Below are 905184 nucleotides of genomic sequence, written 5' to 3' on the forward strand. Positions count from 1 at the left end.
GGCGGCCATCCGGCAGAAGATCAGCGCTGGTCGCTGACGCTTTCCAGGCTCAGCGCGGCGAACCCAGCGCGGTGAGCGCGTCGAGGTAGCGTGGGGGCACCACGTTGGGGCCGTCGCCCTTGAACGCGGCCTCGACCTCGGCGTCGCCCGGCAGCGCCGGCACCTCCGCGGCCAGGGCGGCCACGATCGGCGCGCCGTGCCAGTCCGGGTGCTCGGTGAGCAGGCGCAGGGCGACCAGCGACTCCTCGATCTCGCCCACGCACTCGAACGGCTTGTGCGCGGTGAGGCCCATCAGCTCGCGGTACCCCTCGAGCTGGCTCAGGTCCGTGAACACGTCGGTGCCGAAGATGTGCAGCAGGCGGTCGCGGCCGGTGAACGGGGCGAGGGCGAGGAAGACGAACCGGCACTTCGGGCAGTGCCCGCACCAGCGCTCGCTCGCGTCCGACAGCTTGAACGCCGCGTTGCAGCTGGTCACGACCTCGTCGTAGGTGGTGAACTGGGCGAACAGCCCGGCGATGTGCAGCTCGGACAGGCCGCGCAGCAGCGAGAAGTAGGCGTCCTGCAGCCCGGCGTGGGCGAGCAGCGCGTCGCGCAGGTGCCGCTCCGCGGGCAGGCCCTTCGACCACTGGTGGTTGATGTCCCGCCCGAGCCAGCTGAGGTTCGGCACCGAGGCCGAGCTCTCGTTCGACATCACGACCGGCCCGAGCCCGTGCATGACCGAGGCGGCCACCGCGATCAGCGAGTTGATCGCGGTCACCGGGATGTGTCCGTTGTACGCCCCGTGCTCGTTCAACTCCCGCATCCGCGGATCGAGCTGCCGGCGTACCGTGCGGGTCGGCTGCGGCGAGACGGCCATGACGCTCTTGATGATGGCGTTCGGGTTGACCGAGAACAGCACCGGGTCGAGCCCGGCCAGCTGCAGCGCCTCCATCGTCACGATCGAGTCCTTGCCGCCGCCGACCGCCGCGAGCGGCGCCCCGGACGGCGTGTGCACGTCGCTCGGCGCGGCCGCGGTGCCGGGCGCGTCGATCGGCAGGTCCAGCACGTACTCGAGCTTGTTGCGGTAGGCGAACTCGCCCAGCCCCTCGTGGTACAGCGCGCGCACCCACGGCAGGGCCCCCTCGGCGAGCGCGAGGTCCCCGAGCTCGACCCGCCGCGGGGCCGCGATCTTGTAGTACGAGGTGGACGCGGCCACGTAGAGCAGGTCGAGCACGCGGTCGAGGGCCGGCGGCGTCCGAGCGGGCGGCCCGAAGTCGACGGTCTCGGTCAGCACCAGGTCACCGAGCGCATAGTGGAAGCGCGCGACTCCGGTCGCGGGGTCGAACTCCCGCCCGGGGAACCGCAGCGCCTCGACGTGCTCCCACGCGTTCACCAATGCCTCAACCTTCGCCGCGTACCGCAACCGACCCGCAATGGTAGCCCGCTGGTGCCGCTAGCGAGCCGTCCGGCGGATGCGCCATAGGGCCAGAGCGAACAGCGCGGCGGTGAGGGCCAGCCACAGCGCCGTCTCCAGCCACTGGAAGGTCCAGAAGCGGTCGTTGGGCTGGTACGCGATGTCCAGGTGCAGGTCGTGCGCGGCCAGGCAGGGGGACGAGTCGCCGAAGGTGCCGGTCGCGCCGGTCTTCGGGGCCCGCATCAGGCAGTCGTCGAAGATCCTCGGGTCGAGCGGGCGGCCGTCGCTGGTGAGCAGCTCGCTCACCGAGGTCACCCAGGCCCCCGGGACCTCGATGCCCTGCAGGACCGGGGCGCTGCCCAGGGTGCCCAGGCCGTGCGCCGCGTCGATCGCCTCGGCGGTCAGGGGGCGGGTCTCGTGGTGGGCCGGCATCAGGTGCGGCCGGATCGCGTTCGGCATCACGAACAGCGCGACCAGCACCAGCAGCCCGCTCAGCGCCATGGCCGGCAGGGTCCGGCGCAGCACCAGGCCGACGGCGGCGCCCAGCACGGTGGCGAACGCGGCCTGGCCGATCGGGGCGAGGGCCCGGGCGCCGAAATTGACGGTGCCGAACCGGTCGCCGGCGATCGCGTCGACGGGCGCGGCGGCCCAGCTCAGCAACACGCTTGCACATGCTGCAACAAGCATTGCGGCGAGGACGACCGTGCCGAGCCGGACCGCGAGCCACCGCCGCCGGGTGACGCTCTGGTTCCAGGCCAGGCGGTGGGTGCCGGCCTCCAGCTCGCGGGCGATCAGCGGGGCGCCCCAGAACATGCCGATCAGCACCGGGACGAGCCCGAGCACGCCGGCCAGCAGGAGCAGCCGGGTGCGGTAGTCGCCGACCAGCCGGGCCAGCGCGGCGGCGCAGTCGCCGGTGGCCCGGCACTGGGCGAGGTACCCGGCGTGCGCGGCGCGGATGTCGAGCCCGGTGAGCACCAGGTACGCGGCGAGGGCGCCGAGGACGAGCACGCCCGCGAGGGCCTGCGCGCGGAACTGCCGCCAGCTCATCCAGATCATGCCGCCGCCTCCCGCAGGGTGGTCAGGACCAGGTGCTCGAGGGAGGAGCCGTGGGCGGCGCGCAGGTCCGCGACGTCGCCGGCCAGCACGATCCGGCCGCCGGCCAGGACGATCAGGTAGTCGCAGACGCGCTCGACGTCGGCCAGCAGGTGGGAGCTGAGGATGGCGCTCGCCCCGATCTCGGCGATCGAGGCGATGAGGCTGCGCAGGAAGGTGTCCCGGGCGAGCGGGTCCAGGGCGGCCGCCGGCTCGTCGAGGATGAGCAGCTCCGGCCGCTTGGCCGCGGCCAGCGTGAGGGCCAGCTGGGCGCGCTGGCCGCCGGAGAGGCGGCCCGCCTTCTGGCCCAGCGGGAGCCCGGTCTGCGCGATGCGGGCGCGGGCCAGCTCGCCGTCCCAGCCCGGGTTCATCCTGGCCCCCATCCGCAGGTGGTCGGCGACGGAGAGGGTGGCGTACACCGGCGCGTCCTGGGCCACGAAGCCGACCCGGGCCAGGTGTCGCGCGTCGGCGGCGGGCCGCGCGCCGAGCACGGACAGCGTGCCGGCGGTCGGCTCGATGAGCCCGCAGGCGAGTTGCAGCAGCGTCGATTTCCCGGCCCCGTTGGGCCCGACCAGGCCGATGATCCGCCGGGCGGGAACGGTCAGGTCGACCTCGTGCAGCGCGGTGCGTCTGCCGTAGCGCTTGGCGAGGGCGGCGGCGTGCAGTACCGGATGAGCGTTTGGCATGTCGAAATGCTCGCCATCGGGCGATCGGCGGGCATCGTGCCAAAGCGGGGGAGGGGCCGTACTTTCGACCGGTTCAGCGGTACCAGCGCCGCAGTTGCTTCAGGATCTCCGGGCCGCCCAGTTCCGGGGGCGGCGGGGGAAGCTGGCGCAGCAGCAGGTCGCGCTCGGTGACGTGGGCCGGGGCCGGGTCGGTCAGCGGGACCGGGGAGAGCCAGAACCGCTCGATCTCGACGTCGGGCTCGGCGAGGGTGGCGAGGGCACCGGCGGTACCAATGGGAGATGGAAGCTCGGCGAGAACCGGGTCGGCGTCGTCGGGCTCCGCGGTCCCCTCGCCGCGCAGGGTGCGCAGGGCGGCCAGGAGGGCGTCGCGGGACCGGCCGCGCCAGAGCAGGATGTCGAACGGGTCGGCGTCGAAGCGTTCGGCGAGCAGGTAGCAGGCGGCGGCCAGGTGCTTGCACGGGACGGCCTTGTCCGGGCAGCTGCAGCGCATGCTCAGGTCGGCGAACCGGGCCGGGAACAGCGGCGCCCCGGCGGCCAGGAACACGTCCTCGACGTGCGGCGGGAGCTCGCCCGCCAGCAGCTTGGCCGCGCCCAGGGCCTCGGCGGCGAGGGCCTGCTCGACCCCGGCCCAGACCGCGTCGCCGAAGACTGCGAGGCCGATCGTCACGTCGTACGGCTTGGGCCGCGAGCCCTGCACGCTCGCGGTCACCTCGCCGGGCGCGACGTCGAGGCGCAGCACCTGGCCGGCGCGGGCGTAGTTGCGGCCGCGGGTGAGCCGGGTGCCCAGCGCGAACGACTCGAGCACGCCGAGGAACCGCTTGGACCACCAGCTCTCGCCGATCGCGCCGCGCGTGCTGCGGGCCCGGATGCCGCCCTCGACGCGGACGGTCCGGGAGCCCCAGAACTCCGGATTGGTCACCCCTGCAGTCGCTCCAGGCCGGCGGCGACCCGGCGCGGGGTGAACTCCGCGATCGTGTACTCGGCCAGGCCCTGCCGCTTGAACGGGTCGAGGGCGATCCGCGCCTCGAGCTCCGCCCGCTCGATGCCGACGGCGAGGATCACGCCACCCTCGCGCGGCGTCATGGCGCCCGAGGCCACGAAGATGCCGGCGTCGTACTGCGAGTCGACCCACTCCGTGTGCGCCGGCACAGCGGCGTCGATGCGATCGAGCTCGGCGGTGTACCGCAGCGTGATGACGAACATGCCGCGGAGTCTACTCAGTCGCTTTCATCGGCTTGGAATGCGGCGATGACGCGCGACATGGGCGCCATGCAGTCCGGATGCGGGAGCCGGACCATGACCTCGGTTACCCCGGCCTCGGCGAGCTCGCGGAACCGCCCGATGTGGTCCTCGACGGTTCCGGCGTGCATGGCGGCTGCGTACGCGTCTCTCGGCTTCCGGCCGCGGCCCGCGTCGATGAGCTGACCGAGCGCCCGGTCGTCGTCGGCCACCAGCGCGGTGGTCAGGTGCGTGAGCCGGGTCGCTGGGTTGTACCCGCGCAGCACCTCGCCCTTGCGCCGCACGGTGGCGAGGTCGCCCATGACGTTGGCCGCGTCGGCGTACTTGGCGGCGAGCCGCAGCGTGTGCCGCTCCCCGTTCCCGCCGACGACGATCGGAATGCGCTCCTGCACAGGCCGCGGGTAGCACATCGCCTCCGGGACGGTGAGCACCTTGCCCTCGAACCGCGGGCTGCCCTTGCCCCACAGCAGCGGCAGCAGTTGCAGCGCGTCCTCGAGCAGCGCATAGCGCTCGCGGGTGGTGGGGAACTCCCAGCCGTACGCGAGGTGCTCCTCCTTGAACCACGCCAGCCCGAGCCCCAGGACGGCCCGCCCGCCGGACAGCACGTCGAGCGTCGCCGCGATCTTGCCGAGGTGCGCCACGTTCCGGTACGTCACGCCGGTCACCAGCGTGCCGAGCCGGACCCGCTCGGTGCAGGCGGCGAGGTACGCGAGCGTCGTCCAGCTCTCCAGGAAGTCGTCCCACGCCCGGCCGACCTGCGGGATCTGCCGGAAGTGGTCCATCACGTAGACGGCGTCGAACCCCGCCTCCTCGGCCGCTTTGGCAGTTTCTCTGACGTCGACGTTCTTGAACTCGCCGAGGTGCAGCCCGAAGCGCAGCTGTCGTGGGGCCTCCTCCTGCCTTCGGGCCGCGGCGGGGGAATCTTGGAACGTCTCGTGCACCATACGCACGGCGGTTTCCAGGTGTACCGCCGTGAAGCCCTCGTCCGGCAGCAGCGCTTTCGTCCGCGTCCAGTCGCGCAGCTGGCGGGTGAGCGCCTCGGCCGGGATGCGCTTGCTGCTGCGGGCGCGGTTGCGGGCCCGGCACTCGGCCGCGGGGGTGTCGAACGCGATGGCCACGCAGGGCAGGTCGTGCTCGCGGGCCAGCGCGACCCACCGGCGCCGCCGCTCTGCATCGAGCCCGAGGGTGTCGATCACGGTGGTGAGCCGCCGCCGGACCCGCCGCTGCACGACCATTTCCAAGATCTCGAACGCGTCGGTACTGGCGGTCAGGTCGTCCTCGCCCGCGCCGGTCAGCGCGCGGAGGGCGTCCGAGGACACCACCTGCTCGGGGCGGAAGTGAGTGGCGGCCCAGGTCGACTTTCCGGCCGCCCCGGGCCCGACGAGCACCACGAGGCACGGCTCCGGCAGCGTCAGCACCCCGCCATTCTCCGCCGCCTTCGGTCGCGATGGCCTCTTCAGTTCGTGGGCCACGCACGGCCCCCTCGCGCTTGCTGGCCCTGGGTGAGTGTGAACGGGGCCAGGGTGAGCGTCGGGCCGTCCCAGGAGGGTCGCGGCGCCGGCGGACCGATCGCTGGGCGCGGCGCGTCCAAGCATCTCGACCAGGTGCGTCGCCACCCGAGTCCACACACGCAGTAGTGCCCGGGAGGCCACCGCCGCCACACCCAAACCCGCCTGTGCTGCATGCTGCCGCCCCTCGTTGGAGGGGCGCACCGGCCGCGGCTTTCCTGGCTCGCAGACCCCGGACCAGCAACCGGTGCACCCCAGCTTCGGGGCGCGGCGACCGGACCTGCGACGGAAGCGACCGCCGCGCCGAAGGTGACGCTATGGTTACTCGCGGCGGTCGATAGGTAGGGTTTGTACCTCCGGGACGGATCTACCCCAGAAGGCCCACGGACAGGGCAAGCTCGCGGGCGTCGTCGCGGACGGTGCCCCGGCGGCCCATGAGTTCGAGGATCGCCTGGCGGGCGAACGGCTGATGCCGGGTCGTCTCGACCGACTCGCGCAGCGCGCGGCCAAGCAGGTGGACCACGGCCACGTGCTCGCGTCGCTGGTGGTGGGCGCGGGCAGAGTCCATCAGGAACGCCGCTCGGCGGGTGTGCGACGGCATGTCCCCCAGGTCCAGGCGTTCGGCTCTGACGACGGCCTCACCGGCGCGGAACAGCTCGACGTCGATGGTGACGGCGAACGCGTCGACCGTGAACCGGCCGAACATGGTCCGCGGGTGCAGATAGCCTCGCCCGAGGGCGTCCGCCGCCCCGGAGGAGCGGTCCCAGTATTTCCAGGCCACGCCGCCTCGGCCCGCCTTCGCCGAGGCGAGGGCCACGCCGAGTTGCAGCTGGCCCCAGCGGGCCAGGTGGTCGGTGCTCGCCTCCGGGTCGAGCAGCGGGATCACGTCCCCGACGACCTCCTCGGCGGCGGCGAACTGCCCGGCGCCCCGGTAGACGTATGCGTAGTACCAGGCGGCTGTGGCGATGGCGAGCGGGTCGTCGGCGTCCTGGGCGGCCTGCATGCCCCGGTCGGCGGCCAACCACACCAACTCGGCGGCCGGCTGATGCGCGAGGAACAGTTGGCACAGGTGATAGACCTGCGCCAGGTCGGCGTACGCGCGGCGGCGATCGGCCCCGTCGACGAGGCGGACCACAGCGCGAGCGTCCCGGAGCAGGTCCGGCAGCACGGCGGCGACGGCGGTGCGTTCCGTCGTGGACCCGTGCCACAGCTGCCACGCGTGCCCGACCCGGCTGTGGACGTCCGCACTGTCCGGGTCGACGTCACGGGCCACCACCGGCCGGTTCATCGCCTCGGCGATCGCTGCGGTCGCCGGGTGGGTGGCCTTGGTGACGGAGGCGACGGGGATGCTCTGGTCGCCGGTGAGCTCGGCCAGGTCGTCGACGCCGAGCACGTCGGCCAGGCTCAGCAGCAGCGGCAGCCGGGGCGTGAGCAGCTTTCCGGTCTCGATGGCCTTGACCCATTCCTCGGAGCGGCCGACGAGGCCGCCGAGCACGGCGCGGGTCTTCCCGGACCGCTCGCGCAGGATGCGCACCCGGCGGCCGAACGTGAGTTCCGGTTCGTCTGGCATCGCAGCCCCCGGGGACATCGGCGAATTGACACGTCGCGTGCCAATCGTATGCCTACTGCAGCGGCGCGCGCGGGGCTGAGCGTCGAACGCTCAGGCCGCCCCGGGCGCGACGAGCACCACGCGGCACGACTCCGGCAGTGTCAGCACCAGCCGTTCTCCGCCGCCTCAATATCAGGCCGATCGCGACCACGGCCAGCGCCGTGCCGAAGGCTTCGCGTTGGGCTGCCGCCGTGGAGAGGCCCAGGTCGCCGGCGAACTGGGGGAGGTACGCGGCGGCGGCCACGGTCAGCCACTCGGCGGGGGCGCCGTAGGCGATCAGCATGACGAGGAGCAGGCCGTACCAGGGATAGGCCGGTGCGGCTACGAGCAGCGTCACGGCGACCATCGCGGCGGCCGCTCGCCATGGGCGGTCCGGGTCGGCGCGGCGGTACACCAGGACCGCGGTCGCGGCGAGGATCAGGACTGCCGCCGGGGCGGCCAGGGCGGGCGGGAGGACCAGGCTGAGGAGCGCGAACCTCGCGCCGTCGGCGTAGCCCTCCTCGTGCAGGTAGCCGGGCAGGTACCCGAGCACCTTCGGCCCTACGGCGAGCACGTGCGGCAGGTAGACGGCGACCACCGCGCCGGCGGCGGCCGCGAGCACCGCGAAGGGCCGGCGGCGGAGCAGGGCCGGGGTCAGCAGGGCCGGGGTGAGCTTGGTCGCGACGGCCAGGCCGAGCACGGCTCCGCTCGGTCCGGCGCGGCCGCGGGCGGCGAGGAACACGGCCAGCGCGGCCAGGAACACGGCGGCCGCGTCGGCGTGGGCGTTGTTGCCGGCCTCCAGGGCGACCAGGGGGCACCAGGCCCACAGCACGGCGCGGCGGGGGTCGCGGCCGAGGCGGCGCAGGGCGTACCAGAGGAGGGCGGTCGTCGCGGCGGCGAATGCGGCCATCGCGAGTTGCATCGCGCCTACTCGGCCGGGCAGGGCGGCGAAGAGGGCCTCGGCGACCGGGGGATAGATGGTGGGGACGGCGGGGCGGTTGATCAGGGTGCAGCCGTCCGGGACGCACCAGGGGGCGCCCGGGTGCCACAGGGTGTTGTCGCGCAGGTGGTGGAGTTCGGGTGCGGCGGGGGGATGGCGGTACGGGTCGACGCCGGCTCGCTGGACGGTGCCGTCCCAGACGTAGCGGTACACGTCGTCGCTGCTGTTCGGGGGGTGGGCGGCCGCGGCCAGGGGGAGCAGGGCGCCGCCCAGCAGGACGAGGACTGCGGCGGCGCGTGGTCCGGTGCGCGCGACGAGCCAGGCGCCGGCGGCGAAGGGGAGCCAGGACAGGAGGTACCAGCGGCCGGGGAGTTGCAGTGCGCCGATCAGCAGGGCCAGGCACACCGCGGCCGCGACGACCCGCCTCACCGGCGTCGCCGCGCGATCAGGGCTCTTGCGGTGATCCAGGCGGCGGTGATCAGGGCGGTGGCGGTCAGCAGGATGGCCAGGTTGCGGGCGTAGTGCTGGGGGAAGGCGGAGGGGTTGTCGGCGATGCGGCCGGCGCCGATGACGAAGGGGAGCGCGACCGCGGTCAGGACGGCCGCGACCGCCAGGCCCGCGCGGACCGGGCCGCGGGCGGTCTCGGGAACGAAGCGGGTGACGAGCGCGGCGGCGACGACCACGAGGGGTACGACGACGAAATCGTGCGCGACGAGGGCTATGGCGGCGAAGATCAGGCGGCCGGCCAGCTCGTGGGTGGGCGCGTCGAGCCAGCCGTAGACGCCGTAGCCGAGCAGGGCCAGGCCGGCCGCTCCGAGCAGCCATCTCATGCGATCACCGCCGCGACCCACTTGGTCTGCAGCACGCCGGGGCGGTTGGGGGCGATGAGCCGGCACGGGTGGCCATGGTCGAGGTGCAGCGGCTCGCCGCCGAGTCTCAGGGCGAGCAGGGTCAGCGGGTCGCGGGCCTGGCCGGGCTCGAGGACCGAGGTGCGGTACGGGCCGTCCTGTTGCAGCGACTCGACCGTCACCGGGCGGTCCGGGTCCTCGGCGCCGACCAGCCTCAGGAGGTCGGCGACGCGCACGCCGGACCACGTGGCGCTCGCGCTCCAGCCCTCCACGCACGCGATCGGCAGCTCGGCCGCGAACTGTGGCAGGGCGAGGAGATCTTGGAGGCTCAGCGCGTGGCGGCCGGTGGGGCCGGTGAGCTGGAGGCGGTACGACTCGTCGACGCGCACGATCCCGGCGGCGGCCGCGGTCTTGTTCACCGGCAGCCCCTGCGGGCCGACGCCGGGCAGGCGCGGGGCGAGCAGCGAGACCCGGCCCAGCGGGGCGACGGTCTGCCCGACGGTCGCGAGCGTCACGGCCCCGGCGGCGGCGCCGGTCAGGGTGAGCACCCCGCGCCGCGTCCACCCGCCACCGCCGGCCGCGCGGGCCAGGGTCAGCATCCCGCGCCGCGCCCGGCCACCGTCGGCCGCAGTGCTGTTCGTGTCGCCGTCCGGAGCCGCGGGTCCGGTCAGCGCCGCTCGGATCAACGGCAGTTTGGCCGCGATGTGCAGCAGCAGGGCGCCGGCCAGGATCCACGCGGTCCAGTAGTGGGCGCCGATGAAGCCGAACGGCATCAGCGAGTACCAGTAGGCGATGTTCAGCACGCCCGTCACGAGCTCGAAGACCGCCGCGGCGGAGAGCAGGCCGATCGCCGCGCGCTCCAGGCCGTGCGCCAGGCCGCGGACCGGCGGCCAGGTGAACAGCTTCGGGAAGACCGACCAGATTTTCGCCGTCAGCAGGGGTACCGAGGCCAGGCCGCTCGCCACGTGCAGGCCCTGCGTGATGCGGTACAGCTGCACCGGGCGGGACGGCCAGTGGAACCCGCCCGGCGGGTGCTGGATGAAGTGGCTCAGCACCCCGGTCACGAGGCAGATCGAGAAGGCGATCCCGAGCATGAGCCCGAGGCGCGCGGTCAGCGCGGTCCTCACGCTTGCAGGCTCACGAACCATCGTCCGGCCTCCGTCCAGGTCTCGGTGACGTGCAGCGCGGCGGATTCGGCCAGGGCGGCGAGGTCGTCCGCGGCCACGAACGCCCACGCGAACGGCGCGCTGGCCGGGCCGTCGCTCGCGTCGTCGGCGAGCGCCACCGGGCCGCTCCAGCTGCCGGCGCCCGGCGGGTCGACCTCGACGAGCACCGCCCCGCCCGGGCGCACGAGCCGCCGGCAGCGGCGCAGCAGCCGGACCGGGTCGCCGCCGATGCCGATGTTGCCGTCGGCGAGGAGGGCACCGGTCCAGCCGCCCTCGCCGGGCAGCGGGCCGAACAGGTCCTGGCGCACGACGGGGGCGCCGTGCCGGCGGGCGTACCGCACCGCCTGCGGGCTCACGTCCACGCCCAGCACCCGCCGCCCGGTCGCGGCCAGGGCGCCGGTGAGCCGGCCCGGTCCGCAGCCCAGGTCCACCGTGCCGTCCGGGCAGCGCTCCACGAGCGCGCCGTCGCCGGGCCGCAGGCCGCGGTGCCAGGCGTTCCGGTCGAGCTCCCGCACCGGGGTGCCGTCCGGCGCGACCAGCCGAAGCGCGGCCGGCTCGCCCCGTTCCACCCGCCGCAGCGCCGCGCCGAACACCGCCACCGGGGCCGTCACCGGGCCGGCTCCACTGTGGACAGCACGCGGGCGAACCGGCTCGCGGGGCACGCCGCGGCCGCCGCGCGGGCGTCGGGCGCGGTGTCCACGTCGCGCAGGGTCGCCGTCGCGGCGACCGTCAGGCCCCGGTCGCGCAGGGCGGCCTCGGTCAGGGCGCCGGTGTCCGCGGTGGACATCGGCACATCCCGCAGGACCGAGGCCGCGGCGGGGTCGCGCAGGCCCAGCAGCCACCAGCCGCCGTCCTCGGCCGGCCCCAGGACCGCGTCCGCGGCGGCCAGCCCGGCGGTGGCGGCGACCAGGTGGCCGACCCGCAGCTGCGGGGTGTCCATGCCGACGAGGACGGTGGCGACGCCGGGGCGGGCGGTGTCCGCGTACGCCGCCGCGAGCCGCTCACCCAGCCCCGCCCCGCGCTGCGGCACCCGTGACCACCCGCGCGGCGCGGGCAGCGGGCCGTCGACGACCAGGGTGCGGGCCACGGCCGGGGTGGCGGTGAGCACCTCGGCGGTGTCGGCGATCGCGGCCGCGGCCAGCGCGGCGGCCTGCTCCGGTGTCCACGGTGGACAGAGCCGGGTCTTCACCCGCCCCGGGACCGGCGTCTTGGCCAGCAGCAGCACCTGGACCCTCATGACGCCAGCACCCGGGACATGTCGCGGACCGCGCGCAGGGTGCCGCGCACGCTGCCGGTCACCTTGGAGCGGCCGCCCTCGGCGCGTGGGGCGTAGTCCACGTCGACCTCGGCGACCCGCCAGCCCGCCGCGGCGGCGCGGACCATCATCTCCAGCGGGTACCCGAAGCGCCGGTCGGTCAGCGCCAGCCCGAGCAGCGCCTCGCGGCGGGCGGCGCGCATCGGGCCGAGGTCGTGGACCGGGATGCCGGTGGTGCGCCGCAGCCGCCACGCCACCAGGGCGTTGCCCGCGCGGCCGTGCAGCGGCCAGGCGCCGCGGGTCGTCGGGCGGCGGCGGCCCAGGACCAGGTCCCGCGCTCCGGCCGCGACCGGGTCGACCACCCGCGGCAGCTGGCGCGGGTCGAAGGAGCCGTCGGCGTCCATGAAGCACACGACGTCGGCGGTCGCGGCGCAGAGCCCGGCGTGGGCGGCCGCGCCGAAGCCGCGCGGGGCGGCCGGTACGACCAGTGCACCGTGGGCCGCCGCGATCTCCGGCGAGCCGTCGGTGGAGCCGTTGTCGGCGACGATCGCGCGGAAGCCGGCCGGCAGCCGGGACAGGACCCACGGGAGGGCGGCGGCCTCGTTGAGACAGGGCAGTACGACATCGGTCACGACTCGGACGCTAGCGATGATCTTGAGTGGAAGGTCTTACGAGAAGCTGACGGACCATTACGAACCGCGAACGTGAGCGGCGCGGCGGCCCCGCCATGCCTAGCGTCAGGCCCATGCGGATTCTGGTCACCGGCGGCGCCGGGTTCATCGGCACCCACGTCGTCGCGGCGCTGCGGGCGGGCGGCCACGACGTCACGGTCCTGGACATGGTGCACCCCAAGGCCCACCGCGCCGAGCCGGTCGTCGACGGGCCGTTCGTGCGGGCCGACGTGCGCGACCCGGACGCGGTCGGCGCGGCGCTGGCCGGGGTCGACGCCGTGGTGCACCAGGCCGCGGTCGTGGGGATGGGCGTGGACCTGGCCGACCTGCCCGAGTACGCCGGATGCAACGACCTCGGCACGGCCGTCCTGCTCGCCGGCATGGCCCGCGCGGGCGTGCGGCGGCTGGTGCTGGCGAGCTCGATGGTCGTCTATGGCGAAGGTGCCTACGCCTGCCCGCGTCACGGGCCCGTCGAGCCGGCCGCCCGCCGGACCGAGGATCTCGCCGAAGGGCGATACGACCCCGTGTGTACCGCCTGTGCCTCGCCCTTGACGCCCGGCGAGGTGGGCGAGGAGGCCCCGGTGCGCCCGCGCAGCGTGTACGCGGCGACGAAGGCGGCCCAGGAACACCTCGCGGTGGCGTGGGCGTCCGCGGCCGGCGGGTCGGCGATCGCGCTGCGGTACCACAACGTCTACGGCCCCGGCATGCCCCGCGACACGCCCTACAGCGGCGTCGCCGCGATCTTCCGCTCGGCCCTGGAGTCCGGGCGCGCGCCGCGGGTGTTCGAGGACGGCGGGCAGCGCCGCGACTTCGTACACGTCACCGACGTGGCCGCGGCCAACCTGGCGGCCGTGGCGGCGAGCGACCGGGCGGGCTTCCGCGCGTACAACATCGCCTCGGGCCGGCCCGCCACGATCGGGGACATGGCGGCGGCGCTCGCGGGCGCGATGGACGGCCCCGCGCCCGTGGTGACCGGCGAGTTCCGGGCCGGCGACGTCCGCCACGTCGTCGCCGCGCCCGGCCGGGCCCGCCGCGAGCTGGGCTTCAGCGCCGCGATCGACCTGGCCACGGGCCTGCGCGAGTTCGCCACGGCGCCGCTGCGGGTCTGAGCCCGCGGTATTCCCACCCGGGTGCGAGTCGTTTGACACGGCGCGAGAGTGGCGGCCGGCGATCTAGCGTGGCGGCATGAGGATCGTGTTGACCGGGGGAACCGGGTACATCGGGTCGGCCGTGGTGCGGGAGCTCGTCGCCGGCGGGCATGCGGTCACGGCGCTCGTGCGCAGTGACGAGGCCGCCGACAAGGCGCGCAAGAACGGGGCCGACGCCGCCGTCGGGGATCTGTTCGACGCCGGCTGGGCCGCCGAGCGCTTCGCGGAGGGAGACGCGGTCGCGCACCTGGCGGCGACCGGGGGACCCGACACGGTCGAGTTCGACAAGGGCATCGTGGCGGCGGCGGTACGGGCACTGGGCGGTACCGGAAAACCGTATGTCCACACGAGCGGCATCTGGCTCTGGGGCGACAACGCCGACATCACGGAGGAGTCGCCGATCGCGCCGCCCGCGCTGACCGCGTGGCGGGTGCCGGTCGAGCAGTCGGTGCTGGACGCGGAGCTGGCCGCCACGATCGTCGCGCCCGGCATCGTCTACGGGCACGGCGGCGGCATTCCGGCCGGCGTCCTCGCCCCGGCGCGCGACGAGCAGGGGCGCGTGCAGCTCATCGGGGACGGCTCCCAGCACTGGACGAGCGTGCATGTTGACGACGTGGCTTCGCTGTACCGGCTGGTCCTGGAACACGCCGCGCCGCTCGGCCGGGTCGTCGTCGCGTCGGGGGTGAACCCGACGGTGCGCGAGCTGGGGGAGGCCGCCTCGGGCGGGAGCGGTGTGGTCGCGGAGACTCCGGACGAGACGCGGGCGCGGCTCGGGGCCGGGTTCGCGGATGCGCTGCTGCTCGACCAGCAGGCGCAGGGCGCGAAGGCGCGGGAACTGGGCTGGAAGCCGGTCGGCCCGTCCCTGGTCGACGAACTGCGCTAGACAGTTTTGATCCCGCGCGGGTTTCCGTCCCGCGCGGGCTCAATCAAGCCGTTGACCTGCGAAAACGTCGATGGGATACGACATATCTCCTGTCAGGGTATAAGTCCGAAATGTCGGGTGGAGGAACGACACCCGACATTTCGTCCTCAAACCGGCAGCAGGGAGGAATCAGACTCGGTGAGCGCCAGCACGTCGCTCGTCAGCGGCTGGTAGACGCGCCGCAGCAGGGCCGGGTCGCACGCGCTCGCCACCGCGGCGAAGACCGCGCGCGCCAGGCGCTCCGCGTCCTCGGGCGGCACCGCGGCGCGCGCGGCGACGTCGGACCGGAAGTCGAGGTGGACCTCCTGGTCGTACAGGTGCTGGTAGGACCAGAGCGGCTCGGCCAGGGTCGGTGGGAGTTCCGCGGCAAGCTGGTGCACCCAGCCGTCCGGCAGCCGGGTCGCCAGGGCGTGCAGCACGCCACGCAGGGCCCGGCGCGCGCGCTCGGGGTCGGTGATGCCGGTCTTGTCGCGTACCTCCGCGATGAACACGTCTTCGTACATGTGCCGAACCTGCCCGCCCGGGAGGTGAGCGGCCATCACTCCGGCGGGACGGGGCCGGGAGAGGCGCGGTCATGCCGTGCGGGTGGGATCAGCTCACCCGGCGCTCGCCCAGCATTGCGGGGTACAGCAGCAGCCCCTTCGCCCTTGGAGGCGTCACCATGACACTGCTGGTCACCCGTCCCCGCCGGTCGCTGGCCATGTACCCGGCGCTCGGCATGCCCGTGACGAGCGGCGCCCCCGTCGACATCGAGGAGACGGGCGAGGCGTTCCGGATCGAGCTGGACCTGCCGGGCGTGGCCCCCGGCGACGTGGAGATCGAGCTGCGCGACAGCGAGCTGCGGGTCTACGGCTCGTTTCAGGAGAAGCACCGCGTCGGTACCCTGCGCCACCACGCGCGGCGCACCGGCGAGTTCGAGTACCTGGTGGCGCTGCCGGGCGACATCGACGGCGACGCGGTCGAGGCCGATCTCGACGGCGGGGTGCTGACCATCGTCGCGCCCAAGCTGCGCGAGCAGCAGTCGCGGCGGATCGAGATCCGCGACCCCAAGAACCAGCGGCCGCGGCAGGTGAGCGGGATGCCGGAGGCGCAGGCGAAACCGCCGAGCGTGCGCCCGGGCGCCCCCGACACCCCGGCGGCGCAGGCCAAGCAGATGAAGGACGGGCAGAGCCGGCCGGGACCGGCGAGCCAGACCGTGGGCTCCTCAGGAGTGGGCAGCACCGGGCAGGTCGGCCGGAGCTCGACGGCCTGAGGCCCGCGGCCCCGGTGCGGGGACGGCCTTGATGGCCGCCGCTGCCCGCGACCCCTACGAGGTGCTCGGCGTGCCGCGGAGCGCGGGGCGGGAGGAGATCCAGCGCGCGTACCGTCGCCTGGCCCGCCGCCACCACCCGGACGTCAGCGCCGAACCGGGCGCGGAGGAGCGGTTCAAGGAGATCAACGCGGCCTACCGCGTGCTGGTCGCGCGGGCGCAGAAACGGCCCGAGCGGTACCGCGGCGGCATGGACGACCTGTCCGGCGGGCTGTTCCGGGGTGCCCGCGGGGCCGACCTGCGGGCCGAGGTCACCGTCGGCGTGGAGGTCGCGTTCATCGGCGGCCGCCAGCGGGTGACCGTGGGCGGGCCGGCCGGGCGCCCGCGGCAGTACGACGTGCACGTGCCGGCCGGCGTGGCCGACGGGGAGCGGCTGCGGCTGCCCGGCCGCGGCGAGCCCGGGGTGCGCGGCGGGGCGGCCGGGGACCTGCTGCTCGAGGTACACCTGGCGCCGCATCCGCATCTCAAGGTCGCGGGGCGCGACGTGCGGGTCGCCGTGCCCATCAGCCCGTGGGAGGCGGCGCTCGGCGCGGCGGTGCCGATCGGCCTGCCCGGCGGGGACGTGCGCCTCGACGTGCCGGCCGGGTCGTCGTCCGGGCGGCGGGTGCGGATGCCGGGGCACGGGCTGCCGAATCCCCGCGGCGCACCCGGCGATCTCTTCGCGGAGCTGCGCATCGTCGTACCCGCGTCCCTGACCCCCGGCGAGCGCGCCCTTTACGGCTCGCTGGCCCGCGAATCGACCTTCGATCCCCGTCAGGCATGAACCGAAGGGAAGGGATCACATGCTCAAAAGGGAAGCGTGGCTGCTGGGCATCCGTGGCGTGCTCGCCATCGTGTTCGGCATCTTCGCGGTGATCTGGCCCGGCGTGACCGTGCTCGCGCTGGCACTGCTGTTCGGCATCTTCGCCATCGTGACCGGCATCGAGCAGATCGTGCACGCGATCAGGCCCGCGCCCGGCCCGTCGAATCCGGTCACCGGGTTCGCGGACGGCACCGGCCCGCGCGTGGCCCGCGGCGTGGCCGGCGTCGTCGGGGTCGTCCTCGGCGTCATGGCCATCGCGTGGCCCGGTGTCACCGCGGTGGCGCTGGCCATCCTGGTCGGCATCTGGGCCGTCGTGACCGGGCTGTCCGACCTGTGGCTCGCGACCCGGCAGCACGGCGGCTGGTCGCTCGCGCTCGTCGGCGCCCTGGCCATCGTGGCCGGGCTGTTCATCATGGTCCGCCCGGCGGCGGGCGCGCTGGCCATCGCCTGGGCCATCGGGCTGTACGCGATCGTGAGCGGCGTGCTGCTCCTGGTCGCCGCGTACCAGCTCACGCACCAGGGTTCCGGCCGCGGCCACATGGCGGCGGCCCATTAGAAGAATGGGAGGATGCCTTGCGTGGAGGCCTCACGCAAGGCGGCCCAAGCGCTCGTGCTCGCCGCGGGCTTCGCCGCGCTGGCCGGTGGCATCGCCGGCGTCGTGGTGTGGCGGGACATCGAGTCGGCGTACCTGATGGCGTACGTCGACGGCGGCGCCTCCCGCGGGCACGCGGCGGTCATCGCCGGGCTCGCGCTGGCCGTCGCCGCCGACGGGTGCTGCCTGTACGCCGCGTCCCAGCTGCGCGCCGGCCGGCGCTGGCCCACGTGGCTCACCTGCGGGCTGCTGATCTTCGGGCTGATCCCGGCGATCTTCGGCGGCGGCACGATCATCGCGCCCCGGTTCGTCGGCGACCAGGCGTCGGCGATCGAGCTCGGGGCGGACATCGCGGCGGTGACGCCCGGCTGGTACGTCCCGCTCGTCACCGGCCTCGCGCTCGTCGCCCTGTGCGCGGCCGCCCTGGCGGCGATGCTCGCGGCGGTGCCTCAGCACGACACGTGAGCGTGCACGATCCGCCACCCCTCGGGCAGCCGGACCCAGGTCTGCGACTGCCGCCCGGGCCCGCCTTCCTGATCGGGATAGTCGAACAGCGTCGTGACGGTGGCCAGGTCGGCGCCGAACGTGGTCACCCGCGTCTCGAACAGCCGGCGGCCCGGCGGGAGCGGCGGCTGGGCCGCGCGCCACGCGTGCAGCTCCGCCGCGCCGGTCTGCCGGTCCGCGATCCCGAACCGGGTCACCGCGGGGGAGTCCCAGAACCAGGACCCGAGCGCCCCGACGTCGCCCGCCACCAGCGCCTTCTCGTAGTCGGTGAAGGCGGCCAGCACCGCGGCCACGACGTCGGGGCGATCGATGTCCACAGTGGATTCCTCCCGGGGTTACGCGTCGACGAGTTCGAGCTCTTCGGCCTCGAGCACCCGCGGTGCCGGCCGGGTCAGCGCGAACAGGGCGCACACGACCGCGATGAACAGGTACCCGAGCGCCACCGGGCCGTTGGCGTTCCAGGCGATCTGCCCGGCGTGGATGAGCCCGACGAACGACAGCAGCGCCCCGGCCGCGGCGAAGATCGCCGCGTGGATGAACCGCTTGTCGATGACGAACGCGACGATCGAGCCGAGCACCAGCCCGGCCAGGATGGCGCCCTGGCCGAGGGTGAGCAGTCCGGTGTACACCACGCCGTTGCCCTCCAGCGCCGCCTCCCCGACCTTCGCCGCGGTGGTGCCGGCGGCCGCCAGCGAGTTGTCGATCTGCCCGGTGGCCCACTGGGCTATGTTCGGCACCAGCGCCGCGATCACCGCCGCCGCGTGCGCCCGCGGGGTGAACTGGAACGCCTGCGCGCCGATCAGCAGCCCGATGTACAGCAGGATCGGCACGATCGCGGGCATCGGCAGCACCGCCCCGAGCAGCCCGAACATGCCCAGGAAACACAGCAGCGCGATGACGATGCCGGTGGCCATCGAGTAGCCGTTGCGCCCGCCGGCCTTCTTCCAGCCGGGGTGCCCGACGTACACCGCGGGCGGGAACGGCGAGCCGAGCGCCGCGCCGATGATCGCGCCCGCGCCGTCGGCCAGCAGCACGCTGCGCAGGTTGTAGTTGTCGCCCGCGGCCGCCGCGCTCTCCACGTTGGACATGCCCTCGGTGAAGTTGTAGACGCCGAGCGGGATGGCCGTCGCCAGCAGCGGCGCCACATCCGAAAGACCCGAGAACAGCAGATCCAGGTGTACTCCCGGCAGCGCGAACCCGATCTCGCTCGCCGCCGCGCTCACGGCGTTGCCGTCCATCGCCCCGCCGATCCAGCCGATCGCGGTGCCGAGCAGCAGCGCGGCCAGGCCGATCGGGAAGTTGCCCGGCAGCTTGGTGTCGGTGAGCAGGCCGATGAGCAGCAGCGCGAAGACCGGCAGCGCGACCCAGGCGAGGTTCCACATCCGGGCCGCGGGCAGCATGGAGATGAACGTGATCGAGATGCCGGCCAGGGTCCCCAGCAGGGCGGCCCGTGGCGCGTGCCTTCTGATGTACGGCCCGACGAAGGCGCCGATCAGCACGATGACGCCGATGATGAACGCCCAGGCCAGGCCGGCCTTCCACGCCTTGGTGGCGTCCTGCGTCTTGAGGTACACCGGCAGCATGATGACGAAGATGACGATGAACATGTGCGGGACGCTGGGCCCGTAGGGCAGGGCCGTGACGTCGGTGCGGTTCTCGCGCCGGGCGAGCCGGCGGGCCAGGAACGTGTAGTAGACGTTGCCGACCACGAGCGCGATGCCCAGGGCCGGCAGGATCGCGTGGAACACGTCGCGCTCGCTGAGCTTGACCACGCCCAGGCACAGCGCGGTCAGGGTCAGCACGTTCACCAGCACGTTGACCCCGAAGCCGAAGAAGGCGTTCGTGTCGCCGCGCACCCACCAGGGGATTTTCAGCGTGGGGGTCTCAGTCTCGGCCATGGGTCACGTCCTCGAGTTGCAGTGCGGCGATGAACGCCGGGGACTCGGCGACCCAGCCGAAGATGCCGCCCTGCGCGGCGATCATCGCCAGGCCCGCCCGCTGGAACTCCGGGAAGTAGGAGCCGACGCAGTCGGCGAGCACGAGACACTCGTACCCGCGGTCGTTGGCCTCCCGGACGGTGGTGTGCACGCAGACCTCGGTGGTGACGCCGGTGACGACGAGGCTGCGGATGCCCTGGGCGCCGAGCAGGTCGCCGAGCCCGGTGGCGTAGAACGCGCCCTTGCCGGGCTTGTCGATGACCGGCTCGCCCGGGGCCGGGGCGAGCTCGTCGATGATGTCGTGGCCGCGCTCGCCGCGGATGAGGATGCGCCCCATCGGCCCGGGCGCGCCGATGCGCATGCTCGGGTCGCCGCGGTTGAGCTTGGCCGGCGGGCAGTCGGACAGATCGGGGAGGTGGCCCTCGCGGGTGTGGATGACCGGCAGCCCGGCCGAGCGGGCGGCCTGCAGGAGCTTCGCCGTCGGCTCGATGGTCCGGCGCAGCTGCCCGACGTCGTTGCCGAGCGTCTCGCCGAAGCCGCCGGGCTCCAGGAAGTCGCGCTGCATGTCGATGACGAGCAGCGCGGTGGTGGCCGGGTCGAAGGAGTACGGCCCGGGAAGCGCGTCGAGGGTGGCCACAGTGGACACTCCTAACGGGACGTGGCCGCGATGACGTCCGCGGACGTGGCGACGCAGCCGAAGACGCCGCCCTGCATGGTGACCATGTGCAGCGCGGCCGCGTGGTTGCCGGGGTCGGTGGCGCCGGTGCAGTCCGACAGGATCAGGCACTCGTAGCCGCGGTCGTTCGCCTCGCGCATCGTGGTGTGCACGCAGACGTCGGTGGTGATGCCGGTCAGGATCAGGTGCGTGATGCCGTGGGTACGGAGCACCAGGTCGAGGTTGGTGGCGTAGAACGCGCCCTTGCCGGGCTTGTCCACCACCACCTCGCCGGGCGCCGGCGCGACCTCGGGCACGATCTCCCAGCCGGGCTCGCCCTTGATCAGGATCCGCCCGCACGGGCCGGTGGAGCCGATCTCCGCCCCGATCCGCGCGGACCGCCAGCGCTTGTTCGCCGGCAGGTCCGACAGGTCCGGGTCGTGCCCCTCGCGGGTGTGCACGACGAGCATGCCCAGGCCGCGGACGTGATCGAGCAGCTTGGCCGTGGCCGGCAGCCCGGCCCTGGTCAAGCCGATGTCGTACCCCATGCTGTCGACGTATCCGCCCGGCCCGCAGAAGTCGGTCTGCCAGTCGATGCACAGCAGCGCCGTACGCTCGACCGGAACGCTGCCGTCGTAGGGCCAGGCGTACGGCTGCGCGCCGCCGACCGGTCCGATGCTCGCTGCGCTGGTCATGCTGTCGATTGTCGACAATCCTGTTACGCCGACCCGCGCGCTCTGTAACGCATTGATGTCAGGAAGTTTCTATTCCCGGTCGATGTACGAGCGGGCCCCGTGCTCGGCGAGCGCCGCCAGGACCGCCCGCGGATCCCGGGTCGCGACCACGTCGAAGAGCCGCTCGTGGCGGTGCACGCCGTCGTGCGGGCGGGCCACCTCGGCCTCGCGGCGCAGGTTCAGCGCCATGTACAGCTGGATCTTCACCAGCACCGACTCGTGCACGAGCGCCAGCTGGCGGTTGCCGGCCAGGGCGACGACCGCCACGTGGAACTCGCGGTGGGCGGTGGCCACGTCGAACTGGTCGCCGCGCTCGTCCGCCTCCTGCATGGCCTTCAGCGCGGCCGCGATCCCGCCCAGGTCCGCGTCCGCCGGGGTGGCGCTCACCGCGTGCCGCTCCAGGACGTCGCGGACCGCGTACAGGTCCCGGATGTCGGCGTCGGACAGCACCGCCACCCGCACGCCCCGGCGCGGCATGTGCTCGACCAGCCCCTGCTGGGCCAGCAGCCGCAGGGCCTCCCGCAGCGGGGCGCGGCTGATCCCGAAGCGCTTGGTCAGCTGCTCCTCGACCAGGCGCTCGCCGGGCTCGGTGCCGCCGCCGAGGATCTCCCGGGTCAGCCGGAGCACCGCGAGCTCGACCAGGCTGGCACTGGTCAGCTCGTCGGTCTGCCTCATCGCCACAGTCTCGCACTCCTGTCTATACGGACTGCAACCCGTGCAGGCGGGCGAAGAGTCCCTCCGCGGCCAGCAGTTCCTCGTGGGTACCGAGCTCGACCAGCCTGCCTCCCGCCAGCACGGCGATCCGGTCGGCGTTACGGATCGTGGCCAGCCGGTGCGCGACGACGAACGTGGTGCGGCCCCGCATCAGGCGGGCGAGGGCCTCCTGGACCAGCGCCTCGGACTCGCTGTCGAGGGCCGAGGTCGCCTCGTCGAGCAGCAGCACCCGCGGGTCGCGCACGAGCGCCCGGGCGATCGCCAGGCGCTGCCGCTGGCCGCCGGAGAGCATCGCGCCGCGCTCGCCGACCATGGTGTCCCAGCCGTGCGGCAGGCGCTCGACGAACTCGAGGGCGTTGGCGTCGCGCAGGGCCCGGGTGACGCTCTCCTCGTCGAGGTGCCGGCTGCCGTAGGTCACGTTCTCCCAGATCGTGCCGTCGAACAGCACGGGCTCCTGCGGTACCACGGAAACGAACTTCCGATAGGAACGCAGGTCGATCTCCTCCATGTCCCGCCCGTCGAGGCGGACCCGCCCATCGGTCGGCCGGATGAAGCCGATGAGCAGGTTCAGCATGGTCGACTTGCCGGAGCCGGACGGGCCGACGAACGCGATCGTCTCGCCGGCGGCCACGGTCAGGTCGATGCCCTGCACGGCCGGCGCCGGGGCCTCCGGGTAGCGGTAGCCGACGCCCTCCAGCGCGATCTCGCCGCGCACCGCCGGCACCCGCGCCTTGCCCTCGTTGAGCTCCAGGTCGGGGGCGGACAGCACCTCGCCGATCGAGCGGACCGACTCCAGCCCCTTGGCGATGATCGGGGCCAGCCCGAACAGGCCGATCACGGAGCTGGTGAGCACCGCGAAGTACGTGCTGAGCAGCACCACGTCGCCCGCGCTGACCGGCGCGAAGCCCGACCACGCGGCCCACCCGGCGGCGACCAGGCAGGCGGCCCCGAGCAGCTGGTACGTCACCCAGGACATCGCGCCGAACCGCCCGTTGACCATGTCCAGGCGCAGGCCGGCGGTGCGCACCTCCTCGACCGTGCCCCGCATGCGGTGCACGGCCTCCTGCTCCAGCGCGTGCGCCCGGGTGATCGGCATCAGGTGCGCCATCTCGTCGACCCGCGCCGAGAGCTCCTCGACCCGCCGCCGGAACTCCTCGTTGCGCGCCCCGGACCGCTTGCGCACCATCGCCACCAGGGCCGCGGTGCACGGTACGACCAGCAGGAACAGGGGGACGAACTGCGGTACCCGGATGGCGGTCAGGGTGAGCGCGCCGGTGAGCGTCAGGACCGCCGAGGTGCCCGACGCGGCCACCTGCTGCAGCATCATCTCCACGTTCTCGACGTCGCGGACCAGCTTGGTCTGCAGCAGGCTCCCGCCCGCGCGGGTGTGGAACGCGATCGACAGCTGCTGCAGCCGCCCGGCCAGCGCCGAGCGCAGGTCGGTGCCGAGGTGCCGGACGATCAGCGACATCTGCCGCACCCAGAGCATGTGCGTCGGCACGTTCTGCAGCAGGATCACCGCGAGCACGGCGGCGTTGAGCCACAGCTGCGCGACCGGCCGGTGCTGCACCACGACGTCGATGATGTTGGCGGTGAGCAGCGGCAGCAGCCAGATCGGGCTGTCCTTGACGGCGAACGCGAGGGTGGCCAGCAGCAGCCGCCACCGCGACCGGGCGAGCAGGTGGAAGATCGTGCGCACCGGGCGCCGCCCGTCAAAGTCCATGAAGGTCATTCTTTTGCCCGGCAGGTGGCCCCGGGAAGTCGAGCGAACCGTCGACCGCGTCACAGCCGAACCGGGGGCATATTTTGTCGCACCCTGGTTGTAGCCTGCGTGTCATGACGCAGCCACCGTATGGAACTCCGAATCCGTATGGGCAGCCGGATCCGTACGGCCAGCCGTCCCCCTATGGGCAGCAGCCGAACTATGGACAGCAGCCGGGATACGGGCAGCAGCCCGTGCCCTACGGCCAGTCCGACCCGTACGGTCAGCCCGCCCTCCCGCCGCCGATGTCCTCCCCGCCGGCGTCGGGCCAGCCCTACAGCACCGCCTACCAGCTGCCCCCGGTCTCGGGCGCCCCGGCCTCGGGCGGCGCCTACGACCCCTACGGCCAGGCCGCCTACGCCCAGCCCGCCTACGGCCAGCCCGCGGCCTACCCGATGGCGGTGGCGCAGTACGACCCGCTGACCGGCCAGCCGTATTCCGACAAGAGCAAGATGGTCGCCGGCCTGCTCCAGCTGCTGCCGGGCCTGATCTTCGCCCTCGGCGGCATCGGCCGCATCTACGCCGGCAACATCGCCCTGGGCGTGACCCAGCTGGTCCTGAGCATCGTCGTCGGCTGGACGTCCCTCGTCTGCGGCGCCTTCCTCCTGTTCGTCCCGTGGCTGATCACCGCCGGCCTGTGGCTCTGGTTCGTGATCGACGGCATCATGATGCTGGCCGGCCGCCCGGTCGACGGCCAGGGCCGCCCGCTGCGCCCGAACTGACCCCGTTCGCCTGTTCGCGGGCGCGGCCGGATCCCCGGCTAGGCGCCCGCGAACGCCTAGGGTTGGCTGGGTGGAGATCGAGCGCCTGGTGTGCCACCCGCGGCTGCCGTACGTCGCGGGGCTGCAGTCCGACCGGCCGGCCGTGCACATCTGGGACGGCGAGCTGGACGACCTGACCGTTCTTGGCGGCGACGCCCAGCCGTACTCCGTGGACGACTTCGGGCACGACCGGCGCCTGCGCACCCCCGGCGTGGCCTGGCACCCGGACGAGCCGCTGCTGCTCGTCCCGACCCCCGGCGGCGTGCTCCGCTGGACCCCGACCGGCATCGCGCGCGAGCCGGGCGGCGCGCACCGGTGGCTGGGCTTCACCCCGGACGGCCGGACGCTGCTCGCCTCCCCGTCGGCGCGGGGCAAGCCGGAGTGGGACCAGTCGGACGTGCTCGACCGCCCGACCGGCGCGACCGGCATCGGCCCCGGCTGGGACACGGGCGTCGTCCCGCACCCGGCGGGCGGCATCGTGGCCACCCTCCGCAGCGACCAGGGCGCCACCCTCGTCGTCTTCGCCCACCCCGCCGGCACGTCCCTGCGCCTGCTCAGCCGGGCGGTGATCGTGAACGTCGACGGGTACACGGCCCCGGTGTTCAGCCCCGACGGCCGGTACTTCGCCCTGCGGGGCAACAACTACGTGCACTCCCTCGACGTGTACGCGTTCCCGTCCCTGCGCCGCGTCCTGCACACCACCCTCGGCGACCTGGACGAGCCCTGGTCCTGGCACAACATCGCCTTCGGCACGGAGCCCGGCCGGCTGTTCATCGGCACCCCGACCGGCACCCTCATCGAGTACGACCTTGCGTCCGGTGAGGCCGCGGAGCTGCCCCTGCCGTCCGCCCCGCCGGTGACCGCGCTCGCCACCATGTCCGACGGCTCCCTGGTCCTGGCGGCCGGTGAAACGCTGCGCATGCTGCAGCAGCCGCCCTCGCCCGCGGCCGACCCCGCCGTTGTGCGCGAGTTCCTGGCCGGGGCGCCGCCGGTGGCGGAGGACGAGGACCTGGACGACCAGCTCGTCCTGACCGACGGCGAGCAGGAGTGGGGCGCCGACGACCTCGACGCCCTGACCGAGGCGAGCGACCAGGACCCGGCGTGGCTGCAGCGCCGCGCCGGGATCAACCAGGTCCCGGAGTCAGGGGCGGACGCCGCGGATTGAGGCGTCCAGGACTTCGGCGGTGTGGGCGAGGCGGATGGTGGAGCCTGCTCGGCGTACCGCGGCGGAGATCTGCATCAGGCAGCCCGGGTTCGCGGTGATGAGCATGGTCGCGCCGGTGGAGATGACGTCGCGGGCCTTGCGGTCGCCGAGCTGGGCGGCCGGCTCCGGGTTGAGGATGTTCCAGATGCCGGCCGAGCCGCAGCAGATCTCCGGGTCCGGGATTTCGCGCAGGTCCAGGTCGGGGATGGCGCGCAGCAGCGATCGGGGCTCGGCGCGGATGCCCTGGGCGTGGGCCAGGTGGCAGGCGTCGTGGTACGCGGCGGTGACCGGGACCGGGTGGCGCGGCGCGACCGGGCCCAGCTCGATCAGGAACTCGGACAGGTCGCGGACCTTGCCGGCGAAGGACGTCTCCTTCAGGGCCGAGCCGCAGCCGGCCGCGTTCACGATCAGGGCGTCGACGTCCGCGAACGACCGCTCGATGCCCTCCGCGAACCGGTCGGCCTCCGCCGCTCGGCCGCTGTGGCGGCTCAGGGCGCCGCAGCAGCCCTGGTCCGGCGGGATGATCACCTCGCAGCCCTCCGCGGCCAGGACCCTTGCCGTGGCCGCGTTCACGCCGGGGAAGAAGGCGTGCTGGACGCAGCCGGTGAGCATGCCGACGCGCGCGCGGCGGGGGCCCACCGGCGAGACCACCGCCGGCAACTTGGCCGCTCGGGTGGACGTGGGCGCCAGGTCCAGCAACGTGCGGACCGTGGCGGGCAGGCGGTCGCGGAAGGGGGTGCCGATCATGCGGTACCCCCGCAGCGGCGCCTTGGCGAGCGCCAGCCGGCGGCGGTAGGGGAACAGGGCGAACACGGCCGCCCGCAGCGCGCGGCCGGCGGGTGGGCGGACGTCCTCGACCATGGTGCGGGTCTCGGTGATGAGCTCGTCGTAGCGTACGCCGCTCGGGCAGGCCGTCACGCACGCCATGCAGCCGAGGCAGGCGTCGAAGTGGCCCGCCATCGACGGGGTCAGCTCGTCGCCCTGGGTTTCCTGCAGCATGAGCTGGATGCGGCCGCGGGGGGAGTCCATCTCCTCGCCCCACAGGACATAGGTCGGACAGGTCGGCAGGCAGAAGCCGCAGTGGACGCAGTCGTTGATGAGCTCCTCGCGGTCGGGCATCAGATGCCGCCCACGAAGCGGCCGGGGGCGAAGGTGCCCGCGGGGTCGAACTGGTCCTTCACGCGGCGCATCAGATCCAGGCCGTCGACGTGGCCCCAGACGTCGACCCTCGCTCGTACCGGTGGCGGCGCGGTCAGCACCACGCAGTGCCCGGCGCCGGCGCGGGTGGCGGCGCGCAGGTCGCTGATCACGCCGGCCACGACGCCGGGGTCGGTGGCGCCGGGCAGGCCCGCGTACAGCACGCCCGTGCCGGCCGAGCCGCGCACCCGCAGCGCCACGTCGTGCAGCCGGGCGGTGACGCCGGCCGCGGTGAGCAGGTACGGCACCCGGGACAGGGCGCAGGTCAGCTTGATGCCGACGTCGCCGGGCGACCACGGGTACGTGCCCCAGGCCGGCGGGGGCGCGTCGGCCTGCTCGCTGCCGTCGCCGAGGAGCTTCTCCAGGTCGTTGGCGCGCCGCTCGACGCCCGCCGGGACGCCCTCGACCAGGGCGGTCACCGTCAGCGGGCCGTCGCCGGCGGCCATGTCGACCTCCAGGGCGCTCGGCACCACCTGGGCGGCCAGCACGGCGGCGACCGCGCGGCCGGCGTCGTCGATGCCCTCGGCGGGGGCCGTCACGTAGCGGGCCGCGGCGGGCAGGGGGTGCAGGCGGAACGCGCACTCGGTGATGACGCCGAGGGTGCCGTACGAGCCGGCGACGAGCTTGCCGAGGTCGTACCCGGCGACGTTCTTGACGACCTTGCCGCCGGCCTTGGCCACGACGCCGTCGGCGCGCACCACGGTGACGCCGATGAGCAGGTCGCGGACGGTGCCGTAGAGCATGCGGCGGGGCCCGGAGGCGTTGACGGCGACGGTGCCGCCGATCGTCGCGCCCGGCAGCGGCTCGTCCAGCGCCAGCTGCTGGCCGGCCGGGCGCAGCGCCTCCTGCACCTCGGCGAGCGGGGTCCCGGCGCGCACGATCGCGACCAGGTCGCCGGCCGCGTGCTCGACGAGGCCGCAGACGCCGCGCATCTCCACGATGAGGTCGAGCCGCTGCGGCGGGAGGGCCCAGTCCTGGCGGGTCCCGGCTCCTCGGGCGACGAGCGCGAGGCCGTCGCGGGCTGCATCCCGTACACAGGAAGCCACCTCGGCCGTCGTGGTCGGCTGCGCGACCGTGGCGGCCGGCACCCCGGCGATATCGTCGACGACCGTCATCGTCAGAACACCTCCACGCCCGCCTCGTGCCAGGGATTCGGACCTTTCCGGCGGCCGGGGACCTCGCCGCACAGCCGCGGGGTCGGGAAGACCTTGCCCGGGTTGGCCAGGCCCCGCGGGTCGAACGCGCAGCGCAGGAGTTGCATGGTGTCGAGGTCTTCGTCGGAGTACATCCGCGGCAGGTGTTTGGCCTTGTCCATCCCGACGCCGTGCTCGCCGGTGATCGACCCGCCGTGCTCCACGCAGATGTCGAGGATCGCCCCGGACACCGTCTCGGCCCGCTCGGCCTGCCCGGCGACGGCCTCGTCGAAGAGCACGAGCGGGTGCAGGTTGCCGTCGCCGGCGTGGAAGACGTTGGCGACGCGCACGCCGTGCTCCGCGGCCAGCTCGCCGATGCGCGTGAGGACCTGCGGCAGCGCGGTGCGCGGGATGACGCCGTCCTGCACGATGTAGTCGGGGGAGATCCGCCCGACCGCGGCGAACGCCGACTTGCGGCCCTTCCAGAACAGCGCCCGCTCGGCGTCGTCGGCCGCGATGCGGATCTCGAAGGCGCCGTGCGCGCGGCAGAAGTCCTCGACCGCGGCGAACTGGGCGTCCACCTCGGCCGCCGGCCCGTCGAGCTCGACGATGAGCACCGCGCCCGCCCCGGCCGGATAGCCGCAGTGCACCGCCGCCTCGGCCGCCTCGATCGCCAGCGCGTCCATCATCTCCACGGCCGCCGGCACCACGCCCGCCGCGATGATGGCCGAGGTCGCGGCGCCCGCCTCGTCGGGGCCCGCGAAGGCCGCCAGCAGGGTGCGCACTGTTTCAGGCAGACGCAGCAGCCGTACTGTCACCTCGGTCGCGATCCCCAGGGTGCCCTCGGAGCCGACGAAGGCGCCCAGCAGGTCGTAGCCGGGCGCGTCGGGTGCCCGCCCGCCGAGGCGGACCAGGTCGCCGTCGGGCGTGACGATCTGCACCTCGGTGACGTGGTTGGCCGTGAAGCCGTACTTGAGGCAGTGCGCGCCGCCGGAGTTCTCCGCCACGTTGCCGCCGATCGAGCAGATCTGCTGGCTGGAGGGGTCGGGGGCGTAGTAGTACCCGTGCGGGCTCGCGGCTTTGGAAACCTGCAGGTTGATGACGCCCGGCTCCAGCACCGCCCGCTCGTCCTGCGGCGCGACCTCGCGGATGGCGCGCAGCTGCGAGGTGACGATCAGGGCCCCGTCGGCGTGGGGGAGCGCGCCGCCGGACAGGCCGGTGCCGGAGCCGCGGGCCACGAACGGCACCTTGTGCTCCACGCAGGCCCGGACCACGGCCGCGCACTCCTCGGCCGTGCGGGGCAGCAGCACGATCCCGGGTACGACCCGGTAGTGCGCGAGGCCGTCGCACTCGTAGGTCCGCAACCGCGCGTGGTCCGTGATGATCTGGTCCTGGGCCAGGGTCGCGGTCAGCGCCTGTCGCAGAGCATCGATGCTCATGGCATCCGTTCGTACGCCGGAATCGTCAGGAAGTCCACAAATTCGTCGGCCACGGCCACCTCCATGAACAATTCCCGGGCCTGGCTCAGGTCTCCGCCGAGCTTGGCCAGCTCCTCGTCGGCGATCCGCTCGATCAGCTCGCGGCTCACCTTCTCGCCGGTGTCGTCCAGCTCGACGCCGTTGTGCAGCCACTGCCAGACCTGCGAGCGGGAGATCTCGGCGGTCGCCGCGTCCTCCATCATGTTGTTGATCGCGACGGCGCCGTTGCCCTTGATCCAGGCGTCGAGGTACTGCACGCCGACGCTGACCGCGTTGCGCAGTCCCTCCTCGGTGCGCCGGCCGGGCGTCGCCGCGATGTTGAGCAGCTCGTCGGCGGTCACGTGGACGTCCTCGCGCGTGCGGTCGAGCTGGTTCGGGCGGTCGCGCAGCACCCCGTCGAAGATCTCCCGGCAGACCGGCACCAGATCCGGGTGGGCGACCCACGACCCGTCGAAGCCGTCGCCCGCCTCGCGGGTCTTGTCCGCGGAAACTTTCTCGAACGCGGCGGCGTTCACGGCCGCGTCGCGCCGGCTCGGGATGAACGCCGCCATCCCGCCGATCGCGTGCGCGCCGCGCTTGTGGCAGGTGCGCACCAGCAGCTCGGTGTAGGCGCGCATGAACGGCACGGTCATCGTCACCGAGTTGCGGTCGGGCAGCAGGAAGTCGCGGCCGCGGGTACGGAACTTCTTGATGACGCTGAACATGTAGTCCCAGCGGCCGGCGTTGAGCCCCGCCGAGTGCTCGCGCAGCTCGTAGAGGATCTCCTCCATCTCGAACGCGGCCGGGAAGGTCTCGATCAGCACGGTGGCGCGGATGGTGCCGGTCGGGCGGCCGAAGCGCTCCTCGGCGAAGGCGAACACCTCGTTCCACAGCCGGGCCTCGAGGTGCGACTCCATCTTGGGCAGGTAGAAGTACGGCCGGGTGGCGAGGTGGTTGTGGAAGAAGTAGAGCCCGAAGTCGGTCAGCGAACCCGACGTGGGCTGCCCGTCGACCAGGATGTGCTTCTCCGGCAGGTGCCAGCCGCGCGGGCGCACCACGATGGTCGGCCGCGCGCCGTCGGTCAGCTGGTACCGCTTGCCCTCCGCCGACGTGAACGCCAGCGTCCCGGCCACGGCGTCGCGCAGGTTGAGCTGCCCCTGCACCACGTTCTCCCACAGCGGCGTGTTGGCGTCCTCGTGGTCGGCCAGCCACACCTTGGCCCCGGAGTTGAGCGCGTTGATCGTCATCTTGGCGTCGGTCGGCCCGGTGATCTCGACCCGCCGGTCCTCCAGGCCGGGCGCCGGTTCGGCCACCCGCCAGTCGCCCTCCCGCACCTCGCGGGTCTCCGGCAGGAAGCCCAGCGTGCCGCCCGCCTGCAGCTCGGCCTCGCGCTCCTTGCGCAGGGCGAGCAGCTCCAGCCGCCGCGCGTCGAAGCCGCGATGCAGATCTGCCAGGAAACTCAGAGCCTCTTCGGTAAGGATCTCGGCGTAGCGATCGCCGAGTGGTCCGGTAATCTCGACGCCCGTAGCGTTGCCCATACGACCGACCTTAGGCCATATCGCGGCCACCCCCGGTGCGTGCCGCGAGGCGTGTGGTATGGGAAGCTCTGCCGAACGAAACTCAGGTCCGTCCGTGTGCTGGGCCGTCCACCAGGGGAGTCGACGAATCGTGAGCGATCGGGGCAGGAAAGGCGGCCCGGCGAGGTCCACGCCGAAGGCGAAGGCCAATCCGGAGCCGGCTGCCGAGGTTGAGGAAACTCCTTTGGACGCCGTTTCCTCTTCTTCTGCGGACCCTTCCGATGAGCCGGATGTCATTTCTTCGGAAGACTCGGACATTTCGGACTCGGCGGACTTGTCGGACGATGATGCGTCCGACGAGGACGTTGTCGAGGACGAGCCGAAGAAGTCCAAGAACAAGGGCCCCGCGCCGCTGAGCCGCGCGGAGAAGCGCGCCGCGGCCCGGGTCGCCGCCGCGAAGGCCGCCCGCCGCCGCCGCGTGGGCCAGGCCATCGCCGGTGTCGTGGTCCTCCTCGTCGCCGTCGGCGGCGCGTTCGCCGGCGTCTGGTACTTCGGCGACCGCGCGGAGCAGCAGAAGACCGAGTGCAAGAAGCCGGACCAGAGCTCGTACCCGCCGCTGCTGGGTGGCTTCGACAAGCGCCTAGCCGAGGAGCCCAAGACCGAGGCCGGCAAGGAACAGAGCGTCGGCGTCCGCACGGTCAAGGTCGAGATCCAGGGCAAGTGCAAGACCGTCAAGCCCGGCGACACGGTCGTGGTCAACTACGTCGGCCTGACCTACAAGGACGGCAAGGTCTTCGACTCGTCCTGGCAGCACAAGCAGACCTTCCCCGTGCAGGTCGGCATGCTCGAGCAGGGCCAGCAGGCGCAGGTCATCGAGGGCTGGGACCGCGGCCTGGTGGGCCTCAAGGTCGGCAGCCGGGTCATCCTCGACATCCCGGTCAAGGAGGCCTACAACAACGCCGACGGCTACCCGCAGGGCGACCTGCGCTTCTACGTCGACATCCTGGACATCCAGGCGGCCGACTCGACGGGTGGCCTGCAGATACCGGGCAATTAGCGTTCGCTTTCGCAACCAGGGCGGCTCCCGGCATCGCGCCGGAGCCGCCCTGCGTCATCTGGCGGTCAGGCGGCGGCGTGTCGTCGTGCATACGTCGCCGCGGGTGGCACCACGTTGCGGGCGGCAACATGGAACGCCATACCGGCCGCCTCGCACTCGCACGCTGCCGCACCTGTCGAAGGTGAGAGGGCGCTCGCACGGCTGCCGTTTCAAACCGCCGTCGAGCGGACAGGGTGAGAGACGCTTGCATCCGGCAGGCCTGTTCCGCGGGGTTGCGGTCAGCGTGTGCCGTAGGCGCATAAGGACATACGCCCCGTCCACCATCGTCCTGCGTACGCGGTCGAGGTCGGTCGGCGACGGGTCGGGATGTTCGTTGCAGGCCGGCAGAAACGTCAGCGCCGCGAACCAGGCGGCCGACTCGACGGGCGCTTGTGGATACCGGGCAGTTGGCGTTCCCGCTTCGATCAGGGCGGTTCCGGCATCACGCCGGAGCCGCCTCGCGCCACAGGGCGGTCAGGCGGCAGCGTGCCGCCCTGCATACGTCGCCGCGGGTGCCGTCACGTTGCAGGCGGCGACACGGAATGCCATGCCGGCCGCCTCGCACTCGCAGGCTGCCCGCTCCTGGGCCGCCTCCCAATCGGCTAGGCGTTGCTCGGGTTCCTTCGGGGCGGGCAGCGGCGGGAGCGCACAGACCGCGACGAGGGAGAGCAGGCCGAAGAGCAGGCCGAGCAGGAACCAGCCGAGCGGATCGCGGTTCTTGCCGGCCGCAACGACGGCTTGGAGCGCCGCGACTGCAACGCCGATGGTCGCGAAAATGAGCAGAGCGATGCTGCGCCATCGGATCGGCCGGCTCAACCTTGAGCAGAACGGTGCGAGAGCCGCTGCACCCGGCGGGCCCGTCGGTCGATGGGTCGCGGTCAGCGGGTTCCGTAGGCGCGCATGAACGCGTGCACCCCGTCCACCATCGTCCTTCGCACGCGGTCGAGGTCGGTGCGCGACGGGTCGGGCTGTTCGTTGTAGGCCAGCAGGATCGTCAGCGCCGCGAAGTGGTCCGCGGCGCGGCGGGGGTCGTCGGTGTCCAGAAGGCCCTTGGCGGCGAACTGGGTGATCAGCTCGACCAGAGCCTGCTCCGGTACCGCCGTCGCCAGGTCGTCGTCCGTGCCCGGCGTCTGCCAGCGTTGCTGGGCGACCAGCGCGAAGACGGCCGCGTAGTCCGCCGTCCCCAGCATCGTGGTGCCGATGTCGATCGCGAGGGCGGTGAGAGCGGACTCCAACTGCGGGACCGTCGCGATGCCCTCGGCGCCGCCGGGCAGGTGGGTGTCGAGGGAGCGTTGCATCGACGCGGCCAGGGACTCCGCGGCGTCGGCGAGGATGGCGAGGAACAGGCGGCGTTTGTCGCCGAAGTACTCGTACACCGTGGCCTTGGAGACCTTGGCCTGCGCGGACACGGCGTCCATGCTCACGCGGTCCACGCCCTGGTGCACGAAGAGCTCGCGGGCGGCGGTGAGGATGGCTCGGCGCTTGGCCTGGGTGCTCTCGCGCACCCGATCACCCTACAGGACCGTCTTCTCAAACTGAACTGAACCGTTTAGTTTAGTCAGGGTGATGTGCACACCACCTTGGAGCGTGTGATGCCGCAGGCGCCCGCCGTGATCGGTGACCTCGCCGCGTCGGTGCTGGGGCGGACCGCGACCGTGCTTGCAGTGCGCGAGCCGGCGCCGGGATTTCTGGAACTGGAGTTGCACTCCGCGGCGCCGCCGGGCGGGTGGCAGCCGGGCCACGAGGTGCAGTTCCGGGTCACGCCGACGCAGGGCCGCCGCTACACGGTGCGGACCGTCGCCGGGGAGCGCATCGGCCTGCTGATCGCGACCGAGGCGGACGGGCCCGGCACGGCGTTCATGCGTGGGCTGCGGCCCGGGATGCGGACGACGGTGCTGACCGGCCGGCACCGGCCGATGCGGGAGCCGGGCACGCGGCGGCTGTACCTCGGCGACGGATCGGCCCTGGGCACCATCGACGCCATCGCGCATCCCGGCGCCGTCGTGGTTGTTGCGCTCGCTGAAAGTGCGATTGCACCCCTTGCAAGTCGCTTCCACACATACCACTTCGGGGCGCACGCGTGGCGGGAGCACCTCGGCGACGGGTTCGACGGCGCGGTGCTGCTCGGACACGCGCAGACGATCCAGGTGCAGCGGCGAGCCCTGATCGAGGGCGGCATCCTGACGCGCCGCGCGATCGCGATGCGGCCCTACTGGGCGGACGGGAAGACCGGGCTTTGAGCGCCGCTACTCGAACAGGGAGCCCCGGCCGCCGCCCTCGCGGGAGCGGGCTCGGCGGCGGAGTTCGACGATCACCGAGTCGACCAGCGCCGTCGCGGCCAGGACGAAGAGGATCACGGCGAGCCAGGTGAAGCCGGCCGCCAGGGACAGCGCGCCCAGCACGGCGCTGGTGAAGAAGCCGAAGACGGCCAGGACGAGGCGGAGGTTGAGGGCGGAGTACGGGTGCCCGACAGTGCCACGGGCGCCGCGAGGCTGGGCGCGCATCACGGTTGCGTCATCCCTTCAGCTGGGTGATCTTGTCCTTGAGGATCGTGGTGGCGATGGCCGCGCGGTGCGGCTGGCCGTGCAGGAAGGCCTCCGCGAAGCGCACCGCCTGCTGGTACGTCACCTTCGCCGGCATCGGCGGCTCGTTCGCGTCCACCGCCACGTCGACGATCGCGGGGCCGTCGAAGGCCAGGGCCTCGCGCAGCGTGTTCTCCAGGGCGCCGGGCGAGGTGACCTTGGCGCCGTAGCCGCCGCAGCCGCGGGCCCAGGCGGCGTAGTCGGGAGCGGGGTCGCCGAAGCGGACGCCGTACTCGGGGAAGCCGAGCACCATCTGCTCCCAGACGATCATGCCGAGGGCGTTGTTGTTGTTGATGACGACCTTGACCGGCAGGCGGTAGCGGGCGGCGGTGTGGAACTCGGCCATGAGCATCGCGAAGCCGCCGTCGCCGACGTAGGCGATGCACTGGCGGCCGGGGTACTCGTGCTGCAGCGAGATCGCGTACGGCAGGCCCGGCGCCATCGAGGCGAGCGTGCCGGACAGGTAGAACTCGCGGCGGCCGGTGATCTGGAAGTGCCGTGCGGCCCAGGTGGCCACGGTGCCGGAGTCGCAGCACAGGATCGCGTCGGAGGCGGCGACCCGGTCCATCGCCGCGGCCAGGTACTGCGGGGCGATCGGGTCACGCTCGGCGTTCTCGATCGCGGCGAGGCGCTTGCGCCAGTCGGCCATCTGCTCCTGGTACCGGCGAAGGTGTTTGCGGTCCTGACGGCGCTTCAGTCGGGGCAGCAGTGACTCGAGGGTCGCCGCGGCGTCGCCGACGAGGGGGACGTCGGTCGGGATGCGGGTGCCGGCGCGGGTGGCCTCGGCGTCGATCTGCACGACGTGGGCCTGGCCGGGCTCGGGCAGGAACTTCGTGTAGGGGAAGTTCGTGCCGATCATGAGCAGGGCGTCGCAGTCGGCCATCAGGTCCTCGCTGGGCGCGGTGCCGAGCAGGCCCAGGCCGCCGAGGCAGAACTCGGAGTCGTCGGGGACCACCATCTTGCCCATCAGCGACTTGACGATCGGCGCGCCGAGCACGTCCGCGGTGAGCTCGACCAGGGCGCCGGCGCCGCGCGCGCCCACGCCGGCCAGGATCGCCGGGCGCTCGGCCACGTTGAGCAGGTCGGCCGCGGCCTGCAGGTCGTCGTCGGCCGGGCGGACCGGCGGGTGCACCCACACCGGCGAGGTCGCGGGCTCGCGCACCGGGCCGACGTCCTCGTACGGGTTGTCGCCGGCCGTGGCCACCTGCACGTCGTTGGGCACGGTCAGGTGCGCCACCCCGCGGCGGGCGAGGGCGGTCCGCACGGCGATGTCCACGAGCGTGGGCACCTGCGCGGGGTTCACGATCGGCTCGTTGTACTCGGCCACGTCCTCGAAGAGCCGATCCAGGTGTACTTCCTGCTGGTACGCCGTCCCCAGCACGCCCGACTCCTGCATGCCGGTGATCGCCAGGACCGGCGCGTGGTCCAGCTTCGCGTCGTACAGTCCATTGGCGAGGTGGATGCCACCCGGGCCGGACGTGGCCAGGCACACTCCCAGCCGCCCCGTCGCCTTGGCGTGCGCGACGGCCATGAAGGCGGCCGCCTCCTCGTGGTGCACGAGGACGAACCGCACGCGGTCGGCGTTGCGGCGCAGACCCTCCATGAGCCCGTTGATGCCGTCGCCGGGGAGCCCGAAGACGGTGTCGACGCCCCAGGCGGCCAGTCGCGCGATGATCGCCTCACCTACGGTTTGCTTCGCCATATTGCAGCCTTTGCCCGAACCGCCGCGTCAAAACATCCGGGCCGTGATCCGGTACCGTCTGGCCGCATGGGGATGCTCGACCGGCTCCGCGGCACGCCACAGGAGCGATTCGCCCGCCGCGTGCTGACCGCGATGCGCGATGCCGGCGTGGCCTCGGCGCGGTACCTCCCGGAACAGTTCGCGATCGAGGTCCGCCGGGACTCCGCGCAGGGCCAGCCGGCCATCGCCTACCTGGGCAACATCTACCGCGAGTGCGAGCGCGCCGACCGCTCCGAGCGCCGCGAGCGCATCGCCTCCTTCCTCAGCGCCGTGGTCTTCAACCCGGGCGCCCCGGACACCTGGACCGAGGTCGCCCCGCTGCTGCGCCCGGTCCTGCGCACGGTCACCTTCGGCGCCGGCATGCCCACCTCGGCGCCGCGCCCGGTGCGCCGTCCGGCCTGGGCGTACCTGTCCGAGTTCGTGGTCGTCGACCAGCCGACGTCGGTGATGTACGTGACCGAGAAGCAGATCCAGGACTGGGGCGTCACCGAGCACACCGTGTTCGACCGCGCCCGGCGCAACATGGCGGCGATCGCCGCGGTCACCGACGACACGACCGACGCCCCCGGCCCGCGCACGCTGGTCCGCATGGTCGAGGACGGCGACGCGTACTGGTCCTCGCACCTCCTCGTCGACGGCTGGCTGGCCGCGCAGCAGTCCCGCCTCGGCGGCCCGCCGCTCGCCTTCGTGGCCGACACGACCGGCATGCTCCTGGTCGGCCGCGGCGCCGACGACACCCCGGAGACGCTGGGCAAGATCTTCGAGCTGGTCGAGCACGAGTACCGCGAGGCCGCCCGCCCCATTTCGCCGGTGGCCCTGACCGTCGACCACACCGGCGCCGTGGTGCCGTTCCTGGTGCCGGCGGGCGACCCGCTGTACGAGATCACGCACCGCACCGAGGTGCTCATGGCCACGTCGGAGTACGCCGCGCAGGCCCACCACCTGGAGTCCGACGCCTTCGTCGCCGCGTGCACCCTCGCCGAACGCCCCGACGGCTCGGTCCTGTCGTTCGCCAGCTGGGGCGAGGGCGTCGACACCCTGCTGCCCCGGGCCGACTTCGTGGCCTTCCCGTCGGACGAGCTCAGCCCGTTCTTCGTGGCCTGGGACGACCTGGAGCGCGAGGTCGACCTGGAGCCGGAGCCGGGCCTCGACCCGGTGCGCTACCGGCTGCGCACCTGGCCGCACCCGGGCGTGGTCGAGCGGCTGCGCAAGGTCGCGAAGCTACTCTAGTACTGCCCGCAGCCGCGCCCTGACCTGCGGATCCTTGGCGTCGGGGTGCGGTTCGGCGGGCCGCTGCCCGTCGAAGAAGAGCCCGGAGCGCGTCTCGTCGAGGATGAGCCGCAGCGTCGCCGCCCCGCCCTCGTCCACGCTGCTGAAGGGCGTCTGGCCGTACTGTCTGACCATTGCCGTGTCCATGAACGTCGCCGGGTGCAGGCAGTTGGCCGTGACCCCGGTGCCGTCCAGTTCCCCGGCGAGGTCGTACGTCCAGGCGGCGAGGGCGAGCTTGCTGCGCCGGTAGGCGGTGACCCCGTCGTACCGCTGCCGCAGTTGTAAGTCCTCGAAGTCGATCGGCTCCTGACCGAGCGATCCAACGTTGACGATCCGCGCGGGCGCGTTGGCCTTGAGCGTGGGCAGCAGCGCCCGGGTGAGCCGCACGGGCGCGAGCAGGTTGACGGCCCAGCGCAGCTCGAAGCCGTCCTCGGTTTCCTCTCGGGTACCGTCCCGCTCCCCGAACCCCACGCCCGCGTTGTTGACGAGGTGCGTGAGCGGCCGGCCCTCGACCTGATCGGCGAGGCGGTCGACGTCGGCGAGGCGGGCCAGGTCGGCGACGAACCCCTCGGCCCGCCCGCCGGCCCGCTCGACCTCGGCGACGCCGCGCTCGACCTTGCCCTTGTCGCGCCCGTGCAGCAGGACCGTCAGTCCGGCCTGGCCGAGCCGGGGCGCGAGCCAGCGCCCGAGGCCGGAGGTGGCACCGGTCAGCAGTACTTCGCTCATACCCGCAACCTAGCGCGCCGCGTCCCCGCAGACCGCCCGCCTGCCCGCGCCCGCAGTTGCCGTAGCGGTCAGGTCGCCCGGCGTGGTTGAACCGTCCGTCCGGTTGACCGACTCCGGGTCGGGTCGGAGCAGCATGTCGCTCATGACCACCGACAACGCCGAGGCGCCGATCACCCTCGCCGAGCTGATGCCCGCCCCGACGCGGGCGCCGCGATCGAAGCGGCCGTGGATGGTCGCCGGCATCGTCACCGCGGCGGTGGTGGTCGTGGCGGGCGTCGTGGCCCTGGCGTGGGCGGTCCGGCCGGCTCCGGTGGCGACGCGATCGATCGGTCCGCTGGCTGAGGATGCCGCGCGCGAATGCCGGGATGCGATCGGCGCCGAGAGCCGCCTGCGCGTGGACGCCGCCCGGCAGAGCGGCAATGGTCTCGCCACCTCGACCGTGTCCGACGTGACCGTCACCGAACCCCGCTGGGGCGAGTCGCCGCACGCGTGGACGGTCGACGGCACGATGAAGTTCAGCATCGTGTCGATGCTCGGCGTGATCCCCACGAGTGTCGACGTGCGTTGCACGGCCACCAGGTCGGCGGGCGGGCGCCTGGTGACCTCGGTGGCAAACCGGTGACAGCGGCACTCACGACGCAGGGCGGCTCCGGCGTGTGGCCGGAGCCGCGTTGGTCGAAGTGCGAGCGCTAGTTACCCCGCTGACGGTGCGGGGTTCAGACGAAGACGCTCAGTAGCATGATGAGGGCGATCGACACCACGGAGATGATGGTCTCCATCGCCGACCAGGTCTTGAAGGTCTCGCCCACGGTCATGCCGAAGTACTCCTTCACCAGCCAGAAGCCGGCGTCGTTCACGTGCGACAGGAACAGCGAGCCCGAGCCGATCGCCAGCGCCAGCAGGGCCGTGTTCGTGCCCGGCAGCTGGGCCATCAGCGGGGCCATCAGGCCGGCCGCGGTCACCGTCGCGACCGTGGCGGAGCCGGTGGCCAGGCGGATGCCGACCGCGATCAGCCAGCCCAGCAGCAGGGCCGAGATGCCGCTCGCGGCGGCCGCCTTGCCGATGGCGTCGCCGATGCCGATGGCGACCAGGATCTGCTTGAAGCCGCCGCCCGCGCCGATGATGAAGACGATGCCGGCGATGGGCAGGAGGCTGGCGGCGATCATGTCGCTGACCTGGGCGCGGGAGAAGCCGCGGAGGTAGCCGAAGGTGAACATCGCCAGCAGTACGGCCAGCAGGAGCGCGACGAACGGGTCGCCGATCGAGTCGAAGATCTTGCGGGCCGGGTTGTCCTTGTCGTCGGTGGCGATGTCGGCGATCGCGCGGCCGAGCATGAGGACCACCGGGAGCAGCACCGTGACCAGGGTCAGGACGAAGCCGGGGCGCGTGATCGGGCGCGGCTCGATTTCGGCCCTCTCGGGCGTGTTCGGTTTTTGTGCTGCGTCGGCGGGGGAGCCGTCGGCCGCCGCCTCCGTGGCGGTGCGGGTTGAAGCGCGCTCGAACTCGGCGACGAGCCGGGCCGGGGGTTCGGGGGTGACGAAGCGCGCGATCCACATGCCGTAGAGGGGGCCGGCGACGATCACGGTGGGGATCGCGACGATGAGGCCGAAGGCGAGGGTCTGGCCCAGGTCGGCATGCAGGGCGTTGATCGCGATGAGCGGGCCCGGGTGCGGCGGGACCAGGCCGTGCATGACGGACAGGCCGGCCAGGGCGGGAATGCCGATGCGCACGATCGACGTCTGCGCGCGGCGGGCCACCAGGAAGATCACGGGGATGATCAGGACCACGCCGACCTCGAAGAACAGCGGGATGCCGATGATCATCGCGATCAGGGCCATCGCCCACGGGAGCCGGGCCTTGCCGGACCGGCCGACGATCGTGTCGACGACCTGATCGGCGCCGCCCGAATCGGCGAGCAGCTTGCCGAGGATCGTGCCGAGGGCGACGAGGATGCCGACGCCGCCAAGGGTGGTACCGAAGCCGGATTCAAAACTGCTGATGGACTTCGCGGCTCCGAGCCCTGCGCCGAGGCCCACCACGGCGCTGCCGAGGATCAACGACAAGAACGGATGGATTTTGTACTGTGTGATCAGCACGACCACCACCGCGATCGCGACCACCGTCCAGATGACCAGCGTCGTGTCGTGCAACGTCCAGTGCATCGGGCTCCTCCTCCCGGACGGGGCCCGGCAGTCGGCTCACACGTCGGGGTGCGCGCGCAGGATCGCGTCCACGATCTCGTTCGGCGGCGGCTCGACCGACACCTCGGTCACGCCCTCGTCGGGCTCCGGCGGCTCCAGATCGGCGAACTGGCTGTCGAGCATGTCCACGCGCATGAAATGCCCGTGCCGAGCGGCGAGCCGGCGCGTGATCAGCTCGCGGGATCCTTCGAGAAACACCAGCCGCACCTGCGGCCGGCCCTGGCGGAGCCGGTCCCGGTAGGCGCGCTTGAGGCCGGAGCACGTGACGACCCCGGGCTCCCCGGCCGCGGCGCGCTCGTCGATCCACTCGCCGATCCGGTCGAGCCAGGGGCGGCGGTCGTCGTCGGTGAGCGGGACGCCCTTGGACATCTTCTCGACGTTGGCGGCCGGGTGGAAGTCGTCGGCCTCGGCGTACGTCCAGTGCAGCCGCCCGGCCAGCATCGCCCCGACCGTGGTCTTCCCCGTGCCGGCCACACCCATCACGAGAAACACCGGCGGCGCGTCTGGCATGCGTGGACCATACCCGCACGGCATGTTCGTCACACTTTCGCGCAACTACAGTTCCTCGATGTGGAGGTTCGTGCCGCACAGGACAGCGACCGTCCCTGGATTCGCACGACGCTTGCAGAAAGCTGGGGCGAGACCCGCATCGTCGTCGGCGGACGGGCGCGCGACGCGTCGGTGCTGCCCGCCCTGGTGGCGATCGGTGGCGGCGGTCGGCGGGCGGGGCTGTTGACGTACGAGGTCGGGCTTGCGGGTCTTGAGGTCGTCTCCCTCGACGCGACCGAGCGTGGTGGAGGGGCCGGCACCGCGCTGCTCGAGGCGGCTCGAAGTGTCGCGGCCGGGCTGGGACTGCGGCGGGTCTGGCTGGTGACGACCAACGACAACCTCGACGCGCTGCGGTTCTACCAGCGGCGCGGCCTGCGGATCGCGGCCGTGCACCCCGGGGCCGTGGATCGCGGGCGGTTGCTGAAGCCGGGCATTCCTTCCTCGGGGGAGTACGACATCGACATCCACGACGAGATCGAGCTCGAGGCGACCGTCTCACCTGCGCGGATCCGCCCCGGCACGATGGACGATCTCGCGGCGTTCGAGGTGCCGGCGCTGTGGGTGGCGCAGGGGTGGCTGCACGTCGCCGACCTCGACGGGCGGCCGGTCGGGGCGCTCGTGCTGCGGGCCGAGTCGGACGTCGTGCTGCGGGCCGAGTCGGACGTCGGTCTGCGAGTCGAGCCGGATCTCGGGCTGCGGGCCGGGTCGGATGTCGGGCTGCGGGCCGGGTCGGATGTCGGGCTGCGGGCCGGGTCGGATGTCGGTCTGCGGGTCGGGTCGGATGTCGGTCTGCGGGTCGGGTCGGATGTCGGTCTGCGGGTCGGGTCGGATGTCGGTCTGCGGGCCGGGTCGGATGTCGGTCTGCGGGCCGGGTCGGATGTCGGTCTGCGGGCCGGGTCGGATGTCGGTCTGCGGGCCGGGTCGGATGTCGGTCTGCGGGCCGGGTCGGATGTCGGTCTGCGGGCCGGGTCGGATGTCGGTCTGCGGGCCGGGCCGGACGTCGGTCTGCGGGTCGTGCATCTGGTCGCAGCGGACGAGGACGTGCGGCTCGCGCTGGTCGATCACGCACACGCGATCGCCGCGCGACGGGGTGTGGCGATCCTCGGCGATGCGGCCTGACCTACGCCGGCTTCCTGCCCACGCGCGGCAGGTTGAAGCGCACTCGAACGTCAGTCGGTCAGCTGTTGCAGGTCGGCGATGTCGGTGATGTGGCGGGCTTTGCCGCACGGGGCGGGTTGAAGCGCACTCGAAGGTCTGGCGGTCAGCTGTTTGCAGTTCGGCGGCGTCGGTGATGTGGCGGGCTTTCCCACGCGCGGCGGGTTGAAGCGCACTCGAACGTCAGTCGGTCAGCTGTTGCAGGTCGGCGACGTCGGTGATGTGGCGGACCTTGGTCACGGCGGTCATCGGCAGCGGGGCGTAGAGGTGCGGAAACGTGCCGTGCTCGTTCGTTTCCCACTTGAGCGCCGCGCCCAGCTGCTCGTCGTCGACCGAGAGCACGACGAGTTCGGCGACGCCGGCGAAGAAGCGCGTCGCGGTGCGGTGGACCTGGAGCACGGTCGAGAGGTGCACGTACCCGTCGCCGAGGTCCAGCGGCGACCCCGCGAACGAGCCGGCCTGCTCGAACGCGGCCCACTCGGCGGGGAGCAGGATCTTGTAGACGGTCACCGGTCGCCGCGCAGCCTGCCGTACACGAGGACGTCACGCCACGCGCCCTCGCGGAACTCGGCCGAGCGGAGGATGCCCTCGCTCAGGAAGCCGACCTTTTCCAGGGCCTTCTGCTCGGCGATGTTCTCGGGCTGGACCCGCGCCTCGATCCGCTGGGTCGGCGTGGCCGCGAACAGGTGGTCACAGAGCAGGGTCTGCGCGCGCCAGCCGACGCCGCGGCCGCGCCACTCGGGCAAGAGCACAATGCCGATTCCCCAGTACTGCGCCATGCCCGACCCGATCGCGAACCACTGCACGAACCCGGCCGCGGTCTCGTCCGCCTCGACCATGAGCCGGCCGTCCTCGCCGCCGAGGTACCCGTCGAGCGCGAAGCGCCGCGCCGGCCCGTTCGGCTCCTGGTACCCGGTCCAGGCCGGACCGGCCAGCCCCGGCTCGGTCGCGAACCGGCGGAACATGGCCAGATCGCCCTCGACCACAGGCCGAAGCCGCACCCAGGTCTTGTTGTTCACACGCCCCCACCTCACTCGACCGGCAAGATCGCCCGCCATCTTCGCCGAAGTTCGCGGCCCACGCCATCCGGCGACTCGTCGTCAATCGCGTGACGCTACCGGCTCCGGCCAAGCCCGTCGATGTATTCCAGGACTCGTCACGGCCGGAAAGCCGGACATTCCGCAACGGGAGAACCGCTGCGCGGTCGCGCGGTGCACATCGTGGAACTGGCGTTGCACTCCGTGGAAGTGCGTTGCACCGAACGACCGGCACGGTGCGGGCGTTCCGCGCGGCCAGTGGACGAGGTGCTGGTGGCCGTGCGGTGGCCGTGTTCCGCGCAGGGGTGGCGGTCAGTGCGGTGTGCGCATCCGCGCGGCGGGGTGGTCTGAGTGGTGTGCGCATCTGCGCGGCGGGTGGTCAGCGTGGTGTGCGCATCGGCGCGGCGGAGGTGATCAGCGGGGTGTGCAACGACACCGGCCCGTCCTGCGCGATCGCGCATGGCGCGCCGCAGGAGGTGGTCAGTGCGGTGCGCGCATTCCGCGCGGCGGAGGTGGTCTGCGCGGTGTGCGCATGCCGCGCCGCGGGAGGTGGTCTGCGCGGTGCGCGCATGCCGCGCCGCGGGAGGTGGTCTGTGCGGTGTGCGCATCCGTGCGGCGGGAGGTGGTCAGCGGGGTGTGCAACGACACCGGCCCGTCCTGCGCGATCGCGCATGGCGCGCCGCAGGAGGTGGTCAGTGCGGTGCGCGCATTCCGCGCGGCGGAGGTGGTCTGCGCGGTGTGCGCATGCCGCGCCGCGGGAGGTGGTCTGCGCGGTGCGCGCATGCCGCGCCGCGGGAGGTGGTCTGTGCGGTGTGCGCATCCGTGCGGCGGGAGGTGGTCAGCGGGGTGTGCAACGACACCGGCCCGTCCTGCGCGATCGCGCATGCCGCGCGGCGCACCGGTGGAGCTGCCGGTGGCCGCGCGGTGGACGATGGGCGAACTGGGCGTGCGAAAGCGCTCTATTTCGTCAGCGCGGGTGCGACTTCCTTGCGAATGAGCTCGAACGAGCGGGCGCGGGCGTCGATGTCGTACACCATGCAGGTCAGCATGAACTCGTCCGCCTGTGTCGCCTTGAGCAGGTCGGTGAGCTGCTGGCGCACTGTGGACGGCGAGCCCAGGGCCTGGCCGTCGCGCCGGGAGAGGACGAACTCGCGCTCGCGGTCGCTGTACTGGTAGGCCGCCGCCTCCTCCGGCGTGGCCAGCGGCTCCGGGCGGCCCGAGCGCAGGCGCAGGAACGACAGCGCGCTCGGCCCCGACAGGAACTCCGCCTCCTCGTCGGTCTCGGCGGCGATCGCGCTCACCGCGACCATCGCGTACGGCTCGGTGAGCCATTGCGAGGGGCGGAAGTTCTGGCGGTACAACGCGAGGGCAGGCAGCGTGTTCTGTGAACTGAAATGGTGCGCGAATGCGAACGGAAGCCCGAGAAGGCCGGCCAACTGCGCACTGAAACCGCTCGAACCGAGCAGCCAGACGTCGGGCTTGGAGCCCTTGCCCGGCGAGGCGAGGATCCGGGTGCCGCCCTCGAAATAGGCGATCAGATCCTGCAGCTCCTCCGGGAAGTTCTCCGCCGAGAGGCCCTCCATGCTGCGGCGGAGCGCCAGCGCGGTGTACTGGTCGGTGCCCGGCGCCCGCCCGATGCCCAGGTCGATGCGGCCCGGGTGCAGTGCCTCCAGCGTGCCGAACTGCTCGGCGACGACCAGTGGTGCGTGATTGGGCAGCATGACGCCGCCCGAGCCGACGCGGATCGTGGTGGTGGCTGCGGCGAGGTGCGCCAGCAGTACTGCCGGCGACGAGCTCGCGATGGCCGGCATGTTGTGATGTTCGGCGACCCAGAACCGCCGGTACCCCAGCGCCTCGACACGCCGGGCGAGCTCGGTGGTGTTCCGCAGCGCCTCCCCGGTCGAGCCGTTGACGGCGACGGGTGCGACATCGAGTACGGAAAGCGGAAGTTCACTCACAGATCAAGGTCAACACGGGATCGGGCGCCGATATTCCCGTACCGTGGCGGGAATGGTTCGTGCGCCCTTTGTCTATGAGGTGACGCTCGGTGAGCGCATCCGGCACCTCGTGTCGCCGCTCACGCCGGACGAGGTGTTCGAGCGCGGACTGTGCACCGAGGCGGTCTACGGCCTGCTCGCGCTGGGGGTGGCCGGCCTCGACGGGATGCCGCCGGACCACTTCGAGGAGAACCCCGTCTTTGTGCGTTTCCTGCACGAAACGATCGGCGACGACGTGTTCGGCGTGCCGGCTGTGCGCGCCCAGGCGGCCGAGATCGGCGACGGCTGGCTCTACATCCTCGACGCGCGCACGCCCGACCCGGCCGGCACCGTGCCCAACGAGGACATCATCGGCGCCGTGCGCGTGCAGAAACAACAACCGATGCCGCTGTCGTACCGTGCAAACGCGCATCACCGCCTGTACACGTCGGCGGGCTTCTTCCAACTGCCGGAGGAGCTCGAGATGGCGCTGCTCAAGCGGCTGCGGGCCCTGGCCGAGGCACCTGAGCTAGGTTCCTAGGAAGCCAGCCGCGGTGCGGTGCGGTGCGGTGCGGTGCGGTGCGGTGCGGTGCGGTGCGGTGCGGTGCGGTGCGGTGCGGTGCGGTGCGGTGCGGTGCCACACGCGCTTTTGGCGATCGCCGGACTGCGCATGTGCACGCTTCCGGATTCGCGCTTCCGGATTCGCGGAGGCGACGGATGCACCGCACCGTTGGTCGTTTGTGCCGATGGCGTTGTGCGTTCGTGTGTGACGTTCGGTTGGCTGCACGTTTCGCGCATCGCTCGGTGCGCGGCGCTGCGCGGTGTGTGCATCGACGGGTGGTCTGCGCTTCGCGGTGTGCGCAGCGCTGGGTGGTCTGCGCTACGCGGTGTGCGCATCGGCGGGGTCGGTCTGGGCCGGCCTGGGGTGGTAGGGCGGCGGGCGGGTGAACGGGGCGGGAACGCGGGTTGGCAAACCGGTCCGATTTGGGAGGGGTGCGGGGAGGGGAATCGGCAGTACCCTGCTCATCGTGACAGCTGACCCCAGTGTGTGGCGGGTCAAGGGCATGCCGCTGGCCCATGCGACGGGGCGCGGAGTGCTCGACGGGAAGCGGCTCGCGGTCAAGGATCTCTTCGCCATCACGGGGTTTGCCGTCGGGGGCGGGAATCCGGCCTGGCTCGCCGAGGCGCTGCCCGCCGCCCAGGACGCGCCGGCGTTGGCGCGGCTGCGCGCGGCGGGTGCGGTGGTGCAGGGCATCGCGCAGACCGACGAGTTCGCGTACTCGCTCTCCGGGGCGAACGTCCACTATGGTGCGCCGCCCAATCCGGCCGCGCCCGGGCTGGTGACCGGCGGCTCGTCCAGTGGGCCGGCCTCGGCGGTCGCGACCGGGCATGCCGATGTGGGACTGGGCACGGATACGAGCGGCTCGGTGCGCGTACCGGCGTCGTGTTGTGGTCTTTTCGGCATGCGCCCGACGCACGGAGCGGTGCCGGTCGACGGGGTGATGCCGCTCGCGCCGTCGTTCGACACGGTCGGCTGGATCACCCGCGACGCGCCGACGCTCGCCGCGGTCGGGGACGTGCTGCTGCCGCCGGGATCGAGTGAGGGGCCGGGGCGGTTGGTGGCTGTCGGCGGTACCGTCGAATCGGCCGAACCCTTTGGACTGCCCGTCGTGCCGGGGACGCTGTCCACCTGGGACGATCCCGATCCGCTGCTGCTCGCGTTCCGCCGGGTGCAGTCGGCCGAGGCCTGGCGGCTGCACGGTGCGTGGGTGGATGCGCATCCGCGCGCGCTGGCATCGGAGGTCGAGGCGCGCTTTCGGTTCGGTTCGCATGTGAGCGCGGAGGAGGAGGCTTCGGCGCGCGCGTACCTCGCGCAGTGCCGAACCGAACTGCTCACGCTGCTCGGCGATGACGCGTGGCTGGTGCTGCCCGCGGGAGGCCCTGGGCACGCTCGTGAGCTGGGGCTGGAGGGCCGCGACGCGTGGCGGCGGTCGATTCTGCGGTGCTCGGTTCCGGCCAGTGCGTACGGGTTGCCGAGCGTTTCCATCCCCACCGGTGCCGATCCGCCGGCCGGAATTGCGCTGATCGCTCCGCCGGGGCGCGATCGGGCGCTGCTGGCGCTCGTGGCGGCCGCGTTTCCGAAACCGGTCGACCACGGTTCCAACGGCTGGCGGTCCGGCTGACCGTCCGGCGCGGCGATGGCTGACGGGGCGGTTGATCGTGCGGCGGGGCGACGGCTGACGGGCCGGCTGATCGTTCGGCGGGGCGACGGTCGCCTGGCCGCCTGACATACTCCTGGCGTGACGTCGCCGCAGTCCGACCCGTACCAGCCGTACTCCCCGCAGCAGCCGCCGCCGGGGCCGTACTCGGGCGCGCCGTCCGCCGAGCCCGCATCCGCGCCGCCGGGGGAGAGTCCGGTCTCGGGGGCCGGGCAGCAGCCTGCGGCTCCGGGCGCGCCATTCGCGCAGCCGGTGGATCCGAGTGCGCACTTCGCGCCGCGCACCGATCCGAACGCGCAGTTCGCGCAGCCCATGGACCCGAGTGCGCAGTTCGCCCCGCGCACGGATCCGAACGCGCAGTTCGCGCAGCCAGTCGACCCGAGCGCGCAGTTCGCGCCGCCATCGGGTCCGGGACCAGCGTTCGCGCCGCCATCGGGTCCGGGTGCGTCGTTCGCGCAGTCGGCGGTTCCGGGTGGGCCATTCGCGCCGCCCTCGGGTCCGGGGACGCCGTTTCCGCCGGCCGGTCAGCCCGCGGTGCCGGGCTCGCAGTTCCCGCCGGCCGGTCAGCCCGGGGTTCCGGGGTCGCCGTATCCGTCGCCCGGGCAGCCCGGGATGCCCGGGATGCCCGGCTCGCAGTTCCCGCCGGCCGGTATGCCGCCGGCGCCGCCCGGGATGGGGCAGCAGCCGGCGGTGGGGTACCAGCCACCGGCCGCGCCGGCGCCGTTTCGGCCGCGGACCGGGGTGCTCGTGGCGATCGTCGGCGGGCTGCTCGCGTTGTGCGTGATCGGCGGGAGCGTGGCGGCGTACATCGTGCAGACGGGCCTGCCGGACGTACTCCCGACGGATCTTTCGCATCGGCAGCCGAAGGACCCCTGCGCGCTGCTGGGCAAGGACGCGTTCGGCACCGATCTCGGTGGGGCGCTCGAGAAGGCGGAGAAGGGCAACACGGGCGTCTGCGACTTCACGTTCGCGCACGATTCGCGCAGTCCGGAGCCGACCGGTTCGCGTCTGCGCCTGTACGTCGAGGTGAGCACCGCCGCGCCGACGAAGTTCGAGGGCGCTCCAACCGCCGGCCTGTCGCGGCTGCCGGTGGAATGTGGCCAGCGCGGGTACGCCGGGCACAAGGTCGACCCCTCCGGCGAGAACGCCGACGCCGCACTGTGGTGCCTGGACCAGGACACATACATCACGCTGACGTTCCACGGGTACAACCACGACCGCTTCAACGCCCTCGAACTCGACGAGATCATGGCCCGCATCGGCCGCGCCGCCCTGGCGAACGTCCCCAAGGCGAAGTGAACAGGTCCGGGTGTTCACCATCGGCCGCGCCGCCCTGGCGAACGTCCCCAAGGCGAAGTGAAGCAGCTCTCGGCCGCCGGCCGACGGCGCTACCCTCCGGACATGGACGCGACCGAACTGGCCCGCCGCCTGCTCGCCCCCATCCCCGCGCACCTCACGCTGGGCCTGGAGGTCCTGCGCGCCGCCGACGGCTCGGCCGAGGTCGCCGCCGAGGTGCCCGAAGCGCTCACCAACGTGATCGGCTCCCTGCACTCCAGCGGCCTGATCACCCTGATCGACGCGGCGGGCCTGGCCGCACTCATCGCCGCCGTGTCCGACCCGGCCGGCTTCGAGGGTGTCGTACCGCTCGGAGCCGCCGCCGACCTCCGCTTCCTCGCCCCGGCCCGCGGCCGCCTGACCGCCTCCTGCCACCTCGCCGAGGCGGAACGGGCATCGGCCGCCGCGGTGTTCAACGGGACGGCCAAGAGTGCTCGAGTGACCACCGCCGCCGAGGTACGCGACGAATCCGGCCGGCTCGTGTGCGAGGGCAGCTTCCACTGGAGCCTCCGCCGCCGCTGAACCCACCCCGCATGCCGGCGGCGGCCGGGTGTTCACGAATGCGCGCTATGGTCGCGGCCATGGCGACGGTGGCGATCATCGGGGACGTGGGCGGGTGCCTGGAGCAGCTCGCCGCGGCCGTCGATGCGCTCGACGACCCGGCCGCCGTGATTGTGCAAGTGGGGGACCTTGTCGATCGCGGGCCGGACAGTTCCGGGGTGCTGTCCTATGTGGGCGATCGGCTCGCGGGTGGGCGGTGGGTGCAGTTGGTGGGCAACCACGACGCGCAGTACGTCGGGGAGGCGCTCGAACCGTTCTGGCCCGAGCGCCTCCCCGACGGTGACGCGGATCGGTTGCGGAACTGGTGGTTGCGGGATCGGTTGCGGGTGGCGGCGGCTGTGCGTACCGGCGAGGGTGAGGAACTGCTCGTCACCCACGCCGGGTTGAGCCGGCGGGGTTGGGGGGAGCTGGGGGAGCCGGTCACCGCGGGTACCGCCGCCGCGTTGCTCAACACGCGGCCGGAGCCGCTGCTGTGGGCCGATGATGGTCCGTTGTGGACGGAGGCGGCCACGAAGTTGTATCCGGGATGGCTCGAGGAGACCGGGCCGCCGATGCCGTTCTCCCAGGTGCACGGGCACTCGTCGATCGTCGACTTCAACCAGAACACGTGGCGCTGCCGCGAGCACATCCGCGATCGATCCACAGTGGACTGGCAGGCGCGGCACACGTTCACCCGGGCCGGTGGGGCTCGCTTCGTCGCCGTCGATCCGCGGCACGGCAAGCACGGCGCGGCGAAGTGGAGTCCCCTGATCCTGCGCGACGCTACGCTGCTGGAATAGCGCGCGAGGCCACTGACACCGCGGCCTCGGCGAAGGCGCGGATGACCGGGTGGACCCGCGTGCCGTCGCCGGCGAGTTCGGGTTGGAACAGGGTGCCGAGCATGAAGGGGTGGCCGTCCAGTTCGGCCACGCGTACTTCGCCGTCGTCGTCGTGGCCGGTGAAGCGGAGGCCGTGGGACTCCAAGGTGGGCAGGTAGGTGCGGTCCAGGCCGTAGGCGCAGTGGTAGCGCTCGATTGAGCGTTCCACGCCGAAGATGCGTTCGGCCAGGGTGCCGCGGCGCAGGTTGACGGCGCCCTCGCGGCCGACGAGGGAGCAGGCCAGGGGGACGATGAGCGGGTCGGCGCCGGTCGGGTCGTTCTCGGCGTGGGCGGCGTCCGGCAGGCCCGCCACGTCGCGGGCGATCTCCAGCATCAGGTGCTGGAAGCCGCCGCAGGTGCCCAGGAACGCGATGCCGTGCTCGCGGGCGGTGCGGACGGCGGCCAGGGCGCCCGCCTCCGATCGGTACGGCGAGCCCGGCACCAGCCAGATGCCGTCGAACCCGGACAGGCCGGGGTCGGCGGCTTCCTCGGACGGGATCCAGTACGCGTCCAGGGCCAGGCCGTGCTGCTCGCGCAGGACCTCGATGAGCGCTGGGATGCGTGTGTGTGAGCGAACGTGTTCGGACCGGTCGCCGACGAGCGCGACGCGGGCGGTTCGGGTCGTCGTCATGCATCAAAGCGTGCTTGAGCGGGTGTGATAAGTCCAACGACTGTTTACGGTACCGGCATAAGGAACACTAATCTCATGGACCCTCACCTGCTGCGGACCTTCGCGGCCGTGGCGCGGCTCGGATCGTTCTCGGCGGCCGCAGACGAGCTCGGCTACACGCAGTCGGCGGTTTCGCAGCAGATCGCGGCGCTCGAGCAGGAGGTCGGCGCGGTGCTGTTGCGGCGGCGGCCGGTCGGGCTCACCGACGCGGGGGCGCGGCTGCTGGAGCACACGGGGCCGATTCTGCTGCGCCTGGCCGCCGCCCGCGCGGACGTTGCGCGGTTGTCGGGGCCGCCGCCCGCCGCGGTGGTGCTGGGGGCGACGCCACTGTCCGGAGTGGACACGGCCGCGCTGGTCGGTGTGCAGCGGGCGATGCCGAGGGTCACGTTCACGCTGCGCGTCGCCGGGCGGGACGCGGTCGCGACCGGGGTGGCCGTCGGGGAGCTGGACCTCGGGCTGGTCGACGGGGTGACCGCGCCCAGCGATCCGCTGCCGCTGCCGGACGCGGGGCAGCTGTCCACTGTGGTCGTCGCCGAGCGGCCGGCCGTGGTGGCGCTGCCGGCCGGGCACCCCCTGGCGACCCGCCGCGGGCTGCGCCTGGCCGACCTCGCCGACGCGGTATGGCTCGACGCGCCGCAGGTCGCCACGCCCCTGGAGCAGTTGCGCAACCTCGCGCGGGCCGAGGGCTTCCGGGGCGGGATGGCATACCCCGGTACCGATGCGGCGTTGTGCTTGGGTCTGATCGCGGCCGGCGCCGGGCTGGCGCTGCTGCCGGCCACCGCCCTCACCCCGGCCCTGCGCGGCGTCCCGATCACCGAGCCCCGCCTGGTCCACCGCACCGATCTCGTGCACGGTTCGCTCACCGCCCCGGCCGCCGCCGTCCGCGATGCACTCAGCCCGTGACGCGGCGCCAACGAAACAATGCGCTCAGCCCGTGACCCGAAGGGCCGCGACTACAAAAAAATCAGTCCTTGAGGTCGGCGAGAACGGCGGCGTGGTCGGAGGGCCAGACGCCGTCGACGGGCACGTTTCCAGAGACATAAGCCCGTTTGACGGTACCGCGGGCAGCGCGCGGCAACCCCACCAGCACATAGTCGATGCGCGAAGAGGGCAGCCCGAACGCGCGAGTGTGCGGGTTGCGCACATCCCACGTGTACCCGGGATCGTCGCCGGAAGTGAAGCGCCACGCGTCGACGAGGACCTGGCCGTCCGCGGCCGGGGCGGTCAGGCGGCCGCCGAGCAGGCGCAGCTCGTCCGAGTCCGGTTCGGCGTTGCAGTCGCCGGTCACCACCGCCGGGTGTTCCGGGCCGGTGTGCTGGGCGACGAAGCGGGCCATCGCCGCGACCTGCTCGACCCGCACCGCCGACCCGGCCGGCGGCGAGTGCAGGTGGGTGGTGAAGAAGGGCACCGGCCCCGAAGGGGCGTCGATGCGCGCGTGCAGGACGGTGCGGCCGTCGCCGCCGGGCAGGGACGCGATGGCCGAACCGCCGATCGGCCACCGGCTCAGGACCGCGTTGCCCGCGCCGACGGAGTGCTCGCCGGTGCGGCGCTGCCAGAGGTGGGCCGCCGGCGACGGGGACCATGCCCAGTGCATGTCCAGCTCCGCCGCCAGCACCGCCGCCTGGTTGCGGTCCGGCTCGGCCCACACCTCCTGCAGCCCGCACACGTCCGGCCGCTCCGTCCGCAGCACGGACAGGATCGCGTCCTGCCGCGCCCGCCAGTCACCGAACCGCCACCACAGATTCCAGGTCAACACGCGCATGCCAACGACCGTAACGGCCACCCGAAGGAGACGACCGCGGCCGGGGACAAATGACGGCAACGCTCAGCCGATGGTGACGACCTTCGCCCAGTCCGGTGGGCGGTCCGGTTCGTAGTCCGGGTCGTCCTCGTCCCACGACGGCTGGTCCCGCGGGAACAATCCGACAACCGTCCGGCACGGCGGGCGCCGCGACGGCCACGGGGTCTGCCCGTCCGTCAAGGCCACCACGACGTCCGGCCGCGGATTGCGGCGCAGGGCCCGCTCGAAACCCTCCCGCAGGTCCGTCCCGCCGCCGCCCAGCAGCGGGATCCCCTCGCCCCGGCAGAGGGGGACGATCACGTGCGCGGCCGCGTCGCAGGAGATGACCCGCACCAGGTCGCGGCGGCCGCCGACCGCGTGGCCGATCGCCGCCACCTCGAGCAGCGCCGCGCCCAGCTCGGCGTCGCTCACCGAGGCCGAGGTGTCGATGACGACGGTGACCTGGGGCGGCCGGCGGCGCAGGCTCGGCAGGATGACGCCGGGCAGGGCGGCGCCGCGGCGGGCCGGGCGGCCGTACGTGTAGTCGTCGCCCGACCCGCCCGCCGACGCCGCGCTGCGCACCGCCGCGCCGAGGAGCTGGCGCCACGGCTGTGGTGGGTGAAAGGCCGCGTCGGCCCAGCGCGCCCAGCCCGCTGGGGCGGTGCCGGGCCTGCTGCGGATGGCCTGGGTGACCCGGAACCGTACGGCGTCGCGCTCCTGCGGGGTGAGGCCGGCGGCGCCGTCCGGGCCGAGGTCCCACGGGCGGGGCAGGCCGTCGGCGCCGCTGCCGCAGTCCAGCCACACGTGGTCGTGCAGGTGCGGGCCGAGGCGGAACTGCGGCAGATACTCCTCCATGAGCTGCCCGCCCCCGAGGCCGAGCACGGACGGGTGCATCGCGCCCCCGGGGGTCGGCAGGCCGTCGCCGAACGCGTCGTCGTTGATCTCGCAGTCGGCGGCGATGTTCATCCGCAGCCGCTCGCCCGGGCCGTCGAGGCCCTCGCGGATGGCGAGGCGGTCGCCGCGGCCGTGGTGGTCGCGCAGGAGGTGCGAGACCTCGTGCACCCAGACCGCGGCGAGCTCTTCGAGGGGAGTGGCGTCGACGAAGGCCGGATTCACGTAGCAGCGCCAGTACCGGTCCACGCCCATCGTCGGCACCAGTCGCGACTCGACGGGGTGCAGCGCGAACAGGGCGCTCGCGAGGTACGGGCGGGCGCGGGTGGCGAACAGGCGCGCCGAGTACAGCTTCTCGGAGTCCATCAGCGGGCGGCCGCCAGGGAGACGGCCACGACACCGGCGAGGCGTTCGATGGAGGCGGGCAGCTCCCACGCCTCCTCGCGCAGTGCGGCGAGGGTCTGGGCCGGCACCACCACGAGGTCGGGCGCGCCGGTGTCCAGGGCGGCGGCGAGCACGGCCCACGCCGCGTCCCAGCGCTCCCGCGTGCGGCGGTGCCGGACCGCGTCGACGACGGCGTCGAGGACGGCCTGGCGCAGGTCGCCACGATCAGGCAGTACAACCGCGGCGGTATTGTTCAGAAGCTCCTCGGGGTCGGGCAGATCGAGGCGGTCGAGGCTCGCCAGCAGCTCCAGGCCCGGGCCGTCGCCGACCGCCCCGCGGACGAGCAGGGACAGCACCTCGCGGGACGTGCCGGCGGCGGTGGCGAACGCGAGGAGGCGCAGGGCCATGTCCCAGGTGCGCGGGGACGGCCACGCGCCGCCGCGGCGGGCCTCGGTCGACGGCAGCTGGTGCACGAGCCGGGGGCGGGCCGCGAGCAGCGCGCACACCGCCCGCCGCGCGTAGGCGACCGCCTCGGGGAGCCGGTCCGCGTCGAGCTCCGGCAGCTGCGCGCGGGGCCAGACGCCGCCGAGGCCGCGGACGACGACGTCGTGCTCGAACGCCCACTGCAGGTGCACGAACCGGTTCGCGAGCGGCGCGCTGAGTTCCCAGCCGTCGGCCGCGGACGAGCGCGGGTTCGCCGCGGCCACGATCCGCACGCCCGGCGGCAGGGTGAGCGCCCCGATCCGCCGTTCGAGGACCACGCGCAGCAGGGCGGCCTGCACGGCGGGCGGCGCGGTCGACAACTCGTCGAGGAACAGCAGCCCGTGCCCGGCGCGCACCAGTCGCACGGCCCAGTCGGGAGGAGCCATGGGCACCCCTTGTACCGCCGGATCCTCGCCCACCACCGGAAGGCCGGAGAAGTCGGAGGGCTCGTGCACGCTCGCGATCACGGTCGTCAACGGCAGTTCGAGGGCGGCCGCGAGCTGGTTGAGGGCGGCGGTCTTGCCGATGCCGGGCTCGCCCCACAGCAGCACGGGCAGGTCCGCCGCGACGGCCAGCGTCAGCGCCTCCAGCTGCACGTCCTCGCGGTGCTCGGTGTCGGTGTCGGACAACAGCTTCAGCAGATCGGTGGCGGTGTCCAAGGTGGTCATTCGGCATCACCTTCGGGGGTTCAGGCCGGCCCGGAACAGTCCGTGCCGGATGCGGCGCTCGGCCGCGGTTTCCAAGGCTTCGCGCAGGGCGCCGGCGCGCAGCAGCGCGTCCGGGCCGAGCAGGTTCTCCACGGCGGCCAGCGCACCGGCCGCGTCGCCGTGGTCGAGCCGCGCGCGGACGTCGTCGAGGTCCTCCGGGTGCCGGTGGGCCTTGTCGATCGCGCGCAGGCAGGGCAGCGGCGGCCCGCCGAGCGCCGCGAGCAGCTCCTCGCGGTGCAGCTGGGCCGGGTCGTGGTCGAGCGCGCACAGCACGCCGCCGACGAGGCCGATGCGGTGCGGGGTGCCGCGGCAGTCCACGATCCGCGCCTCGCCCGGCCGCACCGGCGCCCGCGTCCACGCGTGCCCGGGCGCCAGCGCCGCGGCGACGAGCGGGTGCAGGTCGCCGGGCTCGATCAGGCCCGCCGCGAGCAGCTCGAGGTCGGGGGCCGGCCAGGTCGAGGCGTGCGGGAGCAGCGGCAGCCGGGTGTCCCGGCCGCGCCCCGCCCGCGCCGCCCCCGCGCGCACGTCCAGCAGCAGCCGGCGCGCACCCGCCCTGACCTGCACCGTCGGCGCGTCCGGGAACACCTGTCGCGCCTCGTCCGCCCAGTTCCCGGCCGCCCGCTCGCGCAGCTCGCCGCTGCGCCGGGCGTCCCACAGGTGCCGGTGCAGGTCGAGGCGGAAGTACCGGTCCGGGTGCCGGCCGCCGGTCCCGCCGTCCCGCAGGGTCAGGCTGAACCGCTGCCCGCCGGCCGCCCACGCCGGCGGCGTCCGCGCGACGAGGGTCAGGTCGGCGCCCTCGTACCGGGCCAGCGCGACGGTCAGCCCCGGCCGCAGCAGCCCGTCCGGGCCGATCCGCGGCAGGTGCCAGCGCAGCAGGTCAGGGGCGAGGTGGCGCAGGTCGGCGCGGACCCGCGCGGCGAGGTCGGGACCCCGCTGCCGGGCCAGGCGGCGCAGGTTGAGGTCCACGTCGACGTGGGCGGCCGCACAGGCTCCGGCCCAGTCTCCGGCGGTGCGCCGGGCGGTGGACGTTTCGATCATCGGCGGGGGTACGGCGAACGCCCGCACCAGCCGCCACACGTGAAGCCGGGTCTCTCCGTTCGCGAGGTGCTCCTGCATCAGCAGTCACCTTGCGCGGACGGGACCCCCAATCTGGTCAGCTCGGTAGCCATCGTCAACGAGGGTAGCGTCCCGCGCCGGACTTGCACCAGCCCGGCGCGGGACTCCCTCAATTCCTAGTGATAAGTCCCGTCGAGCAGACCGTTGAGGTACTTCTCCACGTTGGTGTACCCGGTGTGGTCGAAGTCGCCGGACGCGTCGCTCGCGTTGCCCGGGTCGAGCCCGTGCGCGCGCTCCCACGCGTCGGGCATGCCGTCGCGGTCGGTGTCGGCGGGCGCGGTGCCGCCCGCGAGCGTGCCGTAGCCGTTGTTGGCCAGCCCCGTGCTCGTCTGGTGGGCCCACAGGTCGCCCGCCTTGCCCAGCGACTGCACGTCCCGGACGACGAGCGTGTCGACCTGGTCGCGGGGCAGCGCGCCGGCGTTGGCCACGACGTTGGCGTACGCGGCCGCGGCGGTGGTGGCCGGGATTGCGCCCGTCGTCGCCGACCACGGGCTCGACAGCGCGGTCGCGCCGCCGCCGAGGCCGAGCGCCGAGCCGTTCAGCACGCCGTCGCGGTTGCTGTCGATGACGTTGCCCGCGTTGTAGACCGCCTGGTTGCCCATCTGGTAGTACGCGTTGCTCGCGTTCGTCGTGCGCGGCCCGGTGATGAAGTAGTTGCCGATCACGTCGTGCGTGAAGTGGCCGCTGGAGTTCCCGGCCGTGTACCCGGCCTGGTAGTCGTACACCACGTTGTTGATGTACTGCGTGTTCGCCTTCGCGAGCGGGCACCGGTTGTGCGCGTTGGCGAAGAGGTTGTTGTACCAGGTGTACGGGCCGGTCTCGGTGTGCGCGGCGAACTGCTGGCCGATCGGATCGGCGTCGATGGAGTACTGCACGGTGATGTTCGTGGCCCCGACCGAGTCGATGTTGTTCCACTGCGCGAACTCGATCGACACGTGGTCGAAGATGAGCGTGCGGCCGTTGTAGAAGTTCAGCCCGCTCTTCTGCTCGTCCGGGTCGAGGTCGCCCTGGCGGAACCGCACGTTGCGCACGATGACGTTGCTCGAGTTCGCGAACGACACCTCGCGGCCCATGATGCCGATCCCGCCGCCGGGCGCGGTCTGCCCGGCGATGGTCAGGTTGCTCTTCACCGACACGGCCGAGGACAGGCCGATGTAGCCGCCGACGTCGAACACCACGATGCGGTTCGAGGCGCTGACCGCGTCGCGGAAGGAGCCGGAGCCGCTGTCGTTGAGGTTCGTCACGTGGTACACGCTGCCGCCCCGCCCGCCGCTCGCCGCCGCCCCGAAGCCGACCGCGCCGGGAAACGCCACCGCCGGTCCCGCCGGCGGCGCGGCGACCTGGTTGAACGACCACTGCATGCGCGCGATGTCGCCGCAACTCTCTTGCACGATCGGGTTGTTGCCGGCCGTGGAACCGTCCTTGTCGCTCATGCACAGGCCGGTCGCGGCCGACTTCGCCAGGAACTTGCCGGGGGCGGCGGACGAGGCGGTCAGCTGCCACGTCTGGTTCGCGCTCGCCCCGCACGTCCACTGCCACAGCTGGGTGCCGGCGGCCGTGGACGAGTTCGGGACGTCGACGCATTTGCCGCTCGCGACGCCGATCAGGCCGTAGGCGCCGTTCTGGGCGACGACCCGGAACTGCTGGCCCGCGCAGGCGAGCTGGACCAGCGGGTCGCCGTTGGCCGTGCCGGTGCCCGACACGGTGAGGCACTTGCCGGACGCGCCGGCGGCCAGGGTGTACGTGCCGCCGGCGACCGGGGTGGCGGCGGCGCCGGCGGGGCGGATCGCGACCGCGGTGGTGAGCAGGCCCGCGGCGGCGACCACGAGCACGAGGGGCTTGCGCATCGAACCGTCCGTCCTTTCGTGAGGGATCGCCACGAGAGATGCCGGCCGGACGGATCGATAACGGTTTTTGCCCCGCGGGTCGGGGCGGCCCTGGAAACCGCGTGAAAGGTACGTCAGTCGTCGCCGGCGAGGGTCAGGACCGGCGCGCCGTCCGGGCAGGTCACCTGGGCCCGGACCTGGCCGCCGCCGGAGCGGGCCTTGAACCGCAGCGACGTCGCCGGCGCCGGGCCGCGCTGGACGTGGTCGGCCTCGAAGCCGGACCGGGGGATCCACGACTCCAGGAACGCCTGGCCGTTCGCGCACGACGCGACGATGGTGCCGCCGTCCGTGGACAGGGCCGCCCGGGTGTCCGGCGACGGCGCGGGCGGCGTGGGGGGCCGGGACACCGGGGACGTGGACGGCGTCGGCACCGGCTCGGCCGCCACGTCGGCCTCGGTCAGGGGCGCGTCCGACGGGCCGAACAGGCCGCGGCTCAGCAGGCCCACCGCGCCGATCGAGACCGCCGTCGCCAGCGCCGCGGCCGCCAGCCACGCCGCGATCGCCAAGGGCCAGCGCATCCGCATGCCTCCAGTGTCCGCCGTCCGACGCTAACGCGCGGTTAAGCTCGGCCTATGGCCAAGGTGCTGATCGTGGAGGACGACGCGACGATCCGCACCGGGATCCTCAAGGCGCTCGCGGGGCGGGGGCACGTGGTGGTACCGGCGGCCAGCGCCCTCGACGGGCTCAGGCTCGCCGTGGCCGAGGCGCCCGACGTGGTCCTGCTCGACCTCGGGCTGCCCGATCTCGACGGGCGGGAGGCGCTGCGGATGCTGCGCGCGGTCAGCCAGGTGCCGGTCATCGTGGTCACCGCGCGGCGCACCGAGGGCGAGATGGTGCGGGCGCTGGACGCCGGGGCCGACGACTACGTGGTGAAACCGTACGGGGCCGAACAGATCGACGCGCGGATCCGGGCCGTCCTGCGCCGCACGGCCGTGCCCGTTGTCGAGCAGAACCCGGTCGTCGAGGCGGACGGGGTGCGGATCGACCCGCGGGCCCGCACCGCGACGCTGGACGGGGTGGCGCTGGAGCTCACGCCGCGGGAGTACGACCTGCTGCACTACCTCGTGGGCCGGGCCGGCGCCGTGGTGTCCAAGCGCGAACTGCTCACCGAGGTGTGGCAGGTGCCGTACACGGCGGCCGACAAGACCGTCGACGTGCACCTGTCGTGGCTGCGGCGCAAGCTCGGGGAGACGGCCCAGGAGCCGCGGCGCATCCACACCGTGCGGCGGGTCGGCGTGAAGTTCGGCCTGGCGTGAGGCGCCGGCTCGCGCTGCTCGTGGCGGCGGCCATGGCGCTGGTCCTCGTCGCCTTCCTGGTGCCGCTGGCGCTGCTGCTGCGCACGGCCGCCGAGGACCGCGCGGTCGCCGCGGCGCGCATCCAGGCGCAGTCCCTCGGCGCGCTCGTGGCCACCGCCGACCCCGGCGCGCTGCGGCTCACCGTCGAACAGGCCAATGTGGACGCCGCGCACCCGGTCACGGTCTTCCTTCCCGACGGTACCGTCCTGGGCGCGCAGATCGCCGCCACGCCCGCCGCCCGGCTCGCCGCCCAGCGGGGCAGTTTCAGCGTCGCCCACGCCGACGGCCGCGAGGTGCTGGTGGCGGTGCAGGGCCTGCCCGGCGGGACGGCGGTCGTCCGGTCGTTCGTGCCCGAACGGGACCTGCGCCGGGGCGTCACCCGCGCCTGGCTCCTGCTCGCCGCCGTCGGGGTCGCGCTGCTGCTGCTCGGCCTGGCCGTGGCCGATCGGCTGGCGGTGGCGGTGGTGCGCCCGATCCGTACCCTGGCGGCGGTTTCCGAGGGGCTCTCCGGAGGCGACCTCGACCGCCGTGCGCCCGCCGGGGACGGCCCGCCGGAGGTCCGGCTCGTCGCCGCCGCGCTCAACCGGCTCGCCGGGCGCATCCGGGACCTGCTGCGCCAGGAGCGCGAGGCCGCCGCCGACCTGTCGCACCGCATGCGCACCCCGATGACCGCGCTGCGGCTGGACGCCGAGGGGCTGGCCGACCCGGGCGAGGCGGCGCGGATGCTCGAGCACGTCGGCGCGCTGGACCGGGCGCTCACCGCCGTCATCGAGGACGCCCGCCGCGAGCGGGACGCGCCCGCGTGCGACGCCGCCGCCGTGGTGGCCGAGCGGGTCGCGTTCTGGTCGGTGCTCGCCGAGGACCAGGGTCGCGCCGCGCGCCTCGACCTCGCGCCCGGCCCGCTGCCCGTCGCGGTGGCCGCGGCCGACCTCGCCGCGGCCGTCGACGCGCTGCTGGGCAACGTGTTCGCGCACACCGAGGAGGGCACCGGGTTCGCCGTCGCGCTGACCGCCGCGCCCGGCCGGGTCGAGCTCGCCGTCTCCGACGACGGGCCCGGCTTCGACCCGGCGGCGGGGGAGCGGGGCGTGAGCGGCGGCGGCTCGACCGGGCTCGGCCTCGACATCGCCCGGCGCACCGCGGAGTCCACCGGCGGGCGGCTGCGCATCGCCGGCTCGCGGGTCACGGTGGAGCTCTTAACCGATCCTTAGCGCGGCGCCAGGAACGCCTTGACGAAGGTCCCGGGAGGGTTGGTCGCACAGGCAACAGAGCGATCAGGAAGGTGTACTCCCATGCGCAGACTCATCCTCATCGGCGCGACGACCGCCGTGGCCCTGGCCCTCGGCGGCACGGCGCTGGCCGCGTCCTCGGATCCCACGGTGCCGTCCCAGGTAGTGGTCAGCGAACGTGCCACTTCTGATGACAACCCGTCCCGTTCCGTGGACGACGACCCGACTCCCCACGAGACCGCGTCGGCCGAGGTCAGCGCGCCGCCGACGGTCAGCCCCACCGTGGATGACCATGGCGGACTCCGCACGCACGAGGCCGGCGACGACCACGGAAGGGGCGGTCACGGCCGCGACGACCGCGGCGGAGACGATCATGGGGGTTCCCGCCACCGGCGATAGCTGCGATCATGTCGCCGTGCCTCTGCTCGACGACGACGCCCTCGCCGGATCGGCAGTGGTGGCGAACTCCGCGATGAACCGCGAACGCGGCCTCGACGGCGTCAACAGCTACGAGCGCGAGCTCGGCTTCAACCCGGTCGAGGTGATCACGGCCCTGGCCCGCGTGACCGGCGCGCCCGACACCGTCGCGTGGCTCGACCTGTGCTGCGGCTCCGGCCGGGCGCTGGTCGAGGCCGCGCGCCGGATCGACGCGCAGGGCGTGGCCGGCCGGGTGCTGGTCGAGGGCGTCGATCTCGTCGACGCCTTCGTCCCCGCGCCCGGCGTGCCGTGGCTGCGGCTGACCGCGGCGCCCGTGCTCGCCTGGGTGCCGCAGCGCCGCTACGACCTCATCACCAGCGTGCACGGCCTGCACTACGTCGGCGACAAGCTCGGCCTGCTGACCCGGGCGGCGAGCTGGCTGACCGGCGGCGGGCGGTTCGTCGCCGACCTGGATCTGGCCGAGGTACGGCTGGCCGACGGCACCCCCGCCGGTCGCCGCCTCGCGGCGGACCTGCGCGACGCGGGCTTCAGCTACGACGGGCGCCGCCGGCGGATCGGGCGCGACGACCGCGGGGACGTCGACCTGCCCTACGAGTACCTGGGCGCCGACGACAGCGCGGGCCCGAACTACACCGGCCAGGAGGCCGTGCACTCGTACTACCGGCGCAGGAAGGGCACCCCCGCGTAGCCCAGCTGCTCGGCGTAGTGCTCGCCGCCGACCTTCCCGGCCAGCTCCAGGCTCACCATGCCGTGCGCGAGGGCCCACAGGTGCAGCGCCACGGGTTCCGGGTCGTCGCCGGTGAACACGCCCTCGGCCTGGCAGCGGGCCACCCCTTCGACGAGGGGCCGGTAGGTGGCGTCCGCGGCCTCCGTGTGCCCGAAGCCGCCGGTGAACATCAGGCCGTACAGATGCGGGCTGTTCAGGGCGGCCTCGCGGTAGGCCATGCCGAGCCCGATCAGGTCGACGAGCGGGTCGCCGGTGCGCGGACCGGCGGCGAGCGCCTCGCCCAGCCGCCGGAACCCCTCCCGGTGCATCGCGTCGAGCAGGCCCTGCTTGTCGCCGAAGAGGGTGTAGACGGGCATCGTCGAGACCCCCGCGGCCGCCGCCACCTTGCGCAGGGACAGCCCGCCGGGGCCCTCCTCGACGAGGATGCGCGCCGCGGCGTCGACCAGCCGCCCGGTGAGCTCGCTGTTGACCTGGGCCACGGTCAGCGACTATAACAGTGTTATGAGCGATAACGTTGTTATTCCGCTCCACGCCGCGGCCGCGACCGTCTCGCTGCTGCTCGGGGCCTACAACCTGCTGCGCCGCACCCGGGGCGACCGGGTGCACAAGGTGGCCGGCCGCGTGTGGGTCGGCGCGATGTACTTCACGATCGTCAGTTCGTTCCTCATCCAGGCCCTGAACCCGGGGCACTTCAGCTGGATCCACGGGCTCTCGGCGTTCACGTTCGTGACGCTGAGCATCGCGCTGTGGGCGGCGCTGACCGGGCGGATCGAGACCCATCGACGGTTCATGACGGGCTCGTACCTGGGGCTGCTGGGCGCGTTCGTGGGCGCCGTGGCCGTACCGCAGCGGGACATTCCACAGTGGATCGTCCACCGCCCGCTGGAGCTGGCGCTGGGCGCGCTCGCCTGCGCGGCGGTGGCGGCGGGCGTGGTGCTGGCGGGCCGGCGCGGGCGGGTCAGGGTCTGACGGCGCCGGGGGTCGTGCCGTAGACCAGCCGCAGGATGGCGTCGGTGAGCGTGTCGAGCAGTTCGTCCTCGTCGCGGGCGCCGGGGTTCGCGTACACCTCGGCGAACGTGATGCTGCGCAGGTGGACGACGAGCTTGGCGAGCAGGTCGGGCGGGCCGCCGACGGTACCCCCGGCGCGCGCGTCCCGCTCGATGCGCTTGCTGAACGCGGTGCAGCCGTCGTCGATCAGGCGGTCGCGCACGTGCATCACCTCCGGGCCGGGGTCGGGCGTGATGAACGCCTCGCGCAGCCAGCGCCCGTCGACCTTCCACCGCGCCAGCCCCGCGGCCAGTCCCCGCCGCAGCGCCGCCCGGTCGAGCCCGTCGGAGGCGAGCCACTCGGCCATCTCCTGGTCGGCCTCGGCCAGCCGCTGGTCGACCAGCGCGGCGAGCAGGGCCTGCTTGGACTCGAAGTAGAAGTAGAAGCCGGACCGCGCGATGCCGGCCGCGCCCGCCAGGTCGTCGATCGTCACCTGGCTGATCGACTTGTCCCGGAAGACGTCCCGGGCGGCGTCGATCAGCGCCTGCTCGCGCTGATCGCCCTTGGTGGGGGCCCGTCGGCTTCTGGTGGCTGGCACGGCGTCGACTGTACCCGACGTCTCATCGTTTATTTTCGACACCGCGTTGAAAATGGTCGGCGGCGCGTCTAGGTTCGGTTGCGTGAGCCTCAGAACGCGTCTCGCCCTGCCCGTCGCCTGCTACGTGGTGCTGCTCGTCTCGGCGCTGCAGACCCTGGTCGTCCCGGTCGTCGCCGACATCCAGCGGCACCTGGGCGTCTCGGCCAGCTCGGCCAGCTGGGTGGTGACCGCCAACCTGCTCGCCGCCGCGGTCCTCACCCCGATGCTCGGCCGGCTCGGCGACCTCTACGGCCGCCGCCCCGTGATGCTCGGCGTGCTGGCCGTGGTGCTGCTCGGCTCGGTGCTCGCCGCCACCACCTCCAGCCTGCCCCTGCTGCTGGCCGGCCGGGTCGCGCAGGCGGCCAGCTTCGGCCTGTTCCCGCTGGCCATCGGCATGCTCCGGGAGGAGCTCCCGCCGCAGCGGCTGACCGGCGCGATGGCCGTGGTCAGCGGCATGCTCTCGGTCGGCGCCGGCTTCGGCCTCGTCGTCACCGGCCTGCTCATGCGCCACGGCGGCGACTACCACCAGCTGTTCTGGCTCTCCACCGCGCTCACCGCGGTCGGCCTGGCCGGCGTCTGGCTGCTGCCCCGCCGCGCGGGCGCCGCCACCGGCCGCCTCGACTGGACCGGCGCCGTCCTGCTCGGCCTGGGCCTGGTGCTGCTGATCCTGCCGCTGGAGGAGGGCAACGGCTGGGGCTGGGGCTCGTTCCGCGTCATCGGCTCGCTCGCGGCCGCGGTCGTCGTGCTCGCCGCGTTCGTGCTCTTCGAGCGCCGGGCCGCCCACCCGCTGGTCAGCCCGCGGATGCTGCGCCACCGCCCGATCGTGGTGGCCAACGCGGCCGGCCTGTTCCTGGGCTTCTCGATGTTCGCCGTCTTCCTGGCCACCTCGGCCCTGGTCCAGACCCCGCCCGCGGTGGCCGGCTACGGCTTCGGCGCCTCGGTCCTGGCGGCCAGCCTCGTCTACCTGCTCCCCGGCACCGCCGGCGGCGTGATCACCGCCCCGCTCGGCGGCCGGCTCGTGGCCCGCTTCGGCGCCAAGGCCACCCTGGTCATCGCGGCCGTCCTGGCCGGTGCGGGCTTCGCGATGCTGGCGCTGCTGCACACGGCCACCTGGCAGGTCATCGTCGGCGCGCTGGCGGTCAACTCGGCCGTCACCTTCGGCTATGCGGCGCTGCCGGCCCTGCTCATCGCCAACGTCGAACCGGCCGAGACGGGCATCGCCAACAGCGTGAACTCGATCGCCCGCTCGGTCGGCATGTCCCTGGGCACCGCCTTCGTGGTCACCATGGTCACCCGCAACCCGATCCCGGGCCCGGTGCCGCTGCCGCGCGAGGCGCAGTTCGTGACCATCTTCGCGGTGGGGGCGGCGCTGGCCGTGCTGGCCGCGGTCGTCGTCGCCTGGGCCCTGCCCCGCCCGCGCCCGGCCACCTTCACGGTCGAGGAGGTCGAGGCCGACGAGGTCCTGGGCGCGGCCGGCTTGGACGTCCCGGCCCACCGCTGAGCGGCCTCAGGTCCAGGGCAACGCGGATCTCGTACCCCAGTAGGCGTCCGGCGCCTCGGGCTCGATCGCGAGGTCCGGCGCCGTGGTCAGGGCGCGCAGGTTGCTCGTGAGCTGCGCGACCGTGGCGGCGCCGGACAGTACGACATCGGCGAACGGCTGGGCGAGGGCCGTGGCCAGGGCGTCGGCGTCGCGGGCGGCCAGGCGACCGTTGGCCAGGGCCTCCTTGACGATGACGCGGCGGCCGTCCGCGTGGGCCTCGGCCAGTGCCGGCCCGGCCGACGGCTCCAGGGGGTTCCAGGTCGCCTGGACCGAGCGGAACAGCGGCGCGCCGTCCACCTCGACGCGCAGCGCGGCGCGGATCGCGTCGGCCTGGCCGGGGCCGCTCACCGACAGGCCGATCGTCAGCCCCGAGCCGGCCAGCAGCCGGTGCAGCGTGCGGTCGGTGAGGGCCGGGCTGTCCGGGGTCACCGAATGGATCTGGTACAGCCCGAGCCGGCCCCCCAGCAGCGCGCGCGACTCGGCGAGCTGGCGCTCGAACGTGGCGGGGGAGTGGTCCTTGGTCTCGTGCACCGGGGCGTCGACGCGCCAGCCGGCGGTGTAGGTGTAGCCCCACTTCGAGCCGACCCGCACGTCGTCGTGGCCCGGCAGCCAGGCGGCCAGGAACTCCTCGGCGCGGCCGTACGAGCGGGCCACGTCGACGTAGCGGATGCCGGCCGCGTACGCCGCGTCCAGCAGCTCGTGGGCCCGGGCCCGCAGCGCCTCGACCGTGCGCTCGGCGGGCAGGTCCCGGTCGCGGCCCGTGGTGATGTAGCCCGGGCGGCCCACGGCGGCCAGGCCCAGGCCGAGCGCCGGCGGCATCAGGCGGGCTGGAGGTGCTCGGCCAGGATCGCGAGGTGGGTGCGGCGGGCGGCGGTGTGCCGGGCCAGCCCCTCCTCGGTCAGGTTGACGAACACGCCGCGCCGGTCGGAGTCGCACAGGGCGCGCGCCACCAGGCCGGTCTTCTCCAGGCGGGCGACGGCGCGGGACAGGGCGCTCTGGCTCAGGTACATGTCGGCGGCCAGGTCCTGCATGCGTCGCTTCTCACAGTCCTGGGCGACCAGGCGATCGAGGATCTCGAATTCGCTCAGGGTCAGGCCGTGCTCGTCCGACAGGGCCCGCTCCAGGTGTCCGGCGAGCTCGTTGTAGCTGGTCAGCAGGGAGCGCCACCGCTCGATCAGGGCTACCTCGGACCTCATGCGCGGCATCCTACTCCTCCGGCGCTTCGAGTGCATCTGCATTAAATGCACGGGCAACTAGTGCTTGGACATTGTTTGCGCATGCATCTAGTGTCCACTCTCGTGACCATGACCTTGACCCAAGTCGATCAGGACCGGAGCGCGTCGCGGCGGCTGTGGGGAGTGCTTCCGGTGCTGTGCGCCGTGCTGTTCCTCGACGGGCTCGACGTCTCGATGGTCGGCGTCGCGCTGCCGTCGATCGGGGCCGAGCTCGGCCTGTCCACGACCTCGCTGCAGTGGATCGTCAACGGCTACGTCCTCGGGTACGGCGGGCTGCTCCTGCTCGGCGGCCGCACCGCCGACCTGCTGGGGCGGCGCCGCGTCTTCCTCGTCGCGCTCGGCGTCTTCGCCGTCGCGAGCCTGGTCGGCGGGCTCGTCGACGACGGCGGCCTGCTGATCGCCACCCGCTTCGTGAAGGGCCTCGCCGCCGCGTTCACCGCGCCGACCGCCCTGTCCATCCTCACCACCACCTTCCCGGAGGGCCCGGCCCGCAACCGCGCGCTGTCGGTGTTCTCGGTCTTCGGCGCCAGCGGGTACTCCTCCGGCCTCATCCTCGGCGGCCTGCTCACCAGCGTCGGCTGGCGCTGGACGTTCCTGATCCCGGTGCCGCTCGCGGTCGCGGCGCTGCTGTTCGGCATCGCCCTGATCCCGCGCGACCGGCCCGCGGCGGAGGGCGGGCACGACCTGGCCGGCGCGGCGACGCTCGTGGGCGGCATGCTGCTGTCGGTGTACACCGTCGTGTCCGCGCCGGACCGCGGCTGGCTCGACCCGGTGACCCTCGGGCTCGCCGGCGCCGCGGTGCTGCTGCTGGCCGCGTTCCTGGTCCTCGAGCGCCGCGTGCCGCACCCGCTGATCCGGCTCGGCATCCTGCGCGTCGGCTCCATCGTGCGCGCGAACCTGAGCATGGTGGCGCTGTTCGGCTCCTACCTGAGCTTCCAGTTCATGATGACGCTGTACCTGCAGGACGTGCGGCACTGGTCGCCGCTGCGGATGGCCCTGGCGCTGCTGCCGGCCGGGCTGCTGGTCGCGTTCGGCTCGCCGTTCGTCGGGCGGCTCATCACCCGGTACGGCACCGCGCCCCTCATCGCCGGCTCGATGCTCTCGATGAGCCTCGGGTACGGCTGGTTCCTGCTCACCGCCGGCAGCACGCCGCACTACGCGGTGACCACGCTGCCGACCATGCTGCTGCTGGGCGGGGGCTTCGCGTTCGGCTTCAGCTCCATCATGGCCCAGGCGACCGACGGCATCGCGGACGCCGAGCAGGGCCTGGCCTCCGGGCTGGTGCAGACCTCGGGCCAGGTCGGCGCGGCGCTGGTCCTGGCGCTGGTGACGGCCCTGGTCGCGGCGGCCAGCCCGGCCTCGCGGGACGACTTCAGCCAGTTCCACCCGGGCATCAACCTGGTGACCGGCGTGGCGGTGCTCGGGCTGGTGCTCAGCCTGGTGCCGCTGCTGTCCCGGCGCGCCGGGGCCCATCGGGTCTGACGGTTCACACGGCGAGGGCGTGGGACACCTTCCACGCCCCGCCGACCGGGACCATGGTGAGCACCACCCGGTTCTGGTCGACCTTCTCGCCCGTGATGTTGGCGTTGCGCCGGTACTGGTCCACGTACACCAGCAGCTCCACTTGCGACGGTGACGCGCTCACCACGCCGGTGGCCGAGACCGAGGCGCGCACGATCGCCTGCTCGGCCACCGCGTTCGCCTTGAGCGCGCCCGTCGTCTGCGCGTACTCGTCCGCGAAGCCGCCGGTCGCGAAGTTCCTGCCGTTGGCCACGCTCGCGTCGAAGCTGCGGTAGTCGTAGGAGAAGATGGCCTGCGCGGCGGCGTTCGCGGCCACAGTGGACTGACGCACCGCGACATCGCGCCGGTGGTGCTGGTCGGTGAAGTACCAGCCCGCGCCGGACAGGGCGAGGGCCGCGAGGATCAGGCCGTACAACCACAGGCGTTTCATGGTTTTGCTCTCCCTCAGCCGACGAACTGCAGCTTGGACACGAGCCAGCGGCCCGAGTCGCGGTCGCGGGACAGGTCGACCTGGATGCGGTAGTGCGACGCCCGGCCGTCGGGGGCCTTGCTGTTGCGCACGGTCGCGTCGATCGCCACGAGCACCACGGCCGAGTCGCGGTCGCCGGAGACCAGCGCGGCCCGCAGCACGGTGCCCTTCGAGTCCACATTGTTCTCCACCACCGCCGCCCGGACCTGGGCCTGGCCGCGGGTGAACTCGTCGCGGAAGTCGCCCGTCGCGCCGGCGGTGATGCGCTGCAGGTCCCGATCGACGCTGCCGGCGCTCACCGAGACGAAGTCCACCGTGGTCTGCCGGGCCGCCGCCAGCGCCGCTTGGTGCGCGCTTTCCAAGGCCCGGATGTCGTACCACCTGAGCCCCGACACCACCGCCACCGCGACCGCCGCGCAGGCGAGGACCATCGTGAGCGCGGTGCCGAGCGAGGGGCGGGACAGGCGGCGGCGCTTGTCGTCGGGGCCCGGCTCCCGGCGCCGCACCGAGCGGGCGGGACCCCGTCGGTGCGGCGCCGTTCGCCGACGAGGACGCTTCCCGGCGTCGACCTCGTCGAGAGCAATGTCTGTGTCCACCGTGGACGACTTGGCGTCGGCTCGCTTCGACCCGCCGCCCTCGTCGTTCGCGGCAGCCGTGTCCTTCGCGCCGGCGTCGTCCTTCGCGCCGGTCCGGTGCTTCCCGGCGGTCGCGTTCTTCTCGGCCGCCCGTTCCGGCGCGTCGGATTCGGCGTCGGTGGCGGCGAGCACGGCGGGTTCCTCGTCCAGGTGCGACAGGACGCTCGCGATGGTGTCGCGGCGCTTGGGGGGAGGAGCCTGACGGCGGGTGGCGGCCCGCCGCCGGACGCTGCGCGGCGCGAGCCGTTCCAGGCGCTCCGGGCCGCTGGACTCGGACGGCGAGCCGGCGCCGCCGGGAACTACCGCCAGCAGCTCCGGCCGTCCGCCGGCTTCGGGCTGCGAGCCGGCGCCGCCCGGGACGAGGCGCAGGCCGCGCTCATCGGATGCGGACACGGGAACCTCCAAGGACGCGGCTCACGGCGCGAGGCCGGCGAGCAGGAGTTGTTTCCAGGACTGGTCGCCGGCGAGCGCGTACTGCCCGCCGGTGCTGCCGAACAGCAGCGGATTGCCGTCGGCGGCGAGGACGGTGCCAGTGGCCGGGTCGTACGACGGCGGGGCCGGGTCGCCCGAGGAGCCGGGCCGCGGCGCGTTGTTGGTGCCGCGGACGCTCGACCCCTTGGCCTGGTCGGCGGCGCTGCACCGGGTCGAGCCCGCGTACTTGCACGGCGGCGGGTCGTCCACGTTGACCACCAGCCCGAAGTGGGCCGTGCCGTCGCCGGGGATGACCGTGAAGCCGCCGGCCACCGCGAGGGGGTAGACGACGAGGATCTGCTCGATGCCCGGCAGCCGCCGCGCGGCGACCCCGTTCACCGCGATCAGGTTGCCCAGCAGCGGGCCGATCGACGGGTCGAGGCCGTCGAGCAGCGAGACCAGCTCGCGCGCGGCCGGCGGGGCGTCGGTGATGATCCGGCGCAGGTCGGCGTCGGAGGAGCGCAGCGTCGCGGCGACCTGGGCCAGCCCCGCCGCCCACTGCCGGATCGCCGCGGCCGAGTCCTGCTGGGTCTGCAGGACGGTACGCCCGTCGGCGAGCAGCGTCCGCGTCTGCGGCAGGGCCTGCGTGGCGGCGTCGAGGATCGCCTGGCTCGCGTCGAGGATGCGCCGCAGCGCCTGCTCGTTGCCCTCGAACGCGGTGCCGAGCTCGTCGATGACGACGCTGAGCGCGTGCGGGTCGACCGACTGCACGAGCGCGTCGAGGTTGGCCAGCAGCGTCTCCGGGGCGAGCGGGATGCCGGTGCGCTCGCGGGGGATGACCGCCCCGTCGCGCAGGTACGGCCCGCCGTCCCCGTCCGGCCGCAGGTCCAGGAACTGCTCGCCGACCGCCGAGCGCTGCCCGACCACGGCCTTGGTGCCGGCCGGGACGAGCACGCCGTCGTCGAGGTGCAGCCGGGCCCGCGCCCCTCCATTGTGGAGCGTGACGGACTCGACGCGGCCCACGGGCACGCCCCGGTACGTCACCGGCGCGTTGGCGAACAGCCCGCCCGCCTGGGCCAGCTCGGCGTAGACGGTGGTGCCGCGGCCGAGCAGGCGGTCGCCGAGCCCGACGTACTCCAGCCCGACGTAGGCGAGCCCGACCAGCCCGACCACGAGGAACGCCAGCACCTGCAGCTTCGCGGAGCGGGGAATCATGGCAGCAGACCCCCTCCGAGGACGTCGTCGAGGCCGCCCTGCTGGCCGCTGGTCGCGCCGGTCACGGGCGGGAGCAGGCAGGCGGGGGAGAGGGCGGTACCCGGCGGCAGGAGCGTGCCGGGCGGGAACACGGTCCCGGGCGGCACGACCCCGCCGGGCGGCAGCAGGCTCCCCGCCGGCGGCTTGGTGCCCGGCGGCAGCAGCTTGCAGTCCTTGGGCAGCTCGCACCCCTTCGGCGGCACCCACCCCGGCGGCAGCAGGCCCCCGACCGGCAGGCAGCCCAGCGGCAGCACCCCGATGATCGGCGGCGGCGTGCTCGCGGGCGGCTTGCTGCCGCTCTTCGGCGGCTGGCCCGAGGACGACCCGGCCGGCTTGCCCGCCGGCGCCTGGGTCTGCGCCTGGGCGGCCGGCGGGGCGGTCTGGACCAGCAGGTTCGACAGGATGGTGGTCGCGTCGATGTCGGCCGTCGCGCCCAGGTTCACGTAGTCGCCGACGATCGCGCCGCTGATGTTGGGCGGGAACGGGAACGACAGCAGGAAGTCGAGCGAGCCGGGGAGGGCGTCGCCGGCGCGTACCAACTGCTGCAGGATCGGCTGGAGGGCCCTGAGCGAGGCGAGGGTGTCGTCGCGGCTCGCCTCGATGACGTGGGTGCCGACCTCGCCCAGGTCGCCGAGGGCGGTGAGGGTGGCGGTGAGCTGCTCGCGCTGCTCGGCGAGGACGGTCAGGCCGGGGGCGAGGGAGGACAGGGCGGTACCGATGACGTCCCGTTGCCTGGAGAGACTCGTGGTGAGCCGGTCCAGCGCGTCCAGGGCGCGCACGATGTCGGCCTTCTGCGCGTCGAGCCCGCCGACGAACGCGTCGAGCTGGTGCAGCGCGTCCTTGGCGGCCGGTTCGCGGCCCTGGAACGCGGTGGCCAGCTCCTCGTTGATGGTCTTGAGCTGGGCGAGCCCGCCGCCGTTGAGCAGCATGCCGAGCGCGGCCAGCACCTCCTCGACCTCGGCGGCGCGCCGGGTCCGGCTCAGCGGCACGACCGAACCGTCGCCGAGTTTCCCCTGCGGCGCCTCGGTCGCCGGCGCCTCCAGGGCCACGTACTTCTCGCCGAGCAGGCTCGTCTGCCGCACGGCCGCCGTCGCGTTGCCGGGCAGGCTCACCTTCGAGTCGACTCGAAGCCGCACCCGGGCCGTCCACCCGTCCAGCGAGATCCGCTCGACGCTGCCCACGGTCACGTCGTTGACCTTCACAGCGGCCTGCGGCACGAGGTCGAGCACGTCGGCGAACTCGGCGGTGACGGTGTACCCGGGCCCGGACGGCGCCCCGCCCGGGAGGTCGAAGCCGCAGCCGCCGGCGAGGAGGCAGGCGCCGGCGGCCGCGGCGGTCAGGGTTTTCCTCATGACACACCCCGCAGGATGCCGCCGAGGGTCAGGTCCCGCGTCACCTCGGGCACGCTGGGCAGGGCGGGCGCCTTCGCCTCCTGCGTGGGTGGGACCGGCGGCAGCAGCCCGCCGAGGGCCTGGCACTCCTTGGGCAGCTCGGCGCCGCCGAGGTTGTCGTTGATCACGGAGCAGACGTAGGTGGCCAGGTCATACGGCCCGAGCGCGTCGTCGCGGGTGTCCAAGGTGCCGGAGCGCGGGTTGTACGCGAGGTTGAGGTTCGACAGCGCCAGCGGGGCGAGGTCCAGGATCTGGATGATCGCCTTCTGCTGCTTGGCCAGGATTCCGGTCACGTCGGCCAGCGCGTCCACATTGGACACCAGCGCCGCCTTGTTGTCCCGGATGAACCCGGTCACGCTCGACAGCGCCGTGGCCAGGGCCCGCAGCGCGGCCGCGAGGTCGTCCCGCTCGCCCGAGAGCTGCCCCGCGACCTCGGCCAGGCGCTGGTTGAACGCCCGTACCGCGGCGTCGCTCTGCGCCAGCGCGGTGGTGAACTGCTGCAGGTTGACCAGCGTGCCGAACAGGTCCTCCCGCCCGTCGGCCACCGTGGTCAGCGCCTTGTCCAGCCCCGCGATGGTGGCGTGCAGGTTGTCGCCGTTGCCCTGCAGGTTCGCCTGGCCCGCCTGGACCAGCTGCTTGAGCGCCCCGTCCGAGTTGGCCCCGTCCGGACCCAGCGCCCGGTTGAAGTCGTCGAGCGCCTGGTAGATGTCGTCGATCTCCAGCGGCACCGCGGTCCGCTCGACAGGCAGGTCGGCGTGGTCGGCGAGGCTCGGGCCGGCGGTGTAGGCGGGGGTGAGCTGGACGTACCGGTCGCTGACCACGCTGGGCGGGATGATCAGGGCCTGCGCGCCGGCCGGGATGGGCCACTCGGCGTCGTAGGACATCTCGACCCTGACGGTCCGCCCCTGCGGCGTCACCTTCTTCACCTCGCCGATCCGGACCCCGAGCACCCGCACCGAGGAGCCGGCGTGGATGCCGACGGTCCGGGTGAAGTGGGCGACGAGATGCCGCTGCGGATGCCCCGTGAAGGCGACCACGAGCGCGACGCCGACGCCGACGAGCGCCGCGACGGCAAATGCCAGAAACCGTTTGCCGCGCATGTCACTTCCCTCCCGTCGCGGGCAGGTAGGGCTGGAGGAGTCCGGCGAGGTACGAGTCGAACCAGCGCCCGTTGCCGGTGACGTTGGCGAACGCGGCCACGAACGGGCCCATCCGCTGCAGCGTCAGGTCGAGGTTGTCCCGGTTGCGCTGCAGGATGCCGACCACCCCGCGCAGCTGCTCCAGGGCGGGTTTCAGCTGTTCCTTGTTGTCGGCGACGACCCCGGACAGCTGGGTGGCGAGCGCGTTGGTCCCGACGAGCAGGTCGTGGATGGCGTCCCGGCGCTTGCTGACCTCGGTGAGCAGCGCGTCCCCGTCGGCGACGAGCTTGCGGAACTCCTCGTCCCGCGCGGCGAGCACGCCGGTGACCTCGTGCGCCCGGGTCAGCAGGGCCCGCAGCTCGGCGTCGCGGTCGCTGACCGACTTGGACAGCCGCGAGAGCCCGTCGAGCGAGGCCTGCACGCTGCCGGGCGTGTCGGCGAACGCCTGCGCGAGCGTGGTGAACGCGTCCGCGAGCTGGGCGCTGTCGATGTGGTCGAGGGTGTCGGCCAGCCCGGTGACGGCCTGCACCACGTCGAACGGCGCCGCGGTCCGGTCGAGCGGAATCTCACCGTCCTCCGGCAGTTTCGAGGCGCCGGCGGGTTCGAGCGCCAGGTACTTCTGCCCGAGCACGGTCTTGATGCGGATGGTGGCGCGGGTGGCGCCGCCGAGCCGGACGTCGTCGTCCTCGACCCGGAACGTGACCCGCACATAGGGGCCGCTGCCGCCGCGGGCCAGCCCGACGCCGGTGACCTTCCCGACCCGGACCCCGGCCACCCGGACCTCGTTGCCGGGGGCGAGCCCGCTGGCGTCCCGGAAGGCGGCCCGGTAGCTGGGCGCGGTCAGCCCGGCGAGGGCGTCGATCTTGAACGCGCCGAGCACCAGCGCGGCGACGACACCGAGGCCGATCGCGCCGATGAGCCCGGGCCGGCGCTCGCGGAGCGGCTTCACTGTGCGCCTCCCGAGCTGCAGCGGGCGGCCGTCGACGTGAAGGTCACCGGGTTGAGCTTCTGCCCGGCCAGCGTCACCCGGCCGTCGAAGTCGCAGAGGTAGAAGTTGAACCACGAGCCGTACGAGGCGACCCGGGTCAGGTCCGCGTACCGCTGCGGCAGGCCCTGCAGCGTCTTGTCGAGCACCGCGGCGTTGTCGTTCAGCGTGGTCGACAGCGTGCCCAGCTCCCCGATGTCGGCCTGCAGCGACGGGCGGGCGTCCTGCAACAGGCTCGCCGTCGCGCCGGTCAGGGCCGAGGCGTTGACGAGCGCCTGACCGATGGCCTCGCGGTCGGCGGCCAGGCCGGACACGAAGTCCTGCAGCCGGGCGATCACCGTGTCCAGGTCGTCGCGGTGGTCGTCCAGGGTGGTCAGGACCGCGTTGAGGTTGGTCACCACGCGGCCGATCACGGCGTCGCGGTCCGCGAGGGTCGTGGTCAGCGAGGCCGTGCTGCGCAACAGGCTCGCGACCGTGCCGCCCTCGCCCTGCAGGACCTGGATGATCTCGAACGCCAGCTGGTTGACGGCCTGCGGGGTCAGGGCGGTGAACAGCGGCCGGAAGCCGTTGAACAGCACCGTGAGGTCCAGTGCCGGGGTGGTCTGCGACTGCGGGATCGTCGCGCCCGAGCGCAGGGTCTGGCCGCCGCCCGGACCCTCGGTGAGGGCGATGTAGCGCTGGCCGACGAGGTTGCGGTACCGAATCGTCGCCCTGACGCTCGTGCTCAGCGGGATCTCGTCGGCGACCGTGAACGCGATCTCGGCCACGCGGTTGTCGGCCACCCGGATGTCGCGGACCTCGCCGACCTTCACGCCCGCGATGCGCACGTCGTCGCCGGCGAGCAGGCCGGTCACGTCGGTGAAGCGCGCCCGGTACTGCGTGCCGCCGCCGGAGAACGCGCCGAGCGTCTGCGCCAGCAGGGCCGTGAGCAGCACCGTCACCGCCGCGAACACCGACAGCTTGATCAGGTCCCGGGTCATTTCGCGTTCACCACCGCTCCGCGCAGCAGCGGTCCCCACAGCAGCACGGCGATGTCCGGCACCTCGACCGGCGGGATGCCCATCGCCCCGCCGATCAGCGGTTCCAGCAGCTTGCGCTCGTCCTGCGTGCCCGCCTCGGCCGTCGGCGGGGTGCTCGCCGTGGCCGGGATCGTGCCGACCGGGAGCTTGGCCGGGCCCGGGCGGGCGGCGCCGTAGTCGTAGCCGTCGTTGATCGGCACGCCCGGCGCGGGGACGCCCGGACTGGGCAGGCCGCGGCACTCCGGGCCGTTCTTCGCGCCGTAGACGGGCTCGTCGCCGGCCACGTACTTCCCGTTGTCCCGCGTGATCTCCAGCGTGATGTGCATCCGCCCGCCGGTGAAGACCTGCTCGACCCGCGGCTGGAGGGCGACCAGGCCCTGCATCAGGCACGGGTACTCCGGCGCGTACGCGGCCAGCAGCTCCAGCACCGGCCGGCTCACGTCGCCGACGGTGATGAGCTGGTCGCCGTGCTGGCGCAGGAACGTCGTGGTGCGGTCCGCCGCCGCCGTGGTGTCCGTCCAGAACGCGGCGAGCTGGTCGCGCTGCGACGCGACGGTGTCCGCGGTGACCGAGGCGTCGCGCAGTAGGTTGAGCAGGTCCGGCAGGGCGCCGTCGTACACGTCCAGCACCGCCGCCAGCCGCCGGACGTCCTCGGCGATCAGGGGCATGTCCTCGTTCAGCGCCGCCAGGTAGTCGTCCAGCGTGACCAGGTTCCGGCCGAGCTCGTCGCCCTTGCCCTCCAGCGCCGTGGCCAGCGCGCCGAGCGTCGCCGCGAGCTTGTCCGGCTGGATGGCCTGCAGCAGCGGCAGGGCGTCGTCCAGCACGCGTTCGAGTTCGAGTGCACTCGAACTGCGGTCCTGGCCGATCGTGTCGCCGTCGCGGATCGCCCGGCCGCTGCCGCCGGCGAGCGCCACGTACCGCTCGCCGAACAGCGTCTTGGGCAGCAGCCGCGCGCTGGCCGAGGCCGGGATCTGCCGGGCCAGGGCCGGGTCGAGCGCCAGGCCCAGCCGGGCGGCCGAGCCGTCGCTGCGCACGGTGCGGACCTCGCCGACCACGACGCCGGCGTACTTCACCTCGGCGCCGGGACTGAGCTGCAACCCGGTGTGCGCGGTCGTCAGCGTCACCCGGGTCACCGGCGTGAAGACCTTGTTGTACTGCAACACGGCCAATCCCAGCGCACCGCTCAACAGCACGATGAAGGCAACTCCGAGCAGCCGTCTCATCCGGCGATCCGAACCGTGGTGGTCGCGCCCCAGATGGCCGGCGAGCCGTCTCATCCGGCGATCCGAACCGTGGTGGTCGCGCCCCAGATGGCCAGCGACAGGAAGAAGTCGACGACGTTCACCGCGACGATCGCCAGCCGCACCGCGCGCCCGACCGCGACCCCGACACCGGCCGGCCCGCCGCTCGCGGTGTACCCGTACCAGCAGTGCACCAGCACCACGATCACGCTGAACACGAGCACCTTGGCGAACGACCAGAGCACGTCGGCCGGCGGCAGGAACAGGTGGAAGTAGTAGTCGTACGTGCCGGCCGACTGACCGAAGTAGTAAATCGCCATGGTCCGGGTGGCGACGTAGCTGGACAGCAGCCCGACCGCATAGAGCGGCATCACCGCGATCAGCCCGGCGACCATGCGCGTGGTGACCAGGAACGGCAGCGACGGCACGGCCATCACCTCGAGCGCGTCGACCTCCTCGGAGATCCGCATCGCGCCCAGCCGGGCCGTGAACCCGCAGCCCACGGTGGCCGACAGCGCCAGCGCGGCGACCAGCGGGGCGATTTCGCGGGTGTTGAAGTACGCGGAGACGAACCCGGTGAACGCGCTGCTGCCGATCTGATCCAGCGCCTGGTAGCCCTGCAGGCCGACCTCGGTGCCGGTGAAGAACGTCATGCAGCAGATCACGCCCACCGTGCCCCCGGCGACCGCGAGCACGCCGCCGCCGAAGCTGACCTCCGCCAAGAGCCGGAAGACCTCGCGTTTGTACCGTCTGATCGTGCGCGGTACCCAGGCGAAGGCCCGCAGATAGAAGTGCAGCTGCCCGCCCAGATCATCGAGCCGTTGCATGACGGCCATGTCAGCTCCCCTTCTGCGGCACGATCTGGAAGTACACGGCCGTGATCACGAAGTTGAGCGCGAACAGCAGCATGAACGTGATGACGACGCTGTGGTTCACCGCGTCCCCGACGCCCTTCGGCCCGCCCTTCGCGGTCATCCCCTTGTACGAGGCCACGAGCGCGGCCACCGCCCCGAAGATCAGCGCCTTGAGCTCGCCGACGACGAGGTCCGGGAGTTGCCCGAGGGCCTGGAAGCTGGCCAGGTACGCGCCCGGCGTACCGTGCTGCAGCACCACGTTGAAGAAGTAGCCGCCCGCGACGCCGACGACGCTGACCAGCCCGTTGAGCAGCACCGCGACCAGCATCGTGGCCGCGATCCGGGGCGCGACCAGCCGGTGCAGCGGGTCGATGCCCAGCACCTGCATCGCGTCGAGCTCCTCGCGGATCTTCCGGGCCCCGAGGTCGGCGCAGATGGCCGAGCCGCCGGCGCCCGCGATGATGAGCGCGGTGACGATCGGCCCGGCCTCGCGCACGACCGCGAGCACCGACGCCGCCCCGGTGAACGACTGCGCCCCGAGCTGGCGGACCAGCGACCCGAGCTGCAGCGCGATGACCGCGCCGAACGGCACCGAGACCAGCGCCGCCGGCAGGATCGACACCGAGCTGACGAACCAGGCCTGCTGCACGAACTCGCGCACCTGCCACGGCCGGCGCAGCAGCCCGCGCAGCGCGTCGAGCGCGAAGGCGAAGAACAGTCCGACGGCCCTCATGGCTGGAACGACCCTTGCGGAGGGCGCACGCCGTTTGCGGCGCACCACTGTCCCGGCGGGCGTTCGGCGCGCCGCGGCCGGCCGTCGGTGGGCGGCAGTTGCAGCGGGATCGGCGGCAGCGGCGGCGGCTCGGCGCCCGCGTCGGCCTCGGCGCGCAGCTCGTCGGCGTCCTTCTCCTCGGCCATGCCGATCGGGCCGACCCGCTGCGCGTTGAGGAACTGCCGGACCACCGGCTCGGTGCTGGACAGCAGCATCTCGCGCGGGCCGAACATCGCCAGGTGCCCGTGGTAGATCAGCCCGATGTTGTCCGGGACCGTCCGCGCGGTGTTGATGTCGTGCGTGACGATCAGGAACGTGGCGTCGATCTGCTGGTTGAGGTCGATGATGAGCTGGTTGAGGTACGCGGTGCGGACCGGGTCCAGCCCCGAGTCGGGCTCGTCGAACAGCACGATCTCCGGGTCGAGCACGAGCGCGCGGGCCAGGCCGGCGCGCTTGCGCATCCCGCCGGAGATCTCGCCGGGCAGCTTGTTCTCGGCACCGGTCAGCCCGACCATGTCGAGCTTCTCCGCGACGATCGCGCGCACGTCGCGCTCGGACTTGCGGGTGTGCTCGCGCAGCGGGAACGCGACGTTGTCGTAGATGGTCATCGAGCCGAACAGCGCGCCGTCCTGGAACAGCACGCCGAAGAGCTTGCGCACCTCGTACAGCTCCCGCTCCCGCAGCCGCGTCAGGTCGTGCTCGCCGATGACGATCGCGCCGCGGTCGGGCTTCAGCAGCCCGACGAGCGTCTTGAGGAAGACCGACTTGCCCGTGCCGGACGGTCCCAGCAGCACCGAGATCTCCCCGGCGGGCAGGGTCAGCGTGACGTCGGACCACACCGGTTGGCTGCCGAACGACTTCGTCAGCCCCTCAACGTGCACCTCGACGCCCATGCATGCTCAATCGCGGCCGCCGCTCGAAGCGCAACACACTTGTCGCGTCTTTTTTCGATTCGCGCTTTCGGTGTGCGTCTTTTTCGAGAGGCCGCTCTCCGGGTGGTGGTCTCGGCCGCGGACGGTTACGGTGCGTTGACGATGACGGCGACATTCGATCCGGGGCTCGTCGACCGCGCCGTACGGTCCGAGCCCGAGGCCACGGCGGCACTGCTGGAGCAGCTGCGGCCGGGCGTCGTGCGCTACTGCCGCGCCAAGCTCGGCCGGGTCGGCGGCGCCTACACCACCGCGGACGACGTGGCCCAGGAGGTCTGCCTCGCGCTGTTGCGGGCCCTTCCCCGGTACCGCGACCAGGGCCGCCCCTTCACCGCCTTCGTCTACGCCATCGCGGCGCACAAGGTCGCCGACGCGCAGCGGGCCGCCGTGCGCGACCCGGGCCCGGCCCCGATCGACACCCTGCCCGAGCACCCGGACGCGGCCCCGGGCCCGGAGCAGCAGGCCGTGCGCACCGACCTGGCCAGGCGCCTGTCGGTCCTGCTGGCCCAGCTGCCGGAGCAACAACGCGAGATCGTCGTCCTGCGGGTCGCCGCGGGCCTCTCGGCCGAGGAGGTCGGCGTGATCGTCGGCATGTCGGCCGCGGCCGTGCGCGTGTACCAGTCCCGCGCCCTCGCCCGCCTGCGCACCCTCGCCGGCGACTCCCTGGGCGAGGTGGCCGCGTGACCTCCTTGCCGCCTGGGGCGTTTACGCTGGTACTGAGGGCCGAGTCATGACGGATCGAGGTGACACCGTGCCGGATCGCAGCGCCGAACCCCCGGTCGACCTGGCCACGGTCCGCGCCGACGACGTCCTGCTCGACGCCCTCTCGCACGGCGAGCGCGCATCGGACGACGACGCCTTGGCCGACCTGCTCGCCGATTGGCACGCGGATCTCTCCGCCGACCTGCCGACCTTCGCCCTCGACGACGACGCCGCGACGGTGGCGCTCGACTCGCTGCCCGACGTTCCCGAACTCCGCGCCGCGGGCCCTGTCGCCGACATTTCCGACGTGCCGGAAACGTCACGCAGGCGGCGATTCGGCGGTTCCGGTGAGCGCCGCCCCGGATCCGGGCTGCGGCGGACCTTTGCCGCGGTCGCCGCCGGCATCGTGATCCTCGCCGGGCTGGCGCTGGGGGCCGAGCGTTCGGGACCGGACGGGCCCCTCTGGCCGTTGACGCAGGTCCTCTACCCGGAGCAGGCCCACGCCCGGGCCGCCGAGCAGGCCATCGCCGACGCCGCCGACGCGATCGCCGCCGGGAGGTTCGACGATGCCCGGCGGCTGCTCGACACCGCGACCGCCGAGGCGAACCAGGTCGACAACGCCGGCACCCGGCAGCGGCTGCTCGATCGGATCGCCGACCTGCGCGCGCAGCTGCCGCCCGCCGTCCCGCCGGCGGCGTCCTCGGCCCCCGCGACCGCCCAGCCAACGCCGACCACCGCGCCGACCGAGGCGGCACCCACCGCGGGCGCGACCACGGCCGGCGGCAACCCGGGCGGCAACCCGGGCGGCGGCGCGACCACCGGCGGCGGAGGCAACGGCAACGGCGGCGATGGTGGCCAGGTCATTCCCGGCCTGCCGACGCAGATCGTGCCGACCAACCCGCTCCCGCTGCCGACCCAGATCATCCCGACGACGGTTCCCGGGCTTCCGCTGCCGACCGGGCTGGGCTGAGAAAAGGGCATTGCCGAAATGTCGTGATCGCGCAGAATGGGACCGTGGACGTCAATGAGATCCTCGCGCGGTTCGATCGGGAGATTCGGCAGCAGCCGCAGGAGGGGCCCGGCGCCGTTGTCGAGCGCGAGCCCGGCGTGGTCAGGGTGGTGCGGGCCGCCGACGGGTGGACGGGCATCACCTGGACCGGGCTCGAAGACCTCGATGCCGATGCGGTCATCGCGGCGCAGATCAGGCGGTTCGCCGAGGCCGGGGTGCCGTGGGAGTGGAAGTTCTACTCGCACGACCGGCCCGAGGATCTGCCCGCTCGGCTGCTCAGGGCCGGCTTCGAGCCCGGGCCGCCCGAGGCGCTGCTCGTCGCCGAGGTGCGAGCGCTGCCGCACGAGCCGAAGCTGCCCGACGGGGTGCGGCTCGTGCCGGTGACCGACGCCGAGGGGGCCGAGCTCGTGGTGCGGATCCACGACGAGGTGTTCGGCGGCGATCACGCCGCCGTCGGGCGGACCTTGCTCGCCCGGCCCGACGAGGTCAAGGCCGTCGTCGCGATGGCGGGGGACCGGCCGATCTGCGCGGGGCGGGTCGAGTTCCACCGCGGTACCGACTTCGCCAGCATCTGGGGCGGCGGCACCGCCGAGGACTGGCGGGGGCGCGGGGTGTTCAAGGCCGTCGTCGCGTACCGGGCCGCGCAGGCCGCCGCGGCCGGGTTCCGCTACCTTCAGGTCGACGCGAGCGACGACAGCCGGCCGATCCTCAAGCGCCTCGGCTTCGCGGAGCTGGCCACGACCGTGCCGTTCGTGCACGAATAGCCGTCGATCGCGGCTGTCGGGGGACACGGTACGTTCAGGCGCATGGCTTCCAGGCCCGCCCGGCTCCGGATCGCGCTCGACGCGCTGGAACGGCTCGTCGGCGGCGTCGGTACGGCCGTGCTCGCGCTCATCGCGCTGCTCACCTGCGTCGCCACCGTCGCCGCGTGCCTGATCGGCGTGGGGCTGGTGATCGTGCCTTTCGCGGTACGAATGCTGCGGGTCGTCTCTGATCGAGAGCGCGATCGACTCTCGCGCACCGGGCCCGAGCTGCTCGGGCACCTGCCGGCCCCGACACGGTTGCGAGACGCGATCACCGACGCGGCGCTGCGGCGGGAGCTCGCCTGGGCGGCCGTCCACGGGACCGCGGGCCTGGTCGTCGGGATCTTCGCCATCGCGCTGCCGATCAACGTGCTGCGGGACGGGTCGTTCGTGCTGTGGTGGCGGCTGCTCCCGCCCGCCGATGCGACGTCGTCGATCGGCTTCCCGCACGTGACGGACACCGCGGGCGCGCTGGTCGTGTCGTCGTTCGGGCTGGTCTGGCTGGTCCTGGTCTTCTACGCGACGCCGCTGCTGGCCCGGCTGCAGGAGGCGCCCGGGCGGCGGCTGCTCGCGCCCGCGCCCGGCACCGACCTCATGCTGCGCGTCGCCGAGCTGACCGCGACCCGGGCGGCCGCGCTGGACGCGCACGCGACGGAGCTGCGGCGGATCGAGAGGGCGCTGCATGACGGTACCCAGAACCGGATCGTCGCGGTGAATGTCCTGCTGGGCGCGGCGCGACGGGCGGTGGCGCGGGACCCGGCGGGCGCGGACGAGATCCTGGAGCGGGCCCAGGGCGCGGCCGAGGCGGCGCTGGCCGATCTGCGGGCGGTGGTGCGCACGATCCTGCCGCCGGTGCTGACCGACCGCAGCCTGCCCGACGCGCTGCGCTCGCTCGCCGCGACGTGCCCGGTGCCGGTGGACGTGGACGCCGAGCTGCCGGTGCGGTGCGCGGCGTCGGTGGAGGCGACCGCGTACTTCGTCGCCGCCGAGGCCCTCACCAACGTGGCCAAGCACAGCGGCGCCGAGCACGCGACCCTGCGCCTGCGCCGGACCGGCAACCGGCTGCACCTGACCGTCACCGACGACGGCCGCGGCGGCGCGGCCGCGGACGGCGGCTCCGGCCTGACCGGCATCCGCCAGCGCGCCGAGGCCCACGACGGCACCGTGGACCTGACCAGCCCGCAGGGCGGTCCGACGATTCTGAGAGTGAGCATCCCGTGCGGATCGTGATCGCCGAGGACGACGCGCTGCTGCGCGAGGGGCTGGCCATGTTGCTGCGGGCCGAGTCCCTGGACGTCGTCGCCACCGCGGACAACCCGACGACCTTCCTCGCCGCCGTCGACGCGCACGAGCCGGATGTCGCGATCGTCGACGTCCGGATGCCCCCGACCCACACCGACGAGGGCATCGTGGCCGCGGTCGAGGCGCGCCGCCGCCGCCCGGATCTCGCGGTGCTGGTGCTTTCCGCGTACGTCGAGCAGGCCTTCGCCACCGACCTGCTCGCGGCCGGCGGCTCGCGGCTGGGGTACCTGCTGAAGGAGCGCGTCGGCCGGGTCGAGGAGTTCCTGACCGCCCTGCACCGCGTGGCCGCCGGCGGCACCGCGATCGACCCGGACGTCGTCGCCCAGCTGCTCAGCCGCAGCCGCCCCGACGCCCGCCTGGAACGCCTGAGCGCCCGCGAGCGCGAGGTCCTCGCCCTGATGGCCGAGGGCCTGGGCAACACCGCGATCGCCGAGCGCCTCTTCGTCACCGAGGGCGCGGTCCACAAGCACATCCGCAGCATCTTCGCGAAACTGGAGCTGGCCCCCGACGACCGCACCGACCGCCGGGTGGCCGCCGTCCTGCACTACCTCGAGGCCTCCTGAAGCACTGCCAATGCCCGCAGCAGTTCGGCCTGGGTGATGGGGCCGTCCGCCATTCCGGTGCGGGCCTCGCGCATGGCCTTGTCGAGCTGGGCCCGGCGCAGCACCTCCTTGAGGTCGGCGCCGGTCAGGCCGGTCGCCGCGGCCGCCAGCTCGTCCGCGTCCACGTCGTCGGCGAACATCCGGAAGCCGGGGGTCTCGTGCCGGGCGATCAGGCCCCGCAGCAGCTTGCGCAAAATCTCCGCGCGGGCCTGCGGACCCGGCGCGGCCACCTGCAGCTTGAGGTCGAAGCGGCCCGAGCGGACCAGCGAGGCGTCGACGCGGTCCGGGAAGTTCGTCGTGGCGACCACGATGACGTTCGGGTTGGCCTCGATGAGCGTGTTCATCTCCTGCTTGAAGATGCCGGCCACCGCGTTGATCATCTGGCCGGCGGCGTCGAAGGCGGCTCCCGTGTACGAGATGATGGAGTCGAACTCGTCGAACAGCAGGACGGTCGGGCGGCGCAGTCCGCGGGCCTCGGTGAAGATGCGCTGGATGTTCTTCTCGGAGTTGCCGACCCACTTGTCGAGGATCTCCGGGGTGCGGATCTCGCGCAGGTCGCCGCCGATCTCGTTGGCCAGGGCCTGGGCGAGCATCGTCTTGCCGGTGCCGGGCGGACCGTAGAGCAGGATGCCCTGCGGCCGGGTCGCGCCCCAGCGGGCCATCACGTCCGGGTGGCGGAACGACACGGCGACGTCGCGGAACTGGGCGACCACGTCCTCGAGCCCGCCGACGTCGTCGAGGCGCACGCCCTCCGGGTCGCCGACCACCGCCGCCGCCGGGCTGACCGTCACCGGCCCGTCGGCGCCGGTGAGCTGCATGATCGCGAGGACCAGGGCGGTCAGCGAGGAAGACTGCAACAGGATGTCGGTACCGTCCTCCCGCACCGTCACCGCCGGATCGTCCACGTCGCCGGGGCGCGCCGGGCGGGCGCTGCGCGCGAGGCCGACCGCGATGATCGTGCCGAGCACGGCGCCGGGCAGGCCGAGCAGCCGGAACAGCGCGCCGCCGGCCGCGCCGCCGGCGAAGACCTTGGCGAACGACGAGACGCTGAACGTGCCGCGGACCCAGCGGGCCCGGTACCCGTCCGCATCGACCCTGATCTCGATCCCGCGGTGCGGCAGGTCGTGCCCGACCACGTCACCGGCCGCGAGCAGGTGCCCGTCGACGATGCGCACCACGCGCCCGCCGACGTCGACCACCTCGACCGCGGGCCGCAGCTCCTTCTCGGCCATGTGTTCGAGTCTGCCACGGAAATCGGCGAATGCCCGGGGTCCGCTCGACGTGGTCGCGATCGAGCAGGCCGGAAGCGTTCGCCTGATCAGTCATTCATGGATCGGACGTTGAGATCGATCGAGCCGGATGGACGCGCTTCCGCTTGAAACGGTTCGGCGTCAGAACTGATGCTGAAGCCCTCGGGCGAAGGTGAGGGGCGGCATGGCCACATGGCGTCGGCATGGGGGATGGCGCGCGCTCTGGTTGCTCCTGCCGGCGGCGGCAGCCGCGGCGGCCTGGGCGGTCACCCAACAGTTCAAGGCGCCGATCGGATGGCGGGTGGCGTTCTCGGCGCTCGCGGTCGTCGTCCCGCTCGTCGTGGTCGAGCTGCGCGAGCGGTTCAAGAAGGACGACGACAAGGTCAAGGTGTTCCGGGCGCACCTGCACCAGTACTCCCGGCGGCGCGGGGTGCCCACCGTCGGTTCGATCCGCGACCTCCGATCGTTCGGGGTGGGCACGGCGCGCCGGGGGCAGTCGGCCGGGGTCGGACCGTACGTGGACCGGGACGTCGACGACCGCCTCGACGAGCTGTTGGCGCGCGATTCGTTCGTCCTCGTGATCGGTGATGCGAAGGCGGGGAAGTCGCGGGTCGCGGCCGAGGCGGTGCGCCGCAACTTCCGGCACCGGCAGTTCATCTTCCCGATCGGCGCGGAATCCCTGCCGGCGATCCTGGACGCGGAGATCGACCTCGACAACAGCGTGGTCTGGCTCGACGAGCTGGATCGCTATTTGGACAAGGGCGGCCTGGCCCGCCTGCTCGACGTCCTCGACGGCAGCGACGCCCCGCGCCACTGCGCCGTCGTGGCGACGATCCGGGCGCAGGCGTTCGGCCGGCACATCCCCCATGAAGGGGTCGAGTCGCCCGCGTGGCCGACCCTGTCCCGGGCCGAGCGCGTCCGCCTGGAACGCCTGCTGAGTGACGCGGAGCGGGAACGCGCGGCGACCGTCGTCTCCGACCCGCAGGTGTTGAACGCCCTCGACCGGTACGGGCTGGCGGAGTACCTGGCCGCGGGACCCGACCTCATCGAGCGGCTCGAGGACGGCATGCTGGCCAAGCCGGTCGGAGCGCTCGTGGTGCTCATCACGGTCGACTGGTTCCGAACCGGCTCCCGGCGCGCGCTCACGGCGGAGACGCTGGCCGATCTGCTCCCCGGATATGCCGCCACGCTGGGCGTCGAACTCCCGTCCACCGGCGAGATCCAGGATGCCGTGACCTGGGCCCGCCAGCCGATCTACGCGGCCAGCGCGCTGATGTCCGGCGACGCCCGGGGCTACCGCGTCTTCGACTACGTCCTGGATTACGTCCAGACGCAGTCCAAGGCCAGCCCCGTGCAGAACGCGACGTGGGAGGCGGCGCTGGCGGCGCATCCCGACGTGGACGAGGTGCTGCAGATCGGGCTCACCGCGAACGCGCAGGGTCGGATCGACATCGCCCTCGTCGCGTTCGAACAGGCGGTGAACAACGCGACCAGGGTCAGCGCGCCGATCGCGGCGTACAACTATGCGTCGGCGCTGCGGAGGGCCGGCCGGGTGACCGAGGCGTCGGTGTACTTCCGGCGCGCTGCGGACGCGGGCCACGTCGAAGCGGCGTACGCGGCCGGCGAGCTGGCCGAGGCCGACGGCGAGCTGGGTGACGCCGAGCGCTACCTGACACAGGCGGCCGAGCAGGGTCACCACGACGCCGCTTTCGCCCTGGGCACCCTGTTGCGGGGACGCGACGCCGGCGCCGCGCTGCGCTGGTTCCGCCGTGCCGCGGACGCGGGGCACGTGGAGGCGGCCTACTCCGCCGGGCAGCTCTCGGAGGCGAGCGACGATCCATCGGAAGCTGAGCGGTACTTCGGGCAGGCCGCCGAGCGAAACCATCTGGACGCGGCGTTCGCACTGGGGACGCTGCTTCGGGGCCGGGACGTCACCGCGGCCCTGAGCTGGTTCCGGCGCGCCGCCGATGCGGGGCATGTCCAGGCCGCGCACGCCGCCGGACACCTCCTGCGAGCGCGGGGCGAGAGCCACGAAGCCGAGCGTTACCTTCGCCTGGCGTCCTCGCTCGCCTCGGCCGAGCCGGGGTCGCTCGTGCCTGAGTCGACCCGGGCGGTCCTTCGTCGCGGAGCCCGCGACCTGCCCCTCGACGTCGTCGAGTCGGTTCGTGCACTCGCGACGACCATGACCACGCGAACCGACGGCGAGCTGCGTCAACTGTCGCACGTGTACCGCCGCCGCCTGGGCCGGGGCGAATCCGTGACGGACCTGATGCCCGAGGCCTTCGCGGCGTACGCGGAGGCGACCCAACGGCTGCGTCGGATCGAGGTCTCCGATGGCCAGCTGACCGGCGGAGCCGCCCTGCACTCCGGCCGAGTCGTGGAGATGCAGCCCGGGCAGGGGCGCGCGCAGGCGGTCGGGCTCGCCACCTACCTGGAAGCGCTCGGCGGCGACGGCGTGCATGTCATGTCGCTGGACGACGCGGCCGCGGCCGCCGACGACGAGAACATCGGTGCCGTGCATCGATTCCTGGGCCTGCGTGCCGGCCTGATGATTCCGGGCCAACGCGCGACCGCCAGGCGGGCGATCTATGACGGCGACATCGTGTACGGCGGTCTTTCCGAGTTCGCGTTCGACTACATTCGCGACGGCCTGGCCTGGTCCACGGACGAGCTGACCCAGCGCGGCCTGCATCTGGCGATTCTGCACGATGCCGACGTCGCACTGCTCGACAATCTCCGGGAGTCGTACTCCATTACCGGAGACTTCAATCAGGACAACCGGTGGTATGCCGAGTTCGCTCGAATTGTCGCTCGCATGCGTCTCGACGTGCACTACACGTGCGATGAGGATTCGCGCCGGGTCACCCCCCTCGATGCCGGCATCGACCTGGTCGAGGACCAGCTCGGCATCGATCGACTGTATGCCGTGGAAAACGGGGAGGTACTGCACCAATTCACGTTGGCGATCAAGGCGCAGGCGCTGTACCGGCGTGGACGCGACTATCAAGTGCAGGACGGGAAGATCGTCATCATCGATCCCCAGACCGGCGCGGTGCAGACCACGCAGCGGTACCTGGACGGGATCCGCCAGGCGTTGGAGGCCAAGGAGGGGTTGCCGGTCAGCCGGGCCACCGAGACGAGGGCGACCATCGGCTGGATGCCGTTCGTACGCCGCTATCGGCGACTCGCGGCGATCGCGGGAAGCGCGACGATCGAGGCGGAGGCATTCCGGACGTTCTACGACATGTCGGTGACCGAGGTGCCGCCGGACCAGCCAGTGATTCGGGAGGATCTGCTGGACTATCTGTACATGTCGGATCGTGCGCGCTGGGAGGGTGCCGCCGACATCATCAGCGAGCGGCACGACACCGGCCAGCCCGTCCTGGTCGAGGTGACGGACAATGCGGAGGCGGAATGGTTGCGTCGCCGCCTGCGGGAGCGGACGGTTCCGTGCCGGTTGCTGACGACGGAAAACCGTGACGAGGAGCGAGCGATGCTGTCGGCTGCGGCGTCGAAAGGCGCGGTCACGATCGCGGTGAACATCGCCCGGACGCGGGTGGACATTCCGCTGGGCGGACCCGAAGGTTCGGACGCGGCCGAGGTGCGCCGATTGGGCGGACTATTTGTGCTCGGCACGCGGCGGCACATGTCCCGCCGGCTCGACGAGCGGCTGCGAGACCTTTCCGGCCGCCGCGGTGAGCCTGGCACGAGCCAATTCCTGAACGCGAAGGCCGACGCATTGTTCGAGGGAATGCCCTGGTTCCTTCCGGACGCGGTCTATGGAGACGGTCCGATCGCGACACGCATGCTCACTCGCGCCATCGCCGCCCGGCAGCGGATGGCCCGGGCCGTCGACCTGGATCAGCAGCGGCGGCTCCAGAAATGGGACGCGGTCCTGGAGGACCACCGCCGGCAGCTGCGGGACCTTCGCGATCAGGCGCTGCTGGGCGACGGCGTCGCGCAGCTGACCCTCGGGTACCTGGACCAGACCCTCGACGCGTACGTCCAGAAGTCGTTCGCGTCCGGCGCCGCGGATCAGCCGGAACTGCTCGCGGCCGTCCGGCAGCTGTTCGCCGTCGACGCCGCCGACATCGCGTCGCGCCACGACCGCGCGGGACTGCGCGAGGCGCTGGGCCGCGTGGGCCGGCTGGCGTGGCAGCGCCGGGAGGAGGAACTCGGTGCGGAGGCGTGGTTCGAGCTGCAGCGGCAGGTGCTGTGGAACGTGATCGACCGGCAGTGGCGTGAACACATCGCGGTGCTCGACGACCTCTGGGACACCGCGCTGCTCGAACGGGTCGCGGGACGTGAGTCGCTCATCGTCTACCGGGAACGGGCGGAGCGAGCCTTCGAGGAGATGATCGGCCGGGTCAAGGAGGAGACGGTCGGCTTCCTGTTCAACCTCGAGGTGGACGTCCAGGGATATGCCGAGGAGCAGCCCGCCATCGTCGCGGGACCGGCGGCGGAAGACGCCGACTGATCGCCCGTCGTGCGAGCATTCGGCCGGGATGCCACCCGGCCGAACGCGTGCCGACCCTGCATTTACGCACTCTCTGCTCGCGAGACCAGACAAAACGCGGATACTGGACATGATCCTAAAGGTCTGGACATGAAACATCCCCGGAGTAACGTGCCGGGGATACGAGAGGGGTGCCATGCTCGATCGGTTCAACGGCCTCGCGCCCGAGGCCGCCGAGGAGGCCCTGCTCGCCTGCTGCGCGTCGCCCGGCTGGGCCGCTCGCGTGGTCGCCGCGCGGCCGTACCAGACGTCCGCCGACCTGGTCGTGGCCGGCGTGACCGCCTTCGACGAGCTGGGCTGGGCCGACCTGCAGCGGGTCCTCGCCGCCCACCCGCGGATCGGGCAGAGACCGGCCGGCGACGGGGCCGAGGCCGCCTGGTCGCGCCGCGAGCAGTCCGGCGTCGAGGGCTCCGCCGAGGAGTTGGCCCAGGTCAACGAGGCGTACGAGCGCCGGTTCGGCCACCTGTTCCTGATCTTCGCGACCGGCAAGTCGGCCGACGAGGTGCTGGCGGCGGCCCGGGGCCGGCTGCGCAACGACGACGACGCCGAGCGCGTGGTCGTCCGCGGCGAGCTGCGCAAGATCGTCGAGCTGCGGCTGGAGCGGCTCGCCGAGGCCGCCGCATGAGCCTGTCGACCCACGTGCTTGACACCGCCCGCGGCATTCCGGCCGCGGGCGTGCCGATCCGGCTCGAGACCACCGAGCAGATCTTCGTCGGGGACGGGATCACCGACGTCGACGGGCGGCTGCGCTGGGAGGACGTGGACCGCGGCCGCTACCGGCTGGTGATCGACACCGCGGCGTACCTGGGGCCGGACGCGTTCTTCCCCGAGGTGTCGATCGTGTTCACCATCGCCGACGCCCGCCACCACCACGTCCCGCTGCTGCTCAGCCCGTTCGGGTACTCGACCTACCGGGGGAGCTGAGGCCCGTGCCGGACTTCGAACTTGGCCCGAACCAGTACGGCAAGGCCGAGACCCGCCTCGTGCGCGTCGAACGCGGCGCGGACGGCGACCGGCTGACCGACCTCAACGTGAGCGTGGCCCTGCGCGGCGACCTCGCGGCCAGCCACCTGACCGGCGACAACGCGGCCGTCCTGCCGACCGACACGCAGAAGAACACGGTCTTCGCGTTCGCGCGCGAGTTCGGGATCGCGAGCATCGAGGCGTTCGCGGTCCGCCTGGCCGAGCACTTCGTCGCCACGCAGCCGACGATCCACGAGGCGCGGGTGCGCATCGAGCAGTACCCCTGGCAGCCCGTCGACGGCCGCCACACCTTCCGCCGCGACGCGAGCGAGGTCCGCACCGCCACCGTCCACCATGGACCGTACGGGACCCAGGTCGCCTCCGGCGTCACCGGCCTCGTGCTGCTCAAGACCACCGACTCCGAGTTCCACGGGTACCTCAAGGACCGCTGGACCACGCTGCCCGAGACCCGCGACCGCATCCTCGCCACCTCGGTCGACGCCACCTGGCGCACCGCCGCCGGGTTCGCCGACCCCGGGCCGGCCCGCGCGGCGCTCGTCGAGGCGTTCGCCGACACCTACAGCTACGCGCTGCAGCAGACCCTGTTCGCGATGGGCTCGCGGGTGCTCGAGCGCTGCCCGGACGTCGTCGAGGTCAAGCTCTCCCTGCCCAACCGGCACCACTTCCCCGTCGACCTGCAGCCGTTCGGGCTCGACAACCCCGACGAGGTCTACTTCGCCGCGGACCGCCCCTACGGGCTCATCGAGGGGGTCGTGCGCCGCGACGGCGCGACGGTGCCGCAGGAGGTCGCGTGGACTTTCTGAGACCGTCCACGTTGGACGAAGCCCTCGCCGCAAAAGCAGCAGCGCCGGATCTGGTACCGCTGGCAGGTGGCACGGACGTGATGGTCGAACTGAACTTCGACCGCCGCCGCCCGCCCGCGCTGCTCGACCTGACCCGGATCGCGGAGCTCGCCGACTGGTCCGAGGACGGGGGCGTGCTGCGGATCGGGGCCGGCGTGACGTACCGGCGGATCATCGACGAACTCGGCGGGCGCCTCCCCGGCCTCGCCATGGCCGCCCGGACCGTCGGGTCGCCGCAGATCCGCAACCGCGGTACCGTCGGCGGCAACCTCGGCTCCGCCTCCCCGGCCGGCGACGCGCACCCGCCGCTGCTCGCCACCGGCGCCGAGGTCGAGGTGGCCTCGATCCGCGGGGTCCGCCGCATCAAGGCCCAGGACTTCTTCGCCGGGCCGAAGCGCAGCGCCCTCGCCCCCGACGAGCTCATCGCCGCGTTCCGCGTCCCACCCGCGCCCGGCCCGCAGCAGTTCGCCAAGGTCGGCACCCGCAACGCGATGGTCATCGCCGTCTGCTCGTTCGCCCTCGCCCTGGACGTTTCGAAGCGAACGGCCGGCACCGGCATCGGCTCCGCCGGACCGACCCCGCTGCGGGCGGCCGAGGCGGAGTCGTTCGCGTCCGAACTGCCGTGGGAGTCGCGGGAGCCGCTGCCCGACCCGCTCGTCGCGCGCTTCGGCGAGCTCGTCGCGGCCGCGGCCAAGCCGATCGACGACGTGCGGGGCAGCGCCGCGTACCGCCGGCACGCCCTGTCCGTCCTCGGTGGACGGACGCTGCGCTGGGCCTGGGAGGAGTACCGATGCGGGTCAACGTGACCGTGAACGGCGACGCGCTCGCCGCCGACGACGTGTGGGAGGGCGAGAGCCTCCTCTACGTGCTGCGCGAGCGGCTCGGCCTGCCCGGCGCCAAGAACGCGTGCGAGCAGGGCGAGTGCGGCTCCTGCACGGTGTACCTGGACGGCATCCCGGTCTGCGCCTGCCTGGTCGCCGCCGGCCAGGCGGAGGGGCGCGAGGTGCGCACGGTCGAGGGCCTCGCCGGGGCGGACGCGCTGCACCCGATCCAGCAGGCTTTCCTGAGCGCCGGCGCCGTCCAGTGTGGATTCTGCACGCCGGGCCTCATCGTGGCCGTGCACGACCTGCTGGAGCGCAACCCGCACCCGAGCGACCCGGACATCCGCGAGGCGCTGGCCGGCAACCTGTGCCGCTGCACCGGGTACGAGCACATCGTCGCCGCCGTGAAGCTGGCGGCCGACGCATGATCGTCATCGAGGGCTGCGCGATCGCGACGGTCGACGCGGGCGGCACCGAGCACGCCGACGGCCACATCGTGGTGGCGGGCAACCGGATCGTGGCGGTCGGCGCCGGGCGGTACCAGGGCGACGCGAGCGTGACCACAGTGGACGGCCGCGGCTGCCTCGCCACGCCGGGCCTGGTCAACACCCACCACCATCTCTATCAGTGGGCCACCCGCGGCTACGCGCAGCAGGAGATCCTGTTCGGCTGGCTCAAGGAGCTGTACCCGGTCTGGGCGCGGCTGGACGCCGGGATCGTGCACGCCGCCGCGTCGGCCGGCCTGGCCCAGCTGGCGCTGACCGGCTGCACGACGAGCACCGACCACCACTACGTGTTCCCGCGCGGCGGCGGCGACCTGCTGGCCGCCGAGATCCAGGCGGCGGCGGAGGTGGGGCTGCGGTTCCACCCGTGCCGCGGCTCGATGGACCTGTCCGAGAAGGACGGCGGGCTGCCGCCGGACTCGGTCGTCGAGGACACCGACGCCGCGCTGGCCGCGACCAAGGACGCGATCGACCGCTTCCACGACCCCTCGCCCGGCGCGATGGTGCGCATCGCGGTCGCGCCGTGCAGCCCGTTCTCGGTCACCCCGCGGCTGATGGAGGAGGCGGCCACGCTGGCCCGGGCCGAGGGCGTGCGGCTGCACACCCACCTCGCGGAGACGGTCGAGGAGGAGCACTACTGCAAGGAGGTGCACGGCTGCACGCCGGTCGAGTACGCCGAGCGGCTCGGCTGGCTCGGCGCCGACGTCTGGCTCGCCCACGCCGTGCACCTCGACCCGGCCGCGATCGCCAAGCTGGGCGCGACCGGCACCGGCGTCGCCCACTGCCCGAGCTCCAACGGCCGCCTCGGGGCCGGCATCGCCCCGGTCCGCGACCTGCTCGACGCGCGGGCGCCGGTCGGCCTCGGCGTCGACGGGGCCGCCTCCCAGGAGGCCGGCGAGATGGGCGCGGAGCTGCGGCAGGCGCTGTACCTCGCGCGCCTGCGCGGGGGACCGGCCGCGCTGACCGCTCGCGAGTCCCTGGCCCTTGGCACCATGGGTGGGGCCCGCTGCCTGGGCCGGGCCGACGAGCTCGGCTCGCTGGAGCCCGGCAAGCTCGCCGACATCGCGCTGTGGGACTTGAACGGCCTCGGCCACGCCGGCATCGCCGACCCGGTCGCCGCGCTGGTGTTCGGCCCGGCCGCCCCGCTGCGGCTGCTGCTCGTCAACGGCCGCGCGGTCGTCCAGGAGGGCGCGCTGTCCACCGTGGACACCGCGGCCGTCGCCGGAGCGCTGGCCCGCGCCGCCCGGGGGTTGCGATGACCGTCCAGGTCGGAACGATCAACGGCATCGGCACCTCTCCCGTCCGCCCCGACGGCACCCTGAAGGTCACCGGGGAGTTCGCGTTCTCGTCCGACCTGTGGGCCGACCGGATGCTGTGGGGCGCCACCCTGCGCAGCCCGCACCCGCGCGCCCGCATCCTCGGCATCGACCTCACCGAGGCGCTCAAGCTGCCCGGCGTGCACGCCGTGCTCACCGCCGAGGACGTGCCCGGCAAGCCGCACTACGGCCTGGAGCACCGCGACCAGCCGGTGCTCGCGATGGGCGAGGTGCGCTACGCCGGCGAGCCGGTGGCGATCGTGGCCGCCGACCACCCGGAGACCGCGCGGCGGGCGGCGGCGCGGATCGCCGTCGAGTACGAGGTGCTGGCGCCCATCGTGGACAGCGAGGCCGCCCTCGACCCGGCGTCCGAGCCGGTGCATCCGGGCGGCAACCTGCTGCGGCACGTGCCGATCCGCAAGGGGCCGCAGGACGCGGTGGCGGCGGTCGTGGTCACCGGCGAGTACGAGGTCGGCATGCAGGACCAGGCGTTCCTCGGCCCCGAGTCCGGCCTGGCCATCCCGGCCGAGGACGGCGGCGTCGACCTGTTCATCGCGACCCAGTGGCTGCACGGCGACCTGGGGCAGGTGGCCGACTGCCTCGGCCTGCCGCCGGCCAAGGTGCGGCTGAGCCTGGCCGGGGTGGGCGGCGCGTTCGGCGGCCGCGAGGACGTGTCGATGCAGGTCCACGCGTGCATGCTGGCCCTGCACACCGGCCGTCCGGTGAAGATGGTGTACTCCCGGGAGGAGTCCTTCTTCGGCCACGTCCACCGGCACCCGGCGCGGCTGCGGTACGAGCACGGCGCCGACGAGCACGGCATCCTCCAGTACGTCCGGGCGCGGATCGTGCTCGACGGGGGCGCCTACGCCTCGACGTCGATGGCGGTCGTGGCCAACGCGACCACGCTCGGGATCGGCCCGTACCGGGTGCCCAGCGTGACCGTGGACGGGTACGCGGTCTACACGAACAACCCGCCGTGCGGGGCGATGCGCGGCTTCGGCGCGGTACAGGCGTGCTTCGCCTATGAGTCGCAAATGGACAAGCTCGCCGCGGCGCTCGGGCTCGACCCGGTGGAGCTGCGGGCCATGAACGCGCTCGAGCCGGGGGACACGATGCCGACCGGGCAGGTCGTCACCGGACCCGCGCCCGTCGCCGACCTGCTGCGCCGCGTCCGGGACATGCCGGCTCCCGCTGCTGTACGAGACGACCCGCGCGAGCTGCCCGGCGGGGTCGCGAACACCACCCACGGCGAGGGCGTGCGGCGGGGCGTCGGCTACGGCATCGGCATCAAGAACGTCGGCTTCTCCGAGGGCTTCGACGACTACTCGACCGCGCGGGTGCGCCTGGAGCTGGTGGGCGGCGAGCCGGTCGCGGTCGTGCACACCGCGGCCGCCGAGGTGGGCCAGGGCCTGGTCACCGTGATGGCCCAGATCGTGCGCACCGAGCTCGGCGTCGAGCAGGTCACGGTGGCCACCGCGGACACCTCGATCGGGTCGGCCGGGTCGTCGTCGGCGTCGCGGCAGACCTACGTCACCGGCGGCGCGGTCAAGGCCGCGTGCGAGGCGGTGCGCGCCGAGCTCGAGCGCCGGGGCGGCGATCTCGCGCAGGGTCCGATCGACGAGACCGTGGAGTGGCGGCACAAGCCGACCTCCGCGCTCGATCCGGCGACCGGGCAGGGGAACGCGCACGTGCAGTACGCGTTCGCGGCGCACCGGGCCACGGTGGACGTCGACGTGGAGCTCGGGCTGGTGCGGGTCGTCGAGATCGCCACCGCGCAGGACGTCGGCCGGGCCCTGCACCCGCAGTCGGTGCGCGGGCAGATCGCCGGCGGCACCGCGCAGGGCCTGGGGCTGGCCGTCATGGAGGAGATCCAGGTGGTGGACGGGCAGATCCGCAACCCGTCGTTCACCGACTATCTCATCCCGACCATCCTGGACGTCCCGCCGATGCTCATCGACGTCCTCGAGCTCGGCGATCCCGAGGCGCCGTACGGGCTGCGGGGCGTCGGCGAGCCCCCGACCATCTCGTCCACCCCGGCGATCGTGGCCGCGATCCGGGCCGCCACCGGCCTGGCGCTCAAGCGCGTCCCGGTGCGGCCCGAACACCTGACGGGAACGTGAGCATGGCGCTGTCGCAGCGTGACCTCGACGAGCTGGCCGCCCGCGCGGAGCACCTGGACCGGCTCCAGCTGCCCGGCCAGACCGGCGCGCGGCCCGGGCGGCAGCCGGTGCACACCGTCTACGTGCCCGCCGACCGCTTCGGCGCGGAGACCGTGGGGGAGTGGGGCAACGCGGCCCGGGCGCTGGTGCGCGACCACGGCCGCCCGCCGTTCCCGGACCCGATCGTCGAGATGGTGCTGGCCAAGCTCACCACCGAGCCGATCGAGGACCTGCGCGTCGACTTCGAGGACGGCTACGGCCGGCGCCCCGACGAGGAGGAGGACGCCCACGCGACCGCGGCCGGCACCGCGCTGCGCACCGGCCCGCCGCCGTTCTTCGGCCTGCGCTGCAAGAGCCTCGAGCCGGATACGGTACTGCGAGCAGCCCGCACCATCGACCTGTTCCTCACCGCACTGGGCCCGCCGCCCGACACGTTCGTCATCACGTTCCCGAAGGCCACCTCCGCGGGCCACGCCGACGCCGCCGTCCTGCTGTGCCGGCAGCTGGAGCACGCGCACGGGCTCGCCGAGGACACCCTGCGCTTCGAGCTGCAGGTCGAGACCCCGCAGGCGATCCTCGGCGCGGACGGCCGCAGCCCGCTGCCGGAGATGATCGTCCGCTCGCACGGGCGGCTGACGGGGCTGCACTACGGCACGTACGACTACAGCACGGCGCTCGGCATCGCCCCGACGTACCAGAGCCTCGAGCATCCGGTCGCCGACCACGCCAAGGCCGTCATGCAGGTGGCCGCGGCCGGCACCGGCGTCGCGATCGCCGACGGCTCCACGAACGTCCTGCCCGCCGGGTCGGGCGAGGACGTCCACCGCGCCTGGGCCCTGCATGCCCGGCTGGTCCGCCGCAGCCTCGAACGCGGCATCTACCAGGGCTGGGACCTGCACCCCGGGCACCTCGTCACCCGCTGGGGGGCGACGTTCGAGTTCTTCCACGACGGCGTGGACGAGGCCGTGCGGCGCCTCGGCCACTACCTCGGCCGCCGGGTGCGCGGCCACCTCGACGAGCCCGCCACCGCGCGGGCCATGGCCCACTTCCTGCTGCGGGGGCTGCACTGCGGCGCCCTCGGCCCGGGCCACGTGCGCCATCCCCTCGAGGTGCTGGAGGCTTTGTGACCTTCTCCCTGCGCTCCCGGCAGGTCTACTTACCCGGCGGCCCCCGCGCGGCCACGGTGACCGTCGACAGTGGACAGATCGTGGCGGTCGGCGACTACGAGTCCACCGTGGACGGTCCGGTCACCGATCTGGGGGCGCTGGCGTTGCTCCCCGGCCTCGTGGACACGCACGTGCATGTGAACGAGCCCGGCCGTACCGAATGGGAGGGTTTCGAAACCGCCACCCGGGCCGCCGCGGCGGGCGGCGTGACCACGATCGTCGACATGCCGCTCAACTCGCTGCCGCCGACCACCTCGGTCGCCGCCCTCCGCGAGAAGCAGGCCGCGGCGCGGGGCAAGTGCTTCGTGGACGTCGGCTTCTGGGGCGGCGCCGTCCCCGGCAACGCGCGCGACCTGTTCCCGCTGCACGAGGCGGGCGTGTTCGGCTTCAAGAGCTTCCTGGTCGACTCGGGCGTGCCGGAGTTCCCGCCGCTGGACCGGGCCGGCCTGGCCGCCGCCTTCGCCTCCGTCGACGCGCTGTTCATCGTGCACGCAGAGGACCCGGCCCGGCTGCACGACGCCCGGCCGTCCCGCGCGTACGCCGACTTCCTGGCCTCCCGCCCGGCCGCCGCCGAGGTGTCCGCGGTGGACACCGCGCTGTCGGTGGCGGCCGACACGAACCGCCGCGTGCACATCCTGCACCTGTCGGCGGCGGACGCCCTGACCTCGCTGCGCCGCGCCCGCACGGCCGGCGTGCGCGTGACGGCGGAGACGTGCCCGCACTACCTCACCCTCGAAGCGGGGGCGGTGCCGGATGGCGCCACGGAGTACAAATGCTGCCCTCCGATTCGTGACGCGGGCAACCAGGACCGGCTGTGGGGCGGGCTCGCCGACGGCACCATCTCGATCGTCGTGTCGGACCACTCCCCGTCGACCCCGGCGCTGAAGGCCCGCGGCACGGGCGACTTCGCGTCGGCGTGGGGCGGCATCGCGTCGCTCCAAATTGGACTGCCGGCGGTGTGGACGGAGGCCCAGGAGCGCGGCTTCACCCTCGCCGACGTGGTCCGCTGGATGTCCTCGGGCCCGGCCGACCTGGTCGGGTTGCGGAACAAGGGCCGGATCGCACCCGGGACCGACGCCGACCTGGTGGCCTTCGACCCGACGGCGACGTTCGTGGTGGACCCGGCGGCCCTGCTGCACCGCCACCCGGTCACGCCGTACGCGGCCCGGGAGCTGAGCGGCGTGGTGCGGACGACCTGGCTGCGCGGGGAGCCGGTGGGCTCGACGCCGCGGGGCCGTTTCCTGCGACGGGGGGATGCCCAGTGACCTTCACCGACCTGACCGATCTGGCCTCCCGGCTGCTGGGCGGCGGGGTGGTGGCGGCGAACGACGAGTTCTTCGCGGCCATGGACAACCTCGTCAACCCGGCGCCGTCGGAGTTCGAGACGTGGACGTACGGGCCGAAGGGGAAGGTGTACGACGGCTGGGAGACCCGCCGCCGCCGCTCCCCGGGCCACGACTGGGCGATCGTGCGCCTGGGCGCGCCGGGCCGGATCCACGGCGTGGTGGTGGACACGGCGCACTTCACGGGGAACTTCCCGCCGTACGTCTCGCTGGACGCGGTCGCCCTGCCCGGCCACCCGTCCCCGGCGGAGCTGGCGGCGGCGACGTGGACCGAGCTGGTGCCGAGGTCGCCGGTGAAGGGGGACGCGCGCAACCACTTCGCTCTGACGCCCGGTACCCGGTACACGCACGTCCGCCTGAACATCTACCCCGACGGTGGCGTGGCCCGGCTGCGGGTGCATGGGGTGGCGGAGCCGGATCCGCTGCTGTTGCACGGTCTGACAGTGAACCTGGCCGCGATGGAACTGGGCGCCGTGGTGGCCGGGTGCAGCAACATGTTCTACGGCTCCCCGGGGAATCTCCTGCTGCCGGATCGAGCGCGGCAGATGAGCGAGGGCTGGGAGACGGCGCGGCGGCGGGACCCGGGCAACGAATGGGTTCTGGTGCGGCTGGCGGCGGCCGGGCGGGTGCGGTTGATCGAGTTCGACACCACGCATTTCAAGGGGAACGCGCCGGGGGAGGCTTCGCTGCGCGCGACCTCCGACCCGGGGGACGAGTCGGCGTGGTGGGATCTCCTGCCGCGGACGCCGGTGCAGCCGGACACCCGGCACTTCTTCCGGGTGGATGCGGCCGAGGCGGCGTCGCACGTCCGGTTGGACATCCATCCCGACGGGGGCGCGGCGCGGCTGCGGCTGTGGGGGGAAACTGTCGTACCCGCCGTTCAGAGTCCGGTGTAGGTCCCGTCGTGATAGACGAGGGGAGTGGCTCCGGCGTCGTCGTGGTGCTCGGCGTGGACGGGCGACGCGATGACGATGACATGGTCGCCGGCCTCGACCTGGTTGACGACCCGGCAGACGAGGACCGCCAGCGGGCCGTGGAGCACCGGCACTCCCTCCGGCCCTTCGTGCCAGCTTCCGATGCGTGCGTACGCCGCGAACCGATCGATCCCGGGCGTGGCGAAGATCCGCGCGACCTCTTCCTGCTGCGCGGTGAGCACGTGGACGGCGACGAGCGCGGCGGCGCTGACGGCGGGCCGTGCGGACCCGGCCTGCGCGACGCAGAAGGAGACCAGCGGCGGATCGAGGGAGACGGAGGTGAACGAGGTCGCGGTGAATCCGGCGCCGGTGCCGCCGGGCCGGGGAGCGGTGACGACCACGACCGCCGCGGCGTGCCGCCGAAGAACCCGCCGAAACAGCCCGGTCTCGATCCCGGCGATGGTCACGTCGTAACCCTACCCACGGGTACACCCCCGAACCGCACCCCGTGCGGCCCACGTCACAACGGCCGTCCCACTGGCCACACGGACCCCGCGCCCGGCTTAGGCCGAGGCCGCCGCCGGCAGCTCACGAAACTGAGCGGGGCGGCAGCCTGAGTTGCATCGAGGTGTTGGTCTCGCGCTTGAAGCCCAGCCGCTCGTAGACCGCCAGCCCGTCCTGGGTGGCGAAGAGCCGGACCGTCGGCACGTCCCGCTCGGCGAACCAGGCCAGCAGCGCCTCCAGGCAGGCCGTCGACAGGCCCCGGCGCCGGTACGGCCCGTCCGTGGCCACGTTGAACACGTAGCCGAGCAGGCCGTCGGGGTTGCCGGGGGCGCCCAGCCGCTCCTCGATCGTCCCCACCGCGCAGGCGGCCAGCCCCGGCGAGCCGTCCGGGCGGTCCACCACGAACGCGGCCAGCGTCGCGTCCGGGTCCGGGAGGCGGCGGCGCAGCGCGACGGCGGAGCGGTGGGACCAGTCGCCGGGCGGTACCGGACCGGACTCCATCGCCTCCAGCATCACGATCCGCAGGCGGACCAGCTCGTCGGTGTCAGCGGCAGTCGCGCGGCGAACGGGGTGCGGCACGGGGACAGACCGTAACCGGCGGTGCGGGGGTAAACAAACGATATCCGTGTGAGGGATTGTGGCACCGGATGTGAAAGTTCCTGGAATACTCCGATGGTGGTCCAGGGGCGGGTCATCGCGGTGCTGTCTCCCTTTGTCGGCGGGACGTACTACGGGCGCCTGGTGGCCGGGGTCGCGGCGGCCGCCGAGCGGCGCGGCTGCCGGACGATCGCCATTCAGACGCTCGATGCCGCCGCCGATATGAGCATCAACGGGGGCAATCCGGCGTTCCGGGAGCCCGTCGCGTGGCGGCGCGCCGAGGGGTTCGTGGTGCTCGCCGAGGCCGTCACCCCGGACTATCTGGCGCGGCTGCGGGAGGCCGGGAAGCCGGTCGTGCTCGCCGGGCACCAGGAGGAACAGTTCCCCGCGGTACTGCCCGACAACGGCACCAGCATCCGCGAGATCGTGGCGCACCTGCGGGCGCACGGGCACAGCCGGATCGCGTTCACCGGGTACCTGGCGGCCACCGACGTCGCCGAGCGCTATCAGGCCTACCGAGGGGCCATGGGCGGGCACGAGTTGTTCCTGCCCGCGTCCGACAATCTCGACAGCGGGATCACCTGGACCGTCGAGGACTGGCGGGCGACCGGGGCCACCGCGCTCGTCGCGGCCACCGATCGGAACGCGATCGGGGCGCAGCGCGTGCTCGCCGCGGCCGGGCTGCAGTGTCCGGCGGACTACGCGCTGACCGGGTTCGACAACATCGACGTGGCCGCGTTCCTCCGGCCGGAGCTGGCCAGCGCCGCCCAGCCGCTCGACGCGATGGGGGAGCGGGCGGTCGACCTGCTGCTGCGGGCGCTCGGCGGGGAGGCGGCCGGGACCGTCCGGCTGCCGGCGGTCTTTCTGGCGCGGTCTTCCTGTGGGTGTACCGACTTCGCCGGCACCCTGCCGCCCACCTCGGCCCCCGAGGGGCGGGAGCGGCTCGCGGAGCGGTTCCGGGGCGCGCTGCCGCCGCCGGGGCTGCGGCCGGCCGGGTCGGGCACCGTCGTCGACGAGGCGGTCGAGGCCACGGTCAAGGCGGTCGTCGCCGAGTCGGCCGAGGACGTGGTGCGGGCCACCGGCGTGCTGCAGCGGCTGTACGCGCTCAACCCGTCGCTGGAGACGCTGCGGCTGATCTTCCGGGGCATCCAGGAGTACGCGGGGACGATCACCGGGCTCGACGTGGCGGACGCCGGACGGGTCGGGGGACGGGTGCAGGAGCTCATGATGGTGCTCGGCCGGGCGAACAACGGGGTCCAGTTCGCCGATCGGCGTCATCTGCGGTCGTTGATCAGCATGCAGTACACGCTGAACACCGCTCTTCTCTACAACCGCGACACGGACCCGCGGGATCCGGCCTGGCTGGCGGCGACGCCGGCGACCGCGGCCGCCATCGCGCTGCGCGGGCCGGGCGGGGAGCTGACCCGGGAGCCGGGCTGGCGGCGCGCGCCCGGGCCGGCGATTCCGGGCGGGCCGACGACCATCGACGCGTTCCCGCCGGCCGAGCTGATCGCCGCGGCCGGGCCCGGGCAGACCGTCGTGCTCGTGCCGGCCAAGATCAGCGCGAGCGACCGGGGCTGGCTGGCCGTCGTGGACACCGTCGAGTGCGACGTCGAGGACGGGCGGGAGCTGGCCAACCAGTGCGCGGCGCTGCTGACCGTGGCGCTGGACCTGCGCGACCAGGAGGAGCGGCTGCGCCGCAGCGCGCTGTCCGACCTGCTCACGGCGCTGCCGAACCGGGCCTCGTTCCTGGCCACGCTGGAGTCGGCGGTGGCCCGGGCGGACGGCGGGGGGCCGCCGTTCACGCTGCTCTTCCTCGACCTGGACGGGTTCAAGAAGGTCAACGACACGCTCGGCCACGCGGCCGGCGACGAGCTGCTCGTGCACGTGGCCAAACGCATCCGCGGCAGCCTCCGGTCCAGCGACGTCGCGGCCCGCTTCGGGGGAGACGAGTTTCTGGTACTGCTCCCCGGTGTCACCACCGGCCTCGTCCAGACCGAGATCGTGGACCGGCTCGGCGCCGCCATCCGCGCCCCGTTCAACCTTGCGGCGGGGCCGGTGCGGATCGGGGTCAGCATCGGCGCGAGCACGAGTGAGCTGCATCGCACCGCCGAGCAGTTGCTGCACGACGCCGACGCCGCGATGTACCGCGTCAAGGCCTCGTCCGGTTGGGCGCCCGCATAACGGGTACCGGAACGGCGTACAAAACGCTCAAAAGGAAGGACGAGAGCGATGGATGTCGCGTTCCTGGTTTCCAAGGAGGGCATCGAGCAGGTGGAGCTGACCGAGCCCTGGAAGGCGGTCGAGCACGCGGGCCACACGCCGCGGCTGGTCGCGCCCGAGCCGGGGCAGGTGCGCGGGTACCACCACCTCGAACCGGCCGACACGTTCGACGTCGACGTCACGGCGGCCGACGCGCGCCCCGCCGACTACGCGGCCCTGGTGCTGCCCGGCGGCGTCGCCAACAGTGACCTGCTGCGCTGGCAGCCGGCGGCGGTCGAGTTCGTGCGCGGCTTCGCGGCCCTGGGGCGGCCGATCGCGATGATCTGCCACGGCGGCTGGATCCTCATGGACGCGGACGCCCTGCGCGGCAAGCGGGTCACGTCGTGGCCCTCGATGCGGACGGACTTCCGCAACGCCGGGGCCACCTGGGTCGACGAGGAGCTGGTGGTGGACGGCAACCTCATCAGCAGCCGCAAGCCGAAGGACCTGCCCGCGTTCAACGAGGCGCTGGTCAAGGCGCTCGAACAGTAATTGCACGGCAAAGGCCGCCGCTTGCGAGAAGCGGCGGCCTTTTTCGCGGTACGAGATCAGGACTTTTTGACGCCCTTGCCACTGCGGAACAGCTTGACCATGCCGGCGAAGAACCGCTCCATCTCGGAGCCGAACGGGTTGTCGCTGACGACGTAGGTCCAGGTCGCGCTCGGCCGCACCAGGCCCGCGTCCTCCGGCTCCCAGTCGGGCCCGTCGATCTCCAGCTCGTCGAACTCGGCCACCATGCGGTTGTCGATCTCGGCCAGCAGGCCGCGGAACGCCGGGATGGCCTCGCGGTGGAACTCGTCGAGCGGGTCCTGCGAGCCGAGCACCCGCAGGTGGATGCCCTCGCGCAGCTCGCTCATGTCGGCCAGGTGCTCCGACCACGCCTGGTCGGCGTGGAACAGGGCGATGACCCGGGCGATCCGCAGCAGCGTCTCCTCGCCCAGCTCCTCGGCCAGCTCGTTGTACTTGTCCGGGGACCGCTCGGCGAGCAGCTCGGCCGCCGCGTCGGTGGTGAGCAGCTCCTCGCGGCGCTTGCCGTGCAGCTGGCGGTGCTGGTCGAGCAGGTAGTTGTACCGCCAGGTGTTGCGGTGGATCTCCAGGTTCACGGTCTCGGCGACCCGCTGGGCGGAGCCGATGGCCCACCGCACGTCCTCGTCCTCGATCGCGCCCTCGGCGTCGGCCTGGCCCATCGGCATCGGCTCGGGGCCGTACCGCTCGATGAGCTCGTCCTCCAACGAGACGAAGAACATCGACTCGCCCGGGTCGCCCTGCCGGCCGGCGCGCCCTCGGAGCTGGTCGTCGATGCGGCGGGAGTCGTTGCGGGCAGTGCCGATCACGAACAGCCCGCCGAGCTCGGCGACCCGCTCGCGCTCCTTCTCGTCGCTGCCGCCGAGGCGGATGTCGACGCCGCGGCCGGTCATCTGGGTCGAGACGGTCACCGCCGTCGCCGCGCCGGCCTCGGCCACGATCCCGGCCTCGGCCTCGTCGTTCTTGGCGTTGAGGACCACGCATTCCACGCCCTCCTCGGCGAGGGTGGCGGCCAGCTTCTCCGACTCGGCCACGCTCAGGGTGCCGATGAGCACCGGGCGCCCGGTCGCGTGCATGGCGACGATCTCGGCGACGACGGCGATGTCGCGCTCCTCGGCCGAGGCGTAGACGCGGTCCGGCCAGTCCTTGCGGATGTTGGGCAGGTGCGGCGGGATGACCGCGACCTCGAGCTTGTAGAACTCGCGCAGCTGGTCACCGACCGGCATGGCCGTTCCCGTCATGCCACAGATCCGCTTGTACTGCGTGAGGAACGCCTGCACCGTGATGGTCTGCAGCACCGTGCCGCCACCGCTCGAGCGGATCTTCTCCTTGGCCTCGACCGCGGCCTGCAGCCCGTCGGGCCAGCGGCGCCGCTGGGCCACCCGGCCGCGGAACTCGTCGATGAGCTCGACCCGCTCGTCGCGCACGATGTAGTCCACGTCCCGGGCCAGCAGCGCCTCGGCGTGCAGGGCCAGGTTGACCGCGGTGAGGATGTCGACGTGCTCCTCGGCGTACAGGTCGACCTCGAGCGCCTTCTCGACCTTGGCCAGCCCGCGGGTGGTCAGGTGCGCCGTGCGCCCCTCGTCGACCACCTCGTAGTCCCGGTCCCGGTGCAGCCCGCCGATGATCTCGGCGATGGCCATCGGCTGGTCCTCGGTGGCGATCGTCGAACCGGCCAGCACCAGCGGCACCCGGGCCTCGTCGATCAGGATCGAGTCGGCCTCGTCGACGATGACCGTCGCGAACTCCCGGTGCACCCGGTCGGCGGTGTTCGTCACGATCGAGTCGCGCAGCAGGTCGAAGCCCGCCTCGCTCACCGAGACATACGTGATGTCCTGCGCATACGCGGCGCGCCGCTCGTCCGGCGTCGAGGACTCGTTGACCCAGCCGACCTTGAGGTCGAGCAGCTCGTACACCGGGCGCATCCACTCGGCGTCGCGGCGGGCCAGGTAGTCGTTGACCGTGATCACGTGGACCGGCCCCTGCGCGGCATACCCGGCGGCGGCGATCGCGGCGGTCAGCGTCTTGCCCTCACCGGTGGCCATCTCGACGACGTGCCCGGCGAGGAGGACCTGGGCGCCGAGCAGCTGCACGTCATACGGCCGCTCGTCCAGGGCCCGCTTGGCCGCCTCCCGCCCGAGCGCGCAGGCCTCGACGAAGTCCTGCGGATCTTCGCGCTGGTGCAGTGCCGTGGCGGCGGCACGAAGCTCGTCGTCGGTGAGCTCGGACAGCTCGGCCTCGCGCTTCTCGATCTCCGGCAGCAAAGCGCGCATCGGTTCGAGGTCGATCGTGGTGCCCGGCTGCTCCTGCAGCTTGCGGCGCCACGCGTTGAATTTGCTCACCAAACCCATGCCGAACACGATACGTCCCCCGCCTCGGTGACTGTGCGCCCCGTCACGCGCTTCTTGCCGCCCGGCCTGGGAGGCCCGCCGCGAAACTTTCCCGCCGCCGCCGCTGCCCCCGGCCGCTACCCTCCATCGCCCGCCGCCGTTGCCCGACGCGAGTGCGGTCGCGCGGCGCGGCGCCTCCCGTCATGCCGGCTTTCGCGGCGCTCCACTCACCGGCGCCCGAAATGTCGCCTGTTTCGTGATATAGCGGGTTTCGGGCCCATCCTGCGGTGGGGTGAGGCGAGGCAGTATTGGTGCCGTGGAACAGTCAGTCGCGGCGCTCAGTGCGCTTGTCGGCAAGGGCGGGGTGCTCGTGCTCAGCGGGGCCGGGCTCTCGACCGAGTCGGGGATTCCCGACTATCGCGGGCCGAGCGGGGTGCGGCGGAATGCGCAGCCGATGACGTACCAGACGTTCACGCGGGATCCGGTCGCGCGGCGGCGGTACTGGGCGCGCAGCCATCTCGGGTGGCGGACCATCGCGCGGGCGGCGCCCAACGCCGGGCACCACGCGGTCGGGCGGCTGCAGGGGTTCGGGCTGCTCAGCGGGGTCATCACGCAGAACGTCGACGGGCTGCACCAGGCCGGCGGGGCGGACGGGGTCGTCGAGCTGCACGGGGCGCTGGACCGGGTCGTCTGCCTGGCGTGCGGCGAACTGTCCGCGCGCGGCGAGCTCGACGCCCGGCTCGGGCAGGCCAACGCCGGATATGCCGCGGAGGCCGGCGGGGTCAATCCCGACGGGGACGTGGACCTGACCGACGCGCAGGCGGCCGACTTCGTGGTCGTGGACTGCACCGGCTGCGGGGGCCTGCTCAAGCCCGACGTCGTGTTCTTCGGCGAGACGGTGCCGGCACTGCGGGTACAGGCGTGCTTCGATCTCGTCGAAAAATCGGCGGCGCTCGTGGTGCTGGGGTCGTCGCTGACCGTGATGTCGGGGCGGCGGTTCGTGGTGCGGGCGGCCAAGCTCGGGCTGCCGATCGCCATCGTGAACCAGGGGCCGACGCGCAGCGATGCGCTCGCCACGATCCTGCTCGACGCTCCGCTCGGGACCGTGCTGTCGCGGGTGGCCTGGGACCTACGCGGCTGAGCGGGCGGCGGACCAGAGGCCGAGCGCCAGGCGTACCAAAGCGGCGTTGTCCGTCACCGGCCGGCCGTCCGGGCCGGTCAGGGTGTCCTCCAGCCCGATGCGGGTCGGCAGTCCGAGGCGGCCGGCGAGCGCGATCATCGGCCAGCAGGTCGCGCCCTCGCCGTGCAGCAGGCGCTCGCCGCCCACGCCGACCTCGTCGAGCCGGCCCAGCACGGCCTCGGCGTCGACGTCCGGGCGCATGATCTCGACGAGCACGCGGGGGACGCCGCCGGCGATCGACAGGGCGCCCGCGTCCTCGAGGGTCCACACGCCCGCCTCGACCGCGATGCCGAGCTCGGCCAGCGTGGCGGCGAGCGCGGTGAAGCCCGGCTCGGAGACGTTCACCGAGGCGAAGTCCGGCCGCTCGTACCGCGGCAGGCCCTCCCACCCCGCCACCGCCTCCTGCCGCGCGGCGACGTCCCGGCCGGTGATCCACAGGCCGGTGGTCACGCCGACGGGGGTGTCGGGACAGGTGCGCCGGACCGCCGCGACGGCCGCCCCCACGTCCGCGGCGTGCAGCGATTCGGCCCCGCCGCTGTCCCGCGGATGCAGGTGGACCGCCTCCGCGCCGGCCGCGACCGCGTTCTGGGCGGCGACGGCCAGCTCCTCGGGCGAGGTCGGCAGCGCCGGGTGGGCGCCGGGCGGGCGGCCGCCGTTGAGGGCCACCTTGAGCCGGGCAATTGGGGGCATCACCGCACAACTGTCGCGCTTCGCCCGGCCGCAGGCAAGATCGGCGCGCGGGGCCCGGAAAAACACGAGTCCCCGGCGCCCTTGGGGGAAGGGGGCCGGGGATCGCGAAAGAACGTCAGCTCAGAGTTCGGGGTCTATCGAAGGGGCCGGCGGCTCGGGGTGGGCCGGCCGGTAGGTCCAGACGCCGCCGGCGACGCCCACCGCGCAGATCGCCAGCACGGTCCAGAAGACAGTGCCCGCGGCCAGGCCGATGATGACTCCGACGATTGCGGCAACGGCGATGACGACGGCGGTCACCCGGCGGGGCGTGATCCGGCGGGTCATGGCCCGGTTGAATCCGTTGACGAAGCGCGCGTCGCTCCGCAACGCGGCTTCGATGTCTGCGAGCCGCTTCTGCTCGCTCTCGCTGAGCATGACGCCCAACCTCCTCCGACGGGCCTGCCCGGTGCGCGACGTGTACCCGCTCCGATCGATCGTCACACACAAAGGGCCGCTGTGGGTCGGCCAGTTGGCGCCAAGTGGAATTTCGCAGGTCAGCGGCATGACGATTCGCGGCTTTTGTCGGAAGCGACGACCTGCGAAAGATGCGCCCGTATGCCATTCTCGACGGCGAATGACAAGCAATGCGTGCGTGAACGTTGCGGGAGGACAGGGATCGTGGACCCGAGCAGCCAGTGGCAGCAGCCGGACCCGAACAGCGGCTACGGGCAGCAGCCGCCCCAGGGCGGATACCCGCAGTACCCGCAACAGCCGCCGCAGTACCCCCAGCAGCAACCGCAGTACCCGCCGCAGCAGCAGTACCCGCAGCAGCAGCCCGCGCAGCCGTACTCCGCCGCCCCCTACGCCACGCAGCCCTACAGCGCGCCGCCGGCGTATCAGCAGCCGCAGTACCAGCAGCCGCCCCCGGCGTACCAGACCTCGGCCCCGCCGCTGCAGGACGGGTCGGGCCGGCGCAACCGCTGGTTCCCGGCGCTCATCATCAGTTCGGTGCTGCTCGTCATCCTCGTGGTGGCGATCGTCGTCGTGGCGCTCAACCGCGGCTCCGACACCCCGAGCACCCCGCAGGCCGGCGCCTCCACGCAGAGCGGCCCGGTCGACACGTGCCTGGTCGGCAAGTGGAAGCAGACGACGTACCAGAAGGTCGTCGACCTGACCGGCACCGACACCGCGACCCGGGGCAACATCACCAAGCCGATCAAGATGACCGGCGGCGGCAAGATCTGGGAGATCAAGGCCGACGGGAACGCCATCGAGGACGACACGAACACGGTGTACAACGGCAAGACCGACGACGGCCGCACCGTCACGGCGACCTGGGCCGGCCGGACCGAGTGGAAGATGACCACCAAGGACGGCCAGATCTCCTACGCCGGCGGCGAGGCGACCACCGTGGTGACGATCAGCGTCGACGGCGTGGACAAGGGCAAGATCGAGCTGGAGCCCAACCTCGACGACACGAAGTACACCTGCAACGGGGACATCTGGCGCACCTCCAGCAAGGACAACGACGACGATTTCTCGCGTTACGACCGCCAGAAGTAAGAACCGGTTGATCGCACCCCATTAGGGGTACAGCCGTGGCATGGCGCAGTGGATTACTGAGGTCGGCGAGCGCGCACGGACGCGCCTGAGCACGGCGCGGCGCGTTCCGCCGTTCCCGATGGCGGGGCCGGTGGAAGTCCGGCCCGCGTCCACTGTGGAGGACGGCATCCCCCGCGGCATCAAGGTCGCGGGGGCCTGGGCCTGGCGGATCGTGCTGTTCGTCCTGGCCATCTACCTGCTGCTGCGCGTCATCGCGGCCCTGCGCCTGATGGTCATCCCGGTGGTGGTGGCGATCCTGCTGGCCGCGCTGCTCGAGCCGGTGGCGGGGTTGTTGCGCAAGCGGGGCGTACACCGGTCGCTGGCCGCGGCGATCGTGCTCGTCGCCGGCCTGGTGGTCGTCTTCGGCGGCCTCGGCGCCATCGTCACCACGTTCATCGCCCAGTTCGACACCCTCACCGGCCGGGTCGGCGAGGGGCTCAACGAGATTCAGAGCTGGCTGTCCTCCGGCCCGCTGCACATCTCCGAGAAGCAGCTCAGCGACACCGTGAGCTCGCTGGAGAAACAGGCCACGGCCAACCGCAGCATGCTCACCTCCGGCGCCCTGAGCACCGCGACCACCCTGGGTGAGGTCCTCACCGGGTTCTTCCTGGTGCTGTTCACGCTCTTCTTCTTCCTGCGCGACGGCGGGCAGATCTGGTCGTTCCTGTGCCGCCTGCTGCCGCGCCAGGCCCAGCTGCCGGTGGCGCGGGCCGGGCACTACAGCTGGTACACCCTCGTCTCCTATGTCCGCGCCACCGTCCTGGTCGCGTTCGTCGACGCGCTCGGCATCGGCATCGGCCTGGCGGTCCTGCGGGTGCCGCTCGCCCTGCCGCTGGCCGCGCTGGTGTTCCTCGGCGCGTTCATCCCCGTCATCGGCGCCACGCTGTCCGGCGCGGTCGCGGTGCTCGTCGCGCTCGTCACCAACGGGCCGGTCAGCGCGCTGCTGGTGCTGGCGGTCGTCATCGCCGTACAACAGCTGGAGGGCCACGTGCTCCAGCCACTGATCATGGGCCGGGCGGTCGCCCTGCACCCGCTCTCGGTGATCCTGGCGATCACGACGGGCGTGGTGGCGGCCGGCATCGTCGGCGGGCTCGTCGCGGTGCCGCTGCTCGCGGTGGGCAACACCGCCATCCGGTACCTCGCGGAACACCCCGACGGCGAGCCCACCGACAATCGGGCGGCCCCCGGCACCGAGCCGACCGACGACGACGAGCGGCGCGAGGAGGACGCCGAGGAGCGGGCGGCCGACCCGGAGCGGGAGCGGGTGGAAAACGCGTCGAGCGGCATCCGGCCGGGTAGCGTCGACGGGGAGATCAAGGATCAGTGAGGAGCGAGCACCATGCCGTTGTCCGGTGAGTACGAGCCGAGCCCGACCGACTGGTCGCGCGACCAGGCCGAGCTGTACGAGCGCACCAACGGCGCCGAGGGCAACACCCTGCGGGGCCGTCCGGTCATCCTGCTGACGTCGCTGGGCGCCAAGTCGGGCAAGATCCGCAAGACGCCGCTCATGCGCGTGGAGCACGACGGCGAGTACGCCGTGGTCGCCTCCCTCGGCGGCGCCCCGAAGCACCCGGTCTGGTACCACAACCTCGTCGCCAACCCGCACGTCGAGCTCCAGGACGGCCCGGTCAAGAAGGACTACACGGCCCGCGAGGTCCTCGGCGAGGAGAAGGCCGCGTGGTGGGAGCGGGCCACCGCGACCTGGCCCGACTACGCGGAGTACCAGCAGAAGACCGACCGCCAGATCCCGGTCTTCGTGCTCACGCCGCAGCGTTGACCGACCCGGTCGTGATGACGCTGCTGGCCATGCAGCGCCAGAACTGGGAGCAGGGCGTGGCCGTCCACGCCCTGCTCGACCTGGGCCACACGGACCTCGCCGCCCGGCTCTCCCGCGACGCGATCGTGCACCAGCAGCCGGACGGCCGCCTGGGCACGATCGGCTCGGAGCGCGGCGCCGTGAATTCGGCGTCGCTCTATCAAGGTGTGGTACTGCTCGATCCTGCCGCCGCCGCGCGCCAGCTCGACTGGATCGTCGCCGGTGCCCCGCGCGCCTCGGACGGCACGCTCTACCACGTCCTGGACGCGCCCGAGGTGTGGGCGGACTCGGTGTACATGGTCGTCCCGATGCTCGCCCTGGCCGGCCGCCCCGACCTGGCCGTTCAGCAGGCGTTCGGCCACCGCGCTCGCCTTTGCCGCGACGGGCTCTACCTGGCCGCGGACACGCGTCCTTCCCGGTGGGGGACCGGCAGCGGGTGGGTCGCGGCCGGGCTCGCGCGGGCCGTCCACCACGTCCCCGACCTGGCCTCCGATCTGGCCGGGCATGCGCGCGAAGTCATCGACGCCTGCATCTCGTACCGCCGGGAGGACGGGCTTTTCGGCGACGTGCTCGACGATCCGGGGAGCTTCCGCGAGGCCAACCTGGCGCAGATGCTCGCGTACGCGGCCTACACCGGGGTGGCCGACGGGTGGCTGCCGTCCTCCTACCGGTCCCTGGCCGACTCGCTCGTCGCCGCCGTCGAACCGTACGTGGTCGACGGGGTGGTGACCTCCGTCTGCGGGGCGCCGACGTTCGACCGGCCGGGCACCTCGGCGGAGGCGCAGGCGTTCCACCTGATGGCCCGGGCGGCTGCCGCGCGTTAGGGTTTGGCTGCGGCTCGTACATTGAGGGCGTGGCTTACCGGCTCGGCATCGACCTGGGCACCTCCACGACCGTCGCCGTGCTGTCGGGTCCTGTTCCCGGTTCGGCGCGGCCGTTGCTCTTCGACGCCTCGCCGCTGTTGTCGTCGGCGGTGTTCGCGGGGGACGGGCCTGAGCTGCTGACGGGGCTCGACGCGGAGCGGGCGGCCTCGGCGCGGCCGGCGGGGTTGGAGGCGAACCCGAAGCGCCGCATCGACGACGGGACGGTTTGGCTGGGCGAGCGCGAGTACCCGGTCGCCGAGGTCCTGGCCGCGATCCTCCGCCGCGTCGCCGACGAAGCCCACCGCGTGGCGGGCGACCCCATGGGTCCCGACGGTCGCTGGGCCGGCGGCGAGTCTCGGCGTGTCGAGGGCGGGTTCGGCGGTGCCGGCGGCGAGTCTCGGCGTGTCGAGGGCGGGTTCGGCGGTGCCGGGGGCGGGTTCGGTGGTTCCGGGGGCGGGCTTGGCGGTTCCGGCGGGCGTTGGGTGGGCGGCGAGGCGCGGACGGCGGGCGGGCTCATCGGGGAGGTGGTGCTCACCCATCCGGCGGCCTGGGGGCGGACGCGGCTCGGGTTGCTCTCGGAGGCCGCCGCCCGGGCCGGGCTGGGCGAGGCCGGGTTCGTCGCCGAGCCGGTGGCGGCCGCGGCGTACTTCGCGACGGTGCGTGACCTCCGCCCCGGCCAGACCGTGGTGGTCTACGACCTCGGGGCCGGAACCTTCGACGTGAGCGTGATACGGCGCGCGGAGACCGGCGGCTTCGCGGTCCTGGCCGCGGACGGCCTGACCGACGTCGGCGGCCTCGACCTCGACGCGGCGGTGGTCCAGCACGCGCGGGCGCTCACCCCGGGGGCGGCCGCGGCCTGGGGGCGCCTCGACTGGCCGCAGGACCGGGCCGACCAGGCCGCGCGGCGGGCCCTGTGGACGGGGGCGCGCGCGACGAAGGAGCAGCTGTCCCGGCACGCCACGGCCGACCTGCACCTGCCGCTGGTCGACGCGAACCTGCACCTCACCCGCGAGGAGTTCGAGGCGGCGGCCAGGCCGTACCTCGATCGGACCGTCGCGCTGACCGTTCAGGTCCTGCGCGACGCGGGCGCGGTGCCGGAACGCATCGCCGGCGTCTTTCTCGTGGGCGGGTCGTCCCGCATCCCGCTCGCGGCCACGCTGCTGCATCGGGCGCTGCGGATCGCCCCGACGGTCGTCGACCAGCCGGAACTGGTCGTCGCCGAAGGCAGCCTGCTCGCGCCGGTCACGAGATGGGAGACGACTCTCCCGACGGAGGAGCTCACGCCGGTCATCGCAACTCCGCCGCCTGCAACACATCTTAGCGCGTCCACAGTGGACTTAACGCGCTCGTGGAACCCGCCGGGTGCGGACCACGGACCGGAAACTCGTTCGGCCGCAACGGAAACGCGTTCCGCCGCAACGGAAACGCGTTCCGCCGCAACGGAAACCTTGCCCGCCGCGGCGGAAACCGTTGCCGCGCGATCGGAAACCGTTGCCGCCCGATCGGAAACTGTCGTCGCTCCGTGGAAACCGGCCGTTGCGCCGTCCAAGGCCGAAATCACGACGTCGAAGCCGGCGGTCACGGCGTCCAATCCGGTGGTCCCACCTGTCGCGCCGGCACCGTCCGAGGGCCCATCGCCGAAGTCCGGGGCAGTTGCCGGGAGCGCGTCGCCGACGGAGCCTGAGACCGTGCCCGTGGGCGGGCGTTCCAGGAGCCGGCGGCGGGTCGTCATCGCGGCGGTCGTGGTGCTCGTCGTGGTGGCGGGCGTTCTCGGGGTGCGCGCTTGGCTGCGCGGGCCCGTCGTGGCGGAACTGCGCGGAGCCGTCGGCGCCGTCAGGGCCGTCGCGTTCAGCCCCGACGGCAAGCTCCTCGCGGCCGTCGGCGATGACAAGACCCTGCGGCTGTGGGACGTCGACGCCGAGAAGGCCACCGTCCTGACCACGTCCGCGTCGGGGCGGGCGGTGGCGTTCAGCCCGGACGGGAAGGTGCTGGCGGCGGGCGGGGAGGATCGGCGGGTACACCTCTGGGACGTGGCCACGCGGCAGGAGCGGCGGCAGAGTCTGCAGGGCGGCACGCCGTTCGCCGTGACCGCGCTCAGCTTTGCGCGCAGTGGGAAGACGCTCGTGGCCGGCGGGGACGGGGGCATTGCCGTGGTACTCGATGTGGAGTCCGGCGCTCAGGTGGCCGAGTTCGACGTGTTCAACCCCGGCGCCATCACCGCTGTGGCCTTCAATCCCGCGGCCGGTGAGGCCGACGAGGTGGCGCTGGGCGGGGCTTCTCGGGTCGTCGCGGTGTACACGTCGAAGGAAAACGGCCGCCGTCTGCCCGTCGAGGAATCGATCCAGCACGAGGACACCATCCGCGCGGTGGCCTTCAATCCGCAGGGGTCGCTGCTGGCCAGCGGCGGGGCCGATCGGCAGATTCTGCTGTGGACGGGACAGGCCGGCGTCGTGGCCTCCCGGCTGACCGGCTCGGCGGGGGCCGTGAACGCCGTCGCCTTCGACCGGGACGGGCGGGTGTTGGCGAGCGGGGGCGAGGATCAGGCGGTACACCTGTGGAATCCGGACGCCCATAAGCTGATTCGGTCGTTCGATCAGGCGCACAGTCCGATCGACGCGCTCGCGTTCTGCCCCGCGCGCGCCGACCGCCTCGCCACCGGCTCGCGGGACGGCGTTGTGCGCGTGTGGGACGTCAGCTGAAGTCCTGGTCCGAGGATGTGCGGCCGGCCTCGGTGACGCGGTCCAGGAACTTGGCCAGCAGGGCCAGTTCGGCCTCGTCGTAGTCCGCGCACAGCTCGTCCATGCGGTCGTTCATGCCCGCGAACAGGGCGTAGATCTCGGCGTTGCGCTCGCGTAGTGCGCGAATGAGCACGGCGCGGCGATCGTTCGGGTCGCGTTCGCGCAGGACCCAGCCGCCGCGTTCCAGGCGGTCCAGGACGCCGGTCATGGTGGCCGGGTGCAGGCCGGTGTGCTTGGCCAGCGCGCTCGGGCTCAGGGGGCCGTGGTGGTTGATCACGTCGAGGCAGTCGAAGTCGACGTCCTTGATCTCCAGCCTGGCGCCGACCCGGTGGTTGAGCAGCGTGAGCTGGGTGCCGAGCGCGCGCAGCGAATCCTTGACGGCGTTCGTCGCCCGGCGGCGTGACGGAGATACGGAACTCATATAGTATGAACCTCGTAAGATATTGGTCTCGGATAGAAACCATACCGGAGAGGAAGCGTCATGATCCTGGTCACGGGCGCCACGGGCACTGTCGGGCGCCATCTCGTCGCCGCGCTGGAGGCCGGCGGGCACAAGGTACGGGGCGTCAGCCGCTCCACCGGCGGCAGCGCGGAGGAGGTGCTGCGCGAGGGCGGGGTCGACGCGCTGTTCCTGCACCCGCGCGCGGTGGGGGAGCGGGCCGGGGAACTGGCCGCGCTCGCGCGGGAGTGTGGCGTACGGCGGATCGTCGCGCTGTCCGCGATGAACGTCGACGATCCGGACGAGCACCAGCCGTCGCGCCTGGCCGGGGACCGCAATCGCGAGGCGGAGCAGGCCGCGGCGGGGAGTGGGCTGCCGTGGGTCGCTCTGCGCGCGAGTTCGTTCGCGGCGAACACCGTCCGCGCGTTCGGGGGGCAGCTGCGGGGCGGGGACGTCGTGCGGTACACCTTCCGGGGCTTTGAAGAGTCGCTCCTCGACGAGCGGGATCTCGGCGAGGTCGCGGCCGCGGCGCTGCTCGGGGCGGGCGACGGGGTGCTCGAACTGACCGGGCCGCAGTCGCTCAGCCACGGCGAGCAGGTCGCGATCATCGGCGCGGTGCTCGGCCGGCCGCTGCGGTTCGAGGAGGTCCCGCCCGAGGCGGCGGCGCGGGGCATGGTGGCCGGGGGCATGCCGGCGGCGTTCGCGGAGGCGCTCATGGCCAGGTACCGGCGGCACCTCGACCGCCCGCAACACCCGCCGACGGACGGCGTTCGCGCGATCCTCGGGCGGCCGGCGTGCACGTTCGCGCACTACGTGGAGGCGCATCGAGCGTCGTTCTGATATGCGTAGGGCATGACGGGACTGCTGCTGGTGGCTTTGGTGGAGCTGGTGTCGGAGGCTTCAGCGGAGTACGAGGACGAGGTCTTGGCGCTCCTGCCCCGGCACGGCGGGACGCTCGAACGGCGGCTGACCAGCGGCCGCGAGGAGGTGCAGATCATGCACTTCGAGTCGCCGGACGGGCTGCAGGGGTTCATGGCCGACCCGGATCGGCTGGCGCTTCGTGAGCGGTTCGGCGCCGACGTGCCCGCGACGCGCGTTTTGGAGGTGACACCGCGGTAGAGGTGGGTATCAGCTCGATATGCGCGTTCCCACATGGCTCAAAACGACCGCCGCGGTGACGCTCGCGGCCGGGGTCGGGTCGCTGGTCACGAAGCCGGGCGACTCGTGGTACCGGCGGCTGGACAAGCCGTCCTGGCAGCCGCCGCGGCAGGCGTTTCCGCTGGTGTGGACGCCGTTGTACGGTCTGATCGCCCTCGCCGGCGCCCGGGCCCTGAACGCGGGCAAGGGGCGCGAGCGGCGGGACTTCGCGATCGCGTACGGGACCAACCTGGCGCTCAACGCCGGGTGGACCGCGGTGTTCTTCGGCGCGCGCCGGCCCGGCGCCGCGCTGGCCGAGATCGCGCTGCTCAACGCGTCGAACGTCGACCTGCTGCGGCGGGCGTGGAAGGCCGATCGGGCGGCCGGAGCCGCCCTCGCGCCCTATGTGGCCTGGACCGGCTTCGCGACCGCGCTGAACGCCGCGATCGTGCGCCGGAACTAGGCGTCAGCCGTTCTTGCGCTGCTTCCACGTGGCCACGGTGGCCTCGAGGCGGCGCTGGTTGCGGGTGCTGCCGAGGCCGCGCTTGGCCTTGCCGTACAGCCAGATGCCCCCGCCCACCACGAGCGCGCCGACGATGAGGTACCCGAGCACACTGAACAGGGCGTGGAACACCCACACGGCGATCGCGCCGACCACGAACAGGCCCACGACGACCGCGATGGCACCAACCAGGAAACGACCCATGCACCCAGCATGCTCCTGCCGCGCCACCGCCGTCATCAGGGACTCCCCGGATCAGGCCGCCAGGGTGGCGTAGGTCCCATCGGCCGAGAGCAGCGACGAGTGCGTCCCCCGCTCGATGATCCGCCCGTGGTCGACCACCGCGATCTGGTCCGCGTCGCGCACGGTCGACAGCCGGTGCGCGATCGTGATCGTCGTGCGTCCGCGGGCCAGGTCGTCGAACGCCCGCTGTACGGCCCGCTCGGTCTCGTTGTCCAGCGCGCTCGTCGCCTCGTCGAGGACCAGAATCCGCGGATCGCGCAGCAGCGTGCGCGCGATCGCGATGCGCTGCTGCTCGCCGCCCGAGAAGCGGTACCCGCGCGAGCCGACGACGGTGTCGTAGCCCTCCGGCAGCCCGGCGATCAGGTCGTGGATCCGCGCCGCGCGCGCCGCCGCCTCGATCTCGGCGTCCGTCGCGTCCGGCTTGGCGTAGCGCAGGTTCTCCCGGACCGTGGTGTGCAGCAGGTACGTCTCCTGGCTCACCACGCCCACGATCGCCGCGAGGTCGGTCAGCCGCAGGTCGCGCAGGTCGACGCCGTCGATCGTGATCCGGCCGGCGCCCGGGTCGTGCAGGCGGGCGATGAGCGCGGCGATCGTGCTCTTGCCCGAGCCCGTCTCGCCGACCAGTGCCAGAGAAGTTCCCGCCGGTACGTCCAGTGTCACCCCCGCCACCGCCGCCGCATCGCTGCCGGGGTAGGTGAACGTGACGTCCTCGAACCGCAGCCGGCCCTGGACGTCGCGGAGCTGCTTGGGGTGGGTGGGCTCGGCGACCTCGACGGGCAGGTCCAGGTACTCGAAGATCCGCGCGAACAGCGCCAGCGAACTGGTCAGCTGCACGCCGACCCCGAGCAGGCCCATCAGCGGACGGAACAGTCCGGCCTGCAGGGAGGTGAAGGCGACGAGGGTACCGATGCTGAGGGATCCGGCCGTCATGGGCAGTCCCGCGCTCAGGTAGATGACCGCGGGGATGGCCGCGAAGATGATGCTCATCGAGGCCATCCGCCAGCGTCCGGCCAGCTCGGAGCGCAGCTCGAGGTCGATCAGCCGCAGGGAGGACTCGGTGAAGCGGCCCACGACCGCGCCGCCGGCGCCCATCGTCTTGGACAGGCGCACGCCGCTGACGGACAGGCCCTCCTCGATGGTCACGTTGAGGTCGGCCAGCTCGCGCTGGCGCTGGGCGGTGATCTCGCGGCGCATGCTCGCGACCTTGCGGGTCAGGTAGATCGCGGGCGGCAGCACGACGAGCGACACCAGGGACAGCCGCCACGAGAGTGCGGCCATGGCCACGGCGGTGGCGACCGCGGTGGTGAGGTTCGAGGCGATGGACGTGGCGGTGTTGGTGACGACCGCCTCCATCCCGCCGATGTCGTTGGTGATGCGGGACTGCACCTCGCCGGTGCGGGTACGCGTGAAAAAGCCGACGGACTGCCGCTGCAGGTGGGTGAACACGTCGACGCGCAGGCGGTGCATGACCAGCTGGCCGACCTTGGTCGACTGCCAGGTCTGGATCACCCCGAGCGCGGAGGTCACGGCGGCGACGGCGACCATGCCGAGCACCAGCCAGACCAGCAGCCGGACGTCCTTGCCGGGCAGCGCGCGGTCGATGACCTCGCGCAGCAGGAACGGCGAGGCCATCGAGATGATGGACGACGCCACGATGATGAGCACGACCAGGGCCAGGCGGCCGCGGTGGGCGGTGAACAGCCGGCCGATGCGGGCCAGCGAAACCTGCTTGGCCTGCTGCTTCTCGGCGGCGGTGAGCTTGCGGGACCCGCGGGCGCGGGTGGGGGGACTGGGCTCCAAGGGGAACACCTCTCGTTCGGGAACATGCTGAGGTTACCTCACTATGAGGCAACAACACAAACCTTTGGTACCGTATTCCCATGGAGGACGAGAGCCTCGCCGAGCTGTTCTGGGGCGTGGCCCGCCGGCTGAAGCACCAGTCCCACGAGTCGCTGCAGCCGTTCGGCATCACGCCCGGGCAGGGGCGCGCCCTGAGCGTGCTGGCCCGGCACGGCACCATGCGCCCGAGCGAGCTCTCCGAGCACCTGCGCATCGCGCCCCGCTCGACCACCGAGGTGGTCGACGGGCTGCAGGAGCGCGGCCTGGTCGAGCGGCTCCCGGACCCCAACGACCGGCGGGCCACGCTGCTGCGCCTGACGGCGGGCGGCACCGACACGGCCGGGCGGATCCGGGCCGAGCGGGGCGCGCAGGGCGAGCGGTTCTTCGCCGCGCTGCCCGAGCGCGATCGGGCCGAGCTGGCGCGCATACTCGCGGCCCTGCGGGTATCCGAAACCATGTGATCAACGCGCTCGACCACGGCCTCGTCGGCGACGGCGTCACCAACGACCAGCCCGCACTGCAGAAGCTGGTCGACTCGTGCCCGCCGGGCGAGGTCATCCGCTGTCCAGCGGCCACGTACGCCATCAAGGACGCCGGCACCGTCTGGCGCACCGGCGTCTCGCTCATCGGCGACGGGCCGTCCGCCACGCGCTTCGTGCTGTCCAACCCGGGCGCGCCGGCCACCCCGGTGCCGCTCGCCTTCTGGACGACCCTCCAGCACGGGGCCTCGCCCGAGCGCCCGATCGCCGACGTGACCTTCGCCGGCTTCGAGATCGACGGCTCCCAGATCACCCTGCCGGCCTACGACGTGCTCGCCAAGGGCCTGGGGATGCAGTACGTCGTGCGGGGCTCGTTCCGGGACCTGTACATCCACGACACCCCGGCGACCGGCTTCGGCTGCGACTTCCTGCAGGACTGCACCGTGGAGCGGATCGTCGCGGTGCACTGCGGCCGGCTCGACTCCGGCTGGGAGAAGGGCGGCGCGGGCATCGGGATCGGCGTGGGCGGCTGGGGCCCCATCGAACGGCTCACCGTGTCCGAGTGCGTGACCCGCCGCAACGGTACGAACGGCATCTTCGTCGAGCTTCAGGACGCCGACTGGACGCCGCCCCGCGGCATCCGCATCCTGGGCTGCCACGCCGAGGACAACGAGTACGGCATCTCCGACTGGGGCGCCGACGGCCTGCTCATCTCGGGCTGCACCATGATCGGCAACCACACCGCCGGCTTCGACGTCTCCGGCCAGGGCACCACCCACGTGGCGGGCCGCTACGGCGTGGTGACCGGCTGCGTGGTCGACGACAACCCCGGCGACGGCGTGAGCATCGGCAACACCCCCGGCGGCTACACGGTCAGCGCGACGCGCATCAGCCGCAACGGCGGCCACGGGTACCGCCAGCACAACCTCCCCGGCGCGATCTCCGTCCCGGCCAGCGACATGGTCCTGGACGGCAACGACATCTGGGACAACGCCGGCGACGGCATCCGCGTGGACGGCGAGCTCATCGACCCGTTCCTGGTGAGCAACCGCATCCGGGGCAACGGCACGCCGGGGCGGCCGGCCTCGGGCATCTGCCTCAACGCGCGGGTGAGCTCGGCGACGATTCGCAACCAGCGCATCTGGGACAGGCGGACGCCGCCGGCGCAGACCGCGGCCCTGCACATCACGGCGAACGGGCAGCTCACGGACCCCGTCTTCATGGACCTCGAGCCGATCAAGTGATGATCACTCGCGCGTGAGAGTCGGACATATGCGATAAATCCGATAAGTCGCGGCGCGGAGCGCCCGACTTATCGGTTCAAAAGCTCATCCCGAGGCATAGAAGGTCACGAACCTGGAGATGAGCCAGACATGATGTCGAGGATCGCCCGCGTCACCGCCTTCGTCGCCGTGGCGGCGGCCGCCGGGATGAGCTCCGCCACCCCCGCCGACGCCGTCGCGAACGGCAACCCGGTGCCCGAGGGCCGCTACCGCTTCGCCGTGCGGCTCACCATGACCGACATCCCCAGACCCGACGGCACGAAGTACGACAGCTCCTGCTCCGCCGCCCTGCTCTCGCCGTGGTGGATCATCACCGCCGGGCACTGCTTCCACGACGCCGGGCGCAATCCCGTTTCGGGGGCCGTGCCGTACGAGACCACCGCGACCGTCGGGCGGGCGGACCTCAAGCACCGGACCGGGCACGTCGTGAAGGTCGTCTCCGTGCAGCAGGCCCCGGACGGCGACATCGCGATGGCCAAGCTCGCCCAGCCCGTGTACGACATCACGCCGCTCCGGGTCGGCGACAAGGCGCCCAAGGTCGGCGACGTGCTCCGCATCACCGGATGGGGCAAGCTCGCCGCCACCGACGCCGAACCGGCCACCCACCTGCAGACCGGGCAGGTCAAGGTGTCCACCGTCGGGCCGGTCACGCTCGGCGTGCAGGGGTACCGGCCGGCGGCGGACACGAGCGCCTGCGAGTACGACTCCGGGGCTCCGTATTTCAATGGTGACGGCGTGCTCGTCGCCGTGGAGAGCACCGGCCCGTCCTGCCCGCACGCCGAGGAGGAGACCACGACCCGGGTGGACCCGCTGCACGACTGGGTCAAGGGCAAGCTCCTGACGTAAGCATCACGCTCAACTCCCCACGTGGACTGCCGATCGGTCCACCATGGTCAGAAACCTCCCGATCGCCGCCAAGCTCGCCGCGACCGTCGCCGTCGTGTGCGCACTCCTCGCCGGGGTCGGGGCTCTGGGCATCCAGCAGCTCGGGGCCGCCCAGGACCGGCTGCGCCTCATGTACTCCGACAACCTCCAGGACATCGCCGACCTCGACGACGTCGGGCTGTACTTCAAGACCGTCCAGGCCGAGGCGAACAACATCGCCCTGGCGGTGACCGATGCCGACACGCGGACGGCCCGGCAGAACCTGGACGCGGCGAACACCGCGCTGGACAAGGCGTGGACGGAGTTCATCGCGCTGCCGCTGGCCGGCGACGTCAGCGACCACATCGCGTTCGAGACGGCCCTCACCGACTACCGCAAGGTGCTCCAGGACGAGCTGCTGCCGCTGGCCGAGACCGAGATCACGGACCAGGCGGCGATCACCGAGGTGCGCCGGACGAAGGCGGACCCGCTCACCACCGCCGCCCAGGCCGCCCTCGACCGGCTCAACGCGGCCGTCGGCGTCAAGGCCCGCGACAGCCTCGCCGCGTCGAAGTCCGCGTACGAGCGCTCGCGCTGGCTCATCCTCGGCATGATCCTCGCCGCCGTCGTGCTCGCCGCCATCCTGGTCTCGGTGCTCAGCCGCACCATCTCCCGCCCGCTGCGCGAGACCGTGCGGGTGCTCGAGTCGGTGGCCGAGGGCGACCTCAGCGGCCGGCTCGACGTGCGTGGCCGGGACGAGGTGGGCCGGATGGGCGCCGCGCTCAACCGCGGCCTGGAGCGCCTCGGCGGCTCGCTGCGCGAGGTGGACGGCAACGTCGGCCGGGTGTCGACGGCCGCGGCCCAGCTCACGTCGGCGGCCGGGGCGATGAACGACAGCGCCGCCCGCTCGTCCGGCGAGGTGCGGCTGGCCTCGCAGGCCACCGACGGCATCACGCAGGACATCGGGACGGTCGCGACCGGCTCGGAGGAGATCGGCGCGTCGATCCAGGAGATCGCCCGCAGCACCTCCGACGCCGCGGAGACCGCCGACCGGGCCGTGCGAGAAGCTTCCCAAGCCGCGGTTGTACTGCACGAGCTCGGCCAGTCCTCGCGCGAGATCGAGACCGTGGTGAAGCTGATCACCTCCATCGCCGAGCAGACGAACCTCCTGGCCCTCAACGCGACCATCGAGGCCGCCCGCGCGGGCGACGCGGGCAAGGGCTTCGCGGTCGTGGCGACCGAGGTGAAGGACCTGGCCCAGGAGACGGCCCGCGCGACCGAGGACATCGCGCACCGGGTCGGCGCGATCCAGCGCGACTCCGCCGCCGCGGTGCACGCGATCGAGCAGATCAGCGACGTCATCACGTCCATCCGCGACGCGCAGACGAGCATCGCCGCCGCGGTCGAGCAGCAGTCGGCGACGACGGCCGAGATGAGCCGTACCGTCAGCCAGGTCGCCGGCCGCGCGAACCAGATCAGCACCAACGTGGGCGGCGTGGCCACGGCCGCGGACGAGACCACCGGCATCGCGCGGGACACCGCCGCCACCGCCGGGGAGCTCAACGACATCGCGGGGGAGCTTCGCCGGACAGTTGCCGTTTTCCGCTACTGACGGCCCGCTGTTCACCTGACGGACGACCGGCGTCCGGACACGGTTCGCGCGCGGCGACATGCGCGGGGCGAACGCTCGCCGGTTGTGATGCAACGGGGAATTACCTTCTTGGCCGCCGTTGTGGCGGTTCTGGTGCTCTCGGCTCAGCCGGCGGCCGCCGCGGACTACGTGCCGATCAGCGGCGGCGGCTCCACGATGGCGTACAGCGCGTTCCACGCCTGGACCGGCGACGTCGCGCAGTACGGGATGCGCGTCGACTACGAGCGCAACGGCTCCAGCGCCGGCCGCGCCAGGTTCAGCGAGGGCCTGCAGGACTTCGCCGCGAGCGACGTGCCGTACGGCGTGACGGGCGACAAGGCCGCCCGGCCTTTCACCTACATGCCGGACGTCGCGGTCGCCACGAGCGTCGTCTACAACCTCAGGATCGACGGCCGGCGGGTCACGAACCTGCGGCTGTCCGGCACCACCGTCGCGAGGATCTTCACCGGGGCGATCACCAGCTGGGACGACCCGGCGATCGCGGCCGACAACCCGGGGCTGGCCCTGCCGCACGTCCTCGTGGTGCCGGTGGTGCGCCTGGACTCGACCGGCGCGACGTACCCGTTCACCCAGTGGCTGGCCGCCCGGCACGCGCCGGAGTGGACGGCGTACTGCGCCGCGGTCGGCCTCGATCCGTGCGGCCCGGTGTCCGGGTACCCGGTCAAGGCCGGCTCGGCGATGATCGGGCAGGCCGGCGATCTCGGCGTCAGCGGGTACGTGGCCCAGGAGTCGGCGGTGGGCGCGATCGGCTACACGGAGTACGCCTATGCCGTGCAGGCCGGGATCCCGGCGGCCCAGGTGCTCAACGCGGCCGGCTACTACACCGCGCCGACCGCCGGCCACGTCGGCATCGCGCTGCTCAAGGCCCGGGTCGGCGCGGACCAGGTGGCGGACCTGTCGCAGGTCTGGACGAACCCGGACCCGCGCTCGTACGAGCTGTCGTGGTACTCGTACCTGATCCTGCCGACCAGCACCAGCTACGGCTTCAGCGCGCAGAAGGGATATTCGCTCGCGGACTTCGGCCAGTACGCGCTGTGCCAGGGCCAGCGCACCGCCGCCCCGCTCGGCTACGGCCTGCTGCCGGTGAACCTGGTCCGGGCCGGCTTCGCGCAGCTGCGGCGCGTCCCCGGCGCGAACCTGCGCGACGACGCCGGAATCCTGCAGATCTGCAACAACCCGGCATTCTCGACCGACGGCACCGACCTGATCTCGGCGAGCGAGCCGCTGCCGCGCGCCTGCGACCACCAGGGCCCGGCGCAGTGCGATGCGACGATCCCCACCATCGTCCGGATCTCCGGCCCGGCCTCGGTCCCGTCCGGCACGCTGGTGACCCTGCGAGCAACGGTCGACCCGCCGGCCGCGACCGGCGCGATCCAGTTCGTCACCGGCCGCGACCCGCTCGCGACGGTCCCGGTGGCCGGCGGAACCGCGCAGTACTCGGCGATCCCCGGCGATGGCACCTTCACGGTGACCGCCACCTTCGTACCGTCGGACGCCACCTACGCGCCGTCGACCTCGAACCCGTTCAGCGTCACGGTCGGCGCCGCCGGTCCGCCGCAGAGCCAGATCGTCACCGGCGTCCCGCTCGAGCAGGGCACGCTGACCGTCACGGCCGACGGCGCCCCGGTCGTGATGGGCACCGCCGAGCTGCGGCCGGACCACACGTTCGTCTCCACGGGCCTGCTCGGCGCGGTGACGGTCAGCGACGGCCGCGACCAGACCGTCCCCGGCTGGAGCATCACCGGCCAGGTCGGCGACTTCTCCGACGGCACCCACACGTTCGCCGGCAACCGCCTGGGCTGGTCGCCGACCGTCTCGGGCCAGAACCCGGGCCACGACGTGACCGCGGGCGCCCCGGTCGCCCCCGGCACCACGCCGGGCCTGCCGGGCGGCGCCGTCCTGGCCACCGCGGCCGCGGCGAACGGCCTGGGCACCACGGTCCTGGGCGCCGACCTGTCCCTGAAGATCCCGTCCACCACCCAGCCCGGCCTCTACTCGGCCACGCTGACCGTCACGGTGCTGACAGGAAGCTGACCCCGGTCAGCTCCTCGGCCACGGCCCACAACCTGCGGCCGACGCCCGGGTCGGCGGCTTCCCGGCTGATCCGGGCGTCGCCGACCCGGCCGCGCGTCTCGAACAGCCCGACCGGCCCGAAGAAGTCCCCGCCCCGTACGCCGGGATCGGTGGCCGCCCGCAACTGCGGCAGCGCCCCCTGCTCGACCGGCTGCGTGGCCAGCAGACCGCCCCACGCGATGACCCGCCCGAGCCGCCCCCGGTGCTCCCACGCCCGCGGCGTGAGATTCGTGCGCGTCAACCCCGGATGTGCGAGCGCACTCACGACCGTCGACCCGGATGCCCGCAACCGCCGATCGAGCTCGACCCCGAACACGGTGGTGGCCAGCTTCGACCGCCCGTACGCCGGCGACGCCCGATAGTTCCGCTCGAACTGCAGATCCCCGAAGTCCAGATGCGCAGTCTTGTGCGTGATCGAGCTGAGGCTGACCACCCGCGCCGCAGGTGCGGCCCGCAGCCTGTCCAGCAGCAGCCCGGTCAGCGCGAAGTGCCCGAGCATGTTCGTCCCGAGCTGCAGCTCGAACCCGTCCTGGGTCACCCGCCGTGGCCCGAGCAACACCACCCCGGCATTGTTGACGAGCAGATCGACCGGCTTTTCGATGCGGCCGGCGAACGCTTTCACCGATCGAAGAGAAGCCAGATCCAGCTCTTGTACCGCACAATCTCCGCCAATTCCTCGCGCAACCCGTTCCCCGGCCCCGGTGTCCCGCACCGCGAGCACCACATGCGCTCCCCGGCGCGCGAGTTCGGTCGCCGTGACCAGCCCGAGCCCGGAATTCGCCCCGGTCACCACGGCCACCCGCCCACGCTGATCGGGCATCCGCTCGAGAGTCCATCCGCTCATGTCGCAGCTCCTCATTCGTCGTGCTTGTGAAGCTAGGAGCGATCCGGCGGAGGTCAGTAGGACCACGAGACCTACCTTGCCGTGAGCCGGCGGCGGCAGACTGGGGACATGACCCACCCGTACGCCCGTGAGCTGGCCGACTTCCTCCGCGCCCGCCGCAGCCGCCTGCACCCGAGCGACGTGGGCCTGGAACCGGGCGGCAACCGCAAGGTCACGGGCCTGCGCCGCGAGGAGCTCGCCCTCCTGGCCGGCCTGAGCACCGACTACTACCAGCGCATGGAACAGGGCCGCGAGGTCCGCCCCTCCGACGACGTCCTGGACGCCCTGGCCGCGGCCCTCGCCCTGGACGAGGAGGAGCGCCGCCACCTGTTCACCCTGGCGCACGCCGCGCGCCGCCCCATGCCCACGCACACGGACCACGGCCCGGAACGGGTGCCGGCCAGCACTTACCGCCTGCTGCAGGTGATGGACACCCCAGCCGTGGTACTGGGCCGCCACCTGGACGTACTGGCCTGGAACACGATGGCGGAGGCCCTCCTGGGCGACCCGGACGACTACCCGCCGGACCGCCTCAACATGCTCCTGCTGATGTTCGACGACACCCGGACGGCCGCCCGCCGCTGCCAGGACTGGGAACGCCAGGCCCTGGACTACATCGGCATGCTGAGAACCGCGGTGGCCACGGACCCGACCCACCCGAGGGCCACGGCGATCGTCGGGGAACTGAGCATCCGCAGCGAGGAGTTCCGCCGCCTGTGGTCCCGCCACGAGGTCCGCGAGTCGGTGAGCGGCACGAAGACCTTCCACATCCCGGAGGTGGGCGACATCGACCTGGACTGGGACACGTACCCGCTCCCAGGCAACCCTGGCCCGGTCATGCTGGTCTTCACCGCGGAGCCGGGCACCCCGAACGCGGACCGGCTGCAACTCCTGGCCGCCCTCCACGCCACCCGGAAGCGCCCGTCCTAGTTCGCGCCTGTCCTAGTTCGCGCCTGTCCTAGTTCGCGGGTGTTTGGTCGCGGGTGTTTGGTCGCGGGTGCTGGTCACGAAAAGTCGGGCGCTGGCGCGCCGCGACTTTTCGGACTTATCCGTCGCCGGGCGATATTTCCGTTGTGTGACGATTTCGAGGCCACCACGCGAAGATCAGCTCAACCTGCTCCGTGCGCAAAGGCCGACTCAGCCGTGGACGCCGCGCGACGACCGGCTCAGCCCTGGGTGCCCCGCGAGGACCAGCGCGAATGCCGGCTCGGCCCAGGGGCGCCGCGCGACGACCGGACTGCGCGCCGCGTGAAGTGCCGCTCAGCCCGGGCGCCGGCGAGAAGCCAGCTCAGCCTGGGCGACGACCGACTCAGCGATCGGCTCGGCCCTGGGCGCGGCACGAAGGCCGGACTGCGCGCCAACGCGAGGTGCCGCTCAGCCTGCGCGCCGGCGGGCAAACCACCTCGCCTGCCTGGGCGCCACGCGGAAACGGCGGCGGGCGCCGCGCGGAGATCGGCGGCGCCCAAGGTGGCGGGGATCAGTCGAGGTCGGCCAGGCGGTCGGCCGGCACCACCGCGTACTGCCGCAGCGAAAGGTCCCGGAACGTCACCGGCCCGCGCGGACCAGGCACGCGGTCGATGTTGATGCCCGTCTCCGGCACGTTGAGCAGCTTGAAGCCGTCCAGCAGGCGGGTCGTGGCGTTCCAGAACGCGCCGGTCCCCGCGTACGCGCCCAGGAACTCGCGAGCCGCCGCGGCGTCCTCCGTCACGATGCCCGCGGCCAGGCCGGACGTCGCGTCGTTGGCCACCTGCGCGGCCTCGAGCGGCGACGCGACCGGCGACACCGTGATGGTGGCCTCGCGGTCGGAGTCGAGCGCCCACTCGTACCCGAGCTCGTGCGCGTGCGGCGGCAGCGACACCGCGATCCGCGGCCCGACCAGCTCGGTGACCCGCGGGACGAGCGTGTCGTACAGCGACCGGTGGATCAGCAGCAGGTTCAGCCGGTTGCACACGCCGAGGCGGTCGAGCCCCGCCGTGATCAGCGAGAACGCCTTGCCCAGGTCGGCGCCCCCGTCGATGTAAAGTACGCCCCCGCCGTCCGCGTGCGCCAGGGTGCGTACACCCCGAAGCGCCGCCTTTTCGGCCAGGGTCCGGGTGCTCTCGCCGCTGCCGCGCAGGATGACGAGCGGGATCAGGCCGGGCTGGGCGACCAGGGCGTCCGCCGTCTCGCGGCCGCGCGCCCGGATCAGCTGCACGGCGGCCGGGTCCAGGCCCGCCTCCGCGAGGGACGGCGCCACGATCTCGTCCATGAGCGCGATGGCGGAGGCGAGGGCGGCGGAGCCGGTGCGCAGTACACCACCGTTCTGGCTCTTGATGAGCTGCGAGGCGACATCGACCGTGACGTTGGGGCGGGCCTCGTAGTTCGCGCCGATGACGCCGACCGGGCGGCGCCACTCCTGCAGGACCAGGCCGCCGCCCAGCTCGCGGACGGTGCGGCGGGCGGGCTCCGGGTCGACGTCGGCGAGGATGTTCAGCTGCTCGGCCATGCCCGCGAGCCGCGCCTCGTCGAGGCGGAGCCGGTCCAGCAGGCCGCCGCTCATCCCGCCGGCCTCGGCCGCGGTGACGTCGGCGCGGTTCGCGGCCAGGATCGAGTCCGGGGCCGCGGCCAGGCGGCGGGCCATCCCGCGCAGGGCCTCATCGATGGTCTTGGCGGGCGCCGCGGCGAGCGAAGCGGCCGCGGCACGGGCGGAACGGGCGGCCTCGGCCACGACCTGGTTGACGTCCTCGCCCACAGCGCCTCCTACACAGATGGTTTACGCGCCTGCAGAGTGTATGTAAGCGGCAACCGCTCCCGTCCCGCGGCCAGCCGGTACTCGCCGTCGGCGCCCTCGACCGTGCGGCCCGGGTAGAAGTCCCAGGGGCAGCTGTCGTGCTCCTCCAACATGGTCACGACCAGGCCCTCGGCCAGCAGCGCGGTCACGATCTCACCCAGCCCGTGGTTCCACGAGTGCGTGACGGTGTGCTCGAACGTGACCCCGTCGGTGTCGACGTACGACCCGCCCTCGTCCCACACGAGCGGCTCCGGCGTCTCGAAGTACGGGAAGGCGACCGCCAGCACGTCGTCCTTGCGCGTCTCGTCGATCGACCACATCATGGGATGGCCCTCGCGGATGAACAGCCGCCCGCCGGGCCGCAGCAGGGCGTTGACGATCCCCGCCCACCGCCGGATGTCGGGCAGCCAGCACAGGGCGCCGACCCCGGTGTACACGAGATCGAACCCGCCCGCCTCCAGCACGCCGAGCGCCCCGTAGACGTCCGATTCGACATAGTCGATGTCCGCCCCGGCCCGCCCGGCGATCGTCCGCGCCTCTGCCAGCGAGGCGGGCGAGAAGTCCAGCCCGGTGACCCGCGCCCCGATCCGATGCAGCGAGAGCGTGTCGGTGCCGATGTGACATTGCAGGTGTACCGCCCGAAGCCCCCGCACCTCGCCCAGCCGCGGCCGATCGAAGCGGACGACCTCACTGAGCAGCGCCGGATCGTCGAGCAATCCCTGCACGTTGTACCCGCGCGACACCGCGTGTGCCGGCGCCTTCTCGTCCCACTGCGCCCGGTTGAGCCGGAGAGATTCGCTCACAACGCGACCATCACACGCCCGTCAAACGGATATCACGCACATCGCCGTCGCACCGGGGCACCGGCCGTGGCGCCGCGGTCACACCGGAGCGTCAGCCCCCGGGCCAGGGCGCCGGTCGTGGCGCGGCGGTCGCACCGGACCCGTCGGCCGCCGAGCGCGGGCGCCGGTCGTGGCGCGGCGGTCGCACCGGACCCGTCGGCCGCCGAGCGCGGGCGCCGGTCGTGGCATGGCGGTCACACCGGACCGTCGGGCGTCGCACCAGGGCGCCGGTCGTGGCGCGGCGGTCGCACCGGACCCGTCGGCCGCCGAGCGCGGGCGCCGGTCGTGGCATGGCGGCCACACCGGACCGTCGGCCGCCGCACCAGAGCGTCGGCCGGCCGCGCGAGACTCACACCGATATCGCCTCGGTCGTGGCGTGCATGGTGGCCGTCATGGGATGCGGCTGCAGAACAGGCGGCACGTGTACGGGCACATCGACCGCCGCCGACAGGATGAGTGCGAGGGCCACGCTGGTGGGGCGGCCCTCTGGCAGCTTGTCCAGGCTCGCCGCGCAGACCTCGGCGACCTCGTCCGGCAGGCCGGCGATCGCGGGCAGCGGCGCCGGGATCATGTGCCGGTGGGCGTGCAGCACCTGCTCGTCGGTGTTGGCCGGCCAGGGCAGGTGGCCGGTCAGGCACTGGTAGAGCAGGACGCCGACCGCGTACACGTCGGCCGGCGGCGCCGCCGCGCCCGGCTCCAGGCGCTCGGGGGCGAGGTAGGCCGGGGTGCCCATGAGCGTGCCGTCCGGCAGCTGGTCCGGCTGGCCGGTGCGGGTGGCCACGCCGAAGTCCAGGATCTTGGCGCCCGACGCGGTCAGCACGACGTTGCCCGGCTTGATGTCGCGGTGCACCACGCCGTGCCCGTGCGCGGCGGCCAGGCCGGCCCCGACCTCGGCGCAGACCCGGCCGGCGACGTGCCAGTCCAGCGGGCCCTCGCGCATCACGGCGTCCAGGGGCTGGCCCTCGACCAGCTCCATCACCAGGTACGCGGTGCCGCGCCCGGCCCTTCGCGAGGTGCCGAAGTCGTAGACCGCCACGACGTTCGGGTGCGCGAAGCGGGCCCCGGAGCGCGCCTCGTTGCGCGCCCGCTCGAACGCCTCCGGGTCGGCGGTGTGCTCGGGGGTGAGCAGCTTCACGGCGACCTCGCGGTCCAGCACCTCGTCGTGCGCCTCCCACACGCTGGCCATGCCGCCTTCGCCCAGCTTGCGCCGCAGCCGGTACCGTCCGCCCAGAACCCGCACCCCGTCCTGTTTCCCCCGGAGTCGCCGGTTGAAAAGCCGAAACACTCGCCGAGGGTGATTTCGGCCCCGGGAAACGCGCGTTCTGCCTGGCCACGCCCCGAGCGCCCGGCCAAAGAACGCGCACCCGAGGGACGGTGGAACGTGCGTGCAAGGCCGGGCGCCCGGGCCAAAGAACGCGCACCCGGGGCGGTGGGACGGTGCGTGCAGGGCGGGCGCCCGGCCGGGAACGCGCACGCGGGGGCGGTGGAACGTGCGTGCAGGCCGGGCGCGCGGCCAAAGAACGCGCACCCGGGGCGGTGGGACGGTGCGTGCAGGCCGGGCGCCCGGCCAGGAACGCACCCGAGGGCGGTGGAAACGTGCGTGCAACCCGGTCGCACCGGACCGCGCAACCCCGGTCCGGTGAGCTGGTACGCATGCACGGACGCTCCCGATACGTCGTGGCCGCCGGCGCTGCCGCGATCGTGGGGTTGTCGCTGGCCGCCGGCCCGCTCGTGCGTGCCCTGGGCATGCTCGCGGTCCTGGTCGCCGCCGCGTTCGTGGCCCGGCTGGCCCGGCGCCGGCAGGGCGAGCTGCGGGCGGCGCTGCGCCGGCAGCGCGACCACGACCCGCTGACCGGCCTGGCCAACCGGGCGCTGCTGGCCGAGCGCATGGAACAGGCGCTGCGCGAGCCGGGGCGGCACCATGCCCTGCTGCTGGCCGGCGTCGATCGGTTCACGGATGTGAACGACGCCCACGGATTCGCGTACGGCGATGCAGTGCTCGTCGCGCTCGCCGCTCGCCTGCGGGCCGTCGTCGGGCCCGGCGACACCCTCGCCCGGCTCGGCGCCGACGAGTTCGCGCTGTTCATCAGGCACGAGAGCAACGCCCTCGCGGGCGATGCGGCCGCCGAGGAGCTGGCCGAGTTCATCCGCGCCGAGGTGAAGGCCCCGCTCACGGTCGGCGCCCGCACCGTGCACCTGACGGCGAGCATCGGCCACGTGCAGGTCCACGCCGACGGTGGAGGGCTCGGCCCGCGGGAGGCGATCGCGCAGGTCTACGGCGACAGCGGACGGCTCGGCCCGCGGGAGGCGATCGCGCAGGTCCACGCCGACGGCGGACGGCTCGACCCGCGGGAGGCGATCGCGGACGCTGAACTCGCGCTGCGGGCGGCCAAGCGGGGTGGGCGGGATCGCGTCGTACGGTACAAGACGGAGCTGAGAAGCGCCCGGGAGACTTTCACGCGGATCAGTGAGGGGCTGCGGCACGCCGTCGAGCGGGACGAGTTCGAGGTCCATTATCAGCCCGTCGTCGAGCTGCCCGGGGCGCGCATCGTCGCGGTCGAGGCGCTGCTGCGGTGGACGCCGGACAGCGGGCCGGTGCCGCCGAGCGACTGCATCCCCGTCGCCGAGGAGACCGGGCTGATCGTGCCCATCGGGGCCTGGGTGCTGGAGCGGGCCTGCCGGGACGCGCGCGGGTGGCACGAGCGGTTCGGGACCTCGATCACCGTGAACGTCTCGGTTCGGCAGTTGGCCGAGCCAGGTTTCGCCGACGAGGTGCTCGCGATCCTCGGGCGCACCGGGCTCCCCGCCGCGGCGCTCGTCCTGGAGATCACCGAGTCGGTGTTCGCCGGTGATGCCGAGGCGCTGCCGGCGGCCCTCGCGCGGCTGCGGGCGCGGGGCATCCGGATCGCGATCGACGACTTCGGCACCGGTTATTCGTCCCTGTCGTACCTCACGCAGCTCCCGGTGGACATTCTCAAGATCGACCGGTCGTTCGTACCGACCGGGTCCGATTCGGGCGTCGATCAGGCCTTCACGCGGGCGGTGCTGCAACTCGGGAGCAGCCGCAGCCTGCCCGCGATCGCGGAGGGCATCGAGACCGCCGAGCAGGCCGAGGTGCTGCACGCGCTCGGGTGCCGGCTGGCCCAGGGGTACCACTTCGCCAAGCCCGGACCCGTGCCGCACCTCGAGGCCGCCTTCGCCCGCCTGAACCCGGCGGTGGCCCGATGATCGGCCGGCTGCGGCTCATCGGCCGCGATCGCACGGTGCGCGCCCTGCTGGTCGGCGGCGGCCTGATCACGTGCTGGTTCCTGCTCGACCTCGGCGGCGCGACGGCGCAGGTCAGGCTGTTCTGGACGCTGTTACCCGGCTGCGACGCGCTGCTCTGGTACTCCGCGCGCCGCGTCGCCCGCATGGACCTCCCCGCCGACACCCGGCGGTTCTGGCGCGCGATCAGCCGCATCTCGGTCCTGTTCGTGCTCGGCGACGGCAGCCAGACCGTCGTCGCCTGGCTGCACCCCGGACCGGCGGCGGCCGCGCCGAACCTCTTCCAGGTCTGCACCATCCTCGCCGGGGTGGCCTGGATCGTGTGGATCATGCTCACCCACCCGGGCCGGCGCCTGACCCGCAGCGCGCGGCTGCGCTTCTGGATCGACGCCGGTTCGGTGCTGGTCGGCGTGGCCGTGCTGGTCTGGCTGCTGATCCTGCCGTCGCAGCAGGGGCGCGCCGTCGGTACGCTGCTGTCCCTCCTGCTCGGCACCGGGATCATCCTGGTCGCGGGGTTCGCGGCGGTGAAGCTGATCCTGAGCGGCAACGCGCCGCTGACGGTCGCCGCGGCGGCGCCGATGCTGCTGGCCGCGGTCCTGCAGGGGGCGGTCGGCGCGCTGGTCGGAACCGACTCGGCCCACCTCGGCCTGCTGCTCGGCGGCCAGTTCCTCTCGTCGGTCCTGCTCATCCTCGGCCCGCGCCTCCAGGAGATCTGCGGCCCGCCCGCCCCGATGTCGCAGCGCGTCGCCAAGCCGTACAGCCTGCTGCCCTACTCGACGCTGGCCGGCATGTTCGTGGCGCTGCCGTTCGTCCTCAGCGACGGCGTGGGCCTGGACGTGTGGCTCCTGCTCGGCGGCCTGTTCGTCGCGACGGTGCTGGCCGTGTCCCGCCAGCTGCTGGCCTTCACCGAGAACGCGGCCCTGATGCGCGAGCTCGGCGGCCAGGAGGAGCGCATGCGCAGCCTGCTGGCGCACTCGACGGACATCACGTCGCTGGCCGACGAGCAGGGCACGCTGACGTACGTCACGCCGGCCACCGAGCGCCTGCTCGGCAAGGAGCCGGCCCTCGTCCTCGGCACGCCGGTCGTGTCCCACGTCCACCCCAACGACCTGGGCGTGCTCCGGCGGGCCATGACCGACCTGCAGGCCGGCCCGGGCGCGACGGCCACGTACCAGATCCGCTACGCGCACGCGGACGGCTCGTGGCGCTGGCTCGACGTGGTCAGCCGGAACCTGCTGCACGTGCCGAGCGTGCGCGCCTACGTCAGCAACGCGCGCGACGCCACGCAGGCCCGCCTGCTGCAGGACGAGCTGCGCCACCAGGCCACCCACGACGGCCTGACCGGCCTGGCCAACCGCGCCCTGTTCGACGCCCGCCTGGCCGCGCTGGACGTCCACGGAGCGGTGCTGCTGGTCGACCTCAACGACTTCAAGCTCATCAACGACACCTGGGGCCACCACGCGGGCGACGCCGTCCTGACCGCGGTCGCGGCGCGCCTGACCGCCGCCACCCCGCCGGCGGGCCTGTCCGCCCGCCTCGGCGGCGACGAGTTCGCGATCCTCCTGCCCGGCGCCGACGCGCACACGGCCGCCGCGACCGTGAAACGCTTCCTGCGCCTGCTGGACACCCCGATCCCGGTCGACGGCCACGAGCTGCACATCCACGCGAGCGTAGGCCTGGCCGCCGGCCCCCCGGGTGACCCGGACGCCCTCCTACGCCGCGCCGACGCCGCCATGTACCGGCGCAAACGCACCACCCGCCTGACCCCGACCGCCCCCTAGACCACCTCCGTCCTGGCCGCCTCCTCGCGGCCGATCGCTTTGCACTGGCGGACCCGGAGCCTTGCCGGCGGCTTCCTGCCCGTCTGCCGATGACGCTACGCGTTGGGTACGACACTTTTCGGCGCCGTCGGAGGTGCCCGATGCCCGCCGCGGACGGGCCGTCAAGGGTCTAGGGAGCGCGCAGTCAAGGGTCTGTGGGAGCGCGCCGCACCGACCTGCGGGAGAGGGCCGAAACGGAACGTGGGGGAGGTCCGCCGGGAGCTGCAGCCGTGCCGGGGAGCCGGGAGCTGCAGCCGTGCCGGGGAGCTGGAAGCCGCAGCGTGCCAGGGAGCTGGAAGCCGCGGCCGCAGCCGTGCCAGGAGCTGGAAGCCGCAGCCGCAGCCGTGCCGGGGAGAGGACGCGCGGGCGGGGGTACGGTTTGCCGCGTGCGATTCCTTGCCGCGCTCCTGGTCGCCATGGTGGTAGCCGCCGTCGGGGGAGCGGTGCCGGCCGAGGCGGAAGCGCTCACCGTCCGCCAGCAGGAGTGGTGGATCGACGCGCTGCAAGTGACCAAGGCGCATCAGCAAGCCCAGGGCGAAGGCGTCACGGTCGCCGTACTCGACACCGGTGTCGACTCGACGCAGCCCGATCTCAAAGGCGCGCTGCTCCCCGGCGCCGGCACCAACGGCGTGCAGAGCAGCAAGGGCTGGGAGGACCCCGACGGCCACGGCACCCAGATGGCCACCGTCATCGCCGGGCGCGGTGGCGAAGGCAACCACATGCTCGGCATCGCGCCCAAGGCCAAGCTCCTCCCCGTCGCCATCCCGATCGGCAAGCGCGCGGCGGCCGGCGGCAGGACCGAGGGGGACCTGGCCGAGCCGATCAGGTACGCGGCCGATCACGGCGCCCGGATCATCAGCCTCTCGTTCACGCTGGATCGGGACGAGCCGCAGGAGGATGAGCGGGCGGCCATCGCGTACGCGCGGCAGAAGGGGGCCGTCCTCGTCGCCGCCGGCGGGAACCGGCCCCAGGGCGACGACCGGGTCCCGCTCCCGGCGAGGTACGACGGGGTGCTCACGGTCAGCGGCACCACCCGTACCGGCGCGTTCTGGGACGGGTCCATCGCCGACCCCACCGTCGACATCGCCGCGCCCGCGGAGGACATCATCGGGGCCGCGCCGAAGGCCCAGTACTCGTCGGGGTTCGCCGTGGGCTCCGGGACCAGCGGGGCCACCGCGATCACGGCCGGTGTGCTGGCGCTCATCTGGTCGAAGTTTCCGCAGCTCACGGCCGACGAGGCAGTGGATCGGCTGCTCCGCACGGCCAAGGACGCCGGCGCCGCGGGGAGGGACGACCAGTTCGGGGCCGGCATCATCGACCCGCTCGCCGCCCTCACCGCGAACGTGCCGCCCGCGAACGCCGCCCTGGCAGCGCAGCCGCGGCACGAGCAGACCCGGCAACGCCCGTGGCTGATCCCCGCCGCGGCCGGCGGGCTTGCGCTGGTGTTGTTCGGCGTGGCGGTACCGCTGCTCAGGAAGAAGCGGCGCGCCGCGTGAACAACTCCCGCTCCGCGGCGTTCCTGGTCAGCGCCGCCGCCGCGCGGAACGCCTCCCGCGCCTCGCCGGACCGTCCCAGCCGCTCCAGCATGTCGCCCCGCGCCGCGGGCAGGTGCGGGTACGAACCCAGCTGACCCGAAGCCGCCAGCGCGTCCAGCAACGACAGCCCCGCGGCCGGCCCCGAAGCCATGCCGACCGCCACCGCCAGGTTCAGCGACACCACGGCGGACGGGGCCACGTGGGCGAGCAGCCGGTACAGCGCCGCGATCCGCCCCCAGTCCGTCGCCGCGAACGTCAGCGCCCGCGCGTGGCAGGCGGCGATCGCGGCCTGCAGGCCATACGGGCCCAATGTGCCCAGCGCCTCCGCCCGCCCCAGCGCGGCCAGCCCCCGCCGGATCAGCAGCCGGTCCCACCGCCGCCGATCCTGGTCGGCGAGCAGCACCGGGCGGCCGTCAGCGGAACTGCGCGCCCCGAGCCGAGAGGCCTGCAGCTCCATCAATGCCGACAGCCCGTGTACCTCCGAAGCGTTGGGCAGCAACCCGCACAGCACCCGCCCGAGCCGCAGCGCCTCCTCGCACAGCGCCGGGCGGGTCCAGTCGTCGCCGGCCGTGGCCGAGTAGCCCTCGTTGAAGATGAGGTACACCGTGCCCAGGACCGCGGACAGCCGGCCCGGGATCTCCGGCGGGGGCGGCAGCTCGAAGGCCACCCCGCGCAACGCCTTCTTGGCCCGCAGGATCCGCTGGGACACCGTCGCCTCCGTGGTCAGGAAGGCGCGCGCGATCTCGTCGGTGCGCAGTCCGCCCAGCATCCGCAGCACCACCGCGACCTGCGACTCCGTGGTCAGCGCGGGATGGCACGCGGTGAAGATCAGCCGCAGCGTGTCGTCGCCGATGTGGTCGTCCAGGGCATCGACGAGCGAGGATTCCGGGTCGAAGGCTTCGACGGTACCCACGAGCTGCAGTTTCTTCTGGTAGTTGCCCTGGCGCCGAAGGTGGTCCACGGCCCGGTGCTTGGCCGTGGCCATGAGCCACGGGCCCGGATCGTCGGGCACGCCGCGGGCCGGCCACTGCTCGAGCGCGATGACGAGCGCGTCCTGGGCCAGTTCCTCGGCGAGCCCGACGTCCCCGACCAGCCGGGCGAGCGCGCCGATGATGCGGGCCGACTCGATCCGGTACACCGCCTCGACGACGTCGCTCACGTCCGGCACGGGGTCAGAACTCCATGACCTGCAGGATGCGGCAGGTCCCTTCCCAGCCCGGCCAGAGGTCGCGGTGGACCTTCATGAACCGGGAGCCCCACTCGACGGCTTCCTCGATGTTGCGGTTCGAGTACACCGCGTAGCTGATCAGCTCCTTGGTCTCGGCGAACGGGCCGTCGGTCACGGTCAGCTCGCCGCCGGTCACCGTGATCATGGCGCCGGCCGCGCTGGGCATCAGTCCGGCCTGGTCCAGCAGCACGCCCGCCGCCGTCGCCTCCTCGCCGAGCTTCATGATCGCTTCCATGAGCTCGGCGGGCGGGGGCGTCGGCGGCGGGGTGGCGTCGAGCAGCATCACGTAACGCACAGCGGTCTCTCCTCACGCGAAGTTCGTTCCTACACCCCTACCTCGAAGGGGAGGCGCAGGATCCGACATCGCGCCCGAAGAAACTTTAGGAGTTCTGCGTGATGTCCGAGACCTCCTGCGGCGTCAGCTTGATCGCGGCCGCGGCGATGTTGTCCTCCAGGTGGCCCACCGAGCCGGTCCCCGGGATGGGCAGGATCGCCGACGAGCGCGCGAGCAGCCAGGCGAGCACGATCTGGCGGGGCGTCGAGTCGTACTTCTTGGCGACCGCCTCGATCGTGGCGTTGCCGTCGAGGTTCTGGATCGGCGCCCACGGCAGGAAGACGATGGACTCCTGCTCGCAGAGGTCGACCAGCGACTCGGAGCCGCGGTCGTCGACGTTGTAGCGGTTCTGGATGGACACGATCGGGGTGATCCGCTGGGCGACCCGCAGCTGGTCCTCGGTGAAGTTCGAGACGCCGACGTGGCGGATCTTGCCCTCGGCCTTGAGCTCGCTGATCGCGCCGAGCGACTCCTCGATCGGGACCTTGGGGTCGGGCCGGTGGAACTGGTACAGCGCGATCGTGTCCACCTTCAGCTTGCGCAGGCTGCCCTCGAGCGCCTCGCGCAGGTGCTCGGGCCGGCCGTCGGGCGACCACTGGTTCGGGCCGCCGCGCGTCAGGCCGCCCTTGGTGGCGATGACCAGGTCGTCGGCGTACGGTGCCAGGGCCTCGCCGATCAGCTCCTCGCTGACGTCGGGGCCGTAGGAGTCGGCGGTGTCGATGAAGTTCACGCCGAGCTCGACGGCGCGGCGCAGGACCTTCTTCGCCTCGTCGCGGTCGCGCGGCTGACCCCAGATCCCGTCGCCGGTGATGCGCATCGCGCCGAAGCCGAGCCGGTTGACGGTCAGGTCGCCGCCGACGTCGATCGTGCCCGCGTTCGCCGCGCTGCTCTGTGCTGACATGCGTCAGTCTCCTTCAGGGAGTGAATGCTCTCGCTTCCAACCTAGCCACGCGGACGCGCCGCTGTGAGAATCCGGAGGTCGCCGAGTCTGGATTAGCGCAGATCACCCTGGGTATGGTTTCCCGGCCCGCCCGTCCCCGCACCGCCGAGCACTGGGAGTGAGCAGCATGAACGCGAACGACCCGACCGGAATCGACCCGAGCAGCCCCGAGGCCGCGGCCCGCGAGGCGGCCCGGTTCGAGGCCGAGCGCAAGCAGAGCCTGGAGCACCAGCTGGCCCAGGGCGGAAAGGTGGACGACGGCGCGGTCGACTCCACGGGCCGCAGCATCCGCGACCCCCGCCGCGGCACCCAGCTGGACGAAGACATCTGAGAGCGACCGGCAATAGGCGGCCCGCCTGATCCGACGCTCGATTGCTCATGCGCCGCGCAGGCCGCGGCGCGGCTGCGAGACCGCCGTCGGGGCTGGCCTTGGCCTATTGCCGGTCGCTGCGGAACCATGCGTCCGGTGCATTGCGACAATGCACCGGACGAAGGTTCCGATATATCGCCGATAGGCTGTAGCGTCCACGCATGCTGTGGGAGAGATTCTTCGTGCGCGCGCAGGTCGTCGAGGCCGAGACGACGACCGGGCGGTTCCGGCGCCTCAAACTCCGTGGCGACGCGCTGCGCGAGGCGGAGTGGCAGCCGGGCCAGCAGGTGCGCGTGCACGTCGGCGACAAGAGCCCGCTGCTGCGCACGTACTCGGTGTGGAGCCGCGACGGCGACACCATCGAGCTGCAGGCGCTGCTGCACGGCGACGGCCCCGGCGCGCGCTGGGTGGCCGCCGCCAAGCCCGGCGACGAGGTGCTGCTGCGTAGGCCCGAGGGCACCTTCGTGACCAAGCCCGCGCCGTACCACCTGTTCGTCGGCGAGGAGACCGCCTCCGTCGCGTTCGGGGCGATGCTGCGCGCGCTGCCCGAGGCCGAGCGCGCCGCCAGCCGCGTGGTGGTCGAGGCGGCGCCGGCGGACCGGCTCGCGCTGGACGGGAACGTCACGTGGGTGGCGCCGGAGGGGCTCGTCAGTGCGGTACAAGAGCTGGATCTTCCGCAGGAGCCCGGACAGGCCTATGTGGCCGGCGAGGCCCGCGCCGTGCAGGCCGTGCGCGCGCACCTCGTGCGGGATCGGGGCTGGCCGCGGCGCTCGGTGCTCACCAAGCCGTTCTGGACGCCCGGCAAGCGCGGCATGGAGTAGTTGACATCGGACCTATCGACCGGCGCGAACCCCTTGCGGAGCTGAAGGCCCCCTGATAGACATCAATCATCCGATGTCTGGGGAGTGCGTAGTGAGTGGAGAGTTCGACGGCCTCGCCGCCGTCGTCACCGGGGCCGGGTCCGGGATCGGGCTGGCCACCGCCCGCCATCTCGCCGCCCGGGGCGCCCGCGTCGCCGGCCTCGACCTGGGCATCGACGGAATTCCGGAGGGGATCGCCGGGTTCGTCGCCGACGTCACCGACGACGGGGCCGTGCGCGCCGGCGTGGCGGCCGCGGCCGAGCGCCTCGGCGGGATCGACATCCTGGTCAACAACGCCGGCATCGGCGCGATCGGCACCGTCGAGGCGAACGACGACGCCGAGTGGCACCGCGTGTACGACGTGAACGTGGTCGGCCTGGTCCGCGTGACCCGCGCCGCGCTGCCGCACCTGCGCCGCTCCGGGCACGCCGCGATCGTCAACACCTGCTCGATCGTGGCGCACGCGGGGCTGCCGGACCGGGCCCTGTACAGCGCGACCAAGGGCGCCGTGCAGTCGCTCACCGCCGCCATGGCCGCCGACCTGGTCCGCGAGGGGATCCGGGTGAACTGCGTGAACCCCGGCACCGCCGACACGCCGTGGGTGCGCCGGCTGCTCGACCAGACCGACGACCCGGACGCCGAGTTCGCGGCGCTGCAGGCCCGCCAGCCGACCGGCCGGCTGGTCTCGGCGGAGGAGGTCGCGCACGCCATCGCGTACCTGGCCAGCCCGCTCGCCAGCGCCACCACCGGCACCGTGCTGTCCGTCGACGGCGGCATGCACGGCCTGCGGGTCAGGCCGAAGCCGTGAGACTCGGCCTGGGCTGCGCGCAGCTGGGCAACCTCTACCAGGCGCGCACCGACGAGCAGGCCCGCGCGATCGTCGACGCGGCCTGGGCCTGCGGGGTCCGCGACTTCGACACCGCCCCGCACTACGGCCTCGGCCTGTCGGAGCGGCGGCTCGGGGCCGCGCTCGCGGACCGGCCGCGGGCCGAATTCACGGTGAGCACCAAGGTCGGCCGCCTGCTGGTGCCCACCGGCGAGGGCGGCGACGACCTGGCCGACGGCTTCGCGGTCGCGCGCACCCACCGCCGCGTGTGGGACTTCAGCCGCGACGGGGTGCGCCGCTCGATCGAGGAGAGCCTCGACCGCCTCGGCCTCGACCGGATCGACACCGCGCTGCTGCACGACCCCGAGTTCGACCCGGAAACGGCGCTGCGGCACGGGTTCCCGGCCCTGGCCGAGCTGCGCGAGGAGGGGCTCGTCGGCGCGATCGGTGCAGGTTCCAAGGACGCGCTCGTACTGTCCAAGCTCGTCGAGGAGTGCACCCCCGACACGGTGATGGTCGCCGGCCGGTACACGCTGCTCGAACAGCCCGCCGCCCGCCGGCTCCTGCCTGCCTGTGCCGAGGCGGGCGTCGCGGTCCTCGCCGCCGGGGTGTTCAACAGCGGCCTGCTCGCCGAGGACGTACCCCGGGCCGGGCTCCCCTACGAGTACGGGGCCGCGCCGCCGGACCTGCTGGCCCGCGCGTTCCGCATCGCCGAGGTCTGCGCCGGGTTCGGCACCACGCTCCCGGCCGCCGCGATCGCCTTCCCGGCCCGCCACCCCGCCGTGACCGCGGTCGTGCTCGGGGCCGACGACGCCGCCCAGGTGCGCCGCAACGCCGCCCTCTTCGCCGCCCCGCCGCCGGACGCGCTGTGGCCGGCCCTCGAGGAGCGGGGCCTGCTGTGATCGACGCACACCACCACCTGTGGCAGCTGGGCGCCGGCTACGACTGGCTGGACGCGCCCGAGCTGGCCCCGATCCGCCGCACGTTCACGCCGGCCGACCTCCAGGCCGCGCTGGCCGGCACCGGGGTCACGCAGACGGTGCTCGTGGAGGGCGGCCGCTGCGACCCGGGCGAGGCGGCGCTGCTGCTCTCGTACGACATCCCGGAGATCGCCGGCGTGGTCGCCTGGGACGATCCGGCGGCCTCGTTCCTCCCGGCCTATCGGGACCTGCCGGGGGCGGACCGGCTGGTCGGGCTCCGCGCGCAGGTGCAGGCGGAGGACGTCGACTACCTGGGCCGCGACGACGTGCGCGAAGGCCTGCGGTCCTACGGCCGGGCGGGCCTGGTCTTCGATCTCGTCATCCGGCAGGACCAACTCGCGGCCGCCGCCGCCTGCGCCAGAGCCTGTCCCGACGTCCGATTTGTCCTGGACCACCTCGGCAAGCCGAAGGACTTCAAGTCCTGGAAATCCGACATTTCGCGTTTGTCGAAAAATGTCGCGGCAAAACTCTCCGGCCTCTTCACCGAGGTCGAGGACGTGCAGCCGTACGTGGAGACCGCGCTCGAACTGTTCGGCCCCGAGCGGCTGATGTGGGGCTCGGACTGGCCGGTGAGCACGCTCGCCGTCCCGTACGCCGAGGCACTGTCCAGGATTCGCGAGCTGGTGGACGACCCGAGAGTGTTCGCGAGCACGGCGCGGGAGGTGTACGGCCTCCCGGCGGTACAGTCGCCGCGGAGGGACCCATGGCACTGACCGACGAGGCAATCGACAAGATCAAGGGCATGATCACCTCGGGCGAGCTCGGCCCGGGCGATCGGCTGCCCAAGGAGGCGGACCTGGCCGAGCGCCTCGGCCTGTCCCGCAACTCGCTGCGCGAGGCCGTCAAGGCGCTGTCGATGATCCGGGTGCTCGACGTCCGCCAGGGCGACGGCACCTATGTCACCAGCCTCGAACCCGACCTCCTGCTCGACGCGCTCAGCTTCGTCGTGGACTTCCACCGCGACGACACCGTGCTGCAGTTCCTGGAGGTCCGCCGGATCATGGAGCCGGCCGCCACCGCCCTGGCCACCGCGCGGATGAGCGACGAGGACGTGGTCAAGCTGCAGTCGGTGCTCGACGAGCTGGGCGACGACCCGACCATCGAGGCCCTGGTCGCCAACGACCTCGACTTCCACCGGCACATCGCGGCCGGCTCGGGCAACGCCGTGCTCTGCTCGCTCATCGACGGCCTGTCCGGCCCGACGACCCGGGCCCGGATCTGGCGCGGGCTGACCCAGGAGGGGGCGGCCGCGCGTACCCGCGAACAACACCAGGCGATCGTCGACGCCATCGCCGCCCGCCAGCCCGAACTGGCCCGCTCCTGGGCGACCGTGCACGTCGCCGGGGTCGAGGAGTGGCTGCGCCGCGCGCTGTAGGGTGCGGGGGTGGGCTCTCTCGCGCAGGCTGGACGGGACTATCGGGCCGAGCAGCCGATCGCGCTGCTGGACGGCCGCCTGACGGTGACGCTGCCCGCGGGGGCGCGGGCCGAGGCCCGGGCGCAGTCCCTGATGGGCGTGGCCACGTCGGGCCAGACCGAGACCCGGGTGCTCTGCGACCGCGACGGCGAGCGCCTGGTGCTGCTCGCGTCCGAGCTCTTCCGGGTCGTCGAGGGCGACCTGCGGGCCGGCGTCGACCCGATCGCCCGGAGCTGGGAGCTGCCGCCCGGCCAGCAGCTCGAGCCCCTGGAGACCGGCCCGGACACCGTCGCGTACGGCTACCTGCCGCTCGACACGGGCCGGCAGGCGGTACCGGTGGCCGATGCCTTCGTCCGCACGTCCGACAGCGCGCTCGTGCGCGTGCAGCTGTTCGTCTCGCCGAACGCCGCCGACGACCGCGAGGGCCTGACGGCGCTGGCGACCCGCATCCTGCACACCGTCGAGCGCGGCCCGCGCACCCTGGACGCGGCGCCGGGCGAGCGCGCGCTGGTGGGCCTGGACGGCGCGCCGATCCTGACCGTGCGGACCCCGCCGGGCTGGGTCGCCTACCAGGAGCCCGGCCTGTCCTTCGTGGTCCTGCGGCTGTTCCGGCTGACGCGGCTGGGCGGCCCGTTCGCGTCGGTCACGCTGTACCGCGGCACGGCACCTTCGCTGATCCACGAGCGCTTCCCGCCCGACGCCGTGACCCGCGCCGGCGGCCGCCTGCTCGGCCTGCCCACCGACTGGATCCACGTGCACACCGGGATCGGCGGCACATCGGCGGTGCACATGCGGGAGGCCCTGGTCGAGGACGGCTCCCCGCAGTTCGTGCACGCCCTCGCCGAGACCGACGATCCAGCCTTCGAACCGGAGCTGGACGCGCTGCTGGGCTCGATCACGCGGGTCTGACCGTGCTCCGCCGGTCCGGGTCGGAGCTGCTCTACGTGCTGGCGGGCGCGCCGCTGGCGGTCCTCGGCTTCGCGTGGGTGCTGCTCTGCCTCACGGCCGGCGCGGCGCTCGCGGTCACGGCCCTGGGCGTGCCCCTGCTGGCGCTGGCGGTCCCCACCGCGCGGGTCTTCGGCCGGGCGCGACTGGCCCTGATCCGCGTCCTGCTGCACGAGCATTTCGAGGCCCCGGAGTCGTACCGCCCGAGCCGCACCCTCGTCGCCCGCCTCCGCGACGGCGTGGCCTGGCGGGCGATCGCGTACCAGGTGGTGGGCCTGCCGCTGGCGGCCGTGAGCCTGGCCGTCGCCACCGTGACGTGGGGCTGGGGCCTGGTCGCCCTGACCGCCCCGATCCAGCGCGCCCTGCACGTCAACGTGCCCGGCTTCCTCTCCTGGCCGGAGATCGCCGTGCTCAGCGTCCTCGGCGCGGTGCTGCTGGTCCTCGCGCCGCGGGCGGTGCGGGCCACGCTGCTGCTGGACCGCCTGCTGGCCCGGGCCCTGCTCGCCCGCGACGACCGCGACCGCCGCATCGCCGCCCTGCGGCGGACCCGGGCCGGCGCCGTCGAGAGCGCGGCGGCGACCCTGCGGCGCATCGAGCGCGACCTCCACGACGGCGTGCAGGCCCGGCTGGTCGCGCTGACCATGCACCTCACCATGGCGACCGAGACGCTGGACCGGGAGCAGCTGCTGGCCGCCCGCAGCGATGCCCAGGACGCCATCCGCGAGCTGCGCGAGGTCATCCAGGGCATCCATCCGCCGATCCTGGACTCGGGCCTGGACGCGGCGGTGCAGACCCTGGCCGCCCGCTGCCCGGTGCCGGTCGAGGCCGCGGTGGAGCTGCCGGAGCGCCCGTCTGCGGCCCTGGAGACCATCGCGTACTTCACCCTGGCCGAACTGCTCACCAACGTCGCCAAGCACAGCGGCGCGACGCGGGCGGAGGTGACGCTGACCGAGCGCGCGGGCGCGCTGCGGCTGGTGGTGCACGACGACGGCCGGGGCGGCGCCACCCCGGCCGGCGGCACCGGGCTGCGCGGGATCGCCGACCGGGCGGCCGCGGTCGACGGCACCGTGGACGTCGTCAGCCCGCCCGGCGGCCCGACCGTCGTGACCGTCGACCTGCCGCCGGCGATGTGAGGCCGAGATGCGCGTGGTGATCGCCGAGGATCTCGCCATCCTGCGCGACGGGCTGGCCCAGCTGCTGGCCCTGCGCGGGCACGACGTCGCCGTGGCCGGGGACGCGGCGGCCCTGGAGGAGGCCGTGGCCGCGCACCGGCCCGACGTCGCGGTCATCGACATCCGCATGCCGCCGACCCACACCGACGAGGGGCTGCGGGCGGCGATCGCGCTGCGCCGGCGGTACCGTGGGATCGGCATTCTGCTCTTCTCGCAGTATGTCGAGACCCGGTTCGTGACCCAGTTGCTGGCCGACGGCTCGTCGGGTGTCGGCTACCTGCTCAAGGAGCGGGTCGGCGACCTCGACGACTTCACCGACGCGCTGGCGCGGGTGGCGGCCGGCGGCACGGCCCTCGACCCGGAGGTCGTCACCCAGCTCATGGGCGCCCGCCGGCGCGACGCCGGCCTGGCCCGGCTGACCCCGCGGGAGCGCGACGTGCTCGCCCTGATGGCCGAGGGCCGGACGAACGCGGCGATCGCGGCGAAGTACACGGTGACGGAGCGCGCGATCGAGAAGCACGTGGCGAACATCTTCACCAAGCTCGATCTGCCCGCCTCGGCGTCGGACCACCGCCGGGTGCTGGCCGTGCTGCGCTACCTCGAGCTCGGTTAGAGCTGGCGGCTCCAGGCGACCAGAAACCCGGCCACCGCGAGGCCGACCGCGGCCGTGGCCGGCAACAGCCACCACGGCTGGCGCTCGCCGTTGCGCGCGGCCCGCAACCGCCGGTGCAGCGCGCGGATGCCCCACAGCCCGCCCAGGCCCACGCCCAGGACCGGGATGCCGACCAGGAAGTGCACGGCCCACGCGCCGGCGCGGCTCGGGCCGCCCCACGAGTGGTCGTAGGGGCCGGGGTCGACGATGCCGTACAGCACGCTGCGCAGCACGAAGGTGACCACGAACCCGAGCGGCACCAGGGCGGCGAGCCCCAGCAGCCCGGTGGCGAGCAGATACTTGAACCGCGTCATGGGTTCAGCGTCGGCCGGATCGACGCGCGCCGACATGGTGGTGCCACGCGGCGCGAGGTTCGGTTTTCCGAACCCCTCAGCCGATGCCGGCGGCGCGGCAGGCGTCCGCGTACCGGCCGGCGCACAGCGCGCCCGGGGTCACGAAGCCGTCCTTCACCACCGTCGAGGCGATCGTGTCCTTGGTGACCGTCACCGGGTCGAGCAGGATCGACGGGACCTGGCCGGCGCCGTTGTCGACCGACTCCGTCTCCGTCGGTCTCTTGCCGCGGACCAGGTCGTTGGCGAGCGTCGCGGCGGTCTCGGCCTCGGTGCGGATCGCCTTGTAGACCGTCATGTACTGGTCGCCGACGAGGATCCGCTGCAGCGCCGCCGTCTCCGCGTCCTGGCCCGTCACGGGGACCTGCGGGAGGCCGGCCGCCTGCATCGCGGCGATCGCGGCGCCCGCTGTGCCGTCGTTGGCCGCGTACACGCCCACGATGGTGCGGCCGCGGAGCGTCGGCAGTACACGTGCGGTCCAGGCCTTGGCGTTGTCCGGATTCCACTCGGCGGTGTCGGACTCGGCCGCGACCCGCACCTTGCCGTCGAGGCCCGCGTGGGCGCCCTGCTTGAACAGGGTCGCGTTGTTGTCGGTGGGGGAGCCGTTGATCCACAGGATCTCGCCCTGCGCTGCCTTCGCCCCGAGCGCGGTGAGCAGCGCCTGCGCCTGCAGCGTGCCGACCTTGGCGTTGTCGAACGAGATGTAGTAGTCGACCGCGGTCTTGAGCACGAGCCGGTCGTACGAGATCACCGGCACGCCCCGCTGCTTGGCCACGGTCACGATCTCGCCCGCCGCCACGCTGTCCACCGGGGTCAGCACGAGCACCTTGGCGCCCTGGTCGAGCGCGTCCTTGGCCTGCTGCAGCTGGGTGTCGGCGCTCTGCTCGGCGTTGCGGTAGTCCACGGTGCAGCCGGGGCAGAGTTCGGCGAGTTTCTGCGCGAAGTACGGCTGGTCGCCCGCCTCGTACCGGCTCGCCTTGCGCTCCGGCAGCAGCAGCGCCACCCGCGCTTCTTCGTCCGTGTCCACTTTGAGCGTTTCCGTGCACGCCGACAAGAGAAGAGCCGTCGTCAGTACTGCGAGTGCCTTGCGCATGTGAGTCCTCAGTACTTGAAGCGGGCGACGAGCACCCGCATCTCCGACGCCATCGCGGCGAGCTGGTCGACGGCGTCGCCGGTGCTCGACACGCCCTGGTTGGTCAGTTCGGTGGCGTCGGCGACCCCGGCGATGGTGCCGGCGATCTCGGTCGACCCGTTGGCGGCCGCGCCCACGCTGTGGCTCATCGAGCGGGCGGTGACCGCCTGCTCCTCCACGGCCGCCGCGATCGCGTTCTGGTACTCGCTCATCTGCGCGATCACCTCCCCGATCTGGCTGATGGCGCCGACCGCGTCCTCGGTGTCGAGCTGGATCGCCTGCACCCGCCGCCCGATGTCGTCGGTCGCCCGCGCGGTCTCCCGGGCCAGGTCCTTGACCTCCTGCGCGACGACCGCGAAGCCCTTGCCGAACTCGCCCGCCCGGGCCGCCTCGATGGTCGCGTTGAGCGCGAGCAGGTTGGTCTGCCCGGCGATCGCGGTGATCACCTTGACCACCTCGCCGATCTCGGTCGAGGAGGCGCCGAGCTTGCCGATCGTCTCGTTGGTGGTGCTCGCGATCGCCACCGCGGACGCCGTCACGGTCGCCGCGTGCGCGGTGTTGCGGGAGATCTCGTCGATCGCGTCGCCCATCTCGGTCGCCCCGCCGGCCACCGCGGCCACGTGCTCGCTGACCGCCCCGGCGGCCCGGGTCACCTCGGCCGCCCGGGTGCTGGCCGCCTTGGCGCTGCTGTCGATCTGCCGGCTGACCGCCGTGAGCTCCTCGGCCGCGGCGGCCAGGGTGGCCGAGTTGTCCCCGAGCGAGCGCACCGCCTCCCGTGTACTGGCCGTGGCCGCCCCGAGCGCCCGCGCCATCTCCCCGACCTCGTCGCGCTGCGCCACCTCGGCCTCGACGGTCAGATCCCCGGCGGCGACGGCCGTCAGCACCGCGTGCACGCGCCGGATGGGCCGCACGATCAGCCCGGTGAGGTACCGGCTGAGCACCATCGCCAGCATTAGCCCGGCCACGAGCGCCACGAGCATCGCGATCCGCCCGGTCCGGTAGGCGCTCGCCGCGTCGTCGGCCCCTTCCCGCCCGTTGGTCTGCTCGAAGCGCATCAGCTCCTCGAGCGCGCTCATCGCGTTGCCGCCGACGGTCTCGCCGTCGCCGAGGTACGCCGCCTGGAACCCGGGAATGTCGCCCGCCTCGATCAGCGGCAGCAGCCGGTGGTCGCGGATGTTGCGGAATGCGGACCACCAGATCGTGAACCGGCTCAGCAGCCGCTGCTGCTCGGCGTCGCGCATGGTGGCCCGGTAGGCCGCCACCTCGGCGTCGACCTGCCGCTCGGCCGCGGCGATGTCGTCGGTGAACGCCTTGCTGGCCACCGGCCCGTTGGACAGCGCCAGGTTGGCCACGTCGTTGCGCACCCGCAGCGCGGCCCGGTCCAGCGCGGCCAGATGCGCCGCGGGGACGAGGTTGAGCTTGTAGAGTTCGGCTGCGCGATCGTTGACCTTCGCGAGGCTGAACACCCCGGCGCCGAGCACCACCGCGCCGACGAGGCAGCCGACGAGGACGAGCAGCATGAGCTTGCGGGCCATCGGCTGGTCGGCCAGCCAGCGTCTCTTCTCGGCAGCCACGCCGCTCACATCGGCGCGCGGCCCCGGGTCCTGAGGAGTTGCGGCGCCGTGGTGTCCCGGTTGCCGACGAGCGGCGCCAGCATCAGCGCGCCGGCCGCGATGCCGAGGACGAACCGCACACTGGCGGCCGGGATCGCCTCGGGCCAGCCCGCCTCGGCCCCGAACAGCAGCCCGAGCGGCAGCTTCCACGCGTTCCAGGCGAACAGGAACCCCGACCCGATCCAGACGAGCGCCGCCGGGCCGCGCCACCACGCCCCGGCCGCGGCGGCGAGCGCCCAGAGCGCGTCGTTGGCGAGCAGGAGGTGCCAGTTCAGGTCCCGGCCCTCGGGATGCGCGATGCCGGCGGTGCCGCCGAGGACCCAGTAGGCCGAGATCCCGGCGAACGCCACCGCCAGGAGGGCCGCGGCCGGCCGCCGCGCTCCGGGCCGGAACGCCGCCGGCCAGCGCTCGCGCAGGTAGAGCGGCAGCGCCACGGCCAGGCAGACGCCCATGCCGATGAAGCTGAGCTCGATCAGCCAGCCCTCCCAGGACGACCCGTTGGACAGGGCGGTGCTCACCAGCATGTACGGGACCATCGGCACCAGAAACCCGCCCGCGATCCAGGCGAAGCTCAGCACCGCCCACCCCGGCACCCGCATGCCCCACGGCCGCGCCAGGGCCAGCGCGAGCGTGATGCCGGCCGCCGACATGCCGACGGTGACCAGGTTGAGCAGCTTGTTGTCGGGCGCCAGGAGCACCCACGAAATCTTGATCAGCAGGTACGGCGTCATCGCGGCCGCGCCCCCGTAGGCGAATGCCTTCCGCATACACAGCAGTCTCTCGAAGGGCCCTGTGAGCGGCCTGAGGTCTGTCGAACGCCGGCCCGGTGCAGCTGCGGTGCTCGGCCACAAACTTCGGGCGGCCCGCTCGGGCAGCCGCATCGTCGCCGGCAAACCCGTCACAGCGTGGGCAGCCACCGACATCGCAATCGCGGCCGCCACGCAGGTCCGCCGTGCGGATGCACCGCGGTCCCGGCCCCCCACTGGGTCCTTGTGTGGCTCGCGGCGAGGGGGAGGGGCTCGATCCCGGCCGAGACTGTCGCGTCCTGCAGCCTGCCGTCGTGCACGGCGTGCTGACGCGCATGGCCCGTCGCTGCGTGCCGTCGCGCATGGCCGGCCGCCGCGAACCGCTCGCCGCCTCGCACGGCCTGCCGTTTCGCGCGGCCCGCCGCCTAGCCCACGGCCCGCGTGTTGAGGCAGCCTGGCCCCACGAACCGCCGCCGCCTAGCGCCGCGGCGCATGGGCCGCGGCAGCCTGCCCCCACGAACCGCCGCGCGCCAGGCGCCGCCGCCGCCGGTGCCTGCGGCAGCCTGTCCCCACGAACCGTCGCGCGCCGCGCGCCGCCGCCGCCCGCAGCCGCCCGCGGCCGCCCGCGGCAGCTTGCCCCCACGAACCGTCGCGCGCCGCAGCCGTCGCGCGCCGCAGCCGCCGACGGCAGCCTGCCCCCACGAACCGCCGCGCGCCAGGCGCCGCCGCCGCCGGTGCCTACGGCAGCCTGTCCCCACGAACCGTCGCGCGCCGCGCGCCGCAGCCGCCCGCAGCCGCCCGCAGCCGCCCGCGGCCGCCCCCGGCAGCCGTCGGCGGCAGCTTGCCCCCACGAACCGTCGCGCGCCGCAGCCGTCGCGCGCCGCAGCCGCCGCGCGGCGGCAGCTTGCCCCCACGAACCGTCGCGCGCCGCAGCCGCCGCGCGCCGCAGCCGCCGCGCGCCGCAGCCGCCGCGCGCCGCAGCCGCCGCGCGCCGCAGCCGCCGTCGGCGGCAGCCTGCCCCCACGAACCGTCGCGCGCCGCGCGCCGCAGCCGCCCGCAGCCGCCCGCAGCCGCCCGCAGCCGCCCGCAGCCGCCCGCAGCCGCCCGCGGCCGCCCCCGGCCGCCCCCGGCAGCCGCCCGCGGCAGCTTGCCCCCACGAACCGTCGCGCGCCGCAGCCGTCGCGCGCCGCAGCCGCCGCCGGCGGCAGCCTGCCCCCACGAACCGTCGCGCGCCGCGCGCCGCAGCCGCCCGCAGCCGCCCGCAGCCGCCCGCAGCCGCCCGCGGCCGCCCCCGGCCGCCCCCGGCAGCCGCCCGCGGCAGCTTGCCCCCACGAACCGTCGCGCGCCGCAGCCGTCGCGCGCCGCAGCCGCCGCCGGCGGCAGCCTGCCCCCACGAACCGTCGCGCGCCGCGCGCCGCAGCCGCCCGCAGCCGCCCGCAGCCGCCCGCAGCCGCCCGCGGCCGCCCCCGGCCGCCCCCGGCAGCCGCCCGCGGCAGCTTGCCCCCACGAACCGTCGCGCGCCGCAGCCGTCGCGCGCCGCAGCCGCCGCCGGCGGCAGCCTGCCCCCACGAACCGTCGCGCGCCGCGCGCCGCAGCCGCCCGCAGCCGCCCGCGGCCGCCCCCGGCAGCCGCCCGCGGCCGCCCCCGGCAGCCGCCCGCGGCAGCTTGCCCCCACGAACCGTCGCGCGCCGCAGCCGCCGCCGGCGGCAGCCTGCCGCCACGAACCGTCGCGCGTCGCGCGCCGCAGCCGCCCGCCGCCGCCCGCGGCAGCTTGCCCCCACGAACCGTCGCGCGCCGCAGCCGCGCGCCGCAGCCGCGCGCCGCAGCCGGGCGCCGTCGCCGCCCGCCGGCGCCCGCGGCAGCCTGCCGCCGCGCGCCGCAGCCGCCGCGCGCCGCAGCCGCCGCGCGCCGCAGCCGCCGCCCGCCGCAGCCGCCGCCCGCCGCGGACGGCTTGGCACCGAGCCGCGCACCGCTCGCCCGCCCGTCGCCGGCTGCTGGACGTTCCCGGCCGAACGTCGCGCTGCCGGCGGTGGGGCCGTCGATCTCGCTGCCTCCACGATAGGTCCGGCAAGGTGTCATCTCGGTGTCAACGGTCGCCGTCGATGGACACGCGGCGCAGACCCGAGTCCGGGTCCAGGGCCGTCGGCCGGCAGCTGCGTGCTGCCGGCCGCTCGCCGTCCCTGCACTGGCCGCCGGGCGAAGGTTCAACCGGCGCACAACGGGCTGGGCAGGGCGAAGGACCTCAGTGGGCTCCGCCGCGCCAGGGGCCGGTGATGACGCAGGTGACGCCGGGGTACTGGACGTTGATGAACAGGTACCTGCCGTCGGCCGTGAAGGCGGCGCCGGCCAGTTCGCTCGCGCCCGTGGGGCCGGGCTTCGGGAAGTCCTCCGGGTCCCAGTAGTGCAGGTCCAGCGGCTCGATCACCTTGGCCAGGTTCGCCACGAAGCCGGACGGGGTCAGCACCCGCAACCAGTTGTCGCCGCCGTCCTCGTCCTCGCCGTCGCCGTCCTCGGCCAGCAGGAGCATGCCGCTCGGCGACACCGCCACCGTGTCGGGCTGGTTCAGGGTCTTCGGGTTCGGCGACTCGAACAGCAGCTGCAGCGTGCCCGCGTCGTGGGAGGTGGGGACGTAGCGCCAGACCTGGCCGTTCTCGCCGTCGCCCGCCTCGCTCGCGACGAACGTCACGCCGCCGTCCGACCAGGCTGAGCCCTCCAGGCCCAGGAAGCGGCAGCCGCCCTTGGCGCGGCCCTGGGAGTACACCGAACCGGGGTTGTCTTCGGCATCGGAAGGGTCGGGGTTGTCGATGTCGACCCAGTGCGTGTCCAGGACCTCGCCGACGCGCTGGCCCGTCGCGGTGTCGTAGTTGCGGTCGCCCGTCACGGCGAGCATCTGCAGTTTGCCGCCCGCGGCGAGCTGGCCGGGTTTGCGCGGGAGGAAGCGGTAGAAGCCGTCGCCGGGGTCGCCGTTGTCCTCGGTCATGTAGACGATGCCGGTGCGCGGGTCGATCGGGGCGGTCTCGTGCTCGAAGCGGCCCATCGCCTTCAGCGGCACCGGCTCGACCGGGCCGCGGGCGCCGGACGGGATCTCGAAGACGTAGCCGTGCGGTTTCTCGAAGCCGGCCTTGACGCCGTCCGTGGTCTCCTCGCACGACAGCCAGGAGCCCCACGGGGTCGCGGCCCCGCTGCAATTCGACAGCGTGCCATTGAGCACCAGGAAACTTTCCAAGAGCTTCCCAGAGCCGATGTCGTACAGCGATGAGCTGCAACCAGCCGGCGCCGCCCGGTCATACGCGCTGCGGGGGCCGAGCGCCTGCTGCTTCGCGCCGGGGATGTCGAGGTCGATCTCGTGGTTCCGGATGAGCCGGACGCGGCCGTGGCCCGCGTCGAACACGGCCTGGCCGTCGTGGCAACCGGGGGTCGGCAGGCCGTCGTTCATGCGGGTGCCGGCCGCGCCGAACGTGCGGTACGAGAAGCCGGCGGGCAGGGCCAGCTCCTTTCCCGCCTTCTGTAATGGTCCGTAGCCGTCGCGGACTTTCTGCGGTTCGGCCGTCGCCGCGGCCGGGCCCGCGCCGAGGAAGGCCCCGCCGAGTCCGCCGCCGACCAGTCCCAGGCCGGTCACGGCCAGCACGTCACGCCTGTTCAATGCCATGGCGCTCACGGTCCTCCCGGGCACGTGACGTGATCGACTCCGATCAGGTGAACATTTGTCGGTAACGAATCCGCGCCCGCACACACAGAGAAGGACATGGACGTCGTCAACGAACGCGACGCCGAGTGGTTCCGCGGCATGTACGAGCGGCACTACCCGGACGTCGTGCGGTACGGGCTGCGAAGGCTCGGCGGCACCGCCGCGGCGGAGGAGCTGGCCCAGGAGGTGTTCCTGGTCGCCTGGCGCCGCCGGTGGGAGGTACCGGCGCGGACGCTGCCCTGGCTGTACGGCGTGGGACGGCGGCTCCTGGCCAACCACTGGCGGGCCGCCCGGGCCGCGCCGCATCCGCTCGAGCTCACCGACGCGCCCGTGGCCGACCGCCACGACGGGGTGGCGCGTCTCGTGGACGTACGCGCGGCGCTGGCCCGGCTGCCCGAGGACGACCAGGAGATCCTGCGGCTCGTCGGCTGGGAGCAGCTCTCGGTGGGCGAGGCCGCGGTGGTGCTCGGGTGCGGGACGACCGCCGCCCGGGTCCGCCTGCACCGCGCCCGGCGGCGACTCACCGAGCAACTGCACGAGCGCCCGGCAACCGCCGCGCCGGCGCGGATGGGAGGCACCGCATGAACCGCGACGAAATCCAGACCCTGCTCGAGGCGGCCGACCCGGCCCGCGGCGTGCCCGTCGGCCGAGGGGACGCCGAGGCCGTACTGCGCCGGGCCGCGCGGGACATCACCAACTACGAGGTCCCGCCGCGGCGCACGAGCCGGCGCACCGTCGTCGCGGTGGCCGCCGCGGCCTGCGTGGCCGGGGTGTTCGCGGTCGCCGTGATGTGGCCGCGGCCCGGGGAGCAGCCGGTCCCGGTGCCGGGCGTGTCGGTGCTGCGCTCGCCGGAGACGGGCGGCTGCCTGCTCGACCTGGCCGACCGCGCCGAGGCCGCAGCGTACGACGGGGAGGCGGGGCGGTACGAGTACATCCACTTCTCGACCGTCAGCGGCGACACCACGCAGACCCCCGGCGGGTCGTTCGCGCAGGCCACCTGGCGCGCCGACGTGAAGTTCTGGCTCGCCGCGGACGGCTCCGGCCACCGTACGTCGAAGCGCGGCGAGGTGTCCTACGCGAACGCGGCCTCCCGCGAGTTCTACACCAAGCACCCGGACATGCTGGGCAGCGACGATCAGGACGCGGACTTCACGGCGGGCGAGTGGAGCGCGACCCCGCTGCCGCCGCTCGATCCGACGGCGATCGCCGACCGGCTGTACCAGCCGCGCGAGAACGGCCCGTCGGCCGCGATCGTCAGTGTGGCCGGCCTCAACATCGCCCGGGTCCTCGACCGCGAGCACCGGGTCGCGGTCCTGCGCTTCCTGGCCGGCGTCGACGGCGTGACCTGCGGCGGCACGGTGGACACCGACGCCGGGGCGGGCCTGCTGGTGAGCGCGCCGATCGGCCGGGGCCCGAACCCGACGCCGGGCGACCAGGGCCGCGAGTCGCTCGTGCTCGACCCGCGCACCGGCGACGTGCTCGCCGCCGGCAGCGGCCCCGGGCACTGGACGACGTTGTGGCTGGACCGGGGCCGGGTCGACCGCTGACCTGCCGCGCAACATGATCGATTGAGGTTTGTCTGTCTGACTACCCACAGATCGATCCGGTTTGCCCACTTTCCTCGCGGCAATGCGAAAGGAGTCCCCGAAACCGAACGAGGAGGATCAATGGACAAGCCAAGGCTCCGGACCGCCCTCGGCGCGCTGACGCTCGTCATCGCGATGGTCGCGGCCACGCTGGCCGGGTCACCCGCGGCCAGCGCGGCGCCGGCCGCGGCCCAGGACACCGTGGGCACGCTCACCTCCACGGTGACCGGAACCTTCACGGACGCCCAGGGTGGCGCGGGTACCTTCCGCGGCACGTTCACCCCGCAGCAGTTCACGGCGGCCGGCGACCACGTCGACGCCACCGGCGTGCTCGCCGGGCAGCTGACCGACTCCACCGGGGCGGCCCAGGACGTCTCGCAGCCGCAGACGTTCGCGGTCCAGGACATCAGCGCGATCGGGTGCCAGGTCCTCGACCTGAACCTCGCCCCGCTGGACCTCGACCTGCTCGGCCTCGTCGTGCACCTGGACCGCGTGCACCTGAACATCACCGCGGTCCCGGGCGCCGGCAACCTGCTGGGCAACCTGATCTGCGGCATCGCCGGCCTGCTCGACGGCGTCGGCGTGTTCGCCCAGATCGCGCAGCTGCTCAACCAGATCCTGGCCCTGCTGCGCCTGTAACGGATTGCTGAGTACGGGGCGCGACCTCGCCGAGGTCGCGCCCCGCTCGGCTAGATACGACCCAGCAGGCGCAGGCGCAGCGCGCGGAGTACGACTCCGGGCTTGGCCAGGGCGGCCGGGTGGGACTCCATCGCCGTCACGCTGTTGAGCCGGCGGCAGGTCGCGGGATCCGTCATCGAGGCGCGCAACAGGAGGTTGCTGGCCCAGCGGATCACGCGGTACCCCCGCGGCTGTCCTTCGGTGATGTGCGGCAGCCCCAGGTCGGCGAAGGTCGACACCTGCCACGCCGCGTCGACGATGACCCGGACCTTGGCGAAGTAGTCCCGCGCGGGCGTCGCCGTCACGTCGGGCCCGGTCTGCAGCCAGGCGGACAGGCAGGACGCGTGCAGCATCGCCGACGTCATACCCTGGCCGTACACGGGGTTGAACGACGCCACCGCATCCCCCGCGGCGATCAGCCCGGCCGGCAGGCGCTCCAGCGTGTCGAAGTCCCGCCGCCGGCTGTCCGCCTGGTGGTACGTGATGACGCCGCCGATCATCCGCCCCCGCTCGGCGATGTCGCCGAACATCGCCGGGAAGTACTTGCGGCACCGCTCGGCGTACTCGGCCGTGTCGCGCGAGGGCCGGTCCTCGTCGTACCCGGCGACGAGCATGAGCCAGCGATCGCCCTCGACCGACAGCACGCCGCCGATCCGCGGCACCCGCCCGTCGCCCGGCGTCTCCTGGGTGATGACGCACCACTCGTCGCTGATCGCCTCGTCCCGCTCGAACAGCGCGGAGGCATAGTTGAGCTTGATCGGCATCCGCCGCATGGGCGCCCGCGGCCAGCCGTGCTCCTCCAGCCAGTCGTTGAGCTTGCTGGAGCGCCCCATCGCGTCGACGACGAAGTCCGCCTCGACCTCGACCGGCTCCTCGCCGCCCTCGGGCAGATAGGTGGCGCCGTTCACCGAGGTCTCGGTAAAACGAAGACCTTCAACCCTTCCAAACTCCATGTGTACGTTCGGCAGCGCCAGCACCCGCCGCCGCACCTGCGACTCGAGGAAGGGCCGGGTGGTGATGAGAATCGGCCGCGGCGGAGGCGGGTCCTGCACCTCGCGGCGCTTGTTGTTGATGTACACGCCCGCGTCGGTCCGCCCGAAGTCCGGCGCCCCGGCCGCGACCGCGTCGTCGGTGAACCCGGGAAACCACCGCTCCAGCTGCGTCTGCCCGGCGGGGAGCAGCGCGTGCACCTGCGTGCCCTGCGGCACCCCGGGCCGCGGCCCGGCCCCTTGGGTGGAGTCCCGCTCGATGATGACGACTTCCTCGGCGTGGTCACTCAGGACGCGCGCCGCCATGAGCCCGGCCATGCTCCCCCCGAGCACAACGGCCTTGCGCATGACAATCTTGGGCGGTCCGGGCGGCTCGGGAGTACTGATCTGCGCGAAAACCTGCGACGCTGACGCTGCCATGAAGTTGATATTACTGGTGCAAATATTTAGCTACATGCCCTGACTTCGGCGAAGGCGGCCTGGATCGCTCCGTGTGGTTGCCGCACTACCTGCCGTCGTGGAGCCACACCGCTCGGGCGATTCAGGCCCCGGCTCCACGTGGGGAGATGGCGCGCCAGACCGAGCGCGGGGGCGGCTGCGGGCCAGGTTCAGCCCAGGCGTGGGGGCGGCGGGCCGGAACCCATCGCGGGCGAGCGCGAGGCGGAAGTCAGTGCGGGGCGAGGTCAGCGCGGGCGAAGGCGGCGCGGGCGGGCGCGCGAGGGAAGGCGGCGCGGGGCAGGCGCGCGGGCGGAAGTTGACGCGGGCGCGGAGCGGACGTCAATGCGGGGCGAAGTCGGCGCGGGCGGAAGGCGGCGCTGGGAGAAGTCGGCCCGGCGCGGAAATCGGCGCGGTGCGGAAGTCGCGGCGGCGTGGAAGTCGGCGCGGGCCAGGCGCGGGCGCGGAAGTCGGCCGGGGCGAGAGTCGGCGCGGGCGCGAGGCGGAGGTCAGTGCGGGGCGAAGTCGGCGCAGGGCGGAAGTCGGCGCGGGGCGAAAGTCAGTGCGGTCGCGGGCGGAAGTCAGTGCGGGGGTGAGCGCGCGACAGAAGGCGGCGCGGGGCGAGTATCGGCCCGGGGCGGAAGTCCGCGCGGGGCAGGCGCGGGCGCGGAAGTCGGCGCAGGGCGAAAGTCGGCGCGGGAGGTCAGTGCGGGGTGGCGTGTGCGTCGGGGCGGACGGCGATGACGACCTTGCCGAAGGGGTTCTCGGACTCGTAGTAGCGGTATGCCTCGCGGGCCTGGTCGAAGGGGAAGATGCGCGCGATCGGCGGGCGCAACCCTTGCACCTCGAGGACGGCGTTCATCACCTCGAACTGGGCGCGGCTGCCGACTGCCACCGCGCGTACCGTTGCGGCCGTGGCGAACAGGGCGCGTGGGTCCAGCGGCGGCCAGTCGCCGGAGACTGCGCCGATCAGCGCTATGTGGCCGTCCAGCGCCAGGCAGCGCAGGGAGTCGGGCACCGTGCCGGCGGTGTCCAGCACTCGGTCGGCGCCGCGCCCGCCGGTGAGCGCGCGTACCGCTGAGGGCCAGTCACCGTGCCGGTCGATGACCTCGTCGGCGCCGAGTTCTCGCAATCGGGCCGCTTTGCCGGACGAACCCGTTGTCACGAAAACCCTTGCGTCACAAGCCTTCGCCAACTGCACCGCCCACGACGATACACCCCCCGAACCCAACATCACCACCGTCTGTCCACTGTAGACGCCGCGGCCGTCGCCGGTCAGGGCGTTCCAGGCGGTCAGTGCGGCGCAGGGGAGCGTTGCGGCCTCGGCATAGGACATGTGGGAGGGGGCGGGGACGAGGGCTTGCTCAGGGAGTACCACGGAATCGGCGAGCATGCCGTCCAGGGTTCCGCCCAGCTGTGGGAGTCGCTCGGGGGTCAGGGGGCCGTCCAGCCAGTCCGGGAACAGGGTGGCCACGACCCGGTCGCCGGGGCGGAACCGTTCGGCGTTCGGGCCTGCTGCGACGACCTCGCCCGCCCCGTCGGAGATGGCTATGACGTCGGGTTTGACCGGCAGGACGTACTGGCCGCGGGCCACCAGCAGCTCGCGGAAGCTCAGCGACACCGCGTGCACCGCGACCCGCACCTCGCCCGGGCCGAGCGGTGGCTCCTCGTGGGTGCGCAACGTCAGGCCGTCGATGCCGGCGCCGCTGGTGATGTGCCAGGCTCGGACGTGCCGGTCGAATGTGTCCATGCCATTGACCCTGCGGTGCACGGGCGCACCCCGGCAATTCCCCGGAGGGAATCGCCGGCACCACCCGCGGCGCGTGACAGCGGTGCGGCAATTCCTCGCGGGGAATCGCCGGCACGACCCGCGGCGCGTGACTGCGGCGCGGCAATTCCTCGTGGGGAATCGTGGATCGGCGCGGCACCGGCTAGACAGGAAGGGTGACGGACACCTTCGGGGGTACCCTGCGCGAGTGGCGCAACCGGCGCCGGGTCAGCCAGCTGGAGCTCGCCGTGCGGGCCGGCACCACCCAGCGCCACGTGAGCTTTATCGAGAGCGGCCGGTCCGCGCCCGGGCGCGCGATGATCATTCGGCTGGCGGAGTCGCTCGAGGTGCCGATCCGGGAGCGCAACGATCTGTTGCTGGCGGCGGGATTTGCCCCGGCGTACCCGCGAAGGGCCCTTGACGGGCCGGAACTCGCGCCCGTCCGGGCGGCGTTGGAGCATGTGCTGCGCGGGCATCTGCCGTATCCGGCGGTGGTCGTGGACCGGCATGGGGACCTGGTGGCCGCGAACGCCGGGTTCCATGCCCTGACGCGCGATGCCGCCCCGGCGCTCCTCGCACCGCCCGTGTCGGTCGCGCGGTTGCTGCTGCATCCGGACGGGCTCGGGAGGCGTATCGTGAACCTCGACGAGTGGGCCTGGCACATCGTCGACCGCGTCCGAGCGGAGGCGACCCGCAACGCGGACGAACGCGGGCACGCGCTTGCCGCTGAGCTGGAGGCGCTGGCCCCGCCCCGGCCGGCGCAGACGGGGCTCGGGTTCGCGGTGCCGTTGCGGCTGCTGGACGGTACCCGCGAAATGCACCTCATCACGACCCTCACGCACTTCGGCACGGCGGTCGATGTCACGCTCGCGGAGCTGCGGCTGGAGGCCTTTCTGCCCGCCGACGAGGCTACGGCCGCCGCGCTTGCGGAGCTGGTCAGTACGGTCGCCGGATGAAACCCGACGTGGTGCTCGCCGCCCTGCAGTCGTTCGAGGCACCACCCGAGCGCCATCGGCAAAACCGGCACGCGCACCGCTGCCAGAACCCGGCGACCTGAGCGGCGAAACCGGCGCGCGCATCGCGGCAGGAATCTGGCGACCCGAGCCCCCGAAACCGACGCCCACCTCACGAGCGCGCAAGGGCGAGCCGGCCCGGGCCATTCCCGCCCCGGCGACGGGTGTCGAGTCAGCGGCGCGCGGCGTACTGCGACGCGGAACGAGCGCCCGCCACGCGGGCGGAACCCGGCGTTCGGGCAGGACGTCCGCGATATCGACGGACCGCGCCCAAGCCGTTCGTTGATGGCATTCCGCGTGCACATTGCGGTCCGATTGCAGGCATGCAGGAACTGACGGTGCCGCCGATCGACGAAGGTGACCGGGCCGCCGCGGAGACGGCGCTCGGCGAGTTCAGCACCGCCGCCGCCCGCGACGATGGCCCCGCCGTCAGGGCCGCGGGGCGAAGGCTCGCGCAGGCCGGGGGCTTCGCGGGGCTGCGAGACGTCATGGAGCGCAGCCAAAAAAGCACCGAAGAGCTCAACCGCCAATGGTACTGGCTGCTGGCCGTAGCCCGCTACGCCGCCGAGCGCGCCGACACGCAAACGGCCGTGCTCGCGTTCATGTTCGCCGACGTCTGGCGGCTGCAGATCGCGCCGCGGCACGGGCTGGGCGACCTCGACGACATCGGCTTCCCCACGCCGCCCGAGACGGTCCAGGCCGACCTCGCCGCGCTGGCCATGGCGTTCCTCGTCGACCAGGACCTGAACCGGATCGTCACCGAGGGCCCGGCCGCCACGATCACCGTGCGGGTCGTGCTGTTCATGGCCGCCTCCCGAGTGGTCGAACTGGCCGAGAGCGGCATCGACATCCCCCCGTCCCTGGTGAACGGGGCCCGCCAGATCGTGAGGGGACTAGTAGGCTGACAATGCCGAACGGGCACTGTCAGTGGACTGTCAGCGCCCTCGGCGACCGTACAGCCATGACCACGGTACTCATCTCCGGCGCCAGCATCGCCGGTCCCGCGCTCGCGTTCTGGCTCTCCCGCTTCGGCTGCGACGTCACCGTCGTCGAGCGGGCACCACAGCTGCGCACCGGCGGCCAGGCCGTCGACTTCAAGGGTGACATCCACCGCACCGTGCTGTCCCGGATGGGGCTGCTCGACGCGGTCAGGGCGCGCCAGACCGGCGGCCACGACCAGACGATCATCGACGAGCGGGGCCGCGGGCTGGCCGTCATCCCCGGCGAGTTCACCGGCGGCGAGATCGAGATCACCCGCGGCGACCTGTCGGAGCTGCTCTACGGCGAGACGAAGGGCAGCTGCGAGTACCTCTTCGGGGATTCGATCACCGCCATGCAGGACACCGGCGACCGGGTGGACGTCACGTTCCGCAACGCCGCCCCGCGCAGCTTCGACATCGTGGTCGGGGCCGACGGCATCCACTCCAACGTGCGGCGGCTCGCGTTCGGGCCGGAGGCGGACTTCGTCAGGTACCTCGGGTACTACTACGCGCTGGTCGACCTCAAGGCGGACGGCGAGGCGGTGATGTACAACGAGCCCGGCCGGATGGTCGCGCTCGGCGGCCCCAAGTCCCCCGCGTTCTTCGTGTTCAAGTCGCCGGAGCGGCACTACGACCGCTACGACCCGGCGGCCATGAAGCGCATCATCCGCGCGGCCTACCAGGGCGGCAAGTGGCGTATTCCCGAGCTCCTCGACCGGCTGGACAGCGCCGAGGACGTCTACCTGGACTCGATCAGCCGGTCCGAGGTCCCCTCGTACGCCAAGGGGCGGGTCGTGCTGCTCGGCGACGCCGCGTACGGCAACACGCTCGGCGGCTTCGGCACCGGACTGGCCGTCGTCGGCGCGTATGTGCTGGCCGGCGAGCTGCGGGCGGCGAGCGGCGACCACCGCGCGGCGTTCGCGAACTACGAGACCGAGTTCCGGCCCTATGCGAAGGTCTCCAAGCAGGGCAGCGCCGGACCGTTCCTGGCCCCGCCGACCCGGACCCGGATCGCCCTGCGCGACTGGACGTTCCGCTCGCCGTGGCTGCTGCGGCAGATGCTCAAGCTCACCGACAAGTACGCCACCGGGATCGAACTGAAGAACTACTGACCACTTTTCGCGGTGGACGGTGTCGGTACGGGCATGCAGACAATCGGACAGACCGCGATCGTCACCGGCGGGACGCGCGGGTTCGGGCGGGGCATCGCGGAGGCGCTCGCCAAGGCCGGGTACACCACCCTCACCGTCGCCCGCGGCGAGGACGCCGACATCGTGGCCGACGCGGCGGAGCCGGGGGTCGCCGAGCGGGTCCTGGCCGAGCACGCGCCGGCGGTCGTGGTCCTCAACGCCGGCGCGATCCCGGACACGGCGCCGGTGCACGAGCAGACGTGGGAGTCGTTCGCGGCGCCGTGGGAGGTGGACGTGCGGCAGGCCTTCGAGTGGACGCGAACCGCGCTGCGCCGGCCGCTCGCGCCCGGCAGCGCCGTGGTGCTCATGTCGAGCGGGGCGGCGCTCGGCGGGTCGCCGCGCAGCGGGGGCTACGCCGGGGCGAAGGCGATGGTGCGCTTCATCGCGCAATACGCCGGCGAGGAGTCCGAACGGCTCGGGCTCGGCATCCGGTTCGTGGCGCTGCTGCCCGGCCTCTCTCCCGGGACTGGCGTGGGGGATGCGGGCGCCCGCGCGTACGCCGCGAAACAGGGCATCTCCGTCGAGGAGTTCCGCGAGCGGCTCGGCCCCGTCGTCACCCCTGAGATCGCCGGCCAGGCGGTGCTCGACGCCCTCGCGGCCCCGGGCGCACCGGCCTACAAGGTGTCAGCGGCCGGGCTGGGCGAGATCGAGATTCGGTAGCGTGGCCCGATGAGTCTGCTGGAGCGGGCCCGGGCCGGCGACGACAGCGCGTTCGGCGAGCTGGTCGAGCCGTTCCGGCGGGAGTTGTACGTCCACTGCTACCGCATGCTCGGCTCGGTCCAGGACGCCGAGGACGTGCTGCAGGAGACCCTCACCGCGGCGTGGGCCGGCCTCGGCTCGTTCGCGGGGCGGGCCTCGGTGCGCACGTGGCTGTACAAGATAGCGACCAACCGCTGCCTGAACTGGCTGCGCGACGGCGAGCGGCGGCCGCGCACGGTGCCGGGCGACCTCGGCGCGCACGCCCCCGCCCCGACGCGGACGGTCGAGCCGGTCTGGCTGCAGCCGATCCCCGACGCGCTGCTGGCCGGGCTGCCCGACGAGGCGCCCGGGCCCGAGGCGCGCTACGAGCGGCGGGAGGCGGTGTCGCTGGCCTTCGTCACCGCGGTCCAGGGCCTGCCGCCGCGGCAGCGGGCCGTGCTGCTGCTGCGCGACGTGCTGGGCTTCCGCGCGGCCGAGACCGCCGGGATGCTGGAGCTGACCGAGGACGCGGCCAACGCGCTGCTCAAGCGCGCCCGCGCGGTGGAGTTCGACCGTACCGCGGCCGCGCCCGCCTCGCCGCGCCAGCTCGTCGCGGCGGGGCGCTTCGCCGACGCCATGGAGGCGGGCGACGTGGACGCGATGGTGGCGCTGCTGACCGACGACGCGTGGCTGACGATGCCGCCGGCGCCGCTGGAGTACCAGGGCCGCGCGGCCATCGGCGCGTTCATCCGGCAGGTCGGGCTGAACGGCGGCCGGCGCCGCTACCGGCTGGTGCCCACGGGGGCCAACGGCCAGCCGGCGTTCGGGTGCTACGTCTCCGACGACGGCGACCCGGTCGCGCACGCCCTCGGCACGCTGGTGCTGACCATGCGGGGCGAGCGGGTCGCGCGCTTCACGCGCTTCCTGGACAACGCCGTGCTCCCGTACTTCGGCCTGCCCAGACAGCTGTGAGGGCGGGTGGCGACCGGACGCCTGGCCGCCACCCGCCATAGGTGCCCGCGCGCCGGCCTTCGGCGGTGACCGGCGCGCGGACGTCTTGAAGGGGAAGCGGCTCAGCCGTTGTAGACGCGGAACTCCGAGACCTGCCCGGCCGGCCAGCCCGTGTTTCCGGTGAAGGTCAGCCGCACATAGCGGGTCGTCACCGTCGACGGGAACGTGATGGTGGCCGTGTTGCCGGTGCCGGGATTGAAGGTGTACCCCGCCGCGCCCACGATCGCCGCGAAGTTCCCGCCGTCCGTGCTGCCGCTCACCGCGATCGTCTGCGTGCGGGTGGCCCAGGACGACTGCGGCGGCAGGGTGAGCACGATCCGGCGGGTCGCCATCGCGCTGCCGAGGTCCACCTGGAGCCACTGCGGCCAGGCGTTGTTGGCGCTCTCCCAGTACGTGCCGGTGTTGCCGTCGACCGCGTTGCCGCTGCCGTAGACCTGGGTGTGGCTGCTCTCCGCGGTCGGGCGGCCGGCGGCCAGGTTCACGGTGTTGTTCGGCGGGGCCGCGGTCGTGGCGGTGACCTGGTTCGAGGCCCCGGACGCGTTGCCGGCCGCGTCGTAGGCGGCGACCGTGAACGTGTAGGCGGTCGCGGCGGTCAGGCCGGTGGCGGTGTAGGCCAGCGTGGTGGTGGTACCGATGACGGCTCCGGCTCTGCTGACGCGGTAGCCGGCGACGCCGACGTTGTCCGTGGCCGCGTTCCACGCCAGGGCGACCGTCGTGTCCGAGGTGCCGGTGACGCGCAGGTTGCCCGGGACCGAGGGCGCGGTCTGGTCCGGGCCGGTCGGGAACGGGACGGTGAAGCGGGTGGCGGTCAGCGCGATCTGGCCCTTGAGCATCCGGCCGCCGTCGTTGGTCAGGCGCAGGTAGTAGTCGGACGAGCAGGGGGTGCCGTCCTCGTCCAGCGCGCGCATCCCCGAGTTGGTCGGCTGCCAGGCCGCGCTCTCGGCGGTCTTGGCGATCTGGTTGCCCTCGTTGAACTCGTCGAACATCGAGATGTAGACGCTCTGCACGCCGGCCCGGGTGTGGTTGTAGAACTGGCGCCACATCAGCTCGCCGTGGTGGCGGTGGCCGGCCGCGAGGTCGCCGGGGATGACGCACGGCTGGTAGTCGATGCCGCGGCCGTTCAGGTCGGCGAGGTCGCCCAGCACGCGGTTCTGGTAGAACCAGTCGGCGCCGTTGTTGTCGCTGATCCGGCCGACCATCCACGGCGAGACCATGTCGAAGGCGTGGTACACGTCGATGAACCCGGCGCGCGAGTCGTCGGTGCCGTAGCGCCAGTGGGTCGGCACGCCGCCGATGACGTAGCAGCCCTGGCCCTTGAACCAGTTGATGACGTCGAGGCACACGGACGGCGCGAACGGGCGGCCGTCGTCGTTGAAGCCGAAGCCCCAGATGCACACGACGGGCTTGCCGTTCTGCCGGGCGTACGCGGACGAACTGGCGTGCGCCTTCATCTTGTTCGTCCAGTCGGCCTTGATCTCGTTCTGCATCGTCAGCCACCAGGTGACGTCGTACATGATGTAGAACTTCCGGCCGTACGTCTCCGCCGCCTGGCGCACCTTCTGGGCCATCGCGTCGCGGGTCGCGCCCTCGCCGCCGTTGGGGTTGAAGCGCTGCAGGGCCGCCGTGTCGCAGCCGTTCTGCTGCATCCAGCGGAAGTGCGTGTCGACGGTCTGCTGGTCGTACGAGGAGAACAGGTTGGCCGGCTGGCCGTTGCCGAGGTTGGCGAAGTTGGTGCGGTACCCCTTGGTGAAGTCGCGCATGTCCGGCCAGCACGTGATCGAGCAGGCGCCCGGGGCGGGGCTCTGCGACCAGTTCGGGCTGTAGTGCCACCAGCCGTTGATCGGGGCGCCGTCGCCGATCGCGGCGAACCAGCCCTGGTAGCCGACGGTGACCTTGCCGACCACGTCGCCGGGGGCGCTGGCGGCCTCGGCCTCGTTCGCGACCAGCGGAAGCGCGGCGGCGGTGGCTCCGGCAAGAGACGTGGCGATGACGGTACGGCGGGAAACTCCCATGTGGAACTCCTCAGGGGTGAACCCTGGGCATGGCGAGGCAGGCCCATGTCCGGGGCGAGGCGGGGGACGGGCCGGGCGGGACCCGTTCACCGGCTATGAGCAGCTCACGCGGGGTGGGACGCGCGGTTGGCGGCGCTGACCATTGTCGGCTTCTGGCGTCGAATCCTGCCAGCAGTCGTTCGGTCAGCGCAATACTTCGATGTGTCGATCGCAAGTTTGCGACGAACTTTTGCTGCAATAGCCGTTAGGTCAGGCTCGGCAGGTTCACGACGATGGCCTCCTGGCTGCTGCGGGCGATGACCACGACCGCTTCCTCGGCGCCCGGGTTCTCCTCCCGATGCGGCACGTACGGCGGGACGAAGACGTAGTCGCCCGGGCCCGTCTCCAGCCGGATCTCCTCGCCGCCCTCCGCGAAGACGAAGACCGGATGGCCGGACACCACGTAGATCGCGGTCTCGGCCTCGCCGTGGTGGTGGTTGCCGGAGTTGGTGGCCGGGGCGACGTGGGTGCGGCCCATCCAGAGCTTCTCCGCGCCGACCGTCTTGCCGGAGATCGCTTCCAGCCGCTTCATCCCGGACGTCTGCCCGGTGTCGCCGCTGAGCTGGGTGCCGCGGATGTGGCGAAGGGGCGCATGCCAGTGATCACTCACGAAAAAATCACCTTATGTCCGAATTGTCGTTACATTGATCAGTGGCCGGGCACGAGGCCCGGACGGACGGGAGCTTCTACACCATGAACCGCAGAAGCCTGCTGCTGGCGGCCGGGGCCGTCGGCGTCACGACGGCGGTCGGGGGCGCGGCCGCCGCGATCGCCGCCGACGACCCCGAGGCGGGCCGCACGCAGCGGCCGATGCTGACCTGGGAGCTGACCGGCGGCTTCGTCCCGGCGGGCTGGTCCGCGCTGCGGGCGCCGCGCCTGGTCGCGTACGACGACGGCGTGCTGATCGCCGACGCCCAGCAGCGGCTGCGGGTCGGCGCGGGCGAGATCCGCTCGCTGCGCAACCACGCGACCACCGTCCTGCGCGACCCGGCCAACGCCCGCCGCCGCCAGGGTGCCCCGATGATCGCCGACGTGCCGTCCACCGTCTTCACCGCGCGGACCAACGGGCGGAAGTTCAGCCTGCAGTTCGAGGGCCTGGAGGAGACGCGGCGGGACCGGGCCTACCCGGCCGCGGCGTACGCCCTGCTCGACCACTGCGCGCAGCTGCGCGACCGGATCAACCGCTCCGGCACGGCGTTCCACCCGGATGCGGTACGCGCGATCGTGGTCCTGCTCGACGCCGCCCAGCCCACCGCGACGACGGTGCAGCCGTGGCCCGCCGGCGTGCCGGTGCCCCACTTCCGCAAGGACGAGTTCGTCACGCAGCTCGACCTGCGCGACCGCCAGGCCCGCGCCCTCATGCGCGCCGTGCCGCGCCCGGAGCAGCCGCAGTGGCCGGTCTTCAAGCTCCCCGACGGCCGCCGCGCCCAGCTCAACTGGCGTTTCCTGCTGCCACACGAATAGCCTTCAGGGTCTCGATCAGCACGTTCAGCGTCACGTCGACGTCCTGGCGCAGCTCGAAGCTGCCGCGCAGGACGGCGAAGCCGTGCAGCGCGGCCCGCAGCACGCGGGTCGCGTGCACCACCTGGTCGTCGGCCAGGTCGTAGCCCTTGAACACGGCGAACACGACGGCCAGGAACCGATCGGCGGCCGCGGTCACCCCCGGGTCGGCCACGGCCCGCTGCGGCACGAGGGCGTAGCGGTCCGGGTACCGGGTGACGAACGCGTAGTACGCCCGCGCCAGCGCCTCGAGCGCGTCGTCCCCGCTCCGCCCGAGCACCGCCGCCGTGGCCGCGGCGGTGAACTCGTCGAGAATCCGGATCGCCAGCAGCGCCTTGAGCTCGGCCAGCCCCGCCACGTGCTTGTACAGCGACGGCGTGGCCACCCCGCACTCCCCCGCCACGGCCGCGAGCGTGAGCGCCTCGGGCCCGCCGGCGTCGACGATCCGCAGCGCGGCGTCGACGACGGCGGCCGGACTCAGCCCCGCCCTAGGCAACGGCGTGCTCCCGCAGGAACGCCACCACCGCGTCGGCCGTCTCGGCGGGCAGCTCGGAGTGCGGGTAGTGCCCGGCCCGTGCGATCACCGCGGTCTCGCCCCGCAGCCGCTCCGCCAGCAGGCGCCCCTCGGCCGCCGGGTCGGGGAAGTCGGGGTCCTTCTCGCCCATCAGTACGAGCACCGGAGTCCTCACCTCGCCCATCCGCGCCTCGCACACCGAGGCATCGGACTGCATCATGGCACGCATCGCGCCCATCCGGCCGGGTTCCTTGAGGCTGCCGCTCAGCGCCCGCTTCTCCGCCGGGTCGGCCTTCTTCGTCTTGTACAGCGAAGCCCAGTACGCGATCCACAGTGGACGAACCCGGCTGATGACCGCGATGGCGGCGCGCATGAACAGATTGGGCTTCGGCATCACGCGGGCGAACGGGTTGCTGAGCACCACGGCGCTGAACAGCTCGGGCGCCTCGGCCGCGGCCCACACGGCCGTCGCCCCGGTGTAGGAGTTCGTGAAGAGGACCGCCGGCCCGGCGTTGAGCCGTCGCAGCAGCGCGATGGCGTCCCGGGCGACGGCCTGGGCGGAGTAGTCGCTCCACACGGCGGTCGACTCGCCCTGCCCGCGCAGGTCCATGGTGACGACCCGGTAGCCGCGGGCGGCGAGCTCGGGAACGAACGGCGCGTAGGTCCGCCGGTCGACGCCCATGCCGGGCAGGCAGAGCACCAGCGGGCCGCCGGCCTGGGTGTCCTCGTAGGCGATGGTGCCGTCCTCGTGCTCAAAGCTCATCTTCATAGCCTTAAAGCTAATGCCATTAGCCAGCCGCGTCAACCCCCAGGATGGTCAGCGGCGGCGGGCGATGGACAGCAGGTCGCGGGCCGGGCCGGCGGGCTGGGCGCCGGTGGGCCAGACCGCGTGCAGGCGGCGCTGCAGTGGCACATCCGCCGCCGGTACCGCTACCAGCGTGCCCGCGGCCAGTTCCGCCACGATGGCCAGGGAACTGACCACGCCGGGGGCGTTGCCGGCCGCGACCGCGTGCTTGATGGCCGTGGTCGACGACAGCTCCAGTACCGCCGCCGGGGCTGAACCCAACGCGGCCTCCAGGGCGCCTCGGGTGCCTGAGCCGGCCTCGCGGGACACCAGCGGGGTTGCGGCCAGTTCCGCCGCCGTGATGCCGCGGCGGCGGCGGGACCAGGGGTGGCCCGGCGCCACGATCACGGTCAGGCGGTCGGCGCCCACCACCGCCGAGTCCAAGCCGGACGGCACGGCCGGGCCCTCCACGAAGCCGACGTCCGCCTCGCCGGACAGGACTCGGTCGGCCACGTCGGCCGAGTTCAGGGCGCGCAGGGTCACCGACAGGCCCGGGTTGCCGGCGTGCAGGGCCACCAGCCAGGCCGGGAGCAGGTACTCCGCCACCGTCTGGCTCGCGGCCACCGTCAGGCGGCTGTGCCGTGACGCGCGCAGGGCCGAAATCCCCGCGCCCAGGGCGTCTGCCGCCTCGACCGCCGCTCGGGCCCAGTCGGCGATCAGGGCGCCTGTCTCGGTCAAGGTCGAGCCGCGGGGGCTGCGGTCCAGGAGGGTCAGGGCCAGGCGGCGTTCCAGCTGGCGCAGCCGGGAGCTGGCGGCCGGCTGGGAGATGCCGTGCGCCGCCGCCGCGCGGCCCACCGAGCCCAGCCGGGCCACCGAGAGCAGCAGGTCGAAGCTGGTCAGGTCGGCTACCGTCGGCGGCAAGGGCATAACCGCAGACTATGACCTCACAGGCAGGGGCGGGCTACCGGGTGCCGCGCGCGGGCGGCAGATTCGTGATCATGGACAGAGCACCGTTACGGCCGAGTGAGTTCAGTGCGGTCATGGGGACCGGGATCGTGGGCAACGCCGCGCTGGCGCTGCCGGGGCATGTGCCGGGGCTGCACGCTTCCGCGGCGGTGATCTGGGTGGTTGCGGCCGCGCTGCTGGTGCGGGCCGCCGTCGGTGCGGTCGGGCGGCCGCTGGACCCCGCCACCGCGCCGGTGCTCGGGGCGGTGCCGATGGCGTTGATGACGGTGGGGGCCGGGGCGCTGCACTTCACGCCGTACGTGGGGGTCGCCGTCGCGCTGTGGCTGGCCGGAACGGTGCTCGGGCTGGTGACCGCGGTCGCCGTGCCGTTCATGATCACCGTGCGAAGCGAGACCCAAGGACGCGAGCCCGAGATGACCGGCGCCTGGCTGATGCCCGTCGTGCCGCCGATGGTGTCCGCCGCCACCGGAGCGCCCCTCATCGCGCATTTTCCGGCTTCGGTACGCCCCGATGCCCTCCTCGCCTGCTACGCCCTCTTCGGGATCAGCCTGTTCGCCGCCGTCGCCATCATCGGACAGCTCTGGGGCCGGCTGCTCCACCACGGGCCGGGCGAACCGGCGAACGTCCCCACGCTCTGGATCGTGCTGGGGCCGCTCGGGCAGTCGGTCACCGCCGCCCATGCGCTCGGCGCTGCGGCGGGGGAGGTGCTGCCGGAGCGGTACGCGGCCGGCGCCGAGGTCTTCGCGCTCCTCTACGGCGTCCCGGCGCTCGGCTTCGCCCTGCTCTGGCTCGCCTTCGCCGCCGCCGTCACCCTGCGCACCGCTCGCAGCGGCGGAGGGTTGCCGTTCACGCCGGCCTGGTGGGCGTTCACGTTCCCCGTCGGGACCTGCGTCACCGGGGCCGCCGGGCTGGCCGCCCAAACCGGCTCGGCCGTGTTCTCGGGGCTCGCGATCACGCTCTATCTGCTGCTCGTCGCGGCCTGGGCAACGGTCGTCGCGAGAACGGTCGCCGCCCGCGTCCGGGTCAGTGGCCTGCGGCGGGCGACTGCGCGCTGAACGCAGCGCTCACAATGGACCAATGCGCTTCGGGATTCTCGGTCCGCTCGAGGTCGTCGGCGACGGCGGGGACGTCGTCGCCGTCGCCGGCCCCAAGCCCCGTGCGCTGCTCACCCGCCTCCTGCTCGAAGCCGGCCGGCTGATTCCCGCCGACGAGCTCGGGTCCGAGAGCCCCAACGCGCTGCAGGCCCAGGTCTCACGGCTCCGCAAGGTCCTCCCCGACGGCCTGCTGGAGTTCGGCAGCGGCGGCTACCGCCTGGCCGTCGACCCCGACGACGTCGACGCCCACCGGTTCGAGCGCCTCGCCCGCGAGGGCCGCCGGCACCTCGCAGCACGCGATTTTCAAACCGCCGCCGTGGTACTCCGTGCTGCTCTCAACCTCTGGCGCGGTCCCGCCCTCGCCGACGTTCCCGACGCCGGCCCGCTCAAGGTAAGGCTGGACGAGCAGCGCCTCGCGGCCATCGAGGACCTCGCCGCCGCCGAGCTGGAGCTGCCCGGTGGCGCCGCCGTCGGGCCGCTGCAGCGCCTGGTGGCCGAGCACCCGTTCCGCGAGCGGCTCCGCGCGCTGCTCATGCGGGCCCTGCACGCGGCCGGGCGGACCGCCGAGGCCCTCGCGGCGTACGAGGACGGGCGGCGCATCCTCGCGGACGAGTTGGGGACGGATCCCTCGGCCGAGCTCAGGGCGGTACACCTGCGGCTGTTGCAGTTCGAAACCCCCGCGCCGGCGCGCCGCACGCCGCCCGCTCCGCTCACGCGGCTGATCGGGCGGGAACTTGAGTCAGCCAGGATCAGCTCGGCGCGGACGGCTGGGCGGCTGGTCACGCTGGTCGGGCCGGGTGGAGCGGGCAAGACGCGGCTGGCGGTGGAGGTGGCGGGGCGGGATGCTTGCTTCGCCGATCTGTCCGCGGCCGAGGACGAGGCGCTCGCCGTCGCCGCCGCGCTCGGGCTGCGGGACGGTGGGCTGGCGCCCGCGGCCGGGGCCGATCCGGTGCGGCTCATCGCGCACGCGCTCGGGCACCAGGAGCTGCTGCTCGTGCTGGACAACTGCGAGCAGGCGCTCGACGCGGTGGCCGGGCTCGCGCGGGAGTTGCTGGCGGCGTGTCCGGGACTGTCCATCCTGGCCACCAGCCGGGAGCCGCTCGGGCTGACCGGGGAGGTGCTGGTCCCGGTCGGGCCGCTGCCGCCCGACCCGGCCGTCGCGCTGTTCGCCGAGCGGGCGGCGGCGGTGCGGCCCGGGTTCGCCGTCGGGCCGGGCAACGCCGACGTCGTGGCGGGGATCTGCGCGCTCGTCGACGGGCTGCCGCTCGCGATCGAGCTCGCGGCCGCGCGGCTGCGGCAGCTCGACGTCGGCGAGCTCGCCGACCGGCTGGCGCAGCACGAGCACTTCGCGGTGCTGTCCCGCGGCGACCGTACCGCCGCCGACCGCCACCGCACGCTGCACGCCGTCGTCGACTGGAGCTGGCAGCTGCTCGGGCCGGCCGAACGCACGGTCGCGGCGCGCCTCTCGGTGTTCGCGGGCGGCGCCACGCGCGAGGCCGCACTGGCGGTCTGCGGTGCAACCGAGGACGCCCTCGCCGACCTGGCCGATCGCTCACTGCTGGTGGCGCGCGACGGACGGTACCGGATGCTGGAGACGATCCTGCTCTTCTGCCGCGACCGCCTAGCCGCGACCGACGCCGCGCACGGAGCCGCGCACGGAGCCCCGCACGAGGCCGCGCACGAGGCCGCGCACAGAGCCGCGAACGAGGCCGCGCACAGAGCCGCGAACGGAGCTTTGAGCGAACTCGAACGGCTGCAGCGCGCGCACGCCGACTATTTCCTGGCGCTGGCGAGAACCGCCGATCCGCACCTGCGCCGGGCCGAGCAGCTCGAATGGCTGGCCACGCTGGCCGCCGACCACGAGAACCTGATGGCCGCCCTGCGCCGCTCGGCCGCGGCGGACCGCCCGACCGCGATGCGCCTGATCGCCGCGCTGGCCGCGTACTGGTGGCTCGCCGGCCGCCGCCGCGAGGTCGCCCCGATCGCCGCCGCCCTGCTGGACGGGCCGATCGACGGGCTGGAGGAGGAGTACATCAGCTGCGTCGTGCACGCCGAGTCGCACGCCGCGCCGGAGCATCGGGCCCGCGTCGACGGCGTGATGGCCTCGCTGGACCGGCCGCTGCGGCACCCGTTCGGCGCCGCGGTCTGGGGCATGGCGCGCGTGCCGGGGGCGGGCCCGGACCCCGATCCGATCATCCTGTCCGGCGACCCGTGGAACCTGGCCCTGCAGGACCTCGGTTTGGCCCTGCTCGACGTGCTCGGCGGCCACCCGGACGAGAAGGGCCTGCTGTCGGTGCTGGCCCAGTTCCAGGCGCTGGGCGAGCGCTGGGGCACCGCCCAGGCCCTGGACACGCTGGCCGAACTGGCCTCCTGGCGCGGCGAGCACGCCCTGGCCCACGAGCGCTGGGCCGCCGCGCTGACGGCGCTGGACGAGCTCGGCGCCGCGCAGGAGGCCTCCGACGTCCTGCGCCGGCGCGGCATGGACTACATCCGCCAGGGCGACCTGGCCGCGGCCGAGGCCGACTTCCGCCACGGCCAGGGGTTCCCGGCGGCCGAGCTGGGGCTGGCCGAGGTGTACCGGCACCGGGGCGACCTGCAAGCCGCGTCCGCACACCTGGCCCGCGCCTCGGACGACCTGCGCGTGGGCGACCCCGGCTCGGTGTACCTGCGGGCCGGCATCCTGACCGCGAGAGCCCGAGTCGCCGAGGCGGCCGCCCACGCCGAGGCGGCCGCCCACGCCGAGGCGGCCGCCCAAGCCGAGGCGGCCGCCCACCGCGAGGCGACCGCCCGCAGCGGGGCAGCCGAGGCGCTGGAGGAGGCGGGCCGCCTGCACGCCGAGGCCTGGGCGGCGGCGCAGCGCGTACCGCTGGCATCGAGCCTGGCCGACGTCCTGGAGGGCCGGGCCGGCTACGCCGTGCTCACGGGCAACCGGGCCGAGGCCGCCGACCTCTTGCAGCGCGCCACAGACCTGCGCGGCACCACCGTGGCCGGCGACCCGGACGTGGCCCGCACCCGCGCGGGCCTCCGTGAGAGCGCTTTCTGAAGTACCGTGCCGGGGTGCACCTGAGACGCTCCCGGATTGCCGGATGCCTGCTGTTCCTGCTCTTCGGCGGAGCGTTGGGCGCCTGGACCGCCAGGGTGCCCGCCATCAAGCACGGCCTGGAGCTCGACGACTGGCGGCTGAGCATCGCCCTGCTCGGCCTCGCGGCCGGCGCGATCGTCGGCCAACTGGGGGCGGGGCGTCTCGTCGACCGGTTCGGCAGCGTGAAGGTCGCGGCCCCCACCGCGCTGCTGGAGGGGCTGCTGCTGCTCCCCACCGCGTACGCCCCGTCGCTCGTCTGGCTCACGCTCGCCCTGCTCGTGTTCGGCGTCAACCACGGCATCCTCAACGTCTCGATGAACGCGAACGCGCTCGGCGTCCAGCGCGCGTACGGGCGGCCGATCATCTCCTCGTTCCACGCGGTGTACAGCATCGGCGGCTTCGCCGGCGCGGCGCTCGGCGGCCTCTGCGCGCATCTCGGCTGGTCGCCCCGCGGCACCTTCCTGCTCGTCGCGGCGATCACCGTGGCCATGGCCGCCTGGGCGCTGCGCTGGCTCGCCCCCGAACCCGCGCCCGACCAGCGGGCCGAGGCCACCAAGACCCGGCTCAACGGCGTGTACCTGCTCGGCGCGCTGGCCTTCTGCGCGCTGGTGGGGGAGGGCGCCGCCGCCGACTGGAGCGCGGTCTACCTGCGGGACAACCTCGGCGGTACGGCCGGGTTCGCGGCCTCCGGCTACGCGGCGTTCGCGATCGCCATGACCGCCGGCCGCCTGGTCGGGGACCGGCTCACGGTGCGCCTCGGCCCGGCCAACCTGGTCCGCCTGGGTGGGCTCGTGGCGGCGATCGGCCTGGGCGCGGCGCTGCTCGTCGACAACCGGTACGCGGGCGTCGCCGGCTTCGCCTGCCTCGGCGCCGGCCTGTCCTGCGTCGCACCCCAGGTGTTCTCGGCCGCGACCGCCCGCAACCCGGCGCAACCGGCCCGCGCGCTCTCGATCGCGGTGAGCATGGGGTACGCGGGCTTCCTGGCCGGTCCCGTCCTCATCGGCGCGGCCACGCAGGCGGTCCCGCTCCCGGTAGCGCTCGCCCTCCCGGCCGCCCTGGCCCTGCTGGTGGCGGCAAGCGCAACAGCCGTCAGGCCCGGGACCGCCGCGCCATGATCACGTCGGCCAGGCCCGCGGCCAGCGCCACGAGCACGAACCCGATCGTCACCAGCAGCGACCCCTCGAAGGCCAGCGACCAGTTCCCGTCGTGATGCGCCAGCCGGTTGAAGAACACGGCCCCCACGGCCGCGATCCCGACCGCCGTCCCGATCCGCTGCCCCGTCTGCAGCACCGCCCCCGCGCTGCCGGCCCGCCGCACCGGCACCTCGGCCAGCGTCAGCGTCTGGTTCGGGCTGATCACCAGCCCGCTGCCCACCCCGGCCACCAGCAGCGGCATCGCCGTCGCGAACCCGGCTCCGTGCCCGGGCACGAGGTGCAGCGCCAGCTCCGTCCCGGCCAGCCCCAGCGCGACCAGCACCAGCCCGATCACGACGAGCGGGCGCCCGAACCGGTTCACCGTCCGGCCGCCGACCGCCGAGGCCGCCGCCGAGCCGACCGCGAACGGCGTGATGGCCAGGCCCGCCTCCAGCGCCGAATAGTGCAGCCCGCTCTGCAGGAGCAGCGTGAACGTGAAGAAGATGGCCGTGAACCCGCCGAAGTAGAACAGCCCGACCAGCGCCCCCAGCCCGTACGAGCGGACGCTGAAGAGCGAAAGATCGATCACGCCGGTACCGCGCCGGGCGAATCGCCGCTCCCAGGCCACGAACCCGGCGAGCACCGCGGCGGCCGCGACGACGAGCAGCCACTTCGCGGGGCCCTTCCACTCCCGCTCCTGCACGAGCGGCAACAGGAGCAGCACCACCCCGATGCCGAGCAGCGCCACGCCGACCGGGTCCAGCGTCTCCCGGGCCCGTTCCTCGCGGGGTTTTCCGGGAATCCAGCGCGCGCCCAGGACGATGGCGACGATCCCGATCGGGAGGTTGATGTAGAAGATCCACCGCCAGCCGTCGGAGGCGCCGAAGATCTGGATGAGCAGGCCGCCCAGCAGCGGGCCGATCGCGGTCGAGATGCCGATGGTGGCGCCCAGCAGGCCGAACGGGCGGCCCCGCTCGGACGGCTCGAACAGCTGCTGGATGAGGCCGGAGACCTGCGGGTTGACCACGCCCGCGGCCGCGCCCTGGATGAGCCGGGCGATGACCAGCCAGGCCGCCGAGGTGGCCAGCCCCGCCGCCGCGCTGGCCAGCGTGAACACGGCGAGCCCGGCGATGAACGCGGTGCGGCGCCCGCGCGCGTCGCCGAACCTGCCGGCCGGGACGAGGAGCAGGCCGAACGTGAGCGCATAGCCGGACAGGACCCACTGCAGCTCCCCGGAGCTGAGCCCCAGCGACGCCTTGATGGACGGCAGCGCCACGTTGACGATGCTGACGTCCAGCAGCGTCATGAACCCGGCCACGAGCACGACGCTCATCGCCCGCCAGCGATTCTCCGTCCCATCCACGGCGTATCGCGTTCCCAGCGGGGGGAGCCGCAAACCAGGCTCAGAGCGAAGCCGGCGCCGAGAGCGTTCGCAATGTGGCCAGGGCGCGGGCGGACTGGCTCTTCACCGTGCCGGGCGAGCAACCCAGGGCCCGAGCCGTCTGGTCGATGGACAGATCGCAGCAGTAGCGCAGGACGAGGACGGCGCGGCGCCGCGGCGGGAGCCGCTCCAGCAGCTGCATGACCGGCAACCGGTCAACGATCGAGTCCGGGGCGGTGAGGCTCATGCGAGCACGATGCCGCCCGGGCCTGACGCGCCGCTGAAATCACCCTGATCCGGGCGGGCGACGGCAGGTCGAGCGCCAGCGCGGCCTCGAACGCGGCCGCGGCCTCGGCCGACCGGCCCAGGCGCAGCAGCAGCTCGCCCCGGGTCGCGTGCCACCACGGGTAGGTCTCCAGCGGCAACGCGTCGACCAGCGGCAACGCGGCCCCGGGGCCGTCCCGCTCGGCCACCGCCGCGGCCCGGTTCAGCCGCACCACCGGCGTGTCGTGGACGGTCAGCAGCACGTCGTACCAGGAGACGACCGCGTCCCACGGGGTCTCGGCCCAGGTCGGCGCGAGGGCGTGGCAGGCGGCGACGGCGGCCTGGACGGCGTACCGGTCGGGGCGGTCCGGGCTGCGGCGCAGGGCGGTGCCGAGCACGATCACGCCCTCGCGGATCAGCGCCTGGTGCCAGCGGGAGCGGTCCTGGTCGGCCAGCAGGATCAGCTCGCCGGCGGGGGAGAGGCGGGCGTCGCGGCGCGAGTCCTGGAGCAGGAGCAGGGCCAGCAGCCCGAGCGCGGTCGGCTCGTCGGGCATCAGCCGCACCAGCAGCCGGGCGAGCCGCACCGCCTCGTCGACCAGCATGCGGGACCCGTTCGTGTACCCCTCGTTGAAGATCAGGTACACCGTCGCCGCGACCGCGGTCAGCCGGGCGGGCAGGTCGTGGTCGGGCGGCACGCGGTACGGAATCCGCGCCTGTTGGATCTTCTGCTTGGCCCTGGTCAGCCGCTTGGCGACGGTCGGCTCCGGCACCAGCAGCGCCCGGGCCACGTCCGCCGTGCCGAGCCCGCCGAGGGTCCGCAGCGCGAGCGCGACCTGCGCGTCCACGGACAGCGCGGGGTGGCAGCACATGAAGATCAAGCTCAAAAGATCATCGCGGTCGGAAAATCCAAAAGCATCGAAGAGCGCCTCCTTGACCGGCCGCTGCGCCTCCCGCCGCATGATGTCGATCGCACGGTGCCGGGCGGCCACGATCAGCCACGCCCGCGGGTTGTCGGGCACGCCGCTGACCGGCCAGGTGACCAGCGCCTTCTCCAGCGCGTCCTGGGTCGCGTCCTCGGCCAGGTCGAGGCTCCCGGTGGCGCGGACGAGGGTGGCCAGCACGACGGCCCCCTCGTCCCGCACCAGGCGTTCGAGCGGATCCACTACCGGTTGAAGACGATCACCGGGCGGATCTCGACGGCGCCGTTCCAGGCGGCCGGGATGGTGGCCGCGACCGCGACGGCCTCGTCCAGGTCGGCGCAGTCGAGCAGGTAGAAGCCCGTCAGGACCTCCTTCGTCTCGGTGTACGGCCCGTCGGTGGTCAGCACCTCGCCGCCCTTGCCGCCCTGCACGCGGACGGTGGTGGCCGAGGCGGTCGGGTACAGCGCGTGCCCGCCCTTGATCACCGCGGCCGCCGCCTTGGCGAACGCGTTGTACTCGAGCATCTCCCCGGCCTGCTCGGGCCGGGTCCAGTCGACGTCCTCGGTGTAGGTGAACGCGGCGTACATCGTCATGGTGAGCTCCTTCGAACATCCAGTGTCACCCTAAGGACGAACGGGCCGGAGCCGCGATGGACAACTTCAGCCGTGCAGCCGCGCGCCCTTCAAAATCCGGTCGATCGCGTTGCGCGGGCCATGCACCGCGAGCCCGGCCAGCTTCAGGTCGGCGCGGGCGACGGCGCGCACCGCGGCCCGGTTGTCGGTGTCGTTGCCGGTCGCGAACAGCTCCTGGGTGAAGACCGCGCAGGCCACCCCGCGCTCGACGGCCCGGCCGTGGGCGGCGGCGAGCACGGCCGCGTCGCCCTCGAAGACCATCACCGGCTGGCCGAACATCGGCAGATACCGGGTGCCGTCCGCGTCCTCGTAGTCCTCGCCGAGCAGCTCCGGGCCGGTGCCGGCGATGCCGGAGACGACGAAGGCGGTGACGTTGAGCCGCTGCCAGGTCGGCAGGTCGTCGCGGAGCAGGACGGCGATCTTGGTGGGGAAGCTCATGGTCCGAGCCTGATCCCGGCCGGGCCGCCTGGCTTGTACGTTGTGCACATGGCGTCCGAGCTCGTCAGCGCGTGGCGCCCGCGGGTGCCGGGCGTCGCCGAGGTCTTCCACGCCCATTTCGTGTCGCACGCGTACCCGCTGCACGTCCACGACGCCTGGACGCTGCTCATCGTCGATTCCGGGGCGATCCGGTTCGATCTGGACAGGCACCACCGCGGCGCGGCGGGCGCGAGCGTCACCCTCCTGCCGCCCGACGTCCCACATGATGGGCGGGCGGCCACCGGGGCCGGGTTTCGCAAGCGGGTGGTCTACCTGGATTCGTCGGTTTTGCCGGTGTACCTCACGGGCGCGGCCGTGGACGCCGCCGGCTTCGACGATCCGATCCTGCGGCTGCGCATCGACCGATTGCACGAAAGTCTGCATTCGCCGGGGGACGAACTGGAGGCGGAGAGCCGGCTGGCCCTGATCCAGGGGCGGCTCCGCGCGCATCTCGACCGGCACTACCGGGAGCCCGCGGCGGCGCCGCGGCGGCTGGCCGACCGGCTGCGGGAACTGCTCGACGCCGACCTCGCCGGCGGGATCACGCTGCGGGAGGCGGGTGCGCTGCTGGGTGCCCACCCGGGGCACCTCGTGCGCACGTTCACATCCGCGTTCGGACTGCCGCCGCACCGGTACCTCATGAGCCGGCGCATCGAGCGCGCCCGTCGCCTGTTGCTGGCGGGGCGCAGACCGGCCGAGGTGGCGGCCGAGGTGGGTTTCCACGACCAGGCGCACCTGCACCGGCATTTCAGGCGCCACGTCGGTGTGACGCCCGGTGTTTTCGCCAGGGGCTAAGCGGCGGCGCCGCCCGCTGCCAGGTGCAATCGGCGATCGGCGGCGGCGGCGTTGCGGTGCAGCCGGTCGGTCTCGGCGCTGAGCAGGTCGCGGCCGATGCCGGTGAGCCGGTAGTAGCGCCGCAGCCGGGAGGCCACGACCTCCTCGCGGTCGACCTCGATCAGGCCGTCCGCCCGGAGGCGGTCGAGAATGCCGTACAGCGTCCCGGCCTGCAGCCGGACCCGCCCCTCGGAGATCCGCCGGACGTCGTCGAGGATGCTGTACCCATGTTGTGACTCGGCTGCCAGGGCCGTCAGGACCAGGAACGTGGGTTCGCGTAACGGTAAGCCAGTCATACCCATCACTATATGAAGACCATCGATATATGCAATAACCCGATCGGATGGCCGATCCAGAAATTTAGTTAACTGTCTTAACAGCTACGGGTCAATGGCTCGGGACCCTCGACTGCGTCAGCTTCCGGTAAAACTACTATCAGTCATTGGCCCGGAGCGCTAGGTGGACGAGGGTCTCGGCACACGCGTGCACCTGGTCCAGCGAGACCCGCTCGTCAGGGCAGTGCCCGTAGCCGACGCCGGGCCCGAACTGGACCGCGGGCACCCCGGCGCCGGTCAGCAGCCGCAGGTCGGAGCCGTACGGGGCGCCCACCACGGCCGGCTCCATCCCGCTGAGCACCTGATGGGTGCGCACGACGCGCTGGACGAGATCGGTGCCGTCCGGGCAGCGGCCGGAGGCGAACTGCCCGCCCCACCACTCGACGGTGACCGGGTGCTCCTTGAGCCACGGGTCCTCCGCGCACGCGGCGGTCACGGTCGCCTCGAACTCGGCGCGGGCGGCCTCGACCGGTTCGTCCAGGGCCACCCCGAACCGGCCCTCGGCGACGAGCAGGTCGGGCACGGTCGAGGCCCAGTCACCGGCCCGCACCGTGCCGATCTCCAGCGGGTACGCGATGTCCCACCGGCGCATCATCGGGTCGACGGTGCGGTTGCGGCTCGCCTCGAGCGCCCGCAGTACCGGAAACAGCAGTTGGAACTTCTCGACCGCGCTGACCCCGGAGGTGCGCGCGCAGGCGTGCGCGGCCAGCCCCGGCACCCGCAGCCGGAAGGTCAGCGCCCCGCCGTTGGCCGCCAGCACGTCGAGGGCGGTCGGCTCGGTGATCACGCAGGCGTCGGCTCGCCAGCCGCGGTGCAGGGCGGCGAACGTGCCGAGGCCGCCGTCCTCCTCGCCGACGACCGCGGCCAGCAGCAGGTCGCCGCGCGGCCGGGTGCCGGTGCGGTGCACGGCGAGCAGCGCGTGCAGCGCCGAGACGAAGCCGCCCTTCATGTCGCAGGCGCCGCGCCCGAAGGCGTGGCCGTCCCGGATGTCGCCGGACCAGGGCGAGGTGGTCCAGGTGCCGGGGTCGCCGGGCGGCACCACGTCCAGGTGGCCGTTGAACATCAGCGACTTCGCGTCCGGGTCGGTGCCCGGGACGCGCGCGACCAGGCCCCACGCCTCGCTGCGCTCGACCTCCATGCCCGGGAAGTCCGCGCGCGCGGCCAGCTCGGCGACCGGAATCTGCCACAGGTCGAGCTCGACGCCCTCGGCGCGCAGGAGGTCCGCCACGCGGTGGACGATCTCGCTTTCCTCGGCGGTGCCGCCCACACTGGGGATGCGGATCAGGTCGGTCAGCGTGCGGGTGGCCTCGTCCCGCGCGTCGCGCAGGGCGTCGAGGGCCGGCTGTACTCCAGGGTTCACGAGGGCACGATATGTCGCTGACGCTCATGACGTACAACATCAAACACGGCGGCGGCGACCGGCTCGACGCGATCGGCCGGGTCATCGCCGGCCGGGCCCCCGACGTGGTGGCGCTGCAGGAGCTGCGCGGCGAGCCGGACCTGGGCGCCGTGACCGGAATGCGGCAGTTCGTGGCGCCGTCCTGGCGGGGTCAGGCGGTCGGGCTGCTGGTCGCCCGGCACCTGCGGGTGCTTGGGGCGGGCCGGGTCCGGCGGCCGTTCTTCCACGCCGCGGCCTGGGTGCGGGTGGCGACCCCGGCCGGGCCGCTCACGCTGGTGTCGGCGCACCTGTTCCCCTACCGCGGCGACGTCCGGCGGATCGAGGCCGGGTGGCTGGCCGGATTTCTCCGCCGCCAGGGGGAGGGGGTCCTGCTCGGCGACCTGAACACGCTCGACCCGTGGAGCGAGCACGGGGAGCAACTGCGGGAACTGCCGCCACGGTACCGCCGCCGCCACCTCGATCGCGGCCGGCCCGACGTGCGCGCGACCGCGCTGCTGGCCCGCCGCGGGCTCGTGGACGTCTTCCGGCGCTGCGGCACCGGCCGGCCCTGGACCGTGCCGACGACCGCGGGCGGCGGGCACGAGTTCACCCGGCTGCGGCTGGACTATCTGTGGGCGACCCCGGAAACGGCCGCCCGGTTCACCGATTGCCGCGTCGTGACCGGCGGGGAGGCGGAATCCGGTTCGGACCACTACCCGCTGGTGGCCCGGACAGCGTAGAGACCTGGGCCGCGGCGGCCTGCGCGGCGGTGCCGGCGGTCCGCGGGTCGATCTGCTGGCGGGGCGGGCCCAGCCGGCGGTTGCCCCCGAGCGGCGGGTTGGCCACCCAGCGGATGATCGGACCCTGCCCGGGCGCCGGGAGCCAGCCCAGGAAGCGCTGCCAGAGCTGCTCGGCACCGTACTGGCGAAGGTCCTCGGCGGCGTCGGCCACGCGCAGCGCCATCAGCGTGCGCAGGGCGCCGGGATTGTCGGCGTACTCGGCGACGAGCTGCTCGCGCTTCGCCGCGCACGGCCACGGATCCGCACACCCGGTGCACCGCCACTGCGGGCGGGCCGGCATGTGCGCCTCCATCGTCATCCAAGGCTCCCGGGGCGGGCGACCTCGAGGCGTCGCAGGGCGTAGACGAGCACCGAGTTGCGGGCCGTCACGTACTCGTCGCACGGCCACGGCCGGCCGCAGTCACGGCACAGCTCACCGCGCTTCAACTTCGCGGCGAGCCATCCGCGCGGGCGCGGCTGGTGCCGGCGGCGCTGACGGACGAGGTCTGGAAGCTCCATAGCGAATCCTTCAGGTCGCCGTGGACGGACGGGGGGAGGTCTCGCGCGGCTTGGCGAGCCGGAGCGTCGCGTGGTGCAGCACGTGCTGCTCGCCGATCCGGATCGCGAGGTGCTGGGCGGGCGGGTGCGGGCGGCGATGGGCGCCCTTGACGCGGTACATGGCGGCGTCGGCCCGGTGGACGGCATCGGCGAGGTGTGCGTCGGGCTCGACGGGGACGAGCCCGACGGACACGCTCACGGTGACGACCTGGCCGCCCAGCCGCATGGGTGCGGCGAGGGCCTCGGCGAGCCGGTCGGCCTGCTCCTGGCTGCTGCCCTTGCGGCAGCGGAGCAGTCCCGCGAACTCGTCGCCGCCGAGCCGTGCCACCAGCCCGTCGTCGGCGAACGCGGAGAGGCGGCGGGCGGTCGTCACGAGCACCTCGTCGCCGGCCGAGTGACCGAACACGTCGTTGATCTGCTTGAACCCGTCGACGTCGAGCACGACGGCGACGAGGGGGTGCCGGTTGCGGTCCGCCACGAGCTCGGTGCCGCGCAGGTAGAAGGCGCGGCGGTTCGGCAGGCCGGTCAGCGGGTCGTGGCTGGCGGCGTGGCGGACGATCTCGAGCTCCGCGCCGAGCCGGATGGCGAGCCGCTCCGCGCGGCGCGCGCGTAGGTAAAGGGGAACGCCCGCGCACGCCCCAGCCGTCGCGGCCGCACCGGCCAGGAAGGCGAGGGGATCCATGCGCACGTTCCCTTCAGATCGCAGCTGGGGAAGCCGCTCGATCATTTTGGGCCCGGATGTCGGGTTTTGATCACAAACTGTGAGCAACCCCTGACATCCGCACATGCGCTAGCATGCGCTTTATCGGCTGCAGAAGCAAGAGCCGATGCACGTGCAGACGCCGGTTGCTTGGTGAACTTTCAACCAAGGTCATCAGAGAGATGTCGATGGAGCAGACGTACAACGGGATGCCGGCCGGCCACCTCCCCGGTGTGACCTGGCAGAAGAGCCGCCGCAGCAACCCCAGCGGCAACTGTGTCGAGCTGGCCCGCCTGCCCGACGGGACCGGCTTCGCGATGCGCAACTCGCGTGACCCCGAGGGTCCCGCACTCATTTACACCTACGAGGAGATCGCCGCCTTCGTCGGAGGCGCCGCCGACGGCGACTTCGACAATCTGTTAGCGGCTGAGTAATAACCCGCGGAAGATCGAGCAGGCTCGCATCCGCCAGAGCCACGCGAGCCCACTCCCGCTTACTGTCGGGTCATGGCATGCTTACTCCGGTCGTGGGGGAGCCCCGCGGCGAGTGACTGGTTGACCATGACGGTCCCGGAGGCAGCACGGTGACGAGCGGTCTGACTGAAGGAGGAGCGTCCGGAGGCCCCACGGTCCTCCGGATGCTGCTGGGCGCCCATCTGCGGCGCCTGCGGGAGGCGCAGGGGGTGACCCGGGAGGACGCCGGCTGGGAGATCCGCTCGTCGGAGTCCAAGATCAGCCGGATGGAGCTGGGGCGCGTCGGCTTCAAGGAGCGCGACGTCGCCGACCTGCTCACCCTCTACGGCGTCGACGACCCCGAGGAGCGCACCCGCCTCCTGGCGCTGGCCCGCGACGCCAACAACCCCGGCTGGTGGCACCGCTTCGGCGACGTGCTGCCCAGCTGGTTCCACTCCTACCTCGGGCTGGAGGCGGCCGCCGCGCTGATCCGCACCTACGAGGTGCAGTTCGTGCCGGGGCTGTTACAGACGGCGGAGTACGCCCGCGCGGTCGTCCTGCTCGGCCACGGCCGGGCCAAGGAGGACGAGATCGAGCGCCGGGTGGAGCTCCGCCTGCAGCGCCAGCAGATCCTGACCCGGCCCGACGCCCCGAAGCTGTGGATGGTCGTCGACGAGGCCGCGCTGCGCCGCCCGATCGGCGGCCACGACATCATGCGCGCCCAGCTCGACGCGCTGCTGGAGATCAACAACACGCTGCCCAACGTGCGGCTGCAGGTGATCCCGTTCAACGCGGGCGGCCACGCCGCGGCCGGCGGCGCGTTCACGATCCTGCGCTTCCCCGACGACGACCTGCCCGACGTGGTGTACATCGAGCAGCTCACCTCGGCGCTGTACCTCGACAAGCGCGACGACGTCGACCTCTACGCCGAGGCCATGGAGCGGCTGTGCGTCGAGGCCCGCCCGCCGACGGAGACCGCGAAGATCCTCGAGGAGATCCGCAAGGAGTTCGACGCCTGAGCGGTCCGCAGACGCGCAAGCGGGGTAGGTGGTCATCCACCTACCCCGCGGCCGTTTCTGGGCCCGTTTCGTGCCTTAGAGAGCCGCTTCGATGCGGTCCAGGGCGGCGTTGCGCGGTACGTACCGGTTGAGCAGGTTGGCCTGACCCGCGGCCAGGATGCCGGCCACCACCGGCGTCTCCGCCTTGCGGATCTCCAGGTCGGCCTCCTCGGCCGCGTGGCAGGCCAGCTGCGCCGCGACCGGACCCGGCAAGGCCTGCCAGGTCGGCAGCAGCGTGTCGTTGATGGCGTCGTCGTACCAGTTCGGGACGGTCGGCGGCGGCAGGTGCCCGGAACGCCAGCGCCGCATGAGGGTCAGCGCCCAGCGGTCCCAGAACGCGAGCTCCGCCAGGACGGTCGCGACGCTCCAGCCGGGCGCCACCGGTTTGCCTAGTCCCTCGTCGCCGAGGGAGTCGATGAGGGTCTTGAGCCGCGCCACCGCGGCGGCGTTCTCGTCCAGGGGTAGCCGTTCCACCTGTTCAACGGTACGGAAGCGGCACTGCCCCCGCATGATCCACTAGCACTTGATGCGAGGACCGATTCCCGCCAGCATCAGGCGTTTCGCGGGGGCAGGCTGAGGGCATGTACACCATTCACGCCATCGACGCCGGCACGCTGGAAACCGTCCGCCGCACCAGGCTCGACGCCTCCGGCAACGCGCCCGAGCCGTACGTCGCCACGGGCGGCGAGCCGCTGCGCTGCTGCCTGCGCGACGCCACCGAAGGGGAGCGGCTGCTGCTGTTCGGCTACGAGCCGAAGCTGCCGCCGAGCCCGTACCGCGAGATCGGCGCCGTCTTCGCGCACGCCTCGGCCTGCTCCGGACCGGCCGCCCCCGGCTACCCGGCCGACTGGGCGCACAAGCCGCAGGTGCTGCGCGCCTACGACGCCCGCGGCTGGATCCACCCGTCGACCCGGGTCCACGACGGCACCGACCCCGAGGCTTCGCTGGCCGCGATCCTGGCCCACCCGGAGGTCGTGCGGGTCGACAGCCGCAACATCGCCTATGGATGTTTCATGTTCACGGTGACCCGCTGACGTTCGGTGTTGCGCTCAGCAGGTGCGTCACCTCGGGCTCGCCCTCGGCATAGGACTGCGCCGCGAGTTCGTCGTCGTAGTCCGCCGCCGTGAGCCGCTCGTCGTGCTGGCGGCGGTGCTCCTCCCACGACGCGACCGTGTAGATCTCCACCATCGCGCCGGGGTCCTCGCCGGAGCGGAACACGCCCCACTGCAGGGCCCCGGTGCGCAGCCGCGCCTCGCGGACCCGGTGCATGGCCCGCACGAAGCCGGCCTGGCGGTCCTCGGCGACCCGGTACCGCAGCAGCACCACGACCGGCCCCTCGGCCTCCTCCGGCTCGATCAGCAGGTGCGGCTCCGGCCAGTGCACCTTCGTGCTCCGGTCGAGCGGCACGGTGTCCATGTAGGGCCACCAGCGTCCGCTGATCAGGGCGAGCACGAGCAGTACCACCGCGAAAAGGAGCGGGCCGGGAACTCCGAGGCGATCGGCGGCCACGCCCCAGGCCGCCGCGGCGAGCGCCTGCGATCCGGAGAACACGAACTGGTAGGCGGAGAGGCCGCGGGCGCGCACCCAGCCGGGCAGGAACAGCTGCACGGCCGCGTTGGAGTTGCTCAGCACCACGATCCAGGCCGCGCCCGCCGGCACCAGCGCGGCCGCGGCGAGCGCGGGGGAGCGGGTCAGGGCCAGCGCGGCGAGCACGGCGGCGTAGACGGCCGCGCAGACCGCGTAGGAGCGGTTCGGGGTCAGCACCGAGCGCACCCACGGCAGCAGGAACGCCCCGCCGATGGAGCCCGCCCCGACCGCGGCGAGCAGCAGCCCGTAGCCGGTCGGGCCGAGGCCGAGGCGGTGCGCGGCGAGCACCGGCAGCAGCGCCCACAGCGCGACCGCGGGCGTGATGAACAGCGCGATCCGCAGCAGGATCCGCCGCATCTCCGGGGAGAACCGGACGTAGCGCTCGCCGGCCCGCACCGCGGCCAGGAACGCCTCCGGCCGGGTCTCGGCGGCCGGGGCCTTGCGCGGCAGGCTCGCCATGACCACCGCGAACGCGGCGAACGAGGCGGCGTTGAGCGCGAACACATACCCCGGCCCGAGCCGCGCCACCAGCAGGCCGGCGATCGCCGGGCCGACCGCGCGGGCGAGGTTGACGCTGAGCGAGCCGAGCGCCGACGCCGACGGCAGCTCCTGGCGCGGCACCAGCTCCGGGATCAGGGCCTGATAGGGCGCGACGGTCAGCGCGGCCCCGCAGCCGAGCGCGAACGTGAGCACCAGGAGCTCGATCGGATTGAGAAGATCGAAGAACGCAAGGGCGGCTATGGTACCGGCCGTGCCCGCCTGCACACTCTGGATGCCGATGAGCAGCCGGCGCCGGTCGAACACGTCCGCCAGCGCGCCGCCGGGCAGGGCGAGGAACAGGACCGGCAGCGTGGTCGCGGTCTGGATCAGCGCGGTGGTCACGGCCGCGTGCGGGTGGGCCAGCAGGATCCACTGCGCGCCGACCGTCTCCATCCAGGTGCCGACCTGACTCGCCAGCGCGGCGATCCACATGGCCCGGAACGCGGTGGCTCTGAGCGGCGCGAAGGCCCCGGTCGTGGACAACCGGGGCCTTCTGATCACGCTACGAGTTTACGAACAACTGACGGCCGGCACGGCGTTGGTCCCGTTCCACGACGCGAGGAACCCGAACGTGGCCGGGGGCGTGCTGTTCCACGACGCGGGCGTGACGGTGACCGACGAGCCGGACTGGGCGACGGTGCCGCCCCAGAGCTGGCTGATGGTCTGGCCGTTCGCGAACGTCCACTTCACCGTCCAGCCCGGCTTGGTCCCGGTGACGCTGACCTCGCCCTGGAAGCCGCCCGGCCAGCTGCCGACGATCTTGTACGTCGCCGTGCACGCGCCGGCCGGTGGTGGGCTCGTGCTCGCGCTGGGCGAGGGGCTCGTGCTTTTTGTCGGGCTCGTGCTCTTCGTCGGGCTCGGTGAGTCGGCCACGCCGCCCAGGGCCGTCGCGATCGCGTTGTAGGCGGTGGGCTTCTTCGTCAGGGAGTCGTCCCACGGCAGCGCCGCGCCCTGGCCGGAGAAGACGCTGGGGATCCACGAGTACTTGTCGGTGTAGTCCCAGATCGTGATGCCCACGCAGCGGGTCACCGCCACGCACGCCTTGACCACGTTCGTGTAGTTCGTGGCCTGGGTGGCGTCCTTGGCCGAGTCCCGCGGCAGGACCATCCGCACGTCCAGCTCGGTGATCGCCACGTCCACCCCGAGGTCGGCGAAGCGCTGCAGGTTGGCCTGCATGTTGGTCGGGAAGCCGTACTGGATGGCCAGGTGCGCCTGGAACCCGACGCCGTCGATCGGCACGCCCTGCGCCTTGAGCGTCTTCACCAGGTTGTACATCGCGTCGGCCTTCGCGCCTTGGCCGTCGGTGTTGTAGTCGTTGATGTACAGCTTGGCGTCCGGATCGGCGGCCCGCGCGGTGCGGAGGGCGTCGGCGATGTAGTCGCTGCCCATCGCCGCGTAGAACGGCGAGGTCGTGCGGAACGTACCGTCGTCGTTGAAGGGCTCGTTGACCACGTCCCAGGCGAACACCTTGCCCTTGAAGTGCGTGGCCACGTTGGTGATGTGGTTCTCCATCGCCGCCTGCACCTGCGCGGCGGGCAGCTGCGACACCCAGCCCGGGAGCTGGTTGTGCCACAGCAGCGTGTGCCCGCGCACCTTCATGTTGTGCGCCTGCGCGAAGCTCACGACGGCGTCGCCCTTGGCGTAGCTGAACGAGTTCTGGGTGGGCTCGGTGCTGTCCCACTTCATCGCGTTGCCCGGCGTCGTCTGCCCGAACTCGCCGCCGCCGAGGATCGCGGTGTACGCCGTGTCGGACAGCTCCGGGTTGTCGGTGGCGGACCCGAAGTACCGCCCGCCGGCCGCCGCGAGCGACTGCAGCGTCTGCGCGGCCGCCTCGGCTTGATTCGTGATGACGGCGAACGTGCCCACGGCAAGCACCGCGACGGCGCCCAGTGCGAGCCTTTTCATGAGGAGACCCCCGCGAGGTGGTCCTTGATGCCCTGGCCGAAGTTGGTCGCGGTGCCGTTGTAGTTGCTGATCAGCGAGGGCCCGGTCGAGCAGTCCCAGGTGTTCCAGGTCCACCCGAGGTACCCGATCCCCTTGCCGTCCGCCCAGTTCATGAGCGTGTCGACGAACCCGTGCGCACAGTCGTTCTCGCCGATCTCGGTCAGCGACAGCGGCACCTGCGCCGCGACGGGCGCGAGCTGGCTGTCGTAGCACGACGTGTTCGAGCACGTGTTGAAGTTGTAGATGTGCGCGAACGCCGCGATGTTGTTCAGCGGGTCGCTCGGCTTGTACTGCAGCCACTGCGTCAGGTCGTTCGAGTAGGCGAGCCCGCCGATCATGATGACGTTCGTCGCCCCGGTCGCCCGCACGGCGTTGACGAGCGACTGGAAGCCCGCCACCTGGTACCCGATGCCGCTGCAGGTCCCGCCGTCCCGCCAGCAGGTCCAGCCGCTGGTGGCGCTGCCGGTGGCCCGCTCCGGGTACGGCTCGTTGAACAGGTCGAGCACGACGGCGTCGTTGCCCTTGAACGCGTTCGCGACCCCGGTCCAGAACGTCGGCGCGTACTGCGCGTCCGGCATCGGCTTCTGGCAGGTCGCCTTGACGTCGGAGCAGCCGGCCGAGGGCCCGGTGTACTGCCCGTAGTTCCAGTGCATCTCCACGATCGGCGTGATCCCGTTGCTGACGAGCAGGTTCACGTACGCCTTGACCGCGTTCTGGTAGTTCGCCCCGCCGTACGCCGCCTGCACGTTGCTGGTCCCGACCCAGCACTCCTCGTTCAGCGGCACCCGAACGGTCCGGATCTTCCAGGACCGCATGGCCGTGATCGAGGCCTGGTCCATCGGCCCGTCCCAGATGCCGTTGCCCTGGATGCAGGCGAACTCGCCACCGGAGCGGTTCACACCCAGCATCCGGTACGTCGCGCCGGTGCCCGTCACGAGCTTGTTCCCGCTCACCTTGAGCTTGGGCGCCGCACCAGCGGGCGGCGGGCTCGTGCTCGTGCTCGGCGACGCGCTGGGACTCTGACTCGGGCTCTTCGACGGCGTCGGTGACGTGGTCGTCGTCCCGTTACAGGTGACCCCGTTCAACGTGAAGGCGGCCGGCTTCGGGTTCGACCCCGACCACGACCCGTTGAACCCGATGCTGGTGCTGGCATTGGTGGCCAGGCTGCCGTTGTACGACATGCTGGCGGCGGTCACACTCGCGCCGGACTGGGTGTAGGTCGCCGACCAACCTTGATCGACGTGCTGCCCGGCCGGGAACGTCCACCCGAGGTTCCAGGAGGACACCGGATCGCCCAGGTTCTTGATCGTGATCGCCGCGGTGAACCCACCGGGCCAGTCGTTGGTGGTGTACGTGACCTGACAGCCGGCGGCGGCCTGTGCCGAGGTCGGCAGCAGAACCGCTCCGGCCGAGGCGAGCAGCAGACCACCGGCCACCGCGAGGGTGGTGGTGCGGTACCGCATGGGGCTCCTTAGAGGCTTCTTCGATGGCGGTTTGGAAGCGCTCCCATCCTTCGCCGAGTCCCGGGTCAGTCAAGCGCTTCGATACGTTTGTCCCGGTTGTCCGATCGATGGCCTGAAATTTCCACCGAGCCCTATGCGGAGCATTGACTCCGAATCGAGCCGGAGTCTACGCTCCGGTTATGAGCCTGGTGGAACGCTTCCTGGCCGCGGTGGTCTCGCCGGACCCGGGCGATCTGGCCGACTGTTACGCCGCGCAGGTCGTCATCGAGATGCCGTTCGCCGTGCCGGGCCTGATGCCGTCACGCTTGGAAACCTCGCGGGAGGAACTGCGCGCCCGCTTCCGGGCCGGGACGGCGGTACGCCGCTACACGGAGGTGCTCAATCCCCGGATCCACGAATGCGCCGACGGGACGACGGTGGTGCTGGAGTACGACGTGCGGGGGTTGATGCTCGCCACCGAGGAGCCGTTCGTGCTCCGCTTCGTCATGGTGATGACGCTCGCGGACGGGTTGATCGCCCACACCCGCGACTACACCGACCCGATCGCCGGCGCCCGCGCGCTGGGCCGCCTCCCGGACCTGCTTGCCGCCGTACGCTAGCGTCACGCAGTGTGTCTGACCGGTGGGTCGATGCGCCGATCCGCAGCCCCGGCGAGGACCGTTTCGACCGTCGGCGGTTCGTCGAACACACCCTTGCGTCGTGATCCCTGGTCATCGATCAACGGTGTCGAGCGGGCGGCCATTGCTTGGCTGGGCCAGCTGCTCAGAAGGGCTGACAGGCCAACCCCGAAGGATCTGGTGGCCTGCTTCAGCGGGCCTGCGGATGGGCTGCGGTTCCTGTCCGTGCTCCGGCAGGTCTTCCGCCTCGGGCCCCGCGTCTCGTCCGACGCCAGCGCCACGTCCGACGCCAGCGCCACGTCCGAATGGCGGACGCTGGTCGCGCGCCGCGGTGACGTCGCACCTCCGGACGCGACGCAATCGCTCCTCGAATGGGCCGAGGAAGTGTGGGGCACCGACGAAATCGACCGGAGGCTGACGGCTGCGATCGATGGAGGCGTCCCGTTGCTCGACATCGCCTCGTGCAACGAGTCGGACACGCACGCGTCGCCCGAGCACACCGCGAATTGATCAAAGCGGCTGAACCGCTTGCGATTGGGGCGGAGCACGTCCCGCTGCGTGACGCCGCCGCCGCGGTCCTGAACGAATGACTCTCCGACGCGGGGTACCGCGGCTACGGGGAGTCGGTGTACAGCCTTTGGAGGCCGCGGCGGGCAGGGTGAAAGGCGAGATCACCCGTTTCGTGCGGTCGCCTGAGCGAGATCAATCGGGACCATCAGTGCCATGTTGCATCTTGATCCTGACAGCGTTCTCGTCACCACCGCCGCTGAGCTGCAGACGCGGCACCTTGAGCGGGACCCCGACGACCCCGAGAAGTGCGGGGCCTGCGGGGCGCTCCTGCCGTGTCCCGTTGAGGCCGCCGCGGCGCTCGTCTGCCGGGCCGGGGGGCTCTGGCTCGAAGGGGACACCCTGGTCGACGCGCTCGAGCCGCCGACGCAGCTCCTGGCGATCGTTCCCGCGGAAGTCTGAGATGATCAATGGATGAGGTTGCGGCCTTACGGCGAGGAGGATCGGCGGCTCACCGGCGAGTTGGAGGGCGATGCCGACGTCATGCGGCACCTCGGCGGGCCGGGGGCCGGCGCGCGGGCCGAGCGGGTGCATCGAAGGCGCCTCGAAGGACGCGACAGGGAGTGGTACCGCACGATCCTGCCCGAGGACGGCGCCGGCGCAGCACCCGCCGGGGTGGTGGCCGTGTTCCGCAGCGAGTGGGAGGGGCGCGAGATCCACGAACTCGGGATCATGCTGCGGCCCGGGCGGGCCCAGCGGCACGGGCTGGCGGCGGGGGCGGTGCGGCTCATCGTCGATGAGGTGCGGGCCGGCGGGGGTGTGCGGGAGATCCATGCGTTCATCGGAACCGGGAACCGGGCCGCGGCCGTGGTGGCCCGGCGTACCGGCTTCGTGAACCACGGCCCCTGCGAGATGGACTACGAGGGCGAACCGATCCAGTGCGACCACTGGATCGTCGAACTCTAGGCCGCGCAAAAAAGCGAACTCCAGGCCGCGCAAAAAAAAGCGAACTCCAGGCCGCGCAAGAAAGCGAACTCTAGGCCGCGCAAGAAAGCGAACTCTAGGCCGCCGGCTCCACGACCTCCTGGCTGCGCAGCCAGGACAGGGCCTCCGCGAACGGCAGCGGCCTGGTGAACAGGTAGCCCTGGCCGAAGCCGCAGCGCAGGTCGGCCAGGCGCTGCCGGTGCGCCTCCGTCTCGATGCCCTCGGCCACCACGCTCAGGTCGAGGGTGCGGGCGAGCTGCACGATGCCGCGCACCAGGTCGTACTGCCGGCGCGAGGTGGAGATCGTGTCCACGAAGGACTTGTCCAGCTTGAGCGCGTCGACGGGGACGCGGTGCAGGTAGGACAGCGACGAGTACCCGGTGCCGAAGTCGTCGATCGAGACCTTGACGCCGGCGGCGCGCAGGGCGGCCAGGTCGGCGTGGATGTGCTCGTCGTCGCCGAGGAGCAGGCTCTCGGTGATCTCGACCGTGAGCGCATAGGCCGGCAGGGAGGCCTGGGCCAGCTCCGTCAGGACGCGCTGGACGAAGCCCGGTGAGCGGAACTGGCGTACCGACACGTTGACGCTCATGGTCGGGGACTCAGCGGGGTACAGCTGCCGGAACTTGACGGCGGTGGCGATGGCGTTGCGCATCACCCAGTCGCCCAGGGGGACGATGAGGCCGCATTCCTCGGCGATCTCGATGAACTCCAGCGGGGGCACCAGGCCGAGGGACGGGTGCTGCCAGCGCACCAGGGCCTCGAAGCCGTGCGGGCGGCCGGTGGCGAGGTCGACGATCGGCTGGTAGTGCAGCACGAAGGCGTCGGTGGCCAGGGCCTGGTCGAGGTCGGTGCGCAGCCGCATCCGGCGCAGGGCCTGGGCGTGCATGGCCGACTCATACCGGCGCCAGCGCTCGGGGGTACCCTTCGCGCTCTCCAGGGCCACGTCCGCCTCCCGCAGGAGTCTCGCGGGGTCGTCCGGGTCCTGATCTTGCGAGAAAGGGGAGATGGCCGCGCCCACGCTGGGCAGCGCCGTCACCACGCTGCCGCCGACCAGGAACGGCGGGCGGAACTCCTCGACGATGTGCCGGGCCAGCGCCTCGACGGCGGCGACCTCGGTGGTGGGCACGAGCACGCCGAACTCGTCGGCGCCGAGGCGGGCGACGGTCGCCGGCGGCGGGCAGACGTCGACCAGCCGGGCGCCGAACGCGCGCAGCAGCTCGTCGCCGACCTCCTGGCCCATGGTGTCGTTGACGGTACGGAAGCCGTCGATGTCGACGATGAGCACCGCCGCCGCCGTGGCGCCCTGCACGCAGTCCTGGAAGCGCAGGCGGTTGCCGAGGCCGGTGAGCGGGTCGAGGTACGCGCGGTCGAGCAGCTCCCGTTCGAGGCGGCGGCGCTCGGTGACGTCGTGGATGGTGAGCACCCGGCCGGCGACCGTCGGCTCGTCGCTGAGGTCGCGCACGGTGACCTCGACCTCGGCGGTGGTGCCATCGGCGCGGACCGCCGTCTCGCCCGGCCGCAGCACGTCGCCGAGCGTGCGGCCCACCGTGTCGGTGCCGAACAGCGGGCGGGCCGAGGGGCTGGCGTAGGTGATGACGTCGTCCTCGCCGACGATGAGGATCACGTCGGCCGCGTTGAGCACGAGGGTCCGGAAGTACGCCTCGCTGTCCCGCCGCGTGATCTCGCGGTTCAGCGCGATGTGGTCCAGCATGCTCGCGGCCTGCCCGGCGAGCACCCGCACCGACTCCTGCAGGGTCACCAGGGCCCGCTCGTCGGCGGCCACCCAGAGTTCGCCGAGCCGGACGCCGCCGATGCTCAGCGGGCAGTACAGCGCCAGCTCGAAGCCCTCCAGCTCGCTGTCGCCGAGCTCCCGGATGTACCGCATCCGCATCCCGTCCGCGCGGGTCGCCGGGACGCGCAGGACGGTCCGGTGCGCGGTGCCCGGCCGCAGCAGCGAGCCGACCGCGCGGCGCACGACCGCCTCGACCCCGGACACCTCGGTCGCCGAGAGCAGCGCCTCGCAGGCCCGGCGCAGCGCGCGCTCGCGGGACAGGGTGTGCCCGACGCTGCGGGCGGCCAGGCTGCCCCGGCCGAGCGACAGGGCCACGAGCGCGGCCGAGCCGACCGCGATGACCAGGCCGTTGTGTACCGGGCCGGCCAGCGCCTCGGCGAACAAGATGCCGGGCGCGACCAGGGAGGCCACCCCGAGCACGGCCCGGCGCGGCTTGACCTGGGTGGAGCCGATGACCCGCGGCTCGGACAGCTCGGCCATCGACGGGTGCAGCGCGGCGAGCCCGCCGGCGGCGAAGAAGACGATCCAGCCGACGTCGACGAAGGAACCGAGGTCCCAGTCCCCGTTGAGGCGGCGCAGGCTGAACACGACGTCGGAGACCAGCAGTACCGCGCCGGAGGTCAGCAGCAGCGCCACGCTCCAGCTGCGGCGGGCCTCCAGCACCATCCGCACCATGATGGCCAGCAGCATCACGTCGCACAGCGGGTAGGCGATGGAGACGGCCTTCTGCCCGGCGGTGAGGCCGGGGTCGCTGAGGTACGGATCGATGAGGTACACCCACGCCAGCAGCCCCGCGCCCGCGGTGAAGATGGCCGAGTCGACGATGGTGGCCCAGTCCCGGTTGGCCGCCCCGGACCGGCTCAGCAGCAGCAGGCCGAGCAGCAGCAGCGGGAACGTGCCGCCGAGCGAGATGGCGTCCACGACGGACGGGTTCTGCGTGGAGTCCACGACCAGCGCCGCCGCCGTGCCGGCCGCGAGCATGAAGGAGCCTCCGGCCCACAGCAGCCACGGCACCTTGCGGCGCGGGCGGTGCCGGCGGATGCCGTAGCCGATGGCCGCGAACGTCGCCGCGACCAGCCCGACGTAGCACAGCAGCCCGGCCGCCGGGACCAGCACGTAACCGACGGCAAGGGCCAGCGCACAGAGCGCATATACCCAGGTCACCCGTCGCGTCACGGCGCTCCTCTCCGCGCGTCGAGAGCTACCTTCTCCCGCCGGTCCCGCGCGGGCAAGGTCTGATCCATTGCTATATACATCGGCCACTCGCCCGCGCTCTGTAGGGTCCGCAACGGTGCACAAGTTGTTCGCTTTACGGCCTGTTCGTTCTCCGGGCGGATCAGGTGCACGTGCCCACATAGGACAGACGCCTGCACGCGCTTTCGCGGCGATTGCGTTTGCACGTGCGGTACAGCGGAAGGCCGTCGTTTCTGCAAGGGTGCGCCCATGGACTTCGCCTGGCTCGAGGTGACGACGCTGGCCGAGCGGCCGGACCGGCTGCCGCTGATCGCGACCTTCGACGACCCCGCCGTCGCCCCGTTCCTCTATCAGGACCCGGTTTCGGCGGCGCTCTTCCCGGCGCTGGTGACCCGCCACCCCGAATACACATTGCTCGCCGTCGAACGCGACTCGGGCCGCCCGGCGGGGATGCTGTGCGCGCTGCCTTTCACCGCGATCGATGGCGAACTGCCGTCCGGCGGCTATGACGCGGTCCTGTTGTCGGCGGCCGGGCACGCGCTCACGGGCACGAAGGGCGCGGACGTCTCGGCGCTGTTCGCGACCGTCCGCCCCGACCTGCGCGGCCGCGCCGTCTCCGGCCACCTCGTCGAGCGGGCCCGCCGCAACGCCGCCGCCCTGGGGCACACGGCGCTGGTCGCCCCGGTCCGTCCGACCCAGAAGCAAGAGCAGCCTCTTGTACCGCTCGAGCTCTACGTCGCCCGCCGCCGCCCCGACGGCACGGCGGAAGACCCCTGGCTGCGGGTCCACGAGCGCGCGGGCGGCCGCTTCGTCGCCGTGGCCCCGCACTCGATGACGATCACCGCCCCGCTGGAGCGCTGGCGGGAGTGGACCGGCCTGCCCTTCGACACCGCCGGCCCGATCCTGGTCCCGGGCGGCCTGGGCCCGGTCCTGTGCGACCCGGAGCGGGACATCGCGACCTATGTCGAGGCGAACGCCTGGTACCGCCACGACCTCTAGACGGCCGACCGCCGTTCGCCGTGCTTGACCTTGTACATGGCCGCGTCGGCGTCCCGCAGGAGGTCGTCGGCGCGGGCCAGCGCGCCCCACGCGGAGCCGATGCTGGCCCGGATGGGAACCAGCACGCCGTCGATCTCCACCGGGTCGGCCAGGCGCTCGTGGAAGCGCTCGGTCAGCGCCTCCGCGTAGGACAGGGACGTCTCCGGCAGCAGGACCGCGAACTCGTCCCCGCCGAGCCGGGCCACGGTGTCGGCCGGGCGGACGCAGCTGCGGAGGCGGTCGGCGACGGTACGCAAAAGGGCATCCCCGGCGTGGTGGCCGAACGTGTCGTTGACCGCCTTGAACCCGTCCAGGTCGATGATCAGCACCGCCGCGGTCCCCCCGGCCGCCGCGATCCGCTCCGCGAACAGGGCCCGGTTGGCCAGCCCGGTCAGCGCGTCGTGGGTGGCCTCGTGGCGCAGCCGGTCCTGGAAGGCGATGACCTCGGTGATGTCGTGCGCGTTGTACACCACGCCGCCGATGCTCGGCACGTGCGTCAGATTGGTCGCCACGGCGGTGAGCCAGCGCGGCCGGCCGTCGAGGTGCGGCACCTGCAGGCGCAGCGTGATGCTCGCCCCCGGATGCGCCATCAGGTCGGCCAGCCGGGACCGCCACTCCTCGCGCCCCTCGGCGGTCGTGAGCTCGTCCATCCGCCGCCCGATCACCGACTCCGGCGGCACGCCGAAGGTGCGCTCCACGGCCGGGCTCGCGTACGACACGATGTGGTCCGGCCCCGCGATGACCGTGATGTCCGAGGAGTGCTGGACCAGCCCCCGGAACCGCTCCTCCTGCTCCGCGAGGGCCCGCATGCTCCGGTCCACCTCGCCCAGCAGCCGCGCGTTGTCGGTGAACGCGATCAGCTGGCGGGTCACCACGATGCCCGTCACCAGCAGCACCCCGATGACCACACCCCAGACCCGCACGTCCAGCGCCCCGTGCGTGAGCGACACGATGAGCAGCAGGTACGCGGCCGCCACCCCGATGTACGGCAGCAGGCTGAACGGCCGCACGGGCCGCCGCGCCAGAATGTCGGGGTCGGCGCGCAGGTTCGCCTCGTTGATCCGCGGTACCGCGGCCAGCAGCGCACACGGCAGCAGCCGGGCCAGCATGACCAGGTCCGGCCGGGTGACCTCGAGCATCGCCGCGCTGAGCCCGGTGCTGAGCCCGACGAGCACGCTGGCCAGCCCCGCGCTCCACCCCGCGATCGGCGTGAACGGCATGTTGCGGCCCAGCATGAGCTTGACCAGCCCGAACGACCCGGCCAGGCTGGCCCCGGCCGAGGCGAGCGCCAGCAGCAGCGCCCCGCCGCCCTGGCGGATGTCGACGCTGGGCGAGAGGTACCAGACGAACACGGCGGTCGCGGCGACGACGGTGGCCGCATCGAGCGTGAACCGCAGCCGCTCCCGCCCGGCGGTATTGGTCGGATGCAGCACCATCGCCAGCAGGCAGACGATCGACCCCAGCGTGACCAGCCCGGACTGCAGCGCGCTGCCCTGCACCATCCCGGCCACGGGGTTCCGGAAGGTCTCCACCCCCATGATCGTGTCCCCGGTGGTGAAGAACAGCGCCGCGACCGCGATGAGCCGCCAGAACCGCTTGTGCGCCGCCGACACTCCCGGCTGGGCGCTCATCCGTGCCGAGAGCACCGCGAACGTCACGTCGAGCACGACCTGCAGCGGCCAGAACACGGCGAGCTTGACGCTCTCGCCGGCGCCCGGGATCGCGTACCAGACGCTGAAGGCCACCGTGAACAGGATCAGCCCACGCAGCACCGGGTCGCGCAGCAGCGCGGTCCGGGCCAGGGGGCGAGACCGCTGCTCATGGGATGTGCTCACGGCACTCCTTCATTTGCGCCGGACTCTACCGTGTGGGCGGGCACCTTAAGGTGCTGTCTACATCGTCCATACGGCCGAAGACCTGAGCGAGGCTGAACGCCTTCCGGAAATAGCCCCGGGAACGCGCCGCGCAATGCGCCGAAAAGCGCAACGGATGACGATAAGACCGCAATTGCCGGCGGCCCGGCTGAGGCGAGCAGCCCGAAAAGTGCGGGTCCGTCCGGCTGTGACCGCCACCGCACACTCCCGATTCGCTCGGCCCGGGGCGTGTATGAAAGAGGCGTGGATGCCAAGCGGGTACAGGGGATCGGATTCGCCGCGCTCATGGGGGCCGCCGCCGGCGCCGCCCTGGGTGCGCACCGCGGCCCCAAGTCAGCGCTCAAAGCCGCCGCCCTCGGCGCCGGTGCCCTGGCCGCGATCGACGGAGTCGCGAGGGCCCGCCAGCGCGAGAACGAGATCCCCGCGGTCTGGTCGCGCATCGCCGCCAGCGGTGCCCTCGCCGCCCCCGTAGGCTGGGCCGCCGGCAAGGCAGGCGCCTCCCCGCTCGCCGTGGGCGTCGCCGCCGGGGCAGTGGCCGGCGCCATGGGCATCCGCCCGCACAAGGTCGCGCTGGGTCCGGTCGTTGGTCTGGCCGTCGGTGCCGTGATGCGCGACCGGCCGCCGGCCCAGGTCGCCGCGGCCAGCGTCGTGGCGTTTCGGACGGTGTCGCAGCTGGTGTTCCGGGAGCCCCAGGTCGAGCTGCTCGCCGAAAGTGCAACCGCAGAACAAATGCCCTTCGTCGTACCGCTCGAAGCCCGCACCAGATACGTCGGTACCAGCTACGTCAGGGACCTGGCCGCCGCTACCGGGGGCGCGTACGAAGAAGCCGCGGCCGACATCGGGATCGTGGCCGACCTCGACGCGCTCAAGGGGCCCGAGTTCGACCCGGCCGGGGTGGATCCGCTGGTCAGAGAGTTCTACGAGCACACGACCCGGTTCACGCTCGACATCGTGCCCCGGTGGCGGGCGTGGGTCCGGCCCGGGTACCTCCTCTATCGCACCCTCGTCGCGCGGCCGCTCGGGCAGGCCAACGTGCCGATGAACCTGCGTGAGGCGCAGCGGGGGATGCACAGCCGGATCGACACCATCACCGGGGACGACGGGGTGGTGTCGACGCGCGGGTGGATTCGGTCGTTCGCGCACAACGGGGAGCCGATCTACGTCGGGATCTACACCACCTACCGGCACGGGGACCGGGGGTACGTCAGCGTCGGGTTCCCGCTCCCGCAGGCCAACTTCACCGCCACCCTCGCCCCACGCGAGCGGGGCGACGGCGGCCTACGGCTGACGAGCAAGGCGCACGACGGGCAGACCGGGCACTACCTGAGCTACATCGACGCCGACAGCCGCGCGCTCACCACGCTGGGGGTGCCCGGGTTCGCCGAGGAGCTCGACGTCTACGTGCGGGACGGGGAGCTGCGGGCCGATCACGCCTTCTCGGTGTTCGGGCTGCCGTTCCTCACGCTGGAGTACCGCATCGGCCGCAAGTAGTTTGTGTACAATCTGAGGCCAAGTGAGCGAGATCGTAGACAAGAAGCCCGGGATTGCGCACAATTCGGGGCATGGGTCAGCTGTCGCAGTTCGAGGGGCGGTCCGGCGCCGAGTTCACGATGACGGTCGAGCGGGGCAAGATTCGCGAGTTCGGGGCGGCCGTCAAAACAGCACATCCGCGGTACGGCGACGACGAACCGGTCTCGCCGCCGACGTTTCTCGCCTCCAGTGCGTTCTGGACGACCGGGGACAGTTCGCCGTGGGGGGACTCGCCGCCCGACCTGTCGCGGGTCCTGCACGCCGGGCAGCAGTACGTCTTCCACGGGCCGCCGCCCCGCGCCGGCACCGTGCTGCACTGCCGCGAGCGCATCGACCGCGTCTACACCAAGCAGGGGCGGCGCGGCGGGACGCTCGAGTTCGCGGACATCGTCACCGAGTTCCGGGACGCCGGCGGGAAGCTCGTCGCCGAGGCGCGGGCCACGCTCGTGCTGACCGAGCAGGCGCCGACCGCATGACGCAGCTGGGAGCGTTCCGCGCGCCGCTGGTCGAGGGGCCGCTCACGGTCACCGACTTCGTGCGGTACCAAGGGGCATCGGGCGACATGAACCCCATCCATCACGACGCCGAGTTCGCGCGGGCGGCCGGGTTCCCGACGGTGTTCGCGGTCGGGATGCGCCAGGCCGGCGTCCTCGCCGCGTTCGCCGCGGACCATTTCGGGCCGGATCACGTGCGGCGGTTCGACGTGCAGTTCCGGGCCATCGCGTGGCCGGGGGACATCCTCACGTACACCGGCGAAATCACCGCAGTCGAGGAGACCGCTTCGCACACGGTCTGCACGGTGGCGCTGCGGGCGACCCGGCAGACCGGCGAGGTCCATCTCGCCGGCACCGCCGTGTTCGAGATCCCGCGCTAGAGCCGTTCGACGAAGCCGGCATCGCCGTGTTCGAAATCCCGCGCTAGAGCCGTTCGACGAAGCCGGCACCGGCGTGTTCGAAGTCCCGCGTCAGAGCCGTTCGACGAAGCCGGCACCGGCGTGTTCGAGATCCCGCGTCAGAGCCGTTCCACGATGGTCGCGTTGGCCTGGCCGCCGGCCTCGCACATGGTCTGCAGCCCGTACCGGCCGCCGGTCTGTTCGAGGTGGTTGACCAGCGTGGCCATCAGGCGGACGCCGGAGCCGCCCAGCGGGTGGCCGAGGGCGATCGCGCCGCCGCGCGGGTTGAGCCGGTCGGGGTCCGCGCCGAGCTCGGCCGCCCAGGCGAGCGGCACCGGGGCGAAGGCCTCGTTCACCTCGTAGGCGTCGATGTCGTCGAGCGCGAGGCCCGCCTTGGCGAGGACCTTGCGGGTGGCCGGGACGGGCGCGGTCAGCATCATCACGGGGTCGTCGCCGGCCAGCGCGAACGCGTGGAACCGGGCCCGCGGTCGCAGCCCCAGGGATGCCGCCCGCGCGGAGCTCATGATGAGCGCGGCCGCGGCCCCGTCGGTCAGCGGCGAGGAGTTGCCCGCGGTGATGTGCCAGCCGAGCTGCGGGAAGCGGGCAAGCACAGCGTCGTCCTGAAACGCGGGCCTGAGGCCGGCCAGACCCTCCACAGTGGTCGTCGGCCGGATCGTCTCGTCGGCGGTGTGTGCGCCGACGGGGACGATCTCGTCGGCGAACGCGCCCGCGGACTGCGCCGCGGCGGCCAGGGCGTGCGAGCGCGCGGCGTACGCATCCAGCTCCGACCGGCTCAGGCCCCAGCGGGCGGTCACCAGCTCGGCCGCGATGCCCTGCGACACGAGCCCGTTCCCGGCCAGCCGCGCGGCCACGCCGGGGCCGAACGGATCGGCGCCGCCGACCATCGCGGTGCCCATCGGGACCCGGCTCATCGACTCGACGCCGCAGGCCACGACGACGTCGTAGGCTCCGGCCAGCACGCCCTGGGCGGCGAAGTGCAGCGCCTGCTGGCCGGAGCCGCACGCCCGGTCGACGGTGGTGCCGGGCACGCTCAAGGGCCACCCCGCCGCCAGTACGGCATTGCGCCCGATGTTCGCCGCCTGCTCCCCGGCCTGGCCGACGCAGCCGGTGACGACGTCGTCGATGAGCGCGGGGTCGATCCCGGTGCGGTCGGCGAGCGCGCGCAGCACGGTGGCGAGCAGATCCACGGGGTGCAGCCCGGACAGCGCCCCGCCGGGCTTGCCGCGCCCGGAGGCGGACCGGACGATGTCGACGATCACGGCGTCGGTCACAGCGACCACCCCCCGGCCGCGGCGCCGCCGATCGGGAGCCGCGGCATTCCGTCATCCCCGAACAGCCCACGGGCCACGACGTGGTCGTACTTCTGCGCCTCGCTCAGGTTCAGCACCGGCGCCAGGCAGGCGTCGGTCGAGGCGGCGAGCGCGGCCCACTCGTCCCGCGTCCGGGTCCGCACGGCCGCCGCGATCGCCGCCCGCAGCGCCGGCCAGCGAGCGGGGTCCTCGCGCAGGGCCGGGTCGACGCCCAGAAGCTCACACAACACGGCAAAGAACTGGGGCTCCAGGGCGCCGATCGCGACGTACCCCCCGTCGGCGCACTCGTAGACGTCGTAGAAGGGCGCCCCGGTGTCGAGCAGGTTGGTGCCCGCCTCGTCGCTCCAGGATCCGTCCCGGTGCATCCCGTACAGCATCGAGGCGAGGTACGCGGTCCCGTCGGTGATGGCGATGTCCAGCACCCGCCCGACCCCGGTCCGCGCGCGCTCGACGAGCGCGGCCAGGACCGCCGTGACCAGGTACATCCCGCCGCCCCCGAAGTCGCCGAGCAGGTTGGCCGGCGGGGTCGGCGGCTGCCCGCGCCGCGCGGCCGCGTGCAGGGCGCCGGTGATGGCGATGTAGTTGATGTCGTGCCCGGCCGTGTGGGCGAGCGGCCCGGTCTGCCCCCAGCCGGTCATCCGCCCGTAGACGAGCCGCGGGTTGATCGCGTGGCACTCCGCCGGCCCGAGCCCGAGCCGCTCGGCGACGCCCGGCCGGTACCCCTCCAGGATGACGTCGGCGGAGGCGACCAAACCGCGCACCCGCTCCAGCACGGCCGGGTCCTTGAGGTTGACGCCGTGGACGGCGCGGCCGCGCTCCAGGCCGCCGCCGCCCGGCACCTGGCCGGGCCGGCGCAGCGCGAGCACGTCGGCCCCCAGGTCGGCCAGCAGCATCCCGGCGAACGGCTCGGGCCCGATGCCGAGCAGTTCGAGGACCCGGATGCCGTGCAGTGGTCCGTCAGGCAGTGTCTCCTCAGGCATGGCGCTGCCCCTCCATGTCCGCCGCCGGTGGCGCGGCCGCGATGGCCGCCCGGAGCGCTCGGTCGAGTTCGTCGGGATCGTCGGGTTGGGTGAAGGTCGGCTCCAGGTGCCAGCCGGACGCGATGCCGACCTGCGGGCCGCGGATGTCGAACACCCGGCCGGTGACGTCGCGGGCGCCCGGCCCGCACAGCCACGCGACGATCCGGGCCACCCAGTGCGGGTCCAGCTCCTCGCGGCGCCGGTCGGTGATCTCGCCCTCGTAGCGGATCAGCGGGGCCTCGGTCAGCCGGGTGAGGGCGCTCGGGGCGACGCAGTTGACGCGCACGCCGTACGAGCGGAGTTCTTGGGAGACGACGAGGGTGAACGCGGCGATGCCGGCCTTGGCGGCCGCGTAGTTCGACTGGCCGATGTTGCCGAACAGCCCGGAGGCGGAGGTCGTGGTGACCAGCCGGCCGTCGACGTCCTCGCCGGACTTGGCCCGGGCCCGCCAGTGGGCGGCGGCATGGTGCGCGACGGTGAAGGTGCCCTTGAGGTGTACCGCGATGACGGCATCCCACTCCGCCTCGCTCATCGAGGCCAGGGTCCGGTCGCGCAGGATGCCGGCGTTGGCGACCACGGCGTCGAGCCGCCCGAAGCGCTCGACGACCGAGGCGACCAGCGCTCCGGTCGCGGCGAAGTCGGTCACGTCGAGCCGGCACGCGACGGCGGTGCCGCCCGCGGCCTCGATCTCGGCCGCGACCGCCCCGGCCGGCCCGTCGTCGGCGTCGGCCACGACGACCGCGTGCCCGGCGGCGGCGAGCGCGAGGGCGTGGGCGCGGCCGAGGCCCCGGCCGGCCCCGGTGACGATGGCGCTCACTCGGCCACGATCCCGCGGGTGAGGAGGTCTTTCCAGGCCTCGTCGGTGACCCCGGCCAGCTCGCCGAGGACGGCGCGGGTGTGCTCGCCGAGGCGCGGCCCGACCGCGGCCACCTCGCCGGGGGTGCGGCTGAACTTCGGCACGATCCCGGCCATCGGGCCCGCGGGGCCGTCGGGCGTCTCCGGCCGCAGCACCATCTGCCGGGCCGCGTAGTGCAGGTCGCTGAGCATGTCCGGCGCGGTGTAGATCCGCCCGGCCGGCACGCCGTGCTCGGCGAGGACCCGCAGCAGCTCCTCCGCGCCGAGCGAGCCGGTCCAGCGCTCGATCTCCTCGTCGAGCACGGCCGCGTTGCGCCCGCGGCCCTCGTGGTCGGCGTAGCGCGGGTCGTCGGCCAGCTCCGGGCGGCCCATGGCGGTGCACAGCCGCCGGTACACCGCGTCGGCGTTCCCGGCGATCGCCACCTCGGCCCCGTCGGCGGTGGTGTACACATTGGACGGTGCCACGCCGGGCAGGACGCTGCCGGTGCGGGTGCGCAGGACGCCGGCCCGCTCGTAGTCGACCATCGTGGACTCCATGAGCGCCGCGACCGCCTCGTAGATGGCCACGTCGACCTCCTGGCCGCGGCCGCTGCGGGCCCGCTCGACCAGGGCGGTGGAGGTGCCCACCACGGCGAACAGGGCGGCCAGGGAGTCGCCGATGCTGATGCCGGTCCGGGCCGGGCGCGACCCGGCGTCGCCGGTGGTGAACCGGATGCCGCCCATCGCCTCGCCGATGCTGCCGAAGCCGGCCTCGCGGGAGCGCGGACCGGTCTGCCCGAGCCCCGAGACGTGCACGACGATGATGCCGGGGTTGACGGCGGCGAGGGCCTCGTAGCCCAGGCCCCACTTGTCGAGGGTGCCGGGCCGGAAGTTCTCCAGCACGACGTCGCAGCGCTCGGCGAGCGCGCGGGCCACCGCCTGGCCCTCCGGGTCGCGCAGGTTCAGCGCGACCGACCGCTTGTTGCGGGCGATGGCCGGCCACCAGAGGCTCTGGCCGTCCTGCACCACGCCCCAGCGGCGCATCGGGTCGCCCGTGCCGGGCGGCTCGAGCTTGATGACCTCGGCGCCGTAGTCGGCCAGCAGCTGACCGGCGAACGGGCCCGCGATGAAGCTGCCCAGCTCCAGCACGCGGACGCCCGACAGTGGACCGTTCGTCACGATGGCTCCTCCGAATGTGCACAATCTGAGGCTCTGGCGACGCAAAAACGCCGTTGGCGCCGCACTGGTCTGCACTATTGCACACAATCGGCGGCTGCGGCACACTCCGACCATGTACGCCACACACATCGCGCGGGCCCACCCGGACCGGCTGGCGATCCTCATGGCGGAGTCCGGCACGCGGGTCACCTACGGCGAGTACGAGGCCGAGGCCAACCGGCTGGCGCACCTCTTGCGGGGCAGCGGCCTGCGGTTCGGGGACCACGTGGCGATGCTCATGGAGAACAACCCGCGCCTGCTGGAGAGCGAGGCGGCCGCCGAACGCAGCGGCCTCTACTACACCTGCATCAACCACTACCTGTCGGCCGACGAGGCCGCGTACATCATCAACGACAGCGCGGCCCGCATCGTGGTCACGTCGGCGGCCAAGCTCGACCTCGCCCGGCAGCTGCCGGCGCGCTGTCCCGGCGTCGAGCGGTGGCTGATGGCCGACGCGGACGACCCGCCGGCGCCGTTCGAGTCCTACGACCGGGCAGTGGCCGATCAGCCGACCGGGCCGATCGCGGACGAGCAGCAGGGCACGGCGATGCTGTACTCGTCCGGCACCACCGGCCGCCCCAAGGGCATCTACCACCCGCTCGCCGTCGCCCACCCGGCCGAGGAGCCGCTCGGGTCGCGCATCCAGAGCCGGCGGTGGGGGCTCGACGAGAGCAGCGTGTACCTCTCGCCGGCGCCGCTGTACCACTCGGCGCCGCAGGGCAGCGTGTCGATGATGCTGCGGGCCGGCGGCACCTCGGTGATCATGGAGTCGTTCGACGCCGAGCGCTACCTCGACCTCGTCGCCGAGCACCGGATCACGCACTCGCAGCTGGTCCCGACGATGTTCTCCCGGCTGCTGAAGCTGCCCGAGGAGCGCCGCCGCCGGGCCGACGTGTCGTCGCTGCGCACCGTCATCCTCAGCTCGGCCCCGTGCCCGCCGCAGGTCAAGCGGCAGATGATCGAGTGGTGGGGGCCGATCATCCTGGAGTTCTACGCGGCCAGCGAGGGGATCGGCTACACGTTCTGCACCTCGCCGGAGTGGCTCGCGCACCCGGGCACGGTCGGCCGGGCGGCGATGGGGGAGCTGCTCATCCGGGACGAGGGCGGCCGCCTCTGCCCGCCGGGAGTGGCCGGGACGGTGTGGTTCAAGGGCCAGGCCGGTTTCCAGTACTTCAACGACCCCGCCAAGACCGCCGCCACCCGCGACCCCGAGCTCGGCGCCAGCTCGGTCGGCGACATCGGCTACCTGGACGAGGAGGGCTTCCTGTACCTCACCGACCGGGAGAGCTTCATGATCATCTCGGGCGGGGTCAACATCTACCCGCAGGAGACCGAGAACCTGCTCATCACCCACGACAAGGTGTACGACGCGGCGGTGATCGGGGTCCCGGACGAGGACTTCGGCGAGGCGGTGAAGGCGGTCGTGCAGCTCGCGGCGGGCGTCGAACCCGGGCCGGAGACGGAGGCGGAGCTGATCGCGTTCTGCCGGGCGTCGATCGCGCACTACAAGTGCCCGCGCTCGGTCGACTTCGTCAGTGAGCTGCCGCGGCTGCCGACCGGCAAGCTGTACAAGCGCAAGCTCAAGGACGAGTACTGGGCCGGGCGGAAGACGCTGATCCAATGATGGGCCCGGAGGAGCTGCGGCAGTACGTCGAGGAGGTCGTCCGCGAGAGCGACGAGGCGGACTTCCTGGGGGCCCAGTTCGACGCCGGGCTGGCCTGGGTGCACCACCCCGAGGGCGCCGGGGGCCTGGGGCTCAGCCCGGACCGGCAGGCCGAGGTGGACGCCGTGCTGGGAGCGGCCGGGCGGCTGGCGTCCTGGGAACGTAATCCCATGGGCATCGGCATGGTCGCGCCGGCGCTGACGGTGCACGGCACGCCCGCGCAGCGGGAGCTGCTCCGCCCGATCTTCACCGCCGAGCACATCTGGTGCCAGCTCTTCTCGGAGCCGGGCGCCGGGTCCGACATCGCGGGCCTTTCCACAAAAGCCGTTCGCGACGGTACGGCCTGGGTCGTCGACGGCCAGAAGACGTGGACGTCCCTCGCCCACACCGCCCGCTTCGGCCTCGCGCTGACCCGCACCGATCCCGGCGCCCCCAAGCACGCCGGGCTGACCGCGTTCGTCATCGACATGCACGCCCCGGGCGTGCAGGTCCGGCCGCTGCGGGACCTGACCGGCGGCACGCACTTCAACGAGGTCTTCCTCGACGGCGTGCGGGTCGGCGACGACGCCCGGGTCGGTGCCGCCGGCGCCGGCTGGAAGGTCGCCACCACCATGCTGGCCAGCGAGCGGACCGTGATCGGCGCGTCCGTGGGGGAGCGAGGGTCGGGTGCCATCGCGCTGGCCGTCGAGACCTGGCGGCGGACCGGCTCCGACCCGGCCCGGCGCACGGAGCTGACCCGGCTCTGGGTGGACGCCGAGGTGCTGCGCCTGGCCGCCCTGCGCGATCGGGAGACGCGGGCCGAGGGCGGGCCGGGACCGGGCGGATCCGGTCTCAAGCTGCGCCGCGCCCTGCTGGAGCAGCGCATCGCCCGGTTCGCGGTGGAGCTGCTCGGCCCGGCCGGGCTGGTGTACGACGCCGACGCCGTGCGCGCGGGTGGCCCGGCCCCGGACGACCCGGTGTGGACCTGGCTGCAGTCCCAGGCCTACACGATCGCCGGCGGCACCTCCGACGTCATGCGCACCATCATCGGCGAGCGCGTGCTGGGCCTGCCCAGGGAGCCCGGCCTGCCCCGCGACACCCCCTGGTCGCAGATCCCGCGGTGACCTTTTTGCGGATTGACCAGCGGCGTAACACGGCTGTAAAACTGAATCTGACGTTACTATCAAGAATGGAAGTGGTGTCTTGTCCAGCCGGGACTTCGCCCAACAGCGCCAGGACGTCCGGCGGTTCGTCGACGAGGAGCTGATCCCGCGGGAGCCGGTCCTCGACCGCAACGACGAGAGCAGCGCCGACGCGATGGCCGAGCTGAAGAAGCTCGCCAAGGAGCGGGGCGTGTGGGCGCTCGGGCACCCCACGTCGATCGGCGGCGGCGGGCTCCCGTTCATGGAGTACGTCATGATCAACGAGATCGTCGGCCGCTCGTACTGGGGCACCGAGGCCCTCGGCACACTGTCCTTTCAGGACTGTCTGATGCTGCTCGAGTTCGGCACCGAGGAGCAGAAGGCGCACTGGATCCCGCTGCTGTTCGAGGGCGTGACCGGCCCGACGATCGGGATGACCGAGCCCGAGGTGGCCGGCTCCGACCCGACGCTGGTCCAGTCGACCGCGGTGCTCGACGGCGACGAGTGGGTCATCAACGGCCACAAGTGGTTCACGTCGGGCGCGAACAAGGCGATGTACACCAGCGTGTTCGTCAAGACCGATCCGGACGCGCCGAAGCACGAGCAGTTCTCGCTCATCCTGGTGCCGACCGACACGCCCGGCTACAACATCGAGCGGGTCGTGCGGACCATGGGCCACTACGGCGGCAACCACTGCGAGGTCCGCTACGACAACGTGCGGGTGCCCGCGGCCAACCTGCTCGGGCCCCGGGGCGGCGGCTTCAAGGTGGCCCAGGCGCGGCTCGGGCCGGGCCGGATCACCCACAGCATGCGCTGGCTCGGGCAGGCCCAGCGCGCCTTCGAGCTGATGTGCGACCGGGCGAACTCCCGCTACGCGCACGGCTCGGTGCTGGCGGAGAAGGGCGAGATTCAGCGGTACATCGCGGAGTCCGCCGCCCAGATCCAGGCCGCCCGGCTGATGACCCTGGACGGCGCGCGGAAGATCGACGCCGGGCTGGACGGCCGGATGGAGATCTCGCTGATCAAGTTCTTCGGCGCCCAGATGCTGCACGACGTCGTCGACCGCGCCCTGCAGGTGTACGGCGCGATGGGCGTCACCGAGGACACCCCGCTGGAGCGCATGTACCGCGACGCCCGGTACGCGCGCATCTACGACGGCCCGGACGAGGTGCACCGCATGGTCGTGGCCAAGCGCCTCCTGCGCGGCGACTACCGCAACCAGGCGCCCTGGTCCGACATCGTCCACTAGTCATTTTCTGATACTGACGTTACTTTTAGGATTGTGATGACGACGAGCGAATCTACGACCAGCCCGGCGGACGTCTCGCTCGCGCTGGCCGAGCGCCTGACCGCGGCCATCGACGCCAACGACCTCGACGCGCTGCGCAACGAGATCTACACCCCCGACGTGGTGGTCTGGCACAACGACGACCAGCACGAGCAGCACGTCGACCAGAACCTCAAGGTGCTCAACTGGCTGCACCGCAAGGTCGGCAACAAGCGCTACGAGGAGGTCGTGCGGCACGCCACGCCGACCGGCTACGTCGAGCAGCACGTCCTGCGCGGCACCGCCCCCAACGGCACGGAGCTCGACATCCACGCGTGCCTGGTGGTGACGGTGACCGGCGGGCGGATCTCGCGCATCGACGAGTACCTCGACAGCCAGGCCGCCGCCGCCCTGCGGCCATGAGCCCGCTCAGCGTGGCCGAGCGCGAGGCATGGCGCGCCTCGGTCGCCGCGGTCGTGCAGCGCGGCGCTTCCTGGGAGGCGCTGGCCGACCTGGGCGTCACCGAGACCGGGTTCGAGGACCTGGGCGTGGCGATCGAGGAGTGTGGCGCGGTTGCGGTGGCGACACCGTTGCTGGGCCACATGTTCGGCCTGCTGGCGCTGCGGGCGGCGCCGTTGCCCGGGAGATTGGCGCTGGTGCTGCCGGAGGGCTACGCGCTCGACGGCGGCGCGGCGGACTGGTTCGCGATCGTGGACGGCTCGCGCCTGTCCGTGGTGCCGGCCGATCGCGTCGCGCGGCGTCCACTGTCCACACTGGACCCGACCCGGGTCCTGTGGCGCGTCGAGTTCGACGAGTCCGCGGTGACACACGTCGGGGAGTGTGACGGGGAGCGGCTGCGCGCCGAGCTGGCCGCGCTGGTCGCCGCCGACTCCATCGGCGGCGCGCGGGCCGTGCTGCGCGACGCCGTGGCCTACGCACAGCAGCGGCTGCAGTTCGGCCGCCCGATCGGCTCGTTCCAGGCGGTCAAGCACCGGCTGGCCGACCTCTCCAGCCGGCTCGACGGCGCGGTGGCCAGCGTCGGCTACGCGCTGCGCCGGCTGGACCTCGACGCGCCGGACGCGAGCCTCGCGGCGTCCGTGGCCAAGCTCGCCGCCACGGAGGCGTACCTGGCGGCGGCCGAGGGCGCGATCCAGACGTACGGCGGCATCGGCTTCACCTGGGAGCACCCCGCGCACGTCTTTCTCAAGCGGGCCCACACCAACAGTCAGCTCGCCGGTGGTGCGGCGTCGCACCTGGAACTGGTCGCCGGCCGAGCCGGGATCTGAGCACTTCGAAGGGGAAACCATGGCCGACAGAGAGTTCGAGATCGGCGGGATCAACCATCTCGCGCTGGTCTGCAGCGACATGCGCCGCACGGTGGACTTCTACACCAACGTGCTGGGCATGCCGCTGATCAAGACGGTGGAGCTGCCGGACGGGATGGGGCAGCACTTCTTCTTCGACTGCGGCGGCGGCAACGCGCTCGCGTTCTTCTGGTTCCCCGGGGCGCCGGAGAAGGTGCCCGGCGTGACGCATCCCGGCGCCATGCCCGGCTTCGGCGACATCGCGAGCGCGGTCGCCTCGATGAACCACGTGGCCTTCCAGATTCCCGTCGACAAGTTCCACGAGTACCGCGAGCGCCTCAAGGCCAAGGGCGTGGAGGTCGGGCGGGTCCTGTTCCACGACGACAGCCCGTCGACCATCGCCACGCGCATGCACGACGGCGTGTACGTGGGCTCGCTGTACTTCTTCGACCCGGACGGCATCCTGCTCGAGTTCGCCGCCTGGACCCGCGCCTTCACGCCCGAGGACGTCCGCCATGAACCGGCCGCACCGGCCGCCCAGGCGACCGCCAAAGCGTGATCGAACCGCCGTTCCATTTTTCTGAAACTAATGTCAGTATCAGGCCCACACCCCACCCTTTTCCCTGGCCTTGATGGAGGCATCCATGAGGACGCTGCGGATCCGCCTGGCGGCGGCGCTGGTCTTACCGCTCGTCGCCTTGTCCGCCTGTAGCAACGACAAGAGCAAGTCGCCGGTGGCCAACCCGGGCGGCGGCGCGACCGCCGCCGGCAACCCGGTGAAGGTCATGCTCATCTACGACGAGACCGGTTCGGGCGCCGCCCCGGAGCTCGTCGACGGCGCGAACGCCGGCCTGGCGCAGGTGAACGCGAACGGCGGCGTCAACGGCCGGCCGATCGAGCTGACCGTGTGCAAGACCGGCAACGACCCGAACACCGCCGACAACTGCGCGCGGCAGGCCCAGAGCCTCGGCGTCTCGGCCGTGGTCGGCGAGCTGACCCTGCAGAAGGGGCACGAGAAGATCCTGCGGGAGGCGAAGATCCCGATCATCGGCGCCGTCACCTCCGGCACCGACCTGACCGAGGTCGCCCAGTTCCCGCTGGACGGCAGCACGCCGATCCAGACCGCGTCGCTGGCCAACGCCCTCGCCGCGCAGGGCTTCAAGAAGATCAGCATGGCCCGCATCCAGATCGACGGCGGCGGCGCGTTCAGCGGCTTCGCCAACCAGGGCCTCACGTCCAGCGGCCAGAAGATCCTCAACGACGTCCCGGTGCCGACCGGCGCCCCGGACATGGCGCCCTACGTGCAGGCGGTGCTGGCCAACGGTACCGATGCGATCCTGACCGTTCTTCCCGGCACCGACTCGACCGCCTTCATCAAGCAGCTCAAGAAGGACGCGCCGAACGTCGCCATCGGCATCATCGGCACCCAGAAGGAGAAGGTCGCCGACGCGCTCGGGGCTTCCTCCGACGGCCTGTACGAGGCGCTGGGCTACCTGCCGCCGTCGTACGAGAACGCGGCGACCAAGAGCTACGTCGCGGCCATGTCGAAGCAGGGCCTCACCGAGACGCGGGGCTTCCGGCTCAACGCCTACGCGGCGGTGCTCGCCTTCGCCGCGGCCGCCAAGAAGGTGCCGGACCCGACCAACACCGCCCTGTGGGACGCGCTGCCGACGATGAGCGGCATCGACATCGGCCTCACCCCGCCGATCCAGTGGACCAAGGGCAACGTGGGCGGCTATCCGCGCATCTTCACCTCCTGCGCCTTCATCGTGAAGTACACCGGCGGCAAGGAACTCCCGGTCTACGACACCTTCCGCGACGCCTACACCGGCCAGAACTGCCCGACGCCGGCCAAGGGCTGAGGATCGGCCCACCATGCTGACCGACGTGATCAGGTTCGCCGTGCTCGGACTCGGGGCCGGCGCGATCTATGGCTTGTCCGCCCTCGGGATCGTGCTCATCTACCGCGGCTCCGGCATCCTGAACTTCAGCCAGGGCGCGGTCGGCATGCTGGGCGCCTACGTGTTCTACCTCCAGCGCGAGGACGGCACCCCCGCGCCGGTGGCGGCACTGCTCGCCATCGGCGTGGGGCTGCTCATCGGGGCGCTGGTCCACCAGCTCGTCATGCGGCCGCTGCGGGACGCGCCACCGGTGTCGCGGCTCATCGCCACGCTCGGCGTCTTCGCGCTGCTGTTCGGGCTCGGGCAGTACCTCTTCGGCGTCGGACGGGCCCGCATCGTCCAGTCCATCCTGCCGGGCGGGTCGACCACCGTCCTGCCCGGCATCCGGATCGGCACGGACCGGCTCACCATCCTCGCGATCGGGGTCGCGCTGGCGGTTGTGCTGACCATCGTGTACCGCTCGACGCGCTTCGGCCTCGCCACCTCCGCGGTCGCCGAGAACGGCCGGGCCAGCTCGGCCCTCGGCATCTCCCCGGACACCATCGCGACCGTGAACTGGATGATCGGCTGCGCGCTGAGCGTCGTCTCGGCCGTGCTGATCGTCAGCATCGGCACGCTGCAGGTCGAGAACCTCGCGATGCTGATCGTGCCGGCCCTGGCCGCCGCACTGCTCGGCGGGTTCAAGTCCTTCCCGCTGACCATGGCCGGCGGGCTGCTGATCGGCATGCTGGAGTCCGAGGTAGCCTGGATCGGCACCCGCCAGCACGCCGACGGCTGGGGCCAGACGGTGCCCTTCATCGTCATCATCCTCGTGCTCGTCATCTCCGGCCGCTCGCTCCCGTTGCGCGGCGAGGCCATCCAGCGCCCGCCCCAGCTCGGCACCGGCATCGTGCGGCCCTGGGTGCTGCTCACCACCGGTGTCATAGCCCTGCTGCTCCTGTACTTCGTGTTCCCCCCGGCCCTGCTCGGCGCCACGGAGATCACGCTCGCCCTCGGCCTCGTCGTGCTGTCGCTGGTCGTCGTCACCGGCTACACCGGACAGCTCTCGCTCGCGCAGATGGCGCTGGCCGGCATGGGCGCCTGGATCGCGGCCCGGCTCGTGGCCGACCACGGCGTGCCGTTCTGGCTGGCGCTGCTGGCCGGCGTCGTGGGCGCGGTGCCGGTCGGCATCATCGTCGGCCTGCCCGCCCTGCGCACCCGAGGGATGAACCTGGCCGTCGTGACGCTCTGCCTCGCGGTGGTGCTGGAGCACCAGATCTTCTCCTCGACCGAGCGCACCGGCGGCTTCACCGGCATCAACGTCGGCTCGCCGAAGATCTTCGGCGTCGACATGGACACCTACTTCTGGCCCAGCCGCTACGCGATCTTCTGCCTGGTGCTGTTCATCCTGGCCGCGCTGATGGTGGCGAACCTGCGCCGCGGCCGGGCCGGGCGCCGCCTGGTGGCCGTCCGCTCCAACGAGCGGGCCGCGGCCAGCCTCGGCATCAGCGTGACCCGGGCCAAGATCTTCGCGTTCGGCATCTCGGCCGGCCTGGCCGCGGCGGGCGGCGTGCTGCTGTCGTTCCGGCAGCCGAACGTGACCTTCGTGCCGACGTACACCGCGTTCCAGTCCATCTTCGCCGTCGTGTTCTCCATCATCGGCGGCATCGGCTACCTCGTCGGCGCGGTCATCGGCGCCATGTACGCCCCGGCCGGCCTGCTGTCCGGGGTCATCTCGCAGCTGTTCCCGGGCACCGCGTTCGCCCAGTTCATCTCCCGCAACGAGGTCGGCCAGATGATCCTCGGCCTGACCCTGCTGCTGGTACTGCCACAGCTGCCCAACGGCCTCGCCACGCAACGCCTCCCGGGGTGGCTGATCCCCAAGTGGTTCCGCACGCGCGGCCGCCGCCGGCCCGTGGCGGCGCTGCCGGACCCGACCGAGTTCAGCGTCACCGAGCGCACGGTGGACGTCCGCGGGCTGACGGTGCGCTTCGGCGGCGTGACGGCGCTGGACGACGTCGCGCTGGAGCTGGTGCCGGGGCAGGTGCACGGGCTCATCGGGCCGAACGGGGCCGGCAAGACGACCCTGATCGACGCGCTGACCGGGTTCGTGGAGAGCCCCGGCGCGGCGATGACCCTCGACGGGCAGGACATCGGCCGCTGGCCGGCCCAGCGCCGCGCCGCCGCGGGGATCAGCCGGTCGTTCCAGAGCCTCGAACTGTTCGAGACGATGACGGTACGGGAGAACCTCCTCGCCGCCAGCGATCGGCGGGACTGGCTGGCGTTCCTGGCCAACCTCGTGCACCCGGGCCGGGACCGGTACTCGCCCGCGGCGCTCGCCGCCATCCGCGAGTTCCACCTGGAGGATGACCTCGAGCGCAAGCCGGACGAGCTGCCGTATGGTCGCCGCCGCTTGCTCGCTATCGCCCGGTCCGTTGCCACCGGTGCGTCGGTGCTGCTGCTGGACGAGCCGGCCGCTGGGCTGGATGACACCGAGACCGCCGAGCTCGGGCACCTGATCCGGCGGCTGGCTACCGAGCTGCGGATGGCGGTGCTGCTGGTCGAGCACAACGTGTCGGTCGTACTGGACGTGAGCGACCGGGTGTCGGTGCTCAACTTCGGCAAGCTGATCGCCAGCGGGACGCCGGCCGAGATCCGCTCCGATCCGGCCGTCATCACCGCCTACCTGGGCGACGCCGTGAAGGCCGGTCCGGTCGAGCGCGCTGTGGGCGGTTCCGAGCCGGCTGTTGTCGCCGCCTCTCTCGGCGACGGTGCGAACTCCGGTCCGGTCGAGCGTTCATCGGGCGGTTCCGAGCCGGCTGTTGTCGCCGCCTCTCTCGGCGACGGTGCGAACTCCGGTCTGGTCGAGCGTTCATCGGGCGGTTCCGAGCCGGCTGTTGTCGCCGCCTCCCTTGGCGACGGTGCGAAGGGCGGTCCGGTTGAGGTGGTGGAGCGTTCGCCGGCCGCTGTGGAGGGTGAGCCGCTCATCGAGGCGCGTGGGCTCAGCGCGGGGTACGGGGATCTGGCCGCGCTGCGGGACCTCGACCTCGTGGTGCGGCCCGGCGAGATCGTGGCGCTGCTCGGGCCGAACGGCGCCGGGAAGACCACGACGCTGCTGACCCTGGCCGGGGAGCTGAAGCCGCTCGCCGGATCGGTGCAGTGGCGCGGGAAGCCGGCCTCGGCGCGGCTGCACCGGCGGGCCCGGGAAGGGATGGCCTTCGTACCCGAGGAGCGCTCGGTCTTCATGCAGCTCAGCACGGCCGAGAACCTGCGCCTCGGCCGCGGCTCGCGCCAGCTCGCGCTCGACACGTTCCCGGAACTGGCCCCGCTGCTCGACCGGCGGGCCGGCCTGCTCTCCGGCGGCGAGCAGCAGATCCTGACCCTGGCCCGGGCGCTCGCCGGGCGGCCCGCGCTGCTGCTGGCCGACGAGCTCTCGCTCGGCCTGGCCCCGCTGGTGGTCGACCGGCTGCTGCGGGCCATCCGGCAGGCGGCCGACGACGGGCTCGGCGTGCTGCTCGTCGAACAGCAGGCGGCGCGGGCTTTGGAGGTGGCCGACCGGGCGTACGTGCTGCGCCGCGGCCGCGTCATCACCGAGGGCAGCTCGGCCGAGCTGGCCCGGGACTGGTCGAAGCTGGAGCGCAGCTACCTGAGCGAGGTGGGCAGTGCGTGAGGCGACGCTGGACCCGGCGCGGGTGCTGCCGGGCCTGCTGCGGCGGCGGGCGGTGGAGCTGGCCGACCGGGACTTCCTGATCGACGTGGAGCGGGGGCGGTACACCTATGGCGCCTTTCAGCGGCGGGTCGAGGAGTTCGCCGGGCTGCTGAAGGACAACGGCGTCGGACCGGGGGACCGGGTCGCGGTGCTGCTGCCGACGAGCGTCGACGAGCAGGCGCTGTGGATCGCGTGCGGGTGGCGGGGCGCGGTGCAGGTGCCGATCAACCCGGCGTACCGCGGCGAGATGCTCCGGCACGTGCTGCACGACTCCGGGCCGCGGCTGATCGTCACGGTCGCCGATCGCGCGGAGGAGCTGGGGCGGGCCGCTCCTCCCGGCACCGCGGTCTTCACGCTGGATATTGGGCAGCCGCTCGAGTTCGACCCGGCGGTACTGTCCGATGTGGACGATCCGAAGCCGTGGGACCTGGCGGCGATCATCTACACCTCTGGTACGACCGGGCCGTCCAAGGGCGTGCTGACGCCGTGGGGGCAGCTGCTCACCGGGATCGAGGCGTTCGACGACATCGGCGCGGGCGACGTGCTGTACGCGCCGTTCGCCGCGTTCCACCTCGGCGGCAAGGTGCCGCTGCAGATCGTCGCGCACTGGGGCGGCACGTTCGTGTTCCGGGACGGCTTCAAGACTGACCGCTTCTGGCCGGACGTGCGCGCCCATGGGTGTACCCGGGCCTGGGCCTTCTACGCGATGGCGAACTTCCTGTGGCGGCAGCCGGCCCGTCCGGACGACCTGGACAACCCGCTGAAGAGCATCACCGGCGGACCGCTGCTGCCCGACTACGCCGCCTTCGAGCAGCGCTTCGGGCTGCGGATGCGCACGAACTACGGGATGACCGAGGCCGGCTGGCCGATCGCGACCGGCGACCTCGTCGTCGACCACCGCAGCTGCGGCCGGGCCCGCGACGGCCTGGAGCTGCGCATCGTCGACGACTTCGACGCCGAGGTGCCGGACGGCCAGATCGGCGAGCTGATCGTGCGCGCCGAGCGACCGTGGACGATGAACGTCGGCTACCTCGGCCGGCCCGCGGACACCGCGCGGGCGTGGCGCAACGGGTGGTACCACACCGGCGACGCCTTCCGCCGCGACGCCGACGGCAACTACTTCTTCGTCGACCGGGCCAAGGACGCGGTCCGGCGGCGCTCCGAGAACATCTCCTCGTTCGAGGTCGAGTCCATGGTCACCGCCCACCCGGACGTCCTGGAATGCGCCGCGATCGGCGTGCCGTCCGACGACGGCGAGGAGGAGATCAAGATCTGCGTCGTGCCGATGCCGGACACCAAGCTGGAGGCCGCGGTGCTCGCCGAGTTCCTCGTGTCCACGATGCCGAGATTCATGGTTCCGCGGTACATCGAGTTCCTCGCCGAACTGCCCAAGACCCCGACCAGCAAGGTGCGCAAGGTGGAGCTCAAACGCGACCCGTTCACGGCGGGCACGTGGGACCGGGTGGCCGCCCGATGAACGCGGACTCCCTTGCTGTGTTGCTCGATGCTCCCGTGACCGGGCTGGAGCGGCTGACCGGCGGCTCCTCGCGGGAGGTCTGGGCCTTTGAGTCCGCCGGGCGCAAGCTGATCCTGCTGACCGATCCGCCGGGGGAGCAGCGCGGTTCGGGCGCCGAGTTCGAGGCGAGCGTGCTACGGGCCGCCCGTGCGGCCGGGGTCGCGGCGCCCGAGGCGGTCGCGGTGGTGCCCGGCGGGCTGGTGCTGGAACGCCTCGAAGGCGAGACGGTACCGCGCCGGATCCTCGATGGTTCGGTGGACGGGGCGAAGCTCGCCCGGCAGTGTGGCGAGGCGCTCGGGCGGCTGCACACCGTCGATCCCGGCGTCATTCCTGGGTTGCCCGATGAGGACCGGCTGGTGGAGTACCGGGCGACGCTCGACCGGCTCGACCCCGACCGCCCCGTGCTCGAGCTGGCCTATGCGTGGTTGATGGAGCGTCAGCCGGTACACCGGCGGACGACTGTGACGCACGGGGACTTCCGGCTCGGCAACTTCGTGGTCGACGCCAATGGGCTCGTCGGCGTTCTCGACTGGGAGTCGGCCCACCGCGGCGATCCGCTCGAGGACCTCGGCTGGATCGCGGTGCGCAGCTGGCGCTTCCGCGGGCCGGGCGTGATCGGCGGGTTCGGGGATGTCGAGGACTTCCTCGGCGGGTACCGGGCCGCGTCGGGCGCGGACGTCTCCGACGCCGACTTCGCGTGGGCGGTCGTGCTCGGCACCTGGATCTGGGCCGTCGGCTGCCTGCAGCAGGCGGACCGGCACCGGTCCGGCACGACCCGCTCGATCGACCTGGCGCTCGTCGGGCGGCGGGTGGTCGAGGTCGAGTACGACCTGCTCGGGCTGCTGCAATGACTTTGGAGCGCAGATGACATCGCACGCTGCCGTGCCAAGCCACGACGAGCTGCTGGAGGCCGTCGTGGAGACGCTGCGGGACGAGCTCGCGCCGTCCGTCAGTGGCCGCGGGCGGTACCTGCTGAAGGCCTGTGTCGCCGCGCTCGAGACGGTGCGGCGCGACCTGGCCGCCGGGCCCGAGCGGCGGGAGGTCGACGCGGCCGTATTCGCCGAGCTGGGTGTGGCCGGCGAGCGGGACCTGGTCGCCGAGATCAGGGCCGGCCTCGACCCCGAGCGGTTCGCCGAGGTGGTCGCGGCGCTGGGCCGGCGCACCGAGGTCGAGCTGCGCGTGCTGGGCCGCTAGTCATGCTCCTCGGGACGCCAGTAGATGGCGTGGTACCAGATGCTGGCCAGCGAGTCGATGGCCGCCTCCTCGTCGACGCGGGAGTTGCCGTCGTCGCCGCCCTGGGCCAGCCACACGTAGCAGGAGAGCTCGAGCATCGACGACAGCGCGGACGAGGTCATCCGCACGTCGATGCCGGGGCAGTACCCCTCCTTCTGGGCCCGCTCGACGCCCGAGACGATGAAGTCGATGGCCGACTGCCGGATCTCCCGCCAGCTCTCCAGGAACGCCGGGTCCGCCATCGACGCCTGGAACACGCCGCTGAGCGCGCCGAGCCGGTCGCGGTACGTCTCCCAGAAGATCGTGATGGCGGTCCGGATCGCCTCCTGGGGCGGGCGGCCCTTCTGGTACGGCACCGAGATCTGCGCCCGGGTGTCCTCGTGGAACGCCTGGGCGAGCGCGGCCAGCACGTCGGCCTTGTCGGTGAAGTAGTTGTAGAAGCTCGCGGGCGACCGACCGGCCGTGCGGGCGATGTCCTCGACCTTGGTCGAGAGGTACCCGCGGGTCGCGAACTCCTTGCGGGCCGCCTCGAGAAACGCGGCCGCCGTGCGCGCTCCCTTGGAGTACTGGCGTGGCATCGGTCCTGCTTTCCTGCCGGGCTCTCGCGATAACTAAAAGTGATATTAACATCAATTTTTGCACAGGAGACGCCGGCATGATCGAGACGCGCTTCACCCGTGAGTTCAACGTCCAGCACCCCATCGTGCAGGGCGGAATGCAATGGGTCGGCCGGGCCGAATTGGTGGCCCCGGTGGCCGACGCCGGCGCGCTGGGGTTCCTGACCGCGCTCACCCAGCCGACGCCCGAGGCGCTGGTCAAGGAGATCGCCCGCTGCCGTGAGATGACGGACCGTGAGTTCGGCGTCAACCTCACCATCCTGCCGGCCATCACGCCACCCCCGTACGCGGAGTACCGAGCGGCGATCATCGAGTCCGGCATCCGCACGGTGGAGACCGCGGGTTTCAGCCCGGCCGACCACATGCCGGCCTTCAAGGCCGCCGGCATCAAGGTGATCCACAAGTGCACGAGCGTCCGGCACGCCCTGAAGGCCGAGTCGCTGGGCGTGGACGCGGTGAGCATCGACGGCTTCGAGTGCGCCGGCCACCCGGGCGAGGACGACGTCCCCGGCCTCATCCTGATCGCCGCGGCCGCGAGCCGCATTTCGGTGCCGATCATCGCCTCGGGCGGCATCGCGGACGCCCGCGGCCTGGTCGCCGCCCTGGCCCTGGGCGCCGACGCGGTGAACATGGGCACCCGCTTCATGTGCACGGTGGAGGCCCCGGTCCACGAAAAGGTCAAGCAGCGCATCGTGGACTCGACCGAGCTCGACACGACCCTGATCTTCCGCACCCTGCGCAACACCTCGCGGGTGGCGGTCAACACCATCAGCAACGAGGTCGTCGAAATCCTCCGCGCCGGCGGCGAGTTCGCCGACGTCCGCGACCTGGTGGCGGGCGTCCGCGGCCGCGAGGTCTACGAAACGGGCGACCTGGAGCGCGGCCTCTGGACCGTCGGGCAGTCGCAGGCCCTGATCGAGGACATCCCGACGGTGGCCGAACTGGTCCACCGCATGGTCGCCGAGGCCCAGGAGATCATCACCGCGCGGCTGACCCCCTTCGTCACGGCGACAACCCGATGACCGTGCGGATCGCGGTCGACGGCCCGGTCGCGACGGTCACCCTGAACCGGCCCGACCGGCTCAACGCCCTCGACCTCGGGGGCATGCGGCTGCTCGCGAGCCGGCTGCGGGAGGTGGCCGGCACGCCCGGGGTGCGCTGCGTCGTGCTGACGGGGGAGGGGCGGGCGTTCTGCGCCGGGGCCGACGTCTCCCCGGCGGGCGCGGCCGGCGGCGGTGAAGACGGCCGGGCGATCGTCGCGGCGGCCAACGACGTCGTGCTGGCCGTGGTCCGGGCCGACATCCCGGTCATCGCCGCGGTGAACGGGCCGACGGTCGGCGTCGGGGTCTCGTTCGCGGTGGCCTGCGATGCGGTGGTGGCCGCCGATACGAGCTGGTTCCAGGTGCCGTTCGTGAGGATCGGCCTGACGCCCGACGGGGGCGCGACCCATCTGCTCCCGGCGGCGATCGGGCGGGTGCGCGCCGCACGGATGGCCTTGTTCGCCGAGCGGGTTCCGGCCGCGGCGGCACTCGAGTGGGGTCTGGTCTCCGACGTCGTTCCGGCCGGGGAACTCCTGGAGATCGCCCACGCCCTGGCCGCGGGGACCGCCGGTGCGTCGCGGGAGGCGTTGCGACGCACCAAGCTCGCCCTGCGCCGGGCCGATGCCGAAGCCCTGGAGTCCGCGATGCAGCACGAGCTCGACGACCAGGGCGAGCTGCTCGACGGCCCCGACTACGCCGAGGGCCTGGCCGCCCTGCGCGAACGGCGCGCCCCGGTTTACCCCGCGTAGGACGGCACCGCGTACACCCGGTCTACTTCGCACAGAGCCGGCCGACGTACACCCGGTCTACTTTTCGCAGGGCGGTGCGATGTGCACCAGGTCTACTTTTCGTGGGGCGGTGCGCTGTGCACCGGGTCTACTTTTCGTGGGGCGGTGCGCTGTGCACCGGGTCTACTTTTCGTGGGGCGGTGCGCTGTGCACCGGGTCTACTTTTCGTGGGGCGGTGCGCTGTGCACCGGGTCTACCTTGCGTGGGACGGCACCGCGTGCACCCGGTTGACTTTTGCGTCGGGGGGCTCGATGTGCACCAGGTCTACTTTTCGTGGGGCGGTGCGCTGTCCACCAGGTCTACTTTTCGTGGGGCGGCGCGGTGTGCGGCCGGTCTAACCGGCGTAGGGGCGCTCGCGGCGGAGTTCCTCGCGGGCGATCGTCCGGCGGTGCACCGCGTCCGGGCCGTCGACGATGCGGAGGACGCGGGCCCAGGCGTAGAAGTACGCGAGTGGGGTGTCATCCCCGACCCCGGCGGCGCCGAAGACCTCGATGGCGCGGTCGATCACCGCGGTGGCCATGGCCGGCGCGGCAACCTTGATGGCGGCGATCTCCGTGCGCGCGCCCTTGGCGCCGTGCCGATCGATCAGCCACGCCGTCTTCTGCACCAGCAGCCGGGCCTGGTCGATGTCGATGCGCGACTGGGCGATCAGCTCGCGGACCACGCCCTGCTCGGCGAGCGGCTGGCCGAACGCCACCCGGGACTTCGCGCGGGCGACCATCAGGGCCAACGCCCGCTCCGCCATGCCCACCGCGCGCATCGCGTGGTGGATGCGGCCCGGGCCGAGGCGGGCCTGGGCGATCGCGAAACCGTCGCCCTCGCCGCCCAGCAGATGAGAGCTGGGCACGCGGACGTCGTGGAAGACCAGCTCCGAGTGGCCGTGCTGGTCCTGGTAGCCGAAGATCGGCAGGTGCCGGACGATCTCCAGGCCCGGAGTGTCGCGGGGGACCAGGATCATCGTCTGCTGGCGGTACGTCTCCGCGGACGGGTCGGACTTGCCCATCACGATGAAGATCTGGCAGCGCTCGTCGGCCACGCCGGTGATCCACCACTTGCGGCCGTTGATGACGTAGTCGTCGCCGTCGCGGAGGATGGTGGTCTGGATGTTGGTGGCGTCGGAGGAGGCGACCTCCGGCTCGGTCATGGCGTAGGCCGAGCGGATCGTGCCGGCCATGAGCGGTTCCAGCCAGCGCGCCTTCTGCTCGGCCGTGGCGAAGAGGTGCAGGGTCTCCATGTTGCCGGTGTCCGGGGCCTGGCAGTTGATCGCCTCCGGGGCGATGACCGGCGACCAGCCCGACACCTCGGCGACCGAGGCGTACTCCAGGTTCGACAGGCCCGACAGCTCCGGCAGGAACAGGTTCCACAGGCCGCGCCGGCGGGCGGAGGACTTCAGGTCGTCCATCACCGGCGGGTACGCGTGCGCGCCGTGCTCGGCGAGGTGGGCGGACCACACCGGCTCGGCCGGGAAGACCTCCTCCCGCATGAAGTCCCACATCCGCGCGACGGTCTCCTCCGCCTTGGGCGAGAGCGCGAAGTCCACGTGTGTCAGCCTTTCCGGTCGAGTACGGCCAAACCCTCGGCGGCGATCCGCCGGACCTCGTCATCCAGGTCGCCGAACGACTGCCCGGCCATCGCGCCGGCCGCCGCCCGCGCCGCCACCCCCTGGGCGATGACGGCGAACTTCAAGTGTGCGAACGCCTCGTAGAACGCGAGCTCCGCCAAGTCCGCCCCGGTCCGCTGCGCGTAGCGCTCGGCCAGGTGGGCGCGGGCCGGGAACCCCGCACCGCGCGTGATGGCCGGCGTGAGCAGCGGCTTCGGCTCCCCGGGCTCCCGCCAGTAGAACAGCAGCAGGCCCAGGTCCGCCAGCGGATCGCCCAGGGTGGACAGCTCCCAGTCCAGCACCGCCCGGACCCGCGCCGGGTCGGCGCGGTCGAGCAGGCAGTTGTCGAGCCGGTAGTCGCCGTGCACGATCGCGGACCGCCCGCCGATCGGGACCGCGTCCACCAGGCGGGCGCCGAGCTCGTCCAGCTCGTCCAGCTCGTGGGTCTTCGAGGCGTCCCACTGGCCGCGCCAGCGGCGCAGCTGCCGCGCCATGAACCCGGCCGGGCGCCCGTAGTCGCCCAACCCGACGGCGTCCGGCTCCAGGCGGTGCAGTTCGGCCAGGACGTCGATCAGCGCGTCGGCCATCGCGACCCGGTCGGCCGGCTCAGCGGCGTAGCCCGGCGGCAGCTCGTCGCGGACCACGTGCCCGTCGACCTTCTCCATCACGTAGCACGGCACGCCGAGCAGGTCGCCGGAGTCCTCCAGCAGCACCCTGGGCACCGGCACGGGGGTACCGGAAAGGGCCCGCTGCACCCGCGCCTCCCGCCCCATGTCGTGCGCGCTGGGCAGGAGCGCGCCGGTCGGCGGCCGGCGCAGCACCACCGAGCCGGCCGCAGACGAGAGATCGAAGGTCAGATTGGACTTCCCGCCCGCGATCAGCGTGACGTCAAAAGTACGCCAGCCGTCGTCGCCGAGCGCCGCGGCCAGCGCCGGCCCGAGCACCGAGGGGCGCACCAGCTCCCGCACGGGGCTACCGGCCTTCCCAGACCGGCGCCCGCTTCTCGGCGAACGCGGTCGGCCCCTCCTTGGCGTCCCGGCTGCCGAACACGATGCCGGTCGCCTCCTGGTTGACCGCCCACGGCTCCAGCCGCGACCAGTCCGGATCCCAGTCCGAGTCCGACGCGGCCGCCTGATACATGACCCGTTTCGTGTACTGCACCGACAGCGGAGCATTCGCCGCCACCCGCGAGGCCAGCTCCAGCGCCTCCGCAAGCGCCGCGCCAGGCCGGGCGACCACGTTCACCAGCCCCCACTCCGCCGCCTCCTGCACGTCGATGGCGTCCCCGGTGAGCGCCATCTGCAGCGCGCGCTTGATCGGGATCTGCCGCTGCAGCCGCACCACCCCGCCCGCGGCCGCGATCAGGCCCCGCTTGACCTCCGGCAGCCCGAGCCGGGCGTCCTCGGCCGCGACGACCAGGTCGCAGGCGAGCGCGATCTCGGTGCCGCCGCCCATCGCGAACCCGTTCACCGCGGCGATCAGCGGCTTGTCGATCCAGTGCCGGACCAGCCCCGCGAAGCCCCACTCCGGGTGCTCCGGCGCGGCCACCGAGCGCCCGGCGGCCAGCTCCTTGAGGTCCGCGCCGGCGCAGAAGGCCCGCCCGTTGCCGGTGATGACCACGACCCGCACCTCGGGGTCGGCCGCCGCCCGTTCGAGCGCCTCGCCGGCGCCCGTGGAGAGCTCGGCGTTGACGGCGTTCAGGGCCTCCGGCCGGTTCAGCCGGATCACGGCGATGTGTCCGGTCTGCTCATAGAGCACGGGAGTGGTCATCGGCTCTCCAACACGTCGCGGGCGATGATGTGTTTCATGATTTCCGTGGTACCGCCGTAGATGGTGGTGACGCGCGTGTCGGCGTACGCGCGGGCGATCGGGTACTCGAGCATGTACCCGTACCCGCCGAACAGCTGGACACACCGGTCGACGAGCCGCTTGTGCATCTCCGTCGCCCACCACTTCGCCTTGGCCGCGTCCACCGCGTTCAGCTCGCCGCGGTTGAAGCGCAGCACGGCGTCGTCGACGTACGCCTGCGACACCTCCAGCTCGGTGAGCATCTCGGCGATCGCGAACCGGGTGTTCTGGAACCCGGCGACGGCCTGGCCGAACGCGCGCCGCTCGGTGACGTACCCGAGGGTCCAGGCCAGCGCCGCCCGCGCACCGGCGCACGCGGCGACGGCGATGCCCAGCCGCTCCAGCGGCAGGTGACTCATCAGGTATGACAGCCCGCGGCCGACCTCGCCGAGCACGTTGCCGGCGGGGACGATCGCGTCGTCGAAGTACAACTCGGCCGTGTCCTGGCTCTTGAGGCCGACCTTGGCCAGCTTGCGGCCGCGCTCGAAGCCCGGCATCCCCCGCTCGGCGACCAGCAGGCTGAACGCGCGGCTCCCGGCGGCCGGGTCGGGGTCGGTGCGGGCCACCACGATCACGAGGTCGCTCAGGATCCCGTTGCTGATGAACGTCTTGGCCCCGTTGAGCACCCAGTGGTCGCCGTCGAGCCGGGCCGTGGTCGTGATGCCCTGCAGGTCCGAGCCGGTGCCGGGCTCGGTCATGGCGATCGCGCCGATCTTCTCGCCGGAGCACAGGCCCGGCAGCCACCGCGCGGCCTGTTCCGGGGTGGCCAGGTCGAAGAAGTAGGGCAGCACGATGTCGGCGTGCACGGCGAAGCCCGAGGCCAGGGACGTGGCGCCGACCCGGGCGAACTCCTCCATCATCGCGCAGCGGAAGCCGAAGTCGCGCAGGGCTCCGCCGCCGCCGTGCTCCTCGGGGGCGTTGATGCCGAGCAGCCCCTGCCGCCCGGCCTCCACCCACGGCTCCCGTGGGATGACGCCGGCCTCATCCCACGGTTCGACGTTCGCGGTGACGTTTCGAGCGAGGTACTCGGCCACGCTGGCCCGGAACGCCTCCTGGTCGGCGGAGAAGAACGGGCGCCGGGCCCACATATCCTTCACAGGCGCTCGATGACGGTGGCGTTGGCCATGCCGCCGCCCTCGCACATGGTCTGCAGCCCGTACCGGCCGCCGGTGGCCTCGAGGTGGTTGAGCATCGTGGCCATGAGCCGGATGCCGGAGGCGCCGAGCGGGTGGCCCAGCGCGATGGCGCCGCCCCGCGGGTTGAGCTTCTCGAGGTCGCCGCCGATCTCGGCCAGCCACGCCAGGGGTACCGGCGCGAAGGCCTCGTTGACCTCGTAGGCGTCGATCGCGTCGATGGCAAGTCCGGCCCGCGCCAGGACCTGCTGGGTGGCCGGGATCGGCGCGGTCAGCATGAGCATCGGGTCGTCGCCGGCCACCGCGAACGCGTGGAAGCGGGCCCGCGGGCGCAGGCCGAGCCGCTCGGCCACGTCCTCGCCCATGATCAGTGCGGCCGAGGCGCCGTCGGTCAGCGGCGAGGAGTTGCCCGCGGTGATCCGCCAGTCCAGGTCCGGGAACCGCTCGCGCATCTCGGGCGCGTCGAACGCGGACCGCAGCCCGGCCAGGCTCTCCGCGGTCGTGGCGGGGCGGATCGTCTCATCCGCGGCGAACTCGCCGACGGCCACGATCTCCCGGTCGAACCCGCCGGTCGAGGCGGTCTGGGCGGCCAGGCGGTGCGACCGCGCCGAGTACTCGTCCAGCCGCTCCCGCGACAGCCCCCACTTCTGCGCGATCAGCTCGGCCGAGATGCCCTGGCCGACCAGCCCCTCGGGGTACCGCCGCCGCACCAACGGCCCCTGCGCGTCCTCACCCATCGTGGAGACGCCCATCGGCACGCGGCTCATCGACTCCACGCCGCCGGCGACGACGATGTCGTAGGCGCCCGCCATCACGCCCTGCGCGGCGAAGTGCAGCGCCTGCTGGCTGGAGCCGCACTGCCGGTCGATGCTCGTGGCGGGCACCGACTCGGGCCAGCCCGCGGCCAGCACGCCGTGCCGGCCGATGTTCAGCGCCTGCTGCCCGGCCTGGCCGACGCAGCCGGTGATGACGTCCTCGACCCGCGCCGGGTCCAGGTCGTTGCGCTCCGCGAGGGCGCGCAGGACGGTGGCGTACAGGTCGACCGGGTGCACGCCGGAGAGGGAACCGCCCGGCTTGCCCTTGCCCGAGGCGGTCCGGACGATATCGACGATGACGGCTTGACGCATTGCGTTCCCTTCAAGAGCGATGACTAGCGCGGGGCCATGCGGATGGCACCGTCGAGCCGGATGGTCTCGCCGTTGAGCATCGGGTTGGCGACGATCGAGGTGACCAGCTGCGCGTACTCGGCGGGATGACCCAGCCGGCTCGGATGCGGCACCTGCGCGCCCAGCGAGTCGCGGATCTCCTGCGACACCTGACCCAGCAGCGGCGTCTCGAACGTGCCGGGCGCGATGGTCACGACTCGGATCTTGAGTGACGCGAGGTCGCGGGCGACCGGCAGCGTCATCCCGACGATGGCACCTTTGGACGCCGAGTACGCCGCCTGCCCGACCTGCCCGTCGAACGCCGCCACGGACGCCGTGTTGACGATCACCCCGCGCTCCTCGCCGTCGACCGGATTGCCGGCCATCGCGGCCGCGGCCAGGCGCAGCACGTTGAAGGTGCCGACCAGATTGACCCGGATCACCCGCTCGAAGTCGGCGAGGGGGAACGGCCCCTGCTTCCCGACGGTCCGGAACGCGTTGCCGATGCCGGCGCAGTTGACCAGCACCGCCAGCCCTCCGTCGTCATTGGCAAGATCGACCGCCGCTTGTACCGCCTGTTCGTCCGTCACATCAGCGCCCGCGAACCGGACCGCGGCGCCCAGCGCGTCGAGCCGCCCGCGGTCGGCACCCGGCAGATCGAGGGCCACCACCCGGGCCCCGGCGGCGGCGAGGGCTTCCACCGTCGCCAGCCCGAGCCCGGACGCGCCCCCGGTCACCAGTGCCTGTTTGCCCCGGACCTCCATGCCACGACCTCCGCACCCGATTGACTGAGTTAGCGATCGCTAAGCTAGCGTACTTAGCGAGCGTTTGCTAGGTTCTGGAGCGGCCGAGAGGAGTGACATTGAGCGACTGGCGGGAGTACCCCCCACTGGAGCTGCAGCCCCTCCTGGCCCTGGCGCTGGACGAGATCGTCGAGCACGGCTACGACGGGACCTCGGTCCGCAAGATCGCCAACCGGGCCGGGGTCACCGTGCCCGCGCTCTACTACCACTTCGAGAACAAGCAGGCCATGCTCCGCGAGCTGCTCGACCACGCGATGCGGATCGTGCTGGCCCACGCCCGGGCCGCGCTGGACGAGGCCGGGACCGACTGCACGGCGCGGTTCAGCGCGCTGGTGGAGGCGATCGTGCTGTACATGGCCCACCACCGCGACCTGGCGTTCCTGGACTCCGAGCGGCGCAGCCTCACCCCGGAGAACCGGGCCCGCTACGTCGAGCGGCGCGACGAGCTCGAGCGCGAGCTGCGCGACACCATCCGCGGGGGCGTGGCGCAGGGCGTGTTCCGCACCCCGCACCCCGACGAGTGCGGCCGCGCGATCCTCTCGATGTGCCAGGGCGTGGCGGGCTGGTTCCGTCCCGGCGGCCCGGTCGACGCTTCCGCCATGGCTCGCCGGTACCGCGACCTCGCGCTCGCCACAGTGCAGTACCAGGGTCTGGAGGCACGATGAGCGGCCCGTTGGACGCGTTCCGGCTCGACGGCCGGGTCGTGGTCGTCACCGGTGCCAGTTCCGGCCTCGGGCTGGGCTTCGCGCGGGCGGTCGCGGCCGTCGGCGGCACCCTCGTCCTCGGCGCCCGGCGCGTGGACCGCCTTCAGCAGCTCGCCGAGGAGCTCCGCGAAGCGGGTACGACCGTGCTCGTCCAGGCGGTTGACGTCACCGTGCCGGAGCAGTGCCAGGCCCTCGCCGACGCGGCGGTGGCGGACTTCGGCCGGGTCGACGTCCTCGTCAACAACGCGGGCCTCGGCGGCTCGGTGCCGGCGCTGCGCGACACCCCGGACTCGTTCCGCCAGATCGTCGACGTGAACCTGCACGGCACCTTCTGGATGGCCCAGGCCTGCGCGCGGGTGATGCCGGCCGGGTCCTCGATCGTCAATGTGGCGAGCGTGCACGGCGTCGTGGCGTCGCGGTACCCCGGAGCCTCCTACGCCGCCAGCAAGGCGGGCGTGATCGGCCTGACCCGCGACCTCGCCCAGCAGTGGTCCCGCCGCAAGGGGATCCGGGTGAACGCCCTGTGCCCCGGCTACGTCGCCACCGAGATGACGGCGCACGGCGAGGACAACCTGCGGGCCATGGTCGCCGAGCACAGCCTGCTGGGCCGCTTCGCCGAGCAGTCCGAGGTCGACGGCGCGCTGTTGTTCCTGGCCAGCCCGGCCTCCTCGTACGTCACCGGAACGACGCTTCTGGTCGACGGAGGCCTCGCCGCCACCATCTGAGCCCGTACAATCGCGCCCGGATCCATTCCGACGAGGGTCAGGGAGCGGTGCATGGCCAAGGCGGCCGAGACGGCGTACGAGGCCATCCGCGCCGGCATCCTGACCGGCGAGTTCGCCCGCGGCCAACGGCTGCGCGAGGAGGAGCTGGCCGCGCGCGCCGGCGTCTCCCGCACCCCTGTCCGCGAGGCCCTGCGCCGCCTCGACGCCGAGGGCCTGGTCGACTTCGCCCCGAACCGCGGCGCCCGGGTGGTCGCCTGGTCGGAGCAGGAGCTCGAGGACAACTACGAGGTCCGCGCCATGCTGGAGAGCTACGGCGCCCGCCTGGCCGCCGAGCGCATCACCGACGAGGAGCTCGACGCGATCGCCGAGATCGCCGCCCGCATGACGGCCCTGTCCCGCAAGGGCGCGGCCGCCGCCGACGAGCTGACCGTCCTCAACGGGGACTTCCACCGCGCGATCCTGCGGGCCTCCCGGCACACCCAGCTCGACAGCATCGTCCGCGGCATCATGGACACGCCGCTGATCTTCCGGACCTTCCAGCGGTACGGCGGCGAGCGCATGCGCACGAGCGTCCGCCAGCACGCCGAACTCGTCCAGGCGTTGCGGGCCCGCGACGGCGCCTGGGCCGAGGCGGTCATGCGCGCGCACATCCTCGCCGCCCGCTCGACGATCGTCGCCTCCCTCCGCGAGGAGGGGGAGGACGACGAGGGCTGATATTCGCGCGACTGCGCCGAAGGGCGCTGCTAGCGTGGTTGGTGCAGATGGTGCCCGGTGCGCAGGCATCGGATACTTCTATTTGGGATAGAGAGGTCGCGGGTGCAACTCCCGCCGTCCCGACTCGACGGGGCGTAGCTCAGCAGTAGAGCGCTGACAGTCCCGGCGCCGCTTTGAACTCGGGCACATCTGCATCACCGGGCGCGCTTGCGGCGCATCCACACCACCGCGGTTCCGGCCAGGGCCAGCAGCGCGGCCCCGGCGAGGGCCGGCGTTGCCGCGCTCGAGGACGTGGCGGTGAGCCGGGGCTCGCCGGCCGAAGGCGCGGCGGAGTTCGCCGCCAGACCCGCGGACCCGGTCGCGACGGCCGAGGGAGCAGCCGCAGGAGCAGCCGCAGCAGCAGCCGTAGGAGTGGCCGCCGCTGACGTGGTGGTGGCGACGGCGGCGAAGACCACGTCGGAGCACGAGTAGTACGTGTCCTCGGTGCTGGTGTTCTGCCAGATCGTGTAGATCAGGTGCGGGCCCGTCTTGCCCTTCGGCAGCGTGGCCTTGATGGTGTAGGCGTTGTCCTGCACCGCCGGGTCGGTCGCCGCGGCGAACGGCGCCGTCTCCAGGTCCGACCAGCGCAGCGCCCGGGTCGGGGAGTAGCCGTCCTTGGTGACGTAGAGCCGGAAGCTGCCCCTGTGCGCGATGGTCTCGGAGTACCGGAACGTGAACGCCGCCCCGGCCGTGAGCCTGGTCGAGGGCCAGTCCGCGCGGGCCAGGTCGAGGCCCCGGTAGGCGTTCAGCCCGGCGCTGCACAGCTTGCCGTCCGGGATGACCTGCCGGTCGCGGCCGTTCACGCCGGCCACCCGGATGTTGTCCCAGTCGGCCACGTCGGCGCCGGCGGCGGTCGCGGCCTTGCAGGCGGCCGAGCCCTTCTGCTGGGACGTGCCCGCCCCGCACGCGTACGCCCGGCTCACCGGGCTCGACGGCGCCCCGTGCGCGTGCGCCGGGGCCGGCGGCAGGACCAGGACGGCCAGCACGCCGGCCGCCAAGGCCGCGACAAACCTCGAGTCATCCACCTGAGTGGTACGGGTATGAGGCCGCCAGGGTTCACAAAGCGGAGCGCCCCTTGAGCCAGTCGGCCAGCGTGTCGGCCACCGTGTCGCGGTTGACCTCGGCGTCGGCGAAGTAGTGGTCGCCGGGCAGCGTCACGAACTCCTTGTCCGTGGCGGCCGCGCCGTCGTACAGGCCCTGGGCGTCGCTCGGGAACACGCCGCTGTCCGCGTCCGGCTGGACCACGAGCGTCGGCAGGTCCATCCGGGCCAGGTGCTTGGCCGCCACGCAGTCCGACTCCTCCAGGCTGAACATGTTGAGCCAGGTGCGCATGGTGTTGACCACGCCGACGCCCATCACGCCGTAGTTGGCTCGACGAGGGTCGCCGAAGTAGCACATGGGAGTCGGGCGGTTCGACGGGTCGATGGACGGGTCGACGTAGCGCGGGTCGGCCCAGGTGCGGCCCATGGTGAAGATGCGGTCGCGGGCCGGGCGGTCCCGCCACGCGTCGAGCTGCTCCTTGCACCAGGCGGTCAGCCGGTGGTTGCGGGCGATCTGCGCGGCCCGGTAGCGCTCCAGGAAGTCCGCCGAGTAGGTACCGCCGTGCCGCGGGTCGTACATGTCCAGCTCGGGGTCGACGGCGTTCGGGTCGTGCTCGTCGGTCACCGACGGGTCCATGGTGCGCGTGATCCACTCCGGGCGGCCCGGGTGCGCGGCCAGGAACACCATCAGGTCGCCCGGCGGCAGGTGCAGGGCCGGCTCGAAGACCTTGGTCCGCCCGTACGCCGGGCGGATGTTCGGTTCCCGCGACTGGGAGTGGTACGCGGCCATGAGCGAGCCGCCGCCCGAGTTGCCCAGCAGCACCACCTGCTCGACCCCGCGGTCGCGCAGCAGCTGCACGCCGACGCCGATCTCGGCCAGGGCGTGGTCGAGGCTGAAGAGGTGCTCGGCGCCCCGGAAGCGGGTGTTCCAGCCCAGGAACCCGTAGCCGCGCTCGGCCATCCGGGTGGCCATGTAGTGCTCGCTGAAGTCGACGTTGTAGTGCGCGGCGATGAACGCGGTGCGCGGGGCGCGGCCGGACGGGGTGTAGTAGACGCCCTGGCACGGGTGGCCACCGGCGCCCGCGCGGCCGAGGGCCGGCGACGGTACCCCGATGAACTCTTGGTCGATGGCGGTCACGCGGAGTCCTCCCCGTGTTCGTTGGGCCAGGCTGGCAGGTCGGTCGAGGGCCGGCCGGTCCAGGCCGGGCGGCGGTGCTGCAGGAAGGCGGACACGCCCTCGCGGGCGTCGGGGCGCTCGAGCAGCGCCTCCATCACGAGCCGCTCGGTGCGGCCGTGGGCGAACGGGTCGGCGTCCACGGCCTCCCAGAGCAGGCGCTTGGTCGCCGCGACCGCGACCGGGGCGGCGTGCTCGACGATCTCGCGGGCCAGGGCCTGGGCGCGGGGGAGCACCTGGTCGCGCGGCAGCGCCGAGATCGCCAGCCCCCAGGCGACCGCCTCCGGGCCGGTGAAGCGGCGGCCGGTCAGCAGCAGCTCCTGCGCGCGGCCCAGGCCGACGTGCCGGACCAGGTTCCAGTGCCCCAGCCACTCCGCGGTCACGCCCAGCCGCACGAACGGCAGCGCGAGCACGGCGTCGTACGCGACGATCCGGATGTCGCACTGCATGGCCAGGGTCAGCCCGGCGCCGACGGCCGCGCCCTGCATCGCGGCGACGATCGGCTTGCGCACCTGGTACGGCGCGATCCACCCCGGAACCGGCCGGTCCGGCTCGGCACCGCCGAAGCCGTCCTCGGTCATCTCGGAACCGGCCGAGAACGCCTTCCCGGCCCCGGTGAGCACGATCGCGCCCACCTCGTCGGCCGTGTCACACCAGCGGAGTACCGCACTGAGCTCGTCGAGCATGACGCGGTCGATCGCGTTGAGCCGGTCGGGCCGATGCAGGGTCACCGTGGCGACCCCGGCGTCCGTGTCGAAAAGCAAGCAGGTGAGCCCACCGGGTCGTGCCACGGATGCCGTGTCCGTCCAGGCGAACGTGTACTCCTCGTACCGCATCACACCGCCCCGGACGGGTCGTAGCCGTGCGGGCCGAGCCGCTCGAGCCCGGACAGCACCTGGCCGGACGCGCTGATCCCGGCCGTCTCGCGGGCCAGCGCCTTCGCGTTCTCCATGTCGAAGTGGGCCGTCACGACCACCTTCTGGGCGTAGAGACCGCCGCCGGCCTGGATGACGGTCACGTGCTTCCAGCCGCCGTACGAGTCGGCGGTGAAGTCGCGGATCGTGTGGAACAGCCGCATCCGGTAGTCGGCGTCGACGCCCTCCATGGTGCGCATGTACTTGTGCAGGTCGGCCGCGGTCTCCGGGTTCTGCAGGTCGCGCAGGGACGGCGCGGTCAGCACCGAGCCGCCGGCGATGTCGTGCAGGTTGCGCACCATCGTGCTGAACTCCGCGGCCGCGTGGTACTTGGCGGCGTTGGTGAACAGCTCGTCCGGCGAGGCCCAGCCCTCCGGCGTGAAGGTGGAGTGGCTCATCGCCGCCTCGAACGCGGCGCGGATCAGCGTCGCGTACGTGATCATCTCGGCGATCTTGTCCTTGATGTGCGGGATCCTCTGCAGCCCGTTGGCCTCGGCGATCAGCTGCGCGAGCCCGACCAGCGTGTCGGCGAGGCGCACGTAGCTGCCGACGCTGCCGAGGCGCTCCCACAGGCCCAGCGAGTGCACGAACGTCGCCGAGTGCTCCAGCTCGCCGGCCAGGAAGACCCGCTCGTTGGGCACGAACACGTCGTCGAAGACGATGAGGCCCTCGGTCATCACGTGCCGGGAGCTGTACGGGTAGAAGTCCGGGTCCAGGTCGGGCCGGGGCGCGAACGAGGCGTTGATGATGCGGACTCCGGGGGCGTTCAGCGGTACCGCCGCGGCGATGCTCCAGTCCTCCTCGCCCGGCTTCATCCGCTTGGTCGGCATGACCATCACGTCGTGCGACACCGCCGCCGAGGAGATGTGCATCTTCGCGCCCCGGATGACGACGCCGTCGGCGCTGCGGTCGACGATCCGGACGTACAGGTCGGGGTCGTCCTGCTTGCCCGGCGGCAGCGCGCGGTTGCCCTTGGCGTCGGTGATGCCCTGCACGATGCGGATGTCGCGGCGCTTGCTGTCCTCGAAGTAGGCCAGCGCCCGCTCGGCGTACTCCGGGTGCTGCGCCCGCATCCGGCTCGCCGCGGTCAGCACCATGAGCAGGCTGGCCGACGTCGAGATGGTGGGGAAGTCCCAGTGCAGCTGGCGTTCCTGGGACTCGCGCAGCTCGTCGACGGAGGTCGGGATGAAGAAGTACGGCCCGTGCACATCGTCGCCCGGCTGGTAGTGCCGGTCGTAGCCGAGCGCCGCGGCGAGGGCGGGCCCGCGCAGGAGCGGTTCGGCGGTCACGTCGGGCACCGAGTGGCCGTTGACGAAGACGCGCCGCCCGTCCCGGAGGGATTGCAGGTACTGGTCTCCGGTAAGCATCAGGACGGCTCCTCAACATCGGGTTCGGCGAGCAGCTCACGCAGCCGCAGCTTGTCGATCTTTCCGGCGGGGTTGCGGGGGAAGGCGGCCACCACGACGATCCGCTGCGGCACCTTGTAGCTGGCCAGCCGCCCGCGGCAGTGCTCCTTGACGTCGGCCGCCGACGGCGCGGGGTGGCCCTCGCGCAGCGCCACGACCGCGGTGACCACCTGGCCCCAGTGCGGGTCCGGCTCGCCCACGACCGCGATCTCGGCGATCGCCGCGTGCCCGCCGACCACGTCCTCGATCTCGACCGGGTAGACGTTCTCGCCGCCCCGGATGATCATCTCGTCGGCCCGCCCGGCCAGGTGCAGGAAGCCCTCGGGGTCCTTCCAGGCCAGGTCCCCGGCGACGAACCAGCCGTCGCGGACGGCCTGCGCGGTCAGGTCGGGCCGGTCGAGGTACCCGCTCATCACGGTGTCGCCGCGGCTGGCGATCACGCCGATCTCGCCGTCCGGCACCTCGGCGCCGAACGGGTCGAGCAGCCGCACGTCGCAGCCGAAGGCCGGCCGGCCGATGGTGCCGAGCAGCCACTCGTCGCCGGCCAGGGCCCGCCGGTGGTCCTCGGGCCGCAGCACGAGCTGGCCGCCCGCCTCGGTGCCGGCGCCGAACCCGTTGTGCAGGTCGCAGCCGAAGACCTCGACCATGCGCCGGATGACGGACGTGGGCATGGGCGCCCCGCCGTACATGATGGACCGCAGTCCCGAGAAGTCCGCCTCGGCGAGGCGAGGGTGCTCCAGCAGCTGGATGATCATGCTGGGCACGAGCGTGGTGTGCCGCACCCGGCCGGAGCCGAGCCAGGACAGCGCCAGGTCGGCGTCCCACTGCGGCATGACGACCGAGGCCCCGCCGCGCGCCAGCCCGTACAGCAGATGCCCGAACCCGGCCGCATGGAACAGCGGCGCCCCGGCGTAGATCAGGTCCCCCGGCCGCAGCCCCAGCTCGAGAATCCCGGACTGGGTGATCGCCTTGATCATGCGCTGGGACTGCAGGACGCCCTTCGGGGTGCCGGTCGTCCCGCTGGTGAACGAGATGCTGAGGATGTCGTCGTCGTGGCTGACCGCCGCGAGCTCGCCGCCGTCCGGCCCACTGGCCAGGAACTCCTCGTAGCCCGACTCGAACGCCACGGCCGTCGTCAGGCCGCACTCGTCGACGATTCCCTGGTACCGCGCGCTGTAGAAGATCGTCCGCGCCCCGCTCGCGGCCAGCACGGTGCGGATCTCGGCCGCCGACAGCCGGAAGTTCAGCGCCACGTAGGTCGCGCCCAGCTTCATGCACGCCAGCAGCACCTCGACGTACTCGGGGGAGTCCACCGCGAGCAGCGCCACCCGGTCGCCGCGCCCGATCCCGATCCCCTGCAGCGCGCGGGCCAGCCGGGTGATCCGCGCGTCGCCCTCGGCGTACGAGCGGGTCCGGCCGTCGGCGGCGAGCAGGAAATCGGCCTGCGGGGTGAACCGGGCGTGCAGCGTGACCCAGTCGCCCGGCGCCAGCCCGGAGAGCTGCGTCATCGGCCGACCTTGCCGGCGTAGAACGAGGCGAGCTGGGTGTCCTCGCCATGGGCGGCGAGCACGGAAGCGGTCAGGAGGCGGGGCTGCTGGCCCGTGGAGTCGAGCAGCTGGCGGTTGGAGACGGCGCGGCGGTAGTACAGGTGGGCCGGGTGCTCCCAGGTGAAGCCGATCCCCCCGTGCAGGTGGATCGCCTCCCGCGTGATCTCGGCGCCGACCCGGCCGCAGTACATCCGCGCGACCGCCAGCCCGGCCAGCGACTCCGGCCGCCGGCCGATCGCGTCGTTGTGCTGCACCGAGCGCACCGCGACCGACAGCGCCGAGCGGGCCCGCTCCAGCGCCACGAGCAGGTCGGCGCATTTGTGCTTGACCGCCTGGAACGAGCCGATCGGGCGGCCGAACTGGGTGCGGACCTTCACGTACTCGACCGTCATCTCCAGCGCCCGCTCGGCGGCGCCCACGCACTCGGCCGACATGCCGAGGATCGCGCCCTGGCGGATCGCGGCCACCCCGGCACGGGCCCGGTCCTGCTCGGCCACCAGCACCGCCCGGGCGCCGTTGAGTCGCACGGCACCCATCCGGCGGGTCAGGTCGAGCGTGTTGAGCGGGACGACCTCGACGCCCGGGTCGGTCGCGTCGACCCAGAAGAAGGCGTGGTACCCCTGGTAGTCGGCCAGCACCAGCAGCGCGTCGGCCGCCGTCGCGTCCACCACGCAGGGCAGCTCGCCCCGGATCTCGAAGTCGCCGTCCGGGCCCGCCTTGGCGTGCGGATAGTCCAGCGGGAACTTCTCCTCGATGGGCAGCACCGGCACCGCCACGAGCTCGCCGGCCGCGATCCGCCGCAGCCGGTCGTGGTTCGCCCCGTCGTCGGTGAGCGCGACCAGCGCCGCGGCCACGAGCGAGGTGGTCAGGAACGGCCCGTCGTCCAGGGCCCGGCCCAGCTCGGTGTGGACCGCGACCTCCTCGGCCAGGCCCATGCCGGCGCCGCCGAACTCCTCCGGAATCCGTACCCCCGGCAGCCCCAGCTCCCCCGCCTGCCGCCGCCAGCGCTCGCGGTCGAGCCGCCGGACCGCGGCCGGGTCGAACGTCCCGCCGCGCAGGGCGGCCCCCGGGTCCCGCGCGAGGTGCTCGCGGACGACCTGCCGGAGCTGCTCGATGTCGTCCATCTCAGGCACTCTTCTCGCTGACGGGGCGCTCTTCGCGGGGGAGGCCGAGCACGCGCTCGGCGAGGATGTTGCGCTGGATCTCGTCGCTGCCGCCGGCGATGCGGTGCGAGGGGGCGCTGAGCAGCAGCTGCGACCACGAGTAGGTGCCCCAGGCGCCGGTGTCGGCGACCATCCGGTAGCCCAGCAGCCGGGCCGCCACGTCGGAGTAGTACTCCATGTCGGACGTCGTCATGAGCTTGACCACCGACCCCGGTGCGGGCCCGCTGGCGTCGCGCAGCCGCGTCGCCGTCTCGTGCAGCACCTGCTCGCGGGCCCAGCACTCGGCCAGCAGGTCCTGGATGGCCGGGTCCTCGATCGCGCCGGTCGAGCGGGCCAGCGCGAACAGCCGGATGACCGGCTCGATCATGATGCCGTTGTGGGCCCGGCCGAGCACCGAGCGCTCGCTGCCGACCGTGGTCATCGCGATGTTCCAGCCGCCGTTGACCGGGCCGAGGCGGCGGGCGTCGGGCACCCGTACACCGTCGAGGAACACCTCGTTGAAGTGCTCGGAGCCGGTCACCTGGCGCAGCGGCCGCACGTCGATGCCGGGGGAGTCCATGTCGATGAGGAACACGCTCAGGCCCCGGTGCCGGCTCTCCGGCGGCCCGGTGCGCACGAGGAGCTCGCCGAGCTGCGCGACGTGCGCGAAGGACGACCAGACCTTCTGCCCGGTGACGATCCAGTCGTCGCCGTCGCGGACCGCGGTGGTGCGCAGGCTGGCGAGGTCGGAGCCGGCCTCCGGCTCGGAGAAGAGCTGGCAGCAGATCAGGTCGCCGCGCCAGATGCCAGGCAGGAACTGCCGCTGCTGATCCGGCGTGCCGTGGGCCAGGATGGTCGGCGCCACGATGCCGTGGCTGACCATGTAGGTCGAGGTGGAGGGCACCTCGTACTCCGCGGCGATGCCGGCGACCAGCTCCACGTACTCGTGGTCGAGGCCGCGCCCGCCGAGGCTCGCGGGGCCGTCGAGCCAGGCGAGCCCGGCGTCGAACAGCTCCCGCTGCCACGTCTGGGCCCGGGCGACCTCCTCGGCCTCGTCGTCCGGCTGGGTGAGCCCGACGCCGACCACGTCGTCGTCCCCGACGCCGTGCAGCATGCCGCGCCGCTCGCGCCGCCGCGCCCGGGCCGAGAAGAACGCGTGCGCTTCGGCCGCCACGGATTCGCGCGTCGTCGGCGTGGTCATCGGGTCCTCCTGCAGGTTGTGCGCTGGTTCGGTGTTCATACGCGGGCGCTGTCGTCGTCCGCCTCGGCCTCGCGACCGAGGTAGGCGGAGACCACGCGGGGGTCGCGGGCGATCTCCTGCGGCGTACCGCGGGCCAGCACCGCCCCGGCCTCCAGAACCGTGACCCGGTCGCAGGTGCTGAGCACCAGGTCCACGTTGTGCTCGACGAGCAGGATGCTCATGTCCCAGTCCCGGGCCAGGGTGCGGATGAGCGTGCCGAGCTCGCGGGACTCCTCGTCGCTGAGCCCGGCCGCCGGCTCGTCCAGCAGCAGCACCCGCGGGTCGGCGGCCACCGCGCGGGCGATGGCGACCAGGCGGCGCTTGCCGAACGCGAGCTCGCCCGGTTTGCGGTCGAGGTCGTCCTCCAGCCGGAACTCCCGGATGGCGGCGAGCGCGGGCGGGGTGAGCTGGATGCGGCCCGGCACCACGAGGTCGCTGAGGTAGCGGCGGGCGCCGTCGTCGTCGCACGCGACCGCGAGGTTCTCGCGCACCGAGAGGTCGGCGAACAGCTCCAGGGACTGGAAGGAGCGCGCCATCCCGGCCCTGGCCCGCCGCCGCGCGCTCCACGGCGCGATCGAGGTGTCGTCGAGCCGGATGGCGCCGCGGGCGGGCCGCACGAACCCGGTCAGCGCGTCGATGACGGTCGTCTTGCCGGCGCCGTTCGGGCCGATCAGCCCGTGCACCTCGCCGGGGACCAGCTCCAGCGACACGTCGTCGACCGCGACCACCCCGCCGAACTGCACCCGCAGGCCGTCCACGTGCAGCGTCCGCGAGGGACGGCGGTCGTGCGCGGGCGCGTCGGTCGCCGCCGGCTCGACGGGCTTCGGGCGCTTCGGGCGGGCCGGGATGCGCACGAGACGCCCGATGCGGCGCACGAGATGGGCGTTCATCTCGTACAGGCCGTTGCGCCCGCTTCGCAGCACGTACAACAGGAACAGGCCGCTGACCAGTGGCAGGTAGCTCTCCAGGTTGTCCACGCCGTGCAGGATCTGGGTGCCGACGCCGCCGGGCAGCAGGGTGGACGCGAACACCGCGCCGCCGATCGTGCCGATGCCGCCGACGACCGCCATGCCGATGACCGTGATCGAGGTGAGCACGTCGAACTGGGCCGGGAGGACGGCGACGCCCTGGAAGGCCAGCAGGACCCCGGCGAGCGCGGCGAGCGCCGAGGCGACCGCGAACGCGTAGAGCTTGCCGACGAGCACGTTGACGCCGAGGGCCGCCGCCGCCCGCTCGTTGGAGCGCACCGCGAGCAGCCGCCGCCCGACCCGGCCGCGGCGCAGGTTGGCCACGGCCAGCGCGCTCAACGTCAGCGCGGCGAGGGTCACGAGGCCGTAGTTGTACGGATGCTTGATCGCCCCGAAGTCCCAGCCGAAGATCGACGGCTCGCCGATCAGGATGCCGACGTCGCCGCCGGTGAACTTGAAGTCGCTGAGTACCAGGCTGAACAGCACGATGCCCATGCCGAGGGTGGCGATGGCGAGGTTGATGCCCCGGGTCCGCAGGGCCGGCAGCGCGACCAGCACGCCGACGATCGCGGCGGCCACCATCGCGCCGATCAGCGCGGGCAGGAAGCTCCAGCCCGCCCGGGACACGAAGGTCGCCGCGGCGAAGGCGCCCGACCCGGCGAGCACGTACTGGGCCAGGGAGAGCTGCCCGGCGTACCCGGTGACCACCGTGACCGACAGCGTGAGGATCGCGAACGCCATGGTGACGGTCAGCGCCTGCGCCCAGACCGGCGAGACCACGAACGCGATGAGGAACGCGAACACGCCCACCACCACGACCGTCGGGATCACCCGGATCCGCCCGTCGCCCACGCTGGGCAGGCGCTCCAGCACGTGACTGCGCAGGGGGAGCGAGCTGCCGCGCAGTACCAGATAGGCGACGATGACGATGAAGGGCACACTGTCGCCCCAGCCCGTCACCGTGACGTAGCGGGTGATCAGGGACTGCACGACGCCGATGCCCAGGGCGCCGGCGAAGGCGATCGGGAACGAGACGAACCGGGCCAGCAGCGCGGCCGCCAGGGCCGGCACGATGAGCAGGGTCAGCTGGGTCGGCTGCAGGTAGGTGATCGGGCCGATCAGCGCGCCGGCCAGCGCCGCGATCCCGGCCGCGAGGGCCCAGTTGGCGATCGCGATCCGGTCCGGGGAGTGGCCCAGGCTGGCGACGGCCCGCTGGTTCTCGGCCATGGCGCTCGCCACCCGCCCGAACGACGTCCAGCGGAAGACCGCGTACAGCGCCGTGGCGAGCGCGGCCCCGATCGCCAGGATGATGATCCGGTCGACGCCGAGGCTCGCGCCCGGCAGCGGCTCCACCGCGTTGGTGGGCAGGAACCCGGGCACGCTGATCGGGCCCACGCCGTAGCGCAGCACGGCCAGGGCCTGCAGGGTGAGCAGCACGCCGAGGGTCGCGATGACCCGCTCGATCGGCGAGGAGGTGCGCATCGGCCGCAGGATCAGGTACTGCACGGCCACGCCGAGCAGCACGCCGACCGCGGTCGCGGCGATGACGGCGGGGACGGCGGGCCAGCCGGCGGCCACGCGGAACTCGTAGTACGCGTAGCCGCCGACCATCACGAGCGAGCCCTGCGCGAAGTTCACGATCCCGGAGCCCCGGTAGATCAGCACGAGCCCCTGCGAGAGGAGGCTGTAGATCGCGCCGATGCCCAGGCCGAGCAGGAGGAACTGGACGACTTCCACGATCACTCCGTTCCGGTCGCGGTGGCGTCACCGAGGTAGAGGGACTCCACGGCGGCGATGCCGTCGGCCGCGTCGCCCGCGGCCGCGACGGCCCCGCGCCGCAGCAGGTACCAGCGGTCGGCGACCGCCATGGCCCGGCGGGCCTGCTGCTCGACCAGCAGCACGGCCACCCCCTCGGCGTCGGCCGCCCGCCGCAGCGCGGCGAACAGGCGGTCGACCACGAGCGGCGCGAGGCCGAGGGACAGCTCGTCGAGCAGCAGCGCGACCGGGTTCGCGGCCAGCGCCCGGGCCAGCGAGAGCATCTGCTGCTCGCCGCCGGACAGCAGCCCGGCCCGGGTCGCGAGCAGCGGCTGGAGCTCGGGGAAGAGCTCCAGCGCCCGCTCGATGCGACCCGGCCCGAGCAGCAGGTTGTCGCGCACGGACATGCCCATGAGCACCGAGCGCTCCTCGGGCACGAAGCTCATGCCCATGCGCGCGCGGACGTGGAGCGGGGCCGTCGTGACCGCCCCGCGCCACCGGACCTCGCCCCCGATCGGCGGCAGTTCGCCGGCCGCGGTGAGGATCGTCGTCGACTTGCCCGTCCCGTTGGCCCCGAGGAGCGCGACGATCTCGCCGCGCATCACCTTGAGGTCGACGTCGCGCACCACGGCCAGGTCGTCGTAGCCCGCGCTGAGTCCGCGCAGCTCGAGGACTGGTGCATCCTCATCCACCACTGCCGCCGCTGACATCTACTTGGTGCCCAGCGGGTCGATCGCGTCGCCGTCCTGCTTGAGCGTGCCGCCCGTCGCCTCGGACACGTAGACCTTGAAGGTCGGCACCCGGGGGTAGGTCGCGTTCACCGGCGGGTTCGGGATGCCGGCGTAGTCGGGCACGGTGCCCAGCACGATGGGCTTGTCGAGCTTGTCCAGCAGGCCGGTGATCGCGGCGGCGGTGACGTTGCCGCCGAGCCGCTTCACGATCTCGACCAGGAACGTGACCGAGCTCCAGGTGCCCAGCGAGCCGTTGTCGGTCACGGCCTCGGGGTGGTACTTGGCCATGTCGTCCAGGAACTGCTTGACCTGCGGGATCGCGGTGTTGGTCACGGGTACCGCGGACGAGGTGATGAACACGTTGTTCGCGAGGTCGCCGAGGGCCTTCTGATCGGCCGGCTTGAAGATGTTCGCCAGCGTCGCGATGTTGCCCTTGAAGCCGGCCTGCCGCACGGCCCGGATGATCCGCGGCGCGTCGGTCGCGGTCGAGGCCACGGCGATCGCGTCCGGGGTCTTGGCCAGGGCGGAGGAGGCCACGGCGCTGAAGTCGGGGGCGCCGAGGGGGGCCAGGATGCGGTACGACTGGGCGCCGCCCGCCTTGGCCCCGTTGGCGATGTCGTCGGCGGCGGCGTAGGCGGCGGCCGCGTCGGCCACGATGACCGCGATGTTCTTGCCGCCCTTGTTGGCCAGCAGCCGGCCCAGGCCGACCTGCATCGACTGGGTGCCGCCGGTGATCGGGTAGGAGACCTTGCTGGTGCCCTCGGTGGGGCCGCCCGAGCCGGCGCCGGCCAGCCACGGGATGCCGGCCGCCTCGAGCACCGGCAGCTCGGCCGGGGCCTGCGAGCTGGCCGCGCCGACGACCGCCACGACGCCGTCACTGACCGCCTGCCGGGCGCAGGCCGCGCCGGTGTTGGCGTTGTAGGCGTCGTTGCAGTACGTCACCTCGATCTTCCGGCCGTCGATGCCGCCGGCGGCGTTGATCGACTGGACGTGCGCGTCGAGGCCGGCCTTGGCGTCCTTGAGCGACAGGTTCGGGCTCTCGAAGGTACCGATCTGCATGATCTTGATCGGGCCGCTGTTGGAGGCGGCGGCGGCTCCGGGCTGGTCCTCACCGCGGCAGCCGGCGAGGCCGGCGGCGAGCGCGAGGGCGGCTAAAGGGACGAGGACATGGCGGGATGCGGGGATGTGCATGTCGGTCCTTTCGGATATTCCGAGCTGTCTCCGGGAGGAGGGGAGGGGGTGTCCAGCTCGGGACCAGGGGTCAGCGCAGGCTCTGGATGTTGACCCCGGCCGGCAGTTCGCGGCCCGAGTCGGAGTACGCCTTGGAGATCGCGGCCTGGGCCAGCGGCTTGTAGGACGGGCGCTTCTCGGTGACGACGCGCGCGGACCGCACGGCGGCCGTGAGCGTGCCCTGGAAGTGCGGCATGACATAGCGGGCGAAGAGTTCGAGGCTGGTCAGGGCCTTCTCGCGGGGGGCCCAGTCGTGCGTCATGATCATGAATCCGCCGAAGCCGCCGGTCTGCTCGAGCATCCGCTCGATGGCCGCGATGGCGTCGTCGGGCGTGCCGATGATGGAGCTGTCGTCGGCGATCTCGTCGGCCAGCGTGTAGTCGTTCTCCAGGCCCAGCACCGGCTTGAAGTAGTCCTGCCGCTCCTGCTCCCGGCCCTTCTCGACGTCGCGGATCGCCTGCTCGCGGTCGAGGTCCAGGTGGACCCGCACGACCATGCGCCACTCGGCGCGGCTGATCTCCGTGCCGGCGTCCTTGGCCGCCTGCTCGGCGATCTCCCACTGGGCCCGCATGTCCTTCTTGCCGCCGATGAACCCGGCGGACAGCGACAGGACGCCGACGCCGTGCTTGCCGGCCGTGGTCACGCCCGACGGCGAGGTGGTGCTGGCCACCGCGATCGGCACGCCGTTGGGGTTGACCGGGAGGAAGGCGAGCTGGGCCTCGCGCAGCTCGAACCACTCGGTGGTCGCGTTGACCACCTCGCCGTCGAGCAGCTTGATGATGACGTCGAGGGCCTCGTTCATCCGGGACCGCTGGGTCACCGGGGCGATGCCCATCATGTCGGCGTCGGAGATGAGCGCGCCCGGGCCGACGCCGAGCATCGCGCGGCCGTAGCTGAGGTGGTCCAGCAGCACGGTGCGGTCGGCGACCAGGAGCGGGTGGTGGTACGGGAGGCTGACGACGCCCGTGCCGAGCCGGATCCGCGAGGTGCGCACGGCCGCGGCCGCCAGGGCCATGAACGGGTCGGCGATCCGTTCCACGCCGGTCGAGTGGTGCTCGCCGACCCAGGCTTCGTCGTAGCCGAGCTTGTCGGCGAGCTCGATGAGTGCCAGGTCGTGGCGCAGGCTGAGCGTCGGACTGTCGTTGTTCGCGTGGAACGGGGCGATGAACACACCGAAAGTCATGGGCGCCGGACGAGCCATGGAGATCCCCCTCAGAAGCGGGTGTCGATCGAGAGCGGAGAAGGGCCGACCCGCGCACATGTGACGCCGGTCTCAGGTAAGTGATTGCTGAATCTACTCAGAAACTCGGCGAGCGCAAGAGATCCTCGAAAACGAGTCGGCCTCTGTCACGCTGCGTGCGCTTCAGCGGATATGCCCGGATCTTGCCCCCGTGGGCGGCTTGGAAGCGTCGACATGCTTACCTGAATCTATTCAGATTCAGGGTGGCGTACGCCACAGGATGGCGCTATGGTTCACCGGCGTTCACTCGGCATCGAAAGGGGGCGACATGCCGGAGGTTTCTGAGGAGCCGGATGCGGCGCGCAGCCGGCGCCTCGAGCGGGTCGCCGCCAACCTGCGCGGGGCGGTGCGGCGCCAGGACGGGCGCGAGACGCCGGTCGGGCCGCGCGCCATGCGCACCCGCAAGAAGCTGCTCGACGTGGCCGAGCAGCTCTTCGCCCGGGACGGCTACGCGAACGTCTCGCTCGGCGACATCGCCCAGCAGTCGGGCGTGAGCCTGGGGACCGTCTACCAGTACTTCGCCGACCGCGACGACATCGTGGCCACCCTCGCCGGCGAGAGCGCCCTGCGGATGCTCAACCTCGGCGCCGACTTCTGGGACGCCGCCACCGGGCGGCTCGGCCTGCGCCGGGCGATCAGCGCGATCGTCACCACGCAGTGGGAGAACCGGGACTTCTTCAGCCTCTGGGAGACCGCCAGCCACAGCGACGCCCGGCTGGCCGAGCTGCGCCGCGAGTGGGTCGGCAACTTCCGGCACTCCTTCGCGCGCTCGCTGGCCCGCGGCATGAAGAGCGGGCACGTGCGGCCGGGGCTCGACCCGGAGGAGACGGCCCGCGCCATGAGCCTCATGGTCAGCGCGTACTGCTACGACGCCTTCGTCGCCGACCCGCCCGACCCGCCCCTGGACCCCGAGGGCGTGATCGACCACCTGACCACCCTGTGGGCCGACGCGATCGGCCTGCGCGAGGACCGCGAACTGCGGCCCGCCGACGGGTGAGCCCGATGGAGAGGACGCAGATGTCGCTCAGCACCGCCCAGCGCCCGGCCGGTCCGCCCGGCGATCCCGCCTGGTTCCGGCACGTCCTCGGGCAGTACCCCACCGGCGTCTGCGTCATCACCGCGCAGCCGGCGGACGGCCCGCCGATCGGCATGGTCGTCGGCTCGTTCTCCTCGGTCTCGCTCAACCCGCCGCTGGTCGGGTTCTATCCGAGCGTCACCTCGGAGACCTGGCCGCACCTGCGCGAGGCGGACAACTGGTGCGTCAACATCCTGGCCGCCCACCAGTCCGACGTGTGCCGCCGGATCGCGACGGCCCCGCTGGCCGAGCGGTTCGAGGGCGTGCCCTGGCGCCCGGCCCCGTCCGGCGCCCCGATCATCGAGGGCGCGGTGGCCTGGATCGACTGCGTCCCGGTCGCGGTGCACGACGCCGGCGACCACAAGATCGCGCTGGCCGAGGTCCGCCACCTCGACACCGCGAGCAGCGAGCTGCCGCTGTTGTTCTTCCGCAGCGGGTACGGCAGCTTCGCCCCGCTGACCCTGACCGCGTACGACCCCGAGATGCGCCTGACCCGCCCGCTGCGGCACTTCGAGCTGATCCGCGCGATCGCCCAGGAGCTGCCCGACCAGGGGCTGCGCTGCCTGGTGACGGCGCCGGTGAGCGAGAGCGTCGTGGTCGTCGGCCAGCTCGACCCGCCGTCGGCGTCGGCCTCCGACCGGCCCACCACGCTCGTCGGGCAGCGGCTGCCGTTCCGCCCGCACGGCCCCTCGATCTTCGAGGCCTGGGCGCCGGCGGCGGAGCAGGCGGCGTGGGTCGCCAAGTTCACGCCGGACTCGCAGGAGCCCGAGATCCAGGCCCTGGCCCGGATCCGCGAGCGCGGGTTCTCCATCGGCCTGGGCAGCGAGGGACACCGGCGCTTCGCCGCGGCCCTCGAACGCCTCGCGGCCGAGCCGGGCACGGTGCCCAACGAGGAGCTCGACGCCCTGGTGGCCTCGCTCGACTACGAGCCCGCCGAGCTCACCGACGAGGTCCTCGCGCAGGCCCGGGTCGTCTCCGCCCCGGTCTTCGACGGCGGCGGGCAGCCGGTCCTGGCCCTGACCGTGTTCGGCTTCAAGGCCCGGCCCGACGTCGTCCGCGCGGCGATCGCCGCGGTCACGGGGTGCGCGGCGAAGGCGACGCGGTCGCTGGGTCAGGCGCCGCGGCGCGACTGACGCCTCGCATAGCGCACAGCGCGAAGCCGGCCACCAGGAGCACGTTCACCAGGACGGCCAGCCACGCGATGTTGGCGATGTGGGCGACCGGCCAGGCCAGCCCGGCCACCCCGACCAGCGCCGCCGCGACCGGCTGCCGCCGTAGTACCCAGGCGATGATCAGCAGCGTCAGGGGGAAGAACAGGCCGAGCGGCTTGATGATCGTCGCCGCGCCCGTCGCGTCGACGAGGTCGGTGTCGCCCAGCGAGACGTGGATGGTGTTGAAGCCGTACCCCACGTTGCCGGCCAGGCCCAGCATCCCCACGACCAGCAGGACGGCCCCGGTCACGCCGCCGGTCCAGGCGAGCGCGCGGACCAGCAGGAAGCCGTAGGCGGTCGCGGCGAGCACGTGCACCGCGCCGGCCGTGGGATCGGACCAGCCGTTGAGGGCGTAGAGGACGTCCGCGAGGAGGTACAGCACCGGCGCGAAGTACAGCGAGGCGTTGAGCACGCGATCCGTGGGAGTCATGCCTTCACGGTCGCTTTGTTCAAAACGCCGCACATCGGGGCAGGCCCGCCGGTTGTTCGAGGGTCTGCACTGTTCCGGCGGCCCGGCCCGCGATGCGAGCATGACCGGATGGCCCGAGTGCTCGCGGTGGCGACCGGATCGGCCGCCGCGCTGCTGGTGGCCGGCGGGGCGGTGCTCGGCTTCCACCTGGGCAACCTGCACAACGGGCTGCTCGCCGTGTCGTTCACGGCGGTCGGGCTGTACGTCGTCCGGCGCCTCCCCGGGCACCGCGAGGGATGGCTGTTCGCGGCCACCGGGCTCGCGCACGCCGTCATGTACTCCGGGCGCCAGTACGGCCTGCACGCGCCCGCGCTGCCCGGCGCGGCCTGGGCCGGCTGGATCGGGGTGTGGCCGCTGCCGCTCGTCCTGGTGCTCGTCGGCGTCACCATCATGGGCTTCCCCGACGGCCGCCTGCCGGGGCGGATCTGGCGGCCGATCGTCGGCGGGCTCGCGGTGTGCGCCGTCATCCTGGCGGGCGTCTCTGCGCTGTGGCCGGTGGAGTACACCCGCATCGGTTTGAACAGCCACCCGCTCGACCTGCCGGGGCGCGCGGTGGCCGAGTCGCTCTACACCGTCGGGCGGGCGGTGCTGTATCCGGCGATCCAGCTCGTCTGGGCGGTCTGCGTGGTGCTGCGGCTGCGGCGGGCGCGCGGCGACGAGGCCCGGCAGCTCCGCGGCTTCGTGGCGGTGGTCGCCCTGACCGCGCTCGGCATGGTGATCGGCTTCGCCGGCTGGCAGACGCCGGTGCCCGGCACGCTGCTGGCCGCGCTGGTGCCGGTGGCCGCCGGGGCCGCCATCCTGCGGTACCGCCTCTACGACCTCGACCCGGTCATCAACAAGGCCCTGGTCTTCGGGGTGCTCGCCGGCCTGGTCACGGCCGGCTACGCGGCGATCGCGGTGGGCATCGGCACCGTCCTGAGCGGCTCCCGGACAGTCCTCGCCCTGCTGGCCGTGGCCGTGGTGGCGGTCGCGTTCGAGCCGGTCCGGCGGTGGGCCCAGCGCTGGGCCGATCGCCTCGTGTACGGGCACCGCGCCACCCCGTACGAGTCGCTCGCGCGCATGTCGGCGTCGTCGAGCGCGGCGGCCCTGTGCGCCACCATCGCCGAGGCGGTGGGCGCGCGCGAGGTCGTACTCCTGCCGCCCGACGCCGGACCGGGCGTCCCGATCGTCCACAACGGGCAGACGTTGGGGGTGCTCGCGGTACACAAGGCGGACCACCTGACGGCGGCCGAGCGGCGGCTGGTGGCCGACCTGGCCGCGCAGGCCGGCCTGATCCTGGCCCTGCAGGCGAGCGCCCAGCGCCTGGTCGCGGCGGGCGACGAGGCCCGGCGACGGCTGGAGCGCGACCTGCACGACGGCGCCCAGCAGCGGCTCGTCACGGTCGGCCTGGAACTCGGCGGGCTGATCCGGCTGGCCACCGATCACCCCGGCCTGGCCGCGCGGGCTGAGGCGGTCCGCGCCGAGCTGCTGCGGGCCACGGCCGAGCTGCGCGAGACCGCCCGCGGCATCCACCCGGCGGTGCTGACCCAGGACGGCCTGGAGGCCGCGCTGGAGTTCCTGGCCGACCGCTCGGCGGTCCCGGTGCGGGTCCGGGTGCGGGTCGACCGCCGCCCGCCCGCCGAGGTCGAGTCGACCGCCTACTTCCTCGTCAGCGAGGCCCTGACCAACGCGGCCAAGCACTCGGGCGCGACGCTGGTCGAGGTGTGCTGCACGCTGTCGGCCGACGGGCTCGCGCTGTCGGTGTGCGACAACGGCGCGGGCGGCGCGGCGGTGGCCCCGGGCGGCGGCCTGGAGGGACTGGCCGACCGGCTGACCATGCTCGGCGCCCGGCTCACCGTCGACAGCACGCCCGCCGGCACGACCCTGCGCACGGTGATCCCGTGCGCGTGATGCTCGCCGACGACGGCCTGCTCTTCCGCGAGGGCATGGCGCGCATCCTCACCGAGGCCGGCTTCGCGGTGGCCGCCGTGGCCGCGGACGGCGCCGAACTCCTCCGCCACGTGCGCGCGGATCCACCGGACGCGGCGGTCCTCGATCTGCGCATGCCGCCGTCGTACTCCGCCGAGGGCATCGAGGCCGCCACCGCCATCCGCGCGTTCGCCCCGCGGGTCGGGCTGATGCTGCTGTCGCAGTACGTCGAGGTGCACCACGCCCTGCGCCTGCTCACCGAGTTCGACGGCGGCGTCGGCTACCTGCTCAAGGACCGCGTCTCCGACCTGGCCGCGTTCGGCGCCGACATCCGCAAGGTCGCCGCGGGCGAGACGGTCATCGACCCCGAGCTCGTGACCCGCCTGGTCGCCCGCCGCCGCGAGCACGATCCGCTGCAGGCCCTGACGGAGCGTGAGCGCTCGGTGCTCGCCCTGATGGCCCAGGGCCTGTCGAACGCCGCGGTGGCGGCCGAGCTGCACCTGGCCCTGAAGACCGTCGAGGCCCACGTCCGGGCGATCTTCCTCAAGCTGGACCTGCCCCCGGACGAGCGCGAGCACCGCCGGGTGAGAGCGGTGCTCGCCTTCCTGCGCGCTTAACGGCTGGGCTGGCCGCTGCCCGGGCACTCGCCCGCGCCGGGTGCGGCGCCGTCGGGCTGGTGGGCGGGCGTGGGCGACCCGGCATTCACGTGGACGCGGGCGCCGCACTTCGGGCAGCGGCTGATCGCCTCCGTCGACGACATGGCGGTACACCTCCGATGAGAACGACAAAGCCGGACCTGGAGGTGATTCCCCAGGCCCGGCCGGTCGGAACATCTCATCCGGCGGCGAGGGCCAGCATCTGCTTGATCTGCTGGGTGCGCGAGAGCTGGACGCGCTCGGCGAGCTGCTTCACCGTGGCGTTCGCGCCGTGGGCGGCGAGCTGCTGGGCCAGTTCCACCGCGTTGTGCTGGTGGGCGATCAGCAGGTTGAGGAACTTCGTCTCGAAGTCGGCGCCGGTCGCGTCCTGGAGGGCCTTGATCTCCTCCGGGCCGGTGGCCGGCTGCCCGCCGTGGGCCGCGTGGATGGCCGGGTCGGTGATGTCGGTCTGCGGGACGTTCCACGCCTGCAGCCAGCGCTGCATGGTGCGGACCTCCTCGGCCTCGACGACGTCGATCGCGCCGGCCAGGTCGACGACCTCCTCGCGGACGCCCTTCTGCTGGCCGAGCTTGAGCATCTGCAGGCCCTGCTGCTGGTGGGCGATGAGCATCTGCAGGAACATCACGTCGAAGTCGTTGTGCGGGCCGGCCGCGGTGACCGCGTCGGCCTCGGCGATGCCCTGGCTGGCGGCGAGCGGCGGGACCGGCTCGGCCGCCTGGCCGCAGGCCGCGAGCGAGAGCAGCACCATCGCCGCGATCACGAGACGCTTCACAGCGGGAGCCACAGCGCGAGGGTGTAGATCGGCTCCCAGGTGTAGATCGAGCGGTGGGACTGGCGGCACTGGTACTGCTTGCCGTTGTACGTCACCACGTCGCCCACGTGATACAGCGTGTCCGGGGCCCAGTCGCTCTTCGGCGCCGACGTGGTGGTGGCGCTCTTCGACGGTGTAACGCTCTTGGTGGGAGTCGGGCTTTTTGTTGGCGCGGTCGTCTTCGTGGGAGAAGCGGTCGGGGTCGCGCCGCCGCCGCCGGAGCCGATCTGCACGTCGATGCAGTTGTAGAACGCGTTCACCGTGTCGGCGATGTTCCACACGGCGAGGATCTTCTGGCGGCCGGAGTACCCGGACAGCGAGACCTGGTGCGACACCGTGGCGTTGGGCTGCTTGCCGCCGTCGTTGAACTGGGCGATGCGCTTGTCGCCGATGAAGTAGTCCCACGTGCTCGTCGAGTGCCGCGCCGTCAGCACCCAGTTGAACGTGACCGCGGTGCCGACGGAGGTGGCCGGCCAGTTGCGCGAGTCGTCGCTGAGCACGGAGAACCGCGCGTTGCCGCCGTCGCAGCTCTTGAGCCCCTTGGGGCCCTCGACGCTCTGCGGCTCGTACTGGATCGCGCCGCAGTCGGCGACCTTCCCCTGCGCGCACAGCGCCTGCCGGCTGGGTGGCGAGGAGACGTATCCGTGGGCCGAGGCGGGCTCGGCGTAGATGAGCGTCCCAGCGGCGGCGGCACCGAGGGCGACCAGCGGGTACAGGACGGATCTGCGCATTGTGGAAACCATTTCTCTCGGGTGCGAAAAACGTATCCGAGCGCCGCTTAACAAGGCCTCGTGCGATTTGCAAATCCGGCCTAACGCGTTTTTATGGTGTCGTTAATGGCGGGGGATGGCATGATCACGGCCATGTCGATCGCCGCCGTGCTGCGCGCCGCGCAGGTCGCCCGGGTCCTGGCCGCCAGCTGTGTCGGCCGGCTCCCGCTGGGGGCGGCTCCGGTGGCCCTGCTGCTCTACGCCCGCGAGAGCGTCTCCATCGGCGCGGCCGGCCTGCTCGTCGGCGTCTACACCGCCGGCCTCGCGGTGGGCGGACCGGTCCTGGCCCGCATCGCCGACCGCTTTCGCCAGCCCCCGGTCCTGCTCGCGGGCGCCTTCGTGTCGACGCTCGGATTCCTCATTCTGGTCCAGGGTGTACCGCTGTGGGCCGCCGCGATCGCCGTGCTGTTCGCCGGCCTCGGGGCGCCGCCGTTCGAGGCGGGGCTGCGGGTGCTCTGGCGCGACCTGCTCGACGAGGAGCAGGTCCCGACCGCGTACACCCTCGACATCGCGGTCCAGGAGCTCATCTTCATCTTCGGCCCGCTGGTCGCCGGCCTGGCGGTCGCGCTCGGCGGGGGAGCGGCCGGCGTGTACGCCACGGCCGGCCTCCAGCTGTTGGGCACCGTGTGGTTCGTCACCACGCCGGTGGTCCGCGGCTGGCGGGGCGAGCGGGCCGACCGGCACTGGGCCGGCGCGCTGCGCTCGGGGCCGCTGCGCCTGCTGCTCACCGCGGTCGTCCTGATCGGCGCGGGCGTCGGCTCGCTGCCGGTCGCGATGCTCGACTACGCCGAGTCCGTCGGGCACCGCTCGTTCTCCAGCTGGCTGCTGGCCGCGCAGGCGTTCGGCGCGCTCATCGGTGGCCTGGCCAACACGCGGCTGAAGATCGAGCCCCGCCGGCTGCCCCTCCTGGGCCTCGGTCTCGGCCTCGGGTACGTCCCGCTCCTGCTCACCCCCGCGCCCGCCGCGCTGATGCTGCCGCTGGCCGTGCTGTGCGGGCTGTGCCTGCCGCCGCTGCTGGCCGGGGCGTTCCTGACGGTGGACCGCATCGCGCCGGCCGGAACCGCGGCGGAGGCGTTCGCCTGGGTCGCGACCGCGTTCTCCGTCGGCGCGGCGGCGGGGGCGGCGGTGGACGGGGCGATCCTGGACGCGGTGACGTCGACGCGGGCCGGCTTCATCCTGTCGCCGGTGGTCATTCTGCTGGCCGTGCCCTGGCTCCGGCCGGTGGCGCGGCATGCGCCGGGCGGGTTTGTCCAAGACACAGGCGGTACGACTGCGGCAGTTTGAAACGCATGGACAAGCACCTGTTGCTGCTGGAAGCCGCGCCCGCGTTCCTGGCCGTCGTGGACCGCGTCGAACCGGCGGACCTGGATCGGCCGACGCCGTGCGCGGATTGGGACGTTCGTGCGCTGTGTGCGCATCTGCTCGAATGGGGGCCGCCGCTGGAGGGGGCCGCGCGCAAGGAGTCGGTGCCGCCCGGGGCCGCGTACGACACGCTCAAGGCGCAGGCGGAGCGGCTCGCCGAGGCGTGGGGGACGGCCGCGGCCTGGGAGGGCGCGACCGTGATGGGGACCTTCGAGATGCCCGCGGACCTGGTCGGCGGCATGGTGCTCGGCGAGTTCGCGCTGCACGGCTGGGACCTGGCCCGCGCGCTCGACGTGCCGATCGCGTTCTCCGACGGCGTGGCGCACCTCGTGTACGCCGAGGTCGCGCGCTCGGCCGCGCAAGGGCGCGAGATGGGCGTCTACGGGCCCGAGATCGCCGTCGCGGACGGCGCGCCGGTGTTCGAGCGGGCGCTCGCGCTCAGCGGCCGCGACCCCTTCTGGAAGGCTTCGTAGCCGCCTCGGTCAGCGACTCGACCACCGAGCACGCGTCCTGCAGCGGGTCGCCGGCGTCGAGGTTCACCGCGACCGTCCGCAGCATCTCGCGGAAGCGCTCGCGGTCCTCGTCCGGCAGCGCGCCGAGCACGCGGTCCTCGATGTGGCGGAGCTTGCGCTGCAGCTCGCACAGCTTGCCCCGGCCCGCCTCCGTCGCCACGATCCGGCGGGCGCGGCGGTCGGCCGGGTCCGGCTGCCGCTCGATGAGGCCGGCCTTCTCGAGGTCGTCGAGGAGGTACGTCATCACGGTCCGGTCGATGCCCAGCTTGTTGGCCAGGGCCAGCTGGGTGTCGGCCGCGCCGTCGGCGGCCGAGGTGAGCACCTGGTAGCCGCGCGGGCCGCCGGGCACGTCGGCGATGACCGCCTGGGCGCCCTTCGCGTAGCCGCGCAACAACACGCCAAGCGCCCAGCCGAGGTCCGACTGGAGCTCGACGTGCTCGTGAGCCGCCTGCGTCATGAGAGCAATGATAAGCAGCTCACTCACTCTTGCCACTAGATGTTCTGTGAAGCAGACTATCTCCACAGAAGCACAATCCTGTGGAGGTACCTCATGCACCTGTTCCGACTCGACGCGAGCGTCCGTACGACGGGGTCCGTGAGCCGCGCGCTCGCCGACACCGCCGAGCAGGCCTGGCTCGCCGAGCACCCGGGCGCGACCGTCACGCGGCGCGACATCGGCCTGGAGCCGCTGCCGAGCGACCTGTGGGCGAAGGCGGCCCGGTCCGCGGTGGACCCGACCGCGCCGAAGGCTCCCGAGGCGGCCGAGGTGACCGCGACGCTGGCGGCCGAGCTGCTGGACGCGGACGCGTACGTGTTCGCGGTGCCGCTGTACAACTGGGGCGTTCCCGCCTCGTTCAAGACCTGGATCGACCTGGTGCTGCTCAACCAGCGCTTCGGCGGGGGCGGCGACCGTCCGCTCGCGGGCCGGCCGGCGGTGCTGGCGATGAGCCGCGGCGGGGGCTACGGCCCGGGCACGCCGAAGCACGGCTGGGACCACAACGGGCCGTACGTGCAGCGGGTGCTGGCCGAGGTCCTGCACCTCGACGTCCACGTGGCCGAGGCCGAGCTGACCCTGGCCGACGTGACCCCGGCCATGGAGTCGCTGCGCGGCATGGCGGCCGACCTGCTGAAGACCGGCCACGAGCACGCCGCCAAGCACGGCCGCACCATCGCCGACCTGGTCGGCCCGCGGGCCTAACCCAGTGGCGGGAGGTTCTGCGTAAGTTCGATCGCCGTGTGCACCAGCGACTGCAGGCGCGCTGTCAGCGCGAGCAGGAGCTGGTGCGCGGCCGGGCCCGCAGTGGCGGCGGCCTCGCGCAGGGTCTCGATGTCGCCCTGCACCTGGCTGAGCTGGCCGGTCAGGTCGGCCACGCCGGCGCCCCGCTCGAGCGCGCCCGCCATGTCGGCCAGGCTGACGCCGTTGGCCTCCAGCGCCTTGATGGCGGCGATCCGCTCGATGCACGACGCGTCGTACAGCCGGAAGTTCCCGGCCGTCCGCTCGGTCGACTCGATCAGGCCGAGGCCCGTGTAGAAGTCAACAGTGCGGGTCGACACGCCGGCTTGATTGGCGAGCTCCCCGATCCGCAGCAGCTTTGACACGATCCAACCCTACAGTGCCGCGTGCTAGTGTGCCCGCCGTGGTCGTCCGGAGCCCGAGCCGCGCCGCGCCGGGCGCGGGCGGTCAGGCCGTCGATACGGTACTCGACGATCCTGTGATCTGCCCGGTCGAGCCCCGCGCCGCCCTCGCTGTCGGCTTCACGACCGGCGCGGATTTCGTGGAGATTGTCCGCAATGGCCCCGCGCCTGACGCCGCCCGCACCCGCCGCGAGCGGCGCGAACACGCCGAGGTGGACCGGCTGATGCGGCAGATCGGGCAGATCTGCCGATAGACCTCCACCTGACCGGGCCAGGGTGCTGATCGCCCGACACGGTACCGTTAGGCGCACTGGGGTTGACAGCCGTTGAACACGGACGAACGCGGGAGGCGGGGCATGCGAGAGCTCGTCGTGGTGGGTGTGCGTGCGCAGACCTGGCAGAGCCGTCCCGTAGTCCTGCTCAAGGACGAACCGACGGGCCGCCACCTGCAGTTGCCCGTCGAGGGCGGCCCGCGCAGCATGGACGAGCCGATCAGCGCCGAGCTGTTCCAGCGCGCGCTGATGGCGCTGAACGCGCCGCTGCGGGCGGTCGAGGTGGTCGCCGCGCACGGGCCGTTCCAGCTGGTGCTCGGGCAGGGCATCCGGGTGCCGGCGGCGCCGCTGGAGGCGATCGCGCTGGCCCGGCACTGGGGCGTGCCGATCCTGACCACCGAGGAGCTGCTCAACGCGGCCTCGGTGCAGGCGCCCGAGGGCCCGACCCAGCCGCTGGACCTGACCGCGCACATGGAGAAGCTGCCGACGGGCCGCGCCACGCTGCTGATCCGCAAGGGCGCCGAGGCCGGGGCCGAGTTCGCCCTGGACGGCGACGTCGTGCAGTGCGGCCGCGACTCGGCCAACCAGATCGTGCTCGACGACAACACCGTCTCGCGCAAGCACGTCGAGTTCCACCGCAACAGCGGCGGCTTCGGCTACTCGATGCTCGACATGGGCAGCCTCAACGGCACCTACGTCAACGGCGAGCGGGTCAAGAGCGCCAACCTGAACGACGGCGACGAGGTTCAGGTCGGCAAGTTCATGCTCCTGTACCAGCTGCGGTAGCGCCTACCACGCTGACGGTTCGTAGTCCTTGAGGAAGCACCCGTACAGGTCCTCGCCGCGCTCGCCGCGCACGATCGGGTCGTAGACCCGGGCGGCGCCGTCGGCGAGGTCCAGCGGGGCGTGGAAGCCCTCCTCGTGCAGGCGCATCTTCTGCGGATGCGGCCGCTCGTCGGTGATCCAGCCGGTGTCCACGGCCGTCATCAGGATGCCGTCGCCGAGCATTTCCTCCGCGCTGGTACGGGTGAGCATGTTCAGCGCGGCCTTGGCCATGTTGGTGTGCGGGTGCCCGGGCCCCTTGTACCGGCGGCTGAACTGGCCCTCCATGGCGGAGACGTTCACGACGTACTTGCGCCGCGCGGTGGAGCGCTGCATCGCCGCGCGCAGCCGCGAGACCAGGATGAACGGCGCGGTCACGTTGCACAGCTGCACCTCGAGCAGCTCGAGCGGGTCGACCTCCTCGACCGTCTGCACCCAGCTGTTGGAGTCGGCCAGGTCCGGCACCAGGCCGCCGGCGTCGATCGCGGTGAGCGCCGCGACCTTCTCGGCGGTCGTGTTGCCACTGGTCAGCGCGAGCGCCGTGAGCGCGTGTGGCGGGATGATGGTCGGCGTCCTCGCCGACTCCAGCACCAACTCGGCGTCGGTCTTGTGGAACGTGACCACGTCGGGCATCGGCCCGTCGAGCATCAGCGGCGCCGACTCGGCCGCGACCAGGTGCGAGTAGGACCCGGCGGCCCGCTTCACCGTCTGCGCCGCGTTGTTGATGAGGATGTCGAGCGGCCCCTGCGCCGCCACGTCGTCGGCGAGCGCCGCGACCTGGGCCGGGTCCCGCAGGTCGATCCCGACGATCCGCAGCCGGTGCAGCCAGTCGGCGCTGTCCGCCATGGCCGAGAAGCGCCGGACGGCGTCGTTGGGGAACCGCGTCGTGATCGTGGTGTGAGCACCGTCACGCAACAGCCGCAGCGCGATGTACATCCCGATCTTCGCCCGCCCGCCGGTCAGCAGCGCCCGCCGCCCGGTCAGGTCGGTCCGCTGGTCGCGCCGCTCCCGGTTGAGCCGGGCGCACGGCGGGCAGAGCTGGTGGTAGAACGCGTCGACGTCGACGTAGCGGTCCTTGCACGTGTAGCAGGACCGCGCCCGCTTGAGCCGCCCCGCGCTGGCCCCGATCGTCGGCGACACCAGCGCGATGCCCTGCGTCTCGTCGTCGATCCGCCCGGGCGCCCCGGTCGCGGTGGCCTCGGTCACGGCCTTGTCGCTGGCGGTGACGCTGGCCCGGCGCTCGCTGCGGCGCTGGCGTTTGACGTGTTTGTACAGGTGGGAGGTGGCCCGCCGCACGGTGAGCACATCGGGATGCTCGGGCGGCAGGTCCTGCAGCTCCTCGAACACGGCAAGGCAGATGGCGAGCCGCTCCGGGTCGATGCCGGGGGCTTCGTCAACGGGGCCCAGGTCCAGGGCGTCGTCGATCATCGTGTCAATGGGGTCTTGCGGGGTCACGACGGGAACTGTACGCAACGCCCCCGCCACGGGGCCAAACAGAAACGGGCCCGGTTGGCGCCATTGCCACCCGGACCCGCTGCTCCGCGGCTTCCCACCGTCCCCCGTTCGCACGCCGGCGGGCTCGCGCTGGACTCAGTAAAGCCGCCTGTTCTCCACAAATCCGACATATCCGCTTTATTCCTCCCTTGGGGTGCGGCTGGCATGATGCGTGGCATGCGCGACCCGCGAGAGCTGGCCGGGAGCTGGTCGTCGTTCCAGTCCCACGGCTTCCTGCCGCCCTCGCCCGCGCTGGGCCATCTCGTCGCCCGGTACTGGTGGGCCCGCTGGGACCTGACCGGCCAGCCGGCTTACGAGCAGCTGATCATCCCGTACCCGAACGTGCACCTGACCTTCTCCGCCTTGTCTGGTCCGATGGTCCGGGGCGTGAACCGCGGTCGCGTACGCCGCGTCCTGTCGGGCCGCGACGCCGTGCTGGGCGTGGCCTTCCGGCCGGGTGTGTTCCGCCGCTACCTGGGCGCCGCGATGGACACCGTGACCGACCGCTCCCTGCCGGCCTCGGCGATCTTCCCCGACCTCGCGCCGTACCGGGTGGACGCGCTGGAACCGCTGTTGCTGGCGGAGACCGTCGACGCCTACCTCTCGTCGCACCTGCCGCCGCCGGACGCCGTGAGCGACGAGGTGGCCGGGTGGGTGGAGGCGATCGCCGAGTCGTCTGACCTGCGGCGGGTGGATCAGCTGACGGCCCGGTTCGGCGTGCGCGAGCGCCAGCTGCAGCGGCTGTTCGCGGAGTACGTGGGGGTGAGCCCGAAGTGGGTCCTGCGCCGCTTCCGCCTCCACGAGGTCACCGGCCGGATGGAGGCTCGAACGCCGATCGACTGGGCGGCGCTCGCGGCCGACCTGGGCTACGCGGACCAGTCCCATCTGACCCGCGACTTCACCAACATGTTCGGCGAGCCGCCGACGAGCTACGCCGCGCGCTACTGACCGCCTTTCGCCGGCCGCTCGATGCGCAGTCCTCGGCGGGCGGGCGACTCGAACTACCGACCGCCTTTCGCCGACCGTTCGATGCGCAGTCCTCGGTGGGCGGGCGACTCGAAGCGTCCATGCCCGATTTATCGCCTGACAGGTGAAATATCGGGCATGGGGTGATGAGGGGGCGGCCGGCGACAAGCGAGCGGCCGGGCGGCAAACGGGGGCTGGGCGGCAAACGGGGGCCGGGCGCGGCAAACGGCGGGCCGGGCTGCGACGGGCGGCCGGGCTGCAACGGGCTGCAACGGGCGGCCGGGCTGCAACGGGCGGCCGGGCTGCGACGGGCGGCCGGGCTGCGACGGGCGGCCGGGCTGCGACGGGCAAGCGGGCTGCGACGGGCGGCCGGGCTGCGACGGGCAAACGGGCTGCGACGGGCGGCCGGGCTGCGACGGGCAAACGGGCTGCGACGGGCGGCCGGGCTGCGACGGGCAAACGGGCTGCGACGGGCGGCCGGGCTGCGACGGGCAAACGGGCTGCGACGGGCGGCCGGGCTGCGACGGGCAAACGGGCTGCGACGGGCGGCCGGGCTGCGACGGGCAAACGGGCTGCGACGGGCGGCCGGGCTGCGACGGGGGCCGGGCTGCGACGGGCGGCCGGGTGACAAAGGGCACGGATGGCAGAGAACGGGGCGGATGGGAGAGAAAGGGGGGTCGAACGGGCGGGGTTTGGTGACCGGGCGGGGGCTTGGGGCGGTTTGCCGGCGGCAAGTAGGGTGGCTGGCGATGTCAGCTCAGCGTGTCACCCTCGCCGGTGTCGCCCTCCTGGTCGCCCTCGGCGCGGCCGGCTGCGGAGGCGACGACCCGGCACCGCAGAGCCAGGCGCCCGCGGCCCAGCCGTCGCAGGGGCGGCAGGTGCAGAGCTCGGCCCCCGGCGCGGACACCAACGCCGCCGGCCTGGGGAGCACCGCGAGCGCCGTGCCCAAGGGGACCACGAAGCACGTGTTCCCGCTGCAGGGCAAGGGCTCGTACTCGCACGACCACCACGACTACCCGGCCAGCGACATCATCGCCGCCTGCGGCCTCAACGCGCTCTCCCCGGTCGACGGCACCGTGCTGGAGGTGACCAAGGTCGACACCTGGACGGCCAAGGTCAACGAGGGCTCGTCCCGGGGCGGGCTGTCGGTCTCGATCCTGGGCAACGACGGCGCGCGGTACTACATGTCGCACTTCTCGGCCATCGACAGCGGCATCGAGGCGGGCACCGCGGTCCAGGCCGGCCAGCCGGTGGCCAAGGTCGGGCGGACCGGCGACGCGAGCGCCTGCCACATCCACTTCGGCCTCTCCCCGGCCTGCGCGAAGACCGGCGACTGGTGGACTCGGCGCGGGGTGATCTGGCCCTGGTCGTACCTCGACGCGTGGAAGGCCGGCAAGGAGAAGTCGCCGGTCGCCGAGCTCGAGGCCTGGGAGCAGAAGAACGGCTGCCCGGCCAAGGCGACCGTCGACAAGTAGCCGGCCCGCTACTCGTACTCCAGGCAGAACGGGTGCCCCGCCGGGTCGCTGTAGACGCGGAACCCCGCCTCCTTCGTGGAGAGCAGCTGCGCTCCCATCCGCAGCACCTTGGACTCGGCCGCGTCGATGTCGTCGACCCAGATGTCCAGGTGGAACTGCTGCGGATAGTTCGGGTCGGGCCACTGCGGCGGGATGTGGTTCGGCGCGTGCTGGAAGCTCATCCGGCTCGCCCCGTCGCCGATGTCGATCCAGTCGCCGTCGACCCGGGTGATGGGCAGGTCGAGCAGCTCCGAGTAGAACCGCGCGAGGGCATGCGGGTCCGAGGTGTCCAGCACGACGGTCGAAAGTCTCGCAATCATCCTCCCATCGTGCCCCACCGGTATGACAAAAAACCGCCCGAAGGGCCTACGAAGGCTGGGACTGGATCGCCGTGATGGCCACGGTGTTCACGATGTCCTTGACCGTGGCACCGCGCGACAGGTCGTTCACGGGCTTCCGCAACCCCTGCATCACCGGGCCCACCGCCACCGCCCCGGCCGAGCGCTGCACCGCCTTGTACGTGTTGTTCCCCGTGTTCAGGTCCGGGAACACGAACACCGTGGCCTGCCCGGCGACGGGACTCCCCGGCAGCTTGGTGGCGGCCACGGCCGGGTCGATCGCCGCGTCGTACTGGATCGGGCCCTCGACGGGCAGGTCCGGGCGGCGCGAGCGGACGAGCTCCGTCGCCTCGGCCACCTTGGTGACGTCCGCGCCGGAGCCCGAGGTGCCGGTGGAGTACGACAGCATCGCCACCCGCGGGGTCACGCCGAAGCGGGCGGCCGTCTCCGCCGAGGACAGGGCGATGTCGGCCAGCTGGGCGGCGTCGGGGTCGGGGTTGACCGCGCAGTCGCCGTAGACCAGCACGCGGTCGGGCAGCAGCATGAAGAAGACGCTGGAGGCCACGCTCAGGCCGGGCACCGTCTTGATGATCTCGAAGGCCGGCCGGATCGTGGCCGCCGTGGTGTGGGTGGCGCCCGAGACCATGCCGTCGGCGTGGCCGAGCTGGACCATGAGCGTGCCGAAGTACGACACGTCGGCCACCACGTCGTGCGCCAGGTCGAACGAGACGCCCTTGTGCGCCCGCAGGTCCCGGTACACCTCGGCGAACTTCTCGCGCAGCTCGCTCGTGGCCGGGTCGATCAGCTCCGCGGCGCCGAGGTCGAGGCTCAGGTCGCGCGCCTTCGCCCGGATCACCGCCGGGTCGCCGAGCAGGGTCAGGTCGGCGACTCCCCGGCGCAGCAGGATGTCCGCCGCGCGCAGGATCCTTTCCTCGGTACCCTCCGGCAGCACCAGCCGCCGCCGGTCGGCCCGGGCGCGGTCGATGAGGTCGTACTCGAACATGAGCGGCGTCACGCGGGACGAGGCGGTGAGCTCCAGCACGTCCGTCAGCGCCGTCGTGTCCACATTGGACTCGAAGGCGCCCAGCGCGGCCTCCACCTTGCGCGGGTTGGCGGCGCTCAGGCGGTGCTCCATGCGGGTGGAGGAGGCGATGGTGTCGTAGCTTGCCGTCGGTACCGACAAGACCGCCAACCCGGGATTGAGCCGTTCGAACAGGGCGAGCGCGGCCGGGTCCGGCGCGATGCCGAGGGTCAGCACGATCCCGGCCAGCGGCACCAGGCCCGACGCGTGCGCCGCGCCGGCCGCCACCAGCAGGTCGGCGCGGTCCCCGGGCGTGATGAGCAGGCAGTCGGGCGTGAGGTGGTCCAGCACCGCGGGGACCTGAGCCGCGCCGACGACGTAGTCGAGCACGTCGCGCCCCAGCGCCGTGTCGCGGTCCGCGCCGGCGGTGACGACGCTCGCCCCGAGCTGCGCGGCGACCTCGGCCACCGTGGGCGCGCCGACGGTGGGCACGTCGGGGATGACGAAGCAGGGTACGGGCAACTTCGGCGGCGGTACCGCCTGCAGCGTCTTGTTCAGCACCACCGCGGCGACGGTCGCGTCGAGGTCGGTGAGCGCGTGATAGGCGTGCCGGGCCATCGAGTCCAATGTGGACTCGTCCGCGCCGCTGCCGTTGACGACCGAGACGACGGCGGCGCCGAACTCGTTGGCCAGCCGGGCGTTGAAGGCGAGGTCGTCGTCGATGTCGGTGCCGATCACCACGACCGCGTCGTGGTGCTGCGACACCTGCCGGAAGTGCTCGACGACCTGCCCGACGAGCTCCTCGGCGCGGCCGGCGGCGAGCATCGCGGACGCCTCGGGATAGGTCACCCCGAACAGGCGATCATCCCCGATGTTGTACCGCGAGCGCAGCAACTCCAGCAGAACGTCCTCCGACTCCGGGGCGACGGGCCGGAAAACTCCGATCCGCGGCACCTTGCGGGACAGCAGTTCGGCGAGTCCGAGGGCCACGGCCGACTTGCCGGAGTCGGGTCCGTGCTCGACGAGGTACACGATGCGGGCCACGGAGTTAGTCTGCCTCCCATGATCCTGGTGCTCAACAGCGGCTCGTCGTCGGTGAAGTTTCGTGTCGTGGATCTCGGCGACCCGGGCGCGGGGGAGCGCGGCCTGATCGAGAAGATCGGCGAGCCGGGCGGCGTGCCCGACCACGCGGCCGCCCTCGAACAGGTGCTCGACGGCCTCGGCGACGCCCACATCGAGGCGGTCGGGCACCGGGTCGTGCACGGCGGGTCCCGCTTCAACGCCCCGGCCGTGGTCGACGACACGGTGCTGGAGACGCTCCGCGAGCTCGTACCGCTGGCGCCCCTGCACAACCCCGGCGGCATCACCGGCATCGAGGCGGCCCGGGAGAAGCTGCCGGACGTGCCGCACGTCGCCGTGTTCGACACCGCCTTCCACGCGACCATCCCACCGGCCGCGGCGACGTACGCCATCGATCGGGACCTTGCCGCGCGGTACGATATCCGGCGCTTCGGCTTTCACGGAACCTCGTGCGAATATGTCGCCGGGCGGACGGCCGCGCTGCTGCAGCGGCGCCCCGAGGACCTCAACCTCATCGTCCTGCACCTGGGCAACGGCGCCAGCGCGACGGCCGTGCGCGGCGGGAAGAGCGTCGACACCTCGATGGGGCTGACGCCGCTGGAGGGGCTCGTGATGGGCACCCGCTCCGGCGACCTGGACCCGGCCGTGCCCGCGTACCTCAACCGGGTCGCCGGCCTGGACTTCGCCGCCGTCGACGACGCCCTGCAGCGCCACGCGGGCCTGCTCGGCCTGGCCGGCGTCAACGACATGCGCACGGTCCTGGAGCGCCGCGCGGCCGGCGACGAGCCCGCCGCGCTCGCCTTCGACGTGTACTGCCACCGCATCCGCAAGTACGTCGGCGCCTTCCACGCCGTCCTGGGCCGCCTCGACGCGATCGCCTTCACCGCCGGCGTCGGCGAGCACGCCCCGGCCGTCCGCGCGGGCGCCCTGAGCGGCCTGGAGACCTGGGGCATCACCGTCGACGAGGCCCGCAACGCCGCCAACGAGCGCATCATCAGCCCCGACGGCGCCCGGGTGGCGGTCTGTGTCGTTCCCACCGACGAGGAGTTCGCCATCGCCGAACAAACCGCCGCACTTGTACTGTGAGCAGCAGCATCACCGCAGGGCGCTCGTTCGACGGACGTTGATGGCATCATGCATCGATGCGATCAGTCCCGCCCCGCGGTGTCCTGCTCCGGCGCGCGGGGAGCGCCGCCTGCCTGCTGATCGCCCTGTTCGCCCTGTTCGTGGCCGACCGCGCGGCCAGGTCCGGCGAGGACGGCGCCCGCCGCTACGGCGACCTCGGCGGCACGTCGGCCACCCCGCCGGCGCAGCCCGAATGGTGGCCGGCGCCGCACCCGCCGCGCGAGGTGCTGGTCGACGTCGCGATCCGGCCCGCCGGCGACGACGCGCGCATCACCGAGGCGTACGACATCACGCTGCACCACGACGACCCCCTCGTCGCGCTGATCCGCACCGGCGACGTCGAGAGCGGCGCCCTGGCCCTGCAGCTGGCCGGGCGGGCCACGCCGAACCTGCCGGTCGCCCTGCGCTACGCGGACCCGCAGGGCGACGTGCACGCGTCGTTCACCGCCGAGTCCACCGTGCGGGCCGGCGCGGTCAGCGTGGCGTTCGACGCGGTACCGCAGCCGCTCGACCCGTCCGCCGCGCTGCGCCGCACGGTGCGGATCTCGGCCCAGGGCTACGGAATCCGGACCGTCGGCCGGGGTGATCCGCGCCAACAGGACCGGTCACACGCGACGTTCACCGAAGCCGGCGGCATCGCGGTCCTGCTCGAGGCCGATGTCCCGCCGCCCGACCGCGGCGGCTGGTTCCCGGCGCTGGCGGCGTGGGGCCTGGTCATGCTGGTGCCCTGGCTGGCGCTCCGGCGGCTGCGGCTCCTGGCGATCCCGGTGGCCGCCCTCGCCGTCGTCGCGGCGGAACTGTCGAGCCTCGGCGACAACGCGGCCGTCCGGATCGGCTGGGCGCTCGCCTGTCTCGGCGTTCCGGCGCTGCTGCTGGCGGTGCCGTGGATGGCCGGCGTCGCCCGCCCCCGCGCGCGGGACCTCGCGCTCGCGGCGGCCGTCGCGGCCGGGGTGGCCCTGATCCCCGCCGGACTCGTTGCCTCGGCGATGCCCCCGATGCCGGCGGCGGCCGGCTGGGCGCTCGTCTTCGGCCCGCTGGCCGGGGCCGCGGCGCTGGCCCTGATCCGCCGGTCGGCCTGGCTCGGGGCGGCGGTCGCGCTGGCCGGGGTCGCGGTCACGCTCGGCCTGCGCCAGTCCGTGGACCGGTCGGGCTGGGGCGACGTCGCCGCCAGCGCGGTCGGGCTCGTCTGGGTGCTGCCCCTCGCCGTCGTGCTCCCGGGCCGCCGGTCGCTGTGGTGGCTCGGCGGCGGGCTGGCCGCGGGCGCGCTGCTCCTGCGCCCGGCGGCCGAGCTGAGCTGGGAGTTCCTGCCGATGCACGCGCTGACGATGGCCAACCTCGCGCTCGGCGGGACGCTTCTGGTGCTGCTGGCGCGGGAGGGGCGCGACCCGCAGCGGCTGCGGGCGCGGGGGACCGCCGTGGCCGCCGTGGCGCTGGTGCTGTGCGTGGCGGTTGACCCGTCGGCCTTCAGCTGGGTGTATCCCGCCGCGATGCTCGCGCTCTGGGGCGGGCTCCTCGCGCTGCTGGCCCGCGACCCGGGTGCCCGGCTGGTCTCCGGGGCCACCCACGCCCGGCTGGTGCGGGCCGAGCTGCGCCGGCGGATGCTGCGGACGGCCGCCGCCGACGTGTACCGCGGGGCCCGGGCCAGGCTCACCGCCGGCCCGGAGGCCCTGGACGAGTACGACGGCGCGCAGGCCCGGCTCGACGAGGCGGTCGATCGCGGCGGCGCGCCCGTCGACGGGGTGCCGGTCGGCGACGCGTTCACCACGGACGCGGGCCGCACGCCGGTGGCCAACGCGCTCGCCGCGGCCGGGTTCGCGGCGCCGGCGGCGGTGCTGCTCATCACGTACGAGATCGTGGCGCTGCTGCAGCAGGAGCACGGCGGGCCGGTGCTCGACTCCGTGGACGTGGCGCGGCATCTGCTGCGGTGGCCGGTGTACGCGGCGCTGTTCGGGTTCTGCTACCCGCTGCTGCGCGGGCGGGGTCCGTTCCCCAAGGCGCTCGGCCTCGCCGCCGTGGTGCTCGTGGCCGAGCTGCTGCCGATCCTCGCCGACCCGCGGGCCACGGCGGGCGGGCGGCAGCTGGCGATCGCGGTGCTGCTGCGCGCCGGGCAGGTGCTCGTGTTCTTCGTGGTGCTCGGGTTGCTCTGGGAGCGGCGCCTCGCGGTGCTGGCCGACGTGGGGTGGAGCCGGCTGCGTGACATGCGCCGGATCACCACCCTGGCCACGCCGGTCGGCACTGTGCTGCTGACCGTCGTCACCGCGCTGGGCACCGCGCTGGCCGGGGCGGCGGCCGCCGCGCTCATCGCCAGCCAGACACCCGCACCGCAGGCACCTCGGCCCGCGCCGTCGAGCTCGAGCGGCCGCTGAGCCCAACGCCGGCCGGACGCCGGCCCCGCAGGCGCCGCGGCCCGCGCCGTCAGGCTCCGGCGGCCGCTGAGGCGCCGACCGGGGTCCAGGCCGGGTACTTCGGGGCCCGCCCGTCGCCCGACGAGCGGCCCCGCAGGCGTCGCGTGACCCAGGGCAGGACGTGCTCGCGGTAGTACTTCGCCTCGGCCAGCAGGCCGCTGGACGCCTTCGGGCCCGGGTCGACGCGGTGGGCCGTGGTCGGGTGGCCCAGGGCGGTCAGGACCAGCCCGGCGACGCGGCGGTGGCCGGCGCCGTTGAGGTGGAGGCGGTCGCCCGACCAGTACTGGGCGTGCCGGATCTCCTCGTCGCCGAAGATGTTCACGAACAGGGCGCCGTGCTGCTGGGCGAGCTCGGTCACGGCCGCCGACAGGATCGTGCCCTTGCGGTGGATGACCTTGCCGAACGGCAGGTGCTCGGACGGGTCGGCGCCGCTGAGCAGGAGCATCCGCACGCCGGCCTCGGTGGTGCGGCGCAGCGCCATCTCGGTCAGCTCGAGCAGGCGGTCCATGTCGGTGCCGCGGCGCATCATGTCGTTGCCGCCGCCGTTCAGCGACAGCATCGTCGGCGTCGGGTCCAGCGACAGCGCCACGTCCAGCTGCTCGTCGAGGATGGGGCCGAGGAGGCGGCCGCGGATGGCGAGGTTGGCGTACTGCACGGTCTCGCCGGTCGCCTCGGCGACGCCGGCCGCTACGAGGTCCGCCCAGCCGCGGGGGACACCGTCCGCGCGCTCGTCGCCCATGCCTTCGGTGAAGCTGTCCCCGATCGCCACATACCGCACGAGCCCATCATGCCCCTTGAAGATCAGCGCCGGCCGCGCGGGTGGGAGGCGGCGGCGCGGGCCGTGGCCGCGGCGGAGATCAGCGCCGGCCGCGCGGGTGGGACGCGGCGGAGATCAGCGCCAGCCGCGCGGGTGCGAAGCGGCGCGGGGGCCGCTGCCGCGCAGCTCGCCGCCGGCCGCCTCGGCGAGGATCTCGGCCAGCTCGTCGAAGCCGTCGCGGACCAGGCCGGCCGTGATGCGCACGTGGTCGGAGTCCAGGTGGCTCACCTCGAACGGGGCGCCGGGGGCCACCGCGATCCCGTGGGCGGCGAGCGTCAGCAGCGCCACCTGCTGGTTCGCCACCGCGACCCAGATGTTGATGCCGTCGGCGCCGGTGGCGGTGACGCCGCGCGCGTCGAGGGCGTCGAGCAGCGCCGTGCGGCGGCGGGCGTACTCGTCGCGGGCTTGGGACACTTGCAGTACCGTTGCCGGGTTTGTCAGCAGTTCCAGCAGCACCGCCTGCAGCAGGCGGGACGACCAGCCCGGGCCCAGGAGCCGGCGATCGGTGACTGCGGTGACGACCGAGGCCGGCCCGCCGATGGCCGCCAGCCGCAGGTCGGGGCCGTGGCTCTTGGAGAAGCTGACCACGTGCACCGTGCGGTCGGGCAGGCGGCGGCCGAGGCTGACCGGCGGGGCGGTGGCGATCGCGCCGGCGTGGTCGTCCTCGATCACCGTGACGCCGGGGTGGCGGGCCAGGACGCGGGCGAGCTTGTCGGCGCGGGCCGCGGTCATGCTCGCGCCGGTCGGGTTGTGCGCGCGCGGCTGCAGGAACAGGGCGACCGGCTCGCAGGCCAGCGCGGCGTTGAGCGCGTCGGGGCGCAGGCCGTGCTCGTCGATGCCGACCCCGACGACGGTGGCGCCGACCGTTTCGAGCAGGTCCAGCGTCGGCGGGAAGGCCGGGTCCTCGACGAGCACGTGATCGCCGAAGCGGACCACGACGCCGGTGATCCGGTCCAGGGCGTCCATCGCGCCGTCGACGACGGTGAGCCGCTCGGGCGGGAACGGCCAGCGCTCGCGCAGGACCTCCTCCAGGCCCGGCAGGACGGCCCCGTCGAGGTACGACGTGGTCAGCCGGGCGTCGCCGATCCGCTTGAGCGCCTCGGTGAGGCTCGGCAGCAGGTCGTAGTCCGGGATGCCGGTCGAGTAGTCGTGCACCGGGCCGCCGCGCAGCTCGCTGACCCGGGTGCCGAGCTGGGCGTACCGCAGGCGCTGCCGCGGCACCGACGGGCCGGCGACGAACGTGCCCGAGCGGCCCCGGGTTTGGATGGCCCCCGCGCGGGCAAGGCTGCGCCACGCCTCGCTCACCGTGGTGGGGCTGATGCCGAGCTCGCGGGCGACGTCGCGGACGGTCGGCAGGCGGGTGCCGGGCGGCAGTGTCCCGGCGGTCACGAGGCGGCTGACGGCAGCGGCGATTCCCCGGGCGCTGCGATCGTCGACCGCTCCCGTGATCAGAGCCAGCAAATTACATCTCCGAAACATTCTGTAACGGTGGGACCATTGTCCGCCTAGATTTGTGTCGTTAGTGTCCTACGGCATCTGACCCGAAACAAGGTCGGTCCGCCGCCGGGCACCTCCCCGCCACCGGCCAATGTGGACCGACCAGAGAGGGGTAGCCATGACGATCGTCCGCGCCGCCATCGTCCAGACCAACTGGACCGGCGACAAGGAGTCGATGATCAAGGCGCACGAGGACTACGCGCGACAGGCCGCCGCCCAGGGCGCCAAGGTCATCTGCTTCCAGGAGCTGTTCTACGGCCCGTACTTCTGCCAGGTGCAGGACTCCGCCTATTACGAGTACGCCGAGTCGATCCCCGGCCCGACCACCGAGCGCTTCCAGGCCCTCGCCGCCGAGCTGGGCATGGTCATGATCCTGCCGATGTACGAGCAGGAGCAGCCCGGCGTCCTGTACAACACCGCCGCCGTGGTGGACGCGGACGGCAAGTACCTCGGGAAGTACCGCAAGAACCACATCCCCCAGGTCAAGGGCTTCTGGGAGAAGTTCTACTTCCGCCCCGGCAACCTCGGCTACCCCGTCTTCGACACCGCCGTGGGCAAGGTCGGCGTCTACATCTGCTACGACCGGCACTTCCCGGAGGGCTGGCGCGCGCTCGGCCTCAACGGCGCCCAGATCGTGTTCAACCCGTCGGCGACGAGCCGGGGCCTTTCCGCGTACCTCTGGCAGCTCGAGCAACCCGCCAGCGCCGTCGCCAACGAGTACTTCATCGGCGCGATCAACCGCACCGGCATCGAGGACCTGGGCGAGAACGACTTCTACGGCACCAGCTACTTCGTCGACCCGGAGGGCAAGTTCGTCGGCGAGGTCGGCGACGCCCACAACCCCGAGCTCATCGTGCGCGACCTGGACCTGGACCTGCTGGCCACGGTCCGCGACCGCTGGCAGTTCTACCGCGACCGCCGTCCCGACGCCTATGGGGAGCTGGTTCAGCCGTGACGGGCTTGCTGATCAAGGGTGGGACGGTGGTCGGCCCGCAGGGTCCGATCTCCGCCGACGTCCTCGTGGTCGGGGAGAAGATCTCGGCGCTGTTCATGCCGGGCGACGGGCCGGTCGAGGGCGACTTCGAGGTGCTCGACGCGACCGGAAAATACGTGATCCCCGGCGCCGTCGACGCGCACACGCACATGGAGATGCCGTTCGGCGGCACGAAGGCCAGCGACACCTTCGACACCGGCACCCGCGCCGCGGCGTTCGGCGGCACCACGACCATCATCGACTTCGCCATCCAGCGGTACGGCGAGGTGGTCCAGGACGGCCTGGCCGCCTGGCACGCCAAGACCGAGGGCGAGTGCCACATCGACTACGCCTTCCACATGATCCTCGGCGGCGTCGACGACGACTCGCTCAAGGCCATGGATCAGCTGGTCGCCAGCGAGGGCATCACGAGCTTCAAGCTGTTCATGGCGTACCCCGGCGTCTTCTACAGCGACGACGGCCAGATCCTGCGCGCGATGCAGAAGGCCCGGGACAACGGCGCCATGATCATGATGCACGCGGAGAACGGGCCGGCCATCGACGTGCTCGTCAAGCAGGCGCTGGAGCGCGGCGAGACGGACCCGATCTACCACGGCATCACCCGGCCCGAGGCGCTGGAGGCCGAGGCGACCAGCCGCGCGATCTGGCTGGCGTCCGTGGCCGCGGACTGCCCGCTCTATATCGTACACCTGTCCGCATCCAAGGCTCTCGAACAGGTCGCCGCGGCGCGGGACCTCGGCCGCAACGTGTTCGCCGAGACCTGCCCGCAGTATCTGTACCTCACGCTGGAGGACCAGCTCGGCGCGGACGGCTTCGAGGGTGCCAAGTGGGTCTGCTCCACCCCGCTGCGCAGCAAGCACGAGACCCACCGGGCCGACCTGTGGAAGGGCCTGCGCAGCAACGACCTGTCCGTCGTCTCCACCGACCACTGTCCCTTCTGTTTCAAGGACCAGAAGGACATGGGCATCGGCGACTTCTCGAAGATTCCCAACGGCATCGGCAGCGTCGAGCACCGCGTCGACCTGCTGTACCAAGGCGTCGTCGACGGCAAGCTCTCCCTCGCCCGCTGGGTCGAGACCATCGCCACCACCCCGGCGCGGATGTTCGGCCTCTTCCCGCAGAAGGGCATCATCGCGCCCGGCTCCGACGCCGACATCGTGCTCTACGACCCCGCGGCCCGCACCCGCATCGGCGTGGAGACGCACCACATGAACATGGACTACTCGGCCTGGGAGGGCTTCGAGATCGCCGGCAAGGTCGACACCGTCATCTCCCGCGGCACCGTGCTCGTGTCCGGCGACACGTACCACGGCACCAAGGGCCACGGCCGGTTCGTCCGCCGCGGACTGTCCGACTACCTCATCTAGGAGCCTGTCATGCGAGAGATCAGGCACTGGGTCGACGGGAAGGCCGTCGCCGGCACCAGCGGGCGGCAGCTGCCGGTCTGGGACCCGGCCACCGGCGAGCAGCAGGCGTACGTCGTCGCCGCGACCGCCGCCGAGACCGACGCGGCCGTGGCGAGCGCTCTGGCCGCGTTCCCGGCCTGGCGGGCGGCGTCGCTGTCCCGCCGCGCCGAGGTCATGTTCCGCTTCCGCGAACTCGTCGACGCCAACCGCAAGGAGATCGCCGCGCTGGTCTCGGCCGAGCACGGCAAGACCGTCGCCGACGCCGAGGGCGAGCTGGCCCGCGGCCTGGAGAACATCGAGTTCGCCACCGGCGCCCCGCACCTGCTCAAGGGCGGCTACAGCGAGCAGGCCAGCAACGGCGTCGACGTGTACTCGATCCGCCAGCCGCTGGGCGTCGTCGCCGGCATCACGCCGTTCAACTTCCCGGCGATGGTGCCGATGTGGATGTTCTGCAACGCGCTCGTGTGCGGCAACACGTTCGTGCTGAAGCCCAGCGAGAAGGACCCGTCCGCCGCGCTGCTGCTGGCCGACCTGCTGCGCCAGGCCGGGCTGCCCGACGGCTGCTTCAACGTCGTGCAGGGCGACCGCGAGGCCGTCGAGCGGCTCCTCGTGCACCCGGACGTGCAGGCGCTGAGCTTCGTCGGCTCGACCCCGATCGCCCGGGCCGTCTACGAGGCCGGAACCAAGGCGGGCAAACGGGTGCAGGCGCTCGGCGGGGCCAAGAACCACATGGTGGTACTCCCCGACGCCGACGTGAACGCCGCCGCCGACGCCGCGGTCTCGGCCGGCTACGGCTCGGCGGGGGAGCGGTGCATGGCCGTGTCCGTCGTCGTCGCGGTGGGCGCGGTCGCCGACCCGCTCGTCGCCGCGATCAGCGAGCGCATCGGCCGGATCGCGGTCGGGCCGGCCACCGACCCGGCGGCCGAGATGGGTCCGCTCATCACCCGCGAGCACCGCGACCGGGTGGCCGGCTACCTCGCCGAGCCTGGGGCGGCCGAGGTGGTCGTCGACGGCCGCGAGGCTCCCGTGAGCAGCGGGCCCGGGTTCTTCCTCGGCGCCTCGCTGGTCGACAGGGTGACGCCGGATTCGCCGCTGTACCGCGACGAGATCTTCGGCCCGGTCCTGTCGGTCGTGCGCGCGGACTCCTACGACGAGGCCGTCAAACTGGTCAACGACAACGAGTACGGCAACGGCACCGCGATCTTCACCCGCGACGGCGGGGCGGCCCGGCAGTTCCAGTACGACGTGGTCTGCGGGATGGTCGGGGTCAACGTCCCGGTGCCGGTTCCGGTCGCCTACTACAGCTTCGGCGGCTGGAAGTCCTCGCTCTTCGGGGACCTGCACATGTACGGCCCGGAGGGCATCCAGTTCTACACCCGCAGCAAGGTCGTCACCTCGCGCTGGCCGGACCCGGCCACGTCCGAGGTGGACCTCGGCTTCCCGAAGGTGCGGTGACGGCATGGACGTAGGGGTGGTGCTGCAGTGCGACCCGCCCGCGATGGGCGTGGTCGAACTCGCGAAGAAGGCCGAGGCGGCGGGCTTCAGCCACGTGTGGACGTTCGACTCGCACGTGCTGTGGCAGGAGCCGTTCGTCATCTACAGCAAGATCCTCGCCGACACCGAGCGGGTCGTGGTCGGCCCGATGGTCACCAACCCGGGCACCAGGGACTGGACGGTCACCGCGTCGCTGTTCGCCACCCTCAACGAGATGTACGGCAACCGCACCGTCTGCGGCATCGGGCGCGGCGACTCCGCGGTGCGGGTGCTCGGTTCGCGCCCGACCACGCTCGCCGAACTGCGCGAGTGCGTGCAGGTCATTCGCGAGCTCGGCAACGGGCGTGCGGTACACCTGCGGGATCGTGACCTGCAATTCGCGTGGGCGCCCGGCTCTCGGCTCGAGGTCTGGGTCGCGGCCTACGGGCCCAAGGCGCTCGCGCTGACCGGCGAGGTCGGCGACGGCTACATCCTGCAGCTCGCCGACCCGGACATCGCGGCCTGGATGATCAAGGCGGTCCGCGCGGCGGCGGAGAAGGCGGGCCGCGACCCGGCGGCGATCAAGTTCTGCGTCGCCGCCCCGGCCTACGTCGGCGACAACCTCGCCCACCAGCGCGACCAGACCCGCTGGTTCGGCGGCATGGTCGGCAACCACGTGGCCGACATCGTCGAGCGCTACGGCGCCGACGGGGCCGTGCCCACCGTGCTCACCGACTACATCAAGGGCCGCAAGGGCTACGACTACGCCGAGCACGGCCGGGCCGGCAACACCCACACCGACTTCGTGCCCGACGAGGTCGTCGACCGGTTCTGCATCCTGGGCCCGGTCGAGCACCACCTCAAGCGCCTCGCCGAGCTCAAGGACCTCGGCGTGGACCAGTTCGCCCTGTACCTGCAGCACGACGCGAAGGAGTCCACGCTCGCCGCCTACGGCGAGCACATCATCCCGGCCGTCAGATGAGACGAGCCCTGGCCGCCCTCGTCGGCGTGGTTGCCTTCGTGGCCCTGTGGGAGGGCTACAAGGCGGTCGGCAACGACGAGGGCACCGCCGTCTTCGGGGTCCGCATCCTCCCGCGGGCCGACGACCTTTCCATGCCGCATTTGTACAGTGTGCTGCAGCGACTCTCGCGGCCCGAGCTCACCGGCGGCCGCCCGATCTGGCACGTGGTGCTCGACGCGTGCCTGTTCACCCTCGGCGTGACGGCGGTGGGTTTCGCGGCCGGCGTCGTGATCGGGTTCGTGCTGGCGGCGCTCATGCAGCGCTTCCGGGTCGTCGAGCGGGGCCTGCTGCCCTACGTGGTGCTGTCCCAGACGGTGCCGCTGGTGGCGCTCGCCCCGCTGGTGGCGGGCTGGAGCGGGGCGCTGTCGTTCGGCCCCTATCCGTGGCAGGACTGGATGACGGTGTCCACGATCGCGGCGTACCTCGCGTTCTTCCCCGTCGCCGTCGGGCTCCTGCGCGGCCTGCAGTCGCCCTCGGCGGCCGGCGTCGAGCTCATGCGCAGCTACGCCGCCGGCTGGTGGCGCACGTTCGTGAAACTCCGGCTGCCCTCGGCGCTGCCGTTCCTGTTCCCGGCCCTGCGGCTGGCGGGCGCGGCCGCGGTCGTCGGGGCCGTCGTCGGCGAGATCTCCACCGGCACCCGCGGCGGGATCGGCCGGCTCGTCATCGAGTACGCCCGCGAGGCCACCTCCGACCCCGCGAAGGTCTACACCGCGATGCTCGGCGCGGCCCTGCTCGGGCTGTGCGTCGCCGGTTTTGTGAGTCTGCTCGAAATCCCCCTGATGCGGCATCGTCGTAGGGTCGAGGTGAACGTGGTATGACGGCGGTGTCGATCGCCGGTGTCAGCAAGGTATTCAACTCAGGTCGCCCCGACGAAGTGGCGGCACTATCCGATGTGGACCTCACCGTCGACAGTGGACAATTCGTCTCCCTGATCGGCCCGTCCGGATGCGGCAAGTCGACGCTGCTGCGGCTCATCGCGGACCTCATCGAGCCGACGGCCGGCACCGTCACCGTGGCCGGGAAGGCCGCCGGGCAGGCGCGCCGCGACCAGGAGTACGGCATCGCCTTCCAACAGGCCGGCCTCTTCGAGTGGCGCACCGTGCGGCGCAACGTGGAGCTGCCGCTGGAGCTGCGGAGGATCCCGCGGCAGCAGCGGCGGACGCGGGCCGAGGAGATGCTCTCGCTCGTCGGGCTGTCGGACTTCGGCGGGCACTATCCGGCGCAGCTCTCCGGGGGCATGCAGCAGCGGGTGGCGATTGCGCGGGCTTTGGCGGTACACCCGAATCTGCTGCTGATGGACGAGCCGTTCGGCGCCCTGGACGAGATGACCCGGGAGCGGCTGCAGACGGAACTCCTGCAGATCTGTGCGACGACCGGCACTTCCACCGTGTTCGTCACCCACTCGATCTCCGAGGCGGTGTTCCTGTCCGACAAGGTCGTCGTGATGTCGGCCCGCCCCGGTCGGATCACGGCCGTGTTGGATATTTCGTTGGGGGAACGGACCGACGCTGTCCGGCAGTCTTCTTCGTACTTCGACTACGTCACCGCCGTGCGCAAGGCGCTGCGGTCATGAGACGGGTGCTGCCGCCGGTGATCGTCGGCATCCTCGCGCTTGCCGGGTGGGAGCTCACGGTCCGGCTCGGCCGCATCGCGCCGTTCATCCTGCCCGCGCCGTCGGCGATCTGGGCCGAGCTGGTCGAGCAGCGCTCCAACGTGCTCGACGCGGCCCTGGCCAGTGGGGCCAACGCGCTCGTGGGGCTGATCGGCGGTACCGTCGCCGCGGTTCTTGCCGCTCTTGCCACAAGCAGGGTGCGGCTGCTCAGCGAGGTCTCGGTGCCGTTCGCCGCGGTCCTGAACGCGCTGCCGATCATCGCGCTCGCGCCGATCCTCAACAACATGTTCGACTCGACCAGCAGCGTGCCGCGCCGGCTGGTCGCCGGGATCATCGTGTTCTTCCCGGTCTTCATCAACACGCTGCGCGGCCTGCGGGAGGTCGACCCGACCCACCGCGAGCTCATGACCAGCTACGCCGCCGGTTCCTGGACCTTCGCAAGGCTGGTCCGGCTCCCCGGCGCGCTGCCGCACCTGTTCACCGGCCTGCGGCAGGCCTCGTCCCTCGCGGTCATCGCCGCGGTCGTCGCCGAGTACTTCGGCGGTCTCCAGGACGGCCTCGGCGCGCGGATCACGTCCGCGGCCGCGTTCACCGCCTACCCCCGGGCGTGGGCCTTCGTCTTCGGCGCCTGCGTCCTCGGCCTGGTCTTCTACCTGACCACGCTGCTGCTCGAACGTCTTGCCATGCCTTGGGCTCGTTTCTGAGGGGTTCTCTATGCGGAAGTTCGCTTTTGTCATCGCGGCCGGGCTCGTCCTGTCCGCCTGCGGCACGGCTGATTCGACGTCCCCCACCACCCCCGCCGGCGCCGGCGGCATGACCACCGTGAAGCTGCAGTTGCAGTGGTTCTACCAGGCCCAGTTCGCCGGCTACATCGCCGCGGTCGACAAGGGCTTCTACAAGGAACAGGGCCTCGACGTCCAGCTCCTCGAGGGCGGCGTCGACATCGTCCCGCAGACCGTCCTCGCCCAGGGCAAGGCCGACTACGCCGTGGCGTGGGTCCCGAAGGCCCTGGCCTCGCGCGAGCAGGGCGCCGGGATCACGGACGTGGGCCAGATCTTCGCGCGCTCCGGCACGTACCAGGTCGCCTTCGCCAGCTCGAACATCAAGTCCCCGGCCGACTTCAAGGGTAAAAAAGTCGGCAACTGGGGCTTCGGCAACGAGTTCGAGCTCTTCGCCGGCATGACCAAGGCGGGCCTCGACCCCGGCAAGGACGTCACGCTGGTGCAGCAGCAGTTCGACATGCAGGCGCTGCTGAAGAAGGAGATCGACGTGGCCCAGGCCATGTCGTACAACGAGTACGCCCAGCTGCTGGAGGCCACCAACCCGGCCACGGGCAAGCTGTACCAGCCGGCCGACTTCCAGATCATCGACTGGAAGACCGTAGGCTCGTCGATGCTGCAGGACGCGGTGTGGGCGAACACCGAGAAGCTCAAGGACAAGGCGTACCAGGACCAGACCGTGAAGTTCCTGACCGCCACGATCAAGGGCTGGGCCTACTGCCGCGACCACGCCGAAGAGTGCCGCGACCTGGTGGTGGCCAAGGGCTCGAAGCTCGGCAAGACCCACCAGCTGTGGCAGATGAACGAGGTCAACAAACTCATCTGGCCCTCGACCGGCGGCGTCGGCCTGATCAACGAGGCCGACTGGACGCGCACGGTCGACATCTCGATGACCACGAAGAACCAGACGGGCGACACGGTCCTGAAGAAGAAGCCCGAGGGCCAGGCGTACACGAACGACTACATGCAGAAGGCCCTGGACGCCGCGAAGGCCGCGGGCATCGACACCACGGGCTCGTCCTTCGCCCCCACCCCGGTAACCCTCACCGCCGGCGGCGCCTGACCCTCGGGGCGCTGCTCTGGGGTCAGCGGAGCGGCCTGGCTTTTGGCAGACTGCCCGCATGGCCGACGACCTCACGACTCCGGAGCCGGCGCCGCCCAGGGCGCCGGCCACCCGGTGGGGCGTCGTCGCCCTGGTGATCGTGGCGGTCCTGACCGTTCTGGGCGGCGCGACGGCCCTCATCCTTCCCCGCCTGGACAGCGCACCGGTGCCGTCGGCGTCCCCGAAATACGTGGGGTGCATGCAGTTCGGCACCGACAAGGACTACTGCGACCGCTTCATCGATGACGTCGTCCGGCGCAGCGACCTCAGCCAGGAGCAGCGCGACGTCCTGGAGCCGGACGCCAAGCGGGCCCGGGAGGCGGCCAGTTCCCCCGCCCTGTGCGGCGACCCGGACCGCGGCGTGGTGAACCGGCAGTTCGCCCAGTGCATGAGCCTGCCGTCCACCGGATCCGGCCGCGGCGGCGCCCGCATCCCGACGCCCGCCGACGCCGAGGCGATCCGGCTCGCCCTGGAGCGGGCCGGCTTCCCCGGAGCCGTGGTCCGGGTGGCCCGCGACGACGACCCGGCCCCGCACGGCACCATCCTGTTCGGCGTGCCGATCGGCACCGCCTGCCTGCTCGGCTACCAGTCCGCCGGTTCCGGGGGTGGCGGCTACAGCCTGCAGGGTCACCTGCCGGACGGGAGCTGCGTGCGTGACTGAGGTCTCCCGTAGGTGGAAGCGGCCAGGGCTCGGCCGGGGTCGTTCCCTGATGTGTCGTGGTGGTCGCCGGACCCATGCTTGAGGCATCACATTCGGTACCTCGACAAGGGAGCAAGACAATGGAAACCGTCTACGGCTCGATGCGCCAGCACGGCCTGGTCCGCCCGACGCAGGGCCGGCTTCTGGGCGGTGTGATCGCCGGCCTGGGCCAGCGCTTCGGCATCGACCCCTGGCCGGCGCGGCTGCTGTTCGTGCTGATCCTGCTGGCGATCCCGGGCTCGCAGATCCTGATCTACCCGATCCTGTGGATCCTGATGCCGTCGGAGGACGCCGTGGCCCCGGTCACGCCGATCACGCCGCAGGCCCCGGTCGCCTGACCCCTCACCAACCCGCGGCGCCGCGACTGTTGAACGCCCGGCGCCGCGTGACGTCCAGCCCGACCACCGCGGCGGCGTCCATGGCCGTGAAGCCTGCGCTGCGCGTGGCTGAGGCCGGATGTTCGGTGCCACAAAGTCGCCTCGGGCTCGACCGCCTGGCGTGGCGCCGCGAACGTCGATGCACGACCGCCCCGCGCACCGTCGCACGGGGCGGCGCGATACCCGGGTGGGGCTGCTGATCTGCGGGAGTGGCACGCGGTGGGTACCGTGCCGGGGAGATCGATTGGCAGGAGGTCGTCCCCGGTGGCGGACAGCGCGTTCCAGGATTGGCTGGTCAGCGACAGCTGGCAGGACTTCAAGCAGCAGCGGGCGATTCGGGAGATCGAGTTCTCGCTCAGCGACCAGCGGGCCGAGAGCCGGGCTTTGCGGTCGCAGCTGTCGCGGGTGCAGGGGTCCATCGAGCAGCGCCTGAGCCGCCTGATTACGTCGTTTGACGCGTTTGTCGAGCTCAGTGACCTTCGGGCCGAGCTCGCCGGGTTCGACGAGGCGGCGCGCGCCCGGTACCGGATGCGGCAGGTGCTCGCCTTCCGGGCCGGAGCTGCGCCTGCGCTGCCGGCTGCGGTTGAGGACGTCGACGGGTACTGGCTGTCGCCCGCCGCCGCCGCGCTGGCCGCCCTTGCCCGCGGGGACGATGCCTCGGCCGAGCTGGAGCGGGCCGCTGCTCGCGATCACCGGCGTACCGCGCTGCTCATGGTCATGTCCGGCGCCGATCTCGACGTTCGCTGGGTCAGTGCCGCCTTTCCGGAACTCCTGGCCGACACGCAGCTGACCGCCGCCGAGCGGGGGATCTGGACCGCTGCGGCCGAGGGGCTGCTGGGTGACGCGGCGCTCGAGGTCGTGGCCGGGCGGCTGGCCTCCTTGGTTGGCGGGCTGGGTGAGGAGCGGCGGGCGTCGCTCGACCGGTGGCTCGTCGATCGGGTGCATGCGCTGCCGTCGATGGTGCCGGTTACCGGTGTGTCCTCCTCTTCTGATCGGAAGGCTGTTGCCGGGCTGACCGCCGGGGCCCGGCTCGCCGCCCTGCGCCAGTGGGCTGAGTCGACCGCCCCCGTCGCCTCGGAGGCCGGGCTCCCGATTGCGGGCGGAGATGGCATCGCCGACGGGCCGGGGCTGGCGGGTACAGGTGTGGATGGCGTCGGCGCCGGGTTGGGACCAGCTGGTGTGGGCGTGGAAGGTGTCGGCGGCGGGTCGGGGCCGGCGGGCGCGGGCGCAGAAGGCGTCGGGGTCAGCTCGAACGGGTCGGGGCTGGCGGGCGTGGACGGTGTCGGCGGCGGGTCGGGGCTGGCGGGTGCAGAAGGCGTCGGGGTCAGGTCGAACGGGTCGGGGCTGGCGGGCGTGGAAGGTGCCGGCGGCGGGTCGGGGCCGGCGGGCGCGGGCGCAGAAGGCGTCGGGGTCAGCTCGAACGGGTCGGGGCTGGCGGGCGTGGACGGTGTCGGCGGCGGGTCGGGGCTGGCGGGTGCAGAAGGCGTCGGGGCCAGGTCGAACGGGTCGGGGCTGGCGGGCGTGGACGGTGCCGGCGGCGGGTCGGGGCTGGCGGGCGCGGGTGCAGAAGGCGTCGGGGTCAGCTCGAACGGGTCGGGGCTGGCGGGCGCGGGCGGAGTAGGCGTCGGGGCCAGGTCGAACGGGTCGCGGCCGGCGGGGGACGATGGGGCTGGTGACGGCAGCCGGGCGGCGTTGGTGGCGCTGTTGCCCGGGCTCGTGGATGAGGGCAGCGCCGAGGAAGCGCCGACGCTGCAGCGGATCGCGGAGTTGCGGGCAGTTATCGACGATCGGGAGGTCACGCCCGCGGTGAAGTGGTCCGATCCCGTGGGGCTGCCGCTCGATCTGTTGGTGAAGGACGCGTTCGGTGAGGCGCCGGGCCCGCAGGCGTTGGCGCGGCGGGTGCTCAAGGAGCGGTTGCTCGCCGTCGGTGAGGCGTTGCGCGCCGAGACCGAGGTCGCCGGGCCCGAGGAGCAGACGATCGCCGTTGAGCGGCAGTCGGTCCGGGTGCGGGCCAATGGGCCGGCGCCCGCCGACATGGATGCGGTCTATCGGGTGATCGAGGAGCGTAATCCCGTGGGGGCCTCCAAGGTCTGGCTGCGGTACGCCTGGTTCGGCGCGGCCGTTGTCGCGCTCGGGCTGGCGTTTGCGGTGCCGTTCGGGTTCGGGGTCGTGCTCGTCCTCCTCGCGCTGGTGTTCGGGTTCGTCGGGGTGCGGCGGATCTTTGCCGATCGGTTGGAGGTCAACGAGCGGAACGGGCGGTTGCAGAGTGCCCGCGAGCGGGCCGACAAGGCGGTCGAGCAGGAGCGGCAGTCTCTGGGCGAACTGCGCCGCCGGCTCGATGAAACCCGTCGCAGGGCGCCCGAGGAGTTGTCCGGCCTCCGCGCCGCCCTGGCCGAGTGACACCACGAAGTCTGCTCCGAACCAACAAACGCCACCAGGGTGCCTACACCCCAATCACGCCGAAGCCCGGAAGCCCGCCGAAGGCGCCGAAGCCCGGAAGCCCGCCGAAGACGCCGAAACCCTAAGCAACGTAAGCGTCCGCCACGTCCAAGGCGTCGTCGATCGCATCGATGCCGCGCAGCAGATCCTCCTCCGAGATGATCAGCGGCGGCACCACATGCACGCGGTTGAAGTGGGTGAAGGGCCACACACCCCGCGCCTTGCACGCCGCGACCACGTCCGCCATCGGCTTGGCGGCAGCACCAGAAGCGTTGTACGGCACCAGCATCTCCCGCGTCTCCTTCGAGCGTACGAGTTCAATGGCCCAGAACAGGCCGAGCCCGCGCACATCGCCGACCGATGGGTGGCGATCCCGCAGCTTCTCGAGGCGCGGGCGCACGACACGCTCGCCCACATCCCGTACCCGCGAAGGAATCGACTCGTCCTGCATGACGCCGATCGTCGCCACAGCGGCCGCGCACGCCAGCGGATGGCCCGAGTACGTCAGCCCGCCGGGGAACGGTCGCTCCGCAAAAGCCGAGTAGACCCGCGGGCCGAGGATGACGCCTCCGAGCGGTACATAACCGGAATTGACGCCCTTCGCGAACGTGATGAGATCGGGCACCACCGACCAGTGGTCGACCGCGAACCACTCCCCGCACCGCCCGAACCCGCTCATCACCTCGTCGGCGATGAGCAGCGCGCCGTGCCGGGAACACAGCTCGCGCACGCCCTCCAGGTAACCCGGCGGCGGCACGAGGATCCCGTTGGTGCCCACCACCGGCTCCAGGATCACCGCCGCGATCGTCTGCGGCCCCTCCAGCATGAACACCTCCTCGAGGTGCTCCAGGGCCCTGGACGACTCGGAGGCAAGCGAGTCTGCGTGGAAAGGGGACCGATAGAAGTACGGCCCGAAGAACCGCACCACGCCAGGCATACCCGGCTCATTGGCCCACCGCCGCGGATCCCCGGTGAGCGTGATCGAACCGGTGGTCGCCCCGTGGTAGGAGCGGTACGCGGCAAGGATCTTGTGCCGGCCCGTGGTCGCCCGCGCCATCCGGATCGCGTGCTCGTTCGCCTCGGTGCCGCCGTTGGTGAAGAACACGTGCGACAGGTCCCCGGGCGCCACACCGGCGATCAGCCGCGCTGCCGAACTGCGCGCGGCGTTGCCGAAGGTCGGCGCAATCGTGCACAGCCGCGCGGCCTGCTCCTGGATCGCGGCCACGACCCGCGGGTGCTGGTGGCCGAGGTTGAGGTTGACCAGCTGCGAGGAGAAGTCCAGGTAGTGCGTCCCGGCCTCGTCCCAGAAGGTGGCGCCGAGGCCGCCCTCGACCACGACCGGATCGAGCGTCCGCTGGGCGGACCAGGAGTGGAAGACGTGTGCGCGGTCGTCGCGGTAGGCGTCGGTGCGTGGTTCCGTCATGGGCTGACGCTAATGGCACACATCGCGCCGTACAATATCCGCTCTGTTTCAAAATGTTCCCGGACGTATCCTGTCGCCATGCAGATCACCTCGGTGCGGGAACTGGAGGAACTGCTCGGGTCGCCGATGCCCCGGGCCGTCAGCAAGGAACGCGAGCGCCTCTGCCAGACCGATCTCGACTGGCTCGGCCTGTCCCCGTTCGTCCTCGTCGGCACGTCCGACGCGGAGGGCAACTGTGACGTGTCGCCGAAGGGCGATCCGCCCGGCTTCACCTATGTCATCGACGAGCGCACGATCGCGATTCCCGAGCGCCCCGGCAACCGGCGCGCCGACGGCTTCCACAACATTCTCGCCAACCCGCACGTCGGGCTGATCTTCCTGGTCCCCGGGCGGCGGGAGACGCTGCGGATCAACGGGCGGGCCCGGCTGCTCACCGACGCGCCGTGGTTCGACGAGCTCGTCGTCGAGGGGCACCGGCCGATCATGGCGCTGGTGGTCGACATCGACACCATCTTCTTCCACTGCCAGAAGGCGTTCATGCGCTCGAAGCTGTGGAAGCCCGAGTCGTGGACCCCGGAGGCGCTGCCGACGCACGCCAACCTGGTCAAGAGCGTGCAGGACACGCCGGAGACGGTGGAGGAGCTCGAGGCGTACTACGCGGAGAGCAATTACGCCCGCGGCCTGTATTAGGGGCTTAGCCCCACTGTGCCGACGTGCGGAAACGGCCAGAATGGCGAGCATGAAGCCGTGGCCGTTCGCGAAACGAGGGCTGGTCGCCGTCGCGCGGGTGGCGGTGACCGGCATCCTCGGCACACCCATCCACATCGTACTCGTCCTGCTCACCCTCATCTCGCTCGCGACCACGGTCCTCGGCGTCGGGCTCGTGCTCGCCCCGCTCGTGCAGCTGCTGGTGCGCGCCTACGCCGACCTGCGCCGGCGGCTGGACCGCGCGTGGAGCGGCGTGGACATCCCCCGCCCGTACCGGCCGCGGCCCGACGGAGCCTGGATCGGCACCCCGAAGCGGTGGCTGTGGCTCGTGCGCGACCCCGCGACCTGGCGCGACCTGCTGTGGCTGGTCGGGGGCGCACCCCTCGGCCTGGGGTTCGGCTTCGGATCCTTCATCCTCCTCTTGTACGGCCTGCAGGGCGTCATCCTCCTGCCCGTCATCGTCAACCTGGCCTCGGGCGACGACACCGGCTACGGCGTGACGTGGCCCCTGAACCAGGTCAGCTGGGGCTCCGTGCCGTTCCAGGGCGCGCTCATCGCGGCCGGCATCCTGTACGCCGCGCCGTGGCTGCAGTGGGCGCTCGCGAAGTACGACCAGAGCCTGCTCGGCCCGACCAGCGCCGCGGTGCTCACCAGGCGCGTCGACCGCCTCACCGAGACCCGCACCCAGGTCGTCGACGCGCAGGCGGCCGAGCTGCGGCGCATCGAGCGCGACCTGCACGACGGCGCGCAGGCGCGCATCGTGGCGCTCGGCATGAGCCTGGGCATGGCCGAGGACCTGGTGCTGCACGACCCGGCCGCCGCCCAGCAGCTCATCGCCGAGGCGCGGGAGGCCAGCGGGCTCGCCCTGGCCGAGCTGCGGCTCCTCGTGCGGGGCATCCATCCACCGGTACTGGCCGAGCGTGGCCTGGTCGGCGGCCTGCGCGCGCTGGCCCTGACGATGCCGGTGCCGGTCGTCGTCGAGGGCGACCTGGAGGGCCGGCCCCCGGCGCCGGTCGAGTCGGCCGTGTACTTCGCCGCCGCCGAGGCCCTCGCCAACGTGGCCAAGCACAGCGGCGCGCGGGCGGCCTGGGTATCGTTGTCCTACCTCGGGGGAGCCCTCTACTGCAGCGTCAGCGACGACGGCGTCGGCGGCGCCGCCCCACGGTCCGGCTCCGGCCTGGCCGGGGTCGAGCGCCGGCTGTCCGCGTTCGACGGGAGCCTGCGCGTCGACAGCCCGCCCGGGGGCCCGACCGTGCTGACGATGGAGCTGCCGTGCGTGTTGTCATCGCCGAAGACCTCGCCCTTCTCCGCGACGGGCTGATCCGCCTGCTCGGCGCGTACGGGTTCGAGGTCGTCGGGGCGGTCGACAACGGCACCGACCTGCGCGCCGCCCTGCTCGAGCACCGGCCCGACGTGGCCGTCGTCGACGTGCGCCTGCCGCCGACGTTCACCGACGAGGGGCTGCGGGCCGCGATCGCCGCCCGCGCCGAGGTCCCCGGCCTGCCCGTGCTCGTGCTCTCCCAGCACGTCGAGCAGCTCTACGCGCGGGAGCTGCTCTCCGACCGCCGCGGCGGCGTCGGGTACCTGCTCAAGGACAGAGTGTCCACAGTGGGCGAATTCGTCGAGGCCGTGCGCCGGGTCGCGGCCGGCGGCACCGCCATGGACCCCGAGGTCGTCTCCCAGCTGCTGGCCCGCAACGCCGGCGCACCGACCCGCGCCCTGACCCCGCGCGAGCGCGAGGTGCTCGGCCTGATGGCGGAGGGGCGCTCCAACGCCGCGATCGCCGGGCGCATGTTCGTCACCGAGAAGGCGGTGGGCAAGCACATCAACAACATCTTCGGTAAGCTCGGGCTGCCCCCGTCCGAGGACGACAACCGGCGCGTCCTCGCCGTCCTGGCCTTCCTCAACGCATGAACCACGAGGAGCTCACGGCCCGCCTGCGCGCGGCCGGCTGCGTGTTCGCCGAGGAGGAGGCCGACCGGCTGCTCGCCGCGGCGTCCACTGTGGACGAACTGGAGACGATGGTCGCGCGCCGGGTCGCCGGGCATCCGCTCGAACACGTGCTCGGGGTGGCGTTTTTCGCCGGTGTACCGTTTGCAGTGGCCGATGGCGTGTTCGTACCCCGGCACCGCACGGAGCTGCTCACCGCGACCGGCCGCGGGCTGCTGCGCGACGGGGGAGTGGCGCTGGACCTCTGCTGCGGCACCGGCGCCCTCGGGCTCGTCGTCGTGCGCGGCTTCGCGGGGGTGCGCCTGGTGGCCACCGACATCGATCCGGTCGCCGTCGACTGTGCGCGCCGCAACCTCGACGGGGTGTCGTCGGAGGTCTTCGTGGGCGATCTCTTTTCGGCGGTACCGTCGGCGCTGCTCGGATCCGTTGACCTCCTGCTGGCGAACGTGCCCTATGTGCCCACGGCCGAGATCGCCTATCTGCCCGAGGAGTTTCGCGTGCACGAGGCGCGCGCGGCCCTGGACGGCGGCGCCGACGGGCTGGACGTGCTGCGCCGGGTCGCCGCCGAGGCCGCGCGATGGCTGGCTCCCGGCGGCGCGCTGCTGACCGAGGCGGGCCCGGCGCAGCTCGGCACCGCCCACGCGCTGCTGCGCGCGGGCGGGCTGAACCCGTACACGGTCACCGATGAGGAATCGGAGACCAACGTCGTGGTAGCGACGCGTTAGACGTTCATCGCCACGCGCTGCCCGAGCTCGTGGCTGATCCGCTCGAACGTGCCCGCGTTCTCCTGCTTCTGCACCAGGTTGGTGCGCAGAATCTGCGCGCACTGCAGCTCGCCCATGAGCAGCGCCTTGTCGATGAGCCCCTGGTACATCGCGATGCCCATGTGCGCCAGGCGCGTCTCGGCGTCGACGGTGTAGATCTCCATCGCCTCCATCGACGGCGACTGCTGGGCGAACGCCTGGAACTCGGCGCGCATCCCGTCCATCGCCATGCAGGGCACGTCCTCGGGCTCGGTCTCCATCATCGCGAAGCACGTCTCGAGGTTCTGGATCTTCTGCTGCCCCTGTTGCTGCTGGGCGCGCAGGACCTGCGCGAGCGGGCTCTGCTCCGTCCGGCCGAGGATCTCCCCGATCATCTGGTTGCTCTTGTGCTCGGCGTCGTACATGCCCGACAGCTCGTAGAGGAACAGGTCGGCCGGGTTGTCCATTGGCATGCGCTTCTCCCTGTCTCGATTGGGGACGCCGGAGCACTACCCGTAATTTTCACGGCCTCTGCGCTGGTGGCGGGGTGGGCCGCGGGTGGTTCGTTGACCCCCTACTGAACCGGTTAATACATTGCCCGGCAACGAAGGGAGGCTCAACATGAGGAAACGGATCGCCCTGGCCGCCACCGCCGCGCTCGCCGTCGTGATCTCCGTGTTCGTCGCCGTCCAGCCCGCCCAGGCCGCCGCCGGGTTCACGGTCAGCAACGGCCGGCTGTACGACGCCAACGGCAACGAGTTCGTGATGCGGGGCGTCAGTCACGCGCACACGTGGTACCAGTCGCAGACGAGCTCGTTCGCGAACATCAAGGCGCTGGGCGCGAACACGGTGCGGGTGGTGCTCGCCACCGGCGACCAGTGGGCCAAGAACGACACCGCCGACGTGGCCAACGTCGTGTCGCTGTGCAAGGCGAACAAGCTCATCTGCGTGCTCGAGGCGCACGACACCACCGGCTACGGCGAGGCCGGCGCCGCGGTCTCGCTGGACAAAGCGGTCGACTACTGGCTGTCCATCAAGAGCGCGCTGGTGGGCCAGGAGAAGTACGTCATCGTGAACATCGGCAACGAGCCGTACGGCAACAACGCGGCGACGGTCGCCAACTGGGCCACCGACACCGCCAACGCCGTCAAGCGCCTGCGGGCCAACGGCTTCGAGCACACCATCATGGTCGACGCCCCGAACTGGGGCCAGGACTGGTCGTTCACCATGCGCGACAACGCGGCGGCGGTGTTCGCCGCCGACCCGCAGAAGAACACCGTATTTTCCATCCACATGTACGGTGTGTTCGACACCGCCGCGGAGATCAACGACTACCTCAACCGCTTCATCTCGGCCAAGCTGCCGATCGTGGTGGGCGAGTTCGGGTTCAACCACTCCGACGGCAACCCCGACGAGGACACCATCATGGCGACGACCACGTCGCAGCGCATCGGCTACCTCGGGTGGTCGTGGAGCGGCAACGGCGGCGGCGTCGAGTACCTCGACATGGTGACCAACTTCAACCCGGCCCAGCTGACGAGCTGGGGCGACCGCATCTTCAACGGCGCCAACGGCATCAGGGCCACCTCCCGCGAGGCGTCGGTCTACGGCGGCGGCACCTCGTCACCCTCGCCGTCGCGCTCGTCGGCTTCCCCCTCTTCGTCTCCTTCCCCCTCTTCGTCTCCTTCTCCCTCCTCGGTGCCGGGCGGCTGCAAGGTCACCTACACGGTCGTGGGGCAGTGGCCCGGGGGCTTCCAGGGCGAGGTGAAGATCTCCAGCACGGCCGCGGTGAACGGCTGGAACCTGAAGTGGAACTTCGCCAACGGCCAGGCGCTCAACCAGGCCTGGGGCGCGACCTACGCCCAGTCCGGGGCCGCCGTCACGGCCACCAACGTCAGCTACACGGCGAGCATCCCCGCCGGGGGATCGGTGAGCTTCGGCTTCCTTTCGAGCTGGAACGGTACAAACGCGGCTCCTGGAGCTTTTGCTCTGAACGGCCGCACGTGTAGCTGATCCGCGGCGGTGCCGGCGATGGCCTAACCTGTGCGGGTGGAGCGGGTGGTCATCGTCGGCGCCGGCCCGGTCGGCGTGGCCGCGGCCATCCTGCTGGCCCAGCGCGGGGTCGCGTCGCTGGTGCTGGACCGCTATCCGGAGCCGTATCCGCTGCCGCGCGCCGTGCATCTCGACGACGAGGTGATGCGGATCCTGCACGTCCTGGGCGTGGCGGACGAGTTCTTGACGGTGAGCCGGCCGGGCCTGGGCCTGCGGCTGCTGGACGCCCGGCATCGCGTGATGGCCACCTTCGACCGCGATCCTACGCGCGGCCCGCATGCCTATCCGCAGGCGAACATGTTCGACCAGCCGGACCTGGAACGCCTGCTGCGCTTGCGGATGGCCGACTATCCCTTGATCTCGTTTGTTGAGGGGACCGTTGTCGCTGTGGACTTCCCGACGGTGCGCTACAGCTCTCCGGATGGGACTGTTCGGTCGGTCGAGGCTTCGGCGGTTCTCGGCTGCGACGGGGCCAACAGCACCGTGCGCGACCTGATCGGCGCCTCGCTCGTCGACCTGGGCTTCGAGGAGCGCTGGCTGGTCGTCGACGGGATCTGCGACGGCGATCTGGGCACGTGGGGCGGCGTCCACCAGGTGTGCGACCCGCGCCGCGCGGCCACGTTCATGGAGCTCGGCCCGCGCCGGTACCGCTGGGAGTTCCGCCTCCTGCCCGGCGAGACGGACCTCGACCTCGACCCGCTGCTCGCCCCCTGGCTGGGAACGGTGCCGGTGCGGATCGTGCGCCGCGCGGAGTACACGTTCCGCGCGTGCGTGGCCTCGACCTGGCAGTCCGGCCGCGTGTTCCTGCTCGGCGACGCGGCCCACCAGACCCCGCCGTTCATCGGCCAGGGCCTGGGCGCGGGATTGCGCGACGCGTACAACCTGGCCTGGAAGCTGGCGGCGGGGGATGCGGCGCTGCTCGCCACGTACGAACGGGAGCGCCGCCCCCACGTCCGCGCCCAGATCCGGCTGGCCATCGTGGCGGGCTGGGCGATGACCGGCGGCCAGGACCGAGCCGCGGCGGTACGGCGGCTGTTGCTGGGTTCGGTGTGGCGCCTGCCCGGGATGAAGGGCCTGGCGCTCCGCTCGACGTCGCCGGCGCTGCGCGGGGTCGGCCGTGGCCGGTTGGCCGGCACGTTCGCGCCCCAGCCGTCCCGCGAGTTCGACGACGTCCTGGGCGACGGCTGGGCGGTGCTGTACGCCGGTACCGAGCCGTCCGATTTCCCCGACCACTACCGCCTGGTCAACGTCACTGACGAGGTGGACCCGCGCGGATCACTGCGCCGCTGGATGCGCGGCCGCCAGATCGTCCTGCGGCCGGATCGCGTGGTGTTCGCGACCCGCCGCAGTCAGTGAGGGAACGCCAGACCGGCGATCAGGCTCGCCAGGGCGATGATGCCCGCGGCCGCGGCGCCGACGACGCCGAAGGCCAGGCTGACCGTGGCGGCCCGGCGCATGCCGGCCAGGTGCGCGACGGCCACGCTCACCGCGGCCAGGATCGCCGGCACCGTCACCAGGGCGAGCGCCGTCACGACGATGAACACGATCTTGTACTGCACGATCGACCTCCGAGTTGGTCCGCTGCGGCTCGCCCTGATTGCTGGTGCGACGAGTCCGTCGCGTTCGGCGGCCGAGCGAGTGCGGCTCGGAGCGTTGCGTGAGATGGGGGGAGTCCCTGGTTCCGGCGAGAACCAGGGACTCCCCGTCATCCTTCGATCAGGAGGTTAGTCCGCTTCGCACCAGGCAGTGCCACGCGATGCTCGTCGGCGCGGCGAGGCCCAGGATGGGCATGATGACCGCCACGGGTGCCACCGCGAGGATCGCCATGATCACGACCAGCACGAACAGCATCACGACGATCAAGCCCGGTGGGCGGAGACTGATGACAGGCAGGTCTACCAACTTCGTTCTCCCTTCAGGTTCGGTCAGAAACCCTCGTGGAGCCGTGCCGTGTGCGTTCTGGCCGCTCTAACCCTGAGGTCCAGATGACGATCGCCGTCCGCGTTGCCGCTGAATCCTCGACGGCGGTGGTCCGGCCGTCGGCCGGACGATTGTGGAGCCCTCCGCGCCGGTGGGAGGGCCTGAGGCGCTCTCTCGCATCGTCCCGAAACCGGTCCGGTCGAGAGAGACCTCAGGCCCTCCCGCGCAATGTCAACGAGTTTGGTCCACCGAAAGGCCGGCCCTTTTGAGTCCGTTGCCCGGTGGAATCTTGGAGATCGACGCTTCGGGCTCGATCCCCAGTCGTTCGGCGATCCGGGTGAGGAGCGCCGTGGCATCGAAGCCTTTCTTCACTTCTTCGGCGAAGGACTCGGCGTCCTCGAAGAGGCGTTTCTCAATGTCCACTCGCTTTCTCCGTAGCGTCTGGCTGCAGGAGCGACCGAAGCCGCTTGAGTGCGCTCTCATGCACGCGATGTGCCTTGCCGGCACTGAGCCCGATCTGACGGCCCGCCTCGGATACTGAGTGTCCCTCGTAGTACGCGAGGTAAATGATCATGCGCTGCTCGTCCTCGAGGGATCGCACCGCATCCCGGACCGTCCAGACGGTCTCCAGGTCGGGACCGCCGATCGTCGATCGAAGTGCGTCGAGCGCGTTGCCGCGTAGCTTGTCCGCGCGCCGTTCGTCCCGCCAGCACTTCCGTCCGAAGTCGACGTAGGCGCTGTCGATCGCCTTCCGCAGGTAGGCGAGGTCACCTTCCTTGATCGAGCGGCGGGCGATGTCGTTCGGCCACATCTTGAAGAGCTTTTCGGACACGGCCTGCACGAGGTCGTCGGCGAGGGATGCGTTCCGGCACCGAAAACACGCGTATTTCCAGGTGGGCTCCAGCCGGGGCTGCAGCCATGTGATGTAGGTCCTCCCAATCCCCGAGTTCGCGTCCCGGGCCTGGGGATCGAGGTTGAAGGCACCCGCGGGTGCGCTGCCGACGTCTCGCGGGAGCGAGCCACCGACCGGGTCGACCGGGCTGGAAGGATTCGGTTCCATCGGTCTGTATCCCCCTCAGGGTCGGCCCGCCGCCCGCTCACGCGGGAGGTGTCTCGCCTCCTGGCTGCTACCAAGCGACGGGACTGGGCCTGAACGCGCGGACACGCGTCCACTCGAGCGCACGCCTCGCGGCGCACGCTCACCCCTATCAACGCCGGCCGGCGGCCAGATTTCCCATCCGGCTCAAGATTTTTCCGTCAGAGGCCGAGGGCGAGCTGCTCGCCATCGCTCAGCGTGAGGACCAGGTCGGCGGTGACGGGCGGCGCCGCGAACGCCACGGTCTCCTCCGCGCTCGCGCCCGGGCGGAGGTCGAGCGCGGCGGCCGTGCCCTGGTGCGCGAGGGGCTGTCCGTCGGCGAGCACGTCGAAGCCGGCCACGTGCTCGGTGGTGCTGCCGGTGTTGGTGAACCGCACGGTGACTTCGAGCCGCTCCGAGCCGAGGAGGTCGACACTGGTGACGATCGCGTGAGCCCTGGCCGCGGCCGGTGCGGGGGTGGTGCTGCCGGCCTCCGCGGCCGCGGGCGCCAGCAGGCCGAACCCGCCGCCGACGGCCACCCCGGCCGCGGCCGCGAGTGAGATCGCCCGGAGTACGTCGCGTACCAGCCCCATCGTGCCGCCCCGTTCGCTCGCCGTGTGTTGGGAGCAGCCTCACACAGCGTGCTGAGGTTCGGGTTTGGTGCAGCTGAGTTGCAGGTTCAGGACGTCAGCCGACCGGACGGCTTCTTGTCCTCGGCGGTCGGCCCCCACGATTCGAGCACCACGTCCGCCCCGAGCGACTCCTCGACGGCGCGGACCCAGTCGGTGACCCGCCCGTAGACCGGCTCGACCGAGCCCAGCGCCCGAGTCATCGCCGACTGCCGCGCGAGATCCCCGGCCGGCCCCACGCGCAGCGGATTGCCGCCGCGGTACTCGTGGCACATGGTGTCCACCGGCAGATCCAGGTGCGTCAGCACCAGCCCGTCGACCCCACCGACCACGTCGAGCGCGTACCGGTGCAGCGGCGCGTCGAAGTGCCCGAACCGAAACGCCCCCTGCCAGTCGTTCGCCGGATTGTTCGGGTCCGCAAGATCCAGCGAAGCGTCCTCGGTCGGCAGCGGCCCGGCCCCGTGCCGCGTGGTCACCGTCCGCAGCACGCCCAGCCGCACAAATCGCTCTCCGGCCGGCAAAAGCGACAAGGCGTTGTCGAACGTCGTCGTACTCCACGTCGTGTGCGGGTGAAACCCGTGCCACTCGTCCAGCAGCACCCCCTGCGCGCCCTCGAACACGCACGACCCCGCCGGCTGAAACCCGTCGACGAACCGCACGGTCGCCGCAAATCCGGCAAAGGCCTCCAGGCATGCAGAAATCGGCGGGCCGCCGCCGTCGACGCCGAGTCGCTGACGCAGCAACGCCAGCTTCCGTCGCAAAACCGGCAAATCCGAACAATCCCCAACCCGCGGAGCGTCACCGGGGTAAGCCAAGGCGTACGCCATGGCTTCGCCGACGCCCATCCCGCACGACCCGTGCCGAGACGAACCCCGAGCGAGCTCCTTGGCCCGATTCGCCTCCCGGTGGTACGGCGTCGAGATCAACGCCGCGCGGTCCACGCTCAACCGCGACCACACGTCCGAGACGCCCAGCGAGATCAGGTGCGAAGCCTCGGTCGCCAGCGCCAGCGGGTCCACCACCATGAAGCGCGACAGGAACGTGCGCACCCCCGGGCGCAACGAGCCCGACCCGAACTGCGCGAACGTGTGCTTCCGCCCGTCGGCGAGCACGACCGTGTGCGCCGCCTGCGCGCCCCCGTTGAACCGCACGACGGTGTCGATGTCGCGGGTGGCGCACAGGTAGTCCACGGTCGTGCCCTTGCCGCAGTCGCCGAACCCGAGGTCCACGACGATGTAGTGCATCTACAGCCGCTCGACGCTGACCGGGCCGGCCAGATCCGACGGCGTCGCACCCCGGGCGAGCGGCGCGCGGCCCCCGCCGATGCGGGACAGCGCCTTGCCCACCGAGCCGGCCGCGGCCGAGCCCACCTCGCCCAGGTCCGCGAGACCCTCGTCGAGGTCGATGCTGTCCTCGCCCAGCCCGACGGTCAGCGCGATCGTCTCGCACACCGCGTCGAGGTCGTCCAGCGCGATGACGTTCTGCCCGAGCAGGTCGCGCCAGAAGTCGAGGATCGCGGTGTTGCCCGCGTAGGAGGAGCCCGCCGGCAGGATGTAGTACGTGTCGTACATCCGGCGCACCTCGTCCACGATCGCGCGCAGGGCGATCGGCTCGGACAGCCGGTCGCCGATCACGTCGCGCACCTCGGACGGCTTCACCCGCGAGTAGGCCTGCTCGTCGCCGATGATGAACAGGTACCCGCGCTTGCCCCGCTTCTCGTAGCAGTCGAGCGCGGTGTGCCGCGCCATGAAGTACATGGCCAGCTCGTACGACTCGGTCATCTGGCCGCCCCCGCCGCCCTCCAGCACGAAGCGGCTCAGGTCCTCGTCGAGCCGGTTGTCCGACTCGAACTGGCCCACCTGCAACGGCACGCGGTCGCAGGTCGCGTCGCCGATCGCGCCGAACAGGATCTGCGGGTCGGTCACGTATCCCTTGCGCAGCAACAGTCCCAGCAGCTGCGGCAGCTTCTGCTGCAGTACGCGCGGCACCGAGCCCATCGACCCGGTGACGTCGAACAGCACCGCGATCGGGACGGAGTCCGGGTGCTCGTCCGAGTCGCGGCTCTCCCGCGCCGTCACGCCCTTCGGGTCGAGTCCCTTGTGGACGGTACGGGCACCGGAGTCGCTGTACGCGAACGCGCTCGTCCCCGTCGCCCGCCGGTAACGGTCCGCCGCGTCATAGACGTCGGTCGACCAGGTCCCACTTCCCATGACAATCTCCCTCACAGCGAAATTACAACGAGAATGGTCGGAATTTGCGTGGCCCGTACAAGCGGTGCAGCAGCTCGTCCAACTCGCCGAGCAGCTTCCACGCGTCGTCGGGCCGCTGCCGTGGCGAGGCCAGCCGGCACCCGTCGGCAAAGCGCCGCAGCCCTTTCGGTGCCCGATCGCCCATCAGGCCCGCCATGACGGAAGCGGCCATGTAGATGTCGGTGTAAGCACCGGGAGTACCACGGGAAAGCACTTCAGGCGGATAGTCGAAACCCGGCACGAGCGCCGGAATCCGCTCCCCGGGCGCCGATGCGCTGTAGCACCAATCGACCAGGATCACGCCGTGGTCGGCCGGTTCGATGAGCACGTGCTGCGGCACGACCGCGCCGTGCACGACCCCCGCCCGGTGCGCCAGGCCGAGCGCGACGAGCAGGCGCCGCCACATCCAGGCGGCATCGCGAGGATCGAGGCCGTGGGGCCGCTTCTCCTGTACCGCCCGCAGCGACCACAATCGCGCCGCCGACACCGCGACCACGTTGGCCCGCCGCGTCTCACCCGCCGCCGACCTGTGCCGGAACGAGTCGACGAGCCGCGGCACGTACGGCAGGTACCGCGGATCCCCGTGCTCGGCCATCCGCCGCAGGGCCGCCGCCTCGCGCGCCATCAGGTCGTTGCACGACGGGTCGCGGACCAGCTTCAGGTGGCCCTCCGGCACGCGGTACAGGTTGGCCAGGTCCCCGCGGTGCTCCAGCGCGTCCGTGGAGTACGTCCCGCGCGGCGAGCGGATGGTCCCGCGGTCGCGCCAGAGCTCGGCCAGCCGCGCGAACGCCTTCGTGCCCCGCGGCCCGGCGGCGTCCGGATGCACCAGCTTGGCCAGCGTCCGGTACCGCCCGTGCGCATCCCCGCCGCCGAACAGCTCCTCGGCCGTGGCCCGCTCGACGAGCGCGATGGCCTCGTCGGAGTTCATCGCACTCATCGCACCGTCTCCTCCCGGCTCGGCATGAGCAGCGCGGGGTGCAGCAGTTGGGCGTCGCCGGCGCGGTACAGCTTGGCGCGGGGCCCCCCTCGAGCCCCGCCCCGCTCCGTGGTCGCGCCGGTGCTCTCCACGAAGCCGGGCACCGAGAGCACCTTGCGGTGGAAGTTCCCGGCGTGCAGCGGCTCGCCCCACACCGTCTCGTACACGGCCCGCAGGTCGGCGATCGTGAACTCGTCGTCCACGAACCTGGTCGCCAGCGGCGAGTACTCCAGCTTCGAGCGCGCCCGCTCCAGCCCGTCGGCCAGCACCGTGGCGTGGTCGAAGGCGAGCGCCTCCGGCCGGTCGTCCATCGCCACCCAGGCCGCCTCCCGCGCGTCGCTGCCGGAGACCGGGTCGGGCAGGTGCGGGGCGAAGGCCAGGTACGCCACCGAGAACACGCGCATGCGCGGGTCGCGGTCCGGCGTGCCGTACGTCCCGAGCTGCTCCAGATGCAGCCGCCGGTGCGCGGTCGCGACGCCGGTCTCCTCGGCCAGCTCGCGGGCGGCGGCGGTGGGCAGGTCCTCCCACTCGCCGACGAATCCGCCGGGCAGCGCCCACATGTCCTTCATGGGCGGGCACGCGCGCCGCACGAGCAGCACGTGCAGCCGCCCGTCGCGGATCGTGAACGCCACGACGTCGACGGTGACCGCGACGGGCGGGTACCGGGTCGGGTCGTAGCTGGCGAGGAACTCGGCCTCTTCGTTGCCCACGGCGCCTAGTCCTTCTCAGAGAGAGTCTTTCTCGATCTGAGAACAACGTAAGGCAGAGTGCGCCCAGGGCGCAAGGGTATTTATCGTCAAACTGACGACGGGTACCGGGAAAGCTCAGGAAGTGCGGTTGCGCTCCCGGCGCACGACCGGCCGGCGGCCCTTCAGGGTGGTCCGCCGCAGCGTGTCGATCACCTCGTCGACGGCCCCGTCCGGCACCTCGACCAGCGAGAACCGGTCGGCGATCTCGATCGCCCCGACGTCCCGCCCGGTCAGGCTGGACTCGCCGGTGATCGCCCCGACCAGGTCCTGCGGCCGGATCCCGGCAGCGCGCCCGGCGCCCACGAACAGCCTGGTCATGCCGCCCGTCGGGGCCCGCCGCCCGCCCGTCTCCCGGCCCCGGCCGCGCCCGTCGTCGCGCACGCTGACCCGCCGCGCCGGCCGGTCGTCGCGGTGCTCGGGCCGGTCCCGGGGCTGGCGCAGGGTGACGTCCGGGATCTCCTCCTCGTCGTTCTCCCCGACGGCCGTCGACTCGTGGGCGAGCTTGATCGCCGCGAGGGCGATCTCCATCGGGTCGAACTCCTCGGACAGGGACTCCACGATCGGCCGGAAGCGGTCCAGCCCGTTGTCGGCGATGAGGCTCTCGTGCAGCGCCGCGCGGGTCAGCTCCATCCGCCGGGCGCGCAGGTCGGCGACCGAGGGGACCTTCTCGATCGTGATGCGCTGCTTGGTGACCCGCTCGATGGTCTTGAGCATCCGGTGCTCGCGCGGCTCGGCGAGGGTGATCGCCACGCCCTCGCGCCCGGCCCGCCCGACGCGTCCGATGCGGTGCACGTACGACTCCGGGGCCGATGGCACGTCGTAGTTGACCACGTGCGTGAGGTGCTCGACGTCGAGTCCGCGGGCGGCCACGTCGGTCGCGACCAGCAGGTCGGCGGTGCCGTTGCGCAGCCGCGCCATCACCCGGTCGCGCTGCTCCTGGCCCATCCCGCCGTGCAGGGCCTCGGCCCGGTAGCCGCGGCCGTTCAGCGTCTCGGTGAGCTGGTCGACCTCGTCGCGGGTGCGGCAGAAGACGATCGCGGCGCCGGGGGCCTCGACGTCGAGCACCCGGCCGAGCGCGGCCGGCTTGTGCGCCCGCGGTACCACATAGGCGACCTGACGCACCAGCGGCGCCTCGCCGGCCGGGGTCGGCTCGCGCCCGATCTGGATGCGCAGCGGGTCGGTCAGGTGACTCGCGGCGAGCCCCTCGATCCGCGGCGGCATCGTCGCGCTGAACAGCACGGTCTGCCGGTCCTCGGGGGTCTCGGCCAGGATCGCCTCGATGTCCTCGGCGAAGCCCATGTCGAGCATCTCGTCGGCCTCGTCGAGGACCACGACGTGCAGGTCGTGCAGGCGCAGGGTGCCGCGGCCGAGGTGGTCCAGGGCGCGGCCGGGGGTCGCGACGACCACGTCGACCCCGAACTCCAGCGAGCGCAGCTGACGGCCGATGGGCTGCCCGCCGTAGATGGGCAGGACGCGGACGCCGAGGTCCCGGCCGTACCGGTGGATGGCCTCGGAAACCTGCACCGCGAGCTCCCGCGTCGGCACGAGGACCAGCGCGGACGGGTTGTCGCCCCCCGGTGCGGGCAGGCGCTGCAGCAGCGGCAGCGCGAACGCGGCCGTCTTGCCGGTGCCGGTGGCGGCCTGTCCGAGCAGGTCACGCCCGGCGAGCATGGGCGGGATGGCCTCGCGCTGGATCGGCGTCGGCTCCTCGTAGCCCAGGCCGGCGAGGGCCTTGAGCAGCTCATCGCGCAGCCCCAGCTCCCCGAAGCCGGTCACGTCCCCATCGTCAAAGCTCGCGGTCACGGGGTGCTCCTCACTCGGGCAATGCTGGCGGCCCCTCTAGCATCCCAAACGCTCCAGAGGCCCCCCGTGGCGCGGTCGCCGTGTGTGATCTGCGACCGGTTAAGGTTTGGCCCGTGACCGACGACTGGCACGAGCAGCGTGCGCGGGCGGTGGCGCACCACGGCGCGGAGCTCGAGCGCCGCCGCGAGGCCGAGGCCGAGCAGGCCAGGGCCCTGATCGCCGACTTCGTGACCGCCGCACGCGAGTCGGGCCCACCGCTGGAGCCGCTGCGCGCGCGCTCCTACAGCGGCCGCTCCTACCGTACCGGCCTGCGCGGCTGGTACCTCAACCCCGCCCGCACGATCGCGATCGACGAGGCCGGGGACTACTACTCGCTGCTGGTCCCATCCTCCGCGAAGGCCCTGCTCCTGGGGGCCGAGCCGGTCCCGCAACCGCCCCGCCTGATCGTCGGCGAGGGCGCCCGCGACGGCGAGTCGATGCCGCTCGCCACGATCCTGCAGCGCCTGCTCACCCAACGGTGATGAACTCCGGCGGCACCGCGTCGGCCAGCCACACCCCGTTGTCGGACCGATAGAACACGTGCCCGGCGCGAGCCATCTCGCCCGCGGCCACGGTCAGGATCACGACCGCACCCCCACGCCGAGTCCCCACCCGCCGCGCCGTCGCCGTGTCGGGGGACAGGTGCACGTGATGCCGCCCGCCCTTGTTCAGTCCGGTCGCCTGAATAGAAGCCAAAAAAGCCGCGTTTGTACCGTGAAAAAGCACTTCCGGCGGCGCTTGTGCGACGAGCCCCAGCTCAACAGCGACCGAATGTCCCTGGTTCGCCCGGATACGTTCCACGCCGTCCGGCCCCACCGCAACCGCGAACCGCTGCTTGTCGTTCCCGGCCACGACTTCGTCCAACGTGGCCCGATCGATGCCGAGCGCCGGCAGAAATTCGGCCACGGAAACCCACCCGGCCTCGTCGAGCGTCAACCCGACCCGAGCCGGCTCATGGCGGAGCGCCTTCGACATCCGCTTACTGATCTTGACTAACTGTGCGTACTCCATAACGCCGTCGATTGTGCGCCGTCCCGCCGCCACCGGTCACGCGGTTATTCTCAGACCGTCCAGAATGACGCGGACGGCGGTCGCCCGGGTCTGCTCGTCGGGTGCCCACATCGCCGCGTGCGAGGCCCCGACCAGCACCGCGACCACCTCGGTGGCCCCGACGTCCCGGCGCAGCGCTCCCGCGTCCCGGGCCTTCGCCACCAGGACATCGACAGCCCCGAGCAGCTCGCCGCGCACGTCCCCCACGACCTCGGTGACGTCGCCCACGGCCCCGGCCAGCGCGTTCTTGCTGGCACTCTGCGCGACGACATGCTCGAGAAACCCGAACAGCGCCGTGCCCGGATCCGCGTCCCCGGCGGCGGCCCGGGCGTGCTCGACCAGCGCCCGCATCCGCTCGACGAGCACCGCCTCGAGCAGCGCCTCCTTGGTCGGGAAGTGCCGGAAGACGGTACCGATCCCGACCCCAGCCCGCCGCGCCACCGCCTCGGTCGACGCCCCGACCCCCTCGGCGGCGAACACCTCCTCGGCGGCCTCGAGCACCCGAGCCCGATTCCGCCGCGCATCGGCCCGCAACGGCCGGTTGACATCCGGAGCCGCCGCTCCGTATCGTTCAATCGGAGTCACGAGTCCGATTGTACGTACCGGGGGTCCCGCCATGCTCGGAACCGTCCTGCTGTCCCTGGTGGCCGGCTTCTTCGCCGGCAACGGCCTGCCCTACTACCTGCAGGGCAGCTGCGGCGAGGGCCGCAACCCGTCCCCGTTCCCGGACCGCCCTTCGGTGAGCGTGCTGGTCGGCGTGGTCGCGTTCGCCGTGGCCGCCGTCGCCTGGCACTTCGCCGAGGTGGACGCCCACCCGTGGCCGGCCTTGCTCGCCGCCGGCGCGGGCGTGCTGGCCGTGGGCCTGATCCACGCCCGCACGTGGCGAGACCCCAACCCGTGGGGCAAGCGGGCCGCGCAGGCTGCTGGCCGCTGAGGCCCCCGCGAAGCAAGCGGGCCTCTTAGGCCCTCGGACGCTGGGTCAGTCGCGCTAGGCCTTTTGGACGCTAAGGCCAGTCGTGCTCGGACCGGCGGGGCAAGCGCCTCTTGGGCTCGTTGGTCGCGGGGCCAGTCGCGTTGGGCTTTCTGGTCGCTAGGCCGGTCGGTTTAGGCCTTTTGGCGCTAGGCCGGTCGCGTTGGGCCTCTTAGCCTCAGGCCGGGTCGCGGTGGGCTCTTGTTGGGTGCCAGGCCGGTCGCGGTGGGCTCTTGTTGGGTGCTAGGCCAGCCGCGCCCGCAGATGCTGTCCCCGCGCGGCAGACACTTGAGCGGCAACGGCCCCACGCACCAGCCCACTGCGGTGCCGGACATGCCCGCCAGGCCCCTCAACCAGCAGATGCGCATGCACAAGCTGATCCACGGCCGAGAGCACCTCATCAAGCTCAAGCTGCCCCGCCGCGGCAACCTGCTCAACGCGAAGCGACCCGAGCGCCGCGGTGAGCCGAAGAATCTCCCACGCCGCGGGCGGCATCCACCGTGTCCGCTGCCGAGCGAGATGCATGGCAACCTCGCGAGCCAACTCGGGCTGCAGCTCACGAGCAGCGGTCACCAGCGCCGGAATCCCCCCGCTGGCGTCGAGCAGCTCGCCCGGCAGCTCCTCGGCCGTGAGCGGCGCCAGTCGCAACACAAGCCCAGCCTCGAGCGCCCCCAACGGCCGCTCGGCAATCGCCGACGGATACCGGTACGTCACCGCCACCCGCACCCCCCGCTCCTGCAACCACCGAAGCTCGGCCACCGAATCAGCATCCAGATGCTCCGCGTCATCAATGGCGATGAGCGCCCGCTGCTCCCGGCCCAGCAGCCGCCCGGCGATCCCGTCAAGCTCGGCCGGCCGCAGATGCCGCCGCTCGGACATGGCCGCATCCAGCACCCCATCGGCGCCGACCCCGAGCTGATGCAACACCGTACGCAGCCACCCCAGCCGCAACGCCCCACCCGGCCCGGGCCCCCGCCCCAGCCCGACCGCCCCGGGGAACAACTCGCGAACCCGCCCAAGCAGCGCCGACTTCCCAGCCCCAGCCGGCCCGGCGACGTGCACGACATCAGCCCCGTACGCGAGCGCCTCCAATTCAGCGCTACGCCCAACAAACCCGCCGGACGCGGCGAACCCGCCCGGAACCACCTCACCCGCCCTCCGGCGCCCACCCACCATGGCGCTGCTATGCCCCCCATTGCCCACAGCTCCCACGATTCCGCCCACCCGATGCGCACCGCCCTCCTCAACCGACGCCCCAGAGCCCTCCCACCCGGCGATCCCAAGCGCGCCGGCCCCTTCCACGGCGTCGTCGTTCCACGCGGCCCCGTGGGCAGTGCTCCCGTTCGCGGCAGCTCCGTTCCCGGCGGTCCCGCGGGCAGCGGCTCCGTTCGCGACGCCCTCGTTCCAGGCGGCCCCATGCGCAGTGGTCCCGTTCGCGGCAGCTCGGTTCGCAGCAGCCTCAGCAGCCCCGTAAGCCCCGGGCAGTTCGGTGACAGTCGCCATGCCCTCTGCCACGTCCCGGACCAGGGCCAGGTTCGCCCGCCCAGTTCCCGACTCACGATCGGCTTTGCGACGATCGCCCCGCCGCCGGTCGAACGCGGGCGGACCGCCCTCCAGCGTGGCCACCAGCGAGTCGCGCAGCGCCGTGGTGGCCGTCCCGGGCACGATCCCGAGCTCGTCAGTGAGCGCCTGGACGCACCGCTCGTACCATCGCACCACCTCGTCCTTCCGCCCCTCGCCGGCGGCCGCGCGCATCATCACGCGGTAGCCCCGCTCGGCGTACGCCTCAAGCTCCAGCGCCTGCCGCCCCAGCCGCAACGCCCGCCCCGGGTGGCCCTCGACCGCCCGCTCGGCCAGGTCGAGCAGCGCTCCCACGAGCACCGCCTTGACCTCGGCCCGCGCCGGCGCGGCCCAGTCCGCGTACTCGTCCTCGGCGAACGGCAGGTCCCGCACGAGCCGCACGATCTCCTCGCGCACGTCCATCCGCTCCGGCTCGGCCTCGGCCACCCGCGCCGCCGCCCGCAGCTCGGCCAGGTCCAGCCGCGCCCGGTCCGTCGCGAACACGTACCCGCCCGCCCGCGTCACAATGAACGACCGCGACGTCGGCACCCCCGGCTGCAACGCCCGCCGCAACACCGACACGTAGTGCTCCAGTGCCGCCGCATGATTGCCGGGCAGCTCCTCGCCCCACACCGCATCGGCCAGCGCGTCCTTCGACTGCACCCGGTCGTGCCGCGCCGCAAGCACCCCCAGCACCTGCCGCGCCCGCCGAGGCAGGTCCTCCCCGGTCAGCCGCACCCCACCCGCATCGGCGGGGTCGATGATCTCGATCGTGCCGAGCACCCGAACGTCCACGCCGCCGCATTCGGCAGCCCTCCGAAGGACCTGAGCCCTCCCATCGGTGCACTTCAGGTTCACCAAAGCCGGACGTCAGCCCGCCCTGCTTCCCTTGGCGGATGAAGCACGCCGCCACCCACGCCGCCACCCAAGCCGGCCTGGCCCTCCGCCTCACCTGGCGCATCGCCCTGGCCGTAGCCCTCGTCAGCGCCCTGGCCGCCGGCCTGATCACCACCATCATGTCCGTCATCTGAGCCGCCTCCCGTGAGCCCCGCCCACCTCCTCATCGGATCGAGGTGCCGTTTCGGTTCACGCGATGGCGACTTTTCGCCCTGCAGCAGCTCCACCCCGCTCCGCGACAAGCCGAAAACGGTCACGCGCCACACGCTTGGCCCGTGATGCAGTCATCCCGTCGCGCCGGAAATGCCGCGGCCCAGTCATCAGCCACACCTTGGCGATCAGACACGCAAAGGACCCCGCGGGTCCGGCGGGCTCACCGCACGCTGGCGCCCGTCCAGCGCCACGGTGAGCCGCGACCCGGTTGTCGGCCAAGCGTTCGTGGTGATGGGTCCCGCGCCACGGTGAGCCGCTGCACGTTGCACGCCGTCAGCCGCCGGTCGTCAGCCACGCGCTCGCGGTCCCCTCGCCCCGCGGCGCGGTAATCCGCAGAGACGCTCGCGCTCCGGCCGGTCCACGAGGCCGCCCGATGCCGTCGCTCAGCCCAGCGGCAGGTCCGCCCGCGCCACGATGAGCGGGGGCGCCGTCATGCGCCACGCCTCGGTGATCAGGTCGGCGAGCTCGTCCTCGTGGGCCTTGCGCAGCCGCACCTGAACCCAGCCGATCCGCCCCGACGCGCGGGCCTTCTTGTACGCCCGCGGGTCGTCCTCCACCAGCGCCGCCTGCTCCTCCCGGGTGGCCTTCACGAGCATGGTCAAGTCGTCCGCGCACAGGTACGCGAAAGCCTTGTCCCGCACCCGGAACCCGATGTGGTTGCCGTGCTGGCGCTGGTCGACCTCGGGCAGCATGAGAACCATCCGTAGCGCCTCGTCGACGCTCACCCCGCGTACGGTCCGCAATCCCATGACTCTGGTGTAACAGGACGGTACGACACTTTTCCTGGGATCCGATTTTCCCCATTTGGCGACTTTGTCGAGGTATCCCGGCCCGATCCGCATCACCGCAGCTCACAGGTCCTGCCGCCAAAAATTGTCGGAGGGGCCCGCTATCGTGTCGCCCGTCGGGACCGATCACGAGGGGGTCGACAGGCGATGAGCGAAGACCGGTTCGTCACACCAGCGGAATGGCGGCGGCACCTGATGCCCCGGCGCGGCGGGCTGCCCGTCGCGTACGAGCCCGAGCCGGGCGCGGCCACCATCGTCGCCAAGGCCGCCGAGGGAGACCTGCGCGGGACCCTCACCCACCGGCTGACCCCGCAGGACGTCTCCGCGGCCGGTCTGGAGCACCTGGACGGCGCGCCCGGCAGCACCCCGCTCGGCGCCGCGTCCGTGGCCGTCTACGCGATCGGCCCGCAGCCGAAGACCGACGCCCGGACCAGCCGGGCCATCGCCGACGAGTGGATTCGCCTCCGCGGCCTGGCGTTCGCGGTCAGCGCCGCCGTCGAGCTGGTCGACCTGCGCTTCAACGCCGAGCGCGAGCAACGCCACGGCGAGGACGTCGGTCCGGGGCCGATCTCGCGGTACGGGCGGGACAGGCCCCCGACCCACTACGGCGACGACGGCATGACCCTGCTGCTGCGGCGGCTCCGGGTCGCGACCGCGGCGGCGTCCGACGAGGACTACGCGGACGCGGTGGCCGCCCTGGCCGAGCTCCGCGCCGGAGATCTCGCCCCGCACCAGACCGTGGTGGCCACGTTCCTCGCCCCGACCGAGCGGGCCTGGGCCAACCGGGACGTGGGTGCCTTCGCGGGGCGATCGGGGCACGAGTGGCTGGAGCTGCTGCTCACCAGCTGCATCACCGAGCCGGGCCGGCTGCGGCCGCTCTTCAACGGCTATGTGCCGCGGTTCCTCGCCGGCACGCCGGAATACCTCTACACGGTCGCGGAGGGCCTCGGCGCCGACGGACTGCCGATCTACCTCGACCTCATGTCGACCAACGCGGCCTGGGGCGACGGAATGCGCCACCTGTTGTCGCTGATTTCGTCGGTACCGTCTGACGCCGCCTTCCTCGCCCTCCTCGAACGGTCCGACTCGAAACCCGGATCCCTCGCCCTGAGTGATGCGGCGGATCGGTTCCCGCGCCGGGCGATCCGGCTCCTCGCGACGGCCTCGGGCACCGGATCCCGGGCCGTGGTGCTCGGCGAGCTCCTGCGCACCCAGGTGATCCGGCACCGGGCCGAGGCCGATGAGGTCGCCGCGACCCTGCCCGAGGCCGCGGCGCGCCGGATCACCGCGATCACCGGCCGGCTCGACGCGGTGCGGGAGGCGCCGCCCGAGCAGGTGCCGCCGCTGCTGGCCGCGCCGCCGTGGACGACCTCCGGGAAGCCCCGCAAGCCGATCGTGGTCGCCGGGCTCGCCTGCACCGACCCGGTGGAGCTGCACTGGGCGCCCGGCGAGCAGGAGGCGTTGCTGAAGGCCCGGCAGGGTTACCGGTCCCACGGCCGCCGCGACTACGACCGGCTCGCCGAGGACATCCGCGGCGGGCGGGCCCGTCCCTACGACGAGGTCGGGTTCTTCGAGGCGGCGCCGGAGGCTTTGGCGGTACCACTGCTGAAGGAATGGCGGCCGCGGGACTTCTGGAACGTCGAGCACTGGCTGCCGACCCTGGCCGCGCGGTTCGGGGTCGCGGCGTTCCCGATCGCGCTGCACGGGGCGTCGTCGGCTGCAGCGGGCGTCGCGCAGGCGCTGCAGCCGTTCACCGGTCCGCAGGTCGGGCCGCTGATGGCGGAGTGGTTCGGGCGGCTCAAGTCGGTCCGGCCGCTGGCGGCGGCGTGGCTGCGCCGGCATCCGGAGGCCGCGGCCCGCGAGCTGGTCCCGGCGGCGCTGGGCAAGGCCGGGGCGGCGCGGCGCTACGCGGAACGGGCGCTCTACTTCCTGGCCGGCGAGGGCCACGGCGACGCGATCCGGGCCGCGGCGGAGACGTACGGGCCGGCCGCCGCCGAGGGGATCGCGGCGCTGCTGGACACCGACCCGGTCCAGCTGCTGCCGGCGAAGATGCCCGCGGTGCCGGAGTGGGCCGATCCCGCGCTGCTGGCCCCGATCGAGCTCGCCGACGGCTCGGGCAGCCTGCCCGCCGCGGCCGCCGGCTCGGTGCTCACGATCCTGGCGATGTCGCGGCTCGGCGAACCGTACGCGGGGCTGAGCGTCGTCACCGGGAGCTGTACCGCCGATTCGCTCGCCGAGTTCGCCTGGTCGCTGTTCCAGCGGTGGCAGGTGGCCGGGTACCCGCCGAAGGAGTCGTGGGTGCTCGACGCCTTGGGGTTCCTCGGCGATGACGAGTCCGTGCGGCGCCTGGCCCCGCTGATCCGCGCCTGGCCCGGCGAGGGCGGCCACGCTAGGGCGGTCGCGGGCCTGGACGTGCTCGCCGAGGTCGGCACCGACGTGGCCCTCATGCACCTGCACGGCATCGCGGAGAAGGTGAAGTTCCGCGGCCTGAAGGACCGCGCCCAGGAGAAGATCGCCGAGGTCGCCGACGCCCTCGGCCTCTCGCCCGAGCAGCTCGCCGACCGCCTGGTCCCGGACTTCGGCCTCGAACCGGACGGCACGCTCGTGCTCGACTACGGCCCCCGGCGGTTCGTGGTGGGCTTCGACGAGCAGCTCAAACCGTACGTGGCGGACGAGGACGGCAAGCGCCGCAAGGACCTGCCCAAGCCCGGCGCCAAGGACGACCCGCAGCTCGCCCCGGCCGCCGCGGCCCGCTTCGCCGCGCTCAAGAAGGACGTCCGCACCGTCGCCGCCGACCAGATCCGCCGCTTCGAACGCGCCATGGTCTGGCGCCGCCGCTGGACCCCGGACGAGTTCCAGCGCTTCATCGTCGACCACCCGCTCGTGTGGCACGTGGCCCGCCGCCTGGTGTGGGCCGCCTACGCCGCAGACGCCGCACCCGCCCAGCCGAGCCACGCCAGCTCACCCGCCGGTGCCACCTCGCCCGCGTCGGTCGCGCTGGCCGGGTCATCCGCGCTGGCTGGGTCGTCCATGCAGGTCGGGTCGTCCGCCCAGGTCGGGTCGTCTACGCAGGCTGGGTCGGTCGCGCAGGTCGGGTCCGTCGCGCAGGCTCCGTCGACCGCGCAGGGTTCGGGTGCACAACGCGGATCGCCGGCGTCGGGCGTGGCGGGCGGGCCGCCGGTGGCTGGTGGGCGGTTGCTGGTCAGCCTGCGGGTGGCGGAGGACCGGACGCTCGCCGGGGTCGACGACGAGCCGGCCGCGATTCCGGACGGGGCGGTGATCGGGGTCGCGCATCCGCTGGAGCTCGGCGAGGACCTGACCGCGTGGGCCGAGGTGTTTGGCGACTACGAGATCCTGCAGCCCTTCGAGCAGCTCTCCCGGGACGTGCAGGAGCTGACGGCGGCGGAGCGGGCGGGGACGCAGATGACGCGGTACGACGGGGTGAAGGTTCCCACCACGAAGGTGCTCGGGCTCGAGCGGCGGGGCTGGCGGCGGGCGACGCCGCAGGACGCGGGCGTACAACCGGCGATGCAGCGGGATCTGCCCAGCGGCGCGACGCTGATGGTGGACCTCGACCCCGGGATCGTCGTGGGGATGGTGAACGAGTTCGAGGATCAGCAGCTCGGCGCCGCGTACATCCTGCCGGAGGCCGAGTACAGCTGGAACCGGCGAGCCGCACTGCCGTTCTCCGCCTTGGACGGGATCACGGCCTCGGAGATCCTGCGAGACCTGCGAGAGGTGGCACAGTGAGCCGGACCAAGGCGACCGGGGACAGTGGGCCGGAAGTTGTGGCGGTGGAGGACCTGGAGGCTGTCGTCGAGGGCACGGAGTCGGTGCAGCGGCCGCCGGCGGAGGTGCGGTACGCGGAGGAGTTGCGGCTCCTGGCCGGAACCGACACCGGGCCGAGGCCGCCGGGATGGGCGTTGAGCCTGACCGCGGCGCGGCGGTTCATCGTCGGGGATTCGGCGGCCGGGATCAGCCGGAAGTTCGTCGGGGACCCCTCGCTGATCGATCGGGCGTTGGTGTCGCTGGCCACCAGCCGGGGGTTGATGCTGGTCGGGGAGCCCGGCACGGCCAAGTCGCTGCTGTCCGAACTGCTGGCCGCCGCGGTGAGCGGGGTGTCGACGCTGACGATTCAGGGTGGGGCGGCGACGACGGAGGACCAGATCAAGTACGGGTGGAATTATGCCCTGCTTGTGGCTGAGGGGCCGTCGACCCGGTCGCTGGTGAAGGCGCCGTTGCTGCGGGGGATGGCCGAGGGGCGGGTGGTGCGGTTCGAGGAGATCACGCGCTGTCCGCTCGAGGTTCAGGACTGCTTGTTGTCGCCGTTGTCGGACCGGGTGCTGGCGATTCCGGAGTTGACCGGGGCGGATGCGATGGTGTTCGCGCGGGACGGGTTCAACGTGATCGCGACGGCGAACACGCGGGATCGCGGGGTCAATGAGATGTCGGCGGCGCTCAAGCGGCGGTTCAACTTCGAGACCGTGTTTCCGATTCCGGATCTGCAGACGGAGTTGGCGCTTGTCGAGGCCGAGGCGGGGGCGTTGCTGCGGCGGTCCGGGGTGACGGCGCCGCCGCGGCGGGATGTGCTGGAGGTGCTGGTTACGACGTTCCGGGAGTTGCGGACCGGGAAGACGGCGCGCGGGGACGCGATGGAGCGGCTGACGGCGGTGATGAGCACGGCCGAGGCGGTGTCCGTGGCGCATGCGGTCGGGCTGCGCGGGTGGTTCCTGCGCGGGGAGGCGGGGAGCGTGGCGGACTTCGTGGCGTGTCTGGCCGGTACCGCGGCGAAGGACAGCCCGGAGGACCTCGCGAAGCTGCGCCGGTACCTGGAGCAGCAGGTGACCTGGCGCGGCGGGGAGCCGTGGCGGGCGCTGCACGCGGCGCGGCACGAGCTGCCGGGCTAGGTGCGCGATGCCGGCGACGTTCATCGGGGTGCGGCACCACAGTCCGGCGTGCGCGCGGCTGGTGGGGGAGCGGATTGCGGCGCTGCGGCCGGCGTACGTGCTGGTCGAGGGGCCGGCGGACATGAACGAGCGGATCGGGGAGCTGCTGCTCGGGCACGACCTGCCGATCGCGGTGTTCAGCAGCTATCGCGACGAGCAGCGGCATGCGGGGTCGTGGGCGCCGTTCTGCGAGTACTCGCCGGAGTGGGTCGCGCTGCAGGCCGGGCGCGCGGCGGGGGCCGAGGTGCGGTTCATCGACCTGCCGGCGTGGCACGAGGCCCTCGCCGGGCGGGAGAACCGGTACTCCGATGCCGAGGAACGGTACGCCGAGGCGGTCGACCGGCTGTGCGAGGCGTTCGCGGTCGACAACGTGGACTCGCTGTGGGACCACCTGTTCGAGGTCGACGCCGCGGACGGGGCGGGCAGCGAGATCGAGGCGCGGCTGGCGGCCTACTTCGACCTGCTGCGCGGGGAGTCGGAGGCGAGTGCGGGGGACCGGGCGCGCGAGGAGTACATGGCGCGGTGGGTGCGGGCCGCCGTGCGCGAGGCGGGGGAGCGGCCGGTCGTCGTGGTCACGGGCGGCTTCCACCGGCCCGCGCTGATCCGCCTCACGGCGCAAGACACCGGCGTATCCCGAGGAGGCGACGGAAGCGGCGGCTTCCCCGCGCGGATCGAAGGCGGGGACAGCCACACCGCAAGCCGCGGCGACGGACGCATGGCCGACAGCAACGGCGACGGGGGCGAGGCCGATGGACGCGGCGGCGAGGGCGGCGGGCGCGAGGGCGGCGGGCGCGAGGGCGGCGGGCGCGAGGGCGGCGGCGGTGGGCGTGACGGCGGCGGCGAGGAAGGCGGGTGCGGGAGCGGCGGCGACGGCGGCGAGGACGAGGGGCGCAACGGCGAGGGCGGCGGGCGTGAAGGCGACCGCGGCGAGGGCCGCGGCGACTGGCGTGAGAGTCACGACGGCGGCGGGCGCGACGGCAAAAGCAGGGACAATGACGGCGACGGCGAGGACAAGTTCGGCGGGCCCGAGGTCCGCGATGGGCTGAGCAGGGAGGGCGGCGAGCGCGCGAAAGTCCACAGTGGACCAGCGGTCGACGAGGGCGGTGCGCAGTGGCCGGAGGCGCCGGTGTTGCCGGCGGGTGCGGTTGGTGGGAGTTACCTGGTGCCGTATTCGTTTCGGCGGTTGGATGCGTTTGACGGGTACCAGTCGGGGATGCCGTCGCCGGAGTACTACCAGCGGTTGTGGGACGACGGGGCGGAGCGGGCGGCCGAGGGCCTGGTCGCCGCCGTCGTCGGGCGGTTGCGTGAGCGGAAGCAGCGGGCGTCCACCGCTGACCTCATCGCGGCGCGGGCGTCGGCTGGTGGGCTGGCGGCGGTGCGCGGGCATCGGTACCCGGCGCGGACCGACATTCTCGATGGGCTGGCCGCGGCGCTGGTGCAGGATGCGCTCGATGAGCGTTTGCCGTGGGCCGGGCGGGGGCGGTTGCGGGCCGGGACCCACCCCGTGGTGGTCGAGATGGTTGCGGCACTCAGCGGGGAGCGGGTCGGGCGGCTGCACAAGGACACGCCGTTGCCGCCGCTTGTGCACGATGTGGCGGCCGAGGTCGAGCGAGAGGGGTTGCGCGGGGCGATCGCGCTCGGGCTCACCAGCGTTGACGGGCTGCGGCGGAGCCGGGTGTTGCATCGGTTGCGGGTGCTGAGGATTCCCGGGTTTGTGCGGCGGCATGGGCCTTCGACTGGCATCGATCCGGTGCTCGATGAGCGGTGGACCGTGGACGAGCATGAGCATCGGTTGCCGGCGTTGATTGAGGCTGGGGCGTACGGGGCGACGCTCGAAACGGCGGCCGCCGCGCGGATCGGCGAGCGGATCAGTGAGGCGAACGGGCGGGTCGGAGTACTGGCCGAGGCGCTGTTCGATGCGGCGCTGTGCGGGACAACGGAGCTGTCCGATCAGGTGCTGAAGGATCTCGGGCTGGGGATCGCCGCGGCGCAGGAGTTGGGGGAGTTGGGGCGGCTGCTCGGGGTCCTGCTGGCGTTGTGGCGGCATGATCGGCTGCTTGGGACGGCGGGGTCGGCGGCGCTCGGGGCTGTGCTGCGCAGCTCGCACGATCGGGTGCTGTGGCTGGCCGAGGGGGTGCGCGGGGGGTCGGTGCCGGCCGATCCGGCGCGGATCGGGGCCGTCGTCGCGCTGCGGGACGTGGTGCGGCATGCGGCCGGAGAGCTGGGGCTCGACCGGGAGGCGTCGCTCGGGGTGATGGGGCGGGTGGCGGCGGGCACCGAGGCGCCGCCGGATCTGCGGGGGGCGGCGTTCGGGTTCGGGTGGGCGCTCGGGGCGCAGGGGGACCCGGTGCGGGCGGTACGCGGGGCGGGCGGCCCGGTCGCGCTCGGGGACTGGCTCGCGGGGCTGTTCGCGGTGGCGCGGGAGGAGGTGCTCCACGCCGGCGGGGTACTGGACCTGCTCGACGAGCTCGTCAGCGGGCTCGGGGCGGAGGACTTCCTGGTGGCGTTGCCGGCGTTGCGGCAGGCGTTCGCGTACTTTCCGCCGCGGGAGCGGGAGACCATCGCCGGGCATGTGCTGGCCCGCCGGGGGCGGAGCGGGTCGGGACGGGCGCTGCTGCGCAGTCCGGCCGCCGATCCGATGGTCCTGGCGCAGGCGGCCGCGCTCGAGGCCCGCGTCGACGCCACCCTGACCCGCCACGGACTGACGCCATGAACAACGCGCCGGAAGAACACGAGAGCGCACAGCAGGACGACGAGACCGCAAACGAAGCCGGGACCGCAAAGCAAGAAGAAACGCCAAAGGCACAGGACCTCCAGCGCTGGCGGCTGGTGCTCGGGGAGGCGGCCGAAGGCGCGCTCGGCGCCGCCACTCTCGACGGCGTCGCGCAGGGCCAGGACGCTGCGCTGGAATGGCTGTACGGCCGCGACGAGGAACTGCAGCGCCGCGGTGTGCGCCGGACCGGGCGGCACGGCGGCGACGGGCCCTCGATCGTGACGACCGTCGACTGGCTGGAGCAGATCACCCGGCTGTTCCCCAAGGAGACCATCGAGCGGCTCGAACGCGACGCCGTCGAGCGGTACGAGATTCACGATGTGGTGACCGACCCGGCGGTGCTCGCGCGGATCGAGCCGAACGAGACGCTGCTGCGCGCGGTGCTGCGGACGAAGAATCTCATGGATCCCGATGTGCTGCTGCAGGCGCGGCGGATCGTGGAGGCGGTGGTCAAGCAGCTCATGGAGCGGCTCGCGGTCGATGTGCGGCGGGCGTTCACCGGGGCCCGGTCGCGCACGTCCAGCCGGTTCCAGGTGGCGAAGGACTTCGACGTGCGGCGCACCCTGCGCGCGAATCTGGGGCATTACAAGCCTCAGGAGCGCAAGGTGTACGTCGAGCAGGCCTATTTCTTCTCGCGCACCCGGCGGCATGTCGAGCGGTGGCAGCTCATCCTGCTCGTCGACCAGTCGGGATCGATGGCCGGCTCCGTCATCCACGCCGCCGTCACCGCCGCGTGCCTGTGGGGGCTGCCGGGAGTACGGACGCATCTGGTCACGTTCGACACGGCGGTCGCGGATCTGACGGCGGAGATCGACGATCCGGTCGAGATTCTCATGAAGGTGCAACTGGGCGGCGGCACGGACATCGCGCGCGCCGTCGCCTACGGCACGCAGCTCATCGAGCAGCCCCGCCGGACCATCGTGGCGATCATCAGCGACTTCTACGAGGGCGGCGAGACGGGGCAGCTGGTGCGCGGGGTGCGCGCGCTCGTCGAGCAGGGTACGAAGGTGCTGTGCCTGGCCGCGCTGGACGAGCAGGCCGACCCGAGCTACGACGTCGAGATGGGCCAGCGCCTCGCCGACGTCGGGGCCGGCGTGGGCGCGATGACCCCGGGCGAGCTGGCGGCGTTCGTGGCGGAGCACGTGGGCCGATGAGCATCCAGAACCTGACCCCGGAGTCCCTCGCCGCGCTCACCAACCGCGGCCTCGTCAAGCGCGCCGCCAGGGAGGTCGAGGCCGCGCCCCCGGCCCTCACGGAGGACCCCGACGGAACGATCCGGGCAACCTTCGCCGACGGCGCCGCCCCGGTGCTGCCGACCGGCGGCCTCGAAAAAGCCACGTGTACCTGCGGCGCGGCAGGCGTCTGCCGGCACATTGTCGGACTCATCCTCGCCTATCAACGACAAGCGGAAAGCCCGAAGCGGCAAGAAGTCTGGTCCCCGGGCGCATTCACCGACGAACAGCTCGAGGAACGCATCGGCGCCCGCATGATGGCCGCGGCGCGAAGGGCGCGCAAGGCCGGCTACCACGCCCGCGTGTACCGCCCGACGGCCCAGGACCACACCGCCCGCGCCGACCTCGGCTCCGCCACCGTGCGCTTCCTGGTCCCCGACGACCTGGGCTTCGTGCACACCGACGCGGTGGCCGGCACCCGGGACGACGTGATCGCCCTCGCCGCCTGGGCGTTCCGGGCCGCCGACGAACAGGCCCCGGGGGAGCCCGACGCGCAGGTCGACGTGGGCGAAACCAAGAGCCGCGAGACGCAGGGCGAACAGCAGGCAGTCGAGCTCGCCGACGAGATCCTCCAGGTCGGCGCCGTCAACCTCGGCCAGGGCATCAAGGCCCGCATCGCCCATACCAGGAAGCTCCTGGAACGCGAGAACCTCCGCTGGCCCCTGCTGGCCGTCGAGGAACTGCAGGGCCAGCTGGACGCGTACCGCGAACGAGCCAGCGCCTACACGCCTGAGCGCCTCGCCGAACTCATCGCCGAGCTGCACGCCCGTGCCCAAGCCGCCGGCACGCAAAACCGCGGAAGGGTGCTCGGCACCGAGGAGGCCGCCGAGACCCCGCTGCGCCGCGCCCGCCTGGACGGCCTGGGCTGCAGCGTCACGGAGGACGGCGGGAAGAAGGTGTACCTCGCCCACGCCGACAGCGCCACCGTCCTGGTCCTGCGCACCACGAACACCAGGACGGCCCAGGGACTCGGGGGCGGCATCGTGGTCACGGAGTCGGCGGTGCGCAGCGCCAGCCGCGCGGTACGGCTGACGACGAGCCGGGTCGCGAAGGCCACCATCACCCCGTCCCGCGGCGCCTGGGACGCGCTGCCCGACGCGCTGCTGGTCCGGGACCTCGCCGCGCTCGCCGCCGAGCTCGACCGCCTCCCGCCGCGCATGCTCCGCCCGCGGGTCGAGGCCGAGCTGGTCCGAGTGATCAAGGTCGCGGCGGTGCGCGAGATCACCTACGCGCCGGGCGCCCAGCAACTCGAGGCCGTCCTGGTCGACGAGCACGGCAACGAGGCCACGCTCATCGCGACCCACACCGCCGCCGCCCCGGGCCGCCTCGACGCGATCGCCGCGAACCTGACCGCCCCGTCCTACGTCAGCGGCGTCGTCCGGCGGCGCGGCGGCGCCGTCGAGCTCGACCCCCTCGCCATCGCGGCCGGCGGCCGGGTCGTCCTGCCCGACCTGGCCGAGGCCCGCGGCGGCGAGCTCGGCCCCCGCCGGCCCGACCGCGCCGACCCCATCCGGGCCGCGCTCGACCACGCCCTCGCCACCCTCGCCGAGGTACCGCACCGGGGTATGCGCCACCTCCCGCCGACCTTCGGTGACCGGCTGCGGACCGCCCGTGATCGACTCATCGGCGTAGGGCTCTACAAGGCGGCGGAGGCCGTCCACAAGTTCGGAGAAACGAACCGGCAGGAGGCGTGGGTGGAGGCGCACATACGACTGTCCGTAACGGCGGAGACCCAGTAGCGAAGTGGGGTGAGACACGATCGGGACGGCACCACCCAAAGGCCCGGCGACAGGGGTAGGGTCCATGGCCGGACCCGTCCGACCGAGCCCTGGGGGGTAGCGCATGGCCGACTCGTTCGTGCATCTCCACGTGCACACCGAGTACTCCATGCTCGACGGGGCCGCGCGCCTGAAGGAGATGTTCGCCGAGGCGTCCCGGCTCGGCATGCCGGCCGTCGCGATCACCGACCACGGCAACATGCACGGCGCGTACGACTTCTACAAGCAGGCCAAGGCGGCCGGCGTGACGCCGATCCTGGGCGTCGAGGCGTACGTGGCCCCGGAGTCGCGGCTGCACAAGCAGCGCGTGCGGTGGGGCCGGCCCGACCAGAAGTCGGACGACGTCTCGGGCTCCGGCGGGTACACCCACAAGACGATCTGGGCGCGCAACAACACCGGCCTGCACAACCTGTTCCGGCTCAACTCGCGGGCCAGCATCGAGGGGCACTTCGTCAAGTGGCCCCGGATGGACGCCGAGATCATCGCCGAGCACGCCGAGGGCCTCATGGCCACCACCGGCTGCCCGTCCGGCGAGGTGCAGACCCGGCTGCGGCTCGACCAGTTCGACGAGGCGCTGAAGGCCGCCGCGAAGTACCAGGAGATCTTCGGCAAGGAGAACTACTTCCTCGAGGTCATGGACCACGGGCTCGACATCGAGCGGCGGGTCCGCGAGGGGCTGACCGAGATCTCCAAGCGGCTGAACATCCCGCCGGTGGTCACCAACGACTCGCACTACACGCACCAGGCCCAGGCCGAGGCGCACGACGTGCTGCTGTGCGTGCAGACCGCGGCCAACATCAACGACCCCAACCGGTTCCGGTTCGGCGGGTCGGGCTACTACCTGAAGTCGGCCGACGAGATGCGGGCGGTCGACAGCTCCGAGCTGTGGCAGAACGGCTGCCGGAACACGCTGCTGGTGGCCGAGCGGGTCGACACCGCGGACATGTTCAAGTTCGTGAACCTGATGCCGCGCTTCCCCGTGCCCGAGGGGCACACCGAGGAGTCGTTCTTCCGGGCCGAGGTCGCCCGCGGGATGGCCCGGCGGTTCCCGAACGGCGTGGACGAGGTACACCAGAAGCAGGCCGACTACGAGACGGACATCATCCTCTCGATGGGCTTCCCGGCGTACTTCCTCGTCGTCTCGGACTTCATCATGTGGGCCAAGAACGAGGGCATCGCCGTCGGCCCCGGGCGTGGTTCGGCGGCCGGAAGCCTGGTCGCGTACGCGATGGGCATCACCGACCTCGATCCCCTCCCGCACGGGCTGATCTTCGAGCGGTTCCTGAACCCGGACCGTGTGTCGATGCCCGACATCGACATCGACTTCGACGAGCGCCGGCGCGGCGACGTCATCCGCTACGTGACCGAGAAGTGGGGCGACGACCGCGTCGCGCAGATCGCCACCTTCGGCACCATCAAGGCCAAGGCCGCGATCAAGGACTCGGCCCGCGTGCTGGGCTTCCCGTTCGCGGTCGGCGACAAGATCACCAAGGCCATGCCGCCGGCCGTGATGGGCAAGGACATCCCGCTCTCGGGCATCTTCGATCCCAACCATCCGCGGTACTCCGAAGCCGTCGAGTTCCGCGCCCTGTACGACAGCGACCCGGACGTCAAGAAGGTCGTCGAGACGGCGAAGGGCCTGGAGGGCCTGATCCGCCAGACCGGTGTGCACGCGGCCGGCGTGATCATGTCCGCGGAGCCGCTGATCGACCACGTCCCGCTCATGCGGCGCGACGCCGACGGGGCCATCATCACGCAGTTCGACTACCCGACCTGCGAGACGCTCGGCCTGCTCAAGATGGACTTCCTGGGCCTGCGCAACCTGACGATCATCGATGACGCGGTGAAGAACATCAAGCGCCGCGGGATCGACCTCGACCTGCTCGGGCTGGAGCTGGACGACAAGCCGGCCTACGAGCTGCTGGCCCGCGGCGACACCCTCGGCGTGTTCCAGCTCGACGGCGGCCCGATGCGCTCGCTGCTGCGGCTGATGAAGCCCGACAACTTCGAGGACATCTCGGCCGTGCTGGCGCTCTACCGGCCCGGCCCGATGGGCGCCAACTCGCACACCAACTACGCCCTGCGCAAGAACGGCCAGCAGGACATCACCCCGATCCATCCGGAGCTGGAGGAGCCGCTCAAGGAGATCCTCGGCCCCACCTACGGCCTGATCGTGTACCAGGAGCAGGTCCAGCGCGCCGCGCAGAAGCTCGCGGGGTACACGCTGGGGCAGGCGGATCTTCTCCGGCGGGCCATGGGCAAGAAGAAGAAAGAGGTCCTCGAGAAGGAGTACATCCCGTTCCGCGACGGCATGCGCGGCAACGGCTACAGCGACGAGGCGATCAAGAGCCTCTGGGACGTGCTCGTCCCGTTCGCCGACTACGCCTTCAACAAGGCCCACACCGCCGGGTACGGCCTGGTCTCCTACTGGACCGCGTACCTCAAGGCGAACTACCCGGCCGAGTACATGGCCGCCCTGCTCACCAGCGTCGGCGACGACAAGGACAAGATGGCGATGTACCTGGCCGAGTGCCGGCGCATGGGCATCGAGGTGCTGCCGCCCGACGTCAACGAGTCGATCGGCCCGTTCGCGCCGGTCGGCAGCAACATCCGGTTCGGCCTGGCCGCGGTCCGCAACGTCGGGCACAACGTCGTCGACGCGATCGTGCGCTGCCGGCAGACCGAGAACGGGCTGTACCGGGACTTCGACGACTTCCTGTCCAAGGTCGACGCCGTCGCCTGCAACAAGAAGACCATCGAGTCGCTGATCAAAGCGGGCGCGTTCGACTCGATGAAGCACCCGCGCCGCGGCCTGCTGGCCATCCACGCCGACGCCATCGACAACTACGCCGACCTCAAGAAGAACGAGGCCATCGGGCAGTTCGACCTCTTCGGCGACCTGCTCGGCGGCGACGACGCGTCCTCCGGCGGCAGTGCGGCGATGGCCGTGCAGATCCCCGACATCGAGTGGGACAAGCGCGAGCTGCTCACGTTCGAGCGGGAGATGCTCGGCCTGTACGTCTCCGACCACCCGCTGTTCGGCCTGGAGTCGGTGCTGTCCAAGGCCGCCGACACCGAGATCAGCCGCCTGTCGGAGGAGGGCGCGATCGCCGACGGCACCGTGGTCACCCTGGCCGGCATGCTCACCGGCGTCCAGCGCCGCATCACCAAGCAGGGCAAGCCCTGGGCGTCGGCGTCCCTGGAGGATCTGGGCGGCGCCGTCGAGGCGCTGTTCTTCCCGAACACCTACGAGCTCGTCGGGCAGTACATCGCCGAGGACGCCATCGTGGTGGTGAAGGGCCGCGTCGACCGCCGCGACGAGACGCCCCGGCTGATGGCGATGGACCTGTCCATGCCCGACATCAGCGCGGCCGACGAGAACCGGCCGGTCGTGCTGTCCCTGCCGGCCACCCGCTGCACCCCGCCCCTGGTCGACCGGCTCAAGGAGATCCTGGTCAACCATCCGGGCAAGGCCGAGGTGCACGTGAAGCTCAGTCACGGGTCACGGGTGACGCTGCTGCGCCTCGGGCCGTACCACGTGAATCCCACGACCGCGCTCAAGGGCGACCTCAAGGCACTGCTCGGGCCCAACAGCTTTAGCTGAGTTCATCCCGGGGTAACCTCGGCGGGTGCAAACGCACGCCCACTCGTTGTGGCTCTCGCGTCGGGCGCGGTGGTCGGCCGGGGCCGCCGCCGCGCTGGTCCTTGTGCTGCTCGTGTTCGGCATCGTGTACCGCGTGAGCCAGCGCCCCTACGGCTTCAAACCCTTCGACCGGATCGGCGGCGTGGCGCTGCCGGCCGGCAGCGAGCGGGCGCGGGCCTACCTGGACGGCGGCCGGGCGTTCCTCGGCCGCGCGACCGGCGGCGGCGGGTACGAGCTGCGCGCCGTCGACTCCGACAAGCCGGCCACGGCCATCTGGACCAACACGTCGCTGACCGACGTCGACACGTTCCGCTCGGCCCGCGGCATGGTGCAGGTCACCGGCCTGCCCGACGCGCGCGGGCACCGGCGGGTGACGCTGCTCAACGCCAACAACGGGGTGCCGTTCACGACGTTCGACGTCGAGGCCCGCGACCGGTGGGCGCTGGTGGGCAAGTACTTCGTGCGCTACGCCGACGCCGAGCACCGCCTGACCGTCACCGACGTGGGCAGCGGCAGGCAGATGGCCGCGTTCGACCAGCCGGGCGGCGCCGCGAGCTGGTGGCTGACCGACAACTGGAGCGGCCAGCAGGTGCCGACGTCCACGGCGGGGGAGCCGCTCGACGAGGCGCTGACCGTCGACCCGCACATCGTGCGGGCCACCGCCGACCGCGGCCTGGAGGTCGTCGGGCTGGCCGGCGGGCACGTGCTCGGGGCCGGCCGCGACCTCGCCGGGCCGGGGGACCTCGTGTACCCGTACGAGGACCAGCTCTTCGTGGCCACGGGCGGGGCCGGGTTCGAGCTCAGGGCGTACGAACGGACGCACTTGAACAAGAGCCAGTGGACCTGGTCGTCGCCGGATCGGCAGGCGCGGCCCTTGTTCGTCGCCTCGTGCGGCGAGCAGCGGGTGTGCGTCGGCGAGGAGCACCACCTCACCCAGCTCGACATCGCCACCGGCCAGGTCGTGTTCCGAGTGGAGGCCGAGCGCCCCTCGCAGGCCATCCCCGTCGGCGACCGGATCATGGTCCGGACCGCGAGCCAGTCCGACGGCGCGACCGAGACGCTGATCGACGCGGCCGGCAAGACGGTGAGCAGCTGGCCCGGCAAGCGCGCCGCGCGGCTGGACGAGGGCAGCTACCTGCTGCTGCCGGCGGTGCCGCCCGACGGGGCCTTCGCCTGGATGGGCGTCGACGCCGAGCACGGCACCGCGCGCGACCTGGGCTCCATGGACGCCCGCCCGGACTCGTGCACCTGGAGCCACACCTACCTGGCGTGCGCGACGGCCGGCGAGTTCACGTTCTACCGAATCCGAGCGCCCTGGTACTCCCTCTGAGCTTCGGTTGTGCGCGCCCGTCGCGCGATCCGGTACATCGCGATCGCGCCGATGCCGACCCAGGCGACGTTGACCGCGACCGACGGCCAGGCGTGGCTGACCGCGGAGTTCCAGGCGAGGGCGATCGCGCCGACGATGTTCATGGTCTGGAAGACGACCCCGTCGCCGGCGAGCCGCTTGGTTGACACGAGCGCGTAGGCGGCGAGCACCAGCGCGGCCCCGATCCAGCCCATGAAGTCGATCAGCATGGGGAGATCGTCGCATCAAGTGGAGCTAACGTGTGAACGAGAATTCCTACAGCGCACCTTAAGCAGGCCTCAACATGGACCTCGACCCGCGCCGGCTGGCCGTGCTCGCCGCGATCGCCCGCCGCGGCACCCTGGCCGGCGCCGCGGCCGCCCTGCACGTGACCCCGTCGGCGGTGTCGCAGCAGCTGGCGCAGCTCGAGCACAGTGTGGGGCGGCCGCTGGTCGACCGGACCGGGCGCCGGGCCGTGCTGACCGCGGCGGGCCGCATCCTGGCCGACCGCGCCGAGGCGATCGCCCGTGAACTGGGCGCGGCCGAGCGCGAGCTCGCGGCGCTGTCGGGCCGGGCCGCGGGCCTGGTGCGGGTGGCGGCGTTCGCGACCGTGATCCGCCACCTGCTGGTCCCGGCGATGGACCGGCTGGCGGCGGAGTTCCCGGACGTCGTCTGCTCGATCACCGAGCTGGAGGGCGCGACGGCCCTGCGCGAGCTGCGGCTGGGCGGGATCGATCTCACCATCACCGAGCGCGACGCCGTGCAGCGCACCCTGCAGCACCGTCAGGTTTCCGTGGTACCGCTCTGTGACGACCCGTACCGCGTGGTCGTCCCGGTCGGGTGGCCGCCGGTGCACGCGTTGGAGGACCTGGCCGACCGCCCGTGGGTGGCCGGCCCGCCCTCCTCGACGACCGGCCAGATCCTCGACCGGGTGTGCCGCGAGCGGGGCTTCGTGCCCCGCCGCGCGCACGCCTGCGTGGACTACCCGACGGTGCTGGCCCTGGTCGCGGCCGGCCACGGCGCCACGATCGCGCCGGACCTCGCCCTGCGGGACATGCACCGGGACGAGATCACGGTGACCGCGCTGCCCGTGGCCGGCGCTCGCAGCCTGGACGCCCATGTGACCGCGGCCCGGGCGCGGGTGCCGGCGGTCGAGGCGCTGCTGTCGTGCCTCCAGGCGGTACTGCCGCCTAGCCGGTGACGATCGTGCCGTCCGGCTGGCGGGTGCAGGTGACCGCCGCCCTGGGCCCGGCCGCCGTCGCCGCCGTCAGGCACTTGCCCAGCACGGCCTGGCCCGCGGCCGTGGGGTGCCACGACTCCTGGCACGTCTGGAAGTACGACGCGCAGGTGTTCGCGATCTTCTGGATGGCGATCTTGTCCTTGCCGGACAGGCTGGTCACGAACGTGCCGCTCGGGCCGTCCTGCAGCCGGATCGGCGTGGCGAGGGCGCCCGCCGGGCTGCCGGGGTGCTCGCACAGCCGGGCCCCGTCGAAGGCGTGCTGGACGTCGAGGAACACCAGGTCGTCGTTCGGGCGCTCGGCCGCCACGGTGTTGCGCACGTTCTGCACCAGCGTGCCGAGGCCCTGTGAGAACAGGTGCCCGGCCGACAGGCTGGCGCGGTGGATGGGGCAGCCGGCGGCGTACCGCAGCGCGCCGAGGTCGCGGAACTTGTCCCGGTCGTCCTGGCGCCCGTCGGCCTCCCAGTAGGACGGGTCGAGGTCGAACGGCAGCGGGTTCGTGTAGTCCTGGAAGACGACCTTGTGCTGGTGGTCGGCGTCGACCTGGTCGAGCGTCACGAGCAGCTGGCGGATCGCGGCGACGGTCTCGGCGGTGGCGGCGGACATCTGCGCGGCGGTCGCGAGGTCCCCGGCGGCGCACGGGGCCTGCTCGACGGGGCCGTTGAGGTACGCCCAGAACTCCCACCACCCCGTCCACGCGTCGGCGATGAACCGGTTGGCGCACTTCTCGGCCACGTCCCCGAAGGTGAACTGGCTGTTGTTGGAGCCGAGCCCGACGAGTACCAGATCGATGTCGTGGGTCTGGGCGACGGCGCGCAGCTGGTCGAGCTGGGCGGTGACGGTCCGCCCCTTGTCGCGGGCGGCACTGGCCGTCGCGAAGTCGGCCGGGCGGCCGCCGGAGCAGGCGAGGTTGTACCGGTCCTGGATGCCGGGCAGGGTCGCCTGCAGCAGCGAGGCGTTGGCGGAGCGGTGGCAGAAGAACGCGTTGGAGTTCGGCGCCGACCAGCCGGGGAAGCCCTGCGCGACCCCGTTCACGTCGACGACGGGCTGGTAACTGCCGGCCCCCTCGCCGCTGATGAAGCTGTCGCCGAGGGCGACGGCGGCGGTGGGCAGCGCGGCGGCGGCGGGTCCGGCGGTGGCGACGACCGCCCCGGAGGCGACGAGGGCGGCGACGGCGAAGGCACGAAGGAACTTGGACACTGGCGGTCTCCTCGATCCCAGAACGTGAAGAGTTCTCGGATCAGATCACCTTCGCGCAAGGTCGTCAATAGATGGACATGTGTACGTGGTTCGTGTGGTCACTGCTCGGATCGCCCTTGCCGCTCCGGTACGGATGCCAGCCCGCGGCCGGCGTCCAGATCTGGCGGTACCAGATGACGTACATGACCCCGAGTGCCGTGGCGTTGCGCACCAGCCAGGTCGCGAGCTCGGTCCCGTACTCCTTGGCCGCCCCGATCGCGATCCCCCCGAACCCCTTCGGATCGGCCGCGAAGTCACAGGCCCGCCCCTTGGGATGCTCGTAGGGCCCGCTCGGCCGGAAGCACGACACGTAGTGCTCGAACCCGGCCAGCTTCACCTGCTCCAGCGCATGCTGCGTCCGCGGCGTGAGGCACCCGCTCGTCGTGGGGTCGTGCAGGCTGCACGTCTCCGTGGGCCAGGACCCGTCGGGCCGCCGCGGCGCCGGCTGCGCTGCCGTCAAGGGCGTCTTCGTGCTTACGGTCGTGCCCGGGTCGATGATCGGCTGCGACTCCCGGTTGAGCGCCTCGGCGAGCGCCTGCTCGACCGCCGCCTTCTGCTGCGCCATCACATCGAGCTGCTGCTGTTGCCGCCGCACCTCGTTGTCGATGGTGGCCCGGTTGGCTTCCAGGCTGGCCCGCACACTGGCCAGCTCCCGCAGATCGGCGTTCTGCCGCCGCGCCACGAGCTCCAGCAGGCTCACCCGATCGGCGAACACCCCCGGGCTGCGACTGTCGAGCAGGGTCGCCGCGTCGCGAAGGCCGCCGCCGTACTGGTACGCCTTCACGGTCACCGTCTCGGTCTCGCGCACCAGCTTCTGGTACCGCGGCTCGAGCTCCGCCTGTTGCGCCTGCACGAGCGCCTGCCGCTGCTGCGACGCCGCCAGCAGATTCTGCGCGTCGATGTAGGCCCGGTTGGCCGTCTCGAGCCGCTCGGAGAGCTCGGTGGACCCGGCCTCGTCGGCCTCGGTCGTCTTGGGGGACGGCTTCGGCTGCCCGGGCACAGCCGACGCCGGGACGGGCGTCAGCAGGACCAACAGGGCGCACAGGGCCGCCACGATCCATCGTGATCTGGTCATACTGCTCGGCTGATCGGCGCTGCCCGGGCTGACTTGAGGTTCTTGTGCTTATTAGTCCCCGCCCGGGGCAGATCCGACGGATGCGGGCCTTCTGGGATGCGCTGACCGCCGCCCTAGGCCGGGTGACACCGGCCGAGTGGATGCAGATCGTCGCGGCCATAGGTGCCCTCGCCGCGGCGTTCGCCGCCTTCTCGGCTGCCCGCGCGGGCCGGGCCGCGGCCCGGACGGCCGCCAGGCAACTGCCGGAGCTGCACCACCAGGTCGAGCTCAACGCCACCCAGGCCAAGGCCGCCGAGGACCAGGTCGCCCTCACCCAGGAAATGCTCCAGCAAGCCACCGCCGCCCTGCGCGAAGCGGCCCGCGCCCGCACCGACGAGCGCGCACCCCTCGTCATAGCCCTCCTGGAAACCCCGCTCTGGCCCCCACTCGTGGAGCCCTCCGCCGAAGCCGCCTCCCCGGCCCGCCTCTACGCCCGGGACGCCGAGCGCAACACACCCCTGCACTTCCGCACCGACGGCATCCTCATCAACGAGGGCGCCACCACCGCCCGCGTCCGCCTCGACGAGCAGGCCCACTTCCAGGACCCGACCCCCGCACGACGCGAACGCCTCCTGCGCCCAGGCGAGGTGGCCCGCTTCACGTGGGCGGCCGGCCACACGGTCGCCGAATGGGCCGACGCCCGCGAAAACCCCGACCCGCCGAACCCGCTCGGCGCCTGCTTCCTGACGATCACCGTCTTCGACAACTTCGAGCACGGCATCTTCGACCACATCCACCTCGCCATGAGCGGCCGCCCGATCGTCGCCGTGGACCCCTCCTTCGACGAGGTGCGCCTCGCCTCCCACGAGTCCGAGGCCGAAATGGCCGTCACGGTCTTCCCCACCCGCCGCACGTACCGCTTCGACGGCCCGCGGCGCGACCCGCTCCCGTGGGACAGCACCTACGCCGCCTGGTGGCGGGAGGGCGGCGCCACCAAGCTCCGGCGCGCTCCGGAGCCCGCTTAGCCGCTCGACCGCCATGCGCATCTTCTCGGCCGCCAGGCGGCGCAGATTCAGGGTGTGGCGTTGCTGGAGGCCCCAGTCGCGGTGCCTTTTGTGCTCCTGCCGGAATTTCTCCGTGCTGGCGCAATAGTTTCTTCGTCTCGTGGTGTCACGCATTGCCGTCAATTCGGCTCGGCCGAACAATGACATTTGTCCCACGTTTTTATTATCTCATGGGCGTATTTAAAAGCAACGGCCGGACCGATGGGCACCGCTATGTGCCCTCGGCCGATGGTCCCCGGCCGCCTGCGCGACCGGAATGTATTAGCGTGGTCCCGGTGACGACTTTGGTCGCCGTTCGGTGGTCCAGACCGTAAATTCGGAGCCGGGTCCGCAGTGGTCGACGTTCGGTGGTCCCGGAGAGAAATTTGGTTAAAAATCCAATTTGCTGAGTTGTACCACCGAATGATGACCACGACGGACCCGGCGGTCCCCAACGGTCCGGACCACCAACCGTAAGCAACGTCGAACCGGGACCACGCCAACCCTGTGGGCCGCCGACAGGCGGGCCGAACCATCGGACGAGGGCACATATGTGGTGCCCATCGGTCCGGTGGAAAGGATAGATTGAGCCCCATGTGGCGAATCACCGTCAACGACACCTGCATCGGCTCCGGAAGCTGCGTAGGCGTGGCCCCGACGCACTTCGAGCTCGACGACGTCGAAGGCCGCTCAAACCCCATCAACGCGGTGGTCGAGCCCAGCGAAGCCGTTCAGGACGCCGTCGACATGTGTCCCATGGAGGCGATCACCATCACGGAGGTCTAAGCGCCGCGGTACGCCGCCAGAAGCGCTTCCGCCGCCTGGACCGGGGTCAGTTTGCCGGTCAGCACGTCCTGTTCCACGCGCGGGGCCAGGTCGCGGACCGCGGCAGAGGTGCGCAGGCCGTCCAGCAGAGTGTCGCGGGTCATCGCCCAGACCCAGCCGATCTGCTGCCGGTCGCGGCGGGCCTGCAAGTCGCCGTTCGCGGACAGGGCCGAGTGGTGGCGCTGCAAACGGTCCCACAGTTCCGGCAGGCCCGCGCCCGTCAGGCCGCTGCACGTCAAAACCGCCGTCGAGGAGTGCAGCAGGCGCAACGCGCCCGAAAGTTCGCGTGCCGCCGCTCGGGCCTCCTGCTCGTGGGGGCCGTCGGCCTTGTTGACCGCGATGACGTCCGCCAGTTCCAGGACGCCCTTCTTGATGCCCTGCAGCTGGTCGCCCGTCCGCGCCAGGGCCAGCAGCAGGAACGTGTCGACCATGTCCGCCACCGTGGTCTCGGACTGGCCCACGCCGACCGTTTCCACCAGGACCACGTCGTAGCCCGCGGCCTCGACGATCAGCATGGCCTCGCGGGTCGCCCGGGCCACGCCGCCCAGGGTGCCCGACGTGGGGGAGGGGCGGACGAAGGCGTCCGGAGAAGCCGCGAGGCGGTTCATCCGGGTCTTGTCGCCCAGGATGCTGCCGCCCGTGCGGGTCGAGGACGGGTCGATGGCCAGCACCGCCACGCGGTGGCCGGACTCGATCAGGTACATCCCCAAAGCGTCGATGAATGTCGATTTACCTACACCGGGGACGCCGGTGATGCCGATTCGCCTTGCGGCGCCGGCGTGGGGGGTCAGGGCGTGCAGCAGTTCCTGGGCGCGCGTGCGGTGGTCGGCGCGCGTGGATTCGACGAGCGTGATCGAGCGGGCGATCCAGGCCCTCGAGCCGGAGCGGACGCCGTCGAGCAGGTCGCTCAGTGCTGCAACCGGGATCGCAGCACCTCCAGCAGATCCAATGCTGCGTCGGCGATGACCGTGCCGGGGCCGAAGATCGCGGCCGCGCCCGCCTCGCGCAGGGCGTCGTAGTCCTGGGGTGGGATGACGCCGCCGACCACGATGAGGATGTCGTCGCGGCCCAGTTCGGACAGTTCGTGGCGCAGGGCGGGGACCAGGGTCAGGTGGCCGGCGGCCAGGGAGTTGACGCCGACGATGTGGACGTCGGCCTCGACCGCCTGGCGGGCCACCTCCGCCGGGGTGGAGAACAGGGGGCCCACGTCGACGTCGAAGCCGAGGTCCGCGAAGGCGGTGGCGATCACCTTCTGGCCGCGGTCGTGGCCGTCCTGGCCCATCTTGGCGACCAGGATGCGGGGGCGGCGGCCCTCGTCCTCGGCGAACGTGTCGGTCGCGGCGCGGACCCGCTCCACGTTGCCGGCTCCGGCGGCCTCGTCGCGATACACCCCGGAAATGGTACGGATCTGCGCCGTGTGCCGCCCGAAGACCTTCTCCAGGGCGTCGGAGATCTCGCCGACGGTCGCGTGGGCTCTCGCCGCGTTCACCGACAGTTCCAGGAGGTTGCCGCCGTTCGTGGCGCCCTCGGTCAGGGCGGTCAGGGCGTCCTGACACGAAGCCTCGTCGCGCTCGGCGCGCAGCCGTTCGAGTTTGGCGATCTGGGCCGCGCGGACGGCCGAGTTGTCGACCTTGAGGACGTCGATCGGCTCGTCGGTGTCGGGGCGGTACTTGTTGACGCCGATCACCGGCTGCCGGCCCGAGTCGATGCGGGCCTGGGTGCGGGCGGCCGCCTCCTCGATGCGCAGCTTCGGGATGCCCTCGTCGATCGCGCGGGCCATGCCGCCGGCCTTCTCGACCTCCTCGATGTGGGCCCAGGCCTTCGCGGCGAGATCGTGGGTGAGGCGCTCGACGTACGCGCTGCCGCCCCACGGGTCGATCACCCGCGTGGTGCCGGACTCCTGCTGCAGCAGCAGCTGGGTGTTGCGGGCGATGCGGGCCGAGAAGTCGGTCGGCAGCGCGAGTGCCTCGTCGAGGGCGTTGGTGTGCAGCGACTGGGTGTGGCCCTGGGTCGCCGCCATCGCCTCGATGCAGGTGCGCACCACGTTGTTGAACACGTCCTGGGCGGTCAGCGACCAGCCCGACGTCTGGCAGTGCGTGCGCAGGCTCAGCGACTTGGGGTTCTTGGCGCCGAACTCGCGCACCAGCCGCGCCCACAGCAGCCGCCCGGCCCGCAGCTTGGCGACCTCCATGAAGAAGTTCATGCCGATGGCCCAGAAGAACGACAGCCGCGGCGCGAACGCGTCCACGTCCAGCCCGGCGTCGCGGCCGGCCCGCAGGTACTCCACGCCGTCGGCGAGCGTGTACGCCAGTTCCAGGTCGGCGGTCGCCCCGGCCTCCTGGATGTGGTAGCCGGAGATGGAGATGGAGTTGAACTTCGGCATGTGCGTCGAGGTGTACCCGAAGATGTCGCTGATGATCCGCATGGACGGCGCTGGCGGGTAGATGTAGGTGTTGCGGACCATGAACTCCTTGAGGATGTCGTTCTGGATCGTCCCCGAGAGCTGCTCCGGCTTCACCCCCTGCTCCTCCGCGGCCACGATGAACAGCGCCAGCACCGGCAGCACGGCCCCGTTCATGGTCATCGAGACGCTCATCCGGTCCAGCGGGATGCCCTCGAAGAGCCGCCGCATGTCCAGGATCGAGTCGATCGCCACGCCGGCCATGCCCACGTCGCCGGCCACGCGCGGGTGGTCGGAGTCGTAGCCGCGGTGGGTGGCCAGGTCGAAGGCGACCGAGAGGCCCTTCTGCCCGCCCGCGAGGTTGCGCCGGTAGAACGCGTTGGACTCCTCGGCCGTGGAGAATCCGGCGTACTGCCGCACCGTCCACGGCTGGGTCGTGTACATCGTCGGATAGGGCCCGCGCACGTACGGCGCGATGCCCGGCAGCCCGTGCAGGAACTCGACCCCGGCGAGGTCGTCGGGGCCGTACACGCCCTTGACGTCGATGCCCTCCGGCGTGGCCCAGACCTCTGACCGATCGGGAGCTTCCGACGACACGGTAGGGGTGCCCAGGGCCACCTCGGAGAAGTCGGGGATCACGGTGCCACTCCCAGGTCCTCGTGCGTCCGGCGCAGCACGTCCAGCGCGTCGCAGCCGGTGAACAGGTACGCGTCCACGCCCTCGTAGGAGCCCTGGCCGGCCAGCCACACCGCCGTCACGCCCTCGGACTTCAGGCGGGCGGCGGTGGCGGCGGCCTCCTCGCCGTACGAGCGATCGGAGCCGCAGATGCAGGCGACCGCCGACGTGCTGTCCTCGGCGAGGCGGACGCCGCCGGCCGCGAACAGGTTGGCCGCGAAGGACACCCGGGCCGAGTTGGACGCCGTGGAACCGAGCGCGACCAGGCGGACGGTCGGCGGTTCCGGCGCGGCCTCGGCGACGTCGCGGAGGTGTTCGAAGCTCTGGGCGTACCAAATCTGCTGGAGACCCCCGGAGGGCTTCAACGGTGCCGGGGGACGCACCGGCCGGCGTTCGGCCAGGTCGGGGAACTCCGAGACGCCGGTGATCGGTTGCCGGCGGTGGGCCAGGTCGGCCTCGCGCCGCTGCCGGACGGCGCCGATGCGCTCCTCGACCAGCCCCGAACGCAGCGCCGCGGCCATCTCGCCGGCCCGCTCGACCTCGGTGAAGACGTCCCAGGCGGCGTGCGCGAGGGCGTCGGTGAGCGACTCGACGTACCAGGAGCCGCCGGCCGGGTCGAGCACCCGGGCGACCCCGGACTCCTCGATGAGCAGCGACTGGGTGTTGCGGGCGATGCGCCGGGAGAAGCCGTCGGGCAGGCCGAGCCGGGCGTCGAACGGCTGGACGGTGACCGCGCCGGCGCCGCCGGTCCCGGCCGCGAAGCACGCCACGGTGGTACGCAGGAGGTTGGTCCACGGGTCGCGCGCGGTCATCATCGCGTCGCTGGTGACCGCGTGCTGCCGCTGCGCGCCCAGGTGCGGCACGTCGCAGACCTGCGCGACCCGGGCCCAGATCCGGCGGGCGGCGCGCAGCTTGGCGATCGTGGCGAACTGGTCGGCGGTGGCGGCGAAGCGGAACTCGAGCTGCTTGAGGGCCATCCCGGCGCTGAGCCCGGCCGCGACCAGTTCGCGCAGGTAGGCGACGCCGGTGGCGGTGGCGTACCCGATCTCCTGGGCGTCGTCGCCGCCCGCGTCGTGGTAGACCGTCGCGTCGACCGTGGCGATCGGCACCGGCGACTTGAGGAAGGCCGACAGAACCGACATTTCCGACTCGGTGCCCGTCCGCGCCTCCAGCCCCAGCGGGTCGAGGCCGAGGTTGCCGGACTTGTCGGCGCCGGGCAGGGCGAGGAACGCGCGGGCGGCCTCCAGGCCCAGCGGGCCGTAGTCGAGCACGACCGGGGCGAGATCGAGCAGTACGCCGTCGAGCGCCTCGGCGAGGTCGGCCGGGGCGACGCCGGAGAGCCACAGCGAGGTGGCCCCGTTCTCCAGGTCGGCCAGGACCGCGGCCCGGGTCGCCTTCGGGTCCGGGTCGGCGTGGCGCTGGCGCACGTCCCACGGCCGCGGCGCGGTGCTCCCGCCCCGCACGAACGGCATGTGCCCGGGCGCGCCGGCGTCCGGGGCCCGGTCGGCCGCGGTGTACAGCGGCGCGATCCGCAGCCCGTCGTACGTCTCGGTGGCCAGCAGGCCGGCGACCGCCTCGGGCGGGGTGTCCTCGCCGGCCAGCCCGGACTTGCGCAGCACGCCAAGTGCGAGCCGCTGCCAGTCCCGGAGATCGTCTTGGGTGGGCGCGCTCATGCTGGACACGTTAGATCCGCTTCCCGGGACACGTTCCGGTCTGTGACAACCTCCACCGGGGTCACCTAGCCTTTTTGCAGAATCTGCAGCCCGATCGCGACGCCGAGCGGGGCGTCGGTCACCGCCGTCACCGTGCGCCGGCCGCCGGCGTGGGCGGTGAGCAGCAGCTGGGTGAACAGGACCCGGTCGGCGTGGCAGTCCATGTCGACGTACGTCTCGTCGTCGCCGATCCGGAACAGCCCCCAGACCTGGCCGTCGCCGAGACAGATCACCTGCAGGCGGTACTCGCCGGCCGGGTAGGACCGGTCGTCGTCCAGCCGGGTGATGTTGTTGCGGCGTCCGCTCATGAACCGCTCCGGCGTGGTCTCCACCGCGGCGGGGTCGCGCTTGTTGTACTCGGCCACCCGGCGGACCATGTCGGCCGTCTCCTGCGCGCTGAGCCCGGTGTCGCTCGCCACCGCGATGCTGGGCGCGGTGGCCACGCCGGCGCTCGTCCGCGGGGCGGGCCGGGCGGCGGCCACGGCGAACCCGAACGCGGCCCCGACGGCCAGGGCGATGGCGATGCTCAGCGTCCGGCGCGGGTTGCGGGCGCGCTCAGGCGGCTCCGGCACCGGCTGGACGCCGGTCACCTCGATCTCCACGGTCACGCTCCGCGGATAACTGGGGCGGGATCGGACGGCTCGGGGCGCCGCCCGGGGCGAGGGCGACGGCGAGCCAGCCGGCGGCGCTGACACAGGCCAGCATCGCCACCACGATCGTAACCCGGTTCGCCGAGGTCATCAGGTGCCACTCGATGGGGTACGGCGAAATCAGATAGATGAACGTGATCGCCGCCCAGTATCCGCCCAGCACCGCCCACAGCCAGCCGTCCCCGGCCAGGCCCAGCTCGCGGCGCCGCCCGCGCAGGAACGCGGCCCCGACCAGGGCCGCCAGCGCCGCCGCCACCAGGACCAGGCTGACCTGCTCGAACATCCCGCGCTGGATCGCACCGAGGCGGCCCCAGGCGTCGGCGTCGCCGCGCAGCAGCGCGCTGAAGCGGCCCTCGGCCATGAGGTCGTTCTCGGCGCCGAGGAGCCGGGTGGTCGCCGACCACACCGCGGTCACCCCGAGCGGCAGCCAGCACCACGCGGCGCGACGGAGATCGCGGCGGTACCGCACGGTCGCCGCCACGGCCAGCATGACGGCCAGCGGCAGGCCCTCGTTCTTCGTGAGTACCGCGGCGGAGACCAGGAACAGCGCCGGCGGCGTCACCCCGGCGGGCTCCGGGCGGCCGAGCAGCAGCACCGCGCCGCCCACGAAGGCGGCCGCGCACATGGTGTCGCTGTAGCCCAGCGCGGGCCCGGTGAACTCGGGCAGCCAGGCCCCGAATCCGGCCAGGACCCCGGCCGGGATCGACAGCCAGGCGGGCGCGGCCGCGGTGGCCCGGCGCACCGCGAAGCCCACCAGCGCGACGCCGGAGAAGGTGACGGCGACGTTCACCGCGATCGCCGGGCGGAACGTGAACGAGTCCAGCAGCTGCCACACGACCGCGATCGGCGCCGAGGCGATCGGCGGATAGTCGGTGTGGGTCACCGCGAGCGCCTCGCTGCCGATCGCGGCCCGCGCGAAGTCCCCGCCGTGCGCCAGATACCCGGAGTGCTGCCACCAGATCGCGTGCGTGTCCCAGCTCAGCGGCTGGTCGAACATCATCAGGAAAGGCGCCAGCAGTGGTACTCCCAGCAGCCCCGCCTCCAGCCAGCCGAGCGTGGCGACGGGGGCGGCGTGGCGTACCAGCCAGGCGATGACGACGGTCCCGGCGAAGACGGCGGCGCACCACGGCAGCAGCGGGCCGCGCAGCCACAGCATGAGCACCACGGCGGCGGTCGCCACGCCGGCGCCGGCGAGCGGGGACAGGAGCGTGGCCAGCGGTACCGAACGGGTCAGCGCCCAGGCCAGGGGCAGCCCGGACACGACGAGTACGAAGACGGCCACCACGCTGGTCATCCGGCCACCGCCGTGATCTCCAGGCCGGTCCCGCCCGGCGCGGCCGGGTCCGGCCTGCGGCGCAGCACCAGCTCGGCGCCGGCGCGGTCCTTGGTGAGCACCAGCCCGTGCATGGTGACGAGCTCCTGCATCCGGAACCACCACACCTCGTCGGGGTCGTCGACCCAGACCCGCGTGCCGGCGGGCACCCGGGCGTCCATCTCGGACCCGAGGTGCTCCATGGCCGCGATCACGCGGTGCTGCGGGCCGTCGGTGGCGCCGCGGTACCGCACGGCGAGGTAGGCGCCCATGTGGGCGGCGTGCACGGCGTTCCAGGCGGCCGGGACGAGCGCTCCGGCCGCCAGGACGACGACGGTCAGCCGTGCCGCGAGCCGCCTATTTCCGGCTGCGCCCTCCGCCATTGCCAACCCCCACCGGATCGTGGTCCCCGTCGCGCTCGACCGCCGGGACTATACGTTGCGCGGGGGTGATTCCGGGGCCCGGCACGGGTGGTTCGACCGGTTTGTCGGTACGGATGGCATGTTCACCCCGGGGCAGGACACGCGAGGGCGGATCGAGGTTCATCCCGGACTGCAGCAGGCGCTTCAGCCGGGGCGCGAACGGCCGCTCGATCAGCCGGTGGCCGAGATAGGCGGCGATCAGCATCGCCGCGATCATGCCGGCCAGCAGCGGGTACGGCGCGATCACGCCCTTGAGCTTGCGGATCGTGATCACCCCGATGTCCTGGTGCAGCAGGTACAGCGGATAGGTCAGCACCCCGGCGACCGTGAGCCACTTCCACCGGAACCGGTCGAGCAGGCCCAGCGCGGCCGCCGACACCGCCACGAAGCAGCCACCGACGATCACCATCGCGAACGTCCACTTCATGTGTACGCCGAGGAACTGGTTCATGTGCCGCGTGTCGGCGAGCACCTGGTGCTGCGCGAGGATGAACGACAGCCCGATGAGTCCCCAGAGCAGCGGGGTCGAGCCGAAGCGGTGCACGAGGTACAGCAGGATGCCCGCGACGAAGTACGGCGAGAACATCGGCTGCACGACGGAGTCGATCAGCGGGATGCTGTGGCCCACGGTCAGGATCGTCGCGATCAGCCAGAGCGCGCAGAAGGCGACCACCCGGCGGTACGTGAGGCCGAGCCCGACCACGATCGCGAAGAGCAGGTAGAAGCGGAGTTCGGCCCAGAGGGTCCAGTACACGCCGTCCACGCTTCTGACCGAGAGCGCGTCCTGCGCCATGGTGAGGTTCACGAGCACGTCGGACAGCGTGGTCGGGGCCTTGATCACGCCGGTGGACAGCGCGGTGTCGCGGTTGAAGTGCACGACGAGGAACGAGATGACGACGGCCACCCAGTACATCGGGTACAGCCGGGTGACCCGCGAGACGACGAAGTCCTTGAGGTTGCGGTCCCAGCAGCTCATGCAGATGACGAAGCCGGAGATCAGGAAGAACAGCTGGACACCGAGGTAGCCGTAGTTGGCGAAGTCGAACAGCCGCCCGAACACGGCACGGTTGCCCCGCTCCCACAGCTGGGACTGCGGGGTGCCGACGTAGTGGTACACCACCACGAGCAGCGCGGCGATGAGTCGCATGCCGTCGAGGGCGGCGAGGCGGCCTTCGCGCCGCACCGGGGGATTGCCTTCGGCTTTGAGCACTCGGCACTGTAACCAGCGCCGGGAGCTTATGTCGAAACGTCCGGATGCGTGACATCCGCCCTTGATGAGCATTTAACACGGGTGTCACCGTGTGACGATGGCGCTCACCAGCCCGTAGTCGATCGCCTCCGGTGCGCTGAGCACCTTGCCGGCCTGCAGGTCGTCCTCGACCCTCGAGCGCGGCTGGCCCGTCGCCCCGGCGATGCGCAGGATGAGGTCCTCCAGATCGCGCAGGTACCGCCCCGCCTCGGCGACCACCTGGTCGGCCGTCCCGCCGGGCGAGGTCACCTTGGGCTCGGCGAGCCGGAACCGCGCGTGGGCGAAGGCGGTGCGCTCGGCGGCGGCGCAGTACACCCCGAGGGCGGCGCCGCTGACCTCCCCGACGGCGGTGGCGTGCACCGGCGCCCCGATCGAGTCGATGGCGTCGACGAGCGTCCAGACGGCGGCGAGGTCGCCGCGGTCGGCGCTCAGGTGGACGCTGATCGGCTCGCCGCCGGTGGCGTCGAGGGCCAGCAGCGTGGCCGCCGCCCGGGACGCCATGTCCGCCTCGATCGGCCCGCGCAGGAACACCATGCGTCGCGTGAACAACTGCTGGTCCAGCCAGGTCGGCTCTTGTTCGTTGAACGGCTGCATGCGCCGAACATAGGCGCGAATGCGTGCTTCGACCCCTCGTGCACCTTGGATTCCGCTGAGGGCTTCACAAATATGGCAAACCGGCTGCGTTGAAACCCTGGACTGGCACCATGCGGGGGAGGAGGCACCGGCAGGCGGTGCCGCGCACGCACCATTCGGGAGCCGCCATGGCGGACGTTTCCGCCGCAGAGTCCGGCCTGGTCGATCGCGACCTTCTCGAGATCGTCAGCGAGGTCTGGGACGCCTACCTGCAGCAGCCCGAAGCGACCCCGACCGATTCTGTGGCCGCCGAGGACCGCAAGGCCATCACCGCGGCCGTCTCGATCACCGGCGCCTGGGAGGGCCACGTCCGCGTCCTGGTACCGCCGACCGCCGCCGGCGACATCACCGCCCTGATGCTGGCCATGGAGTCCGGCGAGGTCACCGACCAGGACGTCACGGACGCCATGGGCGAACTCATCAACGTCATCGGCGGCAACATCAAGAACCGCGGCACGCAGCCGGCCAAACTGGGCCTGCCGGTGGTGGCGACGGGCCGCATGCTGTTCCCTGCCACACGGGAGACGCACCGCTTGTCCATCGCGTGGCCGAACGGCGAGCCGATCACCTTCAGCGTCCTGCACGTCAACCCGGACCGGGCCGGCCTGCCCCTGATAGCGAAGAAGCCGTAGCGGTTCCGGACACGCGGCGCAGGCGGTACAGCGGCGCCAGTGCCATGCCGGCCGCGAACGCCCACCCGTGATGGTCCCCGGCCGCGATCAGCACCGCGGCGAAGAGCACCGAGACGCCGACGAGCGTGAGATCGGCCCGGCGGGGCCAGCGCCCCCGCGCGAACTGGTACAGCCACGCCCCGGCCCCGATCACGATGACCGCGGCGATCACGTTCGTCAGGCTGACCAGGGTGATCGCGGCCAGGAAGTAGCCGACGAACATCAGCGACACCGACTGGGCCTGCGCGCCGAGGACGACGGCCATCGCGAACAGCGCCGCCACCCCGAGCACGGCGACCGAGGTGCCGCCGCCGGGGGGTTCCAGCCAGTACCCGGTGATCTGCCCGACGATGCCGCCCGTGACGTAGCCGGCGAGCCACCAGCGGGGCCCGAGGACCCATTCGGCGCCGACGCCGATGACGGCCAGGAACAGCATGTTGCTGACGAACTGCGCGGTCCCCGAGACCCCGGGCGAGGCCATCTGCGTGAACAGCGGCGTGACCAGCCGCCACCAGTGCGCCCAGGTGAGCCCGTCGGGGTCGCGCTGCAGGGCCTCGCCCCAGCCCTTCACCGTCCACTGCAGCAGCTCCGCGACCGCGGTCAGGACGAACACGACGGCCGTGGCGACCGGGAACCGGCGATTGCTCATGGAACGAGCGTAGGAAGGGCGGAGACGGCGCGGTACCGACAAATGTCACCTATGTCCGAGGTCAGGTGTCCGACTCCAGGGCGAAGGTGTTGCCGTCCGGGTCCTGGATCCAGGCGATCCGCCCGCCGCCCGCCCGCGGTGTGATGCCGCGCGCGTCGTGGACGAACTGGTCGTACCGCACGATCTCGACGCCCGCGGCCACCAGCTCGTCCACGATCTGGTCCAGGTCGTCGACGTACCACGTGGCCAGGGTCGCGGCCGTGGTGCCGGCGGTCGGCGACTGGTACACGTTCAGGGCCGGACCGCCGCCCGAACCATAGACGCGGCCGCCGTCCTCGATTTGGGCGCTGGGGCCGGATCTGAGGACCGGCAGGCCCAGTTTGCCCTCGTAGAAGGCGACGGCCGCGCGAATGTCGGACACGGCGATCGAGGCGCGCAATGGGAAGCTGCTCAACGGCATGCCAACCAGCCTCGCACAGCCAGGGTCAGGAGGTCAGGGACGGGCGGGTGGCCAGGATCAGGCCCAGGGTGGCGTAGCCGACGAGCAGGTGGGCGCCGCCGATGTAGTCGGCGATCGGGGAGTTGCCCAGGGCGCCGAAGACCGGCACGCAGACGACGGCCCAGCTTTCGGCGACCGCCGGCCAGACGCGGGCGGCGCCCTTCCAGCGGGCGGTGAAGAGGATCTTCAGGCCGATGACGAACATGCCGAGCATGGACAGGGGCCAGAAGATGTCCATCGGGACGAGGAAGGCCTCGTCGCGCAGGGACGGGACGGCGTGCAGGACGCTCCAGGCAAAGGCCACAGCCAGCAGGACGTGTTCGGTGTACAGCATGCCGCGGGCGACCTTCGAGGTGCCCGTCGCCGCCGTGCGGAGCTGGATGGCGAGGAGGGCGAAGAGGCCCAGCTGGAAGCAGGCGCCGCCGAGGTCGGAGATGGTGCGGCCGAGCGAGTCGGCGGGGTTGTTGCCGACGGTGAACATGGCGCCGGCCCACATCAGCGTGCCGGTGGTGAGGGCCAGGCCCAGCGGGCGGGTGAAGGACTTCGTGGCGGGGGCGGGCGAAAGGTCGGTACGAGCGGGAATCGGCTCGGTGCGGATCGTCATGCCGAGTAGCGTGGCGAACGCGGCGACCCGGGCACGAGAGACCGAGGTCCCCGGGGATGTCCCGGAAAACGCGGGACTCGCGTCCCCGGGCGCTCGGGACGCCGTGGGTGGCACCATTTCGGAGTGTCCAAGCCCCGCGTGTCCACGCTGGCCGGCGGCGTGTTCGTGGTGCTCACGCTCGCCGCCACCGTCGCGAGTGTCGTGCTCGAGGCCGGCGTGCCGGCGGATGACGGGCTCGAGGCGGGGTGGATCTCCGGGCTGGCGGGGCTGGCGCTGGCGGTGCCGGGCGGGCTGCTCGCGTACCACGTGCCGCGCAACGCCGTGGCCTGGATTCTCTGCGCGAGCGGGCTGCACTGGGCGATCGACGGGGCCGCCGTCGCGTACGTCGCGCACGCCGTCGCGCAGCCGCCCGTCGAGCCGGGGACGGCGGTCGCCTATTGGCTGTACCAACGGGTCGGTTCGGCTCTGCTCTTCAGCCTGCCGCTGCTGCTGGTGTTCTATCCGGACGGGCGGCTGCCCCGCGGGTGGTGGCGGTGGGCGTCGCTGGCGAGCCTGGCCGCGACCGCCGTGCTGCCGCTGACGCTGCTGTTCGTGCCCGCGCGGATCGCCGACGCGATGAACGGCGGGGCCGAGCCGGCGGCGCTCAGGGCGCTGTCGATCGATCTGCTGAGCCTGCCGCTGCCCGACGGCGCCTGGGAGGTGCTGCTGCGGATCGGTTACGCGGCGCTCCCGGTGAGCCTGCTGATCCCGTTCGCCGTGGTGTTTCGCCGGTACCGCACGGCAACCGGCCTCGATCGCGCCCGTATGCGGTGGCTGTTGTGGGCCGGCGTGGTCGACGTGCTCGTCATGCTCTCGGCGCTCGTGCTGCCCCGGTCCGCGCTCGGCATCGGGCTGTTCGTGGCCATCGCGATCACCGGCGGGGCGATCGCCGTCGGCGTGCTCGCCCCGCAGTGGCTCGACATCGACCGGCTGCTCGGCGGGACGGTGCTCTACGGGGCCCTGGCCGCCATCGTGGTGCTCGTCGACGCCGCGATCCTGGCCCTCGTCACCACCGCGCTCGGCTCCCAGGGCGCCGCGCTGGTCGGCCTGCTCGTCGTGCTCCTCGTGTACGGCCCGTTGCGCAACCGCCTGTGGACGCTCGTCCAGCGGGTGGTGCTGGGGCAGCGGCACGACCCGTACCGGATCATCTCGGGCCTCGCCGAGCAGCTGGAGCGCTCCGACAGCCCCGAGCGGCAGCTGCTGGCCGTCGCGCGCAGCGTCGCCGAGGCGTTCCGCTCGCCCTACGTCGCCGTCGAGGTCCACCATCACGGCGGGCAGGCGCTGCTGGCCGAGTTCGGGAGCGCGCCGGCCGACACCCAGACGCTGCCCATCACGTACCGCGACGAGACCGTCGGCCGCCTCATCCTCGCCGCCGGGGGGTACCGGACCGCGCTCTCGCCCCGCGACGAGCGCCTGCTCGCCGACGTGGTGCGGCAGGCGGCGGCCGCGGCCCGGGCCGGCTACCTCGCGGCGGAGCTGCAGGTGAGCCGGGAGCGGCTGGTCGGGGCGCGGGAGGAGGAGCGCCGCCGGGTCCGCCGCGACCTGCACGACGGCCTCGGCCCGGCGCTCGGGGGCGTGGCGCTGCGCATCGACACCGCCCGCAACCTGCTCGCCAAGGCGCCCGAGCGGGCCGACGGGATGCTGCGGCAGGCCCGCGAGGACGTGTCGACGGCGCTGGCCGACGTGCGGCGGCTGGTCCACGACCTGCGCCCGCCCGCGCTGGACGACGTGGGGCTGGCCGGCGCGCTCGAGCAGCTCGCCGAGCGCCTCCGCGCGCCCGGGCTGACCATACGGGTCACGGCCACGCTGCCGGCGGATCTGGCGGCGGCGGTGGAGGTCGCGGCGTACCGGATCGCGTCCGAGGCCCTGACCAACGTGACGAAGCACGCGCACGCGACGAGCTGCACGATCGCGCTCACCGCGGGCGAGCGCGACCTCGTCGTGGAGATCCGTGACGACGGGGCCGGGATCCCGCCCGGCACGCCGAGCGGCGTCGGGCTGGTCTCGCTGCGGGAGCGGGCGGCCGAGCTCGGCGGGCGCTGCGAGATCGAGTGCCCCGCCGGCGGCGGCACGCTCGTGCGGGCCCACCTGCCCCTGTCCACCTCGACACTAGGCTGACGACCATGACCAACGACCGCGCGATCCGGGTGCTCGTCGCCGACGACCACCCGATCTTCCGCGACGGGCTCGCCGTCCTGCTCGGGTCCGTCGACGGGATCGAGGTCGTCGGTACGGCGGCCACCGGAGCCGAGGCCGTCGAGCGGGCCGTCGCGCTGGCGCCGGACGTTGTCGTCATGGACGTACAGATGCCGGATCTGAACGGGATCGAGGCCACCCGGCGGCTCGTGGCCGAGGCCCCCGACACCGGGGTCGTGGTGCTGACCATGTCCGAGGACGACGGCACCGTCTTCGCGGCCGTGCGCGCCGGGGCCCGCGGCTATCTCGTCAAGGGCGCCGAGCAGGAGGAGATCGTGCGGGCGATCACCACGGTCGCGTCCGGCGGCGCGGTCTTCGGCGCCACCCTCGCCAGGCGCATCGCCGAGTTCTTCGCCGCCGGACCCCCGTCCGCGAGCTCCGCCTTTCCGGAGCTCACCGGCCGCGAGCGGGAGATCCTCGAACTGCTCGCGGCCGGTCGCTCGAACGCCCAGATCGCCCAGGCGCTGTTCCTGTCCCAGAAGACCGTCCGCAACAACGTCTCGAACGTCTTCGCCAAGCTGCGGGTGGCCGACCGCGCGGAGGCCATCGTGCGCGCCCGCGAGGCCGGCCTCGGTCGCTAGGGCAGGACCGGTACCGACAGGGTCATCGCCTGCCGCGCCGCCGAGTTGGCGTCCTGGCCCGGGGTCGGGTGGACGCTCTCCGGCAGGTAGATCAGGTGGTACGCGTGGTTGGGCTGCAGCGTCGGGATCTGCGGCACGGTGAACGAGAACGGCGGCGAGATCGTCGTGCCGGTCGTCACCGTCGGATACACCTCGCCGGAGCCCGCGAAGATCAGCCCGTTGGCGTGGTCGTCGAGCAGCCAGATGCGGTTCGGGTCGACCGGCGGGCAGTTGCTGCCGCGGTCGGTCGCCGTGAACGTGCCGTCCTTGAACTTCAGGTCCCAGCCGACCGCGCACTGGCTCGGCAGGCCGACCGGGGCGATCCCGCCGGGGTCGTCGTCGGTGCTGATGGTCGGCGTCGGACCCCCCGAGGGCCACGTGCGCGTCGGCATCGACCCGTTCGGCATCGGGCCCCGGCTGGTGACGAGCGACGGCTCGGTCGCGACCGGCATGTTCCCGTTGCCGCCGAAGCCCCCCGCGGCCGCGGCGGCCGCCAGGACCACGCCGACCACGCCCGCGAAGACGCCGATCAGCGCCAGCCGCCGGCGCCGCTGCACGTTGACCGTGTGCCGGCGCTCGATGACCCGCGCCGAGTCCTCCACCGGCGGGCGCCCGGCCCGCCGCACCACCTCGGCCAGGCCGGCCTCGGCGTCGAACCGCTCGTCCGCATAGGCCCGCTGGACGAGTTCCCTCGTCGCGTCATGCTCGGCCATGCTCACTCGCCTCCATGATCTGCTGGAATCGGCGCACGTAGGGCTGCAGCACCTTGCGCAGCTCGGCGACGTGCGAGCGCACGGTCGACTCGCTCATCTCGAGCACCTTCGCGATCTCCGCGTAGCCGTCGTCGTGCAGGAAGTACAACAGCGCAACCTGCCGGCGCCTGGGCGGCAGCGAGTCGATCAGCCGCCGCACCGCCCCCTCCAGGCCGAGGGCGTCCTCGACCCGGCCGAGGGCCTCGTCGTCGTGGGCGGGCTCGGTCCACGGGCGGTCGTCCAGCCCGATGTACCGCGACTCCGCCTCGGCCCGCCGCCGCGCGTAGTTCTTGGCGGTCGTCAGCACGTAAGCGCGGCGCTGGGGTGGCCCCAGCTCGCGCAGCCGCTCCCAGCGCTCCAGCATCCGCGCGAAACCCTCCGCGGTCGCCTCCGTACCGAGTTCGCGGCCCGCGAATGCGCACATGACGTGCTGCACCCGCGCCGCCTCGGTCCGGTAGAACTCCGCGAAGTCCGCCGGTGCCGTCCCTATTTCGTGCATCACGTCTATAGAGAGCCGACAGACCCCGATTCCGTCCAGTGGCCACACGGTACTGCTCACGAGTGAACGACCGAACGCCCAGCGTCACCACCGTCGATCCGTGTCGTTACCGGGGTCAAGTGCCCCGGTGGACGAACGGACCCCTCATGCGACCAGGAGTCGGTGGAGCGCACAGATCCCGCGAACGGTGGCTCACGGCGTCCGCGCCGCTGACCCTGACCGCCGCGGCCGCGGTGCTGCTGGGCGGCCCCCCGCTCGGGCTGGCCGTGCCCGCCGCGGTGCTGGTCGCCGCGGCCGCCTCCGGCCTGCTGCACGCCGTCTGGCTGTTCAAGGTGGCCGGGCAGGGCACCAGCGCCGCGAGCCTGACCGCCCTCGGCACCGGCCTGGCCGCCGCGGCCGCCTGCGCCGCCTGGCCGCCCGCCGCCCCGTTCGCCGGCCCCACCGCCGCGCTGCTGCTCGTGGCCGGCCTGCTCGCCCTGCCCGGCGTCACCGCGAGCCCGGCCGCCGCCCTGCGCCGCGGCCTCGACGGCATCTGCGTGGCCCTCTGGAAGTTCCTCACGCTGCTCGTCCTCGTCCTGGACCAGTCCGGCCCGCCGAGCCGCACCGTCTTCGTCACCTGCCTGCTGGCCACCACCGGCATCACGATCGCGGTGGTCAGCGGCGTCCGGGCCCCGTTCCCGCGCTGGGCCGCGCTGACCGCCGCGGGCGGCGTGGCGCTGGTCGTGCTCGCCCTGGCCATCGTCCCGCTGCTGCCGGCCGAGCCCGCGCGGCACGACGCCTGGCTGCTGTCCGCCGGAGGACTGCTCGTCCTGGGTTCGGTACTGGTCTGGGCCGGCGCCTGCCGCTCCGTCTACGGCCACACCCCGGCGGCCCGCGTCATCGACGGCACGCTGATCGGCGACCCGCTGCTGGTCGCCCCGGTGCTCGCCGGCGCCGCCGCGGTCCTCTACACGCTGGTGAGCCGCGGCCGGATCGGCCTGCCGGCGATGGTCGTGGGCGCGGCCGCCGTCCTGGTCGTGGTGCTGCGCGAGATCCTGGAGGCGCTCGCCACCCGGCGCTTCAGTGGCGAGCTCGGAGCCGCCCGCGAGGCCTTCGCCACCATCACGGCCGGCTCCAGCGACGTGATCCTGGTGCTGGGCCCGGACCTGGCCGTGCGCTGGCAGTCCCCGGCCGCCGCCCGCCAGTTCGGCCTGTCCGACCAGGAGGTGCTGGGCCGCCCGTTCGTCCGCCTGGTCCACGCCGCCGACGTCGCCACGGTGCGCCGGTCACTGTCGGGACTGTCGACGGCGGCCCCCGTCCGCACCCGGATCTGCGACGGGTTCGGGGTTTGGCGGCACGTGGAGTACACCGTGAGCGATCTTCGAGGCGACCCGTCGGTCGAGGGCGTGGTGGTGCACCTGCGGGACGCGGCCGAACGGCTGGAGCTGGAGCGAACCCTGGAGCGGACCGCCCGCGCCGACCCGCTGACGGGCCTGGCCAACCGCGGCACCCTGCTGCGCGAGCTCGACGGCGGCACCGGCTTCCTGGTCACCGTCGGGCTGGACGGCTTCGCCGGCGTCAACGACCTGCACGGCAACGACGTGGGCGACGCCCTGCTGGTCGCGGTGGCCGCCCGCATCCGCGCGGCGATCGCCCCGGACGACCTCGCCGCCCGCCTGAACGGCGACGAGTTCGCGGTGTACACGCGGGTCGACAAGGTCCACGCCTACACCCTGGCGACCCGCCTGCTGGGCGAGCTGGGCGAGCCGTACCCGATGCCGGGGACGGTGCTGCAGCTCTCGGCGGGCATCGGCCTGGCCCCGGTGGCCGGCGAGCCGGAGGACTCCCTGCGCCGCGCGGACCTGGCCCTGCGCCGCGCCAAGCGCACCGGCCGTGGCCACGTCGAGTGGCACGACGAGGCGGCCGAGGACGCGTACGTCCGGCGCGCGACCCTGGAACAGCACCTGCCGCAGGCGGTCGAGCGGGGCGAGCTGGACCTGGCCTTCCACCCCGTGTACGACCTGGTGGAGGGCCACCCGGTCGGCGTCGAGGCGCTGCTGCGCTGGCGGCACCCCCGGCTCGGCACGATCCCCCCGCGCGAGACCCTGGCCGTCGCCCGGGAACTGGGCCTGACCGCCCCGATCAACGACTGGGTCCTCGCCCGCGCGGCGCGCCAGCTGTCCTTGTGGCAGCACGAGGGGTACCGCCTCTGGATCTCGGTCAACGTGGCCTTCGACGACTTCGTGGCCCCGACCTTCCCGGCGCGGCTGAGCCTGGCCCTGGACAGCCACCAGATCGACCCCCGCGACTTCGTCATCGAACTCGCGGAGCGCGAACTCGGCACCGACCTGGAGCGGGTGGCAGAACCCTTGGCGACGGTACGGGCAATCGGCGTCCGCACGGCCCTGGACGGCTTCGGCAGCGGCTCCACGTCGCTGGCCCACCTGCGCCGCCTGCCGACCGACCTGCTGAAGGTGGACCGCACCCTGTTCACCGCCTCGCCGGGCGGCGGCGTGGCCCCGATCATCGACGTGGTCGTGAACCTGGGCCGCCGCCTGGGCGTCACGGTGATCGCCCACGGCCTGGAGGCGGGGGAGCACCTGGAGCTGGTGCGGAGGGCGGGCTGCCGGTACGGGCAGGGCCACTACTACGGCCAACCCGCCCCGGCGGAACGCATCGAGGCCGCCCTGGTCCGCCAGCGCACGTGGTGACGGCGGGTCAGCCGACCGGGTGCCAGCGGTTGTACAGCGCCACCTTGTCGGCGTCCTGCGGGCCCCACGACCCCTTCGCGTAGGAGGCCGGGGTCTCGGGATCGTCGAGGATCGGGCCGACGATCCGCCAGCTCTCCTCGACGATGTCCATCCGGCCGAACTGCGCCGGATCGCCGCGCAGGGCGCTCAAAAACACGTGCTCGTACGGCTTGCGGCCGCCTACCAACTGCTCGTCGAGATCGGCACTCAACCGGATCTGGCGCACCAGGTTGTCGCCGCCGGCCGGGTCCCGCCCGTAGAGCTCGAACGAGATCTCCTCGTCGGGCCCCAGCCGGAAGCGGATCAGGTTCGGGTCGGGCTGCCCGTCGACGTCGGTGAACAACAGGACCGGCGGCCGGCGCAGCTCGACGACGACCTCGAGCGTCGTCTCGGCCATCTCCTTGCCGGCCCGGATGCTGATCGGCACTTTGTGCCAGCGCCAGTTCTCGATGTACATCGTGGTCGCCACGAACGTCTCGGTGCTCGACCCACGGGCCACGCCCTTGACCCCGGCGTAGCCGACGTACCGCCCCCGCACCGTGTCGCGCTTGCGGATCGGCCGGGCCGAGCGCAGTACCTTGTGCTTCTCGTCGAGCAGCGCGTCGGGGTCGCTGTCGGCCGGCGGCTCCATCGTCAGCAGCGCCACCACCTGCAGCAGGTGGTTCTGCACGACGTCCCGGATCGCGCCGACCGGATCGTAGAACGACCCCCGGTCCTCGACCCCGAAGTTCTCCGCCATCGTGATCTGGATCGTCCGCACGTACGAGCTGTTCCACAGCGGTTCGAGCAGCGTGTTGGCGAACCGGAACACCATGAGATTCTGCACGGCGTCCTTGCCCAGAAAATGATCGACCCGGAAGATCCGGTCCTCGGGGTAGAACTGCTTGATCTTGGCGTCCAGCTCGCGGGCGCTGCGCAGATCGTGGCCGTACGGCTTCTCGACGATCAGCCGCGAGCTGCCCGACAGCCCGGCGGCGTCCAGCCCGGCCGCCACCACGTCGAAGAGGTTCGGCGGCACCGCCAGGTAGAAGGCCGGGAACTCGGCGGCGCCGAGCGCCTCCTTCACCCGGGTGAACAGGTCCGGATCGTCGAACGACCCGGTGACCAGCACCAGCCGCTTCGCGAGCCGCTTGAAGACGGCGTCGTCGACATCAACCTTGGCGTCCTTGAGCGACGCTCGCGCCCGGGCCACGAGCCCGCCGGCGTCGAGGTCGGTCCTTGCCACGCCGATGACCGGGACCTTCAGCTCGCGGCGGGCCTCCATGGCGTACAGCGCCGGCAGCAGCATCTTGTAGGCGAGATCGCCGGTGATGCCGAACAGGACGAAGGCGTCGGCCTCGCGTTTGCGGTCTCCGGTCACTCCGTCATGATGCCCACCCGGCTGAACGCCAACCACCCGCACAGCAGGAGCGCGTCGAGCAACTCCTGCGCGGATCGCCACAGTTCGTCGTCGACCTCGGACGAGTCGTTTCCGAAGCGCCAGGGGTCGTGCGGCATGCGTCAGTTCTCATCGTCGCCGCCCAGGGCCGAGGCCCGCACGGCTCAACGTCACGCCAGCGCTCCCTATGCACAACTCCGCCCGTCGGCGGCGGGGTAGTCCCGGACGTACATGCTCGGCCGGCGGGCAGCCGCTTCGCGAAGCGTCCTCCGCTTAGGCGTGACGGATCGAACCACAGTTCATTGGCTGGGGAGCACTTGGACTTGGTGCCGAAGCCGGGGCGCCGGTTCGGGCAGGGCCCACTACAAGGCGGCTACCGGATCTGCCGATGAGCGGATAGGCCCAGCCGATCGGATCTTCCATTCCGGCTCGCGAGGCGCCAGCGTCGAGGAGCCTGATCGTTCTGCCCGCCGTGCTTCTGTGTAATCGGTACTGTCTGTTAGATCGGGGTGGCTGCGTGGACCGCAAGGACGACGAAAAGCGCGAAGGCACAGGCGAGGCCGCAGAACCTGGATCCGGAGCTGATGCGTACGAGGGCAACGAGTTGCTGCGCATCGCGTCCACGATGCCGGACACGGACATCGCCCTGGTGCGCCAGCGCGTCGGAGAGATGAACAACTTCAGGGAACTGGCCACCGACGCGCTCGATGTCCTGGAACGGCATCACCGCGCCACGCTCGGAGTCAACAGCCTGAGCCAGGAGTCGTTCCACCGGGCCTGCCAGGACACTCGAGACATCTTCCGGATTGTACTTTCGCGTGACCTGGAATGGGAGCAGCAGCATCAGATACTCGACCTGCTGATGACACTCGTGCACATAGAAGCCGCAAAAGACGCCGAGAACAAGAAGCTGCTCACCTTGCTGTCCGAGAAGCTATCGAAGAAAACGATGTGGATCGCCGGCGTCGCCATCGCCGTCACCGCTGGGGTCGCGGTGATCGTCGCTCCGCAGGTGGCGCGAAAAGTTGGAGAAGCACTGCGAAGAGTCCCTTTGTAGAGACTGGCCTCGACATCGATCGCATCATCCCGCCTCATCGCCGCGTGAGCCGGCAGTCCGCAAGTCCATGTGCACGCTCATGCCGCGATGCGAGGGTGCCGGCGGTTGGAGGGGCGGCCAGCGGTAGGCGCGGGCGCTAAGATCCGCCGCGTGCGGAAGCCACTCGCGGTCATGTTGGTCGGCTTGCTGCTGGCCGTCGCTGCCTGCAACGACGGCGCACCGAAGACGGCGGGGGCTGGGGCTGCAGCGAGCGCGAGTGCCAGTGCCGAGGTGCCGTCGGCCGGCCCTCAGCCGTCCCCAAGCGGTGCCGCGTCGCTGGCTCCGACCGAGCCCGTCGTCACGACCACGACCGCCAAGCCTGCCGTGACGACCAAGGCGGCGACGAAACCAGCGACCGCGAAGGCGACCACGCCGGTGTGGGTGTTTCCGTCGGCGACGGTCACCAGTGTGACGGTGACGCTGGCCAAGAGCTCATTCACCGGCAGCTGCTCCGACACGCCGGTTCAGGTGTACGTCACCTGGAGTATTCACCTCAGCCTCAACACGGAGCAGCAGGTGCGTCTCCTCGTCCATACCAGTGACGGGGCGGCCCTCCCGGGCTACTGGCTCGCCAGGGACGGGGCGATCAGCTTCGAGCAGGTCGTCGGCGTGGCGATCGAGGCGGGCCATCCGCACAAGGTCGTCGACATCTGGGTCGAGACCATCGCGCCGAGCCGGGCGCAGTCGGCGCGCAAGGCGTTCACGATCGACTGTCAATAGGACTAGCGGAACGCGGCGCCCATTTTGTCCAATGACTCGCGCATGACGTCGGACAGTGCGGTGCCGTTCGGGCGGTCCAGCCATTCCTGTACCGCCACCCGCATCGTGACCAGGAACGCCGCCGCCATCAGCCGGGCGCGCATCGGTTCGGCCTCCGGGGAGCGCAGCGCCACCTGGGCCGTCAGTTCGTCCTCCATCGACGCGTAGGTCGAGACCTGCTGCGCGGCCAGTGCCGGGTGGCGGCGGACCAGCCGGACCTGCGTCACCCAGTGTGGATCACGCGCGCCGAGGGCCTGTTGGAAGTCCAGCGCCGCCGCCGTCAGGGCCGCCCACGGGGCCTCTGAGCGCGGGCGCTCCCGGACGGTCTCGACCAGGCGTAGGACGCGCTGCTGGTCGCCGTACAGCAGCGCCTCTTCCTTGCTCGCGAAGTAGTTCGAGAACGTGCGGCGGGAGACCTCGGCGGCGTCCGCGATGGCTTCGATGGTCACCCTGTCCAGGCCGTGCGCGATCGACAAGGTCACGGCGGCCTCGTGCAGGGCCGTCCGGGTGGCTTGTTTCTTGCGTTCCCGCAGGCCTGCTGTTCCCACGCGGCCGATGTTACCTAGTTCTCACTGAGCAAACTTGCGCATTGGGCAAGTTTTTTGGATGCTTGTATCAGGCAAGTATTCGGGAGGGTCGGTGGAGCACGTCGAGGCGCTGCGGGATGGCGTGCGCGAGCTGATGAAGGTCGTGCGGCTCCTCAAGCAGCAGCATCAGGAGCACGCACCGGCCGTCAGCGGCATGCTCGCCGTGATTCGGCGGCACGAGAAGCTGCACCTCAAGGACCTGGCCGCGGCCTGTGCGCTCGATCAGTCGACGACCAGCCGGGCGGTCAGCTCGCTGGTGCAGGACGGGCTCGTGCGGCGGGTCGCGGACCCGCGCGACGGGCGGGCCTGCTTCCTCGAGCTCACCGATGACGGAACCGAAGCGCTCAAGAAGGCCGACGAGTGGTACGCCGCGATGCTCGCCGCCACCCTGCGGGACTGGACCCCCGCGGACACCGAACTTCTGGCCGGCCTGCTGCGCCGCTTCGCGCAGTCCCTGGCCGCCACCGATCCCACCACAGCACAGAGCACGACCCTGGAGGCAACACGATGAGTCATCCCACCCAGACCGAGGAGCCGATGACCCATCGGCAAGTGCTGGAGGCGCTCAGCGGCCTCCTGCTCGCGCTGTTCGTCGCGATGGTCAGCTCGACGATCGTCTCGACGGCGCTGCCGAAGATCATTGGTGCGCTCAACGGTACGCAGACGCAGTACACGTGGGTCGTCACGGCCACGCTGCTGGCGGCGACCGCGACCACCCCGATCTGGGGCAAGCTGGCCGACCTGTACAGCAAGAAGGTCCTGGTCCAGATCTCGATCCTGATCTACGTGGTGGGCTCGATGCTCGCCGGCATCTCGCAGAGCGCCGGGGAGCTCATCGCCGCCCGCGCCTTCCAGGGCATCGGCGTCGGCGGCCTGCAGGCGCTCGTGCAGGTGGTCATCGCCGCGATGATCCCGCCGCGCGAGCGGGGGCGCTACAACGGGTACCTCGGCGGCGTCATGGCGGTCGCGACCGTGGGCGGCCCGCTGCTCGGCGGCGTCATCGTCGACACCGACTGGCTGGGCTGGCGCTGGTGCTTCTTCGTCGGCGTGCCGGTGGCCGTGATCGCGCTCATCGTGCTGCAGAAGACCCTGCACCTGGTCACCATCCGCCGGGACAACGTGAAGATCGACTACGCGGGTGCCTCGCTCATCGCGGCCGGGGTCAGCGTGCTGCTGATCTGGGTGTCGTTCGTCGACGGGTCGTTCGCCTGGGCGTCCTGGCAGACCGCGGTCATGGTCGGCGCCGGCGTGGTGCTGCTCGCGCTCGCCGTGTGGGTCGAGTCGCGCGCGGCCGAGCCGGTCGTGCCGCTCTCGATCGTCAAGGAGCGCACCACGGCCCTGTCGATCCTCGCGAGCCTCGCGGTCGGCATGGCGATGTTCGGCGGCGCCGTCTTCCTCGGCCAGTACTTCCAGATCGGCCGCGGCTACACCCCGACCGAGGCGGGCCTGCTGACCATCCCGCTCATGGCCGGCGTGCTGATCTCCTCGATCGTGGTCGGCCAGCTGATCACCCGCACCGGGAAGATCAAGCCGTACATCATCGCGGGCACGATCGTGCTGGTCGCGGGCTTCGGGCTGCTGGCCACCATCGACCACGAGACCTCGCTGGTCTACGTGAGCGTGGGCATGCTGCTGGTCGGCGTCGGGGTCGGCATGTCGATGCAGAACCTGGTGCTGGCGGTGCAGAACACGGTACAGCTGAAGGACATCGGCGCCGCCAGTGCGACCGTCGCGTTCTTCCGCTCGCTCGGCGGCACCATCGGCGTGTCGGTCCTCGGCGCGGTCCTGGCCCGCCGGGTCACCAGCAACATCACCGACTCGCTGGCGGCGGCGGGCGTGCCGGCCCCGGCCGGCGGCGAGACCAGCAACCTGAACCTCGCCGCCCTGCCGCCCGCGTTCCAGCACATCGTGCGGGCCGCGTACGGCGACGCGACCGGCCACATCTTCCTCATCTCCGCGGCCATCGCGGTGGTGGGCGTGATCGCGGCCCTGTTCATGAAGCCGGCGATGCTGCGCAGCACGCTCGACCTGTCGGCCAAGAAGGCGGAGGACGAGCCGGTCGGCGCGAACAGGTAACCGACAAGACCCGAAATGGGCCGGCGCACCCCCTGGTGCCGGCCCATTTCGCTGTTATAAACCAAAGCATGCCGCTCGTCGCGCACCTCAGTGATCCGCACATCACCACCGGCGCCCTCTCCGCGGAGCCGGCCATGGGGCTCTACCGGGCCCTGACCCGCGTGCTCGCGCTGGAGCCGCGCCCCGACTGCGTGATCATCACCGGCGACCTCGTCGACCACGGCCGGGCGGGGGAGTACGAGGTGCTCAAGGAGCTGATCGAGGGTTTTCCGGTGCCGATCCATCTGGTACCGGGCAATCACGACGGCAGGGCCGCGCTCCAGGCGGCGTTCGGCCTGGAGCGGACCAACCGCATCGCCGAGCACAGCGGCTTCAACGTCGTCGTGCTCGACTCCCTCGAACCCGCGCTGGGCGACGCCGGCATCCTGGGCCCCCAGCAGCTGGAGTGGCTCGACCAGACCCTCGGCCGGCACGGCGGCACCCCGACCTTCGTCTGCCTGCACCACCCGCCGATGCGGGTCGGCATCCCCGGCATGGACGCCATCCGGCTCGTCGACGGGCCGGAGCTGGCCGAGGTGGTGCGCCGCCACCCGCACATCGTCCGGGTGCTCGCCGGGCACCTGCACCGGGTCGTGACCGCCGGGTTCGCCGGGACGATCCTCAGCGTGGCGCCCAGCACGTACCGTCAGGTCGACCTCGGCATGCGCCCGGACCGCCCGGTCGGGTTCGTCGCGGAGCCCACCGGCTTCCTGCTGCACCGCCTGGAGGGCAGCGAATGCGTGACGCACCTGGTGCAGGTGAGTCACACGGGTGCACCAGTGATCGGCTATTGAGCCCTTTTGGCCCATTCCGCGTGGCACGTTTCCGGGATTTGAGGTGCGGCGGTGGCCCGTACCTTGAATGCAGTACCTGAGCGCACCCTTCACGCAAACCGAGAGGATCCACCCCCATGAGCGAGTACGGCGACTTCGACGCGGGCCAGGAGCACAGCTCCCTGGAGGCCGTGCACGAGGGCCACGGCGCCGAGCTGGACCACCAGTCGCAGTACGGCATCCTCGAGCAGGACCACCGCAGCTTCGAGCACGAGGAGTTCGAGAACCTCAAGCACATCGAGTACACGGACGCCGCGGGCAACCACTACGAGATCACCGAGTACACGCACTACGAGCACACCGAGGTCGAGGAGGACCACACCCTCATGGCCTACGGCCAGGAGAGCGTGGGCGACGCGGGCTTCGGCGCGGCCGACGGCACCGACGCCGGCTTCGGTGAGGCGAACGCGGGCTTCGGCGAGTCGGGCTTCGGCGCGGCGTCGATCTCCTCCGGCCTGGAGAGCATCACGTCCCGGTTCGAGAACTTCCTCGGCTCCGGTCTGACGAACAACAACGAGATCGACGAAGCCAGCGCGTGACGGCGGCCCCTCGGGGCGGTGAGATTGCGCTCACGACGCCGGTCGGCGGGATCCCCGCTGACCGGCGCCGTTTCGTTTACGTGTCCGTTGTCAAGCAGTTAAACCGCCGGAAATGGGCGGCAATCCGCGAAGAACCGACGCAGACTGGGTCGCCATGAGCCTCGACGACGACTGGCACTACCTGCCCACCCGGACCCGGGCCGGCGCGCTGCAGCGCGGCCTCGGCCGGGGCGCGGTGCGGGCCAGACAGGACCCGGCCGCGCCGGAGCTGGTGTACGCGTGCATCCGCCGCGACCACCGCTGGCTCCCGCTCGACGACCGCGCCGTCTACCTCGCCCGCCTGGTCCGCGACCTCGAGCTGCCGATCGGCCCGATCGTGGCCCGGCTGTTCGCCGCGACCGACGAGACCGGCGAGTTCACGCACGTGCTGCGGGTCGCCGAGGCCCTCGGCCGGTCCGGCCACGACGACATGGTCGAAAGCCTTCGCCGGTACGTCCAGATCGGCCACTACTGGCGCGAGGCCCTCGGCACCATCGCCGCCGCGTGGCCCGCGAACTGGTGGGACGACCTGCTGCCGGTGGCCGCCGACCGGCTCACCAGCGCCGGCCGCGCCCTGCACCTGCCGCCCGGCGCCCCGTGGGGCGAGTGGGCCGTCCGCGACGAGCGCATCCGCGAGGCCGCGGCGCACGGCCCGGAACCGCTGCGCGGCCTCGGCGAGCTGCTGTCCGCCGCCGACCTCTACGACGACTGCGCCGCCCAGCCGGTCCTGGACTCCCTGCCCGCGGCGCGGCGGGCGGCGGGCGATCCGGGCTCGGGGGAGTACTGGCCGGCGCTGTGCGTGCTGGCCGAGCGCGGCGACGAGTCCGACGGGCCCGCCCTGCTGGCCGGCCTCGACTGGCTGGACAAGCGCGAGGACGACCTGTGCGGCTACGACCGCCTGGTCGACGGCCTGGCCCGGGTGGGCGGGGACGCGGCCGTGCAGGCGCTGCCGCGGATCCGGTCGCTGTGGTTCAGCCCGCACTCGTACGAGCGGGCCGCCTACCTGCGCGCCCGCCTGGCCCTGGAACCGGACGCGTGCGCGGGCGCGCTGACCGAAGGCCTGTGGGACTGCGAGGCGGACGTGCGCCTGATCTCCGTGCGCCAGGTGCCGCTGGACGAGAAGCTGGAGCGCCGCCTCGCCTACCTGCGCGACGACCCGCTGGAGACCCTCGAGGTCCGCGCCGCCGCGGCCGAGCGGATCAACCTGGAAGCGATGCTCTAGCGGTCTTGCCGGGCGCGTGTCGGCTGGGTGACACATCGGCGCAAGTGGCTGCCAAGTCTCTGCCAAGTGTCGTCGCGCATCATGGTGTCAGCGCCACTTGAAAGGGCCACGGCAAAGGTCGAGGCCCTCGCACCGCCTACCTCGAGAACATTCTCGATACACATATAACTGAGCAGGCCCGGCGGCTCCCCCGTTGCCGCCGGGCTCTCATTTCCGCGCGCTATTTGGCGGTACCGCAGGTGGCCTGAATCCGCTGCGTGAGCCGGTCGGCGAAGGCGGCGTCGCTGATGACCCGCTGCTGGAATGCCTCCACCTGGTCGGTGCTGAGATCGGTGTAGATCGGGCGCGACGCGTACGCGGAGGCCATCGCCGACGGATCGGTGTACACCTGCGACTGCACCGAGCACAGGTGCGCCGCGGTGGCGTCGAGGAAGATGGTCTCGCGGCGGTCCGCGGTCAGCGGCGCCGATGCCGTGGTCTTCGGGGCCGTCATCTGCTGCGTGGTGTTGTCCTCGGCGTTGTCGGAGGACTTGCCGCACGCGGAAAGGCCCGCCGCGAGGGCCAGGGCGGCCGCGGCGAGCAGGGCACGGGAGCGGATCACGAAGTTCCCACCTCTCTGTGGAAATGACGGCGGGCCGGCCGGAGTCTCAGGGTGAGATCCGGCCGGCCCGGGGCCGTTACGCGACGACGAGCGTCAGGTCGTTCGAGTCGGTCGTGGTGCCGTAGGAGAGCTTGACCGTGAGCTTGTAGGTGCCGGCGGCGACGTTGGTCGCGTCGAACTTGACCGCGGCGTAGTCGTCGGTGCCGACGGCCAGGCCCGCGCCCTTGTTGAGCTGGGTGTAGGTGCGGTCGGCCGGGTACGACACGACGAGCCCCGAGGGGCCGCCCGAGACCGAGATCTGCAGGTTGTCCACGCCGGCCTTGCGGGACTGGAAGACGATCTGCTGCCAGACCGGGGTGGCCTTGGGCACGGTCACCAGGGTCGTCTTCTGCACCACGGCGTCGCCGGTCGCCGCCACGACCGGCAGGGTCGCCGTGGTCGAGCCGGTCTTCGCGGTACCGGTGCAGGAGGTCGCCCCGTCGGCCTTCACCGTGTACGAGTAGTTCAGCGTCAGCGGGACCAGCGCGAGCAGCGTGTTCGAGGTCATCGAGACCTGGAACGCGGCGTAGTCCACCTGGCCCTGGTTCAGCGAGTCGCCCTTCGACAGCGAGCTGTAGGTGGCGGTGTTGGTCGGGTACTTCACCGTGACGCCGGTGCCGCTCGCCGTGATCTTCACGTTGCAGATGTCGTCCGTGGCCGCCCACATCGTGCCGACCCAGCCCGTCTGGCCCGGCAGCATCGGCGCGAGCACCGGGATGACCAGCCCGAGGTCGGTCGTCGCGGCGGAGGCCGGGGCCGCCGCGGGGAGGATGGCGGCCGCACCGGCGGCGCAGGCGAGGGCGATGGAGGCTGAACGGCGCATCGGATGGGGTCCTTCCCAAGATGACTGGTGTCGACGAGCTGATCGGCGGCGGAACGGGCGGCTTGAGCTAGCCGGTGAGCGCTATCCAGGAGTCGTACTGGTGCACCGCGATTCCCGCGAACGCCGGATAGCGCTGGGCGGCGGTGTCGACGGCGCTCAGGGTCTGCTGCAGCTGGGTGGCGGTGTCGCCGTGGAAGCTGCAGTACGCGCAGTCGCCCAGGGCCTGCGTCTCGGCGCCCAGCCGGACCGGCTTGGCCAGCGAGGCGGCCCGGTTCAGCAGGTCGGCGGCGACCCCGACGATCGAGTTGTCGCCGGTGGCGGTGTTGCGGTAGCTCATCACCGTGACGCCGGCGACCCGGGCCAGGACGGCGTCGGCGAGGTTCCCGCCGCCGGAGACGGGCACGGTGGGCAGCCAGAACGGCACATCCAGCTCGAGCGGAAGCTCGGTCGCCGCGATCGTCTGATCCAGAAGCGCGAGATAGTCCGGTACCAGAGAAGCCTGGTCGTCGTTCCAAGCCGGAAGCAGGTAGGGCTCCACGTCCAGGTGCAACCCGTGGAAAAGGCCCGTCGCCGCGGCGCCCCGGGCCCAGGCGAGCGCGGTCGCGTGATCGGTCGTCCAGGACGGCTCCCCGCCGAGCGCGTCGAGCACGATCCCGGCCTCGTCGCACAGCGCCTTGAGCCGCTCGAGGTCGGTGGTGCCGGCCTTCGGGTCGTAGTAGGCGAACAGTGCGCGCACCCCGTTCGCGGCGGCCCAGTCGACGACCGGCTGCGGCTCCTCATGCCGCCACAGCCACATCGCCCGGGTGCCGGGCGGGGCGACGTGGGTCTCCGGGGCGAGGCCGGGCAGGCGCAGCGGCGTGGCGGCGATCATCGCGATCGCCACGAGGAGCACGCACAGCACCGCCTGGGCGGCCGGGTCCACCACGCGCCGCATACCCGTCCCATCGGCCGCCGCCTGCGGATTGTGAGGGTCACACCGCGCCACGTTGACGTTCCGGTGCCGGTGGGACACGATTGCGGAGCGGTATGTGGAGGAACCCGGTGCGAATCCGGGACGGTCCCGCCACTGTGACCGGGGAGGCGTCCCTCAGCGCACGGACCACGGCCGGCCTCGGCCGGAAGGTCGGGGGGCGGCGGCGATCCGGCAGTCAGGAGACTCCGGCCGCCGATCAGACGTCACCTCGCGGGCGCGGACCCGCCGAAGGGAAAGAGTGCCCGTGACCCCGCCGTACCCGTTCTCGGCCGTCGTCGGCCTGCCCGACCTGCGCCTGGCGCTCCTGCTCACCGCCGTGTCGCCGGCCATCGGGGGCGTGCTCGTCCGCGGCGAGAAGGGCACCGCCAAGTCCACCGTCGTGCGGGCCCTGGCCGCGCTGCTGCCCGAGGTGCCGGTCGTGGCCGGCTGCCGGTTCGCCTGCGACCCGGCTTCGCCCGACCCCGAGTGCCCGGACGGCCCGCACACCGCCGGCACGCTGCTCGCCGCGCCGACGCTCGACGCCGCCGACGGGCTGCCGGTCCGCGACGCCGGGTTCGAGCTGCTGGAGGAGTCGCCGGCGGTCACCGTCGGCTTCGAGGTGCGCCGCTCCGCCCTGGTCGAGCTGCCCGTGGGGGCGACCGAGGACCGCGTCGTCGGCACGCTGGACCTGCAGCGGGCGCTGGGGGACGGGGTCAAGGCGTACGAGCCGGGGCTGCTGGCGGCGGCGCACCGGGGCGTGCTGTACGTCGACGAGGTCAACCTGCTGCCCGATCACCTCGTCGACCTGCTGCTGGACGCGGCGGCGATGGGGCGGGCGCACGTCGAGCGGGACGGGGTGTCGGTCAAGCACGCGGCCCGGTTCCTGCTGGTCGGGACCATGAACCCGGAGGAGGGCGAGCCGCGGCCGCAGCTCGTGGACCGGTTCGGGCTGGTCGTGGGGGTGACGGCGCCGCAGGAGGCCGCGCCGCGGGCCGAGGTGGTGCGGCGGCGGCTGTCATACGAGGCCGATCCGGCCGCGTTCGCCGCGCGCTACGTGGCCGAGGACGCCTCCCTCGCGGAGCGGATCGTGGGGGCGCGGTCCCGGCTGGGGGCGGTGGCCCTTCCCGACGCCGAGCTGGATCGGATCGCTCGGATCTGTCTTGCGTACCGTGTTGACGGGCTTCGGGCCGACATCGTCGTCGCGCGGACGGCGGTGGCGCTGGCGGCCTGGCACGGGCGGTCGGTGGTGACCAGGGAGGACGTGCGGGACGCGGCGCGGCTGGCGCTGCCGCACCGGCGGCGGCGGGACCCGCTCGATCCGCCGGGGGCCGACCGGGACCGGCTGGAAGAGGTGCTGGAGCAGGAGGCCGGGCCGGACGACGACGATCCGCCTCAGGGTCCGCCGCCTCCGCCGGACGACGAGCCAGACCCGGTTCCTCCCGGCCCTTCGGATATTTCGGAAATGTCGGATTCATCCGGCCAGGGGCCGAGTGCGTCTGGGGGGACGCCGCCCGTTGCGCCCGAACAGCGGCCGCCGGCTGAGCCAAGTGCTGAGTCCGCTCCTGAGTCCGATAAGTCCGACGCTGGGTCTGGAGCTTCGGGCGAGTCTGACTTATCGGAAATGTCGGACACGCCGGGTTCCGTGGCCGCTCCCGGGCATTTGGCGTTCGCCGGCGTGCCGTACAAGCCGAAACTGCTGAGCATCGGTGGACGGGCGAACCGGCAGCCGGGCTCGCACGCCGGACGGCGCTCGCCCGCCCTGTCGCGGCACGGGCGGGTGGTGCGCTCGCGGGCGCCGATCGGCGGGAAGCTGACCAGCATCCACGTGCCCGACACGATCCGGGCCGCCGCGCTGCGCGGTGTGCGCCGGGCCGAGGCCCGCGACGTGCGCGAGGCGGTCAAGGTCGGCCGCGAGGCGAACCTGGTCCTGTTCGTCGTGGACGCCTCCGGGTCGATGGCCGCCCGGCAGCGGATGACGGTGGTGAAGACGGCCGTGCTGTCGTTGCTGCGCGACGCGTACCAGCGGCGGGACAAGGTCGGCATGGTCTCCTTCCGCGGCCACGAGGCCACGCTGGTGCTGGAGCCGACCGCCAGCCACGAGGTCGGCGTGGTGCGCCTGGCCGAGCTGCGCACCGGGGGCCGCACGCCGCTGGCCGCGGGGCTGCGCCAGGCCGCGCGGGTGCTGCACGGCGAGCGCCGCCGCGACGCCCGCCGCCGGCCGCTGCTCGTGGTGGTCACCGACGGGCGCTCGACCAGCGGGCCCGACCCGCTGAGCGTGGTGCCGCTGCTGGCCGGGGTGCCCGCGGTCGTCGTCGACTGCGAGAACGGCCCGATCCGCCTGAACCTGGCCCGCCGGCTCGCCGCCGCGCTCGAGGCCTCCTGTATTCCGCTGAGCAGCCTGGGAGCCTGAGAACAATGCCGCAGGGGAAAGTCGAGAGCGTCCCGGACGACGGGCTCACCACGCGCCAGCGGCGGCGGCAGCACGTGCTGGCCGTACACACGGGGCAGGGAAAGGGAAAATCCACGGCGGCGTTCGGCATGGCGCTGCGGGCCTGGAGCGCCGGCTGGCCGATCGCCGTGTTCCAGTTCGTGAAGAGTCCGAAGTGGAGGGTCGGCGAGGAGGCCGCCCTGCGCGCCCTGGGGGAGACCGGCAAGGGCGGCAGCGTCGTGTGGCACAAGATGGGCGAGGGCTGGTCCTGGATCCAGCGGCCCGGCGCCGAGCGCGACCACGCCGTCGAGGCGGCCGAGGGCTGGGCCCAGATCAAGCGCGACCTGGAGGCGGAGGCGTACCGGTTCTACGTGCTCGACGAGTTCACGTACCCGATCAAGTGGGGCTGGGTGGACATCGCCGACGTCGTGGAGACCCTGCGCGAGCGGCCCGGCAACCAGCACGTGGTCATCACCGGCCGCGACGCCCACCCGGACCTGGTCGAGCTGGCCGACCTGGTCACCGACATGACGAAGGTCAAGCACCCGATGGACGCCGGGCGAAAAGGCCAGCAGGGCATCGAGTGGTAGCCCGGATCGTCATCGCGGCACCCGCCTCCGGCCACGGCAAGACGACCGTCGCCACCGGCCTGCTCGCCGCCTTCGCCGCGCGCGGGTTGCGGGTGGCCCCGTTCAAGGTGGGGCCGGACTACATCGACCCCGGGTACCACGCGCTCGCCGCCGGCCGCCCGGGCCGCAACCTCGACCCGGTCCTGGTGGGGGAGGAGCTGATCGCGCCGCTGTTCGCGCACGGCTCGGCCGGCACCGACCTGGCCGTCGTCGAGGGCGTCATGGGGTTGTACGACGGGCGCACCGGGGCGGGCGAGTTCGGGTCGACGGCGCACGTGGCCCGGCTGCTGGGGGCGCCGGTGATCCTCGTCGTGGACGCGACGGCGCAGGCCCGGTCGGTGGCGGCGCTCATCCACGGGTTCCGGTCGTTCGGGCCCGGCATTCACATCGCGGGGGCGATCCTCAACCGGGTCGGGTCCGATCGGCACGAGCAGATCCTGCGGGACGCGTGTGCCGAGGTCGGTACGCCGGTGCTCGGCATCCTCCGCCGCCACGACGCCGTCGCCGCGCCTTCGCGGCATCTCGGGCTGGTGCCTGTTGTGGAGCGCTCCTCGGAGGCGGCCGCCTCGGTTGCCGCGCTGGCCTCGCTGGTCGCGGCGAGCGTGGACCTGGACGCGGTGGCGGCGGTGGCCCGGTCGGCGCCGCCGCTTGACGCGGTGCCCTGGTCGCCGGCCGTGGCCGAGCCGGTCGCGGGGGAGCCGGTGGTCGCGGTGGCGGGCGGCCCGGCGTTCTCGTTCTCCTACGCCGAGACCGTCGAGCTGCTGACGGCGGCGGGCGCTCGGGTGTCCACAGTGGATCCGCTGCGGGATTCGCGGCTGCCTTCCGGGGCGCGGGCGCTCGTTGTCGGGGGCGGTTTTCCCGAGGTGTACGCCGAGCAGCTCTCCGCCAACGCCGGCCTCCGCGCCTCCGTGGCCGCGCTGGCCGCCTCGGGGGGCGCGATCGCGGCCGAGTGTGCGGGGTTGCTGTGGTTGTGCTCCTCGCTTGACGGGCTGCCGATGTGCGGGGTGCTGGATGCCTCCGCGGAGATGACGCCGACGCTGACGCTGGGCTACCGGGATGCCGTTGCGCTGTCGGACAGTGTGCTGGCGCCGGCCGGGACTCGGGTTACCGGGCACGAGTTCCATCGCACCCGGGTGACGCCGGGTTCCGGTGCTTCGCCGGCCTGGGCGTGGCGGGACGGGCGGGACGGGTTCGTCTCCGGGTCCGTGCATGCCTCCTATCTGCACCTGCACTGGGCGGGGCAGCCTTCGTTCGCGCGGCGGTTGGTGGCGTCGTGCGTCTCGTAGTGGGGTTGGGGGCGCGGTCGTCGGCCTCACCCGCGGACGCGCTGGCGTTGGTGCGGGAAGTGTTGCCTGCGCTCGGTTCCGTCGCGTGTGTGTCTACTGTGGATGGTCGGCGCGAGCTGGCGGAATCGGTGGCGGCGGAGTTAGGATGTGGTGTCGTCTCGTTCGCGGCCGAGGCGCTGCACGAAGTGGTTGTTCCGTCGCCGTCCGCCCGTGTGACCTCCGCGCTCGGCACGCCGAGTGTCGCTGAGGCGGCCGCCTTACTTGCCGCTGGTTCGTCTTCGGCCGCTGTGCTGCTGGTCGGGAAACGGTCCTCGGCGGTCGCTACTGTCGCTGTGGCGGCGGCTGCGCCTGATGTCGTTGTGGTGGGTATCGGGGCTGATGGGGAGCTGAGCGCTGCCGGGCTTGCGGCTCTTCGCGAGGCCGAGGTGGTGTTCGGCGGGCCGCGGCAGCTCGAACTGCTGCCTCCCGCCGTGGGTGGTGCTGAGCGCATCGCCTGGCCGTCGCCGCTGGTGCCTGCATTGCCGCGGCTCGTGGCCGAGCAGCATGGCCGGCGGGTGTGCGTGCTTGCCAGCGGTGACCCGATGCACTACGGGATCGGGACCACGTTGGTGCGGTTGCTGGGCGCCGAGCACGTGCGCGTCGTGGCGTTCCCGTCGTCGGTTTCACTGGCCTGCGCCCGGCTCGGGTGGGCGGTCGAGGACACTGAAGTTGTTCGCGACACCGGGCTGCTGCGGCGCCACCTCCACAATGGACGGCGGGTGCTCGTACTCTCCGCCGGGAAGCAGACGCCGCTCGAAGTTGCGCAGATCCTTGCCGAGAGCGGGTTCGGCGACAGTGCCGTCACGATTCTCGAGGACCTCGGGACGGCCGGCGAGCGCATGCATCACGATCCGTCCGATGCCCGGCCGCTCAATGTCGTGGCGGTCGAGTGTCGCGGCGGGGATGGGATCGCGGTGGCGGGTGGGGTCGAGGATTCGCGGTACGATAGCGATGGCCAGCTCACCAAGCGCGAGATCCGCGCGGTCACGCTCGCCGTCCTCGCCCCGCGGCCCGGCGAGCTGCTCTGGGACGTCGGCGCCGGCTCCGGCAGCATCGGCATCGAGTGGATGCGGGCCCACCGTGCCTGCCGCGCCGTGGCCTTCGAGCGCGACCCCGAGCGCGCCGAGCGGGTCGAGCGCAACGCGCGCACCTTCGGCGTGCCCGGCCTGGAAATCGTCGTCGGCGCCGCCCCCGAGGCCCTGCACCAGCGCGCCGACCGCCCCGACGCCATCTTCATCGGCGGCGGCCTCACCGCGCCCGGCGTGTTCGACGCCTGCTGGAACGCCCTGCGCCCCGGCGGCCGGCTGGTCGCCAACGCCGTCACCATCGAGTCCGAGCGGCTCGTGGCCGACCTGCAGAGCCGGCACGGCGGCGAGCTCACCCGCATCGCGATCAACCGAGCCGCCCCCGTCGGCGGCTTCCTGGCCTGGCGCCCCATGCTCCCCGTGACCCAGTGGACGGTGCACCGATGACCGTGTACTTCATCGGCGCCGGCCCCGGCGCCCCCGACCTCATCACCGTCCGCGGCCGCGACCGCATCGCCGCCGCCCCGGTCTGCCTTTACGCGGGCAGTCTGGTCCCGGTCGAGCTGCTGACGTACTGCCCGGAAGGCGCCCGCCTGGTCGACACCGCGAACCTGGACCTGGACCAGATCGTGGCCGAGTTGGTCGCCGCCCACGAGCAGGGGCTGGACGTGGCCCGCCTGCACTCCGGCGATCCCTCGGTCTTCAGCGCCATGGCCGAGCAGCTCCGCCGCCTGGATACGGCCGGCGTCCCGTACGAGATCGTCCCCGGCGTACCGGCCTTCGCCGCGGCGGCGGCCTCCTTGGGCCGCGAACTGACGGTCCCCGGAGTGGCCCAGTCGGTGGTCCTGACCCGGACGGCCGCGCGGGCAACCCCGATGCCGCCGCGCGAGGACCTGGCAACCCTGGCCGCGAGCCGGTCCACCTTGGTGCTGCACCTGGCAGTGCAACGGATCGAAGAGCTGGCCCCGGAGCTGGCCACGTACTACGGCGCGGATTGCCCGGCCGCGGTGGTCGCCTACGCCAGCCGCCCGGACGAGGTGGTCCTCCGTGGCACCCTGGCCGACATCGCCGACCAGGTGAAGGCGGCCGGCATCAAGCGCACCGCGGTCATCATCGTGGGCTCGGTTCTCACGGCGGCCGAGTTCCCCGACAGCCACCTGTACTCAACGAGCCGGCACCGCCCCTGACTCGCCCGTACCTGCGCTGAGCTGCGAAAACGTTAAGTCGGGCGCTGGCGCGTCGCGACTTAGGGAGACCGTCAATAGGGTGGAATCAGGGCGTTCGGGACGTAGGTACGGGGACGGGCACAGGCATCGGTCGATCGTGGGAGTTCTCTACGCTCCGCGACTGACCTGGGGATGCCGGTGCCCGTGCTGCCATCATCGCTGCTGGAACCGATCTGGATCGAGTTCGCCGCGCTGTTACCCGTCCGGGGTGAGTTCGATCCCACGCATCCGCTGGGCTGTCACCGGCGGCGGGTGCCGGACCGGGTGGTGTTCGAGCACGTCATCGCTGCCTTGGTCCACGGATCGGGTTACGAGCGGATCGCCGGTCCGGGCTGCTCGGACTCGACGATCCGCCGCCGGCTGCGGTCGTGGGCGTCGGCCGGCCTGGGCGGGCACGTGCATGCGCTGGTCCTGGCCGCGTTCGACCGGATGATCGGGCTGCAGCTGAGCGATCTGGCCGTGGACGGGTGTAGCACCAAGGCGGTGGCGGGCGGCGCGCACGTGGGCCGGTCACCGGTCGACCGGGGCAAAAGGCGGCCGGGGCAAAGGCGGCCGGGGCAAAGGCGGCCGGAAACGGTCGGTGGTCACTGACGGCGGCGGGGTCCCGCTCGGCGTCGTCGCGGCGGGCGCGAACCGGCACGACGGCCCGCTGCTCGGCCCGCTGCTCGGCCCGACCCTCGACGCCGCGGTCAGCCAGGTCGGACCACGCTGGCCGGAGCAGGTCACGGTGCATCTGGACGCCGGCTACGACTCCATCCCCACCCGGCAGCTGCTCGCCGGGCGAGGCTGGACCGGCCGGATCGCCCGCCGTGGCCGGCCAGCGCCGGTCCAGGCCGGCCGACGCTGGGTCGTGGAAGCCGACCACGCCTGGATGAACGGGTTCGGCAAACTCCGCCGACACACCGACCGCCACCCAGCCGTCATCGACTTCTACCACTACCTCGCCGCGGCCCTCGTGACCCTGCGAGCCCTCATCCGCCAAGCCCGCACCCACTCCCGATGGACCGGCATGCCCACAGCACGGCGACTCCGATGACACCTACTGACGGTCTCCCTAAGTCGCGGCGCTGGCGCGCCGCGACTTAACGCATTTTTCGCCTGTCCGGGTATAAATGCGGATATGTCCGATCACGAGGTGTCGGACATATCAAGCCAAGATCAACCCAGCCCGATCCAGACGTCGTCCAGCGAGCCGTGGAACTGGTCGTTGTCGTTGCCGTCGCCCTTGCCGCCGATGCTGAGCGGTACCGCATTGGTGATCGCGAGCGTGGCCGGGATCGCCGAGGTGGCGTGGACGGCATCGTCGACCAGGAGGGTCAAGGTCGCGCCCGCGCGGCGGCACTCCAGTTTGTGCCAGCCGCCGTCGGCGATCGAGACGTCCGACTGGGCCACGTGGATGCCGCGCACGACGTTGTCGGACATCACGCAGCTGGGGCGGCCCGCGCGGCCGTCGACCTGCAGTTTGTACTGGCCGCCGGCGGCCGAGTAGCCCTTCTGCAGGATGTTCTCGCCCGAGCCCGTCTGGCCCTTGCCGAGTTTGACCGTGGCGCCGTAGCGGATCGGGTTCGCGCCCGGATTCAGCTCCGGGGTGTTCGGGGCCTGCAGGACGGCGTGCGGGCACTTGCGGCCGGTGCACTTGGCCGGGAAGGCGGCCGCGCGGCCCGTGTCGCGGATCGCGAGCTTGACCTTGCCGCCGCGGGTGGTGAACGGCGTCAGGGTGTGGCCGCGGCCCGACAGGTCGCCGATCGTGCCGCTGGCCTCGACCGTGTCGAAGGTGTACCGGGCGATGATCACCGGGCCCGCCGCGTCCTCCGAAGCGGTGGTGGCGGCGGTCGTCGGTGATGCCGTGCCGAGCAGTGCCACGGCGCTGGTCAGCGCCGTCGCCGCGAGCGTCCCCCATCTCCTCATGTCCGAAATGTGCCATATTTGCCGGTCTGCAACCACGGAATTCCACCATCGTGTCGGTTACTGTATGAAGCCGTTCGGACGACGGGCGGTCACCCAAACGCGGCTCTGGAACACTGGTGGGATGCGGTGGGCGGTGATCGTGGCGGTCGTCGCCCTTGTCGTCGGCGTGCCCGGGGCGGCGTTGGCCCAGGAAGCCCGGGAAGCGCACGAAACCCGGGAAACCCGCGAGGCGGCGAGCCCGGCCGAGGTCTGCCGGATCACCGACCCGAGTGTCACCGAGGCGTCGGGGCTGGCCGCGCTGCCCGGCGGCGGGTACCTCGTGGAGAACGACTCCAACCCCGAGCCCCGCAAGACCCGTCTGTTCTACCTCGGGCCGGACTGCAAGGTGACCCGCAGCGTGGGGTACCCGACGACGGCCCGCGACCCCGAGGACCTCGCCGTCGCCCGGGACGGGACGGTGTGGATCGCCGACATCGGCGACAACAGCCCGTTGACCGGCGGCTCCGGCAAGCGGCGGGACACCATCGCGCTGTGGACGCTCGCGCCCGGGGCGAAGAGCCTGAAGATCCATCGGCTGCGGTACCCCGACGGCACCCCGCGCGACGCCGAGGCCCTGCTGATCGACGGGCAGGGCCGGCCCGTCATCGTGACCAAGGACCCGAGCGGCGACGTGTTCCGGCTCGACACCCCGCTGCCGACGGACAACGCCGAGGGGGTCCCGCTCACGAGCATCGGGCGGTTCACGGCCACGCACAGCGGCACCAGCAACCCGTTCGGCTTCCTCGGCGACGGCTTCGTCACCGGGGCCGCCGTCTCGCCCGACGGCACGAAGGCGGTCGTGCGCACGTACGCCGACGCCTATGAGTTCGACGTCCCCGACGGCGACGTGGCCAAGGCGATCACCACCGGCACGCCCCGGGTGACCCCGCTGCCGGACGAGCCGCAGGGCGAGGCGATCGCCTACACGCCGGACGGCAAGGACTTCCTCACCGTCTCCGACCAGGCGGGGCCGGTCAGCATCCTGCGCTACACAGTGGACCGCCCCAAGCCGAGCCCGTCGCCCACGCCCGCGAAAGCCGCCGAAAGCACGCCCGGTGAGAGCGCCGTCCCACACGAGAGCCCCGACCGCCGCGGCAAGGTCGCGCTGCTCACCGGCGCGTTCGTCGTGGTCGGCATAGGCCTGGTGGCCGCGGTCGCCAGACGCGCCAGACGGCGCTGAGGCCGGTGTCAGCCGCGGTCGCCGGTCGCGCCAGGCGGCGCTGAGGCCGGCTTCAGGCGCGGTGGCCGGACGCGCCAGACGGCGCTGACAGCCATCCGGTGTCGACGCCCACCGGCGAGCGTGACACGATCGTCACCGACGGATTGACGGGGAGGTCGGAGCCGCGGTGGTGCGCATCGAGGTCGAGCGCGCGACGACGCGCGACATGCGCCGTCGCAACCGCTCCACGCTGCTGTCCGAGCTGTTCTTCCGCGGCCCGCTGAGCCGCCACGACCTGAGCCGGATCACCGGGCTCAGCGCGGCCACGGCCAGCAGCGTCACCGCGGAGCTGCTGCACGAGAACCTGATCATCGAGGCCGGGCAGATCGAGTCCGACGGCGGCCGCCCGCGCGTGCTGCTGCGGGTCAACCCCGGCTTCGGCCGGCTGGTCGGCGCCGACGTCGGCGAGACCGGGGTCAAGGTCGAGCTGTTCGACCTGTCGATGGCCCGGCTGGCCACGGTGGACGAGCCGCTGCCCTCCTCGCGCCCCGACCCGGCCGCCGTCGCCGGGCAGCTCGAGGCCGGCATCCGCGCGGTGCTCAAGGACACGGCCCCGGACGAGGTGCTCGGCATCGGCATCGGGGTTCCGGGCACTGTCGAACAGGCCGACCCGCCCCGGGTGTACGCCCCGACGCTCGGTTGGCGCGGCGTCTCCTTCCACGACCTGCTGCGCGAGCGGGGCATCGACGCGCCGCTGTTCGTCGAGAACGGGGCGAAGACGCAGGGCCAGGCCGAGATGTGGTTCGGGGCCGGCCGGGGCGCCGGCAACGCCGTCATCGTGCTGGTCGGCTCGGGCGTCGGGGCGGCCGTGATCACCAACGGCACCGTGTACCGCGGGGCCAGCAGCAGCGCCGGCGAGTGGGGCCACACCACGGTCGTCTACGGGGGCCGGCAGTGCCGCTGCGGCGCGCGCGGCTGCCTGGAGGCCTACGTCGGGGCCGAGGGCATCCTGGAGCGGTACCGCACGCTCGACCCCGCCACCCCCGCCGCCGACGGCGAGATCGCCGACGTGACCGCCCTGATCGCGGCGGACACCCCGGCCGCGGAGGAGACCCTGGCCGAGACGGCCGGCATGCTCGGCGCCGGCATCGGCAACCTGGTCAACCTGTTCAACCCGGAGAAGGTCGTGCTCGGCGGCTGGGCCGGCCTGGCCCTCGGCGCCCGCGTGCTCGACCGCATCCGTGCGGCCGCCCGCGAGCAGGCCCTGGAGCACCCCTTCGGCCAGGTCTCGATCGAGCTGTGCGAGCTCGGCCCGGACGCGGTCGCCTTCGGCGCGGCCACCCTGCCGATGGCCGAGATCCTCCGCCGGGCCTCGCGGCTCTAAAACCTGAAACACCGCAGGGTAGAGCTGAAACAAAGCATCCCCTGCGCCACGCCCTGTTCACGGGCGGTGGCCAGCCCTAAGCCGCCCTTAATGGCACCCCTTTTTTTGCCTCTTTTATTGACGCGTGATGTTTCCAGTCATAGCCTGCCCTCAATCTGGAAGGGCGCTTAACAGATAGTCGACCGCCCAATCGACCGCCCGACCGGAGCCACCCTCGCGAAAGGCTCCTCCATGGCAAGAACCCGCCTGCTCCGCCGCGGCGTGATCGCCGCCGCCGCCCTCGCCGTGGTCGGCGTGGTCGGCGTCGTGGCGATGAACTCGGCGTCCGCCGCGACCGTCGGAGCGATCACCGGCTACGGCGGCAAGTGCGTCGACGTGGCCGCCGCGAACTCCGCGAACGGCACCCAGGTGCAGCTGTACACCTGCAACGGCACCAACGCCCAGCAGTGGACCATCGGCGACGACGGCACGATCCGCGCGCTCGGCAAGTGTCTCGACGTCAACGCGGCCAGCTCGGCCAACGGCACCAAGGTGCAGATCTACGACTGCAACGGCACCGCGGCGCAGCAGTGGTCGCGCAACAGCGACGGCACCCTGCGCTCGCTCGGCAAGTGCCTGGACGCCACCGGCCCCAGCTCGGCCGACGGCACCAAGCTGCAGATCTGGGACTGCTTCGCCAGCGCCAACCAGAAGTGGACGCTGCCGGGCGGCACCACCAACCCGACCACCGGCGGCCCGACGTCCAACCCGCCCACGAGCAACCCGGCGATGGGCGCCGCGCCGTACGCGTACCTCGGCTGGGGCAACCTGCCCGACCCGCGGACCATCATGAGCGCGACCGGCATCAAGTGGTTCACGATGGCGTTCATCCTCTCCAACGGCGCCTGCGACCCGCTGTGGGACGGCTACCGGCCGCTGACCGGCGGGCAGGACCAGACCACCATCAACAACATCCGCGGCGCCGGCGGTGACGTCGCCGTGTCGTTCGGCGGGGCCAGCGGCCCGTGGCTGGAGCAGACCTGCAGCAGCGCGAGCGCGCTCGCCGCGGCCTACCAGAAGGTCATCAACGCCTACGGCCTCAAGGCGATCGACATCGACATCGAGGGCACGGTGTACAACAACCCGACCCTCCAGCAGCGCACGATCGACGCGCTGAAGACGGTCAAGGCGAACAACCCGAACACGGCCGTCTACGTCACCTTCCCGAGCGACCGCAGCGGCCCGGACTCCTCGATGATCAACCGGGCGGCGGCCAGCGGGCTCACCGTCGACGCGTGGACCATCATGCCCTTCGACTTCGGCGCGGCCGGGCAGAACATGGGCAACCTGACGATCCAGGCCACCGACGGGCTGAAGAACGTCGTCAAGAACGCCTACAAGTACACCGACGACCAGGCGTACCGGCACTCCGGCATCTCGTCGATGAACGGCATCACGGACGTCGGCGAGACGGTCACCGTGGCCGACTTCCGCACCATGCTGGCCTACGCCCAGCAGCACCACCTGGCCCGCTTCACCTTCTGGTCGGCCAACCGCGACCGCCCGTGCAACGGCGGCAGCACCAACGACGACACGTGCAGCGGCGTCTCCCAGGGCGCGTGGGACTACACGAAGGTCATCGCGCAGTACAAGGGCTGAACAAAGGCTGATCCATGAACGGGTGCCCCGGTAAGCGGACGGCCGGGGCACCGGCACGAGGAGGGGCGGACCGGCCGGTCACCCGAACGACAACCCCGGCCGGCCCGCCCCTTCGTCTCCCACCCTCGTTGAAAGGCCTCCCATGGCAAGATCCCGCCTGCTTCGCCGCGGTGCACTCGCCGCGGCCATCCTCGCCATCGTCGGCACGGTCGGCGTCATCGCGATGAACACCGCGTCGGCCGCCACGGCCGGCCAGATCACCGGCTACGGCGGCAAGTGCGTCGACGTGGCCGCCGCGAACTCCGCGAACGGCACCCAGGTGCAGCTGTACACCTGCAACGGCACCACCGCCCAGCAGTGGACGGTGGGCGACGACGGCACGATCCGCGCCCTCGGCAAGTGCCTGGACGTCAACGCGGCCAGCTCGGCCAACGGCACCAAGGTGCAGATCTACGACTGCAACGGCACCGCGGCGCAGCAGTGGGCGCGCAACAGCGACGGCACCCTGCGCTCGCTCGGCAAGTGCCTCGACGCGACCGGGCCGTCCTCGGCCGACGGCACGCCGCTGCAGATCTGGGACTGCTTCGCCAGCGCCAACCAGAAGTGGACGCTGCCGGGCGGGACCACGACGCCGACCTCCAACCCGCCGACGTCGAACCCGCCCAACAACGGCAACCCCGACCTCGGGCCGAACGTGTCCATCTTCGACCCGTCGATGTCGGCCGCGACGATTCAAAGCAAGCTCAACTCGGTGTTCAACGGCCAGCAGAGCAACCAGTTCGGGTCGCAGCGCTACGCGCTGCTGTTCCGGCCCGGGACGTACAACGTCGACGCCAACGTCGGCTTCTACACCCAGGTGGCCGGGCTCGGCCTGTCGCCGGACCAGGTGACCATCAACGGCGCGGTGCACGCCGAGGCGGACTGGTTCCAGGGCAACGCGACCCAGAACTTCTGGCGCTCGGCCGAGAACCTGTCGGTCAACCCCACCGGCGGCACCGACCGCTGGGCCGTGTCGCAGGCCGCCCCGTACCGCCGCATGCACGTGCGCGGCAACCTGCAGCTCGACGACGGCGGCTGGTCCTCCGGCGGCTGGATCTCCGACTCGGCGATCGACGGGCAGATCCGCTCCGGCTCCCAGCAGCAGTGGATCACCCGCAACTCCACCATGGGCAGCTGGACCGGCTCCAACTGGAACATGGTGTTCGTCGGCGACACGAACGCGCCGAGCGGCAACTTCCCCAGCCCGCCGTACACGCGGGTGGCGAGCACCCCGGTCGTGCGCGAGAAGCCGTTCCTCTACGTCGACGGCAACGGCAACTACCAGGTGTTCGTGCCGAGCCTGCGCAGCAACTCGACCGGCAACTCGTGGCAGGGCGGCAGCACGGCCGGCTCGTCGCTGCCGATCAGCCAGTTCTACGTCGTGAAGTCCGGCGCCACCGCGGCCTCCATCAACGCGGCCCTGGCGGCCGGGCAGAACCTGCTGTTCACGCCCGGCGTCTACCACGTCAACGACACCATCCGGATCACCCGCCCGGACACCGTCGTGCTCGGCCTCGGCCTGGCCACGATCGTGCCCGACAACGGCGTGACGGCGATGACGGTCGCTGACGTCGACGGCGTCAAGATCGCGGGTGTACTGTTCGACGCCGGCACCACCAACTCGCCCGTCCTCCTCGAGGTCGGCCCGAGCGGCTCGGCGGCGAACCACGCGGCCAACCCGACGTCGCTGCACGACGTGTTCTTCCGCATCGGCGGCGCCACGGTCGGCAAGGCCACGGTGAGCCTGCGGATCAACTCGAACAACGTGATCGGCGACCACACCTGGATCTGGCGCGCCGACCACGGCAACGGCGGCACCGTCGGCTGGAACACCAACACGGCCGCCAACGGGCTGGTCGTCAACGGCGCCGACGTCACGTTCTACGGGCTGTTCGTCGAGCACTACCAGCAGTACCAGGTGATCTGGAACGGCAACGGCGGGCGGACCTACTTCTTCCAGAACGAGATCCCCTACGACGTGCCGAACCAGTCCAGCTGGTCCAGCGGCGGCGGGGCGCAGGGCTGGGCGGCATACAAGATCGGCGCGGGCGTCACCACGCACGAGGCCTGGGGGCTGGGCAGCTACTGCTTCTTCTCGACCAACCCCAGCGTGGTGCTCGGCCACTCGTTCGAGGTGCCGCAGACCTCGGGCGTCAAGTTCCACGACATGGTGACCGTCTCGCTGGGCGGCACCGGCACCATCTCGCACGTCATCAACAACACGGGCGCGGCGGTGAACTCGGGGCACCAGGTCGAGAATCTGGTGAACTTCCCGTAGGGCTACGCTTCTCCGGTGCCGACCGTGCTCATTCTCGGCGGCACCGGGGAGGCGCGGCGGCTGGCCTCGGTGCTCCCGCCGTCCTACCGCGTGATCTCCTCCCTCGCCGGCCGCGTCGCCGACCCGGCGCTGCCGGCGGGGGAGGTCCGCATCGGCGGCTTCGGCGGCCATGAAGGTCTGGCCGCCTACCTCCGCGCCGAGCACGTCGACATCGTGGTGGACGCGACCCACCCCTTCGCAGAGCGGATTTCAGCCAACGCGGCCATGGCGTGCGCCGAGACGGACAAGCGCTTGTTCGTCCTCAGGCGACCCGGTTATACCGGCACATTTCACCGCACGCCGTCGCTCAAGGCCGCCGCGGAATCCCTTCCGTCGCTTGGCCGTCGCGCGTTCATCACGACCGGCCGCCAGGGAATCGGAAATTTCGTACATGTCCGAATCTGGTGCCTCGTCCGCTGCGTCGAGGAACCGGAACCGCTGCCGCCCAACTTCCACGTGATCCTCGCCCGCGGACCGTTCACAGTGGACGGTGAGCTCGACCTCATGCGAGAGCACCGCATCGACGTCCTCGTCACCAAGGACAGCGGCGGCGCCATGACCGAGGCCAAGCTCGAAGCGGCGAAACGCCTGGAGATCCCGGTGGTGGTCGTCGACCGCCCCCCGGTCACCCCAGGCGTCCCGATAGCGTCCACAGTGGACGAAGTGCTACGGCTGCTTGCGTAGCCAGTACGTCAGGCCGGGCGCCTCCTGCACGTCCGCCCCCGCCCACGGCGAACCCGGCCCGAACGACGTGGCCAGCACCTCGTCGGCGATCGCGGACGCGTGCTCGGCAAGCGCCTCCGAGGTTTCCGGATCCGAAGTGGCGTAGCCGACCTCGATCCGGTCCACCACCTCGAGACCCGAGGACTTCCGCGTCTCCTGTACCTGCCGGATCACCTCCCGGGCGATCCCGGCCCGCCGCAGCTCCGGCGTGATGTGCAGGTCCAGCGCCACGGTCGCGCCGGCGTCGCTCGCGACCGCCCAGCCCTCGCGCGGCGTCTCGGTCAGGAACACGTCCTCGCGCTCCAGCGGGATCGGCTCCCCGTCGACGGTCACGGTGGCCTCGCCCGTCTCCCGCAGGGAGGCCGAGAGCGCCCCGGCGTCCGCGGCGGCGATGGCCTTGGCGATGTCCTGGACGCGCTTGCCGTACCGCTTGCCGAGGCTGCGGAAGTTGGCCTTGGCCGTGGTGTTCACCAGCGAGCCGGTCAGCGGCTCGACCGCCTGCACGTTGAGCTCCTCGGTGAGCTGCTCCAGCAGCGCCGCGTCCAGGGCCGGCGCCGAGACCAGGACCCGGGCCAGCGGCTGGCGGGTCTTCACGGTCGCGTCGGCCCGGGCCGCGCGGCCCAGCTCCACCAGGCGCCGCACGAGCGCCATCTCCTCCGACAGCCGCCGGTCGATCAGCGCCGGGTCCGCGGTCGGGTAGGCCGCCAGATGTACCGACTCCGGCGCATCCGGCGTCGTGGGCACGACGAGGTCCTGCCAGACCCGTTCGGACACGAACGGCGTGATCGGCGCCATGAGCAGCGTGACGGTCGTGACGGCCTCGTGCAGGGTGGCCAGCGCGGCCGGGTCGCCGCGCCAGAACCGGCGCCGCGCCCGCCGCACGTACCAGTTGGACAGGTCGTCGACGAACGCGGCGAGCAGCCGCCCGGCCTTCTGGGTGTCGAAGGCGGCCATCGCCGCGTCGACCTCGCCGACGAGCTGGTTGAGCTCGGAGACGACCCAGCGGTCCAGCACCGGCCGCTCGGCGACCGGCACTGTCCGGTCCGGGGTCCAGCCGGCCGTGCGGGCGTAGAGGCTCTGGAACGCCACGGTGTTCCAGTAGGTCAGCAGGACCTTGCGCACGACCTCCTGGATGAGCGTGGGCCCGACCCGCCGGGCCGACCAGGGCGAGCCGACGGCGGCCATGAACCAGCGCACCGCGTCGGCGCCGTGCTGCTCCAGCAGGGCCATCGGCTCCAGGATGTTGCCGAGGTGCTTGGACATCTTGCGGCCGTCCTCGGCCAGGATGTGGCCGAGGCAGACGACGTTGCGGTAGCTGGACTGCTCGAACACCAGCGTGCCGACCGCCATCAGGGTGTAGAACCAGCCGCGGGTCTGGTCGATCGCCTCGGAGATGAAGTCGGCCGGGTAGCCCGCCTCGAACTGCGCGGCGTTCTGGTGCGGGTACCCGTACTGCGCGAACGGCATCGCCCCCGAGTCGTACCAGGCGTCGATCACCTCGGGCGCCCGCCGCGCCGTCTCCCGGCACTCGGGGCACGGCAGGGTGACGTCGTCGATGTACGGCCGGTGCGGGTCGATGCCCGTCACGTCGCGGCCCGCGAGCTCGGACAGCTCGGCGAGGGACCCGACGCACGTCAGGTGCCCCTCCTCGCAGCGCCAGACCGGCAGCGGGGTGCCCCAGTAGCGGCTGCGGGACAGCGCCCAGTCGACGTTGTTCGTGAGCCAGTCGCCGTACCGCCCGTGCTTGATCGACTCCGGGTGCCAGTTGGTCGCCTCGTTCTCCCGCAGGAGGGCATCCTTGATCTGCGTGGTGCGGATGTACCAGGAGGGCTGCGCGTAGTACAGCAGCGGGGTGTGGCACCGCCAGCAGTGCGGGTAGCTGTGCTCGTAGGCGAGGTGCTTGAACAGCGCTCCGCGCTGCCGCAGGTCCTCGACCAGCAGCGCGTCCGCGTCCTTGAAGAACACCCCGCCGACCATCGGCACCTCGGCGGCGAAGCGCCCGTCGGGGTTGATCGGGTTCACCATCGGCAGGTCGTAGGAGCGGCAGGTGGCGAAGTCGTCGGCGCCGAACGCGGGCGCCTGGTGCACCAGGCCGGTGCCGTCCTCGGTGGTCACGTAGGTGCCGAGGACCACGAAGTGCGCGCCCTCGATCGGCACCAGGTCGAACGGGCGCCGGTACGTCCAGCGCTCCATCTCCTTGCCGGTGAACGACTCGCCGGTGGCGGTCCAGCCCTCGCCGAGCGCCTTGCCGACGAGCGGCTCGGCCACGACCAGGCGCTCGGTGCCGTCGGTGGCGACGACATACGTGACATCCGGGTGTACCGCCACCGCCGTATTGGACACGAGCGTCCACGGCGTCGTCGTCCACACGAGCAGCGCCGCGTCCTCAACCGGTCCCGAGGTGAGCGGGAAGCGTACGAAGACGGACGGGTCGACCACGTTCTCGTAGCCCTGGGCGAGCTCGTGGTCGGACAGCCCGGTCTGGTCCCGCGGGCACCAGGGCGAGACCCGGAAGTCCTCGGCCAGCAGCCCCTTGTCGAAGATCTGCTTGAGCGACCACCAGACCGACTCGATGTACTGCGGATCCATGGTCCGGTAGGCCCGGTCCATGTCGACCCAGTAGCCCATCCGCTCGGTCAGCCGCCCGAACGCGTCGGTGTGCCGGGTGACGGAGTCGCGGCACTTCGCGTTGAACTCGGCGACGCCGTAGGCCTCGATGTCCTGCTTGCCGGAGAAGCCCAGCTCCTTCTCGACGGCGAGCTCGACGGGCAGGCCGTGGCAGTCCCAGCCGGCCTTGCGCCCGACATGAAAGCCCTTCATCGTCTTGTACCGCGGGAAGACGTCCTTGAACACCCGCGCCTCGATGTGGTGGGCGCCGGGCATCCCGTTCGCGGTGGGCGGGCCCTCGTAGAACACCCACTCCGGCCGCCCCTCGGACTGCGCGAGGCTGCGCCCGAACACGTCCCGCGCCTTCCACAGCGCGAGCACCTCATGGTCTACCGCGGACAGGTCGACCTGCGCAGGTACCGGCCGATACATGACGTTGTGCCCCCTTCGAAACCCGACTGACCAGTCTAAGCCGACGGCGGCGTGGCGCGGTTTGGGGATACGGGGCGCCGGTCGCGCCACATATTGTCGGTTTACACGACGGCGACATCCCAAGGGACGGATACAACATGAGCGACTACGACGACGGCGGCCAGCTCGACCAGGGCTACACCGGCGACGAGCAGCCCGACCTCGGTGGCCCGGACACCGACTACAGCCACTTCGCCGGCGGCCAGGAGCACTCGGCGATGGACCAGCTGCACGCCGACCAGGGCTCGGAGACCGACCTCGAGCAGCAGTTCGGCGTCTACGGCCACGACTTCTCCCAGCACGAGACCAGCGCGCTCGAGCAGGGCCAGCACGTCGCGTACAGCGCCGGCTACGACGAGGGCGAGCAGCCCGCCTTCACCGGCGGCGACATCGACGACCTGCACAGCCGCCTGAGCGGCCTGGGCGGCGAGGAAGAGACCGGCTCGGCCGGCCTCGGCGTCGCCGACCGCTGACCCACGCTTTCGACCGACCCGGCCGGGCCTATGCGTGCCCGGCCGGGTTCAGGTCGAGCGCGATGTCCACCAGCAGGTCCTCCTGGCCGCCGACCAGACCCCGGCGGCCCGCCTCGAGCAGGAGCGTGCGCACGTCGGTGCCGTACCGCTCGGCCGCGCGCTCGGCGTGGCGCAGGAAGCTCGAGTACACCCCCGCGTAGCCGAGGGTCAGCGTCTCCCGGTCGACTCGTACGGGCCGGTCCTGCAGCGGCCGCACCAGGTCGTCGGCCGCGTCCTGCAGCGCGAACAGGTCCGCGCCGTGCTCCCACCCGTCGAGCGCGGCCGCCGCGGCGAACGCCTCCAGGTTGCAGTTCCCGGCCCCGGCCCCGTGCCCCGCCAGCGAGGCGTCGACGCGCACCGCGCCCGCCTCCACCGCCGCCAGTGAGTTGGCCACGGCGAGGGACAGGTTGTCGTGGGCGTGGATGCCGACCTCGGTCGCCGCGTCCAGCACGTCGCGGTAGGCCCGGACGCGCTCGGTGATGCCCCGCGGTGTCAGGTGCCCGCCGGAGTCGGTCACGTAGACGCAGTGCGCGCCGTACGACTCCATCAGCCGCGCCTGCCCGGCCAGCGCCGCGGGCGGTGCCAGGTGGCTCATCATCAGGAACCCGGACACGTCCAGCCCGAGCTCGCGCGCGGTCGCGATGTGCTGGGCGGCGATGTCGGCCTCGGTGCAGTGCGTGGCGATCCGCACCGAGCGGACCCCGAGCGCGTGGGCGGCGCGCAGGTCGCGGACGGTACCGATGCCGGGCAGCAGCAGCGTGGTCAGCCGGGCGTGGGTGACCGCCCCGGCGACGGCCGCGATCCAGTCGGCGTCGGTGTGGCTGCCCGGCCCGTAGGTCAGGCTGGTCCCGGCGAGCCCGTCGCCGTGCGCGACCTCGATGGCGTCGACCCCGGCCGCGTCCAGCGCGCTCGCGATCGCCGCCGCCGTCGCGGGGCCGAGGCGGTGACGGGTCGCGTGCATCCCATCGCGAAGTGTCACATCCTGCAGATACACTCTCATCGCGGCACCATCCCCTCGCCGACCCGGACAGCGGCGGCGGTCATGATGTCGAGGTTCCCGGCGTAGGCCGGCAGGTAGTGCCCGGCGCCTTCCACCTCGAGCAGCACCGTGACCTGGTGCGTGACCCCGGCGGCGAGGGTGGACACGCCGTCGCGCAGCGGCTCGACCTGCACGGGTTGCTTCAACCGGTACCCGGGCACGTACGCGGCCACGCTCGCCACCATGGCCTCGACCGCCGCCGTCACGCGCCCGGCCGCGCCGCCGTCCAGGGCGACCAGGCAGCAGACCGTGTCCCGCATGATGATCGGCGGGTCGGCCGGGTTGAGCACGATGATCGCCTTGCCGCGCCGCGCCCCGCCGACCGTCTCGATGGCCCGCGCGGTCGTCTCGGTGAACTCGTCGATGTTGGCCCGGGTGCCCGGACCGGCCGAGCGGGACGCGATCGAGGCCACGATCTCGGCGTAGGCGACCGGCACGACCGACGCGACGGCGGCCACGATCGGGATGGTGGCCTGCCCGCCGCACGTGACCATGTTGACGTTCGCCGCCCCGCGGTGCGCCCCGAGGTTGACCGCCGGCACCACATAGGGCCCGACGGCGGCCGGGGTCAGATCCACGAGCCGGATGTCGTACTCCCCGAGCCTCGCCGCATTCGCCCGATGCGCCGCGGCCGAGGTGGCGTCGAACACCACCCGCACGTCGTCGAAGCAGTCCAGCTTCAGCAGCCCGTCGACCCCGTCGGCGGTCGTCGCGAGCCCGAGCCGCGCGGCCCGGGCCAGCCCGTCGGACTCCGGATCGATCCCCACCATGGCCAGGGGTTCGAGCACCCCGGAGCCGCGCAGCAGCTTGACCATCAGGTCGGTGCCGATGTTCCCGGACCCGATGATGGCGGCGCCGGCGCTCATGCGAACACCGCCGGGGATGGTGTCGATGGTTCCCGGCCCGGTCTTGGCCGCGCCGGCGCTCACGTGAAGACCGCCGCGACGGTGCCGAGGCCCGTGATGGTGGCCTCGTAGCGCTCGCCAGCCGTGACGGGCACCATCGGGCCCAGCGCGCCGGAGAGCACGATCTCCCCGGCCAGCAGCGGGCGGCCCACGTCGCGGGCGGTCGCGGCGAGCCAGGCGACGGCGTCGAGCGGGTTGCCCAGGCAGGCGGCCCCGGTGCCGGTGGAGACCACGGACCCGTCGCGGGCCATCGCCATCGTGCAGGCGGGCAGGTCCAGCCCCGCGAGGGGAACCCGGGCGGCGCCGAGCACGAACAGCCCGGAGGACGCGTTGTCGGCCACGGTGTCCACGATGTCGATTTCCCACCCGGCGATCCGGCTGTCCACGATCTCCAGCGCGGGCGCGACGGCCGCGGTCGCCGCGGCCACCGCCTCCGGGCTCACGTCGCCGTCGAGGTCCGCGCCGAGAATGAAGGCGATCTCGGCCTCGATCCGCGGCTGCAGCAGCGAGCCGGCGTAGATGGGCATCCCGCTGGAGCGGTCCATCCAGGCCAGCAGCGTCCCGAAGTCGGGCCGGTCGACCCCGAGCTGCGCCTGCACCGCGGGATTGGTCAGCCCGACCTTCCGCCCGACGACGGGGGAGCCGTCCGCCTCGACCCAGGCCGCCTGCACCGCGTACGCGGCGGCGATGTCCCTGGCCGGCAGCAGCCCGCGGACCGGCGGGCACGGCACCCCGCTCGCCCGCGCCTCCAGGAGACTCGACAAAGCATCCACGTCAGCTCACCTCGAAGGTCGGGACCGGTTCGTAGCACGGCACCCCGGTGGCCGGGGCCTCGATCGAGCTCGGCAGCGAGCCCACGGAGTTCGGCACCCCGCCGGGCCGAGCCGCGGGGGAACTCGGCAGCGCGTCCATGTCAGCTCACCTCGAAGGTCGTGCCGATGCCCATGCCGGTGATCCATTCCGGGACCGGTTCGTAGCTTGTCCACACCAGGGGGCGGCCGGCCGCGGCGAGGCCGATGAGCCAGGTGCGCACCTCGTGGCCGCCGCTGCCGGCGTCCTTCTCCAGGCCCTCGTCGCCCAGGCCGACCACGGCGTCCACATCGGACAGTGCGAGGCGCTCCAGGAACCAGGCGTCCCAGCCGGCGTTGACCGGGGCGTCAGCCCGGCCGGCCAGGGCGCGGACGCGGGGCTCGCGGGCGGCCGAGAACGCCTCGACGTCGCGGCGGCCGTGGATCATCGAGGCCCGCCGGTCGGCCGGGACCCCCGGGTCGCGGGGGTCGTTGGACGGCAGCCAGTGCGACAGCCCGCCGCTCGCCACGAGCAGGACCCTTCCCTGGTACTGCGAGCCGCCGATCGCCGCGCCCAACGCCCTACCCAACTCGACGCAGCGGCCCAGCGAGGGCAGCGGGGGAGCGGCGGTGTTGACGACGAGCGGCACGATCGGGAGTTCGGCGCCGCCGCGGACCATCTCGTAGCTCTGCACGATGCCGTGGTCGACGGTCAGCGCGAAGGACAGCGCCACGTCGAACGCGCCGGCGAGTCCGTCGCGCACCGACCAGGCCAGCTCCTCGGCGACCGGGAGGCGGCCGCGGCGGCTGTCGAAGTCGCCGAACGCGTGCACCGCCTCGACGCCGAGCACGAACGGCGGCATGGCGTCGTAGAAGTTGGCGTGGAAGTGGTCGGGCCCGATGACGACCACCGCGTCCGGAGCCAAGGCCCGCACCGCCGCGGCGACCCGTTCGGTGTCGGCCAGGAACCTTCCGCCGGGCGCCTCCGGATCGGCAGGCGGCATCATCGTCGCGAACGGCGAGTGCGACATGCCGACCAGCCCGACGATCTCGCTCATCGCGCGGCCTCCGTTGTGGTCGGCTCGGCTTGCGGCGACGGTCGCGCCGGGCGGCTCATGACGGGTCCGGGTGGTCGAGCAGGAACTGGCGGTGGCTCTGGAGGTACAAACGCGGCTTCTCCCACTGCGGCCAATGTCCCGCGTCCTCGATGACCGTGAGCCTGGCGTCGGGAATCCAGCCGAGCAGCAGGTCGGCCTCGTCCAGCCCGCCGGTCGGGTCGTGGTCGGTCCACAGCAGCAGGGTCGGTGCGGCGATCTTCCCGACCCAGGCCGGGTCCCACGCGAAGTCCCGCCGGATCACCGGGTCCTGCAGCACGAGCGTGTTCTCGATGGCGCGGACGAAGCCGGGCCGGGAGTACACCTGGCGGCGCAAATTGACGAGCTCGTCGGTGACCATCTCGGTGTGGTGGAACAGGAACTCGACCCGGCGGCGGACGGTCGCGTCGCTGGGGTCGCGCACCGCGGCCAGCGTCGAGGCCTTGAGCCGCTCCATCACCTCGGGCTTGTTCGCGATGTTCCCGGGCGTGTTCAGCACCAGCCGGTCGACCCGCTCGGGATGGTGGGCGGCGGTCCAGGCGGCGACCCAGCCGCCGAGCGACTCCCCGGACAGGTGCGCGGTCGCGATGCCGAGCGCGTCGAGGAGCCCGACGAGATGGGAGCACAACACATCGATCGTGTACGGCCGGTCGGGCAGCTCCGACCACCCGTGCCCGACCATGTCGTACGCCGTGACGGTGAAGTCCCGCGCGAGCCCGGCGATGTCCCGGGCATAGGCCTCCAGGTGCCCGCCGGTGCCGTGCAGCAGGACGAGGTCGGGGCCGCTTCCGGCGCGCAGGACCCGGGTGCGCACCCCGGCGACGTCGACGTGCCGCAGCTCGTGGTCGGTGTCCGCCAGCTCGCCCCAGATGGAGATGTGCTCGGGCAGGTCAGTCATGTGCGCTCCTCCGGGCCTCGTCGATCGACACCAGCCCGGCGCTCTGCCGGCGGGCGATGCCCAGCGCGGCCAGCAGCCGGGAGTTCTCGATGGTCAGGAACTCGACCGGCTCGTCGGCCGAGTCGTTGTAGTGCCGGTGCCACGTCCACGGCGGCGTGTAGATGAGGTCGCCGGTCGCCCACGCCTCGGTCTCGTCCTCGACCTCGCTGTGCCCGCGGCCGGCGATCACGTAGTGGACGGTCTCGTGGTAGTGCCGCTGCATGTCGGAGCTCTCGCCCGGCGGGATGGTCTGCCGGAAGATCTCGAACGTGGCCGTCGGCAGCTTCCCGGCGATCCGCAGCGTCGTCGGGTTGTGGATCTGCCCGGCCGGCAGGGTCTCCAGTTCGCCGTCGCGCACGACGACCGGCCGAGCCTGGCTCGGCCGGACCGTGTCGCTGATCGCGCCGAGGAACTCGCCGAGGTTGAAACCCGCTCCCGAGGTGGCCATCAGATGGTTTCCGTCCTTCCGCCGTCGACCGTGAGCACGGTGCCGTTGATGTAGCTCGCCTCCGGGCTTACCAGGAACGCGACGGCGGCGGCGAGCTCGTCGGGCTCCCCGGCTCGTCCGGCCGGGACCTTCGCGGTGTCCTCCCGGTCGAGCTCCGCGTATTCGCGGCCGGTTCGTTCGGCTCTGGCTTGGAGGATTTCCCGGCGGCGGGCCGTGTTCGTGGGGCCTGGGGCGACGCAGTTCACCGTCACACCACAGTGGGCGAATTCTTGGGCCAGCAGTTTGGCGGCGGCGGTGACTGCTGCTCGCAGTACAACCGAAATGGCCAAGTCTGGTTGGGGCTGTCTGACCGCGGTCGACGTGATGAACACGATGCGGCCGAAGCCCTTTTCCGCCATGGCGGGCAGCGCGTTTCTTGCCAGTCTCATGGGGCCGAACAACAGCATCTCCGCGCTGTGGTGCCAGGTCTCGTCGTCGATGTCTCGTATGCGGCCTGGGGGTGGGCCGCCTGCGTTGAGGACGAGGACGTCGTAGTCGGTTATCTCGGACACTTGCGAAATGTCGTGTTTTAGTGGGGTGGCGCCCAGCTCCGCGGCGGCCTTCCGGAGGCGGTTCTCGGTGCGGCCCATGATGGTGACGTCGTGGGTGGCGGCGAGGCGGGCGGCGATGGCGTACCCGATGCCGCTGCTGCCGCCGCCGATGAGGGCTTTGATGGCTGGCCTCCTCGATCCGGTGGGCTTAGCCTGACCCGTGTGGACCGCCGGAACCAACGATGAGTCCCGCTGAGCGGGACGGGCCGGCCGAGGGCGCGCTGGACCGGGCGGCCGCCATCCTCGGCGCGTTCGACCCCGCGCACCGCGAGCTGACCCTCGCCGCCCTGGTCGCGCGGTGCGGGCTGCCGCGCTCGACCACGCACCGCACCGCCGAGAAGATGATCCGGCTGGGGTGGCTGGACAAGCCGGCCGAGCGGTACCGCGTCGGCAACCGGCTCTTCGAGATCGCCGGCCTGGCCCCGATCCGCCTGGAGCTGCGCGAGGCCGTGCTGCCGTTCCTGCAGGACCTGCACCACGCCACGAAGATCACGGTCCAGCTGGGCGTGCTCGACGGCGCCCAGATCCTCGTCGTCGACAAGATCACCGGGCACCGCGCCATGCCGATGCTGTCCCAGGTCGGCGGCGCCATTCCCGCGTACTGCTCGGCGCTCGGCCGCGCCATCCTGGCCTACTCGCAGCCGGAGATCATCGACGCCGTCCTCGGCGGCCCGCTGCCGGCCCGGACCCCGCGCACGCTGACCAGCCCGGTCGCCATCATGCGCGAGCTGACGACGGTCCCGGAGCGGGGCTGGGCGGTCGACCGGGAGGAGGGCAACATCGGCGTGAGCTGCGTGGCCGCCCCGATCTTCGGCCCGCTCGGCTCGGTCGTGGCCGCGCTGTCGGTGACCGGCCCGAGCCCCCTGGTGCGCGCCGACCGCATCGGCCCCGCCGTGCGCATGGCCGCCGCGGGCGCGTCGCGGGCCTACTCGAGCCGCCTCTAGTCCCGTTCACTGGGACTGGTCGTTGCATCTCGCTCTTGGGGGCGCCCACGCTGTGACGACCTACGGCTTAGGGAGTCCACGATGACACTTGGCGGCGGTTACCTGCTGCCCTCCCGCGAAGGCACCCAGATCGCGGCGATCGGCCTCGGCATCACCATGAAGGCCAACGGCAAGACGACGCGCGACGCGTACTCGCTGTTCGAGTACGCCGTCCCCGCCCACACCGACGGACCCCCGCCGCACCTGCACACCCGCGAGGACGAGTCCTTCATCTGCCTGGCCGGCCGGCTCGACTGCTTCCTGGGCGGCGAGAAGTTCACCATCGGCATGGGCGACTACCTGTACCTGCCCCGCGACGTCGTGCATACCTTCCGCAACAGCACCGACGAGGAGGCCCGGGTCATCTCGGTCGTCTCCCCGGCCGGCCTGGAGGGCTACTACCAGGCCCTGGCTGAACTGCCCCCGGGCCCGCGCGACATCGGCAAGATCAAGCAGATCATGGCCGACTTCGGCCTGCAGCTCCAGCTGCCGCCCGAGGTGAGCTGACCATGCGCATCGCCGTGATCGGCGCGGGCGTGGCCGGCCTGAGCACCGCCAAGGTCCTGAAACAGGCCGGCCACGAGGTGACCGTCTACGAGAAGGCCCCGGACGTGGGCGGCGTCTGGAGCGCCACGCGGCGGTACCCGGGCCTGACGACCCAGAGCCCGAAGGCGCAGTACTCCCTGTCGGACTTCCCGATGCCCCGCTCCTTCCCCCAGTGGCCGACGGGCGAGCAGGTCCAGGCGTACCTGGCGGCGTACGCCACCCACTTCGGCCTGGGCCCGTGCCTGCGCCTGTCGACGGAGGTCCTGTCGGCAACGCCTGTGCCCTCGGGCGGCTGGACGCTGACGACCGCCACGGAGTCGGCCCAGTTCGACAAACTCGTGGTGGCGAACGGCATCTTCTGTGAGCCGCTGGTGCCCGCCTTCGACGGCCTGTCCGAGTTCGTCGAGGCGGGCGGCAAGGTCATGGCCGGCACGGACCTGCACACTGCTTCCGAGGCGGCCGGCAAACACGTCCTTGTCGTGGGCTACGGCAAGTCGGCGTGCGACGTGACGGTACCGCTGAGCGAGGTCGCCGCTTCGACCACGGTGATCGCCCGCCACCTGCTGTGGAAGGTCCCGCGCAAGGTCGGCGGCATCCTCAACTTCAAGCTGCTGTTGCTGACCCGCATGGGCGAGGCCCTGTTCCGCTACCGAGTCCTGCGCGGCGTCGAACGCTTCCTGCACGGCCGGGGCAACGGCATGCGCGCCTCAATGATCAACTCCATCGGCTCGGTGTCGGTCCGCCAATTCGGCCTGCGGGACCTGGATCTGGTCCCCCCGGGCCAGATGGAGGACATCGTCCGAGGCGCCATCGGCCTGGCCACGGAGGGCTTCTTCGAGGGCGTAACCTCGGGCCGGATCGCGGTGCAGAAGAACCGCACGATCAAGCGCTTGTCCGCCGGCACCGCCGAGTTGGACGACGGCACGCGGCTTCCCGCCGACCTGATCGTGTGCGCGACCGGTTTCACCCAGGGCGTGCCGTTCCTGCCGCCTTCCGTGACCGCCCAGGTGCTGGACGAGCGCGGCAACTTCCAGCTGTACCGCCAGATCCTCCCGGTGGACGCGCCGGACTTGTACTTCAACGGGTACAACTCCTCGTTCTTCAGCCCCTTGAACGCGGAGATGGCCGCAGTCTGGATCGCCGCCGACCTGGCGGGCGCGGTTTCCCGGCCGTCGGCTCCCGACATGCGCGCGGCGATCGCGGAGCAGCTGGCCTTCATGGACGAGGCCACGAACAAGCACCATTCCCGCGGCGGGAAGATCATCCCGTTCTCGCTGCACAACGTGGACGAGGTGCTGGGCGATCTGGGGCTGAACATCAGCGCGGGGGTGCGGGCCTCGCATTGGCTGAATCCGGTGAACCCGGCCGCGTACCGCCGCATCACCCCGGCCGTGCTGGGCCGCCTCCCAGCCGCCACGACGAGCACCCCCACCGCCACCCCGATTGGCTGAGATCCCACCCTGCAGCCCGCCGTGTCCGCCTTGAGCAGCACGGCGGGCAAGTCTCGTCGCATGATCCTCTGCAAGTGCGGTGGCGTCCGGCGCGGCCGAATATGCAATCACTTTCGGCTGTCGTTCTGATCAGCCTCGAAGTCTGCCTCGGCGCAATGTCATTTGCGCTACGCAGGGACCCAAGGGTATCTCTTCGCCCAATATCGTCCAATTGAGGTCGTCCTCGAGGTCGATCGGTGAAGGGTCTTTGGCCGCTTCGATCAACTCTCGTGCGCCGTGGCTCTCAACAGTAAGTAGCTGCTCGGCGGGCTTGACCGAGAGGGTTTCTCCGTCGAGGAGCAGCGTCAGGTTGTGGACGTCGGCGGCGTCCTCCTTGGTTATGCGCTCCGGCGTCGGAAATGTAATCCCAGTTTCGGTCTGGATGCGCGTCAAGTTCTCAATAAAACTAAGATACTCGGGCGGCACGAAGTCTGTCGTGGCGGTAGGCGTCACCTGAACTGCGGATTGGCCGCCGATTGTCAGCAGAACAGCATGGGGTGGTAACTGCCACAATCCCAGTGTGATCGATCCCCAAAAACTTCGCTCCGCGCTGTCCGGCGTGTCGGCGATTGAACCTCAGTGGGATCGATGCCAGTCGAATGCCGTGCTCGTCGACCACAGCGATGCCGGCGTCAATTGGCGTGTCGGTCAGATCGTTCGATGCCCGGAGGTTTAGCAGGCTCGGGCCAAACTCGCCACCCAACCCGGCCGGCGCGTCGATCGTCGCTCGGACAACGTACTCCGGGGGTAGTTCAACCGCGTCGCCGTATTCGACTGCATTGCGGAATTCGTCGGCGGCCTGACGACCGATCACTGTGTCTGGGAAGCGGATCGTCGTCGAGAGGAACATCGGGCGATCGCGGACTGCGTCCCTGTACTTCGGAAGGATCGCGATTGTGACCGGGCCCTGGTTGGTCAACTCGTGGCGGAACAGGACGGCCCGAGGGAACGAGATCTGCGCGGCCTCGACCGGGCCGAAGACGACTTCCAGATTGTATTGCGGATCAATCCCATTTATTCGCGTGCGCAGCTGTTTGAGTCGTTCGACGCCATCGCTGATGTCCTCGATTGCGGCCTCGGCCTTCAGCTGCAGCATCGGAGCTGAACGTCACGACCGCCGTCGCCACCGATGCCGTCGATTCGTTCGGCGTTCGGATGAAGGCGGCTCAGGATGACCGATACCATGTCTTCATACAGGGGTGTTCGCTCGAGCTCTTCCCACCGCACACGCGTCATGGCGCCTCCTGCGACCCTTGGCCGAGTACCGCTCAGCGGACCCTACCGGTCACCACGCGACTGGCATTCAAGCGAGTAGCTCCTGAGCCCGTCGACTCATCCAGTCCGCACCTTCGTGTCGGCGTACCCAAGGGTGAGGCTTGGATTGCTGTCAGTGCACCCGGGCTGCCGCTTGTGTCCACTGTCGGCAGCGCGGGTTCGCGTCGTAGGTTCGTGGTCCCGGCGGACAGACCAGCCGCCGGGACCACGAAGTCTTTTACGCGGCCGACTCCTCGATGAGGTCGTCCTCCGTGGCGCCGCGGCGCCAGTAGCCCGCGAACTGCACCCGCCGCTTGTCGAAGCCGCGCTCCTGCACCAGATGCCGCCGCAGCGCGCGGATCTCGCCCGACTCGCCGGCGATGAACGCGTACGGCGTCCCCGACGGCAGGTCCGCCGACCGCACCGGCTCCAGCAACCCCGCAGGGCAGTGCACGCCCGAACCGCAGCGCGGCTCCGACGCCGACACAAAAGCGTGTACCGGCAGCGACGAGCCCACCCAGGAACGGATCGCGTCCAGGGCCGGGACCGCCGTCTCGTCGCCCGCCAGCAGGACCCACTCCGTGTCGGAAGGCGGCTGGAAGTCGACGCCGCCGTTCTCCAGGACCGTCGGGCCGAGGACCAGCAGCGAGTCGCCGACATGGACCGACGACGCCCACTGGATCGCCGGTCCGCCGCCCGGATGCAGCGCGAAGTCCACATCGAACTCGTTGTCGCGCGTGGCCGCTACCGTGTACGTCCGCATCACTCCACGCACGGACGGGTCCAGCCGGCGCCAGTCCAGGTACCACTCGTCCGTCCGGGGCACGATCGCCGTGGACTGGCCGGGGGCCGGGAAGAACAGCTTGAACCGCTGGTCCCGGCCGCCGCTGACGAACGTGGACAAGCCCGGGCCGGCGAAGGTGACGCGTACGGCGTGGGGGGTCAGGGGCTCGTGCCGTACCACGGAAACGTCGAAGAACGAGTAGGTCACGACGCGACCTTCTTCGCTCCCGTCAGCGCCTTGGCCAGGGTCTCCAGCGTGCCCGCGGCGCCCGTCCAGCTGAACCGCGACTCGCTCTGCCACGGGATGATCTGACCCGCCTTGACGGCCGGGAGGTTGACCCAGGTGGGCTTGGACTGCAGCGCGGGCGGCTGCAGGGCCTGGGCACGGTTGTCGAGCAGGATCACGTCGGCCTTGTACTTGTCGACGGTCTCCCAGCTCAGGTTCTCGAAGTAGCCGCCGGTGACCGCGGCCGGGTTGATGACCTCGACGCCGAGCTCCTGGTAGTAGCTCAGCTCGCCGTAGACCTTGGGGTCGGAGACGTACAGCAGGTCGGGGCTCGCCGAGGCGGCCAGCACCTTGAGGCCGCCGTTGGCCTTGACCGCCGCCTTCACGGCCTCGGCGGCGGTGTCGAAGCGGGCCTTGCCGGCGGTCGGGTCGCCGCCGAGCGCCTTGGCCAGGTCGGCGTGGCGCTGGATGACCTTGGCCAGCGAGGTGCGGGACGCGGTCAGGGCGACGCTGGGGGCCAGGGCGTAGATCTTGTCCTTGCTGTCGTCCGGCACGTACCACAGCTGGCCGGGCTCGTACATGTTGCTCAGCAGCAGCTCGGGGCGCAGTGCGGCGTACTTCTCGATGTTGAACTCGCCCCAGGCGTTGCCCAGCGACTCGACCTTGGCCGGGTCGAGGTCGCCGGCGAGGGCCTCCTTCTTGCCGTCGGAGGTCTTGAGCGGGCCGAAGGTGCCGACGAAGGACGTGACGCCGAAGTCGACCAGCGCGGCGGCGGTGCCGACGTACGCCACGATCCGCTTCGGGGCCGCGCCCAGGCTGACGTTGGTGCCGCGGTCGTCGGTGAAGGCGAAGGGACCACCGGCGCCGCCGCTCGCCGCCGGGTTGGAGCCCGACTCGGAGGTGTCGTCCCCGCAGGCGGCGAGCGCGCCGAGCGCGCCGAGCCCGAGGACGCCGGCGAGCAGGCCGCGGCGGGACACGTTCAAGGACATGGTGGGTTGCCTCTCTCTCGATCGGCACTTAGGGTAGCCTCACTTAAGATATTCATGTCAAGGCGGTACCTTTGCACCCATTCGTGCGCCTCGCCGGGTCGATCGGCGTCCTCGCCGTCGTCGCGGTCGCCAGCCTCGCCATCGGCGCCCGGGCCATGGGTCCCGCCGAGGTCTGGCACGGCCTGACCGACGCGACCTCGGCCGGCGCCACCGTCGTGCGGGACCTGCGGCTTCCCCGGACCGCGCTGGGCCTGCTGGTCGGGCTCGCGCTCGGCCTGGCCGGGGCCCTCATGCAGGCGCTGACCCGCAACCCGCTCGCCGACCCGGGCCTGCTCGGGGTCAACGCCGGCGCCTCGGCGGCCGTGGTGAGCGCCATAGCCTTCCTGGGCGTGACGGATCTCTCGGGCTATGTCTGGTTCGCCTTCGGCGGGGCGGCCCTGGTCTCCGTCGTGGTCTATGCCGTGGCCGGAGGGCGCTCCTCCTCACCGGGCAGTCTGGCCTTGTCCGGTACCGCCGTGAGCGCCGCCCTCTACGCGTACGTCGCCGCCGTACAACTGCTGGACACCGCCTCCCTCGACCGGATGCGGTTCTGGACGGCCGGCTCCCTCGCCGCCGCCCGGCCCGGCACCGCGCCGCTGATCGCGCCGTTCGTCGTGGCCGGCGTGATCATCGCCGCGCTGCTGGCCCGGCCGCTCAACGCCCTCGCGCTCGGCGACGACTCGGCCCGCGCGCTCGGCGCCCACCCGGGCCGCATCCGGATCTTCGCGGCCGTGGCGATCGTGCTGCTGTGCGGGGCGGCCACCGCGGCCTGCGGGCCGATCGTCTTCCTCGGCCTCATGGTGCCGCACCTGGTCCGCTCGTTCACCGGCCCCGACGTGCGCTGGCTGCTGCTGTTCAGCGCCATCCTCGCCCCGGCCCTGCTGCTCGCCGCCGACGTGCTCGGCCGGGTCGTCGCCCGCCCCGGCGAGCTGCAGGTCGGCGTGGTCACCGCGGTCCTCGGCGGCGTGTTCTTCCTGGCCATCGTCCGCCGGCGGCGGGCATGAAACGGCCCCGCCGTGCGCCGGCGGCGGGCATGAACCGGCTGCGCGTCCTCGCCGTCAGCGTGGCCCTCGCGCTCGCCGCGATCGTCATCGCCCTGGTCGCCATCGGCAGCGGCGACTACCCGATGAGCCTGCCCGACGTGGTCCGCACGCTCTTCGGCCACGGCTCCCCGGCCGACGAGTTCATCGTGCAGGAGCTGCGCCTGCCCCGGGTCGTCACCGCGCTGACCACCGGGGCCGCCCTGGCGCTGGCCGGCGCGCTGTTCCAGTCGCTCGTCCGCAACCCGCTGGGCAGCCCCGACGTGCTCGGGTTCACCCAGGGCTCGGCGACCGGCGGACTGATCGCGGTCGTCGTCTTCGGCGGCGGTACCACGGCCGTGGCCACCGGCTCCGTGCTCAGCGCCATCGCCACCGGGGCGGCCATCTACCTGCTCGCCTGGCGCGGCGGCGGCCACGGGCACCGGCTCATCCTGGTCGGCATCGGCGTGGCCGGCATCCTCACCGGCGTCAACAGCTACCTGCTCATCAAGGCCAACATCGTCGACGCGGCCCGGGCCGTCCTGTGGCTCACCGGCAGCCTCGACGGCCGCGGCTGGGGCCAGGCGGCCATCGCCGGCGGCGCGCTGGTCCTGCTCACCCCGGTCGTCGTCGCCCTCGGCCAGGCCCTGGCCAACCTCGAGCTGGGCGACGACCCGGCCCGCGGCCTCGGCGTCAACGTCGGCTTCTTCCGGCTCACGGCGCTGGCCTGCGCCGTCCTGCTCGCCGCGGCCGCGTCGGCCGCCGCCGGGCCGGTCCTGTTCGTCGCCCTGACCGCCCCGCAGCTGGCCCGCCGCCTCACCGGGGCGTCGGGGCCCAACCTGATGGCGTCGCTGTTCATGGGCGCCGCCATGCTCACCGGGGCCGACGTGCTGGCCCAGCGCCTGTTCCCCGGCCACCAGCTCCCCGTCGGGGTCGTCACCGGCCTGCTCGGCGGGGGGTACCTGATCGTGCTGCTCGCCCGTACCGCAAGGAGAGCCCGTGTCTGACCGGCTTCGGGGAACCGACCTGACCCTCGGCTACGACGGCCGGACGGTCGCCGAGAACCTCTCCATCGACATCCCGGACGGCTCGTTCACGGTGATCGTCGGCCCCAACGCGTGCGGCAAGTCGACCCTGCTGCGCTCCCTCGCGCGGGTCCTGCGCCCGAAGGCCGGCACCGTCCTGCTCGACGGCCGCGACATCGCCACCCGCCCGGCCCGCGAGGTGGCCCGCACCCTGGGATTGCTGGCCCAGACCGCGATCGCCCCGGACGGCATCACGGTGGCGGACCTGGTCTCCCGCGGCCGGTACCCGCACCGCGGCCCCCTGAGCACCTGGAGCGCCACCGACGAGCAGGCCGTCCGGTGGGCCATGGACGCCACGTCCGTCACCCCACTGGCCACCTCGTTCGTCGACGAGCTCTCGGGCGGTCAGCGCCAGCGGGTGTGGATCGCGATGGTACTGGCCCAGGAAACCCCGATCCTGCTGCTCGACGAGCCGACCACGTACCTGGACATCGCCCACCAGCTCGACATCCTCGAACTGTGCGCGCGCCTGCACCGCGAGCACGGCCGCACCCTGGTCGCCGTGCTGCACGACCTGAACCTGGCCGCCCGCTACGCCACCCACCTGGTCGCCATGCGCGACGGCCGCATCCTCGCCGAGGGCCCCCCGGACGAGGTCGTGACGGAGCAGATGATGGAAGCGGTCTTCGCCCTGCCATGCCGCGTGATGCCGGACCCGGAGACGGGAACCGCCATGGTCATCCCTCGCCGCCGCGCGGACTCCATCCAGCCGACGGCGTGACGGGCCGCTCGTTTTCAAGCGGAGTCACCGGCCTTCCCTCGTACTGCGTGGACAGCACAATGTGCGTCCGCACCTCCCCGTGCGTCCCGATCCGCTCCACGACCCCCTCGAAGTGCGCGAGGTCACGGGCGCGGATCTCGAGCAGGGTGCAGTACTCCCCGGAGAGCCGATGGATGGCCGCTACCTCGGGATAGTCGGCCTCGCCGGTGGTCCGCAGCAGACAGGCCCCCGGCCGGCAGCGCAACTGCATGAACGCCCGGACGGGCTGCCCCACGGCGCCCGGGTCGACCACGGCCCGGTACCCCGCGATGACCCCCGCTTCCCGCATCCGCCGCACCCGCTCGGCCACGGCGGGCGGCGAGAGGTGCACGCGCCGGGCGAGCTCATTGAACGACAACCGCGCGTCGGCCTGCAGCTCGCCCAGGATCCGCCAGTCCACCGCGTCGGCGTCGAACGATCGTGAAGTGGCCATGCGGATCACGGTACGAGCGCAAAGTCTTTCCCGCGTGCCCGGTGCCGACGCCCATGTGCCGAAGTCCCCGGCCTGCCTACGGTTTGAGGGCATGACCTGGTTGTGGATGGCCGCCGCCCTGGGCGGTTTCGCACAGTCCCTCTCCGGCGCCGCGGGCGCGTTGCTGGCCGCCCGCATCGCCGGCAGCCCGGCGGTGGCGGGGTTGCCGCAGACCGCCCTGGTGCTGGGCGCCGCTCTGGCCGCCCTGCTCCTGTCCGCCCTGACCCGCCGCGTGGGCCGCACCCATGCCCTGGCGACGGGCGCCCTGACCGCGGCGGCCGGCTGCGCGCTGGTACTGCTCGCGGCCCACCGAGGCAGCCTGCCGCTGGTACTGCTGGGAACGTTGCTGTCGGGCGCGGGCAACACGGCGGTGATGCTGACCCGGTACGCGGCCGCCGAACTGGCCGGCACCATGACCGCAGTCCTGACGGCAACGGCCGCGGGCGCGATCACGGGCCCGTTGCTGCTCGGCCTCGCGGACCCCTACCTCGTCGCAACCGCCGGCTTCGTCCTGGCCGCGGTCTGCTACCTGCCGGTGCGGGTTCGGGTCCGGTCGGTGGTCGAGGAGCCGACGGGTCCTTCGGGCCGGCCGAGCCGGAAGGGCCTGGCCGTGCTCACCTTCGCCAACCTCGTCATGGTCGGCGTGATGACCCTGGCCCCGGTACATCTCGCCCACGGCGGAGCGGGCCCGACCGCGATCGGCGCGGTGATCAGCGCCCACATCGCGGGCATGTTCGCCCCGTCGCTGCTCTCGACGCGGCTGGTCGCCGCCGCGGGCCCGGGCCGGACCGCCCTCCTCGGCACCGCGATCCTGCTGATCGCCTGCCTGGCCGTCGCGTCCGGCGCGACCGAGGGCCTGGTCGCCGGCCTGTTCCTGCTGGGCGTCGGCTGGAACTGCTGCCTGGTCGCGGGCAGCACCCTGCTCGTCGCGGACGTACCCGCGCCGGACAGGCCCCGCCGCGAGGCCTGGGGCGAGCTCGGCATGGGCGCCGCCGCCGCGACCGGAGGCGGCCTGTCGGGCCCGCTCGCCGCGACCGCCGGCTACCCGACCCTGGCCTGGATCGGCGCCGCGCTCGCACTGACCTTCGCGGTCGTCGTGCTCAACCTCAAGCCGGGTAGCGGCGCGGGGTCCAGACGACCTGCGAGTCGTCGTCGCGACGGCGGGTTTGTGAGGACCCGATGATGAGCAGGGTGCGCATGTCCACTTCGGACGGCTCGAGGTCGGCCAGCCGCACCACGCGCACCGACTCCTCCGGGCCGCCCACGTCGCGGCCCACCACCACCGGGGTGTCCTCGGCGCGGTGCTGCAGCAACAACTCCTTCGCCGCCGAGACCTGCCAGGTGCGCGAGCGCGAACCCGGGTTGTACACGGCGATGACCAAGTCGGCCTTGGCCGCCGCCTCCAGGCGACCCGCGATGACGTCCCAGGGCTTCAGCCGGTCCGACAGCGACAGCACGCAGAAGTCGTGTCCCAGCGGAGCGCCCGCGCGGCTCGCCACGGCCTGCGCGGCGGTGAGGCCCGGCAGCACTCGAACCGGGACGTCCTTCCAGCGCGGCTCCGACGCCACCTCCAGCACCGCCGCCGCCATCGCGAAGACGCCCGGGTCGCCGGACGAGACCACGGCCACGCGGCGGCCGTCCTTGGCCAGGGAGAGGGCGAACTCGGCCCGCTCCACCTCCACCCGGTTGTCCGAGGCGTGCCGCCGCTGCCGCGGGTTCGCCGCCACGCGGTCCAGGTACGGTCCGTAGCCGACCAGGTCGTCGGCCGCCGCCAGCGCCGCCTGCGCCTCCGGAGTGAGCCAGTCGCGCCCGGCCGGGCCGAGGCCGACCACGACCACCTCACCCTCGGAAGCACCAGGGGGCACCGAAGCCAGTGCGGCCGCGGTCTCGTCGTGAACCCGCGACGGCAGCAAAGCGATGGAGAAGTACGGGACCGACGAAGGGTCGACCGAGGCCAGCGGGGCGACGCGCTCGCCGGTGGTGGTGGCGCGCTCCACGTACCAGGCCTCGTCCAGCCGCCCCGCCTGCTCCAATGCGTCGCGGACCTTGCCGAAGGTGCGGCCCAGCTTCATCACCGCGGCGGAGTCGGTCGCGGCCAGGCGCTCCGCCAGGACCGGGCCCGGCAGCGTGCCCGGCAGGACCGTCAGGATCTCGTCGCGCTCGACCAGCGGGCGGCCCAGGACCGCCGACGCGCCCGAGACCGACGTGACGCCCGGAACGACCTCCGTGCGGTACCGATTCCGGAGGCGCTTGTGCATGTGCATGTAGGAGCCGTAGAACATCGGGTCGCCCTCGCACAGGACGATCACGTCGCGGCCCGCGTCCAGGTGCGCCGCCAGCCGGGCCGCCCAGGCGTCGTAGTGCTCCTCGATGACGCCGCGGTAGTCGTTGTGGGCCTCGGTCGTCACCGGGTAGACCAGGGCCTCCTCGATCTGGTCCGGGCGCAGGTACGGCTCGGCGATCGACCGCGCGATGCTCCTGCCGTGCCGGGCCGAGTGGTACGCCACCACCGGGGCCGCCGCGATGAGCCGGGCCGCCTTGACCGTCACCAGCTCGGGATCGCCCGGGCCGAGACCGACGCCGTACAGCTGCCCACTGTCCACTGTGCTCATTCCTCTTCGCTCGCGATCGCGTTCACGGCGGCGGCCGTCATCGCGCTGCCGCCGCGGCGGCCGTGCACCACCAGGTACTCCAGGCCCGAGTCGGCCAGCGCGGCCTTCGATTCGGCGGCGCCGATGAAGCCGACCGGGATGCCGATCACCGCGGCGGGGGTGCCGGCGCCCTCGGCGACCATTTCCAGCAGCCGGAACAGGGCGGTCGGCGCGTTGCCGACGGCCACCACGGCGCCCTCGATGCGGCCCCGCCACAGTTCGAGGGCGGCCGCGCTGCGCGTGTTTCCCAATTCCAGAGCCAGCGTCGGTACTTCCCGTGCCCGCAACGTACACACCACGTCATTGCCCCGCGGCAGCCGGGCGCGGGTCACACCGGACGCGACCATCTCCGCGTCGCACAGGATCGGCGCGCCGGCCAGCAGCGCGGCCCGGGCGGACGCGACCACGCCCGGCGAGTAGCCGACGTCCGCCGGAAGGTCGACCATCCCGCAGGCGTGAATCATGCGTACCGTCACCCGCGCCACATCCGCCGGCAGCCCCGTCAGGTCGGCCTCGGCCCGGATCGTGGCGAACGAGCGCCGGTAGATCTCGGCGCCGTCGCGGATGTAGTCGCTCATCCGGTCACGCTCCGCCGGTACACGGTGCCACCACAGGCGTCGGTACCCGTCGCCAGCATCTCCACGTGCCTTCCCTTCGGCGCGCCGCAGCGGCGCTCGCAGCCCACCCAGTGCGCCGGCTCGGCGGTGCCCGCGGCGACGGCGGCCCGGGCGTCCGCGCGCACATCGGCGCGGGACTTGGCGCAGCCCGGCCGGCCCGCGCAGGCCGTCACCCCGGCCCACGGCGAGGCGGGGTCGGCGGCGAGCCCGGACTCCACAGCGTCGGCCATGGCCGCGGCCGGGACCACGACGGTCCGCCACGGCGTGACGATGATCTCTTCGAGCGCGGCCAGGGCGGCCGACTGCCCGCTCGTGAGCAGCCCGAGCGGCACGACCAGCACGGCCAGGTCGCCGTGGATCCCGGGCTCGGGCGCGCCAGACGAAAAAGGGCGAAATGTCCCGAGCGTCGTGCCGAGGCGCGCGGCAACACGAGCCGGGCCGTCGGAGAGCTCCGCGAGCCGCCAGGCGTTGGAGCCCTGCGCGGCCCGCTCCGCCAGGAAGGCCTCGGCGGCGCGCACCAGGAGGGGCGGGCCGCCGCGAAGCTCAGTCGGTACACCCGCGAGCATTAATCGGGAAGCGTGCAGCCCGACGTCGCCGAGCAGCGAGGTCACGTCCCCGCGGCCGTCGTCGATCGTGGCCAGGAACCGGCCGGGGAGCCCGGCGAGCGCGGGTGTGGCGCACAGGAGCGCGTCGAACTCGGCCACCAGCGGGCGGACCGTGGCGCTCAGCGGGCTGGCGACGATGTTGCGGACGCGCTCGTGGGCGGCGGACGGCAGCAGCCCGGCCTCGGCCAGGCGCGCCGCCAGTTCGAGTTCGGCCCCCGGCCGCAGCGCTCTGACCTGCACGTTTCCCCGCGAGGTGAGCTCCAGGGCGGGGTCGCCGAGCTCGGCCGCGGCGGTGCGCAGGGCGCGCAGCTGGGCCCCGGTGATCCGGCCGCCGGGCAGCCGGACGCGCGCCAGCCCGCCGTCGGCCGCCGCGTGGACCTGCACGGCGCCGGGGCACCGGTCGGGGGCGTCGCGTCCGCTGGGAGCCTGCACGCGGCGAACATTACCTTCGCTTGACGGCGCACACGCTCTTCCAGGAGAGTTGAGGGGCTGTACAACGGCGACGCGTGGAGGAACCCGGTGCGAATCCGGGACGGTCCCGCCACTGTGACCGGGGAGTGAACCCTCCAGCACGACGGCCACCGGGCCTGCCCGGGAAGGCCGGGGGGCGAGCGCCGATCCGGAAGCCAGGAGACTCTCCGGCGCCGGCATCGACCCACCAGCTTGGGGCGCGGACCCCGAGGGAGGACCCCGGCGTGATCCTGCTGTTGTCGACGTCCGACACCGACCTGCTCAGCGCTCGGGCCAGTGGTGCCGCGTGGCGCCTGGCCAACCCGTCGCGCACGGCCGTGGCGGACCTGCCCGGCCTCGCCGACGGCGCCGAGCTGATCGTGGTGCGCTTCCTCGGCGGGTACCGCGACTGGCAGGACGGTTTCGACACCCTCCTCGCCACCGGGCGCCCCGTGGTGATCCTCGGCGGCGAGCAGGCGCCCGACGCCGAGCTCATGAGCCACTCGACGGTCCCGGCGGGGCTTGCCGCGCAGGCCCACGCGTACCTGGCGTTCGGCGGCGCGGCCAACCTCGCCGAGCTGCACCGGTTCCTCTCCGACACGGTCCTGCTCACCGGCCACGGCTTCGCCGCGCCGGTCGAGACGCCCGTCTGGGGCGTGCTGGAGCGCGACGCGAAGGACGTCGACGGTCCGACGGTGGCCGTCATCTACTACCGGGCGCACCACGTCGCCGGGAACACCGCGTTCATCGAGGGCCTGTGCGCCGCGCTGGAGTCCGAGGGCGCGCGGCCGCTGCCGGTGTTCGCCGCCTCGCTGCGCACCGCGCCGCCGGAGCTGCTCGCGACCCTGGCCGAGGCCGACGCGCTGATCGTGACCGTGCTCGCGGCCGGCGGTACCCGTCCCGCCGACGCCCAGGCCGGCGGCGAGGACGAGGCCTGGGACGTCGGGGCGCTCGCCGCGCTCGACGTGCCCATCCTGCAGGGGCTGTGCCTGACCTCCAGCCGGGAGACGTGGGACGGGAACGACGACGGGCTCTCGCCGCTGGACACCGCGACCCAGGTGGCCATCCCGGAGTTCGACGGGCGGCTCATCACGGTGCCGTTCTCCTTCAAGGAGATCGACGAGGACGGCCTGACCGTGTACGTGGCCGATCCCGAGCGGGCCGGCCGCGTGGCGGGGATCGCCGCGGCCCACGCGCGCCTGCGCCGCATCCCGAACGCGGACAAGCGGGTCGTGGTGATGCTCAGCGCGTACCCGACGAAACACTCCCGGATCGGCAACGCCGTCGGCCTCGACACGCCCGCGAGCGTGGTCCGGCTCCTCGACGCGCTTACCCGTGCGGGCTACGACCTCGGGGAGGGCTTCCCGTCCGACGGCGACGCGCTCATCCACGAGCTGATCGCGGCCGGCGGGCAGGACGTCAACTGGCTCACCGAGGAGCAGCTGCAGGGCAACCCGGTCCGGATTCCCGGCGACCGGTACCGCGCGTTCTTCGACACGCTCCCGGCCGACCTTCGGGCCGGCATGGAGCAGCACTGGGGCCCGGCGCCGGGTGAGCTGTTCGTCTCGGACGGCGACATCGTGCTCGCCGCCCTGCAGCGCGGCAACGTCGTGGTGATGGTGCAGCCGCCGCGCGGCTTCGGCGAGAACCCGGTCGCCATCTACCACGACCCGGACCTGCCGCCGTCGCACCACTACCTGGCCGCGTACCGCTGGCTGGCCGACTCCTTCGGCGCGCACGCGGTCGTGCACGTGGGCAAGCACGGCAACCTGGAGTGGCTGCCCGGCAAGACGGTCGGGCTGTCGGCCGGCTGCGGGGCCGACGCGGCGCTGGGCAACCTGCCGCTCATCTACCCGTTCCTGGTCAACGACCCGGGCGAGGGCACGCAGGCCAAGCGCCGCGCCCACGCCACGCTGGTGGACCACCTGGTGCCGCCGATGGCCCGCGCCGAGTCGTACGGTGACATCGCCCGCCTCGAGCAGCTCCTCGACGAGCACGCGAACATCGCCGCGCTCGACCCGGCCAAGCTGCCCGCCATCCGGGCCCAGATCTGGACGCTGATCCAGGCCGCGAAGCTCGACCACGACCTGGGGCTGGACGACCGGCCGCACGACGCGGAGTTCGACGACTTCCTGCTGCACGTCGACGGCTGGCTGTGCGAGGTCAAGGACGTGCAGATCCGCGACGGCCTGCACATTCTGGGCGTGGCTCCTTCGGGAGACGCTCGCGTCGACCTGGTGCTGGCCATGCTGCGGGCCCGGCAGATGTGGGGCGGTCAGGTCGCGGCGCTGCCTGGTCTGCGGGAGGCGCTGGGCCTGGATGAGTCTTCAAGCGACCGGTCCACAGTGGACTTGATCGACGCCCGCGCGCGTTCGCTTGTCGCGGCGATGGAATCGCGCGGGTGGGACACAGCTGACATTTCGGACATTTCCGAAATTACGGATGTGGTACGGGTGCTGCGGTTCGCCGCCGAGGAGATCGTGCCCCGGCTGGAGCGCACCACGGACGAGCTCACGATGGTGCTGCACGCGCTCGGCGGCGGCTATGTGCCGGCCGGGCCCAGCGGATCCCCGCTGCGCGGCCTCATCAACGTGCTGCCGACCGGCCGGAACTTCTACTCGGTCGACCCCAAGGCGGTGCCGTCGCGGCTCGCCTGGGAGACCGGGCAGGCGATGGCCGAGTCGCTTTTGACACGGTACCGCGCGGACCACGGCGACTGGCCCCGCTCGGTCGGCCTGTCGATGTGGGGCACCAGCGCGATGCGCACCGCCGGCGACGACATCGCCGAGGCCCTGGCGCTGCTCGGGATCCGCCCGGTGTGGGACGAGGCCTCGCGCCGGGTCACCCGCCTGGAGCTGATCGACCTCACGGAACTCGGCCGGCCGCGCATCGACGTGACCATGCGCATCTCCGGCTTCTTCCGCGACGCCTTCCCGCATGTGGTGGCGTTGCTCGACGATGCGGTACAGATGGCGGCTTCTGCAGTTGAGGCTCCTGAGTCGAACTTCGTCCGCGCACATGTCGAGGCCGACCTCGCCGCGCACGGGGACGAGCGCCGGGCGACCCTGCGCGTGTTCGGGTCCAAGCCGGGCGCCTATGGTGCGGGCATCCTGCCGCTCATCGACAGCCGGAACTGGCGCGACGACCGCGACCTGGCCGAGGTCTACGCGGTGTGGGGCGGCTACGCGTACGGCCGCGGCGTCGACGGCATCCCCGCCCGCGGCGACATGGAGGGCGCGTACAAGCGGATCAGCGTCGCCGTGAAGAACACCGACACCCGCGAGCACGACATCGCGGACTCCGACGACTACTTCCAGTACCACGGCGGCATGGTGGCCACGGTGCGCGCGCTGACCGGCCGCGCCCCCGCCGCGTACGTCGGCGACAGCACCAACCCGGACGCCGTGCGCACCCGCACGCTGAGCGAGGAGACCGCCCGCGTCTTCCGCGCCCGGGTGGTCAACCCGCGCTGGCTCGCCGCGATGCGCCGGCACGGGTACAAGGGCGCCTTCGAGCTCGCGGCCACCGTCGACTACCTGTTCGGCTTCGACGCGACGGCCGGGGTGGTGGCCGACTGGATGTACGAGAAACTGGCCGAGTCCTATGTCTTCGACCCGGACAACCACAAGTTCCTGACCGAGTCGAACCCGTGGGCCCTGCACGGCATCGCCGAACGCCTCCTGGAAGCGGCCGACCGCGGCCTGTGGGAGCACCCCGCTGAGTCCACATTGGACGGCCTGCGCGAGGTGTACCTGCAGACCGAGGGCGACCTGGAGGACGCCTAGTTCCTGTAGGCCGCCGTGGCGACGGTGCTGTAGGTGACGGTGAACGTCGCGGGCGTCTCGATCTGCTCGAAGACCTCGGGCGGCAGCCGGTTCGCGAACCCGGAGGTGGCCAGCTGGTCGAGCCACTCCCGGCGCGTGTAGACCCGCTCCCAGGGGAAGATCCAGTCCTCCGGTTCGGTGAACGCTCCGGTCGCGCGCAGCCCGTCGGCCGCCTTGTCGGCGAGCGGGCGGTAGGTGTTGCCGCCGAAGGAGTACCGTGGCGGCAGTGGCATGTCCGGGGCGTGCCGGCGGAGCGCCTCCATGGTGGCGACCCCGACCTCCTCCGGCGGGTCGACACCGTTCCAGAACATGGTGACGAGGCCGCCGGGCCGCAGCGCCTTCGCCACCGTGCGCGCGCCCGCCATCGGCTCGACCCAGTGCCAGGTCTGCCCGGCGACGACCGCATCGAACGTGCGCCCGGCCGGGTCCCACTCCTCGATCTTGGCGATCTCGACCTCGATCCCGTGCCGGCGCGCGACCTCGGCCATGCGCGGATCGGGTTCGACCCCGAGCACCGTTCTTCCTTTGAGCTGGCGCGCCACGATGCCGGTACCGCAGCCGACGTCCAGGACGCGTCCCTGCGGGATGCGCTCGATGAGTGCCGCGGGATAACTCGGACGGGCCCGGTCGTAGCCCTCGGCGTCGGCCCCGAAGGATTCGGCCACTGCGCGCGCTTCGTGCGATGGAGTGGGCATGCGCCCATTATAGTGGGCACATGCCCACTGGTGTAGCCCTCCGCGACGTCCGCGAGCAGCTGTTCGCCGCGGCCGACCGCATCCTGCTGCGCGCCGGCCCGAGCGCCTTGACGAGCCGCGCGGTGACGACGGAGGCGGGCGTGGCGAAGGGCGTGCTGCACAAGCACTTCACGGACTTCGACGACTTCCTGGCCGCGTTCGTCCTGGACCGCGTCCACCAGATGGCCCCACAGGCGCTGGCCCTGCGGTCTCTGGCCGGCTCCGGCACGGTCTCGTCGAACGTGACGGAGGCGCTGATGGCGGTCTTCGGCTCGGTCGCGGTGGCGATCGTGGCGCTGGTGACGTTCCGCGACGAGCTGCGCGCCCGCCTCCGCGAGACCTGGCCGGCGGGCGTACCGGTGCTGACCGAGGCGGCGGGCATGCTCTCCGCGTATCTGGCGGCCGAGCGCTCGTTGGGGCGCGTGCCGCGGAGCGCCGACCCGGACGGCCTGGCGGCGATGCTGATCGGAACCGCGCACCTGCTGTTCGCCGATCGCACCGGCCCGCCACCGACCCGGGACGCGGTGGAGCGGGCGGTCGCCCTGGTCCTCGGATGATCGTCGTCCGCGCCTGCCTGCGCGACGGCACGGGCGGCAGCCCGACAACGGTGACGCGTACCTTCGAGCTGGGCCCGACGTCGCACACGGTGTGGATCGGACCTGGGCCGGAGCTGCGCTTCTTCACTTCCACGGGCGAGCTCCCGGCGTGCGGCCACGGGACGATCGCGGCGCTGGCGGTCCTGGGCCCCGGCGAGTACGAGGTGCGGGCCGGCGGGCGTACGTTCCGCGGGCGCGCCTGGACCTCGGGCGACCTGACGGCGGCGGCCTTCGACCCCGGCGCGGTGACCCTGCGGTCTCCTTCCTCGGCTGAGGCCGGGTCGGTGCTGGCCGCGCTTGGGCTGCCCGGGTCGGCGGCGGATCTGGCGGTCGCCTCGGTCGGCCGCGAACGACTGCTGGTCCCGGTCGGCACGCGCGAGGAGCTGGCGGCGCTTGTTCCCGACCAGGCGGCGCTGCGGACGGCCTGCGACGCGGCCGGGCTGCTGGGGTGTTACGTGTACTCGCGGCCGGACGGTGCTGGTCGCGCGGCGGCCCGGATGTTCGCGCCGTCGATCGGGGTGCCGGAGGACATCGCGAACGCCAACAGCACCTTCTGCCTGGCCGCCGCGCTGGGCACACCCGTGACCGTCGACATGGGCGACGCCCTGGGCGAACCGGCCACGATCCACGCCGATCTGCGCGAGGTGAGCGGCTACTGCCGCTAGAAGGGCCGCGGCGGCGTCGGCACCCCCAGCGTGCCGGCGATGTCCAGCACGCGCGGCGGGGTGCGGCACATCCGCTCGGGTGAGCCGCGAAACGTCGGGGATTGCGCGACCGCCTGGGAAAGTGCCGGTACCAAGGCCTGGAGCGCCTCCGACCAAGCGACCAGCGAACTGGTCCACGGCACGTGGGCGAACCGCGAGGCCTCCGCCGACAGCTTGTCCCACGGCAGGTCCAGCCAGGCGCGGGTCTTCAGGACCGGCTCCTGCCACTCGACCTTCACGGTGGCCCAGTGGTCGCGGCGCGCCGGGACCGAGTAGATGGTGCCGTCTGGGAACGACGCGGCGGTCAGGTTCCAGCCGTGGCAGGCGCCCGTGTCGAGCCCGAAGACGATCCCGTCCCGCAGCAGCGGCTCGCGGCCCGTGACGTGGTGGCCGAAGGCGAGCACGTCGCCGACGACGATCGTGCGTTTCATCCGGGCGACGGTACCGTCCCGTTGCGATATTCACATTCCTCTTTTAACCGGCTACTCTGCCGCCGGGAGCCGCGCGCGTTGACTTCGTCCGTCTGAATGTCAGCCGCGTCGCCGTCGTGCTTGGGAGCTCGGCGGTGGCAGCGCACCCCCGAGGAGTACCGATGCAAGTTTCATCGACCGCCCGGCGCATTGCGATCGGGGCCCTGGTCGTCGTCACCGCCGCGCTGGGGCTCGCCGTGCTCGACCGGCCGCAGCCGGCCAGTGCGCACGGGTCGCTCACCGATCCGCCGTCGCGCAACTATGGGTGCTGGGATCGCTGGGGCTCCGACTTCCAGAATCCCAACATGGTCAACGTCGACCCGATGTGCGCCCAGGCGTGGCAGGCCAATCCCAACACGATGTGGAACTGGAACGGCCTCTACCGCGAGGGCGTGGCCGGCAACCACCAGGCCGCAGTGCCGGACGGGCAGCTGTGCAGCGGTGGCCGTACCCAGAACGGCTTCTACGCCAGCCTGGACACGGTCGGGCCGTGGGTGGCCGCCACGAAGCCGAACAAGTTCACGCTCACGCTGACCGACCAGGCCCAGCACGGCGCGGACTACCTGCTGATCTACATCACCAAGCAGGGCTTCGACCCCGCCACGCAGCCGCTCACGTGGAACAGCCTGGAGCTCATCCAGCGCACCGCCCGGTACGCGCCCGCCCCGATGTACCAGGCCCAGGTCGACGCCGGGACCCGCACCGGCCGGCACGTCGTCTACACGATCTGGCAGGCGAGCCACCTCGACCAGTCGTACTACCTGTGCAGCGACGTGATCTTCACCGGCCAGGGCGGCAGCACGGGCTCGCCCACGCCGTCGGCGTCAGCATCGAAGTCACCGTCGGCGAGCCCGTCCCCGTCAAGGTCGACGAGCGCGTCCCCGTCAAGGTCGACGAGCCCGTCCCCGTCGCGGTCGGCAAGCCAGGCGCCGGGCGGTTGCTCGGCCAGCTACGCCAAGAGCTCCGAGTGGGCCGGCGGCTTCGGCGCCAACGTGACGGTCACCGCAGGGTCGGCCGGGATCAGTCAATGGACGGTCAGGATGACGTTCGCCAATGGCCAGACCGTGACCAGCTTCTGGAACGCCACGCTGACAACCAGTGGCTCCACGGTCACCGCGGTCAATGCCAGCTACAACGGAAGGCTCAACGCGGGCCAGAGCACGAGCTTCGGGTTCAACGGTACGTGGAACGGCACCAACAATGCCCCCACGCTGACCTGCACGGCTCAATAAGCAAGCCAGTGGTCGTAAGGGTGCCGGCCGGGCCGGAATCCCGACGCCTCCGCCAGTGCGGCGGCGTCGGCGAACCCGGCCGCCACCGCCTCGGGCCGGTGCGCGTCGCTGCCGAAGGAGACAGCGGTGCCGCCGGCCTCCCGCCAGTACCGCAGCAGGGTCGGATCCAGGGTGCGGCGGGTGTTGATCTCCAGCGCCCGCCCCGTCCCGGCCAGCGACCCGAGCACCGCCCGCACCTCGTCCTCGAAGTCGGACCACGCGAAAGCAAAATCAACCGGCACATATCGTACGGCGTAATCGAGGTGCGTCAGCGTCGAGAAGTCGCCGTAGGACTCGATCATCCGGGCGGTCTCGGCGAAGTACTCGCGCAGCACGTCGGGGATGGGCCGCAGCGCGTACTCGTCCTCGACCAGCCGATCCCGCCCGCCCACGCGGATCGAGTGCATCGAGCCGATCACCCGCTCGAACGGCGCGGCGGCCAGCAGGGCGGCGGCCGGCCCGGCGAACCAGTGCGGCTCGCCGAGCTCGACCCCGGTGATGATGCGCAGCGACGGGTACTTCGCGCGGCACCGGTCGATCGCCTCGAGGTACCCGTCGACGTCGAGCGGCGGGGGAGTCAGCACCCCGTCGCGGTACAGCGCGGCCCAGTGCTCCGGCACGTCCCGCGGCGCCACGTCCCACGCGATGAAGTCGACGTGCTCCGTGAACGCGATCGCCGGCAGCCCCAGCTCGACCGCCCGCGCGCACGAGCCCTCCATGTCGCCGGTGCGGGTGTCCCAGGAGAACTCCGAGTGCGTGTGCAGGTCGGGCGGTAGCGTCACGCGGACAGCCTACGGGCGGGCCAGGATCTCGCCGTGCAGCAGGGACAGCCAGCCGTCGGGGTCGGCCGCCCACCGCCGCCAGCCCGCCGAGATGCGGTCGAGCTCTTCCTGCGGTACACCCGAAGCCAGGGCCTGGCGGGCCATCGCGGACTCCCGCACGCGGTCCGCCCACATGCCGCCCCACCAGCCGCGGTCCTCCTCGTCGGCGAAGCACCAGGTGCTCGACGTGGCCGTCACCTCGCTGAAGCCGGCCGCGTGGGCCCAGGCCAGCAGCCGCCGCCCGGCGTCCGGCTCGCCGCCGTTGGCCCGGGCCAGGCGCTGGTACAGGGCCAGCCAGTCGTCGAGTTCGGGCAGCTCGGGGTACCACGTGAAGGCCCTGTAGTCGCTGTCGCGCACGGCCACGTAGCCGCCGGGCTTGCACACGCGCCGCATCTCGCGCAGCGCCAGGACGGGGTCGGCGACGTGCTGCAGGACCTGGTGCGCGTGCACCACGCAGAAGGTGTCGTCGGGGAACGGCAGCGCGTGCACGTCGCCCAGCACGACCTCGGCGTTGGCCACCCCAGCGAGCCCGTCGCGGGCCACCTGCACCGCCTCCTCGTTGACCTCCAGCGCCGTGACCTGGCGCACGCGGGCGGCGAGGTCGCGGGTGATGGTGCCCGGCCCGGCCCCGACGTCGAGCACGTGCATCTTCTCGATGAGCACCGGCAGCAGGTAGGCGGCGGAGTTCTCGGCGGTGCGCCAGCGGTGGGAGCGCAGCACCGATTCGTGGTGGCCGTGCGTGTACACGTTCGTAGGCATGTCCCAGAGATTAGTATTCTCATCTCAAACTCCGGAACCCGAATCTCATATAACGAGATCGCGGATGACCGGATCCGTCCGCTCAACGGTCTGGAACGACACCCGTGCGAAGGCCAGGATCGAAGGCATGCGAAGCGCTCTCATCGTCATCGACATCCAGGAGTCGTTCCGGCAGCGCCCCAGCTGGGCCGCCGTCTCCAACCCGGACATCGTCAACACCGTGAACCCGCTGATCGACGACGCCCGCCGCCGCGGGGACCTCGTCGTGTGGGTGCTGCACACCGAGCCCGGCACCGGCGGCGTCTTCGACCCGGCGGCGGGGCACGACCACATCCGGTACATCGAAGGGCTTGCACCGGAGGAAGGCGAGCCGCAGCTGGTCAAGACGTCGGCCAACTGTTTCACCACGACCGGCCTCCAGCAGCTGCTGACCACCGAGGGCATCCGGCACCTGATCATCACGGGCATCCAGACCGAGCTGTGCTGCGAGACCACCACCAGGGTCGCGGGCGATCTGGGCTACGACGTCACCTTCGTCACCGAGGCGACGGCCACCTTCCCGATCGCCCACCGCGAGCCCGGCGGACCGGCCCTGAGCACCGAGGACGTCATCGCGCGGACGGAATATGCTCTGGCCGGCCGCTTCGCCACCATCGCCACCGTCAAGGAGGTCCTCGCGCGGTGAGGATCGTCTTCCTGCTCGTACCGCAGGTGCACCTGCTCGACCTGGCCGGCCCCGCGCAGGTGTTCTCCACCGTGCGTGACCTCGGGCTGGGCTACGAGCTGCACTACGTGGCGGAGCGGGAGGAGGTGCCGACCGCGCAGGGCGTGCCGCTGCGGGCCGAGACCCGCTGGCCGCGGCTGGGGCGGGGGGACCTGATCCTGATCCCGGGCTGGAAAGGGGCCCGGTTCGGCGACCACGGGCTGCTGACCGGATCGACCCGCGACCGGATCGCGGCCCACCACGCCGGCGGCGGGACGGTGGCCAGCGTCTGCGCCGGGGCCGACGCGCTCGGCCAGGCCGGGCTGCTCGACGGGCGCCGCTGCACGACCCACCACGGGCTCCAGGATCACCTCGCGCAGCGGTACCCGGCGGCGCGGGTGGTGCGCGACGTGCTGTACGTGGTCGACGAGCGGGTCGTCACCTCGGCCGGCATCGCCAGCGGGATCGACCTGGCGCTGCACCTGGTGGCGACCCGGCACGGCCCGGCGCTCGCCGCGCAGGTGGCCCGCGAGATGGTCGTCTACGCCCGGCGCAACGGCGACGCACCCCAGCACAGCGCCATGCTGCGGCACCGGGACCACCTCAGCGACGTGGTGCACCGCGTGCAGGACGTGATCGACGGAAGGTTCGCCGAGCGGCTGCCGCTGCACGAGCTCGCGGACGCGGCCGGGGTGAGCGAGCGCACGCTGACCCGCGCGTTCGGGGAGGCGACCGGGCTGACCCCGCTGCGCTACCAGCAGCTGCTGCGCCTGGAGCGGGCCGAGCACCTGATCGGGCACGGGGCGACGGTGGAGGCCGCGGCCCACGCCGCCGGCTTCGAGGACGCCCGGATGCTGCGCCGCCTCAGAGGTCGTTCAAAAGCAAGAACGGCCGCCGGTACTCCCGGCGGCCGTCCCTTGTAGCGCTGGTACTACGGGTTGATCGTGAGCGTGAACGTGCTGGTCGTGTTCCTGATGTTCTCGGCGTTGCCGGAGAACGTCAGGTTGTTGAAGGTCGCGGAGCCGACCGCCGGGCCCTGACCGGGTTCGGGCATCTCGTTGACCCAGATGCCGATGCCGGACTTGGCGTCGAACGCGTCACCGCTGCGCTTCGCACCGCTGATGCTGATGTTCGTGAAGACGGTGTCGGTCACCGGGTTCTCCGGCGAGCTGCCCGTGTACTTCGTCTGGAACATGATGCCGGAGTACGTCGGGTCGACGATGTCCACATCGGACACCCGGATGCCGCGGAACACCTTCGAGGCCGAGAAGACCCAGATGGCGCCGAAGGCCTGCTGGCCCCAGAAGTGGCCACCGTCGCGGACGAGCGACACGTTCTGGATGTTGGTCGGCTGGGTGCCGAAGCCCACGAACGGGTAGCCGAAGTCCAGCGAGCTGATCGTGATGGCCGAGTACGTCAGCATGTCCGCGATGTACAGGTTGCGGAACGTGTTGCTGTACCCGCCGTAGACCGCCAGGCCGGCCGCGCGCCAGGTGAGCGTCGCGGACAGGTTCTCCCAGAGGTTGTCGTGGTTGCCCACGGAACCGCCGCCGTCGGTCGCCGAGAACAGCGCGAACGAGTCGTCGCCCGTGGAGCGGGCGTCGATGTTGTTCAGGTGCGTGTTCGTCGTGTCGTTGGTGAAGTTGATGCCGTCGGCGAACGTGTCACGGATGCGGCTGTTGCTGATGTTGATGCCGCTGTTGTGCACGCCCCAGTACATGCAGACGGTGTGCTCCACCCAGACGTTGTCGATCGTCAGGTTCTGGTTGTCCTTCAGTTCGCCCCACACCTTGCCGGGGCCGTCGATGCGCTCGACGTAGTTGCCGAAGAACGACAGGTTCTTGAACGTCGTGCCGTTGGCCGACGTCTGGACACTGAAGCCGGCGTCGGTGTTCTGCTGGTCCTGCGGCGTGGTGAACTTCGTGTACCACGGACCGGCCCCGACGACCTGGATGCCCTTGCTGTTGATCTGGAACTTCTGGCTGGTCACGTACGTGCCGGCGGGCAGGTAGACGCCGACCGCGGTGGAGCTCTGGGTCGCGGTGTTGAAGGCGTTCTGCACGTCCTGCTGGGTGAAGCCGGCCGGGGTGATGTACGTGGCCGGGTTCGGGTTGGCGATCGGGGCGACCTGCTCGAGGTTGATGAAGTCAACGGCGATGTTGCCGCCGTTGGCCGCGTCCTTCTGCAGCTTGATCGTGCTGCCCGGGTTCACCGTGCTGTCCAGCATGATGTTGGCCTCGTCGTAGATGTGACGGGGGCCGGTGCCGGGGGAGTTGGTCGGCGACGCCTCGTTGCCGTACAGCCACGAGAACTTCGACGTCAGCGGGATCGCCTTGGCGAAGGAGCCGTTGACGTACACGTTGATCGACGACGTCGTCCCGTCCGGGATCGAGAACCGCACGACCACCGTGTTGGTGCTCTGCCGCGTGGTCCACTGCACGTACTGGCCGTTGCCGTTCAGCGTGACCGCCTTGCGGCCCGAGGCCTCACCGGCGAGGTCGCCGATGGTGCGGTTCGGCCCGACGACCTGCGCGCCGCCGCCGACGGTGCCGTCCTCGGCCTCGTACATGTCGTACGGCATGTTCGCGCCCCGCCCGACGAACAGCGGGAGGTCGCTGGTGTTGTTGGCCTGCTTGACCGACAGCTCGTTGGTGTCGGCGGCGAGGACGGTGTGCACCGTGTACTTGCCGTTGACCGCGGTCCAGGTGCCCAGGTTGATCGCCGGCGAGCTGGCGCCGGCGGCGAGCGTGCCGGAGTACGAGCCGGTCAGGGTCTTGACCGTGGCGCCGCCGGAGTCCTTCAGGGTCAGCGTGACCCCGTGGGCGCCGCCGGCCGAGGCCTGGGTGCCCTGGTTCTTGATGACGACGGTGAAGGTGACCGTGTTGCCCGCGGACGGGTTCGACGGCGACCAGGCCACCGGGGCGGCGACCAGGTCCGAGCTCTGCACCGGCGCGACCACCAGGTTGGTGCCGCTGGTGAAGCTGTTGTTGCCCTCGTCGGTCTCGATGACCGCGTTGCTCTCGTCGACCTTGGCGCTCACCGTGTACGTGCCGGCCGTGCGCGGCCCGACGTTCGCGGTGACGTTGGCCTGGGCGCCGGCGGCGAGCCCGGCGACGTTGGCCGTGCCGGCCAGGACGGTGCCCTGGGCGGTACCGAGGTAGAAGTTGACGTTCGTCGCGCCCGAGGCGGCCGCGCCGTTGTTCTTCACCGTGGCGGTCAGGCTCACCGAGTCGGTCTCGACCGGTGAGGCGGGCGACGAGGTGATGCCGGTGACCTGCAGGTCCGGGTTCGGCGCCGCGGTGCCGAAGACCTGGAACTCCGCGAGCTGGCCCGAGGGGGCGCCGGTGTTGGAGTTGAACTGCAGCCGCACGTCGGCCACGCGGGCCGAGACGGTGATGTCGACCGAGTTGCCGCTGGCCGGGTTCCACGTGTAGTTCGCCGCCGACACCAGGTTGGTGTAGGTCGACGAGCTCTGCTCACGGCCGAGGACCTGGACGTTCTGGGTCCGCTGGCCCCACGCGCTGCTGGGGTCGAGCTTCAGCGTGAGCTTGCTGATGTCGTGGTTCGCGCCGAGCTTGACCGTGAGGGTCGCCGGGAAGCCGGCCGCGCCCTCCCAGTAGGTGGTGACGCTGTTGTCGTTGGCGTTGGCCGGCACGAAGGTGAAGACCGAGCCGCTGGCCTCCATCGTCTTGCCCAGGGCCACGTTGGTGCCGGTCGGCGGGTTGCCGGTGCCGGTCCGGGTGACCGTGTTGCTGGCCGCGCTGGCGTTGCCGGCGGCGTCGCGGGCCTTGACGTAGTACGCCACTGTGGCCGAGTCCGGCTGGCTGTCCGTGTAGGTCAGCACGTTGCCGGCGACCGAGCCGCGCAGCGAGTTGTTCGCGTAGACGTCGTAGCCGGCGATGGAGCCGCTGTTGTCGGTCGACGCGGTCCAGGTGAGCTTGATCTGGCCGCTGGCCGGCTGGGTGTAGGCCAGGCTCCCGGGCGCGGTCGGCGCCTGGGTGTCCGGGCTGGTGCCGGTGCGGGTCACCGTGTTGGAGTTGCCCGACTGGTTGCCGGCGGCGTCGCGGGCCTTGACGTAGTACGCCACGGTCGCCGAGTCGGGCTGGCTGTCGGTGTACGTCAGCACGTTCCCGGCCACGCTGGTGCGCAGCGCGCCGTTGGCGTAGACGTCGTAGCCGGCGATGGAGCCGCTGTTGTCGGTCGACGCGGTCCAGGTCAGCTTGATCAGGCCGCTGCCCGGGATCGTGTAGGCGAGGTTGCCCGGGGCCGACGGCGCGGTGGTGTCACCGCTCGTCGGGCCGTAGACCTCGACCTCGGAGATCTGCGCGGCCGGCCAGCCCGTGTTCGCCGTGACGTTGATGCGGATGTACCGCGTCGTGGTCTGCGTGAACGGGATGGTCACCGCGTTGCCCGCGCCCGGCGCGAAGTTGTACGCGTTGGACGCCACGATGTCGGAGAACGAGCTGCCGGTGGTGCTGCCCTGCACGGCGAGGGTCTCGGTGCGCGCGCCCCAGCCCGACGGGATCTTCAGCACGACCGAGCTGACCGGCACGGCCGAGCCGAGGTCCACCTGCACCCACTGCGGGAACGCGTTGTTGCTGCTCTCCCAGTAGGTCTCCTGGTTGGAGTCGCCCGCGTTGCCGGCCTGGTAGGTCTGGTTGACCGAGCTGGACGTGAACGTCTTGCCCGCGGCCAGGTTGCTGCCGGTGGTGGACACGCCGTAGATCTCGAACTCGGAGAGCTGCGCGGCCGGCCAGCCGGTGTTGGCGGTGACGTTCAGCCGCACGTACCGGGTGGTCGTGGCATTGAAGCTGATCGTGACCGTGTTCTGGCTGGCCGGGTTGAACACGTAACCGGCCGAGCCGACGATCGTGGAGAAGCTGGTCCCGTCGTTGCTGCCCTGCACCGACAGCGTCTCGGTGCGGGTCTGCCAGGCGGTGTCGTTGGGCAGCTTCAGCTTGATCTGATCGATCGGCTTGGCGCTGCCGAGGTCGATCTGGGCCCACTGCGGGAAGGCGTTGTTGGCGCTCTCCCAGTAGGTGGCCTGGTTGCCGTCGTTGATGTTGCCGATGCCGTTCTGGCCGTTGGTGCTGCTGGAGGTGGCGGGTCGGCCGGAGGAGAGATTGGGGCCGCCGGCGGCCTCCGCCGGCAGCGTCTGCGCCGTCACGGCGACCAGGGTGGCCACGGCAAATGCCGCCAGTACCCTTCGCGTCACGGTCCTTCTGCTCATGAGGGATCCTTACGAAGTGAGGGGGGTGGACCTCGTTGCGCTCGGAACGCTTCCCTGGCGGGGGCTGGCGGCGCGTCCCTTGCGTACTGCCCGTTGCTGCGTAACTGTCGGGCGCTTGTAGGAATCTTGCACAGCGTTGCGCCAAATGTTGCAGACAAGCTACCGGCAAGTCAACGGTCTGTCGCGGCTGTCTTCGGTTGTGTTCCATCGCGTGCGGTTTATGCGTTGGAATCTGCGCGGCTGGTAGCGCTTGCAACGACGAGTTTCGAAACGTTCCTCATTCGTTGCCCGCAGCTCTGGTGCAGCCGGGACCATTCGTGGTTGATTCGTCGATGGCTGGCCCTTCGGCAAGGCCCGCCCCTTCGGAGCGAACCGGCGCACCGCCGCGACCCACGCGGCCCACCCCCGGTCGGTCCGACCATGCGCGGACGCCCCGGCCTGCGAGCCGGCGCGCGCGCCGGAACAGCGGAGGCAGGGGCCGATGGTGAGCAAGGAGCGCGCGGGCGCCGGATCCGCGGAGGAGCCCACCGACCAGCTGGCCCAGCGCCGCACCAACCTGACCCGGACCCTGCGCCACATCCGCGCGAACGGCCCCCGCTCCCGGGCCGCCATCGCCGCCGCCACCGGCCTGCACAAGGCGACGGTGTCGAGCCTGGTCGACGAGCTGCTGACCCGCCGCCTGGTCCGCGAGATCGGCGCGGAGCATTCCGGAGCCGCCGGCCGCCCCGGCCGCGGCATCGCCCTGAGCCCCGAGGTCGGCGCGATCGGCATCGAGATCAACGTCGACTACCTGGCCGTACACGGCGCGGATCTCACCGGCCGCACGGTGATCGAGAAGCGGGTCAGCTTCGACGCCATGCACCGCGACGTCGAGCGCTGCCTCGACGACCTGGCGGCGGCGGCCCGGCGCTCGCTGGCCGAGCTGACCCGGCGCGGGGTGACCCCGGTGGGCCTGACGGTCGCCGTGCCGGGCCTGGTCGACGTGGCCCGCGGCGTGGTCGTGCTGGCCCCGAACCTGGGCTGGCGGGACGTCCCGGTGGCGACCCGGCTGGCCCAGGGCCTGCCGCCGTCGCTGTGGGTCGGCGTGGACAACGACGCCAACCTGGCCGCGCTGGCCGAATACACGTGGGGCGTCGCCGCCGGTACCGACGACCTCGTCTACCTGACCGGCGAGGTCGGCGTCGGCGGCGGCGTGATCGTCAGCGGCCACCTCCTGCGCGGCGCCGACGGCTTCTCCGGCGAGGTGGGCCACCTGCCCGTCGAGCCGGACGGCGCCCCGTGCGGCTGCGGCCGGGTGGGCTGCTGGGAGACCAAGGTGGGGCTGGCCGAGCTGGTCCGCCGGGCCACCCCCGACGCCGCGTACGGCCTCGCGGACGGCCCCATCCCCGACCCCCAGGAGCGGGTGGCCGAGATCCACCGCCGCCTGCAGCGGGGCGACCGGGCCGCGGTGGAGGCGGTGGAGGAGGTCGGCCGCTGGCTGGGCCACGGCGGCGCGATCCTGGTCAACCTGTTCAACCCGCGCGTGATCGTGCTGGGCGGCTACTTCGCCGAGCTGGCCGACCACCTGATCCCGTCGGCCCAGGCCAACCTGGCCCGGCTCGCGGTCGCCTCAACGGCCGCGCGCTGCCACTTCGTCGCCTCGCACCTGGGCTTCACCGCCGCGGCCCGGGGCGGCGCCGGCGTCGTCGTGGAGCGCATGATCGACGACCCGACCGCGGTCACCCTGAAGTCCTCCATGGCGAGCGCCCACTAACCGACCGCGACGTGATGCTGCGATCGCGCGAAGCGCGCCACGAAGAGAGACCAGACTCCCCCCGCCCCCCGGAAAGAAAAGTTTATGCAACACCCGCGGGCCGAAACTGCACCGAGACGCGAGGACCGACGGCCCGAGCCGTCTTCGGGATGCAGTGCTCCCACGTGCGCTGGCACGACCCGCCCATGACGACCAGATCGCCGTGGCCCAGCGGGAACCGCACGCTGTCGCCACCCCCGCGCGGCCGCAGCAACAAGGACCGCGGTGAACCGAAGGACACGATGGCCACCATCGTGTCGAACCTGGACCCCCGGCCGATCGTGTCGCCGTGCCACGCCACGCTGTCGCGGCCGTCGCGGTAGAGGCACATGCCCGCCGTCATGAAGGGCTCGCCGAGTTCCTCGACGTAGTGTGCGGTCAGCCGGCGCCGGGCCTCCGTCAGCAGCGGGTGGGGGAGGGTCTCCTCGGCGGGGTACCAGCGCAGCAGGCGGGGCACGTCGACCACGTCGTCGTACATCTTGCGGCGCTCCGCCCGCCAGTCGACCTCGTGCAGCAGCGTCTGCAGGATCGCGTCGGAGCCGTGCACCCAGCCGGGCAGGTGATCGACCCACGCGCCCCGGCTCAGTTCGTGGCGGGTGACCTGGCCGGCGAGCGACCCGAGGGAAGGGCCGGCGACGTCGAACATCGACGGCTGGTACGCGAGGTCAATCATGGGACAAGCGTACTCGACTTCGAACACGCGTACGAGCGCAACCCGCCATTCGGGGGAAGGCTTTACAGTGTGTCGATGCGGTCGTCACGCAAGGTGGAGCGGGACACGAGCGAGGCTGAAGGGGTCTGGCCGGTGTGCACCCACGCGGCCGGGCGGGCGGTGCTGCGCAGCCCCGACACGGTGCAGGCCGGCCTCGGGGTGGAGACGGTGGAGAAGCTGCCGCCCGGGATCCGGCGGCCGGTGCTCTATCGGGACGGGTCGGAGCACAGGGAGTACCGGCGGCAGACCGCGCGCTTCTTCACGCCCAGGCGGGTCGACGAGCACTATCGCGACCTCATGGTCGAGGCGGCCGAGCGGCAGCTCGACATCCTGCGCCGCACAGGCGAGGTCGAGCTGTCGGCGCTGAGCTTCCGCCTCGCCATCGACGTCGCCGCCGCGGTGATCGGCCTGACCGAGAGCCGCCCCGGCATCGACCGGCGTCTCGAGCGCTTCTTCCCGGAGAAGTTCGGCCGCCCCGGCTTCACCAGCCTGGCCGGCATCAGCTGGTTCCTGCGCCAGAACGTCCAGTTCCTCGGCATCTACCTCAAGGACGTCCGCCCCGCGATCAGACCCCGCCGCCGTGCGCGCCGCGACGACCTCATCTCGCACCTGCTGGACGAGGGCTGCCGCAACGGCGAGATCCTCGGCGAGGTCATCACCTTCGCGGCGGCGGGCATGGTGACCACTCGCGAATTCATCAACCTGTGCGCCTGGCACCTGTTCACAAACGAAGAGCTCCTTCGCGTGTACCGCCAGAGCTCCGAACCCGCCCGCCACGCCATCCTCCACGAGCTGCTGCGCCTGGAACCGGTCGTCGGCAACCTGAAGCGCCGCACCACGGCCCCGATCACGGTGCCCGACGGCGCCGGCACGACCACGATCCCGGCGGGAACGCTGGTCGACGTGGCCGTACACGAGACAAACCTCGACCCGTCGGCGGTCGGCCCGGCGCCGGGCGAGGTGTGCCCGGGCCGCGAGCTGGCCCGGGGCGTGCCCCCGATGGCCCTGTCCTTCGGCGACGGCCCCCACTGCTGCCCGGGAGCCCACGTGGCGATCCAGGAGTCGGACATCTTCCTGACGCGGCTCTTCGCGCTGCCCGGCGTGCGCATGACGACCCCGCCGAGGGTCGCGATGAAGCCGGACATCAGCGCGTACGAACTCCGCGGCCTCCGCGTGGCCATCGACGTCACCCGTACGTGAACACGACTTTTCCCTTGTGTCGCAAGTCATTCGGCCCAGAACGATTCCCCGCGCGGGGTGCGCCGGGGTGACGCGGGCGGCGAATGCCCGTATCGTGAGAGCGGCTCGGATGTTGGAAGGTGTTGAGCCCGATGAGTCCCGCCGATCGTTTCGCCGTGTTCCCCGAATTCAACGTCACCGTCGAGCCGCTGCCCGGTCAGGCCCTGCGAGTCCGCGTAGCCGGCGAGGTAACCCTGGAGAACGTCGGCGAACTGCGCGCAGTCCTCTTCCGCGCCGTCGACGACGTCCGCGCCCGCGCCGTGGAGGTCGACCTGAGCCTGGTCACCTTCATCGACTCGACGGGCATCGGCAAACTCGTCTCGGCCCGGGCCCACGCCATCACGAACAACAGCGACCTGTGGATCGTCAACCCGAGCCCTGGCGTACGGCGCGTGCTGAGCCTCCTCGGCCTGCTGGAGATCCTCAGCACCCCCACCGGCAAGACCGGCTTCGCCCCACCCAAGTCCGCCTGACCCTTTGGCGTTTTTGGTGTTTGGCGCGTTACCATGAGTGCGTGGGCCCGACCTCGGACGACCTGCTGACCACGACCCAGGCCGCCGCGCTGCTGCACTGCTCGCGCCAGCACGTCGCCGACCTGTGCGACAGCGGAACCCTGCCGTTCGCCCGGATCGGCACCCACCGCCGCGTCCGCCGCGCCGACGTCGAACGACTGCTGCGCCCGCCCCTGCGCCGCGAGACGGAGAAGTCGCTGTGGCTGCACCGCGCCGTCGCGGGCAAGCTCGTCGCCGACCCGGATCGCGGCTTGGCCCTGGCCCGCCGCAACGTGGCCCACCGCCGCGCGGTCCACACCGACGGCAGCGCCGATCCGTGGTTCGACGCCTGGGAACGCCTGCTCGACGAGGGCGTCGACGCCGTCGTCGACATGATCACCGCCCGCACCGACGAGGCGGCCGACTTCCGTCAGAACACCCCGTTCGCGGGCCTGCTCACCGAGCGCGAGCGCCTGAAGGTCCTGGCCTCGTTCGACGCGACCCATCCCCGCCGGGCCCGCTCCGCGTGAACCGCCGGCAGCTGGAGCACGTCCTGCGCGCGGTCTCCGCGATCGTCGGCGACCCCGACGTGCTCGTCATCGGGAGCCAGTCCATCCTCGGCGCGATCCCGGAGCATCTGCTGCCGCCTGTCGTCACCCGCTCGACCGAGGTCGACATCGCGTTCTTCGACGACCCGGACGGCCGCAAGGCGGACCTCGTCGACGGCGGCATCGGCGAGATGTCCGCGTTCGACAGCACCTACGGCTACTACGCCCAGGGCGTGGACACGTCGACGGCGATCCTCCCGGCGGGCTGGCGCGACCGCCTGGTGCTCGTCGAGAGCGCCAACACCGGCGGGACCCGGGCCCGGTGCCTGGAGCCGCACGACTGCGCCGCGTCGAAGCTCGCGGCCGGCCGTGAGAAGGACCTCGCGTTCGTCTCGGCGCTGCTGGAGGCCGGGCTGATCGACGGCGGCGTGCTCGCGGCGCGCATCGAGGCCATGGACATCGCAGCGGTCCTGCGCGACCGCATGCTGAGCTGGGTGGCGGCCGGCACCTGACCCGACCTGCGGCGCGCGTCGGGCGGTGGGCGTCGAAGGAGGGTGCGCCCGGAGCGCGTCGTGGCCGCAAGGGCACGCGATGGGGCGGCCAGTGGGACGTCAGAGGTCGGTCAGGGCCTGTGACAGGCGGTGGACGCCCGTCTCCAGGAGGGCCGGGGGCGCGGCCGCGAACGTGAGGCGCAGGTGCGGGGCGTCCGGCTCGGCCGCGTACCAGGGGCGGCCCGGGAACACCACCACGCCCCGCGCGGCGGCTGCCGTGGTCAAGGCGACGTCGTCGGTGCCGTCCGGGAGGCGGAGCCAGGCGTGGAGGCCGCCGCGCGGTACCGGTGGGGGAGGCAACGTCGGCAGGTGGCGGCGGACGGCGTCCAGGAGGGCGTCGCGGCGGGCTCGTAGGGCGGTGCGCAACGCGCGCAGGTGGCGGGGCCAGGCCGGGGACGTGACGAAGTCCAGCGCGGCCTGTTGCAACGGGCCCGCCACGAAGAAGTCGTCCAGCACCCGGGCCGCGCGGAGGCGGGCGCCGGCCGGGCCGCGGGCGCCGATTGCCGCCACGCGCAGGCCCGGGGCGGCGGACTTGGTCAGCGAGCGCAGGTACACCACGTGCCCGTCCCGGTCCGCCTCGGCCAGCGGGGGCGGGGGGTCGGCGTCGATGGCCAGGTCGCGGGCGTAGTCGTCCTCCAGCAGGAAGGCGCCGGCGGAGCGGATCTCGGCCAGCACCTCGGCGCGGCGGGCCGGCGACAGGACGCCCCCGTGCGGGTTCGCGAACAGCGGCTGGCAGTAGAACAACCTCGCCCCCGTCCGGCGCAGGGCCGCGGCCAGCAGGTCGGGGCGGACGCCCGCGTCGTCGGCCGGGACCGGGACGACCCGCAGGCCCGCGGCGTGGGCGGCGGCCAGGGCGCCCAGGTAGGTCGGCGACTCGACCAGCACCGTCTCGCCCGGGGCGGCCAGGGCTCGGAACGCCGTCGACAGGGCCGCCTGGCCGCCCGCGCAGATCGTGAAGTCCTCCGCGCGCAGGCCGCCGCCGGCGCCGCGGGCGAACCACGCTCGCAGGTCCTCGCGGCCCTCGACCGGGCCGCGCAGCCAGCTCGACGGGTGTCTCGCCGCGCGGGCCAGGGCGGCGCCCAGGGCGGCGGCCGGCTGGAGGTCCTCGTCCAGGTAGCCGCTCGACAGCGGTATCGCACCCGGCCTCGGCAGCGCCAGCAGCGCCTGCATCGCGTCCTCGCCGGCCGGGCGGGGGCCCAGGGCGATCGACTGCCACGAGAAGTCCGGCGCGGACGCGGCCGGGAGGCGGGCGGCCACGAACGTGCCGCGGCCCGGCTGGCTCTCCAGCAGGCCCTCCGCGGCCAAGGTCCGGATCGCCCGGCTCACGGTGATGGGCGAGGCCTGATGCCTCGCCGTCAGCTCTCGTACCGTCGGCAGCCGCGTCCCCGGCCGCGCCGTCATCGCCGCGGCGCGGAGATCTTGGATAACGCGGGCGGCTGCGTTATCGTCACTCATGAGGAGCAAGGATAACGTTACTGGACCGGATGCGATAACGGGGGCGGCCCTCGGGGCGCTCGGGGTGCTCGCGTTCAGCATGTCGCTGCCGGCCACCAAGGTCGCCGTCGAGCATCTCGATCCGTGGTTCGTGGCGTTCGGCCGGGCGGTCGGGGCGGGGCTGCTCGCCGCCGCCTATCTCGTGGTCGTGCGGGCGCCGCGGCCGACCAGGGCGCAGTGGCGGCGGCTCGCCGTCGTGGCGCTCGGGGTCGTGGCCGGGTTCCCCATGTTCACCTCCCTCGCGCTGCAGACGAGCACGGCCGCGCACGGGGCCGTGGTCGTCGGGCTGCTGCCGGCGGTGACGGCCGGGTTCGCCGTGCTGCGGGCCCGGGAGCGGCCGACCACCGCGTTCTGGCTCGCGGGCGGGGCCGGGCTGGCCGCCGTCCTCGTGTTCCTCGCCGTGAGCGGCTCCGTGTCCGGCGCGCTCGGGCCGGCCGACCTGTTCCTGCTCGCCGCGATCACGCTCTGCGGCCTCGGGTACGCCGAGGGCGGCGCCCTGGCCCGCGAGCTCGGCGGGGCGCGGACGATCTGCTGGGCCCTCGTGCTCTCGCTGCCGGTCACCGTGGCCGTGACCGCCGTCGCGGGAGTCCGGCAGCCGCCGCACGCTCCGGCCGCGGCGTGGGCCGGGTTCGCCTATCTCACCGTGATCTCGATGTTCCTGGGGTTCTTCGCCTGGTACGCCGGGCTGGCCCGAGGCGGCGTCGCCCGGGTCGGGCAGATCCAGCTCATCCAGCCGGTCCTCACCATGACGTGGTCCGCCTGGCTGCTGCACGAGCACGTGCCCGCCGCCGCGATCGTGGCCGCCGTCGCCGTACTCGCGTGTGTCGCCCTCACCCAGCGCCTGCGGTTCGAGAAGCCCAAGTTGGCGTAAGACTGTACGAGTGCGAATCGCCTTTGCCGCCGATGACAGCAACGCCACCACCGAGGCCGTCCTGGCCCACCTCGCCGAGGCCGGGCACGACGTCGAGCGCATCGACGACCTGCCCTGGCCCGACCTCGGGGCCGGCGTCGGGCGCGCCGTCGCCGAGGGGCGGGCGGATCTCGGCGTGGTCATGTGCTGGACCGGCACCGGCACCGCCATCGCGGCCAACAAGGTCCCCGGCGCCCTCGCCGCCGTCGCCTGGGACCCGTGGGTGGCCCGCGGCGCGCGGCTCTGGAACGACGCGAACGTGCTCGCGATGAGCCTCAAGCGGCTCGCTCCCGACGTGGCCGTCGAGGTGCTGCGCGCGTTCCTGGAGACGCCGGCGCCAGACCCCGACGAGGCCGCGAGCATCGCCCGGCTCAAAGCGCTGGACGAGGACAAGAATCGATAACGTACGCAACCGAACGCGGTACACCATTCCGTTATGCGATGCAGCAATGCGAACTGCAACCGCGTCGCGGAGCCCGAGGTCTTTGCACAGTGAACGGCGGCGGACACCGCCGTTCCACGCGACGTAGCAACCGAAATCAGGCGACCCACACGGTGGGCGTGGTGCATGCCCGCGCTCTGTCCACAATGGACAGTCCACTGTGTGTGCCGCCGGCTGCCCGCGTGCGGAAACCCCGAATCCGCGGTCCCACGGCCGCGGCACCCGGAAAGGCCTCGAACACTGATGTACGCCAATAGGAAACGTACCGCGCTGGTGGCCGGAGCGGCCGCCGCGGCGCTCGCGCTGTCCGCCTGCGGCGGCGGCTCGAGCACCGACAACAACGGCGGTGAGCAGGGCAAGAACGGGCCCTCGGGCTTCGACGCGGCCATCAAGGGCGTGGTGAACCCGTCCGACAAGAAGGGCGGCACGCTCAAGCTCACCATCCACGACAACCCGGACTCGCTGGACCCGCAGATCGCGTACTACGCGAACGAGTGGAACCTGATGAAGGGCTTCTTCGTCCGCACCCTGCTCGCCAACGACACCAAGCCCGGCGCCGACGGGCTCAAGCTCGTGCCGGACCTGGCCACCGAGGTGCCCACGCCCGAGGACGGCGGCAAGAAGTACACGTTCCACCTCAAGCCCGGCGTGAAGTTCGAGGACGGCTCGCCGATCACCTCGAAGGACATCAAGTACGGCATCGAGCGCGTCTTCGCCACCGAGGTCGTCAACGCCGGCCCGAAGTACCTCGTCGACCTGCTCGACCAGGGCCAGAAGTACCCGGGCGCCTACAAGGATTCGGACCCGAACAAGCTCGGGCTCAAGTCGGTGCAGACGCCGGACGACACCACGATCGTGTTCACGCTGGACAAGCCGAACTCCGACTTCCTGTACCACATGCAGATGCCCGTATCGAGCCCCGTGCAGCGGGCCAAGGACAACGGCACCCAGTACGCGAACCACCCGCAGTCCACCGGACCGTACAAGTTCGAGTCGTACGACCAGGGCAAGAAGCTCACGCTGGTCCGCAACGACCAGTGGGACCCGAAGACCGACCCGGTGCGCAAGGCGCTGCCGGACCGCGTGGAGATCACCTACGGCACCGCCGTCGAGGAGATCGACAACGAGCTGCTGGCCGGCGAGGTCGACCTGGACATCGCGCAGACCGGCGTCCAGCAGGGCTCGCAGCCGAAGATCCTGCTGAACCCGGACAAGAAGCAGAACGCCGACGCGCCGGTGACGGGCTTCATCCGGTACGTCGCGATCTCCACCAAGGTCGCCCCGTTCGACAACATCCACTGCCGCAAGGCCGTGCAGTACGCGCTGGACAAGACCGCGATGCAGACGGCCCGCGGCGGCGCGCAGGCCGGCGGCGAGATCGCCACGAACATGCTGCCGCCGACCATCAACGGCCACGACGACGCCGACGACGTGTTCAACACCAAGTCCGGCAAGCCGCAGATCGACAAGGCCAAGGAGGAGCTGGCCGCGTGCGGCAAGCCCAACGGCTTCGAGACGGTCATCGCGACCCGCAACACCGGCAAGGAGATGAAGACGGCCGAGGCGCTGCAGCAGTCGATGGCCGCGGTCGGCATCACCGCCCGGCTCGACCCGCAGGACGCCTCGCTGTACTTCCGCTCGATCATCGGCGCGCCGAGCAACGTGCACAACAAGGGCTACGGCCTGATGCTCGCCGGCTGGGGCGCCGACTACCCGTCGCCGGCCGGGTTCCTGCAGGTCATCGTGGACAGCCGGGCCATCTTCGAGTCGGGCAACAACAACTACGCCGAGCTGTCGGACCCGTCCGTGGACGCGCTCATCGACCAGGCCGCGGCCGAGCCCGACCCGCAGAAGAACGCCGAGATCTGGAAGCAGATCAACCGCAAGGTCTCGGAGTCGGCGACCTACATGCCGTTCACGTACGACAAGGCCCTGAACTACCGCAACCCGCGGCTGACGAACGTCTACATCACCCAGTACTACGGGCAGGTGGACTTCGGCAACCTCGGCGTCATGAGCTGACCGCTGTGCCTGAGTGCCCGGGTTGACGAGGGACTTCCCGGGCACGCGGTCACCCCGGCCGGTCGCCTTTCCTCCTTGGGCGGCCGGCCGATGGCTCAGTACGCCACATTCACCCGCCGATGGATCCACGACGGTTCGGCGAGCGCCCGGAACATGGCGTCCGCCACGTCGGCGCGGGCGAGTGACCGGCCGCCACGGACGTTCACGTCCAGAACCGTCCGATATGGACGGTGCTCGCCGTCGGTGAGGCGCGGCGGCGCGATCAGGGTCCAGTCCACGCCGCTCTCGCGCAGGATCCCCTCGGCAACCGCGAGATCCGCGAAGCCCTCGCGAAGGATGCGCTGCAGCAGCGGCTTGGCGAGATAGCGCGTGACGGGGCCGTCGCCCGAGTCCGTCACCCGGCCGGCCGCGTCGACGCTCACGAGCCGGCGCACCCCCGTGGCCCGCATGGCGGCGACCTCCGCGCGGGCGCCGTCGGCCTGGACCGAACCCCGCGAAGGATCCTTCACGCGCATGCCGAGCGCGGACAGGACGGCGTCGCAGCCCGCCACGGCGGCCGCGAGCGCCTCCGCGTCGGCGAGGTCCGCGACCACGACCTCGCAATCCAGGTCGGCCGGGCGGCGGGTGATCGCCGTCATCCGGTACCCACGAGCCTGCCCTTGCTTGATGAGTTGCCGGCCGATCCCGCCGGTCGCCCCGAACACGGTCAGTTTCATGCCACGTCCCCCAAGGTCGGTTAGTGAGTGCTCACTAACCCCTAGAATGGCACGCGGACGGTGAACGCGAAAGGGGTGGGCGGTGGCGGGCACGCGGGACGTGATCCTGGACGCGGCGGCGCGGGTGCTGCGGGAGCGGGGTCTGGCCAACGCCACGACCAAGGAGATCGCGCGGGAGGCGGGCTTCTCCGAGGCGACGCTCTACAAGCACTTCCGGGACAAGCTCGAGCTCATGGTCGTGGTGCTGCACGAGCGCGGGCCGCAGTTCATCCCGCTGCTCATGACGCTGCCGTCGCGGGCCGGGTCGGCGCCGGTGCGCGACATCCTGACCGAGCTCGCGACGGTCTGCATCACGTTCTACCGCGACGGGTTCCCGATGTTCGCCTCGATCTTCTCCGACCCGGCGATCCTGGCCGCCCACCGCGACCACCTGCGCGCCCGCAACCTGGGGCCGCAGCGCGCGAACGAGGCCCTGGCCGACTACCTGCGGGCCGAGCAGGCGCTGGGCAACATCTCGCCCGGCGCCGACCCCGCCGCCCTGGCCGGCCTCGTCCTCGGCGCCTGTTTCCAGCACGCCTTCATCACGTTCTTCGCCGCCGATCCGACGGCCGACGACAAGGCCGCGGCCGCCTTCATTCAAGAACTGCGGCTTTAGTACCGCACGATCAGCGCGATTCGCCCGTCGCTCGCGAGCGAGCCGTCCCCGACGAACGTGACTTCTCCGCCCTGACGAGCGACCGATTCGACGATGTCGTCGACCGCGTCGTCGAGCAGCACGCCGGGTGTGTCGGCGTGCGGCTCCTGCTCGGGCGGGTGCAGGTGGTCCTCGTGCACCCAGCCCGGGCTGTGGAAATGTTCTTCCACAAGCAGATGCGCGCCCCGGCCCTGGTGGGCGAGCGACCAGCACTCGGCCAGCCCGGCGGCGAACCGGTTGGCCCCGCGCGCGGCGTCGAGCGATTCGAGGGCCGCCACCTGCTCCATCGCGGTGTACGCGGCCAGCCGGGGCGCCAGCAGCTCGTACACGTCGTGCGCGCCCGCGTGGTCGTAGTTGCCCAGCACCGTGCCGGCGAACGGGCGCGGCCACTCGGCGGCGAAGTACGCGAGGTACCGGTCGACGCCGAGCACGAACACCGGCCGCGTGTCCAGCCGGTCGATCTCGGCCAGCGCCGTGGCGATGTCCCGGAAGAACTGGCGGTGCCGCTCGATCTCGTGCTTCGTCGGCTCCTGGCCGTAGTCGCGGGGCAGGCCCATGCCCTCGTGGGTGAACGGGAACCCGTGCGAGGTCACCTCGACCAGCTCGGGCCCGTCGCCGCTCCAGAGGCGGGTCGGCTGCTCGGAGAGGACGACCGCCCAGTACCGGTGCTTGCGGGCCGCGTCGGCGACCACGTCGCGCACCTCGTAGGTGTCCGCGACCACGACCCGCTCCTGCACCGGGGTGTCGAGGACCCGCACGTGTACCTGTCCGGGCGAGGCGAACACCGCCAGCCCGTCGCCGGTGTGCCGCAGGTCGACCTGCCCGGCGGCGGTGGCGATCTCGTCGTACACCTGGGTGGCGACCTCCCGCGGCACCGTCTCGTCGAGGTCCAGCCGGCGCCGGGCCTCGGCGAGCAGGTTCCGCAGGCGGATCGGGTCCTGCTGGTTGGCCGGTGCGGTGCGGTGCGTCGGCATGAGCAGCGAGACCGCCGGATACCCGGTCGGTTGCAGCGTGGCCAGGTCCTTGACCGTCATGCGACCACGCTGCCCCCGGCTCACGGTTTTATGTCCGCCGACCGGGACAGCTCCTCGGAGCTTCGGATGTCGGCCAGATCCGCCTCGAGCCCGCGGGTGACGGCGTCGAAGGCCGAGTCGCCGAGCACCAGCCGCCGCGGCGGGTCGGTCCGGGCCATGGCCGCGATCACCGCCCGCGCCCCGCGCTGCGGGTCGCCGGGCTGGTTGCCGTCCGCGGCCACGAACGCGTCGCGCACCTCGGCGATCTGCTCGTGGTACGGCCCGTCCTCCACCGGCTGGTCCGCGAAGCCCGCGTAGGCCCGGGTCCGGAACGCGCCCGGCTCCACCGCGAGGACCCGGATGCCGAACGGCTCGACCTCGGGCCGCAGCGCCGCGGTGAGGCCCTCGACCGCGTACTTGGCCGCGCTGTAGTACCCGAAGCCCGGCGCCGCCTGCAGGCCCGCCACCGAGGAGATGTTGACGATCCAGCCGGAGCCGCGGCGGCGCATGCCGGGCAGCACCGCCCGGGTGACGCCGAGCAGGCCGAAAAGATTGAGTTCGAAGGTGTACCGCAGGGAGTCCTCGGGCGTGCCCTCGACCGACCCGAACCAGCCCCGGCCGGCGTTGTTCACGAGCACGTCGATGTCCCCGGCCGCGTCGACCGCGGCCTTGATCTGTTCCGGATCGGTCACGTCGAGCGGCAGGACCGTCATGCGGTCGTCGGCGAACGGCTTCCTGGCCGTGAGGACCACGCGGTCGCCGAGCTCGAGTGCCGCCTCGGCGAACGCCATGCCGAAGCCGCCCGGGGATCCGCCGGTGATGAACCATGTGCGCATGTCCCCACCGTGCCCCCTCCCGCGGGGAGAGGGTCAACATGCACAGTGGGGGAGTGCTGAGCATCGGCGAGTTCGCGACCCTCACCCACCTGAGCGTGCGCACCCTGCGCCGCTACCACGAGGCCGGCCTGCTGGAGCCGGCCGTCGTCGACGAGCACACCGCCTATCGCCGGTACTCCGCCGAGCAGATCCCGGCCGCGCAGGTGATCCACCAGCTGCGGCAGCTCGACGTGCCCCTCGCCGAGGTGCGGGCGATCCTGGCCACGGCCGACCCGGACCGCCGCGCCGCACTGGTCGCCGGCCACCTCGAACGGCTGCAGGAGACCCTGGATCGCACCCGGGCCGCCGTCGCTTCGCTGCGCCGCCTGCTGCGACCGGAGGACCCCGTGGTGACGGTCCGCTCGGTGCCGGCGCGGACGGTGGCCGCCATCACCGCGGTCGTCGCCCTGCCGGACGTCCTGTCCTGGTACGCCACGGCCATGGCGGAACTCGATTCCGCGAGCGACGCCGGGCCGCCCGGCGGCCTGTACGCCAACGAGCTCTTCGCGGACGGCAAGGGCCAGGTGACCGTGTACCGGCCGGCGCCGGTCCCGATCGCCCGCGGCCGGGTCGAGCCCCTGGAGCTGCCCGCCGTGGACCTGGCGGTGGCCGTCCACACTGGCCCGCACGACGACATCGACGTCACCTACGGCCGGCTGGGCGCGTGGGTGGTGGATCACGCCTTGAAGGTCGACGGCCCGATCCACGAGACCTACACCTGCGGCCCGCGCGACACCGCCGACCCGGCGGCGTGGCGCACCGAGATCGGCTGGCCCGTCTTCCGCCTCGCATAAGGCATTCCGGGTACTGGAACGTGGCACGTGCCGGTCTCCAAAACCCCATGCTCGCGGCGCGCAAACGGCCATCACCCTTCGGCATTACCACGAGCGTGAGTTCAGTCACCAGCCGTTGGATGATCTTGCGTAGTGTGCAAGTTTGGCTGGGAGGCGAGCCTCCACTTCAACGGGGAAACGCCACACGGGGAATCGAGGTGGTTGCGTGGAACGAAGCCAACCGGTCGGCTGGGCCAGGCACCGCGAGGCGGTGCAGACCCTCCGTGACTCGTACGCGGCGATCCCGCCCGGCGACCGCGTGCGCCTGGCCAAGAAGACCTCGAACCTGTTCCGGCCGCGGGACACCGTGACCCGCGGGCTGGACGTCAGCGGGCTCGGCGGCGTGATCGCGGTCGACCCGCAGGCGCGCACCGCCGAGGTGCAGGGCATGTGCACGTACGAGGATCTCGTCGACGCCACCCTCCCGCACGGGCTGATGCCGCTCGTCGTGCCGCAGCTGCGCACGATCACGCTCGGCGGCGCGGTCACCGGGCTCGGCATCGAGGCGACCTCGTTCCGCCACGGGCTGCCCCACGAATCGGTGCTGGAGCTCGACATCCTCACCGGCACCGGCGAGGTCCTCACGGTGCGGCCCGACAACGAGCACGCCCAGCTGTTCGAGGCGTTCCCGAACTCCCTGGGCAGTCTCGGGTACGCCACCCGCCTCAAGATCGAGCTGATGCCGATCGCGGCCGGTGTCCGTACCGTCAACCTGCGCTTCGATGTTGTCGACGATCTCCTGGAGGTCGTCGGCGCGGTGATGGAGTCGGGTCAGTACGACGGACGCCACATCGACGTCATGGACGGTGTCGTCTTCCGGCCCGGCGAGTCCTATCTCGTGCTCGGCGAGTTCACCGAGGACGCCGGCGCCACCAGCGACTACACCGGCCAGGACATCTACTACCGGTCGCTGCAGGCCAAGGCGGGCGACCGCCTCTCCGCCTACGACTACCTCTGGCGCTGGGACACCGACTGGTTCTGGTGCTCCGGCGCGTTCGGCGCGCAGAACCCGCTCGTGCGGCGGGTCTGGCCGCGGCAGTACCGCCGCTCCGACGTGTACCACCGCATCGTGCGCCTCGAGAACCGCTACGGCGTGGCCGCCCGCATCGGCCGCTGGCGGGGCGAGCTCGACCGCGAGCGGGTGGTGCAGGACGTCGAGCTGCCCCTCGATCGCACGGGCGACTTCCTGCGGTGGTTCGCGCAGGAGGTACCGATGGCGCCGCTCTGGCTCTGCCCGCTCCGCCTGCGGGACCGGGAGTGGCCGCTGTACCCGATGCACGCCGGGCAGAAATACGTGAACGTCGGTTTCTGGGGAACGGTGCCCATCGAACCGGGCCGCGCCGACGGCGACGTGAACCGCCGCATCGAGGACAAGGTCTTCGAGCTCGGCGGCCACAAATCCCTCTACTCCGACGCCTACTACGACCGGGAGACCTTCGACCGGCTCTACGGCGGCCCCGCGTACCGCGCCGCCAAGGACCGCTACGACCCCGATCACCGATTGACCGACCTCTACGACAAGGTTGTGGGGCGCAGATGACCAGCACCTACCGTTCGACGAACACCCAAGGATCCGTTCCCGGCCAGCCCCGCCGCCGGCCCCCCGTGCCCAAGGTCGCCGACATCGTCCGCGCCGTCACCGCGAGCGAGCCCAAGGTCCGCATCACGGCGTACGACGGCAGCGCGATCGGCCCGGCCGACGCCACGATCACCCTGAACGTCGCCTCCGAGCGCGGCCTCTCCTACCTGCTGACCGCCCCCGGCGACCTCGGCATGGCCCGCGCCTACGTGACCGGCGACCTCGAGGTCGGCGGCGTGCACCCCGGCGACCCGTACGACGCCCTGCACCAGCTCGCCGACGGCCTGCAGCTGCGCATGCCCGCCGCCGGTGAGGCGCTGCGGCTGGTCCGCGGGCTCGGCTGGGAGCGCCTGCGCCCGCCGCCGCCCCCGCCGCAGGAGACGGTGCCGGCCTGGCGGCGCACCCTGCAGGGCCTGCGCCACGGCAAGGGCCGCGACGCCGACGCGATCCACCACCACTACGACGTCTCGAACCGGTTCTACGAGATGGTGCTCGGCCCGTCGATGACGTACACCTGCGCCGTCTACCGCTCCGAGTCCGACTCGCTCGAGCAGGCCCAGGCCAACAAGTACGACCTGGTCGCCGGCAAGCTCGCGCTCAAGCCGGGCCAGCGCCTGCTCGACGTCGGCTGCGGCTGGGGCGGCATGGTCCGGCACGCGGCCCGCGAGTACGGCGTGCGCGCCCTCGGCGTCACGCTCTCCAAGGAACAGGCCCAGTGGGCCCAGGCGGCGATCGAGCGCGAGGGTCTCGGGCACCTGGCCGAGGTCCGCTACCTCGACTACCGCGACGCGCCGCTCGAGCACTTCGACGCGGTCAGCTCGATCGGCCTCACCGAGCACATCGGCCTGCGCAACTACCCGAGCTACTTCCGCTCGCTGCGGGACCGGCTCAAGCCCGGCGGCCGGCTGCTCAACCACTGCATCACCCGCGCGCACAGCCGCACCAGCCGCAAGCCGGCCGCGTTCATCGACCGGTACGTCTTCCCCGACGGCGAGCTGGCCGCCCCCGGCCGCCTCGTGACCGAGGTGCACGACGCCGCGTTCGAGGTGCAGCACGAGGAGAACCTCCGGCTGCACTACGCGCTCACCCTGGCCGGCTGGAACCGCAACCTGGTCGAGCACTGGGACGCCTGCGTGGACGAGGTCGGGCTGGGTACGGCGCGGGTGTGGGGGCTGTACATGGCCGGGTCGCGGCTCGCCTTCGAGCGCAACGAGATCCAGCTGCACCAGATCCTGGCGACCAAGACGACTCGGGACGGGGTCAGCTCGTACCCGCTGCGGCCGGACTGGACTGCCTGATCTGTCGCGTCGGTACCGAAAAATCCGGACAAGCTCGCTTGTCCGGATTTTTCGCCTTTATCAGCATTTAATGCTTCGCGATCTTGGGCGGGTTTGTTCTGTTTTGCTGCGCGCGCGAAGCTCGTTTCCCGGCTCTCGGCTTTCTCCCAGGGAGAATCCAGTTTCGTGGCAGCCGCGGCGTGCAATCTGGACATCATGAGTGACCAGGACCGCCAGTGGAGCAGCCCGGAGCCCGCCGACCAGCCCGGCTCCGCCTCGACGCCCGAGGAGCACGCCGCCCCGGCGCCGCCGCAGGCCTCCTGGCCCCCTCCGGTTTCCACACCTCCGGCCACCGCGGCGCCCGCGTTCCCGGCTTCGGCGCCGCCGGCTGCCGCGTTCCCTGCCTCGGCTCCGCCGGCGCACGTGTTCCCGGCCTCCGCGCCACCCGCGCCGGTTTTGGCTGCTCCTGTGAACGGCGCCGGCCTCAACGGTGCGCCGCCGGCTCCGCCGCAGCCGCCGCAGTTCGCGCCGCCCGGCGGTACCACGACGGTCCCGCAGCCGGCGGTCCCGGCCTCCGGCGCGCCCAACTCGCCCTGGAGCCGCCAGGGCGTTCCGGGGGGCTACCCGCCGCCCGGCTCGCACACCACCCAGCAGCTGCCCGGCCACGGCCCCAGCACCGGCACGTTCGCCACGACGCCGATCTCCACCGGCGGCCCGTACTCCGCAGCGCCCTACGCCGGGGCCAACACGGGCGCGTTCCCGCAGGCCGGCCACCCGTACGGCCCGCCGCCCGGCTACCCGCCGCAGCCCGGCCAGCCCGGCTACGGCCAGCCCGCGTACGGCCAGCCCGGCCAGCAGCGCGGGGGTAGGGTCGGCCTCCTCATCGTCGCGGCCCTGGTCATCGCGCTCGTCTCGGCGTTCGGCGGCGGCCTGGTCGCCACCGCGGTCGCCGGCAACGACGACACGCCCGCGGCCGCGCCCAAGGTGGCCCAGAACCCGGCGCCCAACCTCGACCGCTCGAGCGTCGGCGGCGTCGCCGAGGCCGTCCTCCCGAGCGTGGTCGACATCAGCACCGGCGAGGCCGAGGGCTCGGGCGTCATCATGACCGCCGACGGCCAGGTCATCACCAACAACCACGTGGTCGCCGGGGCCAAGCAGCTCCAGGTCACGTTCAGCACCGGCAAGACCGCCTCCGCCACCGTGGTCGGCACCGACCCGGCCGGCGACATCGCGGTCATCAAGATCCAGGGCGTCTCCAACCTGACCCCGGCCAAGTTCGGCGACAGCGACGCCCTGCGCGTCGGCGACACCGTCCTGGCCGTCGGCTCCCCGCTGGGCCTGCAGGGCTCGGTCACGGCCGGCATCGTCAGCGCCCTGCACCGCACGATCTCCGGCGAGTCCGGCGGCAAGTCCATCGCGGACGCCATCCAGACCGACGCCGCCATCAACCCCGGCAACTCCGGCGGCGCCCTGGTCAACCTCAAGGGCGAGGTCGTCGGCATCAACACGGCGATCGCGACCGCGGGCGAGAACAGCGGCAACATCGGCGTAGGCTTCGCGATCTCCGCGAACCGCGCCCGCGCCGCGGCCGACCAGCTGGCCAAGGGCGGGAAGGTCAGCCACCCGTACCTCGGCGTGCAACTCACCGACGGCACCGGCGGCGCCCTCATCGGCGGCGTGGTCGCCGGCGGCCCGGCCGACAAGGCGGGCCTGAAGACCGGCGACACGGTGACCAAGTTCGGCAACTCCGCGGTGACCGACGCGACCAGCCTGATCAACGCGGTGCAGGCGAACAAGGCCGGCGACCAGGTCCCGGTCGTGGTCAACCGCAACGGCAGCACCCAGACGGTCACCGTCACCCTGGGCGAAGCCCCCTAGGACCGAGATTCCCCTCTCGCCGCAACGGCCCGCGTTCGCCACAACGCGGGCCGTTGCGTGTTCCCCGCCAGGCGCCGACACCGCGCTCGTGTCGTTCACGCCGCGGGCCGTTGCGTGTGCCCCGCCGGGCGCTGACACCGCGCTCGTGTCGTTCACGCCGCGGGCAGTCGCGGGCGCCCCGCCAGGTGCTGACACCGCGCTCGTGTCGTTCACGCCGCGGGCCGTCGCGTTCTCGGCCTCGTTCGCGTTCTCGGCCTCGTGCGTTACCAACGTCGCACGGTGGCGGCGCCGTGGCCGTTGCGTTTCCCCGCCGGGCGCCGACAACGCGCTCGCGTCGATCACGCCGCGGACTGTTGCGTGTGCATCGCGAGGCGTCGGCAACTCGCGTCGTTCATGCCGCAGGTCGTTGCGGTTCTCGGCCCGTGCGTTACCAACGTCGCGCGGTGGTGACGCCGCGGGCCGTTGTCGGGCGTCCGAAACGGCTCAGGAGAGTTCCGCGATCAGCCGCTGGTAGACGGCAAAGGCCGGCTTCGGCGTGTAGTCCGAGCGCACCAGCCCGAACTGCGACATCGGCCGCGGCGCCGTGCTGTCCGCGTCGCGCAGCGCGAAGTGCTCGTAGGCCGCGATGTTCAGCGAGCCGGCGAGCGAAGCCACCGCCCGCAGCACCTCCTCCAGCACCTCCGCCTGCCGTTCCGGGGACCGCCCCGGCCCGGTGGCCCAGCCGTGCTCGGTGATGTGGATCGGGGTCGCCGGCGGCACTCCCGCCGCGGCCAGGCTCTGCTCCCGGAACCCGCGCAGCACGCCCTCGACCCCGCTGCGGAGGTCGGCCAGCGGCCGGAACACGTCCGGGAAGAAGTCCAGGCCCGCGTAGTCGATCACCGGGCCGATCTCCTTGAGCGAGGCCCAGAACTCCTGCGCCGGGTCGAAGATCGGCGTCGAGTTGCACCCGATCCCCACATCCAGCCCCAGCCGGTCGGCCTCGGCGCGGGCCGCGAGCACGCCCTCGACGATCGCGCGGCGTACCGCCGGAAATCCCGCATCCCCGCCCGGCCCGTCGTGGTTCGCCTCCTCCGCGACCTGCAGCGTGCCGAGGTACTCCCCGTGCGTGCGCAGCATCGTGCGCAGAAAGTCGGTCCAGCCGGTCAGGTCGGAGCCCGGCTCGTGGAAGCACACGACCAGGTCCAGCCTCCGCCCGTTGACGGCGTGCTGCCACGGCCGCGGCGGGGCCTCGACGTGCCCGCCCTCCGCGTCGCTGTAGTGCAGGTACCCGCGCACGAGCTGCACGCCCAGCTCGTCGAGCAGCTCGGCCGTCGGCCCCGGATCCTCGGGCGGCCCCGGGGTCGCCGAGCCGTCCACGTCCGCGCCGAGTCCGCCCGCGTAAATGCCGAATGTCATCGCCATACTTCGACCGTAACCCCAAACTTGGTGTCACACCAAATTTGGTTTCACGCTAAAATAAGCGTCATGGCGCTCAGAGCGGAGAAGAAGGCGGCGACCCGCACAGCGATCTCGGACGCGGCCATGGGCCTCTTCCTCGAGCACGGCTTCGACAAGGTCACCGTGGCCGAGGTCGGCGAGGTGGCCCGCGTCTCGGTGAACACCGTCTTCAACTACTTCGTGACGAAGGAGGACCTGTTCTTCGACCGCCAGGAGGAGGTCGTCGGCCGCCTGGCCCGCGCAGTCGCCAAAGCCCCCGATCCGGCCGCGGCCGCCTGCGAACTGTTCGAGGACGAGCTCCGGCGCGGCGAGCCGACACTGGGCCTGCACCCGGAGTCGCCGAAGTTCTGGAAGGTGGTCGAGGACAGCCCCGCGCTGCAGGCCCGAGTCCGGCTCCTCGGCGAGCTGGCCGAGGAGGCCCTGGCCAAGGCCCTGATGGAGGCCGGCCGCCCCGAACCCGACGCCTGGTGGGCCGCGGCCGTCCTGTCCGGCATCGACCGCGCCCTGCACGCCCAGATCCGCCGCGATCTCCGCAAAGGCCAACCCCTGGATGTCGTACGCCACGACGCCCGCGCCACCGCCGCCCGCGCCTACGGAGCGGTGTCCCTGGCCGTCTCCTGACCACCGGGCCGAAGTAAGCACCGGGCAGAATGGCGGCATGGATGACCAGCGCCAGTGCCGCCTCCGCGTGATCGGCGAGAACCTCGACCTGGCCGGCTCCCCGGCCGCCCTCACCGCGCTCGCCCAGCTCCTGCGCGAGGCCGGCCCGAGCGCCGAGATCGCGATCCGCAACGGCGCCGTGGTGCAGGAGCGCGCCGACGGCGGACTGGTGATCGAGCTGCGCCCGGCGCCGACCCTCTACCTGCGCGGCGACGAGGGTGCGCTCAAGGAGGTCTGGGCCGCCCTGGACGCGGTCGCCGCTGCGGTCCCCGAGGCCGGCAAGCCCGACCCGCACCGGCACGTCGAACCGGCCGGTAGCAAGGCGCTGGTGATCACGGCCGTGGTTGAGGAGAACTAGCGCCCACCCACCGCGCGGGCCAGCGTGGCGCAAGAGAGTTGGCGCCGCTCGCCCGCGGCGGCCAGCGCGGCGTGGGAGGGCTGGCGCGGTTCGCCACGGCGGCGAGGGTGCCGTGGGAGGGCTGATGCGGTTCGCCACGGCGGCGAGGGTGCCGTGGGAGGGCTGATGCGGTTCGCCACGGCGGCGAGGGTGCCGTGGGAGGGCTGATGCGGTTCGCCACGGCGGCCAGCGCAGCGTGGGAGGGCTGACGCGGTTCGCCACGGCGGCGAGGGCGGCGTGGGCTAGCGCCGTTCGCCCACGGCGGCGAGCGTGGCGTAGGAGGCCGGGTCGTCCGGTGGCGTGTCCGGCCGCCATTCGGCGCTGAACACCAGACCCGGCGGCACGAGGTCCCAGCCGTCCAGCAGGGCCGCGAGTTCGGCTCGGTCGCGCAGGACCATCGGGGTGCCGGTGCGGGTGTACAGGTCGGCCAGCTCGCCCACGTCGCCCGTTGCGTGGGACACGGCGAGGAGGCTGCCCGGGGCGAGCGCGTCGTGGTACGCGCGCAGGGCGCCGCGCAGCTCCGGGGTGTCCGGGGCGAAGTGCAGCATCGCCACCAGCAGCAGGCAGACCGGGCGGGCGAAGTCCAGCAGCGCCTTCACCTGCGGGTCGCCCAGGATTGCGCCGGCCTCGTGCAGGTCGGCCTGGACGACGGCGGTGTGCGGGTCGGCGTCGAGGATCTGCCGGGCGTGCACGACCGCTGCGGGGTCGATGTCGACGTACACGACCCTCGCCTGCGGGTCGAAGGACCGGGCGACCTCGTGGACGTTGCCCTCCGTCGGGATGCCTGAGCCGATGTCCAGGAACTGCCGGACGCCGCGGGCGGCCGCGAAACGTACCGCCCGGTGCAGGAAGGCCCGGTTCGCCCGCGCGATGCGGGGGATGGCCGGCACCAGCGCGACCGCCCGCTCGGCCACCGCCCGGTCGACCGCGAAGTTGTGGCGGCCGCCCAGGTAGTGGTCGTACATGCGGGCCACGCTCGGGCGGTTCGGGTCGATGCTCACGTGTCATATAGTTCCGAAATGTCCGAAGTTTCAAACGCAAAGTCACCGCGGTTCTACTCTTGGTGACGTGCGGTGGACGGACGGACTGGCCGAGCGCCTGCTCGAGGTGGCCCCCGACGCCCTGATCATCGCCGGGCAGGACGGCCGGATCGCCCTGGCCAACGCGGCGGCCCGCGCCCTGTTCGGCCGGGAGGACCTCGGCGGCCGCACCGTCGACGTGCTGGTGCCGGCCGACGGGCCCTCGATGGTGCCGCGGATGGCCGCGTATCTGCAGGGCGAGCACCCGCCCAGCCGCACCGGGCAGCCGCTGACCATGCTGCGCGGCGACGGCTCGCAGTTCCTGGCCGACATCACGCTGTCGGTGGTGCCGAGCGGGGACGGCCGGCTGCTCGTGGCCACCATCCGCGACACCGCGGCCGACGGGTTCGACCCGGTCCAGTCGCTGCTCGCCTCGATCGTGCAGTCCTCGCACGACGCGATCGTCACCACGGACCTCGACGGGCTGGTGCTGTCCTGGAACCCGGGCGCCGAGCGGCTCTACGGGTTCGCGGCGGGGGAGATGGTCGGGCGGCCCAAGGACGTGATCATCCCGCCGGACCGGCGCGCGGACGAGGCCGAGATCCGCGCGATCGTGGCGGCGGGCGGGCGGGTCGATCGGTACCGGACGGTACGACAGCGCAGAGACGGCACCCCGTTGACCGTGTCGATGCTGGTCTCGCCGCTCACCGGGCCCGACGGGCGGACGGTCGGGGTCACCACGATCACCCGCGACATGAGCGAGCGGGAGCGCGCCGAGGCCCAGATGCAGGCGGTGCTCGACGCGGCGCCGGACCCGCTGATCGGGATCGGCGCGGACGAGCGGGTCGTCCTGGTCAACGCCTCGGCCGAGCGCCTGTTCGGCATCCCGCGCTTCGACATGATCGGCATGCCGGTGCGGCTGCTGGTGCCGGGCGGGGCCGACACCGCGCCGGGGGAGTCCGGGGTGGCGGTGCGCCGCGACGGCACCGAGGTCCCGGTCGACATCACGCTGAACACGCTGCGGGGCGATGACGGCGTGATCACTCTGGCCAGCGTGCGGGACATCACCGAGCAGCGGCGGCTGCGGGAGGAGGCCGAGCGGCAGAAGGACGAGGTCCGCCAGCAGCGCACCCAGCGCCTGGAGAGCCTCGGCCAGCTCGCCGGCGGCATCGCCCACGACTTCAACAACCTGCTCGCGGTGATCCTCAACTACGCCGAGTTCATCGTCGAGGACGGCGCCGACACGCCGTTCGCGCTCGACGCCGAGCAGATCCTGCGCGCGGGGCGGCGCGGCAGCGAGCTCACCCACCAGTTGCTCGCCTTCGCCCGGCGCGAGGTGGTCCGGCCCAAGCCGCTCGACGTCAACCACGTCATCGGCGAGGTCCAGCAGATGCTGACCCGCTCGATCGGCGAGCACATCGGCCTGGCCACGGCGCTCGCCGAGAAGCTGCCGACCGTGGTCGCCGACCCCGGGCAGCTGGAGCAGGTGCTGGTCAACCTCGCGGTGAACGCCCGCGACGCGATGCCCGCCGGCGGCGATCTGACCATCGACACCGGGCTCGTGCAGGTCGACGAGGGGCACACGGCGGTGCGGGAGGGGCTCGCCCCCGGCCCGTACGTGCGGATCCGCGTCTCCGACACCGGCACCGGCATGCCTCGCGAGGTGATCGAGCAGGCCTTCGAGCCGTTTTTCACCACCAAGCCCAGCGGGGAGGGGACCGGGCTGGGCCTGGCCACCGTGTACGGCATCGTGGTCCAGGCCGGCGGCACCGTCCAGATCTACTCGGAGCCCGGCGTCGGCACCACGATCACGATCCTGCTCCCGGCCAGCGACGCCGAGGTCGTGCCCGACGCGGCCGCGCGCCCGGCCCGCCCGCCCGGCCGCGGCCAGACCGTGCTCGTGGCCGAGGACGAGCCCGCCCTGCGCGAGGTGACCACCCGAATCCTGCGCCGCGGCGGCTACACGGTGCTCTCCGCGAGCGACGGGGTCGCCGCCCTGCAGCTCGCCTCCGAGCACGGCGGCCCGATCGACCTGCTGCTCACCGACGTCGTGATGCCCGGCATGCTCGGCCGCGTCCTGGCCGACCGGGTCACGCGGCTGCGGCCACGGATGCGCATCCTGTTCATGTCCGGCTACGCGCAGCCGGTGCTGACCAGCAACGGGATCCTCGATCCGGGCGTACACCTGCTGGAAAAGCCCTTCACCGGGACCGATCTGCTCAACGCGGTGGCCGACCAGCTCGCCGTGCGCTTGTAAAAATGGACGTTCATTCATTATTCTGACGGGCATGCGAGGCAGCAGCCGCTCCGCGGAGCACGTGGCGTTCTTCCGCGCCCTCGAGCACAGCCGCCGGCACGACCGGCTCTTCGACGACGGGCTCGCCGCCCGCATGCTCCCGCCGGCCCAGCGCGCGGTCGTCGCCGCGTCGCGGGTGCCGGCGCTGCATCGGTGGATCGTGCGGTACATCGACACGCACTTCACCGGCGGCCCCCGTGCCTCCGCCGTGGTGCGCACCCGGTTCATCGACGACCAGGTGCACGAAGCGCTGGCGGCGGGCGCGACCCAGCTGGTGCTGCTCGGCGCCGGCTTCGACAACCGCGCGCACCGCATCGCCGCGCCGGTCGCCTTCGAGGTCGACCATCCGGCGACCCAGGCCACCAAGCGCCGCCGCGTGCCGGCCGGGCTGGCCGCCGCCGTCCGCTTCGTCCCGGTCGACCTGAGCGTGGACGCACTCGCCCCGGCCCTGCTCGCGGCCGGTTTCGACGCCGGCTCCCCGGCCGTCGTGGTGTGGGAGGGCGTCACGAACTATCTCACCGCCGACGCCGTCGACACCACCCTGCGCGCCCTGGCCGGCCTGCTCGCCGAGGGCAGCACGATCGTCTTCACCTACGTGGACCGGGCCGCGCTCGACGGCACCGGCGGGTTCGAGGGCGTCGAGGCCTGGCACGCGGCCGTCCGGCGCGGCGGGGAGCCCTGGACCTTCGGTTTCAAGCCCGAAGACCTTCCGTCGTACCTCCAGCAGCGCGGCCTGCACCGCACCGCCGACCTGTCCACAAGGGACGCCGCCGCGCGGTACCTGGAGCCGCTGGGGCGGGACGAGCCGACGGCCGAGTTCTACCGGATCGCGGTCGCCAGTGCCTGAGGTCGATCTCCTTCGGATGGCGGGCACCCGTGCCTAAGGTCGACGACGCGCATTTCGCGGCCCGGCGGCGGCAGATTCTCGACGCGGCGGGGGCCTGTTTCGCGCGGGAGGGCTTCCACCGCACCTCGATGCAGGACATCGTGCGCGAGTCCGGAATCAGCGCCGGCCTCATCTACCGGTACTTCACCGGCAAGGACGACATGATCGCCGCCATCGTCACCGAGTGGCACGAGCGGCGCACGACGATGCTCGGCGACGATCCGGCCACGGGCTACCTCGACGTGCTGCGCCGCGTCGGCGACCCGGAGACCCGCGACGAGCTGCGGCTGGCCGTGCAGGTGTGGGCCGAGTCGGCCCGCAACCCGGCCGTGCGCGAGATGTCCCGCGCCAACGTCGACCGCCCGGTGGCCGCCGTCGCGCCCGTCCTGGCCGCCGTGAGCGACGACCCGGAGTCCCTGGCCCGCGTGTTCATCGCGATCTACCAGGGGCTGGTGCTACAGACGCTCTGGGACGACGGGCTCGACCACGCCGCGTACCTCCGCGCCGTCGCGCTGCTGCTGGCGCCGCTCGGGTTTGCGCCACCAGGGGACGGCGGCCAGGGCGACTAGGATCAGGGTCAGTGGCGCCCTCCACAGCGGACCGGCACCGCTGTCGATCGGCGCGGCCGCGCTCGGGGCCGTGCGCGCCCACACCAGGAACGAGTCGCCGATCGGCAGCGCCCCGAGCGCGTACCGCTTGGTGTGCCAGGTCGTGATCGGTACCCCGGCCACCTCGCCGTAGGACGACAGCGCGTCGGCGAGCCCGTCGTCGCCGTTGACCCGGGCCGCCCCGATGGTCACGACGGTCGCCGAGAACGAGATCCCGAGGGGCAGCGGCCCGCTGTCGACGTCCGCGGCGCCGTCGACGCCCTTCGGGTACTCGCGCACCGCCGGGCCCAGCCGCAGCGGGCGGTCGACGAACTGGTCCCGGAACCTCAGGTACTGCTGCCGCGCGAACCCGGCGTCGACCTCGGGCAGGAAGCGCAGGATCATGCTCTGCGAGCTGGCCCGCGCGCCCTGCAGCGGCCGCCCGGTCCCGGGGTCGGCGACGTGCGGCAGCAGCCCGGTCGCCGGATCGAGCCGCTCCCTGGCCGCGTCCAGCCATCGTTGTACCGTCCCGGCGTACGCCGGCGCCGCCAGCGCGTCGTGCAGCCGCAGCGAGGCGATCGCGACCGTGGAGTCGACCGGCCAGGACTGTCCCGGGTAGGCCTGCAGGAACGGCGACGGCGACGCGTCGAACGCGGCCGCGATCTCCCGCGAGTCCGCCTCGAAGCGGGCGCGCTGCCCGGGCTCGTCGCGCAGGCTCAGCAGGCCGCCGCGCAGCCAGTTGGTCCAGCCGGCGTAGAAGATCCCGTACCGCGGGGCGAGGCCCTCGGCGAACGGCGCCGTGCCCTCCGGTCCGTCCAGCCTGGACAGTGCCCAGCCGGCCTCGCGCACCGCCTTGGCCCGGTCGCCGCCCCGCCGGGCCACGTCGATCCAGGTCAGGCCGTAGAGGACGTGGCTGAAGAAGTACCCCTCGGGGAAGAGGTTCTGGGCCCCTTCGCCGGCGCCCTCGTCGAGCGTCTGCCGCAGGTAGGTCAGCTGGCGGTCGGTGTCCTGGGGCGGGACGTACAGGCGCAGCAGCGCGCTCACCGCCAGCGCGGAGATGATCGCGGCGAGCAGGGCGCGCAGGACTTTTCCCACGCGCCGATGGTAGAGGCCCTTCACACATCGCCGGTGACCGCTGTAGCTTATTTTCGGAGCAACGTGGCCGGGCGGCGGATAGCTACAGCGGGCGATGTGAAGTGATGCGATGACGAGCTTCGTCTCGGTGTGGGTGGGCCGTCCCGGCGATCCGCCCCGGCGCGCCGATGACGCCGACCGGCTCCACGCGGCCGCCAGCACGATGAAGGTGGCGGTGCTCGCGGCGCTGTACCGGGCCGCCGATGCGGGCACCGTCGACCTCGACGCGCACGTCCCGGTCGTGAACGGCTTCGCGAGCGCGATCGGCGACGGCACGCGGTACCAGAACGATCGCAGGTATGACGACGAGGACGAGGTCTGGACGCGGCTCGGCGACGCCGTCCCGGCCCGGTGGCTGGCCCGGCGGATGATCGTGCGCTCCAGCAACCTCGCCACCAACGTGCTGCTGCAGCTGGTCGGCCTGCCGGCGGTGGCCGACGCCTGGCGGTGCGCGGGCGCCGTCAACAGCGTGACCGCGCGCGGCATCGAGGACTACGCGGCCCGCGACGCCGGGCGGGACAACGTGGTCACCGCGGCCGACCTCGCCGCGCTGCTCGGCGCCCTGCACCTGGGCACCCTCGCGAAGCCCGAGTCGTGCGCGGAGATGCTCGACCTGCTGGCCGCCCAGGAGTGGCGGCAGGACCTCGCGCTCGGCGTGCCCGACGGGGTCCGGATCGCCCACAAGAACGGCTGGATGACGGGGGTACGGCACAGCGCCGGCCTCGTCTGCCCGCCCGACGCCGAGCCGTACGTGATCGCCGTCTGCACCACGTCCCGGGGTGTGCCCCCGGACGACTACGACGAGCGGGCCTGCCGCCACCTCGCCGAACTCTCCGCCGAGGCCTGGCGGGACCGGGTCCTGCCGTGAAGGAGCTGTTGTGACACACGCCGTGCGCATCCCCCTGGCCACGTTGTGGTCCGATCCGTCGCATCGGACCGCGGCGAATGTCGTCACGCAGGCGCTGCTCGGCGACGCGGCCGAGATCCAGGAGGAGCGGGCCGACGGCTGGGCCCGGGTCGCGCTGCCCGGCCAGGACGGCGACGGCGGCTGGCTGCCCATGGCGCAGCTCGCGCCGCTCGGGGACGACGGCGGGCAGCCGGTGTCCACCGTGGACGCGCTCGGCACCGACCTGCGCGACGAGCCCGGCGGGACCCTGGCCATGCCGGGCGTGCCGCTCGGGACCCGGCTCGTCGCGGCCGGCGCACCGCGCGACGGCTGGCTGCCGGTGCGCATCCCGGGGGCGGCGGAACCGCTGTGGGTCGCCCAGTCCGACGTGCGCACCGATGCCGCCGACCCGGTCGCGACCGCGCGGCGGCTGCTCGGCGTGGTCTACGTGTGGGGCGGGCTGTCGCCGGGCGGCATCGACTGCTCCGGCCTGGTCCACCTCGCCTGGCGGTGCGCCGGGATGCGGCTGCCCCGCGAGGCCCGCGACCAGGCGGCGGCGGCCGAGTCGCTCGCGCCGGGGGAGGAGCGGGCCGGCGACCTGTACTTCTTCGCCCTGCCCGGAGCCCGCATCCACCACGTCGGCATCGTGGTTGAGCCGGGCGTCATGCTGCACGCCTCCGGCGAGGCGCGGATCGTGGTCGAGGAGCCGGTCCCGCCGGACCTGGCCGTGATCCTCACCGGCGCGGGCCGCCCGAAGGCCGCCGGCTAGCGGCCGTTCAGCGCGGCCAGGGCGGCGAGGGCGGCGTGGACCACGCCCTCAGTGCGTTCCAGGGCGCGGCGGGCGTCGGCGGCCGGGGTCTGGGCCAGCAGCGCCACCAGGGCGACCTTCGACTCGCCGCCCGCCTCGAGCAGCGCGACCGTGCACGTCTGCGCCGGCAGGCCGGTCGCCTGGGTGAGCATCCGGACCTGCCGGCCGCGCAGCTTGGTGTTGCTGGCGACCATGTCGGTCATCAGGTTCGAGTACGTGCGGCCGAGCCGGACCATCACGGCCGTGGACAGGGCGTTGAGGACGAGCTTCTGGGCGGTGCCGGCCTTCATGCGGGTCGAGCCGGTGATCGCCTCCGGGCCGGTGTCGACCGCGATGTGCACGTCGGCCAGGTCGGCCAGGGGCGCCGCGGGGTTCGCGCTGACCAGGACCGTGCTCGCCCCGGCGGCGCGGGCGGCGCGGAGGGCGCCGGCCACGTACGGGGTGGTGCCGCTCGCCGTCGCGCCCACCGCCACGTCCCCGGCGCGCAGCCCGGCCGCCGCGGCCGCGCCCTGCTCGGCGTCGTCCTCCACGCCCTCGGCCGCGGTGTGCAGCGCCGGGAGCCCGCCCGCGATGTGGGCCACGACCCGCTCGTAGCCGATGCCGAACGTCGGGTGCAGCTCGGCCGCGTCCAGCACCGCCATCCGCCCCGACGTCCCGGCGCCGAAATAGTGCATGCGGCAGCCGCCGCGCAGCGCGGTGACGGCGAGCTCGACGGCTTGTGCGAGCTCGGGCAGTACCAGCGAAACAGCCGGCGCCACCTTGCGGTCCTCGGCGTTGATCAGCCTGAGCATGTCGAGCGTGGGGAGGCGGTCGATGGCGACCGTGTGCGGGTTGCGCTCCTCGGTGGGCGAGACCCCGGGGGCGTCGCTCACCAGCGGCCCCGCTCGGCCTTGGTCCGCCGGCTGCGCACCGCGTCGCGGGTCGCCTCGAGCGCCTCGCGGGTGCGGTCGTAGGTGCGCTGGGCCACCCCGACGAACACGCAGTCGACCACGGTGAGCTGGGCGAGCCGGCTGGCCATGGCGCCGGAGCGGAACGTCGTCTCGCGCGCCGCGGTGGTGAGCACCAGGTCGGCCTCGCGGGTGATCGGCGACTTCGGGAAGTTGGTGAGCGCGACGGTCGTCGCCCCGCGCCGCCCGGCCTCGGCGAAGGCCTCCATGGTGTCCACGGTCGTGCCGGTGTGCGAGATGCCGATGGCGACGTCGCCGGTTGCGAGCAGGGCCGCGCTGGTCAGCGCCAGGTGCAGGTCCGACCACGCGTACGCGGTCAGCCCGATCCGGTGCAGCTTCTGCTGGAAGTCCTGGGCCACGAACGCGCTCGCGCCGACGCCGTAGATGTCGATCCGGCGGGCCGCGGCGATCGCCGTGATGACCTTCTCCAGCGCCTCCAGGTCGAGCTGGGCGGCGGTGTCCTCGACGGCCCGGGCGTCGGCGAACGCGATGGTCTTGACCACCTGGCCGAGGTCGTCGGAGAGGCTGATGTCGCTGCCGATCGCCTCCTGGGCCGGGTCGTCCTGCACCCGTCCGGACTCCGCGGCCAGCTTCAGGCGGAGCTCCGGATAGCCCGATACGCCGATGGCGCGGCAGAACCGGATGACCGTAGTTTCGGAGGTGTCGGCCCGCTTGGCCAGCTCCGTGATGGTCATCTGGGCGGCGGTGGCCGCCTCCTCGACGATGATCCGGCCGACCCGCTGCTCGGCCCGCGACAGCGAGGGCAGGAGCCCGCGGATCTTCACGGCCGTGGAGACCTGGCGAGCCTCGTCCTTCATGTGGAAAAGTTTCCGTTGCCTCGTCGGTTTCGTCAATGGAATGCGGTGGCGCGATGCGCGAGTCCCTGGTCATCGGCGTGGACGCCGGCGCCACCACGACCCGCTGCGCGCTGAGTGACCTCGACGGCAACATCCTCGCGCGGGCGGAGGCCGGAGGGGCCAACCGGAACTCGAGCGGCTCGGCGCCGGCCGAGGCCCTCGCGACCGCGTTGCGCACCCTACTCGATCAGTCAAGGGACGATCTCGCCCGGGTCGCGCTCGGCGTGGTCGGCGTCGCGGGCGGGGCGTCGCTGCGGGCCGCGACCCAGGCCGCGGCCGAGGAGGCCTGGCACGCCGTCGGGCTGCCGGGGCGGGTGGCCGCGGTGACCGACCTCGAGGCGGCCTTCGCCGCCGGCACCTCCTCGCCGGACGGGCTGCTGTTGCTGGCGGGCACCGGGGCGGTCGGCGCGGCGTTCTCGGGCGGGCGGCTGACGCATCGCTGCGACGGGTACGGCTGGCTGCTCGGCGACGAGGGCTCCGCCGTCTGGATCGGCCGCGCCGGCCTGCGCGCGGTCCTGCGCGCGCTCGACGGCCGCGGCCCGGCCACGGCGCTCACGCCGCTGCTGAGCGACTTCCTGCATGTGCCGGCCGATCCGCAGGCCTTGCTGCGCGACGCGTTCGACCATCCGCCGGCCGCCCTCGGAGCGCTGGCGCCGCTGATCTGTTCCCTTGTGGACGACCCGGTGGCCTTCGGGATCGTGGAGGAGGCGGCGGCCCATCTCCTGCACACCCTGGACACCGTGGCCGCCCGCGCGGCGCTGGTCGATCCGCCCGTGGTCCTCGCCGGCTCCGTGCTGCTGACCGAGGGGCCGGTCGCCGAGCGCGTCCGGGCGGGCGTGCGGGAGCGTTACCGTATCGTGCCCATCGATGCCCGCTACGGCCCGGCGGGCGCCCTGTGGCTGGCGATTTCCCAGCTCAGCGGGGCCTTTCCGGATCCCTTGGTACACGCCCGGCTCACTCGGTAAGAATCTTCCGCCTCTTGCAAGTTTGGTTGGAAACCTTCAAGCTCATCGACAGGCGTCCCTTCTCCAAGGAGTCGCGATGAGTCTTCTCTCCCGGCGAGCCCTGCTGCGCACCGGCGCGCTGGCCGCCACCTCGGCCACCCTCGGCGCCTGCGCGCTGTCCGGCGGCGGCGACGACAAACCGACCAGCACCGAGCAGGGCGCCAAGAACGCCGCGAACCCCCTGGGCGTCAAGGAGGATGCGCCGCTCGAGGTCGTCATCTTCAACGGCGGCTTCGGCGAGGACTACGCCAAGGCGCACGAGGCGATGTACACCGAGAAGTACCCGAAGGCGCAGATCAAGCACTCCGCGACCCAGCAGATCGGCCAGACCCTCCAGCCGCGCTTCGTCGACGGCAGCCCGCCGGACGTGATCGACAACTCCGGCGCCGGCCAGATCGACTTCAACGGCCTCGTCTCGCAGGGCGCCCTGGCCGACCTGGCCCCGCTGCTGGACGCGCCGAGCGCCGACGACCCGGCCAAGAAGGTGCGCGACACGCTGCTGCCGGGATCCCTCCTGCCCGGCACCTACGACGGCAGGACGATGGCCCTCAACTACACATACACGGTCTACGGCATCTGGTACTCGGCCAAGCTGCTGAACGACAAGGGCTGGCAGTACCCGAAGACGTGGGACGAGATGATCGCCCTGTGCAGGACCATCAAGGCCGCGGGCATCGCGCCGTGGACCTATCAGGGGAAGCATCCGCGGTACATGTCGTGGCCGATCCTGTCCGCCGCCGCCAAAATGGCCGGCGAGGACGTGCTCAAGGCCATCGACAACCTGGAGCCCAACGCCTGGAAGCACGAGGCGATCCTGGCCGCCGCCGACGCGTACTCCCAGCTGGCCGTGGACGGGTACATCCTGCCCGGCTCCGAGGGCCTGGACCACATCCAGTCCCAGACCGAGTGGTGCAAGGGCAAGGCGGTCTTCATCTCCTGCGGCTCCTGGCTGGAGAGCGAGCAGAAGGCGGTCACCCCGCCCGACTTCCGGATGACGGTCGCGCCCACGTCCAGTCTGTCCACATCGGACAAGCTGCCGTTCGAGGCGCTGCGCGGTACGACAGGGGAGCCCTTCGTCGTTCCGGCCAAGGCGAAGAATGTCGCGGGCGGCCTGGAATATCTCCGCATCATGCTGTCGAAGAAGGGAGCCATCGATTTCACGAACCGCGTCGCCAGCCTCACCTGCGTCGCGGGCCTGGACCAGGGCGTGAACCTCCCGCCCGGCCTGGCGTCGGTCACGAAGGCCTTGCAGGCATCGGGGGACAAGGGCTTCAACTGGGTCTACAACTCCTACTACCGCAAACTCGAACGCGAACTCGTCGACGCGGCGTGCGGCGCCCTGTTCACCAAGCAGATCAACGCCAAGCAATTCGTCGAGCAGTGCCAGAAGGGCGCCGACTCGATCGCCAAGGACGACACCATCAAGAAGTACAAGCGGAGCTGACGGGATGCGCCACGGGCGGCGCCTGTTCGCCATCACGTTCCTCATGCCGGCCGTGGCGGTCTATGCGGTCTTCGTCGTCTCCCCGTACCTGCAGGCGTTCCAGATCTCGGCCACCAACTGGCGCGGCCTGAGCCCGACGTGGGACTACGTGGGCCCGGACAATTTCACGCGCCTGCTGTCCGACGAGTACTTCTGGAACGCCCTGCGACACAACGCGATCCTGCTCGCGGTCCTGCCGGCCGCCACCATCGGTCTGGGCCTGTTCTTCGCCTCGATGCTGAACATCCACGGCGTGCGATTCTCCGCGGTGTACCGCATCGTGTACTTCTTCCCGCAGGTCCTCTCGGTCGCCATCATCGGCGTCCTGTGGCGCGAGATGTACGCCCCGAACGGCGGCCTGGTCAACGGATTCCTGCGCGCGGTGGGCCTGAACGCCCTGACCCGGACCTGGCTCGGCGACGCCGACGTGGCCTTCTGGGCTGTGCTGATCGTGATGATCTGGAGCAACGTCGGCTTCTACGTCGTCCTGTTCGGCGCCGCCATGTCGGCCATCCCGCGCGAGATCTACGAGGCGGTCTCGTTGGACGGCGCGGGCCGCTTCACCGTCCTGTGGCGCATCACCATCCCGCTGCTGTGGGACACGATCCAGGTCGCCTGGGTGTACCTCGCGATCATCGCCCTGGACGGCTTCGCCCTCGTGCAGATCATCACCAACGGCGGCCCCGAGTTCAGCACGGACGTGGTCGGTCTGCGGCTCTACAACACGGCGTTCGGCGAGTCGAAGTTCGGCTACGCCTCGGCGATCGGCGTGGCCATGTTCTTCGTCACCCTGTCGGTCGCGATAGCGTCGTTGCGCCTGACCCGCCGCGATCGCATCGAGTACTGACCATGCGACTCCGTCTCGGCAACGCCTTCTCCCACGTGTTCCTCTTCGGCTGGGCCGTCCTGACGACGTTTCCGTTGCTGTGGGCGGTGCTGTCGTCGTTCAAGTCGGACGACGAGATCCTGTCGGACGCCTGGGGCCTGCCGTCGGCGCTGCGATTCTCGAACTGGTCGCGCGCCTGGAACGAGGCGCACATGGGCCGCTACTTCCTGAACAGCACCATCGTCGTGGCGGGGGCGCTGTTCCTGACGATGCTGCTGGGCGCGATGGCCGCTTATGTGCTGGCCCGCTACTCACTTCGCGGGATGCGCCTGGTGTACTACGCCTTCGCGGGCGGCATGGTGTTTCCGGTCTTCCTGGCTCTGGTACCGCTCTTCTTCGTGGTGAAGAACCTGGGGCTGCTCGGCACGCTGCCCGGGCTGATCCTGGTGTATACGGCGTATTCGCTGCCGTTCACCGTGTTCTTCCTGACGGCGTTCTTCCGGACCCTGCCCACGGCGGTGGGGGAGGCGGCGCTGGTGGACGGGTGCTCACACTGGAGCTTGTTCTTTCGCATCATGCTGCCGATGGCTCGTCCTGGCCTGATTTCGGTGGGCATCTTCAACTTCTTGACGCAGTGGAACCAGTACATCTTCCCGATCGTGCTGATGCAGGGGGAGGGGAGCGAGAAGCGCTGGGTCCTGGCGCAGGGGTTGACAGCCCTCGCCGTGAACGAGGGGTACGCGGGGGACTTCGGGGGGTTGTTCGCGGGGATGACGATCGCGATGCTGCCGGTGTTGTTGCTGTATCTGGCGTTCCAGCGGCAGGTGCAGTCCGGGCTGACCGCTGGGCAGCTCAAGTAACTGCGAACCCCGCGGCGGACCGTGATGCCGTGGTGGGTCAAGGGCTTGTCGCCCGCTTGGACGGCAAGGCGTGCTGAAAGACGAACCGCCGCCGGCGCATGAAGGCGCCGGCGGCGTAGGAAGCGGCGTCAGCTGACTCTGGGCAGGGCGTTGTACCAGACCTGGGCCATGTACTTGTAGCCGGTGTCGTTCGGGTGGACCCGTTCGGCGCCAACCGAGTCGGCTGAGATCTGCGTCGAGACCATGTCCACGACGATGACGTGGCTGCGGGCGGCCGCCACGGCGGGCAGGCCCGCGTTGTAGCCGACCTCCTGGTCCTGCTGCCACTGGTTGTTGAACGGGGTCAGCGGGATCTTCGCCACGATCACGTACGACGTGGGGGAGCCGGCGTGGATCTCGTCCAGCAGGTGGTTCATGCTCGCCAGCATCTGGGCCGTGGTGTGGTTCAGGCCGTCGTCGTTCGTGCCGGCGTGGATCAGGATGATGTCGGGGCGCTTCAGGGCGACCCAGCGGCGGGCCTCGGCGCCGAGCTGGTCGATGGTCCAGCCGGAGTGGCCCTCGTGGTTCATCGGGGCGGTGCCCTGGGTGCCGACGAAGGTGTGCGGGCGGCCGGCGAGGAGCTGGTCCAGGAACTTGCGGTACCCCTGGCCGTCGGTGCTCGCCAGGCCGAGGGTGATCGAGTCGCCCATCGGCATGATCGAGTAGGCGTCGCTGCCGAGGTCGCGGGTGCGGGGGTCGTTGACCACGGCGCCGGGCTGGGCCGCCGGCTGTTGCTGCTGCTGTTGCTGCTGCTGTTGCTGTGCGGCCGCGGGGTGCTGGCCCAGCGCCGCGGCTACCGCGGCGAGGAATGCGGCAATGAACTCGTGCAAGATCGCTCTCCAATGTGCGGGGGCGAACGTGATCTTTGCACGACCGGGAGGACATTTGTACCGTCCGATCGCGTACAAGCGAGGCTACGGCGCCGGCCCGCATCGGCGCAGGCTGATGGCATGCGAAAGAACGCGTTTGCCCTGTTCTTCCTGGCTCCTCTGGTCGCGGAGTTCCTGCTCGGCGACTTCGGGATCAATGCGCTGTTTGCACTGCTTTTTCTGGCCCCGATGTACGGCGGCGGCGCCATTCTGATCCGCGAGTTCGCGCGGCGCACCGGGCGCGGGTGGCCGACGATGCTGACCCTGGCGCTCGCGTACGGCGTGATCGAGGAGGGGCTCGTCACCCAGTCGCTGTTCAACCCGAACTACGCGGGGCTGCACCTGCTCGAGCACTGGTTCGTCCCGGTCCTGGGCATCTCGGTGCCGTGGACGCTGACCGTGCTCGCCGTGCACACCGTGTGGAGCATCAGCGTGCCGATCGCGCTGGTCGAGCACCTCAGCCCGGCCACCCGTACGACGCCGTGGCTGCGCGTGCCCGGGCTGGTCGTCGCGGGCGTGTTGTGCCTGCTCGGGGCGCTGCTCAACGTGTTCGGGACCTGGACCAGCGACCACTTCCAGGCGCCGTGGCCGCGGCTGGCCGGGGCCGCGATCGTCGGGCTGGCGCTCATCGTGCTCGCGTTCCGCTGGCCGCATCGCGAACCGACCGCCGGCCCCGTGCCGCCGGCCTGGCAGGTGCTCGTGCTCACGCTCGTCGCCGGGGCGCTGTTCCGGCTGCCCGACGCCACCCCGACCTGGGTCAACGTCGCGCTCATGGTCCTGGTGTTCGCCGGGATGACGGTCGCCGTGCTGCGCTGGTCGGGCCGGGACGGGTGGGGCGCCGCGCACCGGCTCGCGCTCGCCGCCGGGGCCACGCTGACCTACGCCTGGCACTCCTTCTTCATGCGGCCGTTCATGGGCGACGGACCGGTCGTCACACCCGTCAGCCACGTCGTGTTCGCAGTGCTCGCGATCGTCCTCTTGTACTGTGCGATGCGCGCAACGCCCCGTTCACCCGAGCCGCACACAATCACCGCATGAACCACCAGGCAGCGGTCGACGAGATCCAGGCGCTCTTCACGAGCGAGGGCGCGCAGGAGTACCTCGGCGAACCGGTGACGCAGGCCGAGCACATGCTGCAGGCGGCGGCACTGGCAGTACAAGCGAAGGCTCCTGAAACCCTCGTGGCAGCCGCACTATTGCACGACGTGGGACATTTCCACGGGCTGCTCAGCGGGTCCGACCTCATGGAGGGCCGGGACAACCGGCACAGCGACACCGGGGCCGACTGGCTGGCGCAGTGGTTCGGGCCCGCGGTGTGCGAGCCGGTGCGGCTGCACGTGGCGGCCAAGCGGTACCTGTGCGTCGTCGAGCCCGGCTACTACGACCGTCTGTCGGAGGCGTCCAAGTACACCCTAGGCGTCCAGGGCGGCCCGATGTCGCCGGAGCAGGCCGAGCGGTTCGCCGCGCACGAGTACGCGGACGCCGCCGTGGCCCTCCGTCGCTGGGATGAGCAGGCAAAAGAGCCGGGGGCGGCCGTCGCGCCCTTCGTGGAGTACCGAAACATGCTTGTCCGCCTCATGTCGGATTGACGATCGGTTTCCGGGCAGCGCGGCCGGAGCGCCCCCGGCCAGACTGTCGTGATGGCCACCGATGTTCCGGCGAACGCCTTCCGCGAACTGGACCGCGCGAACCCCGAGATCCAGCGGGTCCGCGAGGTCGCCATCGCCGCCCTGCACCTGGCGCCCGGCCAGCGGATTCTCGACGCCGGCGCGGGCACCGGGGAGGTGGCGCGGCTGCTGGCGACGCGGCTGTGCGACTCCGGGGCCATCGTGGCCCTGGACGCGTCGGAGGAAGCGATCGCCGTGGCGCGGGAGCGGGACGAGGGGTCCTGCGTGCAGTACATCTGCGGCGACGTGACGGCGATGGACTTCGCGGACGGCTGGTTCGACGCCGTGCGCTGCGAGCGGGTGCTGCTGCACCTCGGCGACCCCGACGCGGCCGTGGCCGAGCTGGCTCGGGTGACCCGCCCCGGCGGCCGGGTCTGCCTGGTCGACACCGACTGGGAGTCGGTGGCGGTCGACGGCCTGCCCCGGCCGCTGGTCGCCCGGGTCCGCGAGCACCTGCTGGCCACGGTGGTCGGCCAGCACCTGGACATGGGCCGCACGCTGCGCCGCCGGCTGCACCGGGCCGGGCTGGCCGAGGTCACGGCGGTCCCGGTCGCCCTGTACTTCCCCGACCCCATCGCCGCCGCGGCCGTCCTGCCGATGGTCAACCCGATGGTCCCGGCGGAGGCCGGCCTGATCCCCGGCGACCTGCGCGAGGACTGGTTCGGCGCGCTCGGCGAGGCGGGCGAGCGCGGCGACTTCCTGGCCACGCTGACGATGTGGGTGGCCAGCGGAACGGTTTAGCCCTCGGCGGCGGCCAGGAGCTCGCGCAGCAGCGCTGAGAGCTGGCGGCGGCGCGCCTCGGGCAGGTGCTCGAGGACCTCGCGCTGGGCGTCCAGGCCGGCCACGACTGCCTCGTCGACGAGGTCGCGGCCGCGGCGGGTCAGGGTGATGACCAGGCCGCGGCGGTCGGCCGGGTCCGGGGCGCGGGTCACGAGGCCGGCCTTCTCCAGGCGGTCGAGCCGGCCGGTCATGCCGCCGGTCGTCAGCATCGAGGACGCGCTCAGCGCCTTCGGGGAGAGCTGGAACGGCTCGCCCGCGCGGCGCAGGGTCGCCAGGACGTCGAACTCGCCGCGGTTGATGCCGAGGGCGCCGTACACCTTCTCCTGCCGGTCGCCCATGATCCGCGACAGCCGGTAGATCCGGCCGAACACGGCCATCGCGTCGGTCTGCAGCTCCGGGCGCTCGCGGCCCCACTGCTCCACGATCCGGTCGACATCGTCCACGCAAGCAGATTAGCACCCGCTTGCTTCTAAGTAGCTTAGTGGTAAGCTACTTAGTCATGAGGAACCTGACAGTGATCGCCCCCGTGCTGTGGGGGACCACGTACCTCGTGACCACCGAGCTGCTCCCCGCCGACCGGCCGCTGCTGGCCGGGACCCTGCGCGCGCTGCCCGCCGGGCTGCTGCTCGTCGCGGCCGCCCGCGCGCTGCCCAAGGGAGCCTGGTGGTGGCGCTCGGCGGTGCTCGGCACGCTGAACATCGGGCTGTTCTTCGCGCTGCTGTTCGTCGCCGCGTACCGGCTGCCGGGCGGGGTCGCGGCCGTCCTCGGCGCGCTCGGCCCGTTCGTCGTGGCCGGGCTCGCGTTCGGGCTGCTCGGCCAGCGCCCAGCGGTCCGGGTCCTGGCCGCCGGGGCCGCCGGCGTGGCCGGGGTCGCGCTGCTGGTCCTGCGCTCGCAGGCCGCGCTCGACCCGATCGGGCTCGCCGCCGCCGCTGGCGGGATGGTGTCCATGTCGTTCGGTACCGTCCTGGGCAAGCGCTGGGGCGTGCCCGAGGGCTTCGCCGAGCGCCGCCAGGCCCTGCTCGCCCTGACCGGCTGGCAGCTCACGGTCGGCGGCCTGCTGCTCGTCCCCGCCATGCTGCTCGTCGAGGGCCTGCCGCCCGCGCTGAGCTGGGCCAACGTGGCCGGCTTCGGGTACCTGTCGCTGGTCGGCACGGCGGGCGCGTACCTGCTGTGGTTCCGCGGCGTCACCTCCCTCCCGCCCGGGCGCGTGACGCTGCTCGCCCTGCTCAGCCCGGTCGTCGCGGCCGCCCTGGGCTGGGTCGCGCTGGGCCAGGCGCTGTCCGCCGGGCAGCTCACCGGGGCCGCGATCGTGCTGGTCGCGGTGCTGATCGGGGCCGGCACGTTCAAGGTCGGCAAGCCGACAGCGGCGCTCAAGGTCGCCACCGCGCCGTAGCCTTGGGCAGGTGCCCCGCCGCGCCGCCACCGCCGCGCACCTGGTCGTGGCCAAGACCGCGCGGCAGGTGCCCCGCCACGTCGCCCCCGCCGCGCGCCGGGCCGTGGCCAAGACCGGGCGGCAGGTGCCCCGCCGCGCTCTCATTGCCGCGCACCTGGTCGTGGCCAAGACCGCGCGGCAGAGGCCCCGCCGCGCTCTCATCGCCGCGCTCCTGGTCGTGACCGGGATCGCGGCGGCCGCGCTCGCCTGGCCGAGTGCGGACGGCGACGGCCAGGGGCGGGTGCTGACGAGGACGTCGTCGACCCGGATCACGGCCGGCGTCGGCTGGACCCACCGCTGGACCGCCGCGCCCGGCGGGGCCACCGACGCGGCCGGCAACCAGTGGGAGTCCGACGCGGCCGTGGCGCAGGGCGGCGGCGCGCCCAAGGAGCTGGCGGCGGGGAGTTCGGCGCCGTACCGGTACAGCCGCAGCGGCACCCCCACGTTCAGCCTCCCGGTGCCGCAGCCGGGCACCTACGCCGTGACGCTCTCGCTGGCCGCACCCGAGCGCGGGGCTGCTCCCGAGGCCGCCGTCACGGTCAACGGGCAGCGGGTCCGCCTCGCCGGTACCGCCGCCGGGCGCGTCAGACACGCCACCGTCCTCGTCCCCGTCACCGGCGACACCGCCACGGTCGCCGTCACCGCGCTGGAGCACCTGGCCGGAGTGACGGCCGTCACGGCGACCATGGCCCGCACCGGCACCGACCCGCTGCGCGCCGAGCTGGCCGAGGAGTTCGACGGCACCGGCCCGCTGACCGGCTGGACCCCGGAGCTCGGCGGCGGGGGCTGGGGGAACGGGGAGCTGCAGGAGTACACCGCGAACCCGGCCAATGCGGCCCGCACCGGCGACGGCCGCTTGGCGATCACCGCCCGCCACGACGGCGGCAAGTACACCTCGGCGCGGCTCCGCAGCGACTTCACGGCGCAGTACGGGCGGATCGAGAGCGTGCTGGCGGTACCCACGGGGAAGGGCTTGTTGCCGGCGTTCTGGATGCTCGGCGCGGATGTCGCCACCACCGGCTGGCCCGCCGCCGGCGAGATCGACATCATGGAGTCCCTGGGCGCTGACCGCGTCTACGGCACCTTCCACGGCCCCGACGGGTCGGAGCGGGGCTGGGAGCGCCAGTTCACCGCGGTTTCGAAGCATGGACCGCACCGGTACTCCCTGGAGTGGTGGCCCGGCCTGCTCCAGTGGTCCGTCGACGGCGTGGTGCAGGCGACCCTGCGCGAGGAGGACCTGGGCGCCAAGCAGGCGTGGGTCTTCGAGCGCCCGATGTTCCTGCTGCTGAACGTCGCCGTGGGCGGCCGCTGGCCCGGCACTCCGCCGTCGTCGACCGGCTTTCCGCAGACGATGTACGTGGAATCAGTACAATGGTGGCGTTAGGGTTGGATCGCATGAGCTTCGATGCCATCGTCGTCGGCGCCCGGGTCGCCGGCTCCCCCACGGCCATGCTGCTCGCCCGGGCCGGCCACCGCGTCCTGCTGCTGGACCGCGCCACGTTCCCGAGCGACGTCATCTCGACCCACCTGATCCACGTGCCGGGGATGGCGTACCTGCGGCAATGGGGCCTGCACGACGCCGTGGCCGCCGCGGGCGCCCCGCCGCACGAGCGCTTCACGATGGACTTCGGCCCGTTCGCCATCAGCGCCCCGCCGCCCGCGGTGGACGGGGCCGCGCACGCGTACTGCGTCCGCCGTACCGTCCTGGACAGCATCCTGCTCGACGCGGCCCGCGCGGCCGGCGTCTCCGTCCGCGAGGGTGCCGCCGTCTCGGAGCTGATCCTCGATGACGGCGGCCGGGTCGTGGGCGTGCGCGGCGAGGGCTTCGAGGAGCACGCGCGCATCGTCATCGGCGCGGACGGCCTGCGCTCGACGGTGGCCGCGCAGGTCGGCGCCACCCGCTACGCGGAGACCCCGGCCCTGACCGCCTGCTACTACGCATACTACAGGGGTGTCGAGCCCCGCGAGGGCGCCGAGATCTACCAGCTGGGCGACCGCGCGGTGGTGCTCTTCCCCACCAACGACAACGAGACCTGCGTCTTCGTGGCCTGCCCGATCGCCCAGTTCCACGACTTCCGCACCGATGTGGAAGCCAACTACGCAGAAGCCCTTTCCCGTGTACCGTCTGTGGCTTCGCGAATCGCCGCAGCGTCCCGCTCGGGCCGCATGCACGCCACGGCGGACGTCCCGAACTTCTTCCGCCAGTCCGCGGGTCCCGGCTGGGCACTGGTGGGCGACGCGGGCTACCACAAGGACCCGGTCATGGCTGCGGGCATCACCGACGCCTTCGTGTGCGCCGCACTGCTGGCGAACGCGGTCCACAGTGGACTGTCGGAGGGTGGCAACCTGGACGCGGCGGTGGCGGGGTACGTCGAGGAGCGGGACCGGCGCTTCCTGCCGGCGTTGCAGCTGACGTGCCAGCTCGCGTCGATGGAGCCGCCGACGCCGGAGATGGCCGCGCTGTTCGCCACGATCGCGGCGAGCCCGGCGGAGTCGACTCGCTTCTTCGGCGTACTGCAGGGGAGTACGCCGATCCCGGAGTACTTCGCCCCGGACAACCTCGGCCGCATCATGAGCGGCGCCTGACACCTCCCGCCCGCACCTCGGGGGAAGGCACGCGGCCAGATCCACCGTCGGGATCAGTTCAAACCCCGACGGTGATCTCACCGGCCACGAGCCGTGGCCAAGGCACCGGTTTGCGGCCAGGCTCAAATTCTTGTCCTACCTCCGGTTCCGGACCTTGCCGTCCAAGCGGGCGACAAGCCCGTGACCCACCACGGCAGCACGGTGCGCCGCGGGTTTGCCTTCGTTCAGGCCCAGAAGACGGACGGGCGGGCGGCTACCTCGCGGCCGGACTGTTCCAGGTCGGCGGCCCACGGCAGCATGCGCTGGAACGTCGGTTCGCCGCCGGTGGCCATGTGCCGGATCACCTCCACGTTGCGCTCGATGCGGCCGAGCATCGCGTCGCGGACGGCGGTGCGGTCGCCGGTGTAGCCGTACGCGTCCAGCAGCAGGTGGAAGCGCCGCCGGTCGTCGTCCGGCGGGAAGCCGGCGGGTTCGGTGATCGCGGCCGTCAGCAGCGGGGACCAGGTCAGGGCCGTGAACGCCAGGTCGTCCTCGCGGGTGCACGGGCTGGCGAGCTCCCAGTCCACGAAGCCTCGCAGGGTGCCGTCCGCCCAGACGGCGTTCCACGGGGCGGCGTCCAAGTGGCCGATCAGCAGGCCCGGCTGCCAGGGGCGGCCGGTGAACCAGACGGCGTCGGCCGGTGGGCGGTACGACTCCGTCGTGTCGTGCAGTCCGCGCAGCCAGGCGCCGACCTGGCGCAGGGTGTCGTCCGAGCGGGCCCACTCCGGCCACGGCTGGGGTTCGCCCAGGGTTTCGCCCGGCAGGAACGTCAGGCGTTCGCGGCCCTGGTCGTCGAAGCCCAGGACCCGTGGGGCGCCGTCGAATCCGGCTGCTTCGAGGTGGCGCAGGACGGTGTGGACGGTCGCCGTGAACGGTTGGGCTGGGCGGCGGACCTCGTCGTCGACGCGGACGGCGCCGTAGGTGCGGCCGCCTTCAAGCCGTTCTTCGGTCATTCCACCGTTTCTAGCGTGCTCGGGCGATCGCGGCGAGCGATTAACCGGCGGTGCGGCGCCAGCGCAGGCCGGAGGTCAGGGCCAGGGCGGCCGCGACGACGTAGCCGAGGGCCCACACGATGCGGGTCGTGCCCCAGCCGGCGTACAGCCCCATGTACGCCACCGCCAGGAGCAGGGCGCACGCCGGGACGATGGCCAGGGCGGCGGTGAAGCGGTCGAACGTGCGCGAGGCGGGCCGCGAGAGGCGGGTACCGCGCAGCACGGCGGCCAGCAGGAGCGTCAGCGCGGCCAGCCAGTCGAACGGCTGATCGGCCGGCAGCAGTTGGTGGATCGGGCTGACGAGCACGATCGCGATCGCCGCGACGACGACCGCGGCGATGGTGGCGACCTGGGCGTTGCCGGTCACCCGGGTGGCGGTGTCCGGCTCGTCCGGGGCGGGCGCGTTGCCGGCGGTCCGCCTGGCCCAGATGACGGTCGCGGTGACGCCCAGGGCCGCGGCGGCGACGGGAACCAGGTGGCGCGCGATGTCGTAGCTGATGTCGGCCACGGTCAGCTCCCCACGATGAACTGGACGACGGCGAACGCGACGCCGATGCCGCCGAGCGCGATGGCGGTCCAGTCGGCCGCGCGGGGGCCCGGGTGGCGCAGTCGCCAGGCCCGCCATAGGACGGCGAGGCCGAGGCCGAGGCCGCCCACCAGCCCTGGTCCGTTGGGGCGGTCGCCCACGATCGGGATGAGGAGCAGGAGCGCGGCGAGGCCGGCGGACACGAGGGCGAACACCTCGGCGAAACTGGTGCCTACGGCGGATTTCGGAGGCACCGGCGGTACCGTCGCAGCCGCTTTTGGCTTTTCCTGGGGCGTTTCCGGCCAGAGTCGCTCGTCCGGTTGCGCCGGCTGCGGGATCGACACGGGCGCCGGCTGCGTCGCGAACGGTGCGGGTTGCGGCGTCGGCGTTGCGAACGCGGGCGGCGGGATCGGGGCGGGTTGCGGCGTCGGCTGCGTGACGAACGCGGGCTGCGGGGCGGTGGCCAGGTGCAGGGCGCCCTCGGCCACGACGAGCTGGGGCTCCTCGAGGACGGTCGGGGCGACGCCCGTGGCGCGGTGCAGCATGGTGGCGATCAGCGGCGTCCGGGTGCCGCCGCCCACGAGGAACCAGCCGGTGACCGACTCCGGCCGGATTCGGGCTTCCTTCACCGTGGTGAGGGCGAGCTCGACCGTGCGCGCCAGCACGGGCTCGGCGGCGGCGTCGAACTGCTGGCGGGTGAAGAGTACCTCGCTGTCGGCGGCCGGGATGAACATGCTCGCGGACGACTCGCGGGACAGCGCCTCGCGCAGGTGGCGGGCGTCGGTCCAGAGCATGGTGGCGTGGCGCAGGTCGGCGGCGGACTGGGGCGCGGCGAGGCGGCGCCAGGTGTCCGCGGCCGACGGCTCGACGACCGTGCGGGCGTGCGCGACGACCAGCGCGTCGAGGTCCAGGCCACCCACGTCGTCGAGGCCGCGGCACGCGAGGTCCCGGAACCCGTCGGCGGTGCGCTGCACGACGCTCGCGTCGAACGTTCCGGCGCCGAGGTCATAGACGACAACCGACTGTCCCACTTGTACCGCATGACCCAGCACGGCCGCAAAGTACGTGGCCGCGGCGACGGGCTCGGCGATCAGCGTGGGGGCCGGCAGCCCGGCCTGCGCGGCCGCGTCGGACAGCACCTGGCGGCGGGCCGAGCCCCAGGTCGCCGGGCAGGTCATGGTCAGCGTCGCGGGCGGGCCGCCGAGGGTGCGCACCGCCTCGTCGCGCACCCGGGTGAGGGTGGCCGCGACCAGCTCGGTGACGGGCACGGCGCGGTCGCCCAGCAGCACCTCGAGGTCGTCGATGCGGCGCTTGGGGTGCGGCTCGTAGCGCGCGGGATCGAGGCGCGCGGCGTTCTCCGCGTCGCGGCCCACGAGCAGGCGCCCGGCGTCGCTGCGGAACACGGCCGAGGGCAGCAGCGGGGAGGAGTCGAACAGCAGCGGCCGGACCTTGCCGCCGGGATGTCGAAGCACGGCAACGGTACTCGACGTTCCGTAGTCGATTCCGAGCGCGGCATCCGGCACGGGGCGAAGCATAGGGATCTTTGGCACGCGGAAACGATCCTTCGATCGGCTCACAAAAACTGTCAGACCCGGCGCGTAAGGTGCCCAATGCGATCTTCCAGGCGAGAGGAGGCCCGGGATGCTCGGACTGGTGCTCAGCGCGTTGCGAGCGCGCGCCGCGCAGGCGTGGGCCGTCTTCGTGCTCGCGGTGCTGCTGGTGACCGCGGCCGCCGCCGGCCCGTGGTTCGCCGCCGGGGCCGAGCGCCGGGCCGCCGCGGCCGACGTCGCCGCCGCGCCCGCGTCCGAGCGCACCGTCTCGGTGCGCCGCCAGACGAATGCGGACGGCGACCCGGAGCCGGCCCTGGCCGCGTACCGCGACACCGTCGAGCGCCTGCTCCCGCTGGGCGGCGCGGCCGCGCCCGGCACGGTGGGCATCGCCGCCGACATGCTCCTGGAACGCCCCGACACCACCCCGAAGGTCGCGGTCGTCTACCGCGAGGGGGCCTGCGACCACCTGCGGATCGACGGCCGCTGCCCCGCCGCGGCGGGCGAGGTCCTGCTGAGCACGGCCGCCGCCGACGCCCTCGGCCTGCGTACCGGCGACACGATCGCGCTGCGCAACCAGCCGCGCGCCAAGGAGGTGCCGGCGACCGTCGTCGGCCGCTACGACCTGGCCGACGCGGCCGGGTCGTACTGGGGCGACTCGCTGTACCTGACCGGCCCCGAGGGCGGGCTCGACCCGGTGTTCACGGCCGTGCAGACATTCGAGAGCGCGCAGCTGGCGGGGCCGACGTTCGCGTACACCGCCGAGCTGCCCGAGTCCGCGTTCACCGACGCCGGCTCGCCGGTCGCGGCCCTCCTGCGCCAGGCCGACTTCGCGCTGGGGCGGGGCGGGCTGACCCTGGTCGCACCGGGCGCGGACCTCGCGAGCCGGATCGCCGCCGACCGCGCCGCGATCCGCGACGGCGTCCTGGCCGGCGCGCTGGGCGCGGTGGTGCTGTGCTGGTGCGCGCTCATGCTGGCGGGGCGCCAGACCGCCCGCGACCGGCGCGGCGACGCGGGGCTGCTGAAGCTGCGGGGCGGATCGCGGGGGCGGGCGCTGCGGCTGGGGGTGGGGCAGCTGGGGGTACCGCTGGTGGCGGGCCTCCCGCCCGGGCTCGTTCTCGGCTGGTGCGCGGGCCGGCTCCTCGGCGGCCCGGCGGCGCCCGAGGTCTGGCTCCTCGCCGGTGCGGCGGCCGGCGCCGCGGTGCTCGGCGGGCTGGCCGCGCTCGCGGCGGGGGAGCTCGGGGTGCTGCGGGCGCCGGTGGCGGTGCTGCTGCGGCGGGTACCGTCCCGCAGCGGCGCCCGTCGCGCCGCCGCGGACGTCGCGCTGGTCGTGCTGGCCGGGTTCGCGGCCGCGCAGCTGTGGGGAACCGGGCTGCGCACGGCGGTGCCCCTGCTGGTCGCGGTGATCGTCGCGGTGGCGGCGGCCCGGATCCTGGCGGCGGTGGCGTCGCGGGCCGGGTCGGGGGCGCTGCGGGCGGGACGGTTGCGGGCCGGGCTCGCGGCGGTGTCGCTGTCCCGCCAGCCGGGCGCGGACCGGCTGATGGCCCTCGTCGCCGTCGCGGTCGCGGGGGTGTGCGCGGCGACCGGCGGGCTGCTGGCCGGGTACGACGCGCGGGATGCCCGGGCCGCGCAGGAACTTGGGGCGCCGCGGGTGCTGACCGTACGGGCGGCGAATCCGACGGCGCTGCTGGACGCGGTGCGCCGGGCGGACCCCGGTGGGCGTGCGGCGATGGCGGCGGTCGTGGACCGGACCTCGAACCCGGCCGTGCTCGCCGTCGACGCCTCCCGCCTCGACGCGGTGGCGGGCTGGCCGGCGGAGCCGCCGGCGGGCCGCCTCAACACGGGGGCGGGCTGGCGGGCGGTGCTGAAGCCGCGTGGGACGGGGGCCGAGGCGCCGGCGGTGACCGGTGGGCGGCTGGTCGTGCGGGCCCGCAACGGGGGCGCGGAGGCGGTGCGGCTGGCCGTCGTGCTGCAGAACACCGTGACCGGCAAGCGGGCCACGTCGACCCTCGCGCCGATCGAGCCCGGCGAGCACGAGGCGGGCGCGGATGTCACCGGCTGTGCCGAGGGGTGCCGGCTGGTACGGCTCGATCTGCTGCAGCCGCCGGCCGATGCCACGCTCACCATCACGGGGCTGCGGCAGGAGGGGCCGGCGGCGGACGTGCTCGGCGCCGCCTTCCTCGGCGACCCCCGGCAGTGGCGCGGCGGCGCGACCGGACCGGCGCTGCAGGTGAGCGCTCGGCAGGGCGCGCTGACCCTGACGGTGCCCGCGGACGCCCCCGCCCCGGATGCCTCCGCCGGTGACGCCTCCGCCGGTGATGTTGACGCCCGCGCGTACGTCATGAGTACCGCCCTGCCGCTGCCCGCCGTGCTGGCCGGGCCCGCTCCTCCCGCGTGGCGGCTCGCCGACCCGACGCTCGACCTCTTCGGTGGGGCTCCCGTTCCTGTCCACGTCGCCGCGACCGCGCCGTTGGTGCCGGTGCTCGGCGCGGCGGGCGTGCTCGTCGATCTGGACGCGGCGCAGCGGCTGGGGGCCGTGGGGTCGTCGTCGGGCACGTACCAGGTGTGGTTGGCCGCCGGTGCCGCCTCCGCCGTGCCGGAACGCCTTCGCGCGGCGGGGCTGACCATCCTCGGGACGGACACCGTCGCGGACCGGGCGGCGCGATTCGCCTCGCGCGGGCCGGCCGTCGCCGAGCGCTTCCGGCTCTTCGCCGCCACCTTGGGCCTGCTGGCCGCGGCGGCCGCACTCGCGGTCTCCGTCGCGGCTGAGCGCCGCCAGCGCGCGGCCGACCTGCGGGCGCTTCGGGTACAGGGTCTCCCGGCGCGCACCGCCTCGACCGCGGGGCGGGCCGGCTCCGGCGCGGTCGTGCTGGCCGGGGCGGTGACCGGCGTGCTGGCCGCGGTGGTGGCGCGGTTCGCGTCGGGGCCGCCGCTGCCGTACTTCGCCGACGGCTGGAATCCGCCCGTGCCACCGGATCCGCTGCCGCCGCTGCCGTTGCTGGCCGCCGGCGTGGTGGCGCTGCTGCTGCTGGCCGCCGTCTGGCGGACCGCCACCGCCGGTGGCGCCGAGGGGGTCGTCCGATGATCTCGTTGCTGGTGTCGATGCTGCGGGCGCGGCGGGGGCAGGCGGTCGTGCTCGCGCTGCTGGCGTTGTTCGCGGTGGCCGCGGCGGTGGCGGCGCCGGCCTATCTGCAGGCGGTGGACCGGTCGATCGTGGCCGGGCAGGTGGCCACGGCGCCGGCTCGGGAGCGGTCGTTGACGATCACCGCGCGGGTCGATGGGCGGCAGGACGACGGGTTCGACTTTGCCGATGTGGCGTCCGGGCTGGTGGAGCTGCCCGGGTTCGAGCAGGTGTACGGGCAGGAGTTTCCGGCCGTCGGGATCGAGCCGGACAAGGTGCGGGCGTCGCGGGTCACGTACCGGCAGGACGTGTGCGCCCACCTGACGATCGTGGCCGGGCGGTGCCTGGCCGGCGCCGGCGACGTGGTGCTCGGGGAGCACACCGCGGCGCGGCTCGGGCTCGGGCCCGGCGACCCGATCACCCTCACGTTCGCGACGCTGGGCGGGAGCAGCTCCCAGCCGACGTACCTCGCCGACGGCGTCCCGGCGCGGCTCGTCGTGGCCGGGACCTATCGGGCGGCGGACGCGGGCGAGGCGTACTGGGGCGGCCACGGGTACTTCGATCCCGACACCACCGGCGCGCCCGGCGAGCCCGTGTTCGGCGGGTCGGCGACCGTGGCCGGGATGGATCACGGGACCACGGAGGCGTCGCTCGACCTGACGGCCGGGCCCGGGGCGCTCACCGCGGCGGCGCTGCCCGACACCCGGCGGCGGCTCGGCGAGCTGCGGGACCGGGCCGGGCGGCTCGGGCAGGGGATCGTGGTCAGCACCAGGCTGCCGGACCTGTTCGCGCGGATCGACCGCAGCCAGGAGCTGGCGCGGCGCAGTGTTCCGGCGGGTGCGGCGCCGTTGCTGCTGCTCGCGTACGCGGTGCTGTTCATTGCGGCCGACTACGCCACCCAGGGGCGGCGGCCCGAGCTGGCCGTCGTGGCGCTGCGCGGGACCCGATGGTGGACCCGGTGGTGGCTGACGCTCGGCGAGGGGCTGGCCGCGATCCTGCTCGGCGGGCTGGCCGGATGCGTCGCCGGGCAGTTGCTCGTGGGCGCCGTCGTCGCGTGGCGGTTCCCCGGGGTCGAGGTGCCGGTGTTCACGGTGGAGGCGTTGCGGTACGCACCGGTGGCGCTGCTCGGAGCTGTTGCGGCGGCGCTCGTGGCGCAGCGGCGCCATCTGGCCGCGCCGGTGGCCGGGCTGCTGCGGCGGGTGCGGGGGCGGACCGCGACCTGGCGGGTGCGCGCCGGCGAGGCGGTCGTCGCCGTGCTGGCCGCCGCGGCGACCGTGCAGCTGTTCCTCACCGACGGGTCGCTCACCGGAGTCGCCGTCGCGGCGCCGGCGCTGGTGATCCTGGCGCTCGCGCTCGCCACCGCGCGGGCCGTCACGCCGCTGGCCCGGCTCGTGGGTGGGTGGGCGCTGCGGCGGGGGCGGGTCACCACGGCGCTGGCCGCGTTCCAGCTGTCCCGGCGGCCCGGGGCGCAGCGGCTGATTCTGTTGCTGGTGGCGGCGGTGGGCGTGCTCGGGTACGCGGTCACGGCCACCGATCTCGCCGCCCGCGACCGGGACCTGGCGGCGCAGGTCGCGACCGGGGCGCCGCGGGTGCTCAGCGTCGCCTCGGTGGGCCGCGAGCAGTTGCTGCAGGCGGTGCGGGCGGCCGATCCGCGGGGCGAGTTCGCGATGGCCGTCGCCGGGCTGCCGCGGGGCCGTCCGGGCGAGGCGCCGCGGCTGGCCGTGGACACGACCCGGCTGGCGGCCGCGGCGACGTGGCTGGGCGCGTACGGCGATGTCGATCCGGGCGGGCTCGCCACGCTGCTGCGGCCGCCGGTGCGGGAAGTGGGGCTGACGATTCCCGGCCGGGATCTCACCGTCGACGCCACGGTCACCGGCGCCCGCCCCGACAACCCGGTCGCGCTGCGCCTGGTGCTGGCCGGGCCGAAGGGGCGCGCGAACGTGGACCTGGGGGCCGTGCACAACGGGGCGGGCACGTACCAGCAGCGGGTCGCCGAATGCGCCGACGGCTGCCGGCTCGTGGGCGTGCACCTGGTCACGCTCGACCCGGCGGCGACCGCGACCCGCATCACCGTCGTGCTCAACACGCTGCGCACCATCAACCCGCCCCGGACCGCGGCCACCGGCGCCGAGCTGGCCGACCTGGCCCGCTGGCGCGCCGCGGACGCCACCCTGACCGCCGCCCCGGACGGGCTGCGCATCGGCGTCGACGCCCCGGACGGCCTGCCGAACGGCGCCTGGGTCCAGCCGGCGGAGGTGCAGCTGCCGCTCCCGGTGGCCTCGACCGCCGCCGCGACGACGATCTCGGGCCTGGACAACCTCGACGTCCCGGTGACGGTGGCCGCGCACCTGGCCGCGGTGCCGCGCCTGGGCACGGACGGGACGCTGGTCGATCTCGAGTACGCCGAGCGCCTCGCCACCGATTCGGGCCTCGCCGACGAGCCGGAGGTGTGGCTGGGCCCGGCCGCCCCGCCGGACGTGCTGAACCGCCTGGCCGCGCAGGGCCTCGTGGTCGTCGCGGACACCGGCGTGGGGGACACCCGCGCCCGCCTGGCCGCGCAGGGGCCGGCGCTGTCGCTGTGGTTCCACGTGCTGGCCGGCGCGCTGGCGGTGCTTCTCGCGGCGGGCGGGCTGGCCCTGGTCATCGCCGTCGACCGCCGCGACCGCCGGGCCGACCTGGCCGCGCTGCGCACCCAGGGCCTGTCCCGCCGCGCGGCCGGGCGGGTGGCCCTGTGGACGTATCCGGCGCTGGTCCTGGCGGCGGCGCCACCGGGCCTGGCGACGGCCCTGATCGCGTGGCGCCTGACCGGCTGGGCCCTGCCCCTGTTCGGCGAGCCGATGCCGGCGCTGCCGCTGCCGCACTGGCCGACGGGGCCGGCGCTGCCGCTGACCTGGCTGCTGACCCTGGCCCTGCTGATCACGGTCGCGGCCGCGACGGCCCGCGCGACCACCGCACCCCCGAGGAGGACAGCGGCGACAGCAACCCCGAACTGAGCCCGCGCCGGGCCAAGGGGGCGATCATCGCACCCCCGGCGAGGGCGGCGGCCGCCAGTGAGTTGCGGTGGTCGATAGGCTGAGGCGCTCGGCTGTCGGCACCCGTCGGGGAGGCACGTGTGCGGCGCGGTCAGGTTGGGGTGCTGCTGGCGGTAACGTCGGGGCTGTTCTCGGTGCTGCTGGCCGTTGCCGTCAACGTTGCCACCGGCGGGGAGCTGCCCGGGTCGCTCGCGTCGGTCGCGTGGCTCGCGTGGCCGGCCGTCGGGGTGCTCGGGCTCGTCGGCATCGGGCTCGCGATCTGGCAGCAGCATCTGGCCAACGCCACGCCGCCGTTCAACGCCACGCCGCCGCCGCCCAACGCCACGCCGCCGTCGCTCAACGCTACGCCGCCGCTCAACGCCACGCCGTTCAACGCCACGCCGCCGCCCGCGGGCGGGACGGTGCCGCGCACGGCCGGGGCAGAGCCGCCGGAGGGTGGGACGGTGCCGCGCAGGGCCGGGGCAGAGCCGCCCGCGGGCGGGACGGTGCCGCGCAGGGCCGGGGCAGAGCCGCCCGCGGGCGGGACGGTGCCGTCCGAGGGCCGGACAGCGCCGCCCGCGGTTGGGATGGCGTCGCCCGGGGACAGGACGGTGTCAGCCCGGGCCGAGACCGTGACGGCCGGTGCGGGGGCCCTGCGGCCGGCCGAGCTGCCCGCCGCGCCTGCGGTGTTCGGGCGGGACGCGGTTGCGGGGGAGATCGGCGCCGCGCTTCGAGGGGCCGCGGTCATCGTGGTTGCCGCCGCGCCCGGAACCGGGAAGACCGCCCTCGCGCTGCGGGTCGCGCACGACGTGCGGGAGCGGTTCCCCGACGGGCAGCTCTACGCGACGCTCCTCGGTGGCGCCGGCCCGCCCCTGGCGCCCGAGGCGGTGCTCACGCGGTTTCTCAAGGCGCTCGGCGTACCCGACGTGGAGGGCCTGGGCCGGGTCGACGAACTCGCCGCGCGGTTCCGGTCCGCCGTCGCCGATCGGGCCGTGCTCGTGGTGCTCGACGATGCCCGGGACGCCGAACAGGTCGCGCCGCTGATTCCTGGCGGCAGCCGGTGCGCCACGCTCGTCACGAGCCGGGCGCAGCTCGACGGGCTGCCGGGGGCGCGGGTCGTCGGGCTCGGGACCATCGCCGACGAGGCCGCGCTGGCGCTGCTCCACGACCTGGCCGGCGACCGGATCACGAGAGATCCCGGCGGGGCCCGGGAACTTGTCGCCGCCTGTGGTGGGCTGCCCCTCGCGGTACGCGTCGTCGGTGGCCGCCTCCGCGCCCGTAGCGGCTGGACGCCGGGGCAGCTCGCGGCCCGGCTGCGCGACGAGAACAAGATGCTGGACGGGCTGCGGGCGACCTTCCGCGGCGCGTACGACGGGCTGGGCGAGACCGAACAAGTGGTGTTCCGCCGCGCCGGATCCCATCCCGGGGCGGCGTTCGGCACGAGAGCCGCGGCCGCGCGCGCCGGGCTCGACCTCAACGTCACCGAGCAAGCCCTCGAACGGCTCGCCGACGGGTTCCTGGTGGAGTCGCCGGAGCCGGACCGGTACAAGCTGCATGATCTTTTGCGGTTGTTCGCCTCCGAAACGGTGGACGCGGCGGGCGAGCGCCGAGAGGTGGTGGGGCGGCTCCTCCAGGAGAGCTCCGAGGCGGCCGTGCTGCGGGAAGGGCTCGCCGCCGGGCTGCGGGACGAGGTCGTGCGGGCGGCCGGGGCGCCGCCGCAGCACATTGACGACGGGCATGAGTGGCTCGCGGTCCGGCAGGTGGTGGTCGAGGCGCTGCGCGAGGCCGGCGGGGCGCGGCTGGCCGAGGCGCTGCGCGCGCTCTCGGGGGCGTACACGTTCGTGGGGCAGGTGCAGGCGGCGCTCCCGCCCATCGAGGAGGCCGCGGCGCTGGCGCAGGAGGAGCCGGAGATCGCGAAGTGCGCGCGGCGGCTGGGGGAGGCGCTGCGGGACCTCGGCCGGACCGACGAGGCCGAGGCGGCGCTGCTGCGGGCCCTCGAGCTGTGCGGCGAGCAGGGCATGGTCGAGGAGGAGCTGGAGGTCAGCGCCGCGCTCGGGGTGCTGTACAACAACGACCGGCGGTTCGAGCGCAGCCGGCCGGTGCTGGAGCGGGCGCTCACGCTGCAGCCGGACGTGCGGGACGTGCGGCGGGGGTGGGTGCTGCTGTCGCTGGCGGTGAGCGTGCGGTTCGCCGGGGACGCGCGGGCGTCGGCGGCGCTGGTCGAGGAGGCGGCGGCGGTCGCGCGCGAGGCCGGGGACCGGTACCAGCTCAGCTACTGCCATCAGGAGGCCGGCTGGGCCCTGTTCGACCTCGGCGACCTCGACGGGGCGCGGCGGGAGTTCACCACGATGCTGGCGATCTGCCGGGACCTGCGGGTCGGCTTCGGGGAGGCGTCGGCGGTGGAGAGCCTCGGCGTGGTCGCGGACCGGCGCGGCGACCACGCGGCCGGGCGCGCCGCGGCGCTGCAGGCGGCGGAGCTGTACGAGCGGCTGGGCGACGAACGGCGGGCCGAGATGGCACGGGGAAACGCTCAGCCGAGATAGATCGGCCGGAAGCCGGGCATCGCGCGCCGCCCGGTGCCGATCAGCAGGGCGTCGGTGTCCGACCACGACGCCGGGAACGGCTTGCCGGCGATGGACTCCAGGATCGCGCGGGACCGGGCCAGGCCCTCCGGCCAGGGCGGCGTGGTCCGCAGGTCGAGGTGGTGCAGGGTCGCCTCCAGGACGTACGCGCCCAGGAAGTCGCGCACCGTCAGGATCTCCCCGCGGGTGGCGATCAGCGCGTCGGGGTCCGCGAGCTCGGCCGCCCGGACCGCCGCCTCGCCCACGTCGTCGAGGTGGAACTTCTGCAGGCCGGGGTCGCCGTAGGCGCCGGCCAGCCGTACCGTCAAAGCATCCAGCGGATCGTCGCCGGACGGCTGCGCGTCCAGCATGTTCCAGTAGGTGGCGGCGTCGCGGGTCGGCTCGCCCGCGGCCGGCGTGGCCAGGGTGATGAGCACGTCCTGGGCGTCGATGACGAGGTGGCAGACCAGGTCGCGGATCAGCCAGCGCGCGCACCCGGACGGCTCGGCGAAGACGGCGTCGGGAAGGTTGTCCACCGCCGCCAGCAGGTCCGACCAGGAGCGCGCGAAGAGGCTCACACGATCGCGCGCCGATCGGCCCGGGCGGCCAGTTCCCGCTCGTCGACGAAGGCGAGCATCGGCGCGCCGGGCGCGCACAGCATGGTGACGGTGAACCGGAGCGGCACGTCGGTGCGGTTGTTCGCGTCCTGGTAGTGGATGACGTCGCCGCCCGGCTCCCAGAAGGCCTCGCCCGCCGGGATCACCCGCGGCCGCTCACCCTCCAGCTCGAAGACCATCTCGCCCTCCAGCACGTAGCCGAAGGCGGGGCCGGAGTGCCGGTGCGGGGGCGTGCCGGACGAGCCCGGCGGGTGCTCGACGACGATCGTCATCACGTGCGCGTCGGGGGGAAAGAACGGCGGCTTGACTTCCTGCAGCTCGTAAACGGTCATAGGCGGCGGCCTACCCGGAGCGGGAGAGAAATCACGTCACCCCTCGAACCACACCCGCAGCTGCTTCGCCGCCTGGGCCTGCGCCACCTTGCCCGCCTCCAGGGTGCCGGCCATCGCGAAGAAGCCGTGGATCATGCCCTCGTACCGCGTCACCGCGACCGGCACGCCGTCGTGGGCCAGCCGCGCCGCGTACCGCTCGCCCTGGTCGCGCAGCGGGTCGTACTCGGCCGTGATGACCAGCGCCGGCGGCAGCCCCACGAGGCTCTCGGCCTGCAGCGGCGAGGCCAGCGGGTTGTACACGTCGTCGCCGTCGAGCAGGTAGTGCCGGCGGTACCAGGCGACGGAGTGGTGGTTGAACAGGTACGGGTCGTCGTTGGCGCGCATCGACTCGTCGTCGGCGGTCTGGTCGGTGTTCGGGTAGACGAGCAACTGGCCGGCGAGGGCCGGGCCGCCCGCCTCCTGGGCCATGAGCGTGATGCCCGCGGCGAGGTTGCCGCCCGCGCTGTCGCCGCCGACGGCGATGCGGACCGGGTCGGCGCCGAGCGCGGCCGCGTTGGCGATGACCCACTCGGTGGCGCGCCAGCAGTCCTCGACCGCGGCCGGGAACGGGTGCTCGGGCGCGAGGCGGTAGCCCGGCACCACGACGATGCACCCGGCCGCGTTGGCCAGGCTGCGCGCGATGGCGTCGGCGGTGTCGATGGTGCCGAGGACCCAGCCGCCGCCGAAGAAGTACATGAGGACGGGCAGGCCGGGTGCGGCGTTCGGCCGGTACACGCGGATCGGGATCCTGGGGTCTTCGAGCCAGTGCTCGGTGACCTCGTGGACCTTCTCGGGGTTGCCGCCCGCGGCCCGGATCGAGGCCAGGTCGGCGGCGCGGGCCTCCTCCAGGCTCATCGAGTAGAGCGGGGCGGCGTTATCCCGCTCCTTGGCGTCGCGCATGGCCTGCACCTGCGGGTCGAGCGGCATCGGCGGCATCCCCCAGACATGAGCGAAGGCGGTCGAGCACGGCCGCCGCCGCGATCCTATGACTCAGCGCGTTTCCGTGCAGCCCGTCGGGTCCGGTCAGGACCTCGCCGGCGGCGATCGCCGGGTGCGCGGACAGGTCGGCGTGCACGGTCCCCAGCCGTGCCGCCAGGGCGTTGGTGCGGGCCGCGAGCAGCGCCATCCGGCGGGAGAAGCCGGCGCTGAGCCAGGCGGGCATGTGCGGATATTCGCGCATCACGAACACCGACACCGTGATCACGGTCGCGCCCGCCCGCTGCAACGCCGTGACGATGTCGGCGTAAGCGGCGTCGACCGCGTCCGCGCGGGCCTCGTAGCCGGGCCGCATCGCGTCGTTCGCCCCGCACACCACCATCGCCAGATCCGGCCGGAAGGCCAGCGCCGCCGCGAGCTGCGTGTCGCGGACCTCGGCCGCGCGCAGGTTGCGCACGCCCAGGTTGACGAACGCGTCCGGGGCCAGCGCGTCGCGGACCAGTTCCGCGAAACTGCCCGGTTCCTGGACCACGCTGTCGCCGAGCGCGCAGTAGCGATGGATGGGCGCATATTCCGGTGCCATGTAGGCCTTTCGGCTCATGGAGGAGCGAGTGGAGTACAAGATAGGCTAACGCCTATGAGGCCTGGCGCGGATTATCGGCACCGCGCGGAACTCGCCGTCAAACCGGACGTGTGGGACTTCATCGAGGGCGGCGCCGAGGACGAGCGCACCCTCGCGGCCAATCTGCGGGCCTTCGACCGGATTCGGCTGCGCCCGCGGGTGCTCGCCGGCGTCCCGCGGGCCGACACCGCCGTCTCGCTGTTCGGGACGACCTACGCCACCCCCATCGGCGTCGCGCCCACCGCCTACCACCGGCTCGTCGACCCCGAGGGCGAGGTGGCCACGGCCCGGGGCGCGGGCGCGGCGGGCGCGCTGTTCGTCGCCGGCATCTTCGCCAGCCGCACCATCGAGGACATCGCGGCCGCGGCCACGTCCGGTTTGTGGCTCCAGTTGTACTGGCTGCAGCGCCGCGACGTCATGCAAGCCCTCGCCGAGCGGGCCGAGCGGTCCGGCTACGGTGCGATCATGCTCACCGTCGACGTGCCCCGGATGGGCCGGCGCTGGCGCGACATGCGCAACGGGTTCGTCATCGGCGGCGGGGTCGCCGCGGTCAACATCGACCCGGCCGTCATGGCCTCCGCGCACGAGCGCGACGCGGGCAGCTCGGCCATCGCCCGGCACACCGCCGACGCCTTCGACCCGACGGTCACCTGGACCGACCTGGCCTGGCTGCGCGGGTGCACGGGCCTGCCGCTGGTGCTCAAGGGCATCCTCACCGCCGAGGACGCGGTGCTGGCGGCCGAGCACGGCGCCGACGCGATCGTGGTGTCCAACCACGGCGGCCGCCAGCTCGACGGCGCGGTCGCCAGCCTCGACGCGCTGACCGAGGTCGTCGACGCGGTCGGCGACCGGCTCCCGGTGCTCTTCGACGGCGGGGTGCGGCGCGGCACCGACGCCCTGGCCGCGCTCGCCCTCGGCGCGCGGATGGTCCTCATGGGCCGGCCGCCGCTGTGGGGGCTCGCGGCCGGCGGGGCCGACGGGGTCGCGGGCGTGCTGCGCGCCGCGACCGCAGAACTCGAACACGCCATGGTGCTCGCCGGGCGGCCGACGCTGGCCGCGCTGGACCGCAGCGCCGTACGAACGAGCGGAGGCGCTGCCTGATGGTGGTGTTGTCCCGGGAGGCGCTGCACACCTCGGTCGTGGACCCGGTGTCGGCCTCCATGAACTTCCTCAACGAGGTCGCGAGCCGGTTCCCGGAGGCGATCTCGCTCGCCGCGGGCCGCCCGTTCGACGAGTTCCACGAGGTCACCGACATCGACAAGCACATCCAGGCCTACCTCAACCACCTGCGCGAGCGGGGGTTGAGCGCGGGCGCGGCACGGCAGCTGCTCACGCAGTACGGGCGGACGAACGGGCACATCGGCGACCTCATCGCGCGGATGCTCGACGTCGACGAGAACATCCAGGTCCCGGCGGCCGCGGTGATGGTGACCACCGGCTGCCAGGAGGCGATGATCATCGCGCTGCGCGGGCTGTGCGCCGGCCCGGACGACGTGGTGCTCGCGGCCGAACCCTGCTACGTCGGGCTGACCGGGGCCGCGCGGATCCTCGGCGTCGAGGTCGTCGGGGTGCCGGAGTCGGCCGACGGGCTGCGGCCCGAGACGGTGCGCGCGGTCGCCGCGGCCACCCGCGCCCGTGGCAAGAACCCCAAGGCCCTGTATCTGGTACCGAACTTCGCCAACCCCTCCGGCGTCTCCCTGCCGGTCAGCGTGCGCCGGGCCCTGCTCGCCGCGGCCGCCGACGAGGACCTGCTGATCCTCGAGGACGACCCGTACGGGCTGTTCGGCCTCGACGACGAGCCCCGCCCCACGCTCAAGAGCCTCGACAACGACCAGCGGGTCATCTACCTCGGCTCGTTCGCCAAGTCGTACTTCCCCGGGGCCCGCGTCGGGTACCTCGTCGCCGACCAGACCGTCGCCGACGCCGAGGGCCGCCGCACGCTGCTCGCCGAGGAGCTGTCCACGGTCAAGAGCATGCTGACGGTGAACACGTCGGCGCTGTCCCAGGCGGTCGTCGGCGGCATGCTCATCGACGCCGGCTTCAGCCTGCGCACGGTGAACCAGGCGAAGATCGCGTTCTACCGGCACAACCTGCAGACGCTGCTGGCCGCTCTTCAGAAGCACTTCGCCGGTACCGCGGTCCGCTGGAACAGCCCCAGCGGCGGCTTCTTCGTCGTCTGCGAGGTGCCGGTCGACGCGAGCGAGGACCTCCTGGAAATCTCGGCCCGCGAGTACGGCGTGCTCTGGACCCCGATGCGCTTCTTCTACGTGGACGGCGGCGGCACCCACGCGCTGCGCCTGTCGTGCAGCGCCCTGGAGCCGGCCCAGATCGGCGAGGGCGTCCGCCGCCTGGCCGCGCTGCTGCGGCGGTGACCACGCTCGTCGACATCTGGCTGGTCGACGCGCGGGCCCCGTTCGACGAGTGCCTGAACCCCGACGAGCGGCGCCGCCACGACGCGCTCAGCTCGCCCGACGACCGTCGCCGCTTCGCCTCCGCCCACTCGGCCCTGCACCGCATCCTGCCGGGGCGGCGCTGGACCCGCGGCCCGAACGGCAAGCCCGAGCTGATCGGCACGACGCTGCAGGTGAACCTGTCGCACGCGGGGGAGTGGGCGGCGATCGCGCTCACCGACGGGCGGCCGGTCGGCGTCGACCTGCAGGACCTGGTCAGCGGGCTCGACTACGCGGCGATGGCCCGCCGCTTCTTCCCGCCCGTTGAGGCCGACGTCACGGAATTGGGGACGTTTTCACAGTTGTGGGCCCGCAAGGAGGCGGTGGTGAAGGCGGCCGGCGACCGCCTCACCCGCGGCCTGTTGCTTCCGGTGGCCGGCGACCCGCCCCCGCAGGTCACCCACGACGGCGTCGTCTACACCCTCGCGGACTTCGAGGCGCCTGAGGGTTTCCGGGCCGCGGTGGCGCTCCAGGGCCCGGAACCCTTCGTCATCCGAACGCACTGACGCACAGGTACCGCAGCGCAGGGTCGTAGTCCGCGACCACCACGGGGCCGTCCACGGACGCCATGGCCTCCCACACGCCCGTCATCGGCTGGCCCGGGTCGGCGAGCACGACGCGGTCCGCCTTGACGTCGGACGCGTGCTCAGCCAGCGCCGAACCCAGCACGACGGTCTCGGCCCCGGCCACCATATCGACCACGTCGGACGGCCGAGCGCCCCGAACGATCCGCGGCGAACCCGCTTCCAGCGTGGACGGTCCAAAGTGGACCGCGACCGCGCAGTGCGAGGCCGGAACCTCGACCGGCACCCCCGGGTCGTACGGCAACGACGACTGCTCGGCCACGAGCAGCAACGCCCGCACGTACGTGCCGGACAGGGCGTAGTCACGAAGCAGCCGCAGTCCCGTAAAAGCCCCCGCCCGGCCCTGATCCGACACCGCGAACGCCATCGGCCCGCCGGGACACACGTGACTCAGCCAGGTAGCCGTGGCCCGCCCCGGCTCGATGTCCGGAATGTCGTACGCCAGCACCAGCGCGTCCACCGGCTCGGCGGGCAGCAGCGGCAGCGCCATCTCCCCGTACGAGTGCCCGGAGGCCATCCCGTCCGGCGCGCCGAGCCCGTCCTGCGCCAGCAGATCGCTCAGGTAGGTGGACAGCCGAGCGGCGTGCGCCGGGTCGCCGGAACGCGCCGCCGGAGCGGGGAACCGCCGCGCCTCGGCCCGGCGCAGGCCCCACGGCACGCTCACTCCTCCGGCAGCAGGTTGCCGGCGACGTAGGTCGCGAGGGTGCCCACCGTCTCGAAGTCGTCGCGCCCCAGGTCCTCGACGCTGATCTCGCGCTCGAGGCGGTCCTCCAGCTCCAGGACCAGCTCCAGCCCGGTGGTCGAGCTCATCCCGAGGTCGTCCATGAGCGTGGTGCCCTCGGACGCGTCGGGCACCTCCCGCTTGAGCACGCGGGGCAGCAGGGCGCAGATCGTCTCCACGACGTGCTCGCGCAGAGCGGGATCGACGGCGGTGGCGGTGTCGGACACGGTGGGCTCCTAAGAAAACGGCTGAAGAGATCAGTGCTCGAAGACCATGGCGGAGAACGTGGCGCCCCGGCCGGCCCCGGCGGCGGCGATCACGTAGCGGTCCCCGGGCCGCAGCAGGCCGCGCCCGACCGCGGTCCGGTGGTTGATGAAGGCGTCGGCGCAGAACACGTGCCCGTAGTCGGCGACGTGCTCGAGCAGCACCCGGTCGAGCGGGAAGCCGATCCGCTTGCACGTGCGCTGCCACGCGACCTGGTTCACGTTGTGCGGCAGGATGACCGCGATGTCGTCGAGGGCCAGCCCGGCCCTGGCCACCGCGGCGGTGACGGCCTCGCCGAGCGCGTCGTGGTAGATGCGCTGGAACTCGGCGGCCACCTCCTCCAGGTCGCCGTCGAACTCGCCGCGCAGCCGGGCCACATAGGACAGCAGCCGGTCCCGCGTGCCCGACGCGGCGACCAGGCAGGCCGCCGCCCCCTCGCCGAACATCGACGTCTCCGGCACGAACCGGGCCTCGCCGGTGAACGCCTTCTCGCCGGCCAGGACCACGGCCAGCCCGTCGTCCCCGTCGGCGGCGAGCAGGCGCCCGGCGAGGTCCACGGCGAGCAGCCCGGACGCGCACGCCTGCTGCCCGACCGCAAAGGCCTGCGCGTGCCCGAGCCCGGCCGCCTCGACGGCGTCGTGCAGAGGATTTCGCGGGTACGCCACGACGACCGGAAACGTCCGCGCGTACAGCACGTACCGGACCCGGCCGCGCTGCTCGCCGGTCAGCGCCAGGTCCTCCAGGGCCAGCCGCAGCAGCTCGGTCAGCGGCGCGGAGGAGCGGGCGGCGGCGCCGAGCTTGTGGTACCGGCGGAAGACCCGGACCTGCATGGGCGTGAGGTCGAACGCGTCCGCGTAGGACTCGATGGTCACCCGCTCGGCGGGCACGAACGTCCCGATGGCGGCGAGCGTGGTCATGAAACCTCCTCCACAGCGAGGGTCTCGACGCGGCGGACCAGCGCCTCGGCCGCGGCCGCGGGCAGCCGGGCGGCGTCGGTGAACACGGTCAGCAGCAGCCCGCCGCCATCGCCGTCATCATCGTCGTCGATGTCGACGCTGAGCGGGTCGAACGGGTCGTCCTGGGCCACCGTCCAGCGGAACGTGCCCGGCGGCGCGGCCCGCACGTCCTCGGTGGACGGCACCGGCCCGGCGAAGCCCTGGCGGCTGGCGACCCGGCGGTCGTTGCACCACAGCCCGGCGTCGGGGTCGGCCCCGGCCCGGGCGAACGCGGCGGCGACGGCGTCCGGGTCGACGTACGCGTACTTGTACGCCGCCATCGCCGCCGCCCCCACCCGCCGCAGCGCCTCGGCGAACGGCACCCCGGCCACGTCGGCCGCGCACAGGCCGCGCTGGGCGACCATGGCCACGACCCGCTCGAAGCCGCGCCGGAACCGGTTGCTCACCATCGGGCGCAGCACCGCCGGCCCGTCCCCGGGCAGCGCCATGGCCAGCAGCGTCATGAGCACCTGGGACGAGTCGGCGTCGGCCCGCTCCGACAGCGCGTGCACGGCGAGCGGCAGCGCGGTGGTGCGGAACTCGCCGCGCAGGTACGGCCCGGACTCCACAGTGGACGCTGCCGGGACGCGGGCGATGACCCGCTCCCAGTGCCGCAGCGCGGAAGCGTTCTGCCGCCGCCCGGCCTCGCTCGCCTGCCACCGCGCCTGCTCCAGCGGCGGCGTGCCGGGGTCGGTCTCGGTCCGGTCGGCCACCTCGGCCAGGAAGATGCGCCCGCCCAGCCCGTCGGTGACCAGGTGCGGCAGCACGGTCGACAGGTGGGTGGGCGCGCCGCGGTGCCGGACCACGCCCATCCGGACCGGCCACTCCTCGACCAGGTCGAACGGGCGGGCCCGGTCGCGGGCGTCCAGCGCGATCACGAACGCCTCGGGGTCCTCGCCGTCCGGGCAGTCGTAGACGTCCAGCCCGACGGTGCCGCGGTCGGCGACCGTCTGCAGTGGACGGCCGCCGGAGTAGCGGAGCCTGGTGCGCATCGGGGGGTACCGGCGAAGAATCCAGCGCAGTTCGGACTCGACGTCGCCGAGGGTGGTGCCCGGGGCCAGCCGCGACCAGCCGCCGATCGGCAGCCAGGAGCGCTGCCGCCGCATGGTCAGCCAGAGCTCGCGCTGGCCCCAGGAGAGCTCGCCCGTCCCGGCCCCGGCGGCGGCGAACCGCACCGGGAGCCGGAGCGTCGCCACGAGGGGCGGCGCGGCGTCGGCGGCGAGGTCAGGCATGCGCCATCGCGGCGAGGTGCCGCTGGCGCATGAGGAACTTGCGCACCTTCCCGGTCGGGCCGACCACGATGTCGTCCTCGGGGAAGACGACGACCTTGCGCAGGGTGGCCGCCGCGGCCGGGGTCAGCGCGGCCCGGACCGCCTCGGTGTGGTCGGTCGCGGGGTCGGCCCCGGCGTGCAGGGACAGCAGCACGTCGGTGACGACGGTGCCCTCCGGGGTGCGGGCCGACACCACGGTGCAGTCGCGCACCTCGGGCACCGCGCGCAGGATCCGCTCCTCGGACATCGCGGTGTAGAGCCACTCGCCGCCGCCGAGGTCGATCGAGTCCACCGCCCGGTCGACGTGGTAGTAGTAGCCCTCCTCGTCGCGGTACATGAGGTCGCCCGTCAGGTAGTAGCCGGCCAGGCGGTTGCGGTAGGTGTTGACGTGGTCGTTCCAGTAGCCGGGGGCGAGCGTCGGCGACTTGAGCCCGAAGTGCCCGACCTGGCCGACCGGCACCTCGGCGCCGGTCTCGGTGTCCAGGAGCGCGACGTCGGCGAAGACGTGCGGGACGCCGACGCAGCGGCCGTAGCGCTCGGTGTCGCTGCGGTGCGTGATGTGGAAGGCCGAGTGGCCCATCTCGGTCGAGCCGAGGCCGTCGACGAAGCTGGAGCCCTTGACCCGCTGGACGCCCTCGCGGGTGACGACGTTGCGGCTGCCGGCGTTGACCAGGTTGCGGATGTGCGGCTCGTGCGCGCAGTCGCCGGTGTTGAACCACAGCGCCACCGAGTCGATGGGGCGCGCGGCCAGGTCGTAGCGGGCCAGCTCGGCCCAGGTGACGGCGAAGCCGAAGACCCCGGTCGGCCGCCAGCGCTCGATCGCCGCGAGCACCGCCGCGCCGTCGTCCTGCTTGGACAGGAACAGCAGCTCCGAGCGGTTGCTCAGGGCGTGGTTGATGGTCATGATGCCGGCCGCGTGCGGGGCGGGCAGGGCGCTGAGGATGCGCTCGGTGCCCTGGGCCCGCGGGCCGCTGAGCCGGATGCGGCGGGTGGCGTGGAACAGGCTCGCGTGCGAGTGCACGACCGCGGTCGGCATCCGGGTGGTGCCGGAGGAGTGGGTGATGGCGATCGGGTCGTCGGCGTGGTGCTCGAACACCGGCGGGGCCTGGGCCGGGTCGCCGGTGCCGGTCTCGGCGACGTCGTGCACCGCGATCCCGCCGAGGTCCGCGTCGCCGAGGCGCTCGATGTGGGCGGCGTCGGTGAGCAGCGCGACGCCGCGCAGCTTGCGGATGTACTCGGCCGCGATCTCGCCCGGGATGTTCGGGTTCATCAGCGCCGGGATCGCCCCGAGCCAGGTCAGCCCCATCCAGTTCAGGAAGCAGTCGGCGGCGCCGGTCACGTAGATCGCGACCGGATCGCGGCGGCGGATGCCGGCCGCGTGCAGCCAGGCCGCGCGGGCGGCGGCCCGGTCGCGCAGCTCGCCGAGGGTGAGCCCGTGCCAGGCCGGGAAGCCGTCGACGGCCGTGTCGAAGGCCATGCCCGGCCCGTCCAGCGGCGCACCGTGCTCGATGAGCTTGTGCAGCACGTTGCCCGCCCCGACGGTCGGGTCGGCGGCCAGCGCGGCCCGGATGTTGGTGGACGCCATCGATGGACTCCTTCTATTTCGCCGACAGAAAAGGCTTCAAGGCCGCTTCGGTACCGTCTGATCGCAGCGAAGCCGGCAACTCCGCAAAGGCGTAGGGGTAGGCCGGACGACCCGGAACGAGCGCCCACACCTCGCCGGTCCCGTCTCCCGCCGCGACCCCCGCGACGGCCGCCGCGACCTCGTCCGGGGCCAGCAGCGGCATCTTCTGCTTGCGCAGCAGCCGCCCGGTGATGCCCAGGAACGGCGTGTCGGTGAACCCGGGACACAGCGCGTTGATCCGCACCCCGCGGGCCGCGAGCGGCGTGGACAGCGCCCGCACGTACCCGACCACGGCCGCCTTGGTGAGCGCGTACACCGGGTTCGCCTGCTCGGGCCCGAGCGCGGCGAGCGAGGCGACCGCGACGACCTGCCCGGCGGAGCGCGCCAGGGCCGGCAGCGCCGCGTCCACCCCGAACACGACCCCGTCCACGTTGACCCCGAGCGCGCGGCGGTACCGCACCACGTCCAGCCCGGGGTCGGGCGGCACGTCGGACTGGATGCCGGCCGCGAGCACGAGCAGGTCGAGCGACCCGTGCAGGTCCAGGGCCCACGCCACCATGTCGGCGTTGCCGGCCGGGTCGGCGACGTCCGCGCAGACCGCGGTGCCGCCCACGTCCTTGGCGACCCGCTCGGCGGCGTCAAGGTCGAGGTCGGCCACCACGACGGCGTGGCCGTCCGCGGCCAGGCGCGCGCAGACCGCGGCCCCGATCCCGCCGCCACCGCCCGTGACCAGTGCGACCGGCATGCTCACGCCTCCTGTCCGAGCTTGGCGACGTCCTCGATCGCGGCCCGCAGCTGCGCCCGCGACGGCTGCAGGGCCAGGTCGAGCTCGCGGGCGAACGGCAGCACCGCCCCGTCCGGGCGGGTCACCCGCCGCGGCGGCGCGACCAGGCGCATCCCCTCGGCGGCGGAGGCCAGGATCTCCCCGGCGATGCCGCAGGAGCGGTTGGAGTCGTCGACGACCACGAGCCGGCCGGTGCGCTCCAGCGAGGCGGCCAGCCCGGCCCAGTCGAACGGGTGCAGCGTGCGCGGGTCGAAGACCTCGACGGAGACGGTGCCGGCCAGCTCCTCGGCGACCGCCAGGGCGTCGTGGACCAGGTGCCCGACCGCGACCACGGTGACGTCGTCGCCGGGGCGGTGCACGCGGCCGACGCCGAGCGGGATCGGGGCCAGCCGGGCGAGGTCGACGTCGGCCCGGACGCCGACCGCGCCGGCCGGGGCGAAGACGACCACCGGGTCGTCGTCGCGGATCGCGGAGGCCAGCAGGCCGTAGGCGTCCTCGGGGGTGGCCGGGACGACGGTCTTGACGCCGACGTGGGCGAAGAGGCTGTACGGGTGGTCGGAGTGCTGCCCGGCCCACCCGCCGCGCGAGCCGGAGCTGGGCAGCAGGTACGTCACCGGCACCCGGGTCTGCCCGCCGGTCATCAGCGAGAACTTGTGGGCCTGGTTCGCGATCTGCTCGAAGGCCAGGAACAGCAGCGCCGGGATCTGGAACTCGATCAGCGGCCGCTGCCCGGCCATCGCGGCGCCGGTGGCGAAGCTGGTGAACGCCTGCTCGGAGATCGGCGTGTCGATGACCCGCCCGGGGCCGAACTTCTTGTGCAGCCCGGTGGTCACGTTGCTGACCGCGACCCGCACGTCCTCGCCGAAGACGCACACGGCCGGGTCGCGCTCCATCTCGGCGGCGATCGCCCGGTTCAGCGCCTTGAGGTACGACAGGTTCGTCATGCCGCACCCGCCCGCACCTGAAGGCCGTCGGCGTACAGGTGCTCGAGCGCCCCGTCCGGGTCCGGCATGGGACTCTCCTTCGCGAAGCGCACGGCGGCCTCCAGGACGTCCTCGAGTTCGGCGTCGATGCGGGCCCGCACGGCCGGGTCGAGCCGGGCGCCCTGGATCTCCACGGGGTCGCGGGACGTGCCGTCGGCGACCTCGGCGTCGGTGCGGTAGCGGGGCCGGGCCGCGTGCTCCCAGGTGTGGTGGGCGTCGAACCGGTAGGCGACGCACTCCAGCAGCGTCGGCCCCTCCCCGGCCCGGGCCCGTGCGACCGCCTCCGCGGTCGCGGCGCGCACGGCCTCGGGGTCGCAGCCGTCCACGGTGGACGCCGGGATGCCGAACGCGGCGGCCCGGCCGGTGACGGTGCCGGCCACCGCGTCGGCGAGCCGCGTGGTGGTCGCGAACCCGTTGTTCTCGCAGACCAGCACGACCGGCAGCTTCCACAGGGCGGCCAGGTTGAACGTCTCCAGGACCACGCCCTGGCTGACCGCGCCGTCGCCGAAGTAGGTCAGCGCGACCCGGTCGATCCCGGCCCGGCGGGCGGCCCAGGCGGCGCCGGTGGCGATCGGCACGGCCGCGCCGACGATCGCGTTGGCGCCGAGGATGCCCAGCGAGAAGTCGGCCGCGTGCATCGAGCCGCCGCGGCCGCGGTTGAGCCCGGTCGCCCGGCCGGCCAGCTCGGCCATCGTGCGCGCCGGGTCCGCGCCCTTGGCCAGCACGTGGCCGTGGCCGCGGTGGGTGCTCGTGATGACGTCGCCGGGCCGCAGCGCGGCGCAGGTGCCCGCGGCGATGGCCTCCTGCCCGAGGTACGGGTGGATGCCGCCGACGATCGTGCCGTCCCGCACGAGCTCGATGGCCCGCTCCTCGAAGCGGCGGATCAGGCGGACCGTCCGGTACAGCCCGGCGTCGTCAGTCACGTGCGTCCCCTCTAGACCGGAACGGTGGCGTCGATTTCGGCGAGGATGCCGCTCCACAGCTTCGCCCGCGCCGCGAGGGCGAGGTTGATCGTGTCGGCGCACTCGTTCCACTTGTTCTCGTCGTCGCCGCACAGGTCGGTGACCATCTGCATGGCCATCGGCGTGTGCTCCTCGCCGTCGACCTCGATGTGCCGGGCCAGGTAGTCCACGAACGTGTCGAGCTGCCCGACCTGCTCGTTGACCTTGACGACCTGCTGGAACATGTCCGGGATCAGGTCCTCGCGGCCGAACGCGAACGCGGCCGCCTGGCAGTGCACCGGCGCGGTGTCGATGAGGTGCCAGGTGAGCGCCACGAACTCGGCCGCCGGCGCGGGCACCCCGGCCTGCTGCATCGCGGCCGGCACCGGGGTGCCCGCGCGCAGCAGGTCGATGAAGCCGTCGATGACGGTACGGTCGGCGCCGGCCTCGGCCATGCCCTCCAGGTAGAGCTCGAAGTGGCTGATGAACCCGCCGCGCAGCTCGTCGCTCTCCTCGACCAGCACGATGTCGTTGATGAGCCGCCGGCTGCCCGTCGGCCCAGTCGGGATCCACGGCACCTCGACGCAGGTGAGGTTGCGCTGCAGGGACTTGAGCAGCGACATGAAGTCCCACACGGCGAAGACGTGGTGCTCCAGGAACGTGCGCACGGCGTCCAGGTCGGACAGCCGGGCGTAGATCGGGTGGGTGACGACGTCGGTGCGGGCGCTCGCGATCAGCTCCTCGAGCCGGTCGATGCCGGGGTGGCGCTGGCCCCAGTCGTAACGGGACATGTGAACTCCTTCAGGGGGTTAGGCGTTCCGCCACAGCACCGGGCAGAACTCGGGGTCCGCGTAGTCGGGCCGGCCGTCGGCGGTACGGCGGACCAGGACGTCGTGGTTGTAGGACACGACGTCCCCGTTGGAGAGGTGGAAGGCGCGGTACTCGTTCGACCCCGGCTGCAGGTGGAACGAGATCGCCCGGCGAGGGCGGCCGCTCACGTTCGCGCCGCTGCCGTGGTAGGTGCGGCAGTGGTGGAAGCTCATGTGCCCCTTGGGGATGATCATGGGCACCTTGGTGACCGAGGCGTGGTTGTGCTCGGCGTTGCGCGCGAGCATCACCTCGAGGTCTTGGTTGTCGCGGTCGGCGAAGTGCTTGCTGGTCGAGTCGTCGGCGCCGATCTCCTCCCAGCGGTGGCTGCCCTCGACCATGGTGATGGTGCCCATGTCCAGGCCGCAGTCGTGGAACGGGATGAACGCGGTGAGCATGTCCTCGGACGTGCACGACTGCCAGTAGTGCCGGTCGAAGTGCCACGGCACGACGTTGGAGGGCTCCCCGGCGATCGGCGGCTTGTAGATCAGCGTCGACTGGAAGATCCGCATCTCGTCGGCCTGGGCCAGCCGGGCCGCGACCGCGCCGACGACCGGCTTGCGCAGGATCGCCGCGATGTCGTCGTGCTCGTAGTGGATGTAGTCGTTGTGCCGCTGCACCGGGCCCTTGTCGGGGGTCCAGTAGGCCAGCCGGGGCGGGCGGCCCGGTAACGTCCGCGACCGCTCGCCGGCGTAGAACCGCTCGCTGGCCGCGACGAGCGTGTCGACCTCGTCGTCGGTGAAGAGCTTGCGGGTGAGGTACCAGCCGTTGCGCGCGTACGCCGCGACCTCCTCGTCGGTCGGCAGCAGCGCGAGTTCCTCGTCCGACAGCACGAAGTCGGGCGTTACCGAGATGGTCACAGTGCGGTCCCTTCGGAGAGAGTGGTGTCGCGGACCGCCGCCAGCTCGCGCTCCTTCGCCGCGTACAGCGCGGGGATGTTGCTGGTGCCGAACGTGCGCGCGCCGTGGCGGTCGATGAGCTCGTTGAAGTACGTGCGCCGGATGTGGGTCGACTTCGCGAAGATCTGGTACATCTGGCCCCAGTGGTCGCGGTCGACGAGGATGCCCAGCGGGCGCAGCGCGTCGACGGGCACGTCGGTCTCGCCGAGCCGGGTCGCGAGCATGTCGTAGTAGCTGCCCGGCGTCTCGGCGAACTCGACGCCCCGCCGGCCCAGGGTGCGCACCGCGGTCACGATGTCGTGCGTGCTCAGCGCGATGTGCTGCACCCCGGCGCCCTCGTGCCAGGCCAGGAAGTCGTCGATCTGCCCGGCGCGGCGGCTGATGTCGGGCTGGATGAGCGTGAAGGTCACCCCGCCGGACGGGCTCTGCACCACCTTGCTCTGCATGCCCTGCTCGCCGACCTCGATGTACTCCTGGAAGATCATCTCGAAGCCGAAGACGCGCTCGTAGTACGCGACGGTGCTGTCCAGCTCGCCCGCCTGCAGGCACACGGCCGCGTGGTCGATCGCGTGCAACAGGTCGGCGTCGGTCACCTGCACCGGCGTCATCGCGATCAGCCCGGGCAGGAACTGCGGGTCGCTCGGGTCGCGCTGGATCAGCCGGTGGGTCACGTCGCCGAAGCCGGAGACCTCGGCCATGACGACCGTGGAGTCCCCGTGGGTCACCGTGCGCGGGGCCTCGACCGGGGTGGCGCCCGCGGCGACCGCCTCCGCGAAGGCCGCCTCGGCGTCGGTGCACCCGAACGCGACGATCGCCACGCCGTCGCCGTGCTGGGCCACGTACCGGCTGGCGCGGTGCTCGCCGGAGAGCCCGGACGTGAGCAGGATGCGGATGTCGCGCTGCCCGAGCAGCACGCTGCGCTGCCCGGCCAGGCCGGTCTCCGGGCCGCCCTGCCCGTAGACGTGGAAGCCGTACTGGGCGCAGAGCTGAGCCGCGGCCGCGCGCGCGTCGCCGACGTACAGCTCGATGTGATCGGTGTCGAGGATCTTCATTGCAAATCCCTTTCGGGTTGTGGTGCGGGCGGGCCGTCAGGCCTTCTTCCACTCCGAGCTCGGCGGGCCGAAGACGAGGCTCACGTTGTGCCCGCCGAAGCCGAAGGAGTTGGACAGGGCGTGGGTCGCCGGCGCGGTGCGGGGTGTGCGCAGGTGGTCCACGTCGCAGGCCGGATCGGGCTCGTCGAGGTTGTGCGTCGGCGGCAGCACGCCGCGGCGCAGGGCCTCCACCGTCACCGCCGCCTCGGCCACCCCGGAGGCGCCGAGCATGTGCCCGGTGACGCCCTTGGTGGAGCTGACCGGCGGGGTGCTGGGTCCGAACACGGCGCGGATCGCGAGGGACTCGGCGACGTCGCCGAGCTTCGTCGAGGTGCCGTGCGCGTTGACGTACCCGATGTCGGCGGGGGCGAGCCCGGCGTCCGCGACGGCGCGGCGCATGCACTCGGCGGCGGCTGTTCCGTCGGGGCGCGGCGTCGTCGGGTGGTGCGCGTCGTTCGTGGCGCCCCAGCCCAGCAGGTCGGCGTGGCGGGCGGCGCGGCGGGCCTCGGCGTGCTCGGGCCGCTCCAGCACGATGACCCCGGCCCCCTCGCCCAGCACCAGGCCGTTGCGGCGCCGGTCGAACGGGCGGCTCGCCTCGGCCGGGTTCGCCCAGCCGCGGGCCAGCGCGCGGGCGTTGCCGAAGGTGTCGGCCAGCGTCGGGAACAGCGGGGCCTCGCTGCAGCCGCAGACCACCACGTCGGCCTCGCCGCAGCGCAGCAGCCGCAGCCCCTCGCCGATCGACTGGGCCCCGGCCGCGCACGCGGTGCCGACCGAGGAGCTGAAGCCCATGAAGCCGTACTTCATCGCGACCCGCGCCGCGCCCATGTTCGGCAGCATCCCGGGCAGCAGGTACGGGCTGACCCCGGCCCGCCCCCGCTTGTCGCGCTGCACCGCCTGCGCGTCGAGCGTCGCCAGTCCGCCGGTGCCGGACAGGATCACGGCCACCCGGTACGGGTCGACGTCCCGCCCGGCCACGATCCCGGCGTCGGCGAGCGCGGCCTCGGCGGCGGCGAGGGCCATCACGATGTACCGGTCGACGAGCCGGGCGTCCGGCCCGGGCAGCACCGACAGCGGATCGATCGGCGGCCCGAACGCGGCCACGTCCACCGAGCCGGCCAGGGGATGCTCCGCCGGCGGGCTGGACAGCCCGGAGCGGCCCTCGCACATCGCGTCGAAGACCTCGGCCCCGGTGTTCCCGACCGGCGTGACGAGCCCGATCCCGGTGACGGCCGCGTGGGCGCTCATGGTGTACCTCCCGCGAGGAGCACGGCGGTCGCTCGGCCGCCGCTGACGTCGATGAGCAGGACCCGGGCCGCGTCGCCGTCGCTGAGCAGCCCGCGGGCGGCATCGAGCCCCGCCGCCGCGTCGCAGAGACAGCTGACGGGTCCGGACAGGCCCCACTTGGCCGCGATGTGCCCGAGGACCGCGTTGGGCACCGACTGGAAGAAGAACAGCGGCCCGACCCGCGTGCCGCCGTCAACCGCCTTGGCCACGTGTACCGCACTGTCGACGTCCCCGACATCGCTCACCAGCACCAGCGCGGTGTCCGGCTCGGGGCTGGGCGCGGCTTCGAGACACCGCCCGGCGACGGCGGCGACGAGCGGGTTGAAGTCGGAGTGCACGAACCCGGCGATCCGCGGCGGCTCCTGGTCCCGGGGCCACTCGGCGCTGGACAGCACCCGGAGGGTCGCGCCGGTCATGTCTCCGGTTGCGGTTTCCCGGCCGGCGGTCGCGGCGCGGGGCGCGGGGATCGCGGCGAGGGTGCGGGCGTCTGCACCGGTCATGTCGCGGCGCCCAGCAGCAGGGCGGTGTTGGCGCCCCCGAAGGCCGCGTTGAGGCTCAGCGCGTAGGCGGGGGAGGCCGAGCGGGACTCGCCGAGGATCAGGTCGAGGTCGCAGTCCTCGTCGGGCTCCAGGAAGCCGGCGTTGACCGGTAACTGGCCGCTGCGCAGGGCGTGCAGGGTGACCGCGAGCTCGAGGACGCCGGAGGCCTCCAGGGCCTGGCCGTGCAGGGCCTTGGTGGAGGAGACCGGGATCGTGGCGGCGTGCTCGCCGAGGGCGGCGCGCAGGGCGAGGGTCTCGGCGGCATCGCTCTGGGCGGTGCCGGAGCCGTGGGCGTTGACGTAGCCGAGGTGGCCGGGCTCGATCCCGGCCCGGCGTAAGGCCCCGGTGACGGCCCGGGCCAGGCCGCGGCCGCCGGGGTGGGGCTGACAGGGGTGGTACGCGTCGCCGGCCCGCCCCCAGCCGGCCAGCCGGGCGAGGGGCTCGATCCCGCGCTCGGCGGCCGCGGCCGCGGACTCCAGCACCACGACCCCGGCGCCGTCGCCGAGCAGCAGGCCCTTGCGGTGCGCGCTGAACGGGCGGACCCGGCCGTCGGCGGCGAGGGCCCGGCCGGCGTCGAAGAGCGCGTACTGGTCCCGCTCGACCAGGTACCCGCCGGCCACCACGATCCGGTCGGCCTCGCCCCGGGTGATGAGCCCGGCGGCGTCGGCGATCGCGGTGCTCGCCGCGACGCAGGCTGAGGTATAGGCGCGGGCGGGGCCGAGGCCGGAGTGCTCGGCGAGCCGGGCGGCGAACGCGGCGCCGCCGTGCGCGGGGCGCTCGGCCGGGGCCGCGCGGGCCAGCCGGGGGTCGCCGTGCACGGCCAGGAACAGCGGGGTCGCGGCCCGCTCGGCGGTGCCGAGCTTCGCCTCGTCGCAGGCCTCGTCGGCGAGCCACCACAGCTCGTCGTCGAGGTCCGGATCGCCGGGCAGGGTGGCCGCGACGCCGACCCGGCGCCCGGCCACGTCGAAGCGGGTGACGGGCGCGAACGCCGGCCGCCCGGCGTCCAGCCCGGCGGCGAGCGCGCCCATGCCCCGCCCGAACGCGCTGAGCACGGCCAGGCCGGTGATCAGCACGCCCGTCTCGCCCCGGCTGCTCACGGCGTCACCGCGCGCCCGTCTCGACCTCGTGCCCGACGGAGACCGCGACCGACTCGCCGTCGTGGCCCGGTGCCGTCGCATCGCCCCGGGGCGCGCCCGTCCCGACTTCGTGCGGGCCCGACTCCGCCCGCTGGCCGGGAATCGCCGTGGCCGCGCCCGCCGGGTCCGCCGCGGTTGCGGGGCCGGGTTGCGCCGCGGCGAGGTCGTGCAGGACGGCGAGAGTGCCGTCCACGGTGGACATGCGGGCCAGGTCGTCGTCGGTGAAGTCGAGCATGGTGCCGTAGTGCTGCTCGAGCTGGTGGATGAGCCAGGCCAGCTCGAGCGAGTCGATGCCCTCCGCGACGTCCTCGGCCCGCCGGTCCCCGTAGGTGGCCAGCATCGCGACGAGCTGATCGCGGGTTGGTGCCTGCGCCACGGTTCAGCTGCCCGCGGTCGCCGCGGTGGCCCGGCGCTCGGCGACCGCCGCGATGAACTCGCCGACCGTCATGCTCGCGAGCTTCTCGGCCTCGTCGTCGTCGAAGCGCACCCCGAAGCGGTCCTCCACACGGACCGCGAGCTCGGCCAGCGACAGCGATTCGAGGTCGGCGCCGGCCGGGCCGAGCGCGGTGTCCTCGTCGATGTCGTCGGTGCTGTAGTTCATCTCGGTCAGCGAGTCCAGCAGGAACTGGCGGATCTCGGTGGTGGTCTCGTCGCTCATGCCTCGGTGTTTCCTTCCTTCACGGACGCCGCGACCAGCAGGGTGCGGTCGCGGACGAGCTTGCCGGTGGCCGTGCGGGGCAGCTGCTCGACGACGCGCAGCACGCGGGGGCGCTTGAACGCGGCCAGCCGCGTCGCGAGCTCGGCCTGGACCTGCTCGGCGGTGGCGTCCTCGCGCAGCATCACGTACGCCTCGATCGACTTCTCGTACGTGACGACGGCCGAGGCGACGCCGGGCAGGGCGGCGAGGGTGTGCTCGACCTCGGTCAGGTCGACCTTCAGCCCGCCCACGGAGACCTGGGAGTCGTTGCGCCCGTGGATCCGGAACCGCCCGGTGTCCGGGTCGACCGTCCCGGCGTCGCGGGTGTGCAGCCACCCGCCGGCCCAGCGGGTCGGGTCGGACAGCCCCAGGTACGGCGAGGCCGCGAGGGACACCAGCAGCTCGCCGCCCTCCTCCCGCACCTGCAGGCCGGGTGCCGGGGTCAGGGCCGGGCGGTGCTCGCCGAAGAGGTCGGTGGCGATGACGCCGACCTCGGTCATCCCGTACATGTTGCCGAGGCGGACGCCGAAGCGGTCCGTGAACGTCTGGTGCACCGCGGCGCGGACGAGTTCGCCGCCGGTGGTCATCCCGGTCAGCTGGGGCAGGCGTGGCGGCGTCGGCCCGGAGGACAGCAGCTCGATGTGGAAGGGCACGCCGAGGATGGTGGTGGGAGCGGTCCCGGCGGCGACCGCGGCCAGGATGCCGTCGGCGGTCATGCGGGCCGGGATGACGAGCTCGGCCCCGGCGTGCAGGCCGTAGAGCAGGCCGCCGACGAGCCCGAGCACGTGCACCATCGAGGCCAGGCAGACGATGCGCTCGCCGGGCTGCGGTACGCCGGCCCCGATGGCCACGTACCGCTCGACCTCCTCGACCAGGTTGGCCGCGGTGCGCGCGATCACCTTGGACGGTCCGGTGGAGCCGGAGCTGAGCTGCACCAACGCGTGCGGCGTGTCGGACGGGCGGCCGGGGTAGGTGGCGACCCGCTCCTGCACGTCCTGGAACCCGCGCAGCGGCCCGCCGGTGGCGTGCTTGGCCGACACCACGGCCTGCGGGGCCAGCCGTTGCAGGGCCTGGTCGATCTCGTACGGGGTGAGCCGGTGATCCAGCAGCGCCGCCCGTGCCCCGAGCCGCCAGCAGGCCAGCAGGTTCGCCACGAACGCGAGGGAGGGGGCGAGGCAGATGGCGACCGAGTCGCCGGGGCCGTGGGCGCCGATGCCGGCCGCGGCCAGCACGGCCTGCCGCTGCTCGACGAGCCGGCGCAGCTCGGCGCGGGTGATCGGGGCGTCGAGGACGAGGGCGGGCGCGGCGTCGGGGCGCCCGGGCCGGCCGGCCAGTAGCACGTCGTCGACCCAGCTCGGGTCGAGGGCCGGTGTCGCCACGCGACCACCCCTTTCTCCGTCATTTCGGCAGGGTGCATCGGCGGCCCGGCCCGCCGTATTCGCCGAGGCCGGCGAATGCGGCGCGGAGGCCGCTGGGACGCGCTCTGCGCAGGGTTGAGCGGCTGATCGGGACGGTCATCATTGGCCGCCGACCAGCGTGCACACCCCCGATGAACACACTGCGAAGGTCGAGGGCATGGGGCGCCTGAGGTCGGAACTCGGACTCCCTTGGGCGCATTGCGCAAGAATGAGCCGCTCCTCGACAGGGATAGACCTTACGCAATCGAACCCGTTTTACAAGAGTGGGTAGCCTGACCATGTGACGGGATGTCCGATCTGTCACACCACCTCCCGGGAAAACTCGTTTGGATCGATACGATCGGCAATTTGGCGAGCGCACTGGTCAGGGCCGGTGGCGGCCACATCCGGTGCACGCACATTCGGACATTGCCGCCCATGACCGCCCGCTCCGTGACGAGCCGAGGTGTTTCACCAGCAATACCGAGGCGGACCGGGGGGTCGTGTCCGGTACGCGGATATATGGGTTGTGCAGGTATCTCGCCGGCCCGCATACCAGGCCGATGGAAGTTACAGCGGCAATACGAGCGTCATTGACAAGCGCCATCCTTGCCTTCATACAATGACCCCGCTCGCGACGACTTCGGGTTTCGGGCTTTTCTTTCCCGGTACAGATTTTCGGAGATTTGCCACTGTGAAAGCCGATACCGGTTCCGCATACCCGTCCGCACCCGCCGGCCCGGGGCTCAACGCCGCGGTCGAGCGCTATTACGACACCACCCTCGACCTGTACGAGGACCTGTGGGGCGAGCACGTCCACCACGGGTTCTGGGACGCGGGCGAGCGGCCCGGCAGCGACGACGAGCGGCACGCCGCCACCGACCGGCTGGTGCGCGAGCTCGTCGCGTTCGCGGGCATCCCGGCCGGCGCCCGCGTGCTCGACGTTGGCTGCGGGATCGGCGGCCCGGCGCTGTACCTGGCCGGCCCGCACGGCTGCGCCGTCGAGGGCGTCACGCTCAGCGCCGCGCAGGCGGCCCGGGCCAACGAGAAGGCGGCGGCGGCCGGGCTCGGCGAGCGGGCCCACTTCCACCAGCGCGACGCGCTCGACAACGGCTTCCCGGACGCGTCCTTCGACGCGCTGTGGGCCGTGGAGAGCCTCATGCACATCGCCGACCGCACGGCCTTCTTCGCCGAGGCGATGCGGCTGCTGCGCCCGGGCGGCATCCTCGCCATCGCCACCTGGTCGGTGCGCGACGGCGAGCTGAGCGCCGAGGAGCACCGGGTCGTCGACCAGATCCTGCGCCACCAGGTGATGCCGAGCTTCTCCTCGCTGGAGGAGCACGAGCGGCTCGCCACCGCGGCCGGGTTCACCGAGGTGTCCTCAGTGGACTGGTCGGCCAACGTGGCCAACTCGTGGGAGCCGACCTTCGCCCAGGTGCGCGAGCTGGACAACGGCCGCGCCATGATGCGTGATCTGGCCCGCGATCGCGGCGTGGACGTGCTCGGCTTCTTCTACGCCGGGCCGCTGATGCTCAAGGGCTTCAGTACCGGCGCCATGACGTACGGCGCGGTCCGGGCCGTCAAGCCCCTCGGGGACTGACATGGCCACGCCGACGCAGCTCGCGGTCGCCGAGCTGCTGCGCGCGGTGACCGGGGAGGACGCGGGCTGGCTGGCCGGCGTCGGCCCCGCGACCCGGCTGGACGGCGACCTCTTCGTGGACAGCCTGGAGCTGGCCGCCCTCGGCGAACGGCTGACGGCCGTTTATGGGACCGGTGTCCGCCTCACCGAGTACGTCGCGGGACTCGACCTCGACGCGCTGCTCTCCCTCAGCGTGGCCGACGTTGCGTCCTATGTGGACAGCACAAGCGGTACGAGATGAGGCTCCTGTTCCTGGCTCTTCCGCTGACGGGGCACGTCAACCCGATGGCGGCGGTGGCGGCCGCGCTGACCCGGCGCGGGCACGACGTGCTGTGGGCCGGGTCGGAGTCGTTCCTGCGGCCGCTGCTCGGCGACGGGGCGGCCATCCACCCGATCCCGCTGCGCGCCCATCGCGGCCAGGCCGAGCGCGGGCTCGACGCGACCCGCTCGCGGTGGGAGGGCTACATCGTCCCGCACGCGAAGTCGACCCGGAAGGGCGTGGACGCGGCGATCGCGGCGTTCCGGCCCGACGTGCTCGCGGTCGACCAGCACGCGATCGCGGGCGCCATCGCCGCGCACGCGCACGGGCTGCGCTGGGTGAGCGTCGCACCGACCACAATGGAGCTCGCCCGGCCGTTCCTGCGCTCGCTGCCGCGCGTGGAGGAGTGGATCCGGGCGCAGCTGGCGGGTGCCTGGACCGCCGCCGGGCAGCCGGGCGAGCCGCCGCACGACCTGCGCTTCTCTCCACATGGGACGATCGCCTTCACGACCGGCGCGCTCGCGTCCGGCGCTGAGTCCACTGTGGACCTCGTCGGCCCCGCCCTCGCGCCGCGCGTCCCCGATCCGGACTTTCCGCTGGACTGGCTGGACCCGGCGCGCAAGCACGTGCTGGTCACCATGGGCACGCTGTCGATGGACCTCGCCAAGGACTTCTACCGCCGGGTCGCCGAGGCCCTCGCGCCGCTGGGCGACCGGCTGCAGGCGATCGTGGTGGCGCCGGACGGTACCTTCGACGAGGCGGTCGCCGGCCATGTGCTGGTCCGCCGCCGGGTGCCGGTGCTCGACCTGCTGCCGCGGCTGCACGCCGTCGTCGCGCACGGCGGCCTCAACACGGTCTCCGAGGCGCTCGTGCACGGCGTCCCGCTCGTCATCGCGCCGATCAAGGGCGACCAGGCGCTCAACGCGAACGCGATCGCCGGGGTGGGCGCGGGCGTGCGCGTCTCGTTCGACCACATCCGGCCCGCCGCGCTGCGCGAGCACCTCCTGCGGCTGCTCGACGACCCGTCCTTCGCCGCCGCCGCGCGAGCCGAGGGCGCGCGGCTGCTCGAAGCCGGCGGCGCCGAGGCGGCGGCCACGATCCTCGAGGCACACCACAACGATTGAGGCGGTAACCCGTGAAAGTCCTGCGCGACACCTGGCTCATCTTCCAGCGCCACATCCTGCTCATGGTCCGCTCGCCGCTGTGGATCTTCCTCGGCATCGCGCAGCCGGTGGTGTTCCTCGTGCTGTTCGCCCCGCTGCTCAAGCCGGCCCTGGGCTCCGCCACGATGCTGGACGCCTACCGCGTCTACGTGCCCGGCATGCTCGTCGCCCTCGCGATCGGCGGCGGCCTGTACGTCGGCTTCGGCCTGCTCGGCGACCTCGCCAACGGCGTCATCGAGCGCTCCCGGGTCACCACCGTCAGCCGGGTCGCGCTGCTGCTGGGCCGGGCGCTGCGCGACGTCGTCACGGTGCTGGTCCAGTCGCTCATCATCACCGTGCTGTCGCTGCCGTTCGGGCTCATCCTGAACCTCGGCAACATCCTGCTCGGCTACGCGATCCTGGCCCTGATCAGCCTCGCCGCGGCCGCCATCTCCTACGGCATCGCCATCAAGGTGAACAACCCCAACGTCCTCGGCCAGGTCATCAACAACGTGGCCCAGCCGCTGATGCTGCTGTCCGGCACCCTGCTGCCGCTCGCGCTCGCGCCGCTGTGGCTGCGCACGATCGCCGACTACAACCCGTTCAACTGGGCCGTCACCGGCATGCGGGCCCTGTACGCCGGCCACCCCGGCGACACCCACGTGTGGGGCTCGATCGTGTTCTGCGGCGCGCTCGTCGTCGTCGCCGTCACGTGGTCGGCCAGCCTCTTCGCCCGCTCGGTCAAGTAGTTCGCTCTGCCTCCCGGGAGACTGCAATGATCAAGACCAAGGGACTCAAGAAGTCCTACAAGACCAAGGCGAAGCGGCAGACCACCGAGGTCGAGGCGGTCAAGGGGATCGACCTGGACGTGGCCCAGGGCGAGATCTTCGGCTTCCTCGGCCCCAACGGCGCCGGCAAGACCACGACGCTGCGGATGCTCGCCACCCTCATCCCGCCCGACGACGGCGAGGCCACCATCGCCGGCGCCAACCTGCGCTCCGAGCAGGCGGCGGTCCGCCGCGCGATCGGCTTCGTCGCGCAGGGCGGCGGCACCTCCGACGACGTCACCGCGCGCGAGGAGCTGATCCTCCAGGCCCGCATGTACGGCATGGGCCGCACCGAGGCCGCCCAGCGCGCCGAGGAGGTCGTCGCCGCGTTCGAGCTGGGCGAGTTCGCGGACCGCAAGTGCAAGACGTACTCCGGCGGGCAGCGCCGCCGGCTCGACATCGCGCTCGGCGTCATCCACCGCCCGCAGGTGCTGTTCCTCGACGAGCCGACCACCGGCCTCGACCCGCAGAGCCGCGCGCACATGTGGGACGAGGTCCGCCGGCTGCGCGAGGAGGGGATGACCGTCTTCATCACCACGCACTACCTCGACGAGGCCGACGCCCTGTGCGACCGGATCGCCATCATCGACCACGGCGAGATCGTCGCCGAGGGCACCCCGGACGAGCTCAAGCGCGAGATCTCCGGCGACGTGGTGACCCTCGGCCTCTCCTCGCCCGCGGAGGAGGCGGCCACGGTCCTCAAGGGCCTGGCGCTCGCCCGCGACGTCGAGGTCCGCGGCGACGAGGAGGTGCGGCTCACCGTCGAGTCCGGCGACACCGCGATCCCGCAGATCATGCGGGCCCTGGAGGGGGGCGGCGTCGCGCTCACCACGATCGAGCTGCACCGCCCGACCCTCGACGACGTGTTCCTCACGAAGACCGGGCGGTCGCTGCGGGACTGAGCGCGTGCAGCTCGCCGAGCACGTGGTCCGCGAACGCGCGCACGCGGGAGCCGTCCCACCCGGGGCGGCTCACCCGCAGCTCGAACTCCAGCGACGTGAGCCCGCGCGCGATGACGTAGAAGCCGGGCCCGCTCGCCCGCGGCGACGGGTAGACCTCCACAGTGGACGGCACCGGCCGGTCGCCGGACGGGAAGCCCGGCGGGGTCAGCATCGGGTTGTAGTGGTACCCCGCATCGGCGCCGGGCTGCTCCGCACGGGCGGCCGCGGCGGCGTCGGGGGAGTACACCCCGTGCTTGAGGGCACTGAAATGGCGCCAGTGCACCTTCTCGGCGACCGTGGCCAACGGCGCGCCCGGGTTCGACGTGCCGGCGTCGAGCAGGAGCGGGACCCACTGGTTGAGGCTGGTCACGATGCCCGCCTGCTCGTCGTCGTACCGGTTGTTCGACATCGAGTACAGCAGGTGCACGGTCTCGCCGGTGACCGCGCAGAGTGCCCGGTGGTACACGGCGAGCAGCACGCTGGACAGGCTCGCTCCCGCCGCGGCGGCCAGCTCGTGCGCCTGCGGCATCGGGATCCCGGTGCGCAGCATCGCTCCGAGCCGCTCGGAGTCTCGTTCGTGTTCGCCGGCGCGGGGCGCGGCGGCGAGGGTGCGTCTCCAGTGCCGCTCGGCGTTGCGCAGCCGCGGGTTGTCCCGGCTCTGCTGTTCCAGCGCCAGCTCGAGCGGCCCGCGCGCCGGCGGCAGGTCCTCGCCGGCGAGCAGGCGCAGGAAGTCCTCGCGCATGATGAGCGCGGCCACCCCGTCGGCGGCCATGTGGTGAATGGTGACGACGAGCTGGTTCCGCACGATGAGTGCGCGCCAGGGCAGGTGCTCCGTGACGTCGATGACCTGGCGCTGTTCCCGCTCCTGGGCTTCCGGGCGGTCGTCGCGGCCCTGGCAGATCTGCCCGGTCTCGTCGGTGATCCACTGGCGGGGGAGGCCCTGGTCGTCCACGACATAGCGGGTGCGCAGGGAACCGTGCCGGGCGGCGAGCCCTTCGATCGCGGCCCGGACCTGCTCGTCGGTGGTGCCCTCCGGGAGGTCCCAGACGAACTGCAGGTTCGCCTCCCAGTGCCGCTCGCGGGGGATCTTCTCCAGATCGCGCCAGACCGAGAGCTGACCGACGGTCGCGGGATATGTCATGCCGGGCCCTTTCTTGCGCACGGGCGGCCCGGTTTTCGGGCCGCCCGCAGCCGAGGTCAGCTCGAGATGTTCCGGCTGGAGATGTTCTTGCGGCTGGAGATGTTCGACATGGGGATCACCTTCCTTTCTTCGCGGCAGTCCACCCAGCATCGTCCCAGCTAGCGACACATGTCAATCGCTGCCGAATGGTGGCCGATCGCCGTCAACATGGACATATCCGAATAGGCGGATATCGATTGCTGATGGCTAATCAACTGCACTTTTCCATTCCGGCCGCGCGGTCATACGGGTCCAAACGGACATATGCCGGTTCACCCTATCGAGGACCCTTCGCCACGGGGTTCGCCGGGAGAAAAGCCGGACGGGCGGTCCCATGGTGGGACCGCCCGTCTACGGGGTCGCCGCTCGAGGGAGCGCGGGACCGCTGTGTCTGCACGGCTTTCCGGCCGGCGGCCGGTCCGAACCGCGCCCAACCCTGAGGTCGGACGCGCCCGGCTGCCGGGCCGTTGCCCTTAACATTCGTCCGGCCCCGCCAGGGGTGTCAACCTCGGCTTTTTCAGTTAACTGTCGAACCGCAGTCCACTGTGGATAGTGTGCGGGCCTTACGGGAGGCGGATGGACTGCGGGTGGTGGAACACGTCCTGCGGGTCGTAGGCGGCCTTGACCTGCTGCAGCCGTGCGTAGTTGGCCCCGTAGTACGCCGTCGGCCAGTCCTGCAGGTCGCGGTCGGCGTAGTTCTGGTACACCTCGCCGTTCAGGTGCGGGCGCAGCGCCTCGTGGAAGTCGTCGATCCAGGCGACGTTCGCGTCCGTCTCCTCGTCGCCCTGCCACTGCGCGATCGCGGAGACGTAGTGCAGGCTGTCCCGGTGCACGAAGGCCGTGGCGCCGGCCGGGACGCGGGCGATCGCGCCGCCGGCGAGCAGGTCGAAGCGGACCATCGAGAACCCCGACGGCGCCCGCCGGAAGCCCTCGACGAGCACGTCGAAGGCGGCCTCGGCGAAGCCCTGCTCGCTGAAGTACCCGCCGAGCCACTTGGACTGCAGCCCGTACACGATCTCCTCGCCCATGACCGTCATCAGGTCGAGGTAGCCGGTCTCGCCGAACCCCCCGAACGACGGCTCGCCCAGCCCGCCGATCGCCTGCTCGACGGCGGCGGCGCCCTCGGCGGCCTCGCCGACGTACAGCCCGTACAGCGCGACGACCGGCTCGCCCTCCGGGTACGGCTCGGTGGTCAGCAGCAGGCACAGCGCGAGCCGCTCATCGGAACGGTCGGCGTACATGTCCCGGTAGGCCGCGAAGACCTCCTTGGCCCGGCTGATCGGCCAGGCCGCCCAGCCGCCGAACACGGTCTTCGGCAGCGGGTTGAGCCGGTACTTCAGGCTCGTCACCACCCCGAACCCGGCCCCGCCGGCGCCGCGCAGCGCCCAGAACAGGTCGGCGTGCTCCTGCTCGTTGGCGACGAGCGTCTCGCCCTCGGCGTTGACCAGCTCGACCTCGAGCAGGTGGTCGAGCCCGAGCCCGAAGGTGCGCCCGAGCGGCCCGTAGCCGCCACCCAGGGTGTACCCCGCGTTGCTGACGGTCGGGCACTCGCCGCCCGGCCCGGCCAGCCCGTACTGGATGCCGTCCTGCTCGAAGGCGTGGTTGGCGTAGGTGACCCGGTCGAGCTCGCGCCACCCGACGCCGGGCCCGACCGTGACCGTCCGCGCCTCGGGGTCGAAATCGATCTGCCCGAGCCCGTGCACGTCGACGACGACGCCACCCTCCACAAGGGACAGCCCGCTGGCGTGATGCCCGCCCCCGCGCACGGCGATCGGGAGGTTCTCGTCCCGCGCGAACTTGATCGCGGCGGCGACATCCTGCGCGTCGGCGCAGCGGGCGATCAGCGCCGGCCGGGTGCGGACCCGGGTGTTGAACAGGACGCGGGCCCCCTCGTACGCGGGGTCGTAGGGCGTGAGCAGCTCACCGGCGAAGCCCCCGAGGGGCGTGAGGTCCAGGCGCACGCGCCGATCTTGTCATCGGTGCGCATCGACGGCAACCGCGAACTCCGTCACCAGCCGCCGCAGCCGGACCACGACCGGCCGCTCGCCGAGCCTGCCCTCCAGGATCGCGAGCACCTCGCGGTAGTTCCACAGCAGCTCGGCGGCGGTACGTGCGCTCCGGTCGAATAAGGCCGGCCCAAACCGGTGCAGATCGTCCACAAGGGACTGCAGGCTGCACACCTTGTCGGCCGCGATGACCAGCAGCGACTCGGCGCCCGCCTCGGTGCTCATCCGGCCCAGGTGCTCGCGCTTGCGCTCCCACCAGGTCAGCCCGCGCCGCTCGGTGGCGTCGGCGTCGGTGCAGTCGTGGACGATTCGGTACACATCGTCGCCGAACGCCTCCCGCAGCGCGCCCCGCCCCGTCGGCTGGTCCTCCAGCACGTCGTGCAGCAGCGCCCCGATCGCGGCCGTCTCGCCGCCGCCCTCCTCGAGCACGATCGCGCACGTGGCGAGCAGGTGCGACACGTACGGCGTGCCGGTGTTGTGCCGTACCTGCGCGCCGTGCCGGCGGGCGGCGTAGGCCAGCGCCTCCTCGAACCGCGGGGACAGCACGGCCGGCCGTCCGCTACGAGATCATGGCGACGACGTCCGCCAGCTGGCGCAGGACCTCGTCCTGGGCGAGCCGCCGGCCGAGCTGGATACCGCCGCGCGGGGAGGGTTCGTCCCGCCGGTAGTACACCCGCGACTGCCGTTTCTCGCGCGGGCCCCGCAACACCAGCGTGGCGCAGGCCTCGGTCCGGTCCGTCACGGCCTGATGCACGACGTCCGAGGTCGTCTCGTAGAGGCCCCGCAACGGCTCCCGCGAAACGGTGCGAAAGGGCGCCAGGCCGATGCTTCCCGTGTACCCCACGTGCGCGATCCGTCCGCCCAGGTAGGGGCGGTAGGCGAAGCGCCGCCAGGGATCGGGCGAGGGCGTCTCGGCCAGCTCGACGAAGTGCTGCCGCCCGCCCAGCAGGACCGAGCTGAACGGAAACCGGTGATCGTGGGGCCGGGACACGTGCTCGGGCTGCGAGCGGGCGGCCGGCCAGTAGTGCAGCGTGAGGCGCGAACCGTCGGGGTGCTCCGCGGCGACGATCTTCGTGAAGCCGTTGACGTGCCGGTAGGGCGCGCCCGCCGGTAACCGGCCCGCGCGTACGTCGGCGACCAGGCGGTCCAGGAGTCCGCCGATGTCCTGGTGCTCCAAGAGCAGCACAGGGAACAGCGTACGCGTCAGCGCTTCGTGAAACGCTCCGCCGCCACGATCACACGCTTCAGGGTGTCACCCGTCGCCTCGCGCAGCAGCCGCGCCGGGGAGCGCCCCGCGATGCCCGCCGCGCCGACCTCGCGCAGCCAGCCGGCCGCGGTGCCGAGCCGGTTGGCGCGCGCGAAGGTGTCCGCCACCTCCACGGCGCTCTGCAGGCGGGCCGAGAACTCCGCCCACCGCCGCCGGTCGCCGCGCCAGCGGTGGAACTCACTCACCGAGGCGGCGCCCGCGATGTACGCGGTCAGCTCCTCGCCCAGTAACGAGACGCAGCGATCAATCCCGCTCGCCGACAGGACCCCCACGGTCATGCCACAAACGCTACCTGCAATCCGCCAGCCCAGCGAGCCTGTCTCAGCCGAGGTAGAAGTCCGAGATGTCCGAAGCGAGCAGATCGAGTACGGGCACGCCGGCGTCCAGGGCGGCCGCGAACGCCGACCAGGAGTCCAGGTGGTACCCGCCGGCCTCGGGGAACGCCTCGCCGGTCAGGTAGCGCGGCAGCAGGAAGGCGTTCTGCACCAGCCAGTGCACGTACCCGCCCTCCTCACCCCACCCCGGCAGGTCCCGGGTCGAGGTCAGGTAGGCCCGCAGCTCCACCGGCGAGGTCCAGCGCACCATCCGCGACTCGTTCGTCAGGTGCTTGATGTACGGGTTGTACAGCAACGTCCCGCCGAGCCCGAAATGCTCGCGGAACTGCTCCCACAGCAGCCGCTCGTCGCTGCCCGCGTAGGCCATCACCTCCGCCGCCGGCTCGGTCTCCAGCAGGTGATGGAGGTAGGCCCAGGTGGTCAGCGGCGTCAGCAGCCGGTTCGCGTCCTTGCTCAGCAGGGTCTGCACGATCGCCCCGGCGTTGCGCTCCAGGTCGTGCAGGGCCAGGTGCGGCACCACCTTGATCGCGGCCAGCACGCTGTAGAGCGACGGGTTCCGCTCGCCGTAGAAGACCCGGGCCACGGACCACGGGTCGGTCGGGCGCTGCAGCGACACCGGCGCCGCGGCCACGTAGTCCTGCAGCGAGGCCACCTCCGGGGCCGCGGCCGGGTCGACGCGGCGCATCCAGCGGGTGAGGTCGGCGGCGAAGGCGGCGGCGGTCGCCTCGCGGTCGGTCACGCCGAAGTCGTCGAGGCAGACCGCGACCCGCACGCCACGGGCGCTCAGGGCGGCGGCCGTCAGCGCCTGGACGGCGTTGATCAGCGAGGCCCGGGCCCGCAGCCGGACCGGCCAGAAGAGCAGCCGGGGGCGCTGCGGCTCGGCGGTCCAGTCCACGCCCCAGCCGTACCGGCGTTCGAGCTGGCGGAGCAGCGGGAGTACCGCCTCCGGGGCCGTGTTGCCGGGCTGGGAGAACAGCTCGCGCTCCCATTCGAGGTGCCGCACCCGGCGGCGGGGGTCCACGCGCGGGCGGGCGGGCGGCACCTCGAGCCGGTCGGCGAGGCCCGTGAAGAGGTCGTCGCCGTGCACGTCGGTGAAGAACTCGACCAGCCCGGCGAGGCGGTCGGGCAGCCGCAGCGGGGCCGCGTCGTGCAGCGCCCACAGCACCCGGACCGGCCGGGAGGCGGCCACGGCGCGCAGCGCTCCGGTGACGACGTCGTCCCAGCCGCTGTACCCCACGACGAGCACCACATCGCCCGTGACCAGCTCGGCGAGGGCCCGCGCGTGCGCCTCGGTCGCGGTGGCGTCGGGCGCCGGGTCGTGCAGCAGCGGGGAGCGGACCTCCTCGCTGACCGGCCGCCAGAAGCCGTGGAGGTGGAAGACCTGCACCGCGCCCTCGCCCTCGGGGCGGCGGTCGGGGCGGCCGTTCGGGGCGACCGGGACGCTGAGCGCCTGCCGGCCGGTCTGGCGCACCGCGACCTCGAACAGCGGGTCGAAGTTCGTGGTGAGGATGCTGTTGCCGAACTCGTCGGGCCGCCCGGCCAGCAGCCGCCCGACCGCGCGGACGCCGGCCGGGACCTCCCACCAGTCCAGGCTGTTCTCGACCCGCTCGCCGAGGCGCAGGTCGACGCGCTGCCAGATGCCGTGGGTGGCCAGCGGCGAGGAGTTCAGGTCGGGCGCCCGGTAGCCGGCCAGCACGGCCTGCTGGGCCACCACGTCGAACTCGCCGGGGGAGCGGCGGGCGGTGAAGACGCGGCGGTACGCGAGGTACAGCTCGATCGGCAGCGCGTGCGGGTCGAGCCCGGCGCGGGCCTGGCGCAGCGCCTGGGTGAGCTCGCCGTCGTCACCCAGCCCGGCGGCGTAGCGGTCGGCCAGCTCCACGAGCTCGGCGAGCCCCGGCACGGCGGGCATCGTCATTCCGGCGCCGAGGATCAGGGTGACCGTGCCGCCGTGCCGGATCGCGGTCACGACCTCGTCGATCAGCCTCAGCTCCATGCTCACTCTCCCGCGGCCCGGGCGTGCAGGGTCGTCCACAGGTCGCGCGGGCGGCTGGACAGCGCCTCGCGCACGTCGGCGTCGCTGGGCAGCAGCAGGCCCCCGTCGATGTCGGCCTCCAGCTGCTCGGGGCCCCAGCCGAGGTAGCCGGAGAACAGCCGCATCCCGGCGATCACCGGGGCGAGCGGCTGGGGGTCGGCGGACAGCGCGATCACGCCCATCCGGTCGCGCACCGGGCGCCACCGCAGCGGCGGCTCGACGTCGGGGCGCAGGCGGGCGACGGCGATGAAGCCCTCGTACCGGCTCAGCGGCCCGGCGTCGAAGAGCACGGCCGGCGTGGTCAGCAGCCGCCGCCAGCCCGGCGGGATGTCGGCCGGCAGCGGGTCGGTGGTGGGCCGGTTGATCCGCACGCCGACGGCGCCCCGGCTCCGGTCGTGCCGCAGGATCAGCACCGCGGCCTGGCGCAGGTCGCGGTCCTCGACGGCGGCGGTGGCGACCACGATCCGCCCGACCATGTCGCGGTGGTGGCGGGCCGCGTTGTGGATCAGCGGCAGCTCGTCGCCGGCCGAGCGCAGCTCCGGCAGCTCGAAGCCGCGCTCGCGCAGCCGCAGGGTGACCTCCCGCCACACGGTGCGCACGTCGAGCACCGCGGGCCGGTCCGGCAGCCCGCCGCGCAGCACGCGCAGCAGCTCGCCGGTGAACGCGGTGTAGGGCTCGCCGGGCGGGGCCTGGGCGACGCGGTTGCGCGGTGCGGAGACGAGCAGGCAGGTGTCGTCGGTGCCGGCCTGGTCGGCGACGGCCTGGGTGCCCGACTCCCCGGCGGCGAGGTGGCCGGTGGCGCGCCCGGCATAGCAGCAGTCCAGGATCACGAGGCGGCGCCGGGCCCGGCTGCCCGCCACGGCCCGCCGGATGAGCTCGAAGGGCAGACCGGCCTCATACGGTACCGCCGGATCGGTGTCCCGAAGCCCCAGCACCAAGGAGCCGTCGACCGGGTCGACCAGCCCGTGCCCCGCGAAGTAGACGACGAGCATCCCCTCGGCGCCGGTCTCCTCGGCCGCCCGGCGCAGGACGCGGGACACCTCGCGGGCGTCGTCGGGGTCGTGCAGCACCGTGCAGTGCTCGGGCGCGAGGCCCCACAGGTCGGGGTCCTGCAGCACCCCGGCGAGCCCGTTGAGGTTCCGGGTGATCGCCGGCACCTCGGGCAGCGACCCATACCGCGCCCCGCCCACGAGCACCGCCCGCGACGCGCGCGGGTCCGCCAGTTCCGCCACCGATGCCCGTCCGGCCTCAGCCGTCGAGGGCCCGGGCCGCGGCGGCGACGGCCGACGGGTCGGACGACTCGATGCGCACCGAGCGCCCGTCGGGGTCGGTGCGGGTCAGGATGATCGCCGGCGCCGCGGGCCGGGTCCGGCGCCAGTTGGACACCGCGAGCAGCAGCTGCCCGACCGACAGCCCGGTGCCGAGCACCAGGCTGATGATCTCGACGGCGCCGGACAGCTCACCGGGGCGGGTGGCGGTCGACAGGCCGATCTCGGACTGCACGATGCCGGGCTCGCCGACCAGCCAGCGCTGCAGGTTCAGCAGCTCGTCGACATCGGGCTGCGGGCCGCCGTCCCCGGAGGGCTCGAGGTGGATCGTCAACTGCACACTTCGAACAGTATCGAACCCTGCAACCCGATGTCACCCGAGCCTCACCCGTAGAGGGCTCGCGCCGCCTTCCGGACCTTGCGCCGGGCCTTGGGCACGTCCTCCAGCGAGCGGCGGCCGTGCTCGTCGACGCGCGCGTGCAGCAGCCCGTAGGTGAACGCGTTCTCGCCCGCCCCGAACGCCGTGATCGCGTACTGCTTGAGCAGCTCGCCGGTCACCAGGGCGTCCTGGTGGTTGCCGAGCGCGTCCTGCAGGTCGGTGACCCGGTCGGCGAGCCTGGTGGCCGCGCCGCCGGCGATCGGGACGACCAGCTCGGCCGCGTACCGGGCGCGCTTGTAGGCCTTGCGCGCCTCGTGCTGCTCGATGTCGGTGCCGGCCGCGGCGATCCGGCGGTCGGCGCGGCGCAGCGCCTTGCGGGCCCGGGCCATGAGCCGCTTGCGGGGCACGTCCTGCGGGGTGGCGGTGCGGGCCACCAGCGCGTCGATGTCGTCGAGCAGGGTCGTGTACCGCTCGCTGTCCAACCCCGCGACCAGCGCCCGGCGGGCCTCGGCGGCCCTCGCGGCCAGCAGCGAGGTGATCCGCGCGGCGACCGGGCCGAGGACCAGCTCGTCGGGCTCCTCGTGCACCAGGTGGGCCAGCCGCTCGCCCATCACGTCGGTGTCGCGCACGTCGCCGAGCAGGCCGGTGACCCACTTGATCTCGTCGTGCAGGCGGTCCAGATCGCCGTCGAGCAGCGACCGGAACGAGCGCAGCGTGGAGCGCAGCCGGCGGGTCGCCACGCGCATCTTGTGCACCGCCTCGGCGTCGCCCTCGCGCACGTGGGGGTCGTGCTCGACGAGCGCGTCGCGCTGGGCGGCGACGTAGGCGGCCAGGGCCTGGCGGGACTTGGAGCCGCGCAGCTGCACACCGGAGGGGGCCGGGTAGTCGGGGCCGAGGGCCTGGGCGAGCTTCGAGGGGCTCTTGGCCGGGCGGGCGCCGGCCTTGCGCAGGGCGGCGTCGAGGCGCTGCAGGGCGGCGGTGTCGCCGTCGACGAGCTCGATCTCCAGCTCGTGCCACTCGCCGCCGCCGTTGCGCAGCGACTCGGTGCTGACCGTGTCGTCGGCGAGCAGCGCGACGGTGCTGCCGTCCGCCGCCCGCAGCGCCCGCTCGACGCGGTGGGTGCGGATGCGGGCGACGGGGGAGAGCTCGGCCCCGCGGGTGAGCGCGCGGACCTGGTCGACCACGGCCCGGGGCGGGTTCTTCTGCCGGTTGCCGGCCGGCACCTGCAGCTCGCTGCGGTCGCCGCCGGCCGGGCGCTTGAGGTGCCACCCGGCGTCGTTGCCCCCGGTGCGGCGGCGCAGCGTGACCCGGCCCCGCGCCAGGTGCAGCCCCGCGGTGTCGTAGTAGACGGCGTCGAGCCGCTGATCGTCCGGTTCTCCGACGGCGGTGACCCCGCCGACCCCGGTCAGGTCGGGCAGGGCGAAGCCGTCCGGCAGCTCGTACTTGCGTTCAATTTCCAGCTTTCCGGCCATCGCTCCATTCTCCCAGTGAACCGGCTCCTACGCGAACATGAACGTGAGATAAACGAGGGGTGCACTACGACCTGCTCTCGTTGCTCGACGCTCACCTCGCCGAGATGACCGCGCTCCGGCACGTCCTCGCCGCGCCCCGTCCCGTCCACCCCGGCGAGCGCTGGGCGGCGGCCGAACAGACCCTGCGCAGCTCCGAGCGGTACGTGGCGTCGGTCGAAGCGGTGCTGAGCCCCACGGCGGCGCTCAGAGCCACCCCCGTGCCCAGCTCGACCCAGGTGCTGAGCCCCACCGCGGTGTGATGCCGGGTGCGGCCGGTCTCGGGGCGGCCGTAATCTTGCACCGTGGGGGTCGTCGGTAGGCGGATACGCTTCGCGATCCGGCTGCTGCGCGACTGGCGGCTGACGGTCGCGTGGGCCAAGTCGCTGTTGCGTTCGGGCGTGACGAGCTTCGTCGTCCTCGCCGTCGTGTTCTGGGCGCTACCGGGCGTGACGGCCAGCGGCGGTCCGTGGGCCCTGGTCGAGCTCACCGTGCTGCTCGCCGTGATCGGCACCGTCATGCGGCTGGTCCTGCTCGGCGTCGCGGTGCTCGTCGGCGGGGTCGGCGTCCTCGCGGTCGGCGTGATCATCCAGGCCGTCGTCATGTTCACCGCGCTGCGCCTGGCCGACGGGGTCAGCGTCGGCTCGTTCGCCGACGCCTGGATCGCCAGCTGGCTCGCGGCCGCGCTCACCGCCCTGATCAACTGGCTGGCCGACGCCGGCTCCGAGGACGTCTTCCTCGGCCAGGCGCTGCGCCAGATGGCCCGCCGCCATCGGGGCATCCCGGCCACCGAGCCGGGCGTGCTCATCGTGCAGCTCGACGGGCTCTCCGCCCCGCTGCTGTCCTGGGCGGTCAAGGCCGGCAACCTGCCCAACCTCGGCAAGTGGGTGCGCACCGGCACGCACGCCATGCGCGCCTGGCACACCGGCATGCCGGCCACCACCCCGGCCAGCCAGGCCGGGATCATGCACGGCGACTTCACCCAGATCCCGGCGTTCCGCTGGTACGAGAAGGACGGCGCCCGGCTCGTCGTCACCAACCGCCCGCGCGACGCCGCCGACGTCGAGGCCCGCATCTCCGACGGCCGCGGCCTGCTCGCCGACGGCGGGGTCAGCATCAGCAACGTCTTCTCCGGCGACGCCCCGACCAGCCTGCTCACCTTCAGCAACGCCGCCCTGCCCGGCCGCTCGGCGCGCGGCTACCTCGCGTTCGTGGCCAGCCCGTACGGCTTCGCGCGGGCGCTGGTGCTCTCGGTCGGGGAGATGCTCAAGGAGGTGCAGCAGGCCCGCCGGCAGCGGTTCCGCAACGTGTACCCGCGGGTGCCGCGCACCGCCGCCTACGTCGCCCTGCGCGCGGTGACCAACGTGCTGCTGCGCGACCTCAACGTCTCGCTCATCGCCGAGCAGATGAGCCGCGGCGCCCCCGTCATCTACTGCGACTTCGTGGACTACGACGAGGTCGCCCACCACGCCGGCCCGCTGCGCCCGGAGGCCCTGCAGACCCTCGAGGGCCTCGACCGGGTGCTCGGCACGCTCGCGAAACTCGCCCGGGTGGCCGGCCGCGACTACCAGATCGTCGTGCTGTCCGACCACGGGCAGAGCCAAGGGGCGACGTTCAGCCAACGGTACGGCGTGACCCTCGAACGCCTCGTCGCCGACCTCGCCGGCAACGGCGTCGAGGCCGCCGCCCACGGCCCGAACGACGAGGAGTGGGGCCGGGCCAACACCCTGCTGGCCGGGGTGTCGCACCAGACGCGCTCGTGCGGGCCGGTCACCGACGGCCCGCGCGGCGAGGTGGTGACGATCGCGTCCGGGAACCTGGCCATGCTGTACGTCACCGACGTGGCCGGCCGCGCCACCCTGGCCGAGGTGGAGGCGCTGCGCCCCGGGCTGGTCGACGGCCTGGCCAAGCACCCCGGCATCGGCCTGGTGGTCGTCGGCACGCCGGAGGGCCCGGTGGCGATCGGCCCGGCGGGGCGCCACCACCTCGACGGCGGGCGCGTCGAGGGCGACGACCCGCTGCTGCCCTACGGCCCGTCCGCCGCCGCCGACCTGCTCGCCCACCAGGCCATGGCGCACGTCGGCGACCTGGTCGTGGTGAGCCGGGTCGACCCCGGCACCGACGAGGTGGCCGCGTTCGAGGAGCTGGTCGGCTCGCACGGCGGCATCGGCGGCTGGCAGACCGAGGCGATCCTGGTGCACCCGGCCGAGTGGCCGGCCGCCCCGATCGAGCTGCGCGGCCCGGTCGCCGTGCACGAACAGCTGGTGGCCTGGCTCGACGAGCTCGGGCTGCGCACCCCGGCGCCCGTGCCCGAGCCGCGCGAGAAGGATCTTCCCTTGTCCGCCAGAGTTCGAGGTGTTTAGATCGCTGCATGTCTGAGGACGCCTTACGGCCCTGGAATTGGGAAGACCCGCAGGAGCTGGCGGTCACGGTCGACTCGTTCACCGAGGACCTGGCCCGGGTCGAGAAACTCGCACCGGAGCTCACCGCCGACGTCCTCGACCGCTCGCACCTCGACCGGCTCGGGCTGACCGGCATCGAGTTCGCCGCGTTCAAGACCAACCACCCGCGGGCGCTGGGCACCGACCTCGTGTCGCTGACGGCGGCCGACGGCACCCGGACCGAGTCCGGCCAGGTGTACCGGGTGGACGACGCCGCGTACTTCATGGAGATGGACATCACCGGCGCGCTGCCGGTCGCCGACGACACCGCCGACTGGGTCTACGCCGAGCACCTCATCGAGCACGTCACCCTCAAGGCCGGCATCGCCTGGCTGACCGAGGTCAAGCGGATCCTGCGCCCCGGCGGCCTGCTGCGGATCACCACGCCGGATCTGCGGGTGTACGCCCAGGCCTACGTCAACGAGGACGGCTTCTTCGGCAAGCACCGGCGCCGGATGAACCGCGCCCTCACCGGAGTCGCACCCGCGATGCCGGCCCGCGGCGCGTTCATGTTCAACCAGCTGTTCTACGTGTACGGGCACCGCTGGCTCTACGACCGCGAGGAGCTCACGTACGCGCTCACGTCCGCCGGGTTCGCCGAGGACGGGATCGCGGTGCGGGCCTACCGCGAGGGCGCGCTCCCGGACGTCGCCGACCTGGACCAGGTGCTGCGCAACGACGAAACGATCTACATCGAGGCTACTGCGTAACCTCGACGTCGCGCTGCGAGCGCTGCCGGCGCTTCTCCACCCACCCGGCGATCTGGCCGGCCGCCAGCACGATGACGATCGCGCAGACCACGCCCTGCCACGGCTGCGGGAAGACGTTGCGGCTGAGCAGGCCGATCGCGGAGTACGTGGCCGACCACAGCAGGCAGGCGGCGACGTTCGAGACGATGAACGTACGCCACGACAGCCCCACGATCGCCGCCGCCAGCAGCACCGGGATCCGCCCGCCGGGCACCAGCCGGGACACCAGCAGCGCGGTCACCGGCCGGCGGTGCAGCCGCTCGCGCACCGTCTCGGCGAGCTTCCACGGCTGGCGCAGCAGCTTCAGCCGCCGGGTCAGCGCCTCGCCGCCGGCCCGGCAGATGGCGAACGTGACCGCGTCGCCGACGTACGCCCCGAGCCCGCCGGCCGCGATCACCACCGGCACCGCGAGGGGGCTGTAGTGCGCGGCCACCACCGCGGTCGCGCTGACCGCGGCCCCGGTCGGCAGCACCGGCACCGTCGAGCCGACGGCGACGATCCCGAACATGATCGCCACCGCGGCGACGAGCCCCCCGAGTGTGACGATCACGAAACGGTCAGGCTCTCGCCGGGCGCGAGCACGCGCACGTCGGTCTGCGGCGCGGCGGTGCTGGTGAACTCCTTGAACTCGTCGCCGGGCCGATGGAACCGGTCGGGCCGCACCCGCCCGCAGCCGATCGGCCACAGCGTGCCCCAGTGGATCGGCACCGCCTGCGCCGGCTCGACCAGCCGCATGGCCTCGGCCGCGCGGCCCGGGTCGAGGTGACCGGGGCCGAGCGTCCAGCCCCAGCCCCAGACCGGTACCAGAGCCAGATCCACCGGACCGATCTCCTTCATCTCGTCGAACAGCCCCGTGTCACCGCCGAACCAGGCCGAGCTGTCGCCGGTGACCACGTAGCCGAGGGCCACCGCGCGGATCTTCGACTTCGGGGTGCGCCCGCCGTCGTGCGCGGCCGGCGTCGCCCGCACGGTCACGTCCCCGACCTTGGTCTCCTCGCCGGCCCGGAGCTCGACGAAGTCCCGCTCGCCGAGCTTGGAGCGCAGGAACGCGGCCGCCCCGCGCGGCACGATCAGCTTCGTGGCCGGCGGCAGCGGCCGCAGGGACGGCAGGTCGCAGTGGTCGGCGTGCAGGTGGGACACGACGACCGCGTCCGGGGCCCGGTCGAGCCGCGGGCGCGGCCCCCGCCGCCGGTGCAGGTGCGCGAGCCGGTCGCGCAGCACCGGATCGGTCAGGATCGTGACCCCGCGCTCGCGGATGGCCACGGTCGCGTGTCCCCACCAGGTGACGTCCATGCAGACATTATGAGCAGGGGCTACACCGTTTCGCTGACGGCGGGCTCGGCGGCCGGCTTCGGGGCCTCCCAGGCGGGCCGGCCCGTGCGCACCACGAGCAGCACCAGCACCGCGGCGGCCAGGGCGACGAACCCGGCGATGGCGACCACGTGGTTGACCGCGTCGGTCGGGGCGTGCCGGCCCTCCAGGCGGTGGGCGAAGACCGAGCCGAACACCGCCACGCCGAGGGCGAAGCCGAGCTGGCGGAACGTGTTCACCGCGCCGCCGGCCATGCCGCTGCGCTCGTGCGGGACGGCGGCCAGGGCGGCCGAGGCCATCGTCGGCAGGACCGCGGCCACGCCCAGCCCGACCACGATCAGGCCCGGGATGAGCGCCTTGCCGGTCGACTCGGGGGTGAGCCGGGCCTGCATGAGCGCGCCGGCCCCGATGAGCAGCAGGCCGATGCCGATGGTCCAGCGCGGGGCGACCCGCTGCAGGAACCGGCCGGCGAACGCGCCGCCGACGAACGAGGCGGCGCTCATCGGCAGGGCCCCGAGCAGGCCGGCGTCGACCGGGCCCTTGCCGAGGAACTGCTGCAGCCACACCGTGGTGAACGGGAGGTAGGCGAAGGCGGAGGCCTGGGCCAGTACCGCCGCGACCATGAGCGCGCTGAAGGACGGCTTCGCGAACAGGTGCAGGTCGAGCATCGGGTGGTCGGTGCGCCGCTCGACGACGATGAACGCGACGAGGGCCGCGGCGCTGACGGCGAAGGCGGCCAGGGTGCTCGGCGCGGCCCACCCGGCGTCGCCCCCGCGGATCAGGGCGAACGTGACGGCGGCGGCGCTGAGGGTGAACGTGACGGTGCCGGCGAGGTCGAGCTTGTGGTTTTCGCTCGCCCGGCCGTGCGACTCCGTCACGCCCCGGACCGTGAACCACAGGGCCAGCAGGCTGACGGGGAGGTTGACCAGGAAGATCCAGCGCCAGCCGAAGTGCTCGGTGAGCAGGCCGCCGGCGATCGGGCCGGCCGCGGCGGCGGCGCCGTTGACGGCCCCCCAGATCCCGAAGGCCACACCCCGGTCCCGGCCGGTGTAGGCGACGCTGAGGATGGCCACGGTGGTGGCGAGCATCGCCGCGCCGCCGAGGCCCTGCAGGAACCGGGCCGCGATGAGCAGGCCCGCGTTGGGGGCGACGGCGCACACCAGCGAGGCGGCGGCGAAGACGACGGTCCCGGCCAGGTACACCTTCTTGCGCCCGTGCCCGTCGGCGAGCGCACCGGAGGCGAGCAGGACCGCGGCGAGGGCGAGGGCGTAGCCGTCCAGGACCCACTGCAGGCCGCCGAGCGAGGTCCCGAAGTCGCGGGAGATGGCGGGCAGGGCGACGGTCACGATCGTGACGTCGACGAGCAACATGAACGTGCCGATGGACACGGCAGTCAGGGCAGACCATTTACGCATGCGGTCGAATCTGCGGCGTCCGCCGGTTCTTTGGTAGCCAGGTTGCTCCTCGCGGCGGATTCCGACGCGCGATACCTTCTGCTGGTGGAAGTCGACACGCTCGACCGGGGGATCATCGACGCGCTGCGGCTGGACGGGCGGGTGGCGTTCAGCGCGCTCGCCGAGGTGCTGGGCGTCTCCGACCAGACGGTGGCGCGGCGGTACCGGCGGCTGCGCGACGGCGGGCTGCGGGTGGCCGCCCTGCCCGACGGGGTCCGGCTCGGCTACGACATGTGGATGATCCGGCTGACCACGACGCCGGACAGCGCGGGTGCGATCGCCGACGCGCTGGCCCGGCGGCCCGACACCACGTGGGTCACGCTGGGCTCGGGCGGCACGGAGGTCACGTGCGTGGTACAGAATCCGGGCACCGCCGACCGCGAGCAGCTGCTCCTGCAGAAGCTGCCACGCACGCCGCGGCTGGTGTCGGTGCGCGCGCACTGCCTGATGCACCACTTCGCGGGCGGTCCGGTCGGGGGCGAGGCCCGGGTGACCGTGCTCTCGCCGGAGCAGGTCCTGCAGTTGCGGTATCCGGCGCCGGACCCGGGTGCCGCGGCGGTCCTGGACGATGAGGACCGGCCGCTGCTGGCCGCCCTCAACCGGGACGGCCGGCTGGGGTTTCCGCAGCTCGCGGCGGCCTTGGGCTGGTCCGAGTCGACGGTGCGGCGGCGCCTCGACAACCTCCGCGCCACCGGGGCGATCTTCTTCGACGTCGAGGTGGAGCCGGCGCTGCTGGGCTACCGGGCGCGGTTCCTGCTGTGGCTGACCGTCGCCCCGGCGCACCTGGCCGCGGTGGGGCAGGAGCTGGCCCGGCACGAGGAGGTCGTGTTCGTCGCGGCGACGACGGGCGAGACGAACCTGATGGCGACCATCATCTGTCACGACATGGCCGAGTTGTACACGTACGTCACCGACCGCATCGGCCCGTTGCCCGGCGTCGAGCGGCTGGAGTCGGTGCCCGCCCTGCGCCACGTCAAGCAGGTCGCGGCGGTGCTCTGAGGTTCGCTCACGCCGTGGTGTGGATGTGGTACGAGCCGGATTTGCTGCGTTTCGCGGTGTACATCGCGCTGTCCGCCTGCCGCAGCAGCTCGTCGGGCAGTGAGGCCTCGTTGGACAGCGCGACCCCCACGCTGGCGCTGGCCGGCAGCTCGTGCCCGTTGACCATGATCGGCCGGTTGATGGCCTCGACCACCCGCTCGGCGATCCGCACCGCCGCGTAGAGGTCCGGCAGGTCCTCGGCGACCACCACGAACTCGTCGCCGCCCAGCCGCCCGACGGTGTCCTCGAGCCGCACGCAGTGGGTGAGCCGGCCCGCGACCGCGCGCAGCAGCTCGTCGCCCGCCTCGTGGCCGAGGGTGTCGTTGACCGGCTTGAAGCCGTTGAGGTCCAGCAGCAGCACGCCGACGTGCCGGCCGGTGCGCCGCGCCCGGGCCAGGGCCTGCACCAGCCGCTCGCCGATGAGCACCCGGTTGGCCAGGCCGGTGAGCGGGTCGTGCAGGGCGCGCACGGTCAGCTCGGCGGTCAGCGCCGCCCCGTCCAGGGCCAGCGCGACCTGGGTGCGCAGCGTCTCCAGGGCCCGGCGCAGGTCGGCGTGCAGGGTGCGCTCGGAAGTGACGACGAGGACGCCGAAGAACCGGCCGTTGACGACCAGCGGCAGGACCAGCGCCGTGCGCGGCGACACCACCCCCGGCACCCCGAGCTCGGCGATCGAGCCGACCCCGAGGACCTCCCCGGCCTGCATGAGCGCGCGCAGCTGGGTCGGCGGGGCGACCCGCCGGCCGACCAGCCCGGTGTCCGTCCCGTCCAGGTCCGTCCCGGCCGCGGCCGTCACCACCAGCTCGTCGACGTCGGCCACGAGCAGGACGGCCAGCGCGTCCGGCGTGTCGACCAGCAGCGCGGCGGCGCCCTCGACGGCGAGGTCGTGCACGGCGTTGACGTCGCCCGCGGTGAGCAGCCCGGTGCCGATGTCGGCCAGGATCTGGTCGCGGACCATGCCCTTGCGCAGCGCGCCGAGCGTGCGGTCCAGCCGCTTGACGAGCAGCGCGTGCGAGCGCAGCGACACCGCCTGCCGCGCCAGCACCACGCCGTTGAGCAGCAGCGCGACGATCGGGACGGCCCAGCCGTGCGGGTCGTGCCGATTGCCCCAGGTCGCCAGGAGCACCGCGTCGAACGCGCCCACGGCCAGCAGCGACACCCACGTCACCAACCGGCCGTTGAGTTCCACACCGGGCTTATCGGCACGCCGGGCGCTTGCCGCTAACGTTTTCCCCGCGCTTGCCGATGAGAGACCGTGCACAATACCGCGCGGACGGCGACGCGACGCCTGCTTCACGGGATCGTCGCGTGCCTGCTGGCCACGGCGACCTGGGCGACGCTGTACGCGCTCGGGGTACCGCTGCCCAAACAGATCCTCTGGGTGGTCGGCCCGCTCAGCCTCGGCCTGTCGGCCGGCGTGATCTGGCTGGCCGGCGAGGTGCCCGGCCTCGCCGGGAGCGCCCGCCGGTTCTGGCACCGCTTCGCCGTCGCCGCCGTGCTCGTCACCGCCGGGACCGCGATCATCACCCCGGCCCGCGTGAGCCCCGACGGCCCGCAGGCGGAGCGGCTCACCCAGATTGCCGCACCGGTGCTCGTCCTGAGCATCTTCATCGTCTTGTACTCCCTGTTGCGCCTGCCGGTGCGCGCCCGCACCCGGGCCGAGTGGGGCCGCCTCGGCCTCGACGGCCTGACCGTGCTCGTCACCACGGCCCTGTTCCTGTGGCACCTCGCGCTGCGCCCGCTCGCCGAGCGCGACGGCCAGGTCCTCCTGGTCGTCGGGCTGGCGCTGGTCGGGACGGCGTGCCTGCTGACGCTCGTGGCCGTGCTGAAGGTGGTGATGCTGGGCAGCGGGACCGTCAGCCGCCGCTCCATGGCCTGGCTCGCCGCGGTCCTCGTGGCCGGCGGCGTGGGCTCCGCGCTGTCCGCGCTGCTCGCCGGCTTCCCGCGGCTCAGCGGCCTGCAGTCGATGCCGACGGTCGTCGAGGGCCTGCTGCTCGCGCTCGCCGGTCGCGCCCAGTGGCGCCCCGCCGCGGCCGGGCAGGACCGTTCCAACCGCCGCTCGTACAGCAAGCTGCCCTACTACGCCGTCGGCGCGACCCTGGTGCTGCTGGCCTTCGTGGCGTACACCGACCACAAGGACATCGCCGCCGTGGCCACCGGCGCGATCGCGGTCAGCGCCGTCGTCGGCGTCCGCCAGCTCCTCGCCCTGCGCGACAACCAGCGCCTGCTGGCCGAGGTGCGGGCCCAGGAGCAGCAGCTGCGCCACCAGGCCACCCACGACGCGCTCACCGGCCTGGTCAACCGCAACCACTTCACCGACCTGCTCGGGGCCGCCCTGCAGCACCCGCACCCGGCGGCCGTGCTCCTCATCGACCTCGACGACTTCAAGCTCATCAACGACACCCTGGGCCACGCCGTCGGCGACGACGTGCTGACCACCGTCGCCGAGCGCCTGCGCGGCGCCGTCCGCCACGAGGACGTGGTCGCCCGGCTGGGCGGCGACGAGTTCGCGGCGATGCTGTACGACGTGACCTGCGAGCACGCCGCCGGCGTGGCCGAGCGCATCCGCGACGTGCTCACCACCTCGGTGCAGGCCTCAGGCCACGAGCTGCTCGTGCGGGCCAGCGTCGGCGTGGCCACCTCGGTGCCGGGCGACGCGGTGGACACCCTCCTGCGCAACGCCGACCTGGCCATGTACGCGGCCAAGGAGCGCGGCAAGGGCGGCCACTTCGTGTACGTGCCGGGCATGACGACCCGCATCGTCGCCCACGCCGAACTCGGCGCCCGCCTCCGCGACGCGATCGACGCGGGCCAGCTCTACCTGCAGTACCAGCCGATCGTCCGCCTCGACAACGGCCGCACCGTCGGCACCGAGGCCCTGGTCCGCTGGCGCCACCCCGACCTCGGCACCATCCCGCCGGGCGACTTCATCCCCGCCGCCGAGCAGACCGGCCTGGTCGTCCCGCTGGGCCGCTTCGTGATGCGCGAGGCGTGCGCCCAGCAGGCCCGCTGGCTGCGAGACCTGGGCGACGCCGCCCCCGCCTATGTCTCCGTCAACGTGGCCGGCCGCCAGCTCACCGACCCCGACTTCGTCACCGACGTCCTGTCCGCCCTGGCCGACGCCGGCCTGGACGCGCACCACCTCACCCTCGAGGTGACGGAGACCGCCGTGGTCGACGAGGCCGCGATCGCCGCCCTGCAGGAGCTGCGCGACCGCTCCATCCGCATCGCCCTCGACGACTTCGGGACGGCCGCCTCCTCGCTGGGCCTGCTGCTGACGTGCCCGGTGACGGCCCTCAAGCTCGACCGCTCCTTCGTCGACGAGATCACCACGGTCTCGAGGCAGGAGGCGGTGGCCACGGCCGTCATCCGGATGGCCCAGGCGCTCGACCTGGACACCGTGGCCGAGGGCATCGAAACGGAGGTCCAGGCGCGCATGCTGAGAAGCCTCGGCTACCGGTACGGCCAGGGCTTCTTCTACTCCCGCCCGCTGGCCGCCCAGGACGTGGCCGACCGCGTCAGAACGGCCGCCCCCGCCTTCGCCGGCCTGGCGGTGCACCACTCCTCCTAGCCCTGTATCAACGCTCTGCCTCGGTCGGTCGTAGCGATTCCTCAGCCATTCGTCTTCTTGCCTACATCTATGTGTACCGAGAACGATCGCCACTCATGGAACGCATCACGGTGACCTTCGAGGGCGCGGGCGCCGGAACCGGCAACCTGACGTGGGGCCAGCAACAGGTCTTCCAGGCCATGCGAGAACTGAACACGTCAATGAGCATGGGCGGCGTGGTCCCGGTCCACGACGGCCGCGGGGTAGACGATTTCGTCGAAGAGCTGCGCTTCTTCATGACCCGCTACCCGGCGATGCGAACCTTGCTGCGCTACCACCCGGACGGCACCTACTCCCAGGAGACGTTCGCCGCGGGCACGGCGTACCTTGAGGTCCATACGGCGCCTTCGTCCTCGGGAACCGTGCGTTCCTCGACGAGGACCTCGTCGCTTGTCCCGGCAGCGGCTTCGGCGGTGGCGGTGTCTCCGGCCGCGGAGTCCTTGGCCAACGAAGTGTTCGCGGGGTGGAAATCGCGGATCTTCGACTACACCAACGAGTGGCCGATCCGCATGGCCGTGATCCGCTCGGGTCTCGACGGCCCCGTGACGCACGTCCTGGTCGAGGTCACGCATGTCGCCACGGACGTCACCGGTCTGGCCACGATGATCCGCGAGCTGTCGTCACGTTCGACGATCGGCTCTTCGCCCGCGACGGGGCCCTTGGAGATCGCGGCGCAGCAGGAGGCGGCGACACGGCAGACCGACCACGCGATGCGGTACTGGGACACCCAGCTCCGGTTGATCGACCCCCAGCGCTTCCCGGCCGGTTTCCATGCCCCGGACGGCCCCCGCTTCCGCCAGGTGGTCTGGACGTCTCCGGCGTTACACCTGGCCAGCGAACGCCTGGCCGCCCTCCTGTCCATCGACACCGCGCCAGTACTTCTCGCCGCATACGCCGTAGCCTTCACCCGCGTGGTGGGCGGCGCCCCCTTCGCCTCGCAGGTCATCGTCGGCAACCGCTTCCGCCCGGGCCTGGCCACGGTGGTGTCCCCGTTCGCCCAGAACGGCCTGGTGGTCATCGACCCAAGAACCATCACCTCCGCCGAGACGGTGCTGCGAGCCCGCCAGACGTCGATGAGCGCCTCGAAGTACGCCTACTACGACCCGTCGACCCGCCAGTCCTTGATCGACAACATCGGCAAGGACCGAGGCGAACCGATCGACTTGCAGGTCCTCTACAACGAGCGCCGCCTGGCCCTCCGCCCGCCCCAGACCACCCCGCCGGAGTCCGAGATCCTCGCCGCCGCCCAATCGGCCTCAAACCCAGTCCGCGAAACGGAACTGCCGTACTTCAACGAAAAGCTGATGGTCAACATCGACGACGTCCCCGACACCATCCAAATCACCACGGAGCTCGACACTGCGTACCTCGCGGTTGCCGACCTGTTGCGCCTCCTGCAGGAGATGGAGAACTTCACCGTCGCGGCGGCCTTGGACCCGACCACCCCAGCCCTTCCCTGACGCCACCCTCGTTCCAGCTCTCAACCGCTGCCTCCTCGCGCCCGGGTACACCACCTCGCTGCGCCGACCTCAAAGCCCTGCCATATGCGCCCGCACCTCGGCCTCGTCCTGCCCCAGCGCATCGAGCCCGTCCAAGGCCCACTTCTTCGCATTGAACAGCCGAATCCAAAGCCCAGCCGCCCAGGCCGCCCGCACCTCGTCGCCGCTGAACCCTCGCCCTCGCGCACGCTGGTACCCGTCAAGGAACTCAGCGCTTTCCCGAACGGTCGCCCCCAACCGCCCGTCCCCGGCCGGCCACATCGCCGCCGCCACGCCCACGATGACCGCCTCGGGCTCGGCCACCACACTGTCCCAGTCGTGCACCGCCAACGGCTGATCCCCACGCCACCAGATGTTGTGCGCCTCGAAGTCACAGTGCCCAATCACCGGCTCCGCCCCAAACCGCCCCAGCAGTCGCCGCACCTCAACCGCCGCCGCATCATGCCAACTGGCGACCAGATGCAGATCGGCGTCCCGGTCATCGGGCCACGGCCAGATCGCCCCATCGTCGTGATACCACCGAATCCATGCGGGCGCCGGCGCCAACGACGGCGTCTCTCCAACCTTCGGCGCCATCCCGATCAGCCGAGCCAACAACGCCGAGAACTCCGCCGCCCCCGGTCCTCGCGCCGCGCCGTCCCCCGACCCCGGCTGGCCGTTTCCTGGCCCCGACGCCACCCGTCCGTCGCTCGGCGCTGACGTCACCGCCCCGTCTCCCGCTCCTGGCACCTGCCCGACCACTGGCCCAGTTCCGCGCTCCACGGCGATCTCGGCACTCAACGCCAGCTCCCCGAACCGCGTAGGACCGGCAATCAACTCCGGACAGGTAAAGCCCGCGCGCCACAGATGCCGATGCACGAACGCGCACCCGGCCAGCCGCTCCTCCGCCGCCCGCGCCTTCACCACCACCGTCCGCCCATCGCCCAACCGCAGCACGTGCACCACAGCCAGATTCCCGGTCCGCATTATGGTTTCGACAACCGGACTCCCAAGCCAGGCCCCGATCTCATCCGGCGAGATCATCGCTACGCCGTCCATGTCCGCGCCTTCCCGGCCGTCCGGACATGCGCGGCCGCGGGGATTACTACGCCGTCCATGTCCGCGCCTCTCCGGCCGTCCTGACGTGCCCGGCCGCGGGGATTATTACGCCGTCCATGTCCGCGCCTCCCCGGCCGTCTCGGTCGTACGCGGCCGCGGGGACCACCACGCCGTCCATGTCCGCGCCTCTCCGGCTGTCCCCGTCGTACGTGGCCGCCGGGACCACTACGCCCTCCCGTCGTACGCGGCCGCCGCAGTTGTCGCAACGGCAGCCGTGCCGCCACCTCGCGAGCCGTCGTGTCCCGAAACCCCGCGTCGCGCGCGCCCCGGTGCGGTCGTCACACCGGCCCTCTCGTTGGTTCCGGCGGACGCCACCTCGCTGCGGGCCGGGACGACCTCGCCCCGTCGCGCCCCCGATCGCCCTGGCACGCGCCCGCAGCGGAGTCATCGCAACGGCAGCCATGCCAGCACCTCGCGGATCTTCGCGTCCCAGAACGCCCAGTCGTGCGCGCCCGGCGAGAACTCGGCCTTCAGCGGAATCCCCAGCCTGGTGCACGCATCGCGGAACTTCACGTTCCCCGGGTACAACGGGTCCTCCGTCCCGCACGCGGCGAACAGCGGCGGCGGGTTCGGGACGGATTCGAGCAGGTGCAGCAGGTCGTTGTCGGTGCCCGCGATCGCCGGCGGGTCGCCGAAGATGCGCTCCCACATCCGCGGGTCGCCGGCGGTGAACAGCTCCCGTGCCCGCGTCGGCAGGTCGAGCACGCCGGACAGGCTGGCCGCGGCGCCGAACCGATCGGGGTGGCGCAGGGCGAGCTTGAACGCGCCGTACCCACCCATGGAGAGTCCTGCGACGAAGGTCTGCGCCGGATCGTCGGTGATGCGGAACAGTCCGCGGGTCTTGCGCGGCAGCTCCTCGGCGACGAACGTCCAATATGGACGGCCCCAGACCTCGTCGGTGTAGAAGCTCCGCTCCACCTGCGGCATGACGATCGCGAGCCCGAGTTCCGCGGCATAGCGCTCGAGCGAGGTGAACCGGGTCCAGGCGGTGTCGTCGTCACTGAGGCCGTGCAGGAGGTACAGGACGGGAAGTGGCGTCGTCGAGTCGGGCACTAACACGGTCATCGAGGTCGCTACCCCGAGTGCATCGGAGGAGAAGTCGCATCGAATCCGCGCCATCGTCATGATTCCACTATAGCAGAGTTAGGTGGTAGCTGTCTGCCCCGCCGGCGGTCCGTGAGGCGGCGGGCCTTCACGCGCGCCCCGCAGTCGTCCATCGAGCACCACCGCCGCGAATGGTTGCGGCTGCGGTCGACGAACAGCCATCCGCAGCCGCCCTCGTCCAGCGGGCAGGCGCGCAGGTCGTCGATGTTCTCCGTGGTCAGCAGGTCGACGGCGAGCGCGGCGAGCCGGTCCTGCACGGCGAACGGGGCCACGTCGCCGATCCGCAGGCGCGCGGCCGTCGGCGAGTCGACCGACGGGGTGAGTGCGGCCCGCGCGACGGCGGCCGCATAGCGGGTGCTGAGCTGCTCCAACGCGGGCTGCAGCGGCGCCGTGGACCTCTCGTCGTCCATCCGCGTCAGCAGTACCGCATAAACCGCCTCCCGAATCCCCAGCACCGCCGCCAGCGCCTGTTCGCCGTGCCAGACGGACAGGATGTCGCTCACCTCCTCCGGCTCCACGACCCCGGCGCGCTCGGCCCACAACAGCAGGTCGAGTGGCGTTTTCAAGTGCTCCTTCTCCGGTACTGCACCAGGCACCCGCGGCTCAACCGTATTCACCAGGTCGAGCCCGGTGTGCCCGCCGACGAGTCTGAGAACGGGCTTGTCCGACGACTCCATGTATGCGATGCTACCACCGTAAACAGCTTTACCGGAATCCTCGGAACGGGAGAGCATTGATGCTCGAACACCGACGCGCAAACCTGGCCCTGGCCGCCCTGTCCATCTCGACCTTTACATTCGTCACCACCGAGATCCTGCCCGTCGGGCTCCTGACGCTCATGGCCGACGATCTGCACCGTTCGAGATCCGAGGTCGGCCTGCTCATGACCGGCTACGCGGCAGTGGTCGTGCTCATGTCCTTCCCGCTGGCCCGCCTGACCCAGCGCATCCCGAAACGCCTCCTGCTGGGCGTCACGCTCGGGGTCTTCTCCGCTGCGACCCTGGTGACCGCGCTGGCCCCGGGCTACGAGGTGCTCCTGGCCGCCCGCCTGGTCGTCGGCCTCACCCAGGCCCTCTTCTGGTCCATCATCGCCTCGACCGCGACCGGCATGTTCCCCCCGTCCCAGCGCGGCCGCACCGTGGCCCGCATGTCGATCGGCGCCGCCCTGGCCCCCGTCCTCGGCGTACCGCTCGGCACCTGGCTCGGCCAGCAAGCCGGCTGGCGCGTCGCCTTCCTCGTGATGGCCGCGGTCGGCGTCGCCACCTGCGCGATGGTGGTGGCGCTGGTCCCGCGCACCGCCCCGGAGGCCGACGCAGCCTCCCGCGGCTCGAGCCCGTCCCGCCTGCGCTACGTCCTGCTGGTCCTGTGCACCGCGATCGGCGTGACCGGCGCCCTGACCGCCCAGACTTACGTCACGCCCTACCTGCTCGACGTCACCGGATTCGCCGCCACAACGCTCGGCCCCCTGCTCCTGGTGACGGGCTGCGCCGGCTTCCTGGGCACGCTGGTCGTGGGCCGCTTCCTCGACCGGTACCCGTGGCCGGCCCTCCTCGTCCCGCTCGCCCTCATCGTTCTGTCCCTGCTGCTGCTGTACGCCCTCGGCACCCTGAAGGCCCCCGCGATCGTGGCCCTGGCCCTGAACGCCTTCGCCTACAGCGCCATGGCCGCCGCCGTCCAGAACCGCATCCTCATGGTCGCCCCGGGCAGCACCGACCTCGCCTCAGCCGGCGGCAGCTCAGCCTTCAACGTAGGCATCGCCACCGGCTCCTTCCTGGGCGGCGTCATCATCGACCACTCCAACGTCCGCACCGTAGCCCTGGCCGGCGCCCTGATCGCCGCGGTCGCGGTCCTGCTCCTCCTGACCGAGCCTCACCTCGCACGCCGAAGCGCCAACCGGTCCACATCCGAAGCCCGAGCCGACGAGACCTCAGCAGCCCTGCAGCGAGCCGTGGCGTAGACGGGACACCGCGCCGGGATGGGCCGGGCCGGGATGGGCCGCGCCGGGTTGGGCCGCGCCGGGCCGCGCCGCGCCGGGCCGCGCTGGGCCGCGCCGCGCCGGGCCGGGCCGCGCTGGGCCGCGCCGCGCCGGGCCGGGCCGCGCTGGGCCGCGCTGGGCCGCGCTGGGCCGGGCCGCGCTGGGCCGCGCTGGGCCGGGCCGCGCTGGGCCGCGCTGGGCCGCGCTGGGCCGCGCTGGGCCGGGCCGCGCTGGGCCAGACTGTGCGCTGGGCTGGGCCGCGCTGGGCCGCGCTGGGCCGCGCTGGGCCGCGCTGGGCCGGGCTGGCCGGGTTGGGCCGCGCCGCGCCAGGGCGGGCCGCGCCGAGATGGGCCGGGTTGCGCCGCGCCGCGCCGGGATGGGCCGCGCCAGGCGGGCCGCGCCGCCGGGGCGATTCCCAGGGCTGGTCGGAGATGTCACGGCAAGGAGTCGTTGCGCCGAGGATCGCCATCGTCTCCAGGGAAGCCGTTGCGCGACCACACCGCTGCGCCGACCACACCGCTGCGCTGACCACACCGTTGCGCCGAGGACGCCGTTGCCCGACGTGGTCGCCGCGTCGGAAAGGATGCCGTCGCGGGTCCGAGGATGCCGTGGTGCGCTCGGGGGGACGCTATCGCGTTGAATGGCCCAAGTGGCATTGCGTTCCCGGGCGGACGTCAGTGCGTGGGCAAGAGCGGTCGTCGGTGTGCGGTCCGGGTCGGGCGATCGTTGCGCGCTCGGGTGTCGCCGTGATGCCGAGAACGTCGTTGGGCAAGGGACGTCGCCGCGGCCAAAGGCGCGAGTGTCGGTGGGACCTGAGCGAGCGTCGGTGCGACCCGAGCGAGTGTCGACGGGACCGGAGCGGGCGCCGGCGGGTGGCTCGGGTAAGAGGTCGTTGCGCATGCTGGGCGCCCACGCCGCACAGAGCCCAGAGTCAACAGCACAGGCAGGCGAACCCTATTCAACGTAAGAAGGAGTCGGGCGCCATCTGATACGGAATACAACTGTTGCTCGATGTCGGGTTGTCGACAAAATCGCCGGTATTGGAGCGGTTCAAAAAAGAGATCCAGAAATGCCCTGTCGGATCCGCTACATCGGGGGTCGGGCGGAGGGGGCGGCGACAGCGGAACAAAGCACCTGAGCTGCGGAAACGATCATGTGGCAAGGATTGATGACGGCACGTTCGGGTGGTCCGCGAGATCGCATTCTGTGCCTACCATCGGCATTGCTGAAAAAGCAGCAGCCGCGTGAGATGCAAGATCGGAGGCCGGGTCGTTGCTGGACACCGTTGTGCCCCGATCGGCGACGCCCGGAGCTGAGGTTGAGGCCGCCGCGCCGAGCAGCCGGGCCGCGCGCCGGGCCGAGCGGCGCCGCCTGAAGGACGAGGCCAAGCTCGCCGAGACGCACCGCGCCTACGAGGACTGTAACGAGCTCGCCGGGCCCCTCACCACACCCGGCAAGGCCCAGCATCCCGTCGTGTACCGGCATGTCGGCGGGCCGTGGCGGCGGGTGATGCTGTCGCTGTTGATCGCGCTGAACTTCTTGACCGGGTTCGTGTTCGTCGGCTGGCTGCTGCTCCCCGAGCACATACCAGGCGACGACGCCGGCGACTGGCACGTCATCGTGGCCCGGATCGCGTTCTGCTTCGTCGTCCTCGTCGAGGCCGTCCGGATGCTGCAGAACCTCGCGGTCTGGGTGTTCGCCTGGCGCGCCCGCGATCCCGTCCCCATGGTGCCCGAGCGGGGGCTGCGCATCGCGATGCTCACGACCATCGTGCCGGCCAAGGAGCCCATCGACGTCGTCGAGCGGTCGCTGCGCGCGATGCAGAAGGTGCGGTACCACGGGCAGGTCGACATCTGGATTCTCGACGAGGGCGACGACCCGCGCGTGAAGGCGATGGCCAAGCGGCTCGGGGTGAACCACTTCAGCCGCAAGGGGCGGCCCGAGTTCAACCAGGAGCACGGGGCCTTCCGCGCCAAGACCAAGTCGGGCAACCACAACGCCTGGCGGGCCACGCACGAGCACGTGTACGACGTCGTGGCGCAGATGGACCCCGACCACGTGCCGCTGCCGAGCTTTCTCGAGCGGACGCTGGGCTATTTCCGCGATCCCGATGTCGCGTTCGTCGTGGCGCCGCAGGTGTACGGCAACATGTACAGCAACTGGGTCGTGCACGGCGCCTCGGTGCAGCAGTACCTGTTCTCGGGGCTGATCGAGCGGGGCGGCAACGGGCTCGACGCGCCGCTGCTGATCGGGACCAACCACCTGTACCGGCCGCTGGCTTGGGCTCTGATCGACGGGTATCAGGACTCGATCATCGAGGACCACCTGACGAGCATGGTCGTCATGGGGGCCAAGAATCCGCTCACGGACCGGCGCTGGAGGGGCGTCTACACCCCCGACGTCGTCGCGGTGGGGGAGGGGCCGACGAGCTGGACCGACTACTTCAACCAGCAGAAGCGGTGGGCGTACGGCGTGTGGGAGATCCTCCTGCGCGCCCGTCCCCACCTCAAGCGGCTCGGCGGTCCGCAGAAGATCAGCTACAGCCTGGTGCAGTCCTACTACCCGAGCGTCGCGCTGTCCGCGGTGAGCGGGATCGTGGCCACCGGCGTGTACCTCGGGCTCGGCATCAACGCCGCGACCATCGAGTGGCGGTGGTGGCTCGGGCTGTGGGCGGCCAGCATGGGCAGCTGGGCGATCCTCTGGCTGTGGCTGCGCCGGTTCAACCTCGCGCGGCACGAGCGCAAGGAGATCGGGCTGCACGGGATGGCCCTCGCGCTGTTCGCGGTGCCGATCTACGCCGCGGCGGGACTGGCGGCGCTCGCCCGCCGGCCGCTCGCCTACGCGGTGACGGCGAAGGGGCGGCTGCGCAGCGTCGACGGGCCCAAGACGTTCCGCACGCACGCGATCTGGGCCCTGGTGGGTGTCGCGCTGCTCGCGGTGAGTGGCATCATGGGGTACAACTCGATCGCCCTTCGCTTCTGGGCGGCGGTCAGCATCGTCGTCGGGGTCCTCCCGCCCCTGATCGCGTATGCGACCTATCTGCGCGAGCGCGGCGTCGAGGTGCCCGAGGCCGACCCGGTCACGTCCGGCCTGGTCATCACCGTGCGCGCCACGGCGGCCAGCGCCACGGCCATCGACGACCTGCCGACCGTGCGCGGGTTCCCGGCCGTCCCGCACGCGGGCTATCCGCTGTCACAGCAGGAAGCCGTCCCGCAGGGGAGCGCCGCGTGATCACCCTGCCCCGCCTCATGCTCGCCGCGCTCGTGCTGATCGGCGGGTACGTCTTCGTGATCGCCCCGCGCGTCGAGGCGTACACGAGCACGACCGCCGGCTGGCAGGAGCAGCTGGCCGAACCGGTGCCCAGCTTCACCCCCGCCGCGCCCGACCCGCGCCGCCGCCCGGAGGTGTTCCCGCAGGCCGGCACGGCGTTCTTCGGGGTGTTCACGGACAAGGGGCCGGGCGACCTGACCGACTACAACGGCTTCGTGCAGGCGGCCGGCAAGGGCCCGCAGGTCATGATGTTCGCGTCGGGCTGGGGCGCGGAGAAGCACTTCGACCGCCAGCCGTTCGACCGCATCGTCAACCGCGGCATGCTGCCGATGATGGGCTGGGAGCCGTGGGACTACCGCGCCGAGTCCAAACAGGACAAAGACCGGGGAACGCAGCCATCGTACCGCCTGTCGAACATCACCGGCGGCAAGTTCGACGGCTACCTCGAGGAGTGGGCGAGCGGGATCAAGGCGCTGGGGTACCCGGTCGCCATCCGCTTCGCGCACGAGATGAACGGCTACTGGTACCCGTGGGGCGAGTCCGCCAACGGCAACCGCGACGGCGACTACGTGGCCGCCTGGCGGCACGTGCACGACCTGTTCGCCCGCACCGGCGCGAACAACGTCATCTGGGTCTGGAGCCCCAACGTCGTCTACGAGAACTCGACGCCGCTGTCGGAGCTGTACCCCGGCGACGACTACGTGGACTGGGTCGGCCTGTCGGGCTACTACGGCACCGGGGGCCTGGAGGCGTACCAGACGTTCGACCAGATCTACCGCCCGACCCTCAACGAGCTCAAGACGCTGAGCAAGCGCCCGATCGTCGTCACCGAGACGGCCGCCACCGACAAACAGGGGCGCAAGGCCGACTGGATCACCGACCTGCTGCAGACGCTGCCGAAGCACCCGGAGATCATCGGCTTCCTGTGGTACGAGTCGGTCAAGGAGACCGACTGGCGCATCGCCGCCACGCCCGCCGCGTCGGCCGCGTTCGCGCAGGGGATCGCCCAGCCGTACTACGCGGCGCGCTGGGACCCGGACATGACCCCGCGCCGGACCGTCCCGGTCGCCTCCGCACCCAGATCGAATTAGGAGCAGCGTCGTGGTGAGCCCCACGCCCGGCGGGTACGTCGTCGGCATCGACCTCGGCACGTCGAACACGGTCGCGGTGATCCGCTCGCCCGACGGACGCCGCCGCCCGGTGCTGTTCGACGGTGCCCCGCTCATGCCCTCGGCCGTGTTCCGCACCGACGACGGGCACCTCGCGGTCGGCCGCGACGCCCAGCGCCTGGCCCAGCTCGACCCGGGCCGCTACGAGCCCAACCCGAAGCGCCGCATCGACGAGCCCTCCGTCCTTCTGGGCAACGATGGTGTACCCACGGTGCAGCTGCTCGCGGCCGTGCTGCGCCAGGTCGCCGTCGGGGTGGCCGAGGTGACCCGGTTCGCGCCGCCGGTCGTGCTGACCTACCCCGCCTCCTGGGGCCAGACCCGGCGCAAGGCGCTGCACGACGCCGCGCTCGCCGCCGGGTTCACCGACGTCAGCATGCTGCCCGAGCCGGTGGCGGCCGCCCGGTACTTCATCAGCGCCCTCAACCACCCGCTGCCCCCCGGCGAGGCCGTGGTCGTCTACGACTTCGGCGGCGGCACCATCGACATCGCGGTCGTGCGCAACGACCCGCAGGGCTTCACCGTGATCGGCTCCGGCGGCCTGGAGGACATCGGCGGCCTCGATTTCGACGCGGCGCTCGTCGAGCGGCTCGGCGAGGTGCTGCAGGCCTCGCAGCCCGAGGTGTGGCGCCGGCTGCAGCACCCGCAGACCGCGCAGGAGCGCCGCGACCGCCGGTTGTTCTGGGAGGACGTCCGCGGCGCCAAGGAGATGCTCTCGCGCACCACGGTCGCCCCGGTCAGCGTGCCCGGCGTCGAGTCGGCGCTGCACCTGACCCGCGACGAGCTCGAGCAGAAGATCGGGCCGATGATCGCCCGGACGGTCGCCGAGACCGCGCGGGTCGTGCGCGACTGCGGGCTGGAGCCCAACAAGATGGCGGGCATCCTCCTCGTCGGAGGTTCTTCGCGGGTACCGCTGGTGGCCCGCATGCTGCACCGCGAGCTCGGCGTGGTGCCGACGGTGCTCGAACAGCCCGAGCTGCCGGTGGCGGAGGGCGCGGTCGTGCACCCGTCGGAGCTGACCGCTGCGGGCCGGGTGCCGGTCGCCTCGGGCACGGCCTCGGTCCCGATCCCGGTGAGCGCCGCCCCTTCCTCGGGCCCCGGCACGCTCTACGGATCGGCGATGTTCCCGGTCTCGGCGATCCCCGGCTCCCCGGTCTCGGCACCCCCCGCCATGCCGTCGGCCGCCCCTGTTTCGCCGGCCGTCGAACCGCAGACGCCGGCGCCCGTACCCCCGCCGAAGAAGCGGCGAAACGCGATCATCGCCGGAGCGGTAGCACTGGTCGTGCTCGTGGCCGGAGGGTTCTTCGCATACCGGGCGTTCCTCGCGAGCCAGCTCCTCGGGGACTGGAAGAAGCTCGCGGAGGTGCCGGGCAGCGTGGCCTTCGAGGGCGCGGGCGCGGCGGTGATCGGGCGGCAGCTGTACGTCATCGGCGGCCTCACGGCGGGCAACAACCGGCGGCAGCTGGACTCGGTGTGGATCTACTACATCGACCGCGGCACCTTCTCCGAGGGCCCGAAGCTGCCACATCCGCTGAGCCACATGAGCGTCGTCGTCGACGGGGTCGGCAGCATCTGGGTGCTCGGCGGGCTCGCCGCCGAGGGCGCCACCGACGAGGTCTGGCAGCTCAAGTCCGGCGCCAAGGACTGGGAGGAGGGCCCGAAGCTGCCCGCCAAGCGCACCTCGGGCACCGCGCTGTACGACGCCAACGGCATCCTCTACGCCGGCGGCACCGACACCGACCACCACGCGACCGACACGATCTGGGCCCTGGGCTCGAGCGGCTGGTCGACGATCGGCAAGATGTCGGTCGCGCGGGACAAGCTCACCGCGGCCACCGACCGGGCCGGCCGGGTCTGGCTCATCGGCGGGCGGCGCGGCGAGGGCCAGGCCGCCCTCGACACGATCGACGTCCTGCAGAACCGTGTCCTGGCCGACGAGCACCCGAAGCTCGACCACCCGCGCGAGGGGGCGGCCGCGGTGATGATCGACGGCATCGGCCTGTGCGTGCTCGGCGGCAACAACGGCCAGGAGGTGTACGACTGGTGGTGTGAGGACGGTGCGAAGACGTCCACGCTGCCGAAGCAGGACCTCCCGCGGGCCGGGCAAGCGGTGGCGGCCTCGGACGGCGTGGTCTACACCGTCGGCGGCTACAGCACCGCTCGCAAGCTCGACGGCACCTTCGACGTGCAGGCCTTCACGTACGCAAAATAACGGTTCAGAGCTTGCCGTCGACCAGCCGGACGCGATGGCCGAGGCGGCGCCCAGCCTCGGCCACGAACTCCGGGCGCAGCGGCGGCCAGTTCCAGAACTGCACCCCGACCCGCGCGAACGCCCACGCCACCCAGTCGCCGATCGGCGCCGGCCGTCCACATGCGACACACGCGACGTCACTGGGCCGGCCGGCGTGCCAGGCCGCCATCGCGGTCTCGAACGGCTCCCACTGCGGCTCGCCGTAGGTGCTCACCGCCCCGCAGTGCGGGCAGCGGAACTCGTCGTCCCCGCCGCCCTGCCCCGGGTCGACGACCGTGGCCGCCGCGAACACCTCGACGCCGTTGGTCCGCATGGTGCGCAGGTGCTCGTCGGGTGCGGTGACCGCCGCCTCGTACCGCGGCCCCGGCGGGTTGCCCAGCGGCGCCCCGAGCACGCAGTCGGTCCGCCCGGCCCGCACGATGCCCTCCGCCACGAGCCACGTCAGCAGATCGGCGGCGAGGCGCGGCGCCTCCTCCCCGGTGGCGTCGACGTCCGCGATGACCTGGAAGTAGTCGCCCACCCGGAGATCCTATCGTCGTGCACTTGGCCCAATCGCCGCGCCGCCGAATTGCGCTTCCGAGGGCCAACGACCCGGGCTTGAATAGGTGGCGTGACGATCGTGGACATGTGGTTCGACCCGAAGTGCCCGTGGGCGTGGAACACCTCGCGCTGGCTGCTGGAGGTGGAGCGGGTCCGGCCGGTGGAGACCCGCTTCCACGTGATGAGCCTGTGGCTGCTCAACAAAGAACGAAAGGGCCTGGAGGTTTGGTACCGCACGTGGCTCGCCGACACGCTCGGCCCGGTCCGCGTCCTGATCGCGGCGGAACAGCGCCACGGCACGCCGGTCCTGCGGGATTTGTACACGGAGCTCGGTACGCGGATCCATCACGGGAAAGAGGCGATCGGGCCGGACCTGTACCGCGGCGCGCTGGCCGCCCTGGATCTGGACCCGGCGCTGGCGGCGGCGGCCGACTCGGACGCGTTCGACGCGGCGCTGCTGGCCAGTCACCGCGCCGGCCTGGACCCGGTCGGCGAGGACCTCGGCACGCCCGCCCTCCACATCGGACGGTCGGCGTTCTTCGGCCCGGTGGTGACCCCGGTCCCGCGCGGCGAGGCGGCCGGCCGGCTGTTCGACGGCATGCTGCTGATGGTCGAGACGCCCGGCTTCTACGAGCTCAAGCGCGGCAACCGGGTCTCGCCGACCGTCGACCCCGTGTAGCGTCCCGCGCATGGAGCATGACGGATTCGTCGTACGGCCGGTCGGGCGCGTCGAGTCGCCGCTGGCCGACCGCGCCGGCGCCCCGCGGCAGGGGGACGAGGGCGCGCCGGAGGCCTGGCTGGTGTTCGAGGAGCGGGTCGGCCCGGCCCTCGCCGACCTGCGCCCCGGCGACCGCGTGCTGCTGCTGACCTGGCTGCACCGGGCCGACCGGGACGTGCTGGCCGTGCATCCGCGCGGCGACCGGACCCGGCCGGAGACCGGCGTGTTCAGCACCCGCGCCCCCGACCGGCCCAACCCCATCGGGCTGCACGGGGTCGAGGTGCTCGCCGTCGACGGGCTGCGGGTGCGGGTGTCGGGGCTGGAAGCGATCGACGGTACCCCGCTGCTGGACGTGAAACCCGTGCTCGGCGAGCTGGAAGCGCGCTGATCGGCCCGGTCCCGATTCCGACAGAGCCGGGCGTGTCGCCGGGGGAGCTGGTTGGATCTTGGCGATGAACCGATTGTGGGAGCTGCTGCCGGCCGGCGTGCGGGCGCAGGTCGACGAGGAGCTCGCGGCCGGGTCCACGGTGCGGGCGATCCAGCTGGTGCACACCAACCACGGGATCGACGACCTCGACGAGCTGCCCACGCTGCAGGAGAGCCGGGAGGCGACCGAGCTGCGGCGCGACCACCTCGTGGCCGAGGGGCGGCTGCCGCACCCGTCGGCGGCCGACCTGCCCGCGGCGCTCGCCCGGGCCGCGCTGCTGGCGGGGCCCGTCGAGGCGGTACAAACGGTGTGGGTCGGTTCGTTTCCGCGGATGATGGCCGTCCTGCAATCCGGGGACGCATCCTCGCGTCAGGTCAGCCTGGCCACCCTGCCCGACGGGGAACCGGCGGCGGTGGCCGAGCTCGGGGCCGGGCTGTCGGCCGCGCTGGGGGTGCCGTTCCGCTCGGCGCCGCACTGAGGTCTTAGGATTCCGCGATGCCCCTCCGGTTCGCGGTGGACCTCGGTACGTCCAACACGGTCGCCGTGCTCGACCGCGGCGACGGCTCGCCCCGGCCGCTGCTGTTCGACGGCAGCCCGCTGCTGCCCTCGGCCGTGTTCGCCGACGCCTCGGGCGCGCTGCTGGTCGGGCGGGACGCCGAGCGGCACATGATGACCGACGCGGCCCGCTTCGAGCCCAACCCCAAGGGCCGCGTCGACGACGGGGTCATCCTGCTCGGCGACCGCGAGGTGCCCGTGGCGGAGCTGCTGGCCGCGGTGCTGCGCCGGGCCGCCTCCGAGGCCGGCGGGCCGGGGCCGCTGCAGACGGTCCTCACCTGCCCGGTCGACTGGGGCAACACCCGCCGTTCGGTACTGCTCGACGCCGCCCGCCGCGCCGGACTCGGCCCCGTCACGCTGGTCGACGAGCCCGTCTCGGCCGCCACGTACTGCGTGCGCGCCCTCGGCGGCCGCCTCGCCCCCGGCCGCTGCGCGGTGGTCTTCGACTTCGGCGGCGGGACGCTGGACGTCACCGTCGTGCAGGCCCGGGGCGCGGCCCCGCTGCGGGTCCTGGCCACCGGCGGCCTCGCCGACCTGGGCGGCACCGATATCGACGACGCGCTGGTCGGCCACGTCGGCCAGCTCATCGAGCCGGACCTGTGGCAGCGGATGGCGCATCCGCGCACGCCGGGCGAGTACCGCGACCGGCGCACATTCTGGTCCGAGGTACGCCAGGCCAAGGAGATGCTCGCCCGCGCCGCCTCCGCCCCGATCCACGTCCCCGGCCGCGACGGCGCCACCCACCTGACCCGCGAGGAGCTGGACCGGATCGCGGGCCCGCTGGTCGACCGCGCCGTGGACGAGACGCGCCGGGTCCTGCAACGCTCGGGCGTCACCCCGGCCCAGCTGGACGCGATCGTCCTGGTCGGCGGCTCCTCCCGGCTCCCCCTGGTGGCGAGCCGGCTGCACGCCCGGTTCGGCCTCGCGCCGATCGTCCCGGAGCAGCCCGAGCTCCCGGTCGCCTTCGGCGCCCTGCTCCTGACGGCCGGCCAAGCGACCGCCACAATGCCCGCGCCGCCGGCAACCCAGCCCGCCGGCTATCCCACGCCGCCGACCACGCCCGCTGGTTATCCCGCGCAGCCGACAACCCCACCCGCCGGTTATCCCACGCAGCCGTCGACTCCGCCCGGCGGCTATCCCGGGCAGCCCACGACTCCGCCCGCTGGTTATCCCGCGCAGCCGCCGACTCCGCCCGGCGGCTATCCCGGGCAAGGGGCTGTCGGCGGCTATTCGTTGACGTCGGCTGTTCCCATCAGTTCGCCCCCGGTGGCGCCGGTCAGCGTGCCGCCCGAGCCGAGCGCGCCGGTCGTACCGCAGCAGCCCCGCCGCCCGTCCGTCGTCATCGGGCCGGGCGTGACGATCCAGGGCAACGTGGCCATCTACGGCGACGACGACCTCATGCCCCGCGACCGTGTTCATGACGCTGACGACGAACCGGAGCCCGAGCCCCCGAAACCGCCGCGCCGGCGCAAGAGGAGCTGGCTGCGCTTCGCCGCCCTCCCTCTGCTGCCCTGGGTCATCATCATGGCCGTCACCCCGTGGGGCCGCGCGCTGTTCAACGACGGCAAGGCCAAGGTCGAGAACCTCCTCGGCGCCGGACCGACCCCCAGCGCCTCCGCCTCCGCCGCCCCGTCAACACCGCCGGCGCCCTCGAAGGAGGCGACGCCGGTCGCGGCCACCGTGCAGCTGCAGCCGAACTCCGGCAAAGCGGGCACGACTGTACAGCTCACCGCGCGCGGGTTCGCGGCCGGGGAGAAGGTCGAGGTCCGCGCGGGCACCAAGCTGCTCACCACCCTCACCGCCGACGACGCCGGGGCGGCCGAGGCGAGCGTGGTCGTCGCGCCCGCGGGGACCAAGGCCGGCCAGGTCGTCGTCCAGTTGTTGGGCAAGACCAGCCGGAAGTCGGCCCCGGGCAGCTTCCGCGTCACGGCTTGAACCGGGAGCTTGAACCGGGAGCTTGAACCGGGAGCTTGAACCGGGAGCTTGAACCGGGGGACTACTGTCAGAATTCATGTGGCAGTGTGGGGTTTGCGGCGCGAGCAACGACGGTGACGTTGCCGCCTGCTCGTCGTGCGGCGCGCGGCGTCCGGAGCAGGGTGCACCCAACCCCGCCGCGCAGGGACTCGGGTCCTGGCCGCCGGCCGGAACGCTGCCCGCCGAGCCGCCCGTCTCCTGGCCCGCGTCCGCCCCCGCCGACGCCTTCGGCTCCTGGTCCCCGTCGAGCGGCGCACCGGCCCCGGGCACTGAGGCTCCAGGCAGCGACGCCCCAGCCCCAAGCGTCGCGCCCCAGACCCCGCCGATGCCCACCGGCCCGGCGCAACCCCTGCCCGGCGAGGACCTGGCCGCCCAGAACTGGCCCGGCGCCGGCGTGAACTACGGCCAGACCCCGACCCCATGGGTCACCAGCGCCCCCATCCAGCCGGCCTCCGGCCCCGCCCAGGGCCCCGCACCGTGGGTGGCGAGCGCCCCGGTCCAGCCGGTCTCCGGCCCCGGCCAGGCCCCGCCGCCGTGGTCCGCCGCAAACGCCACGACCCAGCCGCAATGGACCGGCGCAAACGACGCGAACGCCACGACGCAGCCGCAATGGGCCGACGCAAACGCCGCAAACGCCGCGAACGCCACGACGCAGCCGCAGTGGTCCGGCGCAAACGCCGCGAACGCCGCGACGCAGCCGCATTGGGCCGCCGCGAGCGTGCCCGCGCAGCCGCAGTGGGTGACCAACGAGCCGCCCGACCAGGACCCGAGCCGCCGCCCGGTCTGGATCTTCCCCGCGATCGTGGCGGTGGTGTTGCTGCTCGCCGCCGGTACCGTCGCGTTCGTCCTCCGTGACCGCATCCTCGGCGACGACCAGGCCGGCAGCCCCACCACCGGCCCCACCGCGACCTCGAACCCGATCGCCCCGACCACCGCCGCCGCCGCGCCCACCGAGACGGCCACGGGCGATCCGACCCCGACCCCGGCCCAGACGACCGCCTCCCCGCCGACGGTGCCGGCGAGCGTGGGCGCGGTACGGCTGGATCCGAGCCTCGACCCCACGCAAGGCCCGGCCGTCGCCGCGGTGTTCGACAAGTACTTCGCCGCGGTCAACGCCCGCAACGCCGGCTCCGCGCTCGCCGTGATGGACCCGAACGGCTCGATCAACCAGAGCGACTCGGCGGCGGTCAAGCGGTTCACGGACGGGATCAGCACCAGTACCGACGACGATGTCCTGCTGCTCGCCCTCGGACCCGACGGCAGCGGCAAGGGGCTCCTCCAGGCCCGCGTCACGTTCCGCAGCCAGCAGCAGTCCGGCAAGGGGCCCAAGGGCCGCGAGTCGGAGACGTGCACCCGCTGGGACGTCACGTACTCGATCACCCGGCCGGGCGGCGAGTACCGCATCTGGGGCAGCACGAATGCAGGAAATCGGCCCTGTTGACGGCCGCCTCGGTGGACCTGTCGAAGCCAGAGCAAAGCGGCGATGATCGAGGCATGCGTTTCCAGCATCACGAGGCCATCTGGCGCGACTTCCCGCAGCTCGTCCCCGGCGTGCTCGCGGTCGGCGCCATCACCCCGGCCCTCGACGTGAAGGTCGATCAGTTCCTGGACCGGGCCCGCGACCGGCTCACCGGCACCGCGGAGAGCGCCCTGCCCGAGATCCAGGCGTGGCGCAAGGCGTTCGCGGCGCAGGGGATCAAGCCCACGCAGTACCGCTGCGCCTCGGAATCGCTGCTGCGGCGCCTGCGCATCGAGGGTGACCTGCCGGCGCTGCACCCGCTGGTCGACCTCGGCAACGCGGTGTCGGCGGCCTTCGCGATTCCCGTCGCCGCCATCGACCTCGACCGGATCGCCGGGGACCTCGAGGTGCGCTACGCCGACGGCACCGAGACGTACGAGACGTTCGCCGGCACCGTCGAGCACCCCGACCCGCGCGAGGTCGTGTTCGCCGACGACGAGGGGTTCGCGCACGCGCGGCGGTGGACCAACCGGCAGAGCGGCCGCTCGGCGATCCGCCCCGCGACGGCCCGCGTGCTCATCGTCGCCGAGGGCCTGCACGAGACCGCGGCGGACGACGTCCCGCGGCTGGTCGAGGAGCTGGCCGCGGCGCTGCGCGCGGCCGGCGCGAACGTCACGGCCACCGCGGTGCTGTCGGCGCGGCAACCGTCGTTCGGCTAACATCCGCCAAGTGCTGGACACGACCCGCGCCGTGCGCATCGCCGCCGTCCTCACCGCCCTGGCCGCGCTGGCGCTGGCGTTCGGCATCCGGGCGCTGTACGGCGGCACCCTCTACAGCAACGGGGCGCTGCAGCAGAACAGCGGCACCGCCCTCTACGCCTCCGCCCTCTACGCCGGCGTGGTCTTCGTCGCGCCGCGGCGCTCGCCGCTCGTGGCCGGTGCGTGGGCGATCGGCCTGTGCTGGCTCATCGAGCTCTTTCAGCTTTCGGGTGTACCGCACGAGCTCAGTCAGTACAGCATCCTCCTGCGGTTGATCCTGGGCGACGCGTTCGACTGGAACGACATGCTCTGGTATCCGGTCGGAGTCGTGCCCCTGGTCCTCGTCGAGATGCTCGCGAGGACCAGGGGACGCCGCGTTCAGGAGACGTGACCCGCGGTCCAGCACGCGGCTCCGGTGTGGCAGCCGACCAGCGCGGTCAGTGACGTGTGCAGCTGGGCCAGCCGCGCCGCCGGCAGCGAGCCCGCGGTGTTGTGCAGCTCGTTCGGGTCCGAACCGCGGTCGTAGTACTCGCGCTCGCCGTTGTCGTACTCGACATACGTGAAGGTGGCCGTACGTACGGCCGAGTACGTGGTCGGCATGCCGTTGCGCGCGTCCTGCACGTCCGGGTCGTCGGCGCTCGTGCCCGGACCGTGGTGCTCGACCAGCGACGCCGTGCGCCACTCGGCCGTCGTGCCGCCGGTGAGCAGCGTGACGAGCTGGCGGCCGTCGACGTCGGCGGCGATCGGGGCGCCGCCGATGCGCTGGAACGTCGGGGCGAGGTCGATGTTCTGCACCACCTGCGGCCGCTCGAGCCCGGCGTTCACGTTCGGCCCGCTGACGACGAGGGGCACCCGCACGTCGTGGTCGAACGCGGTCTGCTTGCCCTCGACGAGCCGGTGCTGGCCCATGTGGAAGCCGTTGTCGGAGCTGAACACGACGTACGTGTTGCCGGCGACCCCGGCGGCGTTGAGGGTCTGGCGCAGGTTCGCGATCATCCGGTCGACCGCCTGCACGGCCTGCGCCCGCTTGCGGAAGTCGGTGTCGATCTTCTTGAGCTCGTCGGCGGTCAGCGGCCCGTTGCCGGCCAGCCAGCCCGGCGCGTTCGTGGGCAGCGTGTCGAAGGCGGGGCCGCGGGGCGCGGTCAGGCCCGGGAACTTGTCCAGGTCCTGGCGGGCCGGGGTGAACGGGCCGTGCGGGGCGAACGTGGCGATCTCCAGCAGGAACGGCTTGCCGGCGGCGGCCGAGCGCTTGATGAACGCCTGGCCCTTGCCGCTCACGACGTCGGTGAGGTAGTCGGCGTCCGCGTTGCCGTAGGGGACCAGCTTGCCGTTCTCGTTGAGGTTGTAGTTGTACTCGCCGTAGGCGTTGCCGGCCACGTCCCACTCGCTCCAGCCTGGCGGGACGTAGAGGTCCTTGGGGAGGTACCCGTTAAGGTACTTGCCCATCATCGCGGTGTTGTAGCCCTGGCCCTGCAGCGCCGTGGCGAACGTGTGGTCCTCGTTGCCGCGGCCGTGGAACACCCCGAACCCGCCGTCCGGCGCCTCGTTGGTGAAGACGCCGGTGTCGTGCGGGAACTTGCCGGTGAAGATCGACGAGCGGGACGGGCAGCACAGCGAGTCGGTGACGGTGTAGTTCGTGAACGTCGTGCCGTCGCGCTGCAGTTGCTGGACCTGGGGCATGTACTGCACCAGGTTCCACGCGAGGTCGTCGACGAGCACGAAGACGATGTTGGGCTTGCCGGCCGCCGCGGCGGGTGCGGGGGCCGAGCTGACGAGCGCGGTCACGGCCAGCCCGGCGGCGGCCACGGCGGCGATCAGTGCGGGCAGTTTGCGCATCCCTCAGCTCTACCCACTGACACGCGTCGATAGGTACGAGCGGTGTTCGGATCGCGTCAACATGCCTTTTCGCCGCCGCGGCGCGACGAAAAACTGTGCCGAAGGCTCAGGTCGCGGTGATGACCCCGCCCCAGAGCAGCGCGATGATGATGCCGCCGACGGCCACCCGGTAGTAGACGAACGCGGCGAAGGTGTTGCGGGCGACGTACCGCAGCAGCCAGGCGATGCTCACGTAGGCCACGATGAAGCTGATGACGGTGCCCACGCCGGTCTGCACCCAGCCGACGGTGCTGGCGATCTCGTCGGAGCGGGTGACCGCCTCCAGCACGCCGCCGGCGGTGAGGGCCGGGATGCCCAGGAAGAACGAGAGCCGGGTCGCCGTCACCCGGTCGAGGCCGCGGAAGAGCGACGCGCTGATCGTGGCGCCGGAGCGCGACACGCCGGGGATGACCGCGATGCACTGCGCGAGCCCGATGATCAGCGAGTCCTTCCACGTCACCGTGGACTCGCCGCGCTCCTGCTTGCCCAGGTGGTCGCCGAGCGTCATCACGATGCTCCACAGCACCAGGCCGCCGGCCACGAACCACATGCTGCGCAGGGCGCCCTCGATGTAGTCCTTGAACAGCAGGCCGACGATGATGATCGGGATCGAGCCGACGATCACGTTGATCGCCATCCGCCAGTCCTCGCCCTGCCGCTGCTCGGCCTTGAACAGCCCCCGGAACAGCGCGGTGACGAACCGGATGATGTCCTTGCGGAAGTAGATGACCGCGGCGAGAATCGCGCCGACCTGGATGACCGCGGTGAACGCCGTGACGCCCTTGTCGTCGATCGGGATCCCCATCAGCTTCTCGGTGATGGTCAGGTGCCCGGTCGAGGACACCGGGAGGAACTCGGTCACGCCCTCCACGACGCCCAGCACGATCGCTTCCCAGATCTGCAACGCCGTTCCCTCTCGTCGCGCCCGACTTCGCCGCCAGGGAACTTACCGGACGCGCCTGAGAAGACTTTCAGTCGCGGTGGTGCTGGTTCGCGTGCCCGGCCGCGAGCTCCTCCCGCAGCTCCTCCAGGTGCTCGGTCTCCGAGGGAAGATCGAGCCGATCGAGCAGCTCCAGCGCCGGTTGGATCTCCAGCGAGCCATAGACGTCATGGAAGCTGTACAGCACGCCCCCGAACACCGCCGCCCGCAGCCGCTCGTGCTCGGCCGCCGCCTGGTACACCGGAAACTTGAGCTTCCACGGCACCGGCCCGCTGACCTTGAGCACCGCGCCGGCCCGCCGCTGCAGCCCCTCGTCGTCCTCCCCGAGCCGCCCGGCGTCCCGCCCCAGCACCTCGTGAAACGCCCGCTCGACGGTGGCGATGTCCTCGAACCAGTCCACCCACAGCGAGTACAGCACCGCCTCACTGGGCCGCGGCTGCTCCAGCTGCTCCCGAAGCGCCTGCCAGTGCGTGTCCCACAGCGCGTCGTCCTCGGTGGCGTTGACGAACCAGCGCAGCTCGACGAGCACCCAGTACGCGTTGAGGATCTCCAGCAGCCCCAGCCCGACCTCGAGCTTCTCGGCGTCCGAGAGTTCATCGTCCCCGCGAATCTCCGGCATCAGATCACGGGCGGCGTCGTTCGGATCACCCTCCGTGTCGAGGCTGTGCGCGGCCAGCCATTGCCGGGTCCGTTCGCTGCGTGCAGTCTCCACGATCGACAAGTATCGCCGCTCCCCGCTCACCCCACAAAGGATCATGCACGGCGGGGTGTCTCACAGTGGCTGGACGCCGAGGGGGAGGGGGCCGGTGGCGACGTGGTCCAGCAGCGTGGTGCGCAAGGCCTGGGCGGCGTGCGACAGGACCGACTCGCGGCGCTGGGCCAAAGCGATCGTCCGGTGGATTCCCGGCGCGACCAGGGGCGCCGCGTGCAGCAGCGGCCGGTTGACCAGGGCCATGCTCGGCACCAGGGCCACCCCCAGGCCCGCCTCGACGAAGGCGAGCACCGCGTCCATCTCGCCGCCCTCCACGGCGTACCGCGGCGTGAAGCCCGCGCGCCGGCACGCCTCCAGCGTCGTGTCGCGCAGGTCGTAGCCCGTGCGGAACATGACCAGCGGGGTGTCGCGCAGTTCGGCCAGGGCGACCCGGGACGGCAGTGGCGCGACCGAGGCGACCACCAGGCTCTCCCGCAGTACCGGCACCGTCTCCAGGGCCGGGTCGGTGCCGCGGGCCGGTTCGACGATCAGGGCCAGGTCCAGGCCGTGGCCGACCAGGGAGGCGACGAGGTCCTGCGAGCCGCCCTCGTCGACGTGCAGCTCGATGTCCGGGAAGCGGGCGTGGAAGTCGCGCAGCACGAGGGGTACCAGCGACGTGCAGAGGCTCGGGGTCGCGCCCAGGCGCACCCGTCCGCGGCGCAGGCCGACCACCTCCTGGACGGCGTCGCGCGCGGTGTCGGCGTCGGCGACCACCTGGCGGGCCAGGGGCAACAGCGTCTCGCCGGCCATGGTCAGCACCACGCCGCCCCGGGAGCGGTCGAACAGCGGGGCGCCCAGCGCCGCCTCCAGGGTGTGAATTTGTTTACTCAGCGTGGGCTGACTCACACCCAGCTGCTCCGCCGCGCGGGTGAAATGTCGTAGTTCGGCGACGGTCACGAAGTATCGGAGCTGTTGCAGCTGCACCTCGATAGCTTATGGCTATCGCCACTGCGAGATTCATGCATTGGACGAATCGCGAAGGCCGGACCTAGCGTCGGCGGAGTGGCGGTAATGACGGCAGAACGGGCGACTCCGGCAATCCGGAAGAAGAAGGCATCGTCCGTTGCCCTGAAGCTCCTGATGGCGGTCACCGGCATCGTGCTGGTGCTGTTCCTGTTCGCGCACATGGCCGGCAACCTGAAGATTTTCATCGGGGCCGAGTCGTTCGACCACTACGCGCACTGGCTGCGCGACCTGGGTGCGCCGGCGCTGCCGCACGAGTGGTTCCTGTGGATCCAGCGCGGCGGGCTGACGGCCGCGGTGCTGCTGCACATCTTCGCCGCCGCGGTCCTGGCCCGACGGGCCCGCGCCGCGCGGCCGGTGCGCTACGCCCACCGGGCCAAGGTCCAGGGCAGCTACGCGGCCCGGACGATGCGCTGGGGCGGCGTCATCATCGTGCTCTTCGTGATCTTCCACATCCTGGACCTGACCACGGGCACCGTGAACCCGGTCGGCGACCACGAACACCCGTCGGCCAACGTCATCGCCGACTTCGCGCCCGGCCGCTGGTACGTGACGCTGTTCTACACGCTCGCGATCGTGGCCGTCGGCTTCCACCTGCGCCACGGGATCTTCTCCGCGGTGCGCACCCTCGGCCAGCAGTCGCCGCGCGGCGAGCGGATCGCCCGGGCGGTGGCCCTGGTGCTCTCGCTGGTGCTGGTCGTCGGGTATCTCAGCGTGCCGTTCGCGGTACTCACCGGATTGGTGCACTGACATGAGCCTCTGGACCGAGGGCGACCCCGTCGCCGACACCGCCGCGCCGGACGGGCCGATCGAGACCCGCTGGGAGCGCCGCCAGTTCGGCGCCAAGCTGGTCAACCCGGCCAACAAGCGCAAGCTCACGATCATCGTGGTCGGCACCGGGCTGGCCGGGGGCTCGGCGGCGGCGACCCTGGCCGAGGCCGGATACAAGGTCCGCTCGTACTGCTACCAGGACAGCCCCCGCCGCGCCCACTCGATCGCGGCGCAGGGCGGCATCAACGCGGCCAAGAACTACCGCAACGACGGCGACTCGGTCTACCGGCTCTTCTACGACACCGTGAAGGGCGGCGACTTCCGGGCCCGCGAGTCCAACGTCTACCGCCTGGCCCAGGTCTCGGTGAACATCATCGACCAGTGCGTGGCCCAGGGCGTGCCCTTCGCCCGCGAGTACGGCGGCCTGCTCGACAACCGCTCGTTCGGCGGCACGCAGGTCTCCCGCACCTTCTACGCCCGCGGGCAGACGGGCCAGCAGCTGCTGCTCGGCGCGTACCAGGCCCTGGAGCGCCAGATCGCGGCCGGCAACGTGGAGATGAACGCCCGCCACGAGATGCTCGAGCTCGTCGTGGTCGACGGCAAGGCCCGCGGCATCGTCGTGCGCGACCTCGTCACCGGCGAGATCACCACCGACCTCGCGGACGCGGTGGTGCTCGCCTCCGGCGGGTACGGCAACGTCTTCTTCCTCTCCACGAACGCCAAGGGCTGCAACGTGACGGCCTCGTGGCGCGCCCACCGGCAGGGTGCCCTGTTCGCCAACCCCTGCTACACGCAGATCCACCCGACCTGCATCCCCGAGTCCGGCACCCACCAGAGCAAGCTCACGCTGATGAGCGAGTCGCTGCGCAACGACGGCCGGGTCTGGGTGCCGGTCCGGGCGGGCGACCACCGGGCCCCGGCCGAGATCCCCGAGGACGAGCGCGACTACTACCTCGAGCGGATCTACCCGTCGTTCGGCAACCTGGTGCCCCGGGACATCGCGTCGCGGGCCGCCAAGAACGTCTGCGACGAGGGGCGCGGCGTCGGCCCGGGCGGCCTCGGCGTGTACCTCGACTTCGCCGACGCCATCACCCGGCTGGGCCGGCCGGCGGTCGAGGCCAAGTACGGCAACCTGTTCGAGATGTACGAGCGCATCACGGGCGACGACCCGTACGTGACGCCGATGCGCATCTACCCGGCCGTGCACTACACCATGGGCGGGCTGTGGGTCGACTACGACCTGCAGTCGAACATCCCCGGCCTGTTCGTCGTCGGCGAGGCCAACTTCTCCGACCACGGCGCCAACCGGCTGGGCGCGTCCGCGCTCATGCAGGGCCTGGCCGACGGGTACTTCGTGCTCCCCAACACCATCAACGACTACCTCGCCGCCGGGCCGTTCCCGAAGGTCGACGCCACGCACGAGGCCGTCGTGGCCGCGCGCGGCGCCGTCGAGGACCGGCTCGCGAAGCTCCTGGCCGTCAACGGCGACCGCACCGTCGACTCGTTCCACCGCGAACTCGGCCACATCATGTGGGAGTACTGCGGCATGGAGCGCACCGAGGAGGGCCTGACCAAGGCCCTGGGACTCATCCGCGGGCTGCGCGAGGAGTTCTGGGCCCGGGTCAAGGTCCCCGGCACGGGCGAGCAGCTCAACCAGAACCTCGAGCGGGCCGGCCGCGTCGCCGACTTCTTCGAGCTGGCCGAGCTCATGTGCGTCGACGCCCTGCACCGCGCCGAGTCGTGCGGCGGGCACTTCCGCGCCGAGAGCCAGACCCCCGACGGGGAGGCCATGCGCCACGACGACGAGTTCTCCTATGTCGCCGCCTGGGAGTTCGCCGGTACCGGCGAGCCGCCCGTCCTGCACCGGGAAGCGCTCGAGTTCGAGTACGTCCACCCGACCCAGCGGAGCTACAAGTAATGGACATCAAGCTGCGCGTGTGGCGCCAGGCCGGCCCCGCCGACAAGGGCAAGATGGTGACGTACCAGGTGAAGGACATCTCCCCGGATGCCTCCTTCCTGGAGATGCTCGACGTGCTCAACGAGCGGCTGATCCTCGAGGGCCAGGAGCCGATCGCCTTCGACCACGACTGCCGCGAGGGCATCTGCGGCATGTGCGGGATGATGATCAACGGCGTCGCGCACGGGCCGCTCAAGGCGACCACCACGTGCCAGCTGCACATGCGGCACTTCAACGACGGCGACACCATCGACGTCGAGCCGTGGCGGGCGGCGGCCTTCCCGGTCGTGCGCGACCTGGTCGTGGACCGCGGCGCGTTCGACTCGATCATCCAGGCCGGCGGCTACATCACCGCCCCGACCGGCGCCGCGCCCGACGCGCACGCCACCCCGGTGCCCAAGGTCGACGCGGACGCCGCGTTCGAGGCGGCCACCTGCATCGGCTGCGGCGCGTGCGTGGCCGCCTGCCCGAACGGCTCGGCGATGCTGTTCACCGCGGCCAAGGTCGGCCACCTCGGGCTGCTGCCGCAGGGCCAGCCGGAGCGCGACACGCGGGTGCTGAGCATGATCGAGGCGCAGGACGAGGCCGGCTTCGGCGGCTGCACCAACGCGGGTGAGTGCACCACGGTGTGCCCCAAGGGCATCCCGCTCACCCTGATCGGCCGGCTGAACAGCGACTACCGCAAGGCGGCGACCGGACGGCGCGGCTAAAGTACCGACTCATGCAGCTGTCGGAGCTCGCCGGGCGGCGGGTGGCGGTGTGGGGTACCGGCCGGGAGGGCATCGCCGCGCTCGACGCGATCGCCCCGGTCGGACCCGCGTCCCTCATCGCCGTGCAGGACAAGACCACCTTCCTGGCCGCCGCGGGGTGGGACCGGGACGTCCCGCTGTTCCAGGGCGAGGCGATGGGCCCGGCGCTGGACGGCGTCGAGGTCCTCGTGCGGTCCCCGGGCGTCGGCGAGTCGAACCCGTGGATCCAGGAGCTGCGCCGGCGCGGGGTCGCCATCACCGGGGGTACCGCCCTGTGGATGGCCGAGCACGCCAAGCAGACGATCGGCGTGACCGGCTCCAAGGGCAAGAGCACGACGACGACGCTGATCTCGCACCTGCTCACCGCGACCGGCCGCCCGAACGAGCTGGGCGGGAACATCGGCATCGCGGTCCTGTCGCTGCCGCCGGCCGAGCGGTACGTGCTGGAGCTGTCCATGTACCAGTGCGCGGACCTGCAGGACTCGCCCCGCGTCTCGGTGGTCACCTCGCTGTTCGAGGAGCACCTGGACTGGACCCGCGACGGGCTGCCCGCGCAGTATTACGCGCACAAGCTCAACATCGCCATGCACGGGCCGGAGGCGGTCGTCTACAACGCGACCGACCCGACCCTGCGCGCCGAGCTGGCCGCGCGCCCCGGCCTGCCGCTGGTGCCGGTCGAGCCCGCGCTGTCCGACGGCTGGGTCGTGCGCCACGGCGAGCGGCTGTTCCCGCGCGAGGCGTTTCCGCTGCGCGGTACGCACAACACCGGCAACCTGTGCGTGGCGCTGGCGGCGCTGGAGGCGGCCGGCGTCGACGTGGCCGGCGAGCGGGCGGCGATCGAGGCCGGGCTGCGCTCGTACACGCCCCTGCCGCACCGGCTCACCCCGATCGCCGACCCGTCCGGCATCGAGTTCGTCAACGACTCGCTGTCGACCGCGCCGCAGACGACCATCCACGCCATCGAGGCCTACGCCGGGCGGCCGCTGGTGGTGCTCGTCGGCGGCCAGGACCGCGGGATCGACTACACGCCGCTGCGCGACTATCTGCGCGACAAGGCGGTACAGCTGACGCTTGTGGCAATTCCGGACAGCGGCGAGCACATCCTCGATGTCGTGGGGGACCTGCCCGGGGTTGCCCGGGAGGTGGCCGAGGACCTGCCCGCCGCCGTCGCGCGCGCCCGGGAGCTGGTGCCCGCGGGCGGGGTGGTGCTGCTGTCGCCGGCCGCGCCCAGCTACGGCCGGTACGACAACTACGAGGCCCGGGCCAGGGCGTTCATCGCCGCGATCGAGGCCACCCGGGTCACAGGTACGGCCGGGTGAGCAGCTCCAGCCCGTGCCCGGCGGGGTCCATGACGTAGAGCCCCCGCCCGCCGTGCTCGTGGTTGATCTCCCCGCCCCGCTGCCGCTGCGGGTCGGCCCAGAACTCTCGTCCCTGCTCGCGCAGCCGGGCGAGGGCCCGGTCGAACAGCTCGTCGTCGACGAGGAACGCGTAGTGCTGCATCTGGATCTCCACCGGCGGCTCGGCGAACTGCAGCAGCACGCCGTCGGCGAGCTGGATGTTGGTGAACGGCCCCCAGGACGGGGCCTCCGCCGCCTCGAGCAGCTCGCGATAGAACCGGGCGGACTCGCCACGGTCGGTCGACGCGATGATGGTGTGGTTGAAACTGGCCGGCATTTGTCATGCTCCTCACTGGTACTTCCGACAGGGACGCGAAACTCGCCCGCGAGGGGGTCCGCGTGTCGGGGCCGTGAGGCGCGCCGGGATCAGTGCTCCACCGGATCACCAATCCGTGCGTGGCTGGTCGCCGGTCCGGTGTTCACGGGCCGACATTAACATGCGCGCATGGGGATGAAGGCCACGCTGCTCGCGTTCGTCGACGGGGATCTGGCCCCCGCGCTGCTCGGGGCGACCCCGACCGATCCCGAGGAGGCGCTGGAGTTCGTCCGGGAGCTCCACCCGGGGCACCGCGTGGAGCCCGACCCGTACGAGGACAGCACCCTGGCCGAGACGTACCCGCCGGACGGCACCACGCACGTGGCGATCCTGGCCGGGGCCGAGCTCGTCGCCGACAAGCGGGTGGTCTACGACTGCCCCTCGCAGCTGCCGGCCCACCTGCTCGCCATGGGCGCCGGCCGGCGGATCCTCATGTTCGCCACCCACTCCGTCGTCGACTGGCTGGCCTTCGCCGTCTGGGAGGACGGGAAGCTGGTGCGCTCGCTGGGCCTGCTGCCGGACGAGGGCATCCAGGAGAACATCGGCGAGCCGTACCCGTTCGAGCGCCCGTTCTGGGCCGGCGAGCACCCGGTCGAGCCGGACGAGGACGAGGGCGAGTACCCGCTGCCGTTCCACCCCCTGGAGCTGGGCGACGTGGTGCTGCGCGAGCTGTGGGGCTTCGACGAGGTCGACTGGATCGACGTGCCCATGCGCGGCTTCCGGACCACCGAGGCGGTCACTGAGCCGGCGTGACCGGGTGCACCTCCAGTTCCTCGCAGCCCGGGCCGGACCACGGGACCAGGGTGGACTCGGTGTCGTCGGGCGGGATCACCAGCAGGCCCGCGAACGGCAGGCAGGCCGGGCTGGCCGACTCGAACGCGAACGCCTCCACGGTCGCGGTCGCCGACTTGCCGACCGGGATGGTGACCGTGGCGATCGTGCCCGGCCCGCCCAGGTACCCCGACGGCGTGCGCCTGGCCTCCGCGAGCTGCTCGCCCCGCGTGTTCACCGCGTCCACGCCCGGGTAGCCGCGCATCCGGCACGGGGCGGTGCCGGCGTTGATGAACACGATGACCTGGCTGAAGTGGCCCTTGTCGGCCGCGGTGGTGCCGGCCGAGACGCGCAGCCCGGTCTTGGTGCGGCAGGGGACCGTGGCGGCGCCGGTCGTGCCGCTCGGCGTGCCCGGCGGGCTCTGCGGTGCGGTCGTCGCCGCGGCGGCGCTCGGGGTCGGGGCCGGCGTCGGGCTGACGCTCTGCGCGGGCAGCGGTGGCTCCGGGTCCGGGTCGGTGCGAAGAGCCAACGCCGCACCGGTACCGAGCACCGCCACCGCCAGCGCCGCGACGCCCGCCCGCTGCGTGGCGCTGCGCCGGCGGGCCCGGCGGCGGATGTCGGACACCGGCGGGGGAGCGACGGCGTGCTCGGCGTGCCGGGCCAGACCGAGCAGGTGCCCTTCCAGGTGCTCGTCCAGGTTCGGTTCCGTCATGCCGCACCGCCCACGAATGAGTCGCCGAGTGTCGCCGCCAGGGCCTTGCGGCCGCGGGAGAGCCGCGACTTCACGGTGCCGATGGCCACGCCCGTCTCCCGGGCGATGTCGTCGATCGCGAGGCCGACGAGGTGGTGCAGGACAAGGACCCGGCGCATGTCCGGCGGCAGCTGCCGCAACGCGTCGACGAGGGCCACGTGGTCCGGGCCGGGGTCGGGCACGTTGTCGGGGAGGCCGTGCCGCCGGTGCGCGGCGAGCCGGTTGACGGCCCGGCGCCAGTTGCTCACCGCGAGCCGGTACGCGACCGTGCGCACCCACGCCTCCGGGTCCAGATAAGCGGAGACAGTCGCCCAGCGCTGCCACGCCCGGATGTAGGCATCCTGCACCGCCTCCTCGGCGGCGCCGAGATCGCCGGTCATGGCGTACAGCTGGCCGACGAGCCGCCGGTAGCTGCCGGAGTAGAAGTCGTCGAAGTCGGGGGCCCCCGTCATGTATCGCCTCCGTTCACATGGCTCACGCCTGACGGAGGCAAAAGGTTCCGACCAAGGGCCGGGGTTGCCTCCCCCGGCCCTTTTTCTGGAAATGCGTCAGAAGTTGTACGCGGTTGTCATGCGGCCTCCGCGGGCAGCCAGCTCGCCTCGGCGAGGGCGCGCGTGGCGGCGTCGGCGTACGTCGCGGCGGCCAGCCAGGCCTGCGCGAACGCGGTCCCGTCGTCGTCGGCCAGCCGCCCGAACGCGTTGCGCGGCCGGTCGTTCGCCGCCGCGACGAGCCGTTCGAGCAGGGCCGCCCCGGCCTCGAAGCGCGCCCGCCGCAGCCGGCTCGCGTCCGACTGCTGCCGGAACGTGAGCATGACCCGCCCACCGGCGACGGCCCGCTCGACCTGGGCCGTCAGCAGCCGCAGCACCGGATCGTGGACCTCCCGCGCGACCGGCGCCGGCGCCGCCGGCCCGCCGGCCGACGCCTGCGGCAGCTGACTCGCGTGCAGCCGGTCGAACGCCAGGTCGGCATGCCCCTCGATGCGCCACCGTTCACCCTCGACCGGCGCGACGGCCAGCGGCAGCACGGTTCCCGGCCGCTCCGGATCGGGCCGCCCGATCAGCAGCATCCGCAGCCCGGCGGCCCGCCCGAGGACCCGCAGGTTCTCCCGGTACCCGAGCTCCTGATGATCCACGGCCACCCGCAGCGTGAGCGGCGTGCCGTCGGCGTGCTCGGCCCGCACCGCGTCTGCGTCGGTACCGCGAACAGTCACCGACAGGAACAGCAGCTCACCCCCGGCGGCCCGCTCGCCAACCGGCACCGCGAGCGCCGCGAACGCCCGCCGCACCTGCGCGGCCAGGGGTTCCGCCCACAGCCCGGCCAGCGGCTCCTCGTGCCAGCCGACCCCGGACGCGGTGACCGCCCGCACCCCGCGCCCGGCCCCGAGCTGCCGGCTCTCCGCCGCCGTGGCCCCGGTGACGACCAGCCCGGCCCGCGCGAACCCCCGGTGCGTGAGCGCGGTCTCGCCCATCGCGAGCGTCGCGTCCCCGCCGCGCGCCGCGCGCCTGGCGTCCCCGGGCATCACGTCGGCGACCATCCACAGCCGCCCGTCCCGGTCCGCCGCGTACGTCACGACCCCCGCATGCCCGGTGCCGGCGAGGACGGCGGTGGAGCACAGGCCGTACAGGCGAAGGCTCCCCTCGACCTGGTACTGCCGCCGCGCCGTGCCCAGCTCGGTGCTCGCCCCGGTCCGCAGCGCGTGCCCGGCGAGCAGCAGCTCCCGCATCGCCACGCTGAGATCCCCGAGCCGGTAGTGCTGGGCATCCCCGTCCCGCGCCGCCTGCAGCAGCGTGGCCACGACCCTTGCCGCGGCGGCCAGCCGGTACACCTTGGTCGCCTGCGCCTCGTGCGCCGCCCGCAGCAACGCCGTCCGCGCCACGGTCCCCGACCCGCTGACCCCGCCGCCGAGCACCCCGACGGCGGCCCGCCACACCTGCTCGACGGCGGCCCGCTGCGCCACGCCGAGCTCCTCGTCGTCCTCCTGGTCGGGCACGCTCTCGGCCGGCGCCGGTGCGGCGGCCCCCACCGGCGCGTTGGACAGCACTCCTGCGCGGTGCAGGCAGTTCGGCGCCAGCAGGCAGGTGCACGTCACGTCGGCGGCCGCCCGCACGACCCCGTCCGTGGCCAGCAGCGTGACGGTCGTGGCGTCGTCGATCGCCACGGTGTACCGCGCCCCGTCGACCCCCACCGCCAGCCCCGCGAACCGCGCCACGGCGTCGTCGAGCTTCTTGCGCAGCCGGGCCGGCAACCCGTCGACCGCCTCGACGAGCACGGTCGCCTCGATCGGCGGCAGCGACCCGTTCACGGCTTCACCTTCTCCGCGACCCACCGGGCCAGTTCGAGCGGGCTCAACGCCGCCACGGGCATCCCCGCCCCGACGAGCTGCGAGGCCACCGACACCGAATAGCGCGGCCGCCCGGCGTCGTCGAGGCTCGCGCACCCGAGCAGCGTCACGCCCGACTCCACGAGCGCCCGCGTCTCGGCGAGCAGCCCGCCGAGCGGATACCCCTCCTCGAAGTCACTGACCACAACCACAAGCGTCCGCGACGGTACCGTCACGAGGCTCCGCGCATGCCGCAACCCCTTCGCGATGTGCGTACCCCCGCCGACCCGGACTTCGAGCAGCAGCCCCAGCGGATCGCTGACCCGCTCACTGAGGTCCACCACCTCGGTCGAGAACGCCACGAAGTGCGTCGTCAGCGCGGGTACCCCGGCCAGAATCGCCCCCGTCAACGCCGACCAGATGATCGACGCCTCCATCGACCCCGACACGTCGACCACGAGCACGAGCCGCCAGTCCACCCCGCGCCGCGCCCGGGTCTTGAACACCGGCCGCTCCGGAATGACCTGCACCCGCCCGTCCTCGAGCCGCCGGCTGGTGGCCAGGTTCGCCCGCAGCGTCCGCGGCAGATCGAGCGGCCCGCCCGGCCGGTACGTCGGCCGCGGCGTACTGATCCCCGCCAGCGCCGGCCGCAACCTGGTCGCCAGCCGCCGCGTGAGCTCCTCGACGATCCGCGCCACGAGCGGCCGCAGCCGCGCGAGCGAGCTCTCGGGCATCCCCCCGGCCAGCGACAGCACGGTCTGCAGCAGCTCGACGGAAGGATTGACCGCCTCGGGCTCCAGCAACTCGACCGCGTCCCGCCGCCCGCTCTCGGCCGCGCGCGCCAGCACCTCCTCGCGGATCCCGGGCCCGAACAGCGCTTCCAGCTCCTGGGCCCACTCCCGCACGTTCGGGAACGGCGCCTCCCGTCCGGCCCGGCCGCCCGCCTCGGCCGCGGACCCTTCGCCGCGCCCCTTGCCGTAGAGCTCATCGAGGGCCGTCGCATACCGCCGCGCCGCCGCACCCATCCGCTGCTCCTGCCGCCCGAGCAGCAACCGCCACCGATCGGCCACCGCGAGGTCCCCGGGCGCCGGCCGGGCAGCTTCCGGCTCGTTCTCGTCGACCGGCTCGGCGGCCGCCTCGACCGCGGGCATCAGTCCGAGCGCCGCCGCCGCCTCGCGGCCCGCGCGATCGGCCAGCAGCCGGGGCAGCAGGGCGTCCGGGTCGGCGTCGGCGACATCGGGGGAGGAGGAGCCGAGCCGGTCCTCGACCACGGCCAGCAGCCGATCCCGACCGGCCGGGCTCACCGCCTGGAAGCCGCCCCGCAGCGCCGGCAGCCGCGCCAGGAACGCGTCGTCGGGCAGCGTCGCCACCCGATCGAGCAGCCCGTCCAAGGCGTCGGGCCCGGATTGCAGCAGCGGTTCGGCGGCACCCAGCAGCCCGCGCAGGTGGCCCAGCAGCCGCCGGCGGGAGTCGTCATCGATCGCGGCGTCCACCCAGGACGCGACGCGCGTGCCGAGCGCGGCGGGTTCCCGCAGCCCCAGCAGCACCTGCACCGCACCGGCGGCGGCGGACATCGTCGGGGTGCCGTCCGCCGAGAGCCGCTGCAGGGCGTCGGCCAGCCGCAGCCCCACCCCGGCGGCGTCGGCGCGCCGGCCCAGGGCCACCAGCGCCTGTACGTCGGCCAGATCGTCGGAGCCCGCGAGCCCGTCGATCTGCCGTACCGCCGCCGCCTCCAACGCATCGCCCAGCGCCCCGAGATCGCCCAGCCCCGCGGCGACCCCGGCCGGAAGCCCCGGAACGTGCCCGCTGCGCAGGCGGTCGAGCAGCCCCAGCGCCGCCATCAGCTCATCGAGCGTCGCACTGGCCGGAAGCTGCTCCGCCATCTCGTCCAGCCGCTCGGCCGCCAGCCCCGGCAGCCCGCACTCGGCCGCCGCCGCGAGCCCCGCGATGATCTGCGCCGCGGTGGCCCCCTCGGCCGCCTCCTCGCGCCGCCGCCGCTCCCGCAGCGCGCCCTCGGCCGCCTGCGCGAGCGTCACCCCGCGCACGCCGGCCACGTCGAGCATCGCCTCCGTACCCGGCGTCCACTCCACGTTCCACCGCGTGGTCAGCGCGTCGACGCCGGCCGTCCCCTCGACCGCGGTGAACTCCCCGTACGGGATGCGGCACGCCCCGAGCTGCCGCAGCGCCACGTCCCGCCGCCGATCGAGCTCGGAGCGCAGCGGGTCGAGCCGCAGGTCCTTCGCCGCGCCGCCGGGCCCTGGCAAACGCAGTTCCTCCAGCAGCGCCTGTGCCGCCGGCCGCAACCCCGACCGCGGAGCCCCCGCCGCAAGCGCGCCCCGCACGTCCCCGACCAGCACGGCCTCCATCGCGGCGGCGACGACCCGGCCGCGCCCGAGCACCTCCCCGTGCGCCAGCACACTCTGCAGCGCCTCGACGATCTCACCTCGCCCCGGCGCCGGCAGCCCCCGCAGCCGAGCCAGATCCGACGCGAGCCGCACCACCTCCCGCGCCTCCGCCGGCCCGGCCGGATGCCCGCCCGCCCGCACCCGGGCACACACCTCCACCACCGACGCGAGCGCCGCCGCCTCGACGCCTTCGGCCCGCCCGGCCGCCGTCACCACGGCCTGCTGCCACCGCGGATCCCGGATCCCGGCCGGATATCCCGACCGCGAGTCCAGCAGCGCGAAGCTGTACGGCACCAGCGACGTCACCACGCGCTTGTCGTCCGGCGCGCCCTCCTCGGCCGGGGCGCCGGACAGCAGCGCCGCCGCGTGGAACGAGCCGACCACCGCCGCGACCCGCCGCCCGCCCGTCTCGGCCAGGCACCTGCGCATCCACGCCTCGCGGCGCAGGTCGAGCGCGGACACCCCGGAGCCGGAAGCCGCGTCCGTCCGCATCGCCCAGCCGACGAGCAGCGCCGCCCGCCGTACCGCCTCCGGCGACGACCCCGGCGCCCGCGCCTCCACGACCCGGTCCCACATGTCCTCGTCCGGCCGCCCGCTCGCCGCCCGCCGCAACGCATCCCCGAACGCCGTCCCCGGCGGGCCCGGCTCGAATGGCGAGGACGCCTGCCAGTCCCGCGACGCCAGCGGCAGATCGCACGGCACGACCTCCACCCCGTGCGCCGCCGCCCAGCGCACCGCCACCAGCTCCGGCGAGAAGTCCGCGAACGGATAGAACGCCGGACTCCCGTCGGCCCCCAGCACCCCCGCCAACGCCACCGGCGCCGTCGTCGCGGGATCCGCGAGCCACGGCAGCCACGAGGCGAACTCCGACGGCAACTCCAGCAGCAGCACCTCCGGCCGGTACGCGTCCAGCAGCGACCCCATCACCACCGACAGCGCGGGGGAGTGGTGCCGCACCCCGATGAGGTACGGCGAGCCCGACCCGGCCAGCGCGGCCAGGGCCTCGTCAGGGCTGGAGGACATCGCGCAGCTCCCACAGCTGCCGCCACATGCGGGCACCCTCCTCGGCGCGGCGGCGGACCGCGCCGTCCCAGTACCCGAGCAGCTTGGCCCCGTCCGCCGGGTCGTCCTTGCACACGACGCCCTGCAGGTGGGCCGGGAGCAGGGACAGGACGTCGCGGTCGCCCGGGAAGTACGCGGCGGCCAGGCCCAGCGACGTGGCCACCGCCACCGCCTCGGCCGTGCTCATCACCGTGGACGGGCGCTCGACCTCCCAGCCCTCGACCGACCGCCCGGCCCGCAGGTCGCGGAACGCGGTCACCAGCGCCTCCAGTACCGCCTCGTCGACCTCGAACGGGGTCTGCACCCGATCCAGGGCCGCCCGCGCCTGCCGGCCGACCAGCGCCGTCTCCTGGGCCAGGTCCGGGATCGGGCCGACGGTCTCGAAGTTGAACCGGCGCTTGAGCGCGGCCGACATCTCCGACACGCCCCGGTCCCGCAGGTTCGCGGTCGCGATGAGCGTGAAGCCGGGGGCGGCATGGACGGTCGCCCCGTCGGTACCCGAGAGCTCCGGCACCGCGATCCGCCGGTCCGACAGGATCGAGACCATCGCGTCCTGGACCTCCGGCAGGCAGCGCGTGATCTCCTCGATCCGCGCCACCGAACCGGCCCGCATGGCGGTGAGCACCGGCGAGGGCACCAGCGCCTCCGGGCTCGGGCCGTGGGCGAGCAGCAGCGCGTAGTTCCAGCCGTACCGCAGCTGGTCCTCGGTCGTGCCCGCCGTCCCTTGCACCACCAGCTCGCTGGTCCCGCACACCGCCGCCGCCAGCAGCTCGGAGAGCATCGACTTCGCGGTGCCCGGCTCGCCGACGAGCAGCAGCCCGCGCTCGCCGGCCAGGGTCACCACGCACCGCTCGACGAGGGACCGGTCGCCGACGAACTTGCGGGCGATCTCCAGCTTGGCCGGCACCCCCTCCGGCCGCTTGCCCTTCGGCAGCGCCAGTTCCCCGTCGCTGCCGACGATGAACGTGACCACCGCCCGCGGGGTGAGCCGCCAGCCGGGCGGCCGCGCCCCGCCGTCGAAGGCCGCGAGGAACGCGAGCTCCCCCGCGTGCGCGTGCTCGGCCGGATCAACCTGTCGCGTCGTGCTCACCGACGGCCCCTTGTCTGCAGTTCCTCGAAGCGCGGCGGGTCGCCCGCCTCGACCCGTTCCCACGCGATCCTGAACAGTGCCGGCGCCGGAGCCACCGGCAGGGCGGCGGCCAGGAACGGCGCGGAGTCGCCGGCCCCGATGAGGAGCGGCTTCTTCCACCGCTCGATCGGCAGCACCGGCGCCTTCCAGGCCAGCCAGCCGCCCGGCAGGAACAGCGACCGCCCGGCCCGCGGCCGCTTCGCCTCCACGACGAGGTCGGTGCCGACCAGCTCGGCCCGCGCCGCCTTGAGCCGGGCCGGCTTCCACCCGGTCCACGCGGCCACGTTGCGGTCGGTCGGGTCGGGCAGGGCCAGCAGCTGGAGGTACAGCGTCGCGGCGTCGGCGCTCAACCCGTGCCGCTCGGACACCCGCGCGACCAGCTCCGGCGCCGAGCGCGACGGGTCGTGCGGCGCCTCCGCGGCCGGGGCGTCGATCCAGCCGGTGAGCTCGTCGCCGAGCACCGTCCGCAGCGCGAACATCGGGTGCCGCGTGCCGTCCAGCGCCTCGATCAGCGCGTCCACCCGCGGGTCGTCGATGCCGTCCATGCGGGCGGGGCGGACCCGGACCTGCCGCCAGTACCCGCGGGTGTTGGCGGCGAACAGCCCGGCGTCCAGCTCCTCCTCGCCGCGCTGGACGTCCAGGCCCAGCTGGGCGAACACCTTCTCCAGGGCCGTCTCGTCGCCGCCGGCCACGAACAGCTCGAACGCCGGGTCGCGAGTCAGCGCGCGGACGGCCGCCAGCACGGCCGGCAGCCCGGCCCGGATCGGGTCGCCGGCCGGGAGGCGGCGGACCAGCCACGGCAGGCCGCGGGCGACGGTGACGAGCAGGTCGTCGCCGTCCACGCCCCGGTCGACGCCGTGCAGCCAGCGGCAGGTGCCCGGGTTGGCCACGCCGTGCAGGAACTCCGACGCGCTGATGTCCGACGGGATCCCCGCCCGGCGGCAGTCGGCGATGAGCTCGTCGCTCACCGGCACGCGCACGCCGACGGCCTCGGCCCGCCACGCCCCGAACCGCTTCGCGTCGGGCCCGTCGGTCCACAGCCGCGCCGGGTCGTCGGGCAGCAGGGCCGCGGGCGCGCCGCCCTTCGCGGTCAGCCCGGGGTCGCGGCGCACGGACTCGATCGCCGCCTCGATGGCGTAGTCGGTCACGGCCGGATCGGCGGGCTCCCACCCGGCCGCCGGCAACTGCTTGGCGTCGGTCGCCCCGGCCAGCAGCACGGTCGCCTCGGCCAGGCTGATCCCGGCCGCGGTCGACAGGCCCCGCACGGTGTCCGGCCGCAGCAGCACGGCCGCGCCGCCCTGGGCCCGGGCCGCTTCCACGAACCGGGTCACGGCCGCCCGGTCCAGGCCGCGCGGGTCGTACACCCGCTCGAACCGGATCGCGTGGCCGGGCACCGGACCGAACCGCCCGTCGGCGGCGTGCTCGATGCCGCTGACCGTACCGTCGCCCGCCACCACCTGGAACGGCAGCACGATCCGCCCCGGACCGGCCGCGAACGGCTGCCCGGGCACCATCACCGGCGCCTTGCTGTCGGACTCCAGGGTGACCCGGCGCGTCCGCCCTGCCCCGTCGAGCAGCCCGGACCCGGCGACCACCTCGAGCAGGTCCAGCAGCGCCGCCCGGTACTCCACACCCGTCGCCGGCGACGCCGCCCGCAGCATGATCGACGGCAACGCGCCCAGCGTCTCCCACCAGTCGAGGTCGCCGCCCCGGCACCAGGCGTCCACCGGCGTGCGCGGCTCGCGCCCGGTCAGCACCGCCCCGCCGTCGACGAAGTGCCTGGCCCACTCGCGGCCGTGGTCGTAGCAGCCCGGGATCAGCCCCTCGGTCGCGTCGTCGAGCAGGTCGTCGCTCGCCAGGTGGGCGTCGGCGTCGACCAGCGCGGCCGCCGCGGGCCCGCCGGCCAGGATCTCCTCGGTGACGCCGGTGAGCCGGGCCAGCCGCAGCGCGGCCCGGGCGGCGTGGCGCACCACCCCGCCGACGCCCGCGATCAGCCGCGCGTCGCTCAGCCCGGGCAGCGCCGCCCGGACCGCGGCCCGCACCGCGTCGTCGGGGATCTCGGCCGTGTCGGCGTCGGCCCCGGCGAGCCCGGCCACGGCGTGCATGACCCGCCCGGCCTCCTCGTCCCCGAACGCCCGCAGCGCAAGGGATCCGGGCTCGTCGCGCGGCCGCAGCTGGTGCCAGAACGCCGCATGCGGCAGGAGCGCCGTCGCCTCCGCGAACGGACTGGCCTGACCGGTGGTGGAGACCCGGGCGAAGCACAGCCCGTCGGCGGTGTGCAGCTCGACGTGGACCTCGCGCCAGGACTGGTCGACGTAGACGCCGTGCACCGTGTCGGCGCCGGGGAAGCGGATCGCGCCGCCGAGCACCTTGCCGCGCAGGGTCCGGCCGTTGCGCTCCGGGTCGGCCATCGCGAACGCCCGCCCGTCGATGCCCTCGCCGGCCTGGCCGTCCTCGGTGCGCCGCAGCCGCCAGCCGACCAGCCCGTCGCGGCTGCCGAGCGGGCTGCCGGCCATCCGCGCCGAGCCCGGGCGCAGGCCGGAGTTCGCCGCGCTGAGCTGCTGCCCGTCGGCGGCGCCGGCCTCGAAGAAGCCCGGCAGCGAGGCCCGGCCGCGCTCGCCGGTGGCCGGGTCGAACTCGTACCAGCGGGACGAGTGGTCGGCCTCCCGGACCAGCACCCAGTGGTGCCGCCCGTCGCTCGCCACCCGCCCGAACTCCTGGGCCCGGCGGTCCCCGGCCCGCAGCGGCCGCCCGCCCGCGGTCCGCCCGCCGCCGGGCAGTGCCAGCCCGTGCTCGCCGTTGTCGTTGACCCCGTCCTCGGACGCGGTGAACACGTCGTCGGGGGCGCCGCTCCAGTAGCCGGCCCGGTCGCCGTTGCGGCTCCAGGCGACCAGCAGCTGCCCGTCGGCCCAGCGGACCCCGAGGTTCCAGGCGTGCCGCAGCTCGTCGGCCGGCACCCGCAGGACGTGGTCGAGCTCGACGCCCTCGTCGCCGACGACCAGCACCCGGTCGTTGCGCCGCAGCACCAGCGCCGGCCACTGCGGGGTGATGACCAGGTTGTCGGTCAGCGCGTTGCGGTCCAGCGCGTCGAGCGTCGCGGCGGCGGACTCCAGCGCGGGCCAGCCGAACTCGTCGACGACCCCGGCCCGCAGCGTCCGGCCGAGCAGCGGCCCGAGGTCCAGCGCGGTGATCCGGGCGATCGCCTCCGGGTTGACCGCGAGCCCGTCGGGGCAGGCCACCAGGGTGAGCCGGTCGAGCTCGGCCCCGATGGTCGTGAGGCCCTGCTGCTCGGTCCGCTCGGCCAGCCGGTCGAGCCACCAGTGCAGCGCGGTGCGCAGCCCCGGCACGGCCACCACGTTGGCCACCCGGTCCGGCGCGACCTGGGCGTCGCCCGCGCGGTACCACGTGTGCAGGTAACCCTCGATGCTCGCGGCCATCAGCGCCCGCAGCCGCTCGTCGGCGGCCACGACGCTCAGGTCGCGCCGGCCCTCGCCCTCGTCGGAGAGCCAGACGTTCACGTCGCAGCGGGCGTGCTCGTGCGGCGCCGCCACCGGCACCGCGCGGCCGAGCAGCAGGTCGGCCAGGTCGAGATCGATGCGGGTGTGCGAGGGCGCGAACTCCACCGGCGCGCCGTCCGCGACCAGCCGCGGCACCATCCGCTCGGCCAGGGCCAGGAACCGGGCGTTGCGCTGCTTGCGCCAGCCCCGGCTGCGGTCGGCGCGGGCGAGCCAGCCCGCGGGCCCGTCGGGCGACTCGGCGGAGGGGTCGGCGGCGCCGGCCGGCCCGGTGAGCGCCTCGGTCGCGCCGGACTCCTCCAGGATCTCCAGCCACGTCTCGAACGGGCAGTCCTTCGGGAACATGCCCAGCAGCTGCCCGCGGACCTTCGGGTCGCGCCCGGCGATGCGCAGCAGGGCCGGCCGGTACGCCTTCCAGAACCCGCCCGGCGCCCGCAGCAGCGACGGCGCGGCGAGCAGCTCGGTCAGCAGCGCCTCGTCCTCCTCCGGGCCGAGCTTGGCCGCCTTGGCCAGCCGCCCGAGGTCGACGTGCATCTGCGCGTAGGGCGGCATCCCGCCGAGCGTGCGCTCCAGGCACAGCCGCCGGAACCGCTCGTAGGCCACCGCCGGCGTGGCCCGGGCGGCCAGGTCGCGGGCGTGCTGGGCCAGGGCCTTGGCGGTCAGCGCGCCCGCGAGGGCGAACTCGAGGAACACGGTGTGCTGCCGCTCCTCGTCGATGGTGAGCGCGTAGGTGCGCTCGGCCTCGCGGGCCTTGCCGAACATGGTGGCCGCGTAGGTCTGGCTGTCGGCGGCCAGGAACGCCCGGGCCGCCTCCTCGTAGAACGTCGGCAGGAAGTGCGGCACGGCGCGGGCCAGCCGGTTGCCGAGCTCGTTGAAGCCGTCGCGGGCCGGCCCGATGCGGGACTTGGCCACCCGGACCAGCCGCTCGATGTCCTTCACCAGCGCCAGCGCGTGGTGGCCGTTGGCGGGGTCGTGCACGAGGGCCCAGGCCGGGAACCCGAGGGCCTGCTGGCGGACCAGCCCGACCTCGGCCACCGCCTCCGGCGCCCCGAAGCCCAGGAACTCCATCGTGAGGTCCTCGGCCGGCCCCAGCGTCGCCGGCACCAGCCGCACGACCGTGCGGCCCTCCAGCACCGGATGCGAGTACGCCCGGGTCGTGAGCGTGTCGACGGTGTCCCCAGCGACGCCGGCGCCGGCCGGAACCACCGCGCCCGCGTCCAGCAGTGCCTCGGTCATGCCGCGACCTCCACTTCGTTCCAGCCGCGCCATGACTGCCCCTGTGCTTGCTGATGAGCGGCCACTCCGCTTCGCTCCGTACCGCTCATTGGCCCTCCTCCTTGCTCTCCTCGACGATCCGGCCCGCATACAGCGCCGCGGCCATGCGCATCCCCTCGGACCAGGCGACCGGCCCCACCTCGGCGAGCGGGATCGACTTGCCGTCGGGGTGGACGAAGACCAGGTCGCCGGTCTCCGCCTCCGAGTAGGGGTCGTCGGCCCCGACCCAGCTGCGGGCCTCCAGGCCGCGCCCGTCCTCGAAGACGCGGCAGACCGCGTAGCCGCCGCGCACCGGATAGCCCAGCGAGCCGGCCCGGGCCAGCAGGTGGCGCAGCTCCTTGAACCGCCCGCCGGCGTAGTCGCGCACGCTGCTTGCGCCGGGCTCCAGGTCGTCGGGGCGGGTCCAGGTCTGCCGGAACAGCTGGTCGACCGCCTGCTTGACGCCGAGGTCGGCGGCGAACTCGCGCAGGTCCTCCAGGTCGGGCAGCCGGGTCGGGTGCGGCACCGCGATCCGCCGCGCGGGCAGCCGGACCGTCTCGCCGTCGAGGTTCACGACGCCGATCCCGTCGGCGGTCGCGTCGCGCAGGAACCCGGCCTCGTCGGGGTCGAACCCGCCGTCGTCGTCGAGCACCGCGACCACCAGGTCGGTCAGCGCGGCCCGCCAGGTCTCGTCGGGCCAGACCCGGGCCAGCAGCTCGGCGGGGACCGGCAGCGACCGGATCATCCACAGGTCGACCTGCTCGCGCACCTCGGCCGTGTGCCGGTCGAGCCACTCCTGCAACTGCCGCAACCCGGCGACGACGGGGTCGTCACGCAGCGTCGCGGGCACGGACCGCAGCACCTTGCCCTTCTGGTTGCGGGCCGCTATCCGCCCCGCATCCAGGGTCACCTCATAGCCGCCGCCGGCCGCCAGCCACGCCATCCCGGGTTGCCTCCATCCCCTCGGTATCGGATGTCCGGCACACTATCGAGGGGGTGCGACATTTTTCCGCGAGCCTGGCATCGTGGAGGGCATGTGCAGGAACATCCGCGTGCTGAACAACTTCGAGCCGCCCGCCACCGAGGACGAGATCGAGGCCGCCGCGCTGCAGTACGTGCGCAAGGTCGCCGGCATGACCCGCCCGGCCACGGTCAACCAGGAGGCGTTCGACGAGGCCGTCCGCGCGGTCACCGAGGCCACCCGGGTGCTGCTCGACAGCCTCGTGACCCGCACCCCGCCGCGCGACCGCGAGGTCGAGGCGGCCCGGGCCCGGGCGCGCGCCGAGCAGCGGTACGGCCCCCGCGAGTAGCCCCGCATGCCGCTGCTGGAACGGGATTCCGCGCTCGCCTCGCTGGCCGAGTACGCCCGCCAGGCGAGCGCCGGCGAGGGCCGGATCGTGCTCGTCGGCGGCGAGGCCGGGGTCGGCAAGACGGCGCTGGTCGAGGCGTTCACCGCGGACCGCCGCAACGTCGTGTGGGGCCTGTGTGACGGGCTGTTCACGCCGCGGCCGCTCGGCCCGCTGTTCGACATCGCCGAGCAGATCGGGCTGGACGTCGCCGCGGTGGGCCGCGACGAGCTGTTCGCGGCCGCCCTGCGCGCCCTGGCCGGCGTCGACATCCTGGTCATCGAGGACCTGCACTGGGCCGACGAGGCGACCGTCGACCTCGTGCGCTACCTGGGCCGGCGACTGCGCGGTACGCTCGCCGTCCTCACCTATCGCGACGACGCGCTGACGCCCGGCGACCCGCTGCGGGTGGCCCTGGGCGACCTGGGCACCCAGCGCGCGACCCGGCGCATCGGGCTGGCCCCGCTGAGCGAGCCGTCGGTCCGGGCGCTCGCCGAGGGCCGCGGCATCGACCCGGCCGAGCTGTTCCGGCTCACCGGCGGCAATCCCTACCTCGTCAGCGAGCTGCTGCGGGACGACGGCGGGGGAGTGCCGGCCTCGGCCCGCGACGCCGTGCTCGCCCGGGCCGCTCGACTGGCCCCGACCACCCGTCTCGTACTGGATGTCGCCGCCCTCATCGGCACGCGCATCGACCCGCGGCTCCTGACCGACGCGACCCAGGCCGCACCGGAGGACCTCGACGCTCTCGTCGCGTCCGGGCTGCTCATCGGGGACGGGACGGTCCTGCGGTTCCGGCACGAGCTGGCGCGGCTGGCGGTCGCACAGGCGGTACCACCGCATCGGACGCGACCCGCGCACGCCGCGGTGCTCGCCGCGCTGCAGCGGCTCGGCTCGCGTGACGATGCGAGCATGGCGCACCATGCGGAGGAGGCCGGGGACGCCGCCGCCGCGCTGCACCACGCCGTGCGCGCCGCCCGGTCCGCGGCCGGCCTGCGCTCGCACCGGGAGGCGGCCGCGCAGTACCGGCGGGCCGTGCGGGCCGACGGCGACGACCCGGCGCTGCTGGACGCGCTCGCCGTCGAACTGTCGATGATCGACGCCTGGACGGAGGTGGCGGAGGCGGCCGAGCGGGCCCGGGTGCTGTGGCGGGCCGCCGGCAACGGGCTGCGGGAGGGCAACGCGCTGCGGGTGCGCGCCTCGGCCTGGGTCAGCCTGTGCCGCGGCGGCGACGCCCTGGCCGACCTGGAGGCCGCGCTCGCCGTGCTGGAGCCGCTCGGGCCGACCGAGGAGCTGGCCCGCGCGTACGCCCAGCTGGCCAAGCACCGCGCGCTGGCCGACCGCAACGCCGAGGCGATCGACCTGGCCCGCCGCGCGCAGGCCGTCGCCGCCCCGCTCGGCCGGCACGACCTGCTCAGCGACACCCTCAACACCGAGGCGGCGGCCCGGCTCATGCTGGGCGAGGCGTGGATCCCGCTGATGCGCCGGGCGCTCGACGTCGCCATCGAGCACGGGCACGACGAGGAGGCCGGCCGGGCGTACACCAACCTCTACGGCCTGCTCTGCCGGGCCCGCCGCTTCCCGGAGGCCGAACCGGTCTACCGCGAGGCGATCGCCTACTGCGACGAGCACGACGTCGACACCTACGGCACCTGCCTGCGCGGCGAGCGCGCGGCGTCCCTGTCCCGGATGGGCCGCTGGGACGAGGCTTTGGCGCTGTGCCGGATCGTGCTGACCCGGGTCGAGGAGGCTTCCCCGATCAACCGGATCTACGCGTTGTACGTCCACGCCACCATCCGCGCCCGCAAGGACGAGCCGGAGGTGTGGGAGGCGCTGGACGAGGCGGCCGAGTCCGCCGACGGCTCCGGCGAGCCGCAGTGGATCATCAAGGCGCGGCTCGGCCGGGCGGAGGCGTTCTGGCTGGCCGGCAAGCTCTCCGACGCCCGCGCCGAGGCCGAGCTGGCCGACGGCGCCTGCGCCCGGGCCGACGGCTGGCTGCGCGGCTGGGTCGCGACCTGGCTGGCCCGCACCGGCTCGGACCGACCTGCGCGCGGCGCACTGGCGGAGCCGTTCGCGCTGGAGATCGCCGGGGATTTCGCGGGCGCGGCGCGCGCTTGGGAGGCGCTCGACTGCCCGTACGACAGCGCCCTCGCCCTTCTCGGGGCGAGCGACGAGGACAGCGCGCGGCGGGCCCTGCAGGTCTTCGCCGACCTGGGCGCGACGGCGGCGGTGCGGGTGGCCCGGCAGCGGCTGCGCGACCTGGGCGCCCGCTCGGTGCCGGTCGGCCCGCGCACCGCCACCCGCGCCAACTCGCACGGCCTGACCCGCCGCGAGCAGCAGGTGCTCGACCTGGTCGCGGAGGGCCTGACCAACGCCGAGATCGCCGCGCGGCTGGTCCTGTCGGTGAAGACCGTCGATCACCACGTCTCCGCCGTGCTCGCCAAGCTCGGCGTGGCCTCGCGCGCCGAGGCGGTCGGCAAAACCCGGTAGCGGCGCCGGGAAATCTGGGGATCCGATCCCGATCCGCTCGTACCGCCTGTCTCCGTACGGTCATCGCACGAACCCGACCGAGGAGGCACCACCATGCCGCTCTACATGGACATCCACAGCATCGACGGCGGCGTGGCCGTCGACGACGTCGTCAAGGCGCACCAGGCCGACCTGCGCACGCAGGCGAAGTACGACGTGAGCTACCTGCGGTACTGGGTCGACGAGGGCCGCGGCAAGATCTTCTGCCTGGCCGAGGCGCCGTCCGCCGAGGCCGCCGCGGCCGTGCACCGCGAGGCCCACGGGCTCGTCGCCGGGGAGATCTACCAGGTGCAGGAAGGCTCCTGACGCCCATGCCGACGTACGTGGGCGTGCACGCCGGCTACGCGGACGTCACCCCGCGCGAGCTGGCCGAGGCCCTCGCCGCCGACCGCGCCTGCGCCGCCGAGGTGGGCGTGCGGTTCGGGCGCGGCTGGCTCGATCCGGGCACCGGGCTGATGTTCCGGCTGGTGCACGGGCCGGACCGGGAGGCGGTCCTGCGCGCGCACGAACGGGCGGGGCATCCGGCGACGGGGGTCTTCGAGTTGCCGCAATAATGGCGTTGCACCTTCTCCGCCTGTGCCATCACTGGGGGCACGCCGAGGGGGCGGGGGCGCGCCGGCCGTGCCACCCCGGGGTCAGGTCCTGGGAGACCTCGAGGAGGCACGGCCGGAACGTGTTCCTGCTGTTCTCGGAATGCATCCCCCTTCGCACCGATGCCGCGTGACCGGCCGGTTACGGCACGATGTGACCCGATGGGGCTGACACAGCGAGTCCGGGCCGCGCTGGACTGGTCGCGGATCCCGGACGAGTCCGGCGAGGAGATCGTCCGCGCCAACGAGCAGCGCCTCGCCCGCATGGTCGCCTACGTGCGGCTGGCGACCGTGCCGTTTCTGGCCGTACCGCTGGTGGAATGGCGCAACCTGCCCCGCCCGTGGATCGTCGTGGCGGCCCTGCTCGCCACCGCCGCCTGGGCGCTGTTCGTGCTGCGCCGCGTCCGCACCAACGGCGGCCTGCGCGGCGACCAGCTGCTGGCCTTCGCCGACGCCGCGTTCTGCGTCGCGCTCATGGTCGCCGGCTCCCGCGCGGGCCTGCCCGAGCAGCGCAACGCCGTGCTCACCGAGCTCGTGCCGGTCAGCCTGGTCAGCCCGGTCGTGCTCGCCTTCGCCGTGGGCCTGCGCGTCCGCGCGGCCGCGGCCGTGCTGCTGCTCTGCGCGACCTGGGCCGCCTCGGTCTGGCCCGACGTCTCCCAGAAGCTCGGCTCCGACGTGCTCGGCTTCGTCGTCTGGTACGTCGCCGGCCTGGCCGTCGCGACCCTGATGCGCGGCATGGCGGCCCAGACCGCCGCCGCCGTCGCCCACGCCCGCCGCCTCGAGCTCGCCGTGCACCGGGAGGGCTTCCAGCGCTCGTTGCACGACGGCGTGCTGCCCATCTTCGACGGCATCGCCCTCGACGAGCGCGTCGGCCGCGACACCCGCCGGGCCGCCCGCCGCGGCGCCATCCGGGCCCGCGCCCTGCTCTCGCCCGACGCCGCCAAGGGCAACTTCGAGGCGCGGGTCTTCGAGCTCGCGGCCACGTTCTCGGACCTCGGGCTGCTGCTGTTCCCGCGGGTGTACGTGCACCACGAACCGCCCCCCGAGGTGTCCGACGCCCTGCTGTCGGCGGCCCACGAGGCCCTCGCGAACGCGCTGAAGTACGCGGGCGCCGACGCCGAGGTCGTCCTGTTCGCCGAGGCGACCGAGGACACCGTGGAGATCTCGGTGCTCGACAGCGGCGCCGGCTTCGACCCGGCCGGCACCCCGCAGGGCCGCGGCTACACGTCGTCGCTGCCCGCCGTGAACACCGTCGGCGCCGCGTGGGACGTCACGTCCGCTCCGGGCCAGGGAACCAAGGTGGAGCTGCGGTGGCCGGCGCCGTAGTCGTCGTCGACGACCACCGCCTGGTCGCCGGCCCCCTCGTCACCGTGCTCACCCCGCTGCTCGCCGCGCACGGGTTCACCCTCCGCCCGCTCGCCGCGACGGTGGCCGCCTGCATCGCCTCGGGCCCGCCCGGCCTGGCCGTCTGCGACGTCATCCTGGGCGCGGGCGCGTCCGGCGCGGAGGCGGTCAAGGAGCTCGTCGCGCACCGCTGGAAGGTGCTGCTCATCTCCGGGTACGCCCCCGAGGAGCAGGTCCTCGACGCGATCGCCGCCGGCGCCGGCGGCTACCTCGAGAAGTCCGAGGACCCGGCCGGCCTCGTCGCCGCCGTCCGCGCCGTGGACTTCGAGGGCCTGCACCTCTCGGCCGCGCTCGCCGCCATGCTGTACGCCGACCTGCGCCGCCGCCCCCGGCCCGCCGGCTCCGAGCTGTCCACCGGCGACCAGCGGGTGCTGCGCGCCTTCGTCCAGGGCGAGCCCCTCGATCGCGCCGCCCGCTCGTGCGGCCTCACCGTCGATCAGGCGCGGGCGGCCGTGCGGCGCATCTTCACCGCCGCCGTGGCCCGCCGCCAGCAGCACCAGCTCACCCCGCGCGAACTGGAGGTGGTGCGGCTGGTGGGCTGCGAGCACCTGTCCACCGCCGCCGTCGCCCGCCGCCTGTACGTCTCGATCGACACCGCGAACACGCACCTGCGCTCGATTCGCCGCAAATATCATCTCGTGCACCCGGAGGCCCCGGCCAACCTGCCGCAGCGCACGGCGGCGCAGCTCTGGGCGCGCGAGCTGAACCTCTGTTGACCAGGTTGCCTGTCCCGCTCACCAGGACTGGGGAGTGCGGTCTCACCCTCGGAAGCCGGACGATATCGACAAGACCGGCTGGTCACCCCGGGGGGTGTGACCAGCCGGCGTGCGTTGCGGGTCGGCCTGCCCGAAGTACCGTCGAAATGGACGGTTCCTGGGAAGGCGGGGTTGCCATGATCGTCACACGGGACGAGGTGCGCGTCGGCGTCACGCCGTTGTGCGCATACGAGCACCTGGTGCACTTCAGCGAGTACCCCAGCTTCATGTCGGCGATGCTCTTCACCGAAGCGACCGGCCACGGCGGCCACCTGACCTTCGACATCGGCGGCCGCCGCGTCGAGGCGAACGTCGAGCTGGCCGAGACCGAACCGGGCCGCTTCGTCCGCTGGCGCAGCGAGGCCCTGACCGAGTCCTTCTGGCTCCACGAGGCCGGCGACCACCAGACGGACATCGCCGCCATGACCGAGCTGGACGACGTCCTCGTCCCGCTGTTCGACGCCGCCCCGGAGGCCATGCTGCACGAGCGGCTGCACATGAACCTGAAGGGCTTCAAGCGCTTCTGCGAGGAGCACGAGCACTCGTTCGAGGCCTAGACGTTCAGCACCCGGTCGAACAGCTTGTGGTACTGATTCACCTCGTCGCGCAGCCCTTCGGTGCGGTCGCTCTGATTCGCCTGACCGGCCGCGACCCGCTCCTCCTGCGCGTGCACGTTGTCGCTGAGCTCGTGCAACGCCTGGTCGATGAGCTGCTTGGCATCGGCCACACTGCCGGGCGGATCCTCGACGAACTTCGTCTGCACCTCGTTGAACCAGCGCTGCTGGAACTGCTCCTTCTTCCCCTGATCCCAGAGCCCACTTGACGGCTTCCTGGCCGCCGACTGCTGAGCCTGCTGTGGTGTCGGCGTCGGCGTGCCCTGCTGCGTCTGCGTGCCCTGCTGCGTCGGCGTGCCCTGCTGCGCCGGTGGCTGTTGTGTCTGCATCGGCTGCTGCGGGGCTTGCTGGGTCTGCTGCGCCTGCTGGTCGGGCATCGGCGGCGGCATTTGCGCCGGCGGCCCGGTCGTCGGCGCGGGCGGCATCGCAGGCGTGGTCGGCGCGGCCTGCGGCGGCGTACTGGAGCGGATCGGGTTGATCGAGCTGTCATCGCGCATCACGATGTTCCCCTTCCCTTCCCGTGGCTACTCCTTGGCACGCTAGCCCTGCGGGATGGTGCCCGGCCTCACCCGCGAAGCAGGTGAGACTGCGATGCGCGCCGCCGCGCCGGGACGGCGCACGGGGCCGTGCCGCCGAGCGAAATGCCACCGCATGGCGGGCGGAGTTCCAGGCCGTGATGGCGGCCACCCCGCTCCACCGCCAGTGCGAGATCGCCCGCGGTCGAGTTGAGCCAAGACCAGATCCAGTACCTGCGAACGGCCCCGTTGCCCGCGCCGAACGCGCAACTTTCCTGAACTCCACTGACCTGCTTCGTGTCCAGCATCGACCGATCCGACCTGGATATCGGCAGCCCCGTCAGGGCCCCGGCAGATCAACTGGCGGAAGACCCAGATCAGCGGCCAATCGGTCGAGCGCTGCATGTAGCCGATCGTCCTTGACGCCTGAATCCTGGTACCACTCGAGCGCGCGCCTATACCTCGCGCGAGCCTGCGCCAGCTCGCCGCGCTGCTCATAGACCCGGCCCTCCTCGACCCGCAGGATCGCCACCAGATCGTCGTGACGAACGGCCGAATGCCGATGCAGATTTCCGTACATCTGGATCGCTTGCGCAAGGTACATCAGCGCGCCGGTGTAGTTCCTGGCCTCGGCCTGCAGTACCCCGAGATTGCCGGTGGCGCCGGCATAGTCGGCCATCGTCTGTGGCTCGTCCCAGTTGCTCAAAGCTTTGTACAGTTCGACGGCCTCCTCCTGATGGCGGATGGCGCCGGTGAGGTCGCCCGTGCGTCGCTCAATCGAGGCGAGCTGGGCAAGCGCACCAGCGCAGTCCCGCTGCACGTAGTCGGCGCCGTCACCTCGCAGTGCCTGGTAGCGGACGGCACATTCCCGCGCGAACACCAGCGCGTCCGGAACGTCATCTATGGCCAGGTAGGCGTGTGCCAGCGTGAACATCGCGACAGCGACGTTGCCACGCGCCTCATGCGCCGCGCCAGGGCGCATGTCCAGTCGAGCCAATGCCTGCCGGCACGCCGCGATCGTCTCTTCGTAGCGGCCGGCCGAGCTGAGCAAGTGCGCCGTCCACAGCCGCAGGTCCGCCACCATCGCGCGGGCAGCAGCGTCGTGCTGGCCGACGGCTGCCCAGCACTCGACCGCCTCCTCGTAGGCTTCGATCGCGGCCGGCACCCGGGCGCGCTCCACGCGAACGTTGCCGAGGTCGCGTAGGGCCATGGCGAGATCGCCAGGCGATTGTTCGCCTGTGCCGAGCATCCGCCGGCATAGCAGCACGCGCTCGGCGAACGCATCCTCAGCACCGGCGAATTGCAGGTTTCCCCGCAGACACTGACCGAGATCCTCCAGGACGGACGCGAGGCGCGGAGCCCAGGTGTCGGGGTCCCGCTCGAACAGGGTGCGGGCGATCTGCGCGGACTCCGTCGCTGGTGCGACAGCTCCCGAATTGTCGCCGACAGTCAGCATGAGATCGGTGAGCAGGCTGAGACGGTCGGCCAGTAGCAGGCGGCGGCCGTACAGTCGCCGCGTGACAACGGCCGCCCGCTCGGCGTACCGCACCGCTTCACGGTGCCGGCCGACGGCCATGAGCGCGTTCGCGCACGACTCCAGTACGGCGCCATAGATCTCCGACGAGCGCCCGAGCAGGTCGTCCGGCAACGACTCGATGGCCCGCACGGCGGCGCCGGCCGACTCCAGCGCCTCCGACGGCCGGCTCCCGGCGACCAGGCAGCGCGCACCGACGGCGAGCACGCTGGCGCGGACCATCGTCGATGCCTCGTCCTGGAGCGACGCCAGCTCGACACCGTCCGCCGTTGTGGCTGCCTCACTGACGCGGCCTGCTGCCAGCAGCGCATCCGCCTGAGCGGTCAGGGCCCTGGCTCGCCGGGTGGCTGCCCCGGCATCCCTTCCCAGCGCATCGGCGAGTATCTCGGCCGCCGCCGCGGCTGCACTGTAGTCGTCCGAATCCCGCGTCAACGTCGCCTTGGCGAACTTCGCCCGGCGGATCGTCTCAAGCAGAACGACCCGTCCTTCGACCGCCTGGTCCACGCCGGCCAAGGCCGCCGCTGTCAGCTGCAGCGACCGATCGAGATCGGTCCGCTCGCCGTCCCGCTCGAATCGCAGCAGGGCCGCCTCGCCCCGCGCCGCAAGTTGCTGCCAGGACTCAACATGCGGGTGGTGTGCCGCACCGGAGGCAGGCCCGATACTGTCCAGCTTGGCCAGGCGCGCGGCGATGTCCGAGAATTGCCGGCCCATTCGGCCGAAGACCGTGGTCGCGATCTTCGCGAACGGACGGTTCGCGATGAGCATCGGCTCTCCGCCCACGCCCGCCGGCAATACTGCGACGGCGGGGAAATCGCGTGCGGCGGTCTGTGAATGTTCCTCCAGGAAGGCCGACACGCGATGCATCACCTGCAGCGCCTCGGAACCGCGTATGTGTTGCAGCAGCAGTTCCCGGACGCCGGGTCCGAAATCGTATGCGGTGGCGTCGGCCGGATCTGGCTGGACGAGAAGCCCACTCAGGAAGACCTCGGCCAAGTGGGCCGAGCTTGAGCCGGGCAGCATCGTCTGCTGCACCAGACGCATCACAGGCAGCTGCAGCGGGACCGTCGAGAGGTAACAGGCGAGCCGGAAGGCCGAGGGCGACGCCGACGCACGGAACCTGCTGACGAGCGACGCCGGCCCCGTGCCCGAACCATCCGTGGTGGCGGCCGGCACCGGGTCCGGCGTCGTACCGCCTCCCGGGCGAACGAAGGCGACCGCTCCGTCTACTGCCCGGCCGTCGCCCACCATCAGGGCCCAGCGCCTCATCCACTGCGGACTGAGCTCCATCACGGGGACCGGCAATGTGCCCGGCGCCGTGCCGGACCGGCGCCGTCGGTGCGCCGTGAACATCAGGTCGCTGTTGGGCGCGCCCGGTCGCGGCGCACGCAGCCGTCCGCCGACTGGGGGCAGTCCGGTACGGTGCCAGAGACGTTCCGGCAGCACCTGGACCACCCCGACCGGCCCGTGGGATGCCCACCGTCCGATGGCACCGGCCACGCTGCCGTCGTGCCAAGCCGGTCCACTGCAGTCACTGACGACTATGAACAGCCGCCGGCCGGCGGGATCGATGAGCTCGCCGGGACTGCGAAGCCGACCGAGTGCCGGTTCCTCTGCAGGGGGCCTTACCCCGGTGACGCCCTCGTGTTCGTCCAGGCGCCAGCAGCGGACATCGCGAAACGCGCCAAGCCGCTCCACGCTGCTGCGAAGCTCGGAGATCAGCGCCGACCACACGGCCATTGACGACGAGCCGTCGACGATCAGCGCCAGGTCGAGCCATCGGGACGGGGCGTGGCGCAGTACCGGCAGATTGAGCCGCTCCTCGGCAATACGGTGCGCGGTGGCGGCTTCGTCCAGGACTTCGGCCCGTCGTGCCGGCACCCTCCGGGCCAGCGGCCGCAGGGCCCTCTGGAGGGCGAGGGCGTGCGGGAGAGCATCGGCGGCCGCCACGCGCAGCGGCACCGCCTCGACCGTCGTCGCCGAGCGGGTCGCCGGGACGTCGAGGCCGATACGCGACGGTTCAGGTTCCGGTTCGATTGCCACGGGCATTGCTCGCGGCGCTGGCGGCGCCGAAGGCCCCTGCCAGGGCAGGTTGTTCACACCTGAGGTGCCCGGCGCACGCGGCTGCACCGCGGCGCGACCGGTAATCCGCACTCCAGCAGCTACGGGGCCGGCCTGATCGACGCCAAGGTGCCGAGCGAGCCATACCGTCTCGGCCAACTCCCGTGGCAGCGCTTCGATGCCTATCGACTGCAGGAGCAGGTCGAGCCGGTCCAGCGGGTTGGTCATCGCGCCGCTCAGCCTGTGTTGAGGTGACGCATGACGATGGCGGCGAGCCGCTCCCGGTCGCCGCCGTCTGCGCGAGTAGCGTGAAACGTGAGGAATATGGCGTTGAGTAGCTGGTCGGTCGCGAGGTCGCCGAGCTCGCGGCGGGCGAGGAACCGCATCACCAGGTCGCCGGTCGCCGCCGCTACGTCGGCGCCCAAGTGCGCGTTCACGATTTGCGTCAGTCGCTCAGCGTCGGGCTGGGCGACTTCCAGCCGCAGGCAACGGCGCAGGAACGCTGGCGGGAATTCACGTTCACCGTTGCTGGTGAGGATGACGAGCGGGAACTCGCGGCACAACACCGTGCCGCCGCGAACCGGGACGGAACCAACCATGTCGGCGGTGCCAACCTCGATTACCGGGTCGACGTCAGCGATCCGGGCCAGCTCCGGAATATCGAACCGGCCATCCTCGAACACGTTCAGTAAGTCGTTGGGCAGGTCGATGTCACACTTGTCGACCTCGTCGATCAGCAGCACACGCGGCCGTTCGTACGGCAGAAGGGCAGTGCCAAGCGGCCCGAGGCGCAGGTATCGACCGAGCTGCCGCCGCGCGTCATCGGCGGCAAGGTTCGAATCCTGCAGCCGACCGATGGCGTCATAGTGGTAAAGGCCCTCCTGCAGAGTCGACCGGCTCGTGATCGGCCACCGCAGTACAGGGCCGAGAGCCAGCTCGCGGGCTACGGCGTACGCGAGCGTGGACTTACCGGTGCCCGGTCGGCCGGTCACCAACAGCGGCCGGCGCAGGTACAGCGCGGCGTTGACGAGTTCTACCTGATCGGCGTCGGACTGGTACGTCGTTGCTCGCGTCACATCGCCGAGTCGGTGGCCGGCATCGCCCTCATCCCATTCGGATGGCAGGGCAGGGCCGGCACCAAAGACCCGCCACGGCGGCGCCGGAGGCATCCGCCAGGACCTATGGCGGCCGTCTCCCCGGAATATCGTCCACTCGGACACGGTCAAATCACCAGTCTTCCGCGTCGCGTACCTGGCATGGGCATCGAGGTGTCACACCTTCCGCGGCTGGGTCAATACCGGATCGGGCGCCGGGGCGCTGTCGGGGTCATCCCAAAGCAAAACGAGTCCCTGGCAGGCGTGGGCGTCATCCTGCATCGTCTGACTGCGCAGTACGCGTACGAACTCCGGCAAAGCGCTCTGATCGTCGCGCCGGTGTAGCTCGAAGCTGCCCCGGAGGCGCCGACTGGGGCACTCCGCGTCGCCGTGCTCACACGGGCCGCGACGCCATAGCACGACGGGCACTCCAGCAAATAGCGCGACGTCGAGAGCCTCCTGTGCCGGACTTCCCGTAGTGATCTCGGGTAGTCCCAGCACGGTGATGTCCCGGTGCTGCTGGAACCAACCCTCCCAAGCGGTGTACGAGCGACGGTCTCCACAGTCAATCCACGTGACGCTGGTGTCGTCGCGGAGCTGCCGCCAGCGCAGCCGCCAAAGCTCGCGTTCCATCGGATCGTCGAGTCGGTCGAAGTCACGCAGGACGACGGGATGGCGTGAGCCGAGCTTGGCCCACTGGCGGCGGGGCCAGAGCCGCCATTCGTCGAACGGCTCGTCGAACAGTTCCGGCGGCGTCACGAACTCCAGGGTGACCGGGCCGGAGCTAATCGCCAGTTGCTGGCGCAGGACACCCTGCAGCACCTCACGGACGGCGTCGAAATCGGCCCCTGCGCCCTCATCGCTGTGAATTACCTGAACTTCGCCGGGGTCGCGGCGCAACCATACGGTGAGCAGGTACCGGCCCGGCTCAAGCCGGCTCGGCGCGATTTGGCTGATAAGCGAGACCCCGACCGGCCCGGACCGCGCCATGTCACGCTGCGCCTCGCGGCGCCACTCCTGCAGTTCGTCCCATTCGCCCATACGCGACGCGATGCGTACCGACCATTGCTCGAGAATCGCCGCATCCGCCGGATGCACACCTGGTTGCCGGGCCAGCACTCCGGCCAGGACGATGATCGGGTGCAACTGGCCGGGCGTCTGCATCAGATCAGCGAGTCCACTCACCAGATCCCGCAGCAGCGTGCAGCGTTCATCGAACCGCAGCCCGCGCCGCCCGGTGCACCATTCGTGCAGTTCGATGAGATCAGGCGCCGGCGTATCGGCCACCAGCGCCAGCAGATCGGCATGCTCGCGGGCGGTCAGCACGCCGAGTGTCCGGCCGAGCGGCTCAGTTTCAAGCTCTTGACGCAGGTTCGGCCACTGCGGCATGTCGGCGTGGAATACGTCGTGCTTTCGCCAGAGCGACACCGCCGCACCGCCATCGAGTTCCTTCACGGCTTGTACCGGCAGCAGCAGGCCGCCCCGTGCGCCTTCACGGGCGCGCGAGGTCTTCGTGATGCCGCAGACCAGTCCAGTCTCGACATCGAGCACCGGCCCGCCGGACATTCCGGCAGCCAGCTCGTCGCCGATGAACCGCCAGAGCATCTCGCCCTGGAACTCCTGATGTCCGCCGTAGGTGCCGATTGCCGTGGTGAGCCGCGGTTCACGCTCATAGATCTGTGAATGGCCGACGGCATGCAGCGGTGCGCCCAGCCGCGGCTCGTACTCCCCCAGCGCGGCGCACGGGTGCCGCTCGAGGTCGTGAACCTTGAGTACGGCGACGTCGGGATACGGCCAGAGTCCGCCCGGCGCCGGCCGCCCGGCCGCCACGACCTCGGCGGTGTACTCGTAGCCCTGCCACGTCACTGTGATGTCCTGAGCGGCCGTTGCGAATCCGACGTGCGCGCACGTCAGTACCGTGCGTGGGGCGACCAGGACTCCGCTGCCAATGCTGCGGCCGTCCCGCCCGCCACCGGTTACCAAGACCATGCACTGCTCGACGAGGCGGATGAGCTGCTGAACCGCGCCACTAGTCAAGGTCGTCGAGCCTCCCCGCCCAATCGATTCGTCGGAGCGGCTCATGCCTATCATGACGCTTCTTGGAATGGCACTGTCCGAACATCGAATCTCACGCTCCGTTCGGAGCTGTGAGAGTGGAAGGGGTACCGCGTGCAGCTCGAATCCCCACCGGCGGAACTCGTCCGGGCGACCCTGCCAGACGGCCAGGAGATTTGGCTCAAGGCCGAATCTCTCTCCGACAGCCCTCAGGACATCGGAATCGCTGCGTCGCTGCCGATCGAGGGCTTCGTCGAGATTCTCAACGGCGTGACCACGAATGTGCGCGCGGGACTGGAGCGGTTGCGGCCCGATGAGGCGAGCGTCGAATTTGGCATCGAGTTCTCGCTCGGCTCGGGAGGCGTGGTTGCGGCGCTCGCCGGAATAAGCGGCAAGGCATCGGTCAAGGTCACTGCGGTGTGGAAGAATGGCGCGCTGGCTCCGACGTCGCCCTAGGCCTAGATGCCGGCCTCGCCCGCGGAGAAGTCGGTGATGCTCTCCGCGGGTTGAGGGCGGCCCCAGTGGTACCCCTGCCCCGTGTCGCAGCCCAGCTCCAGCAGCCGCCGCGCCTGGTCGGGCGTCTCGATGCCCTCGACGGTCACCGACAGGTCCAGGTCGCGGCCCAGGTTGATGATGGACGTCAGGACGGTGCGGTCCGGGCCGGTCACGGCGTACGGGTCGTCGCGCAGGAAGGCGATGAAGCACGCCGCGATCTTCAACGTGTGGACCGGCAGGTTGCTGATGTCGGCCAGGCGGCAGGTGCCGGTGCCGAAGTCGTCGAGGGCGATGCGCACGCCGATGCGGGCCAGGTCGTCCAGCGTGCCCAGCATTTCCGGGTCCAGCAGGACGTTTTCCGTGACCTCGAGCTGGAGGCGGTACGGCGGGAGGGCCGTCTCGTCCAGGATGGCGCTGATCATCGCGGGCAGGCCGGGGCGGCGCAGCTGGGCGGCGGCGATGTTGACGCTCACGAACAGTGGGGCGCGCCACGCGGCGGCCTGGGCGCAGGCCTGGCGCAGGACCGCTTCGCCCAGGGGGACGATCAGGCCCGTGTGCTCGGCGAGGTCGATGAAGCGGCCGGGCGCAAGCAGGCCGTGGACCGGGTGGCGCCAGCGGACCAGGGCCTCTGCTCCGGCTGCGGTACCGCCGGCGAGGTCGACCAGCGGCTGGTAGTACACGATGAACTCGCCTCTGGTCAGGGCGTCGGGCATTTCGGCGCTGAGTGCGTGCCGCGCGGCTTCTAGGGCGGCGCGGTCCGGGTCGAAGACCATCCAGCGGCCGCGGCGTTCGCGTTTGGCCCATTCCAGGGCTCGTTCCGCGGCGCCGAGGAGGGCGGCGGGGTCGGTGCCGGCGCCGGGGCGTTCGACCACGCCGACGCTGGCGCCGATGGGGAGGTGGTAGCCGTTGTTGATCGGGAAGGTGTGGGCGATCGCGGCGAGGGCCTGGTCGGCGGCCTTGGTCACCTCGTCGGGCCCGGTGGTGCCGGCCATGAGCAGGGCGAACGAGTCGGCGCCCAGGTGGGCGGCGAAGTGGCCCGACGCGGCGGCCAGGCGGCCCAGGCGGTGGGCGACGGTGCGCAGGACCTGGTCGCCGCTGCGGTACCCGAGGCTGTCGTTGATGGTCCGGAACCGGTCCACGTTGAGCAGGCAGAGGCCGACGCGGGACTGCGGGGCGGACAGGGCGGTGCGCAGGCGGCTCAGCAGGGCGGCGCGGTCCGGCAGGTCGGTGAGGCCGAAGCGGGCGGCGTCGCGGCGCAGTTCGGCGCGGCGGAGTTCCTCCTGCGCGGCGACGGTCTGGTCGATCAGCGCCGTGGTGTGACCGGTGATGAGCGCGCCCAGGAACGCGGGCAGGTGGTCGGCGGCGGCGAAGTGGCGGCCGATCAGGGTCGTGGTGCGGCCCAGCAGTTCGGGCGTGGCGAGGCCGGCGACGACGAGGTCGGCTCCGATGCGGCGGGCCGGCTCAGGCGTGAACGGATCGGCACGCAGCGTGGCGTCAATGTGGCGGGCGAAGGTCTCCAGCAGACCGTACACCTCGCTGCGACTGTGCCGCAGCACTGTGTGATCGGTGATGACCCGGGTCCAGGCGCGGGTGAACGCCTGGAGTTCCGGTCTCATAGGCCCTAACGATACATCTCAATGGGCACTACGGCTTGCGACCCACCACGGCCAGGACTTCGGGGCGCTGTTCGGTGCCGGCGTCGTCGGGTTCGGGGTGCCAGTCGGTCACCGGGACCACGCCCGGCTCGACGATCTCCAGGCCGGCGAGCAGGGCGCGGATCTGGTCGGCGCTGCGCAGGTGCAGGGGCGTGGAGGTCCGCTGGTACACGCTGCTGACCTTCTCGGCGTCCTCCTCCCGCTGCGGCGGGGGCGAGCCGTGCGAGACGACCACGAAGCTGCCGGGCTTGACCGCCTCCCGGAACCGGCGCACGATCCCCGCCGGGTCGTCGGCGTCGGGCACGAAATGCAGGACGGCGATCAGCAGTACCGCGATGGGCTCCGTGAAATCGAGCAGCCCGCTGACCGCGGGGTCCCGCACGATGTCGTCCGGGGTCCGCACGTCGCCCAGCATCACGTCGGCGTTGGGGTTGTCGGCCAGGATCGCGCGGCCGTGCGCGACGGCGACCGAGTCGATGTCGACGTACATGACCCGGGCCCGGGGGTCGGCCTGCTGCGCCACCTCGTGCGTGCTCGCGAGGGTCGGGATGCCGGAGCCCACGTCGAGGAACTGCCGCACGCCGCCCGCGACCAGGTGGCGCACCGCGCGGCCCAGGAACGCGCGGTTGGCCAGGCCGATCTGGCGCGCGTTCGGCGCCATGGCCACGACCTTCTCGACCATCTCCCGGTCGACCGCGAAGTTGTGGAAGCCGCCGAGCGAGTAGTCGTACATCCGCGCCGCGTTCGGCACGCTGATGTCAATGCCTTCCGGGGCCCATTCCGGTCGCGTCATCGCCGTACCTTACCGCTTGTCGATATCTGCCGGGGTACACAGTGTGGCCACATGGCCCCAAAGTCAAGCGCCGGCTTCGAGTTCCGCGAGACGCGCCAGCGTGCGGCGGCGCCAGTGCGGGATCGTGGCCAGGTGCCAGGCGAGCAGCCCGATCGGCACGCACGTCGCCGGCCAGATCCACCACGTCGATTCGGGCAGCTCCGAGGTCAGCTCCGGCCGGGCGATCCCGAACACGTCGAACGTGACCGGCACCGATTCGCCCGTGCTCGGCGTGAGGTGCGCGCCCCCGATCTCGAATCGGCCGTCAGGGCAGTCAAGTGCGACCTTGTTGGACCGGGTACGGGTGCCGGTCCTGGTGTTGAGCGGCGAGCCGGCGTCGATGGCGGTGACGACGCAGACGCGCTCGACCCCGAGGCGCTCCAGCAGCAGGATCCGCGGCGCGAACAGCGTGGCGATGGCCAGGGCGAGGAAGCCCAGGAAGTTCGCCATCATCGGCCACGGTGCCGCCGCGATCTTGAGGGCGCCGGGCACCCACAGGACGTACGAGCCGATCGCCGCGGCGATGGCGATCCCCATCGACACCGGCGCGGCGTCGATCACGCCGCCGATCAGGGTCACGAGAAGCAGACCCAGCGCCCCGGCCAGCAGGCGGCGGCCGATGCGCTCCTTCGCCAGGTACTGCTCAACGGTCAGCATGCCAGCGCACGGTAGGCCGATGCGCGGCCGCACGCTGCCGGGAAAGCGGCACGAGCGCTGTTAAACTCGCGCGTGCTTCGCCGGGCCGATCTTCTCGCTGTTGGCAGTTACGTGCTCGCCGCGTTGTTCGTCTGCGGGCGGTTGCTGGCGCATCCGGGGCAGCGGCTGCCGTACACGCCCGGGGATCGCATGCAGGCGGAATGGCATCTGGCGCTCGCGGCCCGGCTGCTCGGCCACGGCGGGAATCCGTTCCTGCTCGACCGGATGAACGCGCCGGTCGGGGTCAACGCGATGGCGAACACGACGCAGTACGGCCTCGGCGTGCCGATGGCCCCGGTCACCTGGCTGTTCGGCCCCGGGATCGCGTTCGACGTGTTGATCGTGCTGGCATTGAGCGGTACCGCCGCGGCCTGGTATTGGCTCCTGTCGAGGCACGTGGTCGACTCCCGGCCGGCCGCCTGGGTCGGCGGGCTGCTCGGCGGATTCGCGCCCAGCGTCGTCGGGCACGCCACCTTCCACCCCAACCTGGCCGCACAGTTCCTGGTGCCCGTCATCGCGTGGCGGGTCGTGAAGATGCTCGATGCACCGCGGTACCTCCGCGACGGCATCGCATTGGCCGCGCTCGTCGTCTGGCAGGTCTTCATCAACGAGGAGACGCTGTTCATCACCGCGCTCGCCCTCGGGGTGTTCCTGCTGTTCCGGCGCGGCCTGCGCTGGCGGGCCATGCTGCCCGGGCTCGGCGTGGCGGCCGCGATCTCGCTGGTCGTGCTGGCCTATCCGCTGTGGTTTCAGTTCTTCGGCACCAATGCGTACCGCGGCGGCGAGCACCAGATGACCACCTTCCACACCGACCTGCTCGGCGTCGGCTCGTTCTCGCGCACCTCGGTCGCCGTGCGGTGGAGCGAATTCCCGCCGGCGCCGGGATTCTCCGCCGAACAGCACGCCCATCTCGGCTGGCCGCTGATGCTCGCCGCGCTCGCGTTCGTGGTGTGGCAGTGGCGCGACCGCCTGGTCCGTTCCCTGGCCATCACCGGCGCCGTGTTCCTGGTCCTGTCGTTCGGGACCGAACTCACCGTCCGCGGCCGGGCGACCGGCATTCCCGGCCCCTATGCGCTGCTCGCGAAGCTGCCGTTGTTCGACACGCTGCTGCCGACCCGGATGGGCGAGGCATTGACGTGGTGCCTCGCCCCGATCGCCGCGCTGGCCGTGGCCCGGTGCCGTTTCCCGGCGCGGATTCTGGCCGTCGGCCTCGTCGCCGCGGTGCTCGTGCCGGCCGCCCCGACGCCCACGCCGGTCATCGACCGCCCGGCCATTCCGGCCTTCGTCTCCAGCGGCGCCTGGCGCGGTTACGTCGAGGCCGAGGATTCGGTACTGGTCGTGCCCCTCGCCGATTTCGACCACTGGACCGCGCTGTCGTGGTCGACCGCCACGGGCCTCGACATGCGCCTTTCCCACGGGTATTTCCTCGGCCCGGAGGGCGGCGTCACGGGGCACCACGCCGTGGTCGGACCGCCGGCCCGCGCACTGGACCGCCTGCTGCGCGCGCCGCGCCCGGTGACCGACGCCGACCGCGGCGCGGCGCGGGCCGACCTCGCGTACTGGCACACGGCGATCATCATCAGCCCGCCCGACCGGGCCTTCGCCGCCCAGCACGCCCTCCTGGACGACCTGTTCGGCCCCGGGCAGCTCATCGGCGGCGTCCGCCTCTGGGACGTCCGCGCGCAGCGGTAGGGGCCGGAAACCACGGCTCGTCCGGTCGGCCGCGCGTGCCCGAACGCGGGAAACGGCCGGATGATCGTCCGGCGCCGATGCCGCCGATGCCGGAAGGTCCGGGCATCCGACCGATCCTACCGAAGGTAGCCGCGCAATAGCGTGACGGTGACCATCCATGATGATCACCGTCGGAGGCTCGATGCGCTCCTTGCCGTCGATCGTCGCGTCGCTCGTCGTCGGCGTGCTGGTCGCGCTGGCCGCGCCCGTGCTGCCGTTCCCCGGCGTCGCCTGGCTGCTCGCGGCGGCCGCGGTGACGGTCGCCTTCGGCCTGGCGGTCCGGCTGTGGAGCACCCGCGAGCCGGACCCGCCGGACCCGGACGCGGACGTCGAGCGGGCCGCGGCCGACCTGGCCGAAGCGGTCCGGAAGTCCGCGCCCAGCCGCAGGTACGCCGGGACCTACGAGTTCCGGCTCCGCTGGCGGGACACCTCGGACAGCGCGGTGGCCGGGGACGCCGAGGCCGCGGCGGCCCACTTCAGGGGCCTGGCCGAGCCGCGGATGGCCCTGCTCGGCACGGCCGGGTCCGGGAAGTCCGAGCTCGCCTGGCGCGTGATGGGGCACCTGCTGGCCGGCTGGCAACCGGGCGACGCCGTGCCGGTGCCGGTCCGGTCGAACGAGTGGGACTTCGCCGACACCCTCACCGCGTGGCTGACCCGGCACCTGACCACGGCGTACCAGGTGCCGGTCGGCGCCGCGACCGAGCTCGTGACGTCGGGCCGGGTGGTGGCGGTGCTCGACGGCCTCGACGAGTTGCCCGCCGCGCTGCGGGAGGCCGCGGCCCGGCAGCTGAGCCAGGGCGGCAGCGCCCGGCTGCCGATCGTCATCACCTACGGGACCCGCGAGTACGCCCAGCTGCCGGCCGGGATCCGGCTCGAGTCCGTGCTCGAGGCCGAGCCGTTGTCCGCGCAGGACGTCCGGGGCTACCTCGAGGTGCGGGCCAAGGAGGACCACCGCGAGGCGGCCTGGCAGCCCGTGCTCGACGACCTGTGCGCGCACCCCGAGGGCCGGACGGCCCAGCTGCTCGCGTCGCCGCTCATGGCCACGCTCGCCCATGCCGCCTACGCCACTGCCGGCGACCCGGCCGAGCTGGTGCAGCAGGGGCAGGACGCGAGCCGGGCGGGGTCCTCCGGCCGCGTCATCGAGCGGGCCCTCGAAGCGCTGTCCGCGGACCGGGACCCGGACCGGCGGCGCTGGCTGGCCTCGATCGCGGCCATGATGACGGTGAACGGCCGGGCCGAGCTCGTCTGGTCGGACCTCGTCCGGCTGCGGCCGTCGATCGTCTGGGTGGTCGGCTGGCCCCGCTGGATCGCGCTGGTGGCCGCGGCGGCCTACGTCGGCGTCGCCACGGGCCGTCCGTGGGCGGCCGCCGCCTGCGCGGTCGCGATCGTCGCCGCCCTCGCCCGCACCGGCCTTACCCGGTTCCACGCGCCGACGCGGCTGCCGGCGCGCCCGCTGCTGGCCGCGGCCCGCGTCGCCTGGTTCGGCGCGGCCGGATTCGCCGTGGCGGCGGCGGCCGCGCTGGCCGAGCGCGGCGCGGTGGCGCCCGCGGCGCTGGATCGCCGGGCCGTGGCGGTGGGCGTGCTCGGCGCCGTGGTCGCCGGCCGGGCGGGGCTCGGGCTGCGCCGCGCGGACGCCTCCGCCGACCACGGGCAGTCCCGGCTGGACGACCTGCGCGCCGCGCTCCTGCGGGCCGCGACGGTCGCCGCCGTCGCCGCCGTGACGTGCGTGACCTGGCTCGGCGCCGCCGGTACGGTGCCCGCCGGGCCGCCGATCGCGCTGGCGGTGACCGTCTTCGCCGTGGTGCTGCTGGACTGCAGCGCCTGGGGGCAGTACCAGTGGGCCCGCCGCTGGCTGGCCGGCCGGCTGCTGTTGCCCAAGGACTTCGAGGAGTTCCTGACCTGGGCCGTCGGCTCGGGCGTGCTGCTGCAGGAGCGCGGCTCGTACCGCTTCGTCCATCCGCTCGTGCGGCGCCGTTTCGCCGGCGAGGCCGACGCCTGGGGTTCCGGCGGGCCGGCGGCACTGATCTGCCGGGCGGAGCCGGAGATCGCCGACCGGGTCCTGGCGATGCCGGAGGTGAAGGCGTTCATCGGCGCCGGCGGCGGCCGGCCGCGCACCGACCAGATCCGCCGGCTGACCCACGACATCATCCAGGACAACTCGGCCGACGCGGCCGAGGCCGGGAACGAGCAGTACCTGCGGTTCCACAAGGCCCGGGAGCGCCTGGCCGCGGCCTTCGAGCGGCCGCTGTGGTCCCGGCCCGCGCCGGTCTACCTCCTGCTGCTGCGCATCGCGACCGGCGTCTCCGCCGCCGGCTGCGGCTACCTGCTCCTGCCCGCGGACTGGGTCGCCCTGGCCGCCGCCGTCGTCGCGGTCGCCGCCGTGCTCGGCATCGTGCTGCAGGTCCACCTCGGCCGGCAGCAGGCCCAGGGACCGCGGGCCCGGCCGTTCGAGCTGGTCCGCTGGCCGTCGCTGATCGGCCTGTTCGTCGCGCTCGCCTGGCTGCTGCGGCTGCCGGAGCTGGCCGGCGGCGCCCTCGGCGGCGTCACCCTCGCGGCGGCGGTGGCGGTGCCGGTGTTCACCCTGGCCCTGACCGCCGTCCGGCCGCACGCCGACGACGTCCGGCGGCTGCGCTCCGACGACGCCGGTCAGTGGCCGCCCTCGGCCGCGCGGACCGGCCGGCCCTACGAGGCCGCGGTGCAGGCGCGCAACGACTGGCTGGCGACGCTCACGCGCGGGAGCATCATGCCGAAGCTGCGCGAGAAGCTCCTGGACGAGAAGCGGCAGCACCCGGACGCCGCGCCGGTCACCGCGCTGCCGAAGCTGGACCCGTCCCACCTCGGCGGCATCCTGCAGGCCGACCAGATCGTGCCCACGTCCGCCGCCGGGGACATCGAGTGGCTGCTCAGCAGCCTCGACAGCGCCAGCATCGGGGTCAGCGGCGCGCGGGGCGCCGGCAAGACCACGCTGCTGCGCCGGTTCGCGACCGTGGAGTTCGGCGCGTCGCCGAAGGATCTGATCATCTACGAGCCGGCCCCGACCAGCTACGACCGGCGCGAGTTCCTGGTGCACCTGTTCACCCAGGTGTGCCTGCGCGTGCTCGACGGCGCGAGCGCGGTGGCCCCGCCCCGCCGGACCGGCCGGCGCGTGCGGTGGCTGCCGGTCGCCGCCGTGGCCGCCGGGCTCGCGCTCGCCGCCGGCGCGCAGTGGTGGGCGCAGCTGGCCGGGTGGTGGCACCATCCGCGCGTACCGCTGCTCGTCATCGGCGCCCTCCTCGTGCTCGGCGGCGTCCTGTGGTCGGCGCTCGCGGTCCGTGGCAACGGCCGGCGCCCGGCGCCGACGGAGCTGGAGCTCGCCGCGGCCGATCACCTGCGCACGCTGCAGTACGAGTCGTCCGTGTCCCAGACGTACACCAGCAAGCTGGGCGTGCCCGGCAGCGGTTTCGAGGTCGGCCTGACCGGCCAGCACACCCGCAAGGAGCTCGCGGTCAGCTACCCCGAGCTCGTCGCGCGCTTCCGCGACCTGCTCGACCGGGCGGCGCTGGAGCGGCGCCCGTACGGCAACCGCATCATCGTCGCCATCGACGAGCTCGACAAGATGAGCACGCCGGAGGACGCCGAGCGCTTCCTCAACGACCTCAAGGCGGTGTTCGGCATCCGGGGGACGTTCTTCCTCGTCGCCGTCTCCGAGGACGCGATGTCGACGTACGACCGGCGGACCCTGGGCGTGCGGACGGCGTTCGACAGCGCCTTCGACAAGATCGTGGCGGCGCCCTGCCTGCCGCTCGGCGACCTCCAGGCGATGCTGGAGGCGCGCGGCATCGGCCTGCCGGACCCGTTCCTGTGGCTGTGCCACGCGCTGTCCGGCGGCATTCCGCGGGACCTCTTCCGCGCCGTGCTGGACCTGGCCGCCCTGCAGTCGAGCCGCGGGCCGGACCGGCTGCCGGAGATCGCCGCCCAGCTCATCGAGCGCGACCTCGCGCGCGTGATCTCCGCGAAACTGCAGGAGGCGGCCGCGCGCAAGGAGCCCGAGCCGGGCCCCGTCGTCGCCTGGCTCAACGGCATCCTCGAAGCGCCGACACGGCAACCCGGCAGGCTGGAGCGGCTCGCGCACCACGAGCCCGGCGTCGACGAGCCGGAGTGCGACGCTCACCTGCGGCTTCAGGTTCGGGTGTACCTGTACCACTGCGCGACCCTGCTGCGGTTCTTCGCCGGCGGGGTGGCGTCGCCCGCCGTCCTGCTCGGCTCGCGCAGCATCGACCAGCTCGCGCACGCCCGGGCCGACCTCGCCACCCAGCCGGACCGCGCATGGCATGCCATCGAGCGGTTTCGGTGCGAGACGAACGCGGGCTGGCCCGATTCTTTAAGGCTCAATTAGATCACTAGGGCCCCGTCCCGGGGGCGCCTACGATTCCCGCCGTGTCGTTCACCGCGCTGCTGAACAAGCGCAGTCTGATTGCCGGTGCCGTGGTCGTCCTGCTCGGGGTGGGGGCGGCCGTCGTGTACCTCAACAGGTCCGACGCCCGGGCCGAGCCCGCCGGTGTCGACAACGCGCTCGGGGCCTCGGCCGGGCCGACGTGGGACGACGGGCAGGCCGGGCTGGGCGGGACGGCTCCGTCCGGGTCCGCGGGCGCCTCGGCGAGCGCGTCCGGGACGGCGGCGAGCGTCAAGCCCGCGCCGCCCGGGTGGGTCAACGTCGATCAGGCGGCGTGGAAGGCGCAGGTCGACGCGTACAACGCGCTCGCCATGGACCCGGTGCCGGCCGGGGTCGGGAATCTCGCGGAGTTTCGGGCGGACTGCCAGTACAGCCATTCGCTCGCCGACGACCCGATCGTCGCGCCGGGACTGCCCGGGGCCTCGCACATGCATTCCTTCGTGGGCAACACGGTGACCAAGGCCGATACGACGGTCGCGGATCTGCAGAAGTACACGGCCACCTCGTGCAAACCCGTGCAGGACCATTCGGCGTACTGGGTGCCGACGCTCTACGACGCCGCCAGTAACAAGCCCGCGGAGACGACGGGGTTCCGGGTCTACTACCGGTCGATGATGAACTCCTCGGCCGGGCAGATGCCGATGCCGACCGGGCTGCGGATGATTTCCGGCGACGCGAAGAAGAAGCAGCCGACGCCGCGCGGCTCGCAGGGGCAGTTCTACTGCGCGTTCTACGGGCCGGGCGATCTGGATGGAGTGGCACGCAGTACCAACGGGAACTGGCCCATTTGCGGTGAAGGGGCGACGCTGCACTTCATGCTGCAGTTCCCGGACTGCTGGGACGGGCAGCATCTGGACAGCCCGAACCACAAGGACCACGTCGCGTACGGCTCCGGCAACGCGTGCCCGAAGAGCCATCCGGTGAAGATTCCCGCCATTACGTTCGACATCCAGTACGGCGTGAAGGGCAGCACCGCCGGCTACTACCTCTCGTCCGATCCGGAGGGCAGGTCCGCGTCGTCGATGCACGGGGACGCCTTCGTGGTGTGGGACGTGACCACGATGAACAAGCGCACGAAGAACTGCGTGCAGCAGCGGCGCACCTGCGACAACAACGGCTACCAGAAATAGCGCTCAGCCGTCGAGTTCGACCGTTGTGCAGCGGGCGGCCAATCCGGCGGCCGGCCACGTCGACAGCAGCGTGAGGGTGTTTCCGGCCGGGCGGCGCACGGTGTACCCGGTGCTCGCCTCGAAGGTCTCGTACCCGCCGGCCGCCGAGCCCGTGTGGGAGCGGGCCCAGGTCGCGGACCTGGAGTGCACGGCGGCGAGCGCGGCGCCGGGGGCCCGGGTCGGATCGCGCGGCGGGAAGGCGGTCGCGCTCGCGGCGCGGGCCCGCTCGCCCCTGGCCACGCTGGAGACCTCCAGGGCCAGCAGGTCGCCGATCGCGGTGAGCCGCGTCAGCACCACGGCCGCGTCCTCTTCCCGGTTGAGTACCCGCGGTGCCGCCGCGACCCGGCCCGCCTCCACGTGCGGTTCGTCGAGCGGCGCGTCCTCGGCGCGGTAGGTCAACCCGTCCGGGGGCTCGCGGCCGTCCAGCGGGGCGTCCCAGATCGACACGGTGCCGCGCTCGACCGTGGCGCGGTCCGGCAGCGGAAGGTCCACGACGGTCTCCGGGAAGCCGATCTCGGGCCAGGCGAGGACGACGGGCACATGGGAGTACCGCGGCGGAAAATGCAGGCGGGTGCGCAGGCTCGGGCCCTCGGACCCGCCGAAGAAGTCGCCGCTGCTGCCCTCCCAGGACCCGAACTCCCAGTGTGCGCGGCCGTCCTCGTCGAGCCAGCCGACCCGCAGCTCCATGCCCTCGTCGAAGGCGGGCAGCAGCCGGCGCGGGGCGGGCGGCGGACCGGTGCGCCCGGCGCGGATGTCCGCCTGGCGCTCGGCCGCGGTGCGGCGGTCCAGCGGGCGGCGGGCCAGCAGTTCGAGCTCCAGGCCGGTGGGCCGGGAGACGGCGTGCACGACGCCGACGGTCAGCTGGGGGTGCTCGGCGATCAGACCGCCGCGGTGCGCCAGCACGCCCAGGGTCTCGAGCTTGGACACGCCCCGAGGCTAACGCGCAGGTGCCCGGACCCGCCGCCGACGGGTCCGGGCCGTGCGGTGAGCGGTCAGCGGGGTACGTCGACCGGGATGCGGGTGAAGGTGCGGCCGTCGGCCGAGCGGTAGGCGGCGTTGGAGTCGAACGCGAGGTACAGCCCCTTGGCCACCGTTATGACGATCGGGTGCCCGCCGTTGCTGGTCAGCTTCTCGCCGAGCCCGGCGGGCCGGCCCGGCTGGTACGTCCCGTCCTTCCCCGACACCCACTGGACCGGCCCGTCGCCGCGGACGAACACCACGTGAGTGCCGTCGCCGGCGACGAACCCGTCGCCGTTGAAGATCGTGTACTGCACCGGCAGCGTGTGCCCGAGGTCGACCTCCTGCCAGGTCTGCCCGCCGTCGGCGGTGCGCTGGACCAGGCCCGTCGTCGTGTTCGGCTGCGCGGTCGCGGTCGCCGTCGCCCTGTCGTTGCGGTCCAGGTCGAGGTGGGTCTCCTGGACGATGACGTACCCTGTGACGCCGTCCGCCGTGAACGCCACCACGGAGGGCCGCTGGGTCGGCTGCGCGTCCCCGAACTCCCGGGTCGTCCAGGTGCGGCCGCGGTCGTGGCTGACCGCGACGGCGGCCCGCTCGCTCTGCTTGTGCGTGCCCGCCACCCAGAGGCCCGCCGCGGTGGGCACGTAGGCGACCTCCCCGTCGATCGGCGGCTGGTTCTTCAGCGGCGCGATCTTCGCGTTGACCGGGTCGAACGCCTTGAACAGGCACGGGTCGTCGGCGGACCAGCACGGCCGGTCGAGCCAGCCGCCCGCCGACATCTCGGCCACGGCCTGCGCGCTCTCCTGCATGCCCCGCCAGGTCCGCCCGCCGTCGCTGCTCATCTGGTACGCGTAGTAGGTCTTCGGCCCGTTCGCCGCCTGCCCGTCGTACTTGTCGTTGATCGTCCCGACGGCCCGGAACAGCACTCCCGGCACCGGCACCGTGAAGTCCCCGTTGCCGAAGTCGTCCTGCCGCACCGTCCACGTCCTGCCGCCGTCGTCGGTGCCGATGAGCTTCAGCCGGCACCGGCCGGTGCAGTCGTTGACGGTCGCGTACAGGTGCTCGGCGTCGGACGCCTCCACCCGCACGACGGGCCCCTGCGGTTCTGCCCGGGCAGCTCCGGTCGCCGGGGTACTCGGCGACGTGCTCGGCCCCGCCGGCGCCGGCGCCGACCGGTTGAGCACCGCACCCCCGGTCCCGGCGGCGAGCAGCAGCGCGGTCACCCCGCCAGCCACCCACGCCGTGGTCCGGTTCCGCTGCCGCCGGAACGCCTCCGCGTACACCCCGTCGGCCGACAACCGCGACGGCGGCGCGCTCTTCCGGGCGATCTCCTCGAAATCCGTCCGCGTGGGGTTCACCGCCGGCCTCCCAGCACCGTCGTCTGACCTTCGAGCAACTCCTTGAGCTTCGCCAGCCCGCGCGCGGCCTGACTCTTGACCGTGCCCTGCGAGCACCCGAGCGTCGCGGCCGTCTCGGCGACGTCGAGATCCTGGTAGTACCGGCACAGCAGGACCGCCCGCTGCCGCGGGGGCAGCTTTCGCAATGCGGCCTCGAACGTCATCCGGCCGTCGGCCCGCTCGGCTGCGTTTCCCGTCCCGGCGACGTCGGGCGGCTCGGCGACGCTGCGCTCCCGGCGCCGCCAGACCCGTTTGACGTCCGACAGGTACGCCCGCACCAGGCACGTGCGGACGAACGCATCGAGCGCGCCGCGATCGCGGACCGTCCGCCAGCCGGTGGCCAGGCGGATGAACGCGGCCTGGGTCAGGTCGTCGGCCCAATGCCAGTCGCCGCACAACACGTAGGCCGTCCGGCGGACGGCGTCGTGCCGTGCCGTGAAGTACTCCCGAAACTGCTCTTGCTCTTCCGTCTCTGCCCGCGGCATGACACCTCCCTGCACATAGGTGCGCCCCCGCCCCCGATTCGGTTGCACGCCGCTTCCGCGACCTTATCGACGACCATGCGTGGCCACGAACGAGGTACATGGAAGCCGTCACGGCCCGCCATCGATACGCTTGTTCGAGCGTCAGCTGGGAGGACTCATGGGTCGTCGCGGTACCTGGCTTCTGATCGCCACGCTCGCCGTTGCCCTCGCCGGCATCGCGACGGCGACGGGCTCGCTGCGCCTGGCCGCTTCGTCGACACCAGCCGTCACGGCCGTCTTCTACTCGGGCAAAGGCTGTGCGGGCCTGGCCCAGGCGGCATCGGCGGCCCGCCGCCTGCGTGCCCAGGCCGGTCCGTGTGTGCCCGTGTTCACGGGTGGCACCGGCACCTACAACGGCCGCTGGAACGGCGACGAGAAGGCGTGCGGCCCGGACCACGCCACCTACCCGGACAAGATCAATGGCAAGGTCGTCACGCAGCTGGCAGGCTTCAGCCTGGGTAGGCTCGGGCCGCTCTATCTCCTGCGGGCCTCCGACTCGCTCGCCGCCAACGTCGACAACATCCTCATGCTGGACCCTGGCGGCACCGAGGTCTCCTCGAACGCCTGCGACACCGACTACCAGTCGGCCGAGAACCTGCGAGACTGGCTGGCCGAGCACCCGGAGAAGAACCGTCTCGTCATCATCGCCGGCAAGGACACCCAGGCCGACAAGCTCGCCGCGGTCAACCGGTACTACCTCGGAAAACTCACGCCCGCGACGGTGACCGCGCAGGTGCTGGTGTGCACCACCGACCTGGACCACAACGCCGTCATGGCGACCTTCGGACCGAAGCTCATCGGGGCGCCCACGCCGACGAGCTGCCCGGACGGCACGCAACCAGCGACATCCGCACCGACAGCGAGCCCGACACCGACTCGGACGGCGGGGAAGTCTCCGTCGAAGGCCGTGCCAACGACGGCGCCGACGACCGCGCACCCGGCCATCGGCTCGATCCGGATCGGCTGGAGCACCGCACACCAGTCGTGGATCACGATGACGTTGACCGGCTTCAGCCCCGGGACGTACCGCTACGTCTGCGACTTCGGCAGCGGCGGCCCGGCCGGCTTCGACCTCGTCGTATCGGGCACCCCGCAGACGTACGACAACGGGCACACCTGCCAGGATCAGCTCCCCGGCGACACCGTCCGGGTCTCCATCGGCCCGGCCCGCTCGAACGAGATCACGGTGCCGGGGCGAACGGCGGACCCCGGTTCGACGCCTTCGACGTATGCGGAGACGGCCGGCGGTCCCGCGCACACGTGGACGGACCGCACCAACGCCGGTGGGGAAGAGGGGCCGACCGTGCCCGCGAACACGACCGTGCAGATCAGCTGCGTCGCCCAGGGATTCGCCGTGCAGAACGGCAACACCAATTGGTACCGCATCGCCTCCGACCCGTGGAACGATCGGTTCTGGGTCTCGGCGGACGCGTTCTACAACAACGGCCTGACGAGCGGGCCGCTTGCCGGGACACCGCTGGTCGATCCGGCGGTGCGGTCCTGCTGATCGTCGCCGTCACCCCATCGGGTGACTGGCCGGCGCCGGATGCCGCGAGGAGCATGGGCCGGTGGCTTCCAGCGAGGCAGATGGATCAGCCGGGCCCGACGACTATCGGCCCCGGCACCGGCGTCCACTCGTGTGGTGGTTCGTGCTCGTCGTGTTCGTGGTCCTCCTCATCGCGGCACGGGTAGCGTTCGTGCGTGCAGGATGGCTGTATGGCGCCGATCGGATCGCCGCGGTCGATGTCGCAGTCAGTGCCGCCATGGTGGTGGCCATCGCGTTCACCTATCGACAGGCTGTGCGGACGCGGCCCAGGTCGCCGTCGCCGGCGGCGGGTGGTTCGCTCACCGACTGGCTCGGGGTGGCCGCGGCCGTTCTCGGCCTGCCGGTGCTCGTCATCGCCGCGGCGAACGTCGTCGCGCCGGCGACGCCGAACGGGTTGAGCCCGGCGGCGTGCGACGGGGCACCGCCCTACGGTTGGCCGTACTACGGCGTGACGACCGGGCCGATCGGCAACTACGCGCGCAACGGCCCGGGCCTGTCGTTCCAGCAGACCGACCGGTTCGACAGCAACTGCACGATCGGGTTCGTCGGCTACTGCCTCGGCGATCCCGTCGTCGAACCGATCACCAAGTGGGTGGACACGCGCTGGCTGCTCGTGGGCCGGCACACGCGCGGGATCGGAAAGCCGGTGGCCGGTCGCCTGTCCGCCGAGCCGGGCGAGCGCCGGTTCCTGACGCATGCCTACGTGGCGCCGAAGAGCCCGGACTCGGATCTGCGGTACCTCGGCGACGAGTGTGACGACGGCCGACCGCCGCCGGGGAGGGTCACTCTGTCAGCCGAGGTCCTGCCGGACGGCCGGGTCGCGTTCAAGGTCCGCGTCGACAACGCCGAGCGGGTCGGGGTCGCGATCGCGCTGCCGCGGGCGGCGCTGCGGTCGGGCAGTGCCGTTCGCCGGGTGTACGCGGCCGAGACCGATGCCTCCGGCGGGGCGACCATCACCTGGAACGCACCGGTAACCGAGCGGCAGCTCGTGCCGCAGCGGACCGAGCCGGTCGAGGTCGGTGTCCTCGCGATCGCCTGCCTGGGGCCGGTGGCCCCTGCCGACCCGGAGTCGGCCGGGACGCTCGCGTTCGAGATCCGGCCGGACGGCAGCGCCGGACCCGGGGCGGCACGGCCATTGGACCACAGGCTGACCGACAGCATGCGGCGGGCGGCGTGTGACAGCGAACCGCAGCCTGGAGCCGTGAGCTCGCCGTCGGCGTCAGCCAGCCCAACGCCGTAGGGCCGGCTCCTGACAGAGCCGGCCCGCGACGCGAGCAACTCAGCCCAGGTCAACGCTCGGGTACAGCGGGAACGGCGCCAGCAGCTCGGTAGCCTGCTTGCTCACCCGATCCGCGAGCGCCGGGTCGAGCTGGTACTTCGCCTTCGACCCCTCGGCGGCCGAGGTCCCGGACAGCACGGTGTGGATCAGCTCGGCGATCTGGTCCATCTCGGCAGCCCCGAGGCCGCGGCTGGTCAGGGCGGGCGTACCGATCCGGATCCCGGAGGTGTACCAGGCGCCGTTGGGGTCGTTCGGCACGGCGTTCCGGTTGGTGACCACACCAGAGTCGAGCAGTGCCTGCTCAGCCTGCCGCCCGGTGAGCCCGAACGGGTGCACGTTGAGCAGCACGAGGTGGTTCTCCGTGCCACCCGACACCAGCTGAACACCCCGCCGCGCCAGACCCTCGGCGAGGGCCTGCGCGTTGGTCACGATCTGCTGGGCGTACGTGGCGAACGAGGGCTGCCGAGCCTCCGCGAACGCGATCGCCTTGGCCGCCATGACGTGTGACAACGGCCCACCGAGGACCATCGGGCAGCCGCGGTCGACCTGGTCGGCGAGCGAGGGCTGGGCCAGCACCGCACCGCCGCGCGGGCCCCGCAGGCTCTTGTGCGTCGTCGTGGTCACGATGTGCGCGTGCGGCACCGGGTCGAAGTCGCCGGTGAAGACCTTGCCCGCGACGAGACCCGCGAAGTGGGCCATGTCGACCATGAGGGTGGCGCCGACCTCGTCCGCGATCTCGCGCATGGTGGCGAAGTTGACCTTGCGGGGGTACGCGGAGTAGCCGCCGACGATCACCAGCGGCTTGAACTCGCGGGCCGTCTCGCGCAGCGCGGCGTAGTCGATGAGCCCGGTCGCCGGGTCGACGCCGTAGCTGCGCTGGTCGAACATCTTCCCCGAGATGTTCGGCCGGAACCCGTGGGTGAGGTGCCCGCCCGCGTCCAGGGACATCCCGAGCATCCGCTGGTTGCCGAACGCGGCGCGCAGCTCGGCCCACTCGGCGTCGGTGAGGTCGTTGACCTGCCGCTTGCCGAACTTGGCCAGGTACGGCACCTCGACCCGGTCGGCCAGGATCGCCCAGTACGCGACCAGGTTGGCGTCGATGCCCGAGTGCGGCTGGACGTACGCGTACGGGGCGCCGAACAGGGCCTTCGCGTGCTCGACGGCGACGGCCTCGACCGTGTCGACGTTCTGGCAGCCGGCGTAGAAGCGGCGGCCGATGGTGCCCTCCGCGTATTTGTCCGACAGCCAGTTGCCCATCGCGAGCAGGACGGCGGGCGAGGCGTAGTTCTCGCTCGCGATCAGCTTCAGCGACTCCCGCTGATCGGTGAGCTCCTTCGCGATCGCGTCGGCGATGCGCGGCTCAACGGCGCGGACGGCCTCCAACGCGGCACGGAATGCAGTCGACTCGGCGTTCAAGAAAACTCCAATGCAGGTGGCCCAGGGCAGTCGGCTCCATCCTACCGACCGCCCCGGACCAGCCTTTACGAGGAGAACGACCAGAGCTGGCAGGTGTTGTTCAGCCACATCCACATCTGGACCTTGGTGCCGTTGGCGGTGCCGCAGTTCTGGTCGTCGAGGACCATGCCGCTGTTCTCGACGACGATCTCGTACCGGCCGTTGCCCGCCGGGATGACCGCCCACTGCTGGCACGTGTTGCCCAGCGACTGCCACAGGTTCGTGGCGGTGCCGAGGGCCAGGCCGCAGTTGACCGCGTCGAGCACCTTGCCGGCGTTGACGTTGGTGATGGTCCACTTGTTCGGGCCGACGTTGTTGAAGCGCCACTGCTGGCAGGCGTTGTTCAGGTTCTGCCACAGCTGGATGCCGGTGCCGTTGGCGGTGCCGCAGTTCACCGCGTCGAGCACCTTGCCGCTCGCGAGGTTGGTCAGCCGGTACGCCGCGCCGTTCACCGGGAACGTGACGCTCTTGCTGTAGCCGACCGCGACGATGTTCGACTGCACCGAGTTCTCGGTCGCGTCGGTCGGGTACCCGCTGGTCATGACGCCCTCGAAGAAGGAGCCGACCGAGCCGTTGCTGTTGTCGCCGCCGATGCCGAGGATGATCGCGCCCTGCTTGGTCATCGGCCGGTAGCCGGACTGGGTCGGCAGCCCGCCGTTGTACTGCGTCTTGAGCCCGCCGGACTGCGCGTTGCCGTCCTTGATCGCGTACGTCGTGGTGCCGTTGTTCTTCAGCATCGCCGTCACGAACGCGGAGTTGCGGCCGGTGTTCGCGGTGTTCGAGCCGTTGCCGCCGGCGAACAGGCCGTTCTCCAGGTCGGCGGCGACCCGCGGGCCGGACGCGCAGGGGGAGAACCAGCACAGGTTGCCGAAGTAGATGGCGTCCATGTCGCCGTTGCCGGTGTCCAGGTTGTTCGTCTCGGCGTTGCCGTAGTCGAAGCAGCAGCGGTCGTTGACGTGCGTGCCCTCGGTGACCATGTACATGCCCTCGGGCGCGCTGCCGGTGGCCACGCCGTTGGTGTTGTTGTTGCGGTAGCCGTTGCCGGCTGAAATGTACACGCCGTAGACCTTGTGCCCGCCCGCCGTCACGGGCAGCGCGGCCGCGTTGGCGCCCTGGTCGGCGGTGGGGTTGGCGCCGCCGCCGGGCGCGATCGTCAGGTCGTTGTGGCGGGTGGTCTGGTCGTAGATGCGCACGATCGTGCAGTAGGTGCCGGAGCAGAACGAGTCCTGGGCGGCCGCGTTGGCGTACCCGCCGGCGCTGAGCGTGCCGATGTTGGACGTGGCGCCGTCGGACCAGCGGCGGACCTGGTAGAGCGAGCCGTTGTACGAGCCGAAGAGCGCGCGGGTCGTGCTGTGCGCGGCGACGCAGGGGGTGCCGCCGTTGGCGTAGATGTCGCACGGGAGGGTGCCGGCCGCCTCGGCGGTGCCGGGCAGCGCGACCAGCGCGCCGAGCCCGAGCACCGCGGCGGCGGCACTGACGAACCACGATCTGAGACGCATGAGGGCCTCTCGGGGGATTGGGGGTGTTAACGCTCACATGGCAGTGTGGCGTTTCGCGGAGTGTCCCCGAGTGTTATCGCTAACATCGATGGTGTCAACGGTGTCTATTCGATGGGCTGCGCGACGTCGCAGACCAGGTCATCCGGGCCGGCCGCCATGAAGTCCGCGAAGTACACCTCCCGCGGCGACCCGAGCGGCGTCGCGCCCTCCCGGTCGAACCACTGCTGCACGGCGTCGTAGGCCGAGAGGATCTGCGGAAACTGCACCTGCGACTTCTTGATCCGGGTGTACGCCTCCCGGTGCGCCGCCTCCACGCGGGTCGCCGCGGCCACGTCGCTGCCGGGCGCGATCGGCAGGCAGATCTCCACCGGCCCGTCCGAGTCCTCGTTCACGGCACCGTGATAGATGATGAAACACGGCCCGACCATGCCGTCGCCGTGCCCGGCGGCCGCCTTGAGCAGCCGCCCGATGCCCTCGTCGATCCAGCCCGGCAGGTCCTGGACGCGGACGTGCCGCTGCTCCGTCAGCACCAGCTGCTCGGGCACGTCCCGCACCTGGATGTCGTACATCGACAGATCCCCCTCCTCGCCCAGCAATCGGATGCGCAGGTGGTTCACGAGCTCCCGGCGGGCGGCGACGCGGTACTCCTCGTCGGTCCAGTACGCGTCCAGCAGCCCGGCCGCGTCCCCGCGCGGCGCCGCCACGATCTCCGCGATCCGGGCGAGCGGCATCTCGAGGCGGCGCAGGCGGGCCACCAGCCGGGCCGCTTCGAGCTGGTCGGGCCGGTACCAGCGGTACCCCGTCCGCTCGTCGACGAGCGCGGGCAGCAGGAGGCCCTGCTGCTCGTACAGTCGCAATGCCCGCGGCGAGAGCCAGCTGCGCCGCGCGAACACCCCGATGGTCAGCAGGTCGCTCGTGTCCACATCGAGCACCATGCGCCTTGACCCCGGGTGAAGGTCAAACGCGCAGATCCGCCGCCACTCCAAAGTGGTCGGACAGGAACACGCTGCGACCGTCCGGCAACGTCACGGAGTCGTCGGTGAGCACGATCCGGCACGACGCGGTGAGCGAACCGCGCACCAACACGTGATCGAACGCGGGCGGATTCGGCCATTGCGCCGTCGGCCGATAGGTGGGGCGCTCGTCGCCGGCCATCGCATCGCGCAACCCGTTGTCCGCGCAGAACTCCGTGAGGGCCGCGGAGTTGCGCGGGAGGTTCAGGTCGCCGCAGACCACTACCGGTACACCCGGATCAATCGCGGCAAGCGCACGGCCCAGGGCCGAGAGCTCCGCGCGGGCCACCGCCGTGAACCGGTTCTGCGCGCTCCAGTCATCGTCGCGGTTGGCCGACAGGTGCGTATTGACCACGACGAACGGCCCCGCCGCCGTGTGCAACCGCGCGATCTGCGCACCCTTGCGCATCAAAAGCTCCGGCCGGACCGGCCGGGTGAGCGGGAAACGCACAAACTCGCGCACCGCGATCGGCCGCCGCGACAGCAGCACGAGCCCGCCTTTTATCAAGCCCCCGCCGGTGTACTGCCTGTGCCCGAACGACCCCGCCAGCCGCCCCAGCAGCCGCGCCATCGCGGGTGACATCACTTCCTGCAGGCACACGACGTCGTAGTCGGAGCGTTCGAGCAGCGCCCCGATCGCCTCGATGCGCGGTTGCACGTCGCCCTTGAACAGCGCATTGAACGTCAGCAGTCGAAGTTCCACAGTGCACAGACTGCCCTGCGAAAGCCCGCGACGCGCGCCGCGGGCTTTCGCAGGTTCGCTCAGAAACGCAGGTTGTCCAGATACTGGAACCCGTTGCGCGCGGTCGTGAGCGCATCGGCCGGCGTGCGCGGCGGCGTCCCCGCGTCGTCCCGCTCGATGATGAACTCGGCGATCCCGGCCTCCCGGGTGTGCTGGAAGATCCGGCCGAAGTCGATGAGCCCCGACCCCGCGTCCTCGAAACTGCGGGCGGTGTTCAGATCCTTGACGTGCACCTGCCGGATCCGCCCGCGGTGCTTGGCGATGAGGTCGACCGGATCCGCCGCGCCGACCCAGGCCCAGAACAGGTCCACTTCGAGGTGCACCAGCCCCGGGTCGGTCTCGGCGGTCAGGATGTCGTACCCGGTGCGGCTGCCCCCGTCCTGCCGGGTGAACTCCAGGTTGTGGTTGTGGTACCCGAAGTCGATCCCGGCCCGCCGCGCCATGGCCCCGGCCCGGTTGAGATCCCGCGCCATCGCCCGATACTTCGCCCCGTCCCGGATCGGCTGCCCCGTGGCCGAGTCGATCCCGAAGAACGGATGCACGATGTACTTGTTGCCGACAGTGTTCGCGTCGTGCAGCGCCTGCTCCCACACGTTCGCGTCGAACGGCTGCGGAATGCCGACATGCCCGGACGTCGCCTTGATGCCGGCCGCATCGAGCGCCGCCCGGAACTGCGCGGCCGTCCGCCCCACGAACCCGGCATGCTCGATGCGCGTGAAGCCGATCCGCTTCAACTCGGCCAGACTCCCGGCCAGATCGATGTTGAGCTGGTCGCGCAGGGTGTACAGCTGCACGCTGATCTGCTCGCGCGGCACCCGGTGCGGCGGGTTGCGCGACTCCTCGTGAGCCCCGGCCGGCCCAGCGGCTCCCACGGTGGCGAGCGTCGCGGCCCCGGCGGCGGCCCCGAGCACAGAACGACGAGACAAAAGTTCCATGCATCGCACGCTATCGAACTGCTGAGATCAACAGAACTTTTGTCTTTTTCAACGGAAGCTTGGCCAAATTCACTGACCGACCTTGCGCGAAGATAAGCCCATGGTCGAGCAAATCTGGGACGGAACGACACGCGCCGAGTCGATGGATCGGACCACGGCGCAGGCCCGGCTCAACTTGGTCGAGCGTGGCGCCTGGCGCGGCCTGCGCGACGCCGAGGGGCGGCGACCGGTCGACGTCGCCCGCGAACGGCAACACTCGCACCTCATCGACGTGCTCGATCCGTCCCGACGTTTCGACGTGCCGGCCGAAACCCTTCGCCGCATCCAGGTGTATTTCCATGCCGTGATCCGCGCCCGAACGGAAAGCTCGGTCGACCACGATGGCCTGCGGCTGCGCGTTCCGGCTGGAGCCGGACAGGTCCGACACCCGGCTCATCGTCGACGCGTTCGCCGAGCGGCACGTGGTGACCGCCCGTGAGGTGCGCGTGGCCGACGAGATCCCCGTACCCGACACAAGGGCCGGGTTCGAGGAACTTCTGCGGTTCGCGCAGACGTACAACGGCTACGCACTGCACGGCGGGTTGAGCGGGCTCCGGGCGTTCTTGGGTGCGGCGTGGGGGGAGCGGGAAGCGGTGGAGGAGCTTCCGGACGACGTCGACCTACTGCGGGCGTGTCTGTTTTTCGAGCATCGCCAGCACTACTTCTCCGGCGGTATGTACGTCTTCGAGACGGAGCCGAAAGTCGTGGCGTTGCTGGAGCGCATTCGCGCCGTGGCCGGTGAGACGGTGCCGCGGCGCGATGCGAAGTGCGCGTCCGCGCGCTCCGGCTAGTCGCGGTGGTACGGGTTCTACGGCAGGGGGTTCCACTCGCGGAGCTGGTGGATGGTCACGCCGTCGGTGGTGTAGTACGGGTCGGCGGCGATGATGGCGTCCGCCGCCGCGCGGTCGGGGACGTTCAGCAGCAGGACGGCGCCGGAGTCGTCGGCCAGCGGGCCGGCCATATGGACGGCGCCCGCCGCGCGCAGGGCCGCGAGGCGTTCGCGGTGGGCGGGGCGGGCGGCCAGGCGCTCCTCGGTGGGGGTGAACGCGAGTTCCAGGATCCACATGCGAGTCAGGCTAGTTGCCGCGCTCGATGTGGATGCCGCCGATGAGGCTGTACTCGCGGACCTTGAGCTTGCGGGCCGGGGTGGCCGTCGGCGGGGCGATGCGGACGCCGCCGAAGAGGCGGAAGCCCTCGACCTCGATGTCGACGTCGGCCGGGACGCGCAGGGAGACGCCGCCGACCAGGCTGATCTTCGTCAGGACCGGGTTCGCCGGCAGGGTGGCCTCGGTCAGGTCGAGGTTGGCGCCGCCCAGCGGGCCGATGACGCGCATGTCCTGGGGCATGGTCCAGGGGCCGCGCCGCTTCGTGCCGCCGAGGAGGTTGAAGTACCAGGTGGCGCCCGACTTGGCGGTCAGGAACGGCGTCTCGTTCTCATCCATGACCTTGACGGTAGGCGGGGCCGCGCACCGAGACCGATGCCGATGCGCACAGCGGCGGGATGACAAATGTCATGCCGGGGAGCGCATGCGCCAGGCGTCGGTGATGAGCTCGTCGAGGCGGGCCGCGTCGACGGTGGCCAGGCGGAGCATCACCAGCGGCAGGCCGTCGTACCCCGGATCGGTGAAGAAGTGCTCCGGCTCGCCCAGCAGCAGGGCCTGCTTCTCCGCCTCGTCGCCCACGTACAGCACCGCGATGTCGGTCCGGATCACGCGGGGCCTGCCGGGGTGGCGCTCGGGGTACGACCACACGAAGCCCTTGTTGGCCACCCGGAAGTCGAAGCCGTCGCTGTCGATCTCCACCACGTCGGGGAGGCCCAGCGCGATCCGGCGCACGTCGTCGGCGTCTGCCATGCACCGAAGCCTAGACTGACCGGTCGTCCGGCCGGCGGTCGAAGGCCTTGCCGAACCGGCCGTCCAGGATCAGCGCGGTGACCAGCACCGAGCGGACCACCAGCGTGTCGAGCAGCACCCCGAACGCCACCGCGAAGCCCAGCTCGGCCGCGAAGACCAGCGGCAGCGAGCCCATCGCGGCGAACGTACCGGCGAGCACGAACCCCGCCGACGTGATGACCCCGCCCGTCGCGGCCAGCCCGGTCAGCGCGCCGCGCCGGGTGCCGTGCCGGCGGGCCTCCTCGCGCACCCGGGTGACGAGGAAGATGTTGTAGTCGATGCCGAGCGCCACCAGGAACACGAACGTCAGCAGCGGGAACGACGCGTCGGCGCCGGCGAACACCCGGTTGAACACCAGGCTGCTCACCCCGAGCGCCGCCCCGAACGACAACACCACGGTGGCGATGAGCAGCAGCGGCGCGACGATCGCCCGCAACAGGAGCGCGAGGATCACCAGTACCGTCAGCAGCACGATCGGGATGATCAGCCGATCGTCCCGCGCGGCCGCCTCCTGGGTGTCGAGGGCGACCGCGGTGTTGCCGCCGACCTGGGCGCCGGCCCCGGCCACCCCGCGGAGGGCGGCCCTGGCGCGCTCGACGGTGGCCATGGCCTCGGTGCTGCCCGGCGCGTCGCGCAGCTCGCCGAGGACGAGCGCGTCGCCGTCCTTGACCACGGGGGGTGCGACGTTCGCGATGCCGTCGACATTGGACAGTACAAGATGGATGGTTGCAGCGGTGTCCGCAGTGGACACGACGACGATCGGATCGCCCGCACCGGCCGGGAAATGGCGGGCCTGAATGTCCTCGCCGACTGCCATCTGCGTGGTGCCGACGAACTGGTCGCGATTGGACAGTCCATCCGCGCGCAGGCCGAGCACGCCGAGCGCCATGACGCCGAGCACGAGCACCGTGCCGATCCAGACCGCGCGCGGGCGGCGCGCGATCGCGGTGCCGGTGCGCGTCCAGAAACGCTCACGGCGCGTTCGGAACGACGGCCAGAACACCCAGCGGCCGCAGATGACCAGCAGCGCCGGCATCAAGGTGAGCATGGCGAGCAGCCCGACCAGGATGCCGATCGCGCACGCCGGGCCCATCCCGCGCGTGGAGTTGAGCGAGGCGAACATGAGCAGCATCAGGCTCACCGCGACCGTCGCCGCGCTCGCGACGATGGCGGGGGCGGAGCGCCGCAGCGCCTCGGCCATCGCCTCGTGGCGGTCGGCGTGGCGCTGGAGCTCCTCGCGGTACCGCGACATGAGCAACAGCGCATAGTCCGTCGCGGCACCGAACACGAGCACCACGAGCAGGAAGCTCGTCTGCTTGTTCACGGTCAGCCCGGCGTGCTCGGCCAGCAGGAAGATCAGCGCCTCGGCCGCCGCCAGCGCGCCACCGGCCGTGAGCAGGGGCAACAAGGGCAAAATCGGGCTCCGGTACGTCACGAGCAGGATCGCCAGCACCGCCAGCGCCGTGATCGTGGTGAGTGTCCCGGCCTGCGCGAAGGCCTTGATGGAGTCCGACGCGTAGCCGGCCGGTCCCGCGATGTGGAAGCCGAGGCCGTTCGCGTCCTGCCGGCCGATGGCGGCGAGGGCGTCGACGGTCGCGCCGATGCCCTCCCAGCCCGTCCGATCCTTGTGTACCGGCACCACGGTCTGGATCGCCGCGCCGTCGTCCGAGACGACGGGGCCGTGGACGGTACCGGCGACGTTGGGAACGCGGGCGAACGCCTCGGCGTCGGCGCGCGCCTTGGCCACGTCGGCCTCGGTCAGCCCGCCCGGCCGGTCGTACACGACGATCGCCGGCACCGCGTCGGCGGGCAGGAACTTCGCGGCCCGCTCGGCCACCGCGGTCGACTCGGCGCCGGCCGGCAACCAGGCCGCGTTGTCGTTCTCCTCGGCGTCCCCGAGGCGCCCGGCGAGCATGAGGGCCGGCACCAGCAGCACGGCCCAGACGGCGACGACGACCCACTTGCCGCGCCGCCCGGAGACGAGGCCGGCCCAGCCCGCCTTGGCCGGCCGCTCCGGGTCGCGGCCTTCGAGGGCGGCGCCGCGCCGCCCGGGGAGGAGGTCAGCCCACATTGGTCAGCTTCTCCGGGTTCGCGACGACGTAGATGCCGGTGACCTGGCCGTCCTCGGGCGCCAGGTCGAGCACGACGACCGCGTACGGGTCGTCGCCGATGAGCAGCAGCGCCGACGGGTCGCCGTTGGTGCGCCGGTACGCGATGCGCAGCCCCGGCCCCGGCCGTTGGGCGATCGCGGCGATGAGCCGGGCCACTTTCACGCGTCCCTGCATCGGCTTGGTGCCGCCCGCGCCCTGCGCCCCGCCGTCGCCCCACAGGGTGACCTCCGGGGCCAGGAGCTCCAGCAGCGCGTCGATGTTCCCGCCGAGCGCGGCGTCCAGGAACCGCTCGGTGACCTGCCGGCGCAGCCGCGGATCGGGCTCGTAGCGGGGCCGGCGGGCGTGCACGCTCTCGCGGGCGCGGTGGGCCAGCTGCCGTACCGCCGCCGGGGTCTTCCCGAGCATCTCGGCGATCTCGGGGTGCGCGTAGCCGAACACCTCGTGCAGCACGAAGACCGCGCGCTCCAGCGGGGTCAGCGTCTCCAGCACCACCAAAAGGGCCATCGACACCGATTCGGCGCGTTCGGCCGCATCCTCCTCGATCGGCCGGACGAGCGGCTCCGGCAGCCAGGGCCCGACGTACGTCTCGCGCCGCCGGCTGATCGCGGCCCGCTGGTGCAGCGCCCGGTTCACCGCGACCCGCACCAGGTAGGCGCGCGGGTGCTCGACCGGCTCGGCGCCCTCGTCGGCCTCCCGCCTGGTCCAGGCGAGCCACGTGTCCTGCAGCACGTCCTCGGTGTCGGCCACGCTGCCGAGAATGTTGTACACGACCGAGAACAGCAGTTCCCGGTGGTCGCTGAAGGCGTCAGGCATCGGTGGTACCTCCCGTGGGTTGTGCGTCCTGAGAGCGCCGGCCCGCCCGGAGTGTGATGCGCGGGCCGGTTTGTGTGACGGGCGTCTCAGGGGACGCGGTAGCCGATGCCGCCGGCGTGGAGCTGCTCCAGGTCCTCGGGCGCGAGGCCGCGGCCGGTGAACCGCCCGACGGCGACCAGCCCCTTGCCCGGCAGCTCCAGGTAGTCGGTGAAGTCGAGGCCGTCGAGCACCTCGGGCAGCTCGTCGTGCGGGACGATCCGGCCCCGCTCGGCGAAGGCGAGGCGGGTATGGCCGTTGATGTTCCAGTACATGCTGGCCGCGCGGCCGCTCGTGGAGGCGGCGAGCAGCACCTCGTCGTGCGAGCCGGCGAACCCCATCGGCTCCACGACGACGACCGCGCCGCCCGCGTCGAGCACGCCGAGGATGCGGCCGTCGGCGCCGAACTCGGCCACCGGCTCCGGTCGGTCCGGATCGGCCCCGAACGCGCGCAGCACGTCCGCCGGGCTCGCCCCGGTGACCACGGTGACCGTCCCGCCCTCCGCGATGACGGTGCGGCGCAGCCAGCGGTACGCGTGCTCGGGCCGGGCCGGGCGCACCGGCTCGGGCTCGCCGCGCAGCCGGTGGCCGAGCCGGTCGGTGCGCCGCAGGACCACCGGGGCAGCGGCCGGCGCGGGCCACACGACCAGGCGATAGTGCTCGTAGAACACATCGCCCTCGTCGCGGCCGCGGGCGTACACGCGCAGCCGGTAGTCGCCGGGCGAGGGCGGCGTCGCGGCCCTGCCCCGCGCGTCGAGCGCGGCCCGGCCCTCGAGGGCGCGCCAGCTGACCTCGGCCGCCTCCTCCCAGCCGTCCTCCACGCCGGCCGGGGGCTCGGCCAGCACCACGAGCTGGACGTGCAGCCAGCCGTCGGCGATCCCGGTGTGGATGACGGCGCCGCCGTCGGTACCGGCGACCAGGCCCGTGGCGGCGAAGTCATCGAGCGCCGGGAGCTCGCGCTCGGCCAGGCCGAAGCGGTGGCCGCGGACCTTGATCTGTGTCGAGTAATGCTGCGGGTGGCCGGTGAGGTCAGGCATTGTCGCTCCCCGAATCGCGTCACGCCGAACGTCTGTAGATTCGGGATTATGCCGAATTTCACCAGCGGAGACGGGGTACGCCTGCACTTCGAGGACGAGGGGGCCGGCCGGCCGGTGGTGCTCGTGGCCGGCTTCTGCGCGCCCCTGGAGAGCTGGGAGCTGCAGCGGCGCGACCTGGCCGCGGCCGGCTACCGGGTGATCGGCTTCGACCGCCGCTCGCACGGCCGCTCCGAGTCCCCCGCGTACGGGCAGCGCATCGCCCGCCACGGCGCCGACCTGCACGAACTGCTCGTCGAGCTGGACCTGCGGGACGCCGTGCTGATCGGCGGTTCGCAGGGGGCGAGCGCGGTCTGGGCGTACTACGACCTGTTCGGCCCGGCGCGAGTCGGAGCCGTCGTCACCATCGACCAGACCCCGCGGATGGTCAACGGCGACGGCTGGGAGCACGGGTTCTACGGCCTGACCAAGCAGAACGTCGGGACGTTCTTCGCGGGCGGGGTCCCGGACACCGGTCGGGGGCTGCGGCAGCCGCGCACGGCCGGGATCGCCGAGCTCGTCGAGCTGCTCGGCGGCATGCCCGCGTTCGCCGACCCCGGTACGCCGGAGCGGCGGGCGCTGCTGCAGAGCCACGCCGAGGCCGACTGGCGGGACGTGATCGCGCGCATGGCGGTACCAAATCTGCTCATTGCGGGTCGGGACAGCCAGCTGTGGCCGTGCGAGCACGCCACCGCCGTCGCCGCGACCAACCCGCTGTCCGCGGTGGTGACGCTGGAGGACTGCGGCCACGCGGCCAACCTCGACCAGCCCGAGGCGACCAACGCGGCGATCCTGGAGTTCCTCCGCGCCCGGTCTTGACGCAACCGTTCGGTTGCAATAACTTGAGTAGCAACCAGATGGTTGCTACTCACTGGAGGTTGTCATGGGATTCCCCGATCGCATCGAGCGCACCGTCGAGCTCGCGCACGCCCCGGCCAAGGTCTGGGCCGCGCTGACCACCGCCGAGGGCCTGGGCACGTGGTTCGGCAACGGCGCCACCGTCGACCTGCGCGAGGGCGGCAGCGCCAAGCTCACCTGGGACAGCGGCGACCAGGCCACCCTGCACATCGAGCGGGTCGACGAGCCGTCGCTGTTCGCCTTCACCTGGGGCATCAACGGGCTCGCGGCCGAGGACCCGCGCCGCACCTACGTCGAGTTCAGCCTCGAACCGGCCGGCGCGGGCACCCGGCTGCGAATGGTTGAATCCGGCTTCGCGCAGCTGCCCGAGGATGCGTACCGTAAGGCCTTCGAGAGCAACACCGGGGGCTGGAAGCACGAGCTGGGTGAGTTGGTCGACTACCTCAATGCCGCCTGATCACGAGGCGATCGCCGAGCAGGTCTTCGTCGCCCTGGCCGACCCGTCCCGGCGCGCCATCCTGGCCGCGCTGGCCCAAGGGGGTCCGGCCACGGCGACGGACCTGGCCGACCGCCTGCCCATCACCCGGCAGGCGATCGCGAAGCACCTGGCCCTGCTGTCCGACGCCGGCCTGGTCACGGCCGAGCCGGGGGAGCGGCGGCGGGTGCGGTACCGGCTGAGCTCGGCTCCCATGCGCGTGGCGCAGCAGTTCCTGGCCGCCCTCGCGCGCGACTGGGACGGCCGGCTGGACGCGCTCACCGAGCACCTGGACGCGCTGAGCGAGTAACTCAGCCGCCCAGGCCCTCGGCGGTGCCGACCTTGCGAGCCGCGAGGGCCTTCACGATCAGGGCCGTCTCGTCGTAGCCCAGGATCAGCACCCCGTCGGGCGCGTTCTGGCGGATGCGCGCGGCGATGCCCGAGTAGTCCTCGGTCGTGATGGGGTACGAGATCAGGTCCACCGACGCGTCGGCCATGCCCGCGGTCAGCAGGTCGGCCTTCACGTTCTTCTGCAGCCCCAGACCGTAGGCGTCCTCGCGGGCCACGATCGTGACGCGGTGCGGGCCGTCGCGCATGATGACGTCCGCGAGGGCGCGGGCCTGCAGCGTGTCCGGGGGTGCGGTACGGAAGAACAGCCCGTTGTCGGCGACCGTCGACAGCTCGTCCGACGTGGACGACGGCGAGATCAGCATCCGGTTGGCCGCCGCGATCCGCGGGATCATCGCCTTGGTCACGCTCGACGACGACGCGCCGATGAGGACCTGCACGCCCAGGCCGACCAGCCGGTCCACGGTGGCCGCGGCGACCTTCTCGTCGGTGCCGTCGTCGCCGTCGACCCACTCCACCGGCTGGTCGATCACGCCGCCGGCCGCGTTCAGGTCGGCCACGGCGAGGCGCGCACCGGCGAACCGCGGCGCGCTGCGGAACGCCAGCCGGCCCGTGTGCGGCATGAGGCCGCCGATCTTCAGCGGCGGGATGCGCTTCTTGGCGTTCGCGTTCGGATACGCCGTGTACGGCGGCGGCGCCGTCGTCGAAGCGCTCGCCGGGTCGCCCGCCCCGATGTACTCGGTCAGGTTGTCGTTCACCGTGTTGCTGCGGCTGAAGTGCAGCGCGCCGTAGGAGGCCGACGACGGCTCGCCCGCGTCGGTGAACCCGCTGCGGCGCATCGACACCCCGCGGTACGCGAAGTCCTTGCCGGCCTTCGCCAGTCCCAGGCAGGTGGCGGCGTCGTCGCACACGGTGCCGCCGTTGGAGACGCCCACCATGAACTTCGAGATCGCCGGCGCCTCCGTCGAACGCGCCGATTCGGCCGCAAGTCCGGCCAGCATCACGGCGTCGTAGGCCTCGGCGGCATACCCGTAGTCGGCCAGCGACGCGTCGATGCCGCGCAGCCGCTCCTTGAACGACTCGGGCAGCTCGAGCAGGGGCGCCGTGCCGACCATCCCGGACAGGATCGCGGGCATGTCGGTGAGCTTGTCCTTGAGCGAGTTCGACATGTTCGCGTCGGAGCCGTACAGGTGGACGTGCATCGTGCTGCCGTCGTCGCTGCCGCCGTCCGCCGCTGTCGTACCGCAACCACCGACGATGAGCGCCAGTCCAACCACCGCGGCGACCATCGATGCCCTGCGCTCCACGAACCCCTGCCCTCCCAGAAACGGCCCCGGCGACCCTAAGCGCCGCCGTGCCGGTGGGCACAGGCCGTAATCCGGACCTTGAGGAAACCTTGACCAGAAGCGGTGGAAAAGGGAACTGGCATGAAACCGGGATTTCTCCGCGGCCGGCGCGGATCAGGCTGGTCGCATGGCGTACGCATACCAGCCGCAGCAGGCATGGCAGCCCTACCCGGTCCGCTCCACGGCCCCGATCTCCCTGCACATCGTGGCCATCTTCCAGTACCTGGGCGGGGTGTTCATGCTCGGTGCGGCCGCGCTGCTCGCCCTGACCGCGGCCAGGGTCACCCCCAAGTGGGACCTGCCCGCCGGCAACAGCGTGTACACGACCCGGCCGGAGACGCTCACGCTCGCGACGTACACCGTCATCGCCACGATCGCCCTCATCGGGCTGATCGCGCTCATCCTCGGGCGCAAGCTGCAGAACGGCCGCAACTGGGTCCGGGTGCTGCTCACCCTGCTCAACGGCCTGAGCGTGGCCGGCGGCGTCTACCAGGGCTACACGGCCGGCGCCCCGTACGCGACGACGCTCATGTCCGTGGCGTTCCCGCTGCTGTTCGTGATCCTGCTCAACACGCGGGCCGCGCGGAGCTGGTGTCACTACCGTACGTACTGAGCGGCCGGTGCGGCATGGCATCCTGGACCGGTGAACTCCGACCCCCGGCTGCGCGAACTCGCGATGCTGCGGCGCGTGCGCGACCGCATCGACCGTGAGTACGCGCAGCCGCTCGACGTGGAGGCCCTGGCGCGCGGCGTGCACGTCTCGTCCGGCCACCTGAGCCGGGCCTTCCGCGCCGCGTACGGCGAGTCGCCGTACAGCTACCTCATGACCCGCCGCATCGAACGCGCGATGACCCTCCTGCGCCGCGGCGACCTCTCCGTCACCGACGTGTGCTTCGCGGTCGGCTGCCAGTCGCTGGGCACGTTCAGCACGAGGTTCTCCGAGCTTGTCGGGATGTCCCCCAGCGTGTACCGCCGCCGCGCCGCTGAGGACGCCCGCGGCATCCCGCACTGCGTGGCGAAACAGGTCATGCGGCCGATCAGGAATCGAGAAGTGGCGCCCGCCCCCGGCGTCTAACGTGGGCGCATGAGCGTCATCATTCAGCACACCTTCCTGCCCGCCGACGACCCCGATGCGTCGCTGGCGTTCTACCGCGACGCACTCGGCTTCGAGGTCCGCAACGACGTCGGCCTCGGGGGCATGCGCTGGATCACCGTCGGCCCCAAGGACCAGCCGTCGACCTCGATCGTGCTGTACCCGCCCGCGATCGAGCCCGGCCTGACCGACGACGAGCGCCGCACCATCGTCGAACTGATGGCCAAGGGCAGCTTCGCCTCGATCGTCCTGGCCACCGAGGACCTGGCCGACACCTTCGACCGAGTCCAGGCCACCGGCGCCGACGTGGTGCAGGAGCCGGCCGACCAGGACTACGGCGTCCGCGACTGCGCCTTCCGCGACCCGGCCGGCAACCTGGTGCGGATCAGCCAGCTGTAAGCCTCTCGTACTGCGGCTTGAACCGCGCGAGGTACGCCTCGAACTCCGGTTTGGGCGTACCGTCGCGGGCCGCGACGAGCAGGTCGAGGTAGTACTCCCAGCCGGGCCCGATCTCCCCGACCTGCGCCGGATCGACCCCGTGGTGCAGGAACTCCATGACGGTCGTGTCCCCGTCCTCGCTCAGCCGGACCTCCATCCTCCAGCCGCCGGCCTCATCGGACCCGGACACGGCGAGCCGCCGCGGCGGCTCACACGCGTCGATGCGCAGGTCCATGACGGGCTCGCCCTCCTCCTGGACCATCCGCACCTTGATGGTCTTTCCGGCCCCGCCCTCGCCCTCCCACGGCCCGAACCACCGCGCGCTGCGCTCGGACTCGGTGACGCTGGCCCACACGTCCTCGATCGGCGCCTTGAACCTGCGCGTGAGGATGAGGTCGTGCCCGTCCCCGGCCCTGACAAGTCTTCCGTTCATGCGCTCTCCTCGTCTCGTACTGGCTGATGCTCGCCGCGGCGCCGCTCGCGCCGGGTGCGGTACACCTCGGTCTCGAGCGCATCGAACCGCCGCTCCCAGACCGCCGGTCCGCGGCTTTCGGCGAGCCCGTCGATCCACGCCCGCAGTTCCTCGAGCACTGAGGTGTCCAGCTCGTAGTGCCGCTCCCGCCCGACGAGCGTGTCGCGGACGAGGCCGCTTTCACGTAACACCCGCAGATGTCGACTGATCGCGGGCCGGCTGATCTCGAACCCCGCCGCGATCCGCCCAGCCGCAACCGGCCCGTCACGCAGCGTCTCCAAAATCCGCCGCCGCACAGGATCAGCAATGGCCCCCGCCACCTCGTCCACGCCGGGAAGCGTAACCGATGTGTTACATGTACGTCGAGATACACTTGAAAAAGTGACGCTTTCGCATCAGGAGCTCTTTCAGCGGTACATCTACGCCGGGGCGATGACCAGGAATCCCACGGCCGTCGCCGATCTGTTCACCGATGACGGTGTGTACGAAGGCCCGATCGAGGGCCTACGGCTCGAAGGCCGTGACGACATCGAGCGCGGAGTCGCCGTAATCCAGCAGCGCCCCGGTCCGGAGGGCGAGCTCAACCTCGGTGCGAGCCGGTCCACGCTGCACGACACCGGGGACCCGGACGTGTTCATCGCCGAGATCGACGCTGTGCTCGACGGCCCGAACGGGTCGACCACCGTGTCGATCGTGCAGATCTTCCGGCGCGACGGCGACAAGATCCGCTCATTGCGGGACTATTTCACCCCGTGAGACCCCTCATTCCCCTCGTCCTGTGTGGCGCGCTCGCGCTCGGGGCGTGCTCCGGCGAGGAGCCCAAGCCGGCCCCGACGCAGGCGGCCACGGCCTCGGCGAGTCCCTCGGCCAATCCGGAGTTCGACAAGTACGCGGCCGGGCGGTCGACGCCGGTCGCCGATCCGGTGTATCCGGGCTACGGCAATCCCGGTGTCGATGTGCTCCACTATGGACTCGAGCTGGCCTGGGCGCCCGAGACCAAGGTGCTCACCGGCACGGCGACGCTGCAGCTGCGGGCGGCCGCCGACCTCAGTGACGTGAAGCTCGACTTCTCCAAGGCGTACTCGATCGACGGCGTGACCCTCAACGGCGCCAGTGTGACCGGCGCCGTGGACGGGACCAAGCTGACGGTCGCCGGGAAGCTGGCCAAGGACGGGCTGGCCGAGCTCGTCATCCGGTACCACGGTACGCCCACGACCGTCGCCATGCCCTCGCACCGCAACGACGTGGAGCCGCTCGGGCTCACGGTCACCAAGGACGGTGCACTGTGGACGATGCAGGAGCCGTACGGCGCCAGCACCTGGTATCCGTCCAACGATCAGCCGTCGGACAAGGCGCTGTACGACATCTCGGTCTCGGTTCCCGACGGCTGGTCGGCGATCGCCGGCGGCACGCCGAAGGGCAAGGACGGCAACCTGTTCCGCTACAGCACGACCACGCCGGTCGCCACCTACCTGACGACCCTGGCCGTCGGGAAGTACAAGCAGGAGACGGGGACCGGGCCCGGCGGGCTGCCGCTGTCCTACTGGTACCGCCCGGGCGCCGACGACAAGGCGCTGCCGTACCTGCGCAAGTCGCCGCAGTACCTCGACTGGCTGGCCAAGCACTTCGGGCCGTACCCGTTCGACAGCGCCGGGGTGCTCATGGTCCCCTCGGCGTCGGGCATGGAGACCCAGCAGATGATCACCATGGGGCTGCCCGACTACGGCAGCGAGGCCGACTTCAAGCGCGGCTTCGACGCCGACCTGCTGCACGAGTACGCCCACCAGTGGTTCGGCGACGCGGTGACCCCGACGAACTGGAACGACCTGTGGCTCAACGAGGGCTGGGCCGAGTACGCCCAGTTCCTGTACACCAACGAGCGCGACAAGGTCACCGACAAGCAGTGGGAGGACTGGGCCCGCACCACCGACGCCCGCCTGCGCAAGACCCTCGGCCCGCCGGGCAAGCCGCGCGCGGACAGCTTCGCGGAGAGCAACGTCTACATCTGCCCGGCCCTGATGCTGCACCAGATCCACAAACAGATCGGCGACGAGGCGTTCTTTGCCCTGGGTACCGACTGGGCTCAGAAAAACCGCGGCACGGCACAGGACCGGGCGAGCTTCATCGCGTTCGTCAACCAGCACACGGGCAAGGACTTCACGAGCCTCATCAACACCTGGCTCGATTCACCCACGACCCCGAAGTAGTCCCGTGCTGACGCTGCCGTGCGGCCACCTCGCCCACCCGTCTCCCAGCCGCGCCTGCCCGCACCTCGTGCCGGCCCCGGAGGACACGGACGTGGTGGTCACACGGCACCTGACCGGGCACGGGCTGGAGTACGACCTGGTCTGCAAGGCGTGCGACACGAGCGGCGCCGTGGTCCTCGCGGAGATCTGCGAGGGCTGCGCCGACCGGATTCACGAGGACGGCGAGTTCGAGGACTGGCGCGGCACGCCGGGCATCGCCGAGCGGCCCGAGCCCATCGACGCGTCCGTGCGCCGCTGGCCGGTGCCGTACGACGTCGTGGACCTCGCGCCCGTCGACGGTGCCGGCGAGTCGCACTGGCTCGCCCTCACCGCCGGCGGGCGCATCGCCGAGCTGTACCCGGATCGGGACGGGCACCGCGACTACCACGCCCGCCAGGTGCCGTTCGCCGCCGCGTTCACCGTCCACGGGGGACGCCCGGTGTTCGTGCACCGCAGCGCGTGGAACCGGCTCGACGTCAGCGACGCGGAGACCGGCGAGCTGCTGACCGCGCGCGAGCCCGACCGGGACCACCGGCTCGACTACTTCCACGGGCGGCTGACGGTCTCCGGCGACGGCCGCTGGATCGCCGACAACGGCTGGGTCTGGTCGCCCGTCGGCATGCCCCGCGTCTGGGACCTGCGGCGGTGGCTGGCCGGGAACGTGTGGGAGTCCGAGAACGGCCCGAGCGTCCACCGCCTCGCCCAGCGCTGGTACTACTGGCACGGTCCACTGTGCTTCGTCGGAGACCGCACCGTCGCGCTCGGCGGGATCGGCGAGGACGACCAGTGGATGCTGGCGGGCGCGCGCATGTTCTCGGCCGAGTCCGGGCTCGAGCTGACCAGGTTCGCCGGTCCTGAGGGTGCCTTCTTTTCAGACGGGCGTCGGTTGTACTCCGCACACGCCGACGGCACGCACGTGTGGGACCCGGTGACGGGCCACCGCACCGGGACCGTCCCCGGCTTCACGCCCACCCATCACCATGCCGGTGCCGGTGAGCTGGCCGCCATGGTGGACGGCCAGCTGCGCCGATGGGCTACAGGACGGCCTCGATGGGACCGCGCAGGAAGTACACGATGAACAGGACGGCGACCCCGTAGAGGATCGGGTGCACCTCGCGGGCCTTGCCGCTGACCAGCTTGATGACCACGTACGAGATGATCCCGGCGCCGATGCCGTTGGAGATCGAGTACGTGAACGGCATGAGCACGATCGTGAGGAACGCCGGCAGCGCGATGTCGTAGTCCGACCAGTCGATCGTGCGCACCGCGGTCATCATGAGGAAGCCCACGACGACGAGCGCGACCGAGGCCGCCTCGAACGGTACGACGGTGACGAGCGGCGCGAAGAACATCGCCAGCAGGAACAGCACGCCGGTGACGATGCTGGCGATGCCGGTCCGCGCGCCCTCGGCCACGCCGGAGGCGCTCTCGATGTAGCTGGTGTTGCTCGACGTGCTGGCCGCGCCGCCGGCCGCCGCGGCGATCGAGTCGACGAGCAGGATCTCCCGGGTGCGGGGCGGCATGTTGTTCTCGTCGAGCATCTCGCCTTCCTGCGCCACCGCGACCATCGTGCCCATGGTGTCGAAGAAGTCGGTGATGAGCAGCGTGAAGACGAACATCAGCGGCACCAGTACGCCGGCCGCCTGCCACGAGTGCAGCACGTTGAAGTGCCCGAGCAGGGAGAGGTCCGGCTTGTCGACCACCTTGTCCGGCAGGGTGGGCACGTTGAGGCTCCACCCCTTCGGGTTCGGCTTGCCGTCCACGAAGGACGGTCCGGCCTTGGAGATCGCCTCGACGATGATGGCGAACACCGTGGAGGCGAGGATGCCGATGAGGATCGCCCCGCGCACCCGGCGCACCACCAGGACCACGGTGAGCAGCAGCCCGACGCCGAACACGAGCGCGGGCCAGCTGATGAGCTTGCCGCCGATGCCCAGCCCGACCGGCACCGTGGTGTTGGCCGCGTCCGGCAGGCGGCGCACGAAGCCCGAGTCGACGAAGCCGATCAGCGCGAGGAACAGCCCGATGCCGACCCCGATGGCGGTTTTGAGCTGCGTCGGTACCGCCCGGAAGACCGCCGTCCGCAGCCCGGTCAGCACCAGGATGGTGATGAGGACGCCCTCGATGACGACGAGGCCCATCGCGTCGGCCCAGGTCATCTGCGGGGCGATCTCGAACGCCACGAGCGCGTTGACGCCCAGGCCCGCGGCGAGCGCGAGCGGGAAGCGGGCCACGACGCCCATCAGGATCGTCATCACGCCCGCGACCAGCGCCGTGCCCGAGGCCAGCGCGGTGATGGCGAGCTTGCCGCCCGTGCTGTCGACGCCGCTGGACAGGATGAGCGGGTTGAGCACGACGATGTACGCCATCGTGAAGAACGTCGCGAGGCCGCCGCGGACCTCACGGCTCAGCGTCGAGCCGCGCGCGGTAATTTCGAAAAACCGATCGACACGGCTCTGTGTCGAGACTGAGGTTTCGGCCACTGGACCTCCAGGTGGATCTATGGTTACGCGCGCATGATGCCACCCGCGGGCACTACCACCGAAGACTTGTGGTGAAACGAACTGGTAAAACTGTTACGGGCCGCCCGGGATGGGCCACCGCTCGGCGATCGCGCGCAGCGGCCCGAAGTCCACATGGTGGAACTTGTACCGCCCGCTGCGCTCCGCCCGCACGAATCCGGCCTCGGCCAGGATGTCCAGATGCTGAGAGATGGCCTGCCGCGACGAGGCGATCCCGTGCCGGCTGGCCAGCCGGGCGCAGAGCTCGAACAGGGTCTGCCCGTCCCGCTCGGCCAGCTCGTCGAGGATCGCGCGCCGCGTGACGTCGGCGAGCGCGGCGAAGACGTCGCTCACGCCCCCAACGATAGGCAAGCTGGTGCTTGCCTGTCCAGCCGCGAAAGGGGCCGGCCCGCACGGACCGGCCCCTTCCTGGCGCGTTACCTCGAGTCGACCGGCTTGCGCACGCCGCCCCAGTAGACCCAGCCCTCGGCGTACGAGACGCCCCTGGCCTTCACCGGCCCGGCGTACTTGAAGTAGTTTTTGTCGTCCGGCACGACGAGGTTCTGCCCGGCGCTGTTCTTGAGCGTCACGCCGATGTGGTACCCGGACGCGGTGTCGTAGTAGATCCCGCGCAGCTCGGTGTAGGCGCACCACTCGCCGGTGCTGCTGTTCTTGTACCACCACAGCCGGATCACCTCGCCGGTGCTGCCCGGCAGGGACAGCCCCTTCGACCCGATCTTGGTGTACCCGTCGCAGACGGTCTGCATGGCGTTCGCCGCCACCGGCGCGTACGCGATCGACCCCACCCCGATCACGGCCGCGGTCAGCAGCCCGAGCATCCGTCGTCTCCTGGTGTGCAACGTGTTCCCCCTCGCGTTGTCCGCCCGGCCCCGTGCCGGGCCGGGGGAACTCTGGCACGGCCGCGACGGGCCGTCCAACCCCGCGAAGATCAGCGGAAACGTTCGCCCTAGTATATCGATGGTCGGTATATGTAACTTACAAAGTCAACGGCGTGGGCGGGTGGTCACGGCAGCCTCAGCACGCGCCCGGTGCTGCCCGGTTCCCAATCCGCCTCCAGTACCGCCAGTGCGTCCGCCCCCGCCGCCGCCCGCAGACCGCCGGGGCGGGCGCCGGGCACCACGACCGCCCGCGGCCCGTCGAGCACGACCGGCACGACCCGCACCCCGCCCGGATAGGGCCGGGCCTGCCCGTCGACCGGCCGCTCGTCCACGGCCGCCGCCGGTCGGCCGGCGAGCCGCGCGAGGAGCGGCTCGAGGAGGGTGAGGGCGGCGACCAGCCCCGCGTACGGGTTGCCGGGCAGGCTCACCACCCACCGCCCGTCCGGCAGCGCGGCCAGCCCCTGCGGATGCCCGGGCCGGCACTCGACCCCGTCGACGAGCCACTGCGCCCCGAGCCCGTCGAGCACGCCGTGCAGATGGTCGGCGGCCCCTCGCGACGACGCCCCGGTCACCACGACCACCTCGGCCCGCGCCTCCGCGATCGCCGCGGCCAGCGCCCCGGCGTCGTCGGCCACGTGCCGCGATGCCACGCCCGGAGCGGCGTGCGCCTCGGCGTCGTCGGCCCCGTGCCGCGATGCCACGCCCGGAGTGGCGTGCGCCTCGGTGTCGTCGGCCCCGTGCCGGGATGTCGCTCCCGGAGTGGCGTGCGCCCCGGCGTCGTCGGCCCCGTGCGGGGATGTCACGCCCGGAGTGGCGTGCGCCTCGGTGTCGTCGGCCCCGTGCCGCGGTGCCACGCCCGGAGTGGCGTGCGCCTCGGTGTCGTCGGCCCCGTGCCGGGATGTCGCTCCCGGAGTGGCGTGCGCCCCGGCGTCGTCGGCCCCGTGCGGGGATGTCATGCCCGGAGTGGCGTGCGCCTCGGTGTCGTCGGCCCCGTGCCGCGGTGCCACGCCCGGGGCGGTGGGCGCGCCGGGTGCGGTGGCGACGTGGCGGCCGGGGGTGGCGAGGGCGGCGACGATGCCGGAGAAGGCGTCGAGCACCTGTCCGGGGCCGGGGGTGCCGCGCATGACCACCTCGTCGCCGGTGATCAGGCATACGACGGCCGGCCGCGGGTGGACGAGCAGCTCGGTGACGCCGGCCTGGGCGAGGGCCGCGGCGGCGACGGCGGTGATCGGTCTTCCGGCCGGGAGGATGAGGTCGCCGGGCCGGAAGTCGTCACCCACGCGGCGAATGTGGTCGCGCGGCGGGTTGTCGCCCGCCGTGAAAGAGCCGTTTTCACGCGTTCGGTTGCGGTCGGCCGCAGTGCGAGAATCCGGGCGGCGGGCGTGATCGGGTGGCGGTGTTGCGGCGGTGACGAGGTCGTGCGCGCGGGTGCAGAGCTCGTACGGTACAACTGCGGCGGTTGCTTCTGGAATGACGGCACCGGTGGCGATCTCGATGGCCTCGCCCGGGCGGAGGCTGTGCGGACGGGTGCTGCCGGCCAGCATCGGGGCGGCGACCACCCGCCACGGACCCGGGCCGGCGACCGCGTAGCCGTCCATCGCGGCCGCGTCGAAGGACGGGGACGGGACGCGGGCGGGCGCGCCGGCCGCGGTGATCAGGCCCGTGGCGGCGGCGAGCGGGACGGTGACCGGCGGGAGCGGGCGGGCGGCGGAGTGCGCGAGCGCGTGCGCCGAGGCCCAGGTGGTCACGGACAACGAGCGTACGGACCGTGCGGGATGATCCTTCCATGACCCTCAGCGTCGAACCCGCCGCGATCGCCGACGACCCGTGGACGCGCCCCGAGTGGGACCGCGCCGCGCTGCTCACCATCGATACGCAAGTCGACTTCGTCGAGGGCGGGGCGAGCCCGATCCCCGGCACGGCGGCGGTCGTTCCGGCGGTCGCGGCGCTCGCCGAGGCCTTCCGCGGCGCCGGGCGGCCCATCGTGCATGTGATCCGGTTGTACCGCGGGGAGGACGTCGACCTGCCCCGCCGCTCGCTGCTCGACGGGGGCGCGCCGATCGTGCGGCCCGGCAGTCCCGGCGCCGCGATCGCCCCGGCGCTGCTGCCCCCGGGCGCGCCCGACCTCGACGCGGAGGCGCTGCTCGGCGGGGCGTTCCAGCCGCTCGGGCCGGGGGAGTGGGCGATGTGGAAGCCGCGGTGGGGTGCGTTTCACCGTACGGGACTTGAGCCCTTTTTACGTGACCGCGGCGTCTCGACCGTGGTGGTCGCGGGGTGCAACTTCCCGAACTGTCCCCGCGCGGCCGTCATCGGGGCGAGCGAGCGCGACTTCCGCGTGGTGGTCGCGGCCGACGCGATCTCCGGCGTCGACGGGCGGCACCTGGCCGAGGCGGCCCGGCTCGGCGCCGGTCATGCCCCGGCCTCGGTGATCGGTTCACTCCTCACGCTGTCGGTCTGACGACATCGCCGCAGGTGAACGGGCCTGCGGCGAGCGGCGTGTCCCCCTGTGTCCGGCGGCGACAGGAGCCGCGGGGGAGCCCCGATCAAGGGGAGGGGAGACACATCATGGGCAGCATCATCAAGGGCATCGCGACCCTGGCCGCCGGCGCGATCGTGGGCGCGGGCGTGTACGCCGGCGTCAGCACCTTCGGCGGCGGGGCGGGCGTCCCGGACTTCGACAAGGTCGGCGACTACACCTCGACGGCCAAGAACGTGGTGAAGTTCAAGCTGGCCCCGAGCAACGACCAGCTGGCCAAGTGCATGCCGAAGGTCAAGGTCGACGTGGCGGTCGCGCTCACGACCGACGCCAAGGGCTTCGACGTGCTCGATGTGAACATGACCGGCGCGCCGCCGAACACCTCGTTCACGATCTTCCTGCTCGAGGTGCCGGCGAACCCGTTCGGCGCCGCGGAGTACATCGGCGATGTCAACACCGACAAGAAGGGCAACGGCAAGGTCGAGCTCAAGCTCATCGTGGAGGAGGCGTTCTCCTCGACGCTGGTGGGCGACAAGCGCGTCCGCAAGGAGCTCAACCACGTCGGCATGTGGTTCGCCGACCCCAAGGACGACGACTTCTGCCTCGGCAAGGGCGGCGGCCCCGTGACGCCGTTCGACGGCGACAACGAGGCCGGCATTCAGGCGTTCAACTCCGTTCCGTCGCTGCCGAAGGCTCCGCTGCCGTAGGCACGTCCGGCGTCATCGGCGTGACCGCGGTCGGCGATCCGGGCCGCTGCTCGTAGGTCTGCACGATCCAGAAACAGGCGAAGAGCGCGGCGATGCCGATCTCCAGCCAGAACAGGTTCACCCCGGAGAACCACAGCGGCACCGCGACGATCGCGGCGATGATGAGGGCCCAGGCGAGCAGACCGTACCGGTCGAGCCTCACCTGGGCCCCCGGCATGCGATGCCGCCGCCGATTCACCAGCGCGACCGCGATGATCGACAGCAGCAACCCGAGCGCGGCGAGGTAGTGCGCGCTGGCCACGAACCAGTCGAGCGACAGCACGAACGCCGCGAGCACGGCTCCATATACGGCCGCACCCCCGATGATCGCCAGCCACGGCGCCTTCTTGTCGTGGCGGAACAGGAAGATGGTGATGGCGATCCCGAGCCCGCCCAGCACGAGCAGCGCCACCATGTTGTTCTGCACGTTGGCCCGCGTAGCGTCGGCGAGCGCCTGCACGTCGGGGCACGACAGCCCGGTCGGCAGCTCCCCGCCCTCCTTGCACTGCTGGACCGCGGTGTCATAGTCCGCGCCGCGAGCCGTCGGCACGACCGCGACGATGGGCGCGAACATGCCGCCGATGTTCAGCAGCACGTCCTCCATCTCCGTCGTACCGCGCAGCGCGATCATGCACGCCCCGAGCCCGATGAGCGACCCGACGAAGATCCCCTGCGCCGGCGTGTAGTAGTACGCACTCACGGAGGAGAGCAGCTCCCCGCCCTGGTGCCAGGTCTGGAAGCCGACCGCCACCCCAAGGGCGACGAGCAGCCCGACCATCGCGATGCGGACGTACAGGTACGACCGCAGCCACGTCTCGTTCGGGTCCGTGTTCATACCCGTTAACGTGCGCCTTCACGCTCCGTGACGTCCAGGGAGCAGTCGGCTAGCTGATACCCATGTATCAAATGACCCATAGGGCGTACAGCCCGGGCGCCTGCCAGTTGGTGGCGGTGATGGTCTCGCAGTAGTAGGACGTCCATTGATGGTTCTGCTGCCCGACGTACCCGATGCCGGCGCACTGGTCGGGCCAGCCGTACAACCCTTGCCTCGTGTAGCCGGGGGCGCCTGCCTCGGCTGCCGTCGCCCCGACGCCCAAGGCGCCGGCCGCAACGGCGGCGATCAATGCGGTGCTGGCGAGGAATCGCTTCATGAAAGAAAGTTAACGATTACAACCATCGACGCGCAACGATAACTTTCGGTGACCCCCCAGTGGGGGTGGCCGTGCGTTCGGGGTGTTGATCGCCGCTCTTGGGCGGTGGCTCGCCACGGATGCACGCGTCGCTCCGCCTCGCCGACGTCGAGCCCGCCGCGGCCGCGGCGGTTGCCTCGGCGGTGCTTTGTCAGGGGTCTCGCTCGCCGGTGCCGGTTCCGTCTCGGGCTGCGGCGTGGGTTGCTGCGGCGGCTCGGCCGGTTCTGGCGTGACTGCCGTCGGTTCGGCGGGTTTCGGGGTTTCGTCGCGCAGTTGCCGCAGCTTCTCGGCGTGGCGTTGGGCCAGCCCCCAATCGCGGTGCCTTTTGTGTTCTTTGCGAAACTCTTCCGTGCTGGCGCAGTCCCCGGCCGCTGGAGCGCCCGGACAGTATCAGCGCGGTCCCGGTGACGACTTTGGTCACCGTTCGGTGGTCCAGGAGAGAAGTTGGAAATAGAAGTAATTCAAGACACGCCAACTGGGTGGGCCGCCGATAGGCGGGCCGGAGCGGAAGCCCACCCCGGCCCGAGCAAAGGTCAACGAGCGGAGCAGCTGACCCCGGTCACCGCGAAGTTCGGCCCGTTGAAGACCAAGCCCCAACTCGTGCTCGCGTTCGCGTTGACGGTGCCGTTGTAGGCCGCGTTCGAAGCCGTCACGTTCTGCCCCGACTGCGAGACCACGGCGCTCCAGGAGCTGGCGATCGAAACCCCGGTCGGCAGCGTGAACTTCACCGTCCACCCGGACGTCGGGGCGGTGCCGGTGTTGGTCACGCGGACGTCCGCCTGGCCGCCACCCGTCCACGACCCCGTCGTCGTCACCGCGGCAGTGCAGCCGCCGGCCGGAGCGGGGGAGGACGACGCCGAGCGGGACGGCGAGGAGGACACCGAGCGCGAGGGCGACGTCGAGACTGACGGCGACGAGGAGACCGAGCGGGACGGCGACGGCGAGGTCGAGGTGCTCGTGGTCGTGTAGGTCGCCTGGGTGTACGCCTGGCTGCACTGCGACGAGCAGGCGGCCGGCAGCGAGAACGCGTACTCCCGCCCGCCGAAGAGCAGGGCGTCCGAGGAGTCGCGGACGCGGATCCGGAAGTCGGTGCCGCCCGAGACGGTGCCGCCGATGATGTAGGACTGGCCCATGTCGCCGTTCATGGCGGCGGCGGTCCAGGTGCCGTTGGCGTAGTACTCGATGCCGTGGATGCCGTTGGGCAGTTTTGACACCGCGATCGCCGGCCACCAGCGCTGGGCGCCGTTGAGGAAGCCGATTTTGATGTCGCCGGTGTACGACGGGGCCGGGATGAACTGCCAGGAGACGTGGCGGTTGTTCCAGTGGTTGGGGTACAGGTCCGGCATCGGGGCGCCGTTCTTGACGAACTTGTTCAGCGAGTCCTTGGACAGGTCCAGGTGGTACTTGTCGTCGCGGCACCAGGCGTTGGAGTCGCCGCAGCTGTCGGCGACGATCATGTCCAGGGTGCCGTCGTTGTAGGCGTCGGCGGTGAAGGCGCCGTTGCGGCAGAAGGCCTGGCCCAGGGCGCCGTCGTTCACGCCGGTGCAGTAGTCGCCGATCTTCACGCGGACCCAGCGGCCGCAGTTGTGGCCGTTGTTCCAGATTCCCATTTTGTCGGCGTTGGCGGACGACAGCGGGCGCGGGTAGAACGTGCCGTCGCCCGGGGTGTCGAAGACGTTCAGCGCGACGAAGTTCTGGGTCTCCAGCTCTGCCTGGGGGAGACCGCAGCCGCCGTACGGGGCGCCGAGGCCGTCGAAGTACGTCGCGTTGCCCGTCACCGGGGCCGTGGGCTCCGGCACCGTGGCCCGCGCCGAGGGCTGCAGGGCCAGCACGATGAGGGCGGCGCCGGATGCGGCGATGACCGGGATGGCCAGCCGGGCCCACCAGATTCCACGATGCATGCCAGCAACGTCCGCGCCCCGCGTCCGGGCCGTCAACCGGGCGGCCGGCGGCGCGCGCCCGACCTGCGGCGGTACGAGAAAGTTCCATAATGAACGGATGGTCATGCCGCAGATGCCCGTCAACCTGCCCCGGCCCTCGCGGCGGATCAGTGCCGAGGACATTCTCGCCGGGCGGTACACGATGGACGGCTATCCGTTCCGGTACTGCTACCTCGTGCCCGGCTCGACCGCCCTGGCCGGGGCCGCGTTCAGCTTCGGCACCGGCCAGGGCGACCTGATGCGCGACCAGGTGCTCAGCGCGGTCGAGTTGCTCGAAACGCGCGGCTGGCACCTGGTCGCCATCGAACAGAACGGTCTGGTCGCCTACCTGCGAAAGTGACTACTGCGGCAGCGTGAACTTCTGCGCGCCGCTGCCGTTGCAGTCCCAGATCTGCACCTGGGTGCCCGCCGTGGTCGAACCGTTCGGGTCGTCCAGGCACTTGTTGGCCTGCGGGTTGTAGTACGTGTTGTCGGACCGGTGGATGAACACCTGGGCCCCGGTGCTGTTGCAGTCCCACAGCTGCAGTTTGGCCCCGTTGGCGGTCGAGCCGCCCGGGATGTCCAGGCACTTGCCGAACGCCCGCAGCGTGCTGCCGGCCTCGACGTAGGTCCACTGCTGCGCGCCGGTGCCGTTGCAGGTGTAGATCTGCACCGGGGTGCCGTTGGCCGAGTTGGACGAGCGGACGTCCAGGCACAGGCCGCCCGGGCCCTTGACCGCCTTGCCGCTGGTCGGCGGCGGGGTCGTGGTGCCGCCACCGCCGCCACCGCCGGCGGTGTACGCCGCGACGTAGTCGACGATCATCGGCACGCCGGACACGGTGTTGCCGTTGGGGCCGCCGCCGAACGCGTCCGGGAAGCCGCCGCCGATCGCCACGTTGAGGATCATGAAGAACCCGTGGTGCGTGGCGTTGTTCCAGGTGTTGGCGTCGACCTGGTTGGCGTTGACGGTGAAGAAGTTGTTGCCGTCGAGGTAGAAGCGCAGCTGCTCCGGCGAGGTGCTGCGGTCCTGCTCCACGGCGTAGGTGTGGAAGCCGGTCTGGCAGCCGCCGCACGCGCGCTCACCGCTGCCGATGCCCGTCGTCTCGTTGCACGGGCCGCCGGGGTTGGTGCCGCAGTGCAGCGTCGCGAACTCCGAGCTGCGGCCGTTGATGTCCTCGAGGATGTCGATCTCACCGATGCCGGGCCAGCCGGTCGCCCCGGTGCCGCGCGCCGCCGCGCCCAGCGCCCAGAACGCGGGCCAGTAGCCGGCGCCGTTGGAGGTGTTGACGTTCGGCTGCTGGATGCGGGCCTCCATCCGCAGCTTGCCGCCGGCCGGGGCGGCCAGGTCGGTGCGCTGCGTCTCGATGCGGCCGCTGGTCCAGTTGCCGGCCCCGTCCCGGATCGGCTTGATGTTGAGGTTGCCGTTGCCGTCCAGGTACACGTTCTGCGTGCTGTTGGTCATGTTCTCGATCTCGCCGGTGCCCCAGTTGCCGGCGCCGCCGGGGTACCCGTGACCGAGGTCGTACATCCAGTTTGCGGTGTTGACGCCGGAGCCGGCGGCCCCGTTGAAGTCGTCGGCGAAGACCTGGGTCCAGCCGGACGGGGTCGGCGGCAGCGACGCGGAGGCACTGGGCAGTGCCGCGAACGTCGCCGCGGCCAGCACGGCGACGCCGCCGCCGGCCAGGAGCGCGAGGCGCCCCCGGCGACGACGTGTGGGATTCTGTTGGCTTTCCACAGCGATTTGGCCCTTCTCAAACTGGGGGCGGGGGTAGAGCCATGCCTGTTCAGCCCTCACCTGGCGGGCGTGAGAGCGCTCTCAGGCAGCATCGCTGACTCGAAAGATTGTTGTCAATAGGAAGCCGAAGTCACCCTAGTCAAACAGTCACCCGACCGGCATGTCCCGCCGCCGCAGCCCGACCAGGCCGGCCGCGCCGAGTACCAGCGCGACCACCGTCAGCCACACGACCGGCGTGGCGGAGAACGCGGCGCCCGGCAGCTTCGGCACGTGCGCGAACGGGGTGACGTCCAGCAGGTACTGGTTCAGCCCGAACAACCCGCCCAGCTCGACGAGCAGCACCGACACGATCAGCGCGGCCCAGGCGAGGGTGCTCAGCCGCGGCGCGAACCCGATCAGCGCGACCCCGATCCCGGCCAGCACCAGCGCCGCCGGCAGCTGCACCAGCGCCGCCCCGAACAGCCGCGCGGTCTGCCCGCCGACGTCGTGGACCTGCGCGCCGTACACGAGGCCGCCGGCGACCCCGGCCACGGCCAGCAGCGCCGCCGTGCCGAGCACCGCGAACGTCAGGTGGCTCGCGGCCCACCGCACCCGGTCGACCCGGGTCGCGAGCAGCGCCTCGACCCGGCCGCTGGCCTCCTCCTGGCGCAGCCGCAGGGTGGCCTGGATGGAGTACACGGCGACGAGCTGGCCGATGATCGCGTAGATGGCGCCCAGGAACGCGTCGGTGAGCCCGGCCTTCCCGCCCATCCGGGTCAGGATGTCGGTGAGCTGCTGGTTCGGCGACTGCAGGCCGTCGATGCCGGTCGCCGCGCCGCCCATCACCGCGCCGCTGAGGGCCAGCGCGACGAGCCAGCCGATCAGCAGCCCGCGGTGCAGGCGCCAGGCCAGCGCGAGCGGGGTGCGCAGGCCGGGCGACGCCGTGGCCGGGCCGGGGCGGTCCGGGAGCAGACCGGCGCCCACGTCACGACGATCCACGAGGGTGTACCCCACGACGCCGAACACCACCGCGAAGCCCACGAACAGCAGGCCCACCCACCAGCGCTCCCCCGCGAAGGGCCGCATGTGCAGGGCCCACCCGGTGGGAGACAGCCAGCTCAGCGCGGTCGGGCCGGTGTCGCCGACGGCCCGCAGCAGGTACGTGCCGCCCAGCACGGCGCCGGCGATCCCGGTGGCCGCGCGGGCGCTCTGGGTCAGCTGCGCGCAGGCCGCCGCGATCGCCGCGAACAGCAGCCCGAACAGCGTGACGGCCAGGCCGAACGCGAAGGCACCGGCCGGGTCGAGCCCGACGCCGAGCAGCCCCAGCGCGGCGAGCAGCCCGATGAGCACGTCGACGGCGGCGGTGACGAGCAGGGCCGAGGTCAGCGGGGCGTACCGGCCGACGACCGTGGCCCGCACGAGCTCCAGGCGCCCGGTCTCCTCCTCGGTGCGCGTGTGCCGGACGACGGTCAGGATGCTCATCAGCCCGATGAGGATGAACTCGGTGATGCCGATCTTCCACGCGGTCAGCGCCCCGATGTTCACGGCGAACAGCGGGCCGCTCAGCGCGACGAGGGACGGGTTGCTCAGCACGCCGCTGACGGCCTGGAGATCGGCGTCAGTGGGGTACAACTTCTGGTAGTTGGCGGCGGTGCCCATCGGCATCACCGCGAGGCCGAGCACCCAGACGGTGAGCCGGAACCGGTCCAGCCGCAGGGCCAGCCGCGCGAGGGCGCGGGTGCCGGTCAGGGCGGTCATCGCGCCGCCTCCGAGCGGTCGTAGTGGCGCAGGAAGATCTCCTCGAGCGTCGGCGGCGTGCTGGTCAGGCCGCGCACGCCGATCGCGGTGAGCTTGCGCAGCACCGGGTCGAGCTCGGCGTTGTCGACGCTGAAGCGGATCGAGCCGTTGGAGGTCTGCAGGTCGTGCACGCCGGCGAGGTCACCGAGGCCGTCGACCGGCCCGGCGAGATCGGCCTGGATCGACGTGCGGGTCAGATGGCGCAGGCTCTGCAGGGTGCCGGTCTCGACGGACCGTCCGTCCCGGATGATCGTGACGCGGTCGCACAACGCCTCGACCTCGGCCAGGATGTGGCTGGACAGCAGGACGGTACGGTTGCCGCGTCGTTGTTCTTCGCGGATCACCTGGCGGAAGACCTCCTCCATGAGGGGGTCGAGGCCGGAGGTGGGCTCGTCGAGCAGGATCAGCTCGACGTCGGAGGCGAGGGCGGCCACGAGCGCCACCTTCTGGCGGTTGCCCTTGGAGTAGGTGCGGCCCTTCTTGGTGGGGTCGAGGTCGAAGCGCTCCAGCAGCTCCTTGCGGCGCGCGGGGTCGAGCCCGCCGCGGAGCCGGCCGAGCAGGTCGATGACCTCGCCGCCGGACAGGTTCGGCCAGAGCGTGACGTCGCCGGGCACGTAGGCGAGGCGCCGGTGCAGCTGCGCCGCGTCCTTCCAGGGGTCTCCGCCGAGCAGTTGCGCGGACCCGGAGTCGGCGCGCAGGAGGCCGAGCAGCACGCGGATGGTGGTGGACTTGCCGGCGCCGTTCGGGCCGAGGAAGCCGTGCACCTCCCCGGTCTGCACGGACAGATCGAGCCCGTCGAGCGCACGGGTGCGCCCGAACGTTTTGACCAGTGCGTCAACGCGGATCGCCTCGGTCATGGTTGCTCATTGCTCCTTCAGATTGGCTCGCAGATCGTCCATCGCCCGGTGGGCGGCGGCGGCGAGCTCGGGGTCGAGCAAGGTGGTGGAGTAGAAGTCGACCATCGCGCCGACCAGGCGCGTGTACCCCTCCGTCTGGAACATGTCCGCGCCGAGGTTGCGCGAGACGTGCTCGTGCATCGCGAGCAGCCCGGACTGCATGCCGATCAGGACCGTCGCGAAGCCGCGCCGGTCCTCGGTGATCCCGGGTGCGATCTTGTCGATCCACTCCTCGGCGATGCCGACCATGTGGTCGAACAGCTTCGCGGCGGCGGGGGAGCCGTCGAGCAGGGCCCGGGTGACGTAGCGGTACATGAGCATGACCGTCGGGTGCACGGAGGGCATGAACCCGGGGTTGGTCAGCTTGCCCTCGAGGAGGATCTCCTCCTTGATCCCCATCGAGCGGTCGAGCATGTACTGGTCGCAGACCTCGCGCAGGCCCTCCTTGGACCCGAAGTGGTGCCGCAGCAGCCCGGGGGAGACCCCAGCGGCCTGCGCGATGTCGCGCACGGTGGTGCCGTCCATGCCGCGGTCGGCGAACAGCCGAATGGCCGCGTCCCGGATCCGCGCCCGGGCCGTCAGGTCCTCGTTGGCCGGATCCGTCATGTGCGATCACCCCTATACGCGCGTATTGCCGACTACTCGCTCCAGTAGCCGACTATACGCGCGTATAGCGGTCCGTCAACCGCCGTCGGGATCGAGCCGGTACCCCGCCCCGCGCACGGTGCGAATGGCGGTCCGCTGATAGGGGTGATCGATCTTCTTGCGCAGGTAGCCGACGTAGACCTCGACGATGTTCGGATCGCCGTCGAAGTGCGCATCCCACACGTTCTCGATGATCGCCGTGCGGCTGAGCACGTCGCCGGGGTGCCGGAGCATGAACTCGAGCAGCGCGAACTCGCGCGCGGTGACGGAGATTTCGTCGGTACCGCGGGTCACTCGCCGCTGCACCGGATCGAGCCTCAGGTCGCCGGCGCTGAGCACCACGGGGCGCTGCGGGGCGCCCCGCCGGATGAGCGCGCGGAGCCTGGCCACGAGCACTACGAACGAGAAGGGCTTGGTCAGGTAGTCGTCGGCCCCGAGGTCGAACGCGTCGGCCTGGTCGTACTCGCCGTCCTTGGCCGTGAGCATCAGCACGGGCGTCCAGACCTGCCGCGCGCGGAGCTGCCGGCACACCTCGTACCCGGACAGCCCGGGGAGCATGATGTCGAGCATGATCGCGTCGTAGGCCCCGTGCGGCGTCTCGGTCGCGGCCCAGAGCCCGTCGACCCCGGTGTGCATGAGGTCGACGGTGAACCCCTCGCCGTTGAGCCCGTCCCGAATCGTCTCGGCGAGGTTGACCTCGTCCTCGACCACGAGCACCCGCACGCTTGCCCCCCTTCGACCCCGGCGCGACACCGTAGGGTCACACCGGGATCCTGAACCAATCCTGAAGATCAGCGCGGGGTATCGGCCGAAGGTTTGAACGCGGGCCCGTGCCCGGGGACGATCAGGCCGGCGATCTCCAGGACCCGCTCGCGGCCCGCGTGCAGGGCGTTCAGGTCGGTGGCGAAGGGGTCGGCGGCGGAGTTCGCGTCCCACCACAGGTGCGTGAACGCCACCAGCCCGTCGTCGGTCTCGGCCAGGGTGGTGATGTCCTCCGGGGTGTGGCCGGGGGTACGGATGAGGCGCACCGACGGCCCCACCTCGTACCCCTCGGCGTCCCGGTCCTCCCACAGGTCGCCCTCGTAGATCGCCCAGTGGTCGTGGAACCGCGCGTTGAGGAACAGCGCGGCGTTGAGCGTGTGGTCGGGGTGGTGGTGGCTGAACACCACGTCGGTGACGTCGCCCGGCTCCACCCCGAGCGCGCGCAGCGGATCGAGGATCAGGGCCCGGTCGCGCACCATGCCGGGGTCGGTCACGATCAGGCGGTCACCGTCGCGGATGAGGCTGATGGTGCTGCCGACGTGGCCGCCGACGTACCCGGTGTGCAGCAGGTTCACAGTCGCGCTCATGCCGCCAGCATCCGCCGTTTCCGGGTGGTCCCACCAGGGGACGACGCCCTCGCCGCCTGCCGTGGGGTGGTCTTACCAGGGGACGACGCCCTCGTCGTCGAAGAAGCCACCCGTGGGGCCGTTGTCGGGCAGGGTGGCCAGGTGGATGGCGATGGCCGCACCCTGGGCCGGCGTGCGGTACCCGCGGAATCCGTTCAGGTCGGTCGCGCAGAACCCCGGGCAGCCCGCGTTGACGAGGATGTTCGTGTCGCGCAGCTCCTTCGCGTACTGCAGCGTCACGGCGTTGAGGAACGACTTCGACGGCGCGTATGCGGCGGAGATCGGCCCCTGCTCGCCCTCGGACTGCCGCGTGAGCGACCCGACCGTGCTCGACATGTTCACGATGCGCGGCGCCGCCGAGGCGCGCAACAACGGCAGGAACGCGTTGGTCACGCGCACCACGCCGAGCACGTTCGTCTCCACCGCCGCGCGGATCGTGTCCAGATCGACGAGCGTCGGCTGCTGCGGCATGCCGCCGGTGATGCCCGCGTTGTTCACGAGCACATCCAGCCGTTCGAGCGACGATGCGGCCGCGGTCACGCTTTCGTCGGACGTCACATCGAGCGGTACCCCGAACGCGTCCACGCCCGCCGCCACCAGCTTGGCCACGGCGGCGTCGCGCGACTCGGCCGACCGGGCGCCCACGCCGACGCGGTAGCCCAGCGCACCCAGGCCGGCGGCGATCTCGTACCCGATGCCCTTGTTCGCGCCCGTCACGAGCGCCACCTTCGCTTCACTCCTCATGTCATCGATCCTGCTCGCCCGCGCACGAATGCGAAAACACCGATCGGGTGGTCAGCGATACCCTGGCGGTATCGACATCGAAACACGGGAGCTGCGGTACTTCGTCGCGGTCGCCGAGGAGCTGCACTTCGGCCGGGCCGCGCAGCGCCTGGGCATCGCGCAGCCGCCGCTGTCCCGTGCGATCCGCCAGCTGGAACGCCGCCTCGGTGTGGCGCTGCTGGAACGCACCAGCCGCACGGTCGCGCTGACCGAGGCCGGCCACGTGCTGCTGCGCGAGGCCCGCGCGGCGCTCGAGGCGGTGGAAGCGGCCGCGCGGCGCACCCGGCGGGCCGCCGCCCCCGTCCCCGGGATCGTGCTGGTCACCAAGGCCGGCGCGTCGGCCGAGCTGCTGGCCAAGCTCCTGGACGCCTACGCCGCCGAGCCGGACGCCGTCCCCGTCGACGTGCAGTTGTGCGGCATCGGCGAACAGGAACGCCTGTTGCGCGACGGGCGCGCGGATGTGGCGCTGCTGCACCTGCCGTACGACTCGCCGGCCGGTTTCGACACCGAAGTCCTCAGCGTCGAGTCCCAGGTGGCGGTGCTGCCGGCCGGGCACCCGCTCACCATCCGGCCGAGTCTGCGCATGGCCGAGGTGATCGACCTGCCCGACCTGCCGCTCCCGCGCTGGCCGGAGGCCGACGGCAGCTACCCGCCGGGCCGCGGGCCGGAGGCGAAGGACAACTCCCAGCTGTACCAGTTGATCGCCCTCGGCCGCGCCTGCGCGATCCTGCCCGAGTCCGCCCGCACCCACCTCCGCCGCGACCTGGTGGCCGTCCCGCTGGACGACGCGCCCACGGTCACAACGCTGATCGCATGGCCGGCCCACAGCCATTCCCGCGCCGTGGCCGACCTGGTCCGCGCGGCGACGCGCATCTGATCAGGTTTGCCCGCGGGTTTTGTTCAGGTGCCGGACGGTTGCGCCGATGGTCTCAGCGTCACACGGAAGCGACGCACACACTGGGGGCAGGGATGACCACGAACACCACCATCAAGCGCACGCTGGTTCTCGCCGGGCTGACCGCCGCCGCCGGGATCGCCGCCCTCGCCGGGGGCACCGCCGCGCAGGCCGCCGCCACCCCGAGCGTCTACGCCAGCCACGGCGCCGTCTACGTCAAGCAGGCCGGCCACACCACCCGCCTCACCAGCGACGACGTCAACAAGCAGCCGGCCCTGTCCCCGGACGCCACCCAGATCGCCTACGTCCACAACGACACCGTCTGGGTCATGAACCTCGACGGCAGCGAGCAGCACCAGGTCAGCGACCGCACCGGCAGCACCCCGGCCTGGGACGCCAGCGGCGTGCGCCTCACCTACACCGCCACCTCCTGCACCGGCGCCCCCGGCACCTTCCGCACCGGCACCAACGGCGGCGACACCTCCGAGGTCCTCGCCCCCACCGCCTGCGTGAGCCAGGAAGCCCCGCAGGTCGGCTACATCATGGGCTGAGTCACCGGTTCGCATTCGAGCACAACCGACTGCGCGGTTCGCACAAAAGCGGCCACCGCCGTCGAGCGCGAATTGGCCGGCCACGCGACCGCGAGCGTCACCGGGTCGATCTCGGCGATCGGCCGGTACGCGATGCCGGGCCTCGGAAAACGCGCCGCCACGAACTCCGGCAGGAACCAGACCACCCCGCCGACCTCGACCAGGTTGAAGATCTGCGACAGGTCGAAGCTCCGCCCGTTCGCCAGCATCCGCCCACGCGTGGCCGGCGAACCGTCCGGGAGCTGCCGCCCGGCCAGATCGGACAGCCGCAGCGTCTTGTGCGCCGCGAGCGGATCGGCCGCCGCGAGCGCAACCACGCACGGCGTTGTGAGCAGTGGCTCCACGTCCAACCCGCGCGCGTCGAACGGCGTCGGCACCAGCGCCACGTCCGCCCGCCCGTCGTGCAGCGCCGGCACCTGCTCGCCCCGCCCGCCCATCAGCAGCTCGACGGGCAGCGCGCCGAAGGCCTCGAGCAGCCGCGGCAACAGTCCCGCGTCATAGTCGGCCTTCAAAGCCAACCGCAGCGTTTGTACCCCCTGTGCCGACCGCCGAGCCCGCCCCTCCGCCGTCGCCACCGCATCGAGCGCGACTCGCGCATCATCGAGCAGTTGCTCGCCGGCCGGCGTGAGCGAAACCTGCCGCGTCGTTCGAACGAGCAGTTGCACGCCAAGCTGGCGTTCGAGCTCCCGGATCGCGCGCGACAACGGCGGCTGCGCCATCGACAGCCGCGCCGCCGCCCGCCCGAAGTGCCGCTCCTCGGCCACGGCCACGAAGTACCGCAGCTGCCGCGTCTCCAGCTCACTCATATCCCCAGGGTATCAATCGAGACGCACCCGGTCCTTCAGTCAGCTGCCGAATCAGCGCAGGCTGGACACATGATCGTGATCACCGCACCGACCGGCAACATCGGCACCCGCCTGGTCGAGGACCTCCTCGACGCCGGCGCCCCGCTGCGCCTCATCGCCCGCGACCCCGCCCGCCTGGCCCCGGGCGTCGCCGACCGCGTGGAGCTCGTCCGCGGCTCCCACGCCGACCCGTCCGTCATCGCCGAGGCCTTCACCGGCGCCGACACCGTGTTCTGGCTGGTCCCGGCCGACCCGCAGGCGACCTCGCTCGACGAGGCGTACTCGGGCTTCGCGCACCCGGCGATCGAGGCGTTCACCGCGCACAAGGTCGCGCGCGTCGTGGGCATCTCCGCACTCGGCCGCGGCACCGAGTTCGCCGACCGGGCCGGCCACGTCACCGCGACGCTGAAGATGGACGACCGAATCGCCGCGACGGGCGTGGCGTACCGCGCACTGTGCATGCCGTCCTTCATGGACAACACCGCCGAACAGGCCGCCGTGATCAAGTCCCAGGGCGTCTTCTACGGTGCGACACTCCCCGACGCGCCGGCCCCGGCCGTAGCCACCCGCGACATCGCCAGCGTCGCGGCGAGGCTCCTGCTGGACGACACGTGGACCGGCGTCGAGGAGATCCCGGTGCTCGGCCCCGAGGACCTGACCTACAACCAGATGGCCGCCATCATGAGCGAGGTGCTGGGCACCACCGTGCGGTACCAGCAGATCCCGCCGGAGGCCTTCAAGTCCCAGATGCAGAGCGTGGGCCTGTCCGAGCCGATGGCCCAGGGCATGATGGACATGGTCGTGGCCAAGAACAACGGCCTCGACAACGGCGTCACCCGCACTCCACAGTGGACAACTCCGACCACGTTCCGCCAGTGGTGCATCGAGACCCTGCGGCCCTGATCAGTCCTGGGTTCGGGGGCCGATCTCGCGCTCCCAGTCCTCGGCCGCCTTCCGGCCGTCGGCGGCGACCCGCTCCAGATACGCGCGGTCCAGGTGCTCGCGGTGGTTGCGGTACACGTCCAGGCCGGTGGCCGTCCAGCACGTGGTCACCGGCGGGGTGTCGGCGCCCGGCGGGATGAACTTCAGCGCCTCGCCGGCCGCGGCGGCGATGCGTTGCAGGGATTTGAGCACGTCGACGAAGACCTGGTACGGGTACGGCGCCTGATGCTCGGCCAGCAGCGTCCCGGCCCGGGCCGACGCCGTGTGCGCGATGGTGACCCAGGTGCCGGCGTCGAGGATGGTCGACGGCGGGTCGTCGGGCCGGGAGTAGGTGCGGTAGTCCAGCCGCACGTCACCCGGGACCCACAGCTCGATGCCGTCGTGGCGCAGCACGCCGTGGTCCCCGGCGAGCGACTGGCCGATCGCGTCGATCACCTCGTCGTCGCTGTGCGCGGACGGCGCGTTGACCAGGATGTACAGCACGGCCTCGCTCAGCGAGCGGGCCCACATGCGGTCGTCCTCGCGCGGGCCGAGGGCCGTCCACATCACCGTGTCGTGCGTGATGCCCGTGTCGAACATGAGCTCGACGAGCACATCGCGCGGCCGCCGGTCGCCGAACTGCACGACGTGCACGACCTCCGGCGCGCTGTTCGGATAGTTGGCGAAACCGATCAGGGTGCCGCTGTCGATTCGCGCAAGGGCGAGCGTCGCCGGCTCGAGGTCGTTGCGCACCTCGGCGAACGTGACCCCGAGCGACGCCTCCACCTCGCGCGGGGTCAGCTGCAGCGTGGCCACGGGCGTCGCCGGGCCGCGCGGGGTGTCGATGCCAACCGGCTCCACCAGGCTCAGACCGCCAATCGCTGTTGTTCCTGCGCGACAATCATGCGCGCCAGCTGTACCTCGGACATGTCCACGGCGCCGGGGGACGCCTGCGCGATCGTGCTGTGCCGGACGTACGCGTCGAACAGTTGCGCCTTCGAACCGAGCAGCTCAATCATGCGCTCATCCACCGAGTCCGCAATGAGCAGACGATGCACCTGTACGGTGCGAACCTGCCCCATCCGATGCGCCCGCGCGATCGCCTGCGCCTCGATGGACGGTTTGACCTGCGGCTCGCACAGGATGACGACGGACGCGGCCTGGATGTTCACCCCGACACCGGCGGCCTCGATCTGACAGACCAGGACACCCGGACGCTTTGCGGCGGTGAACTCGTCGACGATGCGCTGCCGGTCGGCGACGGCCGTCGATCCGGTGATCGGCCCGCGCGCGTCCGGACCGAGCGCGGCGCTCACCGCATTGAGCACGTCGCGAAAGTACGAGAACACGACCACCTTGCGCCCATTGGCCATCGCCTCGCGCGCGAGTTCGAGCAGCCGCGTGAGCTTCGCCGAGTCCTGCGCGCGCCGCACGGCGAACGCGGCCCGGCGCATGGCCATGAAGTTCCCGTCCCGCACCGCCTCCCGGTACGCCGCCCCGTCCTCGCGCCCGAACTCTTCCCACTCATCGACCTGTACCAATTCGGGAAGCTCGGTCAGCACGTCGGACTGATTGCGCCGCAGATAGACCGGAGCGGCCGCGCGCCGGAACGCCTCGACGCTGATCGCCGCGTGCTCGCGCCCCATCTCACCGGCGATCTCGGGCCGCAAATGGTCGATCAGCGCGCGAAACTCGTCAATCCGGTTCTCCATCGGCGTCCCGGTGAGAAACAGCACGCGCTCGGACTCCGCCGCGACCCGGTTGACCGCCTGCGACCGCTGCGCCCCCGGATTCTTCACATAGTGCGCCTCGTCGACGACGAGCATGGCCGGCCGGGGCGGCGGCAGTTCGAGCGCGCCGAGCGACCCGAACGTCACAACGCCGACCCCGCCGCCGGTACGCCACTTCTTCACCGCCCGCGCCCGTCCGCTTCCGTGCAGACTGACCACGGGAATGCTCGAATGCCGATCGACCTCACGCGCCCAGTTGATGAGCACACTGGCCGGGCAGACGACCAGAAAGTGCGTGGCCCCGCGCGCGGCCAGATGCGCCATGGCCGCGATCGCCTGCACGGTCTTGCCGAGCCCCATCTCGTCCCCGAGCACGACCCGCCGCTGCACGAGCGCGAAACGCGCGCCGAACGACTGGTACCCGCGCAATCGCAGTCCCGCATCGAGCCGCGAAGTGTCCAGCTGTTGCGCACCGACCCGCTCGACAATGTCCGCGGGCAGGAACCCCTCGCTGGCCGCGACGTCCCCGCCGAGCCCGACGACCTGCCCGAGGAGCCCGTAGTACTCCGCGGAGCGCCGCTCGAAGTCGCGCCAGACCTGCTTGTCCTTCGGCTTGCGAAGCGCACGCACCTGATCGGCCGCTTCGGACAGCCCGTCCGCCCCGTCGACCAACATGCGCACCTGCTGCGCCGCCTCGTCGGCGACGGCCTTGTCGCCGGCGCGCATGAACATCCGCCGCAACCGCCCGGCCTCGGCGGGTTTGGCGATGGGCCGCTGCGCGTCGAGCTCGCCGGCCAGCCGCTTGGCCTGGCCCTCGTACTTCCCGGCGGCGTCCCAGACCAGCCCGTACACGGCCAGCGCGCGCACCAGCCGCGTCAGCTCGGCGTTCTCGGGATCGAACTCGATCCGGAACTGCAGCGAGTCCCGCGCGGCCCGCTTGAGCTGCTCCGCGGCGTGCATGGTCTTCCGGGCAGCGACCTCGCCGATCCCGGGCACGCGCTTGAGCCGCTCGGGCCCGGCCCTGAGCACGTCGGCCACCGAGCGAATGCCGTGTTCGGGCAGCTCGTCGAGGCGCGCCCGGCCGTCCACAGTGTCCTTGACGGTCTCGATCGACATCTTCCCGACGGCGTCCCAGACCTGCGGCTCACTGGCGACCTCGTACGCCGCGACGACCTCGCCCCGCGCGGCTTCAAGCGCGTCGACGATCGTCTCGGCGTCGGCCTGGAGCCGGCCCGCCCGCGCGAGCAGCGCACGCGTCTCCCGCCGGCTCGGCAGCGCCGCTACCTCGGCGACCAAGGCGGCCGGCCCTTCGTCAACAGCATGCCTTGAACGTACCCACACTCAGCCACCACCGCTCGCCCCGGTCGGTGAAGATGTGTGCGTGGATCCGCTCGCGTTGCCCTCGACAGCCCGTCGGCCCCGTCCATACCGCCGCGTGCCGACCCCGCGATGGACGACGACGAGGACGGGGCCGACCACGTCCGGCGCGTGCTGCGGGACCTGGGCCGGTCACGGGTGGTCGAGCTGCGGGAGACCGGCGCCGGCTCCCTGCTGGACGTCGAGTTCGTCCCCTGGCGCCGGCCGGGCCGGCTCGACCAATGACGAACCCGAGCCCGGCGAGGAGCTGCGGACATGATTCCCTTCAGCCCGATTCGAACGCTCGACTCGCCGCTGCCGGTTGCCGAGGCGGCCGCACGGTTGGACGAGGGTCTTCGCGGGCGGCGCAAGCTGCTCGGGCCGCCGCGCGTGGTTCGTGGTCGTGTGCACGACGATCGGCTCTGGCTGGTTGCCGGTCGCCGGGGCGTCGCGAATGCTTGGCGGCCGGTGTTGCGCGGGCGTCTGGCCGGGACTGAGGGCGGCTCGCGGCTGGTGTACCGGTTCGGCTGGAATCCGCTGGTCGAGGTCTTCACCGCGCTGTGGTTCGGGGCGTTGGTCCTCTTCCTGGTGGTCGGTCTCATCCGGACGGCGATTGGCGCGGCGTCCGGTGTCCCGACCGGCGCCCATGACCTGCTGGCGCTCATCGGCGTGACCGTCGGCATGATGGCGCTGGGTGCGGCCATCGTGGGCGGCGCGACGTGGGTGGGCCGGACTGAGGCGCGGACGGTGACGACATGGCTTGCCGAGCGCCTGGAGACGAACACCGAATGAGCGGCAGCGGGCAAGCCGTCGGCTGCGTGACGCCGTTGAGCGTGGGCTCACGGGGTCAGTAGCGGGCGACGATGTCGACCCGGTTGGTCCAGACGGCGCCGGTCCAGCCCTTCGGGAGGGTGGACACGTCCGCGGCCGTGTCGAAGCCGGCTGACCAGTCGCCGACGTACTGGACGAGCACGACGCGCGTGTCGGCTGACTGCATGCGCGAAACGAACAGGTTCGGCCAGCCCCACAGCCACTTGCCGTAGGTGATGGGGACGATCAGTTCGCGGTGTCGGCAGTCGGACGGGATGTGGCCGGTCCAGCCTTCAGCGGCGTACCAGAGCAGGCAGTTCTTGATGATGGACTTTGACGATGTGCGCACCTGCGGGAGTCTTGCGACGACCACCGACACCGCTGCGTCGCCGCCCGTGACCGTGACCTGCGCGAGGCGGGCCGGCGGCAGGGTTTGCAGGAAGGTCGCGACCGCCTCGCCGTCCGTGGCGTTGTCGCGCTTCATGTCCAGCTTCAGCTCGTGGTCCGGGATCGCCTCGAAGACCTCCGGCACCGTCGGTAGCAGCCCGACGCCCTTGCCGCGGAACGGGAACGTCGCCCCTCCGTCCGCGGTGTAGCCGTAGCCGAGGTCGAGTTTGCGCAGGTCGGCCAGGGTGTGGTCGCCGACCGTGCCGGTGCCGTCGGTGCGGCAGTCCAAGGTGGCGTCGTGGAAGACCGCCAGTTGGCCGTCGCTTGTCAGCTGGACGTCGATCTCGGCGGCGTCCGCCCCCGCGGCGAATGCGGCGCGTAACGACGGCAGCGTGTTTTCGAGGTACGGGACCTCGGGTGGGTGGATGCGCGTTGCGGTGCACGTGTCCGCCTCCACGCCGTGCAGGTCGAACGTCTGCGCGATGCCGCGGTGGGCGAGCAGGAACGGGCGCGCGGGTCCGGCCGCCGTTGAGCGGTTGCCGAGGTACAGGGCCAGGCCGGCGAGCACGACCACGATGAGCGTCACGACATACCAACGGCGGAAAATGCGCACCGGGTGAGCCTGCCAAAAACGCGCACCGGACGAACACCGGCCAAGGACGTAGGGCGGCTAGTCCTTTAGGGCCTGGGCCAGGAGCGCCGCCTGGGTACGGCTCGCCACGTCCAGCTTGGTCAGGATGTTGCTCACGTGCGTCTTGACCGTTCGTTCGGCCAGGGACAGGGTGCGTGCGATGTCGCGGTTGCTCTGGCCCTGGCCCAACAGGCGCAGCACGTCACGTTCGCGCATGGTGAGGGTGCTCAGATCGGCGGACGGGATGCGAGCGGATTCGCGCGGCCACAGGAGTTCCGCCGCCGAAGCGCTCAACGGGCGCACGCCGGCGTGCGCGCCGCGGACGGCGGCGGCCAGTTCGTCGCCCGTGGCGTCCTTCAGGACGAAGCCGTCCGCGCCTGCGGCCAGGGCCCGTTGCACGTCGGCGGCGCTGCCCACCGTGGTCAGGATCAGGACGCGGCCGGGGAAGCCGCGATCGCGCAGCGCGCGCAGGACCGCCACCCCGTCCTGTCCAGGTAGGTACAGGTCGAGCAGAATGACGTCCACATTCGGTGACGTGTCCAGCAGTTCGGCGCCGTCGGCCAGGATCGCCTCGACGGACAGGTCGGGCTGGGCGCCGAGGATCAGGCTCAGGCCCTCGCGCACGAGGGCCTGGTCGTCGACGATGGCGAGCCGGATCACCAACTGATCGTAGAGGGGGCGCGAATGGACATCGCACTGTACGCGTTGCTCGTGGTGCTGTTCGCGCTTTCGAGCACGGTCGTGTCGTGGCCGCTCGCGGTTGCGCAGTTGGTGCCGTTGGTGTTTCGCCGGCGGTATCCGGGAATCGCGCTTGGGCTCGTCGCAGTTGCCACGGCTGCGCATTCGCTGCTCGGGATGGCGCGCGCGGTCGGCTATCTGCCCGTGGCGCTCGCGGTGTACTTCGCGGCCACGCAGCAGTCGCGGTGGGTGCGTTTCGGGGCCTGCGGGGGCGCGCTCGTGCTGGTCACGGTGGCCGGGGCGGTGCGGCACGGGCCGATCGAGGGCGGGTTGCTCGCGGCCGTCGCGCTCATTGTCACCTGGCTGGCCGGATTTGAGCGCGGCGAACTGCTGCGGGAGCGGGCGGCGGCCGAAACCGCGCGTTCGCGCGAGCGGCTCGCGCGGCAGCTGCACGACAGCCTCGCCCACACGATGACGGTCATGCTCGTGCAGGGTGAGGCATTGCGCGCGACGGCGCAATTGTCGCCCACCGATGCCGAGCGCCTCCATGTGGTACTGCAGGCAGGCCGCGACGCCCTCGCCGAAGTCCGCCGCGCCCTGGCCGGAGAGGCCCCGCCTGACGCCGCGGCGACGCTGGACGGGCGGCTGGCCGGGCTGCGCGCGGCGGGACTCGATGTGCGCAACATGCACGGGCTCGACGCGCTGCCCGAAATCGCGCATCGGCTCGTGAGCGAGGCGGCCACGAACGCGCTGCGGCATGACGGGCCGGGGGCGAGGCTCGACATCACCGTACAAGAGGAAGGCACCTCATCGACACTGTGCGTCACCAGCCGTCCGGCCGACGAGGACGGATTCGGCCTGCGCAGCCTCGCCGAGGACGTGGCGGCGGCGGGCGGCACCCTCAGCTACGGCTGGCAGGTCACGGCCGTCTTCCCGCGCCAAGGTTAATTGCGCCGCGGATGGGGCAACCATTTTGGTGGATGGACCGAAGCGAGGGAGTGACGATGGCCGAGAACACGAAGCAGACCAGCGAGCAGGCGGCCAAGGCGGCCAGCGAGGTCCTGCGCGACCCCGAGGCGACGACGGCCGACAAGAAGGCCGCGGGCAGCGCCCTGTCGCAGAAGCCGCCGAAGTCCGGCAACTGACCACAGCGTTGAGGCCCGGCCGGATTACCCGGCCGGGCCTCAATTCGTCGGGGTCTCGACGGCAGAATTGCGCGGCCGTACCGTGAGCCGCGTGGGAAGATTTGCGAACGTCGATCGACGGACCGTTCTGCGCGGCATTGGCGCGGCGGGGGTGGGTGCCGCGCTCGGACCGGGTGGCCGCCGGGCCGAGGCCGCCGCCGCGCCGCCGAACATCGTGGTGATCCTCATCGACGACCTCGCACGCCGCGAACTGGGCTGCTACGGCAACACGTTCAACGAGACGCCCAACATGGACCGGCTCGCCGCCGACGGGATCCGGTTCACGGCCGGCTATTGCGGGGCGCCGGTCTGCTCGCCGACGCGCGCGAGCCTGATGACGGGGCAGTACCCGGCCCGGGTCGGCATCACCGAGTTCCTCGGGCCCAGCGGCGACGACTTCCTGCCCACGAGCTTCCAGACGCTGCCGGAAACGTTGCGCGGCGCGGGATACCGGACCTGCCTGATCGGCAAGTGGCACCTCTCCGAGACCTACACCGGGCCCGTCCGCGACCGGCCCGGCAACCCCTGGTCGCACGGGTTCGACGAGGTGATCGCGTCCGAGCAGCAGTACATCGCCGGCGGGGACTACTTCTATCCGTACTTCATGCTGCCGAATCTGCCCCAGCGCCTCGACAACGAGTATCTGACCGACCGGCTCAACCTGGAGGCGACGGACTTCATCACTCGTGCGCACCAGGCCGGATCGCCGTTCTTCCTGTACCTCTCGCACTACGCCACGCACCAGACGCTCGCCGCGCCGCAGCCCCTGATCGACAAGTACGCGGCCAAGCCGGGCGCGGGCCAGGCGGGCAGGAAACCGGTGCTCGCGGCGATGCTCGAGGTCATTGACGCCGGCGTCAAGCAAATACGTGACACGCTCACTTCGCTCGGGATCGCCGGGAACACGATCATCCTGCTGCTGTCCGACAACGGCGGCGACTCGGCGACCGACACGAGCGTGCCGTTCCGGGGCGCCAAGGCGACGCTGTACGAGGGCGGGGTCCGGGTGCCGATGATCGCGTACCGGCCCGGCGCACCCGGCGGCCGCGTCGTCGACGCTCCACTGTCGACGGTCGACTTCATGCCCACGCTGCTGGCCGCGGCCGGCGTTGCCGCGCCCGCCGGTCAGAAGGCCGACGGGGTCAGTTTCGCGGGATTGCTGGACGGCGGCTCCGCACCTGCCCGGGACGCGCTCTTCTGGGTGTACCCGCACTGGCACGACCCCGGCCTGCCCAGCGCGTCGGTGCGCAAGGGCCGCTACAAGCTGCTCCGGCGACTGCACGACAACCGCGAGGAGTTGTACGACCTGATCGCCGACGAGGCCGAAACGACCGACCTGACCGCGTCGATGCCGGCCAAAGCGACGGAACTGCGCACCGCGCTCGATGCGCATCTGCGCGATGTGGACCGATTCCCGCCCGAGCCCTCTCCGGCGAATGTGCCGACGGCGCTGCTGGAGCAGGAGTTCGACGCCGGCCTCGGCGGCTTCACGGTGCTCGCCCCGGCCCCGGAGAACCGCGCGGGCACCGTCGCGGCGAGCGGCGGCGCGCTCACCGTGACGGCCGGCGGCTCGGCGGCGTTCGCCCTGCTGCGCTCGACCCTCGCCGTCGGCGCCGACAACGTGGCCGCGATCGTGAGCCAGCGCTCATATGCGAACACCGCCACCACGGCCCAGGACACGCTGTTCGCCGGCTTCGTCAAGGACGCGCAGAACTACGTGCTCGCCTGGTACAACCACCGCCAGAAACGCACCGGCTGGGACGTGCGGATCGCCGGCACGCTTACCGGCAACCGCGTCACCCAACTGGACGGCGCGATCAACTATCCGGGCCCGAACGCGCGCCTGGCCTGCGTGCTGCACGGCGACGAGATCACCGCCTATGCGGTCGCGGCCGGCGGTGCGTGGCAGTACCTGTTCACCGCGGACATCGGCCGCTTCGTCCGCCTGGACGACCCGGCCGTGCGCGCGACGTACAAGTTCGGCTTCGGCGCCCGCATCGACGGCGGCACGATGACGATCGAGCGTTTCGCCGCGCGCAGGCGCTAACCGAAAAACGCTTCCAGTTCTGCGGCGTACTCTGCGGGATGCTCGAACGGCGCGAAGTGCCCACCGCGCGCATGTTCGGTCACGCGCACGGTGTTCGCGATCCGATCCAGCCACGCCCGCGGCGGCCGCACCAGGTCGGCCGGGTACAGCGAGAATCCCGACGGCACCTCCACCCGGCGGGCGTGCTGGGCGAGCGGGATGGCGCCGTTCACGCGGTACATGCGCATCGCCGACCCGATGGTGCCGGTCAGCCAGTACATGGTGACGTTGGTGAGCATCTCGTCGCGGGTGAACGCCCGCTCGACGTCGCCGCCGCAGTCGCTCCAGGCACGCAGCTTCTCCACGATCCAGGCGAGCAGCCCGACCGGCGAGTCGTTGAGGCCGACGGCCGCGGTCTGCGGCTTGGTGCGGTGCATGGCCGCGTACGCGCCCTCGGCCGCACCCCAGGCGGCGGCCCCGTCCAGGAAGTCGCGCTCCTCGGGCGACAGCTCGGCCCGATCGCCGGTGAACACGGGCAGTCCCGCGTCCATCCGGTGCACGGCCACGACCCGGTCCGGGTGATTGAGCGCCAGGTACCGGCTCACCCCGCTGCCGATGTCGCCGCCCGCCGCCCCGAACCGCTCGTAGCCGAGCTCGCTCATGAGTTGCGCCCAGAGTTCGGCGACCGCGATGGTGTCCGGCGGCGTCGCCCCGGCCGGCCGGTCCGAGTACCCGTAGCCGGGCATGTCGGGCACGACCACGTCGAAGCCGAGCTCCGTCAGCAGCGGGATGACCTTCGTGTACCGCCAGAAGGAGTCCGGCCAGCCGTGGCTCAGGATGAGCGGAAACGCACGCTCGGTGCTCGAACTCGCACGGGCGTGGACGTAGTGGATGCGGTACCCGCCGACGGTGGTCTTGAAGCGCGGCAGCTGGTTGAGCGCGGCCTCCTGCGCGGGCCAGTCGAAGCCGTCCGCCCAGTACGCGGCGAGCTCGCGCAGGTAGTCCACGTCCACGCCCTGCGCCCAGCCGGCGTCCTCGGGAACGTCCGGCCACCGAGCCGCCCGCAACCGCGCGCGCAGATCGTCCAGTTCGGCCGGCGCGGTGCTCGAGGAGAACGGTTCGCTCATGCAGCGAACGGTACGGGACGCGCGGGGCGTCCACCCGGGCTTGCGTCAGGCTTCGGTGGCTTCGAGGCGCTCGGTGATCCACCTCGTCACGGTCTTCGCATCGGCGCGGCCCTGCCAGGTGCCGGCTGTGACAAGCGCGGCGCCGAACGCCGCCATGCCGACGACCGCGGCGAGGAACACCAGAGCGCCCTGGAGGCTGCCCGGCCCGCCGGACGCCGCGACGATCACCGTCCGGATCAGGCCGACGACCAGGAACAAGCCCAGCGCGGCGAACCACACGGCGGTGAAGGCCTCGGACAGCGGACTCCAGCCGAGCCGGTACACGAGCCGTGAACCGTCCTCGGCCTCGATCAGTCGTCCGTGCAGGACCGGCCGCCAAGCATTCCGCCCACGCCGGTGCCCGGCGCTCAACCGGAGCTGACCGTCATGCAGACGGCCGCGGACCACCCGCGGCGGACCGAGCAGCTTGCGCCGGCCGAGAAGACCGTCAGTCACCCTGGCGGTGGCCTCGGCAAGCGGCAGCGGCGATTCGAGCGTGCGAACTGGGCCGAAGGGAGTCATGTGCCGCCTCTTTCACGCAATCAGCGGCCACGATCGTAAGCCCGCGGGGCACGGTAGCGTCGTCCCGGTGTGGATCGGTGGTCACCAACGGCGGGTACTGCTCGGCGGCCGGACGCTGCGCGGCGGGTCCGTCGACGCGGCGCTGCTGCGCGAGCTGTGCGTCAACGCGGCGCACCGGGTCGACCCGCGCGGGCTTCGGCTCCACGGTGTGCGCGTCCGCGGACGACTCGACCTGGCCGGCGTCGACGTCCGGTTTCCGCTGCGCTTTGCGGGCTGCGCGTTCGACGAGGCGCCCGACTTCACCGGCGGGTCGGTCCGGGCGCTGGCCATCACCGGGGCGACGCGGCTGCCCGGGCTGTTCGCCGACGGCGTGCACGTGCGGGGCGACCTCGACCTGTCCGAGTCCAGCATCACCGGGGCCCATCCCGGCAGCGGCAGCCGGGTCACCGCGGCCGTCTGGCTGCGCGGGGCCGAGATCGGGCGGCGGCTGCTGCTCGACGGCGCCGTCGTCGACGGGCAGGGCGGCCGGACGCTGCGGGCCGACCGGGCCAGGCTCGGCGGCAGCCTCCGGCTCACCCGTGGCTTCGTCGCGCGCGGCGAGATCCGGGCGACCGGGGCCAGAATCGGGGCGTCGTTCGAGGTCTTCGACGCGCACCTGCAGGCGCTGGACCTCAGTGAGGCCACCATCGGCGGCGGGCTGATGGTCATCGATTCGCGCGTGGACGGGCAGGTGACGGCCGGCAACGTCGCCGTCGCGGGGCAGGTGCTGATCCGCGACGCCATCCTGTCGGGGTTCGCGGCGCCGCGCCTGTCGGTGGCCGGGCCGCTCACCGTCGAGGGGGCGACCCGTGGCCACCTCGACTTGTCGTATGGAGACTTCACCACCGTATCCGTCGGCGGGGAATGCCGGCTCGACAACTCGGGCGGGATCGCGCTCGATCTGGTTGGGGCCGATGTCCGTTCGCACGTCACCCTCCAGCCTGGCACCGCGGTCGCCGGGACGGTGCGGCTGGCCGACGCGCGCATCGGTGGGAATCTCACGCTCGCCGGGGTGACGCTGCGCGATCCGATGGCCGGGGCCCTCATCGCGGCCGATCAGGCGAGCATCGGCGGAGAAGTGCTCCTCGACGGGCTCACCGCCGATGGCGGACTGCTCGGCTTTCGCGGTGCGGTGATCGGCGGGGCGGTCAACGCGGCCCGGGCAACCGTCAGCAACCCCGGCTACCCGACCGTCGTGCTGGCCCAGGCGGTCGTGCGCAACTCGGTGCGGCTGTGGGACGGCTTCACGTCGACCGGGTTCGTGGTGCTCAACCGGTGCACGATCGAGGGGCGGCTCAACCTGCGGCGCGGGAGCTTCACCTGTCCGGGACCGTCGGCGGACAAGAGCGGGCACGCGATCCAGGCCATCGGCGCCGTCGCGCGGGGCGGGGCGGCGCTGGTCTGGGAGGTGGCCGAGCCGAGCGTGGACTTCCGCAATCTGACCACGACCGTGCTCGACGACGACCCGGAGCGCTGGCCCGCGCGCATCGAGGTGTCCGGGATGACCTACGACTGGTTCGGCGACCTGCGCTGGGACCGCGCGGCGCGGCTGGCCTGGCTGCGGCGGCAGGCCGAGTACGACGCCGGGCCGTACGAGCAGCTGGCGCGGGTCTTCCGGCGGCACGGGTACACCGCCGACGCCGAGGCGATCCTCATCGAGCGGCGCGACCAGGCCCGGCGGGCGGCGCGGCGGCACCGGCTGAGTCCGGCCGGCCTGCTCGACGCGGCGTACGGGCGGCTCGTCGGCTACGGCTACCGCGCCGAGCGGACCGCCTGGCTGCTGCTCGTGCTGCTCATCGCGGTGTCAGCCTCGCTCTACGTGCCGGCCGTCAGCGGTACCCTGCGCGCCGCCGACCCGCGCGGCAACACGTACGCGGTCGACGGGCGGGTGGCCACCGTCGACCCGGCCGACCCGGCCTCGACGCCGGTGGATGCGGCCAGCTCGGCTCAGGCCGCGAAGGCGGATCCGTGCGGGGACGGCCAGGTGCGCTGCTTCAACCCGGTGCTGTACGCGGTGGACACCGTCGTCCCGCTGATCTCGCTCGGTCAGCGCACGACCTGGTACCCGAGCCCGCACACCAGGTACGGCCGGTTGACCGAGTGGTGGCTCAATCTGGCGACGCTCGCCGGGTGGCTGCTGAGCACCATGTACGTGCTGTCGTTCACGAAACTCGCCCGGTCCGCGTGAACCATTCCCGGCCGCAGACCGCTCGGAACAGGGGGCCGGGCAGGCGGGACAGGAGGGCCAGGGTGCGCACGCCCGAGCCGCCCTCGGTCTGGGAGGTGTGGGCGCGCATGGCCGCGCGTTTCTGGCTCTCGTACTGCCTGACGTCCACCACGTGCGTGATGTCCCGCCGCGCGGTGAAGACCCGGGTGGGATCGCCGAACGGCAGGGACGGCAGCAGGCGGCCGGCGAGCCGGAGCAACCCGAGCGCCGCACGCAGTCGGGAGCGGTCGATGGTCGCCTCGAACAGGTCGACGTGCGTGAGGGCGGCGGCCGCGCGGGCGACGTTGTGCACCTGGACATGGTCGGGGTGGCCGTAGCCGCCGTTCGCGTCGTAGCCGGTGAGCACGTCGGCGCGTTCCTCGCGGACGATGGCGGCCAAACGCTCGGCCGCCTCCGAGACCGGCACGTCCGCGAACCGCGCACCCGGCACGTCGGACGCGGCATCCAGGCCCGAGTCCGCGTAGCCGAGCGCCACCACCCGGGCGCAGCCCAGCGCCGTCGCGGCCGCCATCAGCTCGGCGTGGCGGCGATTGCCCAGGTCCGAACCGGCAGCGGCAAGTCCCGCCTCGCCCAAGGTCGCGGTGACCAGCACGACCCGGTGGCCCTCGGCCGCCGCGCGCGCCAGGGTGCCGCCCGTCAGGAGCGTTTCGTCGTCCGGGTGGGCGTGGAACGACACGATCGTGCATTTACGCATGCGCGCGGTGGCCCGAGAAAGCGCGCGCGTACAGGGCGTCCGCCGCGTCCAGCACCGTGTCCCACCGCACGCACGGGGCGACCGCGCGGTTGTGCGCGGCCATCGTCGCCGCTCGGGCCGGATCGTCCAGTACGGATGACAGCACACCCAGCAGCTCGGTGTCCGAGTGCACCAGCCAGCCCTCGACGCCGTGGCGGATGAAGTCGGCCACGCCGCTGCCCGCCCGGGCCACCACCGGGAGGCCGGCGCTGCGCGCCTCCAGCGCCGCGATGCCGAACGACTCGCGCGGGGCCGGGGCGATGTACACGTCGGCCGCGGCGAGCAGTGCGCGAATGGTGGTACGGTCCTGCGCGCCCGTGAACGTCACCTCCGGCGGGGCGTCGCGGCGCAGGCCCGGCAGCAGCGGGCCGTCGCCGACGAGCACGGCGCGGAAGCGGCCCGGGTACGCGTCGCGCAAGGCGAGCAGGGTGCGCAGCAGTGCGCGGGGACGCTTGCGCCGTACCATGCGCATGACGCTGATGAAGGTGAGCGGCCGATCGGCCGCAACTGGAGCCGGCAGCAACCACGCGGCCGGGTCGATGCCGTTGGGGAGGACGGCCACCGGGGCACCGTCCAAGGCCGCGCGAACGGCCGACGCGGCCGCGCTCGACACCGCCGCCCACTGCACGGGCCAGGCGGCGGCGTCGGCGAATCGGGCGAAGCGGCGTACCACCGGGAGGATGTCGTGCCACATCGAGTGGACGGACACGACGGTGGGCAGGCCGCTGGTCGCCGCCGCGCGGGCCGCCGTCCAGGCCAGCGGGGAGAACGCCGAGACGTGGGCGTGCACCGCCTCGATGCCGTGGGCGCGCAGGGTGGAGTCGAGCGCGCGCCCGCCGAAGCGGCGGTACGGGCCGGCGCCCAGGCCGGTCACGCGCAAGACCGGCACGTCATCCAACAACGTAGGGGACTGGGCCGTCGTCGTCAGGACCAGCGGATCGTGGCCCTGGGCGGACTGCCGGGCGGCGAGGTCGTGCACCTGGAGCTCGACCCCACCGAGGCGGGGGAGGTACACGTCGGTCACATGAGCGATGCGCAATGTGCGAGTCTCCAGTACGTCACGCGGTGCGGCGGCGTAACAGCCACAACGCCGTGGCCAGGCCGCCGACGGGGATCTCGGCGACGAACACGAACGCGCGGTACACGAGCACGCCGGCCAGCGCCCCGGTGGGGTCGGCGCCGAGCGCGATGAGGACCGCGATGGTGCCCGCCTCCACGAGTCCCGCTCCGCCTGGGGTGATGGCGGCGAGGGTCAGGAGGCGCTCGGCGACGAGGCCGGCGAGGATGACGGGCCACGGAAGGTACACATGGATGGCTCTGAAACTGAGCCACAGCAGGGCGCCCTGCAGCGCCCAATAGCCCGCCATGCCCCAGCTGAGCTCGGTCCAGCGGCGGCGGACGAGGCTGTCGGTGCCGTCCAGGAGCGCGGCGGCCGCGGCGGTCCAGCCGAGGTCGAGGTCGTCGCGACGGCGCAGGCGGGAGAACGCGCGCTCGGACCAGGCGACCAGGCGCAGCAGCGGGGCGGCCCGGCCGAGCAGCGCAAGCGTGACGAGCACTCCCGCGGCGAAACAGACAAGAGCGCACAGCAGCCACACCAGGACGTGGCCGCCGGGGGTGGCCGCGACGAGCAGTACACCCACGGCAATGAGCGGCATGAACAGCTTGGCGATGAGGTCCCAGGCCTTCGACACGACCACGAAGCGCGCGAACTCCAGGCCGGTGTGTCCCCAGCCGCGCACCATGCCGAGGTTGAGCGCGGTGCCGGCCACCCCGCCGAGCGGCAGGACGTTGGCCACGGCGCTGCCGGACAGGTTGAGCGTGAGCGCGCGGCGATGCGACAACCCGGGCAGTGACGCGGTGAGCACGCGGGTGTGCACGACGAGGCCGAGCAGCCACACGACGCCGAGGAACAGCGGCCAGCGCCAGCCGAGGTGGGCGATCATCCGCCACGCCTGCGACCACGAGGCACCGAGCTCACCGAGGTGTACGGCGGCCCATGCCACGAGCCCGACCGCGCCGGTCAGCAGTGCCACCCGGCGCGCTTTCGACGCCATCCGGTCCCTCCCCCGTGCGGCCAGTAGGTCGCTCAAGGTCGCAGACGGAACCTGAAGAAACGCTGAACCGCACCCCTACGTCGGTATTGTGACAGGCCGGGCGGTGCTTTCGCGGACAATCAGCTCGGTTGCGAGCTCGATGCGGGGCGACTCGATCCGCTCGCCGTTGACGATGCGCAACAGGGTGCGCGCGGCGGCGACGCCCATTTCGTGCAGCGGCTGGCGCACGGTCGTGAGCGGCGGCGCCGTCCACTGCGCGAAGTTCAGGTCGTCGAAGCCCACCACGCTCACGTCGCCCGGGATGGTCAGCCCGGCCCGGCGGACCGCCTCGTAGACGCCGGTCGCCTGCTGGTCGCTGCCGGCGAAGACCGCGGTCGGCGGGTCCGGCAGCGCGAGCAGCGCCTCGGCCGCGCGCAGGCCGCCGTCGTGATGAAAGTTTCCGTACCGCACCAGCTGCCGATCCACCGCGAGCCCGGCCGACTCGAGGGCCGCGCGGTAGCCCGCGATGCGCGCCCGGGTGCACTGGAACTGCTCGTGGCCGCCGATCGCCGCGATGCGCCGGTGGCCCAGCGAGGCGAGGTGCTCGGCCGCCGCGTAGCCGCCCGCGAAGTTGGTCGCGCCGATCGACGGCGTGCCGGGCGGCGGCTGGTTGACGGCATCGATGATGACGAACGGCAGGTTGCGCCGGCGCAGGTCCTCGTGCTGGCGTTCGGCCAGCTCGGACAGGACGAGGATGGCGCCCTCGGAGCCGCGCGCGAGCAGTGACTCGACCCAGCGCCGGGTCAGCGACTGCCGGTTGTGCACGGCCGAGACGACCAGGCCCAGCCCGGCCTCCTCGACGACCTCCTCGACGCCGGTGAGGATCGACAGGCCCCAGACGGAGTCAAGCTCGTTGATGACCAGGTCGATCAGGTCGGTACGCCGCCGCCGCCCGTTCTTCGCCGCCCGCGGCCGCTGGTAGCCGCGCTCGGCGAGCAGCCGCTCCACGGCCTGGCGGGTCTTCGCCGAAACATCCGTGTGCCCGTTCAAAACCTTCGAAACAGTCGAGACGGCCACCCGCGCCTCGCGCGCTATCTCGGCCATCGTGGGTCTGCCGTTCGCCGTCATGGGCCACCTGTGAGTTTCGAAAACCATTGCCGGTGTGGCGGGGGGTGCCTTGTGATCGGCACCGTACACCCCACACCCACTTTTTCGAAATGTTTCTCGAAAGGACAGATGGCGAATGCGCACTGCTGCGCTGATACGCGGAGTCATCACCGCCGGACTCGCTGTTTCGCTCGCCGCCTGCGGCTCCGCCGGTCCCGGCACCGAGTCAGCCGCGGGTGGCGGCGACATCCAGGTCTGGGCGATCCAGGACGCCTCGGTCAACCCGATCACCACGAAGAGCATCGACGCGTACAACAAGGCCAACAGCAGCAAGGTCAAGCTGGTCACGTACGTCAACGACGCGTACAAGCAGAAGCTCCAGGTCGCCATGGGTTCCCCGCAGGCGCCGGACGTGTTCTTCAACTGGGGCGGCGGCAACCTCGCCCAGTTCGTCAAGGCCGGCCAGGTCGAGCCGCTCGACGACCTGCTCGCCAAGAGCCCGGAGCTCAAGGACAAGTTCCTGCCGAGCGTGATGGACGTGGGCAAGGTCGACGGCAAGCAGTACGGCCTGCCGATGCTGGGCGTCCTGCCGGTCGTGCTGTTCTACAACAAGGACGTCTTCACCTCCGCCGGCGTGCAGCCGCCGAAGACCTACGCCGAGCTGCTGGCCGCGGTGGACGCGTTCAAGGCCAAGGGCATCACGCCGATCGCGCTCGCCGGGTCGCAGGGCTGGACCGAGCTCATGTGGCTCGAGTACATGCTCGACCGCATCGGCGGCGCCGACAAGTTCAAGGCCATCGCGGACGGCAAGGAGGGCGCCTGGAGCGACCCGGCCGTCATCAAGGCCCTGACCGAGATCCAGGCCCTGGCCAAGCGGGGCGCGTTCGGCTCCAACTTCGCCAGCGTCAACTACGACAACCAGGGCGCGTCGAAGCTCATCGCGACCGGCAAGGCCGCGATGCACCTCATGGGCACCTGGGACTTCACGCTGCAGCAGCAGGCCAACCCGACGTTCATCACCGACGGCAAGCTCGGCGTGATCCCGTTCCCGGCCTACGAGGGCGGCGCCGGCGACCCGAAGGCGATCGTGGGCAACCCGAGCAACTACTACTCGGTGAACTCGGCGTCCAAGGGCAAGGACCAGGCGGCCGACTTCCTCGTCAAGTCGCTGGCGTCCGAGGACTACATCAACGGCCTGATCTCGGCCGGCCAGGTGCCCGCGGTCAAGGGTGTGGGCGACTCGCTCAAGAGCAAGCCGAACGCGGACTTCACCACGTTCACCTACAACCTGGTGTCCGAGGCGCCGACCTTCACCCAGTCCTGGGACCAGGCGCTGAGCCCGTCGGTCGGCACCGAGCTGCTGACGAACCTGCAGAAGCTCTTCCTGGGCGACATCACCCCGGACGCCTTCGCGGCCAACATGGCCAAGGCGAAATGACGACAGCACGAGCAGCCGCGCGGCCCGGAGTCATCTGGGCCGCGCCGGCGGTCGTCTTCTTCGCCGCGTTCGGGATCCTGCCGGTCCTCGCGGTGGTGTACCTCAGCTTCACCAAGTGGAACGGCCTGGGCGATCCGGTCTGGACGGGCATGTCGAACTGGGCGGCGCTCGGCGACGACACCGAGCTGTTCGGGTCGGCCGGCAAGACCCTGCTGCTGACGGTCGTCTCGTGGCTGCTGCAGACCCCGCTCGCCCTGCTCATCGGGGTGTGGGCGGCCGGGCCGCAGCGCTCGCGGGCAGTACTGTCGACGCTGTTCTTCCTGCCCTTGCTCCTGTCCACGGCGGCCATCGCGGTCACGTTCGTGGCGCTGCTGGACCCGAACTTCGGTCTGGCCGCGGAAATCGGGGACGGCAACTTCCTCGGTGACCCGGACCGGGCGCTCTACGTCATCGCGTTCATCATCGCGTGGCAGTTCGTGCCGTTCCACACGCTGCTGTACCAATCGGCGACGCGGCAGATCCCGCGCTCGCTGTACGAGGCGGCGTCGCTGGACGGCGCGACCGGGATGCGGCAGTTCCTGTCCATCACGCTGCCCCAGCTGCGCAACACCATCATCGCCTCGTCCGTGCTGATGCTGGTGGGCTCGCTGACGTACTTCGAGATGATCCTGCTGACGACGAACGGCGGCCCCGGCACGGCCACGCGCGTGCTGCCGCTGCACATGTACATCAAGGGCTTCGTCGGCTTCGACATGGGCTACGCCAGCGCCCTCGCGGTGCTGCTCGTGCTCGTCGGCACCGCCCTGTCCATCGTCGTCGTCCGCTCCACCGGGTACCACCGGATGGCCAGCGACCGGGAGGGCGCATGAGCATCCAGCTGATTGATCGACGGCCGTCCGTCCATCGTGGACTTCCCGAGCCGTCGGTACGGCAGCGGCGCACCTGGAACTGGCCGGCCGGCATCGCCGCGGCGATCTGGCTGTTCATCGTGGCCGTGCCGATCTACTACATCGTCATCACCGGGTTCCGCACCCAGGAGTCGTACATCGACGCCGGCCCGCTGGACCTGCCGCGCAACCTGACGCTCGACAACTTCACCGGCCTGTGGAGCCTGGGCTTCCCCACCTTCCTGCTCAACAGCATCCTGGTGGCGCTCGGCACGGTGGTGCTGGTGCTGGCGATCGCGCTGCCGGCCGCCTACGCGATCGTGCGCAACCCCAACCGTACGGTCCGCACGGCGTTCAACATGTTCCTGCTCGGCCTGGCCGTGCCCGCGCAGGCCGTGATCGTGCCCATCTACCTCATCATCACGCGGCTGCACATGTACGACACGCTGACCGCCATCATCCTGCCGACGGCGGCGTTCTCGCTGCCGATCGCCATCGTGGTGCTGACCAGCTCGCTGCGCGACATCCCGGGTGAGCTCTACGAGGCGATGACGGTCGACGGCGCCACCGCCGGGCGCATCTTCGGCCGGCTCGTGCTGCCGCTGGCCCGCCCGGGGCTCACCAGCGTCGGCATCTTCGTCGGGCTGGGCGCCTGGAACGGGTTCCTGTTCCCGCTGGTGCTCACCCAGAGCGAGGAGCAGCGGGTCCTGCCGCTGGGCCTGTGGAACTTCCAGAACCAGTACGGCACCAACGTCCCCGGTCTGATGGCCGCCGTGGTGCTCTCGGCCCTGCCGGTTCTGGCGCTGTACCTGTTCGGCCGCCGCCACCTCCTCAGCGGGCTCGCCGCCGGTTTCGGCAAGTAGCAAGTAGATGGGAACCACCACTGTGAACATCGTGAACCCGGTCCTGCCCGGATTCCACCCCGACCCATCCATCCTGCGGGTCGGCGAGGACTACTACCTCGCCACCTCGACCTTCGAGTGGTACCCGGGCGTGCGGCTGCACCACTCGCGGGACCTCGTGCACTGGCGGCCGATCGGCGGCGCGCTGGACAGCCTGCGCCTGCTGGACATGACCGGCAACCCGGACTCCGGCGGCGTCTGGGCCCCGTGTCTGTCCTATGTAGACGGCCTGTTCCACCTCGTCTTCACGGACGTGAAGTCCTACTCGGGCTTCTGGGACACGCCGAACTACCTCGTCACCGCGCCGTCGATCGAGGGCCCGTGGTCGGACCCGATCCCGCTGCACGCGCAGGGCTTCGACCCGTCGTTCTTCCACGACACCGAGGACGGCCGCAGCTGGCTGCTGTCCAACCGCACCGACTGGCGCCCCGGTCACCCGTGGGCCAACGGCATCATCGCCCAGGAGTACGACCGCGCCGCCCGCAAGCTCGTCGGCGAGCCCGTCACCATCTACACGGGCACGCCGGCGGGCATGACCGAGGGCCCGCACCTGTACCGGCGCGACGGCTGGTACTACCTCGTCACCGCCGAGGGCGGCACCGAGTGGTTCCACCAGGCGACGGTGGCCCGCTCCCGCGACGTGCTCGGCCCCTACGAGACCGACCTGGGCGCGCCGCTGCTCACCTCGGTGCACCGGCCCGACCTGCAGCTGCAGAAGGCCGGCCACGGCAGCCTCGTGGACACCCCGGCCGGCGAGTGGTTCTTCGCCCACCTCACCGGCCGGCCGCTGAGCCCCCGCGGCCGCTGCGTGCTCGGCCGCGAGACGGCGATCCAGCGCGTCACGTGGACCGAGGCGGGATGGCCGCGGATCGACGGTGGTGTACCGCACGACGAGGTTCCGGCCCCGCAGCTCCCCGCCCACCCGTGGCCGGACGAGCCCGAGACCGACGACTTCGGTACCGCGGAACTCGGGGTGCACTGGGCGACCCTGCGCCGCCCGGCCGCCCGCGACTGGGTGAGCACCGAGGCCCGCCCCGGCCACCTGCGCATCCACGGCGGCCGCTCGGCCGGCGCACTGGCCGGCGAGAGCCTCGTGGCCCGGCGGGTCCAGCACGCCCGCGCCACCTTCGAGGCGACGGTCGAGTTCCGCCCGGCCCACTTCCAGCACATGGCCGGGATCACCGCGTACTACAACAGCCGCAACTGGTACTTCCTGCGCGTCGGCTTCGACGAGCAGCGGGGCGCGGTGGTGGACGTGCTGTCCAGCGATCGCGGGCGGTTGCAGTTGCACGGTCCGGCGGTACCGGTGGCGGGGGCGGTGCGGCTGCGGCTCGACCTGGACGGCGGCGTGTTGCGCGCCTCGTGCGGCGAGACCGAGTGGGGCCCGTTCGACGCGTCGATCCTCTCGGACGAGTACGCCCGCGAGTTCGACGGCGAGACGGCCCGCGCGTGGGGCTTCACCGGCGCGTTCTTCGGCCTGTGGGCCCAGGACCTGACCGGCGGCGGGCTGCCCGCGGACTTCTCGGCGGCTACCTACAAGCCGCAGCGGTAGTTCGCTAAGGGAGGCAGGGCTCGCCGCGTGGCGAGCCCTTTCCGGCGTGGGCGACGAGCTCGATACGGGGGACGGTGTCGTGCGGGAGACTCGCGTAGTCCCAGCTGACGATGACGTCGAGCTCGCCGCCCAGGGCCCGGTTGAGCAGCTCCTGCAGCAGGACTCCGTCGGGATCGTGCACGGTGTCGACGGTGTCGTAACCGTGCCGGTCGGCGTGGGCGTTGCACTGGTCCAGGTACGTCATCTGGCGCAGGTAGATGACGGCCCGGAGGGGTGGCAGTTTGGCGTCCATGTCACGTAATCGGTGACGCCCGGCCATTCGTAACAGATCTTGACCAACTGGGGCGTTTTCAGGGCAGGATCGCGTCGACGTAACCGCCGTCGACCCGGACCGCGCCGCCGGTGGTCGCCGAGGCGAACGTCGAGCTGAGGTACACCACCAGGTTGGCGATCTCCTCGGGTTCGATGAGCCGCTGCAGGAGCGACTGCGGCCGGTACTTGCGCATGAACTCGTGCTGCGCCTCGTCCCACGGCAGGTCGCGGTCGACGAGCTCGTACACGAAGTCCTCGACCCCGCCGGTGTGCGTCGGCCCGGCGATGACCGCGTTCACGGTCACCCCGCTGCCGGCCGCCGCCTTGGCGAACCCGCGCGCGACCCCGAGCAGCGCCGTCTTCGACACCCCGTAGTGGATCATCTCGGCCGGGATGACGACGGCGGAGTCGCTCGCGATGTACTGCACCCGCCCCCACCCCCGCGTCATCATCCCCGGCAGGTAGGCCCGGGTGAGCCGCACGCCGGAGAGGACGTTCGTCTCGAAGTACCGCCGCCACTCGTCATCGCTGATCGCGAGCGGCTCGACGGTCCCGAAGATCCCGAGGTTGTTCACCAGAATGTCCACCTCGGGCAGCACCTCGAGCACCGCCCGCGTCCCCTCGTCGGTCGCCACGTCCCCGGGCGCCGCGACGAAGTCCCCGTCCCCGAGCCGCTCCAGCGCCTCGGCCACGGACTGCTCGTTGCGCCCGTTCACGCCGACCCGCGCTCCCGCCCGCGCCAGCCCGGTGGCGATGGCGGCCCCGATCCCGCGAGTGGAGCCGGTCACGAGCGCGGTCCGCCCGGTCAAGTCGATCTGCATGACCCGATCGTGCCACGCCGGTCATGCGGCCGAGCGCTTGTTCATCCGGCCGCCGGCGCACCGGTGCGTGGCCCGGCCGGACTCGTCGTCCCCCAGATACGACACGAGATAGACGCGGTTGTACCCGCTGACGGGCAACCCGGCCGGCGCGAACAACCCGGCGCCGATGTGGGCGTAGCGCTGCGGGGGCCCGGTGACGGTACCGCCGGCGAACGCGGTGAAGATCGCCTCCTGGCCGGCGTCGGCCGGCTCGTAGGTGACCCGCTCCTCCAGCTCGTCCCCGACGACGCTGACGTCCACGCGCAGCTGCTGCGAGCGATAGGTCCCGGCGTACCGGCGCAGGTCCTCATCCGGTGCGGCGAGCACGGGCGGTGCCGCGGGCCCGACGAGCGCCGGCACGAGCTCGTTGTGCAGCGCGAAGGCGGCGGGATCGTTGCCGTACGCCGCGATGACGAGGTCCCGCTCCGGCACGACCGCGAGCACCGCCACCCCACCGGGCGAGGCTCCCGACATCGACAGCACCTTCGCCCCGCCGAACTCCTCGAGCAACCACCCCATCCCGACCGGCGGCACGTTGGCCACCCCCATGTCGTGCTGCGGCACCGCCATCGGATTGTCGCCGCCGAGGTGCACCCGCCCGAGCGCGAGCAGATCCCCGACGGTCCCGATCGCACTCGCCCCGGCGGGCCCCCACGTGTCCGGCAGCTTGAACATGCCGGTCGGCCGGCCGTTGAAGTGCCCGATGGCGGTACTGCGCAGCACCGCCTCCTCCGCGGAAGTGCTCGCATGCGCCATCCCGTGTCGCGCGAACACCTCGCTCTGCAGCAGTTCCAGGTACGGCCGCCCGGTGACGACCTCGAGCAGCCGCCCGGCCACGATCATGCCGCCGTTGGAGTAGCTGACGTACCGCCCCGGCTCGAACAACGTCCCGCACTGCCGCGCCATCCCGGCCATGTACTCCTGCAGCGCGCGGGGCCCGCAGCCGGCCGGGAAGTACAGGTCGGCATCGATCCCACTGGTGTGCGTGAGCAGCTGCCGCACCGTGATCCTCCCGGCCGCCCCGTCCTCGGCGAGCCGGAACTCGGGCAGATACCGCACCACGGGCGCGTCGAGGTCGATCTTCTTTTGCTCGACCTGCTGCAACACGAGCATCGTGGTCATCACCTTGGTGATCGACCCGAACAGAAACCCGGTGTCCTCGCGCATCGGCGCCCCGGTGTTCACATTGGCCACCCCGTGCGCGAACACGTCGGTTTTTCCGCTCCGGTACACCCCGACGAGGAACCCGGGCACGCCCGTCTCCTGGCAGAACCGCACAACCCGCTCACGAACTTGCGTCATCTCACTCATGCCCCAGATCGTCGAGGGTTCCCCCAGGGTCAAGGTCAAGCCCGACGTTTCAGCGGCGCCGCCCGAGCAGCCAGCCCACGGCGGCAGCCCCCACGACGAGCGCCGAGACCGCCGCGGCGCCGCGTCGCGAAGCCGGCATGTGCGGCGGCCTCCCCTGGAGCGGGAGAACGGCCGATTCGCGCGGCGGAATCGGGCCCGACGCCGTTGCGCGCGAGTACTCCCGGGCGGCGATGATCACGAGGCGCCGCGTCGTCGCGTTGTCGGACGCGCTCCAGTCATCCCCGGCGGTCGCCCAGTACGTCCGTCCGCGTCGCGCGGAGAACCAGTACCGCAGGGCGCGCGCGGCCGTCTGGAAGTCCTTTGCCGCCTGGATCTGGGCGAGCCGGAGTTGCCGTCCCTGGAAGATCAGTCCGGCCGCCACGCCGGCGACGGCCAGGGCGCTGAACGCGGCGGACGCGGCGCCGTAGGCCTGGCCGACGTCCGCCAGGTCCGCCCACTCGACGTTGGGCCATCGCCTCGCCATCGCGAGTGCGAATGGCGAGGCGAGCGCACAAGCGACCGCCGCCGCGCAGACGGTGGTGATGGCCAGGCCGGTCCGGACGCGGCTGCTCATGTCAACTCCACGAAGTCGAGGCGCGATACCTCGATCGTGGTTGGCCGGCACGGAATGTGCGGTACTCAACTACGCACGGTGGTTACTAGTGGAAGACCTTCAGGCCGATGACGCCGGCTACCACGAGGAGGAGGCAGAGCAGGCGCATCACGGTGGCCGACTCGCCGAGGAAGAGCATGCCGGCCAGGGCCGTGCCGACGGCGCCGATGCCGACCCAGACCGCGTAGCCCGTGCCGATCGGGATGGAGCGCAGTGCGTAGCCGAGGCCGGCCATGCTGATCACCAGGCCCGCGGCGAACACGGCGGTGGGGACGGGGCGGGTGAAGCCCGCGGTGCGGCTGAGGGCGATCGCCCACACGGACTCGAACAGACCAGAGATGACGAGGACGATCCAGGCCATGACGAACACACCGAGCCAATCGTGTGGTCGTCTTGTCAGGCCGGGTACGACTCCACTCGTCCGGGAACGGCCGCCAGCGCGGCGTCACGTTGAGTATAGCCAGCAAAAGGGTCGATCCATTAACTTCCATGGTGATGGACAGCACCCGGATCGACACGTCGGTGCCGCACCCAGCGCGGCGGTACAGCTACTGGCTCGGCGGGAAGGACCATTTCGCCGCCGATCGGGAGTCGGGGGACGCGATCGCCAAGGCGTTTCCGGCGGTGGTGGAGCTGGCCCGGGCCAACCGGGCGTTTCTGCGGCGGGCGGTGCGCCATGTCGCCGAGGCCGGTGTGCGGCAGTTCCTCGACATCGGGACCGGGCTGCCGGCGCCCGGGAACGCGCATGAGGTCGCGCAGGGTGTGGCGCCTGAGGCCAGGGTGGTGTACGTCGACAACGACCCGATCGTGATGATGCACGCGCAGGCGCTGCTGGTCGGGGATTCGCGTGGGCGTACCAGCTACATCGAGGCCGATGTGCGCGAGCCCGAGGTGATCCTGGGGCGCAGGGAGCTGGCCGAGACGATCGACCTCAACGAGCCGGTCGGGCTGCTGCTCGTCGCGCTGCTGCATTTCGTGCACGATGATGCGCAGGTCGAGCACATTGTGCGCACGCTCGTCGGGGCGCTCGCGCCGGGGAGCTACGTGGTGCTCAGCCACGGGACGATGGACTTCAGCGACGCGGACGGGATCGCGGCGTACGAGCGGATGTTCGCCGCCCGGGGGACCGATGTGCGGGCGCGGCCGCGGGCGAGGCTGGGGGAGTACCTCCGCGGCTTGGAGCTTGTCGAGCCGGGCATCGTGCCCGTCGCCGACTGGCATCCCGACGATCCCGACGCGCCGCGGCCCGTGAGCAAGGACCTGGGCATTGTCGGAGTTGTAGCAACCAAGCGATAAAAGGCAACCATGCGATACAAAGGGACCCGCCGCGGTGGAGCGCGGCGAGTCCCTGGAAACCGCCCGGGCCGGCGGTCATCGGAAGCGTAGAGGCGCCCCGAGCGCGAGATCAACGGATCGACCGGGCCGAATCACGCGCGGTAGGTTTTCCGTAGCGGCGCGGTAGCGCACTATCGTGCGGGGGTGCAGATCCGATTCGACGTGCCGGCCGACCCCGGCTACCCGGGCCGCGTGGCCGCCGTGCTCAGTGCCGCGCGGTTGCGCAAGTTCACGAACATCGGCGCCGTGCTGCTCGCGCTCGGGGTCGTCGGGCTGGCCGCGTCGCGGGTGGCGAACTTCGGCACGCAGCTCGAGCAGCTGTACTACGCGCTGATCATCGGCGGCGGCCTGTCCATGCTGTACGCGCCGTGGGTCCGGTTCAAGGCCAAGCGCCGGTCGGACAAGTACGCGGTCGAGGGCGCGTACGACATCACCGACGACAACATCAACATGCGCAGCGGCACCGAAGAGGGCGGCATCGCCTGGGACGGCGTGTCCCGGGTCGCGGAGACGCCGGAGTTTTGGATCGTCTACGTCGGGCGCATCCCGGCCACGGTCATCCCGCGCAGCCTGATGTCGCCCGACCAGGATGAGACGCTGCGCGCGTTCATGGCGAGAAACGGCCTGCTGCCCGTCTAAGCGGGGCCGCCGTCGTGGCGGGCCTGCGCCACGACGGCTCGCTGCCCGTCTAAGCCGGGCCGGCGTCGTGGCGGGCCTGCGCTTCCAGGATCTCGTCCACATTGCCGCGGATCCAGCCGACGATCACCAGCAGCCGCTCGGCCAGGCCGTGCCCCAAAGGCGTCAGCCGGTACGTCACGCTCGGCGGCGCCGTCGCCCGCACCTCGCGGCCGATCAGGCCGTCGCGGACCAGCGTGCGCAGGGTCTGCGACAGCATCTTCTCGGTGATGCCGCCGATCCGGTCGCGCAGCTCGAAGAAGCGCAGCGGGCCGTCGTGCAGCGTGGCCAGGATGAGCATGCCCCAGCGGCTCGTCACGTGGTCGAACACCGCGCGCCCCGGACAGGCGCTGTTGAATACGTCACCCGGGAACCCGTCGGCAGCCGGGCCGGCCTCGAACCCTACCGTCACGACCTGAGCTTACCCCGAGGTATGAGCTATCCAGAAGATAGCCCGGCTGCCTAGCGTGGGTCGCATGACGAATCTCGTAATCGGCGCCACCGGCAACGTCGGGCGCCATGTCGTGGCGGGCCTTCGGAGTGCGGGCGCGGATGTGCGCGCATTTAGCCGTACCATTGCGGCAGGAATCGACTCGGTGCCCGGCGACCTGACCGAACCCGACACCCTCGCAACGGCGCTCGACGGCGTCGAAACCGTGTTCCTGCTGTGGCGCGCGCTGCCCCTCGACGCCGCCCCGCCGGTCGTGGCCGCCATCGCCGAGGCGAAGCACGCCCGCCGGGTGGTGTTCCTGTCCTCGGCCGCCGAGGACGGCCCGGTCGCCGCGCTGCACCACGGCATCGAGGAGCTGATCCGCGCGACCGGCCTCGAGTGGACGTTTCTGCGACCCGCGCAGTTCGCGGCGAACACCATGGAGTGGGTGCCGCAGATCCGCGCCGGGGACGTTGTTCGCGGCGCGCACGGCGACGTGCCCACGACGCTCATCCACGAGCGCGACATCGCCGCCGTGGCCGTGCGCGCGATGACCGGAAACGAGCACCTCGGCCGGAGCTATGTGCTCACCGGGCCGGAGATCCGCACCCCGGCCGAGCTCGTCCCGGTCATCGGCGAGGTGATCGGGCGGGACCTGCGCTGGGAGGAGGGCACAGTCGAGGAGGACCGGGCGCGGATGCTCGCCTGGATGCCGGCCGCGTTCGTCGACGCCGTGCTCGCGGACCGCGCGCGGCGCACGCCGCCGCTGTTCACGTCGACGGTCGAGGAGGTGACCGGTGCACCCGCGCGCACGTACCGCGAGTGGGTGATCGAGCACACCGAACTGTTCGCTTAGCGGCGGAATGGCCGCTCGGGCCCCGGGGTTGCGCGGGATATGACAACGATCGGACTCATCGGCTCCGGGCACATCGGCGGCACCGTGGCCCGCCTGGCCATCGCCGCCGGCCACGACGTGGTGCTCAGCAACTCACGCGGCCCCGAGACGCTCGCCGACCTGGTCGCCGAGCTCGGCCCCAAGGCCCGCGCGGCCACCTCGGCCGAGGCCGCCGCGGCCGGTGACATCGTCGTGGTGACCGTGCCGCTCAAGGCCTACCGCGCCGTGCCGGTCGAGCCGCTCGCCGGCAAGGTGGTCATCGACACGAACAACTACTACCCGGACCGCGACGGGCGGGTCGCCGAGCTCGACAACGGCTCCGCGACCACGAGCGGGCTGCTGCAGGAGCACCTGACCGGGGCCAGGGTGGTCAAGGGCTTCAACAACATCTGGTACCAGAACCTGCACGACCTCGCCCGCCCGGCCGGCGCCGACGATCGCGCCGCGCTGCCCATCTTCGGCGACGACGAGCAGGCCAAGCAGGAGGCCCGGGCGTTCCTCGACGGGATCGGCTACGACGCCGTCGACGGCGGCACCCTCGCCGACAGCTGGCGCGCCGAGCGCGACACGCCGGTGTACGTCAGCCCGTACCGCGAGGGCAGGACCGACGCCGCGAGCGTTCGCGCCGCGATCGAGGCGGCCACCCGCTAGCGGGACTGGCTGACCGTCCCGTCGGCGGCGATGCGGATCTCACCCTGCGGGGTGGGGTCCGCGCAGCCGCTCGCGGTGCCGGGACACACGCCGGTCGGCCGCACGGTGACGGGCGCGTCGCTCACCAGCGGAGCCGTCACCGTCACGGTCACCGCGTCCATCGTGAGCTTCGGCACCGGCGCGTACCCGTACCCCGGCCCGGACGACGGGATCTGCACCGCCCCGCACGTGTCGGACGTGCACGGGATCGGGCTCATCCGCCCGGAGATCATCAGCGGCACGTCGAGCTCGTCGCAGCCCCAGCCGCCGCACACCCGCAGGTGCACCGACGGCACGCGCGGGGCGAGCGCCTCGTCGACCCCGACGGCGAATCCGCGCAACGGCGCCGCCGCACCCCCGCCGGACTGCACGGGTCCGGCGGGCAGCATGCATCCGGACAACAACGCCCCCGCCAGTACGGCGATCAGCAGCATCCTCACATCAAGGCAGACGCCGCCGGAGCGCGGACGGTTCCCTGCGCTGCGGCCACAATCACCTGTTCGATGCCGCGCAGCCCTGATTCGAGCATGGCCGGGGACACGGCGGCGGTGTCGACGCGCCACGTCAGCTCCAGCCCGTCGGTTCCCGCGTCGACGTGCAAAAAGCAGGTGGCGTCGTACTCGTTGGAGCTCGGCCCCCACCGCAGCGTGCCCGGTCCTGTCGCGTCGCTCGGCGCCTGCGCGGCGGATCGGCGACGGTCGTTGAAGTAGCACATGGTGTCCAGGTCCACGCCGCGCTCGGTGCCGACCCGGTCGACGAGGGCCCACAGGTCGCGCGGGTGGTAGTACGCGTGCATGCCGGCCGCCAGTTGCGCACTCCAGGCGCGCGCGACGACATCGTCGAACTGTTCAGTTCCGTCGCCCGCGTCGAACACGGCCAGTCCGGCCTGCGCGAGATTGCTCACCGAGGCGGCGAACCCGGGCCGGAAGCGGTTGCTCACCACGATCCGGAACGCGCCGACGGGCTGGCCGGAGAGGCGGGCGAGCACCACCGCGTACGCGGCCAGCAGCACGGTCCCGCTGTGCACCTTCGCGCGTTCGGCAACGATGTGCACGGCGCGATCGGTGGCCGGGCTGACCAGCGTCGCCTCCTGCCAGCGCTCCGGCTGCGGCGCCAGGGCCTGCGGGAAGCGGCGGGGCTCGATGGCGCGCAGGTGGCGCTCCCAGTACCGCAGCGACGCATCGTGCTGCCGCCGCGCCGACCGCCCCTGCTGCGCCCGCGCGAGCTCGAGCGGCTGAATGCCCTCGACGGGGGCGTCGGTGCCGAGGTTGGCCAGGTCGGCGACGAGGGCCTCGAACCCGTACCCGTCGATGACCATGTGGCAGTAGAGCGCGACCAGGTGCAGCGCCCGCTCGCCGTCGGCGATCACCGCCATGCGCACCGGCCAGTCGGTCACCGGATCCCAGGGCGCGGACTCGTACTGTGCGCGAATCGCGCTCGGATCGGTGCTCGCTTCGTACACTTCGAGCACGATCTCGCCGGCGGCCGCGAGGTCCTGGAAGGGTGAACCGTCCTCGAACCGCAGCCGGGTGCGCAGCGACTGGTGCCGGCTCATGATGAACCCGAGCAGCGTCGCGATGCCGTCGACGGTCGTACCCGGCTCGAGGGGCATCGTGCCGCCCGCCCACTCGACCGCCTGCACCACCTGCATCGAGCGCCAGGCCGCGAACTGCCCCCACGTCAGCTCGCCGGTCCCGGACCCCTCACCCGCGAATGCCACGGTGCTGCGACGCATTTGCCGGCTCCTTCGAAACGGTCGGTGCCGGCGGCGCCTTGCGCTCGCCGCCGGCCCGATACCACGGATTCTCAGAGGGTGCGAACGGACTTCATGGTCGACCTCCCTTCGGGCACCGCGTCGGTCGATGGCTCGGACTTTAGCGGCGCCGCAAAGGCTTCAGCGACGGTACGGAAGCAAATGACATCGATTCATGTAAGCATTTCGAGATAGAGGGTGATGATAGGGTTCGACGCCGTTGAAATTCGCGCGCGTCATTGCGTGGGATCGGCCAGCCCGTTCCGGTACGCGTACACCACCGCCTGCACCCGGTCGCGCAGATCGAGCTTCGTCAGGATCCGAGACACGTACGTCTTGACGGTCTCGGCACTGATCACGAGCGTCGCGGCGATCTCGGCGTTGGACAGCCCGGTCGCGATCAGCCGCAGCACCTCCAGCTCCCGCGGCGCGAGCACCTGCCCGGCCGCGGCCGCGGGGTCGGCGGGCCGCACCCGGGTGCCGAACCGCCCGATGAGCTGCCGGGTGACCGCCGGCGCGAGCAGCGCGTCCCCCGCCGCGACCGTGCGCACGCCCGCGATCAGCTGCTGCGGGGTGGCGTCCTTGAGCAGGAACCCGCTGGCGCCGGCGCGCAGGGCCTGGAACACGTACTCGTCGAGGTTGAACGTGGTCACCACGAGCGTCCGGATCGGATCGGCGACGCCCGGCCCGGCGAGCTCGCGGGTGGCCTCGATCCCGTCCAGCACCGGCATCCGGATGTCCATCACGACCACGTCGGGCCGCAGCCGGCGCGCCAGCTCGACGGCCGCGCGCCCGTCGCTCGCCTCGCCGACCACGTCGAGGTCCGCCTGCGCGTCGAGGATGGTGACGAATCCGGTACGAACGAGCGCTTGATCGTCACAAACGAGCACCCGAATGCTCATGCGGTGTCTCCAGCCGGGATGCGGGCGGCCACGGTGAAGCCGCCGTCGGGGGAGGGCCCGGCGGTCAGCTCGCCGCCCAGGATCTCGACGCGGTCGCGCAGCCCGTCCAGCCCCCGCCCGGACCCCCCGACCGCGCGCGCCGGCATGTCGCCGGGTTCGTTCACGACCGTGATGCGGACGCCGTCACGTTGATGCGTGAGGCGAACCGTGGTCGCGCGCCCGGGCGCGTACTTGAGCGCGTTCGTGAGCGCTTCCTGCACGACCCGGTACGCGGCGAGTTCCCGCCCGGACCCGAGCCCGCCGGGATGTCCGTCCTCGACGAACTCGACGGGCTGCCCGGACGCCCGCGTCTGCGCCACGAGATCCCCGAGCGCGGCGAGCGTCGGCAGCTCCCCCCGCGGCGCGATGCGGTCCGGATCGAGCACCCCGAGCAGATCCCGCAACTCGCGCAACGCCCGCCGCCCGGTCCCGCTGATCGCCTCCAGGTTCGAGGTCACCTGCCGCGGGGCGAACTGCGCGGCGTCGGCCTGCACGACCATCGCGGTGACGTGATGCGTGATCACGTCGTGCAACTCCCGCGCGATCCGGGCCCGCTCCCCGGCCCGCGCGGCGGCGGCCGCGGCCCGGCGCCGCTCGTCCTCGGCGATCCGCCACTGCCGCAGCCGGGCCCCGGCCGCCCACCCGAGCGCCACGAGCAGAAAGAACAACACGAAGTCCTGCGGTTGCGCGGCCGACCCGGCGGCGTGCAGCCCGACCGCCAGCCCGGCATACGCGGCGACCGTCGCCCCCGTCATCCACGCCCGGTGCCGCTCCTGGTGCGCCGCCGCACTCCACAGGGCGACCAGCAGCCCGGCCCCGGCAAACGTCGGATAACCCCGCAGCTCTTGTACCGCAAAGCCGGCCGCCACCACCGCCAGCACCGCCGCCGGCCACCTCCGCCGCCACGCCAACGGCAACGTCTGCGCGAGCGCGGCGACAATGGCAAGCGCGTCGATGGGCCGATGCGGCAGCTCGCCGAGCCGCGTCCCGTACGGCGGCAGCGGCGGCAGGAACGCGATCGCCGCCAGCAGGACCCCGAACGCCCCGTCGCGCACCACGACACTGCGCTCCCGCCACCAGCTCAGGGTCGCGGCGCCGAGGCTCGGGGCAGCCAGACGCAACACGCCCGCAGCGTAGCGACCGCTGCCCCACCGCACCCCCGCGCGTCGGCTGAGTCCGCCCGCCACCGATGTCCGCCGGTCGTACCGATGCTGGCTCACTGAGACTGGCCCTCTGCTCCCGTTCCAGCGAAGCCAGGCGTCTCCGCAGCCGGATCAGGATTTCGCGCCGCAGCTTCTCGGCATGCCGCCGAGCAAGCCCCCAATCCCGATGCCGCTTGTGCTCCCGCCGAAACGCCTCGTTCGTAGGCGAGTAATTCCGCCGCCTGGTGCAATCGCGCATGGAAGCCAATTCCGCCCGACCAAACAATGACATCTGCCCCACACAGCAATTGTCCCACCAGGCCTAAAAATTGCCGACTCCGACAACCGAACAATCGCAGATGCCGCAAATTCCTGAGTTGTACCACCGATCGTCGACCACGACGAACCCGGCAGCCCCCAACGGTCTGGACCACCTCCCCGTAAGCAGCGTCGGGCCGGGTCCACTTAACCCTGTGGGCCGCCGACAGGCGGGCCGAACCATCGGCCGAGTGCACTGCTGCGGTGCCCATCGGTCCGGCGCGGGGTTTTCCACCCGCCCGATGGTCACCACATATGTGCCCTCGGCCGATGGTCCCCGGCCGCCAGGGCGACCGGAATGTATCAGCGTGGTCCCGGAGACAACTTTGGTCACCGTTCGGTGGTCCAGGAGGAGCATTTGGAAAGAAGAAAAGCCGCCAGCTAACGATCCGAAGCCGCACGGCGAACGATCCGCCCATTCCGGTATGCGTGGCGCAGGAACAGCGCCGCCACCACCACGCCCACCACGATCGCGAGCACGCTGCCCTCCGGCCCGAACGAGCCCCCGCTGATCAGCGCGTTCCCAGGAGCCGACCCGCGCAGCAGACCGTGCGTCCCCGAAGTGCCCGAGACCACCGCGCCGAACAACCCCGACTCGGCGAAGTTCCAGCCCAGGTGCAGCCCGATCGGCACCCACAGCGAGCGGGTCGCCGTGTACGCCGCGCCCAGCATCAGCCCCGCCTCCGCCGCGATCGCCAGGGCGCCCCACAGCGTCGCGCCCGGGTTGAGCAGGTGCAGGGCGCCGAACAGGACCCCCGACACGGCCAGTGCGATCCACGTGCCGAGCCACTCCTCGACAAGGCGGAACAGGGCGCCGCGGAACAGCAGCTCCTCGGCGACCGCCGCGCCGACCATGGTGCCCAACGTGGCGAGCATGGCCCAGAAGGAGCCCCAGCCCTCCATGCGGTACCCGCCGAAGAGCGCGATCACCCCGATCGTCACCGCGAACAGGGCGATGCCGGCCCCCGTCCACCGCAGGACCTGCGGGGCCAGGGTGGACCAGGCCGCCTCGTCGACCGGGCGCTTTTCCAGCTTGCCGACGATCCAGCGGTACACGAGAAGGCCACCGGTCGCGGTCAGGCCTCCGCAGATCAGGGCCAGGGCGAAATTCCCCGACGCGGCCTGGTTGAGCGCGGCCGAGGCCACGAGCGCCACGGCGAACACCACGAGCATGACGAGCAGGCGCAGGCCGATCCGCCGCGCCGGTACCGTCCGGGTCTCGGTCATCGTTGTCTCCTCAAGAGGTGTGCTGACATCGATGACGCTAGGTGGACCGGCCGGGCCCCGGCGTCACCGTGTGGTGGGCACCCTCGTGTAGCTCGTCCGGGGGACAAGCGGCGGTTACGGGTTTGCCGAGATTTCACTCCGGAGAGGGATCGACAGTTCGCTCTCTGTATAACTTGCGGGCGAATCGTCGCTTCACGGACTAGTTGTGAGCAGGCTGCCAGCACACGATGGCACTGTGGAGCTGTCTGTGCTCTCGTCGACCGACGGCGAGCGGTGCCTGTTCGAGCTGACCGGGGTGGCCGACTACGCGACCGCGCCCTACCTGCGCCAGCTCGTGTTCGCCCAGCTCGATGCCGGGCGGCGCGAGATCGTGCTGGAGGCGGGGCGGCTGCGGCTGATCGACGCCGCGGCCATCCGTGTGCTGCTGTACGTGCGCCGCCGCGCCGAGCAGCACGGTGCCTGCGTGCGGGTGGCCGGGACGAACGGCACCGTCCTGGCCGCGCTGGAGATCGTCGGGGCGGCCAAGCGGTTACGGGCGTACGACGAGCTGGACTGGCCCGTCGACGAGCGGCAGCGCGAGCCGATCGTCCTCAGCGAGCTGCCGCCGCCGCCCGGGCAGTTCCCGGCCGAGGTGATCGAGCTGGTGCGCCGGTTCCGGGAGCTGGACCCGTCCGACCCGCGGCGGCTGCGGGCCCGCAACGCCGTCGTCGAGGCCTGCCTGCCCGCGGCGCGGCGGATGGCGCGCCGCTACGGGCCGCCGGACGCGCGCGGCGACCTGATGCAGGTGGCGGCGCTCGGGCTGGTCAAGGCGGTGGACGGCTTCGACCCCGAGCACGGCGTCGACTTCGGGGCCTACGCGACCCCGACGATCATCGGGGAGCTGAAGCGGTACTTCCGGGACCGCACCTCCGGCGTGCGCGTCCCCCGCCGCCTGCAGGACCTGCGCATCCGCCTGCAACGGGCGCGCGACGAGCTCACCCAGCAGCTGCGCCGGCCGCCGGTGATCGCCGAGCTGGCGGCGTATCTGGGCGTCGCGGAGCGGGAGGTCGTCGAGCTGATCGTGGCGGCCCGGATGCTGCGCCCGCTGTCGCTGGAGGCGCCGACCCACACGGGCGCGGAGCCCGAGGTGACGGTGGCCGAGACCGTCGGCGTCGAGGAGCCCGAGTACGACCTGGTCGAGCACCAGGAGGCGCTGCGCCGCCTGATCGCCCGGCTGCCGGAGCGGGAGCAGCGCATCCTCGCGCTGCGCTTCTACGGCAACCACACCCAGTCGGAGATCGCCGCGGCCGTCGGGCTGTCGCAGATGCACGTGTCCCGGCTGCTCGCCCACGCCCTGGACTTCCTGCGGCGGCATCTGAACGCCTGAAAACCACGATTGGTAGCGTTTTCGGTCATGGCCGACGGTGCATCCATCATGCTGTACAACTCGCTCACCCGGCAGGCGGAGCCGCTGCGCCCGCTCGTCCCCGGCGAGGTCGGCATCTACACCTGCGGCCCCACCGTGTACTCCTACGCCCACCTCGGCAACATGCGCCCCTACGTCTTCAGCGACACCCTGCGCCGGGTGCTGGAGTGGAAGGGGCTGCGCGTCCGCCAGGTCGTCAACATCACCGACGTCGGCCACACGGTCGGCGAGAGCGACCTGGGCGAGGACAAGGTCGAGGCGGCCGCCCGGCGCGAGCTCAAGTCGGTGCGGGAGGTCACCGCCCACTACACCGAGGCCTACCTGCGCGACATCGCCCGGCTGAACGTGCGGACCCCGTCCGACCTGCCCCGGGCGTCCGATTATGTACCGCAGATGCTCGACTTCGCCCGCCAGCTCGATGCGGACGGTTTCACGTATCAGCTGGACAGCGGCCTGTACTTCGACACCGCGCGCTCGTCCGGCTACGGCACCCTGGCCCAGATCTCGATGGAGGGGCAGCGCGAGGGGGCGCGGCTGGAGACGGTACCGGGGAAGCGCAACAAGGCCGACTTCGCCGTCTGGCGCACGGAGGCCCCCGGCCGGCGGCGGGTCATGCGCTGGGACTCCCCGTGGGGCCCCGGCGTGCCCGGCTGGCACCTGGAGTGCTCGGTGATGAGCATCGACCTGCTCGGCGAGCACTTCGACATCCACACCGGCGGCGTCGACCACCGCGAGATCCACCACGTGAACGAGATCGCGCAGAGCGAGGCGTACCTCGGCGCCGGCCGCCCCTGGGTCCCGCTGTGGCTGCACAACGAGTTCGTCCTGCTGCGCAACCGCAAGGTCGCCAAGTCCGAGGGCGGCGCCCCGCTCCTGCAGGACCTCGTCGACGACGGCCTGCACCCGCTGGCCTACCGCTACTTCCTGCTCACGGCCACGTACCGCAGCCAGCTCGAGCTGACCGACGCCGCGGTGCGCGCCGCCTCGTCCGCCCTGCGCCGCCTCCTGGGCCGCGCCCAGGCCCTGCGCCCGCTGCCGGCGATCCCGACCCTGACCGCCGCCCTGGAGGCGATGGCCACCGACGCCGGCCGCGCCGCGCTGCACCGCCTGGACGAGGCGCTGTCCGACGACCTCAACACGCCGCGGGCGCTGGCCGACCTGACCACGGCGGTGCGCGGCGAAGAGCTTCCAGAAGAAGATTTGACGGTGCTGCTGGCGGCGGCCGACACCGTCCTCGGCCTGAGCCTGGGCACGCTCGACCCGTCGGAGCTGGACGGCCGCACCGAGGTGTCCACTGTGGACGAGGAGTTGCGGGCCCTGCTCGTCCGGCGCGAGGATGCCCGCAATCGCCGTGACTGGCCCGAATCCGACCGAATCCGCGACGAGATCGCGGCGGCCGGCTGGCGCGTGGTCGACACCGCCGACGGTCCGGTCCTCGAACCGCTGCGCTCCTAAACATCGACAAGCGCTCACGGCGACCCGGAACCGGTCGGCGTTCCGGGTGCGACACCGCAGCCGCGCGGCCAGAACCCGGTCGCGCCCGTAGAACGCTGCGTGTCGGCGGCAGTACGTTCGGCCAAAATCGCCGTGCCTTTGGAGGCCGCCGTGCGAAGCCGACGTCTCGTCGCCCAGTTGATGGTGCCACTCCTCGCGTCCGCCGGTGCACTCCTGGCCGGCGCCGCTCCCGCCGCGGCCGCCGCGGACGGCGGGGTCATCACCTCGAACGGCCCGCTCACGTCCATCCAGACCACCGCCGACCTCAACTGCGCGGTCAACTACGCCGGCGACTCGCTGCCGGAGTTCTTCGGCACCACCGCCTGCGGCACCCTCATCGCGGCCGGCGGCGTGCTCTACGGCCCGGCGAACATTCCCGCCGGCGGCAGCGCGGCGCCGCGCACCGCGTGGACCCCGCAGTCCCAGGACAGCTCGGGTTCCGGCACCGCGCTGGACCCGTACCGCGTCGTCACCGTCGTGACCGGCGGCCCGCTGCGGGTCACCCAGACCGACCTGTACGTGGTCGGCCAGGAGAACTACTCGACGCGGGTCCAGGTGCTGAACCTGACCGCGAACCCGGTCGAGATCGTCGTGTACCGCGCCGGCGACTGCTACCTGCAGAACAGCGACTTCGGCTTCGGCGCGTCGGACCGCGCGGCCGGATCGGTCGCCTGCACCGCCGGGTCGGCGCCGGGCAGCCGGGTCGAGCAGTGGGCGCCGCTGACCGCCGGCTCGCACTTCTACGAGTCGTTCTACGGCACCGTCTGGTCGCGCATCGGTTCGCAGCAGGACTTCCCGGACACCTCCGAGGACGCCACCCGCCAGGACAACGGCGCCGGGCTCTCGTGGCGCACCACCCTCGCCGGCGGCGCGGAGGCCTCGTTCTCCCACCTGACCGCGTTCTCGCCGACCGGCGTGGACGTCTCCGACACCGACGGCGACGGCTTCCCCGACACCTGGGAGCGCCCCGACGGCGGCGTCGACACCAACGGCGACGGCACCCCGGACTTCAAGCTGTCCGACTTCGGCGCCACCCCCGACAAGCCCGACGTCTTCGTCCAGGTCAACTGGACCCAGTCCCGCCGCTGCTCCTTCTGGATCTTCAACTGCTCCACGGTGCACCGCCGGCCGTCGCTGGCCGCCCTGCGCGACGTGCAGGACGCGTTCAAGGCCCACGGTGTACGCCTGCACGTCGACGCCGGCCCCGCCAGCCTCATGAACCCGGACACCAACGCCACCTGGGGCTCGCTCAGCCAGGTCGCCAACGCGGGCATCGACGTGCCCGACACCATCCCGGGCGCGAACGGCAACGACTTCGACTGGACCTGGTACGACGACCACCTGCGCTCGGCCGCGATGACCGACCAGCGCCGGGCCCGCATCTTCCACCTGGCGATGTACATCGGCCGCTTCAACGCCAAGGGCAACTCGGGCCTGTCGCGGGGCAGCAGCGGCCTGTACGCCGGCCGTGACTTCATGCTCGCGTACGGCGTGTTCAACGGCAACGGCCCGACCCGCCAGCAGGAGGCCGGCACGTTCATGCACGAGCTCGGGCACAACCTCGGGCTCAGTCACGGCGGCTCGGTCGAGAACCAGATCAACTGGAAGCCGAACTACCCCTCGGTGATGAACTACCACTGGCAGATGTCGGGTGTGCCGAAGTACAGCAACACGGCGCTGCTCGACTACTCGGAGGGCACCCTCAACCCGATCACCGAGAGCTCCCTGGACGAGGGCGCCGGCCTCGAGCCCGACTCGGTGGCCAACGACATCGGCACCTCGTGGGCCTGTCCCGACGGCACCATCCATGCCGTGTCACCGTCCGTCCGGTCGGTGGACTGGAACTGCGACAACACGATCGGCGGCACGGTCCGGGCGAACGTCACCGGCGTCGTCATCCAGGGCGTCCGCAACGACACCCTGGACAACGAGACATTGCGCGACTTCAACGACTGGGCCGGTCTGATCTACGACGGCGGCGGCGCGCTCGGCGGGGCCGGCGACCCGGTCTCGGCCCCGGCCACCACCGCGGTCGACGAGGAGCCGTCGGCCCAGGACCTGGTCGCGGCGGCGCCCGACTACCATCCGGTGACGCTCGCCGGGCTGCCCGGGCAGCTGGCCATCAGGTCGGGCACGAGCGCGCCGCTGCCGGTCACCGTCACCAACCACCGCGACACGCAGGTCACGTACCGGCTCTCGGTCAGCGCGAGCGGGCTGACCGTGTCGGGCCTGCCGGCCGAGGTCACCCTGGCCGCCGGCGCGAGCCAGACGCTGCCGGTCGTCGTCGCGGCCGGGCCGGCCACCAGCGCCGCCTACCTGGAGATCGACGCCGACGGCGGGGAGAGCTCGAACACGGCCGCGGCCACCACCGAGGTCTACGTCACCGACGAGCCGGTGCAGGACCAGCCGCCGGTCACCCAGCCGGTGGCCCGCATCGCGCTGGCCCCGGCCGGCTCCGCGATCGCCGCGGGCGGCACGGCGACCTTCACGGTCACCGGGTACGACGCCGCCGGGCACGACCTGGGCACGCCGGCGGGGGTCGCCCTCGCCATCGCCCCGGACGGCTCCTGCGCCGCGCTGACCTGCACGGCCACCGCCGCCGGGGCGCACACCGTGACCGCGACCGCGCCGGTCGGCGGGAGCACCGCCACGGCGACCGCGACCCTGACGGTGACCGCCGGGCCGGCCGCCACGGTGCAGACCGGGTCCGGCGACGGGCAGTCCGCGGCGGCCGGCAAGACGTTCGCGGCGCCGCTGGTCGCCCAGGTGGTGGACGCGTACGGCAACCCGGTGGCCGGAGCCACGGTCACGTTCACGGTGGCCGCCGGCGCCACGTTCACCCCCGGCGGCGCGACCAGCCAGGCGGTGACCGGCAGCTCCGGGGCGGCCACCTCGGCACCGCTCAAGGCCGGCACGACGGCCGGCCCGGTGACCGTCACCGCCACCACGGGTACCGCGACCGCGGCCACCTTCACCGAGATGGTCACCGAGGCGACGGTGTCGCGGGCCGACCTGGTCTCGACGGTGTCCGCGCCGGCCACCACCCGGGCCGGCAGCACGTTCAAGGTGACGCTCACGGTGACCAACAGGGGACCGGGCACCGCCAACAGGTCGATCGCGGTGCTGATCCTGCCGCCCGGCGTGACCGTGCGGGACGCGGGCGGCGGCCGGGTGGTCCGCGGCGCGATCCTGTTCGACACCGGGAAGCTGGGCCCGAAGGCCTCGGCGTCGCGGACGGTCACGCTGACCGCCACGGCGCTGCGGTGGCGGTGGAACACGCGGACGTTCTACTGCCTGGCCCTGTCCTCGACCCCGGATCCCAACCCGTTCAACAACGGCTCGCGCGCGGTGGTCACCGTGCGCTGAGCCGCCGCCGACCCGGTCAGGGCCGGAAGGTGGTGCGCAGGTCGTCGCCGGTGTACGTCCGGCCGCTGGCCCAGGCGTCGACGACGACCTCGCACTCCCCGGCCCCGGCCGGCACCTCGACGGTGACCGTCACCCGCGCGGCCGGCTCGGCCGGAACCCCGCGCGGGTGCGTGGTGCCCGACAGCTCGCACGTCCCGGAGAAGTCGGCGTCGACCGTGCGGGGACCGTCAGCCGACGCGAGGCGGACCGTGACGTCGAACGCCACCGCGCGGCCGCCCGTGCGCACCTGCGCGGGCCCCTCGACGGCGACGGCGTCGGTGCGCACCAGCCCGGCCGACTTCGCGTCGGCGAAGGGGATGCCGGTGCCGGGCGGCGGCTCCTCGGCACAGGCGCCGAGGAGCAGGACCGATGCGCCGAGGAGCAGGACGGAGGCGAACAGCGCAGCACTGGCGGGTCGCATGCGTCCACCGTAGACACGTGCGGCGGCTCAGGGCAGGGGAGTGCCGACGAGCAGTCCCTCCTGGGTGACGGTGGCGACCAGTTCGCCCGCGCTGTCGTAGACGTGGGCGGTGCCGAGGGCGCGGCCGTGGGAGGCGACCGGCGAGTGCTGGTCGAACAGGAACCACTCGTCGGCGCGCGGGATGTGGTGGAACCACAGGGCGTGGTCCAGCGACACGGTGTCCCACGCGTGGCTGTGGTCGCGCTCGCGGCCGAGGCGGAGCCCGTGCGGTACCAGAGCGGAAGACAGCAGGGTGAGATCGCTGGCGTAACAGAGGACCGCCGCGTGGACGACGGGATCGTCGGGCAGGGTGCCCGCCGCGCGCATCCAGACCAGGCCGCGCGACGCCGGGCCCGCGGCGCTCGGGGCCACCCGCAGCTCCACGGCGTCGAAGCCGGTCCACAGGCCGGTCGGGCCGCCCTCGTCGGCGATGGTCTCGTACAGCGTCGGGGCGTCCTCCGGCTTGCCCGCGTCCGGCGGCGGGGTCTGGTGGGTCATGCCGCTCGCCGGGGCGCCGAAGCCCGCGGTCAGCCGGACCACCTCGCGGCCGTGCTGGGTGACGGCGACCGAGCGGGTCGAGCGGGTCCGGCCGTCGCGGACGTGCTCGACGGCGAAGCGGTTCGGCGCCTGGGGCAGGCCGGGGCGCAGGAAGGTGGCGTGCAGCGACTGCGGGACCTGCGCGGCCGGCACCGTGCGCGCGGCGGCGACCAGGGCCTGGGCGGCGAGCTGGCCGCCGAAGACCCTGGGCAGGTCGAGGGCGGCGTTGCGACCCTCGAACGCGGACGGTGCGACCTGCCGGAGGTTCAGAACCTCCAGCAGGTCCGGTACGTCATGCTGTCCCACGGCGCGGCGGACGCGGGAAGAAACCGCTGGTGCGGGCCACGTACGCAGCGTACTCCGGGCCCCGTTTGCGGCTCATCCGCCGCTCCAGCAGGGCCTTGCCGCTCTTGTTCACCAGCATGTGGGTCATCAGCGCCGGGCCGACGATGCTCAGCAGGCCGACCCAGTGCGAGCAGGCGAGCAGGAACAGCCCGGTCCACACGACGGAGTCGCCGAAGTAGTTGGGGTGGCGGGTCCACGCCCACAGGCCGCGGTCCATCAGCCGGCCGGCGTTGGCCGGGTCGCGCTTGAAGCTCGCCAGCTGCGCGTCGCCGACCGCCTCGAACGCGAAGCCGATCGCCCAGACCGCGACGCCGGCCCACAGCAGCGCCGGGATCGGCTCGGCGACGTACATGGCCACCTGGACCGGGAGCGAGACGACCCACATGATGGCGCCCTGCGGCCAGTAGATGGTCCGGATGACGTACGGCACCAGCTTCCCCTGGTTGTGCCGCAACAGCGCCGCGTACCGCGGGTCCTCGCCCTTGCCCCGGTTGCGCGCGTAGATGTAGGCGCCGAGCCGCACGCCCCACACCGCCGTCAGCGCCAGGGTCACCCACCGCTGCAGGCCGTCGCCCTCGCCCGCGGAGAGGAAGAAGGACACGGCGGCGACGACGGCGAAGCCGAGCCCCCACACTGTGTCCACAATGGACTGCTCGCCGCGCCGGAGCGCGTAGGCCATCGTCAGGGCCATCACCACGGCGACGGCGACCAGCGACGCGCCGAGGTTGATCAGCAGCGCGGTCCAGTTCACGGCAGCGTCTCCTCGGCGAAGTCGGCGAAGGCGTCCTGGGCGGTGCGGTACTCGTGCGGCTTCCCGGAACGGCTGGCGTCCAGCAAACCGGTCAATCCGGCCGCGTCCAACGTGGACGGCACGCGGACGGTGCCCCACTCGACGGAGCTGGTCGCGCGCAGCGAGCCGTTCGCGGCCACGATCACCTCGCCGTTGAGCGTGCCGGCCGGGTCGACGAGCGCGGCGACGACCGGCGCCACCGACGCGGCCGTCATGGCGTCGCGGAACTGCTCGGCCATCCCGGCGTCCGTCATCTGCGTGGTGGCGTACGGCAGCAGCACGTTCGTGTACACCCCGCGGGGCGCCCCTTCGACGGCGATCGTGCGGCCCAGCGCGATGACCGCACCCTTGCTGGCCGCGTAGGCCGAGACCGTCGGCTCCCCGTGCAGCCCGGCGGTGCTGGCCACGAGCACGATCCGCCCGCCGCCCGCGCCCCGCATGTGCCGGGCGGCCGCGGCGGCGACCCCGGCGGTGCCGAGCACGTTCACGGTCTGCACGGCGGCGAAGGCGTCCAGGGTCGTCTTGTGGAACATCGCCGGCCCGGAGATCGCGGCGCTGGTGACGCAGAAGTCGAGCCGGCCGTACGCCGAAAGGGCCGTCGTCACCAGATTGTCGCCGGCGTCCGGGTCGGTCACGTCGGTGTAGTCGGCGACGGCCCGCCCGCCGGCCGCGGTGATCTCGGCGACCACGGATCCCGCCGAGTCGACCGCGCGGTTGCGGTTGTTCACCACCACGGCCGCCCCCAGCGAGGCGAGGTGCAGGGCGAACGCGCGGCCGAGCCCCTTGCCGCCGCCGGTCACGACGCCGGCGAGTCCGTCCAGGCGGCTCACGCGTCGACCCGCTCGACGAGCACGGCCACGCCGAGGCCGGCCGCGCCGGACACCGCGGCGACGCCGTAGCGCCCGCCCCGGGCCTGCAGCTCCTCGACGCACTGGCCGAGCAGGATCGCGCCGGTCGCGCCGAACGCGTGGCCCATCGCGATCGTGCCGCCGTTGGGGTTCATCCGCTCGGGGCCGGCGCCGAGGTCGCGGCGGAACTTCAGGCACAGCGCCGAGAACGCCTCCGCGAACTCGAACACGTCGATGTCGGCCGGCGTGAGGCCGGCCTTGGCGATGACCTTCTCCACCGCCTGCTGCCCGGCGGTCAGCATGATGACCGGGTCGGTACTGCACGTCGCCGCCGCCACCACCCGCGCCCGCGGGGCCAGACCGGAGGCCTCGGCCGCCGCGCGCGTCCCCAGCAGCACCAGCGCGGCGGCGTCGGCGATCGCGGGGGAGGTGCCGACGGTGTGCCGGTGCTCGATCGCCCCGGCCTCGGGGTGGGCGGCCAGCGCGATGGCGTCCTGGCCGGAGGCGCCCAGCTCGGCGAACGCCGGCGGCAGCGCGGCCAGGGACTCGAGGGTGGTGCCGGGCCGCACCAGCTCGTCGCGGGCGAACCCGTCGACGTCCACCACGGCCCGCGCGTAGAACCCGGCGTCCCAGGCGGCCGCGGCCTTGGTCTGGGTCTCCAGCCCGTACGCGTCGAGGGCCTCGCGATGGATACCGTCCAGCGTCGCGTTGAGGTCGGCCGCGATGCCCATGTGGATCGAGCCGACCCGGCGGATGGTGTCGGGGTCGCTCCACAGCGGGCCCTCGTCGGAGAACATCGGCACCCGGGAGACGCTCTCCACCCCGCCGGCCACCGCCAGGTCGAGGTCCTCGGCGCGGACCCGGGCGGCGGTCTGGGCGACCGCGTCGATGCCGGAGGCGCAGAACCGGTTGAGGCTGACCCCGGGCACGTGCTCGCCCCAGCCGGCCAGCAGCGCGGCGGTCCGGGGGAGGTTCGCGCCCTGCTCGCCGTTCTGGGAGGCGAGGCCGAGGGTCACGTCGTCGATGCGGGCCGGGTCGAGCCCGGTGCGCTCGACGAGCGCGCGCTGGAGGCGCACGACGAGCTCGGTCGGGCTCAGGTGGTGCAGGGAGCCCTTGGCCGAGCCCTTGCCGCGCGCCGTCCGCAGGTACTCCAAGACGTACACGTCGCGTGTGGTCACTCTGTTAGGTGTAGTCTCAATGTGCACCATTGGCAAGAGATGACCTAGGTCAGGGCGGCCAGGCGTTGACGAGCGACTCTGCTTGTTATAGTAAGGAAGCTCGAATGGGAGGTGGCTCATGGCCGCGTCTGACACCTGGGTCGTAGGTGGCTTCCAGACCGACTTCGCCCGCAACTGGGCCCGCGCCGGTCACGGCTTCGCCGAGCTCTTCCAGGAGGTGACGACCGGGACCCTCGACGCGTCCGGCGTCGATCCCGGCGACATCGGGGTGATCCACGTCGGCAACGCCTTCGGCCAGCTCTTCACCGGCCAGGGCCAGCTCGGCGGCATGCCCGCCACCGTCGACGAGCGGCTCTGGGGCATCCCCGCCACCCGCCACGAGGCCGCCTGCGCCTCCGGCGGCACCGCGATCCTCGCCGCCATGGCCGACCTCGAGTCCGGCCGCTACGACGTGGCCCTCGTGCTCGGCGCCGAGCTGGAGCGCACCGTCCCGGGCGACCAGGCCGCCGGGCACCTCGGCGCCGCCGCCTGGATCGGCCACGAGGGGCAGCAGGCCAAGTTCATGTGGCCGTACATGTTCAGCGCCCTGGCCGACGAGTACGACAAGCGGTACGGGATCGACGACGCCCACCTGCGTGCGATCGGCCGCCTCAACTTCGACAACGCCCGGGTCAACCCCAACGCCCAGACCCGCAACTGGACGTTCACCGACGCCAGCTTCACGGACGACGACGCGGCCAACCCGCCGGTCGAGGGGCGGCTGCGGCGCAACGACTGCAGCCAGGTCACCGACGGCGCGGCCGGGGTCGTGCTCGTCTCCGACCGGTACCTCGCGGCCCACCCCGACATCGCCGGCCGGGACCGCAGCCGCATCCTCGGCTGGGGCCACGCCACCGTCGGGCTGTCGCTGGAGCAGAAGCTGCGGCAGAGCGCCGACCAGCCGTACGTGCTGCCGCACGTGCGCAAGGCGGTCCTCGACGCGTTCGGGCGGGCCGGGATCGGGGGCGTGGCGGACGTCGACGGCATCGAGACGCACGACTGCTTCACGATGTCGCAGTACGCGGCGATCGACCACTTCGGCATCACCGCGCCCGGCGAGAGCTGGAAGGCGGTCGAGTCCGGCGAGCTCGCCATCGGCGGCCGGATCCCGATGAACCCCAGCGGCGGCCTGATCGGCGGCGGCCACCCCGTCGGCGCGACCGGCGTGCGGATGCTCGTCGACGCCCACCGGCAGGTGACCGGCCAGGCCGGCCCCTACCAGGTGCCCGGCGCGCGTACCTTCGCCACCCTCAACATCGGCGGCAGCACCACCACGACGGTCAGCCTCGTGGTCGGCGCGGCCAGTTAGAAGGACGACTCCATGGATGTCGAGCTGGTCGGTCACGCCCTGTCCACGCTGCCTGAGGACGACGACCACCCGTACCGCACCGGGCCCTGGCAGCCGCAGACGAGCGAGTGGCGCGCCGACGACCTCACCGTGACCGGCGAGATCCCGGCCGACCTCGACGGCGTGTACCTGCGCAACACCGAGAACCCGGTGCATCCCGCCATCGCCGGCAAGTACCACCCGTTCGACGGCGACGGCATGATCCACGTCGTCGGATTCCGCGACGGCAAGGCGTTCTACCGCAACCGGTTCGTGCGCACCGACGGCTTCCTCGCCGAGCAGGAGACCAAGGAGCCGCTCTGGGCCGGCCTGGCCGAGCCGCCGGCCAGGAGCCTGCGCGAGGGCTGGGGCGCGCGCGGCGGGCTCAAGGACTCCTCCAGCACCGACGTCGTCGTGCACGCAGGGGTGGCCCTGTCGAGCTTCTATCAATGCGGCGACTTGTACCGCCTGAATCCGCTCACCCTCGACACGCTGGGCAAGTCGGCGTGGGGCGGCAAGTTCCCGTCGCAGTGGGGCGTATCGGCGCATCCCAAGAGCGACGAGCACACCGGCGAGCTGCTGTTCTTCAACTACGGCAAGGCCGCGCCCTACCTGCACTACGGGGTCGTCGACGCGCAGAACCACCTGGTGCACTACATCGACGTGCCGTTGCCCGGGCCGCGGCTGCCGCACGACATGGCGTACACGGAAAACTATGCGATTTTGAACGACTGCCCGCTCTTCTGGGAGCCCGAGCTCCTCGAACAGGGCGTCCACGCGGCCCGCTTCCACCCGGAGCTGCCGCTGCGGATCGGGGTCGTCCCGCGCCGCGGCACGTCGGAGCAGGTCCGCTGGTTCGAGGCCGACCCCACGTACGTGCTGCACTGGGTCAACGCCTACGAGGAGGGCGACGAGATCGTCCTCGACGGCTTCTTCCAGGACGACCCCGAGCCCCAGGACCGCGGCGACGGCTCGTACTACCAGCGCATGTTCCGCTTCCTCGCGCTCGACCGGATGCAGTCGCACCTGCACCGCTGGCGCCTCAACCTGGTTACGGGACAAGTCCGCGAAGAACGGCTGCGCGACACGGTCACCGAGTTCGGCATGATCAACGGGCGGCACGCGGGGCGGCGCAACCGGTACGCGTACGCGGCCACCGGTGTCGAGGGCTGGTTCCTCTTCGACGGGGTCGTGAAGCACGACCTGCAGACCGGGCACGACGAGCGCTACGCGTTCGGCGAGGGCGTCTTCGGCAGCGAGACCGCCATGGCCCCGCGGGTCGGTTCGAAGGGCGAGGACGACGGGTACCTGATTACGATCGTGACCGACATGAACCGCAACCTCTCCGAGTGCCTCGTCTTCGACGCCCAGCGGGTCGCCGACGGCCCGATCGCGCGGGTGGCGCTGCCGGAGCGGGTTTCCAGCGGTACCCACGCGACCTGGGCTTCTGGCTCTTCGATCCCGGGCTGGTCCACCGCCGACACCGTCTCGGCCGCCCTGCGGATGGGCCCTGCGTGAGCGAACATGCCGGTGACACCCCCTCGCAGCTGCCCGCCGGGGGCCAGAACGCGGTGGCGCACGCCCTGGGCATCATCGGCGACGAGTGGACGCTGCTGATCCTGCGCTACGCCACCGCGGGTGTCCGCCGGTACAGCGACTACCTCGACCGCCTGCCCATCTCCAACTCGGTGCTGACGAGCCGCCTGTCTCGCCTCGCTGAACTGGGCCTGATGGAGAAGGTGGCGTACCAGGACCGTCCGCCGCGCTTCGAGTACCGCCTGACCAAGCGCGGCCGCGACACCTGGCCCATCCTGCTGGCCATCTGGGCCTGGGAGGCCCGCTGGGTGCCCCAGCACGAGGAGCAGCTCCCGGTCATGCGCCACGCCCGCTGCGGCCAGGCGTTCCAGCCCCTGCTGCTGTGCGCGGCCTGCGGCAAGCCCGTCGAGCCCCGCGACGTCACCGGCGGCTTCGGCCCCAGCGGCACCTGGGAGCGCAGCGTCCCCGCGGCCACCACCCGCAGGCGCTCGTTCGCCGGCGGCGGCGCCAGTCCCGGCCTGTTCCCGCAGACCATGGCCCTGATCGGCAATCGCTGGTCGTCGGCCCTACTTGGCGCCGCGTTCCTGGGCGCGCACCGCTTCAAGGACTTCGAGCAACGCCTGGGTGCCCCGCCGACCATGGTCGCCGACCGCCTGCGCACGTTCTGCGACCTGGGCGTGCTGGACCCGGCGCCGGGCACCGAGCGCGCGGACTGGCTCAGCTACCACCTGACCGCGAAGGGCCGCGCGTTCTTCCCGGTCGTCATGTGCACCCTGGACTGGGGCCACCGCTGGTTCAAGGCCCCCGAGGGCCGCGCGCTGGTCTACCGCCACACCGAGTGCCGGCGCATCTTCACCCCGAGGCTGGCCTGCGACCAGTGCCGCGAACCCCTCCGCGGCGGCGGCGACGTGACCATCTCATGAGTGCTGTTCTGTCGTTGCTCTCTTCGCATATTTCGGACAAAACGGCCATCACCGGCGATGATCGATCGGTCTCGTACGCTTCATTGTGGCGCGCGGCTTCGCGCCTGTCGTTCCGGCGGGGCGAGCGGGTGCTGTACCGGGGCCGCAACCGTACAGAGTTCTGGGAACTCCTCCTGGCTTGTCTGCGGTGCGGCGCCACTCTGGTCCCGGTCAACTTCCGCCTCTCGGACGCCGAGGCGGCCTGGATCGCCGAGGACGCGGGCATCGGCCGGGTCCACGACGACGCCCCGGTCATGATCATGTACTCCTCCGGCACCACGGGCCGCCCCAAGGGCGTCATCATCGACGATGAGCAACTCGCCTGGACGGTGGGCGCGTTCGGCGCCCTGTTCGAGGTCGACGAGCACGCGGTGAGCCTGGTCCCGACCCCGTACCACCACATCGCCGGCACCGGCTGGTCCCTGATCACCCTGGCCGCGGGCGGCACCATCGTCCAGAACGCCGACCCGACCCCCGAGAGCATGTTCCGCCAGCTGGTCGACCACCGGGTCACCCACGCGGCGATGGTCCCGACGCTCATCCAGGCCATCTCGGACCGGCGGGCCGGGCTTCCCGCTCTGCGCCACATCGTCTACGGCGGCGCCCCGATCACCCCGGCGCTGATGACGAGGGCCACGGAGGTTTTCGGCGCCCAGTTCCATCAGTCGTACGGCCTGACGGAGACCACCGGCGTCGCCACCGTCCTGGATCCCGGGGAGCACCGCCCGGACGGCCGCCTGACCTCGGTGGGCCGCCCGCTGCCCGGCCTGGAGGTCAAGGTCTCCGCGATCGGCGAGATCCTGGTCCGCGGCCCGGCGGTCACCCGCGGCTACTGGGGCAACGCCGACGCCACTTCTGAGTCCATTGTGGACGGCTGGCTGCACACCGGCGACGCGGGCGCCTTCGACGGCGGCGGCTACCTGTACCTCCGCGACCGCATCAAGGACATGATCGTCTCGGGCGGCGAAAACGTGTACCCCGCCGAGGTGGAACAGGTCCTGGCCGCCCACCCACACGTCCTGGACGTGGCCGTGATCGGCGTGCCCTCCTCGCGCTGGGGCGAGTCCCCGCTCGCGGTCGTGGTCGCCGACGGCCCGGTGGACGACCTGATCCCCTGGTCCCGCGAGCGCCTGGCCCACTTCAAGTGCCCGGTGGCGGTACACGAGGTGGAAGCCCTACCCCGCAACGCCTCCGGCAAAGTCCTCAAACGCCTCCTCCGCGAGTCATATGGAGCATCGACATGACCGACTGGGCCTTGCTGCGCCAGCTCGTCCTGGCCACCCCGGACATCACCGCCGACGGCCGCCTCCTGCGCGACCACTACGGCCTGGGCACGGGCTTCGCCGACCCCGAACTGGCCACGATCGGCATGTCCGACGACACCATGGCCCTGGCCGGCGGCTCGTACCTCGAGCTCGTAGGCCCGCTGACCCCGGATGTGTCGATCGCCCGCTGGCTGTCCAAGTACGGCCAGGGCGGCTACGCCCTGTCGGTCCAGCACAGCGACCCGCTGGCCGCCCGGGACCGAGCCCTGTCGCTGGGCGTACGCGTGGTCGCCGATCAGGAGGTCATGGGCCACCCGATCGTGCAGTTCCACCCGGCGGACGTGGGGCTACTGCTGGAACTGGACGGCATCGCGGACCGCGACGCCTGGTTCTGGGACGACATGGGCGTCGAACCGTCGCCGCACGCCCTGATCGACGACATCGTGTCCGTGGAGGTGCCGTCCCGCGACCCGGAGGCCACGGTCAAGCAGTGGTCCCAGATCCTCGGCTTTGACGCGGCCGCCTCCGACACGATCGACCTGGGCGGCCGGTTGGTCACCTTCCGGCCGCCGGCCGAGCTGCCGCAGTGGACCGTGACGCTGCTGCGCTCCGAACGCCCCTCGACGCTGCGCGAGGAGAGCCTGCTGGGCGTACGGTTCCGCTACGCATAGCGCGCATCCACTACGGTGCGTGTGTGGCCCGCTCGCGCCTGACCTACGCCGAAGCAGTCAAGATCCTCACCGGCGGCACGGACTACACCACCGTGCTGAGCCGCCTCGCGGGCGGCGCGCTCCTCGCGGCGACCCCGCTCTCCGGCCTGGCGCTGTCGCTGTTCGACGCCAAGGGCGAGGCCAACGCGCTGCTGCGCGACCTGCTGGGCAAGGCCCCGGACCGCATCAAGTCGGTCCGCGGCCGCTCGCACTACGAACTGATCGAGGCCGCCCACGCCGTCCTGGTCATCTCCTGCTACTTCGACGCCTTCGCCGAACACGCCGGCGACCTCGAGGCCGACCTGAGGCTGACGGACGACGAGCGCCGGGGGTTCGCCCGAGCGCTGGCCACCCCACCGCCGATGCCGGGCGCCACGCGCGGGTTCGAGTCCACGATGGTGCAGCTGAAGACCGACTACGCCGCCATCCACCGCAGCCTGGTCGACTTCGCGTCCGGCCTGGTGGCGGGGGCCGGCTGCCGCTATCCCGACCGGGCCGTCGTGGTAGACCTGGCGATCACGTTGTACCGCAACCGCTACGTCCGGATGGCGGCCGACCTTCCGGAGTTCGCGTTCCTGGCGCACCTCGCCGAGCACGAGGCCACCCGCCACGCGGTGCGGGAGCAGACCGAGACCCTGGCGGAACTCGGCGCCATGCTGACCGCGCTGGTGCACGGCGCCCCGGCCGTCGAGGCCGAGCAGCGCCTGGCCCGGCACGCCCGTCTGGTGCTGGACCGCCCGCTGTGGCAGGCCGACGACCCCGCCTTCCCAACGGTCCGCGACGGGTTCGTCAGCCCGAGCTTCCGCATCGCGCTCGCCGGCCGCGATGCCCGCCTCGGCGACGAATCCTGGTGGCAGCAGCGCCGCCGGCGCGACGACCTCGCGGCGTTCCTGGCCGCCTGCGTCAGCGACCCGGCCTTCACCGAGCACCCGCTCGTCGTCCTCGGCCACCCCGGCGCGGGCAAGTCCCTGCTGACCGAGATGAGATCCTCGCGGCCCGCCTCCCCGGGTCCGCGTTCACCACGATCCGCGTGCCCCTGCGCCTGGTGGACCCGGACGCCGACATCCACCAGCAGATCGAGCGAACGGTCGAGCGCCTGGTGAAGGAGCACCTCTCGTGGGGCGACCTGTGCCGCGCCTCGGACACCACGAAGGTGGTCCTGCTGGACGGCTTCGACGAGCTGGTCCAGGCCACCGGCGTCACCCAGTCCCACTACATCGAACGGGTCGCCCGCTTCCAACGCGAGGAATGGATCAACGGCCGCCCGGTCATCGTGGTGATCACGTCACGCACGCTGGTCATGGACCGCACGGTGGTCCCACCCGAGACCGTCGTGCTCAAGCTGGAACCGTTCGACACGGCGCAGATCGAGCGGTGGGCCGACGCCTGGAACACGGCCAACGCGAACCGGCCGGGGTTCCGGGAGCTGGGTGTCGACGAGCTCGCCCGCCATGAGGACCTCGCCGGCCAGCCGCTGCTTTTGATGATGCTGGCCGTATACGCGGCCGAGAGTGGCGCCAGACTCGACGACGAACAGCTGAACGCCGACGAGCTGTACCGCAGGCTCCTCGACACGTTCATCGGCCGCCAGATCCGCGAGAAGGGCCCGGAGGCGCTGGGCGACCTCCGGTTCGCCGAATTGGAGCAGGCCGCCCGCCACGACCTGTCGGTGGCCGCGTTCGCGATGTTCAACCGCGGCCGCCAGTACGTCAGCGAAGAAGACCTCGAACGCGACCTCGACGCCCTCCACCCGATCGCCGATGCCCCGGGCGGCCACACGGGAGAGCCGCTGACCCGCGCGAAGCGAACGGTGGCCGCCTTCTTCTTCGTCCACGTCGCCCAGTCCGGCGACGACGTCCGGGTCCCCGGCCGGCGGACCTACGAGTTCCTGCACGCGACCTTCGCCGAGTACCTGGTGGCCGAGCACACCGTCGACCTCCTCCAAGAACTCCTGCACGACTGGCGCCGCCCCCGCCGCACCTACGGCGCCCACCTGGATGACGCCGGGCTGCGCGACCTGCTCTCGCACCAGCCCCTGACCAACGGCGAGCAGATCGCCCCGTTCCTGCGTGCGCTCCTCGAACGCCTGCCGGCCGAGGACCGAGCCGACCTGCGCAACGCCCTGGTCGAGCTGCTCGGTGCGGCACGGAAGCGGGTGGACGAATCGCCGTACTGCCCAACGCCGTTCGACATCGTGACCCGCCTCGCCGCGTACTCCGCGAACCTGGTCATCCTGGCGGCGCTGTGCGACCGGGACGGCGTCGAGGTGGCGCTGCTTCCCGACTTTGCCTCGTTGGTGAGGTTGTGGCGCAGTCTGGACGCGGAGACGCAGACGGACCTGTTCGTCAACCTGGAGCGCAAGCACGGACGGATCCGGTTCTACGGCCGGTCCTTTTCCTCGCTGGCGATGGCCGAGGCGCGACTGGTCGGTGACTTCCACACGGAAGAGACCATCAGCGCCGGCCAGGTGACCTTGCCCTCGGAGTCTTCGGGGATCACGGCGACGCAGTGCCGGCTGCATGTCCTGTTGGTGAAGCTGCTGGCCGACATTTGGCCCGTTCCGCAGCTCGGCCGGCTGTTGCCCTACGACGAGCTGGCCCTGCTGAACTGGGTCGAGGAGGTCGAGCACGCCGACGAATCGCTGCACCACGCGACCGGCGTGATGCTCATGCAGGCGCTCCTGCGGGACGGCCCGGCGGTGTCGGACGCGACCCTCGCACGCCTCGTCGGCGCCATCCCGGACCTTGACGCCCCGCAAGACCAACCAGCCCGGGTATGGCTCCTGTTGCGTCACCCCCACGTGCTGAGTGGACACCCGAGATTCGGCGACGACCCCGTCGACCAACTCGCCCTCGTCCGTCAAGTCGCCCGGCGGAGCCCGGACTCGGCGGAGCGCGACAGGATTCTCGGCTACTCGCTCCCGCCTTCCGTGTTCAAGTACGAGGTCGCGCCGTCGATGGTGACCGACTTCATCGCTGAGCCGCACATCATGCCGAGCGTTCTGGAGCAGCTGGTGGAGTTCGGTGACCTTGCGTGGTCGCAGGTACGGCCGCGGGACCTGCTGGCGGCCGTGCGGATCGTCGACGGCGAGGTTCGGCAGTCCGCCGTCGTGTCATATGTCGAGTGCCGCGCGGCGGCGGTGTTCGAGGGTGAGGATGCGGAGGCGTTCGAGCTGCTGCGGGAGATGCGTCAGGCGTAGGTCGTGCGCAGGGCGTGCTTCAGCAGCTTGCCGGAGGCGTTGCGGGGCAGGGCATCCACGACGTGTACGGCGACCGGGCACTTGAAGTGCGCCAGCCGCTCCCGGCACCACGGGATCAGGTCGTCGACCGGGCCATTGGCGACCACGACGGCGATCGGCGACTCGCCCCACCGCTCGGACGGCACGCCCACCACGGCGACCTCCAGGACATGTGGGTGGCCGGTCAGGACGCTCTCCACCTCGGCCGGGTACACGTTTTCGCCGCCCGACACGATCATGTCCTTGATGCGGTCGTGCAGGTACAGGTAGCCGTCCTCGTCGAAGGAGCCGCCGTCACCTGTTCGGACCCAGCCGTCCACGATCGTGGCAGCCGTGGCCGAGGGGTTGCGCCAGTAGCCCTGCATGACGTGGCCGCCGCCGATCAGGACCTCGCCGCGTGCACCCGGCGGTAGGTCGTCCAGCGTTACGGGATCTACCACGCGCAGCGCGACGCCTGGCATGGGGCGGCCTACCGAGCGGAGGCGGCGTTCCTTCCACGGCTCGTCCGGCAGGTGATCTGAGGGCCACAGAACCGTTACGCCGCCCGTGGACTCGGTCAGGCCGTACGACTGGAGGAACCTGCAGCCGAAGACCTCCGTTGCCGCCTGGATCACCGGCAGGGGGATCGGCATCGCGCCGTAGACCAGGTAGCGCAGGGCTGACCAGTCCGTCGACCGGGTGCGGGGGAGGTTCAGCAGGGTCTGCAGGATTGTCGGGACCACCGCCGCGTGGGAGACGCGGCGCGCGGACAACAGCTCGATGAGGTCGGCCGGACTTGCGGCCGTTTCCAGGAGCAGGGCGGCGCCGTTCAGGTTGGCCACCAGCGCCAGGCCCAGGCCTGAGATGTGGAAGTACGGGATCGGCGCCATCGCCACCGAGGACGTGGTCAGGTCCATGTCGTAGTGCATCGTGGCCAGGGCCTGGCCGAGGTTGTCGCCGCTCAGCATGATGCCCTTGGGGCGGCCCGTGGTGCCCGAGGTGTAGAAGATGACCGCCGTGTCGTCCGGTCCTACCGGCACCCGCGGGTCCAGAGAATCCACTGTGGACAGCCAGGTCTCGTACGCGGGACCGGTGCACACGGCCTGAGTTCCGGACGGTACCAGAGCCGGATTGTCGACCACGAGAACTGCCGGCGAGGCGTCCGCCAGGATGGCCGCGATCTCCGGAAGGGCCAGGCGGTTGTTGATGGCGGTGGCGATCGCGCCGGCCTTCGTGGCGCCGTACAGGACCTCGAGGAACTCCGGGGCGTTGGCGCCGATGTAGGCCACCCGGTCGCCCGGCGAGACGCCCGCCGCCAGCAGGGCCTGGGCCACGCGGTTCGAGCGCTCGTCCAGGCCGCCGAACGTCGTGGTGCGCGACGGCTCGATGACCGCGACGAGATCTGGGGTCGCGGCGGCGCGGCGGCGGATGATGTCGGCTACGTTCGCGACGCGGGTGCCGTCGGCGTGGCGAGCGAAAATCGGCCGCGTCATCGGGAAGACCACGCGCCGAAGACGTTGAAGCCGAGGATGCCCGGTGGGGCGGCCACCACGTGCGGGATGGCGTTGATGACCGGGCCCGCCGTCACGTACTGGGCCGCCGTCGTCCGGACCCCGGGCTCGTCCGGCTCCACCAGGTTCAGGGACATGACGACCTCGGGCTTGCCGTATACGTGAATCGTCCAGTGATCGCGGCCGGCGTACCGTGGCAGCTTCGGGTCCATGGTCCAGATGATCGACAGCGTGATGAAGCGAAGGCCGGCCACGATGGCGTGCCAGCGCCATTCGGTGGCCACGACGGTGCCGGCCGGGATGGTGCCCGCCGCGACCGGCAGATCAGCCGCCGCCAGCTCGTGGTGGTGGTCGGGCTCGATGCGGTCGAACGTCACGCCCATCGCGTCGCCCATGAAGCGGAGGGTCTCCGCGTACAGCTCGCTGTAGAGCGGCCCCAACGAAGAAGGCGCCGTTGACCCCATCCCCATGACGTTGAACACGAAGTCCGGGTCCGGCATGGCGCTCGCGTCCAGCACCTCGTCGATCTCGACCCGGTCCAGCCGGACCGAGACACCCGTCAAGGCGAGGGCCAGCCGCTCGCCGATGACCCCGGGGCTGATGCCGACGCCGAACAGCGTGCTGCCGCCCTCCGCGCAGGCGGCCGCGAATCGGGCCGCGCGCTCCGGAGCGGGGTAGTGGTGGCCGGCGGTGGTGATGACGTTCTTGCCCGAACGCAGCAGGCGGCACAGGTCGTCGTCGTGCTCGCCGTAGTCGAGGCGCAACCGCGGGGTGTGGATCACCACGTCGGCGTCCAGCGCCACGATGTCCGAAATGTCGCGAGTGGCCACGACGCCGGTCAAGCCGCGGCGCGCGATGGATCCCGCGTCGCGGCCGGCCTTGCGGTCGCCGTAGACGTACAGCCCGACGAGATCCAGGTCGGGGGAGTCGAGCACGGCCCGCAGCGTCGTCTTGCCGATGGCGCCGGTGGCCCACTGGATGACGCGGGTCCCCATCTACTCGCGACCCGTCCGCAGTACCGCCTTGTGCACGAGCTTCCCCAGCTGCCGCTCGTAGCGCACGGGGTCGCGGGCGAGCCGGGCCCGGGCGTCGACGGCCATCCAGTCGGTGTCGAACGTCAGCTCGCCCTTGGCCGCCGCCTTCAGGCCCGTGCGGGCGATGTCGCGCGGGTCCTCCTTGCGGCCGTCGACGTGCTCGGACATGCGGGTCTCGACCGAGCCGACGATCAGCGCGGTGACCTTCGTGCCCTGGGGCTCCAGCTCGGCGCGGGTGATGCCGGACAGGAACAGGGCGGCCGCCTTGGAGGGGGAGTACCCGCCCATGAACGCGGTCGGCACGATGCCCGCCACCGACAGGACGTTGATGATCTGACCGCCGCCGTTGGCTCCCAGGACCGGCGCGAAGGCCCGGGTCATGTTCAGCGTGCCGAAGAAGTTGACCTCCATCTCGGCCCGGGCCGCGTCGGGGTCGTCGGTGACCACGAGCCGCTTGTTGGTGAACAGTCCCGCATTGTTGACGAGCAGGTTCACGTCGGAGCACCGGGCCGCGGCCGCGGCAACGTGGGAGGCGTCGGTGATGTCCAGCTCCACCGGGATCGCGCCGTCCACGGAGACGCCGTGCGGGTCGCGGCTGCCGGCGTACACCTTGGCGCCCTGTTCCAGCAGTTCCTCGACGAAGGCCTGGCCGATGCCCCGGTTGCCGCCCGTGACGAGCGCGACGACGCCGGTCACCGCTGGTACACCGGATCGGCCGGGAACTTCGCGCCGTGCTGCAGCACCGCGGGGTCGGGGACGAGCATGCCGAAGATCCAGCCTTCCGTTCGCTCCATGTCGTGGTTCCACTCCCACAGCAGCCGCCGGCGGCGGATGCCCCAGTGGCCGTCGACCCGCTCGAACACGTCGAGCATGCGCGCCACGGTGAGCGTGTCGCCGGGCTTGACCCGGGCGAACGCGGTCACGTAGCACTCCACGTCCGCGCGGTCGCCGTCGAGCTCGATGAGCACGTTGGTGACGACGTGCGTGGTGATCGACCTGGGGTGGGTCAGGGTGCGGGCGATGCTGTCGACGTACGCGTCGGCGGGGCCGCTGTACACCCCGCCGTGCTCCTCCGTCGCGCCCGGCAGGTAGCAGGCGCGCAGGGCCTCGACGTCGCCGCGATCGACCGCCCGCATGTACCGGATCAGATTTTCGGTGATGTCCTGCTTGTCCAAGAGATCCTGGAGTGACACTCAGGCGACCCTTCGTTCGTGGCCTTCCCAGAGCGGCTCGCGCAACACGCGCCGCAGCACCTTGCCGGAGGCGTTGCGCGGCAGCGCCTCCACGAAATGGACGGCGACCGGGCACTTGTAGTGCGCGAGCCGGTCCCGCACCCACGCGATGAGTGCGGCCTCGGTCAGCGCGCTGCCCGGCTCCCGCACGACGACGGCGATCGGGGACTCGCCCCACTTGTCCGAGGGGGCGCTCACCACGGCCACCTCGGCGACCTCGTCGTGGGCCTGCAACGCGCGCTCGACCTCGGCCGGGTAGATGTTCTCGCCCCCGGAGACGATCATGTCCTTGGCCCGGTCGACGAGGTAGAGGTACCCCTCGGCGTCGAGCCGCCCGACGTCGCCGGTGCGCATCCAGCCGCCGGCGAGCAGCGTGTGCGCGGTCTCCTCCGGGCGCTGCCAGTAGCCGGCCATCACCTGGGCCGAGCGGATCAGCACCTCGCCCGGCTCGCCGGTCGGCAGGTCGTCGAGGGTCACCGGGTCGACGATCCGCAGTTCGCTGCTCGGGTCCGGCTTGCCGCACGAGCGCAGCAGGCCCGGCTCGTCGCGGGCGCGGTCGTGGTCCTCCGGGCTCAGGAACGTGGCGCCGCCGGAGACCTCGGTCAGGCCGTACGACTGCTCCATCGCCGCCCCGAGCCGCTTGGTCGCCTCGACCAGCACCTGGGCCGAGATCGGCGCGGAGCCGTAGAGGATCAGGCGCAGGCTGCTCAGGTCGGCCTCGTCCAGCCCGGGGCTGCGCAGGACCACGTCGATGAGCACCGGTACGAGCACCGCCACCCGCACCCGCTCGCCGGCGATCATGCCGAGCAGGGCCTGCGGGGCGGCGTCGCGGACCTGGGCCAGGATCGCGCCCTGGCGCAGGCTGTGCACGGCCCACGCGAAGCCGAGGACGTGGAAGTACGGCGAGACGTTCAGCGAGGCGTCGCCCGGGTCGAGCTGCCAGCGGCCGCGGGCCACGTCCAGCATCGAGTGCAGGTTGCGGTTGCGGATCATGACGCCCTTGGGCAGGCCGGTGGTGCCCGAGGAGTACAGCAGTACCGCCAGCTCGTCCGGCCCGGTCACGATCCCGGGGTCGGTCTCGGGCTGCGCCCCCAGCCACGCCTCGTAGTCGCCGTCAAGGGTGATCAACACCCCCGGGAACGCAACAAGCGAAGCCTGCGCCGGCTCGGCGAAGAGCACGACGGCGCCCGAGTCGCGCAACACGAGATCGAGCTCCGGCCCGGCCAGGCGGAAATTCAGCGGAACCGGTACGGCGCCCGCCTTCGAGATCCCCGCGACGATGTCGAGCACGTCGGTGCGGTTGAGCCCCGCGTACGCGACCCGGTCCCCGCGCTCGACGCCCGAAGCGAGCAGTCCGGCGGCGACCCGGCTGGAGCGCCGGTCGATCTCGGCGAAGGTCGCGGCCCGGCCCTGTCCGGAGACCGCGGGAGCGTCGGGCCGCACCCTCGCAGCCTCGCGCACGACCTCGGCGATGGAGAACATCGTTGACCTCCAAACAACCCGTACGGGTGCTCACAAGCTACAACTAGAAGAGTGACTTGCACAGGGGGACGGTCCCGAAATATTTCTGGGCCGTTACGCCGAGGCACCCACCAGCCCACTGTCCGAGGACCATTGACGGGTTACTCCGACTGTTGTAGTAACAGCAGTAGCACTGCCAATTGAAGTATGCGGCCTCGGAGCGGAGGTGCCGGTGTCGGTTGCGGCGCTGGACGTGCGCGACGTTCGAATCCATTTCGGCGGTGTCACCGCCCTCGACGGCATCAGCCTGACCGTCGCCCCCGGCGAGATCTGCGGCCTGATCGGGCCGAACGGGGCCGGCAAGACGACCCTGTTCAACTGCATCACGCGGATCTACCAGCCGGACGCGGGCACGATCCGGTTCGGCGACGCCGACCTGCTCGCCGTGCCCCGGCACCGCATCGTGCGGCACGGCATCGCCCGCACGTTCCAGAACCTGGCGCTGTTCGGCTCGCTGAGCGTCCTGGAGAACACCGTCGCCGGCGCGCACGTGCGCCGCGGCCGGCACCGCACGCTGCGCGCCGAGGCCTACGGCATCCTGGCCGCGCTCGACCTCACCGACGTCGCCCACCACCCGGCCCAGGGGCTGCCGTTCGGCACGCTCAAGCGGGTCGAGCTGGCCCGGGCCCTCGCCGCGCGGCCGAAGCTGCTGCTGCTCGACGAGCCGGCGGGCGGCCTCACCCACGCCGAGGTGCGCGACCTGGGCGAGCTGATCCGGCGGATCCGCGACCGGTACGAGCTGTCCGCGCTCCTCGTCGAGCACCACATGGGCCTCGTGATGGGCATCTGCGACCACGTCGTCGCGATGGACTCCGGCCGCAAGATCGCCGACGGCGACCCCGGGGACGTCCAGCGCGACGACACCGTGGCCGCCGCCTACCTGGGCCGCACGGCATGAGCGACCTGCTGGAGGTGGAGGGACTCGTCGCCGGGTACGGCCAGGCGCAAGTACTGCACGGCGTCGACCTCACCGTCGGGCCGGGTGAGGTCGTCGTCGTGCTCGGCGCCAACGGGGCCGGCAAGACCACGCTCATGCGGGCCATCGCCGGCCTGCTGCCCAGCCGCGGCACGATCGCGTTCGACGGGCACCCGATCGCCAAGCGCCGCACCGGCATGAGCCTCGTGCCGCAGGGCCGCGGCACGTTCACCGCCCTCACCGTGCACGAGAACCTGCGCGTCGGCGCGGCCACCCGAAGCGGGGACAAGGCCGGGATTGCGGCCGACATCGAGCGTTGGTTCGAGGTCTTCCCGGTGCTCAAGGCCCGCACCAGGCAGGTCGCCGGCACGCTCTCGGGCGGCGAGCAGCAGATGCTGGCCGTGGCCCGCGCCCTCATGAGCCGGCCGCGGCTGCTGCTGTGCGACGAGATCAGCCTGGGCCTCGCGCCGAAGATCGTGGCCGAGCTGTTCGCGACCTTGAAGAACGTCAACGCCGCCGACGGTACCGCCCTGCTGCTGGTCGAGCAGAACGCCGAGCTCGCCCTGGACCTGGCGGGCCGCGCGTATTTGCTCGAGGTCGGCCGGGTCGCCGGGCACGGCCCCGCCGCCGAGTTCCGCGACAACGACGCGGTCCGCCGCGCCTACCTGGGCTACTAGGGGAGGAACACCGTGTCGCTCCTGCTCGACCGGCTCTTCGACGGCATCACGAACGGCTGCGTGTACGCCATCATGGCCCTCGCCCTCGTGATCGTCTTCCGGGGCTCCGGGACCATCAACTTCGCCCAGGGCGAGCTGGCCCTGTTCACCACCTACATCGCCTGGTGGCTCAGCACGCTCGGCGCGCCGATCTGGGCCGGGCTCATCGTCGCGACCGCCGTCGGGCTGGTGCTCGGGGCCGGCATCGAGCGCACGCTGATCCGCCCGGTCCGCCGCCGCAACGACATGGCGGTCCTGATCGTCTGTCTGGGGTTGTTCACGGCGCTCAACGCCTTGGCCGGGCTCATCTGGAACTCCGAGACCAAGGTGATGCCCAGCGTCTTCCCCAACGGCCTGGAGGACTACCTGAGCATCGGCGGCGCCCGGCTGTACTTCGACGGCCTCGGCGTCTGGCTCGTCGTCCTCGTCGTGGTCGGCCTGATGTTCCTGCTGTTCAACCGGACCACGCTCGGGCTGCACATGCGGGCCGTGGCCAACAACCCCGAGTCGGCCGCCCTCAGCGGCGTCAGGACGGGCAGGGTCCTCATGTTCGGCTGGGGCGTCTCCGGCGCCATCGGGGCCGTCGCCGGCGTGCTCGTCACCCCGCTCTCGCCGCAGCAGCTGGGCCTGCAGACGATGTTCCCGATCCTCATCTACGCCTCGGCCGCGGCCCTGTTCGGCGGCCTCGACAGCCCGATCGGCGCCGTCGTCGGCGGCCTCGTCCTCGGCGTCCTGCAGCAGCTGATCATGGGCTACGTCGGGTTCATCGGCGACACCCTGCCGCAGACCGCCGCCCTGACCATCATCGTCGCCGTGCTCGTGCTGCGCCCCAACGGCCTGTTCGGCACCAAGCAGCTGGAGCGCGTGTGATGCGACTGCCGATCGTGCTCACCCGCGGCACCTGGCCGCACCGGGCCGCCATGCTGGTACTGGCCGCGCTCGCGATCCTCGCGCTGCTGTGGGCCTCCGGGCTCGCCCAGTTCCGGGTCTCCCAGCTGACGAGCGTGTTCATCTACGCGATCGCGATCAGCGGCCTGAACCTGGCCACCGGGTACACCGGACTCCTGTCGATCGGCCACAGCGCCTTCTTCGGCCTGGGTGCCTACACGACCGGAATCCTCGTCATGCGGTACAACCTGGATCCCCTCTCGACGATCGTGCCCGCGATGCTGCTGTGCTTCGTCGTCGGCTTCGTCGTCGGCCTGCCCGCGCTGCGCATCCGCGGCCTGTATCTCGCGCTCGTCACCCTGGCCGTCGGCGTCGCCTTCCCCGAACTGGTGCGCCGGTTCGAGGGGCTCACCGGCGGCGCGCGCGGCCTGGTCATCCGGCGCCGCCTGCTCAACCCGCCGCCGTGGAGCGGCTTCAGCGCCGGCGAGCGCGCCGAGTGGCTGTTCTGGCTCTCGGCCGTAATGCTCGCCGCGGTCCTGCTGTTCGTGCACCTGCTGGTGCGCAGCCGCGCGGGCCTGGCGATGATCGCCACCCGCGACAACGAGATCGCGGCGGCCGCCTCCGGCGTGCGCGTCGCCACCGTCAAGACGACCGTCTTCGGCCTCTCCGGCGCCGTCACCGGCCTCGCCGGATGCCTCTTCGCGATGTACCTCGCCGCCCTCTCCCCGGACGGCTCCTTCACCCTCCTCAAGTCCATCGAGTTCATCACCGGCCTGGTCATCGGCGGCGCCGCGACCCGCCTGGGCCCGCTCGTCGGGGCCTTCGCCGTCGTCTACATCCCCTACCTGACCGCCAACCTCAACCCCGCCAACGTCAGCCAGGGCCAGCTCTCCGGCGTCCTCTTCGGCGTCGTGCTGATCCTGATCATCTTCCTCATGCCCGACGGCATCGTCGGCGGGCTGAGCCGCCTTCCCAAGCTGCTGCTGGTCCAGGAGGAACACCATGAAGCGCCCACTACGCCTGATAGCCGCCGCGACGAGCGCGACCTTACTGCTGGCGGCGTGCAGTAACGCCAACTCCGGCGACGAACCGGAGACCGCCGCCAGCGCCGGATCCACCGCGGCGAGCGGCTGGAAGGCCCCGACGCAGGACTGCGACGACCCCGCCGCCGCCACCAAGGAGATCAGCGGCACGCTCAAGGTCGGCTGGTCGGCCGCGCTCTCCGGCCCGCTCGCCGGGGCGGTCGGCGCGGTCCTGCAGGGCATGAAGGACCGCTTCGCCGTGGAGAACGCGGCCGGCGGCGTCAACGGCGTCAAGCTCGAGGTCGTCTCCCGCGACGACGCGTTCGACCCGGCCAAGGCCAAGGCCAACGTCGGGCAGCTGATCCAGTCCGACAAGGTCGACGTGCTCGACGTGTTCGGCTCCGGCCAGCTCGACGCGGTCGCCGACGACCAGAACGCGGCCTGCGTCCCGCTGCTGTTCGCCCAGTCCGGCGTGCCGACGTTCCGCGACGTCAAGAACTTCCCCTGGACCACGCAGTACCTCCCGAGCGCCGACGTCGAGACCGCGTTCGACGTGGAGCTGCTGAAGAAGAAGTACCCGAACGGCGCCAAGGTCGCGATCGCGGCGAACCAGACCGAGTCGGGCAAGGGCCTCGCCGACGGGTTCAAGAAGGCGCTGCAGGGCACCAGCTTCGAGCTCGTCAAGGAGGTCTCCCTCGCGGACCCGGCGGCGGCCGCCACCACGCTGAGCGCGAGCGGCGCCCAGGTGCTCTTCGACGCCGGCGTCACCACCGACTGCCCGGCGCTGTCGATCGCGGTCGGGCGCAGCGGCTGGAAGCCCGAGACGTTCATCCAGCCGTCCAACTGCGTCGACGGCAACACGCTGTACAAGCCGGCCGGGGCCGCCGCGGACGGCCAGCTCGTCCCGGTGTGGCTGAAGAACCCGGCCAGCGACCTGTACGCGTCCGACGCCGGCATGACCGACTACCTCGCCAAGCTCAAGGCCCAGAACAACCCCGCGCCGACCAACAGCTACACGGTCAACGGCTGGGTCATCGGCGACCTCATGATCGACGTGTTCAAGAAGGCCGCGGCCTCTCCCTCCAAGCTGTCCCACGCGGGCATCATGGAGGCGGCGCGGACGCAGGAGTACCAGCCGCCGATGTTCATCGACGGCATCAAGTGGAAGATGGCCCCGACGGCCCCGCTGGGCATCCTCGCCTTCCGCCCGTTCCAGTGGGACGCGACCGGGGTGGCGTTCAAGCCGTACGGGGACGTCATCGACATCTCCAGCAAGTACATCACCAAGTAGTCGAGGGGGTTCGGGCATGCCGGGACGAAAACTGCACCCGCCGGAGCGCGTGGCGGACTACACCGCGCGCGGCTGGTGGTCGCGGGACACCATGGATGCACTGCTGCGGGCGCAGGTCGCCCGGCAGCCCGACCGGCTCGCCGTCGTCGACCCGGCCAACAAGGCCGCGCTCGTCGGCTCCGCACCCCGCCGCCTGACCTGGGCCGAGCTGGACCTCGAAACCAACCGCCTCGCCGCGGTACTGCTCTCGCAGGGCGCGCAAGAGGGCGACGTCCTCGGGGTCCAGCTCCCCAACACGGTGGAGCTGGTCGTCGCCTACCTGGCGGCGTGGCGGATCGGGCTCATCGTCACGCCGTTCCCCGTGCAGTTCCGGGAGCACGAGATCGTGCCGCTCTCGAATCTGGCCGACGTCAAGTATTTCCTGACCACGTCACGCATCGGGGACCGGGCGCACGCCGAAGAGTTCCTGGGCTACGGGATCGCCCCCGTGCTGGCCCACGGCGACGACCTCCCCGAAGGCGTGCTCCCGCTCGACGAGCTGACGGCCGCGGCCGATCCGTCCACAGTGGAGCCGGTTGACGCCGACCCCAACGACTGCGTGACGATCTGCTGGACGTCCGGCACCGAGAGCACCCCGAAGGGCGTCCCGCGCAGCCACTACGACTGGCTCGCGATCTGCTGGGCCACCGTCGAGGCGCCCCGCCTGACCGAGGACGACGTGCTGCTCAACCCGTTCCCGATGGTGAACATGGCCGGCATCAACGGCATGTTCCTGCCCTGGCTGCGGGTCGGCTGCATCCTCGTGCAGCACCACCCGTTCGACCTCCCGACGTTTCTGCAGCAGATCACGACGGAGCGCGTGACGTACACCGTGGCGCCCCCTGCCCTGCTGACGTTGCTGCTGCAGCGCGACGAGCTGCTCGCTGCGGCCGACATCACCAGTTTGCGGCAGATCGGCTCCGGCTCGGTGCCGCTGCAGCCGCCGATGGTCCGCGGCTGGCAGGACCGCTACGGCATCGGGATCATCAACTTCTTCGGCTCCAACGAGGGCATCTCGCTGCTCACCGACCCGCACGACGTGCCCGACCCCGAGCAGCGGGCGCGGTTCTTCCCGCGCTACGGCGTGCCCGGCTACACGTGGAGCTCCCGGGTCACCGAGTGGACCAGCGTCCGGCTCGTCGACCCGGCCACCGGCGAGGAGGTGACCGAGCCCGGGGTCCCCGGCGAGCTGCGGCTCAAGGGCCCCACGGTGTTCGCGGGCTACCTGCACGGCGAGCGGCTGGCCAGCCCGTTCGACGAGGAGGGGTACCTGCGCACCGGCGACGTGTTCGTCATCGCGGGCGACCACATGCAGTTCCTGGAGTACGTCGACCGGGCCAAGGACCTCGTCATCCGCGGCGGCATGAACATCGCCCCGGCCGAGCTGGAGGGGCTCATCGCGGCCCACCCGGCGGTCGCCGACGTGGCCATCGTGGGCTACCCCGACGACGTGCTCGGCGAGCGGGTCTGCGCCGTCGTCGTGCCCCGCGACGGCGCCGAGCTCGACCTGCCCGGCCTGGTCGAGTTCCTCAAGGAGAAGCGGATCGCCTCCTACAAGCTGCCCGAACGGCTCGAGCTGCGCCCGGCCCTGCCCCGCAACCCGGTCGGCAAGGTATTGAAGCGCTCGTTGCGAGAGGAGATCGTCGCATGACCGAACCCCTGGATGTCGCCCGCGACATGGTCGGCGCCTGGAACCGGATGGACTGGGACCGGGTCGTCGCCCTGTTCGCCGAGGACGGCGTGCTGCACAGCGTGATGCAGGACCCGATCGTCGGCCGTCCCGCCATCGAGACCCGCATCCGGTCCCTGACCGCCGGCCTGGAGCGCATCGAGCTGCGCGTCAAGGCGATGGGCGTCATCGACGGCCGGGTCTTCATCGAGCGCGTCGACGACTTCGACATCAACGGCCGGCACGTGGAGCTGCCGGTCGTCGGCATCCTGCGAATCGGTGACGACGGCCTCGTCACGGAGTGGCTGGAGTACTACGACCGCGCCACGATGATGCGCGGCATGGGCCTCCCGGCGGACTTCAGCCACTCATGAGCATCGAGATCTCCCTCGGCCTGTGGCAGGACCGCCCGGCGGCCGAGGCCCTGGACACCGCCCGCCTCGCCGGCGAGCACGGCTTCCCGGCCGTGTGGATCGGCGAGATGGCCACCTACGACGCCTTCGCCCTCGCCACCGCGGCCGGCCCCCTGCTGCCGGCCGGGACCCGGATGGTGCTCGGCCCGTTCGCGGTCACCGTCCGCGACCCGATGATGATCGCCATGGGGGCGGCCTCGGTCGCCGCCCTCACCGGCCGCCCGGTCGACGTCGCCCTGGGCACGTCGAGCACGGTCGTCGTCGAGCAGTGGCACGGCCGCTCCCGGTCCGGCTCCGCCCAGGCGCTGGACGACGCCGCCCAGTCCGTGCGCGCATTGCTTTCAGGATCCAAGCTTCGTGGGTACCGCCTGCGCCTGCCACCGGTCCCCGCACAGCTCGTGGTGGCCGCGTTCGGCCCGCGCGCGGTCACGACGGCCGCCCGCCACGCCGACCGCATGGTCCTGAACCTGCTCGACCCGCCGACCGCGGGCGACCTCGTCACGCAGCTGGAGGCGGCTTCGTCCGGTCCCCGCCCGCGGGTCGCCGCCTGGGCCCCCGCCGCCATCGGCACCTCGCTCGACGCGGCCTATGAGCAGCTGCGCCGGGGCGTGGTCGGCTACCTGGCCGCGCCGGGCTACTCCGACATGTTCGTGCGGGCGGGGTTCGGGGAGGTCGTGGCGTACGCGCGGACGGGTCCCCATCCGCGGGACCTGCTCGCGGCGATCCCCACCGAGCTGATCGACGCCATCGGCGTGGTCGGCACCCCGGAGACGGCCGCGAAACGGATCGCTGAGTTCCGGGCGAACGGCGTCGATGACGTGGTCCTGGTGCCGTCCTCCACCGACGCGGATCCGTTCGGCGCCGCGACCCTGGCCCACGCCGGGGAACTGCTGTGACTCCGGGAATGCTGCTGCTCAACGTCGCGCGGCGGATCCCCGGCCGGGTCGCCGTGCGCGCCGGAGGTACCGAGCGCACGTACGGCGACCTGTTCGACAACGCGGCCCGGTTCGCCGGTGTCCTGTCCGCCCAGGGCCTTCACCCCGGCGACCGGGTCGCGTTGATGATGGAGAACCGCGTCGAGGCCCTGGAGTGCTACCTGGGCTGCCTCCTGGGCGGCTTCCCGGCGGTACACGTCAACGACCGCCTGGCGCCTCCCGAGGTGCAGTCCATTGTGGACGATGCGGGGGTGGCGGCCTTCGTCTCGTATGGACGGTCGGCGTCCGCCCCCGTCGTTCTGGAACCGGTCTTCGACGCCGCCCCGCTCCAGCCGCGTCTGGTCCCCCCGTCCAGCCCGGCCATCATCGGCTACACGAGCGGCACGACGGGCACCCCCAAGGGCGTGGTGATCACCCAGGAGAACCTGAACCGGATCATCCTGCACATGCCCGTCCACGACGGCCTGCGCCCCGGCAGCCGCTGCGCCTTCACCGGCTCGTTCTCCTTCGTGGCCGGCATCTGGGGCGTGATGCTGCCCCACCTGTACCTCGGCGGCGAGCTCTCCTTCATGGCCGGCCTGCCGCCGGCCGAGTGGATCGACCGCATGATCCGCGAGCGCAGCACGTTCACGTACGTCCCGTCCCCGCTCGCCCCCGCCTTCACCGAGGAGGTCCGCCGCCGCCCCGAGGTCCTGCGGTCCCTGACCGGCGTCCTGCACTCGGCCTCGGCCATGCGCCCCGAGGTGATGCGCGACCTGGTCTCGGTGATCGGCGACCGCTTCGTCGAGACCTGGGGCATGACGGAGACCGGCGCCCCGGTGACCACGACCGTCCCGTCCGACTGGTCGGACTCCTGCGAGGCGGACGACATCTTCGCCTCGGCCGGCCGCCCGGCGCACATCGCCGCGGTCCGCGTGGTCGACCCGTCCGGCGCCGACCTGCCCCCGGGCGAGCAGGGCGAGCTGCTGGTCGCGTCGGAGACCCTGTTCGCCGGCTACTTCGGCCGCCCCGAGGCCACCGCGGCCGTCCTGCGCGACGGCTGGCTGCACACCGGCGACCTCGGCCGCCTGGACAAGGCCGGCTACGTCTACATCACCGACCGCCTCAAGGACATGATCGTCACCGGCGGCATGAACGTCTACCCGGCCGAGGTCGAGCAGGCCCTGGCCCGCATGCCGGGCGTGGCCGAGGTCGCGGTGTTCGGCGCCCCGGACGACCACTGGGGCGAGACGGTGGTGGCGGCCGTGGTGCGCGCCCCCGGGTACACCTTCGACGACAAGATGGTCGTGGAGTGGTGCCGGCGGCATCTCGCCTCCTACAAGAAGCCGACGGCGGTGCTGTTCCTGGACGCCCTGCCCCGCAACGCGGCCCTCAAGGTCCCCAAGCCCCGGCTGCGCGAGCTGTACGCCACCCGCACCGCCTGACGTCCACTGTGGAACGTCGCCCGGGTCTGCCGGTGGGTGCCACGGACGGGGCAATGGGCTCGGCAGCCGTGCGCGGGAGGGTTACCCTCGGGATGTGCGGGAGCTCAGCCGGCTCGCCGACCACCTCGGCGCGCCCGCGGTGGCGCGCGACGAGGTGCTGGGCCACATGGGGCGGACGCTGCTGTCCACTGTGGTCGCGGAACCTGACCGGATGGAGCTTGTGCCAGGTTGGCTGGATCAGGTTGACTGGTTGCGTCGCGAACGCCGCCCATGGTCCCGCTAGCGGTTTCCTAGCCGGAATGCCAGGTCCGTTCGTCTCTTCGGCCCCGGGGGCCGGGCGTGATTCATCGCCGAGAAGAATGGTTTCACCCGGCGATTCACCCATTGACAGACATCGGTGATTGACCGGCTTGATGGCGTGGGTTGTACTTGGACTATGTGGACCGGGGGGTCACCAGCGGCTCGACCGCGAAGGGAAGTCCGCAGCAGGGGGAGGCGGAACCGACGTGGATGACGTACACCTACTGGATCGTCACAAGGATTCGTATTTCGAGAGCAGCCGCCACCGCACGGCCCTGATCGAGTCGATATCGACGGGCGCGGTGCCGCTGAAGTTCGCGTATGCCGGGTCGGCGGCATTCACCCACGACCGGTACGCGGAGACGGACAGTTACGCGGACATGATGGCATCGGCGGCGGCCGAATCCGACACACTGCTGCATTCCGGGCTCGCCGATCTCGACCTGGACGAGATCGCCGAGGTCGGCCCGGGGAACGGGCGGCACAGCGTCGCCTTCCTCGGTCAGCTCGCGGCCCGGGGGCGTGCGCCGCGACGGTACCTCGCGATGGACTTCAGCCAGACGCTGCTGGGCATCGCCGAACGGCGGGTGCGCGACGGCCTGGGTCCCCGGATGCGCCTGGACACCGAGGTCTGGGACGTCGAGGAGTGCCCGACCGGGCACCTGGAGCGCTGGCGGTCGGGGGGCTCGCCGGTCGTGGTCTGCCTGCTCGGCCACACGCTGGGCAACCTGGAGGACCCGAACCAGGCGCTGCGGCACCTGGCCGACGGTCTGCGGACGGGGGACGTCCTGCTGGCCAGCGTGCTGCTGCGAATCCCGCCGGGGAGCGAGGATTCGGCGATGACGGCGTACCGCACGGACGCCTTCCGCAGCGCCGTGCTCGAACCGCTCCTGGCCGCCGGCCTGGACCCGTCCGATCTGGATCTGCGCATCGGCTACGACGACAACGCGGTCGTCGGGGAGGCGACCCTGTGCCGGGACGCACGGGTCGGCGGCACCGAACTCCCGCGCGGGCACCAGATCCGCTGTTTCCTGTCGCGCCGCTTCACCGGCGATGAGGTGGTCCGGCTCTTCTCCGAGTCCGGCTGGTCGATCCGGGCGATCCGGGTCGACGAGACCGGCAACCACATGACTGTCGTCGCTGCCCGGAAGCAGGGGTCGCAATGTCCATGACGAGTGAGGCGCTGCACGGCGGCGCCCGGATCCGGCCGAATTCCGCGACCACCCTCATCGACCACGCACGGCAGGCCTGCATCTCGCACCGGGTGTCGTTCGAGGGGACCGACCCCCTGAGCGTGCGGCTGCCGGGCGACGCCGTCGCGGAGCTGTTGCAGCAGCTCGCCGGCCGCACGCCGCGGGTGGTCCAGCAGATCGTGCCGTTCGCGCCCGGCGCGCGGCGCACCGAGCCGCTGGCCGGGATGATCTGGCGGCAGCTGGCGGCGGCGCGGTGCGAGGTGCTGCGGTACTACCTCGTGCCCACCGGAAGCGACGCGCTGGCCCGGGCCCGGGAGCAGGCGGGCCGGGACCGCCAGGAGAAGCTCGTCGCCGCGCTGGTCCAGGTCGGCCAGGACTGGGTCGAGGGGCCCAACGTGCCGCTCGCCGACCTGTGGCTCATCGACGACCAGGTGGTCGTGCGCCGCGAGCTCGGCGGGGGACCGGCGTCCTGGCTGGTCAGCGGGCACGCCAAGGAGCTGGACAACGCCCGCCGGCTGCTGGCCCGGCTCAAGGAGCGCGCCGGGAAGGACCCGAAGCCGGAGACGACGGCCGGGCCCGACCTGACCGGTGACCTGCTGGAATCGGCCCAGATGCTCTACTCGCTGGCCGGCATGGCGTGCAAGGGCAGCAAGTACATCGATCCCAAGGACTGCCGCTGGTACCACGGCTCCTGGCAGTACCTGCGCCTGTTCAACATGGTCAGCAGCCCGAGCTGGCACAGCGCGTTCTACATGCGGGCGCTGCAGCGCCGGTTCGCGGCCGGCGACCGGAAGGTGCTCGTCAGCGGCACCGCGGACTACACGACCCTGGCGTTCGTCCTCGCCGCCGCGCGCAACGCGCTCGGGCAGGTGCCCAAGGACCTCGAGGTGCAGGTGCTGGACCTGTGCCGGACGCCGCTGATGGCCAGCGAGTGGTACGCGAAGAAGCTCGGCCTGGCCGATCGCGTGCGCTTCCTCGAGGGCGACATCACCGACCCCTGCGCGCTGAAGAAGAAGGGCGCCTCCGGGTTCCAGGTGATCGTGGCCGACGCATTCCTGACGCGGTTCGGGTCGGAGCAGGCGCACCAGGTCGTCACGTCCTGGCACCAGCTGCTGGCGGCCGGCGGACACGTGCTGACCACGGTCCGGCTGCACCCGCGAAATGCCTATCCGCCGCCCGATACCGAGGAGCCCGCGGTCAATGATCGATATCGGGTCACCGATCCGACCGACGACTTCGAGCTGAGACTCCGAGAGCGCGCGGCGGGCTGGCGCGGTATGCTCCCAATCGACCTCGATGATCTTACGAATGTCGGCCGGCAGTACGCCATTCGGATGAAAAGCAATGATCTCGGTGACGTCGGGGACGTCGAAGCACTCTTCCGTCGTGAACAATTCACGGTGGAGAAGCCCGAGCGCGAACGGGTAGACGGCGAACTCGTCAGCACGCAGTATCTGCGCATCGAGGCCATCAAGGCAGCGAGCGCAGGCACCCCCAGCTCCACCTGACCGCCCACAGACTCGCAGGGATTCCGCGGACGCACCTCACCGCGTCATCCCCCCTAGGCAGGGCCGGACCCCACCGGCCACGCTGCCAGGAGGGAGTGTCGTGCCGGACTCGTTATGGCAGCACACCGCCGCCGCGCTGCGCACGGAGGGCAGCGCGGCGGCCGATGTGCTGCGCGCGGCCAGCCGCGACGTCGACCTGGCGGGTGTCCGGGTCGATCTGGATCGGCGGCAGCGCGACGGGGCGCTGTGGTTCACCCCGGTCGCCTTCGCCTTCGACCACGATCCGGCGCTGAAGGTCGACATCTACGCGCTCGGGTCGGCGCCGCGCCGGCGGGTCGAGCTCGGCCTGGCGGTGATCAGGTCGGCGCTGGAGAAGGGCGTCGACGAGCTGGGGCTGCTGGCGTACGCGATCCTGGAGGCGGAGCCGCTGCCGCACGGCTGGCGGCCGCGGCGCATCGGCGAGGCCCATCCGCCGGACCGCGCCCAGCTGATCGAGCAGATGCGGGTCTTCAAGGGCACGCCGGCCTACGACGCGGTGGAGAACGCGTTGAACAAGGGCCAGGACGTGCTGCTGCTCGGCGATCACGGCTCGGGCCGCTCGGCGCTGGCGGCGGCGCTGGCCGATGAGCGCGCCGGGGCCGGGCGGGGCGTGGTCTGGCTGGATCTCACGGACCCGGCCGACGGCCCGGAGTCGGTGGTGCGCACGCTGCTGGAGCTGGAGCAGGCCCAGGACTACCTGCTGATCGTCGACGGCCTGCACGCCAACCTGCCGATCGTGACCAACGTCTTCCGGTGCGTGAAACGGCTGCGGCAGGACTACGACCTGCCGATCCGGGTCCTGGCCATCGGGCTGCCCCCGGTCGCGGAGCTGCTGCAGCAGGGCGAGCAGCGGGTGCTCGACCTGTACGAGGTCGTGATCGACGGCCGCGACACCGTCCGGCTGATGCTGGACGAGGAGGAGGGCCTCGTCCAGGCCGACCGGTCGCGGATCGAGCGGCTGGTCGACACCGACGTCCACATGGCCGACACGGCCCTGCAGTTCTACCGGACGAACGAGCGGCGGGTGCCGACGCAGCTCGATCTGCAGGAGGAGTACACCCGCGGGACCGTCGACGAGGCGGAGCAGCGCGCGCTGTACCACCTGGCCTGTCTCGGGTCGCTCGGCCTGGTGATCGCCGCCCGCAAGGCCGTGGACCTGTTCGGGCCGGCCGTCGAGCGGCTGCACGGGCGCAAGCTGATCCACCGCACCGACGACGCGTACACGATCGGCCCGCGCCGGCGCGCCCAGCTGGTCATGCGCTATGCCCGGCGCACCTGGCCCGCCGTGTGCCGGGAGAAGCCCGAGGACATCGCGTGGCGGCACCTGCAGCGCAGCGGTACCCGCGGGATCCGGGCCGTGTTCAGCCAGCTGGACCGGTTCGTCTCGCCGGAGCAGATGCGCTGGAGCAACCTGCGCCTGCAGGCCACCTGGGACATCGTGGAGCGGGTCGACGCCACGCTGGAGGTGCTGACCAGGCGGGACCCGACGTGGGGCGGCACGCTCGGCGCGTCGGTCTTCGCGGCCACGGCGTTCATCCGCCACCGCCCCGAGGAGCCCGACCGGTGGGCCCTGGTCGCCGGGCCGATCCGCGCGAGGTGGAACTATCTCGACCCCACCGCCGCGCTGCCGGAGCCGATCGGCGAGCCGACCACCGACATCACCGACTTCCTGCACATCGTCCAGCGGATGGAGAACGAGGACCGGCTCTACTCCCCGGACCGGCACCCGTCGGGGATGGCGGCCGCGGGCATCCAGCCGGAGCGGGCGTACCGGAACTGGGCGCTCGGCCTGCTGCTCGGCCTGGAAGGCACGGCCCCGCCCGAGCACCGGGAGCGGGCGCGCATCGACGCGCTGGTCGCGATGGCCAAACGGGCGCAGGAGATCGACGGCAACTTCTACCCGGCGCGGGTGCCGTGGGTGACCGCCCGGATCGTGATCGGGCTGTGCCAGGCCGGGCACGCCGGCGACCGCGTCGTCCAGCGCGCGTGCAGCTGGCTGCTGGACCGGCTCGGCCCGGCCGCCGTGCACTGGCGCAGCGGCACCGGGGACTGGAACTCCGACGAGGCCACCACCTCCATGTGCCTGACCGGGCTGTACCTGGCCGGGTTCGTCCGCCGGGACACCATCGACTCCGCCGTGACCTGGCTGCAGGAGCGGGTGGAGGAGTGCGCCAAGCCGGACCGGGAGATCGACCTCGCGAACATGCTGGAGACGCTCGCGCTGTACACGAACTGGCCGATCCAGACGAACCTCGTGGAGCTGCTGAACCGGGTCGAGAGCGAGTCGCGGCAGCTGGTCGAACGGCCGGAACTGACCCGTGACGCCCGGCCCGAGGAGGCCCTGCGGGTGCCCTTCATCAGCTCCCAGCTGACCAACATGGCCTGGGCCCGGGTCCGCGCCGAGTTCCGCGGGCTGCTGGAGAACGTGCTCAACGGCAACGAGGACGAGGCGGTGAGCCCGCACGTGCCGGCCCAGCCCGCCGTGCCGCAGCCCGTCCCCGACGCGGTGGAGGCGGCCATGCCGAAGCTCTCCCCGGAGGAGCTGCGGCGCTGGACCGACGCCGCCGAGCAGCTGCACCAGCGCCTCGAGCAGCAGCTGCGGGTGCGCAGCGGCCCGGCCGTCTCGGGCGCGCCGTCGGTGCAGCAGAAGCTCAACCAGCTGCAGAAGCAGCGCGACCTCTACCAGACCCTCAACCAGCTGCTCAGCCCGGACGCGCCGCGGGAGGTGCTCACGGCGCTCGACGAGCTCGGGCGCGAGGTGTGCGGGGGAGCCTGGCCGCTGCAACTGCCCTTCCCGTCGGCTGACGACGCCGGCGGCCCGCGGTGAAGCTGCGGCTGCCCGGTCCCTCGTCGCTGAACTTCCTGGCCGGCATCTTCGCCGGCGCCGGGATCAACCTGCTCACGTCCGTCGCGACCGGGCCCGAGGGCACGGTGAGCACCGGCAAGGTCGCCGTCGACTCGCTGTGCTGGGTGGCCGCGGCGGGCTTCCTGACCTGGGCCGCGCAGCTCGTCGAGCACGGTGAGCGGGACGCCGACCTGTACATCGACCGCGAGTTCAGCGACGAGGAGAAGCGCGAGATCCGGGAACAGTACATCGGTGCGGCGATGCGCAAGGCCTGGGCGCCGCTGATCGGTACGCTCGTGGCATTCGTCCTGGCGCTTCTGCTGCTGCCGGGCCTTATCCATTGGGCAGAGTTGTTCTGATGAGCCGTTTCCTGATTCTGCACGGCTGGGAGAACCAGCGTCCGGTCGGTCACTGGCAGTTCTGGCTCGCCGGGCGGCTGCGCGCCGCCGGGCACGACGTCGACTACCCGCAGCTGCCGGAGCCCGACCGGCCCGTGCTCAAGGACTGGCTGGGCGCGATCGAGCAGGCGATCACCCGCGAGCCCGGCCAGGGGCTGGCCGTCGTCGCGCACAGCCTGTCGTGCGTGGCGTGGCTGCACCTGGCCGCGCAGGGCAGCGTGCACCTGCCGGTGGACCGGGTGCTGCTGGTGGCGCCGCCGAGCCCCGAGTTCCTGGCCCGCACCGAGGCGCTGCGGCACTTCGCGCCGCCGATGGCCGCCCTGGACGCGGTGCGGGCCTCCTCGGCCGCGCCGCCGCGGCTGGTATGTGCGGACGCGGACCCCTACTGCGAGCCGCCCGCCGACGAGCGGTACGCGGGGCTGTTCGACGTCGACCGGATCGACGGGGCGGGGCACGTGGACATGGTCGCCGGGTACGGGCGCTGGCACTCGGCCCTGCGCTGGTGCGAGGACCCGGAACACCGGCTCGGGGTCGACTGACAAGATCGCTCCCGGTGTACGCTTGCCGACGCCCGGTAGCGGCGGTGGCGCGACCTGCCTAGCATCGCGGCATGGACGTGATCGCCGATCTCGCCCGCCCCTTCCTCGACGGCACCCCCACCAGCCAGGCCGCCGCCGTGGATCAGTTCCGCGTGCGCCTCGCGGAACTGCTGCACGCCGAGGTCGCGGCCAAGGGTCTCGACACGCCGCCGATCGAGGTCGTGCGCCCGGGCCGGCCGATGCTCGTCGTCGACGTGGCGGTCTGGCCCACCGCGGAGCTCCCGAGCAGCCTTCCCGACAAGATCCAGAAGTTGTACCGCGGGGTCGGGCGCTACCGGGAGCGGCACGCCGCCGCCGACCTCGCGCAGTTCGTGGTGGTGGCCGGGCGGCACCCGGTCGACCTGGAGCCGATCGCCGCCGGGCTGGGCCGGCTGGGCCTGTCCCGGATCGCGGTCTGCGTCGCCGCCGAATCCCCGTCGTGGTACCGCCTGGGCGGCATCGAGTTCGAGCCGCTCCCCGATCTGAACGCGACCGTCAGCCACCTGCTCGGCACCGAGCCGTCCCCGCCGCCGTCGCAGCCCGCGCGCGCCGAGCCCCGCCCCGAGCCGGTTGTACCCCGGCTGCGAGTGCTGCTCGTGGGCGACGAGTGGCGCTCCAGTACCGGCGGAATCTCCACCGTCAACCGCGAGCTCGCCATCGCCCTGGCCGCGGCCGGCGCCGAGGTGCACGCGCTCGTGCCGCGGGCCGGCGCCGGGCTGCGCGAGGAGGCGCGCGCGGCGGGCGTGCATCTCGTGGCGCCGGTCGAGCTGCCCGGGCTCTCCGACCGCGAACTGCTGCTGCTCCCGGCCGGCTGCGCGGTGTGCGCGGGCGGCTTCGAGCCGGACCTGATCGTCGGGCACGGCCGGGTGCTCGGCCCGTTGGCGCTGGCGGTGTGCCGCTCCCACTATCCGCGGGCCCGGCGGCTGCACATCGTGCACACCGACGCCGAGCGGCTCGAGGGGGCCAAGGAGGTGCCCGGCGGTGCCTCGCGGATGGCGACCGCGGCCCAGCGCCGCCGGCTCGAGGAGGAGCTGGCCGAAACCGCCGACTGCATCGCCGGCGTCGGCCCGCTGCTGGCCCGCACCATCCGCAACGGCCTGCGCGACGGCCAGGGCCCGCGCACGGTGCTGAACCTGGTGCCGGGGCTGCGCGACTGGGGGAGAGTGGCCGACCCCGAGGACCCGCCCGAGGAGCGCCAGGTGCTGCTGCTGGCCCGCGCGGAGGACAGCGCGTCGAAGGGCCTGGACTACGCCGTCGACGCGGTGCGGCGCGCGGTGGACCGGCTGCGCGGCGGCGCGGGCGCGCGGCCCCGGCTGATCATCCGGGGCGTGCAGGCGGCCGACGACGCGACGGTCAAGGACGGCCTCGACGCCCTGCGGAAGCTGGCGCCGGGCGTGGAGGTGACCCGCCGCGAGTACACGTCCGACCCCGACGACCTGCGCCGCGACCTGTTCGGCTCGGCGGTCGTGATCATGCCGTCCCGGCACGAGGGGTTCGGGCTGGCGGCGTACGAGGCGATCGCGGCCGGCGTACCGGTGCTGATCACGTCGAACAGCGGCCTCGCCGAGCTGCTGCGGGGTCTCCCGGCCGACGGGGGCCGTCCCGTGCAGCGGGAAATCGTCCCGATGGACGGGACCGACGACGAGATCGCCGAGCGCTGGGGCGAGGCGCTGGCCCGGGCCCTGGAGGACCCCCGGGCCGCCTTCCGGCGGGCCCGGGAGCTGCGGTCGCAGATCATCGAGCGGTACACCTGGGAACGCACGGTCGCCCAGATCCTCGCCCTGGTGACCTGAGCCGCCTCAGGAGGCCTGCGGCTGGGCGAGATACGGCTGCAGGGCGGCCGCGAGCAGCTCCCGGTCGTTCTTGTCCAGCGACTCCCCGGTCCACGTCTCGGCCAGCTCCAGCGTCTCGCCGCTGTGCAGGGTCAACCGCACCTTGATCGGTACGTTCTTGAGCACCTCGGCCGCGCGAATGTCCTCGTACGCCACGAACCGGTGCTGCTGGGCCAGCTGCGTGACGGGCGCGGACTGCAGGATCTCGATCAGGCGCTTCTTGCCGTCGTCGGTCGACTTCGGGCCGGGCACCAGGACCAGCCCGTTGGACAGCAGCAGCACGTCGAAGCGCAGCTTGCCCGGCGCGTTCATGTTCGCGATGCCGCCGATGACCTCGCCCCCGTCGGCGGTGGCCACGGCCGACTGCTGCTGGACCGCCCGCACGTCGATGCCGGCCTCGGCCAGGCGCTGCCGGGCGGCCGGCACCGACTCGGCCGCGGTCGCCAGCCGGGCGATCTCGATGATCGGCAGGTCGCTGCCGTCGGCCCGGGCGAACGAGGCGCCGGCGGTCCACGAGTGCTTCCAGCGGCCGATGCCCCCGCTGCGCGCGGCCAGCCCGATGGCCGAGTCGATCCGGTCGGCCAGGATCTCGCGCTGCTCCTGCGGGTTGCCGTGCGGGTTGACCGCGCGGCCCAGGTCGCCCGCCCCGCCCCGCTCGACGATGTGCAGCACCAGCCCCAGATCCCCCTGCGGCGCCCCGGCCAGCCGCGCCGCGGCCCGGAACAGCGCGTCGGTGTCGAGCTGGGCCCGCGCCGCGATGCTCGCGTCGGTCAGCTCGTCCCACGACAGCAGCGTCTTGTCCTCGATGTTCAGCGCGGCCCGCTGCAGCCGCACGGCGAGCCCGGCCGGGTCCCCGAGCAGCGCCGCGGCCGGCCGGTTGTCGACCGCCACGCCCGAGTCCGGCATGGCCTCCATGGCCCGGATGCGGTCCGCGATCGGCGGGTGCGAGTCCCACCGCGAGCGCTCCTCCTCCGGCGTCGAGTCCCGCAGCTTGGCGAGCTGCCCGGAGCGCCCGCGCAGCAGCTGGGCGAACCCGCCGAAGACGTCGCGCGGGGCGAGCTTGGCGTCCCAGCCGATCGTCACGTAGTTGTTGACGAAGAACGTCCACGCCGTGCCCACGACCGCGAGGTCCCGCATCGCGCTCACGGCCGCCGCCCGCCCGGCGATGCGCACCGAGAACTCGTCGGCCTCGTACTCCATCCGCCGGCTCACCGCCTGCTCGACCAGGATGTACAGCCGCGCGTAGGTCCGGAACACGAACCCGGCCAGGCTCGACGGTCCCACCTGGACGATCGTCTGCACGATGGCCATCCGCCCCCGGTGCGCGAGGGCGCCGAGCTTGGTGTGGCTGCCGGAGTAGTGCCCGAGCTCGTGTGCCAGCACCGAACTCAGCTGCGCGACGCTGAACGCCTGCAGGAGGGGGAGCCCCACGTACATGATCCGCCGCCCACCGGCGAGGCCGAGGAACCGCGTGTGCTCGGCGACGGCCGCGTTGACGTCCGGAATGAGCCGGATCTCGTCGGGCGCGCGAGTCCCGACCTGATGCGCCAGCTCGTGCGCGGTGTCCCACAGCCCGCGCGCCTCGTGCGGCGCGAGCGGCAGCCCCTCGGGCTCGCCGGGCTTGGCCGTGAGGATCTTCCAGAACGCCACGATGAGCCCGACCGCCACCGCGATGGTCAGGAACGCCAGCTTCCCCGCCGCGGCTCCGGGATGCTCGTTCCACAGCCAGACGGTGGCCCACCCGAGCCCCCCGATGAGCGCGATGGCGAGCAGGTAGAACCCGGCGAGCAGCACGACCGAGATGGCGGCCCGGATGGTGGTCTTCATGGCTTTCGTCCCCCGTATGTGTGAACGGCTCACATTATGCGTAACAGGGGGCCGCCTGTCTGTCCCGGGATCCGGCTGTTACCCAAGGTCATCGCACCGCGACAGGGGGCGTGAAACGTTCATGGGGCTTTCGAAAACGCTTCGGAAAGATCGGCGAGCTTCGTAGCGTACGCGGCATGCTACGACGGTTTCTCGTCGTGCTCATGCTCATCGTGCCGCTGTTCGCAGTGGCACCGGCGGCCGCCACCGCCTCGACGTTTGCGCCGGGGAACGGGCGGTTGTTGTTCGTGGGACAGTCCACGAAAACGGCGTGGGACGACTACACATCGTTCGCCGCCGCCCCCAGTGGCGGCTCCGTCTACTACGAGGTCAAGTCGGGCACCTGGGTGAACCAGGGGCACAAGGACTACGCGACCTTCCTGGCCCAGCAGGGCAAGATGATCCAGGTCGGGGTCTCCTGGAAGGACAACCCGCCCGGCTTCGGCGGCGGGGACGAGAACGCCAAGGCCGCGCGGTCCCGCCAGGTCACCGCGGAGCTGGCCGCCGGACAGTACGCGGCGCAGTTCAACCAGCTCATCGCGTTCATCAACCAGTACCCGAACGCGAAGTTCTTCCTGCGCCTCGACTACGAGGTGTCGAGCTTCTACCACTGCACCGACGCGTCCTGCTCGTCGTACAAGGGCGCGTTCGCGAAGATCCGCCAGCTCATCGACGGGGCGAAGCGGCAGGACAACGTCACGTACGTCTACCACCCGGTGCGCGGCGAGTACGAGGCCATGTACCCGGGTGACAACGTGGTGGACTGGGTCGGCGTGTCGGTGTTCGCGCACGAGCTGTGCATGCCGATCTACGACAACGGCTACCTGTACAACGGCACCCCGCCGCAGAACTACGACACCGGCGCCCTGCAGTGCCGCAACGCGTACATCGGCACGGACAGCAACGGCAACCAGGCCGCCGTGTGGAAGAACTGGGACTACGACGGCAACGTGCTGAAGATGATGAAGTTCAGCAAGGACCACGCGAAGCCGATGATCGTGTCGGAGTCCGGGATGATGAACTTCACCGACAACGGCGGCGACACCTCCGGGCAGGAGGCGGCCCGCGGCAACACGTGGGTGCAGCGGCTGTTCGGCCTCATGAACTACAACGGGCCGATCCCGAACAGTTCGGGCACTTACGACCTCAGCAACGTCATCAAGGCCGCCGTCTATATCGATCTGGATTTCCGGTACGGCTGGGACGGCATCAACGACGGCAGCTTCGACTTTCCGGTGAATTCGACGTGGTTCGTCGACGGCCGTCTGTCGCAGTATCCCGGGGCGAAGGCGTCGTTCTGTCAGGGCCTCAGTGACCGTGGATTCGTCACGACGTGCTCAGGCTCGAGCGGTACCACCGCGAACCGCATCATCGGCGCCGGCTCGAACCGCTGCGTCGACGTGTCCGGGGGCAGCGCGGCCGACGGGGCGGCGGTGCAGCTCTGGGACTGCCTGGGCAACAGCGCGCAGACCTGGCGGCGCAACGGGGACACCTGGGTCAACGGCTCCGGCAAGTGCCTCGACGTGACCGGCAACGGCACCGCCGACGGCGTGAAGGTCCAGCAGTGGACGTGCCTGGGCAACGGGGCACAGCGCTGGGTCGTGCAGTCCAACGGCACCATGCTCAACCCGCAGTCCGGCAAGTGTCTGGACGCGACCGGCTGGGGTACCACCAACGGCACCCGCCTGCAGATCTGGACGTGCGGAACGGGGCCGCAGTCCAACCAAACGTGGCGCCTCGCAACCGCCTGACACCCCGACAAGAAAGGTCCGACACCCCCAATGTCCTCGCGTAAACGCATGCTGCTCGGAGCCGGCCTGGCCATCGCGGCCGCCGTCTCCGTGCCGATCCTCAACGCGCTCCCGGCCGCCGCCGTGGCCGGGCGCAACCTCCCCGCCAACGGCAAGGTCCTCTCCCTCATCGGGCAGAGCACGCCTGACCTGTCCGCGTACAAGACGCAGGTCCTCGACACCGACGCGAGCATGCCGCGGCCGGGTGGCATCACGCTGTACACCAACATCACCCCCGGTGTCTGCAACGGCCTCAGCGGCTCGTGCAACCTCAACGGCAACGTCACCGACTTCGGCCAGACGCTGTCGCAGTACCCGGGCGCGGCCGTCGCGGTCGGGCTCTACCTCGCCGACGGGCCGGGCTGCGCCAACCAGCCGCTGCGCGCGCTCATCGGCCGCCAGGACGCCGACATCGCCGGCGGGCTGGGCCAGCAGTACCGGCAGAACCTCGACAACCTCGTGACGTACCTGAAGAACACCAACCGCTCCGTGTACCTGCGGGTCGGCTACGAGTTCGACGGCCCGTGGAACTGCTACAACACCGACTTCTACAAGCAGGCGTTCCGGTACGTGAAGGGCCGCATCGACGCCCTCGGCGCGGCCAACATCGCCACGGTGTGGCAGAGCGCGACCTACGCCAAGGACGGCGACGCCAACTACAAGTTCGACTTCAGCAACCCCAACCACCTCGCCGACTGGTACCCGGGCGACGACGTGGTCGACTGGGTCGGCATGAGCACCTTCTACTGGGACGCGACCTACCGGCAGTACCAGTGGGCGTGCGACACCCCGACCAGCAGCCCGAAGGTGCTCTACGACCGGGCGCTGAACTTCGCCCGCGGGCACAACAAGCCGGCCATGATCGCCGAGGCGACCCCGCAGGCGTACCGCACCGCCAACCTCGACGCCTCCTGCACGAACGTCAACAACCGCATCTCGCTGAACGGTGACTGGACGAAGATCGGCAGCTGGTACGACCAGTACTTCTCCTACATCACCGCGAACACCGACGTGCTGCGGGCGGCCGCGTACATCAACAGCAACTGGGAGGCCATCGCCCAGTTCGCCTGCCCGCCGGGTTCGACCGCGGGCTCGCCGAACTGCACCGACGGCTACTGGGGCAACAGCCGCGTGCAGGACAACGCCAACATCCGGGCGAACTTCAAGCGCGAGCTGCAGAACTCCGTGTTCGTCAACGGCACGCTGTCGGGCCGCGGCGCGAACTGGGGCGGCGGCACCACGAACCCGACCACGAACCCGCCGACTTCACCGACAACCACCCCGCCGACTTCGCCGACCACCACCCCGCCGACCGGAGGCGGTGGCAACCGCAACGCCTTCTCCACCATTGAGGCGGAGTCGTACAACTCCCAGAGCGGCACGCAGATCGTGACCACCTCCACCGCCAGTGGCGGCAAGGAAGTGGGTTACACCAGCAACAACGACTGGATGAAGTACGACGGCGTCAACTTCGCCGGCCGCAACCCCAACATGGTGACCTTCCGCTACTCGTCCGGCCGCGCCACCAACCAGGCCTTCACGCTCGAGTTCCACGCGGGCTCGGCCACCGGCCCGGTCATCGCCGCGCCCGGCCTGCTGGGCACCGGCAGCTGGACGTCGTACAAGGAGATCTCCTTCAACGTCAGCAACCTGCCCGCCGGCACCACCTCCATCACCGCGGTCGTGAAGGTCGGCGACTCCGCCGACGTCCTCGACCTCGACTGGTTCAAGTTCGTGTAAGTCCCGAACCCGACAGGGCCGGCGCCGAACCATGGCGCCGGCCTTTTCGTGTTCGGTGACATGTCCCATTTCCTGTTCGCATCCATGCCGCAGGCGGGCCACACCAACCCGCTCAAGCCGATCGCCCGCGCCCTGATCGCGGCCGGTCACACGGTCGACTGGTACACGGGCCGCGACCAGAACGTCGGCGCGACCGGCGCCACCCACCGCCCGATGCACCCCGACCTCGACGGCCCGCCGCCGCGAAGCGAGCACACGGGCCTGGCCGGCATCCGCTGGGACCTCAAGCACCTCTTCCTGGATCCGGTACCGCTGCAGGTCACCGAACTGACGTCGCTCGTCACGCAAACGCGGCCGACGGCCCTGATCGCCGACATGGGCTTCTTCGGCGCCGGTGCGCTGCACGAGCTCACCGGCATCGACTGGATTTCGGTCGGGATCACGCCGCTGCCGATCCCGAGTCGCGACACGGCGCCCTTCGGCACCGCCCTGCCGCCGTCGGCCACCGCGCTCGGCCGGCTGCGCAACCGGGTGCTCTACGCGCTGATGAACCGCCTGGTCCTGCGCGATGTCCACCGCCACTGGCAGGACGTCCGGGCCCGCATCGAGCTCCCGCCGGCCCGCACGTCCCCGCTGGCCGGCATCTCGCCGCTGCTGCACCTGCAGAACGGCGTCGGGGAGTTCGAGTACTACCGTTCCGACCTGCCCGAGCAGGTCCGCTTCGTGGGCTCCCTCGCGGACGACTCCGGCGCCCCGTTCGACCCGCCCGCCTGGTGGCTCGACGTCATCGCCGGCGAGCGCCCGGTCGTGCACGTCACCCAGGGCACCGTCGCCAACGACGACCTCGGCGCGCTCGTCGCCCGCACCGCGCGGGTGCTCGCGGACGACGACGTGCTCGTCGTGGCCACCACCGGCGGGGCCGACCCGGCGGTGCTGGGGGAGCTGCCGGGCAACGCCCGCGCGGCGCGGTTCATCCCGCACCGGTACCTGCTGCCGTACACGAGCGCGATGGTGACCAACGGCGGGTACGGCGGCGTGCAGACCGCCCTCGCGCACGGCGTGCCGCTCGTGGTGGCCGGCGCGACCGAGGACAAGCCCGAGGTCGCGGCCCGCGTCGAGCACGCCGGGGCCGGGCGGCGGCTGCGCTCCGCGGCGCCCGCCGACGCCGACCTGCACGCGGCGATCCTGCAGGTGCTGGGCGATCCGGCGTTCCGGCGGGGCGCGAACCGGCTGCGCGACGCGTACGCCCGGATCGACACCGCGGCCGAGGTCGTCCGCCTCGTCGAGGGCGTCACCAAGCCCGCAATTGTCAAGTATTGACAGATCTCCCTGGAATGGGAGAACCTTCACGAGCGTCGATTCGGCGGTCGGCGGCCACTCACCTGGTTGATCGATCGGAGCGACGTGAGAAGGCTGCTCTGCAACGTCCTGGCCGCGGCATGCGCCGCCGCCGTTACCGTGACCGCCCTCGGTGCGCCCGCCCGGGCCGCCGTACCCGCCGACCTCACTGGTCTCGTCAATCCGTTGATCGGGACGCAGAAGGAGGGCAACACGTTTCCCGGTGCGGCGCTGCCGTTCGGGATGGTGCAGGTCAGCCCGGACACCGGCTGGGGGACCGGCTACAACTACGACCACACGAAGGTCTGGGGCTTCTCGCAGACCCACCTGTCCGGCGTCGGCTGCCCCGTCGCCGGCGAGGTGCCGCTCATGCCGACCGTCGGGGCGGTCAGCAGCAACGACCCCAACACGTACGGCCAGCCCCTCAACCACGCGCAGGAGCAGGCGACCCCGGGCTACTACCGGCTCGGGATGGCCAACGGCGTCACCGCCGAGCTGAGCGCGACGCTGCGCACGGGCTGGCAGCGGTACACCTTCCCGGCCGGCACCCAGTCCAACGTGCTGTTCAACACCGCCCAGACGCGCGGCTCGGCCACGGGCGCGAGCAGCTCCAGCGTGTCCATTGTGGGCAGTGACACGGTCGAGGGCTCGGTGACCGTCGGCGGCTTCTGCGGCTCATCGCCCGCACATACGGTCTACTTCACGGCCCAGTTCAGCCGGGCCTTCGCCTCGTTCGGCACCTGGTCGGGCTCGACGTTCACGAGCGGCTCCCGCGCCTCGTCGGGCAGCGGGTCGCGCGGCGGCTGGGCGCGCTTCGACACCAGCTCCGACCGCACGGTGACGGTCAAGGTGGGCCTGTCCTACACGGGCCTGCCGGGCGCGCGGGCCAACCTGAGCGCCGAGACGTCGGCGGTCGGATTCGGCTTCGATTCGGTACGGACGGCCGCTCACGACACCTGGAACGCCAAGCTGCACAAGGCGGAGGTCGACGGCGGGACGACGGACCGGCAGGTCGCGTTCTACACGTCGCTGTACCACTCCCTGCTGCACCCGAACCTCGCCGGCGACGTGGACGGCAGCTACCGCGGCTTCGACAACGCCGTGCACACGGCTTCGGGGTACACGCCGTACCAGAACTTCTCGCTCTGGGACACGTATCGCGCGCAGAACCAGCTCGTGGCACTGCTGGAGCCGCAGGTGGCCCGCGACTCCGCGCTCTCGCTGCTCGCCGTGGACCGCGAGCTCGGCTGGCTGCCGCGGTGGGCGCTGGACAACACCGAGACGAACACGATGACCGGCGACCCGGTGACGCCGTTCCTCGTCGACCTGTGGGCGCGCGGGCTGCTGTCGGGCTACGAGGAGCAGTTCTACACCGCGCTGCGCAAGAACGCGACGGGGGCCCCGCCGGCGTCGACCGGGCTCAACGGCCGCAACGGCAACCCGTACTACACGGCGCTCGGGTACATCCCGACCGGCGTCACGTGCACGCCGACGAACCAGTTCGACCATGACTGCCAGTACCCGAGTTCGTCCACATTGGAGTACGCGGCGGCGGACTCGGCACTGTCCATCATGGCCAGAGCGCTCGGGCATACCGCGGACGCCGACGCCTTCGCCGCGCGCGGCCAGAACTACCGCAACCTCTTCGACCCGTCGATCGGCTTCTTCCGGCCCCGCAACGCCAACGGCGTCTTCGCGCCCACCTACTCGCCGACGGACGGCGCGCACACGTTCCACGAGGCGGGCGCGTACCAGTACCAGTGGCTCGTCCCGCAGGACCCCGACGGCCTGGTCTCGCTGCTCGGCGGCAAGGGCGGCACGAACACCCGCCTGGACCAGTTCTTCGCGTACAGCGACCTGCTGGCCGACCCGTCCGGCACCGCGCACACCAAGTGGGTCAACGGCGCCTACGACTACTACAGCTTCACGACGTACAACCCGAACAACGAGCCGGACCTGCTCGCGCCCTACACCTACCTGTGGACGGGTCAGCCCTACAAGACCGCCACGGTACTGCGCGCGGCCTACACGCTGTTCGCCAACGGCCCCAACGGCGTCACCGGAAACGATGACCTCGGCACCATGTCGGCCTGGTACGTGTTCTCGTCCCTCGGCCTGTACCCCCTCATGAACGGCGCCAACTTCTACGGGGTGAGCACCCCGCAGTTCCCCTCGGCCAAGGTGACCGTCGGCTCGTTCGGCTCCCAGCAGGGCGGCACGCTCAACATCAGCGCGGCCGGCGTCAGCGACACCAACCGCTACATCGGCACCGCCACGCTCGGCGGCACGGCCTTCACCCGCACCTGGCTGTCCCAGTCGGACATCGCCCACGGTGCATCCCTCAACTACACCGTCTCCGGTACCCCCAGTGCCTGGGGCACCGCCGCCGGCGACACGCCCCCGTCGGCGAACCACACGAGTCCCCCGGCCGCGACGGCGAACCTGGCGCAGGGCAAGCCCGCGACCGGATCGGCGTCGTGCGCGTCCACGGAGGGCCCGGACAAGGCGGTCAACGGCAGCGTCACGGGCGGCAACACCGACAAGTTCTGCTCGGGCGTCACCGGCGCCTGGCTGCAGGTCGACCTCGGCTCGGCGCAGACGGTGAACCGCCTCGTGGTCAAGCACGCGGGCGCGGGCGGGGAGCAGGGCGCGTACAACACGAAGGCCTTCACCCTCCAGACGTCGACGGACGGCTCGAACTGGGCCACGCCGGTGACGGTGACGAACAACGCGGATCCCGTGACGACTCACCAGATCCCGGCCACGACGGCGCGTTACATCCGGATGAACGTGACCACCCCGACCCAGACGTCGGACACGGCCACCCGCATCTACGAGCTCGAGGCGTACGGCCAGTCGCTCACGAACTTCGCCCTCAACCGCCCCGTCACGGCCTCCCCGGCGTGCACGTCGACGGAGGGCCCGGAGAAGGCCGTGAACGGCAGCGTCACGGGCGGCAACGCCGACAAGTACTGCTCCCTGTCGGCCAATGCCACGCTCCAGGTGGACCTGGGCGCGTCCCGCCCGATCACCCGCTTCGAACTGGCCCACGCCCAGGCCGGCGGCGAGTCGGCGGACTGGAACACCAAGGCCTACACCATCGACGTCTCGAATGACGGCACCACGTGGACCAGGGCGGTGACGGTCACCAACAACACGGCGGCGAACACCGCGCACGCGGTGACCTCGTCGGCCCGGTACGTCCGCCTCACGGTCGGCACCCCGACCCAGACGACCGATACCGCAACCCGCATCTACGAGTTCCGCGTCCTGGGGTGATTGAACGGGTGACCCGCGGGTGATTCGTCTGCTCACCCGCTGACGACAGGATCGGCGAGGGCCGATGAGGCTTACGTTCTTTGCATGCCTCCGGCCCTCGTTCGCCCGTACGTTCGCGTCATCCCCATCGCGCACATCCCCCCGGCCCCGTCCAGGCGCTCGACGGTCCCGATCCGCACCACCCCGCCGGCGTACCGCGCCCGGCACGACGTCCAGCCCCCCGCTCAGCCCACCGCCCAACCCCCGCAAGGCCGGCCCCGGCACACCCGACGCCGCCGCCGGGGCCCGGCCCTCGCCTGGGGCGCGCTGTTGGTCACCCTCGCCACAACAGCCATCACCCTGCGCCCCGGCGAGGAGCCGCTGCTGTCGGCGGCCGCCCCCGCCGCCGACTCGGCTCACCTGGAAATCGCCATGGTCCCAGCCCCGGTCACGCAAGCGGTGCTGGCGGCCTCAACCGTCCGCCGCCGCCCGGACGCGGCCCCCACCCCCGTGGCCGCGCCTGCGGCGGCGTCGGCGGCGTCTTCGGCCTCTGGGAAATCGACCAAGGCCACGACGCAGTCGAAAGCCACCACCCGGAAGAAGTAGCCTCGCAACCATCGGCCGGTATGCTTCCCGCACATGGAGCAGCCTGAGCGGGAAGTGCTCGACTGGCAGACCTTCGGCAGCGCCGCCCGCGAGCTGGCGCAGTCCATAGCCGACGACGGCTTCCGCCCGGACCTGGTCCTGAGCGTGGCGAGAGGCGGCCTGCTGGTGGCGGGCGCCCTGAGCTACGCCCTGGACGTGAAGAGCATCCACATGCTGAACGTCCTGTACTACACCGGCATCGACCAGCGCCTGGACGCCCCGCTGATCCTGGACCCCAAGCCGGACCTCGCCGACCTGGCCGCCGCCCGAATCCTGATCGCCGACGACGTGGCCGACACCGGCGCAACGCTGGAAACGGTCCGCAACTTCTGCGCCGGCCGCGTGGCCGAGGTGCGCTGCGCGGTGCTGTACGAAAAGCCGGAGTCAACGGTCCGCTGCGAATACGTCTGGCGCCGCACCGACCGGTGGATCAACTTCCCGTGGTCGAGCCTCCCGCCGGTCACCGATCCGACCGCTCCGGTGACCGGCTGAGCGAGGTCACTTCGCCGGTGGGGGAGCCGTGCTCCGGCGGGGGATCAGCGTCGGCGACAGGGACAGCAGCACCGACCGCCGGCGTTTGCCCTCCACCCGTTCCAGCAGCAGGCGCGCCGCGTTCGCGCCCATCAAGTGGCCGTCCTGGTCCACGCTCGTCAGCGAGATCGGGCCCATCGCGGCGACCGTGGTGTTGTCGTAGCCCGCGACCGAGATGTCCTCGGGAATGCGCAGGCCCGCCTCGAACACTGCGTTCAAGACGCCGATCGCTGCCACGTCCGCGCCCGCGAAGATGGCGGTGGGGCGGACCGGGCGGGACAGCAGGTCGCGGGCCGCGGTGTAGCCGCCCTCCTCGCTGTACGTCGAGGAGACCACGTCCACCTCCAGGCCGTGGCGGTGCATGGCCTGGCGGTAACCCTCGGCGCGCACCGTCTGGGGCATGGTCGTGGGGATGCCTCGCGTGGTGTCGCGGTGTTCGATGTGGGCGATGCGGCGGTGGCCCAGTTCCGCCAGGTGGTCGACGATCAGGCCGGCGCCCGTGATGTCGTCGTCGACCACGGCGTCGAAGTCGGAGGAGCGGCCGTGGCGGCCGATGGTCACCGTGGGGATGGTGCGGGCGGTGGACTCCAGCTGGCCGCGGGGTACGACCGGGGCGATCATGATGAGGCCGTCCATGCGGCGGTCGATCATGGCTTCCGTGATTCTGGCCTGGGACTCCGGGGTGCTGCCGCCCGGGCCCAGCAGGGCCTGGTACTCCGTGCCGGCGAAGTGGTCCGCGATGCCCTCGATGAGTTCGGGGAAGAACGGGTTGCGCAGGTCCGGGATCAGGACGCCGATCGTGTACGTCTGGCCGCGCATGCCTCGCGCCGCCGCGTGGGGGCGGTAGTTGAGCTCGGCCATCGCGGCGCGGACGCGGTCCTGCATGGCGGGGCTGACGCCGTAGGCGTTGCGGAGGACCTTCGAGACCGCGGCCGTGGACACGTTGGCCCGGCTGGCGACGTCCGCGATGGTCGCGCGGCGCACCGCCGGCACCAAGGGCTCCGTCTCGGGGTCTGCTGCCATCCGCCGCTCCTCCAAGAAACGTAGAACGAACTACACGCTGCCACTCTGCAACGTGGATATTGGTCTACGCAATCCGGCATACGGTCGGCCTTGACACGCACCACGGGCGAGACCAACATGTGGAGAACGCTCTACGAAATCAGCCCAACGTGCTACACCCCCGCACATCCAGCCGTGGCGTTGAATCGTTTCAAAGAGATTGGCACCCCAAAGACATGCGCGTAGTCGAACTGCGGGCCGAGCACGTCCGCGAACCGATCGGGCTCGGCACCGCCCGGCCCCGGCTCTCCTGGCGGGTCGAGTCCGACGTGGCCGGCGAGAGCCAGGTCGCGTACGAGCTGATCATCGGCGGGTACTCCACCGGGCGCGTCGAGTCCGTCGAGCAGGTGCTCGTCGACTGGCCGGCGCCGCCCCTCACCGCACGGGAAGAGCGCGAGGTCGCCGTCCGGGTCTGGACCGGGGAGTCGGAGGCGGTCAGCGCGCCGATCCGGGTCGAGGCCGGCCTGCTCGGGCAGCCACTGTTGTCATCCCTGATCCAAGGACAGCCGATCGCCGGGGATGACGGGCCGGCGACGCTGTTCCGGCGGGAGTTCGAGCTGCCCGCCGAGCCGGTCCGGGCGCGGCTCTACGCGACCGCGCACGGCGTGTACGAGCTGGAGCTCAACGGCGAGCGCGTCGGCGACCACGTGCTGGCGCCCGGCTGGACGAGCTATCACCACCGGCTGCGGTACCAGACGTTCGACGTCACGAACCAGCTCCACCAGGGACCGAACGCGATCGGCGGCTGGCTCGCCGAGGGCTGGTACGCCGGGCGGCTCGGGTTCCGCGGCGGGCGGCGCGGCGTCTACGGCGACCGGCCCGCCCTCGCCGCACAGCTGGAGGTGGCCTGCGCCGACGGCTCGCGGCACGTCGTCGCGACCGACGGGAGCTGGCGCACCGCCCCCGGCCCGATCACCGCGACCGGCCTGTACGACGGCGAGCGGTACGACGCCCGCCTGGAACGCGACGGCTGGTCCCGCCCCGGCTTCGACGACCGCGACTGGTCGCCCGTCACCGAGCAGCCGCTGGACTCCGAACGCCTGGTCGCGCCGGACGGCCCGCCCGTGCGCCGCACCGAGATTCTGCGCCCGGTCAGCACCCGTACGACGGACGACGGCCGCACCATCGTCGACTTCGGCCAGAACCTGACCGGCCGCCTGCGGATCACGACCACGGGGGAGCGGGGCACCACCGTCATCCTGCGTCACGCCGAGGTACTCCAGAACGGCGAGCTCTACACCCGCCCGCTGCGCGAGGCCCAGGCCCGCGACGAGTACACCCGGCGCGGCGGCGGCCCGGAGACGTGGGAGCCGCGCTTCACCGTGCACGGCTTCCGGTACGCCGAGGTGACCGGGGAAGTCGAGCAGGTGGAAGCGATCGTCTGCCACACCGACATGACCCGCACCGGCTGGTTCGACTGCGACGACCCGCTGCTGAACCGGCTGCACGACAACGTGGTGTGGAGCATGCGCGGCAACTTCCTCGACGTGCCCACCGACTGCCCGCAGCGCGACGAGCGCCTCGGCTGGACCGGCGACCTGGCCGTGTTCGCGCCCACCGCCGCGTTCCTCTACGACTGCGCCGGGCTGCTCACCTCGTGGCTGGCCGATCTCGCGGCCGAGCAGGAGGAGCTCGGCACGGTGCCGTTCTACGTGCCGTGGGTCGAGCTGCTCGGCCCGCCCCGGCCGGCGGCGGTCTGGGGCGACGCGGCGGTCGACACGCCCTGGACGATGTTCGAGCGGTTCGCCGACACCGGGATCCTGCGGCAGCAGTACCCCAGCATGCGCGCCTGGGTCGAGCAGGTGGCCGCCCTCGCCGGGGAGCGGCGCCGGTGGGACGAGGGGTTCCAGTTCGGCGACTGGCTCGACCCGGCGGCCCCGCCCGAGCGCCCGGCGGACGCGCGCACCGACCCGTACCTGGTGGCCACGGCCGCCCACGTGCGCAGCGCGCGGCTGCTGGCCGCGATTGCCGCCGAACTCCACCAAAAACAGGACCAGTCCCGCTACGCCGCACATGCGGCCGCGGTGGCCGAGGCGTTCAACGCGGAGTACGTGACGCCGAGCGGAAGGCTGGCCAGCGACGCGCAGACCGCGTACGCGCTCGCGCTGACCGGCGGGCTGCTCGCCAAGCAGGAGCAGCGGGAGCGGGCCGGGCGCCGGCTCGTCGAACTGGTGGCGGCGGAGGGGCACCGCATCGGGACCGGGTTCGCCGGCACCCCGCTCATCTGCGACGCGCTCACCCTGGCCGGCGCCGACGACGACGCGTACCACCTGCTCCTGCAACGCGAGTGCCCGTCCTGGCTGTACCCGGTCACGATGGACGCCACCACGATCTGGGAGCGCTGGGACAGCCTGCTGCCCGACGGCACCGTCAACCCCGGCGAGATGACCTCGTTCAACCACTACGCGCTCGGGGCGGTCGCCGACTGGCTGCACCGCACCGTCGCCGGGCTGGCCCCCGCCGCGCCCGGGTACCGCCGCGTCCTCGTCCGCCCCCGCCCGGGCGGCGGCCTCGAGCGGGCGGAGGCCGTGCACGACAGCCCGTACGGCCGGATCAGCGTCGGCTGGCGGCGCGCCGGCGGCCGGCTGCACGTCACCGTGACCCTCCCGCCGGGGGTCACCGCCCGCGTCGAGCTCCCCGGCGGCAAGCCGGCCGAGGCCGGTCCGGGCACGCACGAGTACACCTGCGATTTTCGCTCCCCGGCCGACGACCCCCCGCCGACCCGGGACGCACACCCCTTCCACACCCCAGAAGAGGAGTGACCGAAAATGCAACGACGACACCCCTTCCTGATAGCGCTGACGGCGACCGCCCTGGCGCTCGGCGGCTGCAGCGCCGGCGACCTCGGCTCCAGCGACAGCAGCGGCGGCGGCGAGACCCTGTCCTTCCTGGCCGACAACTCCGACGCGAGCCTCAAGACCGCCCAGGGCCTCGCGGACGCCTTCAACGCCAAGAAGACCGGCGTCACCGTCAAGGTGGAGACCCGGCCCCAGGGCACCGAGGGCGACAACGTGGTCAAGACGCGACTGTCCACGGGCGACATGACGGACGTGTTCATGTACAACTCGGGCTCGCTCTTCGCGGCCCTGAAGCCGGAGCAGAACCTCGCCCCGCTCGACGACCAGCCGTACGTCGGGGACCTCGACGGCACGTTCAAGTCGACGGTCTCGGCCGGCGGCAAGCTCTACGGCGTGCCGTTCGGCGGGGCGACCGGCGGCGGCATCCTCTACAACAAGGCGGTGTACGCCAAGCTCGGCCTGCAGGTACCGAAGACGTGGGCCGACTTCATGGCCAACAACGCGAAGATCAAGGCGGCCGGCATCGCCCCGGTGGTGCAGACCTACCAGGACACGTGGACCTCGCAGCTCATCGTGCTGGCCGACTTCCACAACGTGGCCGCGGCCCAGCCGGACTTCGCCGAGCAGTACACGGCGGGCAAGGCGAAGTACGCGAGCACCCCGGCCGCGCTCAAGAGCTTCCAGCGGCTGCAGGAGGTGCACGACCAGGGGTACCTGACCTCGGACTTCGCCTCCACGAAGCTCGAGGCCGGCATCAAGCATCTCGCCGACGGGACGGGCGCGCACTACCCGATGCTCACGTTCGCGGTCGGCACCATCACCTCGCAGGCCCCCGACAAAATGGGTGACATCGGCTTCTTCGCGCTGCCCGGCGACGACGCATCGAAGAACGGGCTGACCGTCTGGGAACCGGCCGGCGTGTACGTCCCGAAGACCACGACCGGCAAGAAGCTCGACGCGGCCCGCAAGTTCCTCGCGTTCGTGGCGAGCAAGGACGGCTGCGACGCGATGGCCAAGGCGACCACCCCGTTCGGCCCCTTCCTGGTCAAGGGCTGCACGCTGCCGGCCGACGTGGCCGCGCCGATCAAGGACATGCAGCCGTACTTCGACAGCGGCGCCAACAGCCCCGCGCTGGAGTTCCTGTCGCCGGTGAAGGGCCCGTCCCTGGAGCAGATCACGGTCGAGGTCGGCTCGGGCATCCGCAAGGCCGGCGACGGCGCCGCGCTCTACGACCAGGACGTCAAGAAGCAGGCCCAGCAACTCGGTCTGCCCGGCTGGTAAAGGACATGTCCCGAGCCAGGAGCCCCTATCCGTACTGGTTCTACCTGCCGGCCGCGCTCGTCTACGGCACCCTGTTCCTGGTCCCGACCTTCGCCTCGTTCTGGTTCAGCCTGACCCGCTGGAGCCTGTTCGACGCGCAGTTCATCGGCCTGGCCAACTTCCGGCAGTTCTTCGACGAGCCCGCCCTGGTCAAGGGGTTCACCAACACCATCGTCTACGCCGTGGTCACGTGCGGCCTGAAGGTGGTCCTGGGGCTGCTGCTGGCGGTGCTGCTCACCTCGCAGCTCTCCGCCCGCGGCTACCTGCGCTCGGTCGTGTTCTTCCCGGTCCTCGTCAGCACCATCGGCGTCGGCCTGACCTTCACCGTGCTGATGAACCCGGAGCACGGGCTCATCAACGGCGCGCTCGGGGCCGTCGGCATCGACGGCCCCGGGTGGCTCACCGACCCGCGGTACGCGCTGCTGTCGGTGGCCCTGGTCGACGTGTGGAAGGGGGTCGGGCTGGCCACGCTCATCTACATCGCCGGCATCGTGTCGATCCCGCAGGAGTACTTCGAGGCGGCCCGCGTCGACGGCGCCGGCCCGGTGCAGAGCTTCCGGCGGATCGTGCTGCCGCTGGCCCGCCCGGCCACGGTCACCGTGGTGATCCTCTCGCTCATCGGCGGCCTGCGCTCGTTCGACCTCATCTGGGCGATGACCCGCGGCGGGCCCGGGTTCACCTCGGACGTGATCGCCTCGGTGATCTACAAGCAGTACCAGGCGGGCTTCTATGGCCTTTCGACCGCCGGCAACGTGGTGCTGTTCCTCGTCGTGACGGCCCTGGTGGTGCCGCTCTACTGGTTCCTCAGCCGCAGGGAGGTCGAACAGTGAGACGTCACGTGAACGGGGCCGTCGCGGTGCTCGTCTCCGGTGTGGTGTTCGTGGTGCCGTTCCTGTTCATCGTGCTCAACGCGGTGAAGGACCGGCAGGACGCCGCGCTGCCCGCGTTCAGCTGGCCCAAGCACTTCCAGCCGTGGACCAACCTGGTCGACGTCGTCGAGGCCCGCGACTACATGCTGGTGATCGCGTTCATCAACAGCACGATCCTCACCGTGGTCAGCGTGGCCGCCATGGTGGTGCTGGCCGCGATGGTCGCGTTCGTGCTGCAGCGCCGCCGCAGCCGGTGGAACCGGGTCATCGACCTGCTGGTGCTGTCCGGGCTGATCATCCCGCCCGCGGTGGTGCCGACGATCTGGGTGCTGCAGGGGATCGGGCTGTTCAAGACCATGGCCGGGCTGATCCTGGTCGAGATCGCGTTCGGGCTCTCGTTCAGCATCCTGCTGTTCCGGGCCTTCATCGCGACCATCCCCAAGGAGCTCGACGAGGCCGCGGTCATCGACGGGGCGGGGCCGCTGCGGCTGTTCTTCCGGGTCGTCCTGCCCCTGCTGCGGCCGGTGGCGATCACCACCGTGGTGGTCCAGTCGGTCGCCGTCTTCAACGACTTCACCAGCCCGTTGTACTTCCTGCCGGGCGATCAGAACGCGACGGTCCAGCTGACCCTGTACAACTTCTCGAGCCAGTACACCGCGCAGTACAACCTGCTGTTCATGAACATCCTGCTGATCACGATCCCGCCGCTGATCATGTTCGTGTTCTTCAACCGGCAGATCGTGGCCGGCATGACCTCGGGGGCGGTGAAGGGCTGAGGCCGACCGGATGATCGGGTCGCGCCGACCGGCCGGGTGGCGTAGCCCGCGCGGATGGAACCCGCTCGCAACCATCGGTGACGATCACCGCACGCGGTACCGTGTGATGATCCGAGCACTGCGAGTGAGGTGGCGACGTGGCGGGCACCACGACCCTGGCCGGGCTGCAGGCCGGCGACCACGTCTGCGTGCCGTACCTCGGGGCCTCGGTGCGCGCCGGGATCATGGAGGACTTCGTCCGCGAGGGCCTCGCCGACGGCGACAAGGTCATCTGCTGCACCGTGCAGGACGACCCGGACGCGCTCACCGCCGCGCTCGCCGAGGCCGACGCCCGGGTGCCCGAGGCACTGCGCGACGGCCGGCTCCTGGTCTGCAGCGCGACCAAGAGCTACCTGGCCGCCGGGCGCTTCGACGCCGAGCGGACCGCCGCCGACTGGCGCGAGGTGGTCGGGCAGGCCGAGCGGGACGGCCACGCCGGCCTGCGGATCATCGCGGACATGAGCTGGGCCACCGGCGCGGTCCCCGGCACCGAGCGGCTGCCCTGGTACGAGGCCGAGGTCAACCGGATCTTCGCGCGCGGCTTCGCCCGCGGGGTCTGCCTGTACGACCGCGAGACGTTCACGCCCGCCCGGCTGCGGCGGTACATCTCCACCCACCCCGGCACCGTCGAGCCCGACGACCCGCAGCCGCCGCAGCTGCGGATGCGGCACACCGCCGAGCCCCGCGGGCTGGCCCTGACCGGCGAGGCCGACATCGCCAACCGGGCCGCGCTGATCGCCGTGCTCGACGGGCTGCGGGCCGACCTGCCGGGCACCGATCCGCTCACCATCGACCTGTCCGGCCTCAACTTCGCCGACGTCGCCGCCGCCTCCGCGCTCGTGCGGGCCGCCCGCCGGGTGCCCGGGGTGCGCCTCGCCGGGGCCAGCCGCCGCCTCGCCGGCCTGCTGGAGCTCGTGCGGCAGGCGGACGCGTGAGGGCCGGGGCCCCGGCCGGGCACCGCGGGTTCTTTCACGAGGCCGCCTTCTACAGCACCGACGAGGAGTTCCTGGCCATCCTCACGCCGTTTCTGGCCGGCGGCGTGGCGGCCGGCGAGCCCGTCGTCTGCGCGTTCGGCCCGCGCCGGCAGGACCTGCTGCGCGACGCGATGGGCCCGGGCGGCGGCGTCGTGTTCATGGACGGCGAGCAGCACTACTCCCGCCCGGCCACCGCCATCCACCGCTACCGCGGCCTGCTCGCCGACCACGTCGCCGCGGGCGCCGGCCAGATCCGCATCGCCGGGGAGGTGCCGCACCCCGGCGTCGGCGTGCCCTGGGACTGGTGGGCCCGCTACGAGGCGGTCATCAACAGCGCGTACGACGACTTCCCGCTGTGGGGGCTGTGCCCGTACGACGTGCGCAACACCCCGGCCGAGGTCCTCGCGCAGGTCCGCCGGACCCACCCGTTCATCGCCACGACGAGCGGGCACCGGGCCAACCCCGACTTCGCCGACCCCGAGACGTTCCTGCGCGAGCGCACCTCGACCTGGAACGACCCGCTCGAGGTGACCCGGCCGCGGGCCGAGCTGACCGACCCGATGCCCTCCGAGGTCCGCGCGGCCGTCATCGCCGCCGGCGGGCACAGCACCATCTCCCAGCCGGAGCTGCGCAGCCTGGTGCTGGCCGCGACCGAGGTGGTCACCAACGCGCTCGTGCACGGCGCCCCGCCGGTCGAGGTCCGGGTCTGGACCGCCGAGCGGCGCATCCTGGTCCTCGTGGCCGACGCCGGGCCCGGCCCGCGCAACCCGGTCGTCGGGCTGCGCCCCGTCCGCACCCCGACCGGCGGGCTCGGGCTGTGGATCGCGCACCAGATCTGTGCCCACGTCGACCTGCGCCACGAGCGCGGGCAGTTCACCGTCCGCCTGGTGGCCGGCCAGCCCGAGCCGTGAGCGGCCCGGCGACCCGCCAGGTCCGGCGCACCTACCTCGTCCTGGTCCTGCTCAACGCGCTGGCCGTCTCCTCCATCTGGGGCGTCAACTCGCTGCTGCTGTTCCAGGCCGGGCTGTCCAACACCGAGGCGCTCGCGGCCAACGCCTGCTTCACCCTCGGGTACGCGCTGTTCGAGGTCCCCACCGGCACGATCGCCGACACCCGGGGCCGCCGGGTGTCCTACCTGCTCGGCGGGGTCACGCTGACCGTCTCGACGCTGTTGTACTGGCTCGCCTGGCGCCTGCACGCCGGCTTCTGGGCCTGGGCCGCGGTGTCGGTGGTGCTCGCGCTCGGCTTCACGTTCTTCTCCGGCGCGACCGAGGCGTGGCTGGTCGACGCGCTGCACGCGCTGGACTTCGCCGGGCCGCTGGAGCCGGTGTTCGCCCGCGGCCAGGTGGTCAACGGCGTCGGCGCCCTGGCCGGGTCCCTCGGCGGCGCGTACATCGCCCAGCTCACGAACGTCGGCGTGCCGTTCCTGGTGCGGGCCGGGCTGCTCGTCACGCTGACTGCGGTCGCCTGGCGGCTTATGCGTGACATCGGCTTCACCCCGGCCGGCGGCGGGCGGGCGCTGCCCCGGATGCGGGCGGTGCTGCGGACCTCGATGCGGTACGGCTGGCGCAACCCCCAGGTCCGCCTGCTCATGCTCGGCGCCTGGGCCGCGGCGGGCGTCGGCTACTACGTGGCGTTCACGATGAAGCCGTACCTGCTGGACCTGGCCGGCGACCAGCGCGCCTACGGGCTGCTCGGGGTCGCCGTGGCGCTGCAGGCCGTGGCCCAGATGGCCGGCGGGTTCCTGGCTCCGGCGCTGCGGTCGCTGCTGGGCCTGCGCACGTCGGTGCTCATCGCGGGGGTACTGGCCAATGCCCTGATCCTGCTCGCGCTGTCCGGCGCCGGCGGCGTCCCGACGGCGCTCGCGCTGCTGGCCGCGTCCAGCCTGGTCGCGGCGGCGGTCGCGCCCTCCCGGCAGGCCTACCTCAGCGAGCTCGTCCCGGCCCGCGGGCGCGCCACGGTCCTGTCGTTCGACTCGCTCGTCGCCTCCAGCGGCGGGGTCGTGCTGCAACCGGCGCTGGGGCGGTCGGCCGACGCGTGGGGGTACCCGCACTCCTTCGCCCTCGGCGGCCTGGTGCAGTTGATCGCGCTGCCGTTCCTGCTGCGCGCGGCCCAATCCGAGCGCGCTACCCCAGCACCCGCCGGCAGAACGCCTCGAACTGCGCCGCCGAGTCCCCGGTCCACACCATCCCGTGCTCGCGGATGATGAACCAGTCGGTGGCCCGGGCCCGCAGCTCGGCGAAGAACCGGCGGCCGGCCGCGAACTGTCCACACTCGACGGTGGTGGAGGTGACCAGCTCGCGGTAGCGCTCGCCGCGGGTCAGCTCCCGGTGGTGGAAGTGCACCATGAGCCGCGGCCGGCGCCCGTGCATGCTCAGCAACGAGCTCAGCATGAGGTACTCCGGGGCGTCCGAACTCGGCAGCCGCGGCCCGGTGTAGGTCAGCGCCCGCTCGCCCTCGTCGTAGGAGGTGACGAGGTCGAAGTCGGCCGGGGTCATCAGCGTCTTGTCGGTCAGCGTCTGCGAGACGAACCAGTGCCCGTCGTGGGCGAAGACGATCGACCCGTCGGTCCACGGTTTGCGCTGCCAGAGGTGGTACTCCCGGTGCAGCCGCGCCAGCTCCGCGATCTCCCCGGCGTGCTGGGCGCCGAGCCGCTCCCGCACCAGCTGGTCGCCCGGGTCGAGGCTGCGCGTCGGGGCGTACTTCACCCGGATCGTCTCGCCGATCACGTTGACGTAGACGTCCTGCCACGTGTTGGTCCGGATGCCGCGGCCCAGGTCGAGCTCGTCCGGGTAGATCGCGTTGACGTCCAGCGCGTCACACAGCTCGGGCACCGCCGTCGCCGCCCGCTCGTAGCCGGGCCGGTCAGTCCCCTCGGGCGTCAGCTCGTACGCCGAGACGACGTTCGTCCGCACGCCGCTCGCCGCCAGCGACGCGAGGTACACCTTCTCGTCCTCGCCCATCTCCAGCGGATCGGTCGGCCCGTAGACGACGTAGGTGATCAGCTCCGGCCGCGCCGCGGGCACGTCCCCGAACGCGAGCGGCTCCACGGACAGCCCGTACTCGGCCCGCAGCGCGAGAAAAGCGGGCCGGATGATCTCGCGCAGCGCCCACTCGCCGTGCGGCGACCGCGGGTTGATCACGTAGAAGCACCGCACCTCGGCCGCCCGCCGCCGATGACGATAGTCGGCCGCCTGCGCGTTCCCCGCTGTTATCGCCGCAGTGAGCACGCGGTTACTCTACATTGATCATCGCCGTCGTGTCCGTCCCGCGGTGATCTGCGAGCATCCGCCGCGCAGCGTTTGAGTAGGCCGCTCCCGTTCCATCCGCGACGGAGGAGGCTTCAGCCACTGCAGATCCTCGCGGCTCAACCACAACGCGACCCGACCGAGCGCCGCCTCCCGCGCGGGATCGGTGGGCTCCCGGCCTTCGACATGGCCGCCATGCCAACCGCCCGTTCGGCCGGACCTCGGCCGCTCAGGTCGCCGTCGCCGATGCGCACCCCGCTCATGCGCGGTTCCAGAACTGGCGCGGGGACCAGCCCTCGCGGCGCAGCCAGTGTTCGGTGTAGACGATCCGGTCCGGGTCGAGCACCACGAGCGTGTCGGCGGGCGGCTCGGCCAGCGACCGGCCGCGCTCGGCGTGTTCGTGTTCCCAGCGGAAGGCCGGCCAGTACCGGTCGCGGTCCGGATCCTCCGGCCCCAGCACCCGGGCGCGGCCGAAGAACTGCGCGCCGCGGCTGCTGGCCAGGCCGTGCAGCGGGGCGAAGAGGCCGATGGACACGCGCGGGTCGGCGACGATGTTGCGCATCTTCGGCGAGCGCGGCGATGCGGTGAAGAGGACCGCGAGGCCGAGTGGCGAGTAGCGCACCGGGGTGGCCAGCGGGCCGGCCGGCCCCGCGGTCGCGAGGACGCACATGTTCTGCGTCGACAGCAGGTTGAGGATGCGCTCCTCCAGCCGTTCGCGGTCGAGGGGCCTGTCCGGCGCGGGATCGGCCAGCCAGGGGTTGGTCAGCGGCATGGCGGGGACCCTAGCCGGTCCGGCCGGCGCGCGGTTCGGGACGCACGCCGGCCGGCGGCCGTGAAAACGTGAACTAGGCCGCAGCTCGGTACGCCTCGCCGGCCGGGGTCGGGTTGGTGCCGTCCTTGTACAGGCCGTAGGGCAGGGAGTCGCCGACCGCCGGGAGGGAGAACCAGGCGTAGCGCTCGATGTACGACGTCGCCTGCATCTGGGTCGTGGTGCGGGTGATGAAGGACGTGATCTGGGCCGTGTTCGGGAACTTCGGGGTGCCGGTGAAGTTCATCAGGCCGTACTCCGTGATCCAGATCGGCAGGTTGTAGCGGGCGTGGACCTTCTCGACGTAGCCGAGGAACTGGCCCACGGCGGCGTCGGAGAAGTCGGAGCCGTACCAGTGCAGGGTGATGAAGTCGACTCGGCGGTTCTGCTGGCGGGCGCCGGTCATGAAGCGGTCGAGCCAGCCGCCGGGCGTGTCGCCGCCGTATGCGACGGCGGGGCTGCCGAGGCGCATGCCCGTGGCCTCCAGTCGGGGCCAGAGCGAGAGGGCCTGCTCGACCGTCATGTTCGACTGTTCCTTGAGGTCCGGCTCGTTGAAGCCGAGCAGGGTCTTGCCCTCGGCCTTCACCTTGGCCAGGTCGTTGTCCGTGACCGCGCCGGCGCCCCAGATCATCGGGACGAACTCGGCGTTGGCGGGCATCGAGTCGTTGTTGGTCGACCAGTTGTAGTACCAGCCGGCGCCGACGTTCGTCACCGCGGACGAGAGGCCGGTGAACTGCCAGGTGCTGACGCCCTTCTTCTTCACGGCAGGCGTCGCGGTGCGGGAGGCGGAGGGCGTGGGCGCGGCGGTGGTGCCGGTGCCGGTGGGGAGCTTCCACTGCTGGTTGGCGTTGCCGGTGCAGGTCCAGATCTGCAGGCGGGTGCCGTCGGCCGAGCTGTTGCCGCTGGCGTCCAGGCACTTGCCGGAGCCGGTGTTGACCAGGCGGTTGCCGGCGCCCGCGGCCCACTTCTGGGCGCCGGTGCCGTTGCAGTCCCAGAGCTGGACCTTGGCGCCGTCCGCGTTCGAGCCGGCGGCCACGTCCAGGCACTTGTTCAGCGCGCGGATGCTGCCGTCGGTGTTCACGGTCCAGGCCTGTGCTCCGGTGCCGTTACAGGTCCACAGTTGTACGGCGGTCCCGTTCGCCGAGTTCGCCCCCGCGACATCGACACACTTGCCTGCAATGCCGGTGATCGGGGCGCCGGTGGCGGCGGAGGCGGCGTGCAGCCCGACCACTCCGGCGCTGACCACGGCGGCCGTGGCGAGCAGGGCGAACAGGGTTTTGCGGCCGGGCGACATGGCTCTCCTCGGGACGGGTCACAGACGGCTTGCGACGCTCAAACTCGTCCATGTGCCGCGGGCGCGTCAAGGCGAACGCCCCGACTTAAGCGGGTCGTAAGCCAAACTTGAGAGAGCGCTCTCCCGGCCGCGGGTCAGGCCAGCGGCATCACCCGCGCGATCTTGATCGAGGTGCTGTTGGCCCCAGTCGCGGGATACGCCACGCTGCCGTCCACGTACGACTTGAACGCCTGGTAGTTGTGGTCCTTCACGCCGACGGTGAACTGGGCGCCGACCGTCGCGCCGCTGCCGGCGTCGTAGACCTGGGCCGCCATCGACGAGCCCGACTCCCAGGCGAGGAGCATCCGGCCGGAGTACGTCACCAGGTGCGGATGGGAGGTCTTGGCCGGCGTCTGCTTGGTGGTGTCGGCCGCGCCGGTGCTGAAGTGCGACAGGCGGGCGGTGCCACCCTGGCTCCACGCGGTCCAGTAGCCGGCCGGTTTCGCGAGCACGAGGTCGCCGCCGAACAGGGTGTTGTCGCAGGTGCCGGCGGAGACCGTGCGGTACGGGTGCGGCTGCGCGATGCGGCAGTTGTTGTCCGTGGCGCAGACCATCGCGAAGTGGCTCGTGCGCGGATCCCACACGATCCGCGTGCCCCAGCTGTGGCTGCAGCCGACCTCGAAGGCGTCCTTGTGGTTCACCAGGCCGCCGCCGGAGCCGACCACCTGCATCCGGTCGCCCTCGTGGATGTCCACACAGGACCCATTTTGTACCGTGATGGCGACCCCGAAGTACGCCGCGTAGTTGCTGCCGTCCGTGGCGAGCCGGCCGTGGTGCTGGTACCACCACACGAAGCGGGCCCCGTTGTCGTAGCCGCCGAGGCTCGCGCTCAGGTTGGTGACCTGGCGCTCCCAGACCTGCTTGCCGTTGTTGTCGAACCGGACCATGTGCATCGTGTTGCACGGGCTCGACGAACCGCCGCAGAGCGGGCCGGTGTGGCAGTCTCCCTTGCGGGTCAGCAGCAGCACGCCGCCGTTCGCGTCGGCCGCGACGTCCTGCAGGTCGATGCCGTCGAAGCTGGTCGGGGTGCCGACGAGCTTGTCGTCGCAGCCGAGCCTGCCGAGGTACACCTTGCCGCCGGTGCCGAGCCACGCCAGCCAGGAGCCGCCGTCCGGGGTCGCGGCGATCGCCATCGGCAGCGGGTCGGTGTCGCCCTCGCGCCCGTACCCGGTGACCGCGCTGCCGACGCTCACGTCGGTCACCTTCACCACGGGCGTGGCGCTCGCTGTGCGGCCACAGGGACCGGAGGGCGCCGCCGACCGGCTCGCGGCCGCGTTGCCGGACGCGGCGGCCAGCAACCCCGTCCCCTCGGACGATCCGGCCGCGGCCACGGCGCCGGGGTCGCCGGACGAACCCGGGCCGCCGGACGATCCCGGCCCGCCGGGCGAGGAGGAGAAGGCGGCCACGGCGCCGATCGTCGCCACGACCGCCACACCCGCGACGGCGGCGACGACGACCCGGCGCCGGGAGAGTTCGAAGGGGAGGTTCACGGCGCCGAATATAGGGGCGCGCAAGGCCTGTCCGGCGGCGGCAAGCAAAACTTAAGCGAGCCGTAAAAACCGCCGCCGAACAGGCCTTTCATTGTGACATGTCACATGTTCCAGACCTGGAATTCCGCGAGCTGCCCGGCCGGCCATCCCGTGTTCGCCGTGATAGTTACACGCCAATAGCGGGCCGTCGTCGCGGGGAACGTGATGGTCGCGGTCGGGCCGAAGGTGTAGGTGCCCGAGGCCACCGTCGCGAACGACGAGCCGTCCGAGGAGGCGCTCAGCGTCAGCGTCTGGTTGCGCGCGCCCCACGCCGCCGGCAGTTGCAGCACCACCTTCGTGGCCGAGCGCGCCGAGCCCAGGTCCACCTGCACCCACTGCGGGAACGCGTTGTTGGCGCTCTCCCAGTACGTGCCCTGGTTGCCGTCCGTCACGTTCCCCGAGCCGTACACCTGGTTGTGCGACGACTCCGCGGTCGGCCTTCCGGCGGCCATGTTGGTCGGGGTGGGGGTACCGGTGCCCTGGCTGAACTGGAGGCTGTTGAGGTTCCAGCCGCCGGTGTCCTGCACGAGGGTGAGCACCTGCTGCCCCGCCGGGAGCGTCAGCGTGGCGGTCGCCGTCGACCAGGCCTGCCAGTCGCCGGTCGCCGGGATGTTCACCGGGCCGGTGAGGCTGGTCCCGGTCGCGTTCGCGATGTGCAGGGCGCCGGTGACCGCGCTCGGGGCCGCGACGCGCGCCGTGAGGGTGTACTGGCCGGCTGTCGCGACGCTCACGGAGTACCGGAACCATTGCCCGTTGCTTGTCCAGCCGAGGTTGTAGCCGCCTCCGGTGTCCGAAGTGGACTCCAGGTCGACGCCGTCGGCGCGGTAGCCGTTCGCGGTGCCGTTGACGGAGGTGACGTTGTAGGCGAGGCCCTGGCCGCCGGTGTCGTAGTTCTCGGCCTGGACCGTGCCCGGGATCGCGGCCGGGGTGCCGCCGAACGGGGCCTCGACCGGGCCGCTGCCGCCCTGCCAGCTGTTGCCGCCCAGGGTCGCCTGGAAGCCGCCGGAATTGTTGAGGTACGCGCTGCTGCCCGCCTTCAGCCCGCTGACCGTGTTGCCGGTGATGGTCGCCGAGCCGGACGGCGCCGGGTAGAACGGCGGCGCGATGACGACCCCGTTGCGGCCCGGGTTGGTGACGGTGTTGTTCAGCAGCTGGGTGTTGGTCGACTGGGAGAAGCCGATCCCGTCGTACAGCGAGCCGCTGACCGTATTGTTCGCCACCGTGACCCGGTCGACGGTGCCGACGTTCTGCCCGTCGCCGCCGTTGCCGACGTGCAGCGCGGGTTGCCCCTGGCTGTAGCCGTTGCCGCCGGAGCGGGTCACCACGTTGTTGGAGACGGTGGCGCTCAGCAGATCGTTGCCGTTGACGCCGAAGCGGCCGGCGCCGAGGCCGATGTAGCGGGCGGTGTCGCTGATCGCGTTGTACTCCACGTCGTGCCCGCTGCCGCCGTAGATCCCGATCCCCTTGCCGCCCCACGGCGCGACGATCGTGTTGCGGGTGAACGTGGTGCCGGCCATCGGCGTGTAGTACGTCCGGTTGCCGTTGCCGTCGGTGTTGTAATTGACGGAGTTGATGGCCATGCCGTCGTCGCCGGTGCCGCGCACGAAGTTGTTCGTGGCGCTCAGGTTGTTGCCGACCGAGTTGTTCAGCGACACGTTGTTGAGATTGATGCCGTCGGCCCAAATTGTGGTCAGCCGGCTGTTGCGCACCTGCCCGCCGGTGCCGGACGCCCAGAAGCCCGACAGCGTGTGCTGGGTCCAGATGTTGTCGGCGACCCAGTTGGTGCCGGTGGTGTCCATCGCCCCGCCGGCCCCGTCCACCGTGGCCCGGCTGGTCGCGTTGGAGTCGATGTGGAAGTCGCGCACCGTGCACGAGGTCAGGTCGAAGACGGCACCCAGCGGCTGCGGGTTCGGCAGCGGCACCGCACGATAGATGGTGCTGTACCAAGGCCCGGCCCCGGCGATGGTGATCCCGTTCGCGTGCAGGCCGCCGGTCCCCTTGAGATAGAAGGTCCCGGCCGGGATCCACAGCACCTTGTTCTGCGACTGCGCCTGGTCGATGCAGTTCTGGATCGCGCCGGTACTGTCCACGCTCGCGCTGTCCGCCGCACCGCACGACGTGATCGAGATGGAGCCGGCCGGCTGGGCGATCGGCGCCGGGTTCTCCACGTCGACCACGTCGATGTCGTAGAAGGCCGCCGAGTTCGCCGCGTCGCGCTGCAGCGCGAACGTGCCCCCGGGCGCGATCGGCGCGCCCGTGACGAAGGTCCGGACCTCGTCGAAGAACACCCGCGGGTTGCCGTCGGCCGGGTTCTGGTCGGCGCTGTCGTTGTAGTGGTTGTTGCCCTCGTACACCCACGACTGCTTCGAGGTGAGCGTGAGCGCCTGGCGGTACGCGCCGTCGACGTAGAGGTTCAGCGAGGCGGTGATCCCGCCGCCGCCCGCCGCGTCGGGGATGCTGGCCCGCACCACGATCGCGCTGATCGGCTTGCCGGTCGCGTTCGTCCACTGCACCTTCTGGCCGGTCGCGGTCAGGTGCACGTAGGCGTGGCCGGAGGCTTCGAGGGCGGCACTGGAGTACTGGGTCGTCGGCGCCGCGGTCAGCGCCACGGTGCTCGCGCCCCCGCCGAGCGCCCCGGCCTCGGCCTCATAGCTGGTGAACGGCGTGGTCGCGCCGGCGGCGGCCAGGGCGGGCGAGCCGGCGGCGACGAGCGCGGCTCCCGCGAGGGCGAGCACGGCCAGCGGCCCCACCGCCCGCCGCGCAGCACGCATCGATGATCGGGCCATGGGAGTGTCCCTTCAGGAACCCGCGCACGTAGCGGCGTACGCAAGTATTTGCAGAAAACACTCTCCAAGCTGACGAGTCAAGAGCGGAATTTGTACACCGGCTGCACTAATCTTTGACCAGGATCAATCGCGTGTACAACAGGTCGAACCCCTGCCGCTGCGCGTTCTGATGCGACTTCGACCCGGGCTGCGTGGTGATCGTGGCCAGCCCGGCCCCCTCGGCGGCGGCGTCGCGCAGCCGGGCGGCCAGCAGCGCCTGCTGCACCCCGCGCCGCCGGTGGTCGGGCAGCGTCGCCGCCCCGGTGAGCTGGGCGACCCCGTCGGCGATGCGCAGACTCGCCCCGCCGGCCGGAACACCGTCGCGCAGCGCGAGGTAGTGCCGCAGTCCCGCCCTGGCCATGTCGAGCATCGCGGTCACCACGATGTCGCGGGCGAACGACTCGTGCGAGGGCACCCCTTGGACGTCGTCGACCATGACCGCGTCGGCGACGACGTCGAGCCACTCCTGGAACGCCCCGGCGGTGGAGACTTCGCGGACCTCGACCTCGGCCGCGGCCGGCTGCCCCGACGGCACGCAGCCGAGCACGTTCTCGCAGCCGGCGAGCCGGTACCCGCGTGCGGTCAGCAGTTCCGCCACGGCGGGGTCGGCGAGCGTGGCCACCTCGGCCTGCACCGGCGACCCGGCCGCCGCGAACCACCGCTCGACGTCGTCCAGTCCGGCTTCCGTCGGCGGGTCCGCGAAGCCCAGCCCGGCAACCTTGTTCAGCGGCGACCCGGGACTCGCGTAGGCGGCATATCCGCCGCCGATGGGCCGCGCCCCGGACACCGCGGCGGCGATCAGCCCGGCCTCGGCCCGCTCCAGCCGCGCCGCGAGCTCGGTGGGACAGAACATGCTCATGCGCGTCCCCGTTCGTAGGAGAACACGATCATGTCCCGCATGGTGATGCCGTGCTCGACGATGGGCGGATCGATGTAGGCGAAGAAGTCGCGGTGCACGCGCAGCATGCGGAACCCGCACACCTGGTAGAACGCGATGTTGTCCAGCGACGAGTTGGCCGTCCCGACAATCAGGCCGTCGGGGTACCCGGCCTGCAGCGCCGCCAGGATGCCCCGCCCGTGGCCGCGGCGGCGGTGCTGTCCGGCGATCGCGATGTACACGATCTCGGTGGGTTCGCCCGGGCTGAGGCGCACGACCGCTGCCCCGACCAGTTCGCCGGTGGACCGGGCCGCGTAGGTCTTGCAGCGCGGATCGGCGATGGTGGCCCGGATGCGGTCGTCGCCCTCCTCCGCGTCGCGCAGGACCGGCACGAGCGCTTCGGCGGCGGCCGGGTCCACAAGGGTCAGTTCCAACGTCACCGCCGCAGCGTCGCACCGCCCCGCCGCACCCGGCAAAGTCATTACGAACCGGTTATCGTCCAGCGGATGAGCGGGGTGCGCATCGGCGCGGGCAACCTGGGCGGCCACGGCGTCTACGCCGAGCGGGACTTCGCGGCCGGCGAGGTCGTCGTCGCGTACGAGCTGCGGGAGCTCACCGCCCGCGAGTACGCGGCGCTGCCGCCCGGCGAGGAGCTGTTCGTGCACAGCTACTGGGGCCGCCGCTACCTGTACCCGCCGCCGGCGCGGTTCGTGAACCACGCCGGCGACCCGTCGTGCTACCAGGACTTCGAGCGCGCCTGCGACATCGCGCGGCGGCCCATCGCGGCCGGCGAGGCCGTCACCATCGACGCGACCCAGGAGACGGCCCGCGAACTGGAGACGTTCCTCGCCGCCTGGAACGACGAACCGGCCCGCCGCCCCGAGCTCGTCGACGCGCAGGCCGCCCTGTGGCTCGACGGCGAACCCGGCCGCGTGCACGACGCAGAGTGGATCGTCGGCACCGGCCGCTGGGAGGCGCTCTGCTCCGCCACCTCCGGCGGGCGGCACGTGACGATGCTGCTGAAGGTCATCGCCGGCAACTGGCAGCTCGTGTACCAGCACCTGGGGTAGTGCGAAACCCGCCTTGGAGCGCGGTCGTACCCTGGGCGGCATGTCGCTTCCGCCGGTCGTGGTCGGTCGTCCGCGCAGTACACCGGCGTGGTTCTGGTGGCTCATCGGGTTTGTCGTGCTGATGCTGGTCGCCTGCGCGATCACCGCCGCTGTCTTGCTCACCGCGCGGTTCGGCGGTGGCGCGCGGTCCGGGGACGTCGCCTACACGCTGCGCGTCAGCGACAAGGACGGGCGGGCGCCGGACGAGGGGACGATGGAGGAGACCCGCAAGATCCTCCAGGACCGGCTCAGGACGCTCGACGTGGACCGGCCGCACGTGGACAAGACGGCGGCCGACACGTTGCGGGTCACGGCCGCCCACGGTGATGCCGAGCGGGTCAAGGCGGTCCTCGCGCCGGGGCATCTGACGTTCCGGATGGTGCTCGGCCAGACGCCGAAGGGGGCGGCCGACGCGGACTGTCAGGCCGGCGTGCAGGTCCCGGGTGACCCCGCCGGGCCGCTCGCGTCGGCCAAGGCGAAGCTCGGCGACGCCACCTACGCGGCCGCGGGCGCGCTCACCGGGCCGGACGATCCGGCCGGGGGCAAGCTGACCGGGTTCGACAAGCTGACCTGTGCCGAGGTCGCGGCGCTGCCGGCGGCGATGCAGTACAACGTGCCGGGCGTCAGCTGCACGATGCTGGGGCACCGGCCGGCGGGAGCGCCGGCCGACGGGGACGGGGTGACCGCCTGCGACGAGCACAACAAGTACCGGCTCGACGTGGCCAAGGTGAGCGGGGAGGACCTGGCCGAGGCGAAGGCCGGGACGCGGGCGGACATCGGGGCGTACGTGGTCACCATCAGCTTCACGTCCGCCGGGCAGGGGAGGTGGACGGACCTGACCCGGGAGGCGCTCGGGCAGCAGGTGGCCATCCTGGTCGACGACGAGGTGGTGTCGGCGCCGATGATCCAGGGGGTCATCCCGGGGGATGCCGAGATCTCCGGGGGTGAGCTGTCCCAGCGGGACGGGGCCACCTCGCTCGCGGCCACCCTGAGCTCCGGGGCGCTGCCGGCGCAGGTGACGATCACCGCCACCGGGACCGTCGACTAGAGAACCTGGCCTTACGATCGGGCGGTGACCACGGGGGAGCGGATCAGCATCGCGCGGCGGCGGCTCGGGCGGCCCGGGCCGTACCCGCGGCAGTTCTGGCTCGCCGCCGGGGTCGTGACCGCCGTCGCGCTCGTGTTGCGGCTCGTCGGGCTGGCGCATCCGAAGAACATCATGTTCGACGAGGTGTACTACGCCAACGAGAGCTGGGACCTGCTGCAGCACGGCGTGGAGTGGGACCCGCTCGGCGGGCAGCCGGAGTACGTGGTGCATCCGCCCCTCGGGAAGTGGATGATCGCGGGGGGCGAGTGGCTCTTCGGGTACAACTCCTTCGGTTGGCGCATTTCGGCGGTGCTGGTCGGGGTCGCCGCGATCGTGCTGGTCATGCTGGCGGCGTGGCGGCTGTTCCGCTCGACGGTGCTGGCCGGGGCGGCGGGGCTGCTCATGGCGCTGGACGGGATGCACTTCGTGCTCTCGCGGGCCGCGCTGCTCGACATCTTCCTGCTGTTCTGGATCGTCGTCGCGTTCTTCCTCCTGGTCCTCGACCGGGAGCAGCGGCGGGCGCGGTGGCTGGCGATCGTGGAGGCGCGCGGGGACACGCTGCGGCCGAAGCTCGGGATCCCGTGGTACCGCATCGCCTGCGCCGTCTCGCTCGGGCTCGCCTGCGGGGTGAAGTGGAGCGGGCTCTGGTACCTCATCCTGTTCGCCCTCGCCGCCGTCGTGTTCGACATGGGGGCGCGGCGCAGCGCGGGCGTGCGGCACTGGATCGCGGAGAGCATCCTGCCGGCGACGGGGTGGGTCGCCGCGTTCGTGGGGCTCGCGCTGTTCGCCTACGTCAACGTGTGGTGGGGCTGGTTCCTCAGCGACGACGGGTACTTCCGGCACTGGTACGCCGCCTCGCACAACCTCCCGCACGACCGCCCGTTCGACGCGATCGTCAACCTGGTCCACTACCACGAGACGGCCTACCAGTTCCACTCGACGCTGGACAAGCCGCACCGGTACCAGTCGTGGCCGTGGCAGTGGCTGCTGCTCGGCCGCCCGGTCGTGTTCTCCTGGGAGACCGACGAGGCGTGCGGGGCGAGCCAGTGCGCGTCCGAGGTGCTGCTGCTCGGCACGCCGCTGCTGTGGTGGTCGTTCCTCCCGGCCCTGGCCGCCCTCGGCTGGCTGGGGTTCGCCCGCCGCGACGGGCGGGCGTGGTTCGTGATGGCCGCCGCCCTGGCCGGGATCGTGCCCTGGTTCCAGTCGATGCCGGCGCACCGCACGATGTACATCTTCTACGCGCTGCCGGCCGAGCCGTTCCTCGTGCTGGCCGTGGTCTACGTGCTGGGGGCGATCATCGGGCCGCCGGGCGGCGAGCGGCGCACCCTGGGGGCCGTCATCGCCGGGGTGTACGTGCTGCTGGTCGCCCTGTGCTTCGCGTACTTCTACCCGCTCTTCACCGGCACGCCGATCCCGTACCAGGACTGGCTCGACCGGCTGTGGCTGGGCAACCGCTGGGTCTAGTCACCGCGCCGCCGCGCTGATCTGCTCGCGCAGCCAGGTGTGGGCGCGGTCGGTGTCGTTGCGCTGGTGCCAGGTCAGCACGATCGGCACCGGCGGCGCGTCCAGGGGCAGCGGCACCGGCCGCATCCCGTGCCGGGCCAGGGCGTCCGCGGTCATCCGGCCGGGCACGGTGACCGCGGCCCCGAGCGCGCCGGCGAGGGCGAGCGCGGCGTCGACCGTCGGGGCCGACGCCACCGTCGAGCGCGTCAGCCCCCGCGCCTCCAGGGCGTCGTCGAGCGGGTCCCGCAGCCGTCCCCGCCGTGACACGATCACATGCGCCATTCCCGTGTACCGCCGGAGCCCCAGCGATTTCCCGCGCACGCCCTGCGGCACCGCCACGACCCGGGCGTCGTACCCGAGCACCTCGAAGCGGATCTCCGGCAGCTCCGGCTCGGTCGCCCCGATCTCCGCGTCGACCCGGCCGTGGCGCAGGTCGCTGGTGTCGTCGCCGGCCTCGCCGAGGAAGCGCAGCCGCACCCCGGGCGCCCGCGCGTGCACCGCCGCCACCAGCCGCGGCCCGGCCGAGGCGGTGATGGCGTCGTGGAAGCGCAGTGTGAACGTGCGCTGCAGGGTGGCCGGGTCGACCTCGGCGTCGGGCGCGAGCAGGGCCTGCGCCTCCTCGACGAGCCGGTGCACGTCGGCCCGCACGCGCAGCGCGTAGGGCGTGGCGGCCATGGTGCGCCCGGTCCGCACCAGGATCGCGTCGCCGGTGGCGCGGCGGATCCGGCCCAGCGTGCGGCTCATCGCGGGCGGCGAGAGGTGCAGCCGCCGCGCCGCGCCGAGCACGCTGCCCTCCTCGAGGAGCGCGTCGAGGGCGGTGAGCAGATTCAGGTCCAGCGAGTGCACGTGGGTAACGGTAGCCGTACCAAGGATGCATTTGCCGCACTGTCGAGCCGGCCGTTCACTGGAGGCATGGAACTGCTGCTGCAACCGGTGGTCGACACGGCGCGGGACTTCGGCGCGCGCCTGCTGAAGCTGTACTCCCCGGCGAACCGCCTCACGGGCCGCGACGCGATCCGCGCCGGCGCCGCCGCGCTGGACTTCGAGGACCCGCTGCGCGATGCGCTGCGGGCGATCCGCCCCGAGGCGGGCTGGGTCACCGACGACGAGGAGCGGGCCGCGCTCGGCGCGGGGGAGTGGTGGGCGGTGGACGACGTCGAGGGCGCGGTCAACCTGCTGCACGGCCGCCCCGAGTGGTGCGTGGACATCGCCCTCGTCCGCGCCGGTGAGGTCGAGCTGGCGGTGGTGTACCAGCCGGTCGGCGACCTGCTCTACACCGCGACCCGCGGCGGCGGCGCGTACCGCAACGGCGAGCGGCTGGCGGTGTCGCCGAAGGCCGCGTTCGCCGACGCGATCGTCGAGACGAGCCAGGTCGGCGACGAGCCGGCCGCGCTCAAGTCCCGGATCGGCGCCGCCATCGGCACCCTGATGTCCCGCGCGCTGCTGGTCCGCACGACGATCCCGACCACGTTCCCGCTGCTGGCCCTCGCCGAGGGGCGCTCGGACGTGTTCTGGCAGCACGAGCCGGCGCTGACCGGCGTGGCCGCGGGCGTGCTGCTGGCCACGGAGGCGGGCGCGCTCGCCACGGACCTGACCGGGGCGCCGTGGCGGCCGGGCGCGGCGGGCCTGCTGGTCGCCCCGCCGGCGCTGCACGCGGAGGCCCTGCAGGCGATGGCGGACCTCTGATGGAGCTGACGATTCTGGGCGCGACCGGCGGCACGGGCCGCGAACTGGTCCGGCAGGCCCTGGAGCGCGGGCACACGGTACGGCCGGTCAGCCGCAGACCACGCGAGGGCGGGGTCACGGCGGACGTCCGCGACCCCGAGGCGATCGCGCTCGCGCTGCGGGGCGCCGAGGTCGTGCTGTCCGGCCTGGGCATCGCAAACGGCGAGGCGCCGGGCGTGCTGACCGCCGGCGCGCGGTCGGCGGCCGAGTCGGGCGCGCGGATCGTCTGGCTGGCCGCCCTCGGCACCGGCCCGTCGGCTCCGGTGGCGGGCGCGCTGACCCGGGCGCTGCTGGGCACCATGATGCGCAAGGAGCTCCCGGACCGCGTGGCGGCCACCGAGCTCGTCCTGGATGCGGGCGGCACGGTGTTCCACGCGGGCCCGCTGACCAACGGGCCGCTGTCCGTCGCGCGGCGGACGCTGGCGCTGCCGGACGTGCCGCGGCGGCTGTTCCCGGCGGGCGTGAGCCGGGCGACGGTGGCCGCGGCGATGCTCGACGAGGCCGAGTCGGCCGCCTTCAAGGGGCAGCCGGTCGCCGTTCTGGGCTAGCGCCTCGGGGACGCAGTCACCCGATGGTGACCGGGAGCCGGCCCGGGGCGTCGGCGCGGCCTGCGAGCACGTCGGCCAGGGCGAGCAGCGAGACCGGCTGGTAGCCGTAGGCGGCCAGGAACCCGGGTACCTCCGGGAACGACGCCAGGTCGTACGGCCCGCCGACCGCGGCCGCCACGACGGGTCTCCCCGTCGCGATCAGGGCCTTGACCAGCGCGACCTGGGTCGCGTCGGCCCACACGTTGTTCGTCGTCACCACCACGGCGTCGGCGGTCGCGGCGGCGGCGACGGCCTGGGCGATCACCGCGGCGGACGGGGAGCCGGTCCACAGCCTGGTCGCCGTGATCCCGCGCGCGTTGAGGGCGTCGGTCAGGGTCTGCGTCGTGCCCACGCCCCAGCCGGTCACCAGCACGCGGGCGCCGGCCGCGAGGGGGAGGCCGCCGCCGCGCAGCCGCGTGATCGAGCGGGCGGCGATCGTGGCCATGGTCTGCAGGTGCTCCGGGGTGCCGACGACGGGGGTGGTGGAGACGTCGCCGCGCCGGTACAGGCCGAGCTCGCGCTTCATGCGCAGGATGCGGCGTACCGACTCGTCGATCCGGGATTCCTCGAGCGTCCCGGCGGCGACCGCGTCGAGCACCGCCCGGATCGCGGCGGGCGGGTCGGCCGGCATCAGCAGCTGGTCGATGCCGGCGTCGATGGCGTCCAGGACAATCTTGGCCTGCGGGATGCCGGCCAGCGCGGCCGCGTCCAGGGCGTCGGTGATGACCACCCCGTCGTAGCGCAGCTGCCGGCGCAGCAGGTCGGTGACGATCGGGCGGGACAGGCTGGCCGGGGCGCCGGACGGGTCCAGGGCCGGGGCGACGATGTGCGCGGCCATGATGCTGGGCACGCCGGCGGCGATCGCGGCGCGGAACGGCGGCACGTGGGTGGCGAGGATCTGCGCCCGGGTCTCGTTCGTGACCGCCACGCCGTTGTCGGTGTTCACCGTGGTGTCGCCGAGGCCGGGGAAGTGCTTGGCCTGCGCGCCGATCCCGGCCAGCCGGTAGCCGGCGACGGCCGCCGCGCCGAACAGCGAGACCTGGGCCGTGCGGTCGCCGAACGCGCGGGGCCCGTCGGCGGCGTTGCGCGGGTTGGTGTTCACGTCCACGACCGGCGCGTCGACCACGTTGATGCCCAGCGCCAGCAGCTCCTCGCCGCTGATCCGGGCCGCCCGCAGCGCGTTGAGCGGGTCCTGGGTCGCGCCGATGGCCATGTTGCCCGGCGACACCGCGAGCGGGGCGCCGATCCGGGTGACGATCCCGCCCTCCTGGTCGGTGCTGATCTGCAGCGGGATGCCGGTGTCGGCGCCGGCGGCCGCCTGCAGCTGGTTCGACAGCGCGGCGATCTGGGGCGGGTTGGCCAGGTTGTGGCTCCACGAGAAGTAGATGACGCCGCCGAGGTGGTACCGCTGGACGACCTCGGCCCCGCTCCCGACCCCGTAGTGGGCCTGGTTGGCGGCGACGTCGGCCGCGGCGGGGGCGGTGGCGTTGTCGCCGTAGACGTACCCGACGAACATCTGCCCGACCTTCTCCTCGAGCGTCATGCCCGCCAACGGGTCGGCGGGCGCCGCCGAGGCCTCGTCGGGCAGGCTCGCGACCACCAGGGAACCAACCGCACCAACCAGCAGAGATCGTCGCAACATGCATCAATCTGACGCCTATCAATCTCCAGGGTCAAGCGTTTCGAGGTCCACGACGAAGACCGATCCGCCCAGGGGGTTCGGCTCGAACGTGACGTCGGCCCCGTTGGCCTGGGCGAGGTTGCGCACGATGTACAGCCCGAGCCCCGTCCCGCGCACCTTGGCCGCGTCCCGCTCGGCCCGGGCCAGCCGCTCGAACAGCCGCTCGCGGAAGTCCTCCGGCACCCCGGGGCCGCGGTCCTCGACGGCCACCCGGGCCCGGCCGGCGCCGGCGTCCACCCGGATCGCGGTCGCCCCGCCGCCGTACTTCGCCGCGTTGCTCAGCAGGTTGGTCAGGATCTGCTGCAGCTGCCCCGGGTCGGCCAGCACGGTCGCGTCCGGCCCGGCCACCGGCACGCCCTCCGCGCCGGCGTTGGCCAGGGCCAGCCCGACCTGGCCGCGCAGCCCGACCGGCACCCGCTTGGCGCTCAGCGTGCCCGCCTCGCTGCGGACCATCGTGAGCACCTCCTGCACGATGCCGTCGAGGCGGTGCGCCTGGCGGGTGATGCCGTCGACCACCTTCGTGCGCATGCCGGCGCCGAGGGTGTCCCAGGTGTCGGAGGCGATCTCCGTGTACCCGAGGATCGCCGCCAGGGGATTGCCCAGCTCGTGCCCGAGCATGCCGATGAGGTCGCGCTTGAGCCGGTTGGCCTCCTCCAGCTCGGCGTTGCGGGCGGCGAGCGCGGCCGCGTCGTCCGCGTGCCGCAGGGCCGAGCCGAGCGCCTCGGCGAGCAGGGCCAGCTGCTGCTCGTCGGCGTCGTCGAACACCCCGGAGCGCTGCGAGGAGACCAGCAGCGCGCCGAACACGGTGCCGTCGGCGTGCAGCGGCGCGATGAGCATCGCGGCGATGCCGAGCCGCTCGCACGTCTCGCGGTCCACGCGCGGGTCGGTGGCGGAGTCCCGGCAGTGCGCGGGCGCGTCGGCGGCCATCACCGAGCCGCCGAGCGAGCCGTCGGCGCACAGCCGCCAGCCGCGCGCGCCCGCGATTGTGCCCGCCGTCGCCGCGTACACCAGCTCCCGCCCGTCGGCCAGGGACACCGCCGCACCGTCGGCCGCCGGGAACAGCTCGACCGCCCGCTCGGCCACCACCCGAAGGGCCGCGTCCCGGTCGGCGGCGGCCGCGATGAGCTCCCGCTGCACCCGCACCGTGTGCTCGAGCCGGCGCAGCTCCCGCTCCGTGGCCCGGGTGGCGGCCCGCTCGGCCGCGATGTCCTGCAGCTGCATCAGCCGCCACGGCTCGCCCAGCGGGCCCGGCACGACCGAGACCGTGACCCGCACCCACGCGGTGCGCCCGTCGGGGCGCAGGAGCCGCTGGTCGTACTGCACCTGCCCGCCCACCCGCAGCCCCGTCCGCGCGTCGGTGGCGGTGCCCAGGTCCCGCGGGTCGGTGACGTCGAAGTACCGCAGCCCGGCCAGCTCCCCGGCGCTGCGCCCGGTCAGCGCGGCCGCGGCCGGGTTGGCCTGGCGGAACACGTCGGCCTCGTCGCACAGCACCAGCCCGAGCGGGCTGCCCGCGAACGCCGTGCGGAACTGCTCCTCGCTGCGCCCGAGGGCCAGCGCGGCGGCCCGCTCCCGGGTCACGTCGAGCAGCTGGACCACGGCCGCCGCCGGGCCCTCGCCGTCGCTGATGACCGAGGTGTGCGCGGCCACGTGCACCAGCGTGCCGTCCCGCCGGTGCATCGCCGACTCGCGGGCGCTGCGGTTGCGCCGGCCGTCGGCGAGGGAGGCGAGCGCGAGGTCGAACCGGTCGCGGGGGATCGCGATGAGCCCGCCCAGCTCGATCCCGGCGATGTCGTCCGGGTCCAGGCCGACGAGCTCGCTGAAGGCCGGGTTGGCCAGCACGATCCGCCCGTACTCGGGGCCGCGCAGCCCGACCACGGCCTTCGCGAGCGGGCTGTGGTCGAACACCTCGGCGAAGCGCCGCTCGCTGTGCTCCAGGCGCTCGACGGCGGCCAGGGCGGCGGCCCGCTGCCGGGCCAGCTCGGCGTTGGTCTCGGTCGCCTCGTGCAGCAGCTCCTGGGTGCGCTCGGCGTGCTCGGCGTGCCGCAGCGCCCCGGTGAGCGCGTCGGCGAGCAGGGTCAGCTGCTGCTCGTCGGCCTCGTCGAACGCGTGCGCGCGCCGGGCGATGACGGCGACGACGCCGATCGGGCCCTCGGGGCGCAGCAGCGGGGCGATGACCAGGGAGCGGATGCCGGTGACCCGGCCCAGGTCGGTGCCCACGCGCGGGTCGGTCGCGGTGTCGTCGCAGCGCAGCGTCGAGCGGGTGGACAGGGCCAGGCCGGCGATGGAGCCGCTCATCGGCAGCGGCGGCCCGGCGGGTCCGGCCGGCGCGAACCCGGACACCGCGACCAGCGGCAGCCCCTCGCCGGTCGCGTCGAGCAGGTGCACGGCCGCGCCCTCGCCCTCGGGCATGATCTGCAGCGCCCGCTCGGCGGTGAGGCTCAGCACGGCCTCGCGGTCGCCGGCCGCCGCCGCGATCTCCCGCTGGACCGCGATCGTGGTGCGCAGCCGCCGGGCCTCGTCCTGGGAGCGGGCCGCGCGGTCGGCGAGCGCGTGCCGGTCGGTGCTCTCCAGGGACTCCAGCACGGCGAGCCGGCCGCCGCCGATCAGCAGCGTCCGGGTGCTGATCCAGACCTTGGAGCCGTTGCGGCGCACGATCTGCCGCTCGCAGGTCTCCTCGCTGAAGCCGCCGAAGGGCTCGTCGGGCTGCAGGAGCAGCGCGAGGGGGCGGCCGACGAGCTCGTCGCGGCGGTACCCGGTGAGGACACAGAAGGCGTCGTTGACCTCGGCCAGCTGGCCGGCCATGGTGGCCACGGCCTTGGCGATGGCACTGCGCTCGAAGACCTCGGCGAGCAGCTGCGCGCGCGACTGCTCGTCGAGCCGCTCGAGCAGACCGACGGTCACGCCCTCATGATCGGCGGGCCGCCGCCGGACCTGAGGGGCCCTCGGGGCGGTTCACCGGACGTCGGCGCGCGCCGTTCTCAGCAGCCCCACCAGCACCGGCAGCACGACCCACAGCGCGGCCGAGGCGCCGAACCGGGTCCACTCCTGCGCGCTCACACCCGGCGCCGCGAGGGGTACGCGGGTCCGGCTCAGGTCCAGCCAGCGCGCGGCCGGCTCCAGGGCGGGCACCAGGCGGCCGGCGGCGGCCCAGGCGATCGGCAGCACGTAGTAGGCGGCGACGCCCGGCGCCGAGCTGAGCACCAGCAGCCCGAAGCCGAACCCGCACAGCATCGTGGCCAGCTCGACCAGCACCAGCTGCGCCGCCACGGCCGGGTCCAGGTCCCCCGCGAACGCGGCCGCGCAGCCCAGCGCGAACAGGGCCGCGGCCAGCCCGAGCAGCGCGACCGCGGCCAGCTTGGCGAGTACGACCCGCCAGCGCCGCGGTACCAGGGCGAAGGTGGTCAGGGCGGTGCGCTGCGACCACTCGCTCGTCACGCTGAGCACCGCGAGCACCGGCAGCAGGATCGAGACCGGCAGCTGGGCGGCGCCCGCCAGGTCCGGGAACGTCCACGGCCCGGTCTGCACCAGCGGCGCGGCGACGGTGAGGACGGCGACGACCGCGAGCAGCCACCGCGCCGCCCGGGTGTCGACGGTCTTGCGCAGCTCGACCAGCACCAGCGTCATCACGCCCACCAGGGTGGCGGCGCTTCTGCGCGGCTCGTTCAGCATCGGCGTCATCGGGCCGGCCCTCCGGTCAGGCGGAGGAACTCGTCCTCCAGGCCGCCCGCCCCGGCCAGATCGGCGGGCGGGCCCTGGGCGACGATCCGGCCCCGCGCGATGACGACCAGGTGATCGGCGATCCGCCCGACCTCGGCGAGCAGGTGCGAGGAGAGCAGCACCGTCCCGCCCGCGGCCGCGTGCCCGGCCAGCAGGTCGCGCAGCCACCGCATGCCCTCCGGGTCCAGGCCGTTGGCCGGCTCGTCGAGGATCAGCACCTCGGGCGCGCCGAGCAGGGCGTGCGCGATGCCCAGCCGCTGGCGCATGCCCAGCGAGTAGTCGCCGACCCGGCGGCGCGCGGCCGCGGCCAGCCCCACCTGCTCCAGAACCGTGTCCACCCGGGCGGGCGGCAGGCGCAGGAGCCGGGATGACAGCAGCAGCGTCTCCCGCCCGGTGCGGCCCGCGTGCTGGGCGGCCGCGTCGAGCAGCACGCCGCACCGGCGGCCCGGGTCGGGCAGCTCGCGGTACGGGCGGCCGCACACCGTCGCCCGTCCCCGGGCCGGGCGGGTCAGGCCGCAGATCATCCGCAGCGTCGTGGACTTGCCGGCGCCGTTGGGGCCGAGGAACCCGGTGACCGTGCCGGGCTCGCAGCGGAAGGACACGTCGTGGACGTACACCCCGGACAGCTCTTGCACCTCGATCATGCGCCCAGCGTGCGGCGCGGCGGGGTGCGCGGGCATCCGCCCGGGGTCGGCCCGCACCCCCGACTTTGGTCGGTCCCGCGCGGGGCCGGGCCGTCGTACCCTTCGCACATGTCCCGCCCCCGGATCGCCGACGCGGCCTGCGTGCTGGGGTGCCTCGCGCTCGGGGCGCTGCTGCTGCGCTTCGGCGACGCCGGCTGGGCGCGTCCCGGTGCCGACCCGGCCCTGTCGTGGCCCGCGGACGCGGTGGTGGGGGCGGTGGGGAGCGGGCTCGTGTGGTACCGCCGAAGCCACCCACTGATCGTCGCGCTCCTGCTGCTCCCGGCGGGCGCGGTCGCGGGCTCCGTCACCCCGGCGCTCGCCGTGTCCGTGTTCGCCGTCGCCGTGCGCTGCCGGGCCCGGACGGCGATCCTGGTGGCGCTCGCCGACATCCTTTCCGTCATCCTGTACTTCCTGCTGCAGACCGACCCCCGCCACCCCCTCGCCGTCGATCTCGTCGTCCGCGGCGCGATCGTCGCCGGCGCGCTGGGGTGGGGGCTGTTCGCCGGGGCGCAGCGCCGCCTCGTCGCGTCGCTGCGGGACCGGGCCGCGCGGCTGGAGGCGGAGCAGCAGCTGCGCGTCGAGCAGGCCCGGCTGACCGAGCGCACCCGGATCGCCCGCGAGATGCACGACGTCCTCGCCCACCGGCTGTCGCTGGTGAGCCTGCACGCCGGGGCGCTGGAGGTGCGCACGGACGCGTCGCCGGACGAGGTCGCCTCGGCGGCCGGGGTCATCCGCAGCAACGCGCACGAGGCCCTGGGCGAACTGCGCACGGTCATCGGCGTCCTGCGCGACGTCTCCCCGTTCCGGCCGGTCGAGGCCCCGCAGCCGACGCTGGGCGACGTGCCCGCGCTGATCGCGGAGTCCGGGGCTTCCTACGAGTGCGCGCTGGACGGTTCCGGGGCGCCCGACGCCACGATCGGCCGCACGGTGTACCGCCTGATCCAGGAAGGTCTGACCAACGCCCGCAAGCACGCCGCCGGCACCCCCGTGCGGGTTGTCGTCGCGGGCGCGCCCGGCATCGGGATTCGGGTGGAGGTGCGGAACCCGCTGACCGCGTCCGCAGCTGTGCCCGGCTACGGGCTCATCGGTCTCGCCGAGCGCGTGGAGCTCGTGGGCGGCCGGCTGGAGCACGGCTCCTCCGAAGGGATGTTCCGCCTGAGCGCGTGGCTGCCCTGGACGGCCTCGGAACGTGGCTGAACGCCCGATCCGCCTCGCCATCGTGGACGACGACCCGTTCGTGCGGGCCGGGCTGGCCATGCTGCTGCGCGGGGCCGGTGACATCGAGGTGGTGGCCGAGGGCGCCGACGGGGCCGAGGCGGTCGCGCTCACCGATGCGCACGCACCCGACGTGATCCTCATGGACATCCGGATGCCGGGCGTCGACGGGCTCGTCGCGACCGAGCGGCTGCGGGCCCGGCCGCGGGCGCCGCAGGTCATCGTCCTCACCACGTTCGACGCCGACGACTACGTGCTGCGGGCCCTGCGGGCCGGGGCGGGCGGGTTCCTGCTCAAGGACACGCCGCCGCTGGAGATCCTGCGGGCGGTGCGGATCGTCGCGGCCGGCGAGGCGATGCTGTCCCCGGCCGTCACCCGCCGGCTCATCGACCGGGTGGCCGACCCGGCCGCCGCCGCCCGCCGGGGCGAGGCCCGGGAACGGCTGGCCCGCCTGACCGGCCGCGAGCGCGAGTTGGCCGCGGCCGTCGGTCAGGGGAGCTCGAACGCGGAGATCGCCGCTGCGCTGCGGATGAGCGTGCCGACCGTCAAGGCCCACGTCTCACGGCTGCTGGCGAAGCTCGCGCTCAACAACCGGGTGCAGATCGCCCTGCTGGTGCAGGACGCGTCATCGTGAAGGTTCTCAGCTGCCCAGGCTGGCGAAGAAGTCGCCGAAGCCGTTGGCGATGTCGAGGAGGCCGCCGCCGATGGACGTCACCACGTTCGCCGCGGACTGCGGCCGGTACGCGATGAAGAACACCAAGAACGCCAGGCCACCCCATCTGAGGATCTTCTTGACCATGGTGGCTTTTCCTCCCCAATCAGGACGCCGGGCATTCAGAGTAGCGGCTGGATGACACTCAGTGAAGGTGGTGCATATCATCGAGCGTGATCCGGCAAAACGATAGCAACACAGGAACCCAGCATTCATGACCGTTCACTCAGCGAACGCGGGCTCGCGCGGTGTTGAATCTCATACCGCCGCCGTCCCCCGGAACCGCGAGTAGGGTGCACCGGATGGCACACACCCGGACGGCGTTCTTCCTCGACTTCGACAACGTGTTCAGCGGGCTGTTCAAGCTGGACCCCGAGGTCGCCGTCCAGTTCGCCACCGAGCCCGGCGTGTGGCTGCGGCGGCTGGCCACCACGCTGACCGCCGACGCGCCCCGGCGCTGGCTCATCCTGCGCTGCTACCTCAATCCGGCCGGCTGGGTCAACCACCGCGACGACAAGGGCGAACCGACGCGGCTGTACTTCTCCCGCTTCCGCCCCTCGTTCGTGCGGGCGGGGTTCGAGGTCATCGACTGCCCGCGGTACAACGCCACCAAGAACGCGGCCGACATCCGCATCGTGGTGGACGCCGTCGACGCACTGGCCGACGACACCCGCTACGAGGAGTTCGTCATTGCCTCGGGCGACTCCGACATGACGCCGCTGCTGCAGCGCCTGCGCCGGGCCGACCGCCGCACGATGATCGTGTCCCCGGCCGACGCCGCCGAGGCCTTCACCGCCATCGCCGACCAGCTGCTCGACAGCCAGCAGCTCCTCGCCCTCGTCCAGGGCGAGCCCGTGGACCTCGACGACCTCGATGACGAGGCAAACGCCGATTTTGTACCGGATGAGGCCTACGAGCAGTTCCGGACCATCGTGACGGCGGAGTACGAGGCGGCCGGCTCGCCGCTGAACATGGCCGCCCTCGCGTACCGGCTGCGCAGCGAGCTCGGCCCCGTCGTCGGCACCAGCAACTGGTTCGGCTTCGGCTCCTTCGCCCGCGCCCTGGAAACCCTGGACCTGCCGGGCCTGCACATGTCCCAGCACCTGCTGTGGGACGAGCACCGGCACGACCCGCCGGAGCCCGCCGCGCCCGGCGCGCCCCGCACCGTGCTGCCCGAGCCGGTCGAGCGCCTGGCCGACCAGCTGAGCCTGCCGCGGCTCCCCGAGGCGTGGTGGCCGTCCATCTACGAGACCCTCTCGGCGTACGCGCGCGAGCACCGCTTCAACCTGACCCAGTGCACCAGCTGGTCCCGCGACCGCCTGCGCGACAACGGCGTCCCGGTCAGCCGCGGCGCGGTCGCCTTCGTGGTGCGGGGGACGTCGTTCGGCGGCTTCCCGCTGCACCGCCAGCCCCCGCCCACCCCTTCGGAGATCGCCTCGGCCTTTGTGAACAACGTGCTGAGCCGCGCGGAGGCGGCTCAGATCCCGTTCACCGACGAGGAGGCCAACGACGTGCGCTCCTGGCTGGGCTCCCCGTCCGCGTAGCGCTTCCTGAGCGCCAGCGCCACGCCCGCATAGGTGAGCACGGCCAGCCCGCCGAGCGCCGCGAGCGTCTTGAGGTCCGGCTGCAGCAGCGGCTGGCCGCGCAGCGCCTGCCAGGTGAGGATCGCGACCAGCCCGGCGTACCCGGCCGCCGCGACCCGCACCACGTTCCGCCGCGTTTTCGCCGGCCGGTTCGCGGCGACCACGGCCAGCAGCAGGGCGAGCAGCGGCAGCACCTGCAGCGCGTGAATCCCGGTGAAGTGCGGGATGCGCAGGTCCCCGCCGGTGGTGGCCCAGCCGGTGACGGGCATCGCGGGTCCGCCGTCCGCGACCCCCACGCTGTGCGCCCCGATCATCGTGGCGGTCTTGCTGTCCAGCGCCTCCTCCTGCGCGGCCGTCGGTGACGTCATGAGGAACCCGAGCGCCATCCCGGCCAGCGAGATCGCGAACCCGAGCCGCGCCGCCGACCGGACCACCGGATCGGTGTCCTTCTGCACCGCGACGACGATGGCGACGATCAGGCTGGCCGTCCACAGCACCATCACCGTGGCGCCCATGAGGTTCCAGATCAGCGCGTCGGTAGGTGTAGCAACGTTGAAGTGGCTCGCGCGCCCGCGAACCGCTTGAATGAGGATGGCGACCATCTCCCCGGCCGACGCGAGCGCGACGAAGGTGGCCGCCCACCACCCGGTGCGCCGCGCCCGGTGGGTGAAGCGCAGGAGCCAGGCGAGGGTCAGGGCGTACAGGCCGAGGGAAACCGCGAACTTGAAGGGCTTGAGCCAGGCGGGGGAGCCGCCGATGCTGCGGTCGTCGAGCGCGAGCCCGGCGAGCGCCACGAGGGTGAGCAGGCCCATGACGGCCGCCAGCCCCACTAACGGCCGATGCCAACGGCCGGCAACCGCGTAAGAGTTCGACATGCGTCGACCATCCCGTGCGCCGGGTGGCGAATCAGCCCCGCGCGCCCCCGGATCAATGGTGGGGCTGTCCCTACCTCGCGCCTGATCCATCGATTACGGTCTGCCAATGACCAACACCTATGCGAGCGGGACCGGGCTGGGCGGGAAGGTCGCCGTCGTCACCGGGGCGGCTCAAGGGATCGGGCGGGGGATCGCCCAGGCGCTGGCCGAGCGGGGGGCCGCCGTGCTGCTCGTGGACCACAACGCCGACACGCTCGACGCCACCGTGAAGGGGCTCGAGGGCACGCAGGTCGCCTCGCTGTTGTCCGACATTCGCGAGGAGGGCCAGGCCGAGCGGATCGTGGCCGCCGCCGTCGAGGCGTTCGGGCGGCTCGACGTGCTCGTGAACAACGCGATCGCCACGCGGGCGGCGGGGCCGTTCACCGAGCACTCCGACGCCGACTACGACCTCGTGTTCGAGACCGGGCCGCGGGCCACGTTCCGGCTCATGCGGGCCGCCTTCCCGCACCTGGTCGCGAGCGGCAGCGGGTCCGTCGTCAACCTCGGGTCCAGCGCCGGCACCGAGGGGCAGGCGGGGTGGGCGACGTACGCCGCCGCCAAGGAGGCCATCCGCGGCTTCTCCAAGGTGGCCGCGACCGAGTGGGGGCCGGCCGGGGTGCGCGTGAACGTGGTGTGCCCGTTCGCCAACTCGGAGGGTGCGCAGCTGTGGGAGCGCTTCGATCCGGACGGCTACAACGCGGCGCTCGCGAAGGTGCCCATGCAGCGGATCGGCGACACCCGCACGGACATCGGCGCCCTGGTCGCGTTCCTGGCGAGCGACGATGCCACCTACATCACGGGGCAGACCATCATGATCGACGGCGGGTGGGGCATGCATCGCATCTAGGGAACGGTTTTTGACGGCGGGCTCACTGGGTAGAGATCCCGAGAACGCTGTTTTGCCGGTTTCGAGGGAGATGTGATGAGTGTTGCCACGGATCCAGCCACCGTCGACAAGTGCCTGCGCGTGGGGGCCGGGTTCTCGCAGGGCGATCGCAACTGGATCGCCGAGCAGTTCGCCACGCTCGACGCGCGGCTCGCGACGTTCAAGGCCGACGCGACCGAGCTCGAGGTGTCGGTGAAGGACCGCGAGGCGCCCGGGCAGAAGGTCACGCTGGAGTGCTGGATCGCCGGGCGGCAGAAGATCGTCACCACCTCGGGCGAGGAGGAGCTGCTCGCCGCGTTGCACGACGTGCGGGACGACCTGCGCCGCAAGCTCAACGACAGCAAGACCCGCCAGGAGCCGCGCAACAACCGCCACCTGCGCGAGCGGCCGGAGCCGGAGGAGCCCGCTGAGCTGCAGTAACGTGCACTGAGAGGCGCACGCGCTATTACATCGTGATAAGTCCGAAAAGTCCGGCGCTTGCGCCGGACTTTTCGTGTAAAAGGGTGTAGACCAGAGACATGGGCTTCCGGCTAGGAGTCGTGCGCGGCATCAGCTACGGCCTGTTCGGACCGCCGGGGGAGTTCGTTGCGCAGGCCGAGGACCTCGGCGCCGGACTCGTCCGCGCCTACCTCTACTGGTCGCAGGTCGAGCCCGAACCCGGCCGCTTCGACTGGACCGCCGCCGACGCGCTCCTCGGGCAGCTCGACGGCGACGTCGAGGTCTGGCTCACCCTCTGCTCCAGCTCACCCTGGGCCACCCGGCAGGCCACCACGTTCCTGCCACCGTCTCCGGCGAAGCAGCCCGACGAATACGAGCGGTTCGTCCGCGAGGTCGTCCAACACTGCCAGAGCCGGATTTTGTACTACCAGTGCGACAACGAACCCAGCAACACCGACCTGCTGTGGGCCGGCAGCGCGGAGGAGTACGTCACCCAGCTGCGCGCCCTGCACCGGGCCGTCCGCGCGGCCGACGGCAGCGCGAAGGTCGTGCTCGGCGGCTGCGGGTACGACGTGCTGAGCAGCCCGCCGGGCAGCGCGCCGCGCGCGTTCTTCGACCACGTGCTCGACGCCGGCCGGGACGCCTTCGACGCGTTCGACGTCCACCTGTACGGGCCGCCCGGCAACGTGCCGGACTACGTCGGGCAGGCGCGGGGGATGATGCAGAAGTACGGGTACGAGCGGCCGATCCTCGCCGGGGAGCAGGCCGGGCCGCTCCTGTTCGAGTTCCCCGAGCTCGACCCGGTGCTCGGCGAGGCGTTCGCGTCCGTGCCCGCGGACGCCGCCGAGCTCGTCGAGCTGGCGGGGCAGGACACGCCGGAGCGGCGGGCGCTCGCCTCGCTGTACCGGCGAATCGACGACCTCCCGCCCCGCCTGCAGATGCTCATGGACGGCTGCGACGGCGCGCTGTCGGCCAAGCGGGACCGCATCGCGCGCCGGCAGCTGGTCGTGCGCACCGCACTGGCGCTCGCGGCGGGAGTGCAACGGGTCGCCTACTGGCAGCTGGCGCCGGAGGTGGCCGGGTACCACGACAAGTACCAGATGATGGATCTGCTCTTCGGACGCCTGGCCCTGCTCGACTTCGACGCGGACGGCGAGCTGACCCACCACCGCGCGGCCGCCGAGACCTTCCGCCTGCTGGCCGCCGAGCTCGCCGGCGCGACGACGGCCGAACGGCGCGACGGCGCCGTGCGCGTGGAGCGGTCCGACCGCGGTCCACTGTGGATCGTCTGGGCGGACGGCGACACCTTCGACGGCGAGGACGGCGACCCGGCCGAGGTGACCCTGCCGTGGGAGAGCGAATCCGCGTCCGCCGTCGACGCGTTCGGCGCGCCGGTCCCCGTCACCTGCGCGGACGGGTCGATCACGGTGGCGGCGACCGTGACGCCGGTGTTCGTCAGCTAGGGGGAGCCGTCGACTCGCGGACGACGAGGTGGGTGGCCAGCTGGACGTGCATGGAGTCCGGGGTGCCGCCGCGGGCGAGGGTGTGCAGCGTGCGCACCGCGACCCGGCCCATGTCGGCGATCGGCTGGTGGACCGTGGTGAGCGGAGGAGAGGACAGCTTGGCCGGTTCGATGTCGTCGAAGCCCACGACCGACAGGTCCTGCGGGACGCGCCGGCCGAGGCGGCGGGCGGCCTCGAACACGCCGAGCGCGGCCCCGTCGCACGCGGCGAAGATGGCGGTCGGCGGGTCGGGGCGGCCGAGCAGGTCCAGGGCCATCCGGCAGCCCGCCTCGGCGGTGAACCCGCCGTGCACCACGAGCGCCGGATCGGCCTCGATGCCGGCCAGTTCGAGGGCGTTGCGGTACCCGTGCAGCCGCTCCCGGGACGCCGCGATGTGCGCGGGCAGGCCGGCGAAGCCGATGCGGCGGTGGCCGAGCGCGACGAGGTGCTCCGTGGCCTGGGTGCCGCCGGCGAAGTTGGTCGCGGCCACGCTCGCCAGTCCGGTGCCGAACGCGCCGGTCAGGTCCACCGAGACCAGGGACAGGCCGAGCTCGTCGACGGTGCGGACCTGCTCGGCGGTCAGGGCGAGGGAGACCACGATGACGCCGAGGCGGCGGCGGGAGGCGGCGCGCACCAGCCAGGCGTCGCTGAGCGGCAGGCCCACCCGGCCCTCGCGGTCCAGCACGTCCACGGCGAGCTCGACGCCGAGGTCGCGGGCGCCGGTCAGGATGCCGTGCAGGACCTGCAGGGAGTACATGCTGACCATGGAGTCGAAGACCACGTCGACGACGAGCTCGGTCTGCGGCTCGCGGGGGCCGGTGCTGGGCACGTACCCGAGCGCGGTGATCGTCTCCTCGACCTTCGCGCGGGTGCGGGGATCGACGTTCGGCCGCTTGTTCAGGACCTTCGACGCGGTCGCCTTGGACACCCCGGCGGCCTGGGCGACGTCCTCGAGGGTGACGCGAACGGGCTGGTCGCTCATGCACCCTCCCGAAACTGTTTCACGCGTTGACAGCAGAGTAGGTTACCCATACCTTCGGTACAACACGAAACTCCACGAAAAAGTTTCCGACCTAGAGGACGACGGATCGTGACGACTGTGACCGAGCGACTCCCGTACCAGGACGCCACGCTCCCCGTGGCCGAGCGAGTCGAGGACCTCGTCGGGCGCATGACCCTCGCCGAGAAGGTCGGGCAGATGCTGCAGCTCGACGCGCGGCTGGACCTGGCCGAGGCGGTGCTCACCAAGACCGCGGGCTCGCTGCTGCACGCCTCGCCCGCGCGCATCCGCGAGGCGATGGCCATGGTGGAGACCACCCGGCTGCGCATCCCGCTGCTGATGGCCGACGACTGCATCCACGGCCACGCGTTCTGGCCGGGCGCGACCGTGTTCCCGACCCAGCTCGGCATGGCCTGCAGCTGGGACCCGGCGCTGGTGCGGCGGGCGGCCCGGGCGGCCGCGACCGAGATCTCCACGACCGGCATCCACTGGACGTTCTCCCCGGTGCTGTGCATCGCCCGGGACCTGCGCTGGGGCCGCGTCGACGAGACGTTCGGCGAGGACCCGCACCTGATCGGCGAGCTGGGCGCGGCCATGATCAGCGGGTACCAGGGCGGCGGTCTGGGCGACACGACCGCGGTGCTCGCGACGGCCAAGCACTTCGCCGGCTACTCCGAGACCCAGGGCGGCCGCGACGCCAGCGAGGCCGACATCACCCCGCGCAAGCTGCGCTCGTGGTTCCTGCCGCCGTTCCAGCGCGCGGTGGAGGCGGGCTGTGCGGTGTTCATGCTCGGGTACCAGTCGATCGACGGCGTCCCCGTCACGGCCAACCGCTGGCTGCTCGACGGCGTGCTGAAGCGCGAGTGGGGCTTCCCCGGCACGCTCGTCACCGACTGGGACAACGTCGGGCGGATGGTGTGGGAGCAGAAGGTCGCCGCCGACGACGTGGTGGCCGCGACCATCGCCGTCGAGTCCGGCAACGACCTCATCATGACCACCCCGGCGTTCTTCGAGGCGGCCCAGACGGCCGTGGCGAGCGGGAAGCTGGCCGAGGCGAAGATCGACGATGCGGTACGGCGAATCCTGCGCCTGAAGTTCGAGCTGGGCCTGTTCGAGAACCCCCGCGGCGCCGACGCCGAGCGCCAGGCCGCCGTCATCGGCTCGGCCGCGCACACCGAGCTCAACCTCGAGATGGCCCGCCGCTCCCTCGTGCTGCTGCGCAACGACGGCACGCTGCCGCTGGGCGGGGACGTGCGCCGGATCGCGCTCGTCGGCCCCAACGCCGACGACCCGCACAACCAGCTCGGCGACTGGGCCGGCGCGTCCGGCCAGGTCGACTGGATGCCCGACGGCCACCCCCGCGAGACCGTCATCACCGTGCTGGACGGGCTGCGCAAGGCGCTGCCGGACGGCTGGGAGGTCACGTACCAGGCGGGCGCCGAGATCGGCAGCCTGCAGCCCGACCCGGCCGGCACCCACTTCCCCGACGGCCAGCCCCGCCCGCCGCTGTTCCAGGCCGCGCCCGCCGACCCGGCCGCCATCGCCGACGCCGTCGCGCTGGCCGAGTCCAGCGACGTGGTCGTGGCCGTGCTCGGCGACAACGTGGCGCTGACCGGCGAGGGCAAGTCCACCGCCACCCTCGACCTGCAGGGCGGCCAGGCGGCGCTGCTCGACGCGCTGGTGGCCACCGGCAAGCCGGTCGTGGTCGTGCTCATCCAGGGCAAGCCGTCGACGCTGCCGGCCTCGGCCGAGCGCGCCGCGGCGATCATCGAGGCGTTCAACCCGGGCATGCAGGGCGGCCGCGCCGTCGCCGAGCTGCTCCTGGGCCAGATCGAGCCGGCCGGGCGCCTGCCGATCTCCTTCGCGCGCCACGCCGGGCAGCTGCCGGTCTACTACAACCAGCTCCGCGGCCAGCACGGCAACCGCTACGCGGATCTCACCCAGGAACCGCTGTTCGCGTTCGGCGAGGGCCTGTCCTACTCCGCCGTCACCTACTCCGACCTGGTCGTGCACGAGCCGACGGTCCCCGCCGACGGTGTCGTGCGGGCCAGCGTGACGATCACCAACACCGGTTCGCGCCCCTCGCCGGAGACCGTCCAGGTGTACGTCACCGACCTCGTCACCAGCGTCACGTGGGCCGAGCGGGAGCTGAAGACCTTCACCCAGGTCACGGTCGACGCCGGCGCGACGGTCACAGTCGATCTGGAGCTGCCGGCCGCCGCCTGCACCCTGGTCACGGCCGACGCCCGCCGCGTGGTCGAGCCGGGCGCCTTCGAGCTGCTGGTCGGGCGCAGCTCCAAGCTCGCCGACCTGCTGTCCGCCCCGTTCGAGATCGTCTAGAGGGGTAGCTTCAGGCCCTCGTGGGAGGGCGTGAAGCCCAGCCGCAGATAGAAGCGGTACGCGTCCGCGCGGGCCTTGTCCGTCGTGAGCTGGACCAGGCCGCAGCCGCGCGCCCGGGCGCGGTCGATCACCCAGTGCATCAGGGCCACGCCGACGCCCTTGTTGCGCTGGTCGGCGCGCACCCGGACCGACTCCACCAGCGCGCGCTCCGTCCCGTGCCGGCTCAGCCCCGGGATGTACGTCACCTGCAGGCACGCGATGACGTCGTCGTGCTCCTCCACCACGATGAGCTCGTTGCGCGGATCGGCATCGATCTGCTGGAACGCCCGCTCGTACACCGCGTCGACCCCGGCGCTGTCGCGGGCCCGTCCGAGCACGTCGTCGGCGAGCAGGGCCACGATCGCGGGCAGGTCGCGGCGGGTCGCGGTGCGGAAGATCATTGCCTGAGATTCATGGAACCTCGCGGCGCTCCCGGGAGTGGAACAGGCAAAGGGAGGAGCGCACGGTGCCCGAACGGGACGTGATCGGCCAGGTGTACGCGGCCTGCTTTCAGCGCCTGGTGGTGCAGCTCTACGCGGTGACGGGCGATCTCGGCGAGGCCCAGGAGGCCGTGCAGGAGGCGTTCGTCCGCGCGATCGGCAATGCCCGCACGTTCCGCGGGCTCGACAACCCCGAGGCGTGGCTGTGCCGGGTGGCGATCAATGTGAGCCGCAGCCGGTACCGCCGCCGGGTCTTTCTGGAGAACGTGCTGCGCCGCGCCGGGCCGGAGCCGGTCGTGCCGGACCCGTCGCCGGAGCACGTGGCGCTGATGGCGGGCCTGCGCCGGCTGCCGGCCGGCCAGCGCCACGCGATCGCGCTGCACTATCTCGCCGACCGGCCGGTGGACGAGGTGGCCGAGATCCTCGGCGTGTCCATCGGGACGGTCAAGTCCCGCCTGTCCCGCGGCCGCCTGGCGCTGGCCGAGTTCTTCAGCGAGAGGAGCCCCGTTGCCTGACCTCGAGCACCTGCCGTTCGACCGGGCCCGCGTGGCGGCGGCGGTCCGGCCGGTCCCGCTGCGGGACCTCCACGCCCGCGCGCGCCGCCGCCGGCAGCGCCGCACCGCCGCCGTGGCCTTCGCCGCCGTGCTCGTGGTCGCCGTTGCGGGAGCGGCCTTCGCCTACAACCCGCCCCAGCAACGTCCGGCGGTCCCGGCGCCCAGTTCCCACCCGTCGTCGGGGACGATGCCGACCGACCTGGCCGTGCTGTCGGAGGATGTGGCCGTGGCGTTCTGGAGTGGCTGCCCGGCCCACTTCTCGCACACCACGAGCGGGGGCTGGACCGAGCCGGTCGCGGCCCCGGCCTGCGACACAGGTGAGCGGGACGAGCGCTGGCAGGTCCTGGACAGCCGGACCTACCTGTACTTCCTGAACGGCACCGGACACGTGACCACCGACGGGGGCCGCACCTGGATGCCGGCCGGCGCGGCGTTGACCGACGTGGCCGCGCTGCCAGGGGTGGCCAGGGCCGCGGACTGCGGAGCCCACTCCCGCTGCTTCGGCGCCCACGGCGAGGGCCCGTACGCCGCCGACTCGGGCGTCGCCTACCGCCTCGCCAAGGGGCCGCCGGGGCGTTCCATCGGCCGCTATCAGCAGGCCGGCGGGGTCCTGTGGGCCACGTTGTACGGCGGCAGCTCCGGCACGGGCGAGGTCGGCTGGACCGCCGACGGGGGCGCGACGTGGAAGAGCAAGCCGCTCGACGTGCACTTCGGCGCGGACAACGTCGCGGCGCTGGACGACAAGCGGGCGTGGGTGTCGTTCACGCCGGAGATCGGGCAGCCGCAGCACATCCTGCGCACTGCGGACGGCGGGACGACGTGGCAGGACGTGACGACGGACCTGCCGGTCACCGCGAACGAGCGGGACCTGACGGTGCGGGCCGACGGCGCGCTGCTGATGGTGGAGCCGGATCCGTTCGCGGTGTGGGTCAGTACCGACAACGGCAAGCATTTCGTCGTGAACCCCGGGCCGCCGGTGGACCGGGACTCGCTGCGGATGGGTTCGGGCCCTGGAATCGCGTGGGCCATGTGGGGCAACCCGGTGCAGCTGTCCGTCACCACGGACGGCAGGACCTGGACCCAGATGCCGCCGCCGTAAACGGTTCTCCGGCCCCGCCCCGCCCCGTTGTCGCGTCGCTCAGGCGGTGACGCCTCGCCGTCGTCCCGTCGTCCCGTCGGGGCGGCGGCGAGGCGCGGCCGGTTGCTCAGGCGGCGGCGAGGCGCGGCCGGTTGCTCAGGCGGCGGCGGTGAGGCGGGCCAGGCGGGCGGGGGTGGGCCAGCGGACGTCCCAGGCCCAGCCGAGCTTCTCGAAGATCCAGATGGTGCGGGCCGAGATGTCGATCTGGCCGGGCAGCACGCCGTGGCGGGCCGAGGTCGGGTCGGCGTGGTGCAGGTTGTGCCAGGACTCGCCCATGCTCAGGATCGCCAGGGGCCAGAAGTTGGCCGACTTGTCGCGGGCGTTGAACGGGCGGTCGCCGATCATGTGGCAGACCGAGTTCACCGACCAGGTCACGTGGTGCAGGGCGAAGACGCGGATCAGGCCGGCCCAGAAGAAGGCGGTCAGCGCGCCCTGCCAGGACCAGGAGATCAGGCCGCCGAGGACGCCCGGCAGGAGCAGCGTCACGATCGTCAGCGGGCCGAACAGCCGGTGCACCAGGCGGATGTCGCGGTCGGCCAGGAGGTCCGGCGCGAAGCGCTCCTGGTTGGTCAGCTCCCGCTCGAGGACCCAGCCGAGGTGGGCGTGCCAGAAGCCGCGGGCCAGGGCGACCGGGGACGTGCCGAACAGCCAGGGCGAGTGCGGATCGCCCTCCTTGTCGGCGAACGCGTGGTGGCGGCGGTGGTCGGCCACCCAGTGCAGGATCGGGCCCTGGACGGACATGCTGCCCACGACGGCCAGCCCGATGCGCAGGGCGCGCTTGGCCTTGAAGGCGCCGTGCGTGAAGTACCGGTGGAAGCCGACCGTCGCGCCGAGGCACGTCACGGTGTAGAAGGCCGCCGCGAGGATGATGTCGAGCCAGGCCAGGCCCCATCCCCAGGCGATCGGCACGGCGGCCAGCAGCGCGAGGAACGGGATGATGACGAACGCGTAGACCGCGACGTGCGCCGGGATGGGGCGCTTGCGTCCGATCAGGGGCTTCACCGCCGTGGTCATGGCCGGACCGTAGTCCACGGGCATGGCTGGCGCCCCCACGCAAGGATGCCAGCCCGCGACCGCCAGGTGTTTTTTCGGTCTTCGTCAGAGATAGACGTCGATCCGGCCCGAGAACAGGGCCGTGGTCTGCAGGCGCTGCTGCTGGATGGCATCGAAGTTGGCCCGCTGCTCCTCGGCCCGCTGCCGGAGCTGGTCCTCGAGCTGCTGCTGCTGGGCGATGCGCTGCTGGTCGTCGAGGCGCTGCTGGTCGAGGGTGCGCTGGGCGGCGAGGCGCTGGTCGGCCAGGCGCTGCTGATCCTGCGTGTACTGCTGGTTGTCGCGCTGCTGCACGTCCTGCGCCCGCGCGTCCTGCTGCCGGACGATCTCCTGCCGGTCGGCGGCGCGGGTGTCGTCGGTGCGCTGCTGCTGCAGCCGCGTGTCGTCGAGGCGCTGCTGGGCGAGGCGGTCCTGCTGCAGGTTCTGCTGCATGTCCCGCGACGTCGCCGTCCCCGTGGCGTTGGCCGTGGCGGCGCTCGTCGCGGTCGCCGAGGTCAGCGTGGTCGGCGTGGTCGCTGCTACCGGTGTGATCGACATTGCAACCTCATCACTACTTGCATGATCCCGATTACTCAAAGTTACCACGTTCGGGTGACGGCAAACCCCTCGCGGCGGAGCAGGGTTTGTCACATGAGCACCCTCGAGGGGCGCGTCGCCCTGGTCACCGGCGGTTCCCGCGGGATCGGGGCGGGCATCGCGCAGCGGCTGGCCGCCGACGGCGCCACGGTCGCGGTCACCTACAACCGCTCGCCCGGGCACGCCGAGGAGGTGGTCGGGGACATCGCCGAGGAGGGCGGGGACGCCGTCGCCCTGCACGTGGACGCGGGGGACCGGGCCGCGGTACGGGCCGGGGTGAAGACGGTCGCCGAGCAGTTCGGCCGGCTGGACATCCTCGTCAACAGCGCCGGGGTGAACCTGGTGGCCCCGATCGAGGACACCCCCGACGACAAGTACGACGAGGCCGTCGCCGTGAACCTGACCGGCGTCTACGCGGCCACCCAGGAGGCGCTGCGGCACCTCGGCGACGGCGGCCGGATCATCAACATCGGCAGCGTGGCCGCGCAGCGGATCCACTACGCCGGCGGTACCGCCTACGCCCTCACCAAGGCCGGCGTCATCGGCTTCACCCACGCCCTGGCCCGCGAGCTCGGCCCGCGCCGGATCACCGTCAACGCCGTCCAGCCCGGCCCGATCGACACCGACATGAACCCGCTCAGCGGCGACTTCGCGCCCTTCACCCAGCAGTTCACCAGCCAGGACCGCTACGGCACCACCCGCGACATCGCCGGCGCGGTGGCCTACCTGGCCAGCCCCGAGGCCGGCTTCGTCACCGGCACCACCATCACGGTGGACGGGGGCTACCTCAGTTGATCGCGCTCGGCCAGCCCGGCCAGGTTGAGCAGCTGCCGCCGCATCATCACCAGATCCCCGGCGGCCAGCAGCGGCCGGGTGGCCCGCTCGAGCGGCCCGCGGGGCTCGGGCATGTGCAGCTTGGCGACGATCCGGCAGTGCCGCGGCCCCAGCTCCCGCAGCAGGTACGTGACCACGATGTCCCCGAACATCGCCCGCCCCCGCCGCTCGGTGATGCGGAACGTGAGCTGCTCGCCGGGCACGAACGCGACCAGGTCGAAGATCGTCATCCAGCGCTGCCCGGTGGCCAGCTCGTCGACCCCCGGCGTCAGCTCGCGCGGGCTGCGGCGGCCGCGGTTGTCGATCCAGTCGTAGCTGTACGGCGCGACCCGCAACTGACACAGCCGCCGGAACACGACCGGCGCCGCGGCGTGCACGTCGACGGCCCGGTAGTACGCCTCGCGGCCGGGGACGAGCGCGTCGCCGCCGTACGCGAGACCGGTCTCTTCCTGACGGGTACTCCACACTTTTAGAGACATGTCTCGCTGTCCTCCCGTCTGTGGGGGAGCTCCGCTCCACCCACGGCCCCCTCGAAGCCTGCACTCTGGCCGCTCTGTCCGCTTTGGGCAGGTCGGTCAGGGCGAGGACCACCTTGTCGAAGTCGCCGCCGAGCGCCCGGATCGCGGCGAAGGCCCGCGTGTTCATCGCATCGAGCGCGTCGCGGTCCTCGCCGGGCCGCGTGCGCCGGGCGCCCCTCGGCCAGTGCGGCGAGGAAGCCGTCCTGGAATCGCTCGACGGTCCGCAGCCACAGCGCGGCGGCGAGCGCGGGGCGCCCGGCGAAGCGGTGGTACACCGACCCGCTCGGCCCGCCCGCCTCCCGCGCGACGGCCGCCATCGTGAGCGCCTTGGGCCCGCCGGCGACGACCAGCCGCACGGCCGCGTCGAGGAGGCTGCCGGAGTCATGCCGTGCGGGTCGTCCCATGGCACCCAACCTACTGATTACGCTTATCGGAGGCCGTGCAGAGACGCCGGTCACGTTCCGGAATCGTTGCTGCCCGCTTCGGTTGACTCGTAGTGTCACGGCGGCAGTCCGACGGAGAGGCACTCCCCATGTCCAGCACCACGGTCCTGCAGGAATCCGACAACCGGCACGCCCCGCCGGCGACGGTGGTGATTTTCGGCGCCTCCGGCGACCTCACCCGGCGCAAGCTGATCCCGGCGATCGAGAGCCTGGCCCGCCACAACCGGCTCACCGAACGGTTCGCGGTCGTGGGCGTGGCCCGCACCCCGATGGACGACAACCAGTTCATCCACAACGTGCTCGGCGACCGCGGACTCGGCGGCATGCCGCAGCTGGACGGCGGGATGCGGTACATCTCCGGCGGCTACGACGACCCGGAGACGTACAAGCACCTCGCGGCCCTGCTCGACGAGATCGACGAGAAGCGCGGCACCGGCGGCAACCGGATCTTCTACCTGTCCACCCCGGCCGAGGCGTTCCCGCTGGTGATCAACGGGCTGGCCGGCGCCGGGCTGAACCAGGCGCGGGAGGGCTCGTTCGCCCGGCTGGTGATCGAGAAGCCGTACGGGCACGACGAGCGCAGCGCCAAGCAGCTCGACCAGACGGTGCACTCCTCGTTCGACGAGTCGCAGGTCTTCCGCATCGACCACTACCTGGGCAAGGACACCGTCCAGAACGTGCTCGCGCTGCGCTTCGCCAACTCGATCTTCCAGCCCATCTGGAACCGCACCTGGGTCGACCACGTGCAGATCACCGTGGCCGAGACGCTTGGCGTGGGCACCCGCGGCAGCTTCTACGAGCACGCGGGCGCGATGCGCGACATCGTGCAGAACCACGTGCTGCAGGTGCTCGCCCTGGCCCTCATGGAGCCCCCGGCGTCGTTCGCGGCCGAGGCGGTGCGCAACGAGAAGGTGAAGCTGCTGCAGGCCATCCGCCTGCCGCGCGGGCGCGACATCGACGACATCGCGGTTCGCGGGCAGTACACCCGCGGCGGTACCCGCGAGGAGCTCATGCCCGGCTACCGCGAGGAGCCCGGCGTCGACCCGCTCTCGCGCACCGAGACCTACGCCGCGCTGCGCCTCGACGTGGACAACTGGCGCTGGGCCGGCGTGCCGTTCTACGTACGCACGGGAAAGCGGTTGCCGAGCCGGGTCACCGAGGTCGCCCTGCAGTTCCAGCGGCCGCCGCACCTGCCGATCCCGGACTCCCAGCTGACCGAGCTCCAGCCCGACGCGCTCATCCTGCGCATCCAGCCCGACGAGGGCATCGCACTGCGCTTCGGCGCCAAGGTGCCGGGCCACTCGTTCCGGGTCCGCTCGGCCAGCATGGACTTCTCCTACGACAAGACCTTCCGCGAGGAGTCCCCGGAGGCCTACGAGCGGCTGCTGCTCGACGCCCTGATCGGCGACACCACGCTGTTCATCCGCAAGGACGAGGTCGAGCAGAGCTGGCGGGTCGTCGACCCGATCATCGAGCGCTGGGCCCAGGACACCAGCCCGATCCCGACGTACGAGGCGGCGTCCTGGGGTCCGACCGACGCCAACCGCCTGATCGAGCGCAGCGGGCGGGCCTGGCGCAACACCGTCGCCTAGTTCGCACGGGAAAGGCCCTCCCCTTGATCGGGGGAGGGCCTTTTGGTTACTTGGAGGCCGCTTCGAGGCGCGGGATGAACTGCAGGGCCGCCCGGCGTGCGACGGACAGGTTGGCGCTGTCGCTGGACTCCGAGGAGACGTACACGTCGATGTCGTGGCCGTTCTCCCACACGTACAGGTGGCCGGACAGGGAGTACGCGGTGGTGCCGACGCCCATGACCGGGGTCGCCTGCTTGTTGCGCACGTCGAAGTTGCCGCGGGTCTCCAGCGTCACCCCGATCGTGACCTGGCCCTGCGAGAGCTGCCACTGGCAGTAGCGGGAGGTCGGCGACGACCCCCCGTCGTCGGTCATGAGGGTGACGGACTCACCGGTCAGTGTGCCGATCTCCGCCTTGGACATCAGCTTGCAGATGTCGGGCACGCTGGTGGCCGTGGCCGCCTTGGCGCTCGACGAGGCCTTGGCCGACCCGCTGGTCTTCGCCGAGGGCTTCGCGGAGGCCGCGGCCGAGGCGGGTGCGGCCGCGGACGCCTCGGCCGAGGGCTTGGCGGCCGTGGTGGCGGAGCCGTCGTTGCAGGCGGCCAGTGCGAGCGCACCGGCGGCAGCCGCGGCCAGAACGAGAATGCGACGAGACATTGGTGCGCTCCCTGGATTCGTTGGTACGACCAAGGTGCGCGATCATTGCCCGCCGGCACACACTTTCCGTCCGTCCTGGCACGTATCCGGGACCGATCACTCCCAGCGGGTCGCGTTGGCCTCCGACAAAGCGCCCGGACGGTCCAGGACCACGCAGAACAGCAGCCCGGCGGGGTCGCGCAGCACCTGCCAGTTCTCGGCCCGGTCGACCCGCGTCGCCCCCAGCCGCTCCAGCCGGGCCACCTCGGCGTCGACGTCGTCGGTGTGGAAGTCGAGGTGCACGCGGGCCGGGCCGCCGTCGCCGAGCCGCTGGGCCAGCACGAGCATGTCGTGGGTGGGCAGCCGGGCCCCGTTGAACTCGGGATATTTCCCGACGGGTTCCAGCTCGGCGCCGACCGCCCCGGACCAGAACGCCACGGTGGCGTCGTGGTCCGGGGCCGGCACGTCGATGGAGATCGCGAAGAGCCTACTGAAGTGAGCCACGCCGTGCAGTATGCAGCGTCGTGGAGTACAAGACGGAGCCCTGGAGATCGCGCAGGCGAACCGTGAGGTCCCGGCTCCACGGGTCGATCTCGACCTCGCCGAAGTGCTGGTAGCCGCCCATGGGGGAGGTGTTGGCGACCGGCGGCGCGTGCACGAACCGCGCCTCGGGCCCGAACGTGGCGTCGAGCGCGTTGGGTCCGAACGCGCCCGCGTTGGCCGGCCCGGAGACGAACTCCCAGAACGGCGTGAAGTCCTGGACCGCCGCCCGCGCCGGGTCGTAGTGGTGCGCCGCGGTGTAGTGCACGTCGGCGGTGAGGAACACGATGCCGGTCACGCCGTGGCGGTGGGCGGTGCGCAGTACCTCCGCGAACTCCAGCTCCCGGCCCAGCGGCCTGCCGCCGTCGCCCTGCGCCACGCCCTCCTGCGCGGTCGCCCCGTCGGGCACGACGAGCCCGAGCGGGAGGTCGTTGGCGATCACCTTCCAGGTCGCCTTGGACTCGAGCAGCCCCCGGATGAGCCACGCGCGCTGCTCGGCGCCGAGGAGCCCGCGCTTGGGGTCGGCGTACGTGTCGCCGTCGTTGACGTCCTTGTAGGTGCGCATGTCGAGCTTGAAGATGTCGAGCAGGGGGCCGTAGGAGTGCTTGCGGTACACCTTGCCGGGGGTCAGGGGGGTCCACTCGAAGAACGCCTGCCGGGCCCGCGCGGCCAGCACGTCGACCCGCCGCTCGGTGTACCGCGCGTCGTCGAGGACCTCGCCGGGGTACCAGTTGTTGAGCACCTCGTGGTCGTCCCACTGGTTCAGCTGCGGCACCTCGGCCAGGAAGCGCTTGAAGTTCGCGTCGAGCAGGTTGTAGGAGAACTGGCCGCGGTACTCCGTGAGCGTCTCCGCCACCTTCGACTTCTCCGGCGTCACGATGTTGCGCCAGGTCCGCCCGTCCGGCAGCGCGACGGTCTCGGCGAGCGGCCCGTCGGAGTACACGGTGTCGCCGGAGCACAGATAGAAGTCGGGGCTGAGCCGGCGCATCGCCTCGAAGATCCGCATGCCGCCGAGGTCCGGGTTGATGCCCCAGCCCTGCCCGTTGATGTCGCCGGTCCACACGAACCGGATCTTCTGCCGGTCGCCCGGAAACCCGAACGAACCGCCGAGCGGTGCGCCGGCCCGCACACCGTCGACCCGCACGCGGTAGTACGTGCGGCACCCGGGCTGCAGCCCATCGACGCGAAGCTTTCCGGTGAAGTCACTGCCGGCGTCGACGACAGGCCCGCGAAGCGTCCGGCTGCGCCGGAAGTCGGGCCGGTCGGAGATCTCGACCCACATGCGCCCGGGCTGGTCGGCCCGGGTCCAGACGTTGGCCGACGATCCGGTGACATCGCCACTCTGCACCCCGTGGGTCAGCGTGGGACGACTCATCGCGCCGGGCACGAACGCCGCGGCCGACCGGTCGGAGATGAGCGCAGCACCAGCAGCGGCCGCGGCGGTGGTGCCGAGGAGCCGCCGCCGGCTCAGGGAATACGTCATGCCCGGAGGTCTATGCCCCGCACATGGCCTGCCTTTTATCGAAGCATGTCCACGTACGAACCCGGGGTTTAACCGTTTGTTGGCTTGTGCCGAGCATGGTTGATCTCGCACGATCATTGGATGAGCACCGACGAGCGCGCCACCCAGCCCGTCGACCTGTCCGCCCTGGCGACCCACGAGACGGAACCCCTGCACGCCGCGGATGCCGCCGCCGGGGACGGGGACGGAACCGACTTCGGCGCGATCGACGCCCACATCGACGACGAACTGTCCGACGACGAGGACGACGCCTCATTCGACCTGGGCACCGACGTGGCCCACCCGACCCTGGACCACAACGGCGGCCCGGCCTTCGACCTGGACCGCGACATCTCCCTGTAGGCCGTTTTCCCGCACCCTGCCTATGATCACGAGATGTCGACGTTCATGGCTACAGCCGCGGTGGACCTCCCCGTCGCCGCCGATCCGGGCCCGTTCCTGGACTCCATGAAGCTAGCGGTCCGCGACACGGTAGCCGTCTGGATCCGTCCCCTCGGCAGCACGCACACCCGCGTCTCCCTGTTCGCCGACGGCGGCAACGGCTGGCTGGCCGAGTCCATCGCGGCCGCCCCCGCGTGGGAGCGAGCCCTGATCGCCCTGGACCACGACGAGTGGGGCGCGGAGCATCTGGTTCTGTCCAATGTGGACGGAGCTGTGCATCGCGTGCAACACGTCTACATCCACTGGGGCGACACGCCCTCATCCGATTTCGAAGAAGTCTCTCTGGCTGATCTCCCTCCGGCTCCGGGCCTCACCACCGCGTCCGGCGGCACCCTGAACGACGCCGGCGCATGGTCCGCCGTCGCAGCGCTGTACGACGCCGATCCCGCCGCAGTCGAACGGGCCGGCCGCTACGCCGCCAAGGCTCACGAGAACCTCGGCACCATCTTCACCCCGTTCGAACCCTTCTGGGACGCCGTCGGAGCCCAGTACCCGATCGCCTTGGGCGAGGACCTCGACGCCGTACTCCTGGCCTGACCCTGTTTCTCAGGCTTTCACCCCGCCCAACTCCGACGGCCCGCACTGTTCCTCGTCTTTTCCACCCTGCCCCGGCCCCCCCGGCCCCGGCCCCCCGCCCCCCGCTCCTTCCGCCCCTCGCCTAAGGCATCCGCTCCGCGACATCCACCGACCCCGCCATCCCCAGCAACGGCGCCATCGTCGGACACAGCAGCGACGCGCATTCCCTCCCATGTGCGTCGTACGCGTCCCGCCCGATCGGCACCACTGTCACCGCGAGCGGCTGGAGTGGGCCCCTTGCCCAGTACTGTTGCGTTCCAACCGCCCGCCGGAGGGCCCGCCGCAGGCTCGTCGTGAACTGTGTGAACTCGTGTCGCACGCCGCCGTGCCGGGCGACCGGCCAGTCGAGGCGCACCGCGTAGCCGTCCGGCATGTTCGAAGCCATCGCCACCACCCCTCACTCGTTGAGGCAACGATCGAAGCTGCCCCCATGGTACTCGAACACTTGTTCTAATTCACGCCTCATTAGGCCCCAAATCAGATCGGCCCAACACGCAGCGTGACGTGCGCGGTTCCGGATCGCAACTCACCGTGTGCGCAAACTGCCCCAGCGTGCGCGGGCGAAACAACGGCGGCATCAGTCGATGGACCACCGGCACCGGACATGCGACCGTGATCGGCGTGACCGAGGACGTGTACTGCGACCTGCCCACCGGCATCCGGGTGTGCTACCGCGAGGAGGGTGAGCCACAGGGAGTACCACTGCTGCTTGTTGCGGGTCTCGGCCTGGACCTGACCGCGTGGCCGCGGGCCATGCTGGACGGCCTGCTGGAGCAGGGCTTCCGGGTGGTCCGGTTCGACAACCGGGACACCGGGCACTCGACGCGCGTCGATGCGGCGCCGCCCGGCCTGTTGCGGCAGCTGGTCGCGCGGCCGCCGCGCGGCGCGTACCGGCTCGAGGACATGGCCGACGACGCCGACGGGCTGCTCGAGCACCTCGGCATCGCCCGCGCGCACGTGGTGGGCATGTCGATGGGCGGGATGATCGGGCAGACGCTCGCCGCGACCCATCCCGGCCGGGTCGCCACGCTCACGTCGATCTTCTCGACCACCGGCGAGCGGCGGGTGGGGCAGCCGGCCCGCTCGACGCTGCTGCGCATGGCCAAGCGGCCGGCGCGCACGGTCGAGCAGTGGACCGGGCGGCACCTGTCGATGCTGGACCACATCGGCTCGCGGGCGTACCCGTACGACGAGGCGATCGAGCGCGCCTGGGCCGCCGAGGTGTGGGAGCGCGGCGGGGGACCGGCCCGAGCGGCGGGCGTGGCGCGGCAGATCGGCGCGATTCAGGCGTCCGGCGACCGTACCGCCGCGCTGCGCGCCATCACCGCACCCACGCTCGTCATCCACGGCGACGTCGACCGGATGGTGCACCCGAGCGGCGGCAGGGCCACGGCGACGGCGATCCCGGGTGCGCGCCACGTCGAGATCGCGGGCATGTCGCACCACCTGGCGCCCGAGCTGATCAAGCGCTTGGTCGACCTGATCGCCGAAACGGCCGAACTGGACAGAACCCGCTAAATGATGATATTGGCGATATGTCGGGCGCGTCAGCGCTCGACATATCGATTTACGTCACGCACTAGCGGCGCGGACCGTCCATAGCGAGCGCCTAGGGCGGTCCGGGAGCGCGATCCGACCAGTGGCCCAGAGCAGCAGGCGCCCGGAGTCGGCCTCAGGGGGTACACCGGGAAACAGGCGGGACAGGACCAGCGCGGAGAGGTCCGGCGGCGGCGTCCACGGCAGCCCGAGGCCCTGCGCCACATCCCAGGTGTGCACGAGGATTTCGTTCACGCCCAGGGCGGCGAAGCCCGTGCGGTCCGTCGGGCCCCAGTGCCACGCGCGCGCCGACGGGCCCGCGGCGTCCAGGGACAGGCCCAGCAGCCGCCCGCAGGCCGCCATGATCTGCAGGACCGTCGCGGGGTCCGTCTCCGGTCGTACCTCGAGGTCCAGCGGGAGGTACGCGTCGTCCGCGCGGGACGTGAGCTGGGTCGCGTACGCGGTCAGGTCGTGCGCGATGTGCGCCGCCGTCTCCAGGCACGTCCACTCGAGTTCGCCCGCCGGCGCCGACCACGCCTCCGGCGAGGCGATCGCGGCCGGCCGCAGCAGGGCTAGGGACTCGTCGAGGGCGCGCCGGACATCTCCGCTGTCCACGTCGGCACGGTACCGGCGGCGGGCTGCGGGCGCACCTCCTGCGCCGTCAGCGGGATCGGGCCGCGGAACTGCCGGGCCACCGCCGTGAACCAGCCGAGGTGGATCTCGTCGCGGTCGGCCACGTACGCCGCCCGCAGCTCGTGCCAGCGCAGGCCCGGGTGCCGGTGGTGCACGTTGTGCAGGTTGAACGCGAGGACGAAGAACTCCAGGGCGCGCGGCAGGGCGAGGTTCATCGCGTCGAGCGGGCGTTCCAGGCGGGTCCGGTAGTGGTACGCGTTGTCCGCCAGCGACACGATCAGCGCCCGCGCACCGACGGCGCTCCACAGCATCCAGAGGTGCCCGCCATAGGCCAGGGACGATCCCGTGTACGTCACGACGACCGCGATCGCCTCGACGCGGAACTTGCGCAGGTTGTCGCGGCGCGCCACGCGCTCGAACAGCAGGCCGGTCACCGAGTCCAGCGAGTCCGTCCGCCGCACCAGCCAGCGCCAGCCCGGGCGGGGCAGGAGCACGAGTACGACCGAGAGCAGCTCGAGGAGGTACAGGCCGCCGAGCAGCCGCGGGTAGTACGTGCGCGCGGCGGTCAGCCAGGTGGAGCGCTCGGGGTCGTAGACCTCGGTGCGCTCGCGTTGCGTGCGGCTGTACCGGTGATGCAGCAGGTGACCGGCCTTGAGCAGGGCGAACGGGCCGCCGTAGCCGGCCGCGAGGACCCGGCCCAGGCGATCGTTCCAGGCCCGGTCGCGCAGGAGGATGCCGTGGATGGACTCGTGGATGAGCGACCAGAGGGGGACGGTGGTGAGCGCGATCGGCACGAGCAGCCAGGCCCAGCGCAGGTCGAGCGGTAGCAGTACGAGAGGCAGCACGATGAGCTGCAGCAGCAGGATGGCGAGCGCGACACCGACCAGCGCGATCGCCAGCACCGACTGACGGCGGACCATGTTCGCACGCTAGCCCGGTCAAGGAAACGCCCGAGTGACCTGCTCGCGAAGACTTGGGTGTCACCATGGCCCTTGTGTTTCTGGAGATCATCGCGCTCGACGCGGCCGACGCCCGGGCCGCGCAGGACGGCGGCGCGGACCGCGTCGAACTGGTCAGTGACATGGGCGCCGGCGGGCTGAGTCCCGACCCGGCCACGGTGGAGTCCGTCCTGCGGGCGGTGTCGATCCCGGTCCGGGTGATGCTGCGCACCCGGCCGGACTTCGCCGCCACCGACGACCTGGTCAAGACCCTGCACGAGCTGCGCGAGGCCGGGGCGGCCGAGTTCGTGCTCGGCTTCCTCGACGCGGCCGGCCGGGTCGACCGCCCCGCCCTCGACGCCCTGCTCGACGGCTACCCGTGGACGTTCCACCGGGCCCTCGACGCCGCCGCCGACCGGGCCGCGGCCTGGGACGGCCTGGCCGGCCTGCCCGGGCTCACCTCGGTGCTCACGGCCGGCAGCCCCGACGGGATGGGGGAGGGGCTGCCGAACCTGCTCGCCGACGCGCCGGTGCACGGTCAGCTCATGCTCGCCGGGGGCGGCCTGCGCGAGTCGTACCTCCCCGCGCTCACGGCCGCCGGCATCCGCGCGTTCCACTCGGGCAGCGCGGTCCGCCCCGGCGGCAGCTGGACCAGCCCCGTCTCCGCGGACCTGGTCCGCCGCCTGCGTTACGCGCTCGGCCCGGCGACCCCGAGCAGGTTCCCCTCCGGGTCCTGAAAGTGCCCGACGGTGAAGTCGCCCCGCGCGGGTTCGGGCCCCATGACGCGCTTGCCGCCGAGGCGCTCGGCCCGCGCGAGGGCCTCCTCGACGTCGGGGACGCTCACATAGAACAAGACCCGGCTCTGGTACCCCGGGCCGCCCCCGACCCCACCGTTGACGCCCGCCGAGTCCGCCTGGACGAAGTGGTAGTTCCCGTCCGCCGACACGCTCGTCGTCGCCGCGTTCCCGGGCGGGTCGAACCGCCACTCGAACAGTCCCGCGTAGTAGTCGCGCAGGGCGCCGGGCTCGGTACCGCTGATCTCGAAGTGCACCACGGGCAGTCCCATGTCGAGCTCCTTCCGTCAGTCCGTTCCTACCAGGAGGTCGGACCGGACGGCGGGAGCTCGACATGGGCCGGTCGGATCAGAGGGTCCAGTTCTGGTTCGCGCCGCCGGAGCAGGACCAGATCTGCAGCCGCGTGCCGTTGGCGGAGCTCGGCCCGGTCGCGTCCAGGCACTTGCCCGAGCCCACGTTGACCAGCGTCTGCCCGGTGCGGGTCCACTTCTGGGCGTTGGTGCCGTTGCAGTCGTACAGCTGCACCTTGGTCCCGTTCGCCGTGCCCGCGGCGGCCACGTCCATGCACTTGCCGAGCGCCCGCAGCGTGCCGTCCGAGGCGCGGGTCCACTTCTGGGCCGTCGTGCCGTTGCAGTCGTAGAGCTGCACGGCCGCACCGTTGGCGGAGCTGGCCCCGGCGACGTCGACGCACTTGCCGCCGTAGCCGACGATCTGGCCCGCGGTGCCGGTCGGGCCGGTGGTCGGGGTGGTCGGGCCGTTCGTGGGGCCGGTGCCGACCCACGCGCTGGCGGCCGCGGACCCGGTGTTGTCGATCGCGGTGTTGTTCTCCACCGGGCTGGGCACGGACGACGGGAAGACGATGAACGTCACCGGGCCGGCCGTGCCGCCGGTGGCCGGGTTCGGGTCGATGCCGAGCGCCGTGGCCAGGGCGTAGGAGCCCTCGCCGATGATGTTGTCGGGGCCCTCGTCGGCGAAGACCGCGTACGCGACCTGGTTGTTGTAGACGACCGCGGCCACCGCGCCGGGCCGGATGCCGTTGGCGCCGTAGTCGAAGCGGGAGCTGGGCAGCGGGATCACGTAGTACCGCGTGACGTCCGAGGTGAAGTAGGACCCGTTCGAGGTCGTGAACGAGGTCTGCGCCTGGTACCACGGGTCGGTCCCGGCGTTGCAGTGCGACGTGCCGATGCCGTCGCAGTCGATGTCCATGTCGGCGCTCCAGAAGAACGCCGAGCCGCTCTTGCAGATGGCGACCGTGGCCGCCCCGCCGTCGTCGGTGGCGTACTTGCCGTTGGACACCTGGTTGCACGTCTGGGTTTTCGCGAGCAGCTGGCTCGCGCTCGGCCCGGCGGCGAGGGCGCTCTTGCTGGTCTGGGCGAGGGCGTACGCGGTGGACGCGCCGAACGACAGCAGTACTGCCGCGAGCGCGATGAGGGGGACGCGGTACCTCTTCACGAGCAGGCTCCTAGGAAGACTTTGACAGGTCTCCCTACGGCGACTGCGGACGTGAACCGCCGAGGGTTGCGGACAGGAAACCTTACTGACAGATATGTGTCAATAGATGGGAGCCTAGTTCGACGTGCGGCCGAGGTGGACTCCGGTGCCCTCCGGCCTGGTCAATCCCTCGCGCAGCTGCTTGAAGGCCTCCTTCGCGGCGTCCACGGCATCGGGATACCGCTGCTCGGCGCTGATGCCGCCGTTGAGGCAGCGCCGGTTCTCGTCGGCGAGCGCCCGGTGCACCGCGAAGATCACGTAGGCCGCCACCCGCGACCCGAGGGACCGGGTGAGCGCCTCTTCGGCCTGCGTCTGGTACTGCAGCAGCCGCGACTGCAGCGACGGTGTCGCCAGCACCATCGCGACGAACGTCAGCGTCTGCGGACGGTCGTCGAGCCCGGTGATCGGATCGCGCTGATCGAGCCCGTAGAGGAAGTGCCGTTCCAGCGCGGCCAGAATGTCGCTTTGCCTGAATGCCGCGGCCAGTCGCGCCAGCTCGTTCTGGTGATTGCTGAACGAGCCGATGACCAGGTCTTCCTTGGTCGGGAAGTACTTGAACAGGGTCCGCTTCGACACCTCGGCCGCCGCCGCGATGTCGTTCACGTTGACCGCCTCGAATCCCGATTCGAGAAACAGCCGCGTGGCCGTGTCCTGGATGCTCTGCCGGGTGCGCTCGCTCTGCCGCTGCCGAAGTCCTGTCACGACTCGCTACTGTATACCGGGTCGATAGGTAAACCGGGTTGATAAGTAAACTCGGTATACCTAAGCTCATCCGCATGACGGGGTACACGACAGCGACGGTGCACTCGGTGGACGGCACCCGGATCGGCTACCGGCAGTACGGCGGGAACGGCCCCGGCCTGGTCCTGCTGCACGGCGGGATGAAGGCCGCGCAACACTTCTCGACCCTGGCCGCGACGCTGTCCGACGCGTTCACGGTCTACGTCCCGGACCGCCGGGGCCGCGGCCGGAGCGGCCCGCACGGCGCGGGCCACGGCATGGCCCGCGAGATCGAGGACCTGCAGGCCCTCCTGGCCGCGACCGGCACCGAACTCGTCTTCGGCCTCAGCATCGGCGGCCTCATCGCCCTGCGCACGGCCTTGGCCGCATCCGCAGTCGAATCCGCAGGCTCAGCCGAATTCGCAGCCGCGCCCGCGCCCGCGCCCGCATCCGCAGCCACGCCCACGCCTGCAGCCACGCCCGCAGCCGCGCCCGCGCCCACGCCTGCAGCCACGCCCGCAGCCGCGCCCGCGCCCACGCCTGCAGCCATGCCCGCGCCCACGCCTGCATCCGCGCCTGCAGCTGCATCCGCGCCCGCGATCCGGCGGCTCGCCGTCTACGAGCCCCCGCTGTCGATCAACGGGTCCATCCCCACGGCCTGGCTCGCGCGCTACGACCGCGAACTGTCCGCCGGCCATCGCGCCGCCGCGCTCATCACGGCGATGCGCGGCCTTCCGGTGGAGCCGATCTTCCATCGCGTACCGCGAGCAGCCCTGACCCCCCTGCTCGCCCTCGGCCTGCGCGCCCAGAAGGCCGGCCCCGACGAGACGACGATCGCCGACCTCATCCCGACCCAGGGCCACGACGTCCGCCTCGCCGAGGAACTGGCCGACACCGTGGAGGACTATGCGGCCCTGCGCGCCCGCGTGCTCCTGCTCGGCGGCACCCGCGGCCCGTCCTTCTTCGAACCGGCCCTGGCCGCGCTGGAGGCCGCCATCCCGGACGCGCGGCGCATCACGTTCCCGGGCCTGACCCACGAGGGACCCGAGGACGACGGCCGCCCGCTCATCGTCGCCGCGGCCCTGCGGGACTTTTTCAGCGCTCGGTGAGGCCCTCGTTCGACACGGCGGTCACGAACGCCGTCCAGGCGCTCGCGGTGAAGCCCAGCTCGGCGACGGCCCGGTTCTTGCTGTCCCGGACGTGAATCTCGGTCGATCCCAGGAGGACCTCCACGCAGTTGCCGCTCGCGCTGCGGGAACTGGTGCGCCAGGTCTGGGCCAGGGTGTTGTCGGCGATGTTCATGTGGTCCTCGAAAGGTCTTCAAGTAGGTTGATCGATGCCTCCGGGCTCATGGCGAACGCCCGGAGGTGGTCGAAGGCGCGGTTGAGCCGGCGGACGTCGTCGGGCCGGTCCAGCCACAGCTCGCCCGCCTGGCTCTCCACGTAGCCGAGGTCCGGGTCGCCGGCGTTGCCGAACTCGAGCACGACGAACGGCCCGTCGAAGCCCGGATGCGCGCTGATGCTGTTGGGCAGCACCTGGAGGGTGACGTTGGGGCGGGTCCGGCTCAGCTCGGCCAGGTGCGCGAGCTGCCCGCGCATGACCGCGGGGCCGCCGGTCGGCCGGCGCAGCACGTGCTCCTCGATGATCGCCCACAGCTCGAGCTGCTCGTCCAGGCGCTCCTTGCGGCGGATTCGGGCCGCGATGATCCGCTCGACCGTCTCGTCGTCGAACGGGAGCTGGAAGCCGCGGGTGATCGCCTTGGCGTACTCGGCCGTCTGCAGAATGCCCGGCACCACCAGGCACTCGTAGGTGCGGATGGCGGACGCCTCGGCCTCGAAGCCGATGAAGTTCGAGGTCTGCTCGCTCAGGACGTCGCCGTAGCTCTGCCACCAGCCGCGCCGGCTCGCCTCGCGCGAGAGCTCCACCAGGGCGCTCGCGCCGGACTCGTCGATCTTGTAGGCGTGGATCAGCGCGCGCACGACCGGAACCCGGGGCGTCACGAGCGCGTTCTCGATGCGGGAGAGGGCCGACTTCGAGATGTCGGCCGCGCTCGCCGCCTCGTCGATGGTGAGCCCGATCTGCTCGCGGCGGCGGCGCAGCTCGACGGCGAGCCGGCGACGGCGAACGGTCGGGCTTCCGGCCACGGGACTACACCCCCGAAACATGACGGCGGGAAGGTTCTCAATGAACCTTCCATATCGAACAGTACCACAGCGGGAGTTGCGTGAATGACATCCCTTTGCGAGTCTAGTCGTATCGGATATTGCTGATAGTGATCGACTGATCACTGGATCAAGTGTGAGGAGGGCGGTTGTGGAGCGAGGACACAATCTCCCGCAATCGCCAGGCGCTCGGGGTCGCCACTCGATTCCTGCCGCACATGTCGGCGGGTGGGCAGGCCTCGGTCTCGGCCTGGTCAACGTCTATCCGACGTTGTTCCCGTGGACCTCAGTCGCCGACAAGGGCGTCGGCGTGCTCGTGTGCCTGCTCGTCACCGCGGTCGTGGCCCGCATCTCGGTGCTGGCCGGCCGCTCCACTCTGGACTGGCCGCTGGTCACGCTCGTCGCGGTGCTCATCCTGATCGCCGCGGTGGTGATCGTCGTGACCACCGATCATCCGGCCGAGCGCGCGGCCGGCAGCCAGTCGGCCCGCTCGCCTTCGCTGTCGACTACCGGCTCGGGTCCAGCGCGGCCCGGGCCCGGCTGAGCGCGGCACGCAGGTCGTCGGCCGCGGGCAGGCGGCGCATCTGCTCGAAGGCCTCCAGCACCGGGTTGAGGGCGCCGGCGCGATCGTGGACCACGCGTTCGCCGCCGGCGTGCTCGAAGTACGCCAGCCGCTCGTCGTCGTCGAACTCCAGCACCACGAACGGGCTGCGCAGCAGGCTGGTGTACAGCCCGGCGCGGGCCGGCGCCACGCTGATCGAGATGTTCGGCGCGGCGGCCAGGTCCTCCAGGTGGGCCAGCTGCCCGGCCATCACGTCCGCGGCGCCCGCCTCCGTGCCGACCGCCCGCATCAGGGCGGTCTCGTCGACGACGAACTGGGCATCGACGCCGGGGTCGTCGAGCAGCAACCGCGCCCGGGCCATCCGGGCCTCGGTGCGCAGCGCGGCCGCGTCCGGGGCGGGCGGGCCGGCCTCGCCGTCCGGGGCGAACAGCGACAGCACCGCCCGCGCGTACTCCAGGGTCTGCAGCGGCCCCGGAATCAAGATCGGCTCGTAGTGGCGTACCGCACGAGCCGCCTCCTCAGCCGCCAGGAACTCGGCGAACGGCGCGGACAGCACGGCGCGGTACCGCTCGCTCAGCGTCGGTCCGGCCACGGCGGCCCGGCCGAGCTCGGTGAGCGCCGCACGCTCGTCCGGCCCGGCTCCCAGGTGCTCGAGCAGCGCGCCGATCTCCTCGCCGGAGGCGCCGGTCAGCCCGCGCTCGATCGCCGGCAGCCGCTCGGCGGGCCAGCCCAGCCCGGCGCTGACCTGGTCCGGCTCGCGGTGCGTGGCCTCGCGAAGCTGCCGCAGCGACGAGCCCAGGCGCCGGCGGGCGTACCCGGTGCGGTCCTCACGCGGCATCGGCATTGCGTAAGGGTACATCGACGCATGGTCACATCGACAGTTGGCGAATTGGGCGTGGGCGGGTGGGCGGAGCGGTGTACTCCGGCATGCTGAGCGGTGTGGACAACTCCCGCCCCTTCACGCTCGCCGCCCTGCCCGACGTCGCCGCCGACATCGCGGGCAAGCTGACCGCCGCCGGGTTCACCGAGGCGCCGCACCTGCGCCAGGCGCTCGCGCTCGCCGAGGAGGCCGGTGAGTTCGTGGGGGCCGTGCGGCGGCACTACGGGCTCGCGCGGCGTACCGGATCCATGGAGGACGTCGAGGCCGAGCTGGCCGACGTGGTCATCACGGCCTTCGTCACCGCGCACACCATGGGCTTCGACCTGGAGCGGGCGGTGGGGGAGAAGCTCGGCGTGGTGTACACCCGCGGCTGGCGTGAAGGGGAAAACGCATGAGCTGGCTGGAGGTCGTCGGCTGGCTCGGGTCGGCCGTGCTGGTCTGGTCGCTGCTGCAGAAGCGGTTGCTGCGGCTGCGGGTGTTCAACCTGGCCGGGTCGGTGATCCTGGTCGGCTACAACGCGCTGGTCGGGGTCTGGCCGATGGTCGGGCTCAACCTCACGCTCGCCGTCATCAACATCTGGCAGCTGTACTCCCTGCTGCGCACCCGCCACGACGAGCGGACGTACCAGGTGGTGGAGGTCGCGACCGACGACAACTTCCTGGCCCACGTGCTGCGGGTGCACTGGGCCGACATCGCCAAGTTCAACCCGGGCTTCAACTTCGACGACGAGCACCGGCTGGCCTTCATCACGCTCAACGGGGACGAGGTCGTCGGGGTGCTCATGCTGCGACCCGACCCGCAGGACCCCGAGGTCGCACAGGTCGAGCTGGACTACGTGACCCGCCGGTACCGCGACCTGTCCCCGGGCGAGTTCGTCTTCCGCCAGAGCGGCCAGCTCACCGCCCACGGGTTCCGGCGCGTGCTGACCCCGCCCGGGATGGTCGCCCCGTACTACTCCCGGCTGGGGTTCCAGCCGACCGGCGACCGGTACACGCTGGACCTCGCTTCTCATTAGCTCTGCTAACGAGGTATTGTTCCAGCCGTGGATCACAAAGTTGATCACGCGGTGGAAAACGCGGCAGAGCACGAGAAGCTGGCCGACGCGCTCGCCGGGCAGCTCAACGGCGTAAGAAGAGTGCTGCGCCGGCAGCTGCGGGCCGGTCTCACCGTGCCCGCGCTGACCGGCAGCCAGGTCGAGCTGCTCCGGCTGGTCGAGGGCGCGCCCGGCACCGGGGTCTCGGCCGCCGCCGCGCAGCTGCGCCTGGCCGGCAACTCGGTCAGCACGCTGGTCAACCAGCTCACCGAGGCCGGGCTGCTGCGCCGCGAGCAGGACCCCGCCGACCGCCGCTCGGCCCGCCTGTTCCTCACCGCGGCCGCCGCCGCGCGCCTGGACGCCTGGCGGCAGGCCCGCATCTCGCTGCTGGCGGGCGCGCTGGACGAGCTCGACGAGGACGAGCGGGGGGCGTTGGCGGCGGCGGTACCGGCGCTGGCTCGTCTTGCCGACGTCCTCTCACAGCAAGGGAGTGCCGATGGACAACGCGGTTGAGATCGAGGGGCTGCGGCACCGGTTCAAGGAGACCCTCGCCGTCGACGACCTGTCGCTGGACGTGCGGCCGGCCGAGATCTTCGGGCTGCTCGGGCCGAACGGCGCGGGCAAGACGACCACGATCCGGGTGCTCACCACGCTGCTGCCCCCGCAGGCCGGCCGGGTCGCGGTGTTCGGGCTCGACGTGCGGCGCAACCGGATGGCCGTCAGGCGCCTCATCGGGTACGTCCCGCAGGCCCTCTCCGCCGACGCCGGCCTCAGCGGCCGCGAGAACGTCGCCCTGTTCGCGCGGCTGTTCGATGTACCCCGCGCCGAGCGGAGGGCCCGCGCCGACGCGGCGATCGAGTCGATGGGCCTGGCCGAGGCCGCGGACCGCGTGGCCGGCACGTACTCCGGCGGCATGATCCGCCGCCTCGAACTGGCCCAGGCCCTGGTCAGCGCGCCGCGTTTGCTGGTGCTGGACGAGCCGACGATCGGGCTCGACCCGGTCGCGCGGGCCGGCGTGTGGGAGCGGATCACGCAGGTGCGGGCCGAGACCGGGATGACCGTGCTGGTGACCACGCACTACATGGAGGAGGCCGAGGAGTTCTGCGACCGGGTCGCCCTCATGCACCGCGGGCGCATCCGCGCGCTGGGCACCCCGGCGGAGCTGATCGCCTCGTCGACGGGCGAGAGCCTGGACGACGTCTTCCGGGAGTACACCGGCGATGATTTGGATTCTGGAGGGTTCAGCGATGTCCGTGCAACTCGCCGCACCGCACGCCGCCTCGGCTGACGCGCGCGCCGCGAACCCGGTGCGGGTCCTGTGGACCCGGATCGTCGCGATGTGCCTCGTGGAGCTGCAGAAGCTCCGCCGCGATCGCACCGAGGTCGTCACGCGGGCCATCCAGCCGGCGCTCTGGCTGATCATCTTCGGCCAGACGTTCACCCACCTGCGCGCGATCCCGACCGGCGGCATCCCCTATCTCGACTTTCTCGCCCCCGGCATCCTCGCGCAGTCGGCGCTGTTCGTGTCGATCTTCTACGGCATCCACATCATCTGGGAGCGCGACGCCGGGGTGCTGGCCAAACTCATGGTCACCCCGACCCCGCGCGCGGCCCTGGTGACCGGCAAGGCGTTCGCCGCCGGCATTCGCGCCCTGGTCCAGGCGGTCGTGGTGCTCGTGCTCGCCGCGGTCCTCGGCGTCTCGCTGACGGCAAACCCCCTGAGACTCCTCGGTACCGCCTGCGCGTTGCTCCTGGGCTCCGCGTTCTTCTGCTGCCTGTCCATCACCCTCGCGGGACTGGTACTCAAGCGCGACAGGATGATGGGTATCGGCCAGGCGATCATGATGCCGCTGTTCTTCGCGTCGAACGCGCTGTACCCCGTCTCGGCGATGCCCGGCTGGCTCCGCGTGCTCAACCACGTCAACCCGCTGAGCTACGAGGTCGACGCCCTGCGCGGCCTGCTGATCGGCACCCCGTCGCGGCTGCTGCTGGACTTCGGCGTCCTGGTCGGCTCGTGCGCGCTGGCGGTGTTCGCGGCCTCGGCCATCCTCGGCCGCCTGACCCGCTGAGCGGCCGCAGTCATCCTCGGCCGCTCCACCCGCTGAGCGGCCTCAGTCATCCTCGGCCGTCGCACCGGGTTGACGCGATGTCATGAAGCGGTGATCTCTACACGCTGTCACCGCAACCCGGTGATGCCCTACGATGCGTACTCATGGCAGATGGCGTCGGCGACGAGCAGGCCGGCTGGTCGGACCGCATCGACACGACCACGGCACACCCCGCCCGGCGGTACAACTACTGGCTGGGCGGCAAGGACAACTTCGCCGCCGACCGCGACTCGGGCGAGCAGATCGCCCGGGTGTACCCCGCGATCCGCACCACGGCGCTCGAGAACCGGTACTTCCTGCAGCGCGCCGTCCAGTATCTGGCCGGCGAGGCGAACATCCGGCAGTTCCTGGACATCGGCACCGGCATCCCGACCGCGAACAACACCCACGAGGTGGCCCAGGGCATCGCCCCCGACTCGCGGATCGTCTACGTCGACAACGACCCGATCGTGCTGACCCACGCCCGTGCCCTGCTGACCAGCACGCCCGAGGGCGCCACGGCGTACATCGACGCCGACCTGCGCGACCCGGCCGGCATCCTGGCCGACGAGAGCCTGCGCAAGACCATCGACCTGAACCAGCCGGTCGCCCTCATGCTGATCGCGATCGTGCACTTCCTGTTCGACGAGCACAAGCCGTACGAGATCGTCCGCTCCCTGATCGACAACCTCCCGTCCGGCAGCTACGTCGTCATGACCCACGGCACCGCCGACCTGAACGACCCGGCGGCGCGCGACTACGCCCTGGCCGAGATCAAGGCGGGCCGCCTCAAGGTCGACGCCATGCCCCGCTCGAAGGACGAGATCGCCCAGTTCTTCACGGGCCTGGAGATCCTCGAACCGGGCATCGTCCCGGTCACCGCGTGGCGCAACCCGATCCCCGAGGAGGACCGGCCGCCCCTGGTCGACACCGCCATGTACGGCGTCGTGGCCCGCGTCCCGTAGGTCTGCTCGCTCGGGCGAAAAGGCCCCCGTTCGGTTGACACCTGGGTGACACCGACGGGGGCCTGAGCTTTGCCTGTACCGCTATCCAGCCGGAGCGCCGGATCAGCGCCCGGCCGGACGGTTCACCGCACGAGCCAGCGGAACCGGCGCCGCCGCAGTCCGACCAGCAGCAGCACCAGGCCGGCGCCCAGCAGCACGGCGCCCGCCGTCACCAGAACCGGGATGTCGGAGCCGGTCACGGGGAGCTGCGGCCCCGCGGTCCCGGAGGCGCGCGGCGACGGAGTCGGGGAGGCTGGCGGGGGAGTGACCGTGGCGAAGTCGGCGAAGATCTCGTCCAGGGCCTTCTTCAGCGAGGCGGCCGTCGCCTCGGGGAGGAAGTAGTACCGGCCGCCGGTCTCCTTCGCCATGCGCTGGAGCACGACCTGGCTCGACAGGGGCGGGCCGGCCGCGGCCTTCGCCTGGCTGCCCTGGCGGACGGACGCCGCCGCCGGCTCCGAGCAGTCGCCGGTCAGCAGGACGTTGATGCGGACGCCCGCGGACTTGGACTTGGCGATCAGGGCGTCCACGTCGCCGGGCTGGGCGGACGCGTCCGTGGCCACCAGCAGCTGCTTGTCCGTTGCCGGGTCGGTGCCCAGGGCCGTGAGGCTCGTGCCGATGCCGCCCAGGACATCCTCGGGGCAGTCGCCGCCGCCCGAGGCGGTCAGGGCCGCCACCCAGGACAGGATCTGGGCGCGGTCCTCCGTGGTGCCCACCGTGGTCGGGGCGTCCTTGAAGGTGGTCAGGCTCCAGCGGGTGTACAGGTCCGCGGGCTGGCCGGTGATGAAGCCGTTCAGGGCGGTCTTCACGGCGCCGATCACGTCGGTCATCGAGCCGGTGTCGTCGATGACCATGCCGATTCGCTTGGGTTTGCAGTCCATCGGCACCGCTGGGGAGACGATGTCGTCGCCCAGGAGGAACGCCGCGCCGCCCGGGAGCTTCGCGGTGCGGTTCAGGCGGCCGCGGTACACGCCCGGCGTGCACGGGGCCCGCACGAACAGTTCGCCGCGGCCCCAGGTCTGGGCCCGGCCCTGGGCGTTCTTCGTGATCGGCGTGCCGGCCAGGACCTCGGCCCAGGCGCCGCCCGCCACCTGCTTCTCGAGCACCATCTGCGCGGTGATCTCGACCGGGTCGTCCGCCGGGTCGCACTCGCCCTGGGTGCCGGTCTTGATGTCGGTGTCGCCGGTGTGCTCGGCGACCCAGGTGGAGATGTGCGGGTACTCCGGGGTCAGCCAGGTGCAGGTGACCGGGGGAAGAATGTCGTAGGCCGCCGCGGGCTGGGCGACGAGCACGGTAGCCGTCAGAGTCAGGGCGGCGGTGAAGGCCGCGAACCGCTTCATGGCGCGCAAGCCTCGTGGATCAGCGCCCGCACCGGCATCGGGCTAAAAGCCCGCTACCAAAGGCCTAACGGGCCATACATTCCGGAAAACGTCAAACTCGAACAGCTGCCGGGCCGGTTGAGCCGCGGACCGTGAGGTGCACCGGCAGCATCACCTGCTGCCGTGTGGTCGGGGACGGGGCCGACGTCCGGTCCAGGCGCGAGAGCAGCATCGACACCGCCACCCGCCCGGCCTGTTCGATCGGGGCGGTCAGCGTCGTCAGCGGCGGGTGGCAGAAGTCCGCGCCGAAGATGTCGTCGCAGCCGACCACGCTCAGATCCTCCGGCACCCGGACGTGCCGTTCGCGCAACCGTTGCAGGATGCCGATCGCCAGCAGGTCGTTGAACACGATGCACGCCGTCGCGCCGGTGTTCAGGACCGCGTCCGCCGCCGCCGGGCCGGAGCCGCGGCCCGAGGGGAACGGGCCGACCCGCGTGAAGGACAGCCGATGCCGCGCCGCCACCTCGCGCATCGCATGCCAGCGGGCCTCGTTCGGCCAGGAGCGCTGCGGGCCCGAGACGTACGCGATGTCGCGGTGGCCCAAGGACAGCAGGTGCTCCGCGGCCTGGCTGATGCCCGACGGGGTGTCGATGATCGCGCTCGGCACGCCGCGGACGTTGCGGTTGATCGTGACCAACGGGATCTCGCCGGCCAGGCGGGCGAGTTCGCGGTCGGGCAGGCGGGAGGCGGCCAGGATCGCGCCGTCGAGCGAGCGGCGCATCTTGTGCAGCATCTCGGCTTCCAGCTCGCCCGAGTCCTCGGTGTCGATGAGCAGCTGGGCGTAGCCCGCGGCCTTGAGCTGTTGCTGGGTGCCGCGCAGGACGCCGAAGTAGAACGGGTTGGTCACGTCCGAGACGAGCACGGCGATCGCGCGGGTGCGGCCCGAGGACAGGGCGCGGGCGGGGGAGCTGGGCACGTACCGCAGCTCGCGCGCGGCCGCCTCGATGCGTTCGCGGGTCACGGCGTTGACGCGGCCCGGGTTGTTCAGGGCCCGCGAGACGGTGGAGGCGGCGACGCCGGCGGCCGCGGCGATGTCGTTGATCGTCACCGGGCGGTCGCGGCCGGAGGGGCGGGGCATGCCCGACAGCGAAGCAGATTTGGCAAAAGATGGCAAACGATTGCCACCACTTCACCAGCGTTGATAGCGTCCGCAACCATCGATCAGTGCCACCGATTGCCACGGGAAGACGCCCCCGCAGGACCACCCCGAACAAGCCCCAGTCGCACACCCCAATAGATCGGCGACGAAGGAGTGGACACCCCCATGAAGAGAATCCAGCTCGCCGCAGTCGCGACCGCCGCCCTGGTCGTGCTCGCGGCCTGTGGTGACGACAGCAAGGACAGCGGCAGCACCGACGGCGCGCTCAACGGCGCCGGCAAGACGCTCAACGTGCTGGTGCAGGCCAACACGATCTATCCGCAGCAGCAGAAGCAGTGGTTCACCGACACCAGCAACGCGTTCAAGGCGCAGACCGGGGCCGAGGTCAAGTTCGAGACCTTCGCGTCGGCCAACGACGAGCTCACGAAGATCCAGACCTCGGTCGTGTCGGGGCAGGGGCCGGACGTGTACTCGCTCGGCACCACGTTCACCCCGACCGCGTACGCCACCGGCGCGTTCCTGGAGCTGCAGGACGCCGACTGGCAGAAGGTCGGCGGCAAGGACAACTTCGTGCAGGCCGCGCTCGGCATCTCCGGGCCCGACGCCCAGCACCAGGTCGGCATTCCGTTCACGAGCCGCCCGTTCGTGATGGCGTACAACACCGAGCTGCTCAAGGCGGCCGGCATCGACAAGCCCGCCGACAGCTGGGACGGGCTCAAGGAGCAGGCCAAGAAGCTCACCACCGGCGGCAAGTACGGCATGGCGGTCGCCTACGCCGACGGCTTCGACCCGTGGAAGTTCATCTGGGCCATGTCCGTGCAGGCCGGCAACCCGCTCGTGGCCGGCAAGAAGGCGTCGCTGGACGACCCGGCGACGGTCAAGGCGTACCAGACCTACCTCGGCTGGCTCGCCACCGACAAGGTCGTCGACCCGGCCGCCGTGGGCTGGAAGAACGCCCAGGCGATCGCCGAGTTCGGGGCGGGCAAGGCGGCGTTCCTGCCGATGGTCTCGGCCACGTCCAAGGTGACCCTGGACAAGTCGCAGGTGGCCGGCAAGTACGCGTACGCCATCATGCCCACCATCCCGCCCGGCGTCACCGCCAAGCCCGGCAACGGCGTGGCCGCGACGAGCATCCTGTCCGGCGACAACCTGGTCGTGGCGAAGTACAGCAAGAACAAGGACCTCGCCCTGGCCCTGGTGAAGCTGCTGACCAGCGCCGAGTCGCAGAAGAACTACTACAAGACGTTCGGTGAGCTGCCGACGAACGCCGCCGCGGCCAAGGAGCTGCAGGCCGACCCGGCGCTGGCGGCGATCGTGGACTCGGCGAGCAAGTCGGCCGGCACGCCGTTCAACGGCGGCTGGAGCAAGGTGCAGCTGGCCCTGCTCAACGTCGTCGTGCAGTCCATCCCCGACCTCAAGGCCGGGAAGGTGGACGACGGCAAGCTCAAGTCGCTGGTGACCGCCGCGCAGAAGGACGCGCAGGCCGCCGTGGACGAAGCCAAGTGAGCAAGGCCGTCTCCCGGCGTCAGCGTCCACTGTGGATGCTGGCGCCGGGCGGCGTGCTCATGGTCCTGGTCATCCTGGTGCCGCTCGCGGTGGCGCTGCTGGTGTCCACCCTGGACCTCAACCAGTACACCCTGCGGCAGTGGACGGACGCGCCCGGCGTCTGGTTCGGCAACTACGTCGAGGCGTGGCAGGAGACCGCGCTGCCGCACGCGATCTGGGTGACCGTCGGCTACGCGGTCATCGTGACGGTCGCCGCGGTGCCGATCGGGCTGGCCGCGGCCCTCGCCACCCAGCAGCGCTTCGCCGGCCGGGCGCTGGTGCGCTCGGCGTTCCTCATCCCGTACGTGCTGCCGGCCTTCGTCGTCGGCACCGTCTGGCGCACGATCCTGCAGCCCAACGGCCCGGCGAGCCACATCCTGACCACCGACGACCTGTGGCTCAACGGCCCGCGCAGCTACTGGGCGCTGGTGATCGTGCAGCTGTGGACGTCGTGGCCGCTGCTGTACCTGCTGATCGTGGCGAGCCTGCAGGGCATCCCCGACGACGTGCACGAGGCGGCCGCCCTGGACGGCGCCGGCTACTGGGCCAAGCTGCGCGGCGTCATCCTGCCGCACCTGACCAAGACGATCGCGCTGGGCATGGTCATCGAGTTCCTGCACACGCTGAACAGCTTCACCCTGCCGTACGTCCTGTTCGGCGTGCCCGCCCCGCACGACGTCGAGGTGCTGCCCGTGCTCACGTACGTGGAGAGCTTCCAGAACTTCCAGTTCGGCCTCAGCGCGGCGATGGCGGTGCTGTCGCTGATCCTGGTGGCCATCCCGCTGTCCGTGTACCTGCGAGCCGTAAGGCTGAACCGCAATGAAGACTGACGCGCACCGGAGAGCGGTGCGGCGGGCCGCGATGAAGACCGAGGTGTACCGCCTGCTCCCGCGCTGGGCGCAGATCGTGATCAACGCCGTGCTCCTGGTCGTGGCCCTGACCCCCGTCGTGTACATGCTGTTCGCCAGCGTGAACGACGACCTCGCGGTGGCCCGCGGCGACTTCTGGCCCAGCGCCTTCCACCCCGGCAACTACGCCGAGATCTGGGACACCGTCGAGCTCGGCGACGGCCTGCTCAACAGCATCCTCGTGGCCGGCAGCGTCGCCGTCGTCTCCGCGCTGGTCTCGGTGATGACCGCCTACGTGCTGGTGCGCTTCAGCTTCTTCGGCCGCGGCCTGATCCTGCGCGGGCTGCTCGCCCTGCAGAGCATCCCCGGCACCCTGATGCTGCTGCCGGTCTTCGTGCTGTTCGCGAACCTGGCCCGCATCCTCAGCATCGACGTCATCGGCACCCGGTGGGCGCTGTTCGTCACCTACCTCACGTTCGCGCTGCCGTTCTCGACCTGGGTGATGGTCACGTACCTGCGCGGGCTGCCGCACGAGCTCGACGAGGCGGCACGGCTGGACGGGGCCTCGTCGTGGCGGATCCTGCGCTCGATCGTGATCCCGCTCAGCTGGCCCGGCCTGGTCGTGTCGGCCATCTTCGCGTTCCTGCTGGGCTGGAACGACGTGCTGTTCGCCTCGGTCATCACCAACGCCGACACCCGCACCGCCGCGGTCGCGCTGCAGGTGTTCGGGGCGACCCAGGAGGGCGGCGCGATCCCGCTGTACGGGCAGCTGATGGCCTCCGCGCTGGTCTGCGCGCTGCCCGTGGTCGTGTTGTACCTGGCGTTCCAACGGTTCCTGGTAGGCGGCCTCACGGCCGGAGGAGTGAAATGACTGTGCTCAACGTGGCGATCGTCGGCAGCGGCATCATCGGCGCCAACCACGCCGAGGCCATCGCCCGCCATCCCCGCCTGCGGGTCGCGGCCCTGGTCGACGCCCGCATCGAGGCCGCCGAGGCGCTCGCCGGCAAGCTCGACCCGCGCCCGTCGGTGCACCTCACGCTCACCGAGGCGCTGGCCGAGGAACAGATCCAGATCGTCGCCATCTGTACCCCCAGTGGCCTGCACATCGCCGCCGCCGAGGAGACCCTGGCGGCCGGTAAGCACCTGTTCGTCGAGAAGCCCCTCGACACCGACCTGGCCAAGGCGCGCGCGTTCGCGAAGGTCGCCGAGGAGGCGGCCGGCCGTGGCCTGGTCGCCTCGGTCGTGAGCCAGCACCGCTTCGACCCCGCGACCGCCGCCGTCCTCGAGGCGGTCCGCAACGAGCGGCTGGGCCGGGTCACCAGCGCCGTGGTGTCCATGCCGTGGTGGCGCGACCAGGCGTACTACGACTCCGCCGACTGGCGCGGCACGTGGGCCTTCGACGGCGGCGGGGCGGTGGCCAACCAGGGCATCCACCTCGTCGACCAGATGCTGGCGCTGCTCGGCCGGCCCGCCGAGGTGTACGCCCGCACCGCCCTGGTCAGCCACGAGCGGATCGAGGTCGAGGACCTCGCGGTGGCCACGATCGCGTTCGAGTCGGGGGCCCTCGCGGTGCTGCACGCCACCACCGGCGCGGCGCCCGGGCTGCCGGTCCGGCTCGCCCTGCACGGCACCGGCGGCTCCGCGATCCTGCACGACGACCAGCTCGAGTACTTCCACACCAGCAGCGACCCGGACCTGCGCGCCGAGGACCTGGTGCCGGCCGGGGACGTGTTCGGGGCGCCGAAGCCCGCCGACGGCTTCGTGACCGGGCACCTGCGCCAGTACGACGACCTCGTGGAGGCGATCGAGACCGGGCGCGCACCGGGAGTACAAGTGCAGGACGGTCTTTTTGCTCTTGCCCTGGTGCGGTCGGTCTATGTGTCGGCGGCGCTGGGCCGGCCGGTCTCCTTCACCAGGGTCCTCGACGGCGCCTTCGACGACGTTCAGCCGCACACCAAGGGAGCACAGCAGTGAGGTTTTCGGTCTTCACCGCCTCGACGCCGGACTGGACGCCGCAGGAGGCGGCCGCCGAGCTCGCCGCGCAGGGCTGGGACGGCGTCGAGTGGCGGATCACCGACCAGGACGACGCGCCCGAGCCCGGCTTCTGGGCCGGGAACCGGGCCACCTGGCCGCTGACCGGGCTGGAGGAGTCGCTCGCCGAGATCGGCGCCGTCACCCGCGGGGCGGGCCTGGCCTTCTCGGGCATCGGCGGGTACGCCCGCAGCTTCGAACGCACCGATGTGGCCCGGCTGCTGGCCGCCACCGCCGTGCTCGGCGCGGGCCGGGTGCGGGTCACCATGCCGCTGCTGAAGACCGGCGACTACCGGGACCTGTTCGCGGGCGCCCGCAAGGACCTCGAGTGGGCGACCGCGGAGGCGGAGCGGCTCGGCGTCACCGTCCTCGTCGAGCTGCACCACGAGACGATCGCCTCGTCCGCGTCGGCGGCGCTGCGGCTGATCGACGGGCTCGACCCGGCCGCCGTCGGCGTCATCCACGACCTGGGCAACCTGATCATCGAGGGGCACGAGGACCACCGGGCCGCGTTCCAGCTGCTGGGGCCGTACCTGCAGCACGTCCACGTGAAGAACGTGGCCTGGAAGCCGGTGGCGACCGCGGCCGACGGCACCGTCGAGTGGAAGCAGGACTGGGCCACCCTGCGCGAGGGCCAGGCCGACGTCGGCGCCTACCTGCGGGCGCTGCGCGAGCACGGGTACGACGGCTGGGTCACCCTGGAGGACTTCTCGACCGCCGCACCCCTGCGCGAGCGCACCCGCGACAACCTCGCCTACGTCAAGTCGCTCATCTAGCCGGCAGCGGCACGGGCTGCCTGGTCCAGCGCAGCCCGTCCGCCGACTTGTAGAGGGCAAGCCGGTCGCTGGTGAGGTACATCCCGGGGCCGGCCGGTACGATCGGCCGGTACCCCTCCAGCTTCGGCAGGCCGGTGACCGGACCCGGGGCGAAGCCGCCGCCCTGGCCCGCGAACCACTGCGCCGGGTCGTTGGACACGGTCCGCACCACGAGCGTGCCGTCCGCGGCGAGGTAGGCGTCCTGGCCGTGGTCCCGGTAGGGCACCGTGTGCCCCGGGTCGACGGGCGCCCAGGTCTTGCCGATGTCGGCGGTGCGGTACACCAGCACGCGCTGGTCGTGGTCGACGACGACGGCGTAGGCGGTCTGCCCGTCCACCGTCGCCAGCCCGGCCACCCGGGCGGTGGCCGCCTCGACCCCGGGCAGGCTCCCGTTGCGCCAGCTCATGCCCTTGTCCCGGCTGGCCGAGATGCCGAGGTGCCCGTCCGGCTGGGTTCCCCACACCCAGATCCCGGCGTCGGGCGGCGCCGGGAGCAGCCCCTGGACGGTGGTGATCCACGGGCCGGTCGCCATCCGCTTGACCAGGCCGTAGCCGGGGTCCACGCCGTACAGCTCGCATCCCCCGCGGGGCGAGGGCAGGCAGATCATCCAACCGCCCGGCGGGAGCCAGTTGACGGCGTCGTCCGTGCGCTGCTCGCCCTTCCAGGTGCGGCCGCCATCGGTGCTGAACCGCATGAGGTCGTCGTCGAACGCCGCCCGCAGCACGCCGGGGGTGGGCGAGGTGAGGGACGTGAGCGCGGCCGTGGACCGCTCCGTCCAGGTCCGGCCGCCGTCGTCGGAGCCGAGCAGCCGCCCGGCGCAGCCGCCCTTCGGCATCGGATCGCATTCGAGGGGCCGCCGCAGCACGTACACGTGGTCGGCGTCGGTCTGCACCGCCTCGGTGATCGCCGCCGGCGGTGCGGGAGTCTCGAGGCTCGGCGCCGGATGGCGACTCACGGGCACAAGCAACGCCAGGAGAGCCGTGGCCACACCGGCGCCGGCCACGGCCCACCGCTGCCGCGTACGCCGGCGGCGCCACGCGGCCGCGTAGAGCTCCGGGCCCGACAGCCGGCTCGGCGGGGCCGCCGCGGCGGCGTCGTCGAATCGTTCACGCAGTGACGTCATGCAACACCCCTTCGTCGTTGCCGAGCAGCTCCTTCAGCCGGGCCAGCCCGCGCGAGGCGTGGCTCTTCACGGCGCCCTCCGAGCACCGCAGCGCCTCGGCCGTCTGGGCCACCGACAGGTCCTGGTAGTAGCGGCACACCAGGACCGCCCGCTGCCGCGGCGGCAGCTTGCCCAGCGCGGCCACGAACGCCGCCCTTGCCGCCGACTGTTCCGCCGCGTCCGGCCCGGCCCGGGTGTCCGGCACCTCGGCGTGCGCGAGCTCCCGCCGCCGCCAGGCCCGGCGGGTCTCGGACAGGTACGAGCGCACCAGGCACTGCCGCACGAACGCGTCGAGCGCGCCCCGGTCCCGGATCCGGTGCCAGCTGACGGCCAGGCGCATGAACGCGGCCTGGGCCAGGTCGTCGGCCCAGTGCCAGTCCCCGCACAGCAGGTAGGCCGTGCGGCGCACGGTGTCGCGCCGCGCCGCGAAGTACTCATCGAAGTCGCTCGGCATCACACCTCCCTGCCAGGTAGGTCAACGGCGGGGCGGCATCCGGTTTACCGGCCTCAGGAGATTTTTCGCAGGTGCGTCACCGCGCTGTCGTACGTGCGGAACAGCCCGGCGTCGAGCCCGTGCGCGGCCAGGAACGCCGCCGGGTAGCGGGTGCCGGCGTCGGCGTCCTCCCAGGTGCCGGCGGGCAGGAACGGCAGCCGGACCGGCGGGGCGGGCTCGCCGAAGCGCCGCCCGTCGAGGAACTGGAAGACCGCCGCCTCGTCGCCCGCCGCGGAGAGATAGGCCAGGGCGGGTGCGTCGGACTCGCGCGGGGAGCGCAGCCGGAACAGCCGCCCGTGCTGAACAACCTTCCGGATCCGCTTGTACTGACTGATCAGCGCAATCGCCGCCTGCTGCTCCTCGAGCGTCCACTTCGGCAGGTCCCCGCCGATCCCCAGCACGCCGGCCATGGCGACGTGGAAGCGGTACCGCAGCGGAAGGCGGTTGCCGGTCAGGAAGTTGGGCGCGTCGGTGACCCAGGCCGTCATCGCCCGGGCGGGGTACAGCTGCGAGAACCCCTCCTGGATGTGCAGCCGGTCGCTCGCGTCGGTGTTGTCGCTGGGCCAGACCTGGTCGGTGCGGGCCAGGATGCCGAGGTCGACGCGGCCGCCGCCGGACGCGCAGGACTCGAACCGCACCCCGGGGTGGTCGCGGCGCAGCCGGTCCAGGATCGCGTACAGGTTCTCGGCGTGCCGGGTCGACCAGAGCACGTCGCCGTACGGGCCGGGGTCGGTCACCGGCCGGTTCATGTCCCACTTGACGAACGCGATGTCGTGCTCGGCGAGCAGCTGGTCGAGCCAGCCGTGCAGCCAGGCCGCCACCTCCGGCTTGCCCAGGTCGAGCACGAGCTGGTTGCGCAGCTCGTGGCGGGGGTAGCCGGGGGAGGCGTAGACCCAGTCGGGGTGGGCGCGGTACAGGTCGCTGTCGGGGTTGACCGCCTCCGGCTCGACCCAGATGCCGAAGCCCATGCCGAGCTCGCGGACCCGGGCGACGAGCGGGCCGAGGCCGTTCGGGAAGCGCTCGGCGTTGGGCAGCCAGTCGCCGAGGCCCGCGTTGTCGGCGACCCGGGTGCCGAACCAGCCGTCGTCCATCACGAACAGCTCGCAGCCCAGCGCGGCCGCCCGCTCGGCCAGGGCGATCTGGTTGGCCTCGTCGAGCAGGAAGCCGGTCGCCTCCCACGAGTTGTAGAGCACCGGGCGGACCTCGTCGCCGTGCGGCAGGATCTCGGCCCGGACGTAGTCGTGCCAGGCCCGGCTGGCCCCGCCGAAGCCGTCGCCGCTGAACAGCCCGACGGACTTCGGGGTGGTGTGTCCGGTGCCGGCGGCGAGCCGGACCAGCGGCGCCTCGTGCCCGGCGCCGACGCCCGCGGCCACCCGCCCGTCGGGCAGCCGCTGCACGTCGATCCGCCAGGTGCCGGACCAGGCCAGGGCGGCCGTCCAGACCTCGCCGTGCGTCTCGGTGGCGGAGCCGTCGTCCAGCGCCACCCACGGGTTGTGCATCGGGCTGGTGGTGGTACGGCGGCTGCCGAGGCGCACCGTGCCCGCCGGAAGATCGGTGCGCTGCAGGCGGCTGTCGGCGCCCCACCGGCCGTGCAGGCTGGACAGCCGGGCGCTCTCGCGGGCGGGCACGCACCAGGCGGCGCTGTCGGCCCGCAGCACCTCGACCGGCACGTCCGTGGCCAGCTCGGCCCAGCGCTCGATCGCGTCGTGGCCGGCCGGGACCCGGTAGTGCAGGGTGAGGGCGATCGGTCGGGTCTGCTCGCGGTACCGCAGCAGCAGATGTTGGCCGTCGGACTCGGCGGTGTCCAGGACCCAGCGCACGGCCCGGCTGTCGTCGGGGAACCGCAGCGCGAGGGCGGGCTCGGTGAAGCGGAGGCCGGTGTCCGACGGGTACTCCTCGCGCCCGTCCAGCCGGCTCTCCCAGCCGCGCGGCGGGGCGAGCGGCACGGCGGCCAGGGCGATCGCGGCCTCGTCGTCGACGGGCGCGCCCCAGTGCGCGGCGAGCGGGACGTCCTCCCCGCCGCCGACGTTCAGGACGTAGGCGGAGTTGGGCGTGCGCAGGACCCAGACACCGGGTGCGACTTCGGACACGGCGGGAGGTAAGGACATCTCACGTTCGTAGCACCTGACCCGAGGTTTGTCAGGACCCCGCGTACGCCGCCCCGAGCAGGGCCGAGCGCTCGGTGTCGGCCACCGGGCGGGCCGGGACCGCCAGGTGCAGCGCGGGCTCGATCAGGTCCCAGGCGCCGGTCATCGAGCCGCCGAAGACCACCACCTCGGCCCCGAACCGGCCCAGCCAGTCGCCCAGCAGCGTGCCGAGGATGCCGAACGCGGTCTCGATCACCTCGCAGGCGTCCCGGTCGCCGCCGCGGGCCAGGCCGGCCAGGCCGCGCATGCCGTCCACGGCCACGCCGGTGCGGGCCAGGTAGCCGCGCACGAGGGCCCGGTCGGAGACCAGGTCCTCGATGTTGACCCCGTCGACGTCGCAGAAGTGGATCTCGCCGTCCTTGGGCACGTCCGGGCCGTCGGAGACCACGGCCCCGTCGGCCAGCCAGGACGAGCCGATGCCGGTGCCGAGCGTGATCGCCACGCTGCGCCGGGTCCCGCTCGCGGCTCCGTCGACCCACTCGCCGAGCAGGAACGCGTCGGCGTCGTTCACGAACGTGAACGCCTCGGGCGCGGCCGGGATCGCCGCCGCGAGGGCGGTGCGCAGGTTCACGCCGTGCAACTGGTCGAACTTGCTGACGCCCTCGTGCAGCGACACCCCGGCGACGTAGTCGAACGGGCCGGGGAAGGCGACCGCCCAGCGGTCCTCGGGCCCGGGCAGCAGCCGCTTGGCCGCGTCCGCCAGCGCGCCGACGATCGTGTGGGCGTCCTGGGACGGGTCGAGCGGATGCCGCTGCCGGTCGAGGATGCGGTGGCCGGCGACCTCGACGCTACCGGCGGTCACATGACTCCCACCGATCTCGAGAACCCGCACGACCGGAGAGGGGGAGTCGGTGTCCTGCACGGCGTAAACGTTATCGCACGCCGATTGCGGAGATCCGCTCCGCGTATGGATACGGCGTCGACTTCGACGTGGCCACGAGGTCGGCGAAGAACCGGTTCATGGCCGCGGCGGTGCCGGCGTGGCGCAGGATCACCGCGCGGGTGCCCCGGGGCAGCCGGTCCAGCTCGGCCGGGACGCCCCCCGCGGCCGCCTCGGCCACGAGCTCCTGGGCCCGGGTCCAGTCGCCGGGACACGCCACCGTGCCGGCCAGCCAGGTGGCGAGGTGCCCGGCGTTGTACCGGCGGTCGTAGCCCGCGTGCGCCCGGAAGAACGCGTGCTCGTCCGCCGTCCGCCCGAAGGTGGCGTGCAGGGCGAGGCCGAAGTCGGCGAAGTACACCAGCCGCCCGTCGGTGAGCAGGTTGCCCATGTGCGCGTCGAAGTGCAGCAGACCGCCCGCGTTCATCGCGCTGACGGCCGCCGCGAGCCGGGCTGCGGTCTCCACCCCGGCGTGCTCGTCGCCCGCGTCGAGCCGCTCCCGCAGCCACACCCCGAGCTCCTGCGGGATGCGCTCCAGGAACAGCGTGACGGCGAGCGTGGCCGCGTTGAGCTCCTCGAGGCGCCGCCGGACCGCGGGGCTGCCGTCCCAGTAGGCCGTCATCGCCTCGACGTCGGCGGTCTCGCCGGCCAGTCTCGGCAGGACCCGCCAGTGGTACAGCAGCGGGAAGTTCGGCTGCCGCCCGGAGCGCACCCACGCCGTGGTCAGCCGGTGCGCGGTCAGCTCGCGCCAGGCGCCGAAGCCGGCCGAGCCGACGCCGTACTGGTAGAAGCCCGGCAGCCCGAAGAGGTTCCCGGTGTCGTGCGGGGCGGCCAGCTCGGTCGCGGTGAGCGGGACCTGCTTGACGAACACGGCGGCCCCGTCGATCTCCAGGGCCGCCGTGGTGCCGCCGATGCCGGCCCCGAGCCGTGCGGCCCCCGCGACCAGGTCCAGCAGGTCCGCGTCGCCGAGCCGGGCCAGGGCGGGCGCGGCGCGCTCGAAGCGCGCCGCGCGGGACACCGTCAGTGTTTGCCCATCGCGATGAGGATGATGATGATCGCGATCACCGCGACCGCGCCGGCGATGGCCGCCGCGATCTTCAGCGCGCTGTAGGGGCGCTCGCCGGCGATCTCGCCGGTGATGCCGTTGACCTGGATGTTGTAGGTCTTGCCGGCGTACAGGTAGCAGGCGATCCACACCGGCAGCAGCATGAGCTTGAAGGTCACGTCGTTGTACTGCGTGTGCATCTGGTCGACGCGCTGCTCGTCGCCGCCGATGTCCTCGCGGCAGTCCTGCTCGAGGATCGGGCGCATCTTGCCCTTGGCGTTCTCCAGGCCCTGCTCCGGCTCGACGTCGTAGCGCAGGGTCTCGTGCCCGGCCAGGAACTCGGGCCGGTAGGGCTGCGAGTCCGGCAGCGGCCACGGGTCGAGCGCGTCGAGGTGCTTCGGGCTGACCTTGGTCGTGCCGGTCACCAGGACGTCGTCGAAGTCGCGGAACACCCGGCCGCTGGCGCCGTACCAGCGGGTCTTCTGCACCTGGCGGCTCTTGGTCTCGCCGTTCTCGGTGTAGGTCTCGGTGACGTAGTAGTGCTCGCCGCGCTGACCCTGGTAGTCCGTGATGGTCCGCGAGTCGTAGGTCCAGTGCGGCAGGTACATGCTCTTGGCCGACTCGGCCTCGGAGACCTTCTTCAGCCCCGACGGCGCGAACCAGCGCGACGAGGCCCACTTGCCCAGCGACTCGCGCAGCGCGCGCTTGTCCAGCGCGAAGGGCAGCACCGCCTCGGGCACCACCTGGTCCTGCGGGGACACCTCGGCCACGACCGGGGCGTTGCAGAACCGGCAGCGGTCCGAGATGGCGTCGCTCTCCGTCTGCGCACCGCAGTTGCGGCACACGAACACGTGCTTGGCCAGCAGCGCGATCGGCTTGCGGGGCAGGCTCGCGAAGGACAGGAAGTCGTGCTCGCGGACCCGCATGCCCGTGGTCTGCAGCACGGTCTCGTGGCCGCAGTACGGGCACTTGAGCACGTTGGTGCCCGGCGCGAACTCGACGTTGGCGCCACAGCCGGCGCACGGGTACTGGGTCTGCGACATGTTCGGATCAGCCCATCGGGGGGAGCGGCGGGGGAACGGAGGCGAAGATGCCGGCGATCTCCTGGATCTGCTCGGCCGGGGTCCAGGCGGCCATGCCGTTCTTCCACAGCAGGGTGCCGCGGTTGATCGCTCCGGCCTGCACCTGCTGGGCGAGCGCGCCCTGGTCGAACGGCCCGGCCTGGGCGCCGTTGATCGCGGCGAACCACTGGGCCTGCTGCGGCAGCGGCGGCGGCCCGGCCGGCGCCTGCTGCTGGGGCTGGCCCTGCGGCTGCTGCTGCGGCCGGTTCATGGAGTTGGCCACCTGCTGGGCCGCCGCCATGCCCAGCCCCAGGCCGAAGCCCTCGCCGGCGCCGCCCTGGTTGTTGGCGGCGTCCTCCATGGCGTTGGCGGCCTGGAACTTCGTGTACTGGTCGAGGTTGCCCAGCACGCCCATCGAGGTGCGCTTGTCCAGCGCCTCCTCGACCTCCGGCGGCAGGGAGATGTTCTCGATGATGAACTTGGGGATCTGGATGCCGTACTCGGCCAGCTCCTGGGTCAGCACCCCGGCCAGCTTCTGGCCGATGAGCAGCTGCTGCGAGACCAGGTCGAGCACCGGCACCTGGGCGGCGGCGAGGGCCGGGCCGAGGTGGCCGACGATCAGCTGGCGCAGGAACTCCGAGACTTCTTCGGTACGGAACTGCGGGTCGGTCCCGACGAGCTGCTTGAGCAGGTTCTCGGGGTGGACCACGCGCAGCGAGTAGGCGCCGAAGGCCCGGATGCGCACCATGCCGAACTCGGCGTCGCGCATCATGATCGGGTTCTGGGTGCCCCACTTGAAGTCGGTGAACTGCCGGGTGTTGACGTAGTAGACCTCGGCCTTCCACGGCGAGTCGAACCCGTACTTCCAGCCCTTGAGGGTGGACAGGATCGGCATGTTCTGCGTCTGCAGCGTGTAGGTGCCGGGGACGAAGACGTCGGCGACCTGGCCCTCGTTGACGAAGACGGCCACCTGGGATTCGCGGACGACGAGCTTGGCGCCCATCTTGATCTCGTTCTGGTAGCGCGGGAACCGCCAGACGATCGTGTCCCGGCTGTCGTCGAGCCACTCGATGATATCGATGAACTCGCCCTTGACCTTGTCCCACAGTCCCACAGTCGGTCCCCCTTGCGTTCGGATCATCGAGCGTCGCAGACCCTAGCAATTGTTCCTGGGGATTCCAGGGTTGCTGTCGGGAAGCCGCTCCGGCTATTTCAGCGTAGAAGCGCCGCGCGAACAGTCGGGAACCAGCCAGGCGAATGGTCAACTGCACGCCTGGGTAGGCGGGGCTCATGACCTACGACCGCCGCCCGCTGGCCGCCCTCTGTCTCGGCTGGTTCATGGTCATCGTGGACATGATGATCGTCAACGTGGCGCTGCCGTCGCTCGGCCGGGACCTGCACGCGTCGGTCAGCGGGCTGCAGTGGGTCGTGGACGGGTACACGGTGGCCTTCGCGGGTCTGCTCCTGACCGGCGGCTGGCTGGGCGACCGCCTCGGCTCGCGCCGCGTGTTCCTGCTCGGTCTCGCGGTGTTCGGGGCGGCGTCCGTGGGCTGCGCGCTGGCGCCGGCGCTGGGTCCGCTGCTGGTTGCCCGGACCGTGCAGGGGCTGGCCGCGGCGCTCATGGTGCCGGCCTCGCTGGCTCTGGTGCAGTCCACGTACCCGGACTTTGACCAACGGGCGCGGGCGGTGGCCGGGTGGGCCCTGGTCGGCGGCGTGGCGGGGGCCGTGGGGCCGCTGGCCGGCGGCCTGCTGACGTCCTCCCTCGGCTGGCGGGCCATTTTCTGGGTCAACGTGCCGGTGACGGTGGTTGCTCTGTGGCTGGTGCGGCGATTTGTCGGTGCTGCGGGACCGGCCGGCCGGAATGCCCTGCCGCTCGATGCTGTCGGTCAGGTCTGCGGGGCGGCGGCACTGCTCGCGCTCACCGCGGCCGTGGTCGAGGCGGGCCGGACCGGCCTGCGCTCCGCGCTGCCGCTCGTGCTGGTCGCCGCGTTCGTGGTGGCCGCGGTCGCGCTGGTGGTCGTCGAGCGGCGCGGGCGCCGGCCGCTGCTGGACCGGCGGCTGCTGGCCGAGCCGACCCTCGCCGGGTCGCTGGGCGTGGGGCTGCTCATCAACTTCGCCTACTACGGCGCCGTGTTCGTGATCGGGCTGTGGTTCCAGCAGGAGGCCGGGTACGGCGCGCTCGCCACCGGCCTCGCCATCGCCCCGATCACCGCCGCCACGCTCGCCGGCACCTGGCTCGGCGGGCGCCTCAACCGCCGCCACGGCCCCCGGCGCGCCATGCTCGCCGGTCTTCCGCTGGGCGCGGCCGGGTTGGGCGGGCTGGCGGTGCTGGTGTGGCACGTGCAGTACACCTGGCTGATTCCGGCGTTGCTGCTCGGCGGCTTCGGCATCTCGATGAGCATGGTCGCGGCCACGTCGGCGGTCGTCGAGGCGGCGCCGGAGGGCCGGGCCGGCCTCGCGACCGGGCTGTTCAACGCCTCCCGCCAGGTCGGCAGCGCGCTGGGCATCGCGGCGCTGGGGGCGCTCCTGGCGGGAGCCGACGTACGGTGGGCGCTGCTGACGGGCGCGGCCGGCTATCTCGCGGCGCTCGGCCCGGCGGCTATGACAGGCGGATGATCGGCAGCTTCCGGGACGTCTTCTTCTCGTACCCCGCGAACCGCGGCTGCGCGGCGATGATGCGCTGCAGCGCCGCGTCGCGGTCGGCCCCGGTCAGCTCCTGCGGCGTGGCCCGGCGCTTGTTCCCGCCGTGCTCGATCCAGACCTGGTCGGGGTGGGCCTTGAGATTGTGGTACCAGGCCGGGTTGCGCTCGGCCCCGTTGTTCGAGGCGACCACCAGCCAGGCGCCCTCCCCGTCGGCGAACCGCGCGACCGGCGAGACGCGCTCCTTGCCCGACTGCGCCCCGACGGTGGTGAGGTAGAGCAGATCCATGCCCGCGAACCGGTCGCCGGTGCGCTTGTGGATCCCGATCATCAGGTTCTTCATCATCCCCATGCGTCGATTCTTCACCCGCGTCCCGATCGCCGCAGGAGTCACAAGTCGGGGAATCGGCGGGACATTTGTCATCGCAGTACCGTCGAGAAGCGGCGCACCAGCGCAACGTATCCGCGCCCGGCGAGGCCCGCGGGCACCATCCGGGCGAGGGCTTTCGTGATCGGCCCGGCCGGGCGATTGGTCCGCTCGCTCGCCGCCATCTGCGAGACCAGTCGCACCGGCGGGGTTCGCAGCCGTCCGTAGGCGCGCAGGTCGCCGTCGCCTGCGAGGGTCCGCCGCAGCGTCCAGGCGTCCTCCAGGGCCTGGTTCGCGCCCTGCGCCTGCGACGGCGGGAACACGTGCGCCGCGTCCCCGATCAGCGCCACCTTGCCGGCGCCCCAGGCCGGCTCGTGCAGCAGGTGCGGGAACGAGCCGAGCCCGGTGAGGTTGGCGAGCACCTCCGGCACGGGGTCCGCATACCCCGCGAACGCCGCCGGATCGAACACGTCCCCGCGCACGTCGAACCACCACTGCGCGAGCCCGTCCCCGGCCGGCATCAGGCCGACCAGCCCCGCTTCGCCCACGATCAAAAGCCCATCCTTCGCCGGTACCGTCGACAGCCCCTGAAACGTCGTCCAGCCGTTCCACGCGGCGGGGTCGCCGTTGCGGACTCTGGAATGCGCCCCGTCGGCCCCGACCACCACGTCGGCCTGCAGCGTCCGCCCGCCGACGACGACGGTGCCGTCCGGCGTGGCTGACTCGACCTTCTGGCCGTACTCGACGGGGATGCCTTTCGCGAGATGCGCGATCAGCCGCTCCCGGACCACGGTCGTCACCGGGAACCCGGTCGCTTTGCGCAACACCGTGAGATCCATCCGGCTGACCCGCCGCCCCTTGTCGTCGCGGATCTCCAGCGCGTCGATACGCGCCCCGAGCCCCTCGGGCAGCGGCACGCCGAGCCCGTCCAGCGCCGCGGCCCCGTTGCTGTAGATCGTCACGGCCGCGCCACCTCTGCGTGGCCCGTCGGCCGCCTCGAGCACCCGCACGGCGTGCCCGTCCGCGAGCAGCCCGTGCGCGAGCGCCAGCCCACCGATCCCGGCCCCGGCGATGATGATGTCCATCGGCGCTTCTCCGTTCACTACGATCGTTGTACAACGGATGGTGTCATAAACTCGGGGCGTGCCACCACCCAACGACCGCCGCCGGGCCGCCATCGCCGACGCCGCCATCGACCTGCTCGTCGAGGCGGGGGTCCACGGCGTCACCCACCGCGCGGTCGACGCGCGGGCCGCCCTGCCCGCGGGCACCACCTCGAACTACCTGCGCAGCCGGGAGGCGCTGCTGGTCGCGGTGACCGAACGCGTCGCGGAGCTGCACCAGGCCGACATGGCCGCCGCGGTCGTCTCGGGCGGGACCGCCGAGGCGCTGATCGCGGCCTCGCTGCTGCTGTCGGCCACCACCCACCGCCGCCGGTACCTCGCGATCTTCGAACTCCACCTCGAGTCCCTCCGCCGCCCGGCCCTGGCCGACGCCCTCGGGCGGCTGCAGTCCTCGATGGCGGCGTACACGATCGCCCACCATGCCGAGGCGGGGCTGAACATCCCGCCGGGGGCGGTGCCGGCGCTGCTGACGCTGTACGGCGGGGCGCTCTACACCCTCGTGACGGCTCCTTCGGGCACGGTGACGCCGGAGCTGACGGGGGAGCTGGCGACCGCAATCGTCCGCGGCGCGCTGGGCTAGTTGCCGAAGTTGGTGCCGTGGTAGAAGTAGCGGCCCAGGCCGACGGTGAAGATCAGCAGGCCGTAGGCGGCGTGCTCGACGCAGACCGTCAGCAGGGAGCGGGTGCGTTGGTAGCGGCGGGCGAAGAGCCAGCCGCCGGCCAGGGTCAGCACGACCGCCACGGGGTTGCCGAAGAGCAGGTGGGCCAGCCCGAACGAGACCGCGCTGACGGCGGCGGCGATCTTGTCGGTGCGCAGGATTCTGCGGTACCGGTGGAGCAGGAACGCCCGGAAGAGCAGCTCCTGCGGATAGACGGAGACCACGGGGTAGGCGACGACGATCAGCGCCCACAGGCCCGGGTTGTGCCGCGGCAGGTCGAAGAGGTGCTCACGGTCGAAGACCCAGACGGCGGCGACGGCCAGGACGGCGGCGAGCGCCCACAGCCGCAGAATGCGCGGCAGCTCCGGCCGCAGCGCCTCGGGCCGCCACAGGTCGCGCCGGTCGAAGCCCGGGCCCTCGGCGCCGGTCGCGTCGGCCTCGCGTTGGCGGCGGGACTCGCGGCGGAAGTAGAACGCCACGGCGATGGTCAGCACGAGCAGGATCGGGATCGGGCCGCCCGGGATTTTGACGAAAGCGAACGCCACGGGAAGTACGAAGAACACCAGGATGAACTCGGCGACCATCCGGGGGACGGTGTCATCCGCAGGTGACGATCTACCCCTACTCTCGTGTCTGATGCGCATCGCCCGTCACAACGTCGAGGACCCGCGGCCGTTCTGCCCGGCGATGGCGATCGACTCGTACGCTCGTGGACGATGCGCACCGTGGGCGACCGACGGCGGTCCCGCGATGGTGCGGTGTTGAGGGGGTTTGGGTGGAGCGGAGCTCCCCCGAGGGAGGGGACTCAGCCTGATGCGCATCGCCAGTTACAACGTCGAGAACCTGTTCAACCGGGCCAAGGCGCTGGACCAGCGGACCTGGGCCGACGGGCGGCCGGTGCTGGAAGCGTTCGCGCGCGCCGGAGAACTGCTCGAGGAGCCCGTCTACACCGATGAGGTCAAGCGGGAGATCCTGCGTGAGCTCACGAAACTCGGGCTGCGCAATGGAGACCTGGCCAAGTTCGCGCGGCTGCGGCAGAACCGGGGGCGGTTGCTCAAGCGGGCGCGCGACGGGCGGGTCGAGGTCATTGCCGGCGGGCGGGCGGACTGGATCGGGTGGGTCGAGCTGACCTTCGATCGCTGTGAGGAGCAGGCCTTGGTGAACACGGCCCGGGTCATCCTGGAGCTGCGGGCCGATGTGCTCGGGGTCGTGGAAGCGGAGAGCCGGCACGCGCTCAAGCGGTTCACCGAGGGTGGGCTGCGCGGGTTGTACCGCCACATCCAGGTCATGGACGGCAACGACGAGCGGGGCATCGACGTCGGGGTGATGTCCACCGAGGACTTTCCGCTGGCCGTGCAGCGGACCCATGTCGACGACGTCGACGAGCAGGGGCGGGTGTTCAGCCGGGACTGCCCGGAGTACCACTTCGCGTTGCCCGGACGCGAAGAGCGGCTCGTGGTGCTGGTCAACCATCTCAAGAGCAAGGGGTACGGGGGCAAGGTCGCCTCCGACAGCACCCGCCGGCGCCAGGCCGCCCGGGTCGCCGCGATCTACAAGAGTCAAGCGACGCCCTACGTTGCCGTGGTCGGGGATCTCAATGACACGCCGGACAGTGAGCCGCTCGCGCCGCTGTTGCGGGACAGCGATCTGCGGGACGTGTCGAAGCATCCCGCGTTCGACGATGCCGGGCGGCCGGGGACCTACGGTTCCTGCACGGCGCGTAACAAGCTTGACTACGTTCTGCTGTCACCGGCACTGTGGGCGGCGACCACCGGCGGTGGGATCTTGCGCAAGGGTGTTTGGGGAGGTCGCAACGGGGTGCTGTGGCCGATCTACGACACCATGACCAGGGCGGTCCATGCCGGATCGGACCATGCGGCCATCTTCGCCGATATCGATCTGAACAAACTGTGATCACACATCAGGTGAAATCTACGCTCACAGTAGCGGTAGTATCGCCGCGCGTGACAATCTGGAAATAGAAGATCACGCAGGTCGGGGGTCGGATGCGGAGGGGAGATGACGGCGACAGCGACATCGACCAGCCTTGCCTCCGGCGAGCCTCCGATCAACTTCGCCGCGCATCAGGTGCGGGCGGGGAACATCGCGGGCGCGCGCGATGACTTCGAGCAGATGCTCGCCATGCTGCTCGCCGCGATCTACCCCGGCGCCCGGGCCATCAGTGCCAATCCCGGCGACTGGGGGATCGACATCCTGCTCGGTGAGCTCTCCGGGCTGGTCGTGATCTGGCAGTCGAAGTACTTCTGGCCGATCGTGACCCGCTCGCATCAGGGGCAGATCCGGGAATCCTTCGACTCCGCCGTGGCCGCCGCCGCGCGCAACGGGTACCGGCTCGCGCAGTGGGTGCTGTGCGTGCCCGCGAGCATGGACGCGCCGACCGCGCAGTGGTGGGACAACTGGAAGGCGCGCCGGCAGCGGGAGACCGGGGTCCAGATCGAGCTGTGGCACGAGAACGTGCTGCGCGGCCTGCTCGTCAAGCCGGACTGCGCGCATGTGCGCCGGCACTACTACGACCCGTACGTCGCGCAGGCGGGGCCGGCGCGGGCACAGCGGGTACCAACGCATGATCTAGAACCTGAGGACGATGCGGCGCTGGAGGGTGCGCTGTTCGTCCGGCAACTGCGGGCGGCGGGGCACGTCGAGGTCGGCGCGGCCAAGCGCGAGTACTTCAACGCCGACCTCCTGGCGCGCGAGATCCTCGACAAGCGGGTCGACCCGGAGCTCGCCGCGCTGGACGAGGCCGACGGGCTCGTGCACGGCATCTGGGAGGCGGGCTTCAACGACCACGCGGGCCGCCACCCCGGCAACGCGCTGCTGCCCGGCCTGCACTCGGCGGTGATGCGGGAGATCCGGGAGTCGGGCGCGTTCCCGGAGCTGCTGCGGGCCGGGGTGGTGCACCGGTGCGGGCTCATGCACCGGGTCGTCGAGCAGCGCCGCGCCGGCTGGGTCACGCACTGGCGGGAGCTGGTATGACGCCCGACGATCTGAGCGCCTTCCGCCGGGCCCGGCTGTTACTCGTGCTGGCCGCGGCCGGTGAGCCGGTCGACGCCGAACGCCTCGGGGTGTACGAGTTCCTCGCCGGGCAGCCGCTGCTGCTGGCGAGGGCCGACGACGATCCCGACCGTACGGCGCTGCGGCTGGCCGGCTTCGACGACCGTACCGTCGCCTATGCCAGCCCGGCCCAGCGCTACGTCACCGCGCAGCTGAGCCTCGGCCGTGATCTCGCCGCCCTGGTCAACCGGGGACTGATCGCCGTCACGGTCGCCGGCCGGGTGAAATATGCCCTAACGGAGGAGGGAACGGGCATGGCCGGGCGATTCACAGCGATGTATGCTCAGTCATACATCACAGCAGTGCGCATCGTCGTCCGGCGACTCCGACGCCTCAGTGGTCGTAAGCTTCGAGAGAACCTGCGACAGTGTCTCCTCCCCGTCCCAGTCAAGGACGTGCCATGATCGGCTTGCGCACGCAGGGCATCCGGATCAGGCGGCTGCGCCTCCACGGAGACGACCGCGACTACGACGTCGACTTCCGCGCCCCGGGCGACACCCCGCGCCCGCTCTCCGTGCTCGCCGGCGCGTTCAGCACGGGCAAGACCACGATCCTCGAGTTCGTCGACTACTGCCTGGGCGCCAACGACCACCCCCGGCACCCGGAGATCACGCCGAAGGTCAAGTCGGCGACCCTCGAGGTCGAGCTGTCGGGCTCGCCGTACCTCATCGAGCGGGCGGTGGGCGAGCCGTCGATGTTCGCGTACGTGCGCGCCGGCCGCCTCGACGAGCCCGGCGCCGCCCCGCGCGTGCGGCGCACCCTGCGGCCCGCCGGCCACCCCGACAGCCTGTCCAGCCTGCTGCTCTCGCACTGCAAGCTCCAGGGTGTACGGCTGTCGTTCGATACCGACGACCCGCTGAGTTTCCGCGACCTCATGTGGCTGTGCTTCCTGCCCAACGAACGGCTCGACGGCAAGGACCTGCTCTTCGAGAGCGTCCCGATGAAGCACCTCAAACTCCGTCAGGTCGTCGACGTGGTCTTCGACGTGCACGACGACCACACCGTGGAGATCGGCCGCCGGATCAGGTCCGTGGAGACCGAACTGTCGGCGGCGCGCACCGCGTACCGGGCGGCCGAGCAGCTCGTCGAGGACCAGCACATCGGTACGAGACTGGAGCTCGAAGCCGTTTCCCAGGCGGCCAAGGACGAGCTCGCCTCGTGCGCCCAGTCCCTGGCCGGCCTGGACACCCGCGCCCGCGCCACCACCGCCTTCGCCGCCGACCTGCGCGAGCGGCACCGCGACGCGTCCCGGTCGGCGCTGGCCGCGTACAACGAGCTGCGCGACCGCGAGACCCAGCTGCAGCGGATGGTCCCGTTGCGCGGCTCGTACGCCGACGACGTCTCGAAGTGGACCATGCTCGCCGAGGCCGACCGCCTCTTCGAGACCGGCTCCGGCGTGTGCGCCTCCTGCGGGGCCGCGCTCACCCCGTCCGACGAGCGCTGCCCGGCCTGCCGCTTCCCGGTCGGCCCGGTCGACGTCTCGGGCGAGCTGCGCTCGGCCAAGACCCGCCTGGGCGAGATCACCCGGCACATCGAGGACCTGGAACGCGAGATCCCGCACCTGCGCGCGGCCGCGTCGCGAGCCCAGGACGCCGAGTCCCGCGCCGCGGCCGAGGTCGACGCGGCCACCTCGCACGCGGTCACCCCGTTCCTGGCCGAGCGCGACGCGATCGCCCGCCGCCGCGAGGAGGCGTCGGCGTCCCTGCAGCGCGCCGCCGACGGCCTGCGCCTGGTGCAGAGCCTCGAACGCCGGGCCAACGGCATCCTGCAGATGATGGACCAGCTGGAGGCCGACCGCGACGAACTGGGCGCCGCCGGCACGCAGTCCCGCCGCGCCGACCGCTCCGCCGTGGTCCGCCGCGTGAGCGGGCGCTATGTCTCGATCCTGGCCGAGTTCCGCTACCCGAAGCTCGCCGATGCCTACCTTGCCGAGGATTTGACGCCGTACGTGCGGGGCGAGCCCTACACCGCCGCGTCCTCGGGCGGGCGGACGCTGATCGCGCTGGCCTGGCAGCTGGCGATGTTCGAGACCGCCTGGGAGAGCCGCTCGTCGCACCCGGGGTTCCTGCTGCTGGACAGCCCGCAGAAGAACCTGGGCGCCCTCGGGGACCTCGAGGACGGGCAGACGATCGAGCGCATCTACCGGCACATCGAGGACTGGCTGGCGGGGCGCGGGGTGGGCGCCCAGATCGTGGTGGCCGACAACGCCCCTCCGCCGACGGCGGCGGACGATGTGATCGTGCGGTACTCGCGGCGCCCGGATCAGCCCCCGTACGGCCTCATCGACGACGACTTCTGACGCTCAGGCGGAGTCGCGGGAGCGGAGCGTCTCCACGCCGGGGCCGGTGAGCTCGTCGAGGAACACGCTCCGGCCCGCCATCGCCATGGTGAGCGCGAGCGTCGTGCCGGTCACGAGGGGTCCGTCGCCGGCCGTGAACGGGCCGTCGGTGGCCTCCAGGCGCAGGCCCTCGATCGCGGTGCGGCTGGCCACGGTGAAGTTGCGGGCCGCGAAGAACCGGGCGACCGCGGTCGTCGCGTCCACGGACGGCGTGCCGGGCAGCCCGAGCGGGCGCCGGATGTCCTGGCCGTGCACGACGACCTCGCCCAGCCAGGCCGGCAGGTGCCCGGACGCGGCGGTACGGCTCGTCACGACCGCCCGGAACCGCGCCAGGGTCTCGGCCGGGGTGGCGCCGCGCTGCTCGTCGAGGCGGCGGCGGTTGTGCTTGTCGGCGTTGAAGCCCGCGCCCACCATGCTGCGGATCCAGCGGAACTGCCCGATGCCGGCGGCGGCGGTCAGGTGGGCCACGACCTCCTCCACCGTCCACTCGCCACAGAGCGAGCGGGTGCGCCACTGGTCGTCGGTCAGCGTGCCGAGCTCGTCGGCGAGGGCGGCGCGCTCGGCATGGATGGCGGGCCAGAGATCGTCGGACACCGCCCGAGCCTACTTCGGCTTCGCGCCGCCAGAAGCCTTCGCGCCGGCGGAAGCCTTCGCGCCGGCGGAAGCCTTCGCGCCGGCGGAAGCCTTCGGCTTGGCCGACGGCGTCCCGGAAGCCCTGGGTGCGGTCTCGTGGGCCGCGACGATCACGGTGCCGATGCGCTGGACGCCGTCGCCCTTCACGATGTCGTACCGCCTGATCGCCGAAGCCTCGTCCGTGCCCGCCCACAGCACCTGCACCCGCAGCGTGTCCCGGTCCTTGACGGTGGTGAACGTGCAGGTGGCGGCGTCGTCGCGGTGCGCGGTCGCGCGCTGCTTGCCCAGCCGCTCGGCGACCTCGGCCGGGGACAGCACGCCGCACGGATCGGGCCGCTCGACCGCGCCGCCGAGGAAGCCGGCCGGTTGGTCGACGGGGCGGATGCGGTACCAGGAAAGGTTGTCGCCCTCGCTCACCAGGACGGCGGAGCCGCGCTGGGGCACCGCGCCGGCCGGCAGCGTGGTCGCGAACGGCTCGGAGACGCCGTGCTCGCCGACGCCCGAGACCGCCGTGAACGGGACCGGCTGCGGGGCGGGACCGACCGCGTAGAGCCGGCCACCCTCGCGGACCAGCGCCCGCACGGTCCGCTCGGCGCGCCACAGCTCGCGCCCGTCGGCCAGCGCGAACGCCTCGAGCGCGCCGTCGGTACGGTCGACGCTGCCCCCGGACTGCGCCACGATCGCCACGTCGCCCTCCACGGCCAGGTCGCAGAACTCGGCGCACCCGTCGCCGTCGCGCTGGGCCAGCTTGCGGCCGTCCGGACCGTACACCTGGAACGTCCGCGCGCCCCGGACCAGCGTCGCGCCGTCGCGGACCAGCAGGCCGAGCCCGCCGTCGTCGGCGTTCGGGTCGAGCGTGGTGCGCGAGCGCAGGGCCCCGCTGCGGGCGTCGCGGATCTCCAGGCGGTCCTCGAGCCGGTCGTCCACGGTGCAGGCCAGCCGCAGCGCGGTGGTGCGCCCGTCGCCCGCGGTGGCGCGCAGGTCGCAGTCCTCGGGCAGCGGCGCGCTCCACAGCCGCCCGCCGTCCCCGGCCGCGACGGCGTTGATGGTGCCGGGCGCGGGCGCGTCCCGGGTGGCGACCGTGGCGGCGTCCTCGTCGGTGTGGCCCAGCCGCGATCGGCCCGATCCCCGCTCGTCCGCCTTGGCGCTGACGCTGGGCGACGCGGACGGGGACGCCGAGGCCGACGGCGTGGGCGTGGGATCGGCCGGGCGCATCTTGTGCGCCTTCGGGGTCGCGCTCGGCGACGTGGCCGCGTGCGGCCCCCAACTGGCCGACGGCGTGGCCTTTCCCTTCTCGGTGCGGTCGGCGTTGCGCGCGTTGCCGGACTTGGCCGCCTTGGGGGCGTCGCGCTGGTCGGCCCACTGCGTCGGCGACGCGTCCTCGGCCGGCTCCCCGACCAGCAGCGCCGGCCCGGCCGCCATCGCCTCCGAGCGCGCGGTCAGCGGCATCCGCCAGCGGACCGTCCCGGTGCGCGTGGACAGCGCCGTGAGCTCGGCCTGCTTGGTGTCCCGGTGGTACGTGTTGACCAGCACCGACCCCGCGCCGAGATCGCTCTGGGACCACAGGACCGTGCCGAACTCCGCCGACCCGTCCAGCTGCCGCCGCCAGCGCACGATCCCGGTGTGCGCGTCGACGCCGGTCAGCTGGGTGCCCGCGGCGGCCTGGGTGACCAGGATGTCCGCCGTCGGGTCGTAGCCGACCAGGTCGCCGGCCCTGGTCGCGAACGAGGCGCCCCGCACGACGTCACCGGGGCGCAGGCCGCCGGTGGTCGCGGCGGGCGTGTCGAACGCCGGCTGGATCGGCGGCTCCGGATGGGCGGCCACGCTGGCGGTCAGCACCGCCGCCGGCACCACCAGCAGTCCCGCCGCGGCATATGGCCTCACGAAGTCCCCCGTTTTGAAAGCACGTCCCTATCAGGCGTGAAAGACGCTAAATCCGGATATTTCCGGACACACGCACCGACGCGTCGGGTTCAGCCCCACGGGCCTTGCGATCATGCACAATACGCTCCACAGCGGGATTTTTCCGACATGTCGGCATTTAGGCCGTCACCAACGGCCGCATCACGCCAGCAGGTGCCGCCGGAGCGTCTCCAGGGCCGCCTTGACCTCGGGCAACGCCTCCGGGTCGGCGAGCGCGCCGAGCAGCACGTCGTCCGCCGGCGACGCGTGCACGACCAGAAGCGTCTGCGCTCGTACCAACGTGCGCCGACGATCCCGCGGGTCCGGCGCGGTCGCGACCATGCCCCGCTCCTGCAACCGCGCGATCGAGGCCGACACGTGGCTCTGGGGAAAGCCGGTCCGCTCCGCGATCGCGCCGACCGAGCTGTCCGGATGCGACGACACGTCCATGAGCACCGAGCGCACGCTCGCCGGCAGGGAGTCGTCGTCGCCCAGGACCGGCATCGCGGATCCCGCCAGCTTCATGAGCGTCCGGCCCAGCATGAGCAGCTCGAGTGCGTTCACATCAGGAACGATACAACAGACTTGATGTATCAGAAGTGATGCTTTACGGTCGCGGCATGTACTTCAGGAAGCAGGGAACCGGCGGGCCCATGCTCGTCGTCGTGCAGGGCGGCGACGGGGACGCCGACGCCTCGCCCGCGCTGGTCGAGGAGCTGGCGCGGGACCGGACCGTCATGACGTACGACCGCCGCGGTCTTTCCAGAAGCCCGGCCGGGGACGGCCCGGTGACGATCGAGTCGCACACGGACGACCTGGCGCTGCTGCTGGCGACCCAGGCGAGCGGGCCGGTCGACGTGCTCGGGATCAGCATCGGCGGGTTGATCGGGCTGGACCTGGCGGCCAGGTACCCGGGGCTGGTGCGGGCCGTCGTGGCGTACGAGCCGCCGCTGACGCAGCTCATGGACGATCCGGAGCCGTTCGTGGCGCGGCAGCGCGCGGTCGAGGAGGCCTTCCGGACCGGGGGCGTCCCGGCCGCCATGCGGCACTTCCTCGCGCTGACCGGGCTGGACCTGACCGACCGGGAGCCGGGCGTCGAGCTCCCGCCGCCGGACCCCGGGCGCGCCGCCAACCTGGCGTTCTTCCTCACCCACGACGCCCCGGCCGCGCGCCGGTTCCGGCTCTACGAGAGCCCGCTGCTCGCCGACCTGGTCGTCCCGGCCGCCGGCGCGAGCAGCCGCGGAAAGTTACCCGCGGCGCCGGTCGAGGCCCTGGCCAAGAAGCTCGGCCGGGACCTCGCGGTGTTCGAGGGCGGCCACAACGCCCACGTGCTGCGGCCGCGGGCGTTCGCCTCGACCCTCAGGGAGCTGCTGGCCTACCACTGACTCCAGGGCAGGCTCCAGTCGCCCAGCCCGTCGGTGAGCGGCAGGTTCTTGGGCGTGTTCTTCACCTCGACCACGTCGCCGACGTCGAAGGTGTCGTAGAACCACTGCGCGTTGGCCGGGGCCACGTTGATGCAGCCGTGCGAGGTGTTCGCCTTGCCCTGCTGCGGGATGTTCCAGTCGGCGAGGTGCACGTACTCGCCGGAGAGGGAGATCCGGCAGGCGAGCTTGATCTTCTCCTCGTAGTAGTTCGGGTTGCTCTTGTCCGTGATGCCGTAGCTGGCGGAGCTCATCGTGACGAGCGGCTCCTTGGTCATCAGCACGTGCACGCCGGAGCGGGTGAAGAAGTCGATCGTCTCGCCCTTGGAGCCCTTGGTCTCGCCGCCCTTGCCCATGCTGACCGGGATCTTCTTGACCATCTGGCCGTCGATCCAGCACTCCATCTGCTTGGTGTTGGAGTCCGCGATCGCGATGCGGGACGGGCCGATGGAGAAGTTGGCGCTGGAGTTGCCGCCGCCGTAGACCCCGTTGCCCAGGTCGACGCCGAGCAGGTTGACGCTGACCTTGACCGTGGTGCCCTTGGCCCAGTACTTCTCCGGCCGCCAGTGCGCGCTCTGGCTGGTGACCCAGTGCCACTTGCCCTCGACCTCGGGCGAGGTGGTCACCTGCATCGCCTGCTCGGCGGCGTCCTGGTTCTTGACGGCCTTGTTGAAGAACACGATGACCGGCTGGCCGACGCCGTAGGTGCCGCCGTTCTTCAGCGCGAGCATCGGGTTGGCCTGGAAGGTGGTGCTGGCCACGGCCTTGGGCTGCAGCGTGGTGAAGCTGCTGCTCTGGCTCACGTCCTTGCCGTCCGCGCCGGCGCCGGCCACGGTGACCGTGTACGTCTGGCCGTAGGCCAGGGCGCCGCTGGAGGTCCAGTTCTTCTTGTCGTCGGAGAGCTTGCCGTCGAGGTTCTTGCCGCCGGCCGCCACCGTGACGGTGTTGAGCGTGCCGTTGTCGATGGCGACGGTCACCTGGCTGGTCGGCGCGACGTCCTTGGTGTCGGCCGCGGGCGTGATGGTGACGGTCGCGGGTGCCCCGCCGCCGCCTCCGCCGCCCCCGTCCGGACCGGGCGAGCCCCCGCCGGTCCAGGCGGCCTTCCCCTTGTTCCCGTCGTTGCACGCGGCCAGCGCGGCGGCCGCGGCGACTCCCGCGCCGGCGGCCAGCATCTTGCGGCGACTCAACATGTCTCGTGCCCTCCCCGTTCGCGAACGGTACTCAAGGGGAGCCGCCGAGCAAAACCCCCGTGTGGTATTGCCCGCAATGTCCGAACGGCGCGGCCGTGCGGTGCCCGAGGGTTAGACGAGCGGGGAGGGCATTTCCGTTTACAAGATCTTTTTCGTTGTCGCGGAGAACCCGTCAGGAACCCGACACCACGGTCACTTCGAGGCGGTCGGTGTAGAAGGCCACCCGCCCGGCGATCGGCGACACGGCGTCGTACGGCTTCTCGTAGCTCCACACGGCGTTGTCGACGGTGCCGTCCGGCGTGACGACGGAGTAGTAGGAGGCGTCCCCCTTGAACGGGCAGTACGTGCTGTGGTCGGTGCGCTCGAGCAGCTGCTGGTCGACGTCCTCCATCGGCACGTAGTACACGACGGGGTAGGTGGACTCCTGCAGCGCCAGGGCGCTGGTGGTGTCGGCGACGACGTGCTCGCCGGAGCGCACGACGACCCGCACGTCGGACGGCGTGACGGTGATCGGGTGGTCGGGGCCGGGGATCAGATGCGGACGACTCATGCGTCCAACGCTATGCCCGCAGGAGTTTGTCGACCAGGCGGACCGGCAGCTCGTCGTCGAGCGTCCAGGGGAGGTAGATCACGCGGTACACGAGGGGGCCGATGAGCCCGTCGATCAGCTCGTCGGCGCTCAGGGCGGCCGGCTCGCCCACGATGGCGAGGCCCTCGGTGCGCCGGTTGCGCAGGCACTCGGTCTCCTCCTCGCCCGCGCTGGCGCTGCCGCTGCGCAGGAGGGCGGCGTTGATCGGCTTGCGATAGTGCTCGACGATCTCGCGGGCCCAGGTGATGAGGTCGGCCCGCAGGTCGCCGGTGTGCGGCAGTTCCCGCTCCGGGTCCAGCCGGTAGGTCGCGATGTCGTTGAGCATCGTCGCGGCGTCGCCCCACCGCCGGTACACGCTGGTCGGGTTGACCCCGGCCCGCTCGGCGACCAGCGGGATCGTCACCTTCTCCGCCCCGCGCTCGCGCACGAGCTCCTCCACGGCGTACCGGATCGAGGTCAGCACGGCGGCACTGCGCCCGCCTGGCCGGCGTACTGGGGCAGACATGGTGTGACGCTCCTAACTAAAGCAACGATATTTGCTTTAAGCGAGGCTGGGTGGCGTTAGCTTCAGCGTAACGCAAAGACCTTTGCTTTAGGAGTTGCGCGATGACGACCGCATCACTGGTTCAACGGCGGACCCTCCCCGCCGGGGTGGCCTTCACCGGCGCCGCGCTGGCGTTCGGGTCGCTGTACCTCGCCGCCGGCGCCCCCACCCCGCTGCTCGTGCTCTTCGAGCGCGAGTGGGGCTTCGCGCCGTGGGTGCTCACGGTCGCCTTCGCCGCGTACGCGTTCGGCCTGCTCGCCTCGCTCGTCGTGGTCGGCTCCCTCTCGGACCACGTCGGCCGCCGCCCGGTGCTCATCGGCTCCCTGGCCGTCGAGTTCGCCGCGATGCTCATGTTCGTGTTCGCCCCGAACATCGGCTGGGTGATCGCCGCCCGCATCGTGCAGGGCCTCGCGACCGGCGCCGCCAGCAGCGCGTTCACCGCCGCCCTGGTCGAACTGGCCCCCGAGCGCCACAAGCGCCTCGGCGGCATCCTCGGCGCCGTCGCCCCCGCCGGCGGCCTGGGCCTCGGCGCGCTGCTCACCGGCGCGGCCGTGCAGTTCACGCACCAGGCCAACCTCATCGTCTTCACCAGCCTCACCGCCATCATGGCCGTCGGCACCCTGACCGCGGTCCTGTCGCGGGAGACGGTCAGCCCGCGCCCGGGCGCGCTGGCGGCGTTGAAGCCCCAGGTTTCGGTACCGCACGCCGCCCGCCCCGACTTCCTCGCCGCCGCACCCGCCCACCTGGCGTCCTGGATGCTCGCCGGCCTGTTCATGGGCCTGTCCCCGAGCATCCTGCGCGACGTCTTCCACCACAGCAGCGGCCTGCTCAACGGCGTGACCGCGTTCATCCCTCCGGCCACCGCGGCCACGGCGGCGTACTTCTTCAGCCGCCACCCCGCCCGCAAGGTCGTCCGCCTCGGCACCGTCGCCGTCCTGGCCGGCACCGCGATCGTGCTCATCGGCATCGCCGCCGGCGTGCTCCCCCTGCTGCTGCTCGGCGGCCTCATCGGCGGGGCCGGCTTCGGCGCCACGTTCTCCGGCTCCCTGCGCGCCATCGGCCCCCTCGCGGAGGCCCACCAGCGAGCGGCCCTGTTCGCGGCGGTGTTCCTGGTCGCCTATTTGAGCTTCGGTGTACCGGCAATCGTGGCCGGACAGCTCGTCGCCCCGCTGGGCCTGCTGACGACCGTCCTCTGGTACGGCGCCGCCATCATGCTCGCCGCGCTGGTCGCCCTGGCCGCGCAGCTGCGTTTGCCTTAGGTGAACTGGTCCCCGTGCCGATGGCATGGGGACCATGAGCCGCACGTCACGGAGGACAGCGCATGCGCATCGGCGACTCGATCACCTTCAGCGTTCCCAACGCGGGCGCCCCGGTCGACCCGGCCGCCCGCAAGGCCCAGGTCAACGCCCAGGCCGACACCCTGAGCCAGCTCATGGGGGCCAAGCACGGCGGCAAGGTCGCCGCGAACCTCAGCGACGGACAGGGCGTAGACCTGTATATGTAACTGGGTGACCCCGCTGACCCGTGCCGCCGCCCAGGCCGCCGTAGCCGACCTGGGCTGGCGGTACATCCTCGGCACCCTCCGCGCGACGGTGCCCGTGACCTCCCTGGCCGAGGCCGCCGCGGCCGCCACCGCCTGCGCCGCCGGCCTTCCGGCCAACCTGTTCATCGACCTGCGCCCCGACCGGGTGCTGCTGACCATCACCGACTTCACCACGACCGGCGTCGCCCTGGCCGGACGCCTCACGGAGGTCCTCGCCGAGCTGGACCTGGCGACGGTACCGGCACAGACCCAGCAGCTCGAGCTCGCCATCGACGCCCTGGACATCGCTTCGGTACGCCCGTTCTGGAAGGCCGCCCTCGCCTACGCCGACACCCCGGACGGCTACGGCGCCGCCCTGATCGACCCGCTGGGCCTGAGCCCGGCGGTGTGGTTCCAGCAGATGGACGCGCAACGCCCCCAGCGCAACCGCATCCACATCGACATCTCCGTGCCCCACGAGGAGGCCGAGCCCCGCGTGGCGGCCGCACTCGCCGCCGGCGGCCGGCTCGTCGCGGACTCCCACGCCCCGGCCTTCTGGGTCCTGGCCGACGCGGAGGGCAACGAGGCCTGCATCACCACCTGGCAGGGCCGCGACTAGGCCAGCCACGGCATGCCGAGATGACCAGCTTCCCCGCGATCGCCCGCCGGGTTCGTGACGAACGCCTCGACCCCCGGCAACGCCGCCTGCACCTGCGGAACTGCGTCCACCACTTCGCGCCGTACGGCTTCAACGCCACGTGGCATCACCTGGCAACCGCGCACCGCATCGAGGCCGATCCCGCGTCGCTGGTCCGAGCGCTCGCCGAACTCGAGGCGGCCCGTGCGCTGGTGCTGCCGAGGGCGGTCGCGTTCACCGCCCGGCGGCGCCTGCAGAAGCGGGAGGGCCGGCGCACCCCGGCGACGCTGCATCCCTGGGATTCGCGGGGCTGCCACGCCATCGCCTACTGCCCTGACCCACAGCAGCATCCGGCGGAGCCGCTCCCGGTCGTGGTGCGCCGGGTGCTCGACGCCTGCGCCGCGGGGGTTGACCCGGCCGGCCGGTGCCTTGTCTGCGGCGCCGACGATCGACGCCCCCTCCGCGCCTGCCGCCACTGCGGCGTCCTACCCGGCGGCCGCGGCAACCCCCTCTGAAGCAGGAGCACGGCTTTGGATCGCGAGCTATATTGACCAGGTCCCGCAGGACGCCATACAGGTCCTGGTCGAACTTCGGCATCTGCTGGGCAAATCGTGGCCGTTCTCCGACCTCCGCACCATGCTCGCTGCCCAGCCGATCCACGTCGCGACCCGGGATCTCGCCGAGCAGGACGACCTTCTGACGCTCGAGCTCTTCGGCGCCGGGACGCCGGCGCGGTGGCGTCTGCATCGGTGTCAGAGGCGCTCCACGCGGTCGGCCTGCGGGCCCCGGTCGCTCTGACGCACCGTGTACCGGACGTGGTCGCCCTGCTGCAGCGGTTCCGACCCGGCGATCACGGATACGTGGACGAACAGGTCGTCGCCTCCGGCGTCCGGGGTGATGAACCCGAACCCGCGGTCGCCGTCGTAACGTGCGACGACGCCGTGGCCCGCGCGTGCGGGCACGCCCTGTGACGGCGCCTTACTCCTGGTGGGTGGCGGCCCGGGCTCGGCCCCTCGGACCAGCTGCACGTCGCGGGCCTGCGGGCCCTTGTCGCCGCTGACCACCTCGTACGCCACGCGGTCGCCCTCTGTCAGCCAGGTGAGGCCCTCGGCCAGGGACCGGGCGTGGACGAAGACGTCCCCGGCGCCGGAGTCGGAGGCGATGAAGCCGAAGCCCTTGTCCTCGTCGTACCAGGAGACGGTTCCGTCCGCCCCGTCGGCACCGCCTGCCGTGGCGGACAGGCCGGCCCCAGGACCGAGCGGGATCACGTGCGCGGCCTGCGGGCCGCGCTCGCCCTCGACGACGACGAAGGCCACCCGCTGCCCGTCGCTGACCACGCCGCCGGTCACGATGGCCGAGCTGTGCACGAAGATGTCGGGGCCGCCGCCGTCTGGCGATGCGAACCCGTACCCCTTGGTCGGCTCGTACCAGTTGACCGTGCCGAGCAGGCCCACGGCACCGCCGGCGGCCTGCTCAGCGGTGACGCGGACGTGCAGCGCCTGGGGACCGCGGTCGTTCTTGCCGGCCTCGAACTCGACGGCCTGGCCCTCACGGAGCACCTTCGAGCCGCCGTCCCCGACGATCTCGGAGGCGTGCACGAACACGTCTGGTGATCCGTCGTCAGGCGCGAGGAAGCCGAACCCCCGTTCGGCGTCGAACCAGCGGACGATCCCGTGCGGCATAGGAAAACTCCAGATCGTTAGAGCGGCATTGCTCCCAGTCTCGCTGACGTCGTCGTACCCGGGACCACCGGGACCGGCCACGGTCAGTCGGTTGCAGGAGTTCGTAGGCGGCCAGGACGCGGGTGGCGGTCAGGCCGGTGCAGCGTCCGCCGAGGCCGGCCTTGGTGGCATGGCTGGGTGAGAACGTGATCGGCGCGAGCCGGCGGGCGTGCACCGCAGCGATCTGAGCCCGTCGTGGCCGTACGGGATGCAGGTCCCAGTCATGGGATCAGTTGTCCAGCAGGGTACGGGTGGTGTCCAGGGCAGGTGGTGACCACGGTGCACGCCGGCCCTGGTCGTCCCAGGTGTGCCACAGTGCCCGGCCCTCGTCGCGAGCGACGACGCCAAGACGTTCGCATCCAGCTTCGTAGGTGTCTTGGGCCGCTGTGGTCTGACCCGGTGTGATGACGGCGGCGCCGCTGAGTGGCAGCATTTCCCGGTCGGGTCGAGACAGCCGTCACCGACGAAATGCCAGTGTGTCAGCGCGCGGGCAAGTTCGTTGACCGCACGGTGCAAAGCGGGGCCTCAGCCGCGTCGGCACCATGGGTCAGCCAGCCTTCCTCGGCCGCAGCGCGGACCACGTCGCCGGCCAGCAGCTCAACTTGCCGCAGGTACTCGTGTTCGTCGAGCACCAGCACCAGCACCGCGTGCCGCCTACGTCCGAGGGCAGCACAGCAAATTTCGTGTTCAACCCCGCGGCCAGAGTGAGCGAAGTAAATCAATGTCGGATTGCGGGCGCCTCCTGTCACGGGCACCTGGAGTCGACGTGCACCGTCGGTACCGAGCACCTCGCGGCAGATCCGGTAACGTGATCTTGGCTGTTCACCTTTGTGCGGTCGCCGGGGGATGGCCGCCGGTTGGCCTGTCGAGGGAGTTAGCCTCGCTGGCGTGCTTGACGGGGACTTCGAGATCCATCTGACGTTGCTGGCCGATCCGCGGCTCGCCGGATTCGCCCTGGCGCAGGGGCTGAAGTACACCCGTATCGTGCTCGACCGCGGTGTGACTCCCGACCAGCCAATGCTGACGCTACGCACCCGTGGCCGGCTCGCCGCCGTGGCCGCCGAGGCGCACGGCTGGGAGGATCGGCTGGCCGGGGACGGATTCACGGTCGTGCGGGTGAAGGTGGAGGCATCGCCGTTCAACGCTGGTGTGCCACAGCTCGATGCGGAAGCCCCACCGGACCAGTACTTCGAGCACCACGTCAAGCTGGTCCTCGATAATGCCGGCATCGATCTGGCCCGGCGAATCAGCCTGTGGCACACCGCGCATGTGTCCCGCAACGCCCGCCGGGGTGACCCCGACGGGCGCCATGAGCGGTTCGTCACCCAGCGTTGCCGCGGCTGTGGCCGCCCGGAAGCACGCCGCCGCCTCGACGCACTGCTCGCGGAACTCACCTCGGCCGGGCTCACGATCGTCGAGGTCGAACAGGAGTACGTCGTGCTGGACAGCAACCCGGCTGTGGACGCCGGCTGGATTTCCGCATGAACCCGCACCGCTCGGCGATCGATCACATCCTCGCCCTCGTCGGTGACTCGCCGCTGGCGGATGCGCTGGTCCTGCGCGGCAGCGTCACGATGCTGGCGTGGGCGGGACCGCACGCGCGCGAACCTGCCGACCTCGACTGGATCGTCCGGCCGATAGCCGTCCAGCCCCAGGATCGCTGGTGGCCGTACCCGTATGTCGACGGGCTCCACCGTGTGCGTAGCGCGCCGGAGACCGTGCACCGCAGGCCACGAGACGAGCTGTGGGCGGCACAGGACTACGACGCCGACGGCTACCGGCCACGCCTCCCGCCGGACGGGTTGCGCTGGCTGCGCGCCGACGATATCGAGTCCGACCGGCCGCACATGGATCTGCTCGAACTGCTGGAAGCCCATCCGCTGACACCCGACGGGGTGCGGCTCGACCCCGCACGAGCCGAGTTTGACGCCGCCTTCGGCTACAGCTACGAGACGACGGGATTCGACGGGGCGGGCGTCCGCGTCATGGTGCCGTTCGACGGCGGTGCAGTACAGATCGATTTCGCCTACGACGAGACGCTGCCCGAGCCCGCGGTGCTGACCGCGATCCCGCGCATCGACGGCACCCCTACCGCACTCTGGACCGCGAGCGCGGCGCTGTCACTGGCCTGGAAACTTCAATGGCTCGTCGCCGACCACGCCGATCGAGGCAACGGCGACGGCAAGGACCTCCACGACGCCGTGCTCCTGGCCGAACTGCCCGGGATCCGGCTGTCGCCACGGCTACGCCGGATGTCAGGCGTTGCAGAACTCGACCCGGCGACGGTTAGGACCTGGACCGTCACGAACCACCCCTCCATGCACGATGGCACCACAGAGTGGCTCGACCGCCTCGTCTGCGCCCTCGAACCGCTCTTACCCGGTCGCCACGACCCCGACGCCAACCGCCCCTAGCGTCCCCTGACTGCCCTCCAGCCCGCAGGAGGACGCGCTACTTTCGGCAGATCAGTGAACGTGATCATGCGGCTTGGCGAGCAATCCGGCTACCACGGGCTGGCCGGATTGCAGAAGTGGACCGGCGTGCTCGTGGTGGCGGTGAACTCCGCATGTCGGCTCATCTCGGCGCCTTGATCCCAGAGCAGCGAATGTCGCAGCTCAGCTGAAAGGGCCGAGAACACGCTGATGCGTTGGGCGCGGAAGCGCCGCCCGCTCCACGGCACAGTCCGCAGGGCGCCGGCGGGCGCGGTGAGTGGTGTCGGATCGGCCTCCTCGAGCAGTGTCCGGACCAGGTCCGGGGGCAGCTGCGCAAAGGTCGGGGCGAGGTCGGCGATGTGCAGGGCTGCTAGCGCGCCTCGCGGATCGCGGCGGCCATCTTGGCCGGGTCGTGGCCGTCGCGGACGCCCTCGTACAGGATGGCGCTGCCCTCGATGTGGTCGGTGCGCAGGTGCAGGATCTCCTGGTAGGCCGGGGATTCGTACCACGACCGGGCCGCGGCCAGGGACGGGAACTCGATGACCACCACCGTGCCCGGCCAGTCGCCCTCCAGGACCTCGACCTGCGGGCCGTGGGCGAGGAAGCGGCCCTCGTACGGCTCCAGGGTGCCCTGGATGCGCTCGAGATAGTCCAGCACGTCGTCGTGGGTGCTGGGGTTGTGCAGGTGTGCTGTCGCGTAGCCCTTCATGCCCCGATCATCGCCGCAAGGCGGCGGGCCTGTCGATGGCGGCGGAGGTCATGTCCACGAGATGATCACGGCGCCGGAGCGGCACCAGACCAGGAGTTCCGAGGGGGCGATGGGGGCGATGGCCAGCACGGCCGAGCCCAGCATGGCGCGGTGTCTCGGGGCGGTGGCCAGGCCCCACGGGCCGACGGGCGACAGGGTGAGCAGGCCGTTGCGGTCGCCGGCCGCGGCGAGGAGGCCGCCGGCGCCGTGGACCAGGGCTACCGCGGTGATCGGGGCGGCATGGTGGCGCACCGCCGGGCCCGCCGCTCCGGGGGCGGAGCCGGTCAGCCACCACAGCGCCAGCAGGCCCGTCCCGTCGCCGGTCAGCAGAACGCTGCGGCCGTACTCGTCCGGCGCCACCGCCGTGCGCGGGTCGGGGCCGCACAGGGGCCAGGCCGGGACCTGGGACCAGTCGGTGAGGTCGCGCCAGCGGACCAGGCGGACGTTGCCGTCCGGGTCGCCGCAGCCCACGACCGGTTCGCCGTCGCCCAGGCGGCCCAGCGAGAGGGAGACCGGCTGGACGACGCCCGTGGCGATGCGGGCGGCCGGGGTGCCGTAGTCGTCGCCGGAGTACACGTCCAGGCCGCCGTCGGCGCGCAGGGCCAGGGTGGTGAGGGTGCCCTCGATGCGGTCCAGGGCGATGCCACGGTACGGCTGCAGCCTGATCGGCCGCCGCGAGCCCGTCGCGCGCGTGTCGAGGTCGCTGCGGTAGCGGCGGATCACGCCCTCGCCGTCGACGGTGCCGGTCACGGGGACGCCGCCGTCGTCGGCCGACTGGGCGACGAGGTCCAGCTCGCGGCCCTCGCGCAGGTGCCAGAGCTCGGTGTCGGCGCCCTCCAGCATCAGCATGGTCACCGCGTCCGGGCCGGGGGAGATGCCCACCAGGTCGGGGTCGCGGGTGTGCTCGCCGCCGTCGGTGTCGCCGGCGAACGGGTCCCAGGTGGCCACCTTGCGGTCGCGGCCGGCGCTCACCGCGCGGGGGCCGGTCGGTTCGCGGCCGAGGGCGAGCGCGAGCACCTCGTCCTGGTGCGGGCGGCCCACGCGCCTGCGGCTCAGGCCGCCGTCGGTGTCGAAGGTCCAGTACTGCACCCCGCCGTCATAGTCGCCGATCAGCAGGCCGTCCGCGGGGATGGCGCCGAGCGCGGAGATGCCGGAGGCGGAGGCGTCCGGGATGGTGCCGAGCGGGCCCGCCGGCGGGTCGAAGAGGTGCACCTCGCGGCCGCCGGTGCCGAACACGATCGCGCCGAGGCGGTCGTCGACGTCCAGGGCCGTGAGCGACCAGCGGCTCAGCTTCAGGTCGACCTTCTCGAAGCCGCCCTCGCCGTCCGGCGTCAGCAGCACGCCGACGCCGGTCGAGGTGGCCGCCACGACCAGCGGGGCGGTACCGCCGGGGGAGTGCACGGCCACGTGCCGCACGTCCTCCACCGTGGCCTCGGCGACGAGTTGCGCCGAACCGTCGTCGGCGAACCGCAGCAGCACCACGCCGCCCTGGGTGTCGCCGGTGGCCACCAGTGCGCCGTCCGGGGCCCAGGCCACGGCGGCGGCGACGATCGCGTGCTCGCCGGGCCGGTGCTCGCCGGCCGGGGAGACCAGGCCCGCGTCGGCCTGCCAGAGCCGGACCTCGCCGTCCTGGGCCGCGCTCACCAGCAGGTGCAGCCCGTCGGGGCGGGCCCGGCCGGAAAGCGCCGTGACCCGGGCCCGGTGGGCGTCGACGTCCGGGGCGGGGAAGGCGACGCCGTCGGCGAGCTCGTGGATGCGCAGGCGGCCGGCCCGGTCGCCGGCCACGACGTAGACGGCGCCGTCCGCGGCCGGCAGCAGGGTCACCGCCGTGGTGGCGTCCTCCAGCCACAGCACCACGTCGTGCTCGTCCGGCGGGCGGCCCACCCCGCCGAGCACCGACCAGGGCAGGTCGAGGCCGCAGGTGAGGTACGCGTCGCGCAGGCCGTCCTCGGCGAACCGCTGCGCGCTGAGGGCGAGGTAGGCGGCCCGCTCGGCCGGGTCGGCGGCGGCGGTGGCGGGGATCTGGCGGTACACGCGGGCGATGCGCCGGCCGTCGTCGGTGCGGACCTGGCCCAGCGCCACGGTCAGGTTGGCGGGCTCCGCGCTCGCCACGAACAGCGGGTCGAGCAGCAGGTCGTCGAGCTCGGCGCCGGCCGCCGCATGCCGGGACAGGTACGTGAGCAGGTACCGGTCGGCGCCGGCCCAGTCGGCGCGGTTCGCCCGCCAGGCGCGGACCAGGGCGCGCTCGGGGGCCGCGCTCGGGCAGCGGTGCCGCAGGTACTGCGCGAGCGCGTCGTGGAACAGCCGGTACGTCCACCCGCCGGGCCGGGCGTGCGCGACGAGGTACGTGGCCGCGCGTTCGAGCACGTGGGCGAGGTCGTGCCGGCGGTACGTGTGCCGGCCGCCGCTCAGCGCGGTCGCGGCCACCACCCACACGTCGTTGTCCGGCAGCCCGTCGCCGAACGCGAACGCGAGCGGGGTGAGCAGCTCGCGGACTAGCTCGGCGGTGCCGCCGAAGCGGGCCAGGTACTGGTCCATCGCGCTCTCCACGTCGACCGGGAACTCGGCCCACCAGCGCCGCTCGCCCGTGTCCACCGGCTCCGGCCCGTCGGCGAGGTTGCGGCTGGCGAGCTGGGCGACGAGGAAGTTCCCGCCCGCGCGGGTCACCACGGCGCGGGCGACCCGGCCGGCGGTGTCCCGGCCGGTGTACGGGGTCGGCCGGTCGCCGCTGCCCTCGAGCCGGCGCTGGACGTAGGCGACGACATCGCCGTACACGAGAAACGGAGCGCGGTCGGCGTCGAGGGTCGTGGCCGGGCCGGCCCGCAGGGAGAGCCGGACGACCTCGGCCAGGCCGCTGCCGTCGGGCGCGCGCCGGACGCTGACCACCACGCGGGTGCCGTGGCCGTCGGGGTCGAGGCTGAGCCGGCGCAGCAGCAGCGCGATCGGCTTGATGTGGGCCGGGTCGGCCTCGTCCAGGGCGTCGACGACGATCCGCAGGCCGCCGGGGCGCGCGTGCACCGCGGTCACCAGGCGGGCCGCGTCGGTGGCGCCCGAGCCGGCGGCCCGGGCCACGGCCGCGATGACCTCGGGCAGGGTCTTGCCGGTGGCCCGGATCGCCAGGTCGACCGCGCCGGCGAGGGCCTCGGTGAGCGGGGTGCGGTACCGCGGCGGCATGTCCTCGCGAAGCGCCGGATCGGCCAGCACCAGGACGTGGGCGAGCAGCGCCGACTTGCCGCAGCCGGGCTCGCCGAGCACGACCAGCGGGGCCCGGGGCGCATCCGGGGCGGTCAGGTGGATCGCGATGCGGGCCACGGCGGCCTCGCGGCCGGAGAAGTTCCACGCCGCGCCGCCCGCATCCGGGTCGGCCCCGCGCGCCCGCGGCAGCCAGTGCGCCTGGAGGTCGTCGTCGGCCGCGAGCGCCCACGGGCCGGGCTCCCGGTCGGGCAGCGGCTCCGGCACGTCGAGCGGCGGAGGCTCCTCGGCCACCTCGACCAGGTCGGCCAGGTCGTCGCGGTCGAGCTCGCGCAGCGCCGGGGCCAGTTCGCCGAGCCGCCCGCGCGCCTCCAGCCACTCCCAGAGCGCCCGCGGCTCGTCGCCGTGCGGGAACCGGGCCCGCTCGTGCGGCGGCACCCCGGCGAGGTCCGCGAGGTCCACCCAGCCGGGTCCGAGCCGCCGTACGAACGCCACCTTCGGGCGCTCGGCGCCCGGCTCAGGCAACGCCGCCGGTCCGGATCAGCTCGGCGAGGTCGGCGCGGCCGATGGCGGTCAGCGCATCCGGCAGCTCGCCCAGCCGGTCGCGGCTCTCCAGCCACTCCCACAGCCCCCGCGGCTCGTCGCCGTGCGGAAAACGAGCCCGAGCATGCGGCGGTACCCCCACCACGTCGGCCAGATCGAGCCAGTCGAACGTCAGCTGCCGTACCACCTGGAGCTTGAGCTTCCCCGGAAGCGGTGCGGGCCGGACCGGGACCAGCTCCTCGAGGAGCCGGAACAGCACCTCGGCGGAGGCGCGGGCGGCGAAGAGCCGGTACCGGTCGTCCTTGTGCCGGTCCGCCCGGTCCATCACGCCCTTGGCGACCAGCCAGTGCGGCACCGCCCGCTCGTGGGCGACGGTGACGACGGTGGCCGCCTCCATCTCCAGGGCCGCGACCCGCCGCACGCCCATCGCCTTGAGCCGGTCCCAGATCCCGGACTCGGTGACGACGGCGCTGCCGCTGGCGATCGGGCCGGTCACCACGGCGAGCGGGAGGGTCTTGGGCCCGTCCACGTCGTCGGCGAGCCGGCGGCGGATCTCCTGCGTGCCCTTGTCCGTCAGGGTCCACCCGGCGCTGTCGTTGTCGAACGCGATCAGCCCGTCGGCGGCGAGCGGTTCGAGGCGGGTGTGCCAGGTGCCGGTCGGGAAGTACCGGCGGCGGGCGATGTGGGTGCGCGGGTTCTGCCCGAGGTGCAGCCGCTCCAGGAACCAGGTGCCCGCCTCGGCCCCGGTCGCCGGGCCGTGGCTGGGCAGCGTGGCCGGGTCGAGCTCCTGGGCCCGGCGCACCCAGCGGGTGTCCTGCGGGTACTGCCGGTGGTCGCCGAGGAAGCCGTCCTCGGTCTGCAGTCCCTCGTCGTACTCGTACACCGCCTCGGCCACCACGACGTCCCCGTGCGCGGTCTCGGCCGGGTTGCCGGCGCACACCCCGCACATGGCCAGGCAGGTCGGGCGCAGCCGGTCGGTCAGCGTGGTGACCATCGGCGCGGTGGTCCGGCCGCCCATCCGCGGCGGGCGGGCCAGGGCGACGGTGAAGCTCCGTCCGGCGGCGGTCACGTACTCGCCGGCGACGTACGGCGCGCGCTCGTCGCCGGCGTGTTCCTGCCACCGCCGCACCCCGGGCCCGTCCGGCCCGGTGGCGGTGGCGACCTCCTTGGCGGCGGCGAACTCCTCCGGGAGCGCCGTGACGATCAGCACATCGACCGATTCCACGATGACCAACGTAGAGCGGGTTCACCCCGCCTGCTACCTGGATGCGCAAATCAGGGTACGGCGTGGTCCAAGATCCCCGAAGCCGTGCGCAGGGCGAGGCCGCCGAGGGGTTCGGCCCGCATCACCGCCCGCACCGCGGCCCCGTCGAAGAGCATCGTGAGCTGGGCCGCCACGAGCCCGGGGTCGGTCGCGCCGAGGGCGGTCGCGTGCTCCTGGAAGTACGACTCCAGGCGCTTCTTGAAGGTGAGGGCGACTCCCGCCGCCTCGTGGGCGGGGTCGTGCAGCTCGACCGCGGTGTTGACGAACGGGCAGCCGTGGAAGGACTCGGTGCCGGCCTGCTCCTCCAGCCGGGCGAACACGTGCAGGATGCGCTCGCGCGGGGGCATGTCGACCGACGTGCCGGGGAAGTACGCGGCGACCGTCGCCGGGCCGTAGGCGCGCAGGCTCTCGGCGATCACCTCGTCCTTGGTGGTGAACAGCTGGTACATCGACCGCTTCGACACGCCGGCGGCCTTGCACAGCCGCTCGACGCCGACCGCGGCCGCGCCCTCGGCGTAGAAGAGCTCGGCCGCCGTCTTCAGCAGCCGCTCGCGCGGGGTGGCGATGGAGGTCACACGGCGAAGTCTACCCAACCGGAAACCGATCGTTCTACGGTGGGGCTACACGAGAAACCGATCGGTTTCCGGAGTCGGAAGGTGTGAGCCATGAACAACGAGGTCGTGCTGGTCACCGGCGGGAACCGAGGGCTGGGCAAGGCGTTCGTGGAGGAGGCGCTCGCCCGCGGCGCGCGGAAGGTCTACGCGGCGGCCCGCAACCCCGAGTCGGTGCGCACGCCGGGCGCGATCCCGCTGCAGCTCGACGTGACCGACCCCGAGTCGGTACGCCGCGCCGCCGCCATCGCCACCGACGTCACCGTGCTGATCAACAACGCCGGCGTCTCGGCCCGCGCGAGCGTGCTGAACGGCGACCTGGATGCGATCCGGCAGGAGTTCGAGACCAACTTCTACGGCACCATCCTCGTGACCCGCGCCTTCGCGCCGATCCTCGGGGCCGGCGGCGGCGGCCGCATCCTCAACGTCCACTCGGTGCTGAGCTGGGTGTCGTACGGCACCTCGTACAGCGCCACCAAGGCCGCCGTGTGGCAGGCGACCAACGCGTTCCGGCTGGAGCTCGCGCCGCAGGGCACCACGGTGACCGGGTTGCACGTCGGCTACGTCGACACCGACATGACCGCGGATGTGGACGCGCCCAAGGTCGCCCCGCAGGACGTGGTCCGCGAGGCATTGGACGGCGTCGAGGCGGGCGCGTTCGAGGTGCTCGCCGACGACGTCACCCGCACCGTGAAGTCGGCGCTGTCGTCGGACGGCGCGGCCCTCTACCCCCAGCTCGTCCCCGCGGGAAGCTGATGTAATGGGACGGTGAGCGCATATCGGGCCGAGGGCGAGTTCAAGCGGGACGCGCGGTACATCAACGACCGCATCACGGCCGACGGGCGGGACGGCTGGCCGGTCGAACCGGGCCGCTACCGCCTGGTCGTGAGCCGGGCCTGCCCGTGGGCCAGCCGCGCCATCGTCGTGCGCCGGCTGCTGGGACTCGAGGACGTGCTGTCCATGGGCGTGTGCGGACCCACGCACGACGCCCGCAGCTGGACGTTCGACCTCGACCCCGGCGGCCGGGACCCGGTGCTGGGCATCGAGCGCATCCAGGAGGCCTACCTGCGGCGCTTCCCGGACTACGACCGCGGCATCACGGTCCCGGCGGTCGTCGACATCCCCACGGGCCAGGTCGTCACCAACGACTACGCCCCGCTGACCCTGGACCTGTCCACCCAGTGGACCGCCCACCACCGCGAGGGCGCCCCCGACCTCTACCCCGAGCCGTTGCGGGACGAGCTCGACGAGGTCATGGAGCTCGTCTTCAAGGACGTGAACAACGGTGTGTACCGCGCGGGCTTCGCCGGTTCGCAGGACGCCTACGAGGCCGCGTACGACCGCCTGTTCGCCCGCCTCGACTGGCTCTCGGAGCGGTTGCGGCGGCAGCGGTACCTCGTCGGCGACACCGTCACCGAGGCCGACGTGCGCCTGTTCACCACGCTGGTCCGCTTCGACCCGGTGTACCACGGCCACTTCAAGTGCAACCGCCACAAGCTGTCCGAGCTGCCGGTGCTGTGGGCCTACGCGCGCGACCTGTTCCAGACCCCCGGCTTCGGCGACACGGTGAACTTCGAGCACATCAAGCGCCACTACTACGTCGTCCACCGCGACATCAATCCGTCCGGCATCGTCCCGGCCGGCCCCGACCTGGCCGGCTGGCAGACGCCGCACGGCCGCGAGGCCCTGGGCGGCCGCCCCTTCGGCGACGGCACCCCTCCGACCGCGCCGGCCGACCGCTGATGGCCCCCGTCACCGTGGTGACCGGCGGCAGCCGGGGCATCGGCGCGGCCACCTGCGTGCGGCTGGCGCGCGAGGGGCATCGCCTCGCCATCGGGTACCGCAGCAACGCCCACGCCGCCGAAAAAGTCGCCGACGCCGTGCGCGCCGCGGGTTCCGAGGCGATCACCGTGCGCGCCGACACGGTGTCCGAGGACGACGTCATCGCCCTGTTCGGCGCGGCGGCGCAGCGCCTCGGCCCGGTCACCGGCCTGGTCAACAACGCCGGCATCGCCTCGGCGCTGGGCCGCCTGGCCGACCTGGACGCCGCCGAGCTGCGCCGGGTCATGGACGTCAACGTGATCGGCGCCTTCCTGTGCGCCCGCCAGGCCGCCCGCGTGATGACCACGGGCGGCGCGATCGTCAACGTCTCCTCGACCGCGGCCACCCTGGGCAGCCCCGGCAACTACATCCACTACGCGGCGAGCAAGGCCGCGGTCGACGCCCTGACCTTGGGCCTGGCCAAGGAACTGGCCGCCGACGGCATCCGCGTCAACGGCGTGGCCCCGGGCTTCGTCCACACCGAGATCCACGAGCAGACCGGCGACCCGGACCGCGCCGCCAACGTCGTGTCCCGCATCCCGGTCGGCCGCCTCGGCACCCCGGAGGAGATCGCCGAGGCCATCGCCTGGCTGCTGAGCCCGGCCGCCTCCTACGCCACCGGCACCACCTTGCGCGTCGCCGGCGGCCTGTAACGAAAATGGGCCCATGGTGTTGTGGAGCGTGCCCGCGTATCTGCCGTTCGTGCAGCCGCCGCTGACCGAGGGGGCGGTGCGGGCGGCCGAGGAGCAGCTCGGGGTGCGGCTCCCCGCGGCGTACCTGGCCATGCTGGCCGTGCAGAACGGCGGGTACCTGCGGGCGACCTGGCCCGGGCTGCCGCACGAGGGGCTGTCCGGCATCGGGCCGCACGTTCCGAGCATCACGCTCGACGGGGCCTGGTGGCGCCCGCCGGTCGAGGACGACGACATGTGGGTGCCGGACGGGGCCGCCCGGCTGATTCCGTTCGACGGCGGCGGGCACTGGGACCTGTGCTGGGACTACCGCGAGTGCGGGCCGGACGGCGAGCCGGCCGTGGTCTACGTCGACGTGGACGGGGAGTCGGTCAGCCCGGTCGCGGGTGACTTCGACATGTTCCTGGCCGGGCTGGTCGACGAGGCCGAGGCGTCGGCGCTGCGGGTGCGGGCCGGCGTCGGGCTCGACGAGCTGGCGGCCGCGCTGGGGGAGGAGCTCGGCTGCGCGTTCGTGGACCTGGGGGAGTGGGCCCACGGGTACCGCCAGCTGCACGCCCGCCTCGCCGGCGGGGCGCAGGTCTGGCTCGGCGAGAACCGGGTGCCCGCGGGCTTCCACCGCGAGGGGCGCCAGGTGGTGGTCACCACCGAGACGGCGCTGCGGCTGCCGGCCGACCCGCGGTGCACGATCGTGGTGGAGACCGCCGACGACGAGGACGGCGTGGTCCGCACCGCGCTCAAGTCGGCCGGCTACTGAGGGGCGTTGCCCGCCTTCGGGTCGCCGATGAGCTGGGGCTGGTCGATGGTGGTGCGCGCGGTACCCAGCGCGGCCCCGACGAACTGGCGGTAGATCGCGGCGGGCAGGCCGGTACCGGTGACCGCGGCTCCGGAGCGGTCCACCAGCGGCCGCTCCTCGGCCTTGTTGCCGACCCACACGGCGACCGCGATCTGCGGCGCGAACCCGGCCGCGGCCGCGTTCGAGGTCTTGGTCAGATCCTTGCCGTACGGCCAGTCGCCGACCGCGAGCGCCGTCTGGCGGCCGTCGGCGAGTCTCCCGGCCGGCTGCTGGGTGAGCGCCCAGGCCACGTTGCGGGCGATGGACTCGTCGACGCCCGCCTCCACCTGGTCGGTGGCGCGGTAGGTGGTCCGGCTGCCGAAGGTCACCTGCGCGATCAGGTGCGGCTTGGCCCGCCGCCCGTCCGCGGCCAGGGTGGCCATCGTGTTGGCCTGGTCGAGCAGCGGCACCGGGTACTGGCCGAGGCCCGCCTCGGCCTGGAAGTACTGCGGGTACAGCCGATCCCCGGGCTGGTCGAGCGCGACCGCCTTGGGCGCGCCGTCCTTCAGCACGGTCCACATGGTGCCGACGCCGAGCGAGCGCGCCATGTCCAGTACCGAAGCGGGCCCTGCTTTCTGGGTCACCGCGAACAGGGGCACCTTGAGCCCGTCGCGCTGCGCGTCGAGCAGCGTGCAGGAGGGCTTGCCGCCGGGGCATTTGCGGGTGTCCCGGATCGGGTTGCCGTTCTTGATCGTGCGGCCCAGGGCCGGGAACTCGCCCTCGGCCGGGGCCTGCCACTTCGACTGCAGCGAGATGCCGGCCTTCAGCGCCGCGGCCACGGTGACCGGCGCGAACGTGTTGCCCGGCGGGTGCTGCAGGCCGGCGTAGTCCAGGCCGGTGGCGTTCTCGCCGCCGTAGTACGCGAGAATCCGCCCCGTCCCCGGCTGGACCGCGACCGCCGCCGCCTGCATGCTGCCCGCCTGGCCGGTCATCGCGGCGCCGACCGCGCCGAGCAGCGAGGTCTGCAGCTTCGGGTCGATCGTGGTGGTGATCCGGGCGCCGGCCGCGGGCAGTTTCAGCGCGTCGAACTCGGCCAGCACCCGGGTGCGGATCAGGCCGGCCGGGCCGGTCGGGCGCAGCGCCGCGCGCCGCTTCTCCGTGTCGGCGAGCGGGCGGGTGGTGCCCTCGGGGAACACCACGCCGGTCAGGCCGCCGGTCATCCGCCCGCGGATCTCCTCGAACCGCCGCTTGGCCGCGTCGGCGTGCACGGTCGGGTCGTAGTCGGCGGTGCCGGGCGCGTCCAGCTGCGCGGCGAGCACCACCGCCTCGCCCGGCGAGAGGGTCGCGGCCGGCTTGTCGTAGTACGCCTGGGAGGCCGCCTCGATGCCGTAGGCGTAGCGTCCGAAGTAGACGGTGTTCAGGTACCGGTCGAGGATGACGTCCTTGCCGTGGCGGCTCTCCAGCCGGCTCGCGATCACCGCGAGCCGCGCCTTGTCCGCACTCGGTTCAAGCCTTCGCGTGTACTGGATGCTGATCCCGGTCGGCCGCCCGAACCAGTGGCTGTCCCGGAAACCGGGATCCTGCGCCGCGATCACCGCATCGGCGACGTATCCGGGCAGGCGGCTCGTGTCGATCGGCACCTGGTCGTCCTGGCCGGTGCGGGCCATGAGCGTGCCGTCGGAGTACAGGATCTCGGTCGACCCGCCCGGCTCCGGCAGCTCGGGCACGGTCACGTTGCCGGCGTAGATCCCGGCCGCCGCGGCCGCCCCGCCGAGCAGCACCACAATGACCGCGGCGCCGGCGAGTACACGTTTCCGGTTCATGTGCGTCGGTCCTCCCCCTTGGACGGACGCATCGTACGCGGTCGAAGTATTACAGACAGGCCTCGAGGGTGTCGTAGATCAGGTTGCCGCGCTCGTGGTCGGCCAGCCGGCGGGTCACATAGGCCATCCGGTACCCGTCCGGGTCGTCGAGCCGCCCGCCGGCCGAGGAGCCGCCGATCCCGCCCATCCCGACCCAGTCCTCGTCGCGGCGGAAGCCCAGCGTCCAGACCGCGTCCTCCTCGAGCAGCCGGTCGACGCCGACGGCCTGCGGCGCGAGGGCCTCGGCGAGCAGCTCGGGCGGCAGCAGGCGGGGGAGCGCGTGGTACACCCCGGCCAGTCCGCGGGCGGTGGCGTGCAGGTTCACGGCGGGCAGCTCCCCGCCGCGCCACGCGTCGCCGTTGAGCACGGCGAGGTCGAGCAGCCCGGCCGGGTTGCCCAGCGCGCGGGCCCACAGCTCGCCGTGCCCGGACACCGCCTCCCGCGGCCAGTCCGGCGTCGCGTGCTCCAGCTCGGCGCAGCGCCCCCGCTCGCCGATGGGCACCCCGAAGTGCACGTCGAGCCCGAACCCGCGCACCACGTCGCCGACGGTCTCGCCGGTCGCCCCGCGCAGGACGGCGCCGAGAATGTTCCCGTACGTCAGCGCGTGCTCACCCACGGCCGTCCCCGGCTCCCACTCCAGCGGCGAGCCGAAGATCGCCCCGGTGCACCGCGCCCAGTCCAGCCCCTCCGCGGCGGTGAGCGGCTCGGCGACGGCGGGCAGCCCCAGTTGGTGGGCGAGCGCGTGCCGGACGGTGCCGCCCTCGTGCTGGAACGCCGGCCAGTAGCTCTGGACGGGTTCGTCGAGCCCGATCAGCCCGTCCGCGACCCGCTTGAGCACGGCGAGCGCGGCCACCGGCTTGCCGGCCGAGAACACGGTCGCGAGCGTGTCGGCCTGCCACGGCGTTCCGGGCCCGGCCCACCCGCCCCACAGGTCGACGACCAGCTCGCCGCCGACGTAGGCGGCGACCGAGGCCCCGGTCTCGCGCCCGTCCTCGAGCAGCGTCCGGAAAGCTTCGGCGACGGGTTCGAAACCCTTGGCGACGGTACCGTTCACGCCGCGGACGGTACACCGATGAGTTCTCCTCCCGCGCGGCGTTATATCCGGCATGAGCATCGTGATCGCCGACATGACCATGTCCCTCGACGGCTTCATCGCCGACCCGGACGACCGCTGCGACGAGCTGTTCGGCTGGTACTTCAACGGCCCCGTCAGCATCCCGCCGTTCTCGGTCTCGGAGAACAGCGCCCGGCACCTGCGCTCGGGCTTCGAGCATCTCGGCGCCCTGGTCTGCGGCCGCCGCCTGTTCGACATCACCAACGGCTGGAACGGCGCGCACCCGATGGGCGTCCCGGTCGTGGTCGTCTCGCACCGCCCGGCCCCGGGTTCTCTTGTGGATGCGCCGTTTTCGTTCGTCGACGGCGTCGCGGAGGCCATCGCCGCGGCCCGCGAGCTGGCCGGCCCGGCGAAGTGGGTCGGCGTGGCCAGCGCGTCGATCGCCCGGCAGTGCCTGGAGCTGGGCCTGCTCGACGAGATCCGGGTCGCGCTGGCGCCGGTGCTGCTGGGTCGCGGCATCCCGTGGTTCACCGGCGTCTCGGCCCGCCTGTCCGACCCCGAGATCATCCCCGGCACCGGCGTCACGCACCTGTACTACAAGGTGCTCAGGTGACCCGGATGCCGTCCAGGACCAGGTCGAGGTGGCGGCGCCAGTCGCCGGGCTGGTAGTACATCGTGGCCATGACCCCGCCGGCGATGACCGGGAAGTCGGCGACGGTCAGGTCGGCGCGCACCGCCCCGGCCGCGATGGCCCGCTCGATGATGCGGCCCAGGATCGCGCGGAACTCGCCCTTGTGTGCGACCGGGGCCTTCTGCAGACCGCCGCGCCCGCTGTCCAGGACGGCGAGCTGGAAGGCGGCGTCGCCCTCGGCGGATTCCAGGTACCGGCGCAACAGGGTCTCGAACGCCTCGCCCGGGTCGGCGATCCGCTCGGCCTCCAGCGCGAGGCCGGCCAGGTCCTCGAACCGCTTGCCGACGATGGCGGCCAGCAGCGCGTCCTTGGTGGGGAAGTGCCGGTACAGGGTGCCCAGCCCGAGGCCGCTGTGCTCAGCGATCTGATCCATCTGGGCCTCGGTGCCGAGCCGCGCGAACAGCTCGGCGGCGGAGGCCATGATCTTCTCGCGGTTGCGGCGGGCGTCGGCGCGCAGCGGTCGTTCGGTCCCGGTCATGGCGTGCTCGATCCTAGCGTGCCGTGCGTAACAGGAACCGGAGGTCCGGTTCATGTTAACGTTTGCGGCATGTCGTTGCCCGAACTCCTGCTGACCCCGCTGGGCTGGGCGTTCCGCTCCCGGCGGGGCGATGAACGCCTGAGCCTCGTACGCTCCCTCGCCGGTTTGGAACTGCCGGCCATCACCGTCACGTCGCCCGCGTTCGCGCACGGCGGCACGATTCCCGCGCAGTACTGCGGCCGCTGGATCGGCGCCAATGTCTCGCCGCCGCTGGAATGGGCCGGCACTCCGGCCGGCACCAGATCCCTGCTGCTGCTCATCGAGGACATCGACGTTCCCACCGCGCGGCCGGGGATTCACACGATCGCGCTGCTCGACGCCTCGGTCGAGCGGCTGCGCGAGGGCGACCTGAGCGCCGGGGTTCCCTACGTCACCTTCGTGCCCGACGACCGGGGGCGCACCGCGTACGTCGGGCCGCGGCCGCTGCCCGGGCACGGCCCGCACCACTACCGGTTCCACGTCCTCGCGCTGGACCGGCCGGCCGAGCCCGCGAGCGGCCCGGACGCCCTGGTCGCGACGTTGCAAGGGCACGTCCTGGCGGCAGGGTGCCTGGAGGGCGTCAGGCGCGCGTGATCGCGGCCGAGTGCTCGTTGTGCTGGCGGGTCGCCTGCTCCAGGACCTCGATCATCCCGGCCAGCACCGTGTCGTCGAAGCGCGCCAGGATCGCGCGGCCCTGCTCGACGACCGGGCCGTAGATCTCGAACACCGACCGCTCGGCGAGCGGGGTCGGGCGCACCGTCACGCGGCGGCGGTCGCTCGCATCCCGCTCGCGGGTCACGTACCCGGCGCGTTCCAGGCGGTCGATCGCCGTCGTCACCCCGCCGGTCGTCATGCCGGCCGCCGTGGCGAGTTCGCCCGGCGACTTCTCCTCGGCGCCGAACAGCAGTTCCAGGCAGCGCATGTCGGTCCGGTTGATCCCCAGCCGGTCGGCGGCGCGCTGGTCGAGCACGTCGACCGCCCGCTGGTACTCCTGCATCGCCCGGCCGAACGCGCCGATCAGCTCCTCCGAACTCACCCTTGCGATGCTACCGGATCACTCGTACGCTAAGTTACTAGAAATTCTAGCGACTAGACTTGCGAGGTAACTTCACGTGAAGGTCATCGTCATCGGCGCGGGCACCGGCGGCATGTGCCTGGCCCACGGCCTGCGCCGGGCCGGCATCGACGTGGTCGTCTACGAGCGCGACCGGACCCGCCGCTCCGGCCTGCACGGCTACCGCGTCGGCATCGACCCGCACGGATCACGCGCGCTGAAGGCCTGCCTGCCCCCCGACTTGTACCGCACGTTCGTCGCCACCTGCGCCAAGCCCCCCGAGCGCTTCGTGTTCCTGGACGAGCACCTGCGCCGCACGCTGACCGTCACGCTGCGTGAGCCGACGGACGACGTCAACGACGAGAAGTCCGTGAGCCGCATGACGCTGCGGCAGGTGCTCTTCACCGGGATGGAGGACGTGCTGCATTTCGACAAGACCTTCATCCGGTACTCCCACGAGCCCGACGGGCGGGTCACGGCGCACTTCGCGGACGGTACGAGCGACACCGGCGACCTGCTGGTCGGAGCCGACGGCGTCAACTCACCGGTGCGCGGGCAGCGGCTCCCGCACGCCCGGCTCGAGGATGCGGGCATCATCGCGGTGGCGGCGAAGGTACCGATGACGCCGGAAAGCACTTCGCTCATGCCTGAAGGGGTGTTCCCCGGCATCGGCCTGGTCCTCGCGCCGCGGGGGATGGCCTGCATCCTGCACTGGATGGAGTTCCCGTGGGCCGACGGCGCGCTCAAGGACGGTGCCGGCGGCAACGACCGGGAGCTGCTGGCGGCCTGGCCCGGGCTGCTGTTCGACAATACGCGGGACTACCTGAACTGGGGCTTCTGGGCCTCGACGGACAAGCTTCCGGCCGACGTCATGCAGCGCTCGGGGGCCGATCTCGTCCGGCTGGTCACCGCGCTCACGCCGCGCTGGGATGAACGGCTGCACCGGCTGTTCGCGCTGACCGACCCCAGCACCTGTTTCCCGATCAACATCCGGACCTCGGTGCGCGTCGAACCGTGGGCGACCGACAACGTCACGCTGCTGGGCGACGCGATCCACACGATGACGCCGGGCCAGGGCGTGGGCGCGAACACCGCGCTGCGCGACGCGCACAATCTGGTGCTGGCGCTGACGAGCGGGCGGCCGCTGCCGGCGGCGGTGGGCGACTATGAGCGGGAGATGCTGGCGTACGGCTTCGCGGCGGTCGAGGCCTCGAAGAAGCAGAGCAGCCTTGCTGAGGGGCGCGTGGCGCTGGCCGCGCAGCGCACATTTCTCCGCGCGACCGACCGGATCCCCTTCTTGAAGCGCCGTTTCGAGGCGGAGCTGTACGAGGTGCGGGGCTAGTTTTTTGTTGTTCGCCCTTATTCGCTCGTTCTTGCGATGACCCTGGTCAGCGCGGCGTGCAGCTGCAGCAGCTCGTCCATGGGCATCCCGAGCTTGTCGAAGATGGCCGGCGGAATCTTCTCGGCCTCGGCGCGCAGGCTCTTGCCCTTCGCGGTGAGCGTGACCTCCAGCACCCGCTCGTCGTGCTCGGCCCGCCCCCGGTTGATCAGCCCGCCGGCCTCGAGCCGCTTCAACAGCGGCGACAGGGTCCCGGGGTCGAGCTGCAGCAGTCCGCTGAGGTCCTTCACGGAGAGCGGTGAACGCCCCCACAGTGCCAGCATCACCAGGTACTGCGGGTGCGTCAGCCCCATCGGCTCCAACAACGGCCGATAGAGCGCAATGACGTTGCGCGAGGCCACCGCGAGCGCGAAGCAGACCTGATGCTCCAACGCCAGCGGATCAGCGATCTCTGCGTCCCGGGTCACCGCATACGCCCTTCCCTCACGACCGTGCCACTGTCATACTACCAATGGTTGGTACACCAATCATTGCCACACCAAGGAGGGCTGCGCACGTGTTCGGCTTCAAGCACCGCGACGCTGCGAAGAAGGACCGCATGGGCACCTTCTTCTTCCGGATCTTCGGCCCGGCCACGGTGGAGGGGGCGATCCAGGGCTGGAGCCCGCAGGCCCAGAACCAGTACAAGCAGATGCGCGAAAACCAGAAACGCGCAGCAGCGGAGCGGCGCGCTACTCGCTCCTGATTCTCCGCCGCCCGGTCTCTTGCAGCAGCGCGAGCCGGGCCGCTCCAACGGCGACCACGGCGAGCCCGACGCGCCACACCAGGAGCCCGAACTCCACGGTCGTCACATGCCCGGCCCCGAACCGCCCGGCCACGTCATCAAGCCCGGGGATACTGACAATGAGCGTCAGGATGGCCACGGCCGCCATGGTCGGCGCGACCCAAATGGCTCGCGGCCGCTCAAACGCCGCCCAGGCCGCCCCGACAAGCACGACGGTGGCGGTGATGATGAGCATCGCCATGGCCACGGTGACGGGCCGATGCCCATCGAGCCGGCTGGCCCCGTGCAGCGCCCACCCGTTCCAGACATCCCCACCGCGCTGCAGCAGCGTGGCCGTAGTCCCATAGTCCGTCTCAACGGTGACGGTGTTGTCCTCCCGAGCCCAGGGCAGCGCAAGCGCAATGAGCGCGGCGATAGCCCCGATGAGCGCCACAACCCGGCTACCCAGCCCAGCCGTCGAGGGCCCAGCCGACGGCGTGCTCAACGGCGCGGCCTCGACCTCATGCGGGGAGCTCATGCCCGTAGACCGTAGTCGCCGGGAACCAGCCTCGTCACTGCCCCGGGACCGATGGCTTTTCGACACTTCCCGCACCTGACACTCACCACGTGAGCCACATCGCACCGCTCCGCCGCGACCGCTCATGTCGATGCCAGCTCTCCTGACGGCACCTCTATCGCGTGCCGCCGATCTGTTTCCTCTGGCGTGCCCGACGGCCTGGTCTGGTGGGGTGGGTCTCTTTACTTCCTGGCGTGCCCGACGGCCAGGTCTGTCGGCTGGTCCTTTACCTCCTGGCGTGCCCGACGGCCTGGTCTGGTGGGTGGGTCTTTTACTTCCTGGCGTGCCCGACGGCCAGGTCTGTCGGCTGGTCTTTTTACTTCCTGGCGTGCCCGACGGCCTTGTCTGTTGGCTGGTCTTTTACTTCCCGGCCCCCGGCCCCCCCCCCCCCCCCCCCCCCCGAGCAACCGCCCACTACTTCCCCTGCGAGATCGACTTCCGCCTCCCCGCCTGCATCCGATACCCCGGATGCACCCCCGGCGTAAGCCCCTGCTGATCCGCGATCCGCTGCAGCAACCCAGTCAGCTGCCGCCGCTCCTCCGGCTCAAGCCCCGCAAGAATCTCATCGTCATGCTCGGTGGCGATGGCCCGCATATCCATCATGATCCGCTCGCCGTCCACCGTCAGATACAGCTCATGATGCCGCCGATCCGTACTCCCCGGCCGCCGCTCCACCAGCCCCTTGTGGTTGAGGTTGTCGATGAGCACCACGACCCGGCTGGGCACCACGCCCAGGTCCACGGCGACCGACTGCTGGCTCCGCCCCGGTTGCCCATTGATCATCCGCAGCAGCCCGACCTCGGCCGGCGAGAGGCCGATCTGCTGCACCCGATCGGCGAACAACTCCGACGCGTGCGCCCCGAGTTGGGAGAGGAGAAACGCCGCTCCTCGTGGTCGCCTGGGTTGCTCGCCGCCGGTCATGGGGTTATCGTACACCACAGGGAACGATTCACTCCACTGAACTATTCAGCCAACTGAAAGGAGTGCCCACATGTCGTTCACCAGCCATCCAGACCTGGCGGGCAAGGTCGCGCTCGTCACCGGAAGCTCGCGCGGCATCGGCGCCGCCACCTGCCGCGCGCTGGCCGCCAACGGCGCCCGCGTCGCCGTCAACGGCCGCGACGAGGCCGCCGTCGACGGGGTCGTAGCCGAGATCACCGAGGCCGGCGGCACCGCCCTGGCCGCAATCGGCGACGTCACCGACGCCGCGACCGTGCACCGCATCCGCGAGGACGTCGAGCGCACTCTCGGCCCGATCGACATCCTGGCCCCGTTCGCCGGTGGCCAGGGCCGCCCCGTCCCGACCGCCGACCTGGGCGCCGCCCAGTGGCGCGCCACCATCGAGTCCGACCTGACCTCGGTCTTCCTGGCCGTGAGCGAGGTCCTGCCAGGCATGATCGACCGCCGCACCGGCGTCATCATCACGATGTCCTCCACCGCCGGCCGCCAGGCGGGCCTGGCCAGCATCGCCTACGCCTCAGCCAAGGCGGGCGTGGTGATGTTCAGCAAGCACCTGGCCAGCGAGGTGGGCCGGCACGGCATCCGCGTCAACTGCCTTGCCCCGTCGGCGGTCTTCAACGACCGCATGCACGCCAACATGACCGAGCAACAGTTCGCCGAGATGGTGAAGCACTTCCCGCTGGGCCGCATCGGCCAACCCGACGACATCGCCGAGGCCGTCCTCTACCTCGCCTCCGACACCGCCTCCTGGATCACCGGCGCGACGCTGGACCTCACCGGCGGCCGGGTGATCGTATGACCGCCAACACGCCCACGACAGCCCTTCGTGATCCGGCCCTGGGCGCGGGGGACCGTGTGGCCGCCAATACGTCCACGGCGGCCACCCGTGATCCGGCCTTGGGCGCGGGGGACCGTGTGGCCGCCAACACGGCCGCGCACACACCCCACCCGACGCAGAGCGGCCCGCATCCGACGCAGGGCGGGCAACAGCTTGCGGCCCTCCGGCGGGTGATCGCATGACCACGACGGCGGCCTCACCTCCACGGCGGCGAATGCAGGGCGGCCCCCACCTGGGCGCCCTCGGCATCGTGGTCGCGGCACTGTTCCTGGTCGGCCTGGTGCTCGGCACCGCACTGGCCGGCGGCCACCCGTACCCATCGCCGTTCGGAGACAGCGCGGCCATCGTGGCCTACTTCCGCGACAATCCCGACGCGGTCAGGATCGGCGGCGCATTCCAGTTCGGCGCCGCCATCCCGCTGGCCATCTACGCGGCAACCGTGAGCGCGCGCCTGCACCAGCTCGGCATTCGCGTGCCGGGCCCGACCATCGCACTCGCGGGCGGCCTGCTCGCCTCGGCCTTCCTGGCGCTGTCGGGCCTGATCGGCTGGACCCTGTCCCGGACCGAGGTACAGGACGACCCAGCGCTCGTCCGGGCCCTGCAGTTCCTCAACTTCGGCGCCGGCGGAGTCGCGCACGTGGTTCCGCTGGGATTGCTGCTGGCCGGGATCGCAGTTCCAGGACTGCTCGCGCGCCTGCTGCCGAAATGGCTGGCGTGGGCGGGACTGGTGATCGCCGGCATCGCGGAGCTGTCGACGCTGGCACTGCTGGTGGACGGGGCCTCGTACCTGCTGCCGGTCGCCCGCTTCACCGCCCTCGCTTGGCTGATCGCCGCCGGATTCCTGCTGCCGCGCCAACGAGCCCGGGCGGAAGGGTAGGGCGCCGGCGGTCACCCGAACGAGACGAAGGCCAGTGGGCGACCCGCCGCGCTGACGAGCCCCGGTCCGAGGGGTAGGTGCGCCCGCCGAACAGTCCGCGACCTGTGCACTCCGAACAAGACGAGAACCGGAGGACTCCGCCGGGCGGGACCGGCGCCTGGGCGGACGCGAGTGCGCGCCGGGGGAGACGAACGCCGGGGGACGGCGGGCGGACGGGCTGTCAGGGGCGCCGCCGGGCGGGATCGGAGGACTCCGCCGGGCGAGACCGGCGCCCGGGCGGACGCGAGTGCACGCCGGATGAGGCGAACGCCGGGGACGGCGGGCGGACGGGGCTGTCAGGGGCGCCGCCGAGCGGGACCGGGAGAACTCCGCCGGGCGAGACCGGCGCCCGGGCGGACGCGAGTGCACGCCGGATGAGGCGAACGCCGGGGACGGCGGGCGGACGGGGCTGTCAGGGGCGCCGCCGAGCGGGGCCGGGAGGACTCCGCCGGGCGAGACCGGCGCCCGGGCGGACGCGAGTGCACGCCGGGTGAGACGAAGGCCGGAAGGCGCCGCCGGGGCAGTGACGTCGTGTGGTCGGGGGAGGGTCAGACGGCTGCCGGGGGGAGGGCCCGCAGGAGTGGGGGATGCAGGACCGTTGCCGGGCCCCGCTTGAAGAGTTGGGCGGGGCGGCCGCGGTCGCCCTCGGTGGAGCGGCCCGTCGGTTCCACGAAGCCGGGGGTCGAGGTGGCCTTGCGGTGGAAGTTGCGGGGGTCCAGCTTCGCCGACCAGACGGCCTCGTAGACCTGGCGGAGTTCGGCGATCGTGAACTCCGGGGGGCAGAAGGCGGCGGCCAGCGGCGAGTACTCCAGCTTCGCCCGTGCTCGTTCGACGCCGTCGGCCAGGATCGTGGCGTGGTCGAAGGCCAGTGGCGGCAGGGAGTCGACCGGGAGCCACGCGGCCTCGGCGGCGTCGCTGCCGGCGAAGGGGGAGGGGGCGTCCGGCAGCAGGGCCAGGTACGCGACCGTCACCACCCGGCCGCGCGGGTCGCGGTCCGGCGCGCCGTAGGTGGCCAGCTGCTCCAGGTGGGCCTCGGCCGGGCTCAGGGCGGTCTCCTCGCGCAGCTCGCGGATCGCGGCCGCCGGCAGGTCCTCCGCGTCCAGGACGAAGCCGCCCGGCAGGGCGTAGACGCCCTCGAAGGGCGGGATGGCCCGGCTGATCAGCAGGACGTGCAGGGCGTCCTGGCGGACCGTGAGGATCACCAGGTCGACCGTGACGGCGAAGGTCATGTATTTATCACCACGTTGACGAGAAAGGCGACGACTTATATCGTCTATATGACGATAACTCATGGGGAGGGTCGCCATGGCGGACGTGACACGGCGTCTGTTTCTGCGCCACCTGCGCGGGGCGCCGACGAGCTGGGTGCGGCACCACGTCAAGGGCAAGGTGCAGCACGAAGGAGTCGGACAATCATTCTGGTACCGGCCGTTGACCGCGGTCCTCAGCGAGGTACCCGTCGACGATCGTGAACTGCCGTTGCTGTTCCACGCGCGGACCAGTGACTTCGCGGACGTGACGGTGCAGGCGACCGTCACGTACCGGATCAGCGCGCCGGCCACGGCGGCCGAGCGGCTCGACTTCTCGGTCGATCCGAAGGGCGGGCAGTGGCGGGCCCAGCCGCTGGACCAGGTGGCGACGCTGCTCGCCGAGCTGGCCCAGCAGCCGGCGCTCGACCTGCTCGCGCGGCTGCCGCTGACCGAGGCGCTCACGGCCGGGATCGCCCCGGTGCGCGAGGCGGTGTCGGCGGCGCTCGGCAGCGATCCGCGGCTCACCGACACCGGGGTGAGCGTGGTCTCGGCGCGGGTGGTGGCGATCCGGCCCGAGCCGGACCTCGAGCGGGCGCTGCAGACGCCGACCCGCGAGGCCGTACAGCAGGAGGCCGACCGGGCCACCTACGCACGCCGGGCGCGGGCCGTGGAGCAGGAGCGGGCCATCGCCGAGAACGAGCTGCAGAACAAGATCGAGCTGGCCCGGCGGGAGCAGCAGCTGGTCGAGCAGCACGGCGCCAACGCCCAGCGGCAGGCCGAGCTCGACGCGGCCGCGGCGCTCGTCGCGGCGCAGGCCGAGGCGGACCGGGCCAAGGTCGCGGCCGAGGCGGAGGCGGAGCGGTCGGGCATCACGGCGACCGCGGACGCCGAGCGGAGCCGGATCGCGGCCGCCGCCGAGGCCGAGGCGGACCGGCTGCGAATGGCCGCGCGGGCGGACGGCGTGCGCGCCGTCGGGCTCGCGGAGGGCGACGCGGAGGCGGCTCGGCTGGCGGCCTACCGGGACCTCTCGCCGGCGGTACTGCAGGCGCTGGCCCTTCGGGAACTCGCCGGTCAGCTGCCGGAGATCGGCCAGCTCACCATCACCCCCGACATGCTCACCGGCCTCCTCGACCGCCTGGGCCGGTCATGAGCACCCAGGCACGCCGCGCGCTCGCCGAGGTGCGTGACCGCCCGGGGCCGGCCGCGAGCGGGACGAGCGCGCTCGTCGAGGTGCGTGACCGCCCGGGGCCGGTCGTCAACACCCGGGCGCCGCGAGAGCTCGTCGAGGTGCGCGACCGCCCGGGGCCGGCCACGAGCACCCGCGCAAACCGCGCGCTCGTCGGGAGCGGTCGGTCATGAGCACCCTGGCACCCCGCGCGGTTGTCGTGTCGCGGCGCAGTGAGCTCGACGAGCTCCTCGCCCGGCACGGCACCCGCGCGGCCGCCGACTACTACCTGCGCCAGCGCGGGCGGGATCTGGACGAGGTGGCCAAGCGGCACGCGGCCCTGGACACGGCGCTCACCGCCGCCGGGGCCGCGATCCCCGCGGACTGGCGGCGCGGGCACATCGACCGGGAGGACCTGCCGCGGTTCCTGTTCGGGCCGGAGGACATCGTGATCGCCGTGGGGCAGGACGGGCTGGTCGCGAACGTGGCCAAGTACCTGGACGGGCAGCCGGTGATCGGGGTCGATCCGGAGCCGGGGCGCAATCCCGGGGTACTGGTGCGGCACTCGGCCCAGGCGCTGCGCGGACTGCTGACCAAACGCGACACCGAGCAGCGCACCATGGTGTCCGCTCGCCTCGACGACGGGCAGGAGCTGCTGGGCCTGAACGAGGTGTACTTCGGGCACGTCGGCCACCAGTCCGCGCGGTACACGGTGACGACGCAGAACGGCGATCGCGAACGGCAGTCGTCCTCCGGGGTCGTGGTGGGGACCGGGACCGGGGCGACCGGTTGGTGCTCGTCGATCGCGCTGGAGCGGGCCGGGGCGCCAGAGCTGCCGGCGCCGCTCGCGCACGAGGTGTGCTGGTTCGTGCGGGAGGCCTGGCCCTCGCCCGCCACCGGGGCGACGCTGACCAGCGGGCGGCTCGGCGGCGACGAGCGGCTGGAGCTGGCCTGCGAGGGGGAGCGGCTCGTGGTGTTCGCCGACGGGCTGGAGAGCGACCGCCTGGAGCTCGCGTGGGGGCAGCGGGTGAGCATCGGCGTAGCACAGCGGCGGCTCAACCTGGTCGTGTGAAACATTGGGACGGTGAAAACCTTCCCGCTGGGCAAGCGCAACGTCCACCGCGTCGGGTTCGGCGCCATGCAGCTGCCCGGGCGCGGTGCCTTCGGGCCGCCCCGGGACCGGGCCGAGGCGCTCGCCGTCGTGCGCCGGGCCGTCGATCTGGGCGTCGACCACATCGACACGGCGCAGTACTACGGGCCCGACGTGGCCAACGAGATCCTGCGCAGCGCACTCTACCCCTACCCGGAGCAGCTCGCCTTCGTCAGCAAGGTCGGCGCCAAGCGCGACGAGAAGGGCGGCTGGCTGCCCGCCCAGCGACCTGAGGAACTCCGGGCCGGAGTCCAGGAAAACCTTCAGGCACTTGGGTTGGACAAGCTGCATGCGGTCAACTTGCGGCTGCATGCCAAGGACGCTCCATCGGTACTGGATGAGCAGCTCGACGCCATGATCGACCTACGCGACGCGGGGCTCATCGACGGCATCGGGATGAGCAACGTCGACGTGGAGCAGCTCCGGCAGGCCGTCGACAAGACCGAGATCGTCTGCGTGCAGAATCCGTTCAACCTGGTCGATCGGGCCTCGCAGCCCGTGCTGGAGCTGTGCCGGGAGCGCGGGATCGCGTTCGTGCCGTTCTTCCCGCTCGGCGCGGCGTTCGGGCGGGCCCGGGTGCTCGGGCACCCCAAGGTCAAGGCGGTCGCCGAGCGGCTCGACGCCACCCCGGCCCAGGTCGCGCTGGCGTGGGTGCTCGCGATCGCCGACAACACGCTGCTGATCCCGGGCACGGCGTCGCTGGAGCACCTCGAGGAGAACATGGCGGCGGGGCACCTCAAGCTCGACGAACAGGCGATGAGCGAACTCGGCACTGCGGGTACACCATGAAGAAACGGCAGGTCGGGAACCTTCTCGCGCTGGCGGTGCTGTCGTATCTGAGCCGCGCGGCGATGCACCCCTATGAGCTGAGCAAGACCCTGCGCAACCACGGCGACGCGCGCAGCATCAAGTTCAACCACGGATCGCTGTACATGGTGGTGCAGCAGCTGGCCAAGGCCGGTTTCGTCGCCGAGCAGGAGGTCAACCGGGACGGCGCGCGCCCGGAGCGCACGGTGTACCAGATCACCGACGCCGGCCGGGAGGAGCTGCGGGACTGGCTGCGTGAGCTGGTGGGGGAGCCGCAGCACGAGTACCCGGCGTTCGTGTCCGCGCTGTCGATGGTCGCCGCGCTGAGCCCCAACGAGGTCGTGCCGCTGCTGCGCAACCGCCTCAAGGGCCTCGCCGACCTGCGCGCGGAGGCTGACCGGTCGATCGAGAGCTCCGAGGCCGACGGGGTGCCGGCGCTGTTCCTGATCGAGGAGCGGTACCGGATCAGCCTCCTCGACGCCGAGATCGCCTTCGTCCAGGACCTGTTCGCGCAGGTCGACGACTGGGGCCCGATGTGGGCGGCCGCGCACGGCGAGGAATACCGGCCCGAATAGTTGACACTGACTAGTCGCTCCCGGATAGTTGGTATCAACTAATCGAGAGAGCGGGGACTTGTCATGGCGAGCATCGGCAACGCGATCGTGATCGGCGGCGGCATCGGCGGCCCGGTGGCGGCGATGGCCCTGCAGAAGGCCGGCATCGAGGCGACGGTCTACGAGGCGTACGACGGCACGGCGACCGGCGTCGGCGGCGCCCTCGGCCTCGCCCCCAACGGCCGCCAGGCCCTGGCCGCGATCGGCGCCGAGGAGCCGGTCGTCGCGGCCGGCCGCCCGATGCGCTCGATGATCATGCAGAGCTGGACGGGCAAGCAGCTGGCCGAGTTCGCGGCCCCCGCCCGCCTCCCCGAGCAGCTGCTGATCTGGCGCTCCGACCTGTACCAAGCCCTCTACGACGAGGCCGCCCGCCGCGGCATCCGCATCGAGCACGGCAAGCGCCTGGTCTCGCTCGACGGCCCCGTCGCCACCTTCGCCGACGGCACCACCGCCGCCGGCGACATCTTGATCGGCGCCGACGGCATCCGCTCCACGGTCCGCGGCGCGATCGACCCCGACGCGCCCTCGCCGCGGTACGCCGGCCTGCTCGGCTTCGGCGCCCGCTGCTCCGCCGACGGACTCGTCCCGACCGGCCCGAAGATGCACATGGTGTTCGGCAAGCGCGCCTTCTTCGGGTACCAGATCGAGCCCGACGAGGCCGGCTGGTTCGCCAACCTCCCGCACCCGACCCCGATGCGCACCGCCGAGGCCGCAGCCACCCCGGCCGAGGAATGGCTGCGCCGCATCGCCGACGCCGCCCGCGACGACCGGACGCCGATGGTGGAGATGATCCGCCGTACGCGCCCCGAGGACCTGGTCGTCGCCGGTGGCCTCGAGGACATCCCCAGCGTCCCGACCTGGCACCGCGGCAACGTCGTCCTGCTCGGCGACGCGGCCCACGCCACCTCGCCGAGCTCCGGCCAGGGCGTGTCACTGGCCATCGAGAGCGCCGTACAGCTGGCCCGCTGCCTGCGCGACCTGCCCGTGCAAGCCGCCTTCACCGAGTACGAGCGCATGCGCCGCGAGCGCGTCGAGCGGATCATCAAGATGGCCTCCCGCACCAACGCCGACAAGGCCGCGGGCCCGATCGGGCGGGTGCTGCGGGACATGCTGATGCCGATCGCGATGAAGGCCTTCGGCGACCCGGAGAAGTTCGCGTGGCAGTTCGACTACCCGATCGACTTCGACGCGCCGGTCCGGGATTTGGCTGACGCCTCCCGCTGACCCTTTGTTCGGGCCGCGGTGGCTTTTCGCTCCGGCCCGATGGTCACCACATATGTGCCCTCGGCCGATGGTTCGGGCCGCCTGTCGGCGGCCCACGGAGTTGGCGTGGTCCCGGAGACGACTTTGGTCAGCGTTGGTGGTCCAGACCGTTGGGGACTGCCGGGTCCGTCGTGGTCATCATTCGGTGGTACAACTCAGCTCATTGATTTTTTATCCAAGTCTCTCCGGACCACCGAACGTCGACCGCGGCGGATCCGGATCCTGAATTTACGGTCTGGACCACCGAACGGTGACCAAAGTCGTCTCCGGGACCACGCGGAAATTGCGCCATCTGTGATTGTGGAGCGGCCAGATTGGGAGGCCGGTAGGCCGAATGGGATAATTATCGAGTGGGGCAGATGTCATTGTTCGGCCGGTCGGAATTGGCAGCGATGCGAGACACGACCAGGCGCCGAAACTACTCTCCGCGTAATGAAGCCTTCCGGAAAGAACACAAACGGCACCGCGACTGGGGGCAATGCCACGTAGCTTAGTTTGATCTTGTGGTGAGTGGGTGGTGGCGGATGGTTGGGGGTTTGTCGTGGCGGGTGCTGGCTGGTTCGCCGGGTTGTTTGAGGCGGTAGTGGCAGTGCCGGACGCGTTTGATGGCGCGGGGGCAGGTGCGTTCGCGTCGTGGCGGGATGCGGTGGGTGGTGATGTGGTGGAGGTGGTCGGGGAGTTGCTCAGTCCAGTGGTGAGGGGGGAATAGCGGCTGTTCCGGTGGCGGTGCGGCGGATCAGGCGGAGGGTTTTGGTGAAGGAGATCTGGTCGGGGTCGAGGTCGGCGGCGGCGGAGGCTTGGGTGATCAGGGCGGTGACGGCGTGGTGGACGATGAGGTAGGCCCAGATTTCCTGGTGGACGAGGTCGGGTAGCCGGGAACGCAGGACTTGGCCGGGGCCGCGGAGGTGGGTTTTGAGCTGGTCATGGCTGGTTTCTTGTTCCCAGCGCTGGTGGTAGGCGGCGGCGAGTTCGTCGGCGCGGGCGTCGGCGGGGTTCAGGATGGTGGTGGTCAGGGCGATGAGTTCGTGGTGGCCGTCGCCGGCGCGGTCGGGGATGTCGTACTCGATGACGCGGACGAGATGCGCGATCGGTTCGCCGTGGCGGTCGAACGCCTCGGGGATGTGATCGAGGTTGTCCAGGTGGGTGCCGGCGCGGGCGGCGGCCAGCAGCCGGTCCCGGCGTGGGATGAACCGGATCTCGGGTTTGATCAGGATGCTGAGGTAGGTGCCGTCGGGCAGGATCTTGATCACGGGCAGGTGCAGGTTCGTCGGGGCCCGCCACAGCAGCGCCGCGCCGGTGGCCTGCGCCGTCTGCCAGCCGCGCCAGGAGTAGAAACCCCGGTCGGCGGTCAGCAGTTCATCGCCGTGCAGCTGTGGGTAGAGCGTGGCGGCGAGGGTTTTCTCGCCGCTGGTGTGGGTGCCGACCGCGGCGGCGACGAACGCGTGGGTGCCGCACTCGGCGAGGGCCACGACCCGGGCTTTGGGGAACGACGACTGTTTCTCACCACTGCCGGCATAGCCGAACTCCGCCACGTTCGCGGGTGTGTCAGGCACGTCGATCTCGAACCCGTCGATCGCCAGGAGCCGCCACGAGCGCAGGAACGAACCCCGTGCCGCGCCCAGCGCCGCCGCGGCCGCCGCCGGACCGGCCCGCCCGGCGACCGGCCCGCAGGTGCCGCGGAACAGTTCGGCGAACAGTTCACGACCCAGCCGTTTCCGGGCCTGCGTGATCGCCGACGAGGTCGGCACGCTCCAGCCCGCGTCCCAGACCCCGAACCGGTCCAGCGACCCGGTCACCTTCGCGGCGACCTCCTCATAGTCATCGTCAGGGAACAACGCCAACGCAAGCGTCAGATACGCCGTCACATGCGCCGGCAGCTTGCCATCCGAACGCCGCTCCCGTACCCCGCACACCGCCACAGCGTCATCCACCGCATCCCGCGGCACCTGCGAGATCAGCACGCCCAGCGTGACCTGATCAGGACACACCACCGGCCGATCCACCACCACCGAGGTCATGACCCGCGATCCAAACCGGAACCGCCATCGATGTCACCACACCACGCCGAGCACCCAACAAGATCAACTTAAGCTACGTGGCATTGCGACTGGGGACTCGCCCAGCGCCACGCTGCAAAGCTGAGCCACCTGCGAGCCGAACGGGCCGAACGGGCCGAAGCGGCCGAAGCGGGGGCAGAGCCGGTGCCAGAAGCCGGAGCGGTGGCCGAAGTCGAAGTGGCGGCCGTGGGCAACGAACCGGCGAATGTGGACGCTGAAACGCCGGAAGGGGACGTGGCCGTCGACAAGGCGGAGCCGGCCCTAGCATCGGCACCATGGACACCGAGCTCGACAACCTGCCGAAGATCGGCGCCCCGGCCACGCGGGCGCTCAACAATGCCGGGTACACCAGGCTGCGGGAGCTCGATCAGGTGTCGCGGGCCGAGCTGGCCAAGCTGCACGGGATGGGGCCGAAGGCGCTGGGCATCCTGGCGGAGGCGCTGGCCAGGCACGGGCTGTCGCTTAGCTGACCTGACCCGAGTTGCCCGGCTGCTACGTTGCGTGACATGCGGCTCGCTACGTTCAACGTGGAGAATCTGTTCGCTCGGGCCAAGGCGATGGACAACACGGTGCGGGAGGTCGGGCAGCCGGCGCTCGCGGCGTTTGAGACGTTCAATCGGATCGCGGCCAACGACGTGTACAGCGACGACGACAAAAAAGCCATGCTCGATGCCCTTGTCACGCTGAAGGTACTGGTGCAGATCAAGGCCGGGCGGCGGCTGAATCCCAGTCAGTTCGACACGGCCTGGGCGTTGCTGCGGGAGAACCGGGGCGACTTTCTGGCCGCGCCCACCGATCGGGAGCCGCGGATCGTGGCCTCGGGGCGCGGGGACTGGACCGGGTGGGTGGAGCTGATCACCGAGCCCGTGGACGAGACCGGGACCCGGATGACGGCCCGGGTGATCGGGGAGCTCGGGGCCGACGTGCTCTGCCTGGTCGAGGCCGAGAACCGGCCGGCGCTCGTGCGGTTCAACGACGAGTTGCTGGGGCGGCAGTACGAGCACGCGATGCTCGTCGACGGCAACGATCCGCGCGGGATCGATGTCGGGCTGTTGACCACCGGCGCGGTCAGCATCGACTGGGTGCGCAGTCACGTCGACGTGGCCGATCCGGCCGTGGCGGGGAAGCGGTTGTTCAGCCGGGACTGCCCGCTGTACAAGCTGAAGCTGGAAAGTGGCGCCGATCTCTATCTGCTGCTGAACCACCTCAAGAGTCAGTCGTTCGCGTCGGGCGATCCGGATCCGTTGCGGACGCGGCAGAGCACCGAGGTGCGGGCGATCTACGACCGGCTGCGGGCGGAGGGCGCGGAGTACATCGCGGTGCTCGGGGACTTCAACAAGGGGCCCGACCGGCACGATCCGAAGCATCACCCCACGCTGGAGGCGTTGCTCGACGCCGGGACGCCGCTGGTCAGCTGCTATGACCTCGACGCGTTCGGGGAGCTGTTCGACCCGAGGGACACCGGCAAGGAGCGGCCGGGGACGTTCCAGTCGTGCACCATCTCCAACCGGCTCGACTACATTCTGCTCTCGCCCGAGCTGGCGGCGAAGGTGACCGGCGGCGGGGTGTTCCGCAAGGGGCTGTGGGGGAGCCCGGAGAACAAGAATCCCCCCAAGCTGTGGACCACGTACAAGGAGCTGACCGCCGCCAAGCACGGGGCCAGCGACCACGCGGCGGTCTGGGTGGACCTGGACATCTAGGCCAATACCGCGTGGCAGTATCGGTGCCATGACGTTGGCAGTGCTGGGCACCGGGATCATGGGCGCCGCGATCGTTCGCAACTGGCGCAAGGCCGGGCACGAGGTGCGGGTGTGGAACCGCACCCGCGCCAACGCCGAGCCGCTCGCCGCCGACGGGGCGGTCGTGGCCGACAGTGCGGCCGAGGCGGTCAGCGGGGCCGATCCCGTGGTGACCATGCTGTTCGACGCGGCGTCGGTGGCCGAGGTCATGCGGGCGGCGGCGCCGGGGCTCGCGCCGGGCACGCTCTGGCTGCAGCTGAGCACGGTCGGGGCCGACGGCGCCGATGAGCTGGCCGGGCTCGCGTCCGAGTTGGGCCTGTTGTACGTCGACGCGCCCGTCCTCGGCACCCGCGGGCCCGCCGAGCAGGGGCAGCTGCACGTGCTCGCGTCCGGGCCCGAGGAGGTCCGCGGCCGGGTCGAGGAGCTGGCGGCGCCGATCGCGGCCAAGGTCACCTGGCTCGGCGCGGCCGGGCAGGGCAGCCGCACCAAGCTCGTCGTGAACAGCTGGGTGGTGACCGCGACCGCCGCGTACGCCCAGAGCGCCGCCCTCGCCGACGCGCTCGGCGTCGACCTGCTGCCGTTGATCGCGGGCGGCGCCCTCGACTGGCCGTACGCGCAGCTCAAGGGCCCGATGATGCAGCGCGGCGACTATCCCGTGGCGTTCCCGGCCGAGGGCGCGGCCAAGGACGCCCGCCTCGTGAGCGAGCTCGCGGCGGCCCTCGGCGTCGACACGTCCATCGTGGACGCGGCCCGCGGCCGGTACGACGAGGCGGTCGCCCGCGGCTTCGGCGAGCGCGACCTGGCCGCCGTCTACGAGGCCGTCCGCCGGCCGAAGTGAGCCTGACCCGCCGATCCTTCCTCGCCCTGGCCGCGGCCACCGCCGTGGCCGGGTGCGAGGCGCATGCGGCACCACCGCGAAAAGCCGCGCCCACACCGGCGGCCACGACGTCGGCCTGGACGATCCCGGTCGGCGCCCCCGCCGCGTGGACCTCGCCCGCCGTCACCCGCTACGAGGCCGGCCTCAGGACGACGGTCGCCCGCTACCTGCAGACCACCCCGGAGAACCCGCATCACCCGCTGTACCCGGGCGCGGTCGCCTTCGCCGCCGTCGACGGGCGGATCGCGGCGCACTTCGCGGTCGGCGACGCGGTGCGGTACGCCGCCGACAAGTCCGAGCTCCCGGTCGCCGAGCGCGTCACCGCCCGCCCCGACACGATCTACGACCTGGCCTCGCTGACCAAGATGTTCACCGCGGTCCTGGCCCTGCGCCTGGTCGAGCGGGGCAAGCTCGACCTGGACGCCCCGGCCGCGCGCTATCTCCCGTTCTTCGCCACCAAACCCGGCATCACGGTCCGCATGCTGTTCACCCACACCTCGGGCCTGTCCAAGGACACGCCGCTGTCCGGAACAACCCCGGAAGAACGCCTCGCATCGGTACTGCAACAGCCTCCCGTAGCCCCGCCCGGCACCGCCTTCCTCTACGCCGACCAGAACTTCATCGCCCTCGGCGCGATCGTCACCGGCCTGACCGGCGACCCGCTGGACACCCTGGTCCGCCGCGACATCGCCGCCCCGCTCGGCATGCCCGACACCGGCTACCTTCCGCCGCCCGCCTTGTTGCCGCGCACAGCGGCAACCGAGAACGGCCTGCGCGGCACCGTCCACGACCCGGCGGCGGCCGGCCTCGGCGGCATAGCCGGCCACGCGGGCATCTTCTCCACGGCCGCCGACATCGCCCAGTTCGGCCGCGCCCTCCTGAACGGCGGCGGCCCGCTGCTGAAACAGTCCACAGTGGAGCAGCTGCGCACGGACAACAACGCCCGCTTCGGCCCGGCGGCGGCCCACGGCCTGGGCTTCGACATCGACCAGCCCTGGTACATGGGCCGCCTGGCGGGTCACGGCGCCTTCGGTCACACGGGCTTCACCGGTACCTCGCTGCTGGTCGACCCGCACCGCAAGCTGATCCTGGTCCTGCTGACCAACCGCGTCCACCCCGACGCGACGTGGGGCAGCGCCAACCCCGCCCGCAAGGCCGCCGCCAACGTTCTGGCCGGCTAGCGGGGCTGCGAGCGCAGGGTGTGGATGGCCAGCGTGACGAGCCAGGCCAGGCCGATGTAGAGGGCCGCGCTCTCGAACAGGCCGGCCGGGGCGGTACGCCAGGTGCCGCTGTACGCGAGCGCGACGAGCACATCGGTGACGAGGAAGCACAGCGCGGTGAGGACGCCCGCGGCGATGGCCCAGCCCCGGGCGACGCGGCGGGCGTAGACGAACGCCGTCACGGTCAGCCCGACGAACACGAGCGGCCCGGCGATCTGGTGCAGGATGCCGTGCCAGGAGGTGGCCGGGGTGGCGCCGGGGGGATAGTCCGGGCCGGGGTCGGTGGTGAAGAGCCCGGCCGCGACGAATGCCAGGCCGGTCAGCGCGATCCAGCGGGGGCCCCAGGTCGAGGCCGGTCCGTCCCGGATGGTGCGGCGCAGGCCGGTGGCGAAGACGACGACCAGGATGCCGGTCACCACGAAGTTCGCGGTCTGCGGCCACCCCTGCGACGTCAGCGCGAGGTCGCTGATGAGGTGCCGCACCGGGTCGTAGTGCGGGCGGACGGCGGCCTGGACCACCGTCGCCACGCTGAACAGGACCGGCCCGGCGATGCCGGCTGCCAGGCGTACACGTGACATATCTGCTCCACTCATAATCTGCATCATGCAGATAACGACGTGCGCAGATTATGCCCCGGTAGAGTGCGGCTATGTCAAGGTCAAGGCAGGCGCTGATGGCCGACCTGCAGGCGACGCTCACCCAGGCCGTGGCCGACGCGATCCTGGTGCAGCAGGCGGCGGCCGACCGCGTGGGGCTGCCGCTGGCCGACTTCAAGTGCCTGACCGCGCTGCTCGAACAGGGCTCGGCCACCGCGGGCGAGCTGATGCGGCGCACCGGCCTCACCAGCGGCGCCGTCACCCGCATGGTGGACCGCCTGGAACGCGCCGGTTGGGTCCGGCGCACCCACGACACGGTCGACCGCCGCCGCGTCATCGTCGAACCCGTCGCCGCCCGCCTGGCCGAGATCGAACCCCTCTTCGCCGGCATGGCGACCGGCTGGAACACGGCCCTGGCCGACTACGACGAGGCCCAGCTGCACCTGCTGCTCGACCTCTTCCGGCGGATGCGCGCCCTGGCCCGCGAGCAGGCCGCAGTCATCCGCGCCGGCCAGGGCTGACCGCATGTCGCTGCCGACCCCCACGCTGCACACCGCGCGCCTCCGGCTGCGGCCCTTCGGCGACGCGGACACGGACGCGCTCTTCGCGCTGCACAGCGACGCCCACGTGCTGCGCTACTGGGACGCGCCGCCGTGGAGCGAGCCCGCGCGCGCCGGGCGGTTCATCGCCGCCTGCCGGCAGATGGCCGCGGACGGCACCGGAGCGCGCCTGGCCGTGGACCGCGACGCCGGCGGGGCGTTCATCGGCTGGTGCAGCCTGACCCGGTGGAACCCCGGCTACCGCAGCGCCGAGCTCGGCTTCTGCTTCGCCGGCGCGGCATGGGGCCACGGCTACGCGACCGAGGCCGCGAGGGCGCTGCTGCACTGGGCGTTCGGCACCCTGGACCTGAACCGCGTGCAGGCCGAGACCGACACCCGCAACGCCGCCTCCGCCCGGGTGCTGGAGAAGCTCGGGTTCGTACGGGAAGGGACGCTGCGCGAGGACTGCGTCGTGAACGGCGAGGTCTCCGACTCCTGGGTCTACGGGCTGCTCGAACGGGACTGGTCGGGAGCGAACACCGGCGGCTGACCCGTCGCCTCCAGGACGGAGAGCCACAGGTCGCCGTCCGGGTCGACGAGGTTGCGGGAGCTGATGGCCAGGGCGATCGGCACGTGCACGAACCGCCCGCGCCAGCGGCCGACGACCATTTCCGTGCGGCCCGCCATGGCGGCGTGGACGGCGGCGTGGGCGAGGCGGATGCAGTACACGCTGTCGTAGGGATCGGCGGGCACGCTGCGGATGGTGTAGCTCGGGTCGATGTACTTCAGGTTGGCCTCGACCCCGGCGGCGTCGAAGTGCGCGGCGATCCGGCCGCGCAGGTAGCGGCCGAAGTCCTCCAGGCGCGCGTTGCCCGACGCGTCGCGGCCCGTCGCCGACAGGTACTCCTGGCCCGCGCCCTCGGCCACGACGACCATCGCGTGGCCGCGGTCGAGCACGCGGCGGCGCAGGTGTTCCAGGAAGCCGCCCGGGCCGTCGAGCGCGAACGGGACCTCCGGGATGAGCACGTAGTCGGCGTCGTTGTTGGCGAGGGCGGCGTAGCAGGCGATGAAGCCCGAGTGCCGGCCCATGAGCTGCACCAGCCCGATGCCGTTGGGGAACGCGGTGGCCTCGACGTGGGCGGCGCGGATCGCCTCAGTGGCCTTGCCGAAGGCGGTCTGGAAGCCGAAGGAGCGCTCGATGAAGGGGATGTCGTTGTCGATCGTCTTCGGCACCCCGACGACGGCGATCCGCAGGCCGCGCGCGGCGACGGTCTCGGCGATGCGCAGGGCGCCGCGCATCGAGCCGTCGCCGCCGATCACGAACAGCACGTTGAGGCTCAGGCGTTCCAGGCAGTCGACGATCTCGTCCGGGTCCTGGTTGCCGCGCGAAGTGCCGAGGATCGTTCCGCCGTACTCGTTGATGCCCGCCACCACCTCCGGGTCCAGATCCACGACGGGGCGGCCGTAGCGGGCGGTCAGCCCCTGGTACCCGTTGCGGAAGCCGACGATCCGCCGGACGCCGTAGTGGTTGGTGAGCTCCAGCACCAGCGCGCGGATGACGTCGTTGAGGCCCGGGCAGAGCCCGCCGCACGTGACGATGCCGACCCGGGTCTTGGACGGGTCGAAGTAGATCTTCGAGCGCGGGCCGCCGGGTTCGAAGGCGGGCAGTTCGGCCACCGGCACGCCGCGCGCGGCGACCAGGGCGACGGTGTCGTCGAGCAGGACGCGGTCGGTCTCGTCGACGTAGTGCTGGGTGGTGCCCTGCCGGCGGAGCAGCGCCGACAGGGGCGAGTCGACCCGGCACTCGCCGAGCCGGGCCACCTCGAGCTGCGCGCGTTCGTCGACCATGAACCCATGGTCCGCCGGTGTCGTTTCGGGCCGGTTAATCGCTTGAGGCGCGGCCGGGCCGGGGTCATCGTGGAAGCATGCGGGTGACGTTTGTACGGTTCCCCGACCACGATCGCGCGCACGTACGCATCGAGCGCGATGACGGCGTGGTGTACAGGATGGATTCGGGTCCTTCGGGTCCTGAGATGCCGCACGATCTCGTCCACTACACGGTCGAGGACGCGTTCGGCATGCGCGACGGGATCTGGGGGTCGATCGCCGGGGGTGTCGTGTTCCGCAGCATGCACCACGTCTCCGGGCGCCGGCCGCCGCACGCCGCCGAGCGGTCCAAGGACCTCATCCGGGAGCACCGCGAGCTCATCAAGCGCGCCGAGCACCTGGGCGGGCTGTGCGAGCGGGCGGCGGCGCTGCCGGACGAGGATCTGGCGCGGTTCGCGGTGCGGGACGCGTACATCCCGATGACCGTCGAGCAGTTGCGCACGGCGGCCGGGGCGCTGCGGCGGGCTCAGGACGCGTGGTCGCGGCTCGCCGTCGGCGACGAGCTGGTGCTCGAATGGCCGGGCTGGCGGCGGCTCACAGCAGCGCCGACGCCTGGGCGGACGGCACGACCGGGACGATCTCGAATTCGACCAGGTCGCTCCAGCTCGTGACCCAGCGCATCAGCGTCGTGAGGTCGTCGCACTCCATGAGCTGGTAGCAGCGGGCGAAGTCGGCGGCGACCCAGCTGTCGACGTACCGCAGGCCCTCGGGCAGCATCCGGCCCTGCTGGCGGGCGCGGGCGTAGACCGGCTCGGCCTGCCCGCTGCGGAATCGTTCGATCACCATGAACAGCATGTCCGCCAGTATCCAGGCTCCGGGCGACCACCCCACCGTCGCCGCCCGGAGCCTGGATGCGCTCGCGATGTAACGGAATGAAACGTCCTGTAACATCGCTGGACATCAGCAAACCGCCGTCCGGACCAACTGTCAAGTGTCCTAACAGAAAGAGGGTGACGAATGGCCGGCCATCGCCGGGTGACCGTGCGCGACATCGCCGCCGAGACCGGCATGTCGATCGCCACCGTGTCGCGCGCGCTCAACGACCACCACGCGGTGACGCCCGCGACGCGCGCCCTCGTGCACGACGCGGCCGAGCGGCTGCGCGCGCGGATCGGGGTCAGCGGCAAGACCAAGGGCGGCATCGTGTTCGTGCGCTGCCCGTACGTGCTCACCGACTACTTCGGGCTGATCGTCTCCTCGATCGCCGAGACGCTCACCCTGCACGGCCGCCAGCTCGTGCTCACCGCCGGCGAGGCCGCGCAGCGCACCCAGCTGCTGGCCGACCTCGACGGGCGCGAGGGGGTCACCGGCGCCATCGTGATCCTGCCGCCGGAGCCCGGCGACGACCTGGTCGAGCTGCAGCGGCGGCGGATGCCGTTCGTGGTCGTCGACCCGCGCACCACGCTGCCGCGCGACATCGTCTCCGTCTCGGCCGCGCACTTCGCCGGGGCCCGCCGGCTCACCGGGCACCTCGTGAAGCTCGGCCACCGGCGCATCGGCGTCATCGGCGGCCCGACCGAGTGGCTGGCCAGCGACGCCCGCCTCGCCGGGCACAACGCGGCCCTGGCCGACGTCGGCGTGCTGCCCGTGGCCGAGCTGCTGCGCAGCGTGGAGCCGACCACCGAGCACGGCCACCGGGCCGCGGGCGAGCTGCTCGACCGGGCCGAGCGCCCCACGGCGCTGGTGTGCTTCAACGACAAGGCGGCCGTCGGTGCGCTGCGGGCGGCGGCGGAGCGCGGCTTGCGGGTACCGGCGGATCTGTCAATCACCGGTTTCGATGACCTGGACCTCGCGCAGGCCACCGGCCTCACCACGGTGCGCCAGCCCCTGCAGGAGATGGGCCGGATGGCCGTGTCGCTGCTGGTCCGGCTGCTGGAGCAGCACGAGCTCGACGCGCTGCACGTGGAGCTGGCCACCGAGCTGGTGGTGCGCTCGTCGACCGCCCCGCCGCCGCCCGCCTGACGGGTGCGATCCTGGTGGCATGACCCCGCGCATCTGGTTCGTCCTGCAGCACCGCCCGGGCCCGGCCGCCAAACCCGGTGTCCGCGTCACCGACCAGCCGGGTTTTCAGGAGCACCTGGCGTTCCTCAACCGGCGGGCCGAGGACGGGACGTTAGTGGCGGCCGGGCCGTTCGACGACACCGACGGCGCCGTGGACGAGGGCATGACGGTGCTGGCCACCGCCACCCTGGACGACGCGCTGCGGCTGGCCGAGTCGGACGACGAGGCCGTGCGCTCGGGGCTGCTCGCGGTCACCGTGCGCACGTGGACGGTCGTCATGACGCCCGGCGTCGCGGAGGACTGACCCTTGCTGTTCGTCTACCGCTCGCACTACGAGGGGCAGTGGAGCAAGCACATCCGGCGGCTGCCGGACCGTACGGTGCTGGACTGGTTCCGCCGCGGCTGGGACGCGGACGACCCCGACGGCTGGGCCGAGGCCGAGCTGGGCGTCGACCCCTACGGCCTGCACACGGTCTTCGACGCCGCCGCCGAGCACGACCTGCCGAAGCCGTCGACGACCGACGAGCTGCGCGCGCTGCTGCATGAGCACCTGTACGTCGAGGGCGAGCCCGGCGAGTACATCCTGCTCGACGAGCACAGCCTGCGGGTGCGCACGGACGACGACGAGGTCGAGCTCGCGTACTTCTTCCTCGCCGACGAGGCGCTCGCCGCCCACCCCGAGCGACTCGCGTACGTCGTGCACGACGGCCCCCTGCCCGTTTTTCATACACAAGGCGAGGGCGAGCCGAGCACGTTCGCGGTCTTCCTGACGTACTACGACGGGTCGAGCCTGGAGGCCACGCCGCCGTTCGTGTTCCCCGGCGTCGCCCTGCCGGAGCTGCCGGCGCACCTGCGCGCGGCCGAGCCGGACCCGTCCGTGTGGCCGCCCGAGCTGATGGTGCTGCAGGCGCTGACCGCCCCCGACGACGAGACCGTGCGCCCGGCCCTGGAGCGCTGCAACCGCTGGCCCGGCTTCAACATCAACTCGGACCCGTGGCCGGAGGACATCACCGACGCCTGGGCCGTGCTCGCCGGCGCCGAGTTCCACTCGGGCCGCGACCCGGAGTTGAGCGTGCTGCACGCCGGCGAGCACCTGGCCCAGCTGGCCATGCACTGCGATGAATTCTTCGGGTTTCAGCAGTGGTACCTGTTCGACACCGACTGGGCCGCCGCCCACCCGGACCTCGCCTCCTCGCTGCTCCGTTATGCCACGCACTGGGATCCGCTGAGCCTCCTGCCCAGGGGAGCTCCGCTCCACCCGGACCCCCTCGAAACCGAGCCGGCGTAATCTGCGCGCCTTGCTCGCCGCCCGATCGGGGTGTTCCCCCGTTGCATTGACGGCGGTCGACAGGGCGGCTATGTTAGCGCTCACACAGTCGAGGGAGCCGCCATGACCCGCCTGTCTGCGTTGACGCTTGCCGCCCTGCTCCTGCTGCTCGGACTGCCCGCGCCGGAACTCCGGCTCGCGGCGGCCACGCAAGTGAGCGTTCCCACGCCTGTCATGGGCTGGGCGTCCTGGAACAGCTTCGCGGCGAACATCGACGCGACCGTCATCAAGCGCCAGGCCGACGCGATGGTGAGCACGGGGCTGGCGGCGGCCGGATACCAGTACATCAATATCGACGAGGGCTGGTGGCAGGGCACCCGCGACGCCTCCGGCAACATCACCGTCGACCAGAACGAGTGGCCCGGCGGCATGGCGGCGATCGCCGACTACATCCACGGCAAGGGCCTCAAGGCCGGCATCTACACCGACGCCGGCCGCGACGGCTGCGGCTACTACTACCCGACCGGCCGCCCGGCCGCGCCCGGCTCCGGCAGCGAGGGCCACTACGCGCAGGACATGCTGCAGTTCGCCCGCTGGGGCTTCGACTTCGTGAAGGTCGACTGGTGCGGCGGCAGCGCCGAGGGCCTCGATCCGCAGGCCGCGTACCGCGCGATCAGCACCGCCGTGGCCCAGGCGAGCGCGAGCACGGGCCGCAAGCTGCTGCTGTCGATCTGCAACTGGGGCGTCGGCGCGCCGTGGGACTGGTCGCCCGGCCTGGCCCCGATGTGGCGCACCAGCACCGACATCATCTACTGGGGACAGACGGCGAACCAGTCCATGGTGCTCACCAACTTCGATCGCGGCCTGCACCCGGCGGCCCAGCACACCGGCTACGTCAACGACCCCGACATGATGATCGCGGGCATGCCCGGCCTCAGTGCCGCCCAGAACCGCACCCACATGAACCTGTGGGCGATCTCCGGCGCGCCCCTGCTGCTCGGCGCGAATCTGACCACTGTGGACACATCCGCGCTGAAGAACGCCGACGTCATCGCGGCCGACCAGGACCCCCGCGGACTGCAGGGCAGCAAGGTGGCCGAGGACAGTGCCGGGCGCCAGGTGTACGGCAAGATCCTCGCCGGCTCCGGCAAGCGCGCCGTCGTGCTGCTCAACCGCACCGGCTCGGCCGCCACGATGACGGTCCGCTGGGCCGATCTCGGCCTCACGTCCGCCACGGCCACGGTCCGGAATGCCTGGACGGGCCAGAGCACCTCCGCCGGTACCGCGTACAGCGTCCCGGTCCCCGCCGGCGACTCGGTGTTCCTGACCGTTGCCGGCACCGACGCCGCCGCGACGACCTATGAGGCCGAGTCCACCGCCAACACCCGCACCGGCTCGGCCGCCACCGCCACCTGCCCCGGCTGCTCGGGCGGCGCCAAGGTCGGCAACGTCGGCAACGGCGGCACGCTGCGCTTCAACGGCGTCGCGTCGGCCAACGGCGGCTGGGCGGTCGCCACCATCGCCTACGTCAACGGCGACGCGACCGCGCGCACCGCCACGCTGCAGGTGAACGGCCGACCGTCCACTGTGGTCGCGTTCCCGCCCACCGGATCGTGGACGTCGGTGGGGATTGTGAGCGTGGCGGTACCGATGCAGCCTGGAACAAACACGCTGACGTTCGCCAATGCCGGGGCGTGGGCACCGGACCTGGACGCCGTCGAGGTGCGCGCGCTCGCGGGCGGGGTGGCCGTCACCGGCACGCAGTCGGGGCGCTGCGTGGACGTCGACGGCGCCGCCGCCACGAACGGCGCGAAGGTCCAGCTGTGGGACTGCAACAACCAGATCAACCAGGCCTGGACGCTCACGGGATCGAAGCAGCTGAAGGTGTACGGCGGGAAGTGCCTCGACGCCTACAACAACGGCACCGCGAACGGCACGACCGTCGACATCTGGGACTGCAACGGCCAGGCGAACCAGCAGTGGACCCTGGGCGCGGACGGCACGATCCGCGGTGTGCAGTCGGGCCTGTGCGTGGACGCCTACAACAACGGCACCGCCAACGCGACGAAGCTCGTCCTCTGGTCCTGCAACGGCCAATCGAACCAACGTTGGATTCTCGGCTAGCCCGCTCACCCCGCACGTCACGCCGGGGCGGCCCGGTCCCGGCGTACCGTGAACGCATGCGAGTCCTGGTCGCGGGGGCCACCGGCGCGGTGGGCCGGCCGCTCGTACCGCTGTTGCTCGACGCCGGCCACGACGTCATCGGCCTGTCCCGCTCGGACGCGGGCGGCCGGTGGATCCGCGCCCAGGGCGCCGAATCCGCGCAGGCGGACGCGCTGGACCGCGACGGCCTGCGCCGGGCCGTGGAGGGCGCCAACCCGGACGTGGTAATCCAACAGCTCACCGACCTCATCGGCGGCGACGGCGCCGCGAACAACCGCCTCTACCGCGACGGCACCCGCAACCTCGTCGAAGCGGCCACCGCGGCGGGCGCCGGCCGGTTCCTCGCCCAGTCCATCGCCTTCGCGTACGAGCCCGGCACCACCCCCGCCGACGAGCAGGTCCCCCTCTTCGTCCACGCCGACCCGCCATGGCGCGACAGCGTGACGGCGATCGCGACCCTGGAGGAGACGTCCCTGGCCTTCGGCGACACGGTCGTCCTGCGCCTGGGCGTCCTGTACGGCCCCCGCACCTGGTACGAACCGGGCGGCGCGGTCGCCTCCGCCCTGTCGGGTGAGCCGGGCGCCCCGTTCATCGCCAACCTGACCCCCGACGACTCGATCAGCTCCTTCGTCCACGTGGCCGACGCGGCCCGAGCCTTCGTCGCCGCCCTGGACTGGCCCCCGGGCGCGGTGAACATCGTCGACGACGAGCCCGCCGCGGGCCGCGAGTGGATTCCGGTGCTGGCCGCCGCCCTCGGCGCACCGGCCCCCGCCCCGATGAACGTGCGGCAGGACTGGGCCCGGGGCGCGAGCAACGCCCTGGCCCGCTCGCGCGGCTGGCGCCCGGTGTTCCCGACGTGGCGTACCGGCTTCGCGGCCCAGACCGGCTAGAGCGGTGTGGGGGTCCCGGGGTCCTGCGCGAGGAGCCGGAGGTGCTCCGCCTGTGACTGCCGCGGTGCTGATCGGGCCGCGCACCCCCCCGGGCAGCTCGACGGGGCCCTCAGCGGGGCGGGCGTCGAACTGCCCGGGGACGTGCTCGACCGCATCGACCGCGATCGTCGCGCCCGGCACGGACGTGAATCCGGCCGGCAACTACGGCACGACCCCGCCGGTGCTGGTCGACGAGAAGCTCAGGCGGCGCGGCGGGCCCTGACGGCGGCGGCCAGGTCGTCCAGCAGCGCAGCCGTGGTGTCCCAGGACATGCACGCGTCGGTGACGCTCTGGCCGTAGGTCAGCTCGCCCCCCAGGTCCTGGCGGCCCGCCACCAGGAAGCTCTCCAGCATGATGCCGGCGATGCCGTCCTGGCCGGCGGCGAGCTGGTCGGCCACCTCGCGGGCCACCGAGGCCTGGCGGACGTGGTCCTTGCCGCTGTTGCCGTGGCTCGCGTCGACGATCAGCTTGCGGGGCATGGCCGCCTTCTCCAGGCGGGACAGGGCGTCCGCCACGTCCTCCGGGCCGTAGTTCGGGCCGGTGCGGGCGCCGCGCAGGATGATGTGGCAGTCCGGGTTGCCCGTCGTGGAGACCACGGCGGCGCGGCCGTCCTCGTCCACGCCGAAGAAGACGTGGCGGGAGGCGGCGGTGCGGCAGCCGTCGATGGCGACCTGGACGTCGCCGTCGGTGCCGTTCTTGAAGCCGACCGGCATCGACAGGCCCGAGGCGAGCTGACGGTGGACCTGGCTCTCCGGGGTGCGGGCACCGATGGCGCCCCAGGAGACGGCGTCGGCGATGTACTGCGGGCTGGTCGGCTCCAGGAACTCGCAGCCGACCGGCAGGCCGAGGGCGAGCACGTCCAGCAGGAGCTCGCGGGCCATGCGCAGGCCGCGGGGGACGTCGAAGGTCTCGTCCAGCCCGGGGTCGTTGATGAGGCCCTTCCAGCCGACGGTGGTGCGGGGCTTCTCGAAGTACACACGCATCACGATCGCGAGGTCGGGGGACAGGCGGTCGGCGAGCTCGGCGAGGCGGCGGGCGTAGTCGACGGCGGCGACGGGGTCGTGCACGGAGCAGGGGCCGACGACCACGAGCAGGCGGTCGTCGGCGCCGGTGACGATGCGGTGCACGTCGTCGCGGCCGCGCTGTACGACCGCGGCGCGCTCGTCGTCCATCGGCAGATCGGCGGTGAGCTCACGCGGGGTGAACAGCGGCCGGTAGCCGGTGACGCGCAGATTGCTGGTTTCCATGGCCCGTCTCGGTTCCTTCCAGGGAGGCGGGCCCGGTGTCACCAGCCCGCCGTCTTCACGACGAAGGGCAGAGACGACGACGTCTCTGCCCCTGCTGGCTCCGGGTGAACTAGGTCAGCGCAAGCGACCGCCGGCTCCACCCGGAGCCACGGTAAACGCGCGATAACCCAGCATCACGCGGCCACTGTACCGCATGTGCGCGGGACCTTCGGCCCTGCCGCCCGCATCCTGGGAGCTTCTACCGTCGGGGGCAGATGGGAAGGAGGCCCGTGATGAGCCGGTGGAATGTGGCGGACGTGATGACGTTCGGCGCCGTGTCCGTGACGGAGGACACGCCCTTCAAGGCGATCGTCGACCTGCTGGAGGCGCACGGCGTCAACGCGGCGCCGGTGGTCGACGCGGCCGATCGCGTGGTCGGCGTCGTGTCCTCCGCGGACCTGCTCCCGAAGATCGAGCTCGCCGGTACCGCCAAAGCGCACGCGACCGCCGCCGGTGAGCTGATGAGCGCGCCCGCCATCACCGTCGCCGGGACGGCCGCGCTGCCGACCGCGGCGCGCATCATGGAGGCGGCGGGGCTCAAGCGGCTGCCCGTCGTCGACGCCGGCGGCCGGCTCATCGGCATGGTGACCCGGCGGGACCTGCTGAAGGTGTTCCTGCGCTCCGACGAGGAGATCCGGCGCGAGATCGCGGGGCTGTGCGAGCGGGCGGGCGTCCGGGTCGAGGTCGCCGACGGCGTGGTGACGCTGCTCGGCGAGGTCCGGCGCGGGGCCGCGATCCCGCAGTTCGTGCGGCGCGTGGAGCGGGTCGACGGCGTGGTCGACGTCGTCAGCCTGCTCAACTGAGCGCGGCGTCCAGCTCGTGCCGGATCCGGTCCGCCGCGTCCCGCAGCACCGCGATGGTGTCCGCGTCGTACTGTCCAGGCCTCGCATGCAACGCGCAGTGCGTGCCGATCGTGTGGCCGTCCGCGGTGGCGATCGGCACCCCGGCGTACGAGTGGATGCCGGCGGCGGTCAGCGGGCCCCCGTCCACGTCGCCGCGCGTGTCGAGGGCGATGTCGGGGACGAGCTGCGGCCGCCCCTCGGTCACCACGCGGCTGCAGAACGACCACTCGGCCGGCGCGCCGCCGATCGCGGCGGTCATGGTGCCCTCGGCCCCGTGCGTGGCCATGGTGAGCACGGCCCGGTCGAGCAGGATGTTCACCGCGGTCAGCGAGCCGGGCAGGCGGCCGGCGGTCTCGGCGGTGATCCGGCCGAGGGCCTGGCGCAGGTGCGGGTCGGTCAGGTCGTACCGCGTGATCGCCCGCAGCCGGTCCACGTCGGTGAGGTGCTCGGTCACTGGACGCTCCGGATGGTGTGGTCGGCCGCGGAGAGGTACTCGAACGTGCTGAGCCGGATGTCGAGGGACTGCGCGCACAGCCCGACGACCGGGTCGGACTCCTCGCGCATGGCCGCGATGACGGCCGGCAGGGTCGGCTCGCCGCCCGCCCGGTCCGTCACCCGGCGCCAGATCGCCTCGGACCGCTCGCCGAAGACGTTGTCGAGCGCGGTGCGGGCGTCGGCGAGCGACGGGGCCCGCAGGCCGTACGGGCCGGGCGCGTTCATGCGGCTCCCACCGTCAGTACCGGAAAATCTTCACGATCGTGTTGAGCCTGGTCGCGAGGCCGGACAGGTCGTCGGCGGCCTGGCGGCCGGCCCCGGCGCTCTCCGCGGTGGCCTCGGCGACCGACGCGACCGCGCCGAAGGTCTCCGAGACCCGGGCGCTGGACGCGGCGGCCGCGCCGATCGAGCGGCTCATGTCGCTGGTGGTCGCCGACTGCTCCTCCACCGCGGAGGCGATCGTCGCGGTGTACTCCGTGATCTGCCCGGTGACCTCGAGGATCTCCTCCAGGGCGCGGGCCGCGCTGGCCGTGCCGCCCTGGATCGCGCCGATCCGCGCGGTGATCTCCTCGGTCGCCTTCGCCGTCTCCTGCGCGAGGTCCTTGACCTCGGAGGCGACGACCGCGAAGCCCTTGCCGGCGTCCCCGGCCCGGGCCGCCTCGATGGTCGCGTTCAGGGCGAGCAGGTTGGTCTGGGCGGCGATCGAGGTGATCAGGCTGACCACCTCGCCGATCTGGGCGCTGGCCGCGGCGAGCTGCTCCAGCTGGGCGTTGGCGCCGTGCGCGACGTCCATCGAGCGCTGGGCGACCCCGGCGGCCCGGGCCGCGTTGCCGGCGATCTCGCCGATCGAGGCGCTCATCTGCCCGGCGCCGGTCGCGACCGCCTGGACGCTGCCGTTGACCTGGTCGGCGGCCTCGGCGGCGGTGCCGGCCCGGGTCGAGGCCTCGGCCGCGCCCTCGGTGAGCCGGCCGCTGACCTTCGACAGCTCCATCGAGGCCCCGGTGAGCGCGGTGGCGGTGGTGACGAGCTCGGTGACGGTACCGCGGACCGACCCGATCGCCGAGTCCAGCGCGGCGCTCATCCGCCCGAACTCGTCGCGCCCCGTGACGCCGCTGGTGCTGGTCAGGTCGCAGGCGGCGAGCCCCTCGACGGCCGCCGACACCTTGCGCAGCCCGGCCAGGATGACCCGCGCGACGGACAGCCCGAAGGCGAGCGCGAGCCCGACGCCCACGACCAGCGTGACGATGATGAACGTCCTTGCCGTGTGGTACTGCCTGGTCGCGCTCGCGCTGCGCTCCTGCGCCGCCGTCGTCTCGGCCGCGATGATCTTGTCCACGGCGGCGGTGGCCTTGGTCGCGAGCGGCGCCAGCTCGTTGTCGCGCAGGGCGCTGACCGTGGCGATGTCCCCGCGGCGGCTGGCCGGCAGCACCTGGTCGTCGCGGACCTGCTGGTACTGCTGCCACGCCGTGCGCACCTCGCCCGCCAGGCCCGCGTCGACGGCGGCGGCCGCGTACACGGACAGGTCGGTGTCGAACGCCTTGTCGTCCGCGGCGAGCGCCTGCTCGTACTTCGCGCGCGTCGCGTCGTCCTCGCTCAGCGCGTGGTTGAGCACGTCCCGCCGGGTGCGCTCCATGTCGATCTCGACCTTGTCGATGTCGCGGACCGGCAGCAGGCCCTTGGTGTAGAGCCGGTCGGCCGCCTCGTTCATCGCCGACATGCGCTGCAGCGCGGCCCCGGCCACGAGCACCGCCACGATCGCCATCAGGACGACCGCCGAGGCGATCTTCGTGCGCAGGCTCAGGTCCGCCAGGATCCGGTTCATCGCAGGCCGCGCTCGAGCTCGAGCACCGACAGCAGCACGGCCCACTCGTCGAAGCCGGTCCGCAGCTCGCAGGCGGCGGCGCTGCCCGGCCACACCACGTCGGCCTCGCCCAGCACGACCTGCGGCAGCGCCACGATCGAGGGCTGGGGCAGCAGGCTCTTCACGTTGCCGGCGATGATGTTCATCAGCTCCCCGCAGGCGTCGACGATGTCGTCGAGCCGGACGCTGCCGGTCGGGATCTCCAGCATCGCCCCGGCCATGGCCGCGGCCCCGTCGACCCGGCAGCGCAGGACCACGTGCCCGTGCCAGGCCCCGGCGATCGCCACGCCGGCGATGACGTCGAACGGCTCGACGTACGCGGCCACGGGCAGCGGCTCGGCCGGCGGGCTGCCACCGAGGTACGCGGTCCACACCTGCCAGACGATCCCCTGCAGGGCTTCGCTGCTGACCGGCCCGCCGTCGACTTCAGACCGCACGCCACGCTCATCGTCCGCGCGGCGGCCCGGTTGAGTGTTTGGGTAGCTTTCGGGTGCGTGAAAGTTTCAACGAAAGGGGGCCACATGGCCGAGGAGAACGCCTGGCTGCGGCGCAAGGCCGAGGAGCCCAACCACGTCGGCTGGTACGTCCAGCGGTTCCGCGACCTGGCCGCCGAGGGGGCGGACCTGGCCGGCGAGGCGCGGATGATCGACGCCATGGTGCCCCGCGGCGCGCGGATCCTCGACGCCGGCAGCGGCACCGGCCGGGTCGGCTCGTTCCTCGCCGCGGCCGGGCACGAGGTGGTCGGCGTCGACCTGGACCCGGAACTCGTGGCCGTGGCCGAGCAGGACCACCCGGGCCCGACCTGGCTGGTCGGCGACCTGGCCGAACTGGATCTCCCGGCGGCCGGGGTGAAGGCCGGCTTCGACGCCGTCGTGTGCGCCGGCAACGTGATCGCGTTCGTCGCGCCGTCGACCCGGGTGGAGATCCTGCGCCGGTTCAAGGCCCACCTCGGCGAGGGCGGCCGGGTCGTCGTCGGCTTCGGGTCCGGGCGCGGCTACGCCTTCGACGACTTCCTCGCCGACGCGGCCGCCGCCGGTCTGTCCCGGGATGTGCTGCTCTCGACGTGGGATCTCCGACCGTACACGCCGGAATCGGACTTTCTGGTGGCGCTGTTTCACTAGGGATCTACTAGGGTCTGAGCGATGCTGGGGCTGGTGATCGGGGCGCTGCGGGCGCGGCGGGTGCAGGCACTGGTCATGCTCGCGCTGGCCGCGGTGACGGTCGTCGCGGCCGCGGTCGCCGCCCGGGCCGCCGACACCGCCGGGGAGCGCGCGGCCCGCGCCCGGGTCGCCGCGGCCACCGTCACCGAGCGCACGCTGCGGGTCCGCGGCACCGTCACCACCGGCGACCGGCCCGAGGAGGTGCTGCGCCGGATGGGCAACCTCGTCGACGCGCCGGTCGACGAGAAGAGCGGCGGCCTGCGCCTCGCCGGCGACCTGGTCGACGGCGACGGCAACCACCGGCAGGCGGCCGACCTGCGCTCGGCCGAGAAACTGTGCGCGAACGTGACCCTGCGCCAGGGCCGGTGCGTCGGCGCCGACGGCGAGGCGATCATCCCGGAGGAGCTGGCCCGGCTGCTCGGGGTCGGGGTCGGCGGCACGATCGTGCACGCGACCGGGCTCACCGCGCAGCCGGTGTCCCTCGACGTCGTCGGCATCTACGCCCCGGCCGACCCGGCCGGCTGGTTCTGGGCCGGCCAGGAGGGCACCGCCGCCTTCACCACCACGCCGACGGTGACCGCGGCCAAGGCGACCGTCACCGCCACCTTCGACGCGGTGCTGGAGCCGGAGGCGTTCGACGACGCGGCCGGGCTCAAGAGCAACCTGGACCGGCTGCGGGCGGCCCGCTTCGAGGTCACCTCCGGCGCGGCCGGGCTCGCCGACGCCGTGGCCGCCGACCGGCGCTCCGTGCACCGCTCCGTCGGCCTGGCCGAGGCCCAGATCCTGCTCGTCGGCGGCCTGGCCATCGCGGTCGCGGCCGCCTACGCCGCCCAGGAGCGCCGCGGCGACGCCGCCCGGCTGGCCATCCGCGGCCTGCCCCGCTGGCGCATCCGGGCCGCCACCGCCGGGCAGAGCCTGCTGCCGCTGGCGCTCGGCGCGATCTGGTCGCCGCGGCTGTTCGCGGCCGGGTTCGTCATCGTGGCCGCCGCCGACTGGAGCGCCACCCGCGGCGGGGTCACCGAGCTCATGCGCGACGTGCGCCCGCGCCGCCCCCTCGCCGCCGCCACCGCCGAGCTGTGCGCGCTCGGCCTGGCCGCCGCCGCGCTGTTCCAGATCGCCGCCGCGCCCGCCGCCGACGTGCGCCGCGACACCGGCTTCGGGCTGGCCCAGGTCGCCCCGCTGCTCGTCGCGGCCGGGCTGGGCGTGCTCGGCACCCGGGTGCTGCTGGCCGCGGCCGGGCTCTACGGCCGGCACGCCCTCGCCGCCGGCCGGCTCAGCGGGGCCCTCGCGGGGCTGACGCTCGGGCGCCGGCGCACCGCGTACCGGATCGTGCCGCTGCTCGCCGCGGCCACCTGCGTGCTCGCCCTGGCCGCCCAGGACTGGCACGGCGGCGCGACCGCGCGGGCCGAGCGGGCCCGCGTCGAGCTCGGCGCCGAGCGGGTGCTGCGGGTCGCCCCCGTCGCGCGGGAGCGGCTCCTCGCGGCCGTCCGCGCCGCCGACCCGGGCGGCCGGGAGGCGATGGCCGTCGTCGTCACCGGGGCCGCCGGGGCCCCGCCGGTCATCGCCGTCGACGCGGCCCGGCTGCGCGCGGTCGCGGGCGTCGACGGCAGCGCCCTGCATCCGGCCGCCCCCGCGCCGCTCGCCTTCACCGGCACCGACCTGTCGCTGCGGGCCACGGGCGACGGCAACAAGCTGCGGGTGCTGCTGGCCGCGGACGGGACCGGCGAGCAGGCCGTGGCCGAGTTCGGGCCGCTGTCGGCGGGGCCGGACCCGTACCCGGCGGTGGTGCCGGGCTGCGCGCACGGCTGCCGGGTCGAGGCGGTCGAGGCCGACCGGGGCACCGTCGAGCTGCGCGAGCTCAGCGCCGGCGGCACGACCGTCATCGGCGCCGGCATGTTCGCCGACCCGGCCCGCTGGCGCACCACCGTCGCCCAGGCCAGCGCCGGCATCCAGGTCGTGCAGGCGGGCGGGGTGCTGCGGATCGGCGACGCCGAGCCCCGCGCGCGCCGCCCGGTCGACAGCCGCCTGTACGTCGTCGACGCCCCCGTCCCGCTGCCCGCCCTCGCCACCGGGGACGCCGCGGCGAGCGAGACCCACGACCAGCCCGCGGCGAGCATCTTCGGCGCGTCGGTACCCCTGGATCCGTCCTCCACCGCGCTCGTCCCGCGCGGCGGCGGCAACGGCATCCTCGTCGACCTCGAGTACGCCGCCCGGATCACGGCCGTGGCCGTCGGCGCCGTCCCGTCCGCCGAGCGCCCCGAGGTGTGGCTGGCCGCCGGCGCCGGCGACGCCGTGATCGCCAAGCTGCGCGCGGCCGGGCTCGACATCACCGGCAGCGACAGCGTGGAGGCCGCGACCGCCCGCGCCGACCGGCTCGCCCCGTCCGTGGCCGCGCTCGGCGACCTGGCCGGCGCCGGGATCGTGCTGCTGCTCGCCGCCGTGGCCGCGTTCGTGGTGGCCGCCGTGGACCGCCGCGACCGCGACGCCGAGCAGGCCGCCCTGCGCCGCCAGGGTGTGCCGCAGCAGCTGATGCGGCGGGTGGAGCGGCGGGACGCGCTCGCCCCGGTGCTCGTGGCGGTCGTGCTCGGACTGGCGGCGGCGGTGCTGCTGCGCATCCTCGCCCCGCCGCCCGTGCGGGCGTTCAGCGATGCGTGGCCGGTGCAGGCACCGGCGGTACAAGCGACGGCCCTTGTCTGTGCCGGACTCGCGGCGCTGGTGGTCTTCGGTGCCGTCGTGATCGCGCGGGTGGGTCGCCGATGACCGCGCTGGTGCTGGGCATGCTGCGCTCGCGGCTCGGCCGGGCGCTGACCGTTGCGCTGCTGACCGCGCTCGCCACCGTCGCCGCCGTCGCCGCACCGGTCTATGTGGACCGGACCGACCGGCGCATCGTCGACACCGCGGTCGCGCAGGCCGACGTGGGGGAGCGCAACATCCTCGTCAGCGGCACCGTGGAGTCCGGCTCCGACGGCACGATGCCGAACACGTTCGAGCGGCTCGGCACCGGCTGGCTCGACGCGCCCGGCTACACCTCGGTGTTCAGCGCCCAGTTCGCCGTGCAGCCGGCCGCGGTCCCGGTCGCCGACCCGGAACAGCTCAGCCGCGTCGTGTACCGCGAGGGCCTGTGCGACCACGTGGTCGTCGTGGCCGGCCGGTGCCTGATGGGCACGGGCGACGCGGTGCTCGGGGTGAGCGCGGCCGAGCGGCTGCACCTGAAACCCGGCGACGCCGTCGAGCTGACCGGCTCGATGTTCGACTCGACGAACAACCGGTACCTCGCCGCCGGCCCGCCCACGCCCGTCACCGTCGTCGGCATCGTGCGCGCGAGCGACGGCACCGAACCGTACTGGGGCAGCGGCGGCGCGCTCACCGACGCCGGCGGCCCCGCGTTCGCCGTCGACCGCCGCACCCTGGCCACCTTCGCCCGCCCGGCCGAGCTGCAGAGCTTCGACGCCTACCCGCTGCCCGGCGCGATCAGCGTCGCCCACCTCGGCGCCCTGCGCGAGTGGGTCGACGAGGCCGACAGCCGCCGCAACAGCGGCGCGCGGCTCACCACCGACCTCAGCGGCCTGCTCGACCGCATCGACGCGGCGCGGGCCGACGTGCGCCGCACCGTACCGTTCGCGGTCGCCCCGGTCCTCGTGCTCGCCTGGGCCGTCATCATCCTGGCCGTCGCCGCCGCGACCCGGGCCCGCCGCTACGAGCACGGCATCGTCGCCCTGCGCGGCGTGGCCCGCCCCGGCCGCTGGTGGCTGGCGACCGGCGAGACCCTGCTGCCGATGCTGCTCGGGGCCCTGGCCGGGTTCACCGCGATCGGCGGCTGGACCACGCCCGGCGCGCTGCCCTACGCCGCCGTGGCCGTCCTCGGCGCGCTCCTCGCCGGGCTCGCGGTCGGCATCCGCACCGTCTCCGGCCCGGTCGTGTCCCTCCTGCGCCGGGTCGACGTCCGAAGTGGACGGTGGGGCGCCCGGGTCGCGGTGTTCGCCGCCGTCGCCGCGGCCGTGGCGGCCTTCCAGGTCAGCGGCGGCCTCGCCCCGGCCTGCGTGTTCCTGTTCTTCGGCCTGACCGCCGCCGTCGCGTCCCCGTTCCTGGCCGCCCGCCTGGGCCGCCTGGCGCTGCGCCGCGGCCGGTTGACCGGGGCGCTCGCGGGGCTGTGGCTGGCCCGCCGCCCGTCCTCGGCCCGGCTGCTCGCGGTGCTGGTCGTCGCGCTGTCCTCGCTCGCGTTCGCGGCCGCGGCGACCACCACGGCCGAGCAGCGCCGCAATGCTCAAGCCGATCAGGAGATGGGCGCCGCGACGGTACTGTCCGTCGGCGCCCCCTCCCGCCGCGCCCTCCTCGACGCGGTGCACGCGGCCGACCCGGCCGGACGGTACGCGATGGCGGTCGTCCCGTTCCCGGGCGCCCTCGCCGTCGACGCGCCCCGCCTGACCTTCGGCAGCGGCCTGGCGGCGCTGCTGCACCCGGCGGACCTCGGCGCCCCGACGACGGTCAAGGGCACGGCGCTGAGCCTCGACATCACCGTCACCCACCTGGACCGCACCGACGACGCCTTCTCGGCGGTGGTGTCCCCATTGGACGGACGCCCGAACGCCACCGTCGAGTTCGGCGCGGTGCTGCCGGGCCGGCACACGTACACCGCGGCGATCCCGTGCTCGGAGGGCTGCCGCCTCGCGCAGCTGGCGTTCCGGCTCGCCCCGTACGCCGGTGCCGCCCTCGAACTGACCCTGCACAACGCGCCGACGCTCACCTGGCAGGTCCCGGACGGCGCGACGGCGACGGCGCAGGGCGGCGACGTGGCGATGAAGCTCCCGCCGGGCCCGGGGGCCGGCACCGGCGTGCTCCGCCCCGACGACGGCCCGGCGGTGCTGCCGGTGGTGTCGACCGGCCCGCTGCCCCCGGACGGTCTGCTGACGGTGTTCGACCGGCAGCGTCCGGTACCGGCGAAACTCGTCGGCACTGTCTCCTCGCTGCCGCGCCTGGGCTCGACCGGCTCCCTGGTCGACCTCTCCTACGCCGACCGCCTCTCCATCGACAGCACGGCCGAGGGCGCGCAGGTCTGGCTGTCCGCGGACGCCCCGCAGTCGGTCACCGACGCGATCGCCACGAACGGCGTCACCATCGACGCGCGGCGCACCGTCGCCGACGCCCGGGCCGCCCTGGCCGGCGAGGGATCGGCGCTGGGGCTGCGGTTCTACCTCGTGGCGGGCGTGCTGGCGGTCGTGCTGGCGGCGGCGGCACTGCTCAGCGGTACCGTCGAAGGCTCGTCGAACGACCTGCGCTCGCTGCGGACCCAGGGCCTGGCCGCGCGTCGGGCCCGCACCGTCGAGCCGGTCGCCTCGGTCCTGCTGGTCCTGTTCGCGGGCCTGGTCGCGATCCCGGCCACCGCGGCGGCGTGGGCGGCCGCGGCGCCACCGGAGCTGCGGGGGATGCCGCCGCTCGGGCCGCCGGCCCTGGCCCTCGCGGGTGGCCTCGTGCTGCTGGCCGTCGTCGCGGTGCTGACCTCAGTGCGGCGGGGCGATCGAGGCGCGCGGCCGTAGGGGCATGTCGACCAGGTGCGCCCCGCCGGCCGGTTCGAGTAGGAGCTCCACCGCCCGCCGGCCGAGCTCGAAGTGCGGCAGCGCCACCGACGACAGCTGCGGGCGCAGCCACGACGCCAGGTCGGAGTCGTCGAAGGAGACGATCGACAGGTCCGCGGGGATGCTCAGGCCGGCCTCGGCGGCGGCCTGGTAGGTGCCGAGGGCCAGGCGGTCGTTGAGGCAGATGAACGCCGACGGCCGGGCGCCGGTGGCCAGGAAGGCGCGGACGGCCTCGTACCCGGGCTCCGGCCACCACTCGCAGGCGACCGTGCCGGCGATCGCGGCCCCCGCGGCGGCGAAGGCGGCCGTGATGCCGGCGCGGCGGTGCCGGTCGGCGTAGACGTGCACCGCGCTCTCCCCGACCAGGTACACGCGATCGCGGTGGCCGGCCGCGAGCAGCGCCCCGGCGGCGGCCCGGCCGGCGGCGAGCTCGTCCGGCACGACGCTGGGGGTGCGCCCGCGGGCCACGCAGTTGACGAGCACGAGCGGGTGACCGCGCAGCGCCGCCGGGACCCGGATCTCCCGGGTGTACATCGACGCGTAGAGGAACCCGTCGACGCCCCGGTCGAGCATGTCCTGGACCAGCCGCTTCTCCGTCGCCGGGTCGCCCTCGGTCTCGCCGATGAACAGCAGGTGCTGGCGGTTCAGGGCGGCCGCGGTGGTACCCCGGATGATCTCGCCGGCGAACGCGTCGGTGGCGATGGTGTCGGACACCAGGCCGATCGTGTGGGTGAGCCGGGTGCGCAGGCTGCGGGCGGTCAGGTTGGGCCGGTAGTCGAGCTCCCGCGCGGCCCGCAGCACCCGCTGCTCGGTGTCGGCCGAGATGCGCATGTCCCGGCGGCCGGTGAGCACGAACGACGCGGTGGTGCGCGAGACACCGGCCCGCCGCGCCACGTCCAGCAGCGTCACTCGTGCCGCGACCATGCAAGCAGTCTGAACCATCGGCGCGCGGGCTGGACGGGCACCCTTGACATCGGTCGCGGTCGAAGCGGATGCTCCTTGCTAACTCGATTCAGCAAACACCTCCGGGAGGTGTCGGCGATGAGGCCGCAGAGACTCCTGATCGGCGTGGTCGCGCTGCTGCTCGCCGGATGCGGCGGGCCCGGCGCGTCGGGCGCGCAAGCACCCCGGCCCGAACTGACCATCTGGATCGACGCGCTGCGCGCGCCCGCGATCAAGCAGGCGGCCGACAAGTTCGGGCAGGACAGCGGGGTCTCGGTCCGCACCGAGATCGTGGCCAAGGACCTGCAGACCCAGTTCGTCACCGCCGCCCAGGCCGGCAAGGGCCCGGACCTGGTGCTCGGGGCCCACGACTGGATCGGCAACCTGGTCCAGAACGGCACCATCGACCCGGTCCAGATGACCAACCGGCAGAAGGCGACCTTCGACCCGCTCGCCCTGAAGGGGGTCACCTTCAACGGGCAGATCTACGGGGTGCCGTTCGCCGTCGCCAACGTCGTGCTGATCCGCAACACGGAGCTGGCCCCGCAGGCGCCGCAGACCATGGAGGAGCTCGTCGAGACCGGCCGGCAGCTGGTGGCCGCCGGCCGCACCCAGGAGATCATGGCGCTGCCGATGGGGCCGACCGGGGACTTCTACCACCTCTACCCGCTGTTCACCTCGGCCGGCGGCTACATGTTCGGCACCAAGGCCGACGGCGACTACGACCCGAAGGACCTCGGCGTGGCCAAACCCGAGGCGACCCAGGCGTTCCAGAAGATCGCCGCGCTCGGCGAGGGCGGTGCGGGCGCGCTCAAGCGCTCCATCTCCAACGACAACGCCCGGGGCCTGTTCACCGACCGCAAGACCGCGTTCCTGCTCTCCGGGCCGTGGCAGTTCGCCGACATCAACAAGTCCGGCGTCAAGTACGACGTCAGCCCGATCCCGCCGTTCGCCGGCGGCAAGCCCGCCCGCCCGTTCGTGACCGTCGACGCGGCCTACGTGGCCAGCCGGGGCGCCCACAAGCTGCTCGCCCAGGAGTTCGTCACCAGCTACTTCACCCGCACCGAGGTCGCCGTCGCGCTGTACCGGGCCGACCCCCGCCCGCCGGCCCTCATCGCCGCGCTGGACCAGGTCAAGGGCGGCGATCCCAACCTGGAGAAGGTCCTCAAGGCCGGCCAGCAGGGCGAGATCATGCCCGCCATCCCCGCCATGGCGACCGTGTGGGACCCGCTGGGCAAGGCCGAGGCCGCGGTCACCGGCGGCGCCGCACCGGGCCCGACCATCACCGCCGCCGCGGCGGCGATCCAGTCGCAGATCAAGTAGGAGGTCGTTGTGGCGCTGAAGACCGACGTCCGGGCCGCGACCCCCGCCCGGCCCGTTGCGCGGCCCGCGTCCCCGGTGGCGCTCATCGCGAAGATCGTGCTGCTCGGCCTCATGGTCGCCCTCGCACTTGCGGCCGCGTTCCCGCTCATCGGCCAGGGCCGCTGGCTCCTGCTGGCCCTGCTGGTCGCGGCCACCGCGCTGCTGCTGTGGGTCTACCTGTCGCGGCGGCGCATCCCGGCCAAGTACCTCATCCCCGGCACGCTGTTCCTCGTCGCGTTCCAGGTCTTCCCGGTGCTGTACACGATGACCACCGCGTTCACGAACTTCGGCGACGGCCACCGGGGCAGCAAGGCCGAGGCGATCCGGTCGATCGAGGGGGCCTCGGTCCAGCAGGTCGCCGACTCGGTCGAGTACGTGCTCACCATCGCCACGCGCGACGGCGACATCGTGTTCCTGCTCGTCGATCCGGCCTCCAAGGCCGTCCAGGCGGGCACGAAGGACGGGCTGAGCGCCGTGCCGGCGGGCGACGTGCAGATCGACGGGGCCGGCAAGGTCGTGCGGGCCGAGGGCTACCAGCCGCTGAGCATCATCGAGGCCGACGCCCGCGGGACCGAGATCGAGGCGTTCTCGGTGCCGACGGCGCAGGGGGCCATCCGCAGCCAGGGGCTGTCCGGTGCCTTCGAGGGCGTCCCGCGGCAACGGTACGACCAGGGCTGCGACTGCGTGCGCGACACGCGCGACGGGCACACCTGGACCGCCGACGACTCCCGCGGCTACTTCGTGGACGGCACCGGCGCCATCCTGGCCCAGGGCTGGAAGGTCCAGGTCGGCCTGCGCAACTTCGCCGACGTGCTGTCCAACCCGCTCATCGCGAAGTACTTCCTGCGCATCCTGCTCTGGAACTTCGCGTTCGCGCTGCTGACCGTGCTCATCACGTTCGCGCTCGGGCTGGCCGTGGCGATCGTGCTCAACACCGACCGGCTCCGCGGGCAGCGCCTGTACCGCTCGCTGCTCATCCTGCCCTACGCGATGCCGGGCTTCGCCATGCTGCTGCTCTGGCGCGACATGTTCAACACGGACTTCGGCCTGGTGAACCGGCTCTTCGGCGTGCACGTCAACTGGTTCGGCACGTCCTGGAGCTCGATGGCGGCGATCCTGCTGGTGCAGCTGTGGATGGGCTACCCGTACATGTTCCTGGTCTGCACCGGCGCCCTGCAGGCGATCCCGGGCGACCTGAAGGAGGCGGCCGCGGTCGACGGGGCCAAGCCGTTCTACGCGTTCCGCACGGTCACCTTCCCGCTGCTGCTGGTGGCCATGGCCCCGCTGCTCATCGCGTCGTTCGCCTTCAACTTCAACAACTTCGGCGCGATCTACTTCGTCAGCGAGGGCGGGCCGTTCCCGGCCGACAACCCCAACGCCGGCGCGACCGACCTGCTCATCACCTACACGTACCGCATCGCGTTCGGCGGGCAGGGCGCGCAGTACGGCCTCGCCGCCGCGATCTCCGTCTTCATCTTCCTGATCGTCGCGCTCGTGTCGATCGTCGGCTTCCGCCGCACCCACGTCCTCGAGGAGGTCAACCGATGAGCACCGGCACTGACGTCGTGCGCCTCGGCAGCGCCCGCGGCGGATGGCTGCGCCAGGCCGGCTGGCGGCACCTGGTCGGCATCGTGGCGCTGTTCTTCGCGCTGTTCCCGATCGTCTTCCTGGTCTCCGCGGCCCTCAACCCGCTGGGCACCCTCGGCACCGCGAGCATCGTGCCGACCGGCGCCGGGCTGGACAACTTCCGCAACCTCTTCGAGCGCACCGAGTTCGTCCGGTGGATGCTCAACACGCTGCTCATCGGGCTCGCCTCGGCCGCCGCCGGGATGTTCCTGTCGACCTGCGCCGCCTTCGCGTTCTCCCGGTTCCGCTTCCGCGGCCGGCGGATGGGGCTGCTGTCGCTGCTGCTGGTGCAGATGTTCCCGCAGTTCCTGGCGATCGTGACGCTGTACCTCATGTTCGCGGCCGTCACCGACCTGTACCCCGGCATCGGGTTCAACACGCCCTGGTCGCTGATCCTGCTGTACCTCGGCGGCGCCCTCGGCGTGAACACCTGGCTGATGAAGGGCTTCTTCGACACCATCCCGATCGACCTCGACGAGTCGGCCAAGGTCGACGGGGCCTCCCACGTCCGGATCTTCTTCGACATCATCCTGCCGCTGGTCGCCCCGATCCTGGCCATCACCGGGCTGCTCGCGTTCATCGGCACGGTCAGCGAGTTCATCATCGCGAGCATCTTCCTGACCGACCCGGACTCCAAGACCGTCGCGGTCGGGCTCTACGGACTGGTGGCCGGCGAGCGCAACAACAACTTCGGCATGTTCGCGGCGGGCTCGCTGATCGCGGCCATCCCGACCGTCGCACTGTTCCAGTTCCTGCAGCGGTACATCGTCGGCGGCCTCACCTCCGGCGCGGTCAAGGGTTAGGGGTCGTCATGGCGGGCGTGGTCCTGGACAAGGTCAACAAGCAGTACGACAACGGCTTCCACGCGGTGCGGGACCTCGATCTCGACATCGCCGACGGCGAGTTCCTGGTCCTGGTCGGCCCGTCCGGCTGCGGCAAGAGCACGGCGCTGCGGATGGTCGCCGGCCTGGAGGACATCAGCAGCGGCGTGCTGCGCATCGGCGACCGGGTGTGCAACACCCTGTCGCCCAAGGACCGCGACATCGCCATGGTCTTCCAGTCCTACGCGCTCTACCCGCACATGAGCGTCGCCCAGAACATCGCCTACGGCCTGCGCATCCGCCGGATGCCCAAGGACGAGATCGCCCGCCGCGTCCAGCGCGCCGCCACCATGCTGGAACTGGGCCCGCTGCTGGACCGCCGCCCGAGCCAGCTCTCCGGCGGCCAGCGCCAGCGGGTCGCGATGGGCCGCGCGATCGTCCGCGACCCCCAGGTCTTCCTGATGGACGAGCCCCTGTCCAACCTCGACGCCAAACTCCGCGTGCAGATGCGGGCCGAGATCGCCACCGTCCAGCAGGACCTCAACGTCACCACCATCTACGTGACCCACGACCAGGTGGAGGCGATGACCATGGGCGACCGGGTGGCCCTGATGAAGAACGGGGTCCTGCAACAGGTCGGCAACCCGCAGCACGTGTACGACCACCCGGACAACATCTTCGTGGCCGGCTTCATCGGCTCCCCGCCCATGAACATGGCCCTGGCCACCCTCGCCCTCGACGGCGACGACCTGCACGTGCACCTCGGCTCGACCGTGCTGCGCCTGCACCCCGGCGTGCTCGCCGCCCGCCCGGCGCTGCGGCAGTACGTCGGCCGCGAGCTCGCCGCCGGCCTGCGCAGCGAGGACATGGAGGACGCCCGCCTGGTCCCGGACGCACCCCGTTCCACGCGGATCGCCGCGACGACCACCCTCATCGAGGCGCTCGGCTCGCAGCTCGTCGTGCACTTCAACCTGGACGCCCCGCCGGTCGTCACCGAGGACACCCGCCTGCTGGCCGAGGACGCGAAGACCGCCGACCTGCCGTCCGCGACCACGTCCACGACCGCGGCCACGCGGTTCGTCGCGGCGTTCGCGCCCCGCTCCCGGGTCCGTCTGGGCGAGCACATCGAGGTCGTCGTGGACACCGAGCGCATGCACTTCTTCGACCCCTCGACCGGCGCGGCGATCCGCGACTGACCCCACTGCCGCACGCTCAGCCCGCATGATTCGGGGGCTTGCGTGCGTGAACCGGGCCCGGCGGTGGGGTACCAGGCGGACATGTACACATACGCCGAGGCCGGGCCGGTTCGCCGGGTGGTGCGGCAGGTCGTGACCAGCCGGCCGGTGGCCTGGATGTCCGCGCGGTACCTGCCGGCCGTCGACCGGGTGGCGCTGCGCTGGACGCGCGGGCGGTGGCTGCCGTCGCGGTGGGTCACCGGGCTGCCCGTCGTGCGGCTCACCACCGTCGGGGCGCGCAGCGGGGCGTTGCGCACCAGTCCCGTGCTCGGCATTCCGGCGGGGGAGGGGCTGGTCGTGCTCGCGGCGAACTTCGGGCAGGCGCGCAACCCGGCGTGGTACCACAACCTGCGCGCCCATCCCCGCGTGACCGTCACCGCCGGGTCCGGTGTGCGGGAGTTCGACGCCGTCGAGCTGGAGGGGGAGGAGCGGGAGCGCTGGTTCGCCGAGGCGCTGCGGTTGAACCCGGGGTGGCGGCGGTTCCGGACCCGGGCCGGCGCTCGCGGGATCCCCGTGGTGCGGCTCGAGCCGGCGCGCCGGCGGGGTTAGCCGCGGGCGCGGATGAAGCGGTGGATGCGGGCCGCGATGTCGGGGAGTTCGTCGGTACCGTCGACAATGAGGTCGGCGAGCTGGCGGTCCTGGGCGACGGTGCGGGTCTGGGCCTCGCGGCCGCCGTCGAGGTAGGCGCGCAGGACCGCGCGCGGGTCGTCCTGGCTCAAGGCGCGGCGGGCCAGGCTCAGGTCGAGCGGGGTGTCGACGTACACGGTCCAGCGGGCGGCCCAGCGGATCGGCGGCAACGCCAGCGCGTACACGCCCTCGATGACGACGAGCGGGGCCTCCTCGTGCTCGTCCAGCCGCAGCTGGAGCGCGACCAGGTCGACGACGTGCTGGTCGGCGCCGGCGCTGTCGGCGAGGCCGACGACCGGGGCGTCGGAGAGTTTGGCCACCGCGGTGGCGATGCTGCTCTTGCCTGCCCCCGCCGGGCCGCCGATGACGAGCAGGGGCGGCAGCACGCGCATCACGAGGCGTGACCCTACCGTGCCGGTGGCCGCCGCACGAACTCGTTACCGGGTGGGGTTGAGCGGGATGACGGTCGATCCCTCGTGCGCGCGCAGCACCTTGCCCAGGGCGGCGGCCACGGTCTGCGCCTCGGCTCGGGTCATCCGGCCGGTGAAGTGCCGCTCGATGCCGGCCAGGTAGGTGGGTGCGGCCGCGCGGAGTCTGGTGCGGCCGGCCGGGGTCAGTTTGGCGTACGCCGAGCGCTTGTCGTCGGGGTTCGCCACCCGTTCCACCAGCCCGGCCCGGACGAGCTCGTCGACGACGCGGCTGACCCGGCTGCGGCTGACGACCGCGGCCGCCCCGAGCTCGGACATGGTGAGCCGGCGGGCGGGGGCGGCGTTGAGCTCGAGGAGCACGTCGTACCAGGTCAGCGGGAGCCCGTGGGCGGCCTGCAGCTCCTGGTCGAGCACGGGCGTCAGCGCCGCGTGCACGCGCAGCAGCATGCCCCACGCCTCGGTGTCCACGGCCACACGCTACCACTCTTGTGCGTGCGCACGCACATCGCCTAACGTTGCGTGCGCACGCACACAACTGACCCGGGAGGAACCAAATGTCCAAGCTGCTGCACATCTCGGCGTCCCCGCGGGGCGAGCGGTCCGAGTCCCTCGCCCTGGCCCGCGATTTCCTCGACGTGTACCGCGAGCTGCATCCGGACGACGAGGTCGGCGAGTGGGACCTGTGGGACGGCACGCTGCCCGAGTTCGGCCCGGCCGCCGCGGCCGCCAAGATGGACGTGTTCGCCGGTCTGACCCCGAGCGGCCCGGGCGCCGCCGCGTGGGACGCCGCGCGGGCGGCCTTCGCGCGCTTCGCCGCCGCCGACAAGTACCTGTTCTCCGTGCCGATGTGGAATGCCGGCGTGCCGTACATCCTCAAGCAGTTCATCGACGTGGTGAGCCAGCCCGGCATGGTCTTCGGCTTCGACGGCACGCTGGGCTACTCCGGCCTGGTCACCGGGCGCAAGGCGGCCGTCGTGTACACCAGCGCCGTCTACGGCGAGGGGCGCGGCCCGGCGTTCGGCGCCGACTTCCAGGCCCCGTACTTCGAGGGCTGGCTGCGCTGGGCCGGCATCGCCGACATCACGTCCGTGGAGTTCCGGCCCAACCTCGCCACCGACGAGGTCGCCACCCGCCGCGCCCGCGCCCGGGCCGCCGCGGTGGAGGCCGCGAAAACTTTTTAGGATCATGTCGTAGTTCCGCCGTCCCCGATGCGTTGAGGTGCCGTGACGTTCGAGGAGTTCGTGGCGCTTCGGCTGGCGGCGCTGGTGCGCTACGCCACCGTCGTCACCTGGGACGCCGACCTGGCCGAGGACATCGTGCAGAACGTGCTGGTCCGGGCCCAGGCGCGGTGGGAGCGCATCCGCACGCTGGACGCGCCCGAGCGGTACGTGCAGCGCATGCTCGTCAACGAGTTCCTCTCGTGGCGGCGGCGCAAGGCCGCGCGGACGATCCACGCCGGGGAGGCGCTCGAGGGGCTGCTGGCACCGCAGGCGGACCAGACCGGCCGGTACGACGACCGGGACGCCGTCATGCGCCTGATCGGCACGCTGCCACCCAGGCAGCGGGCGGTCATCGCCCTGCGGTTCTACGCCGACCTGTCCGTCGACGAGATCGCCGACGAGCTCGGGTGCCGGGTCAGCACGGTCCGCACGCACCTGCTGCGGGCGCTGACCACCCTGCGCACGTCGTTGCCCAGTGCCCTGCTGCCGACGGGAGAGCCGCGATGACCGGGCCGATCGAGGAACTCGTGCGCCGGGCCCAGCGCGAGCGGGCCGAGGCCGGCGGGCCCGACCTGGAGCGGATCCGGGCCGCCCTGCCGATCCTGAGCCGTCGCCGGGCGCGCCGGCGGCGGGCCGGGTTCGTGGCCGCCGCGGTCGTGGCGATCCTGGGGGTGGCGGGGATCGTGGCGCTGCCGGGCGGTACACCCAAGGGAGAGCAACCGGCCGCACCGCCCTCCGCCCGCACGTCGGAGGTGCTGGTCGCCATGCCCTATGAGCTCGAGCAGCCGCCCGCCGGCTATCGCGAGCGGCTGCGCACCATCGAGGAGGGGCCCGGCGGGGTCACCGCGACCAGGACCTACAGCGCGACGCCGGACGGTCCGCACGTGACGTTGACGGTGCGCCCCGGCGGCCTCCCGAACGGCGAGCCCGTCGACGTCGGGCCGCTGCGCGGGGTCTACGAGGAGCCCGCGGCCGGCGCCGCGCGGGTCACCTGGCCGGCGCGGCTCGGCGGGGTCGTGTCGCTCGACGCCGCCGGGACCGGGCTCGGGCACGACGCCGTCGTGCAGCTGGCGGCGTCGGTGGCGGATCACTCGCTCTGGCTGGAGAAGCCGCTGATCGTGGATTGGGCGCCCGACGTGCGGTACACGATGAGCCTGATTGACCAAGATCGCTGGGCGACGACGGTGGTGGCCGACGGATCCGCGCAGGCCCGCGGCACGCTCACCGTGACGCTGGCGCCAGCACCCGAGTCGGAGACCGGCGGCGAGATCGTGGCGCTGCACGGGCGCCCGGCCGAACTGTTCGCCGAGGACGGCGCGCTGCGCGTCGTGCAGCACATTCCCTACACCGATCTTGCGCTCACGGTGACCCTCCGGCCGGCGCCGGACCGGGACGTGTTGCTCGACGCGGCGGCGGAGGTCGATGTGCGGATCTGACGGCCGTGGATGCGGTACGGTAGCGGCCGAATGGTCCTGAGCACGTCCTGGTGAGGATGGAGCCAGTTGCCGCGCGGATCCGCTTCGAAGCCGCTCCTCGTCGCGGCCGTCTCCGTCGCCGCCGTCGTCGGGCTGGGAGGATCGGGGCTGCTGTCGCCCTGGTGGTCGCAGTTCGTCGACGATCTCGGCCAGTTCGGCGCCGGGGCGGCCGCGACCCTGGCCTGCTGGCTCACCGCGTCCCGCCAGGCCGGAGCCCAGCGGCGCTGGCGGCTGTGGATGGGCGCGGCCGCGTTCGGGTGGACGATCGGGCAGTTCATCTGGAGCTGGTACCAGCTGTTCCGCGCCGACGCGCTGCCCTCGCCCTCGGCGGCCGACGCCGGCTACCTGACCCTGCCGGTCTTCGCGCTGCCGGCGATCGTCTCGCTCGCCGCCGCCCGCCCGGCCGGCGACGGACCGCGGCGGCGGCCCGGGCAGCTGGTCATGGTGCTCGACGGGCTGATCGTCGTCGGGGCGCTGTTCGTGCTCACCTGGGCGACCACGCTCGGCTCGGTGGTGCGCGCCGGCGCGGGCTCGGCGTTCGCGTACTCGGTCGCCATCGCCTACCCCGTCACCGATCTCGTGCTCACAGTCATCGTCATCCTGCTGCTCGCCGCGTCCACGCCCGCGAACCGCGCCCAGCTGACCATCCTCGGCGCCGGCCTGCTGTGCCTGACGTTCTCGGACAGCGTGTTCGCGTACCTGGTGTCCAAGGGCGCCGACAGCATGCCGCCGCTCGCCGACGCCGGGTTCACCGCCGGCATGGCCCTCGTCGCCGTCGCCGCGCTCAAGACCGGCGCGGACACCCAGGCCCGACCGGCCGCGCGCAGATCGCGGTGGGTGCAGCTGCTGCTCCCGTACGTCCCGGTGGCCGGCACCGGCGTGCTGCTCATCGTGCAACTCGTGCGCGGCATCCGGATGGACGGCGTCGAGATCGCGGTCGAGACGGCGGTCATCTCGCTGCTCATCATCCGGCAGGCGGTGACGCTGATCGAGAACGCGGTCCTGCTCGATCGCGTCTCGGACAGCCAGGCGCGCCTCACCCACCAGGCGTTCCACGACGCGCTCACCGGCCTGTCCAACCGCGTGCTCTTCCACGACCGCCTCGCCCACGCGCTCGCCCTGCACCACCGCGACGGCCGCCCGCTCGCCGTGCTCTTCTGCGACCTCGACGACTTCAAGACCGTCAACGACCGGTACGGCCACCACGCCGGCGACCGCCTCCTGCACGAGGTCGCGGGCCGGCTGCGCGGCGCGGTGCGCGAGGCCGACACCGTCGCCCGGGTCGGCGGCGACGAGTTCGCGGTCCTGCTCGAGGGCGGCGGCGACCCCGGCGAGCCGGCCGAGCGGATCATGAGCGCCGTCGGCCGGCCGTTCGACCTCGACGGGGAGACGGTGCGGATCGGGATGAGCGTCGGGCTCGTGGAGGCCGGCTCCGCCCTGACCGCCGACGTCCTGCTGCGCCGGGCCGACGCCGCCATGTACGCGGGGAAGCGGCAGGGGAAGGGGACGCTGGTGCGGTACCGCGTCGACCTGCCGGACGGCACGGGCAGCTCCGACCTGGCCGAGGCGCTCGCCGCCACCCTGCGCGACGGCGACGGGCTCGACGTGCACTACCAGCCGATCGTCCGGCTCGCCGACGAGACCGTGGTCGCCGTCGAGGCCCTCGCTCGCTGGACGCACCCGGTCCTCGGCCCGGTCTCCACCGACATGGTCATCGCCACCGCCGAGGAGATCGGGCTGATCCGGCTCGTCGACGACTTCGTGCTCGACCGCGCGTGCCGGGACGCCGCCGCGTTCCGCGGGCCGTGGGCGGACATCGCCGTCCACGTGAACACCTCCGCGGCGCGCCTGGGCCGGCCCGAACACGAGGAGACCGTCCGCGACGCCGTGCTCCGGCACGGGCTCGCCCCGCACCGGCTGCTCCTCGAACTGACCGAGACCGCGCCGCTGGCCGACCTGTCCGCCGCGGCGGGGGCCGTGCGGCGGCTCGGGCGGTTCGGGGTGCGGTTCGCGCTGGACGACTTCGGCACCGGGTACAACGCGCTCGCCCAGCTGCACGCGCTCCCGGTGCACGAGGTGAAGCTCGACCGCTCGTTCACGGTCGCCGACGGTGGCCGCAGCGAGGCCGTGTGCCGCTCGATCGTGCAGATCTGTGCGGGCATGGGCGTCACCGTGGTGGCCGAGGGCGTGGAGACCGCTCTGCAGGCGGCCGCCATGGCCGCCCTCGGCTGCGACTACGGGCAGGGACACTATTTCGGTGCGTCGGCGCCGCTTCCTACGCTTTCGCCAGGTGCTCCATCTCCCGCATGATCCTCTCGGCGTCGTCCGGCGCCACGTGGTCGGCGTCCAGGTAGAGGCTCAGGCGCAGCGTGCCGGGGACGTCGTCGACGTGCACGAACAGCGGCTCGAACGTCGGCGCGTCCTGGGCCGTCACCCAGCGGAACGCGGACTCGCCCGGCTCGATCGGCTCGTCGCGGGACGGGCCGCGCCGGTCGTTGAAGTAGCAACCGATCTCGACGTCGTGCGCGTCGATGATGCGTTGCACGCCGGTGTGGTGGAAGTACGCATATTTGTACGCCGCTGTCGTCACCCGCCGCGCACGCCCGAGCAGTTCGGCGAAGTCCGCGCTGTCCGCCGGCAGGCTCAGGAGCCCGGCCTGCGCGAGGGTGCACACCACGTTCGCCAGTCCGGGGCGGAAGCGGTTGCTGACCATCGGCCGGATGAGCACCGGGTCGGCGCCGAACACGCGGTGCAGGGCGCCGGCGAACGCCGCGAGGAGCACGGTCGAGCTGTCCAGGCCCGTGCTCGCCGCCCAGTGCCGCGCCGCGAGGCCGAGGGTGGGGGAGGTGAACTCGCCGTGCCAGTACCGCGGCTTCGTGGTGGTCGCCGGCTTCGGGAACCGTTCCCGCGGGACGGTGTCGAGGATGTTCTGCCAGTACCGTTGGGCCGCCGCATTGTGCCGCTGCCCCGCCGGCGACGCCTGCCAGTGCGCCTGCGCGAGCGGCTGCAGCCCGTCCACCGGCGTGCCGGTGCGCGCGGCGACTTCCCTGAGCATGGTCATCGCCCCGGCGGCGTCGGTGACGAGGTGCGAGATGAGCACCGCCATGTGCGTGAGCTCGCCGTGGTGCGTGACGACGGCCATCTTGAGCGGCCATTCGGTGGTGAAGTCGAGCATTTTCGCGCGCCAGGCCTCGCACAGGTCCTCGGCCACGTGCGCCGGGTCGTGCTCGCCGGCGTCGACGACTTCCAGGTCGATCGCGCCGCTTCGGTGAACGACCTGCACCGGGGCGTCGCCCTCGTGCGTGATCAACGTGCGCATGGGTTCGTAGCGGCTCATGAGGTACCGGAGCTCGCCCTTGACCTCGTCGATCGTGGTGCCCGGGGGCAGCGGCTTCACCCCGCCCAGCGGCAGCCACGTGCCCTGTTTGACGATTGCGGACCAGTTCTCGAGCTGGCCCCACGATAACGGGCCCTCGCCCCCCGACTCGCCCTCGAACTCGACGCTGACTCGCTCCGGCGCAGCAGGCATCCCGCCGGCCCTCCCATCGCTCGTGACGGCAGTGCGCGGCCTCCCGACCCGTCCGGCATCGGCGCGCGGCGGGCAGAGGCGGCCTGCGAAACGTGGCGGGTCGCAGCAGGACGCATCGGCGTTCGTCGGTACTCTACTGTAGGATTCGGCTTATGACTGCCGGGTCGGCCTCAGGCCGTTCACGAAAGCTGCGCCCGGCTGACGTTTGACCTCGCCGCGGGCTCGTGGCCCGCCTCCCCCGTGCGCTTCTGTCTTCCGACGGATCCGCATTGGAAGGGAGGTGATTGCGGTGAGTTGGGACGATTTCGTGGCCCGCCACAACGTCGGGGACGTCGTGGACGGGACCGTCACGAGGCTGACGCCGTTCGGCGTGTTCCTGACGGTGTCCGGCGACGTGCCGGGCCTGCTGGTGACCAGAGACCGGCCGTCGATCGGCAGCACCGTCGCGGTGCGCATTCAAGAGCTCGACACGCTCAACAAGCGCGTCGCGTTCAGCTGATCTTCGACCAGCTGTCGTAGTCGTGCACAGCGAGACCCTGGTATGTGCTGTACCCGGCGGCCCCGGCATCGATCGCCGTGAGCTGCTGCTGCAGGGCGGCCTGGGAGCGGCCGGCGAACGTGCAGTACGAGCAGTCGTTCGCCGGCTGCGTCTCCGCCGCCAGCCGCACCGGCTTGCGCCCCGCCTGCGCCCGCGCGAGCAGATCCGTCCCCACCCCGACGACCGCCGACCCACTGTCCCGGTACGACATGACGGTGATCGCATCGACCCGCGCCATGACCTCCTCGGCCAGGTTCCGCGTCCCCACCTTGATCGTCGCCAGCCAGAACGGCACGTCGGCCTCCAGCGGCTCCGGCCCCGCCTTGCGCACCTGGTCGAGCATGCTCAGGAAACTCGTGGCGATGCTCGCCTGATCCCGCGTCCAGTTCGCCAGCAGGTACGGCTCGACATCCAGATGCACCCCGTCGAACAGCCGCAGCGCACTGACCCGCTGCCGCCACGCCACGGCATCCTTGGGGTTGGTCGCCCAGCTCGGATCCCCGCCGAGCGCCGAGAGCCTGATCCCGGCCGCCTTGGTCCGCGCCCGCAGCTCCTGCAACCGCGCGACCTCGGCCTTCCCCGGCTGCCACGACACGGCCGCGAAGATCTCCTTCACGCCCTGCTTGTTCGCCCAGGCCACCACGGCCGCCGGCTGGGCCTGCGACCACAACCACATGGCCCGCGCCTTGGCCGGACTCTTGATGATGGCAACGGGTTGTATCGCGGCCTGCGCGGGCTGCACCCCGAACGCCGCCGCGGCGACCACGGCAGCCATCACAGCGACCATCTTGCGCTTCATCCGTGAAGCGTGCTCGCCTCCGGTTGCAGGGTCGGTGCCCCTTTGGGGTAGAAAGGTGACTCGTGTTCTCCCGTATCACCACCGAAGCCCGAGCGGCGATCGCCCTCCTGCCGACCTTCGCCCACGCCGCCAAGCGCACCTCGGTGACGCCCCAGGACCTGGCCGCCGCCCTGCACAGCCAGCGCGCCGGCAACACGGCCGCGCTCTGGACCGACCCCCACCCCGGCCCGCCCCCGTCCTCGTCCCTGACGCCGTCGGACTTCGACCAGCCCCTGAAGCAGGTCCTGGAGCAGGCCGGCCGCATCGCCATGACCGCGAACGCCGAGCACATCGGCACCGAACACCTGCTGGCCGCCCTCCTGCGAACCGACCCTTCCTCCCCGGTCGTCGCCTGGCTCTCCGAGCGCGGCGCGACCTCGGAGGCGATGGACGCCCTGCTGACCCGCCTGGCGGGCGGCCTGGGCTCCGAGTCTCTGGCGGAGAAGCCGTCGTTCATGGAGCGCCGCAAGTGGAACGCGGCTCGCGCCCACTCCCAGGGCAAACACAGCGGCCTGTCCACCACGATGACGATCGCCCTGACCGTGATCCTGATCGTGATCGTGCTGGCCCTCTGCATCTGGAGCGGCCCGTGACAGGCTCGCCGCCGCGCCTGCCTGTGCGTCGTGTGAGGCACGCTGCTGGTGCGAGCGGCGAGGGCAGGAAACCCCGGCGGTGATCTCACCGGCCACGAGTCGTGGCCAAGGCACCTCGTGCGGCCAGGCTCAAATCATTGCCCTTCCTCCTCTCAGGGATAAAGGCTTGGGCGATGAGCTCTTGACTCCGATGTGCGGCACCGTGGAGTGGAAGCTGCTCCTTGTTCGCACACTCCTACGACGGCGGCGCGGCGACCGTGTGACGCCCGTCCGGGAGGCGCCTGGTGGCGCCCCTCCGGTGTAGAAACTCCAGCAACGGTACCGCCACCCGCCGAGTCGTCCCCAAGGCCTGCCGCGCCTCGCTCAACGTGAACGGCTGCTCCAACAGCGCCAGCCGTGCAACCGCGGCCGCGGGAGCCGAGGGCAGCAGCACGATCCCGTCCGCGATGCGCAGCAGGAGGCCCGCCTTCGCCGCCGCGGCGAGTTCCTTCGGGCCCAGGCCCAGCGCGGCCAGCCGGTCGGCCTCCGGAGCGGCGAACGGGTGCGAGTCGAGGTCGGCCCGTACCGCGTTCAGCGCACGCTGCAGCTTCTCGGGCAGGCGGCTCCCGGTGCCGATGCGGCCGTCCCGAATCGTCAGCGGCGGCGCGACGAGGCGCTCCACCAGGGCGCGGTCCGGCAGCCCGAGCCGGCTGCGGATCGCGTCGACCGGCGGGTCGGGGTCGACGGGGTGCTGCTCGGCGTACGCCCTGACCTCCGCCGCCAGCCGCGCCCGCAGCGACTCCTCGTGGGCCGGGTCCAGCAGCCAGCCCGCCCCGGGCGCCGTGACGCCCATGCGGGTCAGCTCGTCGGCGTGCACGAGCTTGCGCCGGCGCAGCTCGTCCTCCGGCGACGGGCGTCCGTCCATCGTGGACAGGTCCACGGCGCGCGTCGCCGCGGCGCCCCGCCGGCGCAGGGGTGGCGGAGACACGTCCAGCACCGTGACGCCACCCGGGACGCGGTGCAGGCCCGGGTCCCGCAGCAGCGCCCGGTCGCCGACGTGCAGCGGCAGCACGCGGGCCAGGCGGAGGCGCGCCGTGTCGGTGCCCAGCGGCCGCACGTGCGCGGCGACCGCCGCGGACCCGATGTGGAACACCGACGTGGACGGCAGTCCGGCGACCGGATCGCCGTGGATGCGCACGTCGATGAGGTCGGTGAAAGTGTACCGCCCGGGTGTGACAAGAGCGTCGCCCCGCGCCACCGCCGAGCGCTCGACGCCCCGCAGATTCACGGCCACGCGGGCGACGGCGTCCACAGTGGAGACGGGCGAGCCGAGGGATTGCAGGGCTCGTACGCGTACCGGCGAAGAATGCAGCTCCAGGTCGGACTCGGCGGTCAGGCGGCCCGCCCCCAGGGTGCCCGTGACGACCGTGCCGCTGCCGCGGATGGTGAACGCGCGGTCGACCCACAGCCGGACGGGCGCGCCGAGGTCGGGCGCGGGCAGGGCGGACCCGAGACGGTCCAGCGCCGCGCGCAGCTCGTCGAGGCCGGCTCCGGTGACCGCGCTGACGGCCACGCTCTCGACGTCGCCGATCGTGGTCTTCGCCAGGTGTTCCAGGGCCTGAGCCCGCGCCGGGGCCGGGTCGGCGAGATCGGCGCGGGACACGACGAGCAGCGCGTGCCGCACGCCGAGCGCGTCGAGGGCGGCCAGGTGCTCGGCGGACTGCGGCTTCCAGCCCTCGTCGGCCGCCACGACCAGCATCGCGGCGGGGACCGGGCCGACGCCGGCGAGCATGTTGGGCACGAACCGCTCGTGCCCGGGCACATCGACGAACGCAACCGTCGCGCCCGACGGCAACTGCGTCCAGGCGAAGCCGAGGTCGATCGTCATGCCCCGGCGCCGCTCCTCGGCCCAGCGGTCGGGCTCCATGCCGGTGAGTGACCGTACGAGCGTGGATTTGCCGTGATCGACATGCCCGGCAGTGGCGACGACCCACATGCTGCTCAGCGACCCGCCGCGCGCAGGATGGCCGCGGCCACCGACTTGTCCTCCGCCTCGGGCACGCACCGCAGGTCCAGCAGCAGCCGGTCGCGCTCGACCCGGCCGAACACGGACGGTTCCCCCGTTCGCAGCGGTTGCGCCAGTACCGCCGGCAGCGCCAACGCCGCCGACTCCAGCTCCACGTCCGGCGCCCCGCCCCCTCCGACGACGGCGACCGAGTCCACGACCGCGGCGTCGATCCCGGGCAGCTCGGCCAGGATCGCCTCGGCCCGCCGCCGCAGCACGCCGGCGTCCGCGCGCAACCCGCGCCAGGTAGGCGTTTCCGGCCCGAGCAGCGTGGCCTCGATCGCGGCAAGCGTCAGCTTGTCCACGCGCAGCGCCCGCGCGAGCGGATGCCGCCGCAGCGACTCGACCAGGTCGGCCCGGCCGAGCAGCAGCCCGGCCTGGGGCCCGCCGAGCAGCTTGTCACCGCTCGCGGTCACGAGGTCGGCACCGTCCTTGAGCACCGTGTCGGCATCGGGCTCGTCGGGCAGCACCGGATCGGGCCGCAGCAACCCCGATCCTATGTCCACGACGACGGGGACGTCGAGGCCGGCGAGGGCGGCAACCGGTACCGTGGAAACGAAACCGCGCTGGAAGAAGTTCGACGGGTGCACCTTCAGCACGAACCCGGTCTGCGCCCCGATCGCCCGCCGATAGTCCTCCAGCGACGTCCGGTTGGTCGTGCCCACCTCCCGCAGCCGCGCGCCCGTCGACTCGAGCAGGTCAGGCAGCCGAAACCCGTCCCCGATCTCGACGAGCTCGCCGCGGCTGACCACGATCTCGCGTCCGGCCGCCAATCCCGTGGCCGCCAACACGAGTGCCGCCGCACCGTTATTCAGCAGGTGTACCGCCTGTGCCCGCGGAACCGCCCCCGCCAGCGCATCCAGCGCCCCCCGCCCGCGGCGGGCCCGGCGGCCGCTGTCCAGGTCGAGTTCGACGTCGGTGTGGCCGGCCGCCTTGACCAGCGCCCCGATCGCCGCGTCGGACAGCGCCGCGCGCCCGAGGTTCGTGTGCAGCACGACGCCGGTGGCGTTGAGCACGGTACGCATGCCGCCGCGCAACCGCCGCTCGACCTCCCCGACCACGTCCCCGGCCGCGACCTCCCCACGCCGGACCCGGTCGAGCTCCTCGCGCACCACGACCCTGGCCCGGTCGCGCGGAAAGCCGGCCAGCCGCGGATCGTCGAGCACCGTATCGGTCCTGGGCACCGCCCGTCGCGGATCCAAGGCAGCCCTCACTCTCAGCGTTCCCGTGCCCCTCCACGCTAACAGCGCCGAGTTATCCACAGGCGGCGATTGCTCCTGGCGCGCGTCGGGTGAGGGCGCGCACGCTGAGGGTGACACACGGAACGGGGGTCCGCACATGCGGCGCTTCACCATGTTCGCCCTGGACTGGACGGGCAAGCTGCTCCTGCTGGTGGGCCTGGTGGCGGCCCACGGCGCCCTGCTGGCGGTGGTGCTGACGGCGATCTTCGCCCGCCGCCACCTGAGCACGGCCGCCGACGGCATGGCCTGGGCCGGCTGGTGCCTGGGCGCCGCGGGCATCTGCTTCTGGCTGCACCGCCGGCTCACCGCGAAGCAGGCGGCCGAGTCATGAAGGACGCGACCGCGAAGATCACGAGAACCACGACGGTCTACGGCCGCACCTACAAGATCTCCGCCGCGGCCACCGGCTCCGAGGACGTCGACCTCGAGGTCCTCATGCTGAACGGGTCCGACGAGGAGATCGGCCGCCTGATGGGCCGGATCCCGCGACCGAGCCTGCACTCGGTCGGGCAGGCCTTGAGCGCCCTGGCCGGCATCACCAGCGGCGCCCGTGCACCGGGGTCGGGCAACAAGCGCATCGACCAGCTGCGCAAGACGTACCCGAACGCGTACCAGCCGTGGACCGACGGGGACGACCAGCAGCTGGCCAAACTCTATGGGGACGGCGCTTCGATCAAGGACCTGTCGACGGCGTTCGGCCGCCAGACGGGCGCGATCATCGCGCGGCTGACGGTGCTGGGCCAGATCGAGGCCGCCGTCCCGCCCCGCAAGCCGCCGTCCCAGCCTTCGCCGACCGCTGCTGTGCCGGATCGCCCAGCCCCTGCGAGCGACGGGATCGATCCACCCTTCTGAGCGGACGCACGTCGTGGTGAAGAGATCACCACCGGGGTTTCCTGCCCTCGCCGCTCGCACGAGCAGCGTGCCGCACACGATGTGCGGGCAGGGGCTGTTGGCGGAGACGGACGGGAATCGAACCCGCCTGGCCCGGGTTCCGGACCACACCAGTTTTGAAGACTGGGAGGGGCACCAGCCGCCCGCACGCCTCCGGTGCCGAGCGTACTTACCAGCTTGCGGACCAGGTGTACCAGGGTCCGTCGAGCACCCGGAACCGCGGCCCCTCCCAGGCGCCGTTGCCGAGGCCGGTGCCGAAGCCGCCGGGGAAGTACCCCCAGCCGACGTCGTCGAAGCCAAGCAGCGTCTCGTACTCGCCGGCGTAGAAGATGTAGCCGCCGTCGACGGCGTACGCGCTGCCGACCTTGCACGCCCCGATCAGGTCGGGCACCGTGACCGGATCGAACAGGTCGTCCCCGTCGCGCGGTGCCGGCAGGCCCTGCACGAACGCGTCGAATGTGTCCCGGCGGAAGCATCCGGGGAACGCCTGGGCCTCCCGCGTCCGTTCCCGCGCCAGGTACAGCACCCCGAGCCCGATGATCGCGCCGGCGAGGAGTCCGAGCACCATTCCGACATAGATCAGCCGACGAGCGACGCTCATGGCCACGGAGTCTTCCAGAGTCCGCCCCGACCCGAAGTCCCGCAGCGTGCCAGCCGCCCGCCCGATTTTGTCGTACCCCCCGACTAGCGTCCGGGGCATGAAGTTCAACCGCGGATGGTGGGGCATCGGCCTCGGGGACTACCTCCCCTGCAAGTTCACCTATCAGCTCTATGACCTCGCCTCACTGCCGGCGGTTGACGTGCCCGGCGGCTACGACTGGCTGGTTGGCGCGGATCCGGTCGGGAAGCGGATGTACCGGGCGGAGGGCGACGTGCCGGCCGGGCTGGCGTTCGACGAGTTCTTCGCGCGGCCCGAGTTGCCGCTGGCGTTCGCGTCGCCGACGGACTGTTTCTGGCGGGTGCGGGACCGCGGGGAGTTCGAGAGCGGGCGGCTGGTGGAGTTCATGGCCGACTCGCAGGGGTGCGTGTACTGGTACCTGTTCGTCGGGGCGGACGGGGCGCAGCCGGTGCTGGCGGGGGATGCCGGCGACGGTGAGCTCGTGCAGGCGGCGGACTCGTTCGGCGAGTTCCTGCGGCGGCTGTGGATCGAGACGACGGGGTGGTACGAGATCGTCGGCGAGAAGCGGCCGCCGGAAGCGTGGTCGCCGCTGGTGCGGGAGTACGTGCGGCAACTGGAGACTAGGGTCGGGTCATGACGTATGCCGAGGTGAACGGGGTCTCGCTCTGGTACGAGGAGCACGGCGCCGGTGAGCCGCTGGTGCTGCTGCACGGCGGGTTCTGGACCGTTGAGATGTTCGGGGAGCTGCTGGCGGCCCTGGCGGAGCGGCGGCGGGTGATCGGGGTCGAGCTGCAGGGGCACGGGCACACACCGAATGCGGAGCGGCCGCTGCGGTACGAGACGTGTGCCGATGACGTGGCCGCGCTGATCCGGCACCTGGGGCTCGGGCGGGTCGACGTGATGGGGTACTCGCTCGGGGCCGGGACGGCGGTTCGGATCGCGATTCAGCATCCGGACGTGGTGCGGCGGCTCGTTGTCGTCTCGACGCCGGTGCGGCGGACCGGGTGGTTCCCGGAGGTGCTGGCCGGGATGGCGCAGCTGGGGCCGGAGGCGGCCGAGGGGATGAAGGGCTCGCCGCTGTACGCCGCCTACGCCAAGGTGGCACCGCGGGTCGAGGACTGGCCGGTGCTGGGGGCGAAGCTGGGGGAGTTGCTGCGGCGGGACTACGACTGGTCTCCGGAGGCGGCGCGGATTCGGGCGCGGACCATGCTCGTGTACGCGGACGCCGACTCGATCCCGCCCGCGCACATCGCCGAGTTCTACGCACTGCTCGGGGGCGGGCTGCGCGACGCGGACTGGGACGCCTCGAAGCGGGTGGCGTCGCGGCTGGCGATCATCCCGGGGCGGACGCACTACGACATCACCGGGGCGCCGTCGCTGCCCGGGCTGGTGGAGGACTTCCTGACCGTGCCGGACTGATGCGAGTCGCGGCCGCGGACACGAGAACGGGAGAGGAAGCAGGGGACAGCAGGCAGGAGGGAGCAGCCAGGGGAAAGCAGGCAGGGGAGTGCAGGCGGGGAAAGCAGGCGGGGAGAGGAGTGAGGAGGACGAGCCGTTCGTGGCGCTTCGCGGGCAGGTCGGTGGGCCGGGAACGCTGACGCGGCAAGGGGGAGAAGAGGCGAGGCGCGGACCGGGAAGCCCGCGCCTCCGGGAGGGAGAGAGAACAGAAGGGGTGCAGGTCAGCCGTCGATGCGGTGGGTGGTCCAGAAGGAGGTGAGGCTGGTTGCGCCGGCGGCGGACTGGGCGGCGGCCTTGAAGTCGGGGACGGTCGAGACGCCGTACCAGTGGGATTGGGCGTAGTTGAACATCAGATTGGACATCGTGGTGGTGCCGAGGGTGCGGCGCAGGTCGTGCAGGGCGCACTTGCCGTAGCCGTAGATGACCGTCGAGTAGCGGGAGGAGTGGGCGTCCCAGTAGGCCATCGAGCTGGTCAGGCGTTCGCTGGAGGACTGCCAGGTCACCGAGTTCCAGCAGTTGGTGCCGGTCTTGTTGAAGTACAGGTCGGTGGCGTAGTCGGTGAAGGCCTCGTCGAGCCAGGGCGTCGTGTACTCGTCGTCGCCGACGATGCCGTAGAACCACTGGTGCGCCAGTTCGTGGGCCAGGGCTGTCGACGAGACGACATCGAGGACGAAGCCGGGGTACTCCATGCCGCCGAACCAGAAGTTGTTGTCCAGCACCACGTCGGCCTCGCCGTACGGGTAGGCGCCGAAGCGGGAGGAGTGGGCGTCCAGGGCTCCCATCGCGGTGGAGAGCATGGAGCTCGCGCTGCTCGCGGAGATGGCGCTCGTGCGGTAGACGTTGACGCGGTAGCCGCCGGGGGAGACGCCGGTGGTCTTGGTGAAGGGGCCCGCGGCCCAGGCGAAGTCGCGGACGTTGGTCGCGACCGAGCGGGTCACGGTGCGGCCGGTCGCGCCAGGAGTGTCGGTGGCGGTGCCGGTCGCGGGGACCGACAGGGAAGTGGGGTGGTCCAGGGTCACGTCGAAGTCGCTGATGAGGCTGTAGAACGACTCGCCGTTGTTCGTGTACGGGGACAGGTGCCAGCCGGCGCCGTCGCGGACCGCGAGGACGGGCAGGGCGTTGCCGATGAAGTTGTACGCGCCGTCGCGGCCGAAGCGGTCGGCGCCCGCGGGTACCACGATGCCGAGGTCGAAGCCGATCGTCGCGGAGGCGTTCTGGGCGAGCGGCGTGGGGAGCGTGATCTTCAGGGCGGTGCAGTTGACCGAGAGGGCGGCCGGGGTACCGCCGGTCACGTTGGTGACGGTGATCGGCGTGTTCGACGGGCAGGTGCCGTGGTAGTTGTCCCACAGGCGCAGGTACACCTCGGGCAGGGCCGTCGGTGAGGTGTTGGTGAACGTGACCGTCTCGTGGCCGGTCCACGAGGCGCCGGTGCTGTTGCTCGTGAGGGTGACGGTGTAGTCGGCCAGGCCGGGTGTCCTGGTGGTGTCGACCGCGGCGTGCGCCGGCGAGGCGATGACCCCGACGGCGACGGCGGTGGCGGTGGTGACCGCGGCGGTGAACGCGGTCAGGAGCCGGATCGTCATGCCGCGAGCATCCGGGCATCGAACGACGAGCGTCAATGCGGGACGACCCCCTGCGAGACCCTCGTCCGCGCCGGCGATCAAGTGCGGTCGCCCGAGAGGTGGCCGTCAGGAAATCGCTCTCCCCACTTGACGCGGCACGGTGCGCCAGGAGTAGCGTGCCGGTTGAGAGAGCGCTCTCTGTCCCCGCCAGGAAGCTAGGAGAGCCATGCGCACCACACGGAAATGGGTCGTCGGCGTCACCGCCGCGGCCACGCTCGCACTGGTCGCCATCACCGCCGTGGCGAACGCCGGAACCAACGCCGGGACCAGCGGCAACGCCGGAACAAGCGGAAGCGCCCAGCTCGCCGCCGCCGGCTCGCCCACGCCGCCGGCCGGGTTCACGCTCACCTGGAGCGACGAGTTCAACGGCGCCTCCGGTACCGGCGTGAACACCGGCACGTGGAAGTACGACACCGGACCGGGCAGCAGCTTCGGTACCGGCGAGATCGAGACCATGACCAACAGCACGGCCAACGTGTTCCAGGACGGCGCCGGGCACCTGGTGCTGCGCGCGCTGCACAGCGGCAGCGACCCGCGGGCCGGCTGGACGTCCGGGCGGATCGAGACCCAGGCCGCCACGTTCGGTGCCGACGCCGGGGACGTGGTCCGGATGGAGTCCTCGATCCAGCAGCCGAACGTGACCACGGCCAACGGGGCCGGGTACTGGCCGGCGTTCTGGATGCTCGGCTCCACGCTGCGCACCGGCACGACGTGGCCGACCAGCGGCGAGGTCGACATCCTCGAGGACATCAACGGGCGCAGCTCGGTCTTCGGCACGCTGCACTGCGGCACCAACCCGGGCGGGCCGTGCAACGAGTCGACCGGCCTGGGCAGCGGCGAGCGGGCGTGCGCCGGGTGCCAGACCGGCTACCACACCTATGCGGTGGAGATCGACCGGTCCAAGTCGCCGGAAGAGATTCGCTGGTACCTCGACGGGGCGAACTACTTCACCCTGCCCGCGACCCGCGTGGACGCCACGACCTGGAACAACGCCGTGCACCACCCGTTCTTCATCATCTACGACCTGGCCATGGGCGGCGGATTCCCCGACGCGTTCGGCGGCGGTCCCAACGCCAGCACGATCTCCGGCGCGCAGATGAACATCGACTGGGTCGCGGTGTACAACAAGAAGGGCGGCACCACGACGCCGCCCGGCACCAACATCGCGCAGGGCAAGCCGACCACCGCCTCGTCGTCGGAGAACGCGGGCACGGCCGCCGGGAACGCGACCGACGGCAACGCCGGCACCCGCTGGTCGAGCGCGTTCAGCGATCCGCAGTGGCTGCAGGTCGACCTCGGCCAGTCCTACAACCTCACGAGCGTCAACCTGAACTGGGAAGCCGCCTACGCCAAGGCCTTCCAGATCCAGACCTCGGCCGACGGGACGAACTGGACCAGCATCTACAGCACCACGTCGGGCACCGGCGGCAACCAGACGCTGAACGTCTCCGGATCCGGGCGTTATGTCCGGGTGTACGGCACGCAGCGCGCCACCGCCTACGGCTACTCCCTCTACGAGTTCGGCCTGACCGGTACTCCGGGCGGCGGAACGGGCGGCGGCACGCTGCTGTCCCAGGGGCACCCGACCACTGCCTCGTCGACGGAGAACGCGGGCACGCCCGCCGCGAACGCCACCGACGGCAACACCGGCACCCGCTGGTCGAGCGCGTTCAGCGACCCGCAGTGGCTGCGCGTCGACCTGGGCGCCACCCACTCGATCAGCAAGGTCAACCTGAACTGGGAGGCGGCCTACGCCAAGGCCTTCCAGGTCCAGACGTCCAACGACGGGACGAACTGGACGACCATCTACAGCACCACGACCGGCACCGGCGGCAACCAGACCCTGAACGTGACAGGCTCCGGCCGGTATGTCCGGGTCAACGGCACCCAGCGCGCCACGGCCTACGGCTACTCGCTGTTCGAGTTCCAGGTCTACGGCAGCTGAGGCGATACTGACGCGGTGGACGCCCGCCGCGCACTCGAGGCCGCCGCGGCCGTCCTGCACGGACGCGGCGGCCCCGACCGTGCGGCCCTGGCCGCGATTCTGCTCCGGGAGGCCGCGGCCGAACCGCCGATCACCGAGCGAATCGCCGAACTGATCTCGGGCGGCCGCGCGGCGGAGGCCCTGGACGTGGGCGGGCAGGCGCTCGATGCGACGGCGGGCGACGAGCACACCGCGCTGTGCCTGCACCTCGCCGAGGCCTGCCTGATCCTGCGCCGGTGGGACGACGCCGACCGGTACGCGGACCGAGCGGCCGACCCCGACCACCCGTCCGCGCTCGCGATCAGGGCGGATGCGGCGTTCGGCCGCGGCGACCTCGACCGGGCCGCCGAACTCGCCGCCCAGGTCATCGAGTCCGCGAACGGGGCCCAGCCGCGCGACTCGGAGACGGCGATCCGGCCCGGGGCGGCGCAGAACGAAGACTCCGGGGCGGCGTTGCGGCCCGGGGCGGTGCCGACCGACGTGGTTCGGGCGATCATCACCCGGGCGCGCTGCGAGGCTCGGAGGGACGCGGCGACGGCGGCCGAGATGTACCGGCGGGCGGCGCGGCTGGCGGCGGGTCATGGGCTCCTCGCACCCAGGGTTGCCGCGCTGCTGGGGCTGGCCACGATCGAGCTCAACGACGGCGCGGACAGCCCGGCGCTGGCCGAGGCCCGGCGGGTCGCGCTCGACGGCGGGCAGCTCGCGCACGTGCTGTGGGCGGACGTGCTCCAGGCCGAGGCGCGGCTGCTCGTCGACGGACCCGCGGCCGGGCGCGCCGCGGCGGAACGGGCGGCCGGGCTCGCGGCGACCCTCGAACTGCCGGGGTTGGAGGCGGTGGCCGAGTTGATCGCGGCGCTCGCCCAGGCCGCGGGCGGCGATCCGAAAGGTGGGCGTGCGCTTGCCGAACGCGCCGCGCACCGGCCCCTCGCGCCCGCCGAGGTGCTCGCCGGGCCGGACATGGTGGACGGGGTGGTCGCGGTGCTCGGCCACGACCGGGCCGGGGCCGCCGTCGCGCTCAGCCGGAGTGTGGACATCCTGCGCGGCCGCGATGAGACGGCGCCAGTGCCGACCTGGGGCCTCTGGACGCTGATCAACGCAGCCACGCCGGCAAACACGACCGCGAACCCGCTGCCGCCGCACGATGCGACGCGGCCGCATGACGCGACGCGGCCGCATGACGCGACGCGGCCGCATGACGCGACGCGGCCGCACGACGCGATGCCGCTGCTCGCGGCGATGCGGGGCGTGAACCGGGGAGCCGTCGACTATGCGGCGGCGATCGAGGCCGGGCGAACCGGGGACATGGCCGAGGCGGCGCGGCGGTATGCGGCCGGGAAAGCAATGGTCACCGGGTGGTGGGGGCGACTCCTGCGGCTGGTCGTGCTCGAAGCCGCCGTCGCCGACCAGTGGGGCGATCCCGTGCCCGACCTGCGCGCCGATCTCGCCGCCGCCGAGCGGGAGGGGGACGAGGCCGGCGCGCGCATCCTGCGGGGGCTGTTGCGCCGGGCCGGGGCGGGCACCCGGAAGGGGCGCGGGAACGCCACGGTGCCGGACGGGCTGCGGGCCGCCGGGGTGACCAGCCGGGAGATGGACGTCCTCGAGCTGGTCGGCGAAGGGCTCACCAACCGGCAGATCGCCGAGCGGCTGTTCCTCTCCGCGCGCACCGTCGACACGCACGTGGCCGCGCTGCTGCGGAAGACCGGGACCGCGACGAGAGGTGCGCTTAAGTCGGTGACGGCTGCCGATTTCCGGCCGGGCCGGACCGGCGACGCTGGGCGGCATGGATGAGCTGCAGCGGACCGTGGTGGTCACCGGCGGTACCGATGGGATCGGGCGGGCCGTCGCGCTCAAGCTCGGTGCGCAGGGCGACCGGGTCCTCTTCACCGGCCGGGATCCCGGCCGGGCCGCCGGCACGCTCGCCGGGCTGCCGCCGGGGCGCGGGAGCATGTTCCTGCCCGCCGACCTCTCGCTCATGGCCGACACCGGGCGGCTCGCCGACGAGATCCAGGCGAGGACCGGGAAGATCGACGCGCTCGTGTGCTGTGCCGGGTGTCTGGCCAACGAGCCGGCGTGGACGGCGGAGGGCAACGAGTACACGCTGGCGTTGAATGTCCTGTCGCGGTTGCTGCTCGTCGAGAGGCTCCAGCAACGCCTGGCAAACGTCGTGCTCGTGGCGGCGGCGGGAAGGTATCCGGACACGCTGAACTTCGACGATCTGCAGGCGCGCAAGGGCGGGCGGGGGCGGTGGGTCTCCGGGCGCACCCAGTTCGCCAACGATCTGCTCGCCGTCGAGCTCGCCGAGCGGCGTCCGGAGCTCGGGGTCTTCTGCGTGTACCCCGGGCTGACCCGCACCGCCGTGTTCCGCAACGCCACCGGGTTCCCCGCGCCGGTACGGGCCGTCGCGATGCTGGTGCAGCGGCTCGTCGGGCGCGATCCGGGCCGGGCGGCCGAGACGCCGGCGCGGCTGGCCGGGCCCGAGCGGTACCGCAGCGGGTTCTACGGCCCCGGCCTGCGCCCCAGAGCCATCCCGGCGAGGGCGCGGGATCCGAGGCGGCGCGAACAGCTATGGGCGGCCGGACAGGAATGCCTCGACGTGTGACGCGACCAGGGACGGGCGGTTCAGGTCCGGGGCGTTGTGGTCGGCGTCCGGCAGCACCTCGCACCGCGCGTCCGGCATGATCGCCGCGAGCCGCGGTGCCACCTCGCGGATGTAGGCGGGGACCTTCGTGCCGGTCAGCAGCAGCGCCGGGGTGGTGATCCGCGCGTACCGGGAGCCGTCGGAGTCCAGGCGGGCGATCTCGCCGATCTCGCCCGGCGTGGTGGGCATCATGGCGAGGGTCTCCGCGCCGTCCCTGCCGCGCAGCAGCAGGTACGCGAGGCCGTAGTGGACCGCCATCGGGGCCGGGGGGATCGGGACCAGGCCGGTGCGCTTGGTGAACGTCGCCATCGCCGCGTGCGGGCGGCCCCGCGCCAGCAGGCGGGAGAAGTCGGGCAGCCAGGCGAGGTCGAACGAGCCGTCGAGACTGACGCCCGGGTCGTACGCCGCGAGCCTCGAAAACGGCCGCCGGAGCGCCGTGTGCAGGGCGATCAGCCCGCCGTAGCTGTGGCCGAAGAGCAGCTCGGAGCCGGTGGCGGCGGCGACGGCCAGGACGTCGTCGACCTCGCGCTCGATCGAGTACGCCGGGCCCTGCGGACCGCTGGCGCCGCGGCCCCGGCGGTCGATCGCGTGCACACGGTACCGCGGCAGGCTCCGCATGAAGCGCTCGTAGTGGTGCGCGCGCCGGTTGTTGCCCGGGACCACCACCAGGCCGGGGCCCTCGCCGGTGCTGCGGAAGCTGATCGCCGTGCCGTCCGCGGAGACGGCGACATCCATGTCGGTCATGCCGGAAGTCTGGCCGGAGGCGCTGGCAAAGCCCTGTCAGACCGCTGGCAGGAACTGCGAGCGCAACAGGCCGAACACGGCACTGTCGTGAAACCGACCGTCGTCCTCCAGGGAGAAGTCCCGCATCGTCCCCTCCCGGGTGAAGCCGAGGGACGTCAGCAGCCGGACGGAGCGGTGGTTGTCGGCGATCGTGTGCGCCTGGACGCGGTGCAGGTGCATCGGGCCGAAGCCGTACCCGAGGATCGCCCGCGCCGCCTCGCTCGCGTAGCCGTGGCCCCAGTGCGCGAGCGCCAGGTCGTAGCCCAGCTCGGCGCGGCGGTGCATGCGGTGCCAGCTGTGCAGGCCCATCAGGCCGATCACCTGCCCGCCGGCCTCGAGGGCCCAGTGCCGGCGCAGGTCGGCGGCCGTCTCGGCCAGCAGGTACTCCAGGAACGCCTCGCACTCCGCGAGGCTGCGCAGGGGTTCGTCGTTGTACCGCTGGACCTCCGGGTCGCCCCGGAACACCAGGACGTCCCGCGCGTCGGCGACGGTAGGCTCGCGAAGCACGAGCCGTTCCGTGTGGATCGGCAGCAGGACCACGACCGGCACCCTAGACCACCGCCGGCGCGGGCGAGCGGACGGGGAGAGCGAGTGCGGATCGGGCTGCTGGGTCCCCTGGAGGTGCGCGCCGGCGACGGGGAGATCGTCGAGGTCGGCGGGTCGCGCCTGCGGGTGCTCGTGACGCTCCTCGCGCTGCAGCCCGGCCGGGTCGTCACCGCCGCCCGGCTGGCCGACGGGCTGTGGGGCGAGCATCCGCCCGGCGGGGCCGGCAACGCGCTGCAGTCGCTGGTGTCGCGGCTGCGCCGGGTGCTGCCCGACGGGGTGCTGCAGGCCCGGCCGACCGGGTACCAGCTCGACGTCGAGCCCGGGGACGTCGACCACCTGCGGTTCGAGGCGCTGGTCGAGCGGGCCCGGGCGACCGCGGACCCGGCCGGGGCCGCGGTGCTGTTCCGGCAGGCCGAGGCGCTGTGGCGCGGTCCGGCGCTGGCCGACGCCGGGGACGCCGCGTTCGCCCGGCCCTGGCGCGCCCGCCTCGACGAGCTGCGCTTCGCCGCCATGGAGGACCGCCTGGAGGCCGAGCTCGGCATCGGCGAGCGGGTCGTCGCCGAGCTGGAGGCCCTGGTCGCCGCCCATCCGCTGCGGGAGCGGCTCGTCGGGCTGCTCATGCGCGCGCTCGCCTACGCCGGCCGCGGGGCCGAGGCGCAGGCGGCGTTCGAGCGCTGCCGGGAGCGCCTCGCCGACGAGCTGGGGGCGGATCCCTCGCCGGGGCTGCATGCGGTACACGTGCAGATCCTGCGGGGAGAGGCCGCGACCGAGCGCCGGGAACCCGCGGCCGGCAACCTGCGGGCCCCGCTGACGAGCTTCGTCGGGCGCGACACCGACCTCGGCACCGTGCGCCGGCTCGTCGCCGCCGGGCGGCTGGTCACGCTCGTCGGGCCCGGCGGCGCCGGCAAGACCCGCCTCGCCATCGAGACCGGGCGGGCCATGGCCGGCGACGTCCCGGACGGGGTGTGGCTGGTCGAGCTCGCGCCGGTCACCGACCCGGCCGACGTCATCCAGGCCGTCTGGGGCGCGCTCGGGCTGCGCGACCCGGCCGGCAAGCCCGGACCTGGGCGGCGCGCCGAGCCCGACGACCCACCCCGCCGGCTGGCCGCGGCGCTGGCCCACCGGCGGCTGCTGCTGGTGCTCGACAACTGCGAGCAGATCGTGGCGGCCGCCGCCGAGCTGGCCGAGCGGCTGCTGGGGGAGTGCCCGCGGCTGCGCATCCTGGCCACCAGCCGGGAGCCGCTCGGGATCACCGGCGAGACGCTCTTCGGCGTGGAGCCGCTCGGCGAGGACTCGGCCGCGCGGCTGTTCACCGACCGCGCCGCCGCCGTGCGGCCCGGGCTCGCCGACGACCCGGACGCCGTCGCCCGGATCTGCCGGGCCCTCGACGGGATGCCGCTCGCGATCGAGCTCGCCGCGGCCCGCTGCCGATCGCTGACCCCGGCCCACCTCGCGGACCGGCTCGACGACCGGTTCCGGCTGCTCAACCGGGGCAGCCGGACCGCCCGGCCGCGGCACCAGACGCTGCGCGCGGTCGTCGACTGGAGCTGGGACCTGCTCGCCGAGCCCGAGCGGGTCATGCTGCGCCGGCTGGCCATCTTCCCCGGCGGGGCGACCCTGGAGGCGGCGGCCGCGGTCTGCGACCCCGATGGGGGCCTCGGCGACCCGGACGCGCTGCTGACCACGCTGGCCGAGAAGTCGCTGCTGGTGACCGGGGACGACCTGCGGTACCGGATGCTGGAGACGATCCGCGCCTACGGCCTGGAACGCCTCGGCGAGCACGGCGAGACCGACGAGCTGCGCCGCCGCCACGGCGCCTGGTTCCTGGCCCTGGCCCAGCGCCGCGAGCCGGACCTGCGCGGCACCCGGCAGCTCGAGGCGCTCGCCGAGCTCGGCGCCGAGCACGACAACCTGCACGGGGCCCTGCGCCGGGCCATCGCGGCCGGCGACAGCGACCTCGCGGTGCGGCTCGTCGCCGTCGTCGGCTGGTACTGGTGGCTCGGCGGGCACCGGGTCGAGGGCGCCGCCCTGGCCTCCGCCGCGCTGTCCCTGCCCGGCCCGGCCGACCCGGACGCCCGCGCGCTGGCCTGCGGGGTGGCCGCCGTGAACGGGTTCGACGGCCTCGGCGACACCGAGATGCTCGACGGCTGGTTCTCGGAGGCAGTGGAGTACAAGGGGAACCATCCGCTCTTCCGGCTCTTCCAAGCCGTCGCCGGGCTCTATCGCGAGGGCCCGGTCGGCTCCGTCCTGGAGCGGATCACGGTCCTGGCCGCCGACGACGACCCGTGGATCGCCGGCCTCGGCCGCCTGCTCGTCGGGCACGCGCTGCTCAACACCGGCGCGCACGCCGGCGAGTCACTGGCCGCGTTCGAGTCCTCGCTGGAGGCGTTCCAGGGCCTCGGCGAGCGGTGGGGCATGTCCTTCGCGCTCGCCGCGCTCGCCGAGGCCAAGGCCCACCAGGGGCGCCACGGGGAGGCGATCGCGCACTACGAGGAGGCGCTGACCTATCTGCGCCTGCTCGGATCGACCGAGGACCGCCCGGTCACAGAAGTGCGACTGGCCCAGTTGTACAGTCTGATCGGCGACCATCCCCGCGCCGACGCGACGATGGCCGAGGCCCGCCGCACCGCCAACCGGTCCGGCGTGCCCGACAGCATCGCGTTCGTCGAGTACGCGTACGCCGACCAGGCCCTGCGCGCCGGCCGCCTCGACGAGGCCCGCCCCCGGTTCGCGCACGCGCTGGACATCGTCGGGGACAACCGGGTCTCGCCGCAGATGCTCGCCCTGCTGCACTCCGGCCGCGCCGTGCTGCTGGCCCACGACGGGGAGCACGAGGCGGCCCGGGACGCGATCCGCACCGCGGTCGACTTCGGGCGGGCGGCGTTCGATGCCCTTGCCGTCGGTACGGCCGTGGACGACGCCGCCGAGGCCGCGCTGCTGGGCGGGGACGCGGCGCGGGCGGTGACGCTCATGACCGCCGCCCAGACCGTGCGCGGCGCCACCGACGCCACCCGTCCGTGGACCTCGGCGGTCTATGTGCGGGCCGTCGGGGAACTGACGCCTGAGGTGTACGCCACAGCCGTCGAACAGGGCAGCAAGGCCACGCTGGAGAACGTGCTCGACTACTTCCCCGCCCGTAATTGCGTTGAGCCGCCCCCGGCTCCCGAGGCAGGCTGGAGGCACCGCAGCAAGTAACCCCGGGGGCCTCACCGTGCGTCTCATTCGTGATCTCTGGGCCACGTCACCGCGTCGAACCGCGGTCGTGGCCTTCCTCGTCCTGCTCGGCGCCGCCGGGCAGGCGGCCGCGTCCGCGATCGGCGGGTCCGTCCTCATCCATCGATCATGGGCGATGTTTGGCGTGCTCGCCGCCGCCCTCGCCGCCGCCGTGCTGACCGACGTCGCCGTCGCGCTCATCATGGCCCGCCTCACCGCCGACTGGGCCGCCGACGTGCGCCGCCGGCTGTGCCGGGTCGCGTTCGGGCAGGACCTGCCGACCCTGGAGACCACGCCGGTCGGCGAGCTGCTCGACCGGATCGACAACGACGTCTACCAGGTCGCCGCCGAGCTGCGCAACGCCGGCGTCCGCATCGCGCAGTCGGCCTGCTACACCGTGCTGTCCGTCGCGGTCGCGCTGTTCGTGTGGTGGCCGGCCGGCCTCGCGATGATCGTCATCGCCGTCGCGCTGTACCTCGGCCTGCGCAAGCCGACCGCGAAGATCGCCGCCAGCCGGATGGGCGAGGAGGAGGCCTGGAGCGACCTCGCCGCCGTCATGGAGGAGTCCATCCACGGCCAGGACGACGTGCGGACCTCCCTCGCCCGCCCGTACGTGCTGCGCCTCTTCGCCCGCCGCGCCGCCGTCGTGCTCGAACGCGGCCGCCGGGTCTGGGTCCGCTCCGCCGCCGTCACGTCCGTCGCCTCCGGCTTCGTGCGCCTCACCATCGCCGTGATCGTCCTCGGCGGCGTGTGGGCGCTCGCCGCCGGGCACCTCGACGTGGCCCGGCTCAGCGCGGTCTGGCTGCTCGCGCTGGGCTTCGGCGCGACCGTGGAGCATACGAGCCGGATGGTGCCCGACCTGCAGTACGCGCTCGGCGCCTGGGCCCGCGTGCAACTCCTGCGGGACTCCGCCCAGGAACCCGCCGGCGGGCGAACGCCCGAACCCGGAGACCTCGAGGTGCGCGAGCTGACCTTCCGGTACTCCGGGACGGCCCGCAAACCGGCCCTGCGCGACGTGAGCCTCACGTTCGCCCGGGGCCGTTCCTATGCGCTGATCGGGCGTACCGGATCGGGGAAATCCACCCTGGCCAAGGTCCTGACCCGGGCCGTGGACCTGCCGCGCGGCACGGTGTTCCTGGGCGGCGTCGACCTGCTCGACCTCGACCTGGAACTGCTGCGCCGCTGGATCGCCGTGGTGCCGCAGCGCACCGAGATCCTGGCCGGCACGCTCGCCGAGAACATCGCGCTGTTCGACCCCGCGCTGCTCGGCGCGGCCGAGCGGGCGATCGACGAGCTCGGGCTCGCCGGCTGGGTCGCGGAGCTGCCCGACGGCCTCGAGACCCGCCTCGGCGACGGCGGCCACGTGCTGTCGGCCGGGCAGGAACAGCTCGTCGCGTTCGCCCGGATCGTGGTCCGCGACCCGCAGGTCGTCATCCTCGACGAGGCGACCGCGCGGCTCGACCCGGTGACGGAGGCGCAGGTGCAGCGGGCGACCGGCCGGCTGCTCGCCGGGCGGATCGGCATCATCGTGGCGCATCGGCTTTCCTCGGTACAGCAATGCGACGAGGTCGTGGTCCTGTCCGACGGCGCCGTGCTGGAGGCGGGCCCGCTCGCCGCGTCGTCGCGGTTCGCCGCGCTGCTGGCTGATTCTGTCGGGGCTTTGGTTGCACGCAAGCCTTCGACCGCGCTCGTCACCACCGCTGCCGTCAGGTCCGAGCCGCCGCCGCTGCCGTCGGTGCCGCGGACCCGCACGATGTGGAACATCTTCAAGCTGGCGACCAACGACTGGCGGTTCGGGCTCGTCTCCGTGGTCATGTTCGCGCTGATGACCCTCGTCGGCCTCGACGGCTCCGTGCTGCCGTGGCTGTGGGCCGACCTCGTCGACGGCGCGGGCGGCACGCTGTGGCCGGCCGTGGGCATCACGGTGGCGCTGCTGGTGCCGATGGCGCTGCCGTACTACACCGGCAAGTGGTTCCCGGAGTGGTGGGTCCGCCAGCTGCTGCGCATCAGCCTGCGGCTCGTGCACGGCCAGACCGGCGCCCGCCGGGTCAGCAAGCACACCCCGGCCGAGGTCGTGGCCCAGGGCGGCGACACCGAACGGGTCGTCGTGCTCGCCGACAACCTCGTCGACCAGTGGATCTGCCTGTGGGTCCTGGCGTCGATGACGGTCGTCGCGGGCTCGTTCATCCCGGCCGCGTTCATGGCCGCGACGATCGTGCTCTCCGGCCTGGCCGCGACCCTGTTCGGCCCGTCGCTGAAGCGCTCGGCCCAGCGGACGGTGGCGGCGCGGGCCGCGTTCGCCACCGCCCTCGTGTCGTCGCTGTCCGCCGCTCGTACCGTGAAGCTCGCCGGAGCCACCGCGCCCGTCCTCGCCCACCTGGCCAAGCTCGACCGCGTCCGCAGCGGCCGCCTGCGCCAGGAGATCGCGGTGCAGGTCTGGGCCCGGTCGACCCCGGCGCTCGTCAGCGGCCTGCTGCCGATCGGCGCCTGGGCGCTGCTGCTGTCGGGCCGGCTCACCGCCGGGGCCACGCTGATCGCGGTCTCGACGCTGGGCTCGGCGCGGTGGTTCGCCTGGACCACGGCGTCGCTGATCTCCCAGCTGCCCTCGGCCCGCGTGTGGACGCGCCGGACGATCGAGATGGTGGGCAACGGGGAGTACGCGGCGGCCGTGCCCGGCGTCGACCTCTCCGCGGGCACCGCCCCGGCCCCGCCGACCGCGCCGCGCCACCCGCTGCGCCGGCTCGAGCTCGACGGGTTCGCCGCGGTGCACGAGGACGGCACGGTGGCGGTGCGCGACCTCGACCTGTCCATCGAACGCGGACAGCTGGTCCTGGTCGTCGGCCCGGTCGGCTCCGGCAAGTCGTCGCTGCTGCGCGCCCTGGCCGGGATCGTGCACCACACCGGCCGGCTGCGCTGGAACGGCGAGGCGGTGACCGAGCCGGAGATGTTCCTGCGGCCCAACCAGATCGGGTACGTGGCCCAGCTGCCGCGCGTCCTGTCCGGAACGGTCGCCGACAACATCGCCCTCGGCCACGAGGTCGACGCCACCAGCGCGGTCTCCACGGCCCAGCTGGAGCACGACCTGACCGCCGCGGGCGCCGGGATGGGCCTGCTCATCGGCCACAAGGGCACCCGCCTGTCCGGCGGGCAGCTGCAGCGCCTGGCCCTGGCCCGAGCCCTGGCGCCGCGCACGGAGCTGCTCATCGCCGACGACGTGTCCTCGGCCCTGGACGTGACGACGGAACTGGCGCTGTGGCGCGCCCTGCGCGAGCACGGCATCACGGTGATCGGCTCCACGTCGAAGCGCGCCGCCCTGACCCAGGCCGACCGCGTGATCGTCCTGCAGGACGGCACGGCGGCGGCCCAGGGCACCTGGCGCGAGCTGGAACCTACGTGGGGCCACCTGGCTGGGTAGGCCGCCCGTGGTCCCGGGCCGACCGATACAGCGCCTGCACCGTGGCAACGGCCGTCCGTCCCTCCTCGGCCGTTGCCACGGGCTCGCCGTTGAGGATGGCCTCGTACTGCCGCCGGAACGACAACGTGTATTCGCGGTCCCCGTCGACGGCGTGGGTCCGTCGCCCGTCGACGCTCACACCTGAGGAGTCGATGGTGAGCGTCCCGCCCTGGCACACGACGGTCGTCTCGTGGAAGAACTCCTTCGAGTCGACGAGCGTGAGATGGGCCTGCACGCCGCTCTCCATGTGGAGCGTGACGGCCGCGGACGTCTCGATCTCGCGGTCCCGCGGCGTGGCGATGCCCCCGGCCACCAGGCGCGGCCGCGTGCCGAGGAGCCAGCACGCGCGGTCGATGCTGTGCACGCCGACGAGCATCGCGATCCCGCCGCCGGCCAGTGCTCGGCTAATGAACCACGCCGGTCTGCCCGGGCTCTGGTAGTCGGTCGAGCGCCGCTCGAGGTAGAGCAGCGGCGCGCCGAGCTTCGCGAGTTCGTCCCTGGCCGCCATGACCTGCCCGAAGAACCGCCCCTGCTGCCCGACGTAGAGCTGTCCCGGCTTCGCCGCGGCGATCATCCGGTCGCACTCCTCGACGGTGCGGCCCATGGGCTTCTCGACGAGCACCTTGCGGCCGGCCGCGAGCGCTTCGAGGGCCAGCTCCAGGTGATAGGCATGCGGCACGGCGAGCACCACGAGGTCGGCCTCCTCGACCGCCCGTCCGACGCGCGCACCGTACTGCTGCGCGAGCCGCTCGGCCCGCTGCGGGTCGCGATCCTCGACCACGACAAGCTCGAGCCCCTCGGTCTCGGCCGCCGCGGCCGCGTGCCGCCAGGCGACCTCCCCGGCCCCGACAATCCCCAACCGCATGGGGGACATGGTTTCATGGCGCGCATGAGCTACGACCTGACGTTCCTGCACAAGCCGGCCGACGTCTCGTGGGACGACCTGCGGGACGCCGAGGAGGACGCGGACCTCTCCGACGAGGCCCCCGACGCCGCGCAGTGGGCCGCGATCACGGCGGCGGCCACGCAGCTGCTGGGCGAGGTCGAGCTGCACGCCGGCGAGGCCTTCTTCGAGCTCGACCACAACCCGACGGGCCTCCAGCTGACCCTGTACGCCGGCAGCGCCGCCATCACCGTCCCGTACTGGCACCAGGGCCCCGACGCCCAGCGGGTCGTCCGCACCATGTACGACCTGGCCGCGATCGTCGAGCGCCACACCGGCCTGACGGGCTACGACCCGCAGCTGGAACGCCCGACGGCCGAGGCGTCCCCGGAACACGCCGTGACCATCTTCGACCAGACCGCGGCCATCCTCCGCCGCCGGCCGCAGCCCTAGCCGGTTGCGGTCGTATCGCGGCGTGATTGCATGTCGGCCATGAGCTACGACCTCCACTTCGTGCCCAAGAGCCCTGACCAGTCGTGGGAGGACGCCCTGCGCGGCGAGGTCTCCGACACCCCGCCGGACGCTGTGGCGTGGGCGGCCATCGCCGACGCCGCGCGCCGGATTCTGGGCGAGGTCGAGGTGCAGGGCGGTCGGGCCTCGTTCGAGCTGGAGCACGAGCCGACGGGCATCGAGCTCGCCCTGTACGGCCGCTACGCCTCGCTGACCGTTCCCTTCTGGTACAAGGGCGAGGACGCCGCGCAGGTGGTGCGCGCCCTGTACGCGCTCGCCCTGGCGGTCGAGCGGCACACCGGCCTGACCGGCTACGACCCGCAGGTGGAGTCGCCCGTGGCCGAGGCCGACGCGGAGCGGGCGGTGGCCGTCTTCGACGACGTGGCCGCCGACTTTGCCGCGCGCGGGATCAGCAGCCCGAGCAACGACCTCTGACCCGCGCCGCCCGGGGCCGTCAGACGGTGACGAGGCCCGACTCGTAGGCGAACACGACCAGCTGGGCGCGGTCGCGGGCCTGCAGCTTCGTCATCGCCCGGCTGATGTGCGTCTTCGCCGTGGCCAGGCTGATCACCATTCGCTCGGCGATCTCGTCGTTCGAGTGGCCGCGGGCGGCGAGGGCCACCACCTCGCGCTCGCGGTTCGTGAGCGTGTTCACCGCGCCGTGCAGCGGGCCGCGCGGCGGGCGGGCCACGAACTCCGCGATGAGCCGCCGGGTGACCGCCGGGGAGAGCAGGGCGTCGCCGCGGGCCGCGACGCGCACGCCGTAGAGCAGGTCGTCCGGCTCGGTGTCCTTCACCATGAAGCCGGCGGCCCCCGCGCGCAGCGCCGCGTAGACGTACTCGTCCAGCCCGTAGTTCGTCAGGATCACCACGTGCACGCCGGCGAGCGCGGGGTCGGTCGCGATCCGCCGGGTGGCCTCGATCCCGTCGACGCCGGGCATCTGGATGTCGACGAGGGCCACGTCGGGCAGGTGCTCCGCGGCGAGGGCGACCGCCTGCTCGCCGTCGGCGCCCTCGGCCACCACCTCGATGTCGTCCTCGGCGGCCAGCAGCGCCCGGAACCCGGCCCGGATCAGCGCCTGGTCGTCGACCAGCAGCACCCGAATCACGCCGGTCATGCCCGCACCGCGGTCCCGTGCACCCGGTCGCCGTCCTCCGCCGCGGCCGGGCGTGGGCTGAGCGGCAGCCGGGCCTCGACGGTGAAGCCGCCGGCCGGGCGGCCGCCGGTGCGCAGGGTGCCGCCCAGAGCCGTGACCCGCTCGCGCATGCCGGTCAGCCCGACGCCCGGGACGTACTCGTCGGTGCCGAGGCCGTCGTCCTCGACCCGGATGGTCACCGCGTCCGCCGCGAACTCGACGCACACGGTCGCCTCCGCCGGGCCGGCGTGCCGGGCCGCGTTGGTCAGCGCCTCCTGCACGATCCGGTACGCGGCCTCGTCGACCGCCGCCGGCACCTCCCGCCGCGGCCCGGTCACGTGCACCGTCACCGGCAGCCCGGCCAGGCGGACGCCCTCCGTGAGGCGGTCGATGCCGTCGATGCCGTGGGCCACGTCGCCGGCCGGCGGGTCCAGGTCGGTGCGCAGGACCTCCAGGGTGTTGCGCAGCTCGCGCATGGCCTCGCCGCTGGCCTGCTGGATGGCGACCAGGGCGTCCGGCACCGGCTCGTCGTGCTTGCGGGCCAGGTGGACCGCCACACCCGCCTGGATCTTGATGATGGAGATGCTGTGGGTCAGGGAGTCGTGCAGCTCGCGGGCGATGCGCAGGCGCTCCTCGACCGCGCGGCGGCGGGCCGTCTCCTCGCGGGTGCGCTCCGCTTCTTCCGCGCGGCGCTCGACCTGCTCCAGGTACGCCCGGTGCTGCCGCGACACCTCCGCCATCACCGAGGCGGCGACCATCCAGCCGATGATGAGGAACCAGCGCTGGAACACGTCGGCCGGCTTGGCCCCCGAGCCGATCGCGTCGCCCACGATGCCGACGAGCAGGATCGCGGCGATCGCGGCGCGCGCGGTCCGGCCGTGGCCGCGGTGGACGCAGGTGTACAGCGCGATCAGCACCGGCACCGCCGGCCCCACCCCGGGGTAGCCGAGCACCAGGTAGGCCAGCAGGCTCGCGGCCGCCACGGCGAGCACCGGGCGCGGGAACCGCTTCCGCGCCGCGAGGGCCAGCCCGGCCACGACCAGCAGCACCACGCCGAGGGCGTCGAGGCCGGTGCGCGCCTCGGGAGCGGTGAGCGCCCCGCCGACCGCCACCACGGCGGCCCCGGCCGCCAGGGCGAGGTCGGATCCCCGGAAGGAGCGCAATGCCAGTTTCATGCGCTCGACGGTAGGCGGTCCGGGCGATTCGCGCGTCGGCCCACGGTGGTATCCGGATCGTCAACCCAGGGTGGTACAAGATCTCGACCGTGGTCTGACGACTTGATCTCCGCCGCGGAGCAACATGACGGCCCATGAATCCTCGAACGGTCCACATGGCGCTGCGGGGGACCAGCACCGCGCTCGCCGTTCTCGCCGCGACCCAGGTCCTGCTGGCCGGCATCTTCCTCAGCGGCCACTACGTCGCCGTGCGCTGGCACATGCTCACCGGCTTCTCGATGGTGGTCGTCGCGCTGCTGATGAGCATCGTGATCTTCCTGCCCGGCCGGCAGCACCGGCCGTCGAACCTCATGGTCGAGGCCGTCATGGTGCCGCTCGCGATCGCGGCCCAGGGGGTGCTCGGCGTGTTCCGCATCCTCGAGCTGCACATCCCGATCGGCGTGCTCATGGTCATCGGCACCTTCCAGATAGCCCGGTTCGCCTGGAAGACCCCGCTGCCGTCACGGGAACACGAAGCCGAGGTGCTCGCGTGAAGCGCCGCGCGCTGCTGGGAGCCGGCGCCGCCGCGGTCGCCGCCACCGGCCTCGGCTGGTCGCTGCTCACCCCGAAGCGCCCCGGCAAGCTCCTGCGCAGCCGGGCGCCGCTGCCGAAGCCGTTCGAGGCGCGGCTCGCCGTCCCGCCCGTGCTCCAGGGCGGCGAGATCGTCCAGCGGGAGGCCGACCTGCAGATCCTGCCGGGGCTGACGACGCGCGCGTGGACGTACAACGGCAGCTTCCCCGGGCCGACGGTCGTCACGCGATCGGGCCGGGCCGCGACCGTCACGCACCGCAACCAGTTGCCCGAACCCGTCGTCGTGCACCTGCACGGCGGCCACACCCCGCAGGACAGCGACGGCTATCCCATCGACGAGATCCTGCCCGAGCACGGCGCGGCCGGCGCGAGCGCGCACCACGACATGGCCGCGATGCGCGGCGACACGAGCATGGGCAGCCGGGTGTACCGCTATCCGATGGCCCAGCGCGCCGCCACCCTCTGGTACCACGACCACCGGATGGGCTTCACCGGCCCGGCGGTCTACCGCGGCCTGGCCGGCTTCCACCTCGTGCGCGACGACGAGGAGGACGCGCTGCCACTGCCCCGCGGCGAGCGGGAGCTGCCGCTGATGCTCACCGACCGCGCCTTCGAGGCCGACGGGTCGTTCCGCTATCCGGCGGGCGACGCGGCGTACATGAACGGGGTCCTCGGCGACGTCGTGCTGGTCAACGGGCGGCCCTGGCCGGTGCACGACGTCGACCCGGCGCGCTACCGCCTCCGGTTGCTCAATGCGTCCAACGCCCGCCGGTACCGTCTGGAGCTCGACCCCCAACCGCCCGGCGGCGACGCGTTCGTGCAGATCGGCAGCGACGGAGGGCTGCTGCAGCGCCCGATCGCCCACGACGCGCTGGTGATCGCGCCGGCCGAGCGGTTCGACGTCGTCGTGGACTTCAGCCGCTACCGACCCGGCACCGAGGTGCGCCTCGTCGACCGGGACGGCGGCGACGTCATGCGGTTCGACGTCAAGGGTTCGCGGCACGATGACGATTCGGCGGTACCGTCGAAGCTCAGCCGAACCGCGGAACCCCTTCCGCCGCCGGTGCGCTCGCGCACGTTCCACTTCAGCCAGGCCTCGAACGGCACCTGGCGGATCAACGACCTGGAATACCGGCCGGGAAGAGCGCTGGCCCGCCCGCGGCTCGGCGACGTCGAGCACTGGCGGTTCGTGACCGACTTCCACCACCCGATCCACCTGCACCTCAACCACTTCCAGGTGGTCTCGCGCAACGCGCAGGCGATCGGGGCGTACGACCACGGCTGGAAGGACACCGTGGACCTGCGCGCGTCGGAGGCGGTCGAGGTCGCCGTCCGGTTCACCGACTACCCGGGCACGTTCATGCTGCACTGCCACAACCTGGAGCACGAGGACATGGCGATGATGGCCGACTTCACGGTGGAGGCGCCATAGCGAGCACGCGCCCCGAAATTGGGCCCCTCGCATGGGACTTTGGGCCCAGCGGTTCGCCCGTACGGTGTCGAGGCCCTCGCCATCGTTCGTGCACGCCGCAAGCAGTAAGGAGATCCTCGTGCCAAACGTCAGGGGCCTCATGGTCGCCGCCGGAACCGCGGCGGCCGCCCTCCTGGTCGTCGCCGCCGCCATGGTGACGACCGCAAGTGCCGCCACGCCGGTGACGGTGCAGGCGGAGGCGTTCAGTGCGCAGTCCGGGGCGCAGGTCGAGAACACCGTCGACACGGGTGGTGGCCAGGCCGTCGGGTACCTCGCCGACGGCGACTGGCTGCGCTACGACAACGTCGACCTGGGCGCCGCCGGCTCGCTGAGCGTCGGCGTCCGGGTCGCGTCGGCCGGCACCGGCGGGACGGGCAGCGTCGAGCTGCGCACCGGGTCGCTCACCGGCCCGCTGCTCGCCCAGGTCACCGTCGCGCCGACCGGCGGCTGGCAGGCCTGGACCACGCTCACCGCGACCGCCGCGAGCCACCCGGCCGGGGCGCAGACCGTGTTCGCGGTCATGCGCAACACCACGGGCGGCCGCGACTTCGTGAACATCAACTGGTTCTCGTTCGCGAGCGGGGCATCCGCCAGCCCCAGCGCGACCGGGACGACGGCGGCGGGGTGGGTCAACGTCGACCCGGCGCGGTGGAACGCGCAGCTCGCCGAGTTCAACGCGATGCCCATGGACCCGGCGCCGGCCAACGCGGTGCGGGTGTCGGAGTTCAACGCCTCGTGTACGTACAGCCACTCGTTCAAGGACGACCCGATCGTCTTCCCGGGGCTGCCCGGCGCCTCGCACATGCACAGCTTCCTGGGCAACCACAGCACCGACGCCAACTCGACCGGCGACACCCTGCTCGCCAACGCCGGGACGAGCTGCGCGCCGGCGCCGGACCTGTCGGCGTACTGGGTCCCGACCCTCTACGAGCACGGCACCGCCGTCGAGCCGAAGGCGGTCGTCGTGTACTACGGCTCGCGGCTGACCGACCCGGCCGGCACGGTGCCGTTCCCGCAGGGCTTCCGGATG

Annotated in this window: 858 protein-coding genes, 1 tRNA gene, 5 pseudogenes and 3 riboswitches (2 of these 867 running past the window's edge); of the genes and pseudogenes, 443 read left to right on the forward strand and 421 right to left on the reverse strand. The window is 72.4% G+C overall.

Going from position 1 to position 905184, the window contains the following annotated elements; translation table 11 throughout:
• Positions 1-37 carry the 3' end of a hypothetical protein gene (locus ACQPZ4_RS10920; protein ID WP_433058474.1) on the forward strand. Its footprint begins 599 nt before the window's first position, so the window shows 37 of its 636 coding nt (coding positions 600-636); the start codon falls outside the window, past its left edge; the stop codon is at positions 35-37.
• A gap of 12 nt (positions 38-49) precedes the next feature.
• Here ACQPZ4_RS10920 and ACQPZ4_RS10925 read toward each other — a convergent pair whose 3' ends face one another.
• The 13 genes from ACQPZ4_RS10925 to ACQPZ4_RS10985 form a co-directional block, all read right to left on the reverse strand.
• Positions 50-1372 carry a hypothetical protein gene (locus ACQPZ4_RS10925; RefSeq protein ID WP_433058477.1) on the reverse strand — a complete coding sequence of 441 codons (1323 nt, stop codon included), beginning with the start codon at positions 1370-1372 and terminating at the stop codon, positions 50-52.
• Between the two features lie 60 nt (positions 1373-1432).
• Positions 1433-2449, reverse strand: a complete 1017-nt coding sequence (locus tag ACQPZ4_RS10930) for an ABC transporter permease subunit (RefSeq protein WP_433058480.1) — start codon at positions 2447-2449, stop codon at positions 1433-1435.
• Positions 2446-3171 carry an ABC transporter ATP-binding protein gene (locus tag ACQPZ4_RS10935; protein ID WP_433058483.1) on the reverse strand — a complete coding sequence of 242 codons (726 nt, stop codon included), beginning with the start codon at positions 3169-3171 and terminating at the stop codon, positions 2446-2448. Before ACQPZ4_RS10935 ends, ACQPZ4_RS10930 begins: the two co-directional genes overlap by 4 nt.
• 73 nt (positions 3172-3244) lie before the next feature.
• Complete coding sequence (locus ACQPZ4_RS10940; protein ID WP_433058487.1) at positions 3245-4090, reverse strand: SWIM zinc finger family protein; 846 nt, start codon at positions 4088-4090, stop codon at positions 3245-3247.
• Positions 4087-4374, reverse strand: a complete 288-nt coding sequence (locus ACQPZ4_RS10945; RefSeq protein ID WP_433058490.1) for a YciI family protein — start codon at positions 4372-4374, stop codon at positions 4087-4089. The genes ACQPZ4_RS10940 and ACQPZ4_RS10945 overlap by 4 nt, the downstream gene beginning before the upstream one ends.
• A 14-nt stretch (positions 4375-4388) precedes the next feature.
• Positions 4389-5828, reverse strand: coding sequence for an LLM class flavin-dependent oxidoreductase (locus ACQPZ4_RS10950; RefSeq protein ID WP_433058493.1), 1440 nt, complete (start codon positions 5826-5828; stop codon positions 4389-4391).
• A 457-nt stretch (positions 5829-6285) separates the two neighbouring features.
• Entirely contained in the window at positions 6286-7488 is a 1203-nt protein-coding gene (locus ACQPZ4_RS10955; protein WP_433058496.1) for a helix-turn-helix domain-containing protein, read from the reverse strand.
• 52 nt (positions 7489-7540) lie between these two features.
• The gene (locus tag ACQPZ4_RS10960) at positions 7541-8875 is read right to left on the reverse strand and encodes a glycosyltransferase 87 family protein (protein ID WP_433058499.1); all 1335 of its coding nucleotides are present in this window, start codon (positions 8873-8875) and stop codon (positions 7541-7543) included.
• The gene (locus ACQPZ4_RS10965; protein WP_433058502.1) at positions 8872-9276 is read right to left on the reverse strand and encodes a hypothetical protein; all 405 of its coding nucleotides are present in this window, start codon (positions 9274-9276) and stop codon (positions 8872-8874) included. The genes ACQPZ4_RS10960 and ACQPZ4_RS10965 overlap by 4 nt, the downstream gene beginning before the upstream one ends.
• Positions 9273-10421 carry a molybdopterin-dependent oxidoreductase gene (locus ACQPZ4_RS10970; protein ID WP_433058505.1) on the reverse strand — a complete coding sequence of 383 codons (1149 nt, stop codon included), beginning with the start codon at positions 10419-10421 and terminating at the stop codon, positions 9273-9275. Before ACQPZ4_RS10970 ends, ACQPZ4_RS10965 begins: the two co-directional genes overlap by 4 nt.
• Complete coding sequence (locus tag ACQPZ4_RS10975; RefSeq protein ID WP_433058508.1) at positions 10418-11071, reverse strand: class I SAM-dependent methyltransferase; 654 nt, start codon at positions 11069-11071, stop codon at positions 10418-10420. The genes ACQPZ4_RS10970 and ACQPZ4_RS10975 overlap by 4 nt, the downstream gene beginning before the upstream one ends.
• A complete protein-coding gene (locus ACQPZ4_RS10980; RefSeq protein ID WP_433058511.1) occupies positions 11068-11697 on the reverse strand; it encodes a TIGR04282 family arsenosugar biosynthesis glycosyltransferase in 630 nt (209 codons plus the stop codon). Before ACQPZ4_RS10980 ends, ACQPZ4_RS10975 begins: the two co-directional genes overlap by 4 nt.
• Complete coding sequence (locus tag ACQPZ4_RS10985) at positions 11694-12347, reverse strand: glycosyltransferase family 2 protein (RefSeq protein ID WP_433058514.1); 654 nt, start codon at positions 12345-12347, stop codon at positions 11694-11696. Before ACQPZ4_RS10985 ends, ACQPZ4_RS10980 begins: the two co-directional genes overlap by 4 nt.
• 113 nt (positions 12348-12460) lie before the next feature.
• Between ACQPZ4_RS10985 and ACQPZ4_RS10990 the strand changes: the two genes are divergently transcribed.
• Complete coding sequence (locus tag ACQPZ4_RS10990) at positions 12461-13495, forward strand: NAD-dependent epimerase/dehydratase family protein (protein ID WP_433058517.1); 1035 nt, start codon at positions 12461-12463, stop codon at positions 13493-13495.
• Positions 13496-13571: 76 nt separating this feature from the next.
• Positions 13572-14417 (forward strand): NAD-dependent epimerase/dehydratase family protein, encoded by an 846-nt coding sequence (locus tag ACQPZ4_RS10995; RefSeq protein ID WP_433058521.1) that lies wholly within the window; start codon positions 13572-13574, stop codon positions 14415-14417.
• A 146-nt stretch (positions 14418-14563) separates the two neighbouring features.
• Here the strand turns inward: ACQPZ4_RS10995 and ACQPZ4_RS11000 are convergent, their stop codons facing one another.
• Entirely contained in the window at positions 14564-14959 is a 396-nt protein-coding gene (locus ACQPZ4_RS11000) for a DUF2267 domain-containing protein (protein ID WP_433058524.1), read from the reverse strand.
• 158 nt (positions 14960-15117) lie between these two features.
• Here ACQPZ4_RS11000 and ACQPZ4_RS11005 point away from each other — a divergent pair, with 158 nt between their 5' ends.
• From ACQPZ4_RS11005 to ACQPZ4_RS11020, 4 genes are read left to right on the forward strand one after another with little or no spacing between them, the layout of a single operon-like run.
• Positions 15118-15708, forward strand: a complete 591-nt coding sequence (locus ACQPZ4_RS11005; RefSeq protein ID WP_433058527.1) for an Hsp20/alpha crystallin family protein — start codon at positions 15118-15120, stop codon at positions 15706-15708.
• 31 nt (positions 15709-15739) lie between these two features.
• On the forward strand, positions 15740-16528 hold the full coding sequence (locus ACQPZ4_RS11010; protein ID WP_433058530.1) for a DnaJ C-terminal domain-containing protein: 789 nt from the start codon (positions 15740-15742) through the stop codon (positions 16526-16528).
• Between the two features lie 19 nt (positions 16529-16547).
• Entirely contained in the window at positions 16548-17123 is a 576-nt protein-coding gene (locus ACQPZ4_RS11015; protein ID WP_433058533.1) for an HdeD family acid-resistance protein, read from the forward strand.
• Positions 17124-17144: 21 nt separating this feature from the next.
• Positions 17145-17624 (forward strand): hypothetical protein, encoded by a 480-nt coding sequence (locus ACQPZ4_RS11020; RefSeq protein ID WP_433058536.1) that lies wholly within the window; start codon positions 17145-17147, stop codon positions 17622-17624.
• Here ACQPZ4_RS11020 and ACQPZ4_RS11025 read toward each other — a convergent pair.
• From ACQPZ4_RS11025 to ACQPZ4_RS11050, 6 genes are all read right to left on the reverse strand, one after another.
• A complete protein-coding gene (locus tag ACQPZ4_RS11025; RefSeq protein ID WP_433058539.1) occupies positions 17609-17980 on the reverse strand; it encodes an AtzH-like domain-containing protein in 372 nt (123 codons plus the stop codon). The two genes, ACQPZ4_RS11020 and ACQPZ4_RS11025, sit on opposite strands and share 16 nt — an antisense overlap.
• Before the next feature lie 18 nt (positions 17981-17998).
• Positions 17999-19561, reverse strand: coding sequence for a regulator (locus ACQPZ4_RS11030; RefSeq protein ID WP_433058541.1), 1563 nt, complete (start codon positions 19559-19561; stop codon positions 17999-18001).
• Positions 19548-20237: a cysteine hydrolase family protein gene (locus tag ACQPZ4_RS11035; RefSeq protein WP_433058544.1), complete on the reverse strand. Its 690-nt coding sequence runs from the start codon at positions 20235-20237 to the stop codon at positions 19548-19550. The genes ACQPZ4_RS11030 and ACQPZ4_RS11035 overlap by 14 nt, the downstream gene beginning before the upstream one ends.
• Positions 20238-20248: 11 nt before the next feature.
• On the reverse strand, positions 20249-20950 hold the full coding sequence (gene biuH / locus ACQPZ4_RS11040; RefSeq protein ID WP_433058547.1) for a biuret amidohydrolase: 702 nt from the start codon (positions 20948-20950) through the stop codon (positions 20249-20251).
• A gap of 69 nt (positions 20951-21019) precedes the next feature.
• Positions 21020-21664: a GntR family transcriptional regulator gene (locus ACQPZ4_RS11045; RefSeq protein WP_433058550.1), complete on the reverse strand. Its 645-nt coding sequence runs from the start codon at positions 21662-21664 to the stop codon at positions 21020-21022.
• Positions 21665-21686: 22 nt separating this feature from the next.
• Positions 21687-23426 carry an ABC transporter ATP-binding protein gene (locus ACQPZ4_RS11050; protein ID WP_433058553.1) on the reverse strand — a complete coding sequence of 580 codons (1740 nt, stop codon included), beginning with the start codon at positions 23424-23426 and terminating at the stop codon, positions 21687-21689.
• A gap of 113 nt (positions 23427-23539) precedes the next feature.
• On the opposite strand from ACQPZ4_RS11050, the gene ACQPZ4_RS11055 reads away from it, so the two are divergent.
• Both ACQPZ4_RS11055 and ACQPZ4_RS11060 read left to right on the forward strand, forming a co-directional pair.
• Entirely contained in the window at positions 23540-24187 is a 648-nt protein-coding gene (locus tag ACQPZ4_RS11055) for a hypothetical protein (RefSeq protein ID WP_433058556.1), read from the forward strand.
• Between the two features lie 70 nt (positions 24188-24257).
• Positions 24258-25391 carry a hypothetical protein gene (locus ACQPZ4_RS11060; protein ID WP_433058559.1) on the forward strand — a complete coding sequence of 378 codons (1134 nt, stop codon included), beginning with the start codon at positions 24258-24260 and terminating at the stop codon, positions 25389-25391.
• Here ACQPZ4_RS11060 and ACQPZ4_RS11065 read toward each other — a convergent pair.
• Genes ACQPZ4_RS11065 through aceB form a run of 4 tightly spaced genes read right to left on the reverse strand, consistent with a single transcriptional unit; the run spans position 25368 to position 30755 of the window.
• Positions 25368-26549 carry a (Fe-S)-binding protein gene (locus ACQPZ4_RS11065; protein WP_433058562.1) on the reverse strand — a complete coding sequence of 394 codons (1182 nt, stop codon included), beginning with the start codon at positions 26547-26549 and terminating at the stop codon, positions 25368-25370. The two genes, ACQPZ4_RS11060 and ACQPZ4_RS11065, sit on opposite strands and share 24 nt — an antisense overlap.
• Positions 26549-27742, reverse strand: a complete 1194-nt coding sequence (locus ACQPZ4_RS11070; protein ID WP_433058565.1) for an FAD-binding oxidoreductase — start codon at positions 27740-27742, stop codon at positions 26549-26551. Before ACQPZ4_RS11070 ends, ACQPZ4_RS11065 begins: the two co-directional genes overlap by 1 nt.
• A gap of 2 nt (positions 27743-27744) precedes the next feature.
• The gene (locus ACQPZ4_RS11075) at positions 27745-29199 is read right to left on the reverse strand and encodes an FAD-linked oxidase C-terminal domain-containing protein (RefSeq protein WP_433058568.1); all 1455 of its coding nucleotides are present in this window, start codon (positions 29197-29199) and stop codon (positions 27745-27747) included.
• Positions 29196-30755, reverse strand: a complete 1560-nt coding sequence (gene aceB, locus ACQPZ4_RS11080; protein ID WP_433058571.1) for a malate synthase A — start codon at positions 30753-30755, stop codon at positions 29196-29198. Before aceB ends, ACQPZ4_RS11075 begins: the two co-directional genes overlap by 4 nt.
• Positions 30756-31068: 313 nt before the next feature.
• Here aceB and ACQPZ4_RS11085 point away from each other — a divergent pair, with 313 nt between their 5' ends.
• On the forward strand, positions 31069-31791 hold the full coding sequence (locus tag ACQPZ4_RS11085; protein WP_433058574.1) for an FKBP-type peptidyl-prolyl cis-trans isomerase: 723 nt from the start codon (positions 31069-31071) through the stop codon (positions 31789-31791).
• Between the two features lie 513 nt (positions 31792-32304).
• On the opposite strand, the gene ACQPZ4_RS11090 is transcribed toward ACQPZ4_RS11085, so the two are convergent.
• Together ACQPZ4_RS11090 and ACQPZ4_RS11095 are read right to left on the reverse strand one after the other, a co-directional pair.
• The gene (locus tag ACQPZ4_RS11090; protein WP_433058577.1) at positions 32305-32646 is read right to left on the reverse strand and encodes a hypothetical protein; all 342 of its coding nucleotides are present in this window, start codon (positions 32644-32646) and stop codon (positions 32305-32307) included.
• A 62-nt stretch (positions 32647-32708) separates the two neighbouring features.
• A complete protein-coding gene (locus ACQPZ4_RS11095) occupies positions 32709-33335 on the reverse strand; it encodes a TetR/AcrR family transcriptional regulator (RefSeq protein WP_433058580.1) in 627 nt (208 codons plus the stop codon).
• 87 nt (positions 33336-33422) lie between these two features.
• Between ACQPZ4_RS11095 and ACQPZ4_RS11100 the strand changes: the two genes are divergently transcribed.
• Entirely contained in the window at positions 33423-34070 is a 648-nt protein-coding gene (locus ACQPZ4_RS11100) for a hypothetical protein (protein ID WP_433058583.1), read from the forward strand.
• Positions 34071-34076: 6 nt separating this feature from the next.
• Here the strand turns inward: ACQPZ4_RS11100 and ACQPZ4_RS11105 are convergent, their stop codons facing one another.
• Both ACQPZ4_RS11105 and ACQPZ4_RS11110 read right to left on the reverse strand, forming a co-directional pair.
• Complete coding sequence (locus tag ACQPZ4_RS11105) at positions 34077-34337, reverse strand: hypothetical protein (RefSeq protein WP_433058585.1); 261 nt, start codon at positions 34335-34337, stop codon at positions 34077-34079.
• Between the two features lie 7 nt (positions 34338-34344).
• On the reverse strand, positions 34345-36114 hold the full coding sequence (locus tag ACQPZ4_RS11110; RefSeq protein ID WP_433058588.1) for a thiamine pyrophosphate-dependent enzyme: 1770 nt from the start codon (positions 36112-36114) through the stop codon (positions 34345-34347).
• Positions 36115-36180: 66 nt separating this feature from the next.
• Here ACQPZ4_RS11110 and ACQPZ4_RS11115 point away from each other — a divergent pair, with 66 nt between their 5' ends.
• Positions 36181-37383, forward strand: coding sequence for a hypothetical protein (locus ACQPZ4_RS11115; RefSeq protein ID WP_433058590.1), 1203 nt, complete (start codon positions 36181-36183; stop codon positions 37381-37383).
• On the opposite strand, the gene ACQPZ4_RS11120 is transcribed toward ACQPZ4_RS11115, so the two are convergent.
• Positions 37375-38148, reverse strand: coding sequence for an SDR family NAD(P)-dependent oxidoreductase (locus ACQPZ4_RS11120; protein ID WP_433058593.1), 774 nt, complete (start codon positions 38146-38148; stop codon positions 37375-37377). The genes ACQPZ4_RS11115 and ACQPZ4_RS11120 overlap by 9 nt on opposite strands.
• A gap of 142 nt (positions 38149-38290) precedes the next feature.
• Here ACQPZ4_RS11120 and ACQPZ4_RS11125 point away from each other — a divergent pair, with 142 nt between their 5' ends.
• A complete protein-coding gene (locus ACQPZ4_RS11125) occupies positions 38291-38770 on the forward strand; it encodes a hypothetical protein (protein WP_433058596.1) in 480 nt (159 codons plus the stop codon).
• 94 nt (positions 38771-38864) lie between these two features.
• Here the strand turns inward: ACQPZ4_RS11125 and ACQPZ4_RS11130 are convergent, their stop codons facing one another.
• Both ACQPZ4_RS11130 and ACQPZ4_RS11135 read right to left on the reverse strand, forming a co-directional pair.
• On the reverse strand, positions 38865-40310 hold the full coding sequence (locus tag ACQPZ4_RS11130; protein WP_433058598.1) for an SLC13 family permease: 1446 nt from the start codon (positions 40308-40310) through the stop codon (positions 38865-38867).
• A 36-nt stretch (positions 40311-40346) separates the two neighbouring features.
• The gene (locus ACQPZ4_RS11135; RefSeq protein WP_433058601.1) at positions 40347-40859 is read right to left on the reverse strand and encodes a gluconokinase; all 513 of its coding nucleotides are present in this window, start codon (positions 40857-40859) and stop codon (positions 40347-40349) included.
• Between the two features lie 60 nt (positions 40860-40919).
• Here ACQPZ4_RS11135 and ACQPZ4_RS11140 point away from each other — a divergent pair, with 60 nt between their 5' ends.
• On the forward strand, positions 40920-42017 hold the full coding sequence (locus tag ACQPZ4_RS11140; RefSeq protein ID WP_433058603.1) for a GNAT family N-acetyltransferase: 1098 nt from the start codon (positions 40920-40922) through the stop codon (positions 42015-42017).
• Between the two features lie 219 nt (positions 42018-42236).
• On the opposite strand, the gene ACQPZ4_RS11145 is transcribed toward ACQPZ4_RS11140, so the two are convergent.
• The 3 genes from ACQPZ4_RS11145 to ACQPZ4_RS11155 all read right to left on the reverse strand — a co-directional run bounded on the left by ACQPZ4_RS11145 (position 42237) and on the right by ACQPZ4_RS11155 (position 45048).
• Positions 42237-42563, reverse strand: a complete 327-nt coding sequence (locus tag ACQPZ4_RS11145; protein ID WP_433058606.1) for a DUF952 domain-containing protein — start codon at positions 42561-42563, stop codon at positions 42237-42239.
• Entirely contained in the window at positions 42560-43072 is a 513-nt protein-coding gene (locus ACQPZ4_RS11150; RefSeq protein ID WP_433058608.1) for a GNAT family N-acetyltransferase, read from the reverse strand. Before ACQPZ4_RS11150 ends, ACQPZ4_RS11145 begins: the two co-directional genes overlap by 4 nt.
• 977 nt (positions 43073-44049) lie before the next feature.
• The gene (locus ACQPZ4_RS11155; RefSeq protein WP_433058611.1) at positions 44050-45048 is read right to left on the reverse strand and encodes an LLM class flavin-dependent oxidoreductase; all 999 of its coding nucleotides are present in this window, start codon (positions 45046-45048) and stop codon (positions 44050-44052) included.
• Positions 45049-45100: 52 nt separating this feature from the next.
• On the opposite strand from ACQPZ4_RS11155, the gene ACQPZ4_RS11160 reads away from it, so the two are divergent.
• From ACQPZ4_RS11160 to ACQPZ4_RS11180, 5 genes are all read left to right on the forward strand, one after another.
• A complete protein-coding gene (locus tag ACQPZ4_RS11160) occupies positions 45101-45607 on the forward strand; it encodes a hypothetical protein (protein WP_433058614.1) in 507 nt (168 codons plus the stop codon).
• Positions 45608-46094: 487 nt separating this feature from the next.
• Positions 46095-47249 carry an amidase family protein gene (locus tag ACQPZ4_RS11165; RefSeq protein WP_433058617.1) on the forward strand — a complete coding sequence of 385 codons (1155 nt, stop codon included), beginning with the start codon at positions 46095-46097 and terminating at the stop codon, positions 47247-47249.
• Positions 47250-47366: 117 nt separating this feature from the next.
• On the forward strand, positions 47367-48584 hold the full coding sequence (locus ACQPZ4_RS11170) for a hypothetical protein (RefSeq protein ID WP_433058620.1): 1218 nt from the start codon (positions 47367-47369) through the stop codon (positions 48582-48584).
• A gap of 102 nt (positions 48585-48686) precedes the next feature.
• On the forward strand, positions 48687-49142 hold the full coding sequence (locus ACQPZ4_RS11175; protein ID WP_433058622.1) for a PaaI family thioesterase: 456 nt from the start codon (positions 48687-48689) through the stop codon (positions 49140-49142).
• A gap of 59 nt (positions 49143-49201) precedes the next feature.
• Positions 49202-49960: a metallophosphoesterase gene (locus ACQPZ4_RS11180; protein WP_433058625.1), complete on the forward strand. Its 759-nt coding sequence runs from the start codon at positions 49202-49204 to the stop codon at positions 49958-49960.
• Here the strand turns inward: ACQPZ4_RS11180 and ACQPZ4_RS11185 are convergent.
• A complete protein-coding gene (locus tag ACQPZ4_RS11185; protein ID WP_433058627.1) occupies positions 49944-50669 on the reverse strand; it encodes a CTP synthase C-terminal region-related (seleno)protein in 726 nt (241 codons plus the stop codon). The two genes, ACQPZ4_RS11180 and ACQPZ4_RS11185, sit on opposite strands and share 17 nt — an antisense overlap.
• Positions 50670-50744: 75 nt before the next feature.
• Between ACQPZ4_RS11185 and ACQPZ4_RS11190 the strand changes: the two genes are divergently transcribed.
• The gene (locus tag ACQPZ4_RS11190; RefSeq protein WP_433058630.1) at positions 50745-51611 is read left to right on the forward strand and encodes a LysR family transcriptional regulator; all 867 of its coding nucleotides are present in this window, start codon (positions 50745-50747) and stop codon (positions 51609-51611) included.
• 61 nt (positions 51612-51672) lie between these two features.
• On the opposite strand, the gene ACQPZ4_RS11195 is transcribed toward ACQPZ4_RS11190, so the two are convergent.
• The 6 genes from ACQPZ4_RS11195 to ACQPZ4_RS11220 form a co-directional block, all read right to left on the reverse strand.
• Positions 51673-52470 carry an endonuclease/exonuclease/phosphatase family protein gene (locus ACQPZ4_RS11195; protein WP_433058635.1) on the reverse strand — a complete coding sequence of 266 codons (798 nt, stop codon included), beginning with the start codon at positions 52468-52470 and terminating at the stop codon, positions 51673-51675.
• A 63-nt stretch (positions 52471-52533) separates the two neighbouring features.
• The gene (locus tag ACQPZ4_RS11200; RefSeq protein ID WP_433058638.1) at positions 52534-53745 is read right to left on the reverse strand and encodes a vWA domain-containing protein; all 1212 of its coding nucleotides are present in this window, start codon (positions 53743-53745) and stop codon (positions 52534-52536) included.
• Complete coding sequence (locus ACQPZ4_RS11205) at positions 53745-54914, reverse strand: AAA family ATPase (RefSeq protein ID WP_433058640.1); 1170 nt, start codon at positions 54912-54914, stop codon at positions 53745-53747. Before ACQPZ4_RS11205 ends, ACQPZ4_RS11200 begins: the two co-directional genes overlap by 1 nt.
• A 6-nt stretch (positions 54915-54920) precedes the next feature.
• Complete coding sequence (locus ACQPZ4_RS11210) at positions 54921-56069, reverse strand: hypothetical protein (RefSeq protein ID WP_433058643.1); 1149 nt, start codon at positions 56067-56069, stop codon at positions 54921-54923.
• Positions 56070-56185: 116 nt separating this feature from the next.
• Positions 56186-57916 (reverse strand): RICIN domain-containing protein, encoded by a 1731-nt coding sequence (locus tag ACQPZ4_RS11215; protein WP_433058646.1) that lies wholly within the window; start codon positions 57914-57916, stop codon positions 56186-56188.
• Positions 57917-58029: 113 nt separating this feature from the next.
• Positions 58030-58479, reverse strand: coding sequence for a hypothetical protein (locus ACQPZ4_RS11220; protein ID WP_433058649.1), 450 nt, complete (start codon positions 58477-58479; stop codon positions 58030-58032).
• Positions 58480-58527: 48 nt separating this feature from the next.
• Between ACQPZ4_RS11220 and ACQPZ4_RS11225 the strand changes: the two genes are divergently transcribed.
• The 4 genes from ACQPZ4_RS11225 (at position 58528) to ACQPZ4_RS11240 (ending at position 61602) form a co-directional block, all read left to right on the forward strand.
• The gene (locus ACQPZ4_RS11225) at positions 58528-59211 is read left to right on the forward strand and encodes a response regulator transcription factor (RefSeq protein WP_433058652.1); all 684 of its coding nucleotides are present in this window, start codon (positions 58528-58530) and stop codon (positions 59209-59211) included.
• Entirely contained in the window at positions 59208-60458 is a 1251-nt protein-coding gene (locus tag ACQPZ4_RS11230; RefSeq protein WP_433058655.1) for a sensor histidine kinase, read from the forward strand. The genes ACQPZ4_RS11225 and ACQPZ4_RS11230 overlap by 4 nt, the downstream gene beginning before the upstream one ends.
• An 81-nt stretch (positions 60459-60539) precedes the next feature.
• Positions 60540-60875, forward strand: coding sequence for a hypothetical protein (locus tag ACQPZ4_RS11235; protein WP_433058657.1), 336 nt, complete (start codon positions 60540-60542; stop codon positions 60873-60875).
• A 16-nt stretch (positions 60876-60891) separates the two neighbouring features.
• On the forward strand, positions 60892-61602 hold the full coding sequence (locus ACQPZ4_RS11240) for a class I SAM-dependent methyltransferase (protein WP_433058659.1): 711 nt from the start codon (positions 60892-60894) through the stop codon (positions 61600-61602).
• Here the strand turns inward: ACQPZ4_RS11240 and ACQPZ4_RS11245 are convergent.
• The gene (locus tag ACQPZ4_RS11245; protein WP_433058661.1) at positions 61572-62120 is read right to left on the reverse strand and encodes a TetR/AcrR family transcriptional regulator; all 549 of its coding nucleotides are present in this window, start codon (positions 62118-62120) and stop codon (positions 61572-61574) included. The genes ACQPZ4_RS11240 and ACQPZ4_RS11245 overlap by 31 nt on opposite strands.
• A 22-nt stretch (positions 62121-62142) precedes the next feature.
• Between ACQPZ4_RS11245 and ACQPZ4_RS11250 the strand changes: the two genes are divergently transcribed.
• On the forward strand, positions 62143-62610 hold the full coding sequence (locus ACQPZ4_RS11250) for a DUF2306 domain-containing protein (protein WP_433058664.1): 468 nt from the start codon (positions 62143-62145) through the stop codon (positions 62608-62610).
• On the opposite strand, the gene ACQPZ4_RS11255 is transcribed toward ACQPZ4_RS11250, so the two are convergent.
• Positions 62600-63226, reverse strand: coding sequence for a TetR/AcrR family transcriptional regulator (locus tag ACQPZ4_RS11255; protein WP_433058667.1), 627 nt, complete (start codon positions 63224-63226; stop codon positions 62600-62602). The two genes, ACQPZ4_RS11250 and ACQPZ4_RS11255, sit on opposite strands and share 11 nt — an antisense overlap.
• Before the next feature lie 82 nt (positions 63227-63308).
• Here ACQPZ4_RS11255 and ACQPZ4_RS11260 point away from each other — a divergent pair, with 82 nt between their 5' ends.
• On the forward strand, positions 63309-64766 hold the full coding sequence (locus ACQPZ4_RS11260) for an MFS transporter (RefSeq protein WP_433058670.1): 1458 nt from the start codon (positions 63309-63311) through the stop codon (positions 64764-64766).
• A gap of 6 nt (positions 64767-64772) precedes the next feature.
• Here ACQPZ4_RS11260 and ACQPZ4_RS11265 read toward each other — a convergent pair whose 3' ends face one another.
• Positions 64773-65624 carry an aldo/keto reductase gene (locus tag ACQPZ4_RS11265; protein ID WP_433058673.1) on the reverse strand — a complete coding sequence of 284 codons (852 nt, stop codon included), beginning with the start codon at positions 65622-65624 and terminating at the stop codon, positions 64773-64775.
• On the reverse strand, positions 65624-66001 hold the full coding sequence (locus tag ACQPZ4_RS11270) for a MarR family winged helix-turn-helix transcriptional regulator (protein ID WP_433058675.1): 378 nt from the start codon (positions 65999-66001) through the stop codon (positions 65624-65626). The genes ACQPZ4_RS11265 and ACQPZ4_RS11270 overlap by 1 nt, the downstream gene beginning before the upstream one ends.
• Positions 66002-66109: 108 nt before the next feature.
• On the opposite strand from ACQPZ4_RS11270, the gene ACQPZ4_RS11275 reads away from it, so the two are divergent.
• Positions 66110-67522 carry an MFS transporter gene (locus ACQPZ4_RS11275; RefSeq protein ID WP_433058676.1) on the forward strand — a complete coding sequence of 471 codons (1413 nt, stop codon included), beginning with the start codon at positions 66110-66112 and terminating at the stop codon, positions 67520-67522.
• A 4-nt stretch (positions 67523-67526) separates the two neighbouring features.
• On the opposite strand, the gene ACQPZ4_RS11280 is transcribed toward ACQPZ4_RS11275, so the two are convergent.
• Genes ACQPZ4_RS11280 through ACQPZ4_RS11330 form a run of 11 tightly spaced genes read right to left on the reverse strand, consistent with a single transcriptional unit; the run spans position 67527 to position 78624 of the window.
• Positions 67527-67991, reverse strand: a complete 465-nt coding sequence (locus tag ACQPZ4_RS11280) for a hypothetical protein (protein ID WP_433058678.1) — start codon at positions 67989-67991, stop codon at positions 67527-67529.
• A 14-nt stretch (positions 67992-68005) separates the two neighbouring features.
• The gene (locus ACQPZ4_RS11285) at positions 68006-69058 is read right to left on the reverse strand and encodes a hypothetical protein (protein ID WP_433058681.1); all 1053 of its coding nucleotides are present in this window, start codon (positions 69056-69058) and stop codon (positions 68006-68008) included.
• Between the two features lie 21 nt (positions 69059-69079).
• The gene (locus tag ACQPZ4_RS11290; protein ID WP_433058683.1) at positions 69080-70291 is read right to left on the reverse strand and encodes an MCE family protein; all 1212 of its coding nucleotides are present in this window, start codon (positions 70289-70291) and stop codon (positions 69080-69082) included.
• The gene (locus ACQPZ4_RS11295) at positions 70288-71682 is read right to left on the reverse strand and encodes an MCE family protein (protein WP_433058686.1); all 1395 of its coding nucleotides are present in this window, start codon (positions 71680-71682) and stop codon (positions 70288-70290) included. Before ACQPZ4_RS11295 ends, ACQPZ4_RS11290 begins: the two co-directional genes overlap by 4 nt.
• Positions 71679-72821 (reverse strand): MCE family protein, encoded by a 1143-nt coding sequence (locus ACQPZ4_RS11300; protein WP_433058688.1) that lies wholly within the window; start codon positions 72819-72821, stop codon positions 71679-71681. Before ACQPZ4_RS11300 ends, ACQPZ4_RS11295 begins: the two co-directional genes overlap by 4 nt.
• A 1-nt stretch (position 72822) precedes the next feature.
• Complete coding sequence (locus ACQPZ4_RS11305; protein WP_433058691.1) at positions 72823-73809, reverse strand: MCE family protein; 987 nt, start codon at positions 73807-73809, stop codon at positions 72823-72825.
• A complete protein-coding gene (locus ACQPZ4_RS11310) occupies positions 73806-74825 on the reverse strand; it encodes an MCE family protein (protein WP_433058693.1) in 1020 nt (339 codons plus the stop codon). Before ACQPZ4_RS11310 ends, ACQPZ4_RS11305 begins: the two co-directional genes overlap by 4 nt.
• Entirely contained in the window at positions 74822-76087 is a 1266-nt protein-coding gene (locus tag ACQPZ4_RS11315; RefSeq protein WP_433058696.1) for an MCE family protein, read from the reverse strand. The genes ACQPZ4_RS11310 and ACQPZ4_RS11315 overlap by 4 nt, the downstream gene beginning before the upstream one ends.
• Positions 76088-76137: 50 nt before the next feature.
• Positions 76138-76941 carry an MlaE family ABC transporter permease gene (locus ACQPZ4_RS11320; RefSeq protein WP_433058699.1) on the reverse strand — a complete coding sequence of 268 codons (804 nt, stop codon included), beginning with the start codon at positions 76939-76941 and terminating at the stop codon, positions 76138-76140.
• Between the two features lies 1 nt (position 76942).
• Positions 76943-77692, reverse strand: coding sequence for an MlaE family ABC transporter permease (locus tag ACQPZ4_RS11325; RefSeq protein WP_433058702.1), 750 nt, complete (start codon positions 77690-77692; stop codon positions 76943-76945).
• Positions 77689-78624, reverse strand: coding sequence for an ABC transporter ATP-binding protein (locus ACQPZ4_RS11330; RefSeq protein ID WP_433058705.1), 936 nt, complete (start codon positions 78622-78624; stop codon positions 77689-77691). Before ACQPZ4_RS11330 ends, ACQPZ4_RS11325 begins: the two co-directional genes overlap by 4 nt.
• A 141-nt stretch (positions 78625-78765) precedes the next feature.
• Between ACQPZ4_RS11330 and shbA the strand changes: the two genes are divergently transcribed.
• The 5 genes from shbA (at position 78766) to ACQPZ4_RS11355 (ending at position 83039) form a co-directional block, all read left to right on the forward strand.
• Positions 78766-79344, forward strand: a complete 579-nt coding sequence (gene shbA, locus ACQPZ4_RS11335; RefSeq protein WP_433058707.1) for an RNA polymerase sigma factor ShbA — start codon at positions 78766-78768, stop codon at positions 79342-79344.
• A gap of 67 nt (positions 79345-79411) precedes the next feature.
• Entirely contained in the window at positions 79412-80332 is a 921-nt protein-coding gene (locus ACQPZ4_RS11340; protein ID WP_433058710.1) for a hypothetical protein, read from the forward strand.
• A gap of 44 nt (positions 80333-80376) precedes the next feature.
• Positions 80377-81135 (forward strand): GNAT family N-acetyltransferase, encoded by a 759-nt coding sequence (locus ACQPZ4_RS11345; protein WP_433058712.1) that lies wholly within the window; start codon positions 80377-80379, stop codon positions 81133-81135.
• A 42-nt stretch (positions 81136-81177) separates the two neighbouring features.
• On the forward strand, positions 81178-82404 hold the full coding sequence (locus ACQPZ4_RS11350) for a sensor histidine kinase (protein ID WP_433058715.1): 1227 nt from the start codon (positions 81178-81180) through the stop codon (positions 82402-82404).
• Positions 82392-83039: a response regulator transcription factor gene (locus ACQPZ4_RS11355; protein WP_433058718.1), complete on the forward strand. Its 648-nt coding sequence runs from the start codon at positions 82392-82394 to the stop codon at positions 83037-83039. The genes ACQPZ4_RS11350 and ACQPZ4_RS11355 overlap by 13 nt, the downstream gene beginning before the upstream one ends.
• Here the strand turns inward: ACQPZ4_RS11355 and ACQPZ4_RS11360 are convergent.
• A complete protein-coding gene (locus tag ACQPZ4_RS11360; RefSeq protein ID WP_433058721.1) occupies positions 83021-84310 on the reverse strand; it encodes an ATP-binding protein in 1290 nt (429 codons plus the stop codon). The genes ACQPZ4_RS11355 and ACQPZ4_RS11360 overlap by 19 nt on opposite strands.
• Before the next feature lie 202 nt (positions 84311-84512).
• Between ACQPZ4_RS11360 and ACQPZ4_RS11365 the strand changes: the two genes are divergently transcribed.
• The 11 genes from ACQPZ4_RS11365 to alc all read left to right on the forward strand — a co-directional run bounded on the left by ACQPZ4_RS11365 (position 84513) and on the right by alc (position 98874).
• The gene (locus ACQPZ4_RS11365; RefSeq protein ID WP_433058724.1) at positions 84513-88805 is read left to right on the forward strand and encodes a hypothetical protein; all 4293 of its coding nucleotides are present in this window, start codon (positions 84513-84515) and stop codon (positions 88803-88805) included.
• Between the two features lie 175 nt (positions 88806-88980).
• On the forward strand, positions 88981-89469 hold the full coding sequence (gene uraD / locus ACQPZ4_RS11370; protein ID WP_433058727.1) for a 2-oxo-4-hydroxy-4-carboxy-5-ureidoimidazoline decarboxylase: 489 nt from the start codon (positions 88981-88983) through the stop codon (positions 89467-89469).
• Positions 89466-89768 carry a hydroxyisourate hydrolase gene (uraH, locus tag ACQPZ4_RS11375; RefSeq protein WP_433058730.1) on the forward strand — a complete coding sequence of 101 codons (303 nt, stop codon included), beginning with the start codon at positions 89466-89468 and terminating at the stop codon, positions 89766-89768. Before uraD ends, uraH begins: the two co-directional genes overlap by 4 nt.
• Positions 89769-89773: 5 nt before the next feature.
• Positions 89774-90631: a factor-independent urate hydroxylase gene (gene pucL, locus ACQPZ4_RS11380; protein ID WP_433058733.1), complete on the forward strand. Its 858-nt coding sequence runs from the start codon at positions 89774-89776 to the stop codon at positions 90629-90631.
• Positions 90619-91476: an FAD binding domain-containing protein gene (locus ACQPZ4_RS11385; RefSeq protein ID WP_433058736.1), complete on the forward strand. Its 858-nt coding sequence runs from the start codon at positions 90619-90621 to the stop codon at positions 91474-91476. The genes pucL and ACQPZ4_RS11385 overlap by 13 nt, the downstream gene beginning before the upstream one ends.
• The gene (locus tag ACQPZ4_RS11390) at positions 91461-91919 is read left to right on the forward strand and encodes a (2Fe-2S)-binding protein (RefSeq protein ID WP_433058739.1); all 459 of its coding nucleotides are present in this window, start codon (positions 91461-91463) and stop codon (positions 91917-91919) included. Before ACQPZ4_RS11385 ends, ACQPZ4_RS11390 begins: the two co-directional genes overlap by 16 nt.
• Positions 91916-93253, forward strand: a complete 1338-nt coding sequence (locus ACQPZ4_RS11395) for an 8-oxoguanine deaminase (protein ID WP_433058742.1) — start codon at positions 91916-91918, stop codon at positions 93251-93253. Before ACQPZ4_RS11390 ends, ACQPZ4_RS11395 begins: the two co-directional genes overlap by 4 nt.
• On the forward strand, positions 93250-95430 hold the full coding sequence (locus tag ACQPZ4_RS11400; RefSeq protein ID WP_433058745.1) for a molybdopterin cofactor-binding domain-containing protein: 2181 nt from the start codon (positions 93250-93252) through the stop codon (positions 95428-95430). The genes ACQPZ4_RS11395 and ACQPZ4_RS11400 overlap by 4 nt, the downstream gene beginning before the upstream one ends.
• Positions 95431-95432: 2 nt before the next feature.
• Complete coding sequence (locus tag ACQPZ4_RS11405; protein ID WP_433058747.1) at positions 95433-96596, forward strand: DUF6986 family protein; 1164 nt, start codon at positions 95433-95435, stop codon at positions 96594-96596.
• Positions 96593-97900 carry an allantoinase AllB gene (allB, locus tag ACQPZ4_RS11410; protein WP_433058750.1) on the forward strand — a complete coding sequence of 436 codons (1308 nt, stop codon included), beginning with the start codon at positions 96593-96595 and terminating at the stop codon, positions 97898-97900. The genes ACQPZ4_RS11405 and allB overlap by 4 nt, the downstream gene beginning before the upstream one ends.
• On the forward strand, positions 97897-98874 hold the full coding sequence (gene alc / locus ACQPZ4_RS11415) for an allantoicase (RefSeq protein ID WP_433058752.1): 978 nt from the start codon (positions 97897-97899) through the stop codon (positions 98872-98874). Before allB ends, alc begins: the two co-directional genes overlap by 4 nt.
• Here alc and ACQPZ4_RS11420 read toward each other — a convergent pair.
• Together ACQPZ4_RS11420 and ACQPZ4_RS11425 are read right to left on the reverse strand one after the other, a co-directional pair.
• Entirely contained in the window at positions 98859-99359 is a 501-nt protein-coding gene (locus tag ACQPZ4_RS11420) for a flavin reductase family protein (protein WP_433058755.1), read from the reverse strand. The two genes, alc and ACQPZ4_RS11420, sit on opposite strands and share 16 nt — an antisense overlap.
• A gap of 121 nt (positions 99360-99480) precedes the next feature.
• Positions 99481-99975 (reverse strand): GNAT family N-acetyltransferase, encoded by a 495-nt coding sequence (locus tag ACQPZ4_RS11425; RefSeq protein WP_433058758.1) that lies wholly within the window; start codon positions 99973-99975, stop codon positions 99481-99483.
• A gap of 93 nt (positions 99976-100068) precedes the next feature.
• Between ACQPZ4_RS11425 and ACQPZ4_RS11430 the strand changes: the two genes are divergently transcribed.
• Positions 100069-102177 (forward strand): diguanylate cyclase domain-containing protein, encoded by a 2109-nt coding sequence (locus tag ACQPZ4_RS11430; RefSeq protein WP_433058760.1) that lies wholly within the window; start codon positions 100069-100071, stop codon positions 102175-102177.
• A gap of 48 nt (positions 102178-102225) precedes the next feature.
• Positions 102226-102747, forward strand: coding sequence for a type 1 glutamine amidotransferase domain-containing protein (locus tag ACQPZ4_RS11435; protein WP_433058763.1), 522 nt, complete (start codon positions 102226-102228; stop codon positions 102745-102747).
• Positions 102748-102803: 56 nt separating this feature from the next.
• Here the strand turns inward: ACQPZ4_RS11435 and secA2 are convergent, their stop codons facing one another.
• Entirely contained in the window at positions 102804-105131 is a 2328-nt protein-coding gene (gene secA2 / locus ACQPZ4_RS11440; RefSeq protein WP_433058765.1) for an accessory Sec system translocase SecA2, read from the reverse strand.
• Positions 105132-105417: 286 nt separating this feature from the next.
• Between secA2 and ACQPZ4_RS11445 the strand changes: the two genes are divergently transcribed.
• Entirely contained in the window at positions 105418-106251 is an 834-nt protein-coding gene (locus tag ACQPZ4_RS11445) for an NAD-dependent protein deacetylase (RefSeq protein WP_433066452.1), read from the forward strand.
• On the opposite strand, the gene ACQPZ4_RS11450 is transcribed toward ACQPZ4_RS11445, so the two are convergent.
• Complete coding sequence (locus tag ACQPZ4_RS11450) at positions 106240-106980, reverse strand: 3-keto-5-aminohexanoate cleavage protein (protein WP_433066455.1); 741 nt, start codon at positions 106978-106980, stop codon at positions 106240-106242. The genes ACQPZ4_RS11445 and ACQPZ4_RS11450 overlap by 12 nt on opposite strands.
• Before the next feature lie 120 nt (positions 106981-107100).
• The gene (locus ACQPZ4_RS11455; RefSeq protein WP_433058768.1) at positions 107101-107394 is read right to left on the reverse strand and encodes a DUF3040 domain-containing protein; all 294 of its coding nucleotides are present in this window, start codon (positions 107392-107394) and stop codon (positions 107101-107103) included.
• A 243-nt stretch (positions 107395-107637) separates the two neighbouring features.
• Between ACQPZ4_RS11455 and ACQPZ4_RS11460 the strand changes: the two genes are divergently transcribed.
• From ACQPZ4_RS11460 to ACQPZ4_RS11480, 5 genes are read left to right on the forward strand one after another with little or no spacing between them, the layout of a single operon-like run.
• Complete coding sequence (locus tag ACQPZ4_RS11460) at positions 107638-108522, forward strand: hypothetical protein (RefSeq protein WP_433058771.1); 885 nt, start codon at positions 107638-107640, stop codon at positions 108520-108522.
• A 40-nt stretch (positions 108523-108562) separates the two neighbouring features.
• Positions 108563-109888, forward strand: a complete 1326-nt coding sequence (locus ACQPZ4_RS11465; RefSeq protein ID WP_433058774.1) for an AI-2E family transporter — start codon at positions 108563-108565, stop codon at positions 109886-109888.
• Positions 109889-109900: 12 nt separating this feature from the next.
• Positions 109901-110338, forward strand: a complete 438-nt coding sequence (locus tag ACQPZ4_RS11470; RefSeq protein ID WP_433058776.1) for a nitroreductase family deazaflavin-dependent oxidoreductase — start codon at positions 109901-109903, stop codon at positions 110336-110338.
• A complete protein-coding gene (locus ACQPZ4_RS11475; RefSeq protein ID WP_433058778.1) occupies positions 110335-111201 on the forward strand; it encodes a glycoside hydrolase family 88 protein in 867 nt (288 codons plus the stop codon). Before ACQPZ4_RS11470 ends, ACQPZ4_RS11475 begins: the two co-directional genes overlap by 4 nt.
• 29 nt (positions 111202-111230) lie before the next feature.
• Complete coding sequence (locus tag ACQPZ4_RS11480) at positions 111231-113939, forward strand: Hsp70 family protein (protein ID WP_433058781.1); 2709 nt, start codon at positions 111231-111233, stop codon at positions 113937-113939.
• Here the strand turns inward: ACQPZ4_RS11480 and ACQPZ4_RS11485 are convergent.
• Positions 113932-114399: a MarR family winged helix-turn-helix transcriptional regulator gene (locus tag ACQPZ4_RS11485; RefSeq protein WP_433058783.1), complete on the reverse strand. Its 468-nt coding sequence runs from the start codon at positions 114397-114399 to the stop codon at positions 113932-113934. The two genes, ACQPZ4_RS11480 and ACQPZ4_RS11485, sit on opposite strands and share 8 nt — an antisense overlap.
• A 60-nt stretch (positions 114400-114459) precedes the next feature.
• Between ACQPZ4_RS11485 and ACQPZ4_RS11490 the strand changes: the two genes are divergently transcribed.
• Genes ACQPZ4_RS11490 through ACQPZ4_RS11500 form a run of 3 tightly spaced genes read left to right on the forward strand, consistent with a single transcriptional unit; the run spans position 114460 to position 116017 of the window.
• Positions 114460-115257, forward strand: coding sequence for an NmrA family NAD(P)-binding protein (locus tag ACQPZ4_RS11490; protein ID WP_433058786.1), 798 nt, complete (start codon positions 114460-114462; stop codon positions 115255-115257).
• Between the two features lie 12 nt (positions 115258-115269).
• On the forward strand, positions 115270-115536 hold the full coding sequence (locus ACQPZ4_RS11495) for a hypothetical protein (protein WP_433058789.1): 267 nt from the start codon (positions 115270-115272) through the stop codon (positions 115534-115536).
• Positions 115537-115555: 19 nt separating this feature from the next.
• Positions 115556-116017: a TspO/MBR family protein gene (locus ACQPZ4_RS11500; RefSeq protein WP_433058791.1), complete on the forward strand. Its 462-nt coding sequence runs from the start codon at positions 115556-115558 to the stop codon at positions 116015-116017.
• Positions 116018-116020: 3 nt separating this feature from the next.
• Here ACQPZ4_RS11500 and ACQPZ4_RS11505 read toward each other — a convergent pair whose 3' ends face one another.
• The gene (locus tag ACQPZ4_RS11505; RefSeq protein WP_433058794.1) at positions 116021-116260 is read right to left on the reverse strand and encodes a hypothetical protein; all 240 of its coding nucleotides are present in this window, start codon (positions 116258-116260) and stop codon (positions 116021-116023) included.
• A gap of 51 nt (positions 116261-116311) precedes the next feature.
• A complete protein-coding gene (locus ACQPZ4_RS11510) occupies positions 116312-118099 on the reverse strand; it encodes an ABC transporter ATP-binding protein (protein ID WP_433058796.1) in 1788 nt (595 codons plus the stop codon).
• An 80-nt stretch (positions 118100-118179) separates the two neighbouring features.
• Here ACQPZ4_RS11510 and ACQPZ4_RS11515 point away from each other — a divergent pair, with 80 nt between their 5' ends.
• From ACQPZ4_RS11515 to ACQPZ4_RS11535, 5 genes are all read left to right on the forward strand, one after another.
• Complete coding sequence (locus tag ACQPZ4_RS11515; protein WP_433066457.1) at positions 118180-118599, forward strand: MarR family winged helix-turn-helix transcriptional regulator; 420 nt, start codon at positions 118180-118182, stop codon at positions 118597-118599.
• Positions 118584-119861, forward strand: a complete 1278-nt coding sequence (locus ACQPZ4_RS11520; RefSeq protein WP_433066460.1) for a right-handed parallel beta-helix repeat-containing protein — start codon at positions 118584-118586, stop codon at positions 119859-119861. Before ACQPZ4_RS11515 ends, ACQPZ4_RS11520 begins: the two co-directional genes overlap by 16 nt.
• Positions 119862-119990: 129 nt before the next feature.
• A complete protein-coding gene (locus tag ACQPZ4_RS11525) occupies positions 119991-120746 on the forward strand; it encodes a trypsin-like serine protease (protein ID WP_433058799.1) in 756 nt (251 codons plus the stop codon).
• 43 nt (positions 120747-120789) lie between these two features.
• Entirely contained in the window at positions 120790-122376 is a 1587-nt protein-coding gene (locus tag ACQPZ4_RS11530; RefSeq protein WP_433058802.1) for a methyl-accepting chemotaxis protein, read from the forward strand.
• A gap of 120 nt (positions 122377-122496) precedes the next feature.
• The gene (locus ACQPZ4_RS11535) at positions 122497-124449 is read left to right on the forward strand and encodes a substrate-binding domain-containing protein (RefSeq protein WP_433058805.1); all 1953 of its coding nucleotides are present in this window, start codon (positions 122497-122499) and stop codon (positions 124447-124449) included.
• Here the strand turns inward: ACQPZ4_RS11535 and ACQPZ4_RS11540 are convergent.
• A complete protein-coding gene (locus ACQPZ4_RS11540; RefSeq protein WP_433058808.1) occupies positions 124427-125332 on the reverse strand; it encodes an oxidoreductase in 906 nt (301 codons plus the stop codon). The genes ACQPZ4_RS11535 and ACQPZ4_RS11540 overlap by 23 nt on opposite strands.
• 108 nt (positions 125333-125440) lie before the next feature.
• Between ACQPZ4_RS11540 and ACQPZ4_RS11545 the strand changes: the two genes are divergently transcribed.
• On the forward strand, positions 125441-126301 hold the full coding sequence (locus ACQPZ4_RS11545; RefSeq protein WP_433058811.1) for a helix-turn-helix transcriptional regulator: 861 nt from the start codon (positions 125441-125443) through the stop codon (positions 126299-126301).
• Positions 126302-126848: 547 nt separating this feature from the next.
• Here ACQPZ4_RS11545 and ACQPZ4_RS11550 read toward each other — a convergent pair.
• The 3 genes from ACQPZ4_RS11550 to ACQPZ4_RS11560 form a co-directional block, all read right to left on the reverse strand.
• A complete protein-coding gene (locus ACQPZ4_RS11550; protein ID WP_433058813.1) occupies positions 126849-128102 on the reverse strand; it encodes an aldehyde dehydrogenase family protein in 1254 nt (417 codons plus the stop codon).
• Between the two features lie 8 nt (positions 128103-128110).
• Complete coding sequence (locus tag ACQPZ4_RS11555) at positions 128111-128944, reverse strand: class I SAM-dependent methyltransferase (protein WP_433058816.1); 834 nt, start codon at positions 128942-128944, stop codon at positions 128111-128113.
• A gap of 388 nt (positions 128945-129332) precedes the next feature.
• A complete protein-coding gene (locus tag ACQPZ4_RS11560; protein WP_433058819.1) occupies positions 129333-130223 on the reverse strand; it encodes a serine/threonine-protein kinase in 891 nt (296 codons plus the stop codon).
• 413 nt (positions 130224-130636) lie between these two features.
• Here ACQPZ4_RS11560 and ACQPZ4_RS11565 point away from each other — a divergent pair, with 413 nt between their 5' ends.
• From ACQPZ4_RS11565 to ACQPZ4_RS11575, 3 genes are all read left to right on the forward strand, one after another.
• A complete protein-coding gene (locus ACQPZ4_RS11565; RefSeq protein ID WP_433058822.1) occupies positions 130637-132211 on the forward strand; it encodes a putative bifunctional diguanylate cyclase/phosphodiesterase in 1575 nt (524 codons plus the stop codon).
• Positions 132208-134028, forward strand: a complete 1821-nt coding sequence (locus ACQPZ4_RS11570) for a diguanylate cyclase domain-containing protein (protein ID WP_433058825.1) — start codon at positions 132208-132210, stop codon at positions 134026-134028. Before ACQPZ4_RS11565 ends, ACQPZ4_RS11570 begins: the two co-directional genes overlap by 4 nt.
• A 425-nt stretch (positions 134029-134453) precedes the next feature.
• Positions 134454-135563: a S8 family serine peptidase gene (locus tag ACQPZ4_RS11575; RefSeq protein WP_433058828.1), complete on the forward strand. Its 1110-nt coding sequence runs from the start codon at positions 134454-134456 to the stop codon at positions 135561-135563.
• On the opposite strand, the gene ACQPZ4_RS11580 is transcribed toward ACQPZ4_RS11575, so the two are convergent.
• From ACQPZ4_RS11580 to ACQPZ4_RS11590, 3 genes are all read right to left on the reverse strand, one after another.
• On the reverse strand, positions 135538-136761 hold the full coding sequence (locus tag ACQPZ4_RS11580; RefSeq protein WP_433058830.1) for an RNA polymerase sigma factor: 1224 nt from the start codon (positions 136759-136761) through the stop codon (positions 135538-135540). The two genes, ACQPZ4_RS11575 and ACQPZ4_RS11580, sit on opposite strands and share 26 nt — an antisense overlap.
• A 13-nt stretch (positions 136762-136774) precedes the next feature.
• Positions 136775-137125, reverse strand: a complete 351-nt coding sequence (locus ACQPZ4_RS11585) for a YciI family protein (RefSeq protein ID WP_433058833.1) — start codon at positions 137123-137125, stop codon at positions 136775-136777.
• A gap of 85 nt (positions 137126-137210) precedes the next feature.
• On the reverse strand, positions 137211-138065 hold the full coding sequence (locus ACQPZ4_RS11590) for an aldo/keto reductase (RefSeq protein ID WP_433058836.1): 855 nt from the start codon (positions 138063-138065) through the stop codon (positions 137211-137213).
• Positions 138066-138231: 166 nt separating this feature from the next.
• Here ACQPZ4_RS11590 and ACQPZ4_RS11595 point away from each other — a divergent pair, with 166 nt between their 5' ends.
• The 9 genes from ACQPZ4_RS11595 to ACQPZ4_RS11635 all read left to right on the forward strand — a co-directional run bounded on the left by ACQPZ4_RS11595 (position 138232) and on the right by ACQPZ4_RS11635 (position 145284).
• Complete coding sequence (locus ACQPZ4_RS11595) at positions 138232-138435, forward strand: hypothetical protein (RefSeq protein WP_433058839.1); 204 nt, start codon at positions 138232-138234, stop codon at positions 138433-138435.
• A gap of 200 nt (positions 138436-138635) precedes the next feature.
• Complete coding sequence (locus tag ACQPZ4_RS11600) at positions 138636-139295, forward strand: siderophore-interacting protein (protein ID WP_433058842.1); 660 nt, start codon at positions 138636-138638, stop codon at positions 139293-139295.
• A 91-nt stretch (positions 139296-139386) separates the two neighbouring features.
• Positions 139387-140142, forward strand: a complete 756-nt coding sequence (locus ACQPZ4_RS11605) for an SDR family NAD(P)-dependent oxidoreductase (RefSeq protein WP_433058845.1) — start codon at positions 139387-139389, stop codon at positions 140140-140142.
• Positions 140139-141062 carry an aldo/keto reductase gene (locus tag ACQPZ4_RS11610; protein WP_433058848.1) on the forward strand — a complete coding sequence of 308 codons (924 nt, stop codon included), beginning with the start codon at positions 140139-140141 and terminating at the stop codon, positions 141060-141062. Before ACQPZ4_RS11605 ends, ACQPZ4_RS11610 begins: the two co-directional genes overlap by 4 nt.
• Positions 141059-141853: an amidohydrolase family protein gene (locus ACQPZ4_RS11615; protein WP_433058851.1), complete on the forward strand. Its 795-nt coding sequence runs from the start codon at positions 141059-141061 to the stop codon at positions 141851-141853. The genes ACQPZ4_RS11610 and ACQPZ4_RS11615 overlap by 4 nt, the downstream gene beginning before the upstream one ends.
• Positions 141844-142515 carry a FadR/GntR family transcriptional regulator gene (locus tag ACQPZ4_RS11620; RefSeq protein WP_433058854.1) on the forward strand — a complete coding sequence of 224 codons (672 nt, stop codon included), beginning with the start codon at positions 141844-141846 and terminating at the stop codon, positions 142513-142515. The genes ACQPZ4_RS11615 and ACQPZ4_RS11620 overlap by 10 nt, the downstream gene beginning before the upstream one ends.
• 9 nt (positions 142516-142524) lie before the next feature.
• Positions 142525-143463, forward strand: a complete 939-nt coding sequence (locus tag ACQPZ4_RS11625; protein ID WP_433058857.1) for a hypothetical protein — start codon at positions 142525-142527, stop codon at positions 143461-143463.
• Between the two features lie 2 nt (positions 143464-143465).
• Positions 143466-144632, forward strand: coding sequence for a sensor histidine kinase (locus tag ACQPZ4_RS11630; protein ID WP_433058860.1), 1167 nt, complete (start codon positions 143466-143468; stop codon positions 144630-144632).
• A gap of 7 nt (positions 144633-144639) precedes the next feature.
• Positions 144640-145284, forward strand: coding sequence for a LuxR C-terminal-related transcriptional regulator (locus ACQPZ4_RS11635; protein WP_433058862.1), 645 nt, complete (start codon positions 144640-144642; stop codon positions 145282-145284).
• Here the strand turns inward: ACQPZ4_RS11635 and ACQPZ4_RS11640 are convergent.
• The 5 genes from ACQPZ4_RS11640 to ACQPZ4_RS11660 form a co-directional block, all read right to left on the reverse strand.
• Positions 145281-145637, reverse strand: a complete 357-nt coding sequence (locus tag ACQPZ4_RS11640; protein ID WP_433058865.1) for a hypothetical protein — start codon at positions 145635-145637, stop codon at positions 145281-145283. The genes ACQPZ4_RS11635 and ACQPZ4_RS11640 overlap by 4 nt on opposite strands.
• Positions 145638-145713: 76 nt before the next feature.
• A complete protein-coding gene (locus ACQPZ4_RS11645) occupies positions 145714-146676 on the reverse strand; it encodes a sugar ABC transporter substrate-binding protein (protein WP_433058868.1) in 963 nt (320 codons plus the stop codon).
• Between the two features lie 98 nt (positions 146677-146774).
• Positions 146775-148379 carry a methyl-accepting chemotaxis protein gene (locus ACQPZ4_RS11650; RefSeq protein WP_433058871.1) on the reverse strand — a complete coding sequence of 535 codons (1605 nt, stop codon included), beginning with the start codon at positions 148377-148379 and terminating at the stop codon, positions 146775-146777.
• Between the two features lie 5 nt (positions 148380-148384).
• Entirely contained in the window at positions 148385-149185 is an 801-nt protein-coding gene (locus tag ACQPZ4_RS11655) for a hypothetical protein (RefSeq protein ID WP_433058873.1), read from the reverse strand.
• A gap of 2221 nt (positions 149186-151406) precedes the next feature.
• On the reverse strand, positions 151407-152813 hold the full coding sequence (locus ACQPZ4_RS11660) for an alkaline phosphatase PhoX (RefSeq protein ID WP_433058876.1): 1407 nt from the start codon (positions 152811-152813) through the stop codon (positions 151407-151409).
• A gap of 96 nt (positions 152814-152909) precedes the next feature.
• Here ACQPZ4_RS11660 and ACQPZ4_RS11665 point away from each other — a divergent pair, with 96 nt between their 5' ends.
• From ACQPZ4_RS11665 to ACQPZ4_RS11675, 3 genes are all read left to right on the forward strand, one after another.
• Positions 152910-153437: an RNA polymerase sigma factor gene (locus tag ACQPZ4_RS11665; RefSeq protein ID WP_433058878.1), complete on the forward strand. Its 528-nt coding sequence runs from the start codon at positions 152910-152912 to the stop codon at positions 153435-153437.
• The gene (locus ACQPZ4_RS11670; RefSeq protein ID WP_433058881.1) at positions 153434-154399 is read left to right on the forward strand and encodes a hypothetical protein; all 966 of its coding nucleotides are present in this window, start codon (positions 153434-153436) and stop codon (positions 154397-154399) included. The genes ACQPZ4_RS11665 and ACQPZ4_RS11670 overlap by 4 nt, the downstream gene beginning before the upstream one ends.
• Before the next feature lie 120 nt (positions 154400-154519).
• Entirely contained in the window at positions 154520-155077 is a 558-nt protein-coding gene (locus ACQPZ4_RS11675; protein WP_433058883.1) for a hypothetical protein, read from the forward strand.
• Between the two features lie 50 nt (positions 155078-155127).
• On the opposite strand, the gene ACQPZ4_RS11680 is transcribed toward ACQPZ4_RS11675, so the two are convergent.
• Together ACQPZ4_RS11680 and ACQPZ4_RS11685 are read right to left on the reverse strand one after the other, a co-directional pair.
• Entirely contained in the window at positions 155128-156525 is a 1398-nt protein-coding gene (locus ACQPZ4_RS11680) for an FAD-dependent oxidoreductase (protein WP_433058886.1), read from the reverse strand.
• A 718-nt stretch (positions 156526-157243) separates the two neighbouring features.
• On the reverse strand, positions 157244-158290 hold the full coding sequence (locus ACQPZ4_RS11685; protein WP_433058889.1) for a zinc-dependent alcohol dehydrogenase family protein: 1047 nt from the start codon (positions 158288-158290) through the stop codon (positions 157244-157246).
• Positions 158291-158556: 266 nt separating this feature from the next.
• Between ACQPZ4_RS11685 and ACQPZ4_RS11690 the strand changes: the two genes are divergently transcribed.
• The 5 genes from ACQPZ4_RS11690 (at position 158557) to ACQPZ4_RS11710 (ending at position 163141) form a co-directional block, all read left to right on the forward strand.
• Entirely contained in the window at positions 158557-159264 is a 708-nt protein-coding gene (locus ACQPZ4_RS11690; protein ID WP_433058892.1) for a helix-turn-helix domain-containing protein, read from the forward strand.
• Between the two features lie 380 nt (positions 159265-159644).
• Positions 159645-160226: a hypothetical protein gene (locus ACQPZ4_RS11695; protein WP_433058895.1), complete on the forward strand. Its 582-nt coding sequence runs from the start codon at positions 159645-159647 to the stop codon at positions 160224-160226.
• 56 nt (positions 160227-160282) lie between these two features.
• Positions 160283-161413, forward strand: coding sequence for an FAD-dependent monooxygenase (locus ACQPZ4_RS11700; RefSeq protein WP_433058897.1), 1131 nt, complete (start codon positions 160283-160285; stop codon positions 161411-161413).
• Between the two features lie 33 nt (positions 161414-161446).
• Complete coding sequence (locus ACQPZ4_RS11705) at positions 161447-162151, forward strand: SDR family NAD(P)-dependent oxidoreductase (RefSeq protein WP_433058900.1); 705 nt, start codon at positions 161447-161449, stop codon at positions 162149-162151.
• Positions 162152-162160: 9 nt separating this feature from the next.
• A complete protein-coding gene (locus tag ACQPZ4_RS11710) occupies positions 162161-163141 on the forward strand; it encodes an RNA polymerase subunit sigma-70 (RefSeq protein WP_433058902.1) in 981 nt (326 codons plus the stop codon).
• Between the two features lie 101 nt (positions 163142-163242).
• Here the strand turns inward: ACQPZ4_RS11710 and ACQPZ4_RS11715 are convergent, their stop codons facing one another.
• Positions 163243-165192, reverse strand: a complete 1950-nt coding sequence (locus ACQPZ4_RS11715; RefSeq protein ID WP_433058904.1) for a discoidin domain-containing protein — start codon at positions 165190-165192, stop codon at positions 163243-163245.
• Between the two features lie 244 nt (positions 165193-165436).
• On the reverse strand, positions 165437-165841 hold the full coding sequence (locus tag ACQPZ4_RS11720) for a cupin domain-containing protein (RefSeq protein WP_433058907.1): 405 nt from the start codon (positions 165839-165841) through the stop codon (positions 165437-165439).
• An 83-nt stretch (positions 165842-165924) separates the two neighbouring features.
• Between ACQPZ4_RS11720 and ACQPZ4_RS11725 the strand changes: the two genes are divergently transcribed.
• Positions 165925-166695, forward strand: coding sequence for a hypothetical protein (locus ACQPZ4_RS11725; protein WP_433058909.1), 771 nt, complete (start codon positions 165925-165927; stop codon positions 166693-166695).
• Here ACQPZ4_RS11725 and ACQPZ4_RS11730 read toward each other — a convergent pair.
• The 3 genes from ACQPZ4_RS11730 to ACQPZ4_RS11740 are packed head-to-tail and all read right to left on the reverse strand — an operon-like array spanning position 166664 to position 168956.
• A complete protein-coding gene (locus ACQPZ4_RS11730; RefSeq protein ID WP_433058912.1) occupies positions 166664-167227 on the reverse strand; it encodes a TetR/AcrR family transcriptional regulator in 564 nt (187 codons plus the stop codon). The two genes, ACQPZ4_RS11725 and ACQPZ4_RS11730, sit on opposite strands and share 32 nt — an antisense overlap.
• Positions 167220-168014, reverse strand: coding sequence for an alpha/beta fold hydrolase (locus ACQPZ4_RS11735; protein ID WP_433058915.1), 795 nt, complete (start codon positions 168012-168014; stop codon positions 167220-167222). The genes ACQPZ4_RS11730 and ACQPZ4_RS11735 overlap by 8 nt, the downstream gene beginning before the upstream one ends.
• Before the next feature lie 48 nt (positions 168015-168062).
• Complete coding sequence (locus ACQPZ4_RS11740) at positions 168063-168956, reverse strand: LysR family transcriptional regulator (RefSeq protein WP_433058918.1); 894 nt, start codon at positions 168954-168956, stop codon at positions 168063-168065.
• A gap of 71 nt (positions 168957-169027) precedes the next feature.
• Between ACQPZ4_RS11740 and ACQPZ4_RS11745 the strand changes: the two genes are divergently transcribed.
• Genes ACQPZ4_RS11745 through ACQPZ4_RS11755 form a run of 3 tightly spaced genes read left to right on the forward strand, consistent with a single transcriptional unit; the run spans position 169028 to position 174286 of the window.
• Positions 169028-170050 (forward strand): C4-dicarboxylate ABC transporter, encoded by a 1023-nt coding sequence (locus tag ACQPZ4_RS11745; protein WP_433058921.1) that lies wholly within the window; start codon positions 169028-169030, stop codon positions 170048-170050.
• A 22-nt stretch (positions 170051-170072) separates the two neighbouring features.
• Positions 170073-173132 (forward strand): BTAD domain-containing putative transcriptional regulator, encoded by a 3060-nt coding sequence (locus ACQPZ4_RS11750; RefSeq protein WP_433058924.1) that lies wholly within the window; start codon positions 170073-170075, stop codon positions 173130-173132.
• Positions 173133-173146: 14 nt separating this feature from the next.
• Positions 173147-174286, forward strand: coding sequence for an MFS transporter (locus ACQPZ4_RS11755; protein ID WP_433058927.1), 1140 nt, complete (start codon positions 173147-173149; stop codon positions 174284-174286).
• On the opposite strand, the gene ACQPZ4_RS11760 is transcribed toward ACQPZ4_RS11755, so the two are convergent.
• The 5 genes from ACQPZ4_RS11760 to ACQPZ4_RS11780 form a co-directional block, all read right to left on the reverse strand.
• A complete protein-coding gene (locus ACQPZ4_RS11760) occupies positions 174261-175637 on the reverse strand; it encodes an MFS transporter (RefSeq protein WP_433058930.1) in 1377 nt (458 codons plus the stop codon). The two genes, ACQPZ4_RS11755 and ACQPZ4_RS11760, sit on opposite strands and share 26 nt — an antisense overlap.
• A gap of 70 nt (positions 175638-175707) precedes the next feature.
• Entirely contained in the window at positions 175708-175932 is a 225-nt protein-coding gene (locus tag ACQPZ4_RS11765) for a sigma-70 family RNA polymerase sigma factor (protein WP_433058932.1), read from the reverse strand.
• Complete coding sequence (locus ACQPZ4_RS11770) at positions 175901-177112, reverse strand: RNA polymerase sigma factor (RefSeq protein WP_433058935.1); 1212 nt, start codon at positions 177110-177112, stop codon at positions 175901-175903. The genes ACQPZ4_RS11765 and ACQPZ4_RS11770 overlap by 32 nt, the downstream gene beginning before the upstream one ends.
• A complete protein-coding gene (locus ACQPZ4_RS11775) occupies positions 177112-177462 on the reverse strand; it encodes a YciI family protein (RefSeq protein ID WP_433058937.1) in 351 nt (116 codons plus the stop codon). The genes ACQPZ4_RS11770 and ACQPZ4_RS11775 overlap by 1 nt, the downstream gene beginning before the upstream one ends.
• Before the next feature lie 66 nt (positions 177463-177528).
• A complete protein-coding gene (locus tag ACQPZ4_RS11780; protein WP_433058940.1) occupies positions 177529-177939 on the reverse strand; it encodes a DUF2000 family protein in 411 nt (136 codons plus the stop codon).
• Positions 177940-177987: 48 nt separating this feature from the next.
• Here ACQPZ4_RS11780 and ACQPZ4_RS11785 point away from each other — a divergent pair, with 48 nt between their 5' ends.
• Complete coding sequence (locus ACQPZ4_RS11785) at positions 177988-178773, forward strand: AraC family transcriptional regulator (RefSeq protein WP_433058943.1); 786 nt, start codon at positions 177988-177990, stop codon at positions 178771-178773.
• On the opposite strand, the gene ACQPZ4_RS11790 is transcribed toward ACQPZ4_RS11785, so the two are convergent.
• Both ACQPZ4_RS11790 and ACQPZ4_RS11795 read right to left on the reverse strand, forming a co-directional pair.
• Entirely contained in the window at positions 178770-179108 is a 339-nt protein-coding gene (locus ACQPZ4_RS11790; RefSeq protein WP_433058946.1) for a PadR family transcriptional regulator, read from the reverse strand. The two genes, ACQPZ4_RS11785 and ACQPZ4_RS11790, sit on opposite strands and share 4 nt — an antisense overlap.
• 139 nt (positions 179109-179247) lie before the next feature.
• Positions 179248-180507, reverse strand: a complete 1260-nt coding sequence (locus tag ACQPZ4_RS11795) for an ArgE/DapE family deacylase (protein WP_433058949.1) — start codon at positions 180505-180507, stop codon at positions 179248-179250.
• 11 nt (positions 180508-180518) lie between these two features.
• Between ACQPZ4_RS11795 and ACQPZ4_RS11800 the strand changes: the two genes are divergently transcribed.
• A complete protein-coding gene (locus ACQPZ4_RS11800) occupies positions 180519-181265 on the forward strand; it encodes an endonuclease/exonuclease/phosphatase family protein (protein WP_433058951.1) in 747 nt (248 codons plus the stop codon).
• Here ACQPZ4_RS11800 and ACQPZ4_RS11805 read toward each other — a convergent pair.
• From ACQPZ4_RS11805 to ACQPZ4_RS11815, 3 genes are read right to left on the reverse strand one after another with little or no spacing between them, the layout of a single operon-like run.
• Positions 181186-181623: a hypothetical protein gene (locus ACQPZ4_RS11805; RefSeq protein WP_433058954.1), complete on the reverse strand. Its 438-nt coding sequence runs from the start codon at positions 181621-181623 to the stop codon at positions 181186-181188. The genes ACQPZ4_RS11800 and ACQPZ4_RS11805 overlap by 80 nt on opposite strands.
• The gene (locus ACQPZ4_RS11810) at positions 181620-181823 is read right to left on the reverse strand and encodes a hypothetical protein (RefSeq protein ID WP_433058957.1); all 204 of its coding nucleotides are present in this window, start codon (positions 181821-181823) and stop codon (positions 181620-181622) included. Before ACQPZ4_RS11810 ends, ACQPZ4_RS11805 begins: the two co-directional genes overlap by 4 nt.
• A 10-nt stretch (positions 181824-181833) precedes the next feature.
• Positions 181834-182544, reverse strand: a complete 711-nt coding sequence (locus ACQPZ4_RS11815) for a GGDEF domain-containing protein (protein WP_433058958.1) — start codon at positions 182542-182544, stop codon at positions 181834-181836.
• A gap of 206 nt (positions 182545-182750) precedes the next feature.
• Between ACQPZ4_RS11815 and ACQPZ4_RS11820 the strand changes: the two genes are divergently transcribed.
• Positions 182751-182996, forward strand: coding sequence for a DUF397 domain-containing protein (locus ACQPZ4_RS11820; protein WP_433058961.1), 246 nt, complete (start codon positions 182751-182753; stop codon positions 182994-182996).
• Between the two features lie 203 nt (positions 182997-183199).
• Positions 183200-184033 (forward strand): helix-turn-helix domain-containing protein, encoded by an 834-nt coding sequence (locus ACQPZ4_RS11825; RefSeq protein ID WP_433058964.1) that lies wholly within the window; start codon positions 183200-183202, stop codon positions 184031-184033.
• 75 nt (positions 184034-184108) lie between these two features.
• Here the strand turns inward: ACQPZ4_RS11825 and ACQPZ4_RS11830 are convergent, their stop codons facing one another.
• Entirely contained in the window at positions 184109-184546 is a 438-nt protein-coding gene (locus ACQPZ4_RS11830) for a hypothetical protein (RefSeq protein ID WP_433058967.1), read from the reverse strand.
• A 107-nt stretch (positions 184547-184653) separates the two neighbouring features.
• On the opposite strand from ACQPZ4_RS11830, the gene ACQPZ4_RS11835 reads away from it, so the two are divergent.
• The gene (locus ACQPZ4_RS11835) at positions 184654-185106 is read left to right on the forward strand and encodes a DUF1203 domain-containing protein (protein WP_433058969.1); all 453 of its coding nucleotides are present in this window, start codon (positions 184654-184656) and stop codon (positions 185104-185106) included.
• Here the strand turns inward: ACQPZ4_RS11835 and ACQPZ4_RS11840 are convergent.
• The 3 genes from ACQPZ4_RS11840 to ACQPZ4_RS11850 are packed head-to-tail and all read right to left on the reverse strand — an operon-like array spanning position 185090 to position 189606.
• Positions 185090-186700, reverse strand: a complete 1611-nt coding sequence (locus tag ACQPZ4_RS11840; RefSeq protein WP_433058972.1) for an MFS transporter — start codon at positions 186698-186700, stop codon at positions 185090-185092. The genes ACQPZ4_RS11835 and ACQPZ4_RS11840 overlap by 17 nt on opposite strands.
• 9 nt (positions 186701-186709) lie before the next feature.
• On the reverse strand, positions 186710-188104 hold the full coding sequence (locus ACQPZ4_RS11845; RefSeq protein WP_433058975.1) for an endo-1,4-beta-xylanase: 1395 nt from the start codon (positions 188102-188104) through the stop codon (positions 186710-186712).
• Positions 188101-189606 (reverse strand): cellulose binding domain-containing protein, encoded by a 1506-nt coding sequence (locus ACQPZ4_RS11850; RefSeq protein WP_433058978.1) that lies wholly within the window; start codon positions 189604-189606, stop codon positions 188101-188103. Before ACQPZ4_RS11850 ends, ACQPZ4_RS11845 begins: the two co-directional genes overlap by 4 nt.
• Positions 189607-189785: 179 nt before the next feature.
• Between ACQPZ4_RS11850 and ACQPZ4_RS11855 the strand changes: the two genes are divergently transcribed.
• The 4 genes from ACQPZ4_RS11855 to ACQPZ4_RS11870 all read left to right on the forward strand — a co-directional run bounded on the left by ACQPZ4_RS11855 (position 189786) and on the right by ACQPZ4_RS11870 (position 191696).
• Complete coding sequence (locus ACQPZ4_RS11855; RefSeq protein ID WP_433058981.1) at positions 189786-190205, forward strand: nuclear transport factor 2 family protein; 420 nt, start codon at positions 189786-189788, stop codon at positions 190203-190205.
• Between the two features lie 30 nt (positions 190206-190235).
• Positions 190236-190733 carry a hypothetical protein gene (locus tag ACQPZ4_RS11860; protein ID WP_433058984.1) on the forward strand — a complete coding sequence of 166 codons (498 nt, stop codon included), beginning with the start codon at positions 190236-190238 and terminating at the stop codon, positions 190731-190733.
• Between the two features lie 213 nt (positions 190734-190946).
• Positions 190947-191192 carry a hypothetical protein gene (locus ACQPZ4_RS11865; protein WP_433058986.1) on the forward strand — a complete coding sequence of 82 codons (246 nt, stop codon included), beginning with the start codon at positions 190947-190949 and terminating at the stop codon, positions 191190-191192.
• A 12-nt stretch (positions 191193-191204) separates the two neighbouring features.
• Positions 191205-191696: a GNAT family N-acetyltransferase gene (locus ACQPZ4_RS11870; protein ID WP_433058989.1), complete on the forward strand. Its 492-nt coding sequence runs from the start codon at positions 191205-191207 to the stop codon at positions 191694-191696.
• Positions 191697-191790: 94 nt separating this feature from the next.
• Here ACQPZ4_RS11870 and ACQPZ4_RS11875 read toward each other — a convergent pair whose 3' ends face one another.
• On the reverse strand, positions 191791-194670 hold the full coding sequence (locus ACQPZ4_RS11875) for a putative bifunctional diguanylate cyclase/phosphodiesterase (RefSeq protein ID WP_433058991.1): 2880 nt from the start codon (positions 194668-194670) through the stop codon (positions 191791-191793).
• Between the two features lie 279 nt (positions 194671-194949).
• Here ACQPZ4_RS11875 and ACQPZ4_RS11880 point away from each other — a divergent pair, with 279 nt between their 5' ends.
• A complete protein-coding gene (locus tag ACQPZ4_RS11880) occupies positions 194950-195699 on the forward strand; it encodes an N-acetyltransferase (RefSeq protein WP_433058993.1) in 750 nt (249 codons plus the stop codon).
• Here the strand turns inward: ACQPZ4_RS11880 and ACQPZ4_RS11885 are convergent.
• The gene (locus tag ACQPZ4_RS11885) at positions 195696-197573 is read right to left on the reverse strand and encodes a diguanylate cyclase domain-containing protein (protein WP_433058996.1); all 1878 of its coding nucleotides are present in this window, start codon (positions 197571-197573) and stop codon (positions 195696-195698) included. The two genes, ACQPZ4_RS11880 and ACQPZ4_RS11885, sit on opposite strands and share 4 nt — an antisense overlap.
• Positions 197574-197855: 282 nt before the next feature.
• Here ACQPZ4_RS11885 and ACQPZ4_RS11890 point away from each other — a divergent pair, with 282 nt between their 5' ends.
• The 3 genes from ACQPZ4_RS11890 to ACQPZ4_RS11900 all read left to right on the forward strand — a co-directional run bounded on the left by ACQPZ4_RS11890 (position 197856) and on the right by ACQPZ4_RS11900 (position 200016).
• Positions 197856-199103: a hypothetical protein gene (locus ACQPZ4_RS11890; protein WP_433058999.1), complete on the forward strand. Its 1248-nt coding sequence runs from the start codon at positions 197856-197858 to the stop codon at positions 199101-199103.
• 71 nt (positions 199104-199174) lie between these two features.
• Positions 199175-199618 (forward strand): FAS1-like dehydratase domain-containing protein, encoded by a 444-nt coding sequence (locus ACQPZ4_RS11895; protein ID WP_433059002.1) that lies wholly within the window; start codon positions 199175-199177, stop codon positions 199616-199618.
• Positions 199615-200016 carry a MaoC family dehydratase gene (locus tag ACQPZ4_RS11900; RefSeq protein WP_433059004.1) on the forward strand — a complete coding sequence of 134 codons (402 nt, stop codon included), beginning with the start codon at positions 199615-199617 and terminating at the stop codon, positions 200014-200016. Before ACQPZ4_RS11895 ends, ACQPZ4_RS11900 begins: the two co-directional genes overlap by 4 nt.
• Positions 200017-200153: 137 nt before the next feature.
• Here ACQPZ4_RS11900 and ACQPZ4_RS11905 read toward each other — a convergent pair whose 3' ends face one another.
• Genes ACQPZ4_RS11905 through ACQPZ4_RS11920 form a run of 4 tightly spaced genes read right to left on the reverse strand, consistent with a single transcriptional unit; the run spans position 200154 to position 204397 of the window.
• Positions 200154-201326, reverse strand: coding sequence for a thiolase family protein (locus tag ACQPZ4_RS11905; RefSeq protein WP_433059007.1), 1173 nt, complete (start codon positions 201324-201326; stop codon positions 200154-200156).
• Positions 201323-202345: a CaiB/BaiF CoA transferase family protein gene (locus ACQPZ4_RS11910; protein WP_433059010.1), complete on the reverse strand. Its 1023-nt coding sequence runs from the start codon at positions 202343-202345 to the stop codon at positions 201323-201325. The genes ACQPZ4_RS11905 and ACQPZ4_RS11910 overlap by 4 nt, the downstream gene beginning before the upstream one ends.
• Positions 202338-203201 (reverse strand): SDR family NAD(P)-dependent oxidoreductase, encoded by an 864-nt coding sequence (locus ACQPZ4_RS11915; protein ID WP_433059013.1) that lies wholly within the window; start codon positions 203199-203201, stop codon positions 202338-202340. Before ACQPZ4_RS11915 ends, ACQPZ4_RS11910 begins: the two co-directional genes overlap by 8 nt.
• On the reverse strand, positions 203198-204397 hold the full coding sequence (locus ACQPZ4_RS11920; protein ID WP_433059015.1) for a CaiB/BaiF CoA transferase family protein: 1200 nt from the start codon (positions 204395-204397) through the stop codon (positions 203198-203200). Before ACQPZ4_RS11920 ends, ACQPZ4_RS11915 begins: the two co-directional genes overlap by 4 nt.
• 112 nt (positions 204398-204509) lie before the next feature.
• On the opposite strand from ACQPZ4_RS11920, the gene ACQPZ4_RS11925 reads away from it, so the two are divergent.
• From ACQPZ4_RS11925 to ACQPZ4_RS11975, 11 genes are all read left to right on the forward strand, one after another.
• Entirely contained in the window at positions 204510-206060 is a 1551-nt protein-coding gene (locus ACQPZ4_RS11925; protein ID WP_433059017.1) for an AMP-binding protein, read from the forward strand.
• Complete coding sequence (locus ACQPZ4_RS11930; RefSeq protein ID WP_433059020.1) at positions 206057-207202, forward strand: acyl-CoA dehydrogenase family protein; 1146 nt, start codon at positions 206057-206059, stop codon at positions 207200-207202. Before ACQPZ4_RS11925 ends, ACQPZ4_RS11930 begins: the two co-directional genes overlap by 4 nt.
• Positions 207203-207281: 79 nt before the next feature.
• On the forward strand, positions 207282-208469 hold the full coding sequence (locus ACQPZ4_RS11935; RefSeq protein ID WP_433059023.1) for an acyl-CoA dehydrogenase family protein: 1188 nt from the start codon (positions 207282-207284) through the stop codon (positions 208467-208469).
• 36 nt (positions 208470-208505) lie between these two features.
• A complete protein-coding gene (locus ACQPZ4_RS11940) occupies positions 208506-208910 on the forward strand; it encodes a nuclear transport factor 2 family protein (protein WP_433066462.1) in 405 nt (134 codons plus the stop codon).
• The gene (locus ACQPZ4_RS11945; RefSeq protein ID WP_433059026.1) at positions 208907-209773 is read left to right on the forward strand and encodes an acyl-CoA dehydrogenase family protein; all 867 of its coding nucleotides are present in this window, start codon (positions 208907-208909) and stop codon (positions 209771-209773) included. The genes ACQPZ4_RS11940 and ACQPZ4_RS11945 overlap by 4 nt, the downstream gene beginning before the upstream one ends.
• Positions 209774-209792: 19 nt before the next feature.
• The gene (locus ACQPZ4_RS11950; RefSeq protein ID WP_433059029.1) at positions 209793-210350 is read left to right on the forward strand and encodes a VOC family protein; all 558 of its coding nucleotides are present in this window, start codon (positions 209793-209795) and stop codon (positions 210348-210350) included.
• Between the two features lie 85 nt (positions 210351-210435).
• The gene (locus tag ACQPZ4_RS11955) at positions 210436-211653 is read left to right on the forward strand and encodes an ABC transporter substrate-binding protein (protein WP_433059031.1); all 1218 of its coding nucleotides are present in this window, start codon (positions 210436-210438) and stop codon (positions 211651-211653) included.
• Between the two features lie 13 nt (positions 211654-211666).
• A complete protein-coding gene (locus ACQPZ4_RS11960) occupies positions 211667-215341 on the forward strand; it encodes an ABC transporter permease subunit (RefSeq protein ID WP_433059033.1) in 3675 nt (1224 codons plus the stop codon).
• Positions 215334-216857: an AMP-binding protein gene (locus tag ACQPZ4_RS11965; RefSeq protein WP_433059036.1), complete on the forward strand. Its 1524-nt coding sequence runs from the start codon at positions 215334-215336 to the stop codon at positions 216855-216857. The genes ACQPZ4_RS11960 and ACQPZ4_RS11965 overlap by 8 nt, the downstream gene beginning before the upstream one ends.
• Before the next feature lie 35 nt (positions 216858-216892).
• A complete protein-coding gene (locus ACQPZ4_RS11970; RefSeq protein WP_433059038.1) occupies positions 216893-217747 on the forward strand; it encodes a phosphotransferase family protein in 855 nt (284 codons plus the stop codon).
• 13 nt (positions 217748-217760) lie between these two features.
• Positions 217761-218090 carry a DUF6285 domain-containing protein gene (locus ACQPZ4_RS11975; RefSeq protein WP_433059041.1) on the forward strand — a complete coding sequence of 110 codons (330 nt, stop codon included), beginning with the start codon at positions 217761-217763 and terminating at the stop codon, positions 218088-218090.
• Here the strand turns inward: ACQPZ4_RS11975 and ACQPZ4_RS11980 are convergent.
• Positions 218087-218707: a TetR/AcrR family transcriptional regulator gene (locus ACQPZ4_RS11980; protein ID WP_433059044.1), complete on the reverse strand. Its 621-nt coding sequence runs from the start codon at positions 218705-218707 to the stop codon at positions 218087-218089. The two genes, ACQPZ4_RS11975 and ACQPZ4_RS11980, sit on opposite strands and share 4 nt — an antisense overlap.
• A gap of 77 nt (positions 218708-218784) precedes the next feature.
• Between ACQPZ4_RS11980 and ACQPZ4_RS11985 the strand changes: the two genes are divergently transcribed.
• Both ACQPZ4_RS11985 and ACQPZ4_RS11990 read left to right on the forward strand, forming a co-directional pair.
• Complete coding sequence (locus ACQPZ4_RS11985) at positions 218785-219768, forward strand: NAD(P)H-dependent flavin oxidoreductase (protein ID WP_433059047.1); 984 nt, start codon at positions 218785-218787, stop codon at positions 219766-219768.
• On the forward strand, positions 219765-220535 hold the full coding sequence (locus ACQPZ4_RS11990) for an enoyl-CoA hydratase-related protein (RefSeq protein WP_433059049.1): 771 nt from the start codon (positions 219765-219767) through the stop codon (positions 220533-220535). The genes ACQPZ4_RS11985 and ACQPZ4_RS11990 overlap by 4 nt, the downstream gene beginning before the upstream one ends.
• A 373-nt stretch (positions 220536-220908) precedes the next feature.
• Here ACQPZ4_RS11990 and ACQPZ4_RS11995 read toward each other — a convergent pair whose 3' ends face one another.
• Genes ACQPZ4_RS11995 through ACQPZ4_RS12020 form a run of 6 tightly spaced genes read right to left on the reverse strand, consistent with a single transcriptional unit; the run spans position 220909 to position 227064 of the window.
• Positions 220909-222114: an acyl-CoA dehydrogenase family protein gene (locus tag ACQPZ4_RS11995; RefSeq protein WP_433059052.1), complete on the reverse strand. Its 1206-nt coding sequence runs from the start codon at positions 222112-222114 to the stop codon at positions 220909-220911.
• Between the two features lie 5 nt (positions 222115-222119).
• Positions 222120-223142 carry a phosphotransferase family protein gene (locus ACQPZ4_RS12000; RefSeq protein WP_433059055.1) on the reverse strand — a complete coding sequence of 341 codons (1023 nt, stop codon included), beginning with the start codon at positions 223140-223142 and terminating at the stop codon, positions 222120-222122.
• 4 nt (positions 223143-223146) lie between these two features.
• The gene (locus ACQPZ4_RS12005) at positions 223147-223944 is read right to left on the reverse strand and encodes a crotonase/enoyl-CoA hydratase family protein (RefSeq protein WP_433059058.1); all 798 of its coding nucleotides are present in this window, start codon (positions 223942-223944) and stop codon (positions 223147-223149) included.
• Positions 223941-225110, reverse strand: a complete 1170-nt coding sequence (locus ACQPZ4_RS12010; RefSeq protein WP_433066465.1) for an acyl-CoA dehydrogenase family protein — start codon at positions 225108-225110, stop codon at positions 223941-223943. The genes ACQPZ4_RS12005 and ACQPZ4_RS12010 overlap by 4 nt, the downstream gene beginning before the upstream one ends.
• A 5-nt stretch (positions 225111-225115) precedes the next feature.
• Positions 225116-226282, reverse strand: a complete 1167-nt coding sequence (locus tag ACQPZ4_RS12015) for a thiolase family protein (protein ID WP_433059061.1) — start codon at positions 226280-226282, stop codon at positions 225116-225118.
• A 23-nt stretch (positions 226283-226305) separates the two neighbouring features.
• Positions 226306-227064, reverse strand: a complete 759-nt coding sequence (locus ACQPZ4_RS12020; RefSeq protein WP_433059064.1) for a 3-hydroxyacyl-CoA dehydrogenase — start codon at positions 227062-227064, stop codon at positions 226306-226308.
• 98 nt (positions 227065-227162) lie between these two features.
• On the opposite strand from ACQPZ4_RS12020, the gene ACQPZ4_RS12025 reads away from it, so the two are divergent.
• The 3 genes from ACQPZ4_RS12025 to ACQPZ4_RS12035 are packed head-to-tail and all read left to right on the forward strand — an operon-like array spanning position 227163 to position 229246.
• A complete protein-coding gene (locus ACQPZ4_RS12025; RefSeq protein WP_433059066.1) occupies positions 227163-227768 on the forward strand; it encodes a TetR/AcrR family transcriptional regulator in 606 nt (201 codons plus the stop codon).
• Complete coding sequence (locus tag ACQPZ4_RS12030) at positions 227765-228532, forward strand: SDR family NAD(P)-dependent oxidoreductase (RefSeq protein ID WP_433059069.1); 768 nt, start codon at positions 227765-227767, stop codon at positions 228530-228532. The genes ACQPZ4_RS12025 and ACQPZ4_RS12030 overlap by 4 nt, the downstream gene beginning before the upstream one ends.
• A 51-nt stretch (positions 228533-228583) precedes the next feature.
• Positions 228584-229246 carry a GntR family transcriptional regulator gene (locus tag ACQPZ4_RS12035; protein WP_433059071.1) on the forward strand — a complete coding sequence of 221 codons (663 nt, stop codon included), beginning with the start codon at positions 228584-228586 and terminating at the stop codon, positions 229244-229246.
• A gap of 194 nt (positions 229247-229440) precedes the next feature.
• On the opposite strand, the gene ACQPZ4_RS12040 is transcribed toward ACQPZ4_RS12035, so the two are convergent.
• The 11 genes from ACQPZ4_RS12040 to ACQPZ4_RS12090 form a co-directional block, all read right to left on the reverse strand.
• Complete coding sequence (locus ACQPZ4_RS12040) at positions 229441-230310, reverse strand: lytic polysaccharide monooxygenase auxiliary activity family 9 protein (protein ID WP_433059074.1); 870 nt, start codon at positions 230308-230310, stop codon at positions 229441-229443.
• A 31-nt stretch (positions 230311-230341) separates the two neighbouring features.
• Positions 230342-231463 carry a hypothetical protein gene (locus ACQPZ4_RS12045; protein ID WP_433059077.1) on the reverse strand — a complete coding sequence of 374 codons (1122 nt, stop codon included), beginning with the start codon at positions 231461-231463 and terminating at the stop codon, positions 230342-230344.
• Complete coding sequence (locus ACQPZ4_RS12050; protein WP_433059080.1) at positions 231460-232263, reverse strand: enoyl-CoA hydratase/isomerase family protein; 804 nt, start codon at positions 232261-232263, stop codon at positions 231460-231462. Before ACQPZ4_RS12050 ends, ACQPZ4_RS12045 begins: the two co-directional genes overlap by 4 nt.
• Before the next feature lie 71 nt (positions 232264-232334).
• Positions 232335-233780 (reverse strand): 4-hydroxyphenylacetate 3-hydroxylase N-terminal domain-containing protein, encoded by a 1446-nt coding sequence (locus ACQPZ4_RS12055; RefSeq protein ID WP_433059083.1) that lies wholly within the window; start codon positions 233778-233780, stop codon positions 232335-232337.
• The gene (locus ACQPZ4_RS12060) at positions 233780-235327 is read right to left on the reverse strand and encodes a class I adenylate-forming enzyme family protein (protein ID WP_433059086.1); all 1548 of its coding nucleotides are present in this window, start codon (positions 235325-235327) and stop codon (positions 233780-233782) included. The genes ACQPZ4_RS12055 and ACQPZ4_RS12060 overlap by 1 nt, the downstream gene beginning before the upstream one ends.
• Positions 235324-236490, reverse strand: coding sequence for an acyl-CoA dehydrogenase family protein (locus ACQPZ4_RS12065; RefSeq protein ID WP_433059088.1), 1167 nt, complete (start codon positions 236488-236490; stop codon positions 235324-235326). Before ACQPZ4_RS12065 ends, ACQPZ4_RS12060 begins: the two co-directional genes overlap by 4 nt.
• 1 nt (position 236491) lies before the next feature.
• Positions 236492-237748, reverse strand: a complete 1257-nt coding sequence (locus tag ACQPZ4_RS12070; RefSeq protein WP_433059091.1) for an acyl-CoA dehydrogenase family protein — start codon at positions 237746-237748, stop codon at positions 236492-236494.
• The gene (locus ACQPZ4_RS12075) at positions 237745-240453 is read right to left on the reverse strand and encodes an ABC transporter permease subunit (protein ID WP_433059094.1); all 2709 of its coding nucleotides are present in this window, start codon (positions 240451-240453) and stop codon (positions 237745-237747) included. Before ACQPZ4_RS12075 ends, ACQPZ4_RS12070 begins: the two co-directional genes overlap by 4 nt.
• A 2-nt stretch (positions 240454-240455) precedes the next feature.
• Entirely contained in the window at positions 240456-241163 is a 708-nt protein-coding gene (locus tag ACQPZ4_RS12080; protein ID WP_433059097.1) for an ABC transporter ATP-binding protein, read from the reverse strand.
• Between the two features lie 18 nt (positions 241164-241181).
• On the reverse strand, positions 241182-242261 hold the full coding sequence (locus ACQPZ4_RS12085) for an ABC transporter substrate-binding protein (protein WP_433059099.1): 1080 nt from the start codon (positions 242259-242261) through the stop codon (positions 241182-241184).
• A 202-nt stretch (positions 242262-242463) separates the two neighbouring features.
• On the reverse strand, positions 242464-243615 hold the full coding sequence (locus tag ACQPZ4_RS12090; RefSeq protein WP_433059102.1) for an LLM class flavin-dependent oxidoreductase: 1152 nt from the start codon (positions 243613-243615) through the stop codon (positions 242464-242466).
• 325 nt (positions 243616-243940) lie between these two features.
• Between ACQPZ4_RS12090 and ACQPZ4_RS12095 the strand changes: the two genes are divergently transcribed.
• Together ACQPZ4_RS12095 and ACQPZ4_RS12100 are read left to right on the forward strand one after the other, a co-directional pair.
• On the forward strand, positions 243941-244669 hold the full coding sequence (locus ACQPZ4_RS12095; protein ID WP_433059105.1) for a TetR/AcrR family transcriptional regulator: 729 nt from the start codon (positions 243941-243943) through the stop codon (positions 244667-244669).
• Positions 244670-244674: 5 nt separating this feature from the next.
• Positions 244675-245880 carry a flavin reductase gene (locus tag ACQPZ4_RS12100; RefSeq protein WP_433059107.1) on the forward strand — a complete coding sequence of 402 codons (1206 nt, stop codon included), beginning with the start codon at positions 244675-244677 and terminating at the stop codon, positions 245878-245880.
• Here ACQPZ4_RS12100 and ACQPZ4_RS12105 read toward each other — a convergent pair.
• Positions 245822-246388 (reverse strand): hypothetical protein, encoded by a 567-nt coding sequence (locus ACQPZ4_RS12105; RefSeq protein WP_433059110.1) that lies wholly within the window; start codon positions 246386-246388, stop codon positions 245822-245824. The genes ACQPZ4_RS12100 and ACQPZ4_RS12105 overlap by 59 nt on opposite strands.
• Before the next feature lie 108 nt (positions 246389-246496).
• Here ACQPZ4_RS12105 and ACQPZ4_RS12110 point away from each other — a divergent pair, with 108 nt between their 5' ends.
• Together ACQPZ4_RS12110 and ACQPZ4_RS12115 are read left to right on the forward strand one after the other, a co-directional pair.
• Positions 246497-248317, forward strand: a complete 1821-nt coding sequence (locus ACQPZ4_RS12110; RefSeq protein WP_433059113.1) for a GAF domain-containing sensor histidine kinase — start codon at positions 246497-246499, stop codon at positions 248315-248317.
• Complete coding sequence (locus tag ACQPZ4_RS12115; protein ID WP_433059116.1) at positions 248308-248952, forward strand: LuxR C-terminal-related transcriptional regulator; 645 nt, start codon at positions 248308-248310, stop codon at positions 248950-248952. Before ACQPZ4_RS12110 ends, ACQPZ4_RS12115 begins: the two co-directional genes overlap by 10 nt.
• Here the strand turns inward: ACQPZ4_RS12115 and ACQPZ4_RS12120 are convergent.
• From ACQPZ4_RS12120 to ACQPZ4_RS12130, 3 genes are all read right to left on the reverse strand, one after another.
• Positions 248949-249095 (reverse strand): hypothetical protein, encoded by a 147-nt coding sequence (locus ACQPZ4_RS12120; protein ID WP_433059119.1) that lies wholly within the window; start codon positions 249093-249095, stop codon positions 248949-248951. The genes ACQPZ4_RS12115 and ACQPZ4_RS12120 overlap by 4 nt on opposite strands.
• Positions 249096-249169: 74 nt before the next feature.
• Entirely contained in the window at positions 249170-249763 is a 594-nt protein-coding gene (locus tag ACQPZ4_RS12125) for a DUF305 domain-containing protein (RefSeq protein WP_433059121.1), read from the reverse strand.
• Positions 249760-250533: a lytic polysaccharide monooxygenase gene (locus ACQPZ4_RS12130; protein ID WP_433059124.1), complete on the reverse strand. Its 774-nt coding sequence runs from the start codon at positions 250531-250533 to the stop codon at positions 249760-249762. Before ACQPZ4_RS12130 ends, ACQPZ4_RS12125 begins: the two co-directional genes overlap by 4 nt.
• A gap of 105 nt (positions 250534-250638) precedes the next feature.
• On the opposite strand from ACQPZ4_RS12130, the gene ACQPZ4_RS12135 reads away from it, so the two are divergent.
• Together ACQPZ4_RS12135 and ACQPZ4_RS12140 are read left to right on the forward strand one after the other, a co-directional pair.
• On the forward strand, positions 250639-251856 hold the full coding sequence (locus ACQPZ4_RS12135; protein WP_433059127.1) for an MFS transporter: 1218 nt from the start codon (positions 250639-250641) through the stop codon (positions 251854-251856).
• Positions 251857-251861: 5 nt separating this feature from the next.
• Entirely contained in the window at positions 251862-252407 is a 546-nt protein-coding gene (locus tag ACQPZ4_RS12140; protein ID WP_433059129.1) for a TIGR03086 family metal-binding protein, read from the forward strand.
• On the opposite strand, the gene ACQPZ4_RS12145 is transcribed toward ACQPZ4_RS12140, so the two are convergent.
• Positions 252373-252903, reverse strand: a complete 531-nt coding sequence (locus tag ACQPZ4_RS12145; protein WP_433059132.1) for a MarR family winged helix-turn-helix transcriptional regulator — start codon at positions 252901-252903, stop codon at positions 252373-252375. The genes ACQPZ4_RS12140 and ACQPZ4_RS12145 overlap by 35 nt on opposite strands.
• A gap of 93 nt (positions 252904-252996) precedes the next feature.
• Between ACQPZ4_RS12145 and ACQPZ4_RS12150 the strand changes: the two genes are divergently transcribed.
• The gene (locus ACQPZ4_RS12150) at positions 252997-253644 is read left to right on the forward strand and encodes an FMN-dependent NADH-azoreductase (protein ID WP_433059135.1); all 648 of its coding nucleotides are present in this window, start codon (positions 252997-252999) and stop codon (positions 253642-253644) included.
• Here the strand turns inward: ACQPZ4_RS12150 and ACQPZ4_RS12155 are convergent.
• A complete protein-coding gene (locus ACQPZ4_RS12155) occupies positions 253641-254045 on the reverse strand; it encodes a MerR family transcriptional regulator (protein ID WP_433059138.1) in 405 nt (134 codons plus the stop codon). The two genes, ACQPZ4_RS12150 and ACQPZ4_RS12155, sit on opposite strands and share 4 nt — an antisense overlap.
• A gap of 38 nt (positions 254046-254083) precedes the next feature.
• On the opposite strand from ACQPZ4_RS12155, the gene ACQPZ4_RS12160 reads away from it, so the two are divergent.
• Positions 254084-254335, forward strand: a complete 252-nt coding sequence (locus ACQPZ4_RS12160) for a hypothetical protein (protein ID WP_433059141.1) — start codon at positions 254084-254086, stop codon at positions 254333-254335.
• A gap of 102 nt (positions 254336-254437) precedes the next feature.
• Entirely contained in the window at positions 254438-255139 is a 702-nt protein-coding gene (locus ACQPZ4_RS12165; RefSeq protein ID WP_433059144.1) for a bifunctional nuclease domain-containing protein, read from the forward strand.
• A 3-nt stretch (positions 255140-255142) separates the two neighbouring features.
• Here ACQPZ4_RS12165 and ACQPZ4_RS12170 read toward each other — a convergent pair whose 3' ends face one another.
• The gene (locus ACQPZ4_RS12170) at positions 255143-256603 is read right to left on the reverse strand and encodes an SDR family NAD(P)-dependent oxidoreductase (protein ID WP_433066467.1); all 1461 of its coding nucleotides are present in this window, start codon (positions 256601-256603) and stop codon (positions 255143-255145) included.
• 243 nt (positions 256604-256846) lie between these two features.
• Between ACQPZ4_RS12170 and ACQPZ4_RS12175 the strand changes: the two genes are divergently transcribed.
• Complete coding sequence (locus ACQPZ4_RS12175) at positions 256847-257617, forward strand: helix-turn-helix domain-containing protein (RefSeq protein WP_433059146.1); 771 nt, start codon at positions 256847-256849, stop codon at positions 257615-257617.
• Between the two features lie 767 nt (positions 257618-258384).
• Complete coding sequence (locus tag ACQPZ4_RS12180; protein ID WP_433059149.1) at positions 258385-259110, forward strand: M23 family metallopeptidase; 726 nt, start codon at positions 258385-258387, stop codon at positions 259108-259110.
• Between the two features lie 8 nt (positions 259111-259118).
• On the opposite strand, the gene ACQPZ4_RS12185 is transcribed toward ACQPZ4_RS12180, so the two are convergent.
• Both ACQPZ4_RS12185 and pta read right to left on the reverse strand, forming a co-directional pair.
• On the reverse strand, positions 259119-259469 hold the full coding sequence (locus ACQPZ4_RS12185) for a VOC family protein (protein ID WP_433059152.1): 351 nt from the start codon (positions 259467-259469) through the stop codon (positions 259119-259121).
• A gap of 46 nt (positions 259470-259515) precedes the next feature.
• A complete protein-coding gene (gene pta, locus ACQPZ4_RS12190) occupies positions 259516-261552 on the reverse strand; it encodes a phosphate acetyltransferase (protein WP_433059155.1) in 2037 nt (678 codons plus the stop codon).
• An 18-nt stretch (positions 261553-261570) separates the two neighbouring features.
• Here pta and ACQPZ4_RS12195 point away from each other — a divergent pair, with 18 nt between their 5' ends.
• Positions 261571-262674: an acetate/propionate family kinase gene (locus ACQPZ4_RS12195; RefSeq protein ID WP_433059158.1), complete on the forward strand. Its 1104-nt coding sequence runs from the start codon at positions 261571-261573 to the stop codon at positions 262672-262674.
• Positions 262675-262730: 56 nt separating this feature from the next.
• On the forward strand, positions 262731-265079 hold the full coding sequence (locus tag ACQPZ4_RS12200) for a hypothetical protein (protein ID WP_433059161.1): 2349 nt from the start codon (positions 262731-262733) through the stop codon (positions 265077-265079).
• Between the two features lie 49 nt (positions 265080-265128).
• Here the strand turns inward: ACQPZ4_RS12200 and ACQPZ4_RS12205 are convergent, their stop codons facing one another.
• Positions 265129-265896, reverse strand: a complete 768-nt coding sequence (locus tag ACQPZ4_RS12205) for an SGNH/GDSL hydrolase family protein (protein WP_433059164.1) — start codon at positions 265894-265896, stop codon at positions 265129-265131.
• A 114-nt stretch (positions 265897-266010) separates the two neighbouring features.
• Positions 266011-267324, reverse strand: a complete 1314-nt coding sequence (locus tag ACQPZ4_RS12210) for an aminotransferase class I/II-fold pyridoxal phosphate-dependent enzyme (RefSeq protein ID WP_433059167.1) — start codon at positions 267322-267324, stop codon at positions 266011-266013.
• A 226-nt stretch (positions 267325-267550) separates the two neighbouring features.
• Between ACQPZ4_RS12210 and ACQPZ4_RS12215 the strand changes: the two genes are divergently transcribed.
• The 11 genes from ACQPZ4_RS12215 to ACQPZ4_RS12265 all read left to right on the forward strand — a co-directional run bounded on the left by ACQPZ4_RS12215 (position 267551) and on the right by ACQPZ4_RS12265 (position 279296).
• Positions 267551-268387: a nitrilase-related carbon-nitrogen hydrolase gene (locus ACQPZ4_RS12215; RefSeq protein ID WP_433059170.1), complete on the forward strand. Its 837-nt coding sequence runs from the start codon at positions 267551-267553 to the stop codon at positions 268385-268387.
• Positions 268384-269793, forward strand: coding sequence for a dihydropyrimidinase (hydA, locus tag ACQPZ4_RS12220; protein ID WP_433059172.1), 1410 nt, complete (start codon positions 268384-268386; stop codon positions 269791-269793). The genes ACQPZ4_RS12215 and hydA overlap by 4 nt, the downstream gene beginning before the upstream one ends.
• A 9-nt stretch (positions 269794-269802) precedes the next feature.
• Entirely contained in the window at positions 269803-271287 is a 1485-nt protein-coding gene (gene mmsA, locus ACQPZ4_RS12225) for a CoA-acylating methylmalonate-semialdehyde dehydrogenase (protein WP_433059175.1), read from the forward strand.
• Between the two features lie 4 nt (positions 271288-271291).
• Positions 271292-272287, forward strand: a complete 996-nt coding sequence (locus ACQPZ4_RS12230; protein WP_433059178.1) for a TIGR03842 family LLM class F420-dependent oxidoreductase — start codon at positions 271292-271294, stop codon at positions 272285-272287.
• The gene (locus ACQPZ4_RS12235; RefSeq protein ID WP_433059181.1) at positions 272284-273144 is read left to right on the forward strand and encodes an ABC transporter permease; all 861 of its coding nucleotides are present in this window, start codon (positions 272284-272286) and stop codon (positions 273142-273144) included. The genes ACQPZ4_RS12230 and ACQPZ4_RS12235 overlap by 4 nt, the downstream gene beginning before the upstream one ends.
• A gap of 74 nt (positions 273145-273218) precedes the next feature.
• On the forward strand, positions 273219-273899 hold the full coding sequence (locus tag ACQPZ4_RS12240) for an ABC transporter ATP-binding protein (protein ID WP_433059184.1): 681 nt from the start codon (positions 273219-273221) through the stop codon (positions 273897-273899).
• Positions 273896-274642 (forward strand): ABC transporter permease, encoded by a 747-nt coding sequence (locus ACQPZ4_RS12245; RefSeq protein ID WP_433059187.1) that lies wholly within the window; start codon positions 273896-273898, stop codon positions 274640-274642. Before ACQPZ4_RS12240 ends, ACQPZ4_RS12245 begins: the two co-directional genes overlap by 4 nt.
• Before the next feature lie 10 nt (positions 274643-274652).
• Positions 274653-275780 carry an ABC transporter substrate-binding protein gene (locus ACQPZ4_RS12250; protein ID WP_433059189.1) on the forward strand — a complete coding sequence of 376 codons (1128 nt, stop codon included), beginning with the start codon at positions 274653-274655 and terminating at the stop codon, positions 275778-275780.
• A 58-nt stretch (positions 275781-275838) separates the two neighbouring features.
• Entirely contained in the window at positions 275839-276480 is a 642-nt protein-coding gene (locus ACQPZ4_RS12255) for a hypothetical protein (protein ID WP_433059192.1), read from the forward strand.
• 119 nt (positions 276481-276599) lie between these two features.
• Positions 276600-276857, forward strand: a complete 258-nt coding sequence (locus tag ACQPZ4_RS12260; protein ID WP_433059194.1) for a PspC domain-containing protein — start codon at positions 276600-276602, stop codon at positions 276855-276857.
• A gap of 303 nt (positions 276858-277160) precedes the next feature.
• A complete protein-coding gene (locus ACQPZ4_RS12265) occupies positions 277161-279296 on the forward strand; it encodes a hypothetical protein (protein ID WP_433059197.1) in 2136 nt (711 codons plus the stop codon).
• 121 nt (positions 279297-279417) lie between these two features.
• Here the strand turns inward: ACQPZ4_RS12265 and ACQPZ4_RS12270 are convergent, their stop codons facing one another.
• Entirely contained in the window at positions 279418-280758 is a 1341-nt protein-coding gene (locus tag ACQPZ4_RS12270; protein ID WP_433059200.1) for an aspartate aminotransferase family protein, read from the reverse strand.
• 78 nt (positions 280759-280836) lie between these two features.
• Between ACQPZ4_RS12270 and ACQPZ4_RS12275 the strand changes: the two genes are divergently transcribed.
• The 4 genes from ACQPZ4_RS12275 to ACQPZ4_RS12290 are packed head-to-tail and all read left to right on the forward strand — an operon-like array spanning position 280837 to position 284141.
• Positions 280837-281448, forward strand: a complete 612-nt coding sequence (locus tag ACQPZ4_RS12275; protein ID WP_433059203.1) for a pyridoxamine 5'-phosphate oxidase family protein — start codon at positions 280837-280839, stop codon at positions 281446-281448.
• A 49-nt stretch (positions 281449-281497) separates the two neighbouring features.
• On the forward strand, positions 281498-282787 hold the full coding sequence (locus ACQPZ4_RS12280) for a sensor histidine kinase (RefSeq protein ID WP_433059206.1): 1290 nt from the start codon (positions 281498-281500) through the stop codon (positions 282785-282787).
• Positions 282739-283380 carry a LuxR C-terminal-related transcriptional regulator gene (locus tag ACQPZ4_RS12285; RefSeq protein ID WP_433059209.1) on the forward strand — a complete coding sequence of 214 codons (642 nt, stop codon included), beginning with the start codon at positions 282739-282741 and terminating at the stop codon, positions 283378-283380. The genes ACQPZ4_RS12280 and ACQPZ4_RS12285 overlap by 49 nt, the downstream gene beginning before the upstream one ends.
• Positions 283377-284141: a putative protein N(5)-glutamine methyltransferase gene (locus tag ACQPZ4_RS12290; protein WP_433059212.1), complete on the forward strand. Its 765-nt coding sequence runs from the start codon at positions 283377-283379 to the stop codon at positions 284139-284141. The genes ACQPZ4_RS12285 and ACQPZ4_RS12290 overlap by 4 nt, the downstream gene beginning before the upstream one ends.
• On the opposite strand, the gene ACQPZ4_RS12295 is transcribed toward ACQPZ4_RS12290, so the two are convergent.
• Positions 284138-284632, reverse strand: coding sequence for a ferritin-like domain-containing protein (locus tag ACQPZ4_RS12295; RefSeq protein WP_433059215.1), 495 nt, complete (start codon positions 284630-284632; stop codon positions 284138-284140). The genes ACQPZ4_RS12290 and ACQPZ4_RS12295 overlap by 4 nt on opposite strands.
• A gap of 148 nt (positions 284633-284780) precedes the next feature.
• Here ACQPZ4_RS12295 and ACQPZ4_RS12300 point away from each other — a divergent pair, with 148 nt between their 5' ends.
• Both ACQPZ4_RS12300 and ACQPZ4_RS12305 read left to right on the forward strand, forming a co-directional pair.
• Entirely contained in the window at positions 284781-286172 is a 1392-nt protein-coding gene (locus ACQPZ4_RS12300; RefSeq protein ID WP_433059218.1) for a cellulase family glycosylhydrolase, read from the forward strand.
• A 36-nt stretch (positions 286173-286208) separates the two neighbouring features.
• Entirely contained in the window at positions 286209-287567 is a 1359-nt protein-coding gene (locus ACQPZ4_RS12305; RefSeq protein WP_433059221.1) for a bifunctional 3-(3-hydroxy-phenyl)propionate/3-hydroxycinnamic acid hydroxylase, read from the forward strand.
• On the opposite strand, the gene ACQPZ4_RS12310 is transcribed toward ACQPZ4_RS12305, so the two are convergent.
• The 10 genes from ACQPZ4_RS12310 to ACQPZ4_RS12355 form a co-directional block, all read right to left on the reverse strand.
• A complete protein-coding gene (locus ACQPZ4_RS12310; protein WP_433059224.1) occupies positions 287561-287770 on the reverse strand; it encodes a hypothetical protein in 210 nt (69 codons plus the stop codon). The two genes, ACQPZ4_RS12305 and ACQPZ4_RS12310, sit on opposite strands and share 7 nt — an antisense overlap.
• A gap of 157 nt (positions 287771-287927) precedes the next feature.
• Complete coding sequence (locus ACQPZ4_RS12315; RefSeq protein ID WP_433059227.1) at positions 287928-288062, reverse strand: hypothetical protein; 135 nt, start codon at positions 288060-288062, stop codon at positions 287928-287930.
• 300 nt (positions 288063-288362) lie between these two features.
• Positions 288363-288554, reverse strand: a complete 192-nt coding sequence (locus ACQPZ4_RS12320) for a hypothetical protein (protein ID WP_433059229.1) — start codon at positions 288552-288554, stop codon at positions 288363-288365.
• Entirely contained in the window at positions 288544-289191 is a 648-nt protein-coding gene (locus ACQPZ4_RS12325) for an RNA polymerase sigma factor (protein WP_433059232.1), read from the reverse strand. Before ACQPZ4_RS12325 ends, ACQPZ4_RS12320 begins: the two co-directional genes overlap by 11 nt.
• Before the next feature lie 197 nt (positions 289192-289388).
• Positions 289389-289799, reverse strand: coding sequence for a hypothetical protein (locus ACQPZ4_RS12330; RefSeq protein WP_433059235.1), 411 nt, complete (start codon positions 289797-289799; stop codon positions 289389-289391).
• Between the two features lie 86 nt (positions 289800-289885).
• The gene (locus ACQPZ4_RS12335) at positions 289886-291079 is read right to left on the reverse strand and encodes an adenylosuccinate synthetase (RefSeq protein ID WP_433059238.1); all 1194 of its coding nucleotides are present in this window, start codon (positions 291077-291079) and stop codon (positions 289886-289888) included.
• A complete protein-coding gene (locus ACQPZ4_RS12340) occupies positions 291080-292045 on the reverse strand; it encodes a hypothetical protein (protein ID WP_433059240.1) in 966 nt (321 codons plus the stop codon). It abuts the gene before it with no gap.
• A gap of 22 nt (positions 292046-292067) precedes the next feature.
• Entirely contained in the window at positions 292068-293012 is a 945-nt protein-coding gene (locus tag ACQPZ4_RS12345; RefSeq protein ID WP_433059243.1) for a serine/threonine protein kinase, read from the reverse strand.
• Positions 293013-293017: 5 nt separating this feature from the next.
• Complete coding sequence (locus ACQPZ4_RS12350) at positions 293018-293770, reverse strand: NUDIX hydrolase (protein WP_433059246.1); 753 nt, start codon at positions 293768-293770, stop codon at positions 293018-293020.
• Positions 293771-293884: 114 nt separating this feature from the next.
• Complete coding sequence (locus tag ACQPZ4_RS12355; RefSeq protein ID WP_433059249.1) at positions 293885-295612, reverse strand: DEAD/DEAH box helicase; 1728 nt, start codon at positions 295610-295612, stop codon at positions 293885-293887.
• Positions 295613-295725: 113 nt separating this feature from the next.
• On the opposite strand from ACQPZ4_RS12355, the gene ACQPZ4_RS12360 reads away from it, so the two are divergent.
• Positions 295726-296133, forward strand: a complete 408-nt coding sequence (locus ACQPZ4_RS12360) for a hypothetical protein (RefSeq protein WP_433059252.1) — start codon at positions 295726-295728, stop codon at positions 296131-296133.
• Here the strand turns inward: ACQPZ4_RS12360 and ACQPZ4_RS12365 are convergent.
• Positions 296120-296662, reverse strand: a complete 543-nt coding sequence (locus ACQPZ4_RS12365) for an RNA 2'-phosphotransferase (RefSeq protein ID WP_433059255.1) — start codon at positions 296660-296662, stop codon at positions 296120-296122. The two genes, ACQPZ4_RS12360 and ACQPZ4_RS12365, sit on opposite strands and share 14 nt — an antisense overlap.
• A 36-nt stretch (positions 296663-296698) precedes the next feature.
• Positions 296699-297202, reverse strand: a complete 504-nt coding sequence (locus ACQPZ4_RS12370; RefSeq protein WP_433059258.1) for a TetR/AcrR family transcriptional regulator — start codon at positions 297200-297202, stop codon at positions 296699-296701.
• A gap of 115 nt (positions 297203-297317) precedes the next feature.
• On the opposite strand from ACQPZ4_RS12370, the gene ACQPZ4_RS12375 reads away from it, so the two are divergent.
• Positions 297318-297635, forward strand: a complete 318-nt coding sequence (locus ACQPZ4_RS12375; RefSeq protein WP_433059261.1) for a hypothetical protein — start codon at positions 297318-297320, stop codon at positions 297633-297635.
• A gap of 279 nt (positions 297636-297914) precedes the next feature.
• Here ACQPZ4_RS12375 and ACQPZ4_RS12380 read toward each other — a convergent pair whose 3' ends face one another.
• The gene (locus ACQPZ4_RS12380; RefSeq protein ID WP_433059263.1) at positions 297915-300014 is read right to left on the reverse strand and encodes a BTAD domain-containing putative transcriptional regulator; all 2100 of its coding nucleotides are present in this window, start codon (positions 300012-300014) and stop codon (positions 297915-297917) included.
• Between the two features lie 113 nt (positions 300015-300127).
• Between ACQPZ4_RS12380 and ACQPZ4_RS12385 the strand changes: the two genes are divergently transcribed.
• Entirely contained in the window at positions 300128-300262 is a 135-nt protein-coding gene (locus ACQPZ4_RS12385) for a hypothetical protein (protein ID WP_433059265.1), read from the forward strand.
• Between the two features lie 462 nt (positions 300263-300724).
• Here ACQPZ4_RS12385 and ACQPZ4_RS12390 read toward each other — a convergent pair whose 3' ends face one another.
• Entirely contained in the window at positions 300725-301090 is a 366-nt protein-coding gene (locus ACQPZ4_RS12390; RefSeq protein WP_433059268.1) for an MmcQ/YjbR family DNA-binding protein, read from the reverse strand.
• A 186-nt stretch (positions 301091-301276) separates the two neighbouring features.
• Between ACQPZ4_RS12390 and ACQPZ4_RS12395 the strand changes: the two genes are divergently transcribed.
• From ACQPZ4_RS12395 to ACQPZ4_RS12425, 7 genes are all read left to right on the forward strand, one after another.
• On the forward strand, positions 301277-304879 hold the full coding sequence (locus tag ACQPZ4_RS12395) for a DUF4132 domain-containing protein (protein WP_433059271.1): 3603 nt from the start codon (positions 301277-301279) through the stop codon (positions 304877-304879).
• A gap of 53 nt (positions 304880-304932) precedes the next feature.
• The gene (locus tag ACQPZ4_RS12400; protein ID WP_433066470.1) at positions 304933-306036 is read left to right on the forward strand and encodes an ATP-binding protein; all 1104 of its coding nucleotides are present in this window, start codon (positions 304933-304935) and stop codon (positions 306034-306036) included.
• A 7-nt stretch (positions 306037-306043) separates the two neighbouring features.
• Positions 306044-308788: a DUF5682 family protein gene (locus tag ACQPZ4_RS12405; protein WP_433059274.1), complete on the forward strand. Its 2745-nt coding sequence runs from the start codon at positions 306044-306046 to the stop codon at positions 308786-308788.
• Positions 308785-310002: a VWA domain-containing protein gene (locus ACQPZ4_RS12410; RefSeq protein WP_433059277.1), complete on the forward strand. Its 1218-nt coding sequence runs from the start codon at positions 308785-308787 to the stop codon at positions 310000-310002. The genes ACQPZ4_RS12405 and ACQPZ4_RS12410 overlap by 4 nt, the downstream gene beginning before the upstream one ends.
• Positions 309999-311819, forward strand: coding sequence for an SWIM zinc finger family protein (locus tag ACQPZ4_RS12415; RefSeq protein WP_433059280.1), 1821 nt, complete (start codon positions 309999-310001; stop codon positions 311817-311819). Before ACQPZ4_RS12410 ends, ACQPZ4_RS12415 begins: the two co-directional genes overlap by 4 nt.
• Before the next feature lie 103 nt (positions 311820-311922).
• Entirely contained in the window at positions 311923-315462 is a 3540-nt protein-coding gene (gene dnaE, locus ACQPZ4_RS12420) for a DNA polymerase III subunit alpha (RefSeq protein ID WP_433059283.1), read from the forward strand.
• A 25-nt stretch (positions 315463-315487) separates the two neighbouring features.
• The gene (locus ACQPZ4_RS12425) at positions 315488-316831 is read left to right on the forward strand and encodes a hypothetical protein (RefSeq protein ID WP_433059286.1); all 1344 of its coding nucleotides are present in this window, start codon (positions 315488-315490) and stop codon (positions 316829-316831) included.
• Here ACQPZ4_RS12425 and ACQPZ4_RS12430 read toward each other — a convergent pair.
• On the reverse strand, positions 316798-317079 hold the full coding sequence (locus ACQPZ4_RS12430) for a CBU_0592 family membrane protein (RefSeq protein WP_433059288.1): 282 nt from the start codon (positions 317077-317079) through the stop codon (positions 316798-316800). The genes ACQPZ4_RS12425 and ACQPZ4_RS12430 overlap by 34 nt on opposite strands.
• A gap of 74 nt (positions 317080-317153) precedes the next feature.
• Between ACQPZ4_RS12430 and ACQPZ4_RS12435 the strand changes: the two genes are divergently transcribed.
• Positions 317154-318050: a LysR family transcriptional regulator gene (locus ACQPZ4_RS12435; protein ID WP_433059291.1), complete on the forward strand. Its 897-nt coding sequence runs from the start codon at positions 317154-317156 to the stop codon at positions 318048-318050.
• Here the strand turns inward: ACQPZ4_RS12435 and ACQPZ4_RS12440 are convergent.
• Both ACQPZ4_RS12440 and ACQPZ4_RS12445 read right to left on the reverse strand, forming a co-directional pair.
• Positions 318040-319287, reverse strand: a complete 1248-nt coding sequence (locus tag ACQPZ4_RS12440; RefSeq protein WP_433059294.1) for a hypothetical protein — start codon at positions 319285-319287, stop codon at positions 318040-318042. The two genes, ACQPZ4_RS12435 and ACQPZ4_RS12440, sit on opposite strands and share 11 nt — an antisense overlap.
• A gap of 64 nt (positions 319288-319351) precedes the next feature.
• Positions 319352-320401, reverse strand: a complete 1050-nt coding sequence (locus tag ACQPZ4_RS12445) for a coiled-coil domain-containing protein (RefSeq protein ID WP_433059296.1) — start codon at positions 320399-320401, stop codon at positions 319352-319354.
• Between the two features lie 80 nt (positions 320402-320481).
• Here ACQPZ4_RS12445 and ACQPZ4_RS12450 point away from each other — a divergent pair, with 80 nt between their 5' ends.
• A complete protein-coding gene (locus ACQPZ4_RS12450) occupies positions 320482-321405 on the forward strand; it encodes a hypothetical protein (RefSeq protein ID WP_433059299.1) in 924 nt (307 codons plus the stop codon).
• Positions 321406-322017: 612 nt separating this feature from the next.
• Positions 322018-322209 carry a ferredoxin gene (locus ACQPZ4_RS12455; RefSeq protein WP_433059300.1) on the forward strand — a complete coding sequence of 64 codons (192 nt, stop codon included), beginning with the start codon at positions 322018-322020 and terminating at the stop codon, positions 322207-322209.
• On the opposite strand, the gene meaB is transcribed toward ACQPZ4_RS12455, so the two are convergent.
• The 8 genes from meaB to ACQPZ4_RS12495 all read right to left on the reverse strand — a co-directional run bounded on the left by meaB (position 322206) and on the right by ACQPZ4_RS12495 (position 331263).
• Complete coding sequence (meaB, locus tag ACQPZ4_RS12460; protein ID WP_433066473.1) at positions 322206-323198, reverse strand: methylmalonyl Co-A mutase-associated GTPase MeaB; 993 nt, start codon at positions 323196-323198, stop codon at positions 322206-322208. The genes ACQPZ4_RS12455 and meaB overlap by 4 nt on opposite strands.
• Positions 323156-325246 (reverse strand): methylmalonyl-CoA mutase, encoded by a 2091-nt coding sequence (gene scpA, locus ACQPZ4_RS12465; RefSeq protein WP_433066476.1) that lies wholly within the window; start codon positions 325244-325246, stop codon positions 323156-323158. Before scpA ends, meaB begins: the two co-directional genes overlap by 43 nt.
• Positions 325247-325284: 38 nt before the next feature.
• Positions 325285-326997 carry a methylmalonyl-CoA mutase subunit beta gene (locus ACQPZ4_RS12470; RefSeq protein ID WP_433059303.1) on the reverse strand — a complete coding sequence of 571 codons (1713 nt, stop codon included), beginning with the start codon at positions 326995-326997 and terminating at the stop codon, positions 325285-325287.
• A 65-nt stretch (positions 326998-327062) separates the two neighbouring features.
• Positions 327063-327644 (reverse strand): hypothetical protein, encoded by a 582-nt coding sequence (locus tag ACQPZ4_RS12475; RefSeq protein ID WP_433059306.1) that lies wholly within the window; start codon positions 327642-327644, stop codon positions 327063-327065.
• Positions 327592-328980, reverse strand: a complete 1389-nt coding sequence (locus ACQPZ4_RS12480) for a hypothetical protein (protein ID WP_433059309.1) — start codon at positions 328978-328980, stop codon at positions 327592-327594. The genes ACQPZ4_RS12475 and ACQPZ4_RS12480 overlap by 53 nt, the downstream gene beginning before the upstream one ends.
• Positions 328977-329270, reverse strand: coding sequence for a hypothetical protein (locus ACQPZ4_RS12485; RefSeq protein WP_433059312.1), 294 nt, complete (start codon positions 329268-329270; stop codon positions 328977-328979). The genes ACQPZ4_RS12480 and ACQPZ4_RS12485 overlap by 4 nt, the downstream gene beginning before the upstream one ends.
• Positions 329271-329355: 85 nt before the next feature.
• On the reverse strand, positions 329356-330630 hold the full coding sequence (locus tag ACQPZ4_RS12490; RefSeq protein ID WP_433059315.1) for an acyltransferase family protein: 1275 nt from the start codon (positions 330628-330630) through the stop codon (positions 329356-329358).
• Positions 330631-330714: 84 nt separating this feature from the next.
• The gene (locus ACQPZ4_RS12495) at positions 330715-331263 is read right to left on the reverse strand and encodes an ATP-dependent Clp protease proteolytic subunit (protein WP_433059318.1); all 549 of its coding nucleotides are present in this window, start codon (positions 331261-331263) and stop codon (positions 330715-330717) included.
• 167 nt (positions 331264-331430) lie between these two features.
• Between ACQPZ4_RS12495 and ACQPZ4_RS12500 the strand changes: the two genes are divergently transcribed.
• Complete coding sequence (locus ACQPZ4_RS12500) at positions 331431-331934, forward strand: chemotaxis protein CheX (RefSeq protein WP_433059321.1); 504 nt, start codon at positions 331431-331433, stop codon at positions 331932-331934.
• Here the strand turns inward: ACQPZ4_RS12500 and ACQPZ4_RS12505 are convergent.
• The 3 genes from ACQPZ4_RS12505 to ACQPZ4_RS12515 all read right to left on the reverse strand — a co-directional run bounded on the left by ACQPZ4_RS12505 (position 331888) and on the right by ACQPZ4_RS12515 (position 333725).
• Positions 331888-332622 (reverse strand): rhomboid family intramembrane serine protease, encoded by a 735-nt coding sequence (locus tag ACQPZ4_RS12505; RefSeq protein WP_433059323.1) that lies wholly within the window; start codon positions 332620-332622, stop codon positions 331888-331890. The two genes, ACQPZ4_RS12500 and ACQPZ4_RS12505, sit on opposite strands and share 47 nt — an antisense overlap.
• Before the next feature lie 61 nt (positions 332623-332683).
• A complete protein-coding gene (locus tag ACQPZ4_RS12510) occupies positions 332684-333082 on the reverse strand; it encodes a VOC family protein (RefSeq protein WP_433059326.1) in 399 nt (132 codons plus the stop codon).
• A 25-nt stretch (positions 333083-333107) separates the two neighbouring features.
• A complete protein-coding gene (locus ACQPZ4_RS12515; RefSeq protein WP_433059329.1) occupies positions 333108-333725 on the reverse strand; it encodes a hypothetical protein in 618 nt (205 codons plus the stop codon).
• A 123-nt stretch (positions 333726-333848) separates the two neighbouring features.
• Here ACQPZ4_RS12515 and ACQPZ4_RS12520 point away from each other — a divergent pair, with 123 nt between their 5' ends.
• Both ACQPZ4_RS12520 and ACQPZ4_RS12525 read left to right on the forward strand, forming a co-directional pair.
• Positions 333849-335882 carry a sensor histidine kinase gene (locus ACQPZ4_RS12520; RefSeq protein ID WP_433059332.1) on the forward strand — a complete coding sequence of 678 codons (2034 nt, stop codon included), beginning with the start codon at positions 333849-333851 and terminating at the stop codon, positions 335880-335882.
• A 5-nt stretch (positions 335883-335887) separates the two neighbouring features.
• On the forward strand, positions 335888-336541 hold the full coding sequence (locus tag ACQPZ4_RS12525) for a response regulator (protein WP_433059334.1): 654 nt from the start codon (positions 335888-335890) through the stop codon (positions 336539-336541).
• Here ACQPZ4_RS12525 and ACQPZ4_RS12530 read toward each other — a convergent pair.
• Positions 336538-337293 (reverse strand): hypothetical protein, encoded by a 756-nt coding sequence (locus ACQPZ4_RS12530; RefSeq protein WP_433059337.1) that lies wholly within the window; start codon positions 337291-337293, stop codon positions 336538-336540. The two genes, ACQPZ4_RS12525 and ACQPZ4_RS12530, sit on opposite strands and share 4 nt — an antisense overlap.
• Complete coding sequence (locus ACQPZ4_RS12535) at positions 337280-337831, reverse strand: RNA polymerase sigma factor (RefSeq protein WP_433059340.1); 552 nt, start codon at positions 337829-337831, stop codon at positions 337280-337282. Before ACQPZ4_RS12535 ends, ACQPZ4_RS12530 begins: the two co-directional genes overlap by 14 nt.
• 146 nt (positions 337832-337977) lie before the next feature.
• Here ACQPZ4_RS12535 and ACQPZ4_RS12540 point away from each other — a divergent pair, with 146 nt between their 5' ends.
• The gene (locus ACQPZ4_RS12540) at positions 337978-340521 is read left to right on the forward strand and encodes a putative bifunctional diguanylate cyclase/phosphodiesterase (protein WP_433059343.1); all 2544 of its coding nucleotides are present in this window, start codon (positions 337978-337980) and stop codon (positions 340519-340521) included.
• A gap of 7 nt (positions 340522-340528) precedes the next feature.
• On the opposite strand, the gene zwf (ACQPZ4_RS12545) is transcribed toward ACQPZ4_RS12540, so the two are convergent.
• Complete coding sequence (zwf, locus tag ACQPZ4_RS12545) at positions 340529-341920, reverse strand: glucose-6-phosphate dehydrogenase (RefSeq protein ID WP_433059346.1); 1392 nt, start codon at positions 341918-341920, stop codon at positions 340529-340531.
• On the reverse strand, positions 341917-342057 hold the full coding sequence (locus ACQPZ4_RS12550) for a hypothetical protein (RefSeq protein WP_433059349.1): 141 nt from the start codon (positions 342055-342057) through the stop codon (positions 341917-341919). Before ACQPZ4_RS12550 ends, zwf (ACQPZ4_RS12545) begins: the two co-directional genes overlap by 4 nt.
• 398 nt (positions 342058-342455) lie before the next feature.
• Here ACQPZ4_RS12550 and ACQPZ4_RS12555 point away from each other — a divergent pair, with 398 nt between their 5' ends.
• Complete coding sequence (locus ACQPZ4_RS12555; protein WP_433059352.1) at positions 342456-342995, forward strand: hypothetical protein; 540 nt, start codon at positions 342456-342458, stop codon at positions 342993-342995.
• A gap of 150 nt (positions 342996-343145) precedes the next feature.
• Positions 343146-343754: a hypothetical protein gene (locus ACQPZ4_RS12560; RefSeq protein ID WP_433059355.1), complete on the forward strand. Its 609-nt coding sequence runs from the start codon at positions 343146-343148 to the stop codon at positions 343752-343754.
• 2 nt (positions 343755-343756) lie between these two features.
• On the opposite strand, the gene ACQPZ4_RS12565 is transcribed toward ACQPZ4_RS12560, so the two are convergent.
• Positions 343757-344341 carry a TetR/AcrR family transcriptional regulator gene (locus ACQPZ4_RS12565; RefSeq protein ID WP_433059358.1) on the reverse strand — a complete coding sequence of 195 codons (585 nt, stop codon included), beginning with the start codon at positions 344339-344341 and terminating at the stop codon, positions 343757-343759.
• A gap of 91 nt (positions 344342-344432) precedes the next feature.
• On the opposite strand from ACQPZ4_RS12565, the gene ACQPZ4_RS12570 reads away from it, so the two are divergent.
• The 5 genes from ACQPZ4_RS12570 to ACQPZ4_RS12590 all read left to right on the forward strand — a co-directional run bounded on the left by ACQPZ4_RS12570 (position 344433) and on the right by ACQPZ4_RS12590 (position 349128).
• The gene (locus ACQPZ4_RS12570) at positions 344433-344891 is read left to right on the forward strand and encodes a MarR family winged helix-turn-helix transcriptional regulator (RefSeq protein WP_433059361.1); all 459 of its coding nucleotides are present in this window, start codon (positions 344433-344435) and stop codon (positions 344889-344891) included.
• The gene (locus ACQPZ4_RS12575; RefSeq protein ID WP_433059364.1) at positions 344888-346456 is read left to right on the forward strand and encodes an MDR family MFS transporter; all 1569 of its coding nucleotides are present in this window, start codon (positions 344888-344890) and stop codon (positions 346454-346456) included. The genes ACQPZ4_RS12570 and ACQPZ4_RS12575 overlap by 4 nt, the downstream gene beginning before the upstream one ends.
• A gap of 68 nt (positions 346457-346524) precedes the next feature.
• The gene (locus tag ACQPZ4_RS12580) at positions 346525-347289 is read left to right on the forward strand and encodes a phosphodiesterase (RefSeq protein ID WP_433059367.1); all 765 of its coding nucleotides are present in this window, start codon (positions 346525-346527) and stop codon (positions 347287-347289) included.
• A 116-nt stretch (positions 347290-347405) separates the two neighbouring features.
• The gene (locus ACQPZ4_RS12585) at positions 347406-347867 is read left to right on the forward strand and encodes a hypothetical protein (RefSeq protein ID WP_433059370.1); all 462 of its coding nucleotides are present in this window, start codon (positions 347406-347408) and stop codon (positions 347865-347867) included.
• Between the two features lie 154 nt (positions 347868-348021).
• Positions 348022-349128, forward strand: a complete 1107-nt coding sequence (locus ACQPZ4_RS12590) for a hypothetical protein (protein WP_433059373.1) — start codon at positions 348022-348024, stop codon at positions 349126-349128.
• A 220-nt stretch (positions 349129-349348) separates the two neighbouring features.
• Here the strand turns inward: ACQPZ4_RS12590 and ACQPZ4_RS12595 are convergent, their stop codons facing one another.
• The 3 genes from ACQPZ4_RS12595 to ACQPZ4_RS12605 form a co-directional block, all read right to left on the reverse strand.
• Positions 349349-349729 carry a hypothetical protein gene (locus ACQPZ4_RS12595; protein ID WP_433059376.1) on the reverse strand — a complete coding sequence of 127 codons (381 nt, stop codon included), beginning with the start codon at positions 349727-349729 and terminating at the stop codon, positions 349349-349351.
• Between the two features lie 76 nt (positions 349730-349805).
• Complete coding sequence (locus tag ACQPZ4_RS12600; RefSeq protein WP_433059379.1) at positions 349806-350591, reverse strand: hypothetical protein; 786 nt, start codon at positions 350589-350591, stop codon at positions 349806-349808.
• Between the two features lie 67 nt (positions 350592-350658).
• Positions 350659-351525, reverse strand: a complete 867-nt coding sequence (locus ACQPZ4_RS12605) for a hypothetical protein (RefSeq protein ID WP_433059382.1) — start codon at positions 351523-351525, stop codon at positions 350659-350661.
• Positions 351526-351623: 98 nt separating this feature from the next.
• A riboswitch (cobalamin riboswitch) is annotated at positions 351624-351749 on the forward strand.
• A gap of 59 nt (positions 351750-351808) precedes the next feature.
• On the opposite strand from ACQPZ4_RS12605, the gene ACQPZ4_RS12610 reads away from it, so the two are divergent.
• The 6 genes and pseudogenes from ACQPZ4_RS12610 to ACQPZ4_RS12635 all read left to right on the forward strand — a co-directional run bounded on the left by ACQPZ4_RS12610 (position 351809) and on the right by ACQPZ4_RS12635 (position 359212).
• Positions 351809-353953, forward strand: a complete 2145-nt coding sequence (locus tag ACQPZ4_RS12610) for a VWA domain-containing protein (RefSeq protein ID WP_433059385.1) — start codon at positions 351809-351811, stop codon at positions 353951-353953.
• 5 nt (positions 353954-353958) lie between these two features.
• Positions 353959-354561, forward strand: coding sequence for a cob(I)yrinic acid a,c-diamide adenosyltransferase (cobO, locus tag ACQPZ4_RS12615; RefSeq protein ID WP_433059388.1), 603 nt, complete (start codon positions 353959-353961; stop codon positions 354559-354561).
• Entirely contained in the window at positions 354555-355886 is a 1332-nt protein-coding gene (locus tag ACQPZ4_RS12620; RefSeq protein ID WP_433059391.1) for a cobyrinate a,c-diamide synthase, read from the forward strand. The genes cobO and ACQPZ4_RS12620 overlap by 7 nt, the downstream gene beginning before the upstream one ends.
• 50 nt (positions 355887-355936) lie before the next feature.
• Positions 355937-357397, forward strand: a complete 1461-nt coding sequence (gene cbiE / locus ACQPZ4_RS12625; protein WP_433066479.1) for a precorrin-6y C5,15-methyltransferase (decarboxylating) subunit CbiE — start codon at positions 355937-355939, stop codon at positions 357395-357397.
• Positions 357394-358137 carry a precorrin-4 C(11)-methyltransferase gene (cobM, locus tag ACQPZ4_RS12630; RefSeq protein ID WP_433059393.1) on the forward strand — a complete coding sequence of 248 codons (744 nt, stop codon included), beginning with the start codon at positions 357394-357396 and terminating at the stop codon, positions 358135-358137. Before cbiE ends, cobM begins: the two co-directional genes overlap by 4 nt.
• A gap of 177 nt (positions 358138-358314) precedes the next feature.
• Positions 358315-359212: pseudogene (locus tag ACQPZ4_RS12635) on the forward strand (IS5 family transposase).
• A 122-nt stretch (positions 359213-359334) separates the two neighbouring features.
• Here ACQPZ4_RS12635 and ACQPZ4_RS12640 read toward each other — a convergent pair.
• Positions 359335-360084 (reverse strand): LamG-like jellyroll fold domain-containing protein, encoded by a 750-nt coding sequence (locus tag ACQPZ4_RS12640; RefSeq protein ID WP_433059396.1) that lies wholly within the window; start codon positions 360082-360084, stop codon positions 359335-359337.
• Positions 360085-360205: 121 nt separating this feature from the next.
• Between ACQPZ4_RS12640 and ACQPZ4_RS12645 the strand changes: the two genes are divergently transcribed.
• From ACQPZ4_RS12645 to ACQPZ4_RS12665, 5 genes are all read left to right on the forward strand, one after another.
• Positions 360206-361303: a hypothetical protein gene (locus ACQPZ4_RS12645; RefSeq protein WP_433059399.1), complete on the forward strand. Its 1098-nt coding sequence runs from the start codon at positions 360206-360208 to the stop codon at positions 361301-361303.
• Between the two features lie 166 nt (positions 361304-361469).
• The gene (locus tag ACQPZ4_RS12650; RefSeq protein ID WP_433059401.1) at positions 361470-362666 is read left to right on the forward strand and encodes an ROK family protein; all 1197 of its coding nucleotides are present in this window, start codon (positions 361470-361472) and stop codon (positions 362664-362666) included.
• Positions 362667-362897: 231 nt separating this feature from the next.
• Positions 362898-364304, forward strand: a complete 1407-nt coding sequence (locus tag ACQPZ4_RS12655; protein WP_433059404.1) for a ricin-type beta-trefoil lectin domain protein — start codon at positions 362898-362900, stop codon at positions 364302-364304.
• Between the two features lie 142 nt (positions 364305-364446).
• Complete coding sequence (locus tag ACQPZ4_RS12660; RefSeq protein WP_433059407.1) at positions 364447-366621, forward strand: ricin-type beta-trefoil lectin domain protein; 2175 nt, start codon at positions 364447-364449, stop codon at positions 366619-366621.
• A 15-nt stretch (positions 366622-366636) separates the two neighbouring features.
• Positions 366637-367344, forward strand: coding sequence for a cobalt-precorrin-6A reductase (locus ACQPZ4_RS12665; protein WP_433059410.1), 708 nt, complete (start codon positions 366637-366639; stop codon positions 367342-367344).
• Here the strand turns inward: ACQPZ4_RS12665 and ileS are convergent.
• Positions 367327-370422: an isoleucine--tRNA ligase gene (gene ileS, locus ACQPZ4_RS12670; RefSeq protein WP_433059412.1), complete on the reverse strand. Its 3096-nt coding sequence runs from the start codon at positions 370420-370422 to the stop codon at positions 367327-367329. The genes ACQPZ4_RS12665 and ileS overlap by 18 nt on opposite strands.
• A gap of 137 nt (positions 370423-370559) precedes the next feature.
• On the opposite strand from ileS, the gene ACQPZ4_RS12675 reads away from it, so the two are divergent.
• Entirely contained in the window at positions 370560-370934 is a 375-nt protein-coding gene (locus ACQPZ4_RS12675) for a hypothetical protein (RefSeq protein WP_433059415.1), read from the forward strand.
• Between the two features lie 28 nt (positions 370935-370962).
• On the opposite strand, the gene dmpG is transcribed toward ACQPZ4_RS12675, so the two are convergent.
• Genes dmpG through ACQPZ4_RS12715 form a run of 8 tightly spaced genes read right to left on the reverse strand, consistent with a single transcriptional unit; the run spans position 370963 to position 376954 of the window.
• Positions 370963-371973 (reverse strand): 4-hydroxy-2-oxovalerate aldolase, encoded by a 1011-nt coding sequence (gene dmpG, locus ACQPZ4_RS12680; RefSeq protein WP_433059418.1) that lies wholly within the window; start codon positions 371971-371973, stop codon positions 370963-370965.
• On the reverse strand, positions 371970-372878 hold the full coding sequence (locus ACQPZ4_RS12685; protein WP_433066482.1) for an acetaldehyde dehydrogenase (acetylating): 909 nt from the start codon (positions 372876-372878) through the stop codon (positions 371970-371972). Before ACQPZ4_RS12685 ends, dmpG begins: the two co-directional genes overlap by 4 nt.
• 59 nt (positions 372879-372937) lie before the next feature.
• Positions 372938-373690, reverse strand: a complete 753-nt coding sequence (locus tag ACQPZ4_RS12690) for a 2-keto-4-pentenoate hydratase (protein ID WP_433059421.1) — start codon at positions 373688-373690, stop codon at positions 372938-372940.
• A 1-nt stretch (position 373691) separates the two neighbouring features.
• A complete protein-coding gene (locus tag ACQPZ4_RS12695) occupies positions 373692-373829 on the reverse strand; it encodes a hypothetical protein (RefSeq protein ID WP_433059424.1) in 138 nt (45 codons plus the stop codon).
• A gap of 1 nt (position 373830) precedes the next feature.
• On the reverse strand, positions 373831-374763 hold the full coding sequence (locus ACQPZ4_RS12700; protein ID WP_433059427.1) for a 2,3-dihydroxyphenylpropionate 1,2-dioxygenase: 933 nt from the start codon (positions 374761-374763) through the stop codon (positions 373831-373833).
• A gap of 55 nt (positions 374764-374818) precedes the next feature.
• Positions 374819-375697: an alpha/beta fold hydrolase gene (locus ACQPZ4_RS12705; RefSeq protein ID WP_433059429.1), complete on the reverse strand. Its 879-nt coding sequence runs from the start codon at positions 375695-375697 to the stop codon at positions 374819-374821.
• A complete protein-coding gene (locus tag ACQPZ4_RS12710; protein WP_433059432.1) occupies positions 375690-376184 on the reverse strand; it encodes a cupin domain-containing protein in 495 nt (164 codons plus the stop codon). Before ACQPZ4_RS12710 ends, ACQPZ4_RS12705 begins: the two co-directional genes overlap by 8 nt.
• The gene (locus tag ACQPZ4_RS12715) at positions 376184-376954 is read right to left on the reverse strand and encodes an SDR family oxidoreductase (RefSeq protein WP_433059435.1); all 771 of its coding nucleotides are present in this window, start codon (positions 376952-376954) and stop codon (positions 376184-376186) included. Before ACQPZ4_RS12715 ends, ACQPZ4_RS12710 begins: the two co-directional genes overlap by 1 nt.
• Before the next feature lie 2 nt (positions 376955-376956).
• Between ACQPZ4_RS12715 and ACQPZ4_RS12720 the strand changes: the two genes are divergently transcribed.
• The 3 genes from ACQPZ4_RS12720 to ACQPZ4_RS12730 all read left to right on the forward strand — a co-directional run bounded on the left by ACQPZ4_RS12720 (position 376957) and on the right by ACQPZ4_RS12730 (position 379754).
• Positions 376957-377718 carry an IclR family transcriptional regulator gene (locus ACQPZ4_RS12720; RefSeq protein ID WP_433059438.1) on the forward strand — a complete coding sequence of 254 codons (762 nt, stop codon included), beginning with the start codon at positions 376957-376959 and terminating at the stop codon, positions 377716-377718.
• A gap of 81 nt (positions 377719-377799) precedes the next feature.
• Positions 377800-378264 (forward strand): cupin domain-containing protein, encoded by a 465-nt coding sequence (locus tag ACQPZ4_RS12725; RefSeq protein ID WP_433059441.1) that lies wholly within the window; start codon positions 377800-377802, stop codon positions 378262-378264.
• Between the two features lie 2 nt (positions 378265-378266).
• On the forward strand, positions 378267-379754 hold the full coding sequence (locus ACQPZ4_RS12730; protein ID WP_433059444.1) for a flavin-containing monooxygenase: 1488 nt from the start codon (positions 378267-378269) through the stop codon (positions 379752-379754).
• 129 nt (positions 379755-379883) lie between these two features.
• Here ACQPZ4_RS12730 and ACQPZ4_RS12735 read toward each other — a convergent pair whose 3' ends face one another.
• The 4 genes from ACQPZ4_RS12735 to ACQPZ4_RS12750 form a co-directional block, all read right to left on the reverse strand.
• Positions 379884-380186, reverse strand: a complete 303-nt coding sequence (locus ACQPZ4_RS12735) for a hypothetical protein (RefSeq protein ID WP_433059447.1) — start codon at positions 380184-380186, stop codon at positions 379884-379886.
• A gap of 13 nt (positions 380187-380199) precedes the next feature.
• Complete coding sequence (locus ACQPZ4_RS12740) at positions 380200-380889, reverse strand: hypothetical protein (RefSeq protein WP_433059449.1); 690 nt, start codon at positions 380887-380889, stop codon at positions 380200-380202.
• Between the two features lie 396 nt (positions 380890-381285).
• Complete coding sequence (locus ACQPZ4_RS12745; protein WP_433059451.1) at positions 381286-382038, reverse strand: siderophore-interacting protein; 753 nt, start codon at positions 382036-382038, stop codon at positions 381286-381288.
• Positions 382035-383045 carry an ABC transporter substrate-binding protein gene (locus ACQPZ4_RS12750; RefSeq protein ID WP_433059454.1) on the reverse strand — a complete coding sequence of 337 codons (1011 nt, stop codon included), beginning with the start codon at positions 383043-383045 and terminating at the stop codon, positions 382035-382037. Before ACQPZ4_RS12750 ends, ACQPZ4_RS12745 begins: the two co-directional genes overlap by 4 nt.
• A gap of 50 nt (positions 383046-383095) precedes the next feature.
• On the opposite strand from ACQPZ4_RS12750, the gene ACQPZ4_RS12755 reads away from it, so the two are divergent.
• The 3 genes from ACQPZ4_RS12755 to ACQPZ4_RS12765 are packed head-to-tail and all read left to right on the forward strand — an operon-like array spanning position 383096 to position 385909.
• A complete protein-coding gene (locus tag ACQPZ4_RS12755; protein ID WP_433066484.1) occupies positions 383096-384088 on the forward strand; it encodes a FecCD family ABC transporter permease in 993 nt (330 codons plus the stop codon).
• Positions 384085-385110 (forward strand): FecCD family ABC transporter permease, encoded by a 1026-nt coding sequence (locus ACQPZ4_RS12760; RefSeq protein WP_433059457.1) that lies wholly within the window; start codon positions 384085-384087, stop codon positions 385108-385110. Before ACQPZ4_RS12755 ends, ACQPZ4_RS12760 begins: the two co-directional genes overlap by 4 nt.
• On the forward strand, positions 385103-385909 hold the full coding sequence (locus ACQPZ4_RS12765; protein WP_433059460.1) for an ABC transporter ATP-binding protein: 807 nt from the start codon (positions 385103-385105) through the stop codon (positions 385907-385909). The genes ACQPZ4_RS12760 and ACQPZ4_RS12765 overlap by 8 nt, the downstream gene beginning before the upstream one ends.
• On the opposite strand, the gene ACQPZ4_RS12770 is transcribed toward ACQPZ4_RS12765, so the two are convergent.
• Positions 385866-386381, reverse strand: a complete 516-nt coding sequence (locus ACQPZ4_RS12770; RefSeq protein ID WP_433059462.1) for an Lrp/AsnC family transcriptional regulator — start codon at positions 386379-386381, stop codon at positions 385866-385868. The two genes, ACQPZ4_RS12765 and ACQPZ4_RS12770, sit on opposite strands and share 44 nt — an antisense overlap.
• Positions 386382-386472: 91 nt before the next feature.
• On the opposite strand from ACQPZ4_RS12770, the gene ACQPZ4_RS12775 reads away from it, so the two are divergent.
• Positions 386473-387603 (forward strand): MFS transporter, encoded by a 1131-nt coding sequence (locus ACQPZ4_RS12775; RefSeq protein ID WP_433059464.1) that lies wholly within the window; start codon positions 386473-386475, stop codon positions 387601-387603.
• Here the strand turns inward: ACQPZ4_RS12775 and ACQPZ4_RS12780 are convergent.
• Genes ACQPZ4_RS12780 through ACQPZ4_RS12790 form a run of 3 tightly spaced genes read right to left on the reverse strand, consistent with a single transcriptional unit; the run spans position 387527 to position 390725 of the window.
• Positions 387527-389032: a precorrin-2 C(20)-methyltransferase gene (locus ACQPZ4_RS12780; protein WP_433059467.1), complete on the reverse strand. Its 1506-nt coding sequence runs from the start codon at positions 389030-389032 to the stop codon at positions 387527-387529. The genes ACQPZ4_RS12775 and ACQPZ4_RS12780 overlap by 77 nt on opposite strands.
• The gene (locus ACQPZ4_RS12785; RefSeq protein WP_433059470.1) at positions 389029-389649 is read right to left on the reverse strand and encodes a precorrin-8X methylmutase; all 621 of its coding nucleotides are present in this window, start codon (positions 389647-389649) and stop codon (positions 389029-389031) included. The genes ACQPZ4_RS12780 and ACQPZ4_RS12785 overlap by 4 nt, the downstream gene beginning before the upstream one ends.
• On the reverse strand, positions 389646-390725 hold the full coding sequence (locus ACQPZ4_RS12790) for a precorrin-3B synthase (RefSeq protein ID WP_433059472.1): 1080 nt from the start codon (positions 390723-390725) through the stop codon (positions 389646-389648). The genes ACQPZ4_RS12785 and ACQPZ4_RS12790 overlap by 4 nt, the downstream gene beginning before the upstream one ends.
• A 78-nt stretch (positions 390726-390803) precedes the next feature.
• Positions 390804-390929, forward strand: a riboswitch (cobalamin riboswitch).
• A gap of 59 nt (positions 390930-390988) precedes the next feature.
• Here ACQPZ4_RS12790 and cobN point away from each other — a divergent pair.
• Positions 390989-394528: a cobaltochelatase subunit CobN gene (gene cobN / locus ACQPZ4_RS12795; RefSeq protein WP_433059475.1), complete on the forward strand. Its 3540-nt coding sequence runs from the start codon at positions 390989-390991 to the stop codon at positions 394526-394528.
• On the opposite strand, the gene ACQPZ4_RS12800 is transcribed toward cobN, so the two are convergent.
• Complete coding sequence (locus tag ACQPZ4_RS12800; RefSeq protein ID WP_433059478.1) at positions 394525-395262, reverse strand: class I SAM-dependent methyltransferase; 738 nt, start codon at positions 395260-395262, stop codon at positions 394525-394527. The two genes, cobN and ACQPZ4_RS12800, sit on opposite strands and share 4 nt — an antisense overlap.
• A gap of 20 nt (positions 395263-395282) precedes the next feature.
• Between ACQPZ4_RS12800 and ACQPZ4_RS12805 the strand changes: the two genes are divergently transcribed.
• Complete coding sequence (locus tag ACQPZ4_RS12805) at positions 395283-395858, forward strand: TetR/AcrR family transcriptional regulator (protein WP_433059481.1); 576 nt, start codon at positions 395283-395285, stop codon at positions 395856-395858.
• Positions 395855-396562: a PhzF family phenazine biosynthesis protein gene (locus tag ACQPZ4_RS12810; protein WP_433059483.1), complete on the forward strand. Its 708-nt coding sequence runs from the start codon at positions 395855-395857 to the stop codon at positions 396560-396562. Before ACQPZ4_RS12805 ends, ACQPZ4_RS12810 begins: the two co-directional genes overlap by 4 nt.
• Here ACQPZ4_RS12810 and ACQPZ4_RS12815 read toward each other — a convergent pair.
• Positions 396559-397032, reverse strand: coding sequence for a hypothetical protein (locus ACQPZ4_RS12815; protein ID WP_433059485.1), 474 nt, complete (start codon positions 397030-397032; stop codon positions 396559-396561). The two genes, ACQPZ4_RS12810 and ACQPZ4_RS12815, sit on opposite strands and share 4 nt — an antisense overlap.
• 161 nt (positions 397033-397193) lie before the next feature.
• Here ACQPZ4_RS12815 and ACQPZ4_RS12820 point away from each other — a divergent pair, with 161 nt between their 5' ends.
• A complete protein-coding gene (locus ACQPZ4_RS12820; RefSeq protein ID WP_433059488.1) occupies positions 397194-398303 on the forward strand; it encodes a lytic polysaccharide monooxygenase auxiliary activity family 9 protein in 1110 nt (369 codons plus the stop codon).
• Here the strand turns inward: ACQPZ4_RS12820 and ACQPZ4_RS12825 are convergent.
• Together ACQPZ4_RS12825 and ACQPZ4_RS12830 are read right to left on the reverse strand one after the other, a co-directional pair.
• Positions 398297-399124 (reverse strand): histidinol-phosphatase HisJ family protein, encoded by an 828-nt coding sequence (locus ACQPZ4_RS12825; protein WP_433059490.1) that lies wholly within the window; start codon positions 399122-399124, stop codon positions 398297-398299. The two genes, ACQPZ4_RS12820 and ACQPZ4_RS12825, sit on opposite strands and share 7 nt — an antisense overlap.
• Positions 399125-399133: 9 nt before the next feature.
• Complete coding sequence (locus ACQPZ4_RS12830; protein ID WP_433066487.1) at positions 399134-399910, reverse strand: class I SAM-dependent methyltransferase; 777 nt, start codon at positions 399908-399910, stop codon at positions 399134-399136.
• 139 nt (positions 399911-400049) lie between these two features.
• Between ACQPZ4_RS12830 and ACQPZ4_RS12835 the strand changes: the two genes are divergently transcribed.
• Both ACQPZ4_RS12835 and ACQPZ4_RS12840 read left to right on the forward strand, forming a co-directional pair.
• Positions 400050-400607 (forward strand): cysteine hydrolase family protein, encoded by a 558-nt coding sequence (locus ACQPZ4_RS12835; protein ID WP_433059492.1) that lies wholly within the window; start codon positions 400050-400052, stop codon positions 400605-400607.
• Positions 400604-401548 carry a GlxA family transcriptional regulator gene (locus ACQPZ4_RS12840; protein ID WP_433059495.1) on the forward strand — a complete coding sequence of 315 codons (945 nt, stop codon included), beginning with the start codon at positions 400604-400606 and terminating at the stop codon, positions 401546-401548. Before ACQPZ4_RS12835 ends, ACQPZ4_RS12840 begins: the two co-directional genes overlap by 4 nt.
• A gap of 8 nt (positions 401549-401556) precedes the next feature.
• On the opposite strand, the gene ACQPZ4_RS12845 is transcribed toward ACQPZ4_RS12840, so the two are convergent.
• Entirely contained in the window at positions 401557-405855 is a 4299-nt protein-coding gene (locus ACQPZ4_RS12845; RefSeq protein WP_433059497.1) for a discoidin domain-containing protein, read from the reverse strand.
• A gap of 481 nt (positions 405856-406336) precedes the next feature.
• On the opposite strand from ACQPZ4_RS12845, the gene ACQPZ4_RS12850 reads away from it, so the two are divergent.
• Positions 406337-407608, forward strand: coding sequence for an ROK family protein (locus ACQPZ4_RS12850; protein WP_433059500.1), 1272 nt, complete (start codon positions 406337-406339; stop codon positions 407606-407608).
• An 82-nt stretch (positions 407609-407690) separates the two neighbouring features.
• Here ACQPZ4_RS12850 and ACQPZ4_RS12855 read toward each other — a convergent pair whose 3' ends face one another.
• Positions 407691-408320 (reverse strand): alpha-ketoglutarate-dependent dioxygenase AlkB, encoded by a 630-nt coding sequence (locus ACQPZ4_RS12855; protein WP_433059502.1) that lies wholly within the window; start codon positions 408318-408320, stop codon positions 407691-407693.
• Between the two features lie 75 nt (positions 408321-408395).
• Between ACQPZ4_RS12855 and ACQPZ4_RS12860 the strand changes: the two genes are divergently transcribed.
• The 4 genes from ACQPZ4_RS12860 (at position 408396) to ACQPZ4_RS12875 (ending at position 411149) form a co-directional block, all read left to right on the forward strand.
• Positions 408396-409559, forward strand: a complete 1164-nt coding sequence (locus tag ACQPZ4_RS12860) for a cytochrome P450 (RefSeq protein WP_433059505.1) — start codon at positions 408396-408398, stop codon at positions 409557-409559.
• A gap of 131 nt (positions 409560-409690) precedes the next feature.
• On the forward strand, positions 409691-410071 hold the full coding sequence (locus ACQPZ4_RS12865) for an STAS domain-containing protein (RefSeq protein WP_433059508.1): 381 nt from the start codon (positions 409691-409693) through the stop codon (positions 410069-410071).
• A gap of 41 nt (positions 410072-410112) precedes the next feature.
• The gene (locus ACQPZ4_RS12870; protein ID WP_433059510.1) at positions 410113-410619 is read left to right on the forward strand and encodes a helix-turn-helix domain-containing protein; all 507 of its coding nucleotides are present in this window, start codon (positions 410113-410115) and stop codon (positions 410617-410619) included.
• Positions 410616-411149 carry a DUF6036 family nucleotidyltransferase gene (locus ACQPZ4_RS12875; RefSeq protein ID WP_433059513.1) on the forward strand — a complete coding sequence of 178 codons (534 nt, stop codon included), beginning with the start codon at positions 410616-410618 and terminating at the stop codon, positions 411147-411149. Before ACQPZ4_RS12870 ends, ACQPZ4_RS12875 begins: the two co-directional genes overlap by 4 nt.
• A 99-nt stretch (positions 411150-411248) precedes the next feature.
• Here ACQPZ4_RS12875 and ACQPZ4_RS12880 read toward each other — a convergent pair whose 3' ends face one another.
• Positions 411249-412643 (reverse strand): PLP-dependent aminotransferase family protein, encoded by a 1395-nt coding sequence (locus tag ACQPZ4_RS12880; RefSeq protein WP_433059516.1) that lies wholly within the window; start codon positions 412641-412643, stop codon positions 411249-411251.
• On the opposite strand from ACQPZ4_RS12880, the gene ACQPZ4_RS12885 reads away from it, so the two are divergent.
• From ACQPZ4_RS12885 to ACQPZ4_RS12895, 3 genes are all read left to right on the forward strand, one after another.
• The gene (locus ACQPZ4_RS12885) at positions 412642-413553 is read left to right on the forward strand and encodes a DMT family transporter (RefSeq protein ID WP_433059519.1); all 912 of its coding nucleotides are present in this window, start codon (positions 412642-412644) and stop codon (positions 413551-413553) included. The two genes, ACQPZ4_RS12880 and ACQPZ4_RS12885, sit on opposite strands and share 2 nt — an antisense overlap.
• A 10-nt stretch (positions 413554-413563) precedes the next feature.
• Positions 413564-413995, forward strand: coding sequence for an RpiB/LacA/LacB family sugar-phosphate isomerase (locus tag ACQPZ4_RS12890; RefSeq protein WP_433059522.1), 432 nt, complete (start codon positions 413564-413566; stop codon positions 413993-413995).
• A gap of 312 nt (positions 413996-414307) precedes the next feature.
• Positions 414308-416056 (forward strand): ABC transporter substrate-binding protein, encoded by a 1749-nt coding sequence (locus ACQPZ4_RS12895; RefSeq protein WP_433059525.1) that lies wholly within the window; start codon positions 414308-414310, stop codon positions 416054-416056.
• A gap of 95 nt (positions 416057-416151) precedes the next feature.
• Here ACQPZ4_RS12895 and ACQPZ4_RS12900 read toward each other — a convergent pair whose 3' ends face one another.
• Positions 416152-416772 carry an NAD(P)-dependent oxidoreductase gene (locus ACQPZ4_RS12900; RefSeq protein ID WP_433059528.1) on the reverse strand — a complete coding sequence of 207 codons (621 nt, stop codon included), beginning with the start codon at positions 416770-416772 and terminating at the stop codon, positions 416152-416154.
• Positions 416773-416854: 82 nt separating this feature from the next.
• On the opposite strand from ACQPZ4_RS12900, the gene ACQPZ4_RS12905 reads away from it, so the two are divergent.
• Positions 416855-417427, forward strand: coding sequence for a TetR/AcrR family transcriptional regulator (locus tag ACQPZ4_RS12905; RefSeq protein ID WP_433059531.1), 573 nt, complete (start codon positions 416855-416857; stop codon positions 417425-417427).
• Here ACQPZ4_RS12905 and ACQPZ4_RS12910 read toward each other — a convergent pair.
• A complete protein-coding gene (locus tag ACQPZ4_RS12910) occupies positions 417424-418500 on the reverse strand; it encodes a hypothetical protein (protein WP_433059533.1) in 1077 nt (358 codons plus the stop codon). The two genes, ACQPZ4_RS12905 and ACQPZ4_RS12910, sit on opposite strands and share 4 nt — an antisense overlap.
• A 20-nt stretch (positions 418501-418520) precedes the next feature.
• Entirely contained in the window at positions 418521-419315 is a 795-nt protein-coding gene (locus ACQPZ4_RS12915; protein ID WP_433059536.1) for an SDR family NAD(P)-dependent oxidoreductase, read from the reverse strand.
• 38 nt (positions 419316-419353) lie between these two features.
• Here ACQPZ4_RS12915 and ACQPZ4_RS12920 point away from each other — a divergent pair, with 38 nt between their 5' ends.
• From ACQPZ4_RS12920 to ACQPZ4_RS12935, 4 genes are all read left to right on the forward strand, one after another.
• On the forward strand, positions 419354-420148 hold the full coding sequence (locus ACQPZ4_RS12920) for a MerR family transcriptional regulator (RefSeq protein ID WP_433059538.1): 795 nt from the start codon (positions 419354-419356) through the stop codon (positions 420146-420148).
• 205 nt (positions 420149-420353) lie between these two features.
• Positions 420354-421727, forward strand: coding sequence for an FAD-binding oxidoreductase (locus ACQPZ4_RS12925; RefSeq protein WP_433059541.1), 1374 nt, complete (start codon positions 420354-420356; stop codon positions 421725-421727).
• Entirely contained in the window at positions 421724-423064 is a 1341-nt protein-coding gene (locus tag ACQPZ4_RS12930) for a class I SAM-dependent methyltransferase (RefSeq protein ID WP_433059544.1), read from the forward strand. Before ACQPZ4_RS12925 ends, ACQPZ4_RS12930 begins: the two co-directional genes overlap by 4 nt.
• Positions 423065-423259: 195 nt before the next feature.
• Positions 423260-424921 (forward strand): S1C family serine protease, encoded by a 1662-nt coding sequence (locus tag ACQPZ4_RS12935; protein ID WP_433059546.1) that lies wholly within the window; start codon positions 423260-423262, stop codon positions 424919-424921.
• 483 nt (positions 424922-425404) lie between these two features.
• Here ACQPZ4_RS12935 and ACQPZ4_RS12940 read toward each other — a convergent pair whose 3' ends face one another.
• Positions 425405-426322 (reverse strand): hypothetical protein, encoded by a 918-nt coding sequence (locus ACQPZ4_RS12940; RefSeq protein WP_433059548.1) that lies wholly within the window; start codon positions 426320-426322, stop codon positions 425405-425407.
• 63 nt (positions 426323-426385) lie between these two features.
• Here ACQPZ4_RS12940 and ACQPZ4_RS12945 point away from each other — a divergent pair, with 63 nt between their 5' ends.
• Positions 426386-426979: a TetR/AcrR family transcriptional regulator gene (locus ACQPZ4_RS12945; RefSeq protein WP_433059550.1), complete on the forward strand. Its 594-nt coding sequence runs from the start codon at positions 426386-426388 to the stop codon at positions 426977-426979.
• A 37-nt stretch (positions 426980-427016) separates the two neighbouring features.
• Positions 427017-427376, forward strand: coding sequence for a hypothetical protein (locus tag ACQPZ4_RS12950; RefSeq protein WP_433059553.1), 360 nt, complete (start codon positions 427017-427019; stop codon positions 427374-427376).
• 281 nt (positions 427377-427657) lie between these two features.
• On the opposite strand, the gene ACQPZ4_RS12955 is transcribed toward ACQPZ4_RS12950, so the two are convergent.
• The gene (locus ACQPZ4_RS12955; protein WP_433059556.1) at positions 427658-428416 is read right to left on the reverse strand and encodes an SAM-dependent methyltransferase; all 759 of its coding nucleotides are present in this window, start codon (positions 428414-428416) and stop codon (positions 427658-427660) included.
• A gap of 67 nt (positions 428417-428483) precedes the next feature.
• Between ACQPZ4_RS12955 and ACQPZ4_RS12960 the strand changes: the two genes are divergently transcribed.
• Genes ACQPZ4_RS12960 through ACQPZ4_RS12970 form a run of 3 tightly spaced genes read left to right on the forward strand, consistent with a single transcriptional unit; the run spans position 428484 to position 432185 of the window.
• Entirely contained in the window at positions 428484-430691 is a 2208-nt protein-coding gene (locus ACQPZ4_RS12960; RefSeq protein WP_433059559.1) for a PAS domain S-box protein, read from the forward strand.
• Positions 430692-430722: 31 nt separating this feature from the next.
• Positions 430723-431577 carry a class I SAM-dependent methyltransferase gene (locus tag ACQPZ4_RS12965; RefSeq protein ID WP_433059561.1) on the forward strand — a complete coding sequence of 285 codons (855 nt, stop codon included), beginning with the start codon at positions 430723-430725 and terminating at the stop codon, positions 431575-431577.
• Between the two features lie 29 nt (positions 431578-431606).
• Entirely contained in the window at positions 431607-432185 is a 579-nt protein-coding gene (locus tag ACQPZ4_RS12970) for a TetR/AcrR family transcriptional regulator (protein ID WP_433059564.1), read from the forward strand.
• Here ACQPZ4_RS12970 and ACQPZ4_RS12975 read toward each other — a convergent pair.
• A complete protein-coding gene (locus ACQPZ4_RS12975) occupies positions 432072-433298 on the reverse strand; it encodes a hypothetical protein (RefSeq protein ID WP_433059567.1) in 1227 nt (408 codons plus the stop codon). The genes ACQPZ4_RS12970 and ACQPZ4_RS12975 overlap by 114 nt on opposite strands.
• 109 nt (positions 433299-433407) lie before the next feature.
• Here ACQPZ4_RS12975 and ACQPZ4_RS12980 point away from each other — a divergent pair, with 109 nt between their 5' ends.
• Positions 433408-434205 (forward strand): serine hydrolase, encoded by a 798-nt coding sequence (locus ACQPZ4_RS12980; RefSeq protein ID WP_433059569.1) that lies wholly within the window; start codon positions 433408-433410, stop codon positions 434203-434205.
• Positions 434206-434215: 10 nt separating this feature from the next.
• Positions 434216-434992, forward strand: coding sequence for a C40 family peptidase (locus tag ACQPZ4_RS12985; RefSeq protein WP_433059572.1), 777 nt, complete (start codon positions 434216-434218; stop codon positions 434990-434992).
• Here the strand turns inward: ACQPZ4_RS12985 and murQ are convergent.
• Together murQ and ACQPZ4_RS12995 are read right to left on the reverse strand one after the other, a co-directional pair.
• Complete coding sequence (murQ, locus tag ACQPZ4_RS12990; RefSeq protein WP_433059575.1) at positions 434989-435903, reverse strand: N-acetylmuramic acid 6-phosphate etherase; 915 nt, start codon at positions 435901-435903, stop codon at positions 434989-434991. The two genes, ACQPZ4_RS12985 and murQ, sit on opposite strands and share 4 nt — an antisense overlap.
• On the reverse strand, positions 435900-436796 hold the full coding sequence (locus ACQPZ4_RS12995; RefSeq protein WP_433059578.1) for a MurR/RpiR family transcriptional regulator: 897 nt from the start codon (positions 436794-436796) through the stop codon (positions 435900-435902). The genes murQ and ACQPZ4_RS12995 overlap by 4 nt, the downstream gene beginning before the upstream one ends.
• A gap of 53 nt (positions 436797-436849) precedes the next feature.
• On the opposite strand from ACQPZ4_RS12995, the gene ACQPZ4_RS13000 reads away from it, so the two are divergent.
• The 4 genes from ACQPZ4_RS13000 to ACQPZ4_RS13015 all read left to right on the forward strand — a co-directional run bounded on the left by ACQPZ4_RS13000 (position 436850) and on the right by ACQPZ4_RS13015 (position 441008).
• The gene (locus ACQPZ4_RS13000; RefSeq protein WP_433059582.1) at positions 436850-437800 is read left to right on the forward strand and encodes an N-acetylglucosamine kinase; all 951 of its coding nucleotides are present in this window, start codon (positions 436850-436852) and stop codon (positions 437798-437800) included.
• 76 nt (positions 437801-437876) lie between these two features.
• Positions 437877-439283, forward strand: a complete 1407-nt coding sequence (gene ngcE / locus ACQPZ4_RS13005; RefSeq protein ID WP_433059585.1) for an N-acetylglucosamine/diacetylchitobiose ABC transporter substrate-binding protein — start codon at positions 437877-437879, stop codon at positions 439281-439283.
• A 4-nt stretch (positions 439284-439287) separates the two neighbouring features.
• Positions 439288-440169 carry a carbohydrate ABC transporter permease gene (locus ACQPZ4_RS13010; RefSeq protein ID WP_433059588.1) on the forward strand — a complete coding sequence of 294 codons (882 nt, stop codon included), beginning with the start codon at positions 439288-439290 and terminating at the stop codon, positions 440167-440169.
• Positions 440170-440171: 2 nt separating this feature from the next.
• Positions 440172-441008, forward strand: coding sequence for a carbohydrate ABC transporter permease (locus ACQPZ4_RS13015; RefSeq protein WP_433059591.1), 837 nt, complete (start codon positions 440172-440174; stop codon positions 441006-441008).
• A 128-nt stretch (positions 441009-441136) separates the two neighbouring features.
• Here ACQPZ4_RS13015 and ACQPZ4_RS13020 read toward each other — a convergent pair whose 3' ends face one another.
• On the reverse strand, positions 441137-441877 hold the full coding sequence (locus ACQPZ4_RS13020; protein WP_433059593.1) for an SGNH/GDSL hydrolase family protein: 741 nt from the start codon (positions 441875-441877) through the stop codon (positions 441137-441139).
• A gap of 120 nt (positions 441878-441997) precedes the next feature.
• Between ACQPZ4_RS13020 and ACQPZ4_RS13025 the strand changes: the two genes are divergently transcribed.
• Genes ACQPZ4_RS13025 through ACQPZ4_RS13035 form a run of 3 tightly spaced genes read left to right on the forward strand, consistent with a single transcriptional unit; the run spans position 441998 to position 444324 of the window.
• Positions 441998-442954 (forward strand): hypothetical protein, encoded by a 957-nt coding sequence (locus tag ACQPZ4_RS13025; RefSeq protein WP_433059596.1) that lies wholly within the window; start codon positions 441998-442000, stop codon positions 442952-442954.
• Positions 442951-443505 carry a phosphonate degradation HD-domain oxygenase gene (locus ACQPZ4_RS13030; protein ID WP_433059599.1) on the forward strand — a complete coding sequence of 185 codons (555 nt, stop codon included), beginning with the start codon at positions 442951-442953 and terminating at the stop codon, positions 443503-443505. The genes ACQPZ4_RS13025 and ACQPZ4_RS13030 overlap by 4 nt, the downstream gene beginning before the upstream one ends.
• 51 nt (positions 443506-443556) lie before the next feature.
• The gene (locus ACQPZ4_RS13035) at positions 443557-444324 is read left to right on the forward strand and encodes a methyltransferase domain-containing protein (RefSeq protein ID WP_433059601.1); all 768 of its coding nucleotides are present in this window, start codon (positions 443557-443559) and stop codon (positions 444322-444324) included.
• On the opposite strand, the gene ACQPZ4_RS13040 is transcribed toward ACQPZ4_RS13035, so the two are convergent.
• Positions 444321-444806 (reverse strand): MarR family winged helix-turn-helix transcriptional regulator, encoded by a 486-nt coding sequence (locus tag ACQPZ4_RS13040; protein WP_433059604.1) that lies wholly within the window; start codon positions 444804-444806, stop codon positions 444321-444323. The genes ACQPZ4_RS13035 and ACQPZ4_RS13040 overlap by 4 nt on opposite strands.
• A gap of 56 nt (positions 444807-444862) precedes the next feature.
• Here ACQPZ4_RS13040 and ACQPZ4_RS13045 point away from each other — a divergent pair, with 56 nt between their 5' ends.
• Genes ACQPZ4_RS13045 through ACQPZ4_RS13055 form a run of 3 tightly spaced genes read left to right on the forward strand, consistent with a single transcriptional unit; the run spans position 444863 to position 448381 of the window.
• Positions 444863-445756 carry an EamA family transporter gene (locus ACQPZ4_RS13045; RefSeq protein ID WP_433059606.1) on the forward strand — a complete coding sequence of 298 codons (894 nt, stop codon included), beginning with the start codon at positions 444863-444865 and terminating at the stop codon, positions 445754-445756.
• A 10-nt stretch (positions 445757-445766) separates the two neighbouring features.
• Positions 445767-447179: a glycoside hydrolase family 16 protein gene (locus ACQPZ4_RS13050; RefSeq protein ID WP_433059609.1), complete on the forward strand. Its 1413-nt coding sequence runs from the start codon at positions 445767-445769 to the stop codon at positions 447177-447179.
• Positions 447180-447190: 11 nt separating this feature from the next.
• Complete coding sequence (locus ACQPZ4_RS13055; RefSeq protein WP_433059612.1) at positions 447191-448381, forward strand: NAD(P)/FAD-dependent oxidoreductase; 1191 nt, start codon at positions 447191-447193, stop codon at positions 448379-448381.
• A 224-nt stretch (positions 448382-448605) separates the two neighbouring features.
• Here the strand turns inward: ACQPZ4_RS13055 and ACQPZ4_RS13060 are convergent, their stop codons facing one another.
• The 3 genes from ACQPZ4_RS13060 to ACQPZ4_RS13070 are packed head-to-tail and all read right to left on the reverse strand — an operon-like array spanning position 448606 to position 451410.
• Positions 448606-449373, reverse strand: coding sequence for an aminoglycoside phosphotransferase family protein (locus ACQPZ4_RS13060; protein WP_433059615.1), 768 nt, complete (start codon positions 449371-449373; stop codon positions 448606-448608).
• 40 nt (positions 449374-449413) lie between these two features.
• A complete protein-coding gene (locus tag ACQPZ4_RS13065) occupies positions 449414-449920 on the reverse strand; it encodes a hypothetical protein (protein ID WP_433059617.1) in 507 nt (168 codons plus the stop codon).
• Between the two features lie 2 nt (positions 449921-449922).
• Positions 449923-451410 carry an Hsp70 family protein gene (locus ACQPZ4_RS13070; RefSeq protein WP_433059620.1) on the reverse strand — a complete coding sequence of 496 codons (1488 nt, stop codon included), beginning with the start codon at positions 451408-451410 and terminating at the stop codon, positions 449923-449925.
• A 169-nt stretch (positions 451411-451579) separates the two neighbouring features.
• Here ACQPZ4_RS13070 and ACQPZ4_RS13075 point away from each other — a divergent pair, with 169 nt between their 5' ends.
• The 3 genes from ACQPZ4_RS13075 to ACQPZ4_RS13085 all read left to right on the forward strand — a co-directional run bounded on the left by ACQPZ4_RS13075 (position 451580) and on the right by ACQPZ4_RS13085 (position 460160).
• Positions 451580-454570: an FtsX-like permease family protein gene (locus tag ACQPZ4_RS13075; RefSeq protein WP_433059624.1), complete on the forward strand. Its 2991-nt coding sequence runs from the start codon at positions 451580-451582 to the stop codon at positions 454568-454570.
• A complete protein-coding gene (locus ACQPZ4_RS13080; RefSeq protein ID WP_433059627.1) occupies positions 454567-457599 on the forward strand; it encodes a hypothetical protein in 3033 nt (1010 codons plus the stop codon). The genes ACQPZ4_RS13075 and ACQPZ4_RS13080 overlap by 4 nt, the downstream gene beginning before the upstream one ends.
• A gap of 119 nt (positions 457600-457718) precedes the next feature.
• Positions 457719-460160 (forward strand): NB-ARC domain-containing protein, encoded by a 2442-nt coding sequence (locus tag ACQPZ4_RS13085; protein ID WP_433059629.1) that lies wholly within the window; start codon positions 457719-457721, stop codon positions 460158-460160.
• Here the strand turns inward: ACQPZ4_RS13085 and ACQPZ4_RS13090 are convergent.
• Genes ACQPZ4_RS13090 through ACQPZ4_RS13105 form a run of 4 tightly spaced genes read right to left on the reverse strand, consistent with a single transcriptional unit; the run spans position 460148 to position 462703 of the window.
• Positions 460148-460756 carry a maleylpyruvate isomerase N-terminal domain-containing protein gene (locus ACQPZ4_RS13090; protein ID WP_433059632.1) on the reverse strand — a complete coding sequence of 203 codons (609 nt, stop codon included), beginning with the start codon at positions 460754-460756 and terminating at the stop codon, positions 460148-460150. The genes ACQPZ4_RS13085 and ACQPZ4_RS13090 overlap by 13 nt on opposite strands.
• Entirely contained in the window at positions 460753-461127 is a 375-nt protein-coding gene (locus tag ACQPZ4_RS13095; RefSeq protein WP_433059634.1) for a cupin domain-containing protein, read from the reverse strand. Before ACQPZ4_RS13095 ends, ACQPZ4_RS13090 begins: the two co-directional genes overlap by 4 nt.
• A gap of 36 nt (positions 461128-461163) precedes the next feature.
• Positions 461164-462093, reverse strand: coding sequence for an alpha/beta hydrolase (locus ACQPZ4_RS13100; protein ID WP_433059637.1), 930 nt, complete (start codon positions 462091-462093; stop codon positions 461164-461166).
• The gene (locus tag ACQPZ4_RS13105; RefSeq protein WP_433059639.1) at positions 462041-462703 is read right to left on the reverse strand and encodes a GDSL-type esterase/lipase family protein; all 663 of its coding nucleotides are present in this window, start codon (positions 462701-462703) and stop codon (positions 462041-462043) included. The genes ACQPZ4_RS13100 and ACQPZ4_RS13105 overlap by 53 nt, the downstream gene beginning before the upstream one ends.
• A gap of 36 nt (positions 462704-462739) precedes the next feature.
• Here ACQPZ4_RS13105 and ACQPZ4_RS13110 point away from each other — a divergent pair, with 36 nt between their 5' ends.
• The 3 genes from ACQPZ4_RS13110 to ACQPZ4_RS13120 are packed head-to-tail and all read left to right on the forward strand — an operon-like array spanning position 462740 to position 465680.
• Positions 462740-463825, forward strand: coding sequence for an alpha-hydroxy acid oxidase (locus ACQPZ4_RS13110; protein WP_433059641.1), 1086 nt, complete (start codon positions 462740-462742; stop codon positions 463823-463825).
• The gene (locus tag ACQPZ4_RS13115; RefSeq protein ID WP_433059644.1) at positions 463825-465096 is read left to right on the forward strand and encodes a PLP-dependent aminotransferase family protein; all 1272 of its coding nucleotides are present in this window, start codon (positions 463825-463827) and stop codon (positions 465094-465096) included. The genes ACQPZ4_RS13110 and ACQPZ4_RS13115 overlap by 1 nt, the downstream gene beginning before the upstream one ends.
• Complete coding sequence (locus ACQPZ4_RS13120) at positions 465093-465680, forward strand: 4'-phosphopantetheinyl transferase family protein (RefSeq protein ID WP_433059647.1); 588 nt, start codon at positions 465093-465095, stop codon at positions 465678-465680. The genes ACQPZ4_RS13115 and ACQPZ4_RS13120 overlap by 4 nt, the downstream gene beginning before the upstream one ends.
• Here ACQPZ4_RS13120 and ACQPZ4_RS13125 read toward each other — a convergent pair.
• From ACQPZ4_RS13125 to ACQPZ4_RS13205, 17 genes and pseudogenes are all read right to left on the reverse strand, one after another.
• The gene (locus ACQPZ4_RS13125) at positions 465664-466416 is read right to left on the reverse strand and encodes a 2-hydroxy-acid oxidase (RefSeq protein WP_433059650.1); all 753 of its coding nucleotides are present in this window, start codon (positions 466414-466416) and stop codon (positions 465664-465666) included. The two genes, ACQPZ4_RS13120 and ACQPZ4_RS13125, sit on opposite strands and share 17 nt — an antisense overlap.
• Before the next feature lie 2 nt (positions 466417-466418).
• Positions 466419-466706, reverse strand: coding sequence for an acyl carrier protein (locus tag ACQPZ4_RS13130; RefSeq protein WP_433059653.1), 288 nt, complete (start codon positions 466704-466706; stop codon positions 466419-466421).
• Between the two features lie 30 nt (positions 466707-466736).
• Positions 466737-467660, reverse strand: a complete 924-nt coding sequence (locus tag ACQPZ4_RS13135; protein ID WP_433059656.1) for a 3-oxoacyl-[acyl-carrier-protein] synthase III C-terminal domain-containing protein — start codon at positions 467658-467660, stop codon at positions 466737-466739.
• Positions 467657-468970 carry a condensation domain-containing protein gene (locus tag ACQPZ4_RS13140; protein ID WP_433059658.1) on the reverse strand — a complete coding sequence of 438 codons (1314 nt, stop codon included), beginning with the start codon at positions 468968-468970 and terminating at the stop codon, positions 467657-467659. Before ACQPZ4_RS13140 ends, ACQPZ4_RS13135 begins: the two co-directional genes overlap by 4 nt.
• Entirely contained in the window at positions 468963-470594 is a 1632-nt protein-coding gene (locus ACQPZ4_RS13145; protein WP_433059661.1) for an AMP-binding protein, read from the reverse strand. Before ACQPZ4_RS13145 ends, ACQPZ4_RS13140 begins: the two co-directional genes overlap by 8 nt.
• A gap of 13 nt (positions 470595-470607) precedes the next feature.
• A complete protein-coding gene (locus ACQPZ4_RS13150; protein ID WP_433059663.1) occupies positions 470608-471378 on the reverse strand; it encodes an SDR family NAD(P)-dependent oxidoreductase in 771 nt (256 codons plus the stop codon).
• A gap of 2 nt (positions 471379-471380) precedes the next feature.
• Positions 471381-472361: an alpha-ketoacid dehydrogenase subunit beta gene (locus tag ACQPZ4_RS13155; RefSeq protein ID WP_433059666.1), complete on the reverse strand. Its 981-nt coding sequence runs from the start codon at positions 472359-472361 to the stop codon at positions 471381-471383.
• Positions 472358-473323: a thiamine pyrophosphate-dependent dehydrogenase E1 component subunit alpha gene (locus ACQPZ4_RS13160; RefSeq protein ID WP_433059669.1), complete on the reverse strand. Its 966-nt coding sequence runs from the start codon at positions 473321-473323 to the stop codon at positions 472358-472360. Before ACQPZ4_RS13160 ends, ACQPZ4_RS13155 begins: the two co-directional genes overlap by 4 nt.
• 11 nt (positions 473324-473334) lie before the next feature.
• Positions 473335-474132 carry a DUF3050 domain-containing protein gene (locus ACQPZ4_RS13165; RefSeq protein WP_433059672.1) on the reverse strand — a complete coding sequence of 266 codons (798 nt, stop codon included), beginning with the start codon at positions 474130-474132 and terminating at the stop codon, positions 473335-473337.
• Between the two features lie 18 nt (positions 474133-474150).
• Positions 474151-475062: a phytanoyl-CoA dioxygenase family protein gene (locus tag ACQPZ4_RS13170; RefSeq protein ID WP_433066490.1), complete on the reverse strand. Its 912-nt coding sequence runs from the start codon at positions 475060-475062 to the stop codon at positions 474151-474153.
• 2 nt (positions 475063-475064) lie between these two features.
• Positions 475065-476159, reverse strand: coding sequence for a 4-hydroxyphenylpyruvate dioxygenase (gene hppD / locus ACQPZ4_RS13175; RefSeq protein WP_433059675.1), 1095 nt, complete (start codon positions 476157-476159; stop codon positions 475065-475067).
• Between the two features lie 36 nt (positions 476160-476195).
• The gene (locus ACQPZ4_RS13180; RefSeq protein WP_433059678.1) at positions 476196-477443 is read right to left on the reverse strand and encodes a beta-ketoacyl-[acyl-carrier-protein] synthase family protein; all 1248 of its coding nucleotides are present in this window, start codon (positions 477441-477443) and stop codon (positions 476196-476198) included.
• Entirely contained in the window at positions 477440-477898 is a 459-nt protein-coding gene (locus ACQPZ4_RS13185) for a beta-ketoacyl synthase chain length factor (protein WP_433066493.1), read from the reverse strand. Before ACQPZ4_RS13185 ends, ACQPZ4_RS13180 begins: the two co-directional genes overlap by 4 nt.
• An 80-nt stretch (positions 477899-477978) precedes the next feature.
• Entirely contained in the window at positions 477979-479049 is a 1071-nt protein-coding gene (locus tag ACQPZ4_RS13190; RefSeq protein WP_433066496.1) for a beta-ketoacyl-[acyl-carrier-protein] synthase family protein, read from the reverse strand.
• 232 nt (positions 479050-479281) lie between these two features.
• Positions 479282-479497: pseudogene (locus tag ACQPZ4_RS13195) on the reverse strand (acyl carrier protein); the annotation flags it as partial.
• A gap of 39 nt (positions 479498-479536) precedes the next feature.
• Positions 479537-479815: an acyl carrier protein gene (locus ACQPZ4_RS13200; protein WP_433059680.1), complete on the reverse strand. Its 279-nt coding sequence runs from the start codon at positions 479813-479815 to the stop codon at positions 479537-479539.
• On the reverse strand, positions 479812-481233 hold the full coding sequence (locus ACQPZ4_RS13205) for a class I adenylate-forming enzyme family protein (RefSeq protein WP_433059683.1): 1422 nt from the start codon (positions 481231-481233) through the stop codon (positions 479812-479814). Before ACQPZ4_RS13205 ends, ACQPZ4_RS13200 begins: the two co-directional genes overlap by 4 nt.
• Positions 481234-481945: 712 nt before the next feature.
• On the opposite strand from ACQPZ4_RS13205, the gene ACQPZ4_RS13210 reads away from it, so the two are divergent.
• Genes ACQPZ4_RS13210 through ACQPZ4_RS13230 form a run of 5 tightly spaced genes read left to right on the forward strand, consistent with a single transcriptional unit; the run spans position 481946 to position 486020 of the window.
• Complete coding sequence (locus tag ACQPZ4_RS13210; protein WP_433059686.1) at positions 481946-482851, forward strand: methyltransferase domain-containing protein; 906 nt, start codon at positions 481946-481948, stop codon at positions 482849-482851.
• A gap of 1 nt (position 482852) precedes the next feature.
• On the forward strand, positions 482853-483131 hold the full coding sequence (locus ACQPZ4_RS13215) for a hypothetical protein (protein WP_433059689.1): 279 nt from the start codon (positions 482853-482855) through the stop codon (positions 483129-483131).
• Positions 483128-484273: a glycosyltransferase gene (locus tag ACQPZ4_RS13220; RefSeq protein WP_433059692.1), complete on the forward strand. Its 1146-nt coding sequence runs from the start codon at positions 483128-483130 to the stop codon at positions 484271-484273. The genes ACQPZ4_RS13215 and ACQPZ4_RS13220 overlap by 4 nt, the downstream gene beginning before the upstream one ends.
• A gap of 11 nt (positions 484274-484284) precedes the next feature.
• Complete coding sequence (locus ACQPZ4_RS13225; RefSeq protein WP_433059695.1) at positions 484285-485040, forward strand: ABC transporter permease; 756 nt, start codon at positions 484285-484287, stop codon at positions 485038-485040.
• A 26-nt stretch (positions 485041-485066) separates the two neighbouring features.
• Positions 485067-486020, forward strand: coding sequence for an ATP-binding cassette domain-containing protein (locus ACQPZ4_RS13230; protein WP_433059698.1), 954 nt, complete (start codon positions 485067-485069; stop codon positions 486018-486020).
• On the opposite strand, the gene ACQPZ4_RS13235 is transcribed toward ACQPZ4_RS13230, so the two are convergent.
• The 9 genes from ACQPZ4_RS13235 to ACQPZ4_RS13275 all read right to left on the reverse strand — a co-directional run bounded on the left by ACQPZ4_RS13235 (position 485989) and on the right by ACQPZ4_RS13275 (position 495998).
• Positions 485989-487200, reverse strand: a complete 1212-nt coding sequence (locus tag ACQPZ4_RS13235; protein WP_433059701.1) for a condensation domain-containing protein — start codon at positions 487198-487200, stop codon at positions 485989-485991. The two genes, ACQPZ4_RS13230 and ACQPZ4_RS13235, sit on opposite strands and share 32 nt — an antisense overlap.
• 602 nt (positions 487201-487802) lie before the next feature.
• Entirely contained in the window at positions 487803-489200 is a 1398-nt protein-coding gene (locus ACQPZ4_RS13240; RefSeq protein WP_433059704.1) for an FAD-binding oxidoreductase, read from the reverse strand.
• Between the two features lie 12 nt (positions 489201-489212).
• Positions 489213-489791 (reverse strand): HD domain-containing protein, encoded by a 579-nt coding sequence (locus tag ACQPZ4_RS13245; protein WP_433059707.1) that lies wholly within the window; start codon positions 489789-489791, stop codon positions 489213-489215.
• Positions 489792-489804: 13 nt separating this feature from the next.
• A complete protein-coding gene (locus ACQPZ4_RS13250; RefSeq protein ID WP_433059709.1) occupies positions 489805-490431 on the reverse strand; it encodes a hypothetical protein in 627 nt (208 codons plus the stop codon).
• A 17-nt stretch (positions 490432-490448) separates the two neighbouring features.
• Complete coding sequence (locus ACQPZ4_RS13255; RefSeq protein WP_433059712.1) at positions 490449-490790, reverse strand: hypothetical protein; 342 nt, start codon at positions 490788-490790, stop codon at positions 490449-490451.
• Positions 490791-490833: 43 nt separating this feature from the next.
• Positions 490834-492840 (reverse strand): SIR2 family protein, encoded by a 2007-nt coding sequence (locus tag ACQPZ4_RS13260; protein ID WP_433059715.1) that lies wholly within the window; start codon positions 492838-492840, stop codon positions 490834-490836.
• Positions 492841-492842: 2 nt separating this feature from the next.
• Entirely contained in the window at positions 492843-494111 is a 1269-nt protein-coding gene (locus tag ACQPZ4_RS13265) for a YqgE/AlgH family protein (protein ID WP_433059718.1), read from the reverse strand.
• A gap of 16 nt (positions 494112-494127) precedes the next feature.
• Complete coding sequence (locus ACQPZ4_RS13270) at positions 494128-494487, reverse strand: effector-associated constant component EACC1 (RefSeq protein ID WP_433059721.1); 360 nt, start codon at positions 494485-494487, stop codon at positions 494128-494130.
• Positions 494488-494531: 44 nt separating this feature from the next.
• Positions 494532-495998, reverse strand: coding sequence for a CHAD domain-containing protein (locus ACQPZ4_RS13275; RefSeq protein WP_433059724.1), 1467 nt, complete (start codon positions 495996-495998; stop codon positions 494532-494534).
• 59 nt (positions 495999-496057) lie between these two features.
• On the opposite strand from ACQPZ4_RS13275, the gene ACQPZ4_RS13280 reads away from it, so the two are divergent.
• From ACQPZ4_RS13280 to ACQPZ4_RS13290, 3 genes are read left to right on the forward strand one after another with little or no spacing between them, the layout of a single operon-like run.
• Entirely contained in the window at positions 496058-496297 is a 240-nt protein-coding gene (locus ACQPZ4_RS13280; RefSeq protein ID WP_433059727.1) for a hypothetical protein, read from the forward strand.
• Between the two features lie 42 nt (positions 496298-496339).
• The gene (locus ACQPZ4_RS13285; RefSeq protein WP_433059730.1) at positions 496340-498397 is read left to right on the forward strand and encodes an alkaline phosphatase family protein; all 2058 of its coding nucleotides are present in this window, start codon (positions 496340-496342) and stop codon (positions 498395-498397) included.
• An 8-nt stretch (positions 498398-498405) separates the two neighbouring features.
• Positions 498406-499185 carry a class I SAM-dependent methyltransferase gene (locus ACQPZ4_RS13290; protein ID WP_433059733.1) on the forward strand — a complete coding sequence of 260 codons (780 nt, stop codon included), beginning with the start codon at positions 498406-498408 and terminating at the stop codon, positions 499183-499185.
• Here ACQPZ4_RS13290 and ACQPZ4_RS13295 read toward each other — a convergent pair.
• Genes ACQPZ4_RS13295 through ACQPZ4_RS13305 form a run of 3 tightly spaced genes read right to left on the reverse strand, consistent with a single transcriptional unit; the run spans position 499175 to position 501950 of the window.
• On the reverse strand, positions 499175-499774 hold the full coding sequence (locus ACQPZ4_RS13295; protein ID WP_433059736.1) for a DedA family protein: 600 nt from the start codon (positions 499772-499774) through the stop codon (positions 499175-499177). The genes ACQPZ4_RS13290 and ACQPZ4_RS13295 overlap by 11 nt on opposite strands.
• Entirely contained in the window at positions 499771-500517 is a 747-nt protein-coding gene (locus tag ACQPZ4_RS13300; protein WP_433059739.1) for an MBL fold metallo-hydrolase, read from the reverse strand. The genes ACQPZ4_RS13295 and ACQPZ4_RS13300 overlap by 4 nt, the downstream gene beginning before the upstream one ends.
• A gap of 20 nt (positions 500518-500537) precedes the next feature.
• Positions 500538-501950 (reverse strand): MFS transporter, encoded by a 1413-nt coding sequence (locus ACQPZ4_RS13305; protein ID WP_433059742.1) that lies wholly within the window; start codon positions 501948-501950, stop codon positions 500538-500540.
• Between the two features lie 84 nt (positions 501951-502034).
• On the opposite strand from ACQPZ4_RS13305, the gene ACQPZ4_RS13310 reads away from it, so the two are divergent.
• Complete coding sequence (locus tag ACQPZ4_RS13310) at positions 502035-502988, forward strand: Lrp/AsnC family transcriptional regulator (RefSeq protein ID WP_433059745.1); 954 nt, start codon at positions 502035-502037, stop codon at positions 502986-502988.
• Positions 502989-502995: 7 nt separating this feature from the next.
• Here ACQPZ4_RS13310 and ACQPZ4_RS13315 read toward each other — a convergent pair whose 3' ends face one another.
• Positions 502996-504192 carry a diguanylate cyclase domain-containing protein gene (locus ACQPZ4_RS13315; RefSeq protein ID WP_433059748.1) on the reverse strand — a complete coding sequence of 399 codons (1197 nt, stop codon included), beginning with the start codon at positions 504190-504192 and terminating at the stop codon, positions 502996-502998.
• Positions 504193-504279: 87 nt separating this feature from the next.
• Between ACQPZ4_RS13315 and ACQPZ4_RS13320 the strand changes: the two genes are divergently transcribed.
• Both ACQPZ4_RS13320 and ACQPZ4_RS13325 read left to right on the forward strand, forming a co-directional pair.
• The gene (locus ACQPZ4_RS13320; protein WP_433059751.1) at positions 504280-506595 is read left to right on the forward strand and encodes a putative bifunctional diguanylate cyclase/phosphodiesterase; all 2316 of its coding nucleotides are present in this window, start codon (positions 504280-504282) and stop codon (positions 506593-506595) included.
• A 95-nt stretch (positions 506596-506690) separates the two neighbouring features.
• Positions 506691-508094, forward strand: coding sequence for a condensation domain-containing protein (locus ACQPZ4_RS13325; RefSeq protein WP_433059754.1), 1404 nt, complete (start codon positions 506691-506693; stop codon positions 508092-508094).
• A 69-nt stretch (positions 508095-508163) separates the two neighbouring features.
• Here the strand turns inward: ACQPZ4_RS13325 and ACQPZ4_RS13330 are convergent, their stop codons facing one another.
• From ACQPZ4_RS13330 to ACQPZ4_RS13340, 3 genes are all read right to left on the reverse strand, one after another.
• Entirely contained in the window at positions 508164-509171 is a 1008-nt protein-coding gene (locus tag ACQPZ4_RS13330; protein ID WP_433059757.1) for a hypothetical protein, read from the reverse strand.
• Between the two features lie 444 nt (positions 509172-509615).
• Positions 509616-510350 (reverse strand): alpha/beta hydrolase, encoded by a 735-nt coding sequence (locus ACQPZ4_RS13335; protein ID WP_433066498.1) that lies wholly within the window; start codon positions 510348-510350, stop codon positions 509616-509618.
• Positions 510351-510352: 2 nt separating this feature from the next.
• Positions 510353-511012, reverse strand: a complete 660-nt coding sequence (locus ACQPZ4_RS13340; RefSeq protein ID WP_433059760.1) for a CGNR zinc finger domain-containing protein — start codon at positions 511010-511012, stop codon at positions 510353-510355.
• Positions 511013-511071: 59 nt separating this feature from the next.
• Here ACQPZ4_RS13340 and ACQPZ4_RS13345 point away from each other — a divergent pair, with 59 nt between their 5' ends.
• From ACQPZ4_RS13345 to ACQPZ4_RS13360, 4 genes are all read left to right on the forward strand, one after another.
• The gene (locus ACQPZ4_RS13345; protein WP_433059763.1) at positions 511072-512292 is read left to right on the forward strand and encodes an MFS transporter; all 1221 of its coding nucleotides are present in this window, start codon (positions 511072-511074) and stop codon (positions 512290-512292) included.
• A gap of 1305 nt (positions 512293-513597) precedes the next feature.
• Positions 513598-515541 carry a glycosyltransferase family 2 protein gene (locus tag ACQPZ4_RS13350; RefSeq protein ID WP_433059765.1) on the forward strand — a complete coding sequence of 648 codons (1944 nt, stop codon included), beginning with the start codon at positions 513598-513600 and terminating at the stop codon, positions 515539-515541.
• The gene (locus tag ACQPZ4_RS13355; protein ID WP_433059768.1) at positions 515538-516671 is read left to right on the forward strand and encodes a glycoside hydrolase family 26 protein; all 1134 of its coding nucleotides are present in this window, start codon (positions 515538-515540) and stop codon (positions 516669-516671) included. The genes ACQPZ4_RS13350 and ACQPZ4_RS13355 overlap by 4 nt, the downstream gene beginning before the upstream one ends.
• Positions 516672-516681: 10 nt before the next feature.
• Positions 516682-518958: an Hsp70 family protein gene (locus tag ACQPZ4_RS13360; RefSeq protein ID WP_433059770.1), complete on the forward strand. Its 2277-nt coding sequence runs from the start codon at positions 516682-516684 to the stop codon at positions 518956-518958.
• 4 nt (positions 518959-518962) lie between these two features.
• On the opposite strand, the gene ACQPZ4_RS13365 is transcribed toward ACQPZ4_RS13360, so the two are convergent.
• Complete coding sequence (locus ACQPZ4_RS13365) at positions 518963-519517, reverse strand: hypothetical protein (RefSeq protein ID WP_433059772.1); 555 nt, start codon at positions 519515-519517, stop codon at positions 518963-518965.
• Between the two features lie 105 nt (positions 519518-519622).
• Here ACQPZ4_RS13365 and ACQPZ4_RS13370 point away from each other — a divergent pair, with 105 nt between their 5' ends.
• The 7 genes from ACQPZ4_RS13370 to ACQPZ4_RS13400 all read left to right on the forward strand — a co-directional run bounded on the left by ACQPZ4_RS13370 (position 519623) and on the right by ACQPZ4_RS13400 (position 525819).
• Positions 519623-520216, forward strand: a complete 594-nt coding sequence (locus tag ACQPZ4_RS13370) for a mycothiol-dependent nitroreductase Rv2466c family protein (RefSeq protein ID WP_433066501.1) — start codon at positions 519623-519625, stop codon at positions 520214-520216.
• A 10-nt stretch (positions 520217-520226) separates the two neighbouring features.
• Positions 520227-520643, forward strand: coding sequence for a tRNA (N6-threonylcarbamoyladenosine(37)-N6)-methyltransferase TrmO (tsaA, locus tag ACQPZ4_RS13375; protein ID WP_433059775.1), 417 nt, complete (start codon positions 520227-520229; stop codon positions 520641-520643).
• Positions 520644-520707: 64 nt separating this feature from the next.
• Complete coding sequence (locus ACQPZ4_RS13380) at positions 520708-521160, forward strand: hypothetical protein (RefSeq protein WP_433059778.1); 453 nt, start codon at positions 520708-520710, stop codon at positions 521158-521160.
• A 17-nt stretch (positions 521161-521177) separates the two neighbouring features.
• Entirely contained in the window at positions 521178-523172 is a 1995-nt protein-coding gene (locus ACQPZ4_RS13385) for an Hsp70 family protein (RefSeq protein ID WP_433059781.1), read from the forward strand.
• A 364-nt stretch (positions 523173-523536) separates the two neighbouring features.
• Positions 523537-524652, forward strand: a complete 1116-nt coding sequence (locus ACQPZ4_RS13390) for a hypothetical protein (protein WP_433059784.1) — start codon at positions 523537-523539, stop codon at positions 524650-524652.
• Positions 524653-524705: 53 nt separating this feature from the next.
• A complete protein-coding gene (locus ACQPZ4_RS13395; protein WP_433059787.1) occupies positions 524706-525389 on the forward strand; it encodes a B3/B4 domain-containing protein in 684 nt (227 codons plus the stop codon).
• 10 nt (positions 525390-525399) lie between these two features.
• Complete coding sequence (locus ACQPZ4_RS13400) at positions 525400-525819, forward strand: DUF2809 domain-containing protein (RefSeq protein WP_433059790.1); 420 nt, start codon at positions 525400-525402, stop codon at positions 525817-525819.
• On the opposite strand, the gene ACQPZ4_RS13405 is transcribed toward ACQPZ4_RS13400, so the two are convergent.
• The 4 genes from ACQPZ4_RS13405 to ACQPZ4_RS13420 form a co-directional block, all read right to left on the reverse strand.
• Positions 525807-527264 (reverse strand): sulfatase family protein, encoded by a 1458-nt coding sequence (locus ACQPZ4_RS13405; protein ID WP_433059793.1) that lies wholly within the window; start codon positions 527262-527264, stop codon positions 525807-525809. The genes ACQPZ4_RS13400 and ACQPZ4_RS13405 overlap by 13 nt on opposite strands.
• A gap of 106 nt (positions 527265-527370) precedes the next feature.
• Positions 527371-528207 carry an undecaprenyl-diphosphate phosphatase gene (locus ACQPZ4_RS13410; RefSeq protein WP_433059795.1) on the reverse strand — a complete coding sequence of 279 codons (837 nt, stop codon included), beginning with the start codon at positions 528205-528207 and terminating at the stop codon, positions 527371-527373.
• Positions 528208-528274: 67 nt separating this feature from the next.
• Positions 528275-528955: a hypothetical protein gene (locus ACQPZ4_RS13415; RefSeq protein ID WP_433059798.1), complete on the reverse strand. Its 681-nt coding sequence runs from the start codon at positions 528953-528955 to the stop codon at positions 528275-528277.
• 60 nt (positions 528956-529015) lie between these two features.
• Positions 529016-529924 carry a LysR family transcriptional regulator gene (locus ACQPZ4_RS13420; protein ID WP_433066503.1) on the reverse strand — a complete coding sequence of 303 codons (909 nt, stop codon included), beginning with the start codon at positions 529922-529924 and terminating at the stop codon, positions 529016-529018.
• Positions 529925-530005: 81 nt separating this feature from the next.
• Between ACQPZ4_RS13420 and ACQPZ4_RS13425 the strand changes: the two genes are divergently transcribed.
• The 4 genes from ACQPZ4_RS13425 to murD are packed head-to-tail and all read left to right on the forward strand — an operon-like array spanning position 530006 to position 534753.
• Complete coding sequence (locus ACQPZ4_RS13425; RefSeq protein ID WP_433059801.1) at positions 530006-530707, forward strand: succinate dehydrogenase cytochrome b subunit; 702 nt, start codon at positions 530006-530008, stop codon at positions 530705-530707.
• A gap of 1 nt (position 530708) precedes the next feature.
• Positions 530709-532646 (forward strand): fumarate reductase/succinate dehydrogenase flavoprotein subunit, encoded by a 1938-nt coding sequence (locus tag ACQPZ4_RS13430; protein WP_433059804.1) that lies wholly within the window; start codon positions 530709-530711, stop codon positions 532644-532646.
• Positions 532646-533395: a succinate dehydrogenase/fumarate reductase iron-sulfur subunit gene (locus ACQPZ4_RS13435; protein ID WP_433059807.1), complete on the forward strand. Its 750-nt coding sequence runs from the start codon at positions 532646-532648 to the stop codon at positions 533393-533395. Before ACQPZ4_RS13430 ends, ACQPZ4_RS13435 begins: the two co-directional genes overlap by 1 nt.
• An 11-nt stretch (positions 533396-533406) precedes the next feature.
• Positions 533407-534753, forward strand: coding sequence for a UDP-N-acetylmuramoyl-L-alanine--D-glutamate ligase (gene murD / locus ACQPZ4_RS13440; protein ID WP_433059810.1), 1347 nt, complete (start codon positions 533407-533409; stop codon positions 534751-534753).
• Here the strand turns inward: murD and ACQPZ4_RS13445 are convergent.
• The gene (locus ACQPZ4_RS13445; RefSeq protein ID WP_433059813.1) at positions 534734-535108 is read right to left on the reverse strand and encodes a VOC family protein; all 375 of its coding nucleotides are present in this window, start codon (positions 535106-535108) and stop codon (positions 534734-534736) included. The genes murD and ACQPZ4_RS13445 overlap by 20 nt on opposite strands.
• A 168-nt stretch (positions 535109-535276) precedes the next feature.
• On the opposite strand from ACQPZ4_RS13445, the gene ACQPZ4_RS13450 reads away from it, so the two are divergent.
• Positions 535277-535900, forward strand: a complete 624-nt coding sequence (locus ACQPZ4_RS13450) for a DUF6928 family protein (RefSeq protein ID WP_433059816.1) — start codon at positions 535277-535279, stop codon at positions 535898-535900.
• Here the strand turns inward: ACQPZ4_RS13450 and ACQPZ4_RS13455 are convergent.
• The 7 genes from ACQPZ4_RS13455 to ACQPZ4_RS13485 all read right to left on the reverse strand — a co-directional run bounded on the left by ACQPZ4_RS13455 (position 535884) and on the right by ACQPZ4_RS13485 (position 549297).
• A complete protein-coding gene (locus ACQPZ4_RS13455) occupies positions 535884-536630 on the reverse strand; it encodes a DUF4232 domain-containing protein (RefSeq protein ID WP_433059819.1) in 747 nt (248 codons plus the stop codon). The two genes, ACQPZ4_RS13450 and ACQPZ4_RS13455, sit on opposite strands and share 17 nt — an antisense overlap.
• A complete protein-coding gene (locus ACQPZ4_RS13460) occupies positions 536627-537121 on the reverse strand; it encodes a SigE family RNA polymerase sigma factor (RefSeq protein WP_433059822.1) in 495 nt (164 codons plus the stop codon). The genes ACQPZ4_RS13455 and ACQPZ4_RS13460 overlap by 4 nt, the downstream gene beginning before the upstream one ends.
• A gap of 116 nt (positions 537122-537237) precedes the next feature.
• A complete protein-coding gene (locus tag ACQPZ4_RS13465) occupies positions 537238-538971 on the reverse strand; it encodes a hypothetical protein (protein ID WP_433059825.1) in 1734 nt (577 codons plus the stop codon).
• Positions 538968-542417 (reverse strand): DUF5682 family protein, encoded by a 3450-nt coding sequence (locus ACQPZ4_RS13470; protein WP_433059827.1) that lies wholly within the window; start codon positions 542415-542417, stop codon positions 538968-538970. The genes ACQPZ4_RS13465 and ACQPZ4_RS13470 overlap by 4 nt, the downstream gene beginning before the upstream one ends.
• The gene (locus ACQPZ4_RS13475; protein WP_433059830.1) at positions 542401-543609 is read right to left on the reverse strand and encodes an ATP-binding protein; all 1209 of its coding nucleotides are present in this window, start codon (positions 543607-543609) and stop codon (positions 542401-542403) included. The genes ACQPZ4_RS13470 and ACQPZ4_RS13475 overlap by 17 nt, the downstream gene beginning before the upstream one ends.
• The gene (locus tag ACQPZ4_RS13480; RefSeq protein WP_433059833.1) at positions 543543-548336 is read right to left on the reverse strand and encodes a hypothetical protein; all 4794 of its coding nucleotides are present in this window, start codon (positions 548334-548336) and stop codon (positions 543543-543545) included. Before ACQPZ4_RS13480 ends, ACQPZ4_RS13475 begins: the two co-directional genes overlap by 67 nt.
• An 85-nt stretch (positions 548337-548421) precedes the next feature.
• A complete protein-coding gene (locus ACQPZ4_RS13485; RefSeq protein ID WP_433059836.1) occupies positions 548422-549297 on the reverse strand; it encodes a DUF4132 domain-containing protein in 876 nt (291 codons plus the stop codon).
• Between the two features lie 91 nt (positions 549298-549388).
• Between ACQPZ4_RS13485 and ACQPZ4_RS13490 the strand changes: the two genes are divergently transcribed.
• From ACQPZ4_RS13490 to ACQPZ4_RS13520, 7 genes are all read left to right on the forward strand, one after another.
• Positions 549389-549664 carry a DUF2277 domain-containing protein gene (locus ACQPZ4_RS13490; protein ID WP_433059838.1) on the forward strand — a complete coding sequence of 92 codons (276 nt, stop codon included), beginning with the start codon at positions 549389-549391 and terminating at the stop codon, positions 549662-549664.
• Positions 549665-549670: 6 nt separating this feature from the next.
• Complete coding sequence (locus ACQPZ4_RS13495; RefSeq protein ID WP_433059841.1) at positions 549671-552187, forward strand: LuxR C-terminal-related transcriptional regulator; 2517 nt, start codon at positions 549671-549673, stop codon at positions 552185-552187.
• A gap of 93 nt (positions 552188-552280) precedes the next feature.
• Positions 552281-552532: a DUF4242 domain-containing protein gene (locus tag ACQPZ4_RS13500; RefSeq protein ID WP_433059844.1), complete on the forward strand. Its 252-nt coding sequence runs from the start codon at positions 552281-552283 to the stop codon at positions 552530-552532.
• Positions 552533-552537: 5 nt separating this feature from the next.
• Positions 552538-552780, forward strand: coding sequence for a nickel-binding protein (locus ACQPZ4_RS13505; RefSeq protein ID WP_433059847.1), 243 nt, complete (start codon positions 552538-552540; stop codon positions 552778-552780).
• A 198-nt stretch (positions 552781-552978) separates the two neighbouring features.
• Positions 552979-554142 carry a sensor histidine kinase gene (locus ACQPZ4_RS13510; protein ID WP_433059850.1) on the forward strand — a complete coding sequence of 388 codons (1164 nt, stop codon included), beginning with the start codon at positions 552979-552981 and terminating at the stop codon, positions 554140-554142.
• A complete protein-coding gene (locus tag ACQPZ4_RS13515; protein WP_433059853.1) occupies positions 554127-554936 on the forward strand; it encodes a response regulator transcription factor in 810 nt (269 codons plus the stop codon). Before ACQPZ4_RS13510 ends, ACQPZ4_RS13515 begins: the two co-directional genes overlap by 16 nt.
• 176 nt (positions 554937-555112) lie before the next feature.
• Positions 555113-555532: a hypothetical protein gene (locus tag ACQPZ4_RS13520; protein ID WP_433059856.1), complete on the forward strand. Its 420-nt coding sequence runs from the start codon at positions 555113-555115 to the stop codon at positions 555530-555532.
• Here ACQPZ4_RS13520 and ACQPZ4_RS13525 read toward each other — a convergent pair.
• The 4 genes from ACQPZ4_RS13525 to ACQPZ4_RS13540 form a co-directional block, all read right to left on the reverse strand.
• The gene (locus ACQPZ4_RS13525; RefSeq protein ID WP_433059858.1) at positions 555529-556089 is read right to left on the reverse strand and encodes a hypothetical protein; all 561 of its coding nucleotides are present in this window, start codon (positions 556087-556089) and stop codon (positions 555529-555531) included. The genes ACQPZ4_RS13520 and ACQPZ4_RS13525 overlap by 4 nt on opposite strands.
• A 355-nt stretch (positions 556090-556444) precedes the next feature.
• Entirely contained in the window at positions 556445-559924 is a 3480-nt protein-coding gene (locus ACQPZ4_RS13530) for an SAV_2336 N-terminal domain-related protein (protein ID WP_433059861.1), read from the reverse strand.
• Between the two features lie 8 nt (positions 559925-559932).
• Positions 559933-560916, reverse strand: a complete 984-nt coding sequence (locus ACQPZ4_RS13535) for an AAA family ATPase (RefSeq protein WP_433066505.1) — start codon at positions 560914-560916, stop codon at positions 559933-559935.
• A gap of 51 nt (positions 560917-560967) precedes the next feature.
• Positions 560968-562872: a trypsin-like peptidase domain-containing protein gene (locus tag ACQPZ4_RS13540; RefSeq protein WP_433059864.1), complete on the reverse strand. Its 1905-nt coding sequence runs from the start codon at positions 562870-562872 to the stop codon at positions 560968-560970.
• Positions 562873-562959: 87 nt separating this feature from the next.
• On the opposite strand from ACQPZ4_RS13540, the gene ACQPZ4_RS13545 reads away from it, so the two are divergent.
• Complete coding sequence (locus ACQPZ4_RS13545; protein ID WP_433059867.1) at positions 562960-563301, forward strand: CU044_2847 family protein; 342 nt, start codon at positions 562960-562962, stop codon at positions 563299-563301.
• A 2-nt stretch (positions 563302-563303) separates the two neighbouring features.
• Here the strand turns inward: ACQPZ4_RS13545 and ACQPZ4_RS13550 are convergent, their stop codons facing one another.
• From ACQPZ4_RS13550 to ACQPZ4_RS13560, 3 genes are all read right to left on the reverse strand, one after another.
• The gene (locus ACQPZ4_RS13550; RefSeq protein WP_433059870.1) at positions 563304-564956 is read right to left on the reverse strand and encodes a putative bifunctional diguanylate cyclase/phosphodiesterase; all 1653 of its coding nucleotides are present in this window, start codon (positions 564954-564956) and stop codon (positions 563304-563306) included.
• 28 nt (positions 564957-564984) lie between these two features.
• Entirely contained in the window at positions 564985-565788 is an 804-nt protein-coding gene (locus tag ACQPZ4_RS13555; RefSeq protein WP_433059873.1) for an SAM-dependent methyltransferase, read from the reverse strand.
• Between the two features lie 63 nt (positions 565789-565851).
• Positions 565852-566484 carry a hypothetical protein gene (locus ACQPZ4_RS13560; RefSeq protein WP_433059876.1) on the reverse strand — a complete coding sequence of 211 codons (633 nt, stop codon included), beginning with the start codon at positions 566482-566484 and terminating at the stop codon, positions 565852-565854.
• Between the two features lie 72 nt (positions 566485-566556).
• Here ACQPZ4_RS13560 and ACQPZ4_RS13565 point away from each other — a divergent pair, with 72 nt between their 5' ends.
• From ACQPZ4_RS13565 to ACQPZ4_RS13575, 3 genes are all read left to right on the forward strand, one after another.
• A complete protein-coding gene (locus tag ACQPZ4_RS13565; RefSeq protein WP_433059879.1) occupies positions 566557-568215 on the forward strand; it encodes a hypothetical protein in 1659 nt (552 codons plus the stop codon).
• A 157-nt stretch (positions 568216-568372) separates the two neighbouring features.
• On the forward strand, positions 568373-572629 hold the full coding sequence (locus ACQPZ4_RS13570) for an NACHT domain-containing protein (protein ID WP_433059882.1): 4257 nt from the start codon (positions 568373-568375) through the stop codon (positions 572627-572629).
• A gap of 41 nt (positions 572630-572670) precedes the next feature.
• Positions 572671-573816, forward strand: a complete 1146-nt coding sequence (locus ACQPZ4_RS13575; protein WP_433059884.1) for a DUF1996 domain-containing protein — start codon at positions 572671-572673, stop codon at positions 573814-573816.
• Between the two features lie 3 nt (positions 573817-573819).
• Here ACQPZ4_RS13575 and ACQPZ4_RS13580 read toward each other — a convergent pair whose 3' ends face one another.
• The 3 genes from ACQPZ4_RS13580 to ACQPZ4_RS13590 form a co-directional block, all read right to left on the reverse strand.
• Complete coding sequence (locus ACQPZ4_RS13580; RefSeq protein WP_433059887.1) at positions 573820-574782, reverse strand: hypothetical protein; 963 nt, start codon at positions 574780-574782, stop codon at positions 573820-573822.
• A gap of 65 nt (positions 574783-574847) precedes the next feature.
• Positions 574848-576170, reverse strand: a complete 1323-nt coding sequence (locus tag ACQPZ4_RS13585; protein ID WP_433059889.1) for a hypothetical protein — start codon at positions 576168-576170, stop codon at positions 574848-574850.
• Positions 576167-576694 carry a SigE family RNA polymerase sigma factor gene (locus ACQPZ4_RS13590; RefSeq protein WP_433059892.1) on the reverse strand — a complete coding sequence of 176 codons (528 nt, stop codon included), beginning with the start codon at positions 576692-576694 and terminating at the stop codon, positions 576167-576169. Before ACQPZ4_RS13590 ends, ACQPZ4_RS13585 begins: the two co-directional genes overlap by 4 nt.
• A gap of 157 nt (positions 576695-576851) precedes the next feature.
• Between ACQPZ4_RS13590 and ACQPZ4_RS13595 the strand changes: the two genes are divergently transcribed.
• Both ACQPZ4_RS13595 and ACQPZ4_RS13600 read left to right on the forward strand, forming a co-directional pair.
• Positions 576852-578240 carry a hypothetical protein gene (locus tag ACQPZ4_RS13595; RefSeq protein WP_433059894.1) on the forward strand — a complete coding sequence of 463 codons (1389 nt, stop codon included), beginning with the start codon at positions 576852-576854 and terminating at the stop codon, positions 578238-578240.
• 130 nt (positions 578241-578370) lie between these two features.
• Entirely contained in the window at positions 578371-579519 is a 1149-nt protein-coding gene (locus ACQPZ4_RS13600; RefSeq protein ID WP_433059897.1) for a hypothetical protein, read from the forward strand.
• A gap of 39 nt (positions 579520-579558) precedes the next feature.
• On the opposite strand, the gene ACQPZ4_RS13605 is transcribed toward ACQPZ4_RS13600, so the two are convergent.
• From ACQPZ4_RS13605 to ACQPZ4_RS13630, 6 genes are all read right to left on the reverse strand, one after another.
• Positions 579559-580986: a glycine hydroxymethyltransferase gene (locus ACQPZ4_RS13605; protein WP_433066508.1), complete on the reverse strand. Its 1428-nt coding sequence runs from the start codon at positions 580984-580986 to the stop codon at positions 579559-579561.
• A 53-nt stretch (positions 580987-581039) separates the two neighbouring features.
• Complete coding sequence (locus tag ACQPZ4_RS13610; protein ID WP_433059900.1) at positions 581040-582512, reverse strand: arabinofuranosidase catalytic domain-containing protein; 1473 nt, start codon at positions 582510-582512, stop codon at positions 581040-581042.
• 104 nt (positions 582513-582616) lie between these two features.
• Positions 582617-583447, reverse strand: coding sequence for a MerR family transcriptional regulator (locus tag ACQPZ4_RS13615; protein ID WP_433059903.1), 831 nt, complete (start codon positions 583445-583447; stop codon positions 582617-582619).
• A gap of 22 nt (positions 583448-583469) precedes the next feature.
• On the reverse strand, positions 583470-584228 hold the full coding sequence (locus ACQPZ4_RS13620; protein ID WP_433059906.1) for an endonuclease/exonuclease/phosphatase family protein: 759 nt from the start codon (positions 584226-584228) through the stop codon (positions 583470-583472).
• A 59-nt stretch (positions 584229-584287) separates the two neighbouring features.
• Entirely contained in the window at positions 584288-585202 is a 915-nt protein-coding gene (locus ACQPZ4_RS13625) for a sugar phosphate isomerase/epimerase family protein (protein WP_433059909.1), read from the reverse strand.
• 10 nt (positions 585203-585212) lie between these two features.
• Positions 585213-585629 (reverse strand): hypothetical protein, encoded by a 417-nt coding sequence (locus ACQPZ4_RS13630; protein ID WP_433059912.1) that lies wholly within the window; start codon positions 585627-585629, stop codon positions 585213-585215.
• Positions 585630-585687: 58 nt separating this feature from the next.
• On the opposite strand from ACQPZ4_RS13630, the gene ACQPZ4_RS13635 reads away from it, so the two are divergent.
• Positions 585688-586032 carry a hypothetical protein gene (locus ACQPZ4_RS13635; RefSeq protein ID WP_433059914.1) on the forward strand — a complete coding sequence of 115 codons (345 nt, stop codon included), beginning with the start codon at positions 585688-585690 and terminating at the stop codon, positions 586030-586032.
• 17 nt (positions 586033-586049) lie between these two features.
• On the opposite strand, the gene ACQPZ4_RS13640 is transcribed toward ACQPZ4_RS13635, so the two are convergent.
• The 6 genes from ACQPZ4_RS13640 to ACQPZ4_RS13665 all read right to left on the reverse strand — a co-directional run bounded on the left by ACQPZ4_RS13640 (position 586050) and on the right by ACQPZ4_RS13665 (position 591130).
• The gene (locus ACQPZ4_RS13640) at positions 586050-586307 is read right to left on the reverse strand and encodes a YciI family protein (protein ID WP_433059916.1); all 258 of its coding nucleotides are present in this window, start codon (positions 586305-586307) and stop codon (positions 586050-586052) included.
• A gap of 10 nt (positions 586308-586317) precedes the next feature.
• A complete protein-coding gene (locus ACQPZ4_RS13645; RefSeq protein WP_433059919.1) occupies positions 586318-586683 on the reverse strand; it encodes a hypothetical protein in 366 nt (121 codons plus the stop codon).
• A 69-nt stretch (positions 586684-586752) separates the two neighbouring features.
• On the reverse strand, positions 586753-587094 hold the full coding sequence (locus ACQPZ4_RS13650; RefSeq protein WP_433059921.1) for an MmcQ/YjbR family DNA-binding protein: 342 nt from the start codon (positions 587092-587094) through the stop codon (positions 586753-586755).
• Between the two features lie 10 nt (positions 587095-587104).
• Positions 587105-589204, reverse strand: a complete 2100-nt coding sequence (locus ACQPZ4_RS13655) for an MMPL family transporter (protein ID WP_433059923.1) — start codon at positions 589202-589204, stop codon at positions 587105-587107.
• Positions 589194-590057 carry an RNA polymerase sigma factor SigJ gene (sigJ, locus tag ACQPZ4_RS13660; RefSeq protein ID WP_433059925.1) on the reverse strand — a complete coding sequence of 288 codons (864 nt, stop codon included), beginning with the start codon at positions 590055-590057 and terminating at the stop codon, positions 589194-589196. Before sigJ ends, ACQPZ4_RS13655 begins: the two co-directional genes overlap by 11 nt.
• Before the next feature lie 86 nt (positions 590058-590143).
• Positions 590144-591130, reverse strand: coding sequence for a DUF6461 domain-containing protein (locus ACQPZ4_RS13665; RefSeq protein WP_433059928.1), 987 nt, complete (start codon positions 591128-591130; stop codon positions 590144-590146).
• 48 nt (positions 591131-591178) lie between these two features.
• Here ACQPZ4_RS13665 and ACQPZ4_RS13670 point away from each other — a divergent pair, with 48 nt between their 5' ends.
• From ACQPZ4_RS13670 to ACQPZ4_RS13680, 3 genes are all read left to right on the forward strand, one after another.
• Positions 591179-591985 (forward strand): alpha/beta fold hydrolase, encoded by an 807-nt coding sequence (locus ACQPZ4_RS13670; RefSeq protein ID WP_433059931.1) that lies wholly within the window; start codon positions 591179-591181, stop codon positions 591983-591985.
• A gap of 64 nt (positions 591986-592049) precedes the next feature.
• Entirely contained in the window at positions 592050-592481 is a 432-nt protein-coding gene (locus ACQPZ4_RS13675) for an SRPBCC domain-containing protein (protein WP_433059934.1), read from the forward strand.
• Complete coding sequence (locus tag ACQPZ4_RS13680; protein ID WP_433059937.1) at positions 592471-592809, forward strand: ArsR/SmtB family transcription factor; 339 nt, start codon at positions 592471-592473, stop codon at positions 592807-592809. The genes ACQPZ4_RS13675 and ACQPZ4_RS13680 overlap by 11 nt, the downstream gene beginning before the upstream one ends.
• A 1-nt stretch (position 592810) precedes the next feature.
• Here ACQPZ4_RS13680 and ACQPZ4_RS13685 read toward each other — a convergent pair whose 3' ends face one another.
• The gene (locus tag ACQPZ4_RS13685) at positions 592811-594154 is read right to left on the reverse strand and encodes an ABC transporter substrate-binding protein (RefSeq protein ID WP_433059940.1); all 1344 of its coding nucleotides are present in this window, start codon (positions 594152-594154) and stop codon (positions 592811-592813) included.
• 166 nt (positions 594155-594320) lie between these two features.
• On the opposite strand from ACQPZ4_RS13685, the gene ACQPZ4_RS13690 reads away from it, so the two are divergent.
• The 3 genes from ACQPZ4_RS13690 (at position 594321) to ACQPZ4_RS13700 (ending at position 595685) form a co-directional block, all read left to right on the forward strand.
• On the forward strand, positions 594321-594806 hold the full coding sequence (locus ACQPZ4_RS13690; protein WP_433059943.1) for a hypothetical protein: 486 nt from the start codon (positions 594321-594323) through the stop codon (positions 594804-594806).
• Positions 594807-594869: 63 nt separating this feature from the next.
• Positions 594870-595268, forward strand: coding sequence for a helix-turn-helix transcriptional regulator (locus tag ACQPZ4_RS13695; RefSeq protein WP_433066511.1), 399 nt, complete (start codon positions 594870-594872; stop codon positions 595266-595268).
• Between the two features lie 9 nt (positions 595269-595277).
• Positions 595278-595685: a VOC family protein gene (locus ACQPZ4_RS13700; RefSeq protein ID WP_433059946.1), complete on the forward strand. Its 408-nt coding sequence runs from the start codon at positions 595278-595280 to the stop codon at positions 595683-595685.
• Here ACQPZ4_RS13700 and ACQPZ4_RS13705 read toward each other — a convergent pair.
• Positions 595672-596157 carry an SRPBCC family protein gene (locus ACQPZ4_RS13705; RefSeq protein WP_433059949.1) on the reverse strand — a complete coding sequence of 162 codons (486 nt, stop codon included), beginning with the start codon at positions 596155-596157 and terminating at the stop codon, positions 595672-595674. The genes ACQPZ4_RS13700 and ACQPZ4_RS13705 overlap by 14 nt on opposite strands.
• Positions 596154-596525 (reverse strand): metalloregulator ArsR/SmtB family transcription factor, encoded by a 372-nt coding sequence (locus ACQPZ4_RS13710; protein ID WP_433059951.1) that lies wholly within the window; start codon positions 596523-596525, stop codon positions 596154-596156. Before ACQPZ4_RS13710 ends, ACQPZ4_RS13705 begins: the two co-directional genes overlap by 4 nt.
• 52 nt (positions 596526-596577) lie before the next feature.
• On the opposite strand from ACQPZ4_RS13710, the gene ACQPZ4_RS13715 reads away from it, so the two are divergent.
• Genes ACQPZ4_RS13715 through ACQPZ4_RS13725 form a run of 3 tightly spaced genes read left to right on the forward strand, consistent with a single transcriptional unit; the run spans position 596578 to position 599520 of the window.
• Entirely contained in the window at positions 596578-596952 is a 375-nt protein-coding gene (locus tag ACQPZ4_RS13715; protein ID WP_433059954.1) for a nuclear transport factor 2 family protein, read from the forward strand.
• On the forward strand, positions 596949-598403 hold the full coding sequence (locus tag ACQPZ4_RS13720) for a M1 family metallopeptidase (protein ID WP_433059957.1): 1455 nt from the start codon (positions 596949-596951) through the stop codon (positions 598401-598403). The genes ACQPZ4_RS13715 and ACQPZ4_RS13720 overlap by 4 nt, the downstream gene beginning before the upstream one ends.
• A 4-nt stretch (positions 598404-598407) precedes the next feature.
• Positions 598408-599520: a hypothetical protein gene (locus tag ACQPZ4_RS13725; RefSeq protein ID WP_433059960.1), complete on the forward strand. Its 1113-nt coding sequence runs from the start codon at positions 598408-598410 to the stop codon at positions 599518-599520.
• Here ACQPZ4_RS13725 and ACQPZ4_RS13730 read toward each other — a convergent pair.
• The 4 genes from ACQPZ4_RS13730 to ACQPZ4_RS13745 form a co-directional block, all read right to left on the reverse strand.
• Positions 599477-600946 (reverse strand): NCS2 family permease, encoded by a 1470-nt coding sequence (locus ACQPZ4_RS13730; protein ID WP_433066514.1) that lies wholly within the window; start codon positions 600944-600946, stop codon positions 599477-599479. The genes ACQPZ4_RS13725 and ACQPZ4_RS13730 overlap by 44 nt on opposite strands.
• A 72-nt stretch (positions 600947-601018) precedes the next feature.
• Entirely contained in the window at positions 601019-601297 is a 279-nt protein-coding gene (locus ACQPZ4_RS13735) for an ArsR/SmtB family transcription factor (RefSeq protein WP_433059963.1), read from the reverse strand.
• Between the two features lie 83 nt (positions 601298-601380).
• On the reverse strand, positions 601381-601782 hold the full coding sequence (locus ACQPZ4_RS13740) for a hypothetical protein (RefSeq protein ID WP_433059966.1): 402 nt from the start codon (positions 601780-601782) through the stop codon (positions 601381-601383).
• A 185-nt stretch (positions 601783-601967) separates the two neighbouring features.
• Positions 601968-603590: a molybdopterin-binding protein gene (locus ACQPZ4_RS13745; protein WP_433059969.1), complete on the reverse strand. Its 1623-nt coding sequence runs from the start codon at positions 603588-603590 to the stop codon at positions 601968-601970.
• A gap of 38 nt (positions 603591-603628) precedes the next feature.
• On the opposite strand from ACQPZ4_RS13745, the gene ACQPZ4_RS13750 reads away from it, so the two are divergent.
• Entirely contained in the window at positions 603629-604300 is a 672-nt protein-coding gene (locus tag ACQPZ4_RS13750) for a cysteine hydrolase family protein (protein WP_433059972.1), read from the forward strand.
• A 107-nt stretch (positions 604301-604407) separates the two neighbouring features.
• Positions 604408-605025, forward strand: a complete 618-nt coding sequence (locus tag ACQPZ4_RS13755) for a hypothetical protein (RefSeq protein WP_433059975.1) — start codon at positions 604408-604410, stop codon at positions 605023-605025.
• Here ACQPZ4_RS13755 and ACQPZ4_RS13760 read toward each other — a convergent pair.
• From ACQPZ4_RS13760 to ACQPZ4_RS13770, 3 genes are all read right to left on the reverse strand, one after another.
• Positions 604985-605899: a hypothetical protein gene (locus ACQPZ4_RS13760; protein ID WP_433059978.1), complete on the reverse strand. Its 915-nt coding sequence runs from the start codon at positions 605897-605899 to the stop codon at positions 604985-604987. The two genes, ACQPZ4_RS13755 and ACQPZ4_RS13760, sit on opposite strands and share 41 nt — an antisense overlap.
• 67 nt (positions 605900-605966) lie before the next feature.
• Positions 605967-606215 carry a hypothetical protein gene (locus tag ACQPZ4_RS13765; protein WP_433059981.1) on the reverse strand — a complete coding sequence of 83 codons (249 nt, stop codon included), beginning with the start codon at positions 606213-606215 and terminating at the stop codon, positions 605967-605969.
• Positions 606216-606787: 572 nt separating this feature from the next.
• The gene (locus tag ACQPZ4_RS13770; protein WP_433059984.1) at positions 606788-608155 is read right to left on the reverse strand and encodes a cellulose binding domain-containing protein; all 1368 of its coding nucleotides are present in this window, start codon (positions 608153-608155) and stop codon (positions 606788-606790) included.
• Between the two features lie 97 nt (positions 608156-608252).
• On the opposite strand from ACQPZ4_RS13770, the gene ACQPZ4_RS13775 reads away from it, so the two are divergent.
• Complete coding sequence (locus tag ACQPZ4_RS13775; RefSeq protein ID WP_433059986.1) at positions 608253-608534, forward strand: hypothetical protein; 282 nt, start codon at positions 608253-608255, stop codon at positions 608532-608534.
• Here ACQPZ4_RS13775 and ACQPZ4_RS13780 read toward each other — a convergent pair whose 3' ends face one another.
• The 7 genes from ACQPZ4_RS13780 to ACQPZ4_RS13810 form a co-directional block, all read right to left on the reverse strand.
• Positions 608535-609908, reverse strand: a complete 1374-nt coding sequence (locus tag ACQPZ4_RS13780) for a ricin-type beta-trefoil lectin domain protein (protein WP_433059989.1) — start codon at positions 609906-609908, stop codon at positions 608535-608537.
• Positions 609909-610055: 147 nt separating this feature from the next.
• Positions 610056-611645, reverse strand: a complete 1590-nt coding sequence (locus ACQPZ4_RS13785; protein ID WP_433059992.1) for an ABC transporter permease — start codon at positions 611643-611645, stop codon at positions 610056-610058.
• Positions 611642-612541, reverse strand: coding sequence for an ATP-binding cassette domain-containing protein (locus tag ACQPZ4_RS13790; protein WP_433059995.1), 900 nt, complete (start codon positions 612539-612541; stop codon positions 611642-611644). Before ACQPZ4_RS13790 ends, ACQPZ4_RS13785 begins: the two co-directional genes overlap by 4 nt.
• Before the next feature lie 6 nt (positions 612542-612547).
• Positions 612548-613186: a helix-turn-helix domain-containing protein gene (locus ACQPZ4_RS13795; protein ID WP_433059998.1), complete on the reverse strand. Its 639-nt coding sequence runs from the start codon at positions 613184-613186 to the stop codon at positions 612548-612550.
• Between the two features lie 75 nt (positions 613187-613261).
• On the reverse strand, positions 613262-613948 hold the full coding sequence (locus tag ACQPZ4_RS13800) for a response regulator transcription factor (RefSeq protein WP_433060000.1): 687 nt from the start codon (positions 613946-613948) through the stop codon (positions 613262-613264).
• A gap of 68 nt (positions 613949-614016) precedes the next feature.
• On the reverse strand, positions 614017-614574 hold the full coding sequence (locus ACQPZ4_RS13805; protein ID WP_433060003.1) for an MBL fold metallo-hydrolase: 558 nt from the start codon (positions 614572-614574) through the stop codon (positions 614017-614019).
• Positions 614575-614646: 72 nt separating this feature from the next.
• Entirely contained in the window at positions 614647-615357 is a 711-nt protein-coding gene (locus ACQPZ4_RS13810) for an SDR family oxidoreductase (protein ID WP_433060006.1), read from the reverse strand.
• A gap of 76 nt (positions 615358-615433) precedes the next feature.
• Here ACQPZ4_RS13810 and ACQPZ4_RS13815 point away from each other — a divergent pair, with 76 nt between their 5' ends.
• Both ACQPZ4_RS13815 and ACQPZ4_RS13820 read left to right on the forward strand, forming a co-directional pair.
• A complete protein-coding gene (locus ACQPZ4_RS13815; protein ID WP_433066517.1) occupies positions 615434-616273 on the forward strand; it encodes a LysR family transcriptional regulator in 840 nt (279 codons plus the stop codon).
• A gap of 92 nt (positions 616274-616365) precedes the next feature.
• On the forward strand, positions 616366-616842 hold the full coding sequence (locus ACQPZ4_RS13820; protein ID WP_433060009.1) for a TolB family protein: 477 nt from the start codon (positions 616366-616368) through the stop codon (positions 616840-616842).
• Here the strand turns inward: ACQPZ4_RS13820 and ACQPZ4_RS13825 are convergent.
• Positions 616827-617687: a LysR family transcriptional regulator gene (locus tag ACQPZ4_RS13825; RefSeq protein ID WP_433060012.1), complete on the reverse strand. Its 861-nt coding sequence runs from the start codon at positions 617685-617687 to the stop codon at positions 616827-616829. The genes ACQPZ4_RS13820 and ACQPZ4_RS13825 overlap by 16 nt on opposite strands.
• Positions 617688-617756: 69 nt before the next feature.
• On the opposite strand from ACQPZ4_RS13825, the gene ACQPZ4_RS13830 reads away from it, so the two are divergent.
• Positions 617757-618629: an NAD(P)H-binding protein gene (locus ACQPZ4_RS13830; protein ID WP_433060014.1), complete on the forward strand. Its 873-nt coding sequence runs from the start codon at positions 617757-617759 to the stop codon at positions 618627-618629.
• On the opposite strand, the gene ACQPZ4_RS13835 is transcribed toward ACQPZ4_RS13830, so the two are convergent.
• Together ACQPZ4_RS13835 and ACQPZ4_RS13840 are read right to left on the reverse strand one after the other, a co-directional pair.
• A complete protein-coding gene (locus tag ACQPZ4_RS13835; RefSeq protein ID WP_433060017.1) occupies positions 618630-619508 on the reverse strand; it encodes a hypothetical protein in 879 nt (292 codons plus the stop codon).
• A 5-nt stretch (positions 619509-619513) separates the two neighbouring features.
• Entirely contained in the window at positions 619514-621415 is a 1902-nt protein-coding gene (locus ACQPZ4_RS13840) for a DEAD/DEAH box helicase (RefSeq protein ID WP_433060020.1), read from the reverse strand.
• A 12-nt stretch (positions 621416-621427) separates the two neighbouring features.
• Between ACQPZ4_RS13840 and ACQPZ4_RS13845 the strand changes: the two genes are divergently transcribed.
• The 3 genes from ACQPZ4_RS13845 (at position 621428) to ACQPZ4_RS13855 (ending at position 622525) form a co-directional block, all read left to right on the forward strand.
• Positions 621428-621706, forward strand: a complete 279-nt coding sequence (locus ACQPZ4_RS13845; RefSeq protein WP_433060022.1) for a hypothetical protein — start codon at positions 621428-621430, stop codon at positions 621704-621706.
• Between the two features lie 120 nt (positions 621707-621826).
• Positions 621827-621979: a hypothetical protein gene (locus ACQPZ4_RS13850; RefSeq protein ID WP_433060025.1), complete on the forward strand. Its 153-nt coding sequence runs from the start codon at positions 621827-621829 to the stop codon at positions 621977-621979.
• Positions 621980-622009: 30 nt separating this feature from the next.
• Positions 622010-622525, forward strand: coding sequence for a hypothetical protein (locus tag ACQPZ4_RS13855; RefSeq protein WP_433060028.1), 516 nt, complete (start codon positions 622010-622012; stop codon positions 622523-622525).
• A 55-nt stretch (positions 622526-622580) separates the two neighbouring features.
• Here the strand turns inward: ACQPZ4_RS13855 and ACQPZ4_RS13860 are convergent, their stop codons facing one another.
• Together ACQPZ4_RS13860 and ACQPZ4_RS13865 are read right to left on the reverse strand one after the other, a co-directional pair.
• Positions 622581-623543: a glycerophosphodiester phosphodiesterase family protein gene (locus tag ACQPZ4_RS13860; RefSeq protein WP_433060031.1), complete on the reverse strand. Its 963-nt coding sequence runs from the start codon at positions 623541-623543 to the stop codon at positions 622581-622583.
• Between the two features lie 57 nt (positions 623544-623600).
• Positions 623601-624221, reverse strand: a complete 621-nt coding sequence (locus ACQPZ4_RS13865) for a LuxR C-terminal-related transcriptional regulator (protein ID WP_433060034.1) — start codon at positions 624219-624221, stop codon at positions 623601-623603.
• 24 nt (positions 624222-624245) lie between these two features.
• Between ACQPZ4_RS13865 and ACQPZ4_RS13870 the strand changes: the two genes are divergently transcribed.
• The 3 genes from ACQPZ4_RS13870 (at position 624246) to ACQPZ4_RS13880 (ending at position 627470) form a co-directional block, all read left to right on the forward strand.
• Complete coding sequence (locus ACQPZ4_RS13870; RefSeq protein ID WP_433060036.1) at positions 624246-625187, forward strand: sensor histidine kinase; 942 nt, start codon at positions 624246-624248, stop codon at positions 625185-625187.
• Between the two features lie 56 nt (positions 625188-625243).
• Positions 625244-625384 (forward strand): hypothetical protein, encoded by a 141-nt coding sequence (locus tag ACQPZ4_RS13875; protein WP_433060039.1) that lies wholly within the window; start codon positions 625244-625246, stop codon positions 625382-625384.
• 91 nt (positions 625385-625475) lie between these two features.
• Positions 625476-627470 (forward strand): sulfatase-like hydrolase/transferase, encoded by a 1995-nt coding sequence (locus ACQPZ4_RS13880; protein ID WP_433060041.1) that lies wholly within the window; start codon positions 625476-625478, stop codon positions 627468-627470.
• Here ACQPZ4_RS13880 and ACQPZ4_RS13885 read toward each other — a convergent pair.
• Complete coding sequence (locus ACQPZ4_RS13885; protein WP_433060044.1) at positions 627467-628576, reverse strand: epoxide hydrolase family protein; 1110 nt, start codon at positions 628574-628576, stop codon at positions 627467-627469. The two genes, ACQPZ4_RS13880 and ACQPZ4_RS13885, sit on opposite strands and share 4 nt — an antisense overlap.
• Positions 628577-628621: 45 nt before the next feature.
• Positions 628622-629137: a hypothetical protein gene (locus ACQPZ4_RS13890; protein WP_433060046.1), complete on the reverse strand. Its 516-nt coding sequence runs from the start codon at positions 629135-629137 to the stop codon at positions 628622-628624.
• 67 nt (positions 629138-629204) lie between these two features.
• Here ACQPZ4_RS13890 and ACQPZ4_RS13895 point away from each other — a divergent pair, with 67 nt between their 5' ends.
• Complete coding sequence (locus ACQPZ4_RS13895; RefSeq protein WP_433060049.1) at positions 629205-631364, forward strand: hypothetical protein; 2160 nt, start codon at positions 629205-629207, stop codon at positions 631362-631364.
• Here ACQPZ4_RS13895 and ACQPZ4_RS13900 read toward each other — a convergent pair.
• The 4 genes from ACQPZ4_RS13900 to ACQPZ4_RS13915 all read right to left on the reverse strand — a co-directional run bounded on the left by ACQPZ4_RS13900 (position 631339) and on the right by ACQPZ4_RS13915 (position 635297).
• Entirely contained in the window at positions 631339-632079 is a 741-nt protein-coding gene (locus ACQPZ4_RS13900; protein WP_433060051.1) for a PIG-L family deacetylase, read from the reverse strand. The two genes, ACQPZ4_RS13895 and ACQPZ4_RS13900, sit on opposite strands and share 26 nt — an antisense overlap.
• Before the next feature lie 10 nt (positions 632080-632089).
• Complete coding sequence (locus ACQPZ4_RS13905; protein WP_433060054.1) at positions 632090-633175, reverse strand: glycosyltransferase family 4 protein; 1086 nt, start codon at positions 633173-633175, stop codon at positions 632090-632092.
• A gap of 19 nt (positions 633176-633194) precedes the next feature.
• Positions 633195-634190: a lysylphosphatidylglycerol synthase transmembrane domain-containing protein gene (locus tag ACQPZ4_RS13910; protein WP_433060057.1), complete on the reverse strand. Its 996-nt coding sequence runs from the start codon at positions 634188-634190 to the stop codon at positions 633195-633197.
• A 75-nt stretch (positions 634191-634265) separates the two neighbouring features.
• Positions 634266-635297, reverse strand: a complete 1032-nt coding sequence (locus ACQPZ4_RS13915) for a LacI family DNA-binding transcriptional regulator (protein WP_433060060.1) — start codon at positions 635295-635297, stop codon at positions 634266-634268.
• A 115-nt stretch (positions 635298-635412) separates the two neighbouring features.
• On the opposite strand from ACQPZ4_RS13915, the gene ACQPZ4_RS13920 reads away from it, so the two are divergent.
• The 4 genes from ACQPZ4_RS13920 to ACQPZ4_RS13935 are packed head-to-tail and all read left to right on the forward strand — an operon-like array spanning position 635413 to position 640055.
• Positions 635413-636714 (forward strand): ABC transporter substrate-binding protein, encoded by a 1302-nt coding sequence (locus ACQPZ4_RS13920; RefSeq protein WP_433060062.1) that lies wholly within the window; start codon positions 635413-635415, stop codon positions 636712-636714.
• Positions 636711-637583 carry a carbohydrate ABC transporter permease gene (locus ACQPZ4_RS13925; protein ID WP_433060065.1) on the forward strand — a complete coding sequence of 291 codons (873 nt, stop codon included), beginning with the start codon at positions 636711-636713 and terminating at the stop codon, positions 637581-637583. Before ACQPZ4_RS13920 ends, ACQPZ4_RS13925 begins: the two co-directional genes overlap by 4 nt.
• Positions 637580-638464 carry a carbohydrate ABC transporter permease gene (locus ACQPZ4_RS13930; protein WP_433060068.1) on the forward strand — a complete coding sequence of 295 codons (885 nt, stop codon included), beginning with the start codon at positions 637580-637582 and terminating at the stop codon, positions 638462-638464. Before ACQPZ4_RS13925 ends, ACQPZ4_RS13930 begins: the two co-directional genes overlap by 4 nt.
• A gap of 7 nt (positions 638465-638471) precedes the next feature.
• Positions 638472-640055 (forward strand): glycoside hydrolase family 43 protein, encoded by a 1584-nt coding sequence (locus tag ACQPZ4_RS13935; RefSeq protein WP_433060071.1) that lies wholly within the window; start codon positions 638472-638474, stop codon positions 640053-640055.
• Between the two features lie 4 nt (positions 640056-640059).
• Here ACQPZ4_RS13935 and ACQPZ4_RS13940 read toward each other — a convergent pair whose 3' ends face one another.
• From ACQPZ4_RS13940 to ACQPZ4_RS13960, 5 genes are all read right to left on the reverse strand, one after another.
• A complete protein-coding gene (locus ACQPZ4_RS13940) occupies positions 640060-640347 on the reverse strand; it encodes a hypothetical protein (protein WP_433060074.1) in 288 nt (95 codons plus the stop codon).
• Between the two features lie 58 nt (positions 640348-640405).
• Positions 640406-641188: an SDR family NAD(P)-dependent oxidoreductase gene (locus tag ACQPZ4_RS13945; protein ID WP_433060076.1), complete on the reverse strand. Its 783-nt coding sequence runs from the start codon at positions 641186-641188 to the stop codon at positions 640406-640408.
• Between the two features lie 21 nt (positions 641189-641209).
• Entirely contained in the window at positions 641210-642538 is a 1329-nt protein-coding gene (locus ACQPZ4_RS13950; RefSeq protein WP_433060079.1) for a serine hydrolase domain-containing protein, read from the reverse strand.
• Between the two features lie 49 nt (positions 642539-642587).
• Positions 642588-643151: a DUF6082 family protein gene (locus ACQPZ4_RS13955; RefSeq protein WP_433060082.1), complete on the reverse strand. Its 564-nt coding sequence runs from the start codon at positions 643149-643151 to the stop codon at positions 642588-642590.
• 85 nt (positions 643152-643236) lie between these two features.
• On the reverse strand, positions 643237-643551 hold the full coding sequence (locus ACQPZ4_RS13960; RefSeq protein WP_433060085.1) for a DMT family transporter: 315 nt from the start codon (positions 643549-643551) through the stop codon (positions 643237-643239).
• 22 nt (positions 643552-643573) lie between these two features.
• Positions 643574-643639: riboswitch (guanidine-III (ykkC-III) riboswitch) on the reverse strand.
• A gap of 46 nt (positions 643640-643685) precedes the next feature.
• On the opposite strand from ACQPZ4_RS13960, the gene ACQPZ4_RS13965 reads away from it, so the two are divergent.
• Both ACQPZ4_RS13965 and ACQPZ4_RS13970 read left to right on the forward strand, forming a co-directional pair.
• Positions 643686-644486, forward strand: coding sequence for an SAM-dependent methyltransferase (locus ACQPZ4_RS13965; protein WP_433060088.1), 801 nt, complete (start codon positions 643686-643688; stop codon positions 644484-644486).
• A 183-nt stretch (positions 644487-644669) separates the two neighbouring features.
• On the forward strand, positions 644670-645164 hold the full coding sequence (locus ACQPZ4_RS13970) for a YcxB family protein (protein ID WP_433060091.1): 495 nt from the start codon (positions 644670-644672) through the stop codon (positions 645162-645164).
• A 49-nt stretch (positions 645165-645213) separates the two neighbouring features.
• On the opposite strand, the gene ACQPZ4_RS13975 is transcribed toward ACQPZ4_RS13970, so the two are convergent.
• Entirely contained in the window at positions 645214-645612 is a 399-nt protein-coding gene (locus ACQPZ4_RS13975; RefSeq protein ID WP_433060094.1) for a winged helix-turn-helix transcriptional regulator, read from the reverse strand.
• Between the two features lie 64 nt (positions 645613-645676).
• On the opposite strand from ACQPZ4_RS13975, the gene ACQPZ4_RS13980 reads away from it, so the two are divergent.
• Together ACQPZ4_RS13980 and ACQPZ4_RS13985 are read left to right on the forward strand one after the other, a co-directional pair.
• Positions 645677-646486 carry an SDR family oxidoreductase gene (locus ACQPZ4_RS13980; protein ID WP_433060097.1) on the forward strand — a complete coding sequence of 270 codons (810 nt, stop codon included), beginning with the start codon at positions 645677-645679 and terminating at the stop codon, positions 646484-646486.
• A 39-nt stretch (positions 646487-646525) separates the two neighbouring features.
• Positions 646526-647176 (forward strand): NADPH-dependent F420 reductase, encoded by a 651-nt coding sequence (locus ACQPZ4_RS13985; protein ID WP_433060100.1) that lies wholly within the window; start codon positions 646526-646528, stop codon positions 647174-647176.
• Here ACQPZ4_RS13985 and ACQPZ4_RS13990 read toward each other — a convergent pair.
• The 5 genes from ACQPZ4_RS13990 to ACQPZ4_RS14010 form a co-directional block, all read right to left on the reverse strand.
• The gene (locus tag ACQPZ4_RS13990; protein ID WP_433060103.1) at positions 647173-647649 is read right to left on the reverse strand and encodes a hypothetical protein; all 477 of its coding nucleotides are present in this window, start codon (positions 647647-647649) and stop codon (positions 647173-647175) included. The two genes, ACQPZ4_RS13985 and ACQPZ4_RS13990, sit on opposite strands and share 4 nt — an antisense overlap.
• Before the next feature lie 2 nt (positions 647650-647651).
• Positions 647652-648950, reverse strand: coding sequence for a condensation domain-containing protein (locus ACQPZ4_RS13995; protein ID WP_433060106.1), 1299 nt, complete (start codon positions 648948-648950; stop codon positions 647652-647654).
• Between the two features lie 254 nt (positions 648951-649204).
• Positions 649205-649870 carry a response regulator gene (locus tag ACQPZ4_RS14000; protein ID WP_433060109.1) on the reverse strand — a complete coding sequence of 222 codons (666 nt, stop codon included), beginning with the start codon at positions 649868-649870 and terminating at the stop codon, positions 649205-649207.
• Entirely contained in the window at positions 649867-651033 is a 1167-nt protein-coding gene (locus tag ACQPZ4_RS14005) for a sensor histidine kinase (protein ID WP_433060111.1), read from the reverse strand. The genes ACQPZ4_RS14000 and ACQPZ4_RS14005 overlap by 4 nt, the downstream gene beginning before the upstream one ends.
• 717 nt (positions 651034-651750) lie before the next feature.
• On the reverse strand, positions 651751-652557 hold the full coding sequence (locus tag ACQPZ4_RS14010; protein ID WP_433066520.1) for a lysostaphin resistance A-like protein: 807 nt from the start codon (positions 652555-652557) through the stop codon (positions 651751-651753).
• A 274-nt stretch (positions 652558-652831) separates the two neighbouring features.
• Between ACQPZ4_RS14010 and ACQPZ4_RS14015 the strand changes: the two genes are divergently transcribed.
• From ACQPZ4_RS14015 to ACQPZ4_RS14025, 3 genes are all read left to right on the forward strand, one after another.
• Positions 652832-653962 (forward strand): SigB/SigF/SigG family RNA polymerase sigma factor, encoded by a 1131-nt coding sequence (locus ACQPZ4_RS14015; RefSeq protein WP_433060114.1) that lies wholly within the window; start codon positions 652832-652834, stop codon positions 653960-653962.
• A gap of 27 nt (positions 653963-653989) precedes the next feature.
• The gene (cysS, locus tag ACQPZ4_RS14020) at positions 653990-655456 is read left to right on the forward strand and encodes a cysteine--tRNA ligase (protein WP_433060117.1); all 1467 of its coding nucleotides are present in this window, start codon (positions 653990-653992) and stop codon (positions 655454-655456) included.
• Between the two features lie 150 nt (positions 655457-655606).
• Positions 655607-658861, forward strand: coding sequence for a zinc-dependent metalloprotease family protein (locus ACQPZ4_RS14025; protein ID WP_433060120.1), 3255 nt, complete (start codon positions 655607-655609; stop codon positions 658859-658861).
• Between the two features lie 16 nt (positions 658862-658877).
• Here ACQPZ4_RS14025 and ACQPZ4_RS14030 read toward each other — a convergent pair whose 3' ends face one another.
• The 5 genes from ACQPZ4_RS14030 to ACQPZ4_RS14050 are packed head-to-tail and all read right to left on the reverse strand — an operon-like array spanning position 658878 to position 663058.
• Positions 658878-659321 (reverse strand): hypothetical protein, encoded by a 444-nt coding sequence (locus tag ACQPZ4_RS14030; protein ID WP_433060122.1) that lies wholly within the window; start codon positions 659319-659321, stop codon positions 658878-658880.
• Positions 659322-659348: 27 nt separating this feature from the next.
• Positions 659349-660203, reverse strand: a complete 855-nt coding sequence (locus ACQPZ4_RS14035) for an acyl-CoA thioesterase (RefSeq protein WP_433060125.1) — start codon at positions 660201-660203, stop codon at positions 659349-659351.
• Entirely contained in the window at positions 660190-660993 is an 804-nt protein-coding gene (locus ACQPZ4_RS14040; protein WP_433060128.1) for a DUF1295 domain-containing protein, read from the reverse strand. Before ACQPZ4_RS14040 ends, ACQPZ4_RS14035 begins: the two co-directional genes overlap by 14 nt.
• On the reverse strand, positions 660990-661862 hold the full coding sequence (locus ACQPZ4_RS14045) for an SDR family NAD(P)-dependent oxidoreductase (RefSeq protein WP_433060130.1): 873 nt from the start codon (positions 661860-661862) through the stop codon (positions 660990-660992). Before ACQPZ4_RS14045 ends, ACQPZ4_RS14040 begins: the two co-directional genes overlap by 4 nt.
• On the reverse strand, positions 661859-663058 hold the full coding sequence (locus tag ACQPZ4_RS14050; RefSeq protein ID WP_433060133.1) for an acetyl-CoA C-acyltransferase: 1200 nt from the start codon (positions 663056-663058) through the stop codon (positions 661859-661861). The genes ACQPZ4_RS14045 and ACQPZ4_RS14050 overlap by 4 nt, the downstream gene beginning before the upstream one ends.
• Before the next feature lie 118 nt (positions 663059-663176).
• Between ACQPZ4_RS14050 and ACQPZ4_RS14055 the strand changes: the two genes are divergently transcribed.
• The 7 genes from ACQPZ4_RS14055 to ACQPZ4_RS14085 are packed head-to-tail and all read left to right on the forward strand — an operon-like array spanning position 663177 to position 672096.
• Positions 663177-664406, forward strand: a complete 1230-nt coding sequence (locus tag ACQPZ4_RS14055) for an acetyl-CoA acetyltransferase (RefSeq protein WP_433060135.1) — start codon at positions 663177-663179, stop codon at positions 664404-664406.
• 12 nt (positions 664407-664418) lie between these two features.
• The gene (locus tag ACQPZ4_RS14060) at positions 664419-665942 is read left to right on the forward strand and encodes a carotenoid oxygenase family protein (protein ID WP_433060137.1); all 1524 of its coding nucleotides are present in this window, start codon (positions 664419-664421) and stop codon (positions 665940-665942) included.
• Positions 665939-666883 (forward strand): winged helix-turn-helix transcriptional regulator, encoded by a 945-nt coding sequence (locus ACQPZ4_RS14065; protein WP_433060140.1) that lies wholly within the window; start codon positions 665939-665941, stop codon positions 666881-666883. The genes ACQPZ4_RS14060 and ACQPZ4_RS14065 overlap by 4 nt, the downstream gene beginning before the upstream one ends.
• The gene (locus tag ACQPZ4_RS14070) at positions 666880-668166 is read left to right on the forward strand and encodes an AMP-binding protein (protein ID WP_433060142.1); all 1287 of its coding nucleotides are present in this window, start codon (positions 666880-666882) and stop codon (positions 668164-668166) included. Before ACQPZ4_RS14065 ends, ACQPZ4_RS14070 begins: the two co-directional genes overlap by 4 nt.
• Complete coding sequence (locus ACQPZ4_RS14075) at positions 668163-668858, forward strand: hypothetical protein (protein WP_433060145.1); 696 nt, start codon at positions 668163-668165, stop codon at positions 668856-668858. The genes ACQPZ4_RS14070 and ACQPZ4_RS14075 overlap by 4 nt, the downstream gene beginning before the upstream one ends.
• A 23-nt stretch (positions 668859-668881) precedes the next feature.
• Positions 668882-670000, forward strand: coding sequence for a hypothetical protein (locus tag ACQPZ4_RS14080; RefSeq protein WP_433060148.1), 1119 nt, complete (start codon positions 668882-668884; stop codon positions 669998-670000).
• A complete protein-coding gene (locus ACQPZ4_RS14085) occupies positions 669928-672096 on the forward strand; it encodes an NACHT domain-containing protein (protein WP_433060151.1) in 2169 nt (722 codons plus the stop codon). The genes ACQPZ4_RS14080 and ACQPZ4_RS14085 overlap by 73 nt, the downstream gene beginning before the upstream one ends.
• Here the strand turns inward: ACQPZ4_RS14085 and ACQPZ4_RS14090 are convergent.
• The 5 genes from ACQPZ4_RS14090 to ACQPZ4_RS14110 are packed head-to-tail and all read right to left on the reverse strand — an operon-like array spanning position 672087 to position 677373.
• Positions 672087-673607, reverse strand: coding sequence for an AMP-binding protein (locus ACQPZ4_RS14090; RefSeq protein ID WP_433060153.1), 1521 nt, complete (start codon positions 673605-673607; stop codon positions 672087-672089). The two genes, ACQPZ4_RS14085 and ACQPZ4_RS14090, sit on opposite strands and share 10 nt — an antisense overlap.
• Positions 673604-674620 (reverse strand): NAD(P)H-dependent amine dehydrogenase family protein, encoded by a 1017-nt coding sequence (locus tag ACQPZ4_RS14095; RefSeq protein WP_433060155.1) that lies wholly within the window; start codon positions 674618-674620, stop codon positions 673604-673606. Before ACQPZ4_RS14095 ends, ACQPZ4_RS14090 begins: the two co-directional genes overlap by 4 nt.
• Positions 674621-675355 (reverse strand): SDR family oxidoreductase, encoded by a 735-nt coding sequence (locus tag ACQPZ4_RS14100; protein WP_433060158.1) that lies wholly within the window; start codon positions 675353-675355, stop codon positions 674621-674623. It abuts the gene before it with no gap.
• Positions 675352-675852: a nuclear transport factor 2 family protein gene (locus tag ACQPZ4_RS14105; protein ID WP_433060161.1), complete on the reverse strand. Its 501-nt coding sequence runs from the start codon at positions 675850-675852 to the stop codon at positions 675352-675354. The genes ACQPZ4_RS14100 and ACQPZ4_RS14105 overlap by 4 nt, the downstream gene beginning before the upstream one ends.
• A complete protein-coding gene (locus ACQPZ4_RS14110; RefSeq protein WP_433060164.1) occupies positions 675853-677373 on the reverse strand; it encodes an AMP-binding protein in 1521 nt (506 codons plus the stop codon).
• Positions 677374-677584: 211 nt separating this feature from the next.
• On the opposite strand from ACQPZ4_RS14110, the gene ACQPZ4_RS14115 reads away from it, so the two are divergent.
• From ACQPZ4_RS14115 to ACQPZ4_RS14190, 16 genes are all read left to right on the forward strand, one after another.
• Positions 677585-678310 carry an ABC transporter ATP-binding protein gene (locus tag ACQPZ4_RS14115; protein ID WP_433060167.1) on the forward strand — a complete coding sequence of 242 codons (726 nt, stop codon included), beginning with the start codon at positions 677585-677587 and terminating at the stop codon, positions 678308-678310.
• Positions 678307-679005 carry an ABC transporter ATP-binding protein gene (locus tag ACQPZ4_RS14120; protein WP_433060170.1) on the forward strand — a complete coding sequence of 233 codons (699 nt, stop codon included), beginning with the start codon at positions 678307-678309 and terminating at the stop codon, positions 679003-679005. The genes ACQPZ4_RS14115 and ACQPZ4_RS14120 overlap by 4 nt, the downstream gene beginning before the upstream one ends.
• 12 nt (positions 679006-679017) lie before the next feature.
• Positions 679018-679914 carry a branched-chain amino acid ABC transporter permease gene (locus tag ACQPZ4_RS14125; protein ID WP_433060173.1) on the forward strand — a complete coding sequence of 299 codons (897 nt, stop codon included), beginning with the start codon at positions 679018-679020 and terminating at the stop codon, positions 679912-679914.
• Positions 679914-681002: a branched-chain amino acid ABC transporter permease gene (locus ACQPZ4_RS14130; protein ID WP_433060176.1), complete on the forward strand. Its 1089-nt coding sequence runs from the start codon at positions 679914-679916 to the stop codon at positions 681000-681002. The genes ACQPZ4_RS14125 and ACQPZ4_RS14130 overlap by 1 nt, the downstream gene beginning before the upstream one ends.
• Entirely contained in the window at positions 680935-682245 is a 1311-nt protein-coding gene (locus tag ACQPZ4_RS14135) for an ABC transporter substrate-binding protein (RefSeq protein ID WP_433060178.1), read from the forward strand. The genes ACQPZ4_RS14130 and ACQPZ4_RS14135 overlap by 68 nt, the downstream gene beginning before the upstream one ends.
• A 16-nt stretch (positions 682246-682261) precedes the next feature.
• Positions 682262-683935 (forward strand): class I adenylate-forming enzyme family protein, encoded by a 1674-nt coding sequence (locus ACQPZ4_RS14140; protein ID WP_433060181.1) that lies wholly within the window; start codon positions 682262-682264, stop codon positions 683933-683935.
• Positions 683932-684327 (forward strand): nuclear transport factor 2 family protein, encoded by a 396-nt coding sequence (locus ACQPZ4_RS14145; RefSeq protein ID WP_433060183.1) that lies wholly within the window; start codon positions 683932-683934, stop codon positions 684325-684327. Before ACQPZ4_RS14140 ends, ACQPZ4_RS14145 begins: the two co-directional genes overlap by 4 nt.
• Positions 684324-685262 carry an LLM class F420-dependent oxidoreductase gene (locus ACQPZ4_RS14150; protein ID WP_433060186.1) on the forward strand — a complete coding sequence of 313 codons (939 nt, stop codon included), beginning with the start codon at positions 684324-684326 and terminating at the stop codon, positions 685260-685262. The genes ACQPZ4_RS14145 and ACQPZ4_RS14150 overlap by 4 nt, the downstream gene beginning before the upstream one ends.
• Entirely contained in the window at positions 685259-686725 is a 1467-nt protein-coding gene (locus ACQPZ4_RS14155; protein WP_433060189.1) for a class I adenylate-forming enzyme family protein, read from the forward strand. Before ACQPZ4_RS14150 ends, ACQPZ4_RS14155 begins: the two co-directional genes overlap by 4 nt.
• A 94-nt stretch (positions 686726-686819) precedes the next feature.
• Positions 686820-687008, forward strand: coding sequence for a hypothetical protein (locus ACQPZ4_RS14160; RefSeq protein ID WP_433060191.1), 189 nt, complete (start codon positions 686820-686822; stop codon positions 687006-687008).
• A gap of 223 nt (positions 687009-687231) precedes the next feature.
• Entirely contained in the window at positions 687232-688197 is a 966-nt protein-coding gene (locus ACQPZ4_RS14165; RefSeq protein WP_433060194.1) for an L-histidine N(alpha)-methyltransferase, read from the forward strand.
• On the forward strand, positions 688188-689726 hold the full coding sequence (locus ACQPZ4_RS14170; protein WP_433060197.1) for a hypothetical protein: 1539 nt from the start codon (positions 688188-688190) through the stop codon (positions 689724-689726). The genes ACQPZ4_RS14165 and ACQPZ4_RS14170 overlap by 10 nt, the downstream gene beginning before the upstream one ends.
• Positions 689727-689826: 100 nt before the next feature.
• On the forward strand, positions 689827-692592 hold the full coding sequence (locus ACQPZ4_RS14175; protein ID WP_433060200.1) for a hypothetical protein: 2766 nt from the start codon (positions 689827-689829) through the stop codon (positions 692590-692592).
• Positions 692589-692969 (forward strand): hypothetical protein, encoded by a 381-nt coding sequence (locus ACQPZ4_RS14180; RefSeq protein WP_433060203.1) that lies wholly within the window; start codon positions 692589-692591, stop codon positions 692967-692969. The genes ACQPZ4_RS14175 and ACQPZ4_RS14180 overlap by 4 nt, the downstream gene beginning before the upstream one ends.
• A complete protein-coding gene (locus tag ACQPZ4_RS14185) occupies positions 692969-693547 on the forward strand; it encodes an RBBP9/YdeN family alpha/beta hydrolase (RefSeq protein WP_433060205.1) in 579 nt (192 codons plus the stop codon). The genes ACQPZ4_RS14180 and ACQPZ4_RS14185 overlap by 1 nt, the downstream gene beginning before the upstream one ends.
• Before the next feature lie 71 nt (positions 693548-693618).
• A complete protein-coding gene (locus ACQPZ4_RS14190) occupies positions 693619-695379 on the forward strand; it encodes a glycosyltransferase family 4 protein (protein WP_433060208.1) in 1761 nt (586 codons plus the stop codon).
• 6 nt (positions 695380-695385) lie between these two features.
• Here ACQPZ4_RS14190 and ACQPZ4_RS14195 read toward each other — a convergent pair whose 3' ends face one another.
• Positions 695386-697245 carry a M48 family metallopeptidase gene (locus tag ACQPZ4_RS14195; RefSeq protein WP_433060211.1) on the reverse strand — a complete coding sequence of 620 codons (1860 nt, stop codon included), beginning with the start codon at positions 697243-697245 and terminating at the stop codon, positions 695386-695388.
• Between the two features lie 176 nt (positions 697246-697421).
• Here ACQPZ4_RS14195 and ACQPZ4_RS14200 point away from each other — a divergent pair, with 176 nt between their 5' ends.
• The 6 genes from ACQPZ4_RS14200 (at position 697422) to ACQPZ4_RS14225 (ending at position 706547) form a co-directional block, all read left to right on the forward strand.
• On the forward strand, positions 697422-699035 hold the full coding sequence (locus ACQPZ4_RS14200; RefSeq protein WP_433060213.1) for a ricin-type beta-trefoil lectin domain protein: 1614 nt from the start codon (positions 697422-697424) through the stop codon (positions 699033-699035).
• Positions 699036-699083: 48 nt separating this feature from the next.
• Complete coding sequence (locus ACQPZ4_RS14205) at positions 699084-700814, forward strand: carbohydrate-binding protein (RefSeq protein WP_433060216.1); 1731 nt, start codon at positions 699084-699086, stop codon at positions 700812-700814.
• A 60-nt stretch (positions 700815-700874) separates the two neighbouring features.
• On the forward strand, positions 700875-702134 hold the full coding sequence (locus tag ACQPZ4_RS14210) for a glycosyltransferase (protein ID WP_433060219.1): 1260 nt from the start codon (positions 700875-700877) through the stop codon (positions 702132-702134).
• Positions 702135-702218: 84 nt separating this feature from the next.
• A complete protein-coding gene (locus ACQPZ4_RS14215) occupies positions 702219-705431 on the forward strand; it encodes a GH92 family glycosyl hydrolase (RefSeq protein WP_433060222.1) in 3213 nt (1070 codons plus the stop codon).
• A gap of 84 nt (positions 705432-705515) precedes the next feature.
• Positions 705516-706016 carry a hypothetical protein gene (locus ACQPZ4_RS14220; protein ID WP_433060223.1) on the forward strand — a complete coding sequence of 167 codons (501 nt, stop codon included), beginning with the start codon at positions 705516-705518 and terminating at the stop codon, positions 706014-706016.
• Positions 706017-706049: 33 nt separating this feature from the next.
• A complete protein-coding gene (locus ACQPZ4_RS14225; protein ID WP_433060225.1) occupies positions 706050-706547 on the forward strand; it encodes a phosphoribosyltransferase in 498 nt (165 codons plus the stop codon).
• 6 nt (positions 706548-706553) lie between these two features.
• Here the strand turns inward: ACQPZ4_RS14225 and ACQPZ4_RS14230 are convergent, their stop codons facing one another.
• Entirely contained in the window at positions 706554-707609 is a 1056-nt protein-coding gene (locus tag ACQPZ4_RS14230) for a LacI family DNA-binding transcriptional regulator (RefSeq protein WP_433060228.1), read from the reverse strand.
• 215 nt (positions 707610-707824) lie between these two features.
• Here ACQPZ4_RS14230 and ACQPZ4_RS14235 point away from each other — a divergent pair, with 215 nt between their 5' ends.
• From ACQPZ4_RS14235 to ACQPZ4_RS14265, 7 genes are all read left to right on the forward strand, one after another.
• Positions 707825-710410, forward strand: a complete 2586-nt coding sequence (locus tag ACQPZ4_RS14235; RefSeq protein ID WP_433060231.1) for a family 78 glycoside hydrolase catalytic domain — start codon at positions 707825-707827, stop codon at positions 710408-710410.
• A 6-nt stretch (positions 710411-710416) separates the two neighbouring features.
• Complete coding sequence (locus ACQPZ4_RS14240) at positions 710417-711727, forward strand: ABC transporter substrate-binding protein (RefSeq protein WP_433060234.1); 1311 nt, start codon at positions 710417-710419, stop codon at positions 711725-711727.
• A 5-nt stretch (positions 711728-711732) separates the two neighbouring features.
• Positions 711733-712596 (forward strand): carbohydrate ABC transporter permease, encoded by an 864-nt coding sequence (locus ACQPZ4_RS14245; protein ID WP_433060237.1) that lies wholly within the window; start codon positions 711733-711735, stop codon positions 712594-712596.
• On the forward strand, positions 712593-713411 hold the full coding sequence (locus tag ACQPZ4_RS14250; RefSeq protein ID WP_433060240.1) for a carbohydrate ABC transporter permease: 819 nt from the start codon (positions 712593-712595) through the stop codon (positions 713409-713411). Before ACQPZ4_RS14245 ends, ACQPZ4_RS14250 begins: the two co-directional genes overlap by 4 nt.
• A gap of 137 nt (positions 713412-713548) precedes the next feature.
• Positions 713549-714385, forward strand: a complete 837-nt coding sequence (locus tag ACQPZ4_RS14255) for an MEDS domain-containing protein (protein WP_433060243.1) — start codon at positions 713549-713551, stop codon at positions 714383-714385.
• Entirely contained in the window at positions 714382-715335 is a 954-nt protein-coding gene (locus ACQPZ4_RS14260; RefSeq protein ID WP_433060249.1) for an anti-sigma factor RsbA family regulatory protein, read from the forward strand. Before ACQPZ4_RS14255 ends, ACQPZ4_RS14260 begins: the two co-directional genes overlap by 4 nt.
• Positions 715332-716630, forward strand: coding sequence for an MFS transporter (locus tag ACQPZ4_RS14265; protein ID WP_433060251.1), 1299 nt, complete (start codon positions 715332-715334; stop codon positions 716628-716630). The genes ACQPZ4_RS14260 and ACQPZ4_RS14265 overlap by 4 nt, the downstream gene beginning before the upstream one ends.
• Here ACQPZ4_RS14265 and ACQPZ4_RS14270 read toward each other — a convergent pair.
• The 7 genes from ACQPZ4_RS14270 to ACQPZ4_RS14300 form a co-directional block, all read right to left on the reverse strand.
• The gene (locus tag ACQPZ4_RS14270; RefSeq protein ID WP_433060253.1) at positions 716551-717567 is read right to left on the reverse strand and encodes a hypothetical protein; all 1017 of its coding nucleotides are present in this window, start codon (positions 717565-717567) and stop codon (positions 716551-716553) included. The two genes, ACQPZ4_RS14265 and ACQPZ4_RS14270, sit on opposite strands and share 80 nt — an antisense overlap.
• Before the next feature lie 364 nt (positions 717568-717931).
• Complete coding sequence (locus ACQPZ4_RS14275; protein WP_433060255.1) at positions 717932-718444, reverse strand: pyridoxamine 5'-phosphate oxidase family protein; 513 nt, start codon at positions 718442-718444, stop codon at positions 717932-717934.
• Positions 718445-718517: 73 nt separating this feature from the next.
• Positions 718518-719774 carry a glycoside hydrolase family protein gene (locus tag ACQPZ4_RS14280; protein ID WP_433060258.1) on the reverse strand — a complete coding sequence of 419 codons (1257 nt, stop codon included), beginning with the start codon at positions 719772-719774 and terminating at the stop codon, positions 718518-718520.
• Between the two features lie 134 nt (positions 719775-719908).
• Positions 719909-721303: a hypothetical protein gene (locus ACQPZ4_RS14285; protein WP_433060261.1), complete on the reverse strand. Its 1395-nt coding sequence runs from the start codon at positions 721301-721303 to the stop codon at positions 719909-719911.
• A gap of 101 nt (positions 721304-721404) precedes the next feature.
• Positions 721405-724128 (reverse strand): carbohydrate-binding protein, encoded by a 2724-nt coding sequence (locus ACQPZ4_RS14290; RefSeq protein ID WP_433060264.1) that lies wholly within the window; start codon positions 724126-724128, stop codon positions 721405-721407.
• A 106-nt stretch (positions 724129-724234) separates the two neighbouring features.
• Complete coding sequence (locus tag ACQPZ4_RS14295; RefSeq protein WP_433060267.1) at positions 724235-725026, reverse strand: GNAT family N-acetyltransferase; 792 nt, start codon at positions 725024-725026, stop codon at positions 724235-724237.
• Positions 725023-725484 carry a GNAT family N-acetyltransferase gene (locus ACQPZ4_RS14300; RefSeq protein WP_433060270.1) on the reverse strand — a complete coding sequence of 154 codons (462 nt, stop codon included), beginning with the start codon at positions 725482-725484 and terminating at the stop codon, positions 725023-725025. The genes ACQPZ4_RS14295 and ACQPZ4_RS14300 overlap by 4 nt, the downstream gene beginning before the upstream one ends.
• Before the next feature lie 66 nt (positions 725485-725550).
• Between ACQPZ4_RS14300 and ACQPZ4_RS14305 the strand changes: the two genes are divergently transcribed.
• The 3 genes from ACQPZ4_RS14305 to ACQPZ4_RS14315 are packed head-to-tail and all read left to right on the forward strand — an operon-like array spanning position 725551 to position 728704.
• Positions 725551-726114, forward strand: a complete 564-nt coding sequence (locus tag ACQPZ4_RS14305; RefSeq protein WP_433060273.1) for an SET domain-containing protein-lysine N-methyltransferase — start codon at positions 725551-725553, stop codon at positions 726112-726114.
• 40 nt (positions 726115-726154) lie between these two features.
• A complete protein-coding gene (locus ACQPZ4_RS14310) occupies positions 726155-727201 on the forward strand; it encodes a SecDF P1 head subdomain-containing protein (RefSeq protein ID WP_433060276.1) in 1047 nt (348 codons plus the stop codon).
• Positions 727202-727225: 24 nt separating this feature from the next.
• Entirely contained in the window at positions 727226-728704 is a 1479-nt protein-coding gene (locus ACQPZ4_RS14315; RefSeq protein ID WP_433060278.1) for a dolichyl-phosphate-mannose--protein mannosyltransferase, read from the forward strand.
• On the opposite strand, the gene ACQPZ4_RS14320 is transcribed toward ACQPZ4_RS14315, so the two are convergent.
• Positions 728705-729589 carry a LysR family transcriptional regulator gene (locus ACQPZ4_RS14320; protein ID WP_433060281.1) on the reverse strand — a complete coding sequence of 295 codons (885 nt, stop codon included), beginning with the start codon at positions 729587-729589 and terminating at the stop codon, positions 728705-728707.
• Between the two features lie 66 nt (positions 729590-729655).
• On the opposite strand from ACQPZ4_RS14320, the gene ACQPZ4_RS14325 reads away from it, so the two are divergent.
• On the forward strand, positions 729656-730429 hold the full coding sequence (locus ACQPZ4_RS14325; RefSeq protein ID WP_433060284.1) for an inositol monophosphatase family protein: 774 nt from the start codon (positions 729656-729658) through the stop codon (positions 730427-730429).
• On the forward strand, positions 730429-731016 hold the full coding sequence (locus ACQPZ4_RS14330; RefSeq protein ID WP_433060287.1) for an NAD(P)-dependent oxidoreductase: 588 nt from the start codon (positions 730429-730431) through the stop codon (positions 731014-731016). Before ACQPZ4_RS14325 ends, ACQPZ4_RS14330 begins: the two co-directional genes overlap by 1 nt.
• A gap of 16 nt (positions 731017-731032) precedes the next feature.
• On the opposite strand, the gene ACQPZ4_RS14335 is transcribed toward ACQPZ4_RS14330, so the two are convergent.
• The 4 genes and pseudogenes from ACQPZ4_RS14335 to ACQPZ4_RS14350 form a co-directional block, all read right to left on the reverse strand.
• On the reverse strand, positions 731033-732697 hold the full coding sequence (locus tag ACQPZ4_RS14335; protein WP_433060290.1) for a glycoside hydrolase family 3 protein: 1665 nt from the start codon (positions 732695-732697) through the stop codon (positions 731033-731035).
• Between the two features lie 18 nt (positions 732698-732715).
• Positions 732716-735637 carry a PAS domain S-box protein gene (locus ACQPZ4_RS14340; protein WP_433060293.1) on the reverse strand — a complete coding sequence of 974 codons (2922 nt, stop codon included), beginning with the start codon at positions 735635-735637 and terminating at the stop codon, positions 732716-732718.
• A gap of 51 nt (positions 735638-735688) precedes the next feature.
• Entirely contained in the window at positions 735689-736414 is a 726-nt protein-coding gene (locus tag ACQPZ4_RS14345) for an ABC transporter permease (protein WP_433060295.1), read from the reverse strand.
• A 14-nt stretch (positions 736415-736428) separates the two neighbouring features.
• Positions 736429-737097 (reverse strand): annotated as a pseudogene (locus ACQPZ4_RS14350) (ABC transporter ATP-binding protein); the annotation flags it as partial.
• Positions 737098-737205: 108 nt separating this feature from the next.
• On the opposite strand from ACQPZ4_RS14350, the gene ACQPZ4_RS14355 reads away from it, so the two are divergent.
• Positions 737206-738333, forward strand: coding sequence for a sensor histidine kinase (locus ACQPZ4_RS14355; protein ID WP_433060298.1), 1128 nt, complete (start codon positions 737206-737208; stop codon positions 738331-738333).
• Positions 738326-738985 carry a response regulator gene (locus tag ACQPZ4_RS14360; RefSeq protein WP_433060301.1) on the forward strand — a complete coding sequence of 220 codons (660 nt, stop codon included), beginning with the start codon at positions 738326-738328 and terminating at the stop codon, positions 738983-738985. The genes ACQPZ4_RS14355 and ACQPZ4_RS14360 overlap by 8 nt, the downstream gene beginning before the upstream one ends.
• A gap of 6 nt (positions 738986-738991) precedes the next feature.
• On the opposite strand, the gene ACQPZ4_RS14365 is transcribed toward ACQPZ4_RS14360, so the two are convergent.
• A complete protein-coding gene (locus ACQPZ4_RS14365; protein ID WP_433060304.1) occupies positions 738992-739150 on the reverse strand; it encodes a hypothetical protein in 159 nt (52 codons plus the stop codon).
• A 215-nt stretch (positions 739151-739365) separates the two neighbouring features.
• Between ACQPZ4_RS14365 and ACQPZ4_RS14370 the strand changes: the two genes are divergently transcribed.
• Entirely contained in the window at positions 739366-740607 is a 1242-nt protein-coding gene (locus tag ACQPZ4_RS14370) for an NYN domain-containing protein (RefSeq protein WP_433060307.1), read from the forward strand.
• Here the strand turns inward: ACQPZ4_RS14370 and ACQPZ4_RS14375 are convergent.
• Positions 740541-741521, reverse strand: a complete 981-nt coding sequence (locus tag ACQPZ4_RS14375) for a hypothetical protein (protein ID WP_433060310.1) — start codon at positions 741519-741521, stop codon at positions 740541-740543. The genes ACQPZ4_RS14370 and ACQPZ4_RS14375 overlap by 67 nt on opposite strands.
• 106 nt (positions 741522-741627) lie before the next feature.
• On the opposite strand from ACQPZ4_RS14375, the gene ACQPZ4_RS14380 reads away from it, so the two are divergent.
• The 3 genes from ACQPZ4_RS14380 to ACQPZ4_RS14390 all read left to right on the forward strand — a co-directional run bounded on the left by ACQPZ4_RS14380 (position 741628) and on the right by ACQPZ4_RS14390 (position 744347).
• Positions 741628-742407, forward strand: coding sequence for an SDR family NAD(P)-dependent oxidoreductase (locus tag ACQPZ4_RS14380; RefSeq protein WP_433060312.1), 780 nt, complete (start codon positions 741628-741630; stop codon positions 742405-742407).
• Between the two features lie 75 nt (positions 742408-742482).
• Complete coding sequence (locus tag ACQPZ4_RS14385; RefSeq protein WP_433060313.1) at positions 742483-742866, forward strand: HPF/RaiA family ribosome-associated protein; 384 nt, start codon at positions 742483-742485, stop codon at positions 742864-742866.
• A 98-nt stretch (positions 742867-742964) separates the two neighbouring features.
• Entirely contained in the window at positions 742965-744347 is a 1383-nt protein-coding gene (locus ACQPZ4_RS14390) for a hypothetical protein (RefSeq protein WP_433060316.1), read from the forward strand.
• On the opposite strand, the gene ACQPZ4_RS14395 is transcribed toward ACQPZ4_RS14390, so the two are convergent.
• Positions 744340-745368 (reverse strand): LacI family DNA-binding transcriptional regulator, encoded by a 1029-nt coding sequence (locus tag ACQPZ4_RS14395; RefSeq protein WP_433060319.1) that lies wholly within the window; start codon positions 745366-745368, stop codon positions 744340-744342. The two genes, ACQPZ4_RS14390 and ACQPZ4_RS14395, sit on opposite strands and share 8 nt — an antisense overlap.
• Before the next feature lie 117 nt (positions 745369-745485).
• Between ACQPZ4_RS14395 and ACQPZ4_RS14400 the strand changes: the two genes are divergently transcribed.
• A complete protein-coding gene (locus tag ACQPZ4_RS14400) occupies positions 745486-747726 on the forward strand; it encodes a glycoside hydrolase family 3 N-terminal domain-containing protein (protein ID WP_433060322.1) in 2241 nt (746 codons plus the stop codon).
• Here the strand turns inward: ACQPZ4_RS14400 and ACQPZ4_RS14405 are convergent.
• A complete protein-coding gene (locus ACQPZ4_RS14405; protein WP_433060325.1) occupies positions 747723-748166 on the reverse strand; it encodes an N-acetyltransferase family protein in 444 nt (147 codons plus the stop codon). The two genes, ACQPZ4_RS14400 and ACQPZ4_RS14405, sit on opposite strands and share 4 nt — an antisense overlap.
• Positions 748167-748231: 65 nt before the next feature.
• Between ACQPZ4_RS14405 and ACQPZ4_RS14410 the strand changes: the two genes are divergently transcribed.
• Both ACQPZ4_RS14410 and ACQPZ4_RS14415 read left to right on the forward strand, forming a co-directional pair.
• Positions 748232-748720: a SigE family RNA polymerase sigma factor gene (locus tag ACQPZ4_RS14410; RefSeq protein WP_433060328.1), complete on the forward strand. Its 489-nt coding sequence runs from the start codon at positions 748232-748234 to the stop codon at positions 748718-748720.
• Positions 748713-749858, forward strand: a complete 1146-nt coding sequence (locus tag ACQPZ4_RS14415; protein ID WP_433060331.1) for a WD40/YVTN/BNR-like repeat-containing protein — start codon at positions 748713-748715, stop codon at positions 749856-749858. The genes ACQPZ4_RS14410 and ACQPZ4_RS14415 overlap by 8 nt, the downstream gene beginning before the upstream one ends.
• Before the next feature lie 135 nt (positions 749859-749993).
• Here ACQPZ4_RS14415 and ACQPZ4_RS14420 read toward each other — a convergent pair whose 3' ends face one another.
• Both ACQPZ4_RS14420 and ACQPZ4_RS14425 read right to left on the reverse strand, forming a co-directional pair.
• Positions 749994-750911: an acyl-CoA desaturase gene (locus ACQPZ4_RS14420; protein ID WP_433060334.1), complete on the reverse strand. Its 918-nt coding sequence runs from the start codon at positions 750909-750911 to the stop codon at positions 749994-749996.
• 84 nt (positions 750912-750995) lie between these two features.
• Positions 750996-751484: a hypothetical protein gene (locus ACQPZ4_RS14425; protein ID WP_433060337.1), complete on the reverse strand. Its 489-nt coding sequence runs from the start codon at positions 751482-751484 to the stop codon at positions 750996-750998.
• 93 nt (positions 751485-751577) lie between these two features.
• Between ACQPZ4_RS14425 and ACQPZ4_RS14430 the strand changes: the two genes are divergently transcribed.
• Positions 751578-752318, forward strand: a complete 741-nt coding sequence (locus tag ACQPZ4_RS14430; protein ID WP_433060340.1) for an SDR family NAD(P)-dependent oxidoreductase — start codon at positions 751578-751580, stop codon at positions 752316-752318.
• On the opposite strand, the gene ACQPZ4_RS14435 is transcribed toward ACQPZ4_RS14430, so the two are convergent.
• Positions 752306-752824, reverse strand: a complete 519-nt coding sequence (locus ACQPZ4_RS14435; protein ID WP_433060343.1) for a hypothetical protein — start codon at positions 752822-752824, stop codon at positions 752306-752308. The genes ACQPZ4_RS14430 and ACQPZ4_RS14435 overlap by 13 nt on opposite strands.
• Positions 752825-752826: 2 nt before the next feature.
• The gene (locus tag ACQPZ4_RS14440; RefSeq protein ID WP_433060346.1) at positions 752827-753279 is read right to left on the reverse strand and encodes a TetR/AcrR family transcriptional regulator; all 453 of its coding nucleotides are present in this window, start codon (positions 753277-753279) and stop codon (positions 752827-752829) included.
• 128 nt (positions 753280-753407) lie between these two features.
• Between ACQPZ4_RS14440 and zwf (ACQPZ4_RS14445) the strand changes: the two genes are divergently transcribed.
• A complete protein-coding gene (gene zwf, locus ACQPZ4_RS14445) occupies positions 753408-754910 on the forward strand; it encodes a glucose-6-phosphate dehydrogenase (RefSeq protein ID WP_433060349.1) in 1503 nt (500 codons plus the stop codon).
• Positions 754911-754956: 46 nt separating this feature from the next.
• Here the strand turns inward: zwf (ACQPZ4_RS14445) and ACQPZ4_RS14450 are convergent, their stop codons facing one another.
• From ACQPZ4_RS14450 to ACQPZ4_RS14460, 3 genes are all read right to left on the reverse strand, one after another.
• Complete coding sequence (locus ACQPZ4_RS14450) at positions 754957-755544, reverse strand: hypothetical protein (protein ID WP_433060352.1); 588 nt, start codon at positions 755542-755544, stop codon at positions 754957-754959.
• Between the two features lie 96 nt (positions 755545-755640).
• Positions 755641-756027, reverse strand: a complete 387-nt coding sequence (locus ACQPZ4_RS14455; RefSeq protein WP_433060355.1) for a VOC family protein — start codon at positions 756025-756027, stop codon at positions 755641-755643.
• Entirely contained in the window at positions 756011-757546 is a 1536-nt protein-coding gene (locus ACQPZ4_RS14460; protein WP_433060358.1) for an alkaline phosphatase D family protein, read from the reverse strand. The genes ACQPZ4_RS14455 and ACQPZ4_RS14460 overlap by 17 nt, the downstream gene beginning before the upstream one ends.
• A gap of 120 nt (positions 757547-757666) precedes the next feature.
• Between ACQPZ4_RS14460 and ACQPZ4_RS14465 the strand changes: the two genes are divergently transcribed.
• The 3 genes from ACQPZ4_RS14465 to ACQPZ4_RS14475 all read left to right on the forward strand — a co-directional run bounded on the left by ACQPZ4_RS14465 (position 757667) and on the right by ACQPZ4_RS14475 (position 760120).
• Positions 757667-757927 carry a hypothetical protein gene (locus ACQPZ4_RS14465; protein WP_433060361.1) on the forward strand — a complete coding sequence of 87 codons (261 nt, stop codon included), beginning with the start codon at positions 757667-757669 and terminating at the stop codon, positions 757925-757927.
• Between the two features lie 33 nt (positions 757928-757960).
• On the forward strand, positions 757961-758563 hold the full coding sequence (locus ACQPZ4_RS14470; RefSeq protein WP_433060364.1) for a hypothetical protein: 603 nt from the start codon (positions 757961-757963) through the stop codon (positions 758561-758563).
• A gap of 660 nt (positions 758564-759223) precedes the next feature.
• The gene (locus tag ACQPZ4_RS14475; protein WP_433060367.1) at positions 759224-760120 is read left to right on the forward strand and encodes an alpha/beta fold hydrolase; all 897 of its coding nucleotides are present in this window, start codon (positions 759224-759226) and stop codon (positions 760118-760120) included.
• A gap of 54 nt (positions 760121-760174) precedes the next feature.
• Here ACQPZ4_RS14475 and ACQPZ4_RS14480 read toward each other — a convergent pair whose 3' ends face one another.
• A complete protein-coding gene (locus ACQPZ4_RS14480; RefSeq protein ID WP_433060370.1) occupies positions 760175-760753 on the reverse strand; it encodes a maleylpyruvate isomerase N-terminal domain-containing protein in 579 nt (192 codons plus the stop codon).
• Complete coding sequence (locus tag ACQPZ4_RS14485) at positions 760711-761691, reverse strand: fatty acid desaturase (RefSeq protein ID WP_433060373.1); 981 nt, start codon at positions 761689-761691, stop codon at positions 760711-760713. Before ACQPZ4_RS14485 ends, ACQPZ4_RS14480 begins: the two co-directional genes overlap by 43 nt.
• A 65-nt stretch (positions 761692-761756) precedes the next feature.
• Between ACQPZ4_RS14485 and ACQPZ4_RS14490 the strand changes: the two genes are divergently transcribed.
• Positions 761757-762446 (forward strand): copper homeostasis protein CutC, encoded by a 690-nt coding sequence (locus ACQPZ4_RS14490; RefSeq protein ID WP_433060376.1) that lies wholly within the window; start codon positions 761757-761759, stop codon positions 762444-762446.
• Here ACQPZ4_RS14490 and ACQPZ4_RS14495 read toward each other — a convergent pair.
• The 3 genes from ACQPZ4_RS14495 to ACQPZ4_RS14505 all read right to left on the reverse strand — a co-directional run bounded on the left by ACQPZ4_RS14495 (position 762398) and on the right by ACQPZ4_RS14505 (position 764696).
• On the reverse strand, positions 762398-762775 hold the full coding sequence (locus ACQPZ4_RS14495) for a VOC family protein (RefSeq protein ID WP_433060379.1): 378 nt from the start codon (positions 762773-762775) through the stop codon (positions 762398-762400). The two genes, ACQPZ4_RS14490 and ACQPZ4_RS14495, sit on opposite strands and share 49 nt — an antisense overlap.
• 76 nt (positions 762776-762851) lie before the next feature.
• Positions 762852-763955: a ricin-type beta-trefoil lectin domain protein gene (locus ACQPZ4_RS14500; protein WP_433060382.1), complete on the reverse strand. Its 1104-nt coding sequence runs from the start codon at positions 763953-763955 to the stop codon at positions 762852-762854.
• A gap of 114 nt (positions 763956-764069) precedes the next feature.
• Positions 764070-764696, reverse strand: coding sequence for a TetR/AcrR family transcriptional regulator (locus ACQPZ4_RS14505; RefSeq protein WP_433060384.1), 627 nt, complete (start codon positions 764694-764696; stop codon positions 764070-764072).
• A 74-nt stretch (positions 764697-764770) separates the two neighbouring features.
• On the opposite strand from ACQPZ4_RS14505, the gene ACQPZ4_RS14510 reads away from it, so the two are divergent.
• On the forward strand, positions 764771-765823 hold the full coding sequence (locus tag ACQPZ4_RS14510) for an alpha/beta fold hydrolase (RefSeq protein WP_433060387.1): 1053 nt from the start codon (positions 764771-764773) through the stop codon (positions 765821-765823).
• Here ACQPZ4_RS14510 and ACQPZ4_RS14515 read toward each other — a convergent pair.
• Both ACQPZ4_RS14515 and ACQPZ4_RS14520 read right to left on the reverse strand, forming a co-directional pair.
• A complete protein-coding gene (locus ACQPZ4_RS14515) occupies positions 765810-766016 on the reverse strand; it encodes a DUF397 domain-containing protein (protein ID WP_433060390.1) in 207 nt (68 codons plus the stop codon). The genes ACQPZ4_RS14510 and ACQPZ4_RS14515 overlap by 14 nt on opposite strands.
• Positions 766013-766858 carry a helix-turn-helix domain-containing protein gene (locus tag ACQPZ4_RS14520; RefSeq protein WP_433060393.1) on the reverse strand — a complete coding sequence of 282 codons (846 nt, stop codon included), beginning with the start codon at positions 766856-766858 and terminating at the stop codon, positions 766013-766015. The genes ACQPZ4_RS14515 and ACQPZ4_RS14520 overlap by 4 nt, the downstream gene beginning before the upstream one ends.
• A gap of 289 nt (positions 766859-767147) precedes the next feature.
• Here ACQPZ4_RS14520 and ACQPZ4_RS14525 point away from each other — a divergent pair, with 289 nt between their 5' ends.
• Complete coding sequence (locus ACQPZ4_RS14525) at positions 767148-767420, forward strand: hypothetical protein (RefSeq protein ID WP_433060396.1); 273 nt, start codon at positions 767148-767150, stop codon at positions 767418-767420.
• Here the strand turns inward: ACQPZ4_RS14525 and ACQPZ4_RS14530 are convergent.
• Positions 767383-768282: a helix-turn-helix domain-containing protein gene (locus tag ACQPZ4_RS14530; RefSeq protein ID WP_433060399.1), complete on the reverse strand. Its 900-nt coding sequence runs from the start codon at positions 768280-768282 to the stop codon at positions 767383-767385. The genes ACQPZ4_RS14525 and ACQPZ4_RS14530 overlap by 38 nt on opposite strands.
• Positions 768283-768341: 59 nt before the next feature.
• Here ACQPZ4_RS14530 and ACQPZ4_RS14535 point away from each other — a divergent pair, with 59 nt between their 5' ends.
• The 6 genes from ACQPZ4_RS14535 (at position 768342) to ACQPZ4_RS14560 (ending at position 772403) form a co-directional block, all read left to right on the forward strand.
• A complete protein-coding gene (locus ACQPZ4_RS14535) occupies positions 768342-768713 on the forward strand; it encodes a MazG nucleotide pyrophosphohydrolase domain-containing protein (RefSeq protein ID WP_433060402.1) in 372 nt (123 codons plus the stop codon).
• Complete coding sequence (locus tag ACQPZ4_RS14540) at positions 768710-769333, forward strand: hypothetical protein (RefSeq protein WP_433060405.1); 624 nt, start codon at positions 768710-768712, stop codon at positions 769331-769333. Before ACQPZ4_RS14535 ends, ACQPZ4_RS14540 begins: the two co-directional genes overlap by 4 nt.
• 51 nt (positions 769334-769384) lie before the next feature.
• Positions 769385-769864, forward strand: coding sequence for a MarR family transcriptional regulator (locus ACQPZ4_RS14545; RefSeq protein ID WP_433060407.1), 480 nt, complete (start codon positions 769385-769387; stop codon positions 769862-769864).
• Positions 769848-770639 carry an ABC transporter ATP-binding protein gene (locus ACQPZ4_RS14550; RefSeq protein ID WP_433060410.1) on the forward strand — a complete coding sequence of 264 codons (792 nt, stop codon included), beginning with the start codon at positions 769848-769850 and terminating at the stop codon, positions 770637-770639. Before ACQPZ4_RS14545 ends, ACQPZ4_RS14550 begins: the two co-directional genes overlap by 17 nt.
• Positions 770599-771420: an ABC transporter permease gene (locus ACQPZ4_RS14555; RefSeq protein ID WP_433060413.1), complete on the forward strand. Its 822-nt coding sequence runs from the start codon at positions 770599-770601 to the stop codon at positions 771418-771420. The genes ACQPZ4_RS14550 and ACQPZ4_RS14555 overlap by 41 nt, the downstream gene beginning before the upstream one ends.
• A gap of 143 nt (positions 771421-771563) precedes the next feature.
• On the forward strand, positions 771564-772403 hold the full coding sequence (locus ACQPZ4_RS14560) for an SAM-dependent methyltransferase (protein ID WP_433060416.1): 840 nt from the start codon (positions 771564-771566) through the stop codon (positions 772401-772403).
• A 122-nt stretch (positions 772404-772525) separates the two neighbouring features.
• On the opposite strand, the gene ACQPZ4_RS14565 is transcribed toward ACQPZ4_RS14560, so the two are convergent.
• Together ACQPZ4_RS14565 and ACQPZ4_RS14570 are read right to left on the reverse strand one after the other, a co-directional pair.
• Positions 772526-773779, reverse strand: coding sequence for a vWA domain-containing protein (locus tag ACQPZ4_RS14565; RefSeq protein ID WP_433060419.1), 1254 nt, complete (start codon positions 773777-773779; stop codon positions 772526-772528).
• A 91-nt stretch (positions 773780-773870) separates the two neighbouring features.
• Positions 773871-774896: a LacI family DNA-binding transcriptional regulator gene (locus ACQPZ4_RS14570; protein ID WP_433060421.1), complete on the reverse strand. Its 1026-nt coding sequence runs from the start codon at positions 774894-774896 to the stop codon at positions 773871-773873.
• A gap of 186 nt (positions 774897-775082) precedes the next feature.
• On the opposite strand from ACQPZ4_RS14570, the gene ACQPZ4_RS14575 reads away from it, so the two are divergent.
• Genes ACQPZ4_RS14575 through ACQPZ4_RS14595 form a run of 5 tightly spaced genes read left to right on the forward strand, consistent with a single transcriptional unit; the run spans position 775083 to position 780117 of the window.
• A complete protein-coding gene (locus tag ACQPZ4_RS14575; RefSeq protein ID WP_433060424.1) occupies positions 775083-776423 on the forward strand; it encodes a sugar ABC transporter substrate-binding protein in 1341 nt (446 codons plus the stop codon).
• Complete coding sequence (locus ACQPZ4_RS14580) at positions 776420-777292, forward strand: carbohydrate ABC transporter permease (protein WP_433060426.1); 873 nt, start codon at positions 776420-776422, stop codon at positions 777290-777292. Before ACQPZ4_RS14575 ends, ACQPZ4_RS14580 begins: the two co-directional genes overlap by 4 nt.
• Positions 777282-778181, forward strand: a complete 900-nt coding sequence (locus ACQPZ4_RS14585; RefSeq protein WP_433060428.1) for a carbohydrate ABC transporter permease — start codon at positions 777282-777284, stop codon at positions 778179-778181. Before ACQPZ4_RS14580 ends, ACQPZ4_RS14585 begins: the two co-directional genes overlap by 11 nt.
• Complete coding sequence (locus tag ACQPZ4_RS14590; protein WP_433060431.1) at positions 778178-779284, forward strand: Gfo/Idh/MocA family protein; 1107 nt, start codon at positions 778178-778180, stop codon at positions 779282-779284. Before ACQPZ4_RS14585 ends, ACQPZ4_RS14590 begins: the two co-directional genes overlap by 4 nt.
• Positions 779281-780117: a sugar phosphate isomerase/epimerase family protein gene (locus tag ACQPZ4_RS14595; RefSeq protein WP_433060434.1), complete on the forward strand. Its 837-nt coding sequence runs from the start codon at positions 779281-779283 to the stop codon at positions 780115-780117. Before ACQPZ4_RS14590 ends, ACQPZ4_RS14595 begins: the two co-directional genes overlap by 4 nt.
• Here the strand turns inward: ACQPZ4_RS14595 and ACQPZ4_RS14600 are convergent.
• Genes ACQPZ4_RS14600 through ACQPZ4_RS14630 form a run of 7 tightly spaced genes read right to left on the reverse strand, consistent with a single transcriptional unit; the run spans position 780110 to position 788055 of the window.
• The gene (locus ACQPZ4_RS14600; protein WP_433060436.1) at positions 780110-781279 is read right to left on the reverse strand and encodes a WD40/YVTN/BNR-like repeat-containing protein; all 1170 of its coding nucleotides are present in this window, start codon (positions 781277-781279) and stop codon (positions 780110-780112) included. The genes ACQPZ4_RS14595 and ACQPZ4_RS14600 overlap by 8 nt on opposite strands.
• The gene (locus tag ACQPZ4_RS14605; protein ID WP_433060439.1) at positions 781263-781772 is read right to left on the reverse strand and encodes a SigE family RNA polymerase sigma factor; all 510 of its coding nucleotides are present in this window, start codon (positions 781770-781772) and stop codon (positions 781263-781265) included. Before ACQPZ4_RS14605 ends, ACQPZ4_RS14600 begins: the two co-directional genes overlap by 17 nt.
• Positions 781773-781825: 53 nt before the next feature.
• On the reverse strand, positions 781826-783901 hold the full coding sequence (locus tag ACQPZ4_RS14610; protein WP_433060442.1) for an alpha-galactosidase: 2076 nt from the start codon (positions 783899-783901) through the stop codon (positions 781826-781828).
• A 49-nt stretch (positions 783902-783950) separates the two neighbouring features.
• The gene (locus ACQPZ4_RS14615) at positions 783951-784820 is read right to left on the reverse strand and encodes an ROK family protein (protein WP_433060444.1); all 870 of its coding nucleotides are present in this window, start codon (positions 784818-784820) and stop codon (positions 783951-783953) included.
• A gap of 10 nt (positions 784821-784830) precedes the next feature.
• Positions 784831-785853 (reverse strand): serine/threonine protein phosphatase, encoded by a 1023-nt coding sequence (locus ACQPZ4_RS14620; protein WP_433060447.1) that lies wholly within the window; start codon positions 785851-785853, stop codon positions 784831-784833.
• Between the two features lie 2 nt (positions 785854-785855).
• Positions 785856-786923: a hypothetical protein gene (locus ACQPZ4_RS14625; protein WP_433060450.1), complete on the reverse strand. Its 1068-nt coding sequence runs from the start codon at positions 786921-786923 to the stop codon at positions 785856-785858.
• A gap of 7 nt (positions 786924-786930) precedes the next feature.
• The gene (locus ACQPZ4_RS14630) at positions 786931-788055 is read right to left on the reverse strand and encodes an SPFH domain-containing protein (RefSeq protein ID WP_433060452.1); all 1125 of its coding nucleotides are present in this window, start codon (positions 788053-788055) and stop codon (positions 786931-786933) included.
• Between the two features lie 176 nt (positions 788056-788231).
• Between ACQPZ4_RS14630 and ACQPZ4_RS14635 the strand changes: the two genes are divergently transcribed.
• A complete protein-coding gene (locus ACQPZ4_RS14635) occupies positions 788232-789557 on the forward strand; it encodes an MFS transporter (protein ID WP_433060454.1) in 1326 nt (441 codons plus the stop codon).
• Here the strand turns inward: ACQPZ4_RS14635 and ACQPZ4_RS14640 are convergent.
• Both ACQPZ4_RS14640 and ACQPZ4_RS14645 read right to left on the reverse strand, forming a co-directional pair.
• Positions 789541-789933, reverse strand: a complete 393-nt coding sequence (locus ACQPZ4_RS14640; RefSeq protein ID WP_433060457.1) for a nitroreductase family deazaflavin-dependent oxidoreductase — start codon at positions 789931-789933, stop codon at positions 789541-789543. The genes ACQPZ4_RS14635 and ACQPZ4_RS14640 overlap by 17 nt on opposite strands.
• Positions 789934-790001: 68 nt before the next feature.
• Positions 790002-791033, reverse strand: a complete 1032-nt coding sequence (locus ACQPZ4_RS14645) for an FAD-dependent oxidoreductase (protein WP_433060460.1) — start codon at positions 791031-791033, stop codon at positions 790002-790004.
• Positions 791034-791091: 58 nt separating this feature from the next.
• Here ACQPZ4_RS14645 and ACQPZ4_RS14650 point away from each other — a divergent pair, with 58 nt between their 5' ends.
• The gene (locus ACQPZ4_RS14650; RefSeq protein ID WP_433060463.1) at positions 791092-791652 is read left to right on the forward strand and encodes a TetR/AcrR family transcriptional regulator; all 561 of its coding nucleotides are present in this window, start codon (positions 791092-791094) and stop codon (positions 791650-791652) included.
• Here ACQPZ4_RS14650 and ACQPZ4_RS14655 read toward each other — a convergent pair.
• On the reverse strand, positions 791649-792314 hold the full coding sequence (locus ACQPZ4_RS14655; protein ID WP_433060466.1) for a CPBP family intramembrane glutamic endopeptidase: 666 nt from the start codon (positions 792312-792314) through the stop codon (positions 791649-791651). The two genes, ACQPZ4_RS14650 and ACQPZ4_RS14655, sit on opposite strands and share 4 nt — an antisense overlap.
• Positions 792315-792501: 187 nt before the next feature.
• On the opposite strand from ACQPZ4_RS14655, the gene ACQPZ4_RS14660 reads away from it, so the two are divergent.
• From ACQPZ4_RS14660 to ACQPZ4_RS14675, 4 genes are all read left to right on the forward strand, one after another.
• Positions 792502-793644 (forward strand): endonuclease/exonuclease/phosphatase family protein, encoded by a 1143-nt coding sequence (locus ACQPZ4_RS14660; protein ID WP_433060469.1) that lies wholly within the window; start codon positions 792502-792504, stop codon positions 793642-793644.
• 105 nt (positions 793645-793749) lie between these two features.
• A complete protein-coding gene (locus tag ACQPZ4_RS14665; protein WP_433060472.1) occupies positions 793750-794724 on the forward strand; it encodes a hypothetical protein in 975 nt (324 codons plus the stop codon).
• Entirely contained in the window at positions 794721-795206 is a 486-nt protein-coding gene (locus tag ACQPZ4_RS14670; RefSeq protein WP_433060474.1) for a hypothetical protein, read from the forward strand. Before ACQPZ4_RS14665 ends, ACQPZ4_RS14670 begins: the two co-directional genes overlap by 4 nt.
• Entirely contained in the window at positions 795203-797101 is a 1899-nt protein-coding gene (locus ACQPZ4_RS14675; RefSeq protein ID WP_433060477.1) for a DNA recombination protein RecN, read from the forward strand. The genes ACQPZ4_RS14670 and ACQPZ4_RS14675 overlap by 4 nt, the downstream gene beginning before the upstream one ends.
• Before the next feature lie 3 nt (positions 797102-797104).
• On the opposite strand, the gene ACQPZ4_RS14680 is transcribed toward ACQPZ4_RS14675, so the two are convergent.
• From ACQPZ4_RS14680 to ACQPZ4_RS14690, 3 genes are all read right to left on the reverse strand, one after another.
• Positions 797105-797734, reverse strand: coding sequence for a maleylpyruvate isomerase family mycothiol-dependent enzyme (locus ACQPZ4_RS14680; RefSeq protein ID WP_433060480.1), 630 nt, complete (start codon positions 797732-797734; stop codon positions 797105-797107).
• Between the two features lie 9 nt (positions 797735-797743).
• A complete protein-coding gene (locus ACQPZ4_RS14685; protein WP_433060483.1) occupies positions 797744-799657 on the reverse strand; it encodes a PQQ-binding-like beta-propeller repeat protein in 1914 nt (637 codons plus the stop codon).
• Positions 799658-799837: 180 nt separating this feature from the next.
• Positions 799838-800239 (reverse strand): MarR family transcriptional regulator, encoded by a 402-nt coding sequence (locus ACQPZ4_RS14690; protein ID WP_433060486.1) that lies wholly within the window; start codon positions 800237-800239, stop codon positions 799838-799840.
• Positions 800240-800295: 56 nt separating this feature from the next.
• Here ACQPZ4_RS14690 and ACQPZ4_RS14695 point away from each other — a divergent pair, with 56 nt between their 5' ends.
• Positions 800296-801060 (forward strand): alpha/beta fold hydrolase, encoded by a 765-nt coding sequence (locus tag ACQPZ4_RS14695; RefSeq protein ID WP_433060489.1) that lies wholly within the window; start codon positions 800296-800298, stop codon positions 801058-801060.
• On the opposite strand, the gene ACQPZ4_RS14700 is transcribed toward ACQPZ4_RS14695, so the two are convergent.
• The 3 genes from ACQPZ4_RS14700 to ACQPZ4_RS14710 all read right to left on the reverse strand — a co-directional run bounded on the left by ACQPZ4_RS14700 (position 801051) and on the right by ACQPZ4_RS14710 (position 803380).
• Complete coding sequence (locus ACQPZ4_RS14700; protein ID WP_433060492.1) at positions 801051-802286, reverse strand: L,D-transpeptidase; 1236 nt, start codon at positions 802284-802286, stop codon at positions 801051-801053. The genes ACQPZ4_RS14695 and ACQPZ4_RS14700 overlap by 10 nt on opposite strands.
• A gap of 172 nt (positions 802287-802458) precedes the next feature.
• A complete protein-coding gene (locus tag ACQPZ4_RS14705; RefSeq protein ID WP_433060495.1) occupies positions 802459-802836 on the reverse strand; it encodes a DUF427 domain-containing protein in 378 nt (125 codons plus the stop codon).
• Positions 802837-802846: 10 nt separating this feature from the next.
• The gene (locus ACQPZ4_RS14710; protein ID WP_433060498.1) at positions 802847-803380 is read right to left on the reverse strand and encodes a TetR/AcrR family transcriptional regulator; all 534 of its coding nucleotides are present in this window, start codon (positions 803378-803380) and stop codon (positions 802847-802849) included.
• A 101-nt stretch (positions 803381-803481) separates the two neighbouring features.
• Here ACQPZ4_RS14710 and ACQPZ4_RS14715 point away from each other — a divergent pair, with 101 nt between their 5' ends.
• The 4 genes from ACQPZ4_RS14715 (at position 803482) to ACQPZ4_RS14730 (ending at position 806093) form a co-directional block, all read left to right on the forward strand.
• On the forward strand, positions 803482-804678 hold the full coding sequence (locus ACQPZ4_RS14715; protein ID WP_433060501.1) for an MFS transporter: 1197 nt from the start codon (positions 803482-803484) through the stop codon (positions 804676-804678).
• A 62-nt stretch (positions 804679-804740) separates the two neighbouring features.
• The gene (locus tag ACQPZ4_RS14720; protein ID WP_433060503.1) at positions 804741-804923 is read left to right on the forward strand and encodes a hypothetical protein; all 183 of its coding nucleotides are present in this window, start codon (positions 804741-804743) and stop codon (positions 804921-804923) included.
• 4 nt (positions 804924-804927) lie between these two features.
• Positions 804928-805560 carry a VOC family protein gene (locus ACQPZ4_RS14725; protein ID WP_433060505.1) on the forward strand — a complete coding sequence of 211 codons (633 nt, stop codon included), beginning with the start codon at positions 804928-804930 and terminating at the stop codon, positions 805558-805560.
• A gap of 20 nt (positions 805561-805580) precedes the next feature.
• Positions 805581-806093 carry a hypothetical protein gene (locus ACQPZ4_RS14730; protein WP_433060508.1) on the forward strand — a complete coding sequence of 171 codons (513 nt, stop codon included), beginning with the start codon at positions 805581-805583 and terminating at the stop codon, positions 806091-806093.
• Positions 806094-806330: 237 nt separating this feature from the next.
• Here ACQPZ4_RS14730 and ACQPZ4_RS14735 read toward each other — a convergent pair whose 3' ends face one another.
• The 4 genes and pseudogenes from ACQPZ4_RS14735 to ACQPZ4_RS14750 all read right to left on the reverse strand — a co-directional run bounded on the left by ACQPZ4_RS14735 (position 806331) and on the right by ACQPZ4_RS14750 (position 807943).
• The gene (locus ACQPZ4_RS14735) at positions 806331-806846 is read right to left on the reverse strand and encodes a cold-shock protein (RefSeq protein ID WP_433066523.1); all 516 of its coding nucleotides are present in this window, start codon (positions 806844-806846) and stop codon (positions 806331-806333) included.
• Positions 806835-807026: pseudogene (locus tag ACQPZ4_RS14740) on the reverse strand (cold-shock protein); the annotation flags it as partial. The pseudogene ACQPZ4_RS14740 and the gene ACQPZ4_RS14735, both read right to left, overlap by 12 nt.
• Before the next feature lie 36 nt (positions 807027-807062).
• A pseudogene (locus ACQPZ4_RS14745) lies at positions 807063-807260 on the reverse strand (cold-shock protein); the annotation flags it as partial.
• Positions 807261-807778: 518 nt separating this feature from the next.
• Entirely contained in the window at positions 807779-807943 is a 165-nt protein-coding gene (locus ACQPZ4_RS14750) for a hypothetical protein (protein WP_433060511.1), read from the reverse strand.
• Positions 807944-808187: 244 nt separating this feature from the next.
• Here ACQPZ4_RS14750 and ACQPZ4_RS14755 point away from each other — a divergent pair, with 244 nt between their 5' ends.
• Genes ACQPZ4_RS14755 through ACQPZ4_RS14765 form a run of 3 tightly spaced genes read left to right on the forward strand, consistent with a single transcriptional unit; the run spans position 808188 to position 809890 of the window.
• A complete protein-coding gene (locus ACQPZ4_RS14755; protein WP_433060514.1) occupies positions 808188-808784 on the forward strand; it encodes a hypothetical protein in 597 nt (198 codons plus the stop codon).
• Positions 808781-809713: a nucleotidyl transferase AbiEii/AbiGii toxin family protein gene (locus tag ACQPZ4_RS14760; RefSeq protein ID WP_433060517.1), complete on the forward strand. Its 933-nt coding sequence runs from the start codon at positions 808781-808783 to the stop codon at positions 809711-809713. Before ACQPZ4_RS14755 ends, ACQPZ4_RS14760 begins: the two co-directional genes overlap by 4 nt.
• A 54-nt stretch (positions 809714-809767) precedes the next feature.
• A complete protein-coding gene (locus ACQPZ4_RS14765) occupies positions 809768-809890 on the forward strand; it encodes a hypothetical protein (protein ID WP_433060520.1) in 123 nt (40 codons plus the stop codon).
• A 211-nt stretch (positions 809891-810101) separates the two neighbouring features.
• On the opposite strand, the gene ACQPZ4_RS14770 is transcribed toward ACQPZ4_RS14765, so the two are convergent.
• The 4 genes from ACQPZ4_RS14770 to ACQPZ4_RS14785 are packed head-to-tail and all read right to left on the reverse strand — an operon-like array spanning position 810102 to position 816053.
• Positions 810102-810440 (reverse strand): DUF1330 domain-containing protein, encoded by a 339-nt coding sequence (locus tag ACQPZ4_RS14770; protein ID WP_433060523.1) that lies wholly within the window; start codon positions 810438-810440, stop codon positions 810102-810104.
• A gap of 48 nt (positions 810441-810488) precedes the next feature.
• On the reverse strand, positions 810489-814196 hold the full coding sequence (locus ACQPZ4_RS14775; RefSeq protein WP_433060526.1) for an AAA family ATPase: 3708 nt from the start codon (positions 814194-814196) through the stop codon (positions 810489-810491).
• A complete protein-coding gene (locus ACQPZ4_RS14780) occupies positions 814189-815439 on the reverse strand; it encodes a hypothetical protein (protein ID WP_433060529.1) in 1251 nt (416 codons plus the stop codon). Before ACQPZ4_RS14780 ends, ACQPZ4_RS14775 begins: the two co-directional genes overlap by 8 nt.
• A 50-nt stretch (positions 815440-815489) precedes the next feature.
• The gene (locus tag ACQPZ4_RS14785; protein ID WP_433060532.1) at positions 815490-816053 is read right to left on the reverse strand and encodes a TetR/AcrR family transcriptional regulator; all 564 of its coding nucleotides are present in this window, start codon (positions 816051-816053) and stop codon (positions 815490-815492) included.
• Between the two features lie 90 nt (positions 816054-816143).
• Between ACQPZ4_RS14785 and ACQPZ4_RS14790 the strand changes: the two genes are divergently transcribed.
• The 4 genes from ACQPZ4_RS14790 to ACQPZ4_RS14805 are packed head-to-tail and all read left to right on the forward strand — an operon-like array spanning position 816144 to position 819353.
• Positions 816144-816845 carry an SDR family oxidoreductase gene (locus tag ACQPZ4_RS14790; protein ID WP_433060534.1) on the forward strand — a complete coding sequence of 234 codons (702 nt, stop codon included), beginning with the start codon at positions 816144-816146 and terminating at the stop codon, positions 816843-816845.
• A 12-nt stretch (positions 816846-816857) separates the two neighbouring features.
• The gene (locus ACQPZ4_RS14795) at positions 816858-817832 is read left to right on the forward strand and encodes a glutathione S-transferase family protein (protein WP_433060537.1); all 975 of its coding nucleotides are present in this window, start codon (positions 816858-816860) and stop codon (positions 817830-817832) included.
• On the forward strand, positions 817832-818563 hold the full coding sequence (locus ACQPZ4_RS14800) for a glucose 1-dehydrogenase (RefSeq protein ID WP_433060540.1): 732 nt from the start codon (positions 817832-817834) through the stop codon (positions 818561-818563). The genes ACQPZ4_RS14795 and ACQPZ4_RS14800 overlap by 1 nt, the downstream gene beginning before the upstream one ends.
• A 13-nt stretch (positions 818564-818576) precedes the next feature.
• On the forward strand, positions 818577-819353 hold the full coding sequence (locus ACQPZ4_RS14805; RefSeq protein ID WP_433060543.1) for an SMI1/KNR4 family protein: 777 nt from the start codon (positions 818577-818579) through the stop codon (positions 819351-819353).
• Here ACQPZ4_RS14805 and ACQPZ4_RS14810 read toward each other — a convergent pair.
• Complete coding sequence (locus ACQPZ4_RS14810; RefSeq protein ID WP_433060546.1) at positions 819347-821194, reverse strand: transglycosylase domain-containing protein; 1848 nt, start codon at positions 821192-821194, stop codon at positions 819347-819349. The two genes, ACQPZ4_RS14805 and ACQPZ4_RS14810, sit on opposite strands and share 7 nt — an antisense overlap.
• Positions 821195-821243: 49 nt before the next feature.
• A complete protein-coding gene (locus tag ACQPZ4_RS14815; protein WP_433060549.1) occupies positions 821244-822287 on the reverse strand; it encodes a serine hydrolase domain-containing protein in 1044 nt (347 codons plus the stop codon).
• Between the two features lie 64 nt (positions 822288-822351).
• On the opposite strand from ACQPZ4_RS14815, the gene ACQPZ4_RS14820 reads away from it, so the two are divergent.
• On the forward strand, positions 822352-822900 hold the full coding sequence (locus tag ACQPZ4_RS14820) for a dihydrofolate reductase family protein (protein ID WP_433066526.1): 549 nt from the start codon (positions 822352-822354) through the stop codon (positions 822898-822900).
• Here ACQPZ4_RS14820 and ACQPZ4_RS14825 read toward each other — a convergent pair.
• Positions 822893-823456, reverse strand: a complete 564-nt coding sequence (locus ACQPZ4_RS14825) for a TetR/AcrR family transcriptional regulator (protein ID WP_433060551.1) — start codon at positions 823454-823456, stop codon at positions 822893-822895. The two genes, ACQPZ4_RS14820 and ACQPZ4_RS14825, sit on opposite strands and share 8 nt — an antisense overlap.
• A gap of 69 nt (positions 823457-823525) precedes the next feature.
• On the opposite strand from ACQPZ4_RS14825, the gene ACQPZ4_RS14830 reads away from it, so the two are divergent.
• Entirely contained in the window at positions 823526-824089 is a 564-nt protein-coding gene (locus ACQPZ4_RS14830; RefSeq protein ID WP_433060554.1) for a YbhB/YbcL family Raf kinase inhibitor-like protein, read from the forward strand.
• Here ACQPZ4_RS14830 and ACQPZ4_RS14835 read toward each other — a convergent pair.
• On the reverse strand, positions 824076-824531 hold the full coding sequence (locus ACQPZ4_RS14835) for a MarR family winged helix-turn-helix transcriptional regulator (protein WP_433060557.1): 456 nt from the start codon (positions 824529-824531) through the stop codon (positions 824076-824078). The genes ACQPZ4_RS14830 and ACQPZ4_RS14835 overlap by 14 nt on opposite strands.
• A gap of 112 nt (positions 824532-824643) precedes the next feature.
• Between ACQPZ4_RS14835 and ACQPZ4_RS14840 the strand changes: the two genes are divergently transcribed.
• A complete protein-coding gene (locus tag ACQPZ4_RS14840) occupies positions 824644-825891 on the forward strand; it encodes an FAD-dependent oxidoreductase (protein WP_433066528.1) in 1248 nt (415 codons plus the stop codon).
• Positions 825892-825908: 17 nt separating this feature from the next.
• Here the strand turns inward: ACQPZ4_RS14840 and ACQPZ4_RS14845 are convergent, their stop codons facing one another.
• Positions 825909-826355, reverse strand: coding sequence for a MarR family winged helix-turn-helix transcriptional regulator (locus tag ACQPZ4_RS14845; RefSeq protein ID WP_433060560.1), 447 nt, complete (start codon positions 826353-826355; stop codon positions 825909-825911).
• Positions 826356-826444: 89 nt separating this feature from the next.
• Between ACQPZ4_RS14845 and ACQPZ4_RS14850 the strand changes: the two genes are divergently transcribed.
• Positions 826445-826633, forward strand: coding sequence for a hypothetical protein (locus ACQPZ4_RS14850; protein WP_433060563.1), 189 nt, complete (start codon positions 826445-826447; stop codon positions 826631-826633).
• Here ACQPZ4_RS14850 and ACQPZ4_RS14855 read toward each other — a convergent pair.
• A complete protein-coding gene (locus ACQPZ4_RS14855; protein ID WP_433060566.1) occupies positions 826620-827189 on the reverse strand; it encodes a hypothetical protein in 570 nt (189 codons plus the stop codon). The two genes, ACQPZ4_RS14850 and ACQPZ4_RS14855, sit on opposite strands and share 14 nt — an antisense overlap.
• A gap of 453 nt (positions 827190-827642) precedes the next feature.
• Positions 827643-828149 carry a MarR family winged helix-turn-helix transcriptional regulator gene (locus ACQPZ4_RS14860; protein WP_433060569.1) on the reverse strand — a complete coding sequence of 169 codons (507 nt, stop codon included), beginning with the start codon at positions 828147-828149 and terminating at the stop codon, positions 827643-827645.
• 70 nt (positions 828150-828219) lie between these two features.
• On the opposite strand from ACQPZ4_RS14860, the gene ACQPZ4_RS14865 reads away from it, so the two are divergent.
• On the forward strand, positions 828220-828987 hold the full coding sequence (locus ACQPZ4_RS14865; protein WP_433060572.1) for an SDR family NAD(P)-dependent oxidoreductase: 768 nt from the start codon (positions 828220-828222) through the stop codon (positions 828985-828987).
• 217 nt (positions 828988-829204) lie between these two features.
• Positions 829205-829903: a hypothetical protein gene (locus ACQPZ4_RS14870; protein WP_433060575.1), complete on the forward strand. Its 699-nt coding sequence runs from the start codon at positions 829205-829207 to the stop codon at positions 829901-829903.
• A gap of 587 nt (positions 829904-830490) precedes the next feature.
• Here the strand turns inward: ACQPZ4_RS14870 and ACQPZ4_RS14875 are convergent.
• Positions 830491-831171 carry an NUDIX hydrolase gene (locus tag ACQPZ4_RS14875; protein WP_433060578.1) on the reverse strand — a complete coding sequence of 227 codons (681 nt, stop codon included), beginning with the start codon at positions 831169-831171 and terminating at the stop codon, positions 830491-830493.
• A 76-nt stretch (positions 831172-831247) separates the two neighbouring features.
• Here ACQPZ4_RS14875 and ACQPZ4_RS14880 point away from each other — a divergent pair, with 76 nt between their 5' ends.
• The 6 genes from ACQPZ4_RS14880 to ACQPZ4_RS14905 all read left to right on the forward strand — a co-directional run bounded on the left by ACQPZ4_RS14880 (position 831248) and on the right by ACQPZ4_RS14905 (position 836152).
• Positions 831248-832342: an SPFH domain-containing protein gene (locus ACQPZ4_RS14880; RefSeq protein ID WP_433060581.1), complete on the forward strand. Its 1095-nt coding sequence runs from the start codon at positions 831248-831250 to the stop codon at positions 832340-832342.
• Positions 832339-832551: a hypothetical protein gene (locus tag ACQPZ4_RS14885; RefSeq protein ID WP_433060584.1), complete on the forward strand. Its 213-nt coding sequence runs from the start codon at positions 832339-832341 to the stop codon at positions 832549-832551. Before ACQPZ4_RS14880 ends, ACQPZ4_RS14885 begins: the two co-directional genes overlap by 4 nt.
• Entirely contained in the window at positions 832548-833429 is an 882-nt protein-coding gene (locus tag ACQPZ4_RS14890) for a hypothetical protein (protein ID WP_433060587.1), read from the forward strand. Before ACQPZ4_RS14885 ends, ACQPZ4_RS14890 begins: the two co-directional genes overlap by 4 nt.
• A 12-nt stretch (positions 833430-833441) precedes the next feature.
• Positions 833442-834296, forward strand: coding sequence for an oxidoreductase (locus ACQPZ4_RS14895; RefSeq protein ID WP_433060589.1), 855 nt, complete (start codon positions 833442-833444; stop codon positions 834294-834296).
• The gene (locus ACQPZ4_RS14900; protein WP_433060592.1) at positions 834293-834889 is read left to right on the forward strand and encodes a PadR family transcriptional regulator; all 597 of its coding nucleotides are present in this window, start codon (positions 834293-834295) and stop codon (positions 834887-834889) included. The genes ACQPZ4_RS14895 and ACQPZ4_RS14900 overlap by 4 nt, the downstream gene beginning before the upstream one ends.
• A gap of 63 nt (positions 834890-834952) precedes the next feature.
• Positions 834953-836152, forward strand: coding sequence for an FAD-dependent oxidoreductase (locus tag ACQPZ4_RS14905; RefSeq protein ID WP_433060595.1), 1200 nt, complete (start codon positions 834953-834955; stop codon positions 836150-836152).
• Between the two features lie 722 nt (positions 836153-836874).
• Here the strand turns inward: ACQPZ4_RS14905 and ACQPZ4_RS14910 are convergent.
• Complete coding sequence (locus ACQPZ4_RS14910; protein ID WP_433060598.1) at positions 836875-838209, reverse strand: IS4 family transposase; 1335 nt, start codon at positions 838207-838209, stop codon at positions 836875-836877.
• A gap of 314 nt (positions 838210-838523) precedes the next feature.
• Between ACQPZ4_RS14910 and ACQPZ4_RS14915 the strand changes: the two genes are divergently transcribed.
• The 4 genes from ACQPZ4_RS14915 to ACQPZ4_RS14930 are packed head-to-tail and all read left to right on the forward strand — an operon-like array spanning position 838524 to position 842045.
• A complete protein-coding gene (locus tag ACQPZ4_RS14915; RefSeq protein WP_433060601.1) occupies positions 838524-838718 on the forward strand; it encodes a DNA-binding protein in 195 nt (64 codons plus the stop codon).
• 36 nt (positions 838719-838754) lie between these two features.
• Positions 838755-839948, forward strand: coding sequence for an endonuclease/exonuclease/phosphatase family protein (locus tag ACQPZ4_RS14920; RefSeq protein ID WP_433060604.1), 1194 nt, complete (start codon positions 838755-838757; stop codon positions 839946-839948).
• Positions 839949-839967: 19 nt separating this feature from the next.
• Positions 839968-840825 carry an NAD(P)-dependent oxidoreductase gene (locus ACQPZ4_RS14925; RefSeq protein WP_433066531.1) on the forward strand — a complete coding sequence of 286 codons (858 nt, stop codon included), beginning with the start codon at positions 839968-839970 and terminating at the stop codon, positions 840823-840825.
• Complete coding sequence (locus ACQPZ4_RS14930) at positions 840822-842045, forward strand: serine hydrolase domain-containing protein (RefSeq protein WP_433060607.1); 1224 nt, start codon at positions 840822-840824, stop codon at positions 842043-842045. The genes ACQPZ4_RS14925 and ACQPZ4_RS14930 overlap by 4 nt, the downstream gene beginning before the upstream one ends.
• On the opposite strand, the gene ACQPZ4_RS14935 is transcribed toward ACQPZ4_RS14930, so the two are convergent.
• The gene (locus ACQPZ4_RS14935) at positions 842042-842662 is read right to left on the reverse strand and encodes a DUF998 domain-containing protein (RefSeq protein WP_433060610.1); all 621 of its coding nucleotides are present in this window, start codon (positions 842660-842662) and stop codon (positions 842042-842044) included. The genes ACQPZ4_RS14930 and ACQPZ4_RS14935 overlap by 4 nt on opposite strands.
• Before the next feature lie 71 nt (positions 842663-842733).
• Here ACQPZ4_RS14935 and ACQPZ4_RS14940 point away from each other — a divergent pair, with 71 nt between their 5' ends.
• Positions 842734-843201 carry a MarR family winged helix-turn-helix transcriptional regulator gene (locus tag ACQPZ4_RS14940; protein ID WP_433060613.1) on the forward strand — a complete coding sequence of 156 codons (468 nt, stop codon included), beginning with the start codon at positions 842734-842736 and terminating at the stop codon, positions 843199-843201.
• A 4-nt stretch (positions 843202-843205) separates the two neighbouring features.
• Positions 843206-843769 carry a GNAT family N-acetyltransferase gene (locus ACQPZ4_RS14945; RefSeq protein ID WP_433060615.1) on the forward strand — a complete coding sequence of 188 codons (564 nt, stop codon included), beginning with the start codon at positions 843206-843208 and terminating at the stop codon, positions 843767-843769.
• On the opposite strand, the gene ACQPZ4_RS14950 is transcribed toward ACQPZ4_RS14945, so the two are convergent.
• Complete coding sequence (locus ACQPZ4_RS14950) at positions 843721-845067, reverse strand: ATP-dependent 6-phosphofructokinase (RefSeq protein WP_433060618.1); 1347 nt, start codon at positions 845065-845067, stop codon at positions 843721-843723. The genes ACQPZ4_RS14945 and ACQPZ4_RS14950 overlap by 49 nt on opposite strands.
• A gap of 77 nt (positions 845068-845144) precedes the next feature.
• Here ACQPZ4_RS14950 and ACQPZ4_RS14955 point away from each other — a divergent pair, with 77 nt between their 5' ends.
• Positions 845145-845717, forward strand: a complete 573-nt coding sequence (locus ACQPZ4_RS14955) for a hypothetical protein (protein WP_433060621.1) — start codon at positions 845145-845147, stop codon at positions 845715-845717.
• Here the strand turns inward: ACQPZ4_RS14955 and ACQPZ4_RS14960 are convergent.
• A complete protein-coding gene (locus tag ACQPZ4_RS14960) occupies positions 845641-845901 on the reverse strand; it encodes a DUF3303 domain-containing protein (RefSeq protein WP_433060623.1) in 261 nt (86 codons plus the stop codon). The genes ACQPZ4_RS14955 and ACQPZ4_RS14960 overlap by 77 nt on opposite strands.
• A gap of 162 nt (positions 845902-846063) precedes the next feature.
• Between ACQPZ4_RS14960 and ACQPZ4_RS14965 the strand changes: the two genes are divergently transcribed.
• The 6 genes from ACQPZ4_RS14965 (at position 846064) to ACQPZ4_RS14990 (ending at position 851689) form a co-directional block, all read left to right on the forward strand.
• On the forward strand, positions 846064-847068 hold the full coding sequence (locus ACQPZ4_RS14965; protein ID WP_433060626.1) for a LacI family DNA-binding transcriptional regulator: 1005 nt from the start codon (positions 846064-846066) through the stop codon (positions 847066-847068).
• Between the two features lie 19 nt (positions 847069-847087).
• On the forward strand, positions 847088-847411 hold the full coding sequence (locus tag ACQPZ4_RS14970) for a YciI family protein (protein ID WP_433060629.1): 324 nt from the start codon (positions 847088-847090) through the stop codon (positions 847409-847411).
• A gap of 3 nt (positions 847412-847414) precedes the next feature.
• Positions 847415-848395, forward strand: a complete 981-nt coding sequence (locus ACQPZ4_RS14975; RefSeq protein WP_433060631.1) for a hypothetical protein — start codon at positions 847415-847417, stop codon at positions 848393-848395.
• A 102-nt stretch (positions 848396-848497) separates the two neighbouring features.
• Positions 848498-850498 (forward strand): ricin-type beta-trefoil lectin domain protein, encoded by a 2001-nt coding sequence (locus ACQPZ4_RS14980; RefSeq protein ID WP_433060633.1) that lies wholly within the window; start codon positions 848498-848500, stop codon positions 850496-850498.
• A gap of 56 nt (positions 850499-850554) precedes the next feature.
• On the forward strand, positions 850555-851427 hold the full coding sequence (locus ACQPZ4_RS14985) for an NAD-dependent epimerase/dehydratase family protein (RefSeq protein ID WP_433060636.1): 873 nt from the start codon (positions 850555-850557) through the stop codon (positions 851425-851427).
• A 52-nt stretch (positions 851428-851479) separates the two neighbouring features.
• Complete coding sequence (locus tag ACQPZ4_RS14990) at positions 851480-851689, forward strand: hypothetical protein (RefSeq protein WP_433060639.1); 210 nt, start codon at positions 851480-851482, stop codon at positions 851687-851689.
• Here ACQPZ4_RS14990 and ACQPZ4_RS14995 read toward each other — a convergent pair.
• Positions 851667-852713 (reverse strand): 3-deoxy-7-phosphoheptulonate synthase, encoded by a 1047-nt coding sequence (locus ACQPZ4_RS14995; protein WP_433060642.1) that lies wholly within the window; start codon positions 852711-852713, stop codon positions 851667-851669. The genes ACQPZ4_RS14990 and ACQPZ4_RS14995 overlap by 23 nt on opposite strands.
• A 272-nt stretch (positions 852714-852985) precedes the next feature.
• On the opposite strand from ACQPZ4_RS14995, the gene ACQPZ4_RS15000 reads away from it, so the two are divergent.
• Positions 852986-853555, forward strand: a complete 570-nt coding sequence (locus ACQPZ4_RS15000) for a CBS domain-containing protein (RefSeq protein ID WP_433060645.1) — start codon at positions 852986-852988, stop codon at positions 853553-853555.
• Here ACQPZ4_RS15000 and ACQPZ4_RS15005 read toward each other — a convergent pair.
• From ACQPZ4_RS15005 to ACQPZ4_RS15020, 4 genes are read right to left on the reverse strand one after another with little or no spacing between them, the layout of a single operon-like run.
• The gene (locus ACQPZ4_RS15005) at positions 853548-854048 is read right to left on the reverse strand and encodes a GAF domain-containing protein (protein ID WP_433060648.1); all 501 of its coding nucleotides are present in this window, start codon (positions 854046-854048) and stop codon (positions 853548-853550) included. The genes ACQPZ4_RS15000 and ACQPZ4_RS15005 overlap by 8 nt on opposite strands.
• On the reverse strand, positions 854045-854314 hold the full coding sequence (locus ACQPZ4_RS15010) for a hypothetical protein (RefSeq protein ID WP_433060650.1): 270 nt from the start codon (positions 854312-854314) through the stop codon (positions 854045-854047). The genes ACQPZ4_RS15005 and ACQPZ4_RS15010 overlap by 4 nt, the downstream gene beginning before the upstream one ends.
• Before the next feature lie 13 nt (positions 854315-854327).
• Positions 854328-855911, reverse strand: coding sequence for a methyl-accepting chemotaxis protein (locus ACQPZ4_RS15015; protein ID WP_433060652.1), 1584 nt, complete (start codon positions 855909-855911; stop codon positions 854328-854330).
• Entirely contained in the window at positions 855908-856387 is a 480-nt protein-coding gene (locus ACQPZ4_RS15020) for a chemotaxis protein CheX (RefSeq protein WP_433060654.1), read from the reverse strand. The genes ACQPZ4_RS15015 and ACQPZ4_RS15020 overlap by 4 nt, the downstream gene beginning before the upstream one ends.
• A gap of 84 nt (positions 856388-856471) precedes the next feature.
• Between ACQPZ4_RS15020 and ACQPZ4_RS15025 the strand changes: the two genes are divergently transcribed.
• From ACQPZ4_RS15025 to ACQPZ4_RS15035, 3 genes are read left to right on the forward strand one after another with little or no spacing between them, the layout of a single operon-like run.
• Positions 856472-857071, forward strand: coding sequence for a class I SAM-dependent methyltransferase (locus ACQPZ4_RS15025; protein WP_433060656.1), 600 nt, complete (start codon positions 856472-856474; stop codon positions 857069-857071).
• Between the two features lie 21 nt (positions 857072-857092).
• Positions 857093-859870: a hypothetical protein gene (locus ACQPZ4_RS15030; RefSeq protein ID WP_433060659.1), complete on the forward strand. Its 2778-nt coding sequence runs from the start codon at positions 857093-857095 to the stop codon at positions 859868-859870.
• Entirely contained in the window at positions 859867-862644 is a 2778-nt protein-coding gene (locus ACQPZ4_RS15035) for a hypothetical protein (RefSeq protein ID WP_433060662.1), read from the forward strand. Before ACQPZ4_RS15030 ends, ACQPZ4_RS15035 begins: the two co-directional genes overlap by 4 nt.
• On the opposite strand, the gene ACQPZ4_RS15040 is transcribed toward ACQPZ4_RS15035, so the two are convergent.
• Positions 862609-863607: a LacI family DNA-binding transcriptional regulator gene (locus ACQPZ4_RS15040; protein WP_433060665.1), complete on the reverse strand. Its 999-nt coding sequence runs from the start codon at positions 863605-863607 to the stop codon at positions 862609-862611. The two genes, ACQPZ4_RS15035 and ACQPZ4_RS15040, sit on opposite strands and share 36 nt — an antisense overlap.
• Before the next feature lie 117 nt (positions 863608-863724).
• Between ACQPZ4_RS15040 and ACQPZ4_RS15045 the strand changes: the two genes are divergently transcribed.
• From ACQPZ4_RS15045 to ACQPZ4_RS15065, 5 genes are read left to right on the forward strand one after another with little or no spacing between them, the layout of a single operon-like run.
• Positions 863725-864948, forward strand: a complete 1224-nt coding sequence (locus ACQPZ4_RS15045; protein ID WP_433060668.1) for a sugar ABC transporter substrate-binding protein — start codon at positions 863725-863727, stop codon at positions 864946-864948.
• 9 nt (positions 864949-864957) lie between these two features.
• Positions 864958-866535 (forward strand): ABC transporter permease subunit, encoded by a 1578-nt coding sequence (locus ACQPZ4_RS15050; protein WP_433060671.1) that lies wholly within the window; start codon positions 864958-864960, stop codon positions 866533-866535.
• Positions 866532-867416, forward strand: coding sequence for a sugar ABC transporter permease (locus tag ACQPZ4_RS15055; RefSeq protein ID WP_433060673.1), 885 nt, complete (start codon positions 866532-866534; stop codon positions 867414-867416). Before ACQPZ4_RS15050 ends, ACQPZ4_RS15055 begins: the two co-directional genes overlap by 4 nt.
• Before the next feature lie 8 nt (positions 867417-867424).
• Positions 867425-868630 (forward strand): ABC transporter ATP-binding protein, encoded by a 1206-nt coding sequence (locus ACQPZ4_RS15060; RefSeq protein WP_433060676.1) that lies wholly within the window; start codon positions 867425-867427, stop codon positions 868628-868630.
• Positions 868631-868672: 42 nt separating this feature from the next.
• Positions 868673-869218: a nitroreductase family deazaflavin-dependent oxidoreductase gene (locus tag ACQPZ4_RS15065; RefSeq protein ID WP_433060678.1), complete on the forward strand. Its 546-nt coding sequence runs from the start codon at positions 868673-868675 to the stop codon at positions 869216-869218.
• Here ACQPZ4_RS15065 and ACQPZ4_RS15070 read toward each other — a convergent pair.
• Both ACQPZ4_RS15070 and ACQPZ4_RS15075 read right to left on the reverse strand, forming a co-directional pair.
• A complete protein-coding gene (locus tag ACQPZ4_RS15070; RefSeq protein ID WP_433060681.1) occupies positions 869215-869691 on the reverse strand; it encodes a hypothetical protein in 477 nt (158 codons plus the stop codon). The two genes, ACQPZ4_RS15065 and ACQPZ4_RS15070, sit on opposite strands and share 4 nt — an antisense overlap.
• A gap of 42 nt (positions 869692-869733) precedes the next feature.
• Positions 869734-870192, reverse strand: coding sequence for a MarR family winged helix-turn-helix transcriptional regulator (locus tag ACQPZ4_RS15075; protein ID WP_433060683.1), 459 nt, complete (start codon positions 870190-870192; stop codon positions 869734-869736).
• An 86-nt stretch (positions 870193-870278) separates the two neighbouring features.
• Here ACQPZ4_RS15075 and ACQPZ4_RS15080 point away from each other — a divergent pair, with 86 nt between their 5' ends.
• The 4 genes from ACQPZ4_RS15080 (at position 870279) to ACQPZ4_RS15095 (ending at position 874729) form a co-directional block, all read left to right on the forward strand.
• Positions 870279-870905, forward strand: a complete 627-nt coding sequence (locus ACQPZ4_RS15080) for an FMN-dependent NADH-azoreductase (RefSeq protein WP_433060686.1) — start codon at positions 870279-870281, stop codon at positions 870903-870905.
• A 42-nt stretch (positions 870906-870947) separates the two neighbouring features.
• Positions 870948-871451, forward strand: coding sequence for a SigE family RNA polymerase sigma factor (locus tag ACQPZ4_RS15085; RefSeq protein WP_433060689.1), 504 nt, complete (start codon positions 870948-870950; stop codon positions 871449-871451).
• Positions 871448-872380 carry a hypothetical protein gene (locus ACQPZ4_RS15090; RefSeq protein ID WP_433060692.1) on the forward strand — a complete coding sequence of 311 codons (933 nt, stop codon included), beginning with the start codon at positions 871448-871450 and terminating at the stop codon, positions 872378-872380. The genes ACQPZ4_RS15085 and ACQPZ4_RS15090 overlap by 4 nt, the downstream gene beginning before the upstream one ends.
• Positions 872381-872446: 66 nt before the next feature.
• Positions 872447-874729 (forward strand): putative bifunctional diguanylate cyclase/phosphodiesterase, encoded by a 2283-nt coding sequence (locus ACQPZ4_RS15095; RefSeq protein WP_433060695.1) that lies wholly within the window; start codon positions 872447-872449, stop codon positions 874727-874729.
• On the opposite strand, the gene ACQPZ4_RS15100 is transcribed toward ACQPZ4_RS15095, so the two are convergent.
• Positions 874695-875948: a condensation domain-containing protein gene (locus ACQPZ4_RS15100; RefSeq protein WP_433060698.1), complete on the reverse strand. Its 1254-nt coding sequence runs from the start codon at positions 875946-875948 to the stop codon at positions 874695-874697. The two genes, ACQPZ4_RS15095 and ACQPZ4_RS15100, sit on opposite strands and share 35 nt — an antisense overlap.
• A gap of 289 nt (positions 875949-876237) precedes the next feature.
• On the opposite strand from ACQPZ4_RS15100, the gene ACQPZ4_RS15105 reads away from it, so the two are divergent.
• The gene (locus ACQPZ4_RS15105) at positions 876238-876447 is read left to right on the forward strand and encodes a S1 RNA-binding domain-containing protein (RefSeq protein ID WP_433060700.1); all 210 of its coding nucleotides are present in this window, start codon (positions 876238-876240) and stop codon (positions 876445-876447) included.
• Here ACQPZ4_RS15105 and ACQPZ4_RS15110 read toward each other — a convergent pair.
• Entirely contained in the window at positions 876440-877261 is an 822-nt protein-coding gene (locus ACQPZ4_RS15110) for a hypothetical protein (protein ID WP_433060703.1), read from the reverse strand. The two genes, ACQPZ4_RS15105 and ACQPZ4_RS15110, sit on opposite strands and share 8 nt — an antisense overlap.
• 86 nt (positions 877262-877347) lie before the next feature.
• Here ACQPZ4_RS15110 and ACQPZ4_RS15115 point away from each other — a divergent pair, with 86 nt between their 5' ends.
• Entirely contained in the window at positions 877348-877917 is a 570-nt protein-coding gene (locus tag ACQPZ4_RS15115; protein WP_433060706.1) for a Clp protease N-terminal domain-containing protein, read from the forward strand.
• A 235-nt stretch (positions 877918-878152) separates the two neighbouring features.
• Here ACQPZ4_RS15115 and selB read toward each other — a convergent pair whose 3' ends face one another.
• Both selB and selA read right to left on the reverse strand, forming a co-directional pair.
• A complete protein-coding gene (gene selB / locus ACQPZ4_RS15120) occupies positions 878153-879892 on the reverse strand; it encodes a selenocysteine-specific translation elongation factor (RefSeq protein WP_433060709.1) in 1740 nt (579 codons plus the stop codon).
• 5 nt (positions 879893-879897) lie between these two features.
• Positions 879898-881145, reverse strand: coding sequence for an L-seryl-tRNA(Sec) selenium transferase (selA, locus tag ACQPZ4_RS15125; protein WP_433060712.1), 1248 nt, complete (start codon positions 881143-881145; stop codon positions 879898-879900).
• A 154-nt stretch (positions 881146-881299) separates the two neighbouring features.
• On the opposite strand from selA, the gene ACQPZ4_RS15130 reads away from it, so the two are divergent.
• Both ACQPZ4_RS15130 and ACQPZ4_RS15135 read left to right on the forward strand, forming a co-directional pair.
• Positions 881300-881533, forward strand: coding sequence for a hypothetical protein (locus tag ACQPZ4_RS15130; protein WP_433060714.1), 234 nt, complete (start codon positions 881300-881302; stop codon positions 881531-881533).
• A complete protein-coding gene (locus ACQPZ4_RS15135; protein ID WP_433060717.1) occupies positions 881530-882054 on the forward strand; it encodes a hypothetical protein in 525 nt (174 codons plus the stop codon). Before ACQPZ4_RS15130 ends, ACQPZ4_RS15135 begins: the two co-directional genes overlap by 4 nt.
• A gap of 98 nt (positions 882055-882152) precedes the next feature.
• On the opposite strand, the gene ACQPZ4_RS15140 is transcribed toward ACQPZ4_RS15135, so the two are convergent.
• Both ACQPZ4_RS15140 and ACQPZ4_RS15145 read right to left on the reverse strand, forming a co-directional pair.
• Positions 882153-882248, reverse strand: a tRNA-Sec gene (locus tag ACQPZ4_RS15140).
• A gap of 14 nt (positions 882249-882262) precedes the next feature.
• On the reverse strand, positions 882263-882694 hold the full coding sequence (locus ACQPZ4_RS15145; protein ID WP_433060720.1) for a hypothetical protein: 432 nt from the start codon (positions 882692-882694) through the stop codon (positions 882263-882265).
• A gap of 97 nt (positions 882695-882791) precedes the next feature.
• On the opposite strand from ACQPZ4_RS15145, the gene ACQPZ4_RS15150 reads away from it, so the two are divergent.
• Entirely contained in the window at positions 882792-883349 is a 558-nt protein-coding gene (locus ACQPZ4_RS15150; protein ID WP_433060723.1) for a hypothetical protein, read from the forward strand.
• The gene (locus tag ACQPZ4_RS15155) at positions 883346-884131 is read left to right on the forward strand and encodes an alpha/beta fold hydrolase (protein ID WP_433060726.1); all 786 of its coding nucleotides are present in this window, start codon (positions 883346-883348) and stop codon (positions 884129-884131) included. The genes ACQPZ4_RS15150 and ACQPZ4_RS15155 overlap by 4 nt, the downstream gene beginning before the upstream one ends.
• Positions 884132-884391: 260 nt before the next feature.
• On the opposite strand, the gene ACQPZ4_RS15160 is transcribed toward ACQPZ4_RS15155, so the two are convergent.
• The gene (locus ACQPZ4_RS15160) at positions 884392-885753 is read right to left on the reverse strand and encodes a M1 family metallopeptidase (protein WP_433060729.1); all 1362 of its coding nucleotides are present in this window, start codon (positions 885751-885753) and stop codon (positions 884392-884394) included.
• Between the two features lie 205 nt (positions 885754-885958).
• On the opposite strand from ACQPZ4_RS15160, the gene ACQPZ4_RS15165 reads away from it, so the two are divergent.
• From ACQPZ4_RS15165 to ACQPZ4_RS15175, 3 genes are read left to right on the forward strand one after another with little or no spacing between them, the layout of a single operon-like run.
• Positions 885959-887737, forward strand: coding sequence for a discoidin domain-containing protein (locus ACQPZ4_RS15165; protein WP_433060733.1), 1779 nt, complete (start codon positions 885959-885961; stop codon positions 887735-887737).
• 15 nt (positions 887738-887752) lie between these two features.
• Positions 887753-889564, forward strand: coding sequence for a LuxR C-terminal-related transcriptional regulator (locus tag ACQPZ4_RS15170; protein ID WP_433060736.1), 1812 nt, complete (start codon positions 887753-887755; stop codon positions 889562-889564).
• Complete coding sequence (locus ACQPZ4_RS15175) at positions 889557-890375, forward strand: SDR family NAD(P)-dependent oxidoreductase (RefSeq protein ID WP_433060738.1); 819 nt, start codon at positions 889557-889559, stop codon at positions 890373-890375. The genes ACQPZ4_RS15170 and ACQPZ4_RS15175 overlap by 8 nt, the downstream gene beginning before the upstream one ends.
• Here the strand turns inward: ACQPZ4_RS15175 and ACQPZ4_RS15180 are convergent.
• Together ACQPZ4_RS15180 and ACQPZ4_RS15185 are read right to left on the reverse strand one after the other, a co-directional pair.
• Positions 890340-891158 (reverse strand): alpha/beta fold hydrolase, encoded by an 819-nt coding sequence (locus ACQPZ4_RS15180; RefSeq protein WP_433060741.1) that lies wholly within the window; start codon positions 891156-891158, stop codon positions 890340-890342. The two genes, ACQPZ4_RS15175 and ACQPZ4_RS15180, sit on opposite strands and share 36 nt — an antisense overlap.
• Positions 891159-891194: 36 nt before the next feature.
• The gene (locus ACQPZ4_RS15185; protein WP_433060744.1) at positions 891195-891737 is read right to left on the reverse strand and encodes a GNAT family N-acetyltransferase; all 543 of its coding nucleotides are present in this window, start codon (positions 891735-891737) and stop codon (positions 891195-891197) included.
• Between the two features lie 51 nt (positions 891738-891788).
• On the opposite strand from ACQPZ4_RS15185, the gene ACQPZ4_RS15190 reads away from it, so the two are divergent.
• Together ACQPZ4_RS15190 and ACQPZ4_RS15195 are read left to right on the forward strand one after the other, a co-directional pair.
• The gene (locus ACQPZ4_RS15190) at positions 891789-894938 is read left to right on the forward strand and encodes a BTAD domain-containing putative transcriptional regulator (RefSeq protein WP_433060747.1); all 3150 of its coding nucleotides are present in this window, start codon (positions 891789-891791) and stop codon (positions 894936-894938) included.
• 16 nt (positions 894939-894954) lie between these two features.
• The gene (locus tag ACQPZ4_RS15195; RefSeq protein WP_433060750.1) at positions 894955-898371 is read left to right on the forward strand and encodes an ATP-binding cassette domain-containing protein; all 3417 of its coding nucleotides are present in this window, start codon (positions 894955-894957) and stop codon (positions 898369-898371) included.
• Here ACQPZ4_RS15195 and ACQPZ4_RS15200 read toward each other — a convergent pair.
• Complete coding sequence (locus tag ACQPZ4_RS15200; protein WP_433060752.1) at positions 898346-899275, reverse strand: Gfo/Idh/MocA family protein; 930 nt, start codon at positions 899273-899275, stop codon at positions 898346-898348. The genes ACQPZ4_RS15195 and ACQPZ4_RS15200 overlap by 26 nt on opposite strands.
• A gap of 24 nt (positions 899276-899299) precedes the next feature.
• Between ACQPZ4_RS15200 and ACQPZ4_RS15205 the strand changes: the two genes are divergently transcribed.
• Both ACQPZ4_RS15205 and ACQPZ4_RS15210 read left to right on the forward strand, forming a co-directional pair.
• Positions 899300-899746 (forward strand): hypothetical protein, encoded by a 447-nt coding sequence (locus tag ACQPZ4_RS15205; RefSeq protein ID WP_433060754.1) that lies wholly within the window; start codon positions 899300-899302, stop codon positions 899744-899746.
• 39 nt (positions 899747-899785) lie between these two features.
• On the forward strand, positions 899786-900238 hold the full coding sequence (locus ACQPZ4_RS15210; RefSeq protein WP_433060757.1) for a hypothetical protein: 453 nt from the start codon (positions 899786-899788) through the stop codon (positions 900236-900238).
• Between the two features lie 19 nt (positions 900239-900257).
• On the opposite strand, the gene ACQPZ4_RS15215 is transcribed toward ACQPZ4_RS15210, so the two are convergent.
• Entirely contained in the window at positions 900258-900911 is a 654-nt protein-coding gene (locus ACQPZ4_RS15215; RefSeq protein ID WP_433066533.1) for a response regulator, read from the reverse strand.
• Positions 900912-900916: 5 nt separating this feature from the next.
• A complete protein-coding gene (locus ACQPZ4_RS15220) occupies positions 900917-902113 on the reverse strand; it encodes a sensor histidine kinase (protein ID WP_433060759.1) in 1197 nt (398 codons plus the stop codon).
• Positions 902114-902247: 134 nt separating this feature from the next.
• On the opposite strand from ACQPZ4_RS15220, the gene ACQPZ4_RS15225 reads away from it, so the two are divergent.
• The 3 genes from ACQPZ4_RS15225 to ACQPZ4_RS15235 form a co-directional block, all read left to right on the forward strand.
• Entirely contained in the window at positions 902248-902646 is a 399-nt protein-coding gene (locus tag ACQPZ4_RS15225; RefSeq protein WP_433060761.1) for a hypothetical protein, read from the forward strand.
• A complete protein-coding gene (locus ACQPZ4_RS15230; RefSeq protein ID WP_433060764.1) occupies positions 902643-904115 on the forward strand; it encodes a multicopper oxidase family protein in 1473 nt (490 codons plus the stop codon). The genes ACQPZ4_RS15225 and ACQPZ4_RS15230 overlap by 4 nt, the downstream gene beginning before the upstream one ends.
• A 118-nt stretch (positions 904116-904233) precedes the next feature.
• A protein-coding gene (locus tag ACQPZ4_RS15235; RefSeq protein ID WP_433060767.1) for a DUF1996 domain-containing protein crosses the window boundary here: on the forward strand, positions 904234-905184 show its 5' portion. Its footprint extends 441 nt past the window's final position; the window shows 951 of its 1392 coding nt (coding positions 1-951); the start codon lies at positions 904234-904236; its stop codon lies off the right edge, out of view.

The sequence above is a fragment of the Dactylosporangium sp. CS-033363 genome, assembly GCF_050942475.1.
GTDB lineage: Bacteria > Actinomycetota > Actinomycetes > Mycobacteriales > Micromonosporaceae > Dactylosporangium.

Bases quoted from the DNA above. Each gene is read 5' to 3' on its own strand.
- ACQPZ4_RS10930 (WP_433058480.1), bottom strand. From the start codon at position 2,449: ATGATCTGGATGAGCTGGCGGCAGTTCCGCGCGCAGGCCCTCGCGGGC.
- ACQPZ4_RS10935 (WP_433058483.1), bottom strand. From the start codon at position 3,171: ATGCCAAACGCTCATCCGGTACTGCACGCCGCCGCCCTCGCCAAGCGC.
- ACQPZ4_RS10945 (WP_433058490.1), bottom strand. From the start codon at position 4,374: ATGTTCGTCATCACGCTGCGGTACACCGCCGAGCTCGATCGCATCGAC.
- ACQPZ4_RS10955 (WP_433058496.1), bottom strand. From the start codon at position 7,488: ATGCCAGACGAACCGGAACTCACGTTCGGCCGCCGGGTGCGCATCCTG.
- ACQPZ4_RS10965 (WP_433058502.1), bottom strand. From the start codon at position 9,276: ATGAGATGGCTGCTCGGAGCGGCCGGCCTGGCCCTGCTCGGCTACGGC.
- ACQPZ4_RS10980 (WP_433058511.1), bottom strand. From the start codon at position 11,697: ATGAGGGTCCAGGTGCTGCTGCTGGCCAAGACGCCGGTCCCGGGGCGG.
- ACQPZ4_RS10990 (WP_433058517.1), top strand. From the start codon at position 12,461: ATGCGGATTCTGGTCACCGGCGGCGCCGGGTTCATCGGCACCCACGTC.
- ACQPZ4_RS10995 (WP_433058521.1), top strand. From the start codon at position 13,572: ATGAGGATCGTGTTGACCGGGGGAACCGGGTACATCGGGTCGGCCGTG.
- ACQPZ4_RS11000 (WP_433058524.1), bottom strand. From the start codon at position 14,959: ATGTACGAAGACGTGTTCATCGCGGAGGTACGCGACAAGACCGGCATC.
- ACQPZ4_RS11005 (WP_433058527.1), top strand. From the start codon at position 15,118: ATGACACTGCTGGTCACCCGTCCCCGCCGGTCGCTGGCCATGTACCCG.
- ACQPZ4_RS11010 (WP_433058530.1), top strand. From the start codon at position 15,740: ATGGCCGCCGCTGCCCGCGACCCCTACGAGGTGCTCGGCGTGCCGCGG.
- ACQPZ4_RS11015 (WP_433058533.1), top strand. From the start codon at position 16,548: ATGCTCAAAAGGGAAGCGTGGCTGCTGGGCATCCGTGGCGTGCTCGCC.
- ACQPZ4_RS11030 (WP_433058541.1), bottom strand. From the start codon at position 19,561: ATGGCCGAGACTGAGACCCCCACGCTGAAAATCCCCTGGTGGGTGCGC.
- biuH (WP_433058547.1), bottom strand. From the start codon at position 20,950: ATGACCAGCGCAGCGAGCATCGGACCGGTCGGCGGCGCGCAGCCGTAC.
- ACQPZ4_RS11045 (WP_433058550.1), bottom strand. From the start codon at position 21,664: ATGAGGCAGACCGACGAGCTGACCAGTGCCAGCCTGGTCGAGCTCGCG.
- ACQPZ4_RS11050 (WP_433058553.1), bottom strand. From the start codon at position 23,426: ATGGACTTTGACGGGCGGCGCCCGGTGCGCACGATCTTCCACCTGCTC.
- ACQPZ4_RS11055 (WP_433058556.1), top strand. From the start codon at position 23,540: ATGACGCAGCCACCGTATGGAACTCCGAATCCGTATGGGCAGCCGGAT.
- ACQPZ4_RS11065 (WP_433058562.1), bottom strand. From the start codon at position 26,549: ATGCCCGACCGCGAGGAGCTCATCAACGACTGCGTCCACTGCGGCTTC.
- ACQPZ4_RS11070 (WP_433058565.1), bottom strand. From the start codon at position 27,742: ATGACGGTCGTCGACGATATCGCCGGGGTGCCGGCCGCCACGGTCGCG.
- ACQPZ4_RS11075 (WP_433058568.1), bottom strand. From the start codon at position 29,199: ATGAGCATCGATGCTCTGCGACAGGCGCTGACCGCGACCCTGGCCCAG.
- aceB (WP_433058571.1), bottom strand. From the start codon at position 30,755: ATGGGCAACGCTACGGGCGTCGAGATTACCGGACCACTCGGCGATCGC.
- ACQPZ4_RS11100 (WP_433058583.1), top strand. From the start codon at position 33,423: ATGCCGCAGGCGCCCGCCGTGATCGGTGACCTCGCCGCGTCGGTGCTG.
- ACQPZ4_RS11110 (WP_433058588.1), bottom strand. From the start codon at position 36,114: ATGGCGAAGCAAACCGTAGGTGAGGCGATCATCGCGCGACTGGCCGCC.
- ACQPZ4_RS11115 (WP_433058590.1), top strand. From the start codon at position 36,181: ATGGGGATGCTCGACCGGCTCCGCGGCACGCCACAGGAGCGATTCGCC.
- ACQPZ4_RS11120 (WP_433058593.1), bottom strand. From the start codon at position 38,148: ATGAGCGAAGTACTGCTGACCGGTGCCACCTCCGGCCTCGGGCGCTGG.
- ACQPZ4_RS11125 (WP_433058596.1), top strand. From the start codon at position 38,291: ATGACCACCGACAACGCCGAGGCGCCGATCACCCTCGCCGAGCTGATG.
- ACQPZ4_RS11130 (WP_433058598.1), bottom strand. From the start codon at position 40,310: ATGCACTGGACGTTGCACGACACGACGCTGGTCATCTGGACGGTGGTC.
- ACQPZ4_RS11135 (WP_433058601.1), bottom strand. From the start codon at position 40,859: ATGCCAGACGCGCCGCCGGTGTTTCTCGTGATGGGTGTGGCCGGCACG.
- ACQPZ4_RS11160 (WP_433058614.1), top strand. From the start codon at position 45,101: ATGGTTCGTGCGCCCTTTGTCTATGAGGTGACGCTCGGTGAGCGCATC.
- ACQPZ4_RS11175 (WP_433058622.1), top strand. From the start codon at position 48,687: ATGGACGCGACCGAACTGGCCCGCCGCCTGCTCGCCCCCATCCCCGCG.
- ACQPZ4_RS11180 (WP_433058625.1), top strand. From the start codon at position 49,202: ATGGCGACGGTGGCGATCATCGGGGACGTGGGCGGGTGCCTGGAGCAG.
- ACQPZ4_RS11185 (WP_433058627.1), bottom strand. From the start codon at position 50,669: ATGACGACGACCCGAACCGCCCGCGTCGCGCTCGTCGGCGACCGGTCC.
- ACQPZ4_RS11190 (WP_433058630.1), top strand. From the start codon at position 50,745: ATGGACCCTCACCTGCTGCGGACCTTCGCGGCCGTGGCGCGGCTCGGA.
- ACQPZ4_RS11195 (WP_433058635.1), bottom strand. From the start codon at position 52,470: ATGCGCGTGTTGACCTGGAATCTGTGGTGGCGGTTCGGTGACTGGCGG.
- ACQPZ4_RS11200 (WP_433058638.1), bottom strand. From the start codon at position 53,745: ATGGACTCCGAGAAGCTGTACTCGGCGCGCCTGTTCGCCACCCGCGCC.
- ACQPZ4_RS11205 (WP_433058640.1), bottom strand. From the start codon at position 54,914: ATGACCACCTTGGACACCGCCACCGATCTGCTGAAGCTGTTGTCCGAC.
- ACQPZ4_RS11210 (WP_433058643.1), bottom strand. From the start codon at position 56,069: ATGCAGGAGCACCTCGCGAACGGAGAGACCCGGCTTCACGTGTGGCGG.
- ACQPZ4_RS11215 (WP_433058646.1), bottom strand. From the start codon at position 57,916: ATGCGCAAGCCCCTCGTGCTCGTGGTCGCCGCCGCGGGCCTGCTCACC.
- ACQPZ4_RS11220 (WP_433058649.1), bottom strand. From the start codon at position 58,479: ATGCGGATGCGCTGGCCCTTGGCGATCGCGGCGTGGCTGGCGGCCGCG.
- ACQPZ4_RS11225 (WP_433058652.1), top strand. From the start codon at position 58,528: ATGGCCAAGGTGCTGATCGTGGAGGACGACGCGACGATCCGCACCGGG.
- ACQPZ4_RS11235 (WP_433058657.1), top strand. From the start codon at position 60,540: ATGCGCAGACTCATCCTCATCGGCGCGACGACCGCCGTGGCCCTGGCC.
- ACQPZ4_RS11250 (WP_433058664.1), top strand. From the start codon at position 62,143: ATGAGCGATAACGTTGTTATTCCGCTCCACGCCGCGGCCGCGACCGTC.
- ACQPZ4_RS11265 (WP_433058673.1), bottom strand. From the start codon at position 65,624: ATGCCGCCGGCGCTCGGCCTGGGCCTGGCCGCCGTGGGCCGCCCGGGC.
- ACQPZ4_RS11270 (WP_433058675.1), bottom strand. From the start codon at position 66,001: ATGAGGTCCGAGGTAGCCCTGATCGAGCGGTGGCGCTCCCTGCTGACC.
- ACQPZ4_RS11275 (WP_433058676.1), top strand. From the start codon at position 66,110: ATGACCTTGACCCAAGTCGATCAGGACCGGAGCGCGTCGCGGCGGCTG.
- ACQPZ4_RS11280 (WP_433058678.1), bottom strand. From the start codon at position 67,991: ATGAAACGCCTGTGGTTGTACGGCCTGATCCTCGCGGCCCTCGCCCTG.
- ACQPZ4_RS11290 (WP_433058683.1), bottom strand. From the start codon at position 70,291: ATGATTCCCCGCTCCGCGAAGCTGCAGGTGCTGGCGTTCCTCGTGGTC.
- ACQPZ4_RS11295 (WP_433058686.1), bottom strand. From the start codon at position 71,682: ATGAGGAAAACCCTGACCGCCGCGGCCGCCGGCGCCTGCCTCCTCGCC.
- ACQPZ4_RS11300 (WP_433058688.1), bottom strand. From the start codon at position 72,821: ATGCGCGGCAAACGGTTTCTGGCATTTGCCGTCGCGGCGCTCGTCGGC.
- ACQPZ4_RS11310 (WP_433058693.1), bottom strand. From the start codon at position 74,825: ATGACCCGGGACCTGATCAAGCTGTCGGTGTTCGCGGCGGTGACGGTG.
- ACQPZ4_RS11315 (WP_433058696.1), bottom strand. From the start codon at position 76,087: ATGAGACGGCTGCTCGGAGTTGCCTTCATCGTGCTGTTGAGCGGTGCG.
- ACQPZ4_RS11320 (WP_433058699.1), bottom strand. From the start codon at position 76,941: ATGGCCGTCATGCAACGGCTCGATGATCTGGGCGGGCAGCTGCACTTC.
- ACQPZ4_RS11325 (WP_433058702.1), bottom strand. From the start codon at position 77,692: ATGAGGGCCGTCGGACTGTTCTTCGCCTTCGCGCTCGACGCGCTGCGC.
- ACQPZ4_RS11330 (WP_433058705.1), bottom strand. From the start codon at position 78,624: ATGGGCGTCGAGGTGCACGTTGAGGGGCTGACGAAGTCGTTCGGCAGC.
- shbA (WP_433058707.1), top strand. From the start codon at position 78,766: ATGACGGCGACATTCGATCCGGGGCTCGTCGACCGCGCCGTACGGTCC.
- ACQPZ4_RS11350 (WP_433058715.1), top strand. From the start codon at position 81,178: ATGGCTTCCAGGCCCGCCCGGCTCCGGATCGCGCTCGACGCGCTGGAA.
- ACQPZ4_RS11360 (WP_433058721.1), bottom strand. From the start codon at position 84,310: ATGGCCGAGAAGGAGCTGCGGCCCGCGGTCGAGGTGGTCGACGTCGGC.
- ACQPZ4_RS11365 (WP_433058724.1), top strand. From the start codon at position 84,513: ATGGCCACATGGCGTCGGCATGGGGGATGGCGCGCGCTCTGGTTGCTC.
- uraD (WP_433058727.1), top strand. From the start codon at position 88,981: ATGCTCGATCGGTTCAACGGCCTCGCGCCCGAGGCCGCCGAGGAGGCC.
- uraH (WP_433058730.1), top strand. From the start codon at position 89,466: ATGAGCCTGTCGACCCACGTGCTTGACACCGCCCGCGGCATTCCGGCC.
- ACQPZ4_RS11390 (WP_433058739.1), top strand. From the start codon at position 91,461: ATGCGGGTCAACGTGACCGTGAACGGCGACGCGCTCGCCGCCGACGAC.
- ACQPZ4_RS11395 (WP_433058742.1), top strand. From the start codon at position 91,916: ATGATCGTCATCGAGGGCTGCGCGATCGCGACGGTCGACGCGGGCGGC.
- ACQPZ4_RS11400 (WP_433058745.1), top strand. From the start codon at position 93,250: ATGACCGTCCAGGTCGGAACGATCAACGGCATCGGCACCTCTCCCGTC.
- ACQPZ4_RS11405 (WP_433058747.1), top strand. From the start codon at position 95,433: ATGGCGCTGTCGCAGCGTGACCTCGACGAGCTGGCCGCCCGCGCGGAG.
- ACQPZ4_RS11430 (WP_433058760.1), top strand. From the start codon at position 100,069: ATGGTGGTCCAGGGGCGGGTCATCGCGGTGCTGTCTCCCTTTGTCGGC.
- ACQPZ4_RS11435 (WP_433058763.1), top strand. From the start codon at position 102,226: ATGGATGTCGCGTTCCTGGTTTCCAAGGAGGGCATCGAGCAGGTGGAG.
- secA2 (WP_433058765.1), bottom strand. From the start codon at position 105,131: ATGGGTTTGGTGAGCAAATTCAACGCGTGGCGCCGCAAGCTGCAGGAG.
- ACQPZ4_RS11450 (WP_433066455.1), bottom strand. From the start codon at position 106,980: ATGCCCCCAATTGCCCGGCTCAAGGTGGCCCTCAACGGCGGCCGCCCG.
- ACQPZ4_RS11455 (WP_433058768.1), bottom strand. From the start codon at position 107,394: ATGCTCAGCGAGAGCGAGCAGAAGCGGCTCGCAGACATCGAAGCCGCG.
- ACQPZ4_RS11465 (WP_433058774.1), top strand. From the start codon at position 108,563: ATGGCGCAGTGGATTACTGAGGTCGGCGAGCGCGCACGGACGCGCCTG.
- ACQPZ4_RS11470 (WP_433058776.1), top strand. From the start codon at position 109,901: ATGCCGTTGTCCGGTGAGTACGAGCCGAGCCCGACCGACTGGTCGCGC.
- ACQPZ4_RS11485 (WP_433058783.1), bottom strand. From the start codon at position 114,399: ATGAGTTCCGTATCTCCGTCACGCCGCCGGGCGACGAACGCCGTCAAG.
- ACQPZ4_RS11490 (WP_433058786.1), top strand. From the start codon at position 114,460: ATGATCCTGGTCACGGGCGCCACGGGCACTGTCGGGCGCCATCTCGTC.
- ACQPZ4_RS11495 (WP_433058789.1), top strand. From the start codon at position 115,270: ATGACGGGACTGCTGCTGGTGGCTTTGGTGGAGCTGGTGTCGGAGGCT.
- ACQPZ4_RS11500 (WP_433058791.1), top strand. From the start codon at position 115,556: ATGCGCGTTCCCACATGGCTCAAAACGACCGCCGCGGTGACGCTCGCG.
- ACQPZ4_RS11505 (WP_433058794.1), bottom strand. From the start codon at position 116,260: ATGGGTCGTTTCCTGGTTGGTGCCATCGCGGTCGTCGTGGGCCTGTTC.
- ACQPZ4_RS11515 (WP_433066457.1), top strand. From the start codon at position 118,180: ATGGAGGACGAGAGCCTCGCCGAGCTGTTCTGGGGCGTGGCCCGCCGG.
- ACQPZ4_RS11525 (WP_433058799.1), top strand. From the start codon at position 119,991: ATGATGTCGAGGATCGCCCGCGTCACCGCCTTCGTCGCCGTGGCGGCG.
- ACQPZ4_RS11530 (WP_433058802.1), top strand. From the start codon at position 120,790: ATGGTCAGAAACCTCCCGATCGCCGCCAAGCTCGCCGCGACCGTCGCC.
- ACQPZ4_RS11540 (WP_433058808.1), bottom strand. From the start codon at position 125,332: ATGAGCGGATGGACTCTCGAGCGGATGCCCGATCAGCGTGGGCGGGTG.
- ACQPZ4_RS11545 (WP_433058811.1), top strand. From the start codon at position 125,441: ATGACCCACCCGTACGCCCGTGAGCTGGCCGACTTCCTCCGCGCCCGC.
- ACQPZ4_RS11565 (WP_433058822.1), top strand. From the start codon at position 130,637: ATGCACGGACGCTCCCGATACGTCGTGGCCGCCGGCGCTGCCGCGATC.
- ACQPZ4_RS11570 (WP_433058825.1), top strand. From the start codon at position 132,208: ATGATCGGCCGGCTGCGGCTCATCGGCCGCGATCGCACGGTGCGCGCC.
- ACQPZ4_RS11590 (WP_433058836.1), bottom strand. From the start codon at position 138,065: ATGTCAGCACAGAGCAGCGCGGCGAACGCGGGCACGATCGACGTCGGC.
- ACQPZ4_RS11595 (WP_433058839.1), top strand. From the start codon at position 138,232: ATGAACGCGAACGACCCGACCGGAATCGACCCGAGCAGCCCCGAGGCC.
- ACQPZ4_RS11600 (WP_433058842.1), top strand. From the start codon at position 138,636: ATGCTGTGGGAGAGATTCTTCGTGCGCGCGCAGGTCGTCGAGGCCGAG.
- ACQPZ4_RS11620 (WP_433058854.1), top strand. From the start codon at position 141,844: ATGGCACTGACCGACGAGGCAATCGACAAGATCAAGGGCATGATCACC.
- ACQPZ4_RS11635 (WP_433058862.1), top strand. From the start codon at position 144,640: ATGCGCGTGGTGATCGCCGAGGATCTCGCCATCCTGCGCGACGGGCTG.
- ACQPZ4_RS11640 (WP_433058865.1), bottom strand. From the start codon at position 145,637: ATGACGCGGTTCAAGTATCTGCTCGCCACCGGGCTGCTGGGGCTCGCC.
- ACQPZ4_RS11655 (WP_433058873.1), bottom strand. From the start codon at position 149,185: ATGCGGAAGGCATTCGCCTACGGGGGCGCGGCCGCGATGACGCCGTAC.
- ACQPZ4_RS11660 (WP_433058876.1), bottom strand. From the start codon at position 152,813: ATGGCATTGAACAGGCGTGACGTGCTGGCCGTGACCGGCCTGGGACTG.
- ACQPZ4_RS11665 (WP_433058878.1), top strand. From the start codon at position 152,910: ATGGACGTCGTCAACGAACGCGACGCCGAGTGGTTCCGCGGCATGTAC.
- ACQPZ4_RS11670 (WP_433058881.1), top strand. From the start codon at position 153,434: ATGAACCGCGACGAAATCCAGACCCTGCTCGAGGCGGCCGACCCGGCC.
- ACQPZ4_RS11675 (WP_433058883.1), top strand. From the start codon at position 154,520: ATGGACAAGCCAAGGCTCCGGACCGCCCTCGGCGCGCTGACGCTCGTC.
- ACQPZ4_RS11680 (WP_433058886.1), bottom strand. From the start codon at position 156,525: ATGGCAGCGTCAGCGTCGCAGGTTTTCGCGCAGATCAGTACTCCCGAG.
- ACQPZ4_RS11685 (WP_433058889.1), bottom strand. From the start codon at position 158,290: ATGGACACATTCGACCGGCACGTCCGAGCCTGGCACATCACCAGCGGC.
- ACQPZ4_RS11695 (WP_433058895.1), top strand. From the start codon at position 159,645: ATGCAGGAACTGACGGTGCCGCCGATCGACGAAGGTGACCGGGCCGCC.
- ACQPZ4_RS11700 (WP_433058897.1), top strand. From the start codon at position 160,283: ATGACCACGGTACTCATCTCCGGCGCCAGCATCGCCGGTCCCGCGCTC.
- ACQPZ4_RS11705 (WP_433058900.1), top strand. From the start codon at position 161,447: ATGCAGACAATCGGACAGACCGCGATCGTCACCGGCGGGACGCGCGGG.
- ACQPZ4_RS11710 (WP_433058902.1), top strand. From the start codon at position 162,161: ATGAGTCTGCTGGAGCGGGCCCGGGCCGGCGACGACAGCGCGTTCGGC.
- ACQPZ4_RS11715 (WP_433058904.1), bottom strand. From the start codon at position 165,192: ATGGGAGTTTCCCGCCGTACCGTCATCGCCACGTCTCTTGCCGGAGCC.
- ACQPZ4_RS11725 (WP_433058909.1), top strand. From the start codon at position 165,925: ATGAACCGCAGAAGCCTGCTGCTGGCGGCCGGGGCCGTCGGCGTCACG.
- ACQPZ4_RS11735 (WP_433058915.1), bottom strand. From the start codon at position 168,014: ATGAAGATGAGCTTTGAGCACGAGGACGGCACCATCGCCTACGAGGAC.
- ACQPZ4_RS11740 (WP_433058918.1), bottom strand. From the start codon at position 168,956: ATGCCCTTGCCGCCGACGGTAGCCGACCTGACCAGCTTCGACCTGCTG.
- ACQPZ4_RS11745 (WP_433058921.1), top strand. From the start codon at position 169,028: ATGGACAGAGCACCGTTACGGCCGAGTGAGTTCAGTGCGGTCATGGGG.
- ACQPZ4_RS11750 (WP_433058924.1), top strand. From the start codon at position 170,073: ATGCGCTTCGGGATTCTCGGTCCGCTCGAGGTCGTCGGCGACGGCGGG.
- ACQPZ4_RS11760 (WP_433058930.1), bottom strand. From the start codon at position 175,637: ATGAGCGTCGTGCTCGTGGCCGGGTTCATGACGCTGCTGGACGTCAGC.
- ACQPZ4_RS11765 (WP_433058932.1), bottom strand. From the start codon at position 175,932: ATGAGCCTCACCGCCCCGGACTCGATCGTTGACCGGTTGCCGGTCATG.
- ACQPZ4_RS11775 (WP_433058937.1), bottom strand. From the start codon at position 177,462: ATGACGATGTACGCCGCGTTCACCTACACCGAGGACGTCGACTGGACC.
- ACQPZ4_RS11780 (WP_433058940.1), bottom strand. From the start codon at position 177,939: ATGAGCTTCCCCACCAAGATCGCCGTCCTGCTCCGCGACGACCTGCCG.
- ACQPZ4_RS11785 (WP_433058943.1), top strand. From the start codon at position 177,988: ATGGCGTCCGAGCTCGTCAGCGCGTGGCGCCCGCGGGTGCCGGGCGTC.
- ACQPZ4_RS11790 (WP_433058946.1), bottom strand. From the start codon at position 179,108: ATGACTGGCTTACCGTTACGCGAACCCACGTTCCTGGTCCTGACGGCC.
- ACQPZ4_RS11800 (WP_433058951.1), top strand. From the start codon at position 180,519: ATGTCGCTGACGCTCATGACGTACAACATCAAACACGGCGGCGGCGAC.
- ACQPZ4_RS11805 (WP_433058954.1), bottom strand. From the start codon at position 181,623: ATGACGATGGAGGCGCACATGCCGGCCCGCCCGCAGTGGCGGTGCACC.
- ACQPZ4_RS11810 (WP_433058957.1), bottom strand. From the start codon at position 181,823: ATGGAGCTTCCAGACCTCGTCCGTCAGCGCCGCCGGCACCAGCCGCGC.
- ACQPZ4_RS11815 (WP_433058958.1), bottom strand. From the start codon at position 182,544: ATGGATCCCCTCGCCTTCCTGGCCGGTGCGGCCGCGACGGCTGGGGCG.
- ACQPZ4_RS11820 (WP_433058961.1), top strand. From the start codon at position 182,751: ATGGAGCAGACGTACAACGGGATGCCGGCCGGCCACCTCCCCGGTGTG.
- ACQPZ4_RS11825 (WP_433058964.1), top strand. From the start codon at position 183,200: ATGCTGCTGGGCGCCCATCTGCGGCGCCTGCGGGAGGCGCAGGGGGTG.
- ACQPZ4_RS11835 (WP_433058969.1), top strand. From the start codon at position 184,654: ATGTACACCATTCACGCCATCGACGCCGGCACGCTGGAAACCGTCCGC.
- ACQPZ4_RS11845 (WP_433058975.1), bottom strand. From the start codon at position 188,104: ATGAAAAGGCTCGCACTGGGCGCCGTCGCGGTGCTTGCCGTGGGCACG.
- ACQPZ4_RS11850 (WP_433058978.1), bottom strand. From the start codon at position 189,606: ATGCGGTACCGCACCACCACCCTCGCGGTGGCCGGTGGTCTGCTGCTC.
- ACQPZ4_RS11855 (WP_433058981.1), top strand. From the start codon at position 189,786: ATGAGCCTGGTGGAACGCTTCCTGGCCGCGGTGGTCTCGCCGGACCCG.
- ACQPZ4_RS11860 (WP_433058984.1), top strand. From the start codon at position 190,236: ATGCGCCGATCCGCAGCCCCGGCGAGGACCGTTTCGACCGTCGGCGGT.
- ACQPZ4_RS11865 (WP_433058986.1), top strand. From the start codon at position 190,947: ATGTTGCATCTTGATCCTGACAGCGTTCTCGTCACCACCGCCGCTGAG.
- ACQPZ4_RS11870 (WP_433058989.1), top strand. From the start codon at position 191,205: ATGAGGTTGCGGCCTTACGGCGAGGAGGATCGGCGGCTCACCGGCGAG.
- ACQPZ4_RS11880 (WP_433058993.1), top strand. From the start codon at position 194,950: ATGGACTTCGCCTGGCTCGAGGTGACGACGCTGGCCGAGCGGCCGGAC.
- ACQPZ4_RS11895 (WP_433059002.1), top strand. From the start codon at position 199,175: ATGGGTCAGCTGTCGCAGTTCGAGGGGCGGTCCGGCGCCGAGTTCACG.
- ACQPZ4_RS11900 (WP_433059004.1), top strand. From the start codon at position 199,615: ATGACGCAGCTGGGAGCGTTCCGCGCGCCGCTGGTCGAGGGGCCGCTC.
- ACQPZ4_RS11910 (WP_433059010.1), bottom strand. From the start codon at position 202,345: ATGCCTGAGGAGACACTGCCTGACGGACCACTGCACGGCATCCGGGTC.
- ACQPZ4_RS11925 (WP_433059017.1), top strand. From the start codon at position 204,510: ATGTACGCCACACACATCGCGCGGGCCCACCCGGACCGGCTGGCGATC.
- ACQPZ4_RS11930 (WP_433059020.1), top strand. From the start codon at position 206,057: ATGATGGGCCCGGAGGAGCTGCGGCAGTACGTCGAGGAGGTCGTCCGC.
- ACQPZ4_RS11940 (WP_433066462.1), top strand. From the start codon at position 208,506: ATGACGACGAGCGAATCTACGACCAGCCCGGCGGACGTCTCGCTCGCG.
- ACQPZ4_RS11945 (WP_433059026.1), top strand. From the start codon at position 208,907: ATGAGCCCGCTCAGCGTGGCCGAGCGCGAGGCATGGCGCGCCTCGGTC.
- ACQPZ4_RS11950 (WP_433059029.1), top strand. From the start codon at position 209,793: ATGGCCGACAGAGAGTTCGAGATCGGCGGGATCAACCATCTCGCGCTG.
- ACQPZ4_RS11955 (WP_433059031.1), top strand. From the start codon at position 210,436: ATGAGGACGCTGCGGATCCGCCTGGCGGCGGCGCTGGTCTTACCGCTC.
- ACQPZ4_RS11960 (WP_433059033.1), top strand. From the start codon at position 211,667: ATGCTGACCGACGTGATCAGGTTCGCCGTGCTCGGACTCGGGGCCGGC.
- ACQPZ4_RS11975 (WP_433059041.1), top strand. From the start codon at position 217,761: ATGACATCGCACGCTGCCGTGCCAAGCCACGACGAGCTGCTGGAGGCC.
- ACQPZ4_RS11980 (WP_433059044.1), bottom strand. From the start codon at position 218,707: ATGCCACGCCAGTACTCCAAGGGAGCGCGCACGGCGGCCGCGTTTCTC.
- ACQPZ4_RS11985 (WP_433059047.1), top strand. From the start codon at position 218,785: ATGATCGAGACGCGCTTCACCCGTGAGTTCAACGTCCAGCACCCCATC.
- ACQPZ4_RS11990 (WP_433059049.1), top strand. From the start codon at position 219,765: ATGACCGTGCGGATCGCGGTCGACGGCCCGGTCGCGACGGTCACCCTG.
- ACQPZ4_RS12005 (WP_433059058.1), bottom strand. From the start codon at position 223,944: ATGACCACTCCCGTGCTCTATGAGCAGACCGGACACATCGCCGTGATC.
- ACQPZ4_RS12010 (WP_433066465.1), bottom strand. From the start codon at position 225,110: ATGTGGGCCCGGCGCCCGTTCTTCTCCGCCGACCAGGAGGCGTTCCGG.
- ACQPZ4_RS12015 (WP_433059061.1), bottom strand. From the start codon at position 226,282: ATGCGTCAAGCCGTCATCGTCGATATCGTCCGGACCGCCTCGGGCAAG.
- ACQPZ4_RS12020 (WP_433059064.1), bottom strand. From the start codon at position 227,064: ATGGAGGTCCGGGGCAAACAGGCACTGGTGACCGGGGGCGCGTCCGGG.
- ACQPZ4_RS12030 (WP_433059069.1), top strand. From the start codon at position 227,765: ATGAGCGGCCCGTTGGACGCGTTCCGGCTCGACGGCCGGGTCGTGGTC.
- ACQPZ4_RS12035 (WP_433059071.1), top strand. From the start codon at position 228,584: ATGGCCAAGGCGGCCGAGACGGCGTACGAGGCCATCCGCGCCGGCATC.
- ACQPZ4_RS12055 (WP_433059083.1), bottom strand. From the start codon at position 233,780: ATGCTTACCGGAGACCAGTACCTGCAATCCCTCCGGGACGGGCGGCGC.
- ACQPZ4_RS12060 (WP_433059086.1), bottom strand. From the start codon at position 235,327: ATGACGCAGCTCTCCGGGCTGGCGCCGGGCGACTGGGTCACGCTGCAC.
- ACQPZ4_RS12065 (WP_433059088.1), bottom strand. From the start codon at position 236,490: ATGGACGACATCGAGCAGCTCCGGCAGGTCGTCCGCGAGCACCTCGCG.
- ACQPZ4_RS12070 (WP_433059091.1), bottom strand. From the start codon at position 237,748: ATGAACACCGAACCAGCGCACAACCTGCAGGAGGACCCGATGACCACG.
- ACQPZ4_RS12085 (WP_433059099.1), bottom strand. From the start codon at position 242,261: ATGCAGATCGGTACCTTCGAGAGCCCGAACCTGTCGCTCAAGGACGCC.
- ACQPZ4_RS12090 (WP_433059102.1), bottom strand. From the start codon at position 243,615: ATGACTTTCGGTGTGTTCATCGCCCCGTTCCACGCGAACAACGACAGT.
- ACQPZ4_RS12095 (WP_433059105.1), top strand. From the start codon at position 243,941: ATGCCGGAGGTTTCTGAGGAGCCGGATGCGGCGCGCAGCCGGCGCCTC.
- ACQPZ4_RS12100 (WP_433059107.1), top strand. From the start codon at position 244,675: ATGGAGAGGACGCAGATGTCGCTCAGCACCGCCCAGCGCCCGGCCGGT.
- ACQPZ4_RS12105 (WP_433059110.1), bottom strand. From the start codon at position 246,388: ATGACTCCCACGGATCGCGTGCTCAACGCCTCGCTGTACTTCGCGCCG.
- ACQPZ4_RS12110 (WP_433059113.1), top strand. From the start codon at position 246,497: ATGGCCCGAGTGCTCGCGGTGGCGACCGGATCGGCCGCCGCGCTGCTG.
- ACQPZ4_RS12120 (WP_433059119.1), bottom strand. From the start codon at position 249,095: ATGTCGTCGACGGAGGCGATCAGCCGCTGCCCGAAGTGCGGCGCCCGC.
- ACQPZ4_RS12130 (WP_433059124.1), bottom strand. From the start codon at position 250,533: ATGCGCAGATCCGTCCTGTACCCGCTGGTCGCCCTCGGTGCCGCCGCC.
- ACQPZ4_RS12135 (WP_433059127.1), top strand. From the start codon at position 250,639: ATGGCGGGGGATGGCATGATCACGGCCATGTCGATCGCCGCCGTGCTG.
- ACQPZ4_RS12140 (WP_433059129.1), top strand. From the start codon at position 251,862: ATGGACAAGCACCTGTTGCTGCTGGAAGCCGCGCCCGCGTTCCTGGCC.
- ACQPZ4_RS12145 (WP_433059132.1), bottom strand. From the start codon at position 252,903: ATGACGCAGGCGGCTCACGAGCACGTCGAGCTCCAGTCGGACCTCGGC.
- ACQPZ4_RS12150 (WP_433059135.1), top strand. From the start codon at position 252,997: ATGCACCTGTTCCGACTCGACGCGAGCGTCCGTACGACGGGGTCCGTG.
- ACQPZ4_RS12165 (WP_433059144.1), top strand. From the start codon at position 254,438: ATGCGAGAGCTCGTCGTGGTGGGTGTGCGTGCGCAGACCTGGCAGAGC.
- ACQPZ4_RS12170 (WP_433066467.1), bottom strand. From the start codon at position 256,603: ATGATCGACGACGCCCTGGACCTGGGCCCCGTTGACGAAGCCCCCGGC.
- ACQPZ4_RS12175 (WP_433059146.1), top strand. From the start codon at position 256,847: ATGCGCGACCCGCGAGAGCTGGCCGGGAGCTGGTCGTCGTTCCAGTCC.
- ACQPZ4_RS12180 (WP_433059149.1), top strand. From the start codon at position 258,385: ATGTCAGCTCAGCGTGTCACCCTCGCCGGTGTCGCCCTCCTGGTCGCC.
- ACQPZ4_RS12185 (WP_433059152.1), bottom strand. From the start codon at position 259,469: ATGATTGCGAGACTTTCGACCGTCGTGCTGGACACCTCGGACCCGCAT.
- ACQPZ4_RS12195 (WP_433059158.1), top strand. From the start codon at position 261,571: ATGATCCTGGTGCTCAACAGCGGCTCGTCGTCGGTGAAGTTTCGTGTC.
- ACQPZ4_RS12200 (WP_433059161.1), top strand. From the start codon at position 262,731: ATGCGATCAGTCCCGCCCCGCGGTGTCCTGCTCCGGCGCGCGGGGAGC.
- ACQPZ4_RS12215 (WP_433059170.1), top strand. From the start codon at position 267,551: ATGACGATCGTCCGCGCCGCCATCGTCCAGACCAACTGGACCGGCGAC.
- mmsA (WP_433059175.1), top strand. From the start codon at position 269,803: ATGCGAGAGATCAGGCACTGGGTCGACGGGAAGGCCGTCGCCGGCACC.
- ACQPZ4_RS12230 (WP_433059178.1), top strand. From the start codon at position 271,292: ATGGACGTAGGGGTGGTGCTGCAGTGCGACCCGCCCGCGATGGGCGTG.
- ACQPZ4_RS12235 (WP_433059181.1), top strand. From the start codon at position 272,284: ATGAGACGAGCCCTGGCCGCCCTCGTCGGCGTGGTTGCCTTCGTGGCC.
- ACQPZ4_RS12245 (WP_433059187.1), top strand. From the start codon at position 273,896: ATGAGACGGGTGCTGCCGCCGGTGATCGTCGGCATCCTCGCGCTTGCC.
- ACQPZ4_RS12250 (WP_433059189.1), top strand. From the start codon at position 274,653: ATGCGGAAGTTCGCTTTTGTCATCGCGGCCGGGCTCGTCCTGTCCGCC.
- ACQPZ4_RS12255 (WP_433059192.1), top strand. From the start codon at position 275,839: ATGGCCGACGACCTCACGACTCCGGAGCCGGCGCCGCCCAGGGCGCCG.
- ACQPZ4_RS12260 (WP_433059194.1), top strand. From the start codon at position 276,600: ATGGAAACCGTCTACGGCTCGATGCGCCAGCACGGCCTGGTCCGCCCG.
- ACQPZ4_RS12270 (WP_433059200.1), bottom strand. From the start codon at position 280,758: ATGACGGAACCACGCACCGACGCCTACCGCGACGACCGCGCACACGTC.
- ACQPZ4_RS12275 (WP_433059203.1), top strand. From the start codon at position 280,837: ATGCAGATCACCTCGGTGCGGGAACTGGAGGAACTGCTCGGGTCGCCG.
- ACQPZ4_RS12280 (WP_433059206.1), top strand. From the start codon at position 281,498: ATGAAGCCGTGGCCGTTCGCGAAACGAGGGCTGGTCGCCGTCGCGCGG.
- ACQPZ4_RS12290 (WP_433059212.1), top strand. From the start codon at position 283,377: ATGAACCACGAGGAGCTCACGGCCCGCCTGCGCGCGGCCGGCTGCGTG.
- ACQPZ4_RS12295 (WP_433059215.1), bottom strand. From the start codon at position 284,632: ATGCCAATGGACAACCCGGCCGACCTGTTCCTCTACGAGCTGTCGGGC.
- ACQPZ4_RS12300 (WP_433059218.1), top strand. From the start codon at position 284,781: ATGAGGAAACGGATCGCCCTGGCCGCCACCGCCGCGCTCGCCGTCGTG.
- ACQPZ4_RS12315 (WP_433059227.1), bottom strand. From the start codon at position 288,062: ATGCTGTTCGTGCTGGTCGTGATCATGGCGATCCTCGCGGTGGCACCC.
- ACQPZ4_RS12325 (WP_433059232.1), bottom strand. From the start codon at position 289,191: ATGGAACCGAATCCTTCCAGCCCGGTCGACCCGGTCGGTGGCTCGCTC.
- ACQPZ4_RS12330 (WP_433059235.1), bottom strand. From the start codon at position 289,799: ATGGGGCTGGTACGCGACGTACTCCGGGCGATCTCACTCGCGGCCGCG.
- ACQPZ4_RS12335 (WP_433059238.1), bottom strand. From the start codon at position 291,079: ATGCACTACATCGTCGTGGACCTCGGGTTCGGCGACTGCGGCAAGGGC.
- ACQPZ4_RS12340 (WP_433059240.1), bottom strand. From the start codon at position 292,045: ATGGGAAGTGGGACCTGGTCGACCGACGTCTATGACGCGGCGGACCGT.
- ACQPZ4_RS12345 (WP_433059243.1), bottom strand. From the start codon at position 293,012: ATGAACTCCGACGAGGCCATCGCGCTCGTCGAGCGGGCCACGGCCGAG.
- ACQPZ4_RS12365 (WP_433059255.1), bottom strand. From the start codon at position 296,662: ATGGAGTACGCACAGTTAGTCAAGATCAGTAAGCGGATGTCGAAGGCG.
- ACQPZ4_RS12375 (WP_433059261.1), top strand. From the start codon at position 297,318: ATGCTCGGAACCGTCCTGCTGTCCCTGGTGGCCGGCTTCTTCGCCGGC.
- ACQPZ4_RS12385 (WP_433059265.1), top strand. From the start codon at position 300,128: ATGAAGCACGCCGCCACCCACGCCGCCACCCAAGCCGGCCTGGCCCTC.
- ACQPZ4_RS12390 (WP_433059268.1), bottom strand. From the start codon at position 301,090: ATGGGATTGCGGACCGTACGCGGGGTGAGCGTCGACGAGGCGCTACGG.
- ACQPZ4_RS12395 (WP_433059271.1), top strand. From the start codon at position 301,277: ATGAGCGAAGACCGGTTCGTCACACCAGCGGAATGGCGGCGGCACCTG.
- ACQPZ4_RS12405 (WP_433059274.1), top strand. From the start codon at position 306,044: ATGCCGGCGACGTTCATCGGGGTGCGGCACCACAGTCCGGCGTGCGCG.
- ACQPZ4_RS12410 (WP_433059277.1), top strand. From the start codon at position 308,785: ATGAACAACGCGCCGGAAGAACACGAGAGCGCACAGCAGGACGACGAG.
- ACQPZ4_RS12415 (WP_433059280.1), top strand. From the start codon at position 309,999: ATGAGCATCCAGAACCTGACCCCGGAGTCCCTCGCCGCGCTCACCAAC.
- dnaE (WP_433059283.1), top strand. From the start codon at position 311,923: ATGGCCGACTCGTTCGTGCATCTCCACGTGCACACCGAGTACTCCATG.
- ACQPZ4_RS12430 (WP_433059288.1), bottom strand. From the start codon at position 317,079: ATGCTGATCGACTTCATGGGCTGGATCGGGGCCGCGCTGGTGCTCGCC.
- ACQPZ4_RS12435 (WP_433059291.1), top strand. From the start codon at position 317,154: ATGGACCTCGACCCGCGCCGGCTGGCCGTGCTCGCCGCGATCGCCCGC.
- ACQPZ4_RS12445 (WP_433059296.1), bottom strand. From the start codon at position 320,401: ATGACCAGATCACGATGGATCGTGGCGGCCCTGTGCGCCCTGTTGGTC.
- ACQPZ4_RS12450 (WP_433059299.1), top strand. From the start codon at position 320,482: ATGCGGGCCTTCTGGGATGCGCTGACCGCCGCCCTAGGCCGGGTGACA.
- ACQPZ4_RS12455 (WP_433059300.1), top strand. From the start codon at position 322,018: ATGTGGCGAATCACCGTCAACGACACCTGCATCGGCTCCGGAAGCTGC.
- ACQPZ4_RS12470 (WP_433059303.1), bottom strand. From the start codon at position 326,997: ATGAGCGCGCCCACCCAAGACGATCTCCGGGACTGGCAGCGGCTCGCA.
- ACQPZ4_RS12480 (WP_433059309.1), bottom strand. From the start codon at position 328,980: ATGACCAGCGTGGTGGCCGTCTTCGTACTCGTCGTGTCCGGGCTGCCC.
- ACQPZ4_RS12485 (WP_433059312.1), bottom strand. From the start codon at position 329,270: ATGGGCGCCTACCTCGCCGTGCGGTACCGCGGCGCCACCGACGGCCCG.
- ACQPZ4_RS12495 (WP_433059318.1), bottom strand. From the start codon at position 331,263: ATGCAGCCGTTCAACGAACAAGAGCCGACCTGGCTGGACCAGCAGTTG.
- ACQPZ4_RS12500 (WP_433059321.1), top strand. From the start codon at position 331,431: ATGGCGGACGTTTCCGCCGCAGAGTCCGGCCTGGTCGATCGCGACCTT.
- ACQPZ4_RS12505 (WP_433059323.1), bottom strand. From the start codon at position 332,622: ATGAGCAATCGCCGGTTCCCGGTCGCCACGGCCGTCGTGTTCGTCCTG.
- ACQPZ4_RS12510 (WP_433059326.1), bottom strand. From the start codon at position 333,082: ATGCCGTTGAGCAGCTTCCCATTGCGCGCCTCGATCGCCGTGTCCGAC.
- ACQPZ4_RS12515 (WP_433059329.1), bottom strand. From the start codon at position 333,725: ATGACGATCCGCACCGAGCCGATTCCCGCTCGTACCGACCTTTCGCCC.
- ACQPZ4_RS12525 (WP_433059334.1), top strand. From the start codon at position 335,888: ATGACCAACGACCGCGCGATCCGGGTGCTCGTCGCCGACGACCACCCG.
- ACQPZ4_RS12530 (WP_433059337.1), bottom strand. From the start codon at position 337,293: ATGGCCGAGCATGACGCGACGAGGGAACTCGTCCAGCGGGCCTATGCG.
- ACQPZ4_RS12535 (WP_433059340.1), bottom strand. From the start codon at position 337,831: ATGCACGAAATAGGGACGGCACCGGCGGACTTCGCGGAGTTCTACCGG.
- ACQPZ4_RS12540 (WP_433059343.1), top strand. From the start codon at position 337,978: ATGCGACCAGGAGTCGGTGGAGCGCACAGATCCCGCGAACGGTGGCTC.
- ACQPZ4_RS12550 (WP_433059349.1), bottom strand. From the start codon at position 342,057: ATGCCGCACGACCCCTGGCGCTTCGGAAACGACTCGTCCGAGGTCGAC.
- ACQPZ4_RS12575 (WP_433059364.1), top strand. From the start codon at position 344,888: ATGAGTCATCCCACCCAGACCGAGGAGCCGATGACCCATCGGCAAGTG.
- ACQPZ4_RS12580 (WP_433059367.1), top strand. From the start codon at position 346,525: ATGCCGCTCGTCGCGCACCTCAGTGATCCGCACATCACCACCGGCGCC.
- ACQPZ4_RS12585 (WP_433059370.1), top strand. From the start codon at position 347,406: ATGAGCGAGTACGGCGACTTCGACGCGGGCCAGGAGCACAGCTCCCTG.
- ACQPZ4_RS12590 (WP_433059373.1), top strand. From the start codon at position 348,022: ATGAGCCTCGACGACGACTGGCACTACCTGCCCACCCGGACCCGGGCC.
- ACQPZ4_RS12600 (WP_433059379.1), bottom strand. From the start codon at position 350,591: ATGCGCCGTTCAGCCTCCATCGCCCTCGCCTGCGCCGCCGGTGCGGCC.
- ACQPZ4_RS12605 (WP_433059382.1), bottom strand. From the start codon at position 351,525: ATGCGGCGCGTGGTGGACCCGGCCGCCCAGGCGGTGCTGTGCGTGCTC.
- cobO (WP_433059388.1), top strand. From the start codon at position 353,959: ATGCCGCAGGGGAAAGTCGAGAGCGTCCCGGACGACGGGCTCACCACG.
- cobM (WP_433059393.1), top strand. From the start codon at position 357,394: ATGACCGTGTACTTCATCGGCGCCGGCCCCGGCGCCCCCGACCTCATC.
- ACQPZ4_RS12640 (WP_433059396.1), bottom strand. From the start codon at position 360,084: ATGAGGAGATGGGGGACGCTCGCGGCGACGGCGCTGACCAGCGCCGTG.
- ACQPZ4_RS12645 (WP_433059399.1), top strand. From the start codon at position 360,206: ATGCGGTGGGCGGTGATCGTGGCGGTCGTCGCCCTTGTCGTCGGCGTG.
- ACQPZ4_RS12655 (WP_433059404.1), top strand. From the start codon at position 362,898: ATGGCAAGAACCCGCCTGCTCCGCCGCGGCGTGATCGCCGCCGCCGCC.
- ACQPZ4_RS12660 (WP_433059407.1), top strand. From the start codon at position 364,447: ATGGCAAGATCCCGCCTGCTTCGCCGCGGTGCACTCGCCGCGGCCATC.
- ileS (WP_433059412.1), bottom strand. From the start codon at position 370,422: ATGTATCGGCCGGTACCTGCGCAGGTCGACCTGTCCGCGGTAGACCAT.
- ACQPZ4_RS12675 (WP_433059415.1), top strand. From the start codon at position 370,560: ATGAGCGACTACGACGACGGCGGCCAGCTCGACCAGGGCTACACCGGC.
- dmpG (WP_433059418.1), bottom strand. From the start codon at position 371,973: ATGAGAGTGTATCTGCAGGATGTGACACTTCGCGATGGGATGCACGCG.
- ACQPZ4_RS12685 (WP_433066482.1), bottom strand. From the start codon at position 372,878: ATGAGCGCCGGCGCCGCCATCATCGGGTCCGGGAACATCGGCACCGAC.
- ACQPZ4_RS12695 (WP_433059424.1), bottom strand. From the start codon at position 373,829: ATGGACGCGCTGCCGAGTTCCCCCGCGGCTCGGCCCGGCGGGGTGCCG.
- ACQPZ4_RS12700 (WP_433059427.1), bottom strand. From the start codon at position 374,763: ATGAGCGAGATCGTCGGGCTGGTCGGCATGTCGCACTCGCCGTTCGCG.
- ACQPZ4_RS12705 (WP_433059429.1), bottom strand. From the start codon at position 375,697: ATGACTGACCTGCCCGAGCACATCTCCATCTGGGGCGAGCTGGCGGAC.
- ACQPZ4_RS12710 (WP_433059432.1), bottom strand. From the start codon at position 376,184: ATGGCCACCTCGGGAGCGGGTTTCAACCTCGGCGAGTTCCTCGGCGCG.
- ACQPZ4_RS12720 (WP_433059438.1), top strand. From the start codon at position 376,957: ATGAGTCCCGCTGAGCGGGACGGGCCGGCCGAGGGCGCGCTGGACCGG.
- ACQPZ4_RS12725 (WP_433059441.1), top strand. From the start codon at position 377,800: ATGACACTTGGCGGCGGTTACCTGCTGCCCTCCCGCGAAGGCACCCAG.
- ACQPZ4_RS12730 (WP_433059444.1), top strand. From the start codon at position 378,267: ATGCGCATCGCCGTGATCGGCGCGGGCGTGGCCGGCCTGAGCACCGCC.
- ACQPZ4_RS12740 (WP_433059449.1), bottom strand. From the start codon at position 380,889: ATGCTGCAGCTGAAGGCCGAGGCCGCAATCGAGGACATCAGCGATGGC.
- ACQPZ4_RS12750 (WP_433059454.1), bottom strand. From the start codon at position 383,045: ATGTCCTTGAACGTGTCCCGCCGCGGCCTGCTCGCCGGCGTCCTCGGG.
- ACQPZ4_RS12760 (WP_433059457.1), top strand. From the start codon at position 384,085: ATGAAACGGCCCCGCCGTGCGCCGGCGGCGGGCATGAACCGGCTGCGC.
- ACQPZ4_RS12770 (WP_433059462.1), bottom strand. From the start codon at position 386,381: ATGGCCACTTCACGATCGTTCGACGCCGACGCGGTGGACTGGCGGATC.
- ACQPZ4_RS12775 (WP_433059464.1), top strand. From the start codon at position 386,473: ATGACCTGGTTGTGGATGGCCGCCGCCCTGGGCGGTTTCGCACAGTCC.
- ACQPZ4_RS12780 (WP_433059467.1), bottom strand. From the start codon at position 389,032: ATGAGCACAGTGGACAGTGGGCAGCTGTACGGCGTCGGTCTCGGCCCG.
- ACQPZ4_RS12785 (WP_433059470.1), bottom strand. From the start codon at position 389,649: ATGAGCGACTACATCCGCGACGGCGCCGAGATCTACCGGCGCTCGTTC.
- ACQPZ4_RS12800 (WP_433059478.1), bottom strand. From the start codon at position 395,262: ATGCCCACTCCATCGCACGAAGCGCGCGCAGTGGCCGAATCCTTCGGG.
- ACQPZ4_RS12805 (WP_433059481.1), top strand. From the start codon at position 395,283: ATGCCCACTGGTGTAGCCCTCCGCGACGTCCGCGAGCAGCTGTTCGCC.
- ACQPZ4_RS12810 (WP_433059483.1), top strand. From the start codon at position 395,855: ATGATCGTCGTCCGCGCCTGCCTGCGCGACGGCACGGGCGGCAGCCCG.
- ACQPZ4_RS12815 (WP_433059485.1), bottom strand. From the start codon at position 397,032: ATGAAACGCACGATCGTCGTCGGCGACGTGCTCGCCTTCGGCCACCAC.
- ACQPZ4_RS12820 (WP_433059488.1), top strand. From the start codon at position 397,194: ATGCAAGTTTCATCGACCGCCCGGCGCATTGCGATCGGGGCCCTGGTC.
- ACQPZ4_RS12835 (WP_433059492.1), top strand. From the start codon at position 400,050: ATGCGAAGCGCTCTCATCGTCATCGACATCCAGGAGTCGTTCCGGCAG.
- ACQPZ4_RS12845 (WP_433059497.1), bottom strand. From the start codon at position 405,855: ATGAGCAGAAGGACCGTGACGCGAAGGGTACTGGCGGCATTTGCCGTG.
- ACQPZ4_RS12850 (WP_433059500.1), top strand. From the start codon at position 406,337: ATGGTGAGCAAGGAGCGCGCGGGCGCCGGATCCGCGGAGGAGCCCACC.
- ACQPZ4_RS12855 (WP_433059502.1), bottom strand. From the start codon at position 408,320: ATGATTGACCTCGCGTACCAGCCGTCGATGTTCGACGTCGCCGGCCCT.
- ACQPZ4_RS12860 (WP_433059505.1), top strand. From the start codon at position 408,396: ATGCGGTCGTCACGCAAGGTGGAGCGGGACACGAGCGAGGCTGAAGGG.
- ACQPZ4_RS12865 (WP_433059508.1), top strand. From the start codon at position 409,691: ATGAGTCCCGCCGATCGTTTCGCCGTGTTCCCCGAATTCAACGTCACC.
- ACQPZ4_RS12885 (WP_433059519.1), top strand. From the start codon at position 412,642: ATGAGGAGCAAGGATAACGTTACTGGACCGGATGCGATAACGGGGGCG.
- ACQPZ4_RS12880 (WP_433059516.1), bottom strand. From the start codon at position 412,643: ATGAGTGACGATAACGCAGCCGCCCGCGTTATCCAAGATCTCCGCGCC.
- ACQPZ4_RS12900 (WP_433059528.1), bottom strand. From the start codon at position 416,772: ATGAAACTGACCGTGTTCGGGGCGACCGGCGGGATCGGCCGGCAACTC.
- ACQPZ4_RS12910 (WP_433059533.1), bottom strand. From the start codon at position 418,500: ATGACGGTCAAGGACCTGGCCACGCTGCAACCGACCGGGTATCCGGCG.
- ACQPZ4_RS12915 (WP_433059536.1), bottom strand. From the start codon at position 419,315: ATGCGCACATGGTTCATCACCGGCGGATCCCCGGGCGGCTTCGGCATG.
- ACQPZ4_RS12920 (WP_433059538.1), top strand. From the start codon at position 419,354: ATGCACAGTGGGGGAGTGCTGAGCATCGGCGAGTTCGCGACCCTCACC.
- ACQPZ4_RS12930 (WP_433059544.1), top strand. From the start codon at position 421,724: ATGACCAGCACCTACCGTTCGACGAACACCCAAGGATCCGTTCCCGGC.
- ACQPZ4_RS12935 (WP_433059546.1), top strand. From the start codon at position 423,260: ATGAGTGACCAGGACCGCCAGTGGAGCAGCCCGGAGCCCGCCGACCAG.
- ACQPZ4_RS12940 (WP_433059548.1), bottom strand. From the start codon at position 426,322: ATGGCGATGACATTCGGCATTTACGCGGGCGGACTCGGCGCGGACGTG.
- ACQPZ4_RS12945 (WP_433059550.1), top strand. From the start codon at position 426,386: ATGGCGCTCAGAGCGGAGAAGAAGGCGGCGACCCGCACAGCGATCTCG.
- ACQPZ4_RS12950 (WP_433059553.1), top strand. From the start codon at position 427,017: ATGGATGACCAGCGCCAGTGCCGCCTCCGCGTGATCGGCGAGAACCTC.
- ACQPZ4_RS12965 (WP_433059561.1), top strand. From the start codon at position 430,723: ATGCGAGGCAGCAGCCGCTCCGCGGAGCACGTGGCGTTCTTCCGCGCC.
- ACQPZ4_RS12980 (WP_433059569.1), top strand. From the start codon at position 433,408: ATGACGAGCTTCGTCTCGGTGTGGGTGGGCCGTCCCGGCGATCCGCCC.
- ACQPZ4_RS12995 (WP_433059578.1), bottom strand. From the start codon at position 436,796: ATGAAGGACGAGGCTCGCCAGGTCTCCACGGCCGTGAAGATCCGCGGG.
- ACQPZ4_RS13000 (WP_433059582.1), top strand. From the start codon at position 436,850: ATGCGCGAGTCCCTGGTCATCGGCGTGGACGCCGGCGCCACCACGACC.
- ngcE (WP_433059585.1), top strand. From the start codon at position 437,877: ATGAGTCTTCTCTCCCGGCGAGCCCTGCTGCGCACCGGCGCGCTGGCC.
- ACQPZ4_RS13010 (WP_433059588.1), top strand. From the start codon at position 439,288: ATGCGCCACGGGCGGCGCCTGTTCGCCATCACGTTCCTCATGCCGGCC.
- ACQPZ4_RS13015 (WP_433059591.1), top strand. From the start codon at position 440,172: ATGCGACTCCGTCTCGGCAACGCCTTCTCCCACGTGTTCCTCTTCGGC.
- ACQPZ4_RS13025 (WP_433059596.1), top strand. From the start codon at position 441,998: ATGCGAAAGAACGCGTTTGCCCTGTTCTTCCTGGCTCCTCTGGTCGCG.
- ACQPZ4_RS13030 (WP_433059599.1), top strand. From the start codon at position 442,951: ATGAACCACCAGGCAGCGGTCGACGAGATCCAGGCGCTCTTCACGAGC.
- ACQPZ4_RS13035 (WP_433059601.1), top strand. From the start codon at position 443,557: ATGGCCACCGATGTTCCGGCGAACGCCTTCCGCGAACTGGACCGCGCG.
- ACQPZ4_RS13045 (WP_433059606.1), top strand. From the start codon at position 444,863: ATGAGGAACCTGACAGTGATCGCCCCCGTGCTGTGGGGGACCACGTAC.
- ACQPZ4_RS13055 (WP_433059612.1), top strand. From the start codon at position 447,191: ATGAGCTTCGATGCCATCGTCGTCGGCGCCCGGGTCGCCGGCTCCCCC.
- ACQPZ4_RS13060 (WP_433059615.1), bottom strand. From the start codon at position 449,373: ATGACCGAAGAACGGCTTGAAGGCGGCCGCACCTACGGCGCCGTCCGC.
- ACQPZ4_RS13075 (WP_433059624.1), top strand. From the start codon at position 451,580: ATGCTCGGACTGGTGCTCAGCGCGTTGCGAGCGCGCGCCGCGCAGGCG.
- ACQPZ4_RS13080 (WP_433059627.1), top strand. From the start codon at position 454,567: ATGATCTCGTTGCTGGTGTCGATGCTGCGGGCGCGGCGGGGGCAGGCG.
- ACQPZ4_RS13095 (WP_433059634.1), bottom strand. From the start codon at position 461,127: ATGACCGTTTACGAGCTGCAGGAAGTCAAGCCGCCGTTCTTTCCCCCC.
- ACQPZ4_RS13100 (WP_433059637.1), bottom strand. From the start codon at position 462,093: ATGCCGCTCGACCCGCAGGTGCAGGCCATGCGCGACGCCAAGGAGCGG.
- ACQPZ4_RS13105 (WP_433059639.1), bottom strand. From the start codon at position 462,703: ATGAGCCGAAAGGCCTACATGGCACCGGAATATGCGCCCATCCATCGC.
- ACQPZ4_RS13110 (WP_433059641.1), top strand. From the start codon at position 462,740: ATGAGGCCTGGCGCGGATTATCGGCACCGCGCGGAACTCGCCGTCAAA.
- ACQPZ4_RS13115 (WP_433059644.1), top strand. From the start codon at position 463,825: ATGGTGGTGTTGTCCCGGGAGGCGCTGCACACCTCGGTCGTGGACCCG.
- ACQPZ4_RS13135 (WP_433059656.1), bottom strand. From the start codon at position 467,660: ATGACCACGCTCGCCGCCATCGGGACGTTCGTGCCCGCCGAGCGGGTG.
- ACQPZ4_RS13140 (WP_433059658.1), bottom strand. From the start codon at position 468,970: ATGCCTGACCTCGCCGCCGACGCCGCGCCGCCCCTCGTGGCGACGCTC.
- ACQPZ4_RS13145 (WP_433059661.1), bottom strand. From the start codon at position 470,594: ATGGCGTCCACCAACATCCGGGCCGCGCTGGCCGCCGACCCGACCGTC.
- ACQPZ4_RS13150 (WP_433059663.1), bottom strand. From the start codon at position 471,378: ATGCCGGTCGCACTGGTCACGGGCGGTGGCGGCGGGATCGGGGCCGCG.
- ACQPZ4_RS13155 (WP_433059666.1), bottom strand. From the start codon at position 472,361: ATGACGAACCTGTCGTACCTCAAGGCGCTGAACCGGGCGATCGCCGCC.
- ACQPZ4_RS13165 (WP_433059672.1), bottom strand. From the start codon at position 474,132: ATGTCCCGTTACGACTGGGGCCAGCGCCACCCCGGCATCGACCGGCTC.
- hppD (WP_433059675.1), bottom strand. From the start codon at position 476,159: ATGAAGATCCTCGACACCGATCACATCGAGCTGTACGTCGGCGACGCG.
- ACQPZ4_RS13180 (WP_433059678.1), bottom strand. From the start codon at position 477,443: ATGAGCGCCCACGCGGCCGTCACCGGGATCGGGCTCGTCACGCCGGTC.
- ACQPZ4_RS13185 (WP_433066493.1), bottom strand. From the start codon at position 477,898: ATGACCGGCGCGACCCTCCGGGTGCTGTCCAGCGCCGAGTGGCCCCGG.
- ACQPZ4_RS13190 (WP_433066496.1), bottom strand. From the start codon at position 479,049: ATGGGCGCGCTCGCCGCCGGGCTGGACGCCGGGCGGCCGGCGTTCGCG.
- ACQPZ4_RS13200 (WP_433059680.1), bottom strand. From the start codon at position 479,815: ATGAGCGACGAGACCACCACCGAGATCCGCCAGTTCCTGCTGGACTCG.
- ACQPZ4_RS13215 (WP_433059689.1), top strand. From the start codon at position 482,853: ATGGCCACGCCGACGCAGCTCGCGGTCGCCGAGCTGCTGCGCGCGGTG.
- ACQPZ4_RS13220 (WP_433059692.1), top strand. From the start codon at position 483,128: ATGAGGCTCCTGTTCCTGGCTCTTCCGCTGACGGGGCACGTCAACCCG.
- ACQPZ4_RS13230 (WP_433059698.1), top strand. From the start codon at position 485,067: ATGATCAAGACCAAGGGACTCAAGAAGTCCTACAAGACCAAGGCGAAG.
- ACQPZ4_RS13235 (WP_433059701.1), bottom strand. From the start codon at position 487,200: ATGACATATCCCGCGACCGTCGGTCAGCTCTCGGTCTGGCGCGATCTG.
- ACQPZ4_RS13255 (WP_433059712.1), bottom strand. From the start codon at position 490,790: ATGACCGTGGGGGTCCTGTCGGCGAGCGGGATTGATCGCTGCGTCTCG.
- ACQPZ4_RS13260 (WP_433059715.1), bottom strand. From the start codon at position 492,840: ATGGAGCTGAGGCTGATCGACGAGGTCGTGACCGCGATCCGGCACGGC.
- ACQPZ4_RS13275 (WP_433059724.1), bottom strand. From the start codon at position 495,998: ATGGCCGGAAAGCTGGAAATTGAACGCAAGTACGAGCTGCCGGACGGC.
- ACQPZ4_RS13290 (WP_433059733.1), top strand. From the start codon at position 498,406: ATGTCTGAGGACGCCTTACGGCCCTGGAATTGGGAAGACCCGCAGGAG.
- ACQPZ4_RS13300 (WP_433059739.1), bottom strand. From the start codon at position 500,517: ATGGACGTCACCTGGTGGGGACACGCGACCGTGGCCATCCGCGAGCGC.
- ACQPZ4_RS13305 (WP_433059742.1), bottom strand. From the start codon at position 501,950: ATGCGTAAATGGTCTGCCCTGACTGCCGTGTCCATCGGCACGTTCATG.
- ACQPZ4_RS13325 (WP_433059754.1), top strand. From the start codon at position 506,691: ATGGAACGCATCACGGTGACCTTCGAGGGCGCGGGCGCCGGAACCGGC.
- ACQPZ4_RS13330 (WP_433059757.1), bottom strand. From the start codon at position 509,171: ATGGACGGCGTAGCGATGATCTCGCCGGATGAGATCGGGGCCTGGCTT.
- ACQPZ4_RS13335 (WP_433066498.1), bottom strand. From the start codon at position 510,350: ATGGCGCGGATTCGATGCGACTTCTCCTCCGATGCACTCGGGGTAGCG.
- ACQPZ4_RS13340 (WP_433059760.1), bottom strand. From the start codon at position 511,012: ATGGAGTCGTCGGACAAGCCCGTTCTCAGACTCGTCGGCGGGCACACC.
- ACQPZ4_RS13345 (WP_433059763.1), top strand. From the start codon at position 511,072: ATGCTCGAACACCGACGCGCAAACCTGGCCCTGGCCGCCCTGTCCATC.
- ACQPZ4_RS13370 (WP_433066501.1), top strand. From the start codon at position 519,623: ATGTGGTTCGACCCGAAGTGCCCGTGGGCGTGGAACACCTCGCGCTGG.
- tsaA (WP_433059775.1), top strand. From the start codon at position 520,227: ATGGAGCATGACGGATTCGTCGTACGGCCGGTCGGGCGCGTCGAGTCG.
- ACQPZ4_RS13380 (WP_433059778.1), top strand. From the start codon at position 520,708: ATGAACCGATTGTGGGAGCTGCTGCCGGCCGGCGTGCGGGCGCAGGTC.
- ACQPZ4_RS13385 (WP_433059781.1), top strand. From the start codon at position 521,178: ATGCCCCTCCGGTTCGCGGTGGACCTCGGTACGTCCAACACGGTCGCC.
- ACQPZ4_RS13390 (WP_433059784.1), top strand. From the start codon at position 523,537: ATGCCCACCGGCCCGGCGCAACCCCTGCCCGGCGAGGACCTGGCCGCC.
- ACQPZ4_RS13395 (WP_433059787.1), top strand. From the start codon at position 524,706: ATGCGTTTCCAGCATCACGAGGCCATCTGGCGCGACTTCCCGCAGCTC.
- ACQPZ4_RS13405 (WP_433059793.1), bottom strand. From the start codon at position 527,264: ATGCGCAAACTGCCCGCACTGATCGCCGCCGTGGCCGCCGCCGGGCTG.
- ACQPZ4_RS13425 (WP_433059801.1), top strand. From the start codon at position 530,006: ATGACGGCAGAACGGGCGACTCCGGCAATCCGGAAGAAGAAGGCATCG.
- ACQPZ4_RS13430 (WP_433059804.1), top strand. From the start codon at position 530,709: ATGAGCCTCTGGACCGAGGGCGACCCCGTCGCCGACACCGCCGCGCCG.
- ACQPZ4_RS13435 (WP_433059807.1), top strand. From the start codon at position 532,646: ATGGACATCAAGCTGCGCGTGTGGCGCCAGGCCGGCCCCGCCGACAAG.
- murD (WP_433059810.1), top strand. From the start codon at position 533,407: ATGCAGCTGTCGGAGCTCGCCGGGCGGCGGGTGGCGGTGTGGGGTACC.
- ACQPZ4_RS13445 (WP_433059813.1), bottom strand. From the start codon at position 535,108: ATGCCGGCCAGTTTCAACCACACCATCATCGCGTCGACCGACCGTGGC.
- ACQPZ4_RS13450 (WP_433059816.1), top strand. From the start codon at position 535,277: ATGGGGATGAAGGCCACGCTGCTCGCGTTCGTCGACGGGGATCTGGCC.
- ACQPZ4_RS13455 (WP_433059819.1), bottom strand. From the start codon at position 536,630: ATGACGGAACCGAACCTGGACGAGCACCTGGAAGGGCACCTGCTCGGT.
- ACQPZ4_RS13460 (WP_433059822.1), bottom strand. From the start codon at position 537,121: ATGACGGGGGCCCCCGACTTCGACGACTTCTACTCCGGCAGCTACCGG.
- ACQPZ4_RS13470 (WP_433059827.1), bottom strand. From the start codon at position 542,417: ATGTCCTCCAGCCCTGACGAGGCCCTGGCCGCGCTGGCCGGGTCGGGC.
- ACQPZ4_RS13480 (WP_433059833.1), bottom strand. From the start codon at position 548,336: ATGACCGAGGCACTGCTGGACGCGGGCGCGGTGGTTCCGGCCGGCGCC.
- ACQPZ4_RS13485 (WP_433059836.1), bottom strand. From the start codon at position 549,297: ATGGCGTGGCTGGCGGCCGGCGGCGGCTATGAGGTGACCCTGGATGCG.
- ACQPZ4_RS13490 (WP_433059838.1), top strand. From the start codon at position 549,389: ATGTGCAGGAACATCCGCGTGCTGAACAACTTCGAGCCGCCCGCCACC.
- ACQPZ4_RS13495 (WP_433059841.1), top strand. From the start codon at position 549,671: ATGCCGCTGCTGGAACGGGATTCCGCGCTCGCCTCGCTGGCCGAGTAC.
- ACQPZ4_RS13500 (WP_433059844.1), top strand. From the start codon at position 552,281: ATGCCGCTCTACATGGACATCCACAGCATCGACGGCGGCGTGGCCGTC.
- ACQPZ4_RS13505 (WP_433059847.1), top strand. From the start codon at position 552,538: ATGCCGACGTACGTGGGCGTGCACGCCGGCTACGCGGACGTCACCCCG.
- ACQPZ4_RS13510 (WP_433059850.1), top strand. From the start codon at position 552,979: ATGGGGCTGACACAGCGAGTCCGGGCCGCGCTGGACTGGTCGCGGATC.
- ACQPZ4_RS13520 (WP_433059856.1), top strand. From the start codon at position 555,113: ATGATCGTCACACGGGACGAGGTGCGCGTCGGCGTCACGCCGTTGTGC.
- ACQPZ4_RS13530 (WP_433059861.1), bottom strand. From the start codon at position 559,924: ATGACCAACCCGCTGGACCGGCTCGACCTGCTCCTGCAGTCGATAGGC.
- ACQPZ4_RS13540 (WP_433059864.1), bottom strand. From the start codon at position 562,872: ATGAGCCGCTCCGACGAATCGATTGGGCGGGGAGGCTCGACGACCTTG.
- ACQPZ4_RS13550 (WP_433059870.1), bottom strand. From the start codon at position 564,956: ATGAGACCGGAACTCCAGGCGTTCACCCGCGCCTGGACCCGGGTCATC.
- ACQPZ4_RS13555 (WP_433059873.1), bottom strand. From the start codon at position 565,788: ATGACGCGACCGGAATGGGCCCCGGAAGGCATTGACATCAGCGTGCCG.
- ACQPZ4_RS13560 (WP_433059876.1), bottom strand. From the start codon at position 566,484: ATGCTGACCGTTGAGCAGTACCTGGCGAAGGAGCGCATCGGCCGCCGC.
- ACQPZ4_RS13570 (WP_433059882.1), top strand. From the start codon at position 568,373: ATGATGATCACCGTCGGAGGCTCGATGCGCTCCTTGCCGTCGATCGTC.
- ACQPZ4_RS13590 (WP_433059892.1), bottom strand. From the start codon at position 576,694: ATGCCGCGGGCAGAGACGGAAGAGCAAGAGCAGTTTCGGGAGTACTTC.
- ACQPZ4_RS13595 (WP_433059894.1), top strand. From the start codon at position 576,852: ATGGGTCGTCGCGGTACCTGGCTTCTGATCGCCACGCTCGCCGTTGCC.
- ACQPZ4_RS13610 (WP_433059900.1), bottom strand. From the start codon at position 582,512: ATGCGTCTCAGATCGTGGTTCGTCAGTGCCGCCGCCGCGGTGCTCGGG.
- ACQPZ4_RS13615 (WP_433059903.1), bottom strand. From the start codon at position 583,447: ATGGTGCTCGATGTGGACACGAGCGACCTGCTGACCATCGGGGTGTTC.
- ACQPZ4_RS13625 (WP_433059909.1), bottom strand. From the start codon at position 585,202: ATGGAACTTTTGTCTCGTCGTTCTGTGCTCGGGGCCGCCGCCGGGGCC.
- ACQPZ4_RS13640 (WP_433059916.1), bottom strand. From the start codon at position 586,307: ATGTGGATCCTGGAACTCGCGTTCACCCCCACCGAGGAGCGCCTGGCC.
- ACQPZ4_RS13645 (WP_433059919.1), bottom strand. From the start codon at position 586,683: ATGGATGAGAACGAGACGCCGTTCCTGACCGCCAAGTCGGGCGCCACC.
- ACQPZ4_RS13650 (WP_433059921.1), bottom strand. From the start codon at position 587,094: ATGGCAGACGCCGACGACGTGCGCCGGATCGCGCTGGGCCTCCCCGAC.
- ACQPZ4_RS13655 (WP_433059923.1), bottom strand. From the start codon at position 589,204: ATGTGGGCTGACCTCCTCCCCGGGCGGCGCGGCGCCGCCCTCGAAGGC.
- sigJ (WP_433059925.1), bottom strand. From the start codon at position 590,057: ATGCCTGACGCCTTCAGCGACCACCGGGAACTGCTGTTCTCGGTCGTG.
- ACQPZ4_RS13665 (WP_433059928.1), bottom strand. From the start codon at position 591,130: ATGCCTGACCTCACCGGCCACCCGCAGCATTACTCGACACAGATCAAG.
- ACQPZ4_RS13670 (WP_433059931.1), top strand. From the start codon at position 591,179: ATGCCGAATTTCACCAGCGGAGACGGGGTACGCCTGCACTTCGAGGAC.
- ACQPZ4_RS13675 (WP_433059934.1), top strand. From the start codon at position 592,050: ATGGGATTCCCCGATCGCATCGAGCGCACCGTCGAGCTCGCGCACGCC.
- ACQPZ4_RS13680 (WP_433059937.1), top strand. From the start codon at position 592,471: ATGCCGCCTGATCACGAGGCGATCGCCGAGCAGGTCTTCGTCGCCCTG.
- ACQPZ4_RS13690 (WP_433059943.1), top strand. From the start codon at position 594,321: ATGGCGTACGCATACCAGCCGCAGCAGGCATGGCAGCCCTACCCGGTC.
- ACQPZ4_RS13695 (WP_433066511.1), top strand. From the start codon at position 594,870: ATGCTGCGGCGCGTGCGCGACCGCATCGACCGTGAGTACGCGCAGCCG.
- ACQPZ4_RS13700 (WP_433059946.1), top strand. From the start codon at position 595,278: ATGAGCGTCATCATTCAGCACACCTTCCTGCCCGCCGACGACCCCGAT.
- ACQPZ4_RS13705 (WP_433059949.1), bottom strand. From the start codon at position 596,157: ATGAACGGAAGACTTGTCAGGGCCGGGGACGGGCACGACCTCATCCTC.
- ACQPZ4_RS13740 (WP_433059966.1), bottom strand. From the start codon at position 601,782: ATGCTCGGGCTGCTGACCGCGGCCGTGATCGGGGTGGGGTCGATCGCG.
- ACQPZ4_RS13750 (WP_433059972.1), top strand. From the start codon at position 603,629: ATGACCCTCAGCGTCGAACCCGCCGCGATCGCCGACGACCCGTGGACG.
- ACQPZ4_RS13755 (WP_433059975.1), top strand. From the start codon at position 604,408: ATGGGCAGCATCATCAAGGGCATCGCGACCCTGGCCGCCGGCGCGATC.
- ACQPZ4_RS13760 (WP_433059978.1), bottom strand. From the start codon at position 605,899: ATGAACACGGACCCGAACGAGACGTGGCTGCGGTCGTACCTGTACGTC.
- ACQPZ4_RS13765 (WP_433059981.1), bottom strand. From the start codon at position 606,215: ATGAAGCGATTCCTCGCCAGCACCGCATTGATCGCCGCCGTTGCGGCC.
- ACQPZ4_RS13770 (WP_433059984.1), bottom strand. From the start codon at position 608,155: ATGCATCGTGGAATCTGGTGGGCCCGGCTGGCCATCCCGGTCATCGCC.
- ACQPZ4_RS13775 (WP_433059986.1), top strand. From the start codon at position 608,253: ATGGTCATGCCGCAGATGCCCGTCAACCTGCCCCGGCCCTCGCGGCGG.
- ACQPZ4_RS13785 (WP_433059992.1), bottom strand. From the start codon at position 611,645: ATGACCGCCCTGACCGGCACCCGCGCCCTCGCGCGGCTGGCCCTGCGG.
- ACQPZ4_RS13790 (WP_433059995.1), bottom strand. From the start codon at position 612,541: ATGACCGAGGCGATCCGCGTTGACGCACTGGTCAAAACGTTCGGGCGC.
- ACQPZ4_RS13795 (WP_433059998.1), bottom strand. From the start codon at position 613,186: ATGACGGATCCGGCCAACGAGGACCTGACGGCCCGGGCGCGGATCCGG.
- ACQPZ4_RS13805 (WP_433060003.1), bottom strand. From the start codon at position 614,574: ATGAGCGCGACTGTGAACCTGCTGCACACCGGGTACGTCGGCGGCCAC.
- ACQPZ4_RS13810 (WP_433060006.1), bottom strand. From the start codon at position 615,357: ATGAGGAGTGAAGCGAAGGTGGCGCTCGTGACGGGCGCGAACAAGGGC.
- ACQPZ4_RS13820 (WP_433060009.1), top strand. From the start codon at position 616,366: ATGACCACGAACACCACCATCAAGCGCACGCTGGTTCTCGCCGGGCTG.
- ACQPZ4_RS13825 (WP_433060012.1), bottom strand. From the start codon at position 617,687: ATGAGTGAGCTGGAGACGCGGCAGCTGCGGTACTTCGTGGCCGTGGCC.
- ACQPZ4_RS13830 (WP_433060014.1), top strand. From the start codon at position 617,757: ATGATCGTGATCACCGCACCGACCGGCAACATCGGCACCCGCCTGGTC.
- ACQPZ4_RS13850 (WP_433060025.1), top strand. From the start codon at position 621,827: ATGGACGACGACGAGGACGGGGCCGACCACGTCCGGCGCGTGCTGCGG.
- ACQPZ4_RS13855 (WP_433060028.1), top strand. From the start codon at position 622,010: ATGATTCCCTTCAGCCCGATTCGAACGCTCGACTCGCCGCTGCCGGTT.
- ACQPZ4_RS13870 (WP_433060036.1), top strand. From the start codon at position 624,246: ATGGACATCGCACTGTACGCGTTGCTCGTGGTGCTGTTCGCGCTTTCG.
- ACQPZ4_RS13875 (WP_433060039.1), top strand. From the start codon at position 625,244: ATGGCCGAGAACACGAAGCAGACCAGCGAGCAGGCGGCCAAGGCGGCC.
- ACQPZ4_RS13885 (WP_433060044.1), bottom strand. From the start codon at position 628,576: ATGAGCGAACCGTTCTCCTCGAGCACCGCGCCGGCCGAACTGGACGAT.
- ACQPZ4_RS13890 (WP_433060046.1), bottom strand. From the start codon at position 629,137: ATGACTCCCTTCGGCCCAGTTCGCACGCTCGAATCGCCGCTGCCGCTT.
- ACQPZ4_RS13910 (WP_433060057.1), bottom strand. From the start codon at position 634,190: ATGGCGTCGAAAGCGCGCCGGGTGGCACTGCTGACCGGCGCGGTCGGG.
- ACQPZ4_RS13915 (WP_433060060.1), bottom strand. From the start codon at position 635,297: ATGACGGCGAACGGCAGACCCACGATGGCCGAGATAGCGCGCGAGGCG.
- ACQPZ4_RS13920 (WP_433060062.1), top strand. From the start codon at position 635,413: ATGCGCACTGCTGCGCTGATACGCGGAGTCATCACCGCCGGACTCGCT.
- ACQPZ4_RS13925 (WP_433060065.1), top strand. From the start codon at position 636,711: ATGACGACAGCACGAGCAGCCGCGCGGCCCGGAGTCATCTGGGCCGCG.
- ACQPZ4_RS13930 (WP_433060068.1), top strand. From the start codon at position 637,580: ATGAGCATCCAGCTGATTGATCGACGGCCGTCCGTCCATCGTGGACTT.
- ACQPZ4_RS13935 (WP_433060071.1), top strand. From the start codon at position 638,472: ATGGGAACCACCACTGTGAACATCGTGAACCCGGTCCTGCCCGGATTC.
- ACQPZ4_RS13940 (WP_433060074.1), bottom strand. From the start codon at position 640,347: ATGGACGCCAAACTGCCACCCCTCCGGGCCGTCATCTACCTGCGCCAG.
- ACQPZ4_RS13945 (WP_433060076.1), bottom strand. From the start codon at position 641,188: ATGCAGATCGACTTGACCGGGCGGACCGCGCTCGTGACCGGCTCCACT.
- ACQPZ4_RS13950 (WP_433060079.1), bottom strand. From the start codon at position 642,538: ATGAGTGAGATGACGCAAGTTCGTGAGCGGGTTGTGCGGTTCTGCCAG.
- ACQPZ4_RS13955 (WP_433060082.1), bottom strand. From the start codon at position 643,151: ATGAGCAGCCGCGTCCGGACCGGCCTGGCCATCACCACCGTCTGCGCG.
- ACQPZ4_RS13960 (WP_433060085.1), bottom strand. From the start codon at position 643,551: ATGGCCTGGATCGTCCTCGTCATCTCTGGTCTGTTCGAGTCCGTGTGG.
- ACQPZ4_RS13965 (WP_433060088.1), top strand. From the start codon at position 643,686: ATGGACAGCACCCGGATCGACACGTCGGTGCCGCACCCAGCGCGGCGG.
- ACQPZ4_RS13980 (WP_433060097.1), top strand. From the start codon at position 645,677: ATGACGAATCTCGTAATCGGCGCCACCGGCAACGTCGGGCGCCATGTC.
- ACQPZ4_RS13985 (WP_433060100.1), top strand. From the start codon at position 646,526: ATGACAACGATCGGACTCATCGGCTCCGGGCACATCGGCGGCACCGTG.
- ACQPZ4_RS13990 (WP_433060103.1), bottom strand. From the start codon at position 647,649: ATGCTGCTGATCGCCGTACTGGCGGGGGCGTTGTTGTCCGGATGCATG.
- ACQPZ4_RS13995 (WP_433060106.1), bottom strand. From the start codon at position 648,950: ATGCGTCGCAGCACCGTGGCATTCGCGGGTGAGGGGTCCGGGACCGGC.
- ACQPZ4_RS14000 (WP_433060109.1), bottom strand. From the start codon at position 649,870: ATGAGCATTCGGGTGCTCGTTTGTGACGATCAAGCGCTCGTTCGTACC.
- cysS (WP_433060117.1), top strand. From the start codon at position 653,990: ATGGCCGACGGTGCATCCATCATGCTGTACAACTCGCTCACCCGGCAG.
- ACQPZ4_RS14030 (WP_433060122.1), bottom strand. From the start codon at position 659,321: ATGCGACCCGCCAGTGCTGCGCTGTTCGCCTCCGTCCTGCTCCTCGGC.
- ACQPZ4_RS14055 (WP_433060135.1), top strand. From the start codon at position 663,177: ATGGCCGCGTCTGACACCTGGGTCGTAGGTGGCTTCCAGACCGACTTC.
- ACQPZ4_RS14060 (WP_433060137.1), top strand. From the start codon at position 664,419: ATGGATGTCGAGCTGGTCGGTCACGCCCTGTCCACGCTGCCTGAGGAC.
- ACQPZ4_RS14070 (WP_433060142.1), top strand. From the start codon at position 666,880: ATGAGTGCTGTTCTGTCGTTGCTCTCTTCGCATATTTCGGACAAAACG.
- ACQPZ4_RS14075 (WP_433060145.1), top strand. From the start codon at position 668,163: ATGACCGACTGGGCCTTGCTGCGCCAGCTCGTCCTGGCCACCCCGGAC.
- ACQPZ4_RS14090 (WP_433060153.1), bottom strand. From the start codon at position 673,607: ATGACGCGGCCGATTTTCGCTCGCCACGCCGACGGCACCCGCGTCGCG.
- ACQPZ4_RS14095 (WP_433060155.1), bottom strand. From the start codon at position 674,620: ATGGGGACCCGCGTCATCCAGTGGGCCACCGGCGCCATCGGCAAGACG.
- ACQPZ4_RS14110 (WP_433060164.1), bottom strand. From the start codon at position 677,373: ATGTTCTCCATCGCCGAGGTCGTGCGCGAGGCTGCGAGGGTGCGGCCC.
- ACQPZ4_RS14120 (WP_433060170.1), top strand. From the start codon at position 678,307: ATGAGCGACCTGCTGGAGGTGGAGGGACTCGTCGCCGGGTACGGCCAG.
- ACQPZ4_RS14130 (WP_433060176.1), top strand. From the start codon at position 679,914: ATGCGACTGCCGATCGTGCTCACCCGCGGCACCTGGCCGCACCGGGCC.
- ACQPZ4_RS14135 (WP_433060178.1), top strand. From the start codon at position 680,935: ATGAAGCGCCCACTACGCCTGATAGCCGCCGCGACGAGCGCGACCTTA.
- ACQPZ4_RS14140 (WP_433060181.1), top strand. From the start codon at position 682,262: ATGCCGGGACGAAAACTGCACCCGCCGGAGCGCGTGGCGGACTACACC.
- ACQPZ4_RS14145 (WP_433060183.1), top strand. From the start codon at position 683,932: ATGACCGAACCCCTGGATGTCGCCCGCGACATGGTCGGCGCCTGGAAC.
- ACQPZ4_RS14150 (WP_433060186.1), top strand. From the start codon at position 684,324: ATGAGCATCGAGATCTCCCTCGGCCTGTGGCAGGACCGCCCGGCGGCC.
- ACQPZ4_RS14170 (WP_433060197.1), top strand. From the start codon at position 688,188: ATGTCCATGACGAGTGAGGCGCTGCACGGCGGCGCCCGGATCCGGCCG.
- ACQPZ4_RS14185 (WP_433060205.1), top strand. From the start codon at position 692,969: ATGAGCCGTTTCCTGATTCTGCACGGCTGGGAGAACCAGCGTCCGGTC.
- ACQPZ4_RS14190 (WP_433060208.1), top strand. From the start codon at position 693,619: ATGGACGTGATCGCCGATCTCGCCCGCCCCTTCCTCGACGGCACCCCC.
- ACQPZ4_RS14195 (WP_433060211.1), bottom strand. From the start codon at position 697,245: ATGAAGACCACCATCCGGGCCGCCATCTCGGTCGTGCTGCTCGCCGGG.
- ACQPZ4_RS14200 (WP_433060213.1), top strand. From the start codon at position 697,422: ATGCTACGACGGTTTCTCGTCGTGCTCATGCTCATCGTGCCGCTGTTC.
- ACQPZ4_RS14205 (WP_433060216.1), top strand. From the start codon at position 699,084: ATGCTGCTCGGAGCCGGCCTGGCCATCGCGGCCGCCGTCTCCGTGCCG.
- ACQPZ4_RS14210 (WP_433060219.1), top strand. From the start codon at position 700,875: ATGTCCCATTTCCTGTTCGCATCCATGCCGCAGGCGGGCCACACCAAC.
- ACQPZ4_RS14220 (WP_433060223.1), top strand. From the start codon at position 705,516: ATGCCTCCGGCCCTCGTTCGCCCGTACGTTCGCGTCATCCCCATCGCG.
- ACQPZ4_RS14225 (WP_433060225.1), top strand. From the start codon at position 706,050: ATGGAGCAGCCTGAGCGGGAAGTGCTCGACTGGCAGACCTTCGGCAGC.
- ACQPZ4_RS14230 (WP_433060228.1), bottom strand. From the start codon at position 707,609: ATGGCAGCAGACCCCGAGACGGAGCCCTTGGTGCCGGCGGTGCGCCGC.
- ACQPZ4_RS14235 (WP_433060231.1), top strand. From the start codon at position 707,825: ATGCGCGTAGTCGAACTGCGGGCCGAGCACGTCCGCGAACCGATCGGG.
- ACQPZ4_RS14240 (WP_433060234.1), top strand. From the start codon at position 710,417: ATGCAACGACGACACCCCTTCCTGATAGCGCTGACGGCGACCGCCCTG.
- ACQPZ4_RS14245 (WP_433060237.1), top strand. From the start codon at position 711,733: ATGTCCCGAGCCAGGAGCCCCTATCCGTACTGGTTCTACCTGCCGGCC.
- ACQPZ4_RS14275 (WP_433060255.1), bottom strand. From the start codon at position 718,444: ATGCCGCTGACCAACCCCTGGCTGGCCGATCCCGCGCCGGACAGGCCC.
- ACQPZ4_RS14280 (WP_433060258.1), bottom strand. From the start codon at position 719,774: ATGTCGCCCGGCCGCAAAACCCTGTTCGCCCTGCTCGCCACGGCCGCC.
- ACQPZ4_RS14290 (WP_433060264.1), bottom strand. From the start codon at position 724,128: ATGGCCCGATCATCGATGCGTGCTGCGCGGCGGGCGGTGGGGCCGCTG.
- ACQPZ4_RS14295 (WP_433060267.1), bottom strand. From the start codon at position 725,026: ATGAGCATGTTCTGTCCCACCGAGCTCGCGGCGCGGCTGGAGCGGGCC.
- ACQPZ4_RS14305 (WP_433060273.1), top strand. From the start codon at position 725,551: ATGAGCGGGGTGCGCATCGGCGCGGGCAACCTGGGCGGCCACGGCGTC.
- ACQPZ4_RS14310 (WP_433060276.1), top strand. From the start codon at position 726,155: ATGTCGCTTCCGCCGGTCGTGGTCGGTCGTCCGCGCAGTACACCGGCG.
- ACQPZ4_RS14325 (WP_433060284.1), top strand. From the start codon at position 729,656: ATGGAACTGCTGCTGCAACCGGTGGTCGACACGGCGCGGGACTTCGGC.
- ACQPZ4_RS14330 (WP_433060287.1), top strand. From the start codon at position 730,429: ATGGAGCTGACGATTCTGGGCGCGACCGGCGGCACGGGCCGCGAACTG.
- ACQPZ4_RS14335 (WP_433060290.1), bottom strand. From the start codon at position 732,697: ATGTTGCGACGATCTCTGCTGGTTGGTGCGGTTGGTTCCCTGGTGGTC.
- ACQPZ4_RS14345 (WP_433060295.1), bottom strand. From the start codon at position 736,414: ATGACGCCGATGCTGAACGAGCCGCGCAGAAGCGCCGCCACCCTGGTG.
- ACQPZ4_RS14355 (WP_433060298.1), top strand. From the start codon at position 737,206: ATGTCCCGCCCCCGGATCGCCGACGCGGCCTGCGTGCTGGGGTGCCTC.
- ACQPZ4_RS14365 (WP_433060304.1), bottom strand. From the start codon at position 739,150: ATGGTCAAGAAGATCCTCAGATGGGGTGGCCTGGCGTTCTTGGTGTTC.
- ACQPZ4_RS14370 (WP_433060307.1), top strand. From the start codon at position 739,366: ATGGCACACACCCGGACGGCGTTCTTCCTCGACTTCGACAACGTGTTC.
- ACQPZ4_RS14375 (WP_433060310.1), bottom strand. From the start codon at position 741,521: ATGTCGAACTCTTACGCGGTTGCCGGCCGTTGGCATCGGCCGTTAGTG.
- ACQPZ4_RS14380 (WP_433060312.1), top strand. From the start codon at position 741,628: ATGACCAACACCTATGCGAGCGGGACCGGGCTGGGCGGGAAGGTCGCC.
- ACQPZ4_RS14385 (WP_433060313.1), top strand. From the start codon at position 742,483: ATGAGTGTTGCCACGGATCCAGCCACCGTCGACAAGTGCCTGCGCGTG.
- ACQPZ4_RS14390 (WP_433060316.1), top strand. From the start codon at position 742,965: ATGGGCTTCCGGCTAGGAGTCGTGCGCGGCATCAGCTACGGCCTGTTC.
- ACQPZ4_RS14395 (WP_433060319.1), bottom strand. From the start codon at position 745,368: ATGAGCGACCAGCCCGTTCGCGTCACCCTCGAGGACGTCGCCCAGGCC.
- ACQPZ4_RS14405 (WP_433060325.1), bottom strand. From the start codon at position 748,166: ATGATCTTCCGCACCGCGACCCGCCGCGACCTGCCCGCGATCGTGGCC.
- ACQPZ4_RS14420 (WP_433060334.1), bottom strand. From the start codon at position 750,911: ATGACCACGGCGGTGAAGCCCCTGATCGGACGCAAGCGCCCCATCCCG.
- ACQPZ4_RS14425 (WP_433060337.1), bottom strand. From the start codon at position 751,484: ATGTCGATCACACCGGTAGCAGCGACCACGCCGACCACGCTGACCTCG.
- ACQPZ4_RS14430 (WP_433060340.1), top strand. From the start codon at position 751,578: ATGAGCACCCTCGAGGGGCGCGTCGCCCTGGTCACCGGCGGTTCCCGC.
- ACQPZ4_RS14440 (WP_433060346.1), bottom strand. From the start codon at position 753,279: ATGGGACGACCCGCACGGCATGACTCCGGCAGCCTCCTCGACGCGGCC.
- zwf (WP_433060349.1), top strand. From the start codon at position 753,408: ATGTCCAGCACCACGGTCCTGCAGGAATCCGACAACCGGCACGCCCCG.
- ACQPZ4_RS14450 (WP_433060352.1), bottom strand. From the start codon at position 755,544: ATGTCTCGTCGCATTCTCGTTCTGGCCGCGGCTGCCGCCGGTGCGCTC.
- ACQPZ4_RS14460 (WP_433060358.1), bottom strand. From the start codon at position 757,546: ATGACGTATTCCCTGAGCCGGCGGCGGCTCCTCGGCACCACCGCCGCG.
- ACQPZ4_RS14465 (WP_433060361.1), top strand. From the start codon at position 757,667: ATGAGCACCGACGAGCGCGCCACCCAGCCCGTCGACCTGTCCGCCCTG.
- ACQPZ4_RS14470 (WP_433060364.1), top strand. From the start codon at position 757,961: ATGTCGACGTTCATGGCTACAGCCGCGGTGGACCTCCCCGTCGCCGCC.
- ACQPZ4_RS14485 (WP_433060373.1), bottom strand. From the start codon at position 761,691: ATGGTCCGCCGTCAGTCGGTGCTGGCGATCGCGCTGGTCGGTGTCGCG.
- ACQPZ4_RS14490 (WP_433060376.1), top strand. From the start codon at position 761,757: ATGGCCCTTGTGTTTCTGGAGATCATCGCGCTCGACGCGGCCGACGCC.
- ACQPZ4_RS14495 (WP_433060379.1), bottom strand. From the start codon at position 762,775: ATGGGACTGCCCGTGGTGCACTTCGAGATCAGCGGTACCGAGCCCGGC.
- ACQPZ4_RS14510 (WP_433060387.1), top strand. From the start codon at position 764,771: ATGACGGGGTACACGACAGCGACGGTGCACTCGGTGGACGGCACCCGG.
- ACQPZ4_RS14515 (WP_433060390.1), bottom strand. From the start codon at position 766,016: ATGAACATCGCCGACAACACCCTGGCCCAGACCTGGCGCACCAGTTCC.
- ACQPZ4_RS14530 (WP_433060399.1), bottom strand. From the start codon at position 768,282: ATGCCGATGCCGCGTGAGGACCGCACCGGGTACGCCCGCCGGCGCCTG.
- ACQPZ4_RS14540 (WP_433060405.1), top strand. From the start codon at position 768,710: ATGAGCTGGCTGGAGGTCGTCGGCTGGCTCGGGTCGGCCGTGCTGGTC.
- ACQPZ4_RS14550 (WP_433060410.1), top strand. From the start codon at position 769,848: ATGGACAACGCGGTTGAGATCGAGGGGCTGCGGCACCGGTTCAAGGAG.
- ACQPZ4_RS14555 (WP_433060413.1), top strand. From the start codon at position 770,599: ATGTCCGTGCAACTCGCCGCACCGCACGCCGCCTCGGCTGACGCGCGC.
- ACQPZ4_RS14560 (WP_433060416.1), top strand. From the start codon at position 771,564: ATGGCAGATGGCGTCGGCGACGAGCAGGCCGGCTGGTCGGACCGCATC.
- ACQPZ4_RS14565 (WP_433060419.1), bottom strand. From the start codon at position 773,779: ATGAAGCGGTTCGCGGCCTTCACCGCCGCCCTGACTCTGACGGCTACC.
- ACQPZ4_RS14570 (WP_433060421.1), bottom strand. From the start codon at position 774,896: ATGCCCCGCCCCTCCGGCCGCGACCGCCCGGTGACGATCAACGACATC.
- ACQPZ4_RS14575 (WP_433060424.1), top strand. From the start codon at position 775,083: ATGAAGAGAATCCAGCTCGCCGCAGTCGCGACCGCCGCCCTGGTCGTG.
- ACQPZ4_RS14585 (WP_433060428.1), top strand. From the start codon at position 777,282: ATGAAGACTGACGCGCACCGGAGAGCGGTGCGGCGGGCCGCGATGAAG.
- ACQPZ4_RS14590 (WP_433060431.1), top strand. From the start codon at position 778,178: ATGACTGTGCTCAACGTGGCGATCGTCGGCAGCGGCATCATCGGCGCC.
- ACQPZ4_RS14600 (WP_433060436.1), bottom strand. From the start codon at position 781,279: ATGACGTCACTGCGTGAACGATTCGACGACGCCGCCGCGGCGGCCCCG.
- ACQPZ4_RS14605 (WP_433060439.1), bottom strand. From the start codon at position 781,772: ATGCCGAGCGACTTCGATGAGTACTTCGCGGCGCGGCGCGACACCGTG.
- ACQPZ4_RS14625 (WP_433060450.1), bottom strand. From the start codon at position 786,923: ATGTCGCAGACCCAGTACCCGTGCGCCGGCTGTGGCGCCAACGTCGAG.
- ACQPZ4_RS14635 (WP_433060454.1), top strand. From the start codon at position 788,232: ATGACCTACGACCGCCGCCCGCTGGCCGCCCTCTGTCTCGGCTGGTTC.
- ACQPZ4_RS14640 (WP_433060457.1), bottom strand. From the start codon at position 789,933: ATGGGGATGATGAAGAACCTGATGATCGGGATCCACAAGCGCACCGGC.
- ACQPZ4_RS14645 (WP_433060460.1), bottom strand. From the start codon at position 791,033: ATGGACATCATCATCGCCGGGGCCGGGATCGGTGGGCTGGCGCTCGCG.
- ACQPZ4_RS14655 (WP_433060466.1), bottom strand. From the start codon at position 792,314: ATGGTCGCCGAGTTCATCCTGGTGTTCTTCGTACTTCCCGTGGCGTTC.
- ACQPZ4_RS14665 (WP_433060472.1), top strand. From the start codon at position 793,750: ATGACGGCGACAGCGACATCGACCAGCCTTGCCTCCGGCGAGCCTCCG.
- ACQPZ4_RS14670 (WP_433060474.1), top strand. From the start codon at position 794,721: ATGACGCCCGACGATCTGAGCGCCTTCCGCCGGGCCCGGCTGTTACTC.
- ACQPZ4_RS14675 (WP_433060477.1), top strand. From the start codon at position 795,203: ATGATCGGCTTGCGCACGCAGGGCATCCGGATCAGGCGGCTGCGCCTC.
- ACQPZ4_RS14695 (WP_433060489.1), top strand. From the start codon at position 800,296: ATGTACTTCAGGAAGCAGGGAACCGGCGGGCCCATGCTCGTCGTCGTG.
- ACQPZ4_RS14700 (WP_433060492.1), bottom strand. From the start codon at position 802,286: ATGTTGAGTCGCCGCAAGATGCTGGCCGCCGGCGCGGGAGTCGCCGCG.
- ACQPZ4_RS14705 (WP_433060495.1), bottom strand. From the start codon at position 802,836: ATGAGTCGTCCGCATCTGATCCCCGGCCCCGACCACCCGATCACCGTC.
- ACQPZ4_RS14710 (WP_433060498.1), bottom strand. From the start codon at position 803,380: ATGTCTGCCCCAGTACGCCGGCCAGGCGGGCGCAGTGCCGCCGTGCTG.
- ACQPZ4_RS14715 (WP_433060501.1), top strand. From the start codon at position 803,482: ATGACGACCGCATCACTGGTTCAACGGCGGACCCTCCCCGCCGGGGTG.
- ACQPZ4_RS14720 (WP_433060503.1), top strand. From the start codon at position 804,741: ATGCGCATCGGCGACTCGATCACCTTCAGCGTTCCCAACGCGGGCGCC.
- ACQPZ4_RS14730 (WP_433060508.1), top strand. From the start codon at position 805,581: ATGACCAGCTTCCCCGCGATCGCCCGCCGGGTTCGTGACGAACGCCTC.
- ACQPZ4_RS14760 (WP_433060517.1), top strand. From the start codon at position 808,781: ATGAACCCGCACCGCTCGGCGATCGATCACATCCTCGCCCTCGTCGGT.
- ACQPZ4_RS14770 (WP_433060523.1), bottom strand. From the start codon at position 810,440: ATGAAGGGCTACGCGACAGCACACCTGCACAACCCCAGCACCCACGAC.
- ACQPZ4_RS14790 (WP_433060534.1), top strand. From the start codon at position 816,144: ATGAACAACGAGGTCGTGCTGGTCACCGGCGGGAACCGAGGGCTGGGC.
- ACQPZ4_RS14800 (WP_433060540.1), top strand. From the start codon at position 817,832: ATGGCCCCCGTCACCGTGGTGACCGGCGGCAGCCGGGGCATCGGCGCG.
- ACQPZ4_RS14805 (WP_433060543.1), top strand. From the start codon at position 818,577: ATGGTGTTGTGGAGCGTGCCCGCGTATCTGCCGTTCGTGCAGCCGCCG.
- ACQPZ4_RS14810 (WP_433060546.1), bottom strand. From the start codon at position 821,194: ATGAACCGGAAACGTGTACTCGCCGGCGCCGCGGTCATTGTGGTGCTG.
- ACQPZ4_RS14825 (WP_433060551.1), bottom strand. From the start codon at position 823,456: ATGACCGGGACCGAACGACCGCTGCGCGCCGACGCCCGCCGCAACCGC.
- ACQPZ4_RS14830 (WP_433060554.1), top strand. From the start codon at position 823,526: ATGTCGTTGCCCGAACTCCTGCTGACCCCGCTGGGCTGGGCGTTCCGC.
- ACQPZ4_RS14840 (WP_433066528.1), top strand. From the start codon at position 824,644: ATGTGCCTGGCCCACGGCCTGCGCCGGGCCGGCATCGACGTGGTCGTC.
- ACQPZ4_RS14855 (WP_433060566.1), bottom strand. From the start codon at position 827,189: ATGAGCTCCCCGCATGAGGTCGAGGCCGCGCCGTTGAGCACGCCGTCG.
- ACQPZ4_RS14860 (WP_433060569.1), bottom strand. From the start codon at position 828,149: ATGACCGGCGGCGAGCAACCCAGGCGACCACGAGGAGCGGCGTTTCTC.
- ACQPZ4_RS14865 (WP_433060572.1), top strand. From the start codon at position 828,220: ATGTCGTTCACCAGCCATCCAGACCTGGCGGGCAAGGTCGCGCTCGTC.
- ACQPZ4_RS14870 (WP_433060575.1), top strand. From the start codon at position 829,205: ATGACCACGACGGCGGCCTCACCTCCACGGCGGCGAATGCAGGGCGGC.
- ACQPZ4_RS14875 (WP_433060578.1), bottom strand. From the start codon at position 831,171: ATGACCTTCGCCGTCACGGTCGACCTGGTGATCCTCACGGTCCGCCAG.
- ACQPZ4_RS14880 (WP_433060581.1), top strand. From the start codon at position 831,248: ATGGCGGACGTGACACGGCGTCTGTTTCTGCGCCACCTGCGCGGGGCG.
- ACQPZ4_RS14885 (WP_433060584.1), top strand. From the start codon at position 832,339: ATGAGCACCCAGGCACGCCGCGCGCTCGCCGAGGTGCGTGACCGCCCG.
- ACQPZ4_RS14890 (WP_433060587.1), top strand. From the start codon at position 832,548: ATGAGCACCCTGGCACCCCGCGCGGTTGTCGTGTCGCGGCGCAGTGAG.
- ACQPZ4_RS14900 (WP_433060592.1), top strand. From the start codon at position 834,293: ATGAAGAAACGGCAGGTCGGGAACCTTCTCGCGCTGGCGGTGCTGTCG.
- ACQPZ4_RS14905 (WP_433060595.1), top strand. From the start codon at position 834,953: ATGGCGAGCATCGGCAACGCGATCGTGATCGGCGGCGGCATCGGCGGC.
- ACQPZ4_RS14910 (WP_433060598.1), bottom strand. From the start codon at position 838,209: ATGACCTCGGTGGTGGTGGATCGGCCGGTGGTGTGTCCTGATCAGGTC.
- ACQPZ4_RS14915 (WP_433060601.1), top strand. From the start codon at position 838,524: ATGGACACCGAGCTCGACAACCTGCCGAAGATCGGCGCCCCGGCCACG.
- ACQPZ4_RS14920 (WP_433060604.1), top strand. From the start codon at position 838,755: ATGCGGCTCGCTACGTTCAACGTGGAGAATCTGTTCGCTCGGGCCAAG.
- ACQPZ4_RS14935 (WP_433060610.1), bottom strand. From the start codon at position 842,662: ATGTCACGTGTACGCCTGGCAGCCGGCATCGCCGGGCCGGTCCTGTTC.
- ACQPZ4_RS14940 (WP_433060613.1), top strand. From the start codon at position 842,734: ATGTCAAGGTCAAGGCAGGCGCTGATGGCCGACCTGCAGGCGACGCTC.
- ACQPZ4_RS14945 (WP_433060615.1), top strand. From the start codon at position 843,206: ATGTCGCTGCCGACCCCCACGCTGCACACCGCGCGCCTCCGGCTGCGG.
- ACQPZ4_RS14950 (WP_433060618.1), bottom strand. From the start codon at position 845,067: ATGGTCGACGAACGCGCGCAGCTCGAGGTGGCCCGGCTCGGCGAGTGC.
- ACQPZ4_RS14955 (WP_433060621.1), top strand. From the start codon at position 845,145: ATGCGGGTGACGTTTGTACGGTTCCCCGACCACGATCGCGCGCACGTA.
- ACQPZ4_RS14960 (WP_433060623.1), bottom strand. From the start codon at position 845,901: ATGCTGTTCATGGTGATCGAACGATTCCGCAGCGGGCAGGCCGAGCCG.
- ACQPZ4_RS14965 (WP_433060626.1), top strand. From the start codon at position 846,064: ATGGCCGGCCATCGCCGGGTGACCGTGCGCGACATCGCCGCCGAGACC.
- ACQPZ4_RS14970 (WP_433060629.1), top strand. From the start codon at position 847,088: ATGACCCCGCGCATCTGGTTCGTCCTGCAGCACCGCCCGGGCCCGGCC.
- ACQPZ4_RS14980 (WP_433060633.1), top strand. From the start codon at position 848,498: ATGACCCGCCTGTCTGCGTTGACGCTTGCCGCCCTGCTCCTGCTGCTC.
- ACQPZ4_RS14985 (WP_433060636.1), top strand. From the start codon at position 850,555: ATGCGAGTCCTGGTCGCGGGGGCCACCGGCGCGGTGGGCCGGCCGCTC.
- ACQPZ4_RS14995 (WP_433060642.1), bottom strand. From the start codon at position 852,713: ATGGAAACCAGCAATCTGCGCGTCACCGGCTACCGGCCGCTGTTCACC.
- ACQPZ4_RS15000 (WP_433060645.1), top strand. From the start codon at position 852,986: ATGAGCCGGTGGAATGTGGCGGACGTGATGACGTTCGGCGCCGTGTCC.
- ACQPZ4_RS15010 (WP_433060650.1), bottom strand. From the start codon at position 854,314: ATGAACGCGCCCGGCCCGTACGGCCTGCGGGCCCCGTCGCTCGCCGAC.
- ACQPZ4_RS15015 (WP_433060652.1), bottom strand. From the start codon at position 855,911: ATGAACCGGATCCTGGCGGACCTGAGCCTGCGCACGAAGATCGCCTCG.
- ACQPZ4_RS15025 (WP_433060656.1), top strand. From the start codon at position 856,472: ATGGCCGAGGAGAACGCCTGGCTGCGGCGCAAGGCCGAGGAGCCCAAC.
- ACQPZ4_RS15030 (WP_433060659.1), top strand. From the start codon at position 857,093: ATGCTGGGGCTGGTGATCGGGGCGCTGCGGGCGCGGCGGGTGCAGGCA.
- ACQPZ4_RS15035 (WP_433060662.1), top strand. From the start codon at position 859,867: ATGACCGCGCTGGTGCTGGGCATGCTGCGCTCGCGGCTCGGCCGGGCG.
- ACQPZ4_RS15040 (WP_433060665.1), bottom strand. From the start codon at position 863,607: ATGGTCGCGGCACGAGTGACGCTGCTGGACGTGGCGCGGCGGGCCGGT.
- ACQPZ4_RS15045 (WP_433060668.1), top strand. From the start codon at position 863,725: ATGAGGCCGCAGAGACTCCTGATCGGCGTGGTCGCGCTGCTGCTCGCC.
- ACQPZ4_RS15055 (WP_433060673.1), top strand. From the start codon at position 866,532: ATGAGCACCGGCACTGACGTCGTGCGCCTCGGCAGCGCCCGCGGCGGA.
- ACQPZ4_RS15060 (WP_433060676.1), top strand. From the start codon at position 867,425: ATGGCGGGCGTGGTCCTGGACAAGGTCAACAAGCAGTACGACAACGGC.
- ACQPZ4_RS15080 (WP_433060686.1), top strand. From the start codon at position 870,279: ATGTCCAAGCTGCTGCACATCTCGGCGTCCCCGCGGGGCGAGCGGTCC.
- ACQPZ4_RS15090 (WP_433060692.1), top strand. From the start codon at position 871,448: ATGACCGGGCCGATCGAGGAACTCGTGCGCCGGGCCCAGCGCGAGCGG.
- ACQPZ4_RS15100 (WP_433060698.1), bottom strand. From the start codon at position 875,948: ATGCCTGCTGCGCCGGAGCGAGTCAGCGTCGAGTTCGAGGGCGAGTCG.
- ACQPZ4_RS15110 (WP_433060703.1), bottom strand. From the start codon at position 877,261: ATGGCTGCCGTGGTCGCCGCGGCGGCGTTCGGGGTGCAGCCCGCGCAG.
- selB (WP_433060709.1), bottom strand. From the start codon at position 879,892: ATGTGGGTCGTCGCCACTGCCGGGCATGTCGATCACGGCAAATCCACG.
- ACQPZ4_RS15130 (WP_433060714.1), top strand. From the start codon at position 881,300: ATGCGGCGCTTCACCATGTTCGCCCTGGACTGGACGGGCAAGCTGCTC.
- ACQPZ4_RS15135 (WP_433060717.1), top strand. From the start codon at position 881,530: ATGAAGGACGCGACCGCGAAGATCACGAGAACCACGACGGTCTACGGC.
- ACQPZ4_RS15145 (WP_433060720.1), bottom strand. From the start codon at position 882,694: ATGAGCGTCGCTCGTCGGCTGATCTATGTCGGAATGGTGCTCGGACTC.
- ACQPZ4_RS15150 (WP_433060723.1), top strand. From the start codon at position 882,792: ATGAAGTTCAACCGCGGATGGTGGGGCATCGGCCTCGGGGACTACCTC.
- ACQPZ4_RS15155 (WP_433060726.1), top strand. From the start codon at position 883,346: ATGACGTATGCCGAGGTGAACGGGGTCTCGCTCTGGTACGAGGAGCAC.
- ACQPZ4_RS15160 (WP_433060729.1), bottom strand. From the start codon at position 885,753: ATGACGATCCGGCTCCTGACCGCGTTCACCGCCGCGGTCACCACCGCC.
- ACQPZ4_RS15165 (WP_433060733.1), top strand. From the start codon at position 885,959: ATGCGCACCACACGGAAATGGGTCGTCGGCGTCACCGCCGCGGCCACG.
- ACQPZ4_RS15175 (WP_433060738.1), top strand. From the start codon at position 889,557: ATGGATGAGCTGCAGCGGACCGTGGTGGTCACCGGCGGTACCGATGGG.
- ACQPZ4_RS15180 (WP_433060741.1), bottom strand. From the start codon at position 891,158: ATGACCGACATGGATGTCGCCGTCTCCGCGGACGGCACGGCGATCAGC.
- ACQPZ4_RS15200 (WP_433060752.1), bottom strand. From the start codon at position 899,275: ATGCGGTTGGGGATTGTCGGGGCCGGGGAGGTCGCCTGGCGGCACGCG.
- ACQPZ4_RS15205 (WP_433060754.1), top strand. From the start codon at position 899,300: ATGAGCTACGACCTGACGTTCCTGCACAAGCCGGCCGACGTCTCGTGG.
- ACQPZ4_RS15210 (WP_433060757.1), top strand. From the start codon at position 899,786: ATGAGCTACGACCTCCACTTCGTGCCCAAGAGCCCTGACCAGTCGTGG.
- ACQPZ4_RS15220 (WP_433060759.1), bottom strand. From the start codon at position 902,113: ATGAAACTGGCATTGCGCTCCTTCCGGGGATCCGACCTCGCCCTGGCG.
- ACQPZ4_RS15225 (WP_433060761.1), top strand. From the start codon at position 902,248: ATGAATCCTCGAACGGTCCACATGGCGCTGCGGGGGACCAGCACCGCG.